At 61.3% G+C, this 922,746-nt stretch carries 796 protein-coding genes, 9 tRNA genes, 1 other RNA gene, 3 pseudogenes, 1 riboswitch and 2 other annotated features (2 of these 812 only partly in view); of the genes and pseudogenes, 312 read left to right on the top strand and 497 right to left on the bottom strand.

Going from position 1 to position 922,746, the window contains the following annotated elements; genetic code table 11:
* The 18 genes from pdxJ to plsX all read right to left on the bottom strand — a co-directional run.
* Nucleotides 1–306: the beginning of a pyridoxine 5'-phosphate synthase gene (pdxJ, locus tag RC54_RS09500; RefSeq protein WP_061788784.1), read on the bottom strand. The gene continues 468 nt to the left of window position 1, outside the view; 306 of the gene's 774 nt are visible here — the first part of the coding sequence; it begins with the start codon at nucleotides 304–306; the stop codon falls past the left edge of the window.
* A gap of 135 nt (nucleotides 307–441) precedes the next feature.
* A complete protein-coding gene (recO, locus tag RC54_RS09495) occupies nucleotides 442–1,308 on the bottom strand; it encodes a DNA repair protein RecO (protein ID WP_061788783.1) in 867 nt (288 codons plus the stop codon).
* Nucleotides 1,309–1,409: 101 nt separating this feature from the next.
* Entirely contained in the window at nucleotides 1,410–2,345 is a 936-nt protein-coding gene (era, locus tag RC54_RS09490) for a GTPase Era (RefSeq protein WP_058895152.1), read from the bottom strand.
* Nucleotides 2,342–3,346 carry a ribonuclease III gene (gene rnc / locus RC54_RS09485; RefSeq protein ID WP_058895151.1) on the bottom strand — a complete coding sequence of 335 codons (1,005 nt, stop codon included), beginning with the start codon at nucleotides 3,344–3,346 and terminating at the stop codon, nucleotides 2,342–2,344. Before rnc ends, era begins: the two co-directional genes overlap by 4 nt.
* Nucleotides 3,347–3,540: 194 nt before the next feature.
* A complete protein-coding gene (gene lepB / locus RC54_RS09480) occupies nucleotides 3,541–4,455 on the bottom strand; it encodes a signal peptidase I (RefSeq protein ID WP_058895150.1) in 915 nt (304 codons plus the stop codon).
* A gap of 1 nt (nucleotide 4,456) precedes the next feature.
* Nucleotides 4,457–6,250, bottom strand: a complete 1,794-nt coding sequence (gene lepA, locus RC54_RS09475) for a translation elongation factor 4 (RefSeq protein WP_058895149.1) — start codon at nucleotides 6,248–6,250, stop codon at nucleotides 4,457–4,459.
* 164 nt (nucleotides 6,251–6,414) lie between these two features.
* The gene (locus tag RC54_RS09470) at nucleotides 6,415–6,708 is read right to left on the bottom strand and encodes a glutaredoxin family protein (RefSeq protein WP_061788782.1); all 294 of its coding nucleotides are present in this window, start codon (nucleotides 6,706–6,708) and stop codon (nucleotides 6,415–6,417) included.
* A 120-nt stretch (nucleotides 6,709–6,828) separates the two neighbouring features.
* Complete coding sequence (locus RC54_RS09465) at nucleotides 6,829–8,307, bottom strand: DegQ family serine endoprotease (protein ID WP_058895147.1); 1,479 nt, start codon at nucleotides 8,305–8,307, stop codon at nucleotides 6,829–6,831.
* A gap of 14 nt (nucleotides 8,308–8,321) precedes the next feature.
* Nucleotides 8,322–9,356, bottom strand: coding sequence for a MucB/RseB C-terminal domain-containing protein (locus RC54_RS09460; RefSeq protein WP_058895146.1), 1,035 nt, complete (start codon nucleotides 9,354–9,356; stop codon nucleotides 8,322–8,324).
* 1 nt (nucleotide 9,357) lies between these two features.
* Nucleotides 9,358–10,059, bottom strand: a complete 702-nt coding sequence (locus RC54_RS09455) for a sigma-E factor negative regulatory protein (RefSeq protein ID WP_061788781.1) — start codon at nucleotides 10,057–10,059, stop codon at nucleotides 9,358–9,360.
* 76 nt (nucleotides 10,060–10,135) lie between these two features.
* Nucleotides 10,136–10,738 (bottom strand): RNA polymerase sigma factor RpoE, encoded by a 603-nt coding sequence (gene rpoE, locus RC54_RS09450; protein ID WP_006463502.1) that lies wholly within the window; start codon nucleotides 10,736–10,738, stop codon nucleotides 10,136–10,138.
* Nucleotides 10,739–10,828: 90 nt separating this feature from the next.
* Nucleotides 10,829–11,326, bottom strand: a complete 498-nt coding sequence (locus tag RC54_RS09445) for a protein YgfX (RefSeq protein WP_058895144.1) — start codon at nucleotides 11,324–11,326, stop codon at nucleotides 10,829–10,831.
* 81 nt (nucleotides 11,327–11,407) lie between these two features.
* On the bottom strand, nucleotides 11,408–12,649 hold the full coding sequence (fabF, locus tag RC54_RS09440; RefSeq protein WP_017450834.1) for a beta-ketoacyl-ACP synthase II: 1,242 nt from the start codon (nucleotides 12,647–12,649) through the stop codon (nucleotides 11,408–11,410).
* Between the two features lie 33 nt (nucleotides 12,650–12,682).
* Entirely contained in the window at nucleotides 12,683–12,922 is a 240-nt protein-coding gene (gene acpP, locus RC54_RS09435) for an acyl carrier protein (protein WP_006463505.1), read from the bottom strand.
* A 163-nt stretch (nucleotides 12,923–13,085) separates the two neighbouring features.
* Nucleotides 13,086–13,841, bottom strand: coding sequence for a 3-oxoacyl-ACP reductase FabG (gene fabG / locus RC54_RS09430; RefSeq protein WP_058895143.1), 756 nt, complete (start codon nucleotides 13,839–13,841; stop codon nucleotides 13,086–13,088).
* Nucleotides 13,838–14,770, bottom strand: a complete 933-nt coding sequence (gene fabD, locus RC54_RS09425) for an ACP S-malonyltransferase (RefSeq protein WP_058895142.1) — start codon at nucleotides 14,768–14,770, stop codon at nucleotides 13,838–13,840. The genes fabG and fabD overlap by 4 nt, the downstream gene beginning before the upstream one ends.
* Before the next feature lie 87 nt (nucleotides 14,771–14,857).
* On the bottom strand, nucleotides 14,858–15,844 hold the full coding sequence (locus RC54_RS09420; RefSeq protein ID WP_061788780.1) for a beta-ketoacyl-ACP synthase III: 987 nt from the start codon (nucleotides 15,842–15,844) through the stop codon (nucleotides 14,858–14,860).
* A 17-nt stretch (nucleotides 15,845–15,861) separates the two neighbouring features.
* Entirely contained in the window at nucleotides 15,862–16,959 is a 1,098-nt protein-coding gene (gene plsX, locus RC54_RS09415; protein ID WP_058895140.1) for a phosphate acyltransferase PlsX, read from the bottom strand.
* On the opposite strand from plsX, the gene RC54_RS25085 reads away from it, so the two are divergent.
* On the top strand, nucleotides 16,931–17,173 hold the full coding sequence (locus RC54_RS25085) for a hypothetical protein (RefSeq protein ID WP_164471174.1): 243 nt from the start codon (nucleotides 16,931–16,933) through the stop codon (nucleotides 17,171–17,173). The two genes, plsX and RC54_RS25085, sit on opposite strands and share 29 nt — an antisense overlap.
* A gap of 6 nt (nucleotides 17,174–17,179) precedes the next feature.
* On the opposite strand, the gene rpmF is transcribed toward RC54_RS25085, so the two are convergent.
* Together rpmF and RC54_RS09405 are read right to left on the bottom strand one after the other, a co-directional pair.
* Nucleotides 17,180–17,362 (bottom strand): 50S ribosomal protein L32, encoded by a 183-nt coding sequence (gene rpmF, locus RC54_RS09410; protein WP_006463510.1) that lies wholly within the window; start codon nucleotides 17,360–17,362, stop codon nucleotides 17,180–17,182.
* A 114-nt stretch (nucleotides 17,363–17,476) separates the two neighbouring features.
* Nucleotides 17,477–18,007, bottom strand: a complete 531-nt coding sequence (locus RC54_RS09405; protein ID WP_017450828.1) for a YceD family protein — start codon at nucleotides 18,005–18,007, stop codon at nucleotides 17,477–17,479.
* Between the two features lie 157 nt (nucleotides 18,008–18,164).
* Between RC54_RS09405 and RC54_RS09400 the strand changes: the two genes are divergently transcribed.
* Nucleotides 18,165–18,803 carry a Maf-like protein gene (locus RC54_RS09400; protein WP_061788779.1) on the top strand — a complete coding sequence of 213 codons (639 nt, stop codon included), beginning with the start codon at nucleotides 18,165–18,167 and terminating at the stop codon, nucleotides 18,801–18,803.
* On the opposite strand, the gene RC54_RS09395 is transcribed toward RC54_RS09400, so the two are convergent.
* The 3 genes from RC54_RS09395 to RC54_RS09390 form a co-directional block, all read right to left on the bottom strand.
* Complete coding sequence (locus RC54_RS09395; protein WP_058895138.1) at nucleotides 18,797–19,015, bottom strand: DUF1289 domain-containing protein; 219 nt, start codon at nucleotides 19,013–19,015, stop codon at nucleotides 18,797–18,799. The genes RC54_RS09400 and RC54_RS09395 overlap by 7 nt on opposite strands.
* A gap of 324 nt (nucleotides 19,016–19,339) precedes the next feature.
* Nucleotides 19,340–19,507, bottom strand: coding sequence for a hypothetical protein (locus RC54_RS25080; RefSeq protein ID WP_156481261.1), 168 nt, complete (start codon nucleotides 19,505–19,507; stop codon nucleotides 19,340–19,342).
* Between the two features lie 79 nt (nucleotides 19,508–19,586).
* Nucleotides 19,587–20,792: an HPP family protein gene (locus RC54_RS09390; protein ID WP_174526055.1), complete on the bottom strand. Its 1,206-nt coding sequence runs from the start codon at nucleotides 20,790–20,792 to the stop codon at nucleotides 19,587–19,589.
* A gap of 159 nt (nucleotides 20,793–20,951) precedes the next feature.
* Between RC54_RS09390 and RC54_RS09385 the strand changes: the two genes are divergently transcribed.
* Nucleotides 20,952–21,377, top strand: coding sequence for a MarR family transcriptional regulator (locus RC54_RS09385; protein WP_017450823.1), 426 nt, complete (start codon nucleotides 20,952–20,954; stop codon nucleotides 21,375–21,377).
* A gap of 113 nt (nucleotides 21,378–21,490) precedes the next feature.
* Complete coding sequence (locus RC54_RS09380; protein WP_061788777.1) at nucleotides 21,491–22,513, top strand: LacI family DNA-binding transcriptional regulator; 1,023 nt, start codon at nucleotides 21,491–21,493, stop codon at nucleotides 22,511–22,513.
* Between the two features lie 7 nt (nucleotides 22,514–22,520).
* Here RC54_RS09380 and RC54_RS09375 read toward each other — a convergent pair whose 3' ends face one another.
* Together RC54_RS09375 and RC54_RS09370 are read right to left on the bottom strand one after the other, a co-directional pair.
* The gene (locus RC54_RS09375; protein WP_058895135.1) at nucleotides 22,521–24,266 is read right to left on the bottom strand and encodes a diguanylate cyclase; all 1,746 of its coding nucleotides are present in this window, start codon (nucleotides 24,264–24,266) and stop codon (nucleotides 22,521–22,523) included.
* A gap of 318 nt (nucleotides 24,267–24,584) precedes the next feature.
* Nucleotides 24,585–24,674: transfer RNA gene (locus RC54_RS09370), tRNA-Ser, on the bottom strand.
* A gap of 265 nt (nucleotides 24,675–24,939) precedes the next feature.
* On the opposite strand from RC54_RS09370, the gene RC54_RS09365 reads away from it, so the two are divergent.
* Nucleotides 24,940–26,832, top strand: a complete 1,893-nt coding sequence (locus RC54_RS09365) for a GGDEF domain-containing protein (RefSeq protein WP_058895134.1) — start codon at nucleotides 24,940–24,942, stop codon at nucleotides 26,830–26,832.
* A gap of 108 nt (nucleotides 26,833–26,940) precedes the next feature.
* Here RC54_RS09365 and serS read toward each other — a convergent pair whose 3' ends face one another.
* Nucleotides 26,941–28,242 (bottom strand): serine--tRNA ligase, encoded by a 1,302-nt coding sequence (serS, locus tag RC54_RS09360; RefSeq protein ID WP_061788776.1) that lies wholly within the window; start codon nucleotides 28,240–28,242, stop codon nucleotides 26,941–26,943.
* A 171-nt stretch (nucleotides 28,243–28,413) separates the two neighbouring features.
* Between serS and RC54_RS09355 the strand changes: the two genes are divergently transcribed.
* On the top strand, nucleotides 28,414–29,037 hold the full coding sequence (locus RC54_RS09355) for an anaphase-promoting protein (RefSeq protein ID WP_244216464.1): 624 nt from the start codon (nucleotides 28,414–28,416) through the stop codon (nucleotides 29,035–29,037).
* Between the two features lie 3 nt (nucleotides 29,038–29,040).
* Here the strand turns inward: RC54_RS09355 and RC54_RS09350 are convergent, their stop codons facing one another.
* Nucleotides 29,041–29,982, bottom strand: a complete 942-nt coding sequence (locus RC54_RS09350) for a LysR family transcriptional regulator (protein ID WP_044530269.1) — start codon at nucleotides 29,980–29,982, stop codon at nucleotides 29,041–29,043.
* Nucleotides 29,983–30,075: 93 nt separating this feature from the next.
* Between RC54_RS09350 and RC54_RS09345 the strand changes: the two genes are divergently transcribed.
* Both RC54_RS09345 and RC54_RS09340 read left to right on the top strand, forming a co-directional pair.
* Nucleotides 30,076–30,720, top strand: coding sequence for an alanyl-tRNA editing protein (locus tag RC54_RS09345; RefSeq protein WP_061788774.1), 645 nt, complete (start codon nucleotides 30,076–30,078; stop codon nucleotides 30,718–30,720).
* A 112-nt stretch (nucleotides 30,721–30,832) separates the two neighbouring features.
* Nucleotides 30,833–31,537 (top strand): hypothetical protein, encoded by a 705-nt coding sequence (locus tag RC54_RS09340; protein ID WP_058895129.1) that lies wholly within the window; start codon nucleotides 30,833–30,835, stop codon nucleotides 31,535–31,537.
* Here the strand turns inward: RC54_RS09340 and RC54_RS09335 are convergent, their stop codons facing one another.
* The 3 genes from RC54_RS09335 to RC54_RS09325 all read right to left on the bottom strand — a co-directional run bounded on the left by RC54_RS09335 (nucleotide 31,538) and on the right by RC54_RS09325 (nucleotide 34,135).
* Nucleotides 31,538–32,449 carry a DNA adenine methylase gene (locus RC54_RS09335; protein WP_058895128.1) on the bottom strand — a complete coding sequence of 304 codons (912 nt, stop codon included), beginning with the start codon at nucleotides 32,447–32,449 and terminating at the stop codon, nucleotides 31,538–31,540.
* The gene (locus tag RC54_RS09330; RefSeq protein ID WP_164471197.1) at nucleotides 32,446–32,724 is read right to left on the bottom strand and encodes an HTH domain-containing protein; all 279 of its coding nucleotides are present in this window, start codon (nucleotides 32,722–32,724) and stop codon (nucleotides 32,446–32,448) included. The genes RC54_RS09335 and RC54_RS09330 overlap by 4 nt, the downstream gene beginning before the upstream one ends.
* Before the next feature lie 106 nt (nucleotides 32,725–32,830).
* Nucleotides 32,831–34,135, bottom strand: a complete 1,305-nt coding sequence (locus RC54_RS09325; protein WP_061788773.1) for a replication-associated recombination protein A — start codon at nucleotides 34,133–34,135, stop codon at nucleotides 32,831–32,833.
* A 258-nt stretch (nucleotides 34,136–34,393) separates the two neighbouring features.
* On the opposite strand from RC54_RS09325, the gene fdxA (RC54_RS09320) reads away from it, so the two are divergent.
* On the top strand, nucleotides 34,394–34,732 hold the full coding sequence (gene fdxA, locus RC54_RS09320) for a ferredoxin FdxA (protein ID WP_058895125.1): 339 nt from the start codon (nucleotides 34,394–34,396) through the stop codon (nucleotides 34,730–34,732).
* Between the two features lie 70 nt (nucleotides 34,733–34,802).
* On the opposite strand, the gene lolA is transcribed toward fdxA (RC54_RS09320), so the two are convergent.
* Both lolA and RC54_RS09310 read right to left on the bottom strand, forming a co-directional pair.
* Nucleotides 34,803–35,534 (bottom strand): outer membrane lipoprotein chaperone LolA, encoded by a 732-nt coding sequence (lolA, locus tag RC54_RS09315; RefSeq protein WP_061788772.1) that lies wholly within the window; start codon nucleotides 35,532–35,534, stop codon nucleotides 34,803–34,805.
* 120 nt (nucleotides 35,535–35,654) lie between these two features.
* Complete coding sequence (locus RC54_RS09310) at nucleotides 35,655–37,997, bottom strand: DNA translocase FtsK (protein ID WP_058895123.1); 2,343 nt, start codon at nucleotides 37,995–37,997, stop codon at nucleotides 35,655–35,657.
* A gap of 408 nt (nucleotides 37,998–38,405) precedes the next feature.
* Here RC54_RS09310 and trxB point away from each other — a divergent pair, with 408 nt between their 5' ends.
* The 3 genes from trxB to RC54_RS09295 all read left to right on the top strand — a co-directional run bounded on the left by trxB (nucleotide 38,406) and on the right by RC54_RS09295 (nucleotide 40,578).
* A complete protein-coding gene (gene trxB / locus RC54_RS09305) occupies nucleotides 38,406–39,359 on the top strand; it encodes a thioredoxin-disulfide reductase (protein WP_058895122.1) in 954 nt (317 codons plus the stop codon).
* 145 nt (nucleotides 39,360–39,504) lie between these two features.
* Nucleotides 39,505–39,843 (top strand): I78 family peptidase inhibitor, encoded by a 339-nt coding sequence (locus RC54_RS09300; protein WP_244216463.1) that lies wholly within the window; start codon nucleotides 39,505–39,507, stop codon nucleotides 39,841–39,843.
* 81 nt (nucleotides 39,844–39,924) lie between these two features.
* Entirely contained in the window at nucleotides 39,925–40,578 is a 654-nt protein-coding gene (locus tag RC54_RS09295; protein ID WP_171939310.1) for a Smr/MutS family protein, read from the top strand.
* An 18-nt stretch (nucleotides 40,579–40,596) separates the two neighbouring features.
* Here RC54_RS09295 and RC54_RS09290 read toward each other — a convergent pair whose 3' ends face one another.
* Nucleotides 40,597–41,916, bottom strand: a complete 1,320-nt coding sequence (locus RC54_RS09290; RefSeq protein WP_061788770.1) for a leucine-rich repeat-containing protein kinase family protein — start codon at nucleotides 41,914–41,916, stop codon at nucleotides 40,597–40,599.
* A 58-nt stretch (nucleotides 41,917–41,974) separates the two neighbouring features.
* Complete coding sequence (locus tag RC54_RS09285) at nucleotides 41,975–43,240, bottom strand: PA0069 family radical SAM protein (protein WP_061788769.1); 1,266 nt, start codon at nucleotides 43,238–43,240, stop codon at nucleotides 41,975–41,977.
* A gap of 198 nt (nucleotides 43,241–43,438) precedes the next feature.
* On the opposite strand from RC54_RS09285, the gene RC54_RS09280 reads away from it, so the two are divergent.
* Nucleotides 43,439–45,481, top strand: coding sequence for a sigma-54-dependent Fis family transcriptional regulator (locus RC54_RS09280; RefSeq protein ID WP_061788768.1), 2,043 nt, complete (start codon nucleotides 43,439–43,441; stop codon nucleotides 45,479–45,481).
* Here RC54_RS09280 and RC54_RS09275 read toward each other — a convergent pair.
* The 4 genes from RC54_RS09275 to RC54_RS09260 all read right to left on the bottom strand — a co-directional run bounded on the left by RC54_RS09275 (nucleotide 45,462) and on the right by RC54_RS09260 (nucleotide 50,317).
* Entirely contained in the window at nucleotides 45,462–45,842 is a 381-nt protein-coding gene (locus tag RC54_RS09275) for a DUF779 domain-containing protein (RefSeq protein WP_058895116.1), read from the bottom strand. The two genes, RC54_RS09280 and RC54_RS09275, sit on opposite strands and share 20 nt — an antisense overlap.
* Before the next feature lie 114 nt (nucleotides 45,843–45,956).
* Nucleotides 45,957–47,477 (bottom strand): aldehyde dehydrogenase, encoded by a 1,521-nt coding sequence (gene adh, locus RC54_RS09270; protein ID WP_017450799.1) that lies wholly within the window; start codon nucleotides 47,475–47,477, stop codon nucleotides 45,957–45,959.
* A 272-nt stretch (nucleotides 47,478–47,749) separates the two neighbouring features.
* The gene (locus tag RC54_RS09265) at nucleotides 47,750–48,088 is read right to left on the bottom strand and encodes a P-II family nitrogen regulator (RefSeq protein ID WP_017450798.1); all 339 of its coding nucleotides are present in this window, start codon (nucleotides 48,086–48,088) and stop codon (nucleotides 47,750–47,752) included.
* 171 nt (nucleotides 48,089–48,259) lie between these two features.
* Complete coding sequence (locus tag RC54_RS09260; protein WP_061788767.1) at nucleotides 48,260–50,317, bottom strand: NAD(+) synthase; 2,058 nt, start codon at nucleotides 50,315–50,317, stop codon at nucleotides 48,260–48,262.
* A 121-nt stretch (nucleotides 50,318–50,438) separates the two neighbouring features.
* Here RC54_RS09260 and RC54_RS09255 point away from each other — a divergent pair, with 121 nt between their 5' ends.
* On the top strand, nucleotides 50,439–51,581 hold the full coding sequence (locus RC54_RS09255; RefSeq protein ID WP_174526054.1) for a GNAT family N-acetyltransferase: 1,143 nt from the start codon (nucleotides 50,439–50,441) through the stop codon (nucleotides 51,579–51,581).
* A gap of 328 nt (nucleotides 51,582–51,909) precedes the next feature.
* Here the strand turns inward: RC54_RS09255 and RC54_RS09250 are convergent, their stop codons facing one another.
* Both RC54_RS09250 and RC54_RS09245 read right to left on the bottom strand, forming a co-directional pair.
* The gene (locus RC54_RS09250) at nucleotides 51,910–52,944 is read right to left on the bottom strand and encodes an extracellular solute-binding protein (RefSeq protein WP_058895112.1); all 1,035 of its coding nucleotides are present in this window, start codon (nucleotides 52,942–52,944) and stop codon (nucleotides 51,910–51,912) included.
* Nucleotides 52,945–53,254: 310 nt separating this feature from the next.
* Entirely contained in the window at nucleotides 53,255–54,712 is a 1,458-nt protein-coding gene (locus RC54_RS09245; protein ID WP_058895111.1) for a Ppx/GppA phosphatase family protein, read from the bottom strand.
* A 187-nt stretch (nucleotides 54,713–54,899) separates the two neighbouring features.
* Between RC54_RS09245 and RC54_RS09240 the strand changes: the two genes are divergently transcribed.
* Nucleotides 54,900–55,664, top strand: a complete 765-nt coding sequence (locus RC54_RS09240) for an SAM-dependent methyltransferase (protein WP_061788766.1) — start codon at nucleotides 54,900–54,902, stop codon at nucleotides 55,662–55,664.
* A 75-nt stretch (nucleotides 55,665–55,739) separates the two neighbouring features.
* Here the strand turns inward: RC54_RS09240 and RC54_RS09235 are convergent, their stop codons facing one another.
* The 4 genes from RC54_RS09235 to RC54_RS09220 all read right to left on the bottom strand — a co-directional run bounded on the left by RC54_RS09235 (nucleotide 55,740) and on the right by RC54_RS09220 (nucleotide 59,070).
* The gene (locus RC54_RS09235; RefSeq protein WP_058895109.1) at nucleotides 55,740–56,786 is read right to left on the bottom strand and encodes a S49 family peptidase; all 1,047 of its coding nucleotides are present in this window, start codon (nucleotides 56,784–56,786) and stop codon (nucleotides 55,740–55,742) included.
* 47 nt (nucleotides 56,787–56,833) lie between these two features.
* Nucleotides 56,834–57,208 (bottom strand): Rieske (2Fe-2S) protein, encoded by a 375-nt coding sequence (locus RC54_RS09230; RefSeq protein WP_058895108.1) that lies wholly within the window; start codon nucleotides 57,206–57,208, stop codon nucleotides 56,834–56,836.
* An 11-nt stretch (nucleotides 57,209–57,219) separates the two neighbouring features.
* Nucleotides 57,220–57,879 (bottom strand): HAD-IIIA family hydrolase, encoded by a 660-nt coding sequence (locus RC54_RS09225; protein WP_061788765.1) that lies wholly within the window; start codon nucleotides 57,877–57,879, stop codon nucleotides 57,220–57,222.
* A gap of 123 nt (nucleotides 57,880–58,002) precedes the next feature.
* Complete coding sequence (locus RC54_RS09220) at nucleotides 58,003–59,070, bottom strand: RluA family pseudouridine synthase (protein WP_061788764.1); 1,068 nt, start codon at nucleotides 59,068–59,070, stop codon at nucleotides 58,003–58,005.
* Nucleotides 59,071–59,876: 806 nt separating this feature from the next.
* Here RC54_RS09220 and RC54_RS09215 point away from each other — a divergent pair.
* The 4 genes from RC54_RS09215 (at nucleotide 59,877) to moeA (ending at nucleotide 66,504) form a co-directional block, all read left to right on the top strand.
* The gene (locus RC54_RS09215) at nucleotides 59,877–63,089 is read left to right on the top strand and encodes an Rne/Rng family ribonuclease (RefSeq protein ID WP_061788763.1); all 3,213 of its coding nucleotides are present in this window, start codon (nucleotides 59,877–59,879) and stop codon (nucleotides 63,087–63,089) included.
* 347 nt (nucleotides 63,090–63,436) lie between these two features.
* Complete coding sequence (moaA, locus tag RC54_RS09210) at nucleotides 63,437–64,552, top strand: GTP 3',8-cyclase MoaA (protein WP_061788762.1); 1,116 nt, start codon at nucleotides 63,437–63,439, stop codon at nucleotides 64,550–64,552.
* A 27-nt stretch (nucleotides 64,553–64,579) separates the two neighbouring features.
* Nucleotides 64,580–65,194: a molybdenum cofactor guanylyltransferase MobA gene (mobA, locus tag RC54_RS09205; protein WP_058895104.1), complete on the top strand. Its 615-nt coding sequence runs from the start codon at nucleotides 64,580–64,582 to the stop codon at nucleotides 65,192–65,194.
* Nucleotides 65,191–66,504, top strand: coding sequence for a molybdopterin molybdotransferase MoeA (moeA, locus tag RC54_RS09200; RefSeq protein ID WP_058895103.1), 1,314 nt, complete (start codon nucleotides 65,191–65,193; stop codon nucleotides 66,502–66,504). Before mobA ends, moeA begins: the two co-directional genes overlap by 4 nt.
* 116 nt (nucleotides 66,505–66,620) lie before the next feature.
* On the opposite strand, the gene RC54_RS09195 is transcribed toward moeA, so the two are convergent.
* From RC54_RS09195 to RC54_RS09180, 4 genes are all read right to left on the bottom strand, one after another.
* Complete coding sequence (locus RC54_RS09195) at nucleotides 66,621–68,102, bottom strand: DNA recombination protein RmuC (protein ID WP_174526053.1); 1,482 nt, start codon at nucleotides 68,100–68,102, stop codon at nucleotides 66,621–66,623.
* 9 nt (nucleotides 68,103–68,111) lie between these two features.
* Entirely contained in the window at nucleotides 68,112–68,513 is a 402-nt protein-coding gene (locus RC54_RS09190; protein ID WP_044528317.1) for a group II truncated hemoglobin, read from the bottom strand.
* Nucleotides 68,514–68,594: 81 nt separating this feature from the next.
* The gene (locus tag RC54_RS09185; protein ID WP_061788761.1) at nucleotides 68,595–71,093 is read right to left on the bottom strand and encodes an ABC transporter permease; all 2,499 of its coding nucleotides are present in this window, start codon (nucleotides 71,091–71,093) and stop codon (nucleotides 68,595–68,597) included.
* Nucleotides 71,094–71,142: 49 nt separating this feature from the next.
* The gene (locus tag RC54_RS09180) at nucleotides 71,143–71,493 is read right to left on the bottom strand and encodes a hypothetical protein (RefSeq protein ID WP_058895101.1); all 351 of its coding nucleotides are present in this window, start codon (nucleotides 71,491–71,493) and stop codon (nucleotides 71,143–71,145) included.
* 215 nt (nucleotides 71,494–71,708) lie between these two features.
* On the opposite strand from RC54_RS09180, the gene RC54_RS09175 reads away from it, so the two are divergent.
* Both RC54_RS09175 and RC54_RS09170 read left to right on the top strand, forming a co-directional pair.
* Entirely contained in the window at nucleotides 71,709–72,107 is a 399-nt protein-coding gene (locus tag RC54_RS09175) for a lysozyme inhibitor LprI family protein (RefSeq protein ID WP_058895100.1), read from the top strand.
* 80 nt (nucleotides 72,108–72,187) lie between these two features.
* On the top strand, nucleotides 72,188–72,478 hold the full coding sequence (locus RC54_RS09170) for a PsiF family protein (protein ID WP_017450774.1): 291 nt from the start codon (nucleotides 72,188–72,190) through the stop codon (nucleotides 72,476–72,478).
* Between the two features lie 109 nt (nucleotides 72,479–72,587).
* On the opposite strand, the gene RC54_RS09165 is transcribed toward RC54_RS09170, so the two are convergent.
* Nucleotides 72,588–74,054 (bottom strand): IS1182 family transposase, encoded by a 1,467-nt coding sequence (locus RC54_RS09165; protein ID WP_058896034.1) that lies wholly within the window; start codon nucleotides 74,052–74,054, stop codon nucleotides 72,588–72,590.
* Between the two features lie 120 nt (nucleotides 74,055–74,174).
* A complete protein-coding gene (locus RC54_RS09160) occupies nucleotides 74,175–74,834 on the bottom strand; it encodes a LysE family transporter (RefSeq protein ID WP_058895099.1) in 660 nt (219 codons plus the stop codon).
* Between the two features lie 221 nt (nucleotides 74,835–75,055).
* Between RC54_RS09160 and RC54_RS09155 the strand changes: the two genes are divergently transcribed.
* A complete protein-coding gene (locus RC54_RS09155; RefSeq protein ID WP_058895098.1) occupies nucleotides 75,056–75,304 on the top strand; it encodes a hypothetical protein in 249 nt (82 codons plus the stop codon).
* A gap of 85 nt (nucleotides 75,305–75,389) precedes the next feature.
* Nucleotides 75,390–75,728: a hypothetical protein gene (locus tag RC54_RS09150; RefSeq protein WP_061790641.1), complete on the top strand. Its 339-nt coding sequence runs from the start codon at nucleotides 75,390–75,392 to the stop codon at nucleotides 75,726–75,728.
* Between the two features lie 152 nt (nucleotides 75,729–75,880).
* Here the strand turns inward: RC54_RS09150 and tilS are convergent, their stop codons facing one another.
* From tilS to cysS, 4 genes are all read right to left on the bottom strand, one after another.
* Nucleotides 75,881–77,287: a tRNA lysidine(34) synthetase TilS gene (tilS, locus tag RC54_RS09145; protein ID WP_061790640.1), complete on the bottom strand. Its 1,407-nt coding sequence runs from the start codon at nucleotides 77,285–77,287 to the stop codon at nucleotides 75,881–75,883.
* An 81-nt stretch (nucleotides 77,288–77,368) separates the two neighbouring features.
* Entirely contained in the window at nucleotides 77,369–78,349 is a 981-nt protein-coding gene (locus RC54_RS09140; RefSeq protein ID WP_017450769.1) for an acetyl-CoA carboxylase carboxyltransferase subunit alpha, read from the bottom strand.
* Nucleotides 78,350–78,511: 162 nt separating this feature from the next.
* Entirely contained in the window at nucleotides 78,512–79,171 is a 660-nt protein-coding gene (locus RC54_RS09135; protein WP_017450768.1) for a DNA-3-methyladenine glycosylase family protein, read from the bottom strand.
* Nucleotide 79,172: 1 nt separating this feature from the next.
* Complete coding sequence (gene cysS, locus RC54_RS09130) at nucleotides 79,173–80,564, bottom strand: cysteine--tRNA ligase (protein ID WP_061790639.1); 1,392 nt, start codon at nucleotides 80,562–80,564, stop codon at nucleotides 79,173–79,175.
* Nucleotides 80,565–80,798: 234 nt separating this feature from the next.
* Here cysS and RC54_RS09125 point away from each other — a divergent pair, with 234 nt between their 5' ends.
* The 5 genes from RC54_RS09125 to RC54_RS09105 all read left to right on the top strand — a co-directional run bounded on the left by RC54_RS09125 (nucleotide 80,799) and on the right by RC54_RS09105 (nucleotide 85,557).
* A complete protein-coding gene (locus RC54_RS09125) occupies nucleotides 80,799–82,343 on the top strand; it encodes a nuclear transport factor 2 family protein (RefSeq protein WP_058895095.1) in 1,545 nt (514 codons plus the stop codon).
* Nucleotides 82,344–82,379: 36 nt separating this feature from the next.
* Entirely contained in the window at nucleotides 82,380–83,597 is a 1,218-nt protein-coding gene (locus RC54_RS09120; RefSeq protein WP_123020421.1) for a L,D-transpeptidase family protein, read from the top strand.
* Complete coding sequence (locus RC54_RS09115) at nucleotides 83,594–84,163, top strand: peptidylprolyl isomerase (RefSeq protein ID WP_017450764.1); 570 nt, start codon at nucleotides 83,594–83,596, stop codon at nucleotides 84,161–84,163. Before RC54_RS09120 ends, RC54_RS09115 begins: the two co-directional genes overlap by 4 nt.
* 83 nt (nucleotides 84,164–84,246) lie before the next feature.
* Entirely contained in the window at nucleotides 84,247–84,735 is a 489-nt protein-coding gene (locus RC54_RS09110; protein WP_058895093.1) for a peptidylprolyl isomerase, read from the top strand.
* 30 nt (nucleotides 84,736–84,765) lie between these two features.
* Entirely contained in the window at nucleotides 84,766–85,557 is a 792-nt protein-coding gene (locus RC54_RS09105) for a UDP-2,3-diacylglucosamine diphosphatase (RefSeq protein ID WP_061790638.1), read from the top strand.
* Nucleotides 85,558–85,608: 51 nt separating this feature from the next.
* Here the strand turns inward: RC54_RS09105 and cysE are convergent, their stop codons facing one another.
* From cysE to rnr, 3 genes are all read right to left on the bottom strand, one after another.
* Entirely contained in the window at nucleotides 85,609–86,367 is a 759-nt protein-coding gene (gene cysE, locus RC54_RS09100) for a serine O-acetyltransferase (RefSeq protein ID WP_061790637.1), read from the bottom strand.
* 93 nt (nucleotides 86,368–86,460) lie between these two features.
* Nucleotides 86,461–87,198 carry a 23S rRNA (guanosine(2251)-2'-O)-methyltransferase RlmB gene (rlmB, locus tag RC54_RS09095; RefSeq protein WP_017450760.1) on the bottom strand — a complete coding sequence of 246 codons (738 nt, stop codon included), beginning with the start codon at nucleotides 87,196–87,198 and terminating at the stop codon, nucleotides 86,461–86,463.
* 92 nt (nucleotides 87,199–87,290) lie between these two features.
* Nucleotides 87,291–89,798, bottom strand: a complete 2,508-nt coding sequence (rnr, locus tag RC54_RS09090; RefSeq protein ID WP_061790636.1) for a ribonuclease R — start codon at nucleotides 89,796–89,798, stop codon at nucleotides 87,291–87,293.
* Between the two features lie 221 nt (nucleotides 89,799–90,019).
* On the opposite strand from rnr, the gene RC54_RS09085 reads away from it, so the two are divergent.
* A tRNA-Leu gene (locus RC54_RS09085) sits at nucleotides 90,020–90,104 on the top strand.
* A gap of 243 nt (nucleotides 90,105–90,347) precedes the next feature.
* Here RC54_RS09085 and RC54_RS09080 read toward each other — a convergent pair.
* A complete protein-coding gene (locus RC54_RS09080; protein WP_061790642.1) occupies nucleotides 90,348–91,889 on the bottom strand; it encodes a methyl-accepting chemotaxis protein in 1,542 nt (513 codons plus the stop codon).
* Between the two features lie 223 nt (nucleotides 91,890–92,112).
* Here RC54_RS09080 and RC54_RS09075 point away from each other — a divergent pair, with 223 nt between their 5' ends.
* Nucleotides 92,113–93,612, top strand: a complete 1,500-nt coding sequence (locus RC54_RS09075; protein ID WP_061790635.1) for a cryptochrome/photolyase family protein — start codon at nucleotides 92,113–92,115, stop codon at nucleotides 93,610–93,612.
* Nucleotides 93,613–93,682: 70 nt separating this feature from the next.
* Here RC54_RS09075 and RC54_RS09070 read toward each other — a convergent pair whose 3' ends face one another.
* From RC54_RS09070 to pmbA, 3 genes are all read right to left on the bottom strand, one after another.
* A complete protein-coding gene (locus RC54_RS09070) occupies nucleotides 93,683–95,149 on the bottom strand; it encodes an IS1182 family transposase (RefSeq protein ID WP_244216356.1) in 1,467 nt (488 codons plus the stop codon).
* 106 nt (nucleotides 95,150–95,255) lie between these two features.
* Entirely contained in the window at nucleotides 95,256–96,854 is a 1,599-nt protein-coding gene (locus RC54_RS09065; RefSeq protein ID WP_058897530.1) for an MDR family MFS transporter, read from the bottom strand.
* Between the two features lie 203 nt (nucleotides 96,855–97,057).
* Nucleotides 97,058–98,422: a metalloprotease PmbA gene (gene pmbA, locus RC54_RS09060; protein WP_061789320.1), complete on the bottom strand. Its 1,365-nt coding sequence runs from the start codon at nucleotides 98,420–98,422 to the stop codon at nucleotides 97,058–97,060.
* Nucleotides 98,423–98,498: 76 nt separating this feature from the next.
* On the opposite strand from pmbA, the gene yjgA reads away from it, so the two are divergent.
* On the top strand, nucleotides 98,499–99,104 hold the full coding sequence (gene yjgA, locus RC54_RS09055) for a ribosome biogenesis factor YjgA (protein ID WP_061789321.1): 606 nt from the start codon (nucleotides 98,499–98,501) through the stop codon (nucleotides 99,102–99,104).
* Nucleotides 99,094–99,726 (top strand): molybdopterin adenylyltransferase, encoded by a 633-nt coding sequence (mog, locus tag RC54_RS09050; RefSeq protein WP_082803088.1) that lies wholly within the window; start codon nucleotides 99,094–99,096, stop codon nucleotides 99,724–99,726. The genes yjgA and mog overlap by 11 nt, the downstream gene beginning before the upstream one ends.
* Before the next feature lie 7 nt (nucleotides 99,727–99,733).
* Here mog and RC54_RS09045 read toward each other — a convergent pair whose 3' ends face one another.
* Nucleotides 99,734–100,396 (bottom strand): hypothetical protein, encoded by a 663-nt coding sequence (locus RC54_RS09045; protein ID WP_058895083.1) that lies wholly within the window; start codon nucleotides 100,394–100,396, stop codon nucleotides 99,734–99,736.
* 171 nt (nucleotides 100,397–100,567) lie between these two features.
* Between RC54_RS09045 and RC54_RS09040 the strand changes: the two genes are divergently transcribed.
* Complete coding sequence (locus RC54_RS09040; RefSeq protein WP_061789323.1) at nucleotides 100,568–101,236, top strand: alpha/beta hydrolase; 669 nt, start codon at nucleotides 100,568–100,570, stop codon at nucleotides 101,234–101,236.
* A 145-nt stretch (nucleotides 101,237–101,381) separates the two neighbouring features.
* Here the strand turns inward: RC54_RS09040 and RC54_RS09035 are convergent, their stop codons facing one another.
* Entirely contained in the window at nucleotides 101,382–102,401 is a 1,020-nt protein-coding gene (locus tag RC54_RS09035) for an alpha/beta hydrolase (RefSeq protein ID WP_061789324.1), read from the bottom strand.
* Nucleotides 102,402–102,662: 261 nt separating this feature from the next.
* Complete coding sequence (locus RC54_RS09030) at nucleotides 102,663–103,124, bottom strand: MarR family winged helix-turn-helix transcriptional regulator (RefSeq protein ID WP_058895080.1); 462 nt, start codon at nucleotides 103,122–103,124, stop codon at nucleotides 102,663–102,665.
* 394 nt (nucleotides 103,125–103,518) lie between these two features.
* Here RC54_RS09030 and RC54_RS09025 point away from each other — a divergent pair, with 394 nt between their 5' ends.
* The 8 genes from RC54_RS09025 (at nucleotide 103,519) to RC54_RS08990 (ending at nucleotide 112,318) form a co-directional block, all read left to right on the top strand.
* Entirely contained in the window at nucleotides 103,519–105,018 is a 1,500-nt protein-coding gene (locus RC54_RS09025; RefSeq protein ID WP_058895079.1) for an ABC transporter substrate-binding protein, read from the top strand.
* A 4-nt stretch (nucleotides 105,019–105,022) separates the two neighbouring features.
* Entirely contained in the window at nucleotides 105,023–105,970 is a 948-nt protein-coding gene (locus RC54_RS09020) for an ABC transporter permease (RefSeq protein ID WP_061789325.1), read from the top strand.
* A gap of 51 nt (nucleotides 105,971–106,021) precedes the next feature.
* Nucleotides 106,022–106,897 carry an ABC transporter permease gene (locus RC54_RS09015; RefSeq protein WP_061789326.1) on the top strand — a complete coding sequence of 292 codons (876 nt, stop codon included), beginning with the start codon at nucleotides 106,022–106,024 and terminating at the stop codon, nucleotides 106,895–106,897.
* A 9-nt stretch (nucleotides 106,898–106,906) separates the two neighbouring features.
* On the top strand, nucleotides 106,907–107,866 hold the full coding sequence (locus RC54_RS09010) for an ABC transporter ATP-binding protein (RefSeq protein ID WP_061789327.1): 960 nt from the start codon (nucleotides 106,907–106,909) through the stop codon (nucleotides 107,864–107,866).
* 10 nt (nucleotides 107,867–107,876) lie between these two features.
* Nucleotides 107,877–108,857 (top strand): ABC transporter ATP-binding protein, encoded by a 981-nt coding sequence (locus RC54_RS09005; RefSeq protein WP_061789328.1) that lies wholly within the window; start codon nucleotides 107,877–107,879, stop codon nucleotides 108,855–108,857.
* Between the two features lie 46 nt (nucleotides 108,858–108,903).
* The gene (locus tag RC54_RS09000; RefSeq protein WP_061789329.1) at nucleotides 108,904–110,523 is read left to right on the top strand and encodes a gamma-glutamyltransferase family protein; all 1,620 of its coding nucleotides are present in this window, start codon (nucleotides 108,904–108,906) and stop codon (nucleotides 110,521–110,523) included.
* 13 nt (nucleotides 110,524–110,536) lie between these two features.
* Nucleotides 110,537–111,331, top strand: a complete 795-nt coding sequence (locus RC54_RS08995) for a GntR family transcriptional regulator (protein WP_082803090.1) — start codon at nucleotides 110,537–110,539, stop codon at nucleotides 111,329–111,331.
* A gap of 93 nt (nucleotides 111,332–111,424) precedes the next feature.
* A complete protein-coding gene (locus RC54_RS08990; RefSeq protein WP_061789330.1) occupies nucleotides 111,425–112,318 on the top strand; it encodes a ketopantoate reductase family protein in 894 nt (297 codons plus the stop codon).
* Nucleotides 112,319–112,375: 57 nt separating this feature from the next.
* Here RC54_RS08990 and RC54_RS08985 read toward each other — a convergent pair whose 3' ends face one another.
* From RC54_RS08985 to RC54_RS08950, 8 genes are all read right to left on the bottom strand, one after another.
* Complete coding sequence (locus tag RC54_RS08985) at nucleotides 112,376–113,218, bottom strand: M55 family metallopeptidase (RefSeq protein WP_058895073.1); 843 nt, start codon at nucleotides 113,216–113,218, stop codon at nucleotides 112,376–112,378.
* Nucleotides 113,215–114,276 (bottom strand): DmpA family aminopeptidase, encoded by a 1,062-nt coding sequence (locus RC54_RS08980; RefSeq protein ID WP_061789331.1) that lies wholly within the window; start codon nucleotides 114,274–114,276, stop codon nucleotides 113,215–113,217. The genes RC54_RS08985 and RC54_RS08980 overlap by 4 nt, the downstream gene beginning before the upstream one ends.
* Nucleotides 114,276–115,220, bottom strand: a complete 945-nt coding sequence (gene gsiD, locus RC54_RS08975) for a glutathione ABC transporter permease GsiD (protein WP_123020420.1) — start codon at nucleotides 115,218–115,220, stop codon at nucleotides 114,276–114,278. Before gsiD ends, RC54_RS08980 begins: the two co-directional genes overlap by 1 nt.
* A gap of 8 nt (nucleotides 115,221–115,228) precedes the next feature.
* The gene (gsiC, locus tag RC54_RS08970) at nucleotides 115,229–116,149 is read right to left on the bottom strand and encodes a glutathione ABC transporter permease GsiC (RefSeq protein WP_058895071.1); all 921 of its coding nucleotides are present in this window, start codon (nucleotides 116,147–116,149) and stop codon (nucleotides 115,229–115,231) included.
* 131 nt (nucleotides 116,150–116,280) lie between these two features.
* Nucleotides 116,281–117,852: a glutathione ABC transporter substrate-binding protein GsiB gene (gene gsiB, locus RC54_RS08965; RefSeq protein WP_058895070.1), complete on the bottom strand. Its 1,572-nt coding sequence runs from the start codon at nucleotides 117,850–117,852 to the stop codon at nucleotides 116,281–116,283.
* 94 nt (nucleotides 117,853–117,946) lie between these two features.
* Nucleotides 117,947–119,800 (bottom strand): dipeptide ABC transporter ATP-binding protein, encoded by a 1,854-nt coding sequence (locus RC54_RS08960; protein WP_061789332.1) that lies wholly within the window; start codon nucleotides 119,798–119,800, stop codon nucleotides 117,947–117,949.
* 25 nt (nucleotides 119,801–119,825) lie between these two features.
* Complete coding sequence (locus RC54_RS08955) at nucleotides 119,826–120,803, bottom strand: isoaspartyl peptidase/L-asparaginase family protein (RefSeq protein WP_058895068.1); 978 nt, start codon at nucleotides 120,801–120,803, stop codon at nucleotides 119,826–119,828.
* Nucleotides 120,800–121,792, bottom strand: coding sequence for a MurR/RpiR family transcriptional regulator (locus RC54_RS08950; protein WP_058895067.1), 993 nt, complete (start codon nucleotides 121,790–121,792; stop codon nucleotides 120,800–120,802). The genes RC54_RS08955 and RC54_RS08950 overlap by 4 nt, the downstream gene beginning before the upstream one ends.
* A gap of 399 nt (nucleotides 121,793–122,191) precedes the next feature.
* Here RC54_RS08950 and RC54_RS08945 point away from each other — a divergent pair, with 399 nt between their 5' ends.
* The 7 genes from RC54_RS08945 (at nucleotide 122,192) to parC (ending at nucleotide 132,407) form a co-directional block, all read left to right on the top strand.
* Nucleotides 122,192–123,127, top strand: coding sequence for a LysR family transcriptional regulator (locus tag RC54_RS08945; RefSeq protein WP_058895066.1), 936 nt, complete (start codon nucleotides 122,192–122,194; stop codon nucleotides 123,125–123,127).
* A 271-nt stretch (nucleotides 123,128–123,398) separates the two neighbouring features.
* Nucleotides 123,399–124,712, top strand: coding sequence for an MFS transporter (locus tag RC54_RS08940; RefSeq protein ID WP_061789333.1), 1,314 nt, complete (start codon nucleotides 123,399–123,401; stop codon nucleotides 124,710–124,712).
* A gap of 98 nt (nucleotides 124,713–124,810) precedes the next feature.
* On the top strand, nucleotides 124,811–125,488 hold the full coding sequence (locus RC54_RS08935) for a DUF2848 domain-containing protein (protein WP_061789334.1): 678 nt from the start codon (nucleotides 124,811–124,813) through the stop codon (nucleotides 125,486–125,488).
* Nucleotides 125,489–125,570: 82 nt separating this feature from the next.
* Nucleotides 125,571–126,923 (top strand): amidase, encoded by a 1,353-nt coding sequence (locus RC54_RS08930; RefSeq protein ID WP_061789335.1) that lies wholly within the window; start codon nucleotides 125,571–125,573, stop codon nucleotides 126,921–126,923.
* Between the two features lie 260 nt (nucleotides 126,924–127,183).
* On the top strand, nucleotides 127,184–129,172 hold the full coding sequence (locus RC54_RS08925) for a DNA topoisomerase IV subunit B (RefSeq protein WP_017450728.1): 1,989 nt from the start codon (nucleotides 127,184–127,186) through the stop codon (nucleotides 129,170–129,172).
* 1 nt (nucleotide 129,173) lies between these two features.
* A complete protein-coding gene (locus RC54_RS08920) occupies nucleotides 129,174–130,058 on the top strand; it encodes a lytic transglycosylase domain-containing protein (RefSeq protein ID WP_058895062.1) in 885 nt (294 codons plus the stop codon).
* A 33-nt stretch (nucleotides 130,059–130,091) separates the two neighbouring features.
* Nucleotides 130,092–132,407, top strand: a complete 2,316-nt coding sequence (parC, locus tag RC54_RS08915) for a DNA topoisomerase IV subunit A (RefSeq protein ID WP_058895061.1) — start codon at nucleotides 130,092–130,094, stop codon at nucleotides 132,405–132,407.
* A 193-nt stretch (nucleotides 132,408–132,600) separates the two neighbouring features.
* Here the strand turns inward: parC and RC54_RS08910 are convergent, their stop codons facing one another.
* The 7 genes from RC54_RS08910 to RC54_RS08880 form a co-directional block, all read right to left on the bottom strand.
* Nucleotides 132,601–133,728, bottom strand: a complete 1,128-nt coding sequence (locus RC54_RS08910; RefSeq protein ID WP_061789336.1) for an ABC transporter permease — start codon at nucleotides 133,726–133,728, stop codon at nucleotides 132,601–132,603.
* Nucleotide 133,729: 1 nt separating this feature from the next.
* A complete protein-coding gene (rbbA, locus tag RC54_RS08905) occupies nucleotides 133,730–136,483 on the bottom strand; it encodes a ribosome-associated ATPase/putative transporter RbbA (RefSeq protein WP_061789337.1) in 2,754 nt (917 codons plus the stop codon).
* Entirely contained in the window at nucleotides 136,480–137,556 is a 1,077-nt protein-coding gene (locus tag RC54_RS08900) for an HlyD family secretion protein (RefSeq protein WP_058895055.1), read from the bottom strand. Before RC54_RS08900 ends, rbbA begins: the two co-directional genes overlap by 4 nt.
* 2 nt (nucleotides 137,557–137,558) lie before the next feature.
* The gene (locus RC54_RS08895) at nucleotides 137,559–138,974 is read right to left on the bottom strand and encodes an efflux transporter outer membrane subunit (RefSeq protein ID WP_058895054.1); all 1,416 of its coding nucleotides are present in this window, start codon (nucleotides 138,972–138,974) and stop codon (nucleotides 137,559–137,561) included.
* Nucleotides 138,975–139,198: 224 nt separating this feature from the next.
* A complete protein-coding gene (locus tag RC54_RS08890; RefSeq protein WP_058895053.1) occupies nucleotides 139,199–139,567 on the bottom strand; it encodes an Hpt domain-containing protein in 369 nt (122 codons plus the stop codon).
* Between the two features lie 263 nt (nucleotides 139,568–139,830).
* Complete coding sequence (locus RC54_RS08885) at nucleotides 139,831–140,286, bottom strand: Hsp20 family protein (RefSeq protein WP_017450718.1); 456 nt, start codon at nucleotides 140,284–140,286, stop codon at nucleotides 139,831–139,833.
* Between the two features lie 168 nt (nucleotides 140,287–140,454).
* Nucleotides 140,455–141,300: a LysR family transcriptional regulator gene (locus tag RC54_RS08880; RefSeq protein ID WP_061789338.1), complete on the bottom strand. Its 846-nt coding sequence runs from the start codon at nucleotides 141,298–141,300 to the stop codon at nucleotides 140,455–140,457.
* 183 nt (nucleotides 141,301–141,483) lie between these two features.
* On the opposite strand from RC54_RS08880, the gene RC54_RS08875 reads away from it, so the two are divergent.
* From RC54_RS08875 to RC54_RS08865, 3 genes are all read left to right on the top strand, one after another.
* Nucleotides 141,484–141,867: a tautomerase family protein gene (locus RC54_RS08875; protein WP_058895048.1), complete on the top strand. Its 384-nt coding sequence runs from the start codon at nucleotides 141,484–141,486 to the stop codon at nucleotides 141,865–141,867.
* A gap of 258 nt (nucleotides 141,868–142,125) precedes the next feature.
* The gene (locus tag RC54_RS08870) at nucleotides 142,126–142,446 is read left to right on the top strand and encodes a type II toxin-antitoxin system TacA family antitoxin (protein WP_082686011.1); all 321 of its coding nucleotides are present in this window, start codon (nucleotides 142,126–142,128) and stop codon (nucleotides 142,444–142,446) included.
* Nucleotides 142,397–142,894 (top strand): Rossmann-fold NAD(P)-binding domain-containing protein, encoded by a 498-nt coding sequence (locus tag RC54_RS08865; RefSeq protein WP_058895046.1) that lies wholly within the window; start codon nucleotides 142,397–142,399, stop codon nucleotides 142,892–142,894. The genes RC54_RS08870 and RC54_RS08865 overlap by 50 nt, the downstream gene beginning before the upstream one ends.
* A 97-nt stretch (nucleotides 142,895–142,991) precedes the next feature.
* Here RC54_RS08865 and RC54_RS08860 read toward each other — a convergent pair whose 3' ends face one another.
* The 5 genes from RC54_RS08860 to RC54_RS08840 form a co-directional block, all read right to left on the bottom strand.
* The gene (locus tag RC54_RS08860; protein WP_058895045.1) at nucleotides 142,992–144,188 is read right to left on the bottom strand and encodes an aminotransferase-like domain-containing protein; all 1,197 of its coding nucleotides are present in this window, start codon (nucleotides 144,186–144,188) and stop codon (nucleotides 142,992–142,994) included.
* An 87-nt stretch (nucleotides 144,189–144,275) separates the two neighbouring features.
* Entirely contained in the window at nucleotides 144,276–144,734 is a 459-nt protein-coding gene (locus RC54_RS08855) for a RidA family protein (RefSeq protein ID WP_058895044.1), read from the bottom strand.
* A gap of 173 nt (nucleotides 144,735–144,907) precedes the next feature.
* Nucleotides 144,908–145,846: a DMT family transporter gene (locus RC54_RS08850; protein ID WP_061789339.1), complete on the bottom strand. Its 939-nt coding sequence runs from the start codon at nucleotides 145,844–145,846 to the stop codon at nucleotides 144,908–144,910.
* Nucleotides 145,847–145,901: 55 nt separating this feature from the next.
* On the bottom strand, nucleotides 145,902–146,501 hold the full coding sequence (locus tag RC54_RS08845; RefSeq protein ID WP_058895042.1) for a LysE family translocator: 600 nt from the start codon (nucleotides 146,499–146,501) through the stop codon (nucleotides 145,902–145,904).
* The gene (locus RC54_RS08840) at nucleotides 146,498–147,589 is read right to left on the bottom strand and encodes a threonine dehydratase (RefSeq protein WP_058895041.1); all 1,092 of its coding nucleotides are present in this window, start codon (nucleotides 147,587–147,589) and stop codon (nucleotides 146,498–146,500) included. Before RC54_RS08840 ends, RC54_RS08845 begins: the two co-directional genes overlap by 4 nt.
* A 181-nt stretch (nucleotides 147,590–147,770) precedes the next feature.
* On the opposite strand from RC54_RS08840, the gene RC54_RS08835 reads away from it, so the two are divergent.
* Complete coding sequence (locus RC54_RS08835; RefSeq protein WP_058895040.1) at nucleotides 147,771–149,267, top strand: aminotransferase-like domain-containing protein; 1,497 nt, start codon at nucleotides 147,771–147,773, stop codon at nucleotides 149,265–149,267.
* Between the two features lie 9 nt (nucleotides 149,268–149,276).
* Here RC54_RS08835 and RC54_RS08830 read toward each other — a convergent pair whose 3' ends face one another.
* The 6 genes from RC54_RS08830 to RC54_RS08805 all read right to left on the bottom strand — a co-directional run bounded on the left by RC54_RS08830 (nucleotide 149,277) and on the right by RC54_RS08805 (nucleotide 164,697).
* Nucleotides 149,277–157,241 carry a calcium-binding protein gene (locus RC54_RS08830; protein WP_061789340.1) on the bottom strand — a complete coding sequence of 2,655 codons (7,965 nt, stop codon included), beginning with the start codon at nucleotides 157,239–157,241 and terminating at the stop codon, nucleotides 149,277–149,279.
* Nucleotides 157,242–157,373: 132 nt separating this feature from the next.
* A complete protein-coding gene (locus tag RC54_RS08825) occupies nucleotides 157,374–159,077 on the bottom strand; it encodes an ATP-binding cassette domain-containing protein (RefSeq protein ID WP_058895038.1) in 1,704 nt (567 codons plus the stop codon).
* Nucleotides 159,078–159,103: 26 nt separating this feature from the next.
* Entirely contained in the window at nucleotides 159,104–160,771 is a 1,668-nt protein-coding gene (locus tag RC54_RS08820) for a hypothetical protein (protein WP_061789341.1), read from the bottom strand.
* A gap of 127 nt (nucleotides 160,772–160,898) precedes the next feature.
* Nucleotides 160,899–162,272, bottom strand: coding sequence for an HlyD family type I secretion periplasmic adaptor subunit (locus RC54_RS08815; protein ID WP_058895036.1), 1,374 nt, complete (start codon nucleotides 162,270–162,272; stop codon nucleotides 160,899–160,901).
* Nucleotides 162,269–163,042: an OmpA family protein gene (locus RC54_RS08810; RefSeq protein WP_174526087.1), complete on the bottom strand. Its 774-nt coding sequence runs from the start codon at nucleotides 163,040–163,042 to the stop codon at nucleotides 162,269–162,271. The genes RC54_RS08815 and RC54_RS08810 overlap by 4 nt, the downstream gene beginning before the upstream one ends.
* Nucleotides 163,042–164,697, bottom strand: a complete 1,656-nt coding sequence (locus RC54_RS08805; protein ID WP_061789342.1) for a TolC family protein — start codon at nucleotides 164,695–164,697, stop codon at nucleotides 163,042–163,044. Before RC54_RS08805 ends, RC54_RS08810 begins: the two co-directional genes overlap by 1 nt.
* 434 nt (nucleotides 164,698–165,131) lie before the next feature.
* Between RC54_RS08805 and htpG the strand changes: the two genes are divergently transcribed.
* Together htpG and RC54_RS08795 are read left to right on the top strand one after the other, a co-directional pair.
* Complete coding sequence (gene htpG / locus RC54_RS08800) at nucleotides 165,132–167,042, top strand: molecular chaperone HtpG (RefSeq protein ID WP_058895033.1); 1,911 nt, start codon at nucleotides 165,132–165,134, stop codon at nucleotides 167,040–167,042.
* 136 nt (nucleotides 167,043–167,178) lie between these two features.
* Complete coding sequence (locus tag RC54_RS08795) at nucleotides 167,179–167,706, top strand: FUSC family protein (protein ID WP_058897526.1); 528 nt, start codon at nucleotides 167,179–167,181, stop codon at nucleotides 167,704–167,706.
* Between the two features lie 98 nt (nucleotides 167,707–167,804).
* Here the strand turns inward: RC54_RS08795 and RC54_RS08790 are convergent, their stop codons facing one another.
* From RC54_RS08790 to RC54_RS08780, 3 genes are all read right to left on the bottom strand, one after another.
* Complete coding sequence (locus RC54_RS08790; RefSeq protein ID WP_058895032.1) at nucleotides 167,805–168,257, bottom strand: outer membrane lipoprotein; 453 nt, start codon at nucleotides 168,255–168,257, stop codon at nucleotides 167,805–167,807.
* A gap of 163 nt (nucleotides 168,258–168,420) precedes the next feature.
* On the bottom strand, nucleotides 168,421–168,894 hold the full coding sequence (locus RC54_RS08785; protein ID WP_061789343.1) for an Mpo1 family 2-hydroxy fatty acid dioxygenase: 474 nt from the start codon (nucleotides 168,892–168,894) through the stop codon (nucleotides 168,421–168,423).
* Between the two features lie 38 nt (nucleotides 168,895–168,932).
* On the bottom strand, nucleotides 168,933–169,682 hold the full coding sequence (locus tag RC54_RS08780) for an SDR family oxidoreductase (RefSeq protein WP_061789344.1): 750 nt from the start codon (nucleotides 169,680–169,682) through the stop codon (nucleotides 168,933–168,935).
* Nucleotides 169,683–169,890: 208 nt separating this feature from the next.
* Between RC54_RS08780 and RC54_RS08775 the strand changes: the two genes are divergently transcribed.
* The gene (locus tag RC54_RS08775; protein ID WP_061789381.1) at nucleotides 169,891–170,391 is read left to right on the top strand and encodes a DNA-deoxyinosine glycosylase; all 501 of its coding nucleotides are present in this window, start codon (nucleotides 169,891–169,893) and stop codon (nucleotides 170,389–170,391) included.
* A 15-nt stretch (nucleotides 170,392–170,406) separates the two neighbouring features.
* On the opposite strand, the gene RC54_RS08770 is transcribed toward RC54_RS08775, so the two are convergent.
* Together RC54_RS08770 and RC54_RS08765 are read right to left on the bottom strand one after the other, a co-directional pair.
* Nucleotides 170,407–170,676, bottom strand: a complete 270-nt coding sequence (locus RC54_RS08770; protein ID WP_058895029.1) for a Txe/YoeB family addiction module toxin — start codon at nucleotides 170,674–170,676, stop codon at nucleotides 170,407–170,409.
* A complete protein-coding gene (locus tag RC54_RS08765; protein WP_017450694.1) occupies nucleotides 170,673–170,927 on the bottom strand; it encodes a type II toxin-antitoxin system Phd/YefM family antitoxin in 255 nt (84 codons plus the stop codon). The genes RC54_RS08770 and RC54_RS08765 overlap by 4 nt, the downstream gene beginning before the upstream one ends.
* A 61-nt stretch (nucleotides 170,928–170,988) precedes the next feature.
* Between RC54_RS08765 and RC54_RS25075 the strand changes: the two genes are divergently transcribed.
* On the top strand, nucleotides 170,989–171,219 hold the full coding sequence (locus tag RC54_RS25075; protein WP_156481280.1) for a hypothetical protein: 231 nt from the start codon (nucleotides 170,989–170,991) through the stop codon (nucleotides 171,217–171,219).
* Nucleotides 171,220–171,272: 53 nt separating this feature from the next.
* Here the strand turns inward: RC54_RS25075 and RC54_RS08760 are convergent, their stop codons facing one another.
* The gene (locus tag RC54_RS08760) at nucleotides 171,273–172,088 is read right to left on the bottom strand and encodes a MetQ/NlpA family ABC transporter substrate-binding protein (RefSeq protein WP_058895028.1); all 816 of its coding nucleotides are present in this window, start codon (nucleotides 172,086–172,088) and stop codon (nucleotides 171,273–171,275) included.
* Nucleotides 172,040–172,267 carry a hypothetical protein gene (locus RC54_RS25070; RefSeq protein WP_164471173.1) on the bottom strand — a complete coding sequence of 76 codons (228 nt, stop codon included), beginning with the start codon at nucleotides 172,265–172,267 and terminating at the stop codon, nucleotides 172,040–172,042. Before RC54_RS25070 ends, RC54_RS08760 begins: the two co-directional genes overlap by 49 nt.
* Before the next feature lie 3 nt (nucleotides 172,268–172,270).
* Here RC54_RS25070 and RC54_RS08755 point away from each other — a divergent pair, with 3 nt between their 5' ends.
* From RC54_RS08755 to RC54_RS08745, 3 genes are all read left to right on the top strand, one after another.
* Nucleotides 172,271–173,101, top strand: a complete 831-nt coding sequence (locus tag RC54_RS08755) for a class I SAM-dependent methyltransferase (protein ID WP_174526085.1) — start codon at nucleotides 172,271–172,273, stop codon at nucleotides 173,099–173,101.
* A gap of 160 nt (nucleotides 173,102–173,261) precedes the next feature.
* Nucleotides 173,262–173,337: transfer RNA gene (locus RC54_RS08750), tRNA-Lys, on the top strand.
* A 70-nt stretch (nucleotides 173,338–173,407) separates the two neighbouring features.
* A tRNA-Lys gene (locus RC54_RS08745) sits at nucleotides 173,408–173,483 on the top strand.
* Between the two features lie 67 nt (nucleotides 173,484–173,550).
* Here RC54_RS08745 and RC54_RS08740 read toward each other — a convergent pair.
* A complete protein-coding gene (locus tag RC54_RS08740) occupies nucleotides 173,551–174,009 on the bottom strand; it encodes a helix-turn-helix domain-containing protein (protein WP_231739047.1) in 459 nt (152 codons plus the stop codon).
* A gap of 56 nt (nucleotides 174,010–174,065) precedes the next feature.
* On the opposite strand from RC54_RS08740, the gene RC54_RS08735 reads away from it, so the two are divergent.
* Nucleotides 174,066–174,260: a hypothetical protein gene (locus RC54_RS08735; protein ID WP_058895025.1), complete on the top strand. Its 195-nt coding sequence runs from the start codon at nucleotides 174,066–174,068 to the stop codon at nucleotides 174,258–174,260.
* Between the two features lie 59 nt (nucleotides 174,261–174,319).
* Here the strand turns inward: RC54_RS08735 and RC54_RS08730 are convergent, their stop codons facing one another.
* The 6 genes from RC54_RS08730 to RC54_RS08705 form a co-directional block, all read right to left on the bottom strand.
* Nucleotides 174,320–175,126, bottom strand: coding sequence for an alpha/beta fold hydrolase (locus RC54_RS08730; protein WP_058895024.1), 807 nt, complete (start codon nucleotides 175,124–175,126; stop codon nucleotides 174,320–174,322).
* 176 nt (nucleotides 175,127–175,302) lie between these two features.
* Nucleotides 175,303–176,031, bottom strand: a complete 729-nt coding sequence (locus tag RC54_RS08725) for an ABC transporter ATP-binding protein (protein ID WP_061789346.1) — start codon at nucleotides 176,029–176,031, stop codon at nucleotides 175,303–175,305.
* A gap of 2 nt (nucleotides 176,032–176,033) precedes the next feature.
* The gene (locus tag RC54_RS08720; protein ID WP_058895023.1) at nucleotides 176,034–178,001 is read right to left on the bottom strand and encodes a branched-chain amino acid ABC transporter ATP-binding protein/permease; all 1,968 of its coding nucleotides are present in this window, start codon (nucleotides 177,999–178,001) and stop codon (nucleotides 176,034–176,036) included.
* Between the two features lie 4 nt (nucleotides 178,002–178,005).
* Nucleotides 178,006–178,896, bottom strand: a complete 891-nt coding sequence (locus tag RC54_RS08715; RefSeq protein ID WP_017450685.1) for a branched-chain amino acid ABC transporter permease — start codon at nucleotides 178,894–178,896, stop codon at nucleotides 178,006–178,008.
* A 169-nt stretch (nucleotides 178,897–179,065) separates the two neighbouring features.
* Entirely contained in the window at nucleotides 179,066–180,217 is a 1,152-nt protein-coding gene (locus RC54_RS08710; protein WP_058895021.1) for an ABC transporter substrate-binding protein, read from the bottom strand.
* Between the two features lie 160 nt (nucleotides 180,218–180,377).
* Nucleotides 180,378–180,803, bottom strand: a complete 426-nt coding sequence (locus RC54_RS08705) for an acyl-CoA thioesterase (RefSeq protein WP_058895020.1) — start codon at nucleotides 180,801–180,803, stop codon at nucleotides 180,378–180,380.
* A gap of 374 nt (nucleotides 180,804–181,177) precedes the next feature.
* Here RC54_RS08705 and RC54_RS08700 point away from each other — a divergent pair, with 374 nt between their 5' ends.
* Complete coding sequence (locus RC54_RS08700) at nucleotides 181,178–182,854, top strand: electron transfer flavoprotein-ubiquinone oxidoreductase (protein WP_061789347.1); 1,677 nt, start codon at nucleotides 181,178–181,180, stop codon at nucleotides 182,852–182,854.
* Nucleotides 182,855–182,931: 77 nt separating this feature from the next.
* On the opposite strand, the gene RC54_RS08695 is transcribed toward RC54_RS08700, so the two are convergent.
* From RC54_RS08695 to RC54_RS08595, 21 genes are all read right to left on the bottom strand, one after another.
* Nucleotides 182,932–183,507, bottom strand: coding sequence for an NUDIX domain-containing protein (locus tag RC54_RS08695; protein WP_061789348.1), 576 nt, complete (start codon nucleotides 183,505–183,507; stop codon nucleotides 182,932–182,934).
* 109 nt (nucleotides 183,508–183,616) lie between these two features.
* Nucleotides 183,617–183,931 carry a DUF2818 family protein gene (locus RC54_RS08690; protein ID WP_058895017.1) on the bottom strand — a complete coding sequence of 105 codons (315 nt, stop codon included), beginning with the start codon at nucleotides 183,929–183,931 and terminating at the stop codon, nucleotides 183,617–183,619.
* A 12-nt stretch (nucleotides 183,932–183,943) separates the two neighbouring features.
* Nucleotides 183,944–185,452, bottom strand: coding sequence for an NADH-quinone oxidoreductase subunit NuoN (gene nuoN, locus RC54_RS08685; RefSeq protein ID WP_058895016.1), 1,509 nt, complete (start codon nucleotides 185,450–185,452; stop codon nucleotides 183,944–183,946).
* 157 nt (nucleotides 185,453–185,609) lie between these two features.
* Nucleotides 185,610–187,100, bottom strand: coding sequence for an NADH-quinone oxidoreductase subunit M (locus RC54_RS08680; RefSeq protein ID WP_058895015.1), 1,491 nt, complete (start codon nucleotides 187,098–187,100; stop codon nucleotides 185,610–185,612).
* 22 nt (nucleotides 187,101–187,122) lie between these two features.
* Nucleotides 187,123–189,213 carry an NADH-quinone oxidoreductase subunit L gene (gene nuoL, locus RC54_RS08675; protein ID WP_061789349.1) on the bottom strand — a complete coding sequence of 697 codons (2,091 nt, stop codon included), beginning with the start codon at nucleotides 189,211–189,213 and terminating at the stop codon, nucleotides 187,123–187,125.
* Nucleotides 189,214–189,328: 115 nt separating this feature from the next.
* Complete coding sequence (nuoK, locus tag RC54_RS08670) at nucleotides 189,329–189,637, bottom strand: NADH-quinone oxidoreductase subunit NuoK (RefSeq protein ID WP_006712949.1); 309 nt, start codon at nucleotides 189,635–189,637, stop codon at nucleotides 189,329–189,331.
* Between the two features lie 18 nt (nucleotides 189,638–189,655).
* Complete coding sequence (locus tag RC54_RS08665; protein WP_061789350.1) at nucleotides 189,656–190,315, bottom strand: NADH-quinone oxidoreductase subunit J; 660 nt, start codon at nucleotides 190,313–190,315, stop codon at nucleotides 189,656–189,658.
* Between the two features lie 143 nt (nucleotides 190,316–190,458).
* On the bottom strand, nucleotides 190,459–190,947 hold the full coding sequence (nuoI, locus tag RC54_RS08660; RefSeq protein WP_006712947.1) for an NADH-quinone oxidoreductase subunit NuoI: 489 nt from the start codon (nucleotides 190,945–190,947) through the stop codon (nucleotides 190,459–190,461).
* Nucleotides 190,948–190,968: 21 nt separating this feature from the next.
* Complete coding sequence (nuoH, locus tag RC54_RS08655; protein ID WP_058895012.1) at nucleotides 190,969–192,039, bottom strand: NADH-quinone oxidoreductase subunit NuoH; 1,071 nt, start codon at nucleotides 192,037–192,039, stop codon at nucleotides 190,969–190,971.
* A gap of 2 nt (nucleotides 192,040–192,041) precedes the next feature.
* Entirely contained in the window at nucleotides 192,042–194,360 is a 2,319-nt protein-coding gene (gene nuoG / locus RC54_RS08650) for an NADH-quinone oxidoreductase subunit NuoG (protein ID WP_058895011.1), read from the bottom strand.
* Between the two features lie 82 nt (nucleotides 194,361–194,442).
* Entirely contained in the window at nucleotides 194,443–195,738 is a 1,296-nt protein-coding gene (nuoF, locus tag RC54_RS08645) for an NADH-quinone oxidoreductase subunit NuoF (RefSeq protein WP_058895010.1), read from the bottom strand.
* The gene (gene nuoE / locus RC54_RS08640; RefSeq protein ID WP_017450672.1) at nucleotides 195,735–196,226 is read right to left on the bottom strand and encodes an NADH-quinone oxidoreductase subunit NuoE; all 492 of its coding nucleotides are present in this window, start codon (nucleotides 196,224–196,226) and stop codon (nucleotides 195,735–195,737) included. Before nuoE ends, nuoF begins: the two co-directional genes overlap by 4 nt.
* Nucleotides 196,227–196,315: 89 nt before the next feature.
* Nucleotides 196,316–197,569: an NADH-quinone oxidoreductase subunit D gene (locus RC54_RS08635; protein WP_017450671.1), complete on the bottom strand. Its 1,254-nt coding sequence runs from the start codon at nucleotides 197,567–197,569 to the stop codon at nucleotides 196,316–196,318.
* Nucleotides 197,569–198,165, bottom strand: a complete 597-nt coding sequence (locus RC54_RS08630; protein WP_061789351.1) for an NADH-quinone oxidoreductase subunit C — start codon at nucleotides 198,163–198,165, stop codon at nucleotides 197,569–197,571. The genes RC54_RS08635 and RC54_RS08630 overlap by 1 nt, the downstream gene beginning before the upstream one ends.
* A 9-nt stretch (nucleotides 198,166–198,174) precedes the next feature.
* Nucleotides 198,175–198,651 carry a NuoB/complex I 20 kDa subunit family protein gene (locus RC54_RS08625; protein ID WP_006712940.1) on the bottom strand — a complete coding sequence of 159 codons (477 nt, stop codon included), beginning with the start codon at nucleotides 198,649–198,651 and terminating at the stop codon, nucleotides 198,175–198,177.
* Between the two features lie 3 nt (nucleotides 198,652–198,654).
* Nucleotides 198,655–199,014, bottom strand: coding sequence for an NADH-quinone oxidoreductase subunit A (locus tag RC54_RS08620; protein ID WP_006712939.1), 360 nt, complete (start codon nucleotides 199,012–199,014; stop codon nucleotides 198,655–198,657).
* Nucleotides 199,015–199,133: 119 nt separating this feature from the next.
* Nucleotides 199,134–199,218: transfer RNA gene (locus RC54_RS08615), tRNA-Leu, on the bottom strand.
* A 109-nt stretch (nucleotides 199,219–199,327) separates the two neighbouring features.
* On the bottom strand, nucleotides 199,328–199,702 hold the full coding sequence (secG, locus tag RC54_RS08610) for a preprotein translocase subunit SecG (protein ID WP_026051933.1): 375 nt from the start codon (nucleotides 199,700–199,702) through the stop codon (nucleotides 199,328–199,330).
* Nucleotides 199,703–199,782: 80 nt separating this feature from the next.
* Nucleotides 199,783–200,529 (bottom strand): triose-phosphate isomerase, encoded by a 747-nt coding sequence (gene tpiA / locus RC54_RS08605; RefSeq protein WP_082803092.1) that lies wholly within the window; start codon nucleotides 200,527–200,529, stop codon nucleotides 199,783–199,785.
* Nucleotides 200,530–200,639: 110 nt separating this feature from the next.
* Nucleotides 200,640–201,617: an NAD(P)H-quinone oxidoreductase gene (locus tag RC54_RS08600; RefSeq protein ID WP_058895008.1), complete on the bottom strand. Its 978-nt coding sequence runs from the start codon at nucleotides 201,615–201,617 to the stop codon at nucleotides 200,640–200,642.
* A gap of 27 nt (nucleotides 201,618–201,644) precedes the next feature.
* Nucleotides 201,645–202,217: a winged helix DNA-binding protein gene (locus tag RC54_RS08595; protein WP_231739046.1), complete on the bottom strand. Its 573-nt coding sequence runs from the start codon at nucleotides 202,215–202,217 to the stop codon at nucleotides 201,645–201,647.
* 200 nt (nucleotides 202,218–202,417) lie between these two features.
* Here RC54_RS08595 and pxpB point away from each other — a divergent pair, with 200 nt between their 5' ends.
* The 6 genes from pxpB to RC54_RS08565 all read left to right on the top strand — a co-directional run bounded on the left by pxpB (nucleotide 202,418) and on the right by RC54_RS08565 (nucleotide 207,925).
* Nucleotides 202,418–203,071: a 5-oxoprolinase subunit PxpB gene (gene pxpB / locus RC54_RS08590; protein WP_058895007.1), complete on the top strand. Its 654-nt coding sequence runs from the start codon at nucleotides 202,418–202,420 to the stop codon at nucleotides 203,069–203,071.
* Entirely contained in the window at nucleotides 203,068–204,111 is a 1,044-nt protein-coding gene (locus tag RC54_RS08585) for a 5-oxoprolinase subunit C family protein (RefSeq protein WP_058895006.1), read from the top strand. The genes pxpB and RC54_RS08585 overlap by 4 nt, the downstream gene beginning before the upstream one ends.
* Nucleotides 204,112–204,120: 9 nt before the next feature.
* The gene (pxpA, locus tag RC54_RS08580) at nucleotides 204,121–204,861 is read left to right on the top strand and encodes a 5-oxoprolinase subunit PxpA (RefSeq protein WP_061789353.1); all 741 of its coding nucleotides are present in this window, start codon (nucleotides 204,121–204,123) and stop codon (nucleotides 204,859–204,861) included.
* Between the two features lie 259 nt (nucleotides 204,862–205,120).
* Entirely contained in the window at nucleotides 205,121–205,849 is a 729-nt protein-coding gene (locus RC54_RS08575) for a DUF969 domain-containing protein (protein WP_058895004.1), read from the top strand.
* Nucleotides 205,846–206,832, top strand: a complete 987-nt coding sequence (locus RC54_RS08570) for a DUF979 domain-containing protein (protein ID WP_058895003.1) — start codon at nucleotides 205,846–205,848, stop codon at nucleotides 206,830–206,832. The genes RC54_RS08575 and RC54_RS08570 overlap by 4 nt, the downstream gene beginning before the upstream one ends.
* 88 nt (nucleotides 206,833–206,920) lie before the next feature.
* Nucleotides 206,921–207,925, top strand: a complete 1,005-nt coding sequence (locus RC54_RS08565; protein ID WP_061789354.1) for a DUF2891 domain-containing protein — start codon at nucleotides 206,921–206,923, stop codon at nucleotides 207,923–207,925.
* An 87-nt stretch (nucleotides 207,926–208,012) separates the two neighbouring features.
* Here RC54_RS08565 and RC54_RS08560 read toward each other — a convergent pair whose 3' ends face one another.
* The 3 genes from RC54_RS08560 to rpsO form a co-directional block, all read right to left on the bottom strand.
* Nucleotides 208,013–209,305 (bottom strand): NAD(P)/FAD-dependent oxidoreductase, encoded by a 1,293-nt coding sequence (locus RC54_RS08560; RefSeq protein WP_061789355.1) that lies wholly within the window; start codon nucleotides 209,303–209,305, stop codon nucleotides 208,013–208,015.
* A 319-nt stretch (nucleotides 209,306–209,624) separates the two neighbouring features.
* Complete coding sequence (gene pnp, locus RC54_RS08555) at nucleotides 209,625–211,760, bottom strand: polyribonucleotide nucleotidyltransferase (RefSeq protein ID WP_058895000.1); 2,136 nt, start codon at nucleotides 211,758–211,760, stop codon at nucleotides 209,625–209,627.
* A gap of 305 nt (nucleotides 211,761–212,065) precedes the next feature.
* The gene (gene rpsO / locus RC54_RS08550) at nucleotides 212,066–212,335 is read right to left on the bottom strand and encodes a 30S ribosomal protein S15 (protein ID WP_006712917.1); all 270 of its coding nucleotides are present in this window, start codon (nucleotides 212,333–212,335) and stop codon (nucleotides 212,066–212,068) included.
* A 210-nt stretch (nucleotides 212,336–212,545) separates the two neighbouring features.
* Between rpsO and RC54_RS08545 the strand changes: the two genes are divergently transcribed.
* Nucleotides 212,546–213,070: a hypothetical protein gene (locus tag RC54_RS08545; protein WP_058894999.1), complete on the top strand. Its 525-nt coding sequence runs from the start codon at nucleotides 212,546–212,548 to the stop codon at nucleotides 213,068–213,070.
* A gap of 97 nt (nucleotides 213,071–213,167) precedes the next feature.
* On the opposite strand, the gene RC54_RS08540 is transcribed toward RC54_RS08545, so the two are convergent.
* The 4 genes from RC54_RS08540 to RC54_RS08525 all read right to left on the bottom strand — a co-directional run bounded on the left by RC54_RS08540 (nucleotide 213,168) and on the right by RC54_RS08525 (nucleotide 217,462).
* Nucleotides 213,168–214,520, bottom strand: coding sequence for a GntP family permease (locus RC54_RS08540; RefSeq protein WP_017450657.1), 1,353 nt, complete (start codon nucleotides 214,518–214,520; stop codon nucleotides 213,168–213,170).
* Nucleotides 214,521–214,658: 138 nt separating this feature from the next.
* Complete coding sequence (locus RC54_RS08535; protein ID WP_017450656.1) at nucleotides 214,659–215,042, bottom strand: RidA family protein; 384 nt, start codon at nucleotides 215,040–215,042, stop codon at nucleotides 214,659–214,661.
* 43 nt (nucleotides 215,043–215,085) lie between these two features.
* Nucleotides 215,086–216,576, bottom strand: a complete 1,491-nt coding sequence (locus tag RC54_RS08530; RefSeq protein ID WP_061789356.1) for an N-acyl-D-amino-acid deacylase family protein — start codon at nucleotides 216,574–216,576, stop codon at nucleotides 215,086–215,088.
* A 1-nt stretch (nucleotide 216,577) separates the two neighbouring features.
* The gene (locus RC54_RS08525; protein WP_058894996.1) at nucleotides 216,578–217,462 is read right to left on the bottom strand and encodes a MurR/RpiR family transcriptional regulator; all 885 of its coding nucleotides are present in this window, start codon (nucleotides 217,460–217,462) and stop codon (nucleotides 216,578–216,580) included.
* A gap of 161 nt (nucleotides 217,463–217,623) precedes the next feature.
* Here RC54_RS08525 and RC54_RS08520 point away from each other — a divergent pair, with 161 nt between their 5' ends.
* Both RC54_RS08520 and RC54_RS08515 read left to right on the top strand, forming a co-directional pair.
* Nucleotides 217,624–218,916, top strand: a complete 1,293-nt coding sequence (locus RC54_RS08520) for an amino acid deaminase (protein ID WP_061789357.1) — start codon at nucleotides 217,624–217,626, stop codon at nucleotides 218,914–218,916.
* A 38-nt stretch (nucleotides 218,917–218,954) separates the two neighbouring features.
* A complete protein-coding gene (locus RC54_RS08515; RefSeq protein ID WP_061789382.1) occupies nucleotides 218,955–219,887 on the top strand; it encodes a sugar kinase in 933 nt (310 codons plus the stop codon).
* A gap of 22 nt (nucleotides 219,888–219,909) precedes the next feature.
* Here RC54_RS08515 and RC54_RS08510 read toward each other — a convergent pair whose 3' ends face one another.
* Together RC54_RS08510 and RC54_RS08505 are read right to left on the bottom strand one after the other, a co-directional pair.
* Nucleotides 219,910–221,241: a tetratricopeptide repeat protein gene (locus RC54_RS08510; RefSeq protein ID WP_061789358.1), complete on the bottom strand. Its 1,332-nt coding sequence runs from the start codon at nucleotides 221,239–221,241 to the stop codon at nucleotides 219,910–219,912.
* A gap of 147 nt (nucleotides 221,242–221,388) precedes the next feature.
* Nucleotides 221,389–222,918 (bottom strand): aminotransferase-like domain-containing protein, encoded by a 1,530-nt coding sequence (locus tag RC54_RS08505; RefSeq protein ID WP_058894993.1) that lies wholly within the window; start codon nucleotides 222,916–222,918, stop codon nucleotides 221,389–221,391.
* Nucleotides 222,919–223,101: 183 nt separating this feature from the next.
* Between RC54_RS08505 and RC54_RS08500 the strand changes: the two genes are divergently transcribed.
* Both RC54_RS08500 and RC54_RS08495 read left to right on the top strand, forming a co-directional pair.
* The gene (locus RC54_RS08500) at nucleotides 223,102–223,455 is read left to right on the top strand and encodes a hypothetical protein (RefSeq protein WP_061789359.1); all 354 of its coding nucleotides are present in this window, start codon (nucleotides 223,102–223,104) and stop codon (nucleotides 223,453–223,455) included.
* A 169-nt stretch (nucleotides 223,456–223,624) separates the two neighbouring features.
* Entirely contained in the window at nucleotides 223,625–225,124 is a 1,500-nt protein-coding gene (locus RC54_RS08495) for a sensor domain-containing diguanylate cyclase (protein ID WP_058894991.1), read from the top strand.
* A 67-nt stretch (nucleotides 225,125–225,191) separates the two neighbouring features.
* Here RC54_RS08495 and RC54_RS08490 read toward each other — a convergent pair whose 3' ends face one another.
* The 8 genes from RC54_RS08490 to RC54_RS08455 all read right to left on the bottom strand — a co-directional run bounded on the left by RC54_RS08490 (nucleotide 225,192) and on the right by RC54_RS08455 (nucleotide 232,663).
* The gene (locus RC54_RS08490; RefSeq protein WP_061789360.1) at nucleotides 225,192–225,680 is read right to left on the bottom strand and encodes a hypothetical protein; all 489 of its coding nucleotides are present in this window, start codon (nucleotides 225,678–225,680) and stop codon (nucleotides 225,192–225,194) included.
* Nucleotides 225,681–225,874: 194 nt separating this feature from the next.
* The gene (gene pssA / locus RC54_RS08485) at nucleotides 225,875–226,735 is read right to left on the bottom strand and encodes a CDP-diacylglycerol--serine O-phosphatidyltransferase (protein WP_061789361.1); all 861 of its coding nucleotides are present in this window, start codon (nucleotides 226,733–226,735) and stop codon (nucleotides 225,875–225,877) included.
* 93 nt (nucleotides 226,736–226,828) lie between these two features.
* Entirely contained in the window at nucleotides 226,829–227,473 is a 645-nt protein-coding gene (locus tag RC54_RS08480; protein WP_017450644.1) for a phosphatidylserine decarboxylase, read from the bottom strand.
* 188 nt (nucleotides 227,474–227,661) lie between these two features.
* Complete coding sequence (locus tag RC54_RS08475; RefSeq protein ID WP_058894990.1) at nucleotides 227,662–228,192, bottom strand: hypothetical protein; 531 nt, start codon at nucleotides 228,190–228,192, stop codon at nucleotides 227,662–227,664.
* Between the two features lie 134 nt (nucleotides 228,193–228,326).
* A complete protein-coding gene (locus RC54_RS08470) occupies nucleotides 228,327–229,139 on the bottom strand; it encodes an SIMPL domain-containing protein (protein ID WP_061789362.1) in 813 nt (270 codons plus the stop codon).
* Nucleotides 229,140–229,357: 218 nt separating this feature from the next.
* Complete coding sequence (ilvC, locus tag RC54_RS08465) at nucleotides 229,358–230,374, bottom strand: ketol-acid reductoisomerase (RefSeq protein WP_013233748.1); 1,017 nt, start codon at nucleotides 230,372–230,374, stop codon at nucleotides 229,358–229,360.
* 77 nt (nucleotides 230,375–230,451) lie between these two features.
* A complete protein-coding gene (gene ilvN, locus RC54_RS08460) occupies nucleotides 230,452–230,943 on the bottom strand; it encodes an acetolactate synthase small subunit (RefSeq protein ID WP_008327594.1) in 492 nt (163 codons plus the stop codon).
* A gap of 1 nt (nucleotide 230,944) precedes the next feature.
* The gene (locus RC54_RS08455) at nucleotides 230,945–232,663 is read right to left on the bottom strand and encodes an acetolactate synthase 3 catalytic subunit (protein ID WP_058894988.1); all 1,719 of its coding nucleotides are present in this window, start codon (nucleotides 232,661–232,663) and stop codon (nucleotides 230,945–230,947) included.
* On the opposite strand from RC54_RS08455, the gene RC54_RS25065 reads away from it, so the two are divergent.
* The 6 genes from RC54_RS25065 to RC54_RS08430 all read left to right on the top strand — a co-directional run bounded on the left by RC54_RS25065 (nucleotide 232,649) and on the right by RC54_RS08430 (nucleotide 236,835).
* Nucleotides 232,649–233,086, top strand: coding sequence for a hypothetical protein (locus RC54_RS25065; protein WP_156425816.1), 438 nt, complete (start codon nucleotides 232,649–232,651; stop codon nucleotides 233,084–233,086). The two genes, RC54_RS08455 and RC54_RS25065, sit on opposite strands and share 15 nt — an antisense overlap.
* Before the next feature lie 124 nt (nucleotides 233,087–233,210).
* Nucleotides 233,211–233,789 carry an RNA polymerase sigma factor gene (locus tag RC54_RS08450; protein ID WP_017450640.1) on the top strand — a complete coding sequence of 193 codons (579 nt, stop codon included), beginning with the start codon at nucleotides 233,211–233,213 and terminating at the stop codon, nucleotides 233,787–233,789.
* Entirely contained in the window at nucleotides 233,786–234,193 is a 408-nt protein-coding gene (locus tag RC54_RS08445) for a DUF3619 family protein (RefSeq protein ID WP_017450639.1), read from the top strand. The genes RC54_RS08450 and RC54_RS08445 overlap by 4 nt, the downstream gene beginning before the upstream one ends.
* Before the next feature lie 4 nt (nucleotides 234,194–234,197).
* Complete coding sequence (locus RC54_RS08440) at nucleotides 234,198–235,046, top strand: DUF3106 domain-containing protein (protein ID WP_061789363.1); 849 nt, start codon at nucleotides 234,198–234,200, stop codon at nucleotides 235,044–235,046.
* Between the two features lie 232 nt (nucleotides 235,047–235,278).
* Nucleotides 235,279–235,809: an RDD family protein gene (locus RC54_RS08435; RefSeq protein ID WP_058894986.1), complete on the top strand. Its 531-nt coding sequence runs from the start codon at nucleotides 235,279–235,281 to the stop codon at nucleotides 235,807–235,809.
* A gap of 96 nt (nucleotides 235,810–235,905) precedes the next feature.
* On the top strand, nucleotides 235,906–236,835 hold the full coding sequence (locus RC54_RS08430; protein WP_058894985.1) for an esterase/lipase family protein: 930 nt from the start codon (nucleotides 235,906–235,908) through the stop codon (nucleotides 236,833–236,835).
* A 118-nt stretch (nucleotides 236,836–236,953) separates the two neighbouring features.
* Here the strand turns inward: RC54_RS08430 and RC54_RS08425 are convergent, their stop codons facing one another.
* Complete coding sequence (locus RC54_RS08425) at nucleotides 236,954–237,301, bottom strand: hypothetical protein (RefSeq protein ID WP_058897522.1); 348 nt, start codon at nucleotides 237,299–237,301, stop codon at nucleotides 236,954–236,956.
* 133 nt (nucleotides 237,302–237,434) lie between these two features.
* On the bottom strand, nucleotides 237,435–238,280 hold the full coding sequence (locus RC54_RS08420) for a ferritin-like domain-containing protein (protein WP_061789364.1): 846 nt from the start codon (nucleotides 238,278–238,280) through the stop codon (nucleotides 237,435–237,437).
* 144 nt (nucleotides 238,281–238,424) lie between these two features.
* Here RC54_RS08420 and RC54_RS08415 point away from each other — a divergent pair, with 144 nt between their 5' ends.
* The 4 genes from RC54_RS08415 to RC54_RS08405 all read left to right on the top strand — a co-directional run bounded on the left by RC54_RS08415 (nucleotide 238,425) and on the right by RC54_RS08405 (nucleotide 240,527).
* Entirely contained in the window at nucleotides 238,425–238,949 is a 525-nt protein-coding gene (locus RC54_RS08415) for a gamma carbonic anhydrase family protein (protein WP_058894983.1), read from the top strand.
* A gap of 20 nt (nucleotides 238,950–238,969) precedes the next feature.
* A complete protein-coding gene (gene hslO, locus RC54_RS08410) occupies nucleotides 238,970–239,899 on the top strand; it encodes an Hsp33 family molecular chaperone HslO (RefSeq protein WP_061789365.1) in 930 nt (309 codons plus the stop codon).
* Nucleotides 239,900–240,008: 109 nt separating this feature from the next.
* Nucleotides 240,009–240,209 carry a hypothetical protein gene (locus RC54_RS25060; RefSeq protein ID WP_156481281.1) on the top strand — a complete coding sequence of 67 codons (201 nt, stop codon included), beginning with the start codon at nucleotides 240,009–240,011 and terminating at the stop codon, nucleotides 240,207–240,209.
* Between the two features lie 9 nt (nucleotides 240,210–240,218).
* The gene (locus RC54_RS08405; protein ID WP_231739104.1) at nucleotides 240,219–240,527 is read left to right on the top strand and encodes a type II toxin-antitoxin system RelE/ParE family toxin; all 309 of its coding nucleotides are present in this window, start codon (nucleotides 240,219–240,221) and stop codon (nucleotides 240,525–240,527) included.
* A gap of 20 nt (nucleotides 240,528–240,547) precedes the next feature.
* On the opposite strand, the gene RC54_RS08400 is transcribed toward RC54_RS08405, so the two are convergent.
* Complete coding sequence (locus RC54_RS08400; RefSeq protein ID WP_058894980.1) at nucleotides 240,548–241,270, bottom strand: pseudouridine synthase; 723 nt, start codon at nucleotides 241,268–241,270, stop codon at nucleotides 240,548–240,550.
* Between the two features lies 1 nt (nucleotide 241,271).
* Entirely contained in the window at nucleotides 241,272–242,099 is an 828-nt protein-coding gene (locus RC54_RS08395) for an RNA methyltransferase (protein ID WP_061789366.1), read from the bottom strand.
* A gap of 301 nt (nucleotides 242,100–242,400) precedes the next feature.
* Here RC54_RS08395 and RC54_RS08385 point away from each other — a divergent pair, with 301 nt between their 5' ends.
* The 5 genes from RC54_RS08385 to RC54_RS08365 all read left to right on the top strand — a co-directional run bounded on the left by RC54_RS08385 (nucleotide 242,401) and on the right by RC54_RS08365 (nucleotide 246,830).
* Nucleotides 242,401–243,198, top strand: coding sequence for an inositol monophosphatase family protein (locus RC54_RS08385; protein WP_017450626.1), 798 nt, complete (start codon nucleotides 242,401–242,403; stop codon nucleotides 243,196–243,198).
* Between the two features lie 86 nt (nucleotides 243,199–243,284).
* Complete coding sequence (locus tag RC54_RS08380) at nucleotides 243,285–243,809, top strand: VOC family protein (RefSeq protein WP_061789367.1); 525 nt, start codon at nucleotides 243,285–243,287, stop codon at nucleotides 243,807–243,809.
* 25 nt (nucleotides 243,810–243,834) lie between these two features.
* Nucleotides 243,835–244,590 carry an alpha/beta fold hydrolase gene (locus RC54_RS08375; protein WP_058894977.1) on the top strand — a complete coding sequence of 252 codons (756 nt, stop codon included), beginning with the start codon at nucleotides 243,835–243,837 and terminating at the stop codon, nucleotides 244,588–244,590.
* Between the two features lie 173 nt (nucleotides 244,591–244,763).
* A complete protein-coding gene (locus RC54_RS08370; RefSeq protein ID WP_058894976.1) occupies nucleotides 244,764–246,314 on the top strand; it encodes a DEAD/DEAH box helicase in 1,551 nt (516 codons plus the stop codon).
* Nucleotides 246,315–246,344: 30 nt separating this feature from the next.
* The gene (locus RC54_RS08365; RefSeq protein ID WP_058894975.1) at nucleotides 246,345–246,830 is read left to right on the top strand and encodes a GNAT family N-acetyltransferase; all 486 of its coding nucleotides are present in this window, start codon (nucleotides 246,345–246,347) and stop codon (nucleotides 246,828–246,830) included.
* Nucleotides 246,831–246,926: 96 nt separating this feature from the next.
* On the opposite strand, the gene speB is transcribed toward RC54_RS08365, so the two are convergent.
* Entirely contained in the window at nucleotides 246,927–247,880 is a 954-nt protein-coding gene (gene speB, locus RC54_RS08360; protein WP_061789368.1) for an agmatinase, read from the bottom strand.
* Between the two features lie 138 nt (nucleotides 247,881–248,018).
* Here speB and RC54_RS08355 point away from each other — a divergent pair, with 138 nt between their 5' ends.
* Nucleotides 248,019–248,912 carry a LysR family transcriptional regulator gene (locus tag RC54_RS08355; protein WP_061789369.1) on the top strand — a complete coding sequence of 298 codons (894 nt, stop codon included), beginning with the start codon at nucleotides 248,019–248,021 and terminating at the stop codon, nucleotides 248,910–248,912.
* A gap of 81 nt (nucleotides 248,913–248,993) precedes the next feature.
* On the opposite strand, the gene RC54_RS08350 is transcribed toward RC54_RS08355, so the two are convergent.
* The 6 genes from RC54_RS08350 to RC54_RS08325 all read right to left on the bottom strand — a co-directional run bounded on the left by RC54_RS08350 (nucleotide 248,994) and on the right by RC54_RS08325 (nucleotide 255,435).
* Nucleotides 248,994–250,127, bottom strand: a complete 1,134-nt coding sequence (locus tag RC54_RS08350) for an ABC transporter ATP-binding protein (protein WP_058894972.1) — start codon at nucleotides 250,125–250,127, stop codon at nucleotides 248,994–248,996.
* The gene (locus RC54_RS08345; RefSeq protein ID WP_058894971.1) at nucleotides 250,124–250,774 is read right to left on the bottom strand and encodes an ABC transporter permease; all 651 of its coding nucleotides are present in this window, start codon (nucleotides 250,772–250,774) and stop codon (nucleotides 250,124–250,126) included. Before RC54_RS08345 ends, RC54_RS08350 begins: the two co-directional genes overlap by 4 nt.
* A gap of 10 nt (nucleotides 250,775–250,784) precedes the next feature.
* Complete coding sequence (locus RC54_RS08340) at nucleotides 250,785–251,699, bottom strand: glycine betaine ABC transporter substrate-binding protein (RefSeq protein WP_061789370.1); 915 nt, start codon at nucleotides 251,697–251,699, stop codon at nucleotides 250,785–250,787.
* Nucleotides 251,700–251,771: 72 nt separating this feature from the next.
* The gene (locus RC54_RS08335) at nucleotides 251,772–252,485 is read right to left on the bottom strand and encodes an ABC transporter permease (RefSeq protein WP_061789371.1); all 714 of its coding nucleotides are present in this window, start codon (nucleotides 252,483–252,485) and stop codon (nucleotides 251,772–251,774) included.
* A gap of 856 nt (nucleotides 252,486–253,341) precedes the next feature.
* On the bottom strand, nucleotides 253,342–254,043 hold the full coding sequence (locus RC54_RS08330) for a DUF4197 domain-containing protein (protein WP_058894968.1): 702 nt from the start codon (nucleotides 254,041–254,043) through the stop codon (nucleotides 253,342–253,344).
* Nucleotides 254,044–254,100: 57 nt separating this feature from the next.
* On the bottom strand, nucleotides 254,101–255,435 hold the full coding sequence (locus RC54_RS08325) for an MFS transporter (RefSeq protein ID WP_081584526.1): 1,335 nt from the start codon (nucleotides 255,433–255,435) through the stop codon (nucleotides 254,101–254,103).
* A gap of 323 nt (nucleotides 255,436–255,758) precedes the next feature.
* On the opposite strand from RC54_RS08325, the gene RC54_RS08320 reads away from it, so the two are divergent.
* Nucleotides 255,759–256,157 carry an NINE protein gene (locus tag RC54_RS08320; protein ID WP_061789372.1) on the top strand — a complete coding sequence of 133 codons (399 nt, stop codon included), beginning with the start codon at nucleotides 255,759–255,761 and terminating at the stop codon, nucleotides 256,155–256,157.
* A gap of 20 nt (nucleotides 256,158–256,177) precedes the next feature.
* On the opposite strand, the gene RC54_RS08315 is transcribed toward RC54_RS08320, so the two are convergent.
* The 8 genes from RC54_RS08315 to RC54_RS08280 all read right to left on the bottom strand — a co-directional run bounded on the left by RC54_RS08315 (nucleotide 256,178) and on the right by RC54_RS08280 (nucleotide 263,770).
* On the bottom strand, nucleotides 256,178–256,351 hold the full coding sequence (locus RC54_RS08315) for a DUF1289 domain-containing protein (protein WP_017450605.1): 174 nt from the start codon (nucleotides 256,349–256,351) through the stop codon (nucleotides 256,178–256,180).
* A 277-nt stretch (nucleotides 256,352–256,628) separates the two neighbouring features.
* Entirely contained in the window at nucleotides 256,629–257,978 is a 1,350-nt protein-coding gene (gene paeA / locus RC54_RS08310) for a polyamine export protein PaeA (protein ID WP_174526086.1), read from the bottom strand.
* A 155-nt stretch (nucleotides 257,979–258,133) separates the two neighbouring features.
* Entirely contained in the window at nucleotides 258,134–259,651 is a 1,518-nt protein-coding gene (locus RC54_RS08305) for a sulfite reductase subunit alpha (RefSeq protein ID WP_061789373.1), read from the bottom strand.
* Nucleotides 259,648–260,655 (bottom strand): FAD:protein FMN transferase, encoded by a 1,008-nt coding sequence (locus RC54_RS08300; RefSeq protein WP_061789374.1) that lies wholly within the window; start codon nucleotides 260,653–260,655, stop codon nucleotides 259,648–259,650. Before RC54_RS08300 ends, RC54_RS08305 begins: the two co-directional genes overlap by 4 nt.
* Nucleotides 260,656–260,720: 65 nt before the next feature.
* Nucleotides 260,721–261,551: a DUF4198 domain-containing protein gene (locus RC54_RS08295; RefSeq protein WP_061789375.1), complete on the bottom strand. Its 831-nt coding sequence runs from the start codon at nucleotides 261,549–261,551 to the stop codon at nucleotides 260,721–260,723.
* 44 nt (nucleotides 261,552–261,595) lie between these two features.
* On the bottom strand, nucleotides 261,596–262,141 hold the full coding sequence (locus RC54_RS08290) for a DUF2271 domain-containing protein (RefSeq protein WP_017450600.1): 546 nt from the start codon (nucleotides 262,139–262,141) through the stop codon (nucleotides 261,596–261,598).
* Nucleotides 262,142–262,219: 78 nt separating this feature from the next.
* Complete coding sequence (locus tag RC54_RS08285; protein WP_058897520.1) at nucleotides 262,220–262,855, bottom strand: PepSY-associated TM helix domain-containing protein; 636 nt, start codon at nucleotides 262,853–262,855, stop codon at nucleotides 262,220–262,222.
* A gap of 243 nt (nucleotides 262,856–263,098) precedes the next feature.
* Nucleotides 263,099–263,770 (bottom strand): glutathione S-transferase, encoded by a 672-nt coding sequence (locus RC54_RS08280; RefSeq protein WP_058894964.1) that lies wholly within the window; start codon nucleotides 263,768–263,770, stop codon nucleotides 263,099–263,101.
* 59 nt (nucleotides 263,771–263,829) lie between these two features.
* Between RC54_RS08280 and RC54_RS08275 the strand changes: the two genes are divergently transcribed.
* Nucleotides 263,830–265,272: an aminotransferase-like domain-containing protein gene (locus RC54_RS08275; protein WP_058894963.1), complete on the top strand. Its 1,443-nt coding sequence runs from the start codon at nucleotides 263,830–263,832 to the stop codon at nucleotides 265,270–265,272.
* A gap of 39 nt (nucleotides 265,273–265,311) precedes the next feature.
* Here the strand turns inward: RC54_RS08275 and RC54_RS08270 are convergent, their stop codons facing one another.
* The 3 genes from RC54_RS08270 to RC54_RS08260 form a co-directional block, all read right to left on the bottom strand.
* Nucleotides 265,312–265,596 (bottom strand): helix-turn-helix domain-containing protein, encoded by a 285-nt coding sequence (locus tag RC54_RS08270; protein WP_231739043.1) that lies wholly within the window; start codon nucleotides 265,594–265,596, stop codon nucleotides 265,312–265,314.
* Nucleotides 265,597–265,607: 11 nt separating this feature from the next.
* Complete coding sequence (locus RC54_RS08265) at nucleotides 265,608–267,935, bottom strand: FdhF/YdeP family oxidoreductase (protein WP_061789376.1); 2,328 nt, start codon at nucleotides 267,933–267,935, stop codon at nucleotides 265,608–265,610.
* A gap of 192 nt (nucleotides 267,936–268,127) precedes the next feature.
* Nucleotides 268,128–268,616, bottom strand: a complete 489-nt coding sequence (locus RC54_RS08260) for an Lrp/AsnC ligand binding domain-containing protein (protein WP_026051927.1) — start codon at nucleotides 268,614–268,616, stop codon at nucleotides 268,128–268,130.
* Between the two features lie 152 nt (nucleotides 268,617–268,768).
* On the opposite strand from RC54_RS08260, the gene RC54_RS08255 reads away from it, so the two are divergent.
* Nucleotides 268,769–270,070, top strand: coding sequence for a D-amino acid dehydrogenase (locus RC54_RS08255; RefSeq protein WP_061789377.1), 1,302 nt, complete (start codon nucleotides 268,769–268,771; stop codon nucleotides 270,068–270,070).
* 124 nt (nucleotides 270,071–270,194) lie between these two features.
* Here the strand turns inward: RC54_RS08255 and RC54_RS08250 are convergent, their stop codons facing one another.
* Both RC54_RS08250 and RC54_RS08245 read right to left on the bottom strand, forming a co-directional pair.
* A complete protein-coding gene (locus RC54_RS08250) occupies nucleotides 270,195–271,832 on the bottom strand; it encodes a methyl-accepting chemotaxis protein (RefSeq protein WP_058894959.1) in 1,638 nt (545 codons plus the stop codon).
* Nucleotides 271,833–272,017: 185 nt separating this feature from the next.
* On the bottom strand, nucleotides 272,018–272,830 hold the full coding sequence (locus RC54_RS08245; RefSeq protein WP_061789378.1) for an AraC family transcriptional regulator: 813 nt from the start codon (nucleotides 272,828–272,830) through the stop codon (nucleotides 272,018–272,020).
* A gap of 113 nt (nucleotides 272,831–272,943) precedes the next feature.
* Here RC54_RS08245 and RC54_RS08240 point away from each other — a divergent pair, with 113 nt between their 5' ends.
* The gene (locus tag RC54_RS08240; protein WP_061789379.1) at nucleotides 272,944–273,828 is read left to right on the top strand and encodes a DMT family transporter; all 885 of its coding nucleotides are present in this window, start codon (nucleotides 272,944–272,946) and stop codon (nucleotides 273,826–273,828) included.
* Nucleotides 273,829–273,922: 94 nt separating this feature from the next.
* Here the strand turns inward: RC54_RS08240 and RC54_RS08235 are convergent, their stop codons facing one another.
* Complete coding sequence (locus RC54_RS08235) at nucleotides 273,923–279,706, bottom strand: two-partner secretion domain-containing protein (protein ID WP_123020418.1); 5,784 nt, start codon at nucleotides 279,704–279,706, stop codon at nucleotides 273,923–273,925.
* Here RC54_RS08235 and RC54_RS25055 point away from each other — a divergent pair.
* Nucleotides 279,705–279,965 carry a hypothetical protein gene (locus RC54_RS25055; RefSeq protein ID WP_156425815.1) on the top strand — a complete coding sequence of 87 codons (261 nt, stop codon included), beginning with the start codon at nucleotides 279,705–279,707 and terminating at the stop codon, nucleotides 279,963–279,965. The genes RC54_RS08235 and RC54_RS25055 overlap by 2 nt on opposite strands.
* Before the next feature lie 5 nt (nucleotides 279,966–279,970).
* Here the strand turns inward: RC54_RS25055 and alkB are convergent, their stop codons facing one another.
* From alkB to RC54_RS08220, 3 genes are all read right to left on the bottom strand, one after another.
* Nucleotides 279,971–280,624, bottom strand: coding sequence for a DNA oxidative demethylase AlkB (gene alkB, locus RC54_RS08230; RefSeq protein WP_058894953.1), 654 nt, complete (start codon nucleotides 280,622–280,624; stop codon nucleotides 279,971–279,973).
* A complete protein-coding gene (gene ada / locus RC54_RS08225) occupies nucleotides 280,621–281,799 on the bottom strand; it encodes a bifunctional DNA-binding transcriptional regulator/O6-methylguanine-DNA methyltransferase Ada (RefSeq protein WP_061790595.1) in 1,179 nt (392 codons plus the stop codon). The genes alkB and ada overlap by 4 nt, the downstream gene beginning before the upstream one ends.
* A gap of 92 nt (nucleotides 281,800–281,891) precedes the next feature.
* Entirely contained in the window at nucleotides 281,892–282,410 is a 519-nt protein-coding gene (locus RC54_RS08220; protein WP_017454267.1) for an Lrp/AsnC family transcriptional regulator, read from the bottom strand.
* A 147-nt stretch (nucleotides 282,411–282,557) separates the two neighbouring features.
* Here RC54_RS08220 and hppD point away from each other — a divergent pair, with 147 nt between their 5' ends.
* On the top strand, nucleotides 282,558–283,667 hold the full coding sequence (gene hppD, locus RC54_RS08215) for a 4-hydroxyphenylpyruvate dioxygenase (RefSeq protein WP_061790594.1): 1,110 nt from the start codon (nucleotides 282,558–282,560) through the stop codon (nucleotides 283,665–283,667).
* Nucleotides 283,668–283,848: 181 nt separating this feature from the next.
* The gene (locus RC54_RS08210; protein WP_061790593.1) at nucleotides 283,849–284,199 is read left to right on the top strand and encodes a hypothetical protein; all 351 of its coding nucleotides are present in this window, start codon (nucleotides 283,849–283,851) and stop codon (nucleotides 284,197–284,199) included.
* 15 nt (nucleotides 284,200–284,214) lie between these two features.
* On the opposite strand, the gene RC54_RS08205 is transcribed toward RC54_RS08210, so the two are convergent.
* From RC54_RS08205 to RC54_RS08175, 7 genes are all read right to left on the bottom strand, one after another.
* Nucleotides 284,215–285,585, bottom strand: coding sequence for an MFS transporter (locus RC54_RS08205; RefSeq protein ID WP_082803211.1), 1,371 nt, complete (start codon nucleotides 285,583–285,585; stop codon nucleotides 284,215–284,217).
* 78 nt (nucleotides 285,586–285,663) lie between these two features.
* Complete coding sequence (locus tag RC54_RS08200; RefSeq protein WP_058897518.1) at nucleotides 285,664–286,503, bottom strand: ABC transporter substrate-binding protein; 840 nt, start codon at nucleotides 286,501–286,503, stop codon at nucleotides 285,664–285,666.
* 245 nt (nucleotides 286,504–286,748) lie between these two features.
* Entirely contained in the window at nucleotides 286,749–287,453 is a 705-nt protein-coding gene (locus RC54_RS08195) for an ABC transporter ATP-binding protein (RefSeq protein WP_058894949.1), read from the bottom strand.
* Nucleotides 287,453–288,229: a high-affinity branched-chain amino acid ABC transporter ATP-binding protein LivG gene (gene livG, locus RC54_RS08190; protein ID WP_058894948.1), complete on the bottom strand. Its 777-nt coding sequence runs from the start codon at nucleotides 288,227–288,229 to the stop codon at nucleotides 287,453–287,455. The genes RC54_RS08195 and livG overlap by 1 nt, the downstream gene beginning before the upstream one ends.
* Nucleotides 288,226–289,452, bottom strand: a complete 1,227-nt coding sequence (locus tag RC54_RS08185; protein WP_058894947.1) for a high-affinity branched-chain amino acid ABC transporter permease LivM — start codon at nucleotides 289,450–289,452, stop codon at nucleotides 288,226–288,228. Before RC54_RS08185 ends, livG begins: the two co-directional genes overlap by 4 nt.
* A gap of 43 nt (nucleotides 289,453–289,495) precedes the next feature.
* Nucleotides 289,496–290,422: a high-affinity branched-chain amino acid ABC transporter permease LivH gene (livH, locus tag RC54_RS08180; protein WP_058894946.1), complete on the bottom strand. Its 927-nt coding sequence runs from the start codon at nucleotides 290,420–290,422 to the stop codon at nucleotides 289,496–289,498.
* A 99-nt stretch (nucleotides 290,423–290,521) separates the two neighbouring features.
* Complete coding sequence (locus RC54_RS08175; protein ID WP_058894945.1) at nucleotides 290,522–291,652, bottom strand: branched-chain amino acid ABC transporter substrate-binding protein; 1,131 nt, start codon at nucleotides 291,650–291,652, stop codon at nucleotides 290,522–290,524.
* Between the two features lie 412 nt (nucleotides 291,653–292,064).
* Between RC54_RS08175 and RC54_RS08170 the strand changes: the two genes are divergently transcribed.
* The gene (locus tag RC54_RS08170; RefSeq protein ID WP_058894944.1) at nucleotides 292,065–292,841 is read left to right on the top strand and encodes a phosphodiester glycosidase family protein; all 777 of its coding nucleotides are present in this window, start codon (nucleotides 292,065–292,067) and stop codon (nucleotides 292,839–292,841) included.
* 323 nt (nucleotides 292,842–293,164) lie between these two features.
* On the opposite strand, the gene RC54_RS08165 is transcribed toward RC54_RS08170, so the two are convergent.
* Nucleotides 293,165–293,422, bottom strand: coding sequence for a hypothetical protein (locus RC54_RS08165; RefSeq protein WP_082803210.1), 258 nt, complete (start codon nucleotides 293,420–293,422; stop codon nucleotides 293,165–293,167).
* Nucleotides 293,423–293,444: 22 nt separating this feature from the next.
* On the opposite strand from RC54_RS08165, the gene RC54_RS25850 reads away from it, so the two are divergent.
* The 3 genes from RC54_RS25850 to RC54_RS08155 all read left to right on the top strand — a co-directional run bounded on the left by RC54_RS25850 (nucleotide 293,445) and on the right by RC54_RS08155 (nucleotide 294,858).
* Nucleotides 293,445–293,576 (top strand): hypothetical protein, encoded by a 132-nt coding sequence (locus RC54_RS25850; RefSeq protein WP_279635703.1) that lies wholly within the window; start codon nucleotides 293,445–293,447, stop codon nucleotides 293,574–293,576.
* 72 nt (nucleotides 293,577–293,648) lie between these two features.
* Nucleotides 293,649–294,515, top strand: a complete 867-nt coding sequence (locus RC54_RS08160; RefSeq protein WP_061790591.1) for a M15 family metallopeptidase — start codon at nucleotides 293,649–293,651, stop codon at nucleotides 294,513–294,515.
* Between the two features lie 142 nt (nucleotides 294,516–294,657).
* Nucleotides 294,658–294,858 (top strand): hypothetical protein, encoded by a 201-nt coding sequence (locus tag RC54_RS08155; protein WP_058894941.1) that lies wholly within the window; start codon nucleotides 294,658–294,660, stop codon nucleotides 294,856–294,858.
* 114 nt (nucleotides 294,859–294,972) lie between these two features.
* Here RC54_RS08155 and RC54_RS08150 read toward each other — a convergent pair whose 3' ends face one another.
* The 13 genes from RC54_RS08150 to RC54_RS08090 all read right to left on the bottom strand — a co-directional run bounded on the left by RC54_RS08150 (nucleotide 294,973) and on the right by RC54_RS08090 (nucleotide 306,520).
* Nucleotides 294,973–295,908: a CysB family HTH-type transcriptional regulator gene (locus RC54_RS08150; protein WP_058894940.1), complete on the bottom strand. Its 936-nt coding sequence runs from the start codon at nucleotides 295,906–295,908 to the stop codon at nucleotides 294,973–294,975.
* Nucleotides 295,905–296,984: a sulfate/molybdate ABC transporter ATP-binding protein gene (locus RC54_RS08145; protein WP_058894939.1), complete on the bottom strand. Its 1,080-nt coding sequence runs from the start codon at nucleotides 296,982–296,984 to the stop codon at nucleotides 295,905–295,907. The genes RC54_RS08150 and RC54_RS08145 overlap by 4 nt, the downstream gene beginning before the upstream one ends.
* A 13-nt stretch (nucleotides 296,985–296,997) precedes the next feature.
* The gene (gene cysW / locus RC54_RS08140; protein ID WP_058894938.1) at nucleotides 296,998–297,897 is read right to left on the bottom strand and encodes a sulfate ABC transporter permease subunit CysW; all 900 of its coding nucleotides are present in this window, start codon (nucleotides 297,895–297,897) and stop codon (nucleotides 296,998–297,000) included.
* A 1-nt stretch (nucleotide 297,898) separates the two neighbouring features.
* Nucleotides 297,899–298,786: a sulfate ABC transporter permease subunit CysT gene (cysT, locus tag RC54_RS08135; RefSeq protein ID WP_058894937.1), complete on the bottom strand. Its 888-nt coding sequence runs from the start codon at nucleotides 298,784–298,786 to the stop codon at nucleotides 297,899–297,901.
* A gap of 175 nt (nucleotides 298,787–298,961) precedes the next feature.
* Nucleotides 298,962–299,543: an RBBP9/YdeN family alpha/beta hydrolase gene (locus tag RC54_RS08130; protein ID WP_058894936.1), complete on the bottom strand. Its 582-nt coding sequence runs from the start codon at nucleotides 299,541–299,543 to the stop codon at nucleotides 298,962–298,964.
* A gap of 39 nt (nucleotides 299,544–299,582) precedes the next feature.
* On the bottom strand, nucleotides 299,583–300,425 hold the full coding sequence (locus RC54_RS08125; protein WP_061790590.1) for an EAL domain-containing protein: 843 nt from the start codon (nucleotides 300,423–300,425) through the stop codon (nucleotides 299,583–299,585).
* A gap of 62 nt (nucleotides 300,426–300,487) precedes the next feature.
* Nucleotides 300,488–300,703, bottom strand: a complete 216-nt coding sequence (locus RC54_RS08120; RefSeq protein WP_006464491.1) for a TOBE domain-containing protein — start codon at nucleotides 300,701–300,703, stop codon at nucleotides 300,488–300,490.
* A 106-nt stretch (nucleotides 300,704–300,809) separates the two neighbouring features.
* The gene (locus RC54_RS08115; protein ID WP_058894934.1) at nucleotides 300,810–301,643 is read right to left on the bottom strand and encodes an ATP-binding cassette domain-containing protein; all 834 of its coding nucleotides are present in this window, start codon (nucleotides 301,641–301,643) and stop codon (nucleotides 300,810–300,812) included.
* A 29-nt stretch (nucleotides 301,644–301,672) separates the two neighbouring features.
* The gene (gene ssuC / locus RC54_RS08110; RefSeq protein WP_044528343.1) at nucleotides 301,673–302,518 is read right to left on the bottom strand and encodes an aliphatic sulfonate ABC transporter permease SsuC; all 846 of its coding nucleotides are present in this window, start codon (nucleotides 302,516–302,518) and stop codon (nucleotides 301,673–301,675) included.
* 7 nt (nucleotides 302,519–302,525) lie between these two features.
* Nucleotides 302,526–303,692 carry an FMNH2-dependent alkanesulfonate monooxygenase gene (gene ssuD / locus RC54_RS08105; protein WP_061790589.1) on the bottom strand — a complete coding sequence of 389 codons (1,167 nt, stop codon included), beginning with the start codon at nucleotides 303,690–303,692 and terminating at the stop codon, nucleotides 302,526–302,528.
* 70 nt (nucleotides 303,693–303,762) lie between these two features.
* On the bottom strand, nucleotides 303,763–304,746 hold the full coding sequence (locus RC54_RS08100) for a sulfonate ABC transporter substrate-binding protein (RefSeq protein WP_017454230.1): 984 nt from the start codon (nucleotides 304,744–304,746) through the stop codon (nucleotides 303,763–303,765).
* A 100-nt stretch (nucleotides 304,747–304,846) separates the two neighbouring features.
* Nucleotides 304,847–305,443, bottom strand: a complete 597-nt coding sequence (gene ssuE / locus RC54_RS08095; protein ID WP_017454229.1) for an NADPH-dependent FMN reductase — start codon at nucleotides 305,441–305,443, stop codon at nucleotides 304,847–304,849.
* A gap of 63 nt (nucleotides 305,444–305,506) precedes the next feature.
* On the bottom strand, nucleotides 305,507–306,520 hold the full coding sequence (locus RC54_RS08090) for a sulfate ABC transporter substrate-binding protein (protein WP_061790588.1): 1,014 nt from the start codon (nucleotides 306,518–306,520) through the stop codon (nucleotides 305,507–305,509).
* Between the two features lie 321 nt (nucleotides 306,521–306,841).
* On the opposite strand from RC54_RS08090, the gene RC54_RS08085 reads away from it, so the two are divergent.
* A complete protein-coding gene (locus RC54_RS08085; RefSeq protein ID WP_061790587.1) occupies nucleotides 306,842–307,627 on the top strand; it encodes an IclR family transcriptional regulator in 786 nt (261 codons plus the stop codon).
* A gap of 101 nt (nucleotides 307,628–307,728) precedes the next feature.
* On the opposite strand, the gene RC54_RS08080 is transcribed toward RC54_RS08085, so the two are convergent.
* The 3 genes from RC54_RS08080 to RC54_RS08070 form a co-directional block, all read right to left on the bottom strand.
* Nucleotides 307,729–309,195, bottom strand: coding sequence for an IS1182 family transposase (locus RC54_RS08080; RefSeq protein ID WP_244216461.1), 1,467 nt, complete (start codon nucleotides 309,193–309,195; stop codon nucleotides 307,729–307,731).
* Nucleotides 309,196–309,320: 125 nt separating this feature from the next.
* The gene (gene pbpG, locus RC54_RS08075) at nucleotides 309,321–310,421 is read right to left on the bottom strand and encodes a D-alanyl-D-alanine endopeptidase (RefSeq protein ID WP_061790475.1); all 1,101 of its coding nucleotides are present in this window, start codon (nucleotides 310,419–310,421) and stop codon (nucleotides 309,321–309,323) included.
* Between the two features lie 411 nt (nucleotides 310,422–310,832).
* Nucleotides 310,833–311,594, bottom strand: a complete 762-nt coding sequence (locus RC54_RS08070) for a class I SAM-dependent methyltransferase (protein WP_061790476.1) — start codon at nucleotides 311,592–311,594, stop codon at nucleotides 310,833–310,835.
* Nucleotides 311,595–311,743: 149 nt separating this feature from the next.
* Here RC54_RS08070 and RC54_RS08065 point away from each other — a divergent pair, with 149 nt between their 5' ends.
* Entirely contained in the window at nucleotides 311,744–312,550 is an 807-nt protein-coding gene (locus RC54_RS08065) for a helix-turn-helix transcriptional regulator (protein WP_061790477.1), read from the top strand.
* 16 nt (nucleotides 312,551–312,566) lie between these two features.
* Here the strand turns inward: RC54_RS08065 and RC54_RS08060 are convergent, their stop codons facing one another.
* Nucleotides 312,567–313,466, bottom strand: a complete 900-nt coding sequence (locus RC54_RS08060) for a DMT family transporter (protein WP_061790497.1) — start codon at nucleotides 313,464–313,466, stop codon at nucleotides 312,567–312,569.
* Nucleotides 313,467–313,507: 41 nt separating this feature from the next.
* Nucleotides 313,508–314,419 carry a histone deacetylase family protein gene (locus RC54_RS08055; RefSeq protein ID WP_061790478.1) on the bottom strand — a complete coding sequence of 304 codons (912 nt, stop codon included), beginning with the start codon at nucleotides 314,417–314,419 and terminating at the stop codon, nucleotides 313,508–313,510.
* A gap of 377 nt (nucleotides 314,420–314,796) precedes the next feature.
* On the opposite strand from RC54_RS08055, the gene RC54_RS08050 reads away from it, so the two are divergent.
* Nucleotides 314,797–315,360 carry a phasin family protein gene (locus RC54_RS08050; protein WP_058894927.1) on the top strand — a complete coding sequence of 188 codons (564 nt, stop codon included), beginning with the start codon at nucleotides 314,797–314,799 and terminating at the stop codon, nucleotides 315,358–315,360.
* An 89-nt stretch (nucleotides 315,361–315,449) separates the two neighbouring features.
* Here RC54_RS08050 and RC54_RS08045 read toward each other — a convergent pair whose 3' ends face one another.
* The 5 genes from RC54_RS08045 to RC54_RS08025 all read right to left on the bottom strand — a co-directional run bounded on the left by RC54_RS08045 (nucleotide 315,450) and on the right by RC54_RS08025 (nucleotide 320,140).
* Complete coding sequence (locus tag RC54_RS08045) at nucleotides 315,450–316,256, bottom strand: competence/damage-inducible protein A (protein WP_061790479.1); 807 nt, start codon at nucleotides 316,254–316,256, stop codon at nucleotides 315,450–315,452.
* Between the two features lie 101 nt (nucleotides 316,257–316,357).
* Nucleotides 316,358–317,203 carry an EI24 domain-containing protein gene (locus RC54_RS08040; protein ID WP_058894925.1) on the bottom strand — a complete coding sequence of 282 codons (846 nt, stop codon included), beginning with the start codon at nucleotides 317,201–317,203 and terminating at the stop codon, nucleotides 316,358–316,360.
* A complete protein-coding gene (locus RC54_RS08035) occupies nucleotides 317,203–318,189 on the bottom strand; it encodes a sterol desaturase family protein (RefSeq protein ID WP_017454218.1) in 987 nt (328 codons plus the stop codon). The genes RC54_RS08040 and RC54_RS08035 overlap by 1 nt, the downstream gene beginning before the upstream one ends.
* A gap of 81 nt (nucleotides 318,190–318,270) precedes the next feature.
* Nucleotides 318,271–319,101 (bottom strand): polysaccharide deacetylase family protein, encoded by an 831-nt coding sequence (locus RC54_RS08030; protein WP_058894924.1) that lies wholly within the window; start codon nucleotides 319,099–319,101, stop codon nucleotides 318,271–318,273.
* 55 nt (nucleotides 319,102–319,156) lie between these two features.
* Nucleotides 319,157–320,140: a YVTN family beta-propeller repeat protein gene (locus RC54_RS08025; RefSeq protein ID WP_061790480.1), complete on the bottom strand. Its 984-nt coding sequence runs from the start codon at nucleotides 320,138–320,140 to the stop codon at nucleotides 319,157–319,159.
* A gap of 312 nt (nucleotides 320,141–320,452) precedes the next feature.
* On the opposite strand from RC54_RS08025, the gene RC54_RS08020 reads away from it, so the two are divergent.
* Both RC54_RS08020 and RC54_RS08015 read left to right on the top strand, forming a co-directional pair.
* Nucleotides 320,453–320,809 carry an FKBP-type peptidyl-prolyl cis-trans isomerase gene (locus tag RC54_RS08020; protein WP_017454215.1) on the top strand — a complete coding sequence of 119 codons (357 nt, stop codon included), beginning with the start codon at nucleotides 320,453–320,455 and terminating at the stop codon, nucleotides 320,807–320,809.
* Nucleotides 320,810–320,829: 20 nt separating this feature from the next.
* On the top strand, nucleotides 320,830–321,087 hold the full coding sequence (locus RC54_RS08015) for an acyl-CoA-binding protein (RefSeq protein ID WP_017454214.1): 258 nt from the start codon (nucleotides 320,830–320,832) through the stop codon (nucleotides 321,085–321,087).
* A gap of 103 nt (nucleotides 321,088–321,190) precedes the next feature.
* Here the strand turns inward: RC54_RS08015 and RC54_RS08010 are convergent, their stop codons facing one another.
* The 4 genes from RC54_RS08010 to RC54_RS07995 form a co-directional block, all read right to left on the bottom strand.
* Nucleotides 321,191–322,171, bottom strand: a complete 981-nt coding sequence (locus tag RC54_RS08010) for a 2-hydroxyacid dehydrogenase (protein WP_061790481.1) — start codon at nucleotides 322,169–322,171, stop codon at nucleotides 321,191–321,193.
* Nucleotides 322,172–322,212: 41 nt separating this feature from the next.
* A complete protein-coding gene (locus RC54_RS08005) occupies nucleotides 322,213–323,622 on the bottom strand; it encodes a sodium:proton antiporter (protein WP_061790482.1) in 1,410 nt (469 codons plus the stop codon).
* Between the two features lie 141 nt (nucleotides 323,623–323,763).
* Entirely contained in the window at nucleotides 323,764–324,939 is a 1,176-nt protein-coding gene (gene pncB, locus RC54_RS08000; protein ID WP_058894920.1) for a nicotinate phosphoribosyltransferase, read from the bottom strand.
* A gap of 194 nt (nucleotides 324,940–325,133) precedes the next feature.
* Nucleotides 325,134–326,378 (bottom strand): ABC transporter substrate-binding protein, encoded by a 1,245-nt coding sequence (locus tag RC54_RS07995; protein ID WP_244216460.1) that lies wholly within the window; start codon nucleotides 326,376–326,378, stop codon nucleotides 325,134–325,136.
* Nucleotides 326,379–326,740: 362 nt separating this feature from the next.
* Between RC54_RS07995 and fdxA (RC54_RS07990) the strand changes: the two genes are divergently transcribed.
* The 5 genes from fdxA (RC54_RS07990) to nth all read left to right on the top strand — a co-directional run bounded on the left by fdxA (RC54_RS07990) (nucleotide 326,741) and on the right by nth (nucleotide 331,505).
* A complete protein-coding gene (gene fdxA / locus RC54_RS07990) occupies nucleotides 326,741–327,064 on the top strand; it encodes a ferredoxin FdxA (RefSeq protein ID WP_017454208.1) in 324 nt (107 codons plus the stop codon).
* A 297-nt stretch (nucleotides 327,065–327,361) separates the two neighbouring features.
* Nucleotides 327,362–328,435, top strand: a complete 1,074-nt coding sequence (locus tag RC54_RS07985; protein ID WP_058894919.1) for an NAD(P)/FAD-dependent oxidoreductase — start codon at nucleotides 327,362–327,364, stop codon at nucleotides 328,433–328,435.
* Between the two features lie 316 nt (nucleotides 328,436–328,751).
* Complete coding sequence (locus RC54_RS07980; protein ID WP_058894918.1) at nucleotides 328,752–329,987, top strand: polyhydroxyalkanoate depolymerase; 1,236 nt, start codon at nucleotides 328,752–328,754, stop codon at nucleotides 329,985–329,987.
* A gap of 139 nt (nucleotides 329,988–330,126) precedes the next feature.
* Entirely contained in the window at nucleotides 330,127–330,858 is a 732-nt protein-coding gene (rsxB, locus tag RC54_RS07975; protein ID WP_058894917.1) for an electron transport complex subunit RsxB, read from the top strand.
* Nucleotides 330,855–331,505, top strand: a complete 651-nt coding sequence (gene nth / locus RC54_RS07970; protein ID WP_061790483.1) for an endonuclease III — start codon at nucleotides 330,855–330,857, stop codon at nucleotides 331,503–331,505. The genes rsxB and nth overlap by 4 nt, the downstream gene beginning before the upstream one ends.
* A gap of 22 nt (nucleotides 331,506–331,527) precedes the next feature.
* Here the strand turns inward: nth and RC54_RS07965 are convergent, their stop codons facing one another.
* Complete coding sequence (locus RC54_RS07965) at nucleotides 331,528–332,721, bottom strand: branched-chain amino acid ABC transporter substrate-binding protein (protein WP_058894915.1); 1,194 nt, start codon at nucleotides 332,719–332,721, stop codon at nucleotides 331,528–331,530.
* A 260-nt stretch (nucleotides 332,722–332,981) separates the two neighbouring features.
* On the opposite strand from RC54_RS07965, the gene RC54_RS07960 reads away from it, so the two are divergent.
* The gene (locus tag RC54_RS07960) at nucleotides 332,982–333,413 is read left to right on the top strand and encodes a DUF1841 family protein (RefSeq protein ID WP_044527784.1); all 432 of its coding nucleotides are present in this window, start codon (nucleotides 332,982–332,984) and stop codon (nucleotides 333,411–333,413) included.
* Nucleotides 333,414–333,486: 73 nt separating this feature from the next.
* Here the strand turns inward: RC54_RS07960 and RC54_RS07955 are convergent, their stop codons facing one another.
* The 3 genes from RC54_RS07955 to RC54_RS07945 form a co-directional block, all read right to left on the bottom strand.
* Nucleotides 333,487–333,840 carry a c-type cytochrome gene (locus RC54_RS07955; RefSeq protein WP_061790484.1) on the bottom strand — a complete coding sequence of 118 codons (354 nt, stop codon included), beginning with the start codon at nucleotides 333,838–333,840 and terminating at the stop codon, nucleotides 333,487–333,489.
* A gap of 14 nt (nucleotides 333,841–333,854) precedes the next feature.
* The gene (locus RC54_RS07950) at nucleotides 333,855–334,175 is read right to left on the bottom strand and encodes a c-type cytochrome (protein ID WP_058894913.1); all 321 of its coding nucleotides are present in this window, start codon (nucleotides 334,173–334,175) and stop codon (nucleotides 333,855–333,857) included.
* A 364-nt stretch (nucleotides 334,176–334,539) separates the two neighbouring features.
* The gene (locus RC54_RS07945) at nucleotides 334,540–336,783 is read right to left on the bottom strand and encodes a site-specific recombinase (RefSeq protein ID WP_061790485.1); all 2,244 of its coding nucleotides are present in this window, start codon (nucleotides 336,781–336,783) and stop codon (nucleotides 334,540–334,542) included.
* A 193-nt stretch (nucleotides 336,784–336,976) separates the two neighbouring features.
* Here RC54_RS07945 and RC54_RS07940 point away from each other — a divergent pair, with 193 nt between their 5' ends.
* The 3 genes from RC54_RS07940 to RC54_RS07930 are packed head-to-tail and all read left to right on the top strand — an operon-like array spanning nucleotide 336,977 to nucleotide 339,657.
* Nucleotides 336,977–337,852 carry an AAA family ATPase gene (locus tag RC54_RS07940; RefSeq protein WP_061790486.1) on the top strand — a complete coding sequence of 292 codons (876 nt, stop codon included), beginning with the start codon at nucleotides 336,977–336,979 and terminating at the stop codon, nucleotides 337,850–337,852.
* Nucleotides 337,853–337,878: 26 nt separating this feature from the next.
* A complete protein-coding gene (locus RC54_RS07935) occupies nucleotides 337,879–338,466 on the top strand; it encodes a GNAT family N-acetyltransferase (RefSeq protein WP_017454197.1) in 588 nt (195 codons plus the stop codon).
* Nucleotides 338,467–338,487: 21 nt separating this feature from the next.
* Nucleotides 338,488–339,657 carry a vWA domain-containing protein gene (locus tag RC54_RS07930; RefSeq protein WP_061790487.1) on the top strand — a complete coding sequence of 390 codons (1,170 nt, stop codon included), beginning with the start codon at nucleotides 338,488–338,490 and terminating at the stop codon, nucleotides 339,655–339,657.
* A 7-nt stretch (nucleotides 339,658–339,664) separates the two neighbouring features.
* On the opposite strand, the gene RC54_RS07925 is transcribed toward RC54_RS07930, so the two are convergent.
* On the bottom strand, nucleotides 339,665–339,865 hold the full coding sequence (locus RC54_RS07925) for a heavy-metal-associated domain-containing protein (protein WP_061790488.1): 201 nt from the start codon (nucleotides 339,863–339,865) through the stop codon (nucleotides 339,665–339,667).
* A gap of 163 nt (nucleotides 339,866–340,028) precedes the next feature.
* On the opposite strand from RC54_RS07925, the gene RC54_RS07920 reads away from it, so the two are divergent.
* The 3 genes from RC54_RS07920 to RC54_RS07910 all read left to right on the top strand — a co-directional run bounded on the left by RC54_RS07920 (nucleotide 340,029) and on the right by RC54_RS07910 (nucleotide 343,748).
* Nucleotides 340,029–342,272, top strand: a complete 2,244-nt coding sequence (locus RC54_RS07920; protein WP_061790489.1) for a heavy metal translocating P-type ATPase — start codon at nucleotides 340,029–340,031, stop codon at nucleotides 342,270–342,272.
* 2 nt (nucleotides 342,273–342,274) lie between these two features.
* The gene (gene cueR / locus RC54_RS07915) at nucleotides 342,275–342,697 is read left to right on the top strand and encodes a Cu(I)-responsive transcriptional regulator (RefSeq protein ID WP_061790490.1); all 423 of its coding nucleotides are present in this window, start codon (nucleotides 342,275–342,277) and stop codon (nucleotides 342,695–342,697) included.
* Between the two features lie 148 nt (nucleotides 342,698–342,845).
* Nucleotides 342,846–343,748 (top strand): alpha/beta fold hydrolase, encoded by a 903-nt coding sequence (locus tag RC54_RS07910; protein WP_061790491.1) that lies wholly within the window; start codon nucleotides 342,846–342,848, stop codon nucleotides 343,746–343,748.
* Between the two features lie 15 nt (nucleotides 343,749–343,763).
* On the opposite strand, the gene cadR is transcribed toward RC54_RS07910, so the two are convergent.
* A complete protein-coding gene (gene cadR / locus RC54_RS07905) occupies nucleotides 343,764–344,216 on the bottom strand; it encodes a Cd(II)/Pb(II)-responsive transcriptional regulator (protein ID WP_061790492.1) in 453 nt (150 codons plus the stop codon).
* 80 nt (nucleotides 344,217–344,296) lie between these two features.
* Here cadR and RC54_RS07900 point away from each other — a divergent pair, with 80 nt between their 5' ends.
* The 6 genes from RC54_RS07900 to RC54_RS07875 all read left to right on the top strand — a co-directional run bounded on the left by RC54_RS07900 (nucleotide 344,297) and on the right by RC54_RS07875 (nucleotide 352,067).
* Nucleotides 344,297–346,618 carry a heavy metal translocating P-type ATPase gene (locus tag RC54_RS07900; RefSeq protein WP_061790493.1) on the top strand — a complete coding sequence of 774 codons (2,322 nt, stop codon included), beginning with the start codon at nucleotides 344,297–344,299 and terminating at the stop codon, nucleotides 346,616–346,618.
* A gap of 52 nt (nucleotides 346,619–346,670) precedes the next feature.
* Complete coding sequence (locus RC54_RS07895; RefSeq protein WP_061790494.1) at nucleotides 346,671–347,096, top strand: hypothetical protein; 426 nt, start codon at nucleotides 346,671–346,673, stop codon at nucleotides 347,094–347,096.
* Nucleotides 347,097–347,189: 93 nt separating this feature from the next.
* Nucleotides 347,190–348,575 (top strand): TolC family protein, encoded by a 1,386-nt coding sequence (locus tag RC54_RS07890; protein WP_061790495.1) that lies wholly within the window; start codon nucleotides 347,190–347,192, stop codon nucleotides 348,573–348,575.
* Nucleotides 348,572–349,960 (top strand): multicopper oxidase family protein, encoded by a 1,389-nt coding sequence (locus RC54_RS07885; protein ID WP_061790496.1) that lies wholly within the window; start codon nucleotides 348,572–348,574, stop codon nucleotides 349,958–349,960. The genes RC54_RS07890 and RC54_RS07885 overlap by 4 nt, the downstream gene beginning before the upstream one ends.
* A gap of 37 nt (nucleotides 349,961–349,997) precedes the next feature.
* Complete coding sequence (locus RC54_RS07880) at nucleotides 349,998–350,288, top strand: copper-binding protein (protein WP_058894903.1); 291 nt, start codon at nucleotides 349,998–350,000, stop codon at nucleotides 350,286–350,288.
* Nucleotides 350,289–350,426: 138 nt separating this feature from the next.
* Nucleotides 350,427–352,067 carry a fatty acid--CoA ligase gene (locus RC54_RS07875; protein WP_058894902.1) on the top strand — a complete coding sequence of 547 codons (1,641 nt, stop codon included), beginning with the start codon at nucleotides 350,427–350,429 and terminating at the stop codon, nucleotides 352,065–352,067.
* A 952-nt stretch (nucleotides 352,068–353,019) separates the two neighbouring features.
* Here the strand turns inward: RC54_RS07875 and purU are convergent.
* Nucleotides 353,020–353,889 carry a formyltetrahydrofolate deformylase gene (gene purU, locus RC54_RS07870; RefSeq protein WP_058894901.1) on the bottom strand — a complete coding sequence of 290 codons (870 nt, stop codon included), beginning with the start codon at nucleotides 353,887–353,889 and terminating at the stop codon, nucleotides 353,020–353,022.
* A 368-nt stretch (nucleotides 353,890–354,257) separates the two neighbouring features.
* Nucleotides 354,258–354,782 carry a bactofilin family protein gene (locus tag RC54_RS07865; protein WP_058894900.1) on the bottom strand — a complete coding sequence of 175 codons (525 nt, stop codon included), beginning with the start codon at nucleotides 354,780–354,782 and terminating at the stop codon, nucleotides 354,258–354,260.
* Between the two features lie 711 nt (nucleotides 354,783–355,493).
* Between RC54_RS07865 and RC54_RS07860 the strand changes: the two genes are divergently transcribed.
* The 4 genes from RC54_RS07860 to RC54_RS07845 all read left to right on the top strand — a co-directional run bounded on the left by RC54_RS07860 (nucleotide 355,494) and on the right by RC54_RS07845 (nucleotide 360,435).
* Nucleotides 355,494–356,210, top strand: a complete 717-nt coding sequence (locus RC54_RS07860) for a Pr6Pr family membrane protein (RefSeq protein WP_061790658.1) — start codon at nucleotides 355,494–355,496, stop codon at nucleotides 356,208–356,210.
* 480 nt (nucleotides 356,211–356,690) lie between these two features.
* Nucleotides 356,691–358,403 carry an acid phosphatase gene (locus RC54_RS07855; RefSeq protein WP_058894898.1) on the top strand — a complete coding sequence of 571 codons (1,713 nt, stop codon included), beginning with the start codon at nucleotides 356,691–356,693 and terminating at the stop codon, nucleotides 358,401–358,403.
* Between the two features lie 260 nt (nucleotides 358,404–358,663).
* On the top strand, nucleotides 358,664–359,857 hold the full coding sequence (locus RC54_RS07850; RefSeq protein ID WP_058897515.1) for an AAA family ATPase: 1,194 nt from the start codon (nucleotides 358,664–358,666) through the stop codon (nucleotides 359,855–359,857).
* Complete coding sequence (locus tag RC54_RS07845) at nucleotides 359,854–360,435, top strand: DUF4276 family protein (RefSeq protein ID WP_082686007.1); 582 nt, start codon at nucleotides 359,854–359,856, stop codon at nucleotides 360,433–360,435. Before RC54_RS07850 ends, RC54_RS07845 begins: the two co-directional genes overlap by 4 nt.
* A 57-nt stretch (nucleotides 360,436–360,492) precedes the next feature.
* On the opposite strand, the gene RC54_RS07840 is transcribed toward RC54_RS07845, so the two are convergent.
* Nucleotides 360,493–361,497, bottom strand: coding sequence for a sulfonate ABC transporter substrate-binding protein (locus RC54_RS07840; RefSeq protein WP_061790659.1), 1,005 nt, complete (start codon nucleotides 361,495–361,497; stop codon nucleotides 360,493–360,495).
* Between the two features lie 253 nt (nucleotides 361,498–361,750).
* Here RC54_RS07840 and RC54_RS07835 point away from each other — a divergent pair, with 253 nt between their 5' ends.
* The gene (locus RC54_RS07835; RefSeq protein ID WP_061790660.1) at nucleotides 361,751–363,466 is read left to right on the top strand and encodes a chloride channel protein; all 1,716 of its coding nucleotides are present in this window, start codon (nucleotides 361,751–361,753) and stop codon (nucleotides 363,464–363,466) included.
* A gap of 19 nt (nucleotides 363,467–363,485) precedes the next feature.
* Here the strand turns inward: RC54_RS07835 and RC54_RS07830 are convergent, their stop codons facing one another.
* Nucleotides 363,486–363,854 carry a hypothetical protein gene (locus RC54_RS07830; protein ID WP_061790661.1) on the bottom strand — a complete coding sequence of 123 codons (369 nt, stop codon included), beginning with the start codon at nucleotides 363,852–363,854 and terminating at the stop codon, nucleotides 363,486–363,488.
* Between the two features lie 553 nt (nucleotides 363,855–364,407).
* On the opposite strand from RC54_RS07830, the gene epsC reads away from it, so the two are divergent.
* Nucleotides 364,408–365,343: a serine O-acetyltransferase EpsC gene (gene epsC / locus RC54_RS07825; RefSeq protein WP_058894894.1), complete on the top strand. Its 936-nt coding sequence runs from the start codon at nucleotides 364,408–364,410 to the stop codon at nucleotides 365,341–365,343.
* Nucleotides 365,344–365,363: 20 nt separating this feature from the next.
* Here epsC and RC54_RS25050 read toward each other — a convergent pair whose 3' ends face one another.
* Complete coding sequence (locus tag RC54_RS25050) at nucleotides 365,364–365,519, bottom strand: hypothetical protein (protein ID WP_164471196.1); 156 nt, start codon at nucleotides 365,517–365,519, stop codon at nucleotides 365,364–365,366.
* 121 nt (nucleotides 365,520–365,640) lie between these two features.
* Nucleotides 365,641–366,789, bottom strand: a complete 1,149-nt coding sequence (locus RC54_RS07820; RefSeq protein ID WP_061790662.1) for an MFS transporter — start codon at nucleotides 366,787–366,789, stop codon at nucleotides 365,641–365,643.
* Between the two features lie 76 nt (nucleotides 366,790–366,865).
* On the opposite strand from RC54_RS07820, the gene RC54_RS07815 reads away from it, so the two are divergent.
* Nucleotides 366,866–367,762 carry a LysR substrate-binding domain-containing protein gene (locus RC54_RS07815; RefSeq protein ID WP_058894892.1) on the top strand — a complete coding sequence of 299 codons (897 nt, stop codon included), beginning with the start codon at nucleotides 366,866–366,868 and terminating at the stop codon, nucleotides 367,760–367,762.
* Between the two features lie 962 nt (nucleotides 367,763–368,724).
* Entirely contained in the window at nucleotides 368,725–369,852 is a 1,128-nt protein-coding gene (gene ssuD, locus RC54_RS07810) for an FMNH2-dependent alkanesulfonate monooxygenase (protein ID WP_061789124.1), read from the top strand.
* 13 nt (nucleotides 369,853–369,865) lie between these two features.
* On the opposite strand, the gene gcvH is transcribed toward ssuD (RC54_RS07810), so the two are convergent.
* The 11 genes from gcvH to RC54_RS07755 all read right to left on the bottom strand — a co-directional run bounded on the left by gcvH (nucleotide 369,866) and on the right by RC54_RS07755 (nucleotide 380,888).
* On the bottom strand, nucleotides 369,866–370,243 hold the full coding sequence (gene gcvH / locus RC54_RS07805) for a glycine cleavage system protein GcvH (RefSeq protein WP_061789123.1): 378 nt from the start codon (nucleotides 370,241–370,243) through the stop codon (nucleotides 369,866–369,868).
* Nucleotides 370,244–370,273: 30 nt separating this feature from the next.
* Entirely contained in the window at nucleotides 370,274–370,879 is a 606-nt protein-coding gene (locus RC54_RS07800) for a peroxidase-related enzyme (protein ID WP_058894889.1), read from the bottom strand.
* An 11-nt stretch (nucleotides 370,880–370,890) separates the two neighbouring features.
* Nucleotides 370,891–371,412 carry a CMD domain protein gene (locus RC54_RS07795; protein ID WP_061789122.1) on the bottom strand — a complete coding sequence of 174 codons (522 nt, stop codon included), beginning with the start codon at nucleotides 371,410–371,412 and terminating at the stop codon, nucleotides 370,891–370,893.
* A complete protein-coding gene (locus RC54_RS07790; protein WP_058894887.1) occupies nucleotides 371,409–372,740 on the bottom strand; it encodes an acyl-CoA thioesterase/bile acid-CoA:amino acid N-acyltransferase family protein in 1,332 nt (443 codons plus the stop codon). The genes RC54_RS07795 and RC54_RS07790 overlap by 4 nt, the downstream gene beginning before the upstream one ends.
* 4 nt (nucleotides 372,741–372,744) lie before the next feature.
* A complete protein-coding gene (locus tag RC54_RS07785; RefSeq protein WP_082686006.1) occupies nucleotides 372,745–374,331 on the bottom strand; it encodes an ABC transporter substrate-binding protein in 1,587 nt (528 codons plus the stop codon).
* A gap of 91 nt (nucleotides 374,332–374,422) precedes the next feature.
* On the bottom strand, nucleotides 374,423–375,430 hold the full coding sequence (locus tag RC54_RS07780) for an ABC transporter ATP-binding protein (RefSeq protein ID WP_082686005.1): 1,008 nt from the start codon (nucleotides 375,428–375,430) through the stop codon (nucleotides 374,423–374,425).
* The gene (locus RC54_RS07775; protein ID WP_058897513.1) at nucleotides 375,423–376,406 is read right to left on the bottom strand and encodes an ABC transporter ATP-binding protein; all 984 of its coding nucleotides are present in this window, start codon (nucleotides 376,404–376,406) and stop codon (nucleotides 375,423–375,425) included. The genes RC54_RS07780 and RC54_RS07775 overlap by 8 nt, the downstream gene beginning before the upstream one ends.
* A complete protein-coding gene (locus RC54_RS07770; RefSeq protein ID WP_058894885.1) occupies nucleotides 376,403–377,365 on the bottom strand; it encodes an ABC transporter permease in 963 nt (320 codons plus the stop codon). The genes RC54_RS07775 and RC54_RS07770 overlap by 4 nt, the downstream gene beginning before the upstream one ends.
* Nucleotides 377,362–378,336: an ABC transporter permease gene (locus RC54_RS07765; protein WP_061789121.1), complete on the bottom strand. Its 975-nt coding sequence runs from the start codon at nucleotides 378,334–378,336 to the stop codon at nucleotides 377,362–377,364. Before RC54_RS07765 ends, RC54_RS07770 begins: the two co-directional genes overlap by 4 nt.
* Nucleotides 378,333–379,805 (bottom strand): NAD(P)-binding domain-containing protein, encoded by a 1,473-nt coding sequence (locus tag RC54_RS07760; protein ID WP_061789120.1) that lies wholly within the window; start codon nucleotides 379,803–379,805, stop codon nucleotides 378,333–378,335. Before RC54_RS07760 ends, RC54_RS07765 begins: the two co-directional genes overlap by 4 nt.
* Nucleotides 379,806–379,949: 144 nt before the next feature.
* Nucleotides 379,950–380,888: a LysR family transcriptional regulator gene (locus RC54_RS07755; protein ID WP_058894882.1), complete on the bottom strand. Its 939-nt coding sequence runs from the start codon at nucleotides 380,886–380,888 to the stop codon at nucleotides 379,950–379,952.
* 216 nt (nucleotides 380,889–381,104) lie between these two features.
* On the opposite strand from RC54_RS07755, the gene RC54_RS07750 reads away from it, so the two are divergent.
* From RC54_RS07750 to RC54_RS07735, 4 genes are all read left to right on the top strand, one after another.
* Nucleotides 381,105–382,301, top strand: a complete 1,197-nt coding sequence (locus RC54_RS07750) for an aminotransferase class V-fold PLP-dependent enzyme (RefSeq protein ID WP_082803075.1) — start codon at nucleotides 381,105–381,107, stop codon at nucleotides 382,299–382,301.
* A 163-nt stretch (nucleotides 382,302–382,464) separates the two neighbouring features.
* Nucleotides 382,465–383,475 (top strand): methionine ABC transporter ATP-binding protein, encoded by a 1,011-nt coding sequence (locus RC54_RS07745; protein ID WP_061789119.1) that lies wholly within the window; start codon nucleotides 382,465–382,467, stop codon nucleotides 383,473–383,475.
* The gene (locus RC54_RS07740) at nucleotides 383,472–384,170 is read left to right on the top strand and encodes a methionine ABC transporter permease (protein ID WP_061789118.1); all 699 of its coding nucleotides are present in this window, start codon (nucleotides 383,472–383,474) and stop codon (nucleotides 384,168–384,170) included. Before RC54_RS07745 ends, RC54_RS07740 begins: the two co-directional genes overlap by 4 nt.
* A gap of 81 nt (nucleotides 384,171–384,251) precedes the next feature.
* On the top strand, nucleotides 384,252–385,055 hold the full coding sequence (locus RC54_RS07735; RefSeq protein WP_373281436.1) for a MetQ/NlpA family ABC transporter substrate-binding protein: 804 nt from the start codon (nucleotides 384,252–384,254) through the stop codon (nucleotides 385,053–385,055).
* 315 nt (nucleotides 385,056–385,370) lie between these two features.
* Here the strand turns inward: RC54_RS07735 and RC54_RS07730 are convergent, their stop codons facing one another.
* Nucleotides 385,371–386,168, bottom strand: a complete 798-nt coding sequence (locus RC54_RS07730) for a transporter substrate-binding domain-containing protein (RefSeq protein WP_017454154.1) — start codon at nucleotides 386,166–386,168, stop codon at nucleotides 385,371–385,373.
* A 628-nt stretch (nucleotides 386,169–386,796) separates the two neighbouring features.
* On the opposite strand from RC54_RS07730, the gene RC54_RS07720 reads away from it, so the two are divergent.
* Entirely contained in the window at nucleotides 386,797–387,015 is a 219-nt protein-coding gene (locus RC54_RS07720; RefSeq protein ID WP_017454151.1) for a hypothetical protein, read from the top strand.
* A 216-nt stretch (nucleotides 387,016–387,231) separates the two neighbouring features.
* Here the strand turns inward: RC54_RS07720 and RC54_RS07715 are convergent, their stop codons facing one another.
* Both RC54_RS07715 and RC54_RS07710 read right to left on the bottom strand, forming a co-directional pair.
* Complete coding sequence (locus RC54_RS07715) at nucleotides 387,232–388,782, bottom strand: methyl-accepting chemotaxis protein (protein ID WP_061789116.1); 1,551 nt, start codon at nucleotides 388,780–388,782, stop codon at nucleotides 387,232–387,234.
* A 176-nt stretch (nucleotides 388,783–388,958) separates the two neighbouring features.
* Complete coding sequence (locus tag RC54_RS07710) at nucleotides 388,959–390,203, bottom strand: alpha/beta hydrolase family protein (RefSeq protein WP_061789115.1); 1,245 nt, start codon at nucleotides 390,201–390,203, stop codon at nucleotides 388,959–388,961.
* A gap of 245 nt (nucleotides 390,204–390,448) precedes the next feature.
* Here RC54_RS07710 and RC54_RS07705 point away from each other — a divergent pair, with 245 nt between their 5' ends.
* The 5 genes from RC54_RS07705 (at nucleotide 390,449) to RC54_RS07680 (ending at nucleotide 393,268) form a co-directional block, all read left to right on the top strand.
* Complete coding sequence (locus RC54_RS07705; protein ID WP_058894876.1) at nucleotides 390,449–390,832, top strand: hypothetical protein; 384 nt, start codon at nucleotides 390,449–390,451, stop codon at nucleotides 390,830–390,832.
* A 154-nt stretch (nucleotides 390,833–390,986) separates the two neighbouring features.
* A complete protein-coding gene (locus RC54_RS07700; protein WP_058894875.1) occupies nucleotides 390,987–391,388 on the top strand; it encodes a response regulator in 402 nt (133 codons plus the stop codon).
* Between the two features lie 9 nt (nucleotides 391,389–391,397).
* A complete protein-coding gene (locus RC54_RS07695; protein ID WP_058894874.1) occupies nucleotides 391,398–391,628 on the top strand; it encodes a hypothetical protein in 231 nt (76 codons plus the stop codon).
* A 478-nt stretch (nucleotides 391,629–392,106) separates the two neighbouring features.
* Entirely contained in the window at nucleotides 392,107–392,607 is a 501-nt protein-coding gene (locus tag RC54_RS07685; protein WP_061789113.1) for a winged helix-turn-helix domain-containing protein, read from the top strand.
* A 13-nt stretch (nucleotides 392,608–392,620) separates the two neighbouring features.
* Nucleotides 392,621–393,268, top strand: coding sequence for a GGDEF domain-containing protein (locus tag RC54_RS07680; protein WP_231739039.1), 648 nt, complete (start codon nucleotides 392,621–392,623; stop codon nucleotides 393,266–393,268).
* On the opposite strand, the gene RC54_RS07675 is transcribed toward RC54_RS07680, so the two are convergent.
* Both RC54_RS07675 and RC54_RS07670 read right to left on the bottom strand, forming a co-directional pair.
* Nucleotides 393,253–394,887, bottom strand: a complete 1,635-nt coding sequence (locus RC54_RS07675) for an FAD-dependent oxidoreductase (protein ID WP_061789112.1) — start codon at nucleotides 394,885–394,887, stop codon at nucleotides 393,253–393,255. The two genes, RC54_RS07680 and RC54_RS07675, sit on opposite strands and share 16 nt — an antisense overlap.
* Nucleotides 394,888–394,939: 52 nt before the next feature.
* On the bottom strand, nucleotides 394,940–395,485 hold the full coding sequence (locus RC54_RS07670; protein WP_058894869.1) for a VOC family protein: 546 nt from the start codon (nucleotides 395,483–395,485) through the stop codon (nucleotides 394,940–394,942).
* Nucleotides 395,486–395,660: 175 nt separating this feature from the next.
* Here RC54_RS07670 and RC54_RS07665 point away from each other — a divergent pair, with 175 nt between their 5' ends.
* Nucleotides 395,661–396,104: a MarR family winged helix-turn-helix transcriptional regulator gene (locus RC54_RS07665; RefSeq protein WP_061789111.1), complete on the top strand. Its 444-nt coding sequence runs from the start codon at nucleotides 395,661–395,663 to the stop codon at nucleotides 396,102–396,104.
* A gap of 62 nt (nucleotides 396,105–396,166) precedes the next feature.
* On the opposite strand, the gene RC54_RS07660 is transcribed toward RC54_RS07665, so the two are convergent.
* Nucleotides 396,167–397,090, bottom strand: a complete 924-nt coding sequence (locus tag RC54_RS07660) for a transporter substrate-binding domain-containing protein (RefSeq protein ID WP_244216459.1) — start codon at nucleotides 397,088–397,090, stop codon at nucleotides 396,167–396,169.
* Between the two features lie 273 nt (nucleotides 397,091–397,363).
* Between RC54_RS07660 and RC54_RS07655 the strand changes: the two genes are divergently transcribed.
* Together RC54_RS07655 and RC54_RS07650 are read left to right on the top strand one after the other, a co-directional pair.
* Nucleotides 397,364–397,579 (top strand): hypothetical protein, encoded by a 216-nt coding sequence (locus tag RC54_RS07655; protein WP_058894867.1) that lies wholly within the window; start codon nucleotides 397,364–397,366, stop codon nucleotides 397,577–397,579.
* Between the two features lie 9 nt (nucleotides 397,580–397,588).
* Entirely contained in the window at nucleotides 397,589–398,569 is a 981-nt protein-coding gene (locus RC54_RS07650) for a DUF6976 family protein (protein WP_058894866.1), read from the top strand.
* 144 nt (nucleotides 398,570–398,713) lie between these two features.
* Here RC54_RS07650 and RC54_RS07645 read toward each other — a convergent pair whose 3' ends face one another.
* Nucleotides 398,714–400,456 carry a methyl-accepting chemotaxis protein gene (locus RC54_RS07645; RefSeq protein ID WP_061789110.1) on the bottom strand — a complete coding sequence of 581 codons (1,743 nt, stop codon included), beginning with the start codon at nucleotides 400,454–400,456 and terminating at the stop codon, nucleotides 398,714–398,716.
* 115 nt (nucleotides 400,457–400,571) lie between these two features.
* On the bottom strand, nucleotides 400,572–400,772 hold the full coding sequence (locus RC54_RS07640) for a hypothetical protein (protein ID WP_058894864.1): 201 nt from the start codon (nucleotides 400,770–400,772) through the stop codon (nucleotides 400,572–400,574).
* A 319-nt stretch (nucleotides 400,773–401,091) separates the two neighbouring features.
* On the opposite strand from RC54_RS07640, the gene RC54_RS07635 reads away from it, so the two are divergent.
* From RC54_RS07635 to RC54_RS07625, 3 genes are all read left to right on the top strand, one after another.
* Nucleotides 401,092–401,433: a hypothetical protein gene (locus RC54_RS07635; RefSeq protein ID WP_244216458.1), complete on the top strand. Its 342-nt coding sequence runs from the start codon at nucleotides 401,092–401,094 to the stop codon at nucleotides 401,431–401,433.
* 84 nt (nucleotides 401,434–401,517) lie between these two features.
* Nucleotides 401,518–403,683 (top strand): TonB-dependent receptor, encoded by a 2,166-nt coding sequence (locus tag RC54_RS07630; protein ID WP_061789109.1) that lies wholly within the window; start codon nucleotides 401,518–401,520, stop codon nucleotides 403,681–403,683.
* A 135-nt stretch (nucleotides 403,684–403,818) separates the two neighbouring features.
* Nucleotides 403,819–404,373: a hypothetical protein gene (locus RC54_RS07625; protein ID WP_231739036.1), complete on the top strand. Its 555-nt coding sequence runs from the start codon at nucleotides 403,819–403,821 to the stop codon at nucleotides 404,371–404,373.
* Between the two features lie 36 nt (nucleotides 404,374–404,409).
* Here RC54_RS07625 and RC54_RS07620 read toward each other — a convergent pair whose 3' ends face one another.
* On the bottom strand, nucleotides 404,410–405,855 hold the full coding sequence (locus RC54_RS07620) for a fimbrial protein (RefSeq protein WP_244216457.1): 1,446 nt from the start codon (nucleotides 405,853–405,855) through the stop codon (nucleotides 404,410–404,412).
* A gap of 256 nt (nucleotides 405,856–406,111) precedes the next feature.
* Between RC54_RS07620 and RC54_RS07615 the strand changes: the two genes are divergently transcribed.
* The 7 genes from RC54_RS07615 to RC54_RS07580 all read left to right on the top strand — a co-directional run bounded on the left by RC54_RS07615 (nucleotide 406,112) and on the right by RC54_RS07580 (nucleotide 416,220).
* Nucleotides 406,112–406,639, top strand: a complete 528-nt coding sequence (locus RC54_RS07615; protein ID WP_174526079.1) for a fimbrial protein — start codon at nucleotides 406,112–406,114, stop codon at nucleotides 406,637–406,639.
* A 226-nt stretch (nucleotides 406,640–406,865) separates the two neighbouring features.
* Nucleotides 406,866–407,576 (top strand): fimbrial biogenesis chaperone, encoded by a 711-nt coding sequence (locus RC54_RS07610; protein ID WP_061789106.1) that lies wholly within the window; start codon nucleotides 406,866–406,868, stop codon nucleotides 407,574–407,576.
* Nucleotides 407,577–407,581: 5 nt separating this feature from the next.
* Nucleotides 407,582–410,206 (top strand): fimbria/pilus outer membrane usher protein, encoded by a 2,625-nt coding sequence (locus tag RC54_RS07605; protein ID WP_061789105.1) that lies wholly within the window; start codon nucleotides 407,582–407,584, stop codon nucleotides 410,204–410,206.
* Nucleotides 410,203–410,955, top strand: coding sequence for a fimbrial biogenesis chaperone (locus tag RC54_RS07600; protein WP_061789104.1), 753 nt, complete (start codon nucleotides 410,203–410,205; stop codon nucleotides 410,953–410,955). The genes RC54_RS07605 and RC54_RS07600 overlap by 4 nt, the downstream gene beginning before the upstream one ends.
* Nucleotides 410,956–411,190: 235 nt before the next feature.
* On the top strand, nucleotides 411,191–411,835 hold the full coding sequence (locus RC54_RS07590) for a response regulator (RefSeq protein WP_058894856.1): 645 nt from the start codon (nucleotides 411,191–411,193) through the stop codon (nucleotides 411,833–411,835).
* A gap of 8 nt (nucleotides 411,836–411,843) precedes the next feature.
* A complete protein-coding gene (locus RC54_RS07585) occupies nucleotides 411,844–415,101 on the top strand; it encodes a hybrid sensor histidine kinase/response regulator (RefSeq protein ID WP_061789103.1) in 3,258 nt (1,085 codons plus the stop codon).
* Nucleotides 415,102–415,431: 330 nt separating this feature from the next.
* The gene (locus tag RC54_RS07580; RefSeq protein WP_231739033.1) at nucleotides 415,432–416,220 is read left to right on the top strand and encodes a hypothetical protein; all 789 of its coding nucleotides are present in this window, start codon (nucleotides 415,432–415,434) and stop codon (nucleotides 416,218–416,220) included.
* Between the two features lie 90 nt (nucleotides 416,221–416,310).
* On the opposite strand, the gene RC54_RS07575 is transcribed toward RC54_RS07580, so the two are convergent.
* Together RC54_RS07575 and acs are read right to left on the bottom strand one after the other, a co-directional pair.
* A tRNA-Ser gene (locus RC54_RS07575) sits at nucleotides 416,311–416,401 on the bottom strand.
* Between the two features lie 180 nt (nucleotides 416,402–416,581).
* Nucleotides 416,582–418,564: an acetate--CoA ligase gene (acs, locus tag RC54_RS07570; protein WP_061789102.1), complete on the bottom strand. Its 1,983-nt coding sequence runs from the start codon at nucleotides 418,562–418,564 to the stop codon at nucleotides 416,582–416,584.
* A 426-nt stretch (nucleotides 418,565–418,990) separates the two neighbouring features.
* Between acs and RC54_RS07565 the strand changes: the two genes are divergently transcribed.
* The 4 genes from RC54_RS07565 to RC54_RS07550 all read left to right on the top strand — a co-directional run bounded on the left by RC54_RS07565 (nucleotide 418,991) and on the right by RC54_RS07550 (nucleotide 422,335).
* Nucleotides 418,991–419,611 (top strand): YqhA family protein, encoded by a 621-nt coding sequence (locus RC54_RS07565; protein WP_017454392.1) that lies wholly within the window; start codon nucleotides 418,991–418,993, stop codon nucleotides 419,609–419,611.
* Nucleotides 419,612–419,643: 32 nt separating this feature from the next.
* Nucleotides 419,644–421,185, top strand: a complete 1,542-nt coding sequence (locus RC54_RS07560; protein ID WP_058894816.1) for a fumarate hydratase — start codon at nucleotides 419,644–419,646, stop codon at nucleotides 421,183–421,185.
* Between the two features lie 43 nt (nucleotides 421,186–421,228).
* The gene (murI, locus tag RC54_RS07555) at nucleotides 421,229–422,122 is read left to right on the top strand and encodes a glutamate racemase (protein WP_061789101.1); all 894 of its coding nucleotides are present in this window, start codon (nucleotides 421,229–421,231) and stop codon (nucleotides 422,120–422,122) included.
* A 137-nt stretch (nucleotides 422,123–422,259) separates the two neighbouring features.
* A tRNA-His gene (locus RC54_RS07550) sits at nucleotides 422,260–422,335 on the top strand.
* Nucleotides 422,336–422,589: 254 nt separating this feature from the next.
* On the opposite strand, the gene RC54_RS07545 is transcribed toward RC54_RS07550, so the two are convergent.
* A complete protein-coding gene (locus tag RC54_RS07545) occupies nucleotides 422,590–423,255 on the bottom strand; it encodes a response regulator (protein ID WP_017454389.1) in 666 nt (221 codons plus the stop codon).
* Between the two features lie 357 nt (nucleotides 423,256–423,612).
* Complete coding sequence (locus tag RC54_RS07540; protein ID WP_082803074.1) at nucleotides 423,613–424,422, bottom strand: ferredoxin--NADP reductase; 810 nt, start codon at nucleotides 424,420–424,422, stop codon at nucleotides 423,613–423,615.
* Nucleotides 424,423–424,750: 328 nt separating this feature from the next.
* On the opposite strand from RC54_RS07540, the gene RC54_RS07535 reads away from it, so the two are divergent.
* From RC54_RS07535 to RC54_RS07520, 4 genes are all read left to right on the top strand, one after another.
* Nucleotides 424,751–426,526 (top strand): autotransporter assembly complex protein TamA, encoded by a 1,776-nt coding sequence (locus RC54_RS07535; protein WP_061789100.1) that lies wholly within the window; start codon nucleotides 424,751–424,753, stop codon nucleotides 426,524–426,526.
* Nucleotides 426,527–426,580: 54 nt separating this feature from the next.
* Complete coding sequence (locus RC54_RS07530) at nucleotides 426,581–430,603, top strand: translocation/assembly module TamB domain-containing protein (RefSeq protein WP_061789099.1); 4,023 nt, start codon at nucleotides 426,581–426,583, stop codon at nucleotides 430,601–430,603.
* A 196-nt stretch (nucleotides 430,604–430,799) separates the two neighbouring features.
* On the top strand, nucleotides 430,800–432,359 hold the full coding sequence (locus RC54_RS07525; protein WP_061789098.1) for a GGDEF domain-containing protein: 1,560 nt from the start codon (nucleotides 430,800–430,802) through the stop codon (nucleotides 432,357–432,359).
* Between the two features lie 3 nt (nucleotides 432,360–432,362).
* On the top strand, nucleotides 432,363–432,707 hold the full coding sequence (locus tag RC54_RS07520) for a hypothetical protein (protein ID WP_061789097.1): 345 nt from the start codon (nucleotides 432,363–432,365) through the stop codon (nucleotides 432,705–432,707).
* A gap of 27 nt (nucleotides 432,708–432,734) precedes the next feature.
* On the opposite strand, the gene RC54_RS07515 is transcribed toward RC54_RS07520, so the two are convergent.
* From RC54_RS07515 to RC54_RS07480, 8 genes are all read right to left on the bottom strand, one after another.
* Nucleotides 432,735–434,186 carry an ABC transporter ATP-binding protein gene (locus tag RC54_RS07515; protein WP_082803073.1) on the bottom strand — a complete coding sequence of 484 codons (1,452 nt, stop codon included), beginning with the start codon at nucleotides 434,184–434,186 and terminating at the stop codon, nucleotides 432,735–432,737.
* A complete protein-coding gene (locus tag RC54_RS07510; protein ID WP_061789096.1) occupies nucleotides 434,183–435,013 on the bottom strand; it encodes an ABC transporter permease in 831 nt (276 codons plus the stop codon). The genes RC54_RS07515 and RC54_RS07510 overlap by 4 nt, the downstream gene beginning before the upstream one ends.
* Nucleotides 435,010–435,984, bottom strand: a complete 975-nt coding sequence (locus tag RC54_RS07505; protein ID WP_058894808.1) for an ABC transporter permease — start codon at nucleotides 435,982–435,984, stop codon at nucleotides 435,010–435,012. The genes RC54_RS07510 and RC54_RS07505 overlap by 4 nt, the downstream gene beginning before the upstream one ends.
* Complete coding sequence (locus RC54_RS07500) at nucleotides 435,975–437,561, bottom strand: ABC transporter substrate-binding protein (RefSeq protein WP_061789095.1); 1,587 nt, start codon at nucleotides 437,559–437,561, stop codon at nucleotides 435,975–435,977. Before RC54_RS07500 ends, RC54_RS07505 begins: the two co-directional genes overlap by 10 nt.
* A gap of 7 nt (nucleotides 437,562–437,568) precedes the next feature.
* The gene (locus tag RC54_RS07495) at nucleotides 437,569–439,686 is read right to left on the bottom strand and encodes a TonB-dependent siderophore receptor (RefSeq protein WP_061789094.1); all 2,118 of its coding nucleotides are present in this window, start codon (nucleotides 439,684–439,686) and stop codon (nucleotides 437,569–437,571) included.
* 336 nt (nucleotides 439,687–440,022) lie between these two features.
* Complete coding sequence (locus tag RC54_RS07490; RefSeq protein WP_061789093.1) at nucleotides 440,023–441,009, bottom strand: magnesium and cobalt transport protein CorA; 987 nt, start codon at nucleotides 441,007–441,009, stop codon at nucleotides 440,023–440,025.
* A 26-nt stretch (nucleotides 441,010–441,035) separates the two neighbouring features.
* Nucleotides 441,036–441,944: a DMT family transporter gene (locus RC54_RS07485; RefSeq protein ID WP_061789092.1), complete on the bottom strand. Its 909-nt coding sequence runs from the start codon at nucleotides 441,942–441,944 to the stop codon at nucleotides 441,036–441,038.
* A gap of 22 nt (nucleotides 441,945–441,966) precedes the next feature.
* The gene (locus tag RC54_RS07480) at nucleotides 441,967–443,370 is read right to left on the bottom strand and encodes an MFS transporter (RefSeq protein WP_061789091.1); all 1,404 of its coding nucleotides are present in this window, start codon (nucleotides 443,368–443,370) and stop codon (nucleotides 441,967–441,969) included.
* Nucleotides 443,371–443,536: 166 nt separating this feature from the next.
* On the opposite strand from RC54_RS07480, the gene pabB reads away from it, so the two are divergent.
* The gene (pabB, locus tag RC54_RS07475; RefSeq protein WP_061789090.1) at nucleotides 443,537–445,366 is read left to right on the top strand and encodes an aminodeoxychorismate synthase component I; all 1,830 of its coding nucleotides are present in this window, start codon (nucleotides 443,537–443,539) and stop codon (nucleotides 445,364–445,366) included.
* 6 nt (nucleotides 445,367–445,372) lie between these two features.
* On the opposite strand, the gene RC54_RS07470 is transcribed toward pabB, so the two are convergent.
* The 5 genes from RC54_RS07470 to RC54_RS07450 form a co-directional block, all read right to left on the bottom strand.
* The gene (locus tag RC54_RS07470; RefSeq protein WP_061789089.1) at nucleotides 445,373–446,902 is read right to left on the bottom strand and encodes an efflux transporter outer membrane subunit; all 1,530 of its coding nucleotides are present in this window, start codon (nucleotides 446,900–446,902) and stop codon (nucleotides 445,373–445,375) included.
* Nucleotides 446,903–446,924: 22 nt separating this feature from the next.
* On the bottom strand, nucleotides 446,925–450,161 hold the full coding sequence (locus tag RC54_RS07465; RefSeq protein ID WP_058894801.1) for an efflux RND transporter permease subunit: 3,237 nt from the start codon (nucleotides 450,159–450,161) through the stop codon (nucleotides 446,925–446,927).
* 12 nt (nucleotides 450,162–450,173) lie between these two features.
* Nucleotides 450,174–453,281: an MdtB/MuxB family multidrug efflux RND transporter permease subunit gene (locus RC54_RS07460; protein ID WP_061789088.1), complete on the bottom strand. Its 3,108-nt coding sequence runs from the start codon at nucleotides 453,279–453,281 to the stop codon at nucleotides 450,174–450,176.
* Between the two features lie 24 nt (nucleotides 453,282–453,305).
* Entirely contained in the window at nucleotides 453,306–454,847 is a 1,542-nt protein-coding gene (locus tag RC54_RS07455; protein WP_058894799.1) for an MdtA/MuxA family multidrug efflux RND transporter periplasmic adaptor subunit, read from the bottom strand.
* A 306-nt stretch (nucleotides 454,848–455,153) separates the two neighbouring features.
* The gene (locus RC54_RS07450) at nucleotides 455,154–455,675 is read right to left on the bottom strand and encodes a Spy/CpxP family protein refolding chaperone (protein WP_058894798.1); all 522 of its coding nucleotides are present in this window, start codon (nucleotides 455,673–455,675) and stop codon (nucleotides 455,154–455,156) included.
* A gap of 237 nt (nucleotides 455,676–455,912) precedes the next feature.
* Between RC54_RS07450 and RC54_RS07445 the strand changes: the two genes are divergently transcribed.
* A complete protein-coding gene (locus RC54_RS07445) occupies nucleotides 455,913–456,650 on the top strand; it encodes a response regulator (protein WP_197416675.1) in 738 nt (245 codons plus the stop codon).
* Nucleotides 456,647–458,026, top strand: a complete 1,380-nt coding sequence (locus RC54_RS07440; protein WP_061789087.1) for an ATP-binding protein — start codon at nucleotides 456,647–456,649, stop codon at nucleotides 458,024–458,026. Before RC54_RS07445 ends, RC54_RS07440 begins: the two co-directional genes overlap by 4 nt.
* A gap of 97 nt (nucleotides 458,027–458,123) precedes the next feature.
* Here RC54_RS07440 and trpS read toward each other — a convergent pair whose 3' ends face one another.
* From trpS to rpsP, 11 genes are all read right to left on the bottom strand, one after another.
* The gene (gene trpS / locus RC54_RS07435; protein ID WP_061789086.1) at nucleotides 458,124–459,152 is read right to left on the bottom strand and encodes a tryptophan--tRNA ligase; all 1,029 of its coding nucleotides are present in this window, start codon (nucleotides 459,150–459,152) and stop codon (nucleotides 458,124–458,126) included.
* 259 nt (nucleotides 459,153–459,411) lie between these two features.
* Nucleotides 459,412–459,975 (bottom strand): glycine zipper family protein, encoded by a 564-nt coding sequence (locus RC54_RS07430; protein WP_058894794.1) that lies wholly within the window; start codon nucleotides 459,973–459,975, stop codon nucleotides 459,412–459,414.
* 70 nt (nucleotides 459,976–460,045) lie between these two features.
* Nucleotides 460,046–460,372 (bottom strand): hypothetical protein, encoded by a 327-nt coding sequence (locus RC54_RS07425; RefSeq protein ID WP_058894793.1) that lies wholly within the window; start codon nucleotides 460,370–460,372, stop codon nucleotides 460,046–460,048.
* Between the two features lie 319 nt (nucleotides 460,373–460,691).
* Nucleotides 460,692–462,080, bottom strand: a complete 1,389-nt coding sequence (gene fumC, locus RC54_RS07420; RefSeq protein ID WP_058894792.1) for a class II fumarate hydratase — start codon at nucleotides 462,078–462,080, stop codon at nucleotides 460,692–460,694.
* 242 nt (nucleotides 462,081–462,322) lie between these two features.
* The gene (locus RC54_RS07415; RefSeq protein ID WP_058894791.1) at nucleotides 462,323–462,673 is read right to left on the bottom strand and encodes a DUF3579 domain-containing protein; all 351 of its coding nucleotides are present in this window, start codon (nucleotides 462,671–462,673) and stop codon (nucleotides 462,323–462,325) included.
* Between the two features lie 348 nt (nucleotides 462,674–463,021).
* Complete coding sequence (locus RC54_RS07410; RefSeq protein WP_058894790.1) at nucleotides 463,022–463,981, bottom strand: CobD/CbiB family protein; 960 nt, start codon at nucleotides 463,979–463,981, stop codon at nucleotides 463,022–463,024.
* Nucleotides 463,982–464,159: 178 nt separating this feature from the next.
* Complete coding sequence (locus RC54_RS07405) at nucleotides 464,160–464,831, bottom strand: CoA pyrophosphatase (RefSeq protein ID WP_061789085.1); 672 nt, start codon at nucleotides 464,829–464,831, stop codon at nucleotides 464,160–464,162.
* A 104-nt stretch (nucleotides 464,832–464,935) separates the two neighbouring features.
* Nucleotides 464,936–465,319 (bottom strand): 50S ribosomal protein L19, encoded by a 384-nt coding sequence (gene rplS / locus RC54_RS07400; RefSeq protein ID WP_008327243.1) that lies wholly within the window; start codon nucleotides 465,317–465,319, stop codon nucleotides 464,936–464,938.
* Between the two features lie 144 nt (nucleotides 465,320–465,463).
* Nucleotides 465,464–466,237, bottom strand: coding sequence for a tRNA (guanosine(37)-N1)-methyltransferase TrmD (gene trmD / locus RC54_RS07395; RefSeq protein ID WP_017454123.1), 774 nt, complete (start codon nucleotides 466,235–466,237; stop codon nucleotides 465,464–465,466).
* 75 nt (nucleotides 466,238–466,312) lie between these two features.
* Nucleotides 466,313–466,921, bottom strand: a complete 609-nt coding sequence (gene rimM / locus RC54_RS07390) for a ribosome maturation factor RimM (protein WP_058894788.1) — start codon at nucleotides 466,919–466,921, stop codon at nucleotides 466,313–466,315.
* A gap of 70 nt (nucleotides 466,922–466,991) precedes the next feature.
* Nucleotides 466,992–467,246, bottom strand: coding sequence for a 30S ribosomal protein S16 (rpsP, locus tag RC54_RS07385; protein ID WP_008327198.1), 255 nt, complete (start codon nucleotides 467,244–467,246; stop codon nucleotides 466,992–466,994).
* 312 nt (nucleotides 467,247–467,558) lie between these two features.
* On the opposite strand from rpsP, the gene RC54_RS07380 reads away from it, so the two are divergent.
* Nucleotides 467,559–467,981, top strand: a complete 423-nt coding sequence (locus RC54_RS07380) for a hypothetical protein (RefSeq protein WP_061789084.1) — start codon at nucleotides 467,559–467,561, stop codon at nucleotides 467,979–467,981.
* Between the two features lie 72 nt (nucleotides 467,982–468,053).
* Here the strand turns inward: RC54_RS07380 and RC54_RS07375 are convergent, their stop codons facing one another.
* From RC54_RS07375 to RC54_RS07325, 11 genes are all read right to left on the bottom strand, one after another.
* On the bottom strand, nucleotides 468,054–469,838 hold the full coding sequence (locus RC54_RS07375; protein ID WP_061789083.1) for an acyl-CoA dehydrogenase: 1,785 nt from the start codon (nucleotides 469,836–469,838) through the stop codon (nucleotides 468,054–468,056).
* A 96-nt stretch (nucleotides 469,839–469,934) separates the two neighbouring features.
* Nucleotides 469,935–470,873 carry an electron transfer flavoprotein subunit alpha/FixB family protein gene (locus RC54_RS07370; protein WP_058894785.1) on the bottom strand — a complete coding sequence of 313 codons (939 nt, stop codon included), beginning with the start codon at nucleotides 470,871–470,873 and terminating at the stop codon, nucleotides 469,935–469,937.
* A gap of 2 nt (nucleotides 470,874–470,875) precedes the next feature.
* Nucleotides 470,876–471,631: an electron transfer flavoprotein subunit beta/FixA family protein gene (locus tag RC54_RS07365; RefSeq protein WP_058894784.1), complete on the bottom strand. Its 756-nt coding sequence runs from the start codon at nucleotides 471,629–471,631 to the stop codon at nucleotides 470,876–470,878.
* A gap of 218 nt (nucleotides 471,632–471,849) precedes the next feature.
* A complete protein-coding gene (locus RC54_RS07360; RefSeq protein WP_061789082.1) occupies nucleotides 471,850–472,809 on the bottom strand; it encodes a 2-hydroxyacid dehydrogenase in 960 nt (319 codons plus the stop codon).
* Between the two features lie 22 nt (nucleotides 472,810–472,831).
* Complete coding sequence (locus tag RC54_RS07355) at nucleotides 472,832–473,776, bottom strand: sugar kinase (RefSeq protein WP_061789080.1); 945 nt, start codon at nucleotides 473,774–473,776, stop codon at nucleotides 472,832–472,834.
* Nucleotides 473,777–473,787: 11 nt separating this feature from the next.
* Nucleotides 473,788–474,531, bottom strand: a complete 744-nt coding sequence (locus RC54_RS07350; RefSeq protein ID WP_058894781.1) for a sugar phosphate isomerase/epimerase family protein — start codon at nucleotides 474,529–474,531, stop codon at nucleotides 473,788–473,790.
* Nucleotides 474,528–475,262, bottom strand: coding sequence for an amino acid ABC transporter ATP-binding protein (locus RC54_RS07345; RefSeq protein ID WP_058894780.1), 735 nt, complete (start codon nucleotides 475,260–475,262; stop codon nucleotides 474,528–474,530). The genes RC54_RS07350 and RC54_RS07345 overlap by 4 nt, the downstream gene beginning before the upstream one ends.
* The gene (locus RC54_RS07340; RefSeq protein ID WP_017454113.1) at nucleotides 475,249–475,899 is read right to left on the bottom strand and encodes an amino acid ABC transporter permease; all 651 of its coding nucleotides are present in this window, start codon (nucleotides 475,897–475,899) and stop codon (nucleotides 475,249–475,251) included. Before RC54_RS07340 ends, RC54_RS07345 begins: the two co-directional genes overlap by 14 nt.
* Nucleotides 475,899–476,594, bottom strand: a complete 696-nt coding sequence (locus tag RC54_RS07335) for an amino acid ABC transporter permease (protein WP_058894779.1) — start codon at nucleotides 476,592–476,594, stop codon at nucleotides 475,899–475,901. The genes RC54_RS07340 and RC54_RS07335 overlap by 1 nt, the downstream gene beginning before the upstream one ends.
* A gap of 119 nt (nucleotides 476,595–476,713) precedes the next feature.
* Nucleotides 476,714–477,517: a transporter substrate-binding domain-containing protein gene (locus RC54_RS07330; RefSeq protein WP_058897505.1), complete on the bottom strand. Its 804-nt coding sequence runs from the start codon at nucleotides 477,515–477,517 to the stop codon at nucleotides 476,714–476,716.
* 237 nt (nucleotides 477,518–477,754) lie between these two features.
* Nucleotides 477,755–478,882 (bottom strand): LacI family DNA-binding transcriptional regulator, encoded by a 1,128-nt coding sequence (locus RC54_RS07325; RefSeq protein ID WP_174526078.1) that lies wholly within the window; start codon nucleotides 478,880–478,882, stop codon nucleotides 477,755–477,757.
* Nucleotides 478,883–479,258: 376 nt separating this feature from the next.
* Here RC54_RS07325 and RC54_RS07320 point away from each other — a divergent pair, with 376 nt between their 5' ends.
* The 8 genes from RC54_RS07320 (at nucleotide 479,259) to RC54_RS07285 (ending at nucleotide 487,732) form a co-directional block, all read left to right on the top strand.
* Nucleotides 479,259–481,370, top strand: coding sequence for a TonB-dependent siderophore receptor (locus tag RC54_RS07320; RefSeq protein WP_061789079.1), 2,112 nt, complete (start codon nucleotides 479,259–479,261; stop codon nucleotides 481,368–481,370).
* 151 nt (nucleotides 481,371–481,521) lie between these two features.
* Nucleotides 481,522–481,962 (top strand): MchS3 family protein, encoded by a 441-nt coding sequence (mchS3, locus tag RC54_RS07315; protein ID WP_061789078.1) that lies wholly within the window; start codon nucleotides 481,522–481,524, stop codon nucleotides 481,960–481,962.
* Nucleotides 481,963–482,387: 425 nt separating this feature from the next.
* The gene (locus RC54_RS07310; protein WP_061789077.1) at nucleotides 482,388–483,572 is read left to right on the top strand and encodes an acyl-CoA dehydrogenase family protein; all 1,185 of its coding nucleotides are present in this window, start codon (nucleotides 482,388–482,390) and stop codon (nucleotides 483,570–483,572) included.
* 73 nt (nucleotides 483,573–483,645) lie between these two features.
* Nucleotides 483,646–484,605 (top strand): ABC transporter substrate-binding protein, encoded by a 960-nt coding sequence (locus RC54_RS07305; protein ID WP_061789075.1) that lies wholly within the window; start codon nucleotides 483,646–483,648, stop codon nucleotides 484,603–484,605.
* 3 nt (nucleotides 484,606–484,608) lie between these two features.
* Nucleotides 484,609–485,406: an ABC transporter ATP-binding protein gene (locus tag RC54_RS07300; RefSeq protein WP_061789073.1), complete on the top strand. Its 798-nt coding sequence runs from the start codon at nucleotides 484,609–484,611 to the stop codon at nucleotides 485,404–485,406.
* Entirely contained in the window at nucleotides 485,403–486,221 is an 819-nt protein-coding gene (locus RC54_RS07295; RefSeq protein ID WP_061789072.1) for an ABC transporter permease, read from the top strand. The genes RC54_RS07300 and RC54_RS07295 overlap by 4 nt, the downstream gene beginning before the upstream one ends.
* Before the next feature lie 47 nt (nucleotides 486,222–486,268).
* Entirely contained in the window at nucleotides 486,269–486,832 is a 564-nt protein-coding gene (locus RC54_RS07290) for a nuclear transport factor 2 family protein (protein ID WP_061789070.1), read from the top strand.
* Between the two features lie 51 nt (nucleotides 486,833–486,883).
* The gene (locus RC54_RS07285; RefSeq protein ID WP_061789069.1) at nucleotides 486,884–487,732 is read left to right on the top strand and encodes an alpha/beta fold hydrolase; all 849 of its coding nucleotides are present in this window, start codon (nucleotides 486,884–486,886) and stop codon (nucleotides 487,730–487,732) included.
* Nucleotides 487,733–487,831: 99 nt separating this feature from the next.
* Here the strand turns inward: RC54_RS07285 and RC54_RS07280 are convergent, their stop codons facing one another.
* From RC54_RS07280 to RC54_RS07240, 9 genes are all read right to left on the bottom strand, one after another.
* Nucleotides 487,832–488,671: an isocitrate lyase/PEP mutase family protein gene (locus tag RC54_RS07280; RefSeq protein WP_058894769.1), complete on the bottom strand. Its 840-nt coding sequence runs from the start codon at nucleotides 488,669–488,671 to the stop codon at nucleotides 487,832–487,834.
* 37 nt (nucleotides 488,672–488,708) lie between these two features.
* Nucleotides 488,709–489,032 (bottom strand): antibiotic biosynthesis monooxygenase family protein, encoded by a 324-nt coding sequence (locus tag RC54_RS07275; RefSeq protein WP_061789068.1) that lies wholly within the window; start codon nucleotides 489,030–489,032, stop codon nucleotides 488,709–488,711.
* Nucleotides 489,033–489,073: 41 nt separating this feature from the next.
* Nucleotides 489,074–490,000 (bottom strand): LysR family transcriptional regulator, encoded by a 927-nt coding sequence (locus tag RC54_RS07270; protein ID WP_058894767.1) that lies wholly within the window; start codon nucleotides 489,998–490,000, stop codon nucleotides 489,074–489,076.
* Nucleotides 490,001–490,244: 244 nt separating this feature from the next.
* Nucleotides 490,245–490,472: a formate dehydrogenase subunit delta gene (locus RC54_RS07265; RefSeq protein WP_058894766.1), complete on the bottom strand. Its 228-nt coding sequence runs from the start codon at nucleotides 490,470–490,472 to the stop codon at nucleotides 490,245–490,247.
* Between the two features lie 69 nt (nucleotides 490,473–490,541).
* On the bottom strand, nucleotides 490,542–491,396 hold the full coding sequence (gene fdhD, locus RC54_RS07260; RefSeq protein WP_061789066.1) for a formate dehydrogenase accessory sulfurtransferase FdhD: 855 nt from the start codon (nucleotides 491,394–491,396) through the stop codon (nucleotides 490,542–490,544).
* A 77-nt stretch (nucleotides 491,397–491,473) separates the two neighbouring features.
* Nucleotides 491,474–494,371: a formate dehydrogenase subunit alpha gene (gene fdhF / locus RC54_RS07255; RefSeq protein WP_061789065.1), complete on the bottom strand. Its 2,898-nt coding sequence runs from the start codon at nucleotides 494,369–494,371 to the stop codon at nucleotides 491,474–491,476.
* 30 nt (nucleotides 494,372–494,401) lie between these two features.
* The gene (locus tag RC54_RS07250; RefSeq protein WP_061789064.1) at nucleotides 494,402–495,964 is read right to left on the bottom strand and encodes a formate dehydrogenase beta subunit; all 1,563 of its coding nucleotides are present in this window, start codon (nucleotides 495,962–495,964) and stop codon (nucleotides 494,402–494,404) included.
* The gene (locus tag RC54_RS07245; protein ID WP_061789063.1) at nucleotides 495,964–496,440 is read right to left on the bottom strand and encodes a formate dehydrogenase subunit gamma; all 477 of its coding nucleotides are present in this window, start codon (nucleotides 496,438–496,440) and stop codon (nucleotides 495,964–495,966) included. The genes RC54_RS07250 and RC54_RS07245 overlap by 1 nt, the downstream gene beginning before the upstream one ends.
* Nucleotides 496,441–496,936: 496 nt before the next feature.
* Nucleotides 496,937–498,583 carry an OFA family MFS transporter gene (locus RC54_RS07240; RefSeq protein ID WP_034358472.1) on the bottom strand — a complete coding sequence of 549 codons (1,647 nt, stop codon included), beginning with the start codon at nucleotides 498,581–498,583 and terminating at the stop codon, nucleotides 496,937–496,939.
* A 223-nt stretch (nucleotides 498,584–498,806) separates the two neighbouring features.
* On the opposite strand from RC54_RS07240, the gene RC54_RS07235 reads away from it, so the two are divergent.
* Together RC54_RS07235 and RC54_RS07230 are read left to right on the top strand one after the other, a co-directional pair.
* Nucleotides 498,807–499,874 carry a substrate-binding domain-containing protein gene (locus RC54_RS07235; protein WP_061789062.1) on the top strand — a complete coding sequence of 356 codons (1,068 nt, stop codon included), beginning with the start codon at nucleotides 498,807–498,809 and terminating at the stop codon, nucleotides 499,872–499,874.
* Between the two features lie 123 nt (nucleotides 499,875–499,997).
* Nucleotides 499,998–500,984, top strand: a complete 987-nt coding sequence (locus tag RC54_RS07230; protein ID WP_061789061.1) for a LysR family transcriptional regulator — start codon at nucleotides 499,998–500,000, stop codon at nucleotides 500,982–500,984.
* Between the two features lie 7 nt (nucleotides 500,985–500,991).
* Here the strand turns inward: RC54_RS07230 and RC54_RS07225 are convergent, their stop codons facing one another.
* On the bottom strand, nucleotides 500,992–501,906 hold the full coding sequence (locus tag RC54_RS07225; protein ID WP_061789060.1) for a LysR family transcriptional regulator: 915 nt from the start codon (nucleotides 501,904–501,906) through the stop codon (nucleotides 500,992–500,994).
* 171 nt (nucleotides 501,907–502,077) lie between these two features.
* Between RC54_RS07225 and RC54_RS07220 the strand changes: the two genes are divergently transcribed.
* From RC54_RS07220 to RC54_RS07185, 8 genes are all read left to right on the top strand, one after another.
* Entirely contained in the window at nucleotides 502,078–503,016 is a 939-nt protein-coding gene (locus RC54_RS07220) for a D-hexose-6-phosphate mutarotase (protein ID WP_061789059.1), read from the top strand.
* Nucleotides 503,017–503,228: 212 nt separating this feature from the next.
* The gene (locus RC54_RS07215; RefSeq protein WP_061789058.1) at nucleotides 503,229–504,308 is read left to right on the top strand and encodes a tartrate dehydrogenase; all 1,080 of its coding nucleotides are present in this window, start codon (nucleotides 503,229–503,231) and stop codon (nucleotides 504,306–504,308) included.
* A gap of 271 nt (nucleotides 504,309–504,579) precedes the next feature.
* Nucleotides 504,580–505,020 (top strand): surface-adhesin E family protein, encoded by a 441-nt coding sequence (locus RC54_RS07205; protein ID WP_017454085.1) that lies wholly within the window; start codon nucleotides 504,580–504,582, stop codon nucleotides 505,018–505,020.
* A gap of 120 nt (nucleotides 505,021–505,140) precedes the next feature.
* Nucleotides 505,141–505,845, top strand: coding sequence for a hypothetical protein (locus RC54_RS07200; RefSeq protein ID WP_244216455.1), 705 nt, complete (start codon nucleotides 505,141–505,143; stop codon nucleotides 505,843–505,845).
* Nucleotides 505,793–506,539: a Fic/DOC family protein gene (locus RC54_RS07195; protein WP_061789055.1), complete on the top strand. Its 747-nt coding sequence runs from the start codon at nucleotides 505,793–505,795 to the stop codon at nucleotides 506,537–506,539. The genes RC54_RS07200 and RC54_RS07195 overlap by 53 nt, the downstream gene beginning before the upstream one ends.
* 139 nt (nucleotides 506,540–506,678) lie before the next feature.
* Nucleotides 506,679–506,763 (top strand) — tRNA-Leu (locus RC54_RS07190).
* 946 nt (nucleotides 506,764–507,709) lie between these two features.
* Nucleotides 507,710–508,054 (top strand): hypothetical protein, encoded by a 345-nt coding sequence (locus tag RC54_RS25045; RefSeq protein WP_156481266.1) that lies wholly within the window; start codon nucleotides 507,710–507,712, stop codon nucleotides 508,052–508,054.
* A gap of 99 nt (nucleotides 508,055–508,153) precedes the next feature.
* Nucleotides 508,154–508,384: a hypothetical protein gene (locus RC54_RS07185; protein ID WP_061789054.1), complete on the top strand. Its 231-nt coding sequence runs from the start codon at nucleotides 508,154–508,156 to the stop codon at nucleotides 508,382–508,384.
* 235 nt (nucleotides 508,385–508,619) lie between these two features.
* Here RC54_RS07185 and RC54_RS07180 read toward each other — a convergent pair whose 3' ends face one another.
* The 8 genes from RC54_RS07180 to RC54_RS07145 form a co-directional block, all read right to left on the bottom strand.
* The gene (locus tag RC54_RS07180; RefSeq protein ID WP_164471195.1) at nucleotides 508,620–509,249 is read right to left on the bottom strand and encodes a site-specific integrase; all 630 of its coding nucleotides are present in this window, start codon (nucleotides 509,247–509,249) and stop codon (nucleotides 508,620–508,622) included.
* Nucleotides 509,236–510,078, bottom strand: coding sequence for a hypothetical protein (locus tag RC54_RS07175; RefSeq protein WP_061789052.1), 843 nt, complete (start codon nucleotides 510,076–510,078; stop codon nucleotides 509,236–509,238). Before RC54_RS07175 ends, RC54_RS07180 begins: the two co-directional genes overlap by 14 nt.
* Before the next feature lie 280 nt (nucleotides 510,079–510,358).
* Complete coding sequence (locus RC54_RS07170; RefSeq protein ID WP_061789051.1) at nucleotides 510,359–511,174, bottom strand: hypothetical protein; 816 nt, start codon at nucleotides 511,172–511,174, stop codon at nucleotides 510,359–510,361.
* Nucleotides 511,175–511,497: 323 nt separating this feature from the next.
* The gene (locus RC54_RS07165) at nucleotides 511,498–512,043 is read right to left on the bottom strand and encodes a TIGR00725 family protein (protein ID WP_044529337.1); all 546 of its coding nucleotides are present in this window, start codon (nucleotides 512,041–512,043) and stop codon (nucleotides 511,498–511,500) included.
* Nucleotides 512,012–512,815: an ABC transporter permease gene (locus RC54_RS07160; RefSeq protein WP_061789050.1), complete on the bottom strand. Its 804-nt coding sequence runs from the start codon at nucleotides 512,813–512,815 to the stop codon at nucleotides 512,012–512,014. Before RC54_RS07160 ends, RC54_RS07165 begins: the two co-directional genes overlap by 32 nt.
* Before the next feature lie 65 nt (nucleotides 512,816–512,880).
* On the bottom strand, nucleotides 512,881–513,948 hold the full coding sequence (locus tag RC54_RS07155; RefSeq protein WP_017455206.1) for an extracellular solute-binding protein: 1,068 nt from the start codon (nucleotides 513,946–513,948) through the stop codon (nucleotides 512,881–512,883).
* 34 nt (nucleotides 513,949–513,982) lie between these two features.
* The gene (locus RC54_RS07150) at nucleotides 513,983–515,011 is read right to left on the bottom strand and encodes an ABC transporter ATP-binding protein (RefSeq protein ID WP_061789049.1); all 1,029 of its coding nucleotides are present in this window, start codon (nucleotides 515,009–515,011) and stop codon (nucleotides 513,983–513,985) included.
* Entirely contained in the window at nucleotides 515,011–515,775 is a 765-nt protein-coding gene (locus RC54_RS07145; protein WP_017455208.1) for an ABC transporter permease, read from the bottom strand. Before RC54_RS07145 ends, RC54_RS07150 begins: the two co-directional genes overlap by 1 nt.
* Before the next feature lie 248 nt (nucleotides 515,776–516,023).
* Here RC54_RS07145 and RC54_RS07140 point away from each other — a divergent pair, with 248 nt between their 5' ends.
* From RC54_RS07140 to RC54_RS07125, 3 genes are all read left to right on the top strand, one after another.
* A complete protein-coding gene (locus RC54_RS07140) occupies nucleotides 516,024–516,968 on the top strand; it encodes a LysR substrate-binding domain-containing protein (RefSeq protein ID WP_061789048.1) in 945 nt (314 codons plus the stop codon).
* Nucleotides 516,969–517,510: 542 nt separating this feature from the next.
* Nucleotides 517,511–518,668: a porin gene (locus tag RC54_RS07135; RefSeq protein ID WP_061789047.1), complete on the top strand. Its 1,158-nt coding sequence runs from the start codon at nucleotides 517,511–517,513 to the stop codon at nucleotides 518,666–518,668.
* A gap of 431 nt (nucleotides 518,669–519,099) precedes the next feature.
* The gene (locus RC54_RS07125; protein WP_082803070.1) at nucleotides 519,100–519,381 is read left to right on the top strand and encodes a hypothetical protein; all 282 of its coding nucleotides are present in this window, start codon (nucleotides 519,100–519,102) and stop codon (nucleotides 519,379–519,381) included.
* Between the two features lie 389 nt (nucleotides 519,382–519,770).
* Here RC54_RS07125 and RC54_RS07120 read toward each other — a convergent pair whose 3' ends face one another.
* The gene (locus RC54_RS07120) at nucleotides 519,771–520,679 is read right to left on the bottom strand and encodes a LysR family transcriptional regulator (RefSeq protein ID WP_058894755.1); all 909 of its coding nucleotides are present in this window, start codon (nucleotides 520,677–520,679) and stop codon (nucleotides 519,771–519,773) included.
* 109 nt (nucleotides 520,680–520,788) lie between these two features.
* Here RC54_RS07120 and RC54_RS07115 point away from each other — a divergent pair, with 109 nt between their 5' ends.
* The gene (locus RC54_RS07115; protein ID WP_058894754.1) at nucleotides 520,789–521,586 is read left to right on the top strand and encodes a substrate-binding domain-containing protein; all 798 of its coding nucleotides are present in this window, start codon (nucleotides 520,789–520,791) and stop codon (nucleotides 521,584–521,586) included.
* Nucleotides 521,587–521,643: 57 nt separating this feature from the next.
* Entirely contained in the window at nucleotides 521,644–522,948 is a 1,305-nt protein-coding gene (gene tcuC / locus RC54_RS07110; protein WP_058894753.1) for an MFS transporter, read from the top strand.
* On the opposite strand, the gene RC54_RS07105 is transcribed toward tcuC, so the two are convergent.
* From RC54_RS07105 to RC54_RS06975, 27 genes are all read right to left on the bottom strand, one after another.
* A complete protein-coding gene (locus RC54_RS07105) occupies nucleotides 522,849–524,510 on the bottom strand; it encodes a methyl-accepting chemotaxis protein (protein WP_058894752.1) in 1,662 nt (553 codons plus the stop codon). The two genes, tcuC and RC54_RS07105, sit on opposite strands and share 100 nt — an antisense overlap.
* 200 nt (nucleotides 524,511–524,710) lie before the next feature.
* Nucleotides 524,711–525,796, bottom strand: a complete 1,086-nt coding sequence (locus tag RC54_RS07100) for a porin (protein ID WP_231739025.1) — start codon at nucleotides 525,794–525,796, stop codon at nucleotides 524,711–524,713.
* A gap of 251 nt (nucleotides 525,797–526,047) precedes the next feature.
* On the bottom strand, nucleotides 526,048–526,995 hold the full coding sequence (locus RC54_RS07095; protein ID WP_061789045.1) for a PDR/VanB family oxidoreductase: 948 nt from the start codon (nucleotides 526,993–526,995) through the stop codon (nucleotides 526,048–526,050).
* 38 nt (nucleotides 526,996–527,033) lie between these two features.
* Nucleotides 527,034–528,074, bottom strand: a complete 1,041-nt coding sequence (locus RC54_RS07090; RefSeq protein WP_061789126.1) for an aromatic ring-hydroxylating oxygenase subunit alpha — start codon at nucleotides 528,072–528,074, stop codon at nucleotides 527,034–527,036.
* Between the two features lie 40 nt (nucleotides 528,075–528,114).
* Nucleotides 528,115–528,348 (bottom strand): recombinase-like helix-turn-helix domain-containing protein, encoded by a 234-nt coding sequence (locus RC54_RS07085; RefSeq protein WP_017454967.1) that lies wholly within the window; start codon nucleotides 528,346–528,348, stop codon nucleotides 528,115–528,117.
* Between the two features lie 92 nt (nucleotides 528,349–528,440).
* Entirely contained in the window at nucleotides 528,441–529,601 is a 1,161-nt protein-coding gene (locus RC54_RS07080; RefSeq protein ID WP_058894749.1) for an FAD-dependent monooxygenase, read from the bottom strand.
* Between the two features lie 34 nt (nucleotides 529,602–529,635).
* Nucleotides 529,636–530,607, bottom strand: coding sequence for a VOC family protein (locus tag RC54_RS07075; protein ID WP_061789044.1), 972 nt, complete (start codon nucleotides 530,605–530,607; stop codon nucleotides 529,636–529,638).
* Between the two features lie 19 nt (nucleotides 530,608–530,626).
* Entirely contained in the window at nucleotides 530,627–532,102 is a 1,476-nt protein-coding gene (locus RC54_RS07070; protein ID WP_174526081.1) for an aldehyde dehydrogenase, read from the bottom strand.
* A 25-nt stretch (nucleotides 532,103–532,127) separates the two neighbouring features.
* On the bottom strand, nucleotides 532,128–532,928 hold the full coding sequence (locus RC54_RS07065; RefSeq protein WP_017454067.1) for an aspartate dehydrogenase: 801 nt from the start codon (nucleotides 532,926–532,928) through the stop codon (nucleotides 532,128–532,130).
* 11 nt (nucleotides 532,929–532,939) lie between these two features.
* A complete protein-coding gene (locus RC54_RS07060) occupies nucleotides 532,940–534,631 on the bottom strand; it encodes a thiamine pyrophosphate-binding protein (RefSeq protein WP_058894746.1) in 1,692 nt (563 codons plus the stop codon).
* Entirely contained in the window at nucleotides 534,624–535,448 is an 825-nt protein-coding gene (locus tag RC54_RS07055; RefSeq protein ID WP_058894745.1) for an SDR family oxidoreductase, read from the bottom strand. The genes RC54_RS07060 and RC54_RS07055 overlap by 8 nt, the downstream gene beginning before the upstream one ends.
* Nucleotide 535,449: 1 nt before the next feature.
* On the bottom strand, nucleotides 535,450–536,283 hold the full coding sequence (locus RC54_RS07050; RefSeq protein WP_026052222.1) for an IclR family transcriptional regulator: 834 nt from the start codon (nucleotides 536,281–536,283) through the stop codon (nucleotides 535,450–535,452).
* 20 nt (nucleotides 536,284–536,303) lie between these two features.
* Nucleotides 536,304–537,182 (bottom strand): alpha/beta fold hydrolase, encoded by an 879-nt coding sequence (locus tag RC54_RS07045; RefSeq protein WP_061789042.1) that lies wholly within the window; start codon nucleotides 537,180–537,182, stop codon nucleotides 536,304–536,306.
* Nucleotides 537,183–537,191: 9 nt separating this feature from the next.
* A complete protein-coding gene (locus RC54_RS07040; protein WP_058894743.1) occupies nucleotides 537,192–537,728 on the bottom strand; it encodes a cupin domain-containing protein in 537 nt (178 codons plus the stop codon).
* Between the two features lie 57 nt (nucleotides 537,729–537,785).
* Entirely contained in the window at nucleotides 537,786–538,556 is a 771-nt protein-coding gene (locus RC54_RS07035) for an SDR family oxidoreductase (protein ID WP_058894742.1), read from the bottom strand.
* A 41-nt stretch (nucleotides 538,557–538,597) separates the two neighbouring features.
* Nucleotides 538,598–539,461: an ABC transporter permease gene (locus RC54_RS07030; protein WP_058894741.1), complete on the bottom strand. Its 864-nt coding sequence runs from the start codon at nucleotides 539,459–539,461 to the stop codon at nucleotides 538,598–538,600.
* 2 nt (nucleotides 539,462–539,463) lie between these two features.
* Complete coding sequence (locus RC54_RS07025) at nucleotides 539,464–540,459, bottom strand: ABC transporter substrate-binding protein (RefSeq protein ID WP_058894740.1); 996 nt, start codon at nucleotides 540,457–540,459, stop codon at nucleotides 539,464–539,466.
* A 67-nt stretch (nucleotides 540,460–540,526) separates the two neighbouring features.
* Nucleotides 540,527–541,312 carry an ABC transporter ATP-binding protein gene (locus RC54_RS07020; RefSeq protein ID WP_017454058.1) on the bottom strand — a complete coding sequence of 262 codons (786 nt, stop codon included), beginning with the start codon at nucleotides 541,310–541,312 and terminating at the stop codon, nucleotides 540,527–540,529.
* Between the two features lie 622 nt (nucleotides 541,313–541,934).
* Entirely contained in the window at nucleotides 541,935–542,609 is a 675-nt protein-coding gene (locus RC54_RS07015) for an amino acid ABC transporter permease (RefSeq protein ID WP_061789041.1), read from the bottom strand.
* Nucleotides 542,610–542,621: 12 nt separating this feature from the next.
* Nucleotides 542,622–543,293, bottom strand: a complete 672-nt coding sequence (locus RC54_RS07010; RefSeq protein WP_058894738.1) for an amino acid ABC transporter permease — start codon at nucleotides 543,291–543,293, stop codon at nucleotides 542,622–542,624.
* A gap of 3 nt (nucleotides 543,294–543,296) precedes the next feature.
* On the bottom strand, nucleotides 543,297–544,046 hold the full coding sequence (locus RC54_RS07005) for an amino acid ABC transporter ATP-binding protein (RefSeq protein WP_017454055.1): 750 nt from the start codon (nucleotides 544,044–544,046) through the stop codon (nucleotides 543,297–543,299).
* 60 nt (nucleotides 544,047–544,106) lie between these two features.
* Nucleotides 544,107–544,979, bottom strand: coding sequence for a transporter substrate-binding domain-containing protein (locus RC54_RS07000; RefSeq protein WP_058894737.1), 873 nt, complete (start codon nucleotides 544,977–544,979; stop codon nucleotides 544,107–544,109).
* 38 nt (nucleotides 544,980–545,017) lie between these two features.
* Nucleotides 545,018–545,977: an N-carbamoyl-D-amino-acid hydrolase gene (locus tag RC54_RS06995; protein WP_061789040.1), complete on the bottom strand. Its 960-nt coding sequence runs from the start codon at nucleotides 545,975–545,977 to the stop codon at nucleotides 545,018–545,020.
* Nucleotides 545,974–547,446 (bottom strand): dihydropyrimidinase, encoded by a 1,473-nt coding sequence (gene hydA / locus RC54_RS06990; RefSeq protein ID WP_061789039.1) that lies wholly within the window; start codon nucleotides 547,444–547,446, stop codon nucleotides 545,974–545,976. Before hydA ends, RC54_RS06995 begins: the two co-directional genes overlap by 4 nt.
* Before the next feature lie 15 nt (nucleotides 547,447–547,461).
* Nucleotides 547,462–548,241 (bottom strand): SDR family oxidoreductase, encoded by a 780-nt coding sequence (locus tag RC54_RS06985; protein WP_061789038.1) that lies wholly within the window; start codon nucleotides 548,239–548,241, stop codon nucleotides 547,462–547,464.
* A 10-nt stretch (nucleotides 548,242–548,251) separates the two neighbouring features.
* Nucleotides 548,252–549,193 (bottom strand): dihydrodipicolinate synthase family protein, encoded by a 942-nt coding sequence (locus RC54_RS06980; protein WP_061789037.1) that lies wholly within the window; start codon nucleotides 549,191–549,193, stop codon nucleotides 548,252–548,254.
* Between the two features lie 131 nt (nucleotides 549,194–549,324).
* Entirely contained in the window at nucleotides 549,325–550,269 is a 945-nt protein-coding gene (locus tag RC54_RS06975) for a LysR substrate-binding domain-containing protein (protein WP_061789036.1), read from the bottom strand.
* A gap of 118 nt (nucleotides 550,270–550,387) precedes the next feature.
* Here RC54_RS06975 and RC54_RS06970 point away from each other — a divergent pair, with 118 nt between their 5' ends.
* Nucleotides 550,388–551,074 (top strand): aspartate/glutamate racemase family protein, encoded by a 687-nt coding sequence (locus RC54_RS06970; protein ID WP_061789035.1) that lies wholly within the window; start codon nucleotides 550,388–550,390, stop codon nucleotides 551,072–551,074.
* Nucleotides 551,075–551,082: 8 nt separating this feature from the next.
* Nucleotides 551,083–552,498 (top strand): FAD-binding oxidoreductase, encoded by a 1,416-nt coding sequence (locus RC54_RS06965; protein ID WP_058894731.1) that lies wholly within the window; start codon nucleotides 551,083–551,085, stop codon nucleotides 552,496–552,498.
* An 81-nt stretch (nucleotides 552,499–552,579) separates the two neighbouring features.
* Here RC54_RS06965 and lpdA read toward each other — a convergent pair whose 3' ends face one another.
* From lpdA to gshA, 4 genes are all read right to left on the bottom strand, one after another.
* Nucleotides 552,580–554,355: a dihydrolipoyl dehydrogenase gene (gene lpdA, locus RC54_RS06960; RefSeq protein WP_058894729.1), complete on the bottom strand. Its 1,776-nt coding sequence runs from the start codon at nucleotides 554,353–554,355 to the stop codon at nucleotides 552,580–552,582.
* Nucleotides 554,356–554,385: 30 nt separating this feature from the next.
* Nucleotides 554,386–556,029, bottom strand: a complete 1,644-nt coding sequence (gene aceF / locus RC54_RS06955) for a dihydrolipoyllysine-residue acetyltransferase (protein ID WP_061789034.1) — start codon at nucleotides 556,027–556,029, stop codon at nucleotides 554,386–554,388.
* Nucleotides 556,030–556,193: 164 nt separating this feature from the next.
* Nucleotides 556,194–558,890 carry a pyruvate dehydrogenase (acetyl-transferring), homodimeric type gene (gene aceE / locus RC54_RS06950; RefSeq protein WP_061789033.1) on the bottom strand — a complete coding sequence of 899 codons (2,697 nt, stop codon included), beginning with the start codon at nucleotides 558,888–558,890 and terminating at the stop codon, nucleotides 556,194–556,196.
* A gap of 537 nt (nucleotides 558,891–559,427) precedes the next feature.
* A complete protein-coding gene (gshA, locus tag RC54_RS06945) occupies nucleotides 559,428–561,023 on the bottom strand; it encodes a glutamate--cysteine ligase (protein ID WP_061789032.1) in 1,596 nt (531 codons plus the stop codon).
* Nucleotides 561,024–561,316: 293 nt separating this feature from the next.
* On the opposite strand from gshA, the gene folD reads away from it, so the two are divergent.
* Together folD and RC54_RS06935 are read left to right on the top strand one after the other, a co-directional pair.
* On the top strand, nucleotides 561,317–562,162 hold the full coding sequence (gene folD / locus RC54_RS06940; RefSeq protein ID WP_061789031.1) for a bifunctional methylenetetrahydrofolate dehydrogenase/methenyltetrahydrofolate cyclohydrolase FolD: 846 nt from the start codon (nucleotides 561,317–561,319) through the stop codon (nucleotides 562,160–562,162).
* Nucleotides 562,163–562,231: 69 nt separating this feature from the next.
* A complete protein-coding gene (locus RC54_RS06935; RefSeq protein WP_061789030.1) occupies nucleotides 562,232–564,307 on the top strand; it encodes a M3 family metallopeptidase in 2,076 nt (691 codons plus the stop codon).
* A 155-nt stretch (nucleotides 564,308–564,462) separates the two neighbouring features.
* On the opposite strand, the gene RC54_RS06930 is transcribed toward RC54_RS06935, so the two are convergent.
* Nucleotides 564,463–565,257, bottom strand: coding sequence for a hypothetical protein (locus tag RC54_RS06930; protein ID WP_244216454.1), 795 nt, complete (start codon nucleotides 565,255–565,257; stop codon nucleotides 564,463–564,465).
* A 3-nt stretch (nucleotides 565,258–565,260) separates the two neighbouring features.
* Nucleotides 565,261–566,262, bottom strand: coding sequence for a DUF2515 family protein (locus RC54_RS06925; protein ID WP_061789029.1), 1,002 nt, complete (start codon nucleotides 566,260–566,262; stop codon nucleotides 565,261–565,263).
* 371 nt (nucleotides 566,263–566,633) lie between these two features.
* Between RC54_RS06925 and RC54_RS06920 the strand changes: the two genes are divergently transcribed.
* The 5 genes from RC54_RS06920 (at nucleotide 566,634) to RC54_RS06900 (ending at nucleotide 571,891) form a co-directional block, all read left to right on the top strand.
* A complete protein-coding gene (locus RC54_RS06920) occupies nucleotides 566,634–567,053 on the top strand; it encodes a DNA polymerase III subunit chi (protein ID WP_058894720.1) in 420 nt (139 codons plus the stop codon).
* A gap of 25 nt (nucleotides 567,054–567,078) precedes the next feature.
* On the top strand, nucleotides 567,079–567,507 hold the full coding sequence (locus tag RC54_RS06915; RefSeq protein ID WP_058894719.1) for a hypothetical protein: 429 nt from the start codon (nucleotides 567,079–567,081) through the stop codon (nucleotides 567,505–567,507).
* 194 nt (nucleotides 567,508–567,701) lie between these two features.
* Entirely contained in the window at nucleotides 567,702–569,012 is a 1,311-nt protein-coding gene (locus RC54_RS06910) for a D-amino acid dehydrogenase (protein WP_061789028.1), read from the top strand.
* Nucleotides 569,013–569,364: 352 nt separating this feature from the next.
* A complete protein-coding gene (gene lpxO, locus RC54_RS06905; RefSeq protein WP_017454032.1) occupies nucleotides 569,365–570,264 on the top strand; it encodes a lipid A hydroxylase LpxO in 900 nt (299 codons plus the stop codon).
* Nucleotides 570,265–570,823: 559 nt separating this feature from the next.
* Nucleotides 570,824–571,891 carry a GGDEF domain-containing protein gene (locus tag RC54_RS06900; protein ID WP_174526077.1) on the top strand — a complete coding sequence of 356 codons (1,068 nt, stop codon included), beginning with the start codon at nucleotides 570,824–570,826 and terminating at the stop codon, nucleotides 571,889–571,891.
* A 70-nt stretch (nucleotides 571,892–571,961) separates the two neighbouring features.
* On the opposite strand, the gene RC54_RS06895 is transcribed toward RC54_RS06900, so the two are convergent.
* From RC54_RS06895 to RC54_RS06885, 4 genes are all read right to left on the bottom strand, one after another.
* Nucleotides 571,962–572,294, bottom strand: coding sequence for a helix-turn-helix domain-containing protein (locus RC54_RS06895; RefSeq protein WP_058894717.1), 333 nt, complete (start codon nucleotides 572,292–572,294; stop codon nucleotides 571,962–571,964).
* Nucleotides 572,278–572,532 carry a type II toxin-antitoxin system RelE family toxin gene (locus tag RC54_RS06890; RefSeq protein ID WP_058894716.1) on the bottom strand — a complete coding sequence of 85 codons (255 nt, stop codon included), beginning with the start codon at nucleotides 572,530–572,532 and terminating at the stop codon, nucleotides 572,278–572,280. The genes RC54_RS06895 and RC54_RS06890 overlap by 17 nt, the downstream gene beginning before the upstream one ends.
* Nucleotides 572,533–572,687: 155 nt before the next feature.
* Nucleotides 572,688–572,822: a hypothetical protein gene (locus RC54_RS25845; RefSeq protein ID WP_255220986.1), complete on the bottom strand. Its 135-nt coding sequence runs from the start codon at nucleotides 572,820–572,822 to the stop codon at nucleotides 572,688–572,690.
* Between the two features lie 108 nt (nucleotides 572,823–572,930).
* Nucleotides 572,931–574,370, bottom strand: coding sequence for a YihY/virulence factor BrkB family protein (locus RC54_RS06885; RefSeq protein WP_082685997.1), 1,440 nt, complete (start codon nucleotides 574,368–574,370; stop codon nucleotides 572,931–572,933).
* A gap of 298 nt (nucleotides 574,371–574,668) precedes the next feature.
* On the opposite strand from RC54_RS06885, the gene RC54_RS06880 reads away from it, so the two are divergent.
* Nucleotides 574,669–576,102, top strand: a complete 1,434-nt coding sequence (locus RC54_RS06880; protein ID WP_058894715.1) for an NAD-dependent succinate-semialdehyde dehydrogenase — start codon at nucleotides 574,669–574,671, stop codon at nucleotides 576,100–576,102.
* A 96-nt stretch (nucleotides 576,103–576,198) separates the two neighbouring features.
* Here the strand turns inward: RC54_RS06880 and RC54_RS06875 are convergent, their stop codons facing one another.
* The 4 genes and pseudogenes from RC54_RS06875 to RC54_RS25700 form a co-directional block, all read right to left on the bottom strand.
* On the bottom strand, nucleotides 576,199–579,129 hold the full coding sequence (locus tag RC54_RS06875; RefSeq protein ID WP_061789027.1) for a DNA translocase FtsK: 2,931 nt from the start codon (nucleotides 579,127–579,129) through the stop codon (nucleotides 576,199–576,201).
* 157 nt (nucleotides 579,130–579,286) lie between these two features.
* Nucleotides 579,287–579,856: a DNA-3-methyladenine glycosylase I gene (locus tag RC54_RS06870; RefSeq protein WP_058894714.1), complete on the bottom strand. Its 570-nt coding sequence runs from the start codon at nucleotides 579,854–579,856 to the stop codon at nucleotides 579,287–579,289.
* 579 nt (nucleotides 579,857–580,435) lie between these two features.
* Entirely contained in the window at nucleotides 580,436–582,016 is a 1,581-nt protein-coding gene (locus tag RC54_RS06865; protein WP_061789026.1) for a methyl-accepting chemotaxis protein, read from the bottom strand.
* A 267-nt stretch (nucleotides 582,017–582,283) separates the two neighbouring features.
* Nucleotides 582,284–582,418 (bottom strand): annotated as a pseudogene (locus RC54_RS25700) (stress response kinase A); the annotation flags it as partial.
* On the opposite strand from RC54_RS25700, the gene gmtX reads away from it, so the two are divergent.
* From gmtX to RC54_RS06840, 3 genes are all read left to right on the top strand, one after another.
* On the top strand, nucleotides 582,398–582,826 hold the full coding sequence (gene gmtX / locus RC54_RS25610; RefSeq protein WP_255220987.1) for a gamma-mobile-trio protein GmtX: 429 nt from the start codon (nucleotides 582,398–582,400) through the stop codon (nucleotides 582,824–582,826). The pseudogene RC54_RS25700 and the gene gmtX overlap by 21 nt on opposite strands.
* Nucleotides 582,827–583,627: 801 nt before the next feature.
* Entirely contained in the window at nucleotides 583,628–584,476 is an 849-nt protein-coding gene (locus RC54_RS06845; RefSeq protein WP_156481265.1) for a hypothetical protein, read from the top strand.
* A 137-nt stretch (nucleotides 584,477–584,613) separates the two neighbouring features.
* The gene (locus RC54_RS06840; protein WP_061789023.1) at nucleotides 584,614–585,417 is read left to right on the top strand and encodes a restriction endonuclease; all 804 of its coding nucleotides are present in this window, start codon (nucleotides 584,614–584,616) and stop codon (nucleotides 585,415–585,417) included.
* 63 nt (nucleotides 585,418–585,480) lie between these two features.
* On the opposite strand, the pseudogene RC54_RS25695 reads toward RC54_RS06840, so the two are convergent.
* The 8 genes and pseudogenes from RC54_RS25695 to RC54_RS06800 form a co-directional block, all read right to left on the bottom strand.
* Nucleotides 585,481–585,723, bottom strand: a pseudogene (locus RC54_RS25695) (PDDEXK nuclease domain-containing protein); the annotation flags it as partial.
* 48 nt (nucleotides 585,724–585,771) lie between these two features.
* Nucleotides 585,772–586,590: an IS3 family transposase gene (locus RC54_RS06830; RefSeq protein WP_244216486.1), complete on the bottom strand. Its 819-nt coding sequence runs from the start codon at nucleotides 586,588–586,590 to the stop codon at nucleotides 585,772–585,774.
* The gene (locus RC54_RS06825; RefSeq protein WP_061789125.1) at nucleotides 586,569–586,931 is read right to left on the bottom strand and encodes a transposase; all 363 of its coding nucleotides are present in this window, start codon (nucleotides 586,929–586,931) and stop codon (nucleotides 586,569–586,571) included. Before RC54_RS06825 ends, RC54_RS06830 begins: the two co-directional genes overlap by 22 nt.
* 105 nt (nucleotides 586,932–587,036) lie before the next feature.
* Nucleotides 587,037–587,960: a S1 family peptidase gene (locus RC54_RS06820; protein WP_061789020.1), complete on the bottom strand. Its 924-nt coding sequence runs from the start codon at nucleotides 587,958–587,960 to the stop codon at nucleotides 587,037–587,039.
* Between the two features lie 110 nt (nucleotides 587,961–588,070).
* The gene (locus RC54_RS06815) at nucleotides 588,071–588,226 is read right to left on the bottom strand and encodes an integrase core domain-containing protein (protein WP_082803069.1); all 156 of its coding nucleotides are present in this window, start codon (nucleotides 588,224–588,226) and stop codon (nucleotides 588,071–588,073) included.
* A gap of 112 nt (nucleotides 588,227–588,338) precedes the next feature.
* A complete protein-coding gene (locus RC54_RS06810) occupies nucleotides 588,339–589,187 on the bottom strand; it encodes a restriction endonuclease (RefSeq protein ID WP_061789019.1) in 849 nt (282 codons plus the stop codon).
* Between the two features lie 112 nt (nucleotides 589,188–589,299).
* Entirely contained in the window at nucleotides 589,300–590,301 is a 1,002-nt protein-coding gene (locus RC54_RS06805) for a serine/threonine protein kinase (protein WP_123020416.1), read from the bottom strand.
* Between the two features lie 119 nt (nucleotides 590,302–590,420).
* Nucleotides 590,421–591,068, bottom strand: a pseudogene (locus RC54_RS06800) (serine/threonine protein kinase); the annotation flags it as partial.
* A 116-nt stretch (nucleotides 591,069–591,184) separates the two neighbouring features.
* Between RC54_RS06800 and RC54_RS06795 the strand changes: the two are divergent.
* Nucleotides 591,185–591,907 carry a UPF0149 family protein gene (locus RC54_RS06795; RefSeq protein ID WP_061789016.1) on the top strand — a complete coding sequence of 241 codons (723 nt, stop codon included), beginning with the start codon at nucleotides 591,185–591,187 and terminating at the stop codon, nucleotides 591,905–591,907.
* 110 nt (nucleotides 591,908–592,017) lie between these two features.
* Here the strand turns inward: RC54_RS06795 and orn are convergent, their stop codons facing one another.
* Nucleotides 592,018–592,587, bottom strand: a complete 570-nt coding sequence (orn, locus tag RC54_RS06790) for an oligoribonuclease (RefSeq protein WP_008326970.1) — start codon at nucleotides 592,585–592,587, stop codon at nucleotides 592,018–592,020.
* Between the two features lie 173 nt (nucleotides 592,588–592,760).
* Between orn and RC54_RS06785 the strand changes: the two genes are divergently transcribed.
* The 6 genes from RC54_RS06785 (at nucleotide 592,761) to ppnP (ending at nucleotide 598,319) form a co-directional block, all read left to right on the top strand.
* The gene (locus RC54_RS06785) at nucleotides 592,761–594,059 is read left to right on the top strand and encodes a M48 family metallopeptidase (protein ID WP_061789015.1); all 1,299 of its coding nucleotides are present in this window, start codon (nucleotides 592,761–592,763) and stop codon (nucleotides 594,057–594,059) included.
* A gap of 61 nt (nucleotides 594,060–594,120) precedes the next feature.
* Nucleotides 594,121–594,477, top strand: a complete 357-nt coding sequence (locus tag RC54_RS06780) for a 4a-hydroxytetrahydrobiopterin dehydratase (RefSeq protein ID WP_058894709.1) — start codon at nucleotides 594,121–594,123, stop codon at nucleotides 594,475–594,477.
* Complete coding sequence (gene rsgA / locus RC54_RS06775; RefSeq protein WP_061789014.1) at nucleotides 594,477–595,424, top strand: ribosome small subunit-dependent GTPase A; 948 nt, start codon at nucleotides 594,477–594,479, stop codon at nucleotides 595,422–595,424. Before RC54_RS06780 ends, rsgA begins: the two co-directional genes overlap by 1 nt.
* Before the next feature lie 219 nt (nucleotides 595,425–595,643).
* Nucleotides 595,644–596,558: an ornithine carbamoyltransferase gene (argF, locus tag RC54_RS06770; protein ID WP_058894706.1), complete on the top strand. Its 915-nt coding sequence runs from the start codon at nucleotides 595,644–595,646 to the stop codon at nucleotides 596,556–596,558.
* A 69-nt stretch (nucleotides 596,559–596,627) separates the two neighbouring features.
* On the top strand, nucleotides 596,628–597,962 hold the full coding sequence (gene argG, locus RC54_RS06765; protein WP_058894705.1) for an argininosuccinate synthase: 1,335 nt from the start codon (nucleotides 596,628–596,630) through the stop codon (nucleotides 597,960–597,962).
* A gap of 42 nt (nucleotides 597,963–598,004) precedes the next feature.
* Nucleotides 598,005–598,319, top strand: a complete 315-nt coding sequence (gene ppnP / locus RC54_RS06760; protein ID WP_044530838.1) for a pyrimidine/purine nucleoside phosphorylase — start codon at nucleotides 598,005–598,007, stop codon at nucleotides 598,317–598,319.
* Between the two features lie 96 nt (nucleotides 598,320–598,415).
* On the opposite strand, the gene RC54_RS06755 is transcribed toward ppnP, so the two are convergent.
* Together RC54_RS06755 and murB are read right to left on the bottom strand one after the other, a co-directional pair.
* Nucleotides 598,416–599,882, bottom strand: a complete 1,467-nt coding sequence (locus RC54_RS06755) for an IS1182 family transposase (protein WP_244216356.1) — start codon at nucleotides 599,880–599,882, stop codon at nucleotides 598,416–598,418.
* Nucleotides 599,883–599,990: 108 nt separating this feature from the next.
* On the bottom strand, nucleotides 599,991–601,022 hold the full coding sequence (gene murB / locus RC54_RS06750) for a UDP-N-acetylmuramate dehydrogenase (protein ID WP_061790254.1): 1,032 nt from the start codon (nucleotides 601,020–601,022) through the stop codon (nucleotides 599,991–599,993).
* Between the two features lie 135 nt (nucleotides 601,023–601,157).
* Here murB and RC54_RS06745 point away from each other — a divergent pair, with 135 nt between their 5' ends.
* The gene (locus RC54_RS06745; RefSeq protein WP_058894703.1) at nucleotides 601,158–601,643 is read left to right on the top strand and encodes a YajQ family cyclic di-GMP-binding protein; all 486 of its coding nucleotides are present in this window, start codon (nucleotides 601,158–601,160) and stop codon (nucleotides 601,641–601,643) included.
* Nucleotides 601,644–601,715: 72 nt separating this feature from the next.
* Here the strand turns inward: RC54_RS06745 and aroG are convergent, their stop codons facing one another.
* The 4 genes from aroG to RC54_RS06725 form a co-directional block, all read right to left on the bottom strand.
* Nucleotides 601,716–602,789 carry a 3-deoxy-7-phosphoheptulonate synthase AroG gene (aroG, locus tag RC54_RS06740; RefSeq protein ID WP_017453674.1) on the bottom strand — a complete coding sequence of 358 codons (1,074 nt, stop codon included), beginning with the start codon at nucleotides 602,787–602,789 and terminating at the stop codon, nucleotides 601,716–601,718.
* 564 nt (nucleotides 602,790–603,353) lie between these two features.
* Entirely contained in the window at nucleotides 603,354–604,814 is a 1,461-nt protein-coding gene (gene tldD / locus RC54_RS06735; protein WP_058894702.1) for a metalloprotease TldD, read from the bottom strand.
* A 25-nt stretch (nucleotides 604,815–604,839) separates the two neighbouring features.
* Nucleotides 604,840–605,646 (bottom strand): carbon-nitrogen hydrolase family protein, encoded by an 807-nt coding sequence (locus tag RC54_RS06730; protein ID WP_058894701.1) that lies wholly within the window; start codon nucleotides 605,644–605,646, stop codon nucleotides 604,840–604,842.
* A 79-nt stretch (nucleotides 605,647–605,725) separates the two neighbouring features.
* Nucleotides 605,726–610,033 carry a YhdP family protein gene (locus tag RC54_RS06725; protein WP_061790253.1) on the bottom strand — a complete coding sequence of 1,436 codons (4,308 nt, stop codon included), beginning with the start codon at nucleotides 610,031–610,033 and terminating at the stop codon, nucleotides 605,726–605,728.
* A gap of 291 nt (nucleotides 610,034–610,324) precedes the next feature.
* Here RC54_RS06725 and glnE point away from each other — a divergent pair, with 291 nt between their 5' ends.
* Nucleotides 610,325–613,039, top strand: coding sequence for a bifunctional [glutamate--ammonia ligase]-adenylyl-L-tyrosine phosphorylase/[glutamate--ammonia-ligase] adenylyltransferase (glnE, locus tag RC54_RS06720; RefSeq protein ID WP_174526137.1), 2,715 nt, complete (start codon nucleotides 610,325–610,327; stop codon nucleotides 613,037–613,039).
* 92 nt (nucleotides 613,040–613,131) lie between these two features.
* Here glnE and RC54_RS06715 read toward each other — a convergent pair whose 3' ends face one another.
* From RC54_RS06715 to tkt, 6 genes are all read right to left on the bottom strand, one after another.
* Complete coding sequence (locus RC54_RS06715; RefSeq protein WP_058894698.1) at nucleotides 613,132–613,860, bottom strand: class I SAM-dependent methyltransferase; 729 nt, start codon at nucleotides 613,858–613,860, stop codon at nucleotides 613,132–613,134.
* Between the two features lie 179 nt (nucleotides 613,861–614,039).
* Complete coding sequence (locus tag RC54_RS06710; protein WP_061790251.1) at nucleotides 614,040–614,549, bottom strand: hypothetical protein; 510 nt, start codon at nucleotides 614,547–614,549, stop codon at nucleotides 614,040–614,042.
* Between the two features lie 8 nt (nucleotides 614,550–614,557).
* Nucleotides 614,558–614,791, bottom strand: coding sequence for a hypothetical protein (locus RC54_RS25040; RefSeq protein WP_146744557.1), 234 nt, complete (start codon nucleotides 614,789–614,791; stop codon nucleotides 614,558–614,560).
* A gap of 5 nt (nucleotides 614,792–614,796) precedes the next feature.
* Entirely contained in the window at nucleotides 614,797–615,810 is a 1,014-nt protein-coding gene (gene gap / locus RC54_RS06705; protein WP_017453667.1) for a type I glyceraldehyde-3-phosphate dehydrogenase, read from the bottom strand.
* Between the two features lie 190 nt (nucleotides 615,811–616,000).
* Entirely contained in the window at nucleotides 616,001–616,528 is a 528-nt protein-coding gene (locus RC54_RS06700; RefSeq protein WP_174526136.1) for a GNAT family N-acetyltransferase, read from the bottom strand.
* A 14-nt stretch (nucleotides 616,529–616,542) separates the two neighbouring features.
* Nucleotides 616,543–618,537, bottom strand: coding sequence for a transketolase (gene tkt, locus RC54_RS06695; protein WP_058894695.1), 1,995 nt, complete (start codon nucleotides 618,535–618,537; stop codon nucleotides 616,543–616,545).
* 202 nt (nucleotides 618,538–618,739) lie between these two features.
* Between tkt and RC54_RS06690 the strand changes: the two genes are divergently transcribed.
* The 19 genes from RC54_RS06690 to RC54_RS06600 all read left to right on the top strand — a co-directional run bounded on the left by RC54_RS06690 (nucleotide 618,740) and on the right by RC54_RS06600 (nucleotide 639,277).
* Nucleotides 618,740–619,465, top strand: a complete 726-nt coding sequence (locus RC54_RS06690; protein WP_061790250.1) for a 16S rRNA (uracil(1498)-N(3))-methyltransferase — start codon at nucleotides 618,740–618,742, stop codon at nucleotides 619,463–619,465.
* A gap of 266 nt (nucleotides 619,466–619,731) precedes the next feature.
* On the top strand, nucleotides 619,732–621,552 hold the full coding sequence (gene atzF, locus RC54_RS06685; protein ID WP_082803175.1) for an allophanate hydrolase: 1,821 nt from the start codon (nucleotides 619,732–619,734) through the stop codon (nucleotides 621,550–621,552).
* Nucleotides 621,553–621,574: 22 nt separating this feature from the next.
* Entirely contained in the window at nucleotides 621,575–622,594 is a 1,020-nt protein-coding gene (locus RC54_RS06680; protein WP_017453661.1) for an ABC transporter substrate-binding protein, read from the top strand.
* A 7-nt stretch (nucleotides 622,595–622,601) separates the two neighbouring features.
* Nucleotides 622,602–623,438, top strand: a complete 837-nt coding sequence (locus RC54_RS06675; RefSeq protein ID WP_061790249.1) for an ABC transporter permease — start codon at nucleotides 622,602–622,604, stop codon at nucleotides 623,436–623,438.
* Nucleotides 623,435–624,292 carry an ABC transporter ATP-binding protein gene (locus RC54_RS06670; RefSeq protein WP_061790248.1) on the top strand — a complete coding sequence of 286 codons (858 nt, stop codon included), beginning with the start codon at nucleotides 623,435–623,437 and terminating at the stop codon, nucleotides 624,290–624,292. Before RC54_RS06675 ends, RC54_RS06670 begins: the two co-directional genes overlap by 4 nt.
* A 58-nt stretch (nucleotides 624,293–624,350) precedes the next feature.
* Complete coding sequence (locus RC54_RS06665; protein ID WP_058894690.1) at nucleotides 624,351–625,448, top strand: BMP family ABC transporter substrate-binding protein; 1,098 nt, start codon at nucleotides 624,351–624,353, stop codon at nucleotides 625,446–625,448.
* Nucleotides 625,449–625,470: 22 nt separating this feature from the next.
* On the top strand, nucleotides 625,471–626,625 hold the full coding sequence (locus RC54_RS06660; protein WP_164471194.1) for an ABC transporter permease: 1,155 nt from the start codon (nucleotides 625,471–625,473) through the stop codon (nucleotides 626,623–626,625).
* Nucleotides 626,618–627,538, top strand: a complete 921-nt coding sequence (locus RC54_RS06655; RefSeq protein ID WP_061790246.1) for an ABC transporter permease — start codon at nucleotides 626,618–626,620, stop codon at nucleotides 627,536–627,538. The genes RC54_RS06660 and RC54_RS06655 overlap by 8 nt, the downstream gene beginning before the upstream one ends.
* Before the next feature lie 18 nt (nucleotides 627,539–627,556).
* Nucleotides 627,557–628,252, top strand: a complete 696-nt coding sequence (gene biuH, locus RC54_RS06650) for a biuret amidohydrolase (RefSeq protein WP_044530929.1) — start codon at nucleotides 627,557–627,559, stop codon at nucleotides 628,250–628,252.
* A gap of 2 nt (nucleotides 628,253–628,254) precedes the next feature.
* Complete coding sequence (locus tag RC54_RS06645; protein ID WP_061790245.1) at nucleotides 628,255–629,823, top strand: ABC transporter ATP-binding protein; 1,569 nt, start codon at nucleotides 628,255–628,257, stop codon at nucleotides 629,821–629,823.
* Nucleotides 629,820–630,503 carry a cysteine hydrolase family protein gene (locus RC54_RS06640; protein WP_058894686.1) on the top strand — a complete coding sequence of 228 codons (684 nt, stop codon included), beginning with the start codon at nucleotides 629,820–629,822 and terminating at the stop codon, nucleotides 630,501–630,503. The genes RC54_RS06645 and RC54_RS06640 overlap by 4 nt, the downstream gene beginning before the upstream one ends.
* Nucleotides 630,500–630,877 carry an oxalurate catabolism protein HpxZ gene (hpxZ, locus tag RC54_RS06635; protein WP_058894685.1) on the top strand — a complete coding sequence of 126 codons (378 nt, stop codon included), beginning with the start codon at nucleotides 630,500–630,502 and terminating at the stop codon, nucleotides 630,875–630,877. The genes RC54_RS06640 and hpxZ overlap by 4 nt, the downstream gene beginning before the upstream one ends.
* A gap of 32 nt (nucleotides 630,878–630,909) precedes the next feature.
* Nucleotides 630,910–631,611, top strand: a complete 702-nt coding sequence (locus RC54_RS06630; protein WP_058894684.1) for a GntR family transcriptional regulator — start codon at nucleotides 630,910–630,912, stop codon at nucleotides 631,609–631,611.
* A 184-nt stretch (nucleotides 631,612–631,795) separates the two neighbouring features.
* A complete protein-coding gene (locus tag RC54_RS06625; protein WP_061790244.1) occupies nucleotides 631,796–632,773 on the top strand; it encodes a bifunctional riboflavin kinase/FAD synthetase in 978 nt (325 codons plus the stop codon).
* Between the two features lie 123 nt (nucleotides 632,774–632,896).
* A complete protein-coding gene (gene ileS / locus RC54_RS06620; protein ID WP_058894682.1) occupies nucleotides 632,897–635,791 on the top strand; it encodes an isoleucine--tRNA ligase in 2,895 nt (964 codons plus the stop codon).
* A 75-nt stretch (nucleotides 635,792–635,866) separates the two neighbouring features.
* A complete protein-coding gene (gene lspA / locus RC54_RS06615) occupies nucleotides 635,867–636,382 on the top strand; it encodes a signal peptidase II (RefSeq protein ID WP_058894681.1) in 516 nt (171 codons plus the stop codon).
* Nucleotides 636,383–636,429: 47 nt separating this feature from the next.
* On the top strand, nucleotides 636,430–637,626 hold the full coding sequence (gene coaBC, locus RC54_RS06610; protein ID WP_061790243.1) for a bifunctional phosphopantothenoylcysteine decarboxylase/phosphopantothenate--cysteine ligase CoaBC: 1,197 nt from the start codon (nucleotides 636,430–636,432) through the stop codon (nucleotides 637,624–637,626).
* A 98-nt stretch (nucleotides 637,627–637,724) separates the two neighbouring features.
* Nucleotides 637,725–638,174, top strand: a complete 450-nt coding sequence (dut, locus tag RC54_RS06605; RefSeq protein WP_017453646.1) for a dUTP diphosphatase — start codon at nucleotides 637,725–637,727, stop codon at nucleotides 638,172–638,174.
* Nucleotides 638,175–638,185: 11 nt separating this feature from the next.
* The gene (locus RC54_RS06600) at nucleotides 638,186–639,277 is read left to right on the top strand and encodes a M48 family metallopeptidase (RefSeq protein WP_244216453.1); all 1,092 of its coding nucleotides are present in this window, start codon (nucleotides 638,186–638,188) and stop codon (nucleotides 639,275–639,277) included.
* Nucleotides 639,278–639,427: 150 nt separating this feature from the next.
* On the opposite strand, the gene clpA is transcribed toward RC54_RS06600, so the two are convergent.
* Both clpA and clpS read right to left on the bottom strand, forming a co-directional pair.
* Nucleotides 639,428–641,731, bottom strand: a complete 2,304-nt coding sequence (gene clpA, locus RC54_RS06595) for an ATP-dependent Clp protease ATP-binding subunit ClpA (protein ID WP_017453644.1) — start codon at nucleotides 641,729–641,731, stop codon at nucleotides 639,428–639,430.
* Nucleotides 641,728–642,042, bottom strand: a complete 315-nt coding sequence (gene clpS, locus RC54_RS06590; protein ID WP_034330154.1) for an ATP-dependent Clp protease adapter ClpS — start codon at nucleotides 642,040–642,042, stop codon at nucleotides 641,728–641,730. The genes clpA and clpS overlap by 4 nt, the downstream gene beginning before the upstream one ends.
* Nucleotides 642,043–642,380: 338 nt before the next feature.
* Between clpS and cspE the strand changes: the two genes are divergently transcribed.
* The gene (cspE, locus tag RC54_RS06585; RefSeq protein WP_006463169.1) at nucleotides 642,381–642,587 is read left to right on the top strand and encodes a transcription antiterminator/RNA stability regulator CspE; all 207 of its coding nucleotides are present in this window, start codon (nucleotides 642,381–642,383) and stop codon (nucleotides 642,585–642,587) included.
* A 163-nt stretch (nucleotides 642,588–642,750) separates the two neighbouring features.
* On the opposite strand, the gene icd is transcribed toward cspE, so the two are convergent.
* A complete protein-coding gene (icd, locus tag RC54_RS06580) occupies nucleotides 642,751–644,007 on the bottom strand; it encodes an NADP-dependent isocitrate dehydrogenase (RefSeq protein ID WP_058894678.1) in 1,257 nt (418 codons plus the stop codon).
* 238 nt (nucleotides 644,008–644,245) lie between these two features.
* Between icd and RC54_RS06575 the strand changes: the two genes are divergently transcribed.
* From RC54_RS06575 to RC54_RS06565, 3 genes are all read left to right on the top strand, one after another.
* Nucleotides 644,246–644,806 (top strand): pseudouridine synthase, encoded by a 561-nt coding sequence (locus RC54_RS06575; RefSeq protein ID WP_061790241.1) that lies wholly within the window; start codon nucleotides 644,246–644,248, stop codon nucleotides 644,804–644,806.
* Between the two features lie 200 nt (nucleotides 644,807–645,006).
* Complete coding sequence (locus RC54_RS06570) at nucleotides 645,007–645,186, top strand: hypothetical protein (RefSeq protein WP_058894676.1); 180 nt, start codon at nucleotides 645,007–645,009, stop codon at nucleotides 645,184–645,186.
* A gap of 178 nt (nucleotides 645,187–645,364) precedes the next feature.
* Nucleotides 645,365–645,826, top strand: a complete 462-nt coding sequence (locus RC54_RS06565) for a DUF192 domain-containing protein (protein WP_058894675.1) — start codon at nucleotides 645,365–645,367, stop codon at nucleotides 645,824–645,826.
* A 114-nt stretch (nucleotides 645,827–645,940) separates the two neighbouring features.
* Here the strand turns inward: RC54_RS06565 and rpsT are convergent, their stop codons facing one another.
* Entirely contained in the window at nucleotides 645,941–646,207 is a 267-nt protein-coding gene (gene rpsT / locus RC54_RS06560; RefSeq protein ID WP_006463174.1) for a 30S ribosomal protein S20, read from the bottom strand.
* 329 nt (nucleotides 646,208–646,536) lie between these two features.
* Here rpsT and murJ point away from each other — a divergent pair, with 329 nt between their 5' ends.
* Nucleotides 646,537–648,090 carry a murein biosynthesis integral membrane protein MurJ gene (murJ, locus tag RC54_RS06555; protein WP_061790240.1) on the top strand — a complete coding sequence of 518 codons (1,554 nt, stop codon included), beginning with the start codon at nucleotides 646,537–646,539 and terminating at the stop codon, nucleotides 648,088–648,090.
* A gap of 90 nt (nucleotides 648,091–648,180) precedes the next feature.
* Nucleotides 648,181–649,029: a SirB1 family protein gene (locus RC54_RS06550; protein ID WP_061790256.1), complete on the top strand. Its 849-nt coding sequence runs from the start codon at nucleotides 648,181–648,183 to the stop codon at nucleotides 649,027–649,029.
* Between the two features lie 18 nt (nucleotides 649,030–649,047).
* Here RC54_RS06550 and RC54_RS06545 read toward each other — a convergent pair whose 3' ends face one another.
* Nucleotides 649,048–650,970, bottom strand: a complete 1,923-nt coding sequence (locus RC54_RS06545; RefSeq protein WP_061790239.1) for an ATP-binding cassette domain-containing protein — start codon at nucleotides 650,968–650,970, stop codon at nucleotides 649,048–649,050.
* A gap of 321 nt (nucleotides 650,971–651,291) precedes the next feature.
* On the opposite strand from RC54_RS06545, the gene RC54_RS06540 reads away from it, so the two are divergent.
* The 3 genes from RC54_RS06540 (at nucleotide 651,292) to RC54_RS06530 (ending at nucleotide 656,358) form a co-directional block, all read left to right on the top strand.
* Nucleotides 651,292–653,766, top strand: a complete 2,475-nt coding sequence (locus tag RC54_RS06540) for a penicillin-binding protein 1A (protein WP_061790238.1) — start codon at nucleotides 651,292–651,294, stop codon at nucleotides 653,764–653,766.
* A 568-nt stretch (nucleotides 653,767–654,334) separates the two neighbouring features.
* Complete coding sequence (locus RC54_RS06535; protein WP_373281455.1) at nucleotides 654,335–655,069, top strand: c-type cytochrome; 735 nt, start codon at nucleotides 654,335–654,337, stop codon at nucleotides 655,067–655,069.
* Nucleotides 655,066–656,358: a c-type cytochrome gene (locus tag RC54_RS06530; RefSeq protein ID WP_061790236.1), complete on the top strand. Its 1,293-nt coding sequence runs from the start codon at nucleotides 655,066–655,068 to the stop codon at nucleotides 656,356–656,358. Before RC54_RS06535 ends, RC54_RS06530 begins: the two co-directional genes overlap by 4 nt.
* 115 nt (nucleotides 656,359–656,473) lie before the next feature.
* Here the strand turns inward: RC54_RS06530 and RC54_RS06525 are convergent, their stop codons facing one another.
* From RC54_RS06525 to RC54_RS06505, 5 genes are all read right to left on the bottom strand, one after another.
* Nucleotides 656,474–657,166, bottom strand: coding sequence for a response regulator (locus RC54_RS06525; RefSeq protein WP_017453633.1), 693 nt, complete (start codon nucleotides 657,164–657,166; stop codon nucleotides 656,474–656,476).
* A 33-nt stretch (nucleotides 657,167–657,199) separates the two neighbouring features.
* On the bottom strand, nucleotides 657,200–658,534 hold the full coding sequence (glmM, locus tag RC54_RS06520; RefSeq protein WP_061790255.1) for a phosphoglucosamine mutase: 1,335 nt from the start codon (nucleotides 658,532–658,534) through the stop codon (nucleotides 657,200–657,202).
* A gap of 125 nt (nucleotides 658,535–658,659) precedes the next feature.
* Nucleotides 658,660–659,508, bottom strand: coding sequence for a dihydropteroate synthase (gene folP / locus RC54_RS06515; protein WP_061790235.1), 849 nt, complete (start codon nucleotides 659,506–659,508; stop codon nucleotides 658,660–658,662).
* Nucleotides 659,509–659,703: 195 nt separating this feature from the next.
* Nucleotides 659,704–661,593, bottom strand: coding sequence for an ATP-dependent zinc metalloprotease FtsH (ftsH, locus tag RC54_RS06510; protein ID WP_017453630.1), 1,890 nt, complete (start codon nucleotides 661,591–661,593; stop codon nucleotides 659,704–659,706).
* Between the two features lie 358 nt (nucleotides 661,594–661,951).
* Nucleotides 661,952–662,599: an RlmE family RNA methyltransferase gene (locus tag RC54_RS06505; RefSeq protein WP_058894668.1), complete on the bottom strand. Its 648-nt coding sequence runs from the start codon at nucleotides 662,597–662,599 to the stop codon at nucleotides 661,952–661,954.
* A 76-nt stretch (nucleotides 662,600–662,675) separates the two neighbouring features.
* Here RC54_RS06505 and yhbY point away from each other — a divergent pair, with 76 nt between their 5' ends.
* Nucleotides 662,676–663,134, top strand: coding sequence for a ribosome assembly RNA-binding protein YhbY (yhbY, locus tag RC54_RS06500; protein WP_008326832.1), 459 nt, complete (start codon nucleotides 662,676–662,678; stop codon nucleotides 663,132–663,134).
* Between the two features lie 138 nt (nucleotides 663,135–663,272).
* On the opposite strand, the gene greA is transcribed toward yhbY, so the two are convergent.
* From greA to RC54_RS06480, 4 genes are all read right to left on the bottom strand, one after another.
* Nucleotides 663,273–663,749 carry a transcription elongation factor GreA gene (gene greA / locus RC54_RS06495; protein WP_013233401.1) on the bottom strand — a complete coding sequence of 159 codons (477 nt, stop codon included), beginning with the start codon at nucleotides 663,747–663,749 and terminating at the stop codon, nucleotides 663,273–663,275.
* Between the two features lie 400 nt (nucleotides 663,750–664,149).
* Nucleotides 664,150–667,383, bottom strand: a complete 3,234-nt coding sequence (gene carB, locus RC54_RS06490; RefSeq protein ID WP_061790234.1) for a carbamoyl-phosphate synthase large subunit — start codon at nucleotides 667,381–667,383, stop codon at nucleotides 664,150–664,152.
* Nucleotides 667,376–668,539 carry a glutamine-hydrolyzing carbamoyl-phosphate synthase small subunit gene (gene carA, locus RC54_RS06485; RefSeq protein ID WP_058894666.1) on the bottom strand — a complete coding sequence of 388 codons (1,164 nt, stop codon included), beginning with the start codon at nucleotides 668,537–668,539 and terminating at the stop codon, nucleotides 667,376–667,378. The genes carB and carA overlap by 8 nt, the downstream gene beginning before the upstream one ends.
* 297 nt (nucleotides 668,540–668,836) lie before the next feature.
* Nucleotides 668,837–669,244: a GlcG/HbpS family heme-binding protein gene (locus RC54_RS06480; protein WP_017453625.1), complete on the bottom strand. Its 408-nt coding sequence runs from the start codon at nucleotides 669,242–669,244 to the stop codon at nucleotides 668,837–668,839.
* A gap of 392 nt (nucleotides 669,245–669,636) precedes the next feature.
* Between RC54_RS06480 and RC54_RS06475 the strand changes: the two genes are divergently transcribed.
* Entirely contained in the window at nucleotides 669,637–670,248 is a 612-nt protein-coding gene (locus tag RC54_RS06475) for a C40 family peptidase (RefSeq protein ID WP_058894665.1), read from the top strand.
* Nucleotides 670,249–670,355: 107 nt separating this feature from the next.
* The gene (locus RC54_RS06470) at nucleotides 670,356–671,822 is read left to right on the top strand and encodes an IS1182 family transposase (protein ID WP_058896034.1); all 1,467 of its coding nucleotides are present in this window, start codon (nucleotides 670,356–670,358) and stop codon (nucleotides 671,820–671,822) included.
* Nucleotides 671,823–671,930: 108 nt separating this feature from the next.
* Here RC54_RS06470 and RC54_RS06465 read toward each other — a convergent pair whose 3' ends face one another.
* Nucleotides 671,931–672,902 (bottom strand): patatin-like phospholipase family protein, encoded by a 972-nt coding sequence (locus RC54_RS06465; RefSeq protein WP_058894664.1) that lies wholly within the window; start codon nucleotides 672,900–672,902, stop codon nucleotides 671,931–671,933.
* 136 nt (nucleotides 672,903–673,038) lie between these two features.
* Here RC54_RS06465 and RC54_RS06460 point away from each other — a divergent pair, with 136 nt between their 5' ends.
* The 3 genes from RC54_RS06460 (at nucleotide 673,039) to RC54_RS06450 (ending at nucleotide 675,484) form a co-directional block, all read left to right on the top strand.
* The gene (locus RC54_RS06460) at nucleotides 673,039–673,938 is read left to right on the top strand and encodes a ParB N-terminal domain-containing protein (protein WP_058894663.1); all 900 of its coding nucleotides are present in this window, start codon (nucleotides 673,039–673,041) and stop codon (nucleotides 673,936–673,938) included.
* 13 nt (nucleotides 673,939–673,951) lie between these two features.
* Nucleotides 673,952–674,542 (top strand): IMPACT family protein, encoded by a 591-nt coding sequence (locus RC54_RS06455; RefSeq protein ID WP_058894662.1) that lies wholly within the window; start codon nucleotides 673,952–673,954, stop codon nucleotides 674,540–674,542.
* Nucleotides 674,543–674,623: 81 nt separating this feature from the next.
* Nucleotides 674,624–675,484: a hypothetical protein gene (locus RC54_RS06450; RefSeq protein WP_061789801.1), complete on the top strand. Its 861-nt coding sequence runs from the start codon at nucleotides 674,624–674,626 to the stop codon at nucleotides 675,482–675,484.
* 63 nt (nucleotides 675,485–675,547) lie between these two features.
* On the opposite strand, the gene RC54_RS06445 is transcribed toward RC54_RS06450, so the two are convergent.
* Together RC54_RS06445 and RC54_RS06440 are read right to left on the bottom strand one after the other, a co-directional pair.
* Nucleotides 675,548–676,255: a transcriptional regulator NanR gene (locus RC54_RS06445; RefSeq protein WP_061789800.1), complete on the bottom strand. Its 708-nt coding sequence runs from the start codon at nucleotides 676,253–676,255 to the stop codon at nucleotides 675,548–675,550.
* Between the two features lie 89 nt (nucleotides 676,256–676,344).
* Entirely contained in the window at nucleotides 676,345–677,301 is a 957-nt protein-coding gene (locus tag RC54_RS06440; RefSeq protein WP_058894659.1) for a LysR family transcriptional regulator, read from the bottom strand.
* A gap of 128 nt (nucleotides 677,302–677,429) precedes the next feature.
* On the opposite strand from RC54_RS06440, the gene RC54_RS06435 reads away from it, so the two are divergent.
* The gene (locus tag RC54_RS06435) at nucleotides 677,430–678,350 is read left to right on the top strand and encodes a dihydrodipicolinate synthase family protein (RefSeq protein ID WP_058894658.1); all 921 of its coding nucleotides are present in this window, start codon (nucleotides 677,430–677,432) and stop codon (nucleotides 678,348–678,350) included.
* Nucleotides 678,351–678,494: 144 nt separating this feature from the next.
* Here RC54_RS06435 and RC54_RS06430 read toward each other — a convergent pair whose 3' ends face one another.
* Nucleotides 678,495–679,169, bottom strand: a complete 675-nt coding sequence (locus RC54_RS06430; RefSeq protein ID WP_058894657.1) for a response regulator transcription factor — start codon at nucleotides 679,167–679,169, stop codon at nucleotides 678,495–678,497.
* Nucleotides 679,170–679,669: 500 nt separating this feature from the next.
* On the opposite strand from RC54_RS06430, the gene RC54_RS06425 reads away from it, so the two are divergent.
* The gene (locus tag RC54_RS06425) at nucleotides 679,670–680,464 is read left to right on the top strand and encodes a response regulator transcription factor (protein WP_058894656.1); all 795 of its coding nucleotides are present in this window, start codon (nucleotides 679,670–679,672) and stop codon (nucleotides 680,462–680,464) included.
* Nucleotides 680,465–680,473: 9 nt separating this feature from the next.
* Entirely contained in the window at nucleotides 680,474–683,176 is a 2,703-nt protein-coding gene (locus RC54_RS06420) for a hybrid sensor histidine kinase/response regulator (protein ID WP_061789799.1), read from the top strand.
* Here the strand turns inward: RC54_RS06420 and RC54_RS06415 are convergent.
* On the bottom strand, nucleotides 683,173–683,391 hold the full coding sequence (locus tag RC54_RS06415; RefSeq protein ID WP_231739011.1) for a hypothetical protein: 219 nt from the start codon (nucleotides 683,389–683,391) through the stop codon (nucleotides 683,173–683,175). The genes RC54_RS06420 and RC54_RS06415 overlap by 4 nt on opposite strands.
* Nucleotides 683,392–683,465: 74 nt before the next feature.
* Nucleotides 683,466–683,903, bottom strand: coding sequence for a DUF4260 domain-containing protein (locus tag RC54_RS06410; RefSeq protein ID WP_061789798.1), 438 nt, complete (start codon nucleotides 683,901–683,903; stop codon nucleotides 683,466–683,468).
* Between the two features lie 112 nt (nucleotides 683,904–684,015).
* On the opposite strand from RC54_RS06410, the gene RC54_RS06405 reads away from it, so the two are divergent.
* Nucleotides 684,016–684,945, top strand: coding sequence for a LysR family transcriptional regulator (locus RC54_RS06405; RefSeq protein ID WP_061789797.1), 930 nt, complete (start codon nucleotides 684,016–684,018; stop codon nucleotides 684,943–684,945).
* Nucleotides 684,946–684,953: 8 nt separating this feature from the next.
* Here RC54_RS06405 and RC54_RS06400 read toward each other — a convergent pair whose 3' ends face one another.
* Together RC54_RS06400 and RC54_RS06395 are read right to left on the bottom strand one after the other, a co-directional pair.
* Nucleotides 684,954–686,774, bottom strand: coding sequence for a sensor domain-containing phosphodiesterase (locus tag RC54_RS06400; protein ID WP_058894651.1), 1,821 nt, complete (start codon nucleotides 686,772–686,774; stop codon nucleotides 684,954–684,956).
* 13 nt (nucleotides 686,775–686,787) lie between these two features.
* Nucleotides 686,788–688,533, bottom strand: a complete 1,746-nt coding sequence (locus tag RC54_RS06395) for a methyl-accepting chemotaxis protein (RefSeq protein WP_061789796.1) — start codon at nucleotides 688,531–688,533, stop codon at nucleotides 686,788–686,790.
* 257 nt (nucleotides 688,534–688,790) lie between these two features.
* Between RC54_RS06395 and RC54_RS06390 the strand changes: the two genes are divergently transcribed.
* Nucleotides 688,791–689,789, top strand: coding sequence for a MerR family transcriptional regulator (locus RC54_RS06390; RefSeq protein WP_061789795.1), 999 nt, complete (start codon nucleotides 688,791–688,793; stop codon nucleotides 689,787–689,789).
* Between the two features lie 68 nt (nucleotides 689,790–689,857).
* Here RC54_RS06390 and RC54_RS06385 read toward each other — a convergent pair whose 3' ends face one another.
* Complete coding sequence (locus RC54_RS06385) at nucleotides 689,858–691,591, bottom strand: methyl-accepting chemotaxis protein (RefSeq protein WP_061789794.1); 1,734 nt, start codon at nucleotides 691,589–691,591, stop codon at nucleotides 689,858–689,860.
* A gap of 387 nt (nucleotides 691,592–691,978) precedes the next feature.
* On the opposite strand from RC54_RS06385, the gene RC54_RS06380 reads away from it, so the two are divergent.
* A complete protein-coding gene (locus RC54_RS06380; RefSeq protein ID WP_231739009.1) occupies nucleotides 691,979–692,383 on the top strand; it encodes a diguanylate cyclase in 405 nt (134 codons plus the stop codon).
* Between the two features lie 128 nt (nucleotides 692,384–692,511).
* On the opposite strand, the gene RC54_RS06375 is transcribed toward RC54_RS06380, so the two are convergent.
* The 8 genes from RC54_RS06375 to RC54_RS06340 form a co-directional block, all read right to left on the bottom strand.
* Nucleotides 692,512–693,642 carry an NAD(P)/FAD-dependent oxidoreductase gene (locus RC54_RS06375; RefSeq protein WP_058894647.1) on the bottom strand — a complete coding sequence of 377 codons (1,131 nt, stop codon included), beginning with the start codon at nucleotides 693,640–693,642 and terminating at the stop codon, nucleotides 692,512–692,514.
* A 22-nt stretch (nucleotides 693,643–693,664) separates the two neighbouring features.
* Nucleotides 693,665–694,015: a RidA family protein gene (locus tag RC54_RS06370; protein WP_058894646.1), complete on the bottom strand. Its 351-nt coding sequence runs from the start codon at nucleotides 694,013–694,015 to the stop codon at nucleotides 693,665–693,667.
* Between the two features lie 61 nt (nucleotides 694,016–694,076).
* Complete coding sequence (locus tag RC54_RS06365) at nucleotides 694,077–695,597, bottom strand: amidase (RefSeq protein WP_058894645.1); 1,521 nt, start codon at nucleotides 695,595–695,597, stop codon at nucleotides 694,077–694,079.
* 28 nt (nucleotides 695,598–695,625) lie between these two features.
* Nucleotides 695,626–696,852 (bottom strand): MFS transporter, encoded by a 1,227-nt coding sequence (locus RC54_RS06360; RefSeq protein WP_061789793.1) that lies wholly within the window; start codon nucleotides 696,850–696,852, stop codon nucleotides 695,626–695,628.
* A 152-nt stretch (nucleotides 696,853–697,004) separates the two neighbouring features.
* Nucleotides 697,005–697,622, bottom strand: coding sequence for a TetR family transcriptional regulator (locus RC54_RS06355; protein ID WP_058894643.1), 618 nt, complete (start codon nucleotides 697,620–697,622; stop codon nucleotides 697,005–697,007).
* Nucleotides 697,619–699,130, bottom strand: coding sequence for an AdeC/AdeK/OprM family multidrug efflux complex outer membrane factor (gene adeC, locus RC54_RS06350; RefSeq protein WP_082803137.1), 1,512 nt, complete (start codon nucleotides 699,128–699,130; stop codon nucleotides 697,619–697,621). The genes RC54_RS06355 and adeC overlap by 4 nt, the downstream gene beginning before the upstream one ends.
* 1 nt (nucleotide 699,131) lies before the next feature.
* Nucleotides 699,132–702,281 carry an efflux RND transporter permease subunit gene (locus RC54_RS06345; protein ID WP_061789792.1) on the bottom strand — a complete coding sequence of 1,050 codons (3,150 nt, stop codon included), beginning with the start codon at nucleotides 702,279–702,281 and terminating at the stop codon, nucleotides 699,132–699,134.
* A 16-nt stretch (nucleotides 702,282–702,297) separates the two neighbouring features.
* On the bottom strand, nucleotides 702,298–703,488 hold the full coding sequence (locus RC54_RS06340; RefSeq protein ID WP_061789791.1) for an efflux RND transporter periplasmic adaptor subunit: 1,191 nt from the start codon (nucleotides 703,486–703,488) through the stop codon (nucleotides 702,298–702,300).
* Nucleotides 703,489–703,636: 148 nt separating this feature from the next.
* Here RC54_RS06340 and RC54_RS06335 point away from each other — a divergent pair, with 148 nt between their 5' ends.
* The 5 genes from RC54_RS06335 (at nucleotide 703,637) to RC54_RS06315 (ending at nucleotide 710,425) form a co-directional block, all read left to right on the top strand.
* On the top strand, nucleotides 703,637–704,242 hold the full coding sequence (locus tag RC54_RS06335; protein WP_058894640.1) for a TetR/AcrR family transcriptional regulator: 606 nt from the start codon (nucleotides 703,637–703,639) through the stop codon (nucleotides 704,240–704,242).
* Between the two features lie 420 nt (nucleotides 704,243–704,662).
* Nucleotides 704,663–707,161 carry a type VI secretion system Vgr family protein gene (locus tag RC54_RS06330; protein WP_061789790.1) on the top strand — a complete coding sequence of 833 codons (2,499 nt, stop codon included), beginning with the start codon at nucleotides 704,663–704,665 and terminating at the stop codon, nucleotides 707,159–707,161.
* 25 nt (nucleotides 707,162–707,186) lie between these two features.
* A complete protein-coding gene (locus tag RC54_RS06325) occupies nucleotides 707,187–709,439 on the top strand; it encodes a M23 family metallopeptidase (RefSeq protein WP_164471193.1) in 2,253 nt (750 codons plus the stop codon).
* Complete coding sequence (locus RC54_RS06320; RefSeq protein ID WP_244216452.1) at nucleotides 709,436–710,044, top strand: hypothetical protein; 609 nt, start codon at nucleotides 709,436–709,438, stop codon at nucleotides 710,042–710,044. Before RC54_RS06325 ends, RC54_RS06320 begins: the two co-directional genes overlap by 4 nt.
* A gap of 114 nt (nucleotides 710,045–710,158) precedes the next feature.
* Complete coding sequence (locus tag RC54_RS06315; protein WP_017454986.1) at nucleotides 710,159–710,425, top strand: PAAR domain-containing protein; 267 nt, start codon at nucleotides 710,159–710,161, stop codon at nucleotides 710,423–710,425.
* 37 nt (nucleotides 710,426–710,462) lie between these two features.
* Here the strand turns inward: RC54_RS06315 and RC54_RS06310 are convergent, their stop codons facing one another.
* From RC54_RS06310 to RC54_RS06270, 9 genes are all read right to left on the bottom strand, one after another.
* Nucleotides 710,463–711,239, bottom strand: a complete 777-nt coding sequence (locus tag RC54_RS06310) for a class II aldolase/adducin family protein (RefSeq protein WP_061789788.1) — start codon at nucleotides 711,237–711,239, stop codon at nucleotides 710,463–710,465.
* A gap of 36 nt (nucleotides 711,240–711,275) precedes the next feature.
* Nucleotides 711,276–712,325: a ketopantoate reductase family protein gene (locus tag RC54_RS06305; protein WP_058894634.1), complete on the bottom strand. Its 1,050-nt coding sequence runs from the start codon at nucleotides 712,323–712,325 to the stop codon at nucleotides 711,276–711,278.
* A gap of 21 nt (nucleotides 712,326–712,346) precedes the next feature.
* Nucleotides 712,347–713,096, bottom strand: a complete 750-nt coding sequence (locus RC54_RS06300) for an ABC transporter ATP-binding protein (protein WP_058894633.1) — start codon at nucleotides 713,094–713,096, stop codon at nucleotides 712,347–712,349.
* The gene (locus tag RC54_RS06295; RefSeq protein ID WP_082803136.1) at nucleotides 713,086–714,978 is read right to left on the bottom strand and encodes a branched-chain amino acid ABC transporter ATP-binding protein/permease; all 1,893 of its coding nucleotides are present in this window, start codon (nucleotides 714,976–714,978) and stop codon (nucleotides 713,086–713,088) included. The genes RC54_RS06300 and RC54_RS06295 overlap by 11 nt, the downstream gene beginning before the upstream one ends.
* On the bottom strand, nucleotides 714,975–716,009 hold the full coding sequence (locus tag RC54_RS06290; protein ID WP_058894631.1) for a branched-chain amino acid ABC transporter permease: 1,035 nt from the start codon (nucleotides 716,007–716,009) through the stop codon (nucleotides 714,975–714,977). Before RC54_RS06290 ends, RC54_RS06295 begins: the two co-directional genes overlap by 4 nt.
* A 129-nt stretch (nucleotides 716,010–716,138) precedes the next feature.
* Complete coding sequence (locus tag RC54_RS06285; protein ID WP_058894630.1) at nucleotides 716,139–717,305, bottom strand: ABC transporter substrate-binding protein; 1,167 nt, start codon at nucleotides 717,303–717,305, stop codon at nucleotides 716,139–716,141.
* 73 nt (nucleotides 717,306–717,378) lie between these two features.
* A complete protein-coding gene (locus RC54_RS06280) occupies nucleotides 717,379–718,122 on the bottom strand; it encodes an SDR family NAD(P)-dependent oxidoreductase (RefSeq protein ID WP_017453207.1) in 744 nt (247 codons plus the stop codon).
* Between the two features lie 2 nt (nucleotides 718,123–718,124).
* Nucleotides 718,125–718,496: a hypothetical protein gene (locus RC54_RS06275; protein ID WP_044530994.1), complete on the bottom strand. Its 372-nt coding sequence runs from the start codon at nucleotides 718,494–718,496 to the stop codon at nucleotides 718,125–718,127.
* 52 nt (nucleotides 718,497–718,548) lie between these two features.
* A complete protein-coding gene (locus tag RC54_RS06270) occupies nucleotides 718,549–719,709 on the bottom strand; it encodes an acyl-CoA dehydrogenase family protein (RefSeq protein ID WP_058894629.1) in 1,161 nt (386 codons plus the stop codon).
* A 151-nt stretch (nucleotides 719,710–719,860) separates the two neighbouring features.
* Between RC54_RS06270 and RC54_RS06265 the strand changes: the two genes are divergently transcribed.
* Nucleotides 719,861–721,414, top strand: coding sequence for a PAS domain-containing sensor histidine kinase (locus tag RC54_RS06265; RefSeq protein ID WP_061789786.1), 1,554 nt, complete (start codon nucleotides 719,861–719,863; stop codon nucleotides 721,412–721,414).
* A 322-nt stretch (nucleotides 721,415–721,736) separates the two neighbouring features.
* Nucleotides 721,737–722,795 carry a porin gene (locus RC54_RS06260; RefSeq protein WP_061789785.1) on the top strand — a complete coding sequence of 353 codons (1,059 nt, stop codon included), beginning with the start codon at nucleotides 721,737–721,739 and terminating at the stop codon, nucleotides 722,793–722,795.
* A gap of 116 nt (nucleotides 722,796–722,911) precedes the next feature.
* Here the strand turns inward: RC54_RS06260 and RC54_RS06255 are convergent, their stop codons facing one another.
* The gene (locus RC54_RS06255; RefSeq protein WP_017453202.1) at nucleotides 722,912–723,841 is read right to left on the bottom strand and encodes a LysR family transcriptional regulator; all 930 of its coding nucleotides are present in this window, start codon (nucleotides 723,839–723,841) and stop codon (nucleotides 722,912–722,914) included.
* A 316-nt stretch (nucleotides 723,842–724,157) separates the two neighbouring features.
* Here RC54_RS06255 and RC54_RS06250 point away from each other — a divergent pair, with 316 nt between their 5' ends.
* From RC54_RS06250 to RC54_RS06235, 4 genes are read left to right on the top strand one after another with little or no spacing between them, the layout of a single operon-like run.
* Nucleotides 724,158–725,333, top strand: a complete 1,176-nt coding sequence (locus RC54_RS06250) for an amidase family protein (RefSeq protein WP_058894627.1) — start codon at nucleotides 724,158–724,160, stop codon at nucleotides 725,331–725,333.
* Nucleotides 725,334–725,393: 60 nt separating this feature from the next.
* Nucleotides 725,394–726,680, top strand: coding sequence for an aromatic ring-hydroxylating oxygenase subunit alpha (locus RC54_RS06245; RefSeq protein WP_058894626.1), 1,287 nt, complete (start codon nucleotides 725,394–725,396; stop codon nucleotides 726,678–726,680).
* 5 nt (nucleotides 726,681–726,685) lie between these two features.
* Entirely contained in the window at nucleotides 726,686–727,186 is a 501-nt protein-coding gene (locus tag RC54_RS06240; protein WP_061789784.1) for an aromatic-ring-hydroxylating dioxygenase subunit beta, read from the top strand.
* A gap of 47 nt (nucleotides 727,187–727,233) precedes the next feature.
* Nucleotides 727,234–728,190 (top strand): PDR/VanB family oxidoreductase, encoded by a 957-nt coding sequence (locus RC54_RS06235; RefSeq protein WP_061789783.1) that lies wholly within the window; start codon nucleotides 727,234–727,236, stop codon nucleotides 728,188–728,190.
* Between the two features lie 119 nt (nucleotides 728,191–728,309).
* Here the strand turns inward: RC54_RS06235 and hpaC are convergent, their stop codons facing one another.
* Complete coding sequence (hpaC, locus tag RC54_RS06230) at nucleotides 728,310–728,879, bottom strand: 4-hydroxyphenylacetate 3-monooxygenase, reductase component (protein WP_058894623.1); 570 nt, start codon at nucleotides 728,877–728,879, stop codon at nucleotides 728,310–728,312.
* A gap of 316 nt (nucleotides 728,880–729,195) precedes the next feature.
* On the opposite strand from hpaC, the gene RC54_RS06225 reads away from it, so the two are divergent.
* Entirely contained in the window at nucleotides 729,196–729,828 is a 633-nt protein-coding gene (locus RC54_RS06225; protein WP_208652679.1) for a response regulator transcription factor, read from the top strand.
* A 106-nt stretch (nucleotides 729,829–729,934) separates the two neighbouring features.
* On the opposite strand, the gene RC54_RS06220 is transcribed toward RC54_RS06225, so the two are convergent.
* The 16 genes from RC54_RS06220 to RC54_RS06145 all read right to left on the bottom strand — a co-directional run bounded on the left by RC54_RS06220 (nucleotide 729,935) and on the right by RC54_RS06145 (nucleotide 746,822).
* A complete protein-coding gene (locus tag RC54_RS06220) occupies nucleotides 729,935–731,482 on the bottom strand; it encodes a methyl-accepting chemotaxis protein (RefSeq protein ID WP_061789782.1) in 1,548 nt (515 codons plus the stop codon).
* Between the two features lie 331 nt (nucleotides 731,483–731,813).
* Nucleotides 731,814–732,590 (bottom strand): molybdopterin-dependent oxidoreductase, encoded by a 777-nt coding sequence (locus RC54_RS06215; protein WP_061789781.1) that lies wholly within the window; start codon nucleotides 732,588–732,590, stop codon nucleotides 731,814–731,816.
* Nucleotides 732,587–733,201 (bottom strand): cytochrome b/b6 domain-containing protein, encoded by a 615-nt coding sequence (locus tag RC54_RS06210; protein WP_061789780.1) that lies wholly within the window; start codon nucleotides 733,199–733,201, stop codon nucleotides 732,587–732,589. The genes RC54_RS06215 and RC54_RS06210 overlap by 4 nt, the downstream gene beginning before the upstream one ends.
* A gap of 12 nt (nucleotides 733,202–733,213) precedes the next feature.
* Nucleotides 733,214–733,843 carry a DUF5666 domain-containing protein gene (locus RC54_RS06205; protein WP_058894618.1) on the bottom strand — a complete coding sequence of 210 codons (630 nt, stop codon included), beginning with the start codon at nucleotides 733,841–733,843 and terminating at the stop codon, nucleotides 733,214–733,216.
* Between the two features lie 360 nt (nucleotides 733,844–734,203).
* Complete coding sequence (locus RC54_RS06200) at nucleotides 734,204–734,617, bottom strand: hypothetical protein (RefSeq protein WP_058894617.1); 414 nt, start codon at nucleotides 734,615–734,617, stop codon at nucleotides 734,204–734,206.
* A 168-nt stretch (nucleotides 734,618–734,785) separates the two neighbouring features.
* Nucleotides 734,786–736,348 (bottom strand): dynamin family protein, encoded by a 1,563-nt coding sequence (locus RC54_RS06195; protein ID WP_061789779.1) that lies wholly within the window; start codon nucleotides 736,346–736,348, stop codon nucleotides 734,786–734,788.
* Nucleotides 736,345–737,625, bottom strand: coding sequence for a GTPase (locus tag RC54_RS06190; RefSeq protein ID WP_061789778.1), 1,281 nt, complete (start codon nucleotides 737,623–737,625; stop codon nucleotides 736,345–736,347). The genes RC54_RS06195 and RC54_RS06190 overlap by 4 nt, the downstream gene beginning before the upstream one ends.
* Nucleotides 737,626–737,642: 17 nt before the next feature.
* Entirely contained in the window at nucleotides 737,643–738,812 is a 1,170-nt protein-coding gene (locus tag RC54_RS06185; protein ID WP_061789777.1) for a benzoate/H(+) symporter BenE family transporter, read from the bottom strand.
* Nucleotides 738,813–738,928: 116 nt separating this feature from the next.
* Nucleotides 738,929–740,290 (bottom strand): MFS transporter, encoded by a 1,362-nt coding sequence (locus RC54_RS06180; RefSeq protein ID WP_061789776.1) that lies wholly within the window; start codon nucleotides 740,288–740,290, stop codon nucleotides 738,929–738,931.
* 66 nt (nucleotides 740,291–740,356) lie between these two features.
* Nucleotides 740,357–740,773 (bottom strand): RidA family protein, encoded by a 417-nt coding sequence (locus RC54_RS06175; RefSeq protein WP_058894612.1) that lies wholly within the window; start codon nucleotides 740,771–740,773, stop codon nucleotides 740,357–740,359.
* 65 nt (nucleotides 740,774–740,838) lie between these two features.
* On the bottom strand, nucleotides 740,839–741,627 hold the full coding sequence (gene benD, locus RC54_RS06170; protein WP_058894611.1) for a benzoate diol dehydrogenase BenD: 789 nt from the start codon (nucleotides 741,625–741,627) through the stop codon (nucleotides 740,839–740,841).
* Entirely contained in the window at nucleotides 741,624–742,649 is a 1,026-nt protein-coding gene (gene benC / locus RC54_RS06165; protein ID WP_061789775.1) for a benzoate 1,2-dioxygenase electron transfer component BenC, read from the bottom strand. The genes benD and benC overlap by 4 nt, the downstream gene beginning before the upstream one ends.
* Before the next feature lie 20 nt (nucleotides 742,650–742,669).
* Entirely contained in the window at nucleotides 742,670–743,164 is a 495-nt protein-coding gene (gene benB / locus RC54_RS06160) for a benzoate 1,2-dioxygenase small subunit (RefSeq protein WP_058894609.1), read from the bottom strand.
* Complete coding sequence (locus tag RC54_RS06155) at nucleotides 743,161–744,534, bottom strand: Rieske 2Fe-2S domain-containing protein (RefSeq protein WP_058894608.1); 1,374 nt, start codon at nucleotides 744,532–744,534, stop codon at nucleotides 743,161–743,163. Before RC54_RS06155 ends, benB begins: the two co-directional genes overlap by 4 nt.
* 98 nt (nucleotides 744,535–744,632) lie before the next feature.
* Nucleotides 744,633–745,568, bottom strand: coding sequence for a catechol 1,2-dioxygenase (gene catA / locus RC54_RS06150; RefSeq protein ID WP_061789774.1), 936 nt, complete (start codon nucleotides 745,566–745,568; stop codon nucleotides 744,633–744,635).
* 51 nt (nucleotides 745,569–745,619) lie between these two features.
* Nucleotides 745,620–746,822, bottom strand: a complete 1,203-nt coding sequence (locus RC54_RS06145; RefSeq protein ID WP_058894606.1) for a muconate/chloromuconate family cycloisomerase — start codon at nucleotides 746,820–746,822, stop codon at nucleotides 745,620–745,622.
* A 144-nt stretch (nucleotides 746,823–746,966) separates the two neighbouring features.
* Here RC54_RS06145 and RC54_RS06140 point away from each other — a divergent pair, with 144 nt between their 5' ends.
* From RC54_RS06140 to pcaD, 3 genes are all read left to right on the top strand, one after another.
* Nucleotides 746,967–747,920 carry a LysR family transcriptional regulator gene (locus RC54_RS06140; protein ID WP_058894605.1) on the top strand — a complete coding sequence of 318 codons (954 nt, stop codon included), beginning with the start codon at nucleotides 746,967–746,969 and terminating at the stop codon, nucleotides 747,918–747,920.
* Nucleotides 747,921–748,051: 131 nt separating this feature from the next.
* Complete coding sequence (catC, locus tag RC54_RS06135; protein WP_058894604.1) at nucleotides 748,052–748,339, top strand: muconolactone Delta-isomerase; 288 nt, start codon at nucleotides 748,052–748,054, stop codon at nucleotides 748,337–748,339.
* 77 nt (nucleotides 748,340–748,416) lie between these two features.
* Complete coding sequence (gene pcaD, locus RC54_RS06130; RefSeq protein ID WP_058894603.1) at nucleotides 748,417–749,196, top strand: 3-oxoadipate enol-lactonase; 780 nt, start codon at nucleotides 748,417–748,419, stop codon at nucleotides 749,194–749,196.
* Between the two features lie 44 nt (nucleotides 749,197–749,240).
* On the opposite strand, the gene RC54_RS06125 is transcribed toward pcaD, so the two are convergent.
* From RC54_RS06125 to RC54_RS06040, 18 genes are all read right to left on the bottom strand, one after another.
* The gene (locus RC54_RS06125; protein WP_244216451.1) at nucleotides 749,241–750,500 is read right to left on the bottom strand and encodes a toprim domain-containing protein; all 1,260 of its coding nucleotides are present in this window, start codon (nucleotides 750,498–750,500) and stop codon (nucleotides 749,241–749,243) included.
* Between the two features lie 11 nt (nucleotides 750,501–750,511).
* The gene (locus tag RC54_RS06120) at nucleotides 750,512–753,325 is read right to left on the bottom strand and encodes an ATP-binding protein (protein WP_061789772.1); all 2,814 of its coding nucleotides are present in this window, start codon (nucleotides 753,323–753,325) and stop codon (nucleotides 750,512–750,514) included.
* Nucleotides 753,325–754,056 carry a DUF4194 domain-containing protein gene (locus tag RC54_RS06115; protein ID WP_061789771.1) on the bottom strand — a complete coding sequence of 244 codons (732 nt, stop codon included), beginning with the start codon at nucleotides 754,054–754,056 and terminating at the stop codon, nucleotides 753,325–753,327. Before RC54_RS06115 ends, RC54_RS06120 begins: the two co-directional genes overlap by 1 nt.
* Nucleotides 754,049–755,386, bottom strand: a complete 1,338-nt coding sequence (locus tag RC54_RS06110) for a hypothetical protein (RefSeq protein WP_058894599.1) — start codon at nucleotides 755,384–755,386, stop codon at nucleotides 754,049–754,051. Before RC54_RS06110 ends, RC54_RS06115 begins: the two co-directional genes overlap by 8 nt.
* A 172-nt stretch (nucleotides 755,387–755,558) precedes the next feature.
* Nucleotides 755,559–756,722, bottom strand: a complete 1,164-nt coding sequence (locus tag RC54_RS06105) for an alginate O-acetyltransferase AlgX-related protein (protein WP_244216450.1) — start codon at nucleotides 756,720–756,722, stop codon at nucleotides 755,559–755,561.
* Nucleotides 756,723–756,729: 7 nt separating this feature from the next.
* A complete protein-coding gene (locus RC54_RS06100) occupies nucleotides 756,730–758,145 on the bottom strand; it encodes an MBOAT family O-acyltransferase (RefSeq protein WP_058894597.1) in 1,416 nt (471 codons plus the stop codon).
* Nucleotides 758,146–758,189: 44 nt separating this feature from the next.
* Nucleotides 758,190–758,858 carry an alginate O-acetyltransferase AlgF gene (locus tag RC54_RS06095; protein ID WP_061789770.1) on the bottom strand — a complete coding sequence of 223 codons (669 nt, stop codon included), beginning with the start codon at nucleotides 758,856–758,858 and terminating at the stop codon, nucleotides 758,190–758,192.
* The gene (locus RC54_RS06090) at nucleotides 758,855–759,526 is read right to left on the bottom strand and encodes an SGNH/GDSL hydrolase family protein (RefSeq protein ID WP_058894595.1); all 672 of its coding nucleotides are present in this window, start codon (nucleotides 759,524–759,526) and stop codon (nucleotides 758,855–758,857) included. Before RC54_RS06090 ends, RC54_RS06095 begins: the two co-directional genes overlap by 4 nt.
* A gap of 50 nt (nucleotides 759,527–759,576) precedes the next feature.
* Entirely contained in the window at nucleotides 759,577–763,617 is a 4,041-nt protein-coding gene (locus RC54_RS06085; RefSeq protein ID WP_061789769.1) for a cellulose biosynthesis protein BcsC, read from the bottom strand.
* Nucleotides 763,593–764,825, bottom strand: coding sequence for a cellulose synthase complex periplasmic endoglucanase BcsZ (bcsZ, locus tag RC54_RS06080; protein WP_061789768.1), 1,233 nt, complete (start codon nucleotides 764,823–764,825; stop codon nucleotides 763,593–763,595). Before bcsZ ends, RC54_RS06085 begins: the two co-directional genes overlap by 25 nt.
* Complete coding sequence (gene bcsB / locus RC54_RS06075; protein ID WP_061789767.1) at nucleotides 764,818–767,100, bottom strand: cellulose biosynthesis cyclic di-GMP-binding regulatory protein BcsB; 2,283 nt, start codon at nucleotides 767,098–767,100, stop codon at nucleotides 764,818–764,820. Before bcsB ends, bcsZ begins: the two co-directional genes overlap by 8 nt.
* Entirely contained in the window at nucleotides 767,100–769,451 is a 2,352-nt protein-coding gene (gene bcsA, locus RC54_RS06070; protein WP_061789766.1) for a UDP-forming cellulose synthase catalytic subunit, read from the bottom strand. The genes bcsB and bcsA overlap by 1 nt, the downstream gene beginning before the upstream one ends.
* Nucleotides 769,448–770,773 carry a cellulose biosynthesis protein BcsQ gene (bcsQ, locus tag RC54_RS06065; protein ID WP_058894590.1) on the bottom strand — a complete coding sequence of 442 codons (1,326 nt, stop codon included), beginning with the start codon at nucleotides 770,771–770,773 and terminating at the stop codon, nucleotides 769,448–769,450. Before bcsQ ends, bcsA begins: the two co-directional genes overlap by 4 nt.
* Before the next feature lie 638 nt (nucleotides 770,774–771,411).
* Nucleotides 771,412–773,727 (bottom strand): ATP-dependent DNA helicase, encoded by a 2,316-nt coding sequence (locus RC54_RS06060; RefSeq protein WP_061789765.1) that lies wholly within the window; start codon nucleotides 773,725–773,727, stop codon nucleotides 771,412–771,414.
* On the bottom strand, nucleotides 773,724–775,370 hold the full coding sequence (locus RC54_RS06055; RefSeq protein WP_061789764.1) for a VRR-NUC domain-containing protein: 1,647 nt from the start codon (nucleotides 775,368–775,370) through the stop codon (nucleotides 773,724–773,726). The genes RC54_RS06060 and RC54_RS06055 overlap by 4 nt, the downstream gene beginning before the upstream one ends.
* A gap of 270 nt (nucleotides 775,371–775,640) precedes the next feature.
* The gene (locus RC54_RS06050) at nucleotides 775,641–776,096 is read right to left on the bottom strand and encodes a hypothetical protein (protein WP_058894587.1); all 456 of its coding nucleotides are present in this window, start codon (nucleotides 776,094–776,096) and stop codon (nucleotides 775,641–775,643) included.
* Between the two features lie 17 nt (nucleotides 776,097–776,113).
* Nucleotides 776,114–776,308, bottom strand: coding sequence for a hypothetical protein (locus RC54_RS06045; protein WP_061789763.1), 195 nt, complete (start codon nucleotides 776,306–776,308; stop codon nucleotides 776,114–776,116).
* A gap of 19 nt (nucleotides 776,309–776,327) precedes the next feature.
* Nucleotides 776,328–777,749, bottom strand: coding sequence for a thiamine pyrophosphate-dependent enzyme (locus RC54_RS06040; RefSeq protein WP_082803134.1), 1,422 nt, complete (start codon nucleotides 777,747–777,749; stop codon nucleotides 776,328–776,330).
* Nucleotides 777,750–777,794: 45 nt separating this feature from the next.
* On the opposite strand from RC54_RS06040, the gene RC54_RS25035 reads away from it, so the two are divergent.
* Complete coding sequence (locus RC54_RS25035; protein WP_164471192.1) at nucleotides 777,795–778,706, top strand: hypothetical protein; 912 nt, start codon at nucleotides 777,795–777,797, stop codon at nucleotides 778,704–778,706.
* 15 nt (nucleotides 778,707–778,721) lie between these two features.
* Here the strand turns inward: RC54_RS25035 and RC54_RS06035 are convergent, their stop codons facing one another.
* The 8 genes from RC54_RS06035 to RC54_RS05995 all read right to left on the bottom strand — a co-directional run bounded on the left by RC54_RS06035 (nucleotide 778,722) and on the right by RC54_RS05995 (nucleotide 787,206).
* Nucleotides 778,722–779,981 carry an ATP-binding protein gene (locus tag RC54_RS06035; RefSeq protein WP_061789762.1) on the bottom strand — a complete coding sequence of 420 codons (1,260 nt, stop codon included), beginning with the start codon at nucleotides 779,979–779,981 and terminating at the stop codon, nucleotides 778,722–778,724.
* The gene (locus RC54_RS06030) at nucleotides 779,981–782,158 is read right to left on the bottom strand and encodes a DDE-type integrase/transposase/recombinase (RefSeq protein ID WP_061789761.1); all 2,178 of its coding nucleotides are present in this window, start codon (nucleotides 782,156–782,158) and stop codon (nucleotides 779,981–779,983) included. The genes RC54_RS06035 and RC54_RS06030 overlap by 1 nt, the downstream gene beginning before the upstream one ends.
* Nucleotides 782,155–783,066, bottom strand: a complete 912-nt coding sequence (locus tag RC54_RS06025; protein WP_061789760.1) for a TnsA endonuclease N-terminal domain-containing protein — start codon at nucleotides 783,064–783,066, stop codon at nucleotides 782,155–782,157. Before RC54_RS06025 ends, RC54_RS06030 begins: the two co-directional genes overlap by 4 nt.
* Before the next feature lie 830 nt (nucleotides 783,067–783,896).
* A complete protein-coding gene (locus RC54_RS06015) occupies nucleotides 783,897–784,448 on the bottom strand; it encodes a hypothetical protein (protein ID WP_061789759.1) in 552 nt (183 codons plus the stop codon).
* A gap of 59 nt (nucleotides 784,449–784,507) precedes the next feature.
* The gene (locus tag RC54_RS25685; protein ID WP_244216485.1) at nucleotides 784,508–784,804 is read right to left on the bottom strand and encodes a ubiquitination-like system serine protease family protein; all 297 of its coding nucleotides are present in this window, start codon (nucleotides 784,802–784,804) and stop codon (nucleotides 784,508–784,510) included.
* A 77-nt stretch (nucleotides 784,805–784,881) separates the two neighbouring features.
* The gene (locus RC54_RS06005) at nucleotides 784,882–786,288 is read right to left on the bottom strand and encodes a ThiF family adenylyltransferase (RefSeq protein ID WP_082803132.1); all 1,407 of its coding nucleotides are present in this window, start codon (nucleotides 786,286–786,288) and stop codon (nucleotides 784,882–784,884) included.
* Nucleotides 786,285–786,665, bottom strand: coding sequence for an E2/UBC family protein (locus RC54_RS06000; RefSeq protein WP_061789757.1), 381 nt, complete (start codon nucleotides 786,663–786,665; stop codon nucleotides 786,285–786,287). Before RC54_RS06000 ends, RC54_RS06005 begins: the two co-directional genes overlap by 4 nt.
* 4 nt (nucleotides 786,666–786,669) lie before the next feature.
* Entirely contained in the window at nucleotides 786,670–787,206 is a 537-nt protein-coding gene (locus RC54_RS05995; RefSeq protein ID WP_208652670.1) for a multiubiquitin domain-containing protein, read from the bottom strand.
* Between the two features lie 154 nt (nucleotides 787,207–787,360).
* Between RC54_RS05995 and RC54_RS05990 the strand changes: the two genes are divergently transcribed.
* From RC54_RS05990 to RC54_RS05970, 5 genes are all read left to right on the top strand, one after another.
* Nucleotides 787,361–787,576 carry a ribbon-helix-helix domain-containing protein gene (locus RC54_RS05990; RefSeq protein ID WP_061789756.1) on the top strand — a complete coding sequence of 72 codons (216 nt, stop codon included), beginning with the start codon at nucleotides 787,361–787,363 and terminating at the stop codon, nucleotides 787,574–787,576.
* On the top strand, nucleotides 787,573–788,205 hold the full coding sequence (locus RC54_RS05985) for a GNAT family protein (RefSeq protein WP_061789755.1): 633 nt from the start codon (nucleotides 787,573–787,575) through the stop codon (nucleotides 788,203–788,205). The genes RC54_RS05990 and RC54_RS05985 overlap by 4 nt, the downstream gene beginning before the upstream one ends.
* Complete coding sequence (locus tag RC54_RS05980) at nucleotides 788,202–788,693, top strand: helix-turn-helix domain-containing protein (protein WP_082803130.1); 492 nt, start codon at nucleotides 788,202–788,204, stop codon at nucleotides 788,691–788,693. Before RC54_RS05985 ends, RC54_RS05980 begins: the two co-directional genes overlap by 4 nt.
* Nucleotides 788,694–788,706: 13 nt before the next feature.
* Complete coding sequence (locus tag RC54_RS05975) at nucleotides 788,707–789,645, top strand: ImmA/IrrE family metallo-endopeptidase (protein ID WP_082803129.1); 939 nt, start codon at nucleotides 788,707–788,709, stop codon at nucleotides 789,643–789,645.
* Nucleotides 789,646–790,225: 580 nt separating this feature from the next.
* Complete coding sequence (locus tag RC54_RS05970; protein ID WP_082803128.1) at nucleotides 790,226–790,429, top strand: HU family DNA-binding protein; 204 nt, start codon at nucleotides 790,226–790,228, stop codon at nucleotides 790,427–790,429.
* Between the two features lie 68 nt (nucleotides 790,430–790,497).
* On the opposite strand, the gene RC54_RS05965 is transcribed toward RC54_RS05970, so the two are convergent.
* Nucleotides 790,498–791,436, bottom strand: a complete 939-nt coding sequence (locus RC54_RS05965; protein WP_061789754.1) for a LysR family transcriptional regulator — start codon at nucleotides 791,434–791,436, stop codon at nucleotides 790,498–790,500.
* Between the two features lie 108 nt (nucleotides 791,437–791,544).
* On the opposite strand from RC54_RS05965, the gene RC54_RS05960 reads away from it, so the two are divergent.
* From RC54_RS05960 to RC54_RS05950, 3 genes are all read left to right on the top strand, one after another.
* Complete coding sequence (locus RC54_RS05960) at nucleotides 791,545–792,660, top strand: alkene reductase (protein WP_082803127.1); 1,116 nt, start codon at nucleotides 791,545–791,547, stop codon at nucleotides 792,658–792,660.
* Nucleotides 792,657–793,367 (top strand): dienelactone hydrolase family protein, encoded by a 711-nt coding sequence (locus RC54_RS05955; RefSeq protein ID WP_061789753.1) that lies wholly within the window; start codon nucleotides 792,657–792,659, stop codon nucleotides 793,365–793,367. The genes RC54_RS05960 and RC54_RS05955 overlap by 4 nt, the downstream gene beginning before the upstream one ends.
* 98 nt (nucleotides 793,368–793,465) lie before the next feature.
* On the top strand, nucleotides 793,466–794,071 hold the full coding sequence (locus RC54_RS05950; protein WP_306305692.1) for a recombinase family protein: 606 nt from the start codon (nucleotides 793,466–793,468) through the stop codon (nucleotides 794,069–794,071).
* Between the two features lie 690 nt (nucleotides 794,072–794,761).
* Here the strand turns inward: RC54_RS05950 and RC54_RS05945 are convergent.
* The 20 genes from RC54_RS05945 to RC54_RS05850 form a co-directional block, all read right to left on the bottom strand.
* Nucleotides 794,762–795,079 (bottom strand): hypothetical protein, encoded by a 318-nt coding sequence (locus RC54_RS05945; RefSeq protein WP_156481307.1) that lies wholly within the window; start codon nucleotides 795,077–795,079, stop codon nucleotides 794,762–794,764.
* 23 nt (nucleotides 795,080–795,102) lie between these two features.
* A complete protein-coding gene (locus RC54_RS05940) occupies nucleotides 795,103–795,468 on the bottom strand; it encodes a hypothetical protein (protein ID WP_061789751.1) in 366 nt (121 codons plus the stop codon).
* 16 nt (nucleotides 795,469–795,484) lie between these two features.
* On the bottom strand, nucleotides 795,485–796,774 hold the full coding sequence (locus RC54_RS05935) for a glycosyltransferase family 4 protein (protein ID WP_082803126.1): 1,290 nt from the start codon (nucleotides 796,772–796,774) through the stop codon (nucleotides 795,485–795,487).
* The gene (locus tag RC54_RS05930; RefSeq protein WP_061789750.1) at nucleotides 796,771–798,510 is read right to left on the bottom strand and encodes a peptidase domain-containing ABC transporter; all 1,740 of its coding nucleotides are present in this window, start codon (nucleotides 798,508–798,510) and stop codon (nucleotides 796,771–796,773) included. The genes RC54_RS05935 and RC54_RS05930 overlap by 4 nt, the downstream gene beginning before the upstream one ends.
* Before the next feature lie 5 nt (nucleotides 798,511–798,515).
* Nucleotides 798,516–807,896 (bottom strand): beta strand repeat-containing protein, encoded by a 9,381-nt coding sequence (locus RC54_RS05925; RefSeq protein WP_123020414.1) that lies wholly within the window; start codon nucleotides 807,894–807,896, stop codon nucleotides 798,516–798,518.
* A 41-nt stretch (nucleotides 807,897–807,937) separates the two neighbouring features.
* Nucleotides 807,938–809,563, bottom strand: coding sequence for a hypothetical protein (locus tag RC54_RS05920; protein WP_061790648.1), 1,626 nt, complete (start codon nucleotides 809,561–809,563; stop codon nucleotides 807,938–807,940).
* Between the two features lie 75 nt (nucleotides 809,564–809,638).
* Nucleotides 809,639–810,964 carry an HlyD family type I secretion periplasmic adaptor subunit gene (locus RC54_RS05915; protein ID WP_061790649.1) on the bottom strand — a complete coding sequence of 442 codons (1,326 nt, stop codon included), beginning with the start codon at nucleotides 810,962–810,964 and terminating at the stop codon, nucleotides 809,639–809,641.
* On the bottom strand, nucleotides 810,961–811,704 hold the full coding sequence (locus RC54_RS05910) for a hypothetical protein (protein ID WP_061790650.1): 744 nt from the start codon (nucleotides 811,702–811,704) through the stop codon (nucleotides 810,961–810,963). Before RC54_RS05910 ends, RC54_RS05915 begins: the two co-directional genes overlap by 4 nt.
* Before the next feature lie 31 nt (nucleotides 811,705–811,735).
* Nucleotides 811,736–813,319 carry a TolC family protein gene (locus RC54_RS05905; RefSeq protein ID WP_082803219.1) on the bottom strand — a complete coding sequence of 528 codons (1,584 nt, stop codon included), beginning with the start codon at nucleotides 813,317–813,319 and terminating at the stop codon, nucleotides 811,736–811,738.
* The gene (locus RC54_RS05900) at nucleotides 813,316–814,386 is read right to left on the bottom strand and encodes an NAD-dependent epimerase/dehydratase family protein (protein WP_061790652.1); all 1,071 of its coding nucleotides are present in this window, start codon (nucleotides 814,384–814,386) and stop codon (nucleotides 813,316–813,318) included. The genes RC54_RS05905 and RC54_RS05900 overlap by 4 nt, the downstream gene beginning before the upstream one ends.
* The gene (locus tag RC54_RS05895; RefSeq protein WP_061790657.1) at nucleotides 814,383–815,732 is read right to left on the bottom strand and encodes a B12-binding domain-containing radical SAM protein; all 1,350 of its coding nucleotides are present in this window, start codon (nucleotides 815,730–815,732) and stop codon (nucleotides 814,383–814,385) included. The genes RC54_RS05900 and RC54_RS05895 overlap by 4 nt, the downstream gene beginning before the upstream one ends.
* Nucleotides 815,729–816,982, bottom strand: a complete 1,254-nt coding sequence (locus RC54_RS05890; protein ID WP_061790653.1) for a glycosyltransferase family protein — start codon at nucleotides 816,980–816,982, stop codon at nucleotides 815,729–815,731. Before RC54_RS05890 ends, RC54_RS05895 begins: the two co-directional genes overlap by 4 nt.
* Nucleotides 816,979–818,052 (bottom strand): NAD-dependent epimerase/dehydratase family protein, encoded by a 1,074-nt coding sequence (locus tag RC54_RS05885; RefSeq protein ID WP_061790654.1) that lies wholly within the window; start codon nucleotides 818,050–818,052, stop codon nucleotides 816,979–816,981. The genes RC54_RS05890 and RC54_RS05885 overlap by 4 nt, the downstream gene beginning before the upstream one ends.
* A 10-nt stretch (nucleotides 818,053–818,062) precedes the next feature.
* The gene (locus RC54_RS05880; RefSeq protein ID WP_061790655.1) at nucleotides 818,063–819,025 is read right to left on the bottom strand and encodes a UDP-glucuronic acid decarboxylase family protein; all 963 of its coding nucleotides are present in this window, start codon (nucleotides 819,023–819,025) and stop codon (nucleotides 818,063–818,065) included.
* A gap of 87 nt (nucleotides 819,026–819,112) precedes the next feature.
* The gene (locus RC54_RS05875) at nucleotides 819,113–829,372 is read right to left on the bottom strand and encodes a YDG domain-containing protein (protein WP_123020413.1); all 10,260 of its coding nucleotides are present in this window, start codon (nucleotides 829,370–829,372) and stop codon (nucleotides 819,113–819,115) included.
* A gap of 35 nt (nucleotides 829,373–829,407) precedes the next feature.
* Complete coding sequence (locus RC54_RS05870; protein ID WP_061790701.1) at nucleotides 829,408–831,294, bottom strand: hypothetical protein; 1,887 nt, start codon at nucleotides 831,292–831,294, stop codon at nucleotides 829,408–829,410.
* Between the two features lie 25 nt (nucleotides 831,295–831,319).
* On the bottom strand, nucleotides 831,320–833,092 hold the full coding sequence (locus RC54_RS05865) for a ShlB/FhaC/HecB family hemolysin secretion/activation protein (RefSeq protein ID WP_061790702.1): 1,773 nt from the start codon (nucleotides 833,090–833,092) through the stop codon (nucleotides 831,320–831,322).
* Between the two features lie 26 nt (nucleotides 833,093–833,118).
* Nucleotides 833,119–833,406, bottom strand: a complete 288-nt coding sequence (locus tag RC54_RS05860; protein WP_164471191.1) for a hypothetical protein — start codon at nucleotides 833,404–833,406, stop codon at nucleotides 833,119–833,121.
* A gap of 17 nt (nucleotides 833,407–833,423) precedes the next feature.
* Complete coding sequence (locus tag RC54_RS05855; protein ID WP_061790704.1) at nucleotides 833,424–833,831, bottom strand: hypothetical protein; 408 nt, start codon at nucleotides 833,829–833,831, stop codon at nucleotides 833,424–833,426.
* 29 nt (nucleotides 833,832–833,860) lie between these two features.
* Nucleotides 833,861–835,018: an EAL domain-containing protein gene (locus RC54_RS05850; protein ID WP_061790705.1), complete on the bottom strand. Its 1,158-nt coding sequence runs from the start codon at nucleotides 835,016–835,018 to the stop codon at nucleotides 833,861–833,863.
* Between the two features lie 200 nt (nucleotides 835,019–835,218).
* Here RC54_RS05850 and RC54_RS05845 point away from each other — a divergent pair, with 200 nt between their 5' ends.
* The 5 genes from RC54_RS05845 (at nucleotide 835,219) to RC54_RS05825 (ending at nucleotide 841,647) form a co-directional block, all read left to right on the top strand.
* Nucleotides 835,219–835,866, top strand: coding sequence for a recombinase family protein (locus tag RC54_RS05845; protein WP_082803235.1), 648 nt, complete (start codon nucleotides 835,219–835,221; stop codon nucleotides 835,864–835,866).
* A gap of 245 nt (nucleotides 835,867–836,111) precedes the next feature.
* Nucleotides 836,112–837,343 (top strand): IS3 family transposase gene (locus RC54_RS05840; RefSeq protein WP_373281464.1). Its coding sequence is split into 2 segments (ribosomal slippage): nucleotides 836,112–836,394 and nucleotides 836,394–837,343, totalling 1,233 coding nucleotides; the frame shifts between segments, so codons are not numbered across the junction.
* Nucleotides 836,393–836,509: a sequence feature (AL1L pseudoknot), on the top strand. (Overlaps the previous gene by 117 nt.)
* Nucleotides 837,344–837,408: 65 nt before the next feature.
* Nucleotides 837,409–839,313 (top strand): putative bifunctional diguanylate cyclase/phosphodiesterase, encoded by a 1,905-nt coding sequence (locus tag RC54_RS05835; protein ID WP_082803167.1) that lies wholly within the window; start codon nucleotides 837,409–837,411, stop codon nucleotides 839,311–839,313.
* 158 nt (nucleotides 839,314–839,471) lie between these two features.
* Entirely contained in the window at nucleotides 839,472–839,855 is a 384-nt protein-coding gene (locus tag RC54_RS05830; protein WP_082803168.1) for a VOC family protein, read from the top strand.
* Nucleotides 839,856–840,261: 406 nt separating this feature from the next.
* Nucleotides 840,262–841,647 (top strand): MFS transporter, encoded by a 1,386-nt coding sequence (locus RC54_RS05825; protein ID WP_082803169.1) that lies wholly within the window; start codon nucleotides 840,262–840,264, stop codon nucleotides 841,645–841,647.
* An 86-nt stretch (nucleotides 841,648–841,733) separates the two neighbouring features.
* On the opposite strand, the gene RC54_RS05820 is transcribed toward RC54_RS05825, so the two are convergent.
* Entirely contained in the window at nucleotides 841,734–842,030 is a 297-nt protein-coding gene (locus RC54_RS05820) for a winged helix-turn-helix transcriptional regulator (protein ID WP_123020412.1), read from the bottom strand.
* A gap of 110 nt (nucleotides 842,031–842,140) precedes the next feature.
* Here RC54_RS05820 and RC54_RS05815 point away from each other — a divergent pair, with 110 nt between their 5' ends.
* Nucleotides 842,141–842,350 (top strand): hypothetical protein, encoded by a 210-nt coding sequence (locus RC54_RS05815; RefSeq protein WP_082803170.1) that lies wholly within the window; start codon nucleotides 842,141–842,143, stop codon nucleotides 842,348–842,350.
* A gap of 497 nt (nucleotides 842,351–842,847) precedes the next feature.
* Here the strand turns inward: RC54_RS05815 and RC54_RS25960 are convergent, their stop codons facing one another.
* Genes RC54_RS25960 through RC54_RS05795 form a run of 4 tightly spaced genes read right to left on the bottom strand, consistent with a single transcriptional unit; the run spans nucleotide 842,848 to nucleotide 846,971 of the window.
* On the bottom strand, nucleotides 842,848–843,819 hold the full coding sequence (locus RC54_RS25960; protein WP_425269541.1) for a TniQ family protein: 972 nt from the start codon (nucleotides 843,817–843,819) through the stop codon (nucleotides 842,848–842,850).
* Nucleotides 843,746–844,621, bottom strand: a complete 876-nt coding sequence (locus tag RC54_RS05805; protein ID WP_061790194.1) for a TniB family NTP-binding protein — start codon at nucleotides 844,619–844,621, stop codon at nucleotides 843,746–843,748. The genes RC54_RS25960 and RC54_RS05805 overlap by 74 nt, the downstream gene beginning before the upstream one ends.
* On the bottom strand, nucleotides 844,621–846,588 hold the full coding sequence (locus tag RC54_RS05800) for a Mu transposase C-terminal domain-containing protein (RefSeq protein WP_061790195.1): 1,968 nt from the start codon (nucleotides 846,586–846,588) through the stop codon (nucleotides 844,621–844,623). Before RC54_RS05800 ends, RC54_RS05805 begins: the two co-directional genes overlap by 1 nt.
* Nucleotides 846,585–846,971, bottom strand: a complete 387-nt coding sequence (locus RC54_RS05795; protein WP_061790196.1) for a hypothetical protein — start codon at nucleotides 846,969–846,971, stop codon at nucleotides 846,585–846,587. Before RC54_RS05795 ends, RC54_RS05800 begins: the two co-directional genes overlap by 4 nt.
* Nucleotides 846,972–847,567: 596 nt before the next feature.
* Here RC54_RS05795 and RC54_RS25030 point away from each other — a divergent pair.
* Both RC54_RS25030 and RC54_RS05790 read left to right on the top strand, forming a co-directional pair.
* Complete coding sequence (locus RC54_RS25030; RefSeq protein ID WP_156481327.1) at nucleotides 847,568–847,723, top strand: hypothetical protein; 156 nt, start codon at nucleotides 847,568–847,570, stop codon at nucleotides 847,721–847,723.
* 150 nt (nucleotides 847,724–847,873) lie between these two features.
* Nucleotides 847,874–848,797, top strand: a complete 924-nt coding sequence (locus RC54_RS05790; RefSeq protein WP_061790197.1) for a toll/interleukin-1 receptor domain-containing protein — start codon at nucleotides 847,874–847,876, stop codon at nucleotides 848,795–848,797.
* 699 nt (nucleotides 848,798–849,496) lie between these two features.
* On the opposite strand, the gene iteS is transcribed toward RC54_RS05790, so the two are convergent.
* Complete coding sequence (gene iteS, locus RC54_RS05780; protein ID WP_082803173.1) at nucleotides 849,497–851,782, bottom strand: S8 family anti-phage peptidase IteS; 2,286 nt, start codon at nucleotides 851,780–851,782, stop codon at nucleotides 849,497–849,499.
* Nucleotides 851,733–852,902 (bottom strand): anti-phage ATPase IteA, encoded by a 1,170-nt coding sequence (gene iteA / locus RC54_RS05775; protein WP_244216449.1) that lies wholly within the window; start codon nucleotides 852,900–852,902, stop codon nucleotides 851,733–851,735. Before iteA ends, iteS begins: the two co-directional genes overlap by 50 nt.
* Nucleotides 852,903–853,287: 385 nt before the next feature.
* On the opposite strand from iteA, the gene RC54_RS05770 reads away from it, so the two are divergent.
* Entirely contained in the window at nucleotides 853,288–854,133 is an 846-nt protein-coding gene (locus RC54_RS05770) for an ureidoglycolate lyase (RefSeq protein WP_017453142.1), read from the top strand.
* A gap of 134 nt (nucleotides 854,134–854,267) precedes the next feature.
* Nucleotides 854,268–855,020 (top strand): SDR family oxidoreductase, encoded by a 753-nt coding sequence (locus RC54_RS05765; protein WP_017453141.1) that lies wholly within the window; start codon nucleotides 854,268–854,270, stop codon nucleotides 855,018–855,020.
* Nucleotides 855,021–855,174: 154 nt separating this feature from the next.
* On the opposite strand, the gene RC54_RS05760 is transcribed toward RC54_RS05765, so the two are convergent.
* The 8 genes from RC54_RS05760 to pstS form a co-directional block, all read right to left on the bottom strand.
* On the bottom strand, nucleotides 855,175–856,821 hold the full coding sequence (locus RC54_RS05760) for a methyl-accepting chemotaxis protein (RefSeq protein ID WP_058894561.1): 1,647 nt from the start codon (nucleotides 856,819–856,821) through the stop codon (nucleotides 855,175–855,177).
* A 486-nt stretch (nucleotides 856,822–857,307) separates the two neighbouring features.
* Nucleotides 857,308–858,618 (bottom strand): phosphate regulon sensor histidine kinase PhoR, encoded by a 1,311-nt coding sequence (phoR, locus tag RC54_RS05755; RefSeq protein ID WP_058894560.1) that lies wholly within the window; start codon nucleotides 858,616–858,618, stop codon nucleotides 857,308–857,310.
* Between the two features lie 110 nt (nucleotides 858,619–858,728).
* Nucleotides 858,729–859,406 (bottom strand): response regulator, encoded by a 678-nt coding sequence (locus tag RC54_RS05750; RefSeq protein WP_058894559.1) that lies wholly within the window; start codon nucleotides 859,404–859,406, stop codon nucleotides 858,729–858,731.
* Nucleotides 859,407–859,497: 91 nt separating this feature from the next.
* The gene (gene phoU, locus RC54_RS05745; RefSeq protein WP_058894558.1) at nucleotides 859,498–860,205 is read right to left on the bottom strand and encodes a phosphate signaling complex protein PhoU; all 708 of its coding nucleotides are present in this window, start codon (nucleotides 860,203–860,205) and stop codon (nucleotides 859,498–859,500) included.
* Between the two features lie 176 nt (nucleotides 860,206–860,381).
* A complete protein-coding gene (gene pstB, locus RC54_RS05740; protein ID WP_020480179.1) occupies nucleotides 860,382–861,182 on the bottom strand; it encodes a phosphate ABC transporter ATP-binding protein PstB in 801 nt (266 codons plus the stop codon).
* Between the two features lie 35 nt (nucleotides 861,183–861,217).
* Entirely contained in the window at nucleotides 861,218–862,111 is an 894-nt protein-coding gene (gene pstA, locus RC54_RS05735; RefSeq protein ID WP_017455459.1) for a phosphate ABC transporter permease PstA, read from the bottom strand.
* Nucleotides 862,111–863,121, bottom strand: a complete 1,011-nt coding sequence (pstC, locus tag RC54_RS05730) for a phosphate ABC transporter permease subunit PstC (RefSeq protein ID WP_058894557.1) — start codon at nucleotides 863,119–863,121, stop codon at nucleotides 862,111–862,113. The genes pstA and pstC overlap by 1 nt, the downstream gene beginning before the upstream one ends.
* Before the next feature lie 139 nt (nucleotides 863,122–863,260).
* On the bottom strand, nucleotides 863,261–864,310 hold the full coding sequence (gene pstS, locus RC54_RS05725; RefSeq protein WP_058894556.1) for a phosphate ABC transporter substrate-binding protein PstS: 1,050 nt from the start codon (nucleotides 864,308–864,310) through the stop codon (nucleotides 863,261–863,263).
* A gap of 407 nt (nucleotides 864,311–864,717) precedes the next feature.
* On the opposite strand from pstS, the gene ppk1 reads away from it, so the two are divergent.
* Nucleotides 864,718–866,832 (top strand): polyphosphate kinase 1, encoded by a 2,115-nt coding sequence (ppk1, locus tag RC54_RS05720; RefSeq protein WP_058894555.1) that lies wholly within the window; start codon nucleotides 864,718–864,720, stop codon nucleotides 866,830–866,832.
* 66 nt (nucleotides 866,833–866,898) lie between these two features.
* Nucleotides 866,899–867,378 (top strand): phosphohistidine phosphatase SixA, encoded by a 480-nt coding sequence (sixA, locus tag RC54_RS05715; RefSeq protein WP_061790201.1) that lies wholly within the window; start codon nucleotides 866,899–866,901, stop codon nucleotides 867,376–867,378.
* Nucleotides 867,379–867,508: 130 nt separating this feature from the next.
* On the opposite strand, the gene RC54_RS05710 is transcribed toward sixA, so the two are convergent.
* A complete protein-coding gene (locus RC54_RS05710; RefSeq protein WP_061790202.1) occupies nucleotides 867,509–869,269 on the bottom strand; it encodes a methyl-accepting chemotaxis protein in 1,761 nt (586 codons plus the stop codon).
* On the opposite strand from RC54_RS05710, the gene RC54_RS05705 reads away from it, so the two are divergent.
* Nucleotides 869,259–869,600, top strand: a complete 342-nt coding sequence (locus tag RC54_RS05705) for a hypothetical protein (protein ID WP_061790203.1) — start codon at nucleotides 869,259–869,261, stop codon at nucleotides 869,598–869,600. The genes RC54_RS05710 and RC54_RS05705 overlap by 11 nt on opposite strands.
* A 41-nt stretch (nucleotides 869,601–869,641) precedes the next feature.
* On the opposite strand, the gene RC54_RS05700 is transcribed toward RC54_RS05705, so the two are convergent.
* The 5 genes from RC54_RS05700 to RC54_RS05680 form a co-directional block, all read right to left on the bottom strand.
* Nucleotides 869,642–871,306, bottom strand: a complete 1,665-nt coding sequence (locus RC54_RS05700) for a methyl-accepting chemotaxis protein (protein ID WP_061790204.1) — start codon at nucleotides 871,304–871,306, stop codon at nucleotides 869,642–869,644.
* A gap of 172 nt (nucleotides 871,307–871,478) precedes the next feature.
* On the bottom strand, nucleotides 871,479–873,503 hold the full coding sequence (locus tag RC54_RS05695) for a methyl-accepting chemotaxis protein (RefSeq protein WP_231738991.1): 2,025 nt from the start codon (nucleotides 873,501–873,503) through the stop codon (nucleotides 871,479–871,481).
* Between the two features lie 224 nt (nucleotides 873,504–873,727).
* Nucleotides 873,728–874,780: a glycosyltransferase family 4 protein gene (locus RC54_RS05690; RefSeq protein ID WP_058894549.1), complete on the bottom strand. Its 1,053-nt coding sequence runs from the start codon at nucleotides 874,778–874,780 to the stop codon at nucleotides 873,728–873,730.
* Nucleotides 874,781–874,846: 66 nt separating this feature from the next.
* Complete coding sequence (locus tag RC54_RS05685; protein WP_017453127.1) at nucleotides 874,847–875,737, bottom strand: UDP-2,3-diacylglucosamine diphosphatase; 891 nt, start codon at nucleotides 875,735–875,737, stop codon at nucleotides 874,847–874,849.
* Entirely contained in the window at nucleotides 875,734–876,501 is a 768-nt protein-coding gene (locus RC54_RS05680; RefSeq protein ID WP_017453126.1) for a GNAT family N-acetyltransferase, read from the bottom strand. The genes RC54_RS05685 and RC54_RS05680 overlap by 4 nt, the downstream gene beginning before the upstream one ends.
* 477 nt (nucleotides 876,502–876,978) lie before the next feature.
* Between RC54_RS05680 and RC54_RS05675 the strand changes: the two genes are divergently transcribed.
* Nucleotides 876,979–877,761, top strand: coding sequence for a 3-hydroxybutyrate dehydrogenase (locus tag RC54_RS05675; protein ID WP_017453125.1), 783 nt, complete (start codon nucleotides 876,979–876,981; stop codon nucleotides 877,759–877,761).
* Nucleotides 877,762–877,950: 189 nt separating this feature from the next.
* Nucleotides 877,951–878,718 carry a helix-turn-helix transcriptional regulator gene (locus RC54_RS05670; protein ID WP_061790205.1) on the top strand — a complete coding sequence of 256 codons (768 nt, stop codon included), beginning with the start codon at nucleotides 877,951–877,953 and terminating at the stop codon, nucleotides 878,716–878,718.
* On the opposite strand, the gene RC54_RS05665 is transcribed toward RC54_RS05670, so the two are convergent.
* Together RC54_RS05665 and katG are read right to left on the bottom strand one after the other, a co-directional pair.
* The gene (locus RC54_RS05665; protein ID WP_058894546.1) at nucleotides 878,715–879,284 is read right to left on the bottom strand and encodes a phosphonate degradation HD-domain oxygenase; all 570 of its coding nucleotides are present in this window, start codon (nucleotides 879,282–879,284) and stop codon (nucleotides 878,715–878,717) included. The genes RC54_RS05670 and RC54_RS05665 overlap by 4 nt on opposite strands.
* Nucleotides 879,285–879,460: 176 nt before the next feature.
* Complete coding sequence (gene katG / locus RC54_RS05660; RefSeq protein ID WP_061790206.1) at nucleotides 879,461–881,710, bottom strand: catalase/peroxidase HPI; 2,250 nt, start codon at nucleotides 881,708–881,710, stop codon at nucleotides 879,461–879,463.
* 591 nt (nucleotides 881,711–882,301) lie between these two features.
* Here katG and RC54_RS05655 point away from each other — a divergent pair.
* Nucleotides 882,302–882,862, top strand: a complete 561-nt coding sequence (locus RC54_RS05655) for a DUF4337 domain-containing protein (RefSeq protein ID WP_058894544.1) — start codon at nucleotides 882,302–882,304, stop codon at nucleotides 882,860–882,862.
* Between the two features lie 194 nt (nucleotides 882,863–883,056).
* Complete coding sequence (locus RC54_RS05650) at nucleotides 883,057–883,995, top strand: DMT family transporter (protein ID WP_017453120.1); 939 nt, start codon at nucleotides 883,057–883,059, stop codon at nucleotides 883,993–883,995.
* A gap of 29 nt (nucleotides 883,996–884,024) precedes the next feature.
* Here the strand turns inward: RC54_RS05650 and tcdA are convergent, their stop codons facing one another.
* From tcdA to yajC, 4 genes are all read right to left on the bottom strand, one after another.
* The gene (tcdA, locus tag RC54_RS05645; RefSeq protein ID WP_061790207.1) at nucleotides 884,025–884,885 is read right to left on the bottom strand and encodes a tRNA cyclic N6-threonylcarbamoyladenosine(37) synthase TcdA; all 861 of its coding nucleotides are present in this window, start codon (nucleotides 884,883–884,885) and stop codon (nucleotides 884,025–884,027) included.
* Nucleotides 884,886–884,987: 102 nt separating this feature from the next.
* Nucleotides 884,988–885,932, bottom strand: coding sequence for a protein translocase subunit SecF (gene secF, locus RC54_RS05640; RefSeq protein WP_058894541.1), 945 nt, complete (start codon nucleotides 885,930–885,932; stop codon nucleotides 884,988–884,990).
* Nucleotides 885,933–886,018: 86 nt separating this feature from the next.
* The gene (gene secD, locus RC54_RS05635) at nucleotides 886,019–887,923 is read right to left on the bottom strand and encodes a protein translocase subunit SecD (protein ID WP_058894540.1); all 1,905 of its coding nucleotides are present in this window, start codon (nucleotides 887,921–887,923) and stop codon (nucleotides 886,019–886,021) included.
* Nucleotides 887,924–888,084: 161 nt separating this feature from the next.
* Nucleotides 888,085–888,417, bottom strand: coding sequence for a preprotein translocase subunit YajC (gene yajC, locus RC54_RS05630; protein ID WP_082685984.1), 333 nt, complete (start codon nucleotides 888,415–888,417; stop codon nucleotides 888,085–888,087).
* Nucleotides 888,418–888,664: 247 nt separating this feature from the next.
* Between yajC and chrA the strand changes: the two genes are divergently transcribed.
* The 6 genes from chrA to RC54_RS05600 all read left to right on the top strand — a co-directional run bounded on the left by chrA (nucleotide 888,665) and on the right by RC54_RS05600 (nucleotide 896,641).
* Nucleotides 888,665–889,870 carry a chromate efflux transporter gene (chrA, locus tag RC54_RS05625; RefSeq protein WP_061790208.1) on the top strand — a complete coding sequence of 402 codons (1,206 nt, stop codon included), beginning with the start codon at nucleotides 888,665–888,667 and terminating at the stop codon, nucleotides 889,868–889,870.
* A gap of 153 nt (nucleotides 889,871–890,023) precedes the next feature.
* Nucleotides 890,024–892,195 carry an ATP-binding protein gene (locus tag RC54_RS05620; protein ID WP_058894538.1) on the top strand — a complete coding sequence of 724 codons (2,172 nt, stop codon included), beginning with the start codon at nucleotides 890,024–890,026 and terminating at the stop codon, nucleotides 892,193–892,195.
* A complete protein-coding gene (locus tag RC54_RS05615; RefSeq protein WP_061790209.1) occupies nucleotides 892,176–893,213 on the top strand; it encodes an HD domain-containing phosphohydrolase in 1,038 nt (345 codons plus the stop codon). Before RC54_RS05620 ends, RC54_RS05615 begins: the two co-directional genes overlap by 20 nt.
* Nucleotides 893,210–894,178: an HDOD domain-containing protein gene (locus RC54_RS05610; RefSeq protein ID WP_058894536.1), complete on the top strand. Its 969-nt coding sequence runs from the start codon at nucleotides 893,210–893,212 to the stop codon at nucleotides 894,176–894,178. Before RC54_RS05615 ends, RC54_RS05610 begins: the two co-directional genes overlap by 4 nt.
* A gap of 39 nt (nucleotides 894,179–894,217) precedes the next feature.
* Complete coding sequence (locus RC54_RS05605) at nucleotides 894,218–894,829, top strand: response regulator (protein WP_061790210.1); 612 nt, start codon at nucleotides 894,218–894,220, stop codon at nucleotides 894,827–894,829.
* A gap of 3 nt (nucleotides 894,830–894,832) precedes the next feature.
* Nucleotides 894,833–896,641: an ATP-binding response regulator gene (locus RC54_RS05600; RefSeq protein ID WP_061790211.1), complete on the top strand. Its 1,809-nt coding sequence runs from the start codon at nucleotides 894,833–894,835 to the stop codon at nucleotides 896,639–896,641.
* A 41-nt stretch (nucleotides 896,642–896,682) separates the two neighbouring features.
* Here RC54_RS05600 and tgt read toward each other — a convergent pair whose 3' ends face one another.
* Both tgt and queA read right to left on the bottom strand, forming a co-directional pair.
* On the bottom strand, nucleotides 896,683–897,813 hold the full coding sequence (gene tgt, locus RC54_RS05595; RefSeq protein WP_061790212.1) for a tRNA guanosine(34) transglycosylase Tgt: 1,131 nt from the start codon (nucleotides 897,811–897,813) through the stop codon (nucleotides 896,683–896,685).
* A gap of 39 nt (nucleotides 897,814–897,852) precedes the next feature.
* The gene (queA, locus tag RC54_RS05590) at nucleotides 897,853–898,869 is read right to left on the bottom strand and encodes a tRNA preQ1(34) S-adenosylmethionine ribosyltransferase-isomerase QueA (RefSeq protein WP_058894532.1); all 1,017 of its coding nucleotides are present in this window, start codon (nucleotides 898,867–898,869) and stop codon (nucleotides 897,853–897,855) included.
* Nucleotides 898,870–899,089: 220 nt separating this feature from the next.
* Here queA and recG point away from each other — a divergent pair, with 220 nt between their 5' ends.
* The 5 genes from recG to ssrS all read left to right on the top strand — a co-directional run bounded on the left by recG (nucleotide 899,090) and on the right by ssrS (nucleotide 903,283).
* Nucleotides 899,090–901,186: an ATP-dependent DNA helicase RecG gene (gene recG, locus RC54_RS05585; RefSeq protein WP_061790213.1), complete on the top strand. Its 2,097-nt coding sequence runs from the start codon at nucleotides 899,090–899,092 to the stop codon at nucleotides 901,184–901,186.
* A gap of 302 nt (nucleotides 901,187–901,488) precedes the next feature.
* Nucleotides 901,489–902,175: a tRNA-uridine aminocarboxypropyltransferase gene (locus tag RC54_RS05580; protein WP_017453106.1), complete on the top strand. Its 687-nt coding sequence runs from the start codon at nucleotides 901,489–901,491 to the stop codon at nucleotides 902,173–902,175.
* Between the two features lie 190 nt (nucleotides 902,176–902,365).
* On the top strand, nucleotides 902,366–902,599 hold the full coding sequence (locus RC54_RS05575; protein WP_017453105.1) for a hypothetical protein: 234 nt from the start codon (nucleotides 902,366–902,368) through the stop codon (nucleotides 902,597–902,599).
* A complete protein-coding gene (locus RC54_RS05570; RefSeq protein WP_017453104.1) occupies nucleotides 902,596–902,913 on the top strand; it encodes a cell division protein ZapA in 318 nt (105 codons plus the stop codon). The genes RC54_RS05575 and RC54_RS05570 overlap by 4 nt, the downstream gene beginning before the upstream one ends.
* A gap of 193 nt (nucleotides 902,914–903,106) precedes the next feature.
* Nucleotides 903,107–903,283, top strand: a non-coding RNA gene (gene ssrS, locus RC54_RS05565) — 6S RNA.
* A gap of 91 nt (nucleotides 903,284–903,374) precedes the next feature.
* Here ssrS and nrdR read toward each other — a convergent pair.
* Both nrdR and glyA read right to left on the bottom strand, forming a co-directional pair.
* Nucleotides 903,375–903,854 carry a transcriptional regulator NrdR gene (gene nrdR, locus RC54_RS05560; protein ID WP_017453103.1) on the bottom strand — a complete coding sequence of 160 codons (480 nt, stop codon included), beginning with the start codon at nucleotides 903,852–903,854 and terminating at the stop codon, nucleotides 903,375–903,377.
* Nucleotides 903,855–904,083: 229 nt separating this feature from the next.
* Nucleotides 904,084–905,328, bottom strand: coding sequence for a serine hydroxymethyltransferase (glyA, locus tag RC54_RS05555; RefSeq protein ID WP_044528270.1), 1,245 nt, complete (start codon nucleotides 905,326–905,328; stop codon nucleotides 904,084–904,086).
* Nucleotides 905,329–905,466: 138 nt separating this feature from the next.
* Nucleotides 905,467–905,566, bottom strand: a riboswitch (ZMP/ZTP riboswitch).
* Nucleotides 905,567–905,788: 222 nt separating this feature from the next.
* Between glyA and RC54_RS05550 the strand changes: the two genes are divergently transcribed.
* From RC54_RS05550 to RC54_RS05505, 10 genes are all read left to right on the top strand, one after another.
* Nucleotides 905,789–906,541 (top strand): SDR family oxidoreductase, encoded by a 753-nt coding sequence (locus tag RC54_RS05550; RefSeq protein WP_058894530.1) that lies wholly within the window; start codon nucleotides 905,789–905,791, stop codon nucleotides 906,539–906,541.
* A 185-nt stretch (nucleotides 906,542–906,726) separates the two neighbouring features.
* Nucleotides 906,727–907,179, top strand: a complete 453-nt coding sequence (ybgC, locus tag RC54_RS05545) for a tol-pal system-associated acyl-CoA thioesterase (RefSeq protein ID WP_017453100.1) — start codon at nucleotides 906,727–906,729, stop codon at nucleotides 907,177–907,179.
* Between the two features lie 217 nt (nucleotides 907,180–907,396).
* On the top strand, nucleotides 907,397–908,101 hold the full coding sequence (tolQ, locus tag RC54_RS05540; protein ID WP_017453099.1) for a protein TolQ: 705 nt from the start codon (nucleotides 907,397–907,399) through the stop codon (nucleotides 908,099–908,101).
* Nucleotides 908,101–908,535 carry an ExbD/TolR family protein gene (locus RC54_RS05535; RefSeq protein WP_017453098.1) on the top strand — a complete coding sequence of 145 codons (435 nt, stop codon included), beginning with the start codon at nucleotides 908,101–908,103 and terminating at the stop codon, nucleotides 908,533–908,535. The genes tolQ and RC54_RS05535 overlap by 1 nt, the downstream gene beginning before the upstream one ends.
* A gap of 17 nt (nucleotides 908,536–908,552) precedes the next feature.
* The gene (tolA, locus tag RC54_RS05530) at nucleotides 908,553–909,545 is read left to right on the top strand and encodes a cell envelope integrity protein TolA (protein ID WP_058894529.1); all 993 of its coding nucleotides are present in this window, start codon (nucleotides 908,553–908,555) and stop codon (nucleotides 909,543–909,545) included.
* A gap of 3 nt (nucleotides 909,546–909,548) precedes the next feature.
* Nucleotides 909,549–910,841: a Tol-Pal system beta propeller repeat protein TolB gene (gene tolB, locus RC54_RS05525; RefSeq protein ID WP_061790214.1), complete on the top strand. Its 1,293-nt coding sequence runs from the start codon at nucleotides 909,549–909,551 to the stop codon at nucleotides 910,839–910,841.
* 43 nt (nucleotides 910,842–910,884) lie between these two features.
* A complete protein-coding gene (gene pal / locus RC54_RS05520; protein WP_017453095.1) occupies nucleotides 910,885–911,409 on the top strand; it encodes a peptidoglycan-associated lipoprotein Pal in 525 nt (174 codons plus the stop codon).
* Between the two features lie 5 nt (nucleotides 911,410–911,414).
* Complete coding sequence (ybgF, locus tag RC54_RS05515; protein ID WP_017453094.1) at nucleotides 911,415–912,170, top strand: tol-pal system protein YbgF; 756 nt, start codon at nucleotides 911,415–911,417, stop codon at nucleotides 912,168–912,170.
* Nucleotides 912,171–912,285: 115 nt separating this feature from the next.
* Nucleotides 912,286–912,361 (top strand) — tRNA-Lys (locus RC54_RS05510).
* 524 nt (nucleotides 912,362–912,885) lie between these two features.
* Entirely contained in the window at nucleotides 912,886–914,859 is a 1,974-nt protein-coding gene (locus RC54_RS05505; RefSeq protein WP_061790215.1) for an AAA family ATPase, read from the top strand.
* A gap of 480 nt (nucleotides 914,860–915,339) precedes the next feature.
* Here RC54_RS05505 and RC54_RS05500 read toward each other — a convergent pair.
* From RC54_RS05500 to RC54_RS05485, 4 genes are all read right to left on the bottom strand, one after another.
* Nucleotides 915,340–916,571 (bottom strand): IS3 family transposase gene (locus RC54_RS05500; RefSeq protein WP_373281464.1). Its coding sequence is split into 2 segments (ribosomal slippage): nucleotides 915,340–916,289 and nucleotides 916,289–916,571, totalling 1,233 coding nucleotides; the frame shifts between segments, so codons are not numbered across the junction.
* Nucleotides 916,174–916,290: a sequence feature (AL1L pseudoknot), on the bottom strand. Its footprint overlaps the gene before it by 117 nt.
* 237 nt (nucleotides 916,572–916,808) lie before the next feature.
* Nucleotides 916,809–918,043, bottom strand: a protein-coding gene (locus tag RC54_RS05495; RefSeq protein ID WP_123020402.1) for an IS3 family transposase whose coding sequence is annotated in 2 segments (ribosomal slippage) — nucleotides 916,809–917,683 and nucleotides 917,683–918,043 — 1,236 coding nt in all. Because the reading frame shifts where the segments join, the coding sequence is not laid out codon by codon here.
* A gap of 211 nt (nucleotides 918,044–918,254) precedes the next feature.
* Entirely contained in the window at nucleotides 918,255–919,946 is a 1,692-nt protein-coding gene (locus RC54_RS05490; protein WP_244216448.1) for a ShlB/FhaC/HecB family hemolysin secretion/activation protein, read from the bottom strand.
* Nucleotides 919,947–919,961: 15 nt separating this feature from the next.
* On the bottom strand, nucleotides 919,962–922,746 hold the 3' portion of the coding sequence (locus RC54_RS05485) for a YDG domain-containing protein (protein WP_244216447.1). 2,105 nt of this gene lie beyond the right edge of the window; 2,785 of the gene's 4,890 nt are visible here — the last part of the coding sequence; the start codon falls outside the window, past its right edge; the stop codon is at nucleotides 919,962–919,964.

Raw genomic sequence — 922,746 nt, 5'->3', positions numbered from 1 at the left:
CGGCACCAGGCAGACATCCTGCGGCTGGATGGCACAGGCGAAATCGATCATTTCCTTGGTCACGGCGGCTTCCAGGTTCATGCGCGTCTGCAACAGCGGACGGATGGCTTTCACATCGTCGTCGCGGATGTGGCGGCGGTCTTCGCGCAGGTGCAGCGTGATGGCGTCGGCGCCAGCTTCCTCGGCTTCCAGCGCGGCACGGATGGGGTCGGGATAACGGGTGCCGCGGGCATTGCGCAGGGTGGCGACGTGGTCGATGTTGATGCCCAGTTCTATGCTCGGGCCGGCAGGCTGCAGGAAACTCATGGAGTCAGGACGCTTGATGTGAATGGTGTTCGGATGTGCTCAAGGCCGCAGGTCGAGGACAACGCGGCCAGACATGGATTGTAGCGGCTCGGGGGCAGCCATGGGATGGCCGGCGGCGCGCCGGCCGCCGCAAGATCATAATTGCATGAGGTCGATCAGGATCTGGCGCGTATTCAACTGCGCCCCACCCAGGTGGTGCGCCAGCAGATAGCGCATCAGGAACTTGCTCTGCAATTGCGTGGTGGGGTCGCTGTAGTCTTCGCGCTCCATGTCCAGCAGAGTCTTGCCGGAGACCTTGGGGGCACGGTCGGAGAGGCGTTCCGGGCGGGTGCCCTGCTCCGGGTCGACCACGTAGATGCCATCGGGCTGCACGGCCTTGCCGCTGACCACGCAATGGCTCCAGTTGCCGGCCACCCCGGTCTGCTTCAAGAGGATGCGCTCGAACTGGCGCAGCACGATGGGGGCATTTTCGCCGTGGGCCAGCTTGTTGAGCGTGGCGACGTAATGGTCGAATAGTGCCGGGTGGGCATCTTCGCGCGCCAGCAGCTTGACCAGCAATTCATTGAGGTAGAAGCCGCACAGCAGGGCCGACTTTTCCAGCGGCAGCAGGCCACCGACCCATTCGGCATCGGTCAGGGTGCGCACCTCGGACTTGCCGCTCCACGACAGCGAGAGCGGCTGGAAGGTCTGCAAGGCGCCGCGCAGCTTGGAATGCGGACGCTTGGCGCCCTTGGCCACCAGCGCCACGCGGCCATGGTCACGCGAGAAGACGTCGATGATGAGGCTGGTTTCCTTGTAGGGATAGCTGTGCAGCACGAAGCCCGGTTGCGCCAGCACCTTGTGCTCCTTCTCCGGCACCGCACGGCTGCGCGCGCGCGGCGTGGCCGGCTTGCGCACGGGGGCCTTGGCGGGCGCCTGCGGGACGCTCGGCGTGACGGCCGGGTCGGCGGCCTGGCCGTCAAGCTGAGCGTCGAGCTTGGAAGCGGTGAGCATGGTAGTCATGGATATCCGTCCTGAATGCGTGAAGCCACGTCGTTGGGGCGCGGCGTAATGCCATGATGATGCAGGAATTTCGCACGGCCCGCTGTGGGCCGCACGCTGGCTTATTCGTAGCCGTAGGCACGCAGGCCGGCTTCGTTGTCGGCCCAGCCCGATTTGACCTTGACCCAGATTTCCAGATAGACCGGACCGCCGAAGAGGCGCTCCATGTCCAGCCGCGACTGGGTGGAAATTTCCTTCAGGCGCGCGCCCTTCTGACCGATCACCATGGCCTTGTGGTTGTCGCGCTCGACCAGGATGGCGGCGAAGATGCGGCGCAGATTGCCTTCCTGCTCGAACTTTTCGATCAGCACCGTGCTGGTGTAGGGCAGCTCTTCACCGACGAAGCGGAACACCTTTTCACGCACGATTTCGGAAGCCAGGAATTTCTCGCTGCGGTCGGTGATGTCGTCTTCGTCGAACATCGGCGGATTCTGCGGCAGCAGCTTGCGCACTTCTTCCTGCAGGCGGTCCAGCTGGAAGCGCTGCTTGGCCGAGACCGGCACCACGGCGGCAAAATCATGATGCGAGGCCACTTCGCGGGCAAAGGGCATGAGCGTGGTCTTGTCCTTGTTGCGATCAGCCTTGTTCAACACCAGGATGCAGGGCACGTTGGCCGGCAAGAGATCCAGCACCTGCTTGTCGGCCGGGCCGAAGGTACCGGCTTCGATCACGAACAGGATCACATCGGCCGCCGTCAGGGTGTTGGTGACGGTGCGGTTCAGAGTCTTGTTGAGGGCATTGCTGTGACGGGTCTGGAAACCCGGTGTATCGACATAGACGTACTGGGTGTTCTCAATGGTCTGGATGCCGGTGATGCGGTGGCGCGTAGTCTGGGCCTTGCGCGAGGTGATGCTGACCTTGGCGCCGACCAGCACGTTCATCAGGGTCGACTTGCCGACGTTGGGACGACCGACGATGGCGATGTAACCGCAACGGTAATCGCTATCGGTATCGGGAGTCTGCGCCGACGCGTCGTCGGCCATGGGGGAATCTGTCATGCTGTTCTGGATTGCGAGGCGGATGAAGCCGCCGAAATGGGTTCTGCTGCGACCGTTTCAGTGCGGTCGCCGGTATGCTTGCCTTCATGGCGAGCGCCGTTCTGGCTGCGCCCGTCCTTCTGCTGTTCTTTCTGTTCTTTCTGCTCTTTTTGTTCCTTGTGCTCCCGGGCCGGCTTGGCTTCCTTGGCTGGCTTGCTCACGGCAGCCTCGGGACGCGGGCTCTTGGCGCTTTCCTGGTCCGGGGCATCGGGCTGGATGGTGGCAATGCCGGCCAGCTTCAATTGGGTGGTGCGGGTGCGCGGCTTGCGGCTGGCCGAAGGAGTCTTGGCCAGCGCCAGTTGCACCGCTTCCAGCGCCAGCTTGGCGGCAGCCTGCTCGCCGGCGCGGCGGCTGCCACCGGTGCCGAAGACCTGGATGTCCAGCTTGGGCACCAGGCATTCGATCTCGAATTCCTGGCTGTGGGCAGCGCCGTGGGTGGCGATGACGTTGTACTGCGGCAGCGGGATTTTCTTGCCCTGCAGGAATTCCTGCAACAGGGTCTTGGCATCCTTGCCCAGGGTCTTGGGGTCGACGTGTTCCAGCACCGGCACGTAAAGGGAGCGGATCACCGCGCGCGCCGCCTCGAAGCCGGAATCGAGGAAGATGGCGCCAAACAGCGCCTCCAACGTATCGGCCAGGATCGAGGGACGACGGAAACCGCCCGACTTCAGTTCGCCCTCGCCCAGGCGCAAAAACTGCGAGAGTTCCAGCCGCTGGGCGATTTCATACAGGGATTGCTGCTTGACCAGGTTGGCGCGCAGGCGTGAAAGATCACCTTCGTCGATCTTGTCATAGCGCTCGAAGAGCAGCGAAGCCACCACGCAGTTCAGCACCGAATCGCCGAGGAATTCCAGCCGCTCGTTATGCAAGGCGCTATGGCTACGATGGGTCAGGGCCTGCTGCAGGAGCGCAGCGTCCTTGAAGGTGTGGCCTAGCCGTTGTTGCAAGAGTTGAGGATCCATTTTTTCATCCGTCATTCAGTCTGCCGCCCCGATACGCGCAGCGGCGCGTGGATCGGGGAATACCAGCCTGACCAGTCAGCGGGATCGGTTCAAAGCAAAGCTGAAAACTGCTCCGGGTCTGCCTCCACAATGCGAAATTGCCAAAAGGAAACTGCGGAAACTACGAAAGCTGCTCGGCCAGGATGCGGCGCGCTTTAGTGGAAGCTACCGATCCGCGTAATATCGCCAAGGTTCATCCAGACAAAGAATGCCTTGCCGACAATGTTCTGATCCGGTACGAAGCCCCAGTAACGACTGTCGAGGCTGTTGTCCCGGTTGTCTCCCATCATGAAGTACTCGCCCGGGGGCACCGTGCAGGCGAAACCATCGGCGTTGTAGGTGCACAGTTCGTGATGCGGGAAGGCATCCGGGTTGGGCACGAAGTTGGGGGCACGCTCATCGGTGAGGATCTTGTGCTCCACGCCGGTCAGGTTTTCCTGCCATTGCTTATAGTACGTCAGATTTTCCTGATCCAGATAATCCGGCAGCGCTTTATAAGAAATTTGTTCACCATTGATCGTTAAGCGCTTGTTTTTATAGACTATTTTATCACCAGGAACGCCAACCACGCGCTTGATGTAGTCCACCGACGGATCCTTGGGGAACTTGAACACCATCACGTCGCCGCGCTGCGGCTCACCCACTTCGATGATCTTCTTGTTGATGATGGGCAGGCGGATGCCATAGGTGAATTTGTTCACCAGAATCAGATCGCCCACCAGCAGGGTCGGCACCATCGAGCTGGACGGAATCTTGAACGGCTCGTAGAGGAAGGAGCGCAGGCAGAACACCAGGGCGATGACCGGGAAGAAGCTGCCCGAATATTCGATCCAGGCCGGCTGCTTCAGATGGTGCGCCTGCAGGTCGGCCCGGCTGCTGGCCACGCTGCCATCGCGCTTGATGCCCTGCGCCTCATCGCGCGCCACGCGGGCGTCGAACTCGGCCAGGGCAGCGTCGGCGCGGGCGCGGCGCTGCTTGGACAGGAAGAAGGTGTCGGCAAACCAGATCACGCCGGTCACCAGCATCAAGACGAAAAGGATCAGTGCGAAATTGCCCAACAAAGCCTGCATGTTATTTATCTTCCACTTGTAAGATTGCCAGGAATGCTTCCTGCGGAATTTCGACCGAGCCCACCTGCTTCATGCGCTTCTTGCCGGCCTTCTGCTTTTCCAGCAGTTTGCGCTTACGCGAAATGTCACCGCCGTAGCACTTGGCCAGCACGTTCTTGCGCATGGCCTTGACGTTTTCACGCGAGATGATGGTGGCACCAATGGCCGCTTGAATGGCCACGTCGAACATCTGGCGCGGGATCAGCTCACGCATCTTGGCCGCCACCTGACGGCCACGGATCTGCGCGGCGGCACGGTGCACGATGATGGCCAGCGCATCGACCTTCTCGCTGTTGATCAGCATGTCCACCTTGACCACGTCAGCGGCGCGGTATTCCTTGAACTCGTAGTCCATGGAGGCATAGCCGCGCGAGGTGGATTTCAGGCGATCGAAGAAGTCCAGCACGATCTCGGCCATCGGCATTTCATAGGTCAACTGCACCTGCTTGCCGTGGTAGCTCATGTTCATCTGGATGCCGCGCTTTTGCGTGCACAGGGTGATGACCGAGCCCACGTATTCCTGCGGCATGTACAGGTTGACGGTGACGATGGGTTCGCGGATTTCCTCGATCTTGGACACTTCCGGCATCTTGGAGGGGTTGTCCACCATCAGCAGGGTGCCGTCGCGTTGCTGTACTTCATACACCACCGTGGGCGCGGTGGTGATCAGGTCCATGTCGAATTCGCGCTCCAGGCGCTCCTGCACGATTTCCATGTGCAACAGACCCAGGAAGCCGCAGCGGAAGCCGAAGCCCAGCGCCTGCGACACTTCCGGTTCATACATCAGAGCGGCGTCGTTGAGCTTCAATTTTTCCAGCGAGTCGCGCAGGGCGTCGTACTGGTTGGCTTCCACCGGGAACAGGCCTGCAAACACCTGCGGCTGCACTTCCTTGAAGCCCGGCAGCGGCGCCGCGGCCGGCTTGCCGGCCAGGGTGATGGTGTCGCCCACGCGCGCGGACTTCAGTTCCTTGATGCCGGCGATGACGAAGCCGACCTGCCCTGCCGTCAGCGATTCGCGCGATTGCGACTTGGGCGTGAACACGCCAATGCTTTCGGTCAAGTACTGGGTTTCGGTAGCCATCAGCAGGATCTTGTCCTTGGGACGCAGGGTGCCGTTGACGATGCGCACCAGCATGACCACGCCGACGTAGTTGTCGAACCAGGAATCGATGATCAGGGCCTGCAACGGAGCATCCGGGTCACCCTTGGGCGCCGGCACCTTGGCCACGATGGCTTCCAGCACGTCTTCCACGCCCAGGCCGGTCTTGGCCGAGCAGGGAGTGGCATCCGATGCGTCGATGCCGATGACGTCCTCGATCTCGCTCTTGGCGTTGTCGGGGTCGGCCGAGGGCAGGTCGATCTTGTTCAAGACCGGCACCACTTCCACGCCCAGGTCCAGGGCGGTGTAGCAGTTGGCCACGGTCTGCGCTTCCACGCCTTGCGAAGCGTCGACCACCAGCAGCGCGCCTTCGCAGGCCGACAGCGAACGCGAGACTTCATAGCTGAAGTCGACGTGACCCGGGGTATCGATCAGGTTGAGGTTGTAGATCTGGCCATCCTTGGCCTTGTAGGCCAGGGCTGCGGTCTGGGCCTTGATGGTGATGCCGCGCTCGCGCTCGATATCCATCGAATCCAGCACCTGGGCTTCCATCTCGCGGTTGGACAAGCCCCCGCACAACTGGATGATGCGGTCGGCGAGCGTGGACTTGCCGTGATCGATGTGGGCGATGATCGAGAAATTACGGATATTGTTCATTAACAGACTGGAAACGATGAAAAAAGGCGCTCCGAAGCGGGCAGTGCCCAGCCGAGCGCCTTTGCAACAGCTTATTCGACCCGGCATTTTACCGGAATTCACAGGGACAAGCCCGACTTTCCGGTGCCTAAGCGCGTGGCCGGGCCTGGCCGCGACAGCGACAGTTATTTCTTTTCAGCAACAAATGCCTGGAGACGGACCGGATCCAGGTGGTAGTGACACAACTCATGCCACCGCCCATCACGCCCCTGCCCCATCAGCACCGGCACCAGTTCGTCATAGCGCGCCACCAGCGCATCGTCGGCATCGACATCGATCATCTCGATGTGGGCCGGCGTCGCGCCCAGCGCCTGACACAAGGCATCGCGCAAGTCTTCGCACAGATGGCAGTAGCTGCGCGAATAGATGATGAATTGCAAGGGTTCGGAGGGCGCAGCTTGCGGATCGAGGGTGGTCATGAGGTCATATGAAGGTTTTTTCACGCCGCACGGCGGAAACCAAGGAAAAAGGCTGCAGCCCCTGGGAGCCGCAGCCTTCATACTGAAGTTTCTGGCAATTTTTCGAAAAACCCGCCAGCCTCAGTTGCCGCCGTTGGGACGCAGCGGCACGAACTGTGAGGCGTCGCCGCGACGCACCAGCACTGCCGCTCGCTTCTTGGCATCCAGCTTGGCCACCAGTTGGGCGAACTGCTTGGCATCATTGATATCGACTTCATTGAGGCGCTGGATGACGTCACCCGGGCGGATGCCGGCACCGGCCGCTGCACCGCTGACGGCCTCGACCAGTACGCCGTTATCGACCTTCAAGTCTTTCTTCTGGGCGTCCGTCAGGTCGCTCACCACCAGGCCCAGGGAATTGGGGGTGTTATCCGGCTTGGCCTTCTTCTCTTCGGCCTGTTTGGGCTTGTCGGCTTCCAGCTCGACCACCGTGAGGGTAACGTCACGCGCACTGCCCTTGCGCCAGATATTGACGGTGGCCTTGGCGCCCGGCTTGGTGGCCCCGACCATGCGTGGCAGGTCGCTGGGGCGCTCGATAGCAGCACCGTTGTATTTCAGGATGATGTCGCCCGCCTCCAGGCCCGCCTTTTCCGCCGGGCCACCGGCTTCCACGCGTTGCACCAGGGCGCCCTGGGCGCGCGCCAGGCCCAGCGATTCGGCCACGTCCTTGGTCACTTCGCCGATCTGCACGCCGATGCGACCACGGGTGACACGCCCGCTGGCCTTCAACTGCTCGGCCACGCGCAGCGCCTCATCGATGGGCACGGCGAACGAAATCCCCATGAAGCCGCCAGAACGGCTGTAGATCTGCGAATTGATGCCGATCACTTCCCCCTTGAGGTTGATCAGCGGGCCACCCGAGTTGCCGGGATTGACCGCCACATCGGTCTGGATCAGCGGCAGGTAGTCGCCGGTATCGCGCGCCTTGGCCGAGACGATGCCGGCGGTCACGGTGTTTTCCAGGCCGAACGGCGAGCCGATGGCCAGCACCCATTCTCCCACGCGGATCTTGTCGGAGTCACCCATGTTCAGGCGCGGCAGGTTGCTGCCATCGATCTTGAGCACGGCCACGTCGGTGCGGGTGTCGGAACCGACGATCTTGGCCTTGAATTCACGCTTGTCGGTGAGGGTCACATAGACTTCGCTGGCGCCATCGACCACGTGCGCATTGGTGAGGATGAAGCCATCGGCCGAAATGATGAAACCGGAACCGACGCCACGCGGCACTTCTTCCTGCTGACCCTGACCACCCTGCTTGCCGTTGCCGCGGGGCGTGCCCGGCTGCTGCTGACGCGGGATGGGGATACCGAAGAAGCGACGGAAGAACTCCTGCATTTCCGGGTCATCCATGCCACCCTGCCCCTGGGCATTCTGGCGCACGCGCTCGGTGGTGCGGATATTGACCACAGCCGGACCGGTACGCTCGACGATATCGGCAAAATCAGGCAGCGCCGCCACTGCGGGCGAAGCCACCGGAGGTGCGGCCAGCACGGCCGGCGCAGCGGCAAACACGGAAGCGGCCAGCAAGGCGCCGGCGAGGGTATTCTTCAAGGGAGTCATTGCAACGTTCTCTTCTATTTGGATTTCAGTTCAATGGAATTGGCTACCTGCCGGATCGCAGCGGCCGGCACTTCCCCAACCACGGTCAACCAGTAATTTCCATAGCGGCGACCGAGGATGTTCATGGCACCCTGCTGGATCGTACTTTCTTCGCGGCCCTGGCTGCCCGGCTCGATGAACACCGAGATGGCGGCCAGGCCATCGGAAAACACGATCTGCGAGACCTCGCGCTGGGCCGGGCGATTCTGGGCCGGCGCCGCACCCTCGGGCGCGCTATCGGAAATCAGACGGCGCACCTGCTGGATCTTGCGGAAACCCGGTGGCGGCGTCACCTGCCAAGCCGACAGATCAGCCGGCGCCATGGCGGCCTTCTCGATGCGCCAACCGCGCGTATCGCGGTAAGTGGGGTTGACCCGGGCACGATCAATAGCACCGATCTCGATTTGGGTGAAGGCGATCTGCTCGACCACCTCGCCCTTGGCGTCCAGGGTCTGGGCGCGCAGCAACAAGCCGCTGGCCTGGTCGGTGCAGAAGCGGTAACCATAGCGCAAGGAGTCGCGCGGCTCCAGCACGATGGCATGACAGGTGCGACCCGCCACGCGTTCATCGGCGCCGGCCTGGATGCGGTAGTGGCTGGCCAGATCCTCCGGACGGGCATCGACGATGGCCGGGAAGACATCGCGGGTCACGCGCCGCTCCATGCGCACCAGACGTTCATCGGGCAAGTAGCTGGCCACGTCTTCGTTGTCGCGCACGAATTCGCTGGGGCGACCGTCGAGCAGCTCGAGCTTTTCCAGCTCGCTCTTGCCGGCGACCACGTGGGTCACCCGCGAGCTGCGTATCAACGCGGCCTGCTGGTAGACGAAACTGCCGGAATAATTGAGACGCTGGGCTGCAGATTGCATTTTCTGCAATTGCGCCAGCAGCGGGGAAGAAGCAGGGGCTTCGCTGACCGTGGGTGAAGCAACGCCATCGGCCGCATGGGCTGATGGCGCTAGCAACACGGACAGGAAGCACAGTACGCCGTACAGACGCCTCCTTTGACGCATCTTACTTGTCTGCGTCCGAGGAGAAGGCTGCGGAACGGGCGTATTGCGCCGAACTGTAGGAAGGCGAGAAACGCTGGTGGGCAAACAGGTAGTCGTCGATACGCGGATCGCGCTTGACTTCACCCTGCTGGGCCAGCGAACTCAGTTGGTTCACGTTCTGCGGGTTGCCATTGGTCTCGGCGACGGTGGCAATGGCCGAAGGCACGTTGACCGGGGCCGAGGCCACCTGAGCCACCTGAGCCACGGCCTTGTTGGCGTCGGCCGTCACCAGCGCCTGCTGCTGGGGCAAGGCCACGAACACGGCCGCCACGGCAGCAGCGGCAGCGGCCGCACTGGGCATCAGCAAGCGCACCAGGCGACCCGGACGGGTCGCGCGGTGGTCGCCATTGGCAGCCTTGCCCGCTTGGGTGGCCACTACCGGCTGCGCCACGGGGGCGACCGGCTGTGCCGCGGCAGGCTGCGGCGCCACGATGGTAGGCTCGGCCTCCAGCAAGGCGCTCATCCTGGCCGAGAAGCCGGCGCTCAGGGAGACATCCATCTCCTCCGAACGCAGCACCTCGCCGATGCGGTGGTAATCCTCCCAGGCATCCTGTGCATCCTTGGAAGAACGCAAGGCCGCGAAGGCAAGGGTCATTTCTTCAGAGCCCAGCTCGCCATCGGCAAGGGCTGAGATCTGTTCTCTGGTCGTTACTTTGGTATCCATATGCAGTCACCCGGCAAATATCTTAGTTCCATACCCGCTTTATTGTTTTCTTTTTAACAACAGGCGTGCAGCCCCATCACCAGCGCTTGTCCGCCGCCGTATCCAGCAGTGGACGCAACTTCTCGGCAATTGCTTCCCGGGCGCGGAAAATACGGCTGCGCACGGTGCCGATCGGACAATTCATCGCATCTGCAATCTCGTCGTAGCTCAACCCCTCGATCTCGCGCAACGTGATGGCAGTACGTAATTCTTCCGGCAATGCCTCCATCGCTACGTTGACCGTTTGAGCAATCTGCTTGGTGGCCAACATCGACTCTGGAGTGTTGATGTCCCTCAGATGGTCTGCATCGTCAAAAGTTTCAGCTTCTTCTGCATCTGCTTCTGTCGAAGTTGGCGCCCTGCGGCCCATCGTAACCAGATAGTTCTTCGCAGTGTTAATTCCGATGCGGTAAAGCCAGGTATAGAAAGCCGAATCGCCGCGAAATTGCGGCAGCGCACGATAAGCCTTGATGAAGGCTTCCTGCACTACGTCCTCGGCTTCGGCCTGGTCGCGCACCAAGCGCGAGACCAGGCGCATCAACTTGCGTTGGTACTTGACTACCAATAGCTCGAACGCCTTCTTGTCGCCACGCTGGACGCGTTCAACAAGCTGTTGGTCTATTTCGCGTTCTGTCGTCAAACCGGGTTCCTTGTTTTTTATAGCCGTGTTGTTCTATCGATATCGCCTGTGGCAGATGATTCCAGCCCGGCAATTTTCAAGGGGGCCGGCCTATTTTTCCAGCATCCTTGCCTTGGCCGTATTGTGACTGATCAGCCAGCGACATGCCACGGAAAGCGCACGGAATGTATCTTCGGAGACAGAATCCGTGAGGATAGGGATGGTGCGGGTCTTGCCATTTTCCAGGCGCAGGCGCAAAAACAACATGCCGGGCCAGATGGTGCTGCCGGCCAACAGTTGGGCCAACCCTGCCTTCATCACCTGCGGCTTGGCGCGCGCCGAGGGCAGCAGATGCTCCACCACGCGGATTTGCCCGGAGGCGGAAATATGCAACCAGATGATCTTGCGCTCGCGCAACACCAGCACCAGCGCCAGCACGGCAGCCAGGATGCAGGCCAACGCCAGAACCAGGCGTTCCAGCCAGGACCAACTGCCCGGCGTCCAGAACGGCACCAGCACACCCATCAGCGCCACGCACAGGCAGGCGAAGCCATTGACCAGCAGGAGCAGGCGGGAAGGTTTGATATCCGCAGAAACTGCTATCGACATGGGATGTCCAGGCGCGAAGAGCGCATTTAGCGCCATTAAAACGACAAACCCGGCTTCCGCAGGGAGGCCGGGTTTTGCATTTTACATCTTGCCGATGACCAGGGTACCGTTGGTACCGCCGAACCCGAAGGAGTTCTTGACGGCAATGTCGATCTTCATGTCCCGCGCCTGGTTGGCGCAGTAATCCAGATCGCACTCTGGATCCTGATTGAAGATGTTCATCGTCGGCGGCGACACTTGGTTGTGCACTGCCAGGACGGTCAACACCGTTTCCAGACCGCCAGCGCCACCCAGCAGGTGACCGGTCATGGATTTGGTCGAATTGACAACCATCTTGTAAGCATGGTCGCCGAAAGCGGCCTTGATCGCGTCGGATTCGTTCTTGTCGCCCAGCGGGGTCGACGTACCGTGCGCGTTCAGGTACTGCACTTCATCTGCATTGATGCCAGCATCGCGCAGTGCATTGAGCACGCAACGACGCGGACCATCCAGATTGGGCGCAGTCATGTGGTAAGCATCACCGCTCATGCCGAAGCCCAGCAATTCGGCATAGATCTTGGCGCCACGGGCCTTGGCGTGTTCGTACTCTTCGAGCACCAGCACGCCGGCACCCTCGCCCAGCACGAAGCCGTCGCGATCCTTGTCCCAGGGACGGGAGGCGGTCGCGGGATCATCGTTGCGGGTCGACAAGGCACGGGCCGAAGCGAAACCACCGATGCCCAGCGGCGAAACGCTGGATTCGGCGCCACCGGCCACCATCACGTCGGCGTCGCCGTACATGATCATGCGTGCAGCCGAACCGATGCAATGCAGACCGGTGGTGCAGGCGGTGACGATGGCCAGGTTCGGGCCCTTCAGACCGAACTTGATGGACAAGTTGCCTGAGATCATGTTGATGATCGAGGCGGGAATGAAGAAGGGACTGATGCGGCGCGGACCACGGTTGGTCAGTTCGGCATGGGTTTCTTCGATCAGCGGCAAGCCACCGATGCCCGAACCGATCATGACGCCGATGCGCTCGGCATTCTCATCCGTTACCACCAATCCACTGTCCTGCATGGCCTGGATACCGGCAGCCATGCCGAAGTGGATGAAGGTGTCCATATGACGCGCTTCCTTGGCGGGGATGTAATCCTCGATATTGAAGCCCTTGACTTCACCGGCGAAGTGCGTGGTGAAGGGGGTCGCGTCGAATTTGGTGACGGTAGCGATGCCGGACTTGCCTTCCTTGATGGCACTCCACGTATCGGCGACGTTGTTGCCGACAGGCGAGATGCATCCCAGGCCGGTAATGACTACACGACGTTCACGAGTGCGGCTCAAGCAATTCTCCTGATACTTTGACCAAAGCCCTTATCAGGCCTTGACTTGCGACTTTGCGTAGTCGATCGCCTGTTGCACGGTGGTGATCTTTTCGGCTTGTTCGTCGGGGATTTCCATTTCGAACTCATCTTCCAGTGCCATGACCAGCTCGACGGTGTCCAGCGAGTCGGCGCCCAGGTCGTCCACGAACGACGATTCGTTCTTGATGTCGGCTTCGGCGACGCCCAGTTGCTCAGCGACGATCTTCTTCACGCGTTGTTCGATATCGGACATAGTGTTCCTCCAGAGGGATGATAGGTTACAAAAGTGCGCGCATTTTAGCAGGTTTGCGCGCGGAAAATTTACTTTTAACTATTCCTGGCAAGATTGCGCCAAGTACAGCCTAACTTCAAACAAAAGACGTCAAAAGGACTTGAATCAAGGCCAGAAGACTTACTCAACCCATGTACATGCCGCCATTGACATTGAGGGTGGTACCGGTGATGTAGGCAGCCTGCGGCGAAGCCAGGAAAGCCACCGCGTAGGCGATTTCCTCGGCTGCGCCCAGACGCGCCAGCGGGATCTGCTGCAGGATGGCGGCCGATTGCTGCTCACTCAGGGCTTTGGTCATGTCGGTATCGATGAAGCCCGGCGCCACACAGTTCACGGTGATGTTGCGGCTGCCGACTTCACGCGCCAGCGCCCGACTCATGCCGGCCACGCCAGCCTTGGCAGCAGCATAGTTCATCTGACCGGGGTTACCGGCCTCGCCCACCACCGAGGTGATGTTGATGATGCGACCGCTGCGGGCCTTCATCATGCCGCGCAGCACGGCGCGCGAGAGACGGCCTACGGCGGTGAGGTTGGTGGCGATGACGCTATCCCATTCCTCCTCCTTCATGCGCATGGCCAACTGGTCCTGGGTGATGCCGGCATTGTTGACCAGGATCGAGAGTGCGCCGAACTCCTTCTGCACCTGCTCCACCAGAGCCACGCTGGCCTGGGCGTCATTGACGTTCAACACCGCGCCGCGACCCGCTTCCGGGCCCAGCGCCGCCAGGTACTCGGTGATGGCGACAGCGCCCGACTCCGAGGTGGCCGTACCGACCACCTTGGCGCCCTGCTTTGCCAGCTCGGTGGCGATGGCACGGCCAATACCGCGCGACGCGCCGGTCACCAGGGCGACCTGGCCCTGCAGATTCTGTGCACTCATTTCAGCAACTCCAATACTTTGTTCAGGGATTCCTGATCAACGATGGCCTCACCCACCAGCTCGCCATTGATACGCTTGGTCAGGCCGGTCAAGACCTTGCCCGGACCACATTCGACCAGATGCGTGACGCCATCGGCGGCCATCTTCTGCACCGTCTCGACCCAGCGCACCGGCGCAGCGGCCTGGCGCACCAGGGCATCCTTGATGGCGGCCGGGTCATTGACCACGGCTACATCGACGTTATTGATCAGCGGGATCTGCGGAGCGGAAAACGCCACATTGGCCAGATAGGCTTGCAGGCGATCCGAAGCGGGCTTCAACAGCGAGGAGTGGAACGGTGCCGACACCGGCAGCGGCAGCGCGCGCTTGGCCCCCTTGGCCTTGGCGATGTCGCAGGCGCGACCGACCGCCGCCTTGTGGCCGGCGATCACGACCTGGGCCGGGGCATTGAAATTGACAGCCTCAACGACTTCGCCTTGCGCCGCTTCGGCACAGGCTGCCCGCACGTCCTCATCGGACAGGCCGAGAATGGCCGCCATCCCGCCCTGCCCGACCGGCACGGCTTCCTGCATGGCCTGGGCGCGGAAGCGCACCAGCGGCACCGCATCCTTGAAGGCGATCACGCCAGCGGCGACCAGCGCCGAGTATTCGCCCAGGCTGTGGCCGGCGACCAGCGCCGGCGCCTTGCCACCGGCAGCCAGCCAGGCGCGATAGAAGGCAACAGCCGCCGTCAGCATGACCGGCTGGGTGTTGGTGGTCAGGTCCAGGTCTTCCTTGGGGCCTTCGGCGATGAGCTTGCCGAGGTCGAACTGCAGAGCATCGGAGGCTTCGGCGACGGTCCGGCGCACGACGTCATTGTCGGCGAAACCATTGAGCATCCCGATCGCCTGAGAACCCTGGCCGGGGAAAACGAAAGCAAATGTTGTCATGCTTGGATGTGTGTGAAGTTGTATAAAAATGCAGGAGATCAGCGATCAATGTGAAGCGCGGGACCGCCGCGGCAGACCGCACCGATCTTACATGCGCACCAGCACGGCGCCCCAGGTGAAGCCACCGCCCACGCCTTCCATCAGGACGGTGTGGCCCGGCTTGATACGGCCATCGCGCACCGCCTGGTCCAGCGCCAGCGGAATGGAAGCCGCCGAGGTATTGCCGTGCTCGGCCACGGTCACCACCATTTTTTCGGGCGGCAGGCCCATCTTCTTGGCCGTGCCCTGCATGATGCGGATATTGGCCTGGTGTGGCACCAGCCAGTCGACGTCGGTGGATTGCATCTGAGCGGCTTCCAGCGCTTCGCGCGCCACCTTGTCCAGCAAGGAAACGGCCAGCTTGAACACTGCCGGACCATCCATGTACAGATAGGCAGAGCCAGCGACGGCGCCATTGTTGACACTGCCCGGCACGCACAGGATGTGACCATGACTGCCATCGGCGTGCAGCTTGGTGGCCAGCACGCCCGGCTCCTGCGCGGCGCTCATGACGATGGCGCCGGCGCCGTCGCCGAAGAGCACACAGGTGGTGCGGTCCTTGAAATCGAGGATGCGCGAGAACACTTCGGCACCGATCACCAGCACGTTCTTGTGCGCACCGGATTTGATGAAGCTGTCGGCCACCGACATGGCATACACGAAGCCGCTGCAGACCGCCTGCACATCCATGGCCGGGGCGCCGTTGGTGATGCCCAGCTTGCGCTGGACCACACAGGCAGTACTAGGGAAACCACCCAGGTGATCCGGGGTGGAGGTGGCCATGATGATGAGGTCGATGTCATTGGCCTGCATTCCGGCCGCTTCCAGCGCGCGCTGGGCTGCCTGCAGGGCCAGGTCACTGGAGAGCTGGGCAGGCTCGGCGTAGTGACGCGCGGAGATGCCGCTACGGGTGACGATCCATTCATCCGAGGTCTCGATGCCCTGCTCGGCCAGTTGCGCAGCCAGTTCGTGATTGGTCACGCGCTTGGTAGGCAGGTAGCTGCCGGTACCGACGATTTTGCTGTAAGTGGTCATGCCGTCTTCTTGCTCTGTTAGTTCGGTTGATCCAGCGAGACCGGGGCCGGCTCGAAAGCCCCCGCTTCGGCCTCGGCCGTGCGCCCCTGTCCCTGGGGCATCAGCTCCGCCATGCTGGCGGCAATACGGGCGAGTACATCATACTTGGCCGCGTCATAGGCGCGGCGGATGGCCCATTCAAACGCATACACATCGGCGCCGCCGTGACTCTTGAAGACCAGGCCTTTCAAGCCCAGCAAGCTGGCGCCATTGTAACGGGAAGGATTGAGGCGGCGCGACAGCGCCTTGATGGCACCATAGGCGATCAGGGCGCCGAGCTTGTTGATGAAGCCCTTCTTGAATTCACTGGTAAGCACCTGCTTGACGAAACGCCCCAGGCCTTCGGACGCCTTCAGGGTCACGTTGCCGACGAAGCCGTCGCACACCACAAGGTCAGTGGTGCCTTCGAAGATGTCATTACCTTCGACGTTGCCGTAGAAGTTGAGGATGCCCTTCTCATGCTCGGCACGCAGCAGGCCGGCGGTAGCCTTGACCAGCTCATTGCCCTTCATGTCTTCTTCGCCCACGTTCAACAGGCCCACAGTCGGTTTGGCCTTGCCTTCCATGACCGCCACCAGGGCCGAGCCCATCAGTGCAAATTGATGTAAATGTTGGGGTTCGCAGTCGACATTGGCGCCCAAGTCGAGCATGTAGGTGGGGCCATCCTTCTGGTTGGGCAGGATGGTGCAGATGGCCGGACGGTCGACGCCCGGCAAGGTCTTCAACACATAGCGCGAGACTGCCATGAGCGCGCCGGTATTACCGGCCGAGACGGCAGCGTGGGCCTGGCCATCCTTGACCAGAGTCACTGCTACGCGCAGTGAAGAATCCTTCTTACGACGCAGGGCAACTTCCACCGGGTCTTCCATGGTCACCACTTCGGTGGCGTGATGGATGCGCACGCGTGGCTCGCCGGCCAGTTTGTATTTCTTCAGCAGCGGCTGCAGCACGGCTTCCTGGCCGACCAGGATCAGTTCCGCATCGGGTTGGCGCTTGAGGAAGGAGGCCGCGGCCGGGAGAGTGACTGACGGGCCATGATCGCCACCCATGCAGTCAATTGAAATTTTGATGGTCATCGATTTGATTCAGAGCCTGGCCAGCCCACATTATGAGGCAGATTGGAGACCGTTCAAAATGGCACACCTATACAAAACGCCAAATGAAGGTTCACGCAAGCAGGCAGGCACGCCCGCTGACGGATGTCGCGGACATAAAAAAGCGGCGCAAAATGAACCTCTTGAAACAGAAGCTCATTGCGCCGCTTTTCTCCAAAAACAGCAAGCTCAATGAATGAGATTACTCGTCGTTCTTGGTCTTCAACACCTTGCGACCACGGTAGAAACCGTTGGGGCTGATGTGGTGACGCAGGTGGGTCTCACCAGTGGTCGGCTCCACAGCCAGCGGGGGTGCAGTCAGAAAGTCGTGTGCGCGATGCATACCGCGCTTGGACGGGGTCTTTTTGTTCTGTTGAACGGCCATGATTACTCCTAAACCTTACTTAAGATTGAAAATTTTAACACACCGGGTTCCTGTTTTTGGTAAACCCGCTGTGCCGCTGCCCGGCCTTTGCCAGACATTCCCCAACAATACTTGTTACTGCTTCAACTTCTTCAGTACCTCAAACGGGGAAGCCCGTTCAGCACCTTTGGCCTGGTCCGCCACACTACCGTCAGGACAGACTTCATGCTTGGGCGCCACCGGCAGGGCCAGCAACGCTTCGTCTTCGATCAGGTAGTTCACATCGAAGGCGGCTGATCCGACGATGACATCGATCTCATCATCATCCAGCAGTTCTTCGATGGTGTCGGCTTGCGCCTCATCTTTTGCCAATACCAGCAGCGACTTCGAATCAATCTCGAAATTCAATGCCGTCAGGCAACGCTGACAGATCAGATTAACTGCACCCGACACTGCCAGACTGAGTTGAGCATGTCCCAGCTTGTCGATATCGCCGGACAGAGCCCAGTGAATCGTGCCGGAACGGTCAACCGTCTCTTGCGCCAGACGACCTAATTCAGCAACCGGAATCTCACCCTGCGCCTGCTGTTTCAGCCTGCAGAATTCGAACGCGTCGATAACAAATGCATTCATAGCCAAAGCAGAATCCGGAAAACCTGCGATCATAACAGAAAATTTCCTTACCAGTCAAAGCCTTAGCGCGCCATTCGCGATCTGCGCGCAAAAAAATGCACCGCTTGTGGCAACAAACCCGCTTTTACCGCGTTTTTCGGCCAAAATCCGGGTTTCCATTGCCAACAGCATCACATCTGCCACTTCCGATATGTCGCAAAATCATCCCAATCCCAGCCAAGCACGCCTGATCCTAGGCTCCAGCTCCATCTATCGCAAGGAACTGCTGAGCCGACTCGGCCTGCCCTTCGAAACCATGGCCCCGGACATCGACGAATCCCCGCAACCCGGCGAAAGCCCGCAGGCCACCGCGCTGCGCCTGGCGCACCAGAAGGCCGGTGCCATCGCCGCACGCGTGGGCGCGGCCCTGGTGATCGGCTCGGACCAGGTTGCCACCCTGGATGGCCAGCAGATCGGTAAACCCGGCAATCACGCCAATGCCTTGAAGCAATTGCAATGGATGCGCGGACGCGAAGTGATCTTCCATACCGCACTGTGTCTGTGGGATGGCCGCCGCGCCGATGCCGCCACTGCGGCGCAGGTCTGCAATGTGCAGACCCTGGTGCGCTTTCGCGATCTGGACGACGCCGAACTGGAGGCCTACCTGCGCATTGAGCAACCCTATGACTGCGCCGGCAGCGCCAAGAATGAAGGATTGGGCATCGCCATCCTGGACAGCATCCACAGCGACGACCCCACCGCCCTGACCGGCCTGCCACTGATTGCCTTGACCAGTATGCTGCGCCAGGCAGGGGTGAAGTTCTTTGCAGCGGGCCTGCCGCCTCAGTAATTACGGCGCGGGTAACCCTGGGCCAGGATGCGCTGCCACACCACCTCGCGCTGCGTCTCATCCATGAAGACCCACTGCGCCACCTCATCGACCGTGCGGCCGCAACCGCGGCAGACATCGTCGAAAGTGGTCGAGCAGACCGCCACGCAAGGCGTATCGGGGCGTTCGGGCGCAGAAGTGGTGGGCGATGGCGACAGGGATGTGGAAGACATTGACAGAATCTGAAGGTAAAGCGTGAAGCAGCGCGTCCGTTATCAAAAAAAAACAAGAAAGACATAAGCAAGGACGCCGGATGCACCATCTTACCAAGAACCGGCGCCTCCGCTTCCCTACCGAGTGAAGGGATAATCACCGACAGGGAGGCAAAGCCGAACGAACAGGCAAAAAAAAAGCCCGCGACCGAGAGGTGCGGGCTTGAATCCAATTTCTTAAGGAGGAGATTGGAGGAGACAGGTGCCACTATAGCGAGGCACCCCGAGCGCGTCTGCTTTATTGTGGCAATAGCAGATATTCACGTGCTCAATAACTCCCTGCCTTCAGCGCCACAGCCCCCCCCCCCATCCAACGCCTCTGCACACCCACGCCACTTGAGCGACCTGCTGCGACGCCGAAGCCACCGGCTTGGGCGGATTGCCGCCCCGGCGTTCGCAAGCCTGCAACAGCAACAAGGCAGAGACCATCACGGCCAGCGCATTTGTTCTCATCACAACCTCCCTTGATGAAACATCATGCAAGCAAGATCCTCCTGCCCACGCCCACTGTCAAGCCACGCCTTTAAGCCATTCAAGCCGCAGTGCGCAAGCCCGGCGCGCTCGGCACAGCGCGCGCCGCCGCCAGATTCTTCTCATACAGCGCAGCAATCATGTCCGATTGCGTCAACATCCCGGCCAGCTTGCCATCGGCCTGCACGATGGGAATCTGGTGCAAGCCATCGGCCATGCGCGGCACCAGTTCCAGCACGGGAGTGTCGACCTGCGCAGTAATGACGGGACGGCTCATGATCTGCCCGACCACTTCTGGCTTGTCGGAATGGGAAAAGGGCACCCGATGCAGCAAACGCCGCAATTGCCCCGCCAGGCCTGACTGCACCTCCACACCGGCGTGTTCGAGGAAGTCGCTGCGACTGATGATGCCGATCACGTGCCGCCCCCGGTCCAGCACCGGCATGGCGCGCAGGCGGTGCTGCTGCAACAGGCGCCAGGCCTCATCCAAGCCGGTGGCAAACTCCACCGCCACCACGTCGCGCGACATCACCGCAGCACACAGGGTCTGGCCAAAACGACGATGGTAGGCACGCATTTCGGTCTGCATGAAGATTTCTTCCAGATCGTCACGACCGATGTCGAGCACCTGGTTAAAATTCTTCAGCACCTCATCCAGATCCTCGTGCGAAAAGCCCAGACGCGTGATCGGTAATTCATCTCGCGTCTGGTGCGGGTGCGCCGCCGCACTCTGCTGGGCATGGGGATAGCGGCGCCCGGTGGCATTGTTGAAGAATAGCGCCATCGCCAGCAGCAGCGCCGAATTGAGCAAGACCGGCGAGAGCACGAAGGCATAGCCCATCTGCTGCACTGCCGGCCCGCCCAACACCGCCGTCAGAGCCACCGCGCCACTGGGCGGATGGATGCAACGCAACAGGAACATCGCACCGATGGCCAGCGAAATCGCCAGCGCCGCCGCCAGCGCCGGCTCCTGGACCAGCCGGGCACAACTCACGCCAATGACCGCCGCACACAAATTGCCGCCCATGATGGACCAAGGCTGCGCCAGCGGACTGGACGGCACCGCAAAGAGCAGCACCGCCGACGCTCCCATGGGCGCGATCAGCCAGATGGTGCGGGCCTCATGCGGCAACAGCGCATAACTGATCAGGCCCACCATCAGGATGCCGAACAGACTGCCGACGCAGGCGCGCATTCGCTCAAAGCGATCGACATGCGTTCTGGCAGGAATGAAACTTTTGAACCACAGCAAGATAGAATCGGGCATATCCGTTCCGTAACAACGTATCTTCACAGCGGCCAGCGGCGTAACAGCGCCCCCAGCCAAACCGCAATTACATCACAAGATGATATACATGTCCCATTCACTCCTCTCCCAGCAGCATTTCGCTGTATCCCTTGCGCCTCACTGCGAGGGTTCGTCGCGATGAACGGCACGCCCCGCCTGCAAAAAGACGATTTCGAGGCACTGTCGGAATTTCGCTACCAATTACGCCGTTTCCTGCGCTTTTCGGAAGACGCCGCCCAAAGCGAAGGCCTGACCCCGCTGCAATACCTGCTCCTGCTGCACATCAAGGGCTATCCCGGGCGCGACTGGGCCAGCATCAGCGAACTGGCCGAGCGCCTGCAAGCCCAGCACCATGGCGTGGTAGCCCTGGTGACGCGCTGCGTGAAGGCCGGCCTGGTCACGCGCACCCCGGACGACCGCGACAAGCGCCTGGTCCAGGTGCGCCTGACCACGCTGGGCGAGCAATACCTGCATCGCCTGGCGCAACTGCATCGCAACGAGTTGCAATCCTTGTCCGGGGTATTCCAGGTTTCCAATATCTCGGCCTTCAACGACCGCGACTGAGTGCGCTCCGGCGCCTCAGCAGCCTGCCGGGCAGCTGCGGATGTGGATGTCCGCAGGCCCCCGGCAGGGCAAGCTGCTGTTATGCTTGCAACAATTCTTCACCCCCCTCCCCCATGACTCGCAAATCCGACACCCCTACCCCACCCGCCCGCGCTATCACCAAGGAAGACGTGGCGCGTGCAGCAGGGGTATCGCACATTACGGTGTCGCGGGTCATCAATACCCCGGAAAAAGTGGCGCCAGCCACCCGCGAACGGGTCGAAGCCTTCATCAGCAGCATGGGCTACATTCCCAACATGCTGGCCGGTGGCCTGGCCTCGCGTCGCACCCGCATCGTGGCGGCCATCGTGCCCACCATCAGCCACTCGATCTTTGCCGAAAGCGTGCGCGGCCTCTCCGAGCAACTGAGCCTGCAGGGCTACCAATTGCTGCTGGGGCAAACCAATTACTCGGAACAGGCGGAAACCGCCCTGGTGGAAGCCTTCATCGGCCGCCGCGTGGATGGACTGGTCCTGACCGGCGTGCAGCACTCGGCGCGCACGCGCCAGCGTCTCAAGGTGGCGGGCATCCCGGTGGTGGAAACCTGGGACTTGAGCGAGCATCCCATCGACATGCTGGTGGGCTTCGACAACCATGCCGCCGGCCGCGCCATGGGCCACTACCTGTACCGCAAGGGCTATCGCCACATGGCCTTCGTCGGTGGCGACGACCCGCGCGGCCTGGCGCGCTTCGCCGGGATGCGCGAAGCGCTGCTGGCGCAGGGCGCAGCGCAGCCGCTGCACCTCGTGATGCCCATGGGGGCCTTCCTACAAGCCGGGCGCGAAGCAATTTGCCGGCTGCTGGCCCACCACCCGCCGATCGATGCCGCCTTCTTCAGCAATGACGTGATCGCCGCAGGCGCGGCGCTGGAGTGCGCGCGGCGCGGCATCGCCGTGCCGCAACGCATGGCCTTAGCCGGCTTTGCCAATCTGGAAATCGCCCAGGAAGTCTTGCCGGCCTTGACCACAGTACAGATCAGCGCGCACCAGATCGGCCTGACGGCAGCCGACATGCTGCTGACCCGTTTCGATGGCGACCCGGTGCCGCAAACAGTATGCGATCTCGGCTACACCATCCTGGAACGCGAGAGCACCTGAGCCCGACTCACCCTTCCTGCACTTCATCGCCAGCCAGTTCGACCCGATTGCGCCCCAGCCGCTTGGCGCGATACAAGGCCAGGTCGGCGCGCTTGGTCAGCCTGTCCAGGGCCTCGTGATCATCCAGCCCTGCTACACCGAAACTGGCACTGAGCCTGATCTGCTGGCCTGCTTCGATATCGAAGACACGCTCCTGCAGTGCGGCACGCAACTTTTCGGCGACGGCTGCAGCCTGCTCCAGGCCGGACTCGGGCAACAGGATGATGAATTCCTCGCCGCCATAGCGCGCCAGCACGTCCACCTTGCGCAAGAGCTGCGCCACGCACTGCGCCGCGCCGACCAGGATGGCATCGCCCGCCTGATGGCCGAAACTGTCGTTGATGCGCTTGAAGTGATCGATATCGAACAAGATCACCGCCAGCGGGCGTCCATAGCGCTGGGCCACCGCCAACTGCTGCTCGGCATAGGAATAAAAAGCCCGCCGGTTCAACACCCCGGTCAGAAAGTCGGTATTGGAAGAGGCCTGCAATTGCGTGATGAGCGCCTCTCGCTCCTTGGCCAGACTGGTGCGTTCGCGCATCCGATGCTTGAGCACGCGCAGGGCGCGCATCATGGCTCCGATCTCATCCTGGTGCCGGGCCTCGGGGATGTCTTGCTCCAGCTTGCCCTCCACCAGGCCAGACACCAAATCAGTGGCCCGCACCAGCGGTTGCAGCACGCGCCGACGAATCAACACCATCAGCAACTGGAAGAACAGGCAGGCGATCAGCGTCAGGCTCACCACCAGCACCAGCAGGTTGCGCGCCCGCAGGTTGTGGCTTTCCGCCCGCGCCATGAGATCTTCCAGCAGCAGATCGCGCAGGTCGGTGATGGAGGCCATCTGGGGGACGTAGAACTTCAACAGGTCGGTCGGTGTGACGCTGTAATTGCCGGAGTTGAGCCCGGTCTGCAGCAGGAAATCGAGGAACTGGAACGCGCCGTCGAAATACTCCTTGTCCATCCGGTCCTGGGCAGCAGCGAATTCGGGGCTATTGGAATAGGTCGCCATCTGGGCCGCGAGGATGTTACGCAGCAATTCGATGCGACCATACAGGCTGCCGATTTCGATGACTTCATCCTTGGTCAGTTGACGGTGCGCAATCAAGGGCGCCACGAAGCGCGAGCCAACCTGCCCGGCGTACTCGCGCAGGCTGGCGGTGGCACGCACCGCCGCCAAACCATCACGCAGGCTGGGGTCGGCACGATCGACCTCGTTCCCCAGTTCGCTGACCACCCGGATCATCGGCGGTATCAGGTCCACCATGTTAGCCACCGCCGCCAGCACCAACACATCGCTGCGATCCTGCTGCGCCAGCCGGGCGACGTGATCGACATTGGCACGCGCCGCCCCCAGACCTTGCTCGACAGTGCGCACCTTATCCATCGCCCACGACTGACGCAGCCTTGCATCAGCCTCCAGCACCCCATGCAAGGCTGCCAGGGCGGCATCGGTCTGGTTGCGCGCACGCGTGATCTTTTGCTGCAGATCCCCGGCCTGCTGTGCCGATGCGCCCATGATGGCATTGGCAGAACCACGCTCGGCCGAGACCCTTTCCAGGGCCAGCAGCGCCAGACGCAGATTGTGCAGGCCCGGCACACTCTTGGCTCCGCTACGATAGGTGTTCCACTCCGTCCATACCAAGGCTATCGCGAATGCCAGGAACAGCATCAGCAAGGCAATGGAAATGAGCCGGAACAGACGATTCAAGGACATGAGGAGCCCGCTACAAAGGCAAATGTATGGGATGAATATAACAAGCCGACATGAAAGACGGCACAACTACTTCGCGAGCGAGATGAAAAATAAGACCGATACCTCGTGGCCGCGCCATCGAATCGGATGATACGTCCCATCTGCCGGGACGAACTTGACGCAGACCTGGTATCCCCTCGAAAAACACCAGGCGACCACTCATGCCGGCGGCAGTCGCATCGAATCGCTTTGAGACCAACACAGAATCGATGGACAAAAAAATAAGGCCCTGAAAATTCAGAGCCTTATCTCTACAACTGCTACAACTGATGAGCCAACTGGCGGAGAGGGTGGGATTCGAACCCACGGTACGGGAAACCGTACGCCTGATTTCGAGTCAGGTACATTCGACCACTCTGCCACCTCTCCGGTTAACTTCGGTCGTTTCACTGCGTGGTGCAGCAAAGACAGCGACTATAGCAGAAGTATTTTCAGAGTGGAACTATTTTTTAAAAAATCTTTAAAAAAATTATCTTCCCGCCATCGAAATTCATTCGCAACTGACAGCATGAATAAGCCTTCATCCACAAAATGGAAAGTATGAATTGCTTATCATCATCTTGTCATAAATCACTTCTAGCATCCGTAAACTATTTGCCGTTCTTTGGAACTTTATATACCCGGATCCAGCCAGATGGCGCCCCTATCCACCACCACCTTCCCGCTCGGCGCAGAAGTCGTCGACCTGATCGCCCGCGCCTCGGGTGCAGCCTTGCGCGGCGCCGATGATCCGATGCTCTCGCTGCTGCACGAGATCATTGCCCAGCGCAAGCTGTCGGCCCTGTTCCAGCCCATCGTGCGGATGCGCAATGGCGAAATCCTGGGCTATGAGGGATTGATCCGGGGTCCTTCCAATACGCCGCTGCATTCGCCGCTGTCACTGTTCAAGGTGGCGCGCACGCACAACCTGTCGGTACAGATGGAATACCTGTGTCGGCACATCGTGCTGACCCGCTTCGCCCAACTGGGCTTGCAGGGCAACCTGTTCCTCAACGTCTCGCCGGGTGCACTGATGCAGCCCGAGGCGATCCAGGGCGAGACCCTGCGCTACCTGGAAAAGCTGGGGGTGAACCCGCAGCGCATCATCATCGAGCTCACCGAGAACGAGCCCACCTACGATTACGCCCTGTTGCGCAATGCCGCCATGCATTACCGCGACATGGGTTTCCAGATCGCCATCGACGACCTCGGCGAAGGTTTTTCCAGCCTGCGCCTGTGGTCCGAGCTGCAGCCGGAATACGTCAAGGTCGACATGCACTTCGTGCAGGGTATCAACCACGATCCGATGAAGCTGCAATTCGTGCGCTCAATCCAGGAGATTGCCGAAAAATCCGGCTCCATCGTGATTGCCGAAGGCATCGAATCCCAGGCCGAGTTGCTCACCATCCGTGACCTCGGCATTGCCTGCGGCCAGGGCTACCATATCTCGCGCCCCCTACCGGAGCCGCCCATGTCGATCCCGGATGATGTCTCCAAGACCCTGCGCCGCGACAAGGTGCCGCTTGCCGCCAACAAGTACGGCCCCGGCAAGCGCAGCGCCACGGTGGCCAAGCTGCTGCGCGAAACCCAGTACGTCAGCCCCGAGGTGACCAATGACGCGGCCTACGATATGTTCGTCAACGACCCGCAATTGCAGGCCCTGCCGGTGGTCAGCAATGGCTTGCCGATCGGCCTGATCAACCGCTACAGCATGGTCGAACGCTTTGCCCGCCTGTATGGACGGGAACTGTATGGCAAGCGCTCCTGCGCCTTCTTCATGGATCCCAACCCGATCCTGACCGAACAGGACACCAGCCTGCAGGACTTGTCCAACCTGCTGGTGCAAGCCGAATCGCATCACCTCTCCAACGGCTTCATCATCACCGACCGCGGTCAGTACATGGGCCTGGGTACCGGACACGACCTGCTGCGCGAAATCACCCAGATGCAGATCGACGCCGCGCGCCACGCCAACCCGTTGACGCAATTGCCGGGTAACGTGCCCATCAATGACCACATCGAATACCTGCTGCACAGCGGGGTGGAATTCTGCATCTGCTATTGCGACCTGGATCAGTTCAAGCCCTTCAACGACGTCTACGGCTACCGCAAGGGCGACGATATGATCCAGGCCACGGGCCGCCTGCTGCAACAGGCCTGCGACCCCAACCTGGACTTCGTCGGCCACATCGGTGGCGATGATTTCCTCATCATGTTCCAGAGCGAAGACTGGGAAAAGCGCTGCCGCACCATGCTCGACAACTTCACTGCCGAGACACGTGGCCTGTACTACGACGAAGACGTGCAGCGCGGCGGCTACTTCACCGAGGACCGCCAGGGCAACCGGATCTTCCACCCACTGGTCTCGGTCTCGCTGGGCGCGGTGAAGATCGAACCTTCGCAATACTCTTCCCCGCACCAGATCGCCTCGGCCGCCACCCGCGCCAAGAAGCAGGCCAAGAAGATCCAGGGCAATAGCCTCTTCATCGAACGCCGCATCCCGGCCACCTTCTCCTGGGCGCTCAAGGACGGCGAGCCAGGTCGCTGAAGAAAACGTTTCCGCAGCCCAGGTGAGCGGCGCAAAAAAACGGCTGCCCCCTTTCAGAGGCAGCCGTTGTGGTCTGCACAGACCAAGCGGGTCAAGCGAATCAAGGCATCAGACGCCCGGCACCAGCTTGCTCACGCCCCCCATGTAGGACTGCAGGACTTCAGGAATATCCACGCTGCCATCGGCCTGCTGGTAGTTTTCCAGCACCGCCACCAGCGTGCGGCCCACGGCCAGGCCCGAACCGTTCAAGGTATGCAGCAGTTCCGGCTTGCCCTGGGCATTGCGGAAGCGGGCTTGCATACGGCGTGCCTGGAAGGCTTCGCAGTTGGAGACCGAGGAAATTTCACGATAGGTGTTCTGGGCCGGCAGCCAAACCTCGATGTCATAGGTCTTGGCCGCGCCAAAGCCCATGTCGCCGGTGCACAAGGTGATGACGCGATACGGCAGGCCGAGCTTCTTGAGGATGGTCTCGGCGTGGCCCAGCATCTCCTCCAGGGCTGCGTAGGACTGCTCGGGATGGACGATCTGCACCATTTCCACCTTGTCGAACTGGTGCTGGCGGATCATGCCGCGGGTGTCGCGACCATAGGAACCGGCTTCCGAGCGGAAGCATGGCGAATGGGCGGTAAACTTCATCGGCAGCGCGTCGCCGGCGACGATTTCATCCCGCACGAAGTTGGTCAGCGGCACTTCAGCCGTAGGAATCAGGTACAGCGCGGCATTCTCGGCCTCGCCTTCCTGGCCGCCCTTCTTGGCCGCGAACAGGTCAGCCTCGAACTTGGGTAACTGGCCGGTGCCGCGCAGGCTGTCGGCGTTGACGATGTAGGGGGTATAGCACTCGGTGTAGCCATGCTCCATGGTATGGGTGTTCAGCATGAACTGCGCCAGCGCACGGTGCAGGCGAGCAATGCCCCCCTTGAGGACTGCGAAGCGCGAACCGGTGAGCTTGGTGGCGGTATCGAAGTCCAGGCCCAGCGGTGCGCCGACATCGACATGATCCTTGATCTCGAAATCGAACTGGCGGGGCGTACCGACCTTGCGCAGTTCCACGTTGCCGTTTTCATCATTGCCCACCGGCACCGACTCGTGCGGCAGGTTGGGCACCGCCTGCAGGAACAAGGTCATCTGCTGCTGCACTTCATCCAGGCGGGTCGCTGAGGCCTTCAACTCATCGCCGATGCCGTTGACTTCGGCCATCACTGCCGACGCGTCTTCGCCCTTGCCCTTGAGCATACCGATCTGCTTGGACAGGCTATTGCGCTTGCCCTGCAGCTCTTCGGTACGGGTCTGGATCTGCTTGCGCTCGGCTTCCAGCGCATTGAAGCCGGCCACGTCCAGGACGAACTTGCGGGCCGCCAAGCGGGCTGCGACATTGTCGATGTCTTTACGGAGGAGTTGAATGTCGATCATGGGAAGAAAATACGATAGGGTTGGAGCTCGAAACCGCGATTGTACCAAGACCCGCGCCCGCCACGGGCTTCCCGTGCGCCCCACCGGCAAGAAAATTGCGCCGCCGGTAGCCGCCGCCTTCGCCGCGGGTTACCATGCGGGCCATTCCTGCATTCCAGAGATCCCTTATCCATGTCCGACCAACCCGATCCCCGCCCACCGCGTGAAGTCCCCGTCCTGTTCTCCCTGCTGGGCCTGGTAGCCGCCCTGGCTGCCGGGCTGTGGGCCGGCATCCACTACATGTCCAACGATGCCAGCCTGTTCTATGGGCTCATCGCCGGCCTGTCCTTCGGCGCCGCCTTCGCCTTTGGCCAGCAGATCAAGAACCGCCTGGTCCCGCCCAAGGTACGCAAGACCGACTGGCGGGTGCAGGCGCCGGGCGCCGCCGAATTGTCGCCGACCAAGCACGCAGCACAGCAGGTGCGCGCCATCAGCGTGGAATTCGATGATGAAGAAATCCACACCATGGTGCGCGGTGCCAAGCGCGAAGGGATTGCCTGGAATGAAGTGTGCGACGTCACCATCCGCATCAGCGAAGGCAGCGTGCCGCAGCCGCAGTGGATCCTCGCTGGCCAGACTGCCGAGGGTAGCAAGAGCGTGCTGGTCCCCAACGATGCCGAAGGTCTGGAAGCCTTGATGGAGGCCATGAAACTGCGCCTGCCGGGCTACGACGACGAACGCAACTACGAGACCGTGATTACCGCCATGTCGGCCATGGAAGGCAGCTTCCATGTCTGGAGCCGCCCCGCCGCCTGATCCCTAGGCCCGCCCCGCGCCGCCCAGGGTCGGCTCCTCGGCCAGGCGCTGCGCCAGGAAATTGACGAAAGCCCCGAGCCTGGGCGGCAAATGCCGCGTGGCCGGATACAGCGCCCACAGGTCACCGCAATAATGCGTCCGAAAGGTCCACTGCGGCAGGACCTGGACGATACTGCCCGCCTCCAGCGCCGGCCTGGCGATGAAATACGGTAGGCTGCCGATACCGATGTGGCGCAGCACCGCATCGAGCCGCACCCCGGTATGGTTAGCCGCATAACGACCGCGCACCTCGACATGGACCGCCTTGCCGTGCCGACGAAAACGCCACTGCGCATCGGCCGGCGCCTCCCCCAGATAGATGCAGCTATGCGCCTTGAGCGCCTGCGGATGGGTCGGTGTGCCATGCGCCGCAAGATACGCGGGCGTGGCGCAGAGCAGATGGTCGATACGCATCAGGCGGCGCCCCATCAAGCCCGGCGGCGGCTTGTCGGTGATGCGGATGGCCAGGTCGACCTGGTCGTCGATCAGATCCATGTAGCGATCCTCCAGCCTCAACAGCACATCGACCTCAGGATAGCTTGCCAGGAAATCCGGCACATGCGGATGCACCAGGTAACGCCCCACCGCCTTGGGCACGCTCACCCTCACCTGCCCTTGCGGCACGGCCTCGAAGGAACCCGATACCGCCAGCACCGCCTGGGCGGCATGCAGCATGTCGCGGCAGCGCTCGTGGATCTCGCGCCCGCTCTCGCTCAGACGCAGCTTGCGCGTGGTCCGCTGCAACAATTGCGTGCCCAGCGCCTTTTCCAGACGGGCGATGGCGCGGCTGATAGCAGACGGTGTGGCGCCCAGCTGGCGCGCCGCTTCCGAGAAACTCCCTGTCTCCACTACCTTGGCGAAGACCGCCATTTCATTCAACAAGGCGATACTTTGATTTGTGCTCATGGCGCAAAGAATATTTGCTTCGATGGCGGATTATCGCAACTTTGCATGAGCGATACAATTTCCCGCTACTGCTGCAAGCTAGAAAGGCAAGCCATGACCGAACGTCTATACCTGACCCAGCCAGCCCTTTGTGCTGATATCGAAATCTTGAGTTGCACCCCGCTGGAGGATGGCCGCCACGCCGTGCGCCTGTCGGCCACGCCATTTCATCCGCAAGGAGGCGGACAGCCCAGCGATGTGGGTTGGCTGGGCGAGGTGGAGGTGCTACGGGTGGTCAGCGAAGGCGACGACATCCTCCATTACACCAACGCTGCGGTCGCGCCTGGCCCTGCCGTAGCGAGGGTCGATGCCCAACCGCGCCAATTGCATACCCGGCTGCACTCGGCAGGTCACGTGATCGGTCATGTGATGGCACAACTGGGATGGAAGCCGACCAAGGCCCATCACTGGCCGGGTGAAGGGCGGGTCGTGGGCGTGAGTGTGGGTGTAGGCGGCGAAGCTGCGCAGGAACTTGAGGCAGAAGAAATCGAGCGCCGCTGCAATGCGCTCCTTGCGCAAGACCTGGCGTGCGTGCTGTCCTTGGAGGCCGGCTTGCGCAAGATCGGCTTCGGCGACCTGCCGGCCTATCCTTGCGGCGGCACGCATGTGGCCACGCTGGGGGAGATCGGCAAGATCGGGATCGAATCGGTGCGCGTCAAGAAGGGGGAGGTTTCGATTCGCTATGATGTCGCGGCTTGAAACTGGTCCGAGCCGGCATCTGCGGCTAGTGTAGTATGGTTGGCATTTCGCCAATCTTGATTTACAAACCGGGCGTACAATTCCAACTTTACCAACAAATGGCTGGAATACCGTGACGACAGACCCGAAATTATTAGAGGCCGCCCAAAAGGTAACGGCCCACCGCGCAAAAGTCGTAATCAATCACATCATCGAGCACGGCCACGTCACGACTGAAGAACTCAAGGAAAATTACGGCTACAACCATCCGCCTCGGGCTGCAGGCGATGTGCGGGACCAAGGTATCCCGCTGGAGACGTTCAAAGTCAAAGGGAGTGATGGCCGATCAATTGGCGCCTACCGTTTTGGCGATCCATCCAAGATTGAAAATGGCAAGCTTGGTGGAAGAAAAATTCTTCCAAAGCACCTGAAAAAAGCGCTGATCGAACAATTCGGTGCCAGATGCGCCATCAGCACGGAACAATACGATCAATCCCATCTCCAGATTGACCACCGCATTCCTTATCGCATTTCCGGTGATGATGCAGACAGCGAGAGAAATCCAGCAGACTTCATGTTGCTTTCCGGCGCTGCCCAACGGCAAAAGTCATGGGCTTGCGAACACTGCCAGAATTTTATCGTCATTAAGTCTTTGGCAACCTGCCAGTCGTGCTATTGGGCCTACCCGGAACGCCACACCCACGTAGCGATGAAAGATGAATTCCGTGTTGACCTTGTTTTCTCGGGTACAGATATTTTGAAATACAAGTCACTTGAAGAAAGAGCCAGGCAAAATAGCTCTTCCGTTCAAGAGGAAATAAAGAAGCTGATAGAGTAATCAGTTAGCAGCAGTCCCTAACAAGTCAAGTTGGCGACTTTTCTTTTTGCGGCCCGCTGTCTTCTGCTTGGTCATCAAGGCCGGTGACAAATACAGCGACTCAATAGTCACATCGTCACGGCCCAGCAATGTCGCCTGACTGGAGCGACCAGCGTGAAGCGCGACCTTCTGCAATCGCAGGTGACCAGGAAGCTCGGCGCCATAAGTCCTGTCGCCACAGGTTCCATCAAAACTGAGCATATAGGGCACATTGCGCTTGTTCAGGCTATCCAGTTCGTCAATCAGTTCATCCAGATTCAAAAGATAGGCATAGCGTGGATCACGTTTCCCGCTGGTCCCCTGCCACGGTGGGTCCATGTAGACAAGATCATCCGGTGTCGCATCCGCGATCGCATCTCTGAAATCACCGCCGACTATCTTGACCCGGTCTTTGAGCAACTTGGATGCCAGTGCCACTTCGCGTTTGAGCTTGTCGGGCTTCAAACCAAGACGACGATTATCCGGGCCTTGATTGAATTGACCGTGACCATTGAAACGAACAGCGTTTTTCACGCATCTGGCCACCAGATAGAGCAAGTCGGAGGGAGACTGGGTCTGGTTGAAATCGTCACGCACTTTGCGGTAGTAGCCGGCAGGATCGGACAGTTGCTCATTCCAGAGCGTTGCATACTCTGCAGTCAATCGCTCGGGCTGGGTAACAATCCACTTCCAGAGCTCGGCCAACGGTTCGAGCTTGTCGGCCACAACGAATTTCTTCGCTTTGTTATTGGCAGCAGCAGCCAGCGTAATCGCGCCGGAACCGACAAAGGGTTCATACAGGGTCTCAATGTCAACATCCATGTAAGACAAGATATCTTCGGCAAGCTTTCTTTTGCTTCCCTGATATGGAATGACATGCGGCGCTTTTTTCATGGTATTTCTTTGCACTTCGGATTCAGAGAATAGAGAGCAGCATTTCTCTCTTTCTCGATGGAGAAAAGCGGCTGCTTGCCGTTTTCAACGCGACGTTTTTCTCGCCTATAGACGATGGAATACAAGGAATTGGTGGGAGTCTTCCCACTGAAGGCTGCGGGCTCCATCTTCTGAATGGCCGAGACAACCTCCCCCAGGCTAAGTGCCTTCTTTTTCTTCTTGAGCACCTTGACCATCATGGCTTCCAGGTCACTCTTCTGACGATTCCACGTCATATATTGTCCTTTCACAAGCATGCGTACGCATGCTAAAGTACAACACAGACCTCCACAAGAATTAATGGAATTTTGCAGAAAAAAAGCATCCAGCCGGATGCTTTTCTCACTTCTTGCCGACCTCTTCATCCCACTGCCGCAAGGTGGCCAGCTTCTCTCCGATCTTGATTTCCAGACCGCGCGGAACCGGCTGATACCACCCCGGCTCCGCTATGCCCTCGGGCAGGTAGGTCTCCCCAGCGGCATAGGCATTGGGTTCATCATGGGCATAGCGATACTCATGCCCATAGCCCAACTCCTTCATCAGCTTGGTCGGCGCATTGCGCAGGTGCACCGGCACTTCCCGGCTCTTGTCTTGCTTCACGAAAGCGCGTGCCGCGTTATAGGCGTTGTAGCCGGCATTGCTCTTGGCCGCCACGGCCAGGTAGATCACCGCCTGGCCCAGCGCCAGTTCGCCTTCCGGGCTGCCCAGGCGCTCGTAGGTGAGCGCGGCATCGTTGGCGATCTGCATGGCGCGCGGGTCGGCCAGGCCGATGTCTTCCCAGGCCATGCGTACGATGCGCCGTGACAGGTAGCGCGGATCGGCGCCGCCATCGAGCATACGCGTGAGCCAGTACAGCGCAGCATCCGGGTGCGAGCCACGCACCGACTTGTGCAGCGCCGAGATCTGGTCGTAGAAGTTGTCGCCGCCCTTGTCGAAGCGACGGCTGTTCAAGGTCAGCGCATTCTGCAGGAACTCGGCCGTGACCAGGGTGGTGCCGGTGGTGCGGGCAGCGGTCTCGGTCTGCTCCAACAGGTTCAGGAAGCGGCGGGCGTCGCCATCGGCATAGCCGATGATGGTGTCGGTCGCCTGGGCGTCGAATTGCAGCTCGCCCAGCACCTTTTCCTGTGCGCGCTTGAGCAGCAGCTTGAGTTCGTCGTCGGTGAGCGACTTGAGCACATACACCTGGGCACGCGAGAGCAGCGCCGAGTTGACCTCAAACGATGGATTCTCGGTCGTGGCCCCGATGAAGGTCACCAGGCCGCTTTCGGCATAGGGCAACAGCGCATCCTGCTGCGACTTGTTGAAACGATGGATTTCATCGACGAACAAGATGGTGTGCTTGCCCATGGACAGGTTCTGCTCGGCCTGCTCCATCGCCGCGCGGATATCCTTGACGCCCGAGAACACCGCCGACAAGGCGATGAATTCACACTGGAACGCCGTGGCCGTCAGCCGCGCCAGCGTGGTCTTGCCCACGCCCGGCGGGCCCCAGAAGATCATGGAGTGCGGCTTGCCGGACTGAAAGGCCAGACGCAAGGGCTTGCCTTCGCCCAGCAGGTGCGATTGACCGATGACCTCATCCAGGGTCTTGGGACGCAGCGCTTCGGCCAGGGGCGCGGCGGGTTCTTGCGCGAACAGGTCAGCCATGGCGAGGCTCCTGCACCTGGTTCAGGTCAACGAGGAAAAAGGGCCGCAGGGCGGTCTCGGAAATAAAGTTCATATTCATCAGGATGCGGGCGCAGCGCCGGATTGCAAGGCGCGTTCACCAAAGGCCGTAGTCTAACGCAGCAGGCCCGCATCAGGGGCCATCAGGCGCAACCATGCGCGGTCAGCAGGCAATCGGCACAGGCGCTAGAATGCGGCCTCGCCCTTTTCCTTCACCCTGCCCTTTTTCCACCGTCCTCCATGCCCTTCGTCGTCACCGATGCCTGTATCCAGTGCAAGTACACCGATTGCGTCAACGTCTGTCCGATGGATTGCTTCGTGGAAGGACCGAACTTCCTGGTGATCGACCCGGATGGCTGCATCGATTGCTCCATGTGCGTGCCGGAATGCCCGGTCGGCGCCATCTACAACGCCACCGACCTGCCCGCCGCCCTGGCCCACTTCGAAGACCTCAACGCCAAGCTGGCCAAGCTGCCCGGCTGGCAACCCATCACTCAGGTCAAGCCGCCCATGGCGGGACATGAGCAATGGAAGGATGTGCCCGACAAGCTGGCGCTGCTGCAAATGCCGCCAGCCTGAGCCGCCGCTCCAAAAGAACAGCCCCGCACGCGCAAGCCTGCGGGGCTGTGTTCTTGGCTGGCCGGCGTGATCAGTTGTTGAACACGTCGGCGCCCTTGGGAATGGTGAAGTTGAAGCTGTTGACCTTCAGTGGCGGGTTCTTCTCGAAGCTGTCGAAACTGAGCAGCGAGACCTGACCGAAGGTGTCATGCAATTCCATCGCTACCGGGGTGCCATTCTTCAAGCCAATGCCGATGCTGTCGAAGGTGGTGTCGCGGCTTTTGGGGACGGCTTGCAGCCACTCCAGGCCATCCTTGGTGCCGGCTTCCTTCAAGGTGAAGTTTTTTTCCAGGTCATTGCTGCCGAACAGGATGGCCGCCGGCGAGGAACCCAGCGCATTGCCCAGTTGCTTGGTGGTGACCTGGTTCAAGTCCTTGTCGTAGATGAAGAGTTTTTCCCCATCGGCCTGGATCACCTGTTCATAGGGCTTCTGATAGGTCCAGATGAACTTGCCCGGGCGCGAAAACACGAAGCTGCCGCTGGAGGTGTTGACCACCTTGGACTTGCCGTTCTCGACGCGCACCATGCGCTGGGTGAAGGCACCCTTGGCCGACTGCGTGCTGCTGACGAATTGCTTGAACTGGTCCAGGGCGGCGGCCGAGGCGCGGCCCGGGGTCAGCGCGGTGACGGTGATGGCGCCGGCCACGGCCAGGGCCGACAGGCCGGCAGCCATCATCAGGCGGCGCAGGTTGAAGCGGCGGGCTTGCGCGCCGCGCGAGCGGGAGGAGTTGCCAGAGTTGCTGTAATGACTGGAATTGTCCATGTTATTCGATTCCTTCTTGACGGAGTGCCACCGGCGAGGTGGCGGCCGGCACGATAGTGGCCGGCCTTCAGGGCGTTCTGAACGATGGGGGTGAGCGCTTGGTGAACGCTTGGTGCAAGCTTATTCGGCGGCATCGCTGGCACCGGCCGGCACCAGGATTTCACGGTTGCCGTTGGATTGCATGGTGGACACCAGACCACTCTGCTCCATCTGCTCCAGCAAGCGCGCCGCGCGGTTGTAGCCGATGCGCAAGTGACGCTGCACCAGCGAGATCGAGGCGCGGCGATGTTTCAAGACCACGGCCACGGCCTGGTCGTACATCTCATCGCCCTCGCCGCCACCGGCGCCAGCCGCAGCACCGCTGCCGCCGCCACCCTCGGCGTCCTCCAGCACGCCTCCCTCTAGGATGCCCTCGATGTAATTCGGTTCCCCCTGGCTCTTGAGGTGTTCCACCACGCGGTGCACTTCATCGTCCGAGACGAAGGCGCCGTGGACCCGTACCGGCAGGCCGGTGCCGGGCGGGTTGTAGAGCATGTCGCCCATGCCCAGCAGGGTTTCCGCACCCATCTGGTCAAGGATGGTGCGCGAGTCGATCTTGGACGAGACCTGGAAGGCGATACGGGTCGGCACGTTGGCCTTGATCAGGCCGGTAATGACGTCCACCGACGGCCGCTGCGTGGCCAGGATCAGGTGAATGCCGGCTGCACGCGCCTTCTGGGCGATGCGGGCGATCAGTTCTTCGACCTTCTTGCCCACCACCATCATCAGGTCGGCCAGTTCGTCGATGATGATGACGATGGTTTCCAGTTGCTCCAGCGGTTCCGGGGCATCCGGGGTGAGGCTGAAGGGATTGGGGATCTTCTCGCCGCGCTTGTCGGCATCGGCGATCTTCTGGTTGTAGCCGGCCAGGTTGCGCACGCCCAGCTTGGACATCTTCTTGTAGCGGCGCTCCATCTCTTCCACCGCCCAGTTCAGGGCGTGGCCGGCCTGGCGCATGTCGGTCACCACCGGCGCCAGCAGGTGCGGGATGCCCTCGTAGATCGACAGTTCCAGCATCTTGGGGTCGATCAGGATCAGGCGCACCTGGCGCGGCGAGGACTTGTAGAGCAGCGAAAGAATGGTGGCATTGATACCCACCGACTTGCCCGAGCCGGTGGTACCGGCCACCAGCAAGTGCGGCATCTTGGCCAGGTCGGCCACCACCGGGTTGCCGGCGATGTCCTTGCCCAACGCCACGGTCAGGCTGGAGTGGCTGTCGTTGTAGACCTTGGAACCGAGGATTTCAGTCAGACGCACAATCTGGCGCTTGGGGTTGGGCAGTTCCAGGCCCATGTAATTCTTGCCCTGGATGACTTCCACCACGCGAATCGAGGTCAGCGACAACGACCGCGCCAGGTCGCGCGCCAGGTTGACGATCTGGCTGCCCTTGACGCCGGTGGCCGGCTCGATCTCGTAGCGGGTGATCACCGGGCCAGGATAGGCCGCCACCACCTTGACCTCCACGCCAAAGTCGGCCAACTTCTTTTCGATCAGGCGGCTGGTGAATTCCAGGGTTTCCACCGACACCGTCTGCTGGGCCGGCGGGGCCTCATCCAGCAGCGACAGCGGCGGCAGTTCGCTGTTCAAGTCATCGAAGAGGCTGGTCTGCTTTTCCTTCTGCACGCGGTCGGACTTTTGCACTTCCACGATCTGCGGCTCGATGCGGATCGGCGGGGCTTCCACGATCTTGGCGCGTTCCTGCACCACGGTTTCCTCGCGCTTGACCGCGGCTTCCTGGCCGGCACGGCGGTCGGCGCGGGCGGCGAAGAAGTCGCGCACGGCAAACAGGCCATCTTCGATCAGACCGCCAATGCGCTCCACCGCGGCCAACCACGACACCTGGAACAGCAGCGAAAAACCCAGTCCGAACAGCAGCAACAGCAATAGCGTGGAGCCGGTAAAGCCGAAGGTGGGCTGCATGGCCGTGCCGATCATCTCGCCCAGCACACCACCGGAGGAATGCGGCAGCTTGGGGGCGAAACGGTGCATCCGGGTGAATTCGATGCCCATGCTGCCGGTCAACATGAAGACAAAGCCCACAGCGCGAATCAGCGGTTCCTGCTGGTGCTCCGGCTCCACTGGCTGGGCCACCAGAAAGCGATTGGACAGGCGGCGATAGCCGGTCCACACCGAACGCCCTACCAGCACGCACCACCACCAGGCCGACAGGCCGAAGATGTACAGCATCAGGTCCGCGGTCCAGGCACCCACGCGCCCACCCCAGTTGCCCACGCGCGGCACCGCGCTGGCCACCGACCAGCCGGGGTCGGTCTTGGAATAGCTCAGCAGGATCAACGCCAGGTAGGCCAGCAAGGCCAGCAGCGCCAGCCAGCGCGCTTCGGATAACAGCCGCACCAGCCGGTTGGGCATGGGAGGCGCCGGCGTCTTGGTGGTGCGGATGTGGGCTTGACTCGTCTTGGACATAACTTCCGTGCAAAAAAAACTAGCCGTCATTGTAACGGCATTGAATTGGCGCTTCGCGATTTTGCGCTGGACAGCAAAGGCTGCCGCTGCACTGACCGGCATTTGTCGCTATCGTTCTTCTCGTGCTGTCATTTTATTCATCTATGGGACAGCAAACCTGCATTTGCCTGCATTTTCCCGTGGCCGGCCCGGCTATTGCTTGCATAGCGTAATTCCATGAGGCCGAGCGGGGGCTTGGACTATAATCTTACCCGTTTTGCAGCGCGTCAAAGCGCAAACTTGTGCGCTGGCAAGCTTGCCCACTCGCCCTGACTGGCCTGGATCAAGACCGGTCGGCCATGGGAATTGAAATCCCGGGAGTCGCCTCAAGCTGGATGGCACACCCATAACATTTTTGATGAGTAAATTATGAGCACGCCCAAACATGCCAAGGTCCTGATTCTCGGCTCCGGCCCCGCCGGCTATAGCGCCGCCGTCTACGCCGCGCGCGCCAACCTGAACCCGGTGTTGATCACCGGCGTGGAGCAAGGCGGCCAACTGATGACCACCACCGACGTCGAGAACTGGCCGGGCGACCCGCTGGGCGTGCAAGGCCCGGAACTGATGCAGCGCCTGCAGCAGCACGCCGAACGCTTCAATACCGAGATCATCTTCGACCACATCCACACTACCAAGCTCTCCGAGCGCCCCTTCCGCCTGATCGGCGACAACGGTGAATACACGGCGGACGCGCTCATCATCGCCACCGGTGCCTCGGCGCAATACCTGGGCCTGCCCTCGGAACAAGCCTTCATGGGCCGTGGCGTGTCGGCCTGCGCCACCTGTGACGGGTTCTTCTATCGCGGCAAGGAGGTGGCCGTCATCGGCGGCGGCAACACCGCCGTGGAAGAGGCGCTGTATCTCTCCAACATCGCCAGCAAGGTCACCATCGTGCACCGCCGCGACAAGTTCCGCGCCGAGCCCATTCTGATCGACCGCCTGCTGCACAAGGTCAGCGAGGGCAAGATCGCCATCCAGTGGCACTCCACCCTGGATGAAGTGGTCGGCGACGACAGTGGCGTGACCGGCATCAAGATCAAGTCCACCCAGGATGGCGCCATCACCGACATCCCGGTGCATGGCCTGTTCGTGGCCATCGGTCACAAGCCCAATACCAGCATCTTCGAAGGCCAGTTGGAAATGCACAACGGTTATCTGAAGACCCGCACCGGCACCGAGGGTTTTGCCACGGCCACCAGCATCGACGGCGTCTTCGCTGCCGGCGACGTGCAGGACCATGTGTACCGCCAGGCCATTACCAGCGCCGGCACGGGTTGCATGGCAGCACTGGATGCACAGCGTTATCTGGAAGGCTTGGAATAAAGTAAATTGATGTAAAATGCTGCGCTGCGAGAACTCGTAGCGCAACGGGCACTCAAAGAGCCGGTGACGAGTTTTTCGTCCCGGCTTTTTTGTTTTCATTCGAGCAACCAGACCAATTAAAATCATCCCGATCGAGGAAAGCACCGTGTCCTACTTACCGCCTCCTGCTCCGCCTTCCCGGATGCCGCCTGCGATCAAGGCGCTGCTGGCCTCCTTAGGTCTGGGTGCCGTCCTGATCGCTTGCAGCGCTTCGCGCGAAAACGAGAGCGCCGATGCTGCAGGGCAATGCAATGTCGCCCGCGCCGAGCACCTGATCGGTGAAAATCTCAATGCCCAGCTGGAACAACAGGCCCTGGCCGATTCCGGCGCCAGCCAGATCCGGGTACTCAAGCCCGACAGCGCCGCCACCATGGACTTCAACCCACGCCGCCTGAATCTGCACGTCGATCCGGGCCTGGTCGTCATCCAGGTGGCCTGCGGCTGAGCACGCCGGGCTGAAGAGTCGCCCCGCTTCTGCTAAAGTAGCCCGCTCAGGGATAATTCGCTACAGGGTTGGGTGGCTGTCATGGCGACAATGAAGGATTTCTCGGCGCTCCAGGGATTGCGCCGCGATTTGCAGGAACAGGAAAAAGCACGGGCACTGGCCTTGGCCGAGCGCCAGCGCCAGGAAGCGGCAGAGCGCGCGGAAGCCAATCTCTTCCGCAACAGCATCGGCACAGTCGCGCCCTTGCGTCCCAAGGCGGCCGACAAGGCCCTCCACCCACCGCAACTGCCGCCACCGATTGCCCGCCAGCACCTGGCCGATGAACAGGCCGCGCTGCTGGAGTCGCTGTCCGACGAATTCACCGTCGACACCTTGATGGACAGCGACGAAAACCTCAGTTTCGCCCGCCCCGGCGTGGGGGTGGATGTCTTGAGCAAGCTGCGCCGCGGCAACTGGGTGATCCAGGCCCAGCTCGACCTGCATGGCTATCGCCGGGATCAGGCGCGCGAAGCACTAGGTGAATTCTTGCGCCAGTCGCGCCGCCGCGGCCTGCGCTGCGTGCGGGTGATCCATGGCAAGGGTCTGGGCTCAGTGAACAAAGAGCCGGTCTTGAAGCACAAGGTACGCAACTGGCTGGCGCAGAAAGATGAAGTAATGGCCTTTTGCCAGGCCCGCGCCGCCGATGGCGGGGCCGGGGCGCTGGTGGTGCTGCTGCGCTCCAGCGAGCGGGCCTAGCCCGCCCAAGCCTCAGCCTCAGGCCAGCGCATCGAGCAAGGCCACGATGGCCTCGAAATGCGGCCGGGAGGCCGCATCAGCCGACAGGCAGGCCTGACACAAACCGGCCAAGGCGGTGCGCTGCTTCTGGCCGGTCTCATCTGTTGGCTGTCCATGTGCCAGCAATTCCTCCAACAGACATCCATAAGCCCGCACTTCCATGGCTTGCACGCCCCAGGCATGAGGCTGGCTGGCATCGTAGAGCCAGGCCGCCCCGAAATCCCCCAGCAAGGCGGCGCCCTCCCGATGCAGGATGTTATGACCATAGAGATCGCCATGGACGATGCCCTGGGCGTGCAGGTGTGCCGCCGCCGAGGCGATATCGCTGGCGATGGCCATCACCTGGCTCCAGGGCAGCTTGCCTTCCTGCGGATAGACGTCGCGCGTGCAGGATTGCAGGCTGGGCGGCCCGGCTAGGGTCGTGAAGGCGGGATCGATCAGCGGCATCACCAGCCCCTGCACGGCTTGCGGATGATCTTGCAAGCGGCCCAGCACCGGAATGAGCCCGCGATGACTGCCGGCCCTGATGCAAGCCGCCATTTCGCGCTCCGGCAAGCCATCGCTGGTGACCGCGCCCTTGAAGAGCTTGACCGCCACCGCCTGCGCCGTCGCGCCAGTCTTCCAGCGTGCGGCATGGATCACGCCGGAAGCTCCTTCGCCCAGTTTCTCGCCCAGCTGCAAGTCGTCCCAGACGATGGGGGCCACCTGGGCAAGTCGATCCGCCCCCTCTTCCACCGCCGCACACCAGGGATTGCCGGCCATGGCCAGCCAGCTCAAACGCGGCAGCGTCAGCAACCAGTGTGGAAACGCCTGCAGCGCATTGGCCGCCAGGCGCAGCAGTTCCAGGTTGCGGCAGCCCGCCAGTTCAGCTGGCAGCGTGCGCAGGCGGTTACCGGCCAGCATCAGCTTTTGCAGGCGCGTACATTGCCCGATGCTGGCCGGCAGCGCTTCGATGCGGTTGTCCGTGAGCACCAGCCAGCGCAGCGTGGGCGGCAGCGATGCCGCTGGCACGTGTTCGATGCGGTTGGCCTTGAAACCGATCATCTCCAGTGCCGGACAACGACCCAGCACGGCCGGCAGCTCCGTGAAGGGATTGTCGGAACAGAAAATGATGCGCAACCGGGTCAGGCGCGGCAGATCTTCCGGCAAGGCATTCAGTTGGTTGCCGCTGAGGTCCAGAATCTCGAGGGTTTCAGCCAGGGTGAAGATTTCTCGCGGGAATTCGCGCAGGCCGCAGGACAGCGACAGACGGGTAATGCCCTTGAGCGCGCCGCTGCGCAATTGTTCCAGGGTATGCATGAGACCGATATGAAGATGTGTTCAAAGCGCGCAGTGTACCAGCCACCATGCCGACCGCTCAGAACAGGTCAAGCTGCCCCCCGCTGCCTTGGTCGCCACGCCCGGCCTGCGGCAGCGGCGGCACCACCACGGGGCGCCGGAAACGACTGGCATCCAGCGTCGCAAAAGCGCGATTGCGATGATCGATGCCCAGGCGCCGGCTGGCCTTCTCGAAGCGCTGGTGCAGCAGGTCGGCCCACACGCCCGTGCCGCGCATCCGGGTGGTGAAACTGGCGTCGTAGTCCTTGCCGCCGCGCATGTCCTGGATGCGGTTCATCACCCGCGCCGCCCGGTCCGGGAAGTGCGCCTGCAGCCATTGCCGGAACAGCGGGCTGACCTCCCAAGGCAGGCGCAGCACGATGTAGCCGGCCTGCCCTGCCCCGGCCTCGACGGCCGCCTCCATGACGCGTTCCAGGTCCGGCTCGGTGACGAAGGGAATCACCGGGGCAATCGACACGCTCACCGGAATGCCCGCCTCGGCCAGCGTGCGGATCACCCGCAGCCGCCGCGCCGGGCTGGCCGCGCGCGGCTCCAGGGTGCGGGCGATGGCCGGGTCCAGGGTGGTGATGGTGACGGCGGCAATGGCCTGGCCCTTGGCGGCCATGGGCGCCAGCAGGTCGATGTCGCGTTCGATCAGGGCCGACTTGGTAATGAGCGCGACCGGATTCTCGCAGTCGTGCAGGATCTGCAGGATGCGGCGCGTCAAGCCGCGCTCGCGCTCGATGGGCTGGTAGGCGTCGGTGTTGATGCCCACCGTGATGGTATCGGGCTGGTAGGACGGCCGGGCCAGCTCGCGCAGCAGCAGCTCGGGAGCATTGGTCTTGGCCACCAGCCGGCTTTCGAAATCCAGCCCGGGCGACAGGCCCAGGTAGCTGTGCGAGGGCCGCGCAAAGCAATAGATACAGCCGTGCTCACAGCCCCGGTAAGGATTGAGCGAGAGCGAGAACGGCAAGTCCGGCGAGCTGTTGCGGCTGATGATGGACTTGGCTTCTTCCTCGGTGACGCTGGTCTTCAGGCGCGGCGGTTCATCCTCCTCCATCCCCTCGGCCGCCAGCGGCCCGGCCTCGGCAAAACGGACGGCCTGCCAGCCATCGTCGAACTCTTCCCGGCTCACCGATTCATACCGCCCGCGCAGGTTGGTCACCGCGCCCCGGCCCTTCTGGGCGACCTGGGGGCGATGCAGGTAGGACTCTGGCGTGAGGGTCGCGTCGTCGGCCCCAGACGGTTCAGGCTGGATCGGAAAAGGCCGGGCGATGCCCTGCGGGAATTTGGGGAAGGAAGCCACGGCAAGCTCAACAATACTGTATATATAAACAGTATTTTGCCTTCACTTGGCCGGCCCTGCAAATGCTGTTTCAATTTGTCCGGCTGCCGCATTAATCGGTTATGCTTGATCACCCTCGGCTTCCCGCAAGATCAAAAGAAAGCCAACACAAAGTGACAAGGGGGAATCAGGACCGCCATAGGTTCCAAGGAGACAAGGATGCAATACCAGGCAAACCGGCCCGGCGCCGGTGCATTGCTGGGCGCAGCGCCCCTAGTGCAGGCCGCCACTGATGGCGTGCTGGACCTGCAGGCCATCGAGCGTTCGCACCAGCGCAGTTCGTCCTACGGCATCACCCGCAGCCAGCAGCCCGACCTGCCCGTGCTCTCGCGCGCCGACCTGGCGCAGGCGCTGGAGGCCAACCAGACCCTCTCCGGCCACGCCCGCCCGGTCATGGAAACCCTCTACGACCAGATCCGCAACACCCACAGCATGGTGATCCTCTCGGATGCCGAAGGCACCATCATCCATACGCTGGGCGACAGCGATTTCCTGGCCAAGGCCGATCGCGTGGCGCTGGGTTCGGGGGCGCGCTGGTCGGAGCAATTGCGCGGCACCAATGCCATCGGCACCGCGCTGTATGAACAAAAACCCACCACCGTACACGCCCAGCAGCATTACCTGGATGCCAACCGCTTCCTGACCTGCTCGGCCGCGCCCATCTTCGACCATCGCGGCCAGGTGCTGGGGGTGCTGGATGTGTCGGGCGAATGCGGCAGCTTCCACAAGCACACCATGGCGCTGGTGCGCATGTCGGCGCAGATGATCGAAAACCATCTGCTGGCCGGCAGCTTCCCCGATGGCATCACCCTGCACTTCCACAGCCGCGCTGAATTCGTCGGTACGCTGGTCGAAGGCATCGTCAGCTTCACCCCTGGGGGGCGCTTCCTGGCCGCCAATCGCAGTGCGCAGTTCCAGCTCGGGCTGACGCTGTCGGCCTTGCAATCGCATACCTTCGCTTCGCTGTTCGGGGTGCCGCTGTCGCTGCTGTTCGAACACCACCGCAAGGCCACGCCAGGCTTGCTGGAACTGTGCCTGCACAATGGCATCCGCATCCACGGCCGGGCCGAACTGCGGCTGCGCAACCAGCATTTCCAGAATGCGCGCGAAGCGGCAATCGACACGCCCGAGCTGATGCACCCCATGCCGAGCGCGCCGGCCACTCCCAGCGCCCCGCTGGCGCCGCAGCGCCGTGTGCATCCGGGCCAGGTGCGGCCCGACCTGCAGGCGCTCGATACGGGCGACGCCCGCATGAGCGCCATCATCGGCAAGTTGCGCAAGGTCATCGACCGCGATATTGCCGTGCTGATCACGGGCGAAACCGGCACCGGCAAGGAATGGCTGGCCCAGGCCATCCACCGCGAGAGTGCGCGTTTTCGTGCCACCCAGACCCGGGGCGGTGCAGCGCCCTTCGTGGCGGTTAATTGCTCGGCCATTCCCGAAAACCTGATCGAAGCCGAACTGTTCGGTTATGAAGATGGCGCCTTCACCGGCGCGCGCCGCAAGGGCGCCATCGGCAAGATCGCGCAAGCCCAGGGCGGCACCCTGTTCCTTGATGAAATCGGCGACATGCCGCTGGCGCTGCAAGGACGGCTGCTGCGCGTGCTGCAGGAACGCACGGTGACGCCCCTGGGCAGCCAGCGCGTGATCCCGGTGGAGTTCGCGCTGGTGTGCGCCACCAACCAGCCGCTGCGCGAGATGGCAGCGCGCCACAGTTTCCGCGAAGACCTCTACTACCGCATCAACGGCTTGCAGGTGAAGCTGCCGGCCTTGCGCGAACGCAGCGACCTGGCGCAATTGATCGAGCGCATCCTCATCGCTGAAGGCGGCGCGCTGGCGCCGCGCTTCGATGAACAAGCCCAGGCGCTGCTGCAGGCCAGCCGCTGGCCAGGCAACCTGCGGCAACTGTCCAACCTGATCCGCACCGCCCTGGCCATGGCCGAGGGCGAGGCCTGGATCGGCGTGCAGCACCTGCCAGATGACTTTTTGGAAGAGGCAGGCCCGCTGCAGGCGGGTTGCGGGATGGCTGCTACTACCGTATGTGAAGAAATGCGCAGTGATTGCCTCTCCATCCACGACAACGAATGGGCCACCATCGAACGCGCCCTGCGCACCCATGCCGGCAACGTCAGTGCCGCGGCCAAGGCCTTGGGGGTATCGCGCAATACGCTCTACCGACGCTTCAAGTCACGCGGGCACTGAGCGGCGCCAGGCTGTCGTACTCTGCATCGGAAAACAGCCGCGAGCGCGTCAGAAAGCGCTTGCCGCTGCCGTTCTCCAGCGAGAACATGCCGCCATTGCCATTGACCACGTCGATGATCAGTTGCGTGTGCTTCCAGTACTCAAACTGGTCGGCGCCGATGTAGAACGGCACGCCATCGATGTCGCCCAGATACACATCGGTATCGCCCAACGTGAAGTCATCGGCCGGATAGCACATCGGCGCGCTGCCATCGCAGCAGCCGCCGGACTGGAAAAAGATCAGCGGTCCATGCCGCGCCTGCAATTGGCGCAGCAATGCCACCGTAGCCTCGGTGGCGGTCACTCTGGGTGGGGCACTCATCGGCCTTCTCCTCTTCGCTCTGTCCGATAAAAATGGCGCCGGCCGCGGGAAGCGGAACGGCGCCTAAGCTGCCTTGCTACAAGAAGACAAGGAGTCAAACAGAAGATCAAGCGATCAGAAGAAGCCCAGCGCCTTGGGGCTGTAGCTGACCAGCAGGTTCTTGGTCTGCTGGTAGTGGTCCAGCATCATCTTGTGGTTTTCGCGACCGATGCCGGATTGCTTGTAGCCACCGAAGGCAGCGTGCGCCGGATACAGGTGATAGCAGTTGGTCCACACCCGACCGGCCTGGATCTCGCGACCCATGCGGAAGGCACGGGTACCATCGCGGGTCCACAGGCCCGCACCCAGACCGTACAGGGTGTCGTTGGCGATGGCCAGCGCTTCTTCCTCATCCTTGAAGGTGGTCACCGAGACCACCGGGCCAAAGATTTCTTCCTGGAAGATGCGCATCTTGTTATTGCCCTGGAACACGGTCGGCTTGACGTAGTAGCCCGAGGCCAGGTCACCGCCCAGTTCTTCGCGTCCACCGCCGGCCAGCACCTTGGCACCTTCCTGCTTGCCGATGTCGATGTAGGACAGGATCTTTTCCAGTTGCTCCTGCGAGGCTTGCGCGCCGATCATGGTGCTCTTGTCCAGCGGGTTACCCTGCTTGATGGCGGCCACGCGTTTCAGGGCGCGCTCGATGAAGCGCTCGTAGATCGATTCCTGCACCAGCACGCGCGAGGGGCAGGTGCAGACTTCGCCCTGGTTCAACGCGAACATGGCGAAACCTTCCAGGGCCTTGTCGAAGAAGGCATCGTCCTTGTCCAGCACATCGGCAAAGAAGATGTTGGGCGACTTGCCACCCAGCTCCAGGGTCACCGGGATCAGGTTCTGCGAGGCATATTGCATGATCAGGCGACCAGTGGTGGTCTCGCCGGTGAAGGCGATCTTGGCGATACGCTTGTTGGAAGCCAGCGGCTTGCCGGCTTCCACGCCGAAGCCCTGCACGATGTTGAGCACGCCCGGGGGCAGCAGGTCGGCGATCAGTTCGACCAGCACCATGATGGAGGCCGGAGTCTGCTCGGCCGGCTTCAAGACCACGCAGTTGCCCGCGGCCAGGGCCGGGGCCAGCTTCCACACCGCCATCAGGATCGGGAAGTTCCAGGGGATGATCTGGCCGACCACGCCCAGCGGTTCATGGAAGTGGTAGGCATAGGTGTCGTCGTCGATGGGGCAGATGCTGCCTTCCTGGGTACGCACGGCGGCGGCGAAATAGCGGAAGTGGTCGATGGCCAGCGGAATGTCGGCGGCCATGGTTTCGCGGATGGGCTTGCCGTTATCGAGGGTTTCGGCGGTGGCCAGCAGTTCCAGATTGGCCTCCATGCGGTCGGCGATCTTCAACAGCAGGTTGGCGCGTTCGGTCGGCGAGGTCTTGCCCCAGGCCTTCTTGGCGGCATGGGCGGCGTCCAGCGCCAGTTCCACGTCTTCGGCGCTGGAACGGGCCACTTCACAGAAGGCGCGTCCGATCACCGGGCTGATGTTCTCGAAGTATTCCCCCTTGACCGGCGGCACGAATTTACCACCGATGAAGTTGTCGTAACGTTGCTTGAAAGGGTCACGTACACCGAGTTTGCTGATGTCTGCCAGGTTCATGTCGTCTCCGTTGGTTATGGTTGAAATCCCGCCCACGATCATGGCCGTGTCGGGCGTTCGGACAACAAGATGGCAAATCGCGTGCCAGCCCGCAAACGCCCGGCTGGCGCGGCCCCTGGCATGGTGCCATTGTCACGCTGTGTCAATCTGGCGCAGCCTGGGACAGTGCCGGGCAACAGCTTGCAACAGGTCGGCGATGGGCTTTTTATCGAAGGGACGTAAAAAAACCGGCCAGCGGCCGGTTTGCTCTGACGCAGAGACGGGAGACGGGATCAGACAGCATCCGGGCCGGTCTCGCCGGTACGGATACGGATCACCTGCTCCACTTCCTGCACGAAGATCTTGCCGTCGCCGATCTTGCCGGTGCGGGCGGCCTTGATGATGGCATCCACCGCCTGCTCCACAACATTGTCATCGATCACCACTTCGATCTTGACCTTGGGCAGGAAGTCGACCACGTATTCGGCGCCGCGATAGAGTTCGGTATGGCCCTTCTGACGACCGAAGCCCTTCACTTCGGTGACCGTCAGGCCCGTGACGCCGACTTCAGCGAGGGATTCACGCACCTCGTCCAGCTTGAACGGTTTGATGATGGCGGTCACTTGTTTCATGGCAATTCCTCTCTTGGTATGTCGTAAAGAAACGATCTGTTGAATAGCGGATAAAGCATTTGTTGTTATTTTACTGGCAGGGCCGTGGTCACCCTGCCCACTTGCACATTGTCAATCAGGCGTGCGCAGCTTTCAACCTTCTTGGGCAAGCGCGGCCATAAAAAGCCGGATTCACGCCTCCTGGTCGGGGATACGCTCCAGATCCTGCAGCCAGACGGTGGCCTCGCCATCGCTGGGCGCCCGCCAATCCCCACGCGGCGAGAGCGAGCCGCCGGTACCGACCTTGGGCGCATTGGGCACGCAGGAACGCTTGAACTGGCTGGTCTTGAAGAAGCGATAGACGAAGATGCCCAGGTTTTTCTTGATCTGCGGCAAGCTGTACTGGTTGCGCGCACCATGCAGCCCCTCCGGCCAGTGGCCGACATTGCGGTCCTGCCAGGCGCTGTGGGCCAGGAAGGCCACCTTGGCCGGGGTGAAGCCGTAGCGCAGGATGTAGTACAGGTTGAAGTCCTGCAATTCGTAGGGGCCGATGAAGTCCTGGGTACGCTGCCCCGGCTCGCCCTCGGACGCGCCCGGCACCAGTTCCGGGCTGATCTCGGTTTCCAGGATATGGATCAGCACTTCCGGCTGTTTCAGCTCCAGCGAACCCGATTCGGCCACCCAGCGCACCAGGTGGGTGATCAGGGTCTTGGGCACGCTGGCATTGACGTTGTAGTGCGACATGTGATCGCCCACGCCATAGGTACACCAGCCCAGCGCCAGCTCGGAGAGGTCGCCGGTGCCGATGACGATGGCGCCATGATGGTTGGCCAGGCGGAACAGGTGATTGGTGCGCTCGCCGGCCTGCACGTTCTCGAAGGTGATGTCATAGACGGGCTCGCCGCGCGAATACGAGTGCCCCAGATCCCTCAACATCTGTTCGCAGCTGGGGCGGATATCGATTTCCTGCGCCGCGCAACCGACCTGCGCCATCAACTGATGCGCCTGCACCAGCGTGCGGCTGCTGGTGGCAAAGCCTGGCATGGTATAGGCCAGGATATTGGTGCGCGGCAGGCCCAGCTTGTCCATGGCCTTGGCGCAGACCAGCAGCGCATGGGTGGAATCGAGCCCGCCGGACACCCCGATGACCACCTTCTTCAACCCCGACGACGACAGCCGCTGCACCAGCGCCTGCACCTGGATGTTGTAAACCTCGCGGCAGCGCAGCTCGCGCTGCTCGGCATTGGCCGGGACATAGGGGAAGCGCGCCACCCGGCGTTGCAGCGGCAGCACCTGCTCCTGCGGGACTTGCACCTCGAAGGCGACCACCTCGAAACGCCGCACCTCTTCCGCATGACGCCGCACCGACTGACCGAAGGTGGTCTGGTGGAAGCGTTCCCGCGAGAGGCGCTCCAGGTCGATATCGGCATAGATCACGTGGCCGCCTTCGGCGAAGCGCTCGGACTCGGCCAGCAGCTCGCCGTTCTCGCAGATCAGAGCCTGGCCATCCCAGGCCAGGTCGGTGGTGGATTCGCCATTGCCGGCCGAGGAATACAGGTAAGCGGCCAGACAGCGCGCCGATTGCTGCGACACCAGTTGATGCCGGTACCCCGACTTGCCCACCACGATATTGGAGGCCGACAGATTCACCAGCACCGTGGCGCCGGCCAGCGCCGCGAAGGACGACGGCGGGATCGGTACCCACACGTCTTCGCAGATCTCGATATGGAAACGGAAGTCGGCAATATTGGCGATTTCGAACAGCAGATGGCTGCCGAAGCCCACCTCCTGCCCCAGCAGACGCACGCGCCGGGTGACGGCGCAATCGGCGCTGCTGAACTGGCGCGCTTCGTAGAATTCGCTGTAGTTGGGCAGGTAGCTCTTGGGCACCACGCCCAGGATGCGACCGCAATGCAGCACCACGGCGCAGTTGTAAAGCTGGTGATCGACCTTCAACGGCAGCCCCACGATGAGCGCGGCCGGAATGCGCAGCGAAGCTTCCAGCACCGCCTGCAAGGCCTGCAAGGAAGCATCAAGCAAGGCGCGTTGCTGGAACAGGTCTTCGCAGCTATAGGCCGACAGGCCCAGTTCGGGGAAAGACACCAGGGCCGCGCCACGGGCGGCGGCCTGTTCGGCCAGGGCGATGGTGCGCTGAGCGTTGAAACCGGGATCGGCGACCTTGCACTCCGGCACGGCCACGGCGACGCGGGCAAAACCGTGGTGATAGAGATTGAAGAAGGGGCTGGGCATAGGATGTTCTCGCACTCCGTGCGCATCGCCGTGGCGGCGACGCAGTCTGTTCATTTTGCGTAGAATGCCTGTTCCAGCGTGGCCGTGGGCCACGCCATCTAACGCAGGTCACTCGCAGTCCATGGATTATCGCACGCGAATCGTTTCTTCTCTGACCGAGATCGGCCAGCAGCGCTGGGATGCGCTGGTAGCGGCCCAGGCCGAAGGCAATCCCTTCCTGTCCTACGCCTTCCTGCACGCCCTGCACGAAAGCGGCGCGGCCAGTGCCGATACCGGCTGGGAGCCGCACTACCTGACGCTATGGCAAGCCGAGTCGCTGGTGGCGGCCTTGCCGCTGTACCGCAAGTTCCATTCCTATGGCGAATACGTATTCGACTGGGCCTGGGCCGAAGCCTACCAGCGTCACGGCGTGGACTACTACCCCAAACTGCTCTCGGCGATTCCCTTCACGCCCGTGCGCGGCGCGCGCCTGATGGCCGTCGACGACACCGCGCGCGGCGCGCTGGTGGCCGCACTACGGGCGCTGCAGGAGCGAAATGAAGTTTCCTCCACCCATATCCTCTATCCCCCGCCGGAACAGGCGCAGCAACTGGCTGACGCCGGTTTCCTGCTGCGCAGCGGAGTGCAGTTCCATTGGCGCAATGAAGGGTATGGCAGTTTTTCGGAATTCGTCGACACGCTGGACCGCAAGAAGCGCAAGAACATCCTGGCCGAGCGCCGCAAGGTGGCCGAGCAAGGCGTGCACTTCGTCTGGCTGCGCGGGGCCGAGATCACCGAGGCGCACTGGCGTTTCTTCAATCGCTGCTATCGCCACACCTATGCGGCGCACTATTCGACGCCCTACCTGAACCTGGATTTCTTCGGCCGCATCGGTGACACCATGCCGCAGCACCTGCTGCTGACGGTGGCCCTGCGCGGCGAGGAGCCGATTGCTTCTTCGCTCACCGTGCATGACGACGACACGCTCTATGGCCGTTACTGGGGCGCGCTGGAACACGTGCCCTGCCTGCATTTCGAGACCGCGTATTACCAGCCGCTGGAATTCTGCATCGCCGAGAAGATCACCTGGTTCGAAGGCGGCGCCCAGGGCGAACACAAGATGGCGCGCGGCTTCCTGCCGCAGAAGACCTGGTCGGCGCACTGGCTGGCGCATCCGGGGTTCTATGATGCGGTGGAACATTTCCTGGCGCGGGAAGGGGGCGGGATCGATGGCTATATCTCGGAACTGAACGAACGCAATCCCTTCCGTGATCCGCCGCGCTGAAGATGTGTAAAAAAGTCGGCCTGCGTATCGCAAGGATCGACCTCATTAAAAACAAATGATTTAAATTATTTAAATATTTTTAATTATTTACAACCAACAGTGGGTTACCCCACGCTTACCAGAATTTCAGCAGGCCATTTTGGTTTGTCTTTGATGTGAATATGAGCGAAAAATTTGCATTCTTCTCCTGTTCAGTTCATCGGCTCTTCGCATTTCCGAAGGGCAGCGGCTCGCGCCCCAGCGCGTCGAATGAGAATGAAAAGACGTAAAAAAGCCGGTCCGTGCATCACACGGACCGGCCTTCACACAAGGATATGAATGATTCTATTTATTTATAGCCAACCCGATCCAACATCTGCAACACCTTCTGCTGGTTGGCCCCGACCGCGCCCACGTTGATGACTTCGGCCTTGAACGGGCCCATCTTCACCAGCGCCGGGTTGTCAGTCTTCACGCTCTTGACGGCGGGCCATTCATTGTTGCCTTCGGCGAAGTAACGCTGGGCCGAATCGCTGGCCAGGTATTCCAGGAACTGCACCGCCTCGGCCTTGTGCGGGGCGTGCTTGGCCACGCCGCCACCGGCGATGTTGACGTGTGCGCCATAGGTCTTCTGGTTGGGCCAGACGATGCCGACCTTTTCCATCAGGGCCACGTCTTCCGGCTTGCTGGAACGCAGCAGGCGCGCCACGTAGTAGGAGTTGGAAATGGCCACGCCGCACTCACCCGAACCGACCGCCTTGATCTGGTCGGTGTCGCCCCCCACCGGTTGACGCGCCTGGTTGGCGACCATGCCCTTCAAGATGGCTTCGGTCTTGGCCGCGCCGTCATGTTCCAGCAGCGCGCCGAACAGCGAGACGTTGTAGGGGTGCGAGCCGCTGCGGGTGCATAGCTTGCCCTTGTTCTTGGGGTCGCCCAGGGCTTCGTAGGTGTCCACGTCTTCCGGCTTGACGCTGGCCTTGTTGTAGACGATCACGCGGGCACGGGTGGAGAAGCCGAACCACTGCGTGCCTTCACTGCCCTCCTTGCTGTGCAGATTAGCGGGAATGCGCTCATCGAGCAGCTTGGACTTGACCGGCTGGAACAAGCCCTCGCTCTGCGCCTTCCACAGGCGCGCCGCATCCACCAACAGGATCACGTCGGCCGGGCTGGACGCGCCTTCGCTCTTCAAGCGCGCCAGGATGCCGGCATCATCACCATCGACACGGTTGATCTTGATGCCGGTGGTCTTGGTGAAATCGGCGTAGAGCGCTTCATCGGTCTGGTAGTGACGTGCCGAGTAGAGATTCAACACTTTTTCCTGCGCGAAGCTGGAAGCGGCAATGGCAGCCAGCATGGCGCCGAGGGCGAGTTGACGGGGGAACATGGACCATCCTTTTCAAAAAGAGTGAACGACCGCCGTGGCGAAACGGGGTTTTCTTTTTGGCGCGGAAGGCGGTCCGAGGGACTGGGCTGTCGCAGTGGGCGATCTCGGGATCGCCTCGTTGTGGCTCATGGCTGAGCGGTTCATTGACCGCTGGCGACTATAGCACAAATAAGAAGCATTATCATCTTCCTCACCGTGCCCCCCCCATGAATCACAACCTGAACGGCAAAACGCCCTCGCCGGCAGGTGCGCGGCAAGGGCGTTGTTCAGGCAGGGATGAAGACAGATGTCAGAGCTCTGAGATCTGAGCTCAAATGACTTTGACCGCGAAGTCCACGCCGATGCCGGCCCACCATTCCTGCTCCTTCTGGAACCAGAAGGAAATGCTGGGATGCTCCTTGATGTAGTCGCGCCGGATTTCCAGGTCGACCCGGGTCTTGAACTTGACGCGCACCTTGTCCAGGTCCAGCGTGATATGCGCATGACGGAACATCACCGCCAGTCGCAATGCCAGCACAGCCTTGGCGAAATCGACATCGGCCAGCATCTCGCTGATCTTCTTGAGGTTGCCCTTCTGCCCCAGGATCAGGGTACTCATCAGGCGTTGCTCGCGGGTGGTGAAACCCGGCAGGTCGGCATTGGCGATCATGTAGGCCGAATGCTTGTGGTAACCGGTGGGCGAGACCACCAGGCCGGTCTCATGCAGCAGCGCACTCCAGTGGAGATAGCGGGCATAGGAATCGGTGGCCGGCTTCAACAGTTGGAAGAAACCCAGCGCCGTATCGGCCACGCCGTGAGCGCGGGCTGCATCGATGTGGAAGCGGCGTGCGAATTCTTCCACCGAACGGTCGCGGCGGTCGGCCTTGGTGGCGCGCAACTGCAAGTCCCACATCACGCCCATGCGCAAGCCGGCTTCCACCGGGGTGATGACCTCGATGCCGAACTCCTGCATGAAACCGATGAGCACCGCCAGGCCACCCATGATGACGCCGGCGCGGTCGGGCTTCATGCCATCCAGCGCAATCTGGCTGACGTGGCCAAAATCGATCAGGCGCTGCATCAGATCGGCCAGGCTGGGCAGGCTGATGCGGCCGTCGCCCATGTTGTTGCGGCCGATGGTATCGGCAATGGCGCGCATGGTGCCCGAAGAACCATAGACATTGACGCTGGCGGCATCGAAGCTGAACAGATGCACCGCATCTTCCACGTGCGAGCGCGCCGAGATGATGGCGCGCTCGAAGGCTGCTGCCGTGATGGCGCCATCGGGGAAGAAGGCCAGGCTCTGGTTGACGGTGCCGATGCCGAAGGATTCGACATGGCGGATATGTTCACCCAGGCCGCGGATGACTTCGGTGGAACCGCCACCGATGTCGATGACCATGCGCTCTTCACCGGCATCGGCCAGCACGCCGGCCACGCCCATGTAGATCAGCCGGCCCTCTTCCTCACCGGAAATGATCTCGACCGGATAGCCGATGGCGCGCTCCAGTTCCGGCAGCAGGTCGGCGGCATTCTTGGCTACGCGCAAGGTATTGGTGGCCACCACCCGCACTGCGGTCAGCGGATAGTCGCGCAGGATGGCGCGAAAACGGGTGAGTGAATCGATGGCGCTCTGACAGGCCTGCTGCGTCAGGTTACCGCTCTTGTCGATACCCGCGGCCAGGCGGATGGGGTCACGCGCGCTCTTGATGACGCGGATGCTGTTGTCCTCGTACTTGCCGATGTGCAAGCGAAAACTGTTGGAGCCGAGATCTACCGCAGCAAACATGCATTTCCTTTCGCAACCGTGCTAGGCAATTGCTAAATAATTTAAACCGCACCTTGTCTCTATTCCCGACAAGATAATGGGCGCGCATTACACTTTGATGACAGCCTGCACCCTGTAGAATGGCGGCTCGATAACGCCGTGTTGCGTTGCACATATTATTTTATACAATTTATCCCATTTTCCTTCCATGCCCGGCATTCTTTACCTGGTTCCCAATACGCTGGGAAGCACCGAGCTCCCCACCGACACGGATGCTGCGCATCCGCTGGAGGCCATCATTCCGCGCCAAGTGCAGGCCATCGCCGCCCGCCTGGATTATTTCGTGGCCGAGAACGCCAAGACCACGCGCGCCTTCCTCAAACTGTTGGGCAGCAACACGCCGCTGACCAAGCCCATCCAGGAAATCCAGATCAGCGAGCTCAACGTCAACACGCCTGCAACCGCCCTGCCCGCCTTGCTGGCGCCGCTGCTGGCAGGTCGCGACGGTGGCCTGATCTCGGAAGCCGGGGTGCCGGCAGTGGCCGACCCGGGCGCCAACCTGGTGCGACTGGCGCATCAGCATGACATCCAGGTGCGGCCGCTGGTGGGGCCATCCTCGCTCTTGCTGGCGGTGATGGCCAGCGGATTGAATGGCCAGAGCTTCGCCTTCAACGGCTATCTGCCTACCGATGCTGAAGCACGCGCCAAGCGCATCCGCCAATTGGAAGATCGTTCCCGCAAGGAGAAGCAGACCCAGTTGCTGATCGAAACGCCTTATCGCAACGGCGCCATGCTGGAAGCACTGGCGCAGGCTTGCCAGCCAGGCACGCTGATCTGTGTGGCGACCGATCTGTCGCTGCCCAGCGAAAGCGTGCGCACCCAGACCGCGGCGCAATGGAAGGCGGCACTGGCGGCGCACAAGGCACCGGACTTCCACAAGAAGCCGACCGTGTTCCTGCTGCTGGCCGAATAAGCCCTCACCCCGCCATCAAGAAAAAAGGCCGATTGCATCAGCAACCGGCCTTTTGCATAGGAGCTGCGGAGTGTCTTAGCGCAACTGCGACAACGGAGCCGACATCATGGTCTTGGCAAAGCCGGCGCCGAAGGCTACGCCGAATTTCTTCAACACACGCTCGGAGAGGTTCTCGGTCTGGGTGTAATCGACCACGTCCTCGGCCTTGATGACATCACGCGCCACGCTATCGACGGTGCCGAAGCCATCGGCCAGACCCAGCTCGACCGCCTTGGAACCGGTCCACACCAGGCCCGAGAAGGTATCCGGGGTTTCCTTCAGACGCGTGCCACGGCCCTGGCGCACCACTTCGATGAACTGCTGGTGGATCTCTTCCAGCATCGACAGGGCGTATTCGCGCTGCTTGGGGCTCTGCGGGCTGAACGGGTCGAGGAAGCTCTTGTTCTCGCCCGCCGTGAGCAGACGACGTTCCACGCCCAGCTTGTCCATCAGGCCGGTGAAACCGAAGCCATCCATGAGCACGCCTACCGAACCGATCAGGCTGGCCTTGTTGACGAAGATCTTGTCGGCCGCCACCGCAATGTAATAGCCACCGGAAGCGCACATTTCTTCGACCACCACATAGATCGGCTTCTTGGGGTATTCCTTGCGCAGGCGGGTGATTTCATCGTTGATCATGCCGGCCTGCACCGGGCTGCCGCCGGGGCTGTTGATCTTGAGGATCACGCCCACCGAGTCGCTGGCGGCAAAGGCCTTGTCCAGCGCCGGGATCACCACCGCAGCCGAGCCCTGCCCTTCGGAATCGATCGCGCCCTTGATCTCAACCAAGGCGGTATGCGGGCCCAGCGGCTCGCTCTCGATCTTGTTGTAGGTGAAGGCCAGCCAGCCTCCCATGACGATCACCGCCAGGATGGCGATACGGAAGAAGATGCCCCAGCGACGGCGGGCGCGCTGTTCCTTGACCGCGAACAGGGCCAGCTTTTCCAGCACGTCGCGCTCCCAGCCGCTCTTCTTGTCCTCGCGCACGCTGGCGGGGATGGAAGACGGCGGCGGCGCAGAAGCGGGCGATGCGGAAGACTGGGGGGGCTGGGCTTGCTGGTTTTCAGATTCGTTGTTGCTCATAGGCTCACTCTAAGCAGCGCAGCAGTCTGCGCCGGTTTCCCCGAAGCTCATGCCTCGACGGGCTTGACGATGTCGTCTGGACGCCAGTAAATCTGGCCGTCCCGCTCCACCGCCATGATCTTACGCAAATGCGCACCGGTACAAGGACCGCCTACGCATTTTCCGGTATCGGGCGCATAAACGGCGCCATGTGTTGCGCACATGAGATACAGGCCGCTGGATTCAAAGAATTCTCCCTCGGCCCAATCCAGTTCGATGGGCACATGCGCGCAGCGATTCAGATAGCCATGCACCACCCCGCCATGGCGCACCACGAAGCCGGTCGTGGCCTCGCCATGCAATCGCACCGGGAAGCGCTTGCCCAGACCGCGCTCCAGGAGCTCGCTGGCGGGGCAGATGAAGATTTCTTCAGGTGTCGTCACGGCGGGCCACCTCAGGCGTGCTCATTGAGCCATTGATGCAGCTCGCGGATCGAGCGAGCTGAATAAAGTGGCGACAAAGTCTGCAACTGCTGCTGCGGATGCGCACCGAACTCCACTGCCACCCCCTTGGCGCCGGCATTGATGGCCATCTGCAGGTCGTGGGTGGTATCGCCGATCATCAGGGTGCGGTGCATGTCCTGGCCCAGTTCACGGGTCAGTTCCTGCAACATGGCCGGATGCGGTTTGGAAAAGGTTTCATCGGCGCAGCGGGTGGCATCGAACTTGGACAGCAGGCCAGTGGTATTCATGGCCCGGTTCAGCCCTACCCGGCTCTTGCCGGTGGCCACCGCCAGGAAATAGCCCTGCTGCGACAGGTCGGCCAGCATCTCGGGCACGCCCTCGAACAGTGTCAGATCCTTGTCCTGGCCCAGGTAGTGATGGCGATAACGTTCCACGATGCGCGGATAGTACTTCGGATCGACATCCGGGATGGCAGCTTGCATGGCATCCAGCAAGCCCAGGCCGATCACGTAGGAGGCCGCACTCTTGTCGGGAATGGGCAGGCCCAGGTCGCGCGCCGCCGCCTGGATGCAGCGCACGATGGTGGAGGTGCTGTCCATCAGGGTGCCGTCCCAGTCGAAGACGATCAGGTCGAATTGCTTTCTTGCCATGTATCGAACTCTTTCCGCTGGCATGTCCACACTGCTTGCCCGATGGGCAATTGGCAGATGGACATGCGATTGTGTTAATGCCGGGCAGAAAGTATCACATCCCGGCCCACTGCGTGCATCCCTTCACTCTTCGGTTCCGGCCAGCATGTTGTGCGGCAGCAGATCGCCCTCGGCGCCACCTTCCAGGCTGCGCAGAAAGCGCGCGCATTCCTCGGGCAGGCCGGCCTTCAAGGTCACTGTTTCGCCGCTTTCCGGGTGGCGGAAGCTGATGCGCCAGGCGTGCAGGAACATGCGCTTGAAGGCGATGCGGCTGCCATCGGCTTTCTGCAAGGCCTTGTTGAGGGTGAAGTCGCCGTACTTGTCGTCGCCGACGATGGGAAAACCGCTGGAAGACAGGTGTACCCGGATCTGATGGGTGCGACCGGTCTTCAGTTCAGCTTCCAGCAGGGCAAATTCACCGAAGCGGCGCAACAGCGAAAAGATCGTGTGCGAGGGCTGACCATCGGCCTGCACCCGCACGCGGCGCTCGCCATCGGGCGTGCTGTACTTGAAGAGCGGCAACTTCACATGCTGGCGGGCGTTCTTCCAGTCCCCCTGCACCAGCGTGAAATAGCGCTTGTCGGTGCTGCCCTCGCGCATCTGGTCGTGCAGGTTGGTCAAGGCCGAGCGCTTCTTGGCGATCAAGAGCACGCCTGAGGTATCACGGTCCAGCCGGTGCACCAGTTCCAGGAACTTGGCCTGGGGCCGCGCGGCGCGCAATTGTTCGATCACCCCATAGCTCACGCCCGAGCCACCGTGCACGGCCACGCCGGCCGGCTTGTCGATGACCAGAAGGTGACTATCTTCCAGCAGGATGCGGAATTCGGCACCGGGCACCACCTGCTCTTGCTTCTCTGCAACTCGTATTGGCGGCACGCGCACCACATCGCCTTCGACCAGGCGATAGGTCTGGTCGATGCGGCCCTTGTTGACGCGCACCTCGCCCGAGCGCAGGACACGGTAGATATGGCTCTTGGGAACGCCCTTGCAGACCCGCAGCAGGAAATTGTCAATCCGCTGTCCCGCCTCTTCGTCGGAAATGGTCAGCAACTGCACCTGGGGAAGGTTGTGCGAGGCTGTTGCGTTCCGGGAGGCGGGCGCAGCTGCGGCGCTTTCAGAAGCCCCCCTAGAAAATCTCGCTAAGTCCTTCATTTTGAATATATAATCGATTGACGCCGATCAAAAAACGGCGTCAGTAGAATAAAAAAGGAACATTCTACACAAGAGGAGACTTCGTCAGCCTCGCTCATTTGCAAAATAGACGAAGGGGGCCCCGAAAACCACGACGCGCGGCATCGCAGACGCAATAAAAGCGCTGCAACGGTTGACAATACAGCCGATCATGCCGCTTGCCTGGTCCACGTAAAGGCCTCGAAACGAGTACGCACCTTCCCTGCGCGAGTCCAGTTTGCACCGCAGTTGCAATCGGACAGCGCGCCTGGAAGTGGAACAGAATTGTTTGGATCATCAGGATAAAAGTCTGGCAAGACTCGCATCCGGTGTTCCGGTTCAGGTCCGCAGCGCACAGCCCCCGGCAACAGCAGCATCATGCAGCGCAACCGGCGCAGGCTCATCCGCCCGCCCCTCTTGCAGCGCATTGCCCGGGCCCTGCCGCAGTCCTGGCCGAAGCACCGCGAAGCTTGCCGGTTGATGCAGTTGAACCCGATCGCCGTCGCCAACCCACCATGTTACGTTTGGCTCCACAGACCAGCTTACCGTCCGCAGTTGCCTGCGCGACCGCCTATGGCGGAGCGCGCGGCGCGGATACGGTGCTGCCCGGCTTTCCCGTCTGCCGCATCCGCGCCCCCTTGTGCTGGAGCGCCCGCTAAGGCGCAATCACACAATCAAGGCAATTCCCTCCCCAATCACTTCGTTCTCGCGTACATCCCCTGTACTTTTGGCCCGCTACCACATACGGACGGGCCATTTGAAGGATCTTCGGATCCCGGAGTGAAACCATGAAACGTATGTTGTTCAACGCCACGCAGCAGGAAGAACTGCGCGTAGCGATCGTTGACGGTCAGAAACTGATCGACATCGACATCGAAACCACCGGACGCGAGCAGCGCAAGTCCAACATCTACAAGGGCGTCATCACCCGCATCGAGCCCTCGTTGGAAGCCTGCTTCGTCAACTACGGCGAGGAGCGCCACGGCTTCCTGCCCTTCAAGGAAGTGGCCCGCAGCTATTTCAAGGAAGGCATCGACGTCCGTAACGCCAGCATCAAGGAAGCGCTGCGCGAAGGTCAGGAAATCATCGTCCAGGTCGAGAAGGAAGAACGCGGCAACAAGGGCGCTGCCCTGACCTCGTTCATCTCCCTGGCCGGCCGCTACCTGGTGCTCATGCCCAACAACCCGCGCGGTGGCGGCGTGTCGCGTCGTGTCGAAGGCGAAGACCGCCAGGAACTGCGCGAAACCATGGACAAGCTGGACCTGCCCAATGGCATGTCCGTCATCGCCCGCACCGCCGGCATCGGCCGCAACGTCGATGAACTGCAGTGGGACTTGAACTACCTGATGCAACTCTGGCGCGCCATCGAAGGCGCCGGCCAGTCCGGCTCGGGCGCCTTCCTGATCTACCAGGAGTCCTCGCTGGTCATCCGCGCCATCCGCGACTACTTCCAGCCCGACATCGGCGAAATCCTCATCGACACCGACGACATCCACGACCAGGCCCAGCAGTTCATGGCCCACGTGATGCCGGACATGGTCCACCGCGTCAAGCGCTACCGCGACGACGTGCCGCTGTTCTCGCGCTTCCAGATCGAACACCAGATCGAGACCGCCTACTCGCGTACCGTTCCGCTGCCTTCGGGCGGCGCCATCGTCATCGACCACACCGAAGCACTGGTGTCGGTGGACGTGAACTCGGCGCGCGCCACCCGTGGCAGCGATATCGAGACCACCGCCTTCAACACCAACCTCGAAGCGGCTGATGAAGTGGCCCGCCAGTTGCGCCTGCGCGACCTGGGCGGCCTGATCGTGATCGACTTCATCGACATGGAGAATTCCAAGAACCAGCGCGAAGTGGAAGGCCGTCTCAAGGACGCCCTGCACCACGACCGCGCCCGCGTTCAGATGGGCAAGATCTCCCGCTTTGGCCTGATGGAACTGTCGCGCCAGCGCCTGCGCCCGTCGCTGTCCGAAGGCAGCCACGTGACCTGCCCGCGCTGCAACGGCACCGGCCACATCCGCGATACCGAATCCTCCGCCCTGCAGGTGCTGCGCATCATCCAGGAAGAGGCGATGAAGGAAAATTCGGCCGCCATCCACGTGCAGGCGCCGGTGGACGTCGCCGCCTTCCTGTTGAACGAGAAGCGTGGCGAAATCCTGAAGATCGAGACGCGTCATCGCGTCACCGTCATCATGATCCCCAACAAGCACCTGGAAACCCCGCACTACAAGATGGAACGGATCAAGCACGACGATCCGCGCTTAGACGACGCCCAAGCCAGCTACACCATGGCCGAGCAAGCCGATACCGACATCGGCTACAGCCAGCGCCAGAAGGAAGAAGTGCGTCCGCGCCAGGAAGCCGTCGTCAAGGGCATCACCCCCGACCAGCCGGCCCCCATCGTCGAACGCAAAGCCCCGGAACCGGTGGCCGCCGCCGTGCCGCCGCCGACCCTGGCACCGGAATCTGGTCTCTTGGGCAAGATCTTCGCCTTCTTCCGCAAGAAGCCGGTAGCGCCGGTAGAAGCCCCGGCAGCCGTCGAAGCCAAGGCCCCTGCCAAGCGCGAAGGCGAACGTGGTGGCCGTGGTGGCGAGCGCAATGGCCGCAACCGCAACCGTGGTGAGCGCACTGAACGTGGTGAGCGCGCCGAACGTGGCGAGCGTGGTGAGCGCAACGGCGAGCAACGCGCCGCCCGCGGCCCGGCCGCCGTCGAACTGAAGACCGGCGAAGCCGCCGAGGCCAAGCAGGCCCGCCCGCCGCGTGGTCCGCGCGAACCCAAGGAAGGCCGCGAACCGCGCGAGGCACGGGAAGGCCAGGAACCGAAGGAAGCCCGTCGCAATGAAACGCGTGAACCCCGCGAGCCACGCGAACCGCGTGAAGCCCGCGAGGGTCGTGAAGTGCGCGAAGGCCGTGAACCGCGTACACCACGTGAACCGCGTGAACCGCGCGCCCCGCGTGGCGAACGCAATCCAGCCAAGACCGAGGAAGGTCTGCCGCTGGAAGTCGCACTGGCAGCCGGCGCCGCTACCGCAGGCGTGGCCGTGGCGCTGACCAATGATGAGCAGGCAGCCCAGGTCGACGCCGCACAGGTCGAAGGCGCTGAAGGCGTCGAAGGCGTGGAAACTGCCGAAGGCGGCAGCGAGCCGCGTCGTCGTCGTCGTCGTGGCGGTCGCAACCGTCATCGTCGCGAACGTGACGAAAACGGCAACCTGATCGAAAACGCCGAAGGTGATGCCGCCGAAGCCAATGACCAGGCAGAAGCTGGCGAAACGCCGCAATCCGTGGTCGTGGCCAGTGCCGCGGCGGAAACCGTCATCACTGCCACCCCGGCAGCGCCGGTCGAAGTGGCCCAGGCAGCCGTGGCCCAGGCCTCGTTCTCGGCCTCCCCGGTGCCCCAGCCAAGCCAGGAGCCGACCCCGGCCGCCCCGGTGAACGTTCAGGCCGAAGCCGCCGCCCAGGTCGAAAGCGGCGTCAATTCGGTGGAAGCCGTCGCTGCTGCCGCAGCCGAAGCGACCGAAGCCGTGTTCTCGCACCAGCAAGCCATCGAACCGCCAGCACCGTCCATCGACGCCAGCTTCGCCCCGACGCCGGCCTTCGAACCGGTGCAGGCAGCGGTGGCCGCTCCGGCGGCCTCCGAAGCCCCGGTCGAAGTGGTCGCCGCACCGGCCCCGGTGGTACCGCAGCAGATCAGCCTGCTGGATGCCGTCGAAGCCAGCCCGGCTGTGGCCGCCGAAGCTCCGGCTCCGGTAGTTGCTGCACCTGCCGCACCTGCCGCAGCTACACCACCTGCTGCTGCCGGCAACGGCGCCCAGTGGGACTCGCTGCAGCAGATGCTGTCGCACGCCGGCCTGACCTTGGCCACCACTGACCCGGTCAAGCTACGCGCCGCCCAGGAAGCGGCTGCGGCCATCGTGCCGGCACCGCGTGTTCCGCGCGAGCGCAAGCCGCTGCCGCCGCAGTCGAGCGAGCCGCTGGTGCAGGTGGAAACCCGCCGTTGATGCCGGCAGGGTGGGTCAGCCATGACCCACCGACTGCAGATCGACCATGCGAAAGGTAGAAAGGGAGCTTCGGCTCCCTTTCTCATGTCTGCTTGGCTGCAGCAAGGTGGCATTTACCCCTTGTCATCGGCAATAGACACCCTATTTGGTGACAGTTGGGGGGCAGCGGCAACGATACAGTCACCCTCACCGGCCACTGCCGCGCTGACCAGATGGCGCCAGGGCCGCGCCAGTGGCGGCACGGGCCGCCCGGCTCAGCCGTAAACCGGGCATATATGAATGATCGTGCATCTACCCCCGTGCGCCTCCCGTGCTATCGTTAGCTACCTGTGACTCCCCCAGCTCGTATGAACAAACGCGTCATCCCCATCGTCGCTGCCCGGCCCGCGCCCTTCGCCAGCAAGGCAGGCACCGTGACGCCACTGGCGGTGCAGCCCAGCGGCTGGCTGAGTGACAGCCTGGGGCGTCCCCTGCATGACCTGCGCATCTCGGTCACCGACCGCTGCAATTTCCGCTGCGTCTACTGTATGCCCAAGGATGTCTTCGACAAGCAATACCAGTTCCTGCCGCATTCTGACCTGCTGAGCTTTGAAGAACTGGCCCGCGTGGCCGCGCAGTTCGTGGCCCATGGCGTGCGCAAGATTCGCCTGACCGGTGGCGAGCCGCTGCTGCGCAAGAACATCGAAACCCTGATCGCCCTGCTGGCTGCCCTGCGCACGCCCGACGGCCAAGCCATCGACCTGACCCTGACCACCAACGGCACCCTGTTGAAGCAAAAGGCCCAGGCGCTCAAGGACGCCGGCCTGCAACGCGTGACGGTGTCGCTGGATTCGCTGGACGACGCCAGTTTTCGCCGCATGAATGACGTCGATTTCCCGGTGGCGCGCGTGCTGGAAGGTATCGAGGCCGCCCATGCGGCCGGGCTGGGGCCGATCAAGATCAACATGGTGGTCAAGAAAGGCGTCAACGACGATCAGATCCTGCCCATGGCGCGCTACTTCAAGGGAACGCCGACCATCCTGCGCTTCATCGAATACATGGACGTGGGTTCCTCCAACGGCTGGCGCATGGATGAAGTGCTGCCCTCGCGCGAGGTGGTGCGCCGCATTTCAGCCGAGCTGCCCTTGCAGGCGCTGGACCCCAACTACACCGGCGAAACCGCCGAACGCTGGCGCTATGTCGATGGCAGCGGCGAGATCGGCGTCATCTCCAGCGTGACCCAGGCCTTCTGCCAGGATTGCTCGCGTGCGCGCCTGTCCACCGAGGGCAAGGTCTATACCTGCCTGTTCGCCAGCCAAGGGCATGATCTGCGCAGCATCGTGCGCAACGGCGGCAGCGATGCCGAGATCGCCGGCGCCATCGCGGCCCTGTGGGGTCAGCGTGGCGACCGCTATTCCGAACTGCGCAGCGCCATGCAGGCCACGCCGGCGCGCAAGGTCGAGATGTCCTATATCGGCGGCTAGCCCGCTGCTGCCCTGCCCCTCTGCACCATGGATTCCCCTACCCTCTTGACTGCCAGCCACATCACCGGCCTGGTGCTGGCCGGTGGTCGCGGCACGCGCATGGGCGGCGTGGACAAGGGCTTGCAACTGCTGCACGGCAAGCCACTGGTGCAACACGTCCTGGAACGGCTGGCGCCGCAGGTCGGTACCCTGGCCATCAACGCCAACCGCTCGCAGTTGCAATACGCGCGCTTCGGCTACCCGGTCTGGCATGATCTGCAAAGCGATTACCCCGGCCCGCTGGCCGGCCTGCAATGCGGCTTGGCCCATTGCACCACGCCGCTATTGGCCAGCGCCCCGTGCGACTCACCGCTGATCCCCTTCGACCTGGTGGCGCACCTGGCCGAGGCCATGGCCGCAGCCGGCGCCGAAGCGGCCATCGCAGTCACTGACGATGGCCAGCGACGCCAGCGTCATCCTGTATGCTCCCTGCTGCGCAGCGCCACCCGCAGCTCGCTGGACGCCTTCCTGGCCGCTGGTGAGCGCAAGATGGAACGCTGGTTTGCCACGCTGGCTTGCGTGGAAGTCGAGTTCCCCGACGCGCGCGCCTTCAGCAACATCAACACCGGGCCCGAACTGCAACGGCTCGAAGAAGAACAATGACCCAGACCAAGACACCTGCCACGCCCCTCACCGCCAGCCTGCACGACATCGTCAGTTGCATCAGCGGCTACGATCCCCACGCCATGACCGTGGCCAGCGCGCAAGCCGTGATCCAGGAATTCATCACGCCCATCGACACCGTCGAAAAACTGGCCATCCGCAGCGCCCTCTCGCGGGTGCTAGCGCAAGACATCATCTCGCGCATCGACGTGCCGGCACACGACAACTCGGCCATGGATGGCTACGCCCTGCGCGGCGCAGAGGTGGCCGCGGGACAGCAGGTGCGCCTGCAGATCATCGGCGCGGTCCATGCCGGCGAGCGCTTCAGCGGCACGGTCGGGCCCGGCCAGTGCGTGCGCATCATGACCGGCGCCCCCATGCCGACAGGCTGTGACACGGTGATCCCGCAGGAACTGACGACCGATGCCGATGCCCAGGCCGTGACCCTGCCCGCTGGCCGCGTGCGCCCCGGCGACAACCGCCGCCTGCGTGGCGAAGACCTGGCGCTGGGCAGCGTGGCGCTGCCGCGCGGACGGGTGCTGCGCCCCTCCGACATCGGTTTGCTGGCTTCGCTGGGCATTGCCGAAGTGCCGGTGCAGCGCCGCCTGCGGGTGGCCTTCTTCTCTACCGGTGACGAATTGCGTTCGGTGGGCGAGCCGCTGGAACCGGGCTGCGTCTATGACTCCAACCGCTATACCCTGCACGGCATGTTGACCCGCCTGGGCTGCGACGTGCTGGACATGGGCGTGGTGCCGGACGACCCGGCGGCGCTGGAAGCGGCCTTTCGCAATGCCTGCGAAGAGGCCGATGCGGTCATCACTTCCGGTGGCGTCTCGGTGGGCGAGGCCGACTACACCAAGCAGATCATGGCCAGCCTGGGCGAGATGACGTTCTGGAAAATCGCCATGCGCCCCGGCCGCCCGCTGGCCTTTGGCCGCATCCAGTCACGCGGGCGCGCGGCTTACCTGTTCGGCCTGCCCGGCAATCCGGTGGCGGTGACGGTGAGCTTTTCCTTCTTCGTGCGCGACGCCCTGCTGCGCCTGGCCGGCGCCGAACCCAAGCCGCTGCCGCGCCTGCGCGCCAAGACCGCGACCGCGATCCGCAAGAAAGCCGGTCGTACCGAATACCAGCGCGGCATCCTGGCGCCCGATGACCATGGCACATGGCAAGTACGCCTGACCGGGATGCAAGGCTCGGGCATCCTGCGCTCGATGTCGGATGCCAATTGCATCATCGAACTGGAACACGAACGCGGCGACGTGGCTGCGGGTGAAGAGGTGGCGGTGGTGCTGTTCGATGGACTGGTCTGAAGTCTGAGGTATGAGGTATGAGGGCAGAGGTCTGAGCTCTGAACTCTGATCTCATGCCATCACCCATGAAAAAAGGGACGGCACGCCGTCCCTTTTGCATTGCCTGGCATCAGGTTTCAAACGCCCTCGGCATCCTCCCCCAGATCCAGCTCACCCGTGCCCAGCAGCTTCTGCGCATTCTCCACTGGCAGCGCCTCCACCGCCTTGAGCTTGCGGGTCATCTGGCGGGTGCGGGTCTCGGCCTGGTCGATGTTCTTGGCCACCCGCTCCAGCGCGCTCTTGGTCGAAGCCAGCACTTCGCCGAACTTGCCGAACTCGGTCTTGACCGCGCCCAGCACTTGCCAGACCTCTGAGGAGCGCTTTTCCAGCGCCAGCGTGCGGAACCCCATCTGCAAGCTGTTGAGCAGCGCCGACAAGGTGGACGGCCCGGCAATGGTGACCCGGTGGGTGCGCTGCAGCTCGTCAGACAAACCCGGCCGGCGCATCACCTCGGCATACAGGCCTTCGGTGGGCAGGAACAGGATGGCGAAATCGGTCGTCAGCGGGGGCGACAGGTATTTCTCGGCAATCGTTTTGGCCTCGCCGCGCACGGCGCGTTCCAGCTCGCGCCCCGCCGTGGCCACGCCCTCGGCATCGGCGCGCTCGGCCGCATCGACCAAGCGCTCGTACTGTTCCTTGGGGAATTTGGCATCGATCGGCATCCACACCTGGCCGCCATCCTCCTTGGCCCCCGGCAGGCGGATGGCGAATTCCACGCGCTCGCCACTGGCGGGCACGGTCTCGACGTTCTTGGCGTACTGGTCGGGCGTGAGCATCTGTTCCAGCAGGATTTCCAGTTGGACTTCACCCCAGGTGCCGCGCGTTTTGACGTTGGTCAGCACGCGCTTCAAGTCACCCACGCCGGTGGCCAGTTGCTGCATCTCGCCCAGGCCCTGGTGCACCTTGTCGAGACGATCCGACACCAGCTTGAAGGATTCGCCCAGGCGCTGTTCCAAGGTGGCGTGCAGTTTTTCATCGACGGTCTTGCGCATTTCTTCCAGCTTTTGCGCATTGTCGTTCTGCAGGTCCTTGATCTTGGCTTCCAGCGTGGCGCGCACTTCGGCCATGCGCTGGGCATTGGATTCGGTCAGGGCCGAGAGTTGCTGGTTGAGTGTATCGCCGAAGCGCTTGAGCGAGACCGCCTGCTCTTCGCGATTGACCTGGGCTTGCAGCGTGATGGACTGGCGCATGTGGTCCAGTTGCTGGGCATTGGTCTCGTTCAACTTGACCAGTTGCTGGGCAAAGCCGTCGATCTGCTTGTTCTGCAAGGTAGCCACGCTGGACATCTGCGTGGCCAGGGTCTGCTGCAACTGGGCGAAGTTGGCACCCAGTTCCTGGCGCGTACCCTGGGCACTGATCTGCACCTGGCTGCGCAACTCGCGCTCGATGCGCTCGCCGGTGTCCTGCTGGTGGCGCTGCAATTCCTGCTTGAGCTGCAGCAGCGCTTCTTCCATCTCGCCACCAGCGTCATGGCGCTGGCCCGAGCGCAGCAGGATCAGCAGTTGCAATACGAGGCCGACCACGATCAGGCCGGCCAGGATCATTTCGAAACTCGTCATCGCTGGCCCTTACTCCGGCTTGTTGCGCATCCAGTCGGCGGTCTGATAGAGCGCCGCCAGCAGGCGTTTCATCAAGTCCTCAGGCAAGCCCACGTCTTGCATGGCCCAGGTCATGCAGCGCAACCACTGGTCGCGCTCGGAGATGCCGATGGGGAAAGGCAGATGGCGCGCGCGCAGGCGCGGATGACCGAATTTTTCCATGTACAGGCTGGGCCCGCCGGTCCAGCCGGAGAGGAACATATAGGTCTTTTCCCGCGAAGCCTCCAGCGAGGGCGGGTGCAGTGCGCGGATGCCGGCAAATTCCGGCTCCAGATCCATCAGGTCGTAGAAACGATCGACCATCTCGCGCAGCTTCTCAGCGCCGCCGATGAGTTCGAACGTGGTCGGTTGGTTGGGGTCTTCGATTTGCATAAGACCGCCATGATACCGCAGCCAGACTGCCGCGTCGGCGCAGTCCGGCTACCCTTGCCGGCTTTCTTGATCTGCTTCGGATCAGGCTTCGCGCAAGGTCTGCAAGGGCGGACGCCGCAGCACATGGCGCAGTCCGGCCCAGCCACCCAGCGCCGAACAAGCCGCGCCCAGTCCCATGCCGGCCACCCACACCAGCGGGCTGAAACTCCAGTCGAAATTGAACACGTAATGCGCCAGCGCCCAGCCGATGGCCGCCGCCCCGCTGGCCGCCAGCAGGCCGGCCAGCGAACCCACCAGCAACACCTCGATGCGCTGGGCGGAGGACAGCTCCTGGCGGGTCGCCCCGAGGGCGCGCAACAGGCCCGCCTCGCGCACACGTTCATCCTGCGACCCTGCCAGTGCAGCGTACAGTACCAGTACACCTGAACACAAAGTGAACAGGAACAGGAACTCGACAGCAGCAATCACTTGACCGACCACTTCCTGAATCTGTCTCAGTACACTTCCTATGTCCACCACGGTCAGATTGGGGAAGTCACGCGTGAGGGTATTGCCCAGCGCTTCCTGGGCGGGAGTCAGATGCACCGCCGTGATCCAGCTTTGCGGCGTATCGCGCATCAGGGTCGGGTTCAGGATCACGAAGAAATTGACCCGTAGCGAACCCCACTCCAGCTTGCGCAGGCTGGTCACGGGCGCCTCGACCAGTTGCCCGGCGATGTCGAATTGCAGGCGATCGCCCAGCTTGATGCCCAGGGTCTGGGCCAGCCCCCGTTCCACCGAGGCTTCCGGCTTGCTGTCGTCGTACCAGCGACCCGCCACGATGCCATTGCCGGGCGGGATGTCGGGCATGGTCGAGAGATTGAATTCACGGTCCACCAGGCGCTTGGCGCGGTCTTCCTGGTAATCGGCGGCCGTGATGGCGCGGCCATTGATCTGCACCAGCCGGCCCCGGATCATCGGGTACAGCGCCACATCCTGCACCTCGCCCTGGCGCAGTGCCTGCTGCACCGCCTGGCGCTGGTCGGGCTGGATATTGATGATGAAGCGATTGGGCGCATCGGCCGGCGTGGCCTGGCGCCAGGCGCCGACCAGGTCGCCGCGGATCACGGTCAGCAGCAGCAAGGCCATCAAGCCCAGGCCGAGCGCCACCACCTGCATCACGGCGGCCGCCGGCCGGCGTTGCAGGCCGTCGATGGCGAAACGCCAGCTCTGGCGATCCACCAGGCCGCGCAAGGCGCGCAGCGCACGCAGGCACAGCCAGGCCAGCAGCGCGAACAGACCGAAGCCGCCGAGGAAGCCGGCGATGGTCAACAAGCCCAGCTTGAGATCACCGGCCTGCCACAGCAGCAAGCCCGAGAACACCAGCGTGCCCAGCAGATAGCTGGCCACGGTCAGCGCCTGCGGTGCCCCCTGGTCGCGCCGGATCACACGGTTATGCGGCACGTTGCGCAATTGCAGGATGGGCGGCAAGGCAAAGCCGACCAGCAGCAGCAAGCCGGTAGCCACGCCCTGCAACGCCGGCGCCCAGCCCGGTGGCGGCAAGGCGGTTGGCATGAAACCGCCCAGCCATTGCAGCAGCGCGAAGTGGGCGGCAAAACCGAGCAGCATCCCGATCACGCTGGCGACCGTCCCGATGAGGATGAATTCGGTCAGATAGAGCACAGTCACCTGGGCTTGCGTCAGACCGAAACAGCGCAGCATGGCGCAGGCATCCAGGTGGCGCAGCATGAAGCGACGGGCCGCCATGGCCACCGCCAGCGCGGCCAGCATGGCCGACAACAGGCCCACCAGCGACAGGAATTGTTCGGCGCGATCCAGCGTGGCGCGCATTTCCGGGCGGCCGTTTTCCAGCGACTCCAGGCGCACGCCGCGCAGTTGCTCGGCCTCAATCTGGCGTTCGATCTGTTGCTGGTAGCGCTGCACCGCCTCGGCGGGGCCGGCGATGAGCAGCCGATAGGTCACGCGCGAACCCACCTGAACCAGGTGCGTGGCGGCCAGGTCGGCCTCGCCCAGCATCACGCGCGGGGCGAAGTTGACGAAGGCGCTGCCGCGATCGGGCTCGACCGAGATCAGGGCAGCGATCTTGACCGGCAGGTCACCCAGCTTGAGGGTATCTCCCACCTTCACATCCAGTTGCGACAGGATCTGCGGATCGACCCATACCGTACCCGGCTGCGGGATACCCTGGGCGGGCCGGTCGCGGCCATCGTCGGCGCGCAGCGTGAGCTGGCCGCGCAGCGGATAGCCGGCTGTGACCGCCTTGATGGACGCCAGTACCGAACGCGCCGCATCGCCTTCGCCGGCCTGAGCCATGCTGGGGAAGACCTGGGTCTGGGCCTGCAGCAACCCCGCCTGGGCGGCCTGTTGCAACCAGGTCGGCGGCAGCGGCTGGTCGGCCGCGATCAATAGATCGGCGCCCAGCAACTGGTGCGCATCACGCGTCATGCCGGCGCGCATCCGATCCACGAAGAAACCGACCGACGACAAGGCCGCCACCGCCACGACCAGGGCGATCAGGAGGAAGCGTAATTCACCGGTACGCCAGTCGCGCAGGGTCATGCGCAATGCTTGTTGGAACATGCAGGAGCCAGGGAGGAAGAAAAAGGAAAAGAATGCAGGACGCTGGAGGTCAGCGCAGCCACAGCCCCGCCACGCCCAGGGCCAGCAGCACGCAGCCGGCAGTGAGCAGTTGCAGCCGGCGACGCATCCGGTCCATGGTTGCCACCAGTTGCGCATTCTGCTCGGCCAGGGTGTTGATCAACTGGGTCGCTTCCAGTTGTTCGGCCTCCAGTTGGGCCAGGCGCTGCCCCAGTTGATCGACATCGCTGCCCACCGGCTTGACCTGCTGCGCATCGACGGCTGTCTTGGCCTTGCGCGTGCGCGACCACAGCTCGCGCGCGCCCTTGACGATGCCGGGCGTGGCCTGGACCACGTCGCCCCAGGGAATCAATTTGATCGCGGATAACCAGCTCAATCCCATCTGCACTACTCCTTGTCGACGATGTGGGGGGAGGACGATGGATACGGCTTGTTGCAATTTCGTTTCAAGCCGGTGAGAACCGCACTCCTCTGTCTTCTTCTAAGACAGGCAAAATGTGATTTTATCCCGACCCGTTCCAAACTGCGGTATCGAGCCTGCTTACTGCCGGGCAACAAGCTGTTGTAACGGGTGTTCAGACTAGATGGAGTTCGACCATGAAAGCCCCCCTGCGCTGCTTGCACCTGCTGGCAGCCACCCTGCTGCTGTGTGCCGGCAGTGCCTTTGCCGCCGATTGCACCAAGGCCGCCACCCAGGCCGAGATGAATGCGTGCGCCTCGGAGACGCTGACCCAGAACGATGCCGATCTCAATGCCACCTACATGGCCTATCGCGACAAACTCAACAAGGCACAGCAGAACCAGCTGCGCGAGGTACAACTGGCTTGGTTGAAATACCGCGACCTGTCCTGCCGCTTCCAGAGTTCGGCCAGCGCCAGGGGATCAGCAGGCGAGCTGGCGCGCCAGACCTGCCTGGCCGACAAGACGCGCCAGCGCGCCGACGAACTCAAGGCACTGGCCGGTTGCCAGGAGGGTGATCTGAACTGCGTGCGCTAGGCAGTCATAAACTTTCATGCTGTAATGCTCCCGTCTGAATAAACAGGCAAACCATTCCACACTGCCCCAGGGAGTCTTCCATGAAAAAACTGATCTTCGCCATGACCACTTTCGCGCTGGCCGCCCCGCTGCTGCTCAGTTCTCCTGCCATGGCGCAGAATGCGCAGCAGGACAAGATGAAGCAATGCAACGCCGACGCGGCCGGCAAGAAGGGCGATGAGCGCAAGGCCTTCATGTCCTCCTGCCTGAAGAAGGAACAACCCAAGCCGGCCACGCAGCAAGACAAGATGAAGCAATGTAATGCCGACGCCGCTGGCAAGAAGGGCGACGAACGCAAGGCCTTCATGTCTTCCTGCCTGAAGAAGAAGTAATTCTGTTCTTCTGGCCACCTCACCCGGTGGCCCATGAAAAAACCCGCAAGTCGCCTTGCGGGTCAGGTTGATGACGAACCCCGTGTTTTCGAACACGGGGTTTTGTTTTTCAGGCGCAGGTAATTTGCAGATGGTCGATGGCGCAGAAGCCAAGCAAGGCGCTCATTTTTCGCTGTAGCCACTTTTGTACGCTGGCAGAGGCGCTCAAGCCGTGTAAAAGCGCGCGCAAGCGCGCCACCAACAGGGCAATCTTCTTCATGTTCTGGGCCGCCGCCGCCAACAAGCACTGCTCGGCGACCTTGCGCAATCCCCGCATACGGGCATAACGATGTCCGTGCAATTGCTTGGCGTCGGCGAAGCTGCGTTCTACCGTTTCCTTGCGTCGGGCATAGATGCGCTTGCCCCATTCGGTACGACGCCGATCATCCACCTTCTCCTTGGAACGCTCCCACACATGGCGCGTCACCACCTTGACCGCATTGGCGCTATTGGTGCATTGCTCGCGTACCTTGCAGCCTCGGCATTGCTCAGGGTTGGATTTGTATTCCCGATACCCCAGTCGATTGGTCGTGCTGTAGCGCAAGGGTTGACCCTGCGGGCAGATGTATTCGTCACGGTAGGCATCGTACTCATACGCCCGTTTAAAGAATGTCCCCGGCTTGTGGTTGGGTGTGCGGTAGCCCATCACGCCGCTGATCTCGCGATTCTCCAGTCCCTGGCAGACGGCCGGTGTGAAGTAGCCCGCATCCAGGCCAACGGCCTGTACATCAAATCCGAACGTCTGGCGCTGACGATCCAGGCGCGCCAGATAAGGCTGACTGTCATGGACTGAGGCGGGCGTGACATGGGTATCGGTAATGATGGAATGCTTGGCATCGACGGTGCGGTGATCCAGGTAGAAGAAGCCCTTGGGCTTGTCGTCGCGCACCATGTAGCCGCTCTCGGGATCGGTGCGACTGACCTTGATCTCTTTGGTGGGCGGCTCATCATCGTCGTCACGCTTGAGCGGTTTCTTGCCATGCTCGGCACGGTCGATATCCACAGCGGCATCCAATTCGGCCAGATAGGCCGAGGGGGTCTGGGTAACTTGAACGTAGTCGAACTTGTTCTTGTTGGCGTTGGCCTTGAGGTGGGTGCTGTCGCTGTAGAGCACACGGCCATCGACCATGCCGCGTCCAATGGCCTGGCGCACGATCTCGTCGAAGATCTCTTGATAGACGGTGGTATCAATGAAGCGGCGGCGCCGGTTCTGGGAGAAGGTGGAGGAGTCCGGTACCTTGTCGGTCAAACGGAATCCGGCAAACCAGCGATAGGCCACATTGACCTGGACCTCGCGGATGAGCTGGCGCTCGCTGCGGATACCGAAGAGGTAACCGATGAACAAGAGCTTGAAGAGTACCACCGGGTCCAGTGCCGGGCGGCCATTGTCGGCGCAATACAGATGCGCCACCTTCTCTCGGATGAACTCGAAATCCACCGCCGCGTCGATCTTGCGCAGCAGGTGGTCCTTGGGCACGAGCATCTCGATGGTCACCATCTCTAACTCGTGCTGGGCGGCTGTCGGTTTTTTGAGCATGACCGATTAAACAACAAAGCCTTGGCTCTCGCCAAGGCTTTGTCATCAATCTGACCCGCAAGTCGCCTTGCGGGTTTTTTATTGCCGGATTGCCGGATTGCCTGAGGCAGTGAAACGATCTCAATGCTGGGTACGCTTGACGAAGAACAGCCCGGCCCCCACCAGCATGAGCACGCCGCCGAAGAAGCGGTTCTGCGCCTTGAGCGCCTTCTGGCTGCGGAAGAAACGTTGCAGGCGGCTGGCCGCGAAGGCATAACCGTGCATCACCACCACGTCCACCGCCACCATGGTCAACCCCAACACCAGCAGTTGCAGCCCCAAGGGGCGTTCGTGGTCGATGAACTGCGGCAGCACCGCCACCATGAAGACGATGCCCTTGGGATTGGTGGCATTGGTCAAAAAGCCGGTGATGCAGCGCTGCCACCAAGCCTGGCCGCGCTGGGCGCGGGCCACGGCATTGGCGGCGTCGATGGCTTCGCCTTCCTGCTCGGTCGGCACCGGGGCGCGCCATTGCGAGAAGCCAAGATAGATCAGGTACAGCGCGCCGGCGATCTTGACGGCGTTGAAGGCGGGCTCGGAGGCCACCAGCAGCGAGCCCACACCGGCTCCGGCAATGACCAGGACCACCACCAGCGCGACTTCCAGCCCGAGGATGGTGGCGCTGGTGCGGCGCACGCCGTAATTGAGGCCGTGGCTCATGGAGAGCACGGCGCCCGAACCGGGCGAGATCGCAATGACGCAGGCAGCGAAGAAGAAGGTGATCCAGGTTTGATAGGCCATGAGGGACTCGATCGAAGGGCGGGGGCGCACTGTGCAATATGGAGTTAACCATTATAAGCAAAGCAGCAACGAATGCTTACAAATACATGATGAATTGAAACACTTTGACGTCGTCTTTCACGTCGACGGCTCGTTATAGGAAGCAAGGCGCAACGAAACGATGAAGCGATTACGCAAAATCAAGCGCCGAGCGTAACAACCACTTTCTAAAGGAAATTGCCATGAAAACCAAATCCGTCATCGTCGCTTCCCTGCTGACCGCACTGGCCCTGCCGGTGTTCGCGCAGACCGGCGGCACCGCTGCCCCGGCTGCCGCTACGGCAGCAGCCCCGGCCAAGGCGGAAGCCGGCAAGACCGAAACCAAGCACAAGGCCAGCCATCACCACGCCAAGCACAAGAAGGCTGAAAAGAAGGAAGCTGCTGGCTCCGAAGCCAAGCCAGCCGCCGACAGCGCCGCCAAGACCAAGTAAGCCAGCAAGACTGCAAGCAGCACATCTGATTTCACACCGTACTACTCAACGCATACCAGACATCTGTCTCTGAAAGGACATCATCATGAAGACCAAGACCATCATCGTTGCCTCCCTGCTGTCGGCCCTGACCCTGCCCGTGTTCGCCCAGACCGGCAGCACCGCTGCCCCGGCCACCACCACTGCAGCACCGGCCAAGGCGGAAGCCGCCAAGACCGAGACCGCTCCGAAGGCCAAGGCTGAACACCACGCCAAGCACAAGAAGTCGGAAAAGAAGGCAGAGAAAAAGGAAGAAAAGAAGGAAGAAGGCAAGACCGAAGGCAAGGTCGAAAAGAAAGCTGAAAAGAAGGTAGAAAAGAAGGCGGAAAAGAAGGAAGCTGCCGGCACCGAAGCCAAGCCGGCTGCTGACGGCGCCGCCAAGTAAGCGGTCCGCAAGGAGCATCACCCCGGGCCCTTGAGACCCGGCCATGTCAGGGATGACAGGGATATCGCCCCCGCACCATCAGGTTCGGGGGCGATATTTTTTATATCGTTTTATATTTTTAAAATGCGCTAAATTATTTTTATTTTCCCGCTTCAATCAGGCTGCCAGCGCAAGGCAATGCGCTCACCCGATGCGACCAGATGTGCGCTATCCATGCCGATGCCGGCGGCAAACAGCAGGGTCTCGCCGGCCCACACCAGCGGCAGGAAAGGCCGCTCCCAGGCCGGCACGTCGGCACTCTGGTACTGCTGCTTGAGGCTGCGCGCCGGGCGATTCACGCCCAGCTTGATGCGCTCTCCACCACTGCGCCCGCACACCAGCAGCGCCTGCGAGCGCAGCCAGGTGGCATCCAGGCCGGGCCGCACTTCATCGCTGGCGATGGAATCGAAATGCAAGGTGCCGTAGAACGCCGCCACCCGCACCTGCGCCTGCCCTTCCCAGCGCAGGGACAAGGATGCGCCCTCATCGGGCGCGATGCGGCGCGGCGCCAGGAAGACGCGCTCGCGGTAGCGATGCACCTCGCCATCCGGGTGCGACACGCACAATTGCGCCTCGACGTCGGCCTGCAGCAACTGGCTGCGCATTTCCTGCATCCAGGCCGCCGAAGGCATCCGCATCCCGCGCAGCGCAAACCAGTGGCGCATCAGGTTCAGGAACCGTTGTTCACTCAAGCCCCGTAGCGCCGGCATGAGCAGGTGATCGTCCTGGCGGCATTGCGCCAGATCCTGTTGGGCCACTTCGCGCAGCAGCTCCTGCGCACCTTGCGCATGTCCGGCTGCGCGCGCCAGGCGCTGCTGGTAGCCGGGGAAAACCTGGCCCAGCGTGGGCATGACCTGGTGGCGCAAGGCGTTGCGGGTGTAGCGCGGATCCTGGTTGGATTCGTCCTCGATCCATACCAGCGCGAGTGCGCGCGCCACTGCTTCCAGTTGCGCCCGAGGCACGCCCAGGAAGGGGCGCACCACCAGGGTGTGGGCGTCACCCAGCAAGCCGGGGGCGGTATTGCAATGATCCATGCCCGACATCCCGGCCAGGCCACTGCCACGCAGCAGTTGCAACAGCACCGTCTCGGCCTGGTCATCCAGGTGATGCGCGGTCAGCAGCAAGGGCGCGCCATGCTGGCGGCACAGTCGTCCCAGCGCGGCATAGCGGGCCAGGCGCGCCGCTTCTTCGATGCCACTGTCGGCCACCCGCGCCAACTGCACCCGTTCGGCTGCACAAGGCAGGCCGCGCTGCGCGCAAAACGCCTGTGCATGGGCCCACCAGGCATCGGCATTGGCCGACAAGCCGTGGTGCACATGCAGCGCCACCACCTGGCCGCCACTGTCCTGTGCCCACTGCGCGGCCACCTGCAACAGTACGGTGGAATCGAGCCCGCCGCTGTAGGCCACGGCCAGCGTATCGCGCTCGACATCGAAGCCGGTGGCCGCGAGCGTGGCCTGCAGTGCCTGCATCAGGCTGGCCAAGGACTTGTCGGGGGAAGAGGAAGGATGATCGGACATGGAAGAAAATCGGGGCCGGAAAGACAAACGCCAGCGAAGCAATCGCTGGCGCCTGGATCGAGGAAGAATGAAACCGAGGGATTATTCCGCCGAATTCAATTCCTTGAACTTGCCGTAAGCCATCAGCTTTTCGTGACGTGCAGCCAGCAGATCCTTGGTCTTCATGCCCTGGAACTGGCGCAGCGAATCCGACAGCGCGCGCTTGAGCAGGCTGGCCATCTGCTTGGGATCGCGATGGGCGCCGCCCAGCGGTTCGTTGACGATCTTGTCGATCAGGCCAATGGCCTTCAGGCGGTGCGCCGTCAGCCCCAGCGCTTCGGCGGCGTCAGCGGCACGGTCGGCGGTCTTCCACAGGATGGAAGCGCAGCCTTCCGGCGAGATCACCGAGTAGGTCGCATATTGCAGCATCAGCACCGAGTCGCCCACGGCGATGGCCAGTGCGCCGCCGGAACCACCTTCACCGATGATGGTGGCGATCAGCGGCACCTTCAGTTCGGCCATCACGTACAGGTTGTGACCGATGGCTTCGGATTGACCGCGCTCTTCGGCATCGATGCCGGGGAAGGCACCGGGGGTGTCCACGAAGGTAAAGATGGGCAAGCCGAACTTCTCGGCCACTTTCATCAGGCGCATGGCCTTGCGATAGCCTTCCGGCTTGGGCATGCCGAAATTGCGCATGGCGCGTTCCTTGGTGTCGCGCCCCTTCTGGTGGCCGATCACCATGCAGGCCTGGCCATTGAAGCGGGCCAGACCGCCGACGATGGACTGGTCGTCGGCAAAGGTACGGTCGCCGTGCAGTTCGTGGAAGTCGGTGAAGATTTCGCGCACATAGTCCATGGTGTAGGGACGTTGCGGATGGCGCGCAATCTGCGAGACCTGCCAGGGCGTCAGCTTGGCGTAGATGTCCTTGGTCAGTTGCTGGCTCTTCTTGACCAGGCGTTCGATCTCTTCGGAGATGTCGACGGCCGAGTCGTCCTGTACAAAACGCAACTCTTCGATCTTGGCATCCAGCTCGGCGATGGCCTGCTCGAAGCCCAGAAAAGTCGTTGTCGATTTACTCATTGTGTTCCTTTTTCAACAAGTCCGATGATGCGACGAGAATCGGAGAAAATGCCGGCCCAGTGCGGGTTGCGGCTCGATGATCCCGGATGCATCGGTTTGCCTTCAAAATCTTGCGAGGACGGGAGTATACACCAGCAGTGCCTGCGCCCTCCTCCCCTTGGATCAATAATCGGAGGGCAGCGGATCCAGGCTGCGCCACAGGTACCAGGTGGCCACGGTGCGCCACGGTTCCCAGTTCGCGGCGACTTCGCGCGCATCGCTGCGCGAGACGGGCTCCCCCGAGAAGTAACTGATGCTGATGCCCTTGAGCAATCCCAGGTCATCCAGCGGCAGTACGTTGGGGCGCAGCAGATTAAATATCAAAAACATCTCGGCTGTCCAGCGGCCAATCCCACGGATCTGGATCATCTCGGCAATGACGGCTTCGTCTTCCATCTCCGCCCATTTGTCGGGATGTACCGTCTTGGCCTTGAAGTGGGCGGCCAGGTCGAGGATATATTCGGCCTTGCGCTTGGACAAACCGCAAGCGGCCAGCCCTTCTGGGCCGGTACGGATCACCTGGCCCGGGGTGCAGCGCGGACAGGCTTGCAGGAAGCGCTGCCAAACCGCATTGGCGGCCTTGGTCGAGATCTGCTGGCCGATCACCGAACGCGCCAGCGTGGTGAAGGCATCGCCACGCACCGTCAATTGCAAGTCCCCGAACTGCGGGATGATCTTGCGCATGATGCGGTCGCGCTTCATCAGCTCGGCCTTGGCGTCTTCCCAGTAGGCCGGCACGATCAGGCTGGGATCGGCGTCACTGGCTTTTCGGTTGGTATTCAAGTCAAGCTCTCCGCCATTCGGTCAGGCCGCCCGGTTTGTCTTCCAGAACGATGCCGGCAGCAGTCAGCTCGGCGCGGATGCGGTCGGCTGCGGCGAAGTCCTTGCCGGCCTTGGCCGCCTTGCGCGCGGCAATCAGCGCTTCGATCTCGGCTTCGCCCAGACCGTCCGCGGCGCCCACGCCGCCCTTGAGGTAGTCGTCCGGTGCGCGCTGCAAGAGGCCCAGGATGCCGGCCAACGCTTTCAACTGACGCGCCTGCACCGGCGAACGGCTGCGATTGACTTCATTGACCAGCTCGAAGAGCACCGCCATCGCCACCGGCGTGTTGAAGTCGTCGTTCAAGGCCTCTGTGAACTTTTGTGCATGAGCCTCATCGACCAGCAAGCCGCCCGCTTCCGGCGGCACGTCCTTCAAGGCCGTATACAGGCGGGTGAGCGCCTGGCGGGCATCATCCAGATGGGCATCGGAATAATTGAGCGGGCTGCGGTAATGCGCGCGCAATATGAAGAAACGCAACACCTCCGGGTCATACTTTTTGAGCACGTCGCGGATGGTGAAGAAATTGCCCAGCGACTTCGACATCTTTTCATTGTCGATGCGCACGAAGCCGTTGTGCATCCAGTAATTGACGAAGGTGTGTTGGTGCGCGCCTTCGGACTGGGCAATCTCGTTTTCGTGGTGCGGGAATTGCAGATCCTGGCCACCGCCATGGATGTCGAAATGGTCGCCCAGCAGATCGCTGGACATGGCCGAGCACTCGATATGCCAGCCCGGACGGCCACAGCCCCAGGGCGAATCCCACTTGGCCTCGCTCGGCTCGTTGGGCTTGGCCGCCTTCCACAGCACGAAGTCCAGCGGATCGCGCTTGCCCGTGTTCACATCCACCCGCTCGCCGGCGCGCAGGTCGTCCAGCGACTTGCCGGAGAGCTTGCCGTAACCAGGGAAGTCGCGCACCGAGTAATTGACGTCGCCATCGCTGGCCTTGTAGGCCAAGCCATTTTTTTCCAGCTTGCCGATCAACTCCAGCATCTGCGGCACGTACTTGGTCGCGCGCGGCTCATGGTCGGGGCGCTGCACGCCCAGGGCGGCAGCATCCTCGTTCATGGCGTCGATGAAGCGATTGGTCAGTTGGGCGATGGTTTCACCGTTTTCCAGGGCGCGCTTGATGATCTTGTCATCGATGTCGGTGATGTTGCGCACGTAGGTCACGGCGTAGCCAGAGGCGCGCAACCAGCGCTGCACCATGTCGAACACCACCAGCACCCGCGCATGGCCGATATGGCAATAGTCATACACAGTCATGCCGCATACGTACAAGCGCACCTTGCCGGGTTCGATCGGGGAAAAGGTCTGCTTATCACGCGCTAGCGTGTTGTAAATCTTGAGCTCGCTCATGGGATGGGAATTCTGGGTTCGGCGGGACCGGTGGGGACGCCTGGTTCATGCAATTTGCGCGGGACCGGCACCGTGAAAACGCGTGGCGCTGGCAGGTCCCTGCCGGGGATTCATTGTTCTATCAGCAATTGCAACATGAACGGGTCACGGTAGCCAAACCTCTTTTTGTCTTACTTGTTTGATATAAAATGCCAGCTTTCTTCGAATTTCTTCGAGTATAGCATCGATAAAACCATGGCCCCAGAATCACAAGAACAGACATCCATTCATGGTTTGCGCGGTTTGATCGGCAAGACTGCCCACAAGACAGCCGTATTGTCCAGCCTGGTGGCCGCCCTGTTTGCGGGCCCGGCCAGCCTCGCTCATGCCAGTGAAATGTCTGACATCAACAAGCTGATGCGGGCCGGACAGTATGCCGAGGCACTGACCAGGACCGATGCCGTACTGGCGAAACACCCGCGCGATGCGCAACTGCGTTTTACGAAGGGCCTGATCTTAGCAGAACAAAACCGTTCTGCCGAGGCCATTGCTGTGTTCACCAAGCTCACCGAAGACTTCCCTGACCTGCCCGAGCCCTACAACAACCTGGCCGTGCTGTATGCCGCCGATGGCCAGTACGATAAGGCCAGGGCTGCGCTGGACATGGCCATGCGCACCAATCCGACCTATGCCACGGCGCTGGAAAACCTGGGCGACGTCTATGCCAAGCTGGCCAGCCAGGCCTATGACAAGGCCTTGCAGATCGATCCCGGCGCCAACGTGCCGCAACCCAAGCTGACGCTGTTGCGCTCGCTCAACGGCAACACCACGGGCGGCACCGTACCGCGCCTGGCCTCGGCCGCGTCAGCCCAGCGCGACGCCAAGGCCAAGGCCGAGGCCGCCGCCGCCGAGCAGCAGGAACGCAACCGCGCCCTGGCCGCCGAGAAACTGGCACAGCAAGCCGCGGCAGACAAGGCCGAAGCAGAGAAGACTGCCATCGCCAAGGCCACCAGCGAGAAGGAAAAAGCCGCAGCAGACAAGGCAGCCGCAGAGAAAGCCGCGGCTGACAAGGCGGCAGCAGAGAAGGCGGCCGCCGACAAGGCCGCGGCAGACAAGGCAGCTGCGGAAAAGGCCCGCGCCGAGAAGGCCCGCGCCGAGCAACTGGCCGCCGAACAGGCGCGCGCCCAGAAGGCCGCCGCCGACAAGGCTGCTGCCGAGCAGAAACAGAAGGAACTGCTGGCCCAGAAGGAAAAGGAACAGGCAGACAAACTGGCCAAGGAACAAGCTGCCCGCGCCGAGAAGGAAAAAGCCGCCCAGGCCGCTGCTGAGAAAGCCAAGGCCGACAAGCTGGCCGCGGCCGAAAAGGCCAAGGCCGAGAAACTGGCCGCCGCCGAAAAGGCAAAGGCGGACAAGGCGCGCGCCGACAAGGAAAAGGCCCGCGCCGAAGCCAGCGCCGAGCAGGACAAGACTGCCGTGCTGGCCGCCTTGAATGGCTGGGCCAAGTCCTGGAGCGACAAGGATGTGCGCGGCTACCTGGGCCACTATGCCAGCGACTTCGAGACGCCGCGCGGGGCTTCGCGCAAGGAATGGGCTGAAGAACGTCGCGCCCGCATCGAGGACAAGGGGCGCATCAGTGTCAAGGTCAGCAATGCCACGGTCGCCATCAATGGCAACACCGCCACCGTGCGCTATCGCCAGATATATAATTCGGATCGGCTGACGGTGGACAGCCGCAAGACCCTGATCTTCGTCAAACAGGGCAATCGATGGCTGATCAAACAGGAACGATCGGGAGGGTAATTGGTGGCTAGCGCTTTGCAAGGGCGTCCCGCACGCATGGTGGGACGCCTGTTGATGTTGTGCCTGGCGGCGATGCCTGCGATGGGCAGTGTGGCCTCCTCGTCTTCCATTCCGCCGCAAGGCAATACGGCAGGCGCCCCAACGGCCAAGCCCGACCCGGAAGCCCTGCTCATCGATATCTACAAGGATCTCGGCGCCAACCGCCTGCGCGAAGCCCAGGCCAAGGCCGACGCCCTGGTGGCGGCCTATCCGACCTTCCGCCTGGGTCACCTGGTACGCGGCGACCTCCTGCTCATGCACGCACGCCCGGTACGCAATTTCGGCGCCATGGCCGATGGCCCGGCCGACAAGCTTCAGGAACTGCGCGACGAAGCCATGGTGCGCATCCGTTCGCTGCAAGAAAAACCGGACCCCAATCTGATCCCCAAGTCGGTGCTGCAAGTGGGCGACGACCAGAAGAACGTGCTGGTGGTCGATACCACCCGCTCGCGCATGTACGTCTACGAGAACCAGGACGGCGATCTGAAGTACATGACCGACTACTACATCTCGCAGGGCCGCCTGGGGGCCAACAAGACCAAGTCCGGTGACCAGCGTACCCCCATCGGCGTGTACTACGTCAACAACCGCATCCCCGGCCCCAAGCTGCCGGACTTCTATGGCACGGGGGCCCTACCGCTGTCCTATCCCAATGAATGGGACAAACGCAATGGCCGCAGTGGCTATGGCATCTGGCTGCATGGCACGCCCTCGGACAATTTCAGCCGCCCGCCGCTGTCTTCCGATGGTTGCGTGGTGCTGGCCAACCCCGATCTGCAGAGTCTGTATTCCACCGCCGAGGTCGGCAAGACGGTAGTGGTCATCAGCCAGAACGTGCAGTTCGTCAACAAGAACAGCCTGACCAAGGAGCGCGACGCCGCCTCGGCCATGCTGGAACAATGGAGCCAGTCGCTGGAAGACGCGGATGCCGACAAGGTGCTGTCGTATTACTCCCCGGAATTCCGCTCGGCCCAGGGCGAAAACCTGGCCACCTGGTTCGGTCGCCAGCAGAAGAGCCTCAACGGCGCGCGCTACACCAGTGTCAAACTGCGCGATGTCAGCCTGTTCCGCTATCCCGGCGCACCGGAAGACATGATCGTGAGCACGTTTACCCAGGAAAGCGCGGTCGGCAAGAGCAAGAATGCCATCCGCAAACGCCAGTACTGGGTACGCGAAGGCTCGCAATGGAAAATCATTTACGAAGGCAACGCATGATCCTCTCCCGTCGTCATCTGCTGCGCATGGCCGCAGCATTGTCCCTGTCAACTACGCTGGCCGCCCCGGTCCTGGCCGCCGATGCCCCACACGTACTGCTCAAGACCAGCATGGGCAACATCACCCTGGAACTGAACCCGGAAAAGGCCCCGGTCTCGGTCGACAATTTTCTCAAGTACGTCAAGAAGGGCCAGTACAACGGCACCGTATTTCACCGCGTCATCAATGGCTTCATGATCCAGGGCGGCGGCTATGACCAGAACATGCGCGAAAAGCCGACCGATGCCCCCATCAAGAACGAGGCCAATAACGGCTTGAAGAACGAGGTTTATACTGTGGCCATGGCCCGCACCGCCGCACCGCATTCGGCCACCGCCCAGTTCTTCATCAACGTGGCGGACAATCGCTTCCTGAACTACCCCGGCCAGGACGGCTGGGGTTACGCGGTATTCGGCAAGGTCATCGCTGGCGCTGATGTGGTCGACAAGATCAAGCAGGTGCGTACCGGTGCCGGTGACGTGCCGACCACCCCGGTGGTGATCGAATCGGCGACCGTGATCAAGTAAGGCAAGCCTCCCGTACCGCACCCAAGGCGGGCCGACGTCGCCCGCCGATTTTTTTCATTTCCCCCACCAGCAAAGGATTCATCATGGCAGTTCTGCTCACCACCAACCACGGCACCATCAAGATCGAACTGGATGCAGAGAAGGCTCCCAAGACCGTTGAGAACTTCCTGGCCTACGTCAACGCCGGCCACTACAACGGCACCATCTTCCACCGCGTCATCGACGGCTTCATGATCCAGGGCGGCGGCTTCGAACCCGGCATGAAGCAAAAGGAAACCCGCGAGCCGATCGAGAACGAAGCCAAGAATGGCTTGAAGAACGAGCCCTACACCCTGGCCATGGCCCGCACCGCCGCCCCGCACTCGGCCTCGGCGCAGTTCTTCATCAACGTCAAGAACAACAGCTTCCTGGACTACCCCGGCCAGGACGGCTGGGGCTACTGCGTCTTCGGCAAGGTCGTCGAAGGCACTGAAGTGGTCGACAAGATCAAGGGTGTGAAGACCACCCGCACCGGCATGTTCGCCGACGTGCCTGCGGAAGACGTGCTGATCGAAAAGGCAGAAGTGGTCTAAGCTCGACCTTGACCGCCTCCCTCATCGACCATGACTGATTTCCAGTTCATGCAAAAAGCGCAACCGACGGTTGCGCTTTTTGTTTCCGACCTCCATTTGCAGGCCGCCCTGCCCCGCACCACCGAGGCTTTCCTGGCCTTCCTGCAAAGCCATGCCGTTCAAACGCAGCAACTGTACCTGCTAGGTGACGTGTTCGAGTACTGGGCCGGTGACGACGACCTTACTGCTCCCTACAACCAACTGATTGCTGACACCCTCAAGACTGTACAGGTACAGGGCGTGCAACTGTACTGGATGGCGGGCAACCGTGATTTCCTGGTCGGCCAGGATTTTGCCGCTGCCGCAGGACTGACGCTGCTGGACGACCCGCATGTCGTCACCTTGGCCGGCCGTACCCTGGCGCTGGCCCACGGCGATGCGCAATGCACCGATGACCTGGCCTACATGGCCTTCCGCGCCCAGGTGCGCCAGCCAGCCTACCAGCAGCAGTTCCTGGCCATGCCGCTGGCGCAGCGCAAGGCCATCATCGAGGGCATTCGCAAGAACAGCCAGGACGCCAACCAGAGCAAGGAAATGGCGATCATGGATGTGAATGCCGGCGCCATCGATGCCCTCTTCGCGCAGACCGGCACGGATGTATTGATCCACGGCCATACGCATCGCCCGGCCCTGCATCGCCTGGGTGAAGGCGAGCAGTGCAAGCTGCGCTATGTCTTGCCGGATTGGGAATATGACGTCGCCACGCCGCGTGGCGGCTGGATCAGCCTGACGGCCGATGGCGTGTTGCATCGGCATGACGTGGACGGACACGAGATCGCCTGATCCCGTGTTGCACTGCCCCGCAGCCGGACACTCTCGGCTGCGGTCCGCCGCTCAATCGACCAGCCGGTTCAATTGCGCGGCGTCGAACTGTCCGGCCTCTTCCATCCGCCGACACCCTATCCCCGCTCCCTGCAAGGCTGCCAGCACGGCTTCCAGTTGCTGCTCTTGCGCCGCCACCTGATTGATCAGGCCATGTAGCGCCTTGGACAGTGGATCATCGCCATTGGGCATCACGCCATAGGCCGCAAACAGGCGCGCTGCGGCCAGCTGTTCACGCTCGCCGGCCTGCGCCGTATTGCGCTCGACGATGCGCGCCGGGTTGCCCACCGCGGTGGCGCCAGCCGGCACTTCCTTGGTCACCACCGCATTGGAGCCGACCTTGGCGCCATCGCCGACCGTAAAGCCACCCAACACCTTGGCGCCGGCCCCGATGATGACGCCGCGCCCCAGCGTGGGATGGCGCTTGGCGCCCTTGGTCAGCGAGGTGCCGCCCAGGGTCACACCTTGGTAGATGGTGGAATCGTCGCCGACGATGGCGGTCTCGCCGATGACCACGCCCATGCCGTGGTCGATGAAGACACGGCGGCCGATGGTGGCGCCGGGGTGGATCTCGATGCCGGTCAGGGTGCGCCCCAGTTGCGAGATGAAGCGGCCCAGCCACTTCAGTTCTGCATTCCAGCAAGCCTGGGCCCAGCGGTGCAGGATCACCGCGTGCAGGCCCGGATAACAGGTCAGCACCTCCCAGCTATTGCGCGCGGCGGGGTCGCGCGCGCGGATGCTGGCGATGTCTTCTCTGAGTCGGCTGAACATGGTGTGTTTCCTGAAACGTTGAAAGAAAAGGTGCTGCAAAAAAAAATCGCCGGACGCGAAGTCCGGCGATGGTGTCATGCGGGATGACCGGACTTACTTTGGCAAGCGCTGGCGTCGCGCCTCGTACAGACACACACCGGAAGCCACGGACACATTCAAGCTCTCGACCGAGCCGAACATGGGGATGTTGACCAGCACGTCGCAGGTCTCGCGCGTCAAGCGGCGCATCCCCTCGCCTTCGGAACCCATGACCAAGGCGGTGGGGCCGGTGAAGTCACCTTCGTAGAGACCCTTTTCGGCGTCGTCCGAAGTACCGATGATCCACACACCACGTTCCTTCAGATCACGCATGGTACGCGCCAGGTTGGTGACGGTGATATAAGGCACGGTGTCGGAGGCGCCGCTGGAAACCTTCATAGCGGTCGCATTCAGGCCCACGGCGCGGTCCTTGGGGGCGATCACGGCGTGCGCGCCGGCGCCATCGGCCACGCGCAGGCAGGCGCCCAGGTTGTGCGGATCGGTGATGCCATCGAGGATCAGCAGCAGCGGCGGGCCGACCACGGCATCCAGCAGTTCATCAAGGGTGCGCGCCAGCGACAGCGCGGCGGCCTTGGCCACCACCCCCTGGTGGCGGCGCGTGCCGACCATGGCGCCCAAGCGCTGGTCGTCGGCCTGGATGATGCGCACATTGGCTTCCTTGGCCGCGTGCAGCAAATCCAGCATCCGGCGGTCGCGGCGTTCGGCATCCACGTAGATCTCTTCCACCGAGGAAGCCTCGTGGCGGATACGGGAGGTCACGGCATGGAAGCCGAAAATCATTTTGCTCTTCATAGATCCTGCTTGTGTCTTTCGTCTTGCTTGGAGCTGTTGCTCCTCATTCCATCAAACCCGGTCAACCGCTTCAGGTTGGACCGGGGACATGCTCATCGCTTCTTCTTGCCACCCTTGTTGAAACCCTTGGCGGCAGCACGCTTGCGGTCGGCCTCGCCGGTGCGCGCATGAGTGGTGCTGCCGGCCTTGGCCTTGGCGCCGCCCTTGGGCTTGGCCACTGCCGTGGCCGGCTTGGATGCCGCGGCCTTCTTGCCGCGTGCGGCCGGCTGGCTGCCCGCAGCCGGCTTGCTACCGGCTGACTTGCCGCGCGCAGCAGTCTCGGCACGCTTGGCTTCGTTCTTGATCAAGGTGCGGATGCCCGGCTCGTTGACCAGCGACAAGTCGATCTTGCGCGCATCCAGGTCCACCCGACTGACCTGCACGGTGACGCGGTCGGTCAACTGGTAACGGATGCCAGTGCGCTCGCCGCGCAGCTCATGGCGCGCTTCATCGTACTGGAAGTAATCGGCGCCCAGCTCGGTGACGTGCACCAGACCTTCGATGTAGAGCGCATCGAGCTGCACGAAGATACCGAAGGTGGCCACGCCGGAAATGGTGCCGGTGAATTCCTCGCCCAGCTTGTCGCGGATGAAGTAGCACTTCAGCCAGGCTTCCACATCGCGCGAAGCCTCATCGGCACGGCGCTCGTTGGCCGAACAGTGCAGACCCAGTGCTTCCCAGATGGCCAGCGCGCTTTCGCCACGCGGCTTCTTGCCGGCGGCCTTGTCGGTGGCCCGCTGCAGCGCCTGCGCCTTGCGCGCAGCCGGCGAAATCGAGGTATTGAGCGCGCCGCTGTCGATACCCTTGGGCTCGTAGCGCTTGCCCTGCAGCACGGCCTTGATGGCACGGTGGGTCAGCAGGTCGGGATAACGGCGGATCGGACTGGTGAAGTGCGCGTAGGATTCGTAGGACAGGCCGAAGTGGCCGATGTTGTCAGGGCTGTAGACGGCCTGCTGCATGGAGCGCAACAGCATGGTCTGGATCAGCACCGCATCCGGGCGCGCCTTGACCTTGGGCATCAGCTCGGCATAGTCGGAGGCACTGGGGGTGTCGCCGCCCCCCAGGTGCAGGCCGACCTGCTTCAGGAAGGTACGCAACTGCGTCAGCTTTTCCTTGGTCGGGCCGGCGTGAATGCGATAGAGCGCAGGATGATCGTGACGCTTCAACAGGTCGGCCGCGCACACGTTGGCGGCCAACATGCATTCCTCGATCAGGCGGTGCGCATCGTTGCGGGTGCGCGGCAGGATCTTCTCGATCTTGCCGGCGGCGTTGCAGACGATGTAGGTCTCGGTGGTCTCGAAGTCGATGGCACCGCGCGCCTGGCGGGCCGTCAAGAGCGCCTGGAACACTTCGTAGAGGTGCGTCAAGTGCGGCACCAGGCCGATGCGACGCGCCGCTTCCGGGCCCTTGGTATTGGCCAGAATGGAGGCCACTTCGGTATAGGTCAGACGCGCTGCCGAGTGGATCACGGCCGGATAGAACTGGTAGGCCTTGATCTCACCCTTGGCGGTGATGACGGCATCGCACACCAGGGTCAGGCGGTCCACGTCCGGGTTCAGCGAGCACAGACCGTTGGAGAGCTTTTCCGGCAGCATCGGGATGACCCGGCGCGGGAAGTAGACGGAGGTACTACGCTCCAGCGCATCCACATCCAGCGCATCGTTGGGCTTGACGTAGTGGCTCACATCGGCGATGGCCACGATCAGGCGATAACCCTTGGCGCGGCCGATCTTGACCGGTTCGCAGTAGACCGCATCATCGAAGTCGCGCGCGTCTTCGCCATCAATGGTGACCAGCGGCACATCGCGCAGGTCCACACGGTCCTTCAGGTCAGCCGCCTTGACTTCGCTGGGCAGCTTGGCCGAGAGCTTCTTGGCGGCATCCGAGAACTCGTGTGGCACGCCATACTTGCGCACGGCGATTTCGATTTCCATGCCGGGGTCATCGATGTCGCCGAGGATCTCGACGATCTTGCCCACCGGTTGCGTATAGCGGGAGGGATGCTCGGTCAGCTCCACGCTGACCACCTGCCCTGCCTTGGCCTTGCCCGGCGGGCCCGCCAGCAGCACATCGTGGCCGATGCGTTTGTCTTCGGGCGCGACCACCCAGACGCCGTTTTCATTCAACAGGCGGCCGATCACGTGGGTATTGGCGCGCTCCACCACTTCGACGATGGTGCCTTCGGGGCGGCCGCGGCGGTCGGTACCGACGATACGCGCCTGGACGCGGTCGCCATGCATGACCTTCTGCATTTCCTTCTCTGGCAGGAACAGGTCATCGGTACCATCGTCGGGCAGCAGGAAACCGAAACCATCGCGATGGCTCGACACCCGGCCCAGGATGAAATCGGGCGAATGGGTCAGCTTGTAGTGGCCGGCACGGTCCGGCTTGATCTGGCCGTCGCGCTCCATGGCGTTGAGGCGGCGCGTCAGGCCATCCATTTCTTCAGGCTTGACGCCTAGCGCGGCTGCCAGTGCAGCAGCATTTTGCGCGCCGGACGAAGTGCGCAGGATGCCGAGGATCTCTTCCCGGCTGGGAATGGAATAGGGAAATTGGCTCAAAAGTTTCGTTTCGCGCAATTGTTATAAATGCCAAGGCGAACTTCGCCCAAGCGGATGGAAGTGCCTAGTGTAACGGAGTTGCGGCCATTTACCTAACCGCAATACGGGGTAGGAAGGCTGTGGAGACATCGTATTGCAACGAAAAAACCGCAATGAGCTTGAGAAAGTTATTGACAGTCGGCACAAACCATCTATAATAACGGTCTTCGCTTTACAGCGCAGCCCACGTGGCGGAATTGGTAGACGCGCATGGTTCAGGTCCATGTGCCGCGAGGTGTGGGGGTTCGAGTCCCTCCGTGGGCACCAAAACAAAAAAGGTCGATTGACGCAAGTCAGTCGGCCTTTTGTGTTTTGGGGCGCACGAGCAAAGCGCCTGCGCGCTTTGCGGGAGGGACGAGAAAGTCCGGCCTTGTAAGGCCGGACGGGGTCGCGGGACGTGACCGAGTGCCTCAGTGCGCAGCAAAACAAAAAGGTCGATTGACGAAAGTCAGTCGGCCTTTTGTGTTTTGGTGCCACGAGCAAAGCGCCTGCGCGCTTTGCCGTCCATTTTTATCCCTGCAAGCGGAACACGCTCACCGTCTCGCTCAAGCTCGCCGCTTGTTCCTGCATCTGCCGCGCCGCGGCAGCGGCCTGCTCCACCAGCGCCGCATTCTGCTGGGTCGCTTCATCCATGAGATTGATGGCCTGGTTGACCTGTTCGATGCCGTCGCTCTGTTCCTGTGAGGCCGAACTGATCTCGGCCACGATGTCGGTCACGCGGCGTACGCTGGCGACCACTTCATCCATGGTCGCACCGGCCTGCTCCACCAGCTTGCTGCCGGCTTCCACCTTGCCCACCGAATCACCAATCAATTCCTTGATTTCCTTGGCGGCGCTGGCCGAGCGCTGAGCCAGAGTACGCACTTCCGAGGCCACCACGGCAAAGCCTCGCCCCTGCTCGCCCGCGCGCGCCGCTTCGACGGCGGCATTCAAGGCCAGGATGTTGGTCTGGAAAGCGATGCCATCGATGACTGCGATGATGTCCACGATCTTGCGCGAGGAAGCATTGATCGACCCCATCGTCGCCACCACTTCGGAGACGACCGAACCACCCTGCACCGCCACCTCGGAGGCCGAGTTGGCCAACTGGTTGGCCTGGCGCGCATTGTCGGCATTCTGCTTCACGGTGGAGGTCAGTTCCTCCATGGCTGATGCGGTTTCTTCCAGCGAACTGGCTTGCTGCTCGGTGCGATCAGACAAGTCCAGGTTGCCACTGGCGATCTCGGTAGACGCCGTGGCAATGGTGTCGGTACCCTGGCGCACCCGACTGACGATGCCCACCAACTTCTCATTCATGTCCTTGAGCGCAAGCATCAACTGACCTGTCTCATCGCCGCCGCGCACCTCGATGCTGTTGTCCAACTGCCCCTTGGCGACACGGCTGGCCACCTCCACTGCCTTGTGCAGCGGCGCAGTGATGGAACGCGTGATGGACCAGGCCAGGATCACTCCCAGCAAGAGCGCTACCAGGCCCAGCCCTATCATGACCTTGCGCGCGGTCTGGAACAGGTCATCGATTTGCGCCGTCAGGATCTGGATGCGTTCGGCCTGCATCGATGCCAGCTTTTCGATCGCCACTATGTAGAGCTGTGTGCTAGGCAGCAATTTTTCATCGACCACCTTGCGTGCGGCCTGTTCATTGCCAGCATCCTTTTCCTTGAACACCTCGGTGTTGGCCTCCAGCACCGACTTGCGACGCTCATTGATGGCGTTGAGCGCTGCGCGACCAGCCTCATCGGTGAACAGTTCGTCCATGCGCTTGACCAGCTCATTGTTCTTGCTGATGACGGACATGATCTGCTGCTTGTAGAACTTCTGCTGCTCTACGTCCGGGTTCTTGGCCGCCGCCACGATGCGACCGATGTTGACTTCGATGGATTTATAGAAGGTATTGACCAGTCTTTCCTTGACCAGCGCATCATTGACCATGGCGTCATTGAGTTTGCTGACTTCCTGCAGGCGCCACACTCCGATACCCGTGATCATCGCCATGAGCGCCAGAATCGTGGCAAAGCCCAACCCCAAGCGGGTGCCTATCGTCATGTTTTTCATTTGCATCCCCATTCCCGTTGTATAGGACACCGCCCCGATCGGAGCAGGCCCTCCCTCCTCCTTTGTCAGGATAAGTCATTATCGACCCCGCATTCGTGGCCTTGAGTTGCCCCGCATCAAACAAGCGGAAATCTTTTATCATTCCACCAATCGCTAGCCATTAGTAGCCAAGTTCGCGCACGGACTTTCCTGCGCGCCCCGCCCATCCTAGCCCGTGCATTTCATGCCCCAATTCGACAAGTCCCTGGTCTGGTTCCGCCGCGATCTCCGCACGAACGACCACGCCGCCCTCTACCACGCGCTCAGGCAGAGCCGGCAGGTGTGGTGCGTGTTCGTCTTCGACACCGACATCCTCGATGCACTCAAGGCCGAGGGTGTACAGCAGGATAGACGCATCGACTTCCTGCTGGCCAGCGTGGCCGAGCTGGATGGCACGTTGCGTCAAGCCGGAGGCGGATTGATCGTGCTGCATGGATCGGCCATCCGGCAGATCCCTGAGCTGGCCGCCAAACTGCAAGCGCAGGCCGTCTTCATCAATACCGACTACGAACCACTGGCCATCGAACGCGACGCCGCCGTGGCGCGCTCGCTGCAACGACAAGGCGCGCAAATGTTGAGCTACAAGGACCAGGTGATCTTCGAGAAAGATGAAGTACTGACCCAATCGGCCAAGCCCTTTTCGGTCTTCACGCCCTACAAGAATGCCTGGATGGCCAAGCTGACCGCTGCCGATGGCGCGTTCTACCTGAAGCCCTATCCGGTCGAGAACTACCTCAAGGCCCTGGCCGCCCCGCCCGGCGAGGTTGACCATGCCCTACCCTCGCACGCGCAACTGGGCTTTGCCCCCAGCAATTTGCATGAACTGAAGATTTCTACCGGCATGTCCGGTGCGCAGGCCTTGCTGACGGACTTCCTGGGCCGTATCGGGGCCTATGGGACGGCGCGCGATTTCCCTGCAGTGAAGGGTCCTTCCTACCTGTCGGTGCATCTGCGGTTCGGTACCGTTTCCATCCGCGCGCTGGCAGGTGCGGCGCTGTATCTCATGCAGAACAACCAGGGTGCGGCGGGTGCGGCCGTGTGGCTGTCGGAGCTGATCTGGCGGGATTTCTATTTCATGATCCTGCACCATCACCCGCGCGTGACCGAACAGGCCTTCAAGCCCGAGTATGGCGCCATCCAGTGGGAGCAAGGCCCACAGGCCGAGGCACTGTTTGCCGCCTGGTGCGAAGGCCGCACCGGCTATCCGCTGGTCGATGCCGCCATGGCGCAGATCAACCAGAGCGGCTACATGCACAACCGCCTGCGTATGGTAGTGGCCAGCTTCCTGACCAAGGACCTGGGCATCGACTGGCGCTGGGGTGAACAATATTTTGCGCGGCATCTCAACGACTTCGACCTGGCCGCCAACAATGGCGGCTGGCAGTGGGCCTCCTCCTCGGGCTGCGATGCCCAGCCCTACTTCCGTATCTTCAATCCCGTCACGCAGTCGGAGAAGTTCGACCCGCAGGGCAAGTTCATCCGCCGCTACCTGCCGCAACTGGCGAAACTTTCCGACAAGCGCATCCACGCGCCCTGGAGCGCCACACCCGAAGAACGTCTGGCAGCCGGCGTGGTGCTGGGGCAGAACTATCCCCGTCCCATCGTCGATCATGCCCTGGCGCGCGAGCGCACGCTGCAACGTTATGCGGTGGTGAAGAAAAACGACCGGGCCGAGCAGGCATAAAAAAACGGACTGCTGACAGTCCGTCAGGTTGATGACGAACCCCGTGTTTTCGAACACGGGGTTTTGTTTTTCAGGCGCAGGTAATTTGCAGATGGTCGATGGCGCAGAAGCCAAGCAAGGCGCGCATTTTTCGCTGTAGCCACTTTTGTACGCTGGCAGAGGCGCTCAAACCGTGTAAAAGCGCGCGCAAGCGCGCCACCAACAGGGCAATCTTCTTCATGTTCTGGGCCGCCGCCGCCAACAAGCACTGCTCGGCGACCTTGCGCAATCCCCGCATACGGGCATAACGATGTCCGTGCAATTGCTTGGCGTCGGCGAAGCTGCGTTCTACCGTTTCCTTGCGTCGGGCATAGATGCGCTTGCCCCATTCGGTACGACGCCGATCATCCACCTTCTCCTTGGAACGCTCCCACACATGGCGCGTCACCACCTTGACCGCATTGGCGCTATTGGTGCATTGCTCGCGTACCTTGCAGCCTCGGCATTGCTCAGGGTTGGATTTGTATTCCCGATACCCCAGTCGATTGGTCGTGCTGTAGCGCAAGGGTTGACCCTGCGGGCAGATGTATTCGTCACGGTAGGCATCGTACTCATACGCCCGTTTAAAGAATGTCCCCGGCTTGTGGTTGGGTGTGCGGTAGCCCATCACGCCGCTGATCTCGCGATTCTCCAGTCCCTGGCAGACGGCCGGTGTGAAGTAGCCCGCATCCAGGCCAACGGCCTGTACATCAAATCCGAACGTCTGGCGCTGACGATCCAGGCGTGCCAGATAAGGCTGACTGTCATGGACTGAGGCGGGCGTGACATGGGTATCGGTAATGATGGAATGCTTGGCATCGACGGTGCGGTGATCCAGGTAGAAGAAGCCCTTGGGCTTGTCGTCGCGCACCATGTAGCCGCTCTCGGGATCGGTGCGACTGACCTTGATCTCTTTGGTGGGCGGCTCATCATCGTCGTCACGCTTGAGCGGTTTCTTGCCATGCTCGGCACGGTCGATATCCACAGCGGCATCCAGTTCGGCCAGATAGGCCGAGGGGGTCTGGGTAACTTGAACGTAGTCGAACTTGTTCTTGTTGGCGTTGGCCTTGAGGTGGGTGCTGTCGCTGTAGAGCACACGGCCATCGACCATGCCGCGTCCAATGGCCTGGCGCACGATCTCGTCGAAGATCTCTTGATAGACGGTGGTATCAATGAAGCGGCGGCGCCGGTTCTGGGAGAAGGTGGATGAGTCCGGTACCTTGTCGGTCAGACGGAATCCGGCAAACCAGCGATAGGCCACATTGACCTGGACCTCGCGGATGAGCTGGCGCTCGCTGCGGATACCGAAGAGGTAACCGATGAACAAGAGCTTGAAGAGTACCACCGGGTCCAGTGCCGGGCGGCCATTGTCGGCGCAATACAGATGCGCCACCTTCTCTCGGATGAACTCGAAATCCACCGCCGCGTCGATCTTGCGCAGCAGGTGGTCCTTGGGCACGAGCATCTCGATGGTCACCATCTCTAACTCGTGCTGGGCGGCTGTCGGTTTTTTGAGCATGACCGATTAAACAACAAAGCCTTGGCTTTCGCCAAGGCTTTGTCATCAATCTGACGGACTGCTGACAGTCCGTTCTCCAGGTCAGGTCAGCGCCGTTACCGCACGCTCATTCCGACATCACCGGATCCACCTTCTGGTCCTGGTCGAAGCGGATGGGCGGTACCCGGCCCACCATCCACAGCCCCACCAGCGCAGCCACGATGGCAATGGCGATCCCCATGTGGATGGCCCCCACCAGTGCCTCGCGCGCGGCCTCCAGCAAGGCCGAACCGTCGTGCCCGGCCTGCATCAGGCGCGCCAGCAGGACCGATTGGATGTCGTGATTGACCAGCACTTCAGGGTCACTGAATTCCTTGAGCCACTGAGCCGCGTGATCGCTCTCCAGCGCCTTCTGCACACCCGCCCCATACATCTGACTGACCAGCGTGCCGGTCACTGCGGTGCCCAGCATCCCGCCAATCATGCGCAGCGATTGCAGCAAGGCGGTGGCAATGCCCAGGTGCTCGCGCGCAGCAGCCTGCTGGGCAAACACGGTCAGGTTGGGCAGCACCAGCCCCAGCCCGAAGCCGCCGGCCAGCATGACCGCGAGCAGGAAGCCATTGCCGGTGTTGCGATCGCTCAGCACCACGCCCAGGCAGGAAGCGGCGATCAAGGCAAAGCCCAGATTCATCATCAGGTTGGGATTGGGAATGCGCGTGATGATGCGCCCATTGACGATGCTGGCCACGGTGATACAGGCCACCAGCGGCGTAATCAACAGCCCTGCTTCCCGCGGGCTCAGGCCAAAGCCGCCCTGGAACAGCAGTGGCGCATACATCAGCAGCGAAAACATGGCAAAGCCCGCCAGCACCGACAGCAGGAACAGGCTTGCCAGGGCACGGTCACGCAGCATCTCGAAGGGCAGGATGGCTTGTGCGGCGCGCTGCTCCCACTTCCACAGCGCATAGAAGGCCGCCACCGAGACCGCCAGCAAGGCCATCATGCCCCCCGTGATGCCGCGCTTGGGCAAGAGCTCCACCAGCAACTGCAGACTGCCCAGCGAGAGCGAGATCAATAGCGCACCAGGCCAGTCCAGACGCATCTTGCCGGCATGGTGCATGTGACGGATATGCGGCACGAAGCGCCAGACGAAGAACAGGGAAATCACGCCGATGGGCAGGTTGCAGTAGAACACCCAGCGCCAGCCCAGTCCCTCGGTCAGGAAGCCACCCAGCGACGGGCCTACGGCAGTGGCAATACCGAAGGACGCCGACAGGATGACCTGCCAGCGCAGCCGCACCCGCGGATCAGGAAACAGATCGGCAATGGAAGCAAAACAGGTTCCCACCAGCATCCCGCCGCCGATGCCCTGCAAGCCGCGCGCCAGCACCAGGAACAACATGCTGTTGGCCATGCCGCACAAGGCCGAGGCGCCCACGAAGACGATGATGGAAGCGATCACGAAGGGCTTGCGACCGAAGTAGTCGCCCAGCCGCCCGAAGATGGGCACGGTGATCACCGAGGTCAGCAGGTAGGCGGTGGCGACCCAGGCGTAGAGCTCGAAGCCCTTGAGCTCGGCCACGATGGTGGGCAGCGCCGTGCCCACGATGGTCTGGTCCAGGGCCACCAGCATGATGACGAAACAGATGCCCAGCGTCGCCAGCAGGGATTCGCGGAACGGCAGGACTTGACCGCTGGAGTGGGCGGCGTCGGTGTGTAAGGCCATGTTGCGAGGAATGGATGTCAGGAAATTGCGCGCTTGCGCCAATCCACCATTCTAGCGCTGTGCGGGCCGGCTTGCCCGATGACGCCTGGCAGATAGCCGCGCCGGATGGGGATATCGTCCATGGCTTGCCTCGAAGGAGACGACGCCGGCCTGGGTAACGCCATGGCCGTGCAGGCGCACGGCCATGGCGGTCTGCCGCAGGCTCAGTCGCCAGCGATGGTCATGTTTTCCAGCAGGATGGAGCCGGTTTCCTTGGAGCCGCGGATGAGCGTGTCGTTACCCACGGCCACGATCTGGCGCAGCATTTCCTTCATGTTGCCGGCGATGGTGATTTCTTCCACCGGATACTGGATCACGCCATTCTCGACCCAGTAACCCGAGGCGCCTCGCGAATAGTCGCCGGTGACGTAGTTCACGCCCTGCCCCATCAGCTCGGTCACCAGCAGACCCGTGCCCATCTTCTTCAACATGCCCTTGAAGGTATCGGCGCGGGTGGTCAGTTCCGAGGTCAGCGTCAGGTTGTGCGAGCCACCGGAGTTGCCGGTGGTCTGCATCCCCAGCTTGCGGGCCGAATAGGTGGACAGGAAATAGCCCTGCACCACGCCATCCTTGACCACCTCGCGCTTGACGGTGCGCACCCCCTCTTCATCGAAGGGCGCCGAGCCGACCCCGCCGATGACGTGCGGGTCTTCCAGGATCTGGATGTGCTCGGGAAACACCTGCTGCCCCAGCGAATCGAGCAGGAAGGTCGACTTGCGGTACAGCGCCCCACCCGAGACGGCTTGCACGAAAGCCCCCAACAGTCCAGCGGCCAGCGGCGCTTCGAACAGAACCGGACACTTGCGGGTACTGAGCTTGCGGGCGTTCAGGCGCGCCAGTGCGCGTTCGGCGGCATAGCGGCCGATGGCTTCGGGCCGGGCCAGTTTCTTCGGATCGCGCTTGGAGGAATACCAGTCGTCGCGCTGCATCGCCGCGCCCTTGCCGGCAATCGGGGCCACCGAGATGGTGTGGCGCGAGAAGGGATAGCCGCCCATGAAACCCCGGCTGTTGGCCGCGATAAAATGCGAGTGTTGCACATAGACACCGGCGCCTTCGCTATTGCTGATGCGCGCATCGGTTTCCAGTGCGGCGGTTTCGCAGCGTTGGGCCAGCGCCACAGCTTCTTCGGCGGAAATGTTCCATGGCGAAAACAGTTTGAGGTCGCGCGGGGCCATCTCCAGCATCTCGGCCTCGGGCAGGCCGGCGCAGTCATCGATGGAGGTGAAGCGGGCGATGTTGTAGGCGGCTTCCACCGTTTCCTTCAGGGCCTGCTGCGAAAAGTCCGAGGTGCTGGCGTTGCCGCGCCGCACCTGGCGGCCTTCTCCGAGGAAGACGGTAACGCCGATGCCCTTGTCCTTGTTCTGCTCGATGGTTTCGATCTTTCCCTTGCGCACCGCTACCGACAGACCGCTGCCTTCGCTGATATCGACGGCGGCGTCCGAGGCGCCCTTGTCCCGGGCATAACGCAGCACATCCTGTGCCAACTGCTTCAACTGGTCTTGACTGTGCGTGAATGGGGTTTCGCTCATGAGCCTGTTTTCTCTGAAATGCGGGTAAAAGGGGTTATCATAGCAGTCGTTAAGCTTTATTTCTCGAAGTCACGATATGCCCAATGCCAACCGCGGCGCTGTCGGATTCCAATCCAGCGAATTCGAACAGGAATACGACCGCCCCTCCAAGTCCCAACTCAAGCGCGAGATGGATGCCCTGCAAAAGCTGGGCGAATCACTGGTCAACGAGCCGCGCGACCGCGTCAAGCGCGTGCCCATGCCCGAAGACGTGCGCGATGCCATCCTCGAATGCCAGCAGATCAAGGATCACGAAGGCCGTCGCCGCCAGATGCAATACGTGGGCAAGAAGATGCGCACGCTGGAACCTGACGAACTGGCCATCATCCAGAAGACCATCGACAGCTGGCACGGCGCCTCCAAGGCCGAAACCGCCGCCATGCACGCCCTGGAACGCCGCCGCGAAAAACTGCTGGCCGACGACCAGGCACTGACCGAATTGCTCAATCGCCATCCTGAAGTCGACGTGCAGCACATGCGCACGCTGATCCGCAATGCCCGCAAGGAGCAGGCGGAAAACAAGCCGCCCAAGGCCTACCGCGAAATCTTCCAGATCCTCAAGCAGTTGCAGACCCAAGCCGCCCTGGCCAAGGGTGAAGCAGCCGAGCAAGAGAATGGCGAACAAGACGACGATGAGCGTTGAGGTAGTGCCCCCCATGGCGCGCGAGGTGCTGCGCGTCGGGCTGGTGTCCATTTCCGACCGCGCCTCGGCTGGCGTCTATCAGGACCAGGGCATCCCGGCCCTGCAGGATTGGCTGGCCAGCGCCCTGACCAGCCCCTTTGAAGTGCTGACCCGGCTGATCCCCGATGAACGCGCCCAGATCGAGCAGACCCTGGTGGAGCTGGTCGACGTGGCCGCTTGCGACCTGGTGCTGACCACCGGTGGCACCGGCCCCGCGCGCCGCGATGTGACGCCGGACGCCACCCTGGCCGTCGCCAGCAAGGAAATGCCGGGCTTTGGTGAACAAATGCGCCAGATCAGCCTGCAGTTCGTGCCCACCGCGATCCTGTCGCGCCAGGTGGCGGTGATCCGCGAGAGCGCTGACCATGCCGCCCTGATCCTGAACCTGCCAGGCCAGCCCAAGTCCATCCGCGAAACGCTGGAAGGCTTGAAGGATGAGAACGGCAAGGTCAAGGTGCCGGGCATCTTCGCCGCCATCCCCTATTGCATCGACTTGATCGGCGGCCCCTACATCGAGACTGACGACAGCGTCTGCAAGGCCTTCCGCCCGAAGTCGGCGATCCGGCCTGCCAGCAACAAGTAAGCACCCACTAGTTCGGACACTTCCCCTCACCCGGCCCGCCGCACAGCGTGGCCGCGTTCAACAGATCCAGAAACTGCTGCAGGCCCGCCGGCGTGATCCGGTACGGGTACTGCTTCAGTGCATTTTCGGTCGGCGGACGCCAGCTGAACTGCACCACGAACAGTTGCTGCTTGCCCTGATACACCGCCAGTACAGTTCCTTCGCCATACGGGGCCGAGGGACCGACACGGTCACAGAAGCCGCCACTGACAGAAAGCGGAATATTGTTGGTGCTGCCATCCTTCTGCGCCATCGCGATGAAGTGGCCGGGGCAATTGCGCTGCGCGCCCTGCATCACTTCGGTCAACGCCACCTGCGACACGGTCAGGTTGCGCGCCTGGATATTGGCCAGCAAGCCGGCCTCGGGAAAGCTGCGGCGCTGCACGCCCATGTAGCCCTCGCGCCAGGAGTCGTGGGCTTCGTTGGGCGGCAGGAAATCGACCACGTAGTCGCCGTCCGGCTCGCCATCCATGTAGGCCAGGCGCCAGCCGGCAGGCGGCGAGATCATCAGGTTCTCGCCGCTGGGCTGGAATAGACGCCCTTCGGCCTCGGCATGGCCAGACATGGGTGTCAGCGCCAGCAGGCTACTCAATAGCGGTGCCAGCAGCCGGGTCCACGGTTTGCACTTCATCGGTTTTCCTTGTTTGAGCGCGCAGCATGGCGGCGACGTTCATCGTATGATGTGAGCCCATTGCAGCAATGCATGACCAGGGCAAAGCCGTATTGTGCGCCGGAGCAAGAGCCGACACAATGCAGCCTCCCTCCCCTCTGACCTCATTACCCGTAACAGGACCGCAAGCCCATGGCCGCACAACTCGAAACGATACAGATCGAAACCGCTCCCAACCCTGGCGCCGCCGTCATCTGGCTGCATGGCCTGGGCGCCGATGGCTCGGACTTCGTGCCCATCGTGCGCGAACTGGACCTCTCCGGCTGCCCACCGATCCGCTTCATCTTCCCCACCGCACCGACCATGCCGGTGACCATCAATGGCGGCTACGTGATGCGGGCCTGGTACGACATCTTCGCCCCCGACCTGGTGCGCCGCGAAGACGAACCCGGCCTGCGTGCCTCGCAGGCTGCCATCGAAGCGCTGATCGCCCAGGAAAAGGCGCGCGGCATCCCGGCCCAACGCATCGTGCTGGCCGGTTTCTCGCAAGGCTGCGCCATGACCCTGCAGACCGGTTTGCGCCATCCCGAGCGTCTGGCCGGGCTGATGTGCCTGTCCGGCTACCTGCCGCTGGCCGCCACCATCGAAGCCGAACGTCACGGCGCCAACCACGACACGCCCATCTTCATGGCGCACGGCACGCTGGACCCGGTGGTGGTGCTGGAGCGCGCGGTGAAATCGCGCGATCTGCTGACCCAACTGGGCCACCAGGTGGAGTGGCATGACTATCCGATGCAGCACTCCGTGTGCGGCGAGGAAGTGGCCGACATCGGCGCCTGGCTGACCAAGGTCCTGGCGTAAGACTGCCCCGCACACACAACGCAAGGCCCCCGGACGCATGAACTGGTCCGGGGGCCTTGTGCTTTACCGCTGCCGAGGCGGCGCTCAGGGTGATGACCGCAGTCGATCACCGCAAGCGATCACCTCAAGTGATCACCGCAAGCGATCACTTCAGGTGGTACTTCAGTTCCTCACCCGCCTGACGCATGGCGCTCTGCACCGACGGCACCTTGGCCAGCACGTTCAACAGACCGAAGTCGTGGATCATGCCGTTGTAGCGCACGCTGGTCACGGCCACACCCGCGGCTTGCAGCTTGCGACCATAGGCTTCGCCTTCATCACGCAGCACGTCGTTTTCGGCGGTCTGGATCAGGGTCGGCGGCAGGCCGGCCAGTTGCTCCGTCGTGGCATTGAGCGGCGAGGCCGTGATTTCCTTGCGCTTGGCGGCGTCGGTGGTGTAGCTGTCCCAGAACCACTTCATCATGTTCTTGGTGAGGAAATAGCCATTGGCGAACTGGTTGTAGGAACCGGTTTCGAAGTTGGCATCGGTCACCGGCCACAGCAGCACTTCCGAACGCAGCGCCGGGCCGCCCTTGTCCTTGGCCATCAGCGCGACCACGGCGGCCATATTGCCACCGACGCTATTGCCGGCCACTGCCAAGCGCTTGCCGTCAACATTGATTTCCTTGCCGTGTTCAGCGACCCACTTGGTGGCCGCATAGGCTTGGTTTATCGCCACGCCGTAGGAAGCTTCCGGCGAGGGGGTGTAGTTCACGAAGACCGCCACCGCGCCCGAGTTGGCCACCAGGTCACGCACCAGGCGTTCGTGGGTCGGGAAGTCGCCCAGCACCCAGCCACCGCCGTGGAAGAACATGAAGGCCGGCAAGGTCTTCTTCACGCCAGCCGGACGCACGATGGTCAGCTTGATGTCCTGGCCATCGACGCGGATGGTCTTTTCCGACACATCCGCCTTGGGCAGTTCCAGCTTCACGCCAGCTTGCGCGCCCACCAGCACGGCCCGCGCATCCTTGGGCGAGAGTTGTTCCAGGGGCTTGCCGCCACCGGCTTCCAGCGCTTGCAGGAAAGCCTGGGTGGTCGGCTCGACACCAGGACCACCGGCGGCGTAGGCATTACCGAATACCAGGCCGATGGCGGCGACGGCGGCGAGTTGCTTGAACGATTTCATGATCTTCTTCCTTTTCTCTGATGACAATAGGTTCGGTGGTTTCACCGGGAGGGTGCTGCGAGGGAACTGCAAGTAACTGCTGGACTACATTCAATGCAATAAAACTAAAATCCTATTAAATAGCAAACTACTTATTTACCGCTATTGGCTCTGGGTATAACCAGGCCTCATCCTGAGGATGAAATTTAAAACACTATTAAATAGTGCACTATATATTTAACTTTAAAAAAGGGATACGGCAACGCCCACATCCCTTCGACATCACTCTCCCGTGTTCTTGTGCAAACGGGCGCGCAATGCCATCAATTCTTCCTTCATCGCACTCAGTTCCGCGGCGGTCGACTCGGTGGCGCGCAGGACTTCGCGTGGCAACTCTATCGCCTGCTCGCGCAGCTTGTCGCCCTCGGCGGTCAGTGAAATGACCACCTGGCGCTCATCACTGGCGGCGCGCTCCCGACTCACCAGACCCTGCGCTTCCATGCGCTTGAGCAGTGGCGTCAAGGTGGCCGAATCCAGTACCAGGCGCTCGCCGATGTCCGACACCGTCAACTGGTCCTGTTCCCACAACACCATCAGCACCAGGTACTGCGAATAGGTGATGCCGAGATTGCGTAACAGCTTGCGATAGAGCTTGCTCATCGACAAGGATGTCGAATACAGCGCAAAACACAACTGGGCATCCAGTAGCGGGGCCGCCTTGCGTTTGTCTGTTTTCGAATTCATGCAGCGCAGTTTAGCGAGGCCAAAATTAAATAGCAAGCTATTTAATAAAAATATTTACACGCAGGCGCGGACCAACGGTGCTCCGCACCTGCAGCGCGCATCCTTGCACGCGAGCATCAGGCAGCCGCCCCATCAACGAGCAGCCAAGGTGCAGCGGCCGCCCGCCTGGAGGCCTGGCTGGTCTGCATTCTCAACCATCGATAGCGCTTTACCGGCTGACGAAATCCTGACGCCATGGCACGCTTCCTGCATGTCCTCTTTGTTGTATACATTGACGTATCCGTCCTTGCCTTCATCCTGTCCATTGCCTAACCTGGCCCGATGGCTGCGGCAGACAGGCTGGCCGCCAGGTCGGTTGCGCTCGCTCCGTGATGACTTCTGAAAGGAACAACGAATGAAGCAGCGTGTCTCCCGTTTCCTGCTGTGCGCAATGTCCTCGACCGTGCTGGCGGCCTGCTCCCTGCCCACGCTGGCGGTGACGCTCAACATCTCGCTGGATGCCGATCCCGGCAAGCTCGATCCGACGCAATCGTCGATGTTGAACGAGCGCATCCTCTACCAGAGTATCTTCGACAAGCTGGTGGACCTGGATGGCGAAGGCAAGATCGTCCCCATGCTGGCCGAGCGCTGGACCGTTTCCGACGATCAGAAGACCTACACGCTCTACCTGCGCAAAGGGGTCAAGTTCCAGGACGGCACGCCCTTCGACGCCAAGGCGGTGGAGTTCAACCTGCTGCGCGGCCAGGAGAAAACTTCCCTGCGCCGCAACGAACTGAAATACGTCAGCAAGATCACGGTGGTGGACGATCACACCATCAAGCTGGATCTGTCCACGCCCTTCGCGCCCTTCCTGTCGATTCTCACCGACCGCGCCGGCATGATGTCCTCGCCCACGGCCGTGAAGAAATACGGCGAGGATTACGTTAACCATCCGGTCGGCACCGGCCCCTTCATCTACGAAGGGCGCCTCAAAGGCGCCACGCTCACGCTGAAGAAGAATCCCGACTACTGGCGCGCCGGCCTGCCCAAGGTCGACGAAGTGGTCTACAAGATCATGCCGGACGTCAATGTGGCCTTTAACAACCTGCGCAGCGGCCAGGTCGACATCAGCAACCGCTTCCCCTACAAGGAAATCACCAACGTCCCGGCCAACGCCAATTACACGGTGCTCAACAAGCCCTCGCTGGGCTTTCGCGGCTTTTACCTGAATACCACCAAGCCACCCTTCGACAAGAAGGAAGTGCGCGAAGCCGTCGACATCCTCATCGACCGCAATGCCATCGCCAAGGTGGTCTACAACAATGCGGTAGCACCCGGTCACTCGCCCTTCTCCAAGGCACAGTTCGCCAATGGTCCCGGCGACGTGCCACCCAAGGTCGACGTGGCCCGCGCCAAGGCCCTGCTCAAGGCGGCCGGCAAGGAAGGCGGCTTCAGCTTCAAGCTGACCCTGCCTACCACGGCCGACGAATTGCAGGCCGGCCAGATGATCCAGGGCATGTTGCGTCCGGCGGGCATCACCGTCACGCTGGAGAAGACCGAGATCGCGTCCCAAGTCGAAGCCGGTAAGACCGGCGCCTTTGAAGGCCTCTTCCTGGGATGGAGCGGACGCCCCGACCCGGACCAGAACATCTTTGACTTCGTGAACTCCGGCGGCTCGATGAACTATTCGCACATCGCTGCCAAGGAGGTGGACGACCTGCTGCAGCAGGCCCGGGTGGAAGGCGACCAGGCCAAGCGCAAGGTGCTCTACGACCAGGCCATGGCGATCCTGGTCAAGGAAGTGCCCTACATTTATCTGGTGCATGACAACGTGCTCTTCGGCATCGCCAAGTCGGTCAAGGGCTTCCAGTACGTGCCCGATGGCGTGATCCGTACGGCCACCGTATCCAAGTAAGCCCATGCTCAAGCTGCCCAAGTTCCTGCAGCGATTGCTGCTCTCGCTGCCCACCCTGCTGCTGGTGAGCATGGTGGTGTTTTCCCTGTTGGCGGTGCTACCGGGCGACCCGGTGGCCGCCATCCTGGGCATGGAAGCCACGCCCGAAGCTGCTGCCGCCCTACGACTGAAGCTGGGACTGGATGATCCATTGCTGGTGCAGTATGGGCGCTGGCTGTGGGCGGTGCTGCACGGCGACCTGGGACGCTCCTTCATCGACAATACCCCGGTGGCCGAGGCCTTGTGGCAGCGCCTGCCGGTGACCATCGAACTGGCCCTGGGCAGCTTCCTGGTGGCCGTGGTCATCGCCGTGCCAGCCGGCATCCTCTCGGCAGCACGGCCACGCGGCTGGGCCAATGCCATCGGCACCTTGATTGCGCTGTTCGGTATGTCGGTGCCGCACTTCTGGCTGGGCATGTTGTTCATCATCCTGTTCGCAGTCAAGCTGGGTTGGCTGCCGGCCTCGGGTTTCGTGCCGCTGTCGGTGGACTGGCACGCCAACCTGATTGCCATGGTGATGCCCATGGTCGTGACCGGCCTGCGTGAATCGGCCATCCTGATGCGCATGGTGCGCAGCAGCCTGCTGGAAGTCTTGAACGAAGATTACATCCGCACCGCCTTCTCCAAGGGCCTGCGCGACTGGCAAGTGGTGCTGGGCCATGCGCTGCGCAACGCCATGATCCCGGTGGTCACGGCCAGTGGCCTGATGGTCTCCGGGATGCTGGGCGGGCTGGTGATCACCGAAAGCATCTTCGGTATCCCTGGCATGGGCAAGATGATCGTCGACGCCATCTTCCAGCGTGACTACGTGACCGTGCAGGCCGGCGTGCTGGCCGCCACGGTCATGGTGATCGTGGTCAATCTCTGCGTGGACCTGCTCTACAGCGTGATCGACCCGCGCATTGCTCGCTGAAGTCCCATTGAATACCCGCTCAACGTTGAACCTACGATGACGCCTCCCGACATGAACACCTCCTCAAGCACCCAGGCCCTGCCTGCGCTACCCCGCTGGCGCACCCTGCGCCGCTTCAGCCGCAACCGTCTGGCGCTGATCGGTGCGGTGATCATCACTGTACTGGTGCTCCTGGCCCTGGCTGCACCGGTACTGGCCCGGTACGATCCGATCTTTGACCAGGACTATGGCAATCTACTGTCAGGTCCCAGCGCCGAACACTGGCTCGGTACGGATGACCTGGGGCGCGACATCTACAGCCGTATGCTGTACGGTTCGCGCATCTCGCTGCAGGCGGCATTGATCTCGGTCGGGCTGGCCTTTTCGCTGGGCGTGCCCATCGGCATCCTCAGCGGCTACTATCGCGGCGCGGTCGATGCCATCGTCATGCGCGTGGTCGATGCCCTGCAGGCCTTTCCCTCGCTGATCCTGGCGTTGGCCCTGGCCGCTGCGCTGGGCGGTGGTTTCTACAATGCCATGGTGGCCGTGGGCATCGGCTTCACCTCTTCCTTCGTGCGACTGGCACGCGGGCAGGCCATGACCATCCGCAATCTCGACTACGTGATGGCGGCGCGCTCCATCGGTGCTGGCCACCTGCGCATCATGTGGCGCTACATCCTGCCCAATGCGCTGGCGCCGCTGGTGATCCAGGCCACCTTCGCCATGGGCACGGCCATCATTGCCGAAGCCGGACTGTCCTATCTCGGCCTGGGTGCCAAGCCGGAAGACCCCAGTTGGGGCTCCATGCTGCACATCGCCCAGGGCTACCTGAACAGCACGCCGATGCTGGCCATGTGGCCGGGGCTGGCGATCTTCCTGGTGGTACTGGGCTTCAACCTGCTGGGCGACGGCATCCGCGAAGTGTTCGACCCCAAACTGAGCCGCTGAGGAACCTCCATGCTCACCATCGAGAATCTCAAGATCGAATTCATGAGCCACGGTCGCCGGGTTGCGCCGGTCGATGGCGTTTCCTTCTCCCTGGGCCAGGATGAAACGGTCGGCCTCTTGGGTGAATCCGGCTGCGGCAAGAGCGTGACAGCCCTGTCCATCCTGCGCCTGTTCCCCATGGCCAGCCAGGCCCGGCTGTCGGGCAGCATCCGCTTTGGCGAACGTGAGCTGCTGCAAGCCGACGACGCCACCCTGCGCAGCATCCGCGGCAAGGAGATCGCCATGATCTTCCAGGAGCCGATGACCTCGCTAAACCCGCTGCACCGCATCGGCGAGCAATTGAGCGAGATGCTGCGCATCCACACTGCCCTGCCGCGCCAGGAGATTGATGCCAAAGTCATTGCCATGCTGGAGCGCGTGGGCCTGTCGCGTGCGGCGCAGCTAGTGGACGAATATCCGCACAGCCTCTCCGGCGGCATGCGCCAGCGCGTCATGATTGCCATGGCCCTGCTGTGCCAACCTCGCTTGCTGGTGTGCGACGAACCCACCACGGCGCTGGACGTGACCATCCAGGCGCAGATCCTCGACCTGATGCGCGACTTGAAGCGCGAGCAGCAGACCTCCATCCTGATGATCACCCACGACCTCGGCGTGGTGGCCGAGATGTGCCAACGCGTGGTGGTGATGTATGCCGGTCAGGTCGTAGAACAAAGCAGCGTGGAGGGCCTATTCGATCGCCCCGCCCACCCGTACACCCACGCACTCATGCGCGCGCGCCCGGCCCTGGATGCCACGCCCGGTGCCGCACTGAGCGCCATCCCCGGCAGCGTGCCGCCGCCCGGCACCGTGACGCAAGGCTGCCGCTTCGCCGCCCGCTGCGCCCGCGCCCAAGACATCTGCCGCCAGGAGATGCCCACGCTGGAAAACCTGGGCGATGGCCACAACGTGCGCTGCTGGTATCCGCATTGAAGGCAAGGCCATGACCCCACTCCCTCCCCTGCTCGAAGTCCACGGACTGAAAAAATATTTCGCCTCCGGCAGCAGCACCGTCAAGGCCGTTGACGATGTCTCCTTCAGCCTTGCCCAAGGCCAGACCCTGGGCCTGGTGGGCGAATCCGGCTGCGGCAAGTCCACCACCGGGCGCAGCGTACTGCGCCTGATCGAACCCAGCGCTGGCAGCGTGCGTTTCATGGGCCGGGAACTGACCTTGTTGCCCGAAGACCAGTTGCGTGCCATGCGCCGTCACATGCAGATGGTGTTCCAGGATCCGTATGCCTCGCTGAACCCGCGCATGACTATCGGCGAAGTGCTGGAAGAGCCGCTGATCGTGCACAAGCTGCACGAGCGCGCCGCCCGCAAGCGCAAGGTGGCCGAGGCCTTGGAGATGGTCGGACTCAACCCGGCCTATGCGGCACGTCATCCGCATGAATTCTCCGGCGGCCAGCGCCAGCGCGTAGGCATCGCGCGCGCCATCATCACGCGCCCCAAGCTGGTGGTGGCCGATGAAGCCGTGTCGGCGCTGGACGTGTCGATCCAGGCCCAGATCCTGAACCTGTTGCGCGAGCTGCAGCAGGAGCTGGGGCTGACCTACCTGTTCGTCTCGCACGACCTGGCCGTGATCCGCCACGTCAGCGACCACATTGGCGTGATGTACCTCGGGCGCATGGTGGAATTGGGCACATGTGAAGAGGTGTACACAAACCCGCGCCATCCCTACACGCAGGCGCTGCTCTCGGCCATCCCACGTGAACATCCGCGCCAAGCACGCGCACGCATCGTGCTGCAGGGAAGCATCCCCAATCCGGCCGCCCCGCCCCCGGGCTGCCACTTCCATCCGCGCTGCCCGTCCTGCATGGAGATCTGCAAGACCGAGGCGCCGCCTGCCATCAAGATCAGTCCTACCCATACGGTGGCTTGCCACCTGAGCCGCCCGGAGTTGGCACCGCGCCCGACCCGATAAACCGACCCGATAAAATACGCCCCTGAACCAAGAACGAGAGACCGCCATGCCTGCCTTCCCCGACTTCAGCAGCAACCACTATCCCTACCTGTCGCGCCGCAGCGCCGTCTATGCCCGGCGCGGCATGGTGGCGACCTCGCAGCCGCTGGCCGCCCAGGCCGGGCTGGAAGTCCTGCAGCGTGGCGGCAATGCCATCGATGCCGCCATCGCCGCAGCCGCGGCACTGACGGTGGTGGAACCCACCGCCAACGGTATCGGCGGCGATGCCTTCGCGCTGGTCTGGCATGGTGGCAAGCTGCATGGCCTGAACGCCAGCGGCCCCGCCCCACAATCCATCTCGGCCGACAAGCTCACCAGCGCAGGATTGAAGGAGATGCCCAAATACGGCGCCTTACCGGTCACCGTGCCCGGCACGCCCAGCGCCTGGGCCGCCATGGCCAAGCGCTTCGGCAAGCTGACGCTGAGCGACTCGATGGCCGGCGCCATCACGCTGGCGCGCGAGGGTTTTCCGGTCTCGCCGATGGTGGCCCATGCCTGGCAGGTGGTGCAGCAGAACTTCAAGCGCGAATTCAAGGAAACGCATTTCCAACCCTGGTTCGATACCTTCTGCATCGATGGCCAGGCCCCGCAGGCCGGCCAGCTGTGGCGCTCGGCCGGCCACGCCGCCACCCTGCAGGCAATTGCCGAAGACGGCGCCGAGAGCTTCTATCGCGGCGCACTGGCCGAACAGATCGCCGCCTTCCTGCAACACGCCGGTGGCTATCTGCAAGCTGCCGATCTGGCCGCCTTCCAGGCGCAGTGGGTGGACCCCATCGGCGTGAACTATCGTGGCTATGAGGTCTGGGAAATCCCGCCCAATGGCCACGGCATGGTGGCCCTGATGGCGCTGAACCTGCTCAAAGCCTACGATTTCACCGAGCGCGACACCCTGGCCACCTACCACCGCCAGATCGAGGCCATCAAGCTGGCCTATGCCGATGGCCTGGCCCACATCGCCGATCCCGCGCACATGAAGGTGACGGTGCAGCAATTGCTGTCAGATGCCTATGCCGATGAACGCCGCCAGTTGATCGGCCCGCGCGCCACGCTGCCGGTGGCCGGCGACCCGTCGCGCGGGGGCACGGTGTACCTGTGCACGGCCGATGCCGAGGGCAACATGGTGTCCTTCATCCAGAGCAACTACATGGGCTTCGGCTCCGGCCTGGTGGTCCCCGGTACCGGCATCGCCCTGCACAATCGCGGCAACAACTTCACGCTGGAGGCGGGCCATCCCAACGTGCTGGCTGGGGGCAAACGGCCCTATCACACCATCATTCCCGGCTTCATGACACGCAATGGCCAGGCCGTCGGTCCCTTCGGCGTGATGGGTGGTTTCATGCAACCGCAGGGCCATGTCCAGATGGTGATGAACACGGTCGACTTTGGCCTGAACCCGCAAGCTGCGCTGGATGCACCGCGCTGGGAATGGGAAAAGGGCAACAAGGTCAGTATCGAGCACACCACGGCTGAACACCTCTTCCGTGGATTAGGCGGGCTGGGTCACGAAGTCTCGTGGTCGGGTAACCAGCTTGGCTTCGGTCGTGGCCAGATCATCTGGCGCAATGACGAAGGCGTGCTGTGCGGCGGGACCGAACCGCGCACCGATGGCTGCGTGGCGGCCTGGTAAGAAAGCGCCCATCGTGAAAAGCCTGGCCGCCTCCGCCCCCTCCCCCGCCGCTGACGCGCTCGCTCCCGATATCGAAAGCGAGGACGCGCTGGTGCGCAACAGCTCGCTGCCCGAGTACGTCTATGCGCAACTGCGCCAGGACATCTTCGACATGCGCCTGTTGCCCGGCGACCAGATCACCGAGACCGAGATCGCGGCGTATTTCAAGGTCTCGCGCACGCCAGTGCGGCAGGCGCTGCAACGCCTGCAGAACGATGGACTGATGCAGGGCTACGTGCGCGGCGGCTGGGAGGTGGTACCCATCGACTTCAAGCGCTTTGCCGATCTCTATGAAATGCGCAAGCTCATCGAGACCCACGCGGTACGCCGCCTCTGCACCAGCGGCAGTGACCAGTCGGTGCTGGCCGACTTGCGCGCCACCTGGTGCCTGCCTGCCGAGGCACGCGAACCGGACGGCCCCAAGGCGGCGCAGCTCGACGAAATCTTCCACCAGACCCTGGTGCGCGCGGCCGGCAACCAGGAGATGGCCGAAACCTTCGACCGTCTCACCGACCGCATCCGCATCGTGCGGCGGCTGGATTTTCTCTATGGCGATTGCCTGCACTCGACCTATGAGGAGCACGCCGCCATCCTCGACTGCATCGCCGCCGGCGACGCCGAGAGCGCGATGCGCCTGATGGGCGAGCACATCGATGGCAGCCATGCCGAGGTCAACCAGATCACCTTGCATCGCCTGCACAGTGCGCGCGCCACTGCGACCACCAAGCCGCCGGCCTATGTCTCGGTGCGGGTGCGGCGTTCGTTCTGAACAGGCTGACCGATGCTGACCGAGCGCTGAAAGCATGGCAGCGCTGTGTTAGGCTTTGCGCCTGACTTCACTTTGCCAAGCGGGGAGAGACACATGAAAGTTGCCGTGATGGGCGCAGGCGCCGTAGGTTGTTATTTCGCCGGGATGTTGGCACGCGCCGGACACGATGTGGTGCTGGTAGGTCGTCCCCAGCACGTGCAAGCCTTCAACACCAAGGGCTTGCGGCTGGAAGCCAAGACCTTCGATGACACCATCGCCGTGCAGGCCAGCACCGATCCAGCCATCGTGGCCGGTGCCGATCTGGTGCTGTTCTGCGTCAAGTCGCCCGACACCGAAACGGCCGGCGCGCAACTACGCCCGCACCTGGCGCCCGACACCCTGGTGCTGACGCTGCAGAACGGCACCGACAATGCCGATCGCCTGCGCACCGTGATCCCGCAACCGGTCGCGGCTGCCGTGGTGTATGTGGCCACCGAGATGGCCGGCCCCGGCCACGTCAAGCATCACGGTCGTGGCGAGCTGGTGATCGAACCGTCGGCGCGCAGTCAGCAGGCGGCCGATGCGCTGATCGCCGCCGGCGTACCCACCGAGATTTCGGATAACGTGCGCGGCGCGCTGTGGTTGAAGCTCATCATCAATTGCGCTTACAACGCCCTGTCGGCTATCACCCAACTACCCTATGGCGAGCTGGTGGAAGGCGTGGGCGTGCTGGAAGTGATGAACCACCTGGTCAACGAATGCAAGGCCGTGGCTGCCGCCGAAGGCGTGACGCTGACCGGTGACGTGGAGGTCGCGATCCGCAAGATCATCGAGACCATGCCCACCCAATTCTCTTCCACTGCGCAGGATGTGGCGCGCGGCAAACCCAGCGAGATCGATCACCTCAACGGTTTCATCGTGCGTCGCGGGCAGGCGCATGGCATCAGCACGCCGGTCAACCTGACGGTCCATGCACTGGTCAAGCTAATCGAAAGCAAGAAGCACTGAACATCCGCAAGATCGAGATGCTTAAATTCTTCTTTTGCGATCGGACAGTGCTTACTGTCAACGCAACATGGCCGACATGGCCGAAAGACTGTTGAGCACCCGCACCGCATATTCCGCCGTGGGGGCGTCGAACTCGACGGTGACGTTATCGCTACGTTCCAGGATCGGCAATTGGATAAACAGATCGGCCAAGGCGACCGTCTGCACCTGCAAGCGGCAGCGCAATGGGCCGGTGAGCGGCAGCACCGGCATCGACGCCGGTTGCGCCAGCAGGGCCGCCACCGCCTGTCGTGCGCGTTCCTCCAGCAGCACGCAGGACTGCTGGGGCGTCAACGAATCGCCGCTGTTGGCGCCATAGGCCTTCTTGGTCTCGGCAAATACGGCATGAGGAAACAGGGGTTGGTTTTCTTCGATGAAGGCATCGTCACCACTACCGAAGATCACCGGCACGCCATGCTCGGCCGCCAGCGCACCATACAGCCCCGCCTCCCCCATCTCCACCCCGCCCAGCCAGACGCGGGCAAAGGCGAAGCTGTTGCTGGTATGCGCCAGGATGCCGCGGCCCTGGGCACGCGAGTGGTAGCCCACCAGCATGACTGCATCGATATCGTGCTCGACCCCGCCCATCATGCCCAGCACGCGCGGCTTGCCCAACACCATGCGCGCCTGTGGGTGCAGCAGGTCGGGCAGCAGGTTGCGATAGCCGCCGTGCGCATCGTTGACCTTGATGGCAGTGGCGCCGGCAGCCAAAGCGCCACGGATGACGGCATTGGCTTCCTCGGTCATCATGCGGCGCGCTCGTTCATATTCGCCATTGCCGGCACGGGTCTGCTCGGGATGAAAGACCCCGGCGACGCCTTCGATATCGACGGAGACCAAAATATTGGCGCGTTTGTTCATATGCAGGTTTTTCCAAGTAAATCGGGGTGATCGGCCAGCCGTTCACGCAGGCCGACACGCACGTGGCCATCGCGCCCGCGCACCGTCTCGGCGGTCAGCAGCGCATGGATGATGGCTTGCTCGACACTGTCGGCCGCGGCATGGAACAAGGGGTCCAGTACCTGGTCAGCCAGCAGCGCCATCTGTACGCACTCGGCCTCGACCTCGATCTGCTGGGCCGTGGAGAACGCCAGGGCGATGTCGCCACTGCCGTGACCATAGACCGAGCCGGTGCGTGCCAGACCGGCGCCGGCGCGGGTAGCCAGGCGCTTCAACTGGCGCGCATCGAGCGGCGCATCGGTGGCCAGGATCATGATGATGGAGCCCTTCTCGGGCGCGCTGTCGCCATGCTCGGCGGCAGCCAGCCTGGCCCCTAGCGGGTCGCCGGCCAGGATCAGCTCGGGCAGCCGGCCGAAATTGGACAGCACCAAGGCGCCCACCGTGAAGATCTGTGCCGCCTGGCCCACCACGGCCAGCCGCGACGCGGTCCCGATGCCGCCCTTCAAGCCGAAGCTGGACATGCCCCGCCCTGCTCCCACCGAACCCTGCGCCACCTCCGGCGACAAGGCCTGCATGGCGGCCTCGAAATGCGCGGCCTGCACTGCCATGGCCTGCAGGTCGTTGAGATAGCCGTCATTGCATTCCAGCACCAGCGCATTGACGGTGGGCAGGCTGCGTCCGCATTGCGGGTTGGCGCGCACGGTATGGGCGATCTGGGCATTCAACAGCGTGCCCACGGCAAAGGTGTTGGATAGCGCAATGGGCGTCTCCAGCAAGCCCAGCTCTTCCAGCTGCACCAGCCCGGCGCTCTTGCCAAAGCCATTGATGACCGCCGCCGCCGCCGGCAAGCGATGGGTGAAGAGATTGCCGCCATGCGGGGCGATCACGGTCACGCCGGTCTGCACCGGCCCGGCATCCAGGGTGCAATGCCCCACCCGCACACCGTCCACGTCCGTGATACTGTTGCGCAGGCCGGCTTGCAGAGGGCCGATATGCGGAACTGACACAGATATCGCCATCAACGCTGGTCGATCTTGGGATCGAGCGCATCGCGCAAGCCATCCCCCAGCAAGTTGAAGGCCAGCACGGTGAGGAAGATGGCGATGCTGGGCACCAGCGCCACGTGTGGCGAAGTGACCATGTCGGCGCGGGCTTCATTCAACATCAGGCCCCATTCAGGCGTAGGCGATTGCGCACCCAGGCCGAGGAAGGACAGACCCGCCGCGGTGATGATGGAAGTGCCGATGCGCATGGTGAAATACACCACGATGGCCGAGATGGTGCCGGGGAAGATGTGCTTCCACATGATGGTGGCATCGGAGGCACCGATGCTGCGGGTGGCCTCAATGTAGGTCAGGTTCTTCAGTTGCAGCGTATTGCCGCGCACCAGGCGCGCAAAGGCCGGGATGCTGAACACCGAGACCGAGATGATGACGTTGATCATGCCGCCGCCCAGGATGGCGACGATGCCGATGGCCAAGAGGATGCCGGGGAAGGCGAACAGCACATCACAGATGCGCATGGTGATGCGGTCCCACCAGCCTTCGTAGTAACCGGCCAGCAAGCCGAAGACGGTGCCGATCACTGCCCCGATGGCCACCGAGAAGAAACCCGAGGCCAGCGAGATGCGCGCGCCCATCAGGATACGACTGAAGATGTCGCGGCCCAGCGAATCCACACCGAACCAGTGGGTCCAGGTGGGCGGCGAGTTCAGCGCATCGTAGTCGAAGAAATTCTCGGCATCGAAGGGGACGATCCAGGGCGCGATGATGGCGATGACGATCAGCAGCAGGATGAACACGCCGGCATAGACCGCCAGGCGCTGCTTCTTGAACTTGCGCCAGAATTCGCGCCAGGGCGTGCGGATCTTCTGCCCGGCCGCGATCACGGCGGAGGGATCGGCCGGCGGCAACGGTGCGCCGGTTTCGGAACTGCTTGCCAGAGGCGAATTGGAGAGCGACATGATTCCCCTCACTTGAAACGAATGCTGGGGTTGATCACGGCATAGAGCACGTCCACCACCAGGTTGATGAAAATGAATTCCAGCGAGAACAGCAGGATCTCGGCCTGGATGATGGGGTAGTCACGCATCTCGACGGCATCCACCAAGAGGCGCCCCATGCCCGGCCAGTTGAACACCACCTCGACCAGGATGGAGCCGCCCAGCAGAAAGCCGAACTGCAACCCCATCATGGTCACCACCGGAATCAAGGCATTGCGCAGGCAGTGCTTGATGACCACCACGGTCTCGGTCAAGCCCTTGGCGCGTGCGGTGCGCACGAAGTCTTCCTGCAGGATCTCGATGAAGGACGAACGCGTAAAGCGCGCCATCACCGCCGCCACGGCGGCGCCCAGCGTGATCGAAGGCAGGATGTAGTGACGCCAGGTATCGTCGCCCACGGTGGGCAGCCAGCCCAACTGGACCGAGAAGATCTGCACCAGCAGGATGCCCAGCGAAAAGGCCGGGAAGGAAATGCCGGAGACCGCCAGCGTCATGCCCAGGCGATCCGGCCACTTGTTGCGCCACACCGCTGAGGAAATGCCGATGACCAGACCGAAGATCACGGCCCAGATCATGGCCACGATGGTCAGCCACAGGGTCGGCCAGAAGCGCGCGGCGATCTCTTCGGAAACCGGGCGCTTGCTGCGGATGGATTTGCCAAAGTCGCCCTGGGCGGCCTTGACGAAGAAATTCACGAATTGCTCGGGCAGGGGCTTGTCCAGGCCGAGGTCGGCGCGCACCAGCGCGACCGTCTTGTCGTCGGCTTCGGGACCGGCCGCCAGCCGCGCCGGATCACCCGGCAGCAGGTGCACGAACAGGAAAACCAGTACCGCCACCAGCAGCAGCGTGGGAATCAGGCCTAACAGGCGTTTGATGACAAAGGAAAACATGATGCTCTCTGAAGAAGGCCTCGCCTGAGTGCCAGGCACCCTTGCTTGTTGCCGCGACGGGCGTTACCGCCCATCGAAAGAATGCTGCCGGCGACGCGCTCCTGCCACGTCGCCGGCCGGGGTCGACCGGCTTACTTGGTCAGCTCGATGTTCTCGAACTCGATGGCCTGGTCAGGCATCACGTAGACACCCTTGAGGTTCTTGTTGCGGGCATAGAGCAGCTTTTCGGTGACCAGGAAGGCCCATGGGGCATCCTTCCAGACTTCCTGCTGGGCATCCTTGTACAGCGCTTCCTTGTCCTTGCGATCGGTCACGGTCAGGGCCTTGGCGATATCGGCATCGACCTTGTCGTTCTTGTAGTAGGCGGTGTTGTACAGACGCGGCGGGAAGGATTCCGAGGCCAGCAGCGGACGCAGAGCCCAGTCGGCTTCACCGGTGGAGGAGGACCAGCCGATGTAGAGCAGGCGCACCGGGGCGGTGGCCGGGTCTTGCCAGCTTTCCACGCGTTCCACGCGCTGGCCGGCTTCCAGGGCCTGGATCTTGGCCTTGATGCCGACCTGCGCCAGTTGCTGCTGCAGGAACTGGATGATCTTCACCGCGGTGCTGTGGGTGTAGGCCGACCACAGTTCGGTTTCGAATCCGTTCGGATAACCGGCTTCGGCCAACAGGGCCTTGGCCTTCTTCGGGTCATACGGCCAGGGGCCGGTCTTGAAAGCGTAATCCACGCCTTGCGGCACCACGCCATCCATCGGGGTGGCATAGCCGTTGAAGGCCACCTTCACCAGTGCCTGCTTGTTGATGGCGTAGTTGATGGCTTCGCGCACCTTGGGATTGTCGAACGGCTTCTGCTTGGTATTCATCGACATGTAGCGCTGGATGATCGAGGGTGCCGAAATCACGTCCAGGTTGGGCTTGCTCTTCAACAGGTCGGCCTGTTCGTAGGGCAGCGGATAGGTGAACTGTGCCTCGCCAGTCTGCATCATGGCCGAGCGGGCGTTGTTGTCGACCACCGGCTTCCAGATGATTTCATCGACCTTGGGATAGCCCTTCTTCCAGTAGCCATCGAATTTCTCGACCTTGACGTAATCGGTCTGCTTCCACTCCACGAACTTGAAGGGGCCGGTACCGACCGGGTGGAAGGCGATGTCCTTGTTGCCGTATTGCTTCAGAGCCGCGGGCGAAATCATCACGGCCGAGGGGTGGGCCAGCACGTTGATGAAGGCCGAGAACGGTTCCTTCAAGACGATCTTGACGGTGTAGTCGTTGAGGACTTCGGTCTTGGCGATACGGTTGAAGAGGTTGTAGCGCTTCAACTTGTTGTCCGGGTTGGTCACACGGTCAAAGACGGCCTTGACGGCATCGGCCTTGAAGTCGGTGCCATCTTGGAACTTCACGCCTTGCTTTAAGCGGATGGTGTATTCCAGGCCATCCTTGCTGACCAGATAGCCTTCGGCCAGCACCGGAATCAGCTTCATGTCCTTGTCGAAACCGAACAAGCCTTGATAGAAGGACTTGGCCATGGACAGCGACAGCGTGTCGTTGGCGTCATACGGATCCATGGTGGTGAAGGTCGAATACACCGCCAGCGTCACGGACTTGGCCGCAAATGCATGGGCTGCGGCAAACTGTAAAGTGGTACCCAGGGCGGCAACGGCCAGCCATTTGGCAGTCGACAGTCCTTTTGTAGTTGCTGTGATAGACATGTGGTTTCTCCTGATCAGTAAAGCGAGGTTGGTACGACGTAGTTGGGTTTTACTGCGCTGACTGCTGTTTTGGAACATGAACACAGGCCGCCGCTCAGAACGCGCCGGCAATACGGTGCTGGGCCACGAAATGCCCAGGCGCCACTTCCTTCAAGGGTTCCACTTTGGGCTCATCACCCACCAGCCGGATCGGGCTGGGAATTTCATCGGTCAACAATTTCTTGCCCGGCTGGCGCAAGGTCGGATCGGCCACCGGCACGGCCGCCATCAGCTTGCGCGTATAGGGATGCTGCGGGTTCTCGAAGATGGCCCGGCGCGGGCCGATCTCCACGATCTGGCCCAAGTACATCACCGCCACCCGATGACTGATGCGCTCCACCACCGCCATGTCGTGCGAGATGAAGATGAAGGAAATCCCCAGCTCGGCCTGCAGGTCCAACATCAGGTTGACGATCTGGGCCTGGATCGACACATCCAGCGCCGACACTGATTCATCGGCGATGACGATCTTGGGGTTCAGCGCCAGAGCGCGGGCGATGCAGATGCGCTGACGCTGACCACCGGAAAATTCATGCGGATAGCGCTGGCCGTGCTCGGGCGTCAACCCCACGCGCGTGAGCAACGCATCGACACGTTGCTGCGCACCCTCTTTCATGCCATGCACCAGCATCGGTTCCATGATGGAATAACCGACCGTCATGCGCGGGTCCAGCGAGGCGAACGGATCCTGGAAGATGAACTGGATATCGCGCCGCAACTGGCGCAGCTCCGAACGCGGCAATTGCGCCAGATCGCGCCCGCCGAATTCGACCCGGCCACCGGCGATGTCGACTAAGCGCAGCAACGAGCGACCGGTGGTGGATTTGCCGCAACCGGATTCGCCGACGATGGCCAGGGTCTCGCCGGAGTAGAGATCGAAGCTGACCTTTTCCACTGCATGAACGCGCTGCTTGACGCGACCGAAGATGCCGCTCTTGACGTCGAAGCGCGTGGTCAGCTCGCGTACCTTGAGGATGGGCTGGCGCTGCGCGGCGATTTCCGCCTGCGCCTGCAATTCGCTGGCGATCAGTTCAGGCCGCGCCTCGGCCTGGGGCGCCAGGCCAAAGCGCAGCGGCTTGTCGGTGCCGCGCATGGAACCCAGGCGCGGCACGGCGGCCAGCAGCGATTGGGTATAGGGATGGGCCGGGGCGGCAAAGAGGGGCTGGACATCATTTTCTTCCACCTTCTCGCCACGGCACATCACCACCACACGGTCGGCCACTTCGGCCACCACGCCCATGTCGTGGGTGATGAAGATCACGCCCATCTGCATCTCTTCTTGCAGCGAACGGATCAATTGCAGGATCTGCGCCTGGATGGTCACATCCAGGGCGGTAGTCGGTTCATCGGCAATGAGCAGTGACGGCTTGCAGGACAAGGCCATGGCGATCATCACGCGCTGGCGCATCCCGCCCGACAACTGGTGCGGATGGCGGCCCAGCACCCGCTTGGCTTCGGGAATGCGCACCATCTCCAACATGCGCAGCGCCTCGGCCTGGGCGGCGGCACGGCTCATGCCCTGGTGCAGGCGGATCGATTCGGCGATCTGCTCGCCGACCGTGAAGACCGGGTTGAGCGAGGTCATCGGCTCCTGGAAGATCATGGCGATCTCGGCGCCGCGGATGCTGCGCATGGTGGCGTTGTCGGCCTGTGCCAGGTCCAGGGTCTGGCCGCTGCGGCGGCGGAACTGCAGGCTGCCGCTGGCGATCTTGCCACCGCCGTGTTCGATCAGGCGCATGATGGCCAGCGACGACACCGACTTGCCCGAACCGGATTCGCCGACGATGGCCAGGGTCTCGCCCTGATCGACGTGGAAGGACAGGTCGCGCACCGCATCGACGGTGCGCTCGGAAGTGGCAAAGCGCACGTTGAGGTGACTGACGTCGAGCACGCGTTGGGACTGTTGCATCTTGATTCTCTCCTGCCCGGCCGCTTCAGGCCGATTCTGCATAAATGGCGGTGACCGGGGCCAGCTCACCGCGGCCATAGGCGCGGTACATGCCTTCGGTATTGAAGGGCAAGGCCAGGTTGCCGTGGGCATCGATGGCGATTACGCCACCGCGCCCGCCGACCTTGGGCAGGGTCTCGAAGACCACGGCATCGCTGGCCTCCTGCAGCGACTGGCCGGCATAAGCCATGCGCGCGCCGATGTCGTAGCAGGCGGCAGTGCGCATAAAGGCTTCGCCGGTACCGGTGGCCGACACGGCCACGGTGGCATTGTTGGCATAGCAACCGGCGCCGATGATGGGCGAGTCACCCACGCGACCGGCTTGCTTGTTGGTAATGCCACCGGTCGAGGTGGCTGCGGCCAGGTTGCCGAACTGGTCCAGGGCGACGGCGCCGACGGTACCGAACTTGTGATCGGGGTCGATCGGTTCGGCTGCCTGTTGCGCGAACGAAAACGACGACGCATCATGGTCCAGCATGGCGCGTGCCTGGCCGCGCACGCGCAGCCATTGCTGGTGACGCGCCTCGGTGTGGAAATAGTCGGGGCTGACCGTGACCACGCCATGGCGCGCAGCAAAGGCTTCGGCAGCCGGACCCACCAGCAGCACATGTTCGCTCTTTTCCATCACCGCGCGCGCCGCCAGGATGGGGTTGCGCAGCTGGGTGACACAGGCCACCGCGCCTGAAGCCAGGTCGGCACCGTTCATCACGCAGGCATCCAGCTCATGCTTGCCTTCGCTGGTATAGACCGCACCATGGCCGGCATTGAAGAGCGGGCAGTCTTCCAGCAGGCGCACCGCCTCGGTCACCGCTTCCAGGGCCGAACCGCCGGCATTGAGGACCGCCTGGCCGGCAGCGACGATCTCGGCCAAGGCCAGGTGATAGCGGGCCTCTTCCTCGGCGGTGAGCGAGACGCGGGTGATGGTGCCGGCGCCGCCGTGGATGGCAATGACGGGAGTACTCATGGGTGGGACTTTCCTTTGGTGGAGACGCGTTTGGTCGCAGCCTTGGCCTTGGCGTTGGGCGGTTGACCGACCGGGGTGGTGCCGGCACGCGGGTGCTGCTGCTGGGCCAGGTACAGCCAGGGCAATACGAATTCGGCCATCTGCGTGGCCGCCTGCACCGAACGACGCGCGCGATGCGCCACCGCATCGCACAACGCCTGGATCAGGATCAGTGCGGCAGCATCCGAAGTGGGGGAGAGGCGACCATCGGTCTGGGCATAAAGAGTGACATCGGCCAGCGGCACCAGGGGCGAGCCGGGATGATCGGTCAGGGCCAGGATGCGGGCGCCCTTTTCCACGGCGCGCTGGGTCAGCCAGACGGTGTCGGCGGCATAGCGCGGAAATACCATCGCGATGACCAGGTCATTGCTATCGAGCTTGAAGAACTGGCGCGCCGCCTGCGAAGGGCCACCGGCCATGGCCATGGAGTTGACGGTACGCACATAGGGTTCCAGCGTATGCGCCATCAAGCCCGAGAGATAGGCCGAGGCGCCAAAGCCGGTGATGAAGACGCGCTGGGCCGAGAGGATCATCTCGACCGCCTGCTCGCAATGGTCGGGGTTGAGCATCCGGCGCGTGGCTTCGATATTGGCGATGTCGCTGTCGCAGGCCGCGGCCATGATCTCGGCGCTGGTGGCAGCGCGTTGCACCTGCTCGCGCAGCTTTTCCACCGGCGCCAGGGTGGTGGCGAAGTCCGACACCAGGGCCGCGCGGAAGGAGGCATAGCCATCAAAGCCCAGCGCGTGGGCAAAGCGGTTGGCAGTGGCCACCGAAATCCCGGCCGCTTCCGACAGTTCGTCGATGGTCATGGTGGCAGCGCGAAACGGATTGCCCAGCACGTAGTCGGCCGTCTTGCGGTGCGACTTGGACAATTGCGGATACAGCTTGCCCACGGCCTGGGCGATGGCGCCGGCCCCTTGCAAGCTGATGTTCTTCGGCTGTTGTGTCACCGTCCGCTACCCCGTTGTCGTTGAAAATGCGCCATTGATGCGCCACTAATGCGCTTGACTGCGCAAACGATTTAAATCATTTAAATCGTTTTGATCATTGGATCTTCGTTTCCCGATGGTCCTGCCACCGTCGTTTTTATCGTCTTCCGGGACTTGCCTGAATGACCAGTCCGCCAAGAAAAATGTAAATATATTTTCATTTTCCCGGCGAGTAAAGAAAAAATACTTTCAAAATTCGAATATCGATATAACGCACCAGAAGCACGCGACTTCCTCCATGAAATGCACCAGATCTGCGCCAGATGAAGGAAGATTCATGGCGCAGCGCACCAAAAATGACGGGGCGTTACGCCATCCGAAAACGATAAAATACGCTTCTTCATACTGCCCTGCCCGCTCATGAATATTCGCTTTCTCGAGACCTTCGTCTGGCTGGCCCGGCTGCGCAATTTCCGGCTCACTGCCGAACGCCTGCACACCACCCAGGCCGCCGTCTCCAGCCGCATCGCCTCGCTCGAACAAGACTTCGGCGTGCGCCTGTTCGACCGCAGCGCGCGCGAAGTGGCCTTGACCGCCGATGGCAGCAAGGCACTGGTGTATGCCGAGCGCATGGTCAAGCTCATGCGCGAGATGAAGGACGACATGTCCGACCGCGAAGTCTTTGCCGGGGTGATCCGCATCGGTGTGATCGAATCCATCGTCCATAGCTGGTTCCCGGATTTCCTGGGACGCTTGCATCAAGCCTTCCCGCGCCTGCAGATCGAGATCGTCAGCGATACCACCATCCACCTGCACGAACAGTTCAGCAAGAGCAACCTGGACCTGGTGCTGCAGGCCGAACCGGTGATCGGCCCGCAGGTGAGCAATATCGCGCTGTGCGAATTGCCGATGCGCTGGGTCGGCAGTCCCAAGCTCGACATCGGCAGCGAAACGCTGTCGCTGGCCGACCTGGCGGCCTTCCCGATCATCAGCTTTGCCCGCAACTCGGGGCCGCACGCGGTGATCGAGCGTCTGTTCTCGGGCAGCGAGCGCGCCGAGCGCACGTTGCACATCAATTGCATCGCCTCAGTGGCCACCATGATCCGGCTGGCTACCGATGGCTTCGGCATCACCGCCGTGCCACCGGCCATCATCCAGCGCGAGTTGAACGAAGAGAGCCTGCACCTGTTGCGGGTCGATACCGAATTCCCGGCCTTGGTGCTCATCGCCTGCTTCCGCTCGGACCATGAGAATCCGCTGACCGAAACCGTGGCGCGCATCGCCCAGGAAACCGCCGCCGATTTCGCACTCAATTGGGGCCAGGAGATCGCCCGTCTGCCGGTCCCGCTGGGCTGATTTACCCTTCCTCCCGCGTGCAGGCTGGCCTGTACGGCTTCAGGCAGTGCACCTGGGCAGCACCATCCTGAAGCAAAACGCGCCCTGCTTTTGCTCATAAGATTTTTCAATCAAAGCCGTTCAGATTTTCTTGTTGGACAGCGGCGCTTCACCTTCCCCATACTGGTTTCAGACCGGTCCCGCAATACGCGTCCTTACACCCAGTCCATCCCACGCAGAACACAACACGGCGCCACGCAGGTGGACGCCGGCCACACTCGAGGAGGTTTTCATGTCGTATTCCCCATCCGCCGCGACCACCGCTGCGCCCCCAGGCAGCGCAGCCGCCCCGCTGGACGCCACCTACGGCAAGATCGCCTGGCGCCTGATTCCATTCCTGGTCTTCCTGTTCGTACTGGCCTGGATCGACCGCGTCAATGTCGGCTTTGCCAAGCTGCAGATGCTGCAGGACCTGCAATTCTCCGAAGCCGTCTATGGCCTGGGCGCGGGCATCTTCTTCATCGGCTACTTCCTCTTCGAAGTGCCCAGCAACCTGCTGCTGGAAAAGATCGGCGCCCGCAAGACCCTGGCGCGCATCACCATCCTCTGGGGCCTGGCCTCGATGGCCATGGCCTACGTCAGCACGCCGACCAGCTTCTACGTACTGCGCTTCCTGCTGGGCATCTTCGAGGCCGGCTTCTTCCCCGGCGTGGTGCTCTATCTCACCTACTGGTTCCCGGCCCAGCGCCGCGCCCGCGTCAATGGTCTGTTCATGACCTCCTTTGCCATCGCCGGCGCCGTCGGCGGCCCCATTGCCGGCTTCATCATGAGCCGCATGGAAGGCGTGGGCCATCTGGCCAACTGGCAATGGCTGTTCATCATCGAAGGCATCCCTTCGATCCTGGCCGGCTTTGCCGTGCTGGCCTGGCTGCCGGAAAAACCAGCCAATGCGAAGTGGTTGTCGGAAGCAGAAAAGAATGCCGTCACCCAAGCACTGGCCCTCGAGAACAGTGCACCCGGCAAGCATTTCTCCTTCAAGGATGCCTGCAGCAATTACCGTGTCTGGATCTGCGCGGCCGTGTATTTCTGCGTGGTCAGCGGCAATGCCACCATCGCCTTCTGGGCGCCGTCCATCATCAAGGAAATCGGCGTGAAGGGTAATCTGCAGATCGGCCTGATCTCGGCCATCCCCTTCGTGGCCGGCACGCTGGCCATGATCTGGAACGGCTTTCACTCCGACAAGACCGGCGAACGCCGCCTGCATAGCGCCATTGCGACCTTGATCGCCTGTATCGGACTGGTCGCCACCGGCATGACGCTGGGCAATGCCACTCTGGCGCTGTGCTCGCTGACGCTGGCGGCCATCGGCATCCTGGCGGCCTTCCCGGTGTTCTGGTCGATTCCCGGCGCCTTCCTGGCCGGCACCGCAGCCGCCGGCGGCATCGCCCTCATCAACTCCATCGGCAACCTGGCCGGCTTCGTGGCGCCCTACATGATCGGGGCCTTGAAGACCAGCACCGGGTCGCTGTCCTCGGGCCTGTACTTCGTGGCCGCACTGGAGTTCCTCGCCAGTTTCCTGGTGGTGGTGTTCGTCAAGAAACATTGATTTCCCCGGCTGGCCGCCCTGCCCCGGCCAGCCTCTCCTGATTCACCCCTGATTCACCCCTGATTCACCCCTGATTCACCCTGTTGGAATAGAACCTCATGAAGCTGACCTTTACCCTCCCCGACCACTCCACCGTCCAGGCCGAGATCACCACCCTGGTCATCGCCGGCTGGGCCGGCCGTGACATGGCCGCCATCGAACACCACATCGAAGAACTGGAAGCCCTGGGCATTTCGCGTCCCAGTGCGGTGCCGCTGTTCTACCGCGTCTCGGCCAACCAACTGTCCCAGGCCGCGCAGGTGCAGGTGCTGGGCCAGGCCTCTTCCGGTGAAGTGGAGACCTTCGTCTTCCGCGCCGGTGGCGAGCTGTACGTCTCGATCGCCTCCGACCACACCGACCGCAAGCTGGAAGCGCACAGCGTGGCCTTCTCCAAGCAGGCCTGCGTCAAGCCGGTCGGCACGTCCGCCTGGAAACTCTCCGAGGTGGCCGAGTATTGGGATGAACTGGTGATCCGTTCCTGGATCGAGGAAGACGGTGCCACCAAGCTTTACCAGGAAGGTACGCTGGCCTCGCTGCGCACGCCGGCTGACCTGATCGCCCGCTTCACCGACGGCAGCGCCATCCTGCCCGAGGGTTGCGGCATGACCTGCGGCACGGTAGGCGCCATCGGCGGCATCCGCCCGGCCGCCTCCTTCACGATGGAACTGTTCGACCCGCGTCGCCAGCGTGCGCTACGCCATCACTATGTATCTGAATCACTGGCCGAAGTGGCCTGACCTGCTTTGTTGGATGCGCCCGGCAATGCGATACTTGCGCATCTCCGGGCTGCCTTCGCCCGACCAATCCGATTAGCTCATCATGCCCAGTACACTTTCCCAACTGTCCGCCGAGCTCGCTGCCGGCCACATCACTTCCCTGCAACTGACCGAACAGGCCCTGGCCCGCATCGCCGACCCGGCCGGTGAAGGCGCGCGCGTCTTCACCAGCGTCTATGCCGAGCAGGCCCGCGCTGCCGCCCGCGCCTCCGATACGCTGCGCGCGGCCGGACTGTGCCGCTCGCCCATCGAAGGTGTACCGGTATCGGTCAAGGATCTGTTCGACGTGGCCGGGGAAACCACACTGGCCGGCTCCACCGTGCTGCGCGGCAAGCCCGCCGCCAGTGTCCATGCGGCAGTGGTCCAGAACCTGCTCAAGGCCGGTGCCATCGTCATCGGCAAGACCAACATGACCGAGTTCGCCTATTCGGGCTTGGGCATCAATCCGCATTACGGCACCCCGCAGAACACCTGGGAGCGCAACGTGGAGGGTGGCCGCATCCCTGGCGGCTCTTCCTCCGGTGCGGCCATCTCGGTGACCGATGGCATGGCCTGCGCGGCGGTCGGTTCGGATACCGGCGGCTCGGTGCGCATCCCCTCGGCCCTGAACGGACTGACCGGTTTCAAGCCCACGGCGGCACGAGTGTCCATGCAAGGTGTACTGCCACTGTCCGCTTATCTGGACTCGATTGGCCCACTGGCTGTATCGGTGCAATGCTGCGCCATCATGGATGCCGTATTGGCCGGTGAAGAGTATGTGGCCGTCACCCCCCACCCGCTGCGTGGCCTGCGTCTGCTGGCGCCGACCAATGTGGTGCGCGATGGCATGGATGACACCGTCGCCGTTGCCTATCAAACCGCGCTGACCCGGCTCTCGGCAGCCGGTGCGGTGATCGTCGAGGAGGTAGTCCCCGCCTTCAACCAGTTGGCCGCCATCAATGCCAAGGGCGGCTTCACGGCCGCAGAGGCCTATGCCTGGCATCGCGCCCTGATCGCCGAGAACGCGGCCGGCTACGACCAGCGCGTGGTCTCGCGCATCCTGCGCGGCAAGGACATGAGCGCCGCCGACCTGCTGGACGTGCTGCACGCCCGCCCCCGCTGGATCGCCGAGGTCGAGGCACAACTGGCCGGCTACGATGCCCTGGTCATGCCCACGGTGCCCATCGTCGCGCCGCGCATTGCCGAGCTGCAAGCCAGCGATGAGGCCTACTACGCCGCCAATGGCAAGCTGCTGCGCAATCCCACGCTGATCAACTTCCTCGATGGCTGCGCCGTCTCGCTGCCCTGCCATGCGGCAGGCAGCGCGCCGGTGGGACTGTCGCTGGCCGCAGCCGGTGGCCAGGACAAGCGCCTGCTGTCCATTGCCCTGGCGGTGGAAGGGCTGCTGGCTGCCTGATCCGCGTATTTGCCCCTCTGATTTGCCCCTCTGACAAGGCTTGCGTGCGCGCAAGCCTTTTTTATTGTTCATTTTTAAGCGCATTTACATGCTGTTACCGACAAGTATTGTCCCGTAGGGAACAAAGCAGCGCGGCAGGCGCCGAATTGCTGGAAATTTCATTAGAATGCGCTTTTGCAGCGCAAGATGGCCGCCCTGGCAGGCCGGCGCTGAACAAACAGACAACAACCCTCCGGCATCAGCCACGACCACTCATCTGCATGGCAACCAAAAAAACAACCCCGTCCGATTACAGTGAATCATCGATCCGCGTCCTCAAGGGACTGGAGCCGGTCAAGCAGCGTCCGGGCATGTACACCCGCACCGAGAACCCGCTGCACATCCTCCAGGAAGTGATCGACAACGCCTCCGACGAAGCGCTGGGCGGCTACGGCAAGAGCATCATCGTCACCATCAATGCCGACGGCAGCGTCAGCGTGGAAGACGATGGCCGCGGCATCCCGGTCGGCCTGCACCCGGAAGAAAAAGTGCCGACCGTCGAGATCGTCTTCACCCGCCTGCACGCGGGCGGCAAGTTCGACAAGGGTTCCGGCGGCGCCTATGCCTTCTCGGGCGGCCTGCACGGCGTGGGCGTCTCGGTCACCAATGCCCTGGCCACGCGCCTGGAAATCACGGTCTGGCGCGAAGGCGGCGTACACACTCTGGCCTTCTCGGGCGGTGACGTCATCGAGAAGCTCAAGTCGCGCCCCGCCACCCGCGAAGACAAGAAGTCCGGCACCCGCGTCACCGTCTGGCCCGACGCCAAGTATTTCGACTCGGCCACCATCCCGCTGGGCGAGCTGCAGCGCCTGCTGCGCTCCAAGGCAGTGCTGCTGCCGGGCGTGAAGGTCACGCTCATCAACGCCAAGAACGGCGATACCCAGAGCTGGCAATACGACCAAGGCCTGCGCGGCTACCTGATGGAACAACTGGCCCAGAGCGGCAGCGGCGAAACCCTGATCCCGCTGTTCGAAGGCGAACAGTTCGCCGGCAAGGATACCGATGGCTTCGCTGAAGGCGAAGGCGCCTCCTGGGTAGTGGCCTGGACCGAGGAAGGCGCGGTGGTGCGTGAGTCCTACGTCAACCTGATCCCCACTTCCAACGGCGGCACCCACGAATCGGGCCTGCGCGAGGGCCTGTTCTCGGCAGTCAAGAGCTTTGCGGAAATGCATTCGCTGCTGCCCAAGGGCGTCAAACTGCTGGCCGAGGACGTCTTTGCGCGCGTGTCCTTCGTGCTCTCGGCCAAGGTGCTGGACCCGCAATTCCAGGGCCAGATCAAGGAACGCCTGAACTCGCGCGATGCCGTGCGCCTGGTGGCCGGCTTCTCGCGCCCGGCGCTGGAACTGTGGCTGAACCAGCACGTGGAATACGGCAAGAAGCTGGCCGAGCTGGTCATCAAGCAGGCCCAGAGCCGCCTGCGCTCGGCGCAAAAGGTCGAGAAGAAGAAATCTTCAGGGGTGGCCGTGCTACCGGGCAAGCTGACCGATTGCGAATCCTCGGATGTGACGCGTAACGAACTGTTCCTGGTCGAGGGCGACTCCGCCGGTGGCTCGGCCAAGATGGGCCGCGACAAGGAATTCCAGGCCATCCTGCCGCTGCGCGGCAAGGTCTTGAACGCCTGGGAAACCGAGCGCGACCGCCTCTACGCCAACAATGAAATCCACGACATCGCAGTGGCCATCGGCGTCGATCCGCATGGCATCAACGACACGCCGGATCTGTCCGGCCTGCGCTACGGCAAGATCTGTATCCTCTCCGACGCGGACGTGGACGGCTCGCACATCCAGGTGCTGCTCTTGACCCTGTTCTTCCGTCACTTCCCCAAGCTGATCGAGAACGGCAATATCTGCGTGGCGCGCCCGCCACTGTATCGCGTGGATGCGCCAGCGCGCGGCAAGAAGCCGGTGCAGAAGCTCTACGCCCTGGACGATGGCGAACTCGACGCCATCGAAGACAAGCTGCGCAAGGATGGCTTGAAGGAAGGCGCCTGGAGCATTTCCCGCTTCAAGGGCCTGGGCGAGATGAATGCCGAACAGTTGTGGGAAACCACCATGAACCCGGACACCCGTCGCCTGTTGCCGATCAGCTTCGGCGAACCCGGCGTGCAGACTTCCGAAGAGCGCTTCAACATGCTCATGGGCAAGGGCGAAGCGGCATCGCGTCGCGCCTGGATCGAAGAACACGGCAACGAAGCCGAAGCGGATATCTGACATGCGCCGCACCGCGTCCCTGCACACCAGCCTGTTCGCCACCGCCCTGTTGGGCGTGGCGACACTGTTGTGCGCTGGACCGGTACAGTCGCAGCAAGTGGTCCGGTACACCGACGCCGATGGCGTCCAACACATGCGGGTGGAAGCGGCAGACAGTAACAAGACAGGCAGCAGCAAGAAGCCCAAGACCATCGTCTACCGCTACACCGATGCCGATGGCGCGGTCCACTTCTATGCACAGAACCTGGACGACCCAGACAAGCTCATGGCCAGTAGCGCCGCGCTGCTCAATCATCCGGGCAGCAAGGAAGCGGTGACCCCGGCCGATCCGCCCTTCGTGCGCACCATGCTGACCCATCGCGATGCGCGCAAGTACGATAGCCTCTTGACCGAGGCGGCCAGCGAATTCGGTCTGGATGCGGCGCTACTCAAGGCGGTGCTGACGGCTGAATCCGGCTTCAATGCCACGGCCGTCTCCAGCAAGGGCGCGGTGGGTCTGATGCAGATCCTGCCTGACACGGCCGAGCGCTATGGGCTGCAAGGCGACCGCCGCAAGACCCTGCACCAGAAGCTGACCGATCCCAAGATCAACATCCGCTTGGCCGCGCGCTACCTGCGCGACCTGATGGCGATGTTCCCGCAGCATGTGGAACTGGCCATTGCCTCCTACAACGCCGGTGAAGGCACAGTGCAGAAGTATGGCAACCAGATCCCGCCCTATCCCGAGACCCAGGGCTATGTGCGGCTGGTGTCGCGCTTCTATGAACTGTATCGCCCGGCCGGTGCATTGCGCCTGGCCGCCGGTGATCGCGTGGCTGCCAACCAAGGTGGCAATGCACGCCTGAAGGTAACGCTGCCCCCGCGCGAGCCGGCCATCAACGATTAACCCTGTCAAACCGAACACAACAAGACAAGCTCCATGACCGATCAACCGACCCTGTTTGACCAAGTCCCGACCGCGCCCGATGGCGAATCGCTGACGCTGTCCACCTTCGCCGAACGCGCCTATCTCGATTACGCGATCTCGGTGGTCAAGGGCCGCGCCCTGCCCGACGTGGCCGATGGCCAGAAGCCGGTGCAGCGCCGCATCCTCTACGCGATGAATGAACTGTCGCTGAACTCCGCCGCCAAGCCGCGCAAGTCGGCCGCCGTGGTCGGCGACGTGCTGGGCAAGCTGCACCCGCATGGCGACCAGTCGGTGTATGACGCACTGGTGCGCATGGCCCAGGATTTCTCGCTGCGCTATCCCTTGATCGACGGCCACGGCAACTTCGGCTCGCGCGATGGCGACGGTGCTGCGGCGATGCGCTACACCGAAGCCCGCCTGACCCCGATCAGCAAATTGCTGCTCGATGAAATCGACATGGGCACCGTGGAGTTCCAGCCCAACTACGATGGCTCCACCGAAGAACCGCGCCTGCTGCCAGCGCGCCTGCCCTTCCTGCTCTTGAACGGCGCCTCCGGCATTGCGGTCGGCATGGCCACCGAAATCCCCTCGCACAATCTCACCGAAGTGGCCAAGGCTGCTGTGGCGATGATCCGCAACCCCAAGATCACGCACGCCGAACTGATGGAACTGATCCCCGGCCCCGACTTCCCCGGTGGCGGCCAGATCATCACACCCAAGTCGACCATTGCCGAGATGTACCAGAGCGGCCGCGGCAGCCTGAAGGTGCGTGCGCGCTGGAAGATCGAAGACCTGGCGCGCGGCCAGTGGCAGGCGGTCATCACCGAACTGCCACCGGGCGTCTCTTCGCAGCGCGTGCTGGAAGAAATCGAAGAACTCACCAACCCCAAGCTCAAGCTGGGCAAGAAATCGCTCACGCCCGAACAGCAAACCCAGAAGACCACCATCCTCGGCCTGCTCGACGCCGTGCGTGATGAATCCGGCCGCGAAGCGCCGGTGCGCCTGGTGTTCGAACCCAAGTCCAAGAACCAGGACCAGACCGAGTTCATGAATACGCTCTTGGCGCAGACCTCGCTGGAAACCAGCGCCTCGCTGAACCTGGTGATGATCGGCGGCGATGGTCGTCCGCGTCAGAAGAATCTCTCCGACATCCTCACCGAGTGGATCAGCTTCCGCTTCGAGACCGTGACCCGGCGCACGCAATTCCGTATGCAGAAGGTCAACGACCGCATCCACATCCTGGAAGGCCGGGAAGCGGTGCTGTTGAACATCGACAAGGTCATCAAGATCATCCGCGAATCGGACGAACCCAAGCCGGCCTTGATCGACGCCTTCAAGCTCTCGGAGCGCCAGGCCGAAGACATCCTGGAAATCCGCCTGCGCCAATTGGCGCGCCTGGAAGCCATCAAGATCCAGCAGGAGCTGGCCGAGCTGCGCAACGAAAAGACCACGCTGCAAGACCTGCTGGACAACCCGGCCTCGATGAAGAAACTGGTCATCAAGGAAATCGAGGGCGATGCCAAGACCTATGGCGACGCCCGCCGCACCATCATCGAAGAAGCCGAACGCGCCACCTTCGAACAGAAGGTGATCGATGAACCGGTGACGGTGATCATTTCGCAAAAGGGCTGGGTGCGCGCACGCACCGGCCATGGCCACGATGCGACGCAATTCACCTTCAAGGCCGGCGACAGCCTGTATGGCGCCTTCGAATGCCGTACCGTGGACAACCTGCTGGCCTTCGGCTCCAACGGTCGGGTCTACACCATTGCCGTCAACGCCCTGCCCAATGCACGCGGCGATGGCGTTCCCGTGACCACGCTGATCGAACTGGCCAGCGGCAGCAGCATCCAGCATTACTTTGCCGGCCCGGCCGATACCACGCTGCTGCTGGCCTCCGATGCCGCGGCCGGCTTCATCGCCAAGGCCTCCGACATGTTCGGTCGGGTCAAGGGCGGCAAGAGCTTCTTCACGCTCGATGAAGGTGCTTTGCCGCTGGCACCCACGCCGGTGGCCGCAGACGCCAGCGCCGTGGCCTGCGTGTCGGCCAATGGGCGTCTGCTGGTGTTTGGCCTGGATGAAATGAAGACCCTGTCTTCCGGTGGCCGTGGCGTGAACCTGATGGAACTGGAAAAGAACGAAAAACTGGTCGCCGCCCAGGCCATCAGCCAGAAAGGTGTAGTGGTCTATGGCACCGGCAACGTGGGCAAGGCTAAGGAGATTCCATTGAGCGGCGAGAAGCTGCTGGCGCACGTGGGCAAGCGTGCGCGCAAGGGCCGCGTGCTGGAGTCGCGCATCAAGGCGGCGGGCTTGCGCTCGCAGGGTTGACACCTGCCCTTCCCCTGCTATGGCAGCGCCCCCTGTGCATCATGGCAGGGGGCGATTTTTTTGATGCCCCTCATAAATCGCGGTGAGCAGCAAGCTATCCATGTAGAAGGGCTGGTCAGGTCCATGATGCGTACTCCCCGATGATCTGAATTTAAAAATCCGCCAGACGCTGCCCTGACGAATGCACTCTCCATCACGCCATCTGGCTGATGGTCTTCCTGAACCGGCCCAGTGCAGCCACGAACAGCACCAGGCCAATTCCGAAGATGGCCAGCAACTGCGGCCAGACCACTTCCAGGCCAGCGCCCCGGTACAGGATGGCTTGCCCTGCCGCGACAAAATGGGTGGTCGGGGCGGCCAGCATGATGTCCTGTACCGGTACAGGCATACTCTCGCGTGGCGTGGAACCGCCCGAGAGCAGTTGCAGCGGTAGCAGTACCAGCACCGTCAACATGCCGAACTGCGGCATGGAGCGCGCCAGCGTGGCCATGAAGATGCCCATCGAGGTGGTGGCAAACAGGTGCAGGACGGTGGCCAGCATGAAGAGCGTGATCGATCCTTCAATGGGCACCTGCAAGGCGCCGCGCACGATCAACAACAAGGACGCCAGCGCTGCCAGCGCCACCACCGCGCCCATGGACCAGACCTTGGCCAGCATGATCTCGGCCGGGCTCACCGGCATCACCAGCAGGTGTTCGATGGTGCCGTGCTCGCGCTCGCGGATCAGTGCTGCGCCGGTCAGGATGATGGAGAGCATGGTGACGTTGTTGATGATTTCCATCAGCGAGCCGAACCAGGACTGTTCCAGGTTGGGGTTGAAGCGCATCCGCAAGGCCAGGCCGACCGGGGTGCTGCCGGTGGCTTCGGTGCGGCCCACGAACTGCGTGACTTCGTTGCTCACCATCTGCTGGATGTAGCTGTTGCCGGTGAAGGCCTGGCTCATGCGGGTGGCGTCCACGTTCAATTGCACCGCCGGGGCGCGGCCGGCCAACACGTCGCGCTGGAAATCAGCCGGGATGTCCAGAACGAAGGTGTAGTCGCCGGCATCCAGGCCAGCATCGGCCTGCTTGGCCGTGACCAGTTGCGCCACCTTGAAATGCGGCGGGTAGAAGGCCGAGGCAATGCGTGCCGACAGCGGCGAGCCATCATTGTCGACGATGGCAATGGCCGCATTGTGCAGGCTCTCCGGCATGGCGGTGGCGGCCACGTAGATCGATAGCGTGAAGGTGTAGGCGATCAGCACCAGCATGGCCGGGTCGCGCAGCAGGCTCCACAGTTCCTTGATGCCGAGGCGGTAGATGTTGGCCCAGGAGTTGCGCATCTTACCGCTCCTGTTTCTTGAGCAACAGCACCGACAGGCCCAGGATCACCGGCGCGGCCAGGGTCAGCGGCCAGAACGAGGAAGCCAGGTCGCTCGCGTCCAGCGCCTTGCTGAACACGCCGCGACTGATGGTCAGGAAGTGCGTGGCCGGATAGACCTGGCCGATCAGGGCGCCCATCCCTTCCAGGGAAGACACCGGGTTGAGCAATCCGGCGAACTGCACGCAGGGAATGATGGTGCCGATCATGGTCACGAACAGGGCCGCGATCTGGCTATTGGTGAAAGTCGATGCCAGCAGGCCGAAGCCGGTGGAGCAGATGATGAAGATCAACGCGGCCAGCGTCAGCGTCAACAGGCTGCCCTTGACCGGCACCCCGAACACGGTGACCGCCAGTACGGTGAGCATGGCGAAGTTGAGCATCCCCAGGAGCAGGTAGGGCAATTGCTTGCCCAGCAGGAATTCGGTGCGGGTGACCGGGGTGACGTAGAGGTTGAGGATGGAACCCAGTTCCTTCTCGCGCACCACCGATAGCGCCGTCAGCATGGCCGGGATCATCATCAGCAGCAGCGGGATGATGGCCGGTACCATGGCGGGCAGGCTCTTCACATCGGGGTTGTAACGGTAGCGCGTTTCGATGGTGGCGGCCTGGCCCATGCTCTGGCCCAGGCGATGGGTGGCCATGTCGGCCAGCCACAGCAGGTGCATCCCCTGCACGTAGCCGCGCACGGTCTCGGCGCGGGTGGGCATGGCGCCATCGACCCAGGCGCCGACTTCCACCGGCTTGCCGCGCGCGATGTCGCGGGCGAAGCCAGGCGGGATTTCTATGGCCAGCGAGATGTCGCCGCTGCGCATTCGTCGATCCAGGTCCTGGTAATCGGTGATGGGCGGCTTCTCGATGAAGTAGCGCGAGCCGGACAGGTTCAGGGCATAGTTCTGGCTCAGGCCGGTCTGGTCGCGATCGAGCACGGCGTAGCTGAGGTTTTCCACATCCAGGTTGATGCCATAGCCGATGATGAACATCAGGATGGCCGTGCCCAGCAGGGCTAGCGTGGCGCGTACCGGGTCGCGCCGCAACTCCAGGCTTTCGCGCTGGCTGTAGCTCAGGGCGCGGCCCAGGCTGGTGCGCAGGCGACCGGGGCGTGGCTTGGCCGTTTGCGGGGCCGATATGACGTTTTGTGCGGGCGATGGCACTGGGTCGCCCTTCCCCGCGGCCTCTTCCAGATAGCCTATGAAAGCTTGTTCCAGACTGGCCGCACCGCGCTGGCGCACCAGCTCTTCCGGGGTGGCGCTGACCAGCACCCGGCCGGCGTGCATGAGCGAAATGCGGTCGCAGCGCTGGGCCTCGTTCATGAAGTGGGTCGAGATGAAGATGGTCACCTGGTCGCGACGCGCCAAGTCGATCATCAATTGCCAGAACAGGTCGCGCGCGATCGGATCGACCCCGGAGGTGGGTTCGTCCAGGATCAGCAGTTCCGGCTTGTGGACCATGGCCACCGCCAGCGAGAGGCGCTGGCGAATCCCCAGCGGCAGGCTTTCGGGCAGGCTGTCCATGACATCCAGCAGGCCGAAGCGGGTCGCCATTTCTTCGGTGCGGGCGGCGATCTGATCTTCGGGCAGCCGGTACAAGCGGGCGTGCAGCACCAGGTTCTGGCGCACGCTCAGTTCGCCATACAGCGAAAAGGCCTGCGACATGTAGCCCACGCGGGCGCGCGTGGTCATGTCGCGCGGATCGACTTCGCGTCCGAACAACCAGGCTTGGCCTTGGCTGGCTTGCAGCAGCCCGGTCAGCATCTTCATGGTGGTGGACTTGCCGCAGCCGTTGGAGCCGAGAAAACCGAAGATCTCGCCGCGACGGATGCGGAAATCCACATGATCCACCGCCACGAAATCACCAAAGCGCATGGTCAGGCCCTTGGCTTCGATGGCTACCTCGGCAGCGTTGCTGTCGTCCAGCGGCGTGACCTGTACGGCTTGGTGGCCGCGCCGTTTCTCTTCAGGCAGCAAGGCAATGAACGCCTCTTCCAGCGACGCCGTGCCGGTGCGGGCGTGCAGTTCGGCAGGCGTGCCGGTGGCCAGCACCTTGCCTGCATCCATGGCCACCAGCCAGTCGAAGCGGTCGGCTTCTTCCATGTAGGCGGTAGCGACGATGACGCTCATGCCGGGGCGTTGCGCGCGGATACGGGCGATCAAGTCCCAGAACTGGGCGCGCGAGAGCGGGTCCACGCCGGTGGTGGGTTCATCCAGGATCAACAGATCGGGATCGTGGATCAGCGAGCAGCACAGTCCGAGCTTTTGCTTCATGCCACCGGAGAGCTTGCCGGCTGGCCGCGCCAGGAAAGCAGACAAGCCGGTGCCGGCCGTCAATTCATCGATGCGACGGCGCCGCTCGGCTGCGCCCTGGCCGAACAGGCGAGCGAAGAATTGCAGGTTTTCTTCCACCGACAGGGTGGGATAGAGATTCTTGCCCAGGCCTTGCGGCATGTAGGCGATGCGCGGGCAGACCTGTTGGCGATGCTCGGCCTGGCGCATGTCGCCCCCGAGTACGCTGACCTCCCCCGCCTGCAAGGCGCGCGCCCCGGCCACCAGCGACAGCAGGCTGGACTTGCCCACGCCATCGGGGCCGATCAGGCCGACCATGCGGCCAGCGGGAATGTCCAGCGAGACGTTCTCCAGCGCGCAGCGCTGGCCATAGTGCAGCGACACGCCCGTCAGGCGCGCCACGCCGTGGCCATGCTCGCCGGGCGCTGGCGTCATTGCGGAACCTTCACCGCCAGTTGCTCGGGCCATGCGCGGGTCTTGTCGGTGCGCACCCAGGCCACGCCGGGCAGGCCGGTCTTGACCAGCGTGAGGTGTTGCTGCAGCAGCGCCGGATCGATCTGGGCCTTGACGCGGAACATCAGCTTCTGGCGCTCGCTGGCCGTTTCCACCGTCTTGGGCGTGAACTGGGCAGTGCTGGCGACGAAGGAAATCCTGGCCGGAATCACGTACTGGGGTGCGGCATCAAGCACGATGCGCGCGTCACTGCCCAGGGCCAGCTTGCCGGCCACGGCTTCGGGGACGAAAAAGGTCATATACACATCGCTCAGGTCCACCAGGTTGAGCAGCTTGCCGCCAGCACCCAGCACTTCGCCGGGCTGGGCGATGCGGTATTGCACGCGGCCGGCACGCGGGGCGGTGAGCGTGCTGTCATCGATATCGACCTTGATGCGCTGGACCGTGGCCACGGCGGCGGTCACCGTCGACTTGGCGCCGCTGACCTGAGTGCGCGCCGCAGCCACGGCAGCCTGGGCTGCGGTCACTTGCGCCTTGGCGGCGGTGACGGCGGCCGCCATGCCCTGCACGCGGGCGCGGTCATCGTCCACTTCCTGCAGCGAGGAAGCGCCTTCCTTGACCAGCACTTCGGAACGCGCCAGGCGACGGCGCGCCGCATCCAGTTCACTCTCGCGCTGCGCGGTCTGGGCCAGGGCAGCCTGGTAGTCACTTTCACGCACCGCCACCTGGGCCTCGGCGCTGGCCACTGCCGACAGCGCCTGCTGCTGGCGTGCCTGGGCTTCATCGCGCTGGGCTTGCAGCGACAGCACCTGCATGTGGGCCAGCGGCTGGCCGACGCTGACGAAGTCGCCTTCGTTGACCAAGATGGCATCGACCCGGCCACCCAGCTTGGTGGCCACGTCCACTTCAGTGGCTTCGATACGGCCATTGCCGCTGGCAAATCCCTCACCCGGGCCGCCATGATGCAGGCGCTGCCAGGCGAAGTAGGCGCCGCCGGCGAGGATCACGGCCAGGGCGGCGGCCAGCAGGGGTTTCTTGGCGTGTTCAAGCGTCATGATCAGGATCCGGAAGGAAGGGGGAAGGCCGTGGCCTGGCTGCTGTCACCGCCCAGCGCGGCATACAGCGCCACCGCCGAGGACAGCAATGCGCGCCGGATCTGTACCCGTTGCTGGCGGGCGCTCAACAGGTCGCGCTGGGCATCGAGCACGTCCAGAAACGGGGCGGCGCCGTTGTCATAGCGCAGCGTGGACAGGCGCGCACGCTCGCTCTGCACCTGTTCCGCGGTCTCGGCGATGGCCAACTGCCGCGTCAGCCACTGGCGTGCGGCCAGCGCATCGGCCACATCGCGAAAGGCGCCCTGCACCGTCTTTTCGTAATTGGCCACCGCGATATCGCGGCGCACCTCGGCCAGGTCCAGGTTGTTGCGCAGGCGACCGGCCGTGAAGATGGGCAGCGTGATGCTGGGCGAGAATGTCCAGGCCTGGCTGCCATCCCGGAACAGCCCGCTCAGTTCGGCACTGGCCGTACCCAGGTTGCCGGTCAGGGAAATACTGGGGAAGAAGGCCGCGCGTGCCGCACCGATATTGGCATTGGCCGCCTTCAGACGCAGTTCGGCCGCCACCACGTCGGGACGGCGCGTGAGCAGTAATGAGGGCGTGCCCGCTGCCAGTTCGGGGAAGGTGGCATTAAGCGCCGTGCGCGCCTGGCCCACTGGCAGCTCCAGCGGTGCGCCCACCAGCAGGCTCAGGGCATTGACGCGCTGGGCGCGCAGTTGCTCCAGCTGGGCACCCAGCGCCTGGGCCTGGGTCAGCAGGGTTTCGATCTGGGTCAGGTTCAGCCTGGAGGTGGCGCCGACCTCGACCCGCCGCGAGAAGATGCGATAGCTCTCCTGGCGGCTGGCGATGGTATCGCGGGCGATGGCCAGGCGTTCATCCAGTTCGGCCAGTTCCAGATAGGCATCGGCCACCTGCGCCACCAGGCTCAAGGCGGCGGCGCGGCGCGTGGCTTCGCTGGCCAGGGCGCTTTGCAGGGCGGCATCGCTGAGGCTACGCAGGCGGCCCCATAGGTCGATTTCCCAGTTGCTCAAGCCCAGTCCGGCCTGGTAGGCGCTGCCCACCAGCGGACGCTGGGTCAGGTTGAGGTCGGCCGGGGTGCGCGAGCGATCAACACCGACTTGCGCGCCGATGCTGGGCAACAGATCGGCACGCTGGATACCGTAGAGCGCCCTCGCCTCTTCCACTCGCAAGGCCGCCACCCGCAAGTCGCGGTTGTTGGCCAGCGCCTGGGTGATCAGGGCTTGCAACTGGGGATCACGGAAATAGGCTTGCCAGCCCAGGGCCTGGGCCTCTGCCTCCATGCCGGCCGGCTGCTGCGGATAGTGTGCAGCCACCGGCGCTGCCGGCCGCTGGTAGGTCGGCGCCATCGATTGGCAGGCCGCCAGCAACAGCGGCAAGGCAGCCAGCAGCAGACGCATTCTTGGAGGGGGCTCGCACATCGTTGGCATCGGCGTAAGCAGAAAATGTGGCGACGAAATGCTTCGTCTTCTGTGTCCACATTATGAAGAGGCTTGCTGGAAACGCGATTGATGTACGTCAGGTTACTGACTGATGAGTCGGTAATTTTGGGGAGGGTGCAACGGGGCGCTAGCCTGATGATGACACTCAGCCAGGCTCGGCCGGGGACAGCGATGGCAGCGTCTTACTGCGCCACGCCGACTTGATCCACGAAGTGCCTGACCTCGGCCGCCACATCGGAAAACAGTGCCTGCAACTGCGCCAGGCGCGGCTGGGAGCTCTGGGGCGGTTCGGCGCGGGATTGCAGTTCCACGCTCTTGAGCAAGTCGGTGAGCTCGCCGGCGCCGACCAGGGCGGTCATGCTCTTGAGGCTATGCGCCTCGCGCTTGACCTGGGGCGCATCGTCGGCGCGGATGGCCTGTTCCAGCCGGGCGAAGGTGGCCGGTGCGCTCTGGGCGAAGGTGCCGAACATATGGCGACAGGCGGCCAGGTCGCCGCCCATGGCATCGAGCAAGGGTTCGGGATTGATGTGCTGGTATGGGTGGTCATTCACGCGTTTCTCCCTGTGGCCGAAGCCTGATGCCCCGTACAGGCCGCAGATGGTTTCGGTCCAGTTTCTGTTGAGCAGCTTGTCCACCGACCTGGACCGGGTAGAGGTGCCAGGCGGTGCGCCGTCACTGTACGCTCTTGCCGAAGCTGTAACGTAACCAAGGCGTTAACTGCCGTCAATCAGAACCGTTACGCCAGACGAAAAAAGCCGCCCCATGAGAAGGGCGGCCGGGGGAATCAGGGAATCAGCCGAAAAGCAGCTGCAAATCAGGCGGCGCGTTCCAGGCGCTGGACGTTGCTGTCGTCGCCGGCACCGATTTCGATCTTGCGCGGCTTGAGCGCTTCGGGAATTTCACGCACCAGCTCGATGTTGAGCAAGCCGTTTTCCAGGTTGGCGCCGACCACCTTGATGTGATTGGCCAACTGGAAGCGTTGTTCGAAGTCACGGGCGGCGATGCCACGGTGCAGGAAGTTGACCTGCTTGTCTTCCTTCTGCTTGCGGCCGGTGATCTTGAGGGTTTCGTTTTCGGTCTCGATGTCGATTTCGCTACGGGCGAAACCGGCCACGGCCATGGTGATCCGGTACTTGTCCTCGGCCACCAGTTCGATGTTGTACGGCGGGTAGCTGGGCTGATCGGTGCGCTGGGCGTTGTCGAACATCTGGGCCAGGCGATCGAAGCCGATAGCAGTGCGGTACAGGGGGGAGAGATCGAAGGTACGCATAAAAATATCCTTTCATAAGTAAGCGATGTTTTCGTCGCAGACCTCAACGTCGAGCATCTGCTGGTACCGATCTAGGGATGGGGATTTTGGTTTTCAAGGGATTTTTTTGAAAAAAATCGAGCAGCCTAAACAGCGGCAGCTCAACCGCCCCCCTGATCCCTGTGCTCTTCACCCTGCCTTCAAAGCCGCCACCAACGCACGCAACGCCGCCTGCGTGCGCGGCTCCTTCAGGCGTGAATGCAACATCACCTGGGCCAGCGGCAGGGATGGCAAACCCAGGCGTTCGCCCACTTCCACCGCTGCGGGCGGGGCGCTGCGATGGAGCAGCGCCGAGACCGCCAGGCCCGCGCTGACCGCCGCGCCCACGGCCAGGATGCCGCCGCCGATGAAGACCTCGATCCAGTCGATGCCGGCTTCATCCAGGCGCCGCAGCGCCAGTTCGCGGATGCCGCAGGTCGAGGAAAAGGTCGCCACCCGCAAGGCCGGGCCGGCCCAGCATTGCGCCTCGGGATGGGCGAACCAGCCGATGCGCTCTTGCATGACCAGCTTGCCGCCACGCTGGCGCGGTTCGCGGCGCACGATGACGGCATCCAGCTCGCCCTGCTCGTAGAGCGGCATCAAGTCGTGCGAGGAAGCGACCCGGACTTCCACCAGTACGCCGGGGTCCACGCCATGCACCTGCGCCAGCGCACGCGGCAGGCTGGCGCCGGCGACGTGGTCGCTGATGCCCACGGCAAAGCGTAGCGGCCCTTCCTCCAACTGTTCCAGGGCGCGCTCGTGCGCCGCCAGCAGTTCGCGGGCAGCCGGCAGGAATTGCTGGCCTTGCGGCGACAGGCGCACCCGGCGCGGAGTGCGCTCCAGCAGGCGGCGCCCCAGGCGTTCTTCCAGTTTCTTGAGCTTGAGGCTGACGGCCGACTGCGTGCTCTGCAGCGCCTCGGCCGCACGGGTGAAACTCTGCAGCTCGGCCGCCAGCACGAAGGCTTGGACGGCGTCCAGGTCGAGTGGGCGTTGCATATCGGAGGACTCCTGGGCAAGGCAAGAAAGGGGCGATGCAATGATTCGAAATTCAAATCATTGAAATCATCTTTTCGCCATTTTTTAAATCATTGCACCAGCATACCATGCAGGACATGGGCAGACATGGCTGCCCTGCTTTCTTGACATTACCCACCCTTATCGACCTGCAAGGAGAACATCATGCCCCTGGCCCGCATTTCCCTGCTGCGCGGCAAGCCCCGCGCTTATCGCACCGCCATCCTCGACAATCTCTACCTGGCCCTGCATGAGAGTTTCAGTGTGCCCGAGGATGATCGCTTCATGATCGTGACCGAGCATGATCCGGAAGAACTGGTCTTCAGCCGCAGCTACATGGGCATGGCGCGCTCGGATGATTTCGTGCTGATCCAGCTCACCGTCAGCAACACCCGCACACAGGCGCAGAAGAACGCGCTCTATGCGCGCATCGTCGAGCGCTTGCAGCAGGATCCGGGCATCCGGCCCGACGATGTGATGATCAGTCTGGTAGAGGGGGACAAGGGTAACTGGTCCTTTGGGCGGGGGCTGGCGCAGTATGTGATGTGAAACAACATGGAGGGCCCGCCAGAAGGCTACTGGCCCATTACGCGGCATCTCGGTCATGCTAGGGCATGTTCACACACCAGCATGTGGCGCCATTTTGACACCGCAATAGAGTCATTCTGTCACCATGTGTTAGGATAGCTATTCTGGTTCAGAACAGGCCAGATAGGAGTTGTTTGACGAGAAAGCGGCAGCAATTTCCTTTTTCACTTACGCGGAGAGACTCCTCCAGATATTCTCCGCGAGAAAGCACTGATCACCATGACCGATATCGTTGAAAGGGGTCGTATTACGGCCCGCGTGCCATTGGCAGTTGAAGCCAAGCTGCGTGAAGCTGCCGATCTGGTCGGGGCAACAGTAAACCAGTTTCTGGTACAAGCCGCCTTGGAGAAAGCCAATGAAGTGATCGACCGCGAACGTTTCATCGCAGTCACACCTCGCGATGCTGCATTTTTGTTGAACTTGCTTGACGACCCATCGCCGGCAAATGCCAAGCTGATGCGAGCGCGCGAGCGTTATCATCAGGCCCGACATGAACGAGTACTTCGTAACGCCGCTGGACACAAAACTTCATCAGACTGAGCATTTTGATTGTGGCGTACCAGTCCTGAACCACTGGTTGCGCAATACTGCCGGACAACACCAGAGCAAGGGGATTTCCCGTTCTTTTGTGCTCGCCTCCGATGACGCCCCTTCCACCGTCACTGGCTATTACGCGCTCGCTATTCGCCAGATGATAGCCACGGCAGTCCTCCCCGCTGAGTTCTCCAAGCGCTTGCCACGGGAAGTCCCTGCTCTGACTCTGGCTCGATTGGCAGTCTGCCAATCCTTGAAAGGACAAGGATATGATGAGTTCTTGTTGTATGACGCGCTGTGGCGCGCCAAGCAAGCCAGCCAGCAGGTAGGGGGCAGTTTGCTTTTCGTCGATGCCAAGGATGTGCGTGGTGCGCAGTTCTACATCCAATATGGGTTCAAGCCCATGCCTGATTCTCCGTTGACCTTGGCCATCCCCATGTCAACGATTGCTTAGGGCCGCAAGCAATTTCTCATCTGAAAAAGAAAAAGGCTGGCGCTGCCAATGGCAACCCCAGCCTTTGGATCTTCATGCGCAGACCCATCCAGCCTGATTACAGCTTGGCAGCGATCAGCTTGCCCAGGCGCTCCACGCCGGCGCGGATCTGTTCCGGCGGCACGGTCACGAAGGACAGGCGCAGGGTGTTCTTCTGCGCCACGTTGGCGTAGAACGGTGCGCCGGGGACGAAGGCGACCTTTTCCTGTTCCACGGCTTCATTGAGCAATGCGCCAGCGTCGATGTGCTCGGGCAGGGTCACCCAGATGAACATGCCACCTTCCGGCTTGCTCCAGCTGCAGCTGGCCGGGAAGTACTGTTGCAGCGCGTCCAGCATGGCCTGGCACTGGTCGCCGTAGAGCTTGCGGATGGTCGGTACGTGCTGGTCCAGGAAGCCGTCCTTGATGGCTTCGTACACCACCATCTGGGTCAGTTGCGCGGTGTGCAGGTCGGTGGCTTGCTTGGCCTGCTCCATCTTCAGGATCAGGGGTCGCGGAGCGACCACGTAGCCCAGGCGGATGCCAGGGGTCAAGACCTTGGAGAAGGAACCCATGTAGATCACGCCGGCCGGGTTCATCGACAGCATCTTGGGCAGCGGTGCATTGCGATAGCTCAGGGCGCCATACGGATCATCCTCGATCAGCGGCAAGCCCAGGCGGGCACAGGTTTCCACCAGCTTGAGGCGGCGCTCCACGGGCAGCGTGCGGCCGGTGGGATTCTGGAAGTTGGGCAACGAATACAACATGCGAGCGCCAGCGGCGATGGCTTCGATGGTCTCCGGCTGCAGGCCGGATTCATCGCTGGGCACCGACTCGAACTTGGCACCGTAGAGCGCAAAGGCTTGCAGCGCACCCAGGTAGCTGGGGGTCTCGACCAGCACCTTGCTGCCTTCGTCGATCAAGACCTTACCCAGCAGGTCCAGGCCTTGCTGGGAACCGGACACCATCAGCACCTGTTCCGGGGTGATCTGGGCGCCGTCCGAAGAGAGCGAGGCGGCGATCCATTCGCGCAGCGGCAGATAGCCATCGGTGGGACCGTATTGCAAGGCCATCTTGCCTTGCTGGCTCAGCACGCGGTCGAAGGCGACCTTCATATGCTCCACCGGGAAGGTCAAGGGCGAAGGCAGGCCACCGGCGAAGGAGGTGATGTCGGGACGCATGGTCACCTTCAGGATTTCACGGATGGCCGAGCTCTTCATGGCTTCGGCACGCTGGGAGAACTGCCATTGCAGCGGTGCGGGGTTTTCGAGTTTCATACGGTGCGCTCTACCTGTGTTCTGTGTGAGATGGTGCTGTGGGCCGTGCGGCTTCTGCAGGCCGCAGCAACCCGGTAAGACGGTGGATCAGGCGATCTCGGCGATCATTTCGATTTCCACGCAGGCGCCCATGGGCAGTTGGGCCACGCCGAAGGCGGAACGGGCGTGCTTGCCGGCCTCGCCGAAGACTTCACCGATCAGCTCAGAAGCGCCATTGGTGACCAGGTGATGTTCGGTGTAGTCACCGGTGGAATTGACCAGGCTCATGAGCTTGACGATGCGCTTGACGCGGGTCAGGTCGCCGCCACAGGCTGCCTGCAGGGTGGCGATCAGGTCGATGGCCACGCCGCGTGCGGCTTGCTTGGCGTCGTCGGTGCCGATGTCGCGACCCAGTTGGCCGACCCATACCTTGCCCTCCTTCTTGGCCAGGTGGCCGGAGAGGAAGACGGTATTGCCGGTTTGTGCATACATCACATAGGCTGCTGCCGGGGTGGCCACGGCGGGCAGTTCAATGTTCAATGCTTTGAGCTTTTCATAGACGGACATGCGGTACTCCCTGTTGGTCAGCGCCCTCTTGCGGCCTTCTGCCGCGGGCTCTGCGCGTTGACAAAATGTAGAAAAACAAGTGTTCGATTATCTCAAAAAACCGGACCTTTAGCCCGCTGCGGCTGAACTATTTCGGCTCGCAAACCCGGTCAGAGCAGCGTCAGCCGCCCGTTTCAGCGGCGCACGGCCATGCGCCGACCGATGGCCACCACCACGATCACGGCCAGGGCGAAGAGCATGTTGCTCGCATCCAGCGCTTCATCGGCGATCACGGCCGCGCCCAGCAGGCTCATGAAAGGTTGCAACAATTGCACCTGACCAACGCGGGCGATGCCGCCCAGGGCCAGGCCCTTGTACCAGAAGAAAAAGCCGATGAACATGGAAAACAGCGAGACATAGGCGAAGGCCAGCCAGGCCGGGGCCGAGGCGCTCACGCCGTATTGCCAGCCCAGCCACAGCGACACTGGCAGCATCACCGGCAAGGCCACCACCAGCGCCCAGGCGATCACGTTCTGGCCCCCCATGCTCTGCGCCAGGCGACCACCCTCGGCATACCCCATGGCGGCGGTGAGGACGGCGGCAAAGAGCGCAAAGTCGGCCGGATGGAAACTGCCACCGCCCTCACGCAGGGCAAAAGCGATCACGATGCCAGAACCCGCCAGCGCAGCCAGCCAGAACCCGGTCGAGGGCCGCTCGCCGAAGCGCAGCGCACCGAACAAGGCAGTCGCCAGCGGCAGCAGGCCCACCACCACGGCACCGTGCGCAGCCGGTACATAGCGCATGGCAATCGAGGAAAACAGCGGAAAACCCACCACGACGCCCAGGGCCGTGATGATCAAGCCGCGCAACTGCTGCGTCGTCGGACGCGGAGCCTTGATCCAGGCCAGCAGCGCCAGCGCGCACAGGCCGGCCACGACCGCCCGGCCGAAGGCGACGAAGGCCGGGTTGAGCTCGGCTACGGCAATGCGGGTAAAGGGCAGCGTCAGACTGAACACCGCCACCCCCACCAGGCCCAGCCACATGCCGCGGCTTTCATGACGGGCCGGACTGGCGTCGGACTCAGTTGGCGGGGTTGGCGCGGTGGGTGCGGCTGCTTTGCTGCTTGCCTGCATGAGATGTCCCCGTTGTCGAATTGGAATAAACGATATAAAAGATTGTCGCCCCCCCTCACAGCCAGATCGCCAGCGCCGCATAGAGCGTGAGCACGATCATGGTGGTGGCGAAGACCACTCGCCACAGCGGCTCTTCGAGATAGCGCCGCAACAGCGAACCGGCGCCTGCCCACACCGACACGCAAGGCAGGTTGACGACACAGAACACCGCACAGTAGATCAGGATGGCCAGCCGTCCGGCGTGTTCATGCAACAACGGCATGAAGGCCGATGCGCCGGTGATGGCCATCACCCAGGCCTTGGGATTGGCGAACTGGAACATGGCCGCAGCCCAAAACGACATCGGCTGCAACGCCCGCTCAGCCGCCTGTGCCACGGCCATGTGCCGCAATTGCCAGGCCAGGTAGAGCAGATAGGCGCAGCCCAGCGCCTTCAACAGCAGCACCACTTGCGGCAGCGCCACCACCAGTTCACCTATACCGAATGCGCATACGGCCAGCAGCACGCCAAAGCCGAAAGTGATGCCCAGCAGGTGCGGCAGCGAGCGGCGAAAGCCGAACCAGATCCCGGACGAGGTCAGCATGATGTTGTTCGGCCCCGGGGTGATGGAGGAGACGAAGGCAAAGGACATCAAGGGCAGCAAGGCGTCGATCATGCCGTTCTCCCTGGCGTGGCCGCCAGCGCGTGCACCTGGGCCGGCGCCAGCAGCGCATCGGCAAGCGCACTCGGGCGCGCCAGCACCTGGGCATACACATCGTGATCGACGTTACCACCGGAGAAGGTAACACCGATCTTCTTGCCGCGCAGGCGCGTACGCAGTTGCAGCGCGGCGGCCAGGGCACAGGCTCCCGCGCCTTCGACCACGTTGTGGGTGGCGATAAAGGCCAGCTTCATGGCATCCATCACTTCGTCGTCGGTCACGGCCACCACTTCATCGACATGGGCAAACATGACTTCCAGCGCGGCCTGATCCGGCACGCGGCAGGCCACGCCATCGGCGAGATGGGTGGTGACCGGGGCTTCGATCTTGCGGCCGGCGTCGAAGGACAACTTGTAGGCCAACGCATGGGCCGAGACCACGCCGATGATGCGGGTCTTCAGGCCCAGGGCATTGCGTGCCGCCACCGCGCCGCAGATGCCCGAGCCCTGGCCCACGGGCACCAGCACCAGGTCCAGCGCCGGCTGGGAAGTGAACAATTCCATCCAGTAGGTGGCCACCCCCGCCACCAAGTTGCGGTGGAGCGAAGGAATCATGTGCCATTGGCGCTCGGCGGCCAGTTGCTGCGCGTGTTCGCGACTGTCCTGGAATTCACGGCCGTGTTCGATCAGGTCCACGCCCAGCGCACGCATGGCGACATTCTTTTCGCGGCTGTTGCCCTCGGGGACGACGATGGTAGCCGCGATACCGAAGCGACGCGCCGACAGGCCGACCGACTGGCCATGGTTGCCGCGGGTGGCCGAGATCACACCGGACAGTTGCGGCTGCTGACGCGCCAGGTGGTGCAGATAGACCATGCCGCCGCGCACCTTGAAGGCGCCGGTCGGAGCGTGGTTCTCATGCTTGACCCAGACTTCGGCACCCAGCGCCTGGTTCAGCAGCGGCCAGCACAGTTGCGGTGTGCTCGCCATGCCGGCATAGACGATGCCGGCCGCTTGTTCGATCTCGCCCAGGCTGGGAAGCAGGTCCTGGATATTGCGGGTAACGGCGTGGGCGATGGCGGCATTGGCGGCATTGGCGGTCATGATGGCTCTCTAGAAAAGATGCGGGATAAGTACGGCAAACGAGTTCAAAGCGAACAGACCTCTGGCAATTCGCTTACTCTGCCGGCCTGACTTTCGCTTGTATTGGAGGTCATCCTAGCCGACAATACCGATACAGTACCTGTACACTTTTCCAAATAATTCCGAACATTGTCACGGTAAAATGACCAATACAGTTAAGCATCTGCACAGCGTACCCACCACCACAGTCGCCAGCGACAGCGCCCTGCCCGGCTGGCCGCTGCTCTTGCGCGAGAGCGGTGAATCTCTGGTGGACCAGATCGTGCGCGGGGTGCGTGCCCGCATCGACGACAAGCTCTTGCGCGGCGGCGTGCGGATGCCGTCGATCCGGCAGTTCGCCGAGGCCAACGAGATTTCGCGTTTTACGGTGGTAGAAGCCTATGACCGGCTGGTGGCCCAGGGTTACCTGGAATCTCGGCGCGGTTCCGGTTTCTACGTCAAGGAGCGGGCCCCCATGGGCGGCGCCTACGGCAGCACGGCGGCGCAAGCCGAAGCCCAGGCCGAGGCCGGACGGGGTCTGGACGTGGTCTGGCTGGTGCGCAACATGTTCCGCCAGCTGCCGCCGCACAAGATGCCCGGTGGCGGACTGCTGCCACCCGACTGGCTCGATGGCGAACTAATCGCCAATGCCCTGCGCGCAGTGAGCCGCGACAACCCGGCCCTGCTGCTGGGCTATGGCACGCCACTGGGCTTCCTGCCGCTGCGCCAGCAGTTGCAGTTGAAGCTGGCAGAGCTGGAGATTGCGGCCGCGCCCGAGCAGATCGTGCTGACCACGGGTGTCACGCAAGGGCTGGATACGGTGGCGCGACATTTCCTGCGCCCGGGTGACGTGGTCTTCGTGGACGATCCAGCCTGGTTCCTGATGTTCGGCTCCTTCGCCGCGCTAGGCGCCAAGATCGTCGGCATCCCGCGCCTGGGCGACGGTCCCGACATCGCCCACCTGCGGGAAATGGCGGCGCTGCACAAGCCCAAGCTGTACGTGATCAATTCGGTGCTGCACAACCCGACCTCGACCTCGATGTCGGCCGCCAAGGCCTTCCAGGTGCTGCGCATCGCCGAGGAACACGACTTCATCCTCGTCGAGGACGACATCTACTGCGACATGCACCCCGGCTCCGCAGTGCAGCCGGCCACCCGCATCGCGGCGCTGGACCAGTTGCAGCGGGTGATCTACCTGGGGGGATTTTCCAAGACCCTGTCGGCCAATCTGCGGGTGGGCTATATCGCCACCTCGGCTGAGCTGGCCCGCAGCCTGGCCGACCGCAAGCTGCTCTCGACCCTGACCACCGGCGAGATCGGTGAACGGGTGGCCTACAAGGTGCTCTCCGAGGGGCATTACCGCAAGCACACCGAACGCCTGCGCGCGCGGCTCAATGGGGCCCGCGAAAAGGTGATGCGGCACCTGGAAAAACTGGGCATGGAAGTGGGCGACCCGCCACCCTGCGGCATGTTCCTGTGGGTCGATACCGGGCGCGATACCAATGTGCTGACCGAAGAGGCGATGGAGCAAGGCTTCCTGCTGGCGCCGGGCAGCCTGTTCTCGCCCTCCCAACTCCCCTCCACCCACATGCGCATCAACGTGGCCAGCATGTCGGACCCCGGCATCTGGCGCTTCCTGGAACGGGCGATGGCAGACTAGGGCCTGTTCCTATGCCGTCACCAGGTGGATACGGGCGATCTCCTGGTTGCTGGAGTTGTAGAAGGCATAGTCGGTGGTACCGGGGAAGTAGACGTAGTGGTCCGAGCCATTGGCCATGATCTGCAAGCTCTCGCTGGTACTCATCTTCACCGTCAGGATCTTGGAACTGCCGCTGCCGGCCATGCCCATCTGACGCACGTCATCGGCGGTGATGATGATGTTGGTACTGTTGCCGGCACTCACGTCCAGCGTGGTGATGCCGGTGATCTTGCTGGCGAAGTTGCTGAGCTGGAGTTGCGAACCCAGGTCGGCGAAGTGCAAGGTCGTCACCCCGGCGCCGCCGTTGATGGAATCGATGTTGGCGTTGCCGGTGTTCTGGTTGACCATGTCGCTCTGCGCCCCGGCCGAACTGTTGGCGCCGGCGCTGACGTTGATCAGGTTGCTGCCGCTGCCCACGCTGACACTGTTGTGTCCCCCTTCCACCACGTTGAAGACATCGGTGCCGGAACTGGCGCCCCCGCCGCTGAGTGAATTGGTGGTGTTGTTGCCGCGCGCGGTGAGGACGTTGGCGCCGCTGTTGCCGGTCAGGGTACTGTTGACGTTGGCGCTGCCTTCCAGGTTGGAGATGCCGACGTAGCTGTCACCACTGGCGTCGCCGCCGCTGCCGCCGCTGACCAGACTGGCGGTGATGTCGTTGCCGGTCGAGTAGAGATAGCTGACGGTATCGCTGCCACCGGCGCCGCCATTGAAGACGTTGGTGGCGCTATTGGCATAGAAGGTATCGCTGCCGGCACTGCCGGTGACGTTCTGGATGTTGGCGTAGGTGTCGCCTGCGGCATAGCCGCCGCTGCCGCTGCCGTGGTACAGGTCCACTACCACCGGCGTGCTGCCCGAGCGCGCATAGTTGACCGTATTGGTCCCTGTCCCGCCATCGAAACTGTTGGCCACCGAGCTGGCGTAGAAGGTGTCATTGCCGGAGCCACCGGTGAGGTTGGCGATATTGGTGAAGGTATCTCCGGCCGCATAGGTGCCGGTGGCCGCCAGGGTGTTAGTCAAGTCCACTGTCACGCCACCGGTATCGTACTCATAGCTCACCGTATCGACCCCGCCGCTGCCACCATTGAAGTTGTTGGCCTGGGTGCTGGCCTTGAACAGGTCGTTGTAGGCGCTGCCAATCACATTGTCGATATTGACCAGCACATCGCCCTGGGCATCGCCACCACTGCCGCTGCCGTTCTTGAGGTCGATGGTCACCGCCGAGCCCGAGCCGGCATAGGAGGCAAAGGTCGAGGCCCGGTTGCCGTTCACGGCCGTGATGGTGTCGGCCCCGGCGCCGCCTTCCAGCACCGAGCGCGTGCCGGTGGTGGCAAAGCCGGTGATGGTGTCGTTGTAGGCACTGCCAACCACGTTCTCGATGTTGACGTAGGTATCGCCTTGCGCATAGTTGCCGCTGCCGCTGCCCGCAGAGAGATCGACGGTCACGCCATTGGTACCGTCAGCGCTGCTGGAGAGCGAATAGTTGACCGTGTCGGAACCGGCCCCGCCATTGAACTTGTTGGCATTGGCGCTGGCCAGGAAGGTATCGTTGTTGCTGCTGCCGATGACGTTGTCGATGTTGGTCAGGACATCGCCCTGGGCATCGCCGCCGCTGCCGCTGCCGGCTTGCAGGTTGATGGTCACGCCGGCGGAAGAACCGGCGTAGGAGGCATAGGTATCGGCCCGGTTGGCGGCATTGGCGATGAGGTTGTCGGCGCCCTTGCCACCGGTCAGTACCGAAGTCACGCCGGGCGTGGCGAAGCCGGTCAGGGTGTCGGCCCAGTCGCTGCCGATCACGTTCTGGATATTGCTGTAGCTGTCGCCCTGGGCGTAGTTGCCCGAACCGCTGCCGGCGCTCAGGTCCACCGTCACGCCAGTAGAGTTATTGCTACTGGTGGAGCGGGCATAGCTGACCGTGTTGGAGCCGCCACCGCCTTCCAGGAAGTTGGCGGCGGCGCTGGCCACGAAGGTATCGTCGTAGTTGCTGCCGGTCAGATCCTGGATGTTGATCAGGGTGTCGCCCGCCGCGTAGCCGCCCGAGGTACCGGTGCCATTGGTGTAGTTCAGGTCCACCGTGACTGCGGCGTTGGAGCTGGCATAGCTGACCCGGTTATGTGAACTGGAGGTGCTAGCGCCACCGTCGAAACGGTTGGCAGCAGCACTGGCCACGAAGGTATCGTCGTAGCTGCTGCCGGTCAGGTCCTGGATGTTGGTGAGCGTGTCGCCCGCCGCATAGCCGCCCGAGGTGCCGGTGCCATCGGTGTAGTTCAGGTCCACCGTGACGGCGGCGTTGGAACTGGCATAGCTGACGCGGTTGTGCGAACTGGCGGTACTGGTGCCACCATCGAAATTGTTGGCCGCAGCGCTGGCCACGAAGGTATCGTCAAAGCTGCTGCCGGTCAGATCCTGGATGTTGGAGAGCTTGTCGCCGGCCGCATAGCCACCCGAGGTGCCGGTGCCGTCAGTGTAGTTCAGGTCCACCGTGACGGCGGCGTTGGAGCTGGCATAGCTGACCCGGTTGTGCGAACTGGACGTGCTGCTGCCGCCATCGATGACGTTGGCATCGCTGCTGGCGAGGATGGTGTCGTCAAAGGCCGAACCGATGACGTTCTGGATGCTGCTATAGCTGTCGCCCTGGGCAAAGCCGCCGCTGCCCGAGCCGTTGGCCAGGTTGACCGTCACCGCCGCCGTGGAATTGACGTAGCTCACCGTGTTGGAGCCCGTACCACCGGCAAAGCTATTGGCATTGTTGTCGGCGATGAAGAGATCATCGTAGTTGCTGCCGATGACGTTCTGGATGTTGGTGTACTGGTCACCTGCAGCAAAACCATTGCTGCCCACTCGCTGGAACAGGTCCACCGTGACGCCGTTGCCATCATTGGCACGGGCATAGCTGACGGTGTTGTTGCCGCCGCCACCATCGAAATTGTTGGCCACAGCACTGGCCACGAAGGTATCGTCGTAGTTGCTGCCGGTCAGATCCTGGATGTTGACCAGGGTGTCGCCCGCCGCATAACCACCGGACGTACCGGTGCCATCGGTCGAATTCAGGTCCACCACCACGCCGGCCGTCGAACTGGCATAACTGACCCGGTTGTGCGAACTGGACGTGCTGGTGCCACCGTCGAAGCGGTTGGCCGCAGCGCTGGCCACGAAGGTATCGTCGAAGCTGCTGCCGGTCAGATCCTGGATGTTGGTCAGCGTGTCGCCCGCCGCATAGCCGCCCGAGGTGCCGGTGCCATCGGTGTAGTTCAGGTCGACCGTGACGGCGGCATTGGAACTGGCATAGCTGACGCGGTTGTGCGAACTGGCGGTGCTGGTGCCACCATCGAAATTGTTGGCGGCGGCACTGGCCACGAAGGTATCGTCAAAGCTGCTGCCGGTCAGGTCCTGGATGTTGGAGAGCTTGTCGCCCGCAGCATAGCCACCCGAGGTGCCGGTGCCATCGGTGTAGTTCAGGTCCACCGTGACGGCGGCGTTGGAGCTGGCATAGCTGACCCGGTTGTGCGAACTGGCGGTGCTGCTGCCGCCATCGATGAGGTTGGCATCACTGCTGGCGAGGATGGTGTCGTCAAAGGAAGAACCGATGACGTTCTGGATGCTGCTATAGCTGTCGCCCTGGGCGAAACCGCCGCTACCCGAACCGTTGGCCAGGTTGACCGTCACCGCCGCTGTGGAATTGACGTAGCTCACCGTGTTCGACCCCGCGCCCCCGGCAAAGCTGTTGGCGTTGTTGTCGGCGATGAAGAGATCGTCGTAGTTGCTGCCGATGACGTTCTGGATGTTGGTGTACTGATCGCCTGCGGCAAAGCCATTGCTGCCCACCCGCTGGAACAGGTCCACCGTGACGCCGTTGCCATCATTGGCACGGGCATAGCTGACGGTGTTGTTGCCACCGCCACCATCGAAATGGTTGGCCACAGCACTGGCCACGAAGGTATCGTCGTAGTTGCTGCCGGTCAGGTCCTGGATGTTGGTCAGGGTATCGCCAGTCGCATAACCACCGGAGGTGCCGGTGCCGTCGGTGTAGTTCAGATCGACCGTGACGCCAGCGTTGGAGCTGGCATAGCTGACCCGGTTGTGCGAACTGGCGGTGCTGGCGCCGCCATCGAAGTTGTTGGCCGCAGCGCTGGCCACGAACACATCGTCGAAGCTGCTGCCGGTCAGGTCCTGGATGTTGGTCAGCGTGTCTCCCGCCGCATAGCCGCCCGAGGTGCCGGTACCGTTGGTGTAGTTCAGGTCCACCGTGACGGCCGCATTCGAGCTGGCATAGCTGACCCGATTGTGAGAACTGGCGGTGCTGGTGCCACCGTCGAAGTTGTTGGCCGCGGCACTGGCCACGAAGGTATCGTCGTAGATGCTGCCGGTCAGATCCTGGATGTTGGCCAGCTTGTCACCGGCCGCGTAACCACCCGAGGTACCGGTGCCGTTGGTGTAGTTCAGGTCCACCGTGACGGCGGCATTGGAGCTGGCATAGCTGACCCGGTTGTGCGAACTGGCGGTGCTGCTGCCGCCATCGATGCTGTTGGCCTGGCTGTTGGCGATGACCAGGTCATCCAGGGCGGAGCCGACCACATTCTGGATGTTGAGGTAGGTGTCGCCATCGGCAAAGCCGCCCGTGCCGGTGCCGTTGACCAGGTTGACCGTCACGGCCGCCGTCGAGAACGCATAGCTGACGGTATTGGAGCCCAGGCCGCCGTCGAGGACGTTGTGGTTGTTATCGGCGATGAAGGTGTCATCGTAGGCCGAACCGATCACGTTCTGGATGCCGCTGTAGGTATCCCCTCCTGCAAAGCCCGCACTGCCCTGTCCATGGTACAAGTCGACCGTAACGCCATTGCCGTCGCTGGCCTTGGCGTAGCTCACGGTGTTGGTGCCGGCGCCACCGACGAAGTCGTTGGCAGCCAGGCTGGCGATGAAGGTGTCGTCGTAGGCGCTGCCGGTGACGTTCTGGATGTTGACGTAGGTATCGTTGTCGGCATAGCCGCCACTGCCGCTGCCCAGCACCAGGTCTACCGTCACTGCGGCATTGGAGGCGGCATAGCTGACCCGGTTGGAGCCGGCGCCACCATCGAAGTTGTTGGCCACGGCACTGGCGACGAAGGTGTCGTTGCCGCTGCCGCCGGTGAGGTCCTGAATGTTGGAGAGCTTGTCGCCCTGGGCGTAGCCGCCCGAGGTACCGGTGCCGTCGGTGTAATTCAGGTCCACCGTCACCGCCGTGGTGGAGGCGGCATAGCTGACCCGGTTGTGATTGGAACCGGCGCCATCGAAGGTGTTGGCGTCGGCGCTGGCGACGAAGGTGTCGTCGTAGGCGCTGCCGATCAGGTTCTGGATGTTGCTGAAGGAGTCGCCCGCCGCATAGTAGCCGCCGGTACCGGTGCCGATGGCATTGGTGAGATCGACCGTCACGCCACCGGTCGAGAAAATGTAGCTGACCGTATTGGAGCCGCCGCCGCCGTTGAAGTTGTTGACGTCGGCGCTGGCAATGAAGGTGTCGTTGTAGGCGCTGCCGATGAGGTTCTGGATGTGCGCCAGCACGTCGCCCTGGGCATAACCGCCAGAGGTGCCGGTGCCATCCGTATGGGTCAGGTCAACCGTGACGGCGGCATTGGAATTGGCATAGCTGACCGTATCCGAACCGCCCAGGCCGCCGTTGAAATTGTTGGCGGCGGCACTGGCGATGAAGGTGTCGGAATAGGAACTGCCGACGATGTTCTGGATGTTGGTATAGGTATTGTTCTGGGCATAGCCACCGCTGCCGCTCATGGTGATCATGTTCACCGTGACCGCACCCGTGGAGGCCCCGTAGTTCACCGTGTCGGAACCGCCGCTACCGCCATCGAAATGCACGCTGTCCACACCGGCGATGAAGACGTCATCGAAGGCCGAGCCGATGGCATTCTGGATGTGGTTGTAGCTGTCGCCCTCGGCATAGCCGCCCGTGCCGCGTCCGGAGACGAAGTTGATCGACACGCCCGCGGTCGAACCCGCATAGCTCACCGTATCGCTGCCACCGCTGCCGCCGTCGAAACTGTTGGCATCGGCGCTGCCCACGAAGGTATCGTTGTAGGCGGTACCGATGACGTTCTGGATGCGCACATAGGTATCCCCCGCTGCCGCGCCACCACTGCCCACGCCGCTTTGCAGGTTGACGTTGACGCCGGCGTTGGAGTTGACATAGGACACCGTATTGGAACCCAGCCCGCCATCGAAGCGGTTGGCGTCGCCACTGGCGACGAAGATATCGTTGAAGTCGCTGCCGATGACGTTCTGGATATGGGTATAGGTATCGCCCTGGGCATAGCCGCCCGTGCCGGTGCCGGTCACCAGGTTGACCGTCACGGCCGCCGTCGAGCCGGCATAGGAGACCGTATCAGAGCCGCCGCTGCCGCCATCGAGGCGATTGACTACCGCATTGGCCACGAAGGTATCGTCAAAGGCGCTGCCGCGCAGGTTCTGGATGTTGGAGAGCTGGTCGCCCTGGGCGTCGCCGCCGCTACCAAGCCCGGTCACCAAGTTCACCGTCACGCCCGCAGAAGAGCCGGCGTAGCTGGCGGTATTGACGTTGGTGCCGGTGCTGTTGACACCACCCAGCAACTGGTCGGCGCCGGCCCCGCCCTGGAAGAAGGTATTGCCGGTGCCACCATGGAGGATGTCGTTGCCGGCACCACCATAGAGCAGGTCATTGGCATTGCTGCCGTAGATGGTCACGCCGCCATCACCGGCATGGACTTCGTGCGGCAAGCCCTGGGCCGGCAACACCAGCACCGGGTCGCCGGTGGCCGGGTCAAGATAGCTCAGGTCGCCATACACGCTGGCATCCTTGACGGCCACGTGGCGCACGTCGGTCAGGGTCTGCGGTCCGCGCGAGGTGGAAACGGTGGTGGTGAAAGTCAGGTCAAAAGCCTGGTGTACCGGTGAAGAAGGATTGGCTTCTACCGTACTGTACTGCAACTGTAATGGGAAGTCGGTCTGACCGGCAGCGACCGTCATCTGGAAGCGTCCGCCGCCGAGATCGGTGCCGTTGACGATGCTCATGTTGCTGGGCACACCCGAGACGATCACCGAAACCACCGAGCCATTGCCGGTGATGTTGACGTCGAACACCTTGATGAAGGTGCCAGCGTTGTTGCCAGCCGCATAGATGGTATGTACGTCATTGCCGGCATTGATGACCTGGGTGCTGAACTGCAGCGGCAGGCCAGCATCGGTGGCCGAGACCGGGATGCCGCCGCTGCCAAAGAGGGTGTCCCCGCTCTGGGTGATGGTGGTCAGGTTGACCAGCTTGACGGTCATGGCCGGCTGCGAAGGATCGGGCAGGATCTGCGGCGTAGGGATGGAGCCCGGGCGCTCCGGTGGCAGTTGTGGCTCGACCTGTTTGATCGGCGCATCGTTGGCGTTGGGATTGGTGCTCTGCGCAAAGACCGATTGCGAGGACGGCTGGCTTTGCGAGGCCGCAGCGGCGGCGGCCGTGGTGGTGGTGGGATGACTGGTGTCACCGGCGGTGAGCGGGCCGGTGGAATTGGCGGTCTTGCCGGTACCGCTGGTACTGGTCAGCGAGGCCGAATTGTCACTGATGATCTGGGCGAACTGGGTACTGCCGTCACTGCCCACACTGGCCGAGTTACGGTCTATCGTCACCTGCTGGGCCGGCGCCACATTGGGGGCCGAGGCCACCGGGTCGGAATTGAGCACGCGCGACTGGTCATTGGGCTTGAGCGCGATCTTGCCCACGGTGTCGAGCAGCTTGCCGGTGGCGGCACTGGTGTCGGCAAACTTGACCTTGGACTTGTCATCCATGGCTTCCATGGCGCCACCGGCCAGCACCACCTTGGTGCCATCGGCCATGTGCAGCACCAGGTCCACATCGACCACCTGCACGTGCTGTACTGCCGCTCGGTTGGCGTTGATCTGGAAGCTGCCGGCCTGGTCCGGCATGACCACCCGTACCGGGCCAGTTACCTTGTCCGCGGAGTTCGCTTGTGATGGGCTTGCGGTTGCCATGTTCCCTCGCTATCGAAGATCGTTCGAAACTGTATCGGTACACCCTGGCCGACTGTCAGGCCGGGCTTACTGCAAAATCTGGTCGCGCGGCCCATCGGCCACGATGCGTCCACCATCGATGACGATGATGCGCTCTACGTGGCGCAACAGCGCTGGACTGTGCGTGGCCACCACCAGCGTGCGGTTGCCGGCATAGGCCACCAGCCGCTCGATGATGCGGGCCTCGCTTTGCTGGTCCACACCGGTGGTGGGTTCATCCAGCAGCAACACGCGCGGGGTGGCCGCGATCACGCGCGCCAATGCCACCATCTGGCGCTGGCCACCGGAGAGGTTGCCGGGTGCCTTGATGGCCTGGTCCAGGCGCAGCTCGCCACGCGCAATCAGGTCGTCCAGCGAAGACACCGCCAGCGCGGCCTCGTACACCTGGCCCGGCACGCGGTCGCCGATGAAGATGTTGGCCGCCACCGTGCCATCGAAAAGGAAGGGTTCCTGGGGCTTGAAGCCGATGCAGCGCATCCGCACCTCGGGCGCATAAGCAGTCACGGCCACGCCATCGATGAGGACATGGCCTTCATCGGGATGGTGCAGCCCGGCCAGCGCGCGCAGCAATGTGGACTTGCCGGAACCGGAGCGACCGACGATGCCGACCTTCTCGCCCGGCTGGATGGTCAGCGAGACGTTCTTGAGGGTTGGATTTTCTTTCTTGTCCAGATGCAGCAAGAGGTTGCCGACCTGGATCAGGCCGCGCATTTCCTGGCGCAGCACATCGGCGCTGGCGCGCTGCGGCTGGTCCTCGAACAACTGGTCGAACTCGGCGCGGGCGCGGCGGAACATCTCGATACGGCCCAGCAGCGCAGCCAGTGAAGAGAGCACCGTGGTGGCGCGACTGATGAGCAGCGAACAGGCAATGAGCGCACCCACCGTCAGCAAGTTCTCTTCCACCAGATAGACCCCCACCACCAGCGTGGCCACCGAGACCAAGGTGTAGCCCACCGAGGAGACGGCATAGCTGGTATTGACCCAGAAGCGGCTCTTGGCCTGGGCCACGGCGTTGGTCGCGGCATCGATCAGGAAGGCGCGCATGAGGCGATCCTGTAGCGGCGTGGTCTTCAAGGTTTCCATGCCATAGACGATGCTGGCCAGCTTGTCGATCTTGCCGGTACCGGCCTTCATGGCGGCATGGGCGTAATCATTGGCAGGCACCTTCAACAACAGTTGCAGCCCCACCAGCAAGCCACCGCCCACCAGCAGCACCCACACCATGTGGCCACCGATCAAGCCCAGCACCACCAGATAGAGCACCAGGAAAGGCAGGTCCACCAGCAGCAGCATGTAGTTGGAAGAGAGCAGATCGCGTGCAGCCGAAAGATCGCGATAGCGCGCCAGCACCACACCCACCGGCGCCTGCACCTTGGCGGTCAACAGGCGACGTGCCGAGACTTCGTCGAATTCGCCATCCAGGCGCCCGGCCAGTTGCTCGGTGTAGTACACGCGGATGACGCGCAACATCAGTTCCAGTGCGATGAAGAGCAACATGCCCAGGGTCAGCGCCCAGAGCGTTTCGGGGATGTGGTTGCCCAGTACCTTGTCGTAGATCAGCCGCGAATACAGCGGCAGCAGCAAGCCCAGCAGGTTCACCAGCACCCCGGCCACGATGATTTCCACGAAGCGGCTGCCATAGGCGCGCAGCAGCGTCAGGTAAGACGGGTCCGAGCGCAAGTCCTGCAGGGCTTGCGGCTGATCGATGTGGACTGGTTGACTGGCGTTCATGGGGCTGGGTGGCGTTCAGGCCGCCTTCAGGCGCCGCTGCGATTGGCGGCGGTGAGTTCGCGGATCGCTTCGCGCAGCTCCAGCCGCAAATCCTTGACCATGGTCTGGCGGCCGCTGCGCATTTCCTCGATGACGGTCTGCCAGTTGATGTTCTGGCGCATCAGGGCTTCGGTGATCGAGGTCAGCGATTGCGGGATCGCGCCCAGGTTCTTGACGCGATCGTTCTGGGTCGCCATGTGCTTGGCCAGGTCGATCTGCAACTGGCGTGCCGAGAGTGCATCGCGGGCCATGTTGCTGGAGTTCTCGCCGATGGTGCTGCCCAGTTCGTTCAGGCGTGCCGCCACCGTGGCCTGCAGTTCGCCCTGGTACTGGATGGCGCCCATTTCATCGGCCAGGCGCACCGAGATCTGGTTCAGCAGGGCCGGCAGTTGCGCGATGTTCTGCGCGCTCTTTTCATTCATATTGGAGATTTCGCCCTGCTGTGCCTGCAGCGAGGTCAGGGCCGAAGACAGCGCCAGTTGGCCGGCCTGGATGGTGGTGACGATCTGCGGCAGTACTTCGAAGGTGCGGTTGGCGATGTCGCCATTGACCGAGAGGCGTTCTTCCAACGAAGACAGACTGTCGGAGAGGTCGCGTGCCGAAGTGATCTTGGTATTGATCAACTGGCCGACGTTGCGGATTTCTTCCAGGGTCTGCTGCGCCGTCTCATGCATCCGCGGGCCGAAGGCCACCAACTGGCGCAGGCTGCGCGACTCTTCCATGCTGTCGTTGAAGAGCTGGACGATATTGTTCAAGCGATCGTTCAAGCCTTCCAGCTTGATGCCGGCCTGCAGCGAGACTTCCGAACTGTTGCGGGCGGCCATGATGGATTCGCGCTGCAATACCATCAGGTCTTGCAGGAATTCGGCCAGGAAGGTTTCCGAGACGCCCTGACGCTGGGTGGCGGCCGGGCCGCTCATGTCATGCACCACGTGCTGCACCATGTCGCTGATGCATTCGCGGGCACGGGTGACCAGCTTCTTGCTGGCCGCGCGCAAGGGCGTGAGCGTCAGGCCCAGGGCCAGCGAACCGATCAGGCCGAACATGGAGGCCGAGAAGGCGGTACCCATCGAGGCCAGCGGCTTTTGCAGGTCGGCCACCAGGTGCATGAAGGAAGCATCCATATCGCCGCCGGCACTGGCCTTGCCGAAGCCATCGATGAGCGCGGCCGTGCTGACCAGGGTTTCGAGCAGGCCGATGAAGGTCCCCAGCAGACCGAGCGCAATCATGAAGCCGGTCAGGAATTGTGGGAACTCGGTCTTGGCATCGAGGTGGGCGCGCAGGTCGTGCAGCGAGCCTTCGATGGTTTCCTGTTCGATACGCGAGGTCAGCCGACCCTTGGTGCTGGCCACCGAGACCAGCACCTGGCCGATCTCGGTGCCGTCGAACTCGGGCGCCTTGACCAGGCTTTCCATCGATTCACCGGCCTTGGTGCGGTCGTAGAACTGCATCAGCTTGGCGTATTCCCAGTTGACGCGGTACAGGTTGTAGCCGATCAGGCTCACGCCGAATACGGCCACGGCGATGATGAACAGGTTCAGGAAGGGATTGATCTGGATCGCATGACCCACGAATCCCCGGAACAGGAAGGCGCCCAATAACAGCAGCAGTGTCGGGATGGCGGCAAGTGCGTAGAACTGGCGAAGGTTTTTCATACGAGCGAGGTTTCGGAGAAAAGGACGCAGGGAAAGTGCTTGGTGCAGAAAACGTCAACAGCCGCAAAGCCTTGGTGGATGGGCCTGAGCGACGGATATAGATGTGCATGGAACAGGATGAGCGGGTTCATCGCGGCTCCCGCAGGGCACCCTGGCCGAAGCGCGACAGCGGTGACATCAGGTACTGCCACACCGTGCGGCGACCGACGATGATGTCGGCGCTGGCGGTCATGCCAGGCATCAGGGCCAGCTTGCGCTGCAACGCATGGTCGCCACGCTGCACGGCGATCTTGATGCGATAGCTGCGTTCGCCGCGCGGGTTGTTGTCGTCCGGTACGGTGTCGGCGCTGATCTCGGTGACCACGCCCTCCATGGCGCCATAGACGCCATAGTCATAGGCCGAGACCTTGACCCGGGCGCGCGCCCCAGGCACCAGTTCGGCCCGGTCGGTGGGCGAGATGCGGGCTTCGATGACCAGCTTGTCGTCGCTCGGGGTCATCTCGATGATGGGGTCGCCCGGGCGCACCACGCCGCCCACGGTATTGATCATGACGCGGTTGACCACGCCATCCATCGGCGCCTTGACCTCGGAGCGGGAGACCCGGTCATTGCGCGACTTGATCTCTTCCTGCAGGCGCGCCAGTTCGGTTTCGGCGGCGGTCAGTTCGGTGCGGGCGTCGGAGCGGAAGCGTGAGGCAGCCTCGCCCATCTTGGCCTGCGATTCGGCAATGGCCGCCTTCAGGCGCGGGATCATGGCATCGTTGGCGGCCAGCTTGCTCTGCGCATCCTGCACGCGGGCGGCGGCCTGGATGTCTTCCAGTTGCGAAGCGGCGCTGCGTTCGAGCATGTTGTGGATCAGCTTGTACTGGCGCTGGGCCAGATCCAGTTCGCTGGCCTGGCTCTTCTGGCGGCTGATGGCCTCGCCCAGTTCGGCCTGGCGCTGGGCCGCCTGTTCGCGCAGCACCGACAGTTCCTGCATGAGCTTGGCCGAGCGCGCGGCAAAGGCGGCCTGCTCGCTCTGCACGGCGGGGTCGTCGTGATCCAGGTCGGCGGGCATCTGCAAGCTGGCAGCACCCGAGGCTTCCGCACTCAGGCGGGCGATCTTGGCACGCAGGCCGAGGATCTTCACGCGCCCTTCACCGAGGTCGGCATTGGCGCGCACATCGGCAATCGAGATCAGGGTCTGGCCCTTCTTGACCACCGCCCCTTCACGCACCAGGATGGCCGAGACGATGCCACCCTCCAGGTGCTGGATGACCTGATTGTGTTCAGAGGCAACGATGCGGCCACTGCCGCGCACCACCATGTCGATGGGCGCGAAGATGGACCACACCACCAGCAAGACCAATAAGGCCGCGCAGGTCAGCACCGCCAGGCGCGGCCGCGGCATGGCCTGCAGCTCACCCAGGCGGCGATCCAGGCGCGGCGCCACGCGGCGCATGAAGCCCTTGCTGCGGGATGCGATCCCGTGGCCGGTGCCGGGCTTGAGCGAGAGCGTCATTTTGCTGCGGCCTGGTATTGCACGATCACGCGGGCATCGTTGCCACTGCCGTTTTCATCGGTGGCCACGCGGCTGGTGACGCGCTCCTTGTCCACGCCAGCGTCGATCAGGTAGTTGCGCACCGCCACGGTGCGATAGTAGGCGCGGCGCCGGCTCTCGCTGTAGGCGCCACTGCCGATCACGCCGGTGACCACGATCTTGCCCTGGCTGGACTTGGCGCGGCGCACCCAGTCACCGATGCTCTTGTCGAGCGCACGACTGCCCTCTTCATTCAACTGGGTGGAATCGGCATCGAAGTTGAGGGTGACGGCCTTTTCATTGGCGTCGATGCGCAGGCCCGGCGCCACTGGCTTGTCGTTGGGTTCGGTCTTGACCTGGATCGCATTGGGGCTGGACGGCGCGGCATCGCTGCGCAGGCTGCCGTTGTCGGATTGCAGCGGCGGCGCGGCCAGCTTGGCCTTGAGGCTGGCCACTTCGCGCTTCAACTGTTCGATCTCCTGCGCCTTTTCGCGCTCGCGCGCCGTTTCGGCACTATTCGTGCTGGTGCTGTCGGCGGTGGCGATGGTATCGGTCTTCTTGGCTTTGGATTCACCCACCACCTGCGCCTGGCCTTGCGAGATCAGCTTGCTGACCTTCATCTGCGCCAGTTTCTGCGAGTAGTAGAACAGGGTCACCACGAACACCACCACCACGAAGATCATCACCAGCACCACATTGGACAGCGCGTCCACGAAGCCGGGCCAGAAATTCTGTTCCTTGCCGCCCTCCATCATTCCCCCGTCTTGTTTGACGCCCGCGTGGGCAGGGTTTCCAGTGCCGAGGCGCGACCGGTGTTGCGCAGGATCTGGTAACTGATGTCGGCCTGCTGGAACAGCAGGTTGGCAAAATCCATGCGTGCCTGGTAGGCCTGCTGGTAGGCATCCAGCACGTCGAGCAATTGCTTGCTGCCGGTGGAGAGCTGCTCCAGGAAGACATCGGCCACGTTGGCATTGGTGAGATAGGCCTGGCGCGAGATTTCCATGCGCTTTCTCACCGCGCCCAAGGTGCGGTAGTTGATCTCGATCTGCTCTCGCAACTTGCGTTCCAGGTCCAGCGCGGTATTGCTCTTTTCCACGTACTTGGCGCCGGCCTGCTTGCTGTAGTACACGTCGGAGCCGCCATTGAGCAGGTTCATGGTGACCACCATCATCAGGCGCCGGTCGGTGGTCAGTTGCAGGCTGTTGTCGGTAGTATCGATGGCCCCGCCCGCCCCGCGGGTCTTGGTCTGGGTCCATTCCACGGCCAGCGTGGGCGAGAACTTGGCGCGCGCCGACTTGAGCTCCAGGTTGGCGGCATCGACATCGCGCCGCGCTGCACGCACGCCGGGATTGGTCTCGTAGATATCCTGCAGGGCCAGTTTGGAGGTGTCGGGCACCACCGGCATCATGTGATCCGGCACTTCGATCTGCTCGATCTTGCGGCCGGTGATCTGATTCAGGCTCACCATGGCGCTTTCCAGCGCGCCCTCGGCCTCGGCCACCGCCGATTGGGCGGTCAGCGAGCGGCCGCGCACGCGTTCGAAGTCGATGCGACTGGCGCCACCGCCTTCCAGGCGCTTGCTCATGTAATCCAGCAAACTGCCCATACGCTGCGCATAGCTGCGCGAGAACGACAGCGTGGCATAGGCGCGCATGACGTCGTAATACGCCTTGATGGCGTTGTAGTACAGGTTTTCGCGGGCATCGTCGCGACGCAGGTCGGCGGCGTCGGCCAGCGAGCTGGACTTGCGGTAGTCGTAGTAGGAGCCGGGCGCGAAGATGGGCTGACGGCCGATCAGGGTTACGTCCCAGCGCTTGTGGTAGGAAGCGCGCTGGATCTGACCGGTGTTGGGGTCCAGCACCGATGACGGCGAGGAATATTCATTGCCCTTCTGCGCCCGCAGATCCAGAGTCGGTCCCAACTGCCCGGCGGTGGCCTTGGCCGCGTAACGAGCCTGGTCGGCCTGGGCGGCGGTGGCGGCAAAGCTGTAGCTGTTGCCCAGCGCCAGATCGAGCACGCTGCGCAGGGTCAGGTCAGGCACCGTCTCTCCTTCGGTGACGATGCTGATCTGCGGCAGGGCAATCCGGTTACCGGAAAAGTCTGGATCGGACTGGCGCAACAGCAACAGGATCTCATCCTGGGCCGACGACGCAGGGGTGTCGGCCGGCAAACCCGGCAAACGGTAATCGGTAGCCGACGGCCCGGCCGGATCGGCGCCCAGCCGGATCTGCGGCGGCGTATCCAAGGTATTGTCCAGCCTGACCGGCTGGGCCTGGCCTGATACGGCCGCCTCGCCCGAAGGCGACAACTTGTCCGCAGCCCACACCACCGCCGCAGGATGCGCGGCCAGCCCGAGTGACACTGCGAGTACGAAACGCTTGCTTTTGAGAACTATCATCAACGCCATCAGCCGGTATCGCACCGGCCTCCCCTGCCCAACCTCACCCAAGGAAAGAATCGGCAGCCCTCTCGCTGCGATTCCCGTCATCAAACCGGGGACTCATCTTCTTTTTCTTGGCGAGTACCGGCTTGCACTTCTGTTCGATCAGTCGACCGAATTTATTACATTTTTGTCAAAATAATTCTAACACTGCCGGATTGCAACTCAATTACAAAGAACAGCAAAAAGTCGTTTAATTTCAATTGACTTGATAAAAGCCAACATTGGCAAAAATGGTCAGTTTGTTGACTTGATGCCGTCGAGAAACAAATCCAAGCAGTCGCGGCGACAAAAACTGTAAAAATTGCAGTTGAAAAACCCCTAGTCTCTCCCTATATCCAGCCCACAGGCGATTGCCTCTGTCTATTTCACTCATTCATTTCTTCAATAAGGACATAAACATGGCATCCGAAAAACAGACCATGGGCTTCCAGGCCGAAGTCAAGCAACTGCTGCAGTTGATGATCCACTCGCTGTATTCGAACAAGGAAATCTTCCTGCGCGAGCTGGTCTCCAATGCTTCCGATGCGGCCGACAAGCTGCGCTTCGAAGCCATCAACAATGGCAGCCTGTTCGAGGACGACCCGGAACTGAAGATCAAGATCAGCTTCGACAAGGCAGCGCGCACCATCACCATTTCCGACAACGGCATCGGCATGAACCGTGACGAGGCCATCTCGCATCTGGGCACCATCGCCAAGTCGGGCACCAAGGAATTCTTCTCGCGCCTGTCGGGCGACCAGCAAAAGGATGCCGCCCTGATCGGCCAGTTCGGCGTGGGCTTCTATTCCGGCTTCATCATCGCCGACCGCATCACGGTCGAGACGCGTCGTGCCGGCACCCCGGCTTCCGAAGGCGTGCGCTGGGAATCCGAAGGCGCGGGCGACTTCTCCATCGAGCAGATCGACAAGCCGGGCCGTGGCACCGACATCATCCTGCACCTGCGCGAAGGCGAAGATGAATTCCTCTCCTCGTGGCAACTGAAGTCCATCATCCGCAAGTATTCCGACCACATCTCCCTGCCCATCCTGATGAACAAGGAAGAATGGGACGAAGAGAAGAAGGAAACCGTGCAGAAGGACGAGCTGGAAACGGTCAACCAGGCCAGCGCCCTGTGGACCCGCAGCAAGTCGGACATCACGCCCGAACAATATGAAGAGTTCTACAAGCATGTCTCGCACGACTTCGGCGCCCCGCTGGCCTACACCCACAACCGTGTGGAAGGCCGCAGCGAATACACCCAACTGCTCTACATCCCGGCGCGCGCCCCGTTCGACCTGTGGGATCGCAACAAGCGCGGCGGCATCAAGCTGTACGTCAAGCGCGTGTTCATCATGGACGATGCCGAGCAGTTGATGCCGGTGTACCTGCGCTTCGTCAAGGGCGTGATCGATTCGGCCGACCTGCCGCTGAACGTCTCGCGCGAAATCCTGCAGGAGTCGCGCGACGTGCGCGCCATCCGCGACGGTTCGGCCAAGCGCGTGCTGAGCCTGCTGGAAGAGCTGGCCAATAGCGAAGAGCAAGCGCAGAAGGACAAGTACACCACCTTCTGGACCGAATTCGGCCAGGTGTTGAAGGAAGGTATCGGCGAGGATGCAGCCAACAAGGAACGCATCGCCAAGCTGCTGCGCTTTGCCTCCACCCACAATGACAGCGATGTGCAGAATGTTGCGCTGGCCGATTACGTGGGTCGCATGAAGGAAGGCCAGGACAAGATCTACTACGTCACCGCCGAGACCTACCAGGCCGCCAAGAACAGCCCGCACCTGGAAATCTTCCGCAAGAAGGGTGTGGAAGTGCTGCTGCTGACCGACCGCGTGGATGAGTGGATGCTGTCCTTCCTGACCGAGTTCGAAGGCAAGGAACTGGCGTCGGTCGCCAAGGGTGGGCTGGACCTGGGCAAGCTGGAAAACGAAGCCGAGAAGAAGCAGCACGAAGAAACCCAGGCCGAGTACAAGGAGCTGGTCGAGAAGATGAAGACCGCCCTGGGTGACAAGGCCAAGGAGGTGCGCGTGACCTTCCGCCTGACCGATTCCCCGGCTTGCCTGGTGGCCGATGAAAATGAACTGTCCGGCAATCTGGTGCGCATGTTGAAGGCCGCTGGTCAAGCGGCGCCGGAGTCCAAGCCTACCCTGGAAATCAACCCGGACCACCCGCTGGTGCAGCGTCTGAAATATGAAGAAGCGCGCTTCGATGACTGGTCGCACATCCTCTACGACCAGGCTCTGCTGGCCGAAGGCGGTGCACTGGCTGACCCGGCCAGCTTCGTCAAGCGTCTCAACGACATGCTGCTGGCCATGGCTGCGAAGTAAGTATCTTCATCTGTTGCAACATGCCTGCCGGCCTCGTTGGCCTGGCGGGCAGGAACGCCGCCCGCCGGGAGTCCGCAGGCGGCGTTTTCATTCATATCGGCTTGCAGCCACGATGCTGGCTGGTTACCATCGGCCCATGGAATTGCACTTCATCAATCCGCGCAAGAATGCGCTGGCCTACCTGATCAAGATTCTCTCCGGCTGCCTGATCCTATGGTACGGCTTGCGCTCGCTGGGGATCGCAGAGCCCTACTGGGCCATGATTTCGCTCATCATCGTGACCGAGCCGGACATGACGGTGGCCAAGGCCAATTTCCGGGCGCGAGTCATCAATACGATCTCCGGTTGCATCGTCTCCTGCATTGCGCTGGTACTGTTCGGCCCGACCTTCATGGCCATGCTGGTCGCCCTGACGGCGGCCGTGGTGGTGGCCATGCTGCTGCAGAACTATCCCAGCAACTGGCGCCTGGGGCCGGCCACGGTGGTGATCCTGCTGTCGGCGGCCTTTACCGGCAATGGACTGCACGAGGAACTGCACCTGGCCTTCATGCGCGTGGGAGAAGTGCTCATCGGCAGTACGGTGGCGCTGTTGCAGACAGTGGTCTACATGTGGTGGCTGAAGCTGCGCAAGCCTGCGGGCGGGGATGAAGCGGGTAGCCCCTGACGTCACGAAAGAAATGAACGAACGCCTAGCCCAATCGGAAGGAATGGACGAAAAAAAAGCAGGACCGCAGTCCCGCTTCTTCCTGTGCGATCAGCCGATCAGTGCGTCACGCGGGTGGTACGACCATTGGACAGCAGACGCACGCGCTCGCCGACACGGAAAGGTTCGTCCGCATCCTGGGTGATGGCGCGCAATTCGCCATTGTCCAGGCGCACGGTGATTTCCAGGCCCGGACGGTTGTTCAGGTGCGCTTCGGCCTGGTTGCCCAGCACGCCACCGGCCAGGGCGCCGACGATGCCGGCGGCCAGGGCGCCGTTGCCGCTGCCGATGTTGGAACCGGCCGCGATGCCGCCCAGTGCTGCACCGCCCAGGGTACCGATACCGGTCGAACCCTTGTCGATGGTCACGTTGCGGATCGATTCGACCACGCCCATGCGCACGGTCTGTTCACCTTGGGCCTGACGGGTGTTGTAGACGCTGGCCGAGTTGGGGGTCACTGCGCAGCCGGCTACCAGGGAGCCCAGCGCTGCGATCACAAGCAATTTCTTCATACAAAAACTCCGACTGATAACTGAAGTTGGCCCATCTGCGGGCGGCATGGAATTCGTGCATCCGCGCGAACGCGTCATGATCGCGTGTTTGGCGCCGATGCGGGCAATCCGTTACATCTTAATACAAAGCTGCACAATTACGGAAATGCGGGACATTCCGTCTTCAATACGTGATATGCCAACGCCTATACAGAAATGCCAGCACGAACAACGGCCCCACCAGCAGGAAACGCAAGTCCTCGAAAAAAGAGGGCTTCTTGCCCTCGATCCGGTGGCCGATGAATTGTCCGATCCAGGCCAGCACGAACACCACCGCCGACACCGGCAGTACCGCCCCCAGCGGGAGGCGTGCCAGCAGCACCAGCATCAGCGCCGACATGGCCAACATGCCTACCGCAAACGGGGGCGACAACCGCAGGTAATACGCCAGGGCTGCCGCCACCACCAGCAGCGACACGGCTGGCGAGATCATCCAGCACAGCCCCAGCAGCGAAAACACGATGGCCGGCACGCAGACGCAGTGGATCAACTCGTTCATGGGATGGCGATGATGCTCGGCATAGCGGGCCAGCAAGGCGTCGATGGGACGTTGGGAAGCGGTGATATCGGTGCTGTTGGTGCTATTGGTGCTATCCATGGCGGGCTCCCTGCTGGAAAGTAGATGCGTCTAGAGCCTCAACGACCACCGGAGACATCGATGAAGGTCCCGGTAGCATAGGAGGACTCGTCCGAAAGCAGCCACAGGATGGCGTGGGCGACTTCCTCGGCGCTGCCGCCGCGCTTCATCGGCACGGCATCCTTGAGGCGATCGACCCGGCCGGCCTCGCCGCCGCTGGCGTGGATATCAGTATAGATCAGGCCCGGGCGCACGGCGTTGACGCGGATGCCCTCGGCTGCCACTTCCTTGGCCAAGCCGACGGTGAAGGCATCGATGGCGCCCTTGGAGGCGGCATAGTCCACGTATTCGCCCGGACCGCCCAGCTTGGCCGCCATCGAAGAGAGATTGACGATGGCGCCGCCCTGCCCGCCGTGGCGGGTGGACATGCGCTTGACCGCTTCGCGCGCGCACAGCAGGCTGCCGGTGACATTGGCTACCAGCACGCGGGTGATGCGCTCGGCACTCATGGCGTCCAGCCGGGACTGGTGCTCCAGGATGCCGGCATTGTTGACCAGCGCGGTGACGCGGCCCAGTTGCTGGTCGGTGGTGGTGAAGATGCGCAGCACGTCCTCTTCCTTGGAGACATCGCCGGCCACCGTGATGGCTCTGCCTCCTGCTGCACGGATCTGCCCCGCCACCGCCTCGGCCGCCTCGCGGTTGGAAACATAGTTCACACATACCGCGTAGCCGCGTTGGCCTGCCAGCCGCGCGGTCGCCGCGCCGATGCCACGGCTGCCGCCCGTGACGATGATGACCTTGTCCGTCATGTTCTGTCTCCTTCGTATGAATGCCCGGCCGCCATGACGCCGGGCGTGATTAGGCTAAGATGTACATTTTGCCGCAAGCCTGCCTCCTGTGCAGCGCCGAAGTGCTGGCGGGCTTGCTGAACTTTTTTTCATCCCACCGTCCACCATGCCTGTCCGCAAACCCTCGGCCACGTCCCCCGTCCCCCTTGCTTTCATCCCTAGCGATCCCTTGCTGGCCAGCTTTGCGCCGGTGGTGGCGCGCGACACCCGCACGCTGATCCTGGGTAGCCTGCCGGGGGCGGCGTCGTTGGCGAAGAGCCAGTATTACGGGCATCCACGTAATGCGTTTTGGCGGCTGGTGGGGGATGTGCTGGGTCTGGACCTCTATGCGATGGATTACGAAGATCGCCTGGCCACCTTGCTGGCGCATCGCATCGGCTTGTGGGATGTGATCGCCCAGGCGCGGCGCATCGGCAGCCTCGATAGCGAGATCAGGGATCATTCGGGTAATGATTTGCTGGCGTTGATCGCGACCTTGCCAGATCTGCACACTATTGCCTTCAATGGGGGAACCGCCGGGAAAATCGGGATGAAGGCGCTAGGTGAGCAGGCGAGGAAATACCGGGTATTGCTGCTGCCTTCGAGTAGTCCGGCCTATGCGGCGGTGTCTTATGCGCAGAAGCTTGAAGGCTGGCAGCAGGCTCTCAACCTGACGTCTGCCAATACCTGACGCCGCAACAGCAAGCTATTCGTAATGATATCGGCAAGACACGATATTGAGCTGAGTGTCCGTTGCTTCATATACGAGACGATTCACATCACCAATTCGACGTGACCAGAAGCCGGAAAGATTCGCCTTCAGAGGTTCTGGCTTACCGATACCGTCGAAGGGAGTGCGCTGCGCCTCCCGAATCAATTGATTGATACGCTTGAGGGTCTTGCGATCCTGCGTTTGCCAATACTGATAGTCGTCCCACGCTGCAGCGGTGAACATGATATTGCGGCTTGCCGTCATGGCTCGCCGAGCATCTTCTCTTTAAGCTTGCCAGCGCGCAATTGGGCTATCGATTTTTCCAGATGCGCGACGTTGGCGGGTGAGCGCAGAAGATGAACGGTCTCCATCAGGCTATCGAAGTAATCCTGAGACATTAACACCGCATTGGGCGCATCACGTCGGGTAATCAGGGTCACATCTGCATCTTCGACGACGCGGTCGATCACGCTCTTGAGATTGCTGCGGGCATCAGTAAAGTGGACGGTTCGCATGATAGGACTCGCGACGGTGAGTGAATGCGTTTCATCCTAGCACACGTACAGAATATCGTACATGTTATTCATCTTCCAGCTGCGCATCGTACAGCGCTCATTTGCGGAAGAACAGATAATCATAGAACTCCCCCGAAAACCCTCCATTGAAGATCAAATACTGCAAGACCTTCGCAAAAAACACGATGGCGCCAAAGACGATGGCCAGTTTCAGGCAGAGGATGAGATTCTTGAGCATGGCGCAAGTGTAATGGAGCCGACGGCCCCTGCGCACCAACGCAGCAGGAAGTGAGCGTAAAAAACCGCCCGGCCGAAGGCGGGCGTTTGCCACCGGGCACAAGTCACTCAGAAGGCCGGCACCAGCGAACCCTTGAACTCGGTTTCGATGAACTTGCGCACTTCTTCCGAATGGTAAGCCTGCACCAACTTCTTCACCCAGGGCTGATCCTTGTCCTGGACGCGGGTGGCGATGATGTTGGCGTAGCGACCGCGCGGATCTTCCACGGCGATGGTGTCCTTCTGCAGCGACAGGCCGGCCTTGTAGGCATAGTCATTGTTGATCGAGGCGGCGGCCAGGTCGTCCAGCGAACGCGGTAGCTGGGCGGCATCCAGTTCGATCAGCTTGAGCTTGCGCGGGTTATCGATGATGTCCAGCGGGGTGGCGTTGATACCGTTTTCACCCACGCCCGGCTTGAGCTTGATCAGGCCCGCCTTCTGCAGCAGCAACAGCGCCCGGTTGCCATTGGAAGGGTCGTTCTGGATGCCGATGGTGGCGCCGTTGGGTAATTGGTCCACCGACTTGAACTTGCGCGAATAGATGCCCAGCGGCGCCGTGATGGTCAACCCCACCGGGACGATCTTGTAACCGCGCGCAGCGATCTGGCTTTCCAGGTAAGGACGATGCTGGAAGGCGTTGGCATCGAGATCGCCCGCAGCCAGCGCGGCATTGGGCTGGAGGTAGTCGCTAAAAACCACGGTCTGGATCTCCAGACCATCGCGTGCGGCGACTTTCTTGACGACCTCGAAAATGGCTTCGGCACTGCCGACCGAGATGCCGACCTTGATCTTGTGCTTTTCCTGCGCACCGGCACCTTGAGGGGTCAGGGCCAATGTCAGCGCAGCAGTGGCGGCGATGCGCTTGATGATTGCAGCCAAATGCATGTGAACTCCGTGAATGATGAGGACAGCATCGTCACATGCGAGCCCAGGCGACAGAAGGAATGAATCTGCATGTCGATATGCACAAAATGCGTCCAAGCCGCTGACCAGGGGTCAGGCAAGGTATCATTCGGCATCCGCAAGCGCTGCCCTCTTTGCAGCGCCGCATCAGATTCATTCATATCATGCTCATCAGAAGAAAATCCATCGAAGCCCAGGCCAATACCAAGGCTGGTCCCAACCGCCGTCGCCAACAGCTGGAGGCCGATGCCAGCAAACCCCGCAAGCCGAAGTACGCGCCGGTGACGCTGTCCGAACTGGAGGGGGTGCGCTACCTTCACTTCGGTACCGAATGGGTGCAAGGGGCGATGCGCATCCGCAAGCCCGACTGGATCGAACTGGAATACGCGCAACAGATGATGGCGTGGATGCTGTTCAATCGCACGCCGCGCCACATCGTGCAACTGGGACTGGGCACCGGGGCGCTGACCAAGTTCAGCTATCGGCAATTTCCCCAGGCGCAAGTCACCGCGGTGGAACTGAACCCGGCCGTGATCACGATCTGCCACAGCATGTTCAAGCTGCCCGAACCGGATGAGCGACTGATGATCATCGAAAGCGATGCCCTGGATTTCATCATCCATGCGGCCAGCCACGGCATCATCGATGCGCTGCAGGTCGATCTCTACGACGCCACCGCGCGCGGGCCGGTGCTCGATACCCCGGAGTTCTATCAAGCCTGCTACGACAGCCTGGCACCAGGCGGGGTGATGACGGTCAACCTGTTCGGCGACCATCCCAGCTATGCCAAGAACCTGCGGGCGATGGAATATGCCTTCGATACCGTGGTGTCATTGCCGGAAGTTCATGATGGCAATGTGGTGGCGCTAGCATTCAAGGGGCAGATCGAATTCGACATTCCCGAGCTGTATGCCCGTGCCGCCTTGATCGAAGCGCAGACCAAATTGCCGGCCAAGTCCTGGGTCAATGGCATCAAGGCAGGCCTGTCAGCATAAATAACCGGCGCAAACCGGCTTGGGCGTGACATTGGTGACGGCGGACGACGAAAAGATAAAATATTTTGATCTTTTTTCAAAAAATGCTTGCGTTGACCACCACCCCCTCCTATAATGCGCTCTCTCTTGCAGCACTGAAGCAACAACGAAGTGCAGCAACGGGGCGTTAGCTCAGCTGGTAGAGCAGCGGACTCTTAATCCGTAGGTCCACAGTTCGAATCTGTGACGCCCCACCAAAATTTCAAAAGGCCTCCCGTACCGAGGCCTTTTTCACTTCCATGTCTACCTGAATTCAGGCAGGGCTTCGGGGCGTTAGCTCAGCTGGTAGAGCAGCGGACTCTTAATCCGTAGGTCCACAGTTCGAATCTGTGACGCCCCACCAATCAAGAAAAGCACCACGAGAAATCGTGGTGCTTTTTTGCTTTGCAGGCCCTGCTCGGCCCGCTGCGTCACCGATCTTCCTGATTGTCGCCCCCGCCCTCTATCTGCCCCACCGGTACCTTGCGCTGACGCCCGGGACGGGTGCGCTTGGCGTCGCTGGCGGCGGGGAAGTCGCGCTTTTTCTTGGCCGCCTTGGACATCTGCGACAGGCCGGTCAGTAATTGCACCAGCGCGCTACGCATTCCCGCATCCACGGCGCGGAAGCAGGACAGCAATTCACTCTCCTCCAGACTTGGCGTGGCGCCTCTGACGCCGGTCAGCACATAGGTGACGTCGATGCCGATCTCCCCCAGGCCATGCAGATAGTAGGCATCCGGTGCCGTCTCGCCGATCTCGTACTTGATCTGCGTGCGCGCCGTGATCTCCAACTGGTCCGCTACCGATTTTTGGGTGTGGCCGCAGCGACCGCGTTCTTCGGCCAGACGATCACCAAGTATTGTTAAAAATTCACTTTTATTCGATGACATATGAAAAGGACCTCTCCTAGAATATTGCTCTCAGTCCAACAGCGAGGAGACATCTTATGGCACACAAGCAACAAAACGAACGCCTGACCGCAAAAGGGTCCACGCGTCTGGTGAAATTTCGACTTAATGAGGCCGAGTTCGAACAAGCGACCCGGTTGGCGAGCCAAACTTACCGGTCCCGGGCGCTTTTCGTGCGCACCATGTATCTGCTGGGATTAAAGGAATATCAACGCGAGCATCCGCTGGATTGAGATGCATCTGACCAAGCGGACCAAGCAGATGGAAAGCAAGAAGGGATGAAGGCGCCGTGTCAGAAGACGCCGCAACGCAGCAGGAAATCGGCGGTGGCCTGCAACACCTGTTGCGGCTGCTCCCGATGCGGGACATGGCCGCACTGCGCCAGCACCTGATACCGGCCTTGACCGGAAAAAGCCGCCGGCAGGCTGGCGATCATGCGTGGATGAGCCAGACTGCCGTACTCATCCAGATCGCCGTGCAAGGCCAGCACCGGGCATTGCAGACGGGCCAGCATGGGCGCCAGCGACCAGTCGGCAAAGGCAGGTGAGCGCCAGGTATCGATCCAGGCCGACAGTACCCAGCGGGCCTGCTGCATATCGTTGCCATGATACTTCGCCAGCCGCACCAGTTGCTCCGGGTCGGCGAAACGGGCGGCAGCTTCCCCAATCCCTCGCAGGGTCAGCTCTTCCACGAAGGCCTGGGCCGCTTCGGTGATGACGCCCAGCACATACTGCGGCATCTGCGCGGCCGCCGACACGGCCATGCCGCCGCCGACGCTATGACCAAACAGCACCACCCGCTTCACCCCGAAGTGTTGCAAGATCGCTTCCAGCCAGGGCCGGGCTTCGCCTTCAATGAACCCCAGTGGCAGCCGGTCGCTGCGTGCCGAGGACAGGCCGAAGCCGTGACGGTCGTAAGCAATGACCGGGCAAGCGGTGCGCTCGACCAGGCGCGCAGGAAAGTCGCGCCACAAGGCCACTGATCCCAGGGAGTCATGCAACAGGACGATGGCAGGACGGCCTGCAAGCTGCTGCCCCCACAGGCAGGCGTGCAAGGACACGCCGTCCACGTCTATATGCACATTCTGCTGCCCGGACATCACCCGCTCCTTCGCCAGCTACCAAAGAAAAGGCGCACCGGGGGGTGCGCCTGAATCAGCCTTCAAGGGGTATTGCTCCCCCTTAATATACCGGACACGCTGTCAGCTTACGCGACGTGCGAGCCCCAGTATCACGCCAGGTGGCGCATGGCTGATGTCTGTCTGACCGCTGCCCATCAGTGATGCGCACCACCGCCAAGATAGGCGGCCTTGACCGCCGGGTCGTTCTGCAGCTTGTCGGCGGGTCCGTGTACGGATATCTTGCCATTCTCCAACACATACCCGTAATCCGCAACATTGAGCGCGGCGGCAGCGAACTGCTCCACCAGCAACATGGTCACGCCCTGCTCCTTCAAGCGCGAGATGATGCGGAAGACTTCATCAACCAGGATAGGCGCCAGGCCCATCGATGGTTCATCCAGCAGGATCACTTCAGGATTCAACATCACCGCGCGCGCCATGGCCAGCATCTGCTGCTCGCCACCGGAGAGCGTGCCGGCCAGTTGGACCTGCCGCTCTTTCAAGCGCGGGAACAGTTCCAGCGCGCGCTCCAGGTCATGCGCGATATCCCCCTTGGGACGCGCCCGGGTAAAGCGAGGGAAGGCGCCCAGGAGCAGGTTGTCGATCACGCTCATGGTGGCGAACACGCGCCGGCCTTCGGGCGAGTGGGCCAGCCCGAAGCGGGCGATCTTGTGCGAATCCAGACCGGTGATGTTCTTGCCGCCCAGCGTGACTTCCCCGCCCTTCGGTTTGATCATGCCGGAGATGGCGCGCATGGTGGTGGTCTTGCCGGCGCCGTTGGAACCGATCAGGGTCACCACCTTGCCTTTGGGAACGTCCATCGAAATGCCATGCAGCACCTCGACCTTGCCGTAAGCGGCGTGCAGATTGGAAATAGTCAGCATGTTCAGGCTCCCGCGGGGCTGGATGGGTTGTCATGGGCATCGCCTGCGCCACTGCCGAGGTAGGCTTCGATGACCTTGGGGTCAGCCTGGACCTGGGCCGGCTTGCCTTCGGCGATCTTCTGACCGAAGTCGAGCACGGTGACGGTATCGCAGATGGACATGACCACGTCCATGTGGTGTTCGATCAGGATGATGGTGATGCCGGCTTCGCGGATCTTGCGGATGATGGCAACGAGTTCCTTGATGTCCGGCGCAGTGAGGCCAGCGGCCGGTTCGTCCAGCAGCAACAGACTCGGATTCAAGCCCAGCGCACGGCCGATTTCCAGCAGGCGCTGCTTGCCGTACGGCAGGTTGCGCGCCTCTTCATTGGCCAGGTTGGCCAAGCCGACAAACTCCAGGATGGCGGCGGCGCGTTCCCGTGCAGCCTGCTCTTCCCGGACGTAACGGGGCGTATTGACCATCACATCGACCACATTGCTGTTGAAGGTGTGATGCAGGCCGACCAGCACATTTTCAGTGGCCGTCATTTCACCGAACAGTTGCACGTTCTGGAAAGTCCGCGCCACGCCGCCTAGGGCGATGGCCGAGGGCACATTGCCGGAGATCGGACGGCCATCGTATTCCACCACACCATCGGTGGGACGGTAGATGCCGGTGAGCACGTTCATCATGGTGCTCTTGCCCGAGCCGTTCGGGCCGATCAGGCCGTGCACGGTTCCCTTGCGTACGTCCAGGTCAACCCGGTTCAGGGCCTTCAGGCCGCCGAACTGCATCAGGATCTGGTTGACCTTCAACAGCGTGGCTCCCTGATCCTTGACCGAATCGGTGGTGATGACGGCGCGTTCCTTGTCACCGGCGATCTGCTGCGCCACCGGCACATGCTTGGTGAGCAAGCGACCAAACAGGTTGCGGCAGAAGCCGACGATGCCATCCTGCAGGTAATACACCACGAACAGCGTCATCAGACCAAAGATAGTCAGGCGCCAGTCGGTGATATTTTCCAGCTTGTAGGAGAAGGCCGCCATGGCGATGGTCGCCACCACCGGCACGGCCACGCCGCGCACAGTCTTGGTCTTGCGCGCCACTTGCACGCCAGCGCCCACCACCACGATCACCGCCAGCACGGTGGCGATCTGGCGGAATAGCGCGATATCGGACAACAGACTGGGCAGCATCACCACGATGAGCGCACCGATGAGCGAGCCGATGCGCGACTTGCGTCCCCCCATGATCACCGCCAGCAGGAACAGGATGGTCAGCTCGAAGTTGTAGGTATTGGGCGAGATGTACTCTTCCGAATACGCATACAGGGCACCCGAGAGACCGGCCAACGCGGCGCTGATGATGAAGGCATAGACCTTGTAGCGATACACCGACACGCCCATGCAATCGGAAGCGATCGGGCTGTCACGCAGGGCCTGGAACGCGCGCCCCAGGTTGGACTTGAGGATGCGATGCACCACCAGCATCGAGATCACCATCAGGGCCGCGACCAGATAGAAGAACTGCACTTCGCTCATCTTCTCGCCGCCGATCATGGGCTTGTGCAGCTTGATACCCATCGGGCCTTCGGTGAGGAAGGTCATCTCGTTGATCAGGATCTGGATGATGGTGCCAAAGGCCAGCGTCACCATGGCCAGGTAAGGACCAGTCACGCGCAAGGCCGGCAAGGCCAGGATGGCACCGAACACTGCCGTGACGGCAATGGCGGCCGGTACCGTCACGAAGATCGGCATCCCCAGCTTGAAGAACAGCACGCCGGCCGCATACGAGCCGATGCCGAACAAGCCAGCATGACCCAGCGAGACCTGGCCGGTATAGCCGACCACGATATCCAGTCCGAACAGCAGGATGGCGTAGATCAGGATGGTTTCGATCAGGTGCAGGTAATACGGGTTGTGCACCACCATGGGAATGCCGCCCAGCGCGACGATACCCAGCAAAGACAGGAGCAGGATTTTCTTGTTCATCGCATCAGACCTTCTTGATCGCAGTTTTGCCGAACAGGCCCGCAGGTTTCACCGCCAGGACCAGCAGCAGCAGCACCAGTCCCGGGACTTCCTTATAGCCGGTGGAGATATAGAAGCCGGTCACGGTCTCGGCCACGCCCAGGATCAGGCCGCCGACGATGGCGCCCATGCCCGAGGTGAGGCCACCGATGATGGCCACCGCAAAGGCCTTCAGTCCCAGTGCCGCGCCCATGGTGGCGCCGGTTAAGGTCAGCGGGGCCACCAGCACGCCGGCGAAGGCGGCAGTGGCGGAAGACAGCGCATATGAAAAAGTGATCACCATGCTGGTATTGATGCCCATCAGGCCCGCCGCATCGCGGTCGTTGGAGGTGGCCACCACGGCCTTGCCGTAGATGGACTTGCGATTGAACAATTCGACCGCCGCCATGATGAGCAAGGCGCCGATCACCACCAGCACCTGCATGGGTTGCACGTTGGCCCCGAAGACCTGGAACGGGGTACCCGAGATCGGCGTGGGAAACGGCAGGTCGTCCTTGCCCCAGATGTTCTCGGCGACGTTCTTGAAGATGATGGCCAGGGCGATGGTGGACATGATCCAGCCGAATTCGGACTTGATCTTGATGGCCGGACGCACACCGATCCACTCCACGAACATGCCTTGCAAGGCGCCAAAGACCAGCACGATGGGAATCATCAGCCAATAATTGAGATAGGGCCCGCCGTGGATGTTGCCCACCACGGAAAGCCCGACCAGGGCGCCCAGCATCAGGGCTTCACCCTGGCCGAAGTTGAGGGTGCCGGAGGTGGCAAAGGTCAGTTGGTAACCGAAGGCGATGACGGCATAGATCATGCCCAGCGCGATCCCGGAGAAGACCAGTTGTAAGAGGATATCCATTGTATTTCCCAAGAAGCGGCTACCGCCGGGTGGCGGCGTAGAGCTGCAACGATCCTGCGGCGCCGACGTCGGGCCGTTAAAAAATCGTCAACAGATCGTGTAAAAAAGGCCAGCCCCCGGATCGCAAGGACTGGCCTCTTCGACTACTGTGCGTGAAGCGAGTCGAGTCTTATTTGCCGAGGATGACGCGGCCGTTCTTGACCTCGCCCATCACGACCATGCTCGCCTTGATGGCTTCGTGATCGTCGTGGGTGAACGGTTTGTCATAGGTAGTGACCACGCCTTCGACCTTGGTGTTCAGGTTTTCCAGCGCAGCGCGGACCTTTTCGCCATCGGTGCTGCCAGCCTGCTTGATGGCAGCGGCCAGCAGCAGGATGGAGTCATAGCCTTGGGCAGCCGAGACGGCCGAGGGCATACGATCGACCTTGTAGGCCTTCTGGTAGGCCTCGATGAAGGCCTTGCGCTTGGGCGTATTGCCGTCCTGGATGAAGGTTTGCGGCATCCGGGCGCCATTGCCGTTCTTGCCGGAGTTATCGATGAAGTTACCCATGGACAGCGGCCAACTGCCGATGATGGGCACGTGCCAGTTCAACTTTTCCATGCCGTTGGCGATCTGCGCCAGTTCCGGGCCGATGCCGTAGGTCAGCACGGCCTGGGCGCCGCCCTGCTTGGACTTGAGCAACTGGGCCGTCATATCGACGTCCTTGATGTTGTACTTCTCGACGGCCACCGGGGTGACCTTCTTGTCGGCCAGCACCTTCTCCAGGTCTTCGCGGCCGAGCTGGCCGTAGTTGGTGGAGTCGGCCAGGATGGCGACCTTGCTGAACTTCTGCTTGTCCACCGCTTCATCGGCGATCATCTTGGCCTGGATCTTGTCGGCGGCCGAGGTGCGGAAGATGTAGTTATCCTTTTCCTTCTCGAACTGCTTGGTGATCACAGTGCCGGTGGCGACGTTGTTAATCACCGGAATCTTGGCTTCCTGGTAGAAGCGCTGCGAGGCCAGGGCCACGCCGGTGTTGATGAAGCCGACGGTGGCGACCACCTTTTCCTTGTTGATCAGTTCCTGGGCGATCTGCACGCCGCGTTCGTTCTTGGCCTCATCATCGCGCTCGACCAGTTGAATCTGGCGTCCCAGCACGCCGCCGGCGGCATTGATCTCGGCCACGGCCAGCTTGACGCCGTCGCGCATGGAAACCCCCATCGGCGCCGAACCACCGGTATAGGGGCCGGAAACACCGATCTTGATCGGATCGGCCGCCTGCGAAGTGAGCGCCAGGCTCATCAGGGCAGCCGCAACAAAGGCTTGGGTCTTGTATGTCATGTCATCCTCCAGAATGTAGTTGTTGGCTAGCTCATCGCAGACGGGCTATGCGCTTTTGGATATCCGCTCGCTGTGAAACGAATTCTCCGCTCCCTCCGCTCTGTGGCGGTTCCTTGCGGGAGTGTCGGGCCGATTCTGTGCCAGTTTCCTTGCGCCAAACTTACAAGCTTGTCAGGAGCTGTCGCAGCCTCTCGGGCAACGCAGTGGATTTTTCTTTCTCGAAATCGACCCAGACGATCTTTGCAGCACCATCAGCATAAATGATCTGTTCATCGACAGCGTCGCGGATGACATACGTAGTTTCCACACTCGTGCGCCCCACATGGCCGGCGTTCATCTGCACGGCAATGGTGGCGGGATACTTCATCTGACGCCTGAAATTGCAGTGGGCATTGACGATCACCGGGCCTTCCAGGCCGGCAATGGTGGGGCCGAACACCTCTTCCAGCCACTCGATGCGGCACTGCTCCATGAAGCGGAAATAGATGGTGTTGTTGACATGACCGAAGGCATCCATATCCCCCCAGCGGATGCTCTGGCGAGAGATATATAACTGCTTCGGTGCGGCCTGTTGGTGAGGGCTCATGGCTGGTCCTTTCCGGTTTGATTCATCTATGAATGAAATTTTTTTCATGCGCCAGCGGGCGGGCTTGTCGCGTTTCCGACGCAAAGAGGATATGAAGTGTTGTTCAATGGTGCTGAGGTGCTCGACCAAAATCCCATAAAATACGGCACTTCCGCACGGCCCCTCCGGCTTGATGCAATTTAGACAATTTAGGCAATATTGGGTAAATCGATCGGCCAGCGGGCTGCTTTGCAAACGTTGTTTCAGTAATGATTGTCGAAAAGTGAATAAAAAGCCCGGCGAAATGAGCGCTGCCCTCTAGCGTTCCTTCGAAAAATACTTAACAATAGCACGATCGTTCGAAAAATAGGCAGTTCACATCACACGGGACACCCATGACTTCTACTCAAGACTTGCTCGCACAATACGGCCCTCGCGAATCGATGGAATATGACGTAGTCATCGTCGGCGGCGGCCCGGCCGGCCTGTCGGCGGCGATCCGCCTCAAACAGCTGGCCGCCCAACAGCATCGTGAAGTCGCAGTGTGCGTGCTGGAAAAAGGTAGCGAAGTTGGCGCCCATATCCTCTCCGGCGCCGTGATGGACCCGCGGGCGCTGACCGAGCTGATTCCTGACTGGAAGGAACAAGGCGCACCGTTGCACACGCCGGTCAGCGAAGACCGCTTCCTGTTCCTCTCCGCTACCAAGGCCTACAAGACGCCCAACTGGCTCTTGCCCACCTGTTTCCAGAATCACGGCAATTACGTCATTTCGCTCTCCAACGTCACCCGCTGGCTGGGCCAGCAGGCCGAGGCGCTAGGCGTGGAAATCTTCCCGGGCTTCCCGGCGGCCGAAGTGCTCTATCACGAGGATGGCTCGGTCAAGGGCGTAGCCACCGGCAACCTGGGCATCAACAAGGAAGGCGAACCCACCGCCGAATTCCAGCTCGGCATGGAGTTGCACGCCAAGTACACCTTCTTCGCCGAAGGGGCGCGCGGCCACCTGGGCAAGCAAGTGATCGCCAAGTACCAACTCGATGAAGGCCGCGATCCGCAGACCTATGCCATCGGCATCAAGGAGCTGTGGGAAGTGAAGCCGGAAGTGCACCAGCCCGGCCTGGTGGTGCATACGGCCGGCTGGCCACTGCCGCATGACACCTATGGCGGCTCGTTCCTGTATCACCTGGAAAACAACCAGGTGGCGGTCGGTTATGTGGTCGGACTGGCCTACCAGAATCCTTACCTGTCGCCCTTCGAGGAATTCCAGCGCTACAAGACCCACCCGGAAATCCGCAAGTTCTTCGAAGGCGGTAAGCGCCTCTCCTATGGCGCCCGCGCCATCACCGCAGGCGGCGTGCAGTCGCTGCCCAAGCTGGTATTTCCGGGGGGCGCCCTGCTGGGCTGCGATGCCGGTTTCCTCAACGCCTCGCGCATCAAGGGCAGTCATGCTGCGATCAAGAGTGGGATGCTGGCCGCCGAAGCCGCCTTCCAGGCGCTGGGCGAGAACCGCCAGGGCGACGAACTGGCGGCCTACCCGGCCGCCTTCGACGCCTCCTGGCTGAAGGAAGAATTGCACAAGGCGCGCAACTTCAAGCCTTCGATGAGCCGCGGCCTGGTCAGCGGTACGCTGCTGGTGGGCATCGATCAGGTACTCTTCGGTGGCAAGGCACCGTGGACGCTGCGTCATACCCATGCCGACCATGAATGCCTGCGCCCGGCCTCGGACTTCGCACCCATCGTCTATCCTAAGCCGGACGGCAAGCTGACCTTCGACCGCCTCTCTTCGGTGTTCATCTCCAACACCAACCACGGGGAAGACCAGCCGGCCCACCTGACCTTGAAGGATAAGAATGTGCCGGTGCAGATCAACCTGGCCAAATATGCTGGCCCGGAAGCGCGCTACTGCCCGGCAGGCGTCTATGAATTCGTCAAGAACGAGGACCATTCCGACCGCCTGCAGATCAATGCGCAGAACTGCGTACACTGCAAGACCTGCGACATCAAGGATCCAACCCAGAACATCGTCTGGGTGACGCCTGAAGGTGGTGGCGGGCCGAATTACTCGGGCATGTAAGCAGCAGCCCTGCCCCGCTTAGAAAAAACAAAGCCGCATCCTCGGATGCGGCTTTTTCATGTCGGCGGACTTTGGCTTCAGATGCCGGCAGGACGCTCGGGCGGCATCCAGCTGCCGTTGACGATCTTCTCCAGCCAGAACACACCGATGACCGTCTTCACATCGGTAATCTGGCCATTGCGCACCTGTTCCAGCAGCTCGGCCAACGGCGCCTTGTAGATGTCGAGGAACTCACCTTCATCCAGTTGCCGCTCCCCTTCCTTCAGGCCACGCGCCACATACAGCACCAGGTGCTCATCCGAATAGGCAATGGCATTGTGGATGGTGCAGACGTATTGCCATTGGCTGGCGGTATAGCCGGTTTCTTCCTGCAGTTCGCGCTTGGCGCAGTCGAGGCTGTCTTCACCCGGATCGAGCTTGCCGGCCGGGAATTCGATGAAGACGCGATCCAGCGGATAGCGGAACTGGCGCTCCATGAGCACACTGCCATCATCGAACAAGGGCAGCACTGCAACGGCACCGGGGTGCTTGATGTATTCGCGGGTAGATTCCTTGCCATCGGGCAGCACGATGGTGTCCTTCTGGACTTTGAGGAAGTGGCCTTCGTAGACCCGGTGGCTGTCTTTCTGCGTCTCTTTGAGGTGGGCGTCCATGATATGAGCGTGGCTAGAGGTGAGGATGAGGAGGCGGCTGGACGCGCCTAAATGCGGCGGCCCAAGGAAAAAAGGCGCCGATGCAAATCGACGCCTCATACTGGCAGGATCAGGCGTGTTGCTTGCGCAGATAGCGCATCACGTAGCCGGGATAGGCCAGCACCAGGAACAGACAGCCGGTGATGGCATAGAATTCCCAGCCCTGCGAAAAGAGGTTGCCGATGCCGGCTTCCAGCTGGCGCGCCACCAATCCGACCAAGAAATACAGGACCACCAGCTCCAGCAGGCGTACCCACACCGGCTTGACCCAGGCCGCATTCCGGCTTAACGGAATCAGGCCGAACAACTGCTGGTTGAAGAACGGCAAATTGGCCGCCAAGGCGGCCAACAGGATCACGATCCAGCTGAACAGGGAAACGTTCATTCCCCGGTTCCCTTACGACACGACCTTGCTGAGGAAGGTCGCCAGCGTGGTGACGATGGCATTGGTGCAGGCGTCCATCAGGTGACCCGGCCACAGGCCCAGGGCCACTGCGGCAATACCATTGAAGCTCAGTACGACGCGCATTTCGGGCGTGGCGACGATCTTGCTGGTGTCGGTCGGCTCATCGAAGTACATCACCTTGACCACGCGGATGTAGTAGAAGGCACCGATAAGCGAGAAGATCACGGCCAGCACCGGCAGCCAGAGCTGGCCGGTGGCCATGGCGGCCTGCAGCACCGACAACTTGGCATAGAAGCCCACCAGCGGAGGAATACCGGCCAGCGAGAACATCATGATCATCATCACGGCGGCAAACCAGGGGCTGCGCTGGTTGAGACCCTTGAAGTCGTCCAGGGTATCGGCTTCGAAGCCCGAGCGCGACAGCAGGATGATCACGCCGAAGCTGCCCAGGGTGGTGATCACGTAGGTGATGGCATAGAACAGCGAGGAGCTGTAGGCATTGACGGCCGAGAACAGGTTGCTGTCGATCACGCCCGACATCATGCCCAGCAGCATGAAGCCCATGTGGGAGATGGTCGAGTAAGCCAACATGCGCTTGATGTTGGTCTGCGCAATGGCGGTGACGTTACCCAGGATGATGGACAAGACGGCCAGCACCATGAGCATTTGCTGCCATTGCTCGGCCAGCGGCAACATGCCTTCGACCAGCAGGCGGAAGATGATAGCGAAGGCGGCCAGCTTCGGCGCGGCGCCCAGCAGCAGGGTCACCGGTGTGGGCGAACCCTGGTAGACGTCAGGCACCCACATGTGGAAGGGCACGGCACCCAGCTTGAAGGCCAGGCCAGCCACCACGAACACGATGCCGAACACCAGCGCCGTACGGTCGACGGTACCGGAGGCGATGGCGCGGAACACTTCGTTCAACTCCAGCGCGCCGCCGGTCGCACCATAGAGCATGGACATGCCATACAGCAGGAAGCCGGAAGCCAGCGCTCCCAGGATGAAGTACTTCATGCCGGCTTCGGTGGAAGCAGCGTGGTCACGACGCAGGGCCACCAGCGCATAGAGCGACAGCGACATCAATTCCAGACCCAGGTAGATGGACAGGAAGCTGTTGCCGGAAATCATGACCATCTGGCCCAGCAGGGCGAACAGTGCCAGGACGTAGTATTCGCCGCCCAGGGCGCCACCGGTGATGCCGCGTGCGGTGTTGTACTGGCGCGAGTAGATCAGCGTGACGCCGACGCCCAGGTAGGTGAACAGTTTCAACAGATTGGCCAGCGGGTCGGACACGAACATGTTGTTGAACGTGTAGACCGTGGCGCCGCTGTTGAGGTCACCAAAGGTCAATACCGCACACACCACCAGCGCCGCCAGCGACAGCAGATAGGTAATGACGCGCTTGGCTTCCGGCAGGAACATATCGATCAGCAGGATCGCGGAAGTCGCGATCAGCAGAAATATTTCCGGATAGACAGGGATCAGATTCATGTTATTCATTTAGTTACTACCGCTTGTGTTCGCCCGCTTGTGTCGCGACTTCGGTCGCGCCGCCCGACCGGCAATGCCACACCGGCTCGTCTCGTTACTCGTTGTTGCCCAGCTTCATTGTCGGCGGGACGCAAGCGCCCCGCCCTTCACATCCTTACTGCGCAGATCAGTTGATCTTGGAGACCGCCACGTGCTGCAACAGGTCGGTCACCGAGGTCTGGATACTGTCGGTGATGATGCCGGGATAGATACCCATGACCAGGGTAGCGATCGCCAGCAAGCCCAGGATCAGGAACTCGCGGGCATTCAGATCGACCAGCTCAGCCACGTGATGGTTGGCCACAGCGCCGAAGATGACGCGCTTGGCCAGCCACAGCGAGTAGGCCGCACCCCAGATCAGGGCGGTCGCCGCCAACAGGCCGATCCAGAAGTTGAACTTCACCGCGCCCAGGATCACCATGAATTCGCCGACGAAACCGGAAGTGGCCGGCAGGCCGCAGTTGGCCAGCGAGAACAGGATGAAGAAGAAGGCAAAGCGCGGCATCTTGTTGACCACACCGCCGTACTGGGCGATTTCACGGGTGTGCATCTGGTCGTACAGCACGCCGATACACATGAACATCGCGCCAGAGACGAAACCGTGCGAGATCATCTGCACGATGCCGCCCTGCAGGGCCATGTCGTTGAACATGAAGAAGCCCAGGGTGACGAAGCCCATGTGGGCGATCGACGAATAGGCGACCAGTTTCTTCATATCCTGTTGGACCAGGGCCACCAGACCGATGTAGATCACCGCCACCAGTGACAGGAAGATCATAAAGCCCGACAGCGCATGGCTGGCGTCAGGCAGGATCGGCAGCGAGAAGCGCAGGAAACCGTAGGCGCCCAGCTTCAACATGATCGCGGCCAGCACGATGGAGCCACCGGTGGGCGCCTGCACGTGGGCATCCGGCAGCCAGGTGTGCACCGGCCACATCGGCACCTTCACGGCGAAGGCGGCCAAGAAGGCGAAGAACAGGATCTTCTGTTCCAGCATCGACAGCGGCACCTGATGCCAGACCGGGATCTCGAAGCTGCCACCCGATACGTAGTACAGGTAGATCAGGGCGATCAACATCAAGAGCGAACCCAACAGGGTGTACAGGAACAGCTTGAAGGCTGCATAGACGCGGTTGTCGCCGCCCCAGACGCCCACGATGATGAACATCGGGATCAGGGTCGCTTCGAAGAAGGCATAGAACAGCATCGCGTCCAGTGCCGAGAAGACACCGACCATGATGCCCGAGAGGATCAGGAAGGCACCCATGTACTGGGCCACGCGCTTCTGGATCACCACCCAGCCGGCCAGCACCACGATGACCGTGATGAAAGCCGTCAGCGGCACGAACCACAGCGAGATGCCGTCCAGGCCAAGGAAGTAGCTGATGTTGAAGCGGTCGATCCAGGGGGTCTTCTCGACGAACTGGTAACCGTGCGCCAGCGGATCGAAATGCTGGATCAGAGGGAAAGTAACGACCAGGCCGACCAGCGAACCGAACAACGCCAGCCAGCGGGCCAGGCCCGGATTGCTGTCGCGGCCCAGTGCCAGGACGAGGATGCCGAAGACGATCGGTACCCAGATCGCGAGGCTCAAGATGGGAAATGTTGACTGCATCATGGTTGTTATTTACTCGGACAGCTTATTTGGCGAACGGGAACGGCATGAACCACACCAGGAAACCCAGCACCCCGATGATCATCACGAATGCATAGTGATAGATGTAACCGGACTGCCAGAGACGCGTGAACTTCGAGAACCAGCCGACGACCTTGGCACTGCCGTTGACGAACAAGCCATCGATGATGCCACGGTCGCCCACGATGGACAGTCCGTTGCCCAGCAGGCGGGCACCGCCGGCGAAGACCACTTCATTGAACTTGTCCATGTAGTACTTGTTGTCCAGGATGGTGTAGATGATGCTGAACTTTTCCTTGAACCAGGCCGGCACGCGCGGGTTGATCATGTAGCAGTAGTAGGCTACGACCACCCCGGCAATGGCCAGCCACAGCGGCGCAGTGGTGAAGGCGTGCAGCACCATGGCCAGCGGGCCGTGGTATTCGTGGGCCAGCTCTTCCATGACTTTGTGGTTTTCGCCGAAGAAGATCACGCCCTTGAAGAAGTCACCATACAGCATCGGCGAGATCGCAAAGAAACCGATGATGACCGAAGGAATAGCCAGCAGGATCAGCGGCAGGGTCACCACCAGCGGCGACTCGTGCGGCTTCTGCCCCGGAGCCAGACCGTGATGGTGCTCGTCATGGCCGTGGTCATCATGTGCATCGTGGCCATGATCGTCATGCACGCCGTGGGCGGCAGCCGGGGCGTGATGGTCGTCATGAGCGGGGGCCTGGCCGAAACGCTCCTTGCCATGGAAGACCATGAAGTACATGCGGAAAGAGTAGAAGGCGGTCACGAACACGCTGGCCAGCACCGCGAAGTAGGCAAAGCCCGAACCCGGCAGGTGCGACTCGGCAGCGGCTTCGATGATCGAATCTTTGGAGTAGAAGCCGGAGAAGAACGGGGTGCCGATCAGGGCCAGCGAACCCAGCAGCGAGGTGATCCAGGTGATGGGCATGTACTTGCGCAGGCCGCCCATGTTGCGCATGTCCTGGTCATGGTGCATACCGATGATGACCGAGCCGGCACCCAGGAACAGCAGCGCCTTGAAGAAGGCGTGGGTCATCAGGTGGAACACAGCCACCGAGTAGGCCGATGCACCCAGGGCGACGGTCATGTAACCCAGCTGCGACAGCGTGGAGTACGCCACCACGCGCTTGATGTCGTTCTGCATGGTGCCCAGGAAGCCCATGAACAGCGCCGTGATGGCACCGATCACCAGGATGAAGGACAGCGCGGTGTCGGACAGTTCGAACAGCGGCGACATGCGGGTGACCATGAAGATACCGGCCGTCACCATGGTGGCGGCGTGGATCAGCGCGGAGATCGGGGTCGGACCTTCCATCGAGTCCGGCAGCCAGACGTGCAGCGGGAACTGGGCCGACTTACCCATGGCGCCCACGAACAGGCAGATGCAGGCCACGGTCAGCAACATCCAGTCGGTACCCGGCAGGGTCAGTTGGACCAGCTCGGCGCGCTTGGCGAAGACTTCGCTGTAGTTCATCGAGCCGGCGTAGGCCAGCAGCAGACCGATACCCAGGATGAAGCCGAAGTCACCGACACGGTTGACCAGGAAGGCCTTCATGTTGGCCTTGATGGCGGTCGGTCGGGTGTACCAGAAACCGATCAGCAGGTAGGACACCAGGCCCACCGCTTCCCAGCCGAAGAACAGCTGCAGGAAGTTGTTGCTCATCACCAGCATGAGCATGGAGAAGGTGAACAGCGAGATGTAGGAGAAGAAGCGGTTGTAGCCCTCATCCTCAGCCATGTAGCCGATGGTGTAGATGTGGACCATCAGAGAGACGAAGGTCACCACGCACATCATCATCGCGGTCAGGCTGTCGACCATGAAGCCGATCTCCAGCTTGATGCCGGCCACCGTCATCCAGTTGTACAGCGTACCGTTGTAGGTGGCGCCGTCCAGCACTGCAAGCAGGGTCTGGATGGAGATGATGGCGGCGATCAGCACGCCCAGGATGGTCGCGGTATGCGACACCTTGCGGCCAACCACGTTGCCGAAGAATTTGGTACCCAACAGACCGGCGATGGCCGAGCCAGCCAGCGGCGCCAGAGGTACAGCAAGAAGAAGATGTGGGTTAAGTTGCCCAGCCATGATGAACCTTATCGCTTATTGGCTGCCCCGCTTGCACCATCTGCTGCAAGGGAGCCTCCCATCTTTAAATGAAATTCAAACCAGAACGCAAAAACAGGACACTGCGGATGCCGACTCAGCCCTTGAGGCTGTCGAGGTCTTCCACGTTGATGGTATCCAGGTTACGGAACAGCACCACCAGAATCGCCAGACCGATGGCGGACTCAGCCGCAGCCACGGTCAGGATGAAGAACACGAAGATCTGTCCGCCCGCGTCACCGAGGTAATGCGAGAAAGCAATGAAGTTCATGTTGACCGCAAGCAGCATCAGTTCGATGGCCATCAGCAGCACGATGATGTTCTTGCGGTTCAGGAAAATGCCGACGATCGAGATCGCGAACAGGATCGCACCGATGATCAGGTAGTGGGAGAGCGTGATTGCCATGATTCTTGATCGCCCTTCTTAAGATTGTTGACCAGCTGCCGGCTTGTCGGCCGCTGCTGCGGCGTCGGCGGGCTGCTCGTTGCGGGTGGATTCGGCCTTCATGCTGACCAAGCGCACGCGGTCCGATGCCTTGACCTTGACCGCCTGGGCTGGATCGAAGTACTTGCTGTCCTTACGGCGGCGCAATGTCAGCGCGACGGCGGCGACGATGGCCACCAGCAGGATCACGGCCGCGATTTCGAAACCGTACACGTATTCGGTGAAGATCAGCTTGCCCAGAGGCTTGGTCTGACCGATGGTATCGGACGCGGCCGGCACCTGCGATTCCGAGACCCAGAAGCTGCGCAACAGGACCGCGGCCATTTCCAGCACGATGATCACACCGATGGTAGCGGCCAGCGGGAAGTAACCCCAGAAGCCTTCGCGCAACTTGTCCATGTTGATATCGAGCATCATCACCACGAACAGGAATAGCACCATCACCGCGCCGACATAGACCAGCACCAGCACGATGGCCAGGAACTCGGCCTTGAGCAGCATCCACAGACCGGCTGCCGAGAAGAAGGACAGCACCAGGAACAGGGCCGCATGGACCGGGTTGCGGGCCGTGATGACGCGCAATGCAGCAATCACCAGGATCACCGAGAACGCGTAGAACAAGACAGTTTTAAATTCCATAATCAACCAGAAGTTGGTTCATTCAATCAGCACGGGGACCGCAAGCGCCGGTTATCCCATCGCAATACATCCCACACTTTCCTGCACGGCTTGCACTACCCTGCCGGCCTGCCTTGCATGGCAACGCAGCCCGGCAATACCGATTATCGGTAGGCAGCGTCGGCCGCGCGGGCTGCAGCGATTTCGTTTTCGTAACGATCACCCACTGCCAGCAGCATTTCCTTGGTGTAGTACAGGTCGCCCCGCTTTTCACCGTGGTACTCCAGGATGTGCGTTTCGACAATCGAATCGACCGGGCAGGACTCTTCGCAGAAACCGCAGAAGATGCACTTGGTCAGGTCGATGTCGTAGCGGCTGGTGCGACGGGTACCGTCGGCACGCTGCTCGGATTCGATGGTAATGGCCATCGCCGGGCAGACCGCTTCGCACAGCTTGCAGGCGATGCAGCGTTCTTCACCGTTGGGATAACGGCGCAGCGCGTGCAGACCGCGGAAACGCGGCGACATTGGCGTCTTTTCCTCTGGGAACTGCACGGTGATCTTGCGCTTGAACAGGTAGCGACCGGTCAGGGCCAGGCCCTTGAACAGTTCGCGGAGCATCAGGCTGCCGAAAAAATCCTTAATAGCTTCCATTTTTAGCCTCAGCCTTCCAACTTATTTCCAGATATTCCAGGGCGACTGGATCCAGATCGCCACGACCACCAGCCACACCAGGGTCAGCGGGATGAACACTTTCCAGCCCAGACGCATGATCTGGTCATAGCGATAGCGCGGGAACGATGCACGGATCCACACATACAGCGACAGGAAGAAGAAGGTCTTCAGGCCCAGCCAGATCCAACCCGGGATGAAGTCCAGCGCTGCCAGCGGTGCCGACCAGCCGCCGAAGAACAGCAGCGCGGTCAGGATCGAGATCAGGATCATCGCGGCATATTCGGCCAGGAAGAACATGGCGAAGGACATGCCCGAGTATTCGATCATGTGACCGGCCACGATTTCGGATTCACCTTCCACCACGTCGAACGGGTGACGGTTGGTCTCGGCCACGCCGGAGACGAAGTAGATCACGAACACCGGCAGCAGCGGCAGCCAGTTCCAGGACAGGAAGTTCAGGCCCATGCCGGCGAACTGGCCCTTGGTCTGGGCCATCACGATGTCGGTCATGTTCAGGCTGCCGGTGACCATCAGCACCACCACCAGGCAGAAGCCCATGGAGATTTCGTAGGACACCATCTGTGCCGAGGCGCGCATGGCACCCAGGAAGGCGTACTTCGAGTTGGAGGCCCAGCCGGCGATGATGATGCCGTAGACTTCCATCGAGGTGATGGCCATCAGGTACAGCAGACCGGCGTTGACGTTGGCCAGCACGTGTTCCGGCGAGAACGGCACCACCGCCCAGGCGGCCAGCGCCGGCATGATGGTCATCACGGGTGCCAGGTAGAACAGCGCCTTGTTGGCCTTGGATGGCGTGGAGATTTCCTTGAAGATCAGCTTGACGGCGTCAGCGATGGGCTGCAGCAGACCAGCCGGACCGACACGGTTGGGGCCCAGACGCACGTGCATCCAGCCGATCAGCTTGCGCTCCCAGTAGGTCATGTAGGCCACGCACACCAGCAGCGGCACCATCACCACCAGGATCTTGACCAGGGTCCACACCAGCGTGAACAGGGTCGGACCCAGCAGCGCCGGTCCCACGTTGTTGATTTGGGCGATCAGGTGATCCATTTTTACGCTTTCTCCACGACGATTGCGCCAAACATGCCGCCCAGTGCAGCGGTGGAGGCGTGCGCAGCAGCCACGCGAACCACGTTTTCCGGCAATTTCTTATCGATGGCGGCGGTCAGCGCAGCGCTGCCCGAGCCTTGCTTGACTGTGACCTGGTCGCCTTCGGCCACACCCAGTTGGGCAGCCAATGCCGCCGACAGCCATGCCTTGGGTGCCTGGCCGTCACGGGTTTCCAGAAGTGGCGGCGAACGACGAGCGATCGCGTCGGCGAAGTAGATGGGCACATCGGCCACACGCTCCAGCGAACCGGCCACAGCAGTGACAGTCTGGGCTTGCTGCGCCGCGGTGTTGTTCAGGCGGGCCGACAGGTCCACTTCCTTGCCCAGTAGCTCATCGCGGATGGATTCGGAAGTTTCGTAATCGAAGTTTTCCAGTTCCAGCAGGTTGCCCAGCACGCGCAGCACCTTCCAGCCCGGACGGGCATCGCCGGCCGGCTTGACGGTACCATTGAAGCTTTGCGCACGGCCTTCGGCATTGACGAAGGTACCCGAAGTTTCGGTGAAGGGAGCGATCGGCAGCAGCACGTCGGCGTAGTCGGCACCATGCTGGAAGGCCGACATCACCACGACCATGTCGGCCTGGTTCAGGGCAGCACGGGCCGCTTGCGGGTCGTAGCTGTCCAGTTCCGGTTCTGCGTTCAACAGCAGGTAAGCCTTGCGCGGCTGGGCAAAGACCGCCGCGGCCTTGCCCGGGGCCGGCACCGCGTTGGCCAGGTAAGCACCAACGGCATTGCCGCCTTCGGTCAGCACGCCCAGCTTGGCGCCGGTCTGTTCGGCAATCCACTGGGCGGCAACATGCAGTTGCGCAGCTTGCGGGTGCTGGACGGCCGCATTGCCAAGGAACACGCCCTTGGCGTCGCCCGACAGCAGGCTGGCAGCGGTGGCCTTGGCGGCCTCCGATGCGGCCACGCCAGCGTAGGCGGCGGGAGCAGCGATACCCTTGGCTTGGGCCACAGCCACGGCCACTTCGGCCAGTGCCGACAGCCATGCCGAGGGTGCGGCGATAATCTTGTTGGCGATCGGCATGAGCAGATCGTCGTCGGTGGCGTGCAGCACGCTGACCTTGGCGCCGCTCTTGGCGGACTGGCGCAGGCGGGCCGACAGCAACGGATGATCCTTACGCAGGAAGGAACCGATCACGAAGACGCGGTTCAACTGCGAGAATTCGACGATAGACATGCCCAGCCACGGCTTGATCTGACCATCCAGAGCGAAGTCCGATTGACGCAGACGGAAGTCGACGTTCTCCGAACCGACACCGCGCACGACCTTCTGCAGCAGGTTCAGTTCTTCCAGCGTCGAGTACGGCGTACCCAGCGCGGCGATAGCATCGGCACCGTGTTCGTGGCGGATGTTGCGCAGGCCATGGGCGACGTATTCCAGGGCGGTCTGCCAGTCCACTTCCTGCCACTTGCCGTCTTGCTTCAACATCGGCTTGGTCAGGCGCTCGGCGCTGTTGAGCGCTTCGTAGGCGAAACGGTCCTTGTCGGAGATCCAGCACTCGTTGACTTCTTCGTTTTCGAAGGGCAGCACGCGCATGACCTTGCCATTCTTGACCTGCACGATCAGGTTGGCGCCAACGCTATCGTGCGGGCTCACCGACTTGCGGCGCGACAGTTCCCAGGTACGGGCGCTGTAGCGGAACGGCTTGGAGGTCAGCGCTCCGACCGGGCACAGGTCGATCATGTTGCCCGACAGTTCGGAGTCCACGGTCTTGCCGACGAAGGTGGTGATCTCGGAATGTTCACCGCGGCCCAACATGCCCAGCTCCATCACGCCGGCCACTTCCTGGCCGAAGCGCACGCAACGGGTGCAGTGGATGCAGCGATTCATTTCCTTCATGGAGATCAGCGGACCGACGTCCTTGGGCTCCACGACACGCTTTTCTTCCTCATAGCGCGAGGTCGAACCGCCGTAACCGACGGCCAGATCCTGCAGCTGGCACTCACCACCCTGGTCGCAGATAGGGCAATCCAGCGGGTGGTTGATCAGGAGGAATTCCATCACGCCCTTCTGGGCCTTGACGGCCTTGTCGCTGGCGGTGCGCACGATCATGCCGTTGTTGACCGGCGTGGCGCAGGCAGGCAGCGGCTTCGGGGCCTTTTCGACCTCGACCAGGCACATGCGGCAGTTGGCCGCGATGGACAGTTTCTTGTGATAGCAGAAGTGAGGGATGTACGTGCCGATCTTGTTGGCAGCGTCCATGACCATGCTGCCTTCCTGCACTTCAACCTTCTTGCCGTCTATTTCGATTTCAACCATGGCTGTTTGCCCAAGCTAAATATTCTTGCCAACAATACCGGTGGAAGGCTTATTCCATTCCACCTGGCATCCCCTGCCCTGTTCAGATGTATGCCGGAACCAGGCAGTGTTTGTGCTCGATGTGGTATTCGAACTCTTCGCGGAAATTCTTCACGAACGCGCGTACCGGCATGGCCGCCGCATCACCCAGCGCACAGATGGTGCGGCCCTGGATGTTGTCGGCCACCGAGTTCAACACGTCCAGATCTTCCATCTTGCCGTGACCGTTTTCGATGCGATTGACCAAGCGGTACATCCAGCCGGTGCCTTCGCGGCACGGCGTGCACTGGCCGCAGGATTCTTCATGATAGAAGTAGGACAGGCGCAGCAACGACTTGACCATGCAACGGGTTTCATCCATCACGGTCACCGCGCCCGAACCCAGCATCGAGCCCGCCTTGGCGATGGCGTCGTAGTCCATGGTGGTATCCATCATGACCTCGCCACGGATCACCGGAGCGGACGAACCACCCGGGATGACGGCCTTGATCTTCTTGCCGCCACGCATTCCACCTGCCAGTTCCAGCAGGGTGGAGAACGGCGTACCCAGCGGAATCTCGTAGTTACCCGGACGCTCGACGTCGCCCGAGACCGAGAAGATCTTGGTGCCACCGTTGTTGGGCTTGCCCATCTCGGCGTAGGCCTGCGGACCCACCTTGAAGATGAAGGGCACGGCCGCGAAGGTCTCGGTGTTATTGATGGTGGTCGGCTTGCCGTACAAGCCGAAGCTGGCCGGGAACGGCGGCTTGAAGCGCGGCTGGCCCTTCTTGCCTTCCAGCGACTCCAAGAGCGCGGTTTCTTCGCCGCAGATGTAGGCGCCATAACCATGGTGCGCGTGCAACTGGAAGCTGAAGTCGGTACCCAGGATGTTGTCGCCCAGGAAGCCGGCCGCACGGGCTTCTTCCAGTGCCTCTTCGAAGCGCAGGTACTCGGCGAAGATTTCGCCGTGGATGTAGTTGTAACCGACCGTGATGCCCATCGCATAGCCGCCGATGATCATGCCTTCGATCAGCGAGTGCGGATTGTAACGAATGATGTCACGGTCCTTGAATGTACCCGGCTCACCTTCATCTGTATTGCAGACGAGGTACTTCTGACCCGGGAACTGTCGCGGCATGAAGCTCCACTTCAGACCGGTGGGGAAACCCGCACCGCCGCGGCCACGCAGGCCCGAGGCCTTGAGGTCGGCGATGACTTGTTCCGGAGTGATCTTTTCGTTGAGGATGCGCTTGAGCGACTCGTAGCCGCCGCGCTTGACGTAATCCTCAAGGTGCCAGTTCTCGCCATTCAAGTCGGCGAGGATCAGCGGTTTGATGTGGCGGTCGTGCAGGCAGGTCATTTCTTCAGTTCCTCCAGCAGCGCGTCGATCTTTTCGTTGGACATCCAGCTGCACATTTGATGGTTGTTGACCAGCATGACCGGTGCGTCGCCGCAAGCGCCCATGCATTCGCCTTCCATCAGCGTGAACTGGCCATCGGCCGTGGTCTCGCGATAATCGATGCCCAGCTTGTGTTTGAGGTGATGGGCGGCACGTTCGCCACCCGACAGCAGGCACGGCAGGTTGGTGCACACGGTGATCTTGTGCTTGCCCACCGGGCTGGTGTTGAACATGTTGTAGAAGGTCGCCACTTCCTGCACGGCCACAGCGGGCATACCGATATAGTCGGCCACCTCCTGCTGCAGCTCGGCCGGCAACCAGCCGTGCTCTACCTGGGCGATGCGCAGTGCGGCCATGACCGCAGACTGGCGCTGGTCCGCCGGATACTTCGCGAGTTCGCGATCGATTTTCTTAAGGGCTTCTTGACTTAACAGCATATCGTTGGCCATCCATGCGCATCAGTGCTGCGCGGTTATTGGATATTCCCCAAACCTGACGGGCTTCTCATCGAAGCCCGCCTTGACTCTTACTCTTCGACTTATCGGTCGATTTCCCCGAACACGATGTCTTGCGTACCGATGATGGTGACCGCGTCGGCAATCATGTGACCCTTGGCCATTTCGTTCAAGGCTTGCAGGTGGGCAAAGCCCGGGGCGCGGATCTTCAGGCGGTACGGCTTGTTGGCACCGTCGGAGACCAGGTAGATACCGAACTCACCCTTCGGATGTTCGACGGCGGCATACGCTTCGCCGGCAGGCACGCGGAAGCCTTCGGTAAACAGCTTGAAGTGGTGAATCAGGTCTTCCATGTTGGACTTCATGTCCGCACGTTTCGGAGGCGCAATCTTGTGGTTGTCAGTGATGACCGGACCCGGATTGTTGCGCAGCCATTCCACGCACTGCTTGATGATGCGGTTGGACTGACGCATCTCGGCCACGCGCACCAGGTAACGGTCGTAGCAGTCGCCGTTCTTGCCGATGGGGATGTCGAAGTCCAGCAGGTCATACACTTCATACGGCTGCTTCTTGCGCAAGTCCCAGGCGATGCCCGAGCCACGCAGCATGGGACCGGTGAAGCCCATCTGCAATGCACGTTCCGGCGAGACCACGCCCACCCCTACCAGACGCTGCTTCCAGATACGATTATCGGTCAGCAAGGTTTCGTATTCGTCGACATAGGTCGGGAAACGGTTGGTGAAGTCTTCGATGAAGTCCAGCAGCGAACCCTGACGGTTTTCGTTCAGTTCGCGAATGGCCTTCTCGTTGCGCACGATCGATGCCTTGTACTGCGGCATGGTATCGGGCAGGTCGCGATAGACGCCACCCGGACGATAGTAGGCCGCGTGCATACGGGCGCCGGAGACGGCTTCGTAGCAGTCGAACAGGTCTTCACGTTCGCGGAAGGCATACAGCAGCACGCCCATCGCACCCACGTCCAGCGCGTGTGCACCGATCCACATCAGGTGATTCAGCAGACGGGTGATTTCATCGAACATCACGCGGATGTACTGCGCACGCAGCGGCACTTCGATGCCCAGCAGACGCTCGATGGCCATCACGTAACCGTGCTCGTTGCACATCATCGAGACGTAATCCAGGCGATCCATGTAGGGCACGGACTGCAGGAAGGTCTTCTGCTCGGCCAGCTTTTCGGTGGCACGGTGCAAGAGGCCGATGTGGGGGTCGGCACGCTGGATGACTTCACCGTCCAGCTCCAGCACCAGACGCAGCACACCGTGTGCGGCCGGGTGCTGGGGACCGAAGTTGAGCGTATAGTTTTTGATCTCTGCCATTATTTGATCCCGTAGTTTTCTTCACGAATGATGCGCGGGGTGATTTCGCGCGGCTCGATCGTTACGGGTTGATAGATGACGCGTTTCTGTTCGGCGTCGTAACGCATTTCGACATAGCCGGACACCGGGAAGTCCTTGCGGAACGGGTGGCCGATGAAGCCATAGTCGGTCAGGATGCGGCGCAGGTCGGGGTGACCGTCGAAGAGGATGCCGTAGAAGTCAAACGCTTCACGCTCATACCAGCCAGCCGAATTCCAGATCGGATCGACCGAGGCCACGATGGGCAGATCATCATCCGGCGCAAACACGCGCACACGCACACGCCAGTTGTGCGAGATCGACATCAGATGCGACACCACAGCAAAGCGCGGACCTTCCCAGACGCCATCGCCGTAGGTGGAGTAGTCCACGCCGCACAGGTCGATCAATTGTTCGAAACGGGTGTCGGCATGGTCGCGCAGCACGCGCATGGCCGACAGGTAGTCAGCGGCCTTGACCACCACGGTGACTTCACCGAGGGCCACGGTCAGGTTTTGAAGATACCCTCCAAGCGCATTACGCAGGGCGGCTTCGAGAGTTTCCAATTTTGTCGTCATACTGCCCTCTTAGCGCGCGATGGTGTTGGTGCGCTTGATCTTGTTCTGCAGCTGAATCACGCCGTACAGCAGCGCTTCAGCCGTCGGCGGGCAACCCGGCACATACACGTCCACCGGCACGATGCGATCGCAACCGCGCACCACCGAGTACGAATAGTGATAGTAGCCACCACCATTGGCACAGGAGCCCATGGAAATCACCCAGCGCGGTTCCGGCATCTGGTCGTAGACCTTGCGCAGAGCCGGCGCCATCTTGTTGCACAGGGTGCCGGCCACGATCATCAGGTCGGACTGGCGCGGCGACGGACGGAACACCGCACCGAAGCGGTCCAGGTCGTAACGCGACGCACCGACGTGCATCATCTCAACTGCGCAGCAGGCCAGACCGAAGGTCATGGGCCACAGGGATCCGGTACGGGTCCAGTTGATTACCTTATCCAGCGAGGTGGTAACAAACCCCTCATTCAATACGCCTTCAATAGACATGGCTTACTCCCAATCCAGGGCACCCTTTTTCCAGATGTACCAAAATCCGACAACAAATTCAGCGATGAAGACCATCATCGTGACGAAACCTTGCCAGCCCAGCTCACGCATGGACACGCCCCAAGGGAAGAAGAAGGCGGTTTCCAGATCAAACAGGATGAACAGGATGGCGATCAGGTAGTAGCGCACATCGAACTTCATGCGCGCATCTTCGAATGCTTCAAAACCGCATTCGTAAGGAGAAGTTTTTTGAGCGTCCGGCTTGTGCGGACCGAGAAGACGACCTAGGAGCTGGGGAGCGACACCGACACCGATGCCAACAAGGATGAAGAGAAGGACTGGGAAGTAATTTTCGAGGTTCACGATTGGCCGCTATGCGTTGGTTTATCGATGGGAATGATTCTCAATATCAATCAGAAACTTCCTCGACAAAAAGCCAGCTCAGGCACTAGGACCTTCGCTGGCTTTTCATTTCATTTCTATGGTGCCGACGACGAGACTCGAACTCGTACAGCTTTCGCCACTACCCCCTCAAGATAGCGTGTCTACCAATTTCACCACGTCGGCCTGAGACTGCTATTGTACCTTCATTTGTTACTCTTGTTCAATGCACAATCAGCGAAAAAGAAAGATTCTTACTACTTTATTCTTCGATTATTTCAAATTCCGCAAAGGCTTATTTCGGAATCTGGCTGGACTGGTCGCCCGGCTTGGCCGCCTCGGTCGGCGCAGCTGGTGCCGCAGGGGCTGCCTGCTGAGCCGGAACGGCCGGCGCCTGCAGATTATCCATCACGCCACCGCTTTGCGAGACGTGGTGGTTGCCGATAAAAGTCAGTCCCAGGGTGGCAACGAAGAAGATGCCTGCAGCCACGGCGGTCGACTTCGACAGGAAGTTCGAGGAGCCGGTGGCACCGAAGAGGCTGCCGGAAGCACCAGAGCCAAAAGCCGCACCCATATCAGCGCCTTTACCGTGCTGCAACAACACCAGGCCGATGATCGCCAGCGCCGCCAGCACCTGAACTACAACCACAACAAAAAACAAAGTATTCATTTAAACAAGTCCACTCTTGATGTTTCAACCGCCTGCCGCCGAAGTATGGCTTCGACAACTGACAAACCCCTTACTTCACTTCAGGCCGCCTTGATGATGGCCAGGAAATCTTCTGCCTTCAATGCCGCGCCGCCGATCAGGCCGCCATCGATGTCGGCCATGGCCAGCAGTTGCTGCGCATTGTCCGGCTTCATGCTGCCGCCGTACAGGATGCGCACCTTGGCCGCCGCTTCCGCACTCTTGGCACCCAGGCGCGCGCGCAGCATCGCGTGCACTTCCTGCGCCATCTCGGGCGTGGCGGTCTTGCCGGTGCCAATCGCCCAGACCGGCTCGTAGGCCACGACGATACGCGCTGCGTCCTCGTTCGACAGGGCCGTCAATACCACGTCCAGCTGACCGCCGACGATTTCATTGGTCTGGCCGGCTTCGCGCTGCTCCAGCGTTTCCCCCACGCAGACCACCGGCACCAGGCCAGCCTTCAATGCCGTCACCGTCTTGGCCGCCACCGCCGCGTCGGACTCGCCATGATAGGCGCGACGCTCGGAGTGACCGAGGATGACGTAATGCACACCGAACTCCTGCAGCATCGCTGCCGACACCTCGCCGGTGTACGCACCCGCAGCGTGTGCGGACATATCCTGCGCTCCCAGCGCCACCGGAGAACCCGCCACTGCGCCCTGCACTTGCGCCAGGTAAGGCGCCGGCACACACACGGCCACGTCGCACACCTCGGCCGGCAGGCCTTCTTTGATGCCGGCCACCAAGGCCGCATTGGCAGCCAGGCTGCCATTCATTTTCCAGTTACCGGCTACGAGTTTGCGACGCATAGGCTGAGTTCTACGAGATGGGTGTCAATTTGGATAACCTCGTATTGTAGCCGGTTGGCGCAAAGACGGTCAAACCGGACCGTCCGCCCTCACCGGCCAAGCCCACGACCTCACAGTTCCAGCATGATCTTGCCGATGTGGGCACTCGACTCCATCATGGCGTGCGCCTGGGCTGCCTGCTCCAGCGGGAAGCGCTGGTGGATCACCGGCTTGATCTGGCCGGCTTCGATCAGCGGCCAGACATGCTGGCGCAGCTTGGCGGCAATGGCCGCCTTGAAGGCCACCGGACGCGGACGCAAGGTCGAGCCGGTAATGGTCAGGCGGCGCCGCATCACCTGCCCCATGTCGAGCTGCCCCTTGCTGCCGCCCAGTTGCGCGATGAACACCAGGCGACCATCATCGGCCAGCGCCTTGATCTCGCGCGGCAGGTAGTCGCCGCCCACCATATCCAGGATCACATCCACCCCGCGGCCATCGGTCAATTCCTTGACCACCGCCTCGAAATCCTCGGTCTTGTAGTTGATGGCCCGCTCGGCGCCCAGCTCTTCACAGGCGCGGCACTTCTCAGCGCTGCCCGCCGTGGCGAAGACGCGATGCCCCAACGCGCGGGCGATCTGGATGGCGGTCACGCCGATGCCGGAAGAGCCACCTTGCACCAGTAAGGTTTCTTCACCTGACAACTGACCACGGTCGAAGACATTGCTCCACACCGTGAAGTAATTTTCCGGCAGCGCCGCCGCTTCCAGCGCACTCAAGCCCTTGGGAACCGGCAAGCATTGCGCCAGCGGCGCCGCGCAGAATTCTGCATATCCGCCTCCCTGCACCAGTGCGCAGACCAGGTCGCCCAGTTGGAAGCCACTCTCACCCAGCTCACCGGCCACGATCTCACCGGCCACTTCCAGGCCCGGCAAGTCGGAGGCGCCGGGCGGCACCGGATAGTTGCCGGTGCGCTGAAACACATCCGGGCGGTTCACCCCAGCCGCATGGACCTTGATGAGTACCTCACCGGACTTCAACGCCGGCACCGGGCGCTCACAGGCCTGCAAGACCTCGGGACCGCCAAATTCCTTGATTTCGATTGCACGCATATGTCCTATCCTTCATTCAGATTGACCTTAAAGCGAAGCCGCCGCCCGCGCTGCCGTGTCATACAGCCCGGAGGCATTGCGCAGCAATTGCGCCGCTTCGCCAATGGCCTGATTGGGGATACCGCTCTCGACCTGGACCTCGATGAGGCAGCGCTCGCGCACCTCGCGATACTTCATGCACAGCGCCTGCCCTTCAGCAGTGGTCGAGAACAGCAGTTCCTTGCCGGCCTTCTCGCTCTTGACGTAACCAGCCTTGACCAGCTTCTTCAAGGCATAGGTGACCACGTGGGTATCCTCGACGTTCAACACGAAACAGATATCGGCCAGTTTTTTCTTGCGCTCGCGATGATTGACGTGATGCAACAGCGACACCTCGATGGCCGTCATGTCCTTGGCGCCGGCCGCCGCCATGCAGCGCACCATCCAGCGGTTGAAGGCATTGCTGGCCATGATGAGCGCGTATTCGAGCTCGGAGAGCTCGGCACTGCGCTCGGACACCAGATGCTGGGAAGACACGATCTTGGTCGGACGCGGAACCCTCACGGCATCTTGCACATCAGGCTGGAGCGGGGTGGACGTCTCGTTGTTCTCTTGGCTCATGGGAAGCAGATAAGTCAGGGCGGCAGAATGGCCACACTATAGCGTAAAGACCAAATAAATAATTTATCGACATATTGTTTATATTTTCTTTGAAATGTAATATCCGCAAAAAAGCAGGGCATCACCGGACGCACCTTGCCCCCACCGACCATCTCGGCAGCAGCGGCGGGTTCTCAACCACATCAGGCAAAGCGAGACACATGCAGCCACCTCACCTCCACCCGCTGGGCGATCGCGCGCTGCTGTGCAGCCTGCCGGCCCCGGCCACCCTGCCGCAACAGCAACGCATCTGGGCCCTGGCCGAACTGGCCGGCAGTTGGGACGAAGTCAGCGAAGTCGTGCCCGGCATGAACAACCTGACCCTCATCACCAAACGCCCGGTGCTCGACCTGGACAGCCTGGCCCAGCGCATCACCAAGACCTGGCCCAAGCTCAGCGGCGAGCGCAGCACCGGCCGCACCGTCGAGATTCCGGTGGTCTATGGCGGTGCGGCCGGCCCCGACCTGGAGCATGTGGCGCGCCACACCGGCCTGTCGGTCGATGAAGTGATCGAGCGCCACAGCGGTGCCGACTACGTGGTCTATTTCATCGGCTTTCTGCCCGGCTTCGCCTACCTGGGCGGGCTTGACGCCAGCCTGGCCACGCCGCGCCACACCACTCCGCGCGTGAGCATCCCGGCCGGCTCGGTGGGCATCGGTGGCGAGCAGACCGGCATCTACCCCATGGCCTCGCCGGGAGGCTGGCAATTGATCGGTCGCACCTCGCTGTGCTTGTTCAATCCCGACCAGGAAGCGCCGACGCTGCTGCGTCCCGGCGACCGGGTACGTTTTACCGTGGAGCGCGTGGCCTCATGATAGAAATCCTCCAACCCGGCATGTTGGCCTCGGTACAGGACATGGGCCGCTACGGCCATCGCAGCCAGGGCATCCATCCCGGTGGCGCACTCAATACCCTGGCCTTGGCCAGTGCCAATCTGCTGGTCGGCAATCCGATCGAGGCCGCCGGCCTTGAAATCACCATGGGCGTGGCCGAACTGCGCTTCACCCGGGCCACCCGCATCGCGCTGGGCGGCGACGACATCGGCGCCACCCTCGACGGCCAGCCCATCGCGGCCTGCTGGAGCGTACCGGTCCAGGCCGGCAGCGTGCTCAAGCTCAGTCCGAGCGCTGCCGACTCACTCAACTCCCCCGACCAGGCGCCACGCCACAGTATGCGCACCTACCTGGCCGTGGCCGGGGGCATTGATGTTCCCCTGGTGCTGGGCTCGCGCAGCACGGATCTGAAGGCCGGCTTCGGCGGCCTTCAGGGACGCCCGCTCAAACGCGGTGACAAGCTCCCCATCGGCGACGCGCAAGCCGCCTCCGAGGCCGTACATGGCCCGGCCTTCGGGGTGCGCTCGCCACGCTGGAGCGGTCTGGCGCTGCGTGCCGATGAGCACAGCCAGCACGTCACCCTGCGCGTACTGCCCGGCCCCGAGTTCGAGCAATTCAGCAAGGCCTCCCGCGAGGCATTGTGGTCCGATACCTGGCGCGTCACGCCCAACAGCAACCGCATGGGCTATCGCCTGCAAGGACCGGAACTCAAGCGCAAGCACAGCCGCGACATGCTCTCGCACGGCGTGGTGCCGGGCGTGATCCAGGTACCGCCTTCCGGCCAGCCCATCATCCTGATGGGCGATGCCCAGACCACCGGCGGCTATCCCAAGATCGGCGTAGTCATCGGTGCCGACCTGTGGAAGCTGGCGCAAGCGCCACTGAATGCCACACTGCGCCTGGAACCCTGCGAACTGGCCGACGCCCTGGCCGCCGCCGAGGAACAGCAACGCTATCTCGACGCCATCCGCGCCACGGTCGCCGCACTGGACTGGTCGCGCGCCACGCTCTACAAGAAATAAGGGAACGCCATGCATATCGACCTCAATGCCGATCTCGGCGAAGGCTGCGACACCGATGAACAACTGCTGACCCTGGTCAGCTCGGCCAACATCGCCTGCGGCTGGCACGCGGGCGATGCCAACACCATGCGCCGCAGCGTGCGCTGGGCGATCCAGAACCACGTGGCCATCGGCGCCCATCCCAGCTTTCCCGACCGCGAGAATTTCGGCCGCAGCGCCATGCAGTTGCCGCCCGAGGAAATCGTCAGCGGCATGTTGTATCAACTGGGCGCGCTGCAAGCCATCGTGCGCGCCGAAGGCGGTCGCATGACCCACGTCAAGCCGCACGGCGCGCTCTACAACCAGGCCGCCAAGGATGCGGTGCTGGCCAATGCGATCTGCGCGGCCATCCGCACCTTCAATCCCGAGTTGAGCCTGTATGGCCTGGCCGGCAGCGAACTGATCGCCGCCGCCCGTCATGCCGATCTCAATGCCGTGGAAGAAGTCTTCGCCGATCGCGCCTACGAGGCCGATGGCAGCCTGGTCGCCCGCAGCAAGCCGGGCGCCATGATCGAGAACGACCAGGATGCCATCGCCCAGACCCTCATGCTGGTCAAGCAAAAGAAGGTCAAGGCCATCGACGGCAGTATCGTCAGCGTCAATGCGCAGACCGTCTGCCTGCACGGAGATGGACCACATGCACTGGATTTTGCGCGCCAGATTCGTGCACGCCTGCACGCGCAGCAGATTGCCGTGCGCGCGGCGATATGAAGGTTTTTTCCGCGTGCTGCGCGCCGTCGCACTGGGCGGGATGTTGCGCAACGCGTCCTGATTCAAGGTAGTCGCAAGCTGTAGTTTCGTTCCAAGAGCAATAAGAAAAGTCGCCGCAATGAGGCCCGTGAGGTCGCAGGAAAAGTCACGTCCATACACCCCGCAAAGGCAGTCTGGATAAGGCTTTCCACGACATTGGTGGCACGGACCTTGCACACCGGCGATGGGATTTTCTTCTCATTCACATAGGGAGTTTTACATGGAGAGTACGACACTGTTACCACTGATCGGGATACCGATCGTCGTGGCCGGTTTTGCCTTGCGTTTCAATCCGCTGCTGGTGGTCACGGTGGCCGGTCTGACCACCGGCCTCTCAGTGGGCATGGATTTCGGCATGTTGCTGGAAACCTTCGGCGAGAAGTTCGTCAACAGCCGTTCGCTGGCGACCTTCCTGCTGATCCTGCCCATCATCGGCCTGCTCGAACACTACGGTCTGAAGGAACGCGCCCAGGCCTGGATTTCCAGCATCGCCAGCGCAACCTCGGCGCGCATCCTGATGCTCTACTTCATCCTGCGTGAAGGCACCGCGGCACTGGGCCTGATCTATCTCGGTGGCCAGGCGCAGACCGTGCGTCCGCTGCTGGCCCCGATGGCCGAAGGCGCGGCGGTGAGCACCTATGGCGAAGACCTGCCGCAACACATCCGCGACAAGATCAAAGCCCATGCCGCCGCCTGCGACAACATCGCCGTATTCTTCGGCGAAGACATCTTCATCGCCTTCGGCGCCGTGCTGTTGATGGATGCCTTCCTCAAGGAAAACGGCATCAGCAACATCGAACCGCTGCACATCGGCCTGTGGGCCATCCCCACTGCGCTGTCGGCACTGGTGATCCACATGTTCCGTCTGACCCGCCTGGACGCGTCCATCCGCCGCGACGTCGATGCGTGGAAAACCACCCAATCCGCTGCCGCCAAGGTGTCCGCATGAATACGCTCATTTCCATCAACCGCATCTACTACCTCATCGGCATCATCGTCATGATGCTCACCGTGATGACCCTGCGCGACAAGGGCAACCCCAAGCGCCTCACCACGGCCCTGTTCTGGTTCCTCTTCGGTGCCGTGTTCCTGTTCGGCGACCTGCTGGTGGAGCAGCTCGGTAAGTCCATGGCCCACCGCATCATCGGCGGCACCGTCATCATCATTTCCCTGATCGCCGGCACCGGGATGCTCTCCATGGGCAGCTATGCCACCTCCACTCAGGACGAGCGCGTGGCTTCCTCCAAACGCCTGGGCAATTGGCTGTTCTTCCCGGCGGTGCTGATCCCGGTCATCACGGTGGCCTGTACCGTGCTGCTCAAGGGCGTCTCGGTGGGCGGCATGATGCTGCTGGACCAGAAGCAACTGACGCTGGCAGCCCTGTGCGTAGCCTGTGTGTGTGCGCTCATCGCCGGCTGCGTGCTGACCCGTGGTACGCCCTTGCAGGCAGTGCGCCAGTCGCGTCGCCTGGTGGACTCGATCGGCTGGGCGGCAATCCTGCCGCTGATGCTGGCCATGCTGGGCGGCGTGTTCGTGGCCGCCAAGACCGGCAACTCGGTGCAACACGTGGTGAGCCTGTTCGTCAATCCGGACAACCGTTTCCTGGTGGTGGTGATCTATTGCGTGGGCATGGCGCTCTTTACCATGGTGATGGGCAACGCCTTTGCCGCCTTCCCGGTGATGAGTGCGGGCATCGCCCTGCCCTTCCTGATCCTGGGCCATCACGCCGATCCGGCGCCGCTGGTGTCCATCGGCATGTACTCCGGCTATTGCGGCACGCTGATGACGCCGATGGCGGCCAACTACAACATCGTGCCGGCCGCGCTGCTGGAACTGAAGAACAAGTACCAGGTCATCAAGGTGCAGATTCCTACCGCCTTGACGCTGCTGGCGGTCAACGTATTGCTGATGTACTTCCTCGCCTTCCGCTGATCGTTGCACCACATCGCGCCACCCCGGACGTGGCACGCGCCGCCATGCTGCTGACCACGTCCGCCTTACCTCATTTCAAGGAGTCTCCATGCAACTGACCATCGAACGGGCCGAAGCCTTTGCCCGCATGCCGCTGACCTACCTGCGCCAGGAATATCCCAACCACATCATGCACCTGCTCAACGGCCCCGAGGATGTGCTCTCGCCGCGCGCTATGCATCCGGTGTTCTATGGTTGCTATGACTGGCATTCGGCGGTGCATGGATATTGGCTGCTGCTGCGTTGCCTGCGCCTGTATCCCGGGCTCCCCGCTGCCGATGAGATCACTGCCCTCTTCGATGAGCATTTCACGCCCGAGCTGATGGAGCGCGAGACCGATTATTTCCGCGCTCCCAATCGCGCTCCTTTCGAACGTCCTTACGGCTTCGCCTGGTTGTTGGCCCTGGACCAGGAATTGCTGGTATCGGCCCATCCGCAAGCGCGCCAATGGCACACTGCGATGCAGCCGCTGACCACCGAAATCCGCCGTCGTCTGCTGGACTACCTGTCCAAGCTCAGCTATCCGATCCGCGTCGGCGCACACTTCAACACCGCGTTTTCCCTGGCGCTGTCGCTGGACTATGCACACCACGTCCAAGACAGCGAACTGGAAAGCGTGATCATCGACTGGTCGCAGCGCCACTATGGCGCCGACACTGACTATCCGGTCCAGTACGAACCGGGTGGCGACGAATTCATCTCCGGCGCATTGACCGAAGCGCTACTGATGAGCAAGGTGATGAATGCCGAGGCGTTCCCGGCCTGGTTCGATCAATACCTGCCGCGCGTGGCCGAGGTCGCGCAACTGATGCAACCAGCCCACGTCTCGGACCCGACCGATCCCAAGGTAGCCCACCTGGATGGCTTGAACCTGTCGCGCGCCTGGTGCATGAAGCAAGTGCTCAGACATCTGTCCACCCAGCATCCGGCACGCGCCGCCCTGGAGGCATCGGCCCAGCGCCACATTGCCGCCTCCCTCGACCAGGTGGTCGGCAGCCACTACAGCGGCGGCCATTGGCTGGCCACGTTCGCCGTGCTTGCACTGGAAGACTGAACACCACAACAGGCACTCCGAGAAGGACAAAGCCCTCGCCTGCGACAACGCAAGCGAGGGCTTTCTGCCAGAGGGCACAAGCAAGAACTACTGCGCCACTTCCTTGTTCGCTGGCACCTGTTCCAGCGACGTCGGCATGGTCGTCGAGATCACCCGCGCACTGCGCTTGAAGGTGAAGTAAGCCCAAGCCCAGTCGGCCATCACCATGATGCGGTTACGGAATCCGATCAGGAAATACACGTGCACGAACAGCCAGAACAGCCACGCCGGGTAGCCCGAGAACTTGAGCTTGCCCACCATGGCGATGGCGGCACGGCGCCCGATGGTAGCCAGCGATCCGTAATCCTTGTAGACGAAGGCTTCTGCTGCCTGGCCTGCAATGTGATGCTTGATGTTGCGCGCCGCCACTCGGCCCATCTGCTTGGCGGCAGGTGACACGCCCGGTACCGGCTTGCCTTCCGATTGTGCGGCCGCCAGGTCGCCGATCACGAACACTTCCTCGTGGTCACCAATACAGAGCGTCGGCGTGACCGGTACACGACCAGCACGGTCTACCGGTACACCCAGCTTCTTGCCCAACGGCGAAGCCGCTACACCTGCCGACCAGATCACGGTGCGCGTAGCCAGGCTCTGCTCGCCATCGAAATTGGCATAGCGCACGCAGGTTTCGTCGATGTGCACCACGCGGCAGCCGGTGCGCACGTCCACGCCGAGCTTGTGCAATTGTTCGCGCGCCTTCTCGGACAGATCCTCGGGATAAGCACCCAGCACGCGCTCCGAACCTTCCACCAGCACCACCCGCGCCGAATGCGGATCGATGTTGCGGAACTCGCCCGACAAGGTATGCCGCGCAATTTCCACCAGCGTGCCGGCCATCTCCACGCCGGTGGCGCCGCCGCCGATGACGGTGAAGGTCAGCCATTCTTGGCGGCGCCGTGCATCGGTCTCGCGCTCGGCGTGCTCGAAGGCCATCAGGATGCGTTTGCGGATCTCGAAGGCGTCTTCCAGGGTCTTCAGGCCAGGGGCCAGCTCGCTCCACTCATCACGACCGAAATAGCTGTGGGTGGAACCCGCGGCCACGATCAGATAGTCATAACCGAGCACGCTGCCGTCTTCGAGGGTGACGGATTTGCCGGCGGTATCGATTTCGGTGACGGCGGCCATCAGGGTGGTGAGATTACGCTGCTGCGCCAGGATGGCGCGAATCGGCGCACTGATGGCCGGGGCCGACAGCCCGGCCGTGGCCACCTGGTAGAGCAGCGGCTGGAACAGGTGGTGGTTGCTGCGATCGATCATGGTGATGCGCACCTCGGCATTGGCCAGTTCGCGCGCCGCAGCCAGACCGCCGAATCCACAACCGATGATGATGACGTGGGGCATTGCCTTCCTTTCAAAAGTAATCTGTTGTTCTGTCCGTGCAAACCGGCAGCCCTGAGGTGACCCGATTGCATAGCTGTCCCCTACTCTCTATTCGGATATGCCTGCATGGCAGTAACGCGCCTCCCCTGATGAGCGCGGCACGCCGGAAGCTTGATGTCCCTCAATGCAGACCGACAGAATCGCATACTTTTGGTTCGAAATCACTTGGGCAGATTGTCCGGTCTGAGCAGCTTCGTGAGCCGTTGCGTGCGCCCCAAAGAAAAATCCCCCGGCCTTGCGGCACGGGGGATTTCCTGCTTGCCTGTTCAGGCAGAAGGGATTACTGCGCTTCTTGCGGAGCAGCAGCGTCGCCTTCTTCAGCCTGGGCCGCCTTCATCGACAGCTTCAGACGACCGCGGTCATCGGTTTCCAGAACCTTGACGCGCACTTGCTGGCCTTCCTTGAGGTAGTCAGCCACGGCATTGACGCGCTCGTTGGCGATCTGGCTGATGTGCAGCAGACCATCCTTGCCCGGCAAGACCTGGACGATGGCGCCGAAGTCCAGCAGCTTCAGGACGGTGCCTTCGTAGATCTTGCCCACTTCCACGGAAGCGGTCAGCTCTTCGATGCGGCGCTTGGCTTCCTGGCCAGCCGAGGCATCCACGGAGGCGATGGTGACCACGCCTTCGTCGCTGATGTCGATCTGGGTGCCGGTCTCTTCGGTCAGCGCGCGGATCACGGCGCCGCCCTTGCCGATCACGTCACGGATCTTTTCCGGGTTGATCTTGATGGTGATCAGGCGCGGGGCGAAGTCGGACAGCTCGGCACGACCGGCCGGCACGGCTTCCTGCATCTTGCCCAGGATGTGGTGACGACCTTCCTTGGCCTGCTCCAGCGCGACCTGCATGATTTCCTTGGTGATGCCCTGGATCTTGATGTCCATCTGCAGGGCGGTAATGCCGTTGGCAGTACCGGCCACCTTGAAGTCCATGTCGCCCAGGTGATCTTCGTCGCCCAGGATGTCGGTCAGCACGGCAAACTTGTTGCCTTCCTTGATCAGGCCCATGGCGATACCAGCCACGTGCGACTTCATCGGCACGCCGGCGTCCATCAGTGCCAGGCAGCCGCCGCACACCGAGGCCATCGAGGAGGAACCGTTGGACTCGGTGATTTCCGAGACCAGGCGCACCGAGTAGCTGAACTCGTCAGCAGCCGGCAGCGCGGCGATCAGCGCGCGCTTGGCCAGGCGGCCGTGGCCGATTTCGCGGCGCTTGGGGGTGCCCACGCGACCGGTTTCGCCGGTGGCGAACGGAGGCATGTTGTAGTGGAGCATGAAGCGGTCGGAGTACTCGCCCAGCAGGCCATCGATCTTCTGTTCGTCACGGGCAGTACCCAGGGTCGCGATGACCAGGGCTTGCGTTTCGCCACGGGTGAACAGGGCCGAACCGTGGGTACGCGGCAGCACGCCGGTACGGATCGAGATCGGACGCACGGTGCGGGTGTCGCGGCCGTCGATACGGGGTTCGCCTTCCAGGATCTGCGAACGCACGATCTTGGCTTCCAGGTCGAACAGGATGGAACCGACTTCGGCAGCGTCAGCGGCCACGCCGTTGTTGGCAGCGGCTTCAGCGACCAGGGCTTCGTTGACCTGGGCCGAGACAGCCTTCAGCTTTTCGGTGCGGGCTTGCTTGTCCTTGGTCTGGTAGGCTTCGCGCAGCGGGCCTTCGGCCAGTTGCGCCACGCGGGCGATCAGGGCTTCGTTCTTGGCCGGGGCGGTCCACTGGACTTCCGGCTTGCCGCCGTCACGCACCAGGGCGTGGATGGCGTCGATGACGGCCTTGGATTGCTCGTGACCGAACACCACGGCGCCCAGCATGACGTCTTCGGACAATTGGTCGGCTTCGGATTCCACCATCAGCACGGCGGTTTCGGTACCGGCCACCACCAGGTCCAGTTGCGAAGACTTCAGTTGCGAGGTGGTCGGGTTCAGCACGTACTGACCATCGATGTAACCCACGCGGGCTGCGCCCACCGGGCCATTGAAGGGGATGCCGGCCAGCGACAGGGCAGCCGAGGCGCCGATCATGGCGGGGATGTCTGGATCGATCTCAGGGTTCACCGACAGCACATGGATGATCACCTGCACTTCGTTCAAGTAGCCTTCCGGGAACAGCGGGCGGATCGGACGATCGATCAGGCGCGAGGTCAGGGTTTCCTTTTCGGAAGGCTTGCCTTCACGCTTGAAGAAACCACCGGGGATACGACCGGCTGCATAGGTCTTTTCGATGTAGTCGACGGTCAGGGGGAAGAAGTCCTGACCAGGCTTGGCTTCCTTGCGGGCCACCACGGTAGCCAGGATGACGGTGTCTTCCACCGACACCACCACGGCGCCAGAAGCCTGGCGAGCGATTTCGCCGGTTTCCAGGGTCACTTGATGCTGACCGTACTGGAAGGTCTTGCTTACTTTATTGAACACGGTATTTCCTTTCTTTTATGGAGCCGGCCCCGACTGTGTCCGCGGTGCACGGCTTCCTTTTGCCGACAGATTTTCAGGCGCTGTCGTTCACCTCACCACAGTGGCCGGCGAAACCGGTCACTCACGACGAACGCGGCAATGCAAGCCGCCGCGATGAAACAAGGATGTATTCTTGTGCGCTTGCCCGCCAGGCTTACACCTGAGCTTGCGGAATCGCAAAAAACAAAATGCCCGCGTCAACGAGTGACGCAGGCATTTCGTGGTGGTCCGGGGTGATGACCCCGAGGCCAAGACGCGGAGTCAAATTACTTACGCAGACCGAGTTTTTCGATCAGGGCGCGGTAACGATCAGCGTCCTTGTTCTTCAGGTAGGACAGCAGGCTCTTGCGACGGTTGACCATCTTGATCAGGCCACGACGGGAGTGGTGATCCTTGACGTGGGCCTTGAAGTGGCCGTTCAGGTCGTTGATGCGTGCGGTCAGCAGCGCCACTTGGACTTCCGGAGAACCGGTGTCGTTCGTGCCGCGGGCGTTTTCGGAGATAATGGCAGCCTTGGCTGCTTTTTCGATGGACATTGCTTTTACCTTTCACAAGCGGTGTGCGGAGCATCGGAAAATGTCCTGCCCTGCATACCGTGAACAAAAAAATGAGAATCCGGCCAAAACGACCGGACGCGAAATTATATAGTAAAAAACCATTCCTACCAACATTGACAGACACCCGCGTCGCGCTGGCGCAGCAGTCCGCCTTGCCATGCAGGAATGACAACCAGACCAGGAGTCCCCATGCAACACCCCGCTTCCCTCTTCCAGCGCATCCGCCCGCGCCTGGCAGCCGCTCTGCTGGCCGCCGCCAGCCTGGCCGGCTGCGCCTCGCTGCTGCAACCACCGGTGCAACCGGGTGAACCGGAAGACCAGGTGGTCGCCCGCCTGGGACCACCTACCAATGTGTATCCCGATGGCAACGTGCGTGTCTTCGAATACGCCGCCGGCGCCTTCGGCCAGTACCAGTACCTGGCCCGCATCGGCCCCGACCATCGCCTCATTTCCTATGCGCAAGTCTGGACCATCGAGAATTTCCGCGCGATCCGTCCCAAGCAGGACACCAAGCTCGACGTGCTGCGCCGGGTCGGTCGCCCCACCGAAGTGACGCGCTATGCCCGCATCCCCTTCGAGGCCTGGAACTATGGCTACAAGGAAAGCGGCGTGTGGAATTCGCAGATGACGGTCTACTTCAACGACCAGGGCATCGTGGAAAAGGTCGAGAACGGCCCCGACCCGCGCTTCGACGATTCGCGCTTCCGCTTCTAGGCGGCAGCCCATTCCTGCCAAAGAAAAAAGGCTGCCTGGATCACTCCGGGCAGCCTTTTCGTTTTGAGCTCTACGCTTTGATATCTGAGCTCTGACCTCAGACCACAGTCGCCAACGCCAGCGTAAACAGCAACGCCAGCACCGAGACCAGGGTTTCCATCACGGTCCAGGTCTTGAAGGTCTGCGGCACGGTCATGTTGAAGTATTCCTTGACCAGCCAGAAACCGCCGTCATTGACGTGCGACAGGATCAGCGAGCCTGCGCCGGTGGCCAGCACCATCAGTTCCGGGCGCACGCCACCGACGGTGGAGACGATGGGCGCTACGATGCCGCAGGCGGTGGTCATGGCCACGGTGGCCGAACCGGTCGCCACACGGATCAGCGCAGCCACGAACCAACCCAGCAGCAGCGGCGACAGATGGGCATCGGTGGCGATGCCGACGATGGCCTTGGAGACGCCACCATCCATCAGGATGCGCCCGAAGCCGGCGCCGGCACCCACCACCAGAGTGATACTGGCAATCGGCGCCAGGCATTCGTTGGTGAATTTCAGGATCTGGTCGGCCCCGAAACCACGAGCCCGACCAAAGGTCCAGAAGCTCACCAGGGTAGCGATCAAGAGCGCGATCACCGAATTGCCGATCAGGCGCAGGAAATCGTTGGCAAAGGTCTTGGGCGCGAAGAACAGGTCGGCCCAGCTACCGATGAGCATCAACGCCACCGGCAACAGGATGGTGAAGAGCGTGACGCCGAAGCCTGGCAGTTGACGCTCCTTCTTGCTCTCATCGACGAACTGCGAGACCAGCGGATTATCGGGATTGGGGATCACCACCTTGGAGATCAGCTTGCCGAAGATGGGGCCGGCGATGATGGCAGTAGGAATACCCACGATCAGCGCATAGAGGATGGTGCGACCGATGTCGGCGCTATAGGCGGTCACCGCCAGCAGCGCCGCCGGGTGCGGCGGGATCAGGCCGTGCACCACCGACAGGCCGGCCACCATGGGAATACCCACCAGCACCATATTGGTCCCGGTACGCTTGGCGACGTTGAAAGCAATCGGCACCAGCAGCACGAAACCGACTTCGAAGAACACCGGCAGACCGACGATGAAGGCCACCGTCATCATGGCCCAGTGCACGTTCTTTTCACCGAAGGCCTGGATCATCGTATTGGCGATGCGCTCGGCACCGCCCGACTCGGCCATCATCTTGCCCAGCATAGTACCCAAGCCCACCACCAGCGCGATGTGGCCCAAGGCCCCACCCACACCAGTCTCGAAGGCCTTGACGATGCCACCCATGGGCATCCCCACGGCCAGGCCCAGCACCAGCGAGACCACGATCAGGACGATGAATGGATTCATCTTGAATTTGGCGATCAGCACGATCAGTGCGATCACCGCTACCAGCGCATAGACCAGTAGCGCACTGCCTTGTACAGCCTCCATCTGTTGCTCCTCTTCAGAAGGTAAAAAGACACCCGCCGGCGATACCGCACCCCTGCCGGCATACATGAACCACAAGACTCATAAATCCTTTAAATCTTTTAAATCATTTATACTTTTTATTAATCTACCCGCACAAACTCAACGCTTGAAGGCCACGCAATCGACCTCAACCTTGCAGTCGACCACCATGCTGGAGACCACACAGGCACGGGCTGGCGGATTGGCGCCGAAGTATTCCTTGAAGACCTTGTTGAAGGATGGGAAATCGCGCGCATCATCCAGCCACACGCCACAGCGCACCACGTGCTCGGGGCCGTAACCGGCTTCCTTCAGAATGGCCAGCACGTTCTGGATGGCCTTGTGCGACTGGGCCACGATACCGCCATCGATCACTTCGCCGTTTTCCATCGGTACCTGACCCGACACGTACAACCAGCCATCGGCCGCCACGGCGCGCGCAAACGGCAAATGCTGCCCACCGGTACCGCTGCCACCTTCCACACCAAATCGTTGAATGCTCATTGCGAACTCCTCTATCTCTGTTGAAACGAAAATTCCAGGAAAATCAGACTGACGTTTTCTGCACCATGCGCGCCAGGAAGCGCCCTGCGCGCGCGCTGGTGGCTTGCTTGTCCTGGCCGCGATAGGCCAGTTGTCCATTGACCCACACTGCCTCGATGCCATGCGCCGGCTGCATGGGATCGGTGAAGCTGGCGGCGTCGCGGATGGTGTCGGCATCGAACAGCACCAGGTCGGCGTGATAACCCTCGCGCACGAAACCACGCAGCTCCAGGCCGAAGCGCTGGGCCGACAGGCCGGTCATCTTGTGCACGGCGGTGGCCAGCGAAAACAGTTTCTGCTCGCGGCTGTAGTAGCCCAGCACCCGCGGGAAGGCACCCCACAGACGCGGGTGCGGCAAGGGATCATTGGGCAGGCCATCGGAACCCACCACCGTGGCCGGGTGCGACAGGATGCGATTGACATCGTCATCCGACATGCAGTGATAGACCGCCCCAGCCGGCATCAGCCGGGCGGCCGCGGTGTGCAGATCGACGCCCCAATCGGCGGCGATCTGCTGCAACATCTTGCCGCCCTGCTCCGGGTGCGGCTCGGACCAGGTGACCTGGATATCGTAGTCAGAGGTCACCTGCTTGAGGTCCAAGGTGGAGGAACTGGCGGTATAGGGATAGCAGTCGCAACCCACATGCTGATGGCGCGCAGCCGCTTCCAGCGCCTGCAGCACTTCGCTGCTGCGGCCCCAGTTTTCCACGCCGGCGCACTTGAGGTGCGAAATCACCACCGGCACACGGGCGTGCTTGCCAATGCGGAAGGCTTCTTCCATCGCCTCGAGGATATCGGCGAATTCGCTGCGCAAGTGGGTGGCATACAGGCCGCCGAACTCGGCCAGCGGTTCAGCCAGGGCCAGCACTTCGGCAGTGGGCGCGTTGATGGCATTGCCATAGGCCAGCCCCGTGGACAGCCCCAGCGCGCCATGTTCCAGCGCCTCGCGCAATTGCGCGCGCATGGCGACGATCTCGCTCTCGGTGGCAGCGCGATCCAGACGATCCATATGGTTGTTGCGCAGTGCCGTGTGACCCACCAGGGCCGCCACATTGATCGCCGGTTGCGCCGCATTGACCGCCTCGACATAGCTGGCAAAGCTGGGATAGTGGAAGGCCTCGGCCTTGCCCAGCAGGTTCATGGGATCGGGCGGCTCGCCCTTCAAGAGGACCGGCGCGGCGCTGATGCCGCAATTGCCCACCACCACCGTAGTCACGCCTTGCGAGAGCTTGGGGAACATCTCGGGCGTGCGGATGACGTTGGTATCGTCATGGGTGTGGACGTCGATGAAGCCAGGGGCGAGCACATGCCCGCGGGCGTCGATTTCCTGCGTTGCCTGCCATTGATCGAGCCGGCCGATGGCGACGATGCGACCCTCGCACACGGCCACATCGGCCGTGACGGGATCGGCACCGGAGCCGTCGATGACCAGGGCGTGGCGGATCAGGGTATCGCAGCGGCGCTGGCCCTCTGGGGTATGAGTGGTGGATATCATGTCAATCTCCCAGCGGCTGGTGCAGGTCACCGCCGCCGCGGTGGGTGTCGAGTACGTACTTGAGGCGGCGCAGGCGTTCCTGGCTGCTTTGCTTGTGTAGCAGGGCCAGTTCCAGCACCAGCATGTCCAGCGTGGCCATCATGGCGTAACGCGATGAGGACGGTTTGAAGATCAGGTCGGTTTCCAAGGCCTTGATGGGCAGCAGCACATCGGCCATCTTCGCCAGCGGCGAACCCAGTGCCGTGATGGCGATGAGCTTGACGCCGTATTCGCGCGCCACCTCGCAACTGGCCAACAGTTCCGGCACGCTGCCGGTGGTGGAGAAGACCAGCAGCACATCGTCCCGGTCGAGCGTGGCCGCCACCATCTTCTGCAGCAGCGCATCGTGATAGGTCGCCACCGGACGTCCCAGGCGCACCAGGCGATAGCGCGCCTCATCAGAGATCATGGTGGAGCCGCCGCCCATGCCGAAGCAATAGATCATGCGCGCGCCCAGCAGCAGGTGCGCGGCCTGCATGAGCATCTCCGGGTTGAGCATGGCGCGGTTCAATTCCAGCACGGCATGGATATCGCGATAGACCACGTCGGCCAGCTCGGGCGGCTGTTCCGAGGGCAGGGTCTTGGCTCCATCGAAAAAGCGCTGCCCCACCGCCACCGCCTGCGCCAGCAGGAACTTGAATTCGCGCACGTCGCGGCAACCCATGGCCTTGGCAAAGCGCGTCACGCTGGCCACCGACACGCCGGCCTTGGCGGCCAGCTCACCGATACTGGCGCTGGCGGCGGCTGACAGGTCACCCAGGATGGCTTGGGCCACCTTTTGTTCAGCAAAGCGCAAGGTGCTGCTGCGCTCGGTGATGCGGGAAATGATGTCCAATGTCTGGGCCATGGGAGAGATGATCGATCGCGGAATAAAAATGCATATGCTTCGCGCAAGCAAGCCACTGAAAAGGCTCGCGGAAACAATTTATGTTATTTACTAACACGACGCAAACATAGTAAATTCAAGGCTATTATTACGTCAATCCTAATTTCACAGGAACTTAAGCGATGAATGATACAAACTACCAAGTTCATTTCCAGGCTGGCATGATCGACCCACTCAACAAGGGGCTGGGGCCACTGGAACAGCCGCTGGCACCGCAGCAGGCCGGCCGGGTGCGCTGGAACCTGCTCAACGAAGACGTAAGCTTGCCGGCGGCGGTGTTGTATGAGGAAAAAATCGCCCACAACCTGAAGTGGATGCAGGACTTCGTCGGCCAATATCAGGTCAAGCTGGCCCCGCATGGCAAGACCACCATGGCGCCCAAGCTCTTTGCACGCCAGCTCGACACCGGTGCCTGGGGCATTACGCTAGCCACCGCCCACCAGACCTTGGCGGCCTATCACCACGGCGTGCGCCGGGTGATCATGGCCAATCAACTGGTGGGCAAGCGCAACATGGCCATCATTTCCGAGCTGCTGGCCGATCCCGAATTCGAATTCTTCTGCCTGGTTGACTCGGCCGAACTGGCCGAGCAGCTCGGCGCTTTCTTCGCCGAGCGCAAGCAGACCTTGAACGTGCTGCTGGAACTGGGCCCGGCCGGTGGCCGCACCGGCGTGCGCGATGCTGCGCAGCAGACGGCGGTGCTGGACGCCATCGCGCGCTGGGACAGCTTGGCCCTGGCCGGAGTGGAAGTGTATGAAGGCGTGCTCAAGGAAGAGGTGGATATCCGCCGCTTCCTGCAACGTGCGGTGACCTGTCTCAAGGAGTTGGCCGCACAAGGCCAACTGGCGCACCGCCTGGCGCGTGGCCCGGCGGTGCTGACCGGTGCCGGTTCGGCCTGGTACGACGTGGTGGCCGAGGAGTTCGGCCAGGCCGAGATCGGCGCAGCGCTGGACGTGGTACTGCGCCCCGGCTGCTACCTGACCCATGACGCGGGCATCTATCGCGCCGCGCAGGCGCAGATCCAGGTGCGCAATCCGGTGGCGCACCAGATGCGCAGCCAATTGCAGCCGGCCCTGCAACTATGGGCCTACGTGCAATCGATTCCCGAAGCCGACAAGGCCATCATCGCCCTGGGCAAGCGCGACGCCGCCTTCGATGCCGGACTGCCGGCCCCGGTCACGCGCTTCCGACCGGGCCATGACACCCAGCCGCAGGCCACTCCGACGCATTGGGAAGTGACCGGCATGATGGACCAGCACGCCTACCTCAAGATTGCCGAGGGCGACGACATCCGGGTCGGCGACATGATCGCCTTCGACATTTCCCACCCTTGTCTGACCTTTGACAAGTGGCGTCACCTGGTGGTGGTGGACCAGCGCTTCGATGTGACCGACATCGTCCAGACCTTCTTCTGATGTTGATTTCTGATGCAACGATGGAGATCGAGCAAAACATGAGCAAGCCCATCCTCGCCTACGGCGAAGCCATGGTCGAATTCAACCAGCGCATCGATGCGCCGCGCCAGTACCTGCAAGGCTATGGCGGCGACACGTCCAACTTCGCCATCGCCGCCGCGCGCCAGGGCGCGGCCACCGCTTATCTGAGCGCGGTGGGTGATGACCACTTCGGCGCCGATCTACTGGATCTGTGGCGGCGGGAGCAGGTCGATGTGCAGCACGTGGCCATCCATGCAGGCGGCAGCACGGGCCTGTACTTCGTCACCCATGATCAAGCCGGGCACCACTTCCATTACCGCCGCACAGGCTCGGCCGCCAGCCGCTATGCCGCCAGCGACCTGCCCTTGCCGGCCATCGCTGGCGCCGGCGCGCTGCACCTGTCGGGCATCAGCCTGGCCATCAGCGAGACCGCCTGCGAGGCCGGGCTGACGGCCATGGCACATGCCCGCGCAGCTGGCGTAACCACCTCGCTGGATACCAATCTGCGCTTGCGCCTGTGGTCGCTGGAGCGCGCCCGCGAGAAGATGGAGCAAGCCTTGCGGCTGTGCGACATCTGCCTGCCGAGCTGGGACGACGTGGCCACGTTGACCGGACTGGAAGATAGAGACGCCATCGTCGACCGCCTGCTGGCCTATGGCGTGAAACTGGTGGCCTTCAAGCTGGGCCATGAAGGATGTTACGTGGCCACCCCTGAGGTGCGCCGGATGGTGGCGCCCTACCCGGTGCAGGCACTCGATGCAACAGGCGCAGGCGACTGCTTCGGCGGCGCTTTCATGGCTGAGCTGATGGCCGGACGTGATCCGTTCGAGGCGGCGCGCTACGCCAATGTGGCGGCGGCGCTGTCGACCACCGCTTACGGCGCAGTGGACCCCATCCCCCGCCGCGCCCAGGTGCAGGCTGCGCTGCAGGCGGCCGCTGAAGCTGTCTGAGGCCACCTGGCTGGTCGCCGGCCTAGCGCCGGCGCGCCACGAACAACATGCCCGCCACTGGCTGACGCACTTCTTCGCGCAAGACCTGGTCGCTGTCATGTAGCACGTCCATGCCATTGGCCTGCAACACGGCGCGCACGTAATGGCGACCATGCCGGTAGCGCCCGCTGGCGTGCAGGCAATGGCCGGACTGTGGCTGGCCGGCATCCTGTGCGGTCAGCGCCTCCACCGTAAAGACGAAGTACCCCCCGCTGTGCAAGGCCGTGGCAACCCCGGCCAGCACCGGCGCCAAGTCGCCGAAATAGATCATGGTATCGGCAGCCGTCACCAGGTCGCAGGACTGCGGATGGCGCGCCAGGTAGTCGCCGATCTCGGCCTTTTCCAGCTGATCGTAATAGCCGGTGGCAGCAGCCTTTTCCAGCATCTTGCCAGCCAGATCGACCCCCACCAGATGATGCACATACGGCGCCAGTTGCTCCCCGCACAGCCCGGTGCCGCAGCCGATGTCTAGGCCGGCGAACTGACGCGCCGGCTGCACTACCTGGGCCAGGCCCTGGCCGATCAGGCTGGGGCCGCGATAACCGAGGCTATGCAGCAGGTTGCTTTCGAAGGTCTCGGCATAACGGTCGAAGTGCGCTTCGATGTAGCGATCCGAGGCGCGCGATGGCACATCATCCTGCGAGCAGGCGGCCAGCATGTGGATCGCAATGGGATTGTCCGGCTCTTGCTCGTGCCAGGCGCGATAGGCTTGCGCGGCTTCCTGCAGGCGGCCCAGGAAGTAGAAGGAAATGCCCACCATCTCCCAGGATTTGCCTTCCATCGGCGGCAGCACATAAGCGCGGCATTGGTAGTGCGAAGCTTGCATCTTGTCGCCGGCAGCCTCGTAGAGACTGCCCAGGTGCAGCAAGGACGGCTGGAATTCGGGTGCAATCGCGATGGCGCGCTGGAAGGCCTGGATGGCATCCTCCTGGCGCCCTAGCTGCATGTAGGCCGCCCCCTGGTTGTTCCAGACGGTGTGATCTTCCGGTGTGATGGCCAGTGCATCGGCATAGGCCTGGGCGGCCGACTCCAATTCGCCGACCGCAAAGAGCACGTTGCCCAGATCGTTGTGCCAGGCGGCATTGTCGGGCTCCAGAGCGCTGGAGAGTTCCAGTTTTTCCAACGCCTCGGCATGACGGCCGCACTGGTGCAACCAGATGCCATAGAAATGCAGCGCCACCGCGTCGATAGGGTTTTCTTCCAGCACCGCCTCATAGACGGTGCGGGCCTCTTCCAAGCGCCCGGCCATATGAGCGTCGATGGCTGCGCGCAAGCGTAGCGCGTGTGTCTCGTTGATGTCCTGCTGCTCAGGCATGGCCCGGTCTCCCTGGAAAGCACATGAAGACGGCGGATCGGAAGTCCGCCGTTCTTTACATATTCTTTACAAGTCTGCAGCAGCTTGGCATTTCGGGCAATACCTGTTTCTCCGTAATCATGCTAAAGAGCTTCGCACTCCTGACCGCTACAGCCCAGCCAAGCTATGGCCGATACTGCCCAGCCGGCGCAGCGCCTGGTCCAGTTCACGGGTAAAGGGATGGCCGCAGCAGATGCGCAGGAAATGACCATAGCGATTGGAGTTGGAGAAGATGGCTCCAGGCGACACGCCCACCCCCTCGGACAGCGCGCGTTCGAACAATTGCTGCGAGCACACCTGCGAGGGCAGCTCCACCCATAGCCCGACGCCGCCATTGGGCAGGTTCAGCCGCGTACCCTCGGGGAAATACGCCGCGATCGACTCGGCCATGCGCTCGCGCTGCTCCTTGAGCAACTGGCGCAGGCGTCGCAGGTGGCGGTCGTAGCCGGGGCTGGCGATGAAATCGGCGGCGGTGACCTGGGTCCATTCCTCGTTGGCGCGGGTATGGGTGAACTTGAGCATCTTGACCCGCTCATGCCAGCGTCCACCATTCATCCAGCCCAGCCGCATCCCCGGCGCCAGCACCTTGTTGAGCGAAGCGCAGTAGATGACGTTGCCGCTGCGGTCGCGACTCTTGAGGCTAGAGGGGGCGACGCTGCCATCGGCCAGCTCGGTGTAGGCATCGTCTTCGATCAGCGGCAGGCGCAATTCTTCACACAGGCGCACCAGCTTGTCCTTGTGTTCATCGGGCATGATGCAGCCCAGCGGATTCTGCAGGTTGGGCACCACCACCACGCCCTTGATGTTGCCGTAGGTACGCACGGCCAGTTCCAGCGCTTCCACCGAGATGCCGGTATGCGGACTGGTCGGGATTTCCAGCGCCTTCATGCCCAGGTTTTCCAGCGCCTGCAGCAGACCGAAATAGGTAGGCGACTCCACCGCGATGGTGTCGCCGGGCCCGGCCACCGCGCGCAGGGCCAGGTTGAGCGCCTCGATGCAGCCGTGGGTGACCACCACTTCTTCATGATCGATGCGCATCCCGTGATGCAGCGCGCGGCGCGCCACCGCCTGGCGGAAGGTGGCATTGCCGTTGTGCGGCATGGCGCTGGTGAGCAGCTCGGGCCGCTCGCGCAGAGCGCGCATGGCGGCTTGCTTCAGGGTTTCCACCGCGTACAGTTCGGGCGCGCAGGTCATGCCGGACAGGTCGATGCGGGGCGCCCCGCTCTGGCGCAGGGCGATGTACTTGGAGACCTTTTCGTGGATGCCCGCGTATTGCTCGGGGTCGATGGCCATCAGGCTCTTGGGCTCCTGCACCGGGCGAATCACCGACCGACGCGGCTGGCGCACGAAATAGCCGGAACGCGGACGGGCCTCCAGCCAGTTGCCCTCTTCCATATGGCGCAGCGTTTGCAGGGCGGTCGAGAGGCTGACCTGGTGCTGGCGCATCAGATCGCGCACCGACGGCATCCGGTCGCCGGCCACCAGGGTGCCGGACTGGATGGCCCCCTGGTAATGCTCGGCCAGGCGCCGGTACAACGGCTGGCGACCACTCTCGGCGGCAGGGGGCGGGGAGGCAGCGCCAGCCGGCACTGGTGTGGCGGCAGGCTGATGGGCGGGGAGGAGCAGGCTGGTATCCATAACAGTCATCATGTTCTTCAGGTCGAGACCAGAACAGATACAGAGTAGGCGAAAAGCAGGGAGAACAGAGTAAAAAACTTCATCCTGTTACGCAGCAGAGTGAATTTTCCTGTGTCTGTTGCCCTTGGGGCGGGCTCCCTAGACTGGCAGTGTGACAAGCCCATCCCACCACGGAGAATCCACATGCATCTCGCGCTTACCGAACCGACCACCACCCAAACCCTCACCCTGCGGCCCGGCCAGCATCTGCAAGTCTGGCTGGCTGCGGGCAGCCAACTGATCTGCCAGGCGCCGCTGGTGCGCGTGACCGAATCGGCGCGCTGGCAACAGGATCAGTTGGTGAGTCGCCAGAGCCGACTCAGCGATGGCGAATGCCTGGTACTGCCGCATGATGGCTGGGTCGGCGTCCTCGCCCCGCAGGGAGGCCAGCTGTTGTGTCTGCAGCCGCTGCCACGGCCCTGGCATACGCCACTATCGAAGCTGCTGGCACGACTGGTGCGCCCCCGCAAGACCTGGCCCCTGGGCCAGAGTCGCTGAAGCCTGCCTGACGGAAAGCTTGATGAAAGTTAAGTATCCGTCAACTCATTCGCAGTTTTCACGAGATTTCAGCAATAAACTTGCATGAAAAGGGGTTAACCAGCAGTGAACTCATGCTGTAGTTTCCGTAAAACTATTACACTTCATCATCAGCAAAAGATGAAGTGTTATGCAGAACGAACCTCCCCTCGCCAGCACCAACACGGCCGCCATCCCGGCGCTGTCCGAAAAAGAAACCTTCGACCTGACGCCCATTTCCCTGTGGAAAGAAGACTACAGTGGTCTCAAGCGTCTGTTCGATCAGTGGCGCGCCGCAGGCATCACCGACCTGCGCAGCTACCTGCGCCAGGATCCCAGCCGCGCCCAGGCCTGCGCGATGCAGATCCGCGTGGTCGACGTCAACCGCCGCACGCTGGAATGGTATGAAGCGCGCGACCTGGCGCATCTGGTGGCGAACCTGGACAAGGTGTTTCGCGATGACATGATCGACACTTTCATCGATGAAATGGTGCAGCTGTGGGAAGGCCGCAGCAACTTTTCCAGCTACACGGTCAACTACACCTTGGGTGGAAAGCGCCTGGACATCCAGCTTTCCGGGCGCATCATGCCGGGCAGCGAAGAGAGCTGGGACTACGTGCTGCTGGCCATCGAAAACGTTACCGAGCGCGAGACCGCCCGCAAGAAACTCTCGCGCAGCGAAAACTATGCACGCGGCCTGTTCGAGTATTCGCCCATCTCCTTGTGGGTGGAGGATTTCAGTGCGGTCAAACGGCTCTTCAATGACCTGCACCGCATCGGCATCACCGACTTTCGTACCTTCACCGACGTGCATCCCGAATTCGTGGAGCGTTGTATGCAGGAGATCCGCGTCATCGACGTGAACCTGCAGACGCTGTCGATGTTCGGTGCCCCCGACAAGGCCACCCTGCTCTCACGGCTGTCTGACGTATTCCGCGACGACATGCGACCGCATTTCAACGAGCAGTTGATCGAACTATGGAACGGCAACCTGCTACACCATCGGGAGGTGGTGAATTATTCGCTCAGCGGCGAAGCCCTGCACGTCCACCTGCAGTTCTCGGTCTTCCCCGGACACGAGGACAACTGGGACCTGGTGCTGGTGGCGCTGACCGACATCACCGCCCGCAAGAAGGCCGAGGCCTACCTGGAATTCTTGGGCAAGCACGATGAACTGACCAAGCTGCACAACCGCGCCTACATGGTGGAGGAACTGAACCGCCTGGAGCGCAAGGGGCCGTTCCCGGTCAGCGTGATCGTGGCCGACCTGAACGGCTTGAAGGAAATCAACGACGAACTGGGCCACGCCGCCGGCGACGGCTTGCTGCGCCGGGTGGGCGAGGTGCTGGCCAAGGCGGTCGAACGTCCCGGCAGCGTGGCGCGCACCGGGGGTGACGAGTTCGCCATCCTGTTGCCGGCCACCGATGAACGTGGCTGCCAGGTCTTGATGGAACAGATCGAGAAACTGGTGGAAGTGAACAATCAGTACTACTCGGGAATGCCCTTGAGCCTGTCCATGGGCGCTGCCACCGCGGCTCCGGGTGAGCGCCTGGAACAGGTGGTACAGCGTGCCGATAGCCTTATGTATGAAGCCAAGCACCACTATTACGCCACCGCGCCGGGCCAGGATCGACGCCACCTGATCGACTGAGCACACAAACAAACGGAGCACTGATGGTCCCGTGTTGTGCTTCAGAAAAAGGGGGAAACAAGCCTGTTCAGGCCATGGTCGAGATCAGGCCACCCACCACGTTCTGGTTGACGATGTCCTGGACGATGGAACCGGTCAGGTCGGGATTGGACTTGAGCATCAAGGACAGTGGCGAGCTCAACGATTGGCCGCTGAAGATGCCGGAGCCGTCATAGATACCGGAGTTGGGAGAAGACGAGGAAATACTGCCCAGCACACCCTGGTAATAGGATTGCGTCGCCTCGGTCTGGGTGCTGTCAGGGGTGGTCACGGGCGTGCCGGCATTGACAAAGCTATTGAACAGGCCGGCGGCATTGTAGGTCAGCCCGGCATTGCTGGCCGCGCCGCCACCCAGAGTGACGATCACCGAAGCGTCGGTGGACAGCGCGACCGCCTGGGCCAGGGCCTCAGGATTGTCGGTCGGCTTGACCGGGTTGCTCGGGACGATGCCGGCAGGCAGGCCGTAGGGGTCCGAACTACCGATGGATGTCAATGAAGTATCGATGGCCATGTTCATGCCGCCAATGCGGGATATGCAGGAAAAAGCTGCTACCTACCGATTCTAGGCAACTCTAGGGCCATCGGCAAGGCAGAACATTGCAACACGCCCCACTGTTTCCTTCAGTTACACTTTTCGATATCTGAATAAAAACACCCGGCCTGAGCCGGGTGTATCTTGACATCCATTTCTTGCACTGCGAGAAGATCCGCTCAATGTGGCGCATCGCCATGTTCATCCTCGGTCTGCACGATGCTGACCGGCTTGCCCTTGATGCGACGCCAGATGTAGACGGCATAGCCGGACAGGCCATACAGCACGAACAGCCCGAACAAGACCTTGGACGGATCGCTGGAGATCAGCACCAGCGCCACCACCACCAGCAGTGCCGCAATGAAGGGCACCGGCTTGCGGAAATTGACATCCTTGAAGCTGTAGAACGGCACGTTGGTCACCATGGTGATGCCGGCGTACAGGGTGATCACCCAGCCGTACCAGCTCAGGTCGGTGCCGGCAAAGCGCAGGTCGTCCATCAGCCAGACGAAGCCGGCCACCAGGGCGGCCGCGGCCGGGCTGGGCAAGCCCTGGAAGTAGCGCTTGTCGATCACGGCGATGTTGGTGTTGAAGCGGGCCAGGCGCAGTGCGCCACCAGCACAATAGACGAAGGCCGCCAGCCAGCCCAGCTTGCCCATGCCGCGCAGCGACCACTCATAGACCACCAAGGCCGGCGCGGCGCCAAAGGAGACCATGTCGGACAGGCTGTCGTACTGGGCACCGAATTCGCTTTGGGTGTTAGTCATGCGGGCCACGCGGCCATCCAGGCTGTCCAGCACCATGGCCACGAAGATGGCGATGGAGGCGTAGTCGAACTTGAGGTTCATGGCCATGACGATGGCGTAGAAGCCGCAGAAGAGCGCCGCCGTCGTGAAGGCGTTGGGCAACAGGTAGATGCCGCGCGAGCGCCGCCGCGTCACTACCTGCCCGGCGTCGTCCAGTTGCGCCGCCTTGGGCTTGCGCAGGGATTTCGGGAAGGGAATGCCGGGCTTGGCCTTGCGTCGTCGGAATGTGGGCATCGATGTCTATGAGTGAGGAGGACGGAAATGATGGTCTGCTGCGGGCTAGAGCGGTAACGCCGGAACATCACCGATGAAGCCTTCAGGGTGGGATCAGAGTTCGGCCAGGATGGTTTCGGTGGCACTGACCTTTTCACCCACGCTGACCTTGGGGGTGGCCGTCAGCGGCAGGTAGACGTCCACCCGCGAACCGAAGCGGATGAAACCGTAGCGCTGGCCGCGAGCCAGGGTATCGCCGGCTTTCACATAGCACAGGATGCGGCGGGCGATGAGGCCTGCCACCTGCACGCAGGTCACGCTGTGACCGCTGGTGGTGGTGATGGCCAGGGCATTGCGCTCGTTTTCCAGCGAGGCCTTGTCGAGGTCGGCATTGACGAACTTGCCGGGGAAGTACTGCACCTTCTCGATCTTGCCATCCACCGGAGCGCGGTTGGAGTGGACGTTGAAGACGTTCATGAAGACGCTGATCTTCAGGGCTTCACGGTCGGTATAGGGATCATGGGCACGGGCCACCACCACGATGCGACCATCGGCCGGCGACAGCACGGCATTGGCGGCTTGCGGAATCACGCGCGGCGGGTCGCGGAAGAATTGCAGCACGAACAGCGCGATGATCCACAGCGGGAAGGACCAGGCACCGCAGAAATAGGTTGCCAGCGCTGCCACGACCACGGCGATGGTCAGGAAGGGCCAGCCTTCGCGGGCGATGATGGGGTGGGGATAGTGGTTATTGTTCAATGTTGCTCCAGGGATCGCGCAATGCTCGCGGAAAGTTCAAAAGTAAAAGCGTGCCTATTCTAGTCCAGCGCCCGTTAAATGCAATGAAATGCGGCGCCACCAGGCCGGTGGCGCTGCATCGCAAGGCGACGGGGACAAGATTTCAGCGCTGGGCCAGTGGCTACCGGCACCAGTAGACAGGTAACAGATCAGCGCGGCTGTGGACGCGAGAAACTGAGCTTGAGTTCGTTGCGCGCCAGGCCATTGGGGCCGGTCAATTGCATCTGCCCGATCAGAATCGTCACTTCGGCATCGGCGTAGTCCAGACCGGTCACTTCGGTGACCTGGCGCAGGTCGCCCTGGCGGCGCTCCTGGGGTTCGTCGGCGATGATGCCGGGCGGCTCCTTGCCCAGCGGTGCACAAGCCTTCACATCATTGACCATGCGCTGGTAGGCGCGGCCCATGTCGGCTGGCGTGGCATAGCGCCAGATGCAGGTATAGACCGAGGAGTTGCTGGTGATGGCACAGCTCTGGGCGCCATCGAGCATGAAGTTGGAGAGATAGATGGGGCCCTGTCTGTCGCCCTTCATGACCGAATCCGGGCCATCCTTCTTCCAGCCGTCGAAGTGCGATTGCGACTGCTGGTGGATGGCGCGCAGGTCGGCGCAGATGTCGGCATGGGCCGTGCTGGCAAAGAGACCGGCCGCTAACAGCGGGATAAGCTTGGCGAGGATCCGCATGATGTGATGATCTTCTTAAACAGAAACGGAAACTGAAACGAAGACTGAAATGGAAAAGGAGGCCGATTATAGCCTCCCTCTCCCGTCAAGCCTTGCAGGTTGACGATTCTTGATGCGGATGGTGCTGCGCGGGCTTAGCGGAAGCGCACCTTGCCCACCAGGCGCATGGTGACCGTGGATTCACCCGGTTCAAAGCTGGGCTCGGCCACGCTGGCGTTTTCCTGCACCATGTCCGATCGCATCATGGCACTCTTGGCCATGGGCGCCGCGGCCACGGCCGAGGGCACATAATTGCCCGAACCCTCGAAATCGACGGTATCGATCACGGCATCGGTGGCATTACGATGCATGGCGCTGGCAATGAAGCCGATACGCTCTTCCAGGTTGCGATAGGTGGCATTGACCAGCGCGGCATCGAGCTTCTTGGCCGCAGTCGGGCTCAGGCCGAATTGCAGGCCGGTCAGGTTCATCACGCTTTGCACCGCCGACACGGTCCTGGGCAAGGCCGCCAGGTTCTGGGTATTCATTTCCAGATACTGGCCCACACGCCAGGCCACCACCGGTCGCGCCTTGGGCGGTACGCGTGCCGGGCTGCCCGAGACTTGCGGCGGTTCGCCGTAGACCGCATAGGTGTAGTAACCGTAGCTCTTCAACTCAGCCTGGGGATCCTGGCGCTTGAGCAGTTCGATACCCTGCTTCATCTTCTGGTTGACCCGCGAGGCGGCAGCAGCCTTGTCCTTGTCCTGCTCCTCGACTTGCAGGGTGACGTGGGCCTGGTCATTGGGGACGGTGATCTCGCCATTGGCCGGGATCACCACCAGCGTGCCGGTGGTGGGCACCGGGGTCGGTGCCGGCAGTGGGGCCTGCTGCGCTGGTGCCTGGGCCTGAGCGGCCACGCAGGCAGTGGCCAGGAGCGCGCCCAGCATCAGTTTGCGGGAAGGTGTCATACGGAATCCTCTTTATTCTTGGTCAATGACGAGCTGATGATCGCTTCATAGCTTCATATCCAGATCATCTAGCCTGCACTTCGACGGCGAGCCTGCGCGTTTGGTTCTTGGCCAAGTGCAACAAGCGGTAACACCATGACAAGCCGTTGCGCGCCTGCGCGTAGCGGCAAAAAAAAACGCCACAGCGAACCGTGGCGTTTTTCTCATCAAGAGATCGATCAGTTCTTGCTCTGATCGACCAGCTTGTTGGCCTTGATCCAGGGCATCATGGCGCGCAGCTTCTCGCCCACGATTTCGATCTGGTGTTCGGCGTTGATACGACGACGCGACATCAGGGTCGGTGCACCGGCCTTGTTTTCCAGGATGAAGCTCTTGGCGTATTCGCCGGTCTGGATGTCTTCCAGCACCTTCTTCATGGCGGCCTTGCTTTCGGCGTTGATCACGCGCGGGCCGGTCACGTACTCGCCGTATTCGGCGTTGTTGGAGATCGAGTAGTTCATGTTGGCGATGCCGCCTTCATAGATCAGGTCGACGATGAGCTTCAGTTCGTGCAGGCACTCGAAGTAAGCCATTTCGGGAGCGTAGCCAGCTTCGACCAGGGTTTCGAAACCGGCCTTGATCAGTTCCACGGTACCGCCGCAGAGCACCGCTTGTTCGCCGAACAGGTCGGTTTCGGTTTCTTCGCGGAAGTTGGTTTCGATGATGCCGGCACGGCCGCCGCCGTTGGCGGTGGCGTACGACAGGGCCAGGTCACGGGCGCTGCCGGACTTGTCCTGGTGCACAGCGATCAGGTGCGGCACGCCGCCACCCTGGCTGTAGGTCGAACGCACGGTGTGGCCGGGGGCCTTGGGGGCGATCATGATGATGTCCAGGTCGGCGCGCGGCACGACTTGGCCATAATGGATGTTGAAGCCGTGCGCGAAGGCCACGGTGGCGCCTTGCTTGGCGAACGGTGCGACGTTTTCGGCATAGACCTGGCCGATGTTTTCGTCCGGCAGCAGGATCATGATGACGTCGGCGTCCTTGACCGCTTCGTTGACTTCAGCGACCTTCAGGCCGGCTTGTTCAGCCTTGTTCCACGATGCGCCGCCCTTGCGCAGGCCGACGGTGACCTTCACGCCGGAATCCTTCAGGTTCAGGGCGTGGGCGTGGCCTTGCGAACCGTAACCGATGATGGTCACGTTCTTGTTCTTGATCAGGGACAGGTCTGCGTCTTTGTCGTAGAAAACTTTCATGATTTTTTCCTATGTTCCGAGTAGCTCGAATTTGAATGTATGTATGTGTGTGTGATGCGTACTGCTGGCGCGGTCGATCAGATCTTCAGGATCCGTTCGCCACGGCCGATGCCGGAGCCGCCGGTACGGACCGTTTCCAGGATCGCGGTGCGATCCAGAGCGTCGATGAAGGCGTCCAGCTTGCTCTTGGCGCCGGTCAGCTCGATCGTATAGGTCTTTTCGGTGACGTCGATGATACGGCCACGGAAGATATCCGCAGTACGCTTCATCTCTTCACGTTCCTTGCCCACGGCGCGCACCTTGATCAGCATCAGTTCGCGCTCGATGTGCGCGCCTTCGGTCAGATCGACGACCTTGACCACCTCGATCAGGCGGTTCAGGTGTTTGGTGATCTGTTCGATCACATCGTCCGAACCCGAGGTCACGATGGTCATGCGTGACAGGGTCGAGTCTTCGGTGGGTGCAACGGTGAGCGTTTCGATGTTGTAGCCGCGTGCGGAGAACAGGCCCACGACACGGGACAATGCGCCGGCTTCGTTTTCCAGCAGCACAGAAATGATATGGCGCATGTTAGAGATCCTCCGAACCCAGCAACATTTCAGTCAAGCCCTTGCCCGCCTTGACCATCGGCCAGACGTTTTCGGTTTGATCCGTAATGAAGTTCATGAAGACCAGTCTGTCCTTCATGGCGAAGGCTTCGCGCAGCGCGCCGTCGACATCGCCCGGTTTCTCGATTTTCATGCCGACGTGGCCGTAGGACTCCGCCAGCTTGTTGAAGTCCGGCAGCGAATCCATGTAGGACTCGGAATAGCGCGAACCGTAGTCGATCTGCTGCCACTGGCGCACCATGCCCAGGAAGCGGTTGTTCAGCAGGATGATCTTGGGCGTCAGGTGATACTGCTTGCAGGTCGCCAGCTCCTGGATGCACATCTGGATCGAGGCTTCGCCAGTGATACAGGCCACCGTTGCATCAGGGTTGGCCATCTGCACGCCCATGGCGTACGGCAGACCCACGCCCATGGTGCCCAGGCCACCGGAATTGATCCAGCGGCGCGGCTTGTCGAAACCGTAGTATTGCGCGGCCCACATCTGGTGCTGACCGACGTCGGAGGTGATGAAGGCGTCGCCCTTGGTCACTTCCCACACCTTCTGCACCACCGATTGCGGCTTGATGAATTCGTCAGAGGTGGCGAACTTGAGGCAATCGCGTTTGCGCCATTCGTTGATCTGCTTCCACCAGGCATCCAGCGCCGCGCCGTTCTGGCGGGTTTCGGCCGAATCCAGTTGCGCCAGCAGTTCCTGCAGCACGTCCTTGACGTTGCCCACGATGGGGATATCGACCTTGACGCGCTTGGAAATCGACGATGGGTCGATATCGATATGAATGATCTTGCGCGCGTGCGAAGCGAAGTGCTTGGGGTTGCCGATCACACGGTCATCGAAGCGCGCACCGATGGCGATCAACACGTCGCAGTGCTGCATAGCCATGTTGGCCTCAAAGGTGCCGTGCATCCCGGGCATCCCCACGAACTTGTCGCTGGAGGAACGATAGGCCCCCAAGCCCATCAGGGTATTGGTACAGGGATAGCCCAGGCGATCGACCAGCTTGTTGAGCTCGGGCGCGGCATTGGCCAGGATGATGCCGCCACCGGTATAGATCATCGGACGCTCGGCCGTCAGCAGCAGCTGCAGCGCCTTGCGGATCTGGCCCGAGTGGCCCTTGTCGACCGGCTTGTAGGAACGCATTTCCACCGCCTTCGGATACTCGTAGGCGCAGGTATGCATGGTGATGTCCTTCGGGATATCGACCAGAACCGGGCCGGGACGGCCGGTGGTGGCGATGAAGAAGGCTTTCTTGACGGTTTCCGCCAGATCCTTCACATCCTTCACGAGGAAGTTGTGCTTGACACAGGGGCGGGTGATACCGACGGTGTCGCACTCCTGGAACGCGTCCTGGCCGATGGCGGTCGACGGCACCTGGCCGGAGATCACCACCATGGGAATCGAATCCATGTAGGCCGTAGCCAGGCCGGTGACCGCATTGGTCACGCCGGGGCCGGAGGTGACGATGGCCACGCCGACCTTCTGCGAGCTACGCGAATACGCGTCCGCAGCGTGCACGGCAGCCTGTTCGTGACGAACCAGGATGTGCTGGAATTTGTCTTGCTTGAAGATTGCGTCGTAGATGTAGAGGACGGCGCCACCAGGATAGCCGAAGACGTGTTCAACACCCTCTTCAGCCAGGCAACGGACAAGTATATCCGCGCCGCTGAGATGCTCAGCATTCATGCTGCTTCCTTTCAAGGTCCATTGGAAATTGATCGGATGTTCTCTCCTGACGGAATCGCATTCATCGTCCTGCCGGCAGCATCCCTTTATTGTGCGGTCACGCCGTTTCTGCGCCCCAACCGTAGTGGAGTTCGAAACGCCGCTCAACGCGACTCGTTCAGCCTTGGACCAAGATCGACTGCTACTGATTCCTCGCGCTTGTGGCGCGGGTTAGAACAAACAAGCTTTAAACCTATAAAGCGTTTCCTCGAACCGGTACGACCTTATGTGAAGCACCGGCAAGGAACAAAAACGCCCCAGATGTGGGAGGCGGGAAACAGGACAGTAATGCGTTGCATCATTTTGGTCAAGCGAATTCCGGTGAAATCGTTGCCAACACTCGCGTTTCTGGTGCTGCAGCGGGATAAACTTCAGGACAAATAGAGCCAATTTTGCTAGCATTCGGTCTGCTTTTTGACGATTTCTTGCATTTTTCGCATCTCGGCTGACCAACATGCAGGTTTTTACCTGATTTGATCGCCCATACCCATCCGGCACACCGTATTGCATGGCAACTGACAAAGAACTCTCCGATTTTCTTGAAAGTGTCGAACGCCGCGCCTTCAAACAGGCGGTGTATGCCGTGCGCAAGGATGAAGCCGCGTTGGACATCGTTCAGGATGCGATGATCAAGCTGGCCGAGAAATACGGCGACAAACCGGTGGATGAATTGCCGATGCTGTTCCAGCGCATCCTGCAAAACACCATCCACGATTTCTTCCGCCGCGAAAAGGTGCGCAATACCTGGGTGAGCCTGTTCTCCAGCTTTGGGGGCAATGGCGGCGACGGCGAAGGCAGCGAGGATTTCGACCTGCTCGAAAGCCTGGAGTCAGAAGACGGCTCGGAAGCGGCCGAGTCCAGCGCCGACAAGGTCGAGCGCCAGCAGACCTTGAACCTGATCGACGCCGAAATACAAAAACTCCCCACGCGTCAACGGGAAGCATTCTTGATGCGTTATTGGCAGGACATGGACGTGGCGGAAACAGCCGCCGCCATGGGTTGCTCCGAAGGTAGCGTCAAAACCCATTGCTCCCGCGCAACACACGCGCTGGCTCAAGCCCTTAGAGCCAAAGGAATCTCATTATGAACAACAAGGAAATGCAATTCGCCTACAAGGTGAAGCTGGCGCTTGACGCCAATCTGGACACCCTGTCCGACGACACCCTGCAAAGCCTGGCGGCCGCTCGCCGGGTCGCCTTGGCGCGCAAGAAACAGGCGCCGCTGCACGTGCAGGTCAAGCAGCCGGTGCTGGCCGGCGCCTTGGGCGGCACCATGATGTCGCCGGAAAAACCGTCGTGGTGGAGCCGCCTGGGCGTGGCCGCGCCGCTGCTGGCCGGCATCATCCTCTTCGCCGGCATCTACCAGCACGAAAACGCCAAGCGCGTGAGCTACTTGGCCGACATCGACGCGGCCGTACTATCGGACGAGCTGCCGCTGTCGGCTTACCTGGATCATGGTTTCAACGCTTACCTGGCTGAAAAGGGTCAATAACACGATGCACACCACCACCGGCACTCCTGTCAAGGCTCACGTCCGCCTCTCGCGCATCGCGCTGGCGCTGGCCGTGCTGGCCGGTGGATTGAGCTGCGCCTGGACCGTGGCGCAGAATAGCTCGTCCGAGGCCCCCGCTCCTACGACTGCCACGCCGACTGCTGCCTCGACCACTGCTGCGGCCGCAGCGACCACGCCGGCAGCCCCTGTCGCCGCCCATCCCGGCAAATCTGCCAACGCCACCAAATCCACGGCCCGCAAGTCCGAGAACAAGCTGGCCTGGGCCAATTTGTCGCCTGCTCAGCATCAGGCCCTGGAGCCGCTGACCGGCGAATGGCCGCGCATGAGCGAGCTGCAGAAGGAAAAATGGCTGGAGATCGGCAAGCGTTACGCCAGGATGAAGCCAGAGGAGCAGGCCCGCCTGCACGAGCGGATGCGCGACTGGGTCAAGCTGACGCCGGCCGAACGCAGCACCGCGCGCACCAACTATGCCCGCGCCAAGAAGCTGGATGCGGAAGAAAAGCACGAACAGTGGGCCAAGTACCAGCAACTCTCGGCCGAACAGAAGAAGAAGCTGGCCGAAGCCAAGCTGCCCAAGCGCGTTGCCAAGCTGCCAACTTCACCCTCGGCAGCGGCACCGACCATCCAGTTGCCGGCCGAAGCCATGGATCGCCCCTTGCCGGTCGTGCCGGCCCCGACTCCGGCTGCTGCCCCGGCCCCGGCACTGGTTCCTGGCTCGCAAGCCACGCCAGTGCCGGCCATGACCCCCACCGCGTCAGCACCCGCGCCGACCGCAGTGGCCGTCAGTGCCACAGCAACGCCCGTGGCAGCGGTGGTCACCGACACCAAGTAAGACGTCCGGCTGCACCGCCATTCTTTCGCAAAGACCATCCTATGCCGCCTCCTCTGGCGGCCTATTTCTTTATCGCCCGCGCATGGCGGCGTGACTGACTGAGCCCCTCCCGATATTGCGCTGGCTCAAGTTGCACCATAGGCAATCCGCCCTGATTGCTTTACCATCTGCCGGCCATTGCCCCCCCTTCATCCAACCATTAGCAGAACTGAACAAGCACAGAACAAGCATCATGTCCGAACTCACCACGCCCTCGCTACGCCGCCGCCTCAGCAGCATGTTGTACGAATCGATGCTGCTCTTCGGCGTGCTGTTCATGTCGGGCTGGCTGTTTTCCACGCTGCTGCAGCAGCGCAACGCGCTCTACCTGCGCCATGCGCTGGAGTTCTGGCTGTTCCTGGTGCTGGGGGTGTATTTCATCTGGTTCTGGACCCACGGCGGCCAGACCCTGGCCATGAAGACCTGGCGCTTCAAGGTGGTAGACCGCGCCGGCCAGCCGCTGGGCCGGGGACGTGCCGCGCTGCGCTTCCTGCTGGCCTGGCTATGGATCTTGCCGGGCCTGGCGCTGGCGTCGGTACTGCGGGGTCACCCTTGGCTGCTGATACTGATTCCGGCCGCCAACATCGTGCTCTGGGCATTGACCTCGCGCTTGGACCCGCGCGGCCAGTTCCTGCATGACCGCCTGGCCGGCACCCGCCTGGTCGATGTCATCCAAGCGCCCAAGGCCAGCACGAAGACTCCGAGCGCCGACGCGAATTCATGAAGCAGACATGAGCGCCAGCTCGCGCTCTGTTATGCTCTCGGGCAAACCCATGCGCCCGCATGACCGCCCACCCGCTCGCACCGGACTTTCGCCCGCATGATTTCACGCATCTCCAGAACCCTGCTCCTCATCCAGTTCGGCATTGCGATCCTGTTCTACTTCCTGCTGCGGCATTTCGACTGGCCCATCCTGGCGGCCGTGGCCGGCGGCCTGCTGATCGTCTTGCTGCTGCGCGCCCAGATCACCGCCAACAGTTTCTTCCTGACCTGGCCTTATCGCGGCCGCACCTCCAACCCGGTGGAAATCACCTGGCTGCAGATTGCCACCCTGTTCCTGCGCGAATACCGCGCCACCATGCTGTGCTCGTCCTGGGCCATGCCCTTCCTGCGCTTCGACCAGTTCACCTTTCCCGACACCACCTCGCTGCCGGTGCTGCTGATCCACGGCTATGGCTGCAACAGCGGCTACTGGCGCTGGATGAGCCTGGAGCTGCGCGAAGCCCACATCACCCACTACGCGCTGGACATGGAACCGGTGTTCGGCAGCATCGACGACTACGCGCCGCTGGTCCACGCCGCCGTCCAGCGCGTGCTGGCCGAAACCGGCCAGAAAAAGATCGTGATTGTCGCTCACAGCATGGGCGGCCTGGCCGCACGCGCCTACCTGCGCGACCACGGCTGCGACAGCGTGGCGCGCGTCATCACGCTGGGCTCGCCGCACCATGGCACGGCCATCGCCAACTTCGGCATCGGCATCAATTGCGGCGAAATGAACTGGCTGGGCCGCTATGAAGAAGGACGCAGCAGCGAATGGCTGCAAAAGCTGGCCGCCACCGAAGAAGCCGATGCCCTGGGCCACATCGTGTCGATCTATTCCCATCACGACAACATCATCTCGCCGCAGAGCTCGGCCCACCTGGAGGGGGCCTGGAACATCCCGGTCATCGGTATCGGCCACGTAGCGCTGGCGCTGGAACCCTCGATCCAGAAGATGGTGATCGACCTGATCCACAACGCCCGCGAATAGGCACCGCAGGCGGGGCGCCACAGACAGCACAATGCCGTCCGGCATGAGCGGGACGGCATTGTGCCGGGTACCGGTCAGTCGCAGCAGCCCCACGCCCGGCGCTGGCTGCGTATGACGATTACTTCTTGGAAGCGTCCTGCAGCTTCTGTCCGGCCTCTTGCATCTTTTCACCGGTCTTCTGGGCCAGGTCCTTGGCACCTTCCTTGGTCTTTTCGTAAGCTTCCTGGGCATCGGCCTTGGCCTTGTCGAGGGCGCTATCGAGCTTGGAGCCAGACTCGGTGGTCTGGTCCTTGGCCTGGCCGGTCACCTCATCGAGCTTCTTGCCGGCATCCTGCACGGCACCGTCGATCTTCTTGCCCAGGGCTTCGGCCGGGCCCGGCTCTTCCTTCTTCTGGCAGGCAGCCAGCATGGAAATGGCGGCAACGCTCACGGTCAGGCCCACCAGCAGTTTGGAAATCTTGTTCATGTTGTCATCCTTTCCCTTCATATCAGCGATCCCGAGACGTCGGGATTCGGGGTGACGATAGCACAACAGCCCGGCCCCGCCCGTTGCTGCGAAATTTGCTTACATTTCTTGCAAATTCAGGCAACTGTGCCGATCATCGCGAAATATCACTGAACATCAGCATTTCCTCATCCGAAAAACCGGCCGCACGCCGCGCCTCCAGGTTGAACGGCCCGCGCAAGGGCGGCGCCCGGTGACGCTGGCACAGTTCGGCGAAGGTGACCACCGGCTCCAGTTGGCGCTGCTCGCACAGCCAATGGAACCAGCGATTGCCGATCAGCACGTGGCCGACTTCATCGCGCATGATGATGTCCAGTATCTCGGCAGCGGCCACATCGCCGGCCTGCGCCAGCTTGGCGCGCACCGGCGGTGCCGCGTCCAGCCCGCGCGCCTCCAATGTACGCGGCACCAGGGCGATGCGCGCCAGCACGTCCCCCTTGGTGGACTCGGCCATGTCCCACAGCGCATTGTGGGCGGTGAAGTCGCCATAGGCATGGCCGAGTGTTTTCAGATGATCGGCCAGCAAGCGGAAGTGATAGGCTTCCTCATCGGCCACCTGCAACCAGTCGGCGTAGAAGTCGCGCGGCATTCCGGCAAAGCGCCAGACCGCGTCCAGCGCCAGGTTGATGGCATTGAACTCGATATGCGCCAGCGCATGGATGAGCGCCGCCCGGCCCTCGGGCGTACCCATGGAACGATGCTTGACCTGCAACGGCGGCACCAGCTCGGGTTGCGCCGGACGACCAGGGATGCCGTTGCCGGCTTCGCTGGCGGCCAGGTCGGCGTTCTCCAGCGGCAAGTCGCCCGCCTGCCAGGCCGCTCGCAAAGCCCGAACAAAAGTACATTTGGCATCAGGACTGGTTTCTTTCAGGCAAGACAGGGCACCGCTACGCAGGCCGGTGAAGGAAAAAACTTCATCTGGGGACGATACGTGATCCAAGGGACAGACTTTCAGGGAAGGTAAAATACGCGGTTGAGGACGCCGGCTTTGCCTCCATATGAAAATATGAAGAAAAAGCACCAACAAGACTGGCGTCGTACAGCCACAGGCGCCACCAACCGCTCACGAGGAGACAATTTTATTATGGCCATCTACCAATTGGAGCAACACATCCCCGACATCGACGACACCGCCTTCGTGGCCGAGTCCGCCACCGTGGTGGGCAAGGTCAGAATGGAGGCGCATTCCAGCGTCTGGTTCAATGTCACCCTCCGTGGCGACAATGAACTCATCACCGTCGGGGAGAACAGCAATGTGCAGGAAGGGGCGGTACTGCATACCGATGTGGGCTATCCGATGGTGATCGGCAAGAACGTCACCGTGGGGCACCAGGCCATGCTGCATGGCTGCACCATCGGCGATGGCGCCCTGATCGGTATCCAGGCGGTGGTGCTCAATGGTGCCCGGATCGGCAAGAATTGCCTGGTCGGCGCCGGTGCCCTGGTGACCGAAGGCAAGGAGTTCCCGGACAATTCGCTCATCATCGGCGCCCCCGCCAAGGCGGTGCGCCAGTTGAGCGAAGAAGACATCGCGCGTATGCAGGCCGGTACGGACAGTTATGTCCAGCGCGCGCAACAGTTCAAGGCCCAGCTCAAGCGCATCGCCTGAGTGGCCAAGCAAAGGAAACAATGAAAGACACGCTGCAAAAATTCCTGGTCGACAACGCGCCCGTGCGGGGCGAGCTGGTCGAGATTTCCGACACCTGGCGCCAAGTGCAAGCCCGCCGCGACTATCCGGTCGCGGTACGCACCCTGCTGGGCGAGATGCTGGCCGCGGCCGCCCTGCTCTCGGCCAATCTGAAGTTCAACGGCATGATCATCATGCAGATCCATGGCGATGGCCCGGTCAAGCTGCTGGTGGTCGAATGCGACTCCGAGCTGCAACTGCGCGCCACCGCCAAGCTGGCCGACGACGCCGCGATTGCCGAGGACGCCACCCTGACCGACCTGGTCAATGCCGCTGGCCATGGCCGTTTCGTCATCACGCTTGATCCCAAGGACAAGCTACCCGGCCAGCAAGCCTACCAGGGCGTGGTGCCGCTCGATGGCGAGAGCGTGGCCACCGTGATCGAAAACTACATGCTGCGTTCCGAACAGCTCGACACCAAGCTATGGCTGGCGGCGGACGAAAACGTCTCGCGCGGCCTGCTGCTGCAAAAGCTGCCTTCCATCGGCGGCACTGCCGCCCCGACCGCTCAGCCCGAAGGCGAACTGGAAGCCTGGAACCACATGGTCATGCTGGGCGACACCTTGAAGCGCGAGGAATTGCTCTGCACCGACATCGCGACATTGATACATCGCCTGTTCTGGGAACAGACCATTCGCGTCTTCGACCCGGTGCATCCGCAGTTCCACTGCTCCTGCTCGCGCGAGAAGGTGGGCAACATGTTGAAGATGCTGGGCCAGGAAGAAGTGGCCGAAGCCCTGTCACAGATGGAAAAACTGGCCATCGATTGCGACTTCTGCGGACAGCACTACGAGTTTGATGCGGTCGATTGCGCGCAGTTGTTCGTGGCCGATGTGGGCAGCGCCAGCGAGGCGAGTGGCGCGCGGCATTGAGCCCGCCAGCGCGGGGTAGCAGGCAGAAGAATTTCGGGAAAACTGGAAAGAAGGAAGGATCACGCAAAGTGCGCAGAAATTGCAGCGGTGACCAATCTATAATCGCCGAATGACTTCTTACACCCGCTCCCCCGCCGACAAATATCCATTGGCTCGCGACGCCGGCCCGTCTGCCATGGGGCCACAAAATGAAGAAGAGCAGCGCCTGCAAGCGCTGATCCACGAGGGGCTGGAAGCGGGCCCCTCGATCGATATCAGCATTGACGACCTCGCCAGCCAACTGCGCGAGCGCATCCGCAACAACGCCTGATCCTTGCGCGTGCGCATCCGCTTATCTCCTGTCGCCCAGGGCGACATTCTCGACATCTCCGACTATTACGCAGAACGCTCGCCAACGCTGGCAGAGCGCTTTATCGAAGAGCTGATATTGACCTTGCACGGCCTGACCCGGCAACCCGACATGGGCTCGCGCCGTTACGCTCACCTGTTACCAGATCGCTCACTGTGCATGTGGCAGTTGGATCACTTCCCCTATCTGCTGTTTTACCGCAACAAGGATGAAACCCTTCATCTGCTGCGCGTGCTGCATGAGCGCCGCGCCTTATCACGCGCAATCATCGAGCACTGAGCCCATCCCGCGCCAGCGGCTCACTCCGCATCCGGCACCAGCAACGCCATCTGCTGCGCATCCAGATAAGTCCACTCCCCCTCTTCCAGTTCCAGCACGTCAAGCTGCAGCCCGCCAATGGCAGTACGCCGCAAGGCGCTGCAATGGTTGCCGGCCGCGGCCAACATGCGCTTGACCTGGTGGTACTTGCCCTGTTCCAGCACGATTTCCAGCAGCTTTTCGCCCAGTTGGCGGCAGCGGGTCGCCGCCAGTGGCGCCGGTTCGTCGTGCAGTTGCACGCCCGCCTTCAATTGCGCAATGAGCGCCTCGGTCACCGGTTCGGCCGTAGTGGCCGCATAGACCTTGGGCACGTGGCGCTTGGGGGAGGATTGGGCATGGATGAAGGCACCATCATCCGACATCAGCAGCAAGCCCGTGGTGTCATGATCCAGTCGCCCCACCGGCTGTACATCGCGCCAGGTGAATTGTTCCGGCAACAGGGTCAGCACGCCCGGATGATGGCTGGGCTTGCGGGAACACTCGATGTTGGGCGGCTTGTTGATGGCGATGTAGACATGCTCGCGGTATTCCCACTCTTCCTCGAAGATGGTCAGCACCAGACCGCTGGTGTCCGGCGTGGCACGGTAGTCGTCCACGACTTCGCCATTGATCGACACTTCACCATCGTCGATCAATTCACGGCAATATTTGCGCGAACCGAACCCCTGCGATTGCAGGATGCGGTCCAGGGTCAGCTTGGCCATGTCAGCCTTCTCCTTGTTCGTTTTGCTCTTGCTTGCCGGCCTTGGCCTGCTTCGGTTCCAGAATCTGGCGGGCGATGCCGCGCAGGATGTTGACCTCTTCGGTCTCCAGCTGGGCGCGCGAGAACATGCGTTTCAGGCGCGGCATCAGCTTCTTGGGATTGTCGGGATTGAGAAAATCGATGGCCACCAGGGCCTGCTCCAGATGCGCAAACATGCCCTCGATCTCGGCCACGCTGGCGCTCTGCCCTTGGAAGCCCACTTCACCGGGCGCACGGGCGTCGCCGCTGGTCTGCATCGGACCACCCTGCACTTCCAGTTCGGTCATGCGGCATTCATAGGCCAGTACCTGCACCGCCTGCGACAGGTTCAACGAGGAATACTCGGGATTGGCCGGGATATTGAGCAAGGCGTTACATTTCTGCACCACTTCGTTGGGCAGGCCGAAGCGCTCATTGCCGAACAGCAGCGCGGCGTTCAGCCCGGTATCGCGCGACAACTGCCCCGCCAGCGCGCGCGGCGAGACCACCGGCGGCGAAAATTCCCGCAAACGGGCGCTAACGGCGGCGGCGAAGTTGCATCCCTGCAACGCTTCTTCCACGCTGCCGACGATGCGTGCATTTTCCAACACATCGATGGCGCCGCTGGCGAAGGCAATGGCTTCATCTTCCTTGACCGCATCTGGAAAGCGCGGATTGACCAGCACCAGCTCCGAAAAGCCCATGGTCTTGATGGCCCGTGCGGCCGAGCCGATATTGCCGGGACTGCTGGTATTGACCAGCACGAAACGCAAACGACTGAAAAGAGATTGTCCTGACACTTGCTTGTTCATTTAAAATAGCGGGATTCGCGCCCCAGGATCAGATATTAGCAAAACGCCAATATCGCAGCAGCAAGGTCAACCCAGGTCGACTGTTGTTCCTGCCCCTGGACTGCCTGGCAAACCCGCAAGCATAACAGCCGCGGGCGGCGCAACGCTCATTAATTTCATCGTCGCACTGGTTTGAAGCCGGGTTCCGCCTGGCCTGTCCTGTACCGCAGAGTTCGCGCGCAGGGCCGGCTGGTCGGTCATGGCGACGATGAGCACCGCAGCCATCGTCATCGATGGCCGCCATTTTAACGGAACCATAGCAATGATCATCCCACCCATGCTCAATACGGCGATCAAGGCAGCCCGCCGCGCCGCTACCATCATCAACCGCGCGTCCTTCGACGTGTCGCTGCTGAAAGTGTCGAAGAAGTCGCACAACGACTTCGTCACCGAGGTGGACAAGGCAGCCGAGGATGCCATCATCGACGTGCTCAAGAACGCCTACCCCGACCACGCCATCCTGGCCGAGGAATCCGGTGCCTCCGACAACCTGCACGATGAAAACGAAAACGTCTGGATCATCGATCCGCTGGACGGCACCACCAACTTCATCCACGGTTTCCCGCAATACTGCGTCTCGATCGCCCTGCAACAGCGCGGCATCATCACGCAAGCCGTGGTCTACGACCCCACCCGCAACGACCTCTTTACCGCCTCCAAGGGCGCTGGCGCCTACCTGAACGAAAAACGCATCCGCGTGGGCAAGCGCGACAAGATCGCCGATGCCCTGATCGGTACCGGCTTCCCCTTCCGCGACCTGGATGGCTTGAACGAATACGTCACCATGTTCAAGGTCATGACCGAGCACTGCGCCGGCCTGCGCCGCCCGGGCGCCGCCGCGCTGGACCTGGCCTATGTGGCTGCCGGTCGCCTGGATGGCTTCTTCGAAAAGGGCTTGAAGCCCTGGGACATCGCTGCCGGCTCCCTGCTGGTGACCGAAGCAGGCGGTATCGTGGGCACCTTCAAGGGTGACTCCGACTACCTCTACAAGGGCGACGTCATCGCCGGTAGCCCCAAGATCTTCGCCCAGCAGGTCAACCTGCTGTCCGAATTCGCCTGAACGACGCATCTGCAATAACACCGTCTCCTCATTGCGCCCGGCATTGCTGCTATAGTGCGGCTACCGGCGCAGACCGAGGAGACGATATGAACATCCCTTCCCAGCAAGCCAGCAGCCAGCAACCCCCTTGCGCGTTGCCATCCGGCTACCACAGCGTGACGCCCTACCTGATCGTCAAGACCTCGGCTGAGGCCATTGCCTTCTACCGGCGCGCCTTCGATGCGGCCGAGATCATGCGGCTGGATGGCCCGCACGGCAAGGTCTGGCACGCCGAGATCCAGATCGGCAATGCCCGCATCATGCTGGCCGACGAACATCCCGAACTCGGTTTCTTCAGCCCCCAGACCCTGGGCGGCGCCGGCGTGAGCCTGCTGGTGTACGTGGCCGACGTCGATCGCGTGTTTGCCCAGGCCATCGCCGCAGGCGCCGTGCAACTGCGCCCGGTGCAGAATCAGTTCTACGGCGACCGCTCCGGCACCCTGCGCGACCCCTTCGGCCATGTCTGGTCGATCGCCACCCACATCGAAGACCTCAGCAATGAAGAAATCTGCGCCCGCTCGCGCGAACTGCTGGCGCGCCGCTGCAAGAAGCTGGCCGACGAAAAGAACTGAGCCCTAGAACACGCACGAAAACGCCATGCCCTTTGCCCTCAGCGACAACCGCAAGATCCACTACCAGGTCGAGGGCAACGGCCCGCCCCTGCTGCTGCACCACGGCTTCACCAGCAGCCTGGAAGCGTGGCGCTTCTTCGGCTTCACCGCCGCGCTGCGCGAGCACTACCAGGTCATCATGTTCGATGCTTTGGGCCACGGCCAGAGCGACAAGCCGCACGAGACGGTCGCCTACAGCCAGCCACAACGCTGTCGTGATGCGCTGGCCGTGCTTGATGCGCTGGGCATAGAACGCGCCCATTTCTTCGGCTATTCACTGGGCGGCTGGGTCGGCTACGGGCTGGTGCGCCATGCGCCGCAGCGCTTGCATAGCCTCATCCTGGGCGCGGCCCATCCCTATGAAGATCGCAGCTGGGATGGCTTCCACGGCATCGACGGACGCGACCCCGAAGCCTTCATCGCCACCTTTGAAAGCCTGCTTGACGAACGGATTTCGCCACAGGTGAAGATGCTCATCCGTGCCAACGACCTGGTCGCACTGGCCGCCGCCGCCCAGCAAGCGCGTCCCTCGCAGGAAGACCTGCTGGCGCAGATGAGGCTGCCCTGCCTGCTCTTCTGTGGCGATGCCGATGCCCGTCATGCGGCCGTCCAGCGCACCGCAAGCTTGCTGCCGCAGGGTGAATTCGTCAGCCTGCCGGGCGTAACCCACTTCGGCGGACTGATGCAAAGCGCACTGGTTCTGCCGCCGGTACTTAGTTTTTTGGCGCGCCGCCAAGGATGAGCTGACTCCCGCAACTTCTCAAAATAATTCACGTAGTGCGCGGGTTGCGCTGTTATACTGCGGCCTGCGCGGCGTATAGCCAGTCCAGTCCGCGCCCTCCTCAAGTTCCAACCCCGTTTGCCTGCGACTGGCGCCCGTACGGGACCACAGGCCAAACCCAATTTCAGAGTCTCATGTCATTTTCCGCGCTCGGCTTGTCCGACGAAATCGTTCGTGCCGTTTCCGAACAAGGCTATACCTCCCCTACCCCGATCCAGGCCCAGGCTGTTCCCGCAGTGCTCTCCGGCGGTGACCTGCTGGCCGGCGCCCAGACCGGCACCGGCAAGACTGCCGGCTTCACCCTGCCGCTGCTGCAACGCCTGTCGACCATGCCGCGCCAGAAGATCAATGGCCATCTGCCGATCCGCGCGCTGATCCTGGCCCCTACCCGCGAACTGGCCGCCCAGGTCGAAGAGAGCGTGCGCCAGTACGGCAAGTACCTGCCGCTGACCTCGGCCTGCATCTTCGGCGGTGTCGGCATCAATCCGCAGATCACGCTCTTGAAGCGTGGCGTCGATATCCTGGTGGCCACCCCTGGCCGCTTGCTGGACCACATGCAGCAAGGCACCGTGAACCTGCAGCACATCCAGATCCTGGTGCTGGACGAAGCCGACCGGATGCTGGACATGGGCTTCATCCGCGACATCCGCAAAGTGCTGGCCGCACTGCCGCCCAAGCGCCAGAACCTGCTGTTCTCGGCCACCTTCGCCGATGAAATCAAGAAGCTGGCCGACAGCCTCCTGAACAACCCGGCCCTGATCGAAGTGGCGCGCCGCAACTCCACCGTGGAAGTGATCGCTCAGAAGATCCACCCGGTCGACCGCGACAAGAAGCACCCCATGCTGGCGCACCTGATCAAGACCCACCAGTGGAAGCAGGTGCTGGTCTTCACCCGCACCAAGCACGGCGCCAACAAGCTGGTCGAGCAACTGGCGCGCGACGGCATCACCGCCATGGCGATCCACGGCAACAAGAGCCAGTCGGCCCGCACCAAGGCGCTGGCCGAATTCAAGGACGGCAAGCTGACCGCCCTGATCGCCACCGATATTGCTGCCCGCGGCATCGACATCGACCAACTGCCGCACGTGGTCAACTATGACCTGCCCAACGTACCCGAAGATTACGTGCACCGCATCGGCCGCACCGGCCGTGCCGGCGCTACCGGCGAAGCCGTCTCGCTGGTGTGCGTGGATGAGCGCGACCTGTTGCACGACATCGAGCGCTTCATCAAGCGCGAGATTCCGGTAGAAGTGATCGCCGGTTTCGAACCCGACCCCAGCGCCAAGCCGCAGCCGATCCAGTTGCGCAGCGGCCAGGGCCGTCACCAGAATGGGGGTGGACGTGGCGGTCAGCGCAGCGCCCCGCGCAAACCCGCTGCCAATGGCAACGGCAATTCTGCTGCAGCCAAGCCGGCCAAACCAGCCAGCGGTGGCAATGGTGGTAATGGCGGCCAAGCTGCCAAACCGCGCCCAGCCGCCAATGGCAATGCCGCGCGTGGCCAGGGCGCACGCGCTGGCAACGCAGGTGGTAATGGCAGCACTGGCGGCAACGTTGGCAACAACGCCAACCGCGCCCCCAAGCCGGCCCATGCCAACAACCAGCCGCGCAACCCGGGCCAGCCCCGCCAGGGCGGTCCGCGCCCTTCGGCGCTGACCCACGGCGGCCAGCGCGCAGCGGGCAAGTAAGGCGTTCATCTTCATCAGCAAAGGGACGACATGGGTGTTTGCGTCATCAAGGCCGACCTCGACAACGCTGCCCACGCGGCAGCCTTGTTCGAGACCCTCAATGCCTACGCTTGCGATGCCATGGGCGGCGGCCAGCCGCTCTCCGACTACGTGCGCGAGAACCTGGCGGTCGAGCTGAAGAAACGTCCTACCGCCCATGTGTTCCTGGCCTTCGATGGCACCACGCCTGCTGGCCTGGCCAATTGCATCGAAGGTTTCTCCACCTTCGCCTGCAAGCCACTGCTGAACCTGCATGACCTGGCCGTGATGCCGGCCTATCGCGGCCAGGGTGTAGCCAAGTTGCTGCTGGCGGCAGTCGAGGAAGAAGCACGCAAGCTGGGTTGCTGCAAGCTCACGCTGGAAGTATTGGAAGGCAATGCCGTGGCGCGCGCGCTGTATCGCACCTGCGGTTTTGCAGGCTATGAGTTGAAGGCCGAAACCGGCAAGGCCATGTTCATGCACAAGCCGCTGGACTGAATGTATTGTTGAGTCCAAATAAAAATGCCCGCATCAAACGCTGCGGGCATTTTTGTTTTTTGACCTGTTCCTTCACTTCCCATCAGCATCGATGCCTCAGGCCCGGTATTTCACGCCCGGCAGGATGCACAACATTTCATATGCCAGGTTAGCCGCCACCAGTGCAGTGGTCCCAGCCTGGTCATAGGGGGGCGAGACCTCGACCACATCGGCCGAGACGATGTCCAGCCCCTTGCAGCCACGGATGATTTCCAGCCCTTGCTGCACCGTCAATCCACCAATCTCGGGCGTGCCGGTACCAGGCGCAAAGGCCGGGTCCAGGCCATCGATATCGAAGGTCAGGTAGACCGGGCCATCCCCCATCTGCGCACGCACTTCGTCCATCAACGGTGCCAGCGAGCGATGCCAACACTCTTCGGCCTGCACCACGCGGAAGCCCTGGGCACGGCACCAGTCGAAATCATCGGCGTGATAACCGGTACCGCGCAGACCGATCTGCACTACCCGTTGCGGGTCCAGCAACCCCTCCTCGAAGGCGCGGCGGAATGGGGTGCCGTGGGCGATCTTCTCGCCATTCATGGTGTCGTTGACGTCGGCATGGGCATCCACATGGATCAGCCCCACCGGGCCGCGATGGCGCGCCATGGCACGCAGGATGGGCAGGGTCAAGGTGTGGTCGCCGCCCAGGCTGATGGTCTTGCAGCCGGTGGCGTAGATACGGTCATAAGCCTCTTCGATCATGCGCACCGAATCCAGCAGGCTATACGGATTCAAGGCCACGTCACCCAGGTCGGCCACTTTCAGCGAATCGAAGGGCGCGGCGCGGGTGGCCATGTTATAGGGGCGCAGCAGCACCGATTCGCTACGGATCTGGCGCGGCCCGAAGCGCGTGCCGGAGCGGTTGGACGTGCCGATATCCAGCGGCACACCCACGAAGCCCACATCCAGCCCGGCCGGATCTTGCACGTGCGGCAGCCGCATCATGGTGGCAATGCCGCCGAAACGGGGCATCACGTTGCCGCCCAGGGGTTGGTAAAGTTCATGTTCCATCGATGTGGCTCCCTGTATCAAAAATGCTGTCAAAAGCATTCTATCGGGACAATGCAACTGAAAATATATCGATTTCTTGAGGTTTACATTGATATTTATCGATGTAAGAATCCACTTTCCACTCACTGCTCACCGACCATGCTCAACAATGTCTTCGATCTGGACCTGCGCCTGATCCGCGTCTTCCTGGCCGTGGTCGATTCACACGGGGTTTCGGCGGCGCAGGCCCGGCTCAATGTCGGTCAGTCCACCATCAGCACGCAACTGAACACGCTGGAAATGCGCCTGGGATTTCGTCTGTGCGAGCGCGGCCGGGCCGGTTTCAAATTGACCGCCAAGGGCGAGAAGTTCGCCGACTCTGCGCGGCGCATGATGGACGCCCTCACCGAATTCGGCATGGAAGCCCGCAACCTGGACAAGCGCCTGGTCGGCAAGCTCTCCATCGGTCTGATGGGCCATACGCCGGCGCAACACAATGCGCGGCTGGCGCAGGTGATCCGCGTCTTTCGCCAGCGCGATGAAGCGGTGCGCATCGAACTGCTGGTGCGCACGCCCGGCGAGCTGGAAGAGATGCTCCTGAACGGTAGCATCCAGATCGCCATCGGTTACTTCTGGCGCCATGTCAGCGCGCTGCAATACGCGCCGCTGCTGCAGGAACGCCAGGTGGCCTATTGCGCCCCACCCCATCCACTGTTCGAGCAGCCCGGCGAGATCGAACCGGAACAGGCCGCGCAATATGCCTGGGCCTGGCGCGACTATCCGGTGCCGCCGGAACACCTGCCCCTGCAACCGCGCAACATCATGGCCGTGACCGGCAATATGGAAGCGATGTCCCTGCTCATCCTCTCGGGCCAGCATCTGGGCTACCTGCCCGAAGAGATGGGCCGCGACTACGAGGCGCGCGGGCAGATGCGGGCGTTGAACCGGGAGCGGCTATCCTACGAGGTTGGCATCAGCGTGGTGACCAACCGTCAGAGCGTCAAGGAACCTATCGTGGCGGCCTTCCTCGACGACCTCCAGCAGATGCAATGAACAAGGGCAATGCGGGCGCCTGGCCCGGCATTGCCCTCTTTCCCTTTTCCTTCACCTCGGGAAGATCGCCATCTGGCGCGATCAAGCCGCCATCGCCATCCCGCGCGACTTGCCAGAGCTCAGATAACTGGCAATGGAATCTTGCGTCACTTCACCCAGATAGCTGCCATCATTGGCGATGACCGGCATCCAGCTGGTGCTGTGCTTGTACATCTTGGAGAGCACCACGCGCAGGTTTTCGTCCGGTGCGGCGTTCATGGTGAAGGGCCGCACCTTGTCTTCGGCCACGCCGCTATTGCCGCGCACGTCACGGCGGGTGAGATAGCCCAGCGCACGATTGTCGGCATCGATGATGGTCAGATAGCGCGCATCCTGGTCATCCATCAGCGCCAGGGCCTGGTCGCAGGAGACATCGGGCTGGGCCGTGGCCGGGGTGGTGGCGGCCTCGCCGGCACGCACCAGCAGCAGGCGCTTCAAGGTGTGATCCTGGCCGACGAAGGCGCTGACGAAATCATCCTTGGGGCGTGCCAGCAAGGTATCGGGATTGTCGAACTGCACCAGCTTGCCGGCGCGGAACACGGCCACCTTGTCGCCCAGCTTGATGGCTTCGTCGATGTCGTGGCTGACCATGATGACAGTCTTGTTCAACTGGCGCTGCATCTGGAAGAACTCGTTCTGGATCGATTCGCGATTGATCGGATCGACCGCGCCAAAGGGTTCGTCCATCAGCAGCACCGGCGCATCGGCTGCCAGTGCGCGGATGACGCCGATACGCTGCTGCTGGCCGCCGGACAACTCGCGCGGATAGCGCTTCAGGAATTTCTTCGGGTCCAGCGCCACCATGGCCATCAACTCGGTGGCGCGTTCCTGGCAGCGCTTCTTGTCCCAGCCCAACAGGCGCGGGACGATGGTGATGTTCTCTTCGATGGTCATGTTGGGGAACAGACCGATCTGCTGGATCACGTAGCCGATGTGGCGGCGCAGTTCCACTTCGTCGATGCCGGAGGTGTCCTGGCCATTCAAGAGCACGCGGCCGGAAGTCGGGTTGATCAAGCGATTGATCATCTTCAGGGTGGTGGTCTTGCCGCATCCCGAAGGGCCGAGGAAGACGCAGATCTCGCCTTCGGCCACCTTCAGGCTCACGGCATCCACCGCCTTGACCTGGGTGCCATCCTTTTGGGTGTAGGTCTTGCTCAGTTGGTCCAATTCGATCATTTTTGTACTCCTTTCGGTGTCAGGATTTTTTGCAGACGTTGCAGCAAGGTGTCCGCGATGATGGCCAGCACGCTGATCATCACCGCGCCCACCACGAGTTTTTGCATGTTGCTCTGGCTGATGGCGTGCAGGATCAGCACGCCCAGCCCACCGGCGCCGATGACGGCGGCAATGGCCATCACACCGATGTTCATCACCACCGCCGTGCGCACGCCACCCAGGATCACGGGCACCGCCAGCGGCAGGTCCACCATGCGCAGGCGCTGCCAGAAGGTCATGCCGATACCGATGCCGGCTTCCTTGATGCCGGCTTCGATATTCTCCAGCGCCAGGTAGGTGTTGCGCATGATGGGCAACAGCGAATACAGGAACACGGCGGTGATGGCCGGCAAGGGCCCGATGCCGGCGCCGAAGTGTGAGAACACCGGGATCATCAGGCCAAACAGCGCGATGGAAGGCAGCGTGAGCACAATGGTCGCCAAGCCCATCAAGGGACCGGCCAACCAGCGCACGCGCACGATCAGGATGCCCAGAGGGACGCCGATGACAATGGCCAGGCTGACCGCGATGCCCACCAGCTCAAGATGCTGCAGGGTCAGCTCGAGTATGTTGCGCCAGTCTGATTGCAGGTATTGGAAGATGTTCATGGTCCCCTCCTCAGATCAGGCCGGCTTGCTTGAGGAAATCGGCGGCCACCTTGGCCACCGGTTCCTGATCAATATCGACGCGCTTGTTCAGCTCGGTCATGGTGGCCGTATCGATCTTGGCCGCCAGTTCGTTCAATTGTTCAGCCAGCTTGGGGTTCTTCTCCAGGATCTCCTGGCGCACCACTGGGGTGGCCTTGTAGGCGGCAAAGTACCCCTTGTCGTCATCCAGCAATTGCAGATCAAAACCCTTGATGCGCCCATCGGAGGCGTAGGTCAGGCCGACGAACAATTGCTCATTCTTCAGGGCCGTGTAGACCAGGCCCGGATCCATCTGCTTGACCTCGCTGCGGTCCAGCTTGAAACCATACAAGGCCTGCATGGGACCGAGACCGTCAGGGCGCGAGGCGAACTCGTAATCCACGCCCATGAGGTGCGGCTTGCCACCCTCCTTCTCATCTTCGTTGATGCGATTGGCCAGGTCTTGCAGGGAACGGATGTGGTATTTCTCGGCCAATTCGCGCGGCATGGCGAAGGCATAGGTGTTGTTCAGTTCGGACTGGTTGAGCCAGGTCAGGCCGCGGGGGGCATCGAGATCCTTGACCTTCTGGTAGATCTGGTCGGGATCGAGCTTGTCTTCGATGTGGTTGTAGACGATCAGGGCGGTGCCGGTGTAGTCCCAGACGATATCGAGCTGGCCGCTTTCCAGGGCCGAGCGCATCAGGGTGGTCCCAAGGCCGTTCTTCAGTTCGGTGTCATAGCCCTTGGCGCGCAGGTATTGCGCGGTCATGTCCGAAAGCAGCAATTGCTCGGTGAAGTTCTTGCCGCCGATGACCAGGCTCTGCGCCTGAGCGCGGGCCGTGCCGAATATGGCCAGGCCCAGCGCCAGGGCGCACAGGGCATATTTTGTGATGGTCTTCTTTGTCATGCTTTCCTCTCTACCGCTGTGCCCGATGCTGCGGCGTGCGGTCGTTCTTGTGATGGCAATGGAAGTACGGGCTCAGGTGCGCAAGCCGCGGCGGGCCAGGTAACAGCCCGAGAGCGTCGTCACCAGAGCATCCAGCACCAGCGCCAGCAAGGCGGTGGCGGCGGCACCCAGCAATAGCTGGCCATGATTGTTCAGGTAGATGCCGGGGAAGATCAGGCCGCCCAGGCTCTCACCGCCGATCAGCATCGACAGCGGCGCGGTACCGACATTGATCGCCAGCGCCGTGCGCACGCCACCGACGATGATGGGCAGCGCATTGGGCAACTCCACCCGCAACAGGATCTGGTGCGGCTTCATGCCGATGCCGCGGGCGGCTTCCTTCATGGCAGCCGGCACGTTCCTCAAACCCTCGTAGGTATTGCGCACGATGGGCAGCAGCGAGGCCAGCCACAGCGCCAGGATGGTGGGGCCATTGCCGATGCCGAAGCAGGCCAGCGCTAGCGCCAGCACGGCGATGGAAGGGATGGTATTGCCGATGTTGAAGATCTGGATGAATCTTTCTGCACTGCCCTGCGCTGCCGGACGCGACAGCGCAATGCCGGCGGGGATGCCGGTGGCCAGGGCCAGCACCATGGAACTGAAGACCAGTTCCAGATGCTTGCCGGTGTAGTAGACCAGGTCACCGCGATACTTCTGGATGACATCCGGGCCTATCCACCAGACCAGGCCTGCAAGGACCAGCGCAAAACCGAACGCGCCGGCGAAGACGTGACGAACACGTGTCATGTTACCCCCTGTTGGTATAGCCGAGGCGACATGACGCCGCGACGACGGGTTAAAGGGCCTGCTCACACTCAATCTGCGAGATGCGTTGCTCCCAGGAGGCGTGGTGGCAAGGCGCGCGGCAAGGCTGGTGGTGGCGCCACCAGCCTTGCCGTGCAACGCCGCCAGCGCGCCTCCTGGGAGCAACCCTCCGGGAGAGGCCGGCAAGCGTCGCCTGCCGTTGTTGCAGCTCCTTGCCGTAGCACCACTACGGCGCGTCGCCGCGCCTAGGCAGACAACGCTTGCCGACCTCTCGCACTCGCAGATTGAGTGTGAGCAGGCCCTATGATCAAGTTTTAGGGGTTCGCTTGCCCGCTGGGCGTATCGTTTGGATGCGAACCGAAAGCTGCAAAGGCAGCGATGAAACCGAAGCGATACCGCCAGCTTCGGCATGATGCATACCGGACAGGGATGGGAACGGGTCACCGTGGAGAACGGGAGAGCATTCGCGCTGCCAGCCGGAAATTTGGACAATCCGCACTCTGCGGATCGGACACTGCTAAAGGGTCGTTGTTGAACAAGTAATGTCGCGAAGACAAACGATAGTTTAAAGCAATCGCTTAATGCTGTCCAGCAATGAAACAATGTAAATCGATAACTTACTGATCTGAAGCACTTTTAAAAGTTCCCAACGGCAGTCAATATGCTGCCAAAAGTGGTCATCGTGAAAACCGCCAGCCCGGCGCTATCCCTTGCCCCATGGGGGCTGCAGCCGAGCTTGATGGTTAAGCAACATGGGCAAAAAAAAATCGCCGGCCCCTTGTTCAAGAGCCGGCGAAATTTTTTCGAGAGGGGCTGCGCCCCTATCGTTCATGCACGATCAGCGCAGTGCACCGAACACCTTGCCAATGATGGCGCTACCGGACCCGACGGGATCCTTGCGGATGGCTTTTTCTTCTTCGCCGATCATCAGGAACAGGCCATCCAGGGCGCGCTGGGTGACATAGCCTTCCACCGTGCTCTGCTCGGCGCTGACCAGCCCGGACTTGGCAACCTGGCCCATGACGGCGTTGTAGCGGCTGGAAAGACCGTTCTTGTCGGTGATCTGCTTGACGATGGGCAGGAACTTGACGGCCAGTTCCCCCGAGGTCTTCTGGCGGAAGAAATCGGTGACCGAGGTATCGCCACCGCTCAGGATGTTCTTGGCATCGGCCACCGACATCGATTTGACCGCATTGACCAGCAACGGCTTGGCCAGCGGTACGGCGGCCTCGGCGGCGTGGTTCATGTCGGCCACCAGGCCATCGACCTGGCCGCCCATGCCGGTCATGCGCAGGATCGGCATGGCCTGCTCCAAGGCGCCGGGCAACTGGATCTTCACCTTGTCATTGGCAAGGAAGCCATTGGGCCGGCCCAGATTGGCCACCGCCGTACTGGCGCCCTTCTCCAGCGCGGCTTTCAGGCCAGCGGTGGCATCCTGGTTGCTGAGATCAGAAAGGGAAAAAGCGAAAGCGCCGCAGCAGGCCAGCAAGAGGCTGGTCGCCAGGATGCGGCGCATTGTGGAAACAGTAGGAAGGGACATGCGTGACTCCAGGGTTCAGGATGCCGGAATGATAACAGCCCGGCTCTGCCCTGGCGCTCATTTACCGCGTGAAAGCTCCAGCCCGGCGTTGTGCGGCAGCTTGCCGCTGATGGGCACCGAGGCCACCGAGAACAGGCCGATGACCAGGAAGGCCGGCCAGAAGTCGGCTTCGACGATATCGGTATGGCCTTGCAGGTGGTTCGACAATTGCAGCACGATGCCGGCCACCGTCACGCCCAGGCCCAGCGAGAGTTGCTGGATCACGCTGGCCAGGCTGGTGACACGGCCGGCGTCGCGGTTGTCGATGTCGGCATAGGCAATCGAATTGAGGCAAGTGAATTGCAAGGCCGGGAACACGCCCCCCATCAAGACGATGGCGAAGATCAGCAGGTAAGGCGTATGCAGACTGAAGATGCCATAGGCCGCCAGCGCGATGCCGGCAAACACGGCATTGACCATCAGCACGGTGCGGAAACCATAACGACGCAGCACGCGGCTGGCCAGCAAGCGGATGAAGAGCGAGCCGAAGGCCGAGGCACAGGTGATGCTGCCGGCCTGGAAGGCGGTCATGCCCAAGCCCTCTTGCAGCGCCAGCGGCAGCAGGAAGGGTACCGCGCCCAGGCCGATGCGAAACAGCGAGCCGCCCACCACGCTGGCGTGCAGGGTGGGAATACGCAAGAGCCGGAAGTCCAGCAGCGGATAAGGGATCTGGGTCGAGTGGCGGTAGTACATCACCAGCGCGATGGCGCCAATGGAACACATGGCCACCGGGGTAGCGCCATCGACCAAGGGGCTACCGAAGAGCGACAAGCCCAGCATGATCATGGACGCGCCTACCGAGGTCAGTACAAAACCCTTCACATCCAGCGGCGCCGGAGCGTCTTCCTTGAAATTCTCGATGAAGCGATGGGCCAGGTACAGGCCGAGGAAACAGAACGGGATATTGAGCAGGAACACCAGGCGCCAGTGGTAATAGGTCGTGATGAAGCCGCCCAGCAGCGGCCCCACCACCGGCCCCAGCAGCGCCGGCAGGGTCAGGTAGCTGACCGCCTTGACCAGCTCGGACTTGTCCACCGAACGCGCGATGATGACCCGCCCCACCGGCACCATCATGGCGCCGCCAATGCCCTGCAGGAAGCGCGCGGCCACGAAGGTCACCAGCGAACCCGCAGCGGCGCACAGAATGGAGCCGGTCATGAAGACGATCATGGCCGCACTGAAGACCTTGCGCGCGCCCAGCTTGTCGGCCATCCAGCCCGAGATCGGGATGAACACGCCCAGCGCCGCAACATAGGCGGTCATGGCCAGTTTGAGGGTGATCGGGTCCTGGTGGAGGTCACGCGCAAGCGCGGGAAGCGAGGTGGCCAGCACGGTGGCGTCCATGTTTTCCATGAACAGCGCACAGCCGACAATAAGCGGAATGAGCAGCGAAGGTCGCACGATTGGCAACAGGGGGACAATGACATTGAGGGAGGTTCTTATGCCTCCAGAAGAGCGTCAGTTTAACGCAGTTGGGCTTTTCTTGCGGGCAAGGCGTCGGATTGCTGCAACGATATGAAGCCTTTGGTAGAAAGATGGTCGCCGGTCTACCAGTCTGTTCACCTTGCAAAATGGGCACTTTGCGGATGAGCCCATGTCACAATGCAGCGCGACGACTAGTGCGAAATAATCTTCATATCAACGTATTACCTGCCTCACCCTCACCTGGAGCCTGGATGAACAACGACACACACAGCAAAACCCTGGGCTATCTGCTCTGGATCTTCGGATTCCTGGGCGCGCACCGCTTCTATTACGGCAAGCCGGTCACTGGCACGATCTGGTTTTTCACGCTGGGCCTGTGCGGCATCGGCTGGATCATCGACCTGTTCCTGATCCCGTCCATGGACCGCGAGGCCGACCGCCGCTTCGTGGCCTGCGAGATCAATTATTCGGTGGCCTGGCTGCTGCTGACCTTCCTGGGCGTCTTCGGGGTGCACCGCATGTACATCGGCAAGTGGATCTCGGGCATCGTCTACCTGTTCACGGGCGGCTTCTTCCTGCTGGGCGTGCTCTACGATTTCTGGACGCTCAATGCCCAGGTGTCCGAACGCAACCACGGCGCCCGCAGCTGATCGGCAGCGCCTACTTCTTCCTACTTCTTCAATGCCTTCATGCGCCTTGCAGCCAGCTCCACGGTGTGGAGCTGCTGCTTGCGCTTCATCGATTTCCAGTCCTTGATTTCCTCCAGGGTACGGCCGCAGCCGGTACAGATGTCGTGCTTGAGCTTGCACAGCGATACACAAGGGCTCTTGACGTCTTTTCCCAATTCCCGTTCCTGCCTGATTGTTCGCAAACCCTGACTGTACTGCAATGCCGCCCGCGCCGCTGGCTACGGCTGTGGCCGAAACGAAAAAGGCCCGCATCCTTGCGGATGCGGGCCAGCCCACGACTACCTCTGCTACAGTTACTACTTGCGTTACAGCAGCCACCTGCTATCCCCGAGTACCAGTCTTTCAAGCAGGCGACCAGGAGAAGTATCCAGATTTAAGCGGTCCATGGGCATAGGAAAACTCTGAAAAGATGCCTGATTTTTTGATTCGCCATCATTCCGTTTTGCCAGACTGACTACCCTGCTCGGATTTTTCGGATTTTTCCGACTTGTCCTGCTTGAATCGAGTCACCAGCAACTGATTGATGCGATTGCCCTCGATATCCACCACCTCGAACTTGAAGTCCGAGAACAGCACGAAGTCGGTCTTCTTGGGAATCTTGCGCAGCATGTACATGATGAAACCGGAGAGGGTCTCGTAACCCACCGGATTGGGATACTCCTCGATCTCCAGCTCGCTCATCACATCGTTCAAGGGCGTGAGGCCATCCATGAGCCAGGAATTGGCATCGCGCTTGACGATCTGTTGCTCTTCCTCGGTGATGGCCAGCAGGTTGCCCATCAACACGCCGGTGACATCGGTGATGCTGATGATGCCCACCACCAGCGCATATTCATTGACCACGATGGCCAGGTCTTCATCCATGGCCTTCATGCGCTCCAGCACTTCCCACAGGTTCAGGCTGTCAGGAATGGACAACGGCGGATGCACCAGCCCCTTGTCGGCCAGAGAGAATTGTTCACCCTTGAGTAAGCGTTTGAGAACATCCTTGCTGTCGATATAGCCCAGCACCGCGTCGATGTGACCATCGCAGACCAGGAAGCGCGAATGCGGATGGTCGATGATCTTCAGGCGTATCGTTTCTTCACTATCGGTGAGCAGGAAGTACACGATGCTGTCACGCGGGGTCATGGCCGAGGGCACGTAGCGGCTTTCCAGCTCGAACACGTTTTCGATCAGGTGATGTTCCTGGGTGAGCAGCACCCCGGCCTGGGCGCCGGCATCGACCATGGCGTGGATCTCGCTGGGCGTGATCACGTCCTGGCGCACCTGGGGCAGGCCGAACAGCGTGAAGATCCACTTGGACAGACTATTAAAGAACCATACCAGGGGCTTGAAGAGCGTCTCCAGCAACAGCATGGGCTTGACCAGCACCACGGCAGCGCGCTCGGGCGCGGCCATGGCCAGGCGCTTGGGCATGAGGTCGGCAAAGAGGATGAAGAAGGCCGTCACCACCAGGAAGGACATGGCGAAGCTGGCGTTTTCCAGCAGCGGCCCGGTGTAGAAGGTGCTGATGATCTCGCGCATATGCGGCGTCAGGGCCGGCTCGCCCACCACGCCGCCGAGGATGGCCACGGCGTTCAGTCCGATCTGTACCACCGTGAAGAAATTGCCAGGCTGGGCTTGCAGGGACAGCACCCGGTCGGCGTTGGCTTCCCCTTCCTTGGACATCATCTCCAGCCGGATCTTGCGGGAAGCGGCGATGGAAATCTCGGCACAGGAAAGAAAGGCGCTGACCACGACCAGGAGCAGGATCAGCAGCAGACTGGTGAATATGCTCATGTTGTTCATGTTGTTCTTATCTCATTGATTTGACGTGACATTCTCTCGCGCAACGGGGAGAAAAAGCAAACGCGGCGAATTGGCCGCAAATTGCCTCAACTTCGGCAAACTCGCCAAGATCATCCAAATCCGTCAGAGACCAACACAGACAACACTCAATACACGTCGCGCCGGTACCTCCCCTGCTCGGCCAGCGCATTCAGGCAGGCTTCGCCCAGGATGTCCTGCAAGGCCTGGGCCACCCCGGCCGCCATGCCTTGCAGGCTGCCGCAGACATAGACACTGGCGCCCAGCTCCACCCAGCGCCGCAGTTCATCGGCGGCTTCGCGCAGCTTGTCCTGTACGTAGAGGCGCTGTTGCTGGTCGCGCGAGAATGCCAGGTCCAGCCGCAGCAAGTAGCCCTGCTCCTGCCAGGCTTGCAGCTCCTGGCGATGGAAGAAGTCATGCTGGCGCGAACGCTCGCCAAAGACCAGCCAGTTGCGCCGCTGCCCGGCCGCCACCCGCTGGCGCAGATGGGCGCGCAAACCGGCCAGGCCGGTACCATTGCCGATCAGGATCAGCGGGCGATCATCGGTGGGGCCGTGGAAGGCGCCATTGCTGCGCACGCGCAGGGCGATCTCCTGGCCCGGCTGGGCGTGCAACCCCAGCCAACCGGAGCCGAGCCCGGCGCGACCATCAGGCTGGCGCATCAGGCGCACCATCAATTCCAGCGCACCATCGGCTGGCAGCGAGGCAATCGAATAGGCGCGATGCGGCAACGGCTTCAAGCGCGCCAGTACATCACTGGCCGGCAAGCCGCGCAACTGCGCCAGGGTATCGGCCTGCTGCGGCAGCAGGCGGGTCGCCAGGGCGGCGCGCAGCGCAGCGTCGCTCTGGCCGATGGCGAGCAGGAAGGCCTCGACCGCCTGCGTACTATTGTGCGGGCCGATCTCGGCGATATCACCGGCCTGCCAGTGGGGGGCCGGCAAATCCAGTGGCGTGAGATGCAGATGAAACACCGGGCCGCCCTGGCTGCCGGGATTGAGCAGTTGGCGCCGGGCCAGACGCCAGCGGGCATAGGCCGGCGCGCTCCAGTCGGCCTCATCGCGGTGGCCGTTGAGCACGCCCAGTTGGTGCTGCCAGTGGCGCAGCGCCCCTGCGTCGCCATTGTCGACTTCGATGGCATCGAACAAGGGCTGGGCGTGGCGCCGGCACAGCCAGGCCTGCAAGGCATGACCGAAGGCACAGTATTGCTGATAGCTGCGATCGCCCAGCGCCAGCACGCCAAAGCGCAACGCGCTCAGGGCCGCGCCATCGTTCTGGCCCATGCGCTGCGCCAGGGCCGCCGCGTGATCGGGCGCATCGCCCTCGCCGGTGGTGCTGACCACGAACAGGGCCAGGCGCGCCACCAGCAGATCGGCCTCGCGCAACTGGCCCAACGGCAGCACGCGCACCGCCATGCCACCTGCGCGCAAACTCTGCGCAGTCTGCCGGGCCAGTCGCTCGGCTGTACCGGTCTGGCTGGCAAAAGCGACCAGTACAGTCTCCTCGGCTGCCTGCGTGGTATTCCCCCACTCCGCTTGCTGGCGCTGCTGTGCACGGCGGTACTTGAGTGCGGTCATGACGCACAACACCAGGTAGCTCAGCGCCACCAGCGCCGCCAGCAGGTAACGGGTCTGCATCTCGCCGCTCATGACAGCATGGCCGCAAACGCCGGCGTCATGGTCTCCTGATAGCCCTGCCCCTGGCGGCGGATGAACAGTGCGGCGATACCGCGCTGCTGCGCGAAGCTCATGCCGTCTTCCTCGCCCAGTACAGTCAACACCGTGGCCAAGGCATCGGCCACCATGCATTGCCGGTGCAGTACCGTGACAGAAGCCAGGACATTGCGCACAGGTGTACCGGTACGGGGATCGATGGTGTGGGCATAACGCTGGCCTGCGTGATCCACATAACGACGATAGTCGCCCGAGGTGGCAATGGCCAGGTCATGCAGCGCCACCACCATGCCCGGCCCGGCATCCTGGGGCGGGCGCTCCAGCGCCACCCAGTAGGGTTGGCCATCGGCCTTCACGCCGCAGCCGGACAATTCGCCGCCGACCTCGACCAGCCAGCTCACGCAACCACAGGCGCGCAAGGCCTGGGCGATCAGATCCACCGCATAGCCCTTGGCGATGCCGGAAAAATCCAGGTGTACACCACCGGCCTGCTGCACCCTTCGCCCCGTGCGGTCCAGCACGATGCGCTGCCAGCCGCAACGCAGGCGCGCTGCCTGCAGCGACCGCGGATCGGGCAGATGCGGCAGCCGCCGCTGATCGCTGCCGGGGCCGAATCCCCACAGATCGACCAGCGGCCCGACCGTGGGATCGAACGCTCCATCGCTATCGACAGCCATGGTCAGCGCCGCATCGAGTACGGTGAAGAAAGCCTCGGGCAAGGCGTGCCAACTACCGGCCGGGGCGCGGTTGAAGCGACTGATGTGCGAGTCCGGCTGCCAAGTGCTCATTTCTTCGATGACTCGTTGCAACTGCGCATCGATGGCCGATGCGATGGTGTGGGCAGCGACCTCGCGCGGCGCCAGCGCCTGCACGCTCCAGGTGGTACCCATGGTGTGGCCGGCAAAGCGCTGGGCCAGCACGCCCGATGGCAGCAGGGGCGGGGCTTGCAGCTCGACGGGGATCAATACGCGGTGGGACATCGTCGGTATCCGAAATAAAAACGGCGCCTGCAATGCAGGCGCCAGCAAGGTCCAACAAGGAACGATCAGGGCAGCACTTCAACCGTGGCGATATAGCTCGCACGACGCTGGGTCGCCTGCGGCAGCGTGGTCTTCTGGTCGGCCACGCTGGCTTCCAGCCAGTACATGCCAGGGCCGGTCCACTTCACGCTGAACTTGCCATCGGCATCGGTCTTGAGCTTGGTGTCGAGCAGCTTGTCGCGATAGCGGATGCCACCCGGCACCAGTTCCACTTCCACGTCCGCCGCCGGCTTGCCATCGAGCAGCAACTGGAAGCTGGCGGTGTCACCTGCCACCAGGTCGTTGGGATGGGTGATCGGCTGCAATTCCAGTCCGGTGCCGGTAATGGCCAGTGCCGAGCGGCTCGGCTTGCCGGCGGTGACGAAGGTTTCCACGCGGCTGTTCATCTGGGTCACCTTCAGCTCGGTGGCATTGGCCGGGATTTCCTTGGCCAGATTGTCGGCATTGCCGCGCCAGCGTTTTTGCTGCCCATCCAGCTTGTAGCTGGCAAAGACAGCGTTGTTGACTACCGCGATCTTGTAGGTGCCGCTCTGGTTCAGTTGCACATCGAAGGTGCTGCGGTATTTGCCGGTGGCGGCATTGACGGCAGGCACCGGCTTGCCTTCAGGGCCGGTCACCACCAGGCCATCCAGGCGCAGCGGGAAATGCTCGAAATAGAACAGGTCATTGGACACCGCCGCATCCACCGTGACCCAGGCATCATTGCCGGACAGGACGGTGGCCGACGGCAGCAGCCATTGGCGGTGAGCGTGGGCCGACAACGGCAGGGTCATGGCCAGGGCCAGTGCGGCGATCTTCATGGAGCGGCCGGCGAACAGCTTGAGGGAAAACGACATGGCAGGTTCCTTTTTCTCGTGTGTCTTGTTTTGATGGTCTTGTTTTAGGGTTTCAATTCCAGCGCGACGGCCCCGAGTTCGCTATTGCCTTGGGCCTTGGCGCTCTGGGGCGACTTGGGCGGCCACTGGAACGGCAGCTTCACCAGCTCCCGCCCGCCGACTTCGCGTGCCGCCTCCACCATCAGCACGTAGTCGCCCGGCGCCAGGTTGGCGATGGCGCCCTTGGTCGAACCAAAGTTGAGTTTTTGTTCACCTGGCGCACGGGTGGCACCGCTGACGCCATCGATGGGCATCTGCTGCTCACGCCCGCTGCGACGCCACCACTGGCGCATATCCTTGAGCCACTTCTCGCCTTCCTTGTCCTTTTTCTTCATGTCGTACCAGACCGCCAGGTTGGCGGCCACGCTCTGGTCGGCGCGCTCGATCCAGGCCGCCAGGTAGGGACGGTGGTATTCGGCCACGTTCAGGGTCGGGATCTCGATCTTCAGGTTCATCTCCGCTGCGCCGGCTGGTGCGGCCGAGGCGAACAGCGCCGCCGCAGCCAGGGCCAAGGCGGTCGGTTTGAACAATGCAGTAGTGCTACGCTTCATGGGACCTCTCGCTAAGAAAGACAGGATGACTGGCTGCAAGCCGCAGGGGCTTGTCTGGCTGACGGAAACGATGGAGTTCTAGTGAATCAGCAGCAGCGCCAGCAACAGCGGCGCCACCAGCCCCAGCCCCACCATGGGCCAGGTGGCCGGGCGCTTGCCGGCGTGCATCTGCAGCAGGAACAGGCCGGTCAAACAAAACACCAAGCAAGCCACGGCGAAGACATCGATGAACCAGCTCCAGGCCACACCGGTATTGCGGCCCTTGTGCAGGTCATTGAAATAGGAAATCCAGCCGCGGTCGGTCTTTTCATATTCGACCTGCCCGTCCTGCAACGCCACCCGCAGCCAGGCATCGCCGCCCGGACGCGGCAGCGCCACGTAGACTTCATCGGTGGACCACTCGGCGCTGTGCTGGCCTACGGTTACCGACAGCTCACGGCTGATCCAGTCGCGCACACCCTGGGGCAGCGCTGCCTTGCTCCCCCCCTTGGCGTCGGCCGCCTCGGCCTGCTGGCGCAGCGGTGCCAGCAATGCAAGCGGCAGCGTCGCATTGCGATGCATGACCTGCGGCTTGGCCTCGATCTGGGCGGCATGGTTGAGCGTGAGGCCAGTGGCGGCGAAGGCCAGCATGGCTATCAGGCAGATGGCCGAACTGATCCAGTGCCACTGGTGCAGGTGCTTGAGCCAGAAGGCGCGACGTTTCTGGTCCGGCATGACAGGGCCGGCACTGGCGACGGATTGCTTCATGAGACCGCAGGAGGGATAAGGGCAAGCAGCAAGACTGAGAACTGCGCCCAACTCAAATAATAATAATTCTCAATTATATCCAGACTCGTCCACACCTCGCCAGTGGCATCGCGCTCTTTTACTTAGCGATACACAAGGATACAAAAACGGCATCCGACCTCACGCCGTGCGCCGTGAGGGGGATGCCGTTGCTGCCGACAGGGGCAGGAATCAGCGCAGCAGCTCGTAAGGGCCGCCCTTTTCCAGCGCGCGCTGGTAAGCCGGGCGCGCATGGATGGCTTCCAGGAACTTGAGCAGGTTGGGATAGCGGCCATCGAGCCCACCCCGCGCCCGCAAGCCCTCCACCGGGAAACTCATCTGGATATCGGCGCCGCTGATGGCCTTGCCGGCAAACCAGCCCTCCTTGCCCAGTTCTGCCTCCATGTAGCGCAATTGCCGCTCCAGCTGCGGCGCTACCAGGCGAGTGCGCATCCCCTCGGCCAGCATCCTGGCGATCGGACGGATCAGCGTCGGCACGGCCTTGGGCATCTTGCTGAAGATCAGGCCCAGCAACAACCAGGGCATGGCCGAGCCTTCGGCGAAGTGCAGCCAGTAACGGTAGCGCAGGCGCTCCGGCGTGCCGGGCGCGGGCAGCAGGCCGCTGTTGGCGCCATAGCGCTCCAGCAGGTACTCGACGATATTGCCCGACTCGGCCACCGTCAGCTCGCCATCGGTGATGACCGGCGACTTGCCCAGCGGATGCACCTTGAGCAGCTCGGGCGGCGCCAGCATGGTCTTGGGGTCGCGCTGGTAGAACTTGATCTGGTACTCCAGGCCCAGTTCTTCCAGCAGCCACAACACGCGTTGGGAACGGGAGTTGTTCAGGTGATGCACGGTGATCATGGCGCGCTCCTTGTAAAATGCGAAGCGCTTACTCTAACATCCACCCACATTCCCGCCCCATGGCCGTCACGCCTCTGTATAAACAATTTGCCGACCAGCTCGCGGCCTCCATCCGCGACGGCGTGCTGCGCCCGGGCGAACGCATCGCCTCGGTGCGCATCGCCAGCCAGCAGCACAAGGTCAGCGTAACCACCGTGGTGCGCGCCTACGAATTGCTGGAAAGCCGCGGCATCATCGAGAGCCAGCCGCAATCGGGCTACTTTGTACGCCAGCAGGCCGAAACCATTGCCCGCCCGACTGCCAGCCCCCCCGTGCAGGCCGACCACCCGGCCTGGCAGCAATCCACCGAAGTCGATGTCAGCCGCTTGGTGCTGGCTACGCTCAAGACCATCCAGCAGGACGGCACGGTGCCGCTGGGTTCGCCCTACCCCAACCCGGCACTGTTCCCTTCGCACCGGCTGGCCCAGTATGCCGGCCGCATCGCCCGTCATGCCAGCCAATCCAGCGTGTTCGACGACCTGCCTCCCGGCCATCCCGAACTGCTGCGCCAGATCGCCCGCCGCTACCTGGAAAACGGTCTGAAGGTCGATCCCGCTGAAATCGTGGTCACCGTAGGCGCCACCGAAGCCATCAATCTCTGCCTGCAAGCAGTGGCCCGTCCCGGTGACACCATTGCGGTGGAGACTCCGACCTTCTACGCCATGCTGCACGCCATCGAGCGTCTGGGGATGCGGGCCCTGGAAATCCCCACCGATCCGCGCCGCGGCATCGATGTCGCAGCGTTGGAAGAACGCCTGCAGACGCAAGCGGTGGCGGCCTGCATGGTCATGCCCAACTTCCAGAATCCGCTGGGTTTCCAGATGCCCGACAGCGAAAAGGAAAGACTGGTGCGCCTGGCCGCACAGCACCAGATGCCGATCATCGAAAACGCCGTCTACAGCGAGCTGTACTACGGCAATGCCCATCCTTCTTCACTGAAGAACTACGACCGCGATGGCCTGGTGCTGCACTGTTCGTCCTTCTCCAAGAGCCTGACCTCGGCCCACCGCATCGGCTGGGCCATGCCGGGCCGCTATCGGGCGCAGGTGGAAAAGCTCAAGTTCTTGAATACCCTGGCCACGCCCACCGCGCCGCAACGCGCCATCGCCGAATACCTGACCCAGGGCGGCTACGAGCGCCACCTGCGCCGGGTGCGCCGCGCCTTCGCCCAGCAGCGCGACATGATGCGCCACTTCGTGCTGCGCTTCTTCCCGGCCGGCACGCAGGTCTCCGAGCCGGAAGGCGGTTATGTCTTGTGGGTGGAATTGCCGCCGCAGGTGGATGCGATGGAACTATATCGCCGCAGCCTGGCGCTGGGCATCACGGTGGCGCCGGGGCGCATCTTTGCGGCGACCAACCGGTATAGCCATTTCATCCGGCTCAACTACAGCTATACCTGGTCCAAAGAGACCGAGCAGGCCTTGAAGCTGGTGGGGAAACTGGTGGAAGAACTAGCCGGGTAAACTATCGGCACGCCTCATCGGGCAGGCCGATAGCCGCATTTACTGAGGCGACACCAACAGACTCACGCTGCCAGTCCCATCCTCATTCATCTCGACCTTCACCACACCAGCCTCTTCCAGCGCCGACAAAAACCGCCGCAAAGTACTCATGCGCAATTGGGTCCGCTTTGACAAGCGCGCCAGCGACAGCGCTGCGCCCTCCTTCTCTTGGGCATCAGCCTGCAGAGTTTCCACGATCAGCAGCACCTCGGGCGGCACGCCCATCTGCTGGGCGCGGGCCTGCAAATCTGCATCCGACTGGGCGGACATCTCGATCACACTCATGTCCGCCTCCATCACGCCGCCGAACGCTGCACCGCAGAGCGCGACAGCAGCACCGGAATGGATTTGGAGGTCGGCGTACGCGCCTTGTCGGCAAAACTTTCCAGCGGCACCAGCGGATTGGTCTCGGGATAGTAACTACCGATACAACCGCGCGGAATTTCATATTCCACCAACAGGAATCCCTCGGCACGACGCTCCACACCGTCATCCCAGACGCTGGTGATGTCGACCCATTCACCATCCTTCAACCCCAGCATCTGCAGGTCCTGCGGATGGATGAAGACCACCCGGCGCTGGCCGAACACGCCGCGATACCGGTCGTCCATGCCATAGATGGTGGTGTTGTACTGGTCGTGCGAACGGGTGGTCATCAGGGTCAAGAGCTTCTCGCCATGGATCGCGCGGGCGCGATGGATGGGCGTGTCCTTGGGGATCTCGTGGACGATGAAGTTGGCCTTGCCACTGCCGGTCTTCCAGACCCGGTCACGCGAGGCCACCCCGAGGTGGAAGCCACCCGGATTGGCGATGCGCTCGTTATAACCCTTGAAGGCATCGTAGACCTTCTCGATGGCGTCGCGGATGCGCGAGTAATCTTCGGCGTACCACAGCCAGTCGATCTTCGGACCATTGTTGCGCGACTTCATGGTGGCCTCGGCCAGATGCGCCACGATGGCCGTCTCCGACATCAGGTGCTCGGAGGCCGGCTTGTTGATGCCATAGGAGACGTGCACCATGCTCATCGAATCTTCCACCGTCACGCCTTGCGGACCGGACTTCTGGACATCGATCTCGGTGCGGCCCATGGTCGGCAGGATCAGCGCATCCTTGCCATGCACCAGGTGGCTGCGGTTGAGCTTGGTGGTGATATGCACGGTCAGGTTGCAGGAACGCAGCGCATCGAAGGTGCGCGGGGTGTCGGGCGTAGCCATGGCGAAGTTGCCGCCCAGGCCGATGAAGACCTTGGTGCGGCCTTCCAGCATGGCCATGACCGAACCCACGGTGTCGTTGCCGTGGTGACGCGGGGCCTTGAAGCCGAACACCTGCTCCAGGCGATCGAGGAAGGCCGGGGTCGGTTTTTCATCGATGCCTACGGTGCGGTCGCCCTGCACGTTGGAGTGCCCGCGCACCGGGCACAGGCCCGCACCCTGGCGGCCGATGTTCCCGCGCAGCATCATCATGTTCGACAGCAGCTGGATGGTCGCCACCGCGTACTTGTGCTGGGTCAGGCCCATGCCCCAGGTAGCGATGACGGCTTTGCCCTTGACGTAGACCTGGGCCAGCTTTTCGATATCCTCACGCGAGACGCCGGATTCTTCGACGATGTCCTCCCAGCTTTCAGCACGTGCCTGCGCGGCAAATTCCTCGAAGCCGGCCGTGTGTTGCTCGATGAACGCCACATCGATCACCCGCTCGGTGCCAGCGGCCTGGGCGACATCATCCAGTTCGATGGTGCGCTTGATGACGCCCTTGATCAGCGCCAGGTCTCCCCCCAGCTTGGGATGGATGAACATGGAACTGATGCGGGTGCTGCCCATGGTCAGCATCTCGACCTTGCTCTGCGGATCGGCAAAGCGTTCCAGGCCGCGTTCCTTGAGCGGATTGATGGCGACGATGGTGGCGCCGCGCTTGGAGGCATGACGCAGCTCGCCCATCATGCGCGGGTGATTGGTGGCCGGGTTCTGGCCGAACAGCAGCAGAGTATCGCAATGATCGAAGTCTTCCAGCAGCACCGTGCCCTTGCCGATGCCGACCGTGCCCGGCAAACCGACGCTGGTGGGCTCGTGGCACATGTTGGAGCAATCCGGGAAATTGTTGGTGCCGTACTGACGCACGAACAACTGGAACAGGAAGGCCGCTTCGTTGCTGGCGCGCCCGGAGACGTAGAAGTCGGCCATGTCCGGGTCGGGCAAGGCGTTGAGGTGCTTGGCCATCAACTCGAAGGCAGCAGACCATTCGATCTTCCGGTACTTGTCGGTGGCGGCGTCGTAGACCATGGGATGGGTCAGGCGGCCGTGTTCTTCCAGTTCGTAATCCGATTGCTGCATCAGCTCGGTGACGGTGTGCTTCTCGAAGAACTCGGGCGTGACGCGCTTCTTGGTGGCCTCGGCAGCGACTGCCTTGACGCCGTTTTCGCAGAATTCGAAGGTGGAGGTATGTTCGCGGTCCGGCCATGCGCAACCGGGGCAATCGAAGCCGTCAGGCTGGTTCTGCGACAACAGGGTGCGCAGCCCCTTGCCATCGGCCACGTGTTCCTTGACCAGGTTCAGCGCCACGTACTTGAGTGCGCCCCAGCCGCCTGCGGGTTGATTGTATTGCTCGATTCTTGGTTTGGAGGGCATGATGTGTCGGGATGGAGTGGAGTCCAGTGTAGGGAAAGTCTAGGTCACCCCGGCGCCCACCGGAATGCACAGGAACCCCCATCGGATTCAAGCACAGTGCGCTTCAAGCAACGCGCGCAAATGCGTCCACCACCGCCCCGCCTTTATCTGCCCTCCCCTTGCGCTGGATCACCCGATCTCACTCGAGCTCACTCAATCGTCCAGCGGCAGCGCCAGGGTTTCCTTGATTTCTTCCATCACCACGTAGCTCTTGGACTGCGCCGCCCCCGGCAGTTGCAGCAGGATGTCGCCCAACAGCTTGCGGTACTCAGCCATGCCGCGGATGCGCGCCTTGATGAGGTAATCGAAGTCGCCCGACACCAGGTGACACTCCTGTACCTCGGGGATGCGCAACACCTCGCGCCGGAACTGCTCGAACATGTTGCCCGATTTGTGGTTCAGCGTGATTTCCACGAACACCAGCAGCGTGGCCCCCAATGACTCTGGATTGACGCGCGCGTAATAGCCGCTGATGACGCCATCGCGCTCCATGCGCCTGACCCGTTCGATGCAGGGCGTCACTGACAAACCGACCTGCTCGCCCAGCTCCTTCATGGAGATGCGACCGTCCTTTTGCAGCACCGCCAGGATACGGTGATCGAGCTTGTCGAGGGTGCGGATGGATTGTTGCTGGGTTCTCATGAATTTTTCCCGTTTCAGCACGAATTTCATGAAATCTTCATGAAATTACAGATAAATACACGAACAAACACTAGTTATTCACTCATATCATAGCTGAATCTTCTAATCCACACGCCTTTTGCAGCGGCATCATTTTGAAACGGGGAATCAGTATGCGCGTCGTCATTCTTGGAAGCGGTGTCATCGGGGTCACCAGCGCCTGGTATCTGGCCAGGGCCGGCCACGACGTGACCGTGCTGGACCGCCAGCCTGGCCCGGCGCTGGAAACCTCGTTTGGCAACGCCGGCCAGATCTCCCCCGGCTATGCCTCGCCCTGGGCGGCCCCCGGCATCCCCCTGAAGGCGATCAAATGGATGTTCCAGGAACACGCCCCGCTGGCCATTCGCCCGGACGGCACCCTGAACCAATTGCGCTGGATGTGGCAGATGCTGCGCAACTGCAATGCCGACAGCTATGCCATCAACAAGGAACGCATGGTGCGCCTGGCCGAATACAGCCGCGACTGTCTGCGCGAGCTGCGCGCCGATGTCGGCATCCCCTATGAAGGCCGCGAACAAGGCACCCTGCAACTGTTCCGCAGCCAGGAACAACTGGACGGTGCGGCCAAGGACATCGCCGTGCTCAAGGAGGCCGGCGTGCCCTTCGAACTGCTCACCCCCGAACAACTGGGCGGTGCCGAACCGGCGCTGGAGAAGGTGCGCGGCAAGCTGACCGGCGGCCTGCGCCTGCCCAATGATGAAACCGGCGACTGCCAGCTCTTCACCACCCGCCTGGCCAAGATGGCCGAGCAACTGGGCGTGAAGTTCCGTTACGACGTTGCCATCGACGCCCTCACCATGGCCGGTGGCAAGATCGCCGGCGTGGTCTGCGGCAAGGAGTTGGTACAAGCCGACAGCTACGTGGTGGCCCTGGGCTCCTACTCGCCGCAGATGCTGCGCGACGTGCCGGGCCTGCCGGCCATCCCGGTCTACCCGCTCAAGGGTTACTCGATCACCGTGCCGATCACCGACGCGACCGCCGCGCCGGTCTCGACCATCCTCGACGAAACCTACAAGATCGCCGTGACCCGCTTCGACGACCGTATCCGCGTGGGCGGCATGGCCGAGATCGTGGGCTACGACACCGCCCTCAAGGCCAAGCGCCGCGCCACCCTGGAAATGGTGGTCAACGATCTGTTCCCGGGTGCTGGCGACACCACGCAAGCCAGCTTCTGGACCGGCCTGCGCCCGATGACCCCGGACGGCACCCCGGTGGTGGGCGCCACCCCGGTCTCCAACCTCTTCATCAATACCGGCCACGGCACGCTGGGCTGGACCATGTCCTGCGGCTCGGGCCAATTGCTGGCCGACCTGATCTCGGGCCGCCGCCCGGCCATCGCCCACGAAGACCTGTCGGTGGCGCGCTACATGCAATCGGGCGCGGGCGTCCAGACACCGCGTCTGGCAGGCGCCTGATGAGACCGGATCGGATGATCGTCGTCGTTCAATAGTCTCTTCTGCATCCCTCGCAGAATGGTTGGCCGGAGCAAATGCTCCGGCCTTTTTTATGCGCCCAGGCTAACCGCTATTGCGGCCAACTTCAGGCCAACGCCAGCGCTGCGGAGGGCTTGGCAGCAATGGCCGGGCCTGCCCCATTGACCTGCTCATGGGCTCCGACCGGCAGCTTGAAGACCTGCATCAACTCCAGCAGCTTGCTGGCCTGCGCGCTCAAGCTCTCGGCCGCCGCCGCTGACTGTTCCACCAGCGCCGCGTTCTGCTGGGTCGAGTTATCCAGTTGCTCGACAGCAGTCCCCACTTGGGCGATGCCTTGCGTCTGCTCCTGAGTGGAGACCCCGATCTCAGTGACCAGGGTCGCGACCTGGCGCACCCGATCCACCACCCCGCTGATGGCCTGTGAAGCTTCCTGCACCTTGGCATAGCCACTATCGACCTTGTCTACGCTATCTTCGATGAGGGTCTTGATCTCGCGCGCCGCCTGCGCCGAGCGATGCGCCAGCGTGCGCACTTCGGACGCCACCACCGCAAAGCCGCGCCCCTGTTCGCCGGCACGCGCCGCCTCCACCGCCGCATTCAAGGCCAGGATATTGGTCTGGAAGGCGATGCCATCGATCACCGCGATGATCTCCTTGATGCGGGCCGAACTGGAGGCGATATCGCCCATCAGATCGACCACCCCGGCCACCGCATCGCCACCCTGGCTAGCCTCCTGACTGGCATCGCCAGCACGCTTGACGGCCTCGCCCACGGTCTGGGCGTTTTGCTTGACCGAACCGGTGAGCTGCTCCATGGAAGCGGCCGTCTGCTCCAGGTTGGAAGCTTGTTCCTCGGTACGTCGACTCAGGTTGAGATTGCCGTCCGCAATCTCGGAGGCCCCGGTATCGATGGCATGGCAGCTCTTGTAGACCTCCTGGACCAGATGCGACAGGCGCAGCCGCATACTTTCCATGGCGGTCAGCACGCTGCCCTGGTCACCCTGGCGCAGTTTGACTCGACTGGCCAGGTCCCCATCGGCAATCGCCTGGGCAATGGCCACCGCATAGAGCGGCTCGCCACCCAACTGGCGCGTGATGGAACGCTGGATCACGACACTGAAGGCCACGCCCACCACCACCATGGCCGCCAGCAGGGCCACCAGATACCAGGCTGTGCGATCGACGCTTTCGGCCGAACGGCTGATGTGGTCCTGCACCGCCTGGTCATATTGCTTGACGATCTGCAGGAACACATCGCGCAGCTTGACGTGGGCCGGGTCGGTAGTCTTCTGCAACTCGGCCAGGGCGCCCGGCACGTCATCCTGGTCAGCCTTGTCCATCAGGCGCTGGAAGGACTCCCGGTAAGCCGGCCAGGCTTGGTTCAGCGCCGCCAACAGCGGTTCCAGTTGCGGGCTTTTCTCGGCCCCCTGGAGGTAGTCGAAGGCATCCTGGATCTGCGCCTCGGCCTTCTGGTTCAGTGCGCGGGTACCGACGCGCGACTTGGGATCGTTCGCATTGGGATAGATATAGGAATAGCCGCGCCGGAAATGAATGGCCATGGCCAGGGCCGCAGTATTGAGTTTCTGCATCGGCGCGATGCGCTCCTGGTACATCTGGCGTTCCTGAGAGCTGATGCTGTGCAGACTGAAGATGCTCCAACTGACCATGACCAGCATGGCCACCAGGAACAACGCTGACAGCAACGCAAGACGGGCCGAGACCCGCAGATTTTGCAGAAAAGACATGTTCTAGCTTCCCAAGGCGAGTTTTCGTTATGTTTGCAGCGCCCTGCCCCTGCGGGTGCTGCATCCGGCCATCCAGTCATCGGATGACCGACCAATTTACCGCAACTCAAGCGGGATTTAAGAAGGAAAAAGCATATATTTCCTGCATTTAAAGAACGGAAGAGCTATCCTATGCGGCTTTCCGCTCAACCCGTCCTCCGGGAATCGCCCAGCGACGCTGGGTGCGAGGACGGCGCATAGCCCGTCATCTTCCTGAACATCGTCGAAAACGCCGCCGGCCGCTCATAGCCCAGGTCATAGGCAATCACCGTCACCGAGTGCCCCAGGGCCAGCCGAGAAATCGCATTGACGACACAGGCGCGCAGCCGCCACTGCTGGAAACCCATACCCGTCTGCGCCAGGAACCGGCGATTGAAGCTCCGCTCGCTCATGTACAGCCGCTGGGCCCATTGGCCAGGCCGCGCGTGGATCGACGGTTCCCTCATGAAATCACGGCACAACGCGCCCAGTTTGTCATCCTGCGGCAGCGGCACGTGCACCGGAATCTCGCGAGCGCGACCGATCTCCTGCAACAACAACCGCATCAGGTTTTCCTCACGGCTGTGCGGCGCATAGCGCGGATCGATCCGGGTCGCCTCGATCAACAGTTCGCGCAACAGCGGCCTGACCTCCAGCACCTGGCAGGTCAGCGCATCGCGCGGCGCGTGATCAGGCTCCACGAAGGCGCTACAGGTGGTCACCGGCAAGAGCATACGGCTCTGGTGCTCACGCCCGGAAGGAATCCACACCGCGTGCTGCGGCGGCACCACCCAGGCCCCATCTTGCGTGACCACCTGCATCAGCCCACCCAGTCCAAACAGCAACTGCGCCCGCCGATGACTGTGCCAGGGCTGCAGCGAACCGCTGGGATAATCGGCCCCCGCTGCCACCACCGGCCGCGCGATGCCATCGATCCGATCAATCGGTAACTTCAGAGGTGGTTGCGATGGCTTGGGCATGGCAGGCGGAGTCCAGATCGGTCATGGCGTGAATTCGAACATTATTGACTCATGAATGAAAGTCAGTCAAAGCCCCTTTGCTCTACTGTACTGGCTTTGATGAAGGTGACGACATGAACCTACCGACACTTGCCGGCATCCTGGTCGCGCTGATCTGGGGCATACAGCCGGTGATCTCGCGCTACGGATTGCAGCAAGGGCTCACGCCCTACGATGCCACCCTGCTGCGCTATCTCACCAGTGGCCTGCTGGTCCTGCCCTATGCCTGCAAGCGCGGCCTCATCGGCGCCTGCGGCGTGGGCTGGTCGCGCGGGCTGGTGCTGTTCATCTTGTCGGGGCCCTTGTTCAGCCTGGTGCTGGTGGCCGGCGTCAACTATGCACCGGCCTCGCATGGTGCGTTGATCCATCCGGCACTCACGCCCTTGTTCGGCTTGGCGATCAGCCGATTCGTGTTCGGCCAGCGTGAACGGTTTTCGTTGTGGGGAATGCTGCTGCTCCTGGCGGGCCTGGTGCTAGTCGGACTCAACGGCCTCCTTGCCAGCAGCGGCCTGACACCAGCAGGCGCGTGGCGCGGCGATCTGCTGTTCGTGCTATCGGCCTTCATGTGGGCGTGGTATCTGGTACTGAACCGCAACTGGAAAATCGCCCCGCTGGACGCCGTGGCACTGACCCAGGTGCTGTCGCTGGGATGCATGGTACTGACGCTGCCCTGGCTGGGCGGGCAGACCTTCGGCAAGCCGCTGCCGGCGTTGCTGCTGCAGAGTGCTTATCACGGCGTGCTGGTGAGCATCGTCAGCGTGGCCTTGTTCAACTGGGTAGTGGCGCGACTGGGCGTCAAGGCGCTGATGCTCAATGCGCTATCGCCGCTGTTCGGGGTGATTGCTTCGGCTGGAGTGCTGAGGGAGCCGTTGTCGGTGTCGATGATGGTGGGGGCAGTGGTGATCGTGGGGGGCTTGGGGGTGGGGTTGCGTGGGGTGGGGAGGAGTCGGGAAGCTTAGTCTGGGTGGGGCTTATCAGCGTCAAGGTGACGCCCGCGCCTACCGAGCCGGCATTGAAGAAGGTGCCGGCAGTGCGTAAGTTGAAGCTATCTTCTCAAATTTTCAGCAATCCAAAAAATCGACCGAATACAGCATAGATACCCACCTGCGTATAACGATTGCCCGCCACGATGCTGACATTGCCATCGGTACTACCAATGGTCGAAGCCGACGCCGTCTGTCCCTGACTCTTCCCGTCGTGACTCTGCTCACGCGTGCCTATGGTCACGCCGAAGCCTGCGCCCATCACTCCGCTAGTGGTCTCCTTGCGGAAATTGTTTTTAGTGCTGCTATCCACGGCAGCCACGATATTGACATCGTTACCCGCAGCCATGCCCACGCCTTGCGTCGCGACGACATTGCTACCAATAACGTTGATGTCCTTGCCCGCCCTCACCACCACCGTATTGCCAGACAACGTCGTGCCTTGATTGATGCGCTCGCTACTGCTGTCATCGGTGGTCACAGTACGCGAAGACAGCACGCCACCCGCATCGGTCTTCTTGTGCTGATCACGCGCACTGGCCGTGCTGACATCGGTGCCGATGTTGATGTTATTGGCTGCTGTGGCCGCCAACGAGCCTTCGGCGTTAACGTAGGCTGCCTGGGCATTGATGTCGCGACCGGCGGTCACGCTGATGTCCTTGCCCTGCACCGTGCTGCCGATGGCGTTGTCACGGTTGACTTCGGCGCGGTTGTCGTTGTCCCAGGCGAGTTTTTCTTGGCTGGTTTCGTGGACGGTAGACAGGTTCACATCGCGCTGGGCGGCCAGCGTGATGTTGTCTGCGGAGGTGCCGCTGGCCTTGAGGTTGATGTCACGACCGGCCACGGCAGTGAGCGAACCATTGGCCTCGGAGACTGACATCGAGGCATTCTGGTTGATGTTGGTGCCGCTGGTGACGGCGTTAGCCGTTGCTACCGTGGTGGAAGCGCTGTTGATGTCGCGGCCTGCTGAGGCCACCAGGCTGTTGCGCGCATCGATGGTGCCGCCGATGTTGTTGATGTCCTGTGCTGCCGCCACCTGCACATCCGCGCCAGAGATACGCCCGCCCAGGTTCTGGAGATTGGCGCCGGCCAGCGACACCCCCTTGCGCGCAGCAATGGTGCCGCCGCTGTTGACGATATCCTGCGCCGCCTGGAAGGCTACATCATTGCCCGCAATCAGCGTGCCCTGTCCGGTCACCTCGACGTTGGAGGCGTGTACATACACCTGCGGCACCAGCACTTCCTGCGTGCTGCCATCGGGCAGCGTCACCGTCTGCTTGACCAGCCAGACGATGTCGGTCTTCAGTGCCGCCACCTGCGCATCGGTGAGGGCGACTCCCACCGTGTAGCGCTGGGCTTGCGCCACTTGCAGGCCGGCGTTCATGAGCGCCTGGTATTGCGCTTCGTTGCTGCTGTAGCCGGCCAGATAGCGCTGGCCGGTGATCTGCTGGATCTGGCGTTGCACCAGCTGCTGTTCATAGAAACCATCGCCCAGTTGCCGCACGCCGGACTGTAGGCCCAACTGGTTCAACATGAAGTCCGACGACAACCAGTTGCGCGTGCCCACGAATTGCGGATCGGTCTGGACCAGGTAGCGCTGCGCAGGGCCGGCATTGATGCGGTAGAGCGCATTGTTGGGCAGCGTCAGATCAAGACTGGCGATGCGGATGCTGGCCGCGCCTGCGCTGGCGCCCGCCGCCCCCGAGACCGACGCTGGCACTGCCCGCACCGAGTTGGCCCGGTTGGGGCCGGCGCCGCTGGTGGGGCTGATGTCCAACTGGAAGTTGGTGACGATGTCCTGCGACTGGTAAGGCACACCATCATAGCGGCGGTCGTCCGCGCTGAAGCGGTGACTCTTGATGTAGGTGAACACGGCCGAACCGGTCGAGACCACGCGCTGCATTCCCAGCGGGCCGGTGTTGTTGATGGCGGTACCGTTGACGCTGTCACCGGCCAGCGTGCCGCCGGCGATGACCTGGCTGGCGTAGTTGTTGAGCGCACCAGCGGCCAGGTTCATGTTGCCGCCGGAGGTGATCATGCCGGGGTCGCTCTTGGTGACTACCGTGCGGGTGATCTGTTCGGTGCCGTCGTAGATGCTCCATTCGCGGTAGGAGCGGCTGTTGACGTTGTTGTTGAAGGCGGCGATCTTGTCGTTGAGCACTAGCAGCGCAGCGATGTACGCGTCGTACTTGGGCTTCCAGACATCATTGGCCGCTTTCCATGCAGCATAGACCTCGGGATCAACCGGCACCGGATAGCACGAGTCATAACACATCTCGCCGGGGCGCGGCTCCGCCCCGGGGCCTGGGCCTGGATCCTGCGGCGGCGTCACCCCCATGACTGCCCAGATACGGTCAGTGGCCGTGTAATTGATGACCGGTGGAATGTAGACCGCATCGGCATCTCCCATCGCCCCCTGGCTGTAGGGAGGAACATAGGCAATGGCCACCGCATTATCGCCACGGGCACCGCGCGAATAGTCAAACGGAGGTCCATAACGCTCGGCCGGGTAGGCGGCCGAAGGCAGCAGCAAGCGATAGTTGTCCTCATCGCCCATGGCCCGCCAGTTGGCGGCATTGAGGATTTCTCCGGAACCCCGGTTGTAGAGCCAGGCCGAGTTGGAATCCAGCAATTGCGATGAGCCATTGAGCCGGAAGTTGATGATGCGCTTGCCCGGCCCCGTCTGATCCGTGGTCTCCAGATGCGCGTTGCTATTGTTGATGCTCCCGGCTGCAATACTCAGGTTGCCATCGGCATTGATGGTGGCGCTGCTGTTGTTGACTTCCCGCGCCGAGCCCACGGCCTTCTTGTTGGCATCCAGCGCGCCGCCGATGACCATGTCGCCCACCGAGTAGATCAAGCCATGTTCGCTGTTGTTGATGACGCCAGCGCCAATATCAAGTCGGTTGCGCGCGGCGATCACCGGGGCGCTGGTAACGCCATCGACGGTTTCCGCCTGGTTGTTCAACACGTCTGCGCCAATGGCGATGTTGTCGCCATAGATGCGGCCCGTGCCGAGGTTGTTGACGGTGCTGCTTTCGATGATCGTGTTCACGCCATCGATCAGGCCCCGGTTGATGAAGGTGTGTACATCGGTGGCCTTGAGCCTCAGGGTATTGCCCACCAGCGCGCCGCTGGCCTGGTTGTCGATGGTGGCGGCCGTCAGCGTCAAGGTGCCGCCGGCGCCGACCGAGCCGGCATTGGTGAAGGTGCCGGCGGTACGCAAATCGAGCTCGGCTGTGGCTCCGATCTGCCCGGTATGAAGGATTGAGGCGACCAGGTCCATGCGCAGGTCTTTCTGGCTCAATACCCGACCACTGCCTGTGAAGGAATATGCCAGCAAGGTGGTCTGCCGTCCGGCGATGATGGTGCCGTTGCTGTTGTCGATGGCCAGGGTGCGCGTGCTCGGGTTGGCGTCGGTCAACACGGCGCTGTTGGTGGCGGAGATCAGGCCGTTGCCGTTGTCGATGCGGCCGCTGGCAGTCAGCGTGATGGCGTCGCCGCGCACGGCGCCCTGGTGGTTGCTGATGTCGGTGGCGGCCACGTTGACGGTGGCGCCTTCTACGCCCTGGTCCTGACCTTGGGTGTTGTCGTTGCGCACGCTGCCGGCTTGCACGTTGACCGTGCCATCCGAGCGCAGCAGGCCGCCGCTGTTATCCACGCTGCCGCTGCCGGCCTGGATGTCCACGCCCTGCTTGGCCTGCAATTGACCACCGCTGTTGGTGACGCTATTGCCTTGTACGGTCAGCTTGCCGGTGGCGCCGATGGAGCCAGCGCGGTTGTCCAGGGTGGCGGTGTTGAGGTTGATGTCGCTGTTTGAGGAGACCAGGCCGGCATTGACCAGCGTGGCGGCGGCGATGTCCACCGTGCCCTGGGCCTGGATGCCGCGTGTGCTGCCGGAGTGGCTGTTGCGCACGGTCTTGCCGCTGGCGTCGATTTTTAAGGTGGTGCCGGCTTGCAGCAGGCCGCCATCGTTGTTCAGGTCGCCGCTGCCCACCGTGAGTTGGCCTTGGGCGGCCAGCGTGCCGTTGCTGTTGTCCAGACTGCCGCTGGCGATCTGCAGGTCGCGCTGGGCGCTGACCTGGCCGCCGCGGTTGCTGAAGGTTTGTGATTGGCTGTCGAGGTGGATGTCGGTGGCGTTGAGCGTGCCGGCGCTGTTGTCGATGCCCGCGCCGGTGAGCGTGAGCGACTGCGCCGCGCTGACCTGGCCCTGGTTGGCGAGCTGGCCGCTGGTGGTGATGGTAAGTGCATCTTGGCTGGAAGCCAGCGTGCCGCGGTTGTCCAGGGTGGAGGACTTCAGTTCGACGCCGCCATTGGCGCCCAGCGTGCCGCTGTTGCTGATGGCTTGCGCAGCCTGCACGCGCAGGGCATCCACCGCGTTGATGTTGCCGCTGTTGGTGAGGCCATCGGCCTGCACGGCAACCGACTGCGCCGCTTCGATGCGGCCACTGTTGGTAGTGCTGCCGCTGCTGTTGACGCGCACGCTGCCCTGGCGGGCGCTCAGGGTGCCGCTGTTGTCCAGCGTGCCGGCATTGAGCGTGGCGTCGGTGGTCGCTTGCAGCGTGCCGCTGTTGCGGATGCCGGCGGAGGCCTGCATCGTCAGGGACGCGCTGCTGCCGAGGCTGTTGCGGTTGTCGATGCTCGTGGCGCTCACCTGCACCGGACCTTCGCCACCGATGCTGCCGGTGTTGAGCACGCTGTCGCTGGCTTGCACCGTCAGCGCTCCACTGCTGGCCATGCTGCCGGCATTGTCCAGGGCGGTGGTGGTGATGCTGGCTGCGCTCTTGCTGCCCAGTTCTCCACTGTTGCGCACGCCACCGGTGGTCTGCACGGCCAGCAACCCGTTGGTGCTGAGGCTGCCGCTGTTTTCCAGGCGACCATCGGCGGTGACCACGGCCTGTCCGACCGAAGCGCCGATGGTGCCGGCGTTACGCACGCCCACGCCATGTTCGGTGGAAGTCAGGTAGATATGGCCGGCATACATGCCGCCCAGTTGCGCCACGTCGATAGCCACCGCCGGGGCGGCGTCGCTGGGGGCCACGCCGGGCTGTACGCTGGCATGGTCGGCGCTGACCGTGTTCAGGCCGGCGCTGACCTTCAGTTCGGGCGCCCATACCCCCGCGTTGACCTGCACCGCGCGCGCGATGATCTCGGCGTAGTCGGTGCGGCTGGCGTCCAGGCCATTGCCTTCGATGTTCACCGCGCCACTGGCCACGCGATAGCTGTCCAGGTTGCCGTTGTTGATCTGCGGCACACCCGTGGTGAGCGTGGCGCGGTTGGCGTTGATGAAGCCGCAGCCGGCGCAGGTGATGCCGGCCGGGTTGGCCACCACCACCTGGGCCCGGTTGCCCGCCACTTCCAGGTAGCCGCGCAGGTAACTGGGGTTGGGCGAATTGACCTGATTCACGATCACCCGCGCCGCCCCCGTGGCCAGCCAGGGGTTGCCGGCCACGTAGCCGCCCAGCTGGGTGGTGGTCGTGGAACGGGCGTTGTTGAGGATGACGCCATTGGCGCCGACATCGAACTGGCGATAACGATTGAGCGACACCCCGGCTGTGCTGGGGGTCTGGATGTTGACCACCGGCACGCCATTGGGGGTCACCAGCACGGTGGGTTGCTGGGTGCGCGGGGCCGTGCGGTCGCCCAGGATCTGGGCGTGGGCCACGGTATTCATTGCCAGCGCCAGGGCCACCGACAGCAGCGAAAAGCGCAAGGCCGACGGCAGCAGATCGGGCAAGGTTCCGCTCGGGCCGGCCGTTCGGCCCTGGTGCTGGATGCTGGAGGCAATTTCTGCGACGGCCATCAATTGGCCGCGATGCCGGTTGAAAACCAGCTTGTAACGCTGACGATTCATGAACACCCCTGTGGCGGTTTTAGTTATCACCGGTCGGCCAACGAACCCCGATTCGTTGTTTGCCGTTGCCAGTTGGCAAGAATTTGCTTGCCAGGGGCCAGATGTTAATTTAAGTTGTCAGCACGTTGACAGCTTCCCTCCTATTGAGAAGATTTCCTGTTGGCAAAATCCAACAATTGTTTTCATTTCATGCCATTTTGTTTTGATTCCGGGCCGCAAGTGGCTGGAGGGGCAAGGCGCGGCGCGATTCGGATTCTGATTGTTTTAGCGCGCGCGACGGAAGGTCAGGTTATAGCGGCAGTTGCCAGTGAGGGCATGGTCGCCCTCGCGCAGGGTATCGATGCCGTGGAAGGCCAGTCGCGCCGGGCCGCCCCAGACCACCACATCACCGCTTTCCAGGCGCAGGCGGCGCGGCTTGTCGGTGCGGGCCAGGCCGCCGAAGAGGAAGGTCGCCGGCAAACCCAGCGAGACCGAGACGATAGGTTGGGCCATGTCGGCTTCATTGCGGTCCTGGTGCAGCGACATGCGCGCACCGGGTTGATAGCGGTTGATCAGGCAGGCATCCGGTGCGAAGGCGGCAAACCCGGCCGCTTGCGCCGCACGCTGGGCCAGGGCGACAAAAGCCTCGGGCATCGGCGGCCAGTCGCGTTCGGCCAGCGGGTCCAGTACTTGATAGCGATAGCCGCGCCGGTCGGTGACCCAGCCATATTGACCGCAATTGCTCATCGCCACCGACATGCGAAAACCGCCCGGCGTTTGCATGTGGCGTAGGGGCGATGCGGCCAGTACCTTGGAGATCCCTGCCATCAAGCTTGCGGCCTCCTGTTCATCAACGAAGGCACGTAGCAGCAGTGCGCCTTCGGTGATGCTCTCGACGCTGGGGGTGCGGGCAAGGTCACCGAATAGATCGCCCGTCACTTGCCGCTCCCGCTACGTTGTGGCGCGGCCTTGATGCACTGGATGCGGTCCTGCACGTGCGTTGCAGCCGGCGCCCCGGAAGCCGCCGCTTCCTGCGCCAGCAAGGCCGCCTTGCGTTCCACTCCCCAGCGATAACCGGAGGGCGAACCATCCAGTCGGACGATGCGATGGCAAGGAATGAGCACGGCGATTTCATTTTGGGCGCAGGCATTGGCCACGGCCCGCACCGCCTTGGGCTGACCGATGCGCGCGGCCAGTTCGGCATAGGTCAACGTCACGCCGGGCGGCACGGCGCGCAATGCCTGCCAGACGCGCTGCTGAAAGGCGGTGCCACGCACGTCCAACGGCAGCGCGGCGCCATGTTGCGGGTCGTGCAGCACGGCCAGTACCTGCGCCAGCGTCTGCTCGAAGGCGGCATCGACCGGGGCCAGGTCGGCTTGCGGAAAACGATCCTGCAATTGCTGCACCAGGGGCTCGGCCTCTGCGCCCAGCGTGATGGCGCAGATTCCCTGCTCGGTAGCGGCCACCAGCAAGGCGCCCAGCCAGCATTGCGCTACCGCGAAGCGGATCTTCTCGCCGCTGCCGCCACGCCGATAGGTGGCCGGTTTCATGCCCAGTTGCGCGGCGCTGTGGGCGTAAAAGCGACCGCTGGAATTGAATCCTGCCTCATAGAAGGCTGCGGTGACGCTGGGACTGTCACCCAACTGGGTGCGCAGGCGGCTGGCGCGATGGGCATCGGCATAGGCCTTGGGCGTGAGCCCGGTATGCTGCTTGAAGAGGCGATGGAAGTGGTAGCGGCTCAAGCCCACGGCTTGGGCCAGGATGTCGGTGGCGGGTGCCTGCTGGGCGGCTTCGATCAGGCGGCAGGCCTGTGCGATGGCCTGGGCCTGGCGCTGCTGCAGCGGTGGCTGGTCAGGCTTGCAGCGCTGGCAGGGACGAAAGCCAGCCGCTTCGGCGGCGGCGCAACTGTCGTGGAAGCTCACGTTCTTGCGCAAGGGCGTGCGCGCACCGCAGGACGGTTTGCAATACACCCCCGTGCTCTTGACCGCATACCAGAAGCGGCCATCGGCGGTGGGGTCGCGCCCTTGCACGGCTTGCCAGCGAAGCTCATCGTCGTGACGATTGCCGGGCGGCTCAGGCTGGGCCAGCGGCTGGGGGGTCATCATGGTCGGCATGGGGCACTCCTGGAATCGGATCTTCTGATTCTAGGCCTGGCTGGATACAGCCACACTCCGGCGCTTGCTTTTGAATTCGCGCGCCGGTCGGCTCATTGCGAGAAACGGATGCGCTGGCGCGACTTGACCGGTTGCATCACATGTTCCAGCGGCAGTTCATGCGACTGCTTGACCTTCTTCAAGGTGATGTTGGACTTGACATTGGTCACGCCCGGCAAGCGCAGCAGCCGCGTCATCATGAATTCGGAAAAGGCCGCCAGGTCGGGCGCCACGATGCGCAGGATATAATCGCCCTCTCCCGTCACGGAGAAACACTCGGTCACTTCCGGCATCGCCTCCACGGCTTTTTCGAAGAGTTCGCCACGGGTTTCACCCTGGCGGTCCAGGGTCACGGTGGTGAAAGCGGTCACCCCCAAGCCGACCACGGCCGGGTCCAGCACGGCGGTATAGCGTTCGATGACGTGGGCTTCTTCCAGGCGTTGCACGCGACGACTGATCTGGGAAGTGGACAGGTGGACTTTCAGGCCCAAGGCACTATTGGTAATATGACCGTCACGCTGCAACTCGGTCAGCAAGGCCAGATCGTAGCGATCCACATTGATGATGCTCATTTATCCCTCCAAAGTTCTTATTTAAGATTTATTTGTGCATATTATCCAATATATCGCGCAAAAAACAATCACAAATTGCAGCATCGACGCAATAAACTCCTCGCATAGGCCGGGCTTGCCGGCCTTCCACACACGAGGAGATATAGCATGGGCCACGCAGACAGCCAATTCACCCCAGATACCACCGCCGCAGCCACCAGCCAGGATTTGTTCGACAACCCCATGGGCACCGACGGCTTCGAATTCGTCGAATATACCGCCGCCGATCCTGCCGCCATTGCAGGTGTATTGGAATTGATGGGCTTCACCGCCGTGGCGCGTCACCGTTCCAAGAATGTCACGCTGTATCGCCAGGGCCAGATCAATTTCATCCTCAACGGCGAACCCGGCAGCAATGCCGCCGCCTTCGCTCAGGTACACGGCGCGTCGGTGAACGCCATGGCCTTCCGCGTCAAGGATGCGGCCCATGTGTATCAACGTGCACTGGAACTGGGTGCGGAAGGGGTGGAAGCCAAGCTGGGGCCGATGGAACTGAATATTCCTGCCATCCGTGGCATCGGCGGCTCGCTGCTCTATCTGGTGGATCGCTATGGCGACCACGGCTCCATCTACGATGTGGACTTCCAGTTCTTCCCCGGCGTGGAGCGCAGTCCCAAGGGCGTGGGGCTGACCTATATCGATCACCTGACCCACAACGTCATGCGCGGCGCGATGGATACCTGGTCATCGTTCTACACGCGTCTGTTCAACTTCCGCGAGATCAAATATTTCGACATCGAAGGCAAGGTCACCGGCCTGCGTTCACGCGCCATGACCAGCCCCTGTGGCAAGATCCGCATCCCCATCAACGAGAGTGCCGACGACAAGTCGCAGATCGAGGAATTCATCAAGCAATACAACGGAGAAGGCATCCAGCATATCGCGCTGGGAACCGATGATATCTACCAGACCGTGCGTGCACTGCGCGCGCGGGGTGTGCCGTTGCAGGACACCATCGCCACCTACTACGATCTGGTGGAACGTCGCATTCCCGGCCATGGTGAAGATCTGGAAGCGCTACGTGAACTGAAGATCCTCATCGATGGCGCGCCCACCGCCGACCAGGGCCTGCTGCTACAGATCTTCACCCAGAACCTGATCGGTCCGGTGTTCTATGAAATCATCCAGCGCAAGGGCAATGACGGTTTTGGCGAGGGCAATTTCAAGGCCTTGTTCGAATCCATCGAGCTGGACCAGATGCGCCGTGGCGTGATCTGACGACCTTGGCCGCCCTCCCCTGAAGCCGCCCGAACAAAGGCGCAGCGCCCTTCACGGGCCTGCGCCTTTTCCTTTTTTTACTTTCTGCGACTCAAGCTTTGCGAGGCTTTGCCGTAAATCTACCCAAGGCCACACCGCATGACCCTTGCAACCACTTGCGCCCGTCGGGGCTGGAGTTAGCATGAACCTCGCGTATGAAGAAGAACAAACTGCCCAGGCCCAAACCGCCGTGCTGGCAGACACGCTGGACAATGAGCCCGCCGAGCTGGTGGCGCAATTGAGTCATCGTATCCTGATCCTGCGGCAGCAGGCGCAATCGCTCATGCGCTTCCCGGCCAACCGTGATGGCAAGCAGCAGCGCCAGTTGCTGCAACAGCAGATCCGCAACCTCTACCAGCAATTGTTCGTGCTGGAACAGCAACAGGCACAGCGCCGGATGCGCAGCGAAAACTATCTCAGCATGGCACTGTCGGTAGCCGCGCACGCCGCCCATCAACACGCCCACGGCGAAGCCTTGGCCCCGACGCTTTAAGTCCAGCCCCCAACCTCAATAGCGCAGCCGCCACAGGCTGACCAGGCAAGCCGCGCCAGCCAGGGCGGCTGCACACCAGAGCACCAGCGCATAAGGTGCGTTCGACAGCGCCAGCAACATCGCCACCACCGAAGCGCCCACGGTCTGCCCGGTCAGGCGCGCCGTGCCCAGCATCCCGCTGGCACCGCCGGTACGTTCGCGCGGCGCGGCGCTGATCATGGTGCGGTTGTTGGGTGTCTGGAACAGCCCGAAGCCCACGCCACACAGGGCAAACATGGCCACCATCACGCCATCCGGCGTGCCCGGCTGCACCAGCAGCAGCGACAGCAGCCCCAGGCACATCACCGCCAGACCGATCCCCCCCAGGAGACCCGCCGCGATGCGGTCGGAGAGCTTGCCCGCCATCACCCCGGTCAAGGCCACCGCAATCGGCCAGGCCGTCAGCAGCAGGCCGGCGCGCGCCACGCTCATGCCCTGCTGGTTCTGCAGCATGAAGGGCAGCATCACGAACACCGCCATCTGCGCCGCGAAGGAACAAAACGAAGTCCCAATGGACAAGGCAAACAGCGGGATGCGCAGCAGGTCCAACGGCAACATGGGGGCACTGGACGATTGCAGCTTGAGTAGCAGCACCAGGCTGATCGCTGTTAGCACCGTACAACCGCCCACCACCCAAGCACCTTGCAGATGGCCGACGGCATCGATGGTATAGAGCAGCAAGCCGATGAAGCACATGCACAGCAAGGCGCTTTGCCGGTCGAATGGCCGCGCCGACAAGGGATTGGTGGGCAAGGCGCGATGCCCCACGGCCAGCGCCGCCAGGCCCAGCGGAATATTGATGAGGAACAGCCAGTGCCACGTTGCCAGGTGCAGGATCAAGCCCGCCACGGTCGGTCCCAGCGCATTGCCGGTGCCGGCCACCAGAGCGTTGTAGCCGATGGCTCGGCCCAATAGCCGGGCCGGATAGATGAAGCGGATCAAGGCCGTATTGACCGACAGGATGCCGGCCGCCCCCAGGCCTTGCAGTACCCGCGCCAGGCTCAGCTGCAGCATGTCGCCGCTGGCCGCACATGCCAGCGAGGCCAGCGTGAACAGGAATACCCCGCCCAGATAGACCCGCCGATAGCCGATCACCTCACCCAGCGAGGCCAGCGGCAGCAGGCACACCGCCATGGCGATCTGGTAGCTGTTGATGACCCAGATGGCATCGGCATCGCTGGCCTTCAGATCGGCGGCCATGAGCGGCAGGGCCAGGTTGGCGATGGAGCCGTCGAGCACGGCGATGCTCAGGCCCAGCACGACGGTGGCAATGGCCAGCAGGCGTTGGCGCGGTGGCAGGCCATCATGATTGGTATGAAGGGAAAGACTAGGGGCGGAAACAGACACGATACGTTGCGGGACGAAAGGACGGCGAAAAGGACGACGAAAAAAATATGAAGAAAAAGGCAAGGCAGCGGCAAGCCGCTAGCGGAAGCTGGCAATCGGAGTCAGTTTCTTGTCGCGGGCAATGTTGAACTTGGTCTTGGGCCCGAACCACTTGCTCCACAGGGCATCGATCTCGCCCTCTTTTTCCAGCGCCGCCAGGGCCTGGTTGACCGCATCAAGCAGCTTGTGCTCGCCCTTCTTGACACCCAATGCGGTCGGCTCCCAGGCCAGCGCCCCTTCGACGAACCGGAAGCGTCCCCCCGACTCGTTGACGAAGCGAATGCCCGAGGGCATAGAGATGGCCAACGCATCGACCTTGCCCTGGGCCAAGGCCAGGAAGGCTTGCGGGGTATCGGGGAAGGTCACCAAGGTGGCCTTGGGCAACACCCGGTGCGCCGCCTGTTCCGGGGTCGAATTGCGGTTGGCGCTGATGCGCTTGTCGGCTAGGTCCGATACCAGGTTCAGGCCGGCATCACTGTGCACGATCAGCTTGATCGGATTCTGGTAATGCGAGGCGGTGAAGTCGATCTGGTGCGAGCGCTGGCGGGTGTAGCCCAACGCCGCCGACAACAGGTCTGCCTGGCCCTGCATCAGGGTCGGCAGGCGTGCTTCCACGGTCACGCTCTTGTGCTGCATCCGCACCCCCAGCTTGCGCGCCACGGCGCTACACATGTCGACGTCGAAACCGACGATCTGGCTGGTCTGCGGATCGGGAAAACCCAAGGGTTCATTGTTGGCCAGCGTGGCACAGATCAATGCGCCGCGCGCCTGGATCTGGGCCAGGCGGTCAGCATGGGCGGCAACGGGGAAAAGCGATGCACTGGCCAATAGCAGGCTGCCCATGCCCAGTTTTTTCAGGTGTTGCGAAATCTTTTTCATGCTTTTCCTCATCGAATGTCGAGGATAGCCCGAAACAATCCCGGATGTCACTGGGAGGAAACAGTTACCTGCACAGTTACAAACAAAACCTCACATCCGGCCAATACAGTGGCCTGACAGTAGCCCCAACACATCAGCTCACATGACCAGTACGCCCTGCCCTGCGTTGCCCTTCGTCGCCAGTACAGAAGACAACGGCCCGGTGGGCGAGGACCGGGCCGCTGTCTTCGGGTGCGCTGACAGTGTCAACCGTGGCCCAGATATGCCTTGCGCACCTCGCTGTTGGCCAGCAGGTTGGCCCCGCTGTCGGACATGACCACGTGACCGTTCTCCAGCACATAGCCGCGGTCGGCCACGCCCAGCGCCTTGTTGGCGTTCTGCTCCACCAGGAACACGGTCACGCCGCTGGCGCGGATGGTGCGGATGATCTCGAAGATCTGCGCAATCACCAGCGGCGCCAGGCCCAGCGTGGGTTCGTCCAGCAGCAGCAGGCGCGGCTTGCTCATCAGCGCCCGACCGATGGCCAGCATCTGCTGCTCGCCGCCGGACATGGTGCCGGCGCGCTGGGCGGCGCGCTCCTTCAAGCGCGGGAAGAGACCAAAGACATAGGCAATGCCCTGCTCGATCTCTTCGTTGCTGGCGAAGAAGGCCCCCATCTTGAGGTTTTCCAGCACGGTCAGGCTGGGGAAGACGCGCCGCCCTTCGGGCGAGATCGCCAGTCCGCGGCGCATGATCTCGTGGGTGGGCAAGCGGGTGATGTCCTGGCCCTCGAAGATCACGCGGCCGCTGGAGGCGCGTGGACGACCGCACAGCGTCATCAGCAGCGTGGTCTTGCCGGCGCCGTTGGCGCCGATCAAGGTCACGATCTCGCCCTTTTCCACATTCAGCGACACGCCATGCAGCGCCTCGATGGCGCCATAGTGGGTATGCACCTTGTCAAATTGCAGCATCACTCTTCTCCCAGGTAAGCCTTGATCACACGCTCATCGCTGCGCACCTGTTCGGGGGTGCCAGTGACGATGGGCTTGCCATGCTCCATGACCAGGATGCGGTCGGAGATGCCCATGATGAGGCTCATGTCGTGTTCGATCAGCAGCACGGCCACGCCATGTTCGCGGCGCAGGCGGTCGATCAGTTGCGACAATTCCTGCTTCTCCTGCGGGTTCAGGCCGGCCGCTGGTTCATCCAGCAACAGCAGGCGCGGCTTGGTGATCATGCAGCGCGCGATTTCGACGCGGCGTTGCAGACCATAGGAGAGCGTGCCGGCCTCGCGGTTGGCCAGGGACGTCAGGCCCAGTTGCTCCAGCCAGTAGGCCACACGTTGCAGCGCCTCCTGCTCGGAACGGCGATAGGAAGGCGTCTTCAACAAGCCCGACAGCAAATTGGTATTGACCTGCTGGTGTTGCGCCACCAGCAGGTTTTCCACCACTGTCATGGACTTGAAGAGGCGAATGTTCTGGAAGGTGCGCACCAGTCCCTGCTGCGCCACCTGGTGGCTGGGCTGGCGGGCAATGGAGACGCCATCGAGGGTGATCTCGCCCGAGGTCGGCTGGTAGAAGCCGCTGATGCAGTTGAAGACGGTGGTCTTGCCAGCACCATTGGGGCCGATGATGGCGAAGACTTCGCGCTCCTGCACCGCCAGCGAGACGCCATCCACGGCCAACAGGCCGCCGAAGCGCATCGACAGCGTGGACACTTCCAGCATGGTCTTGACTGGTTGGCTCATTGCGGCAGCTCCACGTGCGGACGGGTTGCGGGAAGCAATCCTTGCGGACGCCACATCATCATCAGCACCATCACCAGACCGAAGATCAACATGCGATATTCGGCAAAGCTGCGCGCCAGTTCGGGCAGCACGGTCAAGAGGATGGCGGCCAGGATCACGCCCAGTTGCGAACCCATGCCACCCAACACCACGATGGCCAGAATCAGGGCCGACTCGATGAAGGTGAACGATTCCGGCGTCACCAAGCCCTGGCGGGCGGCGAAGAAGGAACCGGCCAGACCGGCGAAGGCGGCGCCCAGCGTGAAGGCCGAGAGCTTCACGCGGGTCGGGTTGATGCCCAGCGAGCGACATGCGATCTCATCTTCACGTAGGGCCTCCCAGGCGCGGCCCATGGGCATACGCAAAAGACGACTAGTGACGAAATAGGTAAAGAGCACCATCAGCAAGGCCAGGAAATACATGAAGATCACCATGTGCCCACCCTGGTAGGACAGGCCGAACACCTGGTGGAAGGTGGTACCGCCTTCGGTGACGGGATTGCGCGCCATCACCAGGCCGAACACGGTCGGCTTGGGGATGCCGGAGATGCCATCGGGGCCACCGGTGATGCTGGTCAGGTTGTTGAGCAAGAGGCGGATGATTTCACCAAAGCCCAGCGTGACGATGGCCAGGTAATCACCGCGCAGACGCAGCACCGGGAAGCCCAGCAGGAAGCCGAAGAGTGCTGCGGCGGCCGCCGACAGCGGCACGCATTCCCAGAACGAGAGGCCGAAGTACTGGTTGCACAATGCGTAGGTGTAGGCACCCACGGCGTAGAAGCCCACATAGCCCAGATCCAGCAGGCCGGCAAAGCCGACCACGATATTCAAGCCCAGGCCCAGCACCACGTAGATCAGCGCCAGGGTCATCACATCCACGTAGCCGCGCGAACCGAAGAAGGGCCACACCAGTGCGGCCAGCAACAGGAGCACCAGCGCGGCGCGTTGCTGGCGCGGCGCCAGACGCGGCAGCGCCGGCAGCTTGATGCTGGCAGTACCGCGCGCCAGCGTCGGCTTGGCCAGCTGGAACAGGAACACGGCCAGCACCGCCACCAGCACCGGAGTCCAGTGGGTGTTGAGGACCACGCGGTAGCCCTCCAGTTGCAGTTGCATCCCCAACAGCGGAATGGTCAATACGGCGGTCACCAGCGCCGCCGCCACGGCATTCTTGAAAGTCTCGGGCATCACGCCTCCTTGAATATGTCGTTGTCCGTCGCGTACAGCACGCTCAGACCTTTTCGATGTCGGGCTTGCCCAACAGGCCCGTAGGACGGAACAGCAGGATCAGCACCAGCAGCCCGAAGGACACCACGTCCTTGTATTCGGAAGGCAGGTAGCCGGCCGCGAAGGTTTCGGCCAGGCCCAGCAGCACGCCGCCCAGCATGGCGCCGGGAATGCTGCCGATGCCGCCCAGCACCGCCGCCGTAAAGGCCTTGATGCCGGCAATGAAGCCGATGTAGGGATTGAGCTTGCCGATGGTCAGCGCAATCAACACACCGCCCACTGCCGCCAGCATCGCGCCCAAGACGAAGGTGAAGGAAATCACCTTGTTGGTATCGATACCCAAGAGGTTGGCCATGCCCATGTCTTCGGCGCAGGCGCGGCAGGCGCGGCCCATGCGCGAGCGCGCGATGAACAGCGTCAAGGCCACCATCAGTGCCAGCGTCACGCCCACGATGACCATGCGCGAATACGGCACGGTGACGGTGAAGTCGCTCCCCATCTGGAACTCCAGCGCACCCGAGATCAGCACCGGCACCGACATGTCGCGTGCGCCCTGACCGATCTGGACATAGTTCTGCAGGAAGATGGACATGCCGATGGCCGAGATCAGCGGCACCAGGCGCGGCCCGCCACGCAAGGGACGATAGGCCACCCGCTCGACGGTCCAGCCATAGAGGCCCGTGACCAGCACCGAGACGATGAGCGCGCCGCCCAAGAGCAGCGGCAAGGGATAGCCGGACTGCACGCCGATGGCGGTCAAGGTCACCAGGCCCACGTAGGAGGCGATCATGTAGATCTCGCCGTGGGCGAAGTTGATCATGCCGATGATGCCGTAGACCATGGTGTAGCCGATGGCGATCAAGGCATAGATCGCGCCCAGCGAGAGCCCGTTGACGAGCTGCTGGGTCAGTTGAGGGAGCAATTCATTCATGAGGGAACCCATAAAGTGGAAATGCCCCATTCCGACTGCAATGGGGCATTTCGCGGTTTGACGTCAGCTCAGACAGTCACGCCAGCGATTCGGGGCGAATCACTTGGCTTCGGTCTTGGTGGCATCCTTGTGCCAGGTGAAGACCACGAACTTGAAGGCCTTCAGGTCGCCCTTCTTGTCGTATTCGACGTTGCCGATCGGGGTCTTGAAGCTGTTGGCGTGGATGTAGGCGGCGACCTTGTCCGGGTCGGTGGACTTGGCGCCGGTGATAGCGTCGGCAATGATCTTCACCGCCGAGTAGGCCGGCATCTGGAACGGACCATTGGCGTCGCGCTTGGCGGCGGCAAAGGCCTTGACCAGGGCAGCGTTGGCAGGATCGGCGGCGAAGTCGGCCGGCAGGGTCACCAACATGCCTTCGGAAGCCGGACCGGCAATGGCGGTGATGTCCTTGTTGCCCACGCCTTCAGGGCCCATGAAGACGGCCTTGACGCCCTGCTCACGCGCCTGGCGCATGATCAGGCCCATTTCCGGGTGGTAGCCGCCGAAGTAGACGAAGTCCACGCCCTGCGACTTCAACTTGGTGACGATGGCCGAGTAGTCGCTGTCACCGGCATTGATGCCTTCGAACAGCACCACCGGTACCTTGGCCGCTTCCAGTGCGCTCTTGACCGATGCGGCCACACCCTGGCCGTAGGACTGCTTGTCGTGCAGCACGGCGACCTTCTTGGGCTTGATCTTCTCGATCACGTAACGGGCAGCGGCCGGACCTTGCTGGTCATCGCGACCGATGGTGCGGAAGATGAACTTGTGCGGCTTGGCTTCGGTCAGCTGCGGGGCAGTGGCCGAGGGGGTGATCATGACCACGCCTTCGTTCTCGTAGATGTCGGAGGCGGGGATGGTGGAACCGGAGCAGACGTGACCGATCACGTACTTGATGCCCTGGCTGACGATCTTGTTGGCCACGGCCACGGCTTGCTTGGGTTCGCAGCCATCGTCCATGAGCACGGCTTCGAACTTGTTACCGTTGGCGCCGCCGGCGGCGTTGATCTGTTCGATGGCGGTCAGGGCGCCGGCCTTGACCATGTCGCCGTACTGGGCCACGGCACCGGTCAAGGGACCGGCGATGGCGATCTTGACGGTGTCGGCTTGGGCCAGGCCAGCAGAGGCGGCCAAGCCGGCGAAGGTGGCGGCAGCCAGGGCGATCTTGGTCAGACGGCTTGCAAATTTCATGTCGTTTCCTCCAGGATGGAACGGATTCAAGAGGCGCCGTTACCTGGCCAGCAGGCCGGCGCGCGTAGGGCCGCGGTTCTCTGGCCCCGTTTTACGGGAGACCTGCCGCAGCATGGGGGCAGAGTGTAACACTGCCGTCATCTAGGGCAAATTTTTTTTGAATATTGGCCATCCCCCGTCATTTATGCGCTGTGCAATTCGATTTTTCGCACATTTCATGCTGTTTTTCTTCATTTTCCCACATTCGGTGCAGCTTCGCACTGCAGCATGAGCGAATTCGGTGCATCGCCCGCAAAGCCTTTCCTGGACTGGATTTTCGGGTAAAAGCGGGATTTCCCATGGCAAGCCCGTCGGGGGCCATTTACAATACCGCCTCGCCCCGTGCGGTCCTGCAGAACAAGACTTGGTTTCGATGCTTCAATTCCTTTTCCGCCCTTCCCTCCTGCGTCTGCTGGCGCTGAGTTGCCTTGCGCTGTGGTCGGCCTCGGCTGCGGCAGCCGACATCCGCCAATACCAGTATCACCAGGTCTTCATCAGCACCTGCCGCGCCGATCCGCGCAACGACACCATCCGCATGTACTGGAAGGATGCCAACGGCACGCCCTTGGGCAACTTCAGCCGGCTTGACGCCCACCTGCGCAGCCAGGGCCAGGAAATGGTGTGCGCCACCAATGCCGGCATCTACGACAAACAGTTGCAACCGCTGGGCCTGTATGTGGAAGGCGGCAACCAGTTGCGCCGTCTCAATACCCGCAAGAACGCCTATGGCAATTTCTACCTGCAGCCCAATGGCGTGTTCGTCTTGAGCGACCGCCAGGCCTATATCGTTGAGACCTCGGACTACCAGGCCGAGCTGGGGCTATGGAATGGGGTGGCGCGCTATGCCACGCAGTCGGGGCCGCTGATGATCGTGGAGGGCAGGATCAATCCCCGTTTCGATCCGGCCTCGGCCAATACGGTGGTGCGCAATGCGGTGTGCCTGGATGCGGCCGGGATGGTGACGCTGGCCATCGCGCGCAATCCGATCAGCTTCTATGACTTCGCCAGTTTCCTGCGAGACGAACTCAAGTGCAGTGACGCCTTGTACCTGGATGGCAGCATCTCGCGCATGTATCCCACGCTGGAAGCCAACATGGGTCCGGCCTTCGGGGCCATGATCGCGGTGGTCAAGCCGTACCCGGGCAAATAGCACCCGCTGGTTCGACTGGCCAAAAAAAGCCCGCAGCCAATGAACTGCGGGCAAGTTCCCTATCAAGAGGGAGGTTGAAGGAACAGTTCAACCACCGGTACGACTGCGGCCCGCAAAAAAAAGTTCGGGAAGATTGTGCGCGAGGATCCGACTTTTTCCTGACGATTCCCGACTGCCGAGCACCGCTCCACCAAAGAAAACGCCGCAACGGTTGCCCGTCGCGGCGTATGCAGTGCTGTTCCCACTGCAGGGTGATGGTGCGGCTCTTGCCGTTCTTGTTGGCTCTCGTTATACGAAGTGCGTGGAGTGCCCGGAATGCGCGCTTACTTCTGCGTACCGGCAGTGCCGCCAGCCGAGGAATCCGAAGGCGTGGTCGGAGTCGGTGTAGCCGGGGTGGCGGTGGAACCCGAATCCGCAGGCGCCGGGGTAGTTGCCGGAGCCGGCGTGCTGGTGGCCGGCGCCGGTTCGGATGCAGCCGGGGGAGTGGCGGCGGGCGTGGCAGGTGCCTCGTCGCGCTTGTTGCAACCGGCGAGGACGGCGGTAAAGACGGCGGCAGCCAAGAGGGTGTGGCGAATCTGCATGTTTTGCCTCCAAAGGTTGTTGATGGGATTGGCCGAAATAAAAGAAGCAATGCACATGCTGTTGAGCTATGTGCTTGCCGGAATTCGACAGCTTCTGGAGATCGATTATTGCCGCTCTGGCCGCTTGCGGCTGTCAGAAAATGGCGCATCTTGATGTCAGCCATCGCAGGCAATCTGACCTTATTGACAACACTTGGAGAACAGAAAAGCCGTATCATCCCCCTCCATGACCACCCTTACCGCCCGCCTGTGCGCCCCTAGGCGCCGCCCTGCCCGTGCGCTATGCCCGGCCTGGTGCATCTCCATCCTGCTGGCAGCCCTGCCTGCCGCCGCCCACGCCGACATCACGCCACTGACGCCGACGCAATGCAGCCAACTGCAGGCGCGCAAGGTCATCACTGCTGCCAATCCCGTGCCTTGCACGCGCCTGTCCACGGTCAGTTTCGACTACACCGACTTCGACGGCGCCACGCGCCAGGGGTCGGTGGTGGTACTCGATGCGGTGGCGCCGCAGGTGGAGTCGCTCTTTGGCGAACTGCTGCTGCGCTCCTTCCCGCTGGCCAGTGCCCGTGGGCTGGAACAGTTCGATGGTGACGACCAGCGCTCCATGCAAGCCAACAACAGTTCCGCGTTCAATGGCCGCCCCATGACCGGCGGTGGCGGCTGGTCCAAGCACGCCTATGGCGCGGCCATCGACATCAACCCGCAGCAGAATCCCTACGTGAGCCAGGCCGGCAGCCCAACGCAGCAAGTCCTGCCACCCCAGGGGGCGGCCTACCTGCAGCGCAATCCGGTGCAGCCGGGCATGGCCGAGGACGTGGTCGGTGTGTTCTATGACCATGGCTTCCTGGTCTGGGGCGGCCACTGGAAGCAACCCATCGATTACCAGCACTTCGAGATCGGCAGCCGCGGCTTCATCACGACGCTGGCCAGCCTGCCCAAGGCGCAGGCGCGTGCCGAGTTCGAGCGCTACGTGGCCGGCTATCGGCAGTGCATCCATCGCAGCGGTGCGCCCAATGCCGCGGCCAGCGACGACGATGCGCCCGAAGACATCACGCTGCGCGAGCAATGCGCAGCACGCCTGCGCAAATGATCTTCATCCGTTGGCTGCCGAGGTAAAGATGCGCAAGTTTGGGTAAGCCGCTGCGACGCATCGCAGCGCTCGCTCTATACTGCCCCGGCAATATCGGTCTGGGCGCTGGCCCGGGGGACAGCCTTACTTGAGGAGTGCACGCATGTCGATCAATTCCATTTCCACCGTCTACCATGGCAACGAACCGGTCGGTGGTCCGCAGCCACCGAAGAAACCGGCCGTCAATTTCACTGACGTATTGAATTCGGTCGGCCAGGTGCCGCAACTGGCCCAGTCCACCACCAGCCTGCCCGGCAGTACAGAGACCAGCCCCTTTACCACGACACCGAACCGTCGAGTTTGAGCAGTCAATACCCGACCAATAAGACAAAGACCGGACAGTGCGCAAACACTGTCCGGTCTTTGTCATGACACTTCGATAGACTGGCCCGGTAAGCTTTTACCGCCCTCTCATCCATCAAGACTGGGCATTGGCCTCATTGAGCGCATTGACGATGTCGGCACGCTTGAGGTCAGGCGCGAACTGCTGGATGAAGTCAAAGGCATAGCCGCGCAGGTAGGCTCCGCGCCGCACCGCCAGACGGGCGATGTTGGCCTTGAACAGGTGCGAGGCCTGGATGGCGACCATCTCCTGGTGCTTGCCCTGGTCCACCGCCATCGAGGCCACCAGGCCCACCCCCATGCCCAGCGAGACGTATTGCTGGATCACGTCGGAGTCCATGGCAGTGAGCACGATGTCGGGTTCGATACCGGCCTGACGGAAGGCTTCGTCAATATGACCACGGCCGGTAAAGCCGACGTCATAGGTGATCAGCGGCCAGGTACCCAGGTCTTCCAGCGACACCTGTTCCAGCCCCAGTAGCGGATGGCCCTTGGGCACCACGATCACGTGGCTCCAGGTATAACAGGGGAAGGACACCAGTTCCTTGAACTGCGACAGGCCCTCGGTGGCGATGCCGATGTCGGCCTTGCCCGAGATGACCCATTCGGCGATGTGTTCCGGGGCGCTCTGCTGCAGGGCGATGCGCACCTGCGGGAAGGCATCGCGGAAAGCCTGCACCACGCGCGGCAACACGTAGCGCGCCTGGGTGTGGGTGGTGGCAATGGAGAGCGTGCCGCTCTGCTCGCCGGCGTATTCCTTGCTGGCGCGACGCAGGTTCTCGGCCTCCAGCAAGAGCCGCTCGACGATGCCCAGGATACCCTTGCCGGGTTCGGTGAGACCGGTCAGGCGCTTGCCGTTGCGCTCGAAGATTTCCACGCCCAGTTCTTCTTCCAGTTCGCGGATCTGGCGGCTCACGCCGGGTTGCGAAGTGAACAGGACATTGGCCACTTCGGTGAGGTTGAAGCCGCAGCGCGCGGCTTCGCGGATGGAACGCAATTGCTGGAAATTCATCGTGCCGGCCCTCCTTCCTGCTGGGCGAAGACCTGCAGGCGGCGCGGACGCACCACCAGGGTTTCGCCATTCTTCAAGCCCAGTTGGGCAAAACGTTCATTGGGGATGACCGCCTCGATCAATTCGGCATTGTCATCGCGCGCAAGCTCCAGTTGCGCCAGCGGACCGATGGCGTGGGCACGACGCAGTTGCACCACGATGCCCTGAGCGCCGGGGGTATAGCGTTCCACATCGAGATCATGCGGACGCACGAAACCCACGCCCGCGGCATCGCGGATATCGTCATGCCCGGGCGCTTCGAAACGGGCGCCACCGGCATCGAGCACGCCTTCGTGCAGGCGACCGTGGAACAGGTTCACATTGCCCAGGAAGCCATAGACGAAGGGCGAGGCCGGGTGGTTGTAGACCGCTTCGGGGGTACCGATCTGCTCGACCTGTCCCTTGTTCATCAACACCACCTGGTCGGCCACTTCCAGCGCCTCTTCCTGGTCGTGGGTGACGAAGATGCTGGTGACGTGCAATTCATCGTGCAGGCGCCGCAGCCAGCGGCGCAATTCCTTGCGCACCTTGGCATCGAGGGCGCCGAAGGGTTCGTCCAGCAACAGTACGCGCGGCTCCACCGCCAGTGCGCGTGCCAGCGCGATACGCTGGCGCTGGCCGCCCGAGAGTTGCGGCGGATAGCGATCGGCCAGCCAATCCAGTTGCACCAGTTCCAGCAACTTCTTGACCTTCTCGCGGATGACCGCTTCGGAAGGACGCTGGCTGCGCGGCTTCACGCGCAGGCCGAAGGCGATGTTCTCGAACACGGTCATGTGCTTGAACAACGCATAGTGCTGGAACACGAAACCGACCTGGCGCTCGCGCACGTGGCGCGCCGAGGCGTCTTCGCCATCGAGCAGTACCTGGCCCGAGTCAGGTGACTCCAGTCCGGCGATGATGCGCAACAGCGTGGTCTTGCCGCAGCCGGACGGCCCCAGCAAGGCCGTCAGTTCGCCTGCAGGAAAATTCAAGGACACATCGTTGAGGGCGGTAAAACTGCCGAAACGCTTTTGAATGTGATGGACTTCGATGCTCATGCTGACTCACTCCTTAGACTTGCTCGCTGGCGCTGTGCTGCTGGTGCAGCCGCCATTCGATGACACTCTTGATGGCCAGCGTGACCAGGGCCAGGAAGGCCAGCAGCGAAGCCACGGCAAAGGCGCCGGTGATGTTGAATTCGTTGTAGAGGATTTCCACCTGCAAGGGGATGGTATTGGTCTCGCCGCGAATGTGGCCGGAGACCACCGACACCGCGCCAAACTCGCCCATGGCGCGGGCGTTGCACAGGATCACGCCATACAGCAGGCCCCACTTGATGTTGGGGAGCGTCACATGCCAGAAGGTGCGCCAGCCGGACGCGCCCAGCACCAGCGCGGCCTCTTCTTCCTCGCTGCCCTGCGACTGCATCAGCGGGATCAGCTCGCGCGCCACGAACGGGAAGGTCACGAAGATGGTGGCCAGCACGATGCCCGGCACGGCAAACAGGATCTTGATGTCATGCTCGCGCAGCCAGGGACCGAGATAACCTTGCAGGCCGAACAGCAGCACGTAGATCAGGCCCGAGATCACCGGCGAGACCGAGAACGGCAGGTCGATCAGGGTCAGCAGGATGTTCTTGCCACGGAACTCGAACTTGGCAATGGCCCAGGCCGCAGCCACGCCAAAGACCAGGTTCAACGGCACGGCGATGGCGGCGGTGAGGATGGTCAGCTTGATGGCCGACCAGGCATCGTCTTCGGTGATGGAGGCGACATAGACATCCCAGCCCTTGCGCAGCGCTTCGTAGAACACCGACACCAGCGGCACGAACAGGAACAGCGTCAGGAACACCAGCGCGATGCCGATCAGGAGCGCACGCACCCACCATGGTTCGGTGGTGGCGGCGGGCGTCAGCGGTGGTTCGCCACGGGCAATCGTCTGGCGCGCCGCGGAAATGGGTGCCGCACTCATCTCAGGTCCTTTCCGACTGGCCACGCTTGCGGGTCCAGGCTTGCAGCAGGTTGATGGTCAACAGCAGGATGAAGGAAACCACCAGCATCACCATGGCAATGGCCGTGGCGCCGGCATAGTCGTATTGCTCCAGCTTGGTGACGATGAACAACGGGGTGATTTCGGAAACCATCGGCATGTTGCCGGCGATGAAGACCACCGAGCCGTATTCGCCGGAAGCACGAGCGAAGGCCAACGCAAACCCGGTCAGCAATGCCGGCATGATGGTGGGGAAGATCACCCGCGCAAACGTCTGCCAGCGGCTCGCGCCCAGGCTGGCGGCGGCTTCTTCCAGTTCGCGCTCGGCCTCTTCCAGCACCGGTTGCACGGTGCGCACCACGAACGGCAAGCCGATGAAGGTCAGCGCCACCAGCACGCCCAGGGGCGTAAAGGCGACCTTGATGCCGAACGGCACCAGCAGCTTGCCCAGCCAGCCATTCTGCGAATACAGCGTGGTGAGGGCGATACCGGCCACCGCCGTGGGCAGGGCGAACGGCAGATCGACCAGGGCATCGATGATGCGCTTGCCGGGGAAGCGGTAACGCACCAGCACCCAGGCCACGATGCCGCCGAAGATGACGTTGAGGAAGGCCGCGATCAGCGAAGCGCCAAAGCTCAGGCGATAGGACGCCATCACCCGCGGCGAGGTCACGGCCTCGACGAAGCCGGCCCAGGTCAGGGTAAACGTCTTGAGAAACAGGGCCGACAGCGGGATCAGCACGATCAGCGCCAGGTAGAAGATGGTGAAGCCCAGCGACAGCCGGAAGCCGGGCAGCACGCGCCGACCGGTCCCGCCGGCACGGACCGGCGCGGCGCGGGGCGCAGCTAGGGAAACAGGGGATGCGGACATTGTCGTTCTCGTTTTATTTATTACAAATGCGACTATAGGTGAGCGATATTCGCACCCGATAGTTATAAAGAGAACGAAGCTTTTTGCATGTCCTTAGAAGAAAAGCGCATAAAGCACGGCAAAAAACCGACTTTATGCGCTCAAGAAGACAATGGGATGGGTGAAGAAAAAAGCTTCAGGCAATGCGTTCCAGCAAACCTAACAGCCATTGCTGACCCTCGGTCCAGTCACCCAGGCCGGATTCCGAATTGATATGACCGCGCGCGCCGATGGAGCGGAACTGCGCGCCCCAGGCCTCGGCCCAGTGGCGGCCGCGTTCGGCGCTCATCCAGGGGTCGTTGTCGCTGCCGATGACCAGCGCCGGATAAGGCAGGCGGTGCCGCACCGCCGCGCTCAGGCTGAACTTGACCGGATCGGCCGGCGCCACCAGCAAGGCCGCCACGATGGGATGGGCCGAGCCGGAGGCGGCTTGCAGGGCCGCGGTGCGATGCACCGTGGTCAGGCAACCGAAGCTGTGCGCCACGATCACCGTGGGCCGGCCATCGCGCGCCAGGACTTCATCCAGGCGCGCCGACCAGCGCGGCAGATCAGGGGTTTCCCAGTCATCCTGACGCACCCGTTCGAAGGTCGGATAGAGCCGTTGCCAGCGTGACTGCCAGTGTTCCGGGCCACTATCGGACAGACCCGGCGCCACCAGCACGCGAAAGTCGGACAGTCGGGCCGGGGTGGCCGAGGACGAGGGGGTGGACAGGCTCATGCTGGACTCGCGGCAGGAAATGGAAAGAGGGAGTATGCCTCAGGCGGCGTCCTTCAGGCCGGTCAGAATTTCCGGCAGGCGCGCACCGGGCACATCCCACAGATAACCCTGGGCCAGGGTGGACTGGGCCAGTGCCTGACAGTACCAGGCCAGTTTATCGAACACTTGCCGGTTTTCGACCCGCTTGAAGAAGATGCGCACGCCCTGCTCGGCCGCCCGCAGCAACAGCAAGGCTACGCTGTCGGGGTCGGCCAGTTCACGCGCATCAACCTTAATCAGGTCGGGCTTGACCTTGTCCAGCAGGCCCAGTGCTTCCAGGGGGCTATTGGCCGTCACCCCCAGGCGGAAACCGTTGCGGCGGTAATTATCCAGCACGTAATTGAGCAGCCAGCGCTGGTTGGGCGTGACCACCGGCAGTTGCAGCACGATGCGCTCGTGCGGCAACTCCAGCGCGGCCAGGATGCGGCGATAGGCCACGCCGTGATTGTTGTTGACCGCCGCCAGCAGGCGCGCGTGTACCGACAGGTGCAATTCCGGCGCATCCTCGCCGACCTGACGATAGTAATTAATGGCGTGCAACATGCGGCACAGCCGGTCCAGCTCCACCGACTCATCGTCGCTGGCAGCCTGGTCCAGCAGCTTCCACAGATGCAGGCCGTCATCGACGGCCGAATGACTGCGGGCGAAGGCCTCGCAGGCGACGATGTGACCATCGTCGAAGCTGCGCACCGGCTGGAAGGCCGAGGTCAGCGACGTATTGAAGAAACGCCCGGCGGCACGCCCCTGCTCGTCCAGCCAGACCTTGGAAGAGGAAGAGGACGCGGCGCCTGCGTGTTGCGCATCAAGGCGCTGCAGATAAGCCTTCAGTGCCTGATATGCCATCGGGCCTGCTCCTGAAAAAAGATGCCGCCCCTAACTGTGGTCCAGCCTGGGCGGCCTGATGATCACAGCTTGGCGATCGAGACTTCGGTGGCCTTGACCAGCGCCACCACTTCGCTGCCGATGGTCAGGCCCAGGTCCTTCACGGAACGGGTGGTAATGACCGAGGTCACGATGCCGGCCGGGGTTTCCACGTCCACTTCGGACACCACCGAACCTTCGATGATGGCCTTGACCTTGCCCTTGAACTGGTTACGCACGTTGATTGCTTGAATGGTCATGCTCTGCTCCTTGATGAAACGACGGCGGCACCTGCCGCGCCGTAGGGTTGAAATGGGGTACTACGAAGATTCTGAAAATCAGCTCGAAGCTTCATATCGCTACAGCTCACACCGCCCACTGCACCTGCTGTACGCCACGCGGCGTGAAGATAGCTTCAGATGGCTCGGTAACCACCTCGCTACCGGGGTGTCGCAGCACGCGCGCCAGGATGGCTTCTTCCAGTGCGGCGAACTGGGCCTGACCGCGAGAACGCGGGCGCGCCAGGGCGATGCGCTGGTCCAGCGCCACCTGACCGTCTTCGATCAGCAGCACGCGGTCGGCCAGGGCGATGGCTTCCTGCACATCGTGCGTGACCAGCAAGGCAGTGAAGCCGCGTTCGCGCCAGAGCGACTCGATCAGGGTCTGCATCTCGATGCGGGTGAGCGCATCGAGCGCGCCCAGCGGTTCGTCCAGCAACAGCAATTGCGGGTCGTGCACCAGGGCCCGGGCCAGCGCCACGCGTTGCCGCTGGCCGCCCGAGAGCACCGCTGGCCATTCACCGGCGCGCTGCTCCAGACCGACCTGGCGCAAGGCATTGACGGCTTGCGGCGCGGCCTGCCGGGGCAAGCCCAGGGCGACGTTGGCCTGCACCCGCTTCCAGGGCAACAGGCGCGCATCCTGGAACATGATGCGGATTTCCGGCTCGCCCGCCCCTTCATGTTCGTAGATCAGTTCGCCGCCGCTGGCCGCATCCAGTTGCGCCACCAGGCGCAGCAGGGTGCTCTTGCCGCAACCGCTGCGACCGACGATGGCGACGAATTCGCCGGGTGCGATGTCCAGATCGATGTCGTGCAGCACGGTGCGGCCGCTGAAGGCCTTGGACACGGCGCGTAGCCGCAGCCCTACGCCACGGCCGGCGGCGCGGCCCAGTTCACGGTGTTCCTGTGTGTCATTGCGCATGGTGGTTCCTGATGCAGTCTCGTTGCTTGTCATTGATAGCCCGGATGCCAGCGCAGCCAGAAACGTTCCAGGGCCCGTGCCGCGGTATCGGCCAGCTTGCCCAGCAAGGCGTAGAGCAGGATGCCCACCAGCACCACGTCGGTCTGCAGGAATTCGCGGGCATTCATGGTCATGTAGCCGATGCCGGCCTGGGCCGAAATGGTCTCGGCCACGATCAGCAGCACCCACACCAGCCCCAGCGCAAAGCGCAGGCCCACCAGGATGGAGGGCAAGGCACCCGGCAGGATCACGTCGCGATACAGCGGCCAGCCCGACAGGCCGTAGCTCTTGGCCATCTCGATCAAACCCTGGTCCACCGAGCGGATGCCGTGGAAGGTATTGAGATAGACCGGGAAGAACACCCCCACCGAGACCAGGAACAGCTTGGCCGTCTCATCGATGCCAAACCACAGGATCACCAGCGGAATCAAGGCCAGCGCCGGAATGTTGCGCACCATCTGCAAGGTGGTATCGAGCAGCAGTTCGGCCCAGCGCAGGCTACCCGAGAGCAGCCCCAGGATCAGACCCAGCCCGGCGCCGACCGCAAAGCCGGCCGCGGCACGACCGCTGGAGACCGCCAGGTGGTGCCACAGTTCGCCGCTGGCCGAAAGCTGCCAGGCGGCCTTCAACACCGCGAACGGTTCCGGCAGGATGCGGCTGGACAGCCAGCCGGCCTGGGCGGCGATTTCCCACCACACCAGCAAGAGCAGCGGCAGGATCCAGCCGATCCAGGCATCGCGCTGCGGGCGCGATTTCTTGGCGGCGGCTTTGGGCTGGGCCGATGGCTGCGCGGCGGTGGCAGCGCCCGGCAGTACGGTATCGGAGGCACTCGTCATGCTGACCTCAGCTGGCCGACACGCGCACCGGCGCGGCCTTGGGCAGTTCGGTATTGCCAACGATCTCGCCGAAGGGACCGGTCAGGTTGTGAGCGCTCAAGGCTGCGCGCTGGGCACGCGGCAACAGCGGGAACACCAGTTCGGCGAAACGATACGATTCTTCCAGATGCGGATAACCGGAGAGAATGAAGGTATCGATGCCCAGGTCCGCATATTCCTTGATGCGCGCGGCCACCGTGGGACCATCACCCACCAGGGCGGTACCCGCCCCGCCGCGCACCAGGCCCACGCCGGCCCACAGGTTGGGGCTCACTTCCAGCTTGTCGCGGCGGCCGCCGTGCAGGGCCGCCATGCGGCGCTGCCCTTCCGAATCCATGCGGGCAAAGTTGGCCTGGGCCTTGGCGATGGTCTCGTCATCCAGGCGGCTGATGAGTTCATCGGCGGCGCGCCAGGCGGCTTCATTGGTGTCGCGCACGATCACGTGCAAACGGATGCCGAAGCGCAGCGTGCGCCCTGCCTTGGCGGCGCGCTCGCGCACGCGGGCAATCTTCTCGGCCACGGCCGCCGGCGGTTCGCCCCAGGTCAGGTAGACATCGACCTGCTCGGCGGCCAGGTCGATGGCCTCGTCCGAGGAGCCGCCGAAGTACAGTGGCGGATAGGGTTGCTGCACCGGTGGATAGAGCGCCTTGGCGCCCTTGACGCTCAAGTGCTTGCCGCTGAAGTGGGTCTCTTCGCCGGTATGGGTCTTGCTCAAGACCTCGCGCCAGATCTTCAGGAATTCGTCGGAGACTTCATAACGCTCGGCATGGCTGCCGAAGATGCCATCGCTCTCCTGCTCCACCGGATCGCCACCGGTGACCACGTTGATCAACAGGCGGCCATTGGAAAGGCGATCGAAGGTAGCGGCCATGCGTGCCGAGAGGGTCGGTGCGGTCAGGCCGGGGCGCACCGCCACCAGGAATTTCAGGCGGCGGGTGGCATCGATCAGGCTGGCTGCCGCCACCCAGGCGTCTTCGCAAGAACGGCCAGTGGGCAGCAGCACGCCGTCATAGCCCAGCGTGTCGGCGGCCACCGCCACCTGCTTCATGTAGTCATGCGTGACCGCGCGCGCCCCTTCGGAAGTGCCGAGATAGCGGCTGTCGCCGTGGGTGGGGATAAACCAGAAAACGTTCATGCTTGGCTCCTGTACTTCGACAACTGGATAGGCGTTATTTAAATAATTTAAATTATTTAAACTATTTTTATCATTTGAGAACCGCGTCGCTGACCTTGAGCGGCTTGGGGATCAGCTTGAGCTCGTAGAAGGCATCGGCGATCTTTTGCTGCTCGGCCAGCACTTGTGCATCGACCGGTTTGTAGATGTGGGCGTAGCGCTTCAGGCCGGTTTCGATGATGTCTGCATCCAAGCCCTGGATGGGGGAAAGCTGGGCTGCGGCCTCGGCGGTGTGGGTGCGCACCCATTCACCTTCGCGGGTGATTTCTTCCAGCAGGATCTTTTGCACCTGCGGGTTCTTGGCCGCGAACGGACGCGCACTCAGGAAGAACTGGTGATGGCTGACCACGCCCGCGCCACTGGCCAGGCGGCGTGCGCCAACCTGTTTTTCGGCCGCGGCCTGGAACGGATCCCAGATCGCCCAGGCATCCACCGCACCGCGCTCGAAGGCGGCGCGGGCATCGGCCGGCGCCAGGTAGACCGGCTGGATATCGCTGTATTGCAGACCGGCCTTCTTGAGCAAGGCCACCACCAGCCAGTGCACGTCGGAACCCTTGTTGAAGGCGACCTTCTTGCCCTTGAGTTCGGCCACGCTCTTGATGGGGGAATTCTTGGGCACCAGCAGCGCTTCGGCCTCCGGGGTCGGGATTTCATAGGCGGTGTAGACGAAGTCGGCACCAGCAGCCTGGGCAAAGACCGGTGGGGCTTCACCGACATAGCCGAAGTCCACCGAACCGACGTTCAAGGCTTCCAGCAATTGCGGACCGGCCGCGAACTCGGCCCATTTCACTTCCACGCCCAACGGTTGCAGGCGCTTTTCCAAGGCGCCATGGGCTTTCAACAGCACCAGGGTATTGGCCGCCTTTTGATAGCCGATGCGCAGCAGCTTGGTTTCCTGCGCCTGCACCGGGCTAGCGCCCAGACCGATGGTCAGCGCACCGAGGGCGATGGCAGACAGGCGCGCCAGCGAGCGGCGACGGGGAAGATGGATGCTCTTGTTCTTGTTGGCGGACACGTTTTTTCTCCTGATTCCAGATGGTTGGGCGTAGCGCGGCCCTGCCGCTGTACCAGCCGGTGGTCTTATGAGGCGCAGGCGCTGTCAGTTCGTTAGTTACTTAGTAAGAGACGCTGTACTGCAACTGCGAGAAGGGAATCTCGCGGAATTCTTCAGGTGCTGCCTTGTGCAGCGCCAACAGGCTGGCCGACAACTGTTCCACGCCTTCATTGACGCGGGCTTCGATGGGGGCATCCAGCACCAGACCTTTTTCTTCACTCCAGGTCACTTGCGCCTCGGTAGCGTAGATGCTGGGCAGCACGTGCTTGGGGTTGAGCGAGGACAAGACCGGGCGCAGCGCGTAATCCAGCGCCAGCATGTGCGACTGGCTGCCACCGGTGGCCAGCGGCAGCACCAGCTTGTTGGTCAGGCCGAACTGCGGCAGCAGGTCCAGGAAGGCTTTCAGGATGCCGCTATAGGCTGCCTTGTAGACCGGCGTGGCCACCACCACGGCAGACGCTTCTTCGACGGTGGCCAGCGCGGCCTTGATATCGGCGTCGTTCCAGTCGGCGCGCAGGATGGCCTGGCCCGGCAGGTCGCGCACATCCAGGCGCGCATAGCGGTGTCCGAGCTGAGCCAGCTTGTCGCCGACGTGGTGCAACAGACGGGTGGAGCGGGAGGGTGCCGAGGGGCTGCCGGCCAATAACAGGATGGTCATGTCGTTTGCTTGTGCTGGAGGGTGGATGGAACCGGCCAGGCCGGTTCCTCTTGCGGGTTCAGGTCACTTCTTGTTGGGCGCGTAGAGCTGGTCGAAGGTGCCACCATCGGCGAAGTGAGTCTTCTGAGCCTTCTGCCAGCCGCCGAAATCCTTGTCGATGGTTACCAGGTTCAGCTTGGGGAATTGCGATGCGTACTTGGCGGCGATCTTGGGGTCGATGGGACGGTAGTAGTTCTTGGCGATGATTTCCTGGCCCTGTTCCGTGTACAGGTACTTCAGGTATTCCTCGGCCACCTTGCGGGTGCCGCGCCGGTCGACCACCTTGTCCACCACCGCCACCGGGGGTTCGGTCAGGATGGAAATGGAGGGGGCGACGATGTCGAACTTGTCCGGGCCCCATTCCTTGAGTGAAATCAGGGCTTCGTTTTCCCAGGCCAGCAGCACGTCGCCGATGCCGCGCTCGACGAAGGTAATGGTGGCGCCACGGGCGCCCGAATCCAGCACCGGCACGTTCTTGAAGAGCTTGGCGATGTAGTCGCGGGCAGCGTCGTCGCTACCGCCCTTCTGCTTGGCATAGGCCCAGGCCGCCAGGTAGTTCCAGCGGGCGCCGCCCGAGGTCTTGGGGTTGGGGGTGATGACGGAGATCCCCGGCTTGATCAGGTCGCCCCAGTCCTTGATGCCCTTGGGATTGCCCTTGCGCACCAGGAACACGATGGTGGAGGTATAGGGCGAGCTGTTATGCGGCAGGCGCTTTTGCCAGTCGGCCGGCAAGAGCTTGGCCTTTTCCGAGATTTCATCGATGTCGTAAGCCAGGGCCAGGGTCACCACGTCGGCATCGATGCCATCAATCACCGAGCGGCCCTGCTTGCCGGAGCCGCCGTGCGAGGCCTTGATGGTGACGATATCGCCGGTCTTGTCCTTCCAGTACTTGGCGAATGCCTTGTTGTAGTCGGCGTAGAGTTCGCGCGTGGGGTCGTAAGAGACGTTGAGCAGCGAAACATCGGCCGCCTGCGCCACGTGCGCGGCTTGCGCCAGCACCAGGGCGGCGGCGATCGATTTGATGATCTTTTTCAGCATATCCGTTCCCGCATGTTCTGTTGTTTTGGAGCACACAGGTTAATGAGACTGCTGCCTGAAAAGAACGAATACTTTCTTCTCTCGATATGCGGAAAACAGATATGCAAGAACAGGGCGTCAGAATAAGGCCGGCCGTCTTTATAACCAAAGCCTTGGTTGGCTGAACGAACGTGCGCAACCTCCCCTGCTCGTCTGATGCTGCCTGGCGGGCCATCCAGGCGTGCCGGCAGGCTTGCTTGCCGGGCGGAAAAGCACGCCTGGACTTTTTGTTGTTTTCACATTGTGGTATAACCTTCATATTGCAACGCACCAGGCCGCGCCATGAAAAAAGAAGCTGCAGGCGAGACAGAACACATTTCCATCCAGGTCATCGAGCGCATGGTCTCGCTGCTCGACGCCCTGGCCGAGTATCCCGATCCGGTGAGCCTGAAGGAATTGTCGGCCGCCACCGAGCTGCATCCCTCCACCGCCCACCGCATCCTCAACGATCTGGTGGTCAAGCGCTTCGTGGACCGGGTGGAGCCGGGTACCTATCGGCTGGGGATGCGTCTGCTGGAACTGGGCAACATCGTCAAGAGCCGCTTGTCGGTGCGCGAGGCGGCGCTGGACTTCATGCGCGCATTGCACCGCAAGACCCACCAGACCATCAATCTGTCGGTGCGGCAGGCCGATGAAATCGTTTATATCGACCGCTCCTTTTCTGAACGTTCAGGTATGCAGGTGGTGCGCGCCATCGGCGGCCGCGCGCCGCTGCACCTGACTTCCACCGGCAAGCTGTTCCTCTCGGTGGACGATCCCAAGAATGTGCGCGCCTATGCCACCCGTACCGGGCTGGCGGGCCACAACAAGAATTCCATTACCGATCTGGCCAAGCTGGAGCGCGAACTATCGATGGTACGGGCGCTGGGTTATGCGCGCGACAACGAGGAGCTGGAACTGGGGGTGCGCTGCATGGCCGCCGGCATCTGCGACGACAGCGGCAAGCTGGTGGCCGGCCTGTCGATCTCGGCCCCGGCCGACCGCCTGCAGGAAGACTGGGTGGATGACCTGGTGAGCACGGCCAATCAGATTTCCTCGGCCCTGGGGTATCGTAAGGATCAGGCCTGAAGCTTCATATCGCAGGCCGCCGCAGACAACAAAAAAGCGAACCCTGGGGTTCGCTCAGGTTGATGACGAACCCCGTGTTTTCGAACACGGGGTTTTGTTTTTCAGGCGCAGGTAATTTGCAGATGGTCGATGGCGCAGAAGCCAAGCAAGGCGCGCATTTTTCGCTGTAGCCACTTTTGTACGCTGGCAGAGGCGCTCAAGCCGTGTAAAAGCGCGCGCAAGCGCGCCACCAACAGGGCAATCTTCTTCATGTTCTGGGCCGCCGCCGCCAACAAGCACTGCTCGGCGACCTTGCGCAATCCCCGCATACGGGCATAACGATGTCCGTGCAATTGCTTGGCGTCGGCGAAGCTGCGTTCTACCGTTTCCTTGCGTCGGGCATAGATGCGCTTGCCCCATTCGGTACGACGCCGATCATCCACCTTCTCCTTGGAACGCTCCCACACATGGCGCGTCACCACCTTGACCGCATTGGCGCTATTGGTGCATTGCTCGCCTACCTTGCAGCCTCGGCATTGCTCAGGGTTGGATTTGTATTCCCGATACCCCAGTCGATTGGTCGTGCTGTAGCGCAAGGGTTGACCCTGCGGGCAGATGTATTCGTCACGGTAGGCATCGTACTCATACGCCCGTTTAAAGAATGTCCCCGGCTTGTGGTTGGGTGTGCGGTAGCCCATCACGCCGCTGATCTCGCGATTCTCCAGTCCCTGGCAGACGGCCGGTGTGAAGTAGCCCGCATCCAGGCCAACGGCCTGTACATCAAATCCGAACGTCTGGCGCTGACGATCCAGGCGCGCCAGATAAGGCTGACTGTCATGGACTGAGGCGGGCGTGACATGGGTATCGGTAATGATGGAATGCTTGGCATCGACGGTGCGGTGATCCAGGTAGAAGAAGCCCTTGGGCTTGTCGTCGCGCACCATGTAGCCGCTCTCGGGATCGGTGCGACTGACCTTGATCTCTTTGGTGGGCGGCTCATCATCGTCGTCACGCTTGAGCGGTTTCTTGCCATGCTCGGCACGGTCGATATCCACAGCGGCATCCAGTTCGGCCAGATAGGCCGAGGGGGTCTGGGTAACTTGAACGTAGTCGAACTTGTTCTTGTTGGCGTTGGCCTTGAGGTGAGTGCTGTCGCTGTAGAGCACACGGCCATCGACCATGCCGCGTCCAATGGCCTGGCGCACGATCTCGTCGAAGATCTCTTGATAGACGGTGGTATCAATGAAGCGGCGGCGCCGGTTCTGGGAGAAGGTGGATGAGTCCGGTACCTTGTCGGTCAGACGGAATCCGGCAAACCAGCGATAGGCCACATTGACCTGGACCTCGCGGATGAGCTGGCGCTCGCTGCGGATACCGAAGAGGTAACCGATGAACAAGAGCTTGAAGAGTACCACCGGGTCCAGTGCCGGGCGGCCATTGTCGGCGCAATACAGATGCGCCACCTTCTCTCGGATGAACTCGAAATCCACCGCCGCGTCGATCTTGCGCAGCAGGTGGTCCTTGGGCACGAGCATCTCGATGGTCACCATCTCTAACTCGTGCTGGGCGGCTGTCGGTTTTTTGAGCATGACCGATTAAACAACAAAGCCTTGGCTCTCGCCAAGGCTTTGTCATCAATCTGAGCGAACCCTGGGGTTCGCTTTTTGTTTGCGACGGATGAAGCAATCATCCGCACATTCCGAACAAGCCTGCTTCAGCCTTCGTCGGCCCGCACCATCTTCACGCGGGTCAGGTTGGGCTGGTCTTCGACCAGCCACTTGCGCATCCGCGTGGCATCGCCCACGTGCGACAGGCGGCCCTTGGAATCGAGGAACACCATCACGATGGGACGGCCTTCGATGCGGGTGTACATCACCAGGCAATGGCCGGCTTCGTTGATGAAACCGGTCTTCTGCAGGCCGATATCCCATTCCTTGTTGGAGGTCAGGCGGTTGGAGCTGTTGTACTGCATGGCATGGCCGCTAGGTTCGACCATGTACTTGGGATCGGTGGAGTACTGGCGGATGATCGGGTAGTTATAGGCCGCCACCACCAGCTTGGCCAGGTCGCGGGCGCTGGCCACGTTCTGGCTGGACAGGCCGGTCGAATCGACGTAGTGGGTATCCATCATGCCCAGCGAGCGGGCCTTGGCGTTCATGGCGGCGACGAAGGCCGGCAGACCGCCCGGATAGTTGCGACCCAGGGCCGAGGCGGCACGGTTTTCAGAGCTCATCAGGGCGATGTGCAGCATGTCGTCGCGGCTCAGGGTGGAACCCACGCGCAGACGCGAGCTGCTGTGCTTTTCGCGATCGACGTCATCATCGGTGACGGTCAGCACTTCTTCCATGTTCAGGTGCGCTTCGACCACCACCAGCGCGGTCATCAGCTTGGTGACCGAGGCAATGGGCAGGGCCACCGAGGAATTCTTTTCAAACAGGACTTGCGAGCTAGCCTGGTCGATCACCAGGGCGACGTTGGAACGCAGGGCCAAGGGATCGGGCGTCAGGTTCAGGCCGGCCATGTCGCCGGCCGTCATCACCGGCGGCACCACCGGCACGGCCGGGGCGACCGAGACGCGCTGGTAGCTCACGTGACGCTTGCCACGGACTACGCTGACCTTGCGTACCAGCTTTTCGCGATTGTTCAGGGAACCCTTGACGGCGGTCTTGCCGACCGCGTGCACCGGGCGTTTGGCGGCGACCTTCTTGGCCGGTGCTTTCTTGGTGGTGGTGTTGACCGTCTGAGCTGCGGCAGGCGCCAAACCAGCGTGGATAAACAGTACGGATGTGAAAATGGCCAGCGCTGATTTGATCATAGGTGGAACTCCCCCCAAATTTACTCTGAAAGTACACAAGAGAAACGTTGGCAGTGTAGCAAAATGCAGATTTTTCGCAAGAAAAATAAGGTGTTAGCGCATTTATTTAAACGGCTTTCTCACGCTTGCTCACGAAAAGTGCCCCACACTTTTTCGAGATTCTGCTGCAATTTTGTACGGGCGGTACTCGAAGTTTTTCGATTTTTATCGAGAAAACCGTTTGCCAACGACGCGACATGATACCAGTCTAGCTGTCAGCAATCGGTCACAATGGCGATAACAGAAGGCAATACTGGCCCCAGATATTCGCTTTACGACACTCTGGAGTGAAGGGATAACGACGATGAGGGTGAAAACGTTGACACCCCGCAGGGTGTCATTGCCTCATGCAAGCAGACGTAGGCCGGGACTTCAGGGCTTGCGCAGTTCCAGCATGGCCACATCGATGGAGAAGGAATCGTCGGCCTCCAGCGCGAAATACTGCTTCACTTCTTCCGGCGCGGCCCGCCACAGCGCGCGGATGGCGGCGACCTGGTCCGGCGGGGTACGCATCCGGGCTACCCAGGAGGCGAATTCCAGGCGCAGCTTCCAGGTCTTGTCGCTGGCGATGGTAAAACCGGCAGCTCGCACCAGCTTGCGCCAGGAGTTCAGGCTGACATTGCGTACATGTGAAGTATCACGCAGCAATTCGATGGCCTGGACATAGGTATCGGCCAGCACGTCGGCAGGAGCAGCGGTGTCGATGACGATGAAGCGGCCACCCGGCTTGAGCACGCGGAATACTTCACTCAGGGCTTGCGGCAAGTGGCGCCAATGGTGGGCCGAGAAGCGCGTGCAGACCAGCTCGAAGCTGGCATCAGGAAATTCCAGCCTATCGGCGCTGCCCTGGCGCACGGCCAGGTTGTCCAGGCCGCGTTCTTGGGCGGCGCGCGAGACCACCTCCAGCATCTCGGCCGAGAGGTCATAGGCAATCACCTTCTCCACCACCGGGGCGACGGCAAAACTGGCATGTCCGCCACCGCAACCCAGGTCCAGTGCGCGCGCGCCCGACATGGTAGAGGCGATCTGCGCCAGTTCCTGCAGATCGGCGCCCTGGGCGTGGACGGCGCTGGTGAGATAGGCGGCGGCGGTGCTGCCGAATTGTTGGCTGACGACTTGCTGGTGGCTGCGCATGGCGGGGCTCCTGTGGATGGGATGAAATGGGATGCGATATGAAGAAAAAGGCTGTTTGCCGTGGATGAGCCGCCAGTCTAGCGCTTCCATATCCTGTTACAAGTGAAGCATTTATACTAGTACCCCCACCACCACCCTAGCCTGCCCGCATGGAACCCGACCTCGCCCGCCGCGCCCTTGGTGACTTCCTCAAATCCCAGCGCGAACAGACCGCGCCAGCCCAGGCCGGCCTGCCGCACCTGGCGCATGGCCGCCGTCGCACGCCGGGATTGCGGCGCGAGGAAGTGGCGCAGTTATGCGGCATCAGCGTGACCTGGTACACCTGGATCGAGCAGGGCCGCACCGATTCGGTCTCGCCGCAGGCGCTGGCGCGCATCGCCGATGCGCTGCACCTGCCGCGCGCCAAGCGGGCCTATCTGTTCGAACTGGCGGGCAAGAAGGATCCGGTGCTGCCGGAGCAGCAGGCGGCGACCATGATCGCGCCCGAAATCCTGGAGGTGGTCGGCAACTTCCGGGCGCCAGCCTATCTGCTGGACCGCTATTGGAATGCGGTGGCCTGGAATGCGGCCGCGCGCAAGCTGTTCATGGGATGGCTGGATGGCAAGGCCGGCCAGCCCAACCTGCTGCGTTTCATGTTTGGCAGTGCCGCGGCGCAATCCCTGACGGTCGATTGGGAACAACGCGCGCGCCGGCTGGTGGCAGAGTTTCGCGCCGATAGCGCCAGCCTGCTGGATGACCCGGAATTGCAGGCGCTGGTGCAGGAGCTGTCGGCGGCCAGTCCCTTCTTCCAGCGCGCCTGGCATCTGCAGGATGTGGTGGAGCGCGAAGGTGGCGAGCGCCGTTTCCGGCATCCGCTGGCGGGTGAATTGCTGTACCGGCAAGTCAATTTCCGGGTCGCCAATCGGCCGGACCTGAAGCTGGTGACCTTGATGCCGGACCAGCTCACCCCGGCCTGAAGCGGCTTGCCGCCGCTTACTTGCGCACCACGAAGGCCACGCCGATCACGCCCAGCAACATGCCCAGCGCACCGATGAGGCTGAAGGCTTCGCCGAAGATCAACCACGCCATCACGGCAGTGGTGGGCGGCGTGAGGTAGAGCAGACTGGTGACGCTGGTGGCGGCGCTCCTGCGGATCAGGGCAAAGAGCAGGAAGATGGCACCGATGGACAGCGCCAGCACCGACCATAACAGCGCGCCGATGAATTGCGGGGTCCAGTGGACGTTGCTGACATGCCAGTCGAAGCCTTCCAGCGCCACCGCGAAGGGCAGCACCACCACGATGGAAGCCATGAACTGGATCACGGTGCCGGTGCGCAGATCGAAGTGGGCACAATAGCGCTTCTGGTACAAGGTACCGGCGGTGATACACAGCAAGGCGAACACGCACAGCGCAATACTGGCCGTAGACAGGCCAATCAGGGAAATCTTGTTGGCCACCACCAGCCCCACCCCGCACAGGCCCAGCGCCAGGCCCACCCATTGCCGCCCGCGCACCGATTCGCCCAGCAAGGGGGCGGCAAACGCCGTGAGAATCGGTTGCAAGCCGACGATCAGGGCCGACAGGCCGGCCGGCATCCCGATCTTGATGGCGCACCAGACCCCGGCCAGGTAGCCGGCCTGCAGCAATACGCCGGCCAGCGCCACGTGGCGGATTCGGCCATGCGGCCAGGGAGCACGGAACAGCAGCACCAGCGGCAGCAGGACCAGCAGCACACCGGTAAAGCGCAACAGCAGGAAAGTCAGGGGCGGTGCATACGGCAGGCCGAACTTGGCCACGATGAAGCCGGTACTCCAGATCAGCACGAACAACAAAGGCACCAGTCGCATCAGGAACTGGGGGGACCGGCTGACGCCGGCGGCGGATTGCATCATTTCTTTTTCCATCGGCAGGCGCACCAGGGAGTGCGCCCGGGTCATCTCGGTGTGCTCCAGCGAGTAGCGTGGAGGCTGGCGAGTCTTATCGTTTGTAGATGTACGGCGACGGTTTGTTCGATATCTCTGCCGTAGCCGCCCGCCATCGTAACCGCAACCGGGATTTTGTGCTCATGGGCATAGTTGAAGACGGTCTCATCGCGCGCCGCCAAGCCGGCCAGAGTCAGCTTCATCTTGCCCAGGCGGTCGCCTTCGTGCGGGTCGGCACCAGCCAGGTAGATCAGCAACTGCGGGGCAAAACGCTGCTGCAGTTGCTGTAAGGCCCCCCGCAGGGCGTGCAGGTAATCGTCATCGCCGACGCCATCGGGAAGAGCGAGGTCGAGGTCGCTCTGTTCTTTGTCGAAGGGATAATTGTTCTGTCCGTGCAGCGACAAGGTGAACACCGAGTCATCCCGCGCCAGGATGGCGGCGCTGCCATTGCCCTGGTGTACATCCAGGTCGACGATAGCCACGCGCGCGGCGCGGCGTTCGGCCTGCATCAGGCGCGCAGCGATGGCGGCATCATTGAAGACGCAGAAACCCGCCCCATGGTCGGCATAGGCGTGATGGGTGCCGCCAGCCAGGTTGACCGCCACGCCTTGCTCGAAGGCGGCACGGCAGGCAGCAATGGTGGCGCCGGCCGAACGGCGCGAGCGCTCCACCATCTGCGGCGTCCAGGGAAAGCCGATCTCGCGCTGCTCGGCCGGGCTCAACAAGCCTTGACTGACGCGGGCGATATAGTCCGGGTGGTGCGCCAGCGCCAGTTCGCCATCGCTGGCCGGCTGGGCTTCATACAGTTCCAGGTCCGGTACGGCCTGGATCGCACCTTCGCGGATCATGCGGTACTTGACCATGGGGAAGCGGTGGCCGGGTGGCAGGGGCAATACAAAATGGTCGCTGTAAAAAACTTTCACACTTATCTTCCGTTTATTTGCACACCACCTCTTGCAGTGCAACAAATCCGTTTACAAGGAAGCGCAAACGATTGCGAGGGCTTAACTGATAACCTGATTCAGTCGTTGAGCTTGCACTATTTCTGGGAATGATATCTCTGAATCAAATATGCTAAGTCCTTGATTAGACTTGGATCAACTTTGAAGCGCTTTTCCCGGATTCCCGCGCGATGAAACGTTTGACTTTATGCATGATTGAACTAGAATCGCCCTTGTGCATCGCATCATATTCAAAGAAGAAATTACATCGGAGATCCACCTTTCATTACAGATTGGTCCGTAAGCAATCACAGTCGCTGCCTTGTTCATCAACCCATCAACGAGAAGGATGTTTCAACATGACGACCTACACCGAGCAATTTTCCGCTGCTGCCAAAGCCAATGCCGAAGCACAACTCGCGCTGTTCAGCCAGCTGGCGGCCAAGACTTTTGAAGGCGTGGAAAAACTGGTGGACCTGAATCTGAAGGCCGCCAAGTCCTCGCTCGAAGAAAGCCAGGCCGCTGCCCAGAAGCTGTTCGCAGCCAAGGATCCCCAGGAATTCTTCACCCTGACCAGCTCGCACGCCCAGCCGACGCTGGAAAAGTCGGTGGCCTATGGCCGTCACTTGAGCGGCATTTTCTCCAGCACCCAGGCTGAACTGACCAAGGCTGCCGAGGCCCAGATCGCCGAAGTCAACCGCAAGGTCGTGGCAATGATCGACGAAGCCGCCAAGAATGCCCCGGCCGGTTCCGAGCAAGCCATCTCGATCCTGAAGTCCACCATTGGCAACCTGAGCGCTGGCTACGAACAGTTCACCAAGAACGCCAAGCAAGCCGCCGAAGTGCTGGAAGCCAACGTCACCAACGCCGTGGAGCAAATCTCCCAGGCCGGTGCCAAGGTCAGCCGCGCTGCCAAGAAGTAACCGCAGCTAGCCTACGGACGACAATGCCCCGGATCTCCGGGGCATTTTTTTCGCCTGTCGCCTGCGCTGGATGAACCAGGCGATGAGGCTCAGGCGCTGAGCTGGTACTCAGCCCGCAATGCGCGCAAGCCTTCCTGCATCTGGACGAAGGCCGCTTCCACCTGGGCCGGATCGCCCTTGACGCCGAGGTCGATGTGGCGGCGCGTCTGGGCATCGCCCACGTGCGGCAGGCTGAATACCTTCACCAGCGGGAATTGCGCCTCGATGGCTTCCATCAGCGGGGTCAGGGTCGATTCCATCGCCTCGAACACCAGCATGGAGCGCTCGGCCCAGGCCTGGCGGTGGAACTGGTCGGCGTAATGGGTTTCCAGCACCCACTCGAACATCGGCCAGGCCATCACCGGGAAACCGGGCGCGAAGTAATGTGCACCCTCGCCGCTGGTATTGCGCACCCAGAAGCCGGGGATCTTGTTGTAGGGATTGGGGATGATGGAAGCGCCTTGCGGGAATTCACCCATCTTCAGGCGATGCAGGTTGTCGGCCGTCTCGAAGTCGGGCGTGGCCCCCGCTTCACGGGCCATGTCAGCGATGCGTTCCTGGATCTTTTCCTTGGCCTCGGGATGCAGTGCCAGCGGTACACCGAGCGCGGCGGCGGCGCACTGGCGGGTATGGTCGTCGGGCGTGGCACCGATGCCGCCGGTGCAGAACACCACGTCGCCGCTGGCCAGGGTGCGCTTCAAGGTCGCGGTGATGCGCTCGCGCTCATCGCCGATGTATTCGGCCCAGGAGAGTTGCAGGCCACGCTGGCTGAGCAACTCCAAGACCTTGGGGAAGTGCTTGTCGATGCGGCGGCCCGAGAGGATCTCGTCGCCGATGATGATCAGTCCGAATGCCATGAGTCTGTCTGCCCGAAAGTTGATGAAACACTGCGGCGATTATGCCCGATTCAGCTGCACCACGGCAGCGACCACCCTACCCGGCCCTGCCGTGTTGCGCGTCAACCGGGTGTCACGTCGAGGACTTCGCCATCGGGCGGGCCATCGGGGGCCTGGCCGTTGCGATAGCGCAGCAGCGCTTCCAGGCAGTAGAACTGGAACCACAGGGCGGTAAACACGAACACCAGCACATACAGCCAGATCGCCACCGCCGCCAGGGCCGGCAGCAGGATCACCGACAGCACCCCACCCAGCCACAGCAAGGTGGGAGCCGCCCCCAGAGCGCCGGCGATGGTGCCCACCAGCAGCAGTGGCCAGCGATGCAGGTGCAGCACGACGCGCCGCTCTTCGGCGCTGGCGTAGTCGGCCAGGGTGTCATAGGCCATGACGCGATAGGTCAGCCAGCCCCACAGCAGCGAATGGAGCACGAAGGCCAGCGGCGGGATCAGGAAGACCCAGATCGTGGCCAGCCACAAGATGGTGAAGACGGCGAAGCACCACAGCGAAGTCCAGAGACTGCCGGCGACGCTGCCGCCATGGCGCTTCTCCAGCATGGGATAGTGGCGCGCGCCGATGTGGCGGGCGATGGCCGGGATGGTGAACAGCCCCACGAAGACCAGGGCGGTGAGGATCATCAGCGGCAGCAGGGTCCACATCGCCAGCAGCGGCACCAGTACGGTTTTCAGCGCACTCATGCCGAACCAGGCCAACATGCTGCCGATCTCGCCGAACATGCTATTGGCCACGAAATAGGCTTGCAGCCAATCGATGATGGGTTGCAAGCCCAGCCACAGGCACACTGCCCACAGCGCCAGCGAAACGACGAAGGGCAGCACCGTCAGCCACAACATGCGGATGTGCAGTTGCGCCAGCAAGGCGCGCCCGAAGGAAGCCAGGAACAGACGCATCAGCGGGGCTTCCTGCGGGTGAATTCGACCAGGCGCTTCAGACCCAGCCACTGCTGCGCCCAGAAGCCGCGTCCATAGTCGCGCCCCTTGCCGGCCGGGGGCGGCAGTTGATCGCGCACGCCGGTCATGGCAAAGCCCTGGCTGAAGTGGGCGGTACGGAAGAGCACATCCCAGATCGGCAACAGCACCGCGAAGTTGTGCCCGCCCAGGGAATTGCGTCCGCGGCTTTCATGGCCCAGGCCAATGGCGTGGTGGGTGCGATGGAAGCGCGGCGACACCAGCAGGTATTCGCCGATGCGGCCGAAATGGATACGTACATTGGCGTGCTGCAGGCTTTGCAACATGCGCGAGAGCGAGACCAGCAGGATGTATTGCGAGGGCTCCACGCCGATCAGCACGGCGATCAGGCCAAAGATGATGTCGTGCACCAGGTTGTCCAGCATGTGGTTGCGGTCGTCGCTCCACAGGTTCATGTTCTGCTGGCTGTGGTGCAGGCTGTGCAGCGCCCACATCCAGCGCACATTGTGCTGGGCCCAGTGGTAGAGATATTCACACAGGTCCAGCACCACCATGTAAAGCAGGAAGCTCACCAGCGCGCGGTCGGTTACGCCGGGCCAGATCTGGTCCAGATTGAAGGTGCCCCAGCCTTCCAGGTGCAGCGCCTCGGACAGATAGGACAGGGCCGGGTCCAGCAGCAGGAAGGCGATGATGGGGATGATGCCCAGGCGCTGCAGTACGGTATAGATGAAGTCGTTCCAGCGGGCGCGCGGGTCGGTGATGGGATGGACCGGGATCATGGACTCCAGCGGGCGCAGGATCAGGAACAGGATCACCAGTTCGCAGATACCCACCAGGACGAATTCGGTGCCGGTGAAGGCTTCTTCGACGAACTCCCCCATGCCGATGAAAAACACCAGCGGTTGCACCACGGCTTGGAACAGCCAGCCCTGGACGGCGGCAAAGAGGTCGGAAATGGTCTGGATCATGAATAGCTTTGGTACGGTATGACATTGACGGCACCGACTCCCCTCCCCTGGGCCGGCGCCGGCTTGGACTTGCGGCGGGCTTCAGTGTTCCTTGCCGGCCACGAACAGGTGGCGATAGGCCGGGTGCTCGCGCAGCGTGGCAAAGCAGAAGCCCTTCTGCTCCAGCCCGCTGATCAAGGGTTCCAGCACCGCCGGCGCCCACGGATCCTGGCGCGACCAGATGCCCATATGGGCAAGGAAGATATCACCATCCTTGAGGCCGTCGAGCGCCTTTTTCAGCAGCATCGCGTTGGGGAATTTGTCGCTGGGCAGTTCATCGCCCGAAAAACCGGCCGGCGCCCAGGCCACGTGGGCATAACCGCAGGCCTGGCCAGCCTTGAGCAGGTTGGGGGTCAGGCGTCCGCCTGGGGCACGCCACAGCGGGTCGAGCTTGTGGCCGGTCAGTTGCTGGAAGCGTTCATCGACCCGTTTCATTTCTTCGCAATACTGGGCCGGGGTCCATTGCAGCTTCTTGCCGGCCTGGGCGCCGAACTGCGGGCGCACTTCGATCTTGCCGCCCGGCAGGTCGCGCACCACGTAGACATGGTCGAAGGTATGCGTGCCAAACGCGTTACCCTCGGCCACCAGGCGCTTCCACAGCGGCGCCCAGGCCGGATCCAGCGAATAATCGCCGTGGATGGTCTTTTCGTTGGCGAGGAAGAAGGTGGCGTGGATGTGGTGGCGCTGCAGGGTCTGTTCGATCAGTTCGGCCTGGGACTGGCTGCCGGTATCGAAGGTCAGGTAGATCCTGCCCTTGCAGGCGGGGGCGGCCGGGGTTTCCGGCGCCGCCGATTGCGCCACGGCCTGGCCGGCTGCCAGGATGGCGAACAGGCACAGGCCGCGCAAGGATTTCTTGGAGATGGGCTGCATCATCGATAGGTCGTCAGCGGTGAGCGATCATCAGATATCAGAGCTCAGAGTTAAGAGCTCAGATATCTGGGGCGCGGTTGAACAGGTAGATACCATGCGGCGAACGTCCCACCGGGATCACCTTGGTCACCGAGCGGCTGGCCAGGTCGATCACGGCCACCTTCTTGACCCAGCGCAGGGTGGCCCACATGGTCTTGCCGTCCGAGGTCACTTCCATGCAGTCGGGGCCGCCCGGCACCTTGATGGTGCCGACGTTTTCCAGGGTATGCATATCGAGCACGCTGATGGTGTTGGCCACGCGGTTGGAGACATAGACGAAACGCTTGTCGCCCTGGCCGCGGAAGTTGTGGGCGCCAATGCCGGTCTTGATCTTCTTGACCACCTTCTGGGTGCGCCAGTCGATCACGGCCACGTAATCGGCCCCCATGATACCCACCAGCAAGTACTTGTTATCCGGGGTCATGATGATGCCGGCGGGCAGCTTGCCCACGGGCATGGTCCACTTGACCTGCTGGGTAGCCAGATCGATGGCACTGACCTGGTCGCTGCCCTGCTGCGTGATGAAGGCGGTGGTGCTGTCATTGTCGAAGGCGATGTGGCTGGGCGTCTTGGCCAGCGGGATGCGCTTGGACAGCTTCAGGTCGTGGCCGTCATAACGATAGACGTCGACCCGGTCCAGGCGCAGGCCGGTAGCCACGAACCATTTCTGGTCCGGGGTGAAGCCGATCTGGTAGGGATCGATGATGTCAGGCAGCTTGCGCTGCACGGCCCCGGTCTTGGGATCCAGGAACAGCAACTGGTTGCCGGTGGCGCTGGCCACGATCAGCGACTTGTTGTCCGGGGTGGCCATCAGGTGATGCGGCTCCTTGCCCACCGAAAAGGTCGAGAGCTCCTTCTCGCCGGTTTCGTCCAGCAGCGACACCGAAGCATCGCCGGAATTGAGCACCACCACCACATTGGCGTGCGCCGAGGCCGTAAGGACGGCCGAGACACAGGCTGCACGCAAGGAAAGGGATAAAAGTTGGCTGAATCGACGCAACATGAAGAACTTTACTCAAAAATGCCTGATCTCATCGTGCACGAAGCACGTCCTCGCGGCTTAACGCTTGTTAGAGGCATCCCGCTGACAACCCCCAGAGGCAATATGAAAAAATTCTAGATTTTTGGTTTACACTGCCAGCCGCTCCGGTCGCACCTCGCCACCGGCAGCCTGGACGCCCGCCCCAGCAGCGCTTCGGCACTGCCGACAAAGGCTGGCGCACAGAATGTTTCCACGGAGCATCTCGCCTCATCAGCCTGGCTCAGGAACTCGGCAAATCAGCCGACCACCCATCCTCTTACCGAAAGGAAACAGATGTCCATCACTACGACAGCTTCCGGGCTGCAATATGAAGAAATCAACATTGGCGCGGGCGACGAAGCCAAGGCCGGCAGCCACGTCACGGTGCATTACACCGGCTGGCTGCAGAATACCGACGGCACGGCCGGCAGCAAGTTCGACTCCAGCAAGGACCGCAACGATCCGTTCGCCTTCCCGCTGGGTGCTGGCCATGTGATCAAGGGCTGGGACGAAGGCGTGCAGGGCATGAAGGTCGGCGGCATCCGCAAGCTGATCATCCCGGCCGGCCTGGGTTATGGCGCCCGCGGCGCCGGCGGCGTGATTCCACCCAATGCCACCCTGATCTTCGAAGTCGAACTGCTGGCCGTCTGAGCCAGCGGGAGGAGAGACCCATGAGCACCCTGCAAGAACAGTTCGAAGCCGCCGTCGCGCAATCCAAGAGCCTGCCCGAGCGTCCCGACAACATGACCCTGCTGAAGATGTACGGCCTCTACAAGCAGGGCAGCAACGGTGACGTGCAGGGCGAGCGCCCCGGCATGACCGACTTCGTGGCGCGCGCCAAGTTCGACGCCTGGGCCGCCTTGAAGGGCAAGCCGCAAGCCGAAGCGCAACAGGAATACATCGACATCTTCAATGAACTGAAGGGTTGATGCAGTCCCCGTGCTGCCGCTTGCGACAGCCAGAGCCGGACCGTGAAACGGGCGCACCTGCCAGGCAGGTGCGCCCGTTTTGCTTGATCGCGGCGACTGCGGATCAGCCCTTGAGCACGTCCGGGTTGAGCAGGTTGGGCGGATGCCGGCCCGACAAGGCGGCAATCAGGTTGTCGGCCGCACAGTTGGCCATGGCCAGGCGCGTGGGGGTGGAAGCGCTGGCGATATGCGGGGTCAGCACCACATTGGACAGCGCCAGGAATTCGGACTTGAAGGCCGGTTCGTTCTCGAACACATCCACCCCGGCCGCAGCGATGCGGCCTTCACGCAGCGCCACGATCAGTGCGGCATCATCGACGATGCCGCCGCGGGCAATGTTGGTCAGGGTGGCAGTGGGCTTCATCAGCGCCAGTTCGGCCGTGGCGATGGTGTGGTGGGTTTCTTTGGAATACGGCAGCACCAGCACCACGTGATCAGCCTGGCGCAGCAGTTCTTCCTTGCTGACGTAACGGGCGTGGTTGGCGCGCGCTTCGAGCTCCGGCGCCAGGCGTGAACGGTTGTGATATAGCACCTGCATGTCGAAACCCAGCGAACGGCGCGCAATGGCCTGGCCGATGCGGCCCATGCCGATGATGCCCAGGGTGGCGCCGTGGATGTCGGGGCCGACGAAGCTGTCGTAGCTCCATTTCTTCCACTGGCCGGCGCGCAGGAAGTGCTCGGATTCAGTGATGCGGCGGGCGGCTGCCATCATCAGCGCCCAGCCGAAGTCGGCGGTGGTCTCGTTCAAGACATCGGGGGTATTGGTGGCCATCACGCCGGCCTGGGTGGCGGCGGCCAGGTCGATGTTGTTGTAACCCACGGCCATGTTGCAGACCGCCTTCAATTGCGGATTGGCGGTCAGGAGCGCCGCCGTGACCGGCTCGCTGGGGGTGGTGAAGAGGCCCTCCTTGCCCTGCGTCTTGGCCTGCAGTTCATCGGCCGTGTAGATGCGGTCATCCTGATTGGATTCGACCTCGAAATGCTGCTCCAGGCGGGCCAGGACTTCAGGGAAGACGGCGCGGGCGACGAAGATCTTGGGTTTCATAGGGGTCTCGGGTCTCGTGTTGTCGTTGGTATCGGGATGGATCAGAAAAAGAGCAGGCTCATGACGATGAACAACGGTACCAGGATGCCCGCCGACCAGGCCAGGTAGCCGAAGAAGCTGGGCATACGGACGCCGCGTTCCTCGGCAATGGCCTTGACCATCATGTTGGGCGCATTGCCGATATAGCTGTTGGCGCCCATGAAGACGGCACCGGCGGAGATGGCCGCCAGCGTCGAGGCCAGGGGCCCCATCAATTCGCGCGCATCCCCGGACGCGGTGTTGAAGAACACCAGGTAGGTCGGCGCATTGTCGAGGAAGGATGACAGCAACCCTGTCATCCAAAAATACATGACATCGTCGGGCCGCCCATCGGGCCCGCTCACGGCCTTGACCACGGCGGCAAAGGCGCCCTGCTCGCCCGCGCGCAGCATAGCGATCACCGGGGCGATGGTGAGGAAGATGGCGGCAAAGAGCTTGCCCACTTCCAGCATCGGTCCCCAGCCGAATTCATTGCCCTGGCGCGCCGAGCTGGGAGTGAGCCATAGCGAGAGCACGATCACCACCAGCAAGGCGCCATCGCGCAGCAGGTTCTGCCATTGCAGCGGCACGCCCATCAGCTCGATGGCCACGCCGGGCTTCCACAACCCGCTCATCAATACCAGGGCGACCACCGCCAGCAGCAGCAGGAAGTTGAGCTTGCCTTCCAGTTGCAGCGAGGAATCAGGCGTGGGATCAAGCGCACGACGCTCCTCGCGGTTGAGGTAGAAGTGGCGGTCCAGCAGGTAGAAGATCGACAGCAGCGCAATGCACAGGAACAGCATCGGTCCCAGCAGGTGACGCGCGGTCCAGAAGAAGTCCACGCCCTTGAGGAAGCCCAGGAACAGCGGGGGATCGCCCAGCGGCGTCAAGGAGCCGCCGGCATTGGCCACCAGGAAGATGAAGAACACCACCACATGCACGGTGTGCTTGCGGTCATCGTTGGCACGGATGAGCGGGCGGATCAGCAGCATGGCCGCGCCGGTAGTGCCCATGACGCTGGCCAGCAAGGTACCCAGCGCCAGCAATCCGGTATTGAGGGCTGGCGTGCCATGCAGATTGCCGCGCACGCAGATGCCGCCGGCCACGGTGAAGAGCGCGCTCAGGAGAATGATGAAAGGCAGATATTCGGCCACCAGCGCGTGCACGCTGATGGCCAGCGCAGCATGGCTGCCATAGACGCTGACCAAGGGCAGCAGCAAGGCCAGCCCCCAGGCCGCCGCGATCTTGCCGAAATGGTGATGCCACAAGGCCGGGGCGAGCAGTGGCAGCACCGCGATGGACAGCAGCACGCCGGCAAAGGGCAAGGCCCAGGCCAGGGAAAGGCTGGCGCCGTCCAGCTCGGCACTCCATCCTGGCAGGGGCAGCAAGGCGAAAAAAGCACACAGTGCGGGAAGAATGAATCGGGTCAGCAAATGTCGTCCTGAAGCAAAGGCAGATGAAAAAATTCCCCGTGATAGCACACCATCATGGGGAGTCACACTATAGCAGCCGACATGCCGGACGCACGCCAAAACGCCCGAGTGGAAAAACTCTCAGGTATGGTTCAAATCCGGTCAAGCCTTGATCTGGAACACCTGGCGCAGATAATTCACATAGGCCGGGTCATCGCACATGTTCTTGGACGGCGTATCGGACAATTTGGCCACCGGCTGGCCATTGCAGCGGACCATCTTCATGACCACCTGCAATGGCGTATAGCCGAGGTCATTGGTCAGGTTGGTACCCACCCCGAAGGCCACCTTGGCGCGGTCCTTGAAGCGCAGGTACAGCGCACGCACCTTGTCGAAGTCCAGGCTGTCGGAAAACACCAGCACCTTGCTGGACGGATCGACGCGATTGTCGCGATAGTGCTGGATCAGGCGTTCCCCCCATTCGAAGGGGTCGCCCGAGTCGTGGCGCGCACCATCGAAGAGCTTGCAGAAATACATGTCGTAGTCGCGCAGGAAGGCATCCATGCCATAGACATCCGAAAGCGTGATGCCAAGGTCGCCACGATACTCGCGCGCCCACATTTCGAAAGCAAAGGTCTGCGAATCGCGCAGGCGCGGACCCAGCGCCTGGCAGGCCTGCAGGTATTCATGCGCCATGGTGCCCAGCGGGGTCAGGTCGTGCTGCATGGCGTACATGACGTTGGAGGTGCCGGCGAAATGACTGCCCATGTGCTGCTTCATCTCATCGATGACCTCGGCGTGCCAGCTGCGCGAGAAGCGGCGGCGGGTGCCGTAGTCGGCGATCTTGCAGCCGGCCAGTTCAGGGTCGTCGGTGATGACCGACATCTTCTTGCGCAGGCGCGCCCGGCCCTCTTCCAGGTCCGGCGAGCGCTGGGTGGCGCGGAAATAGACTTCATTGACGATGGCCAGCACCGGCACTTCGAACATGATGGTGTGCAGCCACGGCCCCTTGACGCTGATCTCGATCTCGCCATTGCCGGCCGGATCGGGTTGCACCGTGATGTACTTTTCGTTCAGGTGGAACAGATCCAGGAAATCGACGAAATCGCTCTTGATGAAGCGCAGGCTGCGCAGATAGTTCAGTTCGTCTTCCTTGAAACGTAGCCGGCACAGCGCGGCGATCTCGGCGCGGATCTCATCGACGTAGGGAGTCAGATCGATGTTCTCGTTACGGCATTTGAAGCGATATTCGACTTGGGCGCCGGGAAAATGATGCAGGACCACCTGCATCATCGTGAATTTGTACAGGTCGGTATCGAGTAAGGAAGTGATGATCATGAAATCCGGATGAGGAAGGTCCGCATACTGCCATGTTGATGGTCCATGTGCATGGCGGATCACCCCGGAGCGGTCCGCACGATGCGTTGGCAGCGCCTGGGGCGCCGCGTGCGCTATCTTAACCGAGTTCGGGCGCAGCAAAGCCCCCTGCCATGAGGGGGCTTTGATCGGGATGCGCCCGGCCTGCGCAAGGATTACCTGATCGCCGAGGCCGGACGGCGGCTGCGAACATAAGTTGGCGGTGGCAGATAGGCCGTGCCATCCAGATAACGCCATTCCCGCAGGCTGCTGCGACCGTCCTTTTGCGAGACCAGGCCGATGAAGGCGCCCATGGTGGACTGCTGGTCCAGCGCACGGAAGCTCAACTCGCCCAACGGCGAAGACCAGTGCAGGCCGCGCAAGGCCTCGAGCAGCGCCTCGCCATCGCCGCCCTCGCTCTTCCTGAGACCACCGGCGATGGCCAGCATGGTGCTGTAGCCCACTACCGCCGGCAGTTGCGGAGGCTCGCTGAATTTCTTCATATACGCATCCAGGAAGCGCTGGTGCTCGGGCGTGTTGATCTGCTCCCACGGGTAACCGATACTGACCCAGTCGCGGATTGCTTCACTCTGGCTCGGATCCAGGCCTTGTGTGCCCACCGCACCCATCGACACCACCCGCACGCCGTTGAACAATTGCTGACGATGGCCGACCTGCACCAGCTTTTGCAGATCCTCGCCGAAGGTGGCATTGAAGATGCCATCCGGGCGCGACTGGCGGATTGCCCGCACCACATCATCAGCCTTGATCTTGCCCAGCGCCGGCCATTGGTCGCTGACGAATTCCACGTCCGGGCGGGCCTGCTTCAACAACATCTTGAAGCTGGCCACCGCGCTCTGGCCGTATTCATAGTTGGGCGCCACCACCGCCCAGCGCCGCCCCGGCATCCGCGCGGCCTGCTCGGCCAGCATGGCGGCCTGTATGTAGGTCGAGGGACGCACGCGGAAAGTGTAGCGATTACCCTTGTCCAGCGTAATGGCGTCCGACAGCGCATCGCCCACCACCAGCACGGTCTTGCTGCGGGCCGCTTGGCGCGCCACGGCCAGGGCCACGTCGGAGAGCATGGTACCGGTCAGCACCTCCACATGTTCATTGCTGACCAGTTCCTTGGCATTGCGGGCGGCCTGGTCGGCATCGCCATCGTCCTCGCGCACCACCAATTGCAGCGGGCGACCGTTGATCCCGCCGGCTTCGTTGATCTGTTCCAAGGCCAACGCCAGGCCGTTGCGATAGGCTTGCCCGGAGGTGGACTGGCGGCCCTGGCTGTTGATCTCGCCGATACGGATGGCCTCCGCGGCACCCGCCGGCAGCGGCAGCGCCAGCGACGCCACCAGGCCCAGCAAGGCCGGCAGCAGGGAAAGGGAGAAACGGAGGGATGACTTGGGGCCTGTAGCGTTCACGCCAGGACTTCCTTTACTTGATGCGCGGCAAGCGTCGTCATGCCGGTGGGCCTGGTTCCATGCGCAGATGCGGCATGCCTAAAGACCCTGGCGGCGATTGGTCTTGTCGCGAGCTTGTTTATTTACTTATACGTAATCTGTATAAGCCTCATTTGTGGGAAAAATCGAATTACCTTAAAATACAAGGCTTTGCGGCGGGTTGCGCAGCGGCATCTCAAGAGCGTCCACAAGGCGCTGGAAGTCCGAATCTGCAGCTCAACCAAGGGTTGACCAGCCGCAACATGATTTTAACCGTGCCATATTGCCATCAATTGCGGCGCAGTTAGCCATCGGTTTGAAGAAATTTTACAGATAGGACAGTTATGACCCACGTTGTCACCGACTCCTGCGTCCGTTGCCGCTATACGGATTGCGTGGATGTTTGCCCGGTGGATTGTTTCCGCGAAGGCCCCAATTTCCTCGCGATTGACCCCGATGAATGCATCGATTGCGCCGTGTGCGTGGCCGAATGCCCGGTCAATGCGATCTACGCGGAAGAAGACGTGCCGGCCGACCAGCAGCAATACATCGCCCTGAACGCCGAACTGTCCCGCAACTGGCCCTCCATCACCAAGACCAAGGCACCGCTGCCGGAAGCCGAGGAATGGAAGGACAAGACCGACAAGCTGCAATACCTGCAGCGCTGATCGCTGCGGAGAATCAAACTGACCGGGCCGGTTCCGGTCCAGAATTGCGGTTGCGCATCCAGCCTGGCAGCATCATCGCCCGCGCCAGATGCGCAGCCGTTTGTATTTGACCGCCAGCCATAACCCTGACGGCCACAGGGCCAGGCGTCACCGCCCTCCAGCGTGCACCGGCCCCTTGCTTCATCCTTGCCTGGCCTATCCCACCGCCATGCGGCAACGCCGCTAGCCGGCGCGCAGCGCTCCTGTGTGAAAAGCCTCTACTGATCTGATCTACTGAAACAGGAATATCAATAAATCATGGAAAACAATGTCCAGACTGCGGCAGTCAACGGTGTCATCGATGCCGACGCCGTCATCATCGGCGCCGGCCCGGTCGGCCTGTTCCAGGTGTTCGAGCTTGGCCTTTTGGAAATCAAGGCGCATGTGATCGATTCGCTGCCGGTGGTCGGCGGCCAGTGCGTGGAACTGTACCCGGACAAGCCCATCTATGACATTCCGGCCGTGCCGGTATGCACCGGTCAGGAATTGACCGACAACCTGTTGAAGCAGATCGAGCCCTTCTCGCCGACCTTCCACCTGGGCCAGGAAGTGACCGTGGTCAACAAGCGTGAAGATGGCCGTTTCGATGTCGAAACCTCCACCGGCACCAAGTTCATCACCAAGACCATCTTCATCGCCGCCGGCGTCGGTTCGTTCCAGCCGCGCACCCTGAAGGTCGAGGGCATCGAACAGTTCGAAGGTTCGCAGGTGTTCTACCGCGTCAAGGACCCGGCCCTGTTCGAAGGCAAGAACATCGTCATCTGCGGCGGTGGCGACTCTGCCCTGGACTGGGCGCTGAACTTCGTGGGTAAGGCTGAATCGGTGATCCTGCTGCACCGTCGTGAAGAATTCCGCGCTGCCCCGGCCTCGGTGGCGAAGATGAAGGAACTGTGCGAACAGTACGAAATGCAACTGGTCATCGGCCAGGTCACCGGCACCGAGATCAAGGATGGCAAGCTGGCCGAAGTCAAGGTCACCGGCGCCGATGGCGTCACCCGCCGCCTGCCACTGGACATGCTGCTGGTGTTCTTCGGCCTGTCGCCCAAGCTGGGCCCGATCGCCGAGTGGGGCCTGGAGATCGAACGCAAGCAGTTGAAGGTGATGGATACCGAGAAATTCGAGACCAATGTCCCGGGCATCTTTGCCGTGGGCGACATCAACACCTATCCGGGCAAGAAGAAGCTGATCCTGTCGGGCTTCCACGAAGCCGCGCTGGCCGCCTTCGGTGCTGCGCCCTACATCTTCCCGGAAAAGAAGATCCACATGCAGTACACCACCACCTCGCCCAAACTGCACAAGATCCTTGGCGTGGAAAGCCCGGTCTTCGACTAAAAACCGGTCGCAAGATCCGGCACCCCGCTGCAAGCGGCTTGCAGAGCCCCCGTCCGGTACGGGGGCTTTTCATTTATGAAGGTTTTTGCAGGAACTTATGGACTCGGCGCCACCGGTCTGCCACGCCAACAGCCGCTCAGCCAAAGGTGCTATGCTATTGCGTCGCAACAAGGAAAAAGTTGACAAACTGAACATAATATGAAGTATGTCAGCCGATGATCGTCGCCAAACGTTTGTGGCACATGCTTGCTGCGCACCTGGTCCGGGCCCTTCGCCTGGACGGGCAGGCCAGCCGGTGCTTGTATAAAGGTCAGCTATGCTTTATCAACTGCATGAACTCAATCGCGCGTTTCTGAACCCGATGATGCAATGGGCCGAGACTTCGGCCAAACTGTTCTCGGACCCGGTTTCCCCGCTCGCCCACACCCCCTTCTCGCAGCGTATCGCCGCCGGCTACGAGTTGCTCTATCGCCTCTCCAAGGAATACGAAAAGCCGCAGTTCAACATCGGCGAAGTGCCGGTCGAGGGCAAGCCGGTCGGCATCAGCGAGGAAGTGGTCGAGACCAAGCCCTTCTGCCGCCTGATCCATTTCAAGAAAGACCTGCCGGCCCGTCAGAGTGCCGCGCTCAAGCAGCCCACCGTGCTGGTGGTGGCGCCTCTCTCCGGCCACCATTCCACCCTGCTGCGCGAGACCGTACGGGCGCTGTTGCAGGAACATGACGTTTTCATCACCGACTGGACCGATGCACGCATGGTGCCGGTCGAGCAGGGTGACTTCCACCTGCACGATTATGTCTATTACGTGCAGGACTTCATCCGCACTCTGGGCCCGGACGTGCACGTGATCTCGGTCTGCCAGCCCACCGTGCCGGTACTGGCGGCCATTTCGCTCATGGCCAGCGCCAACGATCCCAAGCTGCCCAAGAGCATGACCATGATGGGTGGCCCCATCGATGCCCGCAAGTCGCCCACCGCGGTCAATGACCTCGCTACCGAAAAGCCCTTCTCCTGGTTCGAGAACACGGTGATCTACAGCGTGCCGGCCAACTACCCCGGTTTCGGCCGCAAGGTCTACCCGGGCTTCCTGCAGCACGCCGGCTTCGTGGCCATGAACCCCCGCCGTCATGCGCAGAGCCACTGGGACTTCTACATGCACCTGCGCAATGGCGACGATGCCTCCGCCGAAGAACACCGCAAGTTCTACGACGAATACAACGCGGTGCTGGACATGCCGGCCGAGTTCTACCTGGAGACCATCAAGGTGGTATTCCAGGACTTCAATCTGGCCCGTGGCACCTGGGAAATCGAAGGCAATCTGGTGCGTCCGCAGGACATCAAATCGGTCGCGCTGTTTACCATCGAAGGCGAGCTGGACGACATCTCCGGCTCTGGCCAGACCCAGGCCGCCCAGGAACTGTGCAGCAGCATCCCGAAGGCCCGCAAGCAGCATTTCACGGTGCCAAAGGCCGGCCACTACGGCATCTTCTCGGGCCGTCGCTGGCGCGAGATCGTCTGTCCCAAGATCGGCGAATTCATCCGCGCCAACGCCTGAGCAGATCAAGCCATACCAGCAACGGCGCCCCGTCCCGACGGCGGCGCCGTTTTGCTTTGCGCACGCGAAATGACTTCAACGCAGTTTGGCTGGATAATAGCGCCCTTGTTCCGTTGAACCGTCTGATCGTCCAACCGCCGTGCCGCCATCCGCCACCACCGCCTCCGCCACCCTGGCCGACCGCCTCGAAGACCTGCTGCCGCAGACCCAATGCACCAAGTGCGGCTATGCGGCCTGCCGCCCCTATGCCGAAGCCATGGCCGAGGGTCGCGCCTCCCACAACCAGTGCCCACCCGGCGGTGCCGAGGGCGTGGCGCGGCTGGCGCAGCTGCTGGGCCAGCCGGTGATCCCCTTGAATCCTGTCCACGGCAGCGAACAGCCGCGTCGCCTGGCCGTCATCGATGAGCAAGTCTGCATCGGCTGCACGCTCTGCATCCAGGCTTGCCCGGTCGATGCCATCGCCGGCGCGGCCAAGCAGATGCATACCGTCATCGATGCGCTCTGCACCGGTTGCGACCTGTGCGTGGCGCCCTGCCCGGTCGATTGCATCAGCATGGTGGAGGCCACGCCCGGCCGCACCGGCTGGCAAGCCTGGAGCCAGGAGCAGGCCGATGCCGCGCGTCAGCGCTACCAATGGCGCACGCTGCGCCTGCGCCGCGACAAGGAAGAAAACGATGCGCGCCTGGCCGCCAAGGCGGCGGCCAAGTTGCAGGAAGTGGAAGCGGCCGCAGCCGGCACGCCCGAAGAACAGGCCGAACTAGCCCGCAAGAAAGCCATCATCCAAGCCGCCATGGAACGCTCACGCCTGAAGAAGCTGCAAGCCGAACAAGCCGCAAAGAGCGGCAACGCCACCGACACCCCTCGCCCATGAACCCGACCAAACGCCGCGAAATCTTCGAGCGCCTGCGCCAGGCCAACCCCACCCCGACCACCGAGCTGGAATACACCACGCCCTTCGAGCTGCTGATCGCCGTGCTGCTCTCGGCCCAGGCCACCGATGTGTCGGTCAACAAGGCCACGCGCAAGCTCTACCCGGTCGCCAATACCCCGGCTGCGATCTACCAGTTGGGGGTGGAGCAGTTGATGCCCTACATCCAGACCATCGGCCTGTACCGCACCAAGGCCAAGAACGTCATCGAGACCTGCCGCATCCTGATCGAAGAACACGGCGGCCAAGTGCCGGAGTCGCGCGAGGCGCTGGAAGCCCTACCGGGGGTGGGCCGCAAGACCGCCAACGTGGTATTGAATACCGCCTTCGGCCATCCCACCATTGCGGTGGATACCCACATCTTCCGCGTCTCCAACCGCACCGGACTGGCACCAGGCAAGGACGTCGATGAAGTCGAGCGCAAGCTCATCAAGTTCGTCGCCCCCGAGTTCCGCCAGGATGCGCACCACTGGCTGATCCTGCATGGTCGCTATACCTGCATTGCACGCAAGCCACAGTGCTGGAACTGCATCATTGCCGACCTGTGCGAATTCAAGCAGAAGACGCCGCTGCCAGCCAAGGGCGTCTAAGCCCCCACCGCTGTGCCGAGTTCTAGCGCGGCAGGCCGTGCAGGCGCGTCACCGCGACCCAGCGCTGGTCCTTGACTTCATACATCGTAAAACCGGGATTGAGCAGATCCCCCTCTTCATTGAAGGCGACCGGCCCGCTGACCCCCTCGAAACGCAGCCGGTGCATGGCGCGCGCCACGGCATCCGAATCGGTGCTGCCGGCCCGGCGCAAGCCTTCAATGATGGCTTGCGCCGCCTCGTAGGAAAATACCGAGTAAAGGTCGATGCTGGAATCGAAGCTCTCGCTATAGCGCTGGCGGAAACTCTTCCAACCCGGCATCTTGTCTTCCGGCGGTCCTGGCTCCAGCACCAGGGCGCCATTGGCATCGGCCCCGGCGCCCATCAGGAAAGGTAGCCCCACCGTACCCGCCGCGGCCATGAACCGGGCCTCCAGTTTCAAGCGCCGGATCGACTTGACCAGCACTGCAGCCTGCCAGTCCAGCCCGCCGAAGAAGATCAGGTCCGGCGCCTGCTTGCGTGCCTGCAGCAGCGGCGCATTGAAGTCAGAGGTCTTATCACTGACCGAATAACGGCCCACCACCTGCGCCCCTTGGGCCTGGACTTCTTGCGCAAACTGCTCGGCCAGCCCCTGGCCGAAGGGGGTACGGTCATCGATGGTGACCACGGTGCGTACCCCCAGCTTGCCCACGGCGTACTGGGCCGACCAGCGTCCCATGCTCTCATTGTTGGGGATGGTGCGGAAGATGCGCGGATAGGACAGCGCAGTGAGCTTGCGACTCATGGCCGAGGGCGTCACCTGGATCACCCCGGCGGCGTGATAGACGGGCGCAGCCACCAGACTGGTACCGCTGGTCCAGTGTCCCACCACGGCCAGGACGTGCTGGCTGGCCAGATAGCGGGCTACGTACTCGGCCGTGACCGGGTCGGCGCGGTCATCCTGGGAAAGCAGCTTGAGCCGGTACACCTTGCCGGCAATGCGCAGGCCACGCCGGTTGGCTTCATCAATGGCCAGTTGCGCCCCGTTACGCATACTGCGGCCCACTCCCATGTTGGGGCCGCTCAAGGGACCGGCAAAGCCGATGAGCAAGGTTGCATCATCAACCTGCATTTCCTCCTTGAGCGCGGCTGACGTATTGGCCGGGGCCACCACCGCACCGTGCGCGGCCAGGGCCAGCAAAGACAATGCCCACGCCGCTGCCCGACACAGCGACCACAAGCGTTGGCGGCGCGCAGGCCGTGGCGGAGTTCCAACAACACCCATGCACTATCCCTTCTTGATGCCCGGCTTGAATCCGCCACACCACATAGAAGCGGTGTCGCCGGGTTTTGTTTTGTTGGATGGATTATTCTGATGCTTGTTTGCTGGAAAGAATATTACTTCATCTGCGTGCAGGACGTCGGCGCCCGCTGCGGCCCACCTGAAGATGCCCGCAGACCAGCGTAAAATAGCGCTTTGCCACCGATCTGCACCGCACCATGTTCACCCCGTCCCAGCACGATGTCCGCCGCTTCTTCTGCGAAGCCTACCGCAAGCACCAAGGCAACCTGGTGCTGACGCCCCTGGAGGCCATCGCCCGCGACTGGATCCTGCAGCACCCGGAATACCACGATGCATTGCGCGACGTCGAGCAAGCGCTGGCCGCCGACTATTCGGTCGAACAGGGGCGCAGCAATCCCTTCCTGCATCTATCGATGCACCTGTCGATCACGGAACAGATCTCCATCGACCAGCCGCCCGGCATCCGCGGCGCTTTCCAGTTGCTGGCGCAGCGCCGCGGCTCGGAACATGAGGCCCATCACGAGATCATGGAAGCCCTGGGGGAGATGATCTGGAATGCCCAGCGCAATGGTTTGCCGCCGGATGGGGCGGCTTATATCGAGAATATCAAGCGGCGCGCGCAGGGATAATCCCGGCTGGTACGAAAAAAAAACCACGCCTTCATCCAGCAATGGAGCAGCTTTGGTTCATCCAGAACCGGCCTTACTTGCGCACCACCAGCGTCCCGGGCAGGCTGTGCAGATAAGCGGCGATGTCGTTGATGTCGCGATCCGACAGCGGCTTGGCATTGGGCGACATGACGGCATTGTTGCGACCGTTCATGGCGCTGTCGCCGCGCCGGTAGGCGGTCAGGGCGTGCTTGAGGTAGTCCGCGTGCTGGCCGGCCAGCTTGGGCGTGCCGGGGTCGGTGGGCGAGTTGTAGTCCTTGCCGTGGCAGGAGGCGCAGTTGTACTTCTCCAGCTGGGCACGGCCATTGGCCAGGTCGGCTGCACCAGCCGCCTGCGCCAGCAGGGCCGTGGCGGCCAGCAGCGCGAGGGCAATCAGGTTGTTCTTCATTGCGTGGCTCCCCCTTACTTCTGCTGCGAATAGTAGGCGGCCAGGTCGGCGATATCCTGGTCCGACAGGCTAGCGGCCACGCCCATCATCGAAGGATGCTTGCGCTCCCCCTTCTGGTAGGCGTGCAACGCGTTTTCGATGTACTTGGCAGACTGGCCACCCAGCATCGGTACCTGGTAGACCTCGGGATAGCTGGCTTTGTAGCCTGGGATGCCGTGGCAACCGATGCAGTTGGAGATTTTGTTTTCAGCAGCCTTGGCATTGCCGACGATGTCCGCCGCAGACGCACTGCCGAACACGCCGACGAAGGCAAGAAACACGAGGTGTTTTTTCATGTGAGCAGGGTAAGGTGATTGGACTTGCCATCCGCCCCGCCCAACCTCGGCGCAACGGACACCCGACGAAACACATCTTTTGCTGCCAGAGGCAAACTTTATCGTGCTTGTTCGATTGCCCTGGTGTTGCAGGTTTGGCTGTTCTGCTATGGCTCAACCGATGCCTCGGCTCAAGCGTGTCTCTCCACTCCCCCTGCCTTGCGCAAAAAACGATTTGATTCTAACCAATAAAATCGGCAGCGTCATCCCTGCCGGCAAACCCTGCAGATCGTCCGCAAACCCGCACCAGGCAAGGAAGACCACCGCAAAGACCACTTATATGCAGCGCAATATGAACGCCCCCGACTCCAAACCCATGCCAAGTTCAGGCGACCTGGCGACTTGCCTGAATATGCATATCCTTCCGATGCTCAAGTGAAGCCAGGCGCGGCTCCGGGTCATCCCCGTGCGGACCGTCCGTTCCATCATCGTCATCCTCATCGTCATCCTCGGACTCATCCTGCACCGCCGCATGGGCCGGCAGGGGAAGAATGAAGAATAAAGGCCGGATGATGAAGCGACGCAACACCGCCCGCATGGCGACGTTGCGGGCGCGCCGCGGCAGGTCGCGCGAGCGCAGCGCCAGGGCCAGGGCGAACGCGAAGGCCACCGCCACCGACAGCATGGCCGTGACGGCCACGCCACCGGCAGCCAGCCAGAACGCCGGCGTCAGCAAGGCGCTCCAGCCCAGGCTGAAAACGGCCGCCGTCAGCGTGCCTGCGGCCAGCGTGACATGACGGATATCCAGCGGCAGGCTGAAGAAGGCCGCCACCACCGGCGCCATGCCCAACAGCAGCGCCAGCGCCAGGCTGCCGGCGACGGTGGCGACGTTGCGTTCCAGCCAGGCCGCGCAGCGCTGGGCGCGCAAGGGGCCCAGGCCATGCACCAGGCGGCGATGGTTGGAGACCACTTCACGCACCCGGCGCAGGGCAAACCAGTTATCGGCAAAGCCCGCCGCCAGGCTGGCCAGCCATAGCAGTACACCGGTCAGGGCGGCATACAGGGGCGTAGGGCCCACCAGCGAGAGCGACGCCAGCGTCTGGCGCGCCGTCTCCAGCGACATGGGCTTGCCGCCCAGCGCGAACCAACCCAGAGTGCACAGCGCCGCCGTGACCGGAATCACCGCCAGCAGGTTGCCGAAGATGCCGGCCGATTGCGAGCGCAGCAATTGCCCCGACTCGGCGATCAACTCACGCATCCCCTCGGTATCCAGGTCCCCCATGCGTGAGGCCAGAGCCGGTGCCGTCACCGCTGGCTGGCGCGTGGCCAGCACGCCGCCCAGCGCGGCAATGAGCAGGAAACTGGCGGCGTAGTTGAGCGAAGCCAGCGCCCCATCGACGAAGTGCACCACGCCCAGCGTGGACAGGCTCTGCTTGACCAGCGCCGTCCCGGCGATCACCGCGCCCCCCAAGAGACCCGCGCGCATCACCTTGCGATAGCCGGCACCATCGCGGGCGATGGCTTGCTCGCGGTGGTCGGCATTGCGCTCCACCATCTTGCGCGCCAGCAGCGCAAAGCTGCGCCGCATCAGGCCGCGTACCGAATCGCGATGGTGGTGGGCAGCAATGAGGTCACACAGCAGCAACTGCATCCGCCCGGCGCCCGCACCAGCTTTGGCAGCCAGTCCGGGAACAGCCGGGCTGATGAGCGGCCCCGGCACGCCCGAGCGCACGTCGATCAGACGGCCGATGCGTTGCAGGTGCGCACGCATACGTTCGACGCGATAGACCAGGCTGACCGAGACACCATATTCATCCAGATGCGCATAGATGCGATCGGTCTGCGCATGACACACGGCCACCAACATGCGCACGCTGCGCAGCGCGCCCAGGTCGCCCGGTTGCGCGCGCAGCCAGCTTTCCATTTCGCGCCGCAGGGCCAGGAACGGCGTGGCGCGCATGGGCATCTTGGGTTCCAGGCGCTGGCGGAAGGCCGGGCTGATGCCATCGGCCACCACGGTGGTGGTGAGGTAGGTAATGGCTTCCTCGATCTGCTGCCAGTACATGTGCGAGATGCCATCGTCGGCCATCAGCTTCCACAGCCGCACCAGCAAATCATTGTCCAGCTCCAGCAACCAGGCGGCATCGTCCGGGTCGGGGAACATGGCAGTAAAAAGCGAGGACAGGTCGGTGGGCGAGAGATGGCGCGGCAGGATCAGGCGCGCCAGACGCTCCGAGAGTTCGCCGAAGAAGCCGGGCTCGTGCGGCAGGCCGGTGGTGGAAAAGAGTTCGGGGCCGTTGGCTTCGCGCAGGGTCTTTTGCAGCGCGTTCTGCACCGCACGGCGCACATCGCGGTGCTGGTCCAGCCAGTCCAGCATGATGACCAGTCGTTGCCGGCGCACCTGGTGCCACGCCTGGCGATCCAGCAGCGAGACTGCGGGCCGGTGACGCAGCCATTCGGCCACGTCGATCATCCAGTTGGCGCGTTCGTGCCAACTGGCCGCAGGGTCGATGCGCCGCATCAAGACTTCCAGCTGCCGGCCGACGTCCTGGCGGTCCATGTAGCGCGCCTGCATCCCGTGGCGCATCCGCCTCCACACCACCAGCATCTTGAAGAAAAGAAATTTCATAGGCAGTGAGCGCCAGCGGCGCTGTCCTTTTGAAACATGCGTAGCCCCTGATATAGGAACGATTTCGCCAATTTCAAGCGACTGCGGGAAGCCGCCGGTTTTCCCTTATACTCGAAGCAACGCGCGCCACCTCTGCTGCAGTACAACATCCATCCGACGCCGCGACCCCAGCCACCTGACAAGGACCGCCTCCATGCCAGATCATTCCGCCGTTCCCGGCCATCCGGCCCGCTTTACCGGTAGCGACAACTATGTCGCCACCGATGACCTCAAGCTGGCGGTCAACGCCGCCCTCACCCTGCAACGTCCGCTGCTCATCAAGGGCGAACCCGGCACCGGCAAGACCATGCTGGCCGAGGAAGTGGCCGCAGCGCTGGGCCGGCCCCTGCTGCAATGGCACATCAAATCCACCACCAAGGCCCAGCAGGGCCTGTATGAATACGATGCGGTCTCGCGCCTGCGCGACTCGCAACTGGGCGATGAGCGGGTCAAGGACATCCACAACTACATCGTCAAGGGTGTGCTGTGGCAAGCCTTCACGTCGGAAGAACCGGTGGTGGTGCTCATCGATGAAATCGACAAGGCCGACATCGAATTCCCCAACGATCTGCTGCGCGAGATCGACCGCATGGAGTTCTACGTCTACGAGACGCGCGAACTGGTGCAGGCGCGGCATCGCCCGCTGGTGGTGATCACCTCCAACAACGAGAAGGAATTGCCGGACGCCTTCCTGCGCCGCTGCTTCTTCCACTACATCAAGTTCCCCGACAAACAAACCATGCAGCAGATCGTCGATGTGCACTTCCCGCACCTCAAGCGCGAGCTGCTGGCCCAGGCGCTGGAAGCCTTCTACCAGGTGCGCGAAGTGCCCGGCATCAAGAAGAAGCCCTCGACCTCGGAACTGATCGATTGGTTGAAGCTGCTCATGGCCGAGGACATCCCGCCCGAAGCCCTGCACAGCCAGGACCACCAGGCCGTGGTGCCGCCCCTGCATGGCGCACTGCTCAAGAACGAGCAGGATGTGCAACTGTTCGAGCGACTGGTCTTCATGTCGCGCAACCATCGCTGAACTTTCGCTGAACTCCCGGAGCCGTCATGCAATTCCTCTCGCCGATCACCTTGAAGGGCCAGTTCGCCACCATTGAGCCGCTGCATCCCGAGCACCACGATGCACTCATCGCCGCCGTCTCCGACGGCAAGCTCTGGAAGCTCTGGTACACAGCCATCCCCAAGCCGGAGAACATGCGCGCCGAGATCGAACGCCGTCTGCATCTCCAACAGCAGGGCAGCATGTTGCCCTTCGTGATCCGCCGCAACGATACCGGCGCCTTGTGCGGCATGACCACCTACATGAATGCCGATGCAGCGCATCGCCGGGTCGAGATCGGCTCCACCTGGTACGCCGCTAGCGCCCAGCGTACCGGCATCAATACCGAGTGCAAGCTGATGCTGCTCACGCACGCCTTCGAAGACATGCACTGCATCGCCGTCGAATTCCGCACCCACTGGATGAACCAGCAATCACGCGCGGCCATCGCCCGGCTGGGCGCCAAGCAGGATGGCATCCTGCGCAATCACCAGCGGATGCCCGATGGCTCCTATCGCGACACGGTGGTGTTTTCCATCATCCAATCCGAATGGCCGACCGTGCGCCGCCACCTGCAATTCAAGCTGGGCCGTTGAGGCGCCAAGGCGCTTTGCTCCATGCTCATCGACTTCTTCTACACCGTGAAACAGGCTGGCGTGCCCGCCTCGATCAAGGAATTCCTGACCCTGCTGGAGGCGATGGAGCAGCAGGTCATCGTCCCTTCGCTGGAACAGTTCTACTATCTGGCGCGCCTGACCCTGGTCAAGGATGAGGCCAACTTCGACAAGTTCGACCGTGCCTTCGGCGCCTACTTCAAGGGCGTGGAGACGATCTTCGAGAAGCGGCCGGACATCCCGCTGGAGTGGCTGCTCAAGCAATTGCAGCGCGAGCTCACGCCGGAACAGAAAGCGGCCGTCGAAAAGTTCGGCTATGACAAGCTCATGGAGCGCTTGAAGCAATTGCTGGAAGAACAGAAGGAGCGTCACGAAGGCGGCAGCAAATGGATCGGCACGGGCGGCGTGTCGCCCTTCGGCCATGGCGGCTACAACCCGGAAGGCATCCGCATCGGCGGCAAGGGCGGGCAGCGTAGCGCGGTCAAAGTCTGGGAAGAACGCCAATACCAGGACTATGACGGCCAGCGCGAACTGGGCACGCGCAACATCAAGGTGGCCCTGCGCCGCCTGCGCCGCTTTGCCCGCGAAGGGCTGGATGAAGAACTGGCGCTGGATGACACCATCCGCGCCACCGCCAGCAATGCCGGCTATCTCGACATCCGTATGCAGCCCGAGCGCAAGAACAAGATCAAGGTCTTGATGCTGTTCGACGTGGGCGGCTCCATGGATGACCACATCGCCCGCACCGAAGAGCTGTTCTCGGCCGCCCGTACCGAATTCAAGAACATGGAGTTCTTCTACTTCCACAACTGCGTCTATGACTACCTGTGGAAGAACAACCGTCGCCGCCACGCCGAACGCTTCTCGACCTGGGATGTGCTGCGCAAGTACACGCCCGATACCAAGCTCATCTTCGTGGGCGACGCCACCATGAGCCCCTATGAAATCGTGCAGCCGGGCGGTGCGGTGGAATACAACAATGCCGAAGCCGGCGCCGACTGGCTGCAACGTTTCACCAGCACCTTCCCGCATTTCGTGTGGTTGAACCCGGAACCGGAAGGGCTATGGCAATACCGGCAATCGATCGCGCTGATCCGCCAGTTGATGAACGGGCGCATGTACCCGCTCACCATGGATGGGCTGGAAGGGGCGATGCGCCTGTTGAGCAAATAATTAGGATTCAGGCAGCTACGGGCGTATAACCGGCCTCTTCGATGGCCTCGGCAAAGCTCTGCGCCGGCAGGCTGCTATCGATGACTACGCGCTTGTCGGCGACCGTGATATCGACCTTGGCATTGGCGTCCACTTCCTTGACGGCCTTGGTGATGACGCCGGCGCAGTGGTTGCAGGTCATGTCGTTGACGGTGAAGGTGGTGCTCATGGCGTTTCCTTTCATGAAGTGAAGTCGATGACGGAAGCTTAAACCTTCCTACCGTGGCAAGGTCAAGCGCAAGAATTAGGATACATGCGACAATCAGCTTGACCTTACCATCATGGGAAGGATGAAGATAAAGGCATCCGATCATCCTCCCGGAGCATTCGCCATGAATCATTCTTCCTCTGCCACCGCCGAGATCAGCATCGACATCGAAGGCATGAGCTGCGCCTCGTGCGTGATGCGCGTCGAGAAGGCGCTCAAGAAAATCCCCGGCGTCACCGAGGTCAGCGTCAACCTGGCTACCGAACGCGCCAGCATCGCCGCGGCCCAGACCGTCCCCCCCGCCACGCTGATTGCCGCCATCGAGAAGGCCGGTTACCAGGCGCACCAGCACATCCCTGAACAGAGCGCCGCTCCCTCTAGCGCCCAACCTACCCTGCCCTCCTGGTGGCCGGTGGCGCTATCGGCGGCCTTGTCCCTGCCGCTGGTGCTGCCCATGCTGCTGGCCCCGCTGGGTGTCACCTGGAGCCTGCCGCCGCTGTGGCAATGGCTGCTGGCCACGCCGGTCCAGTTCTGGCTGGGCTGGCGCTTCTATTACGCCGGCTGGGGCGCGCTGCGCGCGCGTTCGGGCAACATGGACCTGCTGGTGGCCCTAGGCACCAGCGCCGCCTATGGTCTCTCGCTCTGGCAATGGCTGACCATGCCGGCCATGTCCGGCCATGAGATGGTCATGCCGCACCTGTATTTCGAAAGCTCGGCGGTGGTGATCACCCTGGTATTGCTGGGCAAATGGCTGGAAGGCCGCGCCAAGCGCCAGACCGCCGACGCCATTGCCGCGCTCAACGCCCTGCGCCCGGATCGCGCCCGGGTGCGCCGCAATGGGCAGGACATCGAGCTGCCGCTGGCCCAGGTGCGGGTGGGCGACCTGGTGGTGCTGCGTCCCGGCGAGCGGGTGCCGGTCGATGGCGTGATCCGCGAAGGCCGTAGTCATCTGGATGAGGCCATGCTGACCGGCGAGAGTCGGCCGCAAGCCAAGCAGGTAGGCGACACGCTGGCCGCCGGCGCCATCAATGCCGAGGGCGTCCTGCTCTTCGAGACCACCGCCATCGGCGCCGAAACCGTGCTGGCGCGCATCGTGCGCATGGTGGAACAGGCACAGGCTGCCAAGGCGCCGATCCAGCGGCTGGTGGACCAGGTCAGCGCGGTCTTCGTACCGGCCGTGCTGCTGCTGTCACTGGCGACCTTGCTGGGCTGGGGCCTGAGCACGAGCGCCTGGCAACAGGCCCTGCTCAATGCGGTGGCGGTCATGGTCATCGCCTGCCCTTGCGCCCTGGGCCTGGCCACTCCCACCGCCATCATGGCAGGCACCGGCGTGGCAGCGCGCCACGGCATCCTGATCAAGGATGCCCAGGCGCTGGAAATCGCGCATCGGGTGGAGGTGATCGCCTTCGACAAAACCGGCACGCTCACCGTCGGTCGGCCGCGCCTGACGGAGCTGGAAGCAGCCGATACCACGCCCCAGGATGAACTGCTGGCGCTGGCCGCCGCGCTGCAGGCACGCAGTGAACACCCGCTGGGTCGCGCCGTGCTGGAAGCCGCCCAGGCGCGACCCGATCTGCCTGCCTGGCAGGCGCAGAACGTGCAGAGCGTCGCCGGACTGGGGATCGAAGGCGAGGTGGGCGGGCGCCACCTGCTCCTGGGCAGCAGCCGCTGGATGCAGCAATGGCAGGCCCACTGCCCGGCTTTGCAAGCGCGCGCCGAACAATTGCAGGCCCAGGGCCGCACGCTGTCCTGGCTGGCCGAGCGCCAGGCGCAAGGCCTGGTCGTGCTGGGCCTGCTGGCCTTTGGCGACCAGCTCAAGCCGGGCGCCAAGGCCGCCATCGCCACCTTGCACGCGCTGGGCATCCGCACCGCCATGCTCAGTGGCGACAATCGCGGGGCGGCACAGCAGGTGGCAGCCGAACTGGGTATCCAGGATGTGCGCGCCGAAGTGCTGCCGGCGGACAAGGCCCAGGCCGTGACCACCCTGCGCGAGAACGGCGCGCGCGTGGTAGCGATGGTGGGCGACGGCATCAATGACGCCCCCGCCCTGGCCGCAGCCGATGTGGGCATCGCCATGTCGACCGGCACCGATGTGGCCATGCAGGCGGCCGGCGTGACCTTGATGCATGGCGACCCCGGGCTGGCGGCCGACGCCATCGACATCTCGCGCCGCACCTATAGCAAGATCCGCCAGAACCTGTTCTGGGCCTTCATCTACAACCTGGTCGGCATCCCGCTGGCCGCCTTCGGCCTGCTCAATCCCATGCTGGCCGGCGCCGCCATGGCCTTCTCCAGCGTCAGCGTCGTCAGCAATGCCCTGCTGCTGCGGCGCTGGCAACCGCGCCAGGGCGCAACACCCCAGGAGTGAACATGAATATCGGTGAAGCCGCCAGCGCCTCGGGCGTCTCGGCCAAGATGATCCGCCATTATGAAGAAACCGGCCTGATCCCCAAGGCCGGCCGTTCCGATGCCGGCTACCGCGTCTATGGCCAGCGCGACGTGCATCTATTGCGCTTCGTGCGGCAGGCGCGCCAGTTGGGCTTTTCCATGGCGCAGGTGAGTGACCTGATCGGGCTGTGGCTGGACCAGTCGCGCTCCAGCCGCAAGGTCAAGCAACTGGCGCAGACCCACATCGGCGAGCTGGACCAGCGCATCCACGAATTGCAGACCATGAAGGCCACACTGGAACGGCTGGTGCAAGACTGCCACGGCGACCACCGGCCCGACTGCCCCATCCTTGATGCACTGGGGGCAGAGCAGGATTGCTGTTCTCCCGCAGGAACGCCCTCATGAGCTGCGTATAAGTGTTCACCTGTGCCAAATCAGGGGGGCTTTCAGCGCGCTACCGGTGTTGCGGCGATAATTAAACTTCATCTATCACTCAGACTTTCTTTATCCAGGCACATCCAACAAGACCAACACCAGAGGGGGAACGTCCGTCATGCCACAGACCAATCACCTGAGTTTCGTCGAGACCGACAAGCTGCGTATCGGCTTTGAAACCAGCGGCCCGCCCGAAGCCCCGCCCGTGATCCTGGTGCATGGCTGGCCGGACGATGTGCGAACCTGGGACAGCTTGCTGGGCCCGCTGCGCGCCGCCGGCTACCGCGTGATCCGCCCCTACCTGCGCGGCTACGGGCCGACCCGTTTCCTGTCCGACGCCACCCCGCGCAGCGGTCAACTGGCCGCGCTGGCCAGTGACCTGATGGCCTTTGCCGAGGCCCTGGGGCTGTCGCGCTACAGCCTCATCGGCCACGACTGGGGCGCCCGCGCCGCCTACATCGCCGCCTCGCAATGCCCTGAACGCATCGCCCATTGCATCGCGCTGTCGGTGGGCTGGGGCACCAACACCCCGGACCAGACGCTGTCGCTGCAGCAATCACGCAGCTACTGGTACCACTGGTTCTTCGCCACCCCGCGCGGCGAGGCGCAATTGCGCAACGACCGGCGTGCCTTCGCCCGCTTCATGTGGAATACCTGGTCACCGACGTGGAAATTCGCCGACTCCGAATTCGCCAATACCGCGGCCTCCTTCGACAATCCCGACTGGGTCGAGATCTGCCTGCATTCCTATCGTCATCGCTGGGGTTTTGTCGAGGGTGATGCGGCCTATGCCGCGCTGGAAGAGCGCCTGCGGGAGACCCCGCGCATCATGGTGCCCACGCTGGTGCTGCATGGCACCGAGGATGGCGCCAATCATCCTGCCAGCTCCGAGGACAAGGAGCACCACTTCGGCCATGCCTATCGCCGCGTGCTCATCCCCGGCGCCGGCCATTTCCCGCAGCGGGAAAAACCGGATGAAGTGATCGAGGAAGTGCTGGCCTGGCTGGCGCGGGCCGACTGACAGCCTTGGCGGCAATCAATGGCAACCACCACCGTGGCTGCCCAGGTTGGCCGGTTTCATCTCATCGGGCAGGCTGGCCAGGCCCTGCAGGATGCCGCAATCGCGCGCCGGCTGTTCGCTCTCGCACTGGGCGCGCAACTGCTGCAGTTGTGCCTGCAAGGCCTGTAATTGGGCAATGCGCTGGGCTACGTGACCGATATGCTTGTCCAGCAGAGCGTTGACTTCGCCGCAGTTCTGCTCGGGGGCATCGCGCAGGCGCAGCAGTTCCCGTACCTCTTCCAGGGTCATGTCCAGCGAACGGCAATGGCGGATGAATTGCAGCCGCTCGACGTGGCGCGGGCCATACAGGCGATAGTTCGACGGCGAGCGGGTGGGCTCGGGCAACAAGGCTTCCTTTTCGTAATAACGGATGGTTTCCACGGGACAATCCGCCTGGCCGGCCAGTTCGCCAATCTTGAGCGTATCCATGTGATCCTCGCTTGACCTTGTAGTTACTTCAGGGTTTTTAATATACCCCTGAAACCTGTTCTCTGCACAAGGAGCAAACGATGGCTGCCCACGCGCATGACCACCAGCATGACCACCAGCACGACCATGAGCACGATCATGGCCATCATCACGATCACGACCACCACACGCATTCCCATGCCCATGGCGCTGCCTGCTGCAGCAGCCCGTCCACGCCCTTCCCGCCCGCACGCCGCCTGGAAGGGGCGACCGAGCAGGCAGTCTTCTTCATCCAGAAGATGGATTGCCCCACCGAAGAAAAACTGATCCGCGAACGCCTGACGCAGATGCAGGGCGTTGGGGCGCTGGAATTCAACCTGATCCAGCGCGAGCTGACGGTGCAGCACCAGTTGCCTTCGATTGCGCCGCTGGTGGCGACCCTCAAGGCGCTGGACATGCTGCCGGCGGTCAAGTCCGATTCGCTGGATGCCGAAGCCGGCCGCGATGCCCCCGACCAGGCCGCCGCCTATCGCATCCCGGCGCGCCGCTGGGCGCTGCTGGGGCTGGCCGGGGTAGCGGCGCTGGGTGCCGAGCTACTGGCCTGGACCAGCGGCAATGACCGTTCGCTGCCGGTGATCGCGCTGGCGCTGGCCGCCATCCTGCTGGGCGGGCTGGGCACGCTCAAGAAAGGCTGGATCGCGCTGCGCAACTTCTCGCTGAACATGAATTTCCTGATGTCGCTGGCGGTCATCGGCGCGGCCGCGATCGGACAGTGGCCGGAGGCGGCGATGGTGATCGTGCTGTTCACCCTGGCCGAGATGATTGAGGCCTTGTCGCTGGATCGCGCCCGTAATGCCATCGCCGGCCTGATGGCGATGACGCCGGACCTGGCCAGCCTGCGCGGAGCCGATGGTGTCTGGAAAAGTGTACCGGCCAATACCGTGACAGTGGATGCCACTGTACGGGTGGCACCAGGTGAACGTGTACCGCTGGATGGCGTGCTACTGTCAGGTAGCACCAGCATCAACCAGGCCCCCATCACCGGCGAAAGCATACCGGTACAGAAACAAGCCGGTGACCCGGTCTTTGCCGGCACCATCAATGAACAAGGCGCCTTCGAGATGCGGGTCACCGCCGTGCAGAGCGACTCCACCCTCTCGCGCATCGTCAAGAGCGTGCAGCAGGCGCAAGGCCAGCGGGCTCCGACCCAGCGCTTCGTGGACAACTTCGCGCGCTACTACATCCCGGCCGTGGTGCTGATGGCCTTGCTGGTGGCCCTATTGCCGCCGCTGCTGGCCGGCGCCGCCTTCCAGCCCTGGCTCTACAAGGCACTGGTGCTGCTGGTGATCGCCTGCCCCTGCGCCCTGGTCATTTCCACGCCCGTGACCATCGTCAGTGCACTGGCGTCGGCCGCCAAGCTGGGCATCCTGGTCAAGGGGGGCGTCTACCTGGAACAGGGCCGCCAACTGCGCGCCCTGGCGGTGGACAAGACCGGCACCCTGACCTTCGGCAAGCCGCGCGTGACCGATGTGCTCACACTGCAAGCCGGTGCCGACCAGCAAGCCCTGCTGCAACTGGCGGTGTCGCTGGCGGCACGCTCGGATCACCCGGTCTCGCGGGCCATCGCCGCCCAGGAAGAAATCGTCACCTTGGAAGTGAGCGAATTCGCCGCCCTCGCCGGACGCGGCGTGCAGGGGCGTATCGCGGGTCAATTGTTTCACCTCGGCAATCACCGCCTGATCCACGAGCTGGGCCAGTGCAGCCCGGCACTGGAAGCGCGCCTGCAAGCCTTCGAAAAACAGGGCAAGACCACCACCCTGCTATGCCGCGAAGGGCATCCGCAATTGCTGGTGGCGGTGGCCGACACCGTGCGTCCCAGCAGCCAGCAGGCCGTCGCCGAGCTGCAAGCACTGGGCGTGCAGGTGGTCATGCTGACCGGCGACAACAGCCACACCGCGCAAGCCATTGCCGCGCAGACCGGCATTGCCGACGCCCGCGGCGACCAGTTGCCGGAGGATAAGCTCAAGGTCATCGAAGAACTCAGTGGGCGCTACGGCCTGCACAGTGTGGGCATGGTGGGCGACGGCATCAACGACGCCCCGGCCCTGGCGCGGGCCGACATCGGCTTCGCCATGGGCGCGGCCGGGACCGACACGGCGCTGGAGACGGCCGATGTGGCGCTGATGGATGACGACCTGCGCAAGATTCCCGACTTCATCCGCTTGAGCCGCAAGGCCCATGCCGTGCTGCTGCAGAACATCAGCATCGCGCTGGGCATCAAGGCGGTGTTCCTGGTGCTGGCGCTGGTGGGCATGAGTTCGCTGTGGATGGCGGTGTTTGCCGACATGGGGGCCAGCCTGATCGTGGTCTTCAACGGTCTGCGCCTGGTGCGCGGTGTGCGCCAGCGCAAGGCAAGCGCGTAAAGCCAGGTGGACAGGTTGCTCGCCAGCGCGAGCGCAGTCTATACTGCCGCCCATGATGCTGCGCGCAAAAATCCTCCTGCTCTGGTTGCTGGCGCTGGCGATTCCCGTCCAGGGTTTCGCCGCGGTGCTGCAGGCCTGCGCGCCGGCCATGCAGCAGGCGGTGCAAGCGCATCAAATGCCACATCACCCGCTGACCATGCCAGCCCAAGCGCATCAGCACCAGCATGAGCACGCGCCTCATGCCGGCCATGACATGAGCACCCCGGCCATGGCCGACCAGGATGCCCCGCATTCGCAACACCACGCCGACGCCTCCTGCAGCTTCTGCGCCGCCTGCACGGTGGGCGCCATCCTGCCGCTGGCCTTGGGCGGCGTGCCCGCGCCCGATCTTCCCTCGCGCGAATTCCTCGCGCAGCCCACTGCGGGCTTCGTCGGCTATCTGTCGGAAAACCCCGACCGTCCCCCTGCCCTGGCCTGATCCCGCCTTGCGCACGCCTGCGTGCGCCTAGCCCCTGCGCGCCCGCCTGACGGCGTGCGCAGTGGATGACGCTCATCATCAGACGAGGATTCCATGATTCCCCACGTTTCACGTCCCTTGCGGGCCGTTGCCGTGGCCGCCTGCACCTTGCTGGCCGGCTGCGCGCAATTGTCGCCCGATGGCGGCTTTGATCAGGTCGAACAGACCAGCCGCCAGCGCCTGGGCCAGGCCCCCGCCTGGAACCGCACACCACAGCAAAGCCAAGCCAGCGCCCAACGCGTGCGCCAACTGCTGCAAGCCGATGCGGCCTCTCCGGCGCGCCTGGCCAGCGCCGACGATGCGGTGCAGATCGCCCTCATCAACAATCCCGAACTGCAAGCCGAGTTCGCCGGATTGGGGGTGGCCGAGGCCGACCTGGTCCAGGCCGGGCGGCTGCCCAACCCCGGCTTTTCCTTCAAGCGCAGCCATGCCGGCGACGACCTCAAGATCGAGCGCAGCCTGTCGCTAGGGCTGATGCGCCTGATCACTCTGCCGGCGGCCTCGCGTATCGAGCAACGACGCTTCGAGCAGGTGCGCCTGTCACTGGCCGCACGCGTGCTAGCGCTGGCGGCACAGACCCGGCAGGCCTACTACAAGGCGGTCGCCGCCCAGCAAGGACTGCGCTACCAGCAGCAGGTGGCCGATGCCGCCGAAGCCGCGCATGAACTGGCCGCGCAAATGGCGCGCCTGGGCAACATCAGCAAGCTCGATGCCGCCCGCGAGCAATTCTTCTATGGTCAGGCGCAAGCCAGTCTGCAACAGGCGCAGCGCCTGGCCGCGCAGGACAAGGAAAGCCTGGCACGCCTGCTGGGCCTGGCCCCGGATTTCGCCCTGCCGGCCCAATTGCCGGCCCTGCCGCGCCAACTCGATGAACTCAACGACATCGAACAACAAGCGCTGCAACAACGGCTGGACGTACAAGCCGCCCGCACCGAGCTGGAGGGCCTGCAAGCCTCGCTGGGCCTGACCCGCGCCACGCGCTGGATCAATGTGCTGGACCTGGGTGCGGTGCGCACCTCCGAGAGCGGCAAGCCACCCGAGATCGGCTATGAGATCTCCATCGAGATTCCTCTCTTCGACTGGGGCGAGGCACGCGTGGCCAAGGCCGAGTCCATCTATCTGCAAGGCGCGCACCGACTGGCCGCCAGCGTCCTCGATGCGCGCGCCCAGGCGCGCCTGGCCTGGCGCGAACGGCAGGATGCCTATGCCTTGGCGCGGCGCTACCAGGACCAACTGCTGCCCCTGCGCCAGCGCATCGCCGAAGAAAACCTGCTGCGCTACAACGGGATGCTCATCAGCGTCTTCGCATTGCTGGCCGACGCCCGTGAACAAGCCACCACCGTCAACACCGCCATCGACGCCCAGCGCGATTTCTGGATCGCCGAAGCCGGCCTGCAACAGGCCTTGGGCGGCCGCCCCCAAGAAGGAAAACAACCATGAACCCCAGCGATAAACTGCGCCGCCACTTCCTGCAAGGCGCCGCCCTGGCCGTCAGCTCTGCGGCGGTGAGCCGGGCCGGTGCCGCCAGCCTGCCCGAAGCCGCGCTGCAAACCAGCCCCGCCACCCAGCCGCCCTTGCCACCGGCCACTGGTCGTCCCTATCAACCGGTGGTCACCCTCAACGGCTGGACCCTGCCCTGGCGCATGAAGAACGGCGTCAAGGAATTCCACCTGGTGGCCGAACCGGTGGTACGTGAAATCGCCCCCGGCATGAAGGCCAATCTCTGGGGCTACAACGGCCAAAGCCCCGGCCCCACCATCGAAGTGGTGGAAGGCGACCGGGTGCGCATCTTCGTCACCAACAAGCTGCCCGAAGCGACCTCGGTACACTGGCATGGCCAGCGCCTGCCCAATGGCATGGATGGCGTGTCCGGCCTGACGCAGCCGGCCATCCCGCCCGGCAAGACCTATGTCTACGAATTCACCGCACGGCGCGCCGGCACCTTCATGTATCACCCGCACGCCGATGAAATGGTGCAGATGGCCATGGGCATGATGGGCTTCTGGGTCACGCATCCCAAGGATCCCGGCTTCATGCGCGTGGACCGCGATTTCGTATTCCTGATGAATGCCTACGACATCGCACCGGGAGCGACCGTCCCAAAGGTCAGCACCATGCTGGACTTCAATCTCTGGACCTGGAACAGCCGCGCCTTCCCCGGCATCGACCCGCTAGTGGTGCGGCACAACGACCGCGTGCGCATCCGCGTGGGCAATCTCACCATGACCAATCACCCGCTGCATCTGCACGGTCACGAATTCGTCGTCACCGGCACCGATGGTGGCTGGGTGCCACCAGCGGCGCGCTGGCCCGAAGTCACCACCGACATCGCCGTGGGCCAGATGCGCGCCATCGAGTTCGACGCCACCGAAGAAGGCGACTGGGCCCTGCACTGCCACAAGGCGCATCACACCATGAACGCCATGGGCCATGACCTGCCGACCATGATCGGAGTGGATCAATCGAGGGTGGTCGAAAAGATCAGCAAACTGGTGCCCGACTACATGGCCATGGGCGACAAGGGCGGCTCCATGGGTGAGATGGAAATGCCGCTGCCGGAGAACACCCTGCCCATGATGACCGGACGCGGCCCTTACGGTCCCATCGAGATGGGCGGCATGTTCAGCACCCTCAAGGTCCGGCGCCACCTGGCCCGCGACGACTACCGCGACCCGGGCTGGTACCGCGCCCCGGCTGGTACGGTGGCACATGAATGGAAAGGCGAACTGCCCGGCCCGCGCCGCGCACCTGCAGGCGCCACCGGCCAGCCAGGCCCGGCCACGCTGGATGTGGTCAAGCCGGGCGGGCATCAAGGCCATCACTGACACCCCCTCGTTGTTCGACGCTATGAAAGGAAATTCCATGATCCGCACCCTGCTCTTCACCGCTTCCCTCTTGCTGCCGATGCTAGCCGCCCAGGCCCAGGACCAGCCCCCCAAGGTCGATGGCGAAATCCGCAAGATCGATGCTGCTACCGGCAAGCTCACCATCCGCCACGGCGAGATTCCCAACTTGCAGATGCCCGGCATGACCATGGTCTTCAAGGCTGCGCCCGAGATCCTGGCCCGGGCCCGCGCCGGCGAAAAGATCAGCTTCACTGCCGAGCGCATCGACGGTGCGCTGACGGTGACTTCGCTGGAAGAAAAGAACTAGGCATGGGACACCGGGACGACGCCGCAGCCTACGCAAATTTCGTCGTCCCGGCGACCATCGTCTCTGGAAGTTAGCGGTATCATCGGGACTCCATTCCATAACAGGCGGCCGGCCGCCGCACAACAGAGGAGACCCGAGATGCCCCAAGCCATCGAGCAAACCCCATCGGCCTATGGCTACCCGCTGCTGATCAAGCAGTTATTGCACAGCGCCCTGGCCACCGCTCCCGAGCAGGAAATCATTTACGGCCAGCGCCGTCTGAGCTATGCCCAGTTCTACCAGCGCGTGCAGCGCCTGGCCAATGCCCTCAAGGAAATGGGCGTACAGGCCGGCAACACGGTGGCCGTGATGGACTGGGACAGCAACCGCTACCTGGAGTGTTTCTTCGCCGTGCCGATGATGGGTTGCGTCTTGCAGACGGTGAACGTGCGCCTGTCGCCGGAGCAGATCGCCTACACACTCAATCACGCGCAAGCCGATGTCTTGCTGATGAACTCGGACTTCATGCCGGTGTTGAAGCAGATCCGCGGCGAACTCAGCACCCTGACGCGCTGCGTGCTGCTCACCGACGATGGCAGCCCCTGCCCGCGCGGTCCCGGTTTTGCCGGGGAATACGAACAATTGCTGGCCCAGGCCGAGGCCCGCTACGACTTCCCCGACTTCGACGAAAACGCCCGCGCCACCACCTTCTACACCACCGGCACGACCGGCCTGCCCAAGGGCGTCTATTTCAGCCATCGGCAACTGGTGTTGCACACCCTGGCCACTACCGCCGGCCTGGCCTTGCCAGCGCAGCAGGGCCGCCTGCACCGGGACGATGTCTACATGCCCTTGACGCCCATGTTCCATGTCCACGCCTGGGGGCTGCCCTATGTGGCGACCATGGCCGGGGTCAAGCAGGTCTATCCGGGCCGCTACGTGCCTGACACCATCTGCAAGCTGATCCGGGAAGAAAAAGTGACTTTTTCCCATTGTGTGCCGACCATCCTGCAGATGATCCTGTCCTCGGAAAAAGCACGCGAGGTGGATCTGTCGGGCTGGAAGATGATCATCGGCGGCTCGGCCATGACCAGCAGCCTGGCCCGGGCGGCGCGGGAGCGGGGCATCGATGTCTTCACCGGTTATGGGATGTCGGAGACTTGCCCGATATTGACGCTGGCGCAGGTGCCCACGGCAGAACTGGGGGGTGAGCGCGAGGCCAGCCTGCGCGTGAAGACCGGCCGCCCGGTGCCGTTGGTGGCATTGCGCACGGTAGATGGCGATATGAATGATTGTGCTCATGATGGTCAGAGCACCGGCGAAGTGGTGGTGCGGGCGCCGTGGTTGACGCAGGGTTATCTGCATCAGGCTGAGGCTTCTGAAGAATTATGGCGGGGTGGCTGGTTGCATACCCAGGATATCGGACATATCGATGGCGAGGGCTATCTGCAGGTGACGGATCGGATCAAGGATGTGATCAAGACGGGGGGCGAGTGGGTCTCTTCATTGCAGATCGAGGACATCATTGCGCGTCATCCGGCAGTGGCGGAGACGGCGGTGATCGGGGTGCAGGATGGGAAGTGGGGGGAGCGGCCGGTGGCGCTGGTGGTGCTGAAGAAGGATGCGGTCGGGGTCAGCGAGGAAGATATCCGGCAGCATGTGCGGGCTTCGGCGGAGGCGGGGGTCATTTCTCGTTATGGCGTGCCGGATCGGGTGAGGTTTGTGGATGAGCTGGCGCGGACCAGTGTTGGGAAGATCAATAAGCGGGTGATGCGGGAGCAGTATCCGGCTGCTAGCTGAGATTATTCATTGTTCGGGGATGGGGTCTTGGCTGGCTGTGGTGGTGGTATTTGGTTCTGGGGTAGTCTGCACGGAAAACTTATGTGCGCTCTAGCTTAATGCTTTTCTCTCTTCGGTCGGAAGGACGCGCCGGGGGCGGCCCGGCAGCCGCTCACTTTTCTTGTCTCGCCAAGAAAAGTAAGCAAAAGAAGGCGACCGCTACTACCCCGCCCTCCTGCGGAGGGTCCCCGCGTCAGTGCACATCAAAACGGGAAAAATAGAGTCGCTTCGCTCCGACTATTTTTCTGATCCGTTTTGATGTGCACTGACGCGGCGGGGCAGAAGCGGACGACCTCAACGGCTCGCCTTCGGCCTCGCAACATCTCCGACTCGCCTGCGGCTTCGGGTTGAGATTCTTCACCTTCGATACGTCGCTGCGCGACTACAGTCCGCACGGTAAATTATTTATACAAAAATAGAACATTGCCCGAAGAAAAATTCGATGCCGCAGGCGAGCCCACACAAAGCCGAAGGCGAGCCCACACAAAGCCGAAGGCGAGTCGGAGACCCCGCGAGGCCGAAGGCGAGCCGGTTACGCTTTCCCCCTTGGGGGCCAGCCGCCGCAGCGAAGCGAAAAGTGGATCAGAAAAATAGTGGGAGCGTAGCGACTCTATTTTTCCCACTTTTCGCTTCGCTGCGGCGGGTACCCTCCGTAGGAGGGCTGGCTCTTAGGGGGCCGCTTTCTTTGCTTACTTTCTTTGGCGGGCCAAAGAAAGTGAGCGGCTGCCGGGCCGCCCCCGGCGCGTCCTTCCGACCGAAGAGAGAAAAGTATTAAGCTAGAGCGCACATAAGTTTTCCGTGCAGACTACCCCAGAACCAAATACCACAACCACAGCCAGCCAAAACAAAAACAAAAACAAAAACAAAACGCCGCCCAGCCCAAGCCAGACGGCGTTCCAAAAGAAAAAAACGATCAGTTAAAGATCACAGTCTTATGCCCATTGAGCAAAATCCGATGCTCGGTAAACCATTTGACAGCCCGAGCCAACACCACGCACTCGATATCCCGCCCAATCGCCGTCAAGGTATCCGGCCCCATCGAATGATCGACCCGCTCCACCCCTTGCTCAATGATCGGACCTTCATCCAGATCCCCGGTCACGAAGTGCGCAGTCGCCCCGATCAACTTCACCCCACGATCATGCGCCTGATAATAAGGCTTGGCCCCCTTGAAGCTGGGCAGGAAAGAATGGTGAATATTGATCGCCCGGCCACGCAAAGCCTCGCACATCTCCGGCGACAAGATCTGCATATAACGCGCCAGCACCACCAGATCGATCTGGTTCGCCTCCACGATCTCCATGATGCGCTGCTCCTGCGCCCGCTTCACTTGCGCAGAAGAACCGGTCGCCAACGGCAGATGATGGAAAGGAATGTTGTAGCTGGCCGCCAACTGATAGAAGTCAGTATGGTTGGACACGATCGCCGGAATCTCCACCGGCAGCAAACCGCTCTTGTAACGGAACAGCAGATCGTTCAGACAATGCCCGATCTTGGACACCATCAACATCACCCGCGGCTTCTTGCCTGCATCATGCAACTGCCAGTTCATCTGCAGCGAATCGCCCAGCACGCCGAAATCGGCACGCAAGGCCGCATCCGACATCGCCCCATCCTCCGACGCAAAATGCACGCGCATGAAGAACAGCTTGGACTGCGCATCGCCAAACTGCGCCGAATCGATGATGTTGCAGCCGTGATCGGCCAAAAAGCCCGAGACGCGATGCACGATGCCGCGCTGGTCCAGGCAGGACAAGGTAAGAATGTATTCCGGGTGAGCCATGAGAATGAACTGAGAAACCTGAGAAACGCCAGCGTCCCAACGGCCAGCGCCACTGGGGCGCCGCCACCGGCCGGGCAGGCCGGATAAAAGGACGAAAGGCGCTATTGTCGCACGGCCAGGCCATGCGGACAAATCGGCTATCCGTAAAGCGATACCAAAGAGGAAAAGCCAGGTCAATATCGCGACAATCGCAGCAGATCAGAGCAACTTGACAACAAGTCGCCCTTTACTCCGCTCCATTTCCAGCAGGAAATGAGCCAAATGAGCCAACTGCAGCGCCGTCCCGGCCTGCTCCCAGCGCGGTATCACTCCGATTCATCCCCGGACCGTGACCGATGCCAGGCACCGGTCACCACCCGCAGGGGCGTTCAGGCCGTCTTCTGCAGCAAATCCTTCTGCTCGTGACCACCACCGACCTGCAGATCACCGGCCAGTTGACCACCCTCTTCGATGACCAGCTTGCCATAACGGATCTTGCCGGTGACCTTGCCGCTGGAATAGATCACCAGCTTCTGGCGCACCGTCAGGTCGCCATCGAATTCGCCGCGGATCTCGGCCAGGTCGATCTCGGCCGAGCCCTTGAAGGCACCGCGCTCGGCGATCTGCACCACGCGGCAGTTGATGGTGGCTTGTACCTTGCCTTCCACCACCAGGGTGTCGCAATCCTCGATCTCGCCCTTGACCTTGATGTTGGGACCGACCGTGAGCTTGCTGCCGCTCTCCTCGGTGGCTGCGGGGGCAGCGTGGGAAACGGAAGAAGGATAAGGGGCAGCCTTGTTGACGCTGGTCACATTGCCGCCAGTGGAAGAAGAGACGCTGCTCCCCGCACTGCTGAACGGGGAGTTGGTCGAATTGGTTTCGCGTTTGCCGAAGAGGGATTCCGAGCGAAGCATGTGATCTCCTGAAATGGGTAGTGCCAGATGCGTAAACATCTACGCGCAAAAAATAACGTGCGGCAAGGCGCACAACAGACTCACAACACGCCGCAACTGCGATGACGGGATCGCTGCACAGGACCGCAAACAACGGTCACAGGCTTGAATGGCGTGCTGTGGCAGCACAGGTTCTGCCCTCCCGCTGTGGTCGCGCGCGCCACGATGGAGCACCTGGATCGTCGTGATCAGGCATTGCCCGGGAGGAAACCTGTGCGATTCGGCAGGATGCCAAATACAAAGTTCACCACAATTTTGTAACAGCAGAAGCGCTGTTTTCATGCAGTAAATACAAGGCAAATTATTTATATTTTGCAGCGCCTTGTAACTAAAAAAAATGTAACAGTTGTTGCCCCACCAGCGTCGCCTACAGGCGACATGCATGGCGTTGCAATCCGCTCTGGCCATGGCTTGCAGACCATCACGCCGCTAACCAATGTTGAGATCATCGAAAATAAAATCCTCTAAAAACTTAGAAATTGGCTTCCATAGCATTCCCGCTGAATTGCCACGAAAAGACGAAAAACCAGAGTGTGACGCGATGTAAGCGATGAAAATGAATGTCATCCGGCGCAGCAGATCGGCACTAGGCGATTTATGATGTGCGCTATTGCCCGGCAGGCAGTGCCCCATCTCATCCTGCCCAGCCCTCCCCCCTTCCCTGCATATGCCATGAGCAACGATCAGATCCCCTCGCCGGAGTCACCGGATTCCTTTGGCGCCCACCTCTTCCCGGCGCGGCGCAACTCCACCGCCGCGCGTACCGTGGCCGGCTTGATCGCCGTCATCAGCTGGTTTGCCTTCGTGGCGCAGACCGACATCACCATCAGCCGCCTGCTGGCGCGCGGCGGTGGGGTGCTCGATGGGCTGGATCGGCTCACCATGTACCTCACCAATCTCACCATCCTGATGAGCGCACTGTGCTTCACCTCGCTGGCCCTGTCGCTGACCACGCCGATGAGCCGCTTCTTCCGGCAGCCCTCAGTAATTTCAGCGGTGGTGGCCTACCTGGCTTTCGTGGGGATCGCCTACAACCTCTTGCTGCGTCACCTGTGGACGCCGACCGGGTTCCGGGCGCTGGTCAATGAGAGCCTGCATACGGTGGTACCGCTGCTGGGCATTGTGTATTGGATTTTCTTCGTGCCGGTGTTCCAGGCATCGCTGAAGAAGTCGCTGCTGTGGCTGATCTATCCCCTAGGCTACCTGACGCTGACCTTGTGGCGCGGGGCGCTGTCGGGCTTCTATCCCTACCCCTTCATCGACGTCAACGCGCTGGGCTATCCGCGCGTGCTGCTTAATGCCTGCATGTTGCTGGCAGCCTTCGTGGGATTGATGGGCTTGTTCATCGCGGTCAACCGCTCGGGCAAGCCAGTCCTGCAGCGCAGGTAAATGGACAGGAACAGTAAAAAGGAAAGTGCTGTGACCGGACTACCGCTCCGGCCACAGACTCAAATCAATGGCGCAGTGATGGCCAGCACCAGCATGAACAACATGCCGGCACTGAAACTGGCGCCGATGAGCAGGTATTGAAAAGCTTTGAGCAACATGATTCCCCCGGACGACAATACCGCAATGGTGTGAGAGCCAGACGCGCCATCCCCTGACACGGCCAGCCCACCTGACCCGCACGCCGGGCCACGCTGCACTGGGACACAGCCCATGCGATCGATGCATTCTAGGGCTATCCCAGCGCATGGATTGCATCCTAGCGTTTCTTTTACATAAACTTTCACTGTCTTTTGGTGCAGGTTTTGTCATTTTCTTGATTGCCCACATGATGGAAAAGACACATCCTTGTCATACGGTCGCGCTATGCTCCCCCCCGCTATGCGCCAAACCCCACAACAATATCCAACAGGAAACTCATCCATGAGCAAGCACGACGACGACATCGCCGGCAGCCAGCCGACCGCCGGTGACTCCCCTATCCTCCCGCAGAACAACAGCCGCCGCCGCTTCCTGGGTGGCATGGCTGCGCTCGGCGCCGGCAGTGCCCTGGCCGCCTGCGCCACCGAAGGCCAAGGCAACACTGCCGGCCCCGGCGGCAATCCGCTGGAGGCGGCGGCACTGGACCGCGCCTTACGCGAGAACGTCAAGACCATTGTGGTCATCTATGCCGAGAATCGCAGCTTCAACAACCTCTTCGCCGATTTCCCCGGCCTGGAAAAGCCGCTGTCCTCGCTCAAGCCCGCGGACTACCAGCAACGTGACCGCGACGGCAGCCTGCTCAAGGAATTGCCGCCAGCCTGGAATGGCGTGCTGATCCAGGACCAGAGCGTGGAAGGCGTCACCTACGCCGGCGGCAAGCAATACCAGACCAACCTGCCCAATGCCCCCTATGCACTCAAGGGCCCGCAGGGCGAAGCCCTGCCGCTGAGCCTGGTCACGCGCGACCTGTGGCACGTGTTCTACCAGAACCAGATGCAGATCAATGGCGGCAAGAACGATGGCTTCGTAGCCTGGGCCGATTCCGGTGGCCTGACCATGGGCCACTATGGCGACACCAAGTACAACCTGCGCCTGTGGGATGTGGCGCGCGAGTTCGTGCTGTGCGACAACTTTTTCCAGGGCGCCTTCGGCGGTTCCTTCCTGAACCACCAGTACCTGATCTGCGCCACCGCGCCCTTCTACCCCAACGTGATGAGCTCGGTCTCCCGTACCCAGGTGGCCAAGACCCGCAACAACGATCCGCTCTCGCCCGAACTGGTCCCCGAAGAAGGCAGCCCGGCCAGCGCCCTGCAAGGCCCGCCCAAGTTCGGCCCCAGCGCACTGACCCCGGACGGCTACGCCGTCAACACCATGGCCCCACCGTATTGGCCGACCTGGAGCCGCGACCGCAACAACCCGGCCTATGCCGAACCCAACCAGCCCAGCGTACTGGTGCCGCAGACGCATGAGCACATCGGCGACAAGCTCAACAAGAAGGGTATCGACTGGGCCTGGTATGCCGGCGCCTGGCAAGCCACTCTGGATGAATTCAAGGATTCCAAGGGTATCCCCAAGATCCCCAATTTCCAGTACCACCACCAGCCCTTCAACTACTTCAAGAACCTGGGCCCGGAAAATCCGGCCGAGCGCAACAAGCGCCTGCGCGACGGTGGCCTGGGGGATGAAGCGCGCACCAACCGCTTCCTGGCCGACGTGGAGGCCGGTCGCCTGCCGCCGGTGACCTTCTACAAGCCGCAAGGCAACCTCAACCTGCACGCCGGCTATGCCGACATCGCCTCCGGCGACCGTCACATCGCGCACGTCATCAAGAGCCTGCAGGCCAGCCCGCAGTGGAAGAACATGGTGGTGGTGATCACCTTCGACGAAAACGGCGGCTGGTGGGATCACGTGGCCCCGCCCAAGGGCGACCGTTGGGGTCCGGGCACCCGCGTGCCGGCGCTGGTGGTCTCGCCCTTCGCCCGCAAGGGGATGGTGGACCACACCATCTATGACACCGCTTCCATCCTGCGCCTGATCACCCGTACCTTCGGCCTGGAAACGCTGGATGGTCTCAAGCAGCGTGATGAGGCCATGATCGCGCGTGGACAGCAACCGATGGGCGACCTGACCAACGCCTTGCAGTTCAAGGCGTAATCCAGCTCGACCACTGTCATCGCTTCACGTTGTCTGGGCACACACCCCCAGGGCAGACCAATCATGCCCTGGGGGTGTTTTCTTTCGCCCTTACGATTGCCCCCCTTACTCAATTCGTACTGCAAACCCTAATTGCTGCCGCAGACTGACAGCAGAAGCAATACTTCGAGAGCGTGATAGAGTACCGGGCTATCGTCTTTCGATAGTTTGTGCAGCGGTGCCATCTATGCACCTTGCAGCCTGCTTCCTTGGGGAATTTCGTGAAAATTGAGTCGATCCGATTAAAAAACTTCAAGACGTTCCGTGATGTCCATCTCACGGATATTCCGCCTTTCCTAGTCGTGGTTGGCGCGAATGGTTCGGGGAAATCCACGCTCTTTGACGTCTTCGGATTTCTGCATGACTGCCTGAAAGGTAACGTAAGGCAGGCTTTGGACAAGCGTGGCCGCTTCAAAGAAGTCCTCAGCAGAGATGTGCCTGAGGATGAAAGCATCCTCATCGAGATCCAATACCGAATGCCGATCACTGATGTGGAACGGCTAGTGACTTATTCGCTTGAAATTGCCGAGCAGGGTGGCTTGCCCTTCGTCAAACGTGAAGTCTTACGCTATAAACGCGGACGCTACGGCAGTCCATACCGCTTCCTTGACTTCACCAACGGCTCCGGATTTGCCATTACCAACGAAGAAGATTTTCATCAACCTGACGAATCACTAGACCGCGAGCATCAAACCGTGGCACCGGACACTTTGGCCATCAAAGGGCTTGGACAATTCGAACGCTTCAAGGCGGCCAACGCATTCAGGCAATTGATCGAATCCTGGCACGTATCGGACTTTCACATCACCGCCGCGCGCGGTCGAAAGGAAGCCGCTGGAGATTCGGAGCATCTCTCCGAGACGGGCGACAACCTTCCCAGAGTCGCCTTATATCTCCACGAAAACTTCCCTAAGAAATTTCAGGAAATCCTGCAAATCGTCGCGCAACGTGTGCCCGGCGTTAGTGGAATCGAACCTCGACTCATGGATGATGGTTATCTCACCCTCAGATTCCAGGATGGTTCTTTCAAGACGCCTTTCCTGGATCGATACGTATCAGACGGGACGATCAAGATGTTCGCGTATCTTGTGTTGCTGCACGATCCAGCTCCCCATCCCTTGCTCTGTGTCGAAGAGCCGGAAAACCAGCTTTATCCGAAACTGATGGCTGAGCTGGCCGAAGAGTTTCGCCTCTACTCCACCCGAGGACAAGGGCAAGTTCTGGTCTCAACGCATTCCCCTGACTTCTTGAATGCACTGAATCTGGAAGAGGTATGTTGGCTGGTCAAGAGTAAAGGAACTACCGAGATACGCCGCGCCAAAGATGATCCGCAAATTGCAAAATACATGAGCGAAGGCGATCAGCTCGGCTACCTGTGGAAACAAGGTTTTTTTGAAGGAGCCGATCCACAATGAGGCCAGAGCTTGTCTTTCTTCTTGAAGAACCATCTGCAAAAGCAATGCTGGATACACTACTGCCCAGAATCTTGAATCCCTTGGTTCGTCATCGGCTTATCCCATTCGAAGGCAAGCAAGATCTGGAAAAGCAACTGGAGCGAAAGCTTCGCGGATATCTCAATCCTGATGCACGCTTTCTGATCATGCGAGACCAGGACAGCCATGCAGATTGCAAGGCATTGAAAGACACACTCGTGACAAAGTGTATCGCCGCTGGCAAAGGGAATGTCTCTCTCGTGCGGATAGCGTGTCGTGAGTTAGAGAGCTTTTATCTAGCGGATCTGGGTGCAGTCGAGTCAGCCCTAGACATTCAAGGACTGCGCAAGCTTCAAGGAAATGCAAAATATCGGGAACCTGACAGACTCGGGTCACCCAGCATGGAGTTGCATGAGCTGACACGGGGCAAATACCAAAAAGTCGGAGGATCAAGAAACCTCGGATATTATCTGGACCTGGACAACACTCGCTCATCAAGTTTTTCAAACCTGATCCAAGGTATCAAGCGACTTGAGTTGCAACTCCTGAACGCGATGTAATAGCCCGCCCAGCAATTCAAGTCGTGGGCCAGCTCCCGTCAATTTCGAGCCATAACGTCAGGCCAGCCAGGGCGGCGCCGTTTCACGCAGGTTGATCTTCCTGGGAATGAGCTTCAGGTCGAGGAAGGTATCGGCAATCTGCTGTTGCTCATCCAGGATGGCCTGGGTGATGGGCAGCGTACCGTAGTGATAGCGTCGCACCACCACATCCAGCACGCTCTTGGGCAGGCCCAGGATGCCGGCCAGTTCATTGGCGTAATCGTCCGGACGAGTCTTGGCGAACTCATCCACCTTGGCCAGCTCTTCCAGTGCGATACGAATGAGGTCGGCGTTATCACGCGCATAGTCACGCGTCGAAAAATAATAGGCACGGTTCTTCACCACCCCATCGGCATCGGCCAGGATACGCGCCTTCAGGGTCTGCTGAGCCGCGGCCAGATAGGGTTCCCAGATCGCCCAGGCATCCACCGAGCCGCGCTCGAAGGCGGCACGGGCATCGGCTGGGGCCAGCCATACCGGGGTGACGTCGCCATACTGCAGGCCATGCTTTTGCAGCAGCTTGACCAGGAAGTAATGCACGTTGGAACCCTTGTTGAGTGCAATGCGCTTGCCCTTGAGCTGCTCAGGCTTGAACAGACTGTCATCCTTGACCAGCACCGCTTCCACATAAGGGCGCGGCACCGTGGCACCGACATAGACCAGCGGCGTGCCGGCCGCCTGTGCAAAGATCGGTGGTGCTTCCCCGACGTCGCCGAAGTCGATCGACCCGGCACCCAGCGCTTCTAGCTGCACCGGCCCGGCGCTGAATTCCACCCACTTCACGCTCGCCCCCAGCGGCGCCAGGCGCTGCTCCAGAGTGCCATGGGCGCGAATGATGCTTAACGCCCCCTTCTGGTACCCCACGCGCAACTGGCGGCTGGCAGCGCGTGCCGGGCGTGGTGCCAGGGTGGCGAGGGTTGCTGCGGTCCCCAGCGCAAGGCCGGTGGCGAGCAGGCGGCGGCGTTTGCTGTTGTGTTCCACCACGGCGATGGCCCGGCTGCGTTGGTCTTCTTGCTGCGGCATGTGTGCTCCACGTTCATTGTTCAGGTAACTGCTTCAGGCAAACCAGAGTAGCCATCCCCGCCTGAACTGCGAACGAATCATTCCGCCAGTGCATAGAAGAAAAGCGGATAAGTCAGAACAGGACTGATAGGCGCCGCTCATCCAAATTCCTACATTTATATCATATTATGATATATTAATCCTTTATCCCTTTACCCTGGCCGACCTCTTCTCCTCGCCTCACCACGAGCACGGCCCTCCACCTGGTTTTTCCATGAAACACAAACGCGACTACACCGCCGACCGACGGCTCCCCCTGCTGTGCGCCATTGCCGTGGTCATCGGCGTGCTCTCCACGGGTGCGGCCTGGCTGCTGATCAAACTGATTGCGCTGTTTACCAACCTGTTCTACTTCCAGCGCCTGTCCTTTGCTGCCAGTTCACCGGCCAGCCATACGCTGGGCTGGATCGCCGCCGTGCTGCCGGTGGCAGGTGGTCTGATCGTCGGCCTGATGGCACGCTACGGCAGCGACAAGATCCGCGGCCATGGCATTCCCGAAGCAATCGAAGCCATCCTCTTCGGCAAGAGTCGCATGTCGCCCAAGGTGGCGCTGTTGAAACCCTTGTCCTCGGGCATCGTCATCGGCAGTGGCGGCCCGTTCGGCGCGGAAGGTCCAATCATCATGACCGGCGGTTCGCTGGGTTCGCTGCTGGCGCAATGGCTGCACCTGACCGCGGCCGAGCGCAAGACCCTGCTGGTTTCGGGTGCCTGCGCCGGCATGACCGCCATCTTCGGCACGCCCCTGGCGGCAGTGCTGCTGGCGGTGGAATTGCTGCTGTTCGAATTGCGTCCGCGCAGCCTGCTACCGGTGGCGCTGGCCTGTGCCGTGGCAGGTTTCCTGCGGCCCTGGATGATCGATGCCGGCGTACTGTTTCCACTGCAGGTCGCCCCGGTGGCGCCGCTGGCCCTGCTCTCCTGCCTGCTGGCGGGCCTGGCCAGCGGCGTACTGGCGGCGCTGCTGACGCTGGCGCTGTACCGCATCGAAGACGGCTTTCATCGCCTGCCCCTGCACTGGATGTGGTGGCCGGCCCTGGGCGGCATTGCCGTCGGCCTGGGCGGGCTGCTGCAGCCACGTGCGCTGGGAGTGGGCTATGACGTCATTGCCGACCTGCTCAACCAGCACATGCTGGTGTCGGCCGCGCTGGTACTGCTGCTGGTGAAGGCAGTGATCTGGCTGCTGGCACTGGGCTCGGGAACCTCGGGCGGGGTGCTGGCCCCCTTATTGATGATGGGGGCAGGACTGGGGCTGGTGCTTTCTCCCTGGCTACCGGGAGGCTCGCCGACATTGTGGCCACTGGTCTGCATGGCCGGGGTGCTGGGCAGTGTGCTGGGGGCGCCGTTGACGGCCATCGTGTTCGCCTTCGGCCTGACCCACGCGGGCAATGCCCTGCTGCCACTGATTGCGACCACCGCCGTGGCCTATGGCGTGAACGTGCTGTGGATGAAGCGTTCCATCATGACCGAGAAAATCGCCCGGCGCGGCTTGCACGTGCACCGCGAATACGGCGTCGATCCGCTGGAGCGGGTCCACGTGGACGACCTGATGTCGGTGCCGCAAGCTCTGGAAGCAGCACTACCCGCAAGCCAGGCGCTGGAGCAGTGTCGTACCGGCGCACAGGTACATCGCTATTACCCGGTCACCGCACAGGGCCGGCTGGTGGGCATGGTGGCCTTGCGCCGACTGCGGCAAGCCGATCCGGCCACCGATTGCGGCTCCCTGCTGGAGCCCGATAGTGGTTACCTGCTGCCGCACCTGAGCGCGCGCGCAGCCGCCGGGGCGATGGCACAACGGGCAGTGGCGCGACTGCCGGTGGTGGCCGGACCTGAAAAGCAGCAACTGGTGGGCGTGCTATCGCTGTCGGACCTGGCACGCGCCAGCGCCACTCATGCCGAAGAAGAATCGGTACGGGAAAAACTGCTGGGCAACTGAAGCCCCGGCGCCGCGTGGATCAGATCCCCCCGGTGAGCTTGCACATCAGGTTGTCGTGCGAGACCAGGACCACGTTGATACCGGCATTGCCATTGTCCATGCGGAATTCACTGTTGCCGTTGGACAGTGAAATGATGCGCACCGCTCGCGTGGCCGATTCGGTCAACACTATCTCGGCCGCCATGTTCAGGCAAGTCAGCACGCAACCGCTGCCGGCGGCGCAACTGCGGGTGATGTCGCTAGCCACCGGCGTGGGCGCCGCCGGTACCGACTGCACTGGCATCGTGAGAGGCGGCACCTGGGCCAGCGCAGCCCCAGCAGCCAGCATCAGCAGAGACAGCAACGACAGCCTCGCCGAGGTGGTCGAGCTCCATCTGAACCTGTACATGGATTTCCCTTCTCGCAAGCAATCTATCAATCAATCGAATCAGGGCGTATTGCATCACAAACAAAAAAAAGGCGCACATCCTCGCGGAAGCGCGCCCAAAAGTAAGCCCCCCTCAGGGCTTCCCGGTAATCCATGAAACGGGACGGCTGCGGCGCCTGAACCTCGCCCCTGGGGCGCTAGATCGCGGTGCAGCCGGTATGAGCGAACTTTACCCGTAGGCTGGCACCAGCCCTATCGGGAGCTTCCTGAGGCGCGCGCCAAAACCATCAGGAATTTCCTGAGTGGATTGGCCATCAGGCCTGCACCACTGCCCGCAAAGCGGCATCCGACAAGGCTTTGCGGCAGATCAAATGGCCGCATATGGATATGCAGAAAGATCGTTTGCATCGGCTGGAAATGACCGTTAAAGTACTTTCCCAGAGCAATTCAACTGCGGCGCCACTTTTCAGATAGAACTGGGCGCCGCGAATCGCTCTACCGGTTTTCTCCTCGATTCGCATCCCGCCCAGTTGCCCCGCCGGCGCCCCGCGTGCATTTTTGATAGCATTTGGGCATGGATACCTCTCACACCCCCGAATTAAATGCCCTGGCCGAATCAGCCGGGCTGGGCCTGTCTACGGTCGTGGCCGGGCTGCGCACCTCGCGCGAAGTGACCAACAAGATCCGCTACCGTGGCGAGATCCGCGAATTGCCCTCGCGTGAAGCCATGCAAAAGCTCTTGCACCACCTGCAGGCAGCACTGTTCCCCACGCATTATGGGCATACCGATTTATCCGATGAGACCATCGATTATTTCGTTGGAAGCCAGTTGAATGCGGCGCTGGCCATCCTGCGCGAGCAGGTACGCCGCAGCCTCTATTTCAGCAGCGAAATACATGAAGATGCCCTGCTGCGCGAGCGCGCCACGGTGATCACGCGCGACTTCGCGCATCAGTTGCCCGCCGTGCGCGACATTCTGGTCAGCGACATCCAGGCCGCCTATCACGGCGACCCCGCTGCCTCCAGCATTTCGGAAATCCTGCTGTGCTACCCCGGCACTACCGCCATCATCTACCACCGCCTGGCGCACGCTCTGCACCAGCTGGGAGCGCCGCTGCTGGCGCGCCTGATCGCCGACATCGCCCATTCGGCCACCGGCATCGACATCCACCCGGCCGCGCAGATCGGTCCCAGCTTCTTCATCGACCACGGCACCGGCGTGGTGATCGGCGAAACCACCATCATCGGCCGCAACGTGCGCCTGTACCAGGCCGTGACGCTGGGCGCCAAACGCTTCCCGCAGGAGCCGGACGGTTCATTGGTCAAGGGAATTGCGCGCCATCCCATCGTCGAGGATGACGTGGTGGTCTATGCCGGAGCAACCCTGCTGGGCCGCATCACCATCGGCCAGGGCTCAGTCATCGGCGGCAACGTCTGGCTCACACACAGCGTGCCGCCGGGCAGCAATATCTCCCAGGCAGAGATGCTGAGCGACTGCCGCCAGCCCTGAACCGGTGCGCTCTGTACAGCTCAACTGCCCAAGGGCAGCCAGCGTTGCAGGAAATACAGCGCACCCAGCAAGGCCAGGCCGAACAAGAAAATGGCACCGATGAGCTTGCGTTCACCCGGTTGCAGGGGTTCCAGGGAGAGGTTGCCGAGTTCCTGATAGATGTAGGGTTCGTTCATGGACATACCTGGGGCAAGATCGAAGAGAAGCCCCATACTAGCCAGCCACCGACCCGCTGTGAACGAAGCGATGGGCGCATCGATATCCGTTGAGCGCATAAGGCGCCTCGCGCCACGCGCCTTACTTGCCGCCAGGTGCGGCAGCGGCCACCACAACCGGTTCGCGGCCGCAGGCAATGGCCGCCAAGGCCAGCGCTGCCGCCGCCAGTCCATACAGCCACAGCGACGACATCACCGGCAGCAGCAAGCCCGCCAGCATGGGCCCCAAGCCAGCCCCGATATCGCGCCAGATGGCGCGCCCGGCCAGCGCATGTACCCGTTGCCCGGGCGGCGTGCGGGCCGCCACGATGGGGGCCAGCAGCGGCAACTGCAGCGCCCTCAGGATCACGATCAGGCCGGCGAACAACCACAGCAAGCCGCCACCGAAACCGACCAGCGCCACGCAAGTGGCCAGGGATAGCGTCACCAGCACCTTGACCGCCCCGAACCGCTCGGCCAGCCAACCGCCCAGCGGGCTCAAGACGATCTCCCCCGCATAGCGCAGCGCCATGAGTACGCCTGCGACCAGCTCGCCATCGGCACCGAAGGATTGCTTGCTCATATAGGCTAGGCCCACAATGAACAGACCATCCAGCGTCAAGCCTTCCAGGAACGACCACCAGTCCAGTGCATTGGGCAACTTCCAGCGGCGCGGCTGCGGCGGCGCGTAGGCATGGGCTGGCAGACGATGCGCCGCCAGCAAGCCCAGCAGCGCGGTCATCGCCACGCACCCGAACACCATGCGCGGCCCGACATGCGCGGCCAGCAGTGCGGCAGTGGGCAGCCAGAGCATGGGGCCGATGGCGATCACCCCGCGCGAACGCCCCGAGCGGCGCGCCGCGCCCTGGGCTGTCGAGGTGGACATGGCCTGGGTCGACAGGTTAAGCCCGGCAAAAGCCATGCCCCACAACAGACGCAACGGCAGCAGTGCCCAGAAGCCACTGGCCACCGTATAGCCGAGGGCGCACACGACGGCCGTACACACCGCCATGAGGCAAGTCGGGCGATCACCACGGCGCGCATAGAAACTGGTTACCCAACGATACCCGGCGATGCGCACCAGCCGATTGGCCGCCAGCAGCACGCCGGCCTCGGCCAGGCTCACATGGAACTGGTCGGCATACATCGGCAACAGCAGGTAGAGGACGATATCGCAGGGTAAGGCAGCCGATAGCGACAAGGCGGCGTGGCGCGAATCGAGATCGGCCTGGCGGAGGTCTGGCGTGGACATGGACCGGATGATGCGCCGTGCGAGTTGGCGCTGACAAACGATATTAATTCCGGTCATGCGTGATAATATCTGACGCATGGCCGATCTTACCCTTCCGCTCAATGCCATCCGCGCCTTCCTGGCAGCGGCCCGTCATCAAAGCTTCACGTTGGCAGCGCAAGAGCTCAATGTCACGCATGGCGCCATCAGCCGCCAGATCAAGAACCTGGAAGATTACCTGGGGATGCCGCTGTTCGAGCGGCGTATCCGTCAGGTCTTGCTGACCGAACGTGGTCGACAGTTCTTCGAAGAAGCCAGTCCGGCCTTCGACATCCTGGCCACTGCGGCGCGCCGGGTGATGCGCGATGCGCCTACGCGCACGGTGGTCATCAATGTGCGGCCTTCGTTTGCGGTGCGCTGGCTGATTCCGCATCTCGCCGATTTCGTCGAGCGCTATCCGGGCATTGCACCGCAGGTGGTGACCAGCACGGCTTCGGTGGGCAAGGCTGGTTCGTCCTTCGATATGGCGATCCGGCGTGGCGAGAACAATTGGCCGGAGCGGCTCAAGGTGCAGCGTTTCATGGAGGATGAGCTGGTACTGGTGGCTTCGCCTGCGCTGTTACAGACGATGCCGTTGGTGGATGTGTCGCAGATTGTGGGGCATACGCTGCTGGTGTCGCGCAGTCGGCGCAATGATTGGGACGATTGGCGCAAGTTGGTGGGCTTGAAGCGCTGGCGTGGGCAGGCCATGCTGCATTTCGATCATGTGCATTTCGTGTTGCAGGCGGTGGTGGATGGGCTGGGGTTGGCGCTGTCGCCGGTGTCGCTGGCCGACAATGATCTGCGCTCGGGGCGGCTGGTGTGTCCCTTCCCGCATTTGCGCATGAGCCTGGCGCCTTACTACCTGGGGATTGATGCGCAGGCGGGGGCGGAGGCTTTGCTGTTTGCTAAATGGCTGGGGGAGTATCGAGGGTCGTTGGTGATGCCGGCTTGATGCTGTTGGCTTGATCTTGTTGGCTTGGATGTGATGGTGTTTTTTGGTTTTGGGGTAGTCTGCACGGAAAACTTATGTGCGCTCTAGCTTAATTGTGTCCTCTCTCCGGTCGGGAGGACGCGCCGGGGGCGGCCCGGCAGCCGCTCACTTTTCTTGTCTCGCCAAGAAAAGTAAGCAAAAGAAGGCGACCGCTACTACCCCGCCCTCCTGCGGAGGGTCCCCGCGTCAGTGCACATCAAAACGGGAAAAATAGAGTCGCTTCGCTCCGACTATTTTTCTGATCCGTTTTGATGTGCACTGACGCGGCGGGGCAGAAGCGGACGACCTCAACGGCTCGCCTTCGGCCTCGCGACATCTCCGACTCGCCTACGGCTTCGGGTTGGGGTTCTTCACCTTCGATACGTCGGTGCGCGACCACAGTCCGCACGGTAAATTATTTATACAAAAACAGAACATTGCCCGAAGAAAAATTCGATGCCGCAGGCGAGCCCACACAAAGCCGAAGGCGAGTCGGAGACCCCGCGAGGCCGAAGGCGAGCCGGTTACGCTTTCCCCCTTGGGGGCCAGCCGACGCAGCGAAGTGAAAAGTGGATCAGAAAAATAGTGGGAGCGTAGCGACTCTATTTTTCCCACTTTTCGCTTCGCTGCGGCGGGTACCCTCCGTAGGAGGGCTGGCTCTTAGGGGGCCGCTTTCTTTGCTCACTTTCTTTGGCGGGCCAAAGAAAGTGAGCGGCTGCCGGGCCGCCCCCGGCGCGTCCTCCCGACCGGAGAAAGAAAAGCATTAAGCTAGAGCGCACATAAGTTTACCGTGCAGACTACCCCAAAACCAAAAACCACCACCACAACCAGCCAAAACAAAAACCAAAAACCAACTAAGGAAATAAAAAAACATTCTTAGCCACAACCCCAGCAGAGCGCTCTAATAACGCCAAGGCAAAAACCGCAAAAAGGAAATCCCCGCCATGTCATTAGAACTCTTCTGGTTCCTCCCCACCTCAGGCGACACCCGCTACCTCGGCAAATCCGACTTCGGCCGCGCCCCCACCCTTGACTACATGCGCCAGATCGCCGTCACCAGCGAAAACCTCGGCTACGACGGCCTGCTCATCCCCACCGGCGCCTCCTGCCTCGACCCCTGGATCGTCGCCGCCAGCCTGGTCCCGGTCACCCAGCGCATCAAACTGCTGGTAGCTCTGAGAACCTCGCTCGGCGGCCCCGGCCCCTCCGCCCGACAAGCCGCCACCCTCGACCAGGCCCTCAACGGCCGCCTGCTCCTCAACGTCGTCCCCGGCGGCGACGCCACCGAACTCGAAGCCGACGGCGTCTTCCTCAAGCATGACGAACGCTACGAAGCCGCCGACGAATACCTCACCATCTGGCGCAAACTGCTGCAAGGCGAGATCGTCAACTACGAAGGCAAACACTTCCGCATCCGCCGCGGCCAGATCTTCCACCCGGCCGTGCAACAACCCTACCCGCCCCTCTACTTCGGCGGCTCCTCCCCCGCCGCCCACGCGTTGGCCGCCAAACACGTGGATGCCTACCTCACCTGGGGCGAGCCACCGGCTGCGGTCAAACAGAAGATCGAAGATGTGCGCGAACGTGCCGCCAAACACGGCCGCACCGTGCGCTTCGGCGTGCGCCTGCACGCCATCGTGCGTGAGACCACCGCCGAAGCCTGGGCCGCTGCCGACCGTCTCATCAGCAAACTCACCGATGACGACATCGCCCGCGCCCAAGAAAACTACGCCAGGATGGATTCCGTAGGACAACAAAGAATGGCGGCCCTGCATGGCGGTCGGCGCGACAAACTGGAAATCGCCCCTAACCTCTGGGCCGGGGTGGGACTGGTGCGCGGCGGGGCCGGTACCTCGCTGGTGGGCGATGCCGCCACGGTGGCCGAACGGCTGCAGGAATATGCGGATCTGGGCGTGGATACCTTCGTGCTATCCGGCTACCCGCACCTGGAAGAAGCGATCCGCTTTGCCGAACTGGTGTTCCCGCTATTGGGCAAGAACGCAGTCACCTTGCGTGACCGCGCACAGACCGGCGGCGCCTTCGATATCCGCGCCGCCGCCTCAGCCTCCTGAGCGCAAGGACGAATCAGGAAACCAGCTTGATGTAAGCCGCCGCGTCGAGGAAACCCTCTGACGAAAACGGCGCGGTCGGCTTGAGCTTGAAGATCCACTGCTCATAGGGCGCCTCGTTGATGGCATCAGGCCGCTCCACCAGCACCTCGTTGATGGCGATCACCTCGCCATCAACCGGTGCATGAAGGTCCGAGGCCGTCTTGTTGGACTCCACGATGCCGGATTCAGCCCCGCGCGCCAGGGCCTTGCCCACGCTCGGCATGTCCACGTAGACCAGCGGCCCCAACTGCTCCTGGCCGAAATCGGTGATACCGATGGTCAGCGTGCCGTCGGCCTCCAGCTTGACCCACTCATGGGTCTGGGCATAGACCAGGTGATCGGGAATATTCATCACAGTTTCCTCGTTGAATGGATAGAGGGGTTACTTCGCTTCAGCCTTGCTGCCATCGGCAAACACCGGCTCGCCCAGGTTGAGCATCAAGCGATTGGCCCAGGCAAAGATGGCCACCGAATGGATCAGGTCCAGCACTTCCAGTTCGCTCAAGCCCACCTCGTAGAGCGCCTTGATCTGCGCTGCACCGATCTGCCCTGGTGTCTCGGTCAACTCGGCCGAGAACTTGGCGATGGCCTGTTCACGCGCATCCACCCCGGCGCCATAAGGGGTATCAAACACCTGGCGCACGGTATCGTTACGCTTGGCCAACTGCTCGAAACGCTGTGCATGGACCGAGGCGCAATACACGCAACCATTGATGCGCGAGACCACCAGCGAACCCAGTTCGCGCTCGGCACGCGAGAGGCCGCCCGGGGCATACATGATGGCGTTGAAGGCGGCCGAACGCTGGCGCAGGATGTCGGGCTGGTGCGCCAGGAACAGGTAGTAGTCCGAGGTCTTGGCCTTGGGGTGGCTTTCTTCCAGCACCTTGATCTGGTCTTCGCTGGCCTCCTCCAGCTGGATCACATCCAGCCAGGCATCCCATTCCAGGGTCTCGTTGGTAAAGCCATTGGCCTTGATGATATCGCTCATGAGGCTGCTCCTTATTGAGCCGCGGCAGCACGCATGGCCTTCAAGCCGGCGACCACGCGCAATTGATAGGACACGAAGGCGATCAGCTGCGACAGCGCCACCACGGCGGGCGTACTGATGCCGGCGGCGGGCAGCTTTTCAATGGCGGCCTTGTCACCTTCCACCGGGCGCTGGGTGAGCGCGCGAGTAAAGACCAGCATGGCGCGCAAGCGGCCTTCGGGCAGTTGTTCCGGGCTACCGCTGTCGGCTGCGGCCAGTTGCGCAGCCTCGGCGGGCAGCGCTTGCGCGCGGGCGCGATAGTGATCGGCCAGGTCGGTCGCGCCCGCCAGGCGGCAGGCGTAGAGCGCTACCAACAGGCGTTCGTCCAGGCCGATGCCTGCCAGGGCTGGATCGAAGAGCGTGTCATAGCTGCCCTGCGAGGCCACGGCAACCTTGTCGCGCTGATGGCGCAGGCCGTGCAGGGGGCTGCCGGCCGTCAGGCCAGCCAGTTGGTCGATGACATCCTTGCTGATGTCGTAGACGGGGGTACTCATGGGGTCTCCTTATTGGATGAATGTCTGGCCAGTGCATCGCGCAGGAATTGCTGCGCCTGCTGCCAGGCGTCGAGATCGGCGCGGGCGTTGGCTTGCGGTTCGCCACCGCCGGTGCTGACGCGGCCCGAGACCGGGTGCGCATAGGTGGTCTGCGTGGTCGGCACGAACGGGAACAGGATGGAATGGCCGGCATGGGCATAGTTGCGCCAGACTACCGGCCAGGGATGCGATACCGCAGCCAGCTTGTCACGCACCATGCCGCAATAGAGGCTGGAAGGCCAGGAGCCATCATCGGTAGCCGACAGCAGCAGTACCGGCGCCTGGATGCACTCCACCGGAATGCGCGCGCGTGCCACCGCCTCTTCATCCTGCAAGGCAGTCAGCATCGCCAGTTCATGCCGATGCGGTGCCGGGCCGTCATCGAATGGCGCCCAGCTGGCGCTGCGGTTGCCCTGCCATTGATGTGGCAGGGGCTCGCCACGCAAGAGCCAGGTCGGCCCTTCCCGCCCCACCGCCGGGTCGGCAGCGTTCTGGCCGCTATGCACCAGCGCACTGGGCACATAGGCCAGCACCGCCGAGACCTTCTGCGGGAAGGTCGCACCCAGCAGCAGCACCAGTTCGCCACCGCGCGACTGGCCGCTGATGGCCACGAAGTCGTGCAGCGGTTGGACTTCGGCACGCAACCAGTCCAGGCCACGCTCGAAATATTCCAGCGGTGTGTTGGAGATGTAATCCGACAAGCCCGGCGCCTTGAAGTAAGCCAGGGCAAAGGCCGCGTAGCCCCGCGCGGCATACAGCGCCGCCCGCGGCTCATTGATGCCGCCCCCCGAGCCGTTGAGGATCATCACGGCCGGATGCGGTCCCGGCGTAGCCGGCAGGAATAGCGTGCCGACCAGGCCCGCCTCGCGTACTTCACGACGCACCACACCTTCTGATGCCAGGCGCTGCACCAGCACCGTGCTGGCCGGGATGCAGGGCAGCAGCCCCGGCTGGTCCAGCGCAGAGACGGTCAGCGTGGTTTCCAGCGGCGCCATCACGTCGGCATGGAAGTTGTCGCGCCGCCCGGCCTGCACCGGTTTCTGCGACCACAGCAAGCCCATCGGGTCGATGCCATAGTAGTCGCCGTCGATGGCCGGGTTCATGCTCACATCCACATTGCCATAGGCATCGGCGATGTAGCAGGCCGTGCTGCACCACTGCGCGCCATTGCGCAAGGTAGATGAGGAAATTCGCACCGGCTCGCCCGGATGTGCGCCCCGCACGACGATGCGCCGTGGCACGTCGATCAGGTCGTCGATCGGGCTGACTTCGATGGAGAAGTTGGGCATGTGCTTACTTCTTGTCCTGGGTCACCATCATGGCGGTGGTGCGGTCACTGCTGATGGGAGTGACCTTCAGCCCCTTCTTGGCGGCCCAGATGTTCTGGTAGTGATACAGCGGGATCACGCCCACTTCATCCGAGACCGTCTTGGCCGCGCCGCGCAGGATGGCTTCGCGCTTGGCGGCATCGAATTCCGCAGTGGAATCGGCCAGGGCCTTGTCCACCGCCGGGCTGCTGTAGTGGTTCCAGTTGGAGGCGCCGATGCCCTTCTTGGGGTCCACCGTGCCCAGCACGTTGACCAGTGCATAGCTGGCTTCGCCGGTCCCGTTACCCCAGGCCAGCACCGAGACCGCGAATTCGTTCTTGTTGGCGCGCGAAGAATAGGACGCCCACGGCAGCACCTCGACCTGGGTCTTGATGCCGATACGGGTCCAGAACTGGGCCACTGCCTGCATGGTTTCCGGCGCTTGCGGATAGCGGTCGTTGGGTACGTGGATGGTCAGCTTGAAGCCTTCCGGGAAACCAGCCTCGGCCAGCAGCTTCTTGGCCTGCGCGGCATCGAAGGGAATGTTCTTGATCTCCGGGTTGTAGCCGAAGGTATCGGCCGGCATCCACTGGTTAGCCTCGGTGGCGGCACCTTGCAGGATACGATCGATCAGGGCCTTGCGGTTGATCGCCAGCGACATGGCGCGGCGTACGCGCACGTCCAACAGCGGGTTCTTCTCCAGCGGCTTGCCGTTGTTGTCGGTGATGAAGGGGCTCGGGCCTTCGTGGAAGCTGGGCTGGATCAGCAGCACGCGCAAGCCGTTGTAGGGATACACCTTGACGTTGGGTGACTGCTTGAGCTTGGCCAGGTCGGACACCGAGACCTTGTCGATCACGTCCACATCGCCCGAAAGCAGCGCCGCAGTGCGTGCGGCGCCGTTGTTGATGTAGCGGTAGTTGACCTTTTCCCACAAGGCCTTGCCGCCCCAGTAGTCGTCGTTACGCTGCATCACCACGCGGTCGCCTGGCGTGTAGGAGACGAACTTGTAGGGGCCGGTACCGATCACGGCCGCACCGCTGTTGTAGTTCTCGGTGCTGGATTTTTCACCCACGTGCTTGCTGACGATATGTACCGAGGCCAGGTTCAACGGCAGGTCGGGATTAGGGATATTGGTCTTGATGACCAGGGTCAGCGGGTCCTTGGCGGTGACCGATTCCACCGTACGCAGGTAGCCGGCGAAGGTGGCCACGCTGCCCGGCACGGCGCGCGCACGCTGGTAGGAGAAGATCACGTCGTCGGCGGTGAAGGGCTTGCCGTCCTGCCACTTGACGTTGGGGCGCAGCTTGAATTCCCAGGTCTTGGGGTCGATGTTCTTCCAGCTCACCGCCAGGCCCGGCACCAGCTTGTTGTAGTCGTTCTGGACCAGCAGGTCCCAGAAATGCAGGTCCACCGAGCGGTCGCCGGCGTGATTGTTCAGTTGCGGATCAAGCGAAGAGAGCGGATCGGCAAAGGCGATGTTGAGGTTCTGCGCACGCGCCGCATCGGCGGCAACGGCCAGCGCGGCACCGGTCAGGGCGACGGCCAGCAGGCGGGTCAGGAGGGTTTTCTTCATGGTCGGGTTCCTCTGTGGTCAGGGTGTAAGCACTGCGGGATATCCAAGTTCTTAGTTCTTGACTGCTCGGTTCTAGGTCATCAAATCCATCTCAACGGCCATCATTGAGATGACAGGCACTCATGTGCCCCGGCGCAATTTCGCGCAACAAGGGCTGTTCTTCACGACAGCGCTGCGTGGCGTGCGGGCAGCGCGGGTTGAAGTGACAGCCACCCGGCGGATTCAGGGGGCTGGGGATTTCCCCCTTGATGGCGGTGAATTCCTTCTTGCGCGCCCCCATGCGCGGCACCTCGGCCAGCAGGGCTTGCGTGTAGGGATGATTGGGCTGGCCGAACAGCTCGGCCACCGGCGCACTCTCCACCACCCTGCCCAGGTACATGATGACCACGCGGTCCGACACGTGCTCCACCACGCCCAGGTCATGGCTGATGAACAGATAGGTCAGGCCCAGTTCTTCGCGCAGGTCCATGAACAGGTTCAGGATCTGCGCCTGGATCGACACATCCAGCGCCGCCACCGCTTCATCGCAGACCAGCATCTGCGGCTGCACGGCCAGCGCCCGGGCGATGCCGATGCGCTGACGCTGGCCACCCGAGAACTGGTGCGGATAACGGTCGCGCAGGGCCGGATCAAGGCCGGCGCGCAGCAACTGGCGACAGACGTAGTCATCCAGGTCGCCCTCGACCTTGCCATTGACCTGGGCCGCCTCACCGACGATCTGGTCGACGCGAAGGCGCGGGTTCAGGCTGGCATAGGGATTCTGGAAAATCATTTGCACCTGCAAGCGCGCCTGGGCCTCTTCGCCACGGGTGAGGCTGGCGCGATCGCGACCATTGACCAGCACTTGGCCTTCCGAAGGGTCGAGCAAGCCACAGGCCACGCGTCCCAGCGTGGACTTGCCGCAGCCGGATTCCCCGACCAGGCCGACCACTTCACCCGGCAATACCTTCAGGTCGACCTGGTCGAGTGCGTGCGTGATGGCAGGTGGGCGGCTCCAGCCGCGCGCCTGCAACTGGCGCTCCAGCCAGCCCTGGTGGCGCTGGCCAAAGCGACGACTGACTGCGCGGGTTTCGATGAGGGGGATGACGGCCTTATCCATGGTGCTCATTCATCGAGATAGGGTGATAGCAGCGCACCAGATGTGCCGGCCGCGGCTCGCTGATGGCAGGGGCCGTCAGGCAGTGCTGACTGAGACGCTCGCAACGCGCAGCAAAAGCGCAGGTGGGCGGCAGGTGCAGCAGGTTGGGCGTCATGCCGGGAATCTGGCGCAGACGCGTTGCGCGCCGGTTGTTGCTGGGCAGGCTGCCGATCAGGCCTTGGGTATAGGGATGCAGGGGGCTATCGAGTACCGCATCCACACTGCCCTGCTCGACAATGCGCCCGGCATACATCACCGCCACTTCATCGGCCAACCCGGCCACCACCGACAGATCGTGGGTAATCCAGATCAGCGCAGTGCCATGCTGGCGCGCCAGTTTCTGCACTTCCGACAGGATCTGCGCCTGGATGGTCACATCCAGCGCAGTCGTGGGTTCGTCGGCAATGATCAGGTCAGGCTTGTGCAGCATGGCGATGGCAATGGCCACCCGTTGGCGCATCCCGCCCGACAACTGGTGTGGATAGGCCTGCAGGCGCTCCTCGGGACTAGCGATGCCCATCATGCCCAGGGTCTGACGCGCCAGCTCACGCGCCTGCTGGCGGCTCACCTTGCTGTGCGCCAGCACGGCATCGACCATCTGCGCCTCGACCTTGAGCACCGGGTTCAAGGTCATCATCGGATCCTGGAAGATCATGGCGATGCGATTTCCCTGCAGTTCGCGCAACGAAGCCTTGTCCATGCGCACCAGGTCGCGGCCCTGGAACAGGATTTCGCCGCCGACGATGCGCCCCGGCGCATCGACCATGCCCAGGATGGAAAACCCGGTGACGCTCTTGCCCGAGCCGGATTCGCCGACCAGGCCCAGGATGCGACCACGCCCCACCGACAGCGAGACATCATCGACCGCCGGCAGCACACCATCGGGCGTGAAGAAATGCGTGCGCAGATGGCGCACGTCCAGGGTCGTCGCGCTCACTTCTGCCACCTCGGATTGAGGATGTCGCGCAGGCGATCGCCCACCAGGTTGATGGCGACGATCACGATCAACAGCGTGATGCCGGGATAAAAGCTGATCCAGTATTCACCCGAGAGCATGTATTGGTAACCATTGGAAATAAGCAGGCCCAGCGAGGGCTCAGTGATGGGCACGCCCAGGCCGAGGAAGGACAGGGTCGCCTCCAGCGTGATGGCACGCGCCACCTGCAGCGTGCCGATCACGATCAGCGGTGGCAGGCAGTTGGGCAGGATGTGCCGCACCATGATGCGCCAGGAAGATAAATTCAGCCCGCGTGCCGCTTCCACGTATTCCTTGCGTCGCTCCACCAGCGCCTGCCCGCGCGCGGTGCGGGCGTAATAGGCCCATTCCAGCACCACCAGGGTGGCCATCACGTTGAAGATGCCCTTGCCCACATAAGCCAGGATCAGCATCGCCACCAGGATGGAGGGGAAGGACAGCACCAGATCGGCAAAGCGCATCAACAAGGTATCGAGCTTGCCGCCGACATACGCGGCCAGCAGGCCGATGAGCGTGCCGATGACACCGGCGATCAACGCCGAGCCCACACCGATGCCCACGCTGATGCGCAAGCCATAGAGGATGGCCGAGACCAGATCGCGGCCCTGGCCATCGGTACCCAGCCAATAGGTATAGGTACCGGCGCCGTTGATGGTGCCAGGATGCAGGCGCGCATCGAGCACATCCAGTTGCATCAGGTCATAGGGATTCTGCGGCGTGATCCACGGTGCGGCCACCGCGCCCACGATCAGCAGCAGCACGATCACCAGCCCCAGCATGGCCGAGCGCGACGCCACAAAGTGACGCATCACGCGCCGCCAGGGCGACTCGCGGCGCGGGGGCTGGAAGGCCGACAGTTCGGCCACGCGGGCGCGCACCTGTTCTTGGGTCAGATGGATGTCAGTGTGCGGCGCGCTCATGCCCGGGCCTCCACCCGCACACGCGGATCCAGAATCTTGTAGAGCACGTCCACCACCAGGTTGATGGTGACGAACATGCACACGATCACCATCAGGTAAGCCACGATCACCGGCCGGTCCAGTGCATTGATGCTGTCCAGGATCAGCTTGCCGGCGCCGGGCCAGGCGAAGATGCTTTCGGTCACCACCGCAAAGGCAATGGTAGAGCCGAACTCCAGCCCGACCACGGTCACTAGCGGGATCAAGGTATTGCGCAAGACATACATCAACACCACCCGTGCCGGCGACAAGCCCTTGGCGCGGGCGAACTTGACGAAGTCCATCGGCAGCACCTCGCGCACATTGGCGCGGGTGAGACGGATCACCAGCGAAATCTTGAACAGCGACAGGTTGAGCGCCGGCAGGATCATGTGACGCCAGCCATCGACGGTCAGCCACGACCACTGCACGCCGAACAGCTCGGCGGTCTGGCCGCGACCGCCCGAGGGCAGCCAGCCCAACGTGACCGAGAAGGCCATGATGAGCATCAAGCCGATCCAGAAGGTCGGCAGCGAAAAGCCGAGGATGCTGGTGGTCATCACCAGGCGCGAAACCGGATGATCCGGTTTCATCCCCGCCAGCAGCCCCAGCGGCACCCCCACCAGCAGGGCCAGCAACAGAGCGGCGAACGCCAGCTCCAGCGTGGCCGGCAGGCGCTGGAAGATCAGCAGGATGGCCGGCGTGTTGTAGACGAAGCTATTGCCCAGGTTGCCGTGCAGCGCGCCATTGAGGAAGGCCAGGTACTGGCGCCATACCGGCTGGTCCAGCCCCAGTTCCTGGATGATGCGCAGGCGGTCCACCTGGTCCACGTCCTGGCCGATCAGGATATCGACCGGATTGCCGATCATGTGCAGGCCGAAGAAGACGATCACCGTCATCAACAACACCACCATCAGTGCCTGCAACACGCTTTTCGCAATCGCTGCACTCATGCGGGCAGCTCCCAGGGCGCTTCGGTCCATTCATCGCCTTCCAGTTCCGGCTCTTCGTAGGACTGGATATTGCGGTAGTGGACCTCCACGTCTTCGCTGTACATCAGCGCAGCAATGCCCTGCGCCAGGCGATAGGCGCCATCGCTGATGGCGGGGATGTCGCCAGAGACCGTGCCATGGCTGGCTGCGGCCGGATAGCAGAAGCAGTGCACGCGTTCCAGGCCTGGCAAGCTGCCGGGGGTCTTCTGCTGGAATTCGAACACCGGTCCCAGGTAAGGCGAGTCGGCCAGTTCCTGGTCTTCTTCGCCGGCGGGTGGGGTGTAGCGGTCGCTCCAGTTGAGGATGTGCGGGGCGATCTCCTTGAATTCGCTGCGCAGGCTCCAGTCGATCTTGAAGCCGGTGGAGAAGAACAGGAAATCCAGTTCCAGCGGGCCGCGATTGGTGTGCAGCAGCAGCGCGCCATCTCGCTGGAGCTCCACCGACTCGATGGCGGTGCCCAGCAGGAAGCGCGCATTGGCAAAGCGCGAGACGCGGCGCGTGCTCCCCGAGGGCGGCGGCACCTGTTGTGCATTGACATAGTGGCGGATGCGCCATTTCCATGCATCCGGCAAGTGCAGGTGACCATTGACCAGGCCGGGGTTGCCCGAGCCCTTGCCCTTGTTGATGCGCGGCAGGTCCTTGCGGCGGATCAGCAGATCGACCCGCGCCGCCCCCTCTTCCAGCGCGGTGGCCGCGCTGTCCATGGCAGAGGAACCACCGCCAACGACGCCCACGCGCTTGCCCTTCAGACTGGCATAGTCGAACACGTCAGACGAATGCGCCCAGCGATCGCGTGGTAGTTGCCCGGCCAACGGCGGCAGGTAGGCGCCACCCAGGCCATCGCGACCAGTGGCCACGACGACGCGGCGTGCCAACACGGTCGATTGGCCCGCAGGCGATTGCAGTTGCAATGCCACGATGCCATCGGCGCGCGGCTGCACGGCCAGCACCCGGTGCTCGTTACGGATATCCAGCTGCATCACGCGGCGGAACCAGCGCAGGTAATCCATCCATTGCAGGCGCGGGATCTTGTCCAGCGCCTCCCAGGCGGCCAAGCCGAACTGTGCCTCGAACCAGGCGCGGAAAGTCAGCGCCGGAAAGCCCAGCGCCGGGCCGGTCAGGGTCTTGGGCGAGCGCAGGGTTTCCATGCGCGCGGTGGTCGCCCATGGGCCTTCGAAATCCTTGGGCGACTGGTCATAGATGACGTTGGGAATGCCCAGGTGCGTCAAGGCGACCGAGGCCGCCATGCCGGCCTGGCCACCGCCGATGATGGCCACATCGATCACCGGCACGCCAGCGCGCTCGATCTTGGGCGTCCACGCCTTGCCGGGCAGGGCCAGCCAGTCCAGGTCCTGGCGCAGGCGCGCTTCCAGGGCGGCCAGTCCTTGCGGGGCCGCAGCCGTGGTCAATGTCGGTTCGGTATCTTGCATATCGCCTCATCAAAAGCATGAAAAGACGAGCTCGGCATGGTCATTGCCGGTGATCGTCTGGTTTCGGGTTTTATGATGCAACGCCCTTCCCGGTTGACGCTGCTGCGTGCTTGCTACGGTACTGCCACAGAACTACAAAATGATTTATAACAATTCGTCATGCAGGCTGGCATCCCGCTTGACGAAGCCCTGCAAGGTATGGCGTGCGGCGGTCTCCACCGCATCGATCAGTCGTTGCGTCACCCCTTCGACCGGCTTGCCATAGGGCGTGACCACACCGAAATAGAAAGGAATCTCCACCGCCAGGCGCTTGACCACCATCCCCTCGATGGGCATCCCATAGGCCGTGGCCGGCTCCACCAGCGCCACCCCCAATCCGGCACGCGCGGCCATGATGGCGTTGAAGGAAGTATTGGTATCGATGGCCACATCCAGCCGGCTATCCTCGCCCAGCGCAGTTTCCACCCGCTGGCGCAGGCGATAGCGATTGGACATGGTGATGACGCGCTGGCCACGCAGGGCGGCGCGGGTGAGCTTGTCGCGACCGGCCAGCGGATGATCGGCGCGCACCACCGCCACGCAGGGCGCTTCGCCAATCCAGTGCAGCTCCAAGCCGCGATGCGCCACCGGCAGCGAAGTCAGCCCCAAGCTGACGGTGCGGTGCAGGACCGCGTGCACCACCTGCTCGGCCGAGGCGCTGCGCAGGTGGATGTGTTCCGGGAACGCACGATCTTTCTCGCAGGCCAGTAATTGCAAGGCTGCCGGGGCGATGGTCGAGGCCAGCGCAGGGGTGGCCACCAGATGGACCGGATGCACTTCTTCACGGGCGATTTCGAGGGCGCGCTCGCGGATGCTGCGCAGGCCCACCAGCGAGCGTTCCACTTCTTCATAGAGCAGGAAGGCCTTGGCCGTGGGCGTGACGCGCGGGCCATTGCGGTCGAACAGGGCATACCCAAGTTCAGATTCCAGCTCGCCGATGGCCTTGCTGACGGCCGGCTGCGAACGGCCAAGGCTGCGACCGGCACCGGTCACACTGCCCAGGGTCATTACCGCCGCAAAGGCCTCCAGCTGATTCAGATCCATCGAAATCAGATTCCTTGATCAAAGTGCTTGCATATGATTTTCGAATTATAGGTTTGCTTGTATTCTATTTCAGTATAATAATTTTGTATAAGCAAATGCAGGACGCAGCATGTGACCGGGAATCCCGCTGCCGTCCTGCCTTGCCACCCGGCCAGCAGGCTTGCCTGATGACAAGCCTGCTCAACTGAATCACTCTGGACACCCCGGAACACCCTCATGAACGCCCCAGCCCCCTGTCGCCCCTCGGCCGATCTGCGCTTTCCCATCTACCTGGACTATGGCGCCACCACGCCGGTCGATCCGCAAGTGGCCCGCGTAATGTGCGACTTCCTCACCGACAAGTTCGGCAACGCCGCCAGCAGCTCCCACCCCTTCGGCTGGGAAGCGCGACGCGCGGTGGAGCAGGCGCGTGCGCAGGTGGCCGGCCTGGTGGGCGCCCGCCCGGATGAAATCATCTGGACCTCGGGTGCCACCGAATCCAACAACCTGGCGCTCAAGGGAACGGCCCATGCACTGCGTGCACAAGGACGTGGCAAGCATCTCATCACGGTGGCCACCGAACACAAGGCGGTGCTGGACACCATGCATACGCTGGAGAAGGCCGGCTTCGAGGTCAGCTACCTGCAGCCGGACGCCGATGGCCTGGTCACCCCGCAGCAGTTGCGCGCCGCACTGCGCCCGGACACGCTGCTGGCCTCGATCATGTACGTCAACAACGAGATCGGCGTGATCCAGCCCATCGCCGCATTGGGCGAGGTCTGCGCCGAGCAGGGGGTGGTCTTCCATGTGGACGCCGTGCAGGCGGCCGGCAAGATCGCCATCGATCTGGCGCGACTGAAGGTGGACCTGATGTCCTTTTCGGCGCACAAGGTCTACGGTCCCAAGGGTATCGGTGCGCTATATGTACGCAGCAACCCGAACCTGAAGCTGGAAGCCCAGATCGATGGCGGCGGTCATGAAAACGGGATGCGTTCAGGCACCCTGGCCACCCACCAGATCGTGGGCATGGGTGCAGCCTTCGCCCTGGCCGGCCAGTTGCTGGTGACGGAAGGACAGCGCATCCGCGCCCTGCGCGACCGGCTGTGGCAGGGCCTGGCCGATTTGCCGGGGGTGCAATTGAATGGCAGCGCCCACGCCCGCGTGCCACACAACCTGAACGTGAGCTTCCCGCCCACGCGCTATGGCACGCTGGGCAGCCAGTTGCTGGGTATCGCCGTGTCGGCCGGTTCGGCCTGCAATTCGGCTGCGGCCGCACCCTCCTTCGTGCTGCTGGCCATCGGTCGCTCGCCGGAGGTGGCGCGCAATGCAGTGCGCTTTTCGCTGGGCCGGGGCACTACCGAGGCCGAAATCGACTACGTAGTGGCCACCGTGCGCCAGGTGCTGGCGCATGAGGTGTTGCAAGAGGTACACTAAGGAGGGATTTACTTAGTTTTTCTGCGCCGGGCCGCCAGGTCTCATCATTGCTGGCAATTAGTATTGAACTGCAGATTTCTCCCATAAGCTAAGAACTTTTTATAAGTTCCCATGCTGCTCATGCAAGGTTAGACTCGGGGCCGTTTCCTTAGAACTGACCAACGTGATTCGCATCGAGCAACTCCACAAGACCTACCATGCCGGCCAGCGCGACATCATCGCCCTGCGCGACATCAACCTGGACATCGCCCAGGGCGAGATCTTCGGCATCATCGGCCGCTCCGGCGCCGGCAAGAGTACCCTGATCCGCACCTTGAACGTCCTGGAACGCCCCGACAGCGGGCGTGTCCTCATCGACGGCGAAGACATCACCGGCCTCGGCCATGAAGCCCTGCTGGGCCTGCGCCAGCGGGTGGGCATGATCTTCCAGCATTTCAACCTGCTCAACGCCAAGACGGTGGCGCAGAACATCGACTGGCCGCTCAAGATCACCGGCCGCTACAGCCGCCAACAACGCGCCGCGCGCGTGACCGAACTGCTGCAACTGGTGGGCCTGGAACAGCACCGCGACCAGTATCCGGCGCAACTGTCGGGCGGCCAGAAGCAGCGCGTAGGCATTGCCCGCGCCTTGGCCAATACCCCGCGCCTGCTGTTGTGCGACGAAGCCACCTCGGCCCTGGACCCCGAGACCACCCAGGCCATCCTGCGCCTGCTGCTGGACATCAACCGCAAGCTGGGCCTGACCATCGTGCTCATCACGCACGAGATGGAAGTCATCCGCAGCATCTGCGACCGCGTGGCCGTGCTGGAACATGGCGCAGTGGCCGAACAGGGCCGCGTGGTGGACATCTTCCTGCGCCCGCAACACGCGGTCACCCGTTCGCTGCTGGCCGAAAGCCATGCCTGGGATGCCAGCGACAATCTCTACCAGCGGCGCGCCGATGGCACACTGGTGCGCCTGACCTATGCCGGTGAAGTCGCGGCACAACCCATCCTGTCGCAACTGACGGCGGCCACCAGCGCGCTGGCCACCATCGTGCGCGGCACCGTCTCGCGCATCAAGGACACACCCTACGGGCAATTGCTGGTGGAGTTTTCCGGCGGCACCGAGGCCGTCGGCCAAGTGCTGGCGCGGCTGCGCGAGTCCGGCATCGATCATGAGGTGCTGGCATGAGCGCACTGTCTTCCCTGTCGGCCCTGCTGGGCCAGATCGACCTGTCAGTGATCGACTGGAGCGAAGTCGGCGACGCGACGTTGGAAACCCTGGCCATGACCGGCGGCTCGCTGTTGTTCACGGTGCTGCTGGGACTGCCGCTGGGGATCCTGCTGTTCCTGACCAATCGCGGCCAGTTGCTGGAACAGCGCGGTCTCTACTGGGTGCTCTCGCTGGTGGTCAACGTACTGCGCTCGGTGCCGTTCCTGATCCTGCTGATCCTCTTGATCCCCTTCACGCTGTGGCTGGTGGGGACTTCGCTGGGCGTGACCGGCGCCATTCCGCCGCTGGTGATCGGCACCGCGCCCTTCTTCGCGCGCCTGACCGAGAGCGTGCTGCGCGAAATCGACCGCGGCATCCTCGAAGCCTGTACCGCCATGGGTGCAAGGCGTCGCCAGATCATCTTCGGTGCCCTGCTGCCCGAGGCGCTGCCAGGCTTGCTGGCGGCCATCACCATCACCGCCATCACCTTGATGTCGTATGCCGCCATGTCGGGCGTGATCGGCGGCGGCGGCCTGGGCGACCTGGCCATCCGTTACGGTTACCAGCGCTTCCAGACCGAGGTGATGGTGGTCACGGTGGCCATCCTGGTGGTGCTGGTGCAGTTGCTGCAATTCTTCGGCGACCGCCTGGTGCTGCGCTTCACCCGTAAGTAGCAAATAGATTCGGGTTCGCTCCCCACGAAGGACGAATCCCTCGCTACGTCAACCGACGTTCAATTGATTGTCATACCAAGAATGGAGAAAAACATGATCCGCAAACTGATCCCTCATCTGGTGGCGACCGCCGCCCTGGCCTTCACCGTGGGCGCGCACGCCGCCGACAAGCTGGTGATTGCCGCCACCCCGGTGCCGCACGCCGAGATCCTGGAACACATCAAGCCGGTGCTGGCCAAGGAAGGCATCGATCTGCAGGTCAAGGTCTTCACCGACTACGTGCAGCCGGCTGTGCAGACCAACGAGAAACAGGTCGATGGCAACTTCTTCCTGCACCAGCCCTATCTGGACCAGTTCAAGAAGAGCCACAAGAACGATATCGAAGTGCCGATCACCAAGGTCCACGTCGAGCCCTTCGCCGCGTACTCGCAGAAGTACAAGAAGGTGGCCGACATTCCCAATGGCGCGACCATCGCCATCCCCAATGACCCGTCCAACTCCGGCCGCGCCTTGTTGCTGCTGGCGCGCAATGGCCTCATCAAGCTCAAGGACAGCTCCAACATTTCCTCGACCCAGAAGGACATCGTGGAAAACCCCAAGAAGCTGAAGTTCCGAGCCCTGGAAGCGGCCACCCTGCCGCGCGTGCTCAACCAGGTCGATGTGGCCCTGATCAATACCAACTATGCACTGGAAGCCAAGCTGAACCCGGTCAAGGATTCGCTGTTCATCGAAGATGCCAACTCGCCCTATGCCAACCTGCTGGTGGCGCGTGAAGACAACAAGGACAGCCCCGCCATCAAGAAGCTCGCTGCCGCGCTCAATTCGCCGGATGTGAAGAAATTTATCGAAGAAAAATACCAGGGCGCCATCGTACCGGCCTTCTGAGGCGTTTGGCGATCAGGGCGCTGACGCGTCATATGAAAGATAAGATCATGATCGCCATACCCACCGGCAGCACGTCAGGCTGCTGTGTTTGACTACCAGCCACGGAGTGATCCGTGGCTTTTTTTGGATGAGTTCTAGCCTGCGTCGAACCATGCTCCTCATCGAAAAAAATCAAGCGGATCACCCAACATTACCAGTCACCGAGACAAGCGCAAACTTGGTGAGCGCCTGCCCCATGATCGCCCGTCGCTTGTGCAAGGCGGCCCTGACCTCTAAAGTCCATGCAGCGCTGACCGCGCCTGCCATGCAGGAGACTTACTGGTAAGTGGTGGCGATCTTCTCCGGCAGCGGCACGTTGAGCCACTTCTTGACGATGCCATTGAGTTCACCACTCTTCTTGGATGCCGTCAGGGCCTCGTTGACCTTGGCCATCAAGGCAGGCTCGCCCTTGTTCATACCGACATAGCAGGTCGAGACATTGATGATGTACTTCAGCAAGGGCTTGTTGTTGGGAGTCTTCTCGGCCAACGCATAGGCCACGAAGTCACCGGTACCGACGATCTGCACCTGGCCCGAGACATAGGCCGAGATCAGGCCATTGTTGTCTTCGTAGCGCTTGATGACGGTGCTCTTGGGTACGCTGTCGGTGAGCATCAGGTCTTCGAAGGTGGAACGCGCCACGCCCACGGTCTGGTTGGCCAGATCGGCCGGACCGGATACCTTGATCGCGGCCACACCGAAGACGCTGTTGTTGTAGGGTGCATAACCTTGCGAGAAATCGATGACCTTTTCGCGCTCGGCATTCTTGCCCAGGGTCGAGATGATGAGATCGATCTTGTGGGTCTGCAGGAAAGCCATGCGGCTGGAGATGGGGACCGGCACCAGTTCGGCCTTTACGCCCAGGCCCTTGGCGACCAGTTTGGCCACATCGATGTCCAGGCCCTGCAACTGCAGGTCGGAGGTGACCGAGCCATAGGGGGCGAAGTCCTGCGGCACGCCGATCTTGACCACGCCGGCCTTCTGGATATCGGCCAGGTTGTCGGCGTGGGCGGAGGCGGCCAGTACGGCCATCAGGCCCAGGGATGCAACGATTGCGGTCTTGACGAACTTCATGGGGGTTCCTTGTGATCGATGAATGGCTTGAACTCTACGGCAGGATAAAGACTTAGAAAATCGTCCTCTCTGACCTGCTTGCGCCAACCCTCCCCTTGAGACAGGGAGGTGGGCATATACCGTTCAGAGCACAGCAAGGACCATGCCAGCATGAATATCGTCGACGTAAACAGTTTCCGTATCCCACTGCTAAGGGAAGTCTGTGATATCGCTGCCAATATCAGTCGACAATGACTCGACACGATCGCGCAGTTCTTAGTTTTTATGGAATCGGTAAAAAGCCTGGACATCGACGCCCAATGGCCAACGCAGAGGAGAAAGCGGGATTTGAAAGGGATCCGAGCCCAAATCGGGGAAGCAGAAAATCTAAATGATCTGGTCCTGGCAGGCGCCTCCGGCAAGTACTTGACGAACTTGCTTGACATGGCAGGGAAGCAGGAATAAAAAGCGGTGGCGTCCTCGTTGTTGCGATCACGCTAAAGTTGTCCGCCCTCATTCCCGCCGAATAAGAGTTTGAGGACAAAAAGCGTAAAATCGAAAAAATAAGTTCTGATATTTTTACGATCAAAGTTATATTGCCGCAGGCACTGTGCCGCCGTCATCCAGACCAATCAAAAGGGAGATACCCATGCCCAAGCGTTCCAAGACACCCGAGCCAGTCGTGGTGGTTCCTCCGCGTTTCATCACCGAGCCGGATGGTTTCCTCAACGTACCGGTGAGCCGCCAGACCCGTGACTACATCCACCACCTCAAGAAGAGTATGCGGGTGTCCAGCCAGGCTGAAGTGATCGAAAAGGCCGTGGCCATCGTGCGTGCGATCGATCTCGCCGCCAAGGGCCAGGACTGACAAAAACTAATGCATCCTCGCCGCGACCGCATCCGGTCGCGGCTCCCCTCCTCCTTGCAGCCTCTTCCTGCAAGCCTTTCGGGCTTGCCGTGGCCTTGTTGCGTGCTATGCCGGGCTGCAATGACTTAGATTTCATTTCCTGAATGCCTTACCTTTCCGGGCTGCGGGCTTGCCGCCCGCATCCCGGATGGCGCCTCAGCGCATCACACCAGCACCTCAAGCGGGCAGGCGGAAAATACTGACCTGTTCGGCCAGTTCCGCAGCCTGACCCTGCATGGCGCGCGAAGCGGCGGCCGCTTGTTCCACCAGCGCGGCGTTCTGCTGGGTCACCTCATCCATCTGCGCCACTGCCTGGTGCACCTGCTCGATACCGGCCCGCTGCTCTTCACCGGCCGCGCTGATCTGGCCGATGATGGTATTGACCTGGGCCACGCTCTGCACGATTTCCTGCATGGTATGACCAGCCTTCTTGACCAGTTGGGCGCCGGAATCCACTTTCTCCACGGAGTCGCCGATCAAGACCTTGATTTCCTTGGCAGCAGCCGCCGAGCGTTGCGCCAGGCTACGCACTTCGGTAGCCACCACCGCGAAGCCGCGCCCTTGTTCGCCGGCACGGGCCGCCTCGACGGCGGCATTCAAGGCCAGGATATTGGTCTGGAAGGCGATGCCGTCGATCACGCCGATGATATCGACGATCTTGCGGGCCGAGGCATCGATGCCATCCATGGTGGTCACCACCTGACCGACGATCTCGCCACCCTGGCCAGCGATCTGCGTGGCGGCCTGCGCCATTTCGGCCGCATGGCGGGCATTGGCGCTGTTCTGCTGCACGGTGGAGGTCAACTCCTCCATCGAAGAGGCGGTTTCTTCCAGAGAGCTGGCCTGGTGTTCGGTGCGTGCCGACAAGTCCTGGTTGCCGGAGGCGATTTCCTGCGAGGCAGTGGCGATGGTATCGGCACCGGTGCGCACACTGGAGACGATGTCCACCAGCGAGCGGTTCATCTCGCGCAGGGCGGCCAGCAGTTCGCCGGTTTCATCGGGGGCATGGTCGGTGATGGTTTTGGTCAGGTCACCATTGGCCACTTTGCGCGCGGTATCCAAGGCATCGGCCATCGGCACGGTGATGGAGCGGCTGATCGCCAATGCGGCGATCAGACCAAGCAGCACTGCCACGGCAGCCGACACACCCAGAATCGTGGACGAGGTGAGGTAGGTATCGTGTGCGGCCTGGGTCGCTTCGTGCATCTGGCCTTCAAACAGGGTGACCAGTTGTTGCAGGGTGGCCAGGAGCTCGCCTTGGGTCTTGTAGCGCGGGCCGAACAACAGACGCTGTCCTTCGACGTTCTGGTTCTTCAAGCCAAGATCGACCACATCGGCAGTGAAGGCGAAATAGGCCTTGCTCTGCTCATCGGCGAGCGCCGTCAGTCGTCGGCTTTCGTCAGTGCTGGCATGGGTGCGCAGGTACTCCAGGGCCTTCTGGTAGTCCGCCAGATCCTTGTCGATGGATTTCTTATTGCTGGCCATCTGTGCAGCATCTTCCAGAATGATGATGTTGCGTGCGGCGCGGGCAATATTCATCATCAGATATTCCATCTTCTGGGCGGCATTGACCTTGGGATAGGTACTGCCACTGATCTCGATGGACGTCTGATCCAGCGAAGACATGCGGGTGATGCCGATGACGGTGATGACGATGAGCAATAGTAAAAGCGCGGCAAAGCCGGCGGCCAGGCGTGCGCCCAGACGGAGACGACGAAGAGGATTCATGTGGATTGCAGTATAGAGTGGAGGGAAGTGCCAGGCCGGTGGGGGGGACCGGCAAGCGGATGATATGCCGGATGAGTTGCGACCTCAGGACGGAAAAGAGGGGAAGAGACAGGTCTGCTCTGCCTTTGGGGCTGGCAAAAGAAGACCTGTACTCTGGACGAGGAGGAGGATGTGTCTTACTTTGTGGCAGATTTGCTATCGAACCAGTTCTTCCACAAAGGTACCGCTGTGGCAAAAGTGCCACGATGGGTGGTCGGTCCGGTGGACACCGCCTGCACGTGCAGGTTGCCCGAACCCATGGCTTGCGCATAGGTCATCGCCATGCGACCTACGCCCGGGGTGATGGCTTCATCGGACTCACCGTAATAGTTGCGCACATCAGAGCGGATCACCCAACGATAGGCCTGGGTGTTGGCGATCAGGCGGCCATATGCAGAATTGGCGAAATAGTGGGTATCGAAATACTCGGGGCGAATCAACTTGTGAAGATCGGTGGGAATGTCGGCCACATTGAAAGGCTGGCGCTCGTAGGCCTTCTTCGATACGTCATAGGAGGCATCGGTCAAGACCGAGCGCGCCAGTCCGGGTACACCATAATAATTCTCGAAGGCAAATGCCGACAGGATCACGATGCTATTGAGCCAGACCGCATCATTGGACCGCGGATAGGTGAGGAAGCCTTCCAGCAGTGCGAACACATCCAGCGGCGCACTGGCAGTGGTGGCGCCATCGACCTTGACGCCGGCCGCCTCCAGCTTTTCCAGGAAGGCCATGGTGACGAAACCGCCCTGCGACCAGCCCGAGAGGAACAGCTTGTCACTGGCTACGCCCATGCTGGAGAGCACGCTGCGCGAAGCCATCAACATGTCGTAGGTAGCTTGCTGATGACTGCCCTTGACCATGTAGCTCTCGGGTTCGGTGGAAATGCCCATGCCGAAATAATCGGCGCCGATCAGGACGTAACCCTGGCCGGCGAACTGGGCGATCATCAATTGCGTTTCCGGCGATTGCTCGGGGAAGGACGGCACCTGCTTGCGCTCGTAGACCGTGCCATGCTGATAGGACAGCATGGGATAGGACTTGGCCGACGTATCGGGAATGGCCAGCAGACCCGAGGCCAGGATGGGCTGGTTGCCGCGTTCCGGGATCACCGAAGGATAGGTCACGCGATAGAGGATCACGGCATTGCGCGCCGGGGTGTAATTGACCGGCACGCCGGAGAAGGCCGGCGTATCCTTTTTCAGGATAGTGTTGAGTTTGTCCACATCCCAACGACCTATCATTTCATATCGCACACCGGAGGCCACCGCCTGCACCGCTTGGGGGGCAGAGATGGCAGGCGCCTGCGCCTGCACCATGGCGGGCACTGCACAGGCCAACAGGCCCAGGATCATCGTCATACGTACCAGGCTGGACTTCATGGTTTCCCCTTGTTGTCGTCGGTTCCTGCAATGGCGGTCTTGAGCGCAGGCGCGCGCAAGTGCAGCAGTGTGGCGCATTATGCCCACCAGACCCAGCATACAAAGCAGGAAAAGCGGGGGCTTTACCGCGCAAGCACATGTTTGGCGCCCCACTGATTTCTGGTATAAAAGCAAGGCTTTACCGTTGTCCTCCCCCCGATACCGACAACGTCATTGACTTCCAGATTCCGAGAAACGAGCCCTCCATGACCAAGCGTTCCCTCTCCCACTTCCTGAAGCTGGCCACCCAGGCCGGTCTCCTCTGCGCCGCCGCGCTGGCCCACCAGGCCCAGGCCCAGGCCAACCTTGATTTCTTCTCCAATACGGCCGTGGCCGACCTGAAGAAAGAACAGATCAACTCCCTCTACGCCGCCATCACCGCTTCCCTGGATGCAGGCGTGAGCGGCAAGACCTCGCAGTGGACCGATGGCCCCAAGCCCTCGACCTCGGCCAAGATCACCCCAACCTTCGAGAACAGCACCCCGTCCTGCGCCAAGGTGGACCTGGTGGTCACCAGCAAGCGTGGCACCGAGCCGCTGAAGTTGCGTTATTGCAAGAACGCCCAAGGTCAGTGGGCACTAAGCAACTAAGCGACTAAGCAACTGAACCACTGGGCGCGGTCTCGGCCCTGCTCGCGCCACCGAGCCAGACGGCAGGCTTGCGTCGCTGTCGGCTGTGCACGGATAGCGCAGGCAGGCTGCCGATCCCGGGCATACGCCACACCCTCCACGGTATATCTCAAACATGGCTGATACAGACCAACACTTTCTCGTCGTCGACGATTTCTCGACGATGCGCCGCATCGTCAGCGGCCTGCTCAAGGAACTGGAATACACCAAGATCGTGGAAGCCGACGATGGCTCCACCGCTCTGAAGATCCTGGAATCGGGCGCCTCCAACATCACCTTCGTGCTCACCGACTGGAACATGCCGGTCATGGATGGCCTGACCCTGTTGAAGAAAATTCGCGCCACCCCTGCCCTGGCCCATCTGCCGGTGCTCATGATCACGGCTGAAGCCAAGAAGGAAAACATCGTCATGGCGGCCCAGGAAGGCGCCGATGGCTACATCGTCAAGCCCTTCAACGCCGCCACGCTCAAGGAAAAGATCGAGAAGATCCTTTCGCGGCGCGCACAGATGAAGTAAGAGGACGCCATGGACCTCCCCGCCAACGACGACCAGCAGGAACCGGAAGTGGGCAGTATCATCAAACAGGCCTCGATGACCACCCGCATCCACCAGACCATCTATACGCTGGAGAGCCGCATCATCCAGCAACCGGGCGGCACGACGCGCTCGGAATATCGCGTTCTGCTGGAACGCGATGTCATCAAGGATTGGACCGAAGGTGATGTCGCCCAGTACTTCGGGTTGGACATCTACTGACCGGCGCCCATTACCTAATCGGCAGTACGCCAACGCAGCCAAGACAGAAACAGCATCAGGAGAACGGCAGCCCGCGGGCTGCCGTTCGTCGTTTCTACACGATCTTGCGCCTTTCCATTGCTCATAAAAATTTCCAATAAGAAATAAAATCGAGATTTTCTGTGAAACTCCCGCTTCGCAAAAGCGGGTATAACGTAACCAACAATGATACTCATCCGTTGAGCGCGGACTATCAGGGCTGTTTCATTTTAGGGATGTGAGTCGACGTGGCAGTGTTAATCGTAGAGCATCCAGGCGAGGGGCCGGGTCATGTGCTGAAGGTTCTTCATGCAAGTGGCCTGCCGGTCAGGGCGGTGACGGCGCTGTCGGCGCTGGAGGGGGAGATTCAAAAAAAAAACCCACGATCCTGATCATCGAGACGCATCGGATCACCAGCAGTTTTCGTCCTCTGGTGGCCGATCTGCGGCAGAAATTCCCGATGCTGGGCATCGTCGTCATCGGCGAGAACATCAGCGAGGCCGCGCAGGAGAAGACCCTGCACGACGGCGCCGACTATTTTCTGCACCAGCCGGTCAGGGAAGGCCTGCTGCTGGCGACCATACGTTCCTTCCTGCGGCGCCTGCACATCCTGCAGACGCCTGCACCCGGCAATACCGAGGCCTGGACCCTGTATCGCCGCAACGGCACGCTGGTCAGCCCGCACAATGAGCGCCTGGCATTGAGCGATAAGGAATGCGCGGTCCTGACCACGCTGTTCTTGAGCCCGCACTTCCCGGTCAGTGCGGAACACCTGATGCACGCCCTCAACATCACGGCCGAGATCGTCGATCCGCATCGCATTGACACCATCATCTATCGCATCCGGAAGAAGCTGGCACAGCTGGCCCACACCCGCTTCGAGATTCGGAACATCTATGGCAGAGGCTTCATCTGCGTAGCAATGAAAGAAGGCGCGGCGTTTTATGTTTGGGATGGATAACAGGGAACTGGCCATGATCGCTCAACTGGCCCTGAGCTGCGCCCTGTTGGGGGCGGTGGCGGTGATCGGCGTGCTGGGTGGCTTGCTGCGCAAGGCCCGGCGTCGCTGCGACCGTCTGGACCAGCAACTGGCAGATGCCAAGAGCGTCAATGCAAGCCTGCGCCAGCAGGCTCTTTACGACAGCCTCACCGGCCTGCCCAACCGCAACCTGCTGGAAGACCGCATCAGCGAGGCGATTGCCCGAGCCGAGCGTGAACAGGGCCGGTTTGCCCTGCTGTTCCTGGATCTGGATGGCTTCAAGGCGGTCAATGACCGCCTGGGTCATGCCGCCGGCGATCTGCTGTTGATGCAGATCGGTGAGCGCCTCTCGGAAAGCCTGCGTCATGCCGATACCATTGCCCGCATCGGTGGCGACGAATTCGTGGTGCTCAGCGAGATCGTCGCCTGCGGCGACATCACCATCATCCGCGACAAGCTGACCCAGGCCCTCACCCAACCCTTCCCGATCGGCCCAACCTCGCTCAACGTCAGCGCCAGCCTGGGCCACGCCCACTATCCCGAGGATGGACTATCGATGGAAGCATTACTGGCGCGCGCCGACCAGGGGATGTATCACCTCAAGCGCACACGCCAGCAAGCGAGCACTTACGCCGTGCAATGACCGACGCAGCGGGAAATGGCCTGCTCGATAGCCGCAGCATCGAAATGCAGCCAGCGCGCGGCCATGTGCTGGTCGGGCCGGATCAGGTAGGCACACCCGTCACGTGCACCGTAACGCTGGGCCGCCAATCCTTGCACGTCCACCAGCTCGGCACCTGAACCGCTTGCGCCGATCCGCTTGACCTTGACCGTGAGTCCTGCGGCTTCGATGCTGGCAGGAACTTCCACGGCGCCAAACACCAGTACCGTAAAGCTCTCTCCAAATTGTTCCAGCAACCAGCTCGGACGGCCATCGCGCAGGATCGGCGCATCGGCGCAAGGCGTGCCGGGCGCCATGCGACCGCCGAACAGTGCACTGTCGGGAGTATTGAGCGAGGAGTCCACATAGGGGGTAGGCGTGGACAAACGCCCGCTGTTGACCAGCGTGCGCGCGAAGGGCTCGGTCTCGGCCAGGGTCAGCACAGCGTCGCGCATGACTTTGCTGGCACGACTCTTGGGTGTGATGAAATCGGTGGAACGGGTGGATTGGCGCAGGTTGTCGTCGGTGGCAAAGGCCCGCTCCTCGTGATAGCTATCGATGAAGCTGACCGGTGCCAGGCCATCGATGACCAGCTTGAGTTTCCATACCAGGTTGTCGATATCCTGCACGCCGGTATTGGCACCACGCGCACCGAAAGGCGAGACCTGATGCGCGGCGTCGCCGGCGAAGAGCACGCGCTGGTAGCGCATGTTGTCGATGCGACGGCAGGCAAACTGATACACCGAGACCCACTCCAGCTCGAACTCTACGTCCTTGCCCAGCATGGCCTGGATGCGTGGGATGACGTTCTCGGGCTTCTTCTCTTGCTCGGGATCGGCATCCCAGCCCAACTGGAAATCGATGCGCCAGACGTTGTCGCATTGCTTGTGCAACAGCACACTCTGGCCGCGATGAAAAGGCGGGTCGAACCAGAACCAGCGTTCGGTGGGGAAATCGGCCTTCATGATCACATCGGCAATCAGGAAGCGGTCCTGGAAGAACTGGCCGGTGAACTCCGCTCCGACCATCTTGCGCGTATCACTGTTGGCACCATCGCAGGCGATGATCCATTGCGCCTGCATGTGGAAGACGCCATCCGGCGTTTCCACGGTCAGCGTGACCTGTTCATCATCCTGCTTCAGGTTCAAGAGCTGATGCTTCCAGCGCAGGTCAATCAAGGGATGGGCATGGCAAGCATCGACCATGTATTGCTCCAGGTAATACTGCTGGAGATTGATCATGGCAGGCATCTTGTGCGCGCTTTCGGGCAGGAGATCGAATTGATAGACCTGCCGGTCTTCGAAGAACACCTTGCCCAGTTGCCAGCTCACGCCCTGCTCCACCATGCGCGCGGCCACGCCCAGGCGGTCCCAGATTTCCAGTGGCCGCTTGGCATAGCAGACGGCGCGCGAACCGATGCTCACCGTGTCATTGTCGTCCAGCACCACCACCGGCAAGCCGCGCGCGGCGCATTCCAGCGCAGCTGTCAGGCCGATGGGACCAGCGCCGATGATCACCACCGGATGGCGCTGCGGCTGGCCGCTGCGCTGCTCATCGGATTGACGATAGGCGAAACGGGGATAGGTGTAAGTACTTTGCATGGCTGTCTCCTGTGGATGTTGATGTTGTTGTCGTGGTGGATATTGGTGTTTTTTACTGTGCCGCTGCCGTGAACTCCTGTGCGTGCATCCAGGCCGCATGTTTGGGTGCGCGGCGGGTGCGTGACCACTCTTCGAGCATGTCCCATTTCACTTCGTCCAGGCGCCGCATCTGTTCTGACGTGGCGCAATCGGCGGCCAGTTCGATGCGATGACCGCTGGGATCGAAGAAATAGATGGACTTGAAGATGGTGTGATCGGTGATGCCGACCACGTCGATGCCATCGGCCTGCAGGCGCTGCATCACTTCGGTCAGGGTGGCTTCGCTATCGACCTTGAAGGCGATATGCTGGACCCAGGCGGGGGTGTTGGTATCGCGTCCCATGGCCGGTGAATTGGGAATCTCGAAGAAAGCCAGCACGTTGCCATGGCCGGCATCCAGGAAGATGTGCATGTAGGGATCGGAAGCCTTGGTGGAGGGCACCTGGTCTTCGGCAATGGCCAGGATGAAATCCATGTTCAGGTATTTCTGGTACCACGCGACGGTCTGCTGGGCGTCCTTGCAGCGGTAGGCGACGTGGTGGATGCGATCGATTTTCATGCTGGGTCTCCTTGGATTGACTGGGTATAATTAGTAACGTTTGTTACTATATGGACGATTGAGCGGCATGGTCAACGTACAAGAAGGCAACACCTCATCATCTGCACAATGGATTTGATATAGATCAAGCCCGCATGGGCTACCACGACTTGGTAACGTCTGTTACCATGCCGGTATGAAACTGCAAGCCTTCTTCCCTTATCAATTGGCGCAACTGGCCGAGGCGGTAAGCCGCTCGGTGGCCAGCGTCTATGCCGACCGCTTCGGCCTGACCCGCGACGAATGGCGCATCCTGGCCGCACTGGCCGAAGAAGGCCAGATGCAGGCCAGCGACCTGGTACCGCATACCTCGCTGGACAAGATGCAGGTCAGCCGGGCCCTGGCCCGTATGGAAGAGGCCGGCCTGGTGCTGCGCCAACCCAGTCCCGAAGATGCGCGCGCGCGCATCGTCAAACCCACGGCACAGGGGCGCAAGCTGTACCGCAAGATCGTGCCGATGGTGGAACAGCGCGAAGCCTTCCTGCTGCAGGCCCTGAGCAGGACCGAACGCGAGGCGCTCATGAGTGCCATGGAAAAGCTGCGAGAGCGCGCCATGCAGGCGCCCCACACGCAGTGCTGAGACTGGTCGATGTCTGATTGACTGATTGACTCAATATCCTGCTGTACGCCAGCAAGCGCGCTTCAGCGCGCCTGAAGAAACTCGGTATCGTAGATCCGCCGGATGACCTTGACCGACTCTGGATCATTCCATTTTTCGACGATGCGCCGGTAAAACGGCTTGCCTCGCACCGCGAGCAGGATCTCGTTGATGTTTTCTATGGCTTGCTGGCCCCAAGCATTCTTGGGGCACAAGATCCGGTCATAGGTAATGGCGCCCTGCTCGGCCGTCTGGATTTTTGCCAGCGCGCCGTCATGTCCCATATGGCTGGCCAGATCAAATGCCACCAGGGGCGACTCCACCAGATAGTCCAGATGCCCCGCCAGCAGCATTCCAATGGCTTCCTTCAGATCCGAATAGTTTTCCTGGGGTGGATTGGCCATCAGCAGTGCATCCAACTGCGGACCATAAGACCTGCCTCGCATCACGGATGTGACCAGGCGTCGATTGCGCAGCAAGTCCTGCACCGACTCCACGTTGTTGAAGCGGCCGACGTCATTCTTGCGGACAATGATCTGTAGCGGTAGAAAAATCGAAATCGGCAAGGAAAAATAGCCGTATTGCTCGCGCTCCGGCGTCTTCAACGCACCCACGAAGCACCAATGATGGCCATTCCTGATTTCGTTGATGATGCGCGGAAACGCCGCATCCAATTCTACATGTTGGTATTGGGGCAGGCGACTCTTCAAGACATCGAGAATCAAATCGAAAATACCCTGATGGGCCCGGGGGCCTTCTTGGATCATGTAAGGCGGGACATGGTGCTTTCCCCATGTGATCTGATCCTTCGCCAAGACGACAGGACATGCCAGGATCGTTAGCAAGATCAGCAAGAACTGGCAGCAGGGGAATTTATACGGCTTCACTGATACCCCTCCAAAAATGGACCACATGCTCACAGGTCTGACTGACAAATTGGTGACAACAATGGTCGGATGAAGGGCCATCGCCACTTCCCCTCTGCGCCCGACATGAAAACGACATCTGCCGGTATAGCCAGTCTCTCATCTTTTCCACAAGTTTCCCACTCGCCTGCCATCACCCCTCATGCGGAGGGTGGTCACAATTGCCATCAGGAAATTCCTTATAGAAAAATAAATACGGCAAATAGATAATCAATTTCAGCATATTTATTGAATAAAACATTTATATATATATATGCTATCACCCTCGTTCATTCAGGCGCATCAGAAACCGCGCCATCGCCAGGAGATAGATACATGGCCTTACCTGCCCTTCATCACCCGTGCTGGCAAAAACTTGCCAACGGCGGCCTCGCCAAACTGGAGTCTCAAAACCTGGGGGCGCAACTGCTGGTCAAGCGCCTTGAGCGCAGCCAAGCCCCGATCGCCGAACGAGCCGCTGAAGTCCATGCTTTCTTCGTCAAGTGGGAACGCATCCTTGTGCGCGAAATTTCCCTGTTCAATACCCTCTGAGGAAACGTCATGAACCGACTCATCACCGTAGAAGAAACCAAAGAACTGATCGCAAGCGGCCAATGCCTATCACTGGCGGGTGCGGAATGCTTGCTGGACCAACTGCCTGCAGGCAATTGGATCGGCGGCACAACCCCCTACTTCATCACGGAGGACGGTGGCGTGGTCTCGCAGGACATGATCTTCGCCACCACTCTCTCCGAATTGGGACAAGCTTCGGTCGCCCACTTTGCCGCAGAGGAACTGGCTGGCATCTGCGCCAATGCACCCGAAAATGGCTTCGCGCTGACCATCATTCCGGCCGGCAGCAAGGCTCACAAGAATTTCGCCGCCGATGCGGGCAATTTCGAAGGCGCGTTTCTCCGTCCGACGGTCGGCTGGATCGCTGGCGTCCACCTCTCCGAGCTGGGTCACAGCACGCCCAAGGTCTATGACGGTCGTGGCCCTCACAAGTACGAAGACATGGCCGTGGTCGCTTACGTGGCACTGCCCGAGGACAAGCTGGCCTCCATCGAGATCATCAATCTGTTCGAACCGGAAGAGGGAGACGTGCTGCGCTTCCACGACACCAACTTCGAAGTCGATGAATGCGAGGTCAATGGTGAACGCACCAACTTCTCCGAATACATCCGTCAACGCGGGCTGGACCATGGCCACTTGCCCCTGGTCGGCGACTTCGGTGGCGCCCACCTGAATGTCTCGCTACAACATGTCGCTAGCGACCATGGCAAGACCCAGCTCTATGCTCCCGTCTTTGCCGGAGTCGATTATCGATTCGCCAAACCCGTGACCGACTATGCTGCCGCCTTCCAGGTACGGCTCAACGAACAGCAGGCTCAGGGCCAGGTGATGTCGTGCAATTGCATTCTCAACTTCGTCTTTGGCGATCTGGAAGGCAAGTCCATCGGTGGCTTGGCAGGTCCGGTCACGTTTGGTGAAATCGCCTATCAGTTGCTCAACCAGACGCTGGTGGTGCTGCGTATTCACTAAGCCGGATGGCTTTCGTCACCTATCTTCCCTAAGCACGATGCCCCGCCCATCCATGAGCGGGGCATCGCTTTTTGAAGGTTTCACGTTCCGACTAGATACCGAGCCGGAACGTGTACCGCCTCAACTGCAAGGCGCGCCCCTTCGTCAGAAGGTTTCCCACTCCTCATCCGCTTTCTTGTGACTGGACGAAGCTGCAGTCCTGACCGCCTCACTCTTCTTTGGTGAAGGCAGCGGGGCAGCTTCCCGCAAGACGGGCTTGGTGACTGCAGCCGCAACCGGGGCTGGGGCCGGACGGGGCGCTACACGGGCCGGAGCGACTCGTGCTTGTGACGTACCCGCCACCTTGAACACCCCCACCGCCGCACGCAACTCGACAGCCTGCTCCGACATCGCCTGTGCGGCGGCAGCCGCCTGCTCCACCAGCGCCGCGTTTTGCTGGGTGACCTGATCCATCTGGACCAGCGCCTGGTTGACCTGTTCGATGCCGGCGGTCTGCTCCGAAGAAGCGGCGCTGATCTCGTTCATGATGTCGGTCACATTGCGCACGGCCTGCACCACTTCACCGATGGTCTTACCGGCCTCCCCCACCAATTGCGTGCCCCGTCCGACGCGCTCGGTGGAGAGCGTGATGAGATCCTTGACGTCCTTGGCCGCGCCAGCACTGCGCTGCGCCAGTGAACGCACCTCGCTGGCCACCACCGCGAAGCCGCGCCCCTGCTCGCCGGCACGGGCCGCTTCGACGGCCGCGTTGAGCGCCAGGATATTGGTCTGGAAGGCGATGCCTTCAATGACCGTGATGATGTCCGACACCTTGCTGGAACTGTCCGAAATCTCGTTCATGGTATCGATGACGCGACTGACCACTTCGCCGCCCTTGACCGCCAGACCCGATGCATTCTCGGCCAAGGCATTGGCCTGCTTGGCATTGTCGGAGTTCTGGCGCACGGTGGAAGTCAGTTGCTCCATGCTGGAGGCGGTCTCCTCCAACGAGGCCGCCTGCTCTTCGGTGCGCTGGGACAAGTCGGTATTGCCGGTGGCAATCTCGCCCGCGGCCACCGTGATCGATTCGCCCGAGGCCTGGATGCCGCGCACGATATTGGTCAGTTGATCTTTCATGCTCACCAGCGATGCCATCAGGCTGGTACGATCGTTGGGCTTGAGCGCCACAGCCACCGTCAGATCCCCGGCTGCGATGGACTGTGCCACCGAAGCGGCCTGGGCAGGTTCGCCACCCAGTGCATGAAGGATGCTGCGGGTGATGGTAAAGCCCGCGCCGATGGCCAACAGGATAGTGACGGCACCCGCACCGATGAGCGTCCACAAGGTCGATTGGCTCAAGGTATGCACCAACTCGCTGCGTACCGACAGCAGCGACTCCTCGGCCTGGACGAATTCCTGCTGCACGGCACGGAAGCGATCCATGTATATCTTGTCGTGGGTGGCGCCGAAATAGCTTTGCAGCTCCTGGGTGGAGGCATTGGCATTGGCCTCTTTTCTCAGTTTCATCAACATCTGATCGACTTCCTCGATCTTGTCGGTCAGATCGAGCATTTCGGCCAGGCGCTTCTGCTGGGCAGGATTGTCGGCAGTCAGCGATTTGGCCTTCTCGAAGGCCGTGCGGAAATTCTTGCGTCCAATCTTGTAGGGATCCAGAAAGGCTTCATTGCCCGACGCCACGTAACCGCGAATGCCGGTTTCGACATTGACCATATTGAGCAGCATGTCGTCGGCCGCCCCCATCACCTCATAGGTGTGGACATTCATGCCACTGGCTTCTTCAAGCCTGGCAAAATTGAATAAGGACACGCTGCTGCCAATCAACGAGACGACGACCAACACCAGAAATGCCAGGCCGAGCTTCCTGCCGACCGTGAGTGATGAAAACATGCTTTCCCCTTCTAAAGATGTATTGGCGATATGGAGTGAAGGCTGGCGTAGCGGCTTGTCCCCGGCACGACGAAGCAAGAGCCCCTCTTGTCAACGTGCCAGCCGGCAAGCGAACCTAGTTTGTCTTGCCAGCCTTTGCCTGAGCGACAACGGCGGCAGTCCTGGCGAGCAGGGCCGATCTTGCCTGGCTGTCGATGGCGGCTTCTTCGAATGTTTCCTGCAAGCTCTCCAGGATGCTTCCCAAACGCGCCAACTGATGCAACAGCACCCGGACTTCCTCATCCGGCACTGGGCTTTCTGCATTTCCCTTCAGCATTCGGTGCTCTCCCTGGAGTAATTGGCTGTGATGCCAGCCTTCGGGGATTGTCGGCATTCCCTACAATTGGGGCGTTATTGTTGTGAAATATATGTAAATTAATCACAAAGCCCGGAAAAAGTTGTAATCTTGTCAGTTGTCTAAAGATTCATAAAATGCCACGGCGTGAGACTTCCGCGTCCAAAGCCGCCGGCAACGGGCGGAACAGGTGGTCACCACGTTGGAACGACCGGTGCTTTATCGATCGCGGGATCGCCCAGATCAGAACAAGTTGCAACAATGTTGCATATATTTGCCACTCCCTATAACATCGCGGCAAATGCAACACTATTGCAAATACCCTCGCTCATCGTCCAAGCGCACGCTCGGGCATCACCACATCACTGTCTGGCTGGCCATCGTGATCGTGGTGCTTCAGCTATGGAGCAGTGGTTTTCATCATCATGCATTGAGCGACAAGAGCGACGATTGCGTCGCCTGCCAGTGGGCGGAACAAGACCTGCCGCCGCCCCCTCATGTACCGCAAGCCGATCTGTCGGCCTTGCAGTATTTCCTGGCAGGCAGCACCTTGGTAGCGCCACTGTATTTCTTCCGGCAACCCATCAGTCCTTATCTCGCCCCTTATTCCCAGGCGCCACCCGAAGTGTCTTCGCGGCACTGATTCACTGACTCACTCTGTCAATTCATTCTGACGACTGCCTCGCAAGGAGCGCAGTCCGACTTCGTTTATCCCAGGGAAACCCTCATGCATTCCAACCTGTTGCGGCTGCGCGCCCTCAGCACCCTCATCGCACTGGCCTACGGCACCATTTCGCTTCCTGCCTACGCGCAATCCGTTGCGACCACACCCCCAAGTGGCAGTGACGCACAGAGCACAGCCAATTCCTCGGCCGGCACCGCTGCCCTGCCCACCATTTCGGTCTCTTCCGAGCGTCTGGACCGGGCGCGCAATGGCATCCTGGTGGAAACCGGCAGCAGCGCCTATCACATCGGCCCACAGGACATCCAGGCCTTGCCGCTGGGCGAAAACACGCCCTTCAATGACTTGCTGCTGCAAGCGCCGGGCGTGGCGCAGGATTCGTATGGTCAGTTGCACGTGCGCGGCGACCATGCCAACCTGCAATATCGTCTCAACGGCATCCTGCTGCCGGAAAGCATTTCCGGCTTCGGACAGACGCTCGATACCCGCTTCGTCGACAGCGTCAATCTGCTCACCGGTGCCCTGCCGGCGCAATACGGCTATCGCACCGCCGGCATCGTCGATATCCATACCAAGACCGGACACCTCACACCGGGTGGCGATATCGGCGTGGTCATGGGCAGCAACAACACGCGCCAGGTCAATGGCCAGGCCAATGGCATCGTCAACGGCATCAGCTACTACGTCACCGGTTCGCTGGACGCCAACAATCTGGGCATCGAAAACCCCACCGGCTCCTCCTCGGCATTGCATGACCGCACCACCCAGAGCAAGGCCTTTGGGTATTTCTCCTACCTGATCAATCCAGATACGCGCCTGAGCCTGATCCTGGCCAATACCAACAGCCACTTCCAGATTCCCAATACACCAGGACAGACCCCGAGCTTCAATGTCGCGGGCGGCAACGTCGCCTCCGAGAACCTGAACGAAACCCAGAATGAGATCACCCGCTACGGCATCCTGTCCCTGCAGGGCGTGATCGGCGAGGACATCGATTACCAGATCGCCGCCTTCAGTCGCTATACCGGCGTGAAGTTCCAGCCAGATAACCTGGGTGACCTGATGTACACCGGGGTATCGACCCAGGTCGCGCGCGCGGGCCTGGCCAACGGTCTGCAGGCGGACGGTAGCTATCGTCTCAACGACCGCCATACCTTGCGCAGTGGCATCTCCTATACCCGCGAAACCCTGACCAACAGCGATCAATCCCTGACCTTGCCGACCGACGCCGACGGCAACCAGAGCAGCGACACGCCCATTGCCATCAGCGATGGCAACCGCAAGATCACTACCGAAGTGGGGGTGTATCTGCAGGACGAATGGAAGATCAGTGACGCGCTCACGCTCAATTACGGCGCCCGCTTCGACAAGTTGAATGCCTATGTCACCGGCAGCCAGTTGAGCCCGCGCATCGGCATGGTGTATCAGCTCAATGAGCGCACCACCTTGCACGCCGGCTATGCCCGCTACTTCACGCCTCCTACCAGCGAACTGATCCCGGCCAGCACTATCAACAACTTCGCCAACACCACCGGCGCACCACCCACCAATGGCAACGATGCGGTGCAGCCGGAGCGCTCCAATACCTATGACCTGGGCCTGAGCCACAAGCTGACCAATCATCTCACCCTGGGCGTGGATGGCTATTACAAGCAAGTCACCAACCTGCTCGATGAAGGCCAGTTCGGTTCGGCCCTGCTCTATACGCCGTTCAATTACTCGCAGGGCAAGATCTATGGTGTGGAACTGACGCTGAACTATCGCAAGGATAATCTGGCAGCCTATTTCAACCTGGCGCGCGCTACCGCACTGGGCAAGAACATCGCCTCGAGCCAATACAATTTCGGCCAGGATGAACTCAACTACATCGCCAATAACTGGGTGCATCTGGATCACGACCAGGCGATCACGGTCTCGGCCGGGGCCTCCTATGTGGACCATGACACCACCTATAGTGGCAGCGTGGTATCGGGTAGCGGCTTGCGCAGCGGCTTTGCCAATACAGAGCACCTGCCCTATTACACCAGCATCAATCTGTCGGTGGCGCATGAGTTCAAGGATTCGCCGATTGGCGATACGACGCTGCGCCTGAGCGCCATCAACGTGCTCGATTCAGTCTATGAAATCCGCGATGGTAGCGGTATCGGGGTCGGAGCACCGCAGTATGGACAACGACGCGGGCTGTATCTGGCCATGACCAAGCACTTCTGATGAGGGATGGCACGCGGGCTGCAACGCTCGCGTGCCGTTTTTTTGCCCTTGAATTGATCTATGCGGCTTTTACAGCGATTTGATGCGCTGTCGTTGATCCAGTCCCTTCTCCCGGCAGTTTCTTCTGGAGTAAGCTTGGCCTCACTGCCCTGCCTGATGGTGGAAGAAATCTTCAGTGGCAGGCCGATATCCACAGGACTTCAGGGGGAAACGATGAAAGTAGCTTCATATCAGCCTTTCCAGTCATCCAGCCAGCGGATCGAACAAGGCTACCAGGGAGATGCCGCCAAGGCATTTTCTGCCGTTCTGGCGCAAACCAGCAAGCAGACCAACGACGCCAGCCCATCCGCTACCGGCGCGACTGCCTCGACCAATCGTAATATTTCGTCCATGACGCCGGCAGAAATGCGCAGCTTCGCCAAGGAGCTTTACAGCGCCGGAAAGATCGATCTGGAAGAACTGATGAGCCTGACCCTGGTCGGCCCGATCGGCAAGGCCGGGCCGCACGGCGAATTCATTCCGTTTTCCGAAAGCGAGCGCCAGGCCATCGACAACACCCCGGTGAACTACCATCAGATCGCCGCGACCTACATCGCACGCATCGAAAGCGATGGACGTCAGCTCGACCCTACCTCGGGCTACCAGAAATGGCGTGCGATACAGGCGGCGCTGAAGAACTACCCGTCTTGAGCCCCGACGTCGCAGAAATCGCTGCAATCGCTGCAATCATTGCACCTTCACGATCACATAGGCTGTCGAGAACACCCGCCCTGCCGTGACCGTTTTGCCTGGCAGCTTTTGCAGCGTGGCCGTGAGCCGCTTTTCCACTGTGTACTGTCCCACGGGTGCCGATGACGGTGCAGGCGATGTCGGAGTGGCTTGCGGCTCGGGGACGGTGAGGCGATGCCAGCCGGCATTGCGTCCCGATGGCAACGACTGCGGCAGCCATTGCCCGCTCACGGATGAACTCAACCATTGCATCTGTTGATGCGTATCGGCGTCACTGAGGCTGATCCCCACACCCTTGGCCACTGTGGGATCGGTAGCGTAGTGGTCCGAGAGCAGATAGCGCACGCCCCGGTCCTGATTGACGTATCCCAGCAACTGCGCGGCCGCCAGTGCGCCTGGCGAGACCTGGAGTCCAAAAGCGGTCTGGTTGTCGTCGGTACCTGCAGCATAGGATGGTTTGCTGTTGGTGCCTTCATCACAGCGAAACGACAGGGTGAACTCCACCTGCCGCGTCTGCCCCAGATTAAGCTCAGTCTCGGAGATGCTCGGAAACACCACTTCAGGCGTCACGTTCTGTACCACGCAGGAGGGCAGGATACTTAATGTGGCCCCCATGCGCATACCAAACGCGATGCCATTGGCCGCGCCAAAGAACAGATAACGATAGGCGTGATCCTCGCCATCATCATCCATATCGCCGCTGGCCCGGTTGTAACCCGGTCCGCGTAGCATCAGATAGCCATTGGGCTGAGTGCAGGTGTAGGCCACCGCGGCCCAGCGCCGGTTATCGGGCTTCTTGGCGCACCAGTTGCTGGTGCCGGTCCCGGGGCTGATGTCCGAGACGCGCGCCACCTCGGCCTTGATCGGACTGAGATGCTTGGCGCGGATCAGAATCTTCTTTCCGGCCTGGTCGATGTCATAGGTATCGAGGCGGCTGGATTGGTAATAGCGGGAAAAGACCTTGCCCGAACGCAGATGCGTGAGCCGGATGGCGACCCCGGGAAACCATGTGCGGTAAAAACCGGCGAGCCCGTCCTGGGTGCCGATCTCGGAAAAGCCGCCGACGCGGTCATCGCCATTGGTAGAAAACACTTCATCGATCTGGCCGGCATCAGCGAGATCGCAAGTCCACAGCAGCGTATCGCCGTTGATCCCGGAGGCTTCGGCGGCAGTGGCCACGGCACTGCCCAACAAGGTGCCGGCAGGCTGGAGCACCGTACTGGCCAGGTTGATGCGACCGAACCAGAACTGGGCAGAGCCGCCGTCACTGAGTGGTGTAAACGGATAATCGGCACGATTGTTGCGCTTGCATTTGGACTGCGCATCACCGGCTGCCAGCAGCCACAACGTGACCGCCAGCAGAAGGTACAAAACGTGGTTGCCCGCGCTATGGCGGGGCGATCGGTTTGACATGGAAAGGTTCGACCAGGATGGGAAAACCAACGATCATCGCCATGACCAGGCTTCCGATCAATAGGCTCATCCTGCCATCGACATGGGCCTATGCCCATCCACCTCCAACAGACGCCTTTGGGATTTTTCCCATACCACAATCAGGTTTCGCCCTGCCCGCAATGGGAGTAGCGCGATCCTCGCACAGCCCTGGTCGCCCCTATGATTCGGTTATGCAGGACGCTGCAGTTGACGTCCGCATTCGCCGTTTTCTGTCGAGAGCAACCGATTCCTTTTGGGGGTAAGCATGAAAAAACCGTTCGCAATCCTATTGTTGATCTCACCGTCGCTGGTCATGGCAGCAGGCAATACGATCCATTTCCGTGGACAGGTCAACACCCAGACCTGCCAGGTGATGGTCGATGGTGCCGCCAATCCCGTCGTGCTATTGCCCACGGTGGCCTCGGGCGATCTGGTCGCCGCTGGCAGTGCCGCCGGAGAAACGCCCTTCGTGGTCAGTGTCAGTGGCTGCACCTCATCGGCATCGAATGCGCTGAAGGTCAAGACCCAGTTCCTGGCCAGTAGCGCCACCAGCGGCAACAATATTCCCAACCTGGGTACCGCCAAGAACGTGGCGCTGCAATTGCGCAAGAGCATGGGCGGTGACGCCATCAGGCTGGTCGGCGGCAGCGCCGTCTCGGTCGATGGTCTGGAGATCGCGACAGGGGCTAGCAGCGCCTCGCATACGTTCTCCGTGCGTTACGTCTCCGAAGCCGGTGCGGCTGCAGCCGGATCGGTGATAGGCTCGGTACAGTACGCTCTGGACTACCTCTGACGAGCTGACGCGACTGATCCTCAGGATCAGTCCATTCTCCACCAGAGCTTCTGGACCAGTGTTGTAGCAGTCCCCCTGCATGAACTCTCCAGATCAGCGAGCCATGCCTTGGCTGGCCGTCATCCCCCCTTCCTTCTTCGCATCGCTTTGAGCGCCGCCGCAGCCCTGCTGCGGCGGGGCTGCCGTTGTTGACATGAAAAAAACAAGTTTGCTCGCAGGACTCATCATGACGTTGGCATGGCTGAGCAGCGCAGGCGCTCACGCCAGCGTGACGATGCTTGGCACGCGTGTCATCTATCCCGCCAGTGCCAGCGATCAGGCACTGCGCTTTAGCAATCCTGACGATCATCCCAATCTGGTCCAGGTATGGCTCGATGACGGCCATACCGAGGATACCGCGCCCGGCCCCTCACCGTTCATGGTGATCCCGCCGGTATTCCGGGTGGAACCCCGCGGTGGTCAGGTGGTGCGCCTGTCCTACGTGGGGGCAGCGTTACCGCAGGATCGCGAATCCCTGTTCTTTCTCAATTTCCTGCAAGTGCCGGCACTGAAAGCGGACTCTGTCGGCGAGAACCAGTTGGTGCTCACCGTGCGCAGCCGCATGAAGTTGTTCTATCGCCCGCTGGGGTTGGACAACGAGGAAGAGGCGGCACGCGCGCCGGATGCACTGACGTTCGTCATCGAACCAGCTGGTGCTGGTGCTGGTGCCAGCATCGTGGCGCGCAATGCCAGTGCCTACCACGTGGTTCTCCAGCAGGCCGCGCTGCTGTCGAATGGGCAGCCGCAGGAACTGGCCAGCGCCACCATGATCGGCCCCTTTGAAGAACTGCGCTGGCCCCTGGCGCAGACACCTGCGGATCGGACCGGGCTGCGCCTGCAACTGCGCATCGTCAACGATGTCGGGGTGGAGATCGTGCGCGACTATCCCCTCCATTGACGGCCATGGCGATGAAGCAAGGCACCTCGCCGCCGCTGAGTGCAACATGGGCGGCGCTATCGATTGGCACCGGCCTGTTGTGCATGGAGCCGGTAGCTGCAGCCCAGCCAGAGCAGTCCTATCGCTTCCTTGAGGCGCTGGAAATGGCCTCCCCGATCAACAAGGGTAGTCTGTCCCGCTTCAACCGGATCGGCAATATCGAGCCCGGCACTTACAGCCTGGATGTCTTCGTCAACGGCAGCTTCAGCCATCGCCGCTCGCTGCGTTTGGATCTGTTCGAAGGACAGGGGGCAGCCGCGTGTTTCAAGGCCGAGGATGCGGCGCTGCTCAATCTGCGCCCGGACCTGATAGCACGATTGGGCCAGCGCGAATGTGCCCGTATCGATGAACTGGCTGCCGGAGCCCAGGCCGTGCTCGACCTTTCGAACCTGCGCATCAACGTCAGCATCCCGCAGTCGCAGCTCAAGCACGTGGCACGTGGTTACATCGATCCAGAACTCTACGATGCCGGAGAAACCATGGGCTTTCTCAACTACAGCATCAGCCAGTATTACTCACGCACCGCCCAGGCCCGTCAGGATGCGACCTACGGCTTCACCCACAGTGGCCTCAACCTCGGTCTGTGGCGCTTGCGCCAGCAAGGCAGCCTGGCCTATGACAAGCGCAACGGACTGAACTGGAATCCGGTGCGCACCTATGCCAAGCGCGCCTTGCCTGACTGGACCAGCGAACTGACGGTGGGCGAAAACTTCACCTCGGGCAACCTGCTCTCCGGCCTGGCCTACCAGGGGATAGAACTGAGTTCGGATGAGCGTATGCTGCCCGATTCCCTGCGCGGCTATGCGCCAGTCATCCGCGGGACAGCCCGCAGCAATGCGCAAGTCATCGTCCACCAGAAGGGGCGCGAAATCTATCGCACGACCGTCGCGCCGGGCAACTTCATCATCGACGATCTGTATCCGACCAGCTACAACGGCGATCTCGATGTGACCGTGATCGAGGCCGATGGCTCGCGCGCCAACTTCAGCGTGCCATTCTCCGCCCTGCCTGAATCCATGCGTCCCGGTCGCTCGCGCTACAGCCTGACACTGGGTCGCACGCGCGACACCGATACCAGGGCGCTGTTCATGGACGCCCTCTATCAACGCGGCCTGAGCAATGCCATCACGGCCAACCTCGGCACACGCCTGGCCTGGGGCTACCAGTCTGCAGTATTGGGGACGACCCTGGCCGGGCCGCTGGGATCGCTGGGGCTGGCGCTGAACTATTCACATGCCGCTAGCGGGCGCAACACCAGCGGTGGCTGGATGCTGGGCCTATCGTATTCCCACACCTTCGACGCCACGGGCACCCATTTTTCCATTGCCAGCTACCGCTACTCGACAGCGGGGTATCGCGAGCTGGCCGATGTGCTCAGCGAGCGGCTGGCCTGGCGCACCGGCACTGGCAATTCTGCGCTGGGCAATTCCACCAGCTACCAGCAGCATTCGCGCTTTGACCTATCGCTCAGTCAGCAGCTCGGCAGCGCTGGTTCGCTCTATCTCTCGGGCCTGACGCAAACTTTCTATCACGACCGTAGCCGCATCACCCAATTGCAGTTCGGTTATTCGACCATGAGGAGCAATGGCATGAGCATCAATCTGGCATTCCAGCGACAGCAGCTCAGTGCCACACCCGGTGCTCCTGAGAGTATCAGCGGGCTGCTACCAGCAACGGCCCGGCCAGGATCATCGATCATGCTGTCATTGTCCATTCCGCTGGGCAAGCAAGGTGGCCAGGGACATGCACTGAGCACGTCCCTGGTCAAGGCAGAGGGTCAGGACTTGTACCAGTCGCAGGTATCAGGAATGCTACCGGGCGCCCATCAACTCAACTACAGCCTCGGCACCAGCCACGCACCCGGCGGCCAACAGGACAGTATCAATGGCAACCTCGGAGCCGGCCTGCCCAAGGCCCATCTCAATGTCAACCTGACCCGCGGACGTGACTACTGGCAGGCCGCGCTCAATGCCAGGGGAGCACTGGCAGTACATGACGGCGGCATCACCTTCGGCCCCTATCTGGGGGATACCTTTGCCCTGGTTGAAGCCAAAGGTGCGCAAGGCGCCAAACTCTTCAATGGCCAGGGGGCAGTGATCGATGACAACGGCTTCGCCTTGCTGCCGTCCTTGTCTCCCTATCATCGCAATGTCGTGGAACTGGCCAGCACGGGCGCGAACCAGAAAAGCGAGATCCTGGAAAGCCAGCGCATCGTGATTCCCTATGCCGGCGCCACCCTCAAGCTCAGTTTCAGGACGCGCGCCGGACATGCCATGCTGATCAGGCTGCATCGCGAGAATGGCGAACCCCTGCCCATGGGCGCCGACGTGCTCGATGAGCAAGGGGAAATGGTGGGCATGGTCGGACAAGGCAGCCAGGCCTATCTACGCAGCGACCGCGTGCGCGCCAAGCTCTTGGTACGCTGGGGTGATGGCCAGCAGGAGCGCTGCGCAGCCCAGTATGATCTGCAAGGGCAAGACCTCAGCTCGCCCTTGCTGCGCTTGACGGCGAACTGTATCGCTGCGCCCCGGCGCGAGCAATTCCTGCCGGCCGATGCCAGCCGCCCCGATGCAAGGTCTAGCCCTCAATGAAGACGCTGACTGCTTGCCTGTGGCTGCTCATGAGCTTATGCGGTATCACAGAGGCCGGCGTGATGCCGGAGCGTACCCGTCTGGTCTTGAGTCAAGGGAGCGCCGACATCAGCCTGCGCCTGGCCAACACCAACGCTTACCCGGTGCTGCTGCAGAGTTGGGTCGATCGGGGCGAGGGCAACCTGGCGCCCGATACGGTAGTCTCGTCGATGTTCGTCATGCCTGCGGTACTGCGACTGCAACCACACGACATCAGCCAGATCCGGGTGCTCTACACCGGCGATCCCTTGCCCGCAGACAGGGAATCCGTGTTCTGGCTCAATCTCTACGAAATCCCTCTGCTCCACCCCGACCAGCCGCAGGAGGCCGCGCGCTTGCTGCTAGGTCTCAATACCCAGATCAAGCTGTTCTACCGCCCGCCCGGATTGTCCGACCCGGGTCCACAGTGGCACACCGCATTGCACTTTCACCTGGAAATGCAAGCGCGGCAATGGGTGCTCGTATGCCGCAACGACAGTCCCTACTTCGTCTCGTTTGCCACCCTGCGACTGAGCGATGGCGCTCGGCAGTTTGCGCCTGGCCTCATGCCCGACATGATGGTCCCGCCCTTCGGCCAGCAGCGCTACCTATTGGCAGAGACCGACAGACTCACGCAGTGGCAGGCTCCCCACCTGCTCTACCAGATGCTGAACGACGATGGACGTGTCATCGAACACCAGATCACGCTGGCGCTACCAGCCCCTCTCTGAAAGAAGATGTCATCATTGACCGCATCAAGCTCGACCGCTCGTTTGTTGCTGCCCTGCTCGGCAATTCCCTGTACAGTCGCCTGATCGAAAAGATCCTGGCCTTGGCCGCCGTATTCGGTGCCACCGTTACAGCCGAAGGGATAGAGAAGCGACCCGGCCAGTTGAGCTCCGGTCACAACGAACGTACCGCGAAAAACCAAACCAGAAGAGGGAGATCACCATGGCAACCAAGGGGATGATGATACGGGTCGCAATCGCAGATGACTATCCGGTGGTCCTGCGGGGGATCGAAGCCATCCTGGCACCTTGCCCCGATATCACGCTGGCTTTCTCGGCCGAGAGCATTACTCAACTCATGGCTTGCCTGGAGCAGGCAGCAGTCGATGTGCTGCTGTGCGACTATGCCTTCGATGATGATCCCCAGGCTGATGGTATCGATCTGCTCAAGCGTCTGCGCCGCCATCATCCGGCAGTCAAGGTGATCTTCCTCAGCGCCCACGCCCAGCCGCACATCATCTCCAGCGCCCTGGAACTGGGCGCGGTCGGCTTCATCGGCAAGAGTCGCAGCGATTTCGTCAATCTGCCGCAAGCCATCTACTGCGTTCAGAATGGGCAAGTGTATCTACCGCAATCGCTGTCCTCGGCGCTCTTGGGCAACCTGTATCGCGTCCATACGCGCCAGAGCGGCCTGGGACAACTCTCCGAGCGCGAACTGACGGTCGCGCGCATGATCTGCCAGGGCATGTCGATTGGCACCATCGCCGAGCGCCTCAAGCGTAGCCCCAAGACCATCAGCAACCAGAAAGTGGCCGCCATGAAGAAACTGGGTGTGAGCAATGACGTCGAGTTGAGTCGCGTGTTCCAGACCCTGGACAACTGAATCCTGCCATGCCGCACAAGATCCTGGCCCGCTCCGAGCGCTACTATCGTCGGCTGCTCTATAGCTGTGCCAGCCTGCTGTCGGTGGCCATCGTGTGTGCCATGCTGTTTCTCGGCTACAGCGCCTTTTCGCAGTTCCGGGAACGCCAGATCGCCAGCTTCACCGGCAAGCGCGAGCAGATCAAGTCCGAGGTCGATAGGCTCACCGCACGGGTGATCCAGTTTGCCGAGATGTATGCGCGTCTCCAGCATCTCTACAAAAAAGAACTGCTGGTACTGGACAGCTACGCCGATCTCATCGATGCCGAGCCCATCATTCGCAGTCCAGAGAGTCTGACGGTGGTACCGTTTTCCTTGCTGGTGGGGCGTGACACGGCAACCGACCGCGGGCGCCTGGCCAACCTGCTGCTCCTGCTGCGCCAGGCCTCGGCGCTGCCGATGTTCAACCCGTCCGCGCCGGGCGTCACCCTGGATGGTTTCATCTATACCGGTGACGCCGGTTTCCTGGCAGTCTCGCCACCTCTGTCAGAGGAAGAAAGCGATCAAGTTCGACAACTGGGCGTATCGCGTTTCATCAATGCCATCAGCGCCCCGGTCAACACCGCCTTTGCTGCCGAACGCGAACGTGCAGCGCAGGCACAGGGCAGCAACGGACAGCGGGTGCTGTGGATGAGCCCGACCTTGAGCACGCCACTGAGGCGCGCTGCCGTCACCAGGCTGGCCGTGCGCATCTCGCTCGAAAAAGGCGATGAAGCCACCGCTGTCTTTTCGGTCCCGGCCAGCCAGTTCCGCCAGTTCTTTCTGAAAGATGAACAGACACCTGGGCTGTTCGTCTTCGAAGGCCAGGGCAGCACACGTCTGCTGAGCCAACCGGATGAACGTATCGATACGGCAATGATGCAGCACATCCTGGAGCACGTGCGGCACGACATGGCGCCGCATGACCTGAACGGTCACTTCCATGACGATGGCACTTTCTTCATCGCCCAAACCATCGAGGGCCCGGAATGGGTGGTGGTCTATATCTTCACTTGGCGCGATGTGCTGGCCGGTCTGCAGGGCAATTTCACCACCGGTGCCTTGTGGGGATTGTTTGCACTGCTGTTCGTGTGGGTCGCCACACTCTATTTCGACCGCTGCGTGATCGGCCCACTGCAAAAAAAAGCGCTGGCCATGGTAGAGACCCGCCAGTTCAGCCAGACCATCATCGATACGCTGCCAGTAGGTATCGCCGTCTATGCCCACGGTTCGGGCGAGCTCGTGCTGCGCAACGCGGTGACCACGCAGATGCTGGACCAATCCGCATTGTCAGCCAGTAGCTTCTATGCCCAGATCCTCATTGCCGTGCGCGCCGCTGACGATCTGCGCCAGAGCATGATCGAGGCTGAACTGCCGCTACGCGATGGCGGCGTCAGCCACCTGGGTGCCGTCTGGTCACGCACCCGCTTTTCTGGTCAGGACGTACTGCTGCTGGGCCTGATCGATCTCAACATGCAAAAGGCGCACGAAGCCCTGATGCGCGAAGCCAAGAGCATGGCTGATCGCGCCAACCAGGCCAAGTCCATGTTCCTGGCCCAGGTCAGCCATGAAATCAGAACGCCCCTGCACGGGGCAATCGGACACATGGAGTTGCTGGCCCGCGAACACTTGTCGCCTTCGCAGCACCAGCGCGTTGAACTCATCCGCCATGCCTTCGACATGCTCATGAGCCTGGTCAACGACATCCTCGACATCACCAAGATCGAGACACAGAGCATCACCCTGGCCGCGGAAGAGCTCAGGGTCAATGACCTGCTGGAAGAATGCGCGCAATTGTTTGCCCCCTTGGCGCTGGACAAGGGCTTGCAATTCCACTGCCTGCCCTGTGCCGCGCTGGAGCAGCCTGTGCGGGGTGACCCGCGCCGTCTGCTACAGATCCTGCAAAATCTGGTAGGCAACGCGGTCAAGTTCACCGCCAGCGGCGGCATCACGCTCTCCGCGCAGTTGCTGCAGAGTTCCCAAGACAAAAGCATCGTGCGATTCGAAGTCGCCGATACCGGTATCGGCATTTCCCCCAGCGCGCGCCAGCGCATCTTCAAGTCCCTGCAACAGGCCGACGACAGCATCAGCCAGCGTTTCGGCGGCACTGGCCTGGGCCTGTCGCTGTGTCGACGCCTGGCCGAATTGATGGGCGGCGACATCACTCTGGATAGCGAAGTCGGAAAGGGCAGCACGTTCGGGGCCGAGATTTCACTGGCGAGAATTCAACAAGCAGAGCAAGCGTGCGTGCCTCCACTGCAAGGCAGGAAGGTGGTCGTGCATGTGCAAGATCCGGCTACGGCGGCGATGCTGCGCGCGTACCTGCAGCACTGGGGTGCCGAATTCGTAGCGCCGGCCTCTGCGACCCCGGCAATGCTCCATCTGGTCGCGCCGGACGGAATAGCGGCGTTCATGTCCACACCGATGAACACGTCGATAGCAAGCGTACTGATTCGTCCCGACGTGGTCCGCCAAAGCAGCAGCATGGGGCACTGGCGCCATGTCAGCGCCTTCGATCGCCGTGCCTGGTGCTGCGCCCTGGCCGACCACGCGCCGACCGCAACGGCATCTGCGCCAGGTCTGGTAGTCAACCCGGACGTTGCTGGCGCATTGGAGGTGCTGGTGGTGGAAGATGACTACGTCAACCTGACCCTGATCGAACAACAATTGCGGGTGCTCGGCTGCAAACACCTGCGCCTAGCGCGTGATGGCCAGGATGCGCTGGCCCAGTGGCGGGCACATCGACCGGACCTGCTCATTACCGACCTGGGCATACCGGAACTGGATGGCGTCTCTCTGGCCAGGCGCGTGCGCCAAGAGCAGAGGCAGGCCCGCATCATCGCCACCACCGCCGCTGGCCCGGCAAGCCTGGCGCAATTACCGGCTGGCTTGTTCGATGCCGTGCTCTACAAACCGAGCTCACTGGAGCAACTGCGAGAACTGCTGACCCGATTCGGTCAAGCGCCTGCGCCGCTGCAAACTCTGACCGAGCCGCTGGATCGGGTATTGCTGGAAGCTTTCCGTCAAACGTGGCCACAGGACAAGCACAAGCTACAGCAGGCGCTCCAAGCACGTGATGCGCAACGGGTCATGCGCATCCTGCATCGCTTGCAGGGTGGCTTGCAAGCGCTGGGCCGGGAGCAATTGGCAGCCCGCAATCAGGCTCTGCAGGCGGCTGTCGCTGCGGCTGAGGTAAGTGTCTGGCGTGATTGTGAGCACTGGATTGACGCAGTGGAGGATGTGATTTGAATGCCTCATGCATCGGGCTCTCCAGTCATCCACGTCCTCGCGTCGCTTATCGAGCCTGCTGAAGCGCCGCCACAGCGATGCGTCAGCCAATAATGGCAGTTCAGGTTTGATTGCCGTCGCAATTTCCTACGCCCCAAATTCCCTCTCGCCATTTCCTACAGACACTAGAGAGACACGCTGATCGTCATGCCTGAAGACGTCGCCTTACGATGATTCGACTTTTCTGGTCCGTCGGGCCGATCCGACGGTCATCCTCTTCTTAGGATAGATGCCAATATGAAGATCGACTTGCCATCACATCTCGGCTTGCACGCCAGGACGCTACGCTTGATGAGCTCTTTTTCCGGTGCCCTGGCCCTGGGTCTGTTCACTCAAGGAGCTCATGCAGATCCTTCCCCAGCACTGGATCGCTTCAGCCTGTCCGCAGGCGGTTATTACGTCAATCCGACCTTCAACATCCAGGGCAATACGCGTTATGGCTCGGCTCAAAGCGGCGACATCGACCGCAACCGCACCACCCTGCCACGCGTGCGCGCCGAACTCCTGCTGGGCGACAGCCACGGGCTGTCCTTCGATTACTTCCGCTACCGTAATGACTACGACTACAGCACCACGCGCTCCTTCAATGTCGGTGGCACGCCAGCGATCCTGGCCGGCACGGCCAACGCCAACATCGAAGTGGACTTTGCCTCGCTAGCCTACAAGTGGTGGCTGGGCAAAGGTAATGACGTGTTCGGCATCGGCCTGGGTGCCGGTTATTACCGCGCCCACTATGACCTCCGCGCCAATGGCGTGTTCAACGGCAGCACCGGCGCACTCAACGAGAGCAGCACCGAGAAAACCTTTGCACCGCTGGTGGAGCTCGGCTGGAAGCACGCCTTCAGCAAGGATCTGCGCCTGTATGCCGAGGCTTCGGGCGTCAAGAAGAACTGGGGGACGGTGACTGGCCACATCTACGGTGCGGCACTAGGCGTGGAATGGTATCCGCTGAAAAACCTCGGCATCGGTGCCGACTATGGCATCACCCGTATTCATATCGAGCGTGACGGTGGCAATTCGCAGGCCGCGTTCGATGTCAAGCTGACTGGGCCGTCGGCCTATCTGAAAGTGCGGTTCTGATCTACCAGTGCCAGGGGACGGATCAACGTCGCTTTTGAGACATAAAAAAACGCCTAACCATTGAAAATCAATAGGTTAGGCGTTCTGTTCTGGCGGAGAGGGGGGGATTCGAACCCCCGATAGGCTATGAACCTATACACGCTTTCCAGGCGTGCGACTTAAACCACTCATCCACCTCTCCTGGATTCGGGTTCGCGTTCAGCGAAGCCATGCATTATAGCAAGCTTTGCAGCGAAGCCAAGTCTTTTCTCAATATTTTTCCAAAAAGACCATAAAAAAGCCGGCAGGGCCGGCGCCCGTACCACAGCGCCCTGCCCTGCCGGCTCGCTGGCCACCCGCTTGAAGCGGGCGTGCCATTGTCTTACTGGGCTTCCTTCAACTGGTCCAGGATGGCCGGGTTTTCCAACGTGGAGACATCCTGGGTGATGGCTTCGCCCTTGGCCAGCACGCGCAGCAGGCGGCGCATGATCTTGCCGGAGCGGGTCTTGGGCAAGTTGTCGCCGAAGCGGATTTCCTTGGGCTTGGCAATCGGGCCGATTTCCTTGGCTACCCAGTCGCGCAACTCCTTGGCGATCTGCTTGGCTTCCTCGCCAGTGGGGCGCGGGCGCTTCAGGACCACGAACGCGCAGATCGATTCGCCGGTGGTCTCATCCGGTTTGCCCACCACCGCTGCTTCGGCCACGATGCTGTTGGCCACCAGCGCCGATTCGATTTCCATGGTGCCCATGCGGTGGCCGGAGACGTTCAGCACATCATCGATACGACCAGTGATGGTGAAGTAACCCGTTTCCTTGTTGCGCACCGCGCCGTCGCCAGCCAGGTAGATGTTGCCACCCAGCTCCTCGGGGAAATAGCTCTTCTTGAAACGTTCCGGGTCATTCCAGATGGTGCGGATCATCGACGGCCACGGGCGCTTGACCACCAGGATGCCGCCATTGCCATTGGGCAGGTCATGCCCGGTCTCATCGACGATGGCCGCCGTGATGCCCGGCAGCGGCAAGGTGCAGGAACCCGGCACTTGCGGCGTGGCGCCCGGCAGCGGCGAAATCATGTGGCCACCGGTCTCGGTCTGCCAGAAGGTATCGACGATGGGGCAGTTCTCGCGACCCACGTTCTTGTAGTACCACATCCAGGCTTCCGGGTTGATGGGCTCGCCCACCGAACCCAGGATGCGCAGCGTGGACAGGTCGTATTGCTTGGGATGGACCTTCTCATCGGCATCGGCCGCCTTGATCAGCGAGCGGATGGCGGTGGGCGCGGTGTAGAAGATGGTGGCCTTGTGACGCGCTACCATGTCCCAGAAGCGGCCGGCGTTGGGATAGGTCGGCACGCCTTCGAAGACGATCTGCGTCGCGCCCACGGCCAGCGGGCCATAGGCGATATAGGTGTGGCCGGTGATCCAACCGATGTCGGCGGTACACCAGTAGACATCGTCGGGCTTGATGTCGAAGGTCCACTTCATGGTCAGCACGGCCCACAGCAGGTAGCCGGCCGAGGCGTGCTGCACGCCCTTGGGCTTGCCGGTGGAACCGGAGGTGTAGAGGATGAACAGGGGATGCTCTGCATCGACCCATTCCGGCTCGCAGGTAGCGGCCTGGTTGGCCATCACGTCGGAGAGCCACAGATCACGGCCCTGGACCCAGTTGAGCTCGGCGCCGGTACGCTTGTAGACGATCACCTGCTTCAGGGTGTCGCAACCGCCCATGGCCAGGGCTTCGTCGACGATGGACTTGAGCGGAAGCTGCTTGCCGCCGCGTACCTGGTAGTCGGCGGTCACCACGGCCACCGCGCCGGCGTCGATCACGCGTTCATGCAAGGACTTGGCTGAGAAGCCGCCGAAGACCACCGAGTGGGTGGCGCCGATGCGCGCGCAGGCCTGCATGGCGGCCACGCCTTCGACCGACATGGGCATGTAGATGACTACGCGGTCGCCCTTCTTGATGCCCAGCGACTTCAAGCCATTGGCGAACTGGCAGACCTTCTGGTGCAGCTCACGATAGGAGACGCGGGTGACCTGGCCGTCGTCGGACTCGAAGATGATGGCGGTCTTGTCGGCGTTGCCGTTCTCCAGGTTGACGTCCAGGCAGTTGTAGGACACGTTGACCTGGCCATCGGCGAACCATTTGTAGAACGGTGCGTTGGATTCATCCAAGGTCTGGGTGAAGGGCTTGTGCCACTTCAGGTTGTCCTTGGCCAGTCTGGCCCAGGTGCCTTCGTAGTCGTTGGCGAATTCGGCGTTCAGCGCATGGTAGGCGTCCATGCCTGAAATGGCGGCGTGCTTGGCCAGTTCGGCCGGCGGTGCGAATACGCGATTCTCTTGCTTGAAAGTTTCGATGTCTGCCACGGTAGTCTCCACAAGGTTTGTTTTTGCTTTCCGCAAAACATAGGCCGCTTCACTTACTCAGTCCTTACACTGCAGCCATGCGCGCAAGCAAGGCAGGCACTGGGCCGCCCCGGTCGCCATCGAAGGCGATCTTCGATGGCAACCTTCATATCGCTGTTTCACTCTTGCCTCTTATGTTCACCCTTCCCAGCTTTTCCAGCCTTATGTCCAGGACAACATTTTGACATTCTGGCACAGGACGGTGTTTCCCGCAGGCACCTGCCGCATCATATTTGATCTGCGACAGCCTGAAGGGTCGTCCACGGAATCGGCTCAAGGGCGTGTAGAATACGGCCCCAAATCCGAAGCCGAGCTTGCGGTGACAAGCCTGGCACCATCATCGGATATCGCCACCATCCGCCAGAATCAAGCGTACTGTACAGACCCATGAAAAACCTGTCGCCCCAGCCTCCCCGCAAGATCGGCATCCTGCCCAACCTGATTTTCATGAGCCGCTGGCTGCAGCTACCGCTGTACCTGGGGCTGATCCTGGCGCAATGCGTCTACGTCTATCACTTCTGGGTCGAGCTGGTGGACCTGATCGGTGCGGCCATGGGCAGCGCCAGTTCACTGGACCATATCCTCGATGCGGTGGCCATTCCCGGCGCCATCCGCCCGGAAAAGCTCAATGAACAAACCATCATGCTGGTGGTACTGGCGCTGATCGACGTGGTGATGATTTCCAACCTGCTGATCATGGTGATCGTGGGAGGATATGAAACTTTCGTCTCACGCATGAACCTGGAAGGCCACCCTGACCAGCCCGAGTGGTTGTCGCATGTGAATGCTTCGGTACTGAAGGTCAAGCTGGCCACGGCCATCATCGGCATTTCCTCGATCCACCTGTTGAAGACCTTCATCAATGCCAACCTGTACGATGCCAAGACCCTCATTGCGCAGACCGGCATCCACATCGCTTTCCTCTTGTCGGCCATGGCCATCGCCTACTGTGACCGCTTGATGGTCCATCCTTCCGAGCCATCCGCCCCATCCGACAAGCCGCACTGAGTTTGCCCCATCCACACCTGAGAGAACCAGCCATGACCATCATCAAGCAAGACGATCTCATCGAATCCGTCGCCGCCGCGTTGCAGTACATCAGCTACTACCATCCGGCCGACTATATCGCCCATCTGGCGCGCGCCTATGAAACCGAGCAGAGCCCGGCGGCCAAGGACGCCATCGCCCAGATCCTGACCAACTCGCGCATGTGCGCCGAGGGCAAGCGTCCGATCTGCCAGGACACCGGCATCGTCAACGTGTTCCTGAAGATCGGCATGGGCGTGCGCTTCGAGGGCTTCTCGGGTTCGATCGCCGACGCCGTCAACGAAGGCGTGCGTCGCGGCTACTCGCACCCGGACAACGTGCTGCGCGCCTCCATCGTGGCCGACCCGCAATTCGAGCGCAAGAACACCAAGGACAACACCCCGGCCGTGATCCACATGGAACTGGTTCCGGGCAACACGGTGGACGTGCAGATCGCCGCCAAGGGCGGTGGCTCGGAAAACAAGACCAAGTTCGTCATGTTGAACCCCTCCGACAACCTGGTGGACTGGGTCTTGAAGACCGTGCCCACCATGGGTGCCGGCTGGTGCCCGCCGGGGATGCTGGGCATCGGTATCGGCGGCACTGCCGAAAAAGCCATGCTGATGGCCAAGGAAGTGCTGATGGAAGACATCGACATGTACGAGCTCTTGAAGCGCGGCCCGCAGAACAAGACCGAGGAACTGCGCATCGAGCTCTATGAGAAGGTCAATGCACTGGGCATCGGTGCCCAGGGCCTGGGCGGCCTGACCACCGTGCTGGATGTGAAGATCATGATGCATCCGACCCACGCGGCTTCCAAGCCGGTGGCGATGATCCCCAACTGTGCTGCGACCCGCCACGGCCACTTCGTGCTGGATGGCTCGGGCCCGGCCTACATGGAACCGCCGTCGCTGTCGGACTGGCCGCAAGTGCAGTGGGTGGCCGACACCGAGAAATCCAAGCGCGTCGACCTGGATACCCTGACCAAGGAAGAAGTCGCTTCCTGGAAGCCGGGCCAGACCTTGCTCTTGAACGGCAAGATGCTGACCGGCCGCGATGCCGCCCACAAGCGCATCCAGGACATGCTGGCCAAGGGCGAAAAGCTGCCGGTGGACTTCACCAACCGCGTGATCTACTACGTCGGCCCGGTCGATCCGGTGCGCGACGAAGTGGTGGGCCCGGCTGGCCCGACCACCGCCACCCGCATGGACAAGTTCACCGACATGATGCTGGAACAGACCGGCCTGATCTCCATGATCGGCAAGTCCGAACGCGGCCCGGCTGCCATCGAGGCGATCAAGAAGCACAAGTCGGCCTATCTGATGGCCGTGGGTGGTTCGGCCTATCTGGTGTCCAAGGCGATCAAGTCGGCCAAGGTGCTGGGCTTTGCCGATCTGGGCATGGAAGCGATCTACGAGTTCGAGGTCAAGGACATGCCCGTGACGGTGGCAGTGGACGCCAACGGTATTTCGGTGCACAACACCGGCCCCGCCGAATGGAAGGAAAAGATCGCCCAGAGCGTCTCCCTGTCCAAGATCCCGGTCACCACGGCTTGATTCACGACCCAAGCACCTTCACCGCAGGAGCGCGCGCAGCACCATGAAAGAAGCCGTCAAGCAAGCCCTCACACCTTCTGCCGTGAACCTGGAGCGCACCACCCCGATGCCGACCGCAGCCGATGCCGCGGTCGGCATTTTCGATTCCGGCGTTGGTGGCCTGTCGGTGCTGCAACACATCCATGCCGCCCTGCCCCGCGAACAACTGCTCTACTTCGCCGACGCCGGCTATGCGCCCTATGGCGAGAAGACCGATGAACAGATCGTGGAGCGCTCGCTGACCATCGCCTCCTTCCTGATCGACCAGCGGATCAAGGCCCTGGTGGTGGCCTGCAATACCGCCACCGCCGCAGCCATCCAGGCCATCCGGGTGCACTGGCCGCAACTGCCGGTGGTGGGTATCGAGCCGGGCCTCAAACCCGCTGCCCAGCAAACCCGCAGCGCTACCGTAGGCGTGCTGGCCACCCGCAGCACGCTGGCCAGCAAGCGCTTTGCCTTGCTGCAGGCGCAAATGGAGGCGCAATACCGGGTCCGTTATCTACCGCAAGCCTGCGTGGGACTGGTGGACTTGATCGAGAAAGGCGAACTGTATTCGCCGGCCACGGTGCAATTGTTGGAGCGCTACCTGACGCCGCTGCTGGAACAAGGGGCCGATACGCTGGTACTGGGCTGCACCCACTATCCGTTCGTGCGCCCAGCTATCGAAAGCGTTTGCCAGCGCCTGGTGGGGGCAGTGCCAGACATCATCGATACTGGACAAGCCGTGACGCGGCAATTGCAGCGCCTGCTTGAAACCGATGCCCTGCTGACCCAGGCCGCCACCGGCTCGCTGGCGGGCTTCACGACCAGCAGCCGGTCTACGCTGGAACAGGCTTTCCGAGGTTTGCTCAAGCTCGATCCCCCGGTACAGGCCTTGCAGCCGCAAGCAGGGGCATGAAGGGCCCAGGTAAGGCGCAAGAGGAAATTTCATGGAAATTGCCATTTTGCATTGAAATACTGTTGCCATTCCCTCCAAGTGTTTGTATAATCTTTTGCTTACTTGATGACGGACGCAAGTCTGTCTGACAGTCGACGGTGGCTGTAGCTCAGTTGGTAGAGTCCAGGATTGTGATTCCTGTCGTCGTGGGTTCGAGTCCCATCAGCCACCCCAAAGATTCAAGCAAAAAGCCCGGTCCTGGTGACCGGGCTTTTTGCTTTGTCCTACCCAACCGTCTTGCCTTGTCCGATGAGATTTGACGTCAATCTGGATGAAGCGCTACCCCCGAACGATGAATGAGCGTTGGCTCAAGCAGTATGCCTATGCAAATTCATCGCTGGACCATTTATGCTCATCCCTACGCAAAACGGCAACCCCACCCGATAGCGAGGCTGCCTACATGACCGGGACGCAAGCGTACCGCGTGCTTAGTTGATCATCCCGGTCGAATACGCATACTTGATCAGATCAGCATCGGTACTCAAACCCAGCTTGCGCATGGCATTGTTCTTGTGAGTACTGATGGTACTGGGGGTGCGCGAGAGCCGTTCGCAGATCTCGCCCAACGACTGCCCTTCCACGAACAGCCGCACCACCTCCAGTTCGCTCTGGGTCAGCTCGCGCACCAGACCGAAACCTTCACCCTGGGCCCAGCTCATCTCCAGTTCACCCCGCAACGACACCGGGAAATACAACTGCTTGCTGCTCTGCGTAGCCAAGCAGGCGTTGATCAGTTCATCGGTCTTCTCGCGCTTGTTGATCACCGCAAAGACGCCCATACGATACAGGCGCCGGATCACCGCGCCATTGTTCATGGCGGTGTAGACGATCACCTTGGTGGAGGGATGCTCGGTCTTGAGGCGCTTGACCAGCGCAAAGCCGTCCGATTCATCGCTATCGTCGGCCGGCATGGCAAAGTCGGTGATGACAATCTCGCAAGGAGAACGCTTGAGCGCACTGATCAGGGCCTCGCCATTTTCGACCTCCAGGTCGATACGGATTTCCGGCAGGCGCGCCAGCTCCCCCCTGAGCGCACCCAGCACGATGGGGTGATCATCGGCAATGGCTACGTGCAGGACTTTCTTCAAATTCATGCTACCCCCACAAATGGTTCAATTGACTGACAGGTGGCGATGCCACGACATCATTGTCCCGGCTCGCCCTCCCATGTATTGCCTCGGCTAGCTGCCCTCGATTTACCTTTATCGATGTTGGCTCCCCGCGTCCGACGATGCCGTTACGGCATCACAAAACTTCCATGAATAGGAGATAGAGAAAATCTGGCGAAAACAGAAAGGAAATGGCGTTATTTCCATGAAAAATCGAATTTATTCGACGTGTCAATAGAAAAAATTCGGGCCGCGGCTTTTAGTGAGGATATCGAAAATAATCTGCATCCCAGCTCGGCAAGTGATGAAGTCCCCTGGAAATGCCCCCCCTCGTTACACTACTTACCAATAATCCTCTGTCACGAACTGCCCGCCCCCGGTACGGCGCAAGGGTGTCATACCGCGTTCGCGCAACAGTTCGCGCAGCTCGGTGACCATATCCGGGTTACCACAGGCCATGACGCGGCTTTGTTCCAGGTTCAGCGCCACGCCGCAGGCCCGTTCCAGCGCCCCTTCCTTGAGCAGGTTGGTGATGCGTCCGGTCAGCCAGCCCGGCGCTTGTGGCAGATCGGTCTCCCTCGTGACGCAACGCAGCAGATGCAGTCGCGCCGGCAGCCCCTGCTGCCCGGCCTGCTGGCGCAATTGGGCAAACGTGTCGGCATAGGCCAGTTCCTCGCGCTGGCGCACGCCATGCACCACCACCAGGTCGTCGAAACGGCGCCACACCTCGGGCTGCTGCAGGATGGAGACGTATGGCCCCAGCCCGGTACCGGTGGCCAGCATCCACAACTGCTTGCCATCGGTGAAGCGATCAGCGGTCAGGAAGCCATAACTGAGCTTTTCCACCCAGATCGGATCGCCCGGCTCAAGCTGGTTCAGGCGCGAAGTGAACTTTCCTTCCGGCACGATGATGGCGTAGTACTCCAGGTAATCGGCCCCTTCCGCGGAAGTGATGGAATAGGCACGCGAGACCACCTCGCCCTCGATCTCCAAGCCCAGGCGGGCGAACTGCCCGGCCGTGAAACGATAGCCGGCCGGGCGCGTGGTGCGAAAACTGAGCAGCTTGTCGGTCCAGCGATGAACCCACAGCAGTCGCTCGCAACTGGCTTTTTCCGAATACGCATCAATACTCACAATACTGGTACTAGCCACATGACTCTCCTTCGATTTGCCGCCCCCCCCAACGCCACCATCAACGATAACGGCGGCCCGGCAGGGGCATTACAATAGCGGGATTAAACTGGACGCAGCACACGAAAAGCCTGCGTCCCGCAAGCGGCTGGCCCATCACAAACGCCCTAGGGGGCATCCGGGATGTCCCGGAGATGAATTGTCGGCCGCCTGCACCGGCCAGGAACTAACCGCGCAACGCGCGGGTCAGGCCTGGATGGCGCGTTGCCAGCCCTCATCCTACCCGACTTGCCCCACGGCGCGTCAGGCCGGCCGCCTCAACCGATAACAGATACGATGCAGTGAATCAATGACTTGGACCCGCAGCCTGGCCATCGCCTTTCTCTGGTGTGCCGCCGACACCGCTTATGCCGCCTACCAGGTGCAGATCGAGGCACCCGCGCCGGTGCAATCGCTGCTGAAGGATTTTCTGGATATCTCGCGCTACCAGGACCGCGACGACATCAGCGACGAACAACTCAAATTCATGATGGATACCGTCGGTGAGCAGGTGCGCGAACTCAGTTCCACCGAAGGTTATTTCACCCCCACCACCAAGGTCAGCGCCCAGACCGAACCTGCTGCCAACGGCCAGCAGGCGGTACGTCGCATCACCCTCACCGTCGATCCGGGGCCGCGCACCGAGATCAATGCGACCGACATCAGCGTCACCGGCGTGGCTGCGCGCCAAGACCAGGCCACGGTCGCGCGCATCCGCCAGGACTGGTCGCTGCCGGTGGGCCAGCCGTTCCGCCAGGAAGACTGGGACAAGGCCAAGAACACCGGCCTGGAACAACTGCAGCAAAAGAAGTACGCCGCCGCCCGCATCGCCGCCTCCGAGGCCCGCATCGACCCGCAGGAGCAGCAGGCCGAGCTGGCGGTGCGCTATGACAGCGGCCCGGCCTTCACCCTGGGCGCGTTGCAGATCACCGGTACCCGGCGCTACCCGGAAGCGATCATCCGCAACGTCAATCCGCTTATCATCGGTGAGCCCTATGACGTGAACCGGCTGCTGGCCCTGCAACGGCAAATCCAGAATACGCCCTATTTTTCCAATGCCATCGTCGCCATCGACGACGATCCCGAGCACCCCGACCAGACCCCGGTGAAGGTGCAGGTCACCGAATTCCCGACCCACCGCATCCGCGCCGGGGTGGGCTACAGCACCGATACCGGGGCCCAGGTCGAGGGCCGCTATTCGAACTACAACATGTTCAACCGTGCCTACGTCTTCGACAGCCAGGTGCGGCTGGAGCAAAAGCGTCAGTACGGCACCCTGTCGCTGGCCATGCCGCCCGATGAAAAGGCCTTCGTCAACAGCCTCAACACCTCCTACGACCGCACCCAGCTCGAAGGCGTGGACTTGCGCAGCCAGCAGGTGGGGTTCAAGCGCGCACGCACTGGCGAGAACTACGACACCACCTATTCGCTGACCTATTACCGCGATGAACTGAGCCAGGAAAACGGCGCCGCATTGCCAGCCAACACCGTAGTGACGCCCGGCAAGCACCGCGCCCTGGTACCTGGCTTCGCCTGGTCGCGCCGCCGTGTGGACAATCCCATCTTCCCGCGCCAGGGCAACCTGTTGACGCTGGAAGCCGGCTTTGCGCTCAAGGGCTTGCTGACCGACCAGAGCTTTTCCCGACTGTATGGCCGCTTCAAGCAATTCGTGCCGGTCGGCCGACGCGATATCGTGGTCTTGCGAGCCGAACTGGGCGGCGTCTTCACCAAAGGCAGTGCCGGCGCAGTGCCGCCTTCGCTGCTGTTTCGCACCGGTGGCAATGACTCGGTACGCGGCTATAGCTACCAGAGCATCGGCAATGAACAGAACGGCACGGTCTATCCGACCAAGTACCTGGCCGTGGGCAGTACCGAGTATCAACGCTGGTTCACCCAGAGCTGGGGCGCGGCGGTGTTCTATGACGTCGGAGCTGCCGCCGACAACTGGAGCAACAAGACCTTCTATCACGGCGTGGGCACCGGGGCGCGCTGGCGCAGTCCGGTGGGCACGCTCAACCTGGACCTGGCCTATGGCATCCAGAAACACCAGATCCGGCCACACGTCTCGCTGGGCATCGCCTTCTAGCGCCAGCGCCCGGATCGCACCTACCGATTACCTGATTTCGAAGCCCAAGCACGCATGAGCGACCCGCAACAAGAACTGCAAGCCTCCCCACCGGCCCAGCCGCCCCAGCGCCCTGCTCGCCATGGACGCCGCCTTGCCGCCTGGAGCGGCGGCACGCTGGCCGTGCTGGTACTGGCCGCAGCCGGTGTCGCCCTGTATGCCACTCATACCGAAAGCGGCGCCCGCTTGCTGTGGAATGGCGCCGTCAAGGCCCTCGGTGGCAAGCTCTCCGGCCAGTTGTTGGGAGGTACCGTGGCCGATGGCTTGCGCCTGCGCGCGCTGCACTACCAGGATGACAAGCGCATCCTCGATATCGATCGCATTGACGCCCGTTGGCACCTGGCCCTGCTGCGCCGCAGCTTGCGCCTGGACTACCTGCGTGTGGGCCAGGTGCAGTTGAACCAGCAACCCTCACCCTCCGAGCCCAGCACCCTGCCCGCCTCGCTGGAAATTCCGCTGGCACTGGAGATCGGGGAAATCAGCCTGGAGCGCCTGAACCTCACGCAAGGCACCTCCAGTACCGAACTGTCGCGTCTCAAACTGCATGGCAACTCCGATGGCGTGCAGCACACCCTGGTCCTGGACAGCCTCACCACGCCCTATGGCGATGCCACGGCGCTGTTGCACCTCAATGGCAAGCGCCCCTTTGCCATCGGTGGCGGACTGGAACTGACCGGAGCCTATCAGCATGGCCAGCTCAAGGAGCAATACCAGTTGGCCGCGCAATTGTCGGGCTCGCTGCAAGAACTGGGCATCGCCCTTACCGCCGGCGGCGACAGGCTCAAGGGCAGCGCCGATATCCTCGCCACGCCCTTGGCCAGCGTGCCATTGAAGCGCGCCAAGATCGACCTGCAGCATATCAATCCGCAAGCCTTCAATGCCGCCGCGCCGGCTGCCGATCTGCACCTGCGCGCCGACCTGGCCCCGCCTGCCGGCTTGACGGCCGATGCGCCATTGCAGGTAAGCGGCCGCATCGACATCGACAATGCCCATCCCGGTCGCCTTGATGAACAACGGCTACCCTTGCTCTCGGCCAGCGCCGACCTGAAGCTGGACCTGCAGCAGCAGACCCTGTCGCGCCTGGACATCCGCCTGCTGCGCGATGCGCGCATCGAAGGCAGCGGGCAGTTCCGCCCCGGCAGCAACGAGCCCGGCAAGCAGGAACCGTTGTCGGGCCAATTCAAGCTGCGCGTGAGCGACCTGGACTTGAGCCAACTCCATCGCCAGGTACGCCCCACCCGGCTGTCGGGTCCGGTAGACCTGAACCTGGCCCCTGAGGCCCAGCAGATCCTGCTGACCCTGCAAGACAGCGCCCTGAAACTGCATGTGGACAGCATGATCGGCCATGACCGCGTGCAAGTGCGGCAAGCCTCGCTCACGGCCGGCAAGTCGCGCCTGGAAACTACCGGTACGCTACAGACCACAGGTGCCATGGATTACGAGCTCAAGGGCCGGCTGCTGGACTTCGATCCCAGCGCCGTGCTGCAAGCCGTGGCCCCGCCTGCGGCGCCCGCCAGAAAGGGACGCAAGAGCAGCGCGCCCGTCTCCAAACCGATTGCGGCGCGCATCAACATGGACTTCGACGCCGCCGGCGCGCTCTCCCCCGAACTCAGGCTCAAGCTCGGCTTCGCCATCCACGACAGCAGCTACGGCGAGCTGCCCATGAGCGGCCGCGGCGACCTCAACCTGGTTGCCATGCGGCTCTTGCCCAGCCGCGCCCACCTGCAGATCGCCGGCAATACCCTGGACCTGGACGGCAGCTTCGGCGCCCCCAGCGACAAGCTCAAGCTCAAGATCGATGCGCCGCAACTGGCCAAGCTGGGCTATGGCTTGTCCGGCCTGCTGCGGGTGGACGGCATCCTTGCCGGCACGCGCCAGCGGCCCAACCTGCTAGCCAGCTTCCAGGCCGAGCAATTGAGCTTTGGCGCGCATAAACTTCACCATCTGGCCGGACAAAGTGAACTGCACAGCAACCTGGCCGCCGGCGTGGCCTCGCCCGACAACCGCCTGGCGTTGAACGTGGAAGGCGACGGCTACAGCGGCCCGCAAGCCGAACTGGCCCACTTGGCCATCAAGCTGGACGGCACCTACGCCAAGCACGCCCTATCCCTGCAAGCCAAGGGCAAGCTGCTGGACCAGAGCCTGGACCTGAACCTGGCCGCCCACGGCCAGCTCACCGAAAAGACCCGCGGCCACTACGGCTGGGCTGGCAGCCTGGACCAGTTCAGCAACCAGGGCTTGCCGCGCATCGCCATGGCCAGCCCGCTGGCGCTGGAGGCCTCGGCCGATGGCATCGAGGCCGGCAGCACCCGCATCGAGATCGACCGTACCGCATTGGAGTTGAAGCGTCTTTCCTATCACCAGGGCCGGCTGGCCTCGGCCGGCCAGGTCAAGGCGCTGGACGTTGGACGGATCCTGGAACTGGTCCAGCAACTGACCGGCACCCCGCCGCCGGTCAAGACCGATCTGGTGCTCGACAGCGACTGGGACTTCACCCTGGCCGAGACCGCCAGTGGCTACCTGCAGATCGCCCGCAAATCCGGTGACGTGCGGGTAACCACCAGCACCGGCGAGGCCACCCTGGGCCTATCTGAACTGCAACTGCGCAGCCAGTTCCAGGGCGAGCAGATGCGCGTATCGGGCCGCGTCAACGCCGCGCGCGTCGGCACGCTGGAGCTGGATGGCGAGATCGGCCTGCAGCGTGTCGACCAGGTGCTGGCCCTGGATGCGGCCTCGCCGCTGAACCTGAGCGCCAAGCTCGACATCCCTCAGGTCAAGCGCATGGGCGACCTGATCGGCCCGCAGGTGAACCTCGACGGCAAGCTGGCGGCCAACCTCAATGCGGCAGGTACGCTGGAGCAACCCAAGCTGTCCGGCGCCATCAACGGCGACAACCTGGCCGTGACCGAGTTCGACCAGGGCATCCAGTTGAAGGATGGCATCGTGCGCATCGTCATGGACAGCAATGTCATCGATCTGCGCCAGATCGAATTCCACGGCGGCAGCGGTACCCTGCGCGCTGGCGGCAAGATCCAACTGGGCGCGGACAATCCCGACCTCAACGCCAGCCTCACCGCCGACCACCTGGAACTGTTTGCCAGCCCGGACCGGCGCCTGATGCTCTCCGGCGAAGGCAAGATCAGCAACGTCAACGAACAGTTGCGAGTCGATGGCAAGTTCACCGTGGATCGCGCCCTGTTCGACCTGCCCAAGAGCAGCGCCCCCAAGCTGGGTGACGACGTGGTCATCATCAGCCGCAGCGGCAAGAACCGCGTCGGGGCAGCGGCCTCCTCGCAACAGAAACTGGAAGCGGCCACTGAAAAGCCGGCCAGCAAGTTCGCCCCGATCATCAACCTGGCCATCGACCTGGGCAATGACTTCCGCTTCCGTGGCAGCGGCGCCGACCTGCTTTTGCGCGGCGATATGAACGTTCGTAGCGAACCGCTCTCGCCGCTGCGCGCCACCGGCACCATCAACGTCGCCGAGGGAAGTTATGAAGCTTTTGGTACCAAGCTCAACATCGAGCGCGGCATCATCAACTTCACCGGCCCGCTGTCCAACCCCAACCTCAACATCCTGGCCATGCGCCGCAACCAGGACGTGGACGCCGGGGTCTCGGTCACCGGCAATGTCAACCAGCCTCGCGTGCAACTGGTCTCGGAGCCCAATGTACCGGACGATGAAAAACTCTCCTGGATGATGTTCGGCCACGGCAGCGACAGCTCCAACATCGGCCAGCGTACCGCCAGCAGCCAGGCACTGGCGCTGGTGGGCAACATGGCCGGCAAGCGCATTACCAAGGATATCGGCCTGGACCAGTTCAGCATCGGTTCCAGCGATTCGGGCCTGACCGACGACCAGGTGGTCAACCTGGGCAAGGCCATCACCCAGAAGATCACGCTGGGCTACGAACAGAGCCTGCAAGGTGCGGCCAGCATCGCCAAGGCCACCTGGCAGATCTCGCGGCGCTGGTCGGTGGTGGCGCGCGCCGGTACCGTCAATGGCTTGAATATCCTGTTCAGCCAGCGTTACGACTGAAAAAATGCCCATGAGCAAGGCGAGCCGCCTGCGACCAGAGCGCAGGCGGCTGTCGAGGCAATTCGGCAGGTAAAGCCCGTCCCCGAACCAACAGAATCTGTTAATCTTCCTGCAAGTTCAGGTAATCCCCGATGGACGCGCTCAACACGCTCCACAACAATGGCAGCGGGGAAAAGCCGTTTCGGGGGAAAGCAACATGCCAGAACATCAGATCCAGCGCGCATCCAGGACAGCCAGGCTGTTCGTGATCGTGGTCTGTCTCATCATCGCGTTGCTGGAAGCATGGTCGGCCTGGCGCGCCTATGAAGTGGTGATCGACGAATCTGCGCGTGAGGCCTCCAACATGGCGCTGGCCCTGGTGCAGCAAGCCGACCAGAGCTTCAAGGAAATCGACGTGGTGCTGCAGGGCGTGCAGGAGCACCTGCAGTACGATGATGCCGGCGCGGCTGGTCGCCAGCGCACGCACGACTTCATGGTGAGTTCGGTGGCGGCCCTGCCGCAGTTGGCCATGCTGACGGTCTACGATGAAACCGGGCTGGCCATCAGCAGTTCCCAGTCCAACCTGGAACATCGCTACATCCAGGACGACTATTTCCTGCATCACCAGCGCGTGCGCACCAACCGCGCCTACATCGGCAAACCCATGCGCAGCCGCGTCAGCGGCCAATGGGTGGCCACCATGAGCCGGCGCATCAATCACATCGATGGCAGCTTTGCCGGCGTGGTGGTGGCCGATATCGACCTGTCGCACTTCCAGCGTTACTACGAACAGTTCGCCATCGGTCGCAACGGCGCCATCCTGTTCGGGCTCAATGAAGGAACCGTGATCTTCCGGCAACCGTTGTTGAGCTATTCCATCGGATTGGACATTTCCAAATCGACGCTGATGACGCAATACCTGGGCAAGTCCGAGCACGGTTCCTTCGAAATGCGCTCGCCGCGCGACGATATCGTGCGCGTGACCAGCTTCCAGCGCTGCAAGCTATATCCGACCTTCGTGGCGGTGGCGCTGGCCAAGGACGATATCCTGGAAGACTGGACGCGCCGTCTCTGGATCCGCAGCATCGTGGTACTGCTGCTGTTGATCATCATCGGGTATGGCGGCAACCGCCTGGTGGCCCAGGTGGCCAGGCGTGAAACCGCCGAGCTCGAAGCGATCGCCGCGCGTACCGAGCTGGAACGGCTGTACCGCACGCTGGAGGCGCAATCGCAGAAGGATGGTCTGACCGATGTTTTCAATCGCCGCTACTTCGACCTGGCGCTGACAGCCGAACTAGCACGCCTGAACCGCTCCGGCGAATCGCTTTCGCTGATCATGGTGGACGTGGACCACTTCAAGCGCTACAACGACACCTACGGTCATGCGGCCGGCGATGTCTGCCTCAAAAAGGTGGCCACTGCGCTGGGCAGCGTGGCCCGGCGCCAAGGCGACATCGTGGCGCGCTATGGCGGCGAGGAGTTCGCCCTGATCCTGCCAAACTGCAACGCCGCCAGCGCCGCGGCCATCGCCAGTCGCCTGGTGCAGGCCGTGCGCACGCTGGACATCCCGCATGAAGGCAGTCCGATGGGCCATGTCACCATCAGCGTGGGAGCAGCCAGCCTGGCCAGCGGCAAGGGCGCGCACGTGGAGGCACGCGAACTGATCGACATCGCCGACGCCGCCCTCTACCGGGCCAAGGAACAAGGGCGCGACCGTGCCATTCAGCACGACTATCCGCGGCTGGCGGTCATCTCCGATTACTCTGGCCTGAGGTGAGCCATGCGCTGCCTGATTCGCTACCAGCTACGCGAAGAAGATACTGCGGCCCACCATGAGTTCACGGCGGACTCCCCCGACACCGAACAGGTGATTGCACACCTGACCGAATTCCTGCATCCCGAAGTGATCTACGAATTCCTGCCGGTACAGCACGGCGGAGAAAACAGCATCGCCCAACTGCGCGCGCGCATGGCCCACGCCCGCCAATACCTGGAACAGTATTGCGGCTTGCAGAGCATGTCCTACATGGTCTTGCCCGATGGAGCGACTTCGGCCCAGGGCAAATGGACCTGCGTGCTGCTCAGTACCGAGCTCGCACATGCCCCATTGGATAAAGCCGACTGATCCCGGATCCCCTCCCACGCCGTGCGGCTAGTTCCCCAACGGCAACTGCCGATCCGCCACGCACTGCACGATATGCGCATCATGCGTCACCAGCAGCACCGCACTGCCCACCGCCCGGGCCTGCTCCACCAGCAGCGCGATGACGTCCTGCTGGGTCAGCGGGTCCAGGCGCGAGGTCGGTTCATCGGCAAAGATCAGGGCCGGGCGCATGAGCAGCACGCGCGCCAGCGCAATGCGCTGCAGCTCGCCACCGGACACTTGACGCGGCAGGCGATCCAACAGAGCGGGAGCGACCCGCATACGTTCCAGTAAGCTTTCCAGACAGTACCAGTCCAGTTGATGCAAACGGACCAGATCAGTGAGCGACTGACGCAGGCGCACACTGGGCGCAAAGGCCGCCGCTGGATCCTGGTAGATCTTCTGGAAGGCAGTGCGCGGCAATCCCGCAGCTCGCCTGACCTGCCCGCCATCCGGCTGCAACAATCCCAGCACGATGTTGCCCAAGCTAGTCTTGCCAGCGCCGCTGGGGCCGCTGATGGCGACGATTTCACCGGCATGGATGCGCGTGCTGATACCGCTGAACAGTTGCTGCTGACCGAAAGCCTTGGCCACCTGCTCAACCTCAACAATCACCTCACCCCCACTACGCAGCCCCGCGTGGGCCGACACCGGCCAGCACGCCGGATCGGCCGCCAGCAGGCGGCGGGTATAGTCATGCCGGGGTGCGGCCAGCAGTTCCTGCGCCGGCCCCTGTTCCACCATCCGCCCCTCCAGCATCACCGCCAGTTGCCCACCCAATGCCCGCGCCAGCCACACATCGTGGGTGATGCACAGCAGACTCATGCCCTGTTGGCGCGCCGCCTGTAGCAGCGCCAGCACCTCGCCGCGGCGATCCGCATCCAGGCCCTTGGTCGGTTCATCGATGATGAGCAAGGGCGCACCGGCGGCGTGGGTGGCGAGGAAAGCCACGCGCTGGGCCATGCCACCCGAGATCATGAAGGGATACTTGTCCCCCGCTTGCTGCAGCCCCAGGCTGGCCAGCGCCTGTCGGGCCAGCGTAGTGGCCTGGCTACGCGCGGCGCGCAAGCTGTCGTTCTGGCTATCGGGTGCAGGCCGGCTGACCAGTTCGAAAGTCTCGGCAATCTGGCGCGCCACCGTCATGGTCGGGTCCAGCGCCAGCCAGGGTTCCTGCGGCAATAGCGCGATACGCCGGCCCCAGCCACACTGACGACTGGCGGCATCGGCGGCATCGCTGCGTTCACCGTCGATGACGATGCTGCCGCTGCAACGCAGGCTGGCCGGCAGGTTTCCCATGATGGCCTGGGCCAGCAGCGACTTGCCCGAGCCGCTCTCGCCCAGCAAGGTCAATACGCCACCGGCGGGAATGGCGAAGTCAATATCCTGGACCAGGGCCTGTTGGCCATGGAACACGGTCAAGTGCTCGACCTGCAGGGCAGGGATAGCTGCGCGCGCGTTCATGCATTTTCCTTCTGCGGCGACAGCAGCAACAAGGCCAGCAAGGTCAGGAACAGCACCAGCACCGGCGAGCCCACCAACCACGGAGCCTCGCGGTAATAGGGCAAGAGTTCGATCATCATCACCCCCAGCTCCGGCGTGGGCGGTTGCAGGCCGACCCCGACAAAGCCCAGCGCCGACATCGCCAGCACCGCACCGGCCAGACCGAAACGCATCAGGGTGAACAGGCGCGGCAGCAGCGCCGGCATCAGGTGACGCCGCACGATGTAGCCCGGGCCGAAGCCCAGCAAGCGTGAGGCTTCCACCGGCGCACTGGCCAGCAGGATGCGGCTGGCCGCGCGCACCACGCGGAAATATTCCACCCACAAGGCCAACGAGATGCCCACGTACAGCGGCCAGAAGCCGCCCGGCGCAAAGGCTGCCAGCAACAGCACCAGCAGCAGGCCCGGCAAGGCCAGCACGGCATCGGCCAGCGCCGCCAGCACGCGCTCGACCCAGCCACCGCACCAGGCTGCCAGCAAACCGATCACGATGCCGGGAATGGCCGCCGACAACACGCTCACCAGTGCCAGCGACAAGGATAGTCGCGTGCCATGCGCCAGCCGCGCCAACATGCTGCGCCCCAACTGGTCGTACCCCAGCGGATGCGCCAGGCTGGGCGTTTCCAGAAAGCGTGAGAGTTGCTGACCGGCCGGATCGACCTCGATGAGCAGCGGCCCCAGCCAGGCAAACAGGACGATCATCAACAGCAGCAACAGGCCCACCCACTGGCCCGGCGTGACACGGCGCGGTCGGGTCTCGACCAGGAAATCGGAAGTGGCAAAGCTCATGGTCGGCCGCGTGGATCAAGGAAGGCGCAGGTGGTATCGACCAGCGCATTGAAGAGAACGAACATCAGCCCCAGCACCAGGGCCGTGCCCTGGATCATCGGCACGTCGCGCCCGAAGATGGCGTGTACCAGGGCGTGGCCGATGCCGGGCCAGGCGAAGATGGTTTCCACCAGCACCACGCCTTCGACCAGCATCACCAGTTGCACGCCGAGATAAGCGACCACGGGCGCAGCGACATTGCGCACGCCGTGGCGCGCCAGGGCTTGCGCGGGGCTCAAGCCCTTGGTCAGGGCGAAGGCGAAATATTCGGAAGCGCGCACCTGCACCATGGCATCGCGCGCCACCCGGCAGGACACTGCAGCCAGGCCCAGCGCCAGCGTCAACGCCGGCAACAGGATGCCGCCATGGTCCACGTGACCGGCCGCCGGCAAGGCCCCCAGTTGTACCGAAAACAGCAACACCAGGATCAGCCCCAGCAGGAAGGATGGCAAGGCCCGCAACAGCACCGATAGCGCCAGCGTGGACCGGTCCAGCCAGCCACCGGGGTTCAGGCCGGCCAGGATGCCCAGGGTCGGCCCGAACAGCAGCGACAAGGCCAGCGCCAGCAGCGACAGTCTCAGGGTCGGCCCCAGTTGATGAGCGATCTCCACTAGCACCGGCAAGGCGGTCACTTGCGAAGTCCCCAGGTCCAGATGCAAGAGCCGGCTCCACCATTGGCCCAGCGCCATGAACCAGGGCTGGTCCAGGCCCAGTTCAGCGCGCACCGCCAGGGCCGCTTCGGTGGTGACCATGTCATAGCCGTAGCGCCCGGCGGCAATGCGGTAGGCCATGTCGCCGGGCAGCAGGCGCGTCATGAAAAAGCACAGCGTGCCCACCAGCAGCGCCACCAGGCTGGCTTGCAGCAAGCGCTGGCCGAGTGCGCCGGCCAGTTGCCGGGCGGCGCTGCGGGGCAATAAGCGAGTCAGATCCATTGCAGGTAAGAGAGACGATAACTACGTTCAAAAGGATCGAGGCTGGCGCCCTGCAAGCGACGGCTGACGGCACAGGTCTGGCGATACCAGACCACCGGGATCACCGGCAACTGTTCCTGCAGCAGCGCCACGATACGGGCGCGCTCGGCGCGCCCGCTGTCGGCCCCCCCGGCGGGCATGGCCGGCAACTGCGCCAGCCGCGCCAGCAGCGCCGGCACCTCGGTATTGTCCCAGCCCATGGCGCCCCAGTCGCCGCCTTGCGGCCCGAAGTCCTGCAAGAGGCTGGCCACCGGCTCGGGTAGGTTGCCGTAATTGCGCGCCGCCAGCGCCATCTGCAATGCGCCGCTGCGATGGCCGGCCGGGATGTCGCTGGAGTTGCCGATCACCACCCGCACGGCAATGCCGATCTGGCGCATTTCTTCCTGCAAGGCAGTGGCAATCAAAGGCAATTCGGGCCGATCGACGAAGGTGGTCAGGCTCAGTTCCAGCTTGCGCCCATCGCGCCAGCGCACGCCATCGGCGCCCAGGCGCCAACCGGCCTCTTCCAGCAGACGGCGCGCCTGCTTGAGGTCGGTATGCAGGGGCGCTAGCTGGGGATCGTGCCAGCGTGTGAGCGACGGCGGAAAGAGCTGGGTTGCGCCCAGGTCGGGATCGCGCAACAGCGCGCGTGCGATGCCCTCGCGCTCCATGCACAGGGAGATGGCGCGGCGCACCCGCACATCGGCCAGGAAGGGATGGCCGGCATTGAGCTTGAGAATGGTCGTGCGCGGCAGCATGGCTGAGAGCAGGCGCGCACGCGGACTCTCCTGCAAGGCGCGGATGCTGGGCGGGTCCAGCGAAAAAGCCAGTTCAGCCTGGCCGCTCTGGACCAGCAGCGTGCGCGTCTCTGCGCGCGAGACGCTGATATAGCGCGCCCGCTGGATCGCCTTGTCCGGCCCCGGCGCCACCCGCTCCACATCGAACTGCTGCGGCAGGCTGATGGACTGGATGCGGAACGGCCCGCTACCGACGATGGCCACCACGTTGCCGTGCGCATCGAAGGAAGATGGCGCCAGGATCTGGGTCGAATAATGGGTCAGCAGATAGGGTAAGGGGCCGAAGGGCTTGCTCAGGCTCACTACCAGTACACTTTCCTGCAAACTCATGGCCGTGATACTCGCCAGTTGCAGTACACCTGGCCGCACGGCAGCGCGCTGCAAACAAGCCAGTATGCTGGCCGGCGTCACGACACTGCCATCGTGGTAGCGACGCCCAGCCTGCAAGGCAAAGCGCCATTGCAAGCCATCGGCGCTGACCTCCCAGGTGCGCGCCAGCGCCGGGCGCAACTGGCCGGCATCGTCCACCTCCAGCAGGGTCTGCAGCACCTCCATGCGGGCGAACATATAGCCGGAGCGCGCCGGATCGAGCCCGGTCAATTCCCAGGGGCCGACCACGGTCAGCATGTCGCGACCGGCCTGGCTGATGGGGTGGGCATGGCTGGCTTCATCGCCATGCGCCCAGACCAGCGGCGCGGCGCCAGCAGCCAGCAGCGCCAGCAAGGCGCGCCGACGCGGTGTACAGCAGAGATCGGCAGACATGCGCAGATCAGAACTTGACATTGAGTGCCAGCGTGGCCGTGCGCTCGTTGCCCGGCATGATCCACACACTGCTGTAGGAACTGCTGTAGTAACGCTTGTTGAAGAGATTATCCACGTCCAGCGACAGCTTCATCTTCGGCGTCATCTGCCAGTAGGCCAATGCGCGTGCGGTCAGATAAGCGGGCAACTTGAAACTGCCGGCCTGGTCGCCGGTACGGTCGCCAACATAGTTCAGGCCACCACCGATACCGTAGGGCGAGCCACTTGCCAGGGCATCTTCGAACACCGCCAGTACACTACCCGAGACACGCGGCACGTTGAGCAACCGCGAACCCACGGCCAGGGTGTTGTCCTTGCTCACATAGGCATCGGTATAGGCCAGGTTGCCGGTCAAGCGCCAGTGGTGGCCCAATTTGGCATTGGCATCCAGCTCCACGCCCTTGCTGCGCACTTCGCCGGCCGCAATGGAGAAGGCCGGATTGCTCGGGTCGGCGGTCAGCACATTCTGCTTGGTGATATCGAACACCGCCAGGGTGGCGCCGCTAAGCTGGTCCGCGCTCTGGAACTTCAGACCCACTTCGGCCGCGCGCGAGGTCTCGGGGCTGAAGGCGCGGCCATTGATATCGCTGCCGCTATTGGGACGGAAGGACTTGCTGGCGCTGGCATAGGCCGACCAGGACGGCGTGAACAGATAGGTCAGGCCCAGGCGCGGGGAATAGGCGTTCTTGTCCTGGCGGGTGAGGGTGCTGGTGCGCCAGTTGTTCAGGGTGGAGCTGAAGGCATCGGCGCGAATGCCGGCCAGCAGCTTCCAGCGCTGCGTCAGGCTGATCTGGTCTTGCAGGTAGAAGGCGCTGCTGCTCTGGCGTTCGCTGGTATCGGTATTGGCCCTCGGCGTGGGTAGCGGCTGGCCATAGACCGGGTTGTAGATATTGATCGCATAGGGCGCTGCCGTCGTCGGGTTCACGCGCAACATGCGCTGGTCCAGCGTCATCCAGTCCAGCTCGGTACCGACCAGGACCTCATGCCCTACGCTACCGGTGGTGAGCTTGCCGCCCAGCTCGAACTGCAGCGAGGTGTCATGCCAGCCATAGTCGCGATAGCGGCGCTGGCGGCGCAGCGTGGCGTTGTCGGCCTGCAGCGCCGAGGCTTCGGTGGAATAGCCCTGCAGCGTACCTTCCTTGTGGAACACGCCGGTGCGCAAGTGCCAGTTGTCGTTGAGGCGATGCTCCAGGGTCAGCAGGTGGTTCTGGTTGTCCATCTTGACGTCGCCATCGCCCGGCTCGCCCAGGAAGCGCGAGATCGGCAGCACGCCCAGGTTGCCGTTGACGGCGACGATGCCGCGATCGAACGGCACCTTCTGGCGTAAAAATTCAGCTTCATAGTTCAGCACCGTGCTGTCAGACAGTACCCAGGTGAGGGCCGGTGCAAAAAATTCACGTTGGCTGTGAATATCATCGCGCCAGCTCCCCCGGCGCTCGACGGCGGCATTGAGGCGATAGGCCAACTCGCTGTTGAGCGCCCCGGTGGAATCGATGCTGCTGCGGTAGCTGTCGTTGCTGCCGATGGACAGGTCCAGCGCATTGGCGCGCTTGAACTGCGGCTTCTTGGTGACCACGTTGATGGTGCCACCGGGCTCGCTGTTGCCGTAGAGCGCTGCGGCTGGTCCCTTGAGGAAATCCACGCTCTCCACATTGGCCAGGTCGCGCGGCGGCGCATAGCCGCGGTTGGAGGCGAAACCGTTCCAGAGGATATTCATGCCGCCGTTATCGCTGCCGGAAAAACCGCGGATCGAATAGTTATCCCACAGGCCACCGAAGTTGTTCTGCTTGGCCACCCCGCTCACATACAGCAGCACATCGTCCAGGCGCTGGGCACCCAGATCATCGATCAACTGGCGCGATACCACCTGCACCGACTGCGGCAATTCCTGTAGCGGCGTCTCGGTGCGGGTGGCGCTGGAGGTGCTGCTCTGGCGGTATTGCTGGCGCTCGCCAGTGCCGGTGACGACGATCTGGCCCAGCCCGCTGTCGCTGCCGGTAGTAGCGTCGGCGCTCCAGGCTGGTGGCAGGCCCTGGGCCATGGCGAGCGCGCCCAGCACGGCGAGCCGCAGTGCGGTCATGTTCATCTTTTCCCTTGTGATGTTGTTGTACTGCGGGCCGGTACGTGGCTACCTAGCCGCAGCAATGTGGACCGTGGTGTGCGGTCAGGTCAGGGCGGGATTCTATGCAACAATGTTGCATTTATCAAGAAGAATGACTCTCATTTATTAAGCAAGTCTGGTGCTGGAGCACTACCATCAAGACTGACAATGACCCGCACAGCGCCAGTACAGCAGCCATAAAGCAGCAATACAGCACCGATACAGTGCGGCGCACAGTATAAAGTGAGAAGCGAGCCGCCCTCCTGCGACAAGTTGTCGCAGGGACGACAGCGCGAAGCAAGCGCCCGGAAAGAAACTGGCCTAGAGCCAGCCGGCCTTGCGCAACCGCCGCCACAGCAGCGTGCAGGCGGTGATGATACCGCCCAGGACCAGCGGGAAACTCCACTGCCAGGCCAGCCCCGGCATATGCGCGAAGTTCATACCGTAGAGGCTGAAGATCATGGTCGGGATGGCCAGGATGGCGCCCCAGCCGGCCAGGGTCTGCACGATCTCGTTCTGGTGGATGGTGACCTGGGCCAGGTTGATCTGCACCGCCGACTCGACCATTTCACGCAGGCGATCGCCGGTATCGATGAAGCGCACCACGTGGTCGTAGATGTCGCGGAAGTAGGCCTTGCCATCCTTGGTGATGAGCCCTTCGTGAAAACGCAGCAATTGCGTACACACGTCCAGCAAGGGCGAAGCCACCGAACGCAGGCGGATCAGCTGGCGCTTCAACTGGTACAGCTCCTGCAGATAGGCCTTGCCGCTGATGGTGCCGGGGTTGAAGAGCTGTTCCTCGTACTGGCTGAACTTGGCTTCGAGGTCGTCCATGATGGGGCGATAGTTGTCCACCACGAAGTCCATGATGGAATAGAGCACGAAGCTGGGGCCGCGCACCAGGCGCTCGGGCAGCATCTCGCAATGCTCGCGCACCTTGGCATAGCTGCGCGAGGCGCCATGCCGCACCGTGACCACGAAGCGCGGTCCGGTCAGGATGTGGGTCTCGCCGAACAGTACTTCACCACCGGCCAACTGCGCCGTGTGCAGCACCACGAACAGGGTATCGCCGTATTCCTCGATCTTGGGCCGCTGGTGGGCGGCATAGGCATCTTCCACCGCCAGTTCGTGCAGGCAGAATTCTTCCTTGATCTTGTTCATCAATTCGACGTTGGGCTCCAACAGGCCCAGCCAGACGAAGGTACCCTCCTCTTCCAGCACGTCGCTGATTTCATCGAGGCTGATCTCGCGCAGCTTCTTGCCCTTCTTGTAGACCGTGCAATTGACGATCATGGCGGGATCGATCATGTCTCTTTGTTCCTGTTCTTGTGGGTTCAGACGGTTGGTGCGCGCCACCGCAGGCGCTGCTTGAAGACCTGGGCCAGGATCACGCCGACCAGCGTGATGCTGCCGCCGAGGGCGTGATAGCCGTGCAATGGCTCGCCCAGCGCGAGCACTGCGATGATGACAGTAAATACCGGCATGAGGTTCACGAAAATGGCGCAGCGGCTGGCGCCCAGATGAACCACCCCACGCATCCACAGGAATTGCGAAATGATGGAAGCACCAATGCCGGCATACAGCAGGATGGGCAGATTGGCCCGCGTGATGGGCGAATGATGCCCCAGCAAGAAGCCGGGAAACAGCAGCACCGTGGCCATCAACACCTGCAGATACAGCAACTGCCAGGTGCGCAAGGGCAGCGCCCAACGCCGCAGCATCACGCCATACAGGCCATAGGCCACGGTGGCGGCCAGCATGAGCAGATCACCCGCAACCACGCCCTGCTCGAACAAGGCCAGCGGGTGACCGCGCCCGATCAGCACCGCCAGCCCGAACAGCGACAGGATGCCGCCGACCAGCGTGCCCACGGTGGGCGGCTCGGCGAGCAGCTTGATGCTCAACACCAGTGTCATCAATGGCATGAGCGAAGAGATGATGCCCATGCTGGTGGCCGAGGCAGTGGCTGCGGCGAAATAGGCCAGGCTTTGGTACAACACCATGCCCAGCAGCGCCAGCACCAGGATCTTGCCCAGGTGCGGACGGATCTGCGCGCGCGCCGCCCAGGTCGAGCGCGCCAGGAAGGGCGACATCAGCAAGGCCGCCAGCACCCAGCGATAGAAGGAAATATCCTCGGGCGCGATGACCCCGGCCGACATCTTGCTGATGACGGTATTGCCGGCCCAGATCAGCACCGCGCCCAGGGGAAACCACAGGCTCTTGTAGGACAGGTCGCTGCGCATCGTTCTCCTTTGAGCCGACCTCTTACGCCGGCTTGTTCTCTTCCTGCCCGGCCATCTCGGCCCCGGCATTGGGTGGCAACTGGCGCAGCATCAGCAGCGCCAGCGACGCCACCGCAGCCACCACCAGGAAGGCCGGCCAGAAGTCTTGCGCCACCAGCTCGCTGTGCCCCTGGATTTCATTGGACATCTGCAGTGCAAAGCCGGCCAGCACCACGCCCATGCCGATGGACAATTGCTGGGCCACGCTGGCCATGCTGGTGGCCTGGCTCAAGCGCAGGTTATCGACATCGGCATAGGAAATCGCATTCAGACTGGTGAACTGCAGCGAGCGGAAGCAGCCACCGATCAAGAGGATGAGCACCATCAGCAGATAGGGCGTGGTGGGGGTGAAGGTGGCGATGGCACACAGCCCCAGTACCCCCAGCGCGCCATTGACCAGCAGCACCCGGCGAAAACCGAAGCGGCGCAAAAAGCGCGCGGCGATGGTCTTCATGAACATCGCCCCGGCTGCCGAGGCGCAGGTGAGCAGGCCGGAATGAAAAGGCGTATAGCCAAAGCCCAGTTGCAGCATCAGCGGCAGCAGGAAGGGAATGGCGCCAATCCCCACGCGATAGAGCGAGCCACCGAACACACCGGCCCGCAAGGTCGGGATCTTCAGCAGCGCCAGATCGATGAGCGGCGCCGCAGCGCGCCGTGCGTGCCAGACATAGCCCGCCAGGAACAACGTGCCGGCCACCACGCAAGCCAGCGCCACATCGCCCGAGACCAGGTGCCGACCGGCCGTGGCCAGGCCCATCATCAGCAGCGAACACCCCAGCGCCGACAGCACGAAACCCTTGAAATCGAGCGGCGAAACCTGCTCAGCCTTGAGATCGGGAATGAAGCGGGTGGCCAGGTACAGGCCGAGGATGCTGATCGGCACATTGATGAAAAAGATCCAGCGCCAATGGAAATAGGTAGTGATGAAGCCACCCAGCGGCGGCCCCAATACGGGGCCGAACAGGGCGGGAATAGTCAGGTAGGACAAGGCCTTGACCAGGTTGACCTTTTCCACGCTGCGCAGGATCACCAGCCGCCCCACCGGCACCATCATGGCGCCACCTATGCCCTGCAGGAAACGCGCCGCCACGAACTGCGGCAGGGTCGAGGACATGCCGCACAGGATGGAGCCGAGCATGAACACGCAGATAGCCGCACGGAAGATGGTGAGCGAACCGAAGCGATCGGCCATCCAGCCCGAGATCGGGATGAACACCGCCAGGCTGACCAGGTAGGAAGTCAACGCCAGTTTCAGCGAAATCGGATCGACCTTCATGTCCAGCGCCAGGGCCGGCAGCGACGTGGAGATGACGGTGGAATCCATCTGTTCCATGAACAGCGCACAGGCCACGATCAGCGGGATGATGAAGGTGCGGGGAATACGCATGGGAGTATGTCGGGAGCGGAAAGGCCGCCTGATCGGTGGCAAGCCTTCAAGTATACCTTTTACGCTATCATGCTGCCGGCTGCGCCCTGCTTCCCGGCCGATGGCAGGCGCCGCCAATGACCCCGATTGCATCCAGCCGCCCTGCCGGCTTTAGCTTGCCTGTTCCATGACCGATTGCTTCGCCCTCCTCGACGACCACCTGGCCAGCCCGGCCGATCCGCGCTCGCGCCTGTACAGCGGCCATCTGCGCACGCTGGCCTGCCACCAGGCGGAGGACTTCCCGGCCCTGCTGGCCGAGATGCAGACAGCACTGGCCGCCGGGCAACACGCGGTGGCGCTGTGGAGCTATGAACTGGGGGCGGCACTGCAGGGCTTGCCGCATCGGCCACTGGCCGGACCGCTGGCGCGCGTGCTGCTGTTTAGCCGCTGCCAGCGCCTCACTGCGGCCGAGGTCGATGACTGGCTGGCCGCGCAAGCAGAGGGTGACAGCGCAGACATCGTGCATCTGCGCAGCAGCGTGGACCAAGCCAGCTTCAGTGCCGCCATCGATCGCATTCGCGACTACATCGCCGCGGGCCATACCTACCAGGTCAACTACACCTACCGCCTGCATTTCGATGTGCATGGCGATGCGATCAGTCTGTATCGCCGCCTGCGCGCGCGCCAGCCGGTGCCTTACGGGGCGCTGCTGCGCGATGAACAGGGCGGCATGGTGTTATCGTGCTCACCGGAACTGTTCGTCACGCACCGGGATGGCCTGTTGCAGGCCAAGCCCATGAAGGGCACCGCGCGCGCCCTGCCCGATGACGCAACCGATGCAGAAACGCTCAACGCCCAGCGCGCCCAGGCACTGGCCGCCGATGAAAAGAACCGTGCCGAGAACCTGATGATCGTTGACCTGCTGCGCAATGACCTGGGCCGCGTAGCATTACCGGGTTCGGTGCAGGTGCCGCAACTGTTCGAGGTGAGCCGCTACGGTCAGGTGTTGCAGATGACCTCCACCATCCATGCCCGGCTGCGCCCCGAGGCCACGCTGGTCGATCCCCTGGCCGCGCTCTACCCCTGCGGCTCCATTACCGGCGCCCCCAAGCGCCGCACCATGGAAATCATCGATGAACTGGAAACCGAAGCCCGTGGACTCTATACCGGCGCCATCGGCTGGTTCGATGCGCCACGTGCGGGCTCTCATGCCATCGGCGACTTCTGCCTGTCGGTACCGATCCGCACGCTGCAACTGCAGCCGCCGCAACAAGGCTTGCGACGCGGCGTGATGGGTGTGGGTGCGGGCATCGTCCATGACAGCCAGGCCGCATCCGAATTTGCCGAATGCCAGTTGAAAGCGGCCTTCCTGACCGGGCTGGAAAAAGACTTCAGCCTGTTTGAAACCCTGCACGCCAGCCACGGCACTTGCCGTCACCTGGACTTGCACCTGCAACGCCTGCAAGCCTCGGCCGGCGCGCTGGGCTTTGCCTTCGACGAAGCGATGATCCGCCAGCAACTGGCCGACACCTGTGCCGGCTTGCCTGTGGATCAGGCACACCGCCTGCGCCTGGCGCTGGATGCGCAGGGCCGCATCACGCTCCAGCACGCACCGCTCACACCTCTGACCGGTCCGGTCAAGGTCTTCCTGGCCGACACCGCCACCGACAGCAGCGAGCTCTTCCTGCGCCACAAGAGCACGCGCCGCGCCCGCTACGACGCCGCCTGGCAAGAGGCTGAACGACGCGGTGGCTTCGACCTGCTGTTCTTCAATGAACGGGATGAATTGACCGAGGGTGGACGCAGCAATGTCTTGGTCCACATCGACGGTCGCTGGCGCACGCCGCCGCTGGCGGCGGGGCTGCTACCCGGCGTGATGCGCCAGGTCTTGCTGGCCGATCCGACCTGGGATGCGGTAGAAGCCATCATCACCCGCGCCGACCTGCTGCGTGCGCAGCAGATCGTGGTCTGCAATGCGCTGCGTGGTGCATTGCCGGCCATCCTGGTCAGGCCTTAAGCCCGCTCAACGCAAGGCCGCGTTTTCCTTCAGCGCCTTGGCCTTGTCTGCCGTCTGCTGCTCCAATGGTCCCAGATCGTCCAGGCTATGTTCATCCCAGCCCCCGCCCAGCGCCTTGGCCAGCAAGACGCTGGCAGCCATGCGGCGGTTGAGGATGTTCAACGACGTGAGCTCCGCCGACAGCGCCGTGGCCTGGGCCGTGATGACGTTCACATAGCTCACCGTACCGGCCTTGTACTGGTTGGTCACCAGCGTGACCGCCTGGCGCGCCGCCAGCAGGGCTTCATGCTGTACCGCCGCCTCCTGCTCCAGGATACGCAAGGCGGCCAGGTTGTCTTCCACGTCCTGGAAGGCGGTCAGCACCGTCTGCTTGTAGGTCGCCACCGTGCCGTCATAGTTGGCAATGGCCTGATCCGTGGCCGCCGCGCGCGCACCGCCATCGAAGATGGTCTGCGCCAGTTGCGGCCCCAGCGACCATACCCGGCCTGGCAGCGTGAACCAGTCGGAGAAGCTAGAGCTCTGATAACCGCCCGAGGCCGACAAGGTCAGGCTGGGAAAATACGCCGCCTTGGCCACGCCGATCTTGGCATTGGCTGCGGCCACGCGACGTTCGGCTGCGGCCACGTCGGGGCGGCGTTCCAGCAGCATCGAGGGGATGCCCTGCGGTACCGGCGGCGCCACCGCCGTCAAGGGACGGCGCGGCAGCGAGAATTCGGCCGGCGTCTTACCCACCAGAAGCGCGATGGCGTGCTCGACCTGGGCGCGGGTGACGCCATTGTCCAGCGCCGAGGCTTGGGCCGATTTCAATTGGGTCTGCGCCTGGATCACGTCGGACTTGGCCACCATGCCCGCCGCGTACTGATTCTGCGTGACCTGCAAGGAGCGCTGGTAGGCCTGTACCGTGTCTTCCAGCAATTGCTGCTGGGCGTCCAGCACGCGCAATTGCAGGTAGTCCTGCGCCACCTGCGCCTGGGCCGACAGGCGGGCTGCGGCCAGGTCGGCGGCACTGGCCTGGGCGCTGGTCTGGCTGGACTCGACGTCGCGCCGCACCTTGCCCCAGAGATCGGGTTCCCAGGCCGCCGTGAGCGAGAAGGTATAAGAATTGCGCACACCGCCGGAGCTCGCACCATTGGTCGAGCCGCCATTACCGGAAGAGGATCCTGCCGAGCCCGAGCCTGCCCGCGAGGCACCGGCCGAGGCCGACAGCGTAGGCGAATAGGCCGAGCGCGAGCTTTGCACCAGCGCCACGGCGCTACGGAAATTGGCTTCAGCCAGGGCCAGGTTCTGGTTGGAAATATCCACCTGCGCGATCAGCGCATTCAATTGCGGATCGCCAAACATTTCCCACCACTTGCCATCGGCGGCCAGGTCGCGCGGCTGGGCCGGTTTCCAGTTCTGGCCTTCCTTGAACACGGCCGGGCCGGTGTCCATCTGCGGGCGCACGTAATCGGGGCCGACCGAGCAGGCGGCCAGCGCGCAACTGGCCAGGAGCACGGCCAGCAGGGGCTTGAGTTTGAACGGATGTGGTTGCGTCATGCGTTTCTCCATGGCGGCAGCTTCAAGCCGCCGAGGTTTCTGTCTTGTTCTTGCGGCCAAAGCGGCGCTTGCTCCAACTGCTTAAGCGCTCCATGTACAGGTACACCACCGGGGTGGTATAGAGGGTCAACAACTGGCTCACCACCAGCCCGCCCACGATAGCGATACCCAGCGGCTGGCGCAGCTCGGCGCCATCGCCATGGCCGATGGCCAGCGGAATGGCGCCCAGCAGCGCGGCCATGGTGGTCATCATGATGGGACGGAAGCGCAGCTTGCAGGCCTCGAAGATGGCGTCGCGCGGCGAGAGCCCACGATGGCGCTCGGCATCGATGGCGAAGTCCACCATCATGATGGCGTTCTTCTTGACGATGCCGATCAACAGGATCACGCCGATCAGGGCAATCAGGCTGAAGTCGGTGCCGGTGAGCATCAGCGCCAGCAGCGCTCCCACCCCGGCCGAGGGCAGCGTGGAAATGATGGTGATGGGATGGATCAGACTCTCATACAGAATGCCCAGCACGATGTAGACCGCCAGCAAGGCCGTGAGGATCAGGATCGGCTGGCTGGAGGTGGACGACTGGAAGGCATTGGCAGTGCCGGCGAAGGTACCCAGCACGCTGGTAGGCACCCCCAGTTGCGCCATGGCGCGGTCGATGGCGGCAGTCGCCTGCGACAGCGACACTCCCTCGGCCAGGTTGAACGACAGCGTGGAGGCCACGAACTGGCCATCGTGGTTGACCGCCAGGGACGTGGTAGTCGGCTCGAAGCGCGCAAAGGTGGCCAGCGGAACCTGTTTCGAGGGCGCGGTGGAAAGGGTCTGCGCCAGGCCGGTATTGGCATTCAACTGGCCCGAGGCCGACAGCGCCGGAGGCGTGGACAGGCTGGAGGTGGTCGGCGACAGATTGGACGAACCGGCCAGGCTGACGTAGGTATCGCGCAGGATTTCCGGGCTTTGCCAGTATTTGGGCGCGGCTTCCATCACGACGTGGTACTGGTTCATGCCGCTGTAGATGGTCGAGATCTGGCGCTGGCCGAACAGGTCCGAGAGGGTCGAATCGATCAACTGCGGCGTCACTCCGGCGCGCATGGCAGTTTCGCGGTCGATGGTCAGGGTGGTCTGCAAGCCATTGTCCTGCTGGTCGCTGCTGACATCTTCCAATTCCTTCAGATTGGTCAGGGCCAGGCGGATCTTGGGTTCCCAGATGCGCAACAGGCCGACATCGTCTGACTTGAGCGAATATTCATATTCCGAATCGCTCTGGCGCGCGCCGATGCGGATGTCCTGCACCGGCACCAGAAACACCCGCGCACCGGCCACCTTGGCGGTCTTGATGCGCAACCGCCCCACCACCTTGTCGGCACTGTCTTTTCGTTCAGACAGGGGTTTAAGCGTCACATACATGAAGCCCCCATTGCGCCGCTGCCCGCCGGTAAAGGCCACCACATCGGAGACGGCCGGATCGGCCTTGACGATGTCGATGAACTCATTGAGCTTGGCGCGCATGGCCTGGAAGGAAATGGCCTGGTCACCGCGAATACCACCCACCAGGCGACCGGTATCCTGCTGCGGGAAGAAGCCCTTGGGAATGGCCTTGTAGAGATGCACGTTCAAGGCGATGGTGGCCACCAGGATCACCATCATCAGCGGTGCTGCGCGCAAGGCCCAGGCCAGCGAACGTTCATAGGCCAGCAGCATGTCGGCAAAGATCGCCGCACTCTGGTCGGCGATCTTCTGCAGCCAGGGATGACGACGCTGGCGGCGCGCCTCATCGGCGGCCGGATCATGGCGCAGCAACTGCGCACACATCATCGGCGTGGTAGTCAGCGACACCACCAGCGACACCAGGATAGCCACCGACAAGGTGATGGCGAACTCGCGGAACAGACGCCCGACGATGCCCTCCATCATCAGGATGGGAATGAACACAGCGATCAGCGAGATGCTCATCGACAGCACCGTGAAGCCCACTTCGCGCGCCCCCAGCAGCGCCGCCTGGTAAGGCTTCATGCCGGCCTCGATGTGGCGCGAAATGTTTTCCAGCACCACGATGGCATCATCGACCACGAAGCCGGTGGCAATGGTCAAGGCCATGAGCGAGAGATTGTCGAGACTGAAGCCGGCCAGGTACATGATGCCGAAGGTACCGATCAGCGAGACCGGCACCGCCACCGCGGGAATGAGCGTGGCCCGCGCATTGCGCAGGAACAGGAACACCACCATGATCACCAGCGCCACCGAGAGCATCAGGGTGAATTCGGTTTCCTTGAGCGAGGCACGGATGGTGGGGGTGCGATCCAGCACCACCTTCATATCGATGGCCGAAGGGATGGAGGCCTGCAACTGCGGCAACAGTTCGCGCACGTTATCGACCGTATCGATGATGTTGGCGCCGGGCTGGCGATTGATGATGATCAGTACCGAGGGCTTGCCGTTGGCCGAACCGGCATTGCGCACATCAGCCACCGAGTCGCGTACCTCAGCCACGTCCTGCACCCGCACTGGCGTGCCGTTACGGTAGGAGACGATCAGCGGCGCATATTCGGCGGCAGTCTTGGCCTGGTCGTTGGCATAGATCTGCCAGTTGCGGTCGGCATCCTCCAGCAAGCCCTTGGGACGATTGGCATTGGTGGCGGCCACGGCGGTACGCACGTCGGCGCTGCCGATGCCGTACTTGTTGAGCGCAGTCGGGTTCAATTCGATGCGCACCGCCGGCTGCGAACTGCCGCCCACGCTGACCTGCCCCACCCCGCGCACCTGCGACAGCTTCTGCGCCACGATACTGTCGGCGGCGTCGTACATCTGGCCCTGGGTCATGGTGTCGGAAGTCATGGCCAGGATCAGGATGGGCGCATCAGCCGGGTTGACCTTGCGATAGGTCGGGTTGCTCGGCATCCCGGTGGGCAACAGGTTGCGCGCCGCATTGAGCGCAGCCTGCACGTCGCGTGCGGCGCCGTCGATGTCGCGGTTCAGATCGAATTGCAGGGTGATGCGGGTAGAGTTCTGCGAACTGGTCGAGGTCATCTCGGTCACCCCGGCAATCGCCCCCATGGCGCGTTCCAGAGGCGTGGCCACAGTGGCGGCCATGGTCTCGGGGCTGGCGCCGGGCATGGAGGCCGAGATCGAGATGGTCGGATAATCCACCTGCGGCAGCGGCGACACCGGCAGCAGGCGGAAGGCCACGATGCCGGCCAGGGCGATGCCGATGGTCAGCAAGGTGGTGGCGATGGGCCGCTGGATGAAGGGAAGCGAGATATTCATGCGTGCCTCCGCTTACACCGCAGGCGGCAGGCTGGCCTTACGCCCGAAGCGCGCACGCAGACGGCGGCCCAGGCTGTCGAAACCGAGGTAAATCACCGGTGTGGTGAATAGCGTCAACACCTGCGACACCAGCAAGCCCCCCACCATGGTGATACCCAGCGGCTGGCGCAGTTCGGAACCGACACCGGTGCCCAGCATCAGCGGCAGCGCCCCCAGTAGCGCGGCCATGGTGGTCATCAGGATGGGACGGAAGCGCAACAGGCAAGCCTGGTAGATCGCCTCCTGCGGGCTCTTGCCCTGGTGCCGTTCGGCTTCCAGCGCAAAGTCGATCATCATGATGGCGTTCTTCTTGACGATACCGATCAGGAGGATGATGCCGATGATGCCGATGATGCCCAGGTCAGTGCCCGAGATCATCAGCGACAGCAACGCCCCCACACCCGCCGAGGGCAAGGTGGAGAGAATGGTGATGGGATGGATGTAGCTCTCGTAGAGCACGCCCAGCACGATGTACATGGTGACGATGGCCGCCAGGATCAGCCACAGCGTGTTGGACAACGAGGCCTGGAAGGCCAGCGCCGCCCCCTGGAAGTTGGTGACGGTGGAGCTGGGCATCCCGATCTCTTCTTCAGCGGCCTTGATGGCCTTGACCGCCTCGCCCAGGGAGGCGCCCTTGGCCAGGTTGAAGGAGATGGTAGCAGCCGGGAACTGGCCGATGTGGTTCACCACCAGCGGCGCTGTGCGTTCGGTCACGGTGGCAATCGAGGACAGCGGCACCTTGCCGCCGGCGGAGGTCACCAGGAAGATGCTATCCAGTGCTTGCGGCCCGCGCTGGAATTCCGGCTTGACTTCCATGACCACGCGATACAGATTCGATTGCGTATAGATGGTGGAAATCAAGCGCTGGCCGAAGGCGTTGTAGAGCGCATTGTCGATGGCAGCCGTCGTGATGCCCAGGCGCGAGGCAGCGTTGCGGTCGATCTCGATATAGGCCTGCAAGCCTTGGTCCTGCAGGTTGCTGGCCACGTCGGCCAGTTGCGGCACCTGTTGCAGGCGTGCGATCAGCTTGGGCACCCAGCTGCTCAAGGTGCCGGCATCGGCATCTTCCAGCGTGAACTGGTATTGGGTGCGCGAGACGCTGTCTTCGATGGTCAAGTCCTGCACCGGCTGCATGTACAAGGTCACGCCCGGCACCTGCTGCGCCAGCTTGGGTTGCAGGCGGCGGATCACGTCGGAGGCCGAGACGTCGCGCTCTTCGTGCGGCTTGAGGTTGATCAACATGCGTCCGCTGTTCAGGGTGGCATTGGTGCCATCCACACCGATGAAGGAGGACAGGCTGTCCACGGCCGGATCTTCCAGCACTACCTTGGCCAATTCCTGCTGCTTGGCACCCATGGCGCCGAAGGAAATCGATTGCGAGGCTTCCGAGATGCCCTGGATGACGCCGGTATCCTGCAGCGGGAAGAAGCCCTTGGGCACGAACACATACAGCAGCGCCGTCAGCCCCAGGGTCGCCACGGCGACCAGCAGGGTCATCTTCTGCCGTTGCAGCACCCACTGCAGCATCACGCCATAGCGGGCGATGATGCGGTCGAAGAAGGCCTGGCTCTGGTGATAGAACCAGCCCTGCTGTTCTTCCGGCTGGTGGCGCAAGAGACGCGCACACATCATCGGCGTGAGGGTCAAGGACACCACCGCCGAGATCAGGATGGACACGGCCAGCGTGACCGCGAATTCATGGAACAGGCGGCCCACCACATCGCCCATGAAGAGCAAGGGGATCAGCACGGCGATGAGCGAGAAGGTCAGCGAGATGATGGTAAAGCCGATCTGCTCGGCCCCCTTCAAGGCCGCCTGCATGGGCTTCATGCCTTCTTCGATGTAGCGCGAGATGTTCTCGATCATGACGATGGCATCATCCACCACGAAGCCGGTGGCAATGGTCAACGCCATGAGCGTGAGGTTGTTGATCGAAAAGCCCGCCAGGTACATCACCGCAAAGGTGCCCACCAGCGACAGCGGCACCGCCACGCTGGGGATGATGGTGGCCGGCACGTTGCGCAGGAAGACGAAGATCACCATCACCACCAGCGCCACCGAGAGCAGCAGCTCGAATTTCACATCGGCCACCGAGGCGCGGATGGTGGTGGTGCGGTCAGTCAGGATGTGGACATCGATGGAACCGGGCAGGTTGGCCTGCAACTGCGGCAGGATCTTCTTGATGCTGTCGACCACTGCGATCACGTTGGCGCCGGGCTGGCGCTGGATGTTCACGATCACTGCCGGCTGCTGGTTGGCCCAGGCGCCCAGGCGCACGTTCTCGGCGCCATCGATCACATCGGCCACGTCCGAGACGCGGATCGGGGCGCCATTCTTGTAGGCGATGATGAGCTTGCGGTATTCATCGGCCGAGCGCAACTGGTCGTTGGCATCGATGGTGGAGGCCCGCGTGGGGCCGTCGAAGCTGCCCTTGGCCTGGTTGACGTTGGCATTGCCAATGGCCGTGCGCACGTCATCCAGGTTCAGTCCCAGCGCTGCTACCGCACGCGGGTTCAACTGCATCCGCACGGCCGGACGCTGGCCGCCCGACAGGCTCACCAGACCCACCCCGGACAATTGCGAAATCTTTTGCGCCAAGCGGGTATCGATCAAGTCCTGCACCTTGGGCAGGGGCATGGTCTTGGAAGTGACCGCCAGCGTAATGATGGGTGTATCGGCCGGATTGACCTTGCTGTACACCGGGGGCATCGGCAGATCTGAAGGCAGCAGGTTGCTGCCGGCATTGATGGCCGCCTGCACTTCCTGCTCGGCCACGTCCAGGCTCAGGTCCAGGTTGAATTGCAGCGTGATCACCGAGGCTCCGCCGGAGCTGGTGGAGGCCATCTGCTTCAAGCCCGGCATCTGGCCGAACTGGCGTTCCAGGGGTGCGGTGACCGAAGACGTCATCACGTCCGGGCTGGCGCCGGGATAGAGGGTGACCACCTGGATGGTGGGGTAATCGACTTCGGGCAGGGCCGACAGCGGCAAGAGCCGGTAGGCGACGATACCCACCAGCAGGATCGCCAGCATCAGCAAGGATGTGGCAACCGGCCGCAGGATGAACTGGCGCGAGGGATTCATGCGTGAGCCTTGTGCTGATTGTGCTTACTTGGCGCCGTTGGCGTTGTTGCCGCTGTTACCGTTGTTGGCGTTGGCCCCCGCTTCGCGCTGACGACGCAGCTCCATCATCTTCTGGCGGCGCTGGTCTTCGGGCAGCTTCTTGATCTCTTCGCCGAATTCACCGGCATCGATGCGCTTGTTGATCTCGGCCCAGCGTTTCTGGCGTTCCTCGGGGCTCATGCCGCCCTGCCCGGCCTCGCCGCCCTGACCGCGTCTGCCGTGATGGCGCGCGTCCGGGTTCTCGGTAGTGAGCTTGTTGGCCGGATCGTCGGCACCGCCACGGGTCACCGCTTCCACCTTGGCGCCTTCGCGCAGGCGATCGATACCGTCGATGACCACGGTCTCGCCAGGCTTGACGCCATCGGTGATGACGCTCAGGTCATCCTGCACCGTCCCGGTCTTGACCGGACGCACGGTGACGGTGTTGTCTTGCTTGACCACATAGACAAACAAGCCCTTGGCGCCGCGCTGGATGGCTGCCGTCGGGATGACGGTAGCGCCTTCGTCGGTCTTGAGCTGCAGGCGGATGTTGACGAACTGGCTGGGGAAGAGTGCGTAATCGGTATTGGGGAATTGGGCCTTGAGTTTGACGGTACCGGTGGTGGCGTCGACCTGGTTGTCGATGGTCAAGAGCACGCCATCGGCCAGCTTGTTCTTCTGTTCGCGGTCCCAGGCCTGGGCCGGCAGCTTGCGCCCGCTCTGTAGTTGCTGCAAGACCTGGGGAATGTTGTCTTCGGGGATGCTGAAGATGGCCGTGATCGGCTGCAAGGTGGTAATGATGACCAGACCATTGGTATCGCTGGTGGTGACGTTGTTGCCGACGTCGGCCTGGCGCAGACCCAGGCGGCCACTGATGGGTGCGGTCACGCGGGTAAAGGACAATTGCAGGCGGGCGCTGGCGACGTTGCCTTCGTCGGCCTTGACCGTACCCTCATATTGCTTGACCAGGGCCATCTGGGTGTCGACCTGCTGGCTGGCAATGGAATCCTGGGACAGCAGGGTCTGGTAGCGCTTCAGGTCCAGCCGGGCCGAGGCCAGCAAGGCGCGGTCGTGCGCCAGTTGGCCTTCGGCCTGGGTCAGGGCGGCCTGCAAGGCACGCGGATCGATCTCGGCCAGCAGGTCGCCGGCCTTGACCACCTGGCCTTCCTTGTAATACAGCTTCATCAATTGCCCATCCACGCGGGCACGCACGGTAGCCGTGGCCGTCGGGGTGACGGCGCCCAGGCCATTGAGGAACACGTCCACGTTCTGCACCCGCGCCACTGCCACGCCCACCGGCATGGCCGGGCCAGCGAAGGCGCCTGCTCCCGGACGACGCCCACCGGGACCGCCCGGACCAAAATGGCCGCCCGGGCCGCCCATGCCTGCCATCTGCTCCTGCTGGGCCCTCTTCTTGGACCACAGGGTGTAGCCGCCACCGGCCGCCAGCGCCGCCACCAATACCCAGAACCACCAGCGGCGCAGGATGCTGCCGCGCGAAGTCGGGTGGGAAGGAGATGGCTGGCCGGGATTGGGAGTATTTGTCATGTCAGAAAAACCAGTGGACCGATCGATGTGCCAGCCGCCACCATGGCGACCCGGCCGAAATTGGAATATTGGAATGCTTGTTCAACGCCTGCGGCCAGGCTCTGGCCGGCCGCTATTGTCGCCGGGCAGGCTGACAGATTCAAAACATTGTGGCCACCCGCGCCGAGGCTGGCACGCAGTGTACCTAGCTATGGCGCAATGTGCCAACGAGAACAGCCTTGCGGATGAGCGCAAGGCTGCCGGGGGACGCCAAACCAGTGCCACGATCAGGCTGCATCAGGTGCTGCGCCCGGTCCTGCCTTGGATTTACTTGGCCGGGGTGGCGTCGGCTGCGGGCTTGCCATGGCGCATATGGTCCATATGCTTCATATGCTCCCAGCGATGACGCTCCATCTTGGCGAATTCGGCGTCAAAGGTCTTTTGCTGCTCCGGCGACAGGGTGGCGTAGAACTCCTTGGTGGCGGCCACGCGTTGCTCGGCGAAGGATTCGCGCTTGCGCATCATCTCCAGCTTCTTGTCCAGGCGTTCCGGGGTGGTCAGCTTGGCCCATTCTTCCTTGCTGGGACGCGCTGCCGGGTCCATGGGGGCCGGCTTGGTCTTGTCCAGGAAGAGCTTCCAGGCGGCCTCCTGGGAGGCGGTGATCTTGAGCTTGTCGTGCAGCTGGGCCTGGTGCTTGGCGCGCATCTGTTCGAACTTGGCGATCTGTTCGGGGCTGGGGGCATGGCCTCGCGGGCCATCCGGGGGCATCTGGGCGAAGGCCGACAGGGTCACGGCGCTGATACTCACGGCGGCGATGCCGGCCAGGATACGGTTCTTCAATGTCAACATGGTTGCTCCTTTGATGGGATGGTGCTCTGTGCTGCCTGGGAACAGCGTTCTACTGTCCTGGCACGGTTCCCATTAAACCGGCAACGTGTATCGGCGATTTTTCCGCTGTGGCTGCATTTGTATCGTTTTGTATATAGGTGAACTGTACAGGTATCGTTTTATTTCTGTACCGGTGCTTGTAAAGACCCGATACAAATCCCCCCTGCACGCGCGGACAAGTTCGGCATAATGCGTTCCATGGATACAAATGCTCACATCCTCGTGGTCGACGACGACCGCGACATCCGCACCCTGCTGGCCGAATACCTCGACAGCAACGGCCTGCGCACCCTGACCGCCACCAATGGCAATGAAATGCGCCGGGTGCTGGAAGAGTCGCGCGTGGACCTGATCGTGCTGGACCTGACCCTGCCCGGTGAAGACGGTCTCACCATTTGCCGCAACCTGCGCGCCACCTCCTCGGTGCCGGTGATCATGCTGACCGCCCGCGGCGAGCCACTGGACCGCATCCTGGGGCTGGAGATGGGCGCCGACGATTACCTGGCCAAACCCTTCGAGCCGCGCGAACTATTTGCCCGCATCCGCAGCGTCCTGCGCCGTACCCAGGCGCTGCCGCCCAATATGGCCCAGCCGGACGTGGCCGCCATGCGCTTTGCCGGCTGGACGCTGGACTTGACGGCGCGTCACCTGCTGAACCAGGATGGCGTGGTGGTGGCCTTGTCGGGGGCCGAATTCCGTTTGCTCAAGGTGTTCCTGGATCACCCCAACCGCGTGCTCAACCGCGACCAGTTGCTGGAACTGACCCAGGGCCGCGAATCGGATCCCTTCGACCGCTCGGTCGATATCCAGATCAGCCGCCTGCGCCAGAAGCTGGGCGATGATGCGCGCACCCCGACCATCATCAAGACCGTGCGCAACGAGGGCTACGTGCTGGCCACGGCGGTCACAACCGACCACACGGGCCGCCCGGCATGACGCGTTTTCTGGGCTCCATCGGAAACCGCATCTTCGTGCTGCTGCTGGCCGGGATCGTGGTGGCAGTGTTCGCCACCAACTGGCTGGCCGGCAATGAGCGCCGCAATACCTTGCGCGAACTGCGCTTCCAGCACCTGGCCGACCGTGTCGAGCAATTCGTGCGGGCGGTCGACGAGCTGCCGCTCTCGCAACGTTCCATCGTGTTGCAAGCGGCCGCCAACTTCGGTTTCGAAGCGCGCATGGTGGAGGACATGAACGAGGCCATCGACGGCCCCAATGCCAGCAACAGTCCCTTGGTCGAGATGCTGCAGGCGCGCCTGGGCCAGGACCGCAAGATCGCCGTGCAGCGCGAGAACGAATGTCCGCCGCTGCGCCCCGATGACGCCCGCGCGCGGCACCACGATACCTGCCGCGTCATCTACATCAGCCTGCATGACCACGCCCTGATGCGCCTGCGCCTGCACCAGCCGGGCGAGGCCCCGGCACTGCGCGGCGGCAGCGCTCCGGGTGGACCGTTCGGGCTGCAATACATCCTGCTGTTCCTGGTGTTGATCGCCATGCTGGCCTGGCTGGTAGCGCGCATGGCCACGCGCCCGATCCGCCAACTGGCGCAGGCCGCCTCGCGCCTGGGCAGCGACATCGACCACGCCCCGCTGGCCGAGACCGGCCCTACCGAAATCCGCCAGGCGGCGCACGCCTTCAATGCCATGCAGGCGCGCATCCGGCGCCAGATCCAGCATCGCACCCACATGCTGGCGGCCATCACGCATGATTTGCAGACGCCCTTGACGCGGATGCGCCTGCGCCTGGAAAAGGTGGCCGATAGCCAATTGCAGCAAAAGCTCATCGATGACCTGGGCGTAATGCACGGCATGGTGCGTGAAGGGCTGGACCTGGCGCGCAGCATGGATTCGTCCGAGAAGATCCAGGCGCTGGACATCGATTCCCTGCTCGACAGCGTCTGCGCCGATGCCGCCGACAGCGGCCAGGACGTGAGCCTGCAAGGCAGCACCCGGGCCTTCGTCATGGCCCAGCCGGGCGCGCTGCGGCGCTGTCTGACCAACCTGATCGACAATGCCTGCAAGTATGGCAAGGTGGCCCGCGTGACCATCGCGCTGGAACAGCAGAAGATCGCCATCCGCATCCGCGACCAGGGGCCCGGTATTCCCGAGGCGGAACTGGAGGCGGTCTTCGAGCCCTTCTATCGCCTGGAAGCCTCGCGCTCGCGCGATACCGGTGGCACCGGGCTGGGCCTGACCATTGCGCTCAACATCGCCGAGAACCATCACGGCCAGCTGCGCTTGCGCAACCTGAGCGAGGGTGGATTGGAAGTGCTGTTGGAACTGCCGACGATGACGCCGGGCAAGCCGCGCTAGCTCGGGCAACTTTAAACAAACGTTCAGGTCACCATATAAAAAACCGCTGCTTCCCCAGTCAGGAAGCAGCGGTCTTCATATCCGACCCAAAATCGCCTTAGCCGAAGTAATTCAGGCCCAGGGCCGCATTGACCTCGGACATGGTCTGCGCGGCCACGGCGCTGGCGCGTTCGGTACCGCGCTTCAAGATAGCCAGCACTTCGCCACGATCCTTGGCGAATTCTTCGCGACGGGTACGGATCGGCTCCAGCAATTCCTGCAGGATGCCTTCCAGACGGCGCTTGACCACGCTGTCGCCCAGGCCGCCACGGGTGTAGTGGGCCTTCAGTTCGGCCACGGCCTCGCGGTCAGGGTCGAAGGCATCCAGGAAGGTGAACACCACATTGCCCTCGACCTGGCCCGGATCGTCCACCCGCAGGTGGTTGGGATCGGTGTACATCCGGTGTACGGCCTGCTTGATCTCGGCCGGGGTGGCGCCCAGCGCAATCGAGTTGCCCAGCGACTTGCTCATCTTGGCCTTGCCATCGATACCGGGCAGGCGGCCGGTTTCGGAGAGCACTTCCTTGCACTCGACCAGCACTTCGCGGTCCACGGTGGCGTTGAATTTGCGCACCAGTTCATTGGTCTGCTCGATCATCGGCAACTGGTCGCTGCCCACCGGCACCAGCTGGCCCTTGAAGGCAGTGATGTCGGCGGCCTGGCTGACCGGATAGGTCAGGAAACCGGCCGGGATATCGCGCTCGAAGCCGCGCAGGCGGATCTCTTCCTTGATGGTGGGGTTACGCTCCAGGCGCGAGACCGTCACCAGGTTGAGCAACACCATCGACAGCTCATACAGCTCGCGCACCTGGGACTGGATGAAGATGGTGGACTTTTCGGGGTCGATGCCCACGGCCAGGTAGTCCAGCGCCACTTCCAGCACGTTGTCGGTGACCTTCTGGTGGCGACCGACGTTGTCGGTCATGGCCTGGGTATCGGCCAGCAACAGGAACTGGCGTGCAGTTTCCTGCAGCGCCACGCGCGACTTGAGCGAGCCGATGTAGTGGCCCAGATGCAGCGGGCCGGTAGGACGGTCGCCGGTGAGGACGACGGGTAAGGTGCTGGAAGGTGTGGCGTTCGAAGACATGGTCATTCCTGATCGTTAATCTCTGGAATGCTGCCGGTCCCGACGCTGAAGAAACAATGCCGCCGGAACCGGCGGCATCATGGTCACATGGTCAAGCTGTGTGAAAACGGGCCGCCTCGTTCAGGCGCGCCACCAATGCTGGGTTTTCGCAAGTTGATTTTTTCGGAAAAGCATGGCGGCGAGTATAGCACCGGCAGCCCGTCATGTTGCGTTGCATAAGAAAAAACCGCCTCCGAAGAGACGGTGTTGGTAACCGGACTCAGTAAGCACCCGGTGGCGGACCGTAATACGCCGGCGGCGGGCCGTAATAGCCCGGCGGCGGCGGCGGTGCGTAGTAATAGCGCGGGTGGTAGGTGTAGACGGTGGTGGTCTCCACCACCGGCTGCTGGACCTGGTTGCCCTTGCTGACCATGCACTGGGTGTAGGTCATGTCGTAGCGCTGCTGCATCGAATAGTTGCCGCCGGCTGCCGCGTTGCTGCCGGCGGCACTGCCCACCAGCAAGCCGCCACCGGCACCGATGGCCGCACCGGCGCCGGCATTGCCCGAGGCCGCACCGATGAGGGCACCGGCCACGGCGCCCACGGCAGTACCGACGGCGGCGCTGTTGGCGGCATTGTTCTGGGTCTGCGCCGCCTGGCCGCCGATGGCTTCCTGGGCGTATTGCTGGCATTGCTGCTGCTCGGCGCGGAATTGTTCGTAGCTCTTGCCCTTGCCCGGCATGGCCATCACCGAAGGCCCGGTGGGCACGCTCACGCATCCACCCAGCGCCAGCATGGCGCCCACGGCGGTGACGGTTGCGGCAGTCTTGTAGAGGGGTTTCACGTTGTTTCCTTTACTGGAAGGATGGATCAGGATCAGGATCTGGATCAGGTTCAGAGGGGCATTAACCGCCTCATTGCGGCGGCGGCCCGCCCGGCCCGGCCGGGGTATTGGGGACTACCTTCATCCAGGGGCTGGGGCAGTTCTGGACATAGGGGTAATAGCCCTTGGACTCCGGGCAGTAATACCAATAGTCCTGGCGCGCCGGTTCCACATACACCGGCGCCGGTACCCGTTCCACGTAGACCGGTGGTGGATAGTAGACCGGAGGCGGCACCCACACCGGACCACCGATGACCACGCCGCCATAGAAATGCCCATGCGCATACGCCGCAGCGCTGGCGAACAGGCCAGCTATCGCCAGCACGCCAGAGAGGCCAATTGCCGCTAGTTTTTTCATGTTGTTGCCTTTGGGAGTGTCTCTGAATATCGTCACATTGCCAGACCATCTCGGTGCCGCTTTCCCCGTTGCTTCACCACCCGGCTCTCCTTGCCGGGCGCGGCTTACCGACGTATCTGATGCAGTGGAAACAATATACGCCGGGGACGATATGAAATCTTGGGATGTTTCAATTCGTAACCCCCGTCAATATTGATATACATGGGGTTGAAAAGGCTTTGCAATCAAGGGGATAGCAAGGAGATAGCAAGACAAGGCAAATGCAAAGCGGCCTCACGAGAGGCCGCTTTGCAGTACTGCTGCACATCACATCAATGCATCACCCCGGGCGCGTCATCTGCTCCGGCTTGATCCACTCGGCAAACTGCGCTTCGGTCACATAACCCAGCGCCAGCGCGGCCTGCTTCAAGGTCGTGCCATCGTGGTGGGCTTGCTTGGCGATCTTGGCGGCCTTGTCATAGCCGATGTGCGGGGCCAGGGCGGTGACCAGCATGAGCGACTTTTCCATCAGCTCGCCGATGCGGCTGTGGTTGGCTTCGATGCCGCGTGCGCAGTGCTCCTCGAAGCTGGCCATGCCATCGGCCAGCAGGCGCACGCTCTGCAGGAAGTTGTGGATGATCACCGGCTTGAAGACGTTGAGCTCGAAATTGCCGCTGGCGCCACCGATGTTGAGCGCGACATCATTGCCGAACACCTGGGCGCACAGCATGGTCATGGCTTCGCATTGGGTCGGGTTGACCTTGCCCGGCATGATGGAGCTGCCCGGCTCGTTCTCGGGGATGGTGATCTCGCCCAGTCCCGAACGCGGGCCGGAAGCCAGCCAGCGCACGTCATTGGCGATCTTCATCATGGCCGCCGCCAGGGTCTTCAAGCCGCCGTGGGCCGACACCAGGGCATCGTGGCCGGCCAGCGCCGCAAACTTGTTGGGGGCGGTCTTGAAGGGGAAGCCGAAATACTTGGCCAGCTCGGCGGCGACGCGTTCGCCGAATTCCGGGTGGGCGTTCAAGCCGGTGCCCACTGCCGTGCCGCCTGCGGCCAGTTCGGAGATGGCGTTCAAGGTGGCGATGATGGCCGACTCGGCATGGTCGAGCTGCGCCACGTAGCCGGAAAATTCCTGGCCCAGGGTCAGGGGCGTGGCGTCCTGCAGGTGGGTGCGGCCGATCTTGACGATGTCGGCGAACCGGGTGGATTTGTCCGCCAGCGTGGCGCGCAGTTGGTGCAGCGACGGGATCAGGTGCGTGGCCACGGCCATGCAGGCGGCCACGTGCATGGCAGTGGGGAAGATGTCGTTGGAGGACTGGCCGCGGTTGACGTCGTCATTGGGGTGGATCAAGCGATCCTCGCCGCGCACGCCACCCAAGAGCTCCGAGGCGCGATTGGCCAGCACCTCGTTCATGTTCATATTGCTCTGGGTGCCGGAACCGGTCTGCCAGACCGACAGCGGAAACTCCAGCGGATGCTTGCCAGCGATGACCTCATCGGCGGCGGCCATGATGGCCTCGGCCTTCTTGCCGTCCAGCTTGCCCAGGTCGCGGTTGACGGCGGCACAGGCGCGCTTGACGGCGGCCAAGGCCACGATCAGCTCGGCCGGCATCCGCTCGGTGGAAATATGGAAGTGGTGCAGCGAACGCTCGGTCTGCGCGCCCCATAGACGCTCGGCAGGGACTTCGATCAGGCCAAAGGTATCGCGCTCCATGCGGTGGTTCATGATGCTGGTTCTCCGTGATAAGACGGCCGCAAGCGGCCCGAGGATCCCGTGAGACTCTGGCGGATGCGTGCGGCTGAGTCACAGGCGAGACTGAAAAGAAAACGTCTAGTGTAACTGCTGGCGGGACCGCCTGCTGGAGCGGCGGTGCGGGGCTGGCGGGTAATGAGTACGGGTAATGCGGATGCGAAAAGATGGCGCGGCATGGGACGGCGCTTGCGCCGCCACAGCCGACTCGCAAGGGTTCAACTCCCCTTGTTTTCCTTGGGCGGATCGGGCAGCACACAGGCCTCGACCACCTGCAGGTTGTTATCCTTGGCGAAGTTGACCACGAAGTGATAGGCCAGCGGCTCCAGCTCGCGCAGGGCTTCGTTGACCACCACCGAGCGCACGCCATCGATGTGGGTGGGCAACACGTAGGGGGAATATTTCAGGTGTGCATTGCGTCCGCCGCTGCCTTCGGGACGGAAACACGACATCACGCCGCACAGGCGCTCCGCCCAGTCGCTGGGGCGGAACTGCCGGCCATCCTGGGTCTTGCCCAGGATGATGAATTCTTTGGCCGGTGCGTTTGCGGGTTTGATGGGATCAGCCATACATGCAGTTCTTCTAAAGCGCTTGCAACCGAATGCCCTTGTCCTGATGGGACCGGAGCCCTGGATCCCGCGGTGCCTGCGCGACCTGTCGCGTGGGTGCCTGCGGTAGTGAGTATTATATCTTATAGAAGACTTAGCTTCTACAGGTCTCCTCGCCTCCAGCCCATCGTGCCTGTCCTGCGCCCTCTGGCCTGCCTTGCGCGCCGCTCATCTGCTTGCAACGTGAACCTGCTGCTGCCGGGAAAGATGCGGTCTTTGTGATGTGAAGCCGGAAGTATACCGGGTTAGAGCGAAATGCGTTCCCAAAAATAAAGCGGGCCGCAGCCCGCTTCTTCAACCACTGGAATCCTAGCCCATCCAGACTGCCACCGACAGCAGCAGCAACAGGAACATCCACAGCAACAAGGCGCGCCAGACCAGGCCGACCGTGCTTTGCAGGGTGCGGGGGGACGGAGTGTCGCCGGGCAGGCCATCGCTTTCCTCGGGCATGGAATCCACCGTGGCTGCGTCGGCGGGCAGGATGATGCCGGCGGCAGCCTGCTTCTCGGTCCCGAAGCGCACCCCCATGGCGCCGCCACCGGCGGCCAGGATGATGCCGACGGCTTCGTCGTCCCAGCGGCTGGCGAAGTTGCGCCAGGCGTAGATGGCATCCTCGAAGTTGCCAACCACGGCAAAGGCCGATGCCGTCAGGCGTGCCGGAATCCAGTCGATCCAGTAGAAAGCCTGGGCAGCGAAACGGCCGAAGGCCTCGAACTTCATATGATCCGGCTCGTTCCAGGCGCGTGCGAGGTATTCGGCCACGCGATACATCACCGCCAGCGCCGGGCCGACCGGCATCAGGAACCAGAAGAACACGCCGAAGACGTGACGATGGGTGGTGATCAGGGCGCGTTCGGAGGCGATGCGCGAGATTTCGCTCACGTCCATGCCGGCGGTGTCCAGCTTGGTCCATTCGGCCAAGAGCGTGCGCGCGGTCATTTCGTCACCACTGTTGAGCGCCATCTGAATGGACGTGAAGTAATGGCTGTAATGACGGAAACCCAGGGTCATGTAGACCACCAGCACGTTCCAGGCAAAGGCCGCCACCAGGCTTACGTGCAGCAGAACCCAGTAGACCAGCGCCACCGGCACGGTGAGCGCACCCACCATCACCACCCAGCCCAGGCGGCCATGATGCACCTGGCCAGCGTTGAACCAGCCCTCTATCGTGGCGGCGAAAGACTTGATGGAGGCATACACTGGATTGTCTGCGCGCAGTGGTTTGAGTTGTTCGATTAACAGCGCAAAGAGAATGGAAAGAAAAGTCATCAAGCAGCCTTATGGGTCTCTGTAGCCCGTACGATAGCGCAGTGCAAGATGGGAATCAAACAATTGATTCGTTGATCAAAATCAAGCGCGCAATGTCACGGACTTTTACTTATTTGAACACTAACGGTGACTTCGCGTCGCTCATACGCTACAAAATGAGCGAAAAATCAGGAGGCGGTCAGCTGCGCAGGAAATGAAAGAGATTGCGCAACATGCCCGCGGTGGCGCCCCAGATGAAATAACGTTCATAGGGCATGGTATAGAAGCTGCGGCGCCCCACCGGCGCCGGCAGCTCGACCGAGCGGCGCTGGTGGTTCACGCCATCCATCAGGAAGGCCAGTGGCACCTCGAAGATCTCGGCCACTTCGCGCGGATCGCCCACCGCTTCAAAGGGGGGCTGGATCAATCCGGCCACCGGAGTGACCCGGTAACCGGTGCCGGTGAAGTAATCCGGCAGCGAACCGATGACCTCGATATGCTGGCGCGTCAGGCCGATCTCTTCTTCGGTCTCGCGCAGGGCGGTTTCGATGGCCGAGCCATCGTAGTCTTCGCGACGACCGCCGGGGAAGCTGATCTGGCCGGCGTGATCCTTCAGGTCAGCGGTGCGGCGCGTGAACAGTACCGTCATGCCTTGCTCGCGCAGCACGATCGGGATCAATACCGAGGCCAGCCGGAAGCGCCCACGGGTCTCGGCCATGCGCGCCATCTGGTCGCCACTGTGCTCGGGCTCCCAGCGCGGTGGATCGGCGAAGCGCTGGCGCAGCCAATCGGCGTTCAGGCGCGCCGCTTCCAGGGCGCTCTCGCCGGCGACGGTGTCTACCGGCAGGTTGACGGGGTCGAAACTGGCCACGTTATGCTCGCTTGATCTGTTGAGAAGAATTCAATGCAGCAGACGGAAACGAAAAAGGGGCGTCGTAAGACACCCCTTTTCCTGACGCATCAACAGGCGACCGATTACTCGGCAGCAGCAGCCTTTGCCGCACGGCTGGGCAGCTTTTCCTTGATACGTGCCGACTTGCCCGAACGTTCGCGCAGGTAGTACAGCTTGGCACGACGCACGTCACCACGACGCTTGACTTCGATCGAGGCGATCAGCGGCGAGTACAGCTGGAAGGTACGCTCAACGCCTTCGCCCGAAGAAATCTTGCGGACGATGAAGTTGGAGTTCAGACCACGGTTACGGCGGGCGATGACCACGCCTTCGTAAGCCTGGGCGCGCTTGCGGGTACCTTCAACCACGTTCACGTTGACAATCACGGTGTCGCCGGGGGCGAAGTCGGGAATGTTCTTGGCGAGACGCGCGATCTCTTCTTGCTCGAGTTGCTGGATCAGATCCATTTTTTGCTCCTGTAACCATCTTGCCGGCGCCGTTGCCACGAGGGCTCAATGTGTAGCCCGGTAGAGGATGGGGTTTCAAACACGGCAGCCTGGGCCACCGCACGGTGCAGGTCCATTGCTGGGCCTGCGGTACTGCATTTGCTGCTAAGACTTCGGATTGGCAGCCTGCTGCGGCAGACTGCCCAGAAACTTTTCATCAGCCTTGCTCAACAGGCCCTGCTCGCGCGCCCTGACGATGAGGTCGGGACGCTTGGCCTGCGTGGCTTCCAGTGCCCGCTGCCGGCGCCACTTCTGGATCTCGGCATGGTGTCCACCCAAGAGGATGGAGGGCACCGGCTCACCTTCGTAGACTTCCGGCCGCGTATAGTGCGGCGAATCCAGCAGTCCATTGACGAAACTGTCTTCCACCGCCGAGGCGCTGTCGTTGAGCGCACCCGGCAACAGCCGGATCACTGCATCCATCAGCGCCATCGCCGGCAATTCACCACCGGAGAGGACGAAATCGCCGATGCTGATTTCTTCATCCACGCACTTGTCGAGCAGGCGCTGGTCGATCGCTTCATAGCGTCCGCACAACAGCACGGCCCCACTGTCCTGCGACAGCCGCACCACGCGCTCATGCGTCAGCGGTGCGCCTTGCGGTGAAAGATAGATCACACGCGGCTTGGCCAGACCCAGCGTCTGCTGGCGCTGCTGCGCCGCCTCGATAGCGGCTTGCAGCGGCTTGGCCAGCATCACCATGCCGGGACCGCCGCCATAGGGGCGGTCATCCACGGTGCGGTGATTGTCGGTCGTGAATTCACGCGGATTCCACAACTGCAGACCCCAACGCTGCTGCTCCAGCGCCCGGCGGGTAATGCCGGACTGCGTCAACGCGGCAAACATCTCTGGAAACAGAGTGACGACATCAAACTGCATCACGCCTCCATTTCCTGGTATCTCGTGAATCTCTTGCCATCAGCGAGCCGGAAAAGAAAAAACTGACCGCTGAGGTCAGTAATCCTTGTCCCAATCGACGATGATCTTTTTTTCGCTCTGCTGCACCGTCTTGACGAACTGATCGACAAACGGAATGAGCATTTCGGGTGCCGCCGCGGATTTCTCCTTGGCGCCCTTCTTCGGCTTGGCTTCAGCAGTTGCCTCAGGGGCAGTTTCCTGCACCGGAGCCGTCACCTTCAGGATGGGGTGGGCGCCGTTGTCCATCATGTCGGACACCACGCCCAAGGTTTCACCCTGGAGATTTTCCACCGCCGAGCCGATCAGATCGACCCAGTAGAATTCGTTGTCATCCAGCGCCGGGAAGTGCTTGCGGGAGATGGAAACCACGGTTCCCTTCATCGCTTCGGCCGCATTGCGGTCCGCTACCCCGGTCAGGCGCGCAACGACATCGCCGCTGTGCCCCTTGGATTGCATGACATCGACGTCCTGCTTGGGCTGGCCGGATTTCTCCAACCACCAGGTCTTGGCATTCAACAAGGCCTCGGCCTCGCTTGAATAAGGACGCACGCGAATCCAACCCTGGATTCCGTAGGCTCCGGTCACATGGCCGACGGTCACGAGATCGTCGGGTGCGGAGAACCCCGCCTGGGCTGGATGAGTCATGAGTACACCAGACCTGTTCTTCATCCTTGCGCCAGGAAACCTGACGCAGAATCAGACAGGAAAACCTGAATTAAGCAGCAGCCTTGGAACCGGCTTCTGCGACCAGGCGAGCAACGGTCGGCGACAGTTGTGCGCCAACGCCTTGCCAGTGAGCCAGACGGTCAGCAGCGATACGCACGGTTTCTTCCTTGCCGGAAGCGACCGGGTTGTAGAAGCCGATGCGCTCGATGAAACGACCATCGCGACGATTGCGCGAGTCGGTTGCAACGATGTTGTAGAAGGGGCGCTTCTTGGCGCCGCCACGAGCTAAACGAATAACGACCATAATGGTTCCAGTAAGAATACGGACACGGAAAAGCCGCAGATTATAACGGACTTCCGACCACCCGGGCAAGTTGCTTGGTGCTTTTGTGCCATAGGCCAACGCATAAAGCTCCTCAAACTCCCCCAAACACGGTAAAAGTGATGCCAAAAGACATCACTTTTACCCCCATCCGGGCAAGACAGCCCCGTTACCGCCTGTCCTGCCGGAAACGCCTGTGCGCCTTCGGCTCGGCTATACTGGCCTCACCCATGACGACAAGATGGCCGCCGCTTCACTTCCGGCGACCGACAACAGAATAAAGAGACGCCCAGCATGTCCCCAGCACCCCGCCACAAGAACAAAACCCTGAGCACCTTCCTGGCCGCCGTGGGCGGCAGCATCGGCCTGCACCGCTTCTATCTCTACGGCAACCGTGACCGCTTCGGCTGGCTGCACATCCTGGCCATCCCGCTGTCGCTGGGCCTGATGGCCGCCCAGCCGAGCACGCCCAAGCTCTTCACCGGCCTGCCCTTCGTGCTCTCGGCATTGACCGCCTGCCTGGAAGCACTGGTGATCGGCCTCACTCCCGACGACAAATGGGATGCACGCCACAATGCCGGCAGCGGCAAGCACTCGGAATCACACTGGATCCTGGCCGTGATCCTGGTCTTGACCGTGGGCCTGGGCGCCATGGGCGTGATCGCCCTGCTGGCGCGCAGCTTCGACCTGATCTTCACCGGCGGCGCCTTCGGCTGATCCCGCCACACCAAAAGACAAGCCCGGAACGCCGCCAGAACGGCCTTCCGGGCTGGTGGTTGCAGCGAAGAATCAGAACTGGTCTTCAGCCAGCGCCAGCACCGCCTGACCACCTTCGACGATGGCCGTGCGATGGGCCAGCGCCTGCGGCAGGATCTGGTCGGCATAGAAGCGCGCGGTAGCCAGCTTGGCGGAATAGAACTTGGCATCGCCCGCACCCGCCTTGAGCTTGGCCGCTGCGATGGCTGCGGCACGCGCCATCTGCCAGCCCCCCAGCACCACACCAGCCATCTTCAGATAGGGCACGCTGCCGGCAAAGACCGCCTTGATATCGCTCTTGAGGTTGCCCACCACATACTCGACCACCTGCTCCAGCGCATCGGCAGCCTCAGCCAGGCGAGCAGCGATGGGCTGCAACTGCGCATCGCCCTGCAACTCGGAGACCGTCTGGCGCACCTGGGCGAGGATGCCCTTGGCCACGGCGCCGCCGTCGCGGGCGGTCTTGCGGCCCACCAGGTCATTGGCCTGGATGGCGGTGGTGCCTTCGTAGATCGGCAGGATACGGGCGTCGCGGTAATACTGGGCCGCGCCGGTTTCCTCGATGAAGCCCATGCCGCCGTGCACTTGCACACCGGTGGAGGTGACGTCAACGGACATCTCGGTAATCCAGCCCTTGACGATGGGCACCAGGAATTCATAGAAAGCCTGATTGGACTTGCGGGTAGCCTCGTCGTCGCTGAAGTGCGCCGCATCCGAGGTGGCCGCGGCCACATAGGCCAGCGCGCGCGCCGCCTCGATCTGGGCGCGCATGGACATCAACATGCGGCGCACGTCGGGCTGGTGGATGATGGCCACCGGGCCGGGCGAGCCGGCCAGGTCGCGCGACTGGATACGGTCCCGGGCATAGGCTACCGCCTTCTGATATGAACGTTCCGACACCGACAAGCCCTGGATGCCCACTGCGAAGCGGGCCGCATTCATCATGATGAACATATATTCCAGACCGCGGTTTTCCTCGCCCACCAGGGTGCCGATGGCACCGCCATGGTCGCCGAACTGCAGCACCGCGGTCGGGCTGGCCTTGATGCCCAGCTTGTGTTCGATGGACACGCAATGCACATCATTGCGCGCCCCCAGCGAACCATCGGCATTGATCAGGAACTTGGGCACGATGAACAGCGAGATGCCCTTCACCCCTTCGGGCGCATTGGGCGTGCGGGCCAGCACCAGGTGGACGATGTTCTCGGCCATGTCGTGCTCGCCATAGGTGATGAAGATCTTGGTGCCGAAGATCTTGTAGGTGCCATCGCCTTCCGGCACCGCGCGGGTGCGCACCAGGGCCAGGTCGGAGCCAGCCTGCGGCTCGGTCAGGTTCATGGTGCCGGTCCACTTGCCGGAGATGAAGTTGGCGATGAAGGTTTCCTTCTGAGCTTGCGAGCCGGCCGTCATCAGGGCTTCGATGGTGCCATCGGTCAACAGCGGGCACAGGGCGAAGGACAGGTTGGCCGAGTTCAGCATCTCGATGCAGGGCGTGGCCAGCAGCTTGGGCAAGCCTTGGCCGCCGAACTCCACCGGGTGCTGCACGCCTTGCCAGCCGGCCTCGCCGAACTGCCGGAAGGCCTGCTTGAAGCCGGGACTGGTGGTGACCTTGCCATCGGCCCAGCTACTGGGTTCCTTGTCCGCAGAATGATTCAGCGGGGCGATCACTTCACTACAGAACTTGGCCTTTTCTTCAAGGATGGCCTCGGCCGTCTCCGGCGTGGCATCTTCGCAACCGGGCAGCGCATTGACGGCGGCCAGACCGGCCAGCTCGTTCATGACGAACAACATATCCTTCACAGGCGCGGTGTAACTCATCTCCAACCTCCAATGGGGAACGCTCTGCCGGCGTTCCTTGCTTACATGAAAGTACCCCGGCTTGAGCCGGGGCAGATACTACGATTCAACAATGCTTCAACCGAGTTGCTTGACCAGCTCCGGCACGACCTCGAACAGGTCGCCCACCAGGCCGTAGTCAGCCACAGAGAAGATCGGCGCTTCCTCATCCTTGTTGATGGCCACGATGACCTTGGAGTCCTTCATGCCGGCCAGATGCTGGATCGCGCCGGAGATACCGACGGCGATGTAGAGCTGGGGCGCTACGATCTTGCCGGTCTGGCCGACCTGCCAGTCGTTGGGCACATAGCCCGCATCGACCGCGGCGCGGGAAGCGCCCATGGCCGCGTTCAACTTGTCGGCCAGCGGCTCCAGGATCTTGAAGCTCTCAGCCGAGCCCATGCCACGACCACCGGAGACGATGATCTTGGCCGCGGTCAGTTCCGGGCGATCCGACTTGGCGACCTCACGGCCAACGAAGCTGGACTTGCCCGAATCGGCCACGGCCGGGATGCTTTCCACGGCCGCCGAGCCACCCTGTGCTGCCGGATCGAAACCGGTGGTGCGCACGGTGATGACCTTGATCGGGTCGATCGACTGCACGGTGGCAATGGCGTTGCCGGCATAGATGGGACGCTCGAAGGTATCGGCCGACTCCACCTTGGTGATGTCGGAAATCTGGCCCACGTCCAGCTTGGCAGCCACGCGCGGCAGGATGTTCTTGCCGTAGGCGGTGGCGGGGGCCAGGATGTGGCTGTAATCCTTGGCAATGGCCAGGACTTGTTCAGCGACGTTCTCGGCCAGGCCATCGGCGAATTGCGGGGCGTCGGCCAGCAGGACCTTGGCTACGCCGGCCACTTGTGCCGCAGCGTCAGCGGCGGCCTTGGCGTTGGAGCCGGCCACCAAGACGTGGACGTCACCACCGGCTTGGACTGCGGCGGTGATGGTGTTGAGGGTGCTGCCCTTCAGGCTAACGTTGTCGTGTTCGGCCACGACTAAAATTGCGAGTGCGGTCATGATCAGATCACCTTGGCTTCATTTTTCAGTTTGGCGACCAGGGTCGCGACATCCGGCACCTTCACGCCGGCGCTACGCTTGGCCGGTTCGGCGACCTTGAGCGTCTTCACGCGCGGGGCGACGTCCACGCCCAGTTCATCAGGCTTGACGGTATCCAGTTGCTTCTTCTTGGCCTTCATGATGTTGGGCAGCGTCACATAACGCGGCTCGTTTAAGCGCAGGTCGGTGGTGATGATGGCTGGCAGGGTCAGGGCCAGGGTTTCCAGGCCGCCGTCCACTTCACGGGTCACGGTGACCTTGCCCTCTTCCAGTACCACCTTGGAGGCGAAGGTGGCTTGCGGCCAGCCCAAGAGCGCCGCCAGCATCTGGCCGGTCTGGTTGCAATCGTCGTCGATGGCTTGCTTGCCCAGGATGATCAGCTGCGGCTGTTCCTTCTCGGCCAGGGCCTTCAGGATCTTGGCCACGGCCAGCGGTTGCAGTTCGACATCGGCGCCCACTTCAGCCAGGATGCCACGATCGGCGCCGATGGCCATGGCGGTACGCAGGGTTTCCTGGCACTGGGTCACGCCGGCGGAGACGGCGATCACCTCGGTGACCTTGCCGCCTTCCTTCAGACGCACGGCTTCTTCCACCGCGATTTCGTCAAACGGGTTCATCGACATCTTGACGTTGGCGATATCGACGCCACTGCCGTCGCTCTTGACGCGCACCTTGACGTTGTAATCCACGACGCGCTTGACTGGTACTAATACTTTCATCGCATGGCCCTTGCAAAAAGGAATTGACGTAAACGTAAACTTCCGCGGGATTATAAAAGCAAAACGGGGTGCCTACCGGAATTTAGCACGATCGTTCTTTTTAATGTCCGAAGCATACACCAAAGATTCAGGTGAGCGGAAGAAGAAATGAAGGAAAGGCGCAAAAAACTTCAGGCAGCGCAATGCCGGCGCCCTGCCAGCAGGCAATACCGCGCTGTTCAGACCGCCAAGTGCGGGACCGGTTCGCCGCGCAAGCCGGCGATGAGGTTGGCCACCGCCAGCTCGGCCATGGCCAGCCGGGTTTCATGGGTGGCCGAACCGATGTGCGGCAAGGCCACCACGTTGGGCAGTTGCAGCAAGGGTGAGCTGACCGGCAAAGGTTCGACCTCGAACACATCCAGACCGGCGCCGTAAATGGTGTTCTCTTGCAGGGCGGCAATGAGCGCCGTCTCATCGACGATGCGCCCGCGCGAGGCATTGATGAAGATGGCGCTACGCTTCATCAGGCCAAACTCGCGGGCGCCAAACATGCGCTCGGTGGCGGGCGTCAAGGGCAGCATCAGGCAGACGAAGTCAGCCTGGCTCAACAAGGCATCCCGGCTGACATAACGCGCGCCCAGTTCGGCCTCGGCCTCGGGATTGGGACGGGTGTTGTGATACAGGATGGACATGCCGAAACCATGCCGCGCGCGCCGCGCCACGGCACTGCCGATACGGCCCATGCCGATCAGGCCCAGCGTCTTGCCATGCACGTTCACGCCGAATTGCGCCTCGCCGATGCTGCCCTTCCAGCGGCCGGCCTTGACGTAGTCGGCCAGTTCCACCACGCGGCGCGCCGTCGCCAGGATCAAGGCGAAGATGGTATCGGCGGTGGCTTCGGTCAGCACGCCGGGGGTGTGCGCCAGCATCAGGCCGCGCTGGCGGAAATAATCCAGGTCGAAATTGTCCACCCCGACCGAGATGGTGGAAGCGATCTTCAACCGGGGCGCGCCGTCCAGCATGGCATTGGTGATGGGCAGGCTGGCGCCGATCATGCCATCGGCCATCTTCAAAGCCGCCAGGAAATCGGCGCGGTTGTCCTCGGTGATGCGGTCGAACAGGGTGAGCTCGAATTGGGCTTGCAATCGCTGCACCAGGTGCTCGGGCAATTTCTTGTAGACCACCACGCGTTGCTTCATCACTGTTCCTGTCAGATTCAGATCAAGCCGAGGCCGCATCCAGCTCGGCGCGTGTGGGCAAGCCTTCCATATCACCTACCACCTGGATCGCAAACGCCCCGATGCGGTTGCCGCGCATGACAGCCTGGGCCACCGGCAAACCTTCGAGCATCCCGCTGATGACGCCCACCGCAAAGCCATCACCGGCCCCCACGGTATCGACCACTTCCTTCACCGGCACCCCAGCCACCCTGCCCTCGCCTTCACCAGTGCGCCAATAAGCGCCCTCGGCGCCCAGCTTGATGACCACCATCTTCACATCGCGCTCCAGATAGAAGCCGGCGATCTCGCGCGGATCTTCATATCCGGTCAGGATCTTGCCTTCGGACAAGCCCGGCAGCACCCAGTCAGCCTTGAACGCCAGCGCATTCAACTGCTGCGCCATCACCTCCTTGGACGGCCATAGCATGGGCCGCAGGTTGGGATCGAAGGAAATCGTCTTGCCCGCAGCACGCATGACCTCCATCGCATGATGGGCAAAGGCCATGGTGCTGGGCGACAAGGCCGGCGCGATGCCGGTGGCGTGCAGGTGGCGCGCCGCGCCGAAATAGTCGGCATCGAAATCGGCCAGCGACAGATGGCTGGCAGCCGAACCCTTGTGGTAATACTCGATGGCCGGATCAGCGCCATCGACTGCCTTGGCCTTCAACTGGATGGCGGTGCGAAATTCCATGTCGGTCAGTACGCGGCTGACGTCCACGCCCTCCTGCGCCACCCGCTTGCGGATGAAGCGCCCGAAGGCATCATTGCCCACGCGACTGGCCCAGCCCACCTTCAAGCCCAGGCGCGCCAGACCGATGGCGACGTTGGTCTCGGCGCCAGCCAGACGGCGTGTATATCTTTCCACTTCCTCGAAGGGGCCGACTTCATCGGCCACCAGCAGCGCCAGGGCTTCACCCCAGGTCACCACGTCCAGTTGCATCGTCATCGTGCTTATCCTCACACCGCCGCCAGCATCGCCACGTGACGACGGGTGGTCTCTTCCAGATCACTACCCACCAGCGGAAATTCGATAGCCCGCAGAATGCCCGATGGGAAATGCGCCAGCATGTCCTGCCAGTGGCTATCCTGCGCCTGCAACGGCACCGCCTTCAATTTGCCCTTGCCTTCCTGCACGCCCTTGCAATGCACGTAGCGCACATGCGGCGCCAGCGAACGCGCGGCGGTCTCGGGATCCACACCCTGCCAGCGCCAGTTGCCCATATCGAAGGTCATGCCGAAGGCATAGCCATTGCCGGTGCACAGCGCCAGGAAACTGACGATGGGTTCCAGCTTGCCGCCTTGCGGGGTCTGGTCGTTTTCCAGCAGGACTTCGATGGGAGAATGCGAGAGAAAGCGCAGCAGCGATTGCAGATCACTGGTCGCCGAAAAATGACCGAGCGATACCTTCAGGAAACGCGCTCCCACTTCCTCGGCCTCTTCCATCACCTGGCTCATCTGCGCGCGATCAAAGCGGCCATTGGCGCCAAACAATTCCAGCGGCGCCGAATAGACCGAGAACAGCTTGTGCTGACCCAGCAAATCACGCAGGCCGCTCAAGTCCTTGGGACCGTCGAACAGCTCGCGCCGTATCTCCAGCCCCGACGCCCCGGCCGCCGCCACCATCGGCACCAGATCGGCATGACCGACCCGCCGCACCAGATCCGCACCATAGGCCGACGCGGCGACCAGCACCGGGCTCATTTGATGGACCCCGCACCGATGAACTGTTTGGCTTCCGGCGTCTGCGGATCGGCGAAGAATTCCTCCGAGGGACGCGCTTCCCACACCTTGCCCTGGTGCATGAAGACCGTCAGATCCGCCACCCGCCGTGCGAACTCCATCTCGTGCGTCACCAGCAGCATGGTCATACCGCCGCGCGCCAGTTCTTCCATCACCTTCAACACTTCGGCAGTCAGTTCCGGGTCCAGCGCCGAGGTCACTTCATCGAACAGCATCACCTGCGGCTCCATGGCCAGCGAGCGGGCAATGGCCACGCGTTGCTGCTGGCCACCGGAGAGTTGTTCGGGATAGGCGTCGCGCTTGTGATCCAGGCCGACCTGCTGCAAGACCTTGATGGCCGTCGCGCGTGCGGTCTCGGTAGCGGTCTTCTTGACGATGCGGGGTGACAGCATGATGTTCTCCTCCACGGTCAGGTGCGGAAAGAGATTGTAATGCTGGAACACCATGCCCACATCCTTGCGCAATTCGATCAAGTGTTCATGCTTGTTGGTCAGCTTGTGTCCGGCCACGGTAATGCTGCCGCCATCGATGGTTTCCAGGCCGTTGATACAACGCAGCATGGTGCTCTTGCCGGAGCCGGAGCGACCGATGACGGCCACCACCTGGCCACGCTCGACCGACAGCGAAATGCCATTCAAGACCTGGTTGCTGCCGAAGCGCTTGGTGATGTTGTTGATCTCAACGATGGGCATGGTATTTCCTCTCCAGGACAAAGGCGAAACGCGACAGCGGATAGCAGAACACGAAATAGATGGCGGCCACGATGGGGAACACCAGGAAGGGCTGGAAGGTGGCATTGCTGACCAGCTTGCCGGCCTGCGCCAGTTCCACCAGGCCGATGATGGAAGCAATCGAGGTGTTTTTGACGATCTGCACCAGGAAGCCCACGGTGGGCGGCAGCGAGATGCGCACCGCCTGCGGCAGGATCACGTAGCGCAGTTGCTGCCAGCGCGTCATGGCCAGCGCAGTCGAGGCTTCCCACTGTGGCACCGGCACGGCTTCGATGCAGCCGCGCCAGATCTCGCCGAGATAGGCACTGGAATAGATGGTCATGGCAATGGTCGCCGCGACCATGGGCGGCAGCTTGTAGCCGAAGATCGCCAATCCATAGAAGGACAGGAACAACAGGATCAGCACCGGCGTGCCCTGGATGATCTGTATATACACCGCCGAGAGCAGCCGCAGCGGCGCCAGGTGCGACGTGCGCATCAGGGCCACGATGAAGCCGGCGATACCGCCACCGATGAAGGCCAGGGCCGAGAGCAACAACGTCCAGCGCGCCGCTTCCAGCAGGAACAGGAAATTATCCCAAGAAAATTCAGCCAGCATCACATCCTCCTCGGACGGGCCACGCCCAGACGGCGACGGCGTTTGAAGACCACCAGCCCGATCAGCCAGAAGGCCAGACGGAACAGCAAGGCCAGCAGGATGTAGAGCACCATCACCACCAGGTAGATCTCGAAGCTGCGGAAGGTCTCGGCGTCCAGCAGATTAGCGGTGGCGGTCAACTCTTCTGCCGAAATGGCTGAGACGATGCTGGAGGCCAGCATCATCAGCGTGAACTGGCTGGCCAGCGCCGGATAGACTTTTTCCAATGCCGGTGTCAGCACCACGTGCCGGATCACCTGCCAGCGCGTCATGGCCAGCGCCTGCGCGGCCTCGATCTGCGAGGGGTGGATGGCCATCATGCCGGCGCGCACGATCTCGGTGGAGTAAGCACCGAGGTTGACCGTCATGGCCACCAGCGCGGCGATGTTGGCATCGACCTGCACGCCGATGGAAGGCAAGCCGAAGAAGATGATGAACAACTGCACCAGGAACGGCGTGCTGCGGATCAGCTCGACATAGGAGGTGACCGCCAGGCGTGCCGGTCTGCTGCCGTGGATGGAAATGATGGCGCCGAAAATACCGACAGCCAAACCGCAGATCATCGATAGCGCGCTCAAGCGTATGGTGAGCAGCGCGCCGACCAGCAACTGATCCAGATGCTGGAAGATGAACGCGAACTGAAAATCGTATTGCATCGTGTGCTCCTCCGCCAAACCCGCGCCGCCCGTTCATCCCCTGAGCGACGCCTGATCTGTTCTTCCAGGCGGCGCACGCCATGCGTGCGCCACCGCTTCTGCAAGGCAGTTTTCAGGGATCAGAACACCGGCAGGTTGGGCAGCGGACCGGCCCACTTGCGCGAGATGGCATCGAGTTCGCCGTTGAGCTTGACGTAGTAGATGAAGTTGTTGAGCCACTGTTGCAGCTCATAGGAACCCTTGCGCACGGTCATCGAATTGGGTTGCACCGAGTACGGGAACTTGACTTCGATCTTGCCCTGGCCACGGCTCTTGACGATCTCGTTGGCCATGGTGTTGGGGATGGAAATCGCATCGACCTGGTTCGACAGCAGCGCCTGGGTCACCGTGGAATCATCCTCGAAACGCACCAGCACCGTGCCGGCCGGGGCCAGGCGGGTCAGCGCGGTATCGTTGGTGGAACCGCGCGAGACGCCCACTTTCTTCTTCACCAGATCATCCAGCTTCTTGTAGTGGCTGCCCACCGGGCCGACGATGGAGAGTTCGAAACCGCTGTAGGGAATGGTGAAGAGCACCGACTTGGCGCGTTCCGGCGTGGGGGCCAGCGTGGCGGCCAGCATGTCGACCTTGCCCGACTCCAGCGCCGGGATGCGGGCCGGCGGCACCAGCGGCACGATTTCCACCGGCAGGCCGAGATACTTGCCGATCAGGTTGGCCACATCGACGTCATAGCCGATGGGCACCCCCTTGGCATCGACCGAGCCGAAGGGCGGCGTGCCGCTGACCACGCCGATGGTGATCTTGCCCTTCTTGGTCAGCTCGGCGATGCTCTGCGCGCTGGCGCTGGCGGCGGTGGCCACTGCGCAGGCAGCAGCCAGCGTCAATGCGAGGAATTTGGCGTTGAAAACTTTCTTGATGCTCATCATCCTGGTCTCCTGAAAATTGCCGTGTGGACGGCGGTGCTTTGAATGCGAATGGCGCCCAACCCGGCAGCGCCTGGCCGATCGGATTGCTGTGCCCTCCTGGTTGCTGCCTGCTTGATCCCTCTCGATCTCAGGTCTCTGGTTCTACTGCTGATCTACTGTTCCGCCCTCTTGCAAGGTCTTACCACTGGTGCATTGCTCGGTCCTTACCGATGGGACCGGTTCCAGACCGGCGCCTCAGACGACACCGTACTGGCCGGACTTGCTACTGCGGAGTTTTTCGCCGATGCCGGCGACGATGGCGCGCTGCGGATGACTGGCCACGCTGACCGTGGAGCCGCGACAGATCAGCCGTGGCTCCAACAGGATCTCCATGCGCACCGAACGCTCGCCACGCACGCGCACCAACAGGCGCTCGATGGCAGTAAAGCCGATGTCATAGGTCGGTTGTTCGATGGTGCTGATGCCGCTGCCCACCAGGGGCGACCACGATAGTTCATCGAAGCACAGCAGTCCCACATCCTCGGGAAAGCGCAAGCCCATGCTCTGCAAGGCCAGCGCGATCTGCAGCGACACCATGCCATTGCCGGCCAGCAGCGCCAGCCGGCCCTGGCTACCGGCAGCGACACGCCGCAGGAAGAATTCGCGCAGCACCGTGGCCACATGGCCGGGCTGTTCCACATCCACTTCCAGGGTCTCACCGTGGCAATCGGGTCGCTCGCTCATGGCCTGCAGGAAACCCGCCTGCCGCCCCTGACGCGAACTGACGCCGTACAGCGGCTGCACCACCAGGGCAATATCGGTATAGCCCTGGGCCAGCAGATGGCGCGTGCCCAGTTGCGCAGCCCTGACGTTGTCCAGCCCCACCAGGTCGAAGTCGCAACCTTCCACATGGCGATCCAGCAGTACCACCGGAAAGGCCGCCTGCCCCAGCTCGCGCAGCGGCGTCACATTGCGCCCCTGGGTATTGAATAGCAGCCCTTCAACGCTATAGGAATGCAGGGCCGCCAGCGACTGCTTCTCGCGCGCCTCATCATTGCCGGTGTTGCACAGCATGAGCGTATAGCCATGCTTCTGGCAGGCAGCCTCGGCGCCATGCAGCACGGCCACTGAATAAGGGTTCAGGATATCGGCCACCAACATGCCGATCAACCGGGTGCGCCCGCCCTTGAGGCCGCGCGCCATCTGGCTGGGCTGGTAGCCCAGGCGCGCAATGGTCTGGCCGATCTGCTCGCGCAGGCGCACTGACAGCGCGTCGAACTCGCCGCCCAGGTAACGCGATACGCTGGTCTTGGACACCCCGGCCTCCCGCGCAACCTGTGCGATGGTGACCCGGTCGGTGCCGGTCTTGATGCTTTGTCTCACTGTTGCCCGCCAAATCGTTGAACTACGTGGGTTGATTTGTGCTTCCGGTTCCGGGCTGCTCATTTATTGGAATCTTTTGGAACCGGTTTCAAGATAGCAGCGCAAACCGGGTAGGGTCAAACTTATTTCAGATGAAAATTTTGATTTCCAGTGATGAAGGCTGACCATCATTGCCGTCCGACAATCGCAATGGCAACGCGGCCCACTCCCCGCCCTAAGCGCATCAATGCCCGCTCAGAAGCCTGGATGCTGCATTGCAGCCTCGGCTTTTTCTTCGCTCTCCGGACGACAAAATGCAAAGCATCAGTAAAAATTTGTTGCAAAGCACATGAATGCGATATTATAAATAGTAATTATTCTCATTATTATCCCACTCATGCCCTCGCTCTCCCCTGGCACCCTTGCCATCCTGCTCGCATTTTCCGCTGGCCCCGTCCTGGCCCAGACGTCCGCTTCCGACAACAGCACCACCGCTCCCGGCGCAGCCCAACTGCCCACCGTAGACGTGGTCGCCGACGGCATCAGCGACACCAAATTCAAGGCCACTCAAAGCCAGGTCAACAAGTCCTCCACCCCACTGTCGGAGACCCCGCAATCGATCTCGGTGGTGACCCGTTCCATGCTGGACAGCCAGCAAGCCGTCTCGTTGTCCGATGCCCTGAAGAACGTGCCCGGCGTGGTCGCGCAGCAATATGGCCGGCGCGGCTGGGATGACATCATCATCCGTGGTCAGGTGTCCTCCGATTCGCTGTATCTGGATGGCCTGCGTACCACGGCCAGCTCCCGCGTGGCCGAGCAGCTATTCGGCTTGCAGCAAGTGGAAGTGCTCAAGGGACCGGGCTCGCTGCTGTACGGACTGGTGCTGCCGGGTGGCCTGGTGAACATGGTCAGCAAGCGCCCGCAAGGCACTGACTTTGCCAACGTCGACGTGACCGTAGGCAGCTACGACTTCTACCAGACCACGGTGGATCTCAACAAATCCCTCTCGGAAAACGGCAAGCAAGCCTTCCGCATCAATGGCCTCATTTCCAATTCGAACGACGCCACCAACTACGTCTGGTTCAAGAATCGCTACATCGCCCCCTCGCTCTCGCTGGACCTGGGTGCGCGCACCGACTTCACGATCCTGACCAGCTACCAGGAACGCGGCTACGTGCGCCAGCAGGGCCTGCCCCTGTCGGGTTCGATCCGGCCCAACATCAACGGCGCGCTGCCGCGCAGCCTCTTCATCGGCGAACCCGGCGCCCGTCCCTATTCGGCCAATGAGACCCGCATCGGCTACGCCCTCACCCATCGCTTCGACGATGGCTGGACGCTCAACCACAATCTGCGCTACCAGCAGTTCCAGATGAGTGGCCAGGTGGTGACCAACACTGCCCTGAGCAGCACCGGTCGCAACCTCACCCGCGCGGGCACCGATCAGACTTTCGAGGGCCCGACCTTCAGCGTCGATACCAATGTCCAGCGCGGCTTCAACACCGACTTCGGCAAACACGAGATCACGCTGGGCAGCGACTATCTCAATTCACGCGAAGACAACCGCTCCTATACCTGTGGCATCGCCGCGCTCAACGTCTATCAACCGGTGTATGGCGCACGCCTGAACTGTCCCGCCCGGCCCACCACCCTGACCTCGACCAGCGTGCGCGATACCGGCCTGTATGCCCGCGACAAGATCACTCTCGACCAGCGCTGGCAGTTGCTCACCGGACTGCGTTACGACCGCGCCTCCACCTATGCCACCAACCAGCGCAATGGCGTGCATACCGACAATCCGAGCAGCGCCACCACCGGCTCGGCGGCCTTGATGTATGAGCTGCTGCAGGGCGTGCGCCCCTACATCAGCTACACCACCTCGTTCTATCCCAATAGCGGCACCGATGTCGGCGGCAGCACCTTCAAGCCCGAGACCGGCAAGCAATGGGAAGCCGGTGTGAAGTTCGACCTCGATGAAGGCCGCACCAACCTCAACGTCGCCGTCTTCGACCTGCGTCGTCGCAACGTGCTGGTGAGTGATCCCAACAACATCGGCTTCAACATCGCAGTGGGCGAACAGCGCTCGCAGGGTGGCGAGATCAGCGTGAGCTCGGACTTGCGCAATGGCGTCAGTCTCAACGCCGGTTATTCCTACACCGCTGCCATCGTCACCGATGACGGCGGCCAGCCCAGCACCACGGTGGGCCAGTGGCTCAACAACGTGCCGCGCCACAGCTTCACCAGCAGCGCCCGCTATCGCTTCAAGGGCGAGTTGAACGGCTGGGAAGTCAATGGCGGCGTGCGCGGCCAGAGCATGGTGCGCACCTATGGCTACACCCTGCCCGGCTACGTGGTGGGCGATGCCGGGGTGGCCTACAACGCCGAACGCTGGCGCGCTGCGCTCAATGTGAAGAATGTCTTCAATACGCACTACTACACGGGCGGCCTGCAAAACGCCGTGGCGCTGGGCGATGACCGCACCATCCTGCTGACGCTGGGGTATCGCTATTGAAGACGTGATGATGTGAACATGTCCTAAATGCTTGCTTTGAAATCGGCCGCGCTCATGCGGCCGATTTCTTGTCATCCAATGGAAATGAGGTGCGTTGAACTGTTCATCCTCTTCCCTATCGACTGACCGCCTCAATGACCAAGGAGAAACAATGAAAACCAAGCTGCCCCTGACGCTGTCATGCTCCCTGCTCATGCTCGCTAGCGCCTTCTCCACCCGCGCCGTGGAGGCGATGGCGGACGACCTCAGCCAGCTTCGACAGACGCCCAGCTTCGCCCTCGGCCAGGTCGGGTTCATCGGCCACATCAGCGAGAGTGAACAGCGTTATCGCCGCATCCTGCAAACCCCTGAAGCACTGGAGAATTTCAACCGTCTGCTCGACGATGAAGCAGCCACCAAGGAAGGTCGTCTCTACGCCGCCTGCGCCATCCGCACACTGGCGCCCGGCCAGTTCGAGGACGGAACCCGCAAGCTGCGTGCAGCCGGTGGAACGGTATCAGTCCTGCGCGCCGACATCCTCAGACGCGAACCGGTGCAGGAGCATCTGCAACGCATCGCGCAACAGGGATGCAATGAGGCCTACTGGCGCTAGGCCGGGCATAAGGGCAGAAGGATCAAGAAAAGAAAACGACGGGCTCCATGACGAAGCCCGCCCAAGACAAAGGCCAGAAGGAGCCTATGACAAAACTGAAAGATGTTCAGTCAATCTCGTTCTGGATAGTAGTGATCACCTCCCCCGCAAGGCAAATCCGCATCACGGATTAGCCCCATCAATATTGCAAATACACCTTCATACCGCGTGCAACGTCTCGCGAGTTTGGTGCATATCCCCTTGCAAACCCTCTCCCACAGCGGCTTTTCGCCTCATGCAGGTGCAGCCGCAAAGAGCCTGCGCGCAACTACGGAGCGCTCTAATCATTATTACTAATATTCATTGCGCCAATTCCTAAATAGAATTTGACCCTGTTTTGACCCAGGACGACACTCAGCTACCTCCTTCAACCAATGTGGTGAGCCATGAATTCGATCACGCTCGATGTCTATCCCATCCAGAAGAAAGCCGTCACCGTCACGCCGCCGAATGCGCATTCCCCGGAAATGGATACGCTCATCGCCGAGGTCACGGCGCGCCGCGATGAATTCGATCAGTTGGGTCATGTGCCGCGCGATCTCATCGCCACGATGAAAAAAGCCGGCATCTTCCGTTCCAGCACACCGCGCAGGTTTGGCGGCGAGCCGCTGGCGCCGGCGCCCTTCCTGGCGATGGTCGAGCGCATCTCGCGGGCCGATGGCTCGGCCGGCTGGGTCGCCGCCTTCGGCTCGGCCAATACCTACCTGGCCGCATTGCCCATCGACACGCAACACGCGATCTATGCCAGTGGCCCCGACCAGGTCTATGCCGGTGGTCTGTATCCCTTGCAGCAAGCCAAGGCAGTGCCGGGCGGCTGGGAGATTTCCGGGCGCTGGCATTTCGCCAGCGGCTGCAAGGGGGCGGACTGGATCGGCGTGGGCATCAAGGATGACGGCCCCGACGATGGCGCGCACAAGCCGGCGCTGATGGCCGTCATGCCGGCAGCGGAAGTGGAGATCATCGACAACTGGAACGTGGTCGGGATGCAAGGCACCGGCAGTCACGATACACGCCTGCAGGACAAGTTCGTGGCCCACGCCTGGACCTGTGCCCGCGGTGCGCCCGGTCTCATTGATGAGCCGCTGTATCGCTATCCGGCCCTGGCCTACCAGGCCGAAGTACACGCCGCGGTCAACATCGGCCTGGCGCGCGCGGCGCTGGACATCGTCACCGACATGGCAGGCGGCACCAAGATCATGCCGGGTGCATTGCGCCTGGCCGACCGTGCCTACTACAAGATCAAGCTGGGTACCTGCGAAGCCAAATGGCGCAGCGCCCGCATGTTCTTCTACGATGCCTGCGAACAGGCGTGGGAACAGATCGTGGCCGGCAACCCCATCACCGAAGAAACCGACATGATGCTCAAGCTCTCGGCCACCTATGCCGCGCGGGTCTCGATGGAAGTGGTCAACGACGCCTACCAGGCCGCGGGGATGGCCGCCATCCAGCGCAGTCATCGCCTGCAACACATCGTGCGCGATGCCATGGTGGTCACGCAACACGCGGCCCTGTCGGAACTGAACTACGAAAGCGCTGGCGCGCTTTTTGCCAAGTTGGGGATCACGCGCTAAGGCGCTTCTCCCCTGAAGTCTCGCCTGCCAACTCCACTGGCGTTTCACCAACTTCACCAAGAGGACCCAGCCCGTGACCTACTCCACCGTCTCGCCACAACGCCGCAAGCTGCTGCTCGGCGCCGCCTCGCTGCTCGCCGCAGGTGCTGCGCCTGCCTTACCGGCCCTGGCTCAGGGCGCGCCCATCCTCATCGGGGTGGGCGCCGACCCCGTCTTCACCGCCTTCTACGTTGCGGCCAACGAGAAACTCTTCGCCAAGCATGGCGTACCCAACGTCAGCGTGCAGTCCTATACCGATGGCGGCGAGGCGCTCAACGCGCTGGTGGCCAATCAGGTGCAACTGGGCTGTGCCGGCGAACCTACGCACATCGTGCGGCTCGCGCGCGCCGAGTTGCGTCCGCTGGCCGTGACCTATCAATCCCGCACCTACGTCAAGCTGGTGGCGCGCAAGGACATCGCCACCGTCGACAAAATCAAGAAATTCGGCATCGTCGCCGGCTCGGTCTCGGAATACATCACCGGCCTCACGCTCAAGACCCTCAACATCGACCCCGCCAAGGTCGAGCTGGTGCGCTCGGGTCCGCCCGAACTGCCGGCGCTGCTGGCACGCGGCGACATCGACGCCTACTTCGTCTGGGAACCCTGGCCCACCCTGGGCGTGCAGCAAGGCGGCCACATCCTCATGACCGCCGGTGACGTCGGCTACACCAGCACCCTGTGGCTGGCGGCCAGCGCGTCCTGGCTGGCGGCCAACAAGGAAGCCGCCGGCAAGATCCTCAAGGCGCTGGCCGAAGCCTCGGAGATCACCCGCAAGGATCCTGCACGGGCCGCCAAGTCGGTGCAGGCCGTCACCCACATTCCGGTGGCGCAGACGCTGAACTCGCTCAAGGACATGGAACCGGTAGTGCGCGACTTCACCGACACCGACCTGAAGACCGCCAACGCCATCGCCAACTTCCTGCTGTCCAAACAAGCCATCAAGGCCCCGGTGGACATGAGCAAGATTCTGCAACGCGGTTTCTACCAGGGGTAAACCATGGGACATGGATCTTCGGTTTCCATCAAACGGGTGGGCTTGAACATCGGCAAGCACGAGATCATGGCCGGCATCGACCTCGATATCCGTGCCGGCGAATTCATCTGCCTGCTCGGCCCCTCGGGCTGTGGCAAGTCGACCCTGCTCAATGCCATCGCCGGCTTCCAGGAGGTCAGTGGCGAGATCAGCATCGGTGGCCAGCGCATCAAGGGACCGGGACTGGATCGCGGCGTAGTGTTCCAGTCCTCGGAGGCACTCTTCCCCTGGCTCACCGTGCGCGAGAACGTCGAATATGGCCTGCGCCTGCGCGGCATCGCCAGTGCCGAACGGCGCACGGCCGCCGAGCGCTACGTCAGCCTGGTGGGCCTCAGGCACGCCATCGACAAGTTCCCCGGCGAACTCTCGGGCGGGATGCGCCAGCGCGCGCAGATCGCCCGCGTGCTGGTCAACCAGCCTTCCGTGGTGCTCATGGATGAACCCTTCGGCGCACTCGACGCCCAGACCCGCGAAGTGCTGCAAAGCGAGCTGGAACGCATCTGGAAGAGTACCGGCTGCACCATCGTCTTCGTCACCCACGACATCTGGGAAGCCATCCTGCTGGCCGACCGCGTGGTGACCATGACGGCCGGTCCGCGCGCCCACATCAAGATCATCGAAACCGTGGACCTGCCGCACCCTCGCGATCCGGCCGACCCGGCCTGTATGGCGCTGTATGCCCGCATCCGCGACGATATCGGCGCCGAAGTCACACGCGTGCTGCGCGCCCAAGGTTTGATCGAAGAGGAATCCCTGCAATGACGCAACTCACACAGACCGCCACGGCCAGCGCTTCCGCCTCGGCCACGCCATCCAAGCTGGGCAGCCGCGTCAAAGCCGCCCGTCCCTTCCTGATCTCGGTCATTGCCATCGTCGGCGGCCTGGTGCTGTGGCAACTGGTCTCGATGACCACCTCGCCGCTGTTCCTGCCCTCGGTCTCGATGACCTGGTCCGCGGCACTGGAGTTGATCAGCGACGGCACCCTGCAGCAATCGGTGCTGGCCTCTTCCTGTCGCATCCTGGCCGGCTGGGGAGCGGGTGTGGTCATCGGCGTGCCACTGGGCATCTTCATGGGCCGCTTCGAGATCGTGCGGCAGTTGCTCGATCCCTATATCGAATTCTTCCGTTTCATTCCACCGATTGCCTTCGTCACCCTGGCCGTGATCTGGCTGGGCCCCGGCGAACTGTCGAAGATCGCGCTGATCTTCTACACCACCGTCTTCATCGTCACCCTCAACACCATCGCCGGGGTGCAGGCGGTCAATCCGCTGCGCCTGCGGGCGGCGGCCTCGCTGGGCGCCGGACCATGGAAGATGTTGACCACCGTGATCCTGCCCTCGACCGTGCCCTACATGGTCACCGGAGCCCGCATCGCGATGGGCAATTCCTTCCTCACCGTGGTATCGGCCGAGATCGTCTCGGCCCGCGAAGGCCTGGGCGCGCTGATCTGGACCGCGCGCAACTTCAGTCGCACCGAATGGGTGTTCGTCGGCATCATAGCCCTGGGCCTGCTGGGCTACCTGTTCGACCGTGTGCTGCGGATCGCCACGCGCAGGCTGTTGGCGCGCTACCTGTAAGTGCAGCGGGCTTTTCATCACAAGATCACCAACGAGACTTCTTCACCATGAGCGACATCACCCAAGAAATCCTGCAACTCAAACGCCGCCTCGACATCCTCGACGCCGAGGCCGACATCCGCCGTCTCCAGGCGCGCTACATGTTCCTGTGCGACACCCCCTGCCCGGAACCGGTGGCCGATGACGCCGAGCGCATCGAGAAGATCCTCGAACTCTATGCCGAAGACGCCATCTGGGAAGGCGTGGGCGCCTATTACGAAGGCCAGTTCGGCCAGGCCATCGGCAAGGACGCGATCCGCAAACACTTCCAGGCCTTCTGGGGCCAGAAGAAAGACCCGGAACTGCTGTTGAACGTGCACTACCTGACCTCGGAGCAGATCCATGTCAATGCCGATTGCACCCGTGCCGATGGCCAGTGGGTCCATTGCCAGCCCTGGATCTTCGGCGACGGTTCCTCGCTGCTGCGCTCCAGCCGCCTGAACAATCTCTTCACCAAGGTCGATGGCGTCTGGAAAATCGCCCGCACCCGCACCGAAAACGTGTTCGTCGCGCCGCTTGCTACGGGGTGGGCCAACAATGTGCCGAGCTATTCGGTGCTGATGAAGGAATAATTCTTCATCTCGCCTGTCACCGCCGTCCCTCCTGCCTCCCCGAAGAGCCTCATGCAGCCACAACAGCACGCATTGCGCCGACAATTCATTCAAACCACGGCTGGCCCGCTGCACGTGGCCAGCATGGGGCAAGGTCGGCCGGTGCTGCTGCTGCACCAGACGCCGCGCTCCTGGGATGAATATCGCGACGTGCTGCCGCTGCTGGGGCAAGCGTACTGGGCGATTGCCATCGATACCCTCGGTTTTGGCGACTCCTGCAAGCCGCCCTTGTCCGCACACAGCATCGAGCGCTGGGCGCAACTGGCGCTGGAAGTGATGGATCAACTAGGCATCAGCAAGGCCGCCGTGGTCGGCCACCATACCGGCGCGGCCACGGCCATGGAAATCGCCGCCGCCGCCCCCGAACGGGTGGCGGCGCTGGTACTGTCCTCCTGCTCCTACAACGATGCCGCTCACCGCAGCGCCCATGCCGGCAAACGCGCCATCGACGATGTGGTGGTACGCGCCGACGGCAGCCACTTGCAAGAACTGTGGCAGCGCCGCCAGCCCTACTACCCGCCAGGCGATACCGAACTGCTGTCGCGCTTCATGATGGACGCCCTCAAGGCAGGTGAGATGGCTGCGCATGGCCACATGGTGGTACGCAATTACGTGATGGAGGCGCGCATCGGCCTGGTGCACTCACCCACGCTGGTCCTGCGCGCCGGTCGCGATCCGCACGCCGCGCCCTATGCCGAACGCATCGCCCAACTCATTGCCGGCAGCCAGCTAGAGACGTTGGAAGAAGGCATGGTGCCCATGCCCGACCAGATCCCTGGGCCGTTTGCGCAGGCGGTGCTGGATTTCTTGCAGCGGGTGTGGTCCATGCCCTGCACGGATGGCGAAGCGGCCAGGAGATAAAGTCGCAAACGAAACCACGTCATTGCTCCAAAAACGTAGCGCTGCAATGTTCTGACTTCCGTCGGCAGACCACGGGGAAGGTTTTCCGATTTGGTCTTTTTACTCGCGTGGATCTTGTTGTCCAAAAAGCGTATTGAGCTCCAAGCCAGAGGGGGCTCCGGCCAATCCGCTGAAATTTCCATCGTTCAAGATCGTGCGCGCCGCGCGTTGTGCGCATCCCCACGCCGCACGCGCCAGTGCGCCGCCCAGACTGACACGTCGCACGCCCAGATGCTCCAGGTCCTGCAGCGTCAGCTCCGATGGCCAGCCGATCAGAACATTTACCGGCTTGGGCGCGACGGCTGCCACCACTGCCTTGATCTGCTCGGCAGTCTTGATACCGGGGGCATATAGACAATCCGCCCCGGCCTCGGCGTAGGCTTTCAGACGGCGCAAGGCGTCATCGAGATCGGGCTGCCCAACAAAGAAATTCTCGGCACGTCCAATGAGCAGGACATCTTCACCCGATTCGGCAATGGCCAGCTTGGCCGCACGAATGCGCTCCACTGACTCGGCGATGCTCCTCAAGGGCAGCGCAGCGCTTCCTGTGGAATCTTCTATCGACAGGCCTGCGACGCCGGTATCGATAGCCATCCGCACACTTTCTGTCACCTCTTCCAAGGTCGCACCAAATCCACTTTCGAAATCGGCGTTGATCGGCAGTTCGGTCGCATCGACCATTTGGCGAAGATGCGCGATGGTTTGGTCGCGAGATACCTCCCCCTCTGGCCGACCGGTAGACCATGCGTATCCCGAGCTGGTAGTAGCCAGGCATTTGAATCCCATGCTGGCAAGCATCTTGGCGCTGCCCACATCCCAAGGGTTGGGCAAGACAAAGCACCCGCTTTGATGAAGGTGACGGAACGCGGCACGCCGCTGGGCGATACTAGAGCTGGACATGGGAACTCCTTGCTTTGTCAGGGTTCTCGATTCTAAATTAATCCCGGACGAAGGCGTAATCCCTCTCAACCTTGCAGATGCGGGTCTTATAGGCCTGGTACCACTGCTCGCGCCCCAGGCGCTGGGCCATCTGGTGGTCCAGATCGCGTTTCCACGCGGCGATGGCTTCCAGGCTCTCCCAATAGCTGACAGTGATGCCGACTTCTTCCCGCGCCGACTCCATGCCCAGAAAACCCGGCTGGCGCGAAGCTGCCTGCACCATGGCATCGGCCATCTGGCCATAGCCATGATCGCCCTCGGTGCGCAGGGAAGTGAAGATGACGGCGTAATAGGGAACGTCTCCGGTGACGGCAATACTCATGGTGTGGCTCCAGTCAAAAAATAAAATCAGTAGCGCCGGGGTCAGGCCATCTCTGTCTCGCGCCCGAACATTTCAATCAACAAACTGCGCAGCCACTGTATGCCCGAGTCAGCCGAAAAGCGCGTATGCGTATAGATGCTCACTGGAATGCGCGGCATCTCCAGCGGCAGGTCCAGCAACACGAAGGCATCATCGAGGTTATGACGCTCGGCGATACTGCGCGGCAGGAACAGCGCCAGGTCGGTATGCCGCACGATCTGCGGCGCCACCGTGAAGTGCGGCATCCGCAGCGCGAAGTCACGCTTCACGCCCGCATTGCGCAGCACGTCCTCGGCCAGTTGGTGGCCAGTGGTATTGGTATTGGCGTAGACGTAGCGCAACTGCAGCAGGTTTTCCATGGTCAACGGCTGGCCTGCCAGCGGATGCGCACGGCGCAACATGCAGATGTAATCGTCGTAGAGCACCAACTGGCTCTGACAATCCTCGGGCAAACCCGGCAGATAGCCGAAGGCCAGGTCGATGTCGCCATTGCGCATGGCCGCGCCCAGGTTTTCCATGGCCATCTGCTGCACTTCGAGGGAGACATGCGGGGCGGCATGGGCCAGCTCTTCCATGAGCATCGGCAGCACGTGGCTACAGGACATGTCCGACATCACCAGGTGGAAGGTGCGCGTGGCCGTGACCGGATCGAAGCTGGCGTGGGTATGCAGGGCTTCGTGGATGATGCCCAGCGCACGCGCAATCGGCTCATGCAGGCGGATCGCGGTTTCGGTCGGCACCATGGCGCTGGTGCTGCGCACGAACAAGGGATCATCGAACATCTCGCGCAGACGGCGCAGCGCGTGGCTTACGGCGGGCTGGGTCAGGTGCAGGCGATCGGCAGCCGCGGTGAGGCTGCGCAATTCCCAGATGACGATGAAGGTCTTGAGCAGGTTCAGGTCGACTGCACCGATATTCATTTGCTTCATGCGCAACATTCCAGACAATCATTTGACCCTGGATTTGCCCAGGGTCTATTGTTCATCCCAGGACGCAGGCTGTGGCAAGCGCTGCGTTCTCCCTCTGATCTGCTGATCGACAAGCGCTTGGCGCTGACGCCGATTGCGCAAAGGATAACGGCGCACTGTCTGCGGTGTCATCATTTTTCTGCCCACAAAAAAACCGCCCAGCAAGCCGAGCGGTTTCATCAGAAATCACAAGAACGCCGCAGCGCTACACCGCCAACTGCTGCAAATGCCGGCTCACCGCCTCCAGCACGATGGCATCCACGCCCGCCCCTTGGGTCTGCTCGACGTGCGCCAGAAACGCCTTGCGCATCCGCGGTTCCCAGAAACGTTTGAGGTGCGTGGCCAGGTCGGCGATGGCCTGGTCGCGGTCCGGCATGGTGGAAAAGAAATTGCCAATCTGGTTGGCCATCTTGACCAGGTGTTCGGTATTCATGCGTGCTCTCCTCCTGCTCTGTTCATCAACTGTTTGATCCAAGACTGCCAATCCTGCCAATCGTGCACTTCACCGCAAACGCTGTGGCCGCGCATACACCACATGCCCCTGCTTGCGCACGAAGCCCAGCAGCGTCACATCGGTCTCCTCGGCCAGCCGGATCGCCAGTGCCGTCGGGGCCGAGACGGCAGCGATGAAGCCGATGCCTACCATGGCCGCCTTCTGCACCATCTCATAACTGGCGCGGCTGGTGATGATGGCCGCGCCCTGCGAAAAGTCGGCGCCCTCTTGCGCCAATGCACCAATGAGCTTGTCCAGCGCATTGTGGCGACCGACATCTTCACGTACCAGCACGATGCGTCCCTCGACATCCATCCACGCCGCCGCATGGGTGGCGCCGGTCACCTGCTGTAACTGCTGGCGCGACTGCATCTGTTCAAATGCCGCGTGCACCTGCTGCACCGTGAAGAGCGCGCCGGCCGCCACCGCCTGCGGATGCCGCACCGCCTGCTCCAGCGTCTCGGCGCCACACAGGCCGCAACCGGTGCGCCCGGTGAGGTTGCGGCGCTTTTCCTTCAACGCCACGAAGCGTTCAGTGGCAATGCGCATCTGCACCTGCACACCTTCGCAACCAGGCAAGATCTCGCATTCATACAATTCGCCGGGCGCGGCCAGGATGCCTTCGGTGAGCGAAAAACCCAGCGCAAAATCTTCCAGGTCGGTGGGCGTAGCCATCATCACGGCGTGCGAGATGCCGTTGTATTCCAGCGCGATCGGCACTTCCTCGGCCACGACATCGTCCACCGTCTCGCGCTGGCCATCGCGCCAACGATCCACCTGCACATGGGCAAAGGTGGCGTAGTCGCCGCTGGCTTCATCGATGACGGGGCCGCTGTTGCGGGTATTGCTGTTGCGTGTATTCATGCTGTCCTGCGCGGCTTGGCCGGGCTCGTGTCTGCAAAAAAAAATCTGGGCAGCGCGCACCGGCCTGCGCTGCGCCGTTACTTGGTGACCAGTGGTTCGGCCTGTTTGTCGATCTGCTTGTCACCCTGCTTGTCACCCTTGAGCAATTCCAGTTGCTCGCGGTTGAAGCGCTCGTAATGCTGCTGCCATTCGGACGGCTGGGTCACCGGCATCACCTGTACCGCCGTCACCTTGTACTCGGGGCAGTTGGTGGCCCAGTCGGAGTTGTCGGTGGTGATCACGTTGGCCCCGGATTCCGGGAAGTGGAAGGTGGTATAGACCACGCCCGGTTGCACGTTCTCGGTAACGGTGGCGCGCAATACGGTCTGGCCGGCGCGCGATTCCACCCCGACCCAGTCGCCCTCGCGGATGCCACGGTCCTCGGCATCGTGCGGGTGGATTTCCAGCCGGTCTTCGCTATGCCATTGCGAGTTCTCGGTGCGGCGCGTCTGCGCGCCCACGTTGTACTGCGACAGGATGCGGCCGGTGGTCAGGATCAGCGGGTAACGCTGGGTCACCTTCTCATCGGTGGCGAAGTACTGCGTGTTGATGAACTTGCCCTTGCCTCGGATGAAGCTGCCTACGTGCATGATGGGCGTGCCTTCCGGTGCCGCTTCGTTGCATGGCCACTGGATGCTGCCAAGTTTTTCCAGCTTGTCGTAGCTCACGCCGTGGAAGCTGGGGGTCAGGGCGGCGATTTCATCCATGATCTCCGAGGGGTGATTGTACGGCATCGGATAACCCAGCGCTTCGGCCAAGGCTACCGTGACTTCCCAGTCGGACTTGCCGGCTTTGGCCGGCATCACCTTGCGCACGCGCGAGATGCGGCGCTCGGCATTGGTGAAGGTGCCATCCTTTTCCAGGAAGGACGAACCGGGCAGGAACACGTGCGCATACTTGGCGGTTTCGTTGAGGAAAAGATCCTGCACCACGATGCATTCCATCGCTTGCAAGGCGGCCGCCACATGCTGGGTATTGGGGTCGGACTGGACGATATCTTCACCTTCGCAATACAGACCCTTGAAGCTGCCATCGAGCGCGGCATCGAACATGTTGGGAATGCGCAGGCCCGGTTCAGGATTGAGCGTCACGCCCCAGGCCTGTTCGAACTGACCGCGCACGGTGGAGTCCGAGATGTGGCGATAACCCGGCAGCTCGTGCGGGAAGGAACCCATGTCGCAGGAACCCTGCACATTGTTCTGGCCCCGCAGCGGGTTCACACCCACGCCTTCACGACCGACGTTGCCGGTGCACATGGCCAGGTTGGCGATGCCCATCACGGTGGTCGAACCCTGCGCATGTTCGGTCACGCCCAGGCCGTAGTAGATCGCGGCATTGCCGCCGGTGGCATACAGCCGTGCGGCGCCACGGATGGTCTCAGCCGGCACGCCGGTAATGGCCGCCATGGCTTCGGGCGAATTGTCGGCACGCAGGACGAATTCCTTCCAGTCCTGGTAGGACTGCAGATCGCAGCGCTCCTGGATGTAGGCTTCATCCTGCAAGCCCTCGGAGAGAATCACATGCGCCAGCGCGGTGATGATGGCGGTGTTGGTACCGGGGCGCAGCTTGAGGTGATAGTCGGCCTGGATGTGCGGCGACTTGACCATCTCGGTAGTGCGCGGATCGATCACGATCAGCTTGGCGCCCTGGCGCACGCGGCGCTTGATCTGCGAGGCAAAGACCGGGTGGCCGGAAGCCGGGTTGGCGCCCATGATGAGGATGACGTCGGAATGCATCACCGATTCGAAGGTCTGGGTGCCCGCCGACTCGCCCAGGGTCTGCTTCAAGCCATAGCCGGTGGGCGAATGGCACACCCGCGCGCAGGTATCGACGTTGTTGTTGCCGAAGGCGGCGCGCACCAGCTTCTGCACCAGGTAGGTCTCTTCATTGGTACAACGCGAAGAGGTGATGCCGCCGATGGAATCCTTGCCATGCTTGGCCTGGATGCGGCGGAACTCGCTGGCCGCATAGGACAACGCTTCTTCCCACGACACTTCGCGCCAGGGATCGTTGATGCTCTTGCGGATCATGGGGTTTAAGATGCGATCCTTGTGGGTCGCATAGCCCCAGGCGAAACGGCCCTTGACGCAAGAGTGGCCCTGGTTGGCCTTGCCATCCTTGTACGGCACCATGCGCACCACTTCATTGCCCTTCATCTCGGCCTTGAAGGAGCAGCCCACGCCGCAATAGGCGCAGGTGGTGACCTTGCTGTGCTCGGCCTGGCCCAGCATGATGACGGTCTTCTCGGTCAAGGTGGCGGTCGGGCAAGCCTCGACGCAGGCGCCGCAGGAAACGCACTCCGATTCCATGAAGGTATCCATCTGCCCGGCCGAGACGCGCGATTCGAAACCGCGACCATTGATGGTCAGTGCAAAGGTGCCTTGGGTTTCTTCGCAAGCCCGCACGCAGCGGTTGCAGACGATGCACTTGGAGGGGTCATAGGTGAAGTAGGGATTGGATTCATCCTTCTTCATCTTGGTGTGGTTCTCCCCCTCGTAGCCATAGCGCACTTCACGCAGGCCGACCACGCCGGCCATGTCCTGCAGTTCGCAGTTGCCGTTGGTGGGACAGGTCAGGCAATCCAGCGGGTGGTCGGAGATGTAGAGCTCCATCACGCCGCGCCGGATCTCGGCCAGCTTGGGCGTTTGCGTCTGCACCTTCATGCCGGGTTCGCAGGGCGTGGTGCAGGAGGCCGGATAACCCTTCATCCTGCGACCATCCTTTTCGATTTCCACCAGGCACAGGCGGCAGGAACCGAAGGGTTCCAGGCTATCGGTGGCGCACAGCTTGGGCACGTTGATACCGGCCTCGACCGAGGCGCGCATCACCGAGGTGCCGGCCGGCACCGTCACCTGCACGCCGTCGATCTCCAGCGTGACCATCTGTTCCGAGGCCCGTGCGGGGGTGCCGTAATCCGTTTCATTGAGCTGGTTCATGTTGCAACTCCTCTGCATTCGGTAATGGGGTCAGGCCGCCTGTTGGCTGGGCGCGCCGAAGTCTTCCGGGAAATGGTTCAGCGCCGAGAGCACCGGGAACGGCGTCATGCCGCCCATGGCACAGAGCGAACCGTTGAGCATGGTGTCGCACAGGCTCTTGAGCAGATGCACTTGCTGGCCGCGATCCTGGTTGGCGATGATCTTGTCGATCACTTCCACGCCACGGGTGGAACCGATGCGGCAAGGTGTGCACTTGCCGCAGGACTCGACGGCACAGAATTGCATGGCATAGCGGGCTTGCTTGACCATATCGACACTATCGTCAAAAGCGACCAGCCCGCCATGCCCGATCATGGCGCCTATCGCGGAGAAAGCTTCATAATCGAGCGGCGTATCGAATTGCGAGGGGGGGAGATAAGCCCCCAGCGGTCCACCCATCTGCACCGCGCGCAGCGGACGACCACTGGCACTGCCGCCGCCGAAGTCTTCCAGCAACTGGCGTAGCGTCAGACCGAAGGCCTTTTCCACCAGGCCGCCCTGCTTGATGTTGCCGGCCAACTGGAATGGCAGCGTGCCATGCGAGCGGCCCACGCCATAGTTCTTGTAGAACTCCGCCCCCCGCGCCAGGATCACCGGCACCGAAGCCAGCGAGATCAGGTTGTTGATCACGGTAGGCTTGCCGAACAAACCCTCCAGCGCCGGCAGCGGTGGCTTGGCGCGCACCACGCCGCGCTTGCCTTCCAGACTCTCCAGCATGGCGGTTTCTTCGCCGCAGATGTAGGCGCCGGCGCCCTTGCGTACTTCCAGGTGGAAGGACTTGCCGGAACCGAGGATGTTGTGACCCAGGTAGCCGCGCGCGGTGGCGATGGCGATGGCGTCGTTCATCGTCGCAATCGAGTGCGGATATTCGGAGCGCACATAGACATAACCCTCGGTAGCGCCCACGGCCAGGGCCGCAATGGTCATGCCCTCGATCAGGGTGAAGGGATCGTCTTCCATGATCATGCGATCCGAGAAGGTGCCGGAGTCGCCCTCATCGGCATTGCAGACCACGTATTTCTGCGTGGCCGGCGCACGCAACACGGTCTGCCACTTGATGCCGGTGGGGAAGGCGGCACCGCCCCGACCGCGCAGGCCGGAGGCGATCATCTCCTCGACGATGGCTTCCGGGGTCTTGGCCAGGGCATTCTTGAGGCCGACATAACCGTCATAGGCCAGGTAATCCTCCAGCGACAGCGGATCGATGATGCCCACCCGGGCGAAGGTCAGGCGCTCCTGATTCTTGAGGAAGGAGATCTCTTCGGTCAGGCCCAGGTGCAGTCTGTGCTGGCCTCCCGCCAGCAGCCCGGCATCGAAGAGGCTGCCCACATCCTCGGCTGCCACTGGCCCATAGGCCACGCGTCCGGCCGCGGTGGACACTTCCACCAGCGGCTCCAGCCAGAACATGCCACGCGAGCCATTGCGCACCAGCTTGATGCTCTGGCCGCGTTTGTCCGCCTCGGCGCGAATGGCCTCGGCGACTTGGTTGGCGCCCAAGGCCAGTGCGGTGGAGTCGCGCGGCACGTAAATGGTGACGATATCCTGGGTGCTCATCATGCCTCCCGCTTGGCCTGGATCAGGCGCTTGAATTTATCGGCATCGACGCGGGCGTGCAGTTCGTCGTCGAGGGTGAGATTGGGACCGATGGCGCACTGGCCCAGGCAATACACCGGCTCCAGCGTGAACTGGCCATCCGCGCTGGTCTCATGGAAGCCGCAGCCCAGCAGGTTCTGCGCATGTTCGGCCAGGGCTTCGCTACCGCGCGCCTGGCAAGCTTCGGCACGGCACACCTGCACCACATGCTGGCCGGCCGGTTCCTGGCGGAAGAAGTGATAGAACGAGATCACGCCATGCACCTCGGCGCGCGAGACGTTCAATTCACCCGCAATCATCGGCACCGCATCGGCGGGGATGTAGCCGACCTGTTCCTGGATGCCGTGCAGGATGGGGAGCATGGCGCCGGCCATGTGCTTGCGCTCGGCGATGATGCCACGCACCGCAGCGACGTCGAAAACTTGTTGCCTCTTCATGGATGCCTCCTGTGTTGCCTCGATGCGGACCCGGTCCTGCTTCTGCTCTTGCTGGATCTTGTACCCACCGCGCAATGACCAACGAATGAAAATGGGGATGAGGGAAATCTGCCGCGCCTAGGGCGGCGCCGCCTGCTGCCAACAGATCAGGGGCAAGGAGGAACCATGCAGCGGCCCGCCAGCGCCCCGGTGATGGGCGCGCACGGCCGTGCGAAGTGAAACAGCTAGTCTCCGTTGTTGCATGTTCTCCCTGCCTTCGGGGTTGGTGGGAACACTGCGGATGCTGACCGGCCCTTACCGATGGGCCGCTCATGCTCCTGTTTTTTGATAGTCGCTGACACAAGCTGCCGCTGCTCACGTGGCAGAGCAGCTTGTGTCAGCGGCTTTCGCCGCTGGGGTCAGACCTCTGAGCTCAGAGGTCTGAGATCTAAGGTCTCACATGCAGACCGGGTGGAGCCGGCCTGCGGATGAAACGATGACGTCTCGAACTACGCGATCAACGGAACAGCACGGCCGACTTCTGCAACACCAGGGTGATACCCCAGATCAGCGGAATGCCCACCGCGGCCCATGCCAGGCCGATCATCACCGGGTTGCCGCCGGTGCCGATCTGCGACATGTCGCCCGAACCGGCCGTCGCCACTGCATCGGCCGCCGACTTTTCGTGGGCCAGTTGCTTTTCACGGGCCAGTTCTTCCGGCGTCATGAAGTGCTTGGCGGCCACCGGACGGATCAGCAGGTTGCAGATCAGACCCAGCACCAACATGCCGGCCAGGATGTACATGGTGGTGTTGTAGACCTGGCTCTTGGGCATCCCCAGGGACAACTGGTACTCACGCATGTAGTTCACCACCACCGGGCCCAGGATGCCGGCAGTGGCCCACGCGGTCAGCAGGCGGCCGTGGATGGCGCCCACCATCTGGGTGCCGAACAGGTCGGCCAGGTAGGCCGGCACGGTAGCGAAGCCGCCGCCATACATCGACAGGATGATGCAGACCGCACCGACGAACAGCGGGATGTTGCCCGCCTTGGCCGACCACGGCAGGCTCACGTACAGCACGAAGCCCAGCACGAAGAAGATGGCGTAGGTCATCTTGCGACCGAAGAAGTCCGAGCACGAGGCCCAAGCGAAACGGCCACCGATGTTGAAGAGCGAAATCAGGCCGGTGAAGCCGGCCGCCAGTGCCGCGATGGCGGTCTTCTGCTCGACCGACAGGTCATTGAAACCGATGTTCACACCCAAGAGCTTGCCGCCGAACACTTCCTGCAGCATCGGCGAGGCGATGCCGATGACGCCGATACCAGCCGACACGTTCAGGCAGAGCACCAGCCACACCAGCCAGAACTGGGGGATGCCCCAGACCTTGGAGACGTGCACGTGGTTCTGGGTGATCATGGTGGCAGAGGACTTGGCCACCGGCGGGGTCCAGCCAGCCGGCTTCCAGCCGGTCGGCGGCACGCGGTAGCCGAAGGCGCCGGCCATCATGAAGACGAAGTAGATAATCGCCATGACCACAAAGGTTTCCCACACGCCCACCGAGGTGGGGGAGGCAAACTTCTTCATCAGCGCATCGGCCAGGGGCGTGCCGACCAGCGCACCACCACCGAAGCCCATGATGGCCATGCCGGTGGCCATGCCGCGCCGGTCTGGGAACCACTTGATGAGGGTCGACACTGGAGAGATGTAGCCCAGACCGAGACCGACGCCACCGATGACGCCCGAACCCAGCCACATCAGCCAGATCTGGTGCGTCTTCACGCCCAGGGCCGAGATCAACAGGCCACCGCACCAGCAGATGGCGGCCACCACACCGGCCTTGCGCGGACCGGCGTGTTCCAGCCAGCCACCCCACAATGCTGCGGAGATGCCCAGGAGGACGAAGAACATGGTGTACATCCAGCCCAGCATGGAAATCTTCCAGTCACAGGAGGACGAGAAGACCTGGGCGAAGAAGCCGACATCGGCACCGCAGGCAATCGGCGCGGTCACGCCCAGGGCCTTGGACAGCGGCAGCCAGAATACGGAGAAACCGTAGGCCATGCCGATGCACAGGTGGATTGCGAGTGCTGCTGGTGGGACCAGCCAGCGGTTGAAGCCAGGCTTGGCGACTGTGTGTTCCTTGTTCAGGAAATCGAAAGCCATTATTCCTCCGAATGTTTTATGAGTGATGTGGGTAAATCGAAGGAAGGATTACAGCGCAAATAGCCTGGCCGGATCGTGAAACCGGCCCCTTTTTGCGGCGTTATCCTTCTCTTTTAATTTATTTATTTATGTACAACACCGCATATATTTTCTATCATCTATGCGGAGTGACGCGAAATTATCACCGATAAACAGCCGTTTCAATATGCTTTCTTTTTCTTAAATGTTCAAAGTCCACATCAAACCTCACTGGGAAATCGCCTACGACAACGAGGCGGCGCTGGACACGGCCAATCTTCTGACCTTGCTCACGGCAATCCAGCAAAGCGGCTCGATTGCGCGTGCTGCGCAATTGACGCGCTATTCCTATCGCCACGCCTGGGGCCTGTTGCGCGATGCCGAGCGCATGTTCGGCAATGCCCTGATCGAAAGCGGCCGTGGTCGTGGCACCACGCTGACCGATTTCGCCAGCAAGCTGTTATGGACCGATCGCCTGGTGACGGCGCGCCTGTCGCCCACGCTCGACAGCCTGGCCTCGGAGCTGGAGGTGGAACTGAGCAAGACCGTCGAAGGCAAGGCCGAGAAGGTACGCTTAAATGCCAGCCACGGTTTTGCCGTGGCCGCCTTGCTCAACAAGATCAACGAGGGGCGCTTGCCGGTGGAAGTGCGCTACCGCCACAGCACCGACGCAGTGGCCGCACTGTCGCGCCAGGAATGTGACCTGGCCGGCTTTCATGTGCCGCTGGGCGAATTCGAGAAGCCGGCCATCGCCGCCTATGCCAAGTGGCTCAACAAGCGCAGCGATTGCCTGATCCACCTGGCCATCCGCAACCAGGGCCTGTTCATCGAACCGGACAACCCCAAGGGCTTGCGCGGCCTGGCTGACCTGGTACGTACCGACCTGCGCTTCGTCAACCGCGAAGCCGGCTCGGGCACGCGCATGTTGCTCGAACTGATGCTGGCCGGAGCCGGTATCGCCCACAAGAAGATCAATGGCTTCGAGAACACCGAGTTCACCCACTCGGCAGTGGCCGCCTTCATTGCCAGCGGCATGGCCGACGTCGGCTTCGGCGTGCAGACCGCCGCCCACCGCTTCGGCCTGGGCTTCATCCCGCTGGTGCGCGAACGCTATTTCTTCGCCCTGCCGGCGGCGTCCCTGCAAGACCCGCTGATCCGCTCCGTGATCGACATCCTGCAATCGGATAGCTTCCGCAAGGTGGTCAACAACCTGGCCGGCTATGACGCCACCGACATGGGCAAGATCCAGACCATCAAGGAAGCCTTTGGCTAACTAGGGCCTGCTCCCCTCCCCAACTGCCCGCTTGTAGGCGCTTGGCGAAGAGGCTAAACTCGCGCCCCTGGCCCGCTGCCGTCCTGGCGGCGGGCCGTTTCTTTTCGTCTGCCCGATCGCGCCATGAATTCCGCCGCACCCGCTTCCAAGCCCACCCAGCCCGCCCTGTCCGCACTTGCTGCGCTGGACGCCCGCCTGTTACGCCTGTTGGAGGCCCTGCTTGATGAGGTACACCTGGCGCGTGCCGCGGCGCGCGTGGGCTTGTCGCTGCCGGCCGCGGCCAGCGCACTGGAACGCTGCCGCCAGTTGCTGCGCGATCCCTTGCTGGAAGACGGTGGCCTGCAGATGCGCCTGACGGCCACCGCCCAGGCCCTGCGTGAGCCCTTGCACAAGCTGCTGTATGGCGACGAGGTTGGCAAAGACAGCAACGCTGCAGCGGACCAGGCGCAGCCGGAGCAGGGTCTGGCCACGCTGGCGCGCCGGGTGCGCATCCTGATGCCGGACTATCCGGCGCAAGTGGTGGTCCAGGCCTTGTATCAGGAACTGAGCGCCGCGGCGCCCCTGCTGGACCTGGAGTTCCAGACCTGGCTGGGAGAGGCTGACGCCATCGCCCGCCTGGAACGCGGCCAGACCGAGCTGGTCCTGGGCGCGGCCACGCCCGCCCTTAACCTGCGCGGTCGCGAGGTGCTGCAGGAACGCTGCGTGGCGGTGATGCGGCGCGACCATCCGGCCGCGCATCAATTGACCCTGGCGCGCTGGCTGGACTATCCGCATCTGCAGATCGCCTGCCACGACACGCTCAACCGCATGATGGACCAGCAGGTCGCCATGCAAGGCCGACGCCGCCGCATCGGCATGGTGATCCCCAATTTCCTGATGGCGCCGGCCTTGCTGCAGGGCACGGACCTGATCGCGGTCATGCCCATGCACTGTGTGCCAGCCGCCACCGCCGCTCATCCGGTGGCGCTGACCTGCCTGCGCCCGCCACTGCCGCTGGAGGCGCCGCCGCTGCGTCTGCTGCAGCATCGCCGTCATACCGATGACCTGGCCGTGGCGCACGTGGCGCAGGTGCTGGAACGCATCGTGCGCCAGCGCTTCGAGGGCCGCTGAACAGGCCCTAGACAGTGGCCGAGGAGGCCGTCACATCCAGATGCTTCTGCAGGAAGCGCACACATTCGCGCACCTTGGCCGAATTCTTCAATTGCAGGGGATAGACCGCGCACAGGTCGGCCTCCTGGAAATACTGTGGCAACACCCGCACCAGCCGCCCGCGCTTGAGACTGTCGGCCACATCCCAGATCGAGCGCAGGATGATGCCATGCCCATCCACCGCCCACTGGTGGATGATCTCGCCATGGTTAGAGGCCAGCCCGCCCGAGACCTTGACCGTCTCCTGCCCCTTGGGCCCCATCATGCGCCAGATGCCGAAGGACTGATTGCGCTCGCGGATCACCAGGCACTGGTGCTGGCGCAGCGCAGCCAAGTCGGCCGGCACGCCATGCTTCTTGAGATAGGCCGGACTGGCACACAGCACACGCTGGCTGGGCAGGATGCGCTTGGAAAACAGATGTGGCTCATGCCCTGCCCCCACCCGGATATCCAGGTCGATGCCCTCATTGACCAGGTCGATCTGCCGGTCCACCAGTTCCAGTTGTATCTTCAACTCCGGGTGTTCGCTGGCAAAGCGCGACAGCAAGGGCGACACCACCTTGCGCCCCAGCCCGAAGCTGGTGCTGATCTTGAGCAAGCCGCGCGGCACGCGCTTGGCGCTGCTGACGGTTTCCATCATCTGCTCCACGTCGTCAAGGATCTTGCGCGCCCATTCATGGACATTGCCGCCATCCTCGGTCATGACCACGCTGCGCGTAGTGCGATGGAACAAACGCACGCCCAGCGCCTGCTCCAGCAAGGCGATGCGCTTGCTGATGTAGGCCGGCGAGGCCCCTACCTCGCGCGCCGATTCAGCAAAATTGCTATGCCGCGCTACCACGCAGAACAAGCGCAGGTCTTCCAGCAGGGGAGAATTGTTCACGATATGTAGCCATTGGAGTCAACGATGTGTAGATTATAACGACTTGCGCTGATGAGCTTTCCGCTCCAGCCGAGACGCTACGCATCGCCTGCCAAGCACGCCAAATCTCCCGCAACGACGCGAAATGTGGCAGTCTTGCGCAATCGCAATGAATTCCTTGGAGTCACCGGCATGAGCATCATCGAAGAGCAGGAAGTCCCGCCCGACCTCCCGCATATCCAGCGGATCGAAGTCAATCAATTGCAGTGCCTGCGCGTACAGACCGAGCGCGCCGAATTGCTGATTGCCGAACAGGGCGCCCAGGTACTGCGCTACCAGGTCCACGGCCAGGAGCCGCTGATCTGGATGAGCGAGCAAGCCGCCTTCGAAGCCGGCAACTCGGTGCGCGGCGGCATCCCGGTATGCTGGCCCTGGTTCGGCGACCTCATGCGCAATCCACCACAAGTCCAATCCCTGCACGCCGGCGGCCGCCTGCCGGCGCATGGCCTGGTGCGAGGCATCCCCTGGCTGTTGATGGAAAACGCCATCGAAGGCGACACCGTGCGCCTGGTACTGGCCATTCCCCCGACCAACGAATCACCGGCCTTGCGCCACCTGCCGCCGGGTATCGAGCTGCGCCTGGAAATCCTGCTGGACGACCGCCTGCATCTGAAACTGACCACCCGCAACGGCAGCGAGCAGCACATCGCCCTGACCCAGGCACTGCACAGCTACTTTGCCGTCAGCAGCATCCATGACGTCACCGTCGAGGGCCTGGAAGGCCAGCGCTATATCGAAACCCTGGAAGGCTGGGCCGAGCGCGAGCAGAAACGTGCGCTGGTGGTCAGCAGCGAAACCGACCGCATCTACCTCGACCTGCCGCCCCACCTATCGATCCGCGACGATGGCTGGAACCGCCGCATCCATATCCAAGCCAGCGGCTCGACCTCGGCCGTGGTCTGGAACCCCTGGGTGAGCAAGGCGCGACGGCTGTCGCAGTTTGCCGATGACGCCTGGCAACGCATGTTGTGCATCGAAACCGCCAATGTGATGGATGACCTGGTGGAACTGGAACCAGGGGCCGAGCACAGCATGGGCGTGAGCCTGTGGGCCGAAGCCCTGGGCGGCTGAAACCTGCGGGTCCGGCTGCCGCCGATCGGTTGTCAACTGCACTTGCGAAGGCGCTACCGCTGCGGTAGCGCCTTTTTTCTGGGCTGACGTTTTCTGCACTGTTCACGAATCGTGTTTTATAAAATCACCAGTTCGTGGATGACCGTTGGGCAGAAGCGTTCTATGATGACTGCAGTTTTTATCGCCCAGTCATCTCCAGAGGAGCAGCAACGATGAGCAAAAACCACAGAATCGCCGTCATCGCCGGCGACGGCATTGGCCAGGAAGTGATGCCCGAAGGCCTGCGCGCGGTCGAGGCCGCCAGCAAGAAGTTCGGCATCGACATCGAATTCACCCACTTCGACTGGGCGCACTGCGGCTACTACGCCAAGCACGGCCAGATGATGCCCGATGACTGGTTCGAACAGTTGAAGGGCTTCGAAGCCATCTTCTTCGGTGCTGTCGGCTGGCCGGCCACGGTGCCGGACCACGTCTCGCTGTGGGGTTCGCTGCTCAAGTTCCGCCGCGACTTCGACCTCTACGTCAATCTGCGTCCGGTGCGCCTGATGCCGGGCGTGCCCTGCCCGCTGGCCAACCGCAAGCCGGGCGACATCGATTTCTACGTGGTGCGCGAGAATACCGAAGGTGAATACTCCGCCATCGGCGGTCGCATGTTCGAAGGCACCGAGCGCGAGACCGTGATCCAGGAATCGGTGTTCAGCCGCAAGGGTACCGACCGCATCCTCAAGTTCGCCTTCGACCTGGCGCAAAGCCGCCCCAAGAAGCACCTGACCTCGGCCACCAAGTCCAACGGCATCGCCATCACCATGCCTTACTGGGATGAACGGGTCGAAGCCATGGGCGCCAAGTACCCCGACGTGCGCCGCGACAAGTACCACATCGACATCCTGACCGCGCACTTCGTGCTCAACCCGGATCGCTTTGACGTGGTGGTAGCCTCCAACCTGTTCGGCGATATCCTCTCCGACCTCGGCCCGGCCTGCGCCGGCACCATCGGCATCGCCCCCTCCGCCAACATCAACCCGACCCGCGAACTGCCCTCGCTGTTCGAACCGGTGCATGGTTCGGCGCCCGACATCTTCGGCAAGAACATCGCCAACCCGGTGGCCACCATCTGGTCCGGCGCCATGATGCTGGACTTCCTGGGCAATGGGGAAGGCAAGTACCGCCAGGCGCACGACGCCATGCTGGCGGCTATTGAACAGGTGCTGGTCAATGGCCCGACCACCCCTGACCTGGGCGGCAAGAGCAATACCACCGAGGTCGGCCAGGCCATTGCGGCGGCGATCTGAACCACGCGGCCCCAAGCGTGAAATGAACAATGGCTCGCCGTGTGCGAGCCATTTTCATGTGCGCGCAGCATGTTCATTCGCGATGGGCATGTTAGGATTGCCGCAACTTTATTTTTCGCGATCGTTGAGTTGGACATGGCTGCAAGCCTGCGCATGACAGGACACCGGGTATTGGCCGAACTGCTCTTCTGGAGCATCACGCTGCTACTGTTGCTGGAAGACGATGTCGCCATGCTGGCCATGATGCTGACCTGACGCGAAGCCTTGCGACATGGATCCACGACCGCCCCACCCCGCCCCCCGCCTGACACTGCCCCTGCTGCTGGCCGCCACACTGGCCGCGACCTGCCTGCCGGCCCATGCCGAGTGGTCACCGCTGGGCGAGAACAGCATCGGCAGCTTCTTCATCGACAAGAGCAGCATCGTGACCACCCGCAGCGTGCGCCAGGCCCAGATCCTGTTGAACTGGAACCGCCCGCAATTGCTCATGGGCCAGGGCAGCAAGACCTATTACCTCTCCGAAGTCTCGACCGCCTACTTCGACTGCAGCAATCGCCAGCTGGGATTCGGCAGCCGCAAGATGTATGCGCAGGCCGATGGTCGCGGACAACTGCTGCTGGCCCCGCAACTGGCCTATTCGGATGTGAAGCTGCAGGATCCGATTCCTGGTTCGACCGGGGAGCGGGCCATTGAGGCGGTGTGCGGAAAATAGCTGCGCCACTGGCGGACGATGCCGGAACACCCGCCCTCAAAAGCACACTAAGCCCATGTTTTCATTGAGAAAATGTATAATCTTGCGTATATCAAGGTTGTCATCTCATGAGAGGCCGACATGAAGCTATCGAGCAGGTTGAGGGTGTCGTTGCGCAAGCGCCAGGGCCAGGTCGTACTGCGCAGCGAACTCACCAGAATGGCCAGCCCCTCGCAGCTCAGTGCCGGACTGAATCAACTGGTCGGGCAAGGATGGCTGATACGACTCAGTGAAGGGCTCTATGCCAAGTCGCAGCCTGGCGAGGATGGGCGTGGTCACCTGCAAGCCCCGCCTGCCGACCTGCTGCGCGAGGCCTTCGCCAAGCTCGGCATTCAAATCAATGGCGTGCAACAGGACACCGAGCAAGATCGCCCGGTACTGTGGGTAGATGTCGGCAGTCGCCGCATCGAACGCAAGGTGGACATCGATGGCGTGGAAGTGCGCTATTTGCGTCATGCCACGCAAGACGGAATGTGCCCCTCTCTGCCTGCGAATCCAGACGACCTTCCCACCACAGGTGTACAGCGCTTCATCGAACGCTACGCGCGAGCCCATCGCGTGCATCCCGTGCGCACCGGACTGGACGACTATGCCGAAGCCGTCACCCGCGCCGCAGGCGATGACGTGACGCTGGACCCGGTGGGCAAGCTGCTGGTTGCCCTGAAGAAGAAAGGCCTTCTCAATGGCGCACAACTGGCGCGCCTGATGACCAACTATATGCGGGAGACAAAAGGTGTTCGATCCCTTCGGCGACTTCCAGAGCGCGGGCTATCTACGCAACATTGAAGGTCTCAAGGATGGCGATGAAATCAAGGTGCAGGAGCACCTTTTCTTCGAAGCCAATCTGGAAACCGCACTCGACTATCTCGAAAATGTACGCGGCCCGCTGCGTTATGAGCATTTCATGCAGGTACATCGCCTGCTCTTCGGCGAATTCTACCCATGGGCAGGACAGGACCGCCACACGCTTGGGGTGGGCCGCTTGATCGGCAAGGGTGAGCGCCTGCAGTTCGAAGCCGCAGAGTTGTGCCAACGTGCAGTGGAATGGGGCCTACACATGGGCAATGACCGCAAGACCATGCGCACCCGGCCGGGAGCCGTGATGGGTGCCTTCGCCTGGGGCCATCCCTTCCTCGATGGCAATGGACGCACCATGCTGGTAGTCCATTCCGTGCTGAGTCATCGCGCCGGCATCACCATCGACTGGCGTGCTACGCGCAAACAGGATTATCTGGCAGCACTGACCCAGGAACTACTCCATCCTCAAGGACAGCATCTGGATCGCTACTTGCGTCCCTTCATTGGCAGCGCTACGCCTCGCAGCTCGTTACTGGAACATCTGCAAGCCATCGACGGCCTGGATGGCAGAAACAGCCGACAGCAAAGTGACGTTGCCTATGGTGCCGACGATACGACGGCCCGTCGCCATTACCTGGATATGAAACGTAGCCGTGGCACAACCGGTCAGGACGACGACTAGCACAATCAGCAAATTATTTACGCTGGCGGGGCTACCTTGCTTTCCCATCTGGAGCATGAACTTCATCTCTTCAAGAAAGATAGATCAACACAAGGCTTGCTCTCGCGAATGAAATCGGTGATAATCGCTGGCTTGCGTCGCCGGGATGGCGGAATAGGTAGACGCACGGGACTCAAAATCCCGCGCCGCAAGGCGTGCCGGTTCGATTCCGGCTCCCGGCACCAGTAATTTTTCGCTTAAGAATGCACCTTTCGGGGTGCATTTTTATTTTCTGGCGCAGAAATCAGTACAGCCCATTACAGCTGAAAATACCTCGTTGTACTCTGTGACTTTGTCCTCTGTTGTCCAGGCAAGCTGCCAAGGCCACCCAGAATCACCAACGTCAATTTAGCACATAAAAACAACTGGCCGTACCGCTCTGAACCCACCGAAAAGTATGACCTTTTACTGCCGACAGCCGGTGGCTTCAACCGAAACTCTTTGTCCCGCCCGGGCATGACGTTTTTTTTTCGAGCCGCGCGTAGGTTCACCGAATACTATGACCCATGGTCCAGACGCCACCGGATCTTATGACCGCAATCCCCGAAAGTTATGACCTTTAATATTCGGTGACACCGCAAAATATGTCCGAAGGCACCGGAAACTATGACCTATCCCCGCGCAAAGACAATCTGGTATTGGATTTTCGCTACCTAAAGGTTCTTAAAGGATGGTCTTTTAAAAATCTCTAAAACAACATCAGCATGTTGTTTTCTTCGATCAGTTCGAAAAAGCACGGACAAAAAAAGTTTGGCCTGTGGCTTGCGATAGACAAAATTTTTTAGTTAGAATGCGCGGGTAGAGTCTCTGGGTTGCCGAAATTGGCGAAGGCGTAAAACCCGGTTGTGTATAGGACAGATTCTATTCAAGGTAGGTGCCCAAGGCCCGTGCCCCCTTCTCTCTTCTTCCATTTTCTGCGAGCTGGAATGAATGGAGGGCAAGCATCAAGCAGGAAGTAACGAAAGTTAGCGTGCCTGCTTAGTCAACCAATCAAGACGCTGCCAAGATCGCACTGACTCACCCCTTAACTGCAAAGTTAAGGGGCGTTTTAGTGGATCCCCCATGGGCGTTTCAAATATATTCCCCTCAAATTCCGAGCACCATTCTCGTTCAATCGAATTGGACAGCAGCATGCCGCTGATGCTCCGCACATCACTTGTCGAACGGCTAGCAGCAGCCAATGGCGGAAATCGAGAACTACTTCCGATAACGTTGCTGCCTGATTTTCTTCCAATCAGCTACCAGACCATTAGAAATCAACTAAGCCGCGGCGGCTCTAAGATTGGAGCCGGAGGCGGCTGCGCGGGGTTGGATGTTGTTCGCTTCAACTCGCGAGTTTATGTCCGCACGGAAGATCTTTTGAGATTGATTTGGAACTCCTCTGCTGGCACGATTCGCAAAAAAGGCGGTCGCAAAAGCAATCGACAAAGAGCTGAAGAACGGTTGTCAGCATCAGTCGCACAGGTCGCACTATGATCGACTCCGCCTCGACGTCGGATATACGTTCCCGTCACACACTAGCCGAACTCGAAATGCTGCTATAGCGGCTGATCGCTTAAAGACGGAGACCCATCAATGGATAAGACACTCGCGCAAATCCAAGAAAAAATCGCTCATCAGCAACAAAAACTTGAGCAGCTTCGAGCGCAAAAGAAAGCACTTGAAGCAAGAAAGGCAGAGGATGATAGAAAGATCGATAGCCGAAAGAAAATCTTGGCAGGGGCAGTCTTTCTAAATGCTGTTGAAATAGGAAAAATAAGTTCAGATGACTTCCTGATTCTTATGGATACGCGGCCGCAGCAGTAGCTGATCGCCCCGTGCTACGACTCACGACCTTCACTGACAAATGAAAAATCGCTATGGAAATACCTCCAGGTGTTGCGGTTTGCGTCGCAGACCGCACGCAAACTGGCCGCAGGCCAGTTTGCATAAGTGCGCCCTTCGGGGTTACGGTGACTCAAGAAACGTTGTCGCCGCAAACAGAAGCATTAAAAAACCTATCTTCGAAGCGGCTGGTTTTCACCAGCCCCCTAGCATTCAATCAACCCAGCTTTCGAGCCAATGCGCTTGCTCTTAAGTTGGTGTATCCGCGCAACATAGATAACGTTTTATGACCGGTCTGCGAGGAGACCTCCATGACGTCCAGACCCTTTTCAAACATTCGGCTAGTGGCCTCTCGGCGACAATCGTGAAGCCGAATATTCTCGAGAAATCCGGCTCTTGGTTGATGCCCAGCCTTCTCGCAATCGGATCTGTATTTATCTTTAGCCAATGACAGTGCTTTCTCGAACGCATATCGAATGGCCCGCGTGGTGACGTTGAAAACCCTCTTCTCGGGCACTTCCTTATGAACGGAAACCACTTTTTCACCGGTGGGCTTCTTCAACAGCGGTGCCAAAAGCATTGCTGCCCGCGAAGAAAGACCGATCACCCGGTCCTCACCATTCTTGGTATCTAGCAAAGTTGCGGTTCTAGCTTCGAGATCAATGTCGCGAACGCGAAGTCGTAAAAGCTCACCTCTGCGACATGCCGTTTCGATCAGCAATTCAAAGAAGGACCAAATCTGGGGATTGGAGAATTTGGCGAATTCGGCACTCAGATATTCATATTCGTCAGCTTCAAACCGCCTGCTTCTCATCCGTGACGGTCGAGGCAGTTCAACCGTTTTCACCGGATTTTGTAGGTCGACGCACCAGCGCCTGGAGATAGCTGTGCGAAAAATATGGCTGACAATCATCAGGTACTTGCGGATTGTCGTATCTGAAAGAGATGCTGACCTCTGCGGCTTTCACTCGCTTATCCGCGCTTTTCATGAGGTCATGCTCATGTAGATTGAGGAACTGGGTGACCAAGGCCAGCGATTCCGGGTCGTCCTGCAATCGCAAGCGTAACGCTTCAGAGGCTTGCAACTCATCTCGTGAATAAATGTTTTTTCGAGATTTCATTAGAGCCGACTTGACGCCGGTGATGTCGGTCAGCAAGCCGTCCGCCTGTGCGATAAATACCGGCACAGAAAGATAGTAGCCCTCGCCGCCGAGATCTGAGTGCGCCTTAACCGCAGCATTGATCGCAGCGGCCCGTGCGGGGTACTGCTTCGTCAGGCTATACGCCATCGACTGCAGGTTGTCGCGGTAATACTGTGACAGTAATTCATCCACCTCCGAGGGGTCGATTTGGGCCATTTTTTCTACCAAGACCAAAACATCTTCCAAAGACTGGTCCCAACCGAAAAACCAGCCTTTGGATGAAGCAAGAGTCATGGCGGCTTTGGACTTGGCAGGCAGCTCATTCAATCGTCGCGTTATCTCCGCCCAATCAATTCGCGCCCGCTCCAAACACGGGGCTATCTCGCGAGCGAAGAAATCGGATAATGCCTGTGTTGCGCCAGTTATAAGTTGCAGCCCGCTCAGGATCACAGGCGCATACGGCTGCAATGTCGTCAAGAAGTGACTAGCGGTATCCTGAATATCCGATGCTGCTTCTGTTTTTTTCTCTGACATCAATCCACCTTCATGCAATGTGACTTAGCAATCGATGCCCCCTCCGCCACTGTCGACCCGTAGACTTGAAAATGGCGGATAAAGCACGGATTTCTCTTTATGCAAATTGCCGTCATGTCACTCATCAGCGAGAACGGTTTATACAGAGAGGGGGGCGGATCAGCAACCGATCAACCAAACCTTTTATGTTCCCTAGCATTTTTATCTCTCATTTATTTTCTTATCTACCGACAGCACGGATTCATCCGATCAAATATTCGAAAGGCTGCGCGGTGAGTGCCTACGCGCATGATGTTTCACTAGAAGGAATTCCGCTGCCAGGCCCTTTCATATAGGTATCAAAGGAAGCTAAATTCTCCTTGGATGGAGGTGCGGCTGTGAGATCAAGGCCACGTATTGCATCTGCCACGTCACGGCGGCTCATCTGTCCGATGATGTAAATTCCGTTTTGAAGTTCATAATCCAATGCCCCACATTCTTTGTTAATACGGCCATGGGTCGGCATCGATGGAATCAACTTCGGCTTCCCGCTGACCTGATTCTTTGCCAATGCAACACGCAAAAACTCCAACTTCTTGAAGGAAACGTATGTGTGGTCCAGATGGGCCTCGATCAGAAGAACAAGTTCTGGCTTCTTAATCACCGCCTTCAACTGGCCTATTTTGGCTTCGATGCCAAAGTGGCTGAAGTCTTTAGCCTGGTTTTTCAGAGATGCAAGCTTTTGATCCAAGCCCCCATTGGCAGACCATTTCTTGACCTCACTAACCCACTCGCGCCAAGATCGCAGCAGTTCGTAAGTGGCGAAGATCCACATCTGCGATTGGGCGCCAAGAAAATACGCCCGAGGTGGCGTGCGTTCAGTCTCGAACCATTCGCGCAACGTCGCGTACTCAAGCTCCATGAGAAACCCATCCGTCATGTCGAGATTAAAAGCTTGTGTCCGGAAATAGGGATCTGATTGCAGGAAGCAAAGCTGTCCGAGCGCAGAGCGGAGTTCGCCATCGGGAATGTCGCCGGGCGCCAGGTAGCATGGCCGATCCTCGGGACTGTACTCGCAACCATAAAGCTCTTCGTCGTCAAATTGGCTCTCTGTCACGTCTTCTCCTAGAGATTGCACTCCGCGCCGGGAAACTGTGACTACATTATGGCAAATGCCCAACGGTTTGGTTACTTTGAGATTTGCCGGTGCTTGACGGCATTTCTGACTAACTTTTTCTACAAAGGCAGAATTTGCAAGGATCTCGAAGGACTTTTTTGATTCTGGAACCAAATGATTGCGCAATGGAAATACCAAGATGTTTTAAAGCCCGCGTGACTGCTGACACAGCATTTTTTTCTGCCCCTCGCCGTCCGGCGAGGCAGCATGACATCCACGATGAATACCATCATCTCTGATGGCATCCATCAATCGGCCTGACATCACCCACACAACCAACCCGCAGCCCGAAAAATCAGCATCTCCACACTATCGAATTGCTGAATCCCAGGAATCTTCTCCGCATCATAGGTCGCAAAAACCGGCTTGTTCCACTTGAGACCCAAGGCCATTTCAGAGATAGTCCCCCACCCTCCCCCCACCGCAATCAGGCAAATTGCGCTGCTTGCGATGACCGCGTTACGGGCTTCCCCAAGTCCCGTAGGCAACACCACACTCAGATAAGCGTTCCCGCTCGCCGCATCGGCATCAGGAAGAATGCCAATGACCAATCCCCCTGCATCCCGCGCACCTTGTGCCGCCGCCTCCATCACCCCGCCCTTGCCACCGCAAATGATGGGCACACCCGCCCCCGCCAATGCACGCGCAATACGAAAGGCGCTGGCCTTCTGTTCGTCCGTGGCCTCGCCCGGACCGATGATCGCCACCGGCTGGCGGATCGCATTGGCGCCGGCTTGCCGCTGTGCCAGTTGGGCCAGCACCTCTTGTGTTTCCTGACTAAGTTGATTGTCGACGTCTTGCAACTGCATCACCGATTCCAATAAAAGTTGAACAGCAGACCAGCAGCACCAACGACAGCGCCGCGGCCTCGGAAAGATCGCTGCCGCCGTCGCTGACCTTCTGGTACAGCTGCAGCGGCAGGATATTGATTTGCGCCCCCACCATCGCCAACGCCGTGCCATAGGTGCCCATGGCAATGGCCGCCACGACACATCCCGACTGGAGGATGGCGGGATAGACCTGGGGCAGCGCAATCTCAACAGCAGCACGCAGCGGCGAAGCACCCATGGTGCGCGCCGCGTGCAAGGACCGCACGTCGAAATTGGCGAAGACCGGATACAGCGTCAGCGCCACCCTGGGGATGAGGTAGTAGGCATAGGCCAGGGCCAGGCCCCACAAGGAATAGAGCAGACTGCCCGAACTGGCCGGATCAATGCCAAACACTTCCAGGCTTTGCGTGACGAAACCTGCGCGTCCGAAGGCCAGGATGAAGCCATAGGCGATCACCAGGCCCGAGAACGCCAGCGGCAAGCCCAGCAGCATGATCATCCAGCCGCGCCGCTGTTGCGGCTGCCGCGCCAACTGGATGGCGATCAGGCTGCCCACCACCACCGACATGCCGCCCGAGAGCAGGCCCAGCAGCAAGGTGTTGGCCAAGCCCTGCCAGAACAGGCGGTCACCGAACAGATGGGCGAAGCTGTGGCCGCCGTCGCTCCAGGCTTCGGGCAGCAACGACAGCAGCGGCAGGAAGAAAAACAGGGCCAGCGCAATGCAGGCCGGCCACGATCCAAATCGTTGCATACGAAGTTCTCTCTAAAAGGCGGTGCGGCCTGGACCAGCGATGCCAGGCCGCAAGCATGGCCGCCTTACTTCAACAGGACAGCACTGGCCCACTGACGGTCGATGTCATCCTTCTTCGCAGCGGCCTTTTCGATATCCAGCGCATGGATCTGCGGTGCATCGGGAAGCTGGACGGCGCTGTCGCCCGCCGCTTTGACGGCAATCGCCGGACGCACATAACCCTTCACGAACAGGGATTGGCCGATGTCGCTCATCACGAAGTTGAGCCACAGCTTGCCGGCATTGGGATTGGGAGCGTTCTTCACCAGGCTCATGGCATAGGGTGCGGAGACGCTGGCTTCGCGCGGAATGACGACCGCAATCGCATCCCCCATGCCATCGGTATATTTGGCCTTCAGACCATCGCTCTCGTAACCGATCCAGATGGGGATTTCACCCTTGAGGAACTTGGCATAGGGCGTGGTGGCTTCCACCCGCAGGACGTTGCCCGACTTGTGCAGCGTGGACAGGTAGTCCAGGCCGGGCTTGATCTGGTCCACGCTGCCGCCGTTGCCGTAGGCCGCTGCCAGCACGGTCACCTGGCCCACGCCGGCCGAACGCGGGTCCAGATAGACCACGCTGCTCTTGTATTGCGGCTTGAGCAGATCGGCCCAGGATTGCGGCACTTCCTTGACCAGCTTCTTGTTGACCAGGAAAGCGATGTTGAGCGAATGCACGGCGAACCACTTCCCTTCGGCTTCGCGGAACACCGGCGGCAGCTTGTCGAAGTTGACTGGCTTGTAGGGCGCCACCACATCCTTCTTCACCGCATCCAGCGCCGAAGCAGCGAAGTAGTAGGCCGTATCGGCCTGCGGGCGGCGGCGGGTCTTGTCCAACGCGACGACGGTGGCGGCCGAACCGAGATCGTTATAGGTCAGCTCCACTTCGGGATAGCGCTGCTTGAATGCAGAAAACAGCGCCTTCCAGTTGGCCCACTCCGGGCCAGTGTCGAAAGAGACGGCCATGCCTTCGGACTTGGCCTTTTCATACAGCGCGGCCTCGCCCGGATAGAGCTCCTTGAAATCGGCCGCCATGCTGGTGGCAGTGGACATGAACGCGGCCAAGAGGCCGGCGATGCGAAGGTACTTGATCATGGTGTTTCCCCGAGAATGAGATTGCTGGACAGGATCAGGATTGCAGAAGATAGATATCTTCCGGTTTGATGGAGATGCGATGCGCGGGCAAATCCGCGCCCTCGCCCAGGATCGCGGCAGTACCGCCCCTGGGGAAGAAGTCATAACGTTTGGTGGCGCCGAGATAGCGCACGGTTCTCAGTTCTCCCTCGATACAGTTCGGCGTGCGCGGATTGGCATCGACGCTGACGCATTCCGGCCGGATCAGCAGCCAGACCGGGGTGCCCACGGCCAGCTTGCCGGTCTGTGTCAGTAGCAGCTGGAAGCCGACATCCACGATGCCAGCGGCGACGACGCGGCCGGACAGTATGGTGGAATGGCCGACGAAGCCGGCCACGGCACGATTGGCCGGGCGCTCGTAGAGCTCCTGGGGCGTGGCGACCTGCAGCAGGCGCCCGCCATCCATGACGGCGATGCGGTCGGCGATGGCCAGCGCTTCTTCCTGGTCGTGCGTGACCATCAGGGTGGTGGCGGCAAATTCGCGCTGCAGAACCTTGATCTGATCGCGCAGATAGCCGCGGATGTTGACGTCCAGCGCCGACAGCGGTTCATCGAGCAGCAAGGCGCTGGGGCGGTAGGCCAGTGCGCGCGCCAGTGCCACGCGTTGCTGCTGCCCACCCGAGATCTGATGCGGCAGCCGTTGCGCCATTGCTGCCAGATCCACCATCGCCAGCATGTCGCCGGCCCGGCGGACCGATTCTTCGCGGGAGATGCCGCGCATCTTGAGACCATAGGCCACGTTGTCTTGCAGGCTCAGATGGGGGAACAGCGCGTAATGCTGGAACACCATACCGATATTGCGCTTGTGTACTTCCACACCGGTCAGGTCATGTCCATCCAGGACGATGTGCCCGCTTTGCTGGCGCAGCAATCCGGCCACCAGGCGCAGCAAGGTCGATTTGCCCGAACCGCTGGCGCCGATGACGGCCAGCAGTTCGCCCTTGGCGATGTTGAGACTGAGCTGATCGATACCATGCCGGCTCTGGCCATAGTGAAAAACGACATCGTTGAAATGCAGACCCATTATCGTTTGGCAAAATAAGTGGAGATGAGGGAGGCCATCGCAGCCAGCAGCAGCAACACCACCGTGGCCGCGCAGGCCAGGCCGGTAGCGCCGTAGAAGGCTTGCAGCAAGACCACCGGATACGTGCGATTGGAAAAACTGGAGAGCAGGTTCGACAGTCCGAATTCACCAATGGACAGGGCCGACACCATGGCCAGTCCAGAGATCAAGCTGTGGCCGAGATTGGGCAGCACGATGCCGAAAAAGCGCTGGGCAGCACTCGCACCGAGTGTGGCGGCTGCCTGCTCCAGCTGATCCAGCTTCAGATGGCGCAGATCGCTCAGGAGTGTGTTGGTGAGATAGGGCATGGTCTGCATGGTGTGCGCAGCGATCAGCAGCCCGAAGGAACCTTGCCAGGGCAGCCAGTCCGAATTGAAGACCAGCAGATAACCGAAGGCCAGTGTGATGGTCGGCACCGCGATAGGCATCGAGGCGATCAAGCCGGTAGCCACTGCCTTGGCACCACGGCCGTTCTTGTACAGATAGTAGGACAGCGGCACCGAGAGCAGCGTCGAGAGCACGCAGGTACACAAGGCCAGCGTCAGACTCGAAAAAAATGCGCGGCGCATGGACACGTCCTGCCACAGCGCGACGAACCAGGAGAGCGTGAATCCCTCCGGCAGCAGAGTGTTGGTCCAGGTCTGACCCACCGAGCCCACGCAGACCAGCGCGATGGGAAGCAGCAGATAAAGGCCATACGAAATTGAGATCAGTCTGAGTAACATCTTTCACTCTGTCCGAGGTGGCCCCGGCGGTATCGAGGAATGGTGGTGTATCGAATCGAACGAGATTCTAGTGCAGCTTTCCGGGCTGCATTTTGCGCATTCCGCATTCAACGATGATGGGCGCTCATCGCAACCACCAGAAAGCCACACCTGTTAAGCAGCGTCATGTTCCTGTCATATCCGCTTGGCAAACTGGCGCCCCGTCTGGCTTCCGGCCTGACGCGAGACGCCCTTCCCTGCCCGTCCCCATGAAGAGAATCTGTCCCACCATCCATGAGCTGCTGGCCTTCGAGTCATCGGCGCGCCATCTGAGTTTCACGGATGCCGCCGATGAGCTCTGCATCACGCCCAGCGCGGTCAGCCGGCAGGTCTCCAGCCTGGAAGAATTTCTCGGGGTGGCGCTGTTTCGCCGCAGCGGCAAGAAGCTGGTGTTGAGCGGCAACGGCAAGATGTATCTCTCCAAGGTGGCGCCAGGGCTCAACATCATCAAAGCGGCCTCGCTGGACATGCTAGCCGTCAGATCGTGCGACAGCTCATTGACGCTCTCCAGCGTCCCGACCTTCACCACCAACTGGCTGATCCCGCACTGGCCGCTGTTCCAGCAGATCTATCCGGACGCCAAGCTGAATTTCAAGGCACACGTTTCTTCGGACGAGATGTTTCCCTCGGACGTCACCGCAGCAGTGCGTTTTGGCAAGGGGACCTGGCCCAATGTGGTTTCCGAATACCTGATCGGCAACCGCTTCGTGGTGATCTGCCGGCCGGAAGACTTGAAAGGCGAACGCGCCATCAGGGGGGTGAACGATATCCATCGCCACACCTTGCTGCAGCACATCGAGGCGCCGGGCAGTTGGGAACTGTGGTGCGACCACGTGAAGATCGACAAGTCGCGCGCTCTGCTGGGACCGAGATTCGAGCAATACTCGGTGCTCATTTCAGCAGTGGTCAACGGCATGGGCATCGGCCTGGTTCCCGAATTCCTGGTAGGGCAGGAGCTGAAGAAGGGATTGCTGGTCAAGCCTTTTTCCACCAGTGTGGAAATCAATCAGGGGCACTATCTCTGCTATCCGAAGGAGCAATTGAACCTCCCCATTTTCAAGGCTTTCCGGACGTGGTTGCAGGCGGCCTGCTCTGATCCACGGGATGCGCATACCGTTGCGCCGCTGCGTGTTCCGGCCAATACCCTGGCCTGACAAGTTCACCTCGAATTGCGCTGCATGGTGCGCAGTCCGTCTGCGCATTGGTTAGGGCCTGTTCACATTTAATCTGCGAGTGCGAGAGGTCGCCAAGCGTTGTCTGCCTAGGCGCGGCGACGCGCCGTAGTGGTGCTACGGCAAGGAGCTGCAACAACGGCAGGCGACGCTTGGCGGCCTCTCCCGAAGGGTTGCCCCCAGAAGGCGCGCTGGCCGCGTTGCACGTCAGGGCTGGTGGCACCACCACCAGCCCTGACGCGCGCCTTGCCACCACGCCTTCTGGGGGCAACGCATCTCGCAGATTAAATGTGAACAGGCCCTAGTTTTTCCCCTCCTGCACTCTCTCGCAACCACCGTCGGTGATGCGTTGGCTGCTCATCGTAGTGTGCGAAAAACTCAATTTTCACCCTGCTTCGGCTTCATAGAATTAAGCCCGCTGCATCGCCTCCCTTTGCGGGCGCTTGTTGAAAACAGGCGCAAATCCCATGGGATGGATGTAGCAAACGACAGGCCACTTCTTTATGACAACAGGGGAAATCAACATGTCTTTCAAAGCAAATGCACTGGCCGGTTCGGTGATCGCCATGATCGTTCTGGCCTCACCTGTTCATGCGCAGAGCAACGTGACGGTGTATGGACGGCTTAACGTGGGCTTGGTCAATTATTCCGGCTATGGGCAAGGCCGTGGTGCGGCCACGCAGGAAAACAACCTCTCCAGCCGGATCGGCTTCAAGGGCCGCGAAGACCTGGGCGATGGGCTGGCGGCCACCTTCATGCTGGAGTCGGGGTTCAGTCCCGATACCGGTGCCGGCGCCCTCGGCAGCCGGGAAAGTTCGGTCGGACTGCAAGGCTCCTTCGGTTCGGTCAAGCTCGGCTACATGCTCAATCCGCTCGACGATCTGCATGGAATCGCCGGCCCGGGCTACCAGAGCAGCATGATGAACGACAATCTCAACGGCTTCTGGGCCAATGGCTACAGCAACACCTTCACCGACACCAGCGGCAATGCCGGAAGCACCGCCTGCACCCAGGTCGCCGGCAATGGCGGCGCGACCAACAGCTTTGCCTTTGATAGCCGTTTCGGCAATTCCATCCGCTATGACTCACCAGTGATCAATGGCTTCAGTGCCGCCACGCATCTGTCGCTGGGCGAAGTCACCGGCTGCAACGGCATGGCCTGGTCCAGCAAAGTGCAGTATCAGCGCGATGCCGCCATCGTGGCGCTGGATTACGATCTGCATCACAACGTGCGCGGCACGGCCTTGAATGACCAGCTCCTGATGTTGGCAGCCGGGTATTCGGTGACGCCTTCCCTCTATCTCGGCGGCTACTTCCAGGCGCTGAAATACAGCAACCCCGGATTGCGGGATCTACGCCAGAACGGCTTTGGCCTGACCGCGCGCAAGAAGGAAGGACAGCATACGCTGGAGCTGTCCTGGTACCACGCCGGGCAGGGACACGGCGACCAGACGCCGGTCTTCTCCGGCATCTATGTCGGCAATGGCAGCGCCTCCAACATCATCATGCTGGGTTACCGCTACGCGCTCTCCAAGCGCACCGAACTGTGGTCGCAACTGGTGCAGCTGCGCAACGGCAGCAATGCAAAATACGACATCGGCGGCGCCGGCAGCGCCGGAGGCAACGGGCTGGCGGGGCGTAACATCCGGGCGGTTGCGGCAGGGATCAAGCACGACTTCTGATTGCTGCAATCCATGAGACAGACCGCCCTGCATTCAGAGCATGGGCGGTCTGATCTCTTCATGCACCTGCTCGATCAGTCAATATCGTCAAGCGAGCGCGAGAGACCGCTTCATCCATGACACCGAGCGCACGCCAACTGGAAAATAATTTTCTGAGGTAAGCAAAATGCACTTTTCGGAGTACATTTTCGTTTTTTGCAGCCGCTCCTGTATCAACCATCACGCAGAATACGTGTTGGTGCCAGCTACAATCTGGCATCCAATAGCTGCTCCACCAACGTCGCCGATGTCCTTGAAAACATCGGCATCTTGGCTCACGATCCAAGGTTTATTTTCGCGCCGGCGTCCAATGCCGGCGTCTCTCCCAAAGAACTGCTAATCGTCATTCAACGATCAAAACGCGCGGTCAAGCTCAACGACTACCCCCGGAAATGAAAAACCTTCTGCTCCTGCTCTCTGTATTGTCCCTGCCCGGCTGCAGCCAGCCCGAAGGCACATGGCGGGCAACACAGGACGTGACAGTATTCAAGGCAGCCGATGAGGCCGATGAACCGGCTTTCCTCCTGCGCCAAGGAGAAACCTATGCCTTGGGCCGGGAGCAGATCGTCAAGGCCTTCATGTACCGGGAAGTCTCCTGCCCCCAGGGCAAAGGCTGGATCATCTACGAAGCGGGCTACCCTTTCGTGCGCAAGAATCCCCCTACTTCTGAGTGAAAATAATTTCCATGTCGAGCAGTATCATTTTTCCATTCATAGCTATATAATCGCTCCCTCTCCGAAAAAAGGCAGTTACGAGAGCCCCCATGAGGTCCGGCTGAACAAGGCTTTTGAAGGGGTGCGAGAACCGGCAAAAAGACGAAAATTGCCAGGACTGCAAAGAATTCAATAGAAAAAGGCTCTCGCACGCGAGGGCTTTTTTTATGGGCTACAGCTTTGCAAACTATTTATGCAACCCCGCCAAAAGCCGCTTCATAGCTGGAAACTTATCCCCGTTTTATGTGCATAAACTTGTGGATAAGCCATCCTCGCCCGACGCAAGCGGCGTCCCCGCCTGTCCTCCCAATAAACCGCACAAAATTTAGGCAGTAGACCACTACAGAAAATCATTTTCTTGCCTGGCCGGCAAGGGCATCGCGCAAGGCTTGCGCCAGCGTCGCGGCAGCCGGTTTCAGTACCCGCCCCTTCAACATGATCAAGCCCATGGAGCGGCTCAATACCGGACTCGTCAATGGTCGCGCCACGATGCCCTTGTAGGGGGCGTTGCGTAGGGCCAGCTCCGGTAGCAGCGCCACGCCCAGGCCGGCGGCGACCAGGCTGACTGCGGCGGCCACGTGATTGGTCTCGTACTGGATGACAGGGCGCTGCGGCATTCGCGAGAAGGCGTTGTCGATCAGGCTGCGATTGCCACTGCTCGAAGAGAGCGACACCAGCTTTTCACCGGCCAGCAATTTCCAGCTCAGCGTGGTGTGCGCAGCCAGCGGATGCTGCGCGGGCATCACGGCCAGATAGCGCTCGCGCGTGAGTTCCTGGAAATCGATCTCGGCTTCCTGCGCCCCGATGAAGTTGACGCCGAAATCGGCCTCACCCTTGCGCACGCTCTCCAGAACATCGGCGGCACTCTCATCGATGATGCGTACCCGCACATTGGCATGACTGCGCGCATAAGGCTTCAATACCCGTGGCAGCAGATTGTTGGCCACCGAGGGCACACACGCCACCGTCACATGCTCGCGCCGCTGCGCCATGCCCTGCTCCACGCTCTTGACGGCCAACTCCAGCTCTTCCATGACGGCCTGGGCATGAACCAGGAACAGCTCGCCGGCAGGCGTAAGCGAGACGCGTCGGGTGGTGCGGTCGAACAGCCGTTCCTGCAAGGCCTGCTCCAGGTTCTCAATGCGTCGGCTCAATGCCGGCGGGGTGATGAACAAGCCCTCGGCGGCAGCGCGAAAACTCGACTGGCGCGCTACGGCAATGAAGGCCTGTAATTCGGCGGTCTCGATATTGATGCGCATTTTTTATCAATCCACAGATTAAATGCAATTAACTTTTCAAAGGATTCTACTCAAACTGCCGGGTCTCATCCCAATCACAGCGAAATTAAAACGCTAACAGGAGATCCGCATGAACCGTATTTTCCGTACCTCCCGCACCACCCTCTTCCAGCGCAGCGTGCTGGCCCTGGCCTTGGGCGCAGTCAGCACGCTGGCTGCCGCCGCCGATATCCACGTGGTCAGCTCGGGCGGTTTCGCCGCCGCCTACAAGGCGCTGGCGCCCGTCTTCGAAAAGAAGACCGGCCACAAGCTCATCTCCGGCTGGGGCCCCTCCATGGGTCAGACGCCGCAGGCCATCCCCAACCGCCTGCAGCGCGGCGAGCACATCGACGTGGTGATCATGGTGGGCGACTCGCTGGACAAGCTGGTCGCAGAGGGCAAGGTCTCCAAGTCCGAACACAAGCTGCTGGCGCTCTCGCGCATCGGCCTGGCCGTCAAGGCTGGCGCCCCGAAGCCGGATATTTCCACCCTTGACGCCTTCAAGCGTACCTTGCTCACCGCGCACTCGGTGGTCTATTCGGACAGCGCCAGCGGCGTGTTCCTCTCCACCAAGCTCTTCAAGCGTCTGGGCATCGACCAGCAGATGGCCTACAAGGCACGCATGATCCCGGCCGAGCCGGTGGGTCAAGTGGTGGCGCGTGGAGAAGCCGAAGTTGGACTGCAGCAGATCTCCGAGCTCAAGCCCGTCAAGGGCATCGACATCATCGGCCCCATCCCCGAAAGTGCCCAGCAACTGACGCCCTTCTCGGCCGGTGTGGTGGTGGGCACGCATGAGCCGCAGGCCGCCAAGGAATTGCTGGACTTCCTCGCTTCGCCAGAAGCCGAGGCCGCCATCAAGGCGTCGGGCCTGGATCCGGCACCGCGCTGAAGAATGTGAAGAAAAGCGCTGAAGTACTGCAGTAGAGAGAGAAAGAGAGAGACCGACATGACCAAAACAACCCAAACCGCCAAACGACACTCCAAGCTGTCCACCGTCCTGCGTGTGACCAGCGGCAATTTCCTGGAGATGTTCGACTTCTTCCTGTATGGCTTCTACGCCAGTTACATTTCGAAGACTTTCTTCCCGTCGGACAACGAGTTCGTCTCGCTGATCCTGACCTTCGGCACCTTCGGTGCGGGCTTTCTGATGCGTCCTCTGGGCGCCATCATCCTGGGCAGCTACATCGACCGCGTAGGTCGTCGCCAGGGGCTCATCGTGACCTTGGCCATCATGGCCCTCGGCACGCTGCTGATCGCCTTCGTGCCCGGCTACGCCACCATCGGCATGGCCGCACCGATCCTGGTGCTGACCGGGCGGCTGTTGCAGGGCTTTTCGGCGGGGGTGGAATTGGGTGGCGTGTCGGTCTATCTGGCCGAAATGGCCACGCCCGGCAACAAGGGCTTTTACGTGAGCTGGCAGTCGGCCAGCCAGCAGGCCGCCATCATGGCCTCGGCCCTGATCGGCTACCTGGTGAGCCAGTCCTTGTCGCCGCTGCAGATCAGCGAGTGGGGCTGGCGCATTCCCTTCTTCATCGGCTGCATGATCGTGCCGGCCATCTTCATCATCCGCCGCTCGCTGCAGGAGACCGAGGAATTCCTGGCGCGCAAGCGTCATCCCAGCTTCGGCGAGATCATGACCTCCATCGGTCAGAACTGGAAGATCGTGGTGGCCGGCATGATGATGGTGGTGATGACGACTGTGTCGTTCTACCTGATCACGGTCTATACCCCGACCTTCGGCAAGAACGTGCTCAAGCTGTCGGCCTCCGACAGTCTCATCGTGACCTTCTGCGTGGGCTTGTCCAATTTCTGCTGGCTGCCCATCATGGGTGCGCTGTCGGACCGCGTGGGACGTCGTCCGGTGCTGGTGGCCTTCACCTTGTTGACCTTGCTGACGGCCTATCCGGTGATGTCCTGGCTGGTCTCGGACATCAGCTTCAAGAACCTGCTGATCACCGAACTGTGGCTGTCCTTCCTCTACGCCAGCTACAACGGCGCGGCCGTGGTGGCGCTCACCGAAGTGATGCCGGCCCACGTGCGCACGGTCGGCTTCTCGCTGGCCTATAGCCTGGCCACCGCCATCTTCGGCGGCTTCACGCCGCTGGTCTCGACCTGGTTGATCGAAACCTCGGGCGACAAGGCCGCACCGGGTTACTGGATGAGCTTTGCCGCCGTCTGCGGACTGATTGCCACGCTGGTGCTGTATCGCGGCAAGGGAGCCACAGCAGCGGCGCTCACCTCGTCCGTTTGAAATAGCACCAGCGGCGGCTCCTGCTGCAGCCGGAATACGCCCACCAACTCACGCAGCCGCTGCGACTGGTCTTGCAAGGACTGGGCAGCGGCTGCGGCCTGTTCCACCAGCGCAGCATTTTGCTGGGTGGTTTCATCCATGTGGGTAATGGCCTGATTGACCTGTTCGATCCCGGTACGCTGCTGCTGCGTAGCCATGCTGATCTCGCCGACGATATGCGAGACGCGTCCGACACTACCCACCACCTCTTGCATCGTCGACCCCGCCTGTTCCACCAGACGTCCTCCGATATCGACCTGCGCCACGGAATCATCGATGAGCGCCTTGATCTCCTTGGCCGCAGTGGCCGAACGCTGTGCCAACGAACGCACTTCCGAGGCCACCACCGCAAACCCCCGTCCCTGCTCGCCGGCTCGCGCCGCTTCCACCGCTGCGTTCAAGGCCAGGATATTGGTCTGGAACGCAATCCCGTCGATCACGCCGATGATATCGACGATACGGCGCGAGGCTGCACTGATGCCGTGCATGGTCGAGACCACCTGCTGCACCACCTCGCCACTACGCGCGGCGACCGCCGACGCCTCGGCGGCCAGGCGGTCGGCTTGCTGGGCGTTATCGGCATTCTGGCGTACGGTGGAAGTGAGTTCCTCCATCGCAGCCGCGGTTTCTTCGAGCGAACCGGCCTGCTGCTCGGTGCGTGAAGAAAGATCGAGATTGCCACCGGCGATCTCGGAGGAGGCCGCAGCGATGGTCTCAGCACCGCTGCGCACGTCGAAGACGATGCGGGTAAGGCTGCCATTCATCTGGCGCAGCGCCTCCAGCAGTTGACCGATTTCATCGCGCGCGCCGGCCTGGATCTGATGGCACAGGTTGCCATCGGCCACCTGTTGCGCCACCTCCACGGCATGGCGCACCGGTCGCGTGACAGAACGCGTAGCCCACCAGGCAAAACAGCCGCCCACGGCTACCGCCAGCATGGCCATGGCCAGCATGATCAGGGTTTTTTGATGGTATTGATCGGCGGCCTGCTGACCGCTGCGTTCCATCATCTGGCTGCCGACCGCGATATAGCTCTTCAGACGTGCGATGTATCTATCCTGCTCCTGCCGCAAGCTACCCAGCAGCAATTGCGCCGCGTCCATGGTGGCGCCGGTGGAAGCCAGTTGCAAAAAGCGTTGCTGGCCCTGCTGGTACGCAGCCCGCAGGGCCTGTATCTCGGCGAAGGACTTGCGCCCCTGCTCGCTGGACAGGCGCGCCTGCAACCTGGAGAGATCCTCGCCGATGGCCGCCTCGCCCTTGGCGATCAGGGCCACTTCTTCGGTCAATTGCTGATGGTCGTCCAGCAGTAGCAGGTTGCGCATGGCGCTGGCATTTTCGCTGATGCGTAACAGGACGTCATTGGCCAGCAATACCTGCGGGTAACGGTCCTCGACGATCTGGCGGGTTCCCTGGTGCAGCGTGGAGAGACTGGCAATGGCCAGTGCCGTGATCCCGGCCAGCAGCGTCAAGACCAGGCCGAAGCCCAACCCCAGTCGGGCACCCAGTTTGAGGTTTGCAATCATGATGTTTTTCTCCGCAACGCAAGAATGCCGACGGACGTTGCAGCGATGCCGTCCGACAATGAATTCGATCTGGATAAAAAAATGGCGGAGAAAGACCACTTCCCCGCCCAAGGCACTACGAAACACCGACCCGCTCCAGGGTCGCTGTCCGCAAGACCAGACTATGCACAGAAGGTGATGCCAGCCATCCGCAGATGGCCTTAGAACGAGTGATGCATACCGATGGTGGTGACCATCTGTCCGCGACCGCCGGAGACGCCGGTCGCACCCGACGCCCCGGTGCCATTCATGACTGCAAAACGGGCATCGCCGCCGGCCCGCTGGTAGGCCGCCTGTACATACCACTGGGTGCGCTTGGAAAATTCATGCACATGCGACAGGCTCAAGGTATTCCAGCGCGCCCCTTGCAGCTTGGAAAAACCATAGCCCAGGTTGATCGTATCGAGCGTCGCGTAGCGCCAGGCTGCGCCCAGATCCAGGTTCTTCTGCTTGGGGGTGGCGCCACTGGGCAGGGCCAGCTTGACCTGGGTATAGGCGGTGTTCAGGCGCACGCTGCCGATGGTGTAGCCCAAGCCGCCAGCGGTGGTGGTGAGGCTATTGAAGACCGTTCCTGCATTGCCTAGGCCGACGCTGGTGAGGAAGGTGCCGGCATAGCCTGCGGCGCGATTGTTCAGCTTGGAATAGGCCAGTGCAGCGCGCCATGGGCCATTGGTATAAGTGCCGCCAGCACTGATGTTGCGGCCATTGCTGCTGTCGCCGGCCACTTCGCCGAAGCCCACCATGACACTGCCCTGGAAGCCCCCCAGGGTCGGCGAGGTATAGCGCACCGCATTGTCGAACTGGTAGGTGTTGGCCAGGCTGTCCAGGTTACCCGGGTGGAACAGGTACCAGTTGGTGAGCTGGAAACCGTTGGAGAGCTTGCCCACGTAGTCGAACACCACGTCGGGCATGTGGCCCAGGGTCAGCGCACCGAAGTCGCCGGCCAGGCCGACGGTGCTGTAGCGGTTGAACAGCTTGGAAGCATTGGGGGTAGCACCGGTATCGGTGTAGAAGCCGGCTTCGAGCTGGAACACCGCCTTCAGATTGCCGCCCAGGTCTTCGCTGCCGCGAAAGCCGATGCGATCCGGCTGCATCGTGCCCTGGTCCAGGCGCGCCACCGATCCGCCATTGAGGTTGTTGATATAGGCTACGCCAGCATCGAGGCTGCCGTAGATGGTAACGCTGCTCTGCGCCAAGGCGCTCGCAGACAGGCAGGATGCCGCTGCGGCCATCATTAACTTCTTCATCAAACTCCCCTTCAACGAATAAAGTCCAACACGCGGCCAGGCCGCATTGACTCACTGCTCCCCTGTGCCCCGTGCGCAGGAAAGGTGATTTCTGCCGGCCACCCCGCCACCGCATGGTCGGTGGGGGACTGGCCGGGTGGCCCGGGATTCGGCGATATTCGTTTCACCTATGAATCGTCGTTCCACAAATTTCATCGGGCTCAAAAAAATGCCCGCTGCCTGGGCAGGGGCATGGTCGTGCGCCCGTGTGACTAGAGATCCAGTACCAGGCGCGCACCCTTGCAACCGGATACGCACACCATCATGGTCTTACCGGCCGCGCGCTCGGCCTTGCTGAGCACACCGTCGCGGTGCTCCAGCTCACCTTCCAGCACCTTGGTTTCACAAGCGCCGCATACCCCTTCGCGGCAGCTATGCTCGACTTCGATGCCGGCGTCGAGCAAGGCATCCAGCAGCGACTTGCCGGCCGGCACAGTGACGCTGGCCTTGCTGCGCGCCAGTTCGGCCACGTAGCTGCCACTGGGCAGCGCTGCCAGTTTGTCTGCGGCAAAGCGTTCGATGTGGACATGGGGCAGGTCCAGTTCTTCACACAGGCTTTCGAAGGCATTGAGCATGGGTGTCGGGCCGCAGCAATAGAAATGCGCCTGCTGCGGATAGGCCGAGAGCACGGCGCGCAAGTCCGGCGCGCACCCGGCTTCATCATCGAAATGACTGGACACCCCTGGCTGCCCCAGCAACTGACGGGTGAAGGCCGCTTCCCGGCGCGAGCGGGCACAGTAATGCAGCACCACTTCCTTGCCCTGGGCGCGCAGGTGGTGGTACATGCAGGAGATCGGGGTAATGCCGATCCCGCCCGCGATCAGTACCGACAAGGGCGCCGCTTCATCCAGCGGAAAATGGTTGCGCGGCGCCGAAATGCTGAGCGTGGCACCGACCCGCAACTGCTCATGCACATAGCGCGAACCGCCCCGGCTGCTGCGATCGTGCAACACGCCCACCACATAGCGATGCCGCTCGGTGGGGGAATTAGACAGGGAATAACTGCGCACCAGGCCATTGCCCAGGTGCAGGTCGATATGCGCGCCGGCCTCGAAAGGCGGCAACTCGCCCTCCTCGGGCAGGCCCAGTTCAACGCTGATGACGCCTTGCGCTTCAAAGCGCATGGCCTGCACACGCACGGAAAGAAGAGGACTGCTCATGACTGCATCACCATCCCATCAGATTTGTTCAAACAAGTTCATGCGGCGGCCTTGGCTGCCGCCCGTTCTTCTTGGCGCGCCAGTTGCGCCTTGGCCAATCCGCGCAGGTGGCGTCGCAGGCGCACGATGCCCATGTCGTGCTGGTACAGCATTTCGCGCTGGTTGGCGTCGGGCTCCATCAATTCCAGTACCACGCGGTCTTGCTCCAGCACATTCCAGTGGCGCGCTTCCAGGCGGTTGCGATACAGGAAGCGCCAGGTATCGCGCTGCCAGCCGGTCAGCTTGCGGCAGCGCCAGTGGAATACCGCGGCGATGTTTTCCACGATGGGGGTGTAGCTGCCGATGATGACGAAGCTGCCGCCAGGGCCACCCGTCTTGGGATAGGGAATGGCCAGGCGCATCCAGTGCAGACCGGTATCGCCCCATTCGGTCCAGTCGAAGTTGACGTCGCGCTGGCCTTCTTTTTCGAAGACGAAGCCGATGTCGGTCTCGCGGATGCCGAAACTGGCCGTGTTGTCGCCCTCGGCCATGGAGTGCGATTGCTTGTGCAGGAAGGTGCCGTGCATGGGATCCATCACGTTGTCGAGCACGTAGCGATAGTCGCCCTTCCATTCGGTGTAGCACAGGAAGTGGGAATACTCGGGGCTGGTCAATTCTTCCGGCAGGCGCAGCGGTGGTGGCGTGTCAACGTCTTCCAGGCTGTTGTAGAGGAAGATGGCACCAGCCGCTTCGGTGACGTGAAAGCGGCGCGTGGCCTTGGCTCCTTCCAGCTTGCAGCCGGGGCTGCCGGGCACGCTGGTGACCACGCCGTCGAAGCGCACCTGCACGCCGTGATAGCCACAGGCGATGCGATCGCCCATGGGGATGCCCATGGACAGGGGCGCGCCACGGTGCGGGCAGTGGTCTTCCAGCGCGTGCAACTGCCCCGAGGGCTCGCGCCAGAACACGAATTTCTTGCCCAGGCGACGCAGCGAGACCGGCTTTTCAGCCACGAACTCGGAGGGGCAGATCGGGTACCACAAGTCTTTCAGGCCGACGGCAAGGACGGCATCGACGGCATCATGGGCGGCAGTTCTCATTTCGGTCATCTCCTGTAGGGGCGTGGCTTGGCGCTGCGGATCAGGCAGCCAGGCGCGCAATCTCTTGCTGGTAGTTGTCTTCGGTCCAGACGCCATCGTTGTAGGGGCAGCTGGGGCCGGTGCGATTGAGATGCGCCACCAGTGCGCTCAATTCGTGGATGCCAGCGGCATAGGCGCGCTCGATGGCGTCGCCCAGCAGGTCTTCGAACTGAGTGGGCGCCCGGCGACGCGCCTGGTGCGGGTTGAGATAGACATCGGTAACAGTTGCAACCATCATTGGCCTCCATTGTTGATGCGCTCGCCGATACGCTCGCGCAGGGGAACAAAATCGTGGTTCTGACGCGGGTCCTGCCTGAGCAGACAGGCTCACGCAGAAACAGCTTGGACGGTGCACGAGGCATCCAGCGGCGTGCTCCAGGCGTCATAGCCATAGACCCAGTCGGCATTGCCGCCTGCGCGCAGCCAGTTGTTGCCGCGTGAACCGATCTGGATCGTCGAGGCGCGCTCCATGCGCAATTGCTCATAGGTATGCAGGCAAGCTGCCACCTGCTCCAGCGCCGTCGCCCTGGCCAGGCACCGCGCCAGCACGACCGCATCCTCGATGGCCATGCCGGCTCCCTGTGCCATGAAGGGCATCATCGGATGGCAGGCATCGCCCAGCAGCGCCATGTTGCCGCGCGCCCAGGCCGGCAGCGGGTCACGTTCGTAGAGCGCGGTCTTCAACACTTCATCGCAGGCGTCCAGCAAGGCCGTGGCATCGGGGTGGTAACCGGCGTAACTCTCGCGCAGCTCCTCTACATTGCCTGGAGTGGTCCAGGATTCCAGGTGCCAACTCTCCTGCGCGGTAGTGGCAAAGATGAAGATGTCCTGGCCGCGATTCAAAGGGAAGGTGACGATCTGGCTTTGCGGATTGGGGCCCCACCACTTGGTGAAGGCCTGCAGGTTGGGCAGGGACGCTACCTTGGCGGCCGGCACCACGGCACGGAAAGCGACCACACCGGTAAAGCGCGGACGTTCCGCACCGAACATCGCAGTGCGCACGGCCGAGTGGATGCCATCCCCGCCAATGAGCACATCCACACGCTCACGGCTGCCATCGGCAAAGTGCAGGTGGAGACCATCGCCCTGCTCGCTGATCTGCTCGGCGCGCTTGGCAAAGCGCACCTGCTCCAGCGGGAATACCTCGGCCAGCGCCGCCAGCAGATCGGCGCGGTGGATAGTCAGTTGCGGTGCGCCGTATTTCTGTTCAGCGGTATCGCCCATGGCCAGGCGCGAGGTTTCTTCGCCGGTGTTCCAGGTGCGGCTGATGCGATGGGTGGGCCGCGCCGCAGTACGCCGCACGGCCTCACCGATACCCAGGCCATCGAGCGCACGCACGGCATTGGGGGTGAGGTTGATGTCGGCGCCCACGCGCAGGAATTGCCGGGACTGCTCATACACCACCACCTCATGACCGGCCCGCTGCAAGGCAATGGCGGCGGTCAGGCCACCGATGCCGGCGCCCAGGATTGCGATCTTGAAGGACATCTGGATTTCCTTTCTTGAAATGACTGCCGACCTGCTATTTGTCCGCCGCGGCGCGGTCGGTGAGGAACTTGCCGCTGGGGCCCTGGGCATTTTTCTGACGGCGCGTATGGCCGTCGATACCGCCGTCGATGGCCCATTCGGCAAATACCGTCGGGCCGGGTTCGAATTCGCGCGGCTCCCACTGGGCATCGAGCTGGTCTTCGTCGGCGTAGTATTCGATCAGGCCGCCGGCGGGATTCTTGAAGTACCAGAAGTAGGCCGAGGAAATCGGATGGCGGCCCGGACCCAGTTGCGTCTCCCAACCCTGGCGCGACATATGCATTCCGCCACCGAAGACTTCATGGATATCGCGCACGGTGAAGGCCACGTGGTTCAGGCCGGCACGTGCCTGCGGCAGTTGCAGCAGGAAAATGTCGTGATGGCCGCCGACGTCGGCACAGCGCAGGAAGGCGCCGCGCTGCGGATAACGGTCCGAAGGCACGAAGCCGAAATGCTCGCAATAGAACTTTTCACAAGCCTTCACATCCTTGACGAAGAACACCACATGCCCCACTTCGATGGGGGTGGCACGCTCATAGATAGGACTGCGCTGGTTGATGCGATTTTTCTCGTTCCAGGTATTCATACGCGCGCATTCCAGTGTCACCTCACGCTTGAGCGAGACCTGGAAGCGCACCGCCAACCCGTTGGGATCGCGACACCCCACGCGCTTGCCGTCATTGACGAAGCCCGGCAGGCCGGCGATGCGGCTGGCGAACTTGTCCAGCACGGCTGGCGAAGCAACGCCCCACACCACTTCGCGCAGCGTCGGCCCCTCTTCGATAGCCGCCGGCAAGCGGGGGTCGGCGCTGTCGCGCACGATCACGCGGCAAGCGTTCTGCGATTCGAAGACCAGTTCGGTGGCGCTTTCCTGCACCAGCGCCATCCCCCAGTCGAGGAAGAAGCGGCGGCAGGTCGGCAAGTCGTCTGCGCCGTAGATGATTTCGTCGATTCCCAATACGTCCATGTTGTGCTCTCCTCCGTGTTCAGCCAGCCCAGGGCAGCGGCTGTTGGTTCAGGCCCCAGTACATGGCCTTCTGCTCCATGTATTGCAGGATGCCCAGCCGCCCCTTCTCGCGTCCCAGACCACTGTCGCGCCAGCCGCCGAAGGGCGTCGAGATCGAGAATTGCTTGTAGGTGTTGATCCAGACATTGCCCGCCTGCACCGCCCGGCCGATGCGCCAGGCACGCTTGTAGTCGCGCGTCCAGATACCGGCGGCCAACGCGTAGACGCTGTCATTGGCTTGCGCGATCAGGTCGTCTTCATCGTCGAACGGCATGGCCACCAACACCGGGCCGAAGATTTCTTCCTGGCAGATGCGCTGCTGGTTGCTCACCCCTTCGATGATGGTGGGCGTGTAGTAGTAACCGCGTTCGAACTGCGCCCCCTGGGGACGCACGCCACCGGTACGGATACGTCCCCCCTCGGCCACGCCCAGTTCGACGTAGCGCTCGATGCCTTGGCGATGGCGTGCCGTGATCAGCGGCCCCATCTGCGTGCGCGCATCGGCCGGATCGCCCACGCGCAAGGCGGCGGCAGCCGCAGCCAGGCGCTCCATGAAGCCATCGTAGAGCGTGCGTGCCACGAACAGGCGCGAACCGGCGATGCAGGATTCACCGGAACTGCTGAAGATCCCGTAGAGCACACCGGCCACCGCGTGATCCACATCGGCATCCTCGAACACCATGGTGGGCGACTTGCCGCCCAGTTCCAGCGAGACCGGCATCATCTTGTCGGCGGCGATATGGGCAATGTGCTTGCCGGTGGTGGTGCCACCGGTAAAGGAGACGCGCTTGACCAGCGGATGCCGCGTAATGGCATCGCCAATCACCGAGCCCTTGCCCGGCAATACGCTGATCATGCCCGCCGGCACTCCGGCCTCGATGCAGATGCGCGCCAGTTCCAGGGCCGCCAGTGGCGTCACTTCTGCCGGCTTGACCACCACCGCATTGCCGGCGGCCAGGGCCGGGGCCATCTTCTGTGCCTCGCTGGCAATGGGCGAATTCCAGGGCGTGATGGCGGCCACCACGCCCATGGGCTCATACAGGCTCATGGTGAGATTGTCGCCGCGCATCGGTGTGAGCGTTTCTTCCAGCGTCTCGCAGGCGGCGGCGAAGAACTGGAAGGTGGCTGCGGCACTGGCGACCAGGGCCCGCGTTTCGCTGATCGGCTTGCCATTGTCCAGGCGCTGCATCTGTGCCAGCGCTTCGCTGCGTTCGCGGATCAGTTGCGCCACGCGATAGAGCACGGCGGCGCGTTCATGCGCTTTCTTGTGCGCCCAGCCGCTGCTGCGAAAGGCCAGGTCGGCGCCGGCGATGGCTTCTTCCACATCGGCCACGCTGGCGGCATGGAGCGTAGCGACCACTTCACCGGTAGCGGGATAGTGGGTGGCGTAGAGTTCACCACTGCCCAGGCACCATTGGCCGGCGATGCAGATGGGCAGTATTTCCTTGAGGTTCATCATGGTGGGCCTATCCTTGCAATGCTCAGATCGACAGCGCATGGGCACGATTGCCCAGGGCGCGCACGACGCTATAGACGGTCAGCGCCGAGGTCTTGGGGTTGGCCGCCAGGGGCTTACCGCGCATGGTCAGTTCGAAGCCGCCGAAGGCGCCGCGCGCCTCCACGTGGTGGACGTTCTCGCTCACGCCGGGGTCGGCATACAGGCGCACGCGGGTGTCATCCAGGCCCAGACCGGCCAGCGACAGGGTGGCGGCGACATTGGCGTTCTTCGGATAGAGGCGCGCAGCCTCGCGAGCGCTGCCTTCAAAAATCATGGCGGCCTGGGTCAGACCATCCAGGTCAACCACGCTCTCGGCCGGGGTCTCTTTCCAGGCCTGCGGTGGTTTGCGGCCGGTATAGACCACCGAGTCCAGGCCGCCGACCTTGGCCGCGGCCAATGCATCGATGGCGCCGATGGCACCCGAAAGTAGTTGCACCTGGGTGTGGCCGGTGCGGGCGGCGGCTTCCAGCTGCTCCACCAGACCAGGCTCGGACAAGGCACCGATGGACACCACCATGCAGGCAATGCCTCGCTGCAGCGCTGGAATGATGTGTTCGCCGATGGCCTGGTGACCTGCGCATTCGATCAACAGATCGGGCCGCTCCTCGCCCAGCCGCGATACCACCCGCGCCGCAGGCGCCAGCGTGGAAACAGCACTGCGAGCACGCTCCATGTGCGCCTCGGGCACCACCACCAGGTCGAAGGCGACCTCGGGATCGCTTTTCAAAATCTCCATGACGCCCAGGCCGATGGCCCCGCATCCGATCATCGATACGTGCAACATGCGCTGGCTCCTCAGACAGTGGCAGCAGTGGCAGCGACCGGTTCCTTATCATTGACCGGCGGACCGGCAAAGGCGGTCTTGAAGCTGCCGATGGCCAGCATGTCGATCTCCAGCAGGAAAGGCCCCTGCTGCGAAAGTGCCTCATCCAGGCCCGCAGCCACTTGGGATAGGTCGCCCACGCGCTTGTGGCGCAACTTGAGGGCTGCAGACAGTGCGGCATAATCGGGCGTATGCAGGTCCACGTAATGACGGCGTCCGCCGTATTGCGCATCCTGGATGTTCTTGATGACGCCATAACCCTGATCATTCATCAGCACGATCACCATGTCGGCCTGCTCCTGCACCGCCGTGGCCAATTCGCCCAGGTTGAGGATGAAGCCGCCGTCGCCGGCCAGGGTGAAGGTCTTCTTGCCCGACTGTGTGACAGCCGCGCCGATGGCCGCGCCGATGCCCATGGCCAGGCCCTGCCCGATGCCACCACCCAGCGCATGAACGCCGGCGCGCGGATCGAAGATGCGCAGGTAGCGGTTGCCCCAGGTACTGTTGGAGACGGTCACGTCGCGCACCCAGTTGAACTGGCGTCCCGCAGCCTGCTGCAATTGTTCCACCAGGGTGCCGTAGGGGCCGAGGCCATCGAGCAAGCCATGCACGGCGCTCTCGCGCGCCTGCTTCAGGTCGGCCATGAAGGCGGGATCGACCTGCAACGCCGCCAGGCGATCGGCCAGGCCACCCAACACCAGGGCCGAATCGCCGCAGACGAAATAGTCGCTGGTATAGCAGCGGCCTTCGGCCGCCGGATCGGCATCGACCCGGTACAGCGGACGCGGCAGCTTCAGTTCGTACTTCAGGGTTTCATTGCCGCGCAGGCGCGAGCCGACCACCAGCATGGCATCGCAGCTTTGATAGAAATTCTCGACCGGCTTGTGCAGGTTGAAGGCACCCAGCGAGCGCGCATCATCCTCCGGCACGATGCCCCGGCCCTGGGTGCTGGTGACTACGCCAAAGCCCAGCGCCAGCAAGCGCTGCACCTGCGGCCCGGCATGACGCGCCCCGCCGCCCAGCCACAGCAGCGGACGCCGGGCCTTCAGGAGGCGCTCGGCCAGTTCATCCAGGGCTCGTGCCGAGGGCAGGCTGGGCGGAATGGCCAGCGGCTGCAAATTGGTCGGCATGGAAATCATGGCGGCCTGGATGTCGATGGGGATTTCCACCGAGACCGGCCCCATCGGCGGCGTCAGTGCAGTCTGCACGGCCAGCTTGATGGTGCTGATGGCGGTCTCCACGCTACGGATGCGGAAGGCCGCCTTGGAGATCGCCTTGAGCATACTCAACTGGTCCGGCGCTTCGTGGATGTAGGCCAGGCTCTGGTCCAGGTAAGGAGTTTCGATCTGCCCGGTCAGGTGCAGCAGCGGAGTGCCGGCCGTCAGGGCTTCTACCATTGCACCGGCGGCATTGCCGGCAGCCGTGCCGGTGGAGGTCAGGCATACGCCCAGGCCACCGGTGGTACGCGCATAGGCATCGGCCATGTTGGCCCCGCCGGCCTCGCCACGCGCCGGGATGAAACGGATCTTGCCGCGCTCGCCGAAGGCGTCCAGGATGGGCATGTTGTGGATCGAGATCACACCGAAGGCAGCCTTCACGCCGCACTGTTCGAGGAAAGCCGCAATGGCGCAGCCGACGGTGACTTGGGGGTTGGTATTAGGCATGACGGGAAAGTCCTCCTGAAACATCGATATGGCTGCCTGTGGTGTACGAGGAAAGCGGCGAGGCGAGAAACACGATGGCCTGTGCGGCTTCGCGGGGAAGGCCGAGACGGCCGAGTTGGATATGCTTTTTTTCCGCCAGCGCCGCGCTCCATTGCGCCCAGGTCTGGTCCTGCAATGCTTCATCGCGTGCGGCATAGCGACGGCGCCATTGGCCCGACTCCACCAGACCGATCAGGATGCCGTTGACGCGCACGCAGGCCCTGGGGCCGGTGGCCAGTTCGGTCGCCAGCGAACGCACCAGGTTGTGGACCCCGGCCCGGGCGGCCGAGGTCGCCACCATATGCGGCTCGGGTTGCGTGGCCAGCAGCGAATTGACGCAGACGATGGCCGCATCGCCATGACGGGCGCTCATGGCCTGCAGTTGCGGCAGGAAGGCGCGGGTCGGGTAGATCACCGAAAAGAATTTGAGGTGCAGCTCTTCGCTCCAGGCATCGTCGCTGGTATCGGCAAAGGTCGACACGCGCCCTTGACCGGCGTTGTTGACCAGTATCGACACCGGACCGAGGGTATTTTCCACCGCGTTCGCAAAGGCTTGCACCTGCTGCTGGGCCAGTACGTCGCAAGGCGCGCTGTACAGGCTGGCGCGCGGGTAACGCTGGCGCAAAGCTGCTTCGGCCTCTTTCAGGCGCGCACTATCGCGGCCGCAGAAGGCCACGGCAGCGCCGGCTTCGAGCAACAGCTCGACGCTGGCCAAGCCAATGCCGGAGGAACCGCCGGTCACCACCGCCACCTTGCCCTGGAGCGAAGTCATGGCCATCTCAGCCCCGCCACATGTTGACCACCTTGGCGCCACGTTCGGGGGCGTGGTCCAGCAGGCGGGACAGTTCGGCCGCGGTCTCGCGCACACGCGCCACGATCACGTCGAGCTGGCTGGCATCGATGTGCGGCGAAGGGATCGTCGCCCCCAGCGCAGCCACCACCAGGCCGGAGTGATCGCGCACCGGCGCGGCCACGGTGGAGATGCTGGTTTCGAAGAAACCTTCCTGCAACACGAAGCCGCGCTCCTTGTCGGCCTGCACCATGTCGAACAGTTCGACCACGGTCTTGGGGGTATTGCTGGAGAAGACTTCCAGGTGCTGTTCGGGATACAGCGCGCGCAGTTGCGGCAGGCTCAGGTCTTCCAGCAGCACGCGGCCCAGCACGGTGGCGTGCGCCGGCAGGCGGGTGCCGACGTTGACGTGGCTGGTGAAGGCGGTCTGGGTGACCGACTTGGCGACATAGACGATGGAGCGGCCATCGCGTACCACCAGATTGCAGGAATAGCCGATCTCATCGCGCAGGCGGTCCAGCAGCGGACGGCCGATCTCGGTCAATTCCAGCGAAGCCAGGTATTCGAAGCCCAGGCGCAACACCGACATGCCCAGGCGGTAGTCACGTCCGCCATCGGCACGCTCGACGAAGCCCATGCGTTCCAGCGTGGCCAGCAGGCGAAACACGGTGGAGCGCGGGATATCCAGGCGACGCGCCAGTTCAGGGGCCGACAGCGTCTTGTCCTGACGGCTGAATTCGCACAGCAGGCGCAGGCCACGTTCCAGGCCGGGGACGGAATACTTGTCTTGCGATTCTTCTTCTGGCATCACAGGTTTGCTCATGATCTTGTCGATTATCTGTTTTAGTAGGTTGAGGTGAGTTGCGCGCGCACCAGCGCGGCAAATTGCGACGGCTGCTCGATATAGCTGGCATGGCCGGCGGCGTGCACCTTATGAAAGAAAAGTCCAAATTGCCGGGCCAGCGCTTCACTGGCCTGGGGGGTGGTGACGATATCTTCCGCGCCGCAGGCCACCGACAGTCCCCGCCGTGGCGCTGCGTTCAGATAGAGCTCGATATCGTCGCCGCACAACAATTGCACGGCCTGGGTGTAACCGGCCGCATCCAGCCATTGCATGTTCCAGCGCACCCAGGCGTGCTGCTCGGCGTCGGCATGGTCCGACAGCAGGCGCGTAGGTTGCTGCGCCAGGCCAGGGATACCCAGCCGGTGCAGTGCCCCCAGGCGCTCATCGCGTACCTGCTGCGCCCGCTGTTGCTTGCCGGGTGCACCGTAACCCAGGGCCGGATCGGCCAGCAGGGTGCTGCGCGCACGCCCATCGCCGCAGGCCAGATAAGCGGCGGCCATCAAGGCCCCCAGCGAATGACCGACCAGCACGCATTGCTCGATCTCCAAGGCTTGCAGCATCTGCTGCAAGCGCAGTGCATAGTCGCTGGCCTTGGGCACGCTCATGGGCAGTGGCGTGGAATGTCCATAGCCCGGCGCATTCCAGGCGATCACCCGGGCGCAGGAGGCCAGCTCCAAGGCGCAGCGCAGCCAAGAGGCGGCGCCCGAACTGATGCCATGCAAGAGCACCACCACCGGCCCGCTGCCGCAACTGCGATAGCTGATCTGGCCGCCCGGCAGGGCAACGCTACGCTGGGCAAAGCGGCCTTCGAGCAGCGCCAGCGGCGCGTGCAGGAGTTGCTCGTCGTTGACCGAAACGATGGGGTTCATGGCAGGCATGTCCGCAGATCAGCGCTTGATGGAGGCCAGCGGATGCTCTGGCGGATAGGTCGGCGTGATGGGCTTCTTGGAACCTAGCATCACGCACATGAGCGCATCTTCATCGCCGATGTTGATTTCCTCGCGATAGACGCCAGGCGGCACCGAGACCACGTCACGATCGGTGAGGATGGTTTCGAAACGCTCGCCATCCTTTTCCAGGACCAGCTTGAGCTTGCCGCGCAGGACGAAGAACACTTCTTCCACATCCACGTGCAGGTGCGAAGGGCCTTCGTGACCCGCCGGGATGATCATGGTCGAGAAGGTGAAGTGCTCGGAGGGAATCACGTTGGCATCATGCGCCACGCCCGTGCCACCGGTGCCGATGTAGCGCATCTGGGCGCGCCGGTACTTGGGGTCGTAGTCGGCCTGAAACTTCAGGGCGTTCCAGTCGTACTTGCGGGTAGACAGGCGCGCCACGCGCGACTCCATCCAGTCGGCAAAACTGGCACCGGCCGGCCGGTCCCAGCTGCGGCCCATGTTTTCCTGTGCGGACATATCGGTCATGCTGTTCTCCTTGAATTGATCGGTTCGGATGAATTGCTTCGGGTTGATGAGATGGCTTCAATGCATCACGAAGCCACCATTGACCGCCATCACCTGCCCGGTGAAGAAGCGCGCCAGGTCCGACAGGGCGAACACCACCGCGCCGCAGACATCCTCGGGCAGTTGGTCACGCCGGATGGCGCGACCGTCGAGATAGTGCTGGTGCCGCGCCTGCGGCACGTACTGGGTGGCTTCCACCAGCGTCAGGCCAGGGGCCACGGCATTGACCGTGATGTTGTCGGCCCCCAGTTCGCGCGCCAGCGAGCGGGTCATGCCGATGACCGCGCTCTTGCTGGCCACGTAGGCCAGCAGATTGGGCGCGCCCCACAACGGGGTATCCGAGGACAGGTTCACCACCGCGCCGCGACCTGATGCACGCAGCGCCGGCAGGCAGGCATTGGTCATGAGCCAGGTGCCGCGCACGTTGACGTCCATGACGCGGTCCCACATCTCCAGCTCCAGCTGCTCGCTGCTCTTGCCCCCGGAATTGGTGATGGCGGCATTGTTGACAAGGCCATCGAGCCCGCCCAGCCATTGCGTGGCCGCAGCCGCAGCGATGCGTACCGAGGCCGGATCTGCCAGGTCCAGCGCAAAGCCCTGCACCTTCATGCCCGCTTGCTGCAGGCGCGCGACCGCAGAGGCCAGTTCTTCCTGCAGGATGTCGGCCATGGCCACACTGGCCCCGGCGGCGGCGATGGCTTGCACGAACGCCAGACCGAGGCCGCGTGCCGCGCCGGTGACCAGGATGCGTCGTCCCGCCAAAAGAGTCGCCGTGCTTGCTGCTGACATGTGCTTGCTCCTGTTGCTTGCAGAGGAAAGTGCGAGGGCCATCAAACGGTACTGGTGACGGCGCGCGGCAGGTAGTGCAGCACCTTGCGTTCGGCCCATACCACCATGCCGTAGGTGACTACGCCGATCAGGGTCAGCGCCACGATGGAAACGAACACCGCCGCGGTATTGCCCTGCCCTTCGCCATCCACCAGCAGGTAGCCCAGGCCCTGGTTGCCACCCACCAGCTCGCCCACGGTCACGCCGATGACCGACAGCGTGGAGGCGATGCGCAGGCCCGAGAACAAGGCCGGCAAGGCCGAACGGAACTCGACCAAGTGGAAGATCTGCCAGCGCCCGGCATTCAAGGTCCGCACCAGGTTGACCATGTCCGGGTCCACGGTGCGGATCGCCGAGAGCACGTTGATCATGATGGGGAAGAACACGATCAGCACCGCCACGATGATCTTGGGATAGATGGTGTAGCCCAGCCACATCACGAACAACGGCGCAAAGGCCACCTTGGGAGCGATCTGCAAGGCCAGGATGTAGGGCGAGAGCATGGCCTCGGCGCGCGGCGACAAGCCCAGCGCCACGCCTACCGCCAGGCCCAGCAAGGCCCCGAAGAAAAAGCCCAGCACCACTTCCATGGCGGTGATGCCGAAGTGCTGCAGCAACTGCGCGTTGTTCCACATCACCACGCCTTCACGCAGCACCTGCATGAAGTTGGGCAGGATGTATTCCGGCAAGCCCAACAGGCCCGGCCCCCATTGCCAGGCGGCGAGGAACAGCAGCAGCAGCAACAGGCTGCCGCACACGGTGCGGGCCTTTTCGCTGAGGGCAGGACGGCGCACTGCAGCGACCGCAGCAGTACTGATTGGCTCGGGACTGGACATGCTCAGGTCTTTGGCTGTGGTGGTATTCATGATTACTTGGCCACTCCCACGAACTGGTTGGTGAAGAGCTCATTGACCGGGGTGGCCTTGGCGACGATGCCTTCGCTCACGTAGAACTTCTGCACCGCCTCCATGCGCGCCGCATCGATCTGGCCCAGGGTCTTCTGGTTGGCATAGACGTATTTGTTGTACATCTCGAAGGTGGCCTGGATGCTGGCTTCCTTGCCCTTGTAGCTGGGCAAGGCGGCGACGTAGTCATCGGCGGCCGCCTTGGGATCCTTCATGATGTCCTGCATCCCGCGCAGGGTGGCGCGCACCAGGCGCTTCAACAGTTCAGGGTTCTTCTTGATGGTGTCGTCCGAGGCCAGGATGGCTTGCGCCATGCTCTTGAAACCGCCGTTGTCCAGCAGTTCCAGCTTGGCGCCGGCGTCGCTGGCATTGACCACCCAATCGGGTACGCCCGCGAAGGCCTGCGACTTGCCGGAGGTGTACAACTGCCACACACCCGCCGGCCCGGCGGCCTGGATCTGCAGGTCGGTCCTGGACAGGCCGGCCGTCTTCAGGCTGCCCAGGAAGGCGTAGTAGGTGGTGTCGGTATAGGACATGACGGTGACGGTCTTGCCCTTCAAATCCTTGAGGCTCTTGATGCCATCGGCCGGGTTGGCCGCGACCATGGTCACCGAACCCGCCCCCAGCACCGCGATGGCCTTGACCGGAATACCGTTGGCCCGCACCACGATGGGCGTGTCGCCGATGGCGCCGCCGATGACCGCATTGCCGGCGCCGATCTGCTTGGCCACGTCCACGCCCCCCTTGGCGACGATGAAACTGACCTTCAGGTTTTCATCGGCGTAGTAACCCTTGTGCTGGGCCAGCACCCAAGGCGCAAACGCCGGCGCATTGGGCGGCGCCGGCAGCAGGTAGGTCACTTCTTCCGGCGCGGCATGGGCGATAACGGGGGCGACGGCCGCGCCCAGCGCGGCCACCAGGGCCAGGGTACTAGCGACGGATGCGAACGGATTCTTCATGTTTCTGACTCTCCCTTGGGGTCTCTCTGTTGACGGGGTGAAGCTAGGGTGAAGATGCAGCATGGGATCAGTGCAGCTCGGCGGTTTCCTTGCCCACCTTGAGCAACTCCATCAGGCGCCCCTGCAGCGGGCCGATCTCGGGCAGCTTGCGGCGCTCAAGCGGATTGTCCCGGTGCGGCAGCTTGACTTCGATTTCCTCGACGATGGTGCCGGGGCGCTCGCTCATGACCAGCAGGCGATCCGACAAGGCAATCGCTTCCACCAGATCGTGGGTGATGAAGAGCGCGGTCTTCTGCTTTTCGTAGAGCATCTTGGCCAGGTCTTGCTGCAGCACCATCTTGGTCTGCGCATCCAGGGCCGAAAATGGTTCGTCCAGCAGCAGCACCTGCGGGTCCACCGCCAGCGTGCGCGCCAGCGCGGCACGTTGGCGCATCCCGCCGGAGAGCTGGTAGGGATAGTGTTCTTCGAAGCCCTTGAGGTGACACTTGGCCAGCAGTTCATCGGCGATGCGGCAGCGCTCGGCTTGGCCCATCCCATCGATTTCCAGGCCCAGGGTGACGTTGGCGCGGATATTGCGCCAAGGCATGAGCAAGTCCTTCTGCAGCATGAACGCCACCTTGCGTACCGGCTTGGTCACCTTCTCGCCACCGACGAAAACTTCACCTTCGCTGGGCAGATAAAGACCGGCGCCCATGTTGAGCAAGGTGCTCTTGCCGCACCCCGAGGGACCGATGATGGACACCACCTCGCCGCTCTTGATGGACAGGTTGACGTTGCTCACAGCGGCACGTGCTTGCGCCGTCTGGCGATCGACAAAGCTTTTGCCGACCTTGCGGAATTCGATTTCGATCATGTTGCCTCTGCTGATTACGTAAGCGCGGTAGCGCCCCAGCTATTCTTCCCGGCTGCCGTCTCTTGCGGACGGGTGCCTCCTGCCGGGCACCGAAACGTTCCATATATGAAACAACAATTTATATATGGGAGATATTCGTCGCCAATATAGCAGATATCCCAAAACAAAATGACTTATTTTGTTTCATATATGAACTGATGATTTATATAAAAACCGTTTTCACCACACCAAGCAAATTGCGTACCAAGACTGAAAGGCTTATCTGAGCGGCATCGCGCAGGCTGGGGCGGAAAAAGACGCCCCGAAATCTGTCGCCGTGGTGCAGACGCGGTGCAGGTTCGCACCGTCGTAGCGCCTGTCGCGGCAACGCGACGCGGCACCGGCATCAGCCAGATCAAGATCGCCAACTCGCAGGTGGAAGAAAGTGACAAGCAGAATGCAGCGCTGGTGACGGAATTGGCCAGTGCGGCGCAATCGATGGGGCAACAGGGCTCACGATGTGCGGGAAGCCGTGTCGATGTTGTGCGTCGGGCAGCCGGAAATCGCGGCAACCTCAACATGGGAAAAATTGATCCGCCCTTCGCTGGGGCTGTTCAGTGCAACCTGATGCTAGCGCCCGTCCTCAGTGCGAGGTGCGTCCGCGGTGCTCCAGCCGCGACAGCCAACGCACCAACGGCAGCAACAGCAGCAGATAGAGCAAGGCTGCCAGTACGATGGGCGAAGGATTGTAGACCAGCGACTGGGCGTCGCGTGCCACCCGCAGCAGTTCGGGTAGCGCCACCACGCTGGCGATGGTAGTGAGCTTGATGACCTCGATGCCATTGCCGACCAGGTCCGGCAAGGCGTTGCGCACAGCCTGCGGCACCACCACGTAGGCCAGCGCCTGGGTGCGCGACAGGCCGGTCGAACGCGCTGCTTCCATCTGGCCGCTAGGCACGCTTTCAATGCCGGCGCGCAGCACCTCGGCAAAATAGCTCGAATTGTTGAACATGAAGCCCAGCGCGACGGCCAGCAGCTTGGGCAACTCCAGCCCGAGGAAGGGTGCGCCGAAATAGATCAGGATCAGCAGCACCAGCGGCGGAAAGGACCGGAAGAAATCCACGTACACCGCCACCGCAATGCGCACCGTGCGCGAACGGCTCTGGGTCGCCAGCAAGGCCAGCAACAAACCCGAGATCACACCGATAGGAATGACCAGCAGCGACAGCCACACCGTGGTCCACAAGCCTCCCAGCAGGAAAGGCAGAACCTGGCGATAGACCTCCAGGTTGAAGAAGTTCTGCAGCAAGGCGTCCATGACGGCGCTCTCCTATCGTTTCCAGCGCCAGCGGGTTTCTAGCCAGCGCGCCAACAAGACCACCGGAATGAAGATCACCAGGTAGGCCGCCGCCCCAAGCATCAACGGCGTGGGGTTGCCGGCATTGCTGCTGGCGGCCTGGGCCGTGTTGAGAATCTCGGACAAGGCCACCACCGAGCCGAGAGCGGTGTTCTTGGTGATCGAGATGACGCGGTTGGTCAGTGGCGGCACGGCCATGCGCAAGGCCTGCGGCAGGATCACGGCGGCCATGGTCTGCCCCCAGGACAGTCCGGTCGAGCGTGCCGCTTCGCTCTGGCCGCGCGGCAAGGAAGCGATGCCGGCCCAGATGCTTTCTTCCGCATAGGCGGCCAGCACCAGGGTCAGTGCCAGCCAAGTCGCGGTGAAGGACGACATGGCCAGGTCGATATACGGAAACGCAAAGAAGAGCACGATGATGAGGATCAGCGGCGGCAAGGCCCGCATCACATCGGCAAAGGCCACCACCAGCCACACCAGGCCGCGCTTGCCGGTAGCGCGCAGCACCGCCAGCAGCAGACCCAGCAGCAGGCCGGAGACGATCACGGCCAGGCTCAGCAGTACGGTCACGCCCATGCCGCGCAGGATATCGGGCCAATAACGCGCAGCGATCTCGGCATTGAAGAAGGTAAAGAGAAATTGCTGCATGGTTCAGCCGTGCTCTGCCAAGCGCGCCAGGAAGGTCTTGGTGCGGGCCTGCTGCGGATTTCCGAAGATCTGCTCGGGCGGCCCCTCCTCGACGATCACGCCACCGTCCATGAAGACCACGCGATCGGCCGCTGCGCGGGCAAAGGCCATTTCGTGCGTGACCACCAGCATGGTCATGCCGGCCTCGCGCAGCTGGCGCATCACCTGCAGCACGCTGCCCACCAGTTCTGGATCAAGTGCGCTGGTCGGTTCATCGAACAGCATCACCTTGGGTTCCAGTGCGATGCCGCGAGCGATGCCCACGCGCTGCTGCTGGCCACCGGAGAGCTGGCCGGGGAAGGCCGCCGCCTTCTCCAACATCCCCACCTGCTCCAGGGCTCGCCGTGCGCGCCGCTCGGCTTCGGCATGGGAATGCTTCTGCACCTTCTTCAAGGCCAGCATCACGTTGCCCAGCACGCTCATGTGCGGATAGAGGTTGAACTGCTGGAACACCATGCCGATCTTCTGGCGGATCGCATTGAGGTCGGCGCGGGCGTGCATGATATCCACGCCATCCACCACGATCTGGCCGGCGCTGGGTTCTTCGAGCCGGTTGCAGCAACGCAGCATGGTGCTCTTGCCCGAACCGGACGGGCCGATCACGCAGATCAGTTGGCCCGGCCGCACGCGCAGGTCGATCCCGCGCAGGACCGTATTGCCTTCATAGGACTTGTGCAGGCCGACGATTTCAAGGATGGGGGCGGCATGGTTCATGGCGGCATCAGTCTCGCTTCATTCAGGCGACTCGGGCAATTCGGGCGCGGTGCTGCGGGCTCACTTGCACTTGAGCGTCACGGGCGTCGGGTCGTAGCCATCCAGGCCCGGCACGCCCTGCCCCACGCCGACCTTGACCACGGTGGCATCCGGCGCCGGGGTATAGCCGAACCACTTCTGGGCGATCTTGCCCAGGGTGCCGTCTTGCTTCATGCATTTGAGCGCCATGCCGGCGGCGTCGCGGCCGGCCTTGTCATCCAGGCGGAAAGCCAGTGCCCACACCAGGCCGGTCTTGACGGTATAGGTGGTCTGCACGGCCGGGTTCTGCTTGGCGGCCCAGGCGGCCACGGTGCTGCCGGCCAGGTTGGCATCGGCGCGGCCGGATTGCACGGCCTGCACCGCATCGGCGTTGTTGCCATAGACGTCGTACTTGAAGCCGTACTTGGAGGCGTTGTCGCGTGCCCACAGTTCATAGGCCGAGCCCTTGTTGACCGAGATGGTCTTACCCTTCAGGTCTTCCAGCGCATGGATGGGGGCGGTGCCCTTCTTGATGACGAAGGTGTAGTCGGTATCCAGATAACCTTCGGTGAAGAGCATGGACTTGGCGCGCTCGGGGGTGGCGGTCACGGGCGCCAGCACGAAGTCATATTTCTTGGCGTTGAGCCCCGGTACCAGGCCGGAGAATTCGGTGCCTTCGATCTCGATCTTGCGGCCCAGGCGGCGCGCCAGTTCTTCGCCCAGGTCGATGTTGAAACCTTGCAGGCCACCGCCCAGCTTGACCATCGCATGGGGCGCAAAGGTGGCATCCACACCGGTACGCAGCGGGCCACTCTGCGCCATCACGCTGGCCGACAATAGCGCACTGGCCGAGACCACGGCCAGCAGGGAACACTTCAGAGAAGACTTGGAAGGTAGGGCCAGGAACGGAAACATCGCAACACTCCTCGATTGGGTGGAAGGTGGACAGTGATTCAGGTAGACAGCTCGGACGGTGGCAGCGGCTCGCCAGCCCCGGTGCGCTCGACGATGAGGCGGTAATGTTCCGGACGGCGATGCTTGGCAAAGTTGAAGACATGCTGCAGAAATGTTTCCCCCAATTGCAGATCGCAACTAGCGAAGATCACCTCATCCTCCTCACCCTGCGCCTGCGCCACAATCTCGCCGGAGGGCGCGACGATGGCCGAACCGCCGATCATGTGGAAGCCATCCTCGAAACCACACTTGGCAGCGGCGGCCACCCACAATCCATTCTGGTAGGCATTGGCCTGCAGCGACAGCAGGTGATGGAACATGCGCAGGTGCGGCGGCTCGTTCCAGTGGATGTTCCAGGAGGGTGTGTTGTAGCCCAGCGTGACGATGCGCGCGCTCTGCAGGCTCATGACACGATAGGTCTCTGGCCAGCGGCGGTCATTGCACAGGCACTGGCCGATGCGGGTGCCCAGCATGTCGGTGACACCGAAGCCATCGTTGCCGACTTCGAAGTACTTCTTTTCCAGATGCTGGAAGGGCGCATCAGGCTTGTGGTCGCTGTGTCCGGGCAAGTGGATCTTGCGATAGCGCGCCACGATCCTGGCCTGGTCGTCCACCAGAATGGACGTGTTGTAGTGATGGCCATCGCGAGTGAGTTCACCATAACCAAGGTAGAAGCCGATCCTGAGCTGGGCCGCCAGTTCGAACAATGGACGCGTCTGCGGGCCTGGCATCTCGGACTCGAAGAAACGGGCATCGACCTCAGCCTGGTCTTCCATCCAGTAACGTGGAAAGAAGGTGGTCAGCGCCAGTTCGGGAAACACCACCATCTTCGCGCCGCGGGTGGCGGCCTCGCGCATCATCTCCAGCAGGCGGCGCACCACCGTAGTCCGGTCCTCGGCCAGTTGCACCGGCCCCATCTGGGCCACGGCCAGGCCGAAGCGATTGTGCTTGTTGCTCATTGCGATTCCCATGCCTTTCCCTTGAGGCCGAGCAGGCCCGGCAGATGGCTGCGTGTCGGCCGTTGCGCAATGCTGGCTGGTGCCGGACACTGGCGCGCGATGTAGCGGCCCGAGCCGCGCGCCGCTTTCAGCTCGCCCTCACTGATCACCACGCGGCCACGGCTGATGACCACTTCCGGCCAGCCCTTGATTTGTCGTCCCTCATAGGGCGTATAACCCACGTTGTCGTGCAGGAGAGCGGCAGTGATGGTGGTCTCGCGCTCCGGGTTCCAGATCACCAGGTCGGCGTCGAGTCCCTCGGCAATGTTGCCCTTGCAGTGCGACAGCCCATACATGTGGGCGTGATTGGTGGCGGTCAGGCGCACGAATTCATGAATATCGATGCGCCCCTTCTGTACGCCCTCGGAAAACAGCAGCGGCAGGCGCAGCTCGATCCCCGGCACGCCATTGGCCATTTCCTTGAAGGTGGTGTCCTCGCCGCGCGGCAGCTTGCCGCTTTCATCAAAACGATAAGGCGCATGGTCCGAGGAATACATGCCCAGCGTGCCATCCTTGAGCCCGGCCCAGACCGCCTCCTGCGCATTGGCATCGCGCGGCGGCGGGCTACAGCAATACTTGGCGCCCTCCACGCCGGGCAGGTCGATATCCTCCGCCGTGAGGAACAGGTATTGCGGGCAACTCTCGGCGTAGATCTGTGCACCCAGCAGCCTGGCGTTGCGAATGGTCTGCACGGTCTCGGCCCCGGCCACGTGCACGATCAGGACTGGCACACCGATCAAGCGCGACAGCGCAATGGCGCGATGACTGGCTTCGGCCTCGGCCAGAGGATCGTGGGCCACCGCGTGGAACTTGGGGGCGGTATGGCCCTGGTCGAGCAGGCGCGAGGCCAGCCAGCGGATCATGTCGTGGTTCTCGGCATGGATCATCACCAGCGCCCCTTCGCGACCGGCCAGTGCCATCACGTCCAGCAACTGGTAATCGTCCAGCTTGAGCGCGTTGTAGGTCATGTAGACCTTCAGCGAGGTGATGCCATCGCGGATGGCCTGCGGCAAATCGTGCTGCAAGGCCTGCTCGTCCGGATCGGCCAGGATCAGGTGGAAGCCATAGTCGACCACCGCCTTCTCGCGGGCGCGTTGCGCATAATCGGCGATCACGTCGGGAATGCGCTTGCCGCGATGCTGGGCCGCAAACGGAATGATGGTGGTGGTGCCGCCGAAGGCGGCCGAGACCGTCCCCGAATAGAAATCATCGGCACACATCATGCCCATGCCGGAAAGCTGCTCGATGTGGCAATGACTGTCGATGCCACCGGGCAGGACCCAGCGGCCGGCGGCGTCGATGTCCTCGCGGCCCGGCGGCAGGTCCGGCGCAATGCGCACGATCACGCCATCCTTGACGCCAATATCGGCAAAGAAGGTCTCGCGGTCGGTAGAGATGCGGCCGTTGCGGATGGTGAGGTCGAAGTCCATGCGGGAGTCTCAGCGTCAGAAGGTTCCGGGATAGGCGCCGCCGTCCATCAGCAGGTTTTGTCCTGTGACAAAACCTGCCTGAGCGCTGCACAGCCAGGCGCACGCGTCGCCGAATTCAGCAGGCTGGCCGAAGCGGCGGGCCGGATTGGCGGCACGGCGGGCAGCCAGCACTTGCTCGGTGGACTTGCCGCTGCCGCGTGCGCTAGCCGCTGCCGTGGTCAGGAGCCGCTCGGTCTCGAAAGGACCGGGCAGCAGATTGTTGATAGTCACGTTGTGGGCCACGGTCGTTCTTGCCAGTCCGGCGACGAATCCGGTCAAGCCGGAACGTGCGCCATTGGACAAGCCGAGGATGTCGATGGGTGCCTTCACCGCGCCGGAGGTGATGTTGACGATGCGACCGAAACCGCGCTGCATCATGCCATCCACGGTGGCCTTGATCAGTTCGATGGGGGTGAGCATGTTGGCATCGATGGCCGCAATCCAATCTTCGCGCGACCACTCGCGAAAGTCCCCCGGCTTGGGACCACCGGCATTGGTGACCAGGATGTCCGGCGCGGGGCAGGCTGCCAGCGCCAGGGCGCGGCCCTCGGGCGTGGTGATGTCGCCCGCTACCGTCGTGACGGTGGCGCCGGTGGCAGCACGCACCTGCTGCGCCGCGGCTTCGAGGACTTCCGCGCCGCGTGCGGTCATGGTCACGGCCACGCCCTCGCGTGCCAGCGAGATGGCACAGGCCAGCCCCAGGCCCTTGCTCGATGCGCACACCAGGGCGCGTCGTCCGCTGATTCCCAGATCCATCGGCGGCTCCTCAGCGGATCACCAGCGCGCCGCGCTGATCCAGGTCCAGGCCCACGCGGGCGATCACGGCTTCCAGTTCACGCTCGGTCTCGGGATCGATGCGCATACCGGGCGAACGGATGGCATCGCTGCTGATGACACCGCGCTTGCGATAGACATACTTGCGCAGCGACAGGCCGATCTTGGGCTGGAATTCATAGCGGATCAGCGGGCAATATTGGTCGAAGGTCGCTGCCGCACCGGCCAGGTCACCGGCGGCGAACTGATCGTAGATGCGCACCAGGATCTCGGGGAAGGCAAAACCGGTCATGGTGCCGACCGCACCGCGCTGCAACTCTTCCAGGAAATACACGCCGCCCAGGCCACCGAAGATGCGCATCGATTCTCCGGCCAGGTCACGGATGCGGCTGATCTTCTGGCCCACCGGTGGCTCTTCCATCTTGATGAAGTTGACGCCACCTTCGCGCCCCAGGCGGGCGATCACCTCGGCCTTGATCTCGGTGCCGAAGGAATCGGGAAAGTCATGGATCACCACGGGGATGGCGAGCGCTGCCGCCAGCGACTTGTAATAGTCGAACTGCACCGCATCGGAGGCCATGTCCAGGGGCGCGGCGAAGACCGCAACTGCACCCGCCTCGGCCGCTTCTGTTGCCTGTTCGATGGCACCGGCCAGGCCCAGGGCGCGCACGCCGACCCAGACCGGCACCCGTCCTGCCGCACACTTGACGAAGGTAGACGTCACCGCGCGGCGCTCGGCATTGGAGAGCTTGTGCGCTTCCCCCAGGAAACCGAGGATGGCCAGGCCCGAGACCCCGGCTTCGATCTGGAACTCGACCAGGGTGGCGATGCTACCCAGGTCCAGAGTGCCATCGGCGTGGAAAGGCGTGGGGCAGATGGTATAGACACCGCGCGCAGTGGCCAGCGCGGAAGCAGGAGCAAGAGAAGAAGACATGCGCGACGTTCCATGAAGAGAGAGTGGAAGCAGCGGCCAGCCAAGGGCCGGAGCGGAGAAGTTGGAAACGATTGTCGTGGAGTCATCTACGCTTGTCGCTTGCCTTTTTGTGTGCACGCCTTAACGTCGTGTTAATCGCCGGTTCCAGCCGATATGTTCATTTCTTCATCAGGCAGGCCATATCCCTGCGCGCGCACCAGTTGCTGCAGTTCGGCAATGAAGGCCTGGGTCAGTTGCGACAGCGGCTCGGTGCGCACGTGCACCAGGTTGGCCCGCAGGATGGGCGCCCGCGCCACCGGTCGCACTACCATCTGGTTGGTGCCGGCCCAACTGCGCACCGAGAATTCATCCACCAGCGCCACGCCCGCCCCCATCTGCACCAGGGAACAGGCGTTCTGCGGCGAGCCCACTTCCATGATGGGGCGCAGGGGCTCTTCCTCGGACTGATAGAAGCGCCCGACGATACCGCCGAAGGGTGAATCGCGGTTGTAGGAGATCAGCGGGAAGGGCCGCAGATCGGCCAGGCTCAACGTGCCGCGCCGGGTCAGTTCGTGGTTGTAGGGCAGCACGCAGACCAGGCGATTGCTGCACAGGGGAGTGACCTGCAGGCTGGGATGCTCCATCGGCAGGATGATGATGCCCAGGTCGGCCTGGCGCGCCAGCAGGCGATCCTTCAGGTAGCCATAGTTGAGACAGTGGAAGGTCAGTTTGACCTCCGGATGGCGGTTGCGGAACAGCGCGATGGCTTGCGGGATCAGCATCTGCCCGATGCTCGGGCTGGAGACGATGTTGAGGATGCCGCTGCGGTTTTCCGACAGGTCGGTGGCCAGCTCGTTGACGCGCTGCACGGCCTGATACACGTGTTCCACCTCATGGAACAGCTTCTTGGCTTCGGGCGTGGCGTACAGCCGGCCCTTGATGCGTTCGAACAGGGCAAAGCCGACCCGTTGCTCGGTGTGGGACAGCAGTCGGCTCACCGCTGGCTGCGAGACGAACAGCAATTGTGAGGCGCCGCTGATGGAGCCGGTCGTCATGACCGCGCGGAACACCTCGATCTGGCGCAGGTTCAGTGCCATGGATCCTCATCGCGCATAACAGCATGTTAAGGGGAACCGACAAATGAGCAAGGAACATGCCCGTCGGCCTGGGGTAGAGTCGTTGCCTGTGCTGACTCCTGTTTTGCGAGAAACCATCATGTCCATTGTCCAGGCCGGCGGCCCTGCCCTGTTCGTCATCAATCCCAATAGTACGGCTACCGTCACGCAAGGCATCGAGGCAGCCATGGCGCCGCTGCGCATGGCCGGTGGTCCGGTCATCGAATGCCTGTCGCTGTCCTCGGGCCCGCCTGGCATCCAGACCCAGCAGGATGTGGACAGCGTGGCGCCCCAGTTGGTATCGCTGGCGCGCTCCTTACGCGCCCGTGCGGCTGCCTTCGTGATCGCCTGCTACTCCGATCCCGGCCTGTATGCGGTGCGCGAGGCGGTCGACGTGCCGGTGCTGGGCATCATGGAAAGCGGTGTACTGACAGCCCTGACGCTGGGCCAGCGCTTCGGCGTCATCGCCATCCTGCCGGGCTCGATCCCGCGCCATCTACGCGCCTACGGGGCAATGGGCGTGCAATCGCGGCTGGCGGGCGAACTGGCCATCGGCCTGAATGTGACCGAGCTGGCCGATTACAACCGCACCCTGGCGCGCATGTGTGAAGTCGGCCTGCGCCTGCGGGATACCCATGGTGCCGACGTGATCGTCATGGGGTGCGCCGGCATGGCGGTCTATCGAGACGCATTGCAGGAAGCACTGGGCATACCGGTGGTCGAACCCAGCCAGGCGGCAGCCGCCATGGCGATCGGCCGCATCAAGATGAACTGGCATGGCGCCTGAGGACCGATATGAATGAAAATACCCAGCAACTGATCCAGCAACTGCGCAGCATCGTCGGTGACGCGGGACTGGTCACGGCGGCCGAGGAGCAGGCTTCCTATGTGAAGGATTGGCTCAATAAATGGCATGGCCGTGTCGCCGTGGTGGTGCGCCCGGCCGACACCGCGCAAACTGCCGAGGTAGTACGCCTATGCCACCAGACCCACACCCCCATCGTCACCCAGGGCGGCAATACCGGCATGAGTGGCGGCGCCACGCCCGACGACAGTGGTGCCCAGGTGATTGTCTCGACCACCCGCATGAACCGCATCCGCGCGGTGGACCCGATCAACAACACCATGACGGTGGACGCCGGCGTGCTCCTGGCCCATGCGCAGGAAGCGGCACGCGCCGCGGGGCGCTACTTCCCGCTCAGCCTGGGTGCCGAAGGCAGTTGCACCGTCGGCGGCAACCTGGCCACCAACGCCGGTGGGATTGCGGTACTGCGCTTTGGCAACATGCGCGAGCTGGCCCTGGGGCTGGAAGTGGTACTGCCGGACGGACGCGTGTGGAATGGCTTGCGCGGCCTGCGCAAGGACAACACCGGCTACGACCTGCGCGACCTCTTCATCGGCTCCGAAGGCACGCTGGGGGTGATCACCGGAGCCGTGCTGAAACTGTTTTCGCAACCGCACGCCCGCGCCACCGCTTGGGTCGGCAGCGACAGCCTGGCGCAGCTGGCCGAGTTGCTGGCACGCACGCGGGCGCGCTGCGGTGACCGGCTGGTGGCCTTCGAGATGATGTCGGCAGCTTCCTTGGCGCTGGTGCTGCAGCACGTGACCGATACCCGCGCACCGCTGGCACAGCCGGCCCACTACAACGCGCTGATCGAACTGGCCGATACCGAGGACGTAGGCTTGCAGGCCATGCTGGAAGAGCTGCTCGGACAGGCCATGGAGGATGGGCTGGTCGGCGACGCCATGCTTTGCACCAGCGGCACGCAGGCGGCGGCGCTATGGAAAATCCGGGAGGGTATCTCGCAGGCGCAGGTGCGGGCCGGCAAGGTCATCAAGCACGACATCGCGCTACCGATCTCGGCCATTGCCGGTTTCGTGGACGAGGCTGAAGCGCTCATCGCTGGGTGTGGACTACAGGCCGAGATCATCAACTTCGGTCACCTGGGCGATGGCAACCTGCACTTCAATGTGATGATCCCGCTTTCCTCCTCGTATGAAGAGGTCAAGCAGGCCACGCTGCAACTGAACCGGCTGGTGCATGATCTGGTGACCGAGCAACAAGGCAGCATCAGCGCCGAACATGGTGTGGGGCAATTGCGGCGCGACGAACTGCAACACTACAAGTCGCCGCTGGAGATGGAACTGATGTTGCGCATCAAGCAGGCGTTTGATCCGAACCTGATCATGAATCCGGGGAAGTTGCTGTAGACAATCGAGCAGGCGTGCATGAGCATAAAAAAAAATGGCGGACCCGAAGGCCCGCCATTTTTTGCTGCTGCCGAACGCTGATTACTTCTTGCGCTGCGGCGGCAAGTCCGTGCAATGCCCTTCGGCCACTTCCGCCGCCATGCCCAGGGACTCGCCCAGGGTCGGGTGCGGGTGGATGGTCTTGCCGATATCGACCGCATCGGCGCCCATCTCGATGGCCAAGGCCACTTCGCCGATCATGTCGCCGGCGTGGGTGCCGACGATGCCGCCACCGATGATGCGATGGGTCTCGGCATCAAACAGCAGCTTGGTGAAGCCTTCCGAACGGCCATTGGCCACGGCACGACCGGAAGCGGCCCACGGGAAGTGGCCCTTCTCGATCTTGATGCCCTTTGCCTTGGCTTCGTCTTCGGTCACGCCGACCCATGCCACTTCCGGATCGGTATACGCCACCGAAGGAATGACGCTGGCGTCGAAGAAACTCTTCTCGCCGGCAATCGCTTCGGCGGCCACGTGGCCTTCATGCACCGCCTTGTGCGCCAGCATGGGCTGGCCCACCAGGTCGCCGATGGCGAAGATGTGCGGGACGTTGGTGCGCATCTGCTTGTCGACAGCGATGAAACCGCGATCCGAGACGATCACGCCAGCCTTGTCGGCCGACAGCTTCTTGCCGTTCGGGCTGCGGCCCACGGCCACCAACACCAGGTCGTACAGTTGCGGCTCGGGTGCGGTGGCACCGGCTTCAGCGGCTTCAAAAGTCACCTTGATGCCTTCGGGCAGGGCTTCCACGGCAACGGTCTTGGTCTTGACCATGACGTTGTCGAAGCGCTTCTCGTTGAACTTCTGCCAAACCTTGACCATGTCACGATCAGCGCCCTGCATCAGGCCATCCATCATCTCGACCACGTCGATGCGTGCGCCCAAGGTGGAATAGACGGTAGCCATTTCCAGGCCGATGATGCCGCCGCCGATGACCAGCATACGCTTGGGTACCTGGCGCAGTTCGAGTGCACCGGTCGAATCGACGATGCGCGGATCCTGCGGCACGAAGGGCAGGTTCACCACCGAGGAACCGGCGGCGATGATGGCGTGCTTGAACTGCACCACCTTCTTGCTGCCGTCCGCAGCGGTGACTTCGATGTGGTTGGGGCCGGCGAACTGGCCGTCGCCATTGACCACCTGTACCTTGCGCGCCTTGGCCATGCCGGCCAGGCCGCCGGTCATGGTACCGATCACCTTGTCCTTGTAGGCGCGCAGCTTGTCGATGTCGATCTCGGGCTTGCCGAAGGTCACACCGTGCGAGGCCATCGCAGCAGTCTCGTCGATCACGGCGGCCACGTGCAGCAGGGCCTTGGAGGGGATGCAACCGACGTTGAGGCAGACGCCGCCGAGCGTGGATTCACGTTCGACGATGACGGTGTTCAGGCCCAGGTCGGCAGCGCGGAAGGCCGCCGAGTAGCCGCCAGGGCCACCACCGAGGACCATCACGTCGCACTGCACGTCGGCGCTGCCGCCGAAGCTGGCAGCGGTCGGCGCGGCAGCGGGAGCAGCGGCGGGAGCAGGCGCGGCAGCAGCCGGTGCGGGTGCTGCAGCAGGTGCCGGGGCGGCTGCGGCTTCACCGGCAGCTTCGACCAGCAACAGCAGCGAACCTTCGGCGACCTTGTCACCGACCTTGACCTTGACTTCCTTGACCACGCCGGCCTGGCTGGACGGGATTTCCATGCTGGCCTTGTCGGATTCGACGGTGATCAGCGATTGATCCACCTTGATGGTGTCGCCGACCTTGACCATCACCTCGATGACTTCGACTTCCTTGAAATCCCCGATATCGGGGACTTTGACTTCAGAGAGACTCATTGTCCTGACTCCGTAATGTTCGGTGGTGGCTTAGAGGAGCGACTTGCGCAGATCGCCCAGCACTTCGGCCAGGTAGGCCGAGAAGCGTGCGCCCATGGCGCCATCGATGACGCGGTGGTCATAGGACAGCGAGGTCGGCAGCATCAGGCGCGGCACGAACTGCTTGCCATCCCACACCGGCTTGGTGATCGACTTGGATAGGCCCAGGATGGCCACTTCCGGCGCATTGATGATGGGCGTGAAGGCGGTGCCGCCAATGCCACCCAGCGAGGAGATGGTGAAGGTGGCGCCTTGCATGTCGGCCGGTTTCAGCTTGCCATCGCGGGCTTGCGCGGACAGTTCGCCCATTTCGATGGCGATCTGGCCGATGCTCTTCTGGTCGGCGTTCTTGATGACCGGCACCACCAGGCCATTCGGGGTATCGGCGGCGAAGCCGATGTTGTAGAACTTCTTGAGGATCAGGTTTTCGCCCTTGGCATCCAGCGAGGAATTGAAGGCCGGGAACTTCTTGAGCGCCGAGACGCTGGCCTTGATCACGAAGGCCAGCATGGTCAGCTTGACCGGCGACTTGGCCTTGGCGAAGGCGTCGTTGGAGGTCTTGCGGAATTCTTCCAGCTCGGTGACGTCGGCTTCGTCGAACTGCGTCACGTGGGGGATCATCACCCAGTTGCGATGCAGGTTGGGGCCGCTGATCTTCTTGATGCGCGACAGCGCCTGCAGTTCGGTCTCGCCGAACTTGCTGAAGTCCAGCGACGGCCACGGCAGCAGGTTCATGCCCGCGCCGCTGCCATTGGTGGCCGGTGCGGAGGCCGCCACCGAGGTGGAGCCGGCCATGACGCCCTTAACGAAGTTCTGCACGTCCAGTTGCAGGATACGGCCCTTGGGACCGGTGGCCGGCACGCGCGACAGGTCCACACCCAGTTCACGGGCGAACTTGCGCACGGACGGCGAAGCGTGGGCCTTGCCACCGGTGCTGGTAGCCGAAGCGGTAGCGATGGCCGGCACGGCGGCGGCAGCCGGTGCGGGTGCTGCGGCAGGAGCCGGTGCAGCAGCAGGAGCGGCTGCAGGCGCAGCAGCGGGGGCAGCGGCAAGCGCACCACCCGCGGCTTCGATGGTGGCGATGATGCTGCCCTTGGAGACCTTGTCACCCAGCTTGACCTTCAGTTCCTTGATCACGCCGGCGTGGCTGGAGGGGATCTCCATGCTGGCCTTGTCCGATTCCACGGTCAACAGCGATTGCTCGGCCTTGACGGTGTCGCCCACCTTGACCATCACTTCGATGACTTCCACTTCCTTGAAGTCGCCGATGTCGGGGACTTCGATCTCGACGGTACCGCCGGCAGCGGCCGCCGGTGCAGCAACAGGGGCCGGTGCCGGGGCCGAGGCCTGAGCGGCGGCGGCGGCTTGCGGTGCGGCGGCAGGCGCAGCAGCGGCACCCTCGCCTTCGACGATCACCAGCAGCGAACCTTCGGCGACCTTGTCACCGACCTTGACCTTGATTTCCCTGACCACGCCGGCTTGGCTGGACGGGATTTCCATGCTGGCCTTGTCGGATTCGACCGTGATCAGGGACTGGTCGACCTTGATCGTATCGCCGACCTTGACCATCACCTCAATGACTTCGACTTCCTTGAAATCGCCGATGTCCGGGACTTTTACTTCGACTTGACTCATCTGATGCGCTCCGTTGTTCTGTTCCCAGGCGCTGTGCCGGGAGAAGTATTCGCTTGGGTAAGATGCTGCCGGGGCAGCGGATCTTCCCGTTGGGGTGGCAGTTCCAGACACGACACATCCCCGCGATCAGCAGGCTGAGGCGGGGATGGTCGGTCAGGCAGTCCTTACAGGGTCACCGGGTTGGGCTTGTTGGGATCGATGCCGTACTTGGCGATGGCTTGCGCCACCACTTCCGGCTTGATCTTGCCTTCATCGGCCAGCGACTTGAGCGCAGCCACGGTCACGAAGTAGCGGTTCACTTCGAAGAACTCACGCAGCTTGGCGCGGGTATCCGAACGGCCGAAACCGTCGGTGCCCAGCACCTTGTAGGAACGGCCCTTGGGCACGAAGGCACGGACCTGCTCGGCGTAGGTGCGCATGTAGTCGGTGGAAACCACGATGGGACCTTCGCTGCCTTCCAGCGATTGCTCGAAGTAGCTCTTCTTCGGGGCCTCGGCCGGGTGCAGCATGTTCCAGCGTTCCACGTCCTGGCCATCGCGGGCCAGCAGGGTGAAGGACGGTGCGGACCAGACGTCGGCGTCGACCTTCCAGTCTTCGCGCAGCAGGTCGGCCGCAGCGATGACTTCACGCAGGATGGTGCCCGAACCCAGCAGTTGCACGCGCAGCTGGTTTTGCTTGCCGCCTTCGTTCAACAGATACAGGCCCTTGACGATGCCCTCTTCCTGGCCCGGCTTGATGCCCGGATGGCCATAGTTCTCGTTCATCACGGTGATGTAGTAGAACACGTCTTCCTGGTTGGCCACCATGCGGCGCAGGCCGTCATGGATGATCACGGCGACTTCGTGGGCGAAGGTCGGGTCGTAGGGAATGCAGTTCGGAATGGCCGAAGCGAACACATGGCTGTGACCGTCTTCGTGCTGCAGGCCTTCACCGTTCAGGGTGGTACGGCCAGCGGTGCCGCCGATCAGGAAACCGCGGGCGCGCATGTCACCCGCTGCCCAGGCCAGGTCGCCGATACGCTGCAGACCGAACATGGAGTAATAGGTGTAGAACGGAATCATCACGCGGTTGTTGGTCGAGTACGAGGTCGCCGCAGCGATCCACGAGCTCATGCCACCGGCTTCGTTGATGCCTTCCTGCAGGATCTGGCCGGCCTTGTCTTCGCGGTAGTACATCACCTGGTCCTTGTCGACCGGTTCGTACAGCTGGCCCACCTGACTGAAGATACCGATCTGGCGGAACAGGCCTTCCATACCGAAGGTACGGGATTCATCGACCATGATGGGCACCACGCGCGGGCCCAGGTTGGGGTCGCGCAGCAGTGCGGTCAGCACGCGCGAATAAGCAGCGGTAGTGGAGATCTCACGGCCTTCGGCAGTGGGTTCCAGCATGGCCTGGAAGGCCGACAGTTCCGGCACCGGCAGCTTTTCGTCGGCGTGCACGCGGCGTTGCGGCAGGTAGCCGCCCAAGGCCTTGCGGCGCTCGTGCAGGTATTGCATTTCCGGCGCGTCGTCAGCGGGCTTGAAGAACGGGATGTTCGGCAGTTCAGCGTCCGAGATCGGCAACTGGAAGCGGTCGCGCATGGCGCGGATGGCTTCGTCGTCCAGTTTCTTGGTGTTGTGCGCGGTGTTGCGCGCTTCGCCGGCCTTGCCGAAGCCATAGCCCTTGATGGACTTGGCCAGGATCACGGTGGGCTGGTCCTTGGATTCCTGCGCGACCTTGAAGGCCGCATAGATCTTGTGCGGGTCGTGGCCGCCACGGGTCAGGCGCCAGATGTCGTCATCCGACATCTTGGAGACCATCTCCAGCAACTTGGGATGCTTGCCGAAGAAGTGCTTGCGCACGTAGGCGCCATCCTTGGCCTTGTAGTTCTGGTACTCGCCATCGACGGTTTCCATCATCACCTTCTGCAGGATGCCGTCCTTGTCCTTGGCCAGCAGCTCGTCCCAGCCGCTGCCCCAGATGACCTTGACCACGTTCCAGCCGGCACCGCGGAAATCGGACTCCAGCTCCTGGATGATCTTGCCGTTGCCGCGCACCGGACCGTCCAGGCGCTGCAGGTTGCAGTTGACCACGATGACCAGGTTGTTCAGCTTTTCACGGCCGGCCATGCCGATGGCGCCCATCGATTCCGGTTCGTCCATTTCACCGTCGCCGCAGAAGGCCCAGACCTTGCGGTTGTCGGTCTTGGCGATGCCGCGGGCGTGCAGGTACTTCAGGAAGCGTGCCTGGTAGATCGCCATCAAGGGGCCCAGGCCCATCGAGACGGTCGGGAACTGCCAGAATTCCGGCATCAGCTTGGGGTGCGGGTAGGACGACAGACCGTGGCCATCGGCTTCGCGGCGGAAGTGGATCAACTGGTCTTCGGTCAGGCGGCCTTCCAGGAAGGCGCGCGCGTAGATGCCGGGCGAGGAGTGGCCCTGGATGTACAGCAGGTCGCCGCCGTGGTCTTCGGTCGGGGCGTGCCAGAAGTGGTTGAAGCCGATGCCCAGCATGTTGGCCAGCGAGGCGAAGGAAGACAGGTGGCCGCCCAGGTCGCCATCCACGCGGTTGGCCTTGACCACCATGGCCATGGCATTCCAGCGCATCCAGGAGCGCAGGCGCTCTTCATATTCCAGGTTGCCCGGGCAGTGCTCGCCCTGGTCAGCGGGAATGGTGTTGACGTAGGCGGTGTTGCTGGAGAAGGGGATATGGGCACCACGACGGCGCGCCAGATCGACCATGCGTTCCATCAGGTAGTGGGCGCGATCCGGGCCTTCCTTTTCGATCACTGCTTCGAGGGCGTCGAGCCACTCCTGGGTTTCCATCACATCGGGATCGTTGGCGGCCTGCGCCAGAACTTGATCGATTTGGGCTGACATGTCATGTCTCCTGGTTGTTGAGAGATCCGTCCGGTCGGGTGGACCAGCGGGTCGGTCGGTTCATTCGGTACGCAATGCCGCCGGCAGATGATGCAGGAAAAGCCGTCATGTGTTGCCTGTGCCACAACCCTTCCCGGCCCGTGGGGCAAGGCTTTGGGGGCGCAGCAGGCTTAAATGTACGGTGTTCCAGCCGTGTGGACGACGAATTTTATCAGGGAATTTTTGATTTTCAAATTACGATAATCAATTTCATAATGTGAAAATATGCTGCAAAGCGGCATGGATAGCGGCTTCCAGGGCCTCGTATTTTTACTATATCGGCTTGTGGGCGCGGTTTTCTTGCCCTGTTTGCAATGCGACAAAGGCCTGCTGGAGCGCCTGAAACAGCATTTTTTGCTTGCTAAAAATGAACAATAAAAATTGCCAATCCAGCAACGACGGGAATTTCCGCCCGACCAGCAAAAACGCCTCGTCCAGGGACGAGGCGTTGCTTGTTGGCTATCTGTTCAGCTATTGCCTTATATAAATGAAGGCGGATTAGATGGCGATATTGCCCAGAGTACTGGCGCGGTAAGCCGCGACGAAGGTATCAAAGTCACCTTCCTGGGTGCGTTCAATGTCGCGCTGGGCTGCCAGCGAAGCCTGGGCGATGGCGTCGAATTCGGCGCTGCGCTCCGCGGCCAGTGGTCGGGCCAGCAATTTTTCGGCCTGGCGCTGGCTATTGGCCAGGGTGTAGCCGGGGAAGGAATTACCGGCGGCACGGATTTCGCGCAGTACGCGCGCTGACGGAGTCGTGTCGGGATCGGCCAGCTTGCCGCGCTGCACGGCCAGGCTGTCGCGATGTTGGCTGCCACCCAGATGGCGGTCCAGCAGCTCGGCCACCGGTGCCATGCGGTCCAGCAATTGATTGCCCCAGTCGGTCAGCACAATGGACTCGCCCTTGCAGTGCAGTTGCAGCCCCGGACGGCGGCCTTCCTTGACGGTGGCCAGGAAGTTGGCACGGTTTTCCGCGCCCTCCTCGTCCGAGGTCAGGCAGCTAGCCTCCAGCGCCAGGAAGTGCAGGAATACGTCCAGGAAGCGCGCTGCCTCCAGGCCGATACCCAGCGGATTGAAGGGGTCGATATCCATGCAGCGCACTTCCACGTATTGCACGCCGCGTGCGGACAGGGCTTGCACCGGGCGCTCGCCGCTATTGATGACGCGCTTGGGACGGATCGAGGAGTAGAACTCGTTTTCGATCTGCAGGATGTTGGTATTGATCTGCACCCATTGGCCATCGCGCTTGGTGCCGATGGCTTCATACGGCGGATAGGGCTGGCTGACCGCGTGCGAGAGGCTGCGGATGTAGGCCGGCAGGTTGTTGTAGTGCGGGGTGATGTTGGCCTGGGCGTGGTTCTGGTAACCCAGGTCGCTCATGCGCAGGCTGGTGCCGTAGGGTAGATAGAGCGTGTCCTCGGACAGCGTTTCCAGCTGGTGCGGGCGGCCGCGCAGGAAATTGGTGGCCACGGCCGGCGAAGCGCCGAACAGATACATCAGCAGCCAGCTATAGCGGCGGAAATTGCGGATCAGGGCAATGTAGCGCTCGGACTGGTAATCACGACGCGACAGCGAGGGATCAACGGTATCGTCTTCGTCGCGCAGGACTTCCCACAAATCTTCACTCAGGGAGAAGTTGTAGTGAATACCGGCGATACATTGCATGGTGCGCCCATAGCGCAGCGCCAGGCCGCGGCGGTAGACATGCTTCAACATGCCGATATGGGAATTGCCGTACCAAGCCAGCGGAATCTGGTCTTCCTCCGGCAGTACGCAGGGCATGGAGGCATTCCACAGGAACTCCCCCGCCAGCCGCGGATAGGCGAAGCGGTGGATCTCATCGAGACGCTGCAAGGCGTCGGCGATGTCGGGCATAGCCGGGGTGATGAATTCCAGCAGCGCTTCGGAGTAATCGGTGGTGATCAGTTCATTGGTCAGCGCCGAGCCCAGGGCCGCCGGATGCGGCGTTTGCGCCAGTTGCCCTTGTCGGTCGACCCGCAGCGTCTCTCGTTCCACGCCGCGCAGGCCCTGGCCCAGCAGCGCAAGATGCTGCGGCTGGGAAAGCTGTTGCAGGCGGCGGGTCAGGAGATCGGTCATGCGGTAATCCTTGTATCTTTACAAAATCTATCAGGGGCTGGGATGCTTGGTTGCGGGAGCATAACCGAAATTGCAAATCCCCGTCGTGCGCTGCCCCAAAAGCCGATATGAAGGAAAGTGCAGTACAAAATATTTTCAATCCAGCAATATCGCCTTGCTGCCCCACATGTCGTCGGTCCCCTCGCCTGGCTTTATAATCACGGGTTCTGGCGCCTTGCGCCCTTCAGTGGCCCCGGCCTGCCCGGCGCCTTCCTCCCAGCCCAGCCCTTATCCTTATATTTGCCTTATCTGCCATGTCTGCCCAACTGATCGACGGAAACCTGCTCTCCCAACAACTGCGCGCCGAGGTCGCCCAGCGCGCCGCCGCCCTCACCGCCCAAGGCAAGCAACCCGGCCTGGCCGTGATCCTGGTGGGCGACAGCCCGGCTTCCCAGGTCTATGTGCGCAACAAGGTCAAGGCCTGCCAGGACAATGGCCTTCACTCCGTTCTTGAGAAATATGAAGCCTCGATGACGGAAGCCGAGCTGCTGGCCCGCATCGACGCCCTCAACGGCGATCCCAAGATCAACGGCATCCTGGTGCAACTGCCGTTGCCGGCCCACATCGACGCCCACAAGGTGATCGAAGCCATCGCCCCGGAAAAGGACGTGGACGGCTTCCACGTCAGCAACGCCGGCCTGTTGATGACCGGCCAGCCGCTGTTCCGCCCCTGCACGCCCTATGGCGTGATGAAGATGCTGGAATCGATCGATTACCCGGTGCGCGGCGCCAATGCCGTGGTGGTCGGGGCATCGAACATCGTCGGCAAGCCGCAGGCGATGTTGCTCTTGCAAGCCGGCGCCACCGTCACTATCTGTAACTCCAAGACCCGTGACCTTGGCCACCACACCCGCCAGGCCGACATCCTGGTGGTCGCTACCGGCAAGCGCAATATCGTCACCGCCGACATGGTCAAGCCTGGCGCAGTCGTCATCGATGTCGGCATGAACCGCGATGACAATGGCAAGCTGTGCGGCGACGTCGATTTCGCCAACGCAAAGGAAGTCGCCGGCTGGATCACCCCGGTGCCGGGTGGCGTGGGTCCGATGACCATCACCATGCTGCTGGTCAACACCATCGAAGCCGCCGAACGCAACTGATCGGCACGCCCTTAGCGCAATACCCTCCGGCAGCTTGGCTGCCGGATGTTTTCAGAGAAACGAGAGCCCATGACCACCACCGACATCGCCGCCAATCCCCTGCTCGATTTCTCGGGCTATGCCCAGTTCGACGCGATCAAGCCCGAACACGTCACCCCGGCGCTGGACAAGCTGCTGGCCGACGCCAGCCGTCTGGTGACCGAACTGGAAGCGCCGATGACCGAGGTCACCTGGGACAATTTCGTCGAGCCGCTGGAGTCGGCCACCGAAAAGCTGGGCCGCGCCTGGAGCGTAGTCGGCCACTTGAATGCGGTGATGGACACCCCGGCCCTGCGCGCCACCTACAACGAAAACCAGCCGCGCCTGGTGGAATTCTGGACCGCGCTGGGTCAGAACCTGGCGCTGTTCGAGAAATACAAGGCCTTGCAGGCCAGCCCGGCCTTCGCCAGCCTGTCGGCGGCGCGCCGCAAGGTAGTGGACAATGCCGTGCGTGACTTCCGCCTGTCCGGCGCCGAACTGCCGGAAGAGAAGAAGGAACGCTTCGCCGAGATCCAGGAAAAGCAGGCCATGCTGACCACACGTTTCTCCGAGAACGTGCTGGATGCGACCAATGATTTCGGCCTGTTCGTGGAAGACGAAGCCGAACTATCGGGGCTTCCGGCCGATGTGAAGCAAGCTGCACGTGCCGCCGCCGAGAAGGACGGCAAGCCCGGCTACAAGTTCACCCTGCACTTCCCCTCTTATTTCCCGGTTCTGCAATATGCAGATAATCGCGCACTGCGCGAGCAGATCTACCGCGCCAACGCCACCAAGGCGTCCGAACTCGGCGCCAAGCCGGAATGGGACAACAGCGCCAACATCGACCAGATCCTGCAACTGCGCAAGGAAGAAGCACAACTGCTGGGCTATGCCAACTTCGCCGAAGTCTCGCTGGTGGCCAAGATGGCCAAGTCGCCCAGCGAAGTGATCGCCTTCCTGGAAGACCTGGGCCAGCGCGCCCGCCCCTTCGGCCAGAAAGATTATGAAGAACTGAAGACCTTCGCCCGCGAAAAGCTGGGCCTGGACGAACTGAAGGCCTGGGACAGCACCTATGCCTCCGAAAAGCTGCGCGAACAGCGCTATGCCTTCTCGGAACAGGAAGTGAAGCAATATTTCCCCGAACCCAAGGTGGTCGGCGGCCTGTTCCAGGTGGCGCAGCAACTGTTCGGCGTGCAGATCAAGCCCGACACCGCCCCGGTGTGGCACAAGGATGTGAAGTTCTTCCGCATCGAGCGCGACGGCCAACTGGTCGGCCAGTTCTATCTCGACCTGTACGCTCGCTCCGGCAAGCGTGGCGGCGCCTGGATGGATGACGCCCGCGCCCGCCGCCTGACCGCGCAAGGCGTGCAAACCCCGATCGCCTATCTGATCTGCAATTTCACCGAACCTGCCGTGGTCGATGGCGTGACCAAGCCGGCCCTGTTCACCCATGATGAAGTCATCACCCTGTTCCACGAATTCGGCCACGGCCTGCATCACATGTTGACGCAAGTCGATGAAGTAGGCGTATCGGGCATTTCCGGCGTGGAGTGGGATGCGGTGGAACTGCCCTCGCAGTTCATGGAAAACTTCTGCTGGGAATGGGACGTGCTGCAGCAGCTGACCACCCACGCCGAGACGGGCGAGCCGCTGCCGCGTGCGCTGTACGACAAGATGATCGCCGCCAAGAACTTCCAGTCCGGCCTGCAGATGCTGCGCCAGGTGGAGTTTTCGCTGTTCGACATGCTGATCCACCATGAATATGAAGTCGGTGGCCAGCAGACCGTGCAGCAACTGCTCGACAGCGTGCGCGACCGCATCGCCGTGATCCGCCCGCCGGAATTCAACCGCTTCCAGCACTCCTTCTCGCACATCTTCGCGGGTGGTTACGCGGCGGGCTACTACAGCTACAAGTGGGCCGAAGTGCTGTCGGCAGATGCCTACAGCGCCTTCGAAGAGGCGGCTGCCACCAGTGGCAATGTGATCTCGCTGGAAACCGGCCGCCGCTTCCAGCAGGAAATCCTGGCCGTGGGCGGTTCACGTCCGGCGATCGAGTCCTTCAAGGCGTTCCGTGGTCGGGAGCCGAGTATTGATGCGCTGTTGCGGCATAGTGGGATGGCGGCATAAGCCTCTGGTCTGCTTGCCCGCCAAGGATGGCCCGCCTGCGTGCGGGCCTTTTTTCATCCAGGCGCTCAATGGCCAGCAGATTGTGGTGCGCCTGGAGCCGGCCTAGAGCTGGGGAACGCGCGGATCGACATATCCTTCATCAATGCTCGCCCCCTTCAAACGCCACTCCTTTTCCGCTTGCTGCCGTTGCGCCTGCAACGTCTTGAGGGTGGCGGGAAGCAGCTCTTTCCAGCGATCCCGCTCCTGGGGGGCACGTAGGTGCGGAAATGCTGGTTTTCACTCATCAACGTATAGGTCAGCAGATAAGCGCCCGGCTTGTCAGGATCGCGCAGACTGGCTTCCCTCTTGAAGGCGACAGAGAGGTAGGCGTGGTCAGCGTAAAAGGTCCACCTGGAAAGATCTTCCAATTGCATCCATTCGGCCAGGGTAGGCTCGTAGTCCGGGTCCAAGCTGCTGGCAGAGGAGCTCTTGAGCACGTATTCGAGCCGTTGCCTGCCCCGTATGCGCGGATCATCGCGATCAATGAAGGGGGTCCAGCCAGCCTTGCGAATACCCTGCAACAGGGCAAAGAACTTCTGGCGCGCCTCATCATGACCGATCAGGTCAGGGCCAGTGATACCGGCGAATATCTCGTATTGCACCACTCCCTCCGCCGGCGCGCGGGATTCCTCCACACCTTGCAGGCCCAGCACATAGGGGATGGTGAACTGGAATTTCCCAGGCTGGATCGTCACGGATCCCGGCGACTGCTGCGTCCATTGCGCGGTGTAAAAATTGATGCCCGGCCCCTGCTTGACGACCTTGATTTGATCACCGTGCTCACGTAGCAGTTTTTCGGGAGAGACATTGATGGAAACGGCAAGAGAAGACATGGGAACGTGTTCCTGATGAGATGGGCTGCAAGCCGAAAGCAAGACGACGAAAAACGCGCGGACGAAGATTGATTTCATTTGTCAGAAAGGCTGCATATAGGCAGGCTCGATCTCCAGTCCGTCATCGGACAAGTTGACCCAATCCGCGATGGCATGTAGCTCCTTTTCCATATAAGCGGTCTGCGTCTGCATGAGATGATGAAACTTGCTTGCTGCGGCAGAAATCCAGAACATCCGGCTCTTCAGGTTTTCCAGGACAGTGTCGTCAGGCGCGACCGATTTGAGCAAGACATTTTTGGTATCGCAAGCGTGGTTGAAAACCAGTTGTAGATCAGGACTGGCCCACTGAATGAGCATCCAACGCTGCCGTCGAACCCACTTGGAGAAATCAGGATCCTCGTAAATCAGCGGCTGCAGTATCACACCCTGTTCATGGTCGGCAATGGCCAGCAAATTGGCCATCTGAATTGGCGGCCGTTTGGAGACATTCTTCTGCCCCTCGAACTCACTCGTCTTCTGGAATGCGACTTTGATGTAAGCGCAATCGCTCATGTTCTTAATCTTGGGAAGCGCTTCATCTTTCCACGGGTAGAAATTCATCTGTTCCTGCACGGGCTGCAAATACTTTGCTGCGTTGCGCTGATTGATGCACAAATCGAAGCTCTGCCGGTACTTGTTGTAGTAATAGTGCCAACCACTGATGTCATAAAAGAGCCAAAGATTACCCTTGCCCAGGCCCTGAAAGACTGTTTGCAGCATCTCTACCCTCAGCATGTCAAGCGAACAGGCCACTGTCTTGCTGGCGAACGCACCCAATGCCATCCAATAGTGACGACCTTTGAAGTCGAGATTACCGCCATCTTCGGTTTCCAGATAAAACCGCGCATAGGTCGCTGCGATCCGCTTGGCCCGCGTACTGTAGGCCTGCAAGATTTTCCCACTCCCCTTCCCCTTCTGTTCACACAGACGGATGGTGCTGAATTGTTGCACGATGGACCACATATCATTGCAATCGCAGGCCACTTCCGTGAAGGATTTTTCCGTCGTGTTGGTTGGTGCTACCGTCTTGACCAGGTCACCCATTTGAGAAGCCTTTTAATATGGTGTGCGCGCTCCCGAACCGAAGATGCATGATGAGAGCGCAGTTCGCTGCGGCCCTGTCAGGGCCACATCGGCGGCATTTTCCTTATACACATGCATCGCATTCTAGGCAGGCCGGCGATCTGCGACAGACCGCTGCAGTAAAGAAAAGTTCTTAAAATATGAGAGAGCTGGTGCAGCGCAGTCATGACCGCGCCAGGCTTTTGTTTGTCGCCTACAGATGGTATGCGACAGCGCCAGCCACTACCGCCGGCAGAATGCAACGTTCAGATGGATGACAGCCTGCCCTGGTAAAGGGCTTTCTTTATCCCCTCCCAATGGCACACCGCAGCACGACCCACTATACTGACGGGATGACCCGAATCGACTTCCACAGCAACGTCCCGCAAAAGATCGCCTACGTCTGCCGCCTGGTGCGCAAGGCGCGCTCCGCGGGCGCCAGCATCGTGCTGCGCGCGCGCGACCGTGCCGAACTGCAGCAACTGGACCAGGCGCTCTGGAGCTTTTCCGAGCAGGATTTCCTGCCGCACGTGATGGCCGGCGACCCGCTGGCCGCGCAGACGCCCATCATCCTGACCGCCGACGACAACACCGAACTACCGCACCACCAGATCCTCATCAATCTGGGCAGCGACACGCCAGCGCACTTCGCCCGCTTTGAACGCCTGCTGGAAATCATTTCCGCCGACGACGCCGACAAGGCCGCCGGCCGTGACCGCTACCGCTTCTACAAGGAACGCGGCTATCCCCTCTCGCATCACGTGGCCGCCTGAGCCCGCCCCCCTGTCAGGTATTGCCATGAATCAAGACGATCACTCCATTCCCCTGCTGACCGAAGTCATCCCGCTGGCCCCGGCTGCACCAGACTACGCCGCCCCCGCCCAGCCCGGCGCCTTCCATCTGCAACCCGCAGCGGCCAGCTATCAGGCGCCAGCCGCAGCAGCGCCGATCCTGGCCGCCGTTCCCACGCCCCTGCCGGTCACGCCGGCCGCCGAGCAATATCGCCAATGGGAACAGGAAATCCGCGAAAACGTCCTGCAAAGCCTGCTGGAACGCGTCGATACCGTGCTGCACCAACACCTGCAAGACCAGATGGCGCTGGCGCTGGACCATCTTTCCGATATGGTGATGCAGCGCGTCAAGGAAGGATTGCGCGATGCGCTGGCCGAAACGGTGGAGCGCGCGGTGGCCGAAGAGATGGCGCGCTTCGCATCTTCAAAAAAGTAAATCAAGGCTGAATTTTCTTTTTCTTTTGAATAAAAAGTAGAAAATCCTCTTTTTATTCATAAAAATTTCGCCCAGCATTGATTACATCGGCAATCACGCTTTTCTTACAATGCTTGCATTGTTCGCATTTCTTTTCAGCGATGCGAACGTCTTAACAACCATCCAGCAAGTTCATGCAAAACCGGGAGAGCAAGATGAAAGTGATCGTATTGGGCGCAGGCATTATCGGAACCGCTTCCGCCTGGTTCCTCAAGAAGCAGGGTTACGACGTCACCGTCATCGAACGCCAGCCCGGAGCCGCGCAGGAAACCAGCTTCGCCAACGGCTGCCAGATCTCGGTGTCGCACGCCGAACCCTGGGCCAATCCGGCCGCCCCGATGAAGGTCTTGAAGTGGCTGGGCAAGGAAGATGCCCCGCTGCTCTATCGCTTCCGCCCCGAGTGGCTGCAATGGAAGTGGGCCCTGGCCTTCCTGCGCGAATGCACCGCCGCCCGCACCGATGAAAACATCCGCAACATCGTGGCCCTGTGCGAATACAGCCGCCAGACCCTGCAAGCCGTGCGCGCCGAAACCGGCATCCAGTACGACCACCTGACCCGCGGCATCCTGCACTTCTATACTGAAGAAAAGGAATTCCAGGATTCCCTGCCGGCCGCCAAGTTGATGCGCGACCTCGGTTGCCCGCGTGAATCCATCGGCGCCGATGAAGTGGTGCGCATCGAACCGGCGCTGGCCTCGATCCGCAACAAGATCGTCGGCGGCGACTTCACCGCCACCGATGAATCGGGCGATGTCTTCAAGCTCACCACGGGCCTGGCCAAGAAGAGCGAGGAAGCCGGTGTCGAATTCCGCTATTCCACCACCATCACCCGCCTCATCACCGAAGGTACCGGTGCGGCCGCCCGCGTGACCGGCGTAGAGATCATCAACCCTGATGGCCGCCATGAAGTGCTCAAGGCCGATACCTTCGTGGTCGCCATGGGCAGCTTCTCGCAGCAACTGGTCAAGCCGCTGGGCATCGATCTGCTGCTCTACCCTGGCAAGGGCTATTCGGCCACCTACCAGATCACCAACCCCGACGCCGCCCCCACCGTCTCGCTCACCGACGATGGCTACAAGCTGGTGGTCTCGCGCCTGGGCGACCGCCTGCGCGTAGCCGGCACCTGCGAGTTGAACGGCTACACCCGCGAACTGAACACCACCCGCTGCGAAGCCATCACCCGCCGCACCCGTGAGTTGTTCCCGGATGGCTGCGATTACGAGAACCCGACCTACTGGACCGGCCTGCGTCCGCTGACGCCCTCCAACGTGCCGTATGTGGGCAAGACCAAGTTCGCCAACCTCTACCTCAACACCGGCCACGGTACCCTGGGCTGGACCATGGGTTGCGGTTCGGGCCGGGCCATTGCCGAGATCGTCGCCGGTCACGTGCCGGAAATCGATTTTGCCTTCACCGGCCTGCCGCGCTGGAACCGTGCGCGCCAAGTGGTGACCCAGGCGGCTTGAGCGTTGTTCTTCACCTCCCCAGAAGGACCGGAATTCCCGGTCCTTTTTTTTGCCCGTTTGATCTGGGTCAGCGCAGCCCCTATTGCAAGAAGATTCACATAGGGCAATACCCACCGCTTACAAACGCTGACACCCCCTTGGTGTAGAATCCCCGCTTGCTCTGCGTTGCCGGCAGCTTGCCAGGGCTGCGCAGCCACCGGGAATCCAAGCTCATCATCACGCATCTTGCGCCTTACGGCTGCCTTTGCCTGATATCAGCATTGATCTCTCCGGCCTCACCCTCATATGGACGAATATCCGTCCCGGCCTTTTGCTTCATATAAAAAGGCCAGCAACATCAAAGGATCCTGCAATGAAGTGGGCTATTGTCTTCATATATCTGTTTTCCATCCTCTTCATCCACTTCCGTGGCCGCGTGCGTCTGCCCTTCCTGCGGCAGTTCTTCGACCATTCGTCGATCATGTCGCCCATCAACCTGTTCATGTACGCCTTCTCGCGCGTACCGGCCGTGCCCTACCCGGCGGTCAAGGAGTTCCAGGACCTGGCCATCATCGACCAGAACTGGGAAGTGATCCGCGATGAAGCCGTGGCCCTGCGCGAGATGGCCAAGATCAAGGCCGCAGAAAAGAATGATGATGCCGGCTTCAACTCCTTCTTCAAGGCCGGCTGGAAGCGCTTCTATCTGAAGTGGTACAACGCCAGCCACCCCTCGGCTGAAAAGTTCTGCCCCAAGACGGTCGAGATCCTCAAACGCATTCCCAGCGTCAAGGCCGCCATGTTTGCTGAACTGGCCCCGGGCGGCACCCTCAATCGCCACCGCGATCCCTTTGCCGGTTCGCTGCGCTACCATCTGGGCCTGGTCACTCCCAACGATGATCGCTGCTTCATCGAAGTCGATGGCCAGCGCTATAGCTGGCGCGATGGCCAGAGCGTGGTGTTCGATGAGACCTTCATCCACTGGGCGCAGAACGGCACCGAGACGAACCGTATCATCCTCTTCTGCGACGTCGAGCGTCCGCTGCGCTATCGCTGGGCCGAAGCCATCAATGGTTTCCTGGGGCGCACCATGATGACCGCGGCGTCCTCGCCCAATGAAACCGGCGACCAGACCGGACGCGTCAACAAGCTGTTCCGCTTCGTCTGGCTGGCCGGCCAGTATCGCCGCCGCTTCAAGAACTGGAACAAGACGGTCTACAAGATCACCAAGTTCAGTCTCATCATCGCCGTGGCCCTGCTGATCATCTACGCTTGATCCGCATGACCGGTGGGCCAAGGCGGAAATACGCAATAAACTGCAAATGATATAGATAGAATTCGCCGGCCTCGGGACCGGCGATTTTTATAAGTAAATGGCCCATAGACCGTGGGCCATTTCCCATCCAGGGAGATCGTCGGGGCACGGCTGAATAAAGCGGATATGCGCGTCAAAGCCGCTACACGCCTGGATTACCGAGCGCACTTATAGCCAGGCAGCATGAAGACAGTCAAAATTTCAGCAAACTCGAGCATAAGTAAAAATCACGCAAGACTTAAAATTTCCACATGGAAACTAAAGTCAAGTTTTCGGCAGGGAAATGCAGAAACTGCTTCATTACAATGCTTGCCGCCTGTAAAATCCTTTTGCTTCCGTGCTAGCTTGATGGGGTCAATCTTGCATCCGGGCAGTCTAGGGGTGGCTGTACGACCTGACGTACGCCTGACTGCGTGCCGGCCACGGGCCAGGTACTCGTTCATGGCAGGTGCGCCGCACCCATGCCCGGCGCCAAGGGGCAAGCAAAGCCGAGTACCGACATACAGAACATAATGGGCTCATGCAGGACATCGACGAAGAGATGAAACAACCGCTGCTCAAGCATCTGGTAGAAATCACGGCCCACCGGGAGCATTCCCGCCTGGCCATCTCCGTCATCTCTGCGCTGTACCAGTTGACCGAGGTGCAGTCCATCCGCATGTTGGACATCTTCACCCTGCGCGACGAATACTTCGTGCAGGAAAAGATGGTCATCCGCGATGGCACCGTCCACACCATCGCCGAGCTGACCAGCGACGATCCCAAGGAACCGCTGGCAGCCTATCCGGCCATGTTGGCCTGTATCCGCAATCACCTCAACGAATATCAGGAAACCACGGACAGCGGCGAACACCTGCTATGGCTGCCGGTCTGGTTGCACGGCAAGATGAACTCCTGCCTGGAGATCCGCAGCCAGAGCGCCTTCACGCCGGCCATGATGGACGTGATCCATGGCATCTTCCACGTCTACTGCAACTACCAGAGCCTGCTCGATTACAGCGAGCGCGATGCCTTGACGGGCTTGTTCAATCGCAAGACCTTCGATGAGCAGTTCACCCGCTACGCCTTTGCCATCGCCCCGCACGAAGCGCATTCGCTGGAAGAGAACGAACGTCGCCACGAAGACCATGGCGAGCCCAAAGGGCACTGGCTGGGGGTGGTGGACATCGATCACTTCAAGCAGGTCAACGACCGCTATGGCCACTTGTATGGCGATGAAGTGCTGATCCTGGTGGCCAACATCCTGCGCGCCTCGTTCCGCGCACATGACCGCATCTTCCGTTTCGGCGGCGAGGAATTCGTGATCCTGCTGCGCTCGACCACGCTCTCGGACGCCCGCAAGATCTTCGACCGCTTCCGCCAGAACGTCCAGGAATACGACTTCCCGCAGGTGGGCAAGGTCACCGTCAGCCTGGGCTTCGTGGGCATCGCCCGCGAAACGCCGGTGGTGATCCTCGGGCACGCCGACCAGGCGCTGTACCACGCCAAGAAGAGCGGCCGCAACCGCATCTGCTACTACCAGGAACTGGTCAATGCAGGGGTACTGCGCTCGGGCATCACGACCAACGATACGGTGGAATTCTTCTAGGGCCGGCTCCTGTATGCCGAGGAACAAGTCAGGCATCTGAGCTCTGACCTCTAAGCTCTGACCTCTGAGGTCAGAAGTCGAGTTGCGCGATGCTCACTCCGAGCGCCGCCGCAATCCTTTTCAAGGAACTGGGACGCAGGTTCCTGCTGCTTTCCTGCTGGGCATACGCCGACTGCGAAATGCCCAGGCGCGCCGCCACTTCCTGCTGGGTCAGGTCCAAATGTTCACGCCAGCTGCGGATGGCAGTCCATTGGTGATCCACCATCATCGCTACCACTTCGTGCGGAACATATTGCTCATCTTCAGCACGATGCTCCTTCAGGTAATCGGCATAAGGAATAACGACGAAGGCAGGCTTGCCGTCGGCGCCATGGATGATCTGGATGTTAGTAGGTGCGGTCATCGCGCTTGTGCACTTCCTCGATGGAGACGATGCGAACATTCCCGTCAAAGTTGAAGAACACTCGATAATGGCCAACCCGGAGCCGATATTGACAAGGATGATTGGTCAGCGATTTCACGTGCTGGCAATGCGGCATTTGCGACAACTTGGCCGCAGCATCCTTGATCCTGACTTGATCCGGAGGACTGATCCTGAGCAGTTGCTTGATCGCTCTCGAATGCCACTTGATCGAGTTCATGTGTTCGAATTATAAGTCCGTTTATTAGAAAATTCTCAATTTATTAGACTTGGACTTATTTCCCCGAGTCAGCGTGCCAGCTTGCCTGCAGCCGCAGCTCGTCGCAAGCAAGCGACTCGATTGGCTGACACACTCTCGAAAATACTCGGCGCACCTCAAGCCAACACCGGCTCACTGCTCTGCGCCATCAACCGTATCGGAATCGACTTGGCCGCCGGTACCTTGCTGCCGCGTGCATGGTGGAACAAGGGAATGAGGGCATTGAGTTCGGGGATGCCCTTGGTTTTCATATCGCTTCTCCGCGCGTGATGCAATCAGGCAGTCATGGTAGGCGCCGCACCGATTTACAGCGCGACCAATTCCTACAGCCTCTACAGCCGCTACAGCATGACGACAGCTCAACGCTTGCCGGCATCGGTGCGTACCACCTGTTGCGCCTGTTCCAGGCTCACGTGATGCTCTTGCACGGTATTGACCAGCTTTTGCCGCCTGGCACGGGAGCCGAAATTGTTGGCGTAGATCCAGGTGAACTCCGCCCCCAGCAGGAAGATCTGGGCCGAGTAGTAAATCCACAGCAGCAACAGCGCAAACGAACCGGCTGCACCGAAACCGGAAGTCATGCCGGTACTGCCCAGGTACAGGCCGATCAGGTATTTGCCGATGATGAACAGGACCGTGGTGGCCACCGCGCCGATCCACACGTCATGCCAGGACAAGGTCACGCGTGGCATGAACTTGTAGATCATCGAAAAGAGCGTGGAGAACACCACGAAGGACAACACGAAGTTGAGCAATTGCAGCACCAGTTGCCAGCCCTCGAACCAGCCGCCCCACCAGCGTCCCAATGCCGCCAGTGCGGCGCTGACCACCAGCGAGATGATGAGCAAGAATCCCAGCCCCAGGATCAGTCCGAAGGACAATAGCCGCGTGCGTGCCAGTTGCCACACACCACTCTTGCGCTTGACCACGGGAATGCGCCAGATGCGATCGAGCGCACTCTGCAATTCCGAGAACACGGCCGTGGCCCCGATGACCAGGGTCACCACCGAAATACCGGCGGCGATCATGCCTTCACGCGGCTGGCTCACCGAGCGCAGCAGTCCCTGGATGGCGAAGGCGCCCTCGGTGCCGACGATGTCGCGGATCTGGTTGACGATCTCACCCTGGGCCGCATCATGGCCGAACAACATGCCGGCCACCGCAATGGCGATCACCAGCATGGGGGCAATCGAGAAGATGGTGTAGTAGGCGATGGCTGCGCCCATGCTGGGGGCGAAGTCGGTGATCCAGGCATCGATGGCCGCCACCGTCATCTGCCAGGCTTGCTGGGCGCGCGTGCCGCCCTTGAGCATCTTGACCTCGGCCGCCGGGTCCAGGTAATCCGAAGGGACCGGCTCCAGCCTGGCCTTGACGATGTCCACCCGGGCCGGGGCGTCGGGTGGCAGCGGTGTGTCCATCTGGGCCTTGGCTGCCGCCACCTTGGCGCGCGCCGCACCCTTGCGCCAGGCGGCGATGAGCGGCATGGCCAGGCTCACCAGGCGCAAGGCGCGCTCCAGACCGTGCGGGATGAGCTCGCGCGCGGGTTGTTCGGCGCGCTCGTGCGGGGGGGCAGCGGCGCCCTGTGTCACCGCTTGCGCGCGCCGCTGCCGTCGCTTGCGGCCCAGCCAGAGTCCGAGGCCGGCACTGAGCACGAGGCCGGCGACGAAACCGCCACCGGAGAGGCCATCGTCATCCGGGTCGCACTGTTCATCACGCACGGGAGTGAGATCGGCAGCATCCGGCGCAGCATCGGCAACGCCAGGATGGCGGGAGCGCAAGGGGTCGTAAGAGCTGCTCATGAGGGGCCTCGGCTGCGTATTGTTGTGGCGGTGTGACTGGCGGGCGATGTCGATTGTTCCTCTTTGCGGCTTGCCCGTCCAGCCTTGTAGGAAGCCGCTGACGGCGACTCGGCAAGCGACGCGAAATGATCGTGCGTGGTATAAAGACATTCTTAAGACAGTCTTCGCGCCGCCACCGTGGTGGTCTCGCAATGCGCATGAACCAGACCGCCCCCGGCGGGTCTGCATGAATTCTCCCGGCCATCGCGCCCACCTGGCAGCGGTGACCCTGCCCCAACCTGACCAACGAGGATAGCCCATGTATAAGGACGTACAGCTTTTCATCAACGGTGAATGGACCGCCAGCGCTTCCGGTCGCACCATCGATGTCATCAACCCGGCCACCGAGGAAGTGATCGGCAAGATCGCCCACGCTGACCGCAGCGACCTGGACCGCGCCCTGGAAGCGGCAAAGAAGGGCTTCGAGACCTGGCGCAACATGTCCGCCTTCGAGCGCTCCAAGATCATGCGCCGCGCCGCCGACCTGCTGCGCGAGCGCGCCGAGGACGTGGCGCGCCTGATGACCCAGGAACAAGGCAAGCCGTTGGCCGAAGCCAAGATGGAAACCCTGGGTGCGGCCGATACCATCGACTGGTTCGCCGAGGAAGCGCGTCGCACCTATGGCCGCCTGGTACCGGCCCGCGTGCCGGGCGCCTACCAGATGGTGATCAAGGAGCCGGTCGGCCCGGTGGCCGCCTTCACGCCCTGGAATTTCCCGATCAACCAGGTGGTGCGCAAGCTCTCGGCGGCCCTGGCTGCCGGCTGCTCCATCATCGTCAAGGCCCCGGAAGAAACCCCGGCCTCGCCGGCTGAACTGATCCGCGCCTATGCCGATGCGGGCGTGCCGGCTGGCGTGATCAACCTGGTCTATGGCGTGCCGGCCGAGATCTCGGAATACCTGATCCCGCATCCGGTGATCAAGAAGATTTCCTTCACCGGCTCCACCCCGGTGGGCAAGCAATTGGCGGCGCTGGCCGGCCAGTACATGAAGCGCGCCACCATGGAACTGGGCGGTCATGCGCCGGCCATGGTGTTCGATGACGTCGACGTGGACGTGGCGGCCAAGACTCTGGCCATGGCCAAGTTCCGCAATGCCGGCCAGGTGTGCGTCTCGCCGACCCGCTTCCTGGTGCAGAAGGGTGTGTTCAATGCCTTCGTCGACAAGTTCGTCACCTATGCCGAGCAACTGAAGGTGGGCAATGGCCTGGAAGCCGGCGTGAACATGGGGCCGGTGGCCAACAAGCGGCGCATCCCGGCGCTGGAAGCGCTCATCGACGACGCCCTCGCGCAAGGCGCGCAACTGCGCACCGGTGGCAAACGCATTGGTAACAAGGGTTACTTCTTCCAGCCCACCGTGCTGACCAACATCCCGCTGAACGCCCGCGTGATGAACGAAGAACCCTTCGGCCCACTGGCCCTGATCAATTCCTTCGAGTCCCTTGATGATGTGATCGCCGAAGCCAACCGTCTACCCTTCGGTCTGGCCGCCTATGCCTTCGCCAAGTCGGCGCACACCAAGCACGCCCTGGCGGCGCGCGTGGAAAGCGGCATGTTGACCATCAACCACCTGGGCCTGGCCCTGCCGGAACTGCCCTTCGGCGGCATCAAGGACAGCGGCTACGGTTCCGAAGGCGGTACCGAAGCCATCGAGGCCTACATCAATACCAAGCTGGTGACCCAGTTAGATATTTGATTAGATATTAGATATCTGATGACTTAGCCTCTGTGCTCATGCAAAAACGGCGAACCCGCAAAGGTTCGCCGTTTTTGTAGGGGGGTCTTGCGATGTTTATTCCTCGCCCCCTGAAGGCGGCACCAGGATATCGCGGCTGCCATTGCGCGACATGGCCGAGAGCACGCCGGCCGTTTCCATCTGCTCTACCAGCCGCGCAGCGCGGTTGTAGCCGATGCGCAATTGACGCTGCACCGAGGAGATGGAGGCGCGGCGCGTCTTGAGCACGAAAGCCACGGCTTCGTCGTAGAGCGGATCGGATTCGGCATCGCCGCCCTCGCCGCCGGCAAACATGTCGGCCTGTGCGGTGTCCTCTGATATCGGAGGCGCCAGGATTTCTTCGATGTAGCGTGGCTCGCCGAAGGACTTCAGGTATTCCACCACGCGGTGCACTTCCTCATCTGATACGAAGGCGCCATGCACGCGCTGCGGATAACCCGAGCCGGGCGGCAGGAACAGCATGTCGCCATGGCCCAGCAGCGACTCGGCTCCCATCTGGTCCAGCACGGTGCGCGAGTCGATCTTGGACGAGACCTGGAAGGCCACGCGGGTCGGGATATTGGCCTTGATCAGGCCAGTGATCACATCCACCGATGGGCGCTGGGTGGCCAGGATCAGGTGGATGCCGGCCGCACGCGCCTTCTGCGCCAGGCGGGCGATCAACTCTTCGACCTTCTTGCCGACCACCATCATCAGGTCGGCCAGTTCATCGATGACGATGACGATGGTGGGCAGCTTTTCCAACGGCTCGGGCGCGTCCGGCGTGAGGCTGAAGGGATTGGGAATCTTCTCGCCACGGGCGGCGGCTTCATCGAGCTTCTGGTTGTAGCCGGCCAGGTTGCGCACGCCCAGCTTGGACATCTTCTTGTAGCGCCGTTCCATCTCTTCCACCGCCCAGTTCAGGGCGTGCGCCGCTTCGCGCATGTCGGTCACCACCGGCGCCAGCAGGTGCGGGATGCCTTCATAGATCGACAGCTCCAGCATCTTGGGGTCGATCATGATCAGGCGCACTTCCTCGGGGGTGGCCTTGTAGAGCAGCGAGAGGATCATGGCATTGATGGCCACCGACTTGCCCGAACCGGTGGTACCGGCCACCAACATGTGCGGCGCGCGCGCCAGGTCGGTCACCACGGGGGTGCCGGTGATGTCCTTGCCCATGGCAATGGTGAGATGCGAAGCCGACTTGCGATAAGCCTGCGAATGCACGATCTCGGAAAGCTTGATCATCTGCCGGCGCGCATTGGGCAACTCCAGGCCCATGCAGGTCTTGCCGGGGATGGTCTCGACCACGCGGATGGAGGTCAGGCCCAGGGCGCGGGACAGATCCTTCATCAGGTTCACCACCTGGGCGCCGCGCACGCCCTGCGCCGGTTCCACCTCGAAGCGGGTAATCACCGGGCCGGCCTCGGCGCCCAGTACGGTCACCGGCACCTTGAATTCGCGCAAGCGCTGTTCGATCAGGCGACCGGTTTCCTCCAGTTGCTGGGGATCGATTTCGATGCGCGACTCCGGCACTTCATCAAGCAGGTCCAGCGAGGGCAAGGGAATGTCCACGTGCGGCTCGTCTTCCTGCGCGCCATAGGACAGGGCAGCCGGCTGCGTATAGTGCGGCACGGCGGGCGGCTGATGCACCGTGAAGGAAGGCGTCGGTGCCGCCTGAAGAGGAGACGGAGCAGGCACAGGATCGGGCAGCATGTCGAACCAGGGTGCATTGAAGGTGCCCAGGTCGATCGGTTCCTGTTGGACCGGTTCAGGCTCGGGGGCTGGCGGCAAGGCCGTGGGTGTGGACACCGGCGGCAAGCTTGACGGCGGCACCATGGGCTCGGCAGGCGCTTGCTGCGCCAGCGGCACGATGGGGGCCGGCTGCGGCAACGGTTCAGGCGTGCTGCTCTCCTGCAGCGAGCGCATCAGGCGCGTCGGCACCAGGTCGGCACGCTCGGTCGGCGTGCCTGCAGTGGCACCGGGCGGCTGGCCAGCGCGGCCCACGCTACTGATGCGGATGCTGCGGGTGGCCGGTGACGGCGGCATGGTCGAGGTCGGGTTGCCACGGGCAATCGAGGAGGGAATGGGACGAATCGGTGGCGTCGGATTGCTGGCCCGTGACAGACTCGCATCGGCCGCTGCGCTGGCCGCGGAGATAGCGCGGCTGGCGGCGGCGCGAGCCAGCATGGCCTCGGTCGGACGCAGGCTTTCGAAGGCCGCCCATTCGGATTCGGGACGGGGCTTGGCAGCCGGGCCGGCTTGACGGGGATTGAGCGAAGGCCATTTGCCACCCTGGCCACCCTGCCCGCCTGGCCCCGTGTGTTGCTGGCGAGGATGGTTTCCGGTGATGGCCGAGAGCGGGACTTTCCAGTCATCGCGGGCTGCGCCCTCAGCCGGACGGGGCGCGGGCGGCGTCGGTGGCGCGGCCGGGGTCAGCCGGGCCGGGCGCGGACGCGGTTCGAATGGCGAAGCGGCCGGCCCGCGGGTGGGCGAAGGCGCACGGCTGACCGGGGGGCGACGCTCGCTCGCGGCCGGGAAACTGCTGCGCGCACCACTGCCCCCATGGGCGTGCAGGCTGCTCAAGCGCACCCGTTCGCTTTCGATGCTGCCGCGGCGCGGCGGGCCCAGGTCCAGTTCGGGATGATCGTCCCGCTCGCTGACAGCAGTCCGGCTGAAGATGGCCCCCAGCAGCCATTTCAGGCCCAGCGCCAGCAAGCCCAGCATCAGCAGGGCCGCCAGCCATTTGTTGATCTTGCCGCCCAGGCCCTCCATGAGGGCCGCGCCGAACAGCGCCGCACTGGGGCCATCATCGCTGGAACTGAGTTGGGCGCGGATCAGCGACTCCAGCGCAGCGCTGGCCGCCAGCAACAACAGGCTGCCGCACCACAGGCGAATGGCGCCGCGGCCCCCGAAGAGCGACTTGCGGCCGAGCGCGCGCACTACCGTGCGCAGCAGCAGCGGCAGCAGCCAGAGGACCGACCAGCCAAACCATTTGACGAAAATCATGCTACTCCCAAACTTCACCGGCCTGGCAAGACGCCAGCCGGCCTCGTGAATCTATTCGGACAACGCCGATGCGCGCCGCAGGCTGCGAGTGTAAACCAAACCCGACCCCAGCCACCTGAGCCGACGCCGTCCTTTGGTGTAGGTTGGTCCCTGCACCTTAGCCGGCATGGCAATGGCAATCGCGTACGTGGTCGTTGATCACGCCCACGCCCTGCAGATAGGCGTAGATGATGGTGGAACCGACGAACTTGAAGCCGCGCCGGGCTAGGTCCTTGGAAATGGCGTCCGACAGCGGCGTCTTGGCCGGGCAATCGGCCAACGACGCCCAGCGGTTGACGATGGGCTGGCCATCGACATGACCCCACAGATAGGGATCGAGCCCGCCCACTTCCTCGCACAGCTTGAGATAGGCGCGGGCATTGCCGATGGTGGCCGCCACCTTGAGGCGATTGCGCACGATGCCGGGATTGGCCAGCAGTTGCGCCACCCGGCGCTCATCGTAGCGGGCGATCTTGTCGGCGTCCCAGCCGTCGAAAGCCTCGCGGTAACTGTCGCGCTTGTTCAGTACGGTTTCCCATGAGAGCCCGGCCTGGGCGCCTTCCAGGTTCAGCATTTCAAACAGACGGGTCTCATCGTGGCAGGGCACGCCCCATTCATGGTCGTGATAGTCAACGTAACGAGGATTGGCGAGGTTGACCCAGCCGCAGCGGATCGGAGATGGATTCATGGTCAGTGTTTGCTTTCGTCCTGCCCTCTAGGCAGGCTGCGCCGGGTCGGGCGGGTCAATCGGTAACTCCTCGATGCCCATGGCCCGAATTGCCGACAGATCATATATCTTTCAGGAAATATCGGCAGCATCGCCATCCAGCACAACATCCGCATGACCGCATGAGCACGTTGCTTGCCGACCGCTGCCGCCTGCGCATGTCACGGCAGATGTGACGGGTCAGGGGACTGGACGGCCATCATACCGAACAGTTTGCCGTGATACGTCAGGTGACGCAAAAAATTAGCGGGACGGCTCTTGTTTTATCGGGAAGGGGAATGCCTGAGGGCAGCGTTGACCATCGGCACGGGACAAGTCAACACCGCCAGCCATAGGCCGGCGACCAGCCTGTGTTGCCGCCGGGCAGTTGGAAGCGCGCAAAGCGCCACGTCCAGCTATTGCGGCCGGACGTGCTGAGGCTGAATAGCCCAGGGCGGCATGACGCTGCCCTGGACTGCAATGCACTGGTCTGAGCTGCTCTGCGCAGAGCTCAGACCTCTTACCTCTTACCTCTTACCTCTTACACATCTTACCTCTAGCTCACTCCACCAGTTCCAGCGTCAAGCGTTCCTGGGCCAGCTTGAACACCGACATCGCATTGACCAATTGTTGCGCCTGGCCCTTGAGGCTTTCGGCCGCGGCTGCGGTCTGCTCGACCAGGGCCGCGTTCTGCTGCGTGACCTGGTCCATCTGGGTGACTGCCTCGCTGACCTGCCCCACACCGGCGCTTTGCTCCACGCTGGCTTCGTTGATGCGGCTCATGATGTCGGTCACCCGCGCCACCGAGGCCACCACTTCATCCATGGTCTGGCCGGCCTGGTCGACCAGTTGCGTGCCATGTTCGATGCGCTCCACGCTGACCGTGATGAGTCCCTTGATCTGCTTGGCCGCCTCGGCCGAGCGTCCGGCCAGGCTGCGCACTTCGGAGGCCACCACCGCAAAGCCGCGGCCCTGCTCGCCGGCACGGGCCGCTTCCACCGCCGCATTGAGCGCCAGGATGTTGGTCTGGAAGGCAATGCCGTCGATCACGCCGATGATGTCGGCGATGTGCTTGCTGCTTTCGTTGATGTTGCGCATGGTCTGCACCACTTCCGAGACCACCTCGCCGCCCTTCCTGGCGATATCGCTGGCGGCCTTGGTGAGGCTGTCGGCTTCGCGCGCGCTGTCCACGTTCTGGGTGACCGTGGTGCTCAGTTCTTCCATCGAGGCAGCGGTCTCTTCCAGGGCCGAGGCCTGCGATTCAGTGCGTTGCGCCAGGTCGTTGTTGCCCTTGGAAATCTCGGCGCTGGCCGTGGCTACGTATTCAGCGTTGCCGCGCACGCTGCGCACCACACCGGTCAGGGAAGTCTGCATCTCGCCCAGGGTATGCAATAAAGGGCTGAATTCATCGCGGGCATCATCACGCACCTCCACCGTGAAGTCGCCATCCTTGACCCGCTGCGCCACCTGCTGCGATTGCACCACGCGGCTGCGCAACACCCGTCCGATATACCAGGAGAACAGACTCAGTCCAATAGCAATGACCACCACCAGCGAGGTCAACTGCATCCGCATCAGATTAGCCGAGTTGCCGATGTCGAGCACTTCCTGCCCGACCGAACTGCCCTGGCGCGCACGCTCTTCGCTGAGCCACTTTTGCAGGGGTGCGAAGGCGGGTGCGGTTTTCTGCTCCAGCATGGTCATGGCATCATCGGTGCGACCATCGCGGATGAGCGCCATGTTGGCCTCGGCCACCGGCCAGGTGACTTGCTGCAGCTTGAGCCAGTTGCGATCGAAGGCGTCCCGCCCTTCCTGGGTGGCGACGTCCTTGAGGTAGGCATTGTCGTTGTCGGTGATCTGCTTGCGCATGGCGTCGACATCGGCCAGCGCTGCACGGATCTGCGCCGCATCCTTGACCAGCAAGGCCTGGCGCAAGTCCACCATGACCCGGGTCAGGTTCAGTTCGGTACTGGCGATGAGGGCCAGTTGAGTGACGCGGACCTCACCGACGCGATGCGCCAGCTGGTTGACCTGCGACAGTTGCACCCATGAGGTGATGGCCAGCGCGCTCAAGGCTGCAATGAGCAGCCCCGAGACCCCGTATAGACGCGCTCCAATGGAAAGTTTCGTGATCCCCAGCATATCGGCCCCCTTTTGACCTTATTGAATGAATGAAGCATCAGGACAGGGAACCATCAGATCGTCAGATCGTGATGCAGCACCCGGCCCTGTTGCTGTCCAACATAACAAAAGGGATCAGGCCGGTTTTGATATTCGTCAAACGCCAGTAAGCGAGTAGTATTGATGATTTTTCAAAACAACATGACAAAACACCATCCACTCGCAGGATGAGAAGATTCAAGCCTCAAAGCAAAATGCGAGTCAATTATGCATTTTTGGAGCGGACCACTACCAGGCAAATGGCGCTTCCTGCATCAAGGCCACCTGCTCGCGCAATTCGAGGATGCGGTCTTGCCAGTAGCGCACGCTGCCGAACCAGGGAAAGGCCACCGGGAAGGCGGGATCATTCCAGCGCCGCGCAAGAAGTCTTCTACCGCCATGCGATCCCGCGACAGTCTGCTGACCGATAATGATTTACTCCAGAAAATTTCTGATCCCGCGTTGCGGGTGCTATTGGGACATATCATTGCCGAGAAAGATCGCCTACGCGGAGAAGTCAAACTACTTCGGGCGAACGCTAACGTAATCGTTGATCGACGTGTCCTACCAGGCCACATCAACGTCACACCGAAAGGCGAAGTAGTCCAGATGACGAGTAGCATCGGCCTGTCAGATACCGAAAAGCAGGCGCTAAGACAAGCCATATCAATAGAATTTTTGAACCAAGAAGGGTGGTCTGAAGGCGCTAACGACGAGATACTAAACTCTCGTCGCAGAAAGCTTTTTGATATCGGTTTCATCAACGCGATCAAGAAAACACTCGATTCGTGATCGCATTTCTCCCCGATTGTTGATCACGGTGGTATGGCGTCTAAGCACCTGACCGATGCCACTGATGATGGAGATTTTCTTGACATACAATTTTCGTAACGCAGGACTGAGGAACGCTTAAGTGAATATTGGAGCATGGTTGTCCCATCCAGTAGCGCCGATTAGCACCACATAGAGGAAAAACAAAAGCCCCGTCCAAAGGCAAACAATGGCACCAGCAGTTTGCGTCTCGAAGCACAATTTAATCGCACTTCAAACGCCCCATCATTTGCACGTATGCGCCATAACGCCGCTTCGACGATAAAAGTAGCGCGCCGCTATTGAAGCAATATGCCTATGCCAACAAAGCCTGTATCGCCCCTTATGAGCATTCCAGCTCATCAGTATCTAAGGGAGGTAGCTCTCGGAAGGCGTAACAGTTCGCCCTGGCATCATTCAGTGCATGGTGCTCGGGCAGCTTGTTTTGTCGATGAAAGTCATAGCGCAAAAGCTCATTGATTCGGTCGACGACGAGCCGACGTCGACACCACGGTAGAACCTTTCCCTCTGTGCCGACCGCACGGCAAGCGAAGCCCGCAGGCCCGGATCTAGAAGCCGGGTCAGAGGCGTCAGCCGAGCGGATCGAGGGAACGATGGAAGCCTGAATGGGGCGAGACGCCGCAAGTGGCTCGATGCGCAGCACGACAGCGCGACCGGCTATATTTCTTGGCCGGGGGCATCCGAATTTCAAGATGAAATAAACTGTCTGAGCGAAACGAACGCTATACTTACAGAAGCCATGACAGTTTTTTCGATTCGATGATGAAAACAAACAAGAAGCAGAACAAGGAAAAGTCTGACTATTTCTCCGCTAGCAAGCCAGTGCATCGGCGGTCTTATTGCGCCTTTCTGGATGTCTTGGGCTTCTCGGAGAGGATTCGCGCCAGCTACAAGGACGGCAGTGGGAACAAACTGCTGGAGAGCTTTCACAAGATTCTCGCCAGGAGCATCGCCCGATTCAAGGAGAGCACGGATGATTCAATGCTCTATTTCAAATCATTCACTGACAACGTGGTACTGGCCCATCCCCGGTTTAGCGACGACATGGAGTCTGAGTTTGGGTTCATTCTTTGGGCCATCAAGGAATATCAGTTTCAGATGGCGTTGAAAGGCTTCTTCATCCGAGGCGGCCTGGCGGTAGACCAGTTGTTCATGGACGAGAACAGTGTATATGGCGCGGCATTGCTGGAGGCATATCGTCTTGAGAACAAAGTAGCCGTCAACCCCGTCGTCGTCTTGTGCGACAACACGATGAGGCTGGTGGAGAAGCACCTCACCTACTACTCCGGTGAGAATGCTCCCCAGCTCAAGGATGTACTGAAAGGCCCAGATGGGCGCTATTTCCTGAACTATCTGTCAGAGTGCATTATTGAGGGCGATGATCGAGAGTATCTCGATGTCAAATCCCTTCGCCTGCACAAGAAGCAAATCGAATCAGCGCTGAAAGCCTATGTAGCAGTCCCAACAGTCTTTTCAAAATTCGCGTGGCTCGCCGCCTATCACAACTACTTTTGCGACACGGTTTCCAGCTACCCGGAGTACAAGGACTCGTTAAAGGTTTCTGCGGTGCTCGCCGCCACCCAGTTCCAACGTCTCGCCAAGAAGAAGTAAGCGGCCAATGCAACCTGCCAAGCTCTATGTCATTGGAAACGGGTTCGACCTATTTGCTCACATCAAGAGGACATTGGCAGCGATGGTTCAGTCTTTGTTGCCATGCGCAGACAGCCACTCACTAAGGATATGTATATATGAAACCCGGCTCTTCGCTGGAAAAAGACGTTCAGAGGGTCTACACCTTTCTCCTGAATATGCGGGACGAAGGTGTCGTCGTTGGTAACCCTGTTTTCATGACTGGAAAATCAGGTGAGCAACACGAGATTGATGTGTACTACGAATTCACCAAGGCGGGAATCCGCCATCGAGTTGCCATTGAGTGCAAGGACTGGGCAACGCCAGTATCAAAAGGTCAGATACAAGAATTCGAATCCAAGCTTCGTGATATTGGAAATATTACGGGAGTGGTCGTTTCAAGAAACGGCTACCAAAGTGGTGCAGAAGGATTTGCCAAATACAACGACATACTTCCGCTCCGCTTCGATGATCTACCTTCTTTCAACAAGCTCCTTGCTGAGCGCTTAAAAACAGTTGCCCTGCCGGATGAAGATTATCCTGGTGAGCCATTCTGGATAATTATGGAAACTCGGGATGGAAAGGTTACTGGATCACACTACGGGACAGCCTTCCCCGGATTCAAAGAACGTCTAATCCCTCTTACCTTTTCAAGGCAGCATGCAGAGCGCATTTTCCGAGATGCAAACCTCAATCCTAATCAATGGGCGATTCGAGGACTTCCTCGCTTTGCACTGAGAGCTTTTCTTATCACACTTGAGCTATACGAAAAGAGAATGAATGCTGGTGCTATCATTTGCTTCCTTCCGCCGGGAGCAACTCCCAATGCTCAGATTGTAGGCATTCGTGCGTTCCGAGAAGATCTGATTCGAGATTATTACGGCGAGCCAATTCCATCTATCGAAGATGCGGTCAATCGTTAACATCGCGTAAGTACCTCACCACATCTAGAACCAACGATCCAAGCCAGTGTTTCTTCCAGCAGGCTATAGAGTGGCTATTTCGGATGACGCATCCAATTGAGTCTGCAACTGCCCACGTCGCGTTGCCTGCTGTAGTAGCTCCACCAATACCCCTCTTGGCGGCAAGGCGGTCAGATATTCGGCGACATGGATGCCCGACTTGTCCAGTTCCAGCAATTCGATATGCTCGCGCTTCTTCCCGGTACAAAGGATAATCCACAGAGGTGAGGCTTCCTCTAGTTCTCGTTCGTGCTTGTCCAAATTTCTGGCTTAATGGAGTGCCCCCCTCGGGCTGGACCAAGGTTGGTCGAGAAACTAAGCCGCTTGCCGAGCAAGTTGTGCTTCGAACTGGTTAGGTGATTGATAGCCCAGCGCCGATTGCATACGCCGTTCGTTGTAAATCTCTTCGATGAAATATGGCAGTCTCGCTGCCACGTCGTCGAATTTCTCATATCCGGCCAGATAAACCTCTTCGACCTTAAGCGTCTTCATGAAGCTCTCCGCCTGGGCGTTGTGATATGGATTGGCTGGAGCATTCATTGATCCTATCAGACCAAATTCCTCCAAAGAATCCCGGTATAAGGCACTGGCATTTTGGCACCCACGATCCGTATGGTGAATGCAGGTGCCGGGCACCGGCTTGCGAATTCTGTAGGCGGCCGTCAGCGCGGCCAGGGCCAAAGGCGTGTCGATCCGCTTAGATAAAGCGTAGCCGATTACCTTGCGGCTGCAAGCATCCAAAACAACGGCCAGGTAGATAAAGCCGGATGCTATTCGGATGTAGGTGATATCGGCAACCCAGACACGATCTGGCTCCGTTGGAATGATGTTCTGATAGTGATTAGGAAAGACGGTGACGTCGGTTTCAGAGCCGGCCACCGGCTTGAACCTGCGCCGATGATGGCCGTATACTTCGTGCTCACGCATGATCCTGGCTACGCACTTGTGATTGACCACATGCCCGCGTGCCCTCAATTCCAACGTGATTCGACGATAGCCATAGCCCGGGAATACATCGTGGATGTCTTCTATCAGATGGGCCAGCTCAGCATCACCGAGTGCGGCAGCAGCCGGCCTGGGCTGATAATAGTAGGTGCTACGCGGCAGATCGATCATTTGGCATCCTCGTCGGATGGAGCAAGCTTGGGGCCGCTGATGATCGATGAGTTCTCGCTGTTGCTGACGAGTCGTAGCCGAGGTGTTTTTTTAAGGAGATCCAACTCCATCGTCAGCTGGCCTACCTTCCGTTCCAACGCAGCAATATGTGCCTCGTACTCTGCAACCGTCGACGCAGCAGCATCTTCTGCATCCAGTTCACCGCGATCAAACTGCCCTAGCCACATCTGCAAGAGATTGGCCGACAAGTTATGAGTCTTGAGCGCCTCGCGTCGCCCAATCTTGCCGCTGCGAATATCGCTGCATATCTGTATCTTGAATTGCGGGCTGTGCCGCCGATATGGACCTCGTGATGCCATGATGTCGCTCCTCCTGAGAAGGCTCGACAAGCGTATCACTTCATCTCCGGGCCTTGGTCCAGCCCGAGGGGTTCACTCCATAAGTGGGTCAGTTTTCGATGCAATTCAACAGGGTGCAGCTTTATCGCGGATCGGTTGTACCAAATTGCGTATTTCTCCTGCGGCCTCGGCATCCGGGAATACAAATTTTCCGACACGCTGCCCAGCCTCATTGATCTCAATGCTACACGGCAAAAGTGCCACGATAGAACTACCCGATTTAGTTCGGTTCTCTTTATCTGGTCCGTCAAGATCTGGATCAGAACAAACCAGTCCAATGGGGCGTATTGGCCCGTCCATGGCAAACGCGAAGACAGGTCCACCGCTCATACCTGAGTAGACAGGTATAGTTGTCTCAATACACGGGCCATTGCAAAGGCGGTGTCCGTTGGGATAATGCTCTACCACAGTGCCCACTCGTAGGATCGGCCGTTGCTTCAATACAAATCGGCGACAAGACTCATCCTCGGAGACAGGATTGTCTGTCGCGAGATCTCCATAGCTGAGAATACAGATCAGGGCGCCATTTTGGGGGATGCTATCGTCTACTTCAAACTCACCATCGAAGAATGATGCGGACTCGTCATTCTGCAAAGCCACAGTAATGATCGCGATATCCCTGGCCTCATCAACGATGGCGTTCTCTACGGCCAGCGCCTCAACGCGCTCCCCGTCGATGGATATTGCGCGCACTTTTTGCCGCGAAAGATCAATAGCTCGCGGCGGAGGCAGAAACTCCTGAAGCGCCGAGCGAGCGTGGCGTAATGGTGGTGCCTGAATATTTCGAATTTCAGTGATGACATGAGCTGCTGTTATGCACACGGCTTTCGTGTCATCGTGGCTGACCACAAAGCCAGTGCCAATCCCATAAGCTTTCTCTTGGTCGTCGAATGCCACTAACGTTACCAATCCACGATTGAAAGTCCGATCCATTTCCGCTTGATTCCAAGGAAATCCGAACAAGGGTGCGTTTTTTTTCTCGTCATCCATAAAGCCTCCAATACGTCATGCAAAGATCAAATTGATGTGACTCAAGCCCTTCAAAAGGGAGGTGGCGCTTCATCTCGCTCAAGTGATCTGCCCGGTTTTTCCGGACCAGTTTAATTTGGAATAGCTTCGGTTGATAAAGTGTTTCCTATTTTCTTGCTGAACGCTTCCGGCGTCTGGTAGTTCAAGCTGGAATGAGGACGAACCTTATTGTAGTGCTGCCTCCAGTCCTCAATCACAAGCACCAGCCTGGGAACGGAACGCCGCATCCATTCCTACTCAGATTCCCGGATATAAGGGGCTGCATCCAATTTTCGTTTGTCTACATCTAGATTCCAGCGGAAGTGACCTCATTCTAGCCGAATAAAAGTACAGAGATGATCAGGTGAATAAATCTCGAACCTGAGCAAAGGGGGCACCTGTTTCAGCAGCGTGACGAACTTTACGCTCCAATACTTGATTCAGAGGAATCTCTCGATCCAGTAAATCGCAGATATCTAAGCCACTCATGCAAATCAGACTTTTCCCTCTACCAAAAGCGGCAATTCCCTCAGCGGTGAAGCCGCTATCGCTGACGAACAAGCCACGAGCCCACGCCGCTTTCTCCCCAATTTTCCCTTCGAACACATGGAGGTCGGCAGCGCCGATAGGCGCGCCTTGCCACTTGGCTTCCAGCAGATAAGTCTCGTGACCCAGTTGGAAACTGCCATCTATTTGTTCACCATGTAATCGAAAAGCCTGCCGAGCTTCTAGCCCAAATGCGTCGAACAGTTTCTTCAGAAATTTTTCATAAGCGAAGCCACGCGACTGTGGTGACAGTGCTGCGATTGTCAGCAGGCTCTCTTTCAACTGCAAAATAAGTTCTCGATTAAACGCAGGCTTCGGAACTATCGGCGACATGGGCGCTGCAGCAGGTTGTGTTCCTTGGATACGATTGAGTAATTCCAGAAATCGACCATGTGCGTTTACTACCTTGTCTGGCTCATTAGTCCGCTGACGGATCCCCTCGCGATACTCCCAAAGTGCTTTTAGCGTCTGGACGAGCGTCGCTTTATCAACTATTTGAAGGAAGCATCTGAGTCGCTTGGCCTTTGATGTCCCGTCACGATAGTACTGCTGCTCAGTAATGTCGATATTCAGTTCTTCTGCAAAGAAGGCGGCAAACGTGCGATCTGAAAAATCCAACACATAACCGCCGCCCATATCAAAAACGTCGTCGATGAAACGCATGTCAATTGTGCGGATGTTACTCAATCGAATTCCCTTTCAAATAGTCAACGCGAATAGATCACTTAACTACTGTGAAACTAAAATATTCAGCGAACTTTTAGTTGGCATCCTCTTACCTCGCCGGACGGAGCGGCGCTTCCTGCATTTTGGCAATCTGCTCCCGAATCTCAAGAATTCGATCCTGCCAGTAGCGTACAGTACCGAACCAGGGAAACGCGACCGGGAATGCAGGGTCTTTCCAACGACGTGCGATCCACGCGCTGTAATGAAGCAAACGCAGTGTGCGCAACGCTTCAATCAGGTACAGCTCTCGGTCATCAAATTCGGAAAAGGTTTCGTAGCCACGAAGAATTGCGGCAAGCTGGGTACGAGCATATATTTCATCACCCGACAACAGCATCCAGAGATCTTGGATAGATGGCCCCGATCGGCTATCGTCAAAATCAACAAAATGAGGGCCGCCATCGGTCCACAAAACATTCCCTACGTGGCAGTCACCATGAAGTCGCAGCATGCGAACATCGCCGGCACGTTGATATGCGGTTCTCACAGCTTCGAGAGCTTGCTCAACGACGCTACCCCACGCAGTCAGTAATTCTTCAGGCAGCCAATTGCCTGCAACGAGGAAATCTCGAGAGTCAAAGCCGAAACTTTGAATATCGAGAGATGGCCTGACTTGGTAGGTTCTAGTTGCGCCCTTAGCGTGGATGCGGCCGAGGAAGCGCCCAATCCATTGAAGCGTATCCTCTCGATCTAGCTCCGGCGCTCGGCCGCCTCGCTTCGTGAATAACGCAAATCGATGGCCCTCACAATGATGCAGCGTTCTCGCATTGAAACTTAATGGGGGAACAACCGGAATTTCCTGCTCCGCCAAATCGAGTGAGAACTCATGCTCCTCAAGAATGGCCTCATCACTCCAGCGTCCCGGGCGATAGAACTTGACAACGTATTGCTCCCCATCTTCTGTCCACACCTGATAGACCCGATTCTCGAAGCTATTCAGTTGAAGGAGGCGGCCATCGCACCTGGCCCCAAGGCTTTCAATGGCAGTGAAAATGCACTCAGGCGTTAGGTCGGCGTAGGGAGTTTCAGCACTTAGTTGTTTGGTATCCACAGGAGAGCCACTTGATTTGTTGAGCGCAAAAGGCGCCTGCAACTTATTGTATACAACGATTTAAAACCCCTTCAATGACAGGTGCTCTCCAAAACTATGGTAGCTTGACATCCCATAACAATCCGGCAGTCGCCATGCAGGCGCAACTGACGGCTGTTGCCGGCGCGCTGGTAGCACTGGCGCACGCCGTCCAGCGCCTGGTCCACGGTGCTGCGGTAGGCGTTCAACAATTCGGCGGGGATGAAGTCATGCGCCAGCAGCCAGTCGCGTGGTTCTTCGCCGAAGGTGGCGATGTCCAGCGCCGGGCGCGCGACAAAGGGGCGGCGCATCCCCACAGCATGGATGCGGCCGATGAAGCGGCCCAGGCGTTCCAGGGTGTCGGCATCGTCCAGCTCGGGGGCGCGGCCACCGTGGCGACGGAAAACGGCGAAGCGAAACCCGGCATGACGGTGCAGCGTAGCGCCATTGTCCAGGCGCACAGCGGGCACTACCGGCACTTCTTCGTCGGCCAACTCCTGCGAAAAGGCGTGTTCTTCCAGGATCTGCTCATCCGTCCAGCGCAAGGGACGGTAGAACTTGGCCACCAGCGGCGGGCCGTCTTCCATGCCGACCTGGTAGACGCGGTTTTCGTAACTGTTCAGGGCCAGCAGCCGGCCATCGCCGTACAGGCCCAGGGCGTCGAGGGCATCGAGCACGGTATCGGGCGAGAGGGTGGCGAAGGAAGTGGCGTCGTCGGACGGGTCGGGGGCGGGAGCGGCAGGTTTCATTCACGTATTGTACTGTCGTACTGTCGCTCAGATGGCAGCGCCAGGCCCGACAACACTCGCGCCCCCGGCGCAATGCCTTTACACTCTCGCCTTTAGTATCTGTCATTGGAACCATCATGCATCTCGACCAGCCCCTTTCCGACGCCGAGTTCGACGAACTCGACGATTTTCTCCTCTCCGATCGCTGCGCCGACGATGTGATGACCATGGACACCCTGCACGGCTACCTGACGGCCCTGGCCATCGGTCCGCAGGAAGTGCTGATGGCCGAATGGCTGCCGCGGGTCTGGGGCAGCCGCCCCGAAGATACGCCCAAGTTCAAGAACGGCAAGGAAGCCGAGCGCATCACCAGCTTGATCGCGCGCAGCATGAATGAAATCGCCATCACCTTCGAAGTTGCACCCAAGGAATATGAACCGCTGTTCTGCGAGCGCGAGCACGAAGGCAAGCCCCTGCTGGATGCCGAGGCCTGGGCCTGGGGCTTCTGGGAAGGCATCCAGCTGCGCGCGGCGCAGTGGGATGAAATCTTCCACTCAAACCTGGCGCCGCTGATGCGCCCGATCTACCTGCTGGGTTCGGACGAGCTGGAAGAGGAAGAAACCAAGCTCATCGATGACCCCATCAAGACCCACAAGCTGGCCATCGAGATCGAAGCCGCCATCCCGCACATCCACCGCTACTGGGCGCCCAAGCGCAAGTCGGCGGTGGAACAGGTGCAGCGCGATGCGCCCAAGACCGGGCGCAACGATCCCTGCCCTTGCGGCAGTGGCAAGAAATACAAGAAGTGCTGTGGCGCCGACTCTGCCGACTCTTCCGAGTCGGGCAACTCGGAAGAATAATTCACCAGGCACCATGAAAAAGGCGCGCCAGTTGCCGGGCGCGCCTTTTTCTTTCATATCGGGCTGGTTTTACCCACAGCCAGCCCGGTATGAGCCAACCCTGAAGAGCCTTACTCCTTGATGAAGTGCTCGCGGTAGTACTTCAGCTCTTCGATCGATTCCAGGATATCGGCCAGGGCCGTGTGCATCTGGCGCTTCTTGAAACCGGTGGCGATTTCCGGCTTCCAGCGCTTGCACAGCTCCTTGAGGGTGGACACATCCAGATTGCGATAGTGGAAGAATTCTTCCAGCTTGGGCATCCCGCGCACCATGAAGCGGCGGTCCTGACAGATGGAATTGCCGCACATGGGCGATTTGCCGGCTGGGACGTATTGCTTCAGGAAGGCGATGATCTGCTGTTCGGCATCGGCTTCGGTGACGGTCGAGGCCTTGACCCGATCGATCAGGCCGGAACGGCCGTGGGTGCCCTTGTTCCAGGCATCCATGCCGTCCAGCAGTTCATCGGACTGGTGGATGGCCAGCACCGGGCCTTCGCCCAGCACATTGAGTTCAGCATCGGTAACCACCACGGCAACTTCGATGATGCGGTCCTTGTCCGGGTCCAGGCCGGTCATTTCCATATCGACCCAGACCAGGTTCATTTCATTGGGGCGGACAGGCGCGGCGGGGGCTTGTGACATAATTCTTCCTTATTGACGGGATGGGGAATGCTCCCCATCTTCTGCATGGTTCCATTGCTGGGTTCTCGCCTGGCGGACGCCGGGCGGCAAGGCGTTCAGTCCTGCCAGCGGCGCCCGAGCGGGCGGTAGAGGACTTGAGCCATGAACGTTCGCCATTTTCGCACAGGGAAAGCATGTCTTCACTTTCGTTTTCGGTTTTGTTCGTCGTGTTCCTGGCCATCAGCCTGGGAGTGCGCTTCTGGCTGGCCTCGCGCCACATCCGCCATGTCATCGCCCATCGCGCTGCGGTCCCGGCCGAGTTCGCCGAGAAGATCCCGCTGTCGGCCCACCAGAAAGCGGCCGACTATACGGTGGCGCGCACCAAGTTCGGCCTGGTGACGCTGGCGATCAATGCGGCGGTGCTGATCGGCTTTACCCTGCTGGGCGGCCTGCAAGCGCTCTCCAGTCTGCTGCTGGGCTGGACCGGCGGGCCCGGCATGATCTACCAGATCGCACTGGTGGCCGGCTTTGGGATCATCTCGGGGGCGGTCGATCTGCCCTTGGACTACTACCGCCAGTTCAAGCTGGAAGCCGGTTTCGGCTTCAACAAGATGAGCCGCGCACTGTTCTTCAGCGACATGGCCAAGCAAACCCTGCTGGGCGCCGTGATCGGCCTGCCGCTGCTGTGGGTGGTGCTGACCCTGATGGAAAAAACCGGGGCGCTCTGGTGGCTCTATACCTGGATCGTGCTGTGCGCCTTCCAGTTGCTCATGCTGGTGATCTATCCCAGTTTCATCGCGCCGCTCTTCAACAAGTTCACCGCGCTGGAGGACGACAGCCTGCGCAGCCGTATCGAGGGCCTGATGCAGCGCGTCGGTTTCGCTTCCAAAGGTCTGTTCGTGATGGATGGCTCCAAGCGCAGCGCGCATGGCAATGCCTATTTCTCCGGCTTTGGTTCGGGCAAGCGCATCGTCTTCTTCGATACCCTGCTGGCGCGCCTGGCGCCGCAGGAGATCGAAGCCGTGCTGGCCCATGAACTGGGCCACTTCAAGCTCAAGCACATCCTCAAGCGGGTGGTGGTGATGTTCTCGCTGTCGCTGGCCTTCCTGGCCTTGCTGGGCTACCTCAAGGGCCAGGCCTGGTTCTATACCGGGCTGGGGGTGGAACCCCTGCTCATGGGCAGTAACAATGCAATGGCGCTGATCCTGTTCATGCTGGTGCTGCCGATCTTCACCTTCCTGCTCTCGCCGCTGTCTTCGCTGTCGTCGCGCAAGCACGAGTTCGAGGCCGATGCCTTTGCCGCCCAGCATACCCATGCGCAGGACCTGGTGTCGGCGCTGGTCAAGCTGTACGAAGACAATGCCTCCACGCTCACGCCCGATCCGCTGCACTCGGCCTTCTACGACTCGCACCCGCCGGCGTCGCTGCGCATCCAGCATCTGCATGAGGCGATGGCGGCCAGGCCGGTCGCGCCCGCCGCCGGCAGCCACTGATTTTTACATCGCATTCACATTCAGGCAGGGATAGATGAACTATCCCGCCCAGGAGAACCCCATGAGCATCACCGCAAGCACCCTCGCCGCTGCCCGCTGCATCCAGCCCATCGAGGCCCTCGATGACGCCGCCATCGCCAGCCATCTGGCCGCCCTGCCCGACTGGAAGATCGACGACGGCAAGCTGGCACGCACGTTTGCCTTCAGCAACTATTACCAGACCCTGGCCTTCGTCAACGCGATGGCCTGGATCATCCACGCCGAAGATCATCACCCGGAACTGGTGGTCACCTATAACCGTTGTCAGGTGAAGTTCGATACCCATAGCGTCAATGCAGGCCGGGGCGGTCTCTCGGCCAACGACTTCATCTGCGCGGCCAAGGTCGACGCTCTCTTCGCCCAGCGCGCCAACGCCTGATGGGAGTCCGCAAGCAAGGCGCGCGCGGCGCACGGGCGGGATCGGCCGAAGGCCGGGCCGAGCTGGAACAGGGGCTGGTCATTGCCGCCCACGGGCGTCACTACCTGGTGCAGGCAGGTGAACAAAAATTGAATTGCGTCACCCGTGGCAAGAAGAGCGACGTCGCCGTGGGCGACCGTATCCGCCTGGCGCGCACCTCGGCCGACCAGGGCGTGATCGAAGCCATCGATGAGCGCAAGACCCTGCTGTATCGCTCCGACCAGTACAAGTCCAAGTTGCTGGCGGCCAATGTGGACCAACTCTTCATCGTGGTGGCCACCGAACCGAGCTTTTCGGACGACCTGGTCTCGCGCTCGTTGGTGGCGGCCGAGTCGGCCGGCGTGGCGGCGCACCTGATCCTCAACAAGACCGACATCAGCGACGCCCTGCCGAAGACGCGCGAGCGCCTGCAGGTCTATGCGCGCCTGGGCTATCCGGTGCATGAAGTCTCGGCCAAGGCCCAGCCGGACGAAACGCGCGCCGCTTTCATTCCGCTGCTGGCTGGCAAAAGCACCATCCTGATCGGCCAGTCGGGCATGGGCAAGTCGTCCATCATCAACCTGATCGTGCCGGACGCCGACATCGCCACCCGCGAGATTTCAGCCGCGCTCGATACCGGCAAGCACACCACCACCTTCACCCGGCTGTACCAGATGGAGCAGGAAGCCAGCATCATCGATTCACCGGGCTTCCAGGAGTTCGGCCTTTACCAGCTCTCCGAAGGGATGCTAGAACGCGCCTTCCGCGACTTTGCTCCGTATCTCGGCAAATGCCGCTTCTACAACTGCCACCATCTCAACGAACCCGGCTGCGCGGTGCTGGAAGCGGTGCAGGCGGGCCAGATCGCTGCTCTGCGGCACCAGTTGTATGCGCAACTGGTGCATGAGTCTGCGCAGACCTTGTACTGATCCTGCCCTGCCTTAGAACTTGTAGGCTGCGGTCCACACCAGCTCCTGGCACGATCTGGGAAATGCCGGTGGCGCTGGCATAGATCACGCCCACACTGGCCGCCAGCCACAGTTTCTTTGCAGCAAGTGCTGCGGGTATCTTTTTAAGCCGAATCCCTTATAATCTAAGGAGTTAACGACTATCGGCGGCAGGCGCCACACTGGCCGCCGTTTTTATTTATGGCAATCAAACACTACCTTCAGTTTTCCGACTTTACGCTTGATGAATACGAGTACGTGATCGAACGTTCCCGTGTGATCAAACGTAAGTTCAAGAATTACGAGCCCCATCACACGCTGGCCGATCGTACCCTGGTGATGGTGTTCGAAAAGAACTCGACCCGCACCCGCCTCTCCTTCGAGGCCGGCATGCACCAGATGGGCGGTGCGGCGATCTACCTCAACACCCGCGACAGCCAGCTTGGCCGCGGCGAACCGGTGGAAGATGCGGCGCAGGTGATGTCACGCATGTGCGACGTCATCATGATCCGCACCTATGGCCAGGAGATCATCGAGCGCTTTGCCAAGCATTCGCGCGTGCCGGTCATCAACGGTCTCACCAACGAGCAGCACCCCTGCCAGGTGCTGGCCGATGTGTTCACCTACATCGAACATCGCGGCAGCATCCAGGGCAAGATCGTGGCCTGGGTCGGTGACGCCAACAACATGCTCTACTCGTGGCTGCAGGCGGCCGAGGTATTCGGCTTCCATGTCAACGTCTCTACGCCCAAGGGCTACGACATCGATCCAGCGCAAGTCTCGCCGGGCAACCAGCACTACACCTTCTTCGCCGATCCGGCCGATGCCTGCCAGGATGCCGATCTGGTCACCACCGACGTGTGGACCAGCATGGGCTACGAGGCCGAGAACAATGCCCGCCTGAAGGCCTTCGATGGCTGGATCGTGGACCAGGCCAAGATGGCACGCGCCAAGAAAGATGCGCTCTTCATGCACTGCCTGCCCGCGCACCGCGGCGAGGAAGTGGCCGCCGAGGTGATCGATGGCCCGCAATCGGTGGTGTGGGAAGAAGCGGAAAACCGCCTGCACGTGCAGAAGGCCCTGCTCGAATACCTGGTGCACGGCCGCTTCGAGTAAGACCGCCCTGCCCCATCGTCGTACCGCAAGAATCACGCTCAACACTTCACTCATCGCAACGTCAAGATCATGTCCAACATCCTGCAATCCGTCCCGGTCAATCAAAAAGTCGGCATCGCCTTTTCCGGCGGCCTCGATACCAGCGCCGCGCTGACCTGGATGCGCCAGAAGGGCGCCGTCCCCTACGCCTACACCGCCAACCTGGGCCAGCCGGATGAGCCGGACTATGACGCCATCCCCAAGAAGGCCATGCAATACGGTGCCGAGCAGGCGCGCCTGATCGATTGCCGCGAACAACTGGCCAACGAAGGCATCGCGGCCCTGCAAAGCGGCGCCTTCCACATCTCCACCGCTGGCGTTACCTACTTCAATACCACCCCGCTGGGCCGCGCCGTGACCGGCACCATGCTGGTGGCCGCCATGCGTGAAGACAACGTCGACATCTGGGGCGACGGCAGCACCTACAAGGGCAACGACATCGAGCGCTTCTACCGCTACGGCCTGCTGGTGAACCCCAACCTGAAGATCTACAAGCCCTGGCTGGACAGCACCTTCATCGACGAACTGGGCGGCCGCAAGGAAATGTCCGAGTTCATGATCAAGTCCGGCTTCGACTACAAGATGTCGGTGGAAAAGGCCTATTCGACCGACTCCAACATGCTGGGCGCGACCCACGAAGCCAAGGACCTGGAATACCTCAACAGCGGCATCAAGATCGTGCAGCCCATCATGGGCGTGGCGTTCTGGCGCGATGAGGTGGAAGTGAAGGCCGAGACCGTCACCGTGCGCTTCGAAGAAGGCCGTCCGGTGGCGCTCAACGGCAAGACCTTCGCCAGCATGACCGAGCTGATCCTGGAAGCCAACCGCATCGGTGGCCGCCATGGCCTGGGCATGAGCGACCAGATCGAGAACCGCATCATCGAAGCCAAGAGCCGCGGCATCTACGAAGCCCCGGGCCTGGCCCTGCTGTTCATCGCCTACGAGCGCCTGGTCACCGGCATCCACAACGAAGACACCATCGAACAGTACCGCGACAACGGCCGCAAGCTGGGCCGCCTGCTGTATCAGGGCCGCTGGTTCGATTCGCAAGCCATCATGCTGCGCGAAACCGCCCAGCGCTGGGTGGCGCGCGCCATCACCGGCGAAGTGACGGTGGAACTGCGTCGCGGCAATGACTACTCGATCCTCAACACCGAGTCGCCCAACCTGACCTACCACCCGGAACGCCTGACCATGGAAAAGGGCGAAGGCAGCTTCTCGGCCATCGACCGCATCGGCCAGCTGACCATGCGCAACCTGGACATCGCCGATACCCGCCAGAAGCTGTCGATCTACCAGAACACCGGTCTGCTGGACACCAGCACTGCGGTGTCGCTGCCGCTGCTGGGCAAGGACGAAAAGTAATTCCCGCTGGATTCACCTTTACCGTTTAATGGAAGCGATTCGATGAGCACTCAATTCGACAACGTCACCGTCCTGAAAAAGGGCAACGTCTACTTCGACGGCAAGTGTGTCTCGCACACCGTGCTGCTGGCCGATGGCAGCAAGAAGACCCTGGGCGTGATCCTGCCCGCCAGCCTGACCTTCAATACCGGCGCGCCGGAAATCATGGAAATCAACGGTGGCAGCTGCCGCGTGCGTCTGCAGGGTGAAGAAGCCTGGAACACCTATGCTGCAGGCACCACCTTCAGCGTGCCGGGCAATTCGAGCTTCGATATCGAAGTCACCGAGACCCTGGATTACGTCTGCCATTTCGGCTGATCTGACCGAGTTTCAACAAAAAAGCCGTCCAGTAGCGATACTGGACGGCTCAGGTTGATGACGAACCCCGTGTTTTCGAACACGGGGTTTTGTTTTTCAGGCGCAGGTAATTTGCAGATGGTCGATGGCGCAGAAGCCAAGCAAGGCGCGCATTTTTCGCTGTAGCCACTTTTGTACGCTGGCAGAGGCGCTCAAACCGTGTAAAAGCGCGCGCAAGCGCGCCACCAACAGGGCAATCTTCTTCATGTTCTGGGCCGCCGCCGCCAACAAGCACTGCTCGGCGACCTTGCGCAATCCCCGCATACGGGCATAACGATGTCCGTGCAATTGCTTGGCGTCGGCGAAGCTGCGTTCTACCGTTTCCTTGCGTCGGGCATAGATGCGCTTGCCCCATTCGGTACGACGCCGATCATCCACCTTCTCCTTGGAACGCTCCCACACATGGCGCGTCACCACCTTGACCGCATTGGCGCTATTGGTGCATTGCTCGCGTACCTTGCAGCCTCGGCATTGCTCAGGGTTGGATTTGTATTCCCGATACCCGAGTCGATTGGTCGTGCTGTAGCGCAAGGGTTGACCCTGCGGGCAGATGTATTCGTCACGGTAGGCATCGTACTCATACGCCCGTTTAAAGAATGTCCCCGGCTTGTGGTTGGGTGTGCGGTAGCCCATCACGCCGCTGATCTCGCGATTCTCCAGTCCCTGGCAGACGGCCGGTGTGAAGTAGCCCGCATCCAGGCCAACGGCCTGTACATCAAATCCGAACGTCTGGCGCTGACGATCCAGGCGTGCCAGATAAGGCTGACTGTCATGGACTGAGGCGGGCGTGACATGGGTATCGGTAATGATGGAATGCTTGGCATCGACGGTGCGGTGATCCAGGTAGAAGAAGCCCTTGGGCTTGTCGTCGCGCACCATGTAGCCGCTCTCGGGATCGGTGCGACTGACCTTGATCTCTTTGGTGGGCGGCTCATCATCGTCGTCACGCTTGAGCGGTTTCTTGCCATGCTCGGCACGGTCGATATCCACAGCGGCATCCAGTTCGGCCAGATAGGCCGAGGGGGTCTGGGTAACTTGAACGTAGTCGAACTTGTTCTTGTTGGCGTTGGCCTTGAGGTGGGTGCTGTCGCTGTAGAGCACACGGCCATCGACCATGCCGCGTCCAATGGCCTGGCGCACGATCTCGTCGAAGATCTCTTGATAGACGGTGGTATCAATGAAGCGGCGGCGCCGGTTCTGGGAGAAGGTGGATGAGTCCGGTACCTTGTCGGTCAGACGGAATCCGGCAAACCAGCGATAGGCCACATTGACCTGGACCTCGCGGATGAGCTGGCGCTCGCTGCGGATACCGAAGAGGTAACCGATGAACAAGAGCTTGAAGAGTACCACCGGGTCCAGTGCCGGGCGGCCATTGTCGGCGCAATACAGATGCGCCACCTTCTCTCGGATGAACTCGAAATCCACCGCCGCGTCGATCTTGCGCAGCAGGTGGTCCTTGGGCACGAGCATCTCGATGGTCACCATCTCTAACTCGTGCTGGGCGGCTGTCGGTTTTTTGAGCATGACCGATTAAACAACAAAGCCTTGGCTTTCGCCAAGGCTTTGTCATCAATCTGAGCCGTCCAGTAGCGATACTGGACGGCTTTTTTACGTCTTCACGTTTGAGCCTGCCTAGATGAAGACCGGTTCCGGCTCCAACTGCACGCCGAACTTTTCCTTCACATCCTCCTGGATCGCCTGGGCCAGCCTGGCCACCTCAGCCCCGGTGGCACCGCCCCGGTTGACCAGCACCAGTGCCTGTTGTTCATATACTCCTGCCCGTCCCATGTTCCTGCCCTTCCAGCCGCAACGGTCGATCAGCCAGCCGGCGGCCAGCTTGTAATGCTCATCATCGACGCGATAGCTGACCAGGTTGGCATATTGCGCCAGCAAGGTATCGCGCAGGCGGGCCGGTACGATGGGGTTCTTGAAGAAGCTGCCGGCGTTGCCGATCTTGGCGGGATCGGGCAACTTGCGGGTGCGGATGGCGATGACGGCTTCGGCGATGTCACGCGGGCCGGGTTCGGTGATGCCGCGCTCCTGCAAGGCCTGGGCAACGTCGGCGTAGTTGGCATTGGCTTGCCAGCGCTTGGGCAGGGCGAAGCTGACCTCCAGCACCACGGCGCGCTCGCGCAGCTCATGCTTGAAGATGCTGTCGCGGTAGCCGAAGAGGCAAGCATCGCGCTCCAGCGTCAACAGTTCGCCGCTGACCAGGTCGAAGGCGCGCAGGCTATGGAAGCGGTCCTTGATTTCGATGCCGTAGGCACCGATGTTCTGGATCGGCGCGGCACCGACGCTACCGGGGATGAGTGAAAGATTCTCCAGTCCACCCAGGCCCTGTTGCAGCGTCCACTGGACGAAAGCGTGCCAGTTCTCCCCGGCGGCGGCGCGCACGTAGGTGAAGTTTTCATCCTCGCCGGTGATTTCTATGCCCCTGCCCTGCATATGCAGCACCAGCCCGCTGAAGTCTTGTGTCAGCAGCAGGTTGCTGCCGCCACCCAGCACCAGGCGCGGCAGGGCCATCAGGGCGGCGTCCTGGCGCAGCGTGCGCAGGGACTCGACGCCCTCCACGGGCAGGTAGGCATGGGCATGGGCCTCGATACCGAAGGTATTGAGACTACGCAGGGAAACGTCGTGCTGGACGGGAAGTGAAGAAGTGCTCATAGGGCTGGGATTATATCCCTCACGCACGGCAAATCCGCTGTCAGCGGCCCGGCGATGGCGGCTGGCGCGCCACTCCGTTAAAATCACGGCTCAGACGCCGGCCTTCGCCGGCTGCAAGAACATAAGGAACAAGCCATGCCCTCATTCGATACCGTCTGCGAAGCCAACCTGGTGGAAGTCAAGAACGCCGTGGACCAGGCCAACAAGGAAATCTCCACCCGCTTTGACTTCAAGGGCACTGATGCCCGCGTCGAGCAGAAGGAACGTGAGTTGACCGCCTTTGCCGACTCGGACTTCCAGTTGAGCCAGGTGCGCGACGTACTGACCAACAAGATGACCAAGCGCAACGTCGATGTGCGCTTCCTGGACGAAGGCAAGATCGAGAAGATCGGCGGCGACAAGGTCAAGCAGGTGATCAAAGTGAAGAATGGCATCGAGAGTGATGATGCCAAGAAGATCGTGCGCGTCATCAAGGATAGCAAGATGAAGGTGCAAGCCAGCATCCAGGGCGACGCCGTGCGCATCACCGGCGCCAAGCGCGATGACCTGCAGGCGGCCATTGCGCTGCTGCGCAAGGAGATCAAGGATATTCCGCTGGAGTTCAACAACTTCCGGGATTGATTTCCTGCGACTCTGCAAAAAAACGCCGGCAATCGCCGGCGTTTTTCATGGTCATACACTTCCTATTAGCCATCAGGCGGCATCCCGTTCATCCCCCACCAGACGACGCTGCTTGACCGAATCCGCCAGGCCCTGCAGCACCTGCAGGCTTTCTTCCCAGTTGATGCAGCCATCGGTGATGGACTGGCCATAGGTCAATTCCTTGCCCGGCACCAGATCTTGGCGGCCGGCGACCAGATGCGATTCCACCATCACGCCGACGATACGGGTATCACCACCGGCAATCTGGCGGCCGATGTCGGCGCAGACCGGGATCTGGTTTTCCGGCTTCTTGGAGCTGTTGGCGTGCGAAGCATCGATCATCAGACGCGCTGCCAGCCCGCTCTTGGCGATATCCTGGCAGGCTGCGTCCACGCTGGGGGCATCATAGTTGGGCTGCTTGCCGCCGCGCAGGATGATGTGGCAATCCTCGTTGCCGGCCGTGGAGACGATGGCCGAATGGCCGCCCTTGGTCACCGACAGGAAATGGTGCGGCTGCGAAGCGGCCTTGATGGCGTCCACGGCGATCTTGACGTTGCCATCGGTACCGTTCTTGAAGCCCACCGGGCAGGACAGGCCAGAGGCCAGTTCGCGATGCACCTGCGATTCGGTGGTGCGGGCACCGATGGCGCCCCAGCTGATCAGGTCGGCAATGTATTGCGGGCTAATCACGTCCAGGAATTCGGTACCGGCCGGCAGGCCCAGCTCGTTGATGTTCAACAGCAGTTCGCGGGCCGCGCGCAGCCCATCATTGATGCGGAAGCTGTTGTCCATGTAGGGGTCGTTGATCAAGCCCTTCCAGCCGACCGTGGTGCGCGGCTTTTCGAAGTAGACGCGCATGACGATTTCCAGCTCGTTCTTGTGGCGTTCACGCTCCACCACCAGGCGGCGCGCATATTCCATGGCGGCCTTGGTGTCGTGGATGGAGCAGGGGCCGATGACGACCATCAGGCGGTCGTCCTGGCCGTGCAGGATGCGATGCAGCGCAGTGCGGGCTTCCGCGGTGGTGCGTTCGACCTTTTCGGTGCAGGCGAATTCGCGGATGAGATGCGAGGGGGGGACCAGTTCTTTCATTTCTCGGATGCGAAGATCGTCAGTGCGCGGCATTTTTTTCTCCTGGAGTGCTGCAATGTTTCAGCTGGGAACTTGACCAAAAAAAAACCGCCATCACTGGCGGTTTTTTAGGAAATTCGGTTTTGTCTTTTTACGAACGCTTACCGCTTTTCACCGCCGTGGGGCTGGAATAGCTAAAGTAAAAATAAAAATAAGCGCGGACGAAAGACATGTCTGGGGTCATCGATTAAGTGAAGCAGGCATTCATAGTGCTACAAATCAGGGGCTTTGGCAAGCTTCAACAGGGAAATCGGATGTTGCACTGCAAATGCACATATCTTCCTTTTAAATGACATTTAATGATAATTTAATGCGCCAACAATGTCTCAAAACCACATTGACGCAATAAAAAATCAGAGGCCATGCAAGCCTTGTTCAGCCCCGGCCCCCTCTTCCCCTGTGGCTTTCCTGCAAAAAAGTGAATATTTGATCTGAGCACGTGCCTCTCAAGGGCTTTTTGCGGGTGTCTGCAGCGTCCTGAAATGAAAAAAACGCCGGCGTGTTGACACCGGCGTTTTTCCTGCAAGCTGCTGCACGCAACAGCCAACCGAGCATCCATCAAGCAGTGCCACCCACGGTTACACCATCCAGACGCAAGGTCGGCTGGCCTACGCCCACCGGCACACTCTGCCCTTCCTTGCCGCACACGCCCACCCCCGGATCCAGGCGCATGTCGTTGCCGATCATGGAGACACGGTTGAGCACGTCAGGACCATTGCCGATCAAGGTGGCGCCCTTGACCGGGTAGGTAATCTTGCCATCCTCGATCATGTAGGCTTCGCTGGCCGAGAAGACGAACTTGCCGTTGGTGATATCGACCTGACCGCCACCGAAATTGACCGCATACAGACCATTCTTGACCGACGCCAGGATCTCGCCCGGATCCTTGTCACCGCCCAGCATGTAGGTATTGGTCATGCGCGGCATGGGTAGGTGGGCGAAAGATTCACGGCGGGCGTTGCCGGTGACGTCCATCTTCATCAGGCGGGCGTTCATGGTGTCCTGGATGTAGCCCTTGAGGATGCCGTCTTCGATGAGCGTGGTGCACTGGGTCGGATTGCCTTCATCGTCGATGTTGAGCGAGCCACGACGATCGGCGATGGTGCCATCATCGACCACGGTCACGCCCTTGGCAGCCACGCGCTCGCCGATGCGGCCGGAGAAGGTGGAGGAACCCTTGCGGTTGAAGTCGCCTTCCAGGCCATGGCCGATGGCTTCGTGCAACAGGATGCCGGGCCAGCCGGGGCCTAGCACCACGGTCATCGGGCCGGCCGGGGCCGGACGCGCGTCCAGGTTGACCAGGGCGGTCGCCACCGCTTCGGAGGCATACTTTTCCAGCAGGGTGTCGGAGAAATACGCGTAGTCGTAACGACCGCCGCCACCACTGCTGCCCATCTCGCGACGGCCGTTCTGCTCGGCGATCACGGTCACCGAGACCCGCACCAGCGGACGGATGTCCGCCGCCAGTACGCCATCGGCACGCGCCACCAGCACCACGTCGTACTCACCGGAGAGGCTGGCCATGACCTGCTTGACGCGCGGATCCTTGGCGCGGGCGATGCGCTCGACGCGCTCCAGCAACTGCACCTTGGCCGTGGCGTCCAGCGAGGTCAGCGGATCGTGCGGCAGGTACAGCGCACGGCCACCGGCCAGGGTCATGGCACCGGCCACCTTGATCTTGCCGCTGCCCTGACGGGCGATGGTGCGGGTTGCGGCAGCGGCGTCCATCAGGGCCGATTCGGAGATTTCGTCGGAATAAGAGAACGCGGTCTTGTCGCCCGACACGGCGCGCACGCCCACCCCCTGGTCGATGGAAAAGCTACCGGTCTTGACGATGCCCTCTTCCAAGCTCCAGCCTTCGCTCTTGGTGAACTGGAAATAGAGGTCGGCGTAATCCACCTTGTGCGTGAACATGCTGCCCAGTGCCTTGAGCAGCTTGGATTCGTCCAGGCCAAAGGGAGTCAGCAGCACGTCGCGCGCCACTTGCAGGGCGCCCATGTTGGGTTCAAATAATTTCATAGCGTCTTGTCGGAAGGCAAAAAGGTCAAAGCTTGCGGTGGCGTAGCGCCGGCAAACTTTCTCGAACGTATTGTAGACGATGGGGATCAATGTCGCCGATCACAAGCCCCTCCCCCTCCGGCAGCACCGAAACAATCTCGCCCCAGGGATCGACCAACATGCTATGCCCCCAGGTGCGGCGGCCATTGACATGCTGGCCGCCCTGGGCCGAGGCCAGCACATAGCACTGGTTCTCGATGGCGCGGGCGCGCAGCAGCAGCTCCCAGTGGGCGCGGCCGGTGGTATAGGTGAAGGCGGCCGGCATGACGATCAGGGCGCACTCGCCCATGGCACGGTAGAGCTCCGGGAAGCGTAGGTCATAGCACACCGACAGCCCGACCCGCCCGAACGGCGCCTCAAAGCTGCGCACTTCGCTGCCGTATTCGATGGTGCGGGCTTCATCGTAGTTTTCTTCACCTCGCACGAAATTGAATAAATGGATCTTGTCGTAACGCGCCACCCGCTGGCCATCCGGTCCATAGACCAGTGAAGTATTGAGCACCTTGTCGGAAACCGCCGACTGTAGCGGCAGTGTGCCGCCCACCAGCCACAGGCGGTGCTGGCGCGCCAGTGCGCTCATGTGTTGCTGGATAGGACCGCTGCCATCGGCTTCGGCATGGGCCAGCTTGTCGCGTTCATGGCGGCCCATGATGGGCCAGTACTCGGGCAGCAACACCAGTTGCGCGCCCTGCTGTGCGGCCTGCGCCACCAGGCGCGCGGCAGCATCGAAGTTCTGCTCTACCTCGGGCGTGGAGACCATCTGGAGCGCCGCCACCTTGAATGACTGGGTCATGTCTGCCTCTCGCAAGACTGCGGAAAATGAAGAAAACGAAGGGCCAGTATCGCCCATCCTGGCCGCACGCGCAGCGCCTTCAGGCACCGGAATTGATGACCGGGCCAGGCTGGGGCGAGCGGCGTGATGGCACAGGGACAGCCGGCGCGGCCGGCAGTGCAGGCGCACTGTCATTGCCCGGCGTACCCGGTTTGCCCTCCTGGCCCTTCTGCAGCACTTCCTTGGCGCGTTCGGCATCCACCGGCGAGACCTGGCCCTGCTTGACCACGATGGGATCGCTCCAGGGGCCGGTCACCTTGTATTCGAAACTGAGCGACTTCATCACCGGATTGCGCAGGAACAGTTGCGCCAGCAAGGTACTCACGCCCACCACCGGATTGACCGCCATGGCCACCACCGAGGCCGTGCCGAGGTTGATCTCGGGGATCACCACCACGTGCAGGTCCTGGGTTTCGCGGGCGATGTCGGCCGAGCCGCTCATGAGCACAGAGGCCGTCACACCGGTCATCTTGAGGTTGTCGGTACTGGCGATGCCCTTGGCGATGCTGGCCGTGCCGGCCACGGTATCGAAGGCGAAGCCTTGCGAGAACACGTCGCGGAAGTCCAGCGTCAGCCGGCGCGGCAGCGCCTGCAGGTTCAACACGCCCAACAGCTTGGCCGCACCCGGATCGACCTTCAGGAACTGGCCGGAATGCACGTCCATGTGCACCTGGCCGGCCAGGCTGGCCATGTCCATGGCATAGGGTGGCGCCTTCCAGCTGAGGTCGCCATCGAGCTTGCCGTGTCCACCGCGGATGGTGCCGGGATAACCGAAACGCTCCAGCAGCTTGCCGGCATCCTCGATGTCCAGCGCATAGGTAAAGTTGGAGGTGTGGTTACTGCCGAAGCTGAGCCAGTTGCCGGCAGCGCGGAACTGGGCATCGGGATTGGCCAGCAGCAAACGGCTGATGCGCCACTCGCGGCCCACCGAGGTGACGATATTGCTGGCATCCAGTTCCAACCGGCCCAGCTTCTTGCCGCCCAGCTCGAACTGCTCGGCGCGGATGTCCAGGGCGGGCATCTGCACGTTGTCATCGGCCTTGACGGCCGAGGCCGGGGTCGGTTGGGTAGCGTCGGTGGCCGGATTGGATTTGGGGATGATCAGCGTAGAGAGGCGCGCCGTCACCTTGCCGGGGCCACGGCCACTGCCCGAGTCTTCCCAGGTCACGCTGCCAGAGGCCTGTTGTGACTCCAGGTTGATCTGCCAGGCATTGCGACGATGGGCCGCTTCCAGGACCAGCTTGTTGAGCTGCTTGCCCATCAGGGTCAACTCGCCCACGCGGGCCGAGATGCTGTCCGGCTCCAGGTATTGCGTGACGTCGCTGCTGCCCAGACGGCTGGGAGAGGTGCCGCCAGCCCCGGCTTCCTTGCCGGTCAGGGCCGTCTTCAGCGCCAGCCAGGCATCCACGTCCAGGCTGTCGCTGGCCAGCGCCAGTTTCAGGCCGGAAGCCGGCGTCGGTGCCGGCTGGTTCCAGCCAATGCCGCCGCTGGCCACACGCCAGTCGTTGCCCTTGCCCGCCACGCGCTCGCGCACGTAGCGTGCAGCGATGTTCGCCCCCAGCGCCAGACGCATCTCCTCGCGCTCGATCAAGGGATCGGCCGAGGCCAGGGGCAGCAGATCGAAACGCATCGGCAGGCTATCTTGCATCCCCTTGCGCAAGGGCAGCGGCAGGTCCACGCCCAGGCCGACCAGGTTGGAGTCGATGCTGACCTCCGGCTGGTGCTGGCGCACCTGCACCGTAGCGGTGTAACGGGTGCCGCCCGAGAAGCGCGCCAGCAGGCGCTGCAGCGAGGGCTCGGGGTATTGCTTGCGCAGGTTGTCGATATTGATGGCGCCCTCCAGGCGCACCTGGCTGCTGCCATCCTTTTGCGTGCCGCCACTGATGGCCAGGGTGTCGCCCAGAAACTGGCCGCGTACACCGTTGAGGGTAAAGCCATGCTCATTGAACTCGACCTTGCCGCTGGTGCGATAGAGCGGCGGCAACTCCGGCAGCAGATCGACATCATTGTTGGCGAACTGGAAGGTGCCCTGGGCACGGGTCTCGATGGCGTGGTGCAGCGGCATCTGGAACTTCAGGTCCAACCGCGCTTCGCCACTGGCCGTGGTGTGCTCCATGACGTTGCCGGTCCAGCGCGCCACCGGGCTCTGGTTCACGTATTGCAGGAAGGCCGGCATGGGTCCGGTGGCCTGGCCATCGATTTCCAGCACGGCGTCATGCGAATCGACATCGGCCACGCGCGCCGTCACCGGCCCCAGCCGGGCACCCAGAGTGCGGGCACTGTCGGCCTTGATCTCCAGGCGCGTACGGTCCATGCTCAGGCGCCCCCGACCCTCTTCCAGCAAGGGCCATTCGGGGTCCCGGCCATCGCGCCCGAGGTGCCCGGGGGTGTAGTTCAGCTTGAGGCCCTCGAACTCGCCCGTCAGCTGGAACTGGCCGCGCGGCTTGTCGCCGGGCTTGGCAGTGTGGAAGGGGAAATCGGCCAGCGCGCCCTTGAGCTTGAATTGCACGTCCTTCAGGGTGCCGGCCATGAGGCCTTCGGTGAGCCAGTGGCGCAAGGGTTCGCTCAGGTGCGGCGGCAGGTAGCGGCGCACGGCCTTGACGTCGAAGCTGCTCAACTCGCCGCTCACGTCCACGCTGCCCATGGAACGGCCCTCCAGCGGCACCAGGTGCTGACCGTGCAGGCTGCCGGCCACGCCGGGTTGGGTGAACTGCATCTGGTCCAGGTCGACCTGCAGCATCTGGTCCTTCAGGAATTGCCAGCGCGCCTGCAATTTCAGGGTATCAAACGGCATGGTCGGCTCGCTGAAGAGCTCGGCGGGCAGTTGCACCGCCAATTGCCGCGCATCCACCTTGACCGAACCACCCTTTTCGGTGGCATCGACTTCCCCGGAGAGATTGCTGAAACCGGGGAAGGCCGCCCACTGCGCCCGTGCCGGCCGGACTCCATTCCTGTGGGGCTCGACATGGGCCGGCAAGCCTTTCAGACCGAGGTTCTGGAAGCGGCCATTGACGCGGTAGGAACTCAGTTCCGGGTAACTACCCTGCCATTGCACCGTGAAATCATGCAATTCCCCGCGCGGTGCCAGGTCATCCAGCAGTTTGCGGTGCGAGGGCGCCAACGGCAGGCGCGTGGCCAGTTGGGACAAGGTCAGCAGGTTCAGGTAGGTGGCCTTGACGCTGGTACGCTCGGCCTTGAGCGGCGTGGCCGGCTCGTAACTCTCGGCAATCGAGGTCGGCGGCAGCACGAAGCCATCCGGGGTTTCGATGGAAAAATCGGTCAGCGTGACCTGGTGACCATTGGTGCCGAAGGTAGGAATGCCATCCTCCAGGTTGGCCCCCAGAGTTTCGCTGGCGGAAATGCGGCCGTTGACGCGCTTGAGCGAGAGCGGGTCCAACTGGCGCGACAGGCGGGCATTGAAATCGGTCAGGCGCAGGTCGGCGGTGAAGTTGGCGACCTTGGCATGGTCCAGCGTCAGCCAGGCGCGCACCGAACCACGGCCGCTGCGGATATCGATGGGGTAATCGATCCAGGCGCGCCAGACCGCCAGCTCGGTATTGCGCAGGTCGGCATACAGCAGCCCCTTCCAGCGCGAGATATCGGAACTACGCGCGAAGGCCGGATGGCTGAAATCGGCCCGCACATCCAGGGGTGCGGCCATGTCCTGCGGCGGGATGGCGCGCAGGGACAGGCGATGGCGCAGCCAGCGGTTGTGCAGCACCAGGTTGACATCCTGCAGCACCAGTTCCGGGGCGGCGCGCAATTCATCGTCCCAACGCAGCTTGCTGTGGCGAATCACGATTTCGCGCTGCGACAGGAGCCAGTCCAGGCTGCTGCCATCGCCGCCGGCCGGCACCGGGATACCCGCCACGTAAAGCTTGCCTGCAGCATCGCGGCGTATGGCCAGGTCGGCGCCCTCAATACTGAGGTTTTCCACCCGGAGCCCCGCCACCAGCAAGCTGCTCCAGGATAGCGTGGTGGAGATGCGCGGCAGTCTTAAGGCTGGCTCGCCCTGCTGGTCATGCACGGTAAGGTTGGTCAGCGAGAGTTGCGGACGCAGCCCGCGCCAGGAGGCGGCGATGTCGTCGATGCTCACGGCGCGACCGATCTGGCGCGATACCAGGCGTTCGATCTGGGGCTTGTAGTGGCCGATCTCGGGCAAGACCGCATAGCGCAGCACCAGGAACAGCGCGCAAAAGACAAAATAGGCCACCAGCAGCAGCTTCAGGGTGAAGCCCAGCACATGATGGCTGGCCCGGTTCAGACGCCGATAGCTGCCCCGCGCAAATCGCCAGCACAGCGCCCAACGACCGGGCTGGGGTGTGGCGTTATGGTGTTCTTGGGACATCAGGATGCAAGGCGGCTCGGCAAAAAAAGAAATCAGAGAGACAACATGATCGCATGGAAAACCGGCCCATGCCATCGGTGCAAAGGGGCTATGAGGGGCAAAATCGGCGATAAGTTTAAAAAGGGAAGCTAGAATCCCCCTTTTGATGCAGATCGCGTGAAAACGTCAGCCCACTGTCAGCGCCTGGGCGCCTGCTGCCTGCGCCGTTCAGCCAGGCCAGGGCCAGCATGAAGCGTAATGACAGGCGGTTTTCCTACTTTTACACCTTGTCCTGGAGCTTTGCGGTTGCCTATGCCTGTTCATCAAGTTTCCCTGGTCGATGCCAGCACCTCGCGCTACTACACCCGCTGGACCCAGGCCGACCCGGCCCGCAGCGCCCTGATAGCCAGCACCGCCGCGCAAGCCATCGACCGCACCATCATGCAGCAGCGCCTGGAGCAGGACCTGGCCGCCGGCCTGTCGCTGCCAGGCGCCATGCGCCGCCTGCGCAACCTCATCGTCTGCACCCTCATCACGCGCGATCTCGACGGCCGTGCCGACCTGGCCGAAGTGGTGGCCACCATGACCGACTTTGCCGACTTCGCCGTGCAGACCCACCTGGCGGCGCTGATGCAGGAACAGGTGGCGCTGTACGGCACGCCCATTGGTGAAGAATCGGGCCGACCACAGGAGATGATCGTGCTGGGCATGGGCAAGCTGGGGGGCGGAGAACTGAACGTTTCTTCCGACATCGACCTCATCTTCGTCTACCCCGAAGATGGCGACACCCAGGCCGAGGCCGGTCAGAAGTCGCTATCCAACCATGAATTCTTCGTGCGCCTGGGCAAGAAGCTCATCGGCGCCCTGGCCGAGATCACCGAAGATGGCTTCACCTTCCGCGTCGACATGGCGCTGCGCCCCAATGGCAACTCCGGCCCGCTGGTGGCCAGCTTCAACATGGTCGAGGAATACCTGGTGCGCCAAGGCCGTGAATGGGAGCGCTATGCCTGGACCAAGGCGCGCGCGCTGACCGGCACAGCCGAAGACATCGCCACCCTGGAAGCCATCAGCCGGCCCTTCATCTTCCGCCGCTACCTGGACTTCGGCTCCATCGATGCGCTGCGCTCCATGCACGGCCAGATCCGCGCCGAGGTCAAGCGCCAGGAAGCGCTGCATCCCGACCGCAGCAACAACGTCAAGCTGGGCCGCGGCGGTATTCGCGAAATCGAATTCACCAGCCAGGTGTTCCAGTTGATCCGCGGCGGCCGCGACCCTGATCTGCGCGATCGATCCACCCGCACCACCCTGCGTACCCTGGCCGCCAAGGACTTGCTGGCACCCGAGGTGGTGGCGCAATTGCTGGAGGCCTACACCTTCCTGCGCGACCTGGAACACCGCCTGCAATACCTCGAGGATGCCCAGACCCACACCCTGCCGGTCAATCCCGAGGATCTGCTGCTGGTGGCCAACATGATGGGCTATGCCGATAGCCCCGCCCTGCTGCGCGAACTGGAGCGCCAGCGCGCCATCGTGGCTACGCAGTTCGACGCCATCTTTGCCGACAAGCAATCCGAGGCCGACAGCGACGGCCCCACCGTGGCCGTCAGCGAAAACGACAACCTGGAAGGGCTCACCGATGCCCTGCGCCTGGTCGGCTTCCCGCAAGAAGACATCGAGGACGGCGCGCGCCGCCTGCACCTGACCTGGCAATCGCCACGGATGCAAAGCCTGCCCGAAGCCAGCCGCAACCGCCTCAACACCGTCATCAACAAGTGCCTGCCGCTGCTGGCGGCACTGCACTACGATCAGTTGCCAGCGCTGGGCCGCTTGCTCGACTTCCTCGAAGCGATTGCCCGCCGCGCAGCCTACCTGGCCCTGCTCACCGAATATCCCTACGCCCTGCAGCGCCTGGTGCGCATGATCGGCGCCAGCGGCTGGGCGGCCACCTACCTCACGCGCCACCCGCTGCTGCTGGATGAATTGCTGGATGATCGCAACCTCAAGGCCGGCTCCGACTGGGTCGCCTTCGCCGACACCTGCCGCCGCCAGTTGAGCGCCGCCGAGGGCGACACCGAACGCCAACTCGACATCCTGCGCGAGCTGCACCACGCCGAACTGTTCCGCCTGCTGGCGCAAGACCTGGAGGGCGAGCTGTCGGTCGAAAAGCTGGCCGACGAACTCTCGGCCCTGGCCGACGTGCTGGTACAGGTGACCATCGAGGCAGTCTGGCAAACCATCGCCCAGCGCCATCGTGAGGTGCCGCGCTTTGCCGTGATCGCCTACGGCAAGCTGGGGGGCAAGGAACTGGGCTATGCCTCGGACCTGGACGTGGTGTTCCTCTACGATGACGATGACCAGGAGGCACCGGGCCTGTATGCCAAGCTGGCGCAGCGCTTCATCACCTGGATGACCAGCCACACCCCGGCCGGCACCCTGTTCGATATCGACATCGCCCTGCGCCCGGATGGCGCCAGCGGCTTGCTGGTGTCACCGGTCTCCTCCTTCGAGAAATACCAGTTGAACGCTGCCTGGATCTGGGAACATCAGGCCCTCACGCGCGCCCGCTTCTGTGCCGGCGACACCGCCATCGGCGAACGTTTCGAAGCGCTGCGCGAGCGAGTACTGCGCCAGCCGCGCGATGTCCAGAAGCTGGAAGAAGAAGTGCTGTCCATGCGAGGCCGGATGCGCGAAGCCCATCCCAACCGCAGCAAGATGTTCGACCTCAAGCACGATGAAGGCGGCATGATCGACATCGAATTCATGGTGCAATACCTGGTGCTGCGCCATGCCTGCGACCATCCGCAACTGACCGGCGACATCGGCAACATCGCACTCTTGAAACTGGCCGCGCAACTGGGCTTGATCGATGACCTGCTGGCCGCCGAAGCGGCCAATGCCTATCGTCTCTTCCGCAAGCTGCAACACCAGATCCGCCTGCAAGGCTCGGAACGCGCTCACATCGATGCGATCCGGGTGGAACATGAACGGGCTTGCGTGATCCGCCTGTGGCAGCAGGTGTTCGGCTGACATGCTGTTGCCGGTATAGGAATGAAAAAACGGGATGCGCCTGAGGGTGCATCCCGTTTCTTCATGCAGATCATCTTTCGGGTGAAGCCCTGTTATTTCAGCGGCTTGACCGCCACCAGGTTGATCAGTGTTTCTTCACGCTCGGCCCTGGGCTTGATGCCGAAGACGCGCTCCAGAATGCCGAGGTCTTCGCGACTCCACCACAGGTAGGGATAGGAAATCGACTGCGGCGCCACCTGGAAGCCGGCACTGCGTACCAGGGCCAGGTATTGTTCCGCAGTCTTCTGCACTTCCATCGGATGGCGGAACAGCAAGCGGATGATCCACGAGTGGATATAGCGCTTGGTCGACTCGGCAAAGAGCAGGATGCCACCCGGTTTGAGCACGCGGTAGAACTCGCGGATCGCCTCTTCCTGGTCCACCAGGTGATGAAAGGTCTGGTGGCAGAACAGCAGGTCCACGCTACTGTCTTCCAGCCGCATCTGCGCGCTGGAGCACTGGATGAATTCGGCGTGCAGGCCCTCGGCGTCGGCCTCAGCGCGAGCGGCCTCGATCATGGCCGGGTCGATGTCCATGCCGATCAGACGCTGCGGGGTGAAACGGGTCTGCAGTTTCTTCAGCGACCGGCCCCAGCCGCAGCCCACGTCAGCCACCACCGGATAGCTGCTGCGACGCTGGGGAATCAAACGTTCCAGATCCAGCATGGCACGTTCCAGCACGTGCAGGGTCCAGGTTGGTGTGCGCAGGAACCAGAGCCCGAAGGCGGTCTCGGGAACGTGCTCCGGCAGTGCGGCAGGCATGGGCGTCGAATGTGATTTCATGTCGTTATGCTTGTTTTGTCCTGGCCGGATGGCGCGACAAGCGACCACCGGCTTCCTGAGAGCCGGCGCTTCCCCCTGCCGGCTGATGAAAAATGCCCCGCAAGCGGGGCATCAGGATGTTACCGGGCGGCAAACGGGACTGCAACTGTCTCGCGTTTGCTCCCTGAACTCAATCAATCTCAATATTTGGGCGGCGTCTTCTCATCGCGGCTGGCGCGGCGGTCGCTGCTGGCCTCGCGCGAGGAGGAGGAACTTTCGCGGTCACGCGAGCGGGCATTGTCGCGGCTGGAATCGCGATCGCGGGAACGGCTGCTGCGGTCGCTGTCCTTGGCGTCCTTGTCCTTGCCATCCTTGCCCTTGGCATCATCCTTGGTCGCATCGGCCGCCGGGGCCGGCGGGGTCACGGTCTGGATGCCCTTGGCCGCCATGTATTCGTGCATGTCCTTCCAGCCGGCGAAGATACCGGCCTTCAAGGCATCGGGATTGCGCTGGTAGCAGTCTTCCAGGCTCTGACCGGCCTGGCGGCAGCCGGCGCCCAGCGCAATGCCTTCTGCCTTGGCCTCTTCCGGGGTCTGCTTGGGCTTGGAAAAGCTGCTGATGTAGTCACACGCGGACAGCGACAAGCTGACGGCGCAAATCAGGGCCAGGTTGGCCCACAGGCGAGGGGCCTGGGATGAGCTTGCGGACATGCGTTCCCTCATTGGGTCGGTTGCTCTTGTTGTTCAGGCAAAGCGCAAACGGAGAAATAAATGAACAAATAAACAAAAGGCCATTGCCAGCGCCACGCCAGCAACAGCCTTTGTACTCCTTTTGCAGGCTGATTCCCCATTTTCACCTCGGCAAAGCGACTTGCATACGAGGAAAAGAAACGGAAACAGCCCTGAAATTGACGCTCCCGGCCAGGAACTTCCCGACCGGAAGGCCAATCCACGCGTCTTACTTGGCCGTTGCCAGAGCCACGGTGGTGTCGAGCATACGGTTGGAGAAGCCCCACTCGTTGTCGTACCAGGACGAAACCTTCACCAGACGGCCGGAGACCTTGGTCAGGGTAGCGTCGAAGTTGGACGATGCCGGATTGTGGTTGAAGTCCACCGAGACCAGCGGGTCGGTGTTGTAGGTCAGGATGCCCTTCAACGGACCGGATTCGGAAGCGGCCTTCAGGATGGAATTGACTTCATCCACGGTGGTGTCGCGCGAAGCCACGAAGGACAGGTCAACGATGGACACGTTGATCGTCGGCACGCGGATGGCGTAGCCGTCCAGCTTGCCGTTCAGTTGCGGCAGCACCAGGCCGACCGCGGCAGCAGCACCGGTCTTGGTCGGAATCATGGACTGGGTGGCCGAACGGGCGCGGCGCAGGTCTTCGTGGTACACGTCGGTCAGCACCTGGTCATTGGTGTAGGCGTGGACGGTGGTCATCAGGCCGTTTTCCAGCCCGATCTTGTCGTTCAGCGGCTGCACCAGCGGGGCCAGGCAGTTGGTGGTGCAAGATGCGTTGGAGATGACGGTGTCGGAGGCCTTCAACACGCCGTGGTTGACGCCGAACACGACGGTGGCGTCCACGTCCTTACCGCCGGGAGCGGAGATGATCACCTTCTTGGCACCACCCTTGATGTGGGCGCTGGCTTTTTCCTTGGTGGTGAAGAAGCCGGTGCATTCCAGCACCACGTCCACACCCAGCTCGCCCCAGGGCAGCTCGGCGGGGTTGCGCTGTGCCAGCACCTTGATGCGGTCGCCGTTGACGACGATGGAATCGCCATCCACGGTCACGGTGCCGGGGAACTTGCCATGGGCGGTGTCGTACTGGGTCAGGTGGGCATTGGTCTTGGGATCGCCCAGGTCGTTGATGGCGACAATCTCGATGTCGTGCTTCTTGCCGCCTTCGTAGTGAGCGCGCAGGATATTGCGGCCGATGCGGCCATAACCGTTGATTGCTACGCGAATTGCCATGCTCTTCTCCTCAAGTAGTAAAAATCGATGCAAACCGGTAGTCGGGAAAGCGACCTGTCCGCAGCTTGCACCCTTGCGGCGCTGCCAGTCGGACATGAATCCTTCTTTTCCGGCCTTTTGTTCAGTTGTTCTTGCCGTCCCTGCCTGCCCTGCTGATCCTGCCTATCCGTGGCTTACCGCTCTCACCCGCTCAGGAGTGGAGCTTGCGCCAGACGAAACCGATCTCGTCGAGTTCGCTGCCATCATCCCAGGTGAACGTTTGTTCATAAAGCCTTTCGGCCCCGAGTGACTCGAAAAATTCCCCGGCGCCTTCGTTCCTGCTCAATACCCACGCCATCAGGCCAGTGGCGCCGGCACTGATGAGGGTGGCGGCAACGTTGGCCAGCAGGCGCTTGCCCAATCCCTTGCGCTGCTCATCGGGCAGCACGCAGATGGCGGTCAGCTCGGCGTCGCAGCCGAAACGCGACTCCGCCAGGGTCATGCCGGAAGCGAAGCCGATGATCTCGCCACCACTTTCGGCCACGAAGGTGCAGGCGGCGTCAGACGACGCTTCCAGCACCTGCTCCCACAGCTTGACGCTTTCCTCGGGCTTCAAGTGATCCAGATAGCTGTCGGGCACCAGGCCACGATAGGCGGCACGCCAGGCGTCGATACGCACACCGGCAATCGACGCCGCGTCGCCCTTGCGGGCGCGACGGAACAGGACTTCTTCAGTCATGGACACCAGACTGCTCAAGCCAGTACTGCCTTGGCCTTGGCCACCACGTTCTCGACAGTGAAACCGAAGTGCTTGAACAGCACGCCAGCCGGGGCCGATTCGCCGAAGGTATCGATCCCGACCACGGCGCCTTCCAGGCCCACGTACTTGTGCCAGAAGGCGGTCACGCCGGCTTCGATGGCCACGCGCGGGACGCCGCGCGGCAGCACCGTGGCCTTGTAGGCCGAATCCTGGCGGTCGAACACGTCAGTCGAGGGCATCGACACCACACGCACGGCGATGCCTTCGGCGGTCAGGGCGTCGGCAGCTTTGGTGGCCAGTTCGATTTCGGAGCCGGTCGCCATCAGCACCACCTTGGCATTGGGCGCATCGCGCAGCACGTAGCCACCGCGGGCGATGTCCTTGACCTGGGCGTCGGTACGCTCCTGGAACGGCAGGTTCTGGCGCGAGAAGATCAGGGTGCTCGGGCCATCGTGACGCTTGATCGATTCGGCCCAGGCCACGGCGGTTTCGGTGGTGTCGCACGGACGCCAGTTGTCCAGGTTGGGGATCAGGCGCAGGCTGGAGACGTGTTCCACCGACTGGTGGGTGGGGCCGTCTTCGCCCAGGCCGATGGAGTCGTGGGTGAACACGAACAGCGAACGGATCTTCATCAGCGCAGCCATGCGCAGGGCATTGCGGCTGTAGTCGGAGAAGGTCAGGAAGGTCGCGCCAAAGGGCAGATAGCCGCCATGCAGGGCGATACCGTTCATGATGGCGCTCATGCCGAATTCACGCACACCGTAGTTGATGTGGTTGCCGCGCTGGTCGGCGCGCACGGCCACCGATTCCTTCCAGTTGGTCAGGTTCGAGCCGGTCAGGTCGGCCGAGCCGCCCAGGAATTCCGGCAGCGCCTGCGCATAGGCCTGGATGGCGTTCTGGCTGGCCTTGCGGGTGGCGATGGTTTCCTTCTTTTCCAGCGTGGAATTGATATAGGCGGTCACGGTGGACTCAAAAGCGACCGGCAGTTCGCCCTTGAGGCGACGCAGCAGTTCGGCGGCTTCGGCCGGGTATTGGGCGGCGTAGGTGTCGAAGGTCTGCTTCCAGCTAGCTTCGAAGTCGGCGCCAGTGGCCTTGGCATCCCAGGCGGCGTAGACGTCAGCGGGAATCTCGAAGGGCGCGGCAGTCCAGCCCAGCGCTTCGCGCACGGCGGCGATTTCCTTGTCGCCCAGGGCGGCGCCGTGCACCTTGTCGGTGCCGGCCAGGTTGGGCGAACCCTTGCCGATGACGGTGCGGCAGCAGATCAGGGTCGGTTTGTCGGCCAACTTGGCCTGGTGGATCGCGGCGCTCACGGCCTCGACGTTGTGGCCGTCGACGGCCGGGATGACGTTCCAGCCGTAGGCTTCGAAACGCTTCGGGGTGTCGTCCTTGAACCAGCCTTCGACGTGGCCGTCAATCGAGATGCCGTTGTCGTCATACAGCACGATCAGCTTGGACAGGTTCAGCACGCCCGCCAGCGAGCAGGCTTCATGCGAGATACCTTCCATCAGGCAACCGTCGCCGACGAAGGCGTAGGTGTAGTGATCGACCACGGCCAGGCCGGGCTTGTTGAATTCGGCAGCCAGCAGCTTTTCAGCCAGCGCCATGCCCACTGCATTGGTGATGCCCTGACCCAGCGGGCCGGTGGTGGTTTCCACGCCCGGGGTGATGTGGACTTCCGGGTGGCCGGCGGTCTTGGAATGCAGCTGGCGGAAGGACTTGATGTCTTCCATCGACAGGTCGTAACCGGTCAGGTGCAGCAGCGCATATTGCAGCATGGAGCCGTGGCCGTTGGAGAGCACGAAGCGGTCGCGGTTGGCCCAGTGCGGGTTGGACGGGTTGTGACGATAGTGCTTGGCCCACAGGGCCACTGCGATTTCGGCCATCCCCATCGGCATACCCGGGTGCCCGGAATTGGCTTTTTGAACTGCGTCCATCGCCAGCGCGCGGATCGCGTTGGCCATCTTGTCGGTGGGGAGTGTGGAAATCATGTCGAGGTATGAGTTTGCTGTGCAAGAGGCGCTGTGAGGCGCACCAATCGGGTTTTCAAGCCAAAGCGCCGCCCCGGAAGGCCAAGTGCAGCGCGGGGCCGTATTTTACCAGAGTGCGCCGGGGGGATTAAAATTCAGGACCAGTCGCATGACTGTCCTGACAACATTTTTGCATCTTCACTGCCTCCTGGCCCCCCTCCCCATGCCCCGTTTCTTCCTTCCGCAAACCCTCGCCATCGGTACCGCGCTGGTCCTGCCTGAGCAGATTGCCCACCATATCCAGGTGCTGCGCCTGCAAGCGGGCGATACGCTCACCCTGTTCAATGGCGAAGGCGGCGAGTACACCGCCAGCCTGACGGCTATTGAAAAGAAGCGGGCCCACGCCGAAGTGAAGACATTTTCACCTCGCGAGGCCGAACTGCCCTATGCGCTGACCCTGGCCCAGGCCCTGCCTGAAGGATCGAAGATGGATTGGATCGTCGAGAAAGCCGTGGAACTGGGCGCCACCGCCCTGCAGCCGCTGGCCGCACAGCGCTGCGTGGTGCGCCTGGCGGGCGAACGGGCCGAGAAGAAACAGGCGCACTGGCAAGGCATTATCCATGCTGCCGCCGAGCAATGCGGCCGCAACCGCCTGCCACATCTGGGCGAGGTGACCGACTTCAAGCGCTGGATCGCCCAGAGCGACCTGCACCGCCGCATCCTGCTCTCCCCGCGCGGCAGCGAGCCGCTGTCGGGCTGGGCGCGCCATCATCCGCCGCAGGCCGTGACCGTCATCGTCGGCCCCGAAGGCGGCTTCAGCGAGGAAGAAGAAGACCTGGCCTGCGCCCAGGGCGCGCTGATGCTGTCCATGGGCAGCCGGGTGCTGCGTACCGAGACTGCGGGGCTGGCGGCACTGGCTGCCTTGAATGCGGTGTGGGGGGAGCTTTGAAGAAATCTTCATACAGGTAATTTCCAGCCGGCCTGCCTGATTCCCGTGCAGGCCGCCCCAGCGGATGTCCAAGTTCGGCGCACGGCTCACCATTTTGTCTCGCTGACAAAATTCTTCATTTCCCCTCGGACAGCTTGCCTTTCGGCACTTCACCTCGCAAACTCGCGTGGTGAAGCCTTTTCCCATTTTTCAGCCGCGTGACGGACGCGCTGGCACGCCTCCTGCTTAAAGATATTCAATCTTGTATTCAAGTTTGAATATCCAAAATGACTGCCATTTCCGCCCTGCAACAAGCCGCCACCCCGACCACCATCGCCGCCACCCTGGCCGCCTACCGCGAAGGCCGCAGCACGCCCGGCAAGGTGGTGGCCGAACTGCTGGCGCGCATCGACCGCGCCGGCCGCGATGAAGTCTGGATCAGCCGCGTGCCGCCCAAGCAACTGAAGCAACAAGCCGCCGCGCTGGACCTGATGTTGCAGATCAAGGGAGAAGCCGTGCTGGAGACCATGCCGCTGTTCGGCATTCCCTTCGCCGTGAAGGACAACATCGACGTGGCCGAGATGTCCACCACCGGGGCCTGTCCCGAATTCGGCCGGCTGGCCAGCGAGAGCGCCGCCGTGGTGCAGCGCCTGCAGGCTGCTGGCGCACTGCTGGTGGGCAAGACCAACCTGGACCAGTTCGCCACCGGCCTGGTCGGCGTGCGCTCCCCCTACGGTGCGGTTCGCAATGCCATCAAGCCGGACTATGTCTCGGGCGGTTCCAGTTCGGGCTCGGCGGTGGCGGTGGCACTGGGTCAAGTCCTGTTCTCACTGGGAACGGATACCGCCGGCTCGGGCCGTGTACCGGCTGCCTTCAATCACCTGGTCGGCCTCAAGCCCACCAAGGGCTTGATCAGCGCACGCGGCCTGGTCCCGGCCTGCCGCACCCTGGATTGCATCTCCATCTTCGCCCATGACGTGGCCGATGCCTGGCGCGTACTGCACAGCGCCGCCGGCTTCGATGCCGAGGATGGCTATTCGCGCCGTCCCACCATGCTGGGTGTGAAGCGCCGGGGCTATCGCATCGCCATTCCCGAGCACTGTGAATTCTTTGGCGACAGCGTCGCCCAGGAAGCCTGGGAACGCAGCCTGGCGCAGATCGCGGCCCTGCCCGGGGTGAGCCTGGCGAAGATTCCCTTCGCCCCCTTCAGCGCCGCCGCGCAACTGCTGTACCAGGGGCCGTGGGTGGCCGAACGCCGCGCCGCGCTGGGTGACTTCTTCCTGGAGAACCAGGAAGCCATCCATCCGGTGGTACGCCAGATCACCGCGCAAGCCGATGACTACGATGCGGTCGACAGCTTCAATGCCCAATACCACCTGGCCGACCTGCGCCGCCAGGCCGAGAACCTGCTGGCAGGCAGCGACCTGATGCTGGTGCCCACCACCACCACCTTCCCCACCATCGCCGAGGTCGAGGCCGATCCGGTGGTGCGCAATGCGCAACTGGGCCACTACACCAACTTCGTCAACCTGATGGATATGTCGGCCCTGGCCATCCCCGGCGTGTGGCGTCGCGACGGCTTGCCAGCCGGCGTGACCCTGATCGGCCAGGCCGGGGCCGACCACCTGCTGGCCGAAGCCGGCGCCCGCTTGCAGCAGCAGCTGGGCGGTGCCGCGCAAGCCGATGCGATTGCCGCCGCGCCGCTGCCCTTCAACGAAAGCACTATCAAGGTCTGCGTGGTCGGCGCCCACCTGGCCGGCCAACCGCTGAACTGGCAATTGCTGGAAGCCGGCGCGCGCCGCGTGGCCGTGACCTGCACTGCCGCCTGCTACCGGCTCTATGCCTTGGCCGGCACGACACCGCCCAAACCCGGCCTGGCCCGCACCGAAGGTGACGGCGCCGCCATCGCGGTGGAAGTCTGGGAGATGCCGTTGCGCCAGTTCGGTGGCTTCGTCGCGGCCATCCCGGCGCCGCTGGGCATCGGCACGGTGGAGCTGGCCGATGGCAGCAGCGTCAAGGGCTTCATCTGCGAGCCGGCCGGCATTGCCGGCGCCACCGACATCACCCACCACGGCGGCTGGGTCAATTATCTGAATTCGCTGAACTGACACCCTCACCACGGAGCTGCTCATGATGAAGAAGAAGACCACCTTATCCACCGCGCACGATGCCGCCCGCCGCCGCTTCATGGCCAAGGCCGGTGCGCTCACCGCTACCGCCGCCATCGCTGGCGCGCCTGCCATCCTGCGTGCGCAGAGCGTCCCCATCCGTATCGGCTACTGGCCGGTGGCAGCCGGCCTACCCTTCTATGCCGCTGTGGAAGCGGGCTATTTCAAGCAGGCCGGGCTGGAGGTACAAGCCATCAAGTTTGCCGGCGCCCAGCAAGTGATGGAAGCCATGCTTTCGGGCCGCGCCGATGGCTCGGCCAATGGCACGGGCGCCGGCAACCTGGCCATCGGCGAGATCGCGCAGCCGGGTCTGTTCAAGATCTTTGCCACCAATCCCAGCAATGCCAAGTACGTGCTCGATGAATTCCTGGTGCCCAAGGACAGCCCGGTCAAATCGATTGCCGATCTCAAGGGCAAGAAGGTCGCCTCCGGCCCCGGCATCCAGAACGTGACCCTGGCCAAGACGGTGCTGGAACGCGCCGGCGCTACCGGTGCCACGGTAGTGGAACTGCCCATCGGTCAGCACGTCGCTTCGCTGGCGGCCGGCCAGGTGGATGCGGCCTACACGCTGGAACCCACCGGCACCGTGGGCCGCATGAGCAACAGCACCCGCGTACTGGAAGCCGGCGTGATCGCCAAGTACATCCTGGGCGATCCGATGGCCCCCTGGCACGGCGGCGCCGCCGCGCTGACCACCGAATTCATCAAGAAGAACCCGGAGCTGGCGCGCAAGTACATCGCCGCCTATGCCCGCGGCATCGAACTGGTGCGCAGCAAGCCGGACCAGGCACGGACCTATCTCAAGGGCTACACCGCCATCGAAGGCTCGCTCACCAATGAAGTACCGCTGGCGGCCTACATGCTCTACAACGAATTCAAGCCCAGCGATCTGGCCTACTTCCAGAAGTTCTATGACCTGTTCGTCGAGAAGGGCGTGTTCTCGCAACGCATCGTGGTCGACAACCTGATCTACAAGGGCTGAGGCCATCATGAACGAGACCATTGCTCCTGCCGTGGCCGTGGCGCCCCAACCGGCGACGGCGGCACCGGCCAGTGCCGCGCCCCGCAAGCGCGCCGCGCTGGGCCGCCTGCTGCCTATCGTCGGCCCCATCGTATTGTTCGTGATCTGGGACCTGGTGGTGCGCGCCGGGTGGATCAAGGCAATCCTGCTGCCGCCGCCCGAAGCCACGCTCATGGCCATGTTCAAGGGATTGGCGGGCGGCCCGCTGCTGCTGGATTTCAGCGTGACCGTGGTGCGCACGCTGGAAGCCTTTGCCATTGCCGCCGTGCTGGGCCTGCCCATCGGCGTGCTCTTGGGCAGCAACGAACGCGCCTATCGCAGCGTGGAATTCCTGATCGATTTCTTCCGCTCGACACCTTCGTCGGCACTGATCCCGTTGTTCCTGCTGATCTTCGGCGTGTCCGACATCAACAAGGTCGCCATCGCTGCTTTCGGCGCCTTCCTGATCGTGCTCTTCAACAGCGCTTACGGCGTGCTCAATGCCCGCAAGCAGCGGGTGATGGCAGCCAAGGTGATGGGCGCGTCGCGCTGGCGCATCTTCTGCGACGTGCTGATCTGGGAAAGCCTGCAAGCCAGCTTCGTGGGCCTGCGCAGCGCGGTCTCGATGGCGCTGGTGATCGTGATCGTGGCGGAGATGTTCATCGGCTCCGAAAACGGCCTGGGCCACCGCATCATCGATACCCAGCAGGTATTGAACGTGCGCGAGATGTATGCGGCCATCCTGTCGGCGGGCGCACTCGGCTATGCCTTGAACGTGGTCTTCATCGTCATTGAAAAACGCATCGTACATTGGAGCGGAAGATGAGCGTCGTGATCAGCCCCAAGGTGGACCTGCCCCTGGAAACGCCCTTCGTTCCAGGCCCCCCAGGCACCCACATCACCATTCGCGGCCTGACCAAGTATTTCGCCGGCTGGCCGCTGTATGAAAACTTCGACCTGGACATCCCCAAGCAGCAGATCGTCTCGGTGTTCGGCCCCAATGGCTGCGGCAAGTCCACGCTGATCAACATGATCGCGGGCCTGATTCCGATTGACGCCGGACAGATTCTGTTCGACGGCAAATCGCTGGCCCAGACCAAGATCGGCTACGTGTTCCAGAACTACCGCGATGCCCTGTTCCCGTGGCTGCGCACCATCGACAACATCGCCTATCCGCTCAAGCTGGAAGGCAAGTCCAAGGCCGAGATCAAGCACCGGGTCGATGAACTGGTAGCGTCCTTCGACGTCAAGTTCGACCTGATGCGCTATCCGTATGAACTCTCGGGCGGCCAGCAGCAGACCGCCTCCATCATGCGCGCCCTGGCGCCGGGGCCGGAGGTGCTGTTCCTCGACGAACCCTTCTCGGCGCTGGACTTCGAGATGACGCTCTTCATCCGCGAAAAGCTGCAACAGGTCTTTTTGCAGACCGGCACCACCATGGTGCTGGTATCGCACGACCTGGAGGAAGCGGTCTACCTGGCGGACCAGATCCTGCTCTTGACCAAGCGCCCGACGGCGGTGGCAGACATCTTGCATTACCAGGATCCGCGACCGCGCACGGTGGAAACGCTGTCGCAGCCGGGCTTCATCGCGGCCAAGAAACTGTCCATGGAAATCTTCCAGCGCGAAGTGCGCAAGCCGGCCCGAATGCAGGCGCCGAGTTCGCTGACGCTGTCCTGAACCGTACCGCAGCAGTGATCTGATCAACCCGACCACGTTCTCATTGGAGCGCAACAACATGAAAAACCGCCGCGATTTTCTCAAACTGTCCGGGGCCGCTGCCCTGGGCGCCGCCTTCCCGCTGGAGTTGCTGGCTGCCGGCCCCTTGACCGTGGGCTTCATCTACGTGGGGGCCAGGGATGACTTCGGCTACAACCAGTCGCACGCGCAAGCTGCCGCCGTCATCAAGAAGCTGCCCGGCGTGAAGGTCATCGAGGAAGAAAAAGTACCCGAGACCGTAGCCGTGCAAAAGACCATGGAAGCCATGATCCAGCAGGATGGCGCCACCCTGCTCTTCCCCACCTCCTTCGGCTACTTCGATCCGCACGTGCTCAAGATCGCCGAGAAATATCCCAAGGTGCGCATCGCCCACTGTGGCGGCCTGTGGACGGCGGGCAAGCATCCCATGAACGTGGGCAGCTTCTTCGGCTACATCGAAGAGTGCGAATACCTCTCCGGCGTCGTCGCCGGCTATATGAGCAAGAGCAAGAAACTGGCCTTCATCGCCGCCAAGCCGATCCCGCAGGTGCTGCGCAACATCAACGCCTTCACCCTGGGCGCGCAATCGGTTGATCCGTCCATTACCTGTCATGTCATCTTCACCGGCGACTGGTCGCTGCCGGTGAAGGAAGCTGAAGCCGCCAACAGCCTGATCGACCAGGGTTGCGACGTCATCACCTGCCACGTCGATGGCCCCAAGGTGATCGTAGAGACCGCCGAGAAGCGCGGCATCATGACCACCGGCTACCATGCCAGCCAGGCTGCGCTGGCGCCCAAGGGCTATCTCACCGGCGCTGAATGGAACTGGGCCACGCCCTACACCGCGATCGTCAAGGCCACGCTGGAAGGCAAGCCGATGATCAACTTCCTGCGCGGTGGTCTGAAGGATGATTTCGTCAAGATGTCGCCCTATGGCGCAGCCGTCAGCGCACCGGCCAAGAAGAAGGCCGACGAAATCAAGGCGCAGATGCTGGCCGGCAAGTTCCAGATCTTCAAGGGCCCGATCAAGGACAACAAGGGCAATACCGTGATCCCGGCCGGCACCACCCAGGTCCAGACCGACGTCGTGCTGGAGAAGATGAATTACCTGGTGGCCGGCGTGGTCGGCCAGGTCTGATCCCCTCATGCAGGATGGTGCCATGACTACCCTCCCCGCTTCCGGCCTGGCTGCTGCGGCCACCTCGCCTGCGCTGCGGCTGCGTTCAGCCTTGCTCAACGGCGTGGCGCCGGCCGTGCCGACCTTGTGTGCATTGGCTGGCACGCTGCTGTTGTTCGTGCTGTTTTTACTGGTGCAGGGCAAGCCGGCGGGCGAGGCCTGCCTGCTGATCTTTCAGGGCGCGTTCGGCACCACGTTCGCATGGCAGAACACCTTGCAGCGCGCCGCGCCCTTGCTGTTGACGGCATTGTGCGTGGCCCTGCCGGCGCGCGTGGGCCTGATCGTCATCGGCGGCGAAGGTGCACTGGCTCTGGGTGGACTGGCCGCTGCGGTGATGCCGCAGTTGCTGCCGGTCCTGCCTTCGCTGGTGATGCTGGTGGTCATGGCCCTGGCCGCCATGCTGGCCGGTGGCCTGTGGATCGCGCTGTGCGGCGGCCTGCGCCAGTGGCGCGGGGTCAATGAGACCATCTCCAGCCTGTTGCTCTCCTACCTGGCCGTGGCGGTCTTCAAGCATCTGGTGGAAGGCCCGCTGCGCGATCCGGCCAGTCTCAACAAACCCTCCACCTTGCCACTGCCCGATGCCTACCTGGTTGGTTCGCTGCCAGGAATGGAAGTGCATTGGGGATTGGTCTGGGGCGCCTTGGCCTGTCTGGCGGCCTGGGTCTTGCTGCGCCATAGCGTGCTGGGATTCGCCATGGGCGTGGTCGGCGGCAATGTGCGCACGGCCCGGCTGGTGGGCCTGCCGGTCAACCGTCTCATCCTCACCGCCTGCGCGCTGGGCGGCGCCGCGGCCGGCCTGGCCGGCATGTTCGAGGTCAGCGCCGTGCAGGGCAGCGCCACCAGTGCGCTGCTGGCGGGCTATGGCTTCTCGGGCATCCTGGTGGCCTTTGCGGCGCGCCAGAATCCGCTGGCCATCATCGTCTGCGCGATCGTCATCGGTGGCGTGGAAGCTAGCGGCAGCCTGCTGCAACGGCGGCTGGACCTGCCGGACGCCACCACGCTGGTGCTGCAGGGCCTGCTGTTCTGCAATCTGCTGGCCTGGGAAGCCATCACCGGCCGCCTGGCGGCATTGAAACTGCGCTGGCAGACCAAGGCACAAGTGCAAGTCATTCCTGCCAAGGAGGCCGGCCATGCATGACATCGATCTGACCACCCTGCTGCTGGCGCTCTTTGCCGGTGCGATCCGCGTGGGCACGCCCTTTCTCTTCGTCAGCCTGGGCGAGTGCCTGACCGAAAAAGGCGGGCGCGTGAACCTGGGGCTGGAAGGCATCCTGGTGTGCGGCGCCATGACCGGCTATGCCGCTTCCTTCTATACCGGCTCGGCCTGGCTGGGCGTGCTGGCGGCGGGTTGTTCGGGCTTGCTGCTGGGGGTGCTGCATGGGGTGGTGTGTTCGCTGCCACGGGTCAACGACATCGCCTTCGGCATTGCACTGATGCTGCTGGGCACCGGGCTGGCCTTCTTCCTCGGCAAGCCCTTCATCCAGCCGCAGGCCGCCATGCTGCCCGCCATCGACCTGGGGGCGTGGAGCAGCAACGAGCGCCTGCATCATGCCTTGCAGATCAATGCGCTGTTCTTCCTCGGCGTGGCGCTGGCACTGCTGCTGCAATGGGGCCTGGCCGCCACGCGCTGGGGGCTGGCCTTGCGGCTGGTGGGCGATCATGCCGAAACCGCGCGCGCGCTCGGCTATCACCTCACCGGCATTCGTATCGCGGCCACTGCGGCGGGCGGCTTCCTGGCGGCCGTCGGCGGCGCCTATCTCTCGCTGTACTACCCCGGCAGTTGGAACGAGGGACTCTCCAGCGGCCAGGGCCTGATGGCCGTGGCCCTGGTGATCTTCGTGCGCTGGCAGCCATGGCGCTGCCTGCTGGCGGCACTCCTGTTCGGTGCCGCCGGGGCGCTGGGCCCGGCCTTGCAGGCGGTAGGCGTGACGTCCGGCTACTACCTGTTCAATGCCGCACCGTATGCCTTGACGCTGTTGATCATGATCCTCACCTGCCGCCCCGACCGCACCCTCTCGGCGGCACCGGGCGAGTTGAGCCTGACCCGATAAATCCACCAAGGAGCAAGCATGTCCGCACTCTACATCCAGGCCGAACCCTATCCCTGGCCCTATGACGGCGCACTGACCCCGGCCAATACCGCACTCATCGTCATCGACATGCAGACCGACTTCTGCGGCATCGGCGGCTACGTCGACAAGATGGGCTACGACCTGTCATTGACGCGCGCTCCCATCGAGCCGATCAAGACAGTGCTGGCCGCCATGCGCGCCGGGGGCTATACCATCATCCATACCCGCGAAGGCCACCGTCCCGATCTCTCCGACCTGCCCGCCAACAAGCGCTGGCGTTCGCGCCAGATCGGTACCGATGGCGTGGGCATCGGTGACGCTGGTCCGTGTGGCCGCATCCTGGTGCGGGGTGAACCGGGCTGGGAAATCATTCCCGAACTGGCCCCCATCGCCGGCGAGATCATCATCGACAAACCCGGCAAGGGTTCCTTCTGCGCCACCGACCTGGAAATGATTCTGCACACGCGTGGCATCCGCAACATCGTGCTGACCGGCATCACCACCGACGTCTGCGTGCACACCACCATGCGCGAAGCCAATGACCGCGGCTTCGAATGCGTGATGCTGTCGGACTGCTGTGGCGCGACCGACTACAGCAACCACCTGGCAGCGCTGTCCATGATCAAGATGCAGGGCGGCGTGTTCGGTGCCGTCTCCGATTCGGCGGCACTGATCGATGTGATCGGGGCCTGATCATGCACGCCCTTGAGCTGGAGATCCTCAATGCCGGCAAGTCCTTCGGCAGCTTCCGCGCCCTCGATGAGGTTTCGCTGAAGGTGCGCGCCGGCACCATCCATGCGCTTCTAGGTGAGAATGGCGCGGGCAAGAGCACGCTGGTCAAAGGGCTGGTCGGCTATAGCCCGCTCGATCAGGGCAGCATCCTGGCCGACCGCCGCGAGGTGGACATCCGCAGCGCACGCCTGCCACACCAGCTCGGCATCGGCATGGTCTACCAGCACTTCACGCTGGCGCCCAGCCTGACGGTGGCCGAGAACCTGCTGCTGGCGCGTGGCGACCTGCCCTGGCGCATCCGCTGGGGCAGCGAACGCGCGGTACTGGAAGAATTCATGGCGCGGATGCCCTTCAAGCTGGCCACCGAACGCCTGGTGAGTAGCCTCTCGGCCGGCGAAAAGCAGAAGCTGGAAATCCTCAAGCAACTCTACCTGCGCCGCCGCTTCCTGATCCTCGATGAACCGACCTCGGTGCTGACTCCACAGGAAGCCGACGAAGTGCTGGGCCTGATGCACGCCTTGACGCGCCAGCAAGAGCTCACCGTGCTGATGATCACCCATAAGTTCAACGAAGTGAGCGCCTATGCCGACGATGTGACGGTGCTGCGCAAGGGGCGACTGGTGGCCAGCGCCAAGGTGGCCGAAACCAGCCCCGATGCCCTCGCCCATTGGATGATGGGCCATGCACGTGAAGAAAAATTAGCGGTGGCCCGTGCTGCCGTGCCGCCACAGGCGGCCATCGGGCTGGAGGTGAAGGATCTTACCGTCAACAATGATCGCGGCGTGGCTGCCGTGCGCGCCCTGTCGCTGCAGGTGAAGCATGGCGAGATCGTCGGCCTGGCCGGCATCTCCGGCAATGGCCAGAAGGAACTGGTGGAAGCCCTGCTGGGCCAGCGGCGCCACCTGCTGGGCCAGATCCGGGTGGAGGGCGCGCCCTACGCCGCCACCCGTGAAGAGATGCGGCGTCTGCGCGTCTTTGCGCTGCCGGAAGAACCGCTGCGCAATGCCTGCATCCCCGGCATGAGCGTGGCCGAGAACATGGCCTTGCGTCATTTCGACGTGGCGCCCTTCAAGCGCGGCGGCTGGCGCATTGACCGCGGCGCCATGAAACGCCAGGCGCAAGCGCTGATCGCCGCCTTCAACGTCAAGCCACCGGTGCCGGAACGCCCCATCGGCACGCTCTCCGGCGGCAACGTGCAGCGTGCCGTGCTGGCGCGCGAGCTGGGCGAGGAAGACCTGGACGGTGCGGCCAATGTGCTCATCGTCGCCAATCCGGTCTTCGGGCTGGACTTCGCCTCGGTGGCCGACATCCACGCCCGCCTGCTGCAAGCCCGCGCACGTGGCGCAGCGGTGCTGCTGGTGAGCGAAGACCTGGATGAATTGCTGGAACTGTCCGACCGCATCCTGGTGATGACCGAGGGCCGCATCGTGCATGTGGCGCAGGACGTGGCCACGCAAGGTGCCGACCGCGCCGCCCTGGGCCGCTGGATGGCCGGACATCACGATCAACCTGCTCACGCCGAGGCCGCATGATCCATATCGACGCACTCCCCTATCCCTATCAATTCCATCCGCGCAGCACGGCGCTGGTGGTGATCGACATGCAGCGCGACTTCGTCGAAGAAGGCGGTTTCGGTAGTGCGCTGGGCAATGACGTGCGGCCGCTGGGCGCCATCGTGCCGACCGTCGCCGCCCTGCTCACGCTGGCGCGCGCGCATCAGATGCTGGTGGTGCATACGCGTGAGTCGCACCTGCCCGATCTATCCGACTGCCCGCGCGCCAAGCGCCTGCGCGGCAATCCGACGCTGGGCATCGGCGACGTCGGGCCGATGGGCCGCATCCTGGTGCGCGGCGAGCCGGGCAACCAGATCCTGCCGCAACTGGCGCCCATCGAGGGCGAGATCGTCATCGACAAGCCCGGCAAGGGCGCCTTCTACGCCACCGACCTGCACGCGCAATTGCTGGAACGCGGCATCACCCATCTGCTGATCGCGGGCGTGACCACCGAGGTCTGCGTGCAGACCTCGATGCGCGAAGCCAATGACCGTGGCTATGAATGCCTGGTGGTGCAAGACGCCTGCGCCAGTTATTTCCCTGAATTCCATCGCGCCACGCTCGACATGCTCACTGCCCAGAGCGGCATCGTCGGCTGGCGGGCGCCGTTGGCGCAATTGCAGAGCGCCATGGCCGCCTATGCCGGAGACCACCCATGATGCAAGTGAACCTGCCCCACATCGTGGCCGAGGTCGAACAAGCCTTTGCCGATTACGAATACGCCCTGCTCATCAATGACATCCCGGCGCTGGACCGCTGGTTCTGGTACGCCCCCGAAACGGTGCGCTATGGCGTGGGCGAAGTGCTGCTGGGCGGCCAGGCGATCCGCCAGTACCGCAAGACCTGCACGCCGGTGCCGGCCTCGCGCAAGCTGCAGCGTACCGTTGTCACCACCTTCGGCAGCGACTATGCTACGGTCTCCACCGAATTCACCGACCACACTTCGGAGCGTATCGGCCGCCAGATGCAGACCTGGGTGCGCATGGACCAAGGCTGGCGCATCGTCGCCGCCCATGTCAGCCTGATGGCATGAGTCCCGCCCCACCGAACCAGAATACCCGCACCATGACCGTCACCGTCGCCAACCCGCTCGCCGAACAGGTCTATCACCGGATCAAGGACGACATCTTCAGCTTCCGCCTGCTGCCGGGCGACAATTTCACCGAGACCGAGATGGCCCAGCGCCAGGGTGTCTCGCGCACGCCGCTGCGCGATGCGCTGTTCCGGCTACAGCGCGAGGGCTACCTGGAGGTGGGTTTCAGGCGCGGCTGGAAGGTCTGTCCGATCGACTTCGACCGCCTCGACAATCTCTACGACCTGCGCATCGTGCTGGAGATGGCGGCACTGGACAAACTGTGCAGCCAGCAGCAAGCCACGGCCGCACTGGAGCAGTTGAATGCCATCTGGCTGGTCGAGCCCGAAGCGCGCGAAGCCGACGCCGTCCGGGTGGCCGAACTGGATGAAGCCTTCCACACCAATCTGGTAGCTGCGGCCGGCAACCAGGAAATGACCCGGGTGCATACCGAGGTCACCGAAAAGATCCGCATCGTGCGCCGTCTGGACTTCCTCAAGAAAAAGCGCATCGAGGCCACCTACGAGGAGCACGGCAAGATCCTGCAACTGATCGCCAAGCGCAAGTCCACCGAAGCCCAGATCCTGCTGCGCGCCCACATTACGCAAAGCAAGCTGGAAGTCAGAAAGATCACTATCTGGATGCTGGCTGAGGCACGCCAGTGGCAGGAGCCCGAGGCGGCGGCGGCCCGCTGAAGCTGCCTGGAAGAATCCTTCATATGAAGGATTGCCAACATTTCCCTCTGGAAATGTGAAAAACTGCGCTGGATATCCGCGTCCAGCGCCTTGATCGCCGCGATCCTGCCACCAAATCAAGGAAAGCCTCCGAAACCATTTATAATGGAAGGCTTTTGCAACAGCGCATCTTTCCAGCGGCTCAATGAAGGTATTTCGCGGACTTCCTACAGCCGAATCGCGCGCCCCGTGCGCGCTGACCATCGGCAATTTCGACGGCGTGCATCTGGGCCACCAGGCCTTGCTGGCGCGCGTGCGCGAGGCCGCCGGCACACTGGGGCTGGACGCGGCGGTGATGACCTTCGAACCGCATCCGCGAGAATTCTTCGCCCAACTGGCCGGTACTCCCGAACGCGCCCCGGCGCGCATCGCCAACCTGCGCGACAAGCTCGAAGCACTGGCCAACTCCGGTATCGACCGCGTGGTGGTGGAGCACTTCGGCAGCCACTTCGCCGCCCTCTCCCCGCAGGACTTCATCGAGAAGATCCTGGTCCAGGGCCTGCACGTGCGCTGGCTGATGGTGGGTGACGACTTCTGCTTCGGTGCGCGCCGCGCCGGCACCCTGGCCACCCTGGTCGAGGCCGGCCAACACTACGGTTTCGCGGTTCATGCACTGCCCACGGTGACCAATGCCGGCGTGCGCATTTCGTCATCGGCCGTGCGCGAGGCGCTGGCAGCGGCCGATTTCGAGCTGTCGCGCCAGTTGCTGGGCCATCCCTATGTCATCAGCGGGCGCGTGGTGCACGGCAAGAAGCTGGGCCGCACCATCGGCTTCCCCACCCTGAACATGCGCGTAGGCCACAAGCGCCCGGCCTTGTCGGGCATCTTCGTGGTGCAGGTGCATGGGTTGGCCGACCATCCTCTGCCGGCCGTGGCCAGCCTGGGGGTGCGCCCGACGGTGAACGACAGCGGCCGCGTGCTGCTGGAAACCCATCTGCTGGATTTCCAGGGCGACTGCTACGGCAAGCTGGTGCGGGTGGAATTCCTCAAGAAGCTGCGCGATGAAGAAAAGTACGTCGATCTGCCCACGCTGACCACCGCCATCGCACGCGATGTCGACCATGCTCGCGCCTGGTTCCGCGAAAACGCCGGCTTCGCGGTCTCGGCCACCGACCGAATTTGAACGCTGGGCGGCTGCCGGAGCCCCGCTCCCGCAGCCGTCCAGCCGCCCCTTCCTGCATTTCGCCAGCGTGCATCTTGCCGCGCGCGGCTCCTGAATCAACCTGCATTCAACGAAAGTCTTGTCATGTCCAACAACGAATCCTCCGCCAAGCCAGGCAAACCGGAAAAAGCCGGCAAGGCCCCTTCCAAGTACCCGGTCAACATGACCGAGACCGCCTTCCCCATGCGCGGCGACCTCGCCAAGCGCGAGCCGCAATGGGTCAAGGAATGGCAGGAAAAGAAGGTCTACCAGCGCATCCGCAAGGCCTCGGCCGGTCGCCCCAAGTTCATCCTGCATGATGGTCCGCCGTATGCCAACGGTGACATCCACATCGGCCACGCCGTCAACAAGATCTTGAAGGACACCATCGTCAAGGCGCGCAACATGGCCGGCTTCGACGCCCAATACGTGCCGGGCTGGGATTGCCACGGGATGCCCATCGAGATCCAGATCGAAAAACAGTTCGGCAAGAACCTGCCGGTGGCCGAGGTGCAGGCCAAGGCACGCACCTATGCGGGCGAACAGATCGAACGCCAGAAGGCCGACTTCATCCGCCTGGGCGTGCTGGGTGAGTGGGACAACCCCTACAAGACCATGAACTTCTCCAACGAAGCCGATGAGCTGCGCGCCCTCGGCAAGATCCTGGAGAAGGGCTACGTCTATCGCGGTTTAAAGCCCGTGAACTGGTGCTTCGACTGCGGCTCGGCGCTGGCCGAAGCCGAGGTCGAATATCAGGACAAGCGCGACCCGGCCATCGACGTCGGCTTCCCCTTCGCCGAACATGACAAGGTCGCCACCGCCTTCGGCCTGACCGAGCTGCCGACCCGCAACGGCTACATCGTCATCTGGACCACCACGCCCTGGACCATCCCGGCCAACCAGGCGCTGAACGTGCATCCCGAATTCGACTACGCGCTGGTCGAGACCACCCGCAATGGCGAAGCCACCCTGCTGATCCTGGCCAAGGATCTGGTGGCCTCCTGCCTGGAACGCTTCGGCCTGGAAGGCAAGGTCATCGCCACCACCACCGGCGAGAAGCTCTCGCTGATCCGCTTCCACCATCCGCTGGCCAAGGCCGATGCCGGTTATGACCGTCTCTCGCCGGTATTCCTGGGCGAGTATGTGACCGCCGACAGCGGCACCGGCATCGTGCACTCGTCGCCAGCCTACGGTATCGAAGACTTCATCTCCTGCAAGGCGCACGGGATGAAGGATGACGACATCCTCAACCCGGTCATGGGCGATGGCCGCTATGCCTCCTGGCTGCCGCTGTTTGCCGGACTCACCATCTGGGAAGCCTCCAAGCCCATCTGTGACAAGCTCGCCGAAATGGGTTCGCTGTTCAAGCTGGTCATGTTCAGCCACAGCTACATGCACTGCTGGCGCCACAAGAGCCCGATCATCTATCGCGCTACCTCGCAATGGTTCGCCAGCATGGACAACACGCCCAAGGATGGCGGCCCCAGCCTGCGCCAGACTGCGCTGCAAGGCATCGAGGACACCGCCTTCTTCCCCGGCTGGGGCAAGGCGCGCCTGCACGGCATGATCGCCAACCGTCCAGACTGGACGCTGTCGCGCCAGCGCCAGTGGGGCGTGCCGATGGCCTTCTTCGTGCACAAGGAAACGGGTGAATTGCACCCGCGCACGCCGGAGCTGATCGAACAGGTCGCCCAGCGCATCGAGAAGAGCGGCATCGAAGCCTGGCAGGCACTGGACCCCAAGGAATTGCTGGGCGCGGACGCCGAGCACTACGTCAAGAACCGCGACACGCTGGACGTCTGGTTCGATTCCGGCACCACCCACCAGACCGTGCTGCGCGGCTCGCACGCACAGCAGTCGCAATTCCCGGCCGACCTCTACCTGGAAGGTTCGGACCAGCACCGTGGCTGGTTCCACTCGTCGCTCTTGACCTCCTCCATGTTGAATGGCCGCGCGCCCTACAAGGCCCTGCTCACGCACGGCTTCGTGGTCGATGGCGAGGGCAAGAAGATGTCCAAGTCCAAGGGCAACGTGGTGGCCCCGCAAAAGGTCTCGGATTCGCTGGGTGCAGAAATCCTGCGCCTGTGGGTGGCCTCGACCGACTATTCGGGCGAGCTGTCGATCTCGGATGAAATCTTGAAGCGCGTGGTGGAAGCCTACCGCCGCATCCGCAACACCCTGCGCTTCCTGCTGGCCAACACGTCCGACTTCGACCCGACGCAACATGCCGTGCCGGTGGCCGAGATGCTGGAAATCGACCGCTATGCGATCGCCAACATGGCGCGCCTGCAAGCGGAGGTGCTGGCGCACTTCGAGACCTATGAATTCCACCCGGTGGTGGCCAAGCTGCAGATGTACTGCTCGGAAGACCTGGGCGGCTTCTACCTGGACATCCTCAAGGACCGCCTCTACACCAGCGGCGTGGAGTCGGCGGCACGCCGCTCGGCCCAGAGCGCCGTGTGGCACATCACGCAGTCGCTGCTGCGCCTGATGGCACCGATCCTGTCCTTCACCGCCGAAGAAGCCTGGCGCTACTTCGCCAGCAAGGAAGCCTATGAGGCCAGCGGCGAAACCATCTTCTCGCAGGTCTATTACACCCTGCCGGAAGTGGCTGACGCGGATGCCCTGCTGTCCAAGTTCGCGGTGCTGCATGAAGTGCGCGCAGCGGTGACCAAGCAACTGGAAGAAGTGCGTATTGCCGGCAGCATCGGTTCTTCCCTGCAGGCCGAGGTGGAACTGAAGGTGTCGGGCGAGAAGGCGGCCCTGCTGGAGAGCCTGGGCGACGATCTGAAGTTCGTGCTCATCACCTCGGCTGCGCGTGTTACGCCAGTGGCCACGGCGGAAGAGGAAGCCGTGGTGGTCACCCCCTCGACGCACCAGAAATGTGAACGCTGCTGGCACTATCGCGCCGATGTCGGGTCTCATGCCGACCATCCTGGCCTGTGCGGCCGCTGCTACAGCAATCTGTTCGGCCAGGGCGAACCACGTCAATTCGCCTGATCCGGGCAAAGACGGCCTTGCAAGCTGCCCGCTGCGCTGTTCTGCAGCGGGCAGCCCACTCCAACAAGAACATCCATGGCAACCAAAAAGCGCTCCTCCTCTTCCGGTTCTTCGTCCTCCACGCAAGGGCTGCTGCCCTGGCTGGGCATCGCCACCATCGTGCTGCTGCTGGACCAGCTCTCCAAGATCACCATCCTGAAACTGTTCCACTATGGCGAGTCGCTGCCCATCACCGGTTTCTTCAACCTGGTGCTGGTCTACAACAAGGGGGCGGCGTTCAGCTTCCTGGCCGCCAGCGGTGGCTGGCAGCGTTATCTGTTCACTGCCATCGGCATCGGCGCCGCCATCTTCATCATCCACCTGCTACGCAGGCATCCGGGCCAGCGCATGTTCTGCTGGGCGCTGGCGCTGATCCTGGGCGGTGCGATTGGCAACGTGATCGACCGCGTGGTCTATGGTCACGTGATCGACTTCCTGGACGTGTATGTGGGCAACTGGCACTGGCCGGCCTTCAACCTGGCCGATAGTGCGATTTGCCTGGGTGCGGTATTGTTCGTCGTGGACGAACTGCGCCGGGTATCGAAGAAGTAGGGCAACACCGAACACGCCTGCGGCGCGCCGCATTCCGGGAGCAAGACATGGATCTGGCTGGCAAGAAAATCGTACTGGGACTGACCGGCGGCGTGGCCTGCTACAAGGCTGCCATGCTGGCGCGCGAACTGGGCCGCGCCGGCGCCTCGGTGCACGTGGTGATGACCGAGGGTGCGACCCACTTCATGACGGCGGTGACCATGCAGGCGTTGACCGGCAACCCGGTCTACACCGACCAATGGGACGCGCGCATGGACAACAACATGCCGCACATCAATCTCACCCGCGATGCCGATGCGGTAGTGATCGTGCCCTGTTCCACCGACTTCATCGCCAAGCTGGCCCACGGGGTGTGTGACGACCTGCTCTCGACGCTGTGCGTGGCCCGTCCGGCACGCGTGCCGCTGCTGGTGGCGCCGGCCATGAACGTGGAGATGTGGCAGAACCCGGCCACCCAGCGCAACGTGCGCCAGATCCAGGAAGACGGCATCGTGCTGCTGGGCCCGGATGCCGGTGCCCAGGCCTGCGGTGAAGTCGGCGAAGGCCGGATGCTGGAGCCGGCGCAACTGCTGGAAGACATCATCGCCGCCTTCCAGCCCAAGCTACTGGCGGGCCGTCGTGTGCTGCTGACCGCCGGGCCGACCTTCGAGCCCATCGATCCGGTACGCGGCATCACCAATCTATCCTCCGGCAAGATGGGCTATGCGATTGCCCGTGCCGCCCGTGAGGCGGGCGCCGAGGTGACCCTGGTGTCCGGCCCGACGGCACTGGAGACGCCCTACGGCGTGCACCGGGTGGACGTGCAGACGGCGCAGCAGATGTATGAGGCGGTAATGGCCCATGTGAAGGAAAAAGACCTGTTCGTGGCCGTCGCGGCCGTCGCTGACTGGCGGGTGGCCAATGCCAGCGCGCAGAAACTGAAGAAACAGGACCAACAGGACACGCCGCACCTGGAGTTCGTCCAGAACCCCGACATCCTGGCCGCGGTCGCCGCCCTGCCCCAACGTCCGTATTGCGTGGGCTTTGCAGCGGAATCGGAAAACCTGGAGCAATACGGTGCGGCCAAGCGGATCAGGAAGAATATTCCACTGCTGGTGGGCAATATCGGCCACCAGACCTTCGGCCGCGATGATAACGCCCTGATGCTGTTCGACGACCAGGGCCACAGCGCCCTGCCGCAAGCCGACAAGCAAACCCTGGCACGCCAGCTGGTGCGCGAGATTGCGCGCCGCATGAGTGCCTGAGCCACGCGGCCCGCGTCTTGCGGGCCGTGTCTTTTGTCGCCTTTAGTTTTTTGTACTCTTTCGTTTCATTTGTCTCTTTTGTACTCGACTACGCATCCATGAAGACCATCGACATCAAGATCCTCGACCCCCGCATGAAAGACCAGCTGCCGGCGTATGCCACCCCCGGCAGCGCCGGCCTGGACCTGCGGGCCTGCATCGATGCCCCGCTCACGCTGGCGCCGGGTGCCACCCACCTGGTCCCGACGGGCCTGGCCATCCACCTGGCCGATCCCAACTACGCGGCGGTGATCTTGCCGCGCAGCGGCATGGGCCACAAGCATGGCATCGTACTGGGCAACCTGGTGGGCTTGATCGATTCGGACTACCAGGGTCAGTTGATGATCTCGACATGGAACCGCGGCAGTACCGAGTTTGTCCTAAATCCCATGGAACGTCTGGCGCAGCTGGTCATCGTGCCGGTCCTGCAAGTCGGCTTCAATGTTGTGGAAGAATTCGATAGCAGCGAACGCGGCGCCGGTGGTTTCGGTAGCACAGGCAAACACTGATGGAGAACCGCATGACCGTATCCCCCCTGCCCGCGTGGCAGAAACTGAAGACTCTCGCCACCCTGGCACCACTGGCCATCCTGGCCGCCTGCGCCACGCAGGAACCCGGCCCGGCGCCGGCCACTCCGAGCAAACCGGTCACCGTGACCGCCCCGGCTCCGCGCCCGGTGGTCGACAATCCCCAGCAGCAGCAATTGCGCGAACTGATCAATCAACAGGACCGCCTCTACCGCGTGGCCGCGCCGCTATTGACCAACAATGCCCAGCTCTGCCGCGGCAATGCCCGCAACCTTCTGGGGTTCACGGCAAAGAACAAGTATTCCTTCCCCATCGAATTCGCCGACACGGCGCGCAGCCTGGGCTATGACGATCGCCTGCAGGTCACGGGCGTACTGCCTGGCAGTGGCGCCGAGCAAGCCGGTATCCAGCGCGGCGACGTGCTGATCTCGGTGGCCGGCAAGCCCATGCCGCAAGGCACCGATGCCGAACGCCAGGCGGCGGTACTGTTAAGTCCGCTGGTGGTCAAGAAGGCGCCGATTGCCCTGGGCATACAGCGTAACGGCCAGAACAGCGTGGTCAACGTACCGCTGACCTATGCCTGCGCCTTCAGCATCGAGCTGGGCAATGCCGACAACGTCAACACCTATGCCGATGGCCGCCGCGTGCTCATTACCCGCGGGATGCTCAAGTTCACCCAGTCCGATGATGAACTGGCCTACCTGATCGCCAAGGACATGGCGCACAACATCCTCGGTCACGCCATCCGCCAGCGCATGGTTTCGACGATTGCCGAAGTGATCGACAACCTGCTGCTGCCGCATCCGGACCCGACCACCACCGCAGGTACAGCGGGTATCCGCGTCTATCCGCAGGATCTGGATGCGGCTGCCGATACGCTCTCGCTGTACCTGCTGGCGCGCGCCGGCTACAACATCGACAACGTACCGGCCTTCTGGAAGCGCCTGGCGGACCAGTATCCGGCCAGCGTGCCCAATGGCTATACGGCACTGCATCCCTCCACCGCTTATCGCCTGGCGATGATCGAGAAGGTGACGCAGATCGTGAAGGCCAAGCAGGAGGCGGGCAAGCCGCTGGTGCCGTAAATGCGGTGAGATGAAGCAATTGACGTGAAGACGGCGCGGTGCAGTTCAAGACCGCGCCGTTTTTGTTTGCTGATTGAGGGTGAAGCAATTTGCAAAACAAAAGGCCACGCCGGTTTCCCGGCGTGGCCTTGTTGGTCTGGCTGATGCGGCTTATTCGACTTCGAGCTTCTCTTGCGGCTCTTCCGGCGGGGACGAATCGTCGCCCTCGGGGAAGTCCAGCTTGATCTGATCCTTGTCGTCCATCTCCACCGTCACGCGGCCGCCGCTGACCAGCTTGCCGAACAGCAGTTCGTCGGCCAGCGCCTTGCGGATCAGATCCTGGATCAGGCGCGACATCGGGCGTGCCCCCATCAACGGATCGAAGCCCTTCTTGCCCAGGAACTTGCGCAGACTGTCGGAGAAGACGGCTTCCACCTTCTTCTCGTGCAGTTGCTCTTCCAGCTGCATCAAGAACTTGTCGACCACGCGCAGGATGATTTCCTCGTCCAGCGGGCGGAAGCTGATGATGGCATCCAGACGGTTGCGGAACTCCGGGGTGAACATGCGCTTGATGTCCGCCATTTCGTCGCCGGCTTCCTTCTTCTCGGTGAAGCCGATGGTGCGCTTCTGCAAGCTCTCGGCGCCCGCATTGGTGGTCATGATGATGATCACGTTGCGGAAGTCGGTCTTGCGGCCGTTGTTGTCGGTCAGCGTGCCATGGTCCATCACCTGCAACAGGATGTTGAAGATGTCGGGGTGCGCCTTCTCGATTTCATCCAGCAGCAGCACGGCGTGCGGCTTCTTGTTGACGGCTTCGGTCAACAGGCCGCCCTGATCGAAACCAACGTAGCCCGGGGGCGCGCCGATCAGGCGGCTCACGGCATGGCGCTCCATGTACTCGGACATGTCGAAACGCACCAGCTCGATGCCCAGGATGAAGGCCAGTTGCTTGGCCACTTCGGTCTTGCCCACGCCGGTCGGACCGGAGAACAGGAAGGAGCCGATCGGCTTGTCGGTCTTGCCCAGGCCGGCACGGGCCATCTTGATGGCCGAGGCCAGTGCTTCGATGGCCGGATCCTGGCCGAACACCACGTTCTTCAGGTCGCGCTCGATGGTCTGCAGCTTGGCGCGGTCGTCCTGGTTGACGGATTGCGGCGGGATGCGGGCGATCTTGGAAATGATTTCCTCGATTTCCGGCTTGCCGATGGTCTTCTTCTGCTTGGACTTGGGCAGGATGCGCTGGGCGGCACCGGCTTCGTCGATCACGTCGATGGCCTTGTCGGGCAGGTGACGGTCATTGATGAAGCGGGCAGCCAGTTCAGCGGCCGAAGTGAGCGCAGAAGCAGAATACTTCACACCGTGGTGTTCCTCGAACTTGGACTTCAGGCCGCGCAGGATCTGCACGGTCTGTTCCACCGTCGGTTCGTTCACATCGATCTTCTGGAAGCGACGCGACAGTGCGTGATCCTTCTCGAAGACGCCACGGAATTCGGTGTAGGTGGTGGCGCCAATGCACTTCAACTGACCGCTGGAGAGCGCAGGCTTCAACAGGTTGGACGCATCCAGCGTGCCGCCCGAAGCCGAACCCGCACCGATGATGGTGTGGATTTCGTCGATGAAGAGGATGCCGTTGGGGCTGTCCTTCAATTGCTTGAGCACGGCCTTCAGACGCTGCTCGAAGTCGCCGCGGTACTTGGTACCGGCCAGCAGCGCGCCCATGTCCAGCGAATACACGACGGCATTCTTCAGGATCTCCGGCACATCGCCTTGCGTCACGCGCCAGGCCAGGCCTTCGGCGATGGCGGTCTTGCCCACGCCGGCTTCGCCCACCAGCAGCGGGTTGTTCTTGCGGCGGCGGCACAGCGTTTGGATGACGCGCTCGACTTCGGACTCGCGGCCGATCAGCGGATCGATCTTGCCTTCGGCGGCGGCCTTGTTCAGGTTCTGGGTGAACTGGTCCAGCGGGCTTTCCTTCTGCTGGCCTTCGGCTTGCACATCTTCTGCGCCTTCCGGGGCCTTCTGCGGATCGGTCTGCTGGTCCTTGCGCACGCCGTGCGAGATGAAGTTGACCACGTCCAGGCGGGTCACGCCCTGCTGGTGCAGGTAGTAGACCGCGTGCGAATCCTTCTCGCCGAAGATGGCCACCAGCACGTTGGCGCCGGTGACTTCCTTCTTGCCGTTGGAGGCCGACTGCACGTGCATGATGGCGCGCTGGATCACGCGCTGGAAGCCCAGCGTGGGCTGGGTATCGACCTCGTTGGTACCAGGTACGGTGGGGGTATTGTCGGTGATGAAATTGGTCAGCGTCTTGCGCAAATCGTCAATATTCACCGAACAGGCGCGCAACACTTCGGCCGCTGACGGATTATCCAGCAGCGCCAGCAGCAAGTGCTCCACGGTAATGAATTCATGACGTGATTGTCTGGCTTCGACAAAGGCCATATGCAAACTGACTTCGAGTTCCTGCGCAATCATGCTTCCTCCATCACGCATTGCAGGGGGTGCCCTGCCTTTCGAGCGTGGGTTAAAACGAGTTCCACTTTAGTGGATGCGATATCTTTGGGATACACACCACACATTCCCTTCCCATCGCGGTGAACCTTGAGCATGATCTGCGTCGCGGTTTCACGGTCCTTGTTGAAGTACTGCTGGATGACGGCGACGACGAACTCCATCGGCGTATAGTCATCGTTCAACAATAAAACCTGGTACATCGGGGGCGGCTTGAGTTTGGCCTCTTGCCGCTCCAGGACTGTACCGCCATCATTTTCGTGCTTGGTTGCCATGCGTTTATTGGACCATCAAAAGCTGTGCAACGCACAATGATCTCGTAACCTCTAGATGAGATAGATATTACTTGTTTTCCGGACCATGTGCAGATGACGATGATTCATCCTAAATCAAGGGCAATCTTCCCCATCGTTTGAACAAGCCCCCAAACGCAAAGGTGAAAAATGCTTGACTTTTGCATTTCGACCGAGAACAATGGAATTCATTGATTAGTAGTTACTAAATGTAACAGCTCATCGATGCGATAGGGGGCACGGTTTAAGGGGGGCTGCGTGACGCGCGATGCTTCTTGCTTTGACGGCTCGTGTGATAGTTAATTTTGAAAGATGCTTTTATGGCAACAGGTACTGTCAAGTGGTTCAATGATTCCAAAGGCTTTGGCTTTATCACTCCGGATGACGGCGGCGAAGATCTGTTCGCACACTTCTCCGCAATCCAGATGAACGGCTTCAAGACCCTCAAAGAAGGTCAAAAAGTCCAGTTTGACGTTACGCAAGGCCCCAAGGGCAAGCAAGCATCGAACATCCAGAACGCCGCTTAAACCCCGGTTTCTCTAAAAGCCCCGCCCTTGCGGGGCTTTTTTCGTTGGCTCGGCTATCTTGACCTAGCCATCTGCCGCACCACCCGATCACATCCCGCCCCACCAAAACAAACAGCCGGACGATGCCGGCTGTTGTTTTTTCATCATTACTGCCGAGGCAGGCCTACATGTTTTCGATCATCACTTCGCCAAATCCCGAGCAGGAAACCTGGGTCGCGCCTTCCAGCAGACGAGCAAAGTCATAGGTCACACGCTTGGCCGAGACCGACTTCTGCATGGCCGTGATGATCAGGTCTGCCGCCTCGATCCAGCCCATATGGCGCAGCATCATTTCCGCCGAGAGGATGATGGAACCGGGGTTCACATAATCCTTGCCAGCATACTTGGGCGCGGTGCCGTGGGTGGCTTCGAACACCGCCACCGAATCCGACATGTTGGCGCCCGGCGCGATGCCGATGCCGCCGACCTGCGCCGCCACGGCGTCGGAGATATAGTCGCCGTTCAGGTTCATGGTCGCGATCACGCTGTATTCAGCAGGACGCATCAGCACCTGCTGGAAGAAGGCATCGGTGATCGCATCCTTGATGATGATCTGACGGCCGGTCTTGGGGTTCTTCAGGCGCATCCACGGACCATCGTCAATCAGCTCGGCACCGAATTCGCGGCCGGCCAGGGCATAGCCCCAGTCGCGGAAGGCACCTTCGGTGTACTTCATGATATTGCCCTTGTGCACCAGCGTGACCGACGGCTTGTCGTGGTCGATGGCGTACTGGATGGCCTTGCGCACCAGGCGCTCGGTGCCTTCGCGCGAAACCGGCTTGATGCCCAGCGCAGAGGTCTCGGGGAAACGCAGCTTCTTGACGCCCATCTCGCGCGTCAGCAGCTCGATCAGTTTCTTCACTTCCGGCGTGCCGGCCTGCCATTCGATGCCGGCGTAGATGTCTTCGGAGTTCTCGCGGAAGATCACCATGTCGGTCTTTTCCGGCTCACGCAGCGGCGAGGGCACGCCCTTGAAGTAACGCACCGGGCGCAGGCAGACATACAGGTCCAGTTGCTGGCGCATGGTCACGTTGAGCGAACGGATACCGCCGCCCACCGGCGTGGAGAGCGGCCCCTTGATCGACACCAGATACTGCTTGAGCACCTCCAGGGTTTCATCGGGCAGCCAGACGTCCTGGCCATACAGCTTGGTGGCCTTCTCGCCGGCATAGATTTCCATCCAGTGGATCTTGCGCGCACCGCCGTACGCCTTGGCCACGGCCGCATCCACCACCTTCAACATCACCGGCGTGACATCCACGCCCACGCCATCGCCCATGATGAAGGGGATGATGGGATTGTTCGGGACATTGAGAGTGTCATCGGCATTGGCGGTGATCTTGTGCCCTTCGGCAGGCACCTGGATATGTTGATACGACATCGTGTTCTCCGACGGTTGAAGCGGTGGCGTTAGAAAGCATCAGGAGCAGTCCGGGTACAGGGGCGGCAGAGCACCCTTGCCTGAATTGCCATGCAAGCGGGGAATTTTAAGAGATTTCCGGGTTTCCAGCCTGAAAATTCCAGAATAGGTCATCCAAGTCTTATATAAGACACAGGACATATGCAATCGATTATGCAACAGGATTTTACGCAATGCCATCTTTTTGCGACACTAAGGCATGTCCCTGATCCTCTTGAACAAACCCTTCGGCGTGATGAGCCAGTTCTCCGCCCATCCCCAGCGCCAGACCCTGGCCGATTACCTCGACATTCCCGGCATCTATCCCGCCGGCCGGCTCGATGCCGACAGCGAGGGCCTGCTGCTGCTCACCGATGATGGCAAGCTGCAGCACGCCATCGCCCACCCGCGCCGCAAACAGCCCAAGACCTACCTGGCCCAGGTGGAAGGCCTGGCCAGCCCGCAAGCGCTGCAACGGCTGCGCGATCCGCTGGACCTGGGCGACTTCGTGACCCAGCCCAGCGACGCCAAGCTGATCCAGGAACCTGCATGGCTATGGCCACGCAATCCTCCCATCCGCCAGCGGCAACACCTGCCGACCAGCTGGATTGCGCTGACCATCAGCGAAGGCAAGAACCGCCAGGTGCGCCGCATGACGGCGGCCGTCGGCCTGCCCACGCTGCGCCTGATACGCATTGCCATCGGGCCGTTTTCGCTGGCCACGCATCCGGTGATGCCGGGGGAGTGGCGCCAAGTCGATCCACTGGAGCTGGAAAAATAGACGTAGAAAATGCAGAGCGTCATGAATAGTGATCTATCTGACAACCATACCATTCCCAAGCCTGCACAATTTTTCGAGAATTCCGATAAAAAAGATCAAAACCGGTGTCAACCTTCATACGCGCCCATCGTTATTGGCAGTGATTCGCACGAATCATCGTTTGCCTCACATCCCTAACATGTTGAATTGAAGGACGCAAAATGAAAAAATTGATCGCCGCTCTGATCGCTGGTCTGTTCGCAACTGCCGCTTTCGCACAAGCTCCGGCCGCTCCGGAAGCACCGAAGGCTGAAGCCGCTGCTCCGAAGGCCAAGAAGGCGAAGAAGGCCAAGAAGGCAAAGAAGGCAAAGAAGGCCGCAGCAGCTGACGCAGCCAAGTAATTCGCGTTTGGCAATTCAAAAGGCAGGCTAGTCCTGCCTTTTTTCATGCCCGCTCGCTTCGTGCCGGGCGACATTTATCCCCACCTCATCCAGCCGTCCCGCAAGGCGCGTGCACACCCTGCCCCGCTGCTGCTATCCTGCTTGCCTTGCCTGACTCCACCCACGATTGATAATGAACATGCGCCAATCTTCACTTTCCCGCTTCTTCATGACCAGCGCCGCCGCCCTGCTGGCCGCTGGCTGCCTCTGCAGCGCCAGCGCGCAAACGCCGCAGGTACGCAAGTTTCCCACCACCCAGCTCAATATCGGCATCCACCTGATCAAGGCCGAAGTGGCCCAGACCGAGGCCGAGCGCGAGCAGGGGCTGATGTTCCGCGAAAAGATGGGCGACAACGAGGGGATGCTGTTCCTGTTCGGCCAGCCGGCCGGCGTGTGCATGTGGATGAAAAATACCCTGATCCCGCTGTCGGTGGCCTTCATGGATGAAAAAGGCTTCATCATCAACATCGAGGAAATGAAGGAACAGACCCTGGATTCGCACTGTGCCAAGCGCGCAGCGGTCTATGCGCTGGAAATGAACAAGGGCTGGTTCAAGCAAAAGAACATCAAGCCCGGCAGCAAGGTGGAAGGCCTGCCCTAAGGAGAAGTGCAAGTCAGTCGTACCAATGCAAAAAACCGCTTAGCAATAAGCGGTTTTTCTTGTACTGCAGTCTGAAGCGGGCGCCGCCGCGCTTCAGCTCAAGACCAGGAGCAATTAAGCAGCCAGGGCCTTCAGGGCAGCAGCCAGGCGGCTCTTGTGGCGAGCGGCCTTGTTCTTGTGGATGATCTTCTTGTCGGCGATGCTGTCGATGGTCGAGACCGAAGATTGGAACACGGAGGTTGCTGCAGCCTTGTCGCCGGCAGCGATGGCCTTGCGAACTGCCTTGATTGCGGTGCGCAGGGTCGAGCGCTGGCTCGAGTTGTGAGCGTTTTGCTTGACTGCTTGACGAGCACGCTTACGTGCCTGTGCGGTATTTGCCATGAAAATTATCCTAAATCGAGAGTCGTTTGCGCCGCAAACCCCTAGGACTCGCGATGCCAAATTCTGTAAAGCATCGGATTATAACGAGATTTACCTGACAAGGCAATCAACTTGTCCGCTTCTACCGTAAACCCGGCGCTATCCGTTGCGATACCGCCCCACACCGCTCGGCTCGCCTCGACCATTGTCGTAAAGAAATTCATGTCAATCCGCGAACCTGGCCCTGTCAGACGCACTCTATTGCGCCAAGCTTCATATCCACCTCGCCAAAGCCTCACCCACCGCCGATTGCGGCCGCCGCCGCCAGCCCCCCGCTATAATGCCGCACCATGAACTTGCATAAAACGCTAGCCGCCATCTCCGGCATGACGATGCTCTCGCGCATCAGCGGACTGGTCCGGGAAATCCTGTTTGCCCGTACCTTTGGCGCTTCCGCCTATACCGACGCCTTCAACATCGCCTTCCGCATTCCCAACCTGCTGCGCCGGCTGTTTGCCGAGGGCGCGTTCTCGCAGGCCTTCGTGCCCATCCTGGCCGAATACAAGAACCGCCGCGGCCACGACGAGACCAAGCATCTGGTGGACCACGTGGCCACCGCCCTGATGTGGGTCATGCTCATCACCTGCGTGGTGGGCATCGTGGCCACGCCCTTCGTGGTCTATTTCATCGCCACCGGCCTGCAATACGACCCGGACGCCTTCCACGCCTCGGTGCTGATGACCCGCATCATGTTCCCCTACATCGGCTTCATGGCCTTCGTGGCGCTGGCCGGGGGCATCCTGAACACCTGGAAGGAATTCAAGATCCCGGCGGTCACCTCGGTGTTGTTGAACGTTTCCTTCATCGTCGCCTCGCTGTTCGTGGCGCCCTTCATGGCGCAGCCCATCTATGCCATGGCCTTTGCCGTGCTGGTGGGCGGCATCCTGCAGGTGGCCATCCAAATCCCCGCCTTGATCAAGATCGGCATGTTGCCGCGCCTGTACTGGAACCCCATGCTGGGCCTGCGCGACGCCGGCGTCAAACGGGTCTTGCAGAAGATGGGGCCGGCCGTCTTTGCGGTCTCGGCGGCCCAGATCAGCCTGATGATCAACACCAACATCGCCTCGCGCCTGCAGCATGGCAGCGTGTCCTGGCTGACCTATGCCGATCGCCTGATGGAATTCCCCACGGCGCTGCTGGGTGTGGCGCTGGGTACGATCCTGCTGCCCAGCCTGTCCAACGCCCATGCCGCCAATGACATGGAAGAATACTCGGCCCTGCTGGACTGGGGCCTGCGCCTGACCTTCATGCTGGCCATGCCGGCAGCAGTCGGGCTGGCCACGCTGTCCGAACCCTTGACGGCCACCCTGTTCCACTATGGCCGCTTCGATGCGCTCTCGGTGACCATGGTCGGCCACGCGCTGGTGGCCTATGGCGTCGGCCTGCTGGGTCTGATCCTGGTCAAGATCCTGGCGCCCGGCTTCTATGCCAAGCAGGATATCCGCACACCGGTGATGATCGCCGTGGGCGTCCTCATCGCCACCCAGGCCATGAACAGCCTCTTCGTGCCGCTCTTCTCCCATGCCGGACTGGCGCTGTCCATCGGCCTGGGCGCTTGCCTCAATGCGCTATGCCTGTTCATCGGTCTGCGCCGGCGCCAGATCTATGTGCCGCGTCCGGGCTGGGGCTTGTTCCTGGTGCGCCTGACCGGCGCCCTGCTGATCATGGCCGGGGTGGCGCTGTGGATGGCCGGCCACTTCGACTGGGTCGCTCTGCGCGCTCATCCCTTGTTGCGCATCGGAGCGCTGGTGCTGGTGCTGGTGGTGTGTACGCTGGCCTACTTCGGGCCGCTGTTTGCGATGGGTTTCCACCTGCGTGAATTCAAGCGCATCGCGCGCCGCTGAGGATAAGGCTGGGACCGCCCGCAACAAGAAATTTCACTGCCCAAGCAGCAGACCTGACGCAGCGCGCAATATTTTGATAGCATGGGTGCCATGACGCTCACCTCCCTCGACTATTTCGCTTCGCTGGTGCGCCAGGACGATTCGATTCCCTTGTTCGAATCCGCCTTGACGCTGGGACAGGATTTCTATCCCGAAATGGACTTCGCCGAGGAAGAAATGGCGCTGGACAACCTGGCCGCCAAGCTCAAGCAGCGCCTGCCCTCGGATGCCTCGCAGATCCAGAAGCTGCGCATGTTGAACCATTTCTTCTTCCAGGAAATGGCCTTCGCCGGCAACGTCAACAATTACTACGATCCCGATAACAGTTACATCCACCGCGTCATCTCGACGCGGCGCGGCATTCCCATCTCATTGGCGGTGGTCTATATCGAACTGGCCCAGCACATCGGGCTGGATATGAAGGGCGTGTCCTTCCCCGGCCACTTTCTGATGAAGCTGTCGGTGCAATCGGGTGAAATCGTGCTTGATCCCATGAATGGCGCCAGCCTCTCGCGGCAGGAGCTGGAAGAGCGGCTGGAACCCTTCCTGGCGCATCACCCGGAAGAAGACTTCGGCGATGAATTGCCGCTGGCGGCCTACCTGCGCGCAGCCCATCCACGCGAAATCCTGGCGCGCATGTTGCGCAACCTCAAGGCCATCTTCATGGAAAGCCAGCGCTGGCAGCAAGTGCTGGATGTGCAGGAGCGCCTGGTGATCCTGCTACCCGAGGAAATCACCGAAAAGCGCGACCGCGGCCTGGCCTACGCCAACCTGGGCCAGGCCCAGGCGGCGCTGGAAGATCTGGAAGCCTACCTGGCCCTGCGCCCGCAGGCCGAGGACGCGCCCAACCTGCGCGAGATGCTGCCCGACCTGCGCGAAGCCTTGCGCAAGCCGAGCTGATCGTGTCGGCTTGCGGCCTTACTTCTTCCCTTCGATTTCTTCCCAGCGTTCCAGGCTCACCAGCAATTCTTCGTCGATCTCGGCGAAGCGCTGGTTGAGCTTGACGGCCTCATCGGCGCTCTTCTTGTACAAGTCCGGGTCGGCCAGCTTGGCTGAAATCTCCTTCTGTTCTGCTTCCAGCGCGGCGATGCGCTTGGGCAGTTCGTCCAGTTCGCGCTGTTCCTTGTAGCTCAGTTTCTTCTTGGCCACCGGGGCGGCCACCACCGGCGCGGCCATGGTCGACTCGGCCTTGCTCTCGCTCTTGTCGGCGGCCTTGGCCGCTGCCTTGGAGGCTGCCGCCTGCTGGGTCGGGCGCTGGCGTTCCCAGTCGGAATAGCCGCCCACGTATTCGCGCCAGACACCATTGCCTTCGGCGGCGATCACCTGGGTCACCACGTTGTCCAGGAACATGCGGTCGTGGCTGACCAGGAACACCGTGCCGTCATACTCTTCCAGCAGCTCTTCGAGCAGTTCCAGGGTATCGATGTCGAGGTCGTTGGTCGGCTCATCCAGCACCAGCACATTGGCCGGCTTGGCGAACAGGCGCGCCAGCAGCAGGCGGTTGCGCTCGCCACCGGAGAGCGTGCGCACCGGCGAGCGGGCGCGTTCGGGGGCGAACAGGAAGTCCGACAGGTAGGTCATCACGTGCTTGCGCTGGCCGTTGACTTCGACCCAGTCGCTGCCCGGCGCGATGGTATCGGCCAGCGTCGTTTCTTCATTCAATTGCGCGCGCATCTGATCGAAATACGCCACCTGCATCTTGGTACCCTGCTTGACCGTGCCGCTGTCGGGTGCTTCCTCGCCCAGGATCAGCTTCAACAGCGTGGTCTTGCCGGCGCCGTTCTGGCCGATCAGGCCGACCTTGTCGCCACGCATGAGGATGGTGCTGAAGTCGCGCACGATGGTCTTGGGACCGTAGGCCTTGTTCACATTCTCCAGTTCCGCCACGATCTTGCCGGAACGCTCACCGGTACCCACTTCCAGCTTGACCTGGCCCTGCCGTTCGCGGCGCTCGCTGCGTTGCACGCGCAGGGCTTCCAGCCGGCGCACGCGGCCTTCGTCACGGGTGCGGCGGGCTTGCACGCCCTTGCGGATCCAGACTTCTTCCTGCGCCAGGAATTTGTCGAACTTGGCGTTTTCCACTTCTTCATTGGCCAGCAGCTCGGCCTTGCGGGTCTGGTAAGTGGTGAAGTTGCCGGGGAAGGAGAGAATCTTGCCGCGATCCAGTTCGATGATGCGGGTCGAGACATTGTCCAGGAAGCTGCGATCATGGGTGATGAAGAGGATGCTGCCCTTGAAGTCGCGCAGTAGCCCTTCCAGCCACAGGATGGAGCCGAAATCGAGGTGGTTGGTCGGCTCGTCCAGCAGCAGCACATCGGGGTTGCCCACCAGCCCGCAAGCCAGCGCCACACGTTTCTTCATACCGCCAGACAGCTCGCCGATGCGGGCCTCGCGGTTCAGGTTGAGCTTGTCCAGGGTGGTCTCGACCTTGTTGCCGATGGACCAGGCGTCGGCCGCATCCAGCACGGTCTGGATCTGGTGCATCCGTTCCAGCAAGGCGTCGTCGTTATCGCCGCCGAACTGGCCGGTGATGGCTTCATATTCGGCCAGCAGCGCCGGCAACTCGCCCAGACCCGAAGCCACGGCGTCGAACACCGTCATCTCGGCAGGGAAATGCGGTTCCTGATCGACGTAGGCAATCTTCAGGCCCTGCTGCATCACCAGCAAGCCATCGTCGAGCTTGGAGCGGCCGGCGATGATCTTCAGCAGCGAGGACTTGCCGGTGCCGTTGCGGCCGATCAGGCCGATGCGTTCGCCGGTCTCCAGCGAGAATTCGGCGTGATCGAGAAGGGCCACGTGGCCAAAGGCCAGTTGCGCGTCGGTAAGGGAGATGACTGCCATAGCGTGTATTGCCTGATCTGCGTGAATGCGACGGCCGGGGCCGCGCAGGATGGATTGCGAAGGCGCTTGATGCGGAAAAAGCGCAAGAGCGGCATTGTACCGACTGCGCCGCCGAAATGCTGATTTAAGCGTAGGCCAAGCCGGATTACCGGCCCCTGGTTTGCATCATAGCAACGGGATAGATGAAAAATAACGACAAAACCTCGAATTTCCCCGTCATGCGGGAGCGATGTTACAACTGGTTAAGCATTGCCCCAGGGTGGCCTGCCGGCTCGGCGGCGCGATGCGGTAAGATAGCGCATCCCGATTCGCACTCATCCCATGCCTTTCTCCTCTTTGCCGGACCTGCGCCGCCAGCGCGGCTTCCTCAGTATCAACGTCGCCAAGTTCATCGGTCTATCCATCCTCGGTCTGGGCGTCGCCGGCGCGCTGCTGGTGGTCTATGCACTGATCTTCATCAACCCGCGCCTGCCTTCGCTGGACCTCATCACCGACTACCGCCCCAAGGTGCCGCTGCGCATCTGGTCCGCCGACAAGGTCTTGCTGGGCGAGTTTGGTGAAGAAAAACGCAGCCTGGTCAAGCTCGACGACATCCCGGCCGACATGAAGAATGCCGTGCTGGCCATCGAAGACTATCGCTTCTACGAACACGGCGGCATCGACTGGATCGGCATCGCCCGCGCACTGGTGACCGACGTGCTGCGCGGCAGCGCCTCGCAGGGTGCCAGTACCATTACCATGCAGGTGGCGCGCAACGTCTTCCTGACCAAGGAAAAGACCTTATCGCGCAAGCTCTACGAAGTGCTGCTGGCCAACAAGATCGAACATGCCCTGACCAAGGACCAGATCCTGGAGGTCTACATGAACCAGATCTACCTGGGCCAGCGCGCCTTCGGCTTTGCCGCCGCCGCCCGCACCTACTTCGGCAAGGACCTCAAAGACATCACCCTGGCCGAAGCCGCCATGCTGGCCGGCCTGCCCAAGGCGCCCTCGGCCTACAACCCCATCGTCAACCCCAAGCGCGCCCACATCCGCCAGCAGTACATCCTGCAACGCATGTTGGACGTGGGCTTCATCACCCAGGCGCAGTACGACAAGGCGTCCAAGGAAGAGCTGAAGGTGCGCGCCCCGGGCAGCCAGTACACCGTGCACGCCGAATATGTGAATGAAATGGTGCGCCAGATGGTGTACGCCCAGTACAAGGAAGACACCTATACCCAGGGCTTCAACGTCTACACCACGGTCAATGCCGCCGACCAGCAGGCCGCTTACCAGGCCGTACGCAAGGGCGTGATGGATTACGACCGCCGCCACGGCTATCGCGGCCCGGAAGAAACCATCGAATTGCCGGCCAATGCCGAGGACCGCGCCTCGGCCATCGATGACGTGATGGATGACCACCCCGACAACGACGACATCCTGGCCGCCGTGGTAGTGGCCGCCAGCCCCAAGCAGATCGATGCGGTGCTGCGCAGCGGTGACAAGATCAGCATCAAGGGCGAAGCCCTGCGCTTCGTCGCCGCGGCCCTGTCGGAAAAGGCCAAGAAGGACATCCGCATCGCGCCGGGTGCGCTGATCCGCGTGATGCAGGATGCCAAGCAGAACTGGCAGGTGGTGCAATTGCCGCAGGTAGAAGCGGCGCTGGTGTCGGTGGTGCCGCAGGATGGTGCCATCCGCGCCCTGGTCGGTGGCTTCGACTTCACCCAGAACAATTTCAACCACGTGACGCAAGCCTGGCGCCAGCCGGGTTCGACCTTCAAGCCCTTCATCTATTCGGCTGCGCTGGAGAAGGGTTTTGCACCGGCCTCCATCGTCAACGATGCCCCGGTCTCCTACCCGGCCGGCCCCGGACAGCCGAACTGGGAACCCAAGGATGACGAAACCCCGGCCGGCCCCATGACGGTGCGCACCGCCTTGCAGAAGTCGGTGAACCTGGTGGCCATCCGCACGCTGGACTACATCGGCGTGCCCTATGCCCGCGACTTCATCACCGGGACCTATGGCTTCGATACCGACAAGGTGCCGCCCTACCTGCCCATGGCGCTGGGGGCAGGACAGACCAATCCATTGCAGCTCTCGGCGGCCTATTCGGTGTTTGCCAACGGCGGCTACAAGATCCAGCCCTATCTGATCTCGCAGATCACCGATGCCCGTGGCAAGGTGCTCTCCAAGGCCGACCCGCTGATCGTGGGCAATGGCGCACCGCGCGTGGTGGCCGAACGCAACAGCTATATCATGACCAACCTGCTCAGGTCGGTGGCCCAGGCCGGTACCGGTGCGCGCAGCAACAGCATTGGCCGCACCGACCTGGCCGGCAAGACCGGTACCACCAATGATGCCGTGGATGGCTGGTTCGCCGGCTACCAGCACACCCTGGCCACCGTCGCCTGGATGGGTTACGACCAGCCCAAGAGCCTGGGCAGCAAGGAATTCGGCGCGCAACTGGCACTGCCGATCTGGGTCGATTACATGGCCAAGGCCTTGAAGGGCGTGCCGCAGTTCGACCAGCCGGTGCCGGATGGCATCCGCTTCATCGATGGCGAGCCCTACTACGACAACTTCACTCCCAACAATGGCCTGGTGACCAATGTCGGTGTGACGGCAGGCGATGCGCTGGCGAACTTCTTCGGCTGGACCACTAACCAGACCCCGGCCACACCAGCCAACAATCAACCGGCACCGAACGTGCCAGGCAGCGCGCCGGGCGGCCCGGGCGCGGCCCCTGGCACATCGGCCAACCGCCCGCAGAGCGAGAGTGCGCGGCGCTTCCTGGACAATACCAACCAGGGACATTGAGACCAAGGATAGGGAGACCAGGGCGCAGCTTGCGGGCTGCGCCTTTTTCATACCAGCGGCGAGCACGAAAAAAAACGGGCACTTCCAAGAAAGTGCCCGTTTTCATTGCTTCTGGTGCCCCCGACACGGATCGAACGTGTGACCTATCCCTTCTTACCACTATGGCTTTCGCCACCATCGAATATTCAGATATCAGACATCAAATATCAGATGTTTGTAGTCTGGACTATACCTTGGCCATGGACGCTGCCCAGCGAGGACAGGGGTCTACAGGCCGGAGCCGTCTAGTCTCTACACCTTCCGGCTTGCGCGAACAAGCGGCTTGGCTCGGTATTGCCAGCAGCCGCATCATCAGACCATGCGCTGTCAGGGTTCACCGACTTTGACTCCATTCATGCGGCGCCTTTCGGCATCCGCTGCCCAATTGTCTTTAGGAGGGGATCGCTCTATCCACTGAGCTACGGGGGCTGCAAGGCCGCTATTGTATCCGCTGCGCCTGGCATTGCAAAGCCGCAAGCAGCTTGTCAGCTTGGACTACAATAGCCCGATGCGCTCGCCCACAATAAAGATGAAGAAATTTACCACCGCCGCGCTGGGGACGATGCTGGCAGCCTCACTGGCCCTGGCCCAGGAACCGGCGGGCGAGGCTCGCGGGGTGCCCGGTATGAGCGAACGCGTAGCAGCCTGTATCGCCTGCCATGGCAAGCAAGGGCGGGCCACCGCCGATGGCTACTATCCGCGCATCGCCGGCAAGCCCGAGGGCTATCTGCTACACCAGTTGCAGAGTTTTCGCGATGGCCGCCGACGCTATCCCATGATGAACTACCTGCTGGGCAATCTCTCCGACGCTTACCTGCAACAGATCGCCGCCTTCTTCGCCGCCCAGCATCCACCCTATCCGCCACCGGTGGCCGCCGATGCCAGTGCTGCCGTGCTGGAGCGCGGCCGTCTGCTGGTGCACCAGGGCCGGCCGGCGCAAGGCATCCCGGCCTGTGCCGCCTGCCACGGGGCCGGGCTGGCCGGCGTGCAACCGGGGATCCCGGGCTTGCTGGGCTTGCCACGGGACTACCTCACGGCCCAGCTCGGCGCTTGGCGCAATGGCGAACGCACGGCCAAGGCACCGGATTGCATGGGCCAGATCGTCCGCGCCTTGAGCCCGGAAGACCTCCATGCCGTCAGTAGCTGGCTCTCTTCGCAGCCGGTGCCGCCCACCTATGCGCCCGCCGCCACCCTGCCGCAGGCGCTGCCGGTGCAGTGCGGCAGCATGTCCGCGACGGGTGAGGCCGCAGGGGCGGCGCGATGAACCAACGCCTGCGCCTGGGCCTGTCGCTGCTGCTGGCGGCCGTACTGCTCGTGCTGGCCGCAGCCGGCGGCGTGATCGCCTGGCAAAGCCTGCGCAGTGAAGACCCTGGCGTGGCCGTACCGGTCAGCGATCGCCAGGCCCAGCGCTTGCAGGGCCAATACCTGGCGCGCGCCGGCAACTGCATGGGGTGCCACACGGTACGGGGCGGCGCCACCTATGCCGGGGGACGCGCCATCGCCACCGAGTTCGGCACCCTCTACACCTCCAACATCACGCCCGACAAGGCCACCGGCATCGGCGAGTGGAGCGCCGACGACTTCTGGCGCGCCTTGCATCACGGGCGCGGACGTGATGGCCGCTTCCTCTACCCGGCCTTCCCCTACCCCAACTACACCCGCCTGAGCCGGGCCGACAGCGATGCCCTGTTTGCCTACCTGCAGGGACTGCCTGCGGCATCTCAGCAAAATCGTTCACATGCGCTGCGCTTCCCCTACGACCAGCGCCCGCTGCTGGGCCTATGGCGCGCATTTTTCTTCACTTCAGGCGTTTACCAGCCCGATCCGGCGCGCAGTGCGCAGTGGAACCGCGGCGCCTACCTGGTGCAGGGCGCGGGACATTGCAGCGCCTGCCACAGTGCGCGCAATAGCCTGGGCGCGAGCCTGGCGCCGCTATCCTTGGCCGGCGGCATGATCCCGCTGCAGGACTGGTATGCGCCGCCCCTGCATGGGGGTGCACAGGGACTGGGGAGCTGGAGCCAAGAGGAGGTGGTGGCGCTGCTCAAGAGCGGGGTCTCGGCGCGCGGCGCCACGCTGGGGCCGATGTCGGAAGTGGTCGGGCGCAGCCTGCAATACCTGGAGGAGGCCGACCTGCAGGCCATGGCGCTCTATCTGAAATCGCTGCCGGACGCTACCCCGACCATGCCCGCGCAAGCCGAACCGGTCGAGGCCGATCAGTTGTTCCGGCAGGGCAAGAAGCTCTACGGCGAACTCTGCGTGGACTGCCATGGCAGCAAGGGCCAGGGCAGCGCGCCGGACTATCCGCCGCTGGCCGGCAATCACGCCATCGCCGGGCCGCAGGCGGTCAATGCCATCCGCGCCGTGCTCAATGGCGGCTTTCCGCCTTCCACGGCGGACAATCCCTATCCCTTCGGGATGCCGCCCTTCGGACCGCAACTGAGCGACCAGGAAGTGGCTGCGCTGGTGTCCTTCGTGCGCAATAGCTGGGGCAACCAGGGCAGCCTGGTCTCGGCCTCCGAGGTGAACCGCTATCGCAGCGTGCCGCTGGACTGAGCCGGTCTACCATCGTTTTGCTGGCGCACCCTGGCATGAAAAAAGGCGATCCGAAGATCGCCTCGAAGATCGCCTTTTGGCTTTTCAGGTTTTCAGCTTTTTAGCGCTGGCTGCCTCATTGCTCGGTACTGAGCTTGTACCCCATCCCGCGCACCGTCTGCACGTAATGCGCCAGGTCACCGAGCGACTTGCGCAGGCGCATGATATGTACATCCACCGTGCGCTCCTCGATGAAGGTATGGTCGCCCCACACCTTGTCGAGCAACTGGGCGCGCGAGAAGATGCGATCCGGGTGCGCCACCAGGTAGCGCAACAGCTTGAACTCGGCCTGGTCCAGCAGCACCGATTTACCCGCTACCGAGACCTGGCGGCGCTCCACATCGATGCTGATCTCGCCATAGCGCAGTGCCTGGCTGCCGATTTCCGGGGCCTTGCGGCGTAGCAGGGCCTGTACCCGCGCCACCAGTTCCTTGGGCGAGAAGGGCTTGGTGACGTAGTCGTCGGCGCCTTCGTTCAAGCCCTTGACCTTGTCTTCTTCCATGCCCTTGGCGGTGAGCATGATGACCGGCAACGCCGCCGTGCGCTGGTCGCGCCGCAACTCCGAAAGCAGCACCAGGCCGGAACTGTCGGGCAGCATCCAGTCCAGCAGCACCATGTGCGGCAGCGATTCGGCGATCAGCTTGCGGGCCTGGGCCACGTCGCTGGCGATGGTGGCGGCAAAGCCGGCGCCCTCCATCGTGAAGCGCAACAGCTCCGCGATGCTGGGTTCGTCTTCGACCATCAGGATGTGGGCTAGCTCTTTAGACATCGTCCTCGGATCCGAAACAGGCTCTATTTCTACTCACAGTACCTTGGCGGCGATACGCTGGGCCATGGAGCGCGCCAGTTCGGCTTCCTCGGCTTCCACCATGACGCGGATCAGCGGCTCAGTGCCGGAGGGGCGCAGCAGCACGCGGCCGCGCTCGCCCAGCAGTTGCTCGACCACGCTCTTCTCGGTTTGCAGGGCGGTATTGGATTTCCAGTCATAACCGGCAGGAATCTTGACGTTGACCAGCGATTGCGGATACAGGCTGATGTCGGCCGTCATCTGCGCCAGGGTCTGGTCGGCGCGCTTCAAGGCCGACAATACCTGCAGCGCCGAGACGATGCCGTCGCCCGTGGTGTGCTTGTCCAGCGCCAGCAGGTGGCCGGAACCTTCGCCGCCTAGCAGCCAGCCCTTTTCCTGCAGCACTTCCAGCACGTAGCGGTCGCCCACCTTGGCGCGCGCAAAGGGCACGCCCATCTTCTTGAAGGCCACTTCCAGGGCCATGTTAGTCATCAGGGTGCCGACCGCGCCATCGACGGCGCCGGTGGCCAGGCGGTCCTTGACCATCAGGTACAGCAATTCATCACCGTTGTAGATGCGACCACTGCCATCGACCATGATGAGCCGGTCGGCATCGCCATCCAGGGCGATGCCCAGGTCGGCACGGTATTCCCGCACCGAGGCCACCAGTGCTTTGGGGGCGGTGGCGCCGCAATCCTCGTTGATGTTGAGGCCATCGGGCTGATTGCCGATGGTGATGACTTCGGCTCCCAGTTCATGGAACACGTGCGGGGCGATGTTGTAGGCCGCACCGTTGGCGCAGTCCACCACCAGGCGCATCCCGCGCAGATCCATGGCGCCGGGGAAGGTACTCTTGCAGAATTCGATGTAGCGGCCCGCCGCATCCGACAGGCGACGTGCCTTGCCCAGCTTTTGCGAGGGTACGCACTCCATCGGCTGCTCCAGCGCCGCCTCGATGTCGGCCTCGACCTGATCGGGCAGCTTGTTGCCCTTGGCCGAGAAGAACTTGATGCCATTGTCGTGGTAAGGATTGTGCGAGGCCGAGATCACCACGCCGGCCGAGAGGCGCTGGGCCCGGGTCAGGTAGGCCACGGCCGGAGTGGGCAGTGGGCCGGCCAGCCAGACGTCCACGCCGGCGGCGGCGAAACCCGCCTCCAGCGCGGCTTCCAGCATGTAGCCGGAAATGCGCGTGTCCTTGCCGATCAATACCGTGGGGCGCGCCACGCCATCCTTGCTCTTGGTCAGTACCTTGCCGGCGGCGTAGCCCAGACGCATGACGAAATCCGGCGTGATGGGCGCCACGCCCACGCGACCGCGCACGCCATCGGTGCCGAAATACTTTGCTGCCATCTTCAATCCTCTGTCTATGTACTACAGGCTGGGGGGAGGCTCATGATCCCGCCGCTGTGCCTGAAATTTGATTTGTCTCGCTTGTTATCGATGATGTCGTTGTCGGTGACACCCCTGGTCAGATATCAGATATCTCCGCGCCCAGCCTGCCACATGGCGAGCGCATCGACCGTCTCGGCCACGTCATGCACGCGGATGATCATCGCGCCCTGCTGTGCTGCCGCCAGCGCGGCGCCGATGCTGCCAGCCAGACGACGCTCCAGCGGCTTGCCGGTGACCGCACCGATCATGGATTTGCGCGACATCCCGGCCAACAGCGGCAGGCCCAGGGTATCGATCAGGCGGCGCGTGTTCTTGAGCAAAGTCAGATTATGCTCCACTGTCTTGCCAAAGCCAAAACCGGGGTCGATACAGATACGTTCACGCCCGATGCCGGCATCACGCATGAGATCGACCTGCTGCTGCAGGAATTGCTCGACCTCGCTGACCACATCTTCATATTCCGGCGCCTGCTGCATGGTCTGCGGCTGGCCTTGCATGTGCATGACGCACAGGCCGGCTTCGCTGTCCTTGACCACCTCGATGGCACCTTCGGCGCGAAAACCGTTGATGTCATTGATCATGTCCACCTCGGCCGCCAGCGCTTCGCGCATGACAGCCGGCTTGTAGGTATCCAGCGACAATGGCTTGCCGCAGTCGCGCAGCGCGTAGATCACCGGCATGACGCGCTCCAGCTCCTGCTCCAGCGAGAGCGGGGCAATGCCGGGGCGGGTGGATTCGCCGCCGATGTCGATGATGTCCACGCCATCGGCGATCATCTGTTCGGCGTGGCTCAAGGCCAGTTCCAGCGAGTGATGGCGACCGCCATCGGAAAAGGAGTCGGGCGTGAGGTTGAGGATGCCCATCACCAGCGGCCGGCGGCCGATCTGTACCGGCAGGCGGAACCTGCCACATTTGAGGAATGCTTGCGTCATCTTGCTTCTATGAGCCTTGTCTTCATGAGCGACCTGCCGGGGCAGCTCGCGTGGCGCTGCATGATACACCGCGACTGGCCGACTGCTGCACTTTTGTTCAGAGGACAGGCCTGCGGGCCGCACATAAAGAAAAAGGTGAGGATCGCTCCTCACCTTTGTCGGGACTGCCGGGTCAAACCATCAAGTCATCGACCTTTAGGCCGGTGCAGTGGCATTGGGCGAAACGTCGCCGGAACGGTTGTTGTCCGAAGACGACTTCTTGGTCGGCGTACCATTGCGCGGCGGACGCGGTTCGTCACCGTTCATGATGTCGTTGACCTGATCGGCGTCCAGGGTTTCCCATTCCAGCAGGGCCTTGGCCATGACGTCGACCTTGTCGCGGTTTTCTTCCAGCAGGCGACGGGCCAGGGCGTATTGCTCATCCAGGATACTGCGGATTTCAGCATCGACCTTCTGCTGCGTGGCTTCGGAGACGGTCTTGGACGACATGCGGCCGAAGTAGGCATCCTGTTCCGAATCTTCATACACCATGGTGCCCAGGGTCACGGACATGCCGTAGCGGGTGACCATGGCGCGAGCCAGCTTGGTGGCGCGCTCGAAGTCGTTGGAAGCGCCGGTGGACATCTGGTGCATGAAGATTTCTTCAGCGATACGGCCACCGAAGAGGATCGAGATCTCTTCCAGCATCTTGTCCTTGTACATGTTCACGCGGTCATGTTCCGGCAGCTGCCAGGTCAGGCCCAGGGCATAGCCACGCGGCATGATGGTGACCTTGTGGACTGGATCGGCCTTGGGCAGCAGCTTGGCCACCACGGCGTGGCCGGACTCGTGGTAGGCGGTGTTGCGGCGTTCTTCTTCGCGCATCACGGCCGACTTGCGTTCCGGGCCCATGACGATCTTGTCCTTGGCGTCTTCGAAGTCCTGCATCTCGACCAAGCGCTTGTTGCGACGTGCAGCGAAGAGCGCAGCCTCATTGACCAGGTTGGCCAGGTCGGCACCGGAGAAACCGGGGGTGCCGCGGGCCAGGATGTCGGCCTTGACGTCCGGGGCGATAGGCACCTTGCGCATGTGGACGTAGAGGATCTGTTCGCGGCCACGGATGTCGGGCAGGCCGACCATCACCTGACGGTCGAAGCGGCCCGGACGCAGCAGCGCCTTGTCCAGCACATCGGCACGGTTGGTGGCGGCGATCACGATGACGCCGGAGTTGGCTTCGAAGCCATCCATCTCGACCAGCATCTGGTTCAAGGTCTGTTCGCGTTCGTCGTTGCCACCGCCCATGCCGGCGCCACGATGGCGACCAACGGCGTCGATTTCGTCGATGAAGATGATGCAGGGGGCGTGCTTCTTGGCGTTCTCGAACATGTCGCGCACACGGGAGGCACCGACACCGACGAACATTTCCACGAAGTCCGAACCCGAAATGGTGAAGAACGGGACCTTGGCTTCACCGGCGATGGCGCGCGCCAGCAGGGTCTTACCGGTACCCGGGGGGCCGACCATCAGCACGCCGTGGGGGATGCGGCCGCCCAGCTTCTGGAACTTGGTCGGATCACGCAGGAACTCGACCAGCTCCTGCACTTCTTCCTTGGCTTCATCGCAACCGGCGACGTCGGCGAAGGTCACCGAATTGCTGTTTTCATCCAACATGCGCGCCTTGGACTTGCCGAAGGAGAACGCGCCGCCCTTGCCACCGCCTTGCATCTGACGCATGAAGAAGATCCAGACGCCGATCAACAGCAGCATCGGGAACCAGGAAATGAAGATCTGCGACAGGAAGGATTGTTCTTCCGGCTGGCGCACGTCGAACTTCACGCCGTTATTGAGCAGGTCGCCGACCAGGCCACGATCCAGCACGGTGGTTGCAGTCTTGACCTTGGTGCCATCCTGGGTGGTGGCGATGATGTTGCGATCCTCGATGGTCGCATCCTTGATGTGTCCGGCCTTGACCTCGGAGATGAAGTCCGAATACGCGATCGGCTTGGCATTGGTCGCCATGCTGCGGCTGTCGAACTGTTTGAACACCATAAACAGCACGAGCGCGATGACTACCCAGATGGCAGCCTTGGAAAACATATTGTTCACTGGAACTCCTCCGACGCCTGGGCGCCACGTTGCCTTTGTATTGTCCGATTTTACCCGGATTCAACCACTCTTACATGTAAAACCGCCGTCCGCCCTGCCCTGCCGTGCCGTCGCGCAACGCACAAAAGCCAACCATTGCTGCCACTGGCGTACTCAGTTGCCATCTCGACATCAGCTTTGGCGCTGGTCGTTCAGGCATTCCTTTTTACGGATCAGGCAATCGGACGATGCCCAAAAATCGATATAAGGCTGAAATCAGGCAAAACAAGGCAGGAAAATTCACTAAATCGCGCGGTTTTCGGTAGATTTTGCGCCTGATTGACGGTGCTGTACCGGTTCTGCGTCAACTTTAGCCGAATTAGCTGCGCGGATTCTTCAGGATTTTCCCCAGCAGAAAGATTTCGGATGATTTGTCGCGACTGGCCTTGGGCTTCTTGGACATCACCGTCTTGAACTCGGCCCGGAATTTATGCACCAGTTCGTTGTAGCCGGTGCCGTTGAAACACTTGACCAGCAAAGCGCCGCCAGGTTTCATGTGCTGTTGCGCAAATTCGATGGCCAGATCGATCAGGTACTCCACCCGCGCGGCGTCGGCAATGGCCACGCCCGACAGGTTGGGCGCCATGTCCGACAGCACCAGGTCGGCCTTGCGGCCGTCCAGCACGGCTTCCAGCTGGCGCACCGGCTCGTCTTCGCGGAAGTCGCCCTGGATGTAGTGAACATCGGCAATCGGGTCCATCGGCAGGATATCGAGCCCGATGATGGTACCGTGGATGCCGCCGCCCTCGGCACCGGCCAGCTTGTTGCGCACGTACTGGCACCAGCTGCCGGGGGTACAACCGAGGTCGACGATCACCTGACCGGGCTTGATGAGCCGCTCTTCTTCGTCGATTTCCTTCAGTTTGTAGGCCGCGCGCGCACGATAACCCTCCTTTTGTGCCAGCTTCACATAAGGATCGTTGATATGGTCGTGTAACCAGTTTTTGTTCAGTTTGTTCTTTGCCATTCGCGTAGAATACTGGTTTTATCTCATTGAGGGACAACTTGGCGCCGCCGAGACCTCGTCCCGAACCCGCACTCCCATGTTGAATTTGACTCCCGCCGAGCGCAGCGAACTGCGCGCCCAGGCCCATGGCTTGAATCCCGTCGTAATGGTAGGCGAAAGTGGCCTGTCCGAATCCGTGATGAAGGAAATCGACAAGAGCTTGAACGCCCACGGCCTGATCAAGGTCCGCGTCTTCGGCGACGATCGCGAAGCCCGCATCGCGATCTACGAAACCATCTGTGCCGAACTGAAAGCCGCTCCGGTGCAACACATCGGCAAGCTGCTGGTGCTGTATCGCCCGCAAAAGGACGAAGGCAAGAAAGCCGCTGCCGGCGCCAAGGGCGGCCTGCGCGAAGTGACCATCGTCAAGTCGCACGCCACCAAGCGCCCCTCGGTGAGCAAGGTCATGCTCAAGGGCAACGAGCGTATCACCGCCGGTGGCCTGGTCAAGAAGGCCAAGCCACGCCAGCGCAGCACCAAGAAGAGCGCAGGCTGATCGCCGCCACCGGGCTACGGCTCAAAAAACAGAATGCCCGCTGATGCGGGCATTTTCATTTCCGGCTCGACGGAGTTGCGGCCAGTGCGCCGCAGCGTCCGCCCCGCTTCAGGCGCGGGCGGACAGCTTGGTGCTACCTCAGACGTAGCGCACTTCCAGGATTTCGTATTCCTTCAGGCCCGACGGCGCTTCCACCGCCACCACGTCACCGGCGCTCTTGCCGATCAGGGCACGGGCGATGGGCGAAGTCACCGAGACCTTGGATTCCTTGATGTCGGCTTCGTCCAGGCCCACGATCTGGTAGGTCACCTTTTCGCCGCTATCCAGGTTTTCCAGGTCCACGGTGGAGGCAAAGACCACGCGACCTTCCGCGTTCAGTTCGGCCGGGTCGACGATCTGGGCCGCGCCCAGCTTGCCTTCCAGATCGGCGATGCGACCTTCGATGAAGGCCTGACGCTCCTTGGCCGATTCATATTCGGCGTTTTCGGACAAGTCGCCCTGCGCACGCGCTTCGGCGATCGCATTGATGACTTCCGGGCGGTCTTTGGTTTTCAAACGGTGCAATTCTTCCTTCAGAAGTTCTGCGCCACGCTTGGTAAGGGGAACTGTGCTCATAAGTCTCTTGCTCAAGGTTAGGGTTACACGGAATGACGCATCCAAGGCCCGCCAGCCGATTGATACGCAAAAGGACACCCGCGCCGCCGCAGTGGCGGACAAGCGTCGTCTTTACGGGAACAATCGGGCTGGTGCTCGGACCGTTGCTGCAGGATTCCGTCAGCTCTTCAACAACACGCGCTCCTGACTCAGAGCCGCTAAGGACATGACGCCACACGGCTGCCGGTGGTGGCATGGTGGCGTCATGTCCTTAGCGTCCCCGGACGGATCTGCCCTGCAACATTGGAACATGTTGTGGCCGCAGGGTGTCGTCCAAAAGTCAGAGAGGGCATCGATTGCTCAGATGCCCTCTTTGCTTGTCGGCGTCAACTAAAGCCGACAAAAGTAACGTGTTGTGGGTTTAGTGTATAGCTTTATGCAGGCCTTGTAAATCGTAGACGTCCAGGGCCTCCAGATGGCGCATACCTTCCACCGCCGCTTCGGCACCGGCAATGGTGGTGAAGGTGGTCACGCGGGCGGCCAGGGCCGAGGTACGGATCGCCCCGGAGTCGGCAATGGCGTTGCGCTTTTCTTCCACGGTATTGACCACCAGGGCGATCTCGTTGTTCTTGACCATATCCACGATGTGCGGACGGCCTTCGACCACCTTGTTCACCGTGGCCACCGGGATGCCGGCGGCACTGATGGCTGCTGCCGTGCCCTTGGTGGCGACGATGGAGAAGCCCAGCGCCACCAGGTCGCGCGCCACTTGCACGGTGCGCGGCTTGTCGCTGTTCTTCACCGACAGGAACACCTTGCCCGACTTGGGCAGCTTCACGCCGGCACCCATCTGCGACTTCACGAAGGCTTCGCCGAAGGTCTTGCCCACGCCCATGACTTCGCCGGTGGACTTCATTTCAGGGCCGAGGATGGTGTCCACGCCCGGGAACTTGACGAACGGGAACACGGCTTCCTTGACACTGTAGTAAGGCGGCACCACTTCGTTCTTGATGCCCTGGCTGTCCAGCGACTGGCCGACCATGCAGCGCGCGGCGATCTTGGCCAGTTGCAGACCGGTGGCCTTGGAGACGAAGGGCACGGTACGCGAGGCACGCGGGTTCACTTCCAGCACGAAGACGGTATCGACGGTCTTGCCATCGACTTCACTTTGCTGGATGGCGAACTGCACATTCATCAGGCCGACCACGTTCAGGCCCTTGGCCATCAGCGCGGTCTGGCGCTTCAGTTCTTCGATGGTGTCCTTGGACAGCGAATACGGCGGCAGCGAGCAAGCCGAGTCGCCCGAGTGCACGCCGGCCTGTTCGATGTGTTCCATCACGCCGCCGATGAAGGTACGTTCACCGTCGGAGAGGCAATCCACGTCCACTTCGATGGCATCGTTCAGGAAGCGGTCCAGCAGCACCGGAGAATCATGCGAGACCTTGACGGCTTCGCGCATGTAGCGCTCCAGGTCACGCTGCTCGTGGACGATTTCCATGGCGCGGCCACCCAGCACGTAGGACGGGCGGACCACCAGCGGATAACCGATTTCCTGCGCCAGTTGCAGCGCGTCGGCTTCGGTACGGGCGGTACGGTTGGGCGGCTGGCGCAGGCCGAGGTCCTGCAGCAGCTTCTGGAAACGCTCGCGGTCTTCGGCGGCGTCGATCATGTCAGGCGAGGTGCCGACGATGGGCACGCCATTGGCTTCCAGGTCCAGCGCCAGCTTCAGCGGGGTCTGGCCGCCGTATTGGACGATCACGCCGACCGGCTTTTCCTTGTCGACGATTTCCAGCACGTCTTCCAGCGTCACCGGCTCGAAGTACAGGCGGTCAGAGGTGTCGTAGTCGGTCGAGACGGTTTCCGGGTTGCAGTTGACCATGATGGTTTCGTAACCGTCATCGCGCATCGCCAGTGCCGCGTGCACGCAGCAGTAGTCGAACTCGATGCCCTGGCCGATACGGTTCGGGCCACCGCCCAGCACCATGATCTTCTTCTTGTCGGTCGGGTTGGATTCGCACTCTTCGTCATAGGTCGAATACATGTAGGCGGTATTGGTCGAGAACTCGCCCGCGCAGGTATCGACGCGCTTGAAGACCGGACGCACGCCCAGCTTCTTGCGCTGCTCGCGCACGGCGGCGTCGGTGGTCTTCAACAGCTTGGCCAGGCGGCGATCCGAGAAGCCCTTCTGCTTCAGCTGGAACAAGGTGGCCTTGTCCAGCGACTCCAACGCCACCTCCTTTTCCAGCCACAGTTCGATGTCGACGATCTCCTTGATCTGCGACAGGAACCACGGGTCGATGTGGGTCAGATTGTGCACTTCTTCCAGCGAGAAGCCTTGCGCGAAGGCATCGCCCACGTACCAGATGCGGTCTGGACCGGGTTCGCCGAGTTCCTTTTCGATCAGTTCGCGGTCGGTGGTTTTTTCGTTCATACCGTCCACCCCCACCTCCAAGCCGCGCAGGGCTTTCTGGAAGGATTCCTGGAAGGTACGGCCGATGGCCATCACTTCACCCACGGACTTCATCTGGGTGGTCAAGTGCTTGTCGGCCTGCGGGAATTTCTCGAAGGTGAAACGCGGGATCTTGGTCACCACGTAGTCGATGGACGGCTCGAAGGACGCCGGGGTCGCGCCACCGGTAATCTCGTTGCGCAGTTCATCGAGCGTGAAGCCCACGGCCAGCTTGGCCGCGATCTTGGCGATCGGGAAGCCGGTCGCCTTGGAAGCCAGTGCCGAGGAACGCGAAACGCGCGGGTTCATTTCGATGACGATCATGCGGCCATCGGCCGGGTTGACCGAGAACTGCACGTTGGAGCCGCCGGTATCCACACCGATTTCACGCAGCACCGCCAGCGAGGCGTTACGCATGATCTGGTATTCCTTGTCGGTCAGCGTCTGCGCCGGCGCAACCGTGATGGAGTCACCGGTGTGCACGCCCATCGGATCCAGGTTTTCGATGGAACAGACGATGATGCAGTTGTCCGCCTTGTCGCGGACCACTTCCATTTCGTATTCCTTCCAACCGATCAGCGATTCCTCGATCAGCAGCTCAGACGTCGGCGAAGCTTCCAGGCCGCGCTTGCAGATGGTCTCGAATTCCTCGGCGTTGTAGGCGATACCGCCGCCGGTGCCGCCCATGGTGAAGGACGGACGGATGATGACCGGGAAGCCGATGGTCTTCTGCACCGCCCACGATTCTTCCATCGTGTGCGACACGCCGGAACGGGCCGAACCCAGGCCGATCTTGGTCATCGCTTCCTTGAACTTGGAGCGGTCCTCGGCCTTGTCGATGGCTTCCGGGGTGGCGCCGATCAGTTCGACCTTGTACTTCTCCAGCACGCCGTGGCGGTGCAGGTCCAGCGCGCAGTTCAGCGCGGTCTGGCCGCCCATGGTCGGCAGGATGGCGTCCGGCTTTTCCTTGGCGATGATGCGCTCGACAGCTTGCCAGGTGATCGGCTCGATGTAGGTAGCATCGGCCATTTCCGGGTCGGTCATGATGGTGGCCGGGTTGCTGTTGACCAGGATGACCTTGAAACCTTCTTCACGCAGGGCCTTGCAGGCCTGGGCGCCGGAATAGTCGAATTCGCAGGCCTGGCCGATGATGATCGGGCCAGCGCCAATGATCAGGATGCTTTTGATGTCAGTACGCTTAGGCATTTTGTTTCTTCTCCATCATCGCCACGAACTTGTCGAACAGGGGAGCGATGTCATGCGGTCCAGGGGATGCTTCGGGGTGGCCCTGGAAGCAGAAAGCAGGTTTGTCGGTGCGCTCGAAGCCTTGCAGCGAGCCATCGAAGAGCGACACGTGGGTCACGCGGCAGTTGGCCGGCAGGGTCGCCTGGTCCACGGCGAAACCGTGGTTCTGCGAGGTGATCATCACCTGCTTGCTATCCAGATCCTGCACCGGGTGGTTGGCGCCGTGGTGGCCAAACTTCATCTTCAAGGTCTTGGCGCCGGAAGCCAGGGCCATGATCTGGTGACCCAGGCAGATGCCGAAAGTCGGAATACCACGCTCGATCAGTTCCTTGGACGCGGCGATGGCGTAATCACAGGGTTCCGGGTCGCCAGGGCCGTTGGAGAGGAAGATGCCGTCCGGGTTCAGGGCCAGTGCTTCGGCCGCGGTGGCTTGCGCCGGCAGCACGGTGACCTTGCAGCCGCGCTCGGCCAGCATGCGCAGGATGTTGTACTTGACGCCGTAGTCGAAGGCGACCACGTGGAATTTCGGGGTGATCTGCTGGCCATAGCCACGGCCCAGACGCCATTCGGTCTCGGTCCAGTTGTAGGCCTTTTTGGTGGAGACCACCTTGGCCAGGTCCATGCCGGCCAGGCCGGGGAAGGCGCGCGCCAGTTCCAGTGCCTTGGCGGTGGCCGCAGCGATGTCCGCTTCACCGGCCACGATGGCGCCGTTCTGCGCGCCCTTCTCGCGCAGGATGCGGGTCAGCTTGCGGGTATCGATACCGGCGATGGAGACGATGTTGCCTTCCTTGAGGTAATCAGACAGGGATTGCTGGCTGCGGAAGTTCGACAGCAAGCGCGGCAGGTCCTTGATGATCAGGCCGGCGGCGTGGATCTGCGAAGCTTCGACGTCTTCACGGTTCACGCCCGTGTTGCCGATGTGCGGATAAGTGAGCGTGACGATCTGGCGGCTGTAGCTGGGGTCGGTCAGGATTTCCTGGTAGCCGGTCATCGCGGTATTGAACACGACCTCACCGGTGGTGTTGCCTGCGGCGCCGATGGAAAAACCTTGGAAGACAGACCCGTCTGCGAGCGCGAGGACGGCCGGAATCGCGGGACCGGAAAGAAGAGGCAGCAAGGGTAACTCCTGAGATTGTTACCGCCGCGGCTAGATGACCGGAAGACCTTTGCGCACCAAACCGACCGGCGCGAACACCCCGACTCATTCAGTACGGAAGCGTGGCAGGGCCTGTTGGGAACGAGGAAGAGGAATGGGTATGCGCTACGGCGGATAAAATTGGCTAAACCGCTCGATTATAGCGCAAAAGCCACCCTCCGGCAAATCGTAGATCGCCGAAAGTTGGCACAAGATGCAGCGACATGATGTGCAGAAAAGCGGAAACGCCGGCAGACTGAACTGCCGGCGCGGGCTGAATCAGAGGCCCAGGGCAGCGATCCCGGCCTTGGCGATCTGCACGTCTTCCGAAGACTTCACGCCGGACACGCCCACAGCACCCACGGTGTGACCATCGGCCACCACCGGCACGCCGCCTTCAAGCAGGCCATCCAGGCCGGGGGCGCTCAAGAAGGAGACACGACCATTGTTGATCATGTCTTCATAGATCTTGCTTTCGCGGCGGCCCAGCGCAGCGGTGCGAGCCTTGGCCGGAGCGATCTGCGAGGAAATCGGGGCGGCGCCATCCATACGCTGCAACCACAGCAGGTGACCACCATCATCGACCACGGAAATGGCCACGTTCCAGTTGTTGGCACGGGCTTCGGCTTCAGCGGCGGCGGCGATCTTCTTGACGTCGTCCAGCGACAGGAACGGCTTGGTTTGCATGTTTGCTCCGATAGGCAGAAAAAAATGAACGCTGATTGTACGACCAGAAAGTCTTTTTTGACATCCTGCGCCAGCAAACTCATCGGTGCACGTGGCCCCTCGCATCACCGACCCATTTCCCACAATCCGCCCCGCTTTTCTCAATGATGACGGGAACTATTCGAGCATCTGCCACTCCTTTACCGGGATTTTCCTGCCTCGTGTAGGAAAAAACCTGATGGGGAGATGGCAGAAAATAGCTTATCTTCAATCTGCTTACTGTACTTTAGTATCATTTTTGCTTTATTTGCCGCGTCAATCCGATCCGGCCTGACAAGCTGGCACGAATCCAGCTTTTGACAAGCCGTAAGATTTACCTTACAGTCCCGCAATCCTATTTTGAGAGGATCCCGATGACCCTACGCCGATCTGACCGAATCCGACGACAAACCGCTCGTGTGTGCGCGCTCGCTGCCGGCCTTTGGATCAGTGCATCGGCCTATTCCGCTGACCTTTCCCTGGCAGCGCAGGATCTTCCTCCTCCCCAAGCCACTTCCCCGCAAGCCCAGCAGTTGATCAGCAAGACCAATCTTGCGATTGCCCGCCTGCAAGACATCACCAACCGCGCCTCCGAACTGGCCACCCAGGCCCTGGCCATGCTGGGCATCAATTACCGCTACGGCGGCAATTCGCCCGATACCGGCCTGGACTGCAGCGGCCTGGTGCGTTACGTCTTCAAGGAAGCATGGGGCACCGACCTGCCGCGCACGGCGCTGGAAATCAGCCGCGTCGGCGAAAAGATCGGCCGCGACAACCTGCAACCGGGCGACCTGGTGTTCTACAACACCCTGCGCCGTGGCTTCTCGCACGTGGGCATCTATCTGGGTGACGGCAAGTTCATCCACTCCCCCTCGGCCGGCGGCCAGGTGCGTATCGAGAGCATGGATGAGTCCTACTGGAAAAAGCGCTTCAATGGTGCACGCCGCATCATCGCCGGTGACGACGACGACGACCAACAGAAATGATCACCATCACGGTGCATACCCCATAGCAAAAGGCCGCTGGATCAGCGGCCTTTTCAGATTGATGACAAAGCCTTGGCGAAAGCCAAGGCTTTGTTGTTTAATCGGTCATGCTCAAAAAACCGACAGCCGCCCAGCACGAGTTAGAGATGGTGACCATCGAGATGCTCGTGCCCAAGGACCACCTGCTGCGCAAGATCGACGCGGCGGTGGATTTCGAGTTCATCCGAGAGAAGGTGGCGCATCTGTATTGCGCCGACAATGGCCGCCCGGCACTGGACCCGGTGGTACTCTTCAAGCTCTTGTTTATCGGTTACCTCTTCGGTATCCGCAGCGAGCGCCAGCTCATCCGCGAGGTCCAGGTCAATGTGGCCTATCGCTGGTTTGCCGGATTCCGTCTGACCGACAAGGTACCGGACTCATCCACCTTCTCCCAGAACCGGCGCCGCCGCTTCATTGATACCACCGTCTATCAAGAGATCTTCGACGAGATCGTGCGCCAGGCCATTGGACGCGGCATGGTCGATGGCCGTGTGCTCTACAGCGACAGCACCCACCTCAAGGCCAACGCCAACAAGAACAAGTTCGACTACGTTCAAGTTACCCAGACCCCCTCGGCCTATCTGGCCGAATTGGATGCCGCTGTGGATATCGACCGTGCCGAGCATGGCAAGAAACCGCTCAAGCGTGACGACGATGATGAGCCACCCACCAAAGAGATCAAGGTCAGTCGCACCGATCCCGAGAGCGGCTACATGGTGCGCGACGACAAGCCCAAGGGCTTCTTCTACCTGGATCACCGCACCGTCGATGCCAAGCATTCCATCATTACCGATACCCATGTCACGCCCGCCTCAGTCCATGACAGTCAGCCTTATCTGGCGCGCCTGGATCGTCAGCGCCAGACGTTCGGATTTGATGTACAGGCCGTTGGCCTGGATGCGGGCTACTTCACACCGGCCGTCTGCCAGGGACTGGAGAATCGCGAGATCAGCGGCGTGATGGGCTACCGCACACCCAACCACAAGCCGGGGACATTCTTTAAACGGGCGTATGAGTACGATGCCTACCGTGACGAATACATCTGCCCGCAGGGTCAACCCTTGCGCTACAGCACGACCAATCGACTGGGGTATCGGGAATACAAATCCAACCCTGAGCAATGCCGAGGCTGCAAGGTACGCGAGCAATGCACCAATAGCGCCAATGCGGTCAAGGTGGTGACGCGCCATGTGTGGGAGCGTTCCAAGGAGAAGGTGGATGATCGGCGTCGTACCGAATGGGGCAAGCGCATCTATGCCCGACGCAAGGAAACGGTAGAACGCAGCTTCGCCGACGCCAAGCAATTGCACGGACATCGTTATGCCCGTATGCGGGGATTGCGCAAGGTCGCCGAGCAGTGCTTGTTGGCGGCGGCGGCCCAGAACATGAAGAAGATTGCCCTGTTGGTGGCGCGCTTGCGCGCGCTTTTACACGGCTTGAGCGCCTCTGCCAGCGTACAAAAGTGGCTACAGCGAAAAATGAGCGCCTTGCTTGGCTTCTGCGCCATCGACCATCTGCAAATTACCTGCGCCTGAAAAACAAAACCCCGTGTTCGAAAACACGGGGTTCGTCATCAACCTGAAGGCCGCTGGATCAGCGGCCTTTTTATTTCCTTCATATTTCCGTGAAAAACGGCCTAGCCATCAACTCCCCGCTTCCATCAGCTTCAACTTGCGCTTGATTTCCGGCATGGCCGCGGTGGCCGCCTGCTCGCCGGCCAGGATGGCTACGTTGCGGCTGGCGAAATCACTGCCCTTCATGGACCCCAGGCTGGGCTGCAGCACGATATCGGCATTCTTGAGCTCATACTGGTTGATGGTCTGGCCCATGATGGCAAAGGTCTGCAGCAGCACGTCGATGGAACTGCTGGAGGCCGCCTGCGCCTCCGGGTTGGCCGAGATGTTGACCGCAATGACGAAGTCCGCCCCCATCTGCCGCGCAAAGCGCACCGGCACCGGCGAGACCAGCCCGCCATCGACATAGGTATGGTCGCCGATGCGCACCGACTGGAACACCCCCGGCACTGCCGACGAGGCACGCACTGCCACCCCCGCATTGCCGCGCTGGAACAGGATGGGCTGGCCCGTGCGCAGGTCGGTAGCGACCGCCCCGAAAGGAATCTTGAATTTCTCGATGGGGACGTTGTGCACCGCCTTGTTGACGTAGTTCTGCACGCCCTCCCCCTTCAGCACCCCGCTGACCTTGGAAAACAGCGGCACCGACCAATCCGAGATGGCGGCCTCATCCATGGCCAGGGCCAGCTTCTGCAAGGCAAAGCCATTGTTGCCGGCCGCATAGAGCGCACCCACCAAGCTACCGGCACTGGTACCGGCCACCACGTCCACGCTGATGCCCTGGGCTTCGAGCGCCTTGATCACCCCGATATGGGCAAAGCCGCGCGCCGCACCGCCACCCAGGGCCAGGCCGATCTTGATCTTGCGCGGGGTCGGTGCCGCGGTGGCACTGGGCGCCACCGGGACCACGCTCGCCGAGGGCGTACCGGGGGATTCGACCGGCTTGGAACTGCTACCGGGCAACAAGGACGAAGTACCGCAGGCCGACAAGAGCAAGCTGGAAGCGACGGCAACAGCCATCAAACGGAAGGAGAAGCGCATGACGCAAACAGGCAGTGAGCAAGCCCGACATTGTACTGCAAGCGCCATGCGCATCCGGGGAGTGCGACAGGCGGTGGTGTAGAATGCGGCCCCTGGCTTTTCGATTCGGTCCAGTTACACCCGGCGCCACAGTCCCATGAATATCGTCATCAACGAAGAACTGAAACAGTACATCGATCCCCTCACCCCCAACGAATACGCCGCGCTGGAACGCAGCCTGCTGGCCGAAGGCTGCCGCGATGCGCTGGTGCTGTGGGGCGATGTGCTCATCGATGGTCACAACCGTTACGAAATCTGCAGCAAGTACGAGCTGCCCTTCAAGACTATCCAGAACGACAGCTTCAGCTCGCTGGACGACGTACTGCTGTGGATGATCGATAACCAGCTCGGCCGCCGCAGCGTCTCCGATTTCCAGCGCGGCATGTTGGCCCTGCGCAAGCGCGACATCATCGCCGCTCGCACCAAGGCTGAAGCCACCCCGCCCAAGACTGCCACCAGTGACGCGCATCCAGCCCCGGAGGGCGGCGCGCCCGAAGCCGAGCAGGCCAGCGACGACCCTTGGCACGCCGACGACAACACCGGCCGCATCAAGACCCGCGAAGACATTGCTCGCGCCGCCGGCATCAGCAGCGCCACCATCGGCCAGATCGACCGCATCCGCAAGAGCGCCGCGCCCGAACTGGTCGAGGCCGTGCGCAGCGGCACCATCTCCATCAATGCCGCCGCTGCCGTAGCGACCTTGCCCAGCGAAGTGCAGGTCAACGCCGTGGCCGGTGGCAAGAAGGAATTGCGCGAAGCCGCCAAGAAGGTACGCGAGCAGAAGGCCGCCACCCGCACCCCGCGCGCGCCCAAGCTCGACGACCATGCGGCCGCCTCCGCCATCCCGCTGGTGGAAGGCCAGGAAAACGAACTGACCGCCACCCTGCGCCGCGAAATCGCCAGCCTGCAAGCCCGTGTGACCAGCCTGTCCGAAGAAAATCAGGGCCTGCGCGCCGAGCTGGCCCTGCTCAAGGGTGCCGGCCAGGCTCCGGCCTGAGGTGTCATCCGGCATGGCCACTTTCACCCTCGCCCAGCGCGCCGAGATCGAACTGGAGATCCGCAAGAGCCGCTTCATCGGCATCGTCATGCCGGTACCCGGCCGTGAGGCGGCGATGCAGGAAATTGCCAGGATGCGCGATGCCCATCGCAACGCCACCCACGTCTGCTGGGCCTTGATGGCCGGCGGCCAGTCCGGCATGTCCGACGATGGCGAACCATCCGGCACGGCCGGACGCCCCATGCTGGAAGTGCTGCGCCATCACGAACTCGATGGCGTGCTGGCCATGGTGGTGCGCTATTACGGTGGAGTGAAACTGGGCGCAGGCGGCCTGGTACGCGCCTATACCGATGCGATCGCCACCGCCCTCAAGAGCACGCAACGCACCGAGCGCGTGGCCCAGGCCGAAATCGAGATCGGCGTGGTCTATGCGGCCGAGCCGCAACTGCGCCACTGGCTGGCCCAGCAGAAATACGAATTGCTGGACAGCCGTCACGACACCTTGGCCCATCTCCATCTGCGCCTGCCCGAAGCGGCGCTGGCTCAAGCGGAAGAAGCCATCCGCCGCCTCTCTTCGAACGCCGAGATCAAGCGCATCCTCTGATATCTGTGCGATGATCGCCAACGCCGGGCAACCTCGGGGGAGGTCTGCCGGCACTCATCCACGCCACCCCAGGGGAAGCCCATGCCACCAGACCAGAGTAATTTCGACCCAGTCCTGTTCATCGCCGACGGCCCGTCGCAGCCCTTGCTCGATCCCCATCACTATCCCTACATGTGCAACCAGAACGGTGTGGGCCAGCAGAGCGCCACCGTCATCGGCGAACTCATCGAGCTCTCGCCAGAGGCGCCCGCGCTGGAATACGGCGTCACCTATCGCGACATCGCCCACTGGCCACGCAAGATCACGCCCAAGGACTGGCCGGCCTACGAGATCACCGAGTTCGATTTCCGCACCCCGGAAGTGCGCTACGAACCGCTGCCCGCCACCCCGGAACACGCCCAGGCCTTTGGCGCCACGCTGCTGCGTAATGGCCAGTGCCTGCGCTTCACCTATGAAGGCCTGGTGATGTCCCAGTACACCTACGGTAAATGGGCCGGCTATGAATCGCCCTACCTGGGCGATGGCCGCAGCCGCGAGCTGCTGACCTGGAACGCCACCGACCTGGAGTACCACGACTTCGCCCACATCTTCTTCTCGCAAGGCCCGGAACCGCTGGTCATCACGGTGGCGCGTTGGCGGCCCTACGTCAACCAGATCAGCCTGGCCGACCTGTGGGTGGCGCCCGGCGACGCGCTGGTGATTCCGCCCAAGCGCATGGCGCCGCCACCCAAGCCGGGCATGAGCGAGGAAGAAAAGCGTCTGCTGGTGGTGGACATGCACAACAACCGCAACTCGGCCCAGGCCTGCCGCCGCTACGACGGCCCGCCTGCGCTGGCCACGGTGACCGTGCTGGCCGATAGCCAAGTGATGTCAGCACCGCTGACGCGCCCGTATTACCACGAGGAAAAGCAGCCCACCTGGCACGGTATGCTGCACTACTGACGACCAAGGGGCGGCCGGCTTATGAGCAGCTTATGAGCAGCTTATGAGCGGCTTAGGGGCGGCTTATGGCTGCCCCAGTTCGCGATAGAGCTGGTTGGCCCGCGTCAGGTGGGCTTGCATGGCTTCGGCGGCCGCATCGCCATCGTGCGCAGCGATGGCATCGACGATGCGCTGGTGTTCGGCCAGGGTCAGTTCTTCCGCACCGGGAGCGCGTACCAGGGTGGTATAGAACTCGCTGGCCCAGCGGAACATCGATTCGACCACCGCCGGGAAGATGGGATTGCCGCTGATGTCGGCGATCTCACGGTGGAAGGCCATGTCGCGTTCAATGAATTCTTCCAGGTTGACCATCGAGGCCCGGTGCGCGGCGATGGTCTGGCGCAGGCGTTCGATCTGCTCCTCGGTGGCGCTCTCGGCGGCCATGCGGGCGGTACTGGTTTCCAGGAACACGCGCGCTTGCTTCATATGTTTCAACATGTCTGGCTTGGTGCGCAGCAAGTGCTGGGCACCAGCGCCGATCTGTGCGATCAGGCGGTCGGCCGTCAGTTCGAGCACGCGCGCTCGTTCACCATGGGCAATTTCCACGAAGCCAGAGCGTTCCATGGCCTGTAGCGCTTCGCGCACGGCTGGGCGTCCCACACCGTACTGATCCATCAGGTCGCGTTCGGAGGGCAACTGGGAACCGGGCGGGAATTCGCCCCGGTGAATGCGCGCCATCAGGCGCTCCAGTACTTCCTGGTAAAGCTTGCGTCGCGGTATCGGTTCCGGCATGGCTGGACTGTCTCGTTAGTCGGTTTCGTTGGAGGCGCACTCTACCACAATCCCGCGCCGGGACTGTGATTGCGGCCATCAGGACTGCCTCACATCGAGTTACGTGACGCGCCCTCATTGAGCATCCGCACAAACATCTCCCCCGCCCGCGACAACTGCCCCCCCTTGCGCGTGACGATACCGATGGTCTGCGACATCGACCGCAGCTTCACCGGCAGGATGCGCAACATGCCGCGCTTGACGAACAGTTCGGCTACCGCCGTGGGCAGGATCGACACCAGGTCGCTGCTCTGCTGCAACAGCGCCACCGTCACGAAGGTGGAAGCGGTGGAAATGGCATTGCCCGGCATGGGCACGCCGGCCAGGTCCATCTCGCGCTCCAGCACGGCGTGCAGCGGCATGTGACTGGGATAGGTGACCCAACGATAGCCGGCCAGCGCGGCCAGCCCCATGTGCTTGGCGCGCGGGCGTGGATGCTCGCCCGAGACCACCACCGAGAGCGGCTCTTCCGACAGAGGTTGGTAGTGGTACTTACCAGGATGGTCCGACACGCTGGCGCGCGCCACCAGCAAGTCCAGATGGCCTTCGTCCAGCAAACCCAGCAATTGCACGCTGGTATCTTCGACGATGTCGATGGACAGCTCGGGATGGCGCCGCTGCAAGGCTTCCACGGCCGGCACCACCAGTTCCGGCAGCGCGCCCATGACCGCCCCGATAGCCAGCCGCCCGCCGCGCCCCGAGCGCAGCTGCGCCATCTCCTCACACAGCGATCCCAGGTCGGTGGCCATCAAGCGCGCATAACGGATCACGCAATGGCCGAATTGATTGGGGATCAGGCCGGACTTGGTGCGCTCGAACAATTGCGCATCCAGCATCGATTCCAGCTCGGCCAGCGACTTGCTGGCCGCCGACTGCGTCATGGCCAGGGCACTGGAAGCCTTGTGCAGGGATTGGTGGTCGTCCAGGGCGATGAGCAGTTGCAACTGCTTCATACGCAGACGGGACAGGAGACTATTCAAGCTTTGCTGGCTGGGTGCAGGTTTCATGGGTGATTCCAAAAAGCGATCACATGATGGAAAGTCTTCACTATACAGCCCATCACCCGGTCCGTATATTGATCGTCATTGCAAGCCGCCATCCATTGATGGCCCACGACAACCTAGACGGAGACACCATGAGCACCCCTATCTACCGCGGCGTATTTCCGGTCGCCCCGACCATCTTCGACGACCACGGCCAGCTCGACCTGGAAGGCCAGAAGCGCGCCATCGACTTCATGATCGATGCCGGCTCCAATGGCATCTGCATCCTGGCCAACTTCTCGGAACAGTTTGTGCTCTCCGACGAGGAACGCGTGCAGGTGCAGAACACGGTGCTGGAACACGTGGCCGGACGCGTGCCGGTGATCGTCACCACCACCCACTTCGGCAGCCAGATCTGCGCCGAGCGCAGCCGTGCCGCACAGGATGCGGGCGCGGCCATGGTGATGGTGATGCCGCCCTACCATGGCGCCACTTTCCGCGTGTCCGAAAAGCAGATATATGAATTCTATGGCCGCGTCTCCGACGCCATCGACATCCCCATCATGATCCAGGATGCCCCGGTGGCCGGCACCCCGCTGTCGGCGCCCTTCCTGGCGCGCATGGCCAAGGAAATCGAGAACGTCTCCTACTTCAAGATCGAAACCGCAGGCGCCGCCTCCAAGCTGCGCGAGCTGATCGAACTGGGCGGTGAGGCCGTGGTCGGCCCCTGGGATGGCGAAGAAGCCATCACCCTGATCCCCGACCTGGACGGCGGTGCCACCGGCGCCATGACCGGTGGCGGCTACCCGGACGGCATCCGCAAGATCGTCGACGCCTACTTCGCCGGCGATACCGAAAAGGCTGCCGAGCTCTACATGCAATGGCTGCCGCTGATCAACTACGAAAACCGCCAGTGCGGCCTGTCGGCCTGCAAGGCGCTCATGCTCGCCGGCGGCGTGATCAAGTCCGACATGCTGCGCCATCCGCAGGCGCCGCTGCACCCCAAGGTGCGCGAGGGCCTGCTGCGCGTGGCGCGCCGTCTGGATCCGATGGTGCTGAGCTGGGGCAAGTAAGCGCTCTGATCTCAGAGTTCTGATCTCAGAGTTCTGATCTCTGAACTCTGATCTCTGACAAGTGCTGAGAGGCACTGAGACCATGAACAACGGGAGCCAAGGCTCCCGTTGTTCATGGTGCGCTCGCCCTCTCATCGCTGCGACCTAGCAGGCCTGGATCGCCTCGGTGAAGCAGTACCCCACGCCGTGCACGGTGCGCAGCGGCAGGTCGTACATGGTGCTATCGCGCCACTTGCGACGCAGCCGGCTGACGGTCTTTTCCAGCACACGTTCATCGAAGCTGACCCATTCCACCCCAAAGGCATGGGCAATGGCGCATCGATCCGCGGCGTGCCGACTGCTGTTGGCCAATACCTTCAACAGCGCCACCTCACGGGAATTGATTTCCACCGCATCATGCTGGGGCGCACGCAAGGTCCGCGCAGCAGTGTCGAGCCGCCACGCCTCCGGCGCCACCCGCCGCAGCATCACCTCGATATAGGCATTGATCAGTTCCAACTTCTCCGGCAGGGCTTCGCAGAAATCGGCCCCGTGATCCAAGCCGGAGATGCGCGTGGTCACACTCTCCTGGGGCGACGCCAGCAGCAGGATGCCCATGCGCGCATTGGCGTTGCGCAACTGCTGCGTGAGCGCATAACCCGCGCCGCTCGCTCGTCCCACGTTGACGATGGCGATATCCCCCAGTTGCGTGGGCATCATCAATTCTTCTTCGTCAGCCATGATGCGGCTGACCTTGTGTCCCTGCTTTTCCAGGAAGCTGCACACAGTACTATTGCGATAACTTCTCAAAATGTCTTCGATCAACAATATGCTGGCCATCCAGCCCTCCCCTGTTCCGTTTCCCATGACATGCCGGCCCCCAACCCATGGTGCCGACGCTTGAACCTTGTCATGCTGCCGACGCTCTGCTTCTGTGGATGCCGACGGCGTGACGGGAAAGAAATTTAGCCCAGGAAATTCCGTTTTTTTCGGTTCGGGTTTTGAGACTCAGGCGCATCTTTCTGATACGAGGAAAAATATTTACACGCGCTGAGGAACGGGCCCTGGTGAAGACATCTTCATCAGCTCTATCACATTGAATTTTCCCGGCAAAGCACTTACCAGTGATCGGGAAATGACATCAGCTGCCCGCTATCTCCTCCCACTTTTACGACATCCTCCGCGCATCGTCCTCGAATTTTTTTCAGCATTTCTTCGATGAAGTTTTGCTGTTTGATCACATAGTTTTGATGACAGGAAAAATATTTTCCACACGGCCATTTTCGCTTCGTCTCTTGGAATTTTCGCGGTAAGTTCCGCTGATTCACGATGAGGCAAACATGGTCTACAAAACGATACATCCGGTTTACGCCGGACCTTTGGCGGGACAGCGCATCCTGGTCGTCGACGACGCCGAGGAAGACCGCATCCTGCTCTCTGACTTCCTGCTGCGCCACGGGGCGCGGCTGTATGTAGCACGCGATGGCCAGGACGGTTATCGCAAGGCGCAGACGGTGCGGCCGGACCTGATCCTGATGGATATCCGAATGCCGGTCTACGATGGGCTCACCAGTTGTCGCCTGCTCAAGGCCAATTCGAGTACGCGCAACATCCCGCTGATCTTCCTGTCGGCAGCCGCCGCCACCGAAGAAAAAATCACCGGCCTGAGCGCGGGCGCGGTGGACTACATCACCAAGCCCTTCGATTTCGAGGAAGTGCGGTTGCGCCTGTGCGTACACCTGCGCACGCCGCTGCACAGCGAACCCTTGCCAGCGACTACCACTTCGGTGACGCCTGGCTTGCACAGCGGCTCCAGTACCTTCGACATGGTGTTGTTCCAGGCCGCACGACGGCTGATGCTGGACAAGCTGGACCAGCCGCTGGGCTTGAACGCCCTGGCCGCCGCCGTAGGCACCAATGCGCGGCGCCTCTCCAGCGCCTTCAAGCATTGCGCGGGTGTAACCGTGTTCGATTTCCTGCGTGAAGAACGCATGAAGGAGGCGCGGCGCCTGCTCTCGGAAAGCACGCTGGACATCGGCGCCATCGCCCTGGCGCTGGGCTACAGCAACACGGCCAATTTCTCCACGGCCTTCCGCGAGCGTTTTGGAATGCCGCCCAGCCAGTTCCGCCGTTGACACGGACTGATGCCGTTTCTGTATCGAAGAACATGGCGGCTCCTGCTCTGCTGCCTGCTGGTCTGGTTTGCCAGCCCGCCGCAGTTGGCCTGGCCGATTGATCTGGCGCGCATTGCCCAAAGCATGAGCGTGACGCAGCAACTGCAATTGCTGCGCGACCCCGCCGGTAGCCATCTGCTCTCCAGCGCCATGGGCAGCACGCAATGGGGCGCCATCACCGTCCCGCAATTGCAGCAAGGCTACAGCACAGGCGCCTTCTGGCTACGCGGCCAGTTGCGCAATGACAGTACCGCTCCCGTGACACGCTGGTTGGGGCTGGGCTCGGCGCGCCTGCAGGATGTGCGGCTGTACCTGCCCACTGCGCAGCAGGCACAGGCTGGCTGGCGCGACGTCATGCCGCATTACGCCGGCACGCTCTATCCCCTGGGCTCACGCCAGGTGCGCAGTCGCGCCGCGCTGTTCCCGATCACGCTGGCAGCGGGCGAAGAACGCATGGTGATCCTGCGCGTGGCCGGCGATTCGGCCCTCGATCTGGCCGTAGCGCTATGGGAGCCTTCGGCATTTCGCCAGGAAGAAGGCCGGGAACTGGCGATCCAGGCTTTCGTACTGGGGGTGGCATTGTTGCTGGTGGCTTATGCGCTGATCCAGGGCATGGCCTGGCGCGATCGCGGCTTCGTGCTGATGGCCGCATGGGTGCTCACGGCGCTGGCCTACATCGGCGCCTTCCAGGGGTACCTGCATCTGTACCTGGTACCGGGTGGTGGCGCCTGGATCGTGCGCGCCCCGGCCGCGCTGGGCTGTCTGATGACCCTGCTGTATGTGCGGATGAGTTACGTCCTGGTTGGATTGGAGCAACTGCGCCGGTGGAAGCGCATCTATGCGCTCATGAATGGCGTGCTGCTGGCGATAAGCTGCTGGACCGCGCTAGGCGACTACCGCAGCACCGCACCGCTGGCCAATGCCTCGGCCTCGGTGGCCTACGTGGTCTGGCTGGCCTCGATGCTGCACGGTTGGCGACGCGGCCTGCCCAATGCGCGAATGCTGGTGCTGTCCTTCGCGCTGGCCTGGCTGGGAATCTCGTTCAAACTGCTCGAGCTCAATGGTCTGGTTGATCGTAGCCTGCTGCCGGACTGGCATTTTGCAGCCCTGTTCCAGATGGGCCTGTTGTGCATGACCACGCTGATGGTCATCGGTCGCGCGCTGGAGCTGCACCGCAAGCACGACCAGATGCAGTGGGCCATGCTCTACCTGCGCGTGCGCGAACAATTGAAACTGGAACAGGCCGTCACCGCCCGCACCCGTGAGCTGCGCGAAGCCCTGGAGGCGGCCGACCAGGCCAATCGCGCCAAGACCGGTTTCCTGACCCGCATCAGCCACGACTTGCGCACCCCGCTCACCTCCATCCTCGGCTTTGCCGACATGTTGCAGACCGGTGGCGATGAGCGCGCACGGTATGGCCGCATCATCGTGCGCAGCGCGCGCCACATGCTGGCCATGGTCAATGACTTGATCGATTATGCCCGTGGCGACCGGCTCGACCTGCCGCAGCCGGTGCCGGTCTACGTCCACGCCCTGCTGCATGAGATCGGCCAGGAAGCGGCCATCCTGGCCCAGCGTCAGCACAATGGCTTCGGCCTGCAGGTAACACCGGAGCTGCCGCCGGTACTCAAGCTCGACGCCCGGCGCGTGCGCCGCATCCTCGGCAACCTGCTCGACAATGCCGCCAAATATACCCGCGACGGCAGCATCACACTCCAGGTGCAGTGGCACGCCGCCTCGGCGCAATCGGGCATGGGTGTCATCGAAATGCGGGTGGCCGATACCGGCTGCGGCATCCCGCTGCATTTCCAGACCCGCGTGTTCGAACCCTTCGAACGCGCCCATGCAGACCGCACGCAACCTGGCATCGGCATGGGGCTGGCCATCGTGCGCCAGTGGATACAGCAGATGGGAGGGCAGATCGCCCTGGCCAGCCGGCCCGGTGTGGGCACCACGATGACGCTGCGCCTGCCGGCGGCCATCGGCAGCGAACACGAAATCGCCCGCCACGATGCTCCCGAAGACAGCAGCGCCCGGCCCCTGATCGATGGCGCCGGCCGACTGGTACTGGTAGTCGAAGACAATGCCGACATCGCCCAGTTGCTGGGCGATCAGTTGGGCAGCGTGGGCTTTGCGGTGGAATTGCTGGCCGACGGCGAAAGCGCCATCGCACGCATGACGCAAGCCAACGAACCCGAGATAGCGCTGGTGTTGACCGACTACCTGTTGCCCGGGGTCCATGGCGACGCCGTGCTGCAAGCGGCGCGGCGGCATTTGCCGCAGGTGCCGGTATTGCTGTTGTCAGCCACCTTGCAGCCGGAACGTAGCAGCGGCGATGCGCTGCAATTTGATGCTTGCCTGCTCAAACCGGTTAACTTCCTGGAACTGCAGGAAACCGTGGGACGCTTGCTGGACCTGGAAAAAATCGACGCCGGCGGCGCCAGCGAAGGCCTGCCGATGCCCCTGACCCGTCCGCCCGAGACCAGCCTGGAGCAGGCCCTGGTCTTCATCGAGAACGGCGCAGTGTCGGATCTGCTGGACTGGTGCGATGCCTTATTGCAGGAGCACCCGCACTGCGCCGGCTTCGAGACGATGGCGCGGCAGTTGGTGATGATGGGGGATTTGTCGGGGCTGGAAAGTCTGTGTCGGCCGTTGGATCGAAGCAATGCCTAGTCCCGCTCTCTGCCTCGTTGATCCTCTGTGGAATTTTCTTCTTCCGGCCGGCTGCGCGCCAGTTCGGCGTTGCGCTGGTTGATCTGGTATTGCTCCTCGGCGTGCTGGTAAGCCAGTTGCTCCTTGGGTGAGCGGCTGCAGCCGCCCAGAGCCAGGGTCAACACGGCAGCCAGGGCCGTCAGGGCAAGCGGGAGGGGGGCGGGACGGGATGTCATGAGGGTCTCCATTGTCGTATTTCTGCACGGCAATATACTCCTCACCAATCCTCATCGCAAGCCTGGCACGGCTGTCAGGGTCGCGTCAGGTGGCGCTTGCGGACGATGTGCTCCATCGCTCCGATCTGCCCGAGATGGGTGAAGCCAAACCCATCCTCATACTTCAAGCCATAGCCCAAGGTCCGGTCAAAGCCGATATGAGCCAGCCAGATCAGGGCCAAGGGCAAGAGCAGTGGCGGTCCGCCCAGGGTGGATGCCAGCAGGCAGACCAAGGGCCCCACGCTACTGTGCAGGCTGTTGTAGCACACCGCGCCGATGCGCGGCCCGCCCAGGTAACCCAGCAGGGCCAGGTCGGGCAGCAGGAAGGCTGCCAGGAACACTCGCCAGTCCTGTCCCTTATGCGCATAGGCGCTCACCGCCACAGCCAGTATCAACAAGCCCTCGACGCGCAACAGCCAGCGCACGCCATCCCTTGCCGCCCCCGGCGGTACCGTTTGAGCCTGATCGATCATTTCTGCCTACCTTGGTCTGGTTGAACTGCTGCCATCCTAGGGTAAGATCAGGAAGAATAAAATTGCATGAACATGACTATCTACCATACAAAAATGCATAGCCACCACGAACATGGATAACACCGACTGGACCCTGTACCGCTCCTTCCTCCACGTCATGCGCGAAGGTTCTCTCTCAGGCGCGGCGCGCGTACTGGACCTGGCGCAGCCGACCCTGGGCCGGCAGATCCAGGCGCTGGAGGCGAGCTTGAAGACGCGCCTGTTCACCCGCTCGCAAACCGGTCTGCAGCCCACCGACGCAGCCCAGGCGCTGCTGCCGCACGCGCAGGCAATGGAAAGCATCGCCGCAGCTGCCCAACGCACTGCGGCAGATCACAGCAAGGAGATCAGCGGCACCGTCAGACTCACCGCCAGTGAAGTGATGGGGATGGAAGTGCTGCCACCCATCCTGAAATCGCTGCGGCAACGCTACCCGGAACTGCGGGTGGAGCTGGTGTTGAGCAACGATGTGCAAGACCTGCTGCATCGCCAGGCCGATATCGCCGTGCGCATGGTACGCCCGCACCAGGAGCGCCTCATTGCGCGCCGTATCGGCACGGTCGACTGCGGTCTGCACGCCGCTCGCGATTACCTCAAGCGTTACGGTCTGCCTCGTTGCATGGATGACCTGCGTCGCCACACCGTGATCGGCCCGGATCGCATGAGCCCGGCGCTGCGTACGCTGGTGCAGCGCTGGCCGCAACTGGACCCGGCCCATCTGGCCTTGCGCACCGACAGCGACCTGGCCCAGTTGAGCCTGATCCGCGCCGGCGCCGGCATTGGCATCTGCCAAGCGCCGCTGGCGGCACGCACGCCGCCGTTGACACGGTTACTGGCGCAGGAATTTAACCTGCCGCTGGAGACCTGGGTAGTCATGCATGAAGATTTGCGCCACCACCTCCGCTGCAGCAAGGTGTTCGAGGCACTGGTACATGGCCTAGGTGAATATCTTGACAACCATGCCACTGCCGCTGCTCATGGCGTACTGAGCACCAAGGACTGAACTGCAGCTCAATCGCGCGCCGCGATCCAGTCCCAGGTATCGGCGGCCGACATCGGGCGAGCAATGCCATAACCTTGTCCATACTCGCAGCCCAGGTGCTGCAGGATGCGCCGGCAGCGCTCGGTCTCCACCCCTTCGGCCACCACGGCGAAGCCCAGCTTTTGTCCCAGATGGATCATCGAGGGTACGATCTGCTGGTCGGAATAATTGCTTTCCATGTTGCGGATGAAGGACTGGTCGATCTTGAGGTAATCGGCCGGAATATTCTTGAGGTAGCTGAGGTTGCTAAAGCCCGCACCGAAGTCATCGATGGCCACCTTTACGCCCAGGCGCTTGATCTCCTGGATCTTGCTGTAAAGCTTTTCGGGATGCTTGCTCATCGCGCTTTCGGTGAACTCGATCTCGATCAGACCAGCCGGCAGGCGATGCCGGTGCAACTGCGCGGCCAATGTCTGTACCAGGTCGTCATTGTCGAAATCACGCGCCGAGACATTGATGGCCACCGGAATGGCTCGCCCCTGGCGCGCCCAGGCGGCGGCCTGTTCGATGCCATGCTGCAGCACCCACAAGGTCACCTGGCGGATCAGCGCGCTCTTTTCGGCCAGCGGAATGAACAGCCCCGGCGAAACGACTCCATGCACCGGATGACGCCAGCGCAACAAGGCTTCGACCCCGGCGCACTGCCCCGACAACAGACCTACCTTGGGCTGGAACTCCAGCCATAGCTGGTCGGAGGAAAACAGCGCCGCAGGAATGGCCGAGAGCAGTTCGAAACTATGCTTCTGCATCTGCCCCAAGGGCTGTTCATAATGGCATCGCCGGCTGCCGCATTCGCGCGCCACATCGGTGGCCGTCAGCAACGACGGCACCAGTTCATCGGCATCGGTACATTGCGACAGCGGCACGATGCCCACCGACACCTCCAGATGATGCGGAATGCCCTGATGCTCCACCGTCCGCGCAAAGGCGCCCTCGACCTGCCGCGCCTGCTCTTGCCAGCGCTCGTTGCGCTCCAGGTAGGCAAAGCTGGTGGTGCCGATGCGATAGAGCGCAACCTCGCCCAGCGCCTGGCGCAAGCGTTCCGTGGCCTGTACCAGAAAGCCCTCGACGTAATCCCAGCCGAGCGCCTTGATCATGTCGCCCAGGTAGACCTGATCACAGATGTCGACGGCCACCGCCGTGAGCTTGTCGGAAAAGACTTCGCTGCTGCCGGCCAAGGCCTGCAGGCTTTGCAGGTCGACCAGCAGCCGGCTGCGATTGGGCAGCGAGGTCAGGCTATCGACGTAACTGGACACGCGCAAACTATCCAGGCGGGCCATCACGATGGCCGCCAACTGCGCCAGCGTGTGGGCCTCGGCCGCGCTGAACTGCGCGCGCGGCGACTTGCCGATCAGGCACAGCGTGCCCAGGCGCAAGCCATCACTGGCCAGCAAGGGGGCACCGGCATAGAAGCGGATGCCTGGCGCGCCGGTCACCAGCGGGTTGTCGGCAAAGCGCGCATCCTGGGTGGCATCGAGCACCACCATCACCTGCTCCTGCTCGATGGCGTGGCTACAGAAGGATTGAGAACGCGGCGTGCCCTCCGCCTCCAGGCCACGCCGTGACTTGAACCACTGGCGATGCTCGGCCACCAGCGACACCAGCGCGATCTCGGTCTTGAACAGTGTGGCCGCCAGTTCAGTCACCATGTCGCACAATACATCGGGCTGGGTGTCGAGCACGCAATAGGTCTCGAGCATGGCCAGGCGATGTTGTTCCTGCACGGCTTGATCGGCTTGCGGGAAGGGCCCCATCCATGGGGTCTCGAATCGGAGGATATCTGCGTGCATGGGCTAGGCCGAATCAGAAAGTAACCCAGTCGTCGGAGGCGCCGCTCATCGCACCTGCGCTCATGGGTGCGGCCAGGCGTGGCTGACGTGGCTCCCTGCGCGACTTGACCGGTGCCGGGACAACGGTCGGTGCCGGGACAACGGCCGGAGTCTTGGCCAGAGGCACTACGCTGGAGGTGCTTTGCAGGGGCGCCTGTTCAGCCTGGGCATCAAGGCGGAAGATGCTCACCGCCTGCGCCAGCTCCTGCGCCTGCTCCTGCAGCGATTGCGAGGCCGCCGCTGCTTCTTCCACCAGCGCCGCATTCTGCTGCGTGACCTGATCCATCTGGCCCACTGCCTGACTGACCTGCTCGATACCGCTACGTTGCTCCTCGCCGGCTGCGCTGATCTCGTTGATCATGCTGGTCACGCGTTGCACGCTATCGACGATCTCGCGCATGGTGTCACCCGCCTCATTGACCAGCACGCTGCCCGACTCCACCTTGGCCACCGAGTCGCTGATCAAGGCCTTGATCTCCTTGGCAGCTGCCGCCGAACGCTGCGCCAAGCTGCGCACCTCGGTGGCCACCACCGCAAAGCCGCGCCCCTGCTCACCGGCCCGCGCCGCTTCCACTGCAGCGTTGAGCGCCAGGATATTGGTCTGGAAAGCGATGCCATCGATCACGCTGATGATGTCCACGATCTTGCGCGAGGACGCATTGATTTCTTCCATCGTCTGCACCACCCGACTGACCACCCCGCCGCCACTGCTGGCGATATCCGAAGCAGCCTGTGCCATCAGATTGGCCTGGCGCGCATTGGCGCTGTTCTGTTGCACGGTGGAGGTGAGTTCTTCCATCGAGGAAGCGGTTTCTTCCAGCGAACTGGCCTGCTGTTCGGTGCGCGAGGACAGGTCCAGGTTGCCGCTGGCGATCTGGGACGAAGCGGTGGCGATCATGTCGGTGCCGCGGCGCACGCCGGAGACGATACGCACCAGGCTGGCATTCATATCACGCAAGGCAGCCAGCAGTTCTCCGGTTTCATCACGGCTGGTGACCTCGATACACGCACTGAGGTCGCCCCCGGCGACTTGTCGCGCCAGGCGCACCGCCACGGCCAGCGGGCGGGTGATGTGATTGGACAGCCACCAGGCCAGCAGCATGGCCAGCATCACCGAGATGATGCCGCCGATGATGAGAGTCTTGCCGGTCAGGGCCTCCAACTGGTCCGCGGCGTCACTGCGTTGCTGCAGCAACTGGCTTTCAGCGCGATCCATGTCGGCGAAGACGGCACGCATATTGTCCATCTCGGTCTTGCCGCGACCACTCTGAGCCAGGGCCACCAGCTTGCCCATCTCCTCGCGCCCCTCACGCACGGCGCGGCGCAAGGCGATGGCGGGCTCGATGGCCGTGCTCATCCAGCGCTGCTGGGCATCGGCCACCTGTTGCAGGCGTTGCTGTTGGGCGGAATTGTCAGCAGTCAACTGGCGCGCTTTTTCATAATGCTCCTTGAAGCCGGCCAGCCCCTGTTGCAGCGGCTCCAGCGAAGCCTCCACACCGGTCAGGGCAAAGCCGCGCGCACCGGTTTCGATGTTGATCAGACTCTCCAGCATCAAGCGCATTTCTGCACGGACTTCATAGCTGTGGTCGTTCATGTCATTGGCCGCACCCAAGCGCGCAAAATTGACATAGGCCACACTGACCAGGAGGACCAGGATGGCCGCAACCAATCCGAAGCCGATATAAAGACGGGTACCGATTTTCAGGTTCGATAAAGTCATGATGGTTCTTTCCGGGGGACAGCAAGGTTTCTCTGGGGACCGGCAGCCCGTACAGGACGGGAGGAATCACGCCGGCTCTTGTTCTGTTCTTGGTGTTTCACATTCCCGCAAAAGCGTGACATACTGATAAAAATCACAAAAACAAACAGATATTTCCTAGGTTTTGCATGATAAACATCAATACGCAACGTCTTTGAACGGATATCATCAAAAAATATCCGTACATTTTGAAATATTTTTCTAATAGAAAGATGACAATGACCAGCAAGCCCCTGCCCACCGAGGACAGCCCCGACCTGTCCGACCTGCCATTGCTGCGCCCCGGCGCCGTGGCGCGGCAACTGGGCATGTCGGTGGAGACCTTGCGCGCCTGGGAGCATCGCTACGGTCTCACCTCCTCGCAGCACAGTGGCGGCGGGCAGCGCCTGTATTCGCAGGAAGACCTGCAGCGCCTGGGCTGGATCAAGAAGCTGGGCGATGCCGGCCACCGCATCGGCAAGCTGGCCACGCTGACGCCGCAGGACTTGCAGGCGCTGGCCCAAAGCCTGCCCGCCGAGCACGCAGCGCCGCCCTCGACGATGGCCACCGGCGGCATGAGAGTCCCGCGCCTGGTGCTGGTAGGCCCATGGATTTCCACCAAGGCCAGCCGCCAGGCATTGACGCAGCAGCAGTTCAGCATCACCGCTGCCGTGGAAACCCTGGAAGAACTGGACCTGCCGGCCTTCGAGGCCGACCTGCTGGTGCTGGAAAGCGCGGTATTGGGCCACGACCTGGAAGACCGCCTGGACAGCCTGCATCACTCCTTCATCCAGGTGCCGGTGGTGATCCTGTACCGCTTCGGTTCGCCCGAGATGGTGGCGCGCCTGGTCCAGGCTGGTCACCGCCTGGTGCGCAAGGCCATGGATGGCATCGACGTGGAGTGGCTGTGCGATCTGCTCAAGCGGGTACCGTTACCCACCACGGCCCATATCCTGGGCAGCGCGGAAGAGAGCTTGCCCGCGCCGCGCTTCAGTGAAAGCACGCTGGCCGCCATTTCGGAACAATCCGACCAGATGCAATGTGAATGCCCGCGCCATCTGGCCGAACTGCTGACCGCCCTGATCGGCTTCGAACGCTACAGCCGCCAGTGCGAAGATGAATCCGAGCAAGAAGCCGAACTGCACCGCGCCCTGTGCATCGCCGCCGGCCAGGCAAGACTGCCATTGGAGGAGGCGCTGCAACGCCTGGCGCGGGTGAAGGGAATCACGCTGACCTAGCCCCACCCTCCCCCATCGCAAAAAAAAGCGCGCCCTAAGGACGCGCTTCGCTTACGCGCAAGGCTGCGTCAGAACTGCTCCCAATCCCCATCGACCGCGGCTGCCGCCTGCATGGTCGGTCGGCTGGCCGGCGCGCTGGCGGCAGAACTGGGTCGGGCGGCCGGCTTGCGCGGCAAGGCGGCGGGCCGTGGCGTGACATCCACTGTGCGCTGGGTACGCGGTGCGGCTGCAGGAGCTGCAGCACGCTGCTGGTCATGGCTGCTCAGCTTGAAGATGCTGACCGTCTCCACCAGGCGCCCCGACTGTTCCTGCAGGGATTGCGCTGCCGCCGCAGCTTCTTCCACCAAGGCGGCATTCTGCTGGGTCACTTCATCCATCTGCACGATGGCCTGGTTGATCTGCTCGATGCCATCGCTCTGTTCACCGCTGGCCGCCGTGATCTCGGCCACCACATCGGTGACGCGCTTGACGCTGGCCACCACTTCTTCCATGGTATTACCGGCCTGCTCGACCAGGCGGCTGCCGTTATCGACGCGCTCCACCGAGGTATCGATGAGCCCCTTGATTTCCTTGGCGGCGGCCGCGCTGCGCTGGGCCAGGGTGCGCACTTCGGAAGCCACCACGGCAAAGCCGCGTCCCTGCTCACCGGCCCGCGCTGCTTCCACTGCCGCGTTCAAGGCCAGGATATTGGTCTGGAAGGCGATGCCATCGATCACGCTGATGATGTCCACGATCTTGCGCGAGGCATCGTTGATCTGGCCCATGGTCTGCACCACTTCACTGACCACGCTGCCGCCCTGGATGGCGACCTGCGAGGCCGTCTCGGCCAGGGTATTGGCCTGACGCGCGTTGTCGGCATTCTGCTTGACGGTGGAGGTCAGTTCTTCCATGGCCGAGGCAGTTTCTTCCAGAGCGCCGGCTTGCTCTTCGGTGCGCGAAGACAGATCCAGGTTGCCGGTGGCGATCTCAGAAGAAGCCGTATTGATGGTATCGGTCCCCTCGCGCACCAGCGAGACGATGCGATGCAGATTGTCGTTCATGGCCTTGAGCGACGCCAGCAGCACACCGGTTTCATCCTTGGAGGTGGCAGCGATCTGCACCGTCAGGTCGCCTGCGGCCACGGCGGTGGCCACTTGCACGGCCTCATTGAGCGGACGGGTGATGGAACGGGTGATCAGGAATGCAGCCAGCACCGACAGCAACACCGCCACTGCGGACAACACCACCATCGTATTGACCGCATTAGCAGAGGCTGCATCGCTTTGGGCTACGCCCTGCTCCATCATCGCAACCTGGAAGGTGGTCATGTCCTTGAGCGCGGCGAAATACTTGTCCTGGGCCGGAATCACTTCCTTGAACAGGTAGTCGGTGGTTTCAGCCGTTTTCCGCTGGCGAATCAACTCTATGATCTTGTCGCGTGGCTTGGCATAGCTGGAACGTGCTTCCTGTAACTTGACGAATACTTCCTTGCCTTTGGCGGTATTGAGGCGCTTCTCCAGATCTGCCATGAGGTCGTTCACCTCGCGGGTGTTGTTCACCGCACGCTCGACATACTTGTCCGCAGTTGCCTGGTCAGGCGCGATGATGGCGTTACGCAAGGCGCGTGCAGCCGTGTTGACCTTCTCGCCGATCTGGTTGACCAAGGCCACTTTGACATAGCGGTCACTGACGATTTCATCGGTGGCGTCGCTGACCACCCACAGACTTTTCACCCCGACCACCGCGATGACGCACATCACTGCGATCAATGCGGCAAAGCACACGCCGAGCCGAACGCTGATCTTGATATCCCTGATTTTCATATCCCACCCCTATGTTCGTTTTACAGCAGAACCAACCCAAGAAATCCGTTCCGCAACAATGCCCCCCGGCATCTGCGGTTCAACAGAATATAAACGATTTATTTATTGAATTCATCAAAAATGTTTTTCCACGTAAAAATCGTCTCTTTTTTACGCCATAGTTAACAGATAGACCACGGACACGCGAGAAACAACGGTGATTTTCATGCGTAAATCCAGTCCAGAAGCAATGTCTGAGTGCAACACAAAAAAAATAGGTAGAAACCAAAAAAGCAACAGCGGATTAATACATATCAAATTTAGTCAGAGTTGAAGGCTGCCCATCTTGCGATAAAGGAAATCAACCGGCTGTTGGATTAAAATAAAATGATTAATTTGATTAATCTAATGAAACTGGCCTTACAACACGCCAGCCGCAGCGAGAGCGCACTATCGCTGGTGATGTTCGATGTCGATTTCTTCAAGAAGTACAACGATCTGTACGGTCATATCCAAGGGGACTACTGCCCGCAGGATATCGCTCGCACCGTGCGCAGCGCACAGCGCTGCCACGGCGACCTGGCGGCACGCTATGGCGGCGAGGAGTTCGTCCTGCTGCTGCCCGACACCGACCTGGCCGGCGCCCATAGGCTGGCCCAGAAGGTGGTCGATGATGTGCGTGCACTGAAGATCCCGTATGAAGGCAATGCCGCAGGCGTAGTCACCCTCAGCGCCAGGGTGGCCTCTTGTGTGCCGCGTGCAGGACCGACCAGAGAGATGAACAGGACCACGCCAGCCTGCTCGACCGCCTGACCGGTCAGATGCTGCACAAGCTGGTGGACGCGATGGAGGCGTGGGATGAGATTCGGTCGCTTTCCTTCATGTCGACAAGAAAGTGGGCTTGAACAGGGGCGTCGCTGCGCCCCTGCCGGAAGAATCGTTCACATGAGACGCTTGGGACTCAAAGCCGCCTGTTCCACGCCGAAACGGGCGATATGCGGCGGCACCGGCTCGCCCCGGATCAGCGCGGCATAGGCTTCGCCGGCTGCAGGTGAAGACTGGATGCCATAGCCCCCCTGCCCGGCCGCCCAGAAGAACCCGGGCAGACTGGCATCGTAACCGCCGACGAAACTGCCATCGGCCACGAAGGAGCGCAAGCCAGCCCAGACATGTGCCGGGCGGCGTATTTCCAGGGTGGTGGCGTTCTGGATGTGGTCGATGGCAATGGCGATATCGAGCTCCTCGGCCTGCACATCCTGCGGCGGCACCGGATCGGCATTGGCCGGCGAGCCCAGCAGCAGGCCGGCATCGGGCTTGATGTAGAAGGATTCATCGACCGGCATGAACATGGGCCAGTGTTCGCTATTGGCTGGTGCGGCAAAGGTGAAGGCCGAGCGACGCTTGGGCTGCAGCCCGATGGGTGCGGCCCCGGCCAGGCGACCGATGTCATCGGCCCAGGCACCGGCGGCATTGATGACCACGCGGGCGCGCAAGCTGCCCTGGCTGGTCTGCACGCACCAGCGCTCCCCCTCTTCCCGTTCAATCGACCGCACCTCGGCATTGCACAATACCCGCGCCCCGGCCGCACGCGCCCCGCGCAGGAAGCCCTGGTGCAGGGCATGGACGTCGATGTCGCTGGCATCTTCCTCGTAGACCGCGCCGATCAGGTCTTGCGCACGCAACACCGGCACCATGGCACGCGTCTGTTGGGCGTCGAGCCGCTGTACCTTGTCCGAGACCGAGCGCACCAGCGCCTCGTGCGCATCGAGCTCCGTACGCTGAGCCTCGGTGGCATAGAACAGCGCGCCGCGGGGCGTGAGCAGCGGATGCTCGGCAAATCCCGCGGGAGGATGATCAAAGAAGGCGCGGCTGGCGCAGGTCAGCGCCCGCACCTGCGGCGGACCGTAGCTTTCCATGTAGAGCGCGGCCGAGCGGCCGGTGCTGTGATAGCCCGGTTGCGATTCGCGCTCCACCAGCAGCACGCTGCCATGGCGCGCCAACCAGTAGGCGATGGAGGCACCGGCAATGCCGGCACCGATGATGAGGTAGTCGACGCTGCCCTGTTCATTCATGCCGATGCTCCTTGCAGCGGACTCAAAGGGCGGCAATGACCGCCACTTCCACATCCAGGCCAGGCGCCATCAGCAGCGCCTGCACGCAGGCACGGGTGGGCGCATGGCCAGCCGGCACCCAGGCATCCCACACCGCATTGAAGGCCGCGAAATGCTCCGGGCTGGACAGCCACACATTGGCGCTGACGATGCGCTCCCGACCGATGCCCTGGGCCTGCAATTGCGCATCGATCTTGGCCAGCACTTCGCTGGCCTGTTGCGGGATGGGCGCGCCAGCATTGTTGGGCACCTGGCCAGCGACGAAGGCGAAGCCGTTGGCGGTCACCAGTTGGCTCATGCGGGCATTGGTATTGAAGCGTTGGATTGGGCTCATGTCGTTTCAGTGATGGTCTGTAAAAGTGAATTTATTTAAATATTAAACATAATTTAGATTTTTATACCGCAGGACCACCCACCACACCCACCACCTGCCCATCCAGGATGGGCGGATGGGTGACGATGGAAGTCAGCGGCGCCTGGACCGTCTTCAATTGCGCCAGGTCCGGGCGCGGCCGACGCAGCGCGTCGTCGCCGGCAAAGGCTTGCTCCAGCGCCGCCGCCCAGGCCAGCAGGCGGGCGTCGCGGCGGAACGCACCAGTGACCTGCAAGCCGAAGGGCATTCCGCGATGATCGCGACCGCACGGCAGCGAAATGGCAGGATTGGTCGCCAGCGTGACCACATAGGTCAACGCCAGCCAACGATAATAATTTTCCAGCGCCACGCCATTGACCTCCTTCAAGTACAGCTCGCTCCAAGGGAAGGGCGAGACCGGCGTGGTCGGCGAGAGGATCAGGTCATAACGTTCATAGAGTTGCTGGAAGCGCCGGAAGATGCGGGTCTGCTCGCCCTGCGCCCAGGCGCAGTCCTGCAGGCTCATAGCCGCACCCATCTCGTAGTTGGCGCGGGTATTGGGGCCCAGTGAAGCCGGGTCGCGCCGATAGGCGGCCTCGAAACCGGCCACGAAGGCTTCGGCGCGGATCACATCGAAGGCGCGATGGGCCTCGCCCATGTCCACCTGCACCGGCTCGCACACCTGCACAAAGCGGCTGATGGCGGCGATCTTGTTGCGGAACACCTGACGGATGCCGTCATCCACGTCGCACACGCCGAAGTCCTCGGTATAGCCGATGCGCAACTGCGACAGATCCACCGGTGGCAAGGTAGCAAACTCGCTCGCGCTGACCGGATAACTCAAGGGATCGCTGTCATGCAGGCCAATGGTGGCGCGCAACTGCAGCACCGTATCGGCCACATCGCGTCCCATCGGGCCGACCACCGAAATGGGGGTCCAACCGAGCGGCTTGCGTTGGCTGGGCACCAGGCCCGGCGAAGGACGCAAACCCACCACGCCGCACTTGGCCGCCGGGATGCGCAAGGAGCCGCCGGTATCGGAGCCCGAACACAGCGGCAGCAAATCGGCCGCCAAGGCCGCCGCCGAGCCGCCCGAGGAACCACCGGCGTTGAGCAAGGGATTGAACGGATTGCCGGTAGCGCCCCAGACCGTATTGCGGCTGTTGGCGCCCGCCCCCATCTCGGGCACGTTGGTCTTGCCGGCGACGATGGCACCAGCCGCACGTAGACGCGCTACCAGCGCATTGTCGTGGGTCGGTACATTGCCACGATAGATCGGCGAGCCATAGGTGGTAAGCAGGCCTTCGGTTTCTTCCAGATCCTTGATGCCGATGGGCAACCCATGCAGCAGACCCAGCGGGCCACCAGCGAGCACGGCCTGCTCGGCGGCACGCGCTTCCTGGCGAGCGCGCTCGAAGCAGGTAGCGGTCACCGCATTGATGTGCGGGTTGATGTCTTCGATACGGGCGATGCAGGCGTCCAGCAATTCGACCGGGGACAATTGTTTGCTACCGATCAGTTGCCGCAGTTCGACTGCGCTTTTTTCGACGATGGAGTCTTGCATGGGTTTCCTTGTTGTTGATCTTGTTGATTCAGGCGGGCTGCATCTGGGCGCTGGTCTTGCTGGTGCGGATGAACAGGCTCACCACCACCGAGAACAGGGCGGCACTGATCAGGAAGCCGAACGCATAGTCATAGTTGGCAAAGGCGCTCACCAAAAAGCCGATCACCAGCGGCGAGATGAAGCCGGCCAGTTGTCCGCCCAGGTTGACCATGCCCACGCCACTGCCCACCAGTTGCGCCTGCAGCAGCTTGGTCGGCAGCGCGATGCAGGTCGCCAGTACGAAGGACTTGAAGAAGTAGGCCAGGCATTGCCAGGCGATCACGCCTTCGACGCTGCTGGCGGTATACATGCAGTAGACGAAGACCGCCGTGAGCAGCGAGGAGGCAATCAACAGCAGCTTTTCGCGGCCATCGAAGAAACGCACCATGACCCAGCCGCCGATGGCAGTGGACAGGCCGGCCATGATGTAGGGCAACGGCAGCAACAGGCCCACTGTCTTCAGGTTCAGGCCGCGCACGGTCATCAGGTAGGTCGGCATCCAGCTGTCGAGGCCCTTGTTGATGATGGACAGGCCGAACCACACCGCCACGATCTTCCACATCAGCGGCATCTTGAGCAGCGCGGCGAAGGCCGCCTTGTTGATGGCCTTGGGGCCATCCAGACCAGGCTTGACCGGGCGCACGCAGAACCAGTACACCAGCGCAAATACCAGCCCGGCAATGCCGATGGTGTGGAACACATTGCGCCAGCCGAAATGCAGGATCAGCGGCGCGATCAAGAGCGGCGCCAACATGCTGCCGATGTAGTTGGAGGAGATCAGCAGCGAAGACATCTTGGGCCGCTCCTCACGCGCAAAATTCTCGGCCACGCCTTTGATGCTGGCCGCCGGAAACGCGCCCTCGCCCACCCCGAACACGAAGCGGATCACCACCAGGCTGGTGACCGACCAGGCCATGCCGGTCACGCCGGTGAAGATGGACCACATCAGGATGGAAACCACGATCACCGGACGCGAACCATAACGGTCGGCCAGCCAGCCACCGGGCAATTGCAGCAAGGAATAACCGAGGAAGAAACTGGAGAGCAGGAGGCCCAGGTCGGAGGGATTCAAGTGGAATTCGCTGGCGATCTGGGTCGCCGCAAAGGTGATCGCCGCGCGGTCGATGTAGGAAACGCACCATCCCAGATACAGTAAGACCAGTACCAGGTATTTGTACTTGCCTTCACCCTTGGACTTCGTGATTGCAGCCTCCATCAAGCTCCCCTTGCGGTGCGACGGCGAGCCCCTGCCGCCGATTCGTCAATGCATCCTAAGCTTGCGTGTGGTTTGCCACAAGTACAAGTTTTCGAAGCAGTGATTGCCGAATCGGCAAACCATCCCTACGCTATTTCCATGGGCGGCAGGCCCTAGGCCTCTTCGCCCCCCATGGCACTGGCGCCTTGCAGCACCAATAGAGGCGCCAGGTGAAAGGAGTGCTCCAGGCGCGCCTGCGGATCTTCCATGTGCTCGGCAATGACACCCATGCAAGCCGCCACCAGACAACGCGCCACATCAATAGGCGTCAAGCCGCGCCGCAACTCGCCTCTTTCGTAGGCGATGTTGAGGACCGCCGTCAGATGATCCAGCGCCTGCAGGCTCAGGGTGTCCAGGCGCGCGGCCAGTTCCTCGGGGAGCTCGGGCGTGCCGCGATAGCGCAGCACCACTTCCATGCGCCGCCGCTGGCGCACATCGCGCAGGCAATCAAGCATCTTCAGCCACAGCACCTCGCGCAGCAGGAGCATGGGCTGCTCGCTCTGGCGATAGACCGCCAGATCGGGACCGAGGTCAAACGGCCAGACCAGCTCTTCGAAGACCGCCTTGACCAGCGCGGTCTTGTCCGGGAAATGCCAGTACACCGCACCGCGCGTGAAATCCGCACTGGCCGCCACATGCTCCAGCGTGGTGGCCCGCACGCCGCGCCGTGCGAAGGCCGCCAGCGCGGCGTCGAGCAGGATGGCGCGGGTCTTGTCGGCGCGCGGGCTCATGGCTGTGCCGTTGCCACGTCGCTGGCTACGGGCGTGCCGGTACGCTCGACCCAGCCGCCACCCAGGACCTTGTAGAAGGTCACCAGATTGGTCCAGCGCGACAGGCGGGTACCGATCAGATTGGACTGCGCCGAATACAAGCTGCGCTGCGAATCGAGGACATCGAGATAGCTGTCCACGCCGCTCTTGAAACGCGCCTGCGAAAGGTCATAGGCCGCGCCGCTGGCCTCTACCAGCGACTCTTGCGCGGCCAGTTGCCGTCCCAGGGTGTTGCGCTGGGCCAGGGCATCGGAGACTTCGCGGAAGGCAGTCTGGATGGCCTTCTCGTACTGGGCCACGGAGATGTCGCGGCTGATGGTGGCAATGTCCAGGTTGGCACGATTGGCCCCGCCATCGAAGATCGGCAACGAAATCTGCGGCACGAAGCTCCACGATCCCGAGCCGCCCTTGAACAGGCCCGCCAGGCGCGCGCTGGCAGTGCCGGCATCGGCGGTCAGGCTGATGCTGGGATAGAAGGCCGCGCGCGCGGCCCCGATGTTGGCATTGGCGGCCTTCAGGTCGCGCTCGGCCTGGACGATGTCGGCACGACGCTGCAACAGTTCCGACGGCAGCCCGGGCGGCAGCGTCGCCAAGGGGCTGGCGGCGGCCAGGGCCGTATCGGGCAAGCCATGTGGCAGCAAGGTATCGGGCAAGTCCTTGCCCACCAGCAGCACCAGCGCATTGCGATCCTGGTCGACCTGGGCGGTATAGCTCTCCACATCCACACGCGCGCTCTCCACGCTGGTCTGCACCTGGCGCAAGGTCAGCGCCGAGGAAGAGCCCAGTTCGACGCTGCGCTGGGTGAGCTGGTAGGTGGCGCTCTGGCTTTGCAACGTGTCCTTGGCCAGGCGCAGGCGATCCTGGTCGGAAGCCAGTGTCAACCAGGCCGTGGCGACTTCGGCGATCAGGCTGATCTGGGTGCTGCGACGCGCCTCGGCGGTGGAGAGGAAGGATTGCAGGGCTTGTTCCTTCAAGCTGCGCACGCGTCCAAACAGATCCAGTTCATAGGCGCTGAAACCGAGCGTGGCGCTATAGCTGCGGGCCGTCAGCGCGCTGCCGGTGGTGGACAGATCGGCCGGCGTGCGGCTGGCCGATTCGCTGGTGGCGGCATTGATGGTGGGGAACAGGGCGGCGCGCTCGACCCCATACTGAGCGCGTGCCTTCTCGATGTTGAGCACGGCCACGCGCAGGTCGCGGTTGTTGGCCAGGCTCATGGCGATGACCTGCTGCAAGGCCGGGTCGGTGAAGACGTCACGCCAGCCGATGTCGGCCACGGCCGCGGACTGGGCCGCAGGCGCACTGGTGTCGCCGGCAAAGCGGGCGGCCACCGGCGCGTCAGGGCGATGATAGTCCGGCATCAGGGTGCAACCGCCCAGCAGCACGGCCAGCAACAGGGGCAGCAGGCGCGCACGGGGCTGAGGCTGGAGGTCACGCTGAAAACGGGCCGATCGGGTCAGGGAAAAATTCATGTCAGTGCTCCGTAGAGATCGCGGGTTGGCCTTGCGGGGCGGCGTGTGGCTTGCGGGCGAACAGCTTCATGATGATCACGAAGAACAGCGGTACGAAGAAGATCGCCAGCAACGTGCCCGAGAGCATCCCGCCGATCACCGCCGTGCCCAGCGCGTGCTGCGCACCGGCTCCGGCGCCACTACCCAGCACCATCGGCAAGACGCCGAGAATGAAGGCCATCGAGGTCATCAGGATCGGACGCAGACGCATCCGCACCGCTTCCATGGTGGCCTCCACCAGGTTCTTGCCGTGTTCGTAGAGATCCTTGGCAAATTCCACGATCAGGATGGCGTTCTTGCAGGCCAGGCCGATGGTGGTCAACAGCCCCACCTGGAAGTACACGTCATTCATCTTCCAGGTCAGGATAGCGCCGACGAGCGCGCCAAACACCCCCAACGGCACCACCAAGATCACCGAGAACGGCACTGCCCAACTTTCATAGAGTGCTGCCAGCGCCAGGAACACGATCAGGATCGAGATCGAATAGAGGATCCCGGTCTTGCCGCTGGACGCCTTTTCCTGCAGCGACAACCCGGTCCATTCATAGCCGATGCCCGGCGGCATCTTGGCCAGCGCAGCCTCGACGATGTCCATGGCTTGGCCGCTGGAAGCCGCGCCCGGCAAGGCCATGCCCAGGATTTCCATGGACGGCACGCCGTTGTAGCGCTCCAGTCGTGGCGAACCGGACATCCAGTGGGCGCTGGAGAAGGCACTGAAGGGGACCATGGTGCCGGCGCTATTGCGCACGTACCAGCGGTCGAGGTCGGAGGGCAACATACGGTATTGCGCATCGGCCTGCAGCATCACCTTCTTGACCCGTCCCTTGTCGATGAAGTCATTGACGTAGCTGCTGCCCCAGGCGGTAGCGATGGTGTCATTGATGTCGGACATCGACACACCGAGCGCACCGGCCTTCTCGGTATCGACCTGCAGGCGGAATTCGGGCGTGTCTTCCAGGCCGTTGGGACGCACCGCCACCAGCCGCTTGTCCTTTGTCAGCGTCGCCAGCAACTGGTTGCGCGCCTGCATGAGGGCGGCGTGGCCAAGGTTGGCCTCATCCTTCAACATCAGGTCGAACCCGGTGGCATTGCCCAACTCGGCTACGGCCGGCGGCGCAAAGGCAAACACCTTGGCATCGCGGATCTTGGCAAACGCGGCACCGGCCTTGTTGACCACATCGGTCACCGACAAGCCCGGCCCCTTGCGCTCATCCCAGGGCTTGAGCTTGATGAAGGCAAAGCCCATGTTCTGGCCACTGCCGGCGAAGCTGAAACCGGAGACCGAGAACACCCCCGCCACCGCATCCTTCTGGTCCACCAGGAAATGATGCTCGACCTGGTGGATCACGTCATCGGTACGGGCCTTGGTCGCCCCGGCAGGCAACTGCATGATGGCAAACAGCGAGCCCTGGTCTTCATCGGGCAGGAAGCCCACCGGCAGCTTCATGAAACCGGTCACCACCAGCGCCAGCAGCACCGCATAGGCGGCCATATAACGCCAGCCGCGGCCCAGCATGTGGCGCACGACGCCTTGGTAGCGGCGATTGCCGCGATCGAACTGGCGGTTGAACCAGCCGAAGAAACCGCTGGTGGCCAGTGCATGGCCTTTGGCGGCCGGCTTGAGCAGGGTCGCGCACAGGGCCGGCGTGAGCACGATGGCCACCAGTACCGACAACGTCATGGCCGAGACGATGGTGATGGAAAACTGGCGATAGATCACCCCGGTGGAGCCACTGAAGAAAGCCATCGGCACGAACACCGCCGCCAGCACCAGCGCCACGCCCACCAGCGCGCCGGTGATCTGGCCCATGGACTTGCGGGTGGCTTCCTTGGGCGGCAAGCCATCTTCGGACATCACCCGCTCGACGTTTTCCACCACCACGATGGCATCATCGACCAGCAGACCGATGGCCAGCACCATGGCAAACATGGTCAAGGTATTGATGGTAAAGCCGAAGGCCGCCAGCACGCCGAAGGTACCCAGCAACACCACCGGCACGGCGATGGTGGGAATGAGGGTGGCGCGGAAATTCTGCAGGAACAGGTACATCACCAGGAACACCAGCACCACCGCTTCGACCAGGGTGCGCACCACTTCTTCGATGGAGATGCGCACGAAGGGCGTGGTGTCATAGGGCTTCTGCACCTTCATTCCGGCCGGGAAGAATTTTTCCAGCTGGGCCACGCGTGCATCGATAGCCTTGACGGTGTCGAGCGCATTGGCTCCGGTGGCCAGCTTGATGGCCAGGCCGGCGGCAGGCTTGCCGTTGTAGCGTCCCACCGAGGTATAGCTTTCGCTACCCAGTTCGATGCGGGCCACGTCGCGCAGCTTGACCTGCGCGCCGCCGGTGAGCGTACGCAGCACGATGTTGCGGAATTGATCGGCCGTGCGCAAGCGGGTCTGAGCGGTGATGGTGGCATTGATCTGCTGATTCTCGGCCGCCGGCAAACCACCCAACTGACCCGACGACACCTGCACGTTCTGCGCCTGGATGGCGTTCTTCACGTCCAACGGCGTGAGGGCATAGCTATTGAGCTTGTTGGGATCAAGCCAGATGCGCATCGCATATTGCGAACCGAAGAGCGTGGTATCGCCTACGCCTTGCACCCGGCTGATGGCATCCTGCACGTTGGCGGCCACGTAATCCGACAGGTCCGATCCGCTCATGCTGCCATCTTCCGAGGTAAAGGCCAGCACATTGAGGAAGTTGGTGGCCGACTTGGTCACGGTGATGCCCTGCTGCTGTACTTCCGTGGGCAGCAGGGGCGTGGCCAGCGAGAGCTTGTTTTGCACCTGCACCTGGGCAGTGTCGGGATTGGTGCCATTCTCGAAGGTCAGCGTAATGGTCACCGTGCCCGAAGATTCGCTGGTGGAAGCCATATAGCTCAAGCGATCCAGGCCCTTCATCTTCTGTTCGATGACCTGGGTCACGGTGTCTTCCAGCGTCTTGGCGGAGGCGCCGGGATAGTTGGCCGTGATGGCGATGGCCGGTGGCGCGATGGCCGGATACTGGGCAATGGGCAGGGTCAGCACCGAGATGGCGCCGGCCAGCATGACGATGATGGCGAGCACCCAGGCGAAGATGGGGCGGTCAATGAAAAAGCGAGCCATGGTCGATATCCGCCTTTCAGTGGGTCGCGGCGCTGGTGGCGGCGCTGGCGCTGGCGTTGGTCACCGTGGCCTTGGGCGACCATGGCACCACCTTCACCTTTGCACCGGGGGTGGCCTGCTGCTGGCCATCGACCACCAGTTGATCGCCCTCCTTCAAGCCGCTGCTCACCAGCCACTGGTCGCCAATGGCGCGATCGGTCACCAGCGCGCGCTGTTCCACCACGCCCTGCGCATTGACCACGAAGGCCTGCGGCTTGCCGGCGCCATCCCGGCTCACCGCCTGTTGCGGCACCAGCAAGCCCTGCTGGCGCACGCCCTCCTCCAACACTGCACGTACATACATCCCCGGCAGCAGGTCGGCCTTGGGATTGGGGAAGACCGCGCGCAGGGTGATTGCGCCGGTATCCTGGTTGACCGTCACGTCGGAGAATTGCAGCCGGCCTTCCTCGGCATAAGTGCGACCGTTTTCCAGGATCAACCTGACCTTGGCGCCGTTGCCGGACTTCTGCAGTTGGCCCTTGGCCAGGGCTTCCTTCAGATCCAGCCAATTGGTGCTGGACTGGGTCACGTCCACGTAGATGGGGTCGAGTTGCTGAATGGTGGTCAGCGCAGTGGTCTGGCTGGCCGTCACCAGTGCCCCCGGGGTCACGCTGGACTTGCTGATACGCCCGGAGATGGGGGCATCGACGCGGGCATAGTCCAGGTTGATGCGGCTGGTCTGCACGTTGGCACGGGCCGAACCGACATCAGCCTCGGCCTCGCCCAAGGAAGCCACGGCATCGTCGTAATCCTGCTGACTGACGGCCTTGATGGCCACCAGTTCCTTGTAGCGTTGCGCCTTCAGACGCGCCGTCTTGACGCTGGCCTCGGCCTTGGCCAGGGCCGCCACGCTGCTGTCATAGGCGGCCCGGTAGCTGGCCGGATCGATCTGATACAGCATCTGCCCGGCCTTGACATCGCTCCCCTCGCGGAAACTACGCGACTTGATGATGCCGCCAACCTGAGGGCGCACATCGGCGATCTGGTAGGGCGAGGTACGGCCAGGCAGCTCGGTATGCAACTCCACCGGTTGTGTGCGCACCGTCAAGACACCCAGCACCGGCGTACCTGCGGCCGGTGGCGGCCCACCCGGCGGCTTGCCGCAGGCACTGAGAACACTGAGGATGGCCACTGCGGCGACGGGCCTTAGGATGAGGGAAGTGCGCATGAAGGACTCCTTCGAAAAGGGAAGATGGGTTTATAACGATACTGAACTGTACGGTATTATTGGTTGACACCTTTCGGCGCGTCAAGCAATACTGAACACATCTGTACGAAAAAGAGACGTGAGCGAAAACACAACAGGAGACATGTAAATGAGGGTAAAGACCGAAGCCAAGCGCGAAGCCATCCTGACGGCGGCTGCCGAGGTATTCAAGGAATCGGGATTCGAAGGCGCCTCCATGGCCGAAATCTCGGCGCGCATCGGCGGCTCCAAGGGCACGCTGTATGCCTATTTCAAATCGAAAGAAGAGCTCTTCGTGGGCGTGATGCACCAGGAGGCGAAAAAAGAGATCGAGCCGGCCTTTGATGCGCTGGACAATCAGCGCGGGGATCTTGAAACAACTTTACGCATGTTCGGAGAGAAAGCCGTCAGCTTCCTGTGTCAGACCAGCAGCCTGCAGACACGCCGCATGATCCTGGCCGAATCCGGTCGCAGCGACATCGGCCGCCGCTTCCACGAGGAAGGCCCCAAGCAGGGCTTGCAGCGCATGGCCGCTTTCATGAAGAAGCAGATGGATGCAGGAAAGCTGCGCCAGGGTGACCCCATGCTGGCCACCCGTCAACTCTGGGCCCTGCTCGACTGTGAGACCGTGACGCCCATGATGCTGGGGCTGGAAACATCCATTTCACGCCCACGCCTCAAGCGCATGGTTGGACGTGCGGTGGAGACGTTCATGGCGGCTTATGCGGTGCGTTGAGAGTCCCTGCCGGAGGCGCAATACCTGCGCCGCTAACGCGGCCTGCGCAGCGATGACCTCAAGACCAGGGAAGCCACCTTCAAGGGTCTGGATCGGCTCTTCGGTCTGGACGCCTGAGTGCCCTGGCTCTTAAAAAAATCGGTCCATCACAACAGACTGATTTTTCAGCAAAACATCCCTGCTGATTGGCAGGAAAAATAGAAATCCTTCCATTGAGCAAGCGCCCCGCGCATCGGAGACTGACGCCTTCGTCGCCCGGGGCCCCTGCTATGTTGATGCACCCACGGGCCTTGGCCGCATCCGGGACTTTCCTCATGCAAGCACCTCGCGCAGGCACGCCAGAGCACCTGCCGCGAGCTTGTCCAGCTTGTTCACTGGCGTGTCCGGGATTGCACAATCTCTCAGTGGAAACCGCCCGGCATGGCTCCCCCCTTGCAGAAAGCTTCATCTCGTTCCCAGGCGCGCATTGCGCAGCATGACCGGCTACTCAAGCTGGATACCCCTCTCGAAAAAGACCTCCTCCTGCCGCAACGCCTGGTCGCCACCGACCATCTGAGCCACGGCTACGACTACACCATCGATCTGCTGGCCACCCGCTCCGACCTCGACCTCAAACCATTGATCGCGCAAGCCGTCACGCTCTGGATCAGGCAGAACACACGCGACTATCTGCCGATACATGGCTATGTCCATACCGCAGAACGCCTGGGCAGCGACGGCGAACTCGCCTTCTGCCAGCTGGGCATCGCCCCCTGGCTGCACTTCCTGCGCTTTCGCAAGGATGCCCGCATCTGGCAAGACAAGACCGCCGAAGACATCCTCGCCGACATCTTCGATTGCCATCCCCAGGCCCGGGGCCATTACCGTTTCGCGCTGGAGCGACCGGCACTGGCCCGCTCCTATTGCACCCAGTACGAAACCGACTGGCATTTCGTCCAGAGGCTGATGGAAGAAGAAGGCTGGTTTGCCCATCACGAGCAGAAGGAAGACGGTAGCGCACACGTCCTGGTCATCACCGACAACAGCTATAGCCTGCGCCCGCTCGCCCGCCACGCCATCGCCTTCCACGGCGCCGGTCCACAAGACGAACTCGACAAGATCCTGCACTGGCGCGCCCATCGCCATCTCGCCTCCAGCCGGTGGCGCAGCCGCACCGACGACTACAAATCCCCCCGCCAAGAAAAAGGCGCAGAAGAACACGTCCTGCCCGAACACGGCCAGTTGCCGGGCCAATTGGAAATCTACGAATACACCGGCGCCTACAGCCATGCCAACCAGGAACAAGGCAACCGCCAGGCCGACCTGCGGGTGGAACAGTGGGAGTCGGCCATGCAGCGCTACCATGCCATCTCCGGCGTGCGCGAGATCGCCTGCGGACGCTGGTTCAGGCTGGATGGCCATCCTGAGCATAAAGCCGCAGCCGAGAGCGAGCGGCAGTACATGATCATCGCCATCGACTGGTTCATCGAGAACAACCTGCCCTTGTCGCATCAGGCGCTGGATTTTCCGGGCAGCCTGAGCGCTGTGCTGGCGCAGTTCAAGGCATCGATAGGACGCGCGCAGAAAAGTGAAGCAGCGGACAACCAGCACACCGGTCACTGCTTCAATCGCTTTGAGGTGCAGCGGCGCAGCCTGCCGTTTCGCAGTGAGCGCACGCATCCCAAGCCACTCCTGCATCCACAGACGGCCATCGTCGTGGGGCCGGGCGGCGAAGAGGTCTATACCGATCACCTCAATCGCATCAAGGTCCAGTTCCACTGGGACCGGATCAATCCCGGCAATGAAGCCGCCTCGTGCTGGGTGCGGGTGAGTTACCCCAATGCCGGCCAATACTGGGGCGCCATCAACGTGCCGCGGATAGGACAGGAAGTCATCGTCTCCTTCCTCAACGGCGATCCTGATCGCCCGGTCGTGACCGGACGTCTCTTCAATGAGGAGCAGCGGCCGCAATGGCACAGCAATGGTCGGCTCTCCGGCCTCAAGTCCAAGGAGTTCGGAGGAGACGGCTTCAACCAGTTGGTGATGGATGACAGCCACCAGCAGAACCGCCTGCATCTCTACAGCAGCCATACCCATGCCCGGCTCGATCTGGGCCATCTGGTCCACCAGGTCGGCAACGAACGGCGTGACTTCTACGGTGCCGGTTTCGCGCTCAAGAGCGATGCCTATGGCGCCATCATCACGCACAAGGGCTTGTACATCAGCACCTATGGACGGCCCGGACCACAAGGGGCACAACTGGATACCACCGAAGCCACGGCGCAACTGAAGGCCGGTGCAGCGTTGAGCAAGACCTTGTCGGACATCGCCGCGAAAGCCGGCGCGCAAGCCCTGCCGCGGCAGGATGGCTTGAATGACTTCATCCGTGCCACGCAAGAGCCATACGATGATCCGGCCCAGGCGCTGGCCAATCGTTTCAAGGAGCCCGTACTGCTGGCGGCATCCCCGGCCGGGATCGGATTGACCACACCCAAGGGTACGCATGTTCACGCAGGCGCTGAAGTGACCTTGTCGTCGGGGACGGATACCCATCTCGCCGTGGGCAAAAGCCTGCTCGCCAGCGTAGCTGAGAAGATCAGCCTGTTCGCCTGCCAGCTCGGTATCAAGCTCTTTGCCGCCAAGGGCAAGGTGGAAGTGCAAGCCCAGAGTGATGACCTGGACTTGATTGCCGAGAAGGTGGCGCGCTTGCTCTCCACCAGTGGGCGGGTGGAAATCCATGCCAAGGATGAAGTGATGATCTCGGCTGGCGGCTCCTTCATTCAGATCAACAGTGCCGGGATCACCCAAGGCACGCCGGGCAAGTGGGAAGCCAAGGCTTCCTTGCATTCGATGCCGGGACCGGCGCGCATCTCCTATGCGATGCCCTTGCTGCCCTCGAGCGTCTGGGACATACCCAGACGTTATCCCTTCTCGCAATAAATCCATCTTCGTCGACCAAGACATCATGCTGATCAGTCCACCCTTCCTGCCTATGCGCACGGCACACCAAACCGAAGACGAATGGCTCGATATCGCCATGAACGGCGACGCTCCCGGCAAGGGAGCATTTCCTGTCAGTTTCAATCTCGGATGGCACGGCGGGATTCATCTGACCAGTCCCAAATCTGGCAATGCACATGAACCCGTGAGGGCCATTGCGGATGGCACCATCGTCTTTGTGCGTCAGCCTACCAAGGGACTCCCCAATCTGCCGCCTGAACATCCCCTCATGTACAACGGCGCAACCAGCGATGGCGTGGTCGTGATGCGGCATGAAGCCGAGATCGGCGAAGGTGAACAGGCACGGGTGGTCTTCTTCAGCCTCTACATGCACTTACATGCAATCGCGCCGAGCGCGCGAGTCAATCGCTTCGTGCATCGCAAGGAGGTCATCGGGAACGTAGGCTACATCGACGGAGAAATGGGCCGTATGCACTTCGAGATTATCTGCGACGATGCCAATCTCGCCAGACTGACGGGGCGCGCTTCAGACCCGTTGTCGCTCACTTCGGATGGACGAAGCGATGTGATCTTCGGTGAAATCTATTTCCACATCCCTGCCGGGACCCCGGTCTTCGACAAGCCGCCGCTGGCGCATTCGGCACAGGCATTGACGCCAGCGCCGAAACCGGCCCGTCCATCACGCGACAAGGAGCCTGATCCCCCCGTTGCACTGTCTGCCGTCCATATCACCACGAGTGACACGATTCTGGGCGTGCAGTATCCAGGTGCGGAGGGCAACGTCGCCAGCACTGGCGAAGCGCTGCTCACCACTTATGCGATGGATGGGACCAGGATAGGCCAACCCCTGAAAGAGAAGGACGGCGAAGCTGATCTCTACAAGAACGCGGTACGCATCGCCAATGCCTGTCCCCAAGCGCAGCGCCCTGCCCCGAGCGCCGTTTATGAACTGCTACGTTTTGGACGCGTGATCGGGCCAGACAAGCTGCCCTCAGCCAGCCTGCCCCATTGGAAAAAGCTGCCTTATCCCGGTGGCGAAGGCTGGATCAATCTGAATGCAGCCAACATCCGCAAGTTCAGCGACGCAGACTTTCCGCATTGGAAGCAGTGGCGCCTCATCAATGACGATACGGATCAGGATAGCCGGTGTGATTCGCGGACAATCCGAAGCTGGCTTGATACCGACAAGGATGGACGCGTCCGGTCGGCGCAAGCCATGGCCAGACTGGCCAATGCGGAGAACGCAGCCAGATTGCGCAAGGTCGTTGCCAGGTTCCCCACCGAATGGGAGAGCAGCACCATCGATGCACGCTGGGGATGGTTGAAGGCCAGCACAGCGGAAAATCCGACGCCGTTGAGCACGGCCGATTTTGAAGCCTTGCGTGCACATATCGCGGCCCTTTCCTTCTGGCCCGGTGGCATGGGACTGCCGAGAACTCACTGGCACTGGCATCCGAAGGAATTCATTCGCCACTTCCGCAAATGTGCGTGGTTGAGCGCAAAGGATCTGGCGCGCATCTATCCCGATGAGAAGTATCCGTTGAAAGCGCTTGAAGCAGAGGGACGCCAGCGCACACCGGCTTTGATTCGGGAAACCTATCGCAACGACCTCAACAAGGTGATGCGCAAGTACCTGGTCAATTCGCCGGTTCGGATGACGCATTTTCTGGGTGAGGCGGCGGTTGAATGCATGTATCTCCTGATGATGGCGGAGGGGTCCGTGAGCTTCGCGAGGAAGCCCACTCATGAAAGTTTCCTGCCGGAGGATGCGGGGTTTTATATGCCCAAGGCCAAGACGGATTATCTCTACTACCTGTCTGGAAGACTCGGCAATATCGAAGAGCACGATGGGCCTAAGTTCAGGGGGCGGGGGATCAAGCAACTGAGCGGGCGGGAGAATTACGGCAAGTATTGGGTGTATCGGGGATGGCTATCGTCTAACTCTTTCGCTACAACTTGGTGGAATCCATCTAAGCCTGAAAGAGCTCCCAACGTCCCTGATCCTCAAAGACTGTCAATCCACAATTACAACGCCATTGATTCGGGAGGTTGGTATTGGACCGCTGGCGCACAGGACAACAAATTCAAAACCATCAACCTGAAAATTAGGTCTTATCTCATTGATGAGGAGACAGTCCACGTAGTGGCTGCGGCGATCAATGGAACCAACAATACGACAAAAAAACCTAATCATTTAGTTGAGCGTCTGAATGAGACTCGCTGGGTTAAAAATATAGTGATGGATGAAACCAAATGAACAAGATCAGACTTTTTCTCTGTATTTTTTTTGAGCTTTTCACGCACTCAACCTTTGCAGACGAAATCTCGAGAAAAGAAATATCTGTTCTCTCGAAGGACTTGCATATACCCAAAACTTGGCACCTCTCAAAGAAAATGGTACCTGTAGGCCGAATGTATCCAGACAGCTTCTGCACGACCTTCACTTCGAAGAAGAGAAATCAGTGGCTGGGAGAAATCTGCATTTCCTCAAATACAGACTTTATTTCGGCTATGGGTTTCAGAGATGAGGTCCCCGACGAAGAACGTTGGGGCAACCGTGAGGAACATCAAATTGGCTATTGGAAGATTACGCCGCTGTTTACCTATCCAATGACGCCGTTTATTCTCGATCCGATAAAGATATATGCCGCAGAGGCGGACTGCTTTATAGAAGACGGTCCCGTATATCGAGCAACCAGCATGTGCCACACCGCGCTTTATGAACTGCGTTCCGGCGTCTTCATCTACAGCGTTTTTCACTTCTTCGACAACGTTAAGCGCAAGCAAAAGGTTCAAGTCTCTGACATCAGAAATCTATGGATCCACATAAGCAAAAAGATCAGCAAAGAATCTAGGCGCTAGCTAACAAACTCAGCGTATTCCGAACCACCTGGGATAGCCAACCACTCAGATTCCTTTTCAAGTTTTTCTGGGCAATCCCACGCCATCCCCCCACATAACCCGAGAGCCCCTAACATGCCCCTGCCCATCATCCGCCTAGGCGACACCACCTCCCATGGTGGCAAGGTGATCTCCGCCTCCGAGACCCACACGATCCACGGCATCGGTATCGCCCGTGTCGGTGACATGGTCAGTTGCCCACGGCAAGGCCATGGCGCCAATCCCATTGTCGAAGGCGCACCCACCTACCTGATCGGCGGGCGCATGGTAGCCCTGGATGGGCACAAGGCGGCTTGCGGATGCACCCTCATCTCCAGCCTGGCAACAGCCTCCTACGGATAAAGCGGCTGGCATCTGCACGATGCCATCACCGCCCGGATCAATGCACCTGATAAACCGCCTTCAACATCTTGCGCACGATCGCCTCGAAGAAGATCACCGCAAACCCGTCATTGCGAATCAACTGCTGCGTCAGGTCAGCACACTTCTGCCGCACCCCATCCGCTAGCTGCTCATCCTCGCCGCCCATGGCACGGCCGGCCACCTGGATCTCGGCGGCGCGCTGCACCGTCCACAGCAGGAAGAAGGCGCGCTCGATATCGCTCTCGCATACCGCCACGCCATGATTGCGCAGCACCAGGATGTGTTTATCGCCCAGGCTCTGCAACATCCTTTGCTTCTCTTCGGCAAACAGGGTGATACCTTCGAACTCGTGATAACCAATGCGCCCGAACAGTTGCGCGCCGTAGAAGTCGTTATGCTCGAAGCCGCTCTTCTTCATGGTCACGGCCGAGATCGGTGTGGTGTGCGTGTGAATCACGCAGCGCAGATCGTCGCGCGCGCCGTGGATGGCGCTGTGCAGGGCGAAGCCGGCCGGGTTGGCCTTGTAGTCGGATGCTTCGGCCAACTGACCGTCCAGGCCTACCTTCAACAGGTTGGCGGGCGTGACTTCGTTGTAGTTCAGGGCAAAGGGATTGACTAGGTAGTGATGCTCGGGGCCGGGCACCCGTACCGAGATGTGGTTGAAGATCATCTCGGTCCAGCCCAGGTAATCGACCAGGCGGTAGCAGTGCGCCAGCTGGATGCGCAGCGCCCATTCCTGATCGCTGCAGTGGGCTGGCTGGTCTACGTCATAGCTGTATTGCATGATGTTCATTTCTGACTCCAGAATCCTGTGGATGAGGTAAGGCGATCAGGCAGCCCGCGCCGCTGGCGGCTGTGCCGCTGTCTGCTGATCGGTCTGCTGGCGCGCCGTCTCGCCCCGGAAGCGGGCCAGCGAGACGACGGCGCGGGTGATCGGCATGGGAATGGCAAAGCGCTCGGCCATTTCCAGGACCGCATCGCCGATGGCCGCCAGTTCCAGCGGGCGACCGCGTTCCAGGTCCTGCAGCATGGAGGTGCGGAAGGCGCCCATGGCTTCGCCCAGTTGCAGGAAGGTCAGCGGGTCGATGTCCACGCGGGCGCCATAGCTGGAGGCCACCAGCAGCGTCTCGCGCATGATCTGGCTGACCACCTCGCGCAACTCCGGCTGTCCATACAACTGCTCCAGCGTGCCGCGTGTGATGACCGACAAGGGATTGGTGCTGATGTTGGCAATGATCTTGGTCCACAGCTTGTCGCGGATGCGGTCGGTGGCGCGTGCTTCGATGCCAGCGGCTTCCACGGCGGCACGCACGCGCAGCAGGCGTTCGCTCATCTCGCCGGAAGGTTCGCCCAGGACCATCAAGTGCGGATTGACGGAGCGGATCACGCCCGGGCGCTCCACCTCGGCGGTAATGAAAAGCACGCTGCCGATCAACTGCGCCAGCGGTACCGCACGCGACAAGGCGCCATCGGGATCGACCGCCTTGACGGTCTGGCCATCGAAGCGCCCGCCCTCGCGGTGGAAATACCACCAGGGCACGCCATTGTTGGTCGGGATCACCACCGTCTGTGCGCCAACCAGAGGGGCGATCTGGGACAGCAAGGCTGACATGTCCTGACTCTTGGCGCAGAGGAAAATGACGTCCTGCTCGCCGAACTCGGGCAGCTCACTTGCCGTCGGGCGGGCGTGGGTGCGGCCATGCAGGTCGTGCAGCGTCAGGCCGTGCTCGCGGATGGCTTGCAGGGTCTGGCCGCGCGCCAGTACGCTGACCTGGTGACCCGCTGCCGACAGGCGCACAGCCAGGGTGCCGCCGATGGCGCCAGCGCCGGCTATGCAGATGCGCAGTGGTGCAAGATGCTTGGAGGAATCGTCACTCATGACAGGGCATATAAGAAAAAATCAACCGGCCAGCTTGTCCTGGTGCTTGCCGGACAAGCCCAGGTAAGCCTCGATCACACGGCGGTCATGGGCCAGTTGGCTGGCCGGGCCATGCATACGGATTTCGCCGTTCTCCAGCACGTAGCCATAGTCGGCCACTTGCAGCGCGGCGCGTGCATTCTGTTCCACCAGCAGGATGGAAACGCCACGACGGCGCAACTCGGCGATGATGCGGAAGATCTCGCGCACAATCAGCGGCGCCAGGCCCAGGCTGGGTTCGTCCAGCATCAACAGGCGCGGCTTGGCCATCAAGGCGCGGCCTACCGCCAGCATCTGGCGCTCGCCACCGGAGAGCGTGCCGGCGTGCTGGCTGCGTCGTTCGCGCAGGCGCGGAAACAGTGTATAGACCTCTTCCAGGGTGGCAGCGTGGTCGCGCTGACCGCTGCGGTAGCGCTGGAAGGCGCCCAGCATCAGGTTGTCCTCGATGTTCATCTCGGCGAACAGTTCGCGCTTTTCCGGGACCAGGGTCATGCCGGCAGCCACCATCTCTTCCACTTCGGGAGAGTGGCGGATCACGCCATCGAAGGCCATCGCGCCCCGCGAGGGCAACACGCCCATGATGGCGGAGAGCAGCGTGGTCTTGCCGGCCCCATTGGGGCCGATAACGGTGACGATCCTGCCCTGCTCCACCGACAGGTTGATGCCGGACAGCACCTGCACCGGGCCATAGGCGGCCGACAGCTCGCGCACTTCCAGTACCTTATTGCCCATGATGTGCTCCTGCTGCGATCGCGGTATCGGTATCCATCTCGGAGGGGCCTGCCTGGTCCTCATCGGCCACGCCCAGGTAGGCTTCCAGTACGGCGCGGTTGTTCTGGATTTCCGCGGGCAAGCCTTCGGCGATCTTCTGGCCGAAGTCCATCACCACGATGCGATCCACCAGTTCCATGACAAAGTCCATATCGTGCTCCACGAGCAGGATGGCCATGCCCTCGCCGCGCAGCTTGCGCAACAGTTCCGCCAGCGCCTGTTTTTCGCCCAGGCGCAGGCCGGCAGCCGGTTCGTCCAGCAGCAGCAGACAGGGATCGGCCGCCAGCGCGCGGGCGATTTCGAGGATGCGTTGCTGGCCCAGCGAGAGCGCGCCGGCTAGTTCATACATCTGCGCGCCCAAGCCCACGCGCTCGATCTGGCGTGCGGCTTCGGCCAGGATGCGCGCTTCTTCCTTGCGATCCAGGCGCAGCATCGATGCCAGCACGCCGCGCTGGCCGCGCAGGTAGGCGCCGATGGCGACGTTTTCCAGCACCGTCATGCGCGGCATGAGGCGCACATGCTGGAAACTGCGGCTCATGCCCAGGCCGGCGATGTGACGCGCGCCACGGCCAGTGACCTCATGGCCGCGGAATTGCACGCTGCCCGAGGTCGGCGTATCCACGCCCGAGATCTGGTTGAACAGCGTGGACTTGCCCGCGCCATTGGGGCCGATCAAGGCTAGCACTTCGCCGGCCATGACCTTGAGGCTCATGTTGTTGTTGGCCACCAGACCACCGAACTTGCGGGTCACGGCGCGCACGTCCAGCACCACTTCGTGCGGGGCCGGCATGGCGCGCCGGGGCAGCGGTTCAGCCTGGGTAGCCAGTTGCAGCCGGCGGGTATGCACCGGCACCAAGCGCGCCAGATAGGGCCAGATCCCATCGCGCGAGCGCTGCAGCAGCACCACGATCAACAGGCCAAAGACGATGGTCTCGAAGTTGCCGGAACGCCCCAGCAGCACCGGCAAGATACCTTGCAGCCATTCCTTCATCACCACGATCAGCGCCGATCCCAGCAGCGCGCCCCAGACCTGGCTGGCCCCGCCCAGCACGGCCATGAACAGGTAGTCGATGCCAAAGCCCAGGCCAAAGGGCGAGGGATTGACGAAGCGCTGCATGTGGACGTAGAGCCAGCCCGAGAGTGCGGCCAGCACGGCGGCGATGACGAAGACGACGATGCGCATCCGGGCAGTGGGAATGCCCATGGCCTCGGCCATCACGATGCCGCCCTTCAAGGCGCGGATGGCACGACCCTGGCGCGAATCCAGCAGATTGTGCACGGCGGCCACACCCAGCAGCACCATCACCCAGATCAGGCCGAACATGGCGCGGTCGGAATGCAGCGCCACGCCGAACAGCGTGATGGAGGGAATGCCTGACATGCCGGTCTGTCCTCCCATGCTCTCCAGTGTGCCGAAGATGAAGTACAGGCTGATGCCCCAGGCGATGGTGCCCAGCGGCAGGTAATGCCCGGACAGCTTGAGCGTGACGCTGCCCACGGCCAGGGCCAGCAAGGCAGTGAGCAGCAGCGCCACCACCAGCGTCACCCAGGGCGATTGCATCCATAGCAGGGCATCGGGCAAGGGCAATACCTTGGCCGAGAGCGCGGCCGAGAGATAGGCACCCAGACCGACGAAGGCCGCCTGGCCGAAGCTGGTCAGGCCCGCCACGCCGGTCAGCAACACCAGGCCCAGCACCACCAATGACGCCAGGCCGATGTTGTTCAACAAGGTCATGGTGAACGACGGCAATACGAAGGGGGCTGCCGCCAGCAGGAGCACGAACACCGCCAGGACGGCACGGGAAGACAGACGCAACGTACGGTGAGCGGAAGGCGCTTTCATTCTTCTTCCTCCACGTGATGGGTCGACAGCGAACGCCATAGCAGGATGGGGATGATGAGCACGAAGACGATGATTTCCTTGTAGGCGCTGGCCCAGAAGGTGGAGAAGGATTCGATCAGGCCGATGGCCAGCGCACCGGCTGCGGCCAGTGGATAGCTGACCAGGCCGCCGATGATGGAGCCGACGAAGCCCTTGAGGCTGATCAGGAAACCCGAGTCGTAGTAGATGGTGGTGATGGGCGCAATCAGGATGCCCGACATCACGCCGATCAGCGAGGCCAACAGGAACATGGCCTTGCCCGCGAATACGGGCGAGATCCCCATCAGGCGCGCGCCCATGCGGTTCAGGGCCGCCGCGCGCAAGGCCTTGCCGTAGAGCGTGCGTTCAAACATCAGGAACAGCGCCACGATCAACAGCAGCGACACCCCGATCACCCACAGTGCCTGGCTGGACAGGCGCAAGCCGCCCACTTCCAGCGCGGCCTCGGTAAAGGGTGCGGTGCGTGCCCCTTCCGGGCCGAACACCAACAACGCCACCCCCACCAGTGCGACGTGCACGGCAATCGAGACGATCAGCAACACCAGCGGCGAAGCCGAGGCAATCGGCTCAAACGCCATGCGATACATCAGCGGCCCCATCGGCACCAGCAGCAGCAAGGTCATGGCCACCTGCGCCAGCATGGGCCAGCTGGCGAAATTGACCGATAGCGCCACCCCCGCCACCAGCGCCGCATAGACCAGCTTGGCCGGCAGCCACAGGCTGGGGCGACGGCGGCTGGTACGCCACATGTCGTACAGATCGAAGGCACAGGCGCCCAGGCACATGGCCACCAGCAACCAGGCCACGGTCAGGGTCTGGCCGTTTTGCATCATGCCCATGGTGAGCGCACCGAAGGAGACGAACTCGCCCTGCGGAATCAGGAGGATGCGGGTGACGGTGAAGACCAGGACGATGGACAGCGCCAGGAGCGCATAGATGGCGCCATTGGTGATGCCATCCTGTCCCAGGAGCGCCACGATTTGGAGATTCATTGCGACTTCCTTGTGGAGCCGGCGCGTTGGCGATGGTCAGGCCAGCAGCGACGCGCCGGGTGCTAACTACGGGTGGAGGTGGAGCAATCTGTCCGCTGCGACTTGCGGCGGACAGAGGGAACGGCTTTTTTATTGTTTGAGCAGGGTCCAGTTGCCGCCCTTGACGGTAATCAGTTCACGGCCACGCTCATCGAAACCGCTGTGGTCGGCCGGGCTCATGTTGTAGACGCCCTGGGTACCCACCACTTCCCGCGTGTTTTCCAGGGCATCGCGCAGGGCGGCGCGGAATTCCTTGCTGCCCGGCTTGGCCTTCTTGGCCGCCACCGGAATGGCTTTTTCCAAGAGCAGGCCGGCGTCATAGACGTTGGCGCCGAAGGTGGCGGGCACGGTGTTGTACATCTTCTTGTAGGCCTCGATGTAGTCGGTGGCCACCTTCTTGGATGGGTTGCTGTCGGGGATCTCAGGCAAGACCAGCATCAGGCTGGCCGCCAGGATGGTGCCCTCGACCTTGTTCTTGCCCAGTTGCAGGAAGGCCGGCAGCGCCGCGCCGTGGGTCTGGTACATCTTGCCCTTGTAGCCCTGGTCATAGAGCGTGGTCTGCGGCAGCACGGTAGCGGCGCCTGGCGCGGCCACCAACACTGCATCAGGGTTGGCGGCCAGGATCTTCAGGGTCTGCGCGGTGACCGAGGTATCGGTGCGCTGGTAGCGCTCGTTGGCGACGATCTTGATATTGTTCTTGGCCGCCAGCTCGCCGAACACCTTGGCCCAGTTCTCACCGAAGGGATCGTTGATGGTGATGAAACCCACCGTCTTGACCTTGCTCTTGACCATCTGCGCCACCAGCGCATTGGCGATCAGGTCATCGTTCTGGGTGGTCTTGAAGACCCATTTCTTTTGCTCGGTCATGGGCAGCACCACGGCAGCAGTACCCACGGGTGCCAGCATCGGCACACCTGCCTCGGCCACGAACGAGATCACGCCCATGGCATTGGGCGAGCCGCTGGGGCCGATGATGGCGTCGACGTTGTATTCCGAGATCAGCTTCTTGACTTCCGTGACCGACTTGGTCGGATCGCTGGCGTCATCCAATGAGATGTATTCGATCTTGAGGTCGCCGGCCTTGGTCGGCAGCAGCGGCACGGTATTCTTTTGCGGAATGCCCACCAGCGAGACCGGACCGGTGGCCGAGCTCACCACGCCGATCTTGACCTGGGCCAGAGCAGAATTACCGGCCAGAGCGGCGAGGGTTCCCATAGCGGCCAGGACGGCACCGGCAATCAGACGTTTGTGCAGCATGTATTTCTCCCTTGTGGTTGAGATGATGGCGGACTTCCCCACGCCGCCACCGATCCGAGACAGCAGTACGGGTTCAGCGCATGTACAGACCGCCATTGATGTCCAGGCAAGCGCCAGTAGCCGAACCGGCATCGGGCGAAGCCAGCAGCAGCACGGCATCGGCGATGAAATCCGGCGCGCCCAGGGTCTTGACCGGAATGGTGGCGATGGTCGCGGCCAGCTTGTCGGCCGGTACGATCTCGCGCACGATGGGCAAGTCCAGCGGACCGGGCGAGATGGCGTTGACCGTGACACCGGAACCGGCCAGTTCGCGCGCAAAGACCTTGGTCAAGGTCAGCACCGCACCCTTGGCAGCGGCATAGTGGGCGCCGGTGGCCGTGCCCCCGTTCTGGCCGGCCAGCGAGGCGACGTTGATGATGCGACCGTAGCCCCGTTCGGCGAAGCGTTTGCCGAACACCTGACATGCAAGAAATGTGCCCTTCATGTTGATGGCGGTGACCTCATCCCACTCCTCGGGAGTGATCTCCATGAGCGCGGCCACGCGTGAGCGACCGGCATTGTTGACCAGCACCGTGGCGCCACCCCAGCGCAATTCGATGGCGTCGCAGGCGGCGATGAAATCGGGCTTGCGGCGCACATCCAGCGCCAGCGGCATGGCCGTGGCACCGCTGGCGTCCAGACTGGCGGCCACCGCCGAGACCTGTTCAAGATCAATGTCGGACAGCGCCACCTTGTAGCCGGCGGCGTGCATCTTGCGCGCGATGCTTTCACCGAGACCGCGTGCGGCGCCGGTGACCAGGGCAATCTTCTTGTCCATGGTCAGCCACCCTGGATGATCAGGGCGCGACCTACACGGGCTTCGATCTTGCCGTACTTCCACAGGCGATGTTCCCCCACCATGGTGGTACGGAACAGATTGCAGGCAGCCACCACCGTATCGAGGTCGGCCACATCGGCCATGATGTAGAAGGTCCAGGGGGCAGCGTCGGACTTGCCCACCATCAGGCGGTCGTCATCCATGGTGCCCAAGACCTTGATGCCGTCCATGGTGGCCAGGGCCGTCATCATCTGGCCATAGGCCTGCCATACGGGACCGGTTTCGGTGGCCGGCAGGTCGAAGAAGTTTTGCGTCACGCCGACGCAGAAGAGGACGCGCAGCGGTTCTTTATCATTGCTTGGGACTTGGCTCATGAAGGCTCCGAACTGACAACTTGACGAATGAAAATGACCTGAATGCGACGGCTTACAGGAAGCCCGGCATCGGCGGCACACCCAGCGTGACCGCACCGGCCCCGTCATAGATGCCCTCGCCCAAGAAGGCGTGCTGCTTGACCACGGCGGCATCGCGTAGGTAACGCTGCAGCGGGTGGTGGTTGTAGATCGCAGTGGTACCGGCCAAGCCGAACATGGCTTGCACTACTTCGTTGCCGACCTTGGCGATCTCCACCGCAGTCAGGCGCAACAGGCTCACCTGCTCGGGCGTGACCGGATCGCCGGCCAGGATGGAGTCCCACACTTCGCCGGTGGCATCATAGAGGAAGGCGCGCGCCGAGCGCAATTTGGCCTCGGCCTTGGCCACCTCGATGCGCACATAGGAACGGTCGGCCAGCTTGGGCGCGCCGGTGATGGCCACCCGGCCGCCCGACATCTGGTTGATCTCATCAATGGCCGCCCGTCCCACGCCCAGGTTGACCACCGCCAGGACCTGCGCGGCATAGGCGATGGTGGGATAGCGATACAGCGGTTCATCGATGGTGGCAGCGCCGCCGCGGATGAAGGTCCACTCATCGGGTACGAATTGCTGGCTGACCTTCAGGTCATGGCTGCCGGTCCCGACCAGCCCCATCACATCCCAGTTGTCGATGATCTCCACCTGTTGCGGCGGCAGCACCGCAGTGCGAGGCTTGGAGCCGGCCTGCCCGGGGACGGCGGCACCGATACCGACCCCGAGTACGTCAGCGCCCTTGCAGCCACTGCCGAACTTCCAGGTGCCATCGACCATCCAGCCGCCCTCGACCTGGGTCGCCGGCTGGATCGGGAACAGGCCACCGGCAAAGGTGAGGTCGGGCCCCTTGGCATAGAGCGTGGCCTGGGTCTGTTTGGGCAAGGCCGCCAGGTAGACCGAGGCCGAACCGAAGCTGGCCACCCAACCCACCGAAGCGTCGGCTTGCGAGATCTTTTCGATCAACTGCAGGAAGGCCATGGGCGACATGCCGCTGCCGCCGAAGCATTGCGGGGTGGCGGCGCGATAGACGCCGGCCTTTTTGAGCTGCGCGATGAAATCCCTGGGCACGAAGCGCTGGGTCGCGAATTCATCGCGACGCGCGCGGATCTCGGCCAGCAGCGGGGCCAGTGCATCCTCTTCACGGGCGGCCAACGCGGCCGGGTTTTCCATCACGGACATTGCATTCTCCAGGTGGCTTGCATCAGAATGAAGTCGAGTGTAGGGAGCGACCGGTCCCGGTTCAATCGGGAGCGCTGCAGCTTTTTTAGGGGATGAGGAGAAGGCTTCTAAAGAAAACCCCTAGGGCATGGATTCCACCACAGAGATAGCGATGCCAGAACAACCCGCCGCAATGCCCGAGGACGACGCCATCCGCTTCGGCCTCGATGATTTCCGCCGCATGATGGATGCGCTGCCCATGTGCATCATCCTGCACGACGCCCAGACCAAGTCCATCCTCTGGGCTAATCCGTCTGCCTGCCAGGTGCTGGGATTCACGCTGGAAGAACTGCTGCCCTTGAAGGCGCCGGACATGAGCCGGCAATCGCACGAATACCGCCGCGAGATCGGTCGCAAGTGGTTGCACGATGCGGTGCTTCACGGCAGCAACATGGTGGAGTGGTGCTACCGCGCCAAGAATGGCGACGAAATCATGTCCGAGGCGGTAGCCACCCTGGTGCCCCTGAGCGAGCGCGACGTCATCATGGTGCAGTTCCGCGATATTGCGCGCGAGGAACAGATACGGCGCGAGATGAAGAAACTGGAAAGCCGTCTCAAGGAATTCATGCAGGACTCCGACGAAGGCGTGGCGGTGCTGCGCGCCGATGGCGGCATCGAATACCTGAGCGATGCCGGACGCAAGCTGCTGGGCGTGCGCCCCGGCCAGAATCCGCCCAAGAATTTCGTCGAGCAATGTCTGCCCGAGGCGCGTGACGAACTACTGGAATTGCTGACCCTGGCCTTGCCGGATGCGATCAGCTTCCCGTTGCGCTACCAGATCCTGCGCAAGGATGGTCTGGTGCGCTGGCACCATGCGGTGTGCCGCTATATCGAAATCGAGAACGACCTCAAGGGTCACCTGCTGCACTTCCACGACATCACCGACCAGGTCGAAGCCGAGGAAGCACGCCGCCGCGACCAGGCCTCGCTGGAATACCTGGCGCGCCACAACGCCATGGGCGAGATGGCTACCGCCATTGCGCACGAGCTGTCGCAGCCGCTGGCGGCAATCCGCAATTTCCTGGAGGGATCGGTATTGCGTCTCCAACAGAGCGAAGCCTTGCGCGAGCAGGCCGGGCAGATCGTATGGGGGCTGGAGAGTGCCGGGCGCCAGGTCGATCACGCCGCGGCCATCATCAAGAGCGTGCGCGAATACGTGGTGCGGCTGGAGCAGAGCGAAGGCCTCATCGACCTCAATGCGGTGCTGCAAGACGTGCGCTGGTTCATCGAAATGAAGGCCGCCGAGGGTAAGGTCCACCTGCATTTCCTGCCCTGTGCCGAGCCGCTGGTGGTCAGTTGCGAGAAGGTCTTGATCGGCCAGGTGATCCTCAATCTGGCCTTCAATGCCATCGAAGAGATGATGGATTTCCCGGAAGGGGCGCGGCATGTGCGCATCACTACCCGACGCGCCGGCGACCATGCCTTGTTGAGCGTGGCCGATGAAGGGCGCGGTATCGATGCCGGGCACCGCGAACGACTCTTCGACGGCTTCTTTTCTTCCAAGGTCAGCGGCAATGGTATCGGGCTTGCGCTGTGCAAGAACATCATCGCGCGCCATCGCGGCGATATCTGGGCGCAGCCTGGCGAGGTAAGCCATGAAACAGCAGCCCAGGCGCGTGGTACCCGCTTCTGCTTCACGCTGCCGTTGGCCGAACGCCACAACTAAAGATTCCTTTATCCCCCGCGCCAGACGCGCCGCATTGGGGATCGTGCGCACTTGCATGGTGAAGTTGCGCACGATAGTCCCGTCAAAACGCGCTTTCATGCACCGGATTCGAGAATGGATCACTGTTCGAGTCCATGCATCAATCAGGCTTATTACCTGCATCGGCTGCATCAATTTGATCTCGCTCAAATGCGCTTCCTATGATGGCTGCACATGACGAAATGTCATGCACGCCGCGCAGCTTGCCGCGTCCACCAGGGCGATACGCTAGCGCGACCGTCATACCACCACACAACAGCCACACCACAGGGAGCCTTGTCACATGAAGAAGAAACTATGGGTCGCCGCCATGCTCGCGGCCGGCACGGGAATGGCACATTCCCAGAGCAGTGTTTCCATCTATGGCCTGATCGATCTGGGCCTGACCTACTATTCCAATGCCGCCAAGAGCGGCGGCGGTGGTGCATCGCTGGTGCGCATGGATAGCGGCATCGCCCAGGGCAGCCGCATCGGTTTCAAGGGGAGCGAAGACCTGGGCGGCGGTATGAATGCCTTCTTCACCCTGGAAACCGGTTTCGGCGCCGATGACGGCAGCCTGGGCCAGGGCGGTCTGCTGTTCGGCCGTCAATCCTTCGTCGGCCTGGGCAGCAAGGACTGGGGCGCGATCAGCCTGGGCCGGCAGTATGACTTCATGTCCAACATCGGCGCGCAGTATGCCATGGGCGCCCTCTCGCCAGCCGGCTCCCTGGCCTGGGGCCTGCACGCCGATGCGGCGCATGGTACGGCCTTGAACGACCATATCTATGGCGGCGACCGTACCAACAACTCGATCAAATACAACAGCGTCAAGTTCAGTGGGTTCAGCTTCGGCGCCATGTACGGCTTCGGCGAAGTGGCCGGCAACACCACGGCCAGCCGCACCATCAGCGCCACCGGCCAATATGACAACGGCGGCTTCAGCAGTGCCCTGGCCTACACCGACATCAAGGATGCCACCGGCAGTTCGTCGACCCGCATCTACGGCATCGGTGCGCGCTACCAGATCGGCGCTTTCACCCCCTTCGGCGTGATTACCCAGGCCAAGAATACCGCCACCAGCGCAAAGGCCACCACCTATGAACTGGGCACGGTCTATGCACTGACCCCGCTGTGGGATTTGTCGGCCGCCTACCAGTACCAGAAACGCAACCTGGGCGTGGGCAAGGCTCAGGCCTTCATTGCCATGGCCGACTACAAGATCTCCAAGCGCACCGATCTCTACGTGGGCGCCGTCTATGACCGCGACAAGGGCTACAACGCCTTCCCGGTCTTCGGTGGTGGTGCGCAATCGTCGATGGGCAACCAGACTGCCGTGCGCCTGGGGATGCGTCATCGCTTCTGAGTCACTGCGGGGTAGGCCGCTGCCGACATCCGGTGGCCTTCCCGCTGGCAGGGGAGAACGGCCCGTCGCATGACGGGCCTTCTGCATTCAAGCCGAGTCCAGATTCAATACCGGGTTCAGCTACTGCGGCCGTAGCTCTGCAGCAGGTCGATGACGATCTGGCGCAGCCAGCTATTGCCGGCGTCGGCATCGAAGGCCTGGTGCCAGTGCAGGGTGATGTCCACGGTAGGTAGCTTGACCGGCAGTTCGTAGGACAGGAACACGTCCGGGTGTTCGCTATGGAACAGCTTGGCAATACGCGCCGGCACGGTGGCCACCAGGTCGGACTTGCCGAGGATGCGCGGCAGCACCGTGAAGTGCGGGATCGACAGGCTGATCTTGCGCTGCACGCCCAGAGTACGGAAGGAATGCTCGACCTGGTGGTGGCTGCTTTCGGCCGACTCCACCAGCACATGCGACAGCGCCAGGAATTCATCCAGCGTCAATTGCGCGCGGGCCGGCAACTCGGGGCGCTTGCGCATCATGCAGACATAGGTTTCGCGAAACAGCAGTTCATGACAGGTCACTGTCTTCAAGGCCGGCAGGTTGCCGAAGGCGAAGTCGAGCTGGCCGGTGCGCAAGGCTTCTTCCAGGTGCGCCGGCGGCACCTGCTCCACCTGCAGGCGGGTATGTGGCGCTTGCGCGGTCAACAGTTCGCACAACTGCGGCAGGAACATCATTTCCGCCACGTCCGTCATGGAGGCGCGAAAGACCCGGGTGCTGGCGGCCGGGTCGAAACGTTCGGTATAGCGCAAGGCATCCTGCACCGCCTGCAGGGCGCGATTGATGGGCTTGGCCAATTCCAGCGCAGCCGGGGTGGGTTGCATTCCCTCCTTGGTGCGGATGAAGAGCGGGTCGTCGAAGATCTGCCGCAAGCGGCCCAGCGCATAGCTCACCGCCGGCTGCGACAGGTGCAGGCGGTTGCCGGCCAGGGTCAGGCTGCGCTCATCGGCAATGGCCTGGAAGACCCGCAGCAGGTTCAGGTCCATGTTGTTGAAGGTGGCCATGGCAATCTCCGGTGGGGGTCACGCTGGGCAAGCCCGATCAATGGGAAGTGACATCACTATCCATGCCACTTATGCGAAAAATATTTTACATCAATTTGATCTATTTTAAGGCGACTTTTAGAATGCTTCACATCAGCCAAGGAACCCGCCTGCATCCAGCGTCCGACGTGGATTGTCGACCTGCAAGGCAACAAATGAATGGATGCGCCATGACTCCCCAGCCCAGCATTTCCCTACCCCTGCGTACATACACCGGCCAGGCCGCCGTCGCGCTCCTGCAGCAACAGGCGCGCATTGCCTGCCTGGGAGCGGCAGGATGAACAATTCTGCTCCACGCACCATTGCCGGCAGCGGCAACGCCCTGCTCTCGCGCTTCCACCTGGGCGGCAACGGCCCGACGGTGGCCATCAAGGATTGCATCGACATCGCCGGCCAGCCCACCTGCGGCGGCAGCGCCGCGCTGGCCGATGCGCCCCCGGCGCAGTCCCATGCGGAGGTGGTGCAGAGGCTGCTCGACACCGGCTGGCAGATCATTGCCCGCGCCAACATGCATGAGCTGGCCTATGGCATGACCGGCATCAACGACTGGAACGGCACGCCGGTCAACCCGCAAGACCCAGGCCGCATGACCGGTGGTTCTTCCAGCGGCTCGGCCTCAGCCGTGGGCGCGGGGCTGGTCGATCTATCCATCGGCAGCGATACCGGCGGCTCGATCCGCCTGCCGGCGGCCTGTTGCGGCGTGATTGGCTTGAAGCCCACGTTCGGCCGCGTCAGCCGCGCCGGCGCCTATCCGGCCATCAGCAGTCTGGATTGCGTGGGGCCCGTGGCGCGCAGCATGGAAATGATCATCCGCGCCATGACCAGCATCGCGCCCGGCTTCGACCGCGTGGCCGCCAGCGCTGCAGCAGCCCATGCACGCGTGAAACGGGTGACGGTGCAAGCCGACGACGACGTCGCCGCCGCCGTCGCACAGGCCTTTTCCGCCAGCCGATGGAGCGCTACCTGGTGGACGCCGCAACACATGCACGCCGCCTTCGAAGCCGGCATGACCCTCATCAATCGCGAAACCCACGACGCCTTCGGCCACCTGCTGGGCCAAGGCAAGCTGGGCGCAGATATCGAACAACGCCTGGCAGCCGCAGCTACCACCACCGATGCCGCAGTGGCCGACGCCGAGCGCGTGCGCGCCGCTTTCAGCGCCGAGGTCGATGCGGCACTGGCCGACGCCGACGCACTGCTGCTGCCCACCCTGCCGGCACTGCCGCCCACGCTGCAAGCCATCCGCCAGGGCACATCGGTGCTGCTGCTGTCGTCGCTGGTGCGGCCCTTCAATCTGTCCGGCCATCCGGCATTGACCATCCCGGTGCCGATTGCCGGCAGCACGCTCAAGGCCGGCCTGCAACTGGTGGGACGCAAGGGCGACGACGAAAGACTGTGCGCTCTGGGGCGACATCTGGAACAGGCGCTACAGGCACTCAAGCCCACGCCATGAGGCCGCATCAAGCGTGCCGAGATCAACACTGACAACGACTGCAAGCCACTGGAGAAAGCCATGAACGCACCGCTACGCTTCCACCCTCGCAAGCCCGATTCTTCCTATGCCGACCTGGTACAGGATGCGGTGGTGGACCCTTCGCTCTATACCGATCCTGCCATCTTCGAAGTCGAGATGGACAAGATCTTCTACCGGACCTGGATCTGGGTCGCGCATGAAAGCGAGATCAAGAACCCGGGCGACTTCAAGACCGCCCAGATCGGCCGCCAGCCGGTCATCGTCGTGCGCGACAAGAGCGGCAAGATCAACGTGCTGGAAAACCGCTGCCGCCATCGCGGCGCCACCGTCTGCGAAAAGCACAAGGGCAATGCCACCGGGTTCACCTGTCCCTACCACAGCTGGTCCTATGGCCTGGACGGCAAGCTGCGCGGCCTGCCCTACCCGGAAGGCTATGAAGACGTGATCGAAAAAGCCGACCTGCCACTGCAAAGCCTGCGCACCGAGAGCTACCACGGCATGATCTTCGCCTCCTTCAACCAGGAGATCGAACCGCTGTCGGACTTCCTCGGCCATGCCAAGAAATGGATAGACCTGTTCATGAAGCAAGGCGCAGGCTTCCCCATCAAGGTCCAGGGCGAGCACAAGTTCAGCTTCAAGGGCAACTGGAAGATCCAGCTGGAAAACACCACCGATGGCTATCACTTCCCGGTGGTGCACAAGACCTTCCTGTCTTCCGTCGATGAAGAGACCTCCGAGATGCTCTCCTTCATGACCGACGATCAATCGATCACCCGCTCGCTGGGCAATGGCCACAGCGTCATGATCATGGTGCCCGAGCACGTGGACCTGGACGTGGACGATGGCAGCGAGCAATTGCAGGAACGCTTCGCCCACGTGACCGAAGAACTGTCCAGGACCATGCCGCCCGAGCAGGTGCGCCGCATCGTGCGCTCACTGCATGGCGCCGGCTTCAACCTGAACCTGTTCCCCAACGTGGCCATGTCGATGTCCTTCTTCCGGGTGCTGCATCCGGTGTCGGTGGGCGAGACCCAGATCCGCCACGTGGCGCTGGGCATGGAGGGCGGACCGGAGATCGCCAACCGGGAGCGGCTGCGCATCCATGAACATTTCCAGGGCCCGTTCGGCTTTGGCAGCCCGGATGACGCCGAAGCCTGGGAGCGCGTGCAGGCCGGCGCACACGCCGGGCGCGATGCACCCATCCTGGTCAACCGTGGCCTGAACCGCGAATGGGTGGATGACAACGGCGACAAGGTATCGCATTCGACCGATGAGAGCGGGATGCGCGAAGCCTATGCCATGTGGAAAAAGATGATGGAGAAGTGATCGATATGAACCAACAAGACACCCTGCAAGGCATCCCCGCGCAAATGGCGCGCGCCATCGCCTTCATCTGGAAGGAAGCTGAACTTTTAGACCGCAAGGACTATGCCGCCTGGCAAGACCTGTGGACCGAAGACGGTTACTACGTGGTGCCGATCGACCAGCAGACCACCGACTTCGCGGCCACGCTGAACTACGCCTACGACAATGCCCACATGCGCAAGATCCGCATCGAGCGCCTCACCTCGGGACACGCAATGTCGGCCGTGGATGCCGCGGCCACCGTGCGCACCGTCTCGCGCTTCGTGCCGGTGCACCTGTCGGAGGAACTGGTGGAAATCAATTCGGCACAGGTGTTGGTGGGCTACAAGCGCCAGCAGCACACCATGTTCGTGGCCAACGTCACGCACCGCCTGCGCTTCACTCCGCAAGGGCCGAAGATCGAGCAGAAGGTGATCCGCCTGGTCAACTCGATGGATAGCTTGAACGCCCTGGGCTTCCTGCTCTAAGCATCACCACCACTGCAATGGCAACCCCGCAAGCGAGTATCGGCCCCATGAAACTGATCGTAGACAGACTCACCGACGAAACCGGCGACATCCGTTCCTTCCGCCTGGTGCGCGCCGATGGCGCCGCGCTGCCGGCCTATGAGCCGGGCGCTCACATCGACGTCACCGGGCCCACCGGTATCGTGCGCCAATACTCGCTGTGCGGCCCGCTGGAAGACCGCTGCGGCTACACCATCGCCGTCAAGCGTGAGCCCGCCTCACGCGGGGGCTCGGCGGCACTGCACGATACCGTGCAGCTGGGTATGGAACTGGAAGTGGGCACGCCGCGCAACCTGTTTGCACTGGATGCGAGGGCGCCCGAACATCTGCTGTTTGGCGCCGGCATTGGCGTGACGCCACTGCTGGCGATGGCCTATCGGCTGTGGGCCGAACAGAAGCCCTTCACGCTGCACTACTTCGTGCGCGCACGGGAACATGCGGCCTTTGTGGATCTGCTGGAGAACGCTCCCTTCGCGGCGCAGGTGTGCTTTCACTATGCCGTGATGCCGGCGCAGATGGAACATTACCTTGCCGCCTGCCTCGCCGCCGGCAGCAAGGAGGCGCACGTCTATACCTGCGGCCCGGCGCCTTTCATGGAAGCGGTGGTCAAGTGCGCTGCCGCCAATCGCAGCGAAGAGGCCATCCATCTGGAACACTTCCAGGCGGCTCCTGCTGCATCCGAGGCGGTGGGCGGCGATGGCGCCTTCGAAGTGCAACTGGCCAGCTCCGGCAAGGTGGTGCAGATCCCGGTGGGTATTCCCATCGTCGATGTGCTGGCGCGCGAGGGAATCGTCATCGATACCTCCTGCCGCGAGGGCATCTGCGGTACCTGCGTGGTACCGCTCCTGGAGGGGGAGCCGGATCATCGGGACAACTGCCTGTCGAAAAAGGAGAAGGCAGCCAATGACCAGATCTGCACCTGCGTCTCGCGCGCCAGGTCGGCGCGGCTGGTGCTGGATCTTTGACTCTTCTTTCGGTGTCAATCCGAACCGTTTTTGAGCAGGCCCCGGAAAGATGAATGCCGTTCAGCACAGAGCTGAACGGCATTCATTCTTGGAAACCACTGAACTGACTTTGATGTGACTTACAAGGCCGTGCGCTTGACCTTATGGAACAAGCGATTGAAGTAGATGAGGCTGTCCTTCTTCTCATTGACCCTGACCTCGGCCAGTTCCACGAACATCACCGAGTGCGTCCCCACTTCCTTGAACTCGCGGATACGCCCCTGCAGCTTGACCAGTGCATCGGCCAGCACCGGTTGCCCCAGCTCGCCCGGTGCTTCCCAGATATCCCAGGCAAAGCGCTCTTCCATGGGCACCTTGGTGGCGCCCGAAAAATGCATGGCCAGTTGCTCCAGTTCGTCCGAGAGCACGTTCACGCACAGGCGGCCATTGTTCTTGAACACGTCATGCATGGCACTGCCGCGATTGATGCAGACCAGGATGGTGGGCGGCGTATCGGTGACTGAACAGACCGCACTGGCGGTGATGCCACACCGTCCACCCTCGCCATCGGTGGTGATGATGGAGACTGCCGCCGGCAAGTGCGCCATGGCATTGCGAAACTCCAATTGCTCGGGGGCCAGCGCCGGTCGGACCGCCGCAGCAGTGGAAGATGGCGTGGTTTCTTGTCGTTCTACAGCGCTGGTGCTCATGAAATCTCCCTGGTATGCACGCCGATGATGCACGGCGCTCGATAAAGGCAGGTTAAGGCATGACCATGGTGCATACAATTCGTGCCACATGCCCGCCCCACAGGGGATTGCGGCAGATCATCTAGGTAAAAATACCTAGACCATCGCCATGACGGGAGTGTTACAGTGTGGCTGATCCCAAGAATTTCAGGCCTGTTTTTTGCATAAGTCAAAGCGTGACGCTTTGATTTGTGCCGACCAGTCCATCAAGACATCGAGAGGGTCGGAAATTGTGCCGGTGCAAGCCGGTTCCATTTTGACGAGACGAGGAGTAATGATGGAAACCAACCCGCCGGTGGTGTACATCGTTGATGATGACGAAGCCGTTCGCACTTCCCTTGCCTGGCTGTTGAGCTCGGTCAATATCCGCACCGAATGCTTCGATGGCCCGGGAGCCTTTCTCAAGGCCTACGACGCCAATAGCCTGTCCTGCCTGATCCTGGATGTACGGATGCCCGAGATCAGCGGCTTCCAGTTGCAGGATCGCTTGAAGGAAATCGGTGCCGACATTCCCGTAATCTTCGTATCCGGTCATGGCGATATCCCGATGTCGGTGCGCGCCCTGCACAATGGCGCGGTCGATTTCCTGGAAAAACCCTACAACTCCCAGCAGATGCTGGAGCGCATCCAGCTGACCCTGAAGAACGTGGCCGGCAACATGCAGGCCCGCGAGCGGCGCCAGCAGTTGAAGGCGCGCCTGAAGACCCTGACCGTGCGAGAACGCGAGATTCTGGAAAAGGTCATCATGGGCCAGTCCAGCAAGCTCATCGCGCGCGATCTGAACATCAGCGTCAAGACGGTGGATGTGCATCGCGCCAGCGTCAAGGACAAGCTGGGCTGCCAGAGCACGGCCACGCTGGTGCGCGACGTGCTGATGGATTTCGGGCCGGAATTTCTCAAGGCGGCCTGAACCGCGCTGAGCGGGTCCGGCTCACGCCACCGGTCTCTCCTTGGACTTACCGATGACGTCCTGATCGCTGACGGCCTGCCGCCAGCGATCAGTCTTGCCTCTTGCCTTACGCCACCTGCAAGGCGAAGAACGCCACCGCACGCTTCAATTGTGCCGCCTGGTCTTCCAGCGACTTGGCGGCCGCTGCGGCCTGCTCCACCAATGCCGCGTTCTGCTGGGTCACGCCATCCATCTGGCTCACCGCCTGGTTGACCTGGTGGATGCCTTCGGCCTGTTCGCGGCTGGCGGTACTGATCTCGCCCACCAGCGTGTGCGCGCCCTGGACGCTGCCCACCACTTCCTGCATGGTCTTGCCGGCTTTTTCCACCAGTTGGCTACCAGCGCCCACCTTCTCGACGGAGTCATCGATGAGCTGCTTGATTTCCTTGGCCGCCGCAGCAGAGCGTTGCGCCAGGGCGCGCACTTCCGAGGCCACCACCGCGAAGCCGCGGCCCTGCTCGCCGGCGCGGGCGGCTTCCACCGCCGCGTTCAAGGCCAGGATGTTGGTCTGGAAGGCGATACCATCGATCACGCCGATGATGTCCACGATCTTGCGCGAGGACTCGTTGATGTTGCCCATGGTGGCGATGAGCTCATCCATCACCACACCACCCTGGCCGGCAATGGAAGCCGCCGACTTGACCAGGTCATTGGCCTGGTGCGCGTGCTCGGAATTGGTCCGCACGCTGGAGGTCAGTTGCTCGATGGACGCGGCCGTCTCTTCCAGCGCCCCTGCCTGCTCTTCAGTGCGCGCCGACAGGTCGAGGTTGCCGTTGGCGATTTCGCCGGAGGCTACGGCAATGCTGTCAGCACCCAGTCGTACGGTGGAGACCACACCGTGCAAGCGTTCGCTCATGCCTTGCAGCGAGGCCACCAGTTGCCCCAGTTCATCGCGCCCCATGGGCTGGGCACGCGAAGTCAGGTCACCGGCCGCAACCCGCTGCGAAATGGCCAGGGCCGCATTGACCGGGCGCGTGATGCTGCGCGTGAGCAGCACCGCGAAGGCAATACCGCAGAGCAGGATCACCGCTTCCAGCGCAAAGATCTGCCATTGGCTGCTGGCGGCGTCCTGCTGGATATCGGCAGAGATTTCATCGATGCGGGCGCGCTCGAAATCGAGCAAGGCGCGCATGGCGCCCTGGGTATTGGCGGCGATGCCCACGTATTGCTTCTGGTAGAGCTCTTCCACCTTGGCCGCATCACCCTGCTTCTTGGCGGCATAGATCTGGTCACGGATGGTGAGGAACTGCTTGCGCGCGACATTGATGGCGGCGAACAGTTTTTTCTCTTCGTCGCTGGTCAACAGTTGCTCGACATCCTTCAAGGTCTGCGCCGATTCCTTGCTGGAGGCGGCGGCTTCCTTGCCGAGGAAGGCTTCCAGTTCGGGATCATGGCTCTTGACCACGGTGGTCGTGCGCTGGATGGCGATCAGCAGCAGCGTATTCCATTGGCCCACCAGGCGCTCGGTCTTCAGTGGCACATCCATCATCTCCCGGGTCTGCTGCGCCACCGTCTGCAAGCGCCAAATCCCCACTGCTGCCACCACCATGGAAAACACCAGCACCACGGCAAATCCCGCCCCCAGGCGCGAGCCGATACGTATGTTCTTGATCATTGCTTCTTTCCATCCCTACCGCGTTATATTCGGCGCCCCGGACATGGACTTTCCCTTCCCGTCCGGCTTGCCCCCTTATATCCCCTTGCAAGAGCGATGCCACCCCCGATGATTCTAGGAGGGCAGTGCCTTGCCGACCATATCAAAATCAAGAAACCCATCATGCCGAAATGGCAACGCAAAGGCACCCAGCCTTGCCTAGAGGGGAGCCCTCAGCATAACTGCCGGGAAATATTATGCAACAAGAAACATGAATTCTTGATGAAGGGATGCCGTCAACACCACGTTGTTGGTGGCTGACAACCAAGAAGGCCTAGGGCCCGGGAATGGATCAGATGCCGCTAAACCAGTTATAGCCCTGGTCTTCCCAGTATCCGCCCGGATTCTGGTTGCTCACGAAGATGGCCACCACATGCTTGGGATTCTTGAATCCCAGCTTGGTGGGCACCCTTACCTTGAGGGGGTAGCCATAGGCCGTCGGCAAGGCTTGCTGGCCGAAGTCGAGCGCCAGGATGGTCTGGGGATGCAGTGCGGTGGGCATGTCCAGGCTGGAGTAATAACGGTCTGCACACTTGAAGCCTACGTACCTGGCCGTCAGATCCGCGCCTACCGCCTGCAGGAACAAGCGCAGGGGAACGCCGGACCATTGGCCGATGGCGCTCCAGCCTTCGATGCAGATATGGCGGGTGATCTGCCCGGCCTGCGGCAACGCACGCAAGCGCTCCAGGGTCCAGGGCCGCTTGTCGCTGACCAGCCCGGAGACCTCCAGGCGCCAGGCACTGCCATCGATATCAGGCGCGTTGAATTCCTCGTAAAAGGCATTGAAGGGAAAGGGATCGATAATCTGGCTGGCCGCATAGGTGGGTGCCAGCTTCTGGCCACGGAACAGCATCGCCTGCACGCGGTCATTCCAGCGCGACATGGCCCACAGCACCTTATCCACGCTATCGTTGTCCTGCAGGTCGCAACCCGAGAGCATCGACAGCGCGCCCAGCGACAAGGCCGAACGCAGCAACAGGCGCCGCTCCACCTTCACCAGGGCCTGGCGATGGTCGCGCAGCGAAATCTCCTCGGCCGGTCGGGATGTCACATCGTCCTGTTTTTTCATGATGAGATTGCCTGCTTGTCGCGGCCCCCGGTGAGCATCGGGATCAGGGTCTTGGGGACGATCGCCACCAACGTCAGATGCACCACCACGAAGCCGGCAATACCGGCCATCGCGACAAAGTGAACCTTACGGGCGACATCGAAGCCGCCCAACAATGCCGCCAGCCCATCCAGCTGTACCGGCTTCCAGATCGCCAGCCCCGACAGCACCACCAGGATGCCCAGCAAGATCACGACCCAATACAGCAGCTTCTGCACGGCGTTATAAACACCAGGCTGATGCGGCAGACGAAAGCGCAGTGCCTGGCGTGCATCCTGTAAGACCTCTGACATGTGCAGGGGCAGAAGATGGCGACGGAAGTGTCCGCTGACACTTCCATAGATGAGATAGAACAGTCCATTGACCACCAGCAGCCACATGGCCGCGAGATGCCAGGCAATGGAGCCGCCCAGCCAGCCGCCCAAGGTCATCCACGGCGCAAACTTGAAGCTGAAGATGGGCGAGGCGTTATAGATGCCCCAGCCGCTACTGATCATGCAGGCGACGGCCAATGCATTGAGCCAGTGGGCGATACGCACGGCCAGCGGATGACGAACGGGAGGACGGGGCATCGTGGCACCTGCTTACATCGGCGGCGTGATGCCGTTCTTGCCGGCACTGATGCTGGCCGCGGTGAGGCTGCCATCGGCATTCTTGCGCGCCCGCACCACCACCTTCACGCCAGCAGCCAGCAGCGAACGGTCACCCGGTTCGAGGCTGACGATGGGCACATCGTCGGGCACGACGATCTTCTTTTCGCCATTCTTGTACTTCAGCGTCAGCGTGCGACCGTTGCTGGCGATGACATCACCCACGGTGCCATTGGTCATGGTGCTGTTGGGCGCCAGGTCGAAGGGACGATGGCCATCGCCGGTACCGGCCATGGACGGCGGGAATACGTGGACCTCCAAGGCCTTCTGCGAACCGTCCGGCTGCGGAATACCCGCCGCGCCGATATAGCTGCCGGGCTTGATGTCGTTGATGTTGGCCAGGGAAATGGCGGCCACGCGGGTGTCCTTGTCGAGCGTCACGCTCTGCTCGCCACCGCGGTTGCTCTTGACGACCAGTTTTTCGTTACCAACCGAGACGATGACACCGCGGATACCGACCATGGCTGGCGTTTGTGCCATGGCCGCCGTGCTCAACAATTGACCGGCAAGCAGCGCCGGCACCAGGGCGCTGCGAAAGACTTGGGACAGGGATATCTTCATCATGACGGAGAGGCGCTCATAGGCCTGGGTTGGAAAGGGAAATTTGATTGTAGGCAAGCCAAGGCGTCATTCGAATGACATTTGAATGACAAAAATGTCATATTTATCGCGTAATAGGTGAAGGAAAAAGGATACTCCCCGAGGGGGGAGGCAACCGCTCAGGCAGCGGTCTTTGCTCAAGCGCGCAGCCTCCTTGCATCTGGAAACTGGGAAACTGGGAAGCTGGGGGGTGTCGAGAGAGCCGCTAAAGGGCATCGATCCTCGGTCGCAGCAGAGCTGCCATCGAGGATCGAGAATGGTCAGGCCATCGTTGAAGAACTGGACTGCTTAGAACTCATTTCATCAATAGGCGTGAGATGCGTTCTAGTTGTCCTGATGCACCCAGTTGAAACTGAGCGACGTCGGCTTTTCACCCACGCTCACCTTGGTGCTCTTCTTGACGCCGTTGTAGACCGCCGTGATTTCATACTCGCCAGCGGGCAGCTTGATGTTGGTCATGGGGCCGGCGCTGGGCAGGCTGAAGACGCTCTTGCCCTGATGGTCGTTCACGTTGAGCTTGACGTTGCTCACGAAGGCGCCGTCCTTGGCTTCGGAAAACAGCAGGCGCAGGTTGTAATCCTTGGCCGCCTCGCGCAGCTTGTGCTGCTCGCTGGCGCCGATGCCGCCGTTCATGTAGGCCACACTGCCCTGCACGCTCTGGGCGTAGGTGAGCGGGGCGGCCAGACCGGCGAGGCCGAAGACGATGGCGCTGATGGCGGTGATCTTGTTGATGTCCATGATGGCTCCTTGTCGTGGTTCAGGATGAAAAGCGCTGCCGCACGAGGCGGTCCACCGGATAGCGCTGCGGCTAACGTCGAGGCTTCCGATGGGCTTACTGTAGGACCGCAGAATTAAGAAAGACTTAATGCAGATACCCTGCGCCAAAAAAGATTCCCTGCCCTCATGTCATGCAGTGGCGGGGGGTGCTAGGGCCTGTGTCTGCGGCCGCAGGCTATGTTCGATCTCGCCCAGCCGCTGGGCATACAGCGCAATGATGTCCTGCTTGCGCTCCAGTGCTTCTGACAGTGCAGCCAGACGAGCAGTACAGATAGCAGCCACTTCGCCAGCCAGTTGCTCCAGGCTGACCTGTACGGTTTGCCCCAGCGCCGCGTACAGTTTTTCATAGGAAGGCGGCAAGTCGCCCGCCACGGCGGCCTCATACGCGACCCCGGTAGGCAGGGCCAGTGGCACCACTGCCGGTGCCGACAATACGTGATGATCAAGCACGGCGCGCGCATGACGCTCGAAGGCGTGCATGAGCGGCGCTTGCAGGCTCGCCAGCACGGCGGCCACATCACCGGTGGCGGCGTGTTTTTCCAGCAGCGCCGGCAAGCCCGGCATCAGTTCGCGCCAGGCCAGTTGCACGATGCGCGCCTGCTGTGTCGGCAGGGCTTGCTGTTGCGCGGAGATCAGTTGCTGCAGGTCGGCCAGTGCCGGCAGGGTCCGCTCCTTCAGCGGGGCCAGCACGTCTTCCTGTAGATGGTGCAGCAGCACTTCGGCCGGCTTGCGCTCGCGGTAGGCCATGGCCGGGGCCAATAGCGCCAGCAAGGTGGCATACAGGCGTTCGAATCCGGCCGCCTCCATGACCGCGGCATCGGCTCCCTGACTGCGTGCCACGTAGGCCGAGACCGAAACCGGTGTCTTCAACTGGCTCAGCGCCACGCCCAGCGATTGCAGCTTGTCGGCGGCGCGGGCGCGCACGTCGGCTTCCTGGTCGGCGCGATTGGCAGCACTCTTGTTGCGCAAGCGCTTGACGATCTGGCCGTCGACTTCGTCTTCTTCGATCACGTCGCTGCGGGTGAGCACCGGCAGCAGCGGCTTGCCGCGGCGCAGTTCGCGCGCCAGTTCATCTAGCTCCTGCACCTGGCCGGGCGAGGTCGAGCTGGTCAGCCACAGCACGGCGTCGGCGCTGTCCAGGAAGCGCTGGGTCAACGCGGCATTGTCATCGGTGGCCGAATGCAGGCCAGGGGTATCCAACAGGACCAGGCCATCGCCCAGGCATACCCCTTGCAGACGCGCCGTCGTTTCGGTGGCGCCTTCGTGGAAGGATTCTTCACTTTCTACCAGTTGCCCGTCGTGCAGGTGGAAATACTGCACCGTCTGGCGGCGCTGGGCAAAGCGCTGCGCGAGAAAGTTGCATAGCGAGCTTTTACCGGCATTGAACTTGCCGAACACCAGCAGCATCAGCTTGCCCTCGAAACGCTGGGCCAGCGCGCGCGCCGGCGCCAGCGCCAGCCATTGCTGGTGGCGCCGCTGCTGCTGGTGCGCCAGGGCCTGATGCAGGGCAGTGATGCGCTGGGCCAGCGGGCTGGTTGCCTGCAGACCGCTGGCATCGATCTGTCCAGCCTGCAGGGCTTGGCGCAAGTCACTGAGCCAGTCGCGCAAGGCGTCCAACAGCGGTTGCAGGTCAACGCCCTCCTTTGCCTGGCTGGCGATGGCTTCGATGAAGCGCTGTTCCTGGGTGCTCATGCCAGCTCCACCGCGCGCAAGCCATCGAGCGCGCCCAGGGCACGGGTGTTGGCGGAGAGCAGCGACTCGGCGCCAACGATGGACTGCTGCAGAGCCTGGCGGTCTTCCGACAGTTCGTAGTAGTGCAGGAAGGATTGCATCAAGTGCGCGCGCCCGGCGGCTTCGCAGAACTGGCGACGCAGGTCGGCGCGGTATTTGATGGAAATCCCCATGACGGCCACCATCACCGTATCGAGGCTGCCCACCGAGGTACGCTGGCTGGCCGGCAAGCCTTCCACCCCGTGCTGGATCAGGTGGCTGCGAATGGCGATGCAAGCGCGCGAATAGGCCACATGGATGCGTGCACGTTCGCGCTTGCCGGCAGTAAGTTTGAATTCATCGGCGGCGCTATCGGGGACCAGCGCCGGGTCCTCGCCCGGCACTTGCACCGCTTGCACGATGGGTAGCAAGTCTTGCTGCACCTGCTCCAGCACCGCCTGCAAGCCTTCTTCGAAATCCTGGCGCTGCTGACGCTGGCGCTGCTGCAATTGCTCCACCTGGGCCAGCGCGGCTGCCTGCTGTTGCTGCAATTGCTGGTCGATCTCGCCCAGCAGCAGGCTGCGCTCATGCTGGCGCGCCGCCGGCACCTGTTGCGCCACCTCACGCAGCAGCGCTTGCAGGGCGGGGATGCCGCTCTTTTGCAGCAACAGGGGCTTGCCGCCTTCCACGCCGCTACGGTGGCGAGTGGAAGACACCGGATGCAAGGCCAGGCCCGGCGCCTGGGCCTGGATCGCCTGGCTGACCTTGGCCAGTTGTTCGTCATCGGCCATCTGGTCCACCTGCGTGAGCACGAAGATCGTCTGACGCCGGGTGCGCTGCTGGTCTGCGCGCAGGGCTTGCAGGAGCTGGCGTTCGGCCGCATCCAGTTCGCCCTCCTTGGCGGCATGGACGAACAGGCGCACATCGGCCTGCAACCAGGTCGCTTGCTGGGCGTGCAGATCATCCTGCTCGGCCACATCGGCATCCAGGCCGGGGGCGTCCAGCCAGCGCAGCTCGGCGTGGTGGTGTTCGGACAGGGTCACGGTCTGGCGACGATCGGCCACGGCGAACACGTCGCGGCCCATCAATTCATTCAACAGCCGGCTCTTGCCGTGGTTGTACTTGCCCACCACGGTCACGGTGGGCGCGGCCCGGCGCTGCGCCAGCAGCCGCAGGCGCGCCAGGTCGTGGGCACGCGCCGGGGCCACGGCCAGGATGTCGCCGGCCAAGGGGTCGAAGGGGGTGTCATGCAGGGGCATTGCAGTCTCCATCCAGATCATGTTTTTTTAAGGGGGCGGCCGATCAGCCAGTAGGCGCTCATGCCGAAGACCACACCCCAGAATGCCGCGCCCAGGCCAAACAGGCTCATGCCGGAAGCGGTGGCCAGGAAGGTGATGACGGAGGGCTCCAGGTAGCCGCCCTCCTGGCTCATCAGCCGCAGGTTGGAGACAATGGCGCCAATCAGCGCCAGGCCGGCCAGGGCGGCGATCAATTCCTTGGGGAAGGCGGCAAACAGGGTCACGATGGACGCCGCAAAGGTGCCACCGATGAGGTAGAAAACGCCATTGGCGATGCCGGCGATATAGCGCTTGCCGGGTTCAGGATGGGCATCCTTGCCGGTACACAGGGCCGCTGTGATGGCCGCCAGCACGATGGTGATGCCACCGAAGCAGGCCATCGCCAGCGAGGCCAGGCCGGTGCCGGTGACCACCGCGCGCGTGGGCGGATGGTAACCGGCCAGTTGCAGCACCGCCATGCCCGGCAGGAACTGACCGGTCAGGCTCACCAGCACGAGCGGCACGGTCAGGCTGAAGAACACGCCCAGACCCACATGCGGGGCGATGAAGACGGGCCGCGCCAGTTCCAGGCTCACTGCCCCCAGGTCGGTCTTGCCACTGGCGAAGGCCACCGCGAAACCGGTCAGTGCCACCACCACGATGCCATAGCGCGGCCACCAACGGCGTCCCGCCAGGTAGGCCGCGAGCATGGCAAACACCATCAGCGGCGCGCCCACGCTGGAGCGAAAGGCTTGCACCCCGAACTGGAACAGGATGCCGGCCATCATGCCGGCCGCGATGCCTTTGGGGATGAAGGCCAGGATCTTTTCGAAGTAACCGGTCACACCGATGGCAATCAGGATGAGCGCGGCCATCAGGTAAGCCCCCACCACCTCGCTCATGCTGATGCCGGGGAAAAGACTCAACAACAGCGCCGTGCCCGGCGCTGACCAGGCAGTGATGATGGGCAGCCGGAACCACCAGCTCAAGAGCAGGCCGCTCACGCCCGCCCCCATGGAAATGGCCCACACCCAGGACACCAATTGCGGCGTGGGCACCTGGCCGGCGTGCGCGGCTTGCACGAAGATCACCAGCGGTCCTGCATAGGAAATCAGGACTGCCAGGAAACCGGCTACCCAGGCGGTGAGCGAGCCTTGTCGTTGGACCATGAATCGTTCCTTGCTGATACGTCTGAGATGGCTGAGATGGCACAAATGACACAAAAGGCCCGGCGCCCGGGTGGAAGTCCACCGCAGGCGCCGAACCAGCGATCCGTGAATCGATCTTAAACGCTGCGCGACACCGGCGTGGCCGTGACGCTGGGCGCCGCAGGAGTCACCGGACGGGCATGACGGTAACGCAGCATGAAGATGCCCATGGCCAGCGCCGCCACCAGGCCGGGGATGGCAAAGACCAGGAAGTTCATCTTCAGCGGCAGGGCCGCCGCCATCAACGCGCCACCCAGCAAGGGACCGACAATGGCACCCGAGCGCCCCACACCGGAGGCCCAGCCAAGACCGGTGGAGCGGCTGGCCAGCGGATAGAACTGGGCGGTGTTGGCGTACAGCAGGATCTGGGTACCGATGGTGGTCGCGCCAGCCACGATGATGAGCAGGTACAGCACCGGGGTCGGGCTATTGAAGCCCAATAGCGCAATGGCTACCGTGCCCACGGTAAAGAAACTCACCACCACCTTGGGCAGGGTGAAGCGATCGCCCAGCCAGCCGCCACCGATGGCGCCGACCACGCCGCCGAAGTTGAGCGCCAGCAGGAAGGACAGCGAAGAACCCAGGCTGTAGCCGGCACTGGCCATGAGCTTGGGCAGCCAGGAGCCGAGCGCATAGACCATCAACAGGCAGCAGAAGAAGGCAATCCAGATCATCAGCGTACCCACCGGGCGATCCTGCTTGAACAGGTCCAGCATCGGTGCGCCTGCCCCCTTGGCATCGGCTTGCACCAGTTGGGTATCGGCGTCGATACGCAGGTGCGGTGCGACCTGGGCCAGCATGGCGGGGGCCTGCTCCTGCCTGCCGGCACGCAGCAGGAAGCCGACCGATTCCGGCAGCTTCCACAGGATCAGCGGCAGCAGCACCAGCGGCACGGCGGCGGCGAAGAACATCGATTGCCAGCCGAAATTGGGCAACATCCAGATCCCCAGGCCGGCACACAGCACGCCACCCAGCGAATAGCCGCTGAACATGATGGCCACCAGGGTGCTGCGCAGGCGCTTGGGCGCATATTCATTCATCAGCGCCACGGCATTGGGCATGAGACCGCCGCAACCGAGACCGGCCAGGAAGCGATAGACGCCGAACTCGTTGGGCGTGCTGGAAAAACCGCTTAGGAAAGTGGAAACGCTAAAGAGCACGAAGCTGATCGCCACGCCCTTCTTGCGACCGATGCGGTCGGCCAGCGGGCCGAAGATGAAGGCGCCGAACATCATGCCGAACAGCGCATAGCTACCCAGCGCACCGGCCTGTACCGGCGACAGGCTCCAGTGCTTCATCAGCACCGGCAAGACAGCGCCGTAGATAAAAAGGTCATAGCCATCGAACACCAGCAGCAATGCGCATAGGCACATCACCATCCAGTGGAATCGGGTAAAGCCTGCGCCATCGATGATCTGGCTGACTTCCTGGTTTTTCATGGGGTCTCCTCCGTTATGTCGGTCATGTTCTGTCGTTGTTATGGGTATGTGGTGCTGCAATCAGGCTCAGGTCTGGGACGCCTCCTTCTTGCGCAGATGCGCCACGGCCTTGATCTCGATGATGTAGCCGGGCGCCCCGCCCAGCATGTGGGCGCCGATGGCGGTCCAGGCCGGCAGCGGATAGGCGCTCAGGTAACGGTTGCGCACCTTGATGAACAGCGGCAGGTCACGCATGTCGGTGTGGAAGGTGGTCAGGTCGACGATGTCCTCCAGCTTGCCGCCAGCGCTCTCCAGCACCTGCTTGAGGTTCTCGAAGGCTTGCACGATCTGGGCTTCGCGCGGCTCCACCAGTTGCATGTCGGGGCCGCGGCCGATCTGGCCGGATACATACAGCACCTCACCCACCAGCACGCCGGGGGCATAACCGATCTTGTCGTAGACGTCTTCCATTCCCTTGGGAATGATGGCCTGGCGCTCGGACATGGGGGTTCCTTATAAGAAATGCAGAAGATGTAAGAGGTATGAGCTCTGATGACGCCTTGATGAAATCAGCCGTTATCACCCGCCGCCACCGGCAATACCGTACCGGTGATATAGCTGGCCTCATCGGAGGCGAGAAAGAGGATGGGCGCGATCTGCTCTTCCAGCGTGGCATAGCGTTTGAAGAAGGTGGAGCTGGTGACCTGCTGCACGGCTTGCTGCATCCACGCCTGTTCCTGGGCACTGTCGCCGTCGGCATTGCGCGGCACCCGGCGCGGCGGAGCCTCGGTACCACCCGGTGCAGTGGCCACCACGCGGATGCCCTGCTCGCCATACTCCATGGCCAGTGCCGTGGTCATGGCATTGACCCCACCCTTGGCCGCCGAATACGGCACGCGGCGGATACCGCGCGTGGCATTGGAGGAGACGTTGACGATAGTGCCGCTCCCCTGGCGCAGCAGATACGGCAGCACGGCGTGACAGCCATAGAGCGTGGGCATGAGCGAGCGGCGGATCTCGGCATCGATCTGGGCCGCCTCGAACTGGTCATAGGGCCGCATACGGATGGCCCCGCCCACGCCATTGATGAGGATATCGATGCGGCCATAGCGCGCGATGGCCTGCGCCATGGCCGCCTGCGCACCGGCATAGGTTTCCAGATCGGCGACAAAGCCGCTGCCCCGTCCGGCCTCGGCTTGGGCCGCGACTTCATCGATGAAATCGGCACGGTCCACCAGCAGCACCTGGCCACCTTCGGCCGCGATGCCCAACGCCACGCCGCGCAGGATGCCCTGGGCAGCGCCGGTGACCACCGCTACCTTGCCGGCAAAACGGGCGCGCACGGCGGGGCCGCTCATGCTGCCACCGCCACCGGCTGACTGGTGACGAACTTCTCGTAATGGAAGCTGGCCGGGGTGATGCCCTGGGACTGGAAGTGCTTCTGCACCGCCTCCACCATTGGCGGCGGGCCGCACAGGTAGACATCCACCGCGCCCTCATGCAGCACCTCGGCCGGCATGTGCTGGGTCACGTAACCCTGACGCGGATGGGCGGTGGCGGGGTCGGCCACGCAGGTGGTGAAACTGAAGCCCGGCAGACGTTGCGCCAGCGCTTCCAGGCGCTCCACCAGGACCAGGTCCTGGTCGCGGGTGACGCCATAGATCATATGCACCGGCTGGCTCACCCCCTGGCGCAGCAGTTCTTCCAGCATCGACAGGAACGGGGCCAGACCGGTACCACCGGCCAGCATCAGCACCGGCCGGGTGACCGGGCGCAGGTAGAAGCTGCCCAGGGGGCCGGTCAACTCCAGCGCTGCACCGGCACGGGCGCCCGCCAACCAAGCGCTCATCAGGCCGCCCGGCACGTTCTTGATGAGAAAGCTCATGCGCGCCGCCCCCGAGGGTGAGCTGAAGGAATAGGCACGCTGCTGGCCGCTGCCGGGTACGCCGATGTTGACGTATTGGCCCGGCAGGAAGACCGGCGCATCGGCCCCCACCTCCAGCACCAGCTCGAAAGCCGCCTCGCCAAAGGCGGTGACGGCGGCCACCTTGCCACTGAACTTGGCGCTGCCGGTCTTGCAGGCAGTGGAAGCGACCGGCACGGCAATGACGCAATCCGACTGCGGCACCATCTGGCAGGTCAGCACCATACCGGCCTCGGCTTCCTCGCTGTTCAACGCCTCCTCGATGTAGTCGTCGCCCAGATCGTACTGGCCACTCTCGGCACGGCACTTGCAGGTGCCGCACACGCCATCGGAACAATCCATGGGCAGGTTGATACGCTGGCGAAAGGCCGCGTCCAGTACTTTTTCCTTGGCCCCGCAATCGATGATGCGGGTGACCCCATCCTCGAAGTTGAGGGCAATGCGATAGCTGCTCATCTTGTGTCTCCTGCTGCCGGTCAGACGTGATAGACGTCGATGACCTGGCGGATATAGTCGTTCTTGAGGACGATCTTCTTGCGGGCAATCAAGAAGCCACCCTCGACCTTGCGCAAGCTCGCCAGCACCGTGCCGAAGAACTGGTCAGTGATCTTGTAGCGATGCGACAGGGTCTGGAAGTTGTAACGCACCTCGACCACATCGTCATGCTCTTCCAGGATTTCCACATTGGCGATCATGTGGCTGGTCCGCGGCTCCGGCATGGAGGCGCTGGAACGCTCGGTCTTGATGCGGAACACGCGGTCTTCCAGACCATCGCGGTTGGCGTAGTACATCAGCGAGATTTCGCGCTGCGGGTCTTCGGTGAGCTGATCATCGTCGTCCCAGGCCGGCATCCAGTATTCGACGTCGGGGGCATACAGTTCCAGCCAGGGTTCCCACTGGCGTTCATCCAGGTAACGGGCCTCGCGATAGAGGAAGGCGCACACGGCGTTCAGTTCGACAGGCTGGCTCATTGCTGTGCTCCTTGCCCGGCGGCGGCGCGTTCCTTCTTGACGGCCTGGCGCATCTGCTCGGTCCAGTAGTGGTGCTGGCAGACGAACAGGCCTTCGTCTTCGCTGCGCTCGCCACTGAGTATGGGATTCATGCCCATTTTCTTCGCATTCTCATCCGGTCCTTGCTTCCACAGCGGCGCCCCGCGACTCATGTCATTCCAGCGCACGGCCGAACCGGCATAACCCGCCTGGCAGGCGCGGAACTCTTCGAGATCATCGGCGGTACCCATGCCGGAGACGTTAAAGAAATCTTCATACTGGCGAATACGCACGCGGCGGTCTTCAGCGCTCTCGCCCTTGGGACCGAAGCAGAAGATGCTGATCTCGGTCTTGTCCACGCTGATCGGGCGCGCCACGCGGATCTGGGTGCCGAACTGATCCATCAGGAACACGTTGGGATACAGGCACAGGTTGCGGGTCTGCGCCACGATGGTGTCGGCGCGGGCCTGGCCCACGCGGGCCGCCAATTCTTCGCGCTGGTTCCAGATCGGGCGCACTTCCGGGTTCAGGGTATTGGTCCACAACAGGATATGGCCATTCTCGAAGCCATACACGCCGGCCACCGCCTTGCTCCAATTGTTGGCATCGGTGGCCTTGGTGCCGCCTTCCTTGCGGCGGCCCATGGTGGCCGCATAGTTCCAGTGCACGCTGCTGACGTGATAGCCATCGCAGCCGTTTTCCATCTGCATCTTCCAGTTGCCGTCGTAGAGGTAGCTGGAGTTGCCGCGCAAGACTTCCAAGCCGTTGGGAGCTTGATCGACGATCTGGTCGATGATCACGCGGGTCTCACCCAGATACTCTTCCAGCGGCAGTACGTCTTCCGACAGGCTACCGAAGAGGAAGCCGCGATAGCTCTGGAAGCGCGCTACCCGGGTCAGGTCGTGCGAGCCATTCTGGTTGAAGGAGACCGGGTATTCGGTGGTCTTCTCATCCTTGACCTTCAACAGCTTGCCGCTGTTGGAAAAGGTCCAGCCATGGAACGGACAGGTGAAGCTGCTCTTGTTGCCATGCTTGCGACGGCACAGCATGGCGCCCTTGTGGGCGCAGGCATTGATGACCGCGTGCAGCTCGCCGGTCTTGTCGCGGGTGACCACCACCGGCTGGCGACCGATCCAGGTGGTGTAGTAATCGTTGATCTCGGGAATCTGGCTTTCGTGGGCCAGATAGACCCAGTTCGATTCGAACAGGTGCTTCATCTCCAGTTCGAACAATGCTTCATTGGTGAAGATGTCGCGGCGGCAGCGGAAGATGCCATTGGTGGCATCTTCGTCCAGGGCGCTCTCCAGCAGGCGTTCGACGTCTTGGTACTTGTCGGCGGCGATGGTGTTCATGTGCGGTTTCTCCAGGGTGCAACCCGCCCCCCGCGATGGCAGCCAGCGCGGCAATTCATTCAGCGGGGGTGGGGCTAACGAGCTTGGCGCGGGGGCGCTCAGGCAGCCAGACGCGGGCGGTCGACGATCTGGTTGTCGGCACCGTTGACCAGCGACGTGAGCGTCATGTCGAAGACGATCTCGGCAAACGGACCTTCCAGGCCTTCGGCCTTGATGCTGGCCGCATCGGTGCGCTCGACCAGCGGCGGCACCAGACCTTCGCGGGTGGCGTAGGCGAAGTCGTCATAGATCAGAGGATCGCCATCGATGTTGATCTGGGTAGTCAGCTTGCGATGCCCGTCGGCGGTGACGAAGAAGTGGATGTGCGCCGGACGGTTGCCGTGACGACCCAACTGGTTCAGCAGGGCCTGGGTGGGGCCGGCCGGCGGGCAGCCATAGGCAGCCGGCATGATGCTGCGGAATTTGTAGCGACCCTGGGCATCGGTGATGATGGTGCGGCGCATGTTGAAGGGCTTTTGCTCGCCGGTCGGATCGAAGTGCGAATAGAAGCCCTTGGTATTGGCGTGCCAGACTTCGACCTGGGCACCCGGCATGGGCTTGCCATCGGCGCCGTAGATGGTGCCGTGCATGATGATGGTGTGGCCGTTCTTGTCGCTACCATCGTCCAGACGGGCGAAGCCTTGTTCCACCGGGGCACCAGCCACATACAGCGGGCCTTCGATGGTACGCGGGGTACCGCCGGTGATGCCCAGGGCGGCATCCTCGGCATCCATGCGCATGTCCAGGAAGCGGTCCAGGCCCAGGCCTGGCGAGAGCAAGCCAGCTTCGCTGGCAGTGCCCAGGCGGTTGATGTAGGCCACGCCGGCCCAGTATTCGTCCGAGGTGATTTCCAGGTCTTCGATGGTCTTGAACAGGTCCGACAGGATGCGATGCACGATCTGCTTGACGCGCGGGTTACCGCCTTCGGTGTCCAGGCCGCTGGCCAGACGCAGGAAGTCTTGTACTTCGGGGGTGCTGAAAATCTTGGCTGCCATGTTGAGTCTCCTTGGTTGAATTTTTTAATCGGGGTAAGTGCGATTCTTGTTTTATCCGGCCAGTTGGGCCGGCCTCACTGCTGTTATTGTTGCCCCTTGCTTGCGGTCGCGTCGGAAGTATTGCACACGCTCTTCATCGAGCACGATGCCAAGCCCCGGGCCGTTCGGAATGGCCAGTTGGAAATCCTTGTACTGCAAGGGCGTGGCCAGGATTTCCTCGGTCAGCAGCAGCGGCCCGAACAACTCGGTGCCCCACTGCAATTCACGGAAGGTGGCAAAGGCATGGGCCGAAGCGATGGTACCGATGGCGCCTTCGAGCATGGTGCCGCCGTAGAGCTCGATGCCGGCAGCATCGCCAATGGCCGCCACCTGCTGGGCCGCACGCAGGCCACCCGATTGTTCGATCTTGATGGCAAACACGTCCGCTCCACCGATACGCGCCAGGGCAAAGGCCGAGGCCGGGCCGGTCAGCGATTCATCGGCCATGACGGCAATGGGGTGCTTGCCCTTCAGACGCGCCAAGGCCTGCACCGAGGCCACTGGCTGCTCCACCAGTTCGCAACCGGCATCGACCAGGCCGGCCAGGCCGCGCTGGGCTTCCAGCTCGCTCCAGGCCATGTTCACATCGACCCGCACCGCGCCGCGCTCACCCAGCGCCTTCTTGATGGCGGCCACGTGGGCCACATCGGCCTCCACCTCGCGCCGACCGATCTTGAGCTTGAAGATATTGTGGCGACGCTCGGCCAGCATCCGTTCGGCTTCGTCGATATCCTTGGCGGTGTCGCCCGAGGCCAGGGTCCAGGCAATCGGCAGGCTTTCGCGGGCCCGACCGCCCAGCAGTTGCGACACCGGCAGCCCGGTGCGCTGACCCAGCGCATCGAACAACGCGGTCTCGATGGCGCACTTGGCGAAGCGGTTGTCTTGAATGGCCTTGTTCAGGCGCGCCATGATAGCCGGGATCAGGCTGGCATCCGCGCCCAGCAGCAGCGGCGCGAAATAGGTATCGATGGCCAGCTTCATGCCCTCGGGCGATTCGGCACCGTAGGCCAGGCCACCGATGGTGGTGCCCTCGCCCACGCCGACGCTGCCATCCGAACAGTACAGGCGCACCAGCATCAGGGTCTGCCCATTCATCGTCGCCATGGACAATTGATGGGGCCGGATGGTCGGCAGGTCGACCAGGAAGGTCTCGACCCGCTCGATGAGAGCGGGAGCCGGGGCCGCCGCAGTGTGGAGGTGTTGTGAGGTATCCATGTGACGCATTGAACACCCGGAAGCCCTGCCATTGCCAACACTAAATACGTCTAGTCCCATACCTTTTTTATATAGTTAAAAAGCATTTCTATAAAAATCAAAGGATTAGAATTCTTTTATTTTTAAGAGATATGACCTCTGACCATGGATATCAGACAACTAAAGTACTTCGTCGCGGTGGCCAATACGCGCAACTTCACGCGTGCCTCCGAGCAGTTGCATATCGCCCAGCCACCCTTGAGTCGCCAGATCCAGTTGCTGGAAGAGGAGCTGGGCGTGCAGTTGATCCTGCGCAACAGCCGCCCGCTGCGCCTGACCGAAGCTGGCCGGATGTTCTATGAACAGGCCCTGCAGATCCTCAACCGCCTGGACCAGTTGAAGCATGCCACCCAGCAGATCGGCCTGAACCAGCGCCAGACGCTGTCCATCGGCTTTGTCGCCTCGACCCTCTATGGCGGCTTGCCGATGCTGGTGCGCAAGCTGCGCCAGCATTACCCCGAGGTCGATATCCAACTGCTGGAGCTAACTTCGATGCAGCAATTTGCCGCCCTCAAGTCGGGCCGCATCGACATCGGTTTTGGCCGCATCCGCGGCAATGACGCCACCGTGGCGCGCACCGTGCTGCGTGAGGAAAGACTGGTGCTGGCCATCCCGCCGGCCTTCCCGCTGGCGACCAGCCAGCAGCGTGTGAGCCTCAAAGAATTGCATGGGCAAAAGCTGATCGTCTACCCCAAGGAGCCCCGCCCCAGCTTTGCCGACCACATCCTGAGCCTGCTCAACGACCAGGACATCCAGCCGGCCGAAGTGCATGAAGTGCGCGAGATCCAGACCGCACTGGGCCTGGTGGCGGCCGAGTCGGGCCTATGCCTGATTCCGGCCTCGGCGCGGCTGCGTAATGACCTGCACTACCGGCTCATCGATGACACCCGCGCCACCTCGCCCATCATCCTGACCCACCGCATCAACGACAATGCCTGGTACATCGATGCGGTCAAGCAACTGGTGGCCGACATGTATGCCGAGCATCCAGCCTGGCTGGACATCGAGACCAGCTCCTTCCCGGCGGCTGCTTTTCCGATGCCGGAACGGCGCGATTAAAGCGCCAGATAGTCAGCCCAAGTTGACAGTGCGAGGCGCGCACGCCTAAACTCGGTTGTGCGAATAAAGGATGTATGTTCGCTTATCGAACAATGCAAGACCCCACCCATAACGACAATGGAGATCACATCATGCTGTTCATGGTTCAAATGCAGGTCAACATTCCCGCCACGCTCGACAAGGCCGTGGCCGATCAGTTGAAGAAGGATGAAAAGGAGATGTCGCAAAAACTGCAGCGCGAAGGCAAGTGGCGCGATCTGTGGCGCGTGGTCGGGCAGTATGCCAACGTGAGCATCTTCAACGTCTCCGGCAACGATGAGTTGCACAACCTCCTCTCGGCGCTGCCGCTCTATCCGTTCATGACCATTTCGGTCACACCGCTGACCCAGCATCCCTCGGCCATTGCCCAGATTGGCTGATGACCGGGGCATCTGACGCTTTTTGATTCACACATGCCCGTACCCACCGTCGCGTGGGGCGCGCCAAGGATTTCTCCATGCCATTTGCAACACTGAACGGAATCAAATTGCATTACCAGCTCGATGGCGATGCGGCCTTGCCGGTGCTGGTGCTGTCCAATTCGCTGGGCACCTCGCTGGCGATGTGGGAGCCGCAGATTGCCGAACTGAGCCAGCACTTCCGCGTGCTGCGCTACGACACGCGCGGCCACGGCCAGTCCGAGGTCACGCCCGGCCCCTACACCATCGCCCAGCTGGGCAGCGACGTGATCGCCCTGCTCGACCAGTTGGAGATTGCGCAAGCGCACTTCTGCGGTCTGTCCATGGGTGGCAGCACCTTCATGTGGCTGGCGGTGCATCACCCGGAGCGCGTGAACAAACTCATCCTCTGCAACACCGGCGCCAAGATCGGCACGGCCGAGGCCTGGAACAGCCGCATCGACACCGTCCTGCGTGACGGCCTGCCAGCCATCGCGCCGGCGGTGGTCTCGCGCTGGCTCACGCCCGAGTATGCCGAGCACAATCCACAGCAGGTGCAAGCGCTGACGGCCATGCTGCTGGCTACCCCGGCTGAAGGCTATGCCGGCGCCTGTGCAGCGGTGCGCGACAATGACCTGCGGGAAGCGATTGCCGGCATCCGCGCGCCCACGCTGGTGATTGCCGGCAGCGGCGACCTGCCGACGCCGCCGGCCGATGCGCAATTCATGCGAGCCACCATTCCCGGCGCGCTGTATGTGGAGTTCGATGCCGCCCACATCTCCAACCAGCAGCAACCGCGTGCCTTTACGCAGGCGGTGCGGCAGTTCCTGACGGAATGAATGTGAGAAGGTGAAATGGGGGATCCCGGTCCCCCGATAAAAACTTAAAGCCAGGCTTCCTGTTCGGCCTTGCGGTCTTCGCGTTGCATGGTTTCACACAAGCTGCGCAGTGTGGCCGGCAATGCTTGGCGTGCCAGCAAGTTTTGCAGCAGCAAGCGATCTCGTGGCGTCAAGTCCCACTTCTGCTTGGTCTGTGTCAACTCGACGCTGCTCATCTTATGCGCTTCCCAGCTCAGGCCGGCTTGCTCCCACAGCCGACCGACCGCACACGCGATATCCACGCCAGCCGGATCGGCATCAGCGCTGATCCAGGCCGGGCATGGCGCCTTGGTCAGCAAATGGGCCATCATCGCCTGCCATCCCAACGAGGGGCGTCCCGGCATCCAGAGCAGAAGCGTGCCATGGGGAAGCTTGCGCGCATTGCGTTCAAAACTGGTCCGGTTCTCGATCAGCCACCATTGCTGCACACCCTCCAGCCGCTCCAGGTGCTGCATGTCCTCGACCGGAATACCCAGAAAATGGACAGCAGACAATTCCATCTTGCGATTTGACCAGCACAGCTCCACCTCCCCTGCCAGCCATGCGGTCTGGGCAAAGCGGCTGATACCCAGGCGTTCAAGGTCGAAGACCGTATCCAGCCACTTCCATTCATTGGCCTCGATGGCCTTGGTCCCATCCCGCACGGACAAGGCAAAGTCTTGACGCATCCCCTGCTGACCACTATCGCGCCAGTGCGCCACCTGGAACATCAGATCGAGGCGTCGCTTCAAGGCCTCAAGGGTCAGCGACTTGGCTTTTTCCAGCGCTTCAATGGCCTGGGCCAACTCATCGTTGAGGTAAGGATCGGTATCGCCTTGCGCAAAACTGTCGAAACGGGCGATGAGCTGCTCTTTGGCTTGCGCCAGCTGCCTCTGGCGTTGTTGCTGGCGTTCGAGGGTGCCACTCACTCCCAACAGGGACTGTAGTTTGGTCAAGTCGCGCCAGGCAAGACTCACCCATTGCCAGTCGCACTTTGGCTTTCTGAACTCGGTGCAGGTCACCCAGCCATCGTCCAAAAGATGCTGAACCAACAGATCGCCGTCTTCAAGTCTAAAACCCTCGATCTTCTTCATGGCGATCTTCAGCAAGTTCTCTCGCTTGTGCTGCTTGGACTCATCTTCGTCCACCCACAGGCGCAGTGCAGCCATTTGATGCGGCTCGAAATGTCTCAGCACCGAGGGAACCGCTCCTGAGGCCCCCCGCTTCTGAAACTCTGTACCGTTTCGACGTTTTTTACCGATGGGCGTCGCGACCAAGTGGCTCATGCTGCCCCCTCTTACGCATCCAGCCGCAAGCGCCGCTGCAACACGCCGATAGGCGGCGCCCAGCGGGCCTCGCGTGGTTTCTTGGAAGTCACCAGGGTGACATCGGCGGGTTCGAAGACTTCCACGTTGTGCGTGATCGGCGTGGTCAGCACGTATTGCGCGCGGGTGGACTTGAGGAAGTTGCCGACCAGCTGGATGTTGCGCACGTCCAGGTGAGCAAAGGGTTCGTCGATGAAGACGAAACCACCCGGCATGTCGTCATCCTTCAACAAACCCACCAGCAGGATCAGCGACTTGATGACCTGCTGGCCACCGGAGGCCTCGCCGTCGTTCAGGCCGATCTCGCCCTTGCCGTCGAAGTTGAAGCTGACCTTCAGTTCGGCCTGGCGCAGGATGGCGTCGTCATTGTCCAGATGCGGCAGGTCGGCGCTGACCACCACCCCGGCCAAGGCACCCAGATCGACGATGTTCTTGCGGTAGCGGCGCACGGTGGCGCGCAACACGTCGATGTAGCGCTCGCGGGCATTGCCCACGGCTTCCTCGGCCTGGGCATTGCTGATCTTGCGCGAGTCCAGTTCATTGCGCTGGTTGCCCACCGTACCCTGCATGATGAGGTGCTTGTCCTCGACCGTGCCGTCTTTTTCCCACTGACCGGTTTCCAGTTCACTTTCCACCGACGCCATGCGCAGCTCGGCTTGCTTGGCATTGGTGTATTTGTCGTAGAGCGCTTGCAAGGCATCGGTGGCGATCCAGCGTTGCGGGAAGCGGCTTTTCTGCGCACGCGAAGCCAGCGCGCGGGCGCGCTGTTCGTCGTGGCGGATGCGCCAGTCGCGTTCCTGTCCGGCCAGGTCGCCTTCGGTGTCGCGCAGGCGACGTTGCAGGGCGTCGTGACGACCATCGAGGATGGTGCGCTGTTCGATGGCCTCGGCGTACTGGGCGTCAAGCTGGAACCAACGTTCACTGGCGGCCACACGGGCTTGCCGCAACGCCGGTAACTGGTGGCGTGCCTGGTCGAATTCTTCACTTCGGCGCACCAGAACCTCAGCCGCGAGGTGTCCTTCGGTAGCTTTGCGGGCCGCCTCCAGCTGGCGCTTGACTTCGCTTTGCTTGAGCACGATATCGGTCAGTTGCTCATCCAGCGTGGCCAGGCGTTTCTGGATCGAGGCCTGGCGTGAGGCCAGGGCCGCCGCACCGAATTGATAATCACCCGGATCGCGCCAGACACTGCGCCCGCCACGGCCATCGCGCCAGTAGGCTTGCGCAGTGATCCATTCGCCCCCACTGCTTGCCCCTTCGGCGGTATCGGCCACACGACGGATCTGCGCCAGTTGGCGCAGCAGCCAGGACGGTGCCTTGGCCGAGAAGCGCAACACCGCCAACAGACTCTCGGCCGGTGGCTGCGCAGTGGCGGTGGCGGCGTCGGCCACCACGTAATGACGATAGCGCTCGCGCTCGGCCAGGGCCATGGCGGCGGCTTCATCCTTGGGATCGTCCAGCACCACCACCCAGCACGAGGCCCGCAACACGCCTTCGGCGGCGGCCCGCCAGTGGTCGTCGGCAATCTCGATGACATCGGCCAGCAGGTGATGGGCGATGCCGGCCTGGCGCAGCGCGCGAGTGAATTGCTGCACGTCGCCCGGACGCGGCGCCTGGCGCTGGCCGGTCAGGCGTTCCAGCGCGCCGTTGGCGTCCTTGCGCTGTTGCTCCAGATCGCGCCAGCGGTCGTGCAGCGCGCTCTTTTGCTGCTCCAGTTCGTCCACCCGCGCCAGCAGTTGGGTGGCGTCGCCCTCCACGGCCGACAGCGCCAGCAGTTCATCGGCTTGCTTGACCAGTTCTTCCACCGGCTTTTCGGCGTCGCGCGCCTTTTGCTGGGCTTGTTGCGCCTCGGCCTTGTCGCGTTCCAGCGCGGCGACCTTGTCGCGTGCGGCCTGCTGTTGCGTCAGCAGGGCCGATAATTGCAGGGTGTCGCTGCTGCGCTGGCGACGCTGGCTGTTGTGGTGCAGGCGCTGGCGGTGCAGTTCCCGCAGGCGGGTGGCCGTGCCTTGCCGCTCTTCGTGCCAGCGCAATACCGGGATGACTTCCGTGGCCAGCATCTCGCGCTCGCGCAGCTTGCCCTGATATTGGCGATAAAGCGTTACGCGGCTGTCGAGCTGGGCCAGTTGCGCTTCGCTATAGGCCAGTTCCTGTTCGGCCTGGGCGACCTCGGCGGCCAGGTCGCGTTGATGGCGGCGTGCTTCTTCATAGCGATCCAGGACTTCCTGGTCACCAAAGACTTCGAACACCAGGCGCAGCAATTCCTTGGGCGAGAATTCGCACAGACGGTCGGTCTGGCCCTGCTCCAGCGCCAGCACGCGGGCAATGGCGCGCGACAGGCCAGCGCCTTCCAGGCGCTTGCGCCAGTGGTCCAGGCCCAGCCACTCCTTCTCGGGCAATTGCGCCAGGGTTTCGATGGCCACATCGCCATCGCTCATGCAGTAACGGCGCTGCCAGTCGCCGCCATTGCGCTCGATGCGGCAAGCCAGCGTGACCTGGTCGGCATAGAGCAGGTTGCGGGCGAAGGGACGGGTCGAGGTCTGACGGCCGTGCGGACGGTTGTCCACGGTGGCGCGCAGCCAGGTGGTGTCGGCATTGGCGTGGCGCGCATAGGTCTTGTAGCTGCGCCCACCCGAACACTCCAGGCCCAGCAGGGTGCGCATGGCGTCCAGCAGCGTGGTCTTGCCCGAGCCATTGGGGCCGGCGATGGTGATGATGGAACCGTCCAGGGGCAGCGTCAAACGCTGGCAATAGTCCCACTGCAGCAGTTCCAGCGATTGCAGGTGGAACATCAGGCGTCTCCCTCTTCGGTGGATGCGGTGGATTCGGTGGCTTGCGTGATATCGGCGGCATCCGCCTGGGCCGGACTGGCCTCGTCGCGGGCATTGGCGCGGGCCAGCACATCGCCCAGCGCGCCATCGAGGATGCGCGGGGCCAGGGCATCGTAGTCCAGCAGCAGATCCAGCAAGGGGCCTTCGGCGATATCGTCGCCCCGACGCAGGATGAAGCCATGGGCTTCCAGGCGGCGCAGGTTGGTATCCATGCGCGTCTTCTTGCCAAGCTGGTTGCCGAAGTCGGCCAGCAGCGCCTTGTAAGACACCACCGGACTGACCTCGGCGGCGCTGGGCATGGGTTTTTCGGTGTGGAACATTTCTTCCTGCTGCTCCACATGGTCACCGGCGGCGCGCGCCGACTGGCGCTCGCGCTTGGGCAGCACGATCAGCGACCACAGCACCACCAGCAGCGAAATCGCATCGCGCGGCAGATCCAGGTTGTTGTTGGCGTTCATGCCGGCCTCGCCGAAGACGGCGTACTCGGCCGGGCGTACCAGGGCCACGCTGATGTGGTCGGCGTGGATGTTGTCCACCAGGCGCAGGCCGACCTGGGCCAGGCGGTCTTGCAGCGCCTGCCACAGGTCGGCATCGACCAGTGCGCGGCGCACGCGCGGATGCTTGCGGGGCAGCCAGCGGCGCGCCAGCAGTTCGGCGGCCAACAGGCCTGCTTCGTCTAGGGTCTCACTCATGGGGTCTTTCCCGGGATGGATCTGGATGGACGGCCCCGGCGCTCATGGCGGCGACATCGGGGTCATCGATTTTTTCTACACGTGGCAGGAAGCCGACTTGCCAAGGCAATCTGGCCAGGTCGCCGGTCTGGCCTTGCAGGGTCTGGGCCTGGCGGTCGCCCAGCAGCGGCAGCAATTGCAGGCGGTAAGCGGCCTTGCCGAAACTGCCGCCCAGCACCACGGTCGATAGCGGCTGGGCTTGCGGCTCGCCGGACTCTACACCTTCCGGCAAGGCGCCCAGGCGGGTCAGTTGTTCGATCAATTCACCCAGCTCGGCCGGCATCCGCAAGGCTTCGATCTTGCCTTCCACGGCCTGGGCCGGAGGCGGCAAACCTTGCGAGCGCTGGGCGTCGGGACGGTCGCGCTCCAGCTCGCCCTCGGCCACGTCCAGCAATTCGTGACCGCTGACAAAGACCGGTTTCACACCGATCGAGAGCGCCTCGCCCATCAGCGAGCACAGGTCGGGATGCGCTTGCAGCCAGCGGCGCACGTCCGAGCTGGTGACCCCGGTGCTGCCCAGTGTCACGCGCTGGCGGTCGGCCTGTTGCAGGGCGCGGGTGAACTGGCTGGCCATGGTCAACAGGCGCGCCTGGCCATTGCCCAGGGCGCGGGCTTCGCGTTCCAGGCGGGCGTCGGCGTGTTCGCTGCGGATCAGGGCGGTCAGGGCTTCGCCGGCACGGTTGACCAGTTTCAGGGCGCGTTCGAAGCGTGGCTGGGCTTGGCGCAGCAAGGCTTCGGAGCCACTTTCGATGGCATCGGCGAACTGGTCGTGCAGGCGCGCCAACTGGGCGTGCAGATGGCGGATCTGGCTGGCGTCGGACAGGCCTAGCGCCTGCGCCCCGGCCACCTGGGCCAGCAGCGCGGCCATCTCGTCATCCTCGCCCACGGCGCGCGTCAAGGGCGCCAGCAAAGCTTGCACCTGCTGGGCGATGGGCGAGAGCTGGTAATCCTGGTCGGTGGCGTCCCAGACCAGGAGGCCGAGGTCGCGTAGGCGCTTCAGGGCGGCGTCCATGGCCTCGGGCTTCAAGGCATAGAACAGCTGGTTCAGGTCTTCGCGCTGCAGTCGGCCCTGCGGCTGGGCCGCCAGTTCGAGGAACATCCAGATGCGCAGGCGTGCCGCCGCCTGGCCACCGGAGACCAGGCCGCGCAGCGCGTCCAGCACGTCCAGGCGCTGCCCCAGGCCCCAGGCCAGGGGCGCTTCGGCCGCCAATGAGGGATCGCGGAAATAGCTCTCGAAGGAGCCGGATTCATGCTCATCGGCTAAGGGAGCGGGTTCGAAATCGTCTGTCAATTTGTCGTGGAGGTTGACCAGGCCTTGCCTGGAGCCTGCCCGGTACAGTGGGCGGACCGGCAAGTTTAGCAGGCTCGGGGGGCGGCCTCCAGCAAAGTGGACCTTGGCACGCAGGAAAGTGCAGATGAAAGGAAATTATTTATTGCATTAATGCAACAAGCCACACCATCGCTCAAGGAGCCAGTGCGATCGGTTCATAGGGCGTTTGCAGATCGCGCTCGGGAATTTCCCACAGCACCAGCTTGGGCGGGGTCTGGGTAAAGGCCGGATTGGCGAAGTATTCCCTGGCGCTGCCGGAGAACTTGCCGCCATCCTTGGCAAAGCTGCCGATCCTGGCGCCCAGCGCCATCTGCAGGAAGCCGACGAAGTTGGAATTACGCGAGAAGGAGGTGCCGATCAGGGCCACGTTGGGCAGGTTGCTGTCGCCCAGCAGGTCGTCCAGATCGTCGCCACCGGGCTTGGGCGCACTGCCCTGCCCGGCACCCGGCACTTCCTTGAAGCGGGTGGCGGCCACGTACTCGGGGGCAGGTTGCAAGCGCAAGGGCAGCCAGTCCAGCCCGGCCAGGTGCACCAGGTCGCCCGGACGGCGCGCCAGCGGGCCAGGCTGGGACTGGTAGCTTTGCTGGGGCGTCGCCTGCAGGCCGGTGGCGAGCTTGGCGGCAATCACCTCGGCGGCAGCATGGGCGCCGGTTTCATTCCAATGGGTATCGGTATGCAGATAGGCCGCGGCGCCCAGCGGCGCCAACGTGGGCGCCAGGTCGATGGCCTGTACCCCCGCCTGCTGCAGGCCGGCCACCCATTGCGCCGCACGCCCATTCAATTCGGCAGGGCGCAGCAGGCCGCACAGTTGGTCAGCGGCGATGCGGCTCTTGTCGGGCACCACGGCCACCAGCAGGGAGATACCGCGCCGTGCCAGTGCCTGCCGGATAGCGATCACCGCCTGCAGCTTGGTCTGGGCATTGGCCTGGGCGTGGTGGTTGATCTGCAATTCCTCGGCCAGGAACAGCCAGCCGGGGCAACCGCGCCGCACCCGCGGGCCGGTGTCGCCCAGCAGCAACCAGCTGCCGGCGCGTTCCAGGTTGGCCGCTTGGGTGGGCAACCAGGCGTTGGAGAGTTGCTTGGCGATCTTGTGGGTCAGCTCGCCGTGCAGGGCTTCATCGCGGCTCCAGGTGGTGGGCAGCCATTCGATCTGGCCGCGCTGGACCAGCCAGGCGCAGGACAGCAAACCCGCCGCCAGCACCAGCGCCAGCGCCACGCCTGACCATCGGCTGGCACGGCGCGCCAGGGGACCGGGAGCATGGGACGTGTCGGGGGCGAGAACCGGAGGCGTGCTCATCGTGGCATCAGAACTGGAAGTAGAGGAAAGGCACCGTCTCGCGGCTGGCGATCAGGGCAAAGGACAGCAGGAAGGCAGCGATCGGCCACAGGCGGATGAAGCACAGATACAGCTTGCGCTGCCCCCAGCGCGCCTCGATGGTCGCCTGCCACAGCGGCACCACGATCCAGAACAGGCCCAGCAACACGGCCAGCGCCTGCACCGGGCGCAACATCACGGCCAGCGCATCGCTCAAGCCGATCTCATGCAAGCCGAACTGACCGGCATACATGGTTGCGGCAGTGGCGAAATCGGGCGAACGGAACAAGGTCCAGGCCAGGCAGACGAACAGCAGCGTCAACACATGGGCCAGCCAGGCGGGAATGGCCGGCAAGGAAGAACGCGACCAGGCGCGGTCGATGCACAAGGCCAGGCCGTGGGCCGAGCCCCACAGCAGGTAGTTCCAGCTATCGCCGCCATGCCAGAGACCGGCGATGGCCATGGTCAGGAACAGGTTGCGATAGGTCTTCCACAGGCCGTGGCGATTGCCGCCCAGGCCGATGTAGAGATAGTCGCGCAACCAGCTGGAAAGCGAGATGTGCCAGCGCCGCCAGAAGTCCTGGATGCTGCCGGCCAGGTAGGGATGATTGAAGTTTTCCGGGAAGTGGAAGCCCAGCATCAGCCCCAGGCCGATGGCCATGGCGCTGTAGCCGGAAAAATCGAAGAACAGTTGCAGCGAATAGGCCAGGCAAGCGATCCAGGCATCCACCAGGCTCGGGTGGTCCAGGTGGAAGGCCGCATCCACCAATGGCGAGAGGGTGTCGGCCACCAGCACCTTCATGGCCATGCCGACCATGAAGCGGCGCGCTCCCAGGGAAAAGTTCTCCCAGTTGAACCAGCGCTGGGTCAGCTCGCGCTGCACCCAGTCGTAGCGGATGATGGGGCCGGCAATGGAGTGGCCGAACATGGAAATGTAGGTGGCGTAGTTGATGAAGCTGCGCTCCACCGCCACCGTGCGCCGATGCACGTCCACCAGGTAGGAAATGGCCTGCAGCACGATGAAGGACAGCCCTGCCGGCAGCGCCACCTTCTGCCAGGCCAGCGGCATGGCGCCGTAATGCTGCATCACGTCGCTGGCGGTGGCGGCGACGATGTTGGCGTACTTGTACCAGACCAGCACCGCCGTGTTGAACACCACCAGACCGGTGAGCAGACGCACCCTGCCCCGCCCATCCTCACGCGAACGATCCACCAGCAAGCCACCGACCCAGGCCACGATGGTCAGCACCACGTGCAGCGACAGGAACAGCGGACTCAACCAGCCATAGAAGAGCCAGCTTCCCGCCAGCAGCACGCCATTGCGCCCGCGCTGCGGCACCAGGGCATACACCAGCAGGAACAAGGGCAAGAACAGCGTGAGGAATTCAAGCGAGGCAAAGACCATGGGGCGGCGCAGTCAGACAGTCAATCAATCAGTGAGTGCGACCATCAATTGGCCAGCTTGTCGGTCGCCGCCACCAGGTGCGGTCCCTTGCCCGAAGGCAGCAGCAGCACGCTATAGCGTTCACCCGCCTTCAATTCGCCCAGGTCCAGCACCGGGCCCGTGTTGGCGCCTCCGCAGACCAGTTGCACCGCCAGCTTGACCGGGTTGATCGAGCGCCGTTGCAGGCTGCCTTGCGCCACGCCCTTGAACAGGTCGGCATTGCGTCCGGCCGGGCGCAATGCAGCACCGGCGCAGGAGGCATCGAGATTGAAGAAGGCCAACGAGGCCTTCAAACCATTGAAGTCATCCGGGTTGTCCTGCACCGTGACCTGGCCGATGCCCTTGGCATCGGCCAGTACCACCACCGTGGCGAATTCGCCCGGCTTGGCTTGCACGCCCAGTTCCAGACTCTTGCCAGCGACCGTGAGCGTCCCCTTGATGGTGGACTTGGCCTGCACCGGGAAGAAGGAAGAGACCGGCTTGGCCGCCTCCAGCTTCAACGGTGGCTGGCCCTTTTGCGCCACCACTTGCAGCGCTTCGCTGGTGCCATTGACGAAGCGGATGAAGGCCGCATCCTCGGCCGGGCCGGTCGGATACAAGGGAATGTCAGCGGCCATGGCAGCCGCGCTGCACAGCAGGAGGGAACCTGCGACCCATGCGCGCATCACGCTCATTTCTTGCCTCCCTTGGCGCTTACGGCGTCCGCCGGCAGCTTGCCCAGGGCGTCGCCGATGGCATTGCCCCAGGACTTGTAGCCGGCCACGGTGAAGTGCTGGCCATCGGTGGTGACCCACTGGCCGGGCTTGGACATGGTCAGCGAATCGATATAGGTACACGGCGCCACGTTGGCAGCCAGGAAGCGCGACATCAGCTCGGTGCGGGCATCGTTCTTGTGGTACATGCCACCGGCCTTGCCCCAGGCCGGGCCGACCCAGGCGCACTTGGTGCCGGTGGCAGCAATGGCCTTGGTCAGGCTGGTGACGTTTTGCCAGGCCCAGGCCTTGGGGAAGTCCGGCTTGTCGTAGGAAGCCATGGTGTCGCCAATGACCAGCACCACCAGGTCGGGCTTGTCCTTGGCGATCAGTTCGTTGATCGGGGTGGTGGTGGCGTCGCGGCCCTTGATCTGGATCTTGCCGGTGCCGATCTGCTCGGCGCCGCAATCGACCTTCTTGGTGATGAGCCAATCGCCGGCGCTGGCGCCGCAGGCGCCGATGGAATGCACCTTGGCGCCCATCTGGGTCAGCTTGGCGTTGAGGGGTTCGGTGAGGTGGTCGGCCAAGCTCATATGGCTTTCGCCGAGCACCAGAATAGTCAGACCAGCGAGAATGGATGCAGCTGCCATGGCAATCTCTCTATCGAATAAATAAATGAAAATCGGTTGGGTAAATTGGTTCAGTTCGAATACGGCGAACGATACGGGCTGACCGGCAAGGTCAGGAAACGGCCCTGCATGTCTTCCAGGGTGTAACGCAAATACATGCCGACATTGAGTTCGCGGAAGTCGCTCGAATTGTTCAGGCGCAGCGAGCCGCCCAGGAACAGGCGCGGCGCGAAGCGGTATTCGCCGCTGCCTTCCAGGCTATACCCGAGGCCGGTCTTGGTCTGCGCGGCATAGGTCTTGCCGCTGGCGGCTTGCAGGGCGGCGTCGGTGGGGAAGTAATCGGCGCCATCCTGGCGGAAGTACTGCACCCCCATCGAACCCTTGAGCTGGAAGCTGAAGCGGTCGTTGCGCTTGGCCCAGGTGAACGGCACGCCCAGGCCCAGGTAGGTCTGCGGACTGAAGTAACCGCCCTGGCCGTAGGTGTAGAAGTTCTGGTTGTTGGCGTAGCTGATGACATTGGTCGAAACACCCACCGTCATCTTCTGGTCATCGCTGTTTTGCAGGTACTGGTAGGCCCCGCCGCCCAGTTCCATGCGCGTGTTGGACTCCACGTTATGTCCTTGCAGGCTATGCAGGGCGCCATAGGCATAGACACCGGTCTGGGCATCGTCCGAACTCATTTCGGCACGTCCGCCATTGGCCGTCACGCCACCCCAGGAGCGACCGATGCGCGGGTCCGTGCTGCCAGCAAAGGAGGTGACGCTGTCATTGACGGCCCGGCGCGAGAGCGCCACCGCGAAGCGGTTGGTACTGCTGCCGGCGAAGGGCTGCTCGACGCTGACGCCACCCACCACATTGGGATACTTGAAGCCGAAGGGCGTGCTGCCGATGTCGGCCTTCATGCCATCTTCCGGGCGCTCGTAGCCCACCGCCACACCCACACCATGGGCGCTTTGCTTGCCCACGCCCTGAGCGCTGGCGCCACCGCCACCGAAGCGGCTGGCGGGTTCAGTGGCCAGGGTGCCGGCATCGAGCGAGACCGGCGTGATACGCACGGCCACACGGTCATTGCCGACCGGCATGTTCACTTCCAGCGGGGCTTCGATGTCGTTCATGCGGCTCAAGCCCGACTCGCTGGCGTTGCCGCGCACCACCACGCCTTGCGTGACGTAGGCACTGCGCGCCTGCAGGATGTCGTTCAAGGCGCGCTGGGCCGGGGTCAGGTTGTCAGCCGGCAGGCTACCGGGCTGACCTTGCAGCGCCAGCAAGGCGCGCTGGGCATTGTTGGCGGCACCCGGCAAGGCGGTCTGCGGTGCTGCGGCTTGCTGTGCGTAGCCACGTGGTGCGGCCTGCATGGTCGGGGTGGCCGACGCGGTGGGAGCCGTCGCAGCAGTGCTGAACACCGGCCCCAGCGGCTGACCATAGGCAATGCCGGGGGTTGCGGCGGGCTGGAGCTGGGCATTGCCCCGCTGAGCCGGCGCAGGCAGCGTCTCGGCGCTGCCTGCTGCGGCCATGGCCACCGGCTGCAGCAGGGTTTCGGCCGGCGGCGGAATGGCCGCCACGTCCTCGTTGCCGGGCAGACGACGCTGGGTGCGGAAGGGATTGATGGCGGAATCGAAGCCATTGCCCTGGGCCAGCTGGCTGCGCTGGCGCGCGCGGTTTTCGATGGCCACCGCCTTGCGCAACAGGGTGGTGGCTTCGCCTACCTTGCCCAGCGAGCGGTAGATGCGCGCCGCCTCGGTCAGCGTGGTGGGGTCGCTGCTGTCGAGCTTGCGGAACTGGTCCAGCAGGTCGAGGGCATAGCTGTTCTCCTGCGCCTGCACGGCGGTATCGGCCGCGCCCAGCAAGACGGCGGCGTCACGCGGATTGCGCTGCACCAGCGGCTTGTAGAGTGCCAGTGCGCGCGCATTGTCGCCGGCCGCATTGAACATGCGCGCCAGTGCCGAGATGGCGCCGATGTCGGTGGGGCGTTGCACCAGCGCCGGAGCCAGGGTGTCGTAGGCCGCTGCCAGGTCGCCCCCCTGGCGCAGGCGTTCAGCCTGGCGCACGCGGTACAGGAAGCGCAGGTCGTCATAGCGCTTCTTGGTCGCCGCATCCATGGTTTGCTTCTGCAATGCAGTCAGCACGTTATAGACCTGTGCATCCTCGCCGGCCTTGAGCAGGATGGCGGCATATTGCAGGCGGGTAGCCAGGGTGGGCGTGGCCGGTGGCGTCACCAGCGGTTGCATCATGGCCATGGCGCGCGGCGTGTCGCCGGCATCGACGTAGGCCGAGGCCAGGGTGCCGGTGCGTTCGGCATTGCCGCTGGCCTGGTCTTGCACGCGGTCCAGCAGGGCCAGGGCTTCCTGGGGCTGACCGGTCTTGACCAGTTCCGTGGCGTGATTGACCTGGATGGTCAGTGTCACCTGCTTGGTCAGTTCATCCATGGCCGCCGTGCGACGCGCTGCGGGGATGCGGCGCAAGGTATCCAGCGCATCCTGCCATTGCTCCATCTCCACCGACAGCAAGGCGCTGGCATACAGCGCATCGACGTTGTCGCGATGGGCGCGGGTAAAGTCGTCGATGGTGATGCGCGCCTGGCGCGACTGGTCGGCCTTGATGTACAGGCGTGCCAGGTCGAAGGTGGTCCAGACATTGTCGGGGTCGTTGCGTACCGCCTCGCGCATGGCGTCCAGGGCGGCGGTGAGGTCTCCGCGCTGCTCGGCCAGGTTGGCCTGCTGAGATGCACGCAGGGCACGCAGGCGGCCCTGGTCGCCGAATTCGGCTTGCTGCTGGGGCGTGAGCTTGTCCAGCAGGCGCAGCGCTTCGGCCGCCTTGCCGGTCTGCGCCAGGACGTTGACCAGTCCACGGATGGCCCCCACGTGATCAGGATGCGCGGCCAGCACCTGGCGGTAATGGCCGATGGCGGTGTCGAACTGACCGGCACTGACCTGGATGTCGGCGATGGCCACCAACCCATCGGCATTGCCAGGGTCCAGACGCAATGCCTGGGCCAGCGCATCCTGCGCCTGGGCGCCTTGGCCACGGGCCTGCAGGTCACGCGCACGCTGGATCAGCAACCAGTACCGCACGCTGTCGAGGGCTTTCTTCCAGGCGCTGCTGCCCTTGGCAGCGGCGCGTGCCAACAGCGGCTCGGCTTCGGCCAGGCGGTTCTGCTGCTGGCGGATTACGCCCATGCCACCCAAGGCATCGGTATCGTCGGGATGCGTGGCCAGGCGTTCCTGGAAGGCCTTCTCGGCCTCTTGCAGGTCGCCCTTTTCCAGCGCCTGTAGACCGCGCGAGACCACCGTGGGCTGCTGCGCACCAGCGACCTGGGCGCGGCCCTTGGCCAATTGTTCGCGGATGTCCTTGTCGTCCGGGTGGCTCTTGAGGAAGTCCTCAAACAATCCATACTGGGCCGGCGTCGGCGGGCCCAGCCAGGTCAGCGCCAGGCGCCAGCTTTCGTCGGCGTCACCGGCAATATCGACCTGCTTGCTCAAGCGCGCGAGCAGACGGATACCCTCCACCCGCGTGTCTTCATGGCGCGCCAGTTGCTTGGCGTAGAACAGGGACAGGATGCTGTCCTGCGGGTTTTCGCGGATCAGGCGTTCCATGCCCTTGCGCGCTTCGGGCCAACTGGCATCGTTGAAAGCCAGGTTGTTGTAGTACTCGCGGCCGATGGCGCCAGAGGGTGTGAGGCCGTTGAACATCTTGCGGAACACCTCGGTGGCGCGGTCGCGCTCGCCGGCGTCAACCAGACGCCGGGCCTCTGCCAACAAGGCCTGGTTTTCCTGGCGCGCCAGGGCAATGTCCTGCATCAGTTGACGCGCCTGCCAGGGTTGCGGCGAAATGGCTTGCAGGCGCTCCAGGTAATCGTTGGCCTGCTGCGGCTTGTTCTGCTTCACGCCGATCAAGCCCATGCCGTAGAGCGCATCGACCTGGGCCTTGTCCAGTTGCAGCACTTTTTGCCAGACTTCGGCGGCGCGCTGGTTGTTGTTGCGCGACTGCCAGTACTGGCCCTGCTCGACCAACTGGGCTTCGATATCCGAACCGGCGGCCAGCACTGGCGCAGCCGAAGCGCCGAGCAGCGCGGTCAGCACTCCGATGGCTAACGTGTTACGGCGCGTGCGCATGACTTCTCCCAAGACAAATTCAGTGTTCCGTCCTCGCGGAACTGGTATCGCTTCTCGGCCCATCCCAATCCGAACAGGCCCAGCATGACGTTGTAGTACAGCACTTCGGGCTGCGCGCTGGGCTGGGCCAGGCCACTCTCCAGGCTCTGGGCGGCGCGGCGCTGCCATTGCGCGGCCAGCGCGCTCTCGCCCTTGGCCATCAGGAAGGGAACCAGCGCGGCGGTAAAGCCGAACGGCGCCTGGCCTTCCACCACCCCGGTGGTGACCTTCACCTTTTCGGGCGGCACGCCAGTGGCCAGGATGGTCTGACGCATTCCATCCAGCGCCGCCAGCAAGGGCGCGGCCAGCGGATCGCGGGGCGAGGTCAGACCGGCCCACAGATACACGCGGATGGCGTCATAGCTGCCCAGCTCGCCCTTGGCCGGATCGACCATGAACTGGCCGGCCTGCGGCGCCGTCATCTTGTAGCCGACCCAATCGGCCACGAAACCCTTGGGACTGGTGGCCTGGATCATGCGCACGGTGTTCTGCGCAATCTGCTGCCACGGCCCCTTGGGCCGCTCCTTGTGCAGGCGACGCAGCAGCGGCAAGGGCAGGTAGCTGGGGTTGAGGGTCCAGGCCTGGTCGCGCTGATTGAAGCCCAGCGGTCCCGGCAACACCATCTTGCCCAGGCCCGGCAGGTTGACCACCAGCTTGGTTTCGATGCTGTCGAGCAGGCCCTGGGCATCGCTGCGGTATTGCGGGCGCTGCCACAGGCGCGCTGCCTCCAGCAGCGCGTAGGCGATCCACAGGTCGGCGTCGGAGGCCGAATTGGCATCCTGCACCTGCCACTTGCCATCGGCACCCTGCCCCCATAGCCAGGCCGGCAGGCGATTGGCGGGATCGCTGCCCATCATGTTGTCGCGTGTCCAGCTCCAGACCTGGTCGAAACGCTCGGGATCGTTGGCGATCAAGGCCAGCAACATGTTGTAGGACTGGCCTTCGGAGGTAGTGTGATTGGGCTGCAGGCTGGAATGCAGCACCCGGCCATCGGGCTGCACATGCGCACCAGCCCAGCTTTGCCAGGCCGGCCAGTCCACTGCGATGCACTTGCTCTGGGCGGCGTTAGCGGCAGCCGGCAGCAACGCCGGCAAGCCAGCCACGGCCGCCCCGGTCGCCAGCGCAGTGAGGCACTTGCGCCTTGCGCGGGAAAACACCAGATCAGCCATTGAGACGCTTTCTCGCCTTGGCACGCAGGGTCAGGTAAGCCAGGCCGCCCAGCAGCAGGATGCCGCCGGCGATGAGCACGAACATACCCAGCACGTGGCGCGACAACCACCAGCGCACCATGCGCAGCGGTGACAGGCTACCCACGAAATACTGTTGCTCGGCCAGCAGCGGATCGATGGCGGTGCCATGCACGGCCACCAAGCTACCCTGGATGGTGGCGCCTTCGGGATCCTTGCGCGCCATGGCGTCGAGGATCTGGCCCAGGCCGCTGCCATCACCACCGGCCAGCAACACCACGCTACGACCACTGTCCAGGGGTGACTCGAAGCCAGTCAGGTAAGAGGTCGGATCACCGCCGCTGAAGGCCACCGAATGGCGCGCACGGCGCAGCGCCGAGTCGTCGTCGAGCTTGAGCCAGCTACGCACGCGCAAGGCCAAGTCGGAGACTTCGAAACGCTGCTTGTCGCCGGTCACGGCGCTGGGCAGGTGGTCGGCCCATTGCTTGAGCAGCGGCTGGTTCTGGCCCGAGGCCAGCACCAGCAGATCCTTGTCGGCGAACTTGGCGACCTGTGCGGCTTGGGTCACCGAGACGGCCGTGGCCGGATAGCCAGTGGCGCTGCCAAAGCGCCCCAGCAGCGACAGGTAGGCACTCAGGTCGGCGCTGCTGGCGTTGTCGGGCAAAACCACGGCCGACTCCGAGAGATCGGCCATGCGCGTGAAGGGGAAGCCGGCATCCTTGAACACGGCCAGGTCAGGCATGGCCATGAAGTGGTCATAGCCGCGCAGGTCGATGGTGGATTCGGGATCGATGCTGCCGCGCACGTTGTCGATGATGATGTCATGGCATTCACCCTGCTTGACGTAGTCATACATGTAGCGCAGTTGCAGGCGCGACTGCACGCCGGCGGTGTTCAACGGCAGGCGCAGGTCCAGCTCGCGGGTCAGGGCATCGTCCTTGAGGGCCGACAGCAGCCCCTTGTCCAGCTTGTCCTTGGGCAGCAGGACGTCGGACTTGATGAGGCCATCGTTGAAGTTCACCAGCAGGGACGAATTGGCCGAGGTCGGCTGCGGGGTATAGCGGTACACCAGCTTCAAGCGGGCGCCATCCTGACGCCAGCTGGAAAGCGCCGGCGGGAAGTTGAGTGGAATGGTGATCTCACCCGGGTTGTAGCCGGACACGTTCAAACGCTTGGCATCGATCAGCTCGGCGAGCTTGACCGGGCGGTCGGTGGGCAACCAGTTGGGAGCATCGTAGGGCCGACGCGGCGAGAGCGCTTGCAGCTTGTCGATGACCACCTGATTGCCGGACAGACCCTTGCTACCCAGCGCCAGGCCGGCAGCCGCCTGCTTGAGCTCGGCCGTGTTGCGACCGGACACCACCAGCAGCTTGCCATTTGGGTCGTTGGGGTTATCCACCATGGTCAGGGTCGGCCCCTTGGGCGCGGCCACGGCCAGGCCACCGACCTGGACGGGGGCATCGCCCGAGACCAGCACCACGCCATTGCCATGCTCGGGCAAGGCATTGAGCTGCACCGGGAAGCGCGCACCGCGATAGGCGGCCAAAGCGCCGAACCAGGAGGAGATGGTGCCAGCCGCTTCCAGCGTGCCATTGTCAGGCGCGCCGGCAAACACGAAGGGCAAGCTCAGCATCCGCACGTCGCGGCGGTCGAAGAAGGGCACGGGCAACAGCGCCAGGTCATCCTTGATCGGCAACTGCGTGGTCTGCAGGTCCAGCGTGGAGTCGCTGCTCACGCGGGTCCACAGGCTGGAATGCAAGGGATCCTCGCAACCCATGGTGTAGTGGCCGATGAATTGCAGGCTCAAGCGATTGAATTCGGTCACCAGCTTGGGCGGGATCGCCACCCGGGTGGTCTGCAGCGTGCCCGCGCCGTCCTTGGGCAGCGGGATGCTGGCGGCCACCACGTCGTTGACCATCACGTTGATCTGCGACAGGTCCGGCAAGAGCGCAGGGGAATAGGTGTATTGCAGCGTCACCTGGGCGCCGGTCGCCACCAGTGACACCGGCACGTCGAAATTGAGGCTGTCGGTGGAATCGGTGCCGTGCAGGTTGATGGTGCCGTCGCGTCCGAGCTGCTTGAACGTAAAGAGATAGGGATCACCTGCCACCGGACTGGCTGCGGCGGTGGAAGCGGCCGGCGTGGCGGCCAGCACCTGGATCGGCAGGCTGCTGCTACCGATCACGGTGGCCAGGGCCAGGCACAAGGAACGACGGCGCAACAGCGCCTTGGTGGCTTGAGAGGGCTTTGCTTTCATTATTGTTTTTCCAAAGTGTTTTCCATGTCGGGAGGGGCCGATGCAGTGGGCACCGTCGTTGCTGCTGCGCGCGCCTGGCGCCGGGTGTCGCGCCACAGGCGCAGTTTTATCAGGGTGGCCTTGAGCAATTCGCGCACGCCGTTCATGCCGATGCCCGTGACTTCGCGCAAGGATTTCAAGGGCGTATCGGGACGGCTCTTGCCCCAGTTGTTGGCCCAGATGTCGGCACGCGAGAAGGTCAGGCGCACCAGTTCGCTTTGCTGGCGCAGCGTCAGTTCGTGGAACTGCGCCCCCACCATGTCGTTGCGGCTGAACACCACGATCGCGGGGAAGACCTTTTCCTGCTCGTTGCGGAACAGAGTCACCTCGATCAGGCTTTGGCGCGCCACGCTCACGCCTGCCGGCAGACGCAGGCCGATGCCCTTCTGCGAAAAGTCCAAGGTGGTGCCCTCGATCACGCTGCCATCGGGCAGCTTGATACGCGCCGGCAGTTCAGCGGCCACCCGTGGCTCGCTGCGGATCTGGCGGGTTTCACTGGCCACCGCCATGGAGGCGCTGCTGATGATGACGTTGTAGACGGTCCAGGCCATGTTGATGAGGATGGTGGTCAGCGCATTGGGGTCGCCCTTGATCAGCAACCACACGCCAAAGCACAGGCCCAGGATGTTCAGGGTGAGCAGCACGATATAGGGCCGCGCCAGCTTCCAGTCGAAGTGGTTCTCGGTGATGATGCCGCCCTTGTCGGTGACGTTGAAGCCCCCCAGCTTGGGGTTGACCAGGGCCAGCATCACCGGCCCCAGGATGTACCAGGCCAGCACCGTTTCGTAGACCTCGTTCCAGAAGGAGTGGCGGAAACGTCCCTGGATGCGCGAGTTGGTCAGGCTGGCGTGCAGCACGTGGGGCAGCACGTAGGCCGTGATCATCAGCGCCGGGGCGTGGAAGATGTGGGCGCCGAAGAACAGATAGGTCAAGGGCGCGGTAAGGAAGATCAGGCGCGGCAAGCCATAGAAGAAGTGCAGCATGGCATTGAGATAGCACAGCCGCTGGCCCAGCTTCAGGCCACGGCCCTTCAGAGGATTGTCGACCCGGAAGATCTGCGCCATGCCACGCGCCCAGCGCACGCGCTGGCGGATGTGACGCGCCAGGTTCTCGGTGGCCAGGCCGGCGGCCTGGGGAATGGCGAGATAGGCGGTGTTGTAGCCGGCGCGGTTCATCTTCAGTGCCGTGTGGGCATCTTCGGTCAGGGTTTCCACCGCGATACCGCCGATTTCCATCAAGGCCGTGCGGCGCATGACGGCGCAGGAACCGCAGAAGAAGGCGGCATTCCACAGGTCATTGCCATCCTGTACCAGACCGTAGAAAAGTTCACCTTCGTTGGGCACCGAGCGGAAGGTATTCAAGTTCTTCTCGAACGGATCGGGCGAGAAGAAGAAGTGCGGCGTCTGCAGCATGGCCAGCTTGGGGTCCTTGTAGAACCAGCCCAGGCAGATCTGCAGGAAGGAACGCGTGGGCACGTGGTCGGCATCGAAGATGGCCACGAATTCGCCATCGGTGACCTTGAGCGCTTCATTGAGGTTACCGGCCTTGGCGTGCTTGTTATCGGAGCGCACCAGGTAGTTCACGCCGATGTTGTCGCAGAACTCGCGGAATTCTTCACGCCGGCCATCGTCCAGCACGTGCACGCGCAGCTTGTCCTGCGGCCAATCGATGGCTTGCGCGGCGAAGATGGTCAGAGAAACGATGTCCAGCGACTCGTTGTAGGAAGGAATGAAGACGTCCACCGTCGGCCACTCCGAGGGCGGCATGGTCAGCATCAGCGGCTTGCGGCGCAGCGGCCAGGCGGTCTGCAGATAACCCAGCGTGAGCACGATGAGCGAATACAGTTCGGCGGCCAGGAGACCATAGCCGAAGACGATGTCCAGCCAGCTTTCAAAGCCCAGGGTGGAACTGATGCGCCAGTACATGTAGCGCATCGACACGATCATCGACAGCGTAATCAACACCAGCACCGGGAAGCGTCCCGATTGCTTGCGCAGCACCAGCGCCGCAATGAAGCAGCCGATGGCGAATACGCACTGGGCGCGGAAGTCCAGCGGTATCGAGATGATCAACAGCGCCAGCAGCGTCGCAAACAACAGCAGGCCCAACTGCAGCCAGCGACGCGGGCGCCGTGGCAAGGCTTCGAGTCGGTCGCCGATGTTCTGGATCCACTGTTGCAGGCGATTGGCCGAGGGCTTGGCAGAGGGTTCCTGACCAGGTGGATGGGGCGAGATCGTGGCTGCGGCCGCTTCCTCGGAAGGAGTTAACGATGGCGATGGCACTTGGTAATTCGATTGTGGTCCGGTCATCATGCACGCCCACCTGCGACGGCGCTCTTGGCCATGGTGGCACGCAGCGTGTCGCTGATGCCCTGGAGCTGGTCATAGGCCACCGAGTGGCCGGCCTTGACCAGCGGATTGAAGCCATAGGCCAAGCCTTCGCTGATGGCGTGGTCGAGTGCGATCACCCCGGCCAGGCGCGGCCCCATCCAGCGCCTGAGCACTTCCAGCATGTCCTGGCAGAAGCTGCGGCTGTCGTCGTACTTGTTGACCACGTAGCGGCAATTGTTGCGGCCATGCAGCTCCTGGCGCATGTGTTCCAGCGCCAGGAAAGAACCGGCATCGGGCGTCACCACCGCCAGCACCTGGTCGGCCGCTTGCAAGGCCTGTTCCAGATAGGGCGTTTGGCCAGCCGGCAGATCCAGCAGCACCACATCGCCCGCTTGCAGGTGCATGGCCTGCAACTGGCGCATCAGCCAATGGGGATCCTGGGCCATCAACTGGGCCGTGGCCGCTTCGCCCTCGCGGGCCACCACGGTATGGGTCACCACTTGGGTGGCCGCCATGCCGCTACTGAGCGCGGCGCGCCAGTCGGCGGCCTGGCCAGCCACGGCAGGAACCGGCTCGGCATTGACACAGAGGTGGTATTGCAAGGCATTCTGGGGATCGAGATCAACGGCGATAACGCGCCCGTGACGCGCCAAGCTGCACGCCAGGGCCGAACACAGGGTGGTCTTGCCTACGCCGCCCTTGGGCGACACTACGGCAATGACATGCGCCGGAGTGCTAGGGGGCGGGCCGTAGGACAGGCCTGCGCTCCCTCCCTCGGGACTGGCCTCTTGCTGGGCCTGGCGTTGCTGGGCGGCTTCGCCCAGCATCGAGCGCAGCAGGTTGGGCACGGCGGGGGGCGCGGGCGGTACCAACGAGGCGATCTTGGCACTGACGGGCGCCGCGACATCGACCACGGACGGCGGTACCCGCGACGCATTGGACTGAACTGGTGACTGGACGGTCGGCTGAGATGGCGACTGGATCGGGGAGGCTGCCACGACAGGCGCCACCACAGGTTCCGACACTGGAATGATGGGCGCTTCCTGGATGGGTGCCATCACCGGTTCGATGACCGGTTCGATACGCTGCGGCGCGGAAACTGACCGGTCCTGCGGCAAGGGTGCCGTCGCGCCGGCCTCCCCCACGGGCGCTGGCGCGGCAGCCCCCGGCTCGGCTGGCGCCGCCACCTGAGGCGCCTTCGCCTTGCGCGACGGTTCCTTGTAGTCGATTGCGGCCTCGACTTCGAGGTAGCCGTCCACCGTTGCCCCGAACTTGCTCAGCAAGTTGGAGATATCGTTTCCCATTCATGACTCCCTGCTCAGGCCCCGGCGCCAACGAAAGCGGCACCCGCGGGACCCGCCCGCAACCTTGTTAAAAAGCGATACACCTTCCCCGGTTTTGCCACCTCGTGGCGCTTTTTAGATACCCGCTCTGCTGGCGGCCCTTTTTCCCCTTGAAAACAGGGAGTCCCCGTGCGACCAGATATCTGAATGTTATCAATTCGACTACACGCCCCCTGTGTTGTCATTAAAACAAACAAATCCTGATATCGCAACCTCGATTGTTGTCGAAACAACAAAATATTTCAAGCAATCCGATTCATTTCAGCCTTGACAGAAATGAACTGCAAGGCGGGCATCTTACCTTTACGCCAACATCCTTGTCGCTCCGAGTGAACGATTTGCTTCCTGTCGCGTCGCGGATTTGGCACAGTCCGACGGATCCCGTGGCAATTTATTGTTAACAAAAACATTCCTGGGCTTTTTCTCCCAAAGGACGGGATTGTCGAAAAACTCACTTCACCGTGACTGCGCCCCGTATCGTAAGGGATAGACAAAACTTGTCACTAGGGAAAAACCTGACCCGCTGTAACGCCCCCACAGCGCCCCGGGACATGTCATTTTATTCACCTATGCGGATGATTGCTGACCAGCGCGAGGGTTCATGCCTCATTGGACTTATCGGCCTGGTCTGCCCCATGGCCCGGCAATGCCCACCACGCCGGCAACAAGGCGCGTACCTCGGGACGGCTGAAGCGCTGATCGATCAGCCAGACCGTGCCCTGGTCGGATTCGGTGCGGATCACGCGCCCGGCCGCCTGCACCACTTTCTGCATTCCGGGATAGAGATAGGTGTAGTCATAGCCACAGCCAAAGAGCGCCTCCATACGTTGGCGCAGTTGCTCGTTGACCGGATTGAATTGCGGCAGTCCCAGCGTGGCGACGAAGGCGCCGATCAAACGCCGACCCGGCAGGTCCACCCCTTCCCCGAAGGAGCCGCCCAGCACTGCAAAGCCGATGCCCTGCCCGCCCGCTTCGAAGCGCGCCAGGAAAGCATCGCGGTCATCCTCCGACATGCGGCGCGACTGTTGCCAGACAGGGATCTCGGGGTGAGTACGGAGCAAGGCATCGTGCGCCTGTTGCATATACTCGAAGCTGGAAAAGAACGCCAGGTAATTGCCCGGCCGTTCATTGAACTGGCGCGCCATCAGCGCGCAGATCGGCGCAATCGAGGCGGCGCGACGTTGCCAGGTGGTGGAGATGTCATGCGCCAGGCGCACCTGCAACTGGCTGGCGTGGAAAGGGGAATCGACGTCGATCCAGGCGGTCGAGGCCGGCATCCCCAGCAGGTCGGCAAAATAATGCCAGGGCGCCAGCGTGGCCGAGAACAGCGTGGTGGCATGGGCCAGCGCAAAGCGCGGCCCCAGGAACGGTGCCGGTACCACGTTGCGGATGCACAGCACGGTATTGCGTTCATCTTCGCGCGTGAGGTCCAACAGGGAGTGCGGACCAAAACTCTCGGCCAGGCGCACGAAGGCCATGGCATCGAAATAGAAATCGCGCAGCGGCGCTTCCAGCGGCACCGCCACCTGGGCCAGGTAATCACTGATGGCCCCCACGCTGCTGCTTAACGCATCGACGAACTTGGGCGGCGGCGCTTCCAGCACCTGGTAAGGCAAGTCAGCTTTCTTGCCGGCGGCGGTCCAGGCGCGGCCCAGTTTTTCCAGCGGCTTGGCGATGGATGGTGGGGCTACCGCACGCGCGGCGCGCAGGCTGGCGCGGCTCAATTGCGCGCTGTACATGCTGCGGGCGCGCGCTACCAGGTTGTGGGCTTCATCGGCCAGCACGCTCACGCGCCAGTCATGCGCCAAGGCCATGCCATAGAGCATGGCCCCCCCATCGAACCAGTAGTTGTAGTCGCCGACAATGACATCGCTCCAGCGCGTCATTTCGCTGCCCAGGTAGTAAGGGCAGACCTGGTGCTGCAAGGCCACCTCGCGCAGGTGCTGGCGATCCAGCAAGGGCTGCGTCAGGCAAGCGGCGCGCGCTGCCGGCAAACGATCATAGAAGCCCTGGGCCAGCGGGCAGGCATCGCCCCGGCACAAGCGGTCCGGGTATTCGCAGGCCTTGTCGCGGGCGCACAGTTCCAGCACGCGTAGCGGCAGCTGACCGTTGCCCTTGAGACTGGCCGCCGCGTCCAGCGCCAGTTGCCGGCCCGGGGTCTTGGCGGCGAGGAACAGGATCTTGTCCAGTCGCTCCCCGGGCGCCGCCTTCAATGCCGGAAAGAGCGTCCCCAGCGTCTTGCCGATGCCCGTCGGCGCTTGCGCCAGCAGGCTGCGCCGACCGCGATGGGCGCGAAATACCGCCTCTGCCAGTTGCCGCTGTCCGGGACGGAAATCGCCATAGGGAAAGCGCAGCGCCTGCAAGGCTGCATCGCGTGCGGCGCGATGCGCCAGTTCCTGCTCGGCCCAGTGTACGAAACGTTCACATTGCCCGGCAAAAAGTGAAGCAAGTTCCTCACTGCTGCGCTCTTCCTCCAGCACCGTTTCCTGCTGGCTGCCGATATCGAAATAGACCAGCGCCAGGTGGATGCTGGGCAACCCTAGCTTCAGGCACATCAGGTGACCATAGACGCGCAATTGTGCCCAGTGCAGGTGGCGATGATTGTCGGGCAGACTGGAGAGCTGGCCACGATAGGTCTTCACTTCTTCCAGCCGATGCTGGCCGGGCTCGTAGCCATCGGCGCGCCCGCGCACGTGCAGCGGGCCATGGTCGGCGGCCAGCACGACTTCGGACTGATACCCCTGCCCGCGCCGCGCGGCCACGATGGCGTGACCGGCGATGCCTTCCTGGGCGGTGGGCGTGGGCGTGAAACGCAGGTCCAGGTCACCCTGCTTGGCCGTGAATTCGCACAGGGCGCGCACCGAGACGGTGTAGCGTGGGGCGCTGATCTGGCCGGCATCAGTGGCTGCGTTCATGCGACTGCCGGCTCCCATTGCAGATAGCACACCGAGACCGGCATGGCATGACGGGTGCAATAGTCCAGCCAGCGCAACTGGTTGTCCTGCAGACGGTCACCCGGCCCCTTGACCTCGATCATGCGGTAGCGCCGTTGTTGCGGCCAGAACTGGACCAGGTCGGGGAAGCCGGCGCGGTTCTCGCGCACATCATCGAGGATACGCAGACACCACAGCTTGAGATGCGCCGCCGGGATGCAATCCAGGGCCAGTACCAGCAGCTCGCGGGTGACCCAGCCCCAGGCGACAAAGGGCGATTGCAGGCCGTGCTTGGCGTCATGGGTGGCGAGGATGGCGTGGCGATAGCTGCCGTCATCGAGCTGCGCCAGGCAGCGTTGGAAGACATCCCGCCTGCGAGCATAAAAGTCCGCGCTCAACAGGTCGGCCGGCTCGCGCTGGAAGGGATGGAAAAACGCCCCTGGAATAGCGGCGAAGATGGCCTCCCAGCACAACAAGCCGAACAGGGTATTGACCAGCGCATTTTCGACGTAGAACACTGGCGCCTCAGGCTCATGCAGATGCGCTTGCACGGCCAATTCGACCCGCAGGCCGCCAGGCGCCAGCAGCAAGTCCAGGCGCTCCACCGCGGGGGCGCGGCCACGCGCACTGCACGGCAGCCCCAACTGACGTGCCAGGCGCGGCGCGATACGCAGCAATTGCTGGCGCTCCGCGTCATTCTCCGGCGCCTGCTGGGCGGTGTGCAGCAAGGCTTGCGCGGGACCGTAACGGCCCTGTTTTTCCAACACGCGGATGGCGCGCACGCGAGCACCGGGATAGCGGCAAGCGGCATAGACGGCATGGGCCTGGGACCAGTCGCCCTCCTTCTCCAGCAACTGCCCAAGCTGGAACAGCAAGCGCTCGCGCCGGCTCTCCAGCCAGGGATTGTCGAAGCGTCCGGTCGGCAATGCCGCCAGGACCACAGCGGCCGCTTCGCCTGCGTAATAGCGCTCCTTGCAGGCGTGCAGTTGCAGGTAGAGATCGATATCGGCCCGACTGCGAAATCCGCGTGCCTCGGGCGCCAGCGCGATGCGCTCGTAGCGGAAGGTACCCAGGTCGGCCAGCACGAATTCGCTCCAGTCCTGGCGCAGGTTACCGAAGAACATCAGCCGCAACCGGTCGCACAGCGCCTGCTGATGCAACTGCAAGACCTGGTCGCTGCCCTGCCCTTGCCATTGCGAGAAAGGACGCAGCTCGGCATGGGCCGGGTCGCTAGCCAGCAGCGCCAACAGCTCGCTCTTGCGGCTGGCCTTGTGCGTGGTGGACAAGTCGAACATGCGCAACAACTCGGGCTTGGTCGAGAGCTCGAACAACTGCGCCAGCGACAGCAGTGGATCACGCTCAATCCAGCCGGCCGGCAGTGCCTGCGCTGCCTGCAACGGACAACCGATTTCCGGGTAGCACAACTTGCTGGCACGAAAGCGCTCGCCACGGCGCATCATCATGCGCACCAACAGCGCCCGTGAAGCCAGCGGCAGTCCGGGGAAGATGTCGATGAAGTCGCGTTCCTGCGCGCTCAACAGGTCGGCATAGCGCTGCGCCAGCCACTCCAGCACGTACTGGAAATTGCCGAGATAGTAAAAGCGGGGGTCGGGGACAGCAGGCATTGCACAGAACACGGGACTGTATGAATGAACAGTATAACGTGTCTGCGCCCAATGCTGCATTTACACTACGCAAAAAGTGAATCTTCAGGCATGAAATGCGCATTACCGGCCAACATGGCTAGCCGGCCAGCCCCATATCTCGGCGGCTCCAGGTGCACCAACAGCCTATCGCGAGCCTGCGGGGGAAAGTGGATGCGGATGTTGATCGGATGGGGCGCCGCCAGGGGGATCAAGGCTCTCCCGCTCTCCCTCTCTTTTTCTCTTCACCAATTATTCCTCGACCATCCCGCTCAAGTCCAAAGGATGGGGATCGACCTGGGCATCGACTGCTCGCTTGAGCGTTCCTTTTTTCCTGCGCAGCGCATAAGCGCGCATCACCAAGATGGGCGCAAACTCCACGCCTTGGACTGGCGTATGGCCGACAATGACCGGCATATTGAAGTGCGGGCTTTTTTCCTCTTCCAGCGCAAGAACCCACTTGCCACCATAGTTCAAGCGAACCACTTCCCCTAACTGGCGAGCAAAGGTCGTCGTCAGTTTCGAGACGTATTCTTTTTCCTGGTTGGATGACATGAGATCGAATAACTGCTCCAGCTTCTCAAAGTCATCCGGGGTCGAATCGAAACTGATTCCGTGTTGTTCGGCTTCATCTTCCAGCCACTCCAGTTGCTCATCCATGTCCATCAAAAACGCATCGAACCTTTCTTGCGCTTCCTCTTTTTTCATTTGCACTTCGCTCTCCTTTATGGAATTTTGGGGCCGATGTGAACATCGATTTCAGCGTTTTTTAACGCCTCCAAATAAGATTTGGATGCGCCTTTTTCGAGAATATGTTCAACCTGCCAGCCTTGCTTGACCAGTTCTGCGTCTTTTTGAATGGCGGTGATGTTTTCTTTGGTGAGGCTGACAGGCCCCGTTTTAAGTTGTCCAGCATACATCTCATCCGCTTTAAGAATATCAATCTGCCGGTTCGTCAATGATGTCTTGAGTGTGCCCTCGGATGACAACCGCTCGCGCATCAGGTTCAACAATGAGCGTATACACCTTGGTTTTGATGTTGCAATGCTCGGTCAATTGTTCTGCGATTTTCAGACAACTCTGAAAACTCTTCCCACCGAAATGCCCAGGTTTGGAGGTCAATGCACCAAAAATGAGTTGTTCTACATGAGATGTACGCCCTGGCAGTGCAGCATCTAAATTCACCGGGAAATTCGCTTTTCTTTCCGAAAGCTCTCTCCCAGGTACTCTTCCAACGGCAGCACGTCCGGATTCAGGCTGCCGAACAGGAAAGGACTCGCTGCTATTTGCGCGGTAGCTTTTCACGCCATATCCTTTGGCGAGAGCGCAGAAATCAAGACCCGGCACGTCCAAACCCGGCACATCATCGACCTTCAACACACCCGCAAACCAACGCAGGGCACCGTATGTGCCGTTCTTCATGATGACGAAGATGGTTGGGATGTTGTACTGCGCAGCGGTCCACAGAGCCTGGATGCCGTAGTTCGCAGACCCGTCGCCAATCACACCGATTACGCGGCGGTCTTTGTGAGCGAGCTGAATACCGACAGCGGCCGGAAGAGCAAAACCAAGTCCGCCTGCGGCTGCAAAGAAATAGCTACCTTGTTCTTTAAGGCGCAGTCGCTGCCACATGATGTTCGTAGTCGACGTTGATTCGTTGACATACACAGCATCCCGTGGTGCAACTGCGTCGAGGATGTCGAACACGCGCTCCGGCGCCAACGGCCCTGGCTGCTCGGGAGCAGGCTCAGGACGCTTTTTCACCGCCGGCAATGGGCGACCAGATTTGGCAGCACCTTCGGCCAGTGCTTTCAGCGTCGGCCCAATGTCCGCAATAATTGCGTCACCAAATGGCGCTCTCGTCGCTTCATTGATGTCACAGGTGATTTGGATGAGCTTGGTGCCATTCGGCAGGAATTCACCCGGGTCATATTGGTGATATCGGAAGACAGGTGCTCCTACGACCAGCACTAAATCGTGGCCTTCCATCAGGCGACCGATTGTTGCGATACCCGCTGGGAGCAGACCTTGGAAGCACTGATGGTCAGTCGGGAAGGAACAACGGGGTGCGGACGGGGCCATCCATACTGGCATGCCAAGTTTCTCGGCCAATGTGACGGCGTCTCTGTTGGCGTGAGCGGCGTCGACATCGGGGCCGACAATCAAAACGGGATTTTGGGCTTTAGCCAATGCACTCAACACCGATTCGAGTTGCAGTGGTGCCGGGATTGTGGCGCTGCTGACGCTGCGTGAATCCTCAAGCGCAAACTGTTTACGGAGAGCTACAGCTGCGTTGTCAGTACGAAGCATCCGACGATTGGCAATAGTTTGAGCTTGGAACAATACGTCGCGGCCAAACATGTCGTCGTTTCGCCGTTCACCGGGCACCACCTGGTTGAAGACGTTATGTCTGAAATGGGGATCAAGCCAATTGTGGCGCTACGCGTACCGCACTTCACCAGCTTGCTGGCTGTGGTCGCGACTACCAACCATGTTTCTTCCAGCCAGGCAAAAGATGACTGGCGCAGATGCCCGTCTCCAGAGTCACCTGAATTCCAGGTCTCTGCGCCCATTTCAAATCCACTGCAAACATTTCTCTACAAGCTTCTGCTCACCACGGACTGGCTATCCCTGCAAGCCAATCTAACCGAATCATTCCTCCGATCGATCGTCCGTTCGACACTTTCCTACAAGCTAGGCACGTCAAATGAACGTTCTCACATTGACTATTTAACTGACTTTGTCCGATCAGGCCTTGAAGATCTTTCGGGCTTAGCAGCGCCAGAAATATCAGACGCAAAACATGGAAGATGGATCTCGGCCCTCATCCACGGGACTACGGTGTGCCATCCGGTTCATTGGGCAATAGCCCTATCGTCCCTTCCCCAGGCACGTGATCCAATTGAAAATGAACACCCTGGACATGCATCATTGAGCTTCTATCCAATTCCAGATCTATTCCCTGTCCCTCAGTCGGCTCTGATCGTTCAAAAAGTAGATATCACCGCTACACTTCTGAATGGCTCGAACATTAAAACTGCTGCTCGAAATCAGCGAGTTCCTAAGGCACATCTAATGGAAGTTATCAAACATGATCAGCCTCTGAGCGATATCTGGAATGCAGCAAAGCGCGAGAGAAAACGTGCTGAGTATAGGCAAGAGGTCTTATCCCTGCTCTTAAATGAAGAATGCACTAGCCTTTTAGATCTGTTTCAGCGAGCACCAATCAAGCTCCGTTGGCTGTGCCGATACGACCGTAATTGGGTCGAAAAAATGTTAAGAAAGCCACCGATACATTTGCAAATTGATTTGTTCTAGACGAGCATCGGATTTTCAATTCTTATGTCTTCGCTTCGCTCTATCGTATTTTTGCGCCATCTCAGAGTCGATCATGTCGTCGTATTCTAGGATTGCATCTTCATCTTTACTGCGCAACACCGCGAGGGGAGCGTGCAATGTCGCCAATCTCTCGTACCCTACCTCAAAATGACTTTCCTCTAGCTTTCTAGCGTTCTGCTCTAAGGCAACCATGATTGCCTCGTAAAACACAGTCACCATCACACCTCGAATGCCCATAGTCAACTTGAAGAGATATGGCCCCCATTTTTCCTTCTCCGCTTCCCAATCGATAGACTCAGGTAACAACTGATAGTCAAACAAAACCTTAAGTAACCTCAGAAATTCTTTGTCCTTAGCAGTACGAGGCAGGTTGAGTGGGAAACCACCAGCATTGCAACTACGGCGGCCAGCCTCCAGACTCTTGCTGAGCATCTCATTGGCCGCACTAGTACCACTTAACAACAAGGGGCACCTAGCTACGTTGGCCAACTGAATCACAAACTCCAGGAGATCCTTTCCTGTACGGGCGCTACGTTGCAAATCATCGATATGCAGAATTCCCAGAGAGTGGGTAGAAATTATTTGTGCGATATGCAAAATACTACCGGCAATGTTTTTACCTCCATGCTGCTTCCGGTACGAGGTTTCAGGATCACTGCCGAGTGCCAAATCAAGTTGAATTAGCAGGCTCTCGCAAAGTGCCCGAATCGCTCCATTTACCGGCGCGTTAACCGATATCCATACCAACTGTTTTTGCCTGAACGGAATACCTCTATATTCAGTGTGCCCAATAACTTGAGGGTAACGCTCCAAAATCGATAAGATGGTTTTTGTTTTCCCCATTCCACTTGGCCCAAGAACTGAAATACAGCGTCCGCTAGGAGTAGTTGAATTTGTATCTGCCATCCCTTTCTCGATCTTTTTCGCCATCTCTTTCTTGACGTTATCCAGCCATCTTTGAGTATCTGGCTCATTGGGTCGCTTCTGATTCAATGATTGACGCATCTCGATATCAATTCGAGTCGCCAACGAGACAGTAGTGTCAAAAGGGATGTTCAGATGTGTGATCAACGGTGCATCATGCATCCTTAAATGAGGTGGCAAATCAAGCGTCTCTTGAAGATTGATTTCAGGGTATCTCAAGAGAAAACTAACCCACTCCTTACGATCGAGAATTGGCGGAAGTGCTTCAATTAATGGGTTACCGATGTAGCGTGGATGTAGCCCATCTGTTCGATACTCGACCTTCTCCATCACCTTTTTTTCTCCAGCAAAGCATCAATGAAGGAATCTAATTCACTATGTACTTCATCTCTTTCAAGGGTAGCTTGTGGGGTAATTTCAGCATATTGATCAGCAGCGTCGTTCTCCCCAGAGATTTCGGCATCACGATTTTTGCGAATATTCTTCGTCCTCTCCGCATTTGATTTCGGTACGTTCGTATGGATGATCTTGGCTTGTTCCTTTGCTTCTTCAATCAAACTATTGGTAGCTCTGTTGACCTCATCTTTTATTTCCTGGTTTTCGAAGTTATTGATATCTCTTTGATTCTTCCGATCTGCATCAAGATCACCAACATCTTCGTGGGTAACAGGGTATTGCGACCGTACTTTTTTCCTTAAAAACACCTCTTGAAAATACGTCTCCCCCTCCATTTCGCAAAGTGCAATTTCTGGACATTCTGGAAGCGAAATCGCATTTGCATAGTGAATCTCACCGAATCCTGATGCTGCAAAACGCTGATCGTTGTTCATCCAGTCGGCAAAGTATCGTCGCCCATTAAGAACTATCCCCTCTGGATCGATCCTCAAAGCCTCAGGTTGCAAAACCTTCCTGACCAACTCATCTTGAGAAAAAATATAGGGCGATCCATGAAGATATTGAGTCCCCCAGTCCCAGTAGTTAAGAGGTATTGACTTCACTGCTTTGCCATAGATAGGGGGATTGATATGGCCGTGAAGCGACTTCGTCAGATTCCATTCCATTTGGTACAACACCATCATTCTCCAAAATTCGTGCAAAGTCAGAACAGCATCAAGTCGGTGATCTTTCTTTCCGCGCTCCATTTCGGCCTTGATCACTGCACCTGGAAGCCAATGAATTACCTTGTCATTAATAACGCCAAAAGTTCGCTCTACCAACGATTTCCAATCGCAACGGTATGCGGCTGCAACTGACCCGCTTACATTTACAGACTCAAGCAACTCTCTGCCGCCTTTTGAATGCAGCTCGGCTCGGTCATACAACAGAAATGACGGCCGCATACCTGCTCGAAAATGCTCCTCAAAATTTTCCAGCCCCAGATACATGAGAAGCTTTTTCTTGTCTGATAGCGCCAAATAGAATGCTTTCCTAGCTGCGACGGAATTTGGACCTGACAAGGTGACATAGATAGCCAGAATGAGCGAGCTATAGGCGTCGATTACCACGTAGACAACAGGCCGACCGATGATCTTCCCCCGATCAAATGCACTAACCAGGTATACATCTGCAACAGTAGAATCAATAACGTAGGTATGTCCTGGAAATGGAATCCGCTCTCTTGCATCTCCGCCAATCGCTCGCGACAGTCGGGTCCGTTTCGCATCAGGCATGTGGCGCACGTAGTAGTCAATGCCGTCAACCTCTTTTATGAGACTACGAAACTGGGCATACGATAGTCTTTCTGTCGCCGGATATGCTGCCTTCTTGAACGTCCCGTCGCTTTGCTGTACCACCTTGAAGGCATACAGAGAATAAAAATCTTCAAGCTGCTGTGATATCTTCCGCTTTCGATCCTTACCAACTGCCTGAATGTAAGAAATGACCAGATCCCGATGTTCTTGGCTATTGATTCCCTCGTAGCCTTCATACCCAGCCTTTACAATACTTCTTTTGCGCCCTAGTTTTTTCGTTCCGGCACGCTTCCGCCCGGCTTTCCCTCCGTTATGCCCTCGTTTCACCGCAGCCTCAAAATTGAGGCCTAACTCAAAATATCGAAAGATCAATCGCCTAGTCGTAGTCTCTGAGAAACTATGGCGACTTGCTATCAGTTTTATCGCGTCGCTCAGTGTTCGCTGTTCCAGCAAGTCCCGCAGCTCAAGTAAACAGAATTCACGAAGGATCGCTGCTCTATCACGTGCTACTTCCTCGTACCTCAGCGTTTTCATTTTTGCAGGCCTGGCCGCTACTTTTAATTGCGGTGGCTCACTACCACGAGAAACTAGTGATGCAGTCCCAGCCTTAACCGCACTGAGAACAACGCGTTTGGGAATCAAAAAGGGCATCTTGATTGAGGCTGCCGTGCCCCCGTGTATACGCTCGGGCATTGGGAACACGATGCAGTCGTTATCTTTATCCACCCATCGAAGGACTCTGTAGCGCGCTGGTCGCAAGCCTCCACCACGCCCCTTCATTTCGAAGATATCCAGCGGCTTCAATTCGACTTTCATTCATCCGTCCTCATGAACCGACGCAGCTCCGGCAACACAATCAGGGAGGGGACACTGCGGCTCCTTTTAGGCGCCAATACCCATGGCCACGCCAGATCGGCTTGAGGAGCTCGAAGATAGTCAACTTTTAATTCTCCAGTCCAGATGCAAAACTTCAGAAAGGTTACGGCCTCTTCCAGTGGAAGATCCAGCTCGCTCAACCTGTCATACATAGATAGCCGCGAATCTGTCGCCAAAATCATGTTGACCACGCCGTACACCTTTTCTTCATCTGGAAGAACTCCGGCCCAGTAATCGGTGAGCTTGAACGACGAGGCCCAGTCAAGCCAATGAATGACGGCATTGATCTTGACTGTCTTATCAGTGACGATCAGGAACATGACATTCCGCCGGCGCCAATAGGTACGTTCAATCCGCAGCAAATCCCACCCTCTAGAACCGCGCACAGGTAGCTGGTCGTGGTTCTTAACGTAGATTGCAATGTAATTATTTTGGCGAAATCGGAGAAGCAGGTCTGTAGTCAAGATCTTCTCTTCATCTCCACCCAGGTGCGGATGTTTAATCCCAAGATCCTTTGCAATACTCATCGACCCTGCCTTGAAAGCTCGCAAGGAGAACTCATCTTCGACGCCATCCCGAATCAATGGATACTGAGCCCGGCATTCGGCGCCAGCGGCGGCTGCCTGCAAAATCGTGAAACGTTCTAAGTCAGAAAGAAGATGGTGAGAAACGTACAGATCCAAGGGGCTACGCCAAATATGCGACCTCCCGTGACTACCGAAGTCATGTTTTCGAACTTGAATAAATGCTTGGTATTCCCGGCCACGGCCGAGGCCGCGTTTCTGTTTGATGGCGCGTTTTTGCCTAGAGATAGCGCTATTGGTTGATGCTCTCTTGTTCTTACTCATGTGTATGTTTTCTCATTAGCGTGCGTACGATTCGTACGGACGAACGAAGACATGAGTTAGCTTGACGAACTTGAGGAAGGGTCGGATAATGAGGTTTCCACGCCAGCATTATCTAGTATTCTGCAAGTTCGAAAAGCCAACCCTCGCGGTTGGTTTTTTGCTTTCTACATATTGTTTTTTACGTCTATAGCGTTCCAATTCTCGGGCAAATCATGCCCAGCTCTTTTGTCTGAACAAAATCCGCGAACCTCAATTTCATTGAGATCCGCAATCGCTTTGCATTCTATTAAAAAATGGCGGTCTCACTGCCCACAGTTGTGGGCATAAGAGAAAAAATATTTTTAGGCGAAACTCCTGCCCTTCTGATATGTACTTCGGTCGATTTAATTTTTTTGAAATTTATACTTTATGTAGCAGCGGTCTGCCTCATTCACATAAGGTCGCCAAATAGCTCACAAAGAAAAAAAGCCGCCCTTGAAAGGCGGCTTTTGTCGAATTAATATATATCAAACATCAATGGTATGGGTCCATTGCCCTCGAAAGCTAGTCGCGAGGTAATCGACAAGATTCCTGTGGCCATAAAACTGCAAACGCCCACCTGTGGTGTAAGCCAGAGCTGACTGATCTACTTGTAGGCCAGAATTTCGAGCCGCAACTGTCAGCTGTGTAAGTAGCCCGTCGTTATCGTTCGCAGTAGATCTCGCGTCAAAGACTGCGAAGTTAATCCATCCACCCGATGTTGAACGTTCTCGAAGATGCGCCATTCTGATTTTCATACAAATCCTTTCCGATATGAGCAATTTTCGCTTACCTTCGCGAGGTAATGCGGCTTACAGATCCGCCTGAACGGTACGCATAAAACAAAAGAAGAGAATTCCAGCAACGGTAATCCGGAAAATACCGATCAAGAAACCGTCCAGCTCCAGCTGGCTAAAAACAATACTCGTAAGTCCCTGATACTTATCTGGAGTCGTGAACCAACTAGCAAGATAATTCCAGATGGTGAAGAACAACAGCGCGGTGCACCAGCAAGAAAACTGCTTTTCTTCTGCTCCGCGGTTCTCAGCAACTATGGAGCTTGGCCCGTAATGCAGCATGATCGCGGAATAGATTGCTCGAACAGATGGAATCGTCACCGTCATGATTAGTGAAAACGAAGCCACAAAGAAGAACAAAGTCTTTACTGTCAACGAATGCATTGTGCTAAGCACATCCGCAATTGTCTTCGACATGACATCGACATTTTCATAGATCAACCAAATATCCAAATAGACGATAAATGCCATTGCCAAAACCAGTAGACGGAGATCTACTAACTTCTGCAATATGCCTCCAACCGTTTCTACAGCCTTCTCTGCTACGCTTTCACTGTTGCCAGACATGACTCAGCCCTTAAGTTAGACAATTAAAATCCCTCCTTCCTCACTGAACGACCGCACTCTCAAGTTCCGCCAGAAGCCTGATGACCACTATCCGGACACCAAGTAATCCTTCCGCCGCGAATCCAGAAATGAGCATGGCATGCATCCCTCTGGTGAATTGAGGGCGATACGCTAGGTCGCCCCAACCAGTCGTGCTCGATAACCCAATTCGGTCTCCGAGTCTGGTTAAGCGACAACTGAAACCTGTTGCCGCACCCCCCTGGACATTGGAAGCAAGCCCATTTTTTCTGGCCGCCGCCACGCACAACTACTAAAACTCCCGGTTTCAAATCACTTGGGCTCGGATGCCGATCCATGAATCTGATCGTCATATCCGGCTTCGGAATCAACTGTCCAGCGACCAGCAGCTTACGAACATAGTCGATAAACATAGTTAAGCTACCCGATCCATAAACGGTTCAACGTCACCACGTCCCCAATACTCCTTGCTATCACAAATTGGGCATTGCTCTTCGCTTTTGGCGCCTGGCATACGATCCTTGACCAAATCGAATCTGCGCACACGATTCCATGCCCACCCATCTGAGCCGCGAAAACTAACCAAAGCCTCAAGCAGCTCATCGACGGCCATGCACGCGGTAGACGTTGTAAAGGTAACCACCGCAGGAGCAGGATTTCCGCCCCCTCGTACGTAGGCCTCTCGCTTCTGCCGCTCGAACTCTTCTGGATTGGCTCTTCTCAAATCTTCTTCACGGGCCTTGACCGGATCAACGACCCCACGACACATCAGACACGGGGCACCTGGGAAAACCACCGTTGCCCTTCCGCTTAAATCCCTCACTTTCTCGCCTTGATCGCTTGGGCTAATAGCTAAGCCAAGATCAATTACCGGAATCAAGTAAAAATGCGAAAGGCGATTCAAGAACAAACGACCAGAATTGTCGTCTGTGCAGCCGAAAATTACATCGCAGGATTTCAATGCATCGCGAAAGGTGGAGTCCCCAACCCAGCCTCTCATAGGCACGACTTTTACCCCCAAACCTGCCTCAGCAATTTCCCGCATTACGACATCCACCTTTGAACGCATGGCATCAACGTCGGATCTCCTTGATCCGTGCAAACGATTGAGGTTTGTTAGCTCAGCAACATCGTCATCGAATAGAACCATATGTCCAATACCGAGCCTGGCCAACAGCATAGCTGTCGCACTACCGGTGCCACCACAGCCAACGATACCGATCCGCAAACTCCGCATAATCTTGTTTAATTCGGTACCGAATACCAATGCTTGTCGGTCCAAATGTTCAAGCCCTGTTACCGACGTCAGATGTTCATGCAATCGGAACTTCCGACCGACGACACGGAGCCGTTGCATAGAAAGCGGTTCATGCTGATCCACCCAAACACGGGCGACCAGACTATCAGAACCTGCCAGCAAAAGACTGAGCAACTCGGCAGATCGACCATTTCGATTTCTGGTCAACTTCGCCAATTCGCGTTCATTGCGATCATCCTGGCCAGAAAAGCCAGCAGGTCCGGTCGGATGGGTATGCACGATCGCGACCACCAACCCCTCTGCTTTGGCTTGACGGAGCAATCTAACGAACGAAGCCGTGGCCCAGGTGACATGCTGCTCATCTGCAGATATCAAATCCTCTTCGGGAACAGGGACAACAGCGTAGGAGGTATAGCGCCGGCGACGCTGCTTGCTCCACGGATCTGCCCGAATATCGCAAGCGCCGAATAACATGTACGCAGAGGCCTCAACGTTGCCAGGTCGAGCAAGCAATGACCGTAGTTCCGTCAAATGGCTTTCTTGGACTACTAAGTCTGGGCTCATCCGGCCACCTCCAAAGCATCTTCGATGCGTTTAAGCATTGTCCAAATTCCATCTACGCCCGGCCGCCAATCATTGTTGTGTCGCGACCAGCGCTGCCATGGCGTCTCCTGGAAAACGACAGCCTGATCTGCAGCCCGTGGGTACATGCGTGTCTCATTCAGTCGAAGCCATGGCAACGCATAAAACATGTCGGGAGCACAGTCAGGAAATCCTGCCGGTAGTACGATGAGAATGTCCGCATGTGCAACGTCATACTTTCCTTGAGGCAGCTTGAAGTCACGCAAGATGATGGCCTTTTGAGCACCCTCCTCAAGCTGCTCGTAAGGCAATCCCCGGTTTGCAAGGTAGCGCTGGCACTTTTTAGGGAGGTACTCCATCGCGTCAGCCCTCCGTCGTCGCTTTCAAGCCAGTAAAGAAACGCTCCACCCCTGGGGCACTGAGGTCGACGAGATCTTTATCACCGATAAGACGATCTTCGCCTCCGCCACGCATTTCCTGCCAGACCCCGTAGGCAACCGGATCAACGCCGGCGAGCTTTTTGAGTGTCAAGCCACTGATGAATTTCCCCCCCCACTCCACTTCGCGGTCATCCAGAATCATGCGATAGGAAGCATCACTGCGGAAGATCAGGAATTTCTCCACGCCGCTGGACCGGAGGTCCGTGGTCTCATCTTGTCTCAATCTCTCGAGCATGCCATTGGACAACACTTGGAAAACTTGATATTCCATCAACGGACGTACACCCGCCGCATCTAGCAACTGCAGCCCCGTAGGCACCGGGTCTGCGATTACACCAGGGCGATACTCCAAAGACTCGTTCCCAAACAGAACGCTGTAAGGCCCGTGATTGCGCACTGGCTTCCCATTGGCAACAGAATTAGAGAGATCAAAAACTTCGTTTTCTTGCGTTTGCATCATTAACTCCTTGTCGGGTGTCGGTCGCCCTTGCGACCACAATGCATATTTTATAGCTAAATTTTAGCTAGTCAATGGCTTTGACACGGCTATTTTTTAAACATACAATTCACTTGCGATAGTTCCTTTTAGATCAAGCAGTTAGCGAGGAGAGAAAATGGCGCAAGCCAAAAAGACGATGACGCTGAATCTCACCGACGCAGAGATGAATGCGCTGGAAGAGCTCAGCGAGAGAAAGGATCTTAGTAAGACCCAAGTAGTAAGGCAGGCATTGAAGCTCTACCAAATGGTAGAGATGCGTGTCGAACGGGGCGACAAACTATTTTTTGAAAACGGAGCTCAGGAGAGATCCGAACTGGTAATGATGCTATGAGCGTCGACAGATCACCCATTTTCCTTCTCAGAACAGAGACGGATGAACCAGTTAATGGCGAGATTTGGGATCAAATTACCGATCATCAAATTGCTGACTGGGAGAAAGAATGGCTCCCAAACTTAGCGGCCAATCTCAATCGGATGCAAAAAGCCAATATCCAAGCGTCCAGGTGGCCACAAAACGACTCCTGGAACTGGAAAGAAAAGACGGAAGCAGTTAAAGGATTTCTGGCTTTCCCCAGTATGTGCGTCGTATGCGATGAGGTTACACAAGGAATGATGTCACTGGACACATCCAATCGCCGCTGCCAAATCCCCTCCCAGCGCAATAAGGATCTAGCGTATATCCGCTGGATGGAGGTCGCCCCCTGGAATCGTAAAGAACTGATGTTGACGCCCCGATTCCGAGGTGTTGGCAGGTTACTCGTTGGAGCTGCGATCCAGCTAAGCATCCATGATGGATTTAAAGGGAGAGTAGGTCTTCACGCTCTACCGGCATCGAGCAATATTTTTACAAAATATGGCATGACAGATTGCGGGATAGATACTGAAGTGAAGAATCTGCGCTACTTCGAAATGACGCCGGAGCAAGCTGCGGCCTTCATCGAGAAAGGAAATCAGCCATGAAATTCGAATTCTCAAGAGACTGGTGCATTCGAATGGCTCGCTTCGATACCGGCGAGTCGGTAAGCGCGGGCCCATTAGCGTTGGATCCTGATCCGAAAAGTGTATTAGCAATGCTCTCAAGTTTGGAGCTAGAGAGGCCAAACATCGTATTCGGCCGCTTCATAAATCTTTTAAGAAGAAATAAGAAACTCTCTAGAGAAGCACTTGCCGAAAAAGTCGATATAGATATTTCTGAGCTTTTTGAGATTGAAACTGACAATAACTATTCACCTGAACCAAGAAGCGTCTATCAATTGGCCAAATTCTTTGATCTTCCAAAGAATCTGCTCATGCAAATATCAGGTCTAACAACTCAACGAAATGCTTATGTTATGAACGCAGCTGTTAGATTTGCCGCGCGCTCCGATACATCTACTGAACTATCCCCAGAGGAAAAGGCAGCTCTTGAAGCATTTATAGCAGTTCTAAACGACCAAAAAATAAGATAAACAGAGAAGAGCAATGGCGACTAATTTAATCCTATCTGCAAGGACGAGCCAAGATATTGATGGACGTGTAGAACGCATCATCAAAGGACTTGGAAATCCGGAGCCGCCATTGCATCTCGAGGACGTCCGTGAGTTACTAAAGTTAGACTTGGCGTTCTACACTGCTGACGATCCAGGGATTCTTAGCGAATCGATCAGCAAGATTAGAGTAGCGGGGCAGCAAATTCTTAAACGCCCCTCTCTTCTGAAGGAGGCGATAAAAAAATGGTCGCTTAAGGCGCTATATCTTCCTGACCGCAAACGAATACTGCTGGATAGCGATCTGCCACCTCTAAAGCACCGATGGAATGAGGCGCATGAAATTGGACACAGCTTGATACCGTGGCACGAAGAATTCATGCACGGAGACAATAGCCATACAGTTTCACCGGAATGCTCGGAACATATCGAAGCTGAGGCCAACTACGCTGCCGGTAGATTACTTTTTTTTCGGGAGCGTTTCGTGACTGAAGCTCGATCGGTACCTCCCAATCTGCAGTCTGTTCAACGCCTACATAAAGCCTATGGGAATACCTTTTCCTCGACCCTTTATCGCTACATCGAATGCGTCGGCCAAGAGATACCATATGTAGGCATAATTTCCGGTCATCCACATATTTCGCGTCGTGCAATTGATTTCAACCCATCAAAGCCATGTAAGCATTTTGTCCGTTCAACCGCCTTTGCCAAAAGTTTCAGCAAATTAGCGGAAACAGATCTATTCAGGATTCTTGAAGGCTATTGCGGAAGCCAGCGGGGCGGCCCCTTGGGAGCCGATGTCGCTGAACTTGTTGACGATAATGGAGACATACACCGTTTCGGATTTGAAACATTCTTTAATCGATACGATGGACTGACACTTGGCGTTTATCTTGGTCCTAAAATCACCAAAATTTTTATGCCAGGCATCTAAGAAAATCGGTACCGCTGCGCAGCTTATGAGAAGTCAGCCTTGCGTAAATGAATATTGCAGCGCGGCGCATTGAACTCGACATCGGCTTGGCCGGGCATCGCTAGTGAAGCCGCAATGCTGCGATGCTGCGCCAGCAAATCTTGGTAATGCCGATAACTCAGCAGGACGTGTTGCGTATTTCAGCAAGGGTGGACACCTAGTTCGGCGACGTGGACGCGTCTAGTTCAGTCGACGTGGACCGCTGAAAGGCCAAAAAATACTCAATCCCGATGGCCTATTGCTATTGCTCTAAGATGTCCGTAATGTGCCAGAAGCTGCCCTCACTAGAACGGGGACTCCGCGCGATACGATCCGTTTCGGCACTTACTTTGAGCCTCCGGGACGCGTACGAATAAAACGTCGAACCTTGGAGAGCGAGTGAACGTCTCCTATAAACTTGTTGAAACGCTGAAATTAGCTGAAATAACGTTGCTAAACTTGGCTTTCACACTATCCTTAACTGGCAAGGGTTTATTAATCACATGGAGTCTGAGAATTGAATAAAGCTGAAATCATCAACTAGGTCTCCACTGAGCATGAATTGTCGAAGGTTCATGCGCTCAAAAAGGAAGGACGCTTTTCCTTTGCAGATTTGGGAACATTTTCGGTCACAGAACGCGCCGCCCGAAAAGGACGTAATCCTGCAACAGGTGAACCGATCAAGATCAAAGCATCTAAGTCCGTACGGTTCAAGCCCGCGCCGGCGCTGAAGGAGCAGATTGCAAAGGTAAAACTCAAAAAATAATCCGCCACACCTGCCTTGGACTTCCCACAGCCGCAGCCTTAAATTGTCACTGCTCTGCGGCTGTTCTCCTAATGTTTACGTTCCTCTGAATGGGTCTTTTTAAAATCAAAAATCTCACTCAGAAAACTAATGAATGCTCGAACATTCGGATTGTTACGCCGACTTTCCGGCCAAACGACACTGATATTCGTACATTCAAGGCGATAGTCTCGTAAAAGGGGGACCAACTCTCCACGCCGAACTGCGGCCGAAGCGATGTAGGTCGCCAGCACGCCTATCCCACCTCCGCCAACTAAGACGGCCAAAAGGGCATCGCTTGTGTCTGCGACGATATTGGCCTGAGGCGTGATATCCACCGTTTTCTCCCCCTTCCTGAACTGCCAGCGCAATGGGTACCCAGAACTTTGGTACCGAAAATTAGCCGTGTCGTGCAGAAGCAACTCGTCATGATGCTTTGGTGTACCGCGCTGCGCAAGATAACCAGGAGATGCATAAAAGCCTAGCGAATTCGGTGCCAGAATGCGCCCCATTAGGCCGGAGTCGGGTAAGTCTCCTACTCGAACCGCAATATCGATGCCCTCAGCGACCAGGTCGACATAACGATCTGCCAAGCGTAAATCAATTGATAACCGCGGATAACGCAAACGCAATGTAGACAACGCGGGACCTAGCACATGAGTGCCAATGGGTAGAGGTGCGGCCACTTTCAACGTGCCGGCAGGCTCCGCGTGAACCGTGGCCGCAAACTGTTCTATTTCATCGAGTGCCTGCAACAGCCGCAGCACTTTTCCATGCAGATCAATCCCTTCCGGCGTCAAAGTCAATGAACGCGTGGTACGCGTGAACAAACGCAGTCCCAAGCGCGTCTCCAGCCGCTGAATGCTCTTTGTCACCGCCGATGGCGATATCGACAGCGTTCGTGCAGCGGCCGTAAAACTCCCCTGCGACGCTACGCGTGCAAACGCGATCAGGCCGGTAAGGCCTTCAATTCCAATATGTTCCGTCATGGAACATATGTTATGGCATGTAGTTGTGTTGTCAATGACAATCGCGACCTCTATTGTGTTTGCAGCAATTTCACCCTCGATGCCACGACAACTTCCTGGAGCTTTTCCATGCCCACGCCCGCCTCTCTTTTCGATCCGATCCAATTGGGTGCCATCCGTGCACCTAATCGCATTTTTATGGCACCAATGACGCGTGGCCGTGCCACTCGCGAACACCTCCCGACACCTTTGATGGCGGAATATTATGCGCAACGCGCCAGTGCTGGTCTGATCATCAGCGAAGCAATAGGCATCACGCAACAAGGCCTTGGCTGGGCCTATGCACCAGGTATCTGGTCAGCAGAACAAGTCGCCGCCTGGCGGACCGTGACTGATGCGGTACATCTTGCTGGCGGAAGAATCATGGCACAACTCTGGCATATGGGACGTCTGGTCCACCCCAGCTTCGCCCAAGGTGCACAAGCAGTTTCTGCCTCTGCCACCACCGCCCCTGGGCAGGCACATACCTATGCAGGGAAGCTTCCCAACGTCGCCGCACGGCCTCTGCGTATCGAGGAAATTCCCAAACTACTGGAAGAATTCCGCCAGAGCGCGCGTAATGCCCTCCAAGCAGGTTTCGATGGTGTTCAAATTCATGCCGCGAACGGATATCTGATTGACCAGTTCCTTCGTGATAGCGCCAACCTGCGCGCTGACATTTATGGTGGCTCTATCCAGAATCGCATTCGTTTGCTTAACGAGGTAACTAACGCGGTGGCGGACACCATCGGTGCTGATCGCACCAGTGTGCGACTATCGCCAAATAGCGAAACCCTAGGGGTGACGGATAGCAATCCCCTCCCCCTCTATTTAGAAGCAATCTCTAGCTTGTCGTCCATCGGTATTTCATGTCTTGAACTACGCGAACCACCTTTAAATGGAACGTTTGGGACCGGATATTTGCCACCAATGGCATCTCAACTCCGCAGCGCATTCAAAGGGCCAGTCATCTTAAATGCAGACTTCGATATTTCAAGAGCACAGGATCAACTTCAAACCGGTGTCGGCGATGCTATCACTTTCGGCCGACTGTTCATTGCCAATCCGGATCTTCCGGAACGCGTCGCCCAAAATGCACCTTTAAGAGAATCTGACCAGTCAACCTGGTTCTCTCAGGGGCCAGTTGGCTATCTAGACTATCCTACCTATTCCGCAGAACTCTCCCAATCAGGAGAGCCAAAATGACGTCGGACAATCTCGACAAGGCGGCAAGAGATCTCTCAGCGCTCGGCGAATGGTATATGCCCTCAAGCATACCCAACGGACGGGCTGCACTGGTGCTGCACGAGGCACCGGGGATTACCGCTAATGTCAAAAGACGTTGTGCGACGCTTGCTGCCATGGGATATATCGCTTTTGCGCCGCAGCTGCATCGTGTTTCCCATTCATTGACCAGGAACGAGGCCAACCGGGCAGTTACCAACCTGCAGAACGATCCAGAACAGATGCGTCGCCTGGTAAAGCAGAATCTTGAACATCTTTGCCAAGTCGCCGGAGTGTCACCAACAAATGTAGCAGTGATTGGATATTGTTTCGGAGGGATGGCTGCTTTGGAACTAGCGCGTTCTGGAGAAAAAGTCGCAGCCGTACTTAGTTTTCATGGATTACTCTCCACCAAATTGCCGGCACAGACCGGAAAAGTATCAGCCCCCATCCTTATCTGCACCGGCGGGTTGGACGAACTCGTTCCGATTCAAGATGTCATGTCATTTCATCAGGAAATGACGAGAGCCGAAGCTCGTTGGGAGATGATCATCTATGGTCATGCCAAACATAGCTTCACCAATTTGGATGCTAATACGTTTGGTGATAGACGTATGCGCCATGACGCTTATTCCGACGAAAAATCCTGGTCGGCAGCACTTGCGTTTCTGGCAACCGCCTATGCTTAAGTGCCGCGCCTTCTCCTCAAATTATTGGGGATGGCTGTTCAATCGTTATCAGAAGAGGAAAGCAGCATCCATTTCATGGTACGCCGAACATAAATAACATGATCATATCGGCTGGACCAAGGCTTTCTAAATATCTTGGGGGGGAAGAGATGATCGCAGGATATGCTCGTGTTTCAACCGAAGAGCAAAATCTTGAACTTCAAATTCAGTCACTCAGGGCAAGAGGCTGTGAGATCATTTACAAAGATTGGGGCGTGTCCGGCGCAATTTCGTCAAGACCCGGGCTAGATGAAGCAATCGCAAACCTCCGAGCCGGAGATACTCTGATTGTTTGGAGACTGGATCGGCTTGGCCGCTCCCTGACTCATCTGACTCAGTTGCTCGAGTATTTCGCCAAAAAGGGAATCGGTTTTTCTTCTGTTACTGAACACATGGATACATCTTCCGCAGGTGGTAGATTGATTTTCCACGTGATGGCTGCATTGGCAGAATTCGAGCGCTCTTTAATTAGTGAGCGCACAAGAGCAGGTATGGCGTGCGCCAAGAGTGCAGGAAAAGTCATAGGACGCCGCCCATCCCTTTCCAATGAACAATGTGAAGAGGCACTAAAGCTAATCAAACAAGCATCTTGGTCTATTCCAGCTGTCTCCGAACACTTTGGAATTCACCCAAAAACGCTGGCGAGACTACTAAAAAATATGTGACTTTTTCCAATTTAGGGGGGCACAAAGATCAACGCCAACCGCATTCTTCAGATCTAACGGGTGCTTCACATTCGGTGCACGTCCGCAAACATACGAGGGCGAACCTCGCAGGGTGCACGGGCCTGTACGCTTTCACAGCTTAATATAGAGCTTGACCGTTCTGATTCTGTCTTCGTACGAAGACACGAACTACCTCCAAGGTAATCCAAGATTTTATCGCACCCTCGGTGGATCAGTATTTAATGCAATATCGCAACCTCGGACTCTCGGCGAAATGATTCAGGTCTGCGAGGAGAATCGCTGATTTAGCGGACAGGCTCTGTCACTGCAAAAAGCAAGGCAACACCGATATAGAGAAGTACGGTGAGAACAATGATCACGATTTGCGCTATTTTCATATAATTAAATCTAAGTAAGTTACGTGCGCGACCAAACAGCATTCTTTGCAGGTGCGTCTCTTTAACGTCGGCAGGATCTGCACTTCAGCCGGAGATCACAGTTCGCTTTCATCAGAATAAAATCAAAAAAATCCCAGTCACTTTAGGGGGAAGCGACTGGGATAATTGTCTGCAGACTAGGGGGAGGGTTGGGGGGGCGTCTGCAGACAATACAGAAACGCTCTCTGAGGGGGATGAGAGCGACTGATGTCGTTGTTGTTATTCCATTCCTAGCTCCTTTGATGTGAATGAATCAGCGCGACAAAGTAATCGCGGGCGCACCGAGAATCAGACCAAGCAAAAGCCCAAGCGCCCTTCCCGTTATCGTTGCCTTCAGGCTTTTTATGTCGTCTTCGATGTTCAAGCGATGTTCTCCGCGCAACAGTTTGCAAATCGGCGGTAGCAAAAGTAGTAGCCCCAAGACAATGAAAGTGACACCAACAACCGACCAGACGCCCTCCCATCCCAGTGCGACCATGATGTGATAAACCAGAGGCAAAGTGGCTGCGCTCCCCAGCATTCCTATAAAAGTTCCTCTGACCAAATGATCTGCTTCTCGTGCCGATTCCATGTCACAACACCATTTCAGAGGAATCAAAATACGGACACGATGAATGTCGCGGAAGTATTGCCCAGCCCATTCAAAGTAATCATGACTTCCTTGCCACACAACTGAAGGGTATGTGGGGCATTGGGAGCTAATTGCAGCCTCTGACTGAACTCTGGCGCTTTGACGTCGACCTCCACCAACTCGCTGCCATCAATCTTCGACAACCTGGCCTGTAAATCCCCCCATTTTCCAACTTCACCCACATAGAGCGTAACCCGTGATTGGGATGGTCTTTGCGTTTCGGACGAGCGCTGCCCAGCACTTTCAATTTGACAGCCCCAACTCCATGCATAGGAGGTCAGGGACAGCATGAAGAAAAACAGAGCCGTAGCGCATACCTTTATTTTCATTGCACATTTCCTATCGTTATTGAAGAACTAGTTTTTGAGATGACGGCAGGTCATACTCAGATTCTCCAGGCAGCCGCGATCGCGGTTGTTTCTCCACGACCTGCCGCATCAATTTCAGTTGTTCCGGCAAGCAAACTCGCTGCAGGTCATACCTTTCGCGAACAGACTGGCGGGCCTGTATCCCCAAGGCACGTCCCAACTCCCTATTACTCAGCAAAGTGCAGGCTTTCTCCACCAACTCCTGTGGGGAAAAGAAATCGACTAGTAACCCATTGACGCCGTCCTCGACGACTTCCTTGACTGGAGCTGTCGCCGAGGCCAACAACGGGACTCCAGCACTCATACTTTCTAGCAACGACCAAGACAAGACGAAGGGATAGGTCAGATAGACGTGGCAAGCTGATATTTGCAGAAGACTGATGTAATGACCGTAAGGAATTTGACCCAGAAAGGACACGCGTGAGCGATCGATTTCTCCTCCCAGTTCTGCCAGAAACTTCTCGCGATAACTCGTCCCGCTGGGAAGTTTTGCTCCGTAGCTCACTCCATCTCCGCCGACGATCACTACATGGGCATTAGGACGCCGCCATAACAACTCCGGCAAGGCCCGCATGAACATGTGGAATCCGCGATACGGCTCCAGATTGCGATTCACGAAAGTGATGACCTCATCTTGCGCCGTCAACTTTCGCCCCTGCTCCAGCTCCAGCCAAGCACCATCGTCAGGCTTGATCAGATCTGTATCGATGCCGTCGTGCAGGACTGCGATTTTTTCCCGGTAAAGCGAGGGATACTGGTTGCGTTGCCAATAGGTTGGGCTGTAGCTGGCATCGGCTGCTTCCAGTGCATGTAGATGCACACTGTTACGTACACGCAGATGCCATTGCGCCTCCATCCCCATGCAGGGATACTCAGGATCAAAGTTAACATCACTGCCATCGGCTCGATAGAAGAACTCCTGATAGCACACCATCTTTGCTTCAGGGAACACGTCTTTCAGAAATAGTGCTTCTCCCCAGCCTGGATGCGCCCAGATCAGATCCGGGATAAATCCCTTCTTGCGCAGACGTAACGCCGCTTGCGCCGTAGACTGCCCACGATAGACTTGCGTATTGAATTCCTGAAGATGCGGATGGGGCTGTGTCGCCGGGGCATGGATCTGATGCTTTACACAGGTTACGCCATCGATAGCTGCGGTCTCACTCATGGTTAAGGCAATCACGCGATGTTCCGACGAACTCGCCAGATGCTTGGCCAAATGACGGAATTGCCCGGGGAAATTCTGATGGACGAACAATACGTTCATGCCTGGGGCTCCTCAATCAAGATTTGGTGACGTGGACCATCGGCCAGGATTTTTCCATCTTGCACGACGATGAGCCGGTCCACCGCTTTGAGTAAAGCAAGACAATGAGTGGCGACAATCAACGTGCGCCCCTCTGTATAGGCTAGTAGACGCTGGATCACGGCCTGCTCGGTTTCATTGTCTAACCCGGCGGTGGGCTCATCCAGAATTAACATGCGCGGACCATTGGCTAAGGCACGCGCCAAGGCAATGGCCTGACGCTGTCCGCCAGAGAGATTGGCACCACCGGCGGCGATCATCATGTCTAATGACAACTCTCCTCGCTCCAGCATCTGACCTGCCCCCGAAACGGTCATGGCATCTACCAGATCGGCGGTATGCACCAAGTTGCCATCACCACGCAGATTGAAATCCAGCGTCCCGGCATACAGCAAGGGATCCTGTTGCTTGTAACAGAGCCATTGAGCGCGCAACTGCGGTGAATAAGCATGTAGAGCCGCACCGTCGAGTGTGATATCTCCCGTGGTCGGTCGTATCACACCGGCCAGGCACCGTAACAAGGTACTCTTCCCGGACCCATTGCGCCCCAAGACACCGATACGCTCCCCCGGACGAATGCGCAGCGATACATCGGACAAGGAAGTCCGTGTGGTTCCCGGAAACGTGAAGCCTAGATTGCTCAAGTGGATATCACCGACAATAGCGCGGGCAGGCAAATCAATCTGAGTCTCTGCTGGAAGTTGATCGACAAGCGAAGCAAATTCGCGCTTGGCACGACGAAAAACATCCATGCGATCCAACAGCACCAAAAAGCTGCCGATCAGCCCAGCCGCACGACTGGCCAACAAGGAGCATGCAGTAAGTGCACCGATGCTAATAACATTGCGATCTGCCAGAACGGCACCCAAAGCCAGGGTTAACATCCAAATTACCAGCGCGCCCTCGACCACCACCGTCATATTCACGGCGGACCAGAATCGGGCACGACTGCGCATGAGTGCCGCACGCTGCGCAAGGTTCTGCCAACGTCCGCGCATCAGGTCTAGCCAGAGGCTGGCCTTGATTTGTTCAGACTGCGCAGCAATTTCGCCAAGCAAAGATAGTTTGCGTGCATCCGCATCCCGCGCGAGCGTCCCGAAACGCTGGAAGGGCTTGCGAATCACCAATGTCAGCAAAGTCAAAATAGCGCCCATCGAACAAGCCACTAACGCCACCGGCCCACCGACCAGGCCAAGGGTAATCAGGTAGACCACCAGAAAAGGCATATCTGCAATAGCCAGGACGAAACTGGATGACAAGGCGTCGCGGCTGGCGCTGAGCTCTTTATACTTGCTCAGTAGGTCCCCACTACTATAGAGCGCGCCGCGATGTTGTCCCAGTATCTGTTCGATCATTTTTTCATCGATCTCGACATCTGCTGTATAGGCGATGTGTTCGACGTAGAAAGCGCGCAATAACCGCAGTACGAAATCGAACAAGACCAGCAAGGCCATCCCCAAGCAAAGCCCATACAGGGTATCGAGAATGTTATTCCCGATCACCTTGTCGTAGATCAGCATGGAAAACAATGGCGCGGCTAAGCCAAATGCATTGATCAGGACACTGGATAAGCCGATTTCAATGAACCGTTTCCAATAAGCTGCCATGGGCCACTGGTCAGACAAACGATGTAACGGCTCCAGCTTTTCGCTAGTCTTCGTAGCAGTTCCGGTATCGGTGAAGGAGGTCGTAGTCATCAGAATCAGGAAATAATAAGTTTTGCAACGAGCACATGGGACGAGTTGTAGATGGAATCCACCAATTGCGAATTCACGAAGGACTGGCTCAACGTCTCCCCACTTCCCAAGGAAACGGAAACAGAACTACCGCCTGTGCGGATGTTCAATACGCCGCCACTACTGGAACTGGTCATGGCATTCACATCCGCAGAACTGATCACGTAGGAATTGGATGCGGAGCTAGTGCTCAGATCCAGCGTAGAGATGTGCTTGATCGCTGAGGATACAGAGCTCAAAGAGATCGATGAGCCGGACGTCAATCCGGAAATACTCAGGGTATTGGTACCTCCACCGCCATCTACATAATTTTGTCCTGCATTGTTCTGCATGGCGCTGAACATGCTGCTGCCCACCGTAATCGAACTGGTGTCACTGGAGGTCCGGGTGTTGTCGCCAAGAATGTGTCCACCCGTCATCGAGGTGGCCAATACCGTGTCGTTACCGTGTCCGAAACTGATGTTGAAAGAACCGGACCCGGCCGTAATCGAATCGTTTCCGGCCCCGCTATTGATCGTCCCACCTCCTGTGATCCCACTTGCATTGATGGTGTCCGCGCCACTGCCACCCACGATGGAGGTTGCGCCTGAACCGTTGCCGGCGTTGATCAGATTGCCAGTATTGGCACCGATAATGGTGTCTCCCAACCCACTACCGACCACGTTCTGTATTCCTGAAATGGTCTCATGTCCGTAGGCCCCGGACACGGTGCCCGCAGCCAAGTTGACGTATACCCCTCCGATGGTGTCCGACGCGAAAGTCAGTGTGTTGTTACTACCCGTGCCGATGATCGTAATATTGGCTGCGCCACCCGGATCGAACGTGTCGTTGCCGGCCACACCCTGCAACAAGGTGGTATCACTGGTTCCCTTCAGGTAGTCGCCACCGATACTGGATCCGATTACCTTCTGAATCCCAGAGACGGTCTGACTACCGTAGCCTCCTGTGACCAATCCTGCGGAGAGATCCACATGCACAGCCCCGACTACATCGGCAGCAAATGTAAGGGTATTGTTGGTTCCCGCTCCCACGATGGAGATGGCTGACGCGCCACCGGAAGCAAAGGTATCGTTACCGGCCATACCCTGCAGCAGCACGGTGTTGCTGGTCCCAATGAGCATGTCACCGCCTGCACTGGAGCCGATAATTTTGGTGAAATTGGCGACATTCTCGGTACCGAAATTGCCCGAGATCGTTCCCGCTGCCAGATTCACACTCACAGCACTGGTCAGTGCGCTCATGTTCAGTGTATTGACGCCCCCTCCCCCATCCAAGGTCGTTCCCGCTGCGACACCAGAGAACGTGTCATTGAACGCCGAACCCAGTATGGCCTTGATATTGGTGAAGGTTTCATTGCCGTAGGCTCCAGAACTCGTTCCCGCGGACAGATTGACAGTAACGGCTCCGGTCGCATTGGCGAAACTTAACGTGGTCGTTCCTGCTGCGTACCCCGTGATGGTGTCATTGCCGCCGCCCCCATCAATGGTACTGGCTCCGGGCCCCGCAACAATGAGGTCTGCTGCCGTAGTGCCGATCACATTCTGGAAGTTCGATACCGTTTCTGTTCCAAAGGCACCACTGACGGTACCAGCCGCTAGGTTGACCCGTACTGTAGTCGTCGTTCCCACGAAACTAAGGGTATTAATCCCGCCGCCACCATTGATGTTGCCATTCGCCACACCACCTACCACGGTGTCGTTATAGTTGGAACCGATCACGCCCGAAATGTTGCTGATCGTTTCATTCCCATAGGCTCCCGAGGTTGTTCCAGCTGTCAGATTGACCAGTACAGCACCGCTTGCCCTCGCGAAGGTGATAGTCGTGGCTGCCACGGTACTACCCACAATCGTGTCGTTCCCGCCACCTCCATCAATGGTGCCTGCAACGGTTCCAGCCACGATGGAATCGGCCGAGGCACTACCAATCACGTTCTGGATACCAGAGACCGTTTCATTGCCATAGGCCCCCCGGACGGTACCGGCCAATAAATTCACTTGTACTGCCCCCGTGGCATTGCCGAACGTCAGGGTGTTATTCGTGCCAGCACCGGTAATAGTGATGGCCGTCGCACCTCCTGCGTCGAACGTGACGTTACCAGCAGAACCCTGGAGCAAGGTAGTATTGGAGGTGCCCCGCAGGAAATCGCCGCCTGCGCTAGAACCGATGACCTTCTGAATACCGGAGACCGTTTCGGCACCATAGGCGCCTGTCACCGTTCCGGCCGACAGGTTGACCTGGACTGCACCAGTCGCATTGCCAAACGTCAGCGTGTTGTTGGTACCCGAACCGGTAATGGTGATGGCGGTAGCACCGCCTGCGTCGAACGTGACGTTGCCGGCAGAACCTTGTAACAAGGTCGTACTCGTCGTACCCCGCAGAAAATCACCACCCGCGCTAGAGCCGATGACTTTCTGAATTCCAGACACGGTTTCACTGCCATAGGCACCCGTCACCGTCCCGGCCGCCAGGTTGACCTGGACTGCGCCCGTGGCATTGCCAAACGTCAGCGTGTTGTTGGTGCCCGAACCGATAATGGTGATGGCGGTAGCACCGCCTGCGTCGAACGTGACGTTGCCGGCTGAACCCTGCAGCAAGGTCGTATTGGTCGTCCCCCGCAGGAAATCACCGCCTGCTCTAGAACCGATCACCTTCTGGATACCGGAGACGGTTTCACTGCCATAGGCACCTGTCACCGTCCCGGCCGCCAGGTTGACCTGGACTGCGCCCGTGGCATTGCCAAACGTCAGCGTGTTGTTGGTGCCCGAACCGATAATGGTGATGGCGGTCGCACCGCCTGCGTCGAACGTGACGTTGCCGGCTGAACCCTGCAGCAAGGTCGTATTGGTCGTCCCCCGCAGGAAATCACCGCCTACGCTAGAACCGATGACCTTCTGGATACCAGAGACGGTTTCATTGCCATAGGCCCCCGTTACCGTCCCGGCCGCCAGGTTGACCTGGACTGCGCCAGTGGCATTGCCAAACGTCAGCGTGTTGTTGGTGCCAGAGCCGGTAATGGTGATGGCGGTCGCGCCTCCTGCATCAAAGGTGACGTTGCCCGCCGAACCCTGCAGCAAGGTCGTATTGGTCGTACCTCGCAGGAAATCACCGCCTGCTCTAGAACCGATCACCTTCTGGATACCGGAGACCGTTTCGGCACCATAGGCGCCTGTCACCGTCCCGGCCGACAGGTTGACCTGGACTGAGCCAGTGGCATTGCCAAACGTCAGCGTGTTGTTAGTACCAGAACCGGTAATGGTGATGGCGGTAGCACCGCCTGCGTCGAACGTGACGTTGCCGGCCGAACCCTGCAGCAAGGTCGTATTGGTCGCCCCGCGCAGGAAATCACCGCCTACGCTAGAACCGATGACTTTCTGAATTCCAGACACGGTTTCACTGCCATAGGCCCCCGTCACCGTTCCGGCTGACAGGTTGACCTGGACTGCGCCAGTGGCATTGCCAAACGTCAGCGTGTTGTTGGTGCCCGAACCGGTAATGGTGATGGCGGTCGCACCGCCTGCGTCGAACGTGACGTTGCCGGCTGAACCCTGCAGCAAGGTCGTATTGGTCGTCCCCCGCAGGAAATCACCGCCTACGCTAGAACCGACGACCTTCTGGATACCAGAGACGGTTTCATTGCCATAGGCCCCCGTTACCGTCCCGGCCGCCAGGTTGACCTGGACTGCGCCAGTGGCATTGCCAAAGGTCAGCGTGTTGTTGGTACCAGAACCGGAGATAGTAATGGCCGTTGCGCCGCCCGCGTCGAAGGTCACACTGCCGGCTGAACCTCGTAACAAGGTCGTGCTCGTCGTCCCCCTAAGGAAATCGCCGCCCGCGCTAGAGCCGATCACCTTCTGAATACCGGAGACGGTTTCACTGCCATAGGCGCCTGTCACCGTCCCGGCCGCCAGGTTGACCTGGACTGCGCCAGTGGCATTGCCAAACGTCAGCGTGTTGTTAGTACCAGAACCGGTAATGGTGATGGCGGTCGCGCCACCTGCATCAAAGGTGACGTTGCCGGCCGAACCCTGCAGCAAGGTCGTATTGGTCGTCCCCCGCAGGAAATCACCACCCGCGCTAGAGCCGATGACCTTCTGGATGCCAGAGACCGTTTCATTGCCGTAGGCACCGGTCACCGTCCCGGCCGACAGGTTGACCTGGACTGCGCCAGTGGAATTCCCAAAGGTCAGCGTGTTGTTGGTGCCAGAGCCAGTGATGGTAATGGCGGTCGCACCGCCCGCATCGAAGGTGACGTTGCCCGCCGAACCTTGTAACAAGGTCGTACTCGTCGTGCCCCGCAGGAAATCACCACCCGCACTAGAGCCGATGACCTTCTGGATGCCAGAGACCGTTTCATTACCGTAGGCCCCCGTCACCGTACCGGCCGATAGATTGACCTGGACTGCACCAGTAGCATTCGCAAAGGTCAGCGTATTGTTACTGCCAGAGCCAGTGATGGTAATGGCGGTCGCACCGCCTGCATCAAAGGTGACATTCCCGGCCAAACCTTGCAGTAAGGTGGCGTTGAGATTGCCTTTAAGAAAATCCCCTCCCGTGCTGGAACCGATGACTTTCTGAAAATTGGAAATGGTCTCATTGCCAAATGTCCCGCTGGCAGTCCCTGCCTGCAAGTCAACCTGGACGGCGCTGTTCGTCCCATTAAAACTCAGTGTATTGCTGCCAGCACCTGCGTCGATGCTACCGTTGGCCACACCTCCCGATACGGTATCGTCGTAACGGGAGCCCAGAATCGCTTGGATACCGGAAATTGTTTCATTGCCATAAGCACCCGTAACGGTACCCGCCGTCAAGTTAACCGTCACCGCCCCCGTCGCATTGGCAAATGTCAGGGTATTGTTATTGCCCGCACCAATAATCGTCACAGCAGCTGCACCGCCAGCATCGAAGGTCTCGTTACCCGCTAGTCCTTGCAACAATTTGGTCGTATTGGTGCCAATGAGCAGGTCACCCCCGAAGGCACTTCCGATGACCTTGTCGATTCCAGATACGGTCGCATTGCCGTAGCCTCCCGTGGCCGTTCCTGTCCCCAAATTAACCACAACAGCGCTCGTCGCGTTGGCGTAGGTCAGCGTGTTGTTGGTGCCGGCTCCTGTAATGTTAATGGCGGTCGCACCACCTGCATCGAAAGTCACATTCCCTGCCAATCCCAGCAGCGAGGTGGTTCCAAGGGTGCCACGCAAATAGTCACCGCCCACGCTGGAGCCGATCACCTTTTGAATACCAGAGACTGTCTCGTTGCCATAACCGCCGCTGACCAGGCCGGTCCAAAGATTAACCTGTACTGCTGCATTGGCATTGGCAAAGGACAAGGTGTTACCTATCCCGGCACCAATGATGGTGACATTACTGGCGCCTCCCGCGTCGAACGTCACGTTGCCGGCGAGCCCCTGCAGCAGGCTAGTATTGACATTGCCTTGTAAATAATCACCGCCGGTACTCGAACCAATGACTTTCTGTACACCCGACACCGTCTCATTACCATAGGCACCAGTCACCGTACCCGCCGTCAGGTTAACCTGCACCGCTCCGAGCGCATTGGCGAACGTCAATGTGTTGTTGCTACCCGTGCCAGTAACCGTCAAAGCGCTGGCATTGCCCGCATCAAAGGTCACATTGCTACTCCCCTGGAGCAGGCGCGTGTCGCTCTTGCCAATCAGGATATCTCCGCCGGCGGCACTTCCAATGATGTTCTGGATCCCGGAAATCGTTTGATTTCCGTAAGCACCTGTCACCAATCCGGAGGACAAGTTGACCTGCACCGCTCCGACGGTATCTGCTGCAAAGGTCAAGGTATTGTTTGTACCCACCCCAGAGATAGTGACATTGACGGCACCCCCGCCATCGAATGTCACATTGCCGGCCAGACCTTGCAATAACGTGGTATTGGCGTTACCGCGCAGGAGGTCTCCTCCCACGCTCGAACCAATGATTTTTTCCACCCCCGACACGGTCCCATTGCCATAGGCACCATGTACTGCTCCCGAAGTAAGATCGACCTGAACAGCACCATTCGAATTGGCAAAGGTGATCGTATTATTCGTTCCGAAACCAGTGACAACGACAGCCTGCGCGCCTCCCATGTCAAAGGTATCATTGCCGCCAGGGCCCATCAGCAAGGTCGTGTTCGCGTTGCCCCGCAATAGATCGCCCCCGACGCTGGAACCGACGACCTTCTGGATGCCGGAAATGGTTTGATTTCCATAAGCTCCGGTCGCCACGCCAGTTTGCAAATCAACCTGCACAGCGCCAGTTGCATTGGCAAAGGTCAGCAAATTGTTGTTCCCGCTGCCTATGATCGTGAGATTTCCAGCTCCGCCCCCATCAAAGGTCACATTACCGGCCAACCCTTCCAAGACCCGTGTATCGGCCGCACCTTTGAGAAAATCTCCTCCTACGCTGGAACCAATCACCGTCTGGAAGTTCTTGACAGCCTCGCTACCGAAGCTGCCATTGGCCACCCCGCTTTGCAAATTGACCTGAACCGCACTGCCAGAACCGGCAAAGCTCAGCGTATTGTTACCGCCACCACCATCCAGGTTCCCGTTGCTGACACCACCAACGACCGTATCATCGTAGGCGGAGCCAATCACGCCTCTGACTTGGGTCAACACTTCGTTTCCATAAGCACCGCTGACTGTCCCGGCAGTCAGATTGACCAATACTGCACCACCGGCCTGTCCATAGGTGACCGTCGTCACTGCCGTTGTGCTGCCGGTAATCGTATCGTGGCCACCTCCGCCATCAATGGTGGTATTGACGTTGCTAGCAACCAAAACATCTGCATAGGCCGTGCCGATGATTTTATTGAAATGGGTAACGGTCTCGTTACCAAAAGCGCCACTGGCCTGCCCAAGTGTCATATTGACTTGGACTGCGCTACTGAGCCCGGAAAAACTGAGCGTATTATTGCCCGCCGCGCCATCCAGGCTGGCATTACCTGCTCCGCCAATCATGGTATCGTCGTACGAAGAGCCGACGATATGCTGAACCCCCGAAATAGTCTCATTGCCGTAGGCACCACTCACCGTACCGGCACTAAGATTGACGGTGATCGCGCCGCTGGCATTGGCAAAAGTCAAGGTGTTGTTACTGCCGGTACCCGTAATGACGATGCTGCTCGCCCCACCCGAATCAAAGAGGACGTTATTCGTGCCCTGCATGTAGGTCGTGTTAGCGGCCCCGATCAAGGTATCCGAACCAGCACTTGAGCCAATCAAACGCTGAAACTGAGATACCGCTTCACTACCAAAACTGCCACTGGCAACGCCTGCCGCTAGATTCACTGATACCGCGCTGCTAGTTCCTTCAAAACTCAGTGTGTTAGTCCCGGCGCCGCCGATCAACGTGGAATTGGCTACAGCACCAATTATGGTGTCGTCAAACGCCGAACCGATGACCCGCTCGATTCCGGAAATAGTTTCATTGCCATACGCACCCGTGACAGTGCCTGCCGTGAGATTGACAGTTACCGCGCCTGTGGCATTGACAAACGTCAGCGTATCGATACCCGAGCCGCCGATAATGGTGTCATTGCCACCTCCGCCATCGAAAGTGACATTACCACCACCCGCCTGCAAGATATCGTTGCCTCCACGGCCCAGCAGCAGAGCATCTCCTGAACCTGCCTGTAACCAGCTACCGGAAGTACTGGCCATGAGCGTATCCGCATAGGCGCTACCAATGACATGGCTAATGTTGGACAACACCAGAGCAACGGCACCGCTGCCACTTCCGGCCGACAAATCCACCACCTCGGCTGCGCTAGCGCTACTGAGATCGAGCACATTATTGCCTGCACCGCCGTCAACCGTCAGCGTACCCGTTGCGGCCACCGGATTAATCGTGTCATCGCCGCTACCACCCACGATTTTTAGCGTATTTGTACCTGCAATGATCTGATCGCCGTGATTGCTTCCATAAACGATCTGGAAGTGGCTGATCGTATCAGTGCCTGCTGCACTGGTGGCATGACCGGTATTGAGATTGATTGTCTCGGCCGAGCTGGCATTCACATAGCTCAGCGTATTGATGCCTCCAGCGCCATCGACGAAATTACTTCCAATACCACTAAAAATCGTATCGTTGGCAGCTCCGCCAATAATCGTGTCATTTCCTCCGCCCGTAATCGTATAACCGATGCCCTGCGCCGGCAGTACCAGTGCGGCCTTTCCGGTGCCGCTATCGATATAGCTCAAATCGCTCGGCTGGTTCACATCTTTGACCACGACCGTCACCACCGAAACGAGATTGACCGTGTCCGTTCCTTGTAGAACCCCGGCCGTCAATGTCATCTGATTGCTACTGTGAATCGGATTGCTTGAATTGGCGGCTACGATCGGATAGGTCAGCGGTATGTCATATTGGTTAGCCCCACCATTACTGACATATTGATTCAGATTGATGGTGTAAGAACCATCCGCATTGCGAGTGGCACCCTCAATAGACCAGCTGGCAGGAATACCGCTAATGGTCAGGCTGGTGATAGCGCCCGTCCCCACAAGAGACAGGTGCAGCAGTTTAGTAAAGCTGACGCCCTTACCTGGATTAGCAAAGATCTCTTGATGCCCGGCATTCTGGCTGATTACTGCCGCCGCGGCCTGCACGCTGGCCGAGCTGCTATTACTGGCGCCAGCGCCACCATAAGGCCCATAAAACGCCCCATTGATCGTTGCAGTCGCTTCCGAAGCCAGCAATGAGACGCTCAAGGCAACATCTCCAATGACTGCTACGGTCTTATCCGGTGATTTTGGCGCGGCATGTGAAGACGGCGGTACGATTGGTACTGGCTCCGCAGACGACGTACTCAGCTTGATCATTACCGGATCGGCGGAGTGCGTGTTCTGTGCATCCCCTGCCGCCAACATCTTTTCTATTGTCTGCGTCGGTGCAGGTGACGTTACCGGACTAGCGACGGCCTGAGACGTCGCCTCGGCAGCCTCGCTCTGCTTGGCAGAAGCTTGTCCTTGTTCGCTGGCAGGAATCTGCGCCGCAGCCTCGGTCAGAGGAACGGCACCCAGCATCTGTAACATGACGCCTTTCAGACTAACTGGCGTGGCTCCCTCAAACTGCACCTGCAGGGGTGAAGTAGCATCCAGGGCATCGATTGCAGCCCCAGCCAACACAATATGCTCGCCCCCCTTGAGCGTGATCACCACGTCGACGTCATTGATCGCAAGCTGTGCAATCTGCGAAGGCGAAAACGGCAGTTTGAGCACCTGCCCAGGTGTAGAGTCCAGTACCTCAGTATGCCCGGTAACGGGCGGCACGGAGGCTGGCTGGTTGACTACCGCCTTCGGTGAAGGGATCGGCCTTTTTGCTGGTTCTGCCATACGGTTCTAGTTCATTCAGAGTTCGTTCAGACGAGGGGCTGTCAATGTGCACCAACTGCCGGCTGCTCCTTATCGGCGTGAGCCTGCCTGCGCCAGACTTCGCGCAAAAGTTCTTCCTGTCCCGCCTGGAAAGCAGCCAGCGATTGCGTCATTTTTCGCATTAATTCATTCGCATCCGCGGGCATACTCAGGGGACGCTTGATCAACTGTTCAGCCATCAGATTCGTCTGTTCGACGGTGGCCGCATTCAGATTCGCCAATTTTCCAAACTCCTGTTCTAACTTGTTGAGCATCGCCAGCACTTCGATTTTGTGATCGGCATTGATTTCCTGGACCCCCTTCAACCATGAATGATTGGCTTGTATCAGGCCCGAGGCCAGCTGCGACCACTCCTCCAATTGCTGCGAGAGTGTCGGCAGCTTTTGCGCACCCTCGGCGATACGGGCCAGAAGTCCATCGGTGGCCTCTTGACGATCGCTCAACTCGCGCACGGCATTGCGCAACAGTGCATGAGACTGGCTCAATTGTCCTTCCATCAGCACGGATTGTTGTTTCTCGACCATCACTGCCGACAGCACGCGCTCGACATTCGAACCGGTCCGCTGCACCTCCTTCACGGCAGTCTCAATGCCAGTGGCGACCTCAGGCACACTCGCCAGCAAGCTGTTTTGGCGGCGCATCTCATATATCAATTCCGCCATATGCTGACTCTGCTGCTCCATGGCCTGCCCGCTAGGCACGAGCTGTTCCACCATCCCTTCCATTGTCATCAGCATGCTGCTCATATGCAGCGAAACATCCTTGATTTGTGCGCGAGTCTCCATATCCGCCTGCTTGCTGCGAACATACAGTTCAATGGCACTCTTCTCGTAACGCAACAAGCGATCGGCGACGCCTATGAGCTGCTCTGGCGTAATATCGCTCGCGGCCAGTATCTCGACTTCACTTTCCACCGGGAGAATTTTCTCCACCAGGCGACGGGTACCATAAACAAGTTCGTGAGAAAGCGACTGCAAACCATTAACCATGGCCCCTGTCACCAGCGATCCCAGCAAACCAAATAAGGAAGCGCTGAAAGCTGTTCCCATCCCTGCCAAGGGTCCCTGAATCCCCTTGATGAGGCCAACGATGGCACCATCGGCGTCCCCTCCGCTGGAGTTGGCCACCACGGCAATAAAGCTGGCTGTCGCTCCCAACGTCTCCAACAAGCCGATAAAAGTGCCAAACAAGCCTAGCGCGATCATGAATCCGGAGAGAAACTGCGGCAACGCCATCATCTGCGCATACGAGGACTTCAACTCTTCAAATTCCTGATGCAGCGTGGCCTGATTCAAGCGACTCGTCAGTGGGCCTCGCATATCGCCGACCACCTTCAACATCCCCGCCATATAAGTCTTGTTGCGGCCGAGGACCTCAGCCGCTACGTGGGTATCATGCGTTTTCTGATACGTTCCCTCGAACCGGCTCACCGTCTTCGCCTCGCGAGAGAAGGCCCACATCCGCCAGAGACAGACCCCGGCCGATAGCAGGATCGCGCCGAGAATCGTCATATTCAGTGCAGGGTTACTTTTGACGGCCAACTCCAGGAATTCATGGAAGTGGAAGGCACCATAGCCAACAATGGCCAGCGGCACGATTTGAGAAATCCAGTATTTCGATATCTTCATGTTCTTTTCCTTGAGGCTCACACGCCAATTACTTCTTCGCAATTCATGATTCCAACGCTCACACCACATCGTGCTTTACCGGGCTTCTCGAAATGCGCTGTCGACCATCCGATATACCGGTGAGATCAGATACTCCATGACGGTTCTGGATCCCACCACCACATCAATCGTGGCGGTCATCCCAGGGATGATCGGCTTGCCCGTGCGCTGCTGTTCTTCATGCGGAATCCTCACACTGACGCGGTAATTTCGTTCCCCACGTTCGTCTGCGATCGTGTCCGCACTGACCTCTTCCACGACCCCGGTCAGACTTCCCCGTGACGCATAGTCATAGGCGCTAAAGCCAATACGCGCTTTCAAGCCGGGGCGCAGTTCGCCTCTATCGCTGGGCCTGAACTTGCCTTCAACAAGCACACTTTCAGCCGCCGGCGTCAATTCCATCAAGGGTTCGCCAGGCCGTACCACACCTCCCACCGTATTGACATAAACGTGATTGACCACGCCATCGACAGGCGAGCGGATCTCGGTACGCATCAAACGATCCGATTGCGTTCGTAGGTCCTGCTGAGTCCGCTCCAGCTCTAGTTGTGCTGCAGCCAATTCGGAGCGCGCATCTGCGCGACGTCTAGCCTGGAATTCCGTCATCCTTGCAGACGCCTCAGCCGTTGCGCCACGAAGACGGAGCAATAGCGTTTGCGTCTCTGTCAACGAACTTTTCAAACGTTGTACCCGACTTTGTGCATCAATCATCTCCAGAGTCGAGGCTGCGTTCTGCCCACGCAAGTGACTAACCACATCGAGCTGTTCCTGCGCCAGCTTCAATTCATCGCGCAAGTTCGCAGCCTTGGTCTGCGCTTCCTGAATTTCGTTGCGACGCTGCCCCAACGCTTCGTCCATGACTGCCAGCTCCCGGCTCTGTTGCATCTGCCGAGCCTCGTAGGCAGCAATTTCTGAACGTACCGCGGCCGATTTTTCGTCAGAAGAAGGTAGCGTCGCAATCGGCTTGCCGTTGGCTTCTGCCGACAAACGCGCCACCCTCGCCTGCAGATACTCCAACTTGTTCTCATCTTCCATCTTGGCTGCGCTGGCTTGCACATCACGCAAGCGCAACAGAAATTGGTTCTTTTTGACCGGCTCGCCTTCCCGTACCAAAATTTCGCTAACGATCCCGCCTTCCAAGTGCTGGATCACTTGACTGTGCGCAGCAGGAATCACACGTCCCTCACCGCGAACAACCCTTGCGATAGGGGTAAAACACGCCCACAACACCGCTGCTACAGCCAATATCAGTAACGCCAGAATCAACAGCCTTGGTGTGCGACTCACCTGTGACAATGTCACCAACTGTGTCTTGCGAGGAGCCACCTCTGACTTCAATGATGTTGTTATTACAGTCTTCATGGGGTGACCGCCTTGGCGTCTGTGCGACTCTTCCCTTCCACCGCTCGAATCAGTACGCGCGCCTGCGCACCCGGCTCAGCGCGTACGGCAATCTCAATATCGATATCCGCCGATGTCCATCCCGACTGCAATAGAAGATTGCGTACGCCCAGAGCACGGTAATACGCCAGGCGGCGAGAGTCTGAATATCCCTCACTTTGCGACGCCTCTGCGGTGAGCACCAGATGCGGCAACGGCTTCTTAGTGCTCAGATCTGCCATCAATTCCCTTAGCTTCTTATCGCTGCCCTCATCTAGCTTGACCTCTCGCCCGGTATAACTCACGGTCCATAGAGCCCCCGCTCCTTCCACAGCTGGGGGATTATTGCCAGATTGCTTTGCGTCACCAAGGTATGCGCCCTTCGAATTGAGACTCTCAGGATGATTCAGCACACTTTGTGCCGAAGTGCTCCCCGAGCGCGGTGCTGCTGGCTTGCTTTGCGCACTTGCCAATGCTGCATTTAAGCTCTGGACTTTCGCCTCGAGTTCCTTAATGCGCTGCTGCGAATCCTGATTACTGGCCTCCTCTTGTTTAGACTTAACCGATTGGGCTGCCTCCGTCTTCACACCTTGATGTAATTTGTAATGAAACATCATGATCATGAACACCATCATCATGAAAATCATGGCCATTACCATATTGGAGAGCGCATCCACAAATCCCGGCCAGAAGTTCATCTGTCCACCACCACCACTTTCCATTGCTTACTCCTTATTCCTACCGCAGTGCAAATTACGAACCCATCCTGGCAAAATCTAGGGTGGTCATATCTCCTGTATCTTTCAATATCTGAAATACGGCGCGCCGCTCCGACACAAACAACTTGATCAAGCTCACACGGCTTGCGTAGAGCTTTTCGTAGGCCGTCAATACATCCAACAGGGATCGATTGGCCGAAGCAAATTGGGCATCGAAGGCATCGGCGACGGATAAATTGGCCTGCACTTCTTCTCGTGCAATGCTTGCCTGCCGGTGAATCGCCGCCAAATTCAAATAATTGGTTTGTAGCCGTTCCCGGGTCTTGCGTATCGTGTCTTCATATTGCTCCCGTAACTGCACTTGTTGCTGCGCCTGAGCCTGACTGACCGCATATTCGCTACCACCATTGAATAGATTCATCCGCATCGTCAGCATGATGCGTGCATCGCGGGTACTTCCTGGGGTTCCGCTGGCATTGGTAGAACGATAGTCACCAAGCTGCAATTCGAACTTGGGTAATACCCCGGCCTGCGTGCTTTTGCGATCAAAGGAAGCTGCCTCCATTTGCTGCCGCAAAGCCGATAGCGAAGGACTGCTATTCAATACGCGTTCCATCGCTTGCTCCGGATTGGATGGCATCTCACGAAAACTCTCTTGTGTCACGACCACCTGTCCGGGCAGCAAGCCGGTCAAGCGAGCAAAGGTCATTTGCGCGTGAGACAACTGACTACGTGCATCCAATAAATCACGGTTAGCATTGAGTGACGCAGCACGAACCCGTTCGCGGTCCGCAACGGTGGCACCGCCACCTGCCGCACGTCGCGTCATGTAATTGAGCAGATTGCCGGTACGAGAGAACTGCTCCTTTGCCAGAACAACCAACAATTGATACTGCACCAGGTCGTAGTAAGCACTGGAGACATCAAAGGCCACATTCGCACGGGTCTGGGACAGTTTTGAGTGCTCCGCATCAGCCAAGCGATCATCCCGCTTCCACGCGGCTACAGCCTGTAAATCCACGACAGGCTGACGCAACACCATCGACTGGTCGGTCCGGGTGTGGTAGGGCAAAACCACCGGCGTCACATTCCCAGCGTCCCCGGACGCGGAGGAGTGTTCACGACCACGTGAATACTCCACATCCAGCTTAGGCCCCAACTTCCCAAGTGAACTTCTAGCGATCCAACGGTTAGCCTTAGCCAGTGCAGCTTGCGCCCCCACTTCAGGGCTTCCTTGATAAGTACTGTCAATCGCCTCAGCGAGCGTAATACTTGGGATCGGATCTACAGGTGCCGGAATGGCACCATCCTCCGGTGCTTCCAACGGCATGGTCACAGGAATATCCACCGTTCCACGTTCCAACAGTTCGCCCAGGATTAGCTGCGCAGGCGTGGTCGCTTGGACCAGATTCCCGCTCTCAGCCACCACCTTGGCTGCACTCTTCGCGACGACCTTCATATCCAGCCCCCAAACCGTAGGAACTTGTGTCGTTGCCACGATGACCAAGCCGATCCATACCACTCTAGCCAGACGCATCCAATGCCCCATCCCGCTTTCATTCTGATCGCCAACTTTTCTATTGGCTTTAGAAAAGCCTGTAAAATTTCCAAAAATCATCGCAGCTTCCCTTGGACAAAGTAGCTCAGCAAGAGATCATGGTTCTCGTCAATCCAGGCTGCGGTATCGCGCACCGTCGTCACAACATCGCGTTGTGGGATCCAACCGACATGCTCGGTCAGACAGGAATTGTCTGTAACGAAAAAGGGAATGTCGGCATCACGTGTGGTCGGATCGCATCCCATCTCGATCCGATTGCCAGTCACCTGCTCACACAACTGGGTTAACTCGAGTAGTGATACGTTGGCCGTTCTCCCGCCTCCCACGCAGTAAGTCAACCGACCGTTCCAGTTCGATTGACTCAACAGCAAATGGATAAGGTCACACAGGTCATCCACGTGCAATACATCCCGCACCTGCTTACCGCTCCCATTGAAACCGCAGTACGCCAGGGAATAGCCAAACACATGTGCTGCCACCCAAAGCGCAAGAAATCCCTGATCCACCTTACCCATTTGCCAAGGTCCGGCGATCACACCGCAGCGAAGAATTTGGCTGCGCACCCCGTACATCGCTGCATACTCCTGCACCAACAGCTCCGAGGCTAGTTTGGTAGCGCCGTACATAGAACGCGCGCCTTCCAGTGGAAAATGGTGGTCAATACCTTGCCAGCTCAGGCCACGCGCAGAAACATCCTGTGGCAATTCAAATCGGCTCTCCAGTTCATTGAGCGGCAATGCACGCAATGCAGCCACTGGATTGACACGGCTGGTCGACAACAGCAGAAATGCTGCATCACATCGCCGTGCCCATTCTAGGCAATGGACGGTACCGAGCAGATTGGTATCAATCAGATAACGAGGATCACCACCATAACCGTAGTGCACCGACGGCTCTGCGGAGGCGTCAACGATCAAATCGACCTTCCCAGTCGCTTCAATGTCCGCCATGACGCGTACATCACCATGCACATAAGCCACCCCAGCGCTACGTAGGCGTTGCACATTGAACAGGCCACCCTCGCGCCGGCCGTTGTCCAGCACAACCACCTTATGACCACTTTTAATCAGTGACAACGCCACTGATGAACCGACGAAACCTGCGCCGCCTGTGACAAGCACCTTCATCCTCTGCTCCTGTCACTGAAGATGCTGATCATCCGACGCAACTTGGATGCGCCATCGGACTCACGGATATAGGTAGGATCAATGGTCGCGCCATCGTAGTTACGAATCTCGCCGCCACTGGCCAGCGTGTGCAACGGCGTTCCCTCGATTTCAGCGCAGCCTGAATGCTGAACGCTGTCAAAGGGAATAGAGGCGATGTAGCGACGCGTGTCATCCATCTGCTCGCGCGTTTCCCCGGGCAGACCAAACGTGAAAGTCCCGTGCAGGGTCATCCCTGTCCGCTTAATTTCCATTGCAGCCTGGCGGGCCTTCTCCAAATCGAGGCGCTTGTTAACGATGTGATCCACCACATACTGGTTACCGCTCTCAAAGCCCAGTTTTACGCCAAAGCATCCGCTGTCCTTCATCTCACGCCACAGCTCCATTGACGAACTGTCCGCGCGACACATGGCAGACCAAGGCACCCCAATACGACGCATGACTTCACACATCTCGCGTACATGTTTATCGCCGAGATTGAAGGTATCGTCATCGAAATAAAGCGTCTTGAAACCATAGCGCGCCACCAGCTCACGCAGAAAATCTTCCATATAGTCTGCGCTGTAGTGGCGCACCACCCGCTTTCCACTACCATCTGGGTCATTGCCGGTCATCGTGGCTGGCCATACACAGAAAATGCATTTAAAGGGGCAACCGCGACTAGACCAGACGTGCCCCTGTGGCGGCACACAGCCAATCGGATTGCCATCCCAATAGCGATGGGCATGTAAGGCATCAAAATAGGGATGCGGTGAAGCATTCATCTCTGCCACAGTCAACAGATCATGGCCGATTAATCCCTGCTCGCCCTGCACTACCCGCACCGATCCTTTTTCATACTCTCCTTGAATCACTGCATGCAACGGTGCCTCATTGAAAAGCTGCTCGCCCAGCGACGAGATCGGACCACAGACAACAATGCGGGTGCCAGGATAACGATGTGCGATCGTCTGGATCAAAGAGCGATCATGGTTCCAGCTCGGCGTGGCCGACTCGATAAAAATATAGTCGTAGCGAGTGCTGTCTAGAAAACGAAGGTAAGCGTCATAGGACTCGCGCAGCGCGATACTGTCCCTGAAAGTCACGTCAGCGCTTGTCTTAGCCGCCAACCACGTGCTCGCATAGCCCATAAAAAATGGATACGGCAGATAGGAGCCGAACTCAAAGTGATCCGGCGCAAAGGGAACTGCCATCGTGAACGGCCAACGGGATCCTGCACGCACACCTGCGGCGTGATATAAACGGCCATCGGCAAACTGTGGAGCCTGGTCCGGCCACCACGGAGGATTGGTAAATAAAACTTTCATCGTTGCTCCCATTGAATCTGCTGTCGCTCTTCATCAAACCGTTCGTGCATGCCGAGCAGAGTGCGTACCAGATGACCGGGGCCATATTCTTGCGCCCACAGTTTGCTGGCACGCTTGGCCATCTCAGCCAGTTCATCCATACGGTCCACTGCCGCAATGACCGCATCCGCGATTGAGCTCGCCTCGAATTGACCGAAGGAGGTTGCACACGAAAAGCGTTCCAGCGTATGCGACAAGGTCGTACCGGCCGGCACGACCGCAGGTATCGCATTCGCTAAGGCCTCGATGGCAATAGCCGAATAAGAGGTCTGATAAACACCGGGGAAATAGGGGCAAAGCATGAGATCGGACCGTCCCAACAACGCATTCCAACGTGCGGGGGTGCCAGGTTGCTCATCCAACTCGATACGAGAATCCTGCAAGGCCATCTCGCGCATTCGCGCCTGCACTTGCGGCATTGCTTCTGGCACCGCGTTATGAACAAGGAACTTCACGCGCTGCGGTCTTGCATCAAGAACGCGCTGAATCACCTCGGGAACGAACTCGTAGCCTTTAGCGGGGCGCTGCTCCCCAAGAATTCCAATGGTCACCACCGGCAAACCGGTCCGACGGCGGCAATCCGTAGTTGCTTGACGGGGCGCAGAGGCATCATTGACATCCAGACCCAGTAAGGCGCTGTAGCTTTTTGCGACCCACTCATCGAATACCAAGAGATGCAGACGGCGAGGCGCTGCATCACGTAAAGCATCTGCCGCTATACGGTAGAACAACGGACGTATGTCGTGTCGAAGGTCTGGCAGCATCCAGTCCGGCGTCATGGGAGCAGACTGTTGCAGTCCGCTGTCGGACCCAAACTCAGCCACAATAGTGGGCATGAGCCTTACATCCATCGTCCCAATCCAAAGCGCCAAAGCCATCAGCTGAGCCGGTCTCACTGAATTGAAATAGACGAGATCCCCACGCTTGATAAATGGGCTCAGTGCACGCAGGTCCTCAAACGTATGGCGCCATCCCAGGCGAAAAGCATCCAGCCTCCCCCAAACTGTCTCATTAGCAACTTCGTTATAGGTATGCCAGCGAAAATAGGGCGTGGCATTGAGCTCATCTTTCAGGCTCGCCTCCATGCCGACATGGCCATACACCTCCACGGTCATTCCACGCTTTTTGATCTGCTCGATGATCAAACGGCAAGAATTAGCATGGTGACCAATCTCCGTGGCTAACCCGGAGTCTAAGTAGAAAAAGGTCATCCCCGTTTCTCCAGGCGCTGCTGCATCATGTCGATGTTCTCAGCCATAATGTCTTCCAGCGTGTAGCGTCGATTCCACTCAGGGAAATGGACACTGAAGCGCCGTGTGTCGCTAATCCACCAGATATGATCACCACTCCGGTGTTGCGCGTCATAACGCACCGTCATCGGCTTACCCGTCAATTTCTCGCAGAGATTGATGGCTTCAATGACTGAGCAATTCGATTGACGCCCTCCTCCCATGTTGTACACCTCTCCACTACGAGGAGCTTGGAAGAAATGCCAAAATGCGCTAACCAGGTCGTTGGCATGAATGTTGTCGCGCACCTGCTTACCCTCATAGCCGAAAATCGTGTAAGGCGTACCCTGGACCGCGCAGCGGCAAAGGTAAGAAAGGAAGCCATGTAGTTGTGCGCCGGTATGTGCCGGCCCCGTCAGGCATCCGCCCCGAAAACACGCCGTTTTCATTTCAAAATAGCGACCATATTCCTGCACTAGCAGATCGGCCGAACATTTTGATACCCCGAAGAGACTGTGCCGACTGGTATCGATACTCATCGACTCGTCAATGCCGTGCACGTACCAAGGGTGGTCTGCGGTCAGCTCCCAGCGCGTTTCCTGTTCCTCTAAAGGCAAGACATTGGGCGTGTCTCCGTAGACCTTGTTGGTGCTGCAGAAGATGAAAACGGCATCACGGCAGTAGTTCCGTGTCATCTCCAGCAAGTTCAGCGTACCCGTGGCGTTGACGGAGAAATCTGTGAAGGGATCGCCAGCAGCCCAGTCGTGTGAAGGTTGGGCTGCCGTGTGCACTACAAGTGAAATTGTCTTGCCGTAACGACGAAACACATCACGCAGCCCCTCGGCATTACGAATATCGAGAGAGTGATGAACATAGCTTTGAACGTCCTTTTGCAGCGCCGCCAAGTTGTCACGAATGGACGCCTGCGGGCCGAAGAAAGCAGCCCGCATGTCGTTATCGATTCCTACCACTTGAAAGCCCTTTTCGCTCAAAACACGGACCGTCTCTGACCCAATCAGACCGGCAGAACCAGTCACAATAGCAACGCTCATTTCGCCCTCCTTACCCGTTGACCGCACGCCCAATACGCAGCAGCTCACTCTCAAAATATTCAATGGTCTTAACCAACCCCGATTCCAGATCAATCTGGGGCGACCAGTTCAGCAACTTCTTGGCCACCGTTATATCTGGTCTGCGCTGGCGTGGATCGTCCTCTGGAAGTCGTTGATGGATAATCTGGCTGCGTGATCCGGTCATCGCGATAATCTTCTCCGCCAACATCTGCATTGGAATTTCCTCGGGGTTGCCTAGATTGATCGGCCCACTCATCACATCCGATGTCTGCAAGAATTTGACGATGGCATCGATCAGATCACTGACGAAGCAGAAACTACGTGTCTGCATTCCATCCCCGTAGACAGTGATCGGCTCCCCCAGTAAAGCTTGGACGATAAAATTGCTAATGACACGTCCGTCATCAATGCGCATCCGTGGTCCGTAAGTATTAAAGATGCGCGCGACCTTGATGGGAACGCGATACTGGCGGTGATAATCGAAGAACAGCGTCTCCGCACAGCGCTTGCCTTCGTCATAACAACTACGAACCCCGATCGGGTTGACGTTCCCCCAATACCACTCCGGCTGCGGCGTAATTTCAGGATCACCATAGACTTCACTTGTACTCGCCTGGAAGACCTTCGCGTTGATGCGCTTGGCCAGCTTCAACATGTTGGCCGCACCCTCCAGATTAGTCTTCAGCGTCTGAACTGGATCACTTTGATAATGGACTGGAGATGCCGGCGAGGCCAAATTGCAAATTAGGTCAACGTCCACGTCCAGAGGTAATGTAACGTCATAGGGAATGAGTTCAAAACGTTCATGACTCAACAGGTGCTCGACATTACGCTCACTCCCTGTATAAAAATTATCCAGACACAACACCGTATTACCTGCCGCCAGCAGTGCTTCGCACAGATGCGAACCAAGAAATCCTGCGCCACCCGTCACTAGAACTCGCTTATCCATTTCGGCGCCTCATCAATTTTTGAAAAACAGATCCCTAATCCTCCTCGTTACCGAGGAGGGTTTTACTGTGTCTTCAGTTATGTTTGACTATTGACGAACGCCAGAGCCGACGACGCGCAACAGCTTCTTACGATCAGGATTTTGGTGATCCGTGTCAGTGACTGAATCCTCGATCAAGGATGTTTTCTTTAATCCAACATCTGCCCCCTTTGAGACGCCTTCATCAACGACAACGATGGGATTCGTGACCTGCGTGCTCCACCACTTGCGCCCTCCTACGCTTACTGTTCCCAAGCCAGGGTTGACGTTGTAGTTGCCAACGCTGGTTCCACCTTCAGCATTTCCGCTGTTTGGCAGCGTGGGCGGCGGCAGGATCTGCGCTACCGCGGTCATTTGGCTGCCTTGGGCCAACGTGAAGTTCGTGGTATCCAACAGCAGTGTGTTGAGATTAACGTTTTGATTTCCCACCGCAGGACTAGCGAACGTCCCATTGACGGTATAGCCTGAAAATGGCATCACGGACGCCAATGCGCCATTAGCAGCACTGGCATCGCCCATCAGTACCGTCCCCGTACCCTGGCTGCTCAGAACAGCATTAGTTGTGCTGTCATAGATTTTATTGCTCGCGGTGACACCGGAGACAGTCACACTGGCCTTAGCGATGGTGGCACTGGTCGTGTTCTGGCTTGCTGATGCCAAGGTGTAGTTAGTCGTATCACCCAACACTGTGTTCAGATTCACCGTCTGCGTACCCGCAGAACCATTGGCAAATGCTCCCGTGACGGTGTAGTTGCTGTAGGCCGATGCCGCCGCCAGGCTACCATTGGCGGCCGACGCATTACCCAACTGCACAGTACCACTGCCATTGCTGCTCAAGCTGGCATTGGTCGTGGTGTCGTAGACCTTGTTGTTGGCCGTCACTCCGCTCACCGTCACATTAGCCTTAGCAATGTTCGCCGTGGTCGTGTTCTGCGCACTCACCAACGAGAAGTTCGTCGTGTCGGTCAACGCCGTATTCAGATTCACTGTCTGATTACCCGCCGCAGTATTAGCAAACACACCGGTTACGGTCGTCACATTCATGGACGTGTTATTGACCGTACTACCATTGGCCGCACTCGAATTACCCAACGCCACCGTCACCAACTTACCGCTCACGCTGGCATTGGTCGTCGTGTCATACACCTTGTCCGACACCGTGACATTACTAACAGTGACATTTGCCTTGGCAATGTTCGCAGTGGTATTGATCTGCGTCCCACCCGATAAGCTATAGTTGGTCGTATCAGCCAACGCCACGGTCAGATTCACCGACTTGTTCGACCCGGCACTTGCCGTCACAAATCCGCCTGTGACATTAACGTTCGTGAAGTTAGAGGCACTAGCCAGGCTACCATCGGCTGCCGACGAATTACCCAGCTGCACCGTCGCCGATCCAGCTCCCAACGCCGCATTGGTCGTGCCATCGTAGACTTTATCCGACACAGAAATGACACCCATCGTCACATTGGCCTTGGCGATGTTGGCCGTGGTCGTGTTCTGCGCACTGACCAGGGTGTAGTTCGTCGTGTCGCTCAGCGTCGCATTCAGATTCACGGTCTGGTTACCGGCCGATGCATTGGCAAAGGTCCCGGTCACGGTCGTCACATTCATGGTCGTGTTATTGACCGTGCTGCCATTGGCCGCACTCGAATTGCCCAAAGCCACCGTGACCGTCTTCCCACTGATGCTGGCATTGGTCGTCGTGTCGTACACCTTGTTATTGGCCGTCACATTACTGACCGTGACATTAGCCCGGGCGATGTTCGCCGTGGTCGTGTTCGGCGCGCTGATCAAGGTGTAGTTGGTGGTGTCGTTCACCACCGTATTCAGATTCACCGTCTGCGTACCTGCAGATCCATTGGCAAATGCTCCCGTGACGGTGTAGTTGCTGTAGGCCGATGCCGCCGCCAGGCTACCATTGGCGGCCGACGCATTACCCAACTGCACCGTGCCACTGCCATTGCTGCTCAAGCTGGCATTGGTCGTCGTGTCGTACACCTTGTTGTTGGCAGTCACCCCGCTCACCGTCACATTAGCCTTGGCAATGTTCGCCGTGGTCGTGTTCTGCGCACTCACCAACGAGAAGTTCGTCGTGTCGGTCAACGCCGTATTCAGATTCACGGTCTGGTTACCGGCCGATGCATTGGCAAAGGTCCCGGTCACGGTCGTCACGTTCATGCTGGTGTTGTTGACCGTGCTGCCATTGGCTGCACTCGAATTACCCAACGCCACCGTCACCAGCTTACCGCTCACGCTGGCATTGGTCGTCGTGTCATACACCTTGTCCGACACCGTGACATTACTAACAGTGACATTTGCCTTGGCAATGTTCGCAGTGGTATTGATCTGCGTCCCACCCGATAAGCTATAGTTGGTCGTATCAGCCAACGCCACGGTCAGATTCACCGACTTGTTCGACCCGGCACTTGCCGTCACAAATCCGCCTGTGACATTAACGTTCGTGAAGTTAGAGGCACTAGCCAGGCTACCATCGGCTGCCGACGAATTACCCAGCTGCACCGTCGCCGATCCAGCTCCCAACGCCGCATTGGTCGTGCCATCGTAGACTTTATCCGACACAGAAATGACACCCATCGTCACATTGGCCTTGGCGATGTTGGCCGTGGTCGTGTTCTGCGCACTGACCAGGGTGTAGTTCGTCGTGTCGCTCAGCGTCGCATTCAGATTCACGGTCTGGTTACCGGCCGATGCATTGGCAAAGGTCCCGGTCACGGTCGTCACATTCATGGTCGTGTTATTGACCGTGCTGCCATTGGCCGCACTCGAATTGCCCAAAGCCACCGTGACCGTCTTCCCACTGATGCTGGCATTGGTCGTCGTGTCGTACACCTTGTTATTGGCCGTCACATTACTGACCGTGACATTAGCCCGGGCGATGTTCGCCGTGGTCGTGTTCGGCGCGCTGATCAAGGTGTAGTTGGTGGTGTCGTTCACCACCGTATTCAGATTCACCGTCTGCGTACCTGCAGATCCATTGGCAAATGCTCCCGTGACGGTGTAGTTGCTGTAGGCCGATGCCGCCGCCAGGCTACCATTGGCGGCCGACGCATTACCCAACTGCACCGTGCCACTGCCATTGCTGCTCAAGCTGGCATTAGTCGTGGTGTCGTAGACCTTGTTGTTGGCAGTCACCCCGCTCACCGTCACATTAGCCTTGGCAATGTTCGCCGTGGTCGTGTTCTGCGCACTCACCAACGAGAAGTTCGTCGTGTCGGTCAACGCCGTATTCAGATTGACCGTCTGATTACCCGCCGCAGCATTGGCAAACACAGCGGTTACGGTCGTCACATTCATGGACGTGTTATTGACCGTACTGCCATTGGCTACACTCGAATTACCCAATGCCACCGTGACCGTCTTGCCATTGATGTTGGCATTCGTGGTCGTGTCATACACCTTGTCTGACACAGTGACATTACTCACAGTGACATTCGCCTTGGCAATGTTCGCAGTGGTATTGATCTGCGTCCCACCCGATAAGCTATAGTTGGTCGTATCAGCCAACGCCACGGTCAGATTCACCGACTTGTTCGACCCGGCACTTGCCGTCACAAATCCGCCTGTGACATTGACGTTCGTGAAGTTCGACGCACTAGCCAGGCTACCATCGGCTGCCGACGAATTACCCAGCTGCACCGTCGCCGATCCAGCTCCCAACGCCGCATTGGTCGTGCCATCGTAGACTTTATCCGACACAGAAATGACACCCATCGTCACATTGGCCTTGGCGATGTTGGCCGTGGTCGTGTTCTGCGCACTGACCAGGGTGTAGTTCGTCGTGTCGCTCAGCGTCGCATTCAGATTCACAGTCTGGTTACCGGCCGATGCATTGGCAAAGGTCCCGGTCACGGTCGTCACATTCATGGTCGTGTTATTGACCGTGCTGCCATTGGCCGCACTCGAATTGCCCAAAGCCACCGTGACCGTCTTCCCACTGATGCTGGCATTGGTCGTCGTGTCGTACACCTTGTTATTGGCCGTCACATTACTGACCGTGACATTAGCCTTGGTAATAGCCGCAGTGGTGGTATTTTGGCTACCAGATGCAATGCTGTAGTTGGTTGTATCGGTCAGAACCGTATTCAGGTTCACCGTCTGATTACCTGCCGAGGCATTAGCAAACGCACCGGTGACCGTCGCAGCGTTGATGCTGGTGTTGTTGACTGTGCTACCGTTGGCGGCAGCCGAATCACCCAAGGCCACCGTCACCACCTTGCTGGTCACATTGGCATTAGCGGTGCTGTCATACACCTTGCTCGATACCGTCACGTTGCTCACCGTCACATTGGCCTTGGCAATCGATGCCGCAGTCGTATTCTGGCTACTCGATGCAATACTATAGTTGGTCGTGTCACTCAATACTGTATTCAGGTTTACTGTCTGGTTACCCGCCGAGGCATTGGCAAAGTTTGCAGTGACCGTATAGTTGCTGAAACTCGTTGACGCAGCCAAGCTGCCATTGGCCGCCGATATATTGCCCAGCGAAACAGTCGCGGTGCCGACATTGCTCACGCTGGCATTGGTGGTCATGTCGTAGACCTTGTTGCTAGCCGTCACACCCGACACGGTGACATTCGCCTTAGCGATATTTGCGGTCAAGGATGAAGACAAATTCGTATTCGTCACATAGCCCGCGACGGTAACACCAGCTGCCCCGCTGACAACAGCAACGTTCGAAGCACTGACCGTCACCGCCTTGTTAGTTCCGGCAGCAGCATCCGAAAAAACACCGAAAATACCATTGGAGACGCTGTCACCATCAATAGCACCACTTACAGTACCGGTAACTCTCGCAACGTTAGTCGTATCGTAGACCTTGCTCAACACTGTAGCGTTGGAGATACTTAACGTAGGAGTAACGCGATAGAACAAATTCAACGCACTGTTTGCATTGACCGTCGCAGATCCACTCGTGAAGTTGGTGGCATAGATTTTATTCTGACTGGTCGTACCATTGGCAACCAAACTGGCCAAGCTACTGCTATTGGCGTTGCCTGAGTAGATGGTCACCGTCTTGCCCGTACCTACTGCAACGCTTTGCGCCGCGCCCTTGATCACATCCCCGCCCGTCACATTACCATTGGCCACGGAGATATTAGCCACCGCGCTGAGCGTTCCCGCAGCCAATGTCACGTTGCCGCCGGTTGTGGAGATGTTGCCGTTCAGGGTCAGGTTTCCGTTCGGCGTTCTGGCCAGTACATCTGCCACCGCCGTTACCGCGCCCAGCAACATGCCGGCACCCACCGTTGAGGTCCCGCTGATATTCACACTCGAATTCGAGGTAAAGGCCGACGACAAGCCCGTGCCGTTGACCGACATGCCCGCCACGCTCACCGAGCCGTTGGCGGAGGTGCTGACATTGACTGTCCCACCCGAAAATCCAGTGCCGTTAGTAGAAATGCCAGTTGCGACGATCGAACCGTTATTCCAGGCACCAAGTGAACCACTGCCGCGCAGGAAACCTGTGCCGTCCACCGAACTCCCGTTCAGCAGCCACGCGCCCGATCCTTTGTTGACAATGTTGACTTCGTTCGAGAAGTCGATGCCCGCGCCCGTCGTGGAGGTACCCGAAAGGTTGAACGTACTGTTCGCCGTCACATTAACGCCATACCAGCTGTTGTTCCAACTCCCCCAGTACACCCCGGTACCGGAAGTGCTGGTACCACCAAGCGTCACCTTTCCGGTCACGGAATATTGAAAGCCCACATAACTGCCCGGGCCATAGCCCAGCGTCGTACCGTTGCCGCTGACCGAAACACCGGTGATAGTTAGCGTACCGTTGCCGCTATTGCTGAGCAACTGAGGATCATCATTGCCACGTCCCAGCGACGTGCCAGTGCCATTGGTTGATCTACCGGCAATAGTCAGATTGCCCGGTCCGCCATTGGCGATCAGATGGGCCGTCAGCACAACACCCGTGCTATTGGTCGACGTGCCGTTCAGGATCACATTGGCATTGGCCGAAGTGACGATCCCGCCTTCATAACCGTTATAGTAGGAATTCCAGTTTAATCCGGTGCCATTGATCGACTGGCCGTTGAAGCGGGCATTGCCCGACACGGTGAACCCATGTCCGCCAGCGCCAAATTGCAAGCCAGTGACGTTCGTGGCCATGCCATTGACCGTCATCGCACCGCCACCGGTCGTGCCAAGCGACATCCACCCGTTGAAGTTGCCACCGATCCAGGTCCCGGCATACCCCCCACTGGCCGCGTTCGACGTACCCGCGATGGTCAGATTTCCCGTACCCGTATTCACCGCATTCATCGTGTTGAAAACAAAACCGGAGGCATTGGCCGACACGCCTGTCATTGTCAACGTGGCGTTAGACGTGACGTTGATTCCGCCGTTGTATCCGTTAGTGTAGGAGCCCCAGCTCAGCCCCGTTCCGTTCGCTGACACTCCGCTGGCGGCCATATTTCCTGCCACAGTGAATGAATGTCCACTAGCGCTATCGCCAAATTGCAGGCCAGTGACGTTGGTGGCTGTGCCATTAACAGTCATCGTTCCGCCACCGGTCGCACCTAAGGTCATCCCTCCGTTGAAGCTACCACCGATCCAGGTCCCGGCATACCCCCCACTGGCCGCGTTCGACGTACCCGCGATGGTCAGGTTTCCCGTACCCGTATTCACGGCATTCACCGTGTTGAAAGCAAAACCGGAGGCATTGGACGACACGCCTGTCATTGTCAACGTGGCGTTAGACGTGACGTTGATTCCGCCGTTGTATCCGTTACTGTAGGAGCCCCAGCTCAGCCCCGTTCCGTTCGCTGACACTCCGCTGGCGGCCATATTTCCTGCCACAGTGAATGAATGTCCACTAGCGCTATCGCCAAATTGCAGGCCAGTGACGTTGGTGGCTGTGCCATTAACAGTCATCGTTCCGCCACCGGTCGCACCTAAGGTCATCCCTCCGTTGAAGCTACCACCGATCCAGGTCCCGGCATACCCCCCACTGGCCGCGTTCGACGTACCCGCGATGGTCAGGTTTCCCGTACCCGTATTCACGGCATTCACCGTGTTGAAAGCAAAACCGGAGGCATTGGACGACACGCCTGTCATTGTCAACGTGGCGTTAGACGTGACGTTGATTCCGCCGTTGTATCCGTTACTGTAGGAGCCCCAGCTCAGCCCCGTTCCGTTCGCTGACACTCCGCTGGCGGCCATATTTCCTGCCACAGTGAATGAATGTCCACTAGCGCTATCGCCAAATTGCAGGCCAGTGACGTTGGTGGCTGTGCCATTAACAGTCATCGTTCCGCCACCGGTCGCACCTAAGGTCATCCCTCCGTTGAAGCTACCACCGATCCAGGTCCCGGCATACCCCCCACTGGCCGCGTTCGACGTACCCGCGATGGTCAGGTTTCCCGTACCCGTATTCACGGCATTCACCGTGTTGAAAGCAAAACCGGAGGCATTGGACGACACGCCTGTCATTGTCAACGTGGCGTTAGACGTGACGTTGATTCCGCCGTTGTATCCGTTACTGTAGGAGCCCCAGCTCAGCCCCGTTCCGTTCGCTGACACTCCGCTGGCGGCCATATTTCCTGCCACAGTGAATGAATGTCCACTAGCGCTATCGCCAAATTGCAGGCCAGTGACGTTGGTGGCTGTGCCATTAACAGTCATCGTTCCGCCACCGGTCGCACCTAAGGTCATCCCTCCGTTGAAGCTACCACCGATCCAGGTCCCGGCATACCCCCCACTGGCCGCGTTCGACGTACCCGCGATGGTCAGGTTTCCCGTACCCGTATTCACGGCATTCACCGTGTTGAAAGCAAAACCGGAGGCATTGGACGACACGCCTGTCATTGTCAACGTGGCGTTAGACGTGACGTTGATTCCGCCGTTGTATCCGTTACTGTAGGAGCCCCAGCTCAGCCCCGTTCCGTTCGCTGACACTCCGTTGACGGCGACATTGCCATTCACCGTAAACGAATGCCCGCCCCCCGTGTCGCCGAACAGCACACCGGTGCCGTTGCCCGTCGCGATTCCGTTCAACACCATCGCACCTGCACCCGTGACGCCCAACGTCTGACCGTCGTTAAAGACGCCAAAATACAGGCCCTGGCCTGACTGGGTATTACCCTGAATCGTGACATTACCCGCTCCGGTCGATGTCGGGCCACTCCTGCTACCGAAGTAAATCCCAGCGCCGCTCGTAGACGTGCCGGTAACGTTCAGTGTCGTACCGTTCGCCGCGTTAAAACCCGACGGGTAGCTATTGCCGTTGTTGATGAACTGAAGACCGGAACCGGACGTGCTGACGCCGTTGAACGAGACGTTGCCGTTCGTATCGAAGCGGCTGTTACCCCAGTTGACCCCAAGCAGGATGCCAGTGCCGCTCGTCGATGTGCCGTTAATTGTCAGCGCGCCCGTGCCAGTCTGGATAAGCGTCACGACACCGTTACCAGCTGCGGAATACAGCCCCGTGCCATTGCTCGCAATGCCTTGGACTGTGAGAGTGCCGTTCACGGTGGTTGAGTATATGTTCACGCCGGTGCCGTTCATCACCGTACCCGTCACCGTGCCAGTGCCCGCGCCTAGATTAAACGTCACCCCGCTCATCGTCACACCGGCGCTAGTGGCATTCACGCTACCGCCACTGATGCTCAAATTACCGCCATTAGTATTAAATACATTATTTGTCAGCGATACCGCACCCTCTCCTCCCGATTGCGCCGCGGCCATCGTGATACCGAGCGCGTTCATCGTGGATGTGATACCGACCCCACTATTAAGCGCGATAGTCTGATTAGCTACCAGCGTCAGATTTGCATTACCACCGCTGGTCTTGGCAATGTTGGCCGCCACCGTGATGTTTCCGCCCGCCGCGCCGGAAGAATTCGTCGTGATGATGACGTTCGCGCCATTGTTGAGCGCAGTCTCGATCGATGCATTGTTCACCACCGAGCTGCTACCCGAGCCCGACCAGACATTGCTACTGTTCGTCGCCGTGCTGCTGCCTGTGTTGATAGTGATGTCCGTTGGATCAATCAACCATTGACCTGCCTTGCCCGCGCTCTTGCCGTGGACCTGCCCCTGCATGCTGAGCTGCTTGCCCGAGGTCTCCACAAAGCCGCCATCGCCCTGGCCACTTCCGATATAAATCTGCGCACCACTGCCAATCACCGTCTGATTCGCAAAGCCGATATTTGCAGCGCTCGTTGCCTTGTGCAAGCTGTCACCACCGATGACGACTGCACCGCCACTCGCTACGCCACTGGCATCAATACTTGCATTGCCATACACCGCAACGCGATCTCCTCCCAATACAACAGTGCCGCCCTTCTGACCAGCACCTTGTCCGGACACGTTGATCGCGCCATTGCTCAAGGTATCACCGCCCTGGCCCAGCAATACCACTGTCCCGCCGGAGGTCGTGCCATAACCTTGAGCGCGAATCACGCCTTCGTTGTTCACCACCGTGCTCAACAATGTATTCTTACCCGACGCCGTCAGATACACCTTGCCGCCATCGGCCAGGATGAGCCCCTTGTTATCGACTAAGGCTTGGATCGCGGCAGCGTCCACATTCACACTCAACAATGCACCATTGTCCAGCTGCAGACTCACCTTGTCGCCGGCGGTCAGTGCAACATAACCGCCCTTGGCTTCAATCGTGCCGGTGTTGGTCACCTGTTGCCCCGTCAGCACCACAAAGCCACCGTCGGCTGCTTTGATGTTGCCCTGGTTCACAATAGACGCACCACTTTGCCCGCTCAAGGCGATGCTGCCATTGGCGATCGTCACATTAGTCGCCGTCGAGGCCAGCAATGCGCCTACGTTGACCTGTGACGTAGCCCCAAAGACGATGCCGTTGGGGTTGATCAAATACACCCGACCATTGGCATTGAGGTTGCCGTAGATCTGTGTGGCTTCGTTGCCAATCACACGGTTGACCGCTACCGCCTGGCTGCCAGGTTGCACGAAGTTGACCGTATTGCCGGCACCGATATTGAAACTGTTCCAGTTCAGCCCCAGCATTTGCGAGGACTGCTGAATCGTCATCGTCTGGCCACTGGTCGAGACCGAGCCGACACCATGGGTAACCGCAGCGCCCGTAGGCAACGGAGAGGCGGCCCAGCTTGGCAACATGGTATTCAGGGAGAAAGCCGCCATCATCGCCATCGACAGGCGGCGCAACACCACCGGACGGCGCTCATTGCCTTCAACGCTCCCGATTACGCCACCAGATCCCTTACCTCGGCTATTAGTGGTCTCTGCCACGGCCACCATCATGCCCAGGCGCTTGGAAAATACCAGACGATAGATTTTATTCATGCTGTTTTTCAATACGGTCTTTTTTCTTTACACACTCAAGGGAGTGCCAATTCGGCTTGTGCCGAACTGGTGCTGTTGACCTTGTTCACCAATTCGATGAACTTGCCCCCCATGATCTCGGGATGCCCCTGAAATATCTTTTGGACCCGTCCTGGACCTGTCAGCGTGTTCGCCAAATCGACGCGAAGGGCGTGTTCATTGGCCAGACGCACCGCAGCGCGCACATAGGCCTCGGTGCTGTCTGTGACCAGCCAGTCGGGGAAACCCAGCCGCCCAAACAGTCCTTCATCGATGTGCTCATGCACCTCGCGGCCGGTCTTGCATACACCGACCAAGCCGGCAGTCACGGTATCGATGATTCCGTTGGTATTACCGAACGGGAAGGGATTGATGAACATGTCGCAACCGATGATGATCCGCATGTATTCGTCGTAGTTTTGATGGGGGTAGACCGTTGCTGCATTGCCCAGGTAACGCGCCACCAAACGTTTGACGGCGGGATAGATGAGCCCTTGTGCCTGACCGATCAACATGCGGAAATGCACTGGCGTTCCCGATTTGCGCACGATCTGGGCGCATGCCTCAAGGAACCCAGGGTTGAGCTTCATGGTGGTAGCGCAGACGACGATCTGAACAGTTTCAGGGGACAGCCTCGGTACGTGCACAGGCAATTCAGCTGGTAATGCGCCAGAGGCACGATATGGCATCCCGTCTGCGGGCAAGGTCAGTAATTTTTCGCTGAAGCACGCTGGGTCACCCACGTAATCTTCCTCGACCACCACATAATCGATGGCGTGTGCATGTGTCGTGGCGGGATGACCCAACGCCATCATCTGCAAGGGCGCTACTCGCAGATTGGCGAGCCACATGGTCAATGGGAACATGCCCACGCTTGGCATGTAGAGCACCTGAGCCTGGTTCTTACGCGCTTGCTGCTGAATGGCGCGTAATTGGTCGATGATCGAGTGATCCTGATGCAGTGCCACAAATTCATCAAACACCTGCTTGGTCACCTCATCGACGCAGCCTTCATAGGCCATGCCGACGACATAGAAATGTCGCCTTGCCGCTTCGATGGTGCGCGAATGGGTGCGATAGATCGAGTGAGCTTTACTGAACCATTCCAGGACGACCAGCAACACCGGCTTGCTGCCGTCGTCTGTCTGCGGCGAGACTGCCGTGGAGAAGTCACCATCGAGCAAGGCGTGAGCCGACAACTTGCGACGGATAAGGGTATTGATCGCGGCCTTGACCTGATGCTTGTCAGCACGATCGGCATAGCTACAATGCATGTAGACGTCGTGCATGACGCCCGTTGGCAATAGCTCAAGATCAGCGATCTGGGGCAGGCGCTGGGTCAACCAGGGCAAAATCGCCTCCCGCTTGCCATGTGCTGCTGGACTGCCGAGAAAGCGGGGAGAAAGCAGCAACATGGCCAGCGAAGCTGCCAACACCGGGTTGTGCTCCCACAGTGCGTCCAGATTGAGCGGTACTTCCGAGTCCGCCGAATAGAGGAAGCAGAACTTGAGCATGTCTTCTGGAGCCACGCTGACGTTCTGCAGATTGTCACTTTCATCGTTGCGGTTGAGCGCACGCATGATGTGATCGGTATTGTGGAACGGGGTGGCCGCGAACAGTGCGGACAGCCAGCGGTGCAAGGTCAAGATTTTGAGCTGCCACTCGGGACTGAAAAACAGCGTCTTATCGGCCAACAGGCTTGAGGCTGCGGCTGCGGCCCGGGTCCAGACGTGCGTGTGCACGTCCTCTTGGGTCACACTACCCAGCGGCTGTGCCTTGAACTGCTGCCCCAGGCCACCATAGTGTGCATCCAGATGCGACAGCAGTGCCACCAGTTCACGCGTGGCCATTTCGATGTCGCGACCATAAGCAAACGCCTCAAATTTTTCGAGTGAAAACTCCATGATTCCTCCTACCCCGTCTTTATCGTCAGAAAGCCGCGTTGGCCAAAATGCCTACACGCGAATTGGCGCCGTCGCTACGGGAAGCTCCGGTTCCCGCCTGGGTAGCCCAGAACACGCGCAAACCGAGTTGGTTGTTGTCACTGATTTCCAGCTGCACCCCTGTACCAGCGCGCACCTCGGTATTGGAAACAAGATTATTCAGGGGATAGCGGCTGTTCTTAACCCAGCCACGGTCATAGAACACGGCCACGCGCGTGGACAAGGTCCGAGAGAAGACATTCAGCGGCGTGAACGCGTAGCGCAATTCGACCGTACCCAGCGCTCCCTCGTCGCCAGAGGCCTCTCCTGAGGCATAAGCACGTACGCCGTATGGGCCGCCCAGGCTAAATTTGAAATACGGGTCGAGGTTCTTGTCTCCGGCCATGCCACTCAATGCACCAAAGAGCGACCATTGCCCGCCCAGGCCTTGTTCACGCGAGCCGCGCAACGTCAGGCGATTGAATGCGCCAGCGGTATGCAGGCCGTTTGAGTCGATGAGTTGTGGCACCGCATCGTTGATGCGAACAGAGCCATACTCCCAGCGGGCACCCCACAGGTTGATGGCGGGCCTACCCAACCAACTGTCCTCAAGGCGACCAGACACATCGGCGATACTTTCCCAATAGGTGCGCGGGTTACTGAAGGCCAGGTTATCGTCTCGAAGTTGGCCACCTTTTACCGACAAGGTCAGGTCAGTGCGGGCGTTCGCTTTGAGCAGCAAGGGATAGCGTGCATAGAACGCCAGCGAACGCGAGACGCCGCTTTGCTGCAATGAGGAGAAGGCGTCACCTAGGGAGTATTGTGTCTGGGCGACGTTAGCTCCCAACCGCCAACCCTCAGCACCGACTGGGGTGCTGTAATCCGCCTGGAAGAATTTGAAGCTACTAGGCTTGTTGGACAAACCAGCCAGCAGATCGAGAGTATCTCCCTGCTTGAGCAAGGAGTTGGCAACGATGTGGCCCTGCGCATGCCAACGACCGGTGCTGGCACCGCCAGAATTGTCCACCGACACCTCACCCATGACGCGACGCTCAGGTTGCGCATTGAGCGTGAGTCGGGTGTAACCAGATTCGCTGCCGGCTGATAGGCTCCCGAAGACCTTCATCGCAGTATTTTCACGTGCCAGCAGGACGATGCGGTCGATCAAAGTATCGGTGGCGATACTACCGAGACACTGGTCACCTGGTGCCGCGGTGACCGACTTCGGACAGACCACGGCATGGTAGATTTTCTGAATCGCCTCTTCAGCGTCCTTGTTTTCGGTCACCACTGTCACTGCAGGCTCCAACTTGCCCTCAATGATGCGGATCTGGACAATGCCATCCTTCACCTCTTGAGCAGGAATCACCGCTTGGGCCACTAGATAGCCATGGTCCCGGTAAAGACCGGTAATAGCCAGCGCCATTGCCTGCAACTGTGAAAACCGATACTCACCTGCTTTGGCTTGTGCTACTTCCAGTAACTGTTTTTCGCCGAAAACGGTTTGCCCGACAACACGAAATCCCGCGATAGGAAGGATGGTTGTATCGGCCTTGTCGAAATTCTCCTGATCCGAGATCGCCGGTACCGTCACGACAGGACCACTGGAGATTCCACCGACTTGGCGAGGGTTTACGCCACGCTGCAGCTCATCCACGGATGCGCCTCCCATGGAAGGCGCAACGGTCTGCGCCATCGCGCAGGGAGCGAGCAAGGCGCTCATCATCAGAGCGAGAGTCAGACGGTTTGGCTTACTCAATTTCTTGGAGTTGATGTGCATGGAATTCCTATTCAATCTCATGTTTTTTACTTATTACTTGTCGAGCTGTTTGCTTCTGATTCTTTCGAGCGATCATCTTCGAAACGTCTCGCTCGCCTATCGGGTAAAGTCCTCGGATTGCCATATAAAAGTTCGTGCTTCCGATATGCCTTTTCCACGTCCCTTGGAGTGAACTCGAATAGCCACATCTTTTCGGCAATATCTTTGAGAACGGACTCAGCTTCCCTTGCGCGCGCCTGTGTCAGCTCTTTATCCAAGCTTTCTCGCTCAGCCAATAGTTCAAAATACGTTTTCATCTTTTGGGTAATTTGCATATCGACCTGCCCCAAGATCACTCATTCCAGAGACCAGTGGCGAGAAGTCGACCTTGGTGAAAGCCGATCGCATAGATCTTTCGGAGCGATATCGCGTAGGCACGTCGATGTTCACGACGCATATCCAAAAAACGCCGAGCAGTGACGGTTCTGAATCCTTGAGCGATGGCAGACGGCTTTGTATAGAAGCCTGTACTCAGCCCGGCGTCATAGGCTTCAACAACATCCTCATACTCCGGACCATCTGCGAACTGCTGCACCATCAAACGGACGCCATCACGCAGGAGCTCCAATCTCTCCTCAGAAAAAACCTCCGCGCGATTTTTTCCATGCGGGTGAATGACACTGTCGGGCACTAATACTCCCTGCATGACGCTGTCCATCGCACCCCACACATTCAACAATTCAATGCCAGCCATGTTCATTCCTCTTCCATTCATGGATTTCTTTTTTGCTAGCCGAAAGCGATCTGCCCTGCAGCTCGATGGAAATATCGCCCTTGAGCCCACCTTCCACCCGATCTCGCCACCGTCAGTCGATCATGATCAGTCTCAACGCCTTCAACGATGACCAAGGAGCATTGCCGATGCGCGGCACTCAGCACCTCCTCGAGAAGCCCTTCCTGACCAGCCTCTCTTGTTCTGCGCAAGATGCCTCGATCAATTTTGATGACATCCGGGACCTGCACCTCGCGCGCAGCCTCCTTGGCGAAGCCAGCACCAAAGTCATCAATAGCTACTTGGCATCCCAAACGTTGGAGGTATTGACTGAAGCGCCGCCCGGTACCGGCTTTCAGCTTTGCCGTTTCAGTGATTTCCACGACCAAGCGACGCGCAATGTCAGGGCGCGACATCAAATCGGCAAATGTCGAACGCCACCAAACGTCGTTAATGGCACTCTGCGCAGAGATATTCACGCCCAGTCGAATGTCCGGGTGCTGCTCCAGCGTCTTGAAAACGCTGCGCACCACATATCGATCAAGACATCGCATCAGTCCCAGGCGCTCAAGCGCAGGAATAAATTCACCAGGAAGAAGTCGCTCGCCCGTGGCGCTGAGCAAGCGCACCAGCGATTCAAAGTACAAACTCGAAGAGGACTCGAAAACACAGCAAACAGGCTCAAAATCAAGCATCACCCGATCCTCTTTGAGCGCGGCGTATACCGATTCAGCGATGCGCACGTCGGACTCATCATGACTAGGCGGCCACAAGTACTCAGTTGACTCCAACTGTGAGCTCAGCGCGCCGTCACCGCCCCATGCGACGCTGATATTCCACTCTGCGCCACCACCAAAAAGCGACTGCAGATCGCAAGAAATCTCCTTCGCCAGTGCCTGGCGATGCATGTCGTCCTGCTGAATGAATTCACCCCGCTGCCCCATATCCCAGCACACGCCGAGACGCCCGGGACTCAGCACACCGACGAGCCCACCCTTGGTGCCACATATGTTGGCCACCCGCAGTAGTACCTGCGCCTGGATTTCGTCAATAGCCTCAGCCCCCTTACTGGCCAACAACTGCTCGTAGTTCTCGATACACACGAGCAATAGCGATCCCATCCCCATAACTACCCCTTCAGCGATATTTCCGTTGAGCAAAAAACTCTCGTACAATAGGGGTCCTTTGTGTGATGCTATTCATGCAAGTCAAAGGGGCGCATCCAGAGGGGCTTTCAGCCCGATGAAAAATCAATTTTCCTCTCCGACAAAAAGGACCCTTTTTGTCAACGAAGCTGGCATACCGAATTCGCAAAATTGTCACATTTCCATGCGGCAATTTTTATCGGCGTGCAGCTTCGAATTCGAGGTAAAACATGATCATTGGCTACGCACGCGTCTCTACAGAGGACCAGAATCTTGATATGCAGATTCTTGCCCTCCGGAAAATTGGGTGCGATTTCATTTATGAGGATCGAGGGATGTCAGGCGCGTCGACCGACCGCCCTGGATTACTCAAATTACTCAAGCGTCTCCGCTCAGGAGACACCTTGGCTGTCTGGCGACTTGATCGTCTGGGCCGCTCTCTTTCCCATCTCATTCGCATACTCGAAAACCTTGAGCGGCGAGGTATCTCTTTTCACTCCATCAGCGAACATATCGATACTCGATCTTCAGGAGGACGCCTGGTTTTTCACATGATGGCCGCACTGGCCGAATTTGAGCGCGCACTCATCAGCGAGCGCACGCGTGCTGGCTTGGCAGCAGCCAAAGCCGAAGGAAAGAAGGTTGGAAGACGACCAAGACTATCTCGAGCGCAAGTTATGCAAGCGCGTAAGTTATTGGAAGAAGAAAGTTGGCGTCATTGTGACGTGGCGGCCCATCTCGGTGTTCATCCCATCACATTGAAAAGACATCTCGCATCGGTTGCGCAGAATGGCTGCAGACAAAATGAAGCGGCGCCCACATGCATCGATGATGCGACACCAATATCACTAGGCAAAGCTAAAGCAGCCGTGCCTTAGTAACTCTTGCGGACTTACCCACGGCCCCGTTCTTGTGGGCCAGTTAGCCTAGCTTGGTTCAGGCTCAACTTTAATATTTTCTTCGGCACACGGAACATTCACCTTGAATACCGCTAAGCATATATCTCCAACCGAGAACGCTGCCCTTCTACGTCTGATCCGTGCAGATCAGTTGCAGGTAGTGCGCAGAACAACTGAACCGCCCCGGATTTTGAGGAGGCTCTAACTCTTGAGAGAATAGAGCCATGAACAAGAAATCAAGCAAGTTTTCCCCTGAGGTACGAGAGCGTGCGGTGCGCTTGGTGCGTGAGCAGCGGGATGAGCATTCCTCCACGTGGTCTGCGGTCCAATCGATTGCGCCGATGATCGGCTGTACGCCTCAGACGCTGCTGGACTGGGTCAAACGCGCCGAGGTCGATAGCGGCGAGCGGGATGGCGTCAGCACGGCCGAGCGTGAGCGTATCAAGGCACTGGAGCGCGAGGTCAAGGAATTGCGCCGTGCTAACGAGATTCTCAAGACCGCGAGCGCTTTTTTCGCGCAGGCGGAGCTCGACCGCAAACTGAAGTCGTAAATACCTATATCGATCGCTATCGGGATATCCACGGGGTCGAGCCGATCTGCAAGGTATTGCAGGTTGCCCCGTCAGCATATCGGCGTTATGCAGCGAGGCAGCGCAATCCTCAATTGTGCTGTGCTCGTAGCAAGCGTGATGCGGTACTGCGAGTTGAAATCAGCCGGGTGTGGCACGCCAACATGCGTGTGTACGGTGCTGACAAGGTGTGGCGACAGCTGAATCGCGAGGGCGTATCTATCGCACGTTGTACGGTAGAGCGGTTGATGCGAAAGCAAGGGCTTCAGGGAGCCCGGCGTGGTAAGCAACTTCGCACCACGCGTTCTGATCCCAAGGCAGCCTGCCCGTTGGACCGGGTCAATCGTCAGTTCAAGGCTGATCGTCCCAACCAGCTTTGGGTGTCCGACTTTACCTACGTATCGACCTGGCAAGGCTGGCTGTATGTGGCCTTCGTCATCGACGTGTTTGCCCGTCGCATCGTTGGCTGGCGTGTCAGCAACAGTATGACGACGGACTTCGTGCTAGATGCGCTGGAGCAGGCGCTCTATGCTCGCCAGCCCGAAGGCAACGGCGGCTTGATCCATCATTCCGACAGGGGATCGCAATACGTCGGGATTCGCTACAGTGAACGCCTGGCCGAGGCGGGCATTGCGCCATCGGTCGGAAGCCGTGGCGACAGTTACGATAACGCCTTGGCCGAAACCATCAATGGCCTGTACAAAGCTGAATTAATTCATCGCCGTGCCCCTTGGAAAACCAGGGAATCCGTCGAACTGGCCACGCTCGAATGGGTGGCTTGGTTCAACCATCATCGACTGCTGGAATCCATCGGCTATATCCCTCCGGCAGAAGCTGAGGCAAACTACTACAGCCGGTTCGCCAGCAATACTGCAGTGTCGGCATAACTTAAACCAAATAGCCTCCGCGAAAGTCGGGGCGGTTCACAACCTTAAATTCGATCCCAGTAACGATGCTTCTAACGATCATCTGTGCTTTGGTCGCTAGCTATTCTGGAAAAATCACCATCGCCGCCGTCTGGTTCTGCACTTATGCCGCACTTAATGTCGCGCGCGTCATATTGTGTCGAACGCCGTCCTCGAAATTGGACCGATTCTCTCATTTCCCTATTTTATTACTTGGTAGCGTTCGTTCCGGAATAGAAATTAGTCTGCGCCTCCATGCTTTTCTGGCTCTCTGCGCTGGCTTGGTCTGGGCGTGTGTCGCTTTTCTTTGCGACGCCTATTCTTCTCCAGAGACGCTGTTTTATCTCACTTGTGTATGTGGCATCACGGCCGGCTCGGCTGTCTATGGATTCGCCTATGCCGCCATCCCAATCTGTTTCATCACACCACCTTTAGGCTCTATCGTGATCTGCCTGATATTTTCTGGACAGTTCGAATCTGAGGCGCTTGCCGCCGCTGTGCTTCTCTATTGGGTTGCACTTATTCGTGGCGCACACGTCAGCGAATTATTGGTAAGAGAAAGCATCATCCTGAAATATAAAGCGACTACGTCTCAACAAGCGCTCAAGATCGCTCATGAACAGGTGATTGCATACGCTGCAGAAATGCAGGAACAGGTGACGTATGACAGCCTCACTGGATTACTTAGTCGCAAAGGATTTATCGAAAAAGCAGAACTCCTAAAACCTGAGAGAACAGTGCCGTTGTGCATGATGTTTCTGGACCTGGACGGCTTCAAGGCCATCAACGACACTTTCGGGCACAGGTCCGGTGACCAGCTTCTCAAAGAAGTCGCAAAACGACTACGAACGAGCGTCCCGGCATCCTATGCGCTAGCCAGACTTGGCGGAGACGAGTTTGTTATTTTGTATCGACTCTCCCCAACAAGTATTTTGCCTGAGGTACTGTCTTCCCGGATCATCAACAGCCTTGCGCCCTCTTTCACTGTCCCCGCTTCGGTGCATGTAGGCGTTTCAATAGGCATATACATTTCTCACGAGTCAGATATCAATGAGATGCTGACATGCGCCGATACTGCCTTATACGATGCGAAGAATCAGGGTAGAAACCAGTTCCGCTTCTTTGATGAAAGTCTCAGTCAGCGACTACAAATACAAAGGCATGTTCAACGAGATCTTGTACATGCGCTAGCGGCAGAGGAGATAGAAGTCTGGTTTCAGCCGATTATCAACATCCACGACAACGCACTCGAAGGTTTCGAAGCCCTCTTGCGTTGGCAGCACTCGAAGCATGGCTGGATTGCGCCACCAGATATTATCTCTGCGGCAGGCAATACCGGTCTTTCGGAGGTTTTATTGCGCTTTGTTATCCGAAACGTGGCAAGCCTCATCAACCAATTCCAAGCGAGTGGTCAGACGCATCTACGGATTGCGATGAACGTTTCGCCCAAAGAGATGGAACGTCTTAAAGTGGATGCTCTGATCAAAGAAAAATTAGATCGCTTCCATTTCCCCGCATCAATGTTGGAAATCGAAATCACGGAGGAAACTGCAATGAACGTGCAAGCAGTTACTCAAAAGCTAGCCAAACTAGCTGAATTAGGTATCGGAATTTCTATCGACGATTTCGGTGCCGGTTACTCCTCCCTTGGTTCCCTCCGCCTCTTACATGCTTCTCGAGTGAAGATTGATCGTAGCTTTATAATCGGTCTTGCATCATCCAAGGAGAATCAAGCTTTAGTCAAGGCAGTTCTCAATCTAAGCGAAGCCTTTAAATTTGAAGTGATCGGCGAGGGAGTTGAAAATCAGGATGACTTGAATATGCTGAGGAAGCTCAATTGCAAAATTGCCCAAGGATATTACTTTGGGCGACCAATGACGGCCCAAGCAGCACTTTGCTTCCAGCCACAAGTTGGTGAGTTCGGGAAAGATAGCCTCATTCATCTTCTATGATTTCTTCTTGCATCTGGCTACAAATTACCGACGCAGGTCAAGATCGGCAACTTAGATACACATTGTCACCGTAAAACAACGATAATTTAACTCCCAAAACCGTCAACAGAGACGAAAAAGAAAAAATTCTCAACTCTTAATTGACATAATTTTTGAATATGAAATCCAATATTAAATACGAATTCCATCACGCCGGAATTCCAACAACTGAAATCAAGAAAGAAGAAAAGTTTTCTGCTAAAGCAGGGATGTACACTAGCGACAATCCCGGAAGTTTTCGAATTCAATGGCACCGCTTCACGGATGACTCACCGCTACACCCTCTCATTAAAACTCTTCCTCATGTAGCATTTAAGGTTGACGATTTAAATGCAGCCATTGAAGGTGAAGAAGTTATTCTCGGCCCTTATGAGCCAATTGATGATTATTATGTGGCAGTAATTAATGATCGCGGCGTCCCCATAGAATTAATACAAACCAAATTATCTGATGACGAAATATGGGGTAGATCAAAAAATGGTCAAGGTTATTTGTATAGATAGAGTTTCCCCCGCACTGTTGAATTGCACTAAAAACTGCCCCTTCCCCGGAAATTTGCATCCTAAGTTGTTCCATGTTTAGACCACAATCTGACAGCGAGCAGGATCATAGATAGGGGTGCAGTAGCGGCTTGAAATGGCACCATTACAGGCACCAGGCAGCCATTGCGAGCAATGAGCGCTTGCCCCATTCGATCTCTGAGAGCACGACAGATGCCACCAGCGAGTGCACTGCGCAAACGAATCTGGTTGTCAACTAGCTTTCGACGCTGAGCACGAAGGTCCCTGCAACGTATCTTTTTTGTAGTTATGGGGGAGAACCTTTTTTCGTCGGACTTTCCCCTCCAGCATTGCCGCATTTTTAGCATCCAATTTCACCCGAAAGTCTGGATTCAATGTACGGTGTTCCATGTCTAGAGAAAATAGCGACTTCCGCCTGACCGCAAGCATCATCGCAGCAGGCATGTTCATGGAGCAGCTTGACGCCACAGTACTTAGCACCGCCTTGCCCAGCATGGCACCTACGTTCGGTGTGTCGCCTGCTGATCTTAGTATCGCCTTAACCGCATACCTCTTAAGTTTAGCGGTGTTCATTCCTGCCAGCGGCTATATTGCTGATCGATTGGGGCCGCGTCGAGTTTACCTGGTGGGTATGTTCACTTTTTTGTGTGGATCAGGTCTTTGCGCACAAGCGTCAACGCTCCCAACTTTGGTTTTTGCTCGTCTTATTCAGGGTGCTGGAGGTGCGACGATGCTTCCTGTCGGACGGCTCCTTCTTTTATATAACATTTCGAAGAAGGACATTATTGCAGCAATGGGGTGGCTGTTGACTCCAGGGCTTACCGGGCAAATTCTAGGGCCAACTGTGGGAGGTTTGATCGTCACCTATTTGAACTGGCGGTGGATCTTCTATCTCAATTTTCCTATCGGTGCAGCCGCGCTGATCCTGACCTACCGTTTCATCGTGGACAGGCCGAGGCAATTAGTCGGGCCATTCGACCTGAAGGGCTTTGCTCTGTGTGGCACAGCACTCAGCTGTCTTTTATTCGGCTTTGAGACCATTGGACGAGGCCATGAGACACGCTTGTTACCACTTCTACTCTTGCTGATCGGAGCAACCTGTGGCTTAGGTTACGTATGTCATAGTGGCCGGCTCACTGATCGGCCGCCGCTACTGGATCTTACGCTCATGCGTATTTCAACTTTTCGACTAGCTATCGTCGCTGGTTCGCTGACGAGAATTACCCAAGGTGCCCTTCCCTTTCTTCTACCCTTGATGATGCAAAGTGGATTGGGTCTCGCTCCTGCCGAGAGCGGATTCCTGACCTTTTCGATGGCTTGCGGCTTCGTGGCCATGAAACCTTTAGCCTCGCTCATTCTAGGAAAATTTTCAATAAGGTCGACTTTAATTTATAACAGCGTACTCTCCAGTGTGCTTTGCGCGATATGTTCGGGATTCCGCATAGGATGGCCACATTGGCTTATTCTTTTGATACTTTTTCTGGCGGGGTTATCACTTTCCTTGCAAATTACCGGGTACAACATCATTTGCTTCGAGGATATCCCATCATCGCGTACAGCCGCTGCGAACAGCTTCTTTGGGACATTTCAGCAGGTAATGTTGTCTATTGGGATATGCGTAGCAAGCATTTCATTAAATGTTTCACGCATGTTCTCCGGAAATTCCCTTCTGTCGCCGACTGGGTTTTCTTTTGCCATTTTGGTGGTAACAGGAATTTCGCTGTCAGCGACCTATTGGAATGCCAAGCTCCAAGGAGATTGCGGCAATAAGTGAATACTCTGCCTATTTTGTGAGACAAAACTTAACGTGTTGATTTGCTCGCGGATTTGACCATCTCCATTTGCCCCACCTCCCACCGTCTACCAAAGGCGGCCATGGTCGTACGACCCCTCATATCCCAGTTCTCTCAGATCCAGGAACATCTGTTTCAGGGTTCTTCGTTGCTTGCGAAACTTAACGGATTCAGCGCTCATCCAAGCGGAGAGCCTGGGAGAAAACTCATCAAGAGAACTAGGCGAATGCCTTGCTGGGTATGCTGGTTCGATCGCGTCTGACCGAATATAACGGCGAATCGTATTGCGGGAGATGTCCAGGCGGCGGGCGATTTCCCGGATTGAGATATTGACCTGAAAAACTGGTCCGACTTGAAATTTCATATGCTATTGAAAAGGAGAGTCAGATCAGTTTTTCCAGGTCAGGTCAACTTGATGAGCGCTTTCCCATGGCTATACTGAATTTATGTCATGGGCGGCCAGAGGGGAGAGTAATGAAGACACCGGAATCGTCGTATCCCCCGCCAGACTTGGACGAAGCATTGAAGACCTTCGACCGACTTCAACTAGAAGGCGGCGATCTTGGCGCGCGCTATTGGGAAAAAATCGCGGAATTAGTGAAAGAAGCTGATTATTATCGAGTTCGATCTCTCTCGGCGGAGATGAAGCTGGAAAGGATTCGAGCGCTGGCGAGTTATCGATGACCCAATGATTTACTCGGGCGCAACTCATCCACTGCTCGCAAACTCAATTTGAATTTGAGCTGGAGGGGCGGCAGTGCGCGGATGTTTTCATTTTCCGAAACATTTTTCGCCACGTCAAAGTGCTAATTAGGGCTAAATTGATAGCTTCTATTTCAGGGAGATGGATGATGGTTCAGCTTTAGCGGGCGATGGCAACGTTCGTGTTGGTTTCCAGCGAAGAAAATCTAAAATATCCTCTGTTACATTTCTTCAAACCGCTCAAAGAGAGCCGCCTTCAGAGCGTTCGGCGGCGTTGTCCGTCCAGTCGTTGGCAAAATCGTGGGGCGTTACACAATGGGCTCTCTCACACTATCGGATGTACCCGAGGATTTCCCCAGATGTCGTCATCTTTACGCAATTGGGGGGGCTCAGCCTAAATTGACACTGCGGCAGGCCCAAGGCCGATACCGAGAAGGTTGGACCGACTCCGAGCTCATCGAGAGGTTTGACGTTTGCCGTCAGTTTGCAGAGTATCTAACGCCATACTGCAGCGAGAAACTTGCTACCGTTCCAGGCGCTACTCTCGATAATCTTCTCCCTAGCGTGCCCCAATCCAAAAAGCCGAATTGATAATTGCACACCCGATCCAGCGACCGCATGAGCGAATTTTCGCCTCTTAACATGGCTAAAGACTGAACCAAGCTATGGATGCCGCGCAAAACTAAAATTAAGTACTGATCGGAGCTACCACAAGGAAGCCTGATTATGCCGTGATCTAGCTGCCTAGTTATTTGCGAAAATAAGGCTACGCCCTTCGTGTAGCAATCAGCGGGGATTGTCCCGTCGACTTGATGGATAATATCTGCACCACACTTATAACAGGTGCAGTAATCAAGTGGATCAGTGGAGACCTGCTTACCTCTCCACGGAAAAATAAAGGCACCACATTCCGCGCAACGATCACGAAGTAATGTCCCGTGCCTCTCACAAGTACAAGTCGTCGCTAGGCGCCAATGTGGGCGGAAATATGGAACGTCATCACTAGCAAGGCATTTTGAGCATATGGCGTAACCGATGCGCCCACCAATCGGACTTAAGTTAGATCCTAGAACCCAGCAAGTATCAGAGGACCTAGGCGCCATCTCAAGAGCTGTTCCTTCATATCGAAGAAGCGATGCTCTAATAATTCTTTGAATTGGCACACCAGATTGTTCGCTCAGATGGAAGGCAACTTCGCTATCGATGCAGACGTCTATGTCGTTATACCAACGACTGTTTGGCCGACCACGAATATTCATATCCACTAACGACCGAACCGGGACCTGCAAGTGATAAGCCGAACGAGCCAACCACGTCGACAGAAGCTCATCTTCCTGAAGTATCTGTCTAATCGGCCAGATCGACTTCTCCCGTTCATCAAATTGACTTGGGCATACTCCACCGCATCTTCCGAAGCGTATTCTCTGTGAAAGATTCCTCTCCGCTATCAATCGCAAACTCAGACGCCCTCTGGAGGAAGGCCATCATATGGCCAATTAAACCTCCAGAATTTCGGATCACATGATCAGTCAACAACCAGAAATCAATCGTTGATCGCTTTTGAAGTGGACACTCTCCCAGCCATTTCTTCACTATCGCACCGGCAGTCTTTTGATCGGTTATGCGTTTGATTTGAAACTTCTCGAACCTGTTATCTAGTTGCGGATCACCCCGCATCACGGTGCGAGCGGAATCCATGCCAGTCAAGATAATTGGAAGCCTGTATCGATTGCTTAACAACGTCAACTCATCACGGATGTTGATTGCCGCTTTCGGCGATCCATTCAGAATGGTCTGAAATTCGTCAATTATGATTATCTTAGTACCCAATTTCGGCAGTACTCGATCCATCTGCGCCTTCATGGTTACTGCCGTAGCATTCGACAGCAATGGCAGACGTAGCGCCGAAATGAACTCTGCCAAAAAAAGCTTCACCGGCGGACATGAGGTCGGCATATCAATTCTCAGTATCGGCACATAATCCGCAGAATCGTTCGGATCGTATCTGGATGGGTATTTGCTCATTAAACGTTTTAGGAGGGCACTCTTGCCAGAATTACTATCCCCGGTAAGCAACATATTGGGAGGGCGGTCCACAGTCGGATGCTCGTACAACCACTCCATGTGCGCCATCAATTCCCTAGCCCCATCGTAGTTGAACCATTTATCGGCCAGAATAATTCTCCGCCGCTCTGGAACTGAAAGTAATGCGTCCTGCCGTGCCTTGTCAGTCGTCAAATGTGAGATATCCATCAGAAGTCTCCATCCAAATTAGGAAGATCATCCAATGATGGACGCCCCTGACTAGGAGGAGATGAAGAAGTCACTGGCTGCTCTGGGTTCGCGTTATCTTGCGCGTCATTGCGGGCTTTCCGCTCGCGGCGCTTTTGATCGTCTTTGGCCTCAGCCTTCGGGACAGCTGGTTTTTTGAGCCGTCCGCGAGAAGTACGCACCTGGGAATGAGCGACCTCCTCAATGTGCTCTTCCGTAATTTTCCGCTGCATCAGAACAGCACTATAAATTTCCTGGTCGCTTGGATCTAACGCCCCGTCCTCTTTCAGTTTTTTCTTAGTTTTCCGCCATTCTGAGCGACTGACGTCGACCGCATTGACAGCCGCCGATGGAATCTTTACCCACTTGCTACGAATCTCGTCAAAGAACCAAATAAAACTGACGTCACGATCGTCGACCTTGAATTTGAATTTGGTAGTTCGCACATTTTCGTCAGGGCGCTGGTAATGAAGAAAAGCTTGCAGCACAGGGTCCCAGTACTTTCGGGCTTTGATCTGAACGCCTTCCGTCGTAATTGCTCGCTCCTCTTCGGGCAGAAAATCTCGCTTTACGTCTTCGATGTCAGTTCTGCGTGGTGGAAGGGCTCTTGGTAATCCTTTACCAGGTTTAAGGAACGCTTGTTGATAAACCTCGATCGGCTTTTGATCATTCAAGCCTCTATGGGGCGTACGGTGATATTTGAATACCTCGAGCACGAACCACTTTTCGATTTGCGAAACAGTGAGTCTCGCTTTTTCCTCCGGCTTGTAATCCGGATTGTCTGGAATCTTGCCAGCAGTTGCGCCGGGCACGACCTTCATACGTCGCGAGAAGGTCCCGATGAGCCGTTCAATATATGCTCCATATCGCGGTGTTCTGCCTGGCCTAAAATGGCGTTCGATAAGATATTGCACGAACGATGGCATTAGCCGCTCACCCCGAAAATCTTTACCGTTGTCCATATGGAGGGTGCGCATCACTCCCCACACTGGCCAAGTAACCAGAGTGTCGAGCTCTAACTGTTTGATATAAGGCTCTTTGGGTAAAATCGTATGTGCCAAGCACGCCCCTACTGACGTTGCAGACGGGTGCTCAAGACTGATATATATGCCCACAACAACGCGAGTATTGACATCAATAGCTATAGTCAACAAAGGCCGGCAAATTGGTTGATGCGTTTTCTCATGAACGACAATGACATCAAGGATGGCGTGGTCAATCTGAACCATGTGCCACGGATAGTCTGCTCTGATGGTGTTTTCTTTAACTGGGTCAAATTTCTCCTGGGCGTATTTCGCCCCCATCCGATTCTTCAGGTAAGAGACTTGATCACGCCAGCGGATGCGTAACTTAAAAGTAAGCATGTTTGGTACACTTACCCCTGCCTGTTTGCACGAAACCATTAGGCTTTCATAGGCACTAGTAATCGTGGGTTGAGAAGGATATTCTGCAATCCCACTGATCGCTTCTTCGATAAGTGCTTCCACGCTCTCTGGAAGACGACCTTTTCCTTTTCCACCCAGTCGTTTCGTAGGCAAAAGCGACGATAGCTTCTCCGAATGCAGCCAGCGTTTATGCCAGTTATATATCGTCGCCACACTCACACCCGCTTGAGAAGCCATCGCTTTTACCGCCGCAGTACGATTGGGGACGTGTTGAAGTAACGGCTGCAATAAGTCGAATCGACGCTTGGCTTCCTCCCAGTCATCATTGGAAACTTCTGTGAGTAGTACATCAGGCTCGACAAGCTCTTTCCCCCCAGGAGGGAAATAGACATCAAGGCTAGCCACGCTGACTAATTTGGCATCCTGGTCGAAACCATCAACTCGACGGATGGTTACCTTCTCAAGATCATTGATCTTTACAATTACCCAAGCGCCTCCCTCATGCCCAACCATCGCACCTTCGACAAGGCGTAATACTTTGGACGTGTTGTTCGCGGTAGTCATAGCGACCGATCCCATGCCAATTCCCCGGGCCCCCACTCAAACACAGAGTCTAACGATATGATTTTGTCCCAGTCGGTAGTCAACAGTCCTAGCGCGATGAGCAATCGGAACTTCACAATGAAGTCGTCGTGATGACCGAATTTTTCGAAAATCTGATGCCCTGTTGCGTTTCCTCCGCAAACGTTTTTAATTAAAAAACGTACCGAGTTCTCAAACTGTTCCTCTCGCGGCCGAAGTAAATCCTGATAAAGGTCATTTGCATTGGCAACACGCTCCGCGCTCATTTCAAGACTTGTGACAGTCCTAAACCGATATTCTTGATCTCGAGAAAACTCTTCCGCTGCTGCAAATTTGGGGGTGAGTTCATCGGCAAACTTGATCATATCTCGCTGAGACTTGATTTCGCACAACTCCCCGTTGAGTAAAAATACAAAGAAGGTCTTTACACAGCAATGCACGGTATGAACGACAATACAAAAGCTGATATAGACTCCCGTTCAATTAGCTATCGGTAAACGCGCCGATGCGTCCGGAACTGGACGAATACCAAACCAGTACATCGCCCGGATTTAGGTGGAGTATACTCAGCCGGCCTGGCAGCGATCCGAATGCCAAGCCGTCTGTTAGAACCATGTTTACATCGTCATCAAGCTCTATCGCTCGCGCCATCACTGCCCCCCGTTCTGAAGCAATAAATTTGAATGGGAGCAATTATTGCAGAGCTTGGCCCTCTAGAGCGCCGGCGGCCAGATGCGGCTCGACGGGTGAATATTTGTACTCACTACACCACTGAGTTGCATGTCAAACGCCCCACCATCTGCAAGGTTGGACACTATGAATTCCGGAGCGGTTAGTCTTTTCCGAGCAAACTGACGCCTGAAGCGTCTATTACCGCGTACAATAGTAAAGAACCTCAACTGATGGTTTCCGCCTAGATATGTTAAAACGGAAGAGATTTGATTTCACAAATGTTCGCACGATGACTCCCGAAACCCAAATTTTGGGAGCAACGGTGGCCGACTGGAATCGTCTTTTTACCGGAAATTTCGTAAAGAATTTAGAGTTGGATCGCCTGCGGGCGAAGTCTGAAAATGACTCAACGACTGGTTCATCCTCGAAGATTGAGCAGATCTGAGCGGCGACGCAAGACAAGATCAGCGCTACAGATGCCTTCCAAATGGAAGGCATTTTTTATTGCAAGAGAGGATGTCTTTGCCTCAAGCATCATGACGAGTAGGCCAAGCGTTGTGCCTGGTCTGTCCCATCACCTCAACTATTTCAAATCATGAGCGTGCAGAATCATTTCTACAATTTGCTGATGTCGGGAAACGAAAGCGCGTGGACTGGGACTTCGTGGACCATGGAATACGACCGTGTGTTCGAATACACCAATGATCATGTCAAGCGGCGGTTTGCGGCGTTGGACGACGCGTCTCTAACGGCCCTCATGGCGCTACCAACACTCTTCGCCTATGAAAAATATGCGCACGCTGCGGCCCGCGTCGGGCGAATCACCGGCATCACACGAAGGCAAAAGGAGTTCGCTTTTACGTTTAGCTTTGATGGCACGGTGGCACCGATTTCCCATGAGAGCTTTCTCCAGTTGCTGCCCGATCTGGATATCGAACCCAGGTGGGAAGTGAATCGCACCCATTGGGCCGTCAAGAATATCGACCTGGCGAGGGTCCTGCATCAGGCCGGTTTGCTTCCAAGCAGTGCACTACAGCCTTTGCAGCGGCCGCCACAGGTTTTCATTTCGTATTCATGGGATTCAACAGAGCACCGTACATGGGTAACTCAGCTCGCCATGTCATTGCGCGCAAACGGCATCGAAGTGATCCTGGATCAATGGAATACCCGTATGGGAGAGGATTTGGGCCACTTCATGGCGCGAAGCGTAAGGGAGAGCGACCGGGTGCTGATGATCTGTACCGAGGCATACGTGGAAAAAGCCCAGCAGCGACAAGGTGGAGTGGGATATGAGCAGATGCTGGTGACTGCTCAAATAATGAGAGAAGTCGGTACGGCAAAGTTTGTTCCAGTGATCCGGCAGACAGGCTATCCTCGCCGGCTGCCGGATGAATTGGCAGGGCGGTTGTATGTCGATCTCTCCGATGGCCCTGATCAACAGCACAACTTCATGAGTCTGGTTCGGGAATTGCACGATGTTTCGATTCCTTTGCCTCCGCTCGGACCTCGCCCGTTCTAAGGGGCGGGGGATTGGCGCGGGCAAAAAAGATCGCGGATGAACTGCACCCCAAAAGTTGGACATTGATCCAATCTTTGGGGTGTTTTTCATGGCGAAGTGTGATCAAGTGAATATTCTTCGCAAAGGAGCCACTTTGCAGCTGTAACTGGCGGCACCAAACATCGTTCGATGGCCCCCATTTATTTATGAGCGTAGCCAGCCTTCGCAGGCCATCACATGGCCATCAGCGCCTCGATGAGCCCCGAGTCAATCTGATTCGCAGGCGCCGACCTATTGAGCGATGTGCACATGGAAATACATGGCCACCGACGTCCATGTAACCGTTTCAGTGCTCGTGTTGCCGGAGACATGTCCAGGCTTCCGTTTTGAGTGTCCAGTTCAGAACGAACCAGGTGTCCAGAAGGGACCGAAATATGCGCCAGTCTTCTGCATTGTGATGAGGCGGTGAAGGGAGACGCAAATTTATTCTACCGTGACCGCTCCATAGTCGTTGCTGTATCACGATTCCGGAACTGAAGCTCCGCTACTTTCGTAGCAAGTTCCATGTAGGAGCGGACCAGATACGCGGGCTCCTTACGGATGGCGCCAGATATCATCGACTTGATGTCCTTTGATATGCCCGTGAACGTCCATATTTTTTGACTACTGATGATTTCCATCGCCCTCCCTTCTTTCCGATGTTATCAAGGTAAAAAATTACTAAGTTCCAACAATAACCGGAACGGTAATGGGCAACTGATGCGATATCCAGTTGGATGCATTGAGGGCACTTATTCCCCTTGCATGCACTGTATTGTCTCCATCTAGAGACCGTAAAGTGACCGCAATTACCACATTAATGGGCGCTGCAAGTGGAGTCTCAAAAGCCCTCAACGAACACTCAGCCTGTAAAGCCCAATTTCTTCCAGAAACCCCTTCTGGAAAACTCTTCCGATGAACTTTAACAGGAGCCCATTTTCCTCCATGCTTGATCTGCGCCTTCTCCACCGTATCTGCGCCTGGCTCCTTTTGCATCGGCACCTTCCCTTGAATATTGTCGCCATTGAGAACGCCGAAACTAATATCGACATTCGCCCGAACATATTCAGAGCCTGCATCCGGCATGAGCGGCGGTGCATATGCGGCTGTGATGATGACCTCCCCAGAGAATTTTCCGTCCTTCATCAAACAATCTGGTATTGGATAAGGAGCCTTCCGCCAGCGAAAAGCGCCTTGAATTACCTGCGCTTCAAAAATTAGAGTAAAGCTATCATCTCGGTCATAAAGTGCTGACATCACGTCCTGAGGCAGCCCTGCTCCAAAATACCGGCGTTCATAAGGCGTATATGCTGGACTTGAAAGTTGAGCAGCGTGAATTATTAAGGCTTTAACCATTGACGGACTTGGCTCTAATTGCTTGTGCCCCTCCAATGATTTCCATACATGAGCGGCCATGCCGGCAACGATCGGAGCAGCAAAACTTGTTCCAAAGGACGTGCCGAGCTGGTCACCAGGGAAAATTACTTTCGTGCTCGCGACACCTGCCTCCCAAGGTGCATGAACACCGCCTCCAAGATGGACAACATCTGGCTTAGGCGTAAAAACTGGGCCAGGCCCGCGTCGCGAATATGGCGCAGGCGAACCTTCTTTCACCAGCGTCAGTTCTGACCCAATATGGGTCATTGCTCCTACGGTCAGTGCCCTCATAGAATCTGCTGGCTCGCTAACCTGATCGTGCAGAATCGCTCCATCAGGCCATCCTCTGCGTGGCGTCTGGACGTAGTTCCCTGCGGCCACCACGAAAAGCACATTGTGCTCATCACTCAGGTCATCCAACTTTTGCCCGAAGGCGCTGAATTGCTCGCCACACGGCATAGGTGCCCCTAGAGACAAATTCCAGACTCGTATATCTGGCCTACTTTCAAGTGCCGAACGAAGTCGGAACTCCAAATGCGAAAAGCTGCTACCGCCGCTCTCAAGAGCGGCCACGTCATGAACTTTGCAACCGGTTGCGGGGAACCACTCGTGATCATCATTTAGCGCTCTCGCTCCAGCGACTAAGGAGCAGACCGCCGTTCCATGTACATGATCAGTTTCGGGCGGAAGAATAAATACGTCTCGCCCATCAATCCATGGAGATATCATTTCGCCGGCATCACAACCTGAGTCAAATACGCCGACGGTTGGTATAGGGGCTACCGGAGATGGGAAGGAAAATTTAGAACTACGCTCAATCGGGTTGAAAGCTTGTGCTGGAGCAAAATACATAGGCTCAGCAAAAACCGTTCGGATTCCAGGATGATCCAGAATGAAATCCAATTTCTCATCACTAAGCGAATCGAGGTTCATTAGATGCAGTAGCGGCAGCGAGCGACGCTGAGCAATAATTTGAAATTCAGCGCCCACAAACTGAAGAGCGTTTTGGACACTCTGAAGGTTATTTTGGGTTGCCACATCAGAAAAGTATCGGAATATCCGTACAAGAGCAGTCCCCCTGTCTCGCAGTAATTGCGAGCCTTCGGGATTTCGCCGCTCCCTAGTCCACGGCTCAATCCGTAGAATCGCACTCAAATTTGCTTTAATCTGCCTCGTATTTCTTGTTCGAATGATGCGATCCAGTAACTGACTACTCGGAATCTCCCCGACAATCATCTCGTCCAGCTCTGCGTGGCCAGCAGAAATGAGTCCAGACTCCTTGACCAAAGTGAGCGGTCGATGAGTCATTGCAATCGCTTCGCTCCGAAGCTTGAATACCAAATTTGTCAGCAAATTCGGATATCTATGTCCATCTCCAGAAGAGGATCGACGAGCGGCACCCAGAGAACTTATGAGGTTCTCTCGGTACACCGTATCGATCTCGACGAAAATCTTGCTGCTGCCACCACCTGCTTTGTAACCGCTTAAGTCCCCTGCTACAAAGGGAATATGCTGAAATGGATTTTGCGCTTTAGAAAATTTAACTTGCCAACTGTGAGTTGCTTGAGCCCCGCCCTTCTTCGTCGCCATCCTCCGAAATCTCCCCTGTTATAGTCATAATTTGGCGCACAGTTGTCCCATACAACTTCGCCAGAACTCGCAAGGAAAATCGCTTAGGCATCCACTCTCGAAGCCAACGAATCTCCTCGTCCTGATTTGAAAATTGCTTCCCTTCAGACAAGCGCATCATCAGTCCCAAACGACGGAATAAAGCTGGTGCCTCAATTACCTTTTCGCCCTGCAGAATCGCGCTTCTCTTTGCATCTAAACAAACTTGTTGAATTACCGCCCCAGTCGATCCGTTAGAAAGTTCAGTCAATTCTCCCCAGTTAGTTCTCTTGGGCGCATAGATCCCAAGCATTTCCTTCCAAAGTCTCAAGCGCAGCTCGCCATCTGGGAGGGGCATTGGAATACGGAAGCTGAATCTTCTCCAAATTGCAGGATCAAGTAATTGCTCGTGATTGGTCGCTGCTACGAGAATAGCGCTATCTGGCAGCGCGTCCATATTTTGAAGCAAAGCAATCACAACTCGCTGCAACTCTCCTACATCTCGTTCATTGCCACGAGCTGAAGCCAATGCATCAAATTCATCCAAGAAAAGAACTGAAGGGGCCTGTTGAGCATAGTCAAAAACACGCCTCAAATTCCGGCTCGTCTGCCCTAACATGCTGCTCACGAGCGTATCGCAGCGCACCGTTAGAAGAGGATAGTTAAGGTGAGCGGCAATCCAACGCGCCATCATTGTCTTACCTGTTCCTGGCGCGCCATACACTAGCAGTCGTGCAGGTAACGCTGCACCTGCCCTAGCCAAAATATCGTGATGCCGAATACTTTCCAAGAACTCATCAACTCGGAACTGAATAGCGCTTGGAAGAAAAAGTGAAAGCCCATCAAGGCTAGGAAGACTCACATCGACGGTATTTAGACGGCTATCGCCGTCTACCGGCACGTGTCCCAAGCTCACACCTTTAGATGCATCTTGCGCAAAGGCCAGTGCTTTCGGCGCCCGAGCTAGCTGATCGCGTATCAAACGAGCTTGATGAAATTCTCCTGCCGATGCCAGCTTATCGGCGAGCAAACCCGCATAGTTCGCCGCCAAACTACCGTTAGCTTTGAGTGCTCCCTCAATTATCTTGAGCACCTCAGACATGAACTCCATGATCAAACTGTTCTATTAAATACTTAAGATGTCTCAGATTAAGCGACTCTCGTTACACAATCAACCTCTTATGTATCAAATTTAGATGAAATTACATGTCGCAGACGGAAAATGAAGCGATCACACGCTGAAATTTCACTTTTCAAAATGAGTTTGGCAAAGCTTCATAAGCAGTTGATTTATCGCTCTACTTTTTCAAATTGAATTACAAACTTTCAAAACGAATTAAAAAGGACATCAAGCACACGCGCACTGACCGCCACCTCGCACGCGGCACACCCTATTGGTCTTACCAATAAACTGGTAATATCCCATTTCCCCAACGACAGGCGCCCCTGCGCCGTTCCCGAGACAACTCTTCCTCAAAGGAAACACGATGAAATTACTGCGTTACGGCCCGGTTGGGCAGGAAAAGCCCGGTATCCTCGACCAATCCGGCAAGATCCGCGATCTGTCCGCCTACATCAAGGATGTCAACGGTGCCGTACTGGATGACGCATCGCTGGACAAGATCCGCAAGCTGGACCTGAACAGCCTGCCGGCCGTCGAGGGTGCGCCGCGCATCGGCGCCTGCGTCGGCAATATCGGCAAGTTCATCTGCATCGGCCTGAACTACGCCGACCACGCCGCCGAATCCAACCTGCCCATCCCGGCCGAGCCGGTGGTGTTCAACAAGTGGACCTCGGCCGTGGTCGGTCCCAACGACGATGTGAAGATCCCGCGCGGCTCCAAGAAGACCGACTGGGAAGTGGAACTGGGCGTGGTCATCGGCAAGGGTGGCAGCTATATCGATGAGAAGGATGCCATGTCGCACGTGGCCGGCTATTGCGTGGTCAACGACGTCTCCGAGCGCGAATACCAGATCGAGCGCGGCGGTACCTGGGACAAGGGCAAGGGCTGCGATACCTTCGGCCCCATCGGCCCCTGGCTGGTCACCCGCGACGAAGTGGCCGATCCGCAAAAGCTGGGCATGTGGCTGGAAGTGGATGGCAAGCGCTACCAGAACGGCAACACCAGCACCATGATCTTCGGCGTGGCGCATATCGTGTCCTACCTGTCGCGCTTCATGAGCCTGCAGCCGGGCGATGTCATCTCCACCGGCACGCCGCCGGGCGTGGGCATGGGCGTCAAGCCGGAAGCGGTCTACCTGCGCGCCGGCCAGACCATGCGTCTGGGCATCGACGGCCTGGGCGAGCAACAGCAGAAGACCATCGACGCCTGATCGAGGCTGCTCGACGTACTACCGGTGCTGCCGCAGCGCCGTCGCATTGACTCCAATAAGAATAACGAGGCAACGCAGGCCAGCCCGGCCTGCGCTTTGCGCTATCCAATGACCAAACCAGGCGAGGAGACAACATGAACCATTACGATTTCCAGGGCCGCAGCGCCATCATCACCGGCGGTGCGCAAGGCTTCGGCTATGCCGTGGCGGAACGACTGTTGCAGGGCAAAGCCAAGGTGGTGCTGTGGGACATGGATGAAAAGGCGCTGGCCGCCGCTCGCGCCAAGCTGGAGCCGCTGGGCAATGTGGAGACCGTGCGGGTCGATATCGCCAGCCAGTCCGAGGTCCAGCAGGCCATCGAAGCCACCGAGAAACTGACCCAGTCCATCGACATCCTGGTGCATAGCGCCGGTATTGCCGGACAAAATAACCCGGTGGCCGAGTATTCACCGGAGGAATGGCGCCGCGTGATCGACATCGACTTGAACGGTGCTTTCTACGTCAACCAGGTAGTGGTGCAACGCATGATCGCGCAGAACTACGGGCGCATCGTCAATATCGCCTCCATCGCCGGCAAGGAAGGCAACCCGACCGCTTCGGCCTACAGTGCCGCCAAGGCCGGCATGATTGCGCTGACCAAGAGCCTGGGCAAGGAAACCGCGACCCGCAACATCGCAGTCAATGCCATCACCCCGGCCGCTGCCCAGACCCGCATCCTGGAACAATGCACCCAGGCGCACATCGACTACATGCTCTCGAAGATCCCGCGTGCGCGCTTCGTCAAGGTGGAAGAGCTGGCGGCGATGGTGGCCTGGCTGGTGTCGGAGGAAAATTCCTTCACCACGGCTTCCGTGTTCGATCTCTCGGGTGGCCGCGCGACCTACTGATGCGGCACAGCGAGCCGCAGTTGGCAGCACGGGAAAAATACTTCATATCATTGCCTAAAAGCCCTTAGCCACCCACCTCTATCAGCAGCCAGTAAAAAACCCGCCGACAATGCGGCGGGTTCTTCCTTGTTGCACGTCTGGTTCAGTACCAGGTTCAGCGCAAGGCTTGCCGGGGCGGTGTGATATCCACCTCGGCACGCCCTGCCGGGGCGGCACCGACGCCCAGCTCGGCCAACTCGTTGTGTGCCAGCAGCTTGAACTGGCTGACCACCTGCGACAAGCGCGCCGCCTGCTCCTGCATGGATTCGGCAGCAGCAGCAGCCTGTTCGACCAGGGCGGCGTTTTGCTGGGTGGTCTGGTCCATGTCGTTGATGGCCAGGTTGACCTGGCTGATGCCATCGCTTTGCTCGCTGCTGGCCGCGCTGATCTCGGCCACGATCTGGGCCACCTGACGCACGCTGGCGACCACTTCATCCATGGTGCTGCCGGCACGCGTGACCAGCTCGCTGCCGGTGCCGACCTTGCTCACCGAATCGTCGATCAGGATCTTGATTTCCTTGGCCGCCGAGGCCGAACGCTGGGCCAGCGAACGCACTTCGGAGGCCACCACCGCAAAGCCCCGGCCCTGCTCGCCGGCACGGGCCGCTTCCACAGCGGCATTCAAGGCCAGGATATTGGTCTGGAAGGCGATACCGTCAATGACGCTGATGATATCGACGATCTTGCGCGAGGATGCATTGATGGAGCCCATGGTGGAAATGACCTGCGAGACCACGTCCCCACCCTGCTGCGCCACCGACGACGCCGAGGCCGCCAATTGATTGGCCTGGCGCGCGTTACTGGCGTTCTGGGAGACGGTCGAGGTCAGCTCTTCCATGGCCGAGGCGGTTTCTTCCAAGGCACCGGCCTGGCGTTCGGTACGGGCCGAGAGGTCGAGGTTGCCAGTGGCAATCTCGCTGGAAGCGGTAGTGATGGCATCCGTGCCGCTGCGCACCTGGCCGACGATGCGTGCCAGGTTGCCGGTCATGGTATGCAGGGCATGCATGAGCTTGCCGGTTTCATCGGAGCGCGCCGCCAGCTTTTCATCGATACGCGTGGTGAGGTCGCCCGCAGCCACCGCTTGGGCCACGTCGACCGCCTGCTCCAGCGGACGCGTGATGCCCAGCGCCAGGCTGCGGGCAAACAGCCAGCCCAGTACCACCTGCAGCACGGCCAGTGCCAGCATCATGTTGCGGCTTTCGTGATAGACCTGCTGAATATTGGCGGCCACCTGGTCGATGTTGGCCCGCTGCAGATCCAGTAATTGCTGCAGCAGATCCAGGTAACCCTTGGCCGCCACATCAAAGGGCCCGGCCAGAATCCGCGCAGCCTCCTCGGGCTGACCATCGGCCTTGGCCTTGGAAATGGCATCGCGATATTTGATGTAGTCCTTGCGTACCTGGCCCAGCTTGGCGAAGGCGGTCTTCTCTTCATCCGATTCGATCAGGGCTTCGATGGCTTTCTGTTGCGCGGTGGACATGCGGCTGGCAGCGGCGGCATCCTCGGCAAAGTAGGCCGCCAGGCTGGGATCGGCACTCTTGGCAATGGCCGTGGTGCGACGCACGCTGGTATGGATGGTGCGGTACCAGTCCGAGACCAGGCGCTCCTTGGTCAGCGGCTCGTGCATCATTTCATCGGTGGCTTGGGCAATGCCTTGCAGGCGCCAGATCGACAGCGCGACCACGACGCTGGCCGCAGCCAGGATGACGGCAAAGCCCAGGGCCAGACGACGACCTATCTTCATATTGGCTAAATAGCTCATTGGATTCTCTTTGCGCAGTAGGTGGGGTTGACCAACCCGGTTGGGCAGCAATAGCCGGGCATTCGGCGCTTAGTTCGCATAGTGCAGTGCAAAGGTTCCCGGCGCGATCAGGCTTTTCCTGAAGGCCAGGCTGTCGTCCCTGTCCCTGCGAGGCTCGACCTCGCGCATTGGTACACCACACATATCGCCACTTATCCATAGGCAAGATGGCGCGCTCTTATTGCTAAAAATCCGCTGCGGTTGGCCTACGGCTCGCGTCACGGCAGGCTTGGCATCTGCAGCCAAAAGTCCAGACCGCTGGCGAGGCGCTATTGTTGCCAACAAGCCAGATGAGCTGGCATTCGTATTTGTACTTACTGACAGCAAGTCAGCTTTGCGCTATTGCCGCCATGGTACGCCGATGTGGCCGGTTCAAACATGAAAAAAGGATGCCGAAGCATCCTTTCCAATTGGTTTAGCCGTGTTTGCTCACGGGGAATGAGGACATCACTGCTGCGGGGCATAATCCGCGATGGTCTGGGTGGCCGGGAAATGCACCGTGAAGGTGCTGCCATGATCGGGCACGGAGGCGATGTCCAGCGTGGCATGGTGGCGCAGCAGCACATGGCGCACAATGGCCAGGCCCAGGCCGGTACCCTGAGTTTCGCGCGAGCGGCTCTTATCGACACGGTAGAAGCGCTCGGTCAGGCGCGAGATGTGTTCGGGGCTGATGCCGATGCCGGTATCCTGCACCGAGAAATGCGCGCCCTCTTCGTCGCTTTCCCAACGCAGCGTGATGGTGCCGCCTTCAGGGGTATAGCGCACGGCATTGGTGACCAGATTGGTGAAGGCACTACGCAGTTCGTCGGCACTGCCCTTCAGATCGGGGCCATCGACGATGAGCCGGATGTCGTGCTTGCCGGCCGACAGCGCCCGCCCTTCCTCGGCGATGCGCTCCAGCAAGGGCCGCACGCGCAGCACCTCCGAGCGCAGCGGATAGTCGATCGACTCCAGGCGGGTCAGCGTCAACATGTCGTCGATCAGGTTTTGCATACGCTGGCCCTGCTCGGTCATCAGCTTGAGGTGCGCGGTGCGGGTGGCATGATCGAGGTTGGGCTGGGCCAGGGCGATTTCGAGGAAGCCGTTGATGACGGTGAGCGGAGTGCGCAATTCATGCGAGGCATTGGCCACGAAGTCGCGTCGCATCATGTCGATACGTTGCGACTCTGTCACATCATGGGTGACCAGGATCTGCCGCCGGTTTTCGAAGGGGATGATCTGGATGATGAGCTTGCGTTCATGCAGGGCCAGCGTCAGCGGTTGCTCGTAGCGGCCCAGGATGATGTAGTCGATGAAGGCGGGATTACGGATCAGGTTGGTGACGCGCATCCCCTTGTCGCGGTCCAGCTTCAGGCCCAGGTGCTGTTGCGCCGAGGGGTTGCACCACTCCAGGAACAGCACGTCATCCATGATCACTACGCCATCTGGCAGCAGGCTCATGGCCTGGCGGAAGCGCGCCAGCCACTCGGTCAGCTCGGCCTGGTTCTTTTCATCGTCGCGATGCATCCGGTACAAGCGCGCATAGACATCGGTCCAGGCGCCCCAGCCATCGGGCAGGCGCGACTGGCCGGCATCATCCAGCCAGGTCGACAGCCGCAGCAGATAATGCAGGTGGGCGATCATCATCGCCCCCACCCCCAGCACCGCCGTCACCAGTCCGACGATGGGACCGAAGAAGAAACCGACGACTCCTGCGCCGCCCAGGCAAAGTACCAGGCGTAATACAGCAGGAATCCAGAACAATAGTTGTGGACTCATTGATTTGGCAGATAAATCTTGGAAACACCCGCTTAAGCGTATTTGTAATTGTCGCCTGATTATGGACGATATGGGCAGTGTTGCCTAACGCGGGCGAGGTCTTATCGGTTTTATTTGGTGGAGAGCATGTAGCCCACGCTGCGTACCGTCTTGATCAGGCACTCGGCATCGCGCAGGGCCTTGCGCAGGCGCAGCACATGGACATCCACGGTACGCTCTTCGATCACCACGTGGTCGCCCCAGACGCGGTCCAGCAACTGGCTGCGCGAGAACACGCGGTCGGGATGGGCGAGGAAGAACTTGAGCAGCTTGTATTCGGCATGACCGATATCGATGCGGGCGCCATCCAGGCTCACCGAGCAACTGGCCGGATCCAGCGTGATGGGGCCGGCCGACATCACTTCCTGCGCGTGTTCCGGGCTCTTGCGACGCAACAGCGCCTTGATGCGCGCGGTCAGTTCGCGTGGCGAGAACGGCTTGGTGATGTAGTCGTCGGCACCGTTGTCGAGGCCCGCGATCTTGTCTTCTTCCATGCTCTTGGCGGTGAGCATGATCACCGAAAGCTGCTGCAACTGGCGATCGGCGCGGATGCGCGAGAGCAGGTGCAGGCCGCTGCGGTCGGGTAGCATCCAGTCCAGCAGCACCAGTTGGGGCGCCCGATGCTGCACGAAGTCCCAGGCGGCAGCGGCATTGGAGACGACGAAGCTGGACCAGCCCGCCTCTTTCAAGGTGAAGGCAATCAGTTCGGCAATGGAGGGTTCGTCTTCGACGATGAGGATAGTAGTCATGATAGTGAGGCTTCTTAGCTGTATCGCGGGTCTCCCCTCCGCAATCCGGTGACAGGCGGCTCTTTCCCCGCCGCCACCGGTGCCGTCGTGCTTAGTCTTCTTCCTGGGCCGGCTTGGCCGCAGCGAAATCGGAATGGCGGATATCCTTGCCACCGACCACGTAGACCACGTATTCGGCGATGTTCTTGGCATGGTCGCCGATGCGTTCGATGGCCTTGGCCACCCACAGGGTATCGATGGAACCGGAGATGGTGCGCGCATCTTCCATCATGAAGGTGATCAAGCTGCGGGTGATGGAACGGAAGCCATGATCAATGCGTTCATCCTGCTTGATCAGCTCGGCCGCCTGCTGGTCATCCAGGCGGGCGAAGGCATCCAGGGCGCTGCGCAACTGGTCCATGGCCTGCTCGGCGATCAGGCTCACGGTCTCGTAGTGCGACACCAGGCCGATACCGCGCTTGTGCAGGTGGATCGCGGTACGCGCGATCTTGGTCGCCTCATCGCCCACGCGTTCCAGGTCGGTGATGATCTTGATGGTGGCCATGACGGTACGCAGGTCATTGGCGGTCGGCTGGCGACGCACGATCAGGTGGCTGCAAGCGTCATCGAGCTCGACTTCCAGGCGATTGACGGCTTCGTCATCCTTCATCACGCGATGGGCGACATCGAGATTACCGTTACGGAAAGCCGCAATCGCGTCCTGGAACTGGTGTTCCACCATGCCGCCCATGGCAAGCACCTTGGAGCGGATCTGCTCCAGATCCTGGTCATACTGTTTGGAGGAATGATCGCCGGTCATGTGACGCCCCTAAAAAGAAATTCTATAAATAATATATACGGTGCAATGACTACTCTGTGGAATCGTCGTATCGGCGTAGCGAGCGCTTCGAGTTCGCGTCGAGAAGCGCAGCCGTACTGGGGTACGGCGAGCATCGCAGACGCGAAATCGGAGCGCGCAGTAGCCGAGACGACGGTTCAGCCGAATCGGCCGGTGATGTAGTCTTGGGTTTCCTTGCGCACCGGATTCATGAAGATCTGGTCAGTCTCGCCAAACTCCACCAGCTCGCCCAGGTACATGTAGGCGGTGTAATCCGAGCAACGCGCCGCCTGTTGCATGTTGTGGGTCACGATGGCGATGGTGTAGTCGTTCTTCAACTCACCGATCAGTTCTTCCACCTTGGCCGTCGAGATCGGATCCAGCGCCGAGGTCGGCTCATCCAGCAGCAGCACTTCCGGCTTGACCGCCACGCCGCGTGCGATACACAGACGCTGTTGCTGACCGCCGGAGAGCGACAGGCCGCTCTTGTGCAGCTTGTCCTTGACTTCACCCCACAGGGCGGCCTTGTTGAGCGCCCATTCGACGCGCTCATCCATCTCGCCCTTGGGCAGGTTTTCATACAGACGGATACCGAAGGCGATGTTGTCGTAGACCGACATCGGGAACGGGGTCGGCTTCTGGAACACCATGCCGACCTTGGCGCGCAGCATGTTCAAGTCCTGGCCAGGTTCGAGGATGTTGTTGCCGGCATAGATGATCTTGCCTTCGGCGCGCTGCCCCGGATAGAGGTCATACATGCGGTTGAAGGTACGCAGCAGCGTGGACTTGCCGCAACCCGACGGGCCGATGAAGGCGGTCACTTTGCCTTCCCAGATGTTGAGGTTGATGTTCTTTAAGCCCTGGAATCCGCCGTAGTAGAAATTGAGTTGCGAAACTTCCAGCGTGGCCTTCAGGGCCGCAGCGGCATTGTGGGGTGCGGTCGAAGCGTGGCTTGCCATTTGATGAGCAGTAGTCATGTCGGTCACTTGGAGAATTAGCCGGGGATTTGTTGCTTGAACAGGGTACGCGAGAGCACGTTGAGCAGCAGCACGCTGAAAGTGATCAGCAAGGCGCCGCCCCATGCCAGCGAGACCCAGTTGTCATACGGGCTCATGGCGAACTGGTTGATCACCACCGGCAGGTTGGCAATCGGACGGTTCATGTTGGTGCTGAAGAACTGGTTGTTCAGGGCGGTAAAGAGCAGCGGTGCGGTCTCGCCCGAGATACGCGCCACCGCCAGCAGCACACCGGTCACCACACCCGCCTTGACCGCACGCAGACGCACGATGATGGCCACCTTCCAGCGCGGTGCGCCCAGCGCGAAGGCCGCTTCGCGCAGACCGCTGGGAACCAGCTTCAACATGTTGTCGGTGGTACGCACCACCACCGGAATGGCGATGAGCGAAATGGCGAAGGTACCAGCCCAACCCGAGAAGTGGTTCACGTTGGCCACGTAGATGGCGTAGATGAACAGACCGATCACGATCGAGGGTGCCGACAGCATGATGTCGGTGACGAAACGGGTGACCTGGGCCAGCTTGCTTTCCTCGCCGTATTCAGCCAGGTAGACACCGGCCAGGATGCCGATGGGGGTACTGATGAGGGTGCTGATACCGACCATCATCAGCGAACCGACGATGGGGTTCAACAGGCCGCCGCCGGCGTCGCCCGGACCGGGCGTGTTTTCGGTCAGCAGGCCCAGGTTCAGGGCGGCCACGCCCTTGAACACCAGGGTCAGCAGGATCCAGGCCAGCACGAACAGGCCCAGGCCCATGGCCAGGAAGGAGAACAGCATCCCCATGCGATGCTGCATCAGACGGCGGCGATAGACGGGATTGACGACTTGTGCGGTGGCAGCTTTTTCCACCAGTTGTACGGTCTGGCTCATTATTTGGCTCCTTCCTTGCGCGCCATGCCCATCAACATGATCTTGGCGGCGGACAGGACGATGAAGGTGATGACGAACAGGATCAGGCCCAGGGCAAACAGCGAAGAGACGTGCAGCTTGCTGGAGGCTTCGGCGATTTCGTTGGCCAGCGTGGAGGCAATCGAGTTACCGGCCGAGAACAGCGACCAGGACAGGCGGTGCGAGTTACCGATCACGAAGGTCACCGCCATGGTCTCGCCCAGTGCACGCCCCAGGCCCAGCATGACGCCACCGACCACACCGGTCTTGGTGTAGGGCAGCACCACCTTGCGCACCACTTCCCAGCGGGTGCAACCCAGGCCGTAGGCCGATTCCTTCAACACTGCAGGCACGACTTCGAAGACGTCGCGCATCACCGAAGAGATGAAGGGGATGATCATCACCGACAGGATCAGGCCGGCGGTGAGGATACCGATGCCCATGGTGGGGCCGGAGAACAGCACGCCGATGCCGGGGATCTGGCCCAGGGTGGACTTCAGGAAGGGCTGGCCGTATTCGGAGAACAGCGGCGCGAACACGAACAGACCCCACATGCCGTAGATGATGGAGGGCACGCCGGCCAGCAGTTCCACACAGGTGCCCAGCGGGCGACGCAGCTTGGCGGGGCAGATTTCGGTCAGGAACAGGGCGATGCCGAAGCTGACCGGGAAGGCGATCAGCAAGGCGATGATGGAGGTCGACAGGGTGCCGACGATGGCGATCATGGCGCCGAATTCGTTATTGGTCGGATCCCATTCGACGCGCGTAATGAAGCCGGGGCCGAAGGCCTGGAAGGCGGGCGCAGCGCCGATGATGAGGGAAACGATGATCCCACCCAGCATCAGCAGCACGGACAGGGCGAAGATCAGGGTGATCTTGTGGAAAAAGAAATCCTGCAGTCGCTGGCGGCGCATGACGGCCATCAACTTCTGGCGCGCAGCCTGCGCACTTTCAGTCTCTGTCGGGGATTTTTTGACTTCGGTATTCGACATTGCCGTGGTGGAATAATTAGCGCTCATTTGAATTCACCATTAAAACGGGCCATCGCCGCGAATGCTCTGTCATCAGAGTTGCTCGTTCTCGCTGCGATGGCCCGAATACTCCGGGGGGAGAGGCTTGCTTGGCCTGGAATTACCAGATGGCCTTGCCGCTGCTGTCCTTGACGTTGCTCTTCCAGGACTCTTCCACCAGCTTGGTGACTGAATCCGGCAGCGGCACGTAGTCCAGCTCGGCAGCGGTCTTGCCACCGTTCTTGTAGGCCCAGTCGAAGAACTTCAGGACTTCCTTGCCCTTGGCACCGTCGCCATCTTGTTGCTTGTGCAGCAGGATGAAGGTGGCGCTGGAGATCGGCCAGGATTCCTTGCCGGCAGCGTCGGTGAAGTCAACAGCGAAACCAGGGGTCTTGGCCCAGTCGCCGTGGGCGGTCGCGGCCTTGAAGGAGGTGTCGTCCGGGGAGACGAAGTTGCCATCCTTGTTCTTCAGCTGGGTGTAGTTCAGCTTGTTCTTCTTGACGTAGGCGTACTCGACGTAGCCGATGGCGCCCTTGACCTTCTGCACGTTGGCGGCAACGCCTTCGTTACCCTTGCCACCCACGCCGGTGGGCCACTTGACGGCGGTACCGGCACCGATCTTGGCCTTGAAGTCAGCGTTGGCCTTGGACAGGTAGGAGGTGAACACGTAGGAAGTGCCCGAAGCGTCCGAACGGTAGACCACGGTGATGTCTTCGTTAGGCAGCTTCACGCCCGGATTCAGGGCGGTGATTTCCGGTGCATTCCACTTGGTGATCTTGCCAGCGTAGATGTCGCCCAGGACTTGGCCCGACAGCTTGATCTGACCCGGGGTCACACCATCCAGGTTGACCACGGGGACCACGCCACCGACCACGGCGGGGAACTGGGTCAGACCGGCTTCAGCCAGTTCGCTTTGCGGCAGCGGCGCGTCGGAGGCGCCGAAATCGACGGTCTTGGCCTTGATCTGCTTGATACCACCACCCGAACCGATGGATTGGTAGTTCAGGCTGTTGCCGGTAGCGGCCTTGTACTGCTCAGCCCACTTGGCATAGACCGGGTACGGGAAGGAGGCGCCAGCGCCGGTGATTTCTGCTGCATGAACGGCAGCGCTGAAAGCGAAAGCGCCAGCCACTGCGATTGCAACAGACTTAATCAGATGGTTAAACCCCATTTCTGCTACTCCTATGATTTTGAAGAGAGGATCGTCACCGAGAAACATCACATCGGGAGGGATGACTTTCGAGACAGGGCGAACTTTAACCAGCTAATGTGACGAGTTTATGACCCGGCCTTGTCATCAAGACCAGCCTCAGCAACGCCCGTGACGAGCCGCAGCGTCTCACCCAAGGCCGCCCGAAAACCCGCGCCGCCAGGCGCTGTGCGGCTTTCCTGACAATTTGATGTCAGTGTTTCGGGGAGAATGCAGGGGTAGGGTTGCCGTAAAACAAATATGATTTTGTTATCACATAGACTTCTCTTATACTGCTTAAATGTGACAAAGCCACACAACTGTTGTCATAAACTCGTCATACCTCCTAAATACACTGCCCGCTCAAAGTGGATGGACAGGGACCATTGATGACCAGAAAAGCAAAGCCGGAAAGCAGTACCCAACCTGAACTTCCCGCCAATACGATTTACCTCAACCGCGAATTGTCGCAACTGGCGTTCAACCGCCGCGTGCTGGCCCAGGCCGAAGACGATAGTGTGCCGCTGCTGGAACGATTGCGTTATCTCTGCATCTGCAGCAGCAATCTCGACGAATTCTTTGAAGTGCGCATCGCCAGCCTGCTGGCCAACCGTATCGAAGGCGAGCACACCGATCCCCCCGAACTGCGCGCCGCGCTGGAACGCACCAGCGCCGAATGCCACCGCATCGTGGCGCGCCAGTATGAATTGCTCAACGAGGAAATCCTGCCGCAACTGGCCGCCAATGGCATCCACCTGCTGCGCCACGATGACCGCAACGAAGCCCAGCGGGCCTGGGTCAAGCAGTATTTCGAACAGCATGTGCGGCCGCTGTTGACGCCCATCGGCCTGGACCCGGCCCATCCTTTCCCGCAGGTCCACAACAAGAGCCTGAACTTCATCATCGAGCTCTCCGGCAAGGATGCCTTCGGGCGCGGCACGGGCATCGTCATCATCAAGGCCCCGCGCGTACTGCCGCGCGTGATCAAGCTGCCGGACCATCTCTCGGCCAAGGGCCAGTCTTCGTTCTGCCTGCTCTCTTCAGTGATCCATGCGCATATCGCCGACCTGTTCCCGGGGCGCGACATCATGGCCTATTCGCAATTCCGGGTCACCCGCAACAGCGACCTGTGGGTCGATGAAGAAGAGGTCAAGAACCTGCGCCAGGCGCTGGAGACCGAATTGCAAAGCCGCCAGTTCGGCGTGGCGGTGCGCCTGGAGGTGGCGGCCAATTGTCCCGAACACCTCTCGCAGTTCCTGCTGAACCAGTTCAACATCGAACACAACCGCCTGTATGCCGTGCAAGGGCCGGTCAACATGGTGCGCTTGGGCGAGATCGTCAACCTGGTCAACCAGCCCGAGTTGCGCTTCCCGCCCTTCTCCCCCACCCTGCCGCCGCAACTGGCCAGCGAAAACATCTTCGATGCCTTGGACAAGAAGGACGTGCTGCTGCACCACCCCTTCCAGTCCTTCCAACCGGTGGTCGACTTTATCCGCACCGCCGCGCATGATCCGCGGGTGCTGGCCATCAAGCAGACCATCTACCGCACCGGCATGAATTCGGACCTGATGGAAGCGTTGATCTACGCCGCCCAGCATGGCAAGGAAGTCACGGTGATCGTGGAACTGATGGCGCGCTTCGATGAAGAAGCCAACATCAACTGGGCGGTCAAGCTGGAGCAGGCCGGCGCCCAGGTGGTCTATGGCGTGGTGGGCCTGAAGACGCACGCCAAGCTGGCCCTGGTGATCCGCCACGATGAAGACCAGGGGCTGCGCTTCTATGCGCACTTGGGCACCGGCAACTACCACCCCAATACCACCAAGTTCTATACCGACTTTGGCCTGTTGACATCCAACCAGCAGCTCACCGCCGAAGTCAACGAAGTCTTCATCCACCTGACCAGCCTGACCAAGCCACGCAACCTCACGCAGCTGTGGCTGGCGCCGTTCTCGCTGCAGAAGGAAATCATCCGCGCCATCCGCAACGAGGGCCAGATCGCCCGAGAAGGGCGGCCGGCGCGCATCATCGCCAAGATGAATGCACTGCTGGATGAATCGGTGATCCGGGCGCTCTACGCGGCCTCGGCCGATGGCGTGAAGATCGACCTGATCGTGCGCGGCGCCTGCGCGCTGCGGCCGGGCGTGCCGGGGCTGTCAGACAACATCAAGGTGCGTTCCATCATCGGCCGCTATCTGGAACACTCGCGCATCTATTACTTCCGCAACGACCTGGCCCACGATGTCTACCTGGCCAGTGCCGACTGGATGAACCGCAACCTGTTCCGCCGCATCGAGGTGGCCTTCCCGGTGCTGGACAAGGCACTCAAGAAACGGGTCATTTCGGAAGGTCTCAATCCCTATCTGAAGGACAACACCAATTCCTGGCTGCTCGACGTCAATGGCGTCTACACCCTGAAGAAACCGCGCAACAAGCAGCAATGCTTCAACGCCCAGCAACACCTGATGAGCACGCTGGGCATTCCGGTGGCGCCCTCGGAAGAGTGAGATGGTGATGGCAAGTGCGCCGTACAGCAGGAGCAAGCCCCACGCTGATTTCCCCAAGGAGCTGAAATGGACCTGATTCTATGGCGCCACGCCGAAGCCGAACTGGGCGAGCCCGATGAGGGTCGCGCCCTGACCCCCAAGGGCCACAAGCAGGCGGCCAAGATGGCCGAATGGCTGGACCGCAACCTGCCGGAAAGCTGTCGCATCCTGGTCAGCCCGGCCACCCGTACCTTGCAGACGGTGGAAGCCTTGAAGCGCAAGTACAAGGTGGTGGCCGACCTGGCGCCCAATATGAGCGCCGCGGACTTGCTGCGCGCAGCCAACTGGCCCGACAGCCGCGAACCGGTGCTCATCGTCGGGCACCAGCCCACCCTGGGCCAGGTGGCCGCGCAACTGATCGCCGGCCAGCCGCAGGAATGGTCGCTGCGCAAGGCCAATGTCTGGTGGATCGCCCAGCGTGATCGCGGCGATGTGACCACCAACTATCTCAAGGCCGTGATCGCACCGGAATTGCTGGCCACCTCGGGCAAGCACTCGCCACGCTGAAGGCAGCCCCCCTGGCTCAGGTCTGCCGGACTTCTATATGAAGGAAAAAAATCGCCGCGCCCCCTGCTGGGGGCTGCGGCGATTTGCTGATTGCAGCCGATGAAGTTTCTTACCAGTGTGGCCCAGTCACTCAGAAGGTCTCCCAGTCGCCGTCATCGCCAACCGGCGTGGCACGCGAGGCTGGCTTGGCCGCAGGAGCAGCAGGGGGAGTCACAGGCGCTGCCGGCAGGGCCGCACGCTTGGTCAGCGGAGCGGCCTTGGGCGTGACGGGCTTGGCCGGCGTCACCGCCTTGGGCACCGGTCGCGGCGCTGCAGCCCGCGGCGGCACGGGCGCCGCCTCGACCGCACCCGGCTCCACGCGGAAGATCGCCACTTCCTGCATCAGGGCCTGAGCCTGTTGTTGCAGCGACTTGGCCGCCGCGCTGGCCTGTTCCACCAAGGCCGCATTCTGCTGGGTAGCTTCATCCATCTGCGTGACCGCGCGCGAGACCTGGTCGATGCCGGCACTCTGCTCGTTGGAAGCGGCCGAAATCTCGCTCATGATGTCGGTCACGCGTTGCACTGCCTGGATCACATCGCTCATGGTGTCACCAGCCTGGCCCACCAGTTCGGAACCGGCCTGCACCCGCTCCACCGAATGCATGATCAAGTCCTTGATCTCCTTGGCCGCACTGGAAGAACGCTGCGCCAGCGCCCGCACCTCGGTGGCGACCACCGCAAAGCCGCGTCCCTGTTCGCCGGCGCGGGCCGCTTCGACTGCGGCATTCAAGGCCAGGATATTGGTCTGGAAGGCGATGCCATCGATGATGCTGACGATATCGGTGATGCGCGACGAACTCTCGCGGATCTGTTCCATGGTCTGCACCACCTGCCCCACCACGACATTGCCATCGGCGGCGATGGTGGAGGCATTGACCGCCAGCGTGGTGGCCTGGCGGGCATTGTCGGCGTTGTGCTTCACGGTGCTGGTCAACTCTTCCATGCTGGAGGCGGTTTCTTCCAGCGAGGCCGCCTGCTGTTCGGTGCGGGCCGACAGGTCCAGGTTGCCGGAGGCGATCTCGCGGGTGGCCGTGGCAATGGCCTCACTGCCTCCCCGCACGGCGCGCACGGTGCGCGAGAGGCTTTCCTGCATCCGCGCCAGCCCCTGCAGCAACTGGCCCATTTCATTGCTGGAATGCACGTGCACCGGCTGGGTCAGGTCACCACTGGCGATGGCGTCGAAGTGGCGCAGGGCGCGCTGCATCGGCTCACCGATGGCGCGGCGCAGTGACCACCAACTGAAGCAGGCCAGCAGCAGGCCGACGATGATGGCGCTGATGGAAAAAATGCGCGAGGCCTCGTAACGCGCATTAGAAGCCGCCAGGCTCTGCACGGCCTGCTCGGTTTCATACTTGTTCAAGGCCTGGCCGTCGAGCTGCATGGCGCTGTAGGCCTGCCCCACTTTGCGGGCCTGGTCGGCAATGGCCTGACGCTCGCCGGACTTGATGGCCTGGGTGAATTTGTCCAGTTCCACCTGGGTCTTGGCAATACCATCCGAGACTTTCTTGACCAGCACCTTGCCCTCTTCGGTCTGTGGCAAGGCGGTGTACTTGTCCCACCACTGCAAGGCTTCCTTGCGGGCATTGGCTTCCATACCATACATGCGTTCGGTCCAGGCGGCATCCAGACTCATGGCGGCTTGGTCCAGCGAAGTGCGCTGGCGGCCAACCCAGATCAGCATGTTGTCGGCGGCCACGGTCTTGGGAAGACGCTCCTCTGACAACTGACGATTGATACTCACAGCTGCCGACATGCCCAGCAGGCCCGATACCCCCAGGGCCAGCAGCAGGATGGACAGCACAAGGAAGGCAATGGCGAGTTGCGCCCTGATGGAAAGATTCTTGAAGGACATTGAAGTGGTTCCGGTGGATGAAGGGAAGTTACCGCACATTCATACTCATGTACTCATTCCCAGGGGCGACACACTGGTCCGACTGGCGCGGTCGTGGCGGCCTACCGGACTGACCGGATGCGGTCGCAACGCCCCACTCTTCCCCCTGGCCGCACAGGTCACCATCCACCTCTTGCCGGAACGGTGGCCTGCTGCACTTGATATCGCTTTACGGCAACCCTGCAATTATCTTGAATTCCCACAAGACGTGCTTGCCCCCCTCAAAAAAGAGCGCCGCGACCTGGAAGGCGCGGCGCTCAAGAATTATTTATTTTTTATATTTAATTTCTGACTTAAGTTACCTTTAATGCGCTGGCAGCTCAGACCGGCCATTCAAAATTCCTCGAACTCTTCATCCCGAGCCAGCCTGGCCGGCTTGGCTGCCGCCGTCACCGCAGGCGGCGCATTGACGCTGCGAAGCGGTACCGGCACCGACACCGTCGGCACCTGCAGCACCGTCTTGAGCTTGAACACCGCCACCGCCTGGGCCAATACATCGGCCTGCTCCTGCAGGCTCACGGCGGCCGCCGCGGCTTGCTCCACCAGGGCTGCGTTCTGCTGGGTGATCTCATCGATCTGGGTGATCGCATGGTTGACCTCGGCGATGCCGGCGCTCTGCTCCTGGCTGGCGGCGGTGATCTCGCCCATGATGTCGGCCACCTGCTTGACCGAGGCGACGATCTCGCTCATGGTGGCGCCGGCTTCGTCGACCAGCTTGCCACCGGTATCGACCTTGTCCACCGAGTCGCTGATGAGTTGCTTGATTTCCTTGGCGGCAGCCGCGCTGCGCTGGGCCAGTGCCCGCACTTCAGAGGCCACCACCGCAAAGCCGCGCCCCTGTTCGCCGGCACGGGCCGCTTCCACGGCGGCATTCAAGGCCAGGATGTTGGTCTGGAAAGCGATGCCATCGATCACGCCGATGATGTCGACGATCTTGCCCGAGCTTTCCTTGATCGAGCCCATGGTAGTCACCACATCACCCACCACGCGTCCGCCCTTGGTAGCGTGGTCCGAGGCCGACAGCACCAACTGGTTGGCCTGCTGTGCATTGGCGGCGTTCTGCTGCACGGTGGAGGTGAGCTGCTCCATGGAACTGGCGGTTTCTTCCAGGCTGGAGGCTTGCGATTCGGTGCGATTGGACAAGTCGACGTTGCCGCGCGCGATTTCATGCGAGGCCACCGCGATGACGGCGGCGCTTTGCTTGACCTCGTTGAGGGTGGCCGCCAGGTTGGCCTGCATGGCATCGAGCGTATTGACCAGGTGCGCAGCTTCATCATGGCCCTGGGCCTGGGCGTGCTGGGTCAAGTCGCCGCGCGAAATGGTCTCGGCGATCTGGCCGGCGCGCTTCAGGGGCGTGACAATGGAGCGGGTGATGACGAAGGTGAAGAAACATCCCAGGCCCAGCGTCAGCACGCCCATGGCCAACATGCCGATCTGCGCCTTGCGGTAGCTGTCCCTGGCCTGGGCGTGGGCCTGCTGCATGTCTTCCTGCTGGAACGAGGCCAGTGCGGCCACGCTGCTCATCCACTTTTCGTGGGCCGGCAGGAAATCGCTCTTCAACTGCTGGGCGGCATCGAAGTAATTGTTGCTGCCCACCTGCTGGCGGATCTGCCCGACCAGCGGGAACAACTTCTTGCCCTCGCCGCTGGTGGCCAGCAGCAGTTCCTTGCCGCGACCGCCGGGGGACAGGTCGGTGAGCTGCTTTTCATAGCCCGCATAGGCTTGCAGGATCTTACCCAGGTGCGCATCCTCGGTCTTGCCTTCGGCCGCATCGGTGGGCGTGACCACCTTGCGCAAGGCCAGCGCCAGCGCGCTGCCGGCTTCGCGCATGTTCAAGGCGGCGGTCATGGCGGTGACCTTCTTTTCGATCACGTATTCGTTGCTGGCTTCCAGCTCGGCCATGCGCCACAGCCCGATGACCAGGATCGCGGTGGCCAGCGTCAGGATGAGGAAAAATCCGAACGCCAGGCGGCTGCCGATCTTCAAGTGTTGCATCATGGGAGTGTCTTCCTTGTCACGCCAAGGCGCGTCCTGAGGGGGGACGACGGGCCGTGCGGTGGCGCATCTTAGAAGAGATGCACACAGGCAATCCAATGCTTTGTCAGCATGTCTTCATGTGTGTATTGCATAGTTGAAAGAAAGGCCACAGCCCTTCTGCCAACGACGGGGCTCAAGTCAACGCCAGACGCCCCTCCCGAGTGTCACTGACGGCGGCGTGCGGCTGGCTGACGGCCTGCGGCTGCCGCGGCTGGTGGGCCGCGTCCTCCTGGATGCGGAATACGCTGACCGCATCCCACAGCAGTTCGGCCTGCTGCTGCAGGCTCTCGGCGGCGGCGGCGGCTTCTTCGACCAGGGCGGCATTCTGCTGGGTGATGCCTTCCATCTGCGCGATGGCGTCGTTGACCTGGCTGATGCCATTGCTCTGTTCTTCACTGGCCTGGGTGATTTCGCTCATGATGCCGGCTACCTGGCGCACCGAGCCGACGATCTCATGCATGGTGGCGCCGGCTTCATCGACCAGTTGACCACCGGTCTCCACCCGCTCCACCGAGTCGCTGATGAGTTGTTTGATTTCCTTGGCGGCACCGGCGCTGCGCTGGGCCAGCGAACGCACTTCGGAGGCCACCACGGCGAAACCGCGCCCCTGCTCGCCGGCACGGGCCGCTTCCACTGCGGCATTCAAGGCCAGGATATTGGTCTGGAAGGCGATGCCATCAATGACGCTGATGATATCGACGATGCGGCGCGAGCTATCCCGGATCTGCGCCATGGTATCGACCACGTTGCCCACCACTTGCCCACCACGTTCGGCCAGTTGCGAGGCCGAACTGGCCAGCTGGTCGGCCTGGCGCGCGCTGTGGGCATTGTTCTGCACGGTGGAGGTCAGTTGCTCCATGGCGCTGGCCGTCTCTTCCAGGCTCGACGCCTGGGATTCGGTACGCCGCGAGAGGTCGGCATTGCCGGTGGCGATCTCGCGTGAGGCGTGCTGGATCACTTCGATGCTGGTACGCACGCGACCGACGATACCGCCCAGGCTGTGCGTCATGTCATTGAGCGACCCCAGCAACTGGGCCGATTCATCGCGCCCCTGCACGGTGGCCCGCGCAGTCAGGTCGTAGTTGGCCACGCGCCCGGCCATGGCCACCGAGGCCTGCACCGGTACGCTCACCGAGCGCGTGATCATCACGCCCAGCCAGGCCACCAGCGCCGCCAACAGCAGCACCGCACCCAACACGCTCAACTGCTGCCGGCGCAGGTCGGCGTTCTGCGCATCGAGCTGCGCGGCCAGGGCTTCGGTGACGGCACGGGTGGCCTTGAACTGTTCATCGATGGCCGCCGTGAAGCGCTTGAAATAGTCATCGGGAGAGAAGCTCATTTCCTGCGGCAGCAAGATCTTTTCGCGGGTGAGCTGGATCACTTCATTGCCCATGCGGTCGGCCTGCTGGAAAGTGCTGCCCAATTGCGTGCCCAGGTGCGGGTTGGCCGCCACGCCCTTGCTGAAGGATTTCTTGGCGGCATTGAGGCGCTCCTGGGCGCGTTCCAGCATGGCCACCAGTTCCAGCCGATCTTCCATCTTCAATTCTTTCTTGAGCAGAAGACTGGCGCCACGGGCGCGCGCGCGGCCCAGGTCTTCGGTCAGCGCCGGCATGGAAATGAAGGCGGCATTGATGAGTTGAGTACTGTCGAAGTCGGGGTCCACGGTGTAGTGGTAATAGTCCAGCATCCGCTCGTTGAGGTCGAACAAGGCAGCGATGGCTGCGCTGTGGGCGGCGAAGCTCTCCGGCGGGGTGATTGCCTTGGCGGCCACGGCGTCGCGCACCTTGTTCCAGGTCTCGACCAGCTTGTTGAAGCTACCCAGGGCCTGGGGATCATCGCGCCCCATCGGGGCCAGTCCCTCACCCAATGCCTGCAAGGCCTGGTCGACCTCGGCGGCCTTGGCCTGACGCGGGCCGGCCATGTCGGCGGCACCGTTGAGCATGACGGCCGACATGCCGCGATGCTGCTGCATCAGTTGTACGCTGCGCAAGAGCCTGCGCACCGGCTCCACGCCGGCGATTTCATCTTGCTTGAGCTTGATGGTGTGGGACGTGCTGCCGTAGTAGAGGGCCGTGGGCACTCCGAACAGAATCAGTCCCAGTACGCCCAGCAAAGCGAATTTCTGCCATAGCTTCAGGTTGGCAAGCAGTCTTGTCATGATGGATTTTCCCCCAGGTTGCAGATGGTCGGCCGAACGGCTCGACCAGGCGCCGTTGCGGCGCTCATTGATTTTCACTCAGGGGAGATGATGCCACGGACACTAGCGCCGATTGTGCAAATAAAACCAGCTGTCCTGATTTTTGTCAGAAATCCTCTCGGCGGTAGCCCGCTTGTGGCTTTTCGCCACCTGAACAGTAACAGCAAATTACCCGTCAGCAAGCTTTACCTGGACGTTTCGCGTACCGGATTGATGGCAGTGGCCTGGCCCGGCTGCTTGTGACGCGCCAGGTGCAGATGCTGCAGGAACTGCTGGGTGGCCGACTCCCAGGAGCGGGTGGCGGCATGGGCGCGCACGGCTTCATTGTCCAGCTTCAGGGCTTGCAGGCAGGCTTGCTTGAGGTCCTGGCGCAGGATGCCGGAGACGCCATTGTCGACCACATCGATGGGCCCCTCGACCGGATAGGCGGCCACCGGAATGCCACAGGCCATGGCTTCCAGCAGCACCAGGCCGAAGGTATCGGTCTTGCTGGGGAAGACGAAGACGTCGGCGCAGTTGTAGTAGGCCGGCAATTCGTCATGCCCCTTGGCGCCCAGGAAGCGCACTTCGGGATAGCGCGTGGACAGGTCTTCGAACTGCGGGCCGTCGCCCACCACCCACTTGGTGCCGGGCAGGTCGAGCTGGAGGAAGGCTTCGATATTCTTTTCCACCGCCACCCGCCCTACGTAGAGGAACAGCGGACGTTCGATGCAGGCATGGTCTTCCACCGCCGGGCGGAAGTGATTGGTATCGACGCCACGGCCCCACAGTACGACATTGCGGAAGCCCTCTTCTTCCAGCGCCGTCTTCATCGCCGGGGTGGGCACCATGATGGCTTCGGAGCGGCCATGGAACCAGCGCAGCAGACGATAGGTGATGGCCTTGGGCAAGAGCTTGCGGGCGGCCAGGTATTCCGGGAAGCGGGTGTGATAGGCAGTCGTGAAATTGAGCTTGTGACGCAGGCAGTAGCGCCGCGCGGCCAAGCCCATCGGGCCTTCGGTGGCGATGTGGATGCAGTCCGGCTGGAACGCTTCGAGGGCGGCAGCGATGCGGGCGTAGGGCTTGTAGGCCAGCCGGATTTCCGGGTAGGTCGGACAGGCGAAGGTGCGGAAGTCGCGCGGTGACAGCAGCAGCACTTCGTGGCCGAAACCGCGCAGGCAGCGCACGGTGGAGCGCAAGGTGTTGACGACGCCGTTGACTTGCGGCTCTCCGGCGTCGCTGATGATGGCAATGCGCATAAATCGTATCGACAATAGGTCTTGAGGTGGCTGACTGGATGCCAGGTTGGCAGCGGTTGACAATGGTCAAGCCGGCGCCAGTTCCCGGGCAGCCTGGCGGGCTTCCTTGCCAGCGCGTTTGAGTTGCATGATTTCCTGCCAGGACACCAGGCGCAGTTCGCCATTGGGCTCTTCCACCAGCGCCGACAGGCTCTCGACCCAGTCGCCATCGTTGCAGTAGACCACGCCGCCGATGTCGCGGATCTCGGGCTTGTGGATATGGCCGCAGATGACGCCGTCCAGGCCCTTCTTCTTGGCTTCCTCGGCCAGGGCATCTTCGAAAGAGGTGATGTAGTTCACCGCGTTCTTGACCTTGGACTTGAGGTACTGCGACAGCGACCAGTAAGGCAGGCCGGCCCGGGCACGCCAGCTGTTGAACCACTGGTTGAACTTGAGGATCATGGTGTAGAGCGAGTCACCCACATAGGCCAGCCACTTGGCGCAGGCGATGACGCCGTCGAAACGGTCGCCATGCAAGACCAGCATACGCTTGCCTTCGGCGGTGACGTGCACCAGTTCGTCACGGATCTTGATACCGCCGAAATCGAGGTCGATGAACTGGCGGATCACTTCATCGTGGTTGCCGGGCACGAAGATGACATTGGTGCCCTTCTTGGCCTTCTTCAAGACCGTCTGCACCACGTTGTTGTGGCTCTGGTCCCAGTACCAGCGACGCTTCAGTTGCCAGCCGTCGATGATGTCGCCCACCAGGTAGAGCGTCTCGGATTCGGTGGCGCGCAGAAATTCCAACAGTCGCTCGGCCTGGCAGCCGGTGGTGCCCAGGTGGATGTCGGAAATCCAGATGGTGCGAAAGCGCAGCGGATCGCGCTTGGATTCGTCATCATGCTGGTCGCCCTCGGCCCCCAGGTCGGCGAACAGCCCCTGGGCTTTTTCCATGAACTGTTCGCGTGGCTTCATGCGGTCCTCGACTCTTTGAGGTAATGACGGGCGTAGCGGCTGTCGAGCTTGGAGAGCGGCAGCAGCAGGAAGAAATCAGCCGAGTGGAAATCAGGATCCCAGGCCGGTTCGCCGCACACCCAGGCACCGCTGCGCAGGTAGCCGCGCAACAGCGGCGGGATCTGCGGATCGACGCCGGCCTGGCGGTCTTCCAGCGGGAAGGGCAACAGCGGCGCGACGCGGTAGTCGGGCGGGGCCATGTTCTTTTCGCGGAAGGCGTGATAGAGCGCGGCGGCATTGTGGCCACCATCGGCCAGGCTGACGCTGGCGCAACCCATCAGGTATTCGCAGCGTTCCTTGCGCATGTAAGCGGCCAGGCCCGCCCACAGCATCATGATCACGCCGCCGCTGCGGTAGTCCGGGTGGATGCAGGCGCGACCGGCTTCGGCGATGACGCCGCGGATGTTGTCCAGGCGCGAGAGATCGAATTCCTGTTCCGAGTAGAACTTGCCCATGCGGCGCGCGCCGTGCGGGCTCAGTACGCGATAGGTGCCCACCACCGAGAGGGTCTTGCTGTCGCGCACGATGAGGTGGTCGCAGTAGTCGTCGAACTCATCCTTGTCCAGGCCTTCGGGATTGGCCAGGGCCGACAGGTTCATCGCTTCGATGAAGACCTTGTAGCGCAGGCGCTGCACTTCGCGCACTTCTTCCGGGGTGCTGGCCAGGCTCAGGTTGAGCTTGGCAAAACTCGGATTGGCATCGGCAGGAATGGTAAGCAGTCTCATGCATTGTCCTTTATGGTGATGTGTGAAGGGGACCTTGGACTGCCAGAGCCAAGGTCAAATCCACCAACATAAGCGACCTCAACTGGCTACAATCCGATACCCCTTCAGATTTGCGGTTGTTTCCGAAAGAAAACGAAACTTCAATTCAAAAATTTCGAGAAACAACCGATGTCCCCGGGATAACGTTGCACAGACTACCCAGCGATTGTTTCACCCACATGACCTCTGCGGCCGTTTTGGCAGTGCAGCAACAACCATCCGCCCAGCGTTACAATGGCATGACAAAGCGGCATCAGGAGACTGCAAGATGCACGCGCGAGGGTAAGGAAAGAGGGTGCAAACCCGAGGAATCTTTCGATGCGCACTTCATCGAAACCATGGATCGATGGCCGCCGGCAGTGATCGTGCGCAAGGGCACCGGGCCTGTTGGCAGCTATGCTTTGCAATGTCCGTCAACTCGAAACATAAAGGAAGATCATGCTACTCAAGGATAAAGTCGCTCTCATTACCGGTTCGGCCAGCGGCATCGGCAAGGAAATCGCGGTCGAATATGCCAAACAGGGCGCCAAGGTCGTCATCGCCGACCTGGCCCTGGAAGCGGCCAAGGCGACCGCCGAAGAGATCGTCAAGAATGGCGGCACCGCCATGGCCGTGGCCATGAACGTCACCGATGAAACTCAGGTCGACAAGGGCGTGGCCGATGCCGTGAACACCTATGGCGGCCTGGACATCATGATCAGCAATGCCGGCATCCAGATCATCAGCCCGGTGGCCGAGTTGTCGCTGGAGAACTGGCGCAAGATGCTGGCCATCCACCTGGACGGCGCCTTCCTGACCACGCGCGCAGCGATGAAGGCGATGATCAAGCAGGGTCGTGGCGGCTCCATCATCTACATGGGTTCGGTCCACTCGCACCTGGCTTCGCCCTTGAAGGCGCCCTATGTCACGGCCAAGCATGGCCTCTTGGGCCTGGCCAAGACGGTGGCCAAGGAAGGCGCCAAGGACCACATCCGCACCAACGTCATCTGTCCCGGCTTCGTGCGCACCCCGCTGGTGGAAAAGCAGATCCCCGAGCAGGCCAAGGAATTCGGCATCAGCGAAGAAGACGTCATCAAGAAGATCATGCTGAAGGACACCGTCGACGGCGAATTCACCACCACCCAGGACGTGGCCCAGACCGCCGTGTTCCTGGCCGCCTTCCCGACCAATGCCCTGACCGGTCAGTCGGTGGTGGTCAGCCACGGCTGGCACATGCAATAAGCACTGACGCCCCTTCCAGGCAAGCCGCCATGGTGCAGACCTGGCGGCTTTTTGCTGGCCCGCACTGGCCGAGCCATTTCGACCTTTAATCCGGCTTTAATCCCCCCTTGAGCCAGCATTAACCCATCCTTAATCCAGCTGGCGCCAATCGGCTATGATGGGCGATCTTCATTGTCCATCCGATGTGCCATGCCGACCCTGACACTGCCGCCAGGCGAGCTGCCGCTGCCGCAATTGCATCTGCGCAGTTATCGCGAGCAGACCCTGGCCGACCGCCATGATTTCTCTCAGCTGGTGCTGCCCCTGGCGGGCCGGCTGGAGCTCGATATTGCCGGGCACCAGGGCTACGCCGACAGCCTCACGGCGGCCTTCGTCGAACCCGGCGCCTGGCACGAGACCCGTGCCGGTGGCAGCAATCGCGCGCTGGTCCTGGACCTGGCGCCGCACGCCGTGGACACGCTGCAACTGGAAGCCCTGGCCCGGCGCGCCTTCGTGCCACTGACGGCGGCCGCCAGCAAGCTGGTGGAATTCATGGCGCTGTCGCTGGCGCAATCTACCGCACCGGCCGCGGGCCATGCGCTGCACCACTGGGTGCCGCTGCTGCTGGACACCCTGGCGCAGCAACCACCGCAGGTCAAATCGCGCCTGCACCGCATGTTGGCCCGGGTCGAGGCGCAAGCCGCCCAGCCCTGGACGGTGGCCGACATGGCCGCGCTGGCCGCCATCAGCCCCAGCCGCCTGCATGAATGGTTCCAACAGGAACTGGGCACGTCACCGCGCGCCTGGCTGGCTGAGGTACGTCTGGCGCAAGCCTGTCAGTTGCTGCGCACCAGCAAGTTGCCGGTGGCGGCCATCGCCCAGCGCTGCGGCTATGGCGACCAGAGTGCGATGACGCACGCCATGCGCAAGCTGCGCGGCACCACGCCGTCGGCCTACCGCAAGCAGTACCGGGCTTAAGCGCTGGCGGCTTGGCCTGGCTGATGCAGGCACTGGCTGAAGTAGCCGGCAAAATGGGCGTAGTCAGGCGTGGGCAGTCCGGCCAGCTTGGCGCAATCATCCCAGCGCCGCAGGCGCAGCGCATCCCGGGCATAGGGCCGGTCGATGAAAGCGGCCGCCTGTTCGATGTCGAAGATGCCGCCCTGCAGTTGCAGGCTGCGCACCGAGTCGGCCGAAAGACGGGCGAAGTAATCGGGATCGGTGGCGCACAGGTAGCGCTTGGCATCGACGTGCAAGGCAATCGGCGCCAGCACGGCTTCATCGAACAGTCCGCGCAGGAAAGGCAGCACGCGGTACTGGTGCAAGTCATCCACACCGGACAGAGTGGGCGTGTCGCCCAGGTCTTCCAGCAGATGCCCCAGGTCGTGCAGCAGACTGGCCACGATCAGGCTGGGCGCGGCACCCTCCTCCTCGGCCAGCAAGGCCGATTGCAGCGCGTGCTCCAGTTGCGTGACGGGTTCGCCCGCATATTGCGTGTGGCCGTGTCGTGTGAACAACAGGGCGATATCATCCAGGCTCAGGGCCATCTTGCGCCTCGCTCATGAAGAAAAATTCAAGCAGCCACTATAGCCGCTGGCCATGCAGCGGCCATGACATCTGCATGACATCGTGCTGGTGCAGCCTCATGCACAGGCAAAAACGGCGGACCCGTAGGCCCGCCGTTCTCGCTCGCTTCACTGCCCCCAGAGGCAGGGTTCAGACCTTACTTCTTCAGATCGAAACGATCCAGCTCCATCACCTTGACCCAGGCTGCTACGAAGTCCTTGACGAACTTTTCCTTGGCGTCGGCGCTGGCATAGACTTCGGCCAGGGCACGCAGCACGGCATTGGAACCGAACACCAGATCGACGCGGGTACCGGTCCACTTGAGGGCGCCGGTCTTGCGGTCGCGGCCTTCGAACTCTTCCTGGGCGGGCGAGGTGGACTTCCACTCGGTGCCCATGTCCAGCAGGTTGACGAAGAAGTCGTTGGACAGCACGCCCACGCGGCTGGTGAATACGCCCTTGGTGCTGCCGCCGACGGTGTTGCCCAGCACGCGCAGGCCACCGATCAAGACCGTCATTTCCGGCGCGGTGAGGGTCAGTTGCTGGGCCTTGTCGATGAGCATGTCTTCGCCACGCACGGCATAACGCTGCTTCTGGAAGTTGCGGAAGCCATCGATGACCGGCTCCAGCGGCGCGAAGGAAGCGGCATCGGTCTGCTCTTGCGAGGCATCCACGCGACCGGCGCTAAACGGCACGCTCACCGCCACGCCTGCGTCCTTGGCCGATTTTTCCACCGCAGCACTGCCGGCCAGCACGATCAGATCAGCCAGCGAAACCTTCTTGCTGCCCTGGTTGAACTCGGCCTGGATGGCTTCCAACGCCTTCAAGACCTTGGCCAGTTGGGCCGGCTGGTTGGCCGCCCAATCCTTTTGCGGGGCCAGGCGGATGCGCGCGCCGTTGGCGCCGCCGCGCATGTCGCCGCCACGGAAGGTCGAGGCCGAGGCCCAGGCAGTGGACACCAGTTCGGCCACCGACAGACCTGAGGCCAGCACCTTGGCCTTGAGTGCGCTCACGTCAGCCGCATCGATGGCTGCGCCTTGGGCCTGCGGCAGCGGGTCTTGCCAGATCAATTCTTCGGCCGGCACTTCCGGGCCGAGGTAGCGCGAACGCGGGCCGAGGTCGCGGTGGGTCAGCTTGAACCAGGCGCGGGCGAAGGCATCGGCGAACTGCTCGGGATGGGCCAGGAAGCGGCGCGAAATCTTTTCGTAGGCCGGGTCGAAGCGCAGCGACAGGTCGGTGGTCAGCATGGTCGGCAGCAACGCTGCACCGCCATGGGCGTGCGGGATCACTGCCTGGGCATTCTTGGCCACCCATTGATGGGCGCCGGCCGGGCTCTTGGTCAGTTCCCATTCATAGTTGAACAGGTTCTCGAAGAAGTAGTTGCTCCACTGCGCCGGGGTCTGGGTCCAGGTCACTTCCAGGCCGGAGCTGATGGTGTCGCCAGCGGCACCGCTGCCGAAGCTGCTCTTCCAGCCCAGGCCCTGGCTTTCCAGACCTTCGCCTTCCGGTTCGCGGCCGACGTGCTTGGCGTCACCGGCACCGTGGGTCTTGCCGAAGGTGTGACCACCGGCGATCAGGGCCACGGTTTCTTCATCGTCCATGGCCATGCGGGCGAAGGTTTCGCGGATGTCATGGGCGGCGGCCAGCGGGTCGGGGTTGCCGTCCGGGCCTTCCGGGTTCACGTAGATCAGGCCCATCTGCACGGCTGCCAGCGGGTTTTCCAGGTTGCGGCCAGCCGGTGCGGTGCGGCTCTGTTCGTTGCCATGACGGTCGGCATCAGCAGGGATCTCGCCGTGGCTGGCGCCAGCCTTGCCCTTGCCATAGCGGTCATCGCCACCCAGCCAGGTGGTTTCGTTACCCCAGTAGACATCCAGGTCCGGTTCCCACACGTCCTGGCGGCCACCGGCGAAGCCGAAGGTCTTGAAGCCCATGGTTTCCAGGGCGACGTTGCCGGTCAGGATCAGCAGGTCGGCCCAGGACAGCTTGTTGCCGTATTTCTGCTTGACCGGCCACAAGAGGCGACGTGCCTTATCCAGGTTGACGTTGTCGGGCCAGCTGTTCAAGGGCGCAAAACGCTGCTGACCACGGCCGGCACCGCCACGGCCATCGCCGATGCGGTAGGTACCGGCACTGTGCCAGGCCATGCGCACGAACAAGGGACCATAATGACCGAAATCGGCCGGCCACCAATCCTGGGAATCGGTCATCACCTTGGCCAGGTCGGCCTTGACGGCGGCCAGGTCCAGGCTCTTGAAGGCGTCGGCATAGTTGAAATCCTCACCCATGGGGTTGGATTTGGAAGAATGCTGGGACAGCAGGTCCAGGCGCAACTGCTTGGGCCACCAGTCGCGGTTGCTGGTGCCGCCGCCGGCGGTGTGGTTAAAGGGGCACTTGGCTTCATTCGACATTGCGTTCTCTCCTGTTGGTCGACCCGATGAGTCGTGGTGCCCGGACCGGGAAACGGGCGTTACGGTGAGCGCACGCTGGGCTAGCGTGCGAACACCGGGTAATACGGCGATATGCTGGCTGCGTTCTGCTACGGCGCCATGACGGCAGGGCCATGCTGCGGGGCCAACTTCACCTTGTCCCGGTCGTTACTGGTGATGAGTCATTAATGTAATTCATTAAACCAGATTAGTTGATTGTCTTTTTGCATAACACCAGTCAATAAATCCAATCCCGTTAATTCACTTTTTATGGCTCAACAGTGTCGCCAAAGGCAAGTTCGTCTGCAGAGCTGGCACAATGGTTCCTGGCTGGCCTACCTGGCGCAAGTTGACGGCGTGCTATCCGGGCCGATGAGAAAATACGAGTTTTGTCTCGCGCCGGCCTCTTTTGGCATGAATGATAAGGATAAATGCAGACTTCCCGCGACACCGGAAAATACGAGTGAAATAATGCTTCAGGTCAACCGTTGACGACCTGAATCGTTGTTGAGGCGCTGCCCGCCTCCCGGGCTGCCCTCACTTCTCCCTATTTTCCCATTACAAAAAGACATCATGACGGAAACGACCGAAAACCTGGAACACGCCGAACACGCCCACGCCTCCGGCAACAAGAAGATCGCCCTGCTCATCGCCATCTTGGCGCTGGTGCTGGCCATTACCGAAACCCTGTCCAAGTCCTACCAGACCGAGGTCATCCTGAAGCATCAGGAAGCGGCCAATCTGTGGTCTTTCTTCCAAGCCAAGTCGGTGCGCGGCAATGCAGCGCAACTGGCCAAGCAGCAATTGACGCTGCTGGGCAATCCCAAGGATGAGCGAGTAAGCGCGGCTATCTCCAAACTTGATGACGCCATCGCCCACTACGACAGCGACGAAAAGACCGGCGAAGGCAAGAAGGAGCTGGCGCACAAGGCGCGCGAAGCCGAACATGAAGCCCATGCCTACATGGAAAAGTACGAGAAGATGGAAATGGCGGCCGGGATGCTGCAAGTGGCCATCGTGCTGGCCTCGGCCACCATCATCTCCGGCGTGGCAGTGCTGGCCTACCTGTCCATGGGCATCGGCGTGGTGGCGCTGGCCTTCGTGGGAGCCGGACTGCTGGGCTCAGTGAGCTGACCGGCCCTGCTGCCGGTGACGGCAGCGATGATGCAACGCCGGCTATCTGCCGGCGTTTTTCATTGGAACAGCCCCTGGCGTCACAGCGCAGTCCATCGCAATAAAACCGTAGCCTGCAACAATCTTTCCCCGCTCCACTGCTGCATACTGCCAGCCTTTCCCGTTGCTGCGGTGGCATCGACCACCTTTGACTGATGCGTTCCAACCCGATTCTGCAAGGCATGTTCTATAGCGCCCTGGCCGGCGCCGCCTGGGGCCTGGTGTTCCTGGCCCCGGAACTGACCCGCGCCTTCTCGCCCTGGCAATTGACCGCCGGGCGCTACCTGGCCTATGGCCTGTTCGCGGCGCTGCTGATCGCGCCGCGCATCAAGAAATTGCTGCCGCACCTGGGCCGCGCCGAGTGGCGCGCGCTGGTGTGGTTGAGCCTCTTGGGCAATGTGGTCTATTACGTGTTCCTGGCCAGCGCCGTGCAATTGGGCGGCATGGCCATGACTTCGCTAGTGATCGGCTTCCTGCCGGTGGCGGTGAGCATCATCGGCAGCCGTGGTCACGGCGCCGTCCCGCTGCGCAAGCTAGCCCCTTCGCTGGCCCTGGGCCTGGCCGGGATTGCCTGCGTGGCGTGGCAGTCACTGGCAGGGTCGGCGACAGGCGATATGAAGGAAAGTGTCATAGGCTTCTTCTGCGCCCTGGCGGCACTGGCCTCCTGGACCACTTATGCGGTGGGCAACAGTCGTTGGCTGGCGCGCCTACATGAAGTTTCTGCACATGACTGGAACCTCTTGATCGGCGTGGTCACGGGCCTGTTGTCGCTGTTCATCGCGGTGCCGGCCTTCACTGTGATGCTGCAGCCGCATCCGGGCAGTCAATGGCTGCACTTCGTGGTGGTATCGGCGGGGGTGGCGATCTTTGCCTCGCTGTTCGGCAATGCCTGCTGGAACAAGGCCACACGCCTGCTGCCGCTGACCATGATCGGGCAGATGATCCTCTTCGAGACGCTCTTTGCGCTGCTCTACGGCTTCCTGTGGGAACAGCGCTGGCCGACGCTGCTGGAGATCGCGGCCATGGTGCTGGTCACCGGTAGCGTGCTGCTGTGCGTGTCAGCGCACCGGGTCGATGAGGGCGGTGGGCACTGACACCCGGACGCCCTGCCCTCACACTACCCTCACTGTGGCTGGGCGTTGGCTTGCTCGGCCAGTTTCTTCAAGACGTGCGCCGCGGCCACCAGGCCGAAGGTGGCCGTGACCACCATGGCCGAGCCGAAGCCGGCGCAGTTCAGGCCGGTGACGCCGGCCTGGGTGCTGTCGGCGGCATCCGCGCCGACGTCCATGTCTTCAGCAGGAACAACTTCACATGCCTCGCCTTCGGCCAGTTCAGGAAAGCGCAGCGGTTCCGTGGAAAACACGGCATCGATGTGGAATTTATTCTTGGTCCCGCGCGGGAAACCATGCTGTGAACGCAGGCGCTTGCGCACCTTGGCCAGCAGCGGTTCCTGCTCGGTGCGGCAGAGGTCGCGGATCTCGATCTGGGTCGGGTCGATCTGCCCACCGGCGCTGCCGATGGTGACCATGGGCATGCCGTTCTTGCGGCACCAGGCGATCATGGCCACCTTGGCCGGGACATTGTCGATGGCGTCGATGACGTAATCGAAACGGCCGCCGCCCAACATCTGCTCCACATTCTCTGGATCGACGAAATCCTCCACCTCGGTCACCACGCAGGTCGGATTGATCTGGCTGATGCGCTCATGCAGGGCCGTGACCTTAGCCTGGCCCAGCGTCCCGGTCAGGGCATGGATCTGGCGGTTGACGTTGGATTCGGCCAGGTTGTCCAGGTCGATCAGGGTCAGGTGGCCGATGGCGCTGCGCGCCAGCGCCTCGACGATCCACGAGCCCACGCCCCCGACCCCGACCACGCACACCCGTGCCTGGCGAAAGCGTTGCAGGGCGGCGGCGCCGTACAGGCGGGCCACGCCGCCGAAGCGGCGTTCATAGTCGATATCGTTCAGATCGATGGATGTGCTCATGTTCCAACTTCAATGCAGTGTTAACAGCCTGGATGGCCTCTCATGAAAAAGGGCCGCAGCGTCAACGCGGCGGCCCTTTTGCGTCGTACGGAAATCCTTGAATCAGACCACCGCGCCGCCGTTCTCGTCCTTGACCTTGACCGGCTTGATCAGGTCTTCGCGCTTCACGCCCAGCCACATGGCCAGGGCCGCGGCCACGAACACCGAGGAATAGATACCGAACAGAATGCCGATGGTCAGCGCCAGGGCGAAGTAGTGCAGCGTCGGGCCACCGAAGAAGAACATCGCCAGCACCATCATTTCAGTGCTGCCGTGGGTGATGATGGTACGCGACATGGTGCTGGTGATGGCGTGGTTCAGCACTTCGGGCGCGGAGAGCTTGCCGAAGCGGCGGTCACGGAAGGCTTCGCGCACCCGGTCGAACACCACCACCGATTCGTTGACCGAGTAACCCAGCACCGCCAGGATCGCGGCCAGCACGGTGAGCGAGAATTCCCACTGGAAGAAGGCAAAGAAACCCAGGATGATCACCACGTCGTGCAGGTTGGCGATCACCGCCGCCACCGCGAACTTCCATTCGAAGCGGAAGGCCAGGTAGATCACGATGCCGACCACCACCATGGCCAGCGCCAGCAAGCCGTCATGGGCCAGCTCGTCACCCACCTGCGGGCCGACGAACTCCACCCGTTGCAGACGCACGTCCGGGTCATCGGCCTTCAGGGCGGCATTGACCTTTTCGCTTTGCTGGCTGGCGTTCACGCCGGCTTGCGCGGGCAGGCGGATCATCACGTCCTGGGCGGTGCCGAAGCTTTGCACCAGGGTATCGCGGTAACCCAGTCCTTCAATGGACTTGCGGATCTTCTCCAGGTCGGCCGGTTTGTTGTAGGCCACTTCCATGACCGTGCCACCGGTGAATTCGATGGAGAAGTGCAATCCCTTGGAGAACAGGAAAAACACCGCGGCCACAAAGGTCAGTGCCGAGATCGCATTGAAGATCAGGGCATGACGCATGAAGGGAATGTCTTTTTTGATGCGGAAAAATTCCATCACTATCCTTTCGGTGCCGGTCCCACTGTCAGCGTGGCGACCGGCTCAAAATCTGGCTGTGCTGCTATGTCGTGGTATCGCTGCGCTTACTTGGCGTCGCGCTTGGCCGAAGCCTTGCCGGAGGTGGAGAGCACCTCGCCTTGCGGCTTCCAGATCTGGCCGATGGCCAGGCTGGAGAGGCGCTTCTTGCGGCCATACCAGAGGTTGACCACGCCGCGCGAGAAGAACACGGCCGAGAACATCGAGGTCAGGATGCCCAGGCAGTGCACCACGGCAAAGCCGCGAATCGCACCGGAACCGAAGATCAGCAGCGCCAGGCCGGCGATCAGGGTGGTCACGTTGGAGTCCAGGATGGTCGCCCAGGCGCGGTCGAAACCGGCGGCAATCGCTGCCTGCGGCGAATTGCCGGCGCGCAGTTCTTCACGGATGCGCTCGTTGATCAGCACGTTGGAGTCGATCGCCATACCCAGCGCCAGGGCGATAGCGGCAATACCGGGCAGAGTCAGCGTGACCTGCAGCGTGGACAAGAGCGCCACCAGCAGCAGCACGTTCACCGACAGCGCCAGGGCACTGAAGAAACCGAACAATTGGTAGTAGATCACCATGAAGATGGCCATGGCCACGAAGCCGTACAGCACCGAGTCAAAGCCCTTCTTGATGTTGTCGGCACCCAGTTGCGGGCCGATGGTGCGTTCTTCGATGATTTCCATGGGGGCCGCCAGGGAACCGGCGCGCAGCAGCAGGGCCAGGTCGCTGGCGGCTTCGGGCGAACCCATGCCGGTGATCTGGAAGCGCGAACCCAGTTCGGAGCGGATGGTGGCCACGGTCAGGACTTCGCCCTTGCCCTTTTCGAACAGGACGATGGCCATGGCCTTGCCGACCTTGTCGCGGGTGGCTTCGCGCATCTTGCGGCCGCCGTCGCCGTTCAAATCGATGCTGACCGCCGGTTGGTGGTTTTCATCGAAGCTGGCCGAAGCGTTGGAGATGTAGTCGCCGGTCAGCACCGGTTCCTTGACCAGAACCACGGGCGCACCCTTGCCGACCTTGAACAGTTCGGAGCCGAACGGAATGGCCGAGGTTTCCTCGGTGCCGCGCACCACGCTGTCGTCCACCATGCGCACTTCCAGGGTGGCGGTACGGCCGATGATGTCCTTGGCGCGCGAGACGTCCTGCACGCCCGGCAGTTCGACCACGATGCGGTCGGCGCCCTGACGCTGGATCAGCGGCTCGGCCACGCCCAGCTCATTGACGCGCTTGGACAGGGTGCTGATGTTTTGCTTGACGCCATCTTCCTGGGTCTGTTTCAGGGCTTCCGGGCGCAGGGTGGCGATCAGTTTCAGGTCGTCGCCGCTGCCGGCGTCGGTCAGCAGCATTTCCTGCAGCTCGCCCAAGGCGGCGCGGGCCTTGTTGCGGGTGTCGGCATCGCGGAAGGAAATCTCGATGCTGTCGCCCACGCGGTTGATGCCGCTTTGGCGGATGTTCTTGTCACGCAGCAGGCTGCGCACGCTCGATTGCAGGCCTTGCAGGCGCTTGTTCAGGACCGCCTTGATATCGACCTGCATCAGGAAGTGCACGCCACCGCGCAAGTCCAGGCCCAGGTACATCGGGAAGGCGTGCAGGCTTTGCAGCCATTGCGGGGTGTTGGGCAAGAGGTTGAAGGCGACGATGTAGGTCGGGTCGCTGGGGTCGGTGTTGAGCTCCTTTTCCAGCAGGGCCTTGGCCTTGAACTGGATGTCGGTGCTGGCAAAGCGGGCGCGCACCGAGGGCGCCGCGCCGCTGTTGTCGAACGCCACACTCTCTGCGCCGAGATTGCCTTGTTTCAGGATCTGATCGACACGGCCGGCCAGGGCAGGCTCCACCTTCAAGGTCGATTTGCCGCTGCTGATCTGCACCGCGGGGGATTCGCCGAAGAAGTTCGGGACGGTATAGATCACGCCGAACAGCAGGGCCAGGACGATCAGTGCGTATTTCCAGAGAGAGTAACGATTCATGGTCTTGTGCTTCTTGCTTGCGGGAGGGGGTGGCAGGAACCTGCCGCCCTGTTCAGAACCGGCATCGAAAACGCCGGGTTCTAACAACATGGGCGCATCAGCGATGCGCCCAGGGGTTCGCCGGCACAGGGCCGGCCAAACCGGTCAGGCCGGATCAGGGATTACAGACCCTTGATGGTGCCCTTGGGCAGCAGGGTGGTGATGGCGCCCTTTTGCACGATGACTTCGGTGCCTTCAGACACTTCGATGGTGATGTAACCCTCGGCCACCTTGGTGATGCGACCCAAGAGGCCACCCGAGGTGACCACTTCGTCGCCCTTGGCCAGGGCGTCCATCATGGCCTTTTGTTCTTTCTGACGCTTCATCTGCGGGCGGATCATCAGGAAGTACAGGACCACGAACATCAGGATGATCGGCAGGAAGCTGGCCAGGTTGCCCATCGCGCCACCAGGGGCTGCTGCGGCCGTTTGCGCGTATGCGTCGGAAATAAACACGTGAGGCTCCAAATGTTGATTGAAAAATAGCCCTGCATTCTAGCACTGCGCAGGCGCTAAACCGCCAAATCGGGACGCGCCGCCGCAGATCAAGGGGTAATCGCTCTTTTTTATCACTTGCGGGCAGCGCCGGGCCGCTGGCAGCCGCATGAATCGGCTGCCATGTGAAAAAAGCTTCATTTCGCCCCCAAGCCGCCGTCCAGCGCCACTAAGATAGCGCCACGCCCATTGCGCCCCTTATTCCAACATGTCTACCACTACCACCGCGCCCTCCCCGCGCGAGCCGATCTGGCCCCTGTTCCTGGTCTTCCTGCGCCTGGGCCTGACTTCCTTTGGCGGCCCGGCTGCCCATCTGGGGTATTTCCGCCAGGAATTCGTGGCGCGCCGGCGCTGGTTGTCGGAACAGACCTATGCCGACCTGGTGGCCATGTGCCAGTTCCTGCCGGGCCCCTCCAGCAGCCAGGTGGGGCTGGCCATCGGCTTGATCCGGGGCGGCTATCGCGGTGCGCTGGCGGCCTGGCTGGGCTTTACCCTGCCCTCGGCAGTGCTGCTGATGGTGGTGGCGCTGTCGGTGCTGTCCGATGCGCGCTGGCTCTCCGGCGAGGTAGTGCATGGACTGAAGATCGTGGCCGTGGCCATCGTGGCGCAGGCGGTGTGGAGCATGGCGCAAACCCTCTGCCGCGGGCCGCAGCGCCTGCTCATCATGGTACTGGCGGCGCTGGCAACAGGGTTGCTGCATGGCAGCCTGGTGCAGTTGGGGGTGATCGTGCTGGCCGGGCTGGCCGGACGCCTGCTGCTGCACGGACCACAGATGACGCTGCAGGAACAGCTGCCGCTGGTGGTCAGCCGCCGCGCGGGGCGGGCCTGCCTGTTGCTGTTCTTCGTCTTGCTGGCCGGCATTCCCTTGCTGGCCTCGCTCTACCCGGCGCCCTGGCTGCAGCAGGTCAATATCTTTTACCGGGTCGGCTCGCTGGTCTTTGGTGGCGGCCACGTGGTGCTGCCGCTGCTGCAGGCCGAACTGGTGCCCACCGGCTGGGTCGACAAGGATGTCTTCCTGGCCGGCTACGGTGCCGCCCAGGCGGTGCCGGGGCCGCTCTTTACGCTGGCCGCCTATCTGGGCGTGGTGATGTCATCCTGGCCTAATGGAGTGACCGGGGGCGTGCTGTGCCTGCTGGCGATCTTCGCCCCATCCTTCCTGCTGGTGACGGGCTTGCTGCCGTTCTGGGATGAGGTACGCCGCCAGCGCGCCATGCAGGCGGCACTGGCCGGAGTCAATGCGGCGGTGGTGGGCTTGTTGCTGGCTGCGCTCTACCAGCCGGTGTGGACCAGTGCCATTTTCAATGGGCGTGACCTGCTCATCGCTCTGGCCGCCTTCGCCGCCCTCGTCTGGCTCAAGCTGCCGTCGTGGGCGGTGGTGCTGCTGGCGGTGTTGGCAGCGGTGTTGCTCAAATAAATCAAGTTCGTCCGACTGGTGCAGGTTGGCCACATCAAGTTAGTCAAAAAAGGAACAAATAAAACAATTTTCACAATTTAATTATCAATTCATTATAATTGATAGCCATACTCACCGCAGATCGGAATCGCTCACCATGGAGACAACGTCGTGATGCCAGGCTGGCTCAACCAACGCCCCCGCTGCGCCAGTGCCGTACCGGGCCATGGCCGCCTGTTGCTGGCCCTGGCCGAGGCCGGCTTCGCGGTGCTGATCCTGGTGGCGCTGTGGCATACCAACCTGCCCTCCTGGCTGGCACTGGGCCTGCTGGCCTTGTGGGCGGTGCGCGCACTGGTGCTGCTGCGTCTGCTGCGCGACAACCAGCGCTCCGCCCGTCACCTGGTGCTGGCCAAGGAAGCGGCCGACCAGGCCATGTTGACGCGCGGCGCCTTCCTCTCGACCATGAGCCACGAGATCCGCACCCCCATGAATGCGGTGCTGGGCATGGCCGGACTATTGCGCAGCACGCGCCTGGACACCCAGCAAGCCGAGTTCGCCAAGGCCATCGAGGATTCGGCCCACGCCCTGCTGGGCATCGTCAATGATGTGCTGGATTTTTCCAAGATCGACGTGGGCAAGATGGATATCGCGGTGGTCGAGTTCGATCTGCTGGAGGTGGTCGAAGCCAGTACCGAAGCGCTCTCCTTCAAGGCCCACGAAAAACAGGTGCGGCTCTTGGCGCATGTCGATAGCCGCTTGCCCGAGCGCTTGCTGGGCGACCCTGGCCGCATCCGCCAGATCCTGCTGAACCTGCTGGGCAATGCACTCAAATTCACCCATGTGGGCGAGGTGCTGCTGCGGGTGCAAGCGCTGCACGTGGCGGGCGACCATTGCCGGGTGCGCTTCGAGGTGCGCGACAGTGGCATCGGCATGGATGAAGACACCCTGCGCCGCCTGTTCTCGCCCTTTACCCAGGCCGACAATTCGGTCACCCGCCAATACGGCGGCACCGGACTGGGGCTGTCGATCTGCAAGCGTCTGGTGGAACTGATGGGTGGCAAGATCGGGGTGGACAGCAGCCCTGGCGCCGGTTCCTGCTTCTGGTTCGAGCTGGGCATCCCGGTGGCGCAGCCTCCGCGCTTTGCCAGCCACATCGATGCAGCCAAAAAACGACAGGTAGCCCTGCTCGAAACCCATGACGCCAGCGCCGCCATGCTGCACGAATACCTGCGCGGTGCCGGCCTGGAAAGCCTGCGCTACGGTAGTGCCACCGACGCCCTGGCGGCCCTGACGGGACCTGCGGCCAGCGCCAACGGCATCGATACCGTCATCGTCAGCAGCGAGCTGCGCGATCTGCCGGCCAACGCCGTGCTGACCCGCTTGCAGGCCGAACGACCGGACCTGACGTGCATCCTGCTTGACCACGGCGTACACGGGCTTAATATAGACGGAAAATCAACTTCCACCTCGCTACAGTTGCCATTGCGCAAGCAACAGTTGCTGCGCGCAGTGATGAAGCTGTCGGGCGGCCGGGACCAGGTCGAAAGCCTGGCCGCCCAGGCCAGACCGTTCAGGCAGGCGGGGCAGCAGGAACTGCTGCTGGTGGAAGACAATGTGATGAACCAAAAGGTGGCGGTGTACCAGCTCAATGCCATGGGCTATGCGGTCGATATCGCCTCCAACGGTGCGGAGGCGCTGGAGAAGCTGGGGCAGCGCAAGTACGCCCTGATCCTGATGGATTGCCAGATGCCCATCCTTGATGGCTACGAAACCACGCGTCGCATCCGACGCCTGCAGGGCGAGCTGGCCCATACCCCCATCGTCGCGATGACCGCCAATGCCATGGCCGGGGATCGCGAACAATGCCTGGAGGCGGGGATGGACGATTATCTGACCAAGCCCCTGCTGCGCTCGCAACTGGCGGCGATGCTGGCGCATTACCTGCCGGCGGTGCAAGAAGCGGACAGCGAGCAGAGCACCGCGCCGATGCTGGACCAAGCGCGTCTGCAGGAACTGTTTGGTCAAGACAGCGCGCTGACCAACGAGATGCTGGCCATGTTCATCGAACACACCACGCCGGTGATGCAGGAACTGGCGCGGCACTGCCAGGACAGTGACCCGCTCTTGGGCGAGATCCAGGCGCTGGGCCACCGCTTGGCCGGCAGTTGCCTGAACCTGGGCATCCAGGCCTTGGGTCAGTTGGGACGACAGATGGAAATGGCAGCGCGCCAGGGTGACCCGGAGCAGGTGCGCAGGCTGGCCGTAGAATGCGCCAATGCCTTTGCCACGCTGGGTGAACACATACAACAGAGGGGCCGGGGAAGCCATGAAGATTCTCATCGTTGACGACGACAAGACCAATCTGTCGCTCTTCACGCACATGCTGGGGCAGTTGTCCGACACCGACATCAGCACCTGCCCGGATGCCTTGGAGGCGCTGCAATGGTGCGGCGCGCACGCGCCCGACCTGATCCTGCTGGACTACATGATGCCGGGCATGGACGGCCTGGATTTCCTGTCGCGCTTTCGCGCCCTGCCGGGCCAGGAGATGACGCCGGTCATCATGATCACCGCCGACATGGGCTTGCAGGTGCGCCACAAGGCCTTGCAGATGACGGCCAATGATTTCCTCTCCAAGCCGGTCAACCGGGTGGAATTGCTGGCGCGGGTCAAGAACATGCTGGCCATGCGCAAGTCGCAACTGGCCATGAGCCAGAAGATTGAGCATCTGGCCGAGCAGGTGCAAGAGAAATCGCACCAGAGCAATACGCTGGCGCTGAACTCGGTGGACCTGCTCACGCGCGCGGCCGGCTATCGCGACCCGGAAACCGGCGAACACCTGGTGCGCATGGCAAACTACACGCGCATCATCGCCTCCCATCTGGGGTTACCCAAGGCAGAGCAGGATCTCTTGCTGGCAGCCGCGCCCATGCACGACATCGGCAAGATGGGCATCCCCGACCATATCCTGCTCAAACCCGGTCGGCTGGATGAAGAAGAACTGAAGATCATGCGCCTGCACGCCCAGATCGGCGCCGACATTCTGCGCGACAGCCCGTCGGTGCTGTTGCAGACCGCTTCCCAGATCGCCCATTCCCACCATGAGAAATGGGATGGTTCGGGCTATCCCAACGGACTCAAGGGTGAGGATATCCCGCTCTATGGCCGTATCGTGGCAGTCGCCGATGTATTCGATGCGCTGACTTCCTCACGTCCCTACAAAAAAGGCTGGAGTCTGGCAGACGCGCAGCGTTATCTGCGCGACAATGCCGGCAGCCATTTCGATCCGCGCTGCGTGGACGCGTTCTTCGCCGGCTGGGAGGAAGTGGTCGATATCTACAACCGCAACCAGGACAGCAAATGATGCTCACCTTCATTGAGCCCACCCTGTTCGAGAAGCTCAGGAGCGCACAGGCGCTACCTTCGCCAGGGGGAGTACGTCTGACCATCATGCGCATGTGCGCGCAGGATGACCCCGACATGGCTGAACTGATCCATCTGGTACAGGCCGACCCGGCCCTGTCCGGGCGCATCATCCGCATCGTCAACGTGCTCAATGCCGAACGCGTGCGCCCGATCGCCTCGGTGAGCATGGACAGCATGTTGCTGGTGGGTCTGCAAGCCGTGCGTCAGCTGGCATTAGCGCTGTCGTTGGCCGAGACCACGGCGCCGGCCTCCTGCACCAACTTCAAGCTGCCGGCCTTCTGGGCCCACAGCTTCGCCATGGCCTGCGGTGCCCAAGCCATCAGCGGCCATACCCGGGTGGCGCCCTTGGGCGAGATGTTCACCACCGGCCTGCTGGCCAACATCGGCAAGCTGACCCTGGCCTCGGCCCACCCCAGCGCGTATTCCTCGCTGCTGACCCGGCCGCTGGATGCCTCTACCCAGTTGACCATGGAGCAATCGCTGTTCGGCTTCAACCATCTCAATATTGCCGCGGCCCTGATGCAGGACTGGAAGATCCCGGAGCTGTTCTGTGACGCCGTGCTGCATTACGAAGCCCCCGTTCCGTCCGAGGAATTGCCGGCACCGCGTTCGGTGGAAATCACCTGGACCCTGTACCTGGCCACCGCCATGGCCGAACTGGGTTGTGCCGCCCCGCCAGTGGCCGAAGCCGCGCTGCACAAGGTGGCGCGGGCACTGCCGCAACTACAACTGGCCCCGCACGATTTTCCCGAGCTGTACCAGCAGGCGGGCGAAGACTGGCAAGACTGGACCCAGACCATGCACATCACCGGCAAGACGCTGTGGCAAGGCCTGCCGGCCCAGGTCCACGAGAAACTGCTGCGCCTGCAAGAAGCCGACGCCAGCGGCGATGCTGCAGCTTGACTAGCGACTGTTGAGCCCGATTGCGAAGGCTTGCTACTGATGCCGATTTCACGTCTTTTGATCATCGACGATCACGCGCTGTTTCGTTGCGGTCTGCGCCTGGTGCTGCAGGCCGCGTTACCGCAGGCCACCATCAGCGAGGCAGGCTCGCTGGAAGATGCCATGCGCGCAGAGGATGCGCAGGCGCCTGATATGGTGCTGCTGGACATCCAGTTAGGCGGGCTCAATGGCATTGACGGCATGGCGGTGCTGGCACGCAAGTGGCCCGATGTACCGATCATCATCCTGTCGGCCGACGATACCGATGGCACCGTGCGCGCCGCCACCCAGCGCGGCGCGGCCGCCTTCGTCTCCAAGGCGGCCACCGCCGAACACATCCTGCAGGTGTTGCTGGAGGTGGCCGGGGGCCGGCATACGCTGCCCACGCCATCCGGCCAGGTCGAAGCCAGCGGCAAGCCGCAATTCACCCCGCGCCAGTACGAAGTGCTGGGGCTACTCAGTCAAGGCCTGACCAACAAGGCCATCGGTCGGCGGCTCAATCTTTCCGAGAACACCATTCGCGGTCATGTGCAAGCCATCCTGGCCGCGCTGGAGGTGGACAATCGCGCCGAAGCGGCCTTCGCCGCGCGGCGCCGCGGCCTGGTCAGCTAGCTCATGCGCAGCGACGACCTGCTGCAGGCGTCTGCGGCCCAGGGCCTGGATGACACCCGCCACCGCATCCGGGTCGAGCAGGTGCGCCTGCTGTGCGGCAACCTGGGCAGTTCGGTCTGGCCAGGCATCCTGGTGGCACTGCTGGTGGTCTATGCGCTACACCAGAGTGCCGGGCTGTGGCCGCTGTTGGCTTGGGCAGCCGGGGTGATCGCCTCCAAGCTGTTAGACTATGCCGACGCCCGGCGCCTGCTGGCCACCGAGATCACTCCCGCCAACCTCACTGCGATCACGCGCCGCCTGGTGTTGCTGCATGGCATCGACGGCGCCGCCTGGGGCCTGGTAGCGCCGCTGGCGCTGGATACGGCCAGCCCGGGCGGCAGCATCCTGCTCATCGGCGTGCTGGCCGGGGTGGCGGGCAATTCGATGTCCATCCTCTCGCCGGTGTTGCCGGCCTTCGTCTCGTTCTGCCTGGTGGAACTGGGGATGCTGGCATCGAGTGCCTGGCATACCCAGGAAGCCTCGCTGCAGGTGCTGGCCATTGCCGCCGTACTGTACGTGGTTTCGCTGCTGGTGCAGGCACGCAATAGTGCGCGTGCGGCCAAGGCAGCCATCATGCTGCGCTTCGAGAACAATGCCCTGATCGAGCGCCTGCAGCGCGAATCCGAAAAGACCCAGCAAGCCTTGCAGCAGGCCGAACAGGCCAATGCCGCCAAGTCGCGCTTCCTGGCCGGAGCCAGCCACGACCTGCGGCAACCCATCCACGCCCAGGGCCTGTTCCTGGAGGTGCTGGCCAATACCCCGTTGGATACCATGCAGCGCGAGGTGGTAAGCCGTCTGCGCAGCGCCGCCGACAATTGCGCCGAGATGCTGCATACCCTGCTAGATTATTCACGTATCGAAGCGGGCGTGGTGAAGCCACAGGTAGCCCCCTTTCGCCCGCAGGCGCTGATCCATCGCATCAGCCGCGAGATGGCCACGCAAGCCGAGACCAAGGGGCTGGTGTTCCGTACCCGCGAGAGCGAGGTATTGGCCAGCGCCGATGCGGCGCTGACCGAGCCGATCTTGCGCAATCTGGTTTCCAATGCGATCCGCTATACCGAGCGCGGCGGGGTACTGGTGGTGTGCCGGCGACGCGGCGCCGAAGTCTGGCTGGAGGTGTGGGATACCGGCATCGGGATTGCGCCGCCGCAGCAGCAGGAAATCTTCCAGGAATTCCACCAGTTGGGTAATCCCGAGCGCGATCACAACAAGGGTATGGGACTGGGCCTGTCCATCGCCCAGGGGCTGGCCAAGATGCAGGGGTTGAGCCTGACGGTGCAATCCCGCCCGGGCCACGGCAGCGTCTTCCGACTCAAGCTGCCCGTGGCGGCACCAAGCGCCCCGCCGCAACAGACCAAGCCGGCTGAGGCCGCAACTGCGGTGCGCGACCTGCAAGGCTTGCGCATCCTCCTGATCGATGACGACCAGCGCGTGCGCGATAGCATGGTGCAATTGCTCATGCAGTGGGGCTGCCGCTGCAGCGGGGTGGAAGGTCTGGAACAGGCCGAGGCGCTGGCACGCCAGCAAGACTTCGACCTGGTCATCAGCGACTATCGTCTGCGCGCACATCGCAATGGCACCGAAGCCATCACCGCCGTGCGCCAGGCCAGCGGGCTAGCCATCGGCGCCCTGCTCATCACGGGCGATACCGCGCCTGCACGACTGCGGGAAGCCAGCGCCAGCGGCATCCCCGTGCTGCACAAGCCGGTGGCACCCGCGCAATTGTGGGAAGCCCTGGTGCGGCTGTCGGCCACGGCACCTGCAAAGCGCTAGACGGCGCAACACGGCTCCGCCCGGCACTGCATCAGGGGGATTCAGTCCACGCCGCGCGCGCGGTCTTCCTTGAATTTCTTGACGAAGTCCTGGAAGGTACCAGCATCGATGGCGTCACGCATTTCCTGCATCAGTTGCAGGTAATAGTGAAGATTGTGGACCGTGTTCATGCGCGCCCCCAGGATCTCGCCAGCGCGATGCAGGTGATGCAGGTAGGCGCGCGAGAAGTTCTTGCAGGCGTAGCAGTCGCAGCTCTCGTCGAAGGGACGGTCATCGTTCTTGTACTTGGCGTTCTTGATCTTGACGTCGCCGTAGCGGGTGAAGATCCAGCCATTGCGCGCATTACGGGTGGGCATGACGCAGTCGAACATATCCACGCCATTGGCCACGCCTTCGACCAGGTCTTCCGGTGTGCCCACGCCCATCAGGTAGTGCGGCTTGTTGGCCGGCAGGCGCGGGCCGACGTGTTCCAGCACGCGCATCATGTCTTCCTTGGGCTCGCCTACCGACAGGCCGCCGATGGCGAAACCGTCGAAGCCCAGTTGTTCCAGCCCGGCCAGCGATTCATCGCGCAGGCCTTCGAACATGCCGCCCTGGACAATGCCGAAGAGCGCGTTGGGGTTCTCGCCACGGTCGAATTCATCCTTGGAACGCTTGGCCCAGCGCAACGACATGCGCATGGACTTGCCGGCCTCTTCACGGGTGGCGGGACGGCCATCGATCTCGTAGGGGGTGCATTCGTCGAACTGCATGACGATGTCGGAATTGAGCACGCGCTGGATCTGCATGGAGATTTCCGGCGAGAGGAACAGGCGGTCACCATTGATAGGTGAAGCAAAATGCACACCCTCTTCGGTGATCTTGCGCATCTCCCCCAGCGAAAACACCTGGAAGCCGCCGGAGTCGGTCAGGATGGGCTTGTCCCAGCCGATGAACTTGTGCAGGCCGCCGAACTTGCTGACCACTTCCAGGCCCGGGCGCAGCCACAGGTGAAAGGTATTTCCAAGAATGATCTGGGCGTTGATTTCCTTCAGTTCCAGCGGCGACATGGCCTTGACCGAACCGTAGGTGCCCACTGGCATGAAGATCGGCGTCTCGACGCTGCCGTGGTTCAGTTTGACGCGACCGCGGCGGGCCTTGCCGTCGGTTTTCAGGAGGGTGAATTCCAGCATGGTGCTCTCTGTGTTCTTTCGGGATTTCTAAGCTACGGGTCAGGTGCGGGTCAGCAGCATGGCGTCGCCATAGCTGAAGAAACGGTATTTCTGGGCGATGGCGTGGGCATAGGCGGCGCGAATGTGTTCATAGCCGGCGAAGGCCGACACCAGCATCAGCAGGGTCGACTTGGGCAGGTGGAAGTTGGTCACCAACTGGTCCACGGTCTTGAAGGTATAGCCAGGCGTGATGAAGAGTTGCGTGTCATCGCTGCCAGCCTTCAGTTCCCCGCTTTGCGAACCCGATTCCAGCGCCCGCATACTGGTGGTACCCACCGCCACGACGCGGCCACCGGCAGCCTTGGCGGCGCGCACGGCGGCCACCGTCTCGGGCGGGATGGTGTACCACTCGCTATGCATCTGATGCTGTGACAGGTCTTCCACCCGCACCGGCTGGAAGGTGCCGGCGCCCACATGCAGGGTCACGAAGGCTTGCTGCACGCCGCGCGCGGACAATTGTTCCAGCAAGGTCTGGTCGAAGTGCAGGCCCGCCGTGGGAGCCGCGACGGCACCGGGCTCTTTGGCATAGACGGTCTGGTAGCGCGTCTCATCATAGGCATCGGCCTCATGATCGATATAGGGCGGTAGCGGCAAACTGCCGTATTGCTCCAGCAAGTCGAAGGCGTCTGCCGGGAAATGCAGCGTGTAGAACTCGCCGAAACGTTCACCCACGGTCACATCGAAGGCATCGGCCAGGCGAATGCGGGTGCCCGGTGGCGGCGACTTGGAGGCACGCACCTGTGCGTGCACGGTGCGGGCATCGAGGATGCGCTCGACCAGGGCTTCGATCTTGCCGCCGGTTTCCTTCACGCCGAACAGGCGCGCCTTGATCACGCGGGTATCGTTGAAGACCAGCAGGTCGCCCGGCTGCAGCAGGTCGACGATGTCGGAGAAGCGGCGGTCGCTCAGTTGTGCCCCCTGCACCTGCAACAGGCGCGAGGCGCTGCGCTCGGCCAGCGGGGTCTGGGCGATCAGCTCGGGGGGGAGCGCGAAATCGAAATCGGAGAGAGAGTACATGCTTGCAAAATAATGATGGAGGCGGCGCGCGAAGCCCGCCGACAGGCTACAGGCCGGCGCGGCGCGTGTCCCGGGCAAGAATGCTTGCCGGCGGGATTGATACTGTAAATATTCACAGTAAAATAGCGTAACCCGCTATTTTACGCTGTCTGCGCATTTTTCCCATCATCGGGCTCGACTGGTGTAGAGATAGCTCTCCGAATACAACGCTGCCAACCGCATGTCCGCTACCGCGAAGAAACCCCGCCAAGAGGCGTCGAAGAAAAAATCCGCGCCCGCCGCCAAGCCCGAGAACAAGCTGGCCAAGCTGGGCTTGCACAATGACATGGACCTGGTGCTGCACCTGCCGCTGCGCTATGAGGATGAAACCACGCTCATGAGCATCGCCCAGGCTTCCCTGCGGGGCTTGCAGACGGTGCAGGTGGAAGGCGTGGTCAGCGCCTGTGAAGTGCAGTTCCGCCCGCGCCGGCAATTGATCGTGACCATCGGTGACGACAGCGGCCAGTTGACCCTGCGCTTCCTCAATTTCTATGGCAGCCAGACCAAGCAACTGGCCGAGGGGACCCGGGTGCGGGTACGCGGCGAATTGCGCCACGGTTTCTTCGGTGCCGAGATGGTCCATCCTTCCTACAAGGTGGTCAATGAAGGGGCGCCCCTGCCGGACGTGCTCACGCCCGTCTATCCAGCCGGCGAAGGGCTGTCGCAAGCCTACCTGCGCAAGGCCATCGCCAATGCCATGAGCCGGCTGGACTGGAGCGATACGCTGCCACCCTCGATGCTGGAGACCCTCAATCTGGCCGCCTTCGAACCCTCGGTGCGGCTGCTGCACAACCCGCCACCGGAGGTGGACGAACATGCGCTGATCGAGAAATCACACCCGGCCTGGATCCGCATGAAGTTCGACGAACTGCTGGCCCAGCAGCTCTCGCTCAAGCGCGCCCAGGCCGCGCGCCGCGCCAAGACCGCGCGCGCCCTGCCGGTGAGCGGGCGTATCACCGAAGAATTGACCAAGATACTGCCCTTCCAATTGACCGGCGCCCAGCAGCGCGTATTGGAAGAAATCCGTGCCGACCTGCGCCAGTCCTTCCCCATGCAACGCCTGTTGCAGGGCGACGTCGGCAGCGGCAAGACGGTGGTGGCCGCGCTGGCCGCCGCCCAGGCCATCGACAGTGGTTGCCAGGCGGTGCTGATGGCGCCCACCGAAATCCTGGCCGAACAGCATTTCCGCAAGATCGCGGCCTGGATGGAGCCGCTCGATATCGGCGTGGCGTGGCTGTCGGGCAGCCAGAAGAAAAAGGAAAAGACCGAGGCGCTGGCGCATATCGAATCGGGCGCGGCGCGGCTGGTCATCGGTACCCATGCGCTGATCCAGGACACGGTGCAGTTCGAGAACCTGGGCCTGGTGATCGTGGACGAGCAGCATCGATTCGGCGTGGGGCAGCGTCTGGCCTTGCGCAACAAGAGCTTCAACGCTGCCGACCCGAATGCAGCGGCGGTGCCGCACCAGTTGATGATGTCGGCCACGCCCATTCCGCGCACCCTGGCCATGACCTACTACGCCGACCTGGAAGTGTCGGTCATCGATGAATTGCCACCGGGGCGCTCGCCCATCGTCACCCGCGTAATCGACCAGAACCGGCGCGATGAAGTCATCCAACGGGTGCACGCAGCGGCGCTGGAAGGCAAGCAGATCTACTGGGTCTGCCCGCTGATCGAGGAATCCGAGGCCCTGCAACTGCAGACTGCCACCGATACCCATGCGGCGCTGTCGGCGGCGCTGCCGGACTTGAAGATCGGCTTGGTGCATGGCCGCATGAAGCCGGTGGAAAAACAGGTGGTCATGGAAGGTTTCAGCCGTGGCGCAATCCACCTGCTGGTGGCCACCACGGTCATCGAGGTGGGGGTGGACGTGCCCAATGCCTCGCTGATGGTGATCGAACATGCCGAGCGCTTCGGCTTGTCGCAATTGCACCAGCTGCGCGGCCGCGTGGGACGGGGATCGGCGGCCAGCGTCTGCCTGCTGCTGTATCAGGGACCGCTGGGCGGCACCGCCAAGCAGCGCCTGGCGACCATGCGCGAAACCACCGATGGCTTCGAGATCGCCCGGCGCGACCTGGATATCCGCGGCCCCGGTGAATTCCTGGGGGCCAGGCAATCGGGCGAAGCCATGCTGCGCTTTGCCGACCTGGCCACCGACCAGTGGCTGGTGGAAAAGGCCCGCGATACCGCCCAGGCCTTGCTGCAACATGCCCCCGACATCGTGGACCGCCACCTGGCCCGCTGGCTGGGCGGACGGGAAGATTTCCTGAAGGTATGAGGCCAGGCGCTGGGGCGGGATAGCCCACGGAAACGGCACTGGCAAAGCTTTCCAGCATCTCCCATGCGACAAGGAAGGGCAAGGGCTGCAAACCCCAATGAGCAAAATGCCAATCAAAAATCCGCAAAAATCGAGAAAATCTTCGCTTAATGTCGATTGACGCAATACAGCACTGAGTCCAATCTACAGCCCACGAGGAATGGGTTCGACCATCGATAACGGTCACCGGGCTTATGCGGTAGCACCCCATCGATTTGCCTGATGACCATGGCGTAATAGAGAACTAGAAAAGGCTGAACATTTTGGTTTCCAACCACGATCAACAAACGTCCCGCAGGCTGCTCTGCCCGATTTGCCAGCGTGCTCTGACGGCTTGCATCTGCCACTGGACCTCGCCCATCGACCATGCGATCGATGTGCTGATCCTGCAGCATCCCCTGGAAGTGAGCAATGCCAAGAACAGCGTGCGACTGCTGCACCTGAGCCTGCCCTACAGCAAACTGGTAGTGGGCTCGGTGTTCGAGCCGGAACAATTGCATACCCTGCTGCACGCCCCCTCGCGCCTGCGCAACGTGCCCGATAGCGAAACCGTGCATCCGGTGTTGCTCTACACCGACGACGCCAGCACCGCCGAGACTACCTACTTCGATGCGCGCACCATGCGGGTGGAGGAGCAGGAACCGCTCAAGCGCATCCGCCTGGTGGTGCTGGACGGCACCTGGCGCAAGAGCCGCAAGATGCTGTTCGAAAATCCGCTGCTGCAAACCCTGCCGCGCATGATGCTCATCGACACCCCGACCTCGCGCTACACCATCCGCAAGTCGCACAAGCCGGAACAACTGGCCACGCTGGAAGCCACCGGCTACGCGCTGATGCAACTGGAACGCAACAGCGAGAAATACCACCCGCTGCTGACCGCCTTCGACAACTTCGTGCTGCAACAGGGCTACATGCGGATGCACGCCCAGGCCGCGCGGCGCAGCGAATAGAGATCAACACCGGCAGGGAACCAATCCCTGCCATGGGAGACCAAACCGATTCGGCCGCCTGGTGCGGCCGTTCTTGTTCAGGGTGCATCGCAAAGCGCTTATAATTGAACGATTGATGTACCGTAACCCTGAACACTTCTGACGCGCTGGCGCTGCTCAACGCGATCCCATCCCTGCGAACAAATAATCCATGAGTTCCGAATTCCTGCAACTGGCTGAAAAAGTCACTCAGCTCGCCAAGCTGGCGCAAAGCCTGCGCGAAGAAAATGCCGAGCTGCGCCGGAAAGTCAAACTGCTCTCCGAAGACAACACCACCCTGAATACCCGTGTCGATGAGGCCTACCAGCGGGTTGCCGCGGTGCTGGCGCAACTGCCGGTGGCCGAGGCAGAAGAAGCGGCTGCGGCCGATGAGGAGGCGGCATGAGCACCATCCAGATCCAGGCCATGATCATGGGCCAGTCCTACACCCTGGCCTGCCAGGAAGGCGAACAGGCCGCCCTGCATCACGCGGTGGCCTATCTCGATCAGAAGATGCGCGCCATCCGCGATGCCGGCCGCATCAAGGGTACCGACCGCATCGCCGTGATGGCCGGCCTGGGCATCGCCGCTGAATTGCTGAGTATGCAACGCTCCGAAGGCCCCTTCGCCGGCATGACCATTGCCCAGTGGCAGCAGCAGATTGCCGCCATCACTGAGGTGGTGGACCAGGCATTGGCACCACAGGAAAAACTGTTCTGACGCCCTGCGCGCTGATGGGCGCAGGATGTGTCACCCGCAACAAAATGGCTGCCGTTGGCAGCCATTTTTTTCTCCGCTTGCGTGATTGGTGAGGTGCAACACATCAATATGGCAAAGAGAAAATCCGGTTACAAAATCGTGGACTTATTTTTGACACAGCTCTTGGAGGACAACGATGAATGGGTTAGACTTCGTACTCCTGCCGTGTTCGCGATTGCCATATATTCCTTGAACCATTTACGAGCATAGGTTGTGGGATCGTTCGATGGGCGTGAGCGTCGCTAGTCCGATGAACCCGAAATTGAACTACTGCAACCAACTTGAACCGTCAGGTTCAGGATGCCGGCACAGCGGCACAGGCGGGACTTGATTCAAGGAAAACGGCTGCATCTGCAGCCGTTTTTTTATGCTTTCCACCGCTACGGGCAGACGCTCTCTTCACGCTCTGCCCTGTTCTCCCGTCAGCGCTCCTGCTTCTTGGCGCCCTTGCGCTCCGGCCCTACCTCATCAATGGCATCCTGGAATTCAGTCACATCCTCGAAGCTCTTGTAGACCGAGGCAAAACGGATGTAGGCGATCTTGTCCAGACGCTTCAACTCATGCATGACCAGTTCACCGACATGCCCTGACATCACTTCACGTTCACCACTTTGCAGCAGCTTGTCCTGGATGCTCTGGACAGCGACATCGACCGCCTCGGCCGACACCGGGCGCTTGCGCAAGGCCAGCATCAGACTGCCACGCAGCTTGGCCGGATCGAACTCGGTACGACTGCCATTCTTCTTGACGATCACCGGCATGGTCAGTTCGATGCGCTCATAGGTGGTGAAGCGCTTGTCGCAATTGCCGCAGCGGCGGCGACGGCGGATGGAATGACCGTCTTCGGACAGACGCGTGTCCAGCACCGGGGTGTCTTCGTGATTGCAGAATGGGCACTTCATGGCGGCAGTAATTGGGTTGGGCTAGACAATGAGGGTAGTCCCCCTGAACTTCGATCATGCAAGACATTGCTACAACACTAAAAGGCGCAGTGTCGCATCCTGATGCAACAAGCACTATCGTATCGTAGTGCAGATAAAGACGGCGCCCGCAAGGACGGGCGCCGTCAGGTACAACATCCGACAAGAAAATTCATACCGGCCCATGCAAGGCCGGTAGCGACTTCTCTAATCAGCCGTAGACCGGGAAGGCGTCGGTCAACTTCTTCACTTCGGCCTTGACCCGCTCGATGGTGGCGGCGTCATGCGGGTTGTCCAGCACGTCGGCGATGAGGTTGCCGACCTTCTCGGCTTCGGCTTCCTTGAAACCACGGGTGGTCATGGCCGGGCTGCCCAGGCGGATGCCGGAGGTCACGAATGGCTTTTCCGGATCGTTGGGAATGCCGTTCTTGTTGCAGGTCATGTGGGCCGAACCCAGGATGGCTTCGGCTTCCTTGCCGGTCAAGCCCTTGGGACGCAGGTCCACCAGCATCACGTGCGACTCGGTGCCGCCGGAGACGATGCGCAGGCCGCGCTTGATCAGGGTCTTGGCCAGCACGTCGGCGTTCTTCACCACTTGCTGCTGGTAGGCCTTGAATTCGGGCGACGCTGCTTCCTTGAAGGCCACCGCCTTGGCGGCGATGACGTGCATCAGCGGGCCGCCCTGGATACCGGGGAAGATGGCCGAATTGATGGCCTTCTCATGCTCGGCCTTCATCAGGATCACGCCACCGCGCGGACCGCGCAGGGACTTGTGGGTGGTCGAGGTGACGAAGTCGGCGAAGGGCACCGGGTTCGGGTAGACGCCTGCAGCGATCAGGCCTGCGTAGTGGGCCATGTCGACCATGAAGTAGGCACCGACTTCCTTGGCAATCTTGGCGAAACGCTCGAAGTCGATGCGCAGCGAGTAAGCCGAGGCGCCAGCGATGATCAGCTTGGGCTTCTTCTCACGGGCCAGGCGTTCCATCGCCTCGTAGTCGATCTCTTCCTTGTCGTTCAGGCCGTAGGAGACCACGTTGAACCACTTGCCCGACATGTTCAGGGCCATGCCGTGGGTCAGGTGGCCGCCTTCTGCCAGCGACATGCCCATGATGGTGTCGCCCGGCTTCAACATGGCGAAGAACACGCCCTGGTTGGCCTGGGAGCCGGAGTTGGGTTGCACGTTGGCGGCTTCGGCGCCGAACAGGGCCTTCAGGCGGTCGATGGCCAGCTGCTCGGCCACGTCCACGTACTCACAGCCACCGTAGTAGCGCTTGCCCGGATAGCCTTCGGCGTACTTGTTGGTCAGCTGTGAACCTTGCGCTTCCATCACGGCCGGCGAGGTGTAGTTTTCAGAAGCGATCAGCTCGATGTGATCCTGCTGGCGGGCGTTTTCCTTCTGGATGGCAGACCACAGGTCGGGATCGACTTTTGCGAGAGTCTGGTTCTTGTCAAACATGGTGTTTCTCCAAATTGATGAGCTGCGGCCGAAGATCGCGTCACCGGCAGGATGCGGACATGCCGGTAGCTCGACTTCCGAAATCGAATGAGGGCCAGAATAGAATGGGATTGCGGGCAGCCTCAGTCGTACTGTCCATTCGGCTGCCCAGGCGCACGGCTGTTGAAATCTCACGCTTCCCGATGGATCCCCATCTTGGCCGGTTTTACGCGGCGTTTCGCCAGTCACGTGAGACGAAATGGTGAGCGCATTGTAGTGAAACGGGGCGATTTGGGCAAGAACCATGGTGGCTTCGCAACAGACCCGCCATAGTGCCCCCATGAAGGAAAAAGCGAGCCCGCCCTCGTAAAAAGCGGCTTTCGGCTACAATTCCGTTTTCTGCCGGGACTGCCATGTGCAGCTTTGTTCAAGCTTGCCGCAGCGCGCCGGTTCTTACGCCACACAACAGGAGAATCAAGAGATGGTCGTGTTGATTACGGGAGCTACCGCAGGCTTCGGCGCCGCCATGGCGCGCAAATTCGCCGGCAACGGTCACCAGGTGATCGCCGCCGGTCGCCGCAAGGAGCGCCTGGATGACCTGGTCAAGGAACTGGGCGCCGACAAGGTGCTGCCGCTGGTGCTGGACGTGACCAGCAAGGACTCCATCAACGCCGGCCTGGCGAGCCTGTCGGGCCAGTGGAAAGAAGTCGATGTGCTCATCAACAACGCCGGCCTGGCACTGGGCCTGGGCCCGGCCCACGAAGTGGCACTGTCGGACTGGGAAACCATGATCGACACCAACGTCAAGGGCTTGGTCACCATCACCCACGCCCTGCTGCCGGAGATGGTCAAGCGCGGCCGCGGCACCATCATCAACCTGGGTTCGGTGGCCGGTGCCTACCCCTATCCGGGCGGCAACGTCTATGGCGCCACCAAGGCCTTCGTCGACCAGTTCACCCTGAACCTGCGTGCCGACCTGGTGGGTACCGGCGTGCGCGCCACCAACCTGGCCCCTGGCCTGTGCGGCGGCACCGAATTCTCCAACGTGCGCTTCAAGGGCGATGATGGGGCGGCTGCCAAGGTATATGAAGGAACCACCCCGCTGACGGCCGAAGATATTGCTGAAGCGGCCTTCTGGGTGGCTACCATGCCGGCCCATGTGAACATCAATTACATGGAGCTCATGCCGACCTGCCAGGGCTTCAGCCCTTTCAACATCAAGCGCAAACAATAAGGGATGGGGTAGAATGGCGTTTTTGCCAAAGGCGCCCTGGCGCCGCAGGAACGCCATTTTCACCCGTTCCCGGGGCAGCGGCCGGTATCCAACCAGTCCGCTTGCTCACCGGCAAACCCTTGATTGCTTCGTTTCCGTGATTCTTTTGCCGCTGCCACAGCAGATTTCCCAATAACAAGAAGCATATGAGTGCCGCCAGTAGTCCATTCGACTGGAACATCCGGGTCTATTACGAAGATACCGACACCGGAGGCGTAGTGTTCTACGCCAACTACCTGAAGTTCTTTGAGCGCGCCCGCACGGAATGGCTGCGCTCCTTCGGTTTCCAGCAACAACACCTGGCCGAGACCACCGGCGCCATCTTCGTCGTCAAGAACACCAGCGTCGACTATCTCGCCCCCGCCCGCCTGGACGATGAACTCCGCCTGACCGTCGTGGTCGAAAAATTTCGAAATGCCTCCATGCAATTCATCCAGGAGGCCTGGCGCCTGCCGTCGGGGGATGGCGGGACCGCCTGCGACGGGGAACCCAGACTGCTGGCGCGGGGCAGCATCACGGTCGTCTGTGTGGACCAGGCCACTTTCCGGCCGCGTCCAATTCCTGACGAAGTGCTGACTTGCATCAAGAAGCCAACATGATGTCAACGGAAAAGCTCATCCGCGCCTTTATGGCACTGGGAACAGCGTCTGCCCGCCGGCCGCTCCCAGCTGCTGGGACAATCTGCCGCAGGGAAAACTTCTGTCTGTATTTGCCGTCTTTTGTTTCATATTGTCTGTACGCCAACTGAACAAAACAAAAGATTTTTAACGCTCGACTTACCATCCAAACGCCGCCTCCAAGCCGCCACACTTTCCCATGAACGTCACACAAGACCTGTCCTTCATTTCACTGATCGCAAACGCGTCCGTCCTGGTGCAACTGGTGATGTTGCTGCTGTTGTCGGCATCGGTCACCAGCTGGACCTACATCTTCCGCAAGATGTTCACCATCCGCTCGGCGCGGGTGCAGACCGAGGAATTCGAACGCGTCTTCTGGTCCGGCGGCAATCTGTCGGCGCTGTACCAGGATGCGCTGTCCAACCGCCGCAAGGCTGGTGGCGAAGGTGGCGCCCTGGAGCGCATCTTCCAGGCCGGCATGGGTGAATTCACCAAGGCCAAGGCTTCGGTAGCCGCCCGTGGCGGCGCCGTCGATCCCGGCCTGCTGCTGGACGGCGCCCGTCGCGCCATGCGCGCGGCCTACCAACGCGAGATGGATGCACTGGAATCGCACCTGGCCTTCCTGGCCTCGGTGGGTTCGGTGTCGCCATATGTGGGCCTGTTCGGCACCGTCTGGGGCATCATGAACGCCTTCCGTGGCCTGGCCAACGTGCAGCAAGCCACCCTGGCCGCGGTCGCCCCCGGCATTGCCGAGGCACTCATCGCCACCGCCATCGGCCTGTTCGCCGCCATTCCTGCGGTGGTGGCCTACAACCGCTATTCGCATGACATCGACCGTCTGGCGATCCGCTTCGAGAGCTTCATCGAAGAGTTCTCCAACATCTTGCAACGTCAGGCACGCTAATGGCTGGCTCATCAATGCGCGGGGGGCGTCCCCGCAAGTTCAAGTCCGAGATCAACGTGGTGCCCTACATCGACGTGATGCTGGTGCTGCTGATCATCTTCATGGTGGCCACGCCCATCACCAACCCCAGCGTGATCAACCTGCCCACGGCCGGCAAGTCGACCCAGCCGCCCTCGGACTATATCGAGATCGCCTTGAAGCCCAACGCCCAGGCCACCATCCGCATCAACGGCCCCAAGAGCGGCGGCAAGAAGGCCGAGACCGTGACCGGCAAGACCGACCTGGCCGAGCGCCTGCGCCAGCTGCATGAAGACAACCCGGACCTGGCCGTGATGATCTCGGCCGACAAGGACATCAAGTACGACGACGTCGTGCAAGTCATCTCGGAAGCGAAGAAACAGGGAATAGCGCGGGTCGGCCTGGCCACCAAGTAAGCGCAGCCCTGAGCGATATGAGCGATAACGCACACTACACCATCCCCAAGGCCCCTGGCCGCTGGCGTGCCATCACGCTGGCGCTGGTGATGCACGTGGCCTTGTTCCTGTTCTTCTGGATCGGGATCCGCTGGCAGAGCGAAACCCCGCTCACGGTAGAAGCCGAGATCTGGGATCCGCAATACAAGGAAGCCGCCCCCCTGCCCACCCCGCCGCAACCGGAGCCGCAGCCGGTGGTGGTCGAGCCGCCACCGCAACCCCAGCCGCAACCTGAACCCAAGCCAATTCCTCCCAAGGTGATCGACGAACCCAAGGTCGAGAAACCCGATATCGCCTTGCAAAAGGAGAAGGAAAAGAAGCGCAAGGAAGAACAGGAAAAGCAGCAGAAGCTGGAGCAGGAAAAGGCTGAAAAGGCAAAGGCCGAGAAGGACAAGGCTGACAAGCTCAAGGCAGAGAAGGAAAAAGCCGAGAAGGAGCAGGCCGAGCGCGAGAAGAAGGAAAAGCTCGAGGCCGACAAGCAGAAGAAGCTCAAGGAAGAGAAGCAGAAGGAAGAAGAGGCCAAGAAAAAGGCCGACGCCGAGAAGCAGGCTGCTGACAAGAAGAAGCAGCAACAGGCCGCGGCTGACGCCAAGGCCGCCGAACAGCGTCGCCAGGAAGACTTGAAACGCATGATGGGCCAGGCCACCAGCGCCACCGGTGGCACCGGCACGGCGGCCAAGTCGCAAGGCCCCAAGGGCAGCCCGGACTATGCCAACAGGCTCGGCGCCAAGATCAAGGGCAACACGACCTTCGACAATGCCGGCGTCAGCGGAAACCCCGCCGGGGAGTACACTGTCGAATTGTTCCCGGACGGGACGGTGCGCAGCGTGCGTGTGAACAAGCCTTCAGGCGTGCCGGGCTTCGACGAAGCCGTGCGTACCGCCGTCATGAAGTCTCAGCCCTTCCCGGCCGACAAGGATGGCAAGGTACCGTCCAGCTTCACATTCACCCATTACCCGAAAGATCAGTAACCGATGATTAAAGCCCGTTACCTGACCCTGACCCGCCTTGCCGCCGCCACCGTGGCGGTGGCCGGCCTGTCCTTCGCCCCGGCCTCGCAGGCGCAGATCCGCTTCGAGATTACCGGCGTAGGCGCATCCCAGATCCCCGTTGCCATCACCGCCTTCCCCGGCGAAGAATCGGCGCCGCAACAGATCAGCTCGGTGGTCAAGGCCGACCTGGCGCGCAGCGGCATCTTCAAGCTGATCGACAATGGCGATGCGCTCTCGGACTCCTCGGCCATCAACTATGCCGACTGGCAAAAGCGCGGCGCCAATGCACTGGCCGTGGGTAGCGTCACGCGCCTGGCCGATGGCCGCTTCGATGTGCGCTACCGCCTGTTCGACACGGTGCAATCGACCCAGCTTTCGGCCCTGTCCATCGGTGCCCAGCCGCAACTGCTGCGCCTGACCGCGCACAAGATCGCCGACGACATCTACCAGAAGCTCACCGGCATCCCTGGCATCTTCTCCACCCGCATCTCCTACGTCACCAAGTCCGGCAATGAATACCGCCTGGAAGTGGCTGACGCCGACGGTGAAGGCACCCAGGTAGCGCTGCGCTCCAACGAGCCCATCATCTCGCCGGCCTGGTCGCCCGACGGCACCAAGGTTGCCTACGTCTCCTTCGAGATGAAGAAGCCGGTGGTCTACATCCAGAATCTGGTGACCCGCCAGCGTTCCATCGTGGCCAACTTCAAGGGCAGCAACTCGGCCCCGGCCTGGTCGCCGGACGGCTCGCGCCTGGCCGTGGCCCTGACCCGCGATGGCCTGACCCAGGTCTATCTCATCAATGCCGACGGCTCTGGCCTGCGCCGCCTGACCAACAGCGCCGGCATCGATACCGAACCGCAGTTCTCGCCTGATGGCGGTAGCATCTACTTCACCAGCGACCGCAGTGGCGGCCCGCAAATCTACAAAGTAGGCCTGGATGGTGGCACGCCGCAGCGCGTCACCTTCAATGGCAGCTACAACATCAGCCCCCGCATTTCGCCTGACGGCAAGACGCTGGCCTTCATCTCGCGTCGCGACGGTCTGTTCCAGCTCTATGCACTGGACCTGACCAATGGCCAGGAGATTCGCCTCTCCGACGGCAGCCGCGACCAGTCGCCCAGCTTTGCGCCCAACGGCAAATACATCATGTACGCGACGGAGTCTGGTCGTCGCGGATCCTTGGCCGTGGTGTCTACTGACGGTCGAATCAAACAGCGTCTCACGACGCAGGCCGGTGATATCAGGGAACCGACCTGGGGTCCGTTCATGAAATAAAGAAATCCAATATTGCTTTCATCACGACAAGGAGAAATCCAAAATGCGCACTCGCACTATCAGTACCTTCGCTCTCATCGTTTCCAGCGCCGTTCTGCTGGCCGCCTGCTCGTCCACCAAGCTGGATGACAAGGCTAACGCCCCCGTGCAAACCGGCGCCAGCAACGGCGCTGACACCCGCGCGGTCAACACCGTCAACGCTGGTTCGGTCGATCCGCTGAACGATCCGCAAGGCGTGCTGGCCAAGCGTAGCGTGTACTTCGACTACGACAGCTACACCGTCAAGCCGGAATACCGTACCGTCATTGAAAACCACGCCAAGTACCTGGTGGCCCACAAGGATCGCAAGGTCGTCATCCAAGGCAACACCGACGATCGCGGTGGCGCCGAGTACAACCTGGCCCTGGGTCAGAAGCGTGCTGAAGCCGTCCGCAAGGCCCTGATCCTGCTGGGCGTGTCGGATGCACAAGTGGAAGCGGTTTCCTTCGGCAAGGAAAAGCCCAAGGCACTGGGCCAGGATGAAGCATCCTACGCCGAGAACCGTCGCGCTGACATCGCTTACCAATAATCGACATGCATACCGCTTTCAAACTGAAATCGGTAACCGTGGCGGCCATGCTGGCCGCCACGGCTTTCTTACCGCTTACCGCCCGTGCCGGCCTGTTTGACGACGATGAAGCACGCAAGGCCATCCTGGACATCCGCTCCAAGATTGAAGCCCTGCAGCGTGACGTCGGCAACAAGGCTGACAAGAACAGCGTCCTGACCCTCTCCGACCGCAACGACAACCTGCAATCCCAGATTGCCGCGCTGCGTGGCCAGATCGAGGTCTTGACCAACGAGATTACCAACGCCCAGCAACGTCAGAAGGACTTCTACGTCGACCTGGATGCACGCCTGCGCAAGCTGGAGCCGCAACAGGTACAAGTGGATGGCCAGACCGTGGCTGTGGGCGTTTCCGAACAGCAGGCCTATGACGCGGCCCTGTCGCAATTCAAGGGGGGTGACTACAAGGGAGCGGCCAATGCCTTTGCCGACTTCCTCAAGCGCTATCCGCAATCCGGCTACGCCCCCTCGGCGCAATACTGGCAAGGCAACTCCCTGTACGCCCAGCGCGACTACAAGGGCGCCATCGCTGCGCAGCAGGTGGTGGTGAAGAATTATCCGGACAACCCCAAGGCCGCCGACGCCCTGCTCAACATCGCCAGTTCGCAAGCTGAACTGAAGGACAAGGCAGGCGCCAAGAAGACCCTGGAGCAATTGATCGCCAAGTATCCCAACACTCCTGCCGCCCAGACCGGCAAGGAGCGGATGGCGTCGCTCAAGTAAGCAGGCAGGAAAGATCCGTGTCGTGATCGCTGCGGTCGTGGCACGCGCGTAGCCTTGCTTGTGACGCCGAAGTGTTGACACTGGCGATAGAGTTTGCCTATAATAGCGGTCTTTCGGGTCGTTAGCTCAGTTGGTAGAGCAGCGGACTTTTAATCCGTTGGTCGCAGGTTCGAGTCCCGCACGGCCTACCAGAAATTCAGCAGTACATGAAAAGGGCTCCAGTTCGCTGGAGCCCTTTTTGTTTTTCTGGCGTGACAAAACATGAAAGTGGTGTTGCGCCCGTGCATGGCTGTTGACGTCCGATTCTTACCGCTACAACGTTCAACCGTTTAGCGGTACATCATTTAGCAGCCCGCTATCCAAGGCAGCTTCCATCCGCCACCTTGCGCCTACCCCTTCTCTATCGGTAGTCCTCTACGTCTTGATTTAACGACGCGCCGTGAAGTGCATCGTCTGCGTTCAATTGAGCGATGAAGTACAAACGAGCAAATCAACTCCTCCCGGCAATCACACACCAACTTCATCGCACATATCTGCTCCTTTTCCCGTCTACCCTCGTAGGCTCATTCGTCCAGTCTAATTCAGGCTCACTCACCAGATCATACAGCCCCTAAGTAAAGAGTCGCCCGCTCCGTCATAGCGGTATTGTCATCGCTATAATCACGAGGTGATAAGTGCCAGTACGCAGATCCAACTACGGGGAAGTTTAAGAAAAATGTTGAAATTAGTGAGCTGCAAATACGAAGGCGTGCCGAAATTCAAAACCTTGGAGATAGCGGACTTTGGCACCATGACCAGTTTAACCGGGCCGAATGGATCAGGTAAAACGTCAATACTTAAGGTACTGCAACATACCTTTGAATTAATCGATCGTCACTCGCTTGCCGATAACATCACATCAAAGAGTGATTGGTTCAGCTTTACCTCTGCTTGTCTGCAATTCTCCGGCGCACCAAAAGATCTGAAGCATTTTGAAGGCTACTTTGCTTCGAGATCGCAAGATGAAGTGCTATTGGGCCTTGAACTTTTCCTTGCCGAAGACAGATTTGAGATCAAGAAAGTTTCCATTGGTGATAAATCCATCTCATTCCTCTCCACACCCTGCAAGATGGAATTGGATAAATTGAAAATAGCCAAGATTCAGATTTCGGAGAAGCTTGACTCAATAAAAAAGGAGCTAGCTACTCGGATCCCACCACAATTACAGAACAATCCAGTTGCATATCAAGAGGAAAACCTTCGGAGAGAGCGTCTACGACAGGAATTAAATCCAATGGAGAATCAGCGCGGTGAGATTGAGTCTCAAATTGCATTATTAGCTCAGATTAATGTCAAGTTTGATGATCAAGAACGAAGTATCGCTCGAGCAGAAGCAGAGGACTTCTTGTCACATATTGGATTGCCACGCGTGCAATATGTCGACACACAAAAACTCTATGAAGAGTTAGTGCCAAAAATGATCGACGATCTCATGCGACTTAAAAAAAAGTCAGATAGAGAACTCAAAATTTTCGAAGAAAAACGTGGTGCGCTGGGAAAATTTATCCAGGCAAAGGTCGACGTCTTTGAAGACGAGGATGGAAAGAATACTCTGACCGTTAATGGCATCCCTTATACGAAGCTGTCCTCCGGGACGCAAATTTCTGTTGCATTCTTTGCAGGAACTCATGCTAATGAATCAGACTATCTCATCCTCTGGGATGAACCGAAAAATGGTTTGCATCCGACTAGACGAGTGCGGCTCCTAGAGTTGATGTTAGAGGATAAGAGGCAATTTATTCTCGCCACTCATGCTTCCGAACTCACACCAATGCTAATGAATCCAAATCTGAAAGCATATCGCTGTGAGGCAGATAGCTATGAGGACCATACCCAAGTAGGTTTGAGTGTTCACGCAATTGTTAATCGTCGCGACGCCTTTGTGACACTCGAAGCAATGGGAGTCAATCCTGCTCGAATACTGTTTACAGCCAATGTGGTCATTTGGATCGAAGGACCTACCGAACTGCTTTTTTACCGCCATTGGCTCGTTCCAAGATTGATGCAGCGCGGATTGCATGAAGGATTTCACTACACTTTCATGCAGTATGGCGGATCGTTAATCGCCTATCTAGAAGTTGCTGATGAGAGTGGCAATCAGAACGCCCCCGCAGAATTCAAGTCCGCCTTTGATCTTTTGAGCCTCTGTAGACATCCGATTATTATCGTCGACTCAGACCTTAAAGAAGAACCAAAGAATGCAGATCCCCGGAGCTTTCTTAAAAAAGGAGCGGTGCGTATTCTTGAAGCGATCAACCAGTTGAATGCAGATAGGGAAAATGCTGGCTTGTTTAACTGGACCCGTGGGCGAGAAGTTGAGAATTACTTACCAGAGTTCGCAACAATATCGGCAATAAAATCCGTATGGAAATCTTATATCAACTACGAATCACAGTTGAAACTAGATCAGATACAGATCGAACGCTATGACTCGTTCGAAGAAAAATTAGGACGTCATTTTATTGCCCACAACGTAGTCGATAAAGATCGGTCACCGAGAGGACGTTCTCTATGGGGAAATTCGAACAAGGTAGAGATGATGCGCTGCTCTCTCAACGCTCCGAACTTGAAAGAAACGGATCTCAAATGGGAATGTTCAGAACATCTGTGGGAATTGGAGAACTTTATCGCAAAGGTTGCAGAGAAATGAATCTGAACATGAATACACATCAAAGATTTTTCTAGTCTAAAAATTTCAGCGTCAATAGACTAGACTTTTTTCGCCAACGTTCTACATCAAATTTTCGCCTCATACTCCAGAACGTCTTGCTCAGGGTCTCCCAGTCGCGTACCGAAGGCCGTGTCAGCTCTTTGGCTAGCCTTAGACCAAACCAGAAGCTACTGTCTGCGAATAAGGAGTCATATTTTTGCAAAACGCAACTAGGACAAATATTATAGATATTGCCTGAGTTTTAAACCGCATTCTCACCCGAATAGGATCATTAGATCGTGGCGACAAAGAAAACAAAATCAACCAGCTATCCTTGCCTATCGATGGTACAAAATAATCATCGGTTTTATTTAACGTCAATTCCTGTATCCGATTTATTTCCATACTGTTTTGTTTCAACTAGAGACGAGGACAATTTAATGAACCGCCCCGACTTTCGCGGAGGCTATTTGGTTTAAGTTATGCCGACACTGCAGTATTGCTGGCGAACCGGCTGTAGTAGTTTGCCTCAGCTTCTGCCGGAGGGATATAGCCGATGGATTCCAGCAGTCGATGATGGTTGAACCAAGCCACCCATTCGAGCGTGGCCAGTTCGACGGATTCCCTGGTTTTCCAAGGGGCACGGCGATGAATTAATTCAGCTTTGTACAGGCCATTGATGGTTTCGGCCAAGGCGTTATCGTAACTGTCGCCACGGCTTCCGACCGATGGCGCAATGCCCGCCTCGGCCAGGCGTTCACTGTAGCGAATCCCGACGTATTGCGATCCCCTGTCGGAATGATGGATCAAGCCGCCGTTGCCTTCGGGCTGGCGAGCATAGAGCGCCTGCTCCAGCGCATCTAGCACGAAGTCCGTCGTCATACTGTTGCTGACACGCCAGCCAACGATGCGACGGGCAAACACGTCGATGACGAAGGCCACATACAGCCAGCCTTGCCAGGTCGATACGTAGGTAAAGTCGGACACCCAAAGCTGGTTGGGACGATCAGCCTTGAACTGACGATTGACCCGGTCCAACGGGCAGGCTGCCTTGGGATCAGAACGCGTGGTGCGAAGTTGCTTACCACGCCGGGCTCCCTGAAGCCCTTGCTTTCGCATCAACCGCTCTACCGTACAACGTGCGATAGATACGCCCTCGCGATTCAGCTGTCGCCACACCTTGTCAGCACCGTACACACGCATGTTGGCGTGCCACACCCGGCTGATTTCAACTCGCAGTACCGCATCACGCTTGCTACGAGCACAGCACAATTGAGGATTGCGCTGCCTCGCTGCATAACGCCGATATGCTGACGGGGCAACCTGCAATACCTTGCAGATCGGCTCGACCCCGTGGATATCCCGATAGCGATCGATATAGGTATTTACGACTTCAGTTTGCGGTCGAGCTCCGCCTGCGCGAAAAAAGCGCTCGCGGTCTTGAGAATCTCGTTAGCACGGCGCAATTCCTTGACCTCGCGCTCCAGTGCCTTGATACGCTCACGCTCGGCCGTGCTGACGCCATCCCGCTCGCCGCTATCGACCTCGGCGCGTTTGACCCAGTCCAGCAGCGTCTGAGGCGTACAGCCGATCATCGGCGCAATCGATTGGACCGCAGACCACGTGGAGGAATGCTCATCCCGCTGCTCACGCACCAAGCGCACCGCACGCTCTCGTACCTCAGGGGAAAACTTGCTTGATTTCTTGTTCATGGCTCTATTCTCTCAAGAGTTAGAGCCTCCTCAAAATCCGGGGCGGTTCACATTGTCAACCGCTAAATTTCCTTAGCAAAGTGAAGCTGGGCTAATAACGTATCCACGTAAACGTGATATTCAACCCATCAACTAGATGAGGTTGTACGAGCGAGGGGCGTACCAATACTCAATTAAATCAATGAGTTGATCCTACTTTTTGTAGTTGCCCCCGCAATTCAGGACACTCAGACATCGTTAAGTTAGTGATGCTGCAGCCCGTCTGAACTCGCGAGGCGAGCGGTATTTCAGGGCCTTGTGCGGATGGTGCTCATTGTATTGCTCGAAGGCAGAGGCCAGATGTGTGAGCGCCGTGGGCACATCGGGCTTGTCCATGAAGGCGATGTAATCATGTTTCATCGTTTTTACGAACCGCTCCGCCATGCCGTTACTCTGTGGCGAGCGCACGGGCGTGGTCAAGGGCTCCAGTCCCAGCTCGCGCGCGAAGCTGCGTGTGCGATGGTCGATGTAGGCAGAGCCGTTGTCGCTGAGCCATTCAATCACCTCTGGAGTCTGCGTGCTCCCAAACCGCTGCTCTACGGCAGCCAGCATCACGTCGCGCACGACATCCCCGCTATGCCCACCGGTAGTGGCCGCCCAGCTGATGGCCTCACGGTCACAACAATCCAGCGCAAACGTCACTCGCAATGCAGACCCGTCATCGCAACGGAATTCGAAGCCGTCCGAACACCAGCGCGCATTACTTTGCTTGACCGCTACGCGACCATCGTGGCGTCGATTGTCACGTCTCACACCAGGGCGGCGCAGCAGCAACTCGTGCTCTCGCATGACGCGATAGACCCGCTTATGGTTCACGCACGCCTGGCCCAGAGATTCCCGGCTACGTCGCAGCAAAGCCCAGATGCGGCGATAGCCATAGCTCGGCAAGCTCGCAACATGCAGTTCAATCTCTTCGAGCAAGCCGCTGTCGTCGACTTTGCGAACACTGCGGCCATCTCGCCATTCCGGGCTCCGGGCTCGTTTTACTGCCACTGCAGAGCGCGCCACACCGAGAACGTCACAAACCACTTTCATTGGTCGTCCTCCGGCAGCAAGGGCGAGCGCGCAATCAGGTTTTTTGACCGGCCCCATTCGACGGCCTCGCGCAGAATCTCGTTCTCCATGCTCTTCTTGCCCAACAGCCGCTGCAGTTCTTTGATTTCCTTGATGGCCGCGGCCAGCTCCGAGGCCGGCACTACCGTCTCGCCAGCCTTGACGGCGGTCAGACTGCCTTCCTGGTACTGCTTGCGCCAACCAAACACCTGGTTCGCGTTCACCCCGTGTCGCCTGGCAACGGCTGATACGGAAGCTCCAGGAGCCAAGGTCTCCTGGACGATGGCTATTTTCTCTTGGGGCGTGCGTCTTCTGCGACGCTCCGGCTCGGTCAGAATCTCGATATGGTCCACGGTTTGCCTAGTCGTAAAACTGGTCATAAGACTGTCCTCTATTTTAAGAGAGTCTTCGTGTCCTGAGATTCAAGGGGCTATTCCACTTTTAATCCGTTGGTCGCAGATTTGACTCCCACACGGCCTATCAGAAATACAAAGGGCTCTAGTCCTCTGGAGCCCTTTTTGTTACCTACCTCATCACATCCTGATCATCATACTCGGCCAGTAATGACCTCGGCATCCGAAGTTCCCCCCTTCAAAACGCCTTGCTCAATGTCACCCACCCCCGCACCGAAGGCTGACTAGCCACAATCGAAGGCCGCGCCCCCACCCGCGTAGCCACCGAGACCGAAGCCCGCCATTGATCCGGTCCGCTCCAGTTCATTCCAACACCAGCCCCCGAAAGGCTGCCGCTGTTTTCACCAGAAGTCCACTGGCGCTGGTTGACTTTCACATACGCGCTATCAAGAAAGGCAATCGCCTGCCATTGCCCCGACCAGGCATTGCCCAGTTCATGACGCCATTCGATAGTGCCGACATAACCAATGTCACCGCTCATGGCGCCGATATCGTAGGCACGCACGGTATAGGGGCCGCCTGCCGTCATCTTCTCTGCTGAGTCCAGGTTGCGGTCACTCCATTGCGCCGCCAGGTTGAGATACACCGCATCGCGCGGTGAGATGCCCTGCAGGCGCGAGAAATTGGCATTCCACTTGGCAAAGCCACCTCGGGTCTGCCCGGCTGCCGCATCAGCCGAGGCTGCGGCGGCATCATCGAAGAATACCCGGCCGCTGGTCCAGCCCAGGCTCCAGATGCTGATGCCACCGGCCAGCAGGTTGTCGCGGATATCGCCATTGAGACTCATCACCCAGTTCAGCAGATGACGGTCCGTACGCAGCGCACTGGCGTCAACGTGGTCGTGCAGGCGCTTGCCGTCCAATTGCAGTTGCGCATAGACGTTGGCCTCACGACTGCGCAACAGCGGATGCCGGCCCCACAGGCTGACTACGCTGGCCGTGCCGTTGGCGCCCAATGCCGACAGTTCACTGCCCAGCTTGTAGCGCAGATAGGAATAAGCGGTACCAATATGGGTGCCCTGACCATTGACCAGAATGTCATAGGACAAACGACCATAGTTCATGCCGCTGCCGGTGCTCAGTACTGTCGCGCTGAGCAGATCGCCATGACGCAGCGGATTGACCACGTTCAGGTTGCCCGACACACGGACCCGGTCGATATAGCGGTTGCCGTAGTTGTCCAGTGCCACAGTGCCCAGCGTGGTCGGATTGGTGGTGGTGTTGACGGTGACGTCAGAACTGCCCACGGCGGCCCCGGGTTGGAGCGTGGCCGCCACGGCCACGCCGGGGACGTCCGAGAGCAGCAGCAAGCTGCGGTTAAGCGCATCGTCCTCGATCACCGCACCACTTTGCAGCCCATCGAGAGTGGCTTGCAGCAGGCTGTCCCTGACCACACTCTGGTTGTTGAGGCGCACCTGGCCATAACGCGCCTCCACTACCTGGATCACCACCACGCCATCGCGAATGGTCTGCGCCGGGATGATGGCGCGGGCCAGCGGATAACCCTGTTGGTGGTAGTAACGCGTAATGCGCTCGGCCAGTGTATTGACCTGCGCCAGCGTGAGCGACTTGCCTTCTTCGCCTGCGACCAGCTCATGCAGGGACTCGGTGGCAAATACGGTATTGCCCGTGATCTGCAAGCGCTTGACCTCGAAGGGCGCGGACTGCGGCAAGGCGGACTCGGCGCGCGGTTCCAGCTTGAGCGAAGGCGCGCTGCTGGCCGGTGGCGCCGGCAGCGCAGGTTGCAATTGCTGCAGGATGGTACCGGCGTCGGGGGGCGTCTGGGCGCTGGCCAGCGGGGCCAGGCCAGCCAGCACCAGGGCGGCGGCGATCGGGTGAAGCAGGGGCGAACGAGATGACAACAAAGACATGGGAATCATGATCGGTTATTGGGGTGTACTGATGGCCACGGGCGGCAACTGGATGCCACCGTTCTGGATGTTCAGGCTGGGCGGCGGCGTACCAAAACCGGTACTGGTATTGACCAGACTGCTGCCGCCCCTGCCACCGGCATTACCGCTGCTACTCTCGTTGCCAGTAGCGGGGGCTGCATCACCCTGTTGCGAGCGCACCACCAGCGTGGACGATAGACTCAGCGACTGCGGTTGCGCGCTGGCTTGCGGCGGCAGGACGGTCGACTGCACCTGCGTGAGAACATTGCGCACGGTCACGGCCTGGACACTGGGCGTGGGCGCCGCGGGCGCGGTTGCCACCGCAGACGGCGTCTGGGCCGAACCCGCAGCGGTAATATCGGCCAGTGCCGTGCTCTGGCCGATGAGCGTGTAATTGCCGCTGTCAGCCCCGGAGATACTGTTGCTCAGGTTGACTGTCTTGCCCCGTCCGATGGCTGCATCGCTGAATGCGCCGGACGAAGAGAATCGAACGTTGTCACCGCCGATCAGACCACCCAGCACGACGCTGCCGGTATTGATGGTGGCGGTCGTGGTGCCGTCGAAGACCTTGTTGGCGGCGGTGATGCCTGACACGTTCAAGCTGGCCGGCGTGATGCTGGCCTGCGAGCTGGTCTGATCGATGTAGGTATAGTTGCCGGCATCGGCCCCGCTATAGATGCTATTGAGCGTAACCGCCTTGTTGCTGCCGACGTTCTTGTCGCTGAAGCTGCCGGTAGCAGCAACGTTGATGACATCCCCGGCCAGCTTGCCCGCCAAGCTTACGCCGCTGGTGTTAGCGGTGGCTGCCACGGTACCGTCATAGGTCTTGTTGTTGGCCACGATGCCGCTCACGGTGATCTGCAGCGGCGTGATGTCGGCGGTCAGGTTGGACGGAGCGACCAGGTTGTAGTTGCCACCATCGGTGCCACCCAGGGTATAACCCGAGATCACGATGGACTTGCCGGTGCCGACATTCTTGTTGGCAAAACTAGCCGCGCCGCTGCCGCTCAAGGTGACGACATCGCTGCCCAGGGCGGTGACCGAACCGGTGCCGGTGAGGGTGGCCGTGGTCGTGCCGTCATAGATCTTGTTGGCCACGCTCAGGCCCGCCACGGCCAGGTCGGCCTTGCTGATGGTGGCGTTCAGGCCACTGGGCTGCACCACGTCGTAGTTGCCGGCGTCGGCGCCGGTGAGCGTATAGCCGCTGACCAGGACGGCCTTGTTCGACCCGACATTCTTGTCGGCGAAGGAGGCCGAGGCTGTACCAGCCACCGAGACCACATCCGCACCGAAGGCCGAGACGCTGGCCGTGCCGGCCACGGTAGCAACGGTGGTGCCGTCGTAGGCGCGCGACTGCGCACTGACGCCACCCACGGTCAGGCTGGCCTTGCTGATGTCGGCGCTCAGACCACCCGGCGAGACCAGGTTGTAGTTGCCGGCATCGGTGCCGGTGAGCGTATAGCCGCTCACGGTGACGCCCTTGCCGGTGCCCACGTTCTTGTCGGCGAAGCTGGCCGCGCCAGTCCCCGTTACGCTGACGACGTCGCTGCCGAGCGCGGTCACGCTGGCCGTTCCGCTGAGCGCCGCGACGATGGTGCCGTCGTAGGTCTTGTTGTTGGCCGTCAGCCCCGACAAGGTGAGGTTGGCCTTGCTGATGGTGGCGCTCACCCCGGTGGGCTGGACCAGGTTGTAGTTGCCGGCGTCGCTACCGCTCAAGGTATAGCCGCTGACATTGACAACTTTGTTCACCCCCGCGTTCTTGTCGATGAAGACACCAACGCCGGTACCGCCCAAGGAGACCACGTCGCTGCCGATGGCCGTGACGCTGGCCGTACCGGAGAGGGTGGCCGTGGTCTGGCCATCATAGGTCTTGCCCTGGGCCGAGATTCCGCTCACGCTGAGATCGGCCTTGGTGATGGAGGCACTCAGGCCCGTGGGCTGGCTGATCAGGTAATTGCCCGCATCGGCGCCGGAGAGCGTATAGCCGCTGACCGTCACGGCCTTGTTGGTGCCGACGTTCTTGTTGGCGAAGCTGCCCACGCCACTGCCGCCCAGGCTCACGTCATCCCCACCGATGATGCCGAAGAAACCCACGCCCGAGGTGTTGAGCGTGGCCGTCGTCGAGCCGTCATAGACCTTGTCGGAGGCAGTCACGCCGCTCATGGTCAGCGCCTTGGCGGTCACGCTGATGCTGCTGCCGCTGGTACCCAGGGCGTTGTAGTTGCTGGCCAGTCCCCCGTTGCTGCTGCTCCCCAGCGACAGACCCGTGACACTGGCCAGGGCTGCGCCACTCTGCACGTTCTTGCTGGCCAGGTTGCCGCTGCTGCCGCTGCCGGCCACGGTGAAGGTTTCACCATGCACGCCGGTGGCGGTCAATTGGCTACCGTCGATGTCGGTGGTGCCGTCATAGGTCTTGCTGCCCGACAGGCTCAGGTTGGCCTTGTTGATGGTGCCGGTTAGCGAGGGCTGGTTGAGCACATAGTTGGCACTGCTGCTGCCACCCAGGGTATAGCTGCCCAGTGTGACGGCCTTGGTGCCGGCGTTGGCATCGGCAAAGTTGGCTGTGGCCGAACTCAGGTTCAAGCTCAAGCTATCACCACCGATGAGGCCACTGAAGCCGGCAGTGCCGCTGAGGGTGGCTGCGGTGGTGCCGTCATAGGTCTTGCTCACCACGCTCAGACCCGTCACGTCCACGCTCTTGGGCGTGATGGTGCCAAGCTGGGTACTAAGGCCGTTGAGATAGTAGTTCTCGCCACCCACGTTGATGGTGTCACTGCCG

Origin of the sequence: Herbaspirillum rubrisubalbicans (assembly GCF_003719195.1) — a bacterium.
Taxonomy (GTDB): domain Bacteria; phylum Pseudomonadota; class Gammaproteobacteria; order Burkholderiales; family Burkholderiaceae_D; genus Herbaspirillum; species Herbaspirillum rubrisubalbicans.
The sequence above is the reverse complement of the archived record's forward strand: the minus strand, read 5'-3'. Positions and strand labels throughout refer to the sequence as shown.

Excerpts from the sequence above, each read along its gene's own strand:
- recO (WP_061788783.1), bottom strand. The coding sequence starts at position 1,308 with ATGACTACCATGCTCACCGCTTCCAAGCTCGACGCTCAGCTTGACGGC.
- era (WP_058895152.1), bottom strand. The coding sequence starts at position 2,345 with ATGACAGATTCCCCCATGGCCGACGACGCGTCGGCGCAGACTCCCGAT.
- rnc (WP_058895151.1), bottom strand. The coding sequence starts at position 3,346 with ATGGATCCTCAACTCTTGCAACAACGGCTAGGCCACACCTTCAAGGAC.
- lepB (WP_058895150.1), bottom strand. The coding sequence starts at position 4,455 with ATGCAGGCTTTGTTGGGCAATTTCGCACTGATCCTTTTCGTCTTGATG.
- lepA (WP_058895149.1), bottom strand. The coding sequence starts at position 6,250 with ATGAACAATATCCGTAATTTCTCGATCATCGCCCACATCGATCACGGC.
- RC54_RS09470 (WP_061788782.1), bottom strand. The coding sequence starts at position 6,708 with ATGACCACCCTCGATCCGCAAGCTGCGCCCTCCGAACCCTTGCAATTC.
- RC54_RS09465 (WP_058895147.1), bottom strand. The coding sequence starts at position 8,307 with ATGACTCCCTTGAAGAATACCCTCGCCGGCGCCTTGCTGGCCGCTTCC.
- RC54_RS09460 (WP_058895146.1), bottom strand. The coding sequence starts at position 9,356 with ATGCGTCAAAGGAGGCGTCTGTACGGCGTACTGTGCTTCCTGTCCGTG.
- RC54_RS09455 (WP_061788781.1), bottom strand. The coding sequence starts at position 10,059 with ATGGATACCAAAGTAACGACCAGAGAACAGATCTCAGCCCTTGCCGAT.
- RC54_RS09445 (WP_058895144.1), bottom strand. The coding sequence starts at position 11,326 with ATGTCGATAGCAGTTTCTGCGGATATCAAACCTTCCCGCCTGCTCCTG.
- acpP (WP_006463505.1), bottom strand. The coding sequence starts at position 12,922 with ATGTCCGATATCGAACAACGCGTGAAGAAGATCGTCGCTGAGCAACTG.
- fabG (WP_058895143.1), bottom strand. The coding sequence starts at position 13,841 with ATGAGTGCACAGAATCTGCAGGGCCAGGTCGCCCTGGTGACCGGCGCG.
- fabD (WP_058895142.1), bottom strand. The coding sequence starts at position 14,770 with ATGACAACATTTGCTTTCGTTTTCCCCGGCCAGGGTTCTCAGGCGATC.
- RC54_RS09420 (WP_061788780.1), bottom strand. The coding sequence starts at position 15,844 with ATGACCACTTACAGCAAAATCGTCGGTACCGGCAGCTACCTGCCTACC.
- RC54_RS25085 (WP_164471174.1), top strand. The coding sequence starts at position 16,931 with ATGCAGTCAATTGAAATTTTGATGGTCATCGATTTGATTCAGAGCCTG.
- plsX (WP_058895140.1), bottom strand. The coding sequence starts at position 16,959 with ATGACCATCAAAATTTCAATTGACTGCATGGGTGGCGATCATGGCCCG.
- rpmF (WP_006463510.1), bottom strand. The coding sequence starts at position 17,362 with ATGGCCGTTCAACAGAACAAAAAGACCCCGTCCAAGCGCGGTATGCAT.
- RC54_RS09405 (WP_017450828.1), bottom strand. The coding sequence starts at position 18,007 with ATGATCGCAGGTTTTCCGGATTCTGCTTTGGCTATGAATGCATTTGTT.
- RC54_RS09400 (WP_061788779.1), top strand. The coding sequence starts at position 18,165 with ATGTCGCAAAATCATCCCAATCCCAGCCAAGCACGCCTGATCCTAGGC.
- RC54_RS09395 (WP_058895138.1), bottom strand. The coding sequence starts at position 19,015 with ATGTCTTCCACATCCCTGTCGCCATCGCCCACCACTTCTGCGCCCGAA.
- RC54_RS25080 (WP_156481261.1), bottom strand. The coding sequence starts at position 19,507 with ATGAGAACAAATGCGCTGGCCGTGATGGTCTCTGCCTTGTTGCTGTTG.
- RC54_RS09390 (WP_174526055.1), bottom strand. The coding sequence starts at position 20,792 with ATGCCCGATTCTATCTTGCTGTGGTTCAAAAGTTTCATTCCTGCCAGA.
- RC54_RS09385 (WP_017450823.1), top strand. The coding sequence starts at position 20,952 with ATGAACGGCACGCCCCGCCTGCAAAAAGACGATTTCGAGGCACTGTCG.
- RC54_RS09380 (WP_061788777.1), top strand. The coding sequence starts at position 21,491 with ATGACTCGCAAATCCGACACCCCTACCCCACCCGCCCGCGCTATCACC.
- RC54_RS09375 (WP_058895135.1), bottom strand. The coding sequence starts at position 24,266 with ATGTCCTTGAATCGTCTGTTCCGGCTCATTTCCATTGCCTTGCTGATG.
- RC54_RS09365 (WP_058895134.1), top strand. The coding sequence starts at position 24,940 with ATGGCGCCCCTATCCACCACCACCTTCCCGCTCGGCGCAGAAGTCGTC.
- serS (WP_061788776.1), bottom strand. The coding sequence starts at position 28,242 with ATGATCGACATTCAACTCCTCCGTAAAGACATCGACAATGTCGCAGCC.
- RC54_RS09355 (WP_244216464.1), top strand. The coding sequence starts at position 28,414 with ATGTCCGACCAACCCGATCCCCGCCCACCGCGTGAAGTCCCCGTCCTG.
- RC54_RS09350 (WP_044530269.1), bottom strand. The coding sequence starts at position 29,982 with ATGAGCACAAATCAAAGTATCGCCTTGTTGAATGAAATGGCGGTCTTC.
- RC54_RS09345 (WP_061788774.1), top strand. The coding sequence starts at position 30,076 with ATGACCGAACGTCTATACCTGACCCAGCCAGCCCTTTGTGCTGATATC.
- RC54_RS09335 (WP_058895128.1), bottom strand. The coding sequence starts at position 32,449 with ATGAAAAAAGCGCCGCATGTCATTCCATATCAGGGAAGCAAAAGAAAG.
- RC54_RS09330 (WP_164471197.1), bottom strand. The coding sequence starts at position 32,724 with ATGACGTGGAATCGTCAGAAGAGTGACCTGGAAGCCATGATGGTCAAG.
- RC54_RS09325 (WP_061788773.1), bottom strand. The coding sequence starts at position 34,135 with ATGGCTGACCTGTTCGCGCAAGAACCCGCCGCGCCCCTGGCCGAAGCG.
- fdxA (WP_058895125.1), top strand. The coding sequence starts at position 34,394 with ATGCCCTTCGTCGTCACCGATGCCTGTATCCAGTGCAAGTACACCGAT.
- lolA (WP_061788772.1), bottom strand. The coding sequence starts at position 35,534 with ATGGACAATTCCAGTCATTACAGCAACTCTGGCAACTCCTCCCGCTCG.
- RC54_RS09310 (WP_058895123.1), bottom strand. The coding sequence starts at position 37,997 with ATGTCCAAGACGAGTCAAGCCCACATCCGCACCACCAAGACGCCGGCG.
- trxB (WP_058895122.1), top strand. The coding sequence starts at position 38,406 with ATGAGCACGCCCAAACATGCCAAGGTCCTGATTCTCGGCTCCGGCCCC.
- RC54_RS09295 (WP_171939310.1), top strand. The coding sequence starts at position 39,925 with ATGGCGACAATGAAGGATTTCTCGGCGCTCCAGGGATTGCGCCGCGAT.
- RC54_RS09290 (WP_061788770.1), bottom strand. The coding sequence starts at position 41,916 with ATGCATACCCTGGAACAATTGCGCAGCGGCGCGCTCAAGGGCATTACC.
- RC54_RS09280 (WP_061788768.1), top strand. The coding sequence starts at position 43,439 with ATGCAATACCAGGCAAACCGGCCCGGCGCCGGTGCATTGCTGGGCGCA.
- RC54_RS09275 (WP_058895116.1), bottom strand. The coding sequence starts at position 45,842 with ATGAGTGCCCCACCCAGAGTGACCGCCACCGAGGCTACGGTGGCATTG.
- adh (WP_017450799.1), bottom strand. The coding sequence starts at position 47,477 with ATGAACCTGGCAGACATCAGCAAACTCGGTGTACGTGACCCTTTCAAG.
- RC54_RS09265 (WP_017450798.1), bottom strand. The coding sequence starts at position 48,088 with ATGAAACAAGTGACCGCCATCATCAAACCGTTCAAGCTGGACGAGGTG.
- RC54_RS09260 (WP_061788767.1), bottom strand. The coding sequence starts at position 50,317 with ATGCCCAGCCCCTTCTTCAATCTCTATCACCACGGTTTTGCCCGCGTC.
- RC54_RS09255 (WP_174526054.1), top strand. The coding sequence starts at position 50,439 with ATGGATTATCGCACGCGAATCGTTTCTTCTCTGACCGAGATCGGCCAG.
- RC54_RS09250 (WP_058895112.1), bottom strand. The coding sequence starts at position 52,944 with ATGTTCCCCCGTCAACTCGCCCTCGGCGCCATGCTGGCTGCCATTGCC.
- RC54_RS09245 (WP_058895111.1), bottom strand. The coding sequence starts at position 54,712 with ATGTTTGCTGCGGTAGATCTCGGCTCCAACAGTTTTCGCTTGCACATC.
- RC54_RS09240 (WP_061788766.1), top strand. The coding sequence starts at position 54,900 with ATGCCCGGCATTCTTTACCTGGTTCCCAATACGCTGGGAAGCACCGAG.
- RC54_RS09235 (WP_058895109.1), bottom strand. The coding sequence starts at position 56,786 with ATGAGCAACAACGAATCTGAAAACCAGCAAGCCCAGCCCCCCCAGTCT.
- RC54_RS09225 (WP_061788765.1), bottom strand. The coding sequence starts at position 57,879 with ATGGCAAGAAAGCAATTCGACCTGATCGTCTTCGACTGGGACGGCACC.
- RC54_RS09220 (WP_061788764.1), bottom strand. The coding sequence starts at position 59,070 with ATGAAGGACTTAGCGAGATTTTCTAGGGGGGCTTCTGAAAGCGCCGCA.
- RC54_RS09215 (WP_061788763.1), top strand. The coding sequence starts at position 59,877 with ATGAAACGTATGTTGTTCAACGCCACGCAGCAGGAAGAACTGCGCGTA.
- moaA (WP_061788762.1), top strand. The coding sequence starts at position 63,437 with ATGAACAAACGCGTCATCCCCATCGTCGCTGCCCGGCCCGCGCCCTTC.
- mobA (WP_058895104.1), top strand. The coding sequence starts at position 64,580 with ATGGATTCCCCTACCCTCTTGACTGCCAGCCACATCACCGGCCTGGTG.
- moeA (WP_058895103.1), top strand. The coding sequence starts at position 65,191 with ATGACCCAGACCAAGACACCTGCCACGCCCCTCACCGCCAGCCTGCAC.
- RC54_RS09195 (WP_174526053.1), bottom strand. The coding sequence starts at position 68,102 with ATGACGAGTTTCGAAATGATCCTGGCCGGCCTGATCGTGGTCGGCCTC.
- RC54_RS09190 (WP_044528317.1), bottom strand. The coding sequence starts at position 68,513 with ATGCAAATCGAAGACCCCAACCAACCGACCACGTTCGAACTCATCGGC.
- RC54_RS09185 (WP_061788761.1), bottom strand. The coding sequence starts at position 71,093 with ATGTTCCAACAAGCATTGCGCATGACCCTGCGCGACTGGCGTACCGGT.
- RC54_RS09180 (WP_058895101.1), bottom strand. The coding sequence starts at position 71,493 with ATGGGATTGAGCTGGTTATCCGCGATCAAATTGATTCCCTGGGGCGAC.
- RC54_RS09175 (WP_058895100.1), top strand. The coding sequence starts at position 71,709 with ATGAAAGCCCCCCTGCGCTGCTTGCACCTGCTGGCAGCCACCCTGCTG.
- RC54_RS09170 (WP_017450774.1), top strand. The coding sequence starts at position 72,188 with ATGAAAAAACTGATCTTCGCCATGACCACTTTCGCGCTGGCCGCCCCG.
- RC54_RS09165 (WP_058896034.1), bottom strand. The coding sequence starts at position 74,054 with ATGCTCAAAAAACCGACAGCCGCCCAGCACGAGTTAGAGATGGTGACC.
- RC54_RS09160 (WP_058895099.1), bottom strand. The coding sequence starts at position 74,834 with ATGGCCTATCAAACCTGGATCACCTTCTTCTTCGCTGCCTGCGTCATT.
- RC54_RS09155 (WP_058895098.1), top strand. The coding sequence starts at position 75,056 with ATGAAAACCAAATCCGTCATCGTCGCTTCCCTGCTGACCGCACTGGCC.
- RC54_RS09150 (WP_061790641.1), top strand. The coding sequence starts at position 75,390 with ATGAAGACCAAGACCATCATCGTTGCCTCCCTGCTGTCGGCCCTGACC.
- tilS (WP_061790640.1), bottom strand. The coding sequence starts at position 77,287 with ATGTCCGATCATCCTTCCTCTTCCCCCGACAAGTCCTTGGCCAGCCTG.
- RC54_RS09140 (WP_017450769.1), bottom strand. The coding sequence starts at position 78,349 with ATGAGTAAATCGACAACGACTTTTCTGGGCTTCGAGCAGGCCATCGCC.
- cysS (WP_061790639.1), bottom strand. The coding sequence starts at position 80,564 with ATGAGCGAGCTCAAGATTTACAACACGCTAGCGCGTGATAAGCAGACC.
- RC54_RS09125 (WP_058895095.1), top strand. The coding sequence starts at position 80,799 with ATGGCCCCAGAATCACAAGAACAGACATCCATTCATGGTTTGCGCGGT.
- RC54_RS09120 (WP_123020421.1), top strand. The coding sequence starts at position 82,380 with ATGGTGGGACGCCTGTTGATGTTGTGCCTGGCGGCGATGCCTGCGATG.
- RC54_RS09115 (WP_017450764.1), top strand. The coding sequence starts at position 83,594 with ATGATCCTCTCCCGTCGTCATCTGCTGCGCATGGCCGCAGCATTGTCC.
- RC54_RS09110 (WP_058895093.1), top strand. The coding sequence starts at position 84,247 with ATGGCAGTTCTGCTCACCACCAACCACGGCACCATCAAGATCGAACTG.
- RC54_RS09105 (WP_061790638.1), top strand. The coding sequence starts at position 84,766 with ATGACTGATTTCCAGTTCATGCAAAAAGCGCAACCGACGGTTGCGCTT.
- cysE (WP_061790637.1), bottom strand. The coding sequence starts at position 86,367 with ATGTTCAGCCGACTCAGAGAAGACATCGCCAGCATCCGCGCGCGCGAC.
- rlmB (WP_017450760.1), bottom strand. The coding sequence starts at position 87,198 with ATGAAGAGCAAAATGATTTTCGGCTTCCATGCCGTGACCTCCCGTATC.
- RC54_RS09080 (WP_061790642.1), bottom strand. The coding sequence starts at position 91,889 with ATGAAAAACATGACGATAGGCACCCGCTTGGGGTTGGGCTTTGCCACG.
- RC54_RS09075 (WP_061790635.1), top strand. The coding sequence starts at position 92,113 with ATGCCCCAATTCGACAAGTCCCTGGTCTGGTTCCGCCGCGATCTCCGC.
- RC54_RS09070 (WP_244216356.1), bottom strand. The coding sequence starts at position 95,149 with ATGCTCAAAAAACCGACAGCCGCCCAGCACGAGTTAGAGATGGTGACC.
- RC54_RS09065 (WP_058897530.1), bottom strand. The coding sequence starts at position 96,854 with ATGGCCTTACACACCGACGCCGCCCACTCCAGCGGTCAAGTCCTGCCG.
- pmbA (WP_061789320.1), bottom strand. The coding sequence starts at position 98,422 with ATGAGCGAAACCCCATTCACGCACAGTCAAGACCAGTTGAAGCAGTTG.
- yjgA (WP_061789321.1), top strand. The coding sequence starts at position 98,499 with ATGCCCAATGCCAACCGCGGCGCTGTCGGATTCCAATCCAGCGAATTC.
- mog (WP_082803088.1), top strand. The coding sequence starts at position 99,094 with ATGAGCGTTGAGGTAGTGCCCCCCATGGCGCGCGAGGTGCTGCGCGTC.
- RC54_RS09045 (WP_058895083.1), bottom strand. The coding sequence starts at position 100,396 with ATGAAGTGCAAACCGTGGACCCGGCTGCTGGCACCGCTATTGAGTAGC.
- RC54_RS09040 (WP_061789323.1), top strand. The coding sequence starts at position 100,568 with ATGGCCGCACAACTCGAAACGATACAGATCGAAACCGCTCCCAACCCT.
- RC54_RS09035 (WP_061789324.1), bottom strand. The coding sequence starts at position 102,401 with ATGAAATCGTTCAAGCAACTCGCCGCCGTCGCCGCCATCGGCCTGGTA.
- RC54_RS09030 (WP_058895080.1), bottom strand. The coding sequence starts at position 103,124 with ATGAATTCGAAAACAGACAAACGCAAGGCGGCCCCGCTACTGGATGCC.
- RC54_RS09025 (WP_058895079.1), top strand. The coding sequence starts at position 103,519 with ATGAAGCAGCGTGTCTCCCGTTTCCTGCTGTGCGCAATGTCCTCGACC.
- RC54_RS09020 (WP_061789325.1), top strand. The coding sequence starts at position 105,023 with ATGCTCAAGCTGCCCAAGTTCCTGCAGCGATTGCTGCTCTCGCTGCCC.
- RC54_RS09015 (WP_061789326.1), top strand. The coding sequence starts at position 106,022 with ATGAACACCTCCTCAAGCACCCAGGCCCTGCCTGCGCTACCCCGCTGG.
- RC54_RS09010 (WP_061789327.1), top strand. The coding sequence starts at position 106,907 with ATGCTCACCATCGAGAATCTCAAGATCGAATTCATGAGCCACGGTCGC.
- RC54_RS09005 (WP_061789328.1), top strand. The coding sequence starts at position 107,877 with ATGACCCCACTCCCTCCCCTGCTCGAAGTCCACGGACTGAAAAAATAT.
- RC54_RS09000 (WP_061789329.1), top strand. The coding sequence starts at position 108,904 with ATGCCTGCCTTCCCCGACTTCAGCAGCAACCACTATCCCTACCTGTCG.
- RC54_RS08990 (WP_061789330.1), top strand. The coding sequence starts at position 111,425 with ATGAAAGTTGCCGTGATGGGCGCAGGCGCCGTAGGTTGTTATTTCGCC.
- RC54_RS08985 (WP_058895073.1), bottom strand. The coding sequence starts at position 113,218 with ATGAACAAACGCGCCAATATTTTGGTCTCCGTCGATATCGAAGGCGTC.
- RC54_RS08980 (WP_061789331.1), bottom strand. The coding sequence starts at position 114,276 with ATGGCGATATCTGTGTCAGTTCCGCATATCGGCCCTCTGCAAGCCGGC.
- gsiD (WP_123020420.1), bottom strand. The coding sequence starts at position 115,220 with ATGTCGCTCTCCAATTCGCCTCTGGCAAGCAGTTCCGAAACCGGCGCA.
- gsiC (WP_058895071.1), bottom strand. The coding sequence starts at position 116,149 with ATGTTTTCCTTTGTCATCAAACGCCTGTTAGGCCTGATTCCCACGCTG.
- gsiB (WP_058895070.1), bottom strand. The coding sequence starts at position 117,852 with ATGTCTATCACAGCAACTACAAAAGGACTGTCGACTGCCAAATGGCTG.
- RC54_RS08960 (WP_061789332.1), bottom strand. The coding sequence starts at position 119,800 with ATGCAACAGTCCCAACGCGTGCTCGACGTCAGTCACCTCAACGTGCGC.
- RC54_RS08955 (WP_058895068.1), bottom strand. The coding sequence starts at position 120,803 with ATGAGTACTCCCGTCATTGCCATCCACGGCGGCGCCGGCACCATCACC.
- RC54_RS08945 (WP_058895066.1), top strand. The coding sequence starts at position 122,192 with ATGAATATTCGCTTTCTCGAGACCTTCGTCTGGCTGGCCCGGCTGCGC.
- RC54_RS08940 (WP_061789333.1), top strand. The coding sequence starts at position 123,399 with ATGTCGTATTCCCCATCCGCCGCGACCACCGCTGCGCCCCCAGGCAGC.
- RC54_RS08935 (WP_061789334.1), top strand. The coding sequence starts at position 124,811 with ATGAAGCTGACCTTTACCCTCCCCGACCACTCCACCGTCCAGGCCGAG.
- RC54_RS08930 (WP_061789335.1), top strand. The coding sequence starts at position 125,571 with ATGCCCAGTACACTTTCCCAACTGTCCGCCGAGCTCGCTGCCGGCCAC.
- RC54_RS08925 (WP_017450728.1), top strand. The coding sequence starts at position 127,184 with ATGGCAACCAAAAAAACAACCCCGTCCGATTACAGTGAATCATCGATC.
- RC54_RS08920 (WP_058895062.1), top strand. The coding sequence starts at position 129,174 with ATGCGCCGCACCGCGTCCCTGCACACCAGCCTGTTCGCCACCGCCCTG.
- parC (WP_058895061.1), top strand. The coding sequence starts at position 130,092 with ATGACCGATCAACCGACCCTGTTTGACCAAGTCCCGACCGCGCCCGAT.
- RC54_RS08910 (WP_061789336.1), bottom strand. The coding sequence starts at position 133,728 with ATGCGCAACTCCTGGGCCAACATCTACCGCCTCGGCATCAAGGAACTG.
- rbbA (WP_061789337.1), bottom strand. The coding sequence starts at position 136,483 with ATGACGCCAGCGCCCGGCGAGCATGGCCACGGCGTGGCGCGCCTGACG.
- RC54_RS08900 (WP_058895055.1), bottom strand. The coding sequence starts at position 137,556 with ATGACGCTTGAACACGCCAAGAAACCCCTGCTGGCCGCCGCCCTGGCC.
- RC54_RS08895 (WP_058895054.1), bottom strand. The coding sequence starts at position 138,974 with ATGCGTCTGCTGCTGGCTGCCTTGCCGCTGTTGCTGGCGGCCTGCCAA.
- RC54_RS08885 (WP_017450718.1), bottom strand. The coding sequence starts at position 140,286 with ATGCGTACCTTCGATCTCTCCCCCCTGTACCGCACTGCTATCGGCTTC.
- RC54_RS08880 (WP_061789338.1), bottom strand. The coding sequence starts at position 141,300 with ATGCAACGCCCACTCGACCTGGACGCCGTCCAAGCCTTCGTGCTGGCG.
- RC54_RS08875 (WP_058895048.1), top strand. The coding sequence starts at position 141,484 with ATGCCCCTGGCCCGCATTTCCCTGCTGCGCGGCAAGCCCCGCGCTTAT.
- RC54_RS08870 (WP_082686011.1), top strand. The coding sequence starts at position 142,126 with ATGACCGATATCGTTGAAAGGGGTCGTATTACGGCCCGCGTGCCATTG.
- RC54_RS08865 (WP_058895046.1), top strand. The coding sequence starts at position 142,397 with ATGAACGAGTACTTCGTAACGCCGCTGGACACAAAACTTCATCAGACT.
- RC54_RS08860 (WP_058895045.1), bottom strand. The coding sequence starts at position 144,188 with ATGAAACTCGAAAACCCCGCACCGCTGCAATGGCAGTTCTCCCAGCGT.
- RC54_RS08855 (WP_058895044.1), bottom strand. The coding sequence starts at position 144,734 with ATGTCCGTCTATGAAAAGCTCAAAGCATTGAACATTGAACTGCCCGCC.
- RC54_RS08850 (WP_061789339.1), bottom strand. The coding sequence starts at position 145,846 with ATGCAGGCAAGCAGCAAAGCAGCCGCACCCACCGCGCCAACCCCGCCA.
- RC54_RS08845 (WP_058895042.1), bottom strand. The coding sequence starts at position 146,501 with ATGATCGACGCCTTGCTGCCCTTGATGTCCTTTGCCTTCGTCTCCTCC.
- RC54_RS08840 (WP_058895041.1), bottom strand. The coding sequence starts at position 147,589 with ATGACCGCCAATGCCGCCAATGCCGCCATCGCCCACGCCGTTACCCGC.
- RC54_RS08835 (WP_058895040.1), top strand. The coding sequence starts at position 147,771 with ATGACCAATACAGTTAAGCATCTGCACAGCGTACCCACCACCACAGTC.
- RC54_RS08830 (WP_061789340.1), bottom strand. The coding sequence starts at position 157,241 with ATGCCGGACCAGGCCGGCAGCTTCCAGATCAACGCCAACCGAGCGGCA.
- RC54_RS08825 (WP_058895038.1), bottom strand. The coding sequence starts at position 159,077 with ATGAACGCCAGTCAACCAGTCCACATCGATCAGCCGCAAGCCCTGCAG.
- RC54_RS08820 (WP_061789341.1), bottom strand. The coding sequence starts at position 160,771 with ATGAAAAACCTTCGCCAGTTCTACGCACTTGCCGCCATCCCGACACTG.
- RC54_RS08815 (WP_058895036.1), bottom strand. The coding sequence starts at position 162,272 with ATGACGCTCTCGCTCAAGCCCGGCACCGGCCACGGGATCGCATCCCGC.
- RC54_RS08810 (WP_174526087.1), bottom strand. The coding sequence starts at position 163,042 with ATGGAGGGCGGCAAGGAACAGAATTTCTGGCCCGGCTTCGTGGACGCG.
- RC54_RS08805 (WP_061789342.1), bottom strand. The coding sequence starts at position 164,697 with ATGGCGTTGATGATAGTTCTCAAAAGCAAGCGTTTCGTACTCGCAGTG.
- htpG (WP_058895033.1), top strand. The coding sequence starts at position 165,132 with ATGGCATCCGAAAAACAGACCATGGGCTTCCAGGCCGAAGTCAAGCAA.
- RC54_RS08795 (WP_058897526.1), top strand. The coding sequence starts at position 167,179 with ATGGAATTGCACTTCATCAATCCGCGCAAGAATGCGCTGGCCTACCTG.
- RC54_RS08790 (WP_058895032.1), bottom strand. The coding sequence starts at position 168,257 with ATGAAGAAATTGCTTGTGATCGCAGCGCTGGGCTCCCTGGTAGCCGGC.
- RC54_RS08785 (WP_061789343.1), bottom strand. The coding sequence starts at position 168,894 with ATGGATAGCACCAATAGCACCAACAGCACCGATATCACCGCTTCCCAA.
- RC54_RS08780 (WP_061789344.1), bottom strand. The coding sequence starts at position 169,682 with ATGACGGACAAGGTCATCATCGTCACGGGCGGCAGCCGTGGCATCGGC.
- RC54_RS08770 (WP_058895029.1), bottom strand. The coding sequence starts at position 170,676 with ATGACGGCAAGCCGCAATATCATGTTCACCGCTGCAGCGTGGGACGAC.
- RC54_RS08765 (WP_017450694.1), bottom strand. The coding sequence starts at position 170,927 with ATGCGAACCGTCCACTTTACTGATGCCCGCAGCAATCTCAAGAGCGTG.
- RC54_RS25075 (WP_156481280.1), top strand. The coding sequence starts at position 170,989 with ATGTTATTCATCTTCCAGCTGCGCATCGTACAGCGCTCATTTGCGGAA.
- RC54_RS08760 (WP_058895028.1), bottom strand. The coding sequence starts at position 172,088 with ATGCATTTGGCTGCAATCATCAAGCGCATCGCCGCCACTGCTGCGCTG.
- RC54_RS25070 (WP_164471173.1), bottom strand. The coding sequence starts at position 172,267 with ATGAATGAATCTGATGCGGCGCTGCAAAGAGGGCAGCGCTTGCGGATG.
- RC54_RS08755 (WP_174526085.1), top strand. The coding sequence starts at position 172,271 with ATGCTCATCAGAAGAAAATCCATCGAAGCCCAGGCCAATACCAAGGCT.
- RC54_RS08740 (WP_231739047.1), bottom strand. The coding sequence starts at position 174,009 with ATGTCATCGAATAAAAGTGAATTTTTAACAATACTTGGTGATCGTCTG.
- RC54_RS08735 (WP_058895025.1), top strand. The coding sequence starts at position 174,066 with ATGGCACACAAGCAACAAAACGAACGCCTGACCGCAAAAGGGTCCACG.
- RC54_RS08730 (WP_058895024.1), bottom strand. The coding sequence starts at position 175,126 with ATGTCCGGGCAGCAGAATGTGCATATAGACGTGGACGGCGTGTCCTTG.
- RC54_RS08725 (WP_061789346.1), bottom strand. The coding sequence starts at position 176,031 with ATGCTGACTATTTCCAATCTGCACGCCGCTTACGGCAAGGTCGAGGTG.
- RC54_RS08720 (WP_058895023.1), bottom strand. The coding sequence starts at position 178,001 with ATGAACAAGAAAATCCTGCTCCTGTCTTTGCTGGGTATCGTCGCGCTG.
- RC54_RS08715 (WP_017450685.1), bottom strand. The coding sequence starts at position 178,896 with ATGGATATCCTCTTACAACTGGTCTTCTCCGGGATCGCGCTGGGCATG.
- RC54_RS08710 (WP_058895021.1), bottom strand. The coding sequence starts at position 180,217 with ATGACATACAAGACCCAAGCCTTTGTTGCGGCTGCCCTGATGAGCCTG.
- RC54_RS08705 (WP_058895020.1), bottom strand. The coding sequence starts at position 180,803 with ATGAGCCCTCACCAACAGGCCGCACCGAAGCAGTTATATATCTCTCGC.
- RC54_RS08700 (WP_061789347.1), top strand. The coding sequence starts at position 181,178 with ATGACTTCTACTCAAGACTTGCTCGCACAATACGGCCCTCGCGAATCG.
- RC54_RS08695 (WP_061789348.1), bottom strand. The coding sequence starts at position 183,507 with ATGGACGCCCACCTCAAAGAGACGCAGAAAGACAGCCACCGGGTCTAC.
- RC54_RS08690 (WP_058895017.1), bottom strand. The coding sequence starts at position 183,931 with ATGAACGTTTCCCTGTTCAGCTGGATCGTGATCCTGTTGGCCGCCTTG.
- nuoN (WP_058895016.1), bottom strand. The coding sequence starts at position 185,452 with ATGAATAACATGAATCTGATCCCTGTCTATCCGGAAATATTTCTGCTG.
- RC54_RS08680 (WP_058895015.1), bottom strand. The coding sequence starts at position 187,100 with ATGATGCAGTCAACATTTCCCATCTTGAGCCTCGCGATCTGGGTACCG.
- nuoL (WP_061789349.1), bottom strand. The coding sequence starts at position 189,213 with ATGGCTGGGCAACTTAACCCACATCTTCTTCTTGCTGTACCTCTGGCG.
- nuoK (WP_006712949.1), bottom strand. The coding sequence starts at position 189,637 with ATGGCAATCACGCTCTCCCACTACCTGATCATCGGTGCGATCCTGTTC.
- RC54_RS08665 (WP_061789350.1), bottom strand. The coding sequence starts at position 190,315 with ATGGAATTTAAAACTGTCTTGTTCTACGCGTTCTCGGTGATCCTGGTG.
- nuoI (WP_006712947.1), bottom strand. The coding sequence starts at position 190,947 with ATGGAAGCTATTAAGGATTTTTTCGGCAGCCTGATGCTCCGCGAACTG.
- nuoH (WP_058895012.1), bottom strand. The coding sequence starts at position 192,039 with ATGGATCACCTGATCGCCCAAATCAACAACGTGGGACCGGCGCTGCTG.
- nuoG (WP_058895011.1), bottom strand. The coding sequence starts at position 194,360 with ATGGTTGAAATCGAAATAGACGGCAAGAAGGTTGAAGTGCAGGAAGGC.
- nuoF (WP_058895010.1), bottom strand. The coding sequence starts at position 195,738 with ATGACCTGCCTGCACGACCGCCACATCAAACCGCTGATCCTCGCCGAC.
- nuoE (WP_017450672.1), bottom strand. The coding sequence starts at position 196,226 with ATGGCCAACGATATGCTGTTAAGTCAAGAAGCCCTTAAGAAAATCGAT.
- RC54_RS08635 (WP_017450671.1), bottom strand. The coding sequence starts at position 197,569 with ATGGCAGAGATCAAAAACTATACGCTCAACTTCGGTCCCCAGCACCCG.
- RC54_RS08630 (WP_061789351.1), bottom strand. The coding sequence starts at position 198,165 with ATGACGACAAAATTGGAAACTCTCGAAGCCGCCCTGCGTAATGCGCTT.
- RC54_RS08625 (WP_006712940.1), bottom strand. The coding sequence starts at position 198,651 with ATGTCTATTGAAGGCGTATTGAATGAGGGGTTTGTTACCACCTCGCTG.
- secG (WP_026051933.1), bottom strand. The coding sequence starts at position 199,702 with ATGAATACTTTGTTTTTTGTTGTGGTTGTAGTTCAGGTGCTGGCGGCG.
- tpiA (WP_082803092.1), bottom strand. The coding sequence starts at position 200,529 with ATGCGTCGCAAACTCGTAGCCGGTAACTGGAAAATGAATGGCAGCCTG.
- RC54_RS08600 (WP_058895008.1), bottom strand. The coding sequence starts at position 201,617 with ATGCGTGCAATCGAAATCAAGGAATTTGGCGGTCCCGAGGTCTTGCAG.
- RC54_RS08595 (WP_231739046.1), bottom strand. The coding sequence starts at position 202,217 with ATGAGCCAAGAGAACAACGAGACGTCCACCCCGCTCCAGCCTGATGTG.
- pxpB (WP_058895007.1), top strand. The coding sequence starts at position 202,418 with ATGCAGCCACCTCACCTCCACCCGCTGGGCGATCGCGCGCTGCTGTGC.
- RC54_RS08585 (WP_058895006.1), top strand. The coding sequence starts at position 203,068 with ATGATAGAAATCCTCCAACCCGGCATGTTGGCCTCGGTACAGGACATG.
- pxpA (WP_061789353.1), top strand. The coding sequence starts at position 204,121 with ATGCATATCGACCTCAATGCCGATCTCGGCGAAGGCTGCGACACCGAT.
- RC54_RS08575 (WP_058895004.1), top strand. The coding sequence starts at position 205,121 with ATGGAGAGTACGACACTGTTACCACTGATCGGGATACCGATCGTCGTG.
- RC54_RS08570 (WP_058895003.1), top strand. The coding sequence starts at position 205,846 with ATGAATACGCTCATTTCCATCAACCGCATCTACTACCTCATCGGCATC.
- RC54_RS08565 (WP_061789354.1), top strand. The coding sequence starts at position 206,921 with ATGCAACTGACCATCGAACGGGCCGAAGCCTTTGCCCGCATGCCGCTG.
- RC54_RS08560 (WP_061789355.1), bottom strand. The coding sequence starts at position 209,305 with ATGCCCCACGTCATCATCATCGGTTGTGGATTCGGCGGTCTGGCTGCG.
- rpsO (WP_006712917.1), bottom strand. The coding sequence starts at position 212,335 with ATGTCCATCGAAAAAGCAGCCAAGGCTGCCATTATCTCCGAAAACGCC.
- RC54_RS08545 (WP_058894999.1), top strand. The coding sequence starts at position 212,546 with ATGCAACACCCCGCTTCCCTCTTCCAGCGCATCCGCCCGCGCCTGGCA.
- RC54_RS08540 (WP_017450657.1), bottom strand. The coding sequence starts at position 214,520 with ATGGAGGCTGTACAAGGCAGTGCGCTACTGGTCTATGCGCTGGTAGCG.
- RC54_RS08535 (WP_017450656.1), bottom strand. The coding sequence starts at position 215,042 with ATGAGCATTCAACGATTTGGTGTGGAAGGTGGCAGCGGTACCGGTGGG.
- RC54_RS08530 (WP_061789356.1), bottom strand. The coding sequence starts at position 216,576 with ATGATATCCACCACTCATACCCCAGAGGGCCAGCGCCGCTGCGATACC.
- RC54_RS08525 (WP_058894996.1), bottom strand. The coding sequence starts at position 217,462 with ATGGCCCAGACATTGGACATCATTTCCCGCATCACCGAGCGCAGCAGC.
- RC54_RS08520 (WP_061789357.1), top strand. The coding sequence starts at position 217,624 with ATGAATGATACAAACTACCAAGTTCATTTCCAGGCTGGCATGATCGAC.
- RC54_RS08515 (WP_061789382.1), top strand. The coding sequence starts at position 218,955 with ATGAGCAAGCCCATCCTCGCCTACGGCGAAGCCATGGTCGAATTCAAC.
- RC54_RS08510 (WP_061789358.1), bottom strand. The coding sequence starts at position 221,241 with ATGCCTGAGCAGCAGGACATCAACGAGACACACGCGCTACGCTTGCGC.
- RC54_RS08505 (WP_058894993.1), bottom strand. The coding sequence starts at position 222,918 with ATGGATACCAGCCTGCTCCTCCCCGCCCATCAGCCTGCCGCCACACCA.
- RC54_RS08500 (WP_061789359.1), top strand. The coding sequence starts at position 223,102 with ATGCATCTCGCGCTTACCGAACCGACCACCACCCAAACCCTCACCCTG.
- RC54_RS08495 (WP_058894991.1), top strand. The coding sequence starts at position 223,625 with ATGCAGAACGAACCTCCCCTCGCCAGCACCAACACGGCCGCCATCCCG.
- RC54_RS08490 (WP_061789360.1), bottom strand. The coding sequence starts at position 225,680 with ATGAACATGGCCATCGATACTTCATTGACATCCATCGGTAGTTCGGAC.
- pssA (WP_061789361.1), bottom strand. The coding sequence starts at position 226,735 with ATGCCCACATTCCGACGACGCAAGGCCAAGCCCGGCATTCCCTTCCCG.
- RC54_RS08475 (WP_058894990.1), bottom strand. The coding sequence starts at position 228,192 with ATGCGGATCCTCGCCAAGCTTATCCCGCTGTTAGCGGCCGGTCTCTTT.
- RC54_RS08470 (WP_061789362.1), bottom strand. The coding sequence starts at position 229,139 with ATGACACCTTCCCGCAAACTGATGCTGGGCGCGCTCCTGGCCACTGCC.
- ilvC (WP_013233748.1), bottom strand. The coding sequence starts at position 230,374 with ATGAAAGTTTTCTACGACAAAGACGCAGACCTGTCCCTGATCAAGAAC.
- ilvN (WP_008327594.1), bottom strand. The coding sequence starts at position 230,943 with ATGCGCCATATCATTTCTGTGCTGCTGGAAAACGAAGCCGGCGCATTG.
- RC54_RS25065 (WP_156425816.1), top strand. The coding sequence starts at position 232,649 with ATGCTCAGCATTCATGCTGCTTCCTTTCAAGGTCCATTGGAAATTGAT.
- RC54_RS08455 (WP_058894988.1), bottom strand. The coding sequence starts at position 232,663 with ATGAATGCTGAGCATCTCAGCGGCGCGGATATACTTGTCCGTTGCCTG.
- RC54_RS08450 (WP_017450640.1), top strand. The coding sequence starts at position 233,211 with ATGGCAACTGACAAAGAACTCTCCGATTTTCTTGAAAGTGTCGAACGC.
- RC54_RS08445 (WP_017450639.1), top strand. The coding sequence starts at position 233,786 with ATGAACAACAAGGAAATGCAATTCGCCTACAAGGTGAAGCTGGCGCTT.
- RC54_RS08440 (WP_061789363.1), top strand. The coding sequence starts at position 234,198 with ATGCACACCACCACCGGCACTCCTGTCAAGGCTCACGTCCGCCTCTCG.
- RC54_RS08435 (WP_058894986.1), top strand. The coding sequence starts at position 235,279 with ATGTCCGAACTCACCACGCCCTCGCTACGCCGCCGCCTCAGCAGCATG.
- RC54_RS08430 (WP_058894985.1), top strand. The coding sequence starts at position 235,906 with ATGATTTCACGCATCTCCAGAACCCTGCTCCTCATCCAGTTCGGCATT.
- RC54_RS08425 (WP_058897522.1), bottom strand. The coding sequence starts at position 237,301 with ATGAACAAGATTTCCAAACTGCTGGTGGGCCTGACCGTGAGCGTTGCC.
- RC54_RS08415 (WP_058894983.1), top strand. The coding sequence starts at position 238,425 with ATGGCCATCTACCAATTGGAGCAACACATCCCCGACATCGACGACACC.
- hslO (WP_061789365.1), top strand. The coding sequence starts at position 238,970 with ATGAAAGACACGCTGCAAAAATTCCTGGTCGACAACGCGCCCGTGCGG.
- RC54_RS25060 (WP_156481281.1), top strand. The coding sequence starts at position 240,009 with ATGACTTCTTACACCCGCTCCCCCGCCGACAAATATCCATTGGCTCGC.
- RC54_RS08400 (WP_058894980.1), bottom strand. The coding sequence starts at position 241,270 with ATGGCCAAGCTGACCCTGGACCGCATCCTGCAATCGCAGGGGTTCGGT.
- RC54_RS08395 (WP_061789366.1), bottom strand. The coding sequence starts at position 242,099 with ATGAACAAGCAAGTGTCAGGACAATCTCTTTTCAGTCGTTTGCGTTTC.
- RC54_RS08385 (WP_017450626.1), top strand. The coding sequence starts at position 242,401 with ATGATCATCCCACCCATGCTCAATACGGCGATCAAGGCAGCCCGCCGC.
- RC54_RS08380 (WP_061789367.1), top strand. The coding sequence starts at position 243,285 with ATGAACATCCCTTCCCAGCAAGCCAGCAGCCAGCAACCCCCTTGCGCG.
- RC54_RS08375 (WP_058894977.1), top strand. The coding sequence starts at position 243,835 with ATGCCCTTTGCCCTCAGCGACAACCGCAAGATCCACTACCAGGTCGAG.
- RC54_RS08370 (WP_058894976.1), top strand. The coding sequence starts at position 244,764 with ATGTCATTTTCCGCGCTCGGCTTGTCCGACGAAATCGTTCGTGCCGTT.
- RC54_RS08365 (WP_058894975.1), top strand. The coding sequence starts at position 246,345 with ATGGGTGTTTGCGTCATCAAGGCCGACCTCGACAACGCTGCCCACGCG.
- speB (WP_061789368.1), bottom strand. The coding sequence starts at position 247,880 with ATGGAACATGAACTTTACCAACCCCTGGGCGGCAACGTGATGCCCCGT.
- RC54_RS08355 (WP_061789369.1), top strand. The coding sequence starts at position 248,019 with ATGCTCAACAATGTCTTCGATCTGGACCTGCGCCTGATCCGCGTCTTC.
- RC54_RS08350 (WP_058894972.1), bottom strand. The coding sequence starts at position 250,127 with ATGATCGAATTGGACCAACTGAGCAAGACCTACACCCAAAAGGATGGC.
- RC54_RS08345 (WP_058894971.1), bottom strand. The coding sequence starts at position 250,774 with ATGAACATCTTCCAATACCTGCAATCAGACTGGCGCAACATACTCGAG.
- RC54_RS08340 (WP_061789370.1), bottom strand. The coding sequence starts at position 251,699 with ATGACAAAGAAGACCATCACAAAATATGCCCTGTGCGCCCTGGCGCTG.
- RC54_RS08335 (WP_061789371.1), bottom strand. The coding sequence starts at position 252,485 with ATGACACGTGTTCGTCACGTCTTCGCCGGCGCGTTCGGTTTTGCGCTG.
- RC54_RS08330 (WP_058894968.1), bottom strand. The coding sequence starts at position 254,043 with ATGTCCCTTCCTACTGTTTCCACAATGCGCCGCATCCTGGCGACCAGC.
- RC54_RS08325 (WP_081584526.1), bottom strand. The coding sequence starts at position 255,435 with ATGGAAAACATGGACGCCACCGTGCTGGCCACCTCGCTTCCCGCGCTT.
- RC54_RS08320 (WP_061789372.1), top strand. The coding sequence starts at position 255,759 with ATGAACAACGACACACACAGCAAAACCCTGGGCTATCTGCTCTGGATC.
- paeA (WP_174526086.1), bottom strand. The coding sequence starts at position 257,978 with ATGAGCATATTCACCAGTCTGCTGCTGATCCTGCTCCTGGTCGTGGTC.
- RC54_RS08305 (WP_061789373.1), bottom strand. The coding sequence starts at position 259,651 with ATGAGCGGCGAGATGCAGACCCGTTACCTGCTGGCGGCGCTGGTGGCG.
- RC54_RS08300 (WP_061789374.1), bottom strand. The coding sequence starts at position 260,655 with ATGTCCCACCGCGTATTGATCCCCGTCGAGCTGCAAGCCCCGCCCCTG.
- RC54_RS08295 (WP_061789375.1), bottom strand. The coding sequence starts at position 261,551 with ATGTCGTTTTCCCTCAAGCTGTTCGCCGGCCGCTCCATGAAGATCGCC.
- RC54_RS08290 (WP_017450600.1), bottom strand. The coding sequence starts at position 262,141 with ATGAAGCGTAGCACTACTGCATTGTTCAAACCGACCGCCTTGGCCCTG.
- RC54_RS08285 (WP_058897520.1), bottom strand. The coding sequence starts at position 262,855 with ATGCCGGACCAGAAACGTCGCGCCTTCTGGCTCAAGCACCTGCACCAG.
- RC54_RS08280 (WP_058894964.1), bottom strand. The coding sequence starts at position 263,770 with ATGATCACCGTGCATCACCTGAACAACTCCCGTTCCCAACGCGTGTTG.
- RC54_RS08275 (WP_058894963.1), top strand. The coding sequence starts at position 263,830 with ATGGCCGTCACGCCTCTGTATAAACAATTTGCCGACCAGCTCGCGGCC.
- RC54_RS08270 (WP_231739043.1), bottom strand. The coding sequence starts at position 265,596 with ATGAGTGTGATCGAGATGTCCGCCCAGTCGGATGCAGATTTGCAGGCC.
- RC54_RS08265 (WP_061789376.1), bottom strand. The coding sequence starts at position 267,935 with ATGCCCTCCAAACCAAGAATCGAGCAATACAATCAACCCGCAGGCGGC.
- RC54_RS08260 (WP_026051927.1), bottom strand. The coding sequence starts at position 268,616 with ATGAGAACCCAGCAACAATCCATCCGCACCCTCGACAAGCTCGATCAC.
- RC54_RS08255 (WP_061789377.1), top strand. The coding sequence starts at position 268,769 with ATGCGCGTCGTCATTCTTGGAAGCGGTGTCATCGGGGTCACCAGCGCC.
- RC54_RS08250 (WP_058894959.1), bottom strand. The coding sequence starts at position 271,832 with ATGTCTTTTCTGCAAAATCTGCGGGTCTCGGCCCGTCTTGCGTTGCTG.
- RC54_RS08245 (WP_061789378.1), bottom strand. The coding sequence starts at position 272,830 with ATGCCCAAGCCATCGCAACCACCTCTGAAGTTACCGATTGATCGGATC.
- RC54_RS08240 (WP_061789379.1), top strand. The coding sequence starts at position 272,944 with ATGAACCTACCGACACTTGCCGGCATCCTGGTCGCGCTGATCTGGGGC.
- RC54_RS25055 (WP_156425815.1), top strand. The coding sequence starts at position 279,705 with ATGAACACCCCTGTGGCGGTTTTAGTTATCACCGGTCGGCCAACGAAC.
- RC54_RS08235 (WP_123020418.1), bottom strand. The coding sequence starts at position 279,706 with ATGAATCGTCAGCGTTACAAGCTGGTTTTCAACCGGCATCGCGGCCAA.
- ada (WP_061790595.1), bottom strand. The coding sequence starts at position 281,799 with ATGCCGACCATGATGACCCCCCAGCCGCTGGCCCAGCCTGAGCCGCCC.
- RC54_RS08220 (WP_017454267.1), bottom strand. The coding sequence starts at position 282,410 with ATGAGCATCATCAATGTGGATCGCTACGATCTGGCCTTGCTGACCGAG.
- hppD (WP_061790594.1), top strand. The coding sequence starts at position 282,558 with ATGGGCCACGCAGACAGCCAATTCACCCCAGATACCACCGCCGCAGCC.
- RC54_RS08210 (WP_061790593.1), top strand. The coding sequence starts at position 283,849 with ATGAACCTCGCGTATGAAGAAGAACAAACTGCCCAGGCCCAAACCGCC.
- RC54_RS08200 (WP_058897518.1), bottom strand. The coding sequence starts at position 286,503 with ATGAAAAAGATTTCGCAACACCTGAAAAAACTGGGCATGGGCAGCCTG.
- RC54_RS08195 (WP_058894949.1), bottom strand. The coding sequence starts at position 287,453 with ATGCTGCAATTTGACAAGGTGCATACCCACTATGGCGCCATCGAGGCG.
- livG (WP_058894948.1), bottom strand. The coding sequence starts at position 288,229 with ATGAGCCAACCAGTCAAGACCATGCTGGAAGTGTCCACGCTGTCGATG.
- RC54_RS08185 (WP_058894947.1), bottom strand. The coding sequence starts at position 289,452 with ATGCCCGAGACTTTCAAGAATGCCGTGGCGGCGGCGCTGGTGACCGCC.
- livH (WP_058894946.1), bottom strand. The coding sequence starts at position 290,422 with ATGAATGAATTGCTCCCTCAACTGACCCAGCAGCTCGTCAACGGGCTC.
- RC54_RS08175 (WP_058894945.1), bottom strand. The coding sequence starts at position 291,652 with ATGAAATTTGCAAGCCGTCTGACCAAGATCGCCCTGGCTGCCGCCACC.
- RC54_RS08170 (WP_058894944.1), top strand. The coding sequence starts at position 292,065 with ATGCTTCAATTCCTTTTCCGCCCTTCCCTCCTGCGTCTGCTGGCGCTG.
- RC54_RS08165 (WP_082803210.1), bottom strand. The coding sequence starts at position 293,422 with ATGCAGATTCGCCACACCCTCTTGGCTGCCGCCGTCTTTACCGCCGTC.
- RC54_RS25850 (WP_279635703.1), top strand. The coding sequence starts at position 293,445 with ATGGGATTGGCCGAAATAAAAGAAGCAATGCACATGCTGTTGAGCTAT.
- RC54_RS08160 (WP_061790591.1), top strand. The coding sequence starts at position 293,649 with ATGACCACCCTTACCGCCCGCCTGTGCGCCCCTAGGCGCCGCCCTGCC.
- RC54_RS08155 (WP_058894941.1), top strand. The coding sequence starts at position 294,658 with ATGTCGATCAATTCCATTTCCACCGTCTACCATGGCAACGAACCGGTC.
- RC54_RS08150 (WP_058894940.1), bottom strand. The coding sequence starts at position 295,908 with ATGAATTTCCAGCAATTGCGTTCCATCCGCGAAGCCGCGCGCTGCGGC.
- RC54_RS08145 (WP_058894939.1), bottom strand. The coding sequence starts at position 296,984 with ATGAGCATCGAAGTCCATCACATTCAAAAGCGTTTCGGCAGTTTTACC.
- cysW (WP_058894938.1), bottom strand. The coding sequence starts at position 297,897 with ATGAGTGCGGCACCCATTTCCGCGGCGCGCCAGACGATTGCCCGTGGC.
- cysT (WP_058894937.1), bottom strand. The coding sequence starts at position 298,786 with ATGTCCGCATCCCCTGTTTCCCTAGCTGCGCCCCGCGCCGCGCCGGTC.
- RC54_RS08130 (WP_058894936.1), bottom strand. The coding sequence starts at position 299,543 with ATGAGCCTGTCCACCCCCTCGTCCTCGGCCACCCCGGCCCGACTGTCC.
- RC54_RS08125 (WP_061790590.1), bottom strand. The coding sequence starts at position 300,425 with ATGGCATATCAGGCACTGAAGGCTTATCTGCAGCGCCTTGATGCGCAA.
- RC54_RS08120 (WP_006464491.1), bottom strand. The coding sequence starts at position 300,703 with ATGACCATTCAAGCAATCAACGTGCGTAACCAGTTCAAGGGCAAGGTC.
- RC54_RS08115 (WP_058894934.1), bottom strand. The coding sequence starts at position 301,643 with ATGCGCAATGACACACAGGAACACCGTGAACTGGGCCGCGCCGCCGGC.
- ssuC (WP_044528343.1), bottom strand. The coding sequence starts at position 302,518 with ATGACGAGTGCCTCCGATACCGTACTGCCGGGCGCTGCCACCGCCGCG.
- ssuD (WP_061790589.1), bottom strand. The coding sequence starts at position 303,692 with ATGAACGTTTTCTGGTTTATCCCCACCCACGGCGACAGCCGCTATCTC.
- ssuE (WP_017454229.1), bottom strand. The coding sequence starts at position 305,443 with ATGACCATCCTGTTATTGGCCGGCAGCCCCTCGGCACCCTCCCGCTCC.
- RC54_RS08090 (WP_061790588.1), bottom strand. The coding sequence starts at position 306,520 with ATGCTGAAAAAGATCATCAAATCGATCGCCGCCGCCCTGGTGCTGGCG.
- RC54_RS08085 (WP_061790587.1), top strand. The coding sequence starts at position 306,842 with ATGAAAAAAGAAGCTGCAGGCGAGACAGAACACATTTCCATCCAGGTC.
- RC54_RS08080 (WP_244216461.1), bottom strand. The coding sequence starts at position 309,195 with ATGCTCAAAAAACCGACAGCCGCCCAGCACGAGTTAGAGATGGTGACC.
- pbpG (WP_061790475.1), bottom strand. The coding sequence starts at position 310,421 with ATGATCAAATCAGCGCTGGCCATTTTCACATCCGTACTGTTTATCCAC.
- RC54_RS08070 (WP_061790476.1), bottom strand. The coding sequence starts at position 311,594 with ATGCGCAGCCACCAGCAAGTCGTCAGCCAACAATTCGGCAGCACCGCC.
- RC54_RS08065 (WP_061790477.1), top strand. The coding sequence starts at position 311,744 with ATGGAACCCGACCTCGCCCGCCGCGCCCTTGGTGACTTCCTCAAATCC.
- RC54_RS08060 (WP_061790497.1), bottom strand. The coding sequence starts at position 313,466 with ATGATGCAATCCGCCGCCGGCGTCAGCCGGTCCCCCCAGTTCCTGATG.
- RC54_RS08050 (WP_058894927.1), top strand. The coding sequence starts at position 314,797 with ATGACGACCTACACCGAGCAATTTTCCGCTGCTGCCAAAGCCAATGCC.
- RC54_RS08045 (WP_061790479.1), bottom strand. The coding sequence starts at position 316,256 with ATGGCATTCGGACTGATCATCATCGGCGACGAGATCCTCTCGGGCCGC.
- RC54_RS08040 (WP_058894925.1), bottom strand. The coding sequence starts at position 317,203 with ATGCGTCTGTTCCTGGCTTCCTTCGGGCGCGCCTTGCTGGCGCAACTG.
- RC54_RS08035 (WP_017454218.1), bottom strand. The coding sequence starts at position 318,189 with ATGATCCAGACCATTTCCGACCTCTTTGCCGCCGTCCAGGGCTGGCTG.
- RC54_RS08030 (WP_058894924.1), bottom strand. The coding sequence starts at position 319,101 with ATGATGCAGCCCATCTCCAAGAAATCCTTGCGCGGCCTGTGCCTGTTC.
- RC54_RS08025 (WP_061790480.1), bottom strand. The coding sequence starts at position 320,140 with ATGTTGCGTCGATTCAGCCAACTTTTATCCCTTTCCTTGCGTGCAGCC.
- RC54_RS08020 (WP_017454215.1), top strand. The coding sequence starts at position 320,453 with ATGTCCATCACTACGACAGCTTCCGGGCTGCAATATGAAGAAATCAAC.
- RC54_RS08015 (WP_017454214.1), top strand. The coding sequence starts at position 320,830 with ATGAGCACCCTGCAAGAACAGTTCGAAGCCGCCGTCGCGCAATCCAAG.
- RC54_RS08010 (WP_061790481.1), bottom strand. The coding sequence starts at position 322,171 with ATGAAACCCAAGATCTTCGTCGCCCGCGCCGTCTTCCCTGAAGTCCTG.
- pncB (WP_058894920.1), bottom strand. The coding sequence starts at position 324,939 with ATGATCATCACTTCCTTACTCGATACCGACCTGTACAAATTCACGATG.
- fdxA (WP_017454208.1), top strand. The coding sequence starts at position 326,741 with ATGACCCACGTTGTCACCGACTCCTGCGTCCGTTGCCGCTATACGGAT.
- RC54_RS07985 (WP_058894919.1), top strand. The coding sequence starts at position 327,362 with ATGGAAAACAATGTCCAGACTGCGGCAGTCAACGGTGTCATCGATGCC.
- RC54_RS07980 (WP_058894918.1), top strand. The coding sequence starts at position 328,752 with ATGCTTTATCAACTGCATGAACTCAATCGCGCGTTTCTGAACCCGATG.
- nth (WP_061790483.1), top strand. The coding sequence starts at position 330,855 with ATGAACCCGACCAAACGCCGCGAAATCTTCGAGCGCCTGCGCCAGGCC.
- RC54_RS07960 (WP_044527784.1), top strand. The coding sequence starts at position 332,982 with ATGTTCACCCCGTCCCAGCACGATGTCCGCCGCTTCTTCTGCGAAGCC.
- RC54_RS07955 (WP_061790484.1), bottom strand. The coding sequence starts at position 333,840 with ATGAAGAACAACCTGATTGCCCTCGCGCTGCTGGCCGCCACGGCCCTG.
- RC54_RS07950 (WP_058894913.1), bottom strand. The coding sequence starts at position 334,175 with ATGAAAAAACACCTCGTGTTTCTTGCCTTCGTCGGCGTGTTCGGCAGT.
- RC54_RS07945 (WP_061790485.1), bottom strand. The coding sequence starts at position 336,783 with ATGAAATTTCTTTTCTTCAAGATGCTGGTGGTGTGGAGGCGGATGCGC.
- RC54_RS07940 (WP_061790486.1), top strand. The coding sequence starts at position 336,977 with ATGCCAGATCATTCCGCCGTTCCCGGCCATCCGGCCCGCTTTACCGGT.
- RC54_RS07935 (WP_017454197.1), top strand. The coding sequence starts at position 337,879 with ATGCAATTCCTCTCGCCGATCACCTTGAAGGGCCAGTTCGCCACCATT.
- RC54_RS07930 (WP_061790487.1), top strand. The coding sequence starts at position 338,488 with ATGCTCATCGACTTCTTCTACACCGTGAAACAGGCTGGCGTGCCCGCC.
- RC54_RS07925 (WP_061790488.1), bottom strand. The coding sequence starts at position 339,865 with ATGAGCACCACCTTCACCGTCAACGACATGACCTGCAACCACTGCGCC.
- RC54_RS07920 (WP_061790489.1), top strand. The coding sequence starts at position 340,029 with ATGAATCATTCTTCCTCTGCCACCGCCGAGATCAGCATCGACATCGAA.
- cueR (WP_061790490.1), top strand. The coding sequence starts at position 342,275 with ATGAATATCGGTGAAGCCGCCAGCGCCTCGGGCGTCTCGGCCAAGATG.
- RC54_RS07910 (WP_061790491.1), top strand. The coding sequence starts at position 342,846 with ATGCCACAGACCAATCACCTGAGTTTCGTCGAGACCGACAAGCTGCGT.
- cadR (WP_061790492.1), bottom strand. The coding sequence starts at position 344,216 with ATGGATACGCTCAAGATTGGCGAACTGGCCGGCCAGGCGGATTGTCCC.
- RC54_RS07900 (WP_061790493.1), top strand. The coding sequence starts at position 344,297 with ATGGCTGCCCACGCGCATGACCACCAGCATGACCACCAGCACGACCAT.
- RC54_RS07895 (WP_061790494.1), top strand. The coding sequence starts at position 346,671 with ATGATGCTGCGCGCAAAAATCCTCCTGCTCTGGTTGCTGGCGCTGGCG.
- RC54_RS07890 (WP_061790495.1), top strand. The coding sequence starts at position 347,190 with ATGATTCCCCACGTTTCACGTCCCTTGCGGGCCGTTGCCGTGGCCGCC.
- RC54_RS07885 (WP_061790496.1), top strand. The coding sequence starts at position 348,572 with ATGAACCCCAGCGATAAACTGCGCCGCCACTTCCTGCAAGGCGCCGCC.
- RC54_RS07880 (WP_058894903.1), top strand. The coding sequence starts at position 349,998 with ATGATCCGCACCCTGCTCTTCACCGCTTCCCTCTTGCTGCCGATGCTA.
- RC54_RS07875 (WP_058894902.1), top strand. The coding sequence starts at position 350,427 with ATGCCCCAAGCCATCGAGCAAACCCCATCGGCCTATGGCTACCCGCTG.
- purU (WP_058894901.1), bottom strand. The coding sequence starts at position 353,889 with ATGGCTCACCCGGAATACATTCTTACCTTGTCCTGCCTGGACCAGCGC.
- RC54_RS07865 (WP_058894900.1), bottom strand. The coding sequence starts at position 354,782 with ATGCTTCGCTCGGAATCCCTCTTCGGCAAACGCGAAACCAATTCGACC.
- RC54_RS07860 (WP_061790658.1), top strand. The coding sequence starts at position 355,494 with ATGAGCAACGATCAGATCCCCTCGCCGGAGTCACCGGATTCCTTTGGC.
- RC54_RS07855 (WP_058894898.1), top strand. The coding sequence starts at position 356,691 with ATGAGCAAGCACGACGACGACATCGCCGGCAGCCAGCCGACCGCCGGT.
- RC54_RS07845 (WP_082686007.1), top strand. The coding sequence starts at position 359,854 with ATGAGGCCAGAGCTTGTCTTTCTTCTTGAAGAACCATCTGCAAAAGCA.
- RC54_RS07840 (WP_061790659.1), bottom strand. The coding sequence starts at position 361,497 with ATGCCGCAGCAAGAAGACCAACGCAGCCGGGCCATCGCCGTGGTGGAA.
- RC54_RS07835 (WP_061790660.1), top strand. The coding sequence starts at position 361,751 with ATGAAACACAAACGCGACTACACCGCCGACCGACGGCTCCCCCTGCTG.
- RC54_RS07830 (WP_061790661.1), bottom strand. The coding sequence starts at position 363,854 with ATGTACAGGTTCAGATGGAGCTCGACCACCTCGGCGAGGCTGTCGTTG.
- epsC (WP_058894894.1), top strand. The coding sequence starts at position 364,408 with ATGGATACCTCTCACACCCCCGAATTAAATGCCCTGGCCGAATCAGCC.
- RC54_RS25050 (WP_164471196.1), bottom strand. The coding sequence starts at position 365,519 with ATGAACGAACCCTACATCTATCAGGAACTCGGCAACCTCTCCCTGGAA.
- RC54_RS07820 (WP_061790662.1), bottom strand. The coding sequence starts at position 366,789 with ATGTCCACGCCAGACCTCCGCCAGGCCGATCTCGATTCGCGCCACGCC.
- RC54_RS07815 (WP_058894892.1), top strand. The coding sequence starts at position 366,866 with ATGGCCGATCTTACCCTTCCGCTCAATGCCATCCGCGCCTTCCTGGCA.
- ssuD (WP_061789124.1), top strand. The coding sequence starts at position 368,725 with ATGTCATTAGAACTCTTCTGGTTCCTCCCCACCTCAGGCGACACCCGC.
- gcvH (WP_061789123.1), bottom strand. The coding sequence starts at position 370,243 with ATGAATATTCCCGATCACCTGGTCTATGCCCAGACCCATGAGTGGGTC.
- RC54_RS07800 (WP_058894889.1), bottom strand. The coding sequence starts at position 370,879 with ATGAGCGATATCATCAAGGCCAATGGCTTTACCAACGAGACCCTGGAA.
- RC54_RS07795 (WP_061789122.1), bottom strand. The coding sequence starts at position 371,412 with ATGAGTACCCCCGTCTACGACATCAGCAAGGATGTCATCGACCAACTG.
- RC54_RS07790 (WP_058894887.1), bottom strand. The coding sequence starts at position 372,740 with ATGCCCAACTTCTCCATCGAAGTCAGCCCGATCGACGACCTGATCGAC.
- RC54_RS07785 (WP_082686006.1), bottom strand. The coding sequence starts at position 374,331 with ATGAAGAAAACCCTCCTGACCCGCCTGCTGGCCGTCGCCCTGACCGGT.
- RC54_RS07780 (WP_082686005.1), bottom strand. The coding sequence starts at position 375,430 with ATGGATAAGGCCGTCATCCCCCTCATCGAAACCCGCGCAGTCAGTCGT.
- RC54_RS07770 (WP_058894885.1), bottom strand. The coding sequence starts at position 377,365 with ATGAGCGCGCCGCACACTGACATCCATCTGACCCAAGAACAGGTGCGC.
- RC54_RS07765 (WP_061789121.1), bottom strand. The coding sequence starts at position 378,336 with ATGAGTGCAGCGATTGCGAAAAGCGTGTTGCAGGCACTGATGGTGGTG.
- RC54_RS07760 (WP_061789120.1), bottom strand. The coding sequence starts at position 379,805 with ATGCAAGATACCGAACCGACATTGACCACGGCTGCGGCCCCGCAAGGA.
- RC54_RS07755 (WP_058894882.1), bottom strand. The coding sequence starts at position 380,888 with ATGGATCTGAATCAGCTGGAGGCCTTTGCGGCGGTAATGACCCTGGGC.
- RC54_RS07750 (WP_082803075.1), top strand. The coding sequence starts at position 381,105 with ATGAACGCCCCAGCCCCCTGTCGCCCCTCGGCCGATCTGCGCTTTCCC.
- RC54_RS07740 (WP_061789118.1), top strand. The coding sequence starts at position 383,472 with ATGAGCGCACTGTCTTCCCTGTCGGCCCTGCTGGGCCAGATCGACCTG.
- RC54_RS07735 (WP_373281436.1), top strand. The coding sequence starts at position 384,252 with ATGGAGAAAAACATGATCCGCAAACTGATCCCTCATCTGGTGGCGACC.
- RC54_RS07730 (WP_017454154.1), bottom strand. The coding sequence starts at position 386,168 with ATGAAGTTCGTCAAGACCGCAATCGTTGCATCCCTGGGCCTGATGGCC.
- RC54_RS07720 (WP_017454151.1), top strand. The coding sequence starts at position 386,797 with ATGCCCAAGCGTTCCAAGACACCCGAGCCAGTCGTGGTGGTTCCTCCG.
- RC54_RS07715 (WP_061789116.1), bottom strand. The coding sequence starts at position 388,782 with ATGAATCCTCTTCGTCGTCTCCGTCTGGGCGCACGCCTGGCCGCCGGC.
- RC54_RS07710 (WP_061789115.1), bottom strand. The coding sequence starts at position 390,203 with ATGAAGTCCAGCCTGGTACGTATGACGATGATCCTGGGCCTGTTGGCC.
- RC54_RS07705 (WP_058894876.1), top strand. The coding sequence starts at position 390,449 with ATGACCAAGCGTTCCCTCTCCCACTTCCTGAAGCTGGCCACCCAGGCC.
- RC54_RS07700 (WP_058894875.1), top strand. The coding sequence starts at position 390,987 with ATGGCTGATACAGACCAACACTTTCTCGTCGTCGACGATTTCTCGACG.
- RC54_RS07695 (WP_058894874.1), top strand. The coding sequence starts at position 391,398 with ATGGACCTCCCCGCCAACGACGACCAGCAGGAACCGGAAGTGGGCAGT.
- RC54_RS07685 (WP_061789113.1), top strand. The coding sequence starts at position 392,107 with ATGCTGGGCATCGTCGTCATCGGCGAGAACATCAGCGAGGCCGCGCAG.
- RC54_RS07680 (WP_231739039.1), top strand. The coding sequence starts at position 392,621 with ATGATCGCTCAACTGGCCCTGAGCTGCGCCCTGTTGGGGGCGGTGGCG.
- RC54_RS07675 (WP_061789112.1), bottom strand. The coding sequence starts at position 394,887 with ATGCAAAGTACTTACACCTATCCCCGTTTCGCCTATCGTCAATCCGAT.
- RC54_RS07670 (WP_058894869.1), bottom strand. The coding sequence starts at position 395,485 with ATGAAAATCGATCGCATCCACCACGTCGCCTACCGCTGCAAGGACGCC.
- RC54_RS07665 (WP_061789111.1), top strand. The coding sequence starts at position 395,661 with ATGAAACTGCAAGCCTTCTTCCCTTATCAATTGGCGCAACTGGCCGAG.
- RC54_RS07660 (WP_244216459.1), bottom strand. The coding sequence starts at position 397,090 with ATGGCCCTTCATCCGACCATTGTTGTCACCAATTTGTCAGTCAGACCT.
- RC54_RS07655 (WP_058894867.1), top strand. The coding sequence starts at position 397,364 with ATGGCCTTACCTGCCCTTCATCACCCGTGCTGGCAAAAACTTGCCAAC.
- RC54_RS07650 (WP_058894866.1), top strand. The coding sequence starts at position 397,589 with ATGAACCGACTCATCACCGTAGAAGAAACCAAAGAACTGATCGCAAGC.
- RC54_RS07645 (WP_061789110.1), bottom strand. The coding sequence starts at position 400,456 with ATGTTTTCATCACTCACGGTCGGCAGGAAGCTCGGCCTGGCATTTCTG.
- RC54_RS07640 (WP_058894864.1), bottom strand. The coding sequence starts at position 400,772 with ATGCTGAAGGGAAATGCAGAAAGCCCAGTGCCGGATGAGGAAGTCCGG.
- RC54_RS07635 (WP_244216458.1), top strand. The coding sequence starts at position 401,092 with ATGCAACACTATTGCAAATACCCTCGCTCATCGTCCAAGCGCACGCTC.
- RC54_RS07630 (WP_061789109.1), top strand. The coding sequence starts at position 401,518 with ATGCATTCCAACCTGTTGCGGCTGCGCGCCCTCAGCACCCTCATCGCA.
- RC54_RS07615 (WP_174526079.1), top strand. The coding sequence starts at position 406,112 with ATGAAAAAACCGTTCGCAATCCTATTGTTGATCTCACCGTCGCTGGTC.
- RC54_RS07610 (WP_061789106.1), top strand. The coding sequence starts at position 406,866 with ATGACGTTGGCATGGCTGAGCAGCGCAGGCGCTCACGCCAGCGTGACG.
- RC54_RS07605 (WP_061789105.1), top strand. The coding sequence starts at position 407,582 with ATGGCGATGAAGCAAGGCACCTCGCCGCCGCTGAGTGCAACATGGGCG.
- RC54_RS07600 (WP_061789104.1), top strand. The coding sequence starts at position 410,203 with ATGAAGACGCTGACTGCTTGCCTGTGGCTGCTCATGAGCTTATGCGGT.
- RC54_RS07590 (WP_058894856.1), top strand. The coding sequence starts at position 411,191 with ATGATGATACGGGTCGCAATCGCAGATGACTATCCGGTGGTCCTGCGG.
- RC54_RS07585 (WP_061789103.1), top strand. The coding sequence starts at position 411,844 with ATGCCGCACAAGATCCTGGCCCGCTCCGAGCGCTACTATCGTCGGCTG.
- RC54_RS07580 (WP_231739033.1), top strand. The coding sequence starts at position 415,432 with ATGAGCTCTTTTTCCGGTGCCCTGGCCCTGGGTCTGTTCACTCAAGGA.
- RC54_RS07565 (WP_017454392.1), top strand. The coding sequence starts at position 418,991 with ATGAAAAACCTGTCGCCCCAGCCTCCCCGCAAGATCGGCATCCTGCCC.
- RC54_RS07560 (WP_058894816.1), top strand. The coding sequence starts at position 419,644 with ATGACCATCATCAAGCAAGACGATCTCATCGAATCCGTCGCCGCCGCG.
- murI (WP_061789101.1), top strand. The coding sequence starts at position 421,229 with ATGAAAGAAGCCGTCAAGCAAGCCCTCACACCTTCTGCCGTGAACCTG.
- RC54_RS07545 (WP_017454389.1), bottom strand. The coding sequence starts at position 423,255 with ATGAATTTGAAGAAAGTCCTGCACGTAGCCATTGCCGATGATCACCCC.
- RC54_RS07535 (WP_061789100.1), top strand. The coding sequence starts at position 424,751 with ATGACTTGGACCCGCAGCCTGGCCATCGCCTTTCTCTGGTGTGCCGCC.
- RC54_RS07530 (WP_061789099.1), top strand. The coding sequence starts at position 426,581 with ATGAGCGACCCGCAACAAGAACTGCAAGCCTCCCCACCGGCCCAGCCG.
- RC54_RS07525 (WP_061789098.1), top strand. The coding sequence starts at position 430,800 with ATGCCAGAACATCAGATCCAGCGCGCATCCAGGACAGCCAGGCTGTTC.
- RC54_RS07520 (WP_061789097.1), top strand. The coding sequence starts at position 432,363 with ATGCGCTGCCTGATTCGCTACCAGCTACGCGAAGAAGATACTGCGGCC.
- RC54_RS07515 (WP_082803073.1), bottom strand. The coding sequence starts at position 434,186 with ATGAACGCGCGCGCAGCTATCCCTGCCCTGCAGGTCGAGCACTTGACC.
- RC54_RS07510 (WP_061789096.1), bottom strand. The coding sequence starts at position 435,013 with ATGAGCTTTGCCACTTCCGATTTCCTGGTCGAGACCCGACCGCGCCGT.
- RC54_RS07505 (WP_058894808.1), bottom strand. The coding sequence starts at position 435,984 with ATGGATCTGACTCGCTTATTGCCCCGCAGCGCCGCCCGGCAACTGGCC.
- RC54_RS07500 (WP_061789095.1), bottom strand. The coding sequence starts at position 437,561 with ATGTCTGCCGATCTCTGCTGTACACCGCGTCGGCGCGCCTTGCTGGCG.
- RC54_RS07495 (WP_061789094.1), bottom strand. The coding sequence starts at position 439,686 with ATGAACATGACCGCACTGCGGCTCGCCGTGCTGGGCGCGCTCGCCATG.
- RC54_RS07490 (WP_061789093.1), bottom strand. The coding sequence starts at position 441,009 with ATGATCGATCCCGCCATGATCGTCAATTGCACGGTCTACAAGAAGGGC.
- RC54_RS07485 (WP_061789092.1), bottom strand. The coding sequence starts at position 441,944 with ATGCGCAGCGACCTGTCCTACAAGAGCCTGTGGTTTCCCCTGGGCGCG.
- RC54_RS07480 (WP_061789091.1), bottom strand. The coding sequence starts at position 443,370 with ATGCGTATTCCCCGCACCTTCATCATCCCGCTGATCGTGGCCTGTGCG.
- pabB (WP_061789090.1), top strand. The coding sequence starts at position 443,537 with ATGACCGATTGCTTCGCCCTCCTCGACGACCACCTGGCCAGCCCGGCC.
- RC54_RS07470 (WP_061789089.1), bottom strand. The coding sequence starts at position 446,902 with ATGACGCAACCACATCCGTTCAAACTCAAGCCCCTGCTGGCCGTGCTC.
- RC54_RS07465 (WP_058894801.1), bottom strand. The coding sequence starts at position 450,161 with ATGAATATCTCGCTTCCCTTCATCCAGCGGCCCATCGCCACCACCTTG.
- RC54_RS07460 (WP_061789088.1), bottom strand. The coding sequence starts at position 453,281 with ATGAATCCCTCGCGCCAGTTCATCCTGCGGCCGGTTGCCACATCCTTG.
- RC54_RS07455 (WP_058894799.1), bottom strand. The coding sequence starts at position 454,847 with ATGACAAATACTCCCAATCCCGGCCAGCCATCTCCTTCCCACCCGACT.
- RC54_RS07450 (WP_058894798.1), bottom strand. The coding sequence starts at position 455,675 with ATGTTGACATTGAAGAACCGTATCCTGGCCGGCATCGCCGCCGTGAGT.
- RC54_RS07445 (WP_197416675.1), top strand. The coding sequence starts at position 455,913 with ATGGATACAAATGCTCACATCCTCGTGGTCGACGACGACCGCGACATC.
- RC54_RS07440 (WP_061789087.1), top strand. The coding sequence starts at position 456,647 with ATGACGCGTTTTCTGGGCTCCATCGGAAACCGCATCTTCGTGCTGCTG.
- trpS (WP_061789086.1), bottom strand. The coding sequence starts at position 459,152 with ATGTCTTCGAACGCCACACCTTCCAGCACCTTACCCGTCGTCCTCACC.
- RC54_RS07425 (WP_058894793.1), bottom strand. The coding sequence starts at position 460,372 with ATGAAAAAACTAGCGGCAATTGGCCTCTCTGGCGTGCTGGCGATAGCT.
- fumC (WP_058894792.1), bottom strand. The coding sequence starts at position 462,080 with ATGAACCACCGCATGGAGCGCGATACCTTTGGCCTGATCGAAGTCCCT.
- RC54_RS07415 (WP_058894791.1), bottom strand. The coding sequence starts at position 462,673 with ATGGCTGATCCCATCAAACCCGCAAACGCACCGGCCAAAGAATTCATC.
- RC54_RS07410 (WP_058894790.1), bottom strand. The coding sequence starts at position 463,981 with ATGACTTTTCTTTCCATTCTCTTTGCGCTGTTAATCGAACAACTCAAA.
- rplS (WP_008327243.1), bottom strand. The coding sequence starts at position 465,319 with ATGGATCTGATCCAGCAACTCGAGCAAGAAGAGATCGCGCGTCTCGCC.
- trmD (WP_017454123.1), bottom strand. The coding sequence starts at position 466,237 with ATGCAGTTTGATGTCGTCACTCTGTTTCCAGAGATGTTTGCCGCGTTG.
- rimM (WP_058894788.1), bottom strand. The coding sequence starts at position 466,921 with ATGACTCATCCAGCCCAGGCGGGGTTCTCCGCACCCGACGATCTCGTG.
- rpsP (WP_008327198.1), bottom strand. The coding sequence starts at position 467,246 with ATGGTCGTTATTCGTTTAGCTCGTGGCGGCGCCAAGAAGCGCCCCTTC.
- RC54_RS07380 (WP_061789084.1), top strand. The coding sequence starts at position 467,559 with ATGTCCCCAGCACCCCGCCACAAGAACAAAACCCTGAGCACCTTCCTG.
- RC54_RS07375 (WP_061789083.1), bottom strand. The coding sequence starts at position 469,838 with ATGAGTTACACCGCGCCTGTGAAGGATATGTTGTTCGTCATGAACGAG.
- RC54_RS07370 (WP_058894785.1), bottom strand. The coding sequence starts at position 470,873 with ATGACCGCACTCGCAATTTTAGTCGTGGCCGAACACGACAACGTTAGC.
- RC54_RS07365 (WP_058894784.1), bottom strand. The coding sequence starts at position 471,631 with ATGAAAGTATTAGTACCAGTCAAGCGCGTCGTGGATTACAACGTCAAG.
- RC54_RS07360 (WP_061789082.1), bottom strand. The coding sequence starts at position 472,809 with ATGAAGCAACGCGTGGTGGTCTACAAGAAATTGCCCGAGCACCTGGTG.
- RC54_RS07355 (WP_061789080.1), bottom strand. The coding sequence starts at position 473,776 with ATGACGATGCAACTGGACGTGGTGACCTGGGGTGAAGCCCTGGCGCTG.
- RC54_RS07350 (WP_058894781.1), bottom strand. The coding sequence starts at position 474,531 with ATGAGCCCGGTGCTGGTCGCCGCGTCGGCCTATGGTGCGGATCTGGTG.
- RC54_RS07345 (WP_058894780.1), bottom strand. The coding sequence starts at position 475,262 with ATGCCCATCGTTGAGATCAACAACATCACCAAGCGCTTCGGCAGCAAC.
- RC54_RS07340 (WP_017454113.1), bottom strand. The coding sequence starts at position 475,899 with ATGCTGGCTGAATTTTCTTGGGATAATTTCCTGTTCCTGCTGGAAGCG.
- RC54_RS07335 (WP_058894779.1), bottom strand. The coding sequence starts at position 476,594 with ATGCAATACGATTTTCAGTTCGCGTTCATCTTCCAGCATCTGGATCAG.
- RC54_RS07330 (WP_058897505.1), bottom strand. The coding sequence starts at position 477,517 with ATGAGCATCAAGAAAGTTTTCAACGCCAAATTCCTCGCATTGACGCTG.
- RC54_RS07320 (WP_061789079.1), top strand. The coding sequence starts at position 479,259 with ATGCCCTCGCTCTCCCCTGGCACCCTTGCCATCCTGCTCGCATTTTCC.
- mchS3 (WP_061789078.1), top strand. The coding sequence starts at position 481,522 with ATGAAAACCAAGCTGCCCCTGACGCTGTCATGCTCCCTGCTCATGCTC.
- RC54_RS07310 (WP_061789077.1), top strand. The coding sequence starts at position 482,388 with ATGAATTCGATCACGCTCGATGTCTATCCCATCCAGAAGAAAGCCGTC.
- RC54_RS07300 (WP_061789073.1), top strand. The coding sequence starts at position 484,609 with ATGGGACATGGATCTTCGGTTTCCATCAAACGGGTGGGCTTGAACATC.
- RC54_RS07295 (WP_061789072.1), top strand. The coding sequence starts at position 485,403 with ATGACGCAACTCACACAGACCGCCACGGCCAGCGCTTCCGCCTCGGCC.
- RC54_RS07290 (WP_061789070.1), top strand. The coding sequence starts at position 486,269 with ATGAGCGACATCACCCAAGAAATCCTGCAACTCAAACGCCGCCTCGAC.
- RC54_RS07285 (WP_061789069.1), top strand. The coding sequence starts at position 486,884 with ATGCAGCCACAACAGCACGCATTGCGCCGACAATTCATTCAAACCACG.
- RC54_RS07280 (WP_058894769.1), bottom strand. The coding sequence starts at position 488,671 with ATGTCCAGCTCTAGTATCGCCCAGCGGCGTGCCGCGTTCCGTCACCTT.
- RC54_RS07275 (WP_061789068.1), bottom strand. The coding sequence starts at position 489,032 with ATGAGTATTGCCGTCACCGGAGACGTTCCCTATTACGCCGTCATCTTC.
- RC54_RS07270 (WP_058894767.1), bottom strand. The coding sequence starts at position 490,000 with ATGAAGCAAATGAATATCGGTGCAGTCGACCTGAACCTGCTCAAGACC.
- RC54_RS07265 (WP_058894766.1), bottom strand. The coding sequence starts at position 490,472 with ATGAATACCGAACACCTGGTCAAGATGGCCAACCAGATTGGCAATTTC.
- fdhD (WP_061789066.1), bottom strand. The coding sequence starts at position 491,396 with ATGAATACACGCAACAGCAATACCCGCAACAGCGGCCCCGTCATCGAT.
- fdhF (WP_061789065.1), bottom strand. The coding sequence starts at position 494,371 with ATGAACCAGCTCAATGAAACGGATTACGGCACCCCCGCACGGGCCTCG.
- RC54_RS07250 (WP_061789064.1), bottom strand. The coding sequence starts at position 495,964 with ATGAGCACCCAGGATATCGTCACCATTTACGTGCCGCGCGACTCCACC.
- RC54_RS07245 (WP_061789063.1), bottom strand. The coding sequence starts at position 496,440 with ATGAAGAGGCAACAAGTTTTCGACGTCGCTGCGGTGCGTGGCATCATC.
- RC54_RS07240 (WP_034358472.1), bottom strand. The coding sequence starts at position 498,583 with ATGGCTTTCGATTTCCTGAACAAGGAACACACAGTCGCCAAGCCTGGC.
- RC54_RS07235 (WP_061789062.1), top strand. The coding sequence starts at position 498,807 with ATGTTCAAAGTCCACATCAAACCTCACTGGGAAATCGCCTACGACAAC.
- RC54_RS07230 (WP_061789061.1), top strand. The coding sequence starts at position 499,998 with ATGAATTCCGCCGCACCCGCTTCCAAGCCCACCCAGCCCGCCCTGTCC.
- RC54_RS07220 (WP_061789059.1), top strand. The coding sequence starts at position 502,078 with ATGAGCATCATCGAAGAGCAGGAAGTCCCGCCCGACCTCCCGCATATC.
- RC54_RS07215 (WP_061789058.1), top strand. The coding sequence starts at position 503,229 with ATGAGCAAAAACCACAGAATCGCCGTCATCGCCGGCGACGGCATTGGC.
- RC54_RS07205 (WP_017454085.1), top strand. The coding sequence starts at position 504,580 with ATGGATCCACGACCGCCCCACCCCGCCCCCCGCCTGACACTGCCCCTG.
- RC54_RS07200 (WP_244216455.1), top strand. The coding sequence starts at position 505,141 with ATGAAGCTATCGAGCAGGTTGAGGGTGTCGTTGCGCAAGCGCCAGGGC.
- RC54_RS25045 (WP_156481266.1), top strand. The coding sequence starts at position 507,710 with ATGCCGCTGATGCTCCGCACATCACTTGTCGAACGGCTAGCAGCAGCC.
- RC54_RS07185 (WP_061789054.1), top strand. The coding sequence starts at position 508,154 with ATGGATAAGACACTCGCGCAAATCCAAGAAAAAATCGCTCATCAGCAA.
- RC54_RS07175 (WP_061789052.1), bottom strand. The coding sequence starts at position 510,078 with ATGTCAGAGAAAAAAACAGAAGCAGCATCGGATATTCAGGATACCGCT.
- RC54_RS07165 (WP_044529337.1), bottom strand. The coding sequence starts at position 512,043 with ATGCAGTTGCAAGACGTCGACAATCAACTTAGTCAGGAAACACAAGAG.
- RC54_RS07160 (WP_061789050.1), bottom strand. The coding sequence starts at position 512,815 with ATGCAACGATTTGGATCGTGGCCGGCCTGCATTGCGCTGGCCCTGTTT.
- RC54_RS07155 (WP_017455206.1), bottom strand. The coding sequence starts at position 513,948 with ATGATCAAGTACCTTCGCATCGCCGGCCTCTTGGCCGCGTTCATGTCC.
- RC54_RS07150 (WP_061789049.1), bottom strand. The coding sequence starts at position 515,011 with ATGGGTCTGCATTTCAACGATGTCGTTTTTCACTATGGCCAGAGCCGG.
- RC54_RS07145 (WP_017455208.1), bottom strand. The coding sequence starts at position 515,775 with ATGTTACTCAGACTGATCTCAATTTCGTATGGCCTTTATCTGCTGCTT.
- RC54_RS07140 (WP_061789048.1), top strand. The coding sequence starts at position 516,024 with ATGAAGAGAATCTGTCCCACCATCCATGAGCTGCTGGCCTTCGAGTCA.
- RC54_RS07135 (WP_061789047.1), top strand. The coding sequence starts at position 517,511 with ATGTCTTTCAAAGCAAATGCACTGGCCGGTTCGGTGATCGCCATGATC.
- RC54_RS07125 (WP_082803070.1), top strand. The coding sequence starts at position 519,100 with ATGAAAAACCTTCTGCTCCTGCTCTCTGTATTGTCCCTGCCCGGCTGC.
- RC54_RS07120 (WP_058894755.1), bottom strand. The coding sequence starts at position 520,679 with ATGCGCATCAATATCGAGACCGCCGAATTACAGGCCTTCATTGCCGTA.
- RC54_RS07115 (WP_058894754.1), top strand. The coding sequence starts at position 520,789 with ATGAACCGTATTTTCCGTACCTCCCGCACCACCCTCTTCCAGCGCAGC.
- tcuC (WP_058894753.1), top strand. The coding sequence starts at position 521,644 with ATGACCAAAACAACCCAAACCGCCAAACGACACTCCAAGCTGTCCACC.
- RC54_RS07105 (WP_058894752.1), bottom strand. The coding sequence starts at position 524,510 with ATGATTGCAAACCTCAAACTGGGTGCCCGACTGGGGTTGGGCTTCGGC.
- RC54_RS07100 (WP_231739025.1), bottom strand. The coding sequence starts at position 525,796 with ATGAAGAAGTTAATGATGGCCGCAGCGGCATCCTGCCTGTCTGCGAGC.
- RC54_RS07095 (WP_061789045.1), bottom strand. The coding sequence starts at position 526,995 with ATGAGCAGTCCTCTTCTTTCCGTGCGTGTGCAGGCCATGCGCTTTGAA.
- RC54_RS07090 (WP_061789126.1), bottom strand. The coding sequence starts at position 528,074 with ATGAGAACTGCCGCCCATGATGCCGTCGATGCCGTCCTTGCCGTCGGC.
- RC54_RS07085 (WP_017454967.1), bottom strand. The coding sequence starts at position 528,348 with ATGGTTGCAACTGTTACCGATGTCTATCTCAACCCGCACCAGGCGCGT.
- RC54_RS07080 (WP_058894749.1), bottom strand. The coding sequence starts at position 529,601 with ATGTCCTTCAAGATCGCAATCCTGGGCGCCGGCATCGGTGGCCTGACC.
- RC54_RS07075 (WP_061789044.1), bottom strand. The coding sequence starts at position 530,607 with ATGGACGTATTGGGAATCGACGAAATCATCTACGGCGCAGACGACTTG.
- RC54_RS07070 (WP_174526081.1), bottom strand. The coding sequence starts at position 532,102 with ATGAACCTCAAGGAAATACTGCCCATCTGCATCGCCGGCCAATGGTGC.
- RC54_RS07065 (WP_017454067.1), bottom strand. The coding sequence starts at position 532,928 with ATGTTGCACGTATCGATGATCGGATGCGGGGCCATCGGCCTGGGCGTC.
- RC54_RS07060 (WP_058894746.1), bottom strand. The coding sequence starts at position 534,631 with ATGCCTAATACCAACCCCCAAGTCACCGTCGGCTGCGCCATTGCGGCT.
- RC54_RS07055 (WP_058894745.1), bottom strand. The coding sequence starts at position 535,448 with ATGGCCATGACTTCGCTCCAGGGCAAGGTGGCGGTGGTGACCGGCGGT.
- RC54_RS07050 (WP_026052222.1), bottom strand. The coding sequence starts at position 536,283 with ATGAGCAAACCTGTGATGCCAGAAGAAGAATCGCAAGACAAGTATTCC.
- RC54_RS07045 (WP_061789042.1), bottom strand. The coding sequence starts at position 537,182 with ATGCCTGCCATGAACCCCATCGTTTCGGTCAACGACGAGCAACTCCTG.
- RC54_RS07040 (WP_058894743.1), bottom strand. The coding sequence starts at position 537,728 with ATGACCGATATGTCCGCACAGGAAAACATGGGCCGCAGCTGGGACCGG.
- RC54_RS07035 (WP_058894742.1), bottom strand. The coding sequence starts at position 538,556 with ATGTCAGCAGCAAGCACGGCGACTCTTTTGGCGGGACGACGCATCCTG.
- RC54_RS07030 (WP_058894741.1), bottom strand. The coding sequence starts at position 539,461 with ATGAATACCACCACAGCCAAAGACCTGAGCATGTCCAGTCCCGAGCCA.
- RC54_RS07025 (WP_058894740.1), bottom strand. The coding sequence starts at position 540,459 with ATGAAGAATCCGTTCGCATCCGTCGCTAGTACCCTGGCCCTGGTGGCC.
- RC54_RS07020 (WP_017454058.1), bottom strand. The coding sequence starts at position 541,312 with ATGATCGAAATCGAATTCCGCAAGGTCGGCAAAAGCTTTGTCGATCGC.
- RC54_RS07015 (WP_061789041.1), bottom strand. The coding sequence starts at position 542,609 with ATGGACGCCTTGCTGCAGAACTTCTTCAACCTGGAGGTCTATCGCCAG.
- RC54_RS07010 (WP_058894738.1), bottom strand. The coding sequence starts at position 543,293 with ATGCAGCAATTTCTCTTTACCTTCTTCAATGCCGAGATCGCTGCGCGT.
- RC54_RS07005 (WP_017454055.1), bottom strand. The coding sequence starts at position 544,046 with ATGAACCATGCCGCCCCCATCCTTGAAATCGTCGGCCTGCACAAGTCC.
- RC54_RS07000 (WP_058894737.1), bottom strand. The coding sequence starts at position 544,979 with ATGTTTCCGTTCCTGGCCCTACCTTCCAAGTCTTCTCTGAAGTGTTCC.
- RC54_RS06995 (WP_061789040.1), bottom strand. The coding sequence starts at position 545,977 with ATGAGCAACAAGCACAATCGCTTCGGCCTGGCCGTGGCCCAGATGGGG.
- hydA (WP_061789039.1), bottom strand. The coding sequence starts at position 547,446 with ATGGACTTCGACCTCACCATCCGCAACGGCCGCATCTCTACCGACCGC.
- RC54_RS06985 (WP_061789038.1), bottom strand. The coding sequence starts at position 548,241 with ATGGATCTGGGAATCAGCGGACGACGCGCCCTGGTGTGCGCATCGAGC.
- RC54_RS06980 (WP_061789037.1), bottom strand. The coding sequence starts at position 549,193 with ATGTCTTCTTCTCTTGCTCCTGCTTCCGCGCTGGCCACTGCGCGCGGT.
- RC54_RS06975 (WP_061789036.1), bottom strand. The coding sequence starts at position 550,269 with ATGGCACTGAACCTGCGCCAGATCGAGGTGTTCCGCGCGGTCATGACG.
- RC54_RS06970 (WP_061789035.1), top strand. The coding sequence starts at position 550,388 with ATGTCCATTGTCCAGGCCGGCGGCCCTGCCCTGTTCGTCATCAATCCC.
- RC54_RS06965 (WP_058894731.1), top strand. The coding sequence starts at position 551,083 with ATGAATGAAAATACCCAGCAACTGATCCAGCAACTGCGCAGCATCGTC.
- lpdA (WP_058894729.1), bottom strand. The coding sequence starts at position 554,355 with ATGAGTCTCTCTGAAGTCAAAGTCCCCGATATCGGGGATTTCAAGGAA.
- aceF (WP_061789034.1), bottom strand. The coding sequence starts at position 556,029 with ATGAGTCAAGTCGAAGTAAAAGTCCCGGACATCGGCGATTTCAAGGAA.
- aceE (WP_061789033.1), bottom strand. The coding sequence starts at position 558,890 with ATGTCAGCCCAAATCGATCAAGTTCTGGCGCAGGCCGCCAACGATCCC.
- gshA (WP_061789032.1), bottom strand. The coding sequence starts at position 561,023 with ATGACCGATCTCCTGACCCGCCGCCTGCAACAGCTTTCCCAGCCGCAG.
- folD (WP_061789031.1), top strand. The coding sequence starts at position 561,317 with ATGTCTGCCCAACTGATCGACGGAAACCTGCTCTCCCAACAACTGCGC.
- RC54_RS06935 (WP_061789030.1), top strand. The coding sequence starts at position 562,232 with ATGACCACCACCGACATCGCCGCCAATCCCCTGCTCGATTTCTCGGGC.
- RC54_RS06930 (WP_244216454.1), bottom strand. The coding sequence starts at position 565,257 with ATGAAATCAATCTTCGTCCGCGCGTTTTTCGTCGTCTTGCTTTCGGCT.
- RC54_RS06925 (WP_061789029.1), bottom strand. The coding sequence starts at position 566,262 with ATGGGTGACCTGGTCAAGACGGTAGCACCAACCAACACGACGGAAAAA.
- RC54_RS06920 (WP_058894720.1), top strand. The coding sequence starts at position 566,634 with ATGACCCGAATCGACTTCCACAGCAACGTCCCGCAAAAGATCGCCTAC.
- RC54_RS06915 (WP_058894719.1), top strand. The coding sequence starts at position 567,079 with ATGAATCAAGACGATCACTCCATTCCCCTGCTGACCGAAGTCATCCCG.
- RC54_RS06910 (WP_061789028.1), top strand. The coding sequence starts at position 567,702 with ATGAAAGTGATCGTATTGGGCGCAGGCATTATCGGAACCGCTTCCGCC.
- lpxO (WP_017454032.1), top strand. The coding sequence starts at position 569,365 with ATGAAGTGGGCTATTGTCTTCATATATCTGTTTTCCATCCTCTTCATC.
- RC54_RS06900 (WP_174526077.1), top strand. The coding sequence starts at position 570,824 with ATGCAGGACATCGACGAAGAGATGAAACAACCGCTGCTCAAGCATCTG.
- RC54_RS06895 (WP_058894717.1), bottom strand. The coding sequence starts at position 572,294 with ATGACCGCACCTACTAACATCCAGATCATCCATGGCGCCGACGGCAAG.
- RC54_RS06890 (WP_058894716.1), bottom strand. The coding sequence starts at position 572,532 with ATGAACTCGATCAAGTGGCATTCGAGAGCGATCAAGCAACTGCTCAGG.
- RC54_RS25845 (WP_255220986.1), bottom strand. The coding sequence starts at position 572,822 with ATGAAAACCAAGGGCATCCCCGAACTCAATGCCCTCATTCCCTTGTTC.
- RC54_RS06885 (WP_082685997.1), bottom strand. The coding sequence starts at position 574,370 with ATGAGCAGCTCTTACGACCCCTTGCGCTCCCGCCATCCTGGCGTTGCC.
- RC54_RS06880 (WP_058894715.1), top strand. The coding sequence starts at position 574,669 with ATGTATAAGGACGTACAGCTTTTCATCAACGGTGAATGGACCGCCAGC.
- RC54_RS06875 (WP_061789027.1), bottom strand. The coding sequence starts at position 579,129 with ATGATTTTCGTCAAATGGTTTGGCTGGTCGGTCCTCTGGCTGCTGCCG.
- RC54_RS06870 (WP_058894714.1), bottom strand. The coding sequence starts at position 579,856 with ATGAATCCATCTCCGATCCGCTGCGGCTGGGTCAACCTCGCCAATCCT.
- RC54_RS06865 (WP_061789026.1), bottom strand. The coding sequence starts at position 582,016 with ATGCTGGGGATCACGAAACTTTCCATTGGAGCGCGTCTATACGGGGTC.
- RC54_RS06845 (WP_156481265.1), top strand. The coding sequence starts at position 583,628 with ATGAAAACAAACAAGAAGCAGAACAAGGAAAAGTCTGACTATTTCTCC.
- RC54_RS06840 (WP_061789023.1), top strand. The coding sequence starts at position 584,614 with ATGAAACCCGGCTCTTCGCTGGAAAAAGACGTTCAGAGGGTCTACACC.
- RC54_RS06825 (WP_061789125.1), bottom strand. The coding sequence starts at position 586,931 with ATGGCATCACGAGGTCCATATCGGCGGCACAGCCCGCAATTCAAGATA.
- RC54_RS06820 (WP_061789020.1), bottom strand. The coding sequence starts at position 587,960 with ATGGATGACGAGAAAAAAAACGCACCCTTGTTCGGATTTCCTTGGAAT.
- RC54_RS06815 (WP_082803069.1), bottom strand. The coding sequence starts at position 588,226 with ATGCGGCGTTCCGTTCCCAGGCTGGTGCTTGTGATTGAGGACTGGAGG.
- RC54_RS06810 (WP_061789019.1), bottom strand. The coding sequence starts at position 589,187 with ATGCGTTTCATCGACGACGTTTTTGATATGGGCGGCGGTTATGTGTTG.
- RC54_RS06795 (WP_061789016.1), top strand. The coding sequence starts at position 591,185 with ATGCATCTCGACCAGCCCCTTTCCGACGCCGAGTTCGACGAACTCGAC.
- orn (WP_008326970.1), bottom strand. The coding sequence starts at position 592,587 with ATGTCACAAGCCCCCGCCGCGCCTGTCCGCCCCAATGAAATGAACCTG.
- RC54_RS06785 (WP_061789015.1), top strand. The coding sequence starts at position 592,761 with ATGTCTTCACTTTCGTTTTCGGTTTTGTTCGTCGTGTTCCTGGCCATC.
- RC54_RS06780 (WP_058894709.1), top strand. The coding sequence starts at position 594,121 with ATGAGCATCACCGCAAGCACCCTCGCCGCTGCCCGCTGCATCCAGCCC.
- rsgA (WP_061789014.1), top strand. The coding sequence starts at position 594,477 with ATGGGAGTCCGCAAGCAAGGCGCGCGCGGCGCACGGGCGGGATCGGCC.
- argF (WP_058894706.1), top strand. The coding sequence starts at position 595,644 with ATGGCAATCAAACACTACCTTCAGTTTTCCGACTTTACGCTTGATGAA.
- argG (WP_058894705.1), top strand. The coding sequence starts at position 596,628 with ATGTCCAACATCCTGCAATCCGTCCCGGTCAATCAAAAAGTCGGCATC.
- ppnP (WP_044530838.1), top strand. The coding sequence starts at position 598,005 with ATGAGCACTCAATTCGACAACGTCACCGTCCTGAAAAAGGGCAACGTC.
- RC54_RS06755 (WP_244216356.1), bottom strand. The coding sequence starts at position 599,882 with ATGCTCAAAAAACCGACAGCCGCCCAGCACGAGTTAGAGATGGTGACC.
- murB (WP_061790254.1), bottom strand. The coding sequence starts at position 601,022 with ATGAGCACTTCTTCACTTCCCGTCCAGCACGACGTTTCCCTGCGTAGT.
- RC54_RS06745 (WP_058894703.1), top strand. The coding sequence starts at position 601,158 with ATGCCCTCATTCGATACCGTCTGCGAAGCCAACCTGGTGGAAGTCAAG.
- aroG (WP_017453674.1), bottom strand. The coding sequence starts at position 602,789 with ATGCCGCGCACTGACGATCTTCGCATCCGAGAAATGAAAGAACTGGTC.
- tldD (WP_058894702.1), bottom strand. The coding sequence starts at position 604,814 with ATGAAATTATTTGAACCCAACATGGGCGCCCTGCAAGTGGCGCGCGAC.
- RC54_RS06730 (WP_058894701.1), bottom strand. The coding sequence starts at position 605,646 with ATGACCCAGTCATTCAAGGTGGCGGCGCTCCAGATGGTCTCCACGCCC.
- RC54_RS06725 (WP_061790253.1), bottom strand. The coding sequence starts at position 610,033 with ATGTCCCAAGAACACCATAACGCCACACCCCAGCCCGGTCGTTGGGCG.
- glnE (WP_174526137.1), top strand. The coding sequence starts at position 610,325 with ATGCCTGTTCATCAAGTTTCCCTGGTCGATGCCAGCACCTCGCGCTAC.
- RC54_RS06715 (WP_058894698.1), bottom strand. The coding sequence starts at position 613,860 with ATGAAATCACATTCGACGCCCATGCCTGCCGCACTGCCGGAGCACGTT.
- RC54_RS06710 (WP_061790251.1), bottom strand. The coding sequence starts at position 614,549 with ATGTCCGCAAGCTCATCCCAGGCCCCTCGCCTGTGGGCCAACCTGGCC.
- gap (WP_017453667.1), bottom strand. The coding sequence starts at position 615,810 with ATGGCAATTCGCGTAGCAATCAACGGTTATGGCCGCATCGGCCGCAAT.
- RC54_RS06700 (WP_174526136.1), bottom strand. The coding sequence starts at position 616,528 with ATGACTGAAGAAGTCCTGTTCCGTCGCGCCCGCAAGGGCGACGCGGCG.
- tkt (WP_058894695.1), bottom strand. The coding sequence starts at position 618,537 with ATGATTTCCACACTCCCCACCGACAAGATGGCCAACGCGATCCGCGCG.
- RC54_RS06690 (WP_061790250.1), top strand. The coding sequence starts at position 618,740 with ATGCCCCGTTTCTTCCTTCCGCAAACCCTCGCCATCGGTACCGCGCTG.
- atzF (WP_082803175.1), top strand. The coding sequence starts at position 619,732 with ATGACTGCCATTTCCGCCCTGCAACAAGCCGCCACCCCGACCACCATC.
- RC54_RS06680 (WP_017453661.1), top strand. The coding sequence starts at position 621,575 with ATGATGAAGAAGAAGACCACCTTATCCACCGCGCACGATGCCGCCCGC.
- RC54_RS06675 (WP_061790249.1), top strand. The coding sequence starts at position 622,602 with ATGAACGAGACCATTGCTCCTGCCGTGGCCGTGGCGCCCCAACCGGCG.
- RC54_RS06670 (WP_061790248.1), top strand. The coding sequence starts at position 623,435 with ATGAGCGTCGTGATCAGCCCCAAGGTGGACCTGCCCCTGGAAACGCCC.
- RC54_RS06665 (WP_058894690.1), top strand. The coding sequence starts at position 624,351 with ATGAAAAACCGCCGCGATTTTCTCAAACTGTCCGGGGCCGCTGCCCTG.
- RC54_RS06660 (WP_164471194.1), top strand. The coding sequence starts at position 625,471 with ATGACTACCCTCCCCGCTTCCGGCCTGGCTGCTGCGGCCACCTCGCCT.
- RC54_RS06655 (WP_061790246.1), top strand. The coding sequence starts at position 626,618 with ATGCATGACATCGATCTGACCACCCTGCTGCTGGCGCTCTTTGCCGGT.
- biuH (WP_044530929.1), top strand. The coding sequence starts at position 627,557 with ATGTCCGCACTCTACATCCAGGCCGAACCCTATCCCTGGCCCTATGAC.
- RC54_RS06645 (WP_061790245.1), top strand. The coding sequence starts at position 628,255 with ATGCACGCCCTTGAGCTGGAGATCCTCAATGCCGGCAAGTCCTTCGGC.
- RC54_RS06640 (WP_058894686.1), top strand. The coding sequence starts at position 629,820 with ATGATCCATATCGACGCACTCCCCTATCCCTATCAATTCCATCCGCGC.
- hpxZ (WP_058894685.1), top strand. The coding sequence starts at position 630,500 with ATGATGCAAGTGAACCTGCCCCACATCGTGGCCGAGGTCGAACAAGCC.
- RC54_RS06630 (WP_058894684.1), top strand. The coding sequence starts at position 630,910 with ATGACCGTCACCGTCGCCAACCCGCTCGCCGAACAGGTCTATCACCGG.
- RC54_RS06625 (WP_061790244.1), top strand. The coding sequence starts at position 631,796 with ATGAAGGTATTTCGCGGACTTCCTACAGCCGAATCGCGCGCCCCGTGC.
- ileS (WP_058894682.1), top strand. The coding sequence starts at position 632,897 with ATGTCCAACAACGAATCCTCCGCCAAGCCAGGCAAACCGGAAAAAGCC.
- lspA (WP_058894681.1), top strand. The coding sequence starts at position 635,867 with ATGGCAACCAAAAAGCGCTCCTCCTCTTCCGGTTCTTCGTCCTCCACG.
- coaBC (WP_061790243.1), top strand. The coding sequence starts at position 636,430 with ATGGATCTGGCTGGCAAGAAAATCGTACTGGGACTGACCGGCGGCGTG.
- dut (WP_017453646.1), top strand. The coding sequence starts at position 637,725 with ATGAAGACCATCGACATCAAGATCCTCGACCCCCGCATGAAAGACCAG.
- RC54_RS06600 (WP_244216453.1), top strand. The coding sequence starts at position 638,186 with ATGACCGTATCCCCCCTGCCCGCGTGGCAGAAACTGAAGACTCTCGCC.
- clpA (WP_017453644.1), bottom strand. The coding sequence starts at position 641,731 with ATGATTGCGCAGGAACTCGAAGTCAGTTTGCATATGGCCTTTGTCGAA.
- clpS (WP_034330154.1), bottom strand. The coding sequence starts at position 642,042 with ATGGCAACCAAGCACGAAAATGATGGCGGTACAGTCCTGGAGCGGCAA.
- cspE (WP_006463169.1), top strand. The coding sequence starts at position 642,381 with ATGGCAACAGGTACTGTCAAGTGGTTCAATGATTCCAAAGGCTTTGGC.
- icd (WP_058894678.1), bottom strand. The coding sequence starts at position 644,007 with ATGTCGTATCAACATATCCAGGTGCCTGCCGAAGGGCACAAGATCACC.
- RC54_RS06575 (WP_061790241.1), top strand. The coding sequence starts at position 644,246 with ATGTCCCTGATCCTCTTGAACAAACCCTTCGGCGTGATGAGCCAGTTC.
- RC54_RS06570 (WP_058894676.1), top strand. The coding sequence starts at position 645,007 with ATGAAAAAATTGATCGCCGCTCTGATCGCTGGTCTGTTCGCAACTGCC.
- RC54_RS06565 (WP_058894675.1), top strand. The coding sequence starts at position 645,365 with ATGCGCCAATCTTCACTTTCCCGCTTCTTCATGACCAGCGCCGCCGCC.
- rpsT (WP_006463174.1), bottom strand. The coding sequence starts at position 646,207 with ATGGCAAATACCGCACAGGCACGTAAGCGTGCTCGTCAAGCAGTCAAG.
- murJ (WP_061790240.1), top strand. The coding sequence starts at position 646,537 with ATGAACTTGCATAAAACGCTAGCCGCCATCTCCGGCATGACGATGCTC.
- RC54_RS06550 (WP_061790256.1), top strand. The coding sequence starts at position 648,181 with ATGACGCTCACCTCCCTCGACTATTTCGCTTCGCTGGTGCGCCAGGAC.
- RC54_RS06545 (WP_061790239.1), bottom strand. The coding sequence starts at position 650,970 with ATGGCAGTCATCTCCCTTACCGACGCGCAACTGGCCTTTGGCCACGTG.
- RC54_RS06540 (WP_061790238.1), top strand. The coding sequence starts at position 651,292 with ATGCCTTTCTCCTCTTTGCCGGACCTGCGCCGCCAGCGCGGCTTCCTC.
- RC54_RS06535 (WP_373281455.1), top strand. The coding sequence starts at position 654,335 with ATGAAGAAATTTACCACCGCCGCGCTGGGGACGATGCTGGCAGCCTCA.
- RC54_RS06530 (WP_061790236.1), top strand. The coding sequence starts at position 655,066 with ATGAACCAACGCCTGCGCCTGGGCCTGTCGCTGCTGCTGGCGGCCGTA.
- RC54_RS06525 (WP_017453633.1), bottom strand. The coding sequence starts at position 657,166 with ATGTCTAAAGAGCTAGCCCACATCCTGATGGTCGAAGACGAACCCAGC.
- glmM (WP_061790255.1), bottom strand. The coding sequence starts at position 658,534 with ATGGCAGCAAAGTATTTCGGCACCGATGGCGTGCGCGGTCGCGTGGGC.
- folP (WP_061790235.1), bottom strand. The coding sequence starts at position 659,508 with ATGACGCAAGCATTCCTCAAATGTGGCAGGTTCCGCCTGCCGGTACAG.
- RC54_RS06505 (WP_058894668.1), bottom strand. The coding sequence starts at position 662,599 with ATGGCAAAGAACAAACTGAACAAAAACTGGTTACACGACCATATCAAC.
- yhbY (WP_008326832.1), top strand. The coding sequence starts at position 662,676 with ATGTTGAATTTGACTCCCGCCGAGCGCAGCGAACTGCGCGCCCAGGCC.
- greA (WP_013233401.1), bottom strand. The coding sequence starts at position 663,749 with ATGAGCACAGTTCCCCTTACCAAGCGTGGCGCAGAACTTCTGAAGGAA.
- carB (WP_061790234.1), bottom strand. The coding sequence starts at position 667,383 with ATGCCTAAGCGTACTGACATCAAAAGCATCCTGATCATTGGCGCTGGC.
- RC54_RS06480 (WP_017453625.1), bottom strand. The coding sequence starts at position 669,244 with ATGCAAACCAAGCCGTTCCTGTCGCTGGACGACGTCAAGAAGATCGCC.
- RC54_RS06475 (WP_058894665.1), top strand. The coding sequence starts at position 669,637 with ATGACCCTACGCCGATCTGACCGAATCCGACGACAAACCGCTCGTGTG.
- RC54_RS06470 (WP_058896034.1), top strand. The coding sequence starts at position 670,356 with ATGCTCAAAAAACCGACAGCCGCCCAGCACGAGTTAGAGATGGTGACC.
- RC54_RS06465 (WP_058894664.1), bottom strand. The coding sequence starts at position 672,902 with ATGCGCTTCTCCTTCCGTTTGATGGCTGTTGCCGTCGCTTCCAGCTTG.
- RC54_RS06460 (WP_058894663.1), top strand. The coding sequence starts at position 673,039 with ATGAATATCGTCATCAACGAAGAACTGAAACAGTACATCGATCCCCTC.
- RC54_RS06455 (WP_058894662.1), top strand. The coding sequence starts at position 673,952 with ATGGCCACTTTCACCCTCGCCCAGCGCGCCGAGATCGAACTGGAGATC.
- RC54_RS06450 (WP_061789801.1), top strand. The coding sequence starts at position 674,624 with ATGCCACCAGACCAGAGTAATTTCGACCCAGTCCTGTTCATCGCCGAC.
- RC54_RS06445 (WP_061789800.1), bottom strand. The coding sequence starts at position 676,255 with ATGCCGGAACCGATACCGCGACGCAAGCTTTACCAGGAAGTACTGGAG.
- RC54_RS06440 (WP_058894659.1), bottom strand. The coding sequence starts at position 677,301 with ATGAAACCTGCACCCAGCCAGCAAAGCTTGAATAGTCTCCTGTCCCGT.
- RC54_RS06435 (WP_058894658.1), top strand. The coding sequence starts at position 677,430 with ATGAGCACCCCTATCTACCGCGGCGTATTTCCGGTCGCCCCGACCATC.
- RC54_RS06430 (WP_058894657.1), bottom strand. The coding sequence starts at position 679,169 with ATGGCCAGCATATTGTTGATCGAAGACATTTTGAGAAGTTATCGCAAT.
- RC54_RS06425 (WP_058894656.1), top strand. The coding sequence starts at position 679,670 with ATGGTCTACAAAACGATACATCCGGTTTACGCCGGACCTTTGGCGGGA.
- RC54_RS06420 (WP_061789799.1), top strand. The coding sequence starts at position 680,474 with ATGCCGTTTCTGTATCGAAGAACATGGCGGCTCCTGCTCTGCTGCCTG.
- RC54_RS06415 (WP_231739011.1), bottom strand. The coding sequence starts at position 683,391 with ATGACATCCCGTCCCGCCCCCCTCCCGCTTGCCCTGACGGCCCTGGCT.
- RC54_RS06410 (WP_061789798.1), bottom strand. The coding sequence starts at position 683,903 with ATGATCGATCAGGCTCAAACGGTACCGCCGGGGGCGGCAAGGGATGGC.
- RC54_RS06405 (WP_061789797.1), top strand. The coding sequence starts at position 684,016 with ATGGATAACACCGACTGGACCCTGTACCGCTCCTTCCTCCACGTCATG.
- RC54_RS06400 (WP_058894651.1), bottom strand. The coding sequence starts at position 686,774 with ATGCACGCAGATATCCTCCGATTCGAGACCCCATGGATGGGGCCCTTC.
- RC54_RS06395 (WP_061789796.1), bottom strand. The coding sequence starts at position 688,533 with ATGACTTTATCGAACCTGAAAATCGGTACCCGTCTTTATATCGGCTTC.
- RC54_RS06390 (WP_061789795.1), top strand. The coding sequence starts at position 688,791 with ATGACCAGCAAGCCCCTGCCCACCGAGGACAGCCCCGACCTGTCCGAC.
- RC54_RS06385 (WP_061789794.1), bottom strand. The coding sequence starts at position 691,591 with ATGAAAATCAGGGATATCAAGATCAGCGTTCGGCTCGGCGTGTGCTTT.
- RC54_RS06380 (WP_231739009.1), top strand. The coding sequence starts at position 691,979 with ATGAAACTGGCCTTACAACACGCCAGCCGCAGCGAGAGCGCACTATCG.
- RC54_RS06375 (WP_058894647.1), bottom strand. The coding sequence starts at position 693,642 with ATGAATGAACAGGGCAGCGTCGACTACCTCATCATCGGTGCCGGCATT.
- RC54_RS06370 (WP_058894646.1), bottom strand. The coding sequence starts at position 694,015 with ATGAGCCCAATCCAACGCTTCAATACCAATGCCCGCATGAGCCAACTG.
- RC54_RS06365 (WP_058894645.1), bottom strand. The coding sequence starts at position 695,597 with ATGCAAGACTCCATCGTCGAAAAAAGCGCAGTCGAACTGCGGCAACTG.
- RC54_RS06360 (WP_061789793.1), bottom strand. The coding sequence starts at position 696,852 with ATGGAGGCTGCAATCACGAAGTCCAAGGGTGAAGGCAAGTACAAATAC.
- RC54_RS06355 (WP_058894643.1), bottom strand. The coding sequence starts at position 697,622 with ATGAGCCCGCGCGCCGACAAGACCCGCGCCATCCTGCTCGACGCCGCG.
- adeC (WP_082803137.1), bottom strand. The coding sequence starts at position 699,130 with ATGAATTTTTCCCTGACCCGATCGGCCCGTTTTCAGCGTGACCTCCAG.
- RC54_RS06345 (WP_061789792.1), bottom strand. The coding sequence starts at position 702,281 with ATGGCTCGCTTTTTCATTGACCGCCCCATCTTCGCCTGGGTGCTCGCC.
- RC54_RS06340 (WP_061789791.1), bottom strand. The coding sequence starts at position 703,488 with ATGCGCACTTCCCTCATCCTAAGGCCCGTCGCCGCAGTGGCCATCCTC.
- RC54_RS06335 (WP_058894640.1), top strand. The coding sequence starts at position 703,637 with ATGAGGGTAAAGACCGAAGCCAAGCGCGAAGCCATCCTGACGGCGGCT.
- RC54_RS06330 (WP_061789790.1), top strand. The coding sequence starts at position 704,663 with ATGGCTCCCCCCTTGCAGAAAGCTTCATCTCGTTCCCAGGCGCGCATT.
- RC54_RS06325 (WP_164471193.1), top strand. The coding sequence starts at position 707,187 with ATGCTGATCAGTCCACCCTTCCTGCCTATGCGCACGGCACACCAAACC.
- RC54_RS06320 (WP_244216452.1), top strand. The coding sequence starts at position 709,436 with ATGAACAAGATCAGACTTTTTCTCTGTATTTTTTTTGAGCTTTTCACG.
- RC54_RS06315 (WP_017454986.1), top strand. The coding sequence starts at position 710,159 with ATGCCCCTGCCCATCATCCGCCTAGGCGACACCACCTCCCATGGTGGC.
- RC54_RS06310 (WP_061789788.1), bottom strand. The coding sequence starts at position 711,239 with ATGAACATCATGCAATACAGCTATGACGTAGACCAGCCAGCCCACTGC.
- RC54_RS06305 (WP_058894634.1), bottom strand. The coding sequence starts at position 712,325 with ATGAGTGACGATTCCTCCAAGCATCTTGCACCACTGCGCATCTGCATA.
- RC54_RS06300 (WP_058894633.1), bottom strand. The coding sequence starts at position 713,096 with ATGGGCAATAAGGTACTGGAAGTGCGCGAGCTGTCGGCCGCCTATGGC.
- RC54_RS06295 (WP_082803136.1), bottom strand. The coding sequence starts at position 714,978 with ATGAAAGCGCCTTCCGCTCACCGTACGTTGCGTCTGTCTTCCCGTGCC.
- RC54_RS06290 (WP_058894631.1), bottom strand. The coding sequence starts at position 716,009 with ATGAATCTCCAAATCGTGGCGCTCCTGGGACAGGATGGCATCACCAAT.
- RC54_RS06285 (WP_058894630.1), bottom strand. The coding sequence starts at position 717,305 with ATGCTGCACAAACGTCTGATTGCCGGTGCCGTCCTGGCCGCTATGGGA.
- RC54_RS06280 (WP_017453207.1), bottom strand. The coding sequence starts at position 718,122 with ATGGACAAGAAGATTGCCCTGGTCACCGGCGCCGCACGCGGTCTCGGT.
- RC54_RS06275 (WP_044530994.1), bottom strand. The coding sequence starts at position 718,496 with ATGAGCCAAGTCCCAAGCAATGATAAAGAACCGCTGCGCGTCCTCTTC.
- RC54_RS06270 (WP_058894629.1), bottom strand. The coding sequence starts at position 719,709 with ATGTCCGTGATGGAAAACCCGGCCGCGTTGGCCGCCCGTGAAGAGGAT.
- RC54_RS06265 (WP_061789786.1), top strand. The coding sequence starts at position 719,861 with ATGCCAGAACAACCCGCCGCAATGCCCGAGGACGACGCCATCCGCTTC.
- RC54_RS06260 (WP_061789785.1), top strand. The coding sequence starts at position 721,737 with ATGAAGAAGAAACTATGGGTCGCCGCCATGCTCGCGGCCGGCACGGGA.
- RC54_RS06255 (WP_017453202.1), bottom strand. The coding sequence starts at position 723,841 with ATGGCCACCTTCAACAACATGGACCTGAACCTGCTGCGGGTCTTCCAG.
- RC54_RS06250 (WP_058894627.1), top strand. The coding sequence starts at position 724,158 with ATGAACAATTCTGCTCCACGCACCATTGCCGGCAGCGGCAACGCCCTG.
- RC54_RS06245 (WP_058894626.1), top strand. The coding sequence starts at position 725,394 with ATGAACGCACCGCTACGCTTCCACCCTCGCAAGCCCGATTCTTCCTAT.
- RC54_RS06240 (WP_061789784.1), top strand. The coding sequence starts at position 726,686 with ATGAACCAACAAGACACCCTGCAAGGCATCCCCGCGCAAATGGCGCGC.
- RC54_RS06235 (WP_061789783.1), top strand. The coding sequence starts at position 727,234 with ATGAAACTGATCGTAGACAGACTCACCGACGAAACCGGCGACATCCGT.
- hpaC (WP_058894623.1), bottom strand. The coding sequence starts at position 728,879 with ATGAGCACCAGCGCTGTAGAACGACAAGAAACCACGCCATCTTCCACT.
- RC54_RS06225 (WP_208652679.1), top strand. The coding sequence starts at position 729,196 with ATGGAAACCAACCCGCCGGTGGTGTACATCGTTGATGATGACGAAGCC.
- RC54_RS06220 (WP_061789782.1), bottom strand. The coding sequence starts at position 731,482 with ATGATCAAGAACATACGTATCGGCTCGCGCCTGGGGGCGGGATTTGCC.
- RC54_RS06215 (WP_061789781.1), bottom strand. The coding sequence starts at position 732,590 with ATGAAAAAACAGGACGATGTGACATCCCGACCGGCCGAGGAGATTTCG.
- RC54_RS06210 (WP_061789780.1), bottom strand. The coding sequence starts at position 733,201 with ATGCCCCGTCCTCCCGTTCGTCATCCGCTGGCCGTGCGTATCGCCCAC.
- RC54_RS06205 (WP_058894618.1), bottom strand. The coding sequence starts at position 733,843 with ATGATGAAGATATCCCTGTCCCAAGTCTTTCGCAGCGCCCTGGTGCCG.
- RC54_RS06200 (WP_058894617.1), bottom strand. The coding sequence starts at position 734,617 with ATGGACATCAACAAGATCACCGCCATCAGCGCCATCGTCTTCGGCCTC.
- RC54_RS06195 (WP_061789779.1), bottom strand. The coding sequence starts at position 736,348 with ATGAGCACCCAGGAACAGCGCTTCATCGAAGCCATCGCCAGCCAGGCA.
- RC54_RS06190 (WP_061789778.1), bottom strand. The coding sequence starts at position 737,625 with ATGCCCCTGCATGACACCCCCTTCGACCCCTTGGCCGGCGACATCCTG.
- RC54_RS06185 (WP_061789777.1), bottom strand. The coding sequence starts at position 738,812 with ATGGTCCAACGACAAGGCTCGCTCACCGCCTGGGTAGCCGGTTTCCTG.
- RC54_RS06180 (WP_061789776.1), bottom strand. The coding sequence starts at position 740,290 with ATGAAAAACCAGGAAGTCAGCCAGATCATCGATGGCGCAGGCTTTACC.
- RC54_RS06175 (WP_058894612.1), bottom strand. The coding sequence starts at position 740,773 with ATGTCCGAGCGCCAGGCCATCATTCCCAAGGGAATGGAAGACGTCTAC.
- benD (WP_058894611.1), bottom strand. The coding sequence starts at position 741,627 with ATGAGCGGCCCCGCCGTGCGCGCCCGTTTTGCCGGCAAGGTAGCGGTG.
- benC (WP_061789775.1), bottom strand. The coding sequence starts at position 742,649 with ATGAGCAGCTATCGCATTGCCCTCAACTTCGAGGATGGGGTCACCCGC.
- benB (WP_058894609.1), bottom strand. The coding sequence starts at position 743,164 with ATGAGCCAGCCTGTCGAACTGAACGCCGTGTGCGCCTTCCTCTATCGC.
- RC54_RS06155 (WP_058894608.1), bottom strand. The coding sequence starts at position 744,534 with ATGAACACCATCGCCGCCGACAAGTACCAAGACGTCGAACGCCTGCTG.
- catA (WP_061789774.1), bottom strand. The coding sequence starts at position 745,568 with ATGGCAGCCAAGATTTTCAGCACCCCCGAAGTACAAGACTTCCTGCGT.
- RC54_RS06145 (WP_058894606.1), bottom strand. The coding sequence starts at position 746,822 with ATGGATACCTCACAACACCTCCACACTGCGGCGGCCCCGGCTCCCGCT.
- RC54_RS06140 (WP_058894605.1), top strand. The coding sequence starts at position 746,967 with ATGGATATCAGACAACTAAAGTACTTCGTCGCGGTGGCCAATACGCGC.
- catC (WP_058894604.1), top strand. The coding sequence starts at position 748,052 with ATGCTGTTCATGGTTCAAATGCAGGTCAACATTCCCGCCACGCTCGAC.
- pcaD (WP_058894603.1), top strand. The coding sequence starts at position 748,417 with ATGCCATTTGCAACACTGAACGGAATCAAATTGCATTACCAGCTCGAT.
- RC54_RS06125 (WP_244216451.1), bottom strand. The coding sequence starts at position 750,500 with ATGAGCCACTTGGTCGCGACGCCCATCGGTAAAAAACGTCGAAACGGT.
- RC54_RS06120 (WP_061789772.1), bottom strand. The coding sequence starts at position 753,325 with ATGTTCCACCTGCAATCGCTGGAACTGCTGCAGTGGGACTATTGCCAG.
- RC54_RS06115 (WP_061789771.1), bottom strand. The coding sequence starts at position 754,056 with ATGAGTGAGACCCTAGACGAAGCAGGCCTGTTGGCCGCCGAACTGCTG.
- RC54_RS06105 (WP_244216450.1), bottom strand. The coding sequence starts at position 756,722 with ATGAGCACGCCTCCGGTTCTCGCCCCCGACACGTCCCATGCTCCCGGT.
- RC54_RS06100 (WP_058894597.1), bottom strand. The coding sequence starts at position 758,145 with ATGGTCTTTGCCTCGCTTGAATTCCTCACGCTGTTCTTGCCCTTGTTC.
- RC54_RS06095 (WP_061789770.1), bottom strand. The coding sequence starts at position 758,858 with ATGAGCGTGATGCGCGCATGGGTCGCAGGTTCCCTCCTGCTGTGCAGC.
- RC54_RS06090 (WP_058894595.1), bottom strand. The coding sequence starts at position 759,526 with ATGGCAGCTGCATCCATTCTCGCTGGTCTGACTATTCTGGTGCTCGGC.
- RC54_RS06085 (WP_061789769.1), bottom strand. The coding sequence starts at position 763,617 with ATGCGCACGCGCCGTAACACGTTAGCCATCGGAGTGCTGACCGCGCTG.
- bcsZ (WP_061789768.1), bottom strand. The coding sequence starts at position 764,825 with ATGGCTGATCTGGTGTTTTCCCGCGCAAGGCGCAAGTGCCTCACTGCG.
- bcsB (WP_061789767.1), bottom strand. The coding sequence starts at position 767,100 with ATGAAAGCAAAGCCCTCTCAAGCCACCAAGGCGCTGTTGCGCCGTCGT.
- bcsA (WP_061789766.1), bottom strand. The coding sequence starts at position 769,451 with ATGATGACCGGACCACAATCGAATTACCAAGTGCCATCGCCATCGTTA.
- bcsQ (WP_058894590.1), bottom strand. The coding sequence starts at position 770,773 with ATGGGAAACGATATCTCCAACTTGCTGAGCAAGTTCGGGGCAACGGTG.
- RC54_RS06060 (WP_061789765.1), bottom strand. The coding sequence starts at position 773,727 with ATGAACGCAGCCACTGATGCCGGCCAGATCAGCGCCCCACGCTACACC.
- RC54_RS06055 (WP_061789764.1), bottom strand. The coding sequence starts at position 775,370 with ATGCCTGCTGTCCCCGACCCCCGCTTTTACTATCTCGGCAATTTCCAG.
- RC54_RS06050 (WP_058894587.1), bottom strand. The coding sequence starts at position 776,096 with ATGAAAAAAGAGGAAGCGCAAGAAAGGTTCGATGCGTTTTTGATGGAC.
- RC54_RS06045 (WP_061789763.1), bottom strand. The coding sequence starts at position 776,308 with ATGTATGCTGGACAACTTAAAACGGGGCCTGTCAGCCTCACCAAAGAA.
- RC54_RS06040 (WP_082803134.1), bottom strand. The coding sequence starts at position 777,749 with ATGTTTGGCCGCGACGTATTGTTCCAAGCTCAAACTATTGCCAATCGT.
- RC54_RS25035 (WP_164471192.1), top strand. The coding sequence starts at position 777,795 with ATGTCTGAAATGGGGATCAAGCCAATTGTGGCGCTACGCGTACCGCAC.
- RC54_RS06035 (WP_061789762.1), bottom strand. The coding sequence starts at position 779,981 with ATGGAGAAGGTCGAGTATCGAACAGATGGGCTACATCCACGCTACATC.
- RC54_RS06030 (WP_061789761.1), bottom strand. The coding sequence starts at position 782,158 with ATGAAAGTCGAATTGAAGCCGCTGGATATCTTCGAAATGAAGGGGCGT.
- RC54_RS06025 (WP_061789760.1), bottom strand. The coding sequence starts at position 783,066 with ATGAGTAAGAACAAGAGAGCATCAACCAATAGCGCTATCTCTAGGCAA.
- RC54_RS06015 (WP_061789759.1), bottom strand. The coding sequence starts at position 784,448 with ATGTCTGGCAACAGTGAAAGCGTAGCAGAGAAGGCTGTAGAAACGGTT.
- RC54_RS25685 (WP_244216485.1), bottom strand. The coding sequence starts at position 784,804 with ATGGATCGGCATCCGAGCCCAAGTGATTTGAAACCGGGAGTTTTAGTA.
- RC54_RS06005 (WP_082803132.1), bottom strand. The coding sequence starts at position 786,288 with ATGAGCCCAGACTTAGTAGTCCAAGAAAGCCATTTGACGGAACTACGG.
- RC54_RS06000 (WP_061789757.1), bottom strand. The coding sequence starts at position 786,665 with ATGGAGTACCTCCCTAAAAAGTGCCAGCGCTACCTTGCAAACCGGGGA.
- RC54_RS05995 (WP_208652670.1), bottom strand. The coding sequence starts at position 787,206 with ATGATGCAAACGCAAGAAAACGAAGTTTTTGATCTCTCTAATTCTGTT.
- RC54_RS05990 (WP_061789756.1), top strand. The coding sequence starts at position 787,361 with ATGGCGCAAGCCAAAAAGACGATGACGCTGAATCTCACCGACGCAGAG.
- RC54_RS05985 (WP_061789755.1), top strand. The coding sequence starts at position 787,573 with ATGAGCGTCGACAGATCACCCATTTTCCTTCTCAGAACAGAGACGGAT.
- RC54_RS05980 (WP_082803130.1), top strand. The coding sequence starts at position 788,202 with ATGAAATTCGAATTCTCAAGAGACTGGTGCATTCGAATGGCTCGCTTC.
- RC54_RS05975 (WP_082803129.1), top strand. The coding sequence starts at position 788,707 with ATGGCGACTAATTTAATCCTATCTGCAAGGACGAGCCAAGATATTGAT.
- RC54_RS05965 (WP_061789754.1), bottom strand. The coding sequence starts at position 791,436 with ATGACGGAACATATTGGAATTGAAGGCCTTACCGGCCTGATCGCGTTT.
- RC54_RS05960 (WP_082803127.1), top strand. The coding sequence starts at position 791,545 with ATGCCCACGCCCGCCTCTCTTTTCGATCCGATCCAATTGGGTGCCATC.
- RC54_RS05955 (WP_061789753.1), top strand. The coding sequence starts at position 792,657 with ATGACGTCGGACAATCTCGACAAGGCGGCAAGAGATCTCTCAGCGCTC.
- RC54_RS05950 (WP_306305692.1), top strand. The coding sequence starts at position 793,466 with ATGATCATATCGGCTGGACCAAGGCTTTCTAAATATCTTGGGGGGGAA.
- RC54_RS05945 (WP_156481307.1), bottom strand. The coding sequence starts at position 795,079 with ATGGAATCGGCACGAGAAGCAGATCATTTGGTCAGAGGAACTTTTATA.
- RC54_RS05940 (WP_061789751.1), bottom strand. The coding sequence starts at position 795,468 with ATGAAAATAAAGGTATGCGCTACGGCTCTGTTTTTCTTCATGCTGTCC.
- RC54_RS05935 (WP_082803126.1), bottom strand. The coding sequence starts at position 796,774 with ATGAACGTATTGTTCGTCCATCAGAATTTCCCCGGGCAATTCCGTCAT.
- RC54_RS05930 (WP_061789750.1), bottom strand. The coding sequence starts at position 798,510 with ATGACTACGACCTCCTTCACCGATACCGGAACTGCTACGAAGACTAGC.
- RC54_RS05925 (WP_123020414.1), bottom strand. The coding sequence starts at position 807,896 with ATGGCAGAACCAGCAAAAAGGCCGATCCCTTCACCGAAGGCGGTAGTC.
- RC54_RS05920 (WP_061790648.1), bottom strand. The coding sequence starts at position 809,563 with ATGAAGATATCGAAATACTGGATTTCTCAAATCGTGCCGCTGGCCATT.
- RC54_RS05915 (WP_061790649.1), bottom strand. The coding sequence starts at position 810,964 with ATGAAGACTGTAATAACAACATCATTGAAGTCAGAGGTGGCTCCTCGC.
- RC54_RS05910 (WP_061790650.1), bottom strand. The coding sequence starts at position 811,704 with ATGGAAAGTGGTGGTGGTGGACAGATGAACTTCTGGCCGGGATTTGTG.
- RC54_RS05905 (WP_082803219.1), bottom strand. The coding sequence starts at position 813,319 with ATGATTTTTGGAAATTTTACAGGCTTTTCTAAAGCCAATAGAAAAGTT.
- RC54_RS05900 (WP_061790652.1), bottom strand. The coding sequence starts at position 814,386 with ATGAAGGTGCTTGTCACAGGCGGCGCAGGTTTCGTCGGTTCATCAGTG.
- RC54_RS05895 (WP_061790657.1), bottom strand. The coding sequence starts at position 815,732 with ATGAAAGTTTTATTTACCAATCCTCCGTGGTGGCCGGACCAGGCTCCA.
- RC54_RS05890 (WP_061790653.1), bottom strand. The coding sequence starts at position 816,982 with ATGACCTTTTTCTACTTAGACTCCGGGTTAGCCACGGAGATTGGTCAC.
- RC54_RS05885 (WP_061790654.1), bottom strand. The coding sequence starts at position 818,052 with ATGAGCGTTGCTATTGTGACTGGTTCTGCCGGTCTGATTGGGTCAGAG.
- RC54_RS05880 (WP_061790655.1), bottom strand. The coding sequence starts at position 819,025 with ATGGATAAGCGAGTTCTAGTGACGGGTGGCGCAGGATTTCTTGGTTCG.
- RC54_RS05875 (WP_123020413.1), bottom strand. The coding sequence starts at position 829,372 with ATGAATAAAATCTATCGTCTGGTATTTTCCAAGCGCCTGGGCATGATG.
- RC54_RS05870 (WP_061790701.1), bottom strand. The coding sequence starts at position 831,294 with ATGGAGTTTTCACTCGAAAAATTTGAGGCGTTTGCTTATGGTCGCGAC.
- RC54_RS05865 (WP_061790702.1), bottom strand. The coding sequence starts at position 833,092 with ATGCACATCAACTCCAAGAAATTGAGTAAGCCAAACCGTCTGACTCTC.
- RC54_RS05860 (WP_164471191.1), bottom strand. The coding sequence starts at position 833,406 with ATGCAAATTACCCAAAAGATGAAAACGTATTTTGAACTATTGGCTGAG.
- RC54_RS05855 (WP_061790704.1), bottom strand. The coding sequence starts at position 833,831 with ATGAACATGGCTGGCATTGAATTGTTGAATGTGTGGGGTGCGATGGAC.
- RC54_RS05845 (WP_082803235.1), top strand. The coding sequence starts at position 835,219 with ATGATCATTGGCTACGCACGCGTCTCTACAGAGGACCAGAATCTTGAT.
- RC54_RS05835 (WP_082803167.1), top strand. The coding sequence starts at position 837,409 with ATGCTTCTAACGATCATCTGTGCTTTGGTCGCTAGCTATTCTGGAAAA.
- RC54_RS05830 (WP_082803168.1), top strand. The coding sequence starts at position 839,472 with ATGAAATCCAATATTAAATACGAATTCCATCACGCCGGAATTCCAACA.
- RC54_RS05825 (WP_082803169.1), top strand. The coding sequence starts at position 840,262 with ATGTCTAGAGAAAATAGCGACTTCCGCCTGACCGCAAGCATCATCGCA.
- RC54_RS05820 (WP_123020412.1), bottom strand. The coding sequence starts at position 842,030 with ATGAAATTTCAAGTCGGACCAGTTTTTCAGGTCAATATCTCAATCCGG.
- RC54_RS05815 (WP_082803170.1), top strand. The coding sequence starts at position 842,141 with ATGAAGACACCGGAATCGTCGTATCCCCCGCCAGACTTGGACGAAGCA.
- RC54_RS05805 (WP_061790194.1), bottom strand. The coding sequence starts at position 844,621 with ATGGATATCTCACATTTGACGACTGACAAGGCACGGCAGGACGCATTA.
- RC54_RS05800 (WP_061790195.1), bottom strand. The coding sequence starts at position 846,588 with ATGACTACCGCGAACAACACGTCCAAAGTATTACGCCTTGTCGAAGGT.
- RC54_RS05795 (WP_061790196.1), bottom strand. The coding sequence starts at position 846,971 with ATGATCAAGTTTGCCGATGAACTCACCCCCAAATTTGCAGCAGCGGAA.
- RC54_RS25030 (WP_156481327.1), top strand. The coding sequence starts at position 847,568 with ATGACTCCCGAAACCCAAATTTTGGGAGCAACGGTGGCCGACTGGAAT.
- RC54_RS05790 (WP_061790197.1), top strand. The coding sequence starts at position 847,874 with ATGAGCGTGCAGAATCATTTCTACAATTTGCTGATGTCGGGAAACGAA.
- iteS (WP_082803173.1), bottom strand. The coding sequence starts at position 851,782 with ATGGCGACGAAGAAGGGCGGGGCTCAAGCAACTCACAGTTGGCAAGTT.
- iteA (WP_244216449.1), bottom strand. The coding sequence starts at position 852,902 with ATGTCTGAGGTGCTCAAGATAATTGAGGGAGCACTCAAAGCTAACGGT.
- RC54_RS05770 (WP_017453142.1), top strand. The coding sequence starts at position 853,288 with ATGAAATTACTGCGTTACGGCCCGGTTGGGCAGGAAAAGCCCGGTATC.
- RC54_RS05765 (WP_017453141.1), top strand. The coding sequence starts at position 854,268 with ATGAACCATTACGATTTCCAGGGCCGCAGCGCCATCATCACCGGCGGT.
- RC54_RS05760 (WP_058894561.1), bottom strand. The coding sequence starts at position 856,821 with ATGAGCTATTTAGCCAATATGAAGATAGGTCGTCGTCTGGCCCTGGGC.
- phoR (WP_058894560.1), bottom strand. The coding sequence starts at position 858,618 with ATGAGTCCACAACTATTGTTCTGGATTCCTGCTGTATTACGCCTGGTA.
- RC54_RS05750 (WP_058894559.1), bottom strand. The coding sequence starts at position 859,406 with ATGACTACTATCCTCATCGTCGAAGACGAACCCTCCATTGCCGAACTG.
- phoU (WP_058894558.1), bottom strand. The coding sequence starts at position 860,205 with ATGACCGGCGATCATTCCTCCAAACAGTATGACCAGGATCTGGAGCAG.
- pstB (WP_020480179.1), bottom strand. The coding sequence starts at position 861,182 with ATGGCAAGCCACGCTTCGACCGCACCCCACAATGCCGCTGCGGCCCTG.
- pstA (WP_017455459.1), bottom strand. The coding sequence starts at position 862,111 with ATGAGCCAGACCGTACAACTGGTGGAAAAAGCTGCCACCGCACAAGTC.
- pstC (WP_058894557.1), bottom strand. The coding sequence starts at position 863,121 with ATGTCGAATACCGAAGTCAAAAAATCCCCGACAGAGACTGAAAGTGCG.
- pstS (WP_058894556.1), bottom strand. The coding sequence starts at position 864,310 with ATGGGGTTTAACCATCTGATTAAGTCTGTTGCAATCGCAGTGGCTGGC.
- ppk1 (WP_058894555.1), top strand. The coding sequence starts at position 864,718 with ATGACCAGAAAAGCAAAGCCGGAAAGCAGTACCCAACCTGAACTTCCC.
- sixA (WP_061790201.1), top strand. The coding sequence starts at position 866,899 with ATGGACCTGATTCTATGGCGCCACGCCGAAGCCGAACTGGGCGAGCCC.
- RC54_RS05710 (WP_061790202.1), bottom strand. The coding sequence starts at position 869,269 with ATGTCCTTCAAGAATCTTTCCATCAGGGCGCAACTCGCCATTGCCTTC.
- RC54_RS05700 (WP_061790204.1), bottom strand. The coding sequence starts at position 871,306 with ATGATGCAACACTTGAAGATCGGCAGCCGCCTGGCGTTCGGATTTTTC.
- RC54_RS05695 (WP_231738991.1), bottom strand. The coding sequence starts at position 873,503 with ATGACAAGACTGCTTGCCAACCTGAAGCTATGGCAGAAATTCGCTTTG.
- RC54_RS05690 (WP_058894549.1), bottom strand. The coding sequence starts at position 874,780 with ATGCGCATTGCCATCATCAGCGACGCCGGAGAGCCGCAAGTCAACGGC.
- RC54_RS05685 (WP_017453127.1), bottom strand. The coding sequence starts at position 875,737 with ATGAAGCCACGCGAACAGTTCATGGAAAAAGCCCAGGGGCTGTTCGCC.
- RC54_RS05680 (WP_017453126.1), bottom strand. The coding sequence starts at position 876,501 with ATGAGACTGCTTACCATTCCTGCCGATGCCAATCCGAGTTTTGCCAAG.
- RC54_RS05675 (WP_017453125.1), top strand. The coding sequence starts at position 876,979 with ATGCTACTCAAGGATAAAGTCGCTCTCATTACCGGTTCGGCCAGCGGC.
- RC54_RS05670 (WP_061790205.1), top strand. The coding sequence starts at position 877,951 with ATGCCGACCCTGACACTGCCGCCAGGCGAGCTGCCGCTGCCGCAATTG.
- RC54_RS05665 (WP_058894546.1), bottom strand. The coding sequence starts at position 879,284 with ATGGCCCTGAGCCTGGATGATATCGCCCTGTTGTTCACACGACACGGC.
- katG (WP_061790206.1), bottom strand. The coding sequence starts at position 881,710 with ATGTCGAATGAAGCCAAGTGCCCCTTTAACCACACCGCCGGCGGCGGC.
- RC54_RS05655 (WP_058894544.1), top strand. The coding sequence starts at position 882,302 with ATGACGGAAACGACCGAAAACCTGGAACACGCCGAACACGCCCACGCC.
- RC54_RS05650 (WP_017453120.1), top strand. The coding sequence starts at position 883,057 with ATGCGTTCCAACCCGATTCTGCAAGGCATGTTCTATAGCGCCCTGGCC.
- tcdA (WP_061790207.1), bottom strand. The coding sequence starts at position 884,885 with ATGAGCACATCCATCGATCTGAACGATATCGACTATGAACGCCGCTTC.
- secF (WP_058894541.1), bottom strand. The coding sequence starts at position 885,932 with ATGGAATTTTTCCGCATCAAAAAAGACATTCCCTTCATGCGTCATGCC.
- secD (WP_058894540.1), bottom strand. The coding sequence starts at position 887,923 with ATGAATCGTTACTCTCTCTGGAAATACGCACTGATCGTCCTGGCCCTG.
- chrA (WP_061790208.1), top strand. The coding sequence starts at position 888,665 with ATGTCTACCACTACCACCGCGCCCTCCCCGCGCGAGCCGATCTGGCCC.
- RC54_RS05620 (WP_058894538.1), top strand. The coding sequence starts at position 890,024 with ATGCCAGGCTGGCTCAACCAACGCCCCCGCTGCGCCAGTGCCGTACCG.
- RC54_RS05615 (WP_061790209.1), top strand. The coding sequence starts at position 892,176 with ATGAAGATTCTCATCGTTGACGACGACAAGACCAATCTGTCGCTCTTC.
- RC54_RS05610 (WP_058894536.1), top strand. The coding sequence starts at position 893,210 with ATGATGCTCACCTTCATTGAGCCCACCCTGTTCGAGAAGCTCAGGAGC.
- RC54_RS05605 (WP_061790210.1), top strand. The coding sequence starts at position 894,218 with ATGCCGATTTCACGTCTTTTGATCATCGACGATCACGCGCTGTTTCGT.
- RC54_RS05600 (WP_061790211.1), top strand. The coding sequence starts at position 894,833 with ATGCGCAGCGACGACCTGCTGCAGGCGTCTGCGGCCCAGGGCCTGGAT.
- tgt (WP_061790212.1), bottom strand. The coding sequence starts at position 897,813 with ATGCTGGAATTCACCCTCCTGAAAACCGACGGCAAGGCCCGCCGCGGT.
- queA (WP_058894532.1), bottom strand. The coding sequence starts at position 898,869 with ATGTACTCTCTCTCCGATTTCGATTTCGCGCTCCCCCCCGAGCTGATC.
- recG (WP_061790213.1), top strand. The coding sequence starts at position 899,090 with ATGTCCGCTACCGCGAAGAAACCCCGCCAAGAGGCGTCGAAGAAAAAA.
- RC54_RS05575 (WP_017453105.1), top strand. The coding sequence starts at position 902,366 with ATGAGTTCCGAATTCCTGCAACTGGCTGAAAAAGTCACTCAGCTCGCC.
- RC54_RS05570 (WP_017453104.1), top strand. The coding sequence starts at position 902,596 with ATGAGCACCATCCAGATCCAGGCCATGATCATGGGCCAGTCCTACACC.
- nrdR (WP_017453103.1), bottom strand. The coding sequence starts at position 903,854 with ATGAAGTGCCCATTCTGCAATCACGAAGACACCCCGGTGCTGGACACG.
- glyA (WP_044528270.1), bottom strand. The coding sequence starts at position 905,328 with ATGTTTGACAAGAACCAGACTCTCGCAAAAGTCGATCCCGACCTGTGG.
- RC54_RS05550 (WP_058894530.1), top strand. The coding sequence starts at position 905,789 with ATGGTCGTGTTGATTACGGGAGCTACCGCAGGCTTCGGCGCCGCCATG.
- ybgC (WP_017453100.1), top strand. The coding sequence starts at position 906,727 with ATGAGTGCCGCCAGTAGTCCATTCGACTGGAACATCCGGGTCTATTAC.
- tolQ (WP_017453099.1), top strand. The coding sequence starts at position 907,397 with ATGAACGTCACACAAGACCTGTCCTTCATTTCACTGATCGCAAACGCG.
- RC54_RS05535 (WP_017453098.1), top strand. The coding sequence starts at position 908,101 with ATGGCTGGCTCATCAATGCGCGGGGGGCGTCCCCGCAAGTTCAAGTCC.
- tolA (WP_058894529.1), top strand. The coding sequence starts at position 908,553 with ATGAGCGATAACGCACACTACACCATCCCCAAGGCCCCTGGCCGCTGG.
- tolB (WP_061790214.1), top strand. The coding sequence starts at position 909,549 with ATGATTAAAGCCCGTTACCTGACCCTGACCCGCCTTGCCGCCGCCACC.
- pal (WP_017453095.1), top strand. The coding sequence starts at position 910,885 with ATGCGCACTCGCACTATCAGTACCTTCGCTCTCATCGTTTCCAGCGCC.
- ybgF (WP_017453094.1), top strand. The coding sequence starts at position 911,415 with ATGCATACCGCTTTCAAACTGAAATCGGTAACCGTGGCGGCCATGCTG.
- RC54_RS05505 (WP_061790215.1), top strand. The coding sequence starts at position 912,886 with ATGTTGAAATTAGTGAGCTGCAAATACGAAGGCGTGCCGAAATTCAAA.
- RC54_RS05490 (WP_244216448.1), bottom strand. The coding sequence starts at position 919,946 with ATGTCTTTGTTGTCATCTCGTTCGCCCCTGCTTCACCCGATCGCCGCC.